This window comes from Chitinimonas arctica (genome assembly GCF_007431345.1).
In the GTDB taxonomy this organism is placed as follows: domain Bacteria; phylum Pseudomonadota; class Gammaproteobacteria; order Burkholderiales; family Chitinimonadaceae; genus Chitinimonas; species Chitinimonas arctica.
Window position 1 is genome coordinate 3,202,029 of sequence record NZ_CP041730.1, and the last position, 901,997, is coordinate 4,104,025.

The following is a 901,997-nucleotide window of genomic DNA, read 5'->3' on the forward strand; positions in this document are numbered from 1 at the left end:
GGGTTTCAGCCGCTCGGACTCGGCCATCGGCCTGGACAGCACCTATGCCGGCTGGCAAGACACCTTCGTCCACGAGATGGGGCATAACTTCACCCGTCCGCATGCGCCATGCGGCAACCCCGACGGCGTGGATGGCAGCTACCCCTACGCGAACGGCGCCCTCAGCGGCACGCCGCTGTATGACATCAATACCGGTGCCCTGAGCGACCCGGCCGGCCAGACCGATGTGATGGGCTACTGTGACGGCAGCTGGTTCTCCGACTATAACTACCGGGCCGTACAGACCTGGCTGGAAGGCAATGGTTATCCGCGCGTTGCCGGCGGTACGGTGGAAAGCGAGCTATTGCTGGTCAGCGGCTATATTGATGCGAAGGGCGTGCACTTCTCGCCCTTGCAGGCCCGGCGCGGTCAGCCGCAGCTGTACGCAGGCGGTAGCCATGTGCTGCGTTTGACCTTGGCGGACGGTTCGGTGCGCGAGCATAGCCTGCGTACCGTGCCGGTGCCCGATGGCCATTCGATCGCCTTCCGCCTGGCGATGCCTTATCCAGGCCCGCTGAGCCGGCTCGATATCGTGAAGGACGGCAAGCTGTTGCAACAGCCGGCCGCCAAGGTAGCGCAGCTGCAAGGTGCGGCCGGACCGGCCAAGGTGGATTGGCGCGAGGTGGGCGGCGAACTGCTGCTGAGCTGGAATGCCACGGCCTATCCCCGCCTGTCGGTGACCCATGTCGGCAGCGAGCGCCAGGTGCTGGCGGCCGGACTGACCGGCGGTAGCGCCCGGCTGCCCATGGCCGGACTGCCGGCTGGCGGGAAGCTGGAATTCTCCCTGGGCCGCGCGCTGGATGCGCGGGTGCTGCAGGTAAAACGCTGAGGTCGGAATCCTCCCGGCACTGTCCCTAGGCAGTGCCGGGATCTCGGGCCTCTCTCCCCGTACTGTTCAGAGAGGCACCGATAGATGTCGAATGCCACGCCCTCCGCCTTGATCGCCGATCCATCCAACACGGTGCGCCTCTCCTTGCGCGCCATTCTGCAGGGCTGCGATATCGGCCGTATCGATACCGCCTCCACCATCGCCGAAGCGCGCCGCAAGCTGATCGATTGCAAATACGACGTGGTGCTGTGCGAATACCATTTCGAAGGCGATGAATCCGGCCAGGATCTGCTGGAAGAGTTGCGGGAGAAAAAAACCCTGCCGCTTTCCACGCTCTTTATCATGGTGACCGGCGAGGCCGCCTATGCCCGTGTCGCTGGGGTAGCGGAAGAAACGCCGGACGACTATATGCTCAAGCCGGTCCAGGCTGGCGAGTTGTCGGAGCGGCTCGAGAAGGCCTTCGCCCGCCGGCAGGCCTTGATGGAAATCTACGAGGCGCTGAACGGCAAGCACTACACCAAGGCGCTGAAGGCCGCGCAACAGATGATGGCCTTGAAAACGCCCTATCTCGCCGACATCATCAAGCTGGCCGCCAATATCTTCTACCGCTTGGGCCGCCTGGACGAATCGGCCGCCATGTACAAGCGCATCCTGGAAACCCGCAATCCCGCCTGGGCCAAGCTGGGCCTGGCGAGGGTGGCGCTGCGGCAGGGCGACAAGGCGACCGCCGAAACGGCCATGCTGGACATCATCAACCAGTACTACCGCTATTTGCCGGTATACAACCAACTGGTGGAGCTCTATCTGTCGGAGGAACGTTTCGCCGATGCGCTCGATATCACCGAGCAGGCGATCAAGATCACGCCGAACAATCTCAAGCGCCTGCAAAAGGCCGGCCAGCTAGCCTATAGCCTGGGTGACGCGACCAAGGCCGCCGAGTATCTGGGGCGGGCGGTCAAGGTGAACGGCAAGGCGGTCGATCTGGACTATCGCAGCATCTTTCACCTGGCTTTGATGCAGTTCGACGGCGGCCAGGCGCCCGATGCCGCCAGCCTGGTCAAACAGATCGCCGCCAAGCAGAAGAACGATATGCTGAGCGAGGACGGCCGCCGCGGCGAGTGGTATGGCGACCTGGCACTGGCGACCGAATCCATTGCCCGGCGCGAGCCCCTGGCCGCCATCGATCTGTTGCGCAGCCTGGCCGGGCATTGGGATGCGCCGGATTTCAATTTCGAGTTCGCGCTCGACTATTTCACCGTGATCGACCGGCTCTATGCCGACGATATCGCCGGGACCCTGGTCGAATGGCTGCAGTCGTTGGCCCTCCGCTTCAACACCGGCAGGCAGGCGGAGGAGCTCCTGATCCAGCCGCTGTCCAGGCGGGCCAGATTGGTGGAGGTGGTTGGCCAAGCCGGCGTGTTCGTCTCGGAGATCACCAATCAAGCCGCCAAACTGCTGGTGGATAACGATTTCCGCGCGGCCGCCGAGATCCTGATCCCGGAAGCCCAACGCACCCGCAACAACCGCCTGCTGGCCGCCGCCGCCAATGCCGCCGCCAAATGTTTTCAGTCCTTTCACGAACCGGCATTCAAACAGCAGGCGGAAACCTGTCTGGCCTTTATGGTGCCGGTGGATGAGCTGCTGACCCAGCGTCTACGTGCGCTATTGGCCGGTCCTGCCCCAGAGGCCGAAGCTCCCGAGGCCGAGGGGGACGAAGCGGACTGACTGCAGGGCTAGGCCACGCTCCCTGCCACCCAGCCCGACGCCCAAGCCCACTGGAAGTTGTATCCCCCCAGCCAGCCCGTGACATCGACCACCTCGCCGACGAAGAAGAGTCCAGGCACCTTGCGCGCCATCATGGTCTTGGACGACAAGGCATCGGTGTCCACGCCGCCCCGCGTCACTTCCGCCTTCTTGTAGCCTTCGCTGCCGCTGGGTTTGACCCGCCAGTCGTGCAAATGCCCGCTGATCTGCGCCAGCTCCGCCGCGCTGTACTGCTTCATGGGCTTGATGGCGATATGCGCCGCACAAAAAGCCTGGGCGAAGCGTTTGGGCAGCCAATCGGCCAACACATTCGGCAACAGCATATCGGAGCGCTTGGCCTCTTCGAATAGCTGAGCGGCATCGCGACCGGGCAGCAGATCCAGTGCGATCTCCTGGCCGGGCGTCCAATATGAGGAGATCTGCAGGATGGCGGGTCCCGATACGCCGCGATGGGTAAACAGCACATTCTCGCGGAAATGCGGACCGGCGCCCGCATGGGCATCGCAGTCGAGCGATACGCCGGCCAGCTCGCCATACAGGTCCTTCGGCTCGAAGGTGAGGGGCACCAGGCCGGCTGCCAGCGGTGTCAGCGGCAGGCCGAATTGCTTGGCCACCTCGTAGCCGAAGCCGGTGGCGCCGATAGGCGGGATGGACAGCCCGCCGCTGGCGATGATCAGGCTCTGGCAACGCCAATGCTCGCGGCTGGTACGGACGATAAAACCACTGTCCAGCCGCTCGATGCCTTCCACCGAGGTCGCCATGCGCCAGACCGTGCCGCCCTGGTCGCATTCCGCTTTCAGCATATCGATGATGTCCTGGGCGGATTCGTCGCAGAACAGCTGGCCCAGCTTCTTTTCATGCCAGGCAATGCCGTGGCGGTTCACCAGTTCGATAAAGTCGTGCTGGCTGTACTGCGCCAAGGCCGACTTGCAGTAGTGCGGATTACGCGACACGTAACGCTCGGCGGTGCAGTGCAGATTGGTGAAATTGCAGCGCCCGCCACCGGAAATCCGGATTTTCTCGGCCAATCGTTCGCTATGGTCGATCAGGGCCACCCCGCGCCCGCGTTGGCTTGCACTGGCGGCGGCCATCATGCCGGCCGCGCCCGCACCGATCACGATAACGTCTATGTCCTGCACTTTGTCTTGAACGGGCATCTAGTGTAATAACTCGAATTTGTCATATAGTGGCAACATTGCCTGGCAGCACGGACGTACAGAATATTGCGCGTACTCAACCTGCGGCTCACCACCCGGCGGAGCCGGGTGTTCACGGACCGTGATAACTCAACGTTTCCTCGCTGATTTATCCCACTCCCCCCGCCCTCGCCGCCGCGAGGGAGCCTCGCTGGCGCTCGTTAGCGCATTAATTCAGTGTTTCCCTAAGCGCTTGTTCCGCATGCCGCCACGGCACTCCCCGAATTCTAAGCCCTGAACCCCCTCCCAAGAGAGACATCAATGAAACGCTTTGGTCTTGCCCGCACCGTCGTCACCACCGCCTTGGTCGCCGCCGCCTTCTCGCCGCTGGCTCAAGCCGCCGGTAGTTACGCCAATGTGGTTGTATTCGGCGACAGCCTGAGCGACGTAGGCGCCTTTGGCGGCCTCCCCGGCTACCCGGTGGGAAATCGCTGGACTTACGATACCAATGGCAAGAAATCGGATATCTATGCCGATATCCTGGCGCGCAAGTACGGCATCAGCCTGAGCCCGGCCAATCCGGCCAACCCGCTCCTGCCGGCAGGCGGCAATGGCTGGGCGCAGGGCGCCGCCAAATCGTCCGACCTGGTGACGCAGTTGGGCAGCTACCTGGCCAGCCGAGGCGGCAAGGCCGATCCGAACGCGCTGTATTCGATCTGGATCGGCGGCAACGATGTCACGCCCGCCCTGACCGCCGGCCAGGCCGGTGGTACCGCCGCCGCCCAGGCTGTCATGGCCACCGCCGTGCAGACCACGCTCAGCCAGATCGCCACCCTCAAGGCGGCCGGCGCCAAGCATATCCTGGTATTGAATGCACCCGACGTGGGTCGGACGCCGCTATTGTTCAGCACGGTCGCCAGCCAGGCCGCCGGCAACGTCAGCGCCACCGTGGGCACCAGCGCCAATGCCACGCTTATCCTGACCGGCATCAATCCTGCGCTGACCAATCCGGCCAATCCGGCCGCCGCCACCCTGATCGCCGCCACCGCCAATGCCCTGAAAAACGCCAGCTCGGCGACCCTGGCCGGCAGCATCCACAGCGCCCTGAATGCCGGCGGCGCCGATAGCGCCGCCCAGCAGACCGCCATCGCCAATGCGGTGACTGCCGCGACCAATGCCATCGTCACCGGCTACCCCGCCGCTGCCGCCAAAGCGGTCGCCGATACCCTGGTCGGTGCAGGCGTACTTGCCAACCCAAGCAGCGGCGCCGTGGCCCTGGCTACCTACAATGCCGTGATCGCCGGCGTCAGCGGCAATCTCAGCGCCCAGGTCGCCGCCCAGGCCCCCGCCATCAGCGCTGGTATCAGCAGCGGCTATGCGCAACTTTCCAGCAGCGCGACCAGCTTGGTCGACAGCATCTACAACCCGGCCCTGAATGCGGGCATCGCCCAGATCTCCGGCGGTACCGTGATTCAGGTCGATATCAATCGGCTGATGAAGGAAGCCCTGGCCAGCCCGGCCAAGTTCGGATTCGGCAATGTCACCGGCAGCGCTTGCGGTAGCGCCGCCAATGTCTGTAGCGACAAGGACGCCAGCTTCGACGCCAGCAAGTCATTCTTCTTCGCCGACCCTTTCCATCCCACGCCCGAAGCGCATAAGGCGGTCGCGGCGTTTATCGCCTCCATCATGGATGCGCCGTACTACGCCGCGCAATTGCCGAACAACCAGGCCATCGCCGTCAACGCCACGCAAACGGCCTTGGACGAGCGGTCCGGCCAAGCCCGCTCGGTGGGCGCGCTGGACGGTTTCGCCCGTATCAGCCGTTTGAACAACGACCAGTCGGCCAACCATGGCGCGCTGAAGAGCGATGGCAGCAACACCGCCGTCACCGTCGGCGCCGACTACCAGGTAGCGGCGAATATCTCGGCCGGCGTAGCGTTTACCCAATCCAGGAACAAGACCGACTTCGCCAACAATGTCGGTAGCTTCAAGGCAAACAATACGCTGATGTCGGTGTTCGGCCGCTATGAATCCGGTTCGATCAGTGTCTCCGGCGACGTCTATTTCGGTTCCACCCGCTTCAGCGATATCAACCGCCGCATCCAGCTGGGCGCGCTGAACCGGATCGAAAGCGGCGATACCCATGGTACCCAGGTGGGTCTGCGGGCAGCCGGCAGCTATCTACTGTCCATGGGCAAGATCAGCGTGGCGCCGACCGTGAGCCTGGCCTTCGGCGAGAACGTGGTGGGCGGCTACGCGGAAAATTGCGCGGACATCACCGGTTCCAGCAGCTGCAGTACCTCGATGCGCTATGAGAAGCAAAGGGTCGATTCCCTGCTGCTGGGCCTGGGCGCCAAGCTGAACGCCGACCTGGGCAAGGTGCAGCCGTTTGCTTCGGTGATGTTCTACAAGGACAGCAAGGATAAGGATAGGCATGTCGGCGCCGGCCAGGTCGGCCAGGCAAGCACCTTCGAAACGGCGGTCTTTACCCCGGACAGCAGCTACGCCGTGTTGAGCCTGGGTGCGCGCGCCAAGTTGGGCAATGCCATGAGCGCCTACGCCAGCTACACCCGTACCCAGGGTGCCCGCGACGAGAAGCGCGATGCTATTTCGGTGGGGGTGCAGGGGACGTTCTAAGTACGGCGCTGATTGTTTGGACTGACGCCCGCATGGTTTTTTGCGGGCGTTTTTGTGTATGCGGACTAAACATATGGGGGGAAGGAGGGGGGGCGGTGAATGTCGCTGAGAAGAATCAGCGAATTATCATGCGGTTTCGTAGGAGGTTCTCCACCGATGATTTCCATGATCGCATTTACGGCGTCTTTGTTTTGCTTAAAAAGCACCGTGGATTCTGATCCTTTCTTCACTACTAAGTCATAGTCCTCTCCTTCGTGCATGGCTATTTCCTGATAATCGTAGTCCTTGCAAGAAGTTGCAGTGGGGTCATTCTTTGTAAATTGCGATAATATTTCATCGCTGCAAGCGCAATTCAAACGCAACACCGTCAGATATTTTGTCGTTGTTCCATTGTTCTTGGAGTAAGACACCAAAATGTCCCGTACACCAGGTTTACGCCAAGGATTTGGATGATCCTTTTCCGTTATCTTTTGAAAATTCGTGCTCATCTTGTTCAGATAGGCATGCAATACCTGTGGTGGTAGGCTAGGGGAAATCTCAATGGAGCTACCAGGCATGGCATGTATTGGGAGCAGCGAAGGCGGGATATTGCTCTGCTCGCCCTCCTTTGCGGCCGTACGTTTCAGCTCTATGTTAATGTAATTTTCCGAATGACCAGTGTGCGAAATGTAAATGACATATTTAGACGTGCCTCCTTCATCTTGGGTGCTCAGTAGCTTAAGGTAGAATTCATGTTTTATTATGTCGTGCAGCTCTTTTTTGGTATTCGCCAAGCAATCCCTGATCTCGACTATTTTTGATGCCGGATCGCCGGTGCCTTGATCTAGGGTGTTGATTATACTCTCTAGCCTTGCTTTGCTGGTGTCAATAACATTCTTTGATTTATTAATGGACTCATTGATGCTGCCCTTTACGCTCTCGCTTATTTCACGATGCTTTTTATCTAGTTTATCTCGGAATTCAGAATCTATTCCGAAGTGCTTGGTGAGGCGGTAGCGTAAAGTGGTAAACCAACCCTCTATGGTCAAATTTGCGGAGGTGTTTGTTATTAAACTATGTGCTTCTTTTCCCCACACATTCTGGGCGGATAAATCGGCAGTGGCTGCTTTTATGCCTAGATCGATTTTAATCTGCCTACTTGGGCTGATATGCATATTGGTCGTAAAATTCCTGAGTGCAGAGTTCATGCGTGCATCCAATTCCTGTTAAAAAACCGTAGCGACAAACAATGCACCTTATCGCATCTTAGATTTTAAAAATGGTATCACGCCCAGTGCGGCCATTCTTTAGGAAATCGGAAGCATTTACTTTTTTGCAGCATGTCGCGCCGACGCGAGGATGGGACGTGTGCACGGGAGATGCCTATCTCCCTGTGGCTAAGGGTATTTCCTGGTGGTGAGCAGTGATTTGAGTATGTGCAATATTCCGGTGCATCTTTAGATAACCCGTAGTATTCTTTCCAGTAGTAGGGACTTCAGGTCCTTCCGAGTGTCGCAGATCAGATGAATGAATATGGTTTCCTTGTCGATTTCATAGATAATTCTGTTCATTCCCGCGATAAGTTGACGGTATTGCATAAGGTTCAGTCGCTCAAGTTCGTCTGGAATGGCGCCCTTGAGTGGAAAGGCTTTGAGTGAGTTTGTCGCGTCTTTTATTTTTCCATAGCTTGCTTCCCAAGCATGTCTCCCGAAATTTTTAACGAGATAGTTTTTAAGCTTTCTTAAATCCTGTTCCGCCGCAGCCAGTAAGACGACTCGAAAAGCCATCAAACGCCCTCCTTGTCCAGCTCGGCAAAGACTTCGTCGGCTGAGCGGAAATTACCTAGCTCGATCTCGCGCTTACCGAGCGCCAGCAACTTGAGCAAGGCGAGCGTTTCTTCATTTTCTTCGTATGAACGCACATCCATAACGACCAGTTTGGCTTCACCATTCTGGGTGATCAGCATGGGTTCACGTGTTTCCGTAAGCGACTTGGCGATCTCTGCTGCGTTGCTCTTGAGGTAGCTGATAGGCTTGACTTGAGTGGAGAATTTCATGATCTGGCCCCCTGATAGACAGGACCATTTATAGACCGAATTGAGTCTTGTGCATAGAGGCTTAGTGGATTTGTTCGCGTTTACGATAGCCGGTATAGGGGCGCGAACGGTAGTACGTCGCGCCCCATCCCGCCTTAACTGCTCATGCCACTATGCCGCAACAAGGCATCGATCTGCGGCGCCCGGCCGCGGAAAGCCTTGAAGCTGTCCAGGGCCGGCCGGCTGCCGCCCACCGCCAGGACTTCCCGGCGGAAGCGCTGGCCGGTCGCGGCGATCTGCGCCGGGGCCTCTTCGAATGCGGCATAGGCGTCCGCGCTCAATACTTCGGCCCACTTATAGCTGTAGTAGCCCGCGCCATAACCGCCGGCGAAGATATGGCTGAACAGGTTGGGAAAACGGCTCCACGCCGGCGGCCGGTTGACCGCTACTTCGTCGCGTATCCGTTCCAGCAGCTGCAACACGCTTTCGCGCTCGGCGGCGTAGCGGCTATGCAATTCCATGTCGAACAGGCCGAACTCCAACTGGCGCGCGGTGGCCATGCCACTCTGGAAGTTCTTGGCCGCCAGCATCTTGTCGAACAGCGCGCGCGGTAGCGGCTCGCCGCTATCGGCATGGCTGGTCATGGCGACCACCCGTTCCCATTCCCAGCAGAAGTTTTCCATGAACTGGCTGGGCAGCTCGACCGCATCCCATTCCACCCCGTTCAGGCCGGCCACACCCAGCTCGCCCACCTCGGTCAGCAGCAGATGCAGGCCATGGCCCATTTCGTGGAACAGGGTAATCACTTCATCGTGGCTAAAGGTGGCGGGCTTGCCGTCCACCCCGCCACCGAAGTTGCAGGTCAGGTAGGTGACGGGCGTCTGGATGCCTTCCGCCTTGTCGCGGCGATTGCGGCAGTCGTCCATCCAGGCGCCGCCGCGCTTGCCTTCGCGGGCGTACAGGTCGAAATAGAACTGCCCGACCAGTTTGCCCGCGCCATCCAGCAGGCGGTAAAAGCGCACATCCTTGTGCCAGACCGGCGCCTGGTCCGGCTCGGCGCGCAGGCCGAACAGGGTTTCGATCACGCCGAACAGGCCGGCGATCACTTTCGGTTCGGTGAAGTACTGTTTGACCGCCTGCTCCGAGAAGCTATAGCGGGCTTCCTTGAGCTTCTCGCTGGCATAGGCCAGGTCCCACATTTCCAGCGCGTCCAGGCCCAAATGTTCGCGCGCGAAATCCTCCAGCTCCTGGCGATCGCGGCGGGCATAAGGCATGGCGCGGGTGGCCAGGTCACGCAGGAAGTGCAGTACCTCGTCGGGTGTCTCGGCCATCTTGGTCGCGACCGAGTATTCGCCATAGTTGGCGAAGCCCAGCATACCGGCCAGCTCCGCCCGCAGGGCAAGGATGCGGTTGATGGCGCCGGTATTGTCCAACTCGGCGGGGCCGGATTCGGCCGCACGGGTGGAATAGGCACGGTAGAGCTGTTCGCGTAGCGCACGGTTGTCGCAATAGCTCTGCACCGGCAAGTAGACCGGCATATGCAGGCTGAGCTTGAAGCCGGCCAGTCCGTCTTGTTCGGCTGCCGCACGGCACATGGCCTTGATATCGTCCGGCAGGCCGGCCAGTTCGGCTTCGTCGGCGATGTGCAGGCTGAATGCGTCGGTGGCATCCAGCAGGTTTTGTTCGAACTTGGCCGATAGCTGCGCCAATTCTTCCTTGATCGCGCTGAAGCGCGGCTTTTGCGTCTCGTCCAGCTCGGCGCCGCCCAGGCGGAAATCGCGCAGGGCGTTTTCGACGATGCGCTGCTGTGCGGCGCTGTAGCCGGCGTATGCCGGTGCGGCCGCCAGGCGCCGGTATTGCGAGAACAGCGCCAGGTTCTGGCCCAGTTCGGCGCCGAACTGGCTCAGCTTGGGCAGGTTGCTGTTGTAGGCATCGCGCAGGGCGGGGGTATTGACCACCGCGTTCAGGTGGCTGACCTGGCCCCAGGCGCGGCCGAGCTGCTCGGTGGCATCATCCACCGGCCGCACGAAATTATCCCAGCTGACCGGTGCGACGGTTTCCGCCGCCGAAATGGCTGCCCGGGCGTTCGCCAGCAATTGGTCGATGGCGGGATCGATATGCTCGGGACGAATTTCGTCAAAGCGGGGCAGGGTGGAGAAATCGAGAAGGGGGTTGCTCATTGAAGAGGTCTCGCGGTGAGGGTTGGCGGTGTATCGATTGCTGATTGATTGGGGCAATACCTGGCAAAGCAAGCTGCCCGTTGTTGTGCGCTGCGGGTTTACCCGCGCCTGGGCTATACTCGACCGCCTGTTTTTTCGGAGTTTGCCCCTATGTCTGTCCGTGCCTTCAAAGGGATCGTGCCTGTCGTACCGGCGTCTGCCTATGTGGACGAAGCCGCCGTGGTGGTCGGTGAAGTGGTGCTGGGCGAAAACGCCTCGGTCTGGCCGGGCGCCATCGTGCGCGGCGATGTGAATCATATCCATATCGGTGCGGATTCCAATGTGCAGGACCTGGCCTGTCTGCATGTCAGTCACAAACGGCCGGAAGATCCGCTGGGCGCGCCGCTGATTATCGGCGAACGGGTCACCATTGCCCACCAGGTCACGCTGCACGGCTGCACAATCGGCGACGAGTGTCTGATCGGCATCGGTACCATCGTGCTGGACCGGGCGGTGATCGAGTCGCGCGTGATGGTGGGGGCCGGTTCGCTGGTGCCGCCGGGTAAGGTGCTGCGCTCCGGTTATCTTTATCTGGGGCGGCCGGTCAAGGAAATCCGCCCCCTGAGCGAGGCGGAGATCGCCCATTTCGACTACTCCGCCCAACACTACGTCCGGCTGATGCGGGCCCACCGGATGGATTGATACATAAAACAATATGCTGAATTTCCTGCCTTCGCCGCTGCGCGGCCTGCTTTCACTACTCTTGCTGGTACTCAATACGCTGTTGTTCGCCAGCGTGATCCTACTGCTGGCCACCTTCAAGCTGCTGCTGCCCTTCAGTGCCGTACGGCGTCCGCTCGATTCCGTACTGAACGCTATCGCCCAGACCTGGGTGCGCGTCAACGGCGTCTGGATCGCCCTGGCGCAGCGGATCGGCTGGCAGGTGGAGGGGCTGGAGCAGTTGAATCCGCGTGGTTGGTATCTGGTCTGTTCCAATCACCAGAGCTGGGTGGACATCTTTGTGCTGCAGCGAGTCCTGGAGGGCAAGGTGCCCTTTCTCAAGTTCTTTCTGAAGCGGCAATTGATCCTGGTGCCGGTGATCGGCCTGGTCTGGTGGGCGCTGGATTTTCCCTTTATGAAACGCTACACCGAGGCCTATCTGCGCAAGCACCCGCACAAGCGCGGCCAGGACCAGGCAACCACCCGGCGCGCCTGCGAGAAATTCTCGCTGGTGCCCACCTCGGTGATCAATTTTCTCGAAGGTACCCGATTTACCCCGGCCAAGCACGACCGCCAGCAATCCCCCTATCGCTATCTGCTGCGGCCTAAGGCCGGTGGTATCGCCTTGGCCATGAACGCCATGGGCGAGAAATTCCAATCGCTGATCGATGTGACCATTTTCTATCCCGACGGCGCACCCACTTTCTGGGATCTACTGGCGGGGCGGGTTGGACGGGTGGTGGTGCAGGTCAAGCAGCAGGCGATCCCGCCGGAACTGACGCGTGGCGATTACGGCGCCGATGCCGAATTCCGCGCCAAGGTGCAGGCTTGGGTCCATGCCTTGTGGCAGGAGAAGGACGAACGCCTGGCCGGCTTGCACCAAGCCCACGGCACGCAGCCCGCCCAAGTCGGCAGGGTAAGCTCGGCGCCTACATCTGCTTGAACAGATAGGCATAGGCGCGGCTGACCGCGATCTTTTCCGGCCGTGATTTGAGGCTGAGCGTGACCTTGCCGGTAAAGTCGCGGCTGGCTTCGGCGATATCGCGCACATTGACCAGCGTGGCGCGGTGGACCTGCCAGAACTGCTCGCTATCGAGCTGCTCCAGCAATTCCTTGAGCGAGGTGCGGATCAGATACTCGCCGTCGCGGGTCAGTACCGTGGTGTATTTATCGGCGGCGTGGAAGTAGCACACGTCATCCACCGCGATCAGCTTGACCTCGTTGCCCTGGCCTGCCCGTATCCATGACAGCCGGTGGTTGCCCGACAGTGCCGGCATCCCGCCGCCCAGGGCGGCCCGCAGACTGTCCAGCAGGGCGCCGTTGCCGGCCGGCTGGCGGGTGGCGAGCTTGTCCCGCAGTTTGCTCACCGCGCGTTGCAGCCGTTCGTCGCTGAATGGCTTCAGCAGATAGTCGATGGCGTCTCGATCGAATGCTTCCACCGCATACTGGTCGTAGGCGGTGACGAAGACGCAATGGCAATCCTCGGCATGGCGCGCCACTTCCAATCCGGTCAGGCCGGGCATTTTGATATCCAGGAAGGCGACATCCGGCTCGAATTCACGCAAGGCGGCCACCGCTTCCAGGCCATTGCGGGCCAGGGCGACGATTTCCAGCTCGGGCCACAACTGGGCCAGCTTGGTTTTCAGGTAGTCGGCCAACAAGGGTTCATCGTCGGCGATCAGGGCGGTCGCTTGCATTATTTCTCGTCATTCATGGGTAGGCTGAGCGTGGCAATGACACCGCCCGAACGGTTGGCCCGCAATTCCAGGCCGCCGTGCGTACTACCGTATAGCGTTGCCAACCTGGCGCGGACGTTCGCCAGTCCCACCCCCTGGCCATGCACCTCGGCGGGCAGGCCCAGGCCATCATCCTCGACGGTGGCGACCAGGCGCCGGTCGGCCGCCACCAGGGAAATACTGATCGTGCCGCCGTCGACCTTGGGTTCCAGGCCATGCCGCACCGCGTTCTCCACCAGCGGCTGCAACAGCATGGGCGGCAGCGGCAGGTCCAGCAAAGGCTCCGGGCAGTCGATCCGGAAATGCAGGCGGTCGGCCATGCGAATCTGCAGAATGCCGAGGTAAGCCCGCAATAGCTCCAGTTCCTGCCGCACGGTACTGGGCTCGTTGCGGGTGCGGGCCAGGGAAGCGCGCAGGTAATCATTGAACATGCCCAGCATCTGCTTGGCCTGATCCGGTGAAACGTCGATCAGGCTTTGCACGCTGGCCAGTGTGTTGAACAGGAAATGCGGTTCGATCTGTGCCTGCAATAGCCGCAACTGGGATTGCATCAGCTGCTTGTCCTGCTCGCCATGCCGGGCGCGTTCGGCATGGTAGGCGGCTTCCAGCCGTTCGGCTTTTTCGCGGCTCCACAGGATACTGGCGATGACCGCGGCGGCCAGCATCATCAATAGCAGGCTACCCAACAGGTAATGGGGAAACTTGCCGACGATCTTTTCCAGTTCGTCCAGGCGTTGCAGCCAATTGATGGCCAAGCCCAGCAAGGCGCCGACCGTGATGGCGCCCATGAAGTACAGCGGTTCCCGCCGGGGGGCCGGCTTGATCACGGTAAAGGTGAGGGTGTTGGCGACAAAGACCGATAAACCGATGGTCTGCGTCGTCACCATGACCCGCCAGAGCGGCGAGTCGCCGCTCAGTGCCACGAACAAGGCCGCCAGGGTGCTGACCACCAGCGTGACCAGCAGATTGCGCCACAGCGTGCGGCGAACCTGGCCGGCGGGGGCGGGCGGTAGCGTAGCGGTATTCATGGAATGGAGCTTACGCCATTTAGGCCGCCTGCTCACGCGCCGGCAAAGGTGGCTGCGGAATCCGCAAAGGAATGACCTTGCCTTGCGTATTGACGGGTTGGGCAGGTGCACGCCGGCCCAGCGTAAACGGACTAAACATTTTTTCTTCTCCCCAAGTGACCGGGCTTATCGGTCTACGGCTCGCAATCTAACCGGTCAAGCCGGAGAGTTGCAGCGGCGTGCGACGAAATGCAGGGCGAAGGGCTGGAATGCGGTCAGCGTGGATGAACGACGGCGGCACGAGGGCGAAAATGCTGGCGGTCGGCATAGAAGTCCGGGCCCTGCGCCGGCCACCAGCCAGGGATGCCCAGTACCGGTAGGGGCGGCAAAGCGCGTGGATCGCGCAGCTCGCCTTGCGCGATCCGCTCGGCAAGACGTCCGTCCAGCTGTGCCAGCTTGTCAGCCAGCGGTTGGACGAACCAATCGCGCTCGACCGGTAGCAGCATGACCTTGGCGACGATGCCCTTGAACGGCGCCAGGCTCTTTTCCATCAAGGCATGGCCGAAGCAAAACGGTTCCAGGAGTCCGCCCCAGTCGGCACGGCGGGCCTGGAATAGTGTGTGCCAGTCGTGATCGAGCAGGGCTTGTGCCAGGGACGCATCCGCCACGGCCAGCACCAGGCCGGACTCATCGAACAAGGTGGCTGCGTCGCGGCAGCGATTGCGGCGGGAATCCGTTTGCGCAGCCAACTCGCGCATATGCAGGGCATTCAAGGCTGCCTTGCTACGAGGCCAGGCCAGCCAGCACAGGGCGTTGAATGCATCGTGCCAATTGTCGGGACGGGTAGCGACCTGGCCGCTGCCGGCGATACGGGCTTCGTAGCCCTCGTCGGCCAGCTGGTCGGGCGCGACGAAATGGATGGCGTTGCCGTTATTGTTAAAGGGCCGTAGAGGCGACGGCAGGTCCAGCCAATCGGACTCGGCAGGAAAATGAGTCCAGGCCAGTTGTTGCAGTATCGGTTGCAGGGAACGTAGCCAGGGAGAATCGGCAAGGTGCGCGGAGGGCCAGGGTTGCATGGGTTCAAGGCAGAAAGGAGGCATATGAGCTTAACTGGCATTGCCCGAGAAAGCTTCTCTGCCCTCCGAGGCCTCGCATCCATGCTGTCCCTAAGCCTCAAAACCCAACCAGCACCAGCTTCCCGATAACCCGGCCTTCCTCCAGCAAGGCATGCGCACGCTTGAGGTTGTCGGCGTTGATATTGCCCAGGGTTTCTCCCAGGGTGGTTTTCAGCCGGCCGGCATCGATCAAGGCGGCGACTTCGGTCAGCAGCCGCTGTTGCTCGATCATATCGGCGGTGCGGTACTTGGAGCGGGTAAACATGGATTCCCAGGCAAAGAAGGCGCTTTTGGCCTTGAGGGCAGCCAGATCATGGGGGCGCGTGGTCTCGACGATGGTGACGATGCCGCCTTGCGGCGCGATCAGCTCGGCCATGGCGTCGAAGTAGTTGTCGGTATCGTGGGTGCAGAAAATGTAGTCGTAGGTCTCGAAACCAGCCGCCCGGCTGGCGGCGTGCAATGGCTCGCCATGCGCGATCACATGGTCGGCCCCTAGCTCCCGGCACCACTGCCGCGAATTGTCCCGGCTGGCGGTGGCGACCACGGTCAGGCCGGCCAGCTTGGCCAGTTGGATGGCGATCGAACCGACCCCGCCGGCACCGCCGATTACCAATAGCGTCTTGCCGCTGTGGCGGCCATGCCGGTCCAGGCCAAGGCGCTCGAAGAGCGCTTCCCAGGCGGTGATGGACGTCAGCGGCAGGGCGGCGGCGGCGGCAAAGTCCAGGCTCTTGGGCATGGTCGCGACCAGGCGTTCGTCCACCAGCTGATACTGCGCATTGCTGCCGGGGCGAGTGATATCACCCGCGTAATAGACCCGGTCGCCGGCCTTGAAACCGCTGACGGCCTCACCCACTGCCTCCACCACGCCGGCGGCGTCCCAGCCCAGGATGCGCGGGGTGGTTTCCACGGTGTCCTTTGGCGCGCGGACCTTGTAATCCACCGGATTCACGGCGATGGCTTCGACGCGCACCAACAGGTCATGCGCGGCCGGTGCTGCCGGCTTGGGCAGTTCGAGATCGAGCAATGCTTCCGGATGGCTGATAGGGAGATAGCGGGTGAGGGCGACGGCTTTCATTTTGCGGATTCCTTGATTGGCGTGAGAGAAATGGCCTTACGCGAGGCTATTCAGTAGCTTCACATCCCAGCTTTCCACCAGGCCGCTGACGCTACGGCCGTATTCGGCCAGGTGTGCCGATTGCATATGCTGTGCGTGCAGCTCGCGGCTCTGCCAGGTTTCGATAAAGACAAAGACGCCAGGCTGGTCGAGGTCCCGATGCAGGACGTACTGGATGCAGCCGGCTTCCATCCGGGTCGGCGCGATCAGCTTTTGCAAGGCGTGCTCCACCTGCTGTTCGGCACCTGCTTTGGCGACAATGGTGGCGACGACGATAAGGGCTTGCATGGGTTGCTTCCTTGATTCGATTGGAGTGACGCCAGTGTAGGCAAGGTGGATTGCCTTGATTAGCCCATATAATCTGGAATCAGTATCCGTATGTGCGAACAATCATGCTTAAGCTGGACTTGATGGCCATCTTTGCCCAAGTGGCGGATAGCGGCAGCTTTACCGCCGCAGCCCGCTTGCTGGAACTGCCCAAATCCACCGTCAGCCAGCGAGTGGCCGAGCTGGAGGCGATGCTGGGCCTACGCCTGTTGCAGCGAACGACGCGCAAATTGAACCTGACCGAGGCGGGGCAGACCTATCTGTCGCATTGCCAGGCCATGTTGCTGGCGGCGCAGGCAGCGGATGCAGCCGTGTCGCGCCTGCGCGATGCGCCGGCCGGCGTATTGAGGCTGACCGCGCCCGAAGCTTCCGGCATCAAGCTGCTGCCGGCCATGCTGGCAGCGTTCCGGCAGGCGCATCCCCTGGTGGAAGTGCATTGCCAGGTGACCGATGCCCATCTCGACCTGGTGGGCGAGCGCATCGATCTGGCATTCAGGACCGGGCGCCTGGAAGATTCCAGCTTTGTATCGCGGCGGATCGGTTCGGTAGGAAGGGTATTGGTGGCGTCGCCACCATATCTGGCGGCGCGGGGCGAGCCGCATGCGCCCCAGGATTTACTGCGCCATGCTTGTCTGCGCCATCACTCGGCACCGCAATGGCGGCTGGGGGAAGAGACGATTACCTTGCCCTCGGGCGGACAGGGGAGCAATAGCTTGCTCTACCTCTTGCAGGCGGCTTTGCTGGGAGGCGGAATCGCCATGCTGCCAGCCTTTCTCTGCCGCGAGGAAATGGCCGCTGGGCAACTGCTGCGGGTGCTGACCGGCTATCCGCCACCACCCAATGACTATTATGCGGTCTACCCCAGCCGCAGCCATCCCACGGCGGCCCTGTCGGCGCTGTTGGACTTTGTCCTGGGCTACGATCTGGCGGGCCGCCTGGCGTAAGCGAGGCGGCCGGGCAAGTCCTTGGCGTGCTTTACTTCAGCAGTGCCAGGACGGCTTCGTAGTCGGGTTCGTCGGCGATTTCGCCCACCAGCTGGGCGTGGATCACCTTGTCGCTTTCGTCCAATACCACGACGGCACGGGCGGTCACGCCAGCCAGCGGGCCGGCACCGATTTCCACGCCGTAATCGAGAATGAATTCACGGCCACGCATGGTGGAAAGCGTCACCACGTTCTGCAGGCCTTCGGCGCCGCAGAAGCGCTTCTGGGCAAAGGGCAGGTCGGCGGAAATGCACAGCACCACGGTGTTTGCCAGTTGGTCGGCGGCCGCATTGAACTTGCGGGTCGAGGTGGCGCAGGTGGGGGTGTCGATGCTTGGAAAAATGTTCAATACCTTGCGCTTGCCGGCATAGCCTTCCAGCGAGACGTCAGCCAGGTCGGCGCCGACCAGCTTGAAGGCGGGCGCCTTGTCGCCGACCGCGGGGAAGTTGCCGTTGACGGGAATGGGGTTGCCGCGCAGTGTTACCGTGGACATGGTTGCTTTCCTAATATGTGGATGGAAATGTCAGGGGCGTTAAAACACCATTCCCGCCGGGGCGGGAATGGTGTGGATGGGATGCGTGCGCTGCGGCGGATTGTCAGGCCGGGCCGGCCAGCATGTCTTCGGCCAGTTTTTCGTAGTTCGGTTCGGCGTTCACGTCCTGCACCAGCTCGGCGAACACGATGGTATCGTTTTCATCCAGCCCGAACAGGGCCGTGCACATCATGCCAGACAAGGGCACGTCGGTGATCATGACGCCATAATCCTTGTGGAAATCCCGGCCGCGCAACGTGGACAGCAGTTGTACCTTGCGAATGCCCTCGGTGGCGATCACCCGCGCCATGGCATAAGGGGTATCGACCGACACGACGAAGCTGCGGGTATTGGGAAAACCGTCGGCGATCGCTTCCAGCCGGCGGGTGATCTTGAGGCCGATTTCCGCATCGATACTGGGAATCACCGCGATGATCTTGCGCTTGCCCATGAACTTGGACAGCGGCACATCGCCCAGATTGACATCGACCAGCATAAAGCTGTGCGCGGTATCGCCAACGCGCGGGAAACGGCCGCCCACGCCAATCGGCTCGCCGTTGAGAAGCACTGTGGCCATGTGATGTTTCCTCCGGCTTGACATGAAAGTTTAAGAAGCGGCTCCCGCGCCATCAGTATCGACAGCGCCCCAACCGAATGCAAGTTCATGCGCCCCGGCAAGCAGTGTTCGACTAGTTCTCCACCGGGTAGAACCACTCCAGCGAATAACCGCTGGAACGCATTTCACCCAGATCGAGTTGCAGGAAGACGCGCAGATCGCCACTGGCGGGCAGGCTGGTCGGCAAGGGCGAGGTGCTGCCGTCGGCCAGTGGTGCCAGGTATTCTCGGGCCGTGAAGACCTTGCGCGCCACCACCCGCTCGCTGTCGTCGGTCAGGGTCAGTTGCAGCAAGGGCAGGGCCTGGTCATACGGCGCCATATTGCGCAGCGTCGCATTGAGTTGGATCAGGCTGGGTCGTTCCGGCAGCGATACCAGCTCATTCCATTCGTTGCGCAGCATATTCTTGCGGGCCGGCAGCGCAAGCGTGCAACCGGTCATGGCGCAAAAGCGCTGCAGCTTGGGGGCGATGCCGGGTAACTGGACGGCCAGTTCGGTGCGGTGGTGAAAGGCCAGTTGCGCCGCCAGGGCAAACAAGGCCAGCAGGGCGGGAATACTCCACAGCCAGCGCCAGGGCGAAGGACCGCCGGGGACGCGCAGCAGGGCGTCATCCTCGGCGGTGCGGATGGGGCGGTAGCCGCTATGTTCGGAGTGGATCGCAGCGGTAGCCGGGTTGAAGGCGGGCAGGGTGGCGGTACTATTGGCCCAGGCCTGGAAATGCTCGGCCGAGAATTCCTCGCCGGCCTCGGCGGGGGCGATCTCGATGACCTCGATGCCATTGCTGACCGGGGCATGCGGAAAATCATCCTCGTGTTCCGCCTGATGGTGTCCGACCGCGACCAGGACGGGCTCCATGCGAGGTTCCGGATCGGGTTCCCGTACGGGTTCGGGGTTCCGTCTTGGCTCGGGCGCGGGGCGCGGGGCCGGTACCTCGGCGACGGGTTCGCTGGCCGCCAGCTCGCTGGCAAGCTGCTGCAGGCTTTGGCTGGCCAGGCTGCTCGCGCTATCCCCTTTTTCCGCTGCCGCTGCCGCGCCCAGTTGGCTGGCCACGCTGTCCAGGCCATAGGCGTCGTCCTCGCGTTGCGCCAATGTCCTGGCAGGCGTGGGGGGCGGTGCCGGTACCGGTGCGATTATCGGTGCGGGGGCCGGGACCGGTGCGGGCGGCTCGACCGGCGTCGGGGCCGGCGTTGGAGCGGGTGCCGGCGTCGGCGCCGCTTGCCGCCCTTCGCCTTGCAGGTGGTTGACCGCGTCGAACACGAACGCGCAGCGACCGCAGCGCACCTTGCCGTCGAAGGCGCTCAGGTGGGCGTCGGTCACGCGGAAGCTGGTGCGGCAGTTGGGGCAGCGCGTTATGTGATACATGGCTCGGATTCTAACGGGCGGCGCTTAACACGCAAGCGGTACGGTTATAGACGGGTGCCGGCGATACGCACCCATCCCTCTTTTTCGGCCGAAACCGCCAAGGCGAAGCAGGGCGCGTAGAGGCTGATGATCTCGTCCGCCTGCTCGGCCAGGATGCCGGACAGCACCAGCCGGCCGCCGGGGCGGCAGCGGCTGGCCAGCAAAGGCATCAGCATTTTCAAGGGGTTGGTGAGGATATTGGCCACCACCAGGTCGTAAGTGCGCGCGGGGCATCGTCCGGCAGGAAGAAATCGGCGGCGACATGGTTCTGTTCCGCGTTCTGGCGGCTGGCGGTCATGGCTTGTGCGTCGATATCCACACCATGTGTCTCGCCGGCGCCCAATAGTTTGGCGGCAATGGCCAGGATGCCGGAGCCGCAGCCGTAATCGAGTACGCTTTCGCCCGCCCGCGTTTCGCTATCCAGCCATTGCAGGCACAACCAGGTGGTGGGATGGCTGCCTGTGCCGAACGCGAGGCCCGGGTCCAGGGCGATATTGATCGCGTCCGGCGTCGCGGCATGCCAGGTCGGGGTGATCCATAGCCGCCCAGATACCTGGATAGGGTCGAACTGCGATTGGGTCAGGCGCACCCAATCCTGTTCCTCTACCCTCGTTACGCTGTGGCGCGGCAGGGCGATACCGACCGCTTGGGCGGCCGCGCTCACCATCAGCGTGGCATCGCTATCTTCCTCCAGCAATACCACCACGACGCTTTCATCCCACAATTGTTCCAGCGGCATGCCGGGCTCGCCGAAAATGGGTTTCTCCGCAGCCGTGCCGGCGGCGGCATCCTCGATGCTGACGCTCAGTGCGCCCAGCTCGAACAAGGCGTCGGACAGGGCTTCGGCGTGGGTGGAATTGGCTTCAATGCGTAATTCTTGCCAGGGCATGGCGGACTCCGGAACGTGGAAATGACTGCGGCCGGGGGTTAAGCCCGGCCGCGGTCGATTTTAACACCTATTGGTCTTTAGACTCCGCCAGCAGGTGTTCCAGGTAGTGAATGGACGTGGCGCCCTTGATAAAACCCTTGTCGTTGAACAGGACCTGGTGCAGTGGAATATTGGTCTTGATGCCTTCCACGGCCATTTCCGAGAGGGCGATACGCATCCGCGCCATGGCCTGCTCGCGGCTATCGCCGAAAGCAATCACCTTGCCGACCATGGAATCGTAATTGGGCGGTACGGTGTAGCCTTGGTAGATATGCGAATCGACCCGGATGCCGGGGCCGCCGGGTGGATGGTAGGTGGTGATCTTGCCGGGGCTGGGGATGAACTTGAAGGGGTCCTCGGCGTTGATCCGGCACTCCATGGCATGGCCCTTGAGCACGATATCCTTCTGGGCGAAGCGCAATTGCTCGCCGGCGGCGATGCGGATCTGCTCCTGCACGATATCGATGCCGGTGATCTGCTCGGTGACGGGATGCTCCACCTGGACCCGGGTGTTCATTTCGATAAAGTAGAACTCGCCATTCTCGAACAGGAATTCGAAGGTGCCGGCGCCGCGGTAATTGATGCGGCGGCAGGCTTCGGCGCAGGCTTCGCCTACGCGTTTGCGCTGTTTATCGGTTATACCCGGGGCGGGCGCTTCCTCGATCACCTTCTGGTGGCGGCGTTGCATGGAGCAATCGCGTTCGCCCAGGTAGATCGCATGGCCATACTCGTCGGCCAGGATCTGGATTTCGATATGGCGCGGGTTCTCCAGGAACTTCTCCATATACACGGTCGGGTTGCCGAAAGCCGCCCCCGCTTCGTTGCGGGTCATGTCTACGGACTTGATCAGCTCATCTTCGCTGCGCACCACCCGCATGCCGCGACCACCGCCACCGCCGGCGGCCTTGATGATGACCGGATAGCCGACCTTGCGGCCGATCTTCAGCATCTCTTCCGGATCATCCGGCAGCGCGCCGTCCGAGCCCGGCACGCAGGGGACGCCGGACGCCTTCATGGCATCCTTGGCGCTGACCTTGTCGCCCATCAGCCGGATCGATTCGGGCCGGGGGCCGATAAAGACAAAGCCGCTCTGCTCGACCCGTTCGGCGAAATCGGCGTTCTCGCTGAGGAAGCCATAACCGGGGTGGATGGCCTGGGCGTCGGTGACCTCGGCGGCGGCGATGATCGCCGGAATATTCAGGTAGGACAGCGGGCTGGGCGCCGGTCCGATGCAGACCGACTCATCGGCCAGTTTCACATACTTGGCCTCGCGGTCGACTTCAGAGTGGACCACGACAGTCTTGATGCCCATTTCGCGGCAGGCGCGTTGAATGCGCAACGCGATTTCGCCGCGATTGGCGATCAGAATTTTTTCAAACATGGATCAACTCCGTGAGGGGTGAGGGAGACGGCGGGCAGGCGCGCATGGCGCGCCGGAATGGGCCCGCTGGACACCTCACAGAATTCAGCCGATCACGAACAAGGGTTCGCCATATTCCACCGGCGAGCCATTTTCGACCAGGATGGCTTTCACTACGCCAGACGTCTCGGCTTCGATCTCGTTCAGCAGCTTCATGGCCTCGATAATGCAAAGGGTATCGCCCACGTTGACCTGCTGGCCCACTTCCACGAAGTTCTTTGCGCCAGGGCTGGCGGCGCGATAGAAGGTGCCGACCATGGGCGACTTCAGAACGGTGCCTTCGGGCAGGCCGTTGCCGGCCGGCGCGGCTTCGGCGGCGCCCGCAACCGAAGCGGGGGCCGCGGCAGGCGCCGCGCCCATGCTGTAATGCTGCATGGGAGGCTGCGCATACATGATCGGTGCATTTTGCGACACGCGGGTAATGCGTACCCGTTCTTCCCCTTCCGTCACCTCGATCTCGGCAATGCCGGATTCCTCTACGAGGTCGATCAGCTTTTTGAGCTTACGTAGATCCATGCCCGTTCCCTTTTTAGGTTTTAGTCTTTGTTGATTGCCGGCCGCCGTGCTTCAGGCCGGGGTCTGGCGATTCAGAAAGTCAATGGCGTGGTCGAGCGCATAGCCGTAACCGGCGGCGCCTAGACCACAGATAACACCCTGCGCGAGGTCCGAAAAAAAGGAGTGGTGCCGAAATGGCTCGCGCGCATGGACGTTGGAGAGATGGACTTCGATAAATGGCAGTTTGACCGCCGCCAACGCATCGCGCAGCGCAACGCTGGTGTGGGTGAAGGCGGCGGGATTGATGATCACGAAGCCGGTGCCATCGTCGAAAGCCGCGTGAACGCGTTCGATCAAGGCAGCTTCGCTATTGCTCTGAAAGCTATGGCAGCGCAGCCCAGCCGCACCCGCTCGCTGGGCGAGGCGGGTGTCGATGCTGGCAAGGGTGTCCGCGCCGTAGTATTGTGGCTCGCGGCGACCCAGCATATTCAGATTGGGGCCGTGCAGTACCAGAATATCTTGGTGCTGTCCAGCCAAATTGTGCGGTGTCGGCTGTGTCATGGCGGCGAGTTTGCCGCAGATAGCAGCACGTTGTCTACCGATCGGCGAAAGTTCGGTCAAGCGTCCGCTTGAATATTTCTATGGCATGTTGCGAAAATGCAAGCGAAACCGAGATTTTATCAGGGTTTCCCCTTAGCTTGCCGCCTGAATGGAATTCGCACAGTGAGCCAAAGGATGTGGCGAGCCGGCTGTTATAATGCCGCGCTTCCCCCGTCCAAGCCGTTTCTCTCGCATGCAATTATCCGATTTCGATTACGCCCTGCCCGAGCACCTGATCGCCCAGTTTCCGCCGGCCGTGCGCGGCGGGAGCCGATTGCTGCATCTGCCGGCCCAGGGCGGGACGTTCGACCGTCACTTCGCCGATCTGCCGGATCTGCTGCGGGCCGGTGATCTGCTGGTCTTGAACGATACGCGCGTGATCAAGGCGCGCTTGCTGGGGCAAAAGGCGAGCGGCGGGCAGGTCGAAGCGCTGATCGAGCGGGTGAGCGATGAATTCGAAGCCCTGGCCCAGGTCCGGGCCAGCAAGTCGCCCAAGCCCGGTAGCGTGCTGATATTCGGCGGGCGTTGGCGGGCGCATATGCTGGCGCGCGAAGGGGAGTTCTTCCGCCTGCGTTTCGAAGCGCCGGTGTTGGATGTGCTGGAGGCGGCAGGCGCCTTACCCTTGCCACCTTATATCGAGCATCGTCCCGACGCTTCCGATGACGAGCGCTATCAGACGGTTTTTTCCCGCGAGCCGGGCGCGGTTGCCGCGCCCACCGCGGGCCTGCATTTTACCGAGGCGATGTTCGCGGCCTTGGCGGAACGCGGCATTGCCCATGCCAGGCTGACCTTGCACGTGGGTGCCGGTACTTTCCAGCCGGTGCGGGTCGATAACTTGGCTGAGCATCGCATGCACCACGAGCGCTACCAGATTCCGGCCGAGACCCTGGCCGCCATCCGGGCGACGCGCGAGCGCGGCGGCAGGGTGATTGCCGTGGGTACCACCAGCCTGCGCGCCATGGAGGCGGCCTGCCAGGACGGCGATTTCGCTGCGCCGGAGGGCGATACCGATATCTTTATCACGCCGGGCTATGCGTTTCGCGCGGTGGATGCCCTGCTGACCAATTTCCACCTGCCCAAGTCCACCCTGCTGATGCTGGTGTCGGCTTTTGCCGGCTACGAGCGGATTCAGGCGGCGTATCGCCATGCGGTCGAGCACGAGTATCGTTTCTTTAGTTATGGCGATGCGATGCTGCTGGAGCGGCGCTGATCAAGATCGCCATGTCGGCCGAGAAAGCCGGAAATACGGCATTTTTGGCGCGCATTTGTCGGAATGGCGCCAGGCGGCCTACTTATTCGCTATGCCTGGCCGTAAAAAAACGTGAATCACCTGCCATAATCCTTCCATGTCCGCTGTAGCCAACCCGCCGCGCGTGGCTTTTCTGCCGCGCAATGAAAAGGGCCGCGATTTTGTCGTGGGGGATCTGCACGGCTGCCGGCGGGACCTGGAAGTCCTGCTGGTCGCGGCCGGCTTCAATCCGCCGGGCGGGGATCGCTTGTTCGCGACCGGCGACCTGGTGGATCGCGGGCCGGACGCCATGGGCTGCCTCAAGCTGCTGACGCAGCCCTGGTTCTACAGCGTATTGGGCAATCACGAACAGATGCTGCTCAATGCCATGGGCGGCGACGACGCCGCCATCGCGCTGTCGGTGGCCAATGGCGGCGGCTGGGCGCTGGGCGGCATACTCAGCCACGACCCCGCGCTGCAGGCGGCCACCAAGGTGGTGGAGCGGCTGCCGCACGTGCTGGTGGTGGGGCCGGGCACGCCGGAGCGATTCAACCTGGTGCATGCGGCGCTGCTGCAATCGCCGGCGGATATGGCGCTCTACCGCGATGCCGATCTGGATGCCCGTCTGCTGCATGCCGACGAAAAAGCCTGCGAGCGCCTGATCTGGAGCCGGTCGCTGGCGGAGGCGGCCGCCATTGCCGCCGTGGCGCAGCGCGGCTCGACTTGGCGGGAAGGGCTGTCGCTGACCTATTGCGGCCATAATCCCGTCCCGTTTCCCATCATCTTCGAATCGCATTGCCATATCGATACCGGTGCGGGTTACGAGGGCAATGTGGACGTCAACCGGGTCGATAGCGGTGTGCCCATGCGGCTGACCCTGGCCGAGCACCATGGCGGCGACCCGATCTTCTATACCCGATAGAATACGGCGGGCCGAGTCGATTCGTCCGGCCGTGCTCGCCGATCTACTTATATACCCGGCAGTTTCAATTATCGCGGACCTGGGTCCGTGAATATCCCGTAACCGCGCCTCGGACTGTGTTTCCGTTCGCGCAAGGAGTTCCAGCTATGCCGGATAACGGCTTGAAATTCACCCTCAAGACCACCAGCCATGGTGCGCGGCGCGGTAGCGTCGAGCTGAACCACGGCACGGTGGAAACGCCGGTCTTTATGCCGGTGGGTACCTACGGCACCGTCAAGGCGATGGCGCCGAACGAATTGAATGAAATGGGTGCGCAGATCGTGCTGGGCAATACCTTCCATCTCTGGCTGCGGCCGGGTTTGGAGGTGGTGGCTAAGCATGAGGGGCTGCACCGCTTCATGGGCTGGGACAAGCCCATCCTGACCGACTCGGGCGGTTTCCAGGTATTTAGCCTGGGTGCATTGCGCAAGATCACCGAGGAGGGCGTGAAGTTCCAGTCGCCCGTCAATGGCGACAGGCTGTTCCTGACGCCGGAGGAGTCTATGCGCATCCAGACGGTGCTCAACTCCGACATCGTGATGATCTTCGACGAATGCACCCCGTATCCGGCCGACGAGCAGACTGCCGCCATCTCCATGCGGCTGTCGGCGCGCTGGGCGCGGCGTTCGCGCGACGAGTTCGACCGGCAGCAAAATCCCAACGCGCTGTTCGGCATCGTCCAGGGCGGCATGCATGAGCGCTTGCGCGAAGAGAGCCTGGCCGGATTGGAAGAGATCGGTTTTCATGGCTATGCCATCGGCGGATTGAGCGTGGGCGAACCCAAGGAGGAATTCACCCGCATCCTGGCCCATACCGCCCCGCGCCTGCCGGTGGACAAGCCGCGCTATCTGATGGGCGTGGGTACGCCCGAAGACCTGGTGTACGGCGTGTCGCAGGGGATCGATATGTTCGATTGCGTCATGCCCACCCGCAATGCCCGCAACGGCTGGCTGTTCACCCGCTGGGGCGATGCCAAGGTCAAGAATGCCCGCTACAAGGACGATGTACGGCCGCTGGACGAAAGTTGCGGCTGCTATGCCTGCAGTAATTTCAGCCGCGCCTATCTACATCATTTGTTCCGCACTGGTGAAATTCTGGGTGCTCGCCTCAATACTATCCACAACCTCTTTTACTACCAGTGGTTGATGGCCGAGATGCGGACCGCTATTGAAGCGGACCAGTTCGACCAGTTCGTAGTGCGTTTCCATGCCGAGCGAGCTCGCGGTATTGCCTGAGTAAGCAGCTGGGTCCCATAAGAATTCGCGCCGGCACGAAATAGCCGGCGGTAGATTTTGCGGCCGGGCAGGGCTAGAATGCGCGGCTCGTTTTTCCAATGCTTACCGGGATTTACCCCATGCTGATTACCCCCGCTTACGCCGCAGGCCCCGCCCAGCCGGCAGGCTTCGATCTAATGTCTTTCGCGCCGATGGTCGTGATCTTCGTGCTGTTCTATTTCCTGCTGATCCGTCCGCAGCAAAAGAAGCTGAAGGAACAACGCGCCATGATCGATGCCATCGCCAAGGGCGATGAGGTGGTGACCACCGGCGGCATGCTGGCCCGCGTGGCCAAGGCCGGCGATGAGTACCTGACCCTGGAAGTGGCCAATGGCGTTGAATTGGTCGTTCAGCGCGGCGCGATTGCCGCCAAGCTGGAAAAAGGTACGCTGAAAGCGCAGCGATAAGATTTGTCACGGGCGGCCAGTCGGTCGCCCGTTCTCTATCCGGCATCGTGCCGTACGGGTTCCCCTGCCATGAATCGTTATCCTATCTGGAAGTATGCGCTTGTCCTGATCGCCCTGGCGGCAGGCTTGTTCTATACGCTGCCCAACTATTACGCGGACAGTCCGGCGGTGCAGGTTGCCGGTGCCCGTTCGTCCGTCAAGGTCGATCTGGACACCTTGCAGCAGGTCGAAAAGACCCTGGCTGCAGCGGGCATGCCCACCACCGGGGGCTTCCTCGAAGGCAACAGCCTGAAGGTGAAGTTCAAGGATGCGGAGACGCAGCTGCACGCGCGCGCCCTGATCCAGGAAAAACTGGGCGACAACTATGTGGTAGCGCTCAATATGGTGTCGACCACGCCGGCCTTCATGGCCAGCTTGGGCGCCAAGCCGATGAATCTGGGTCTGGACTTGCGCGGCGGTGTGCATTTCACCCTGCAGGTGGATATGAAGGCGGCTACCGACAAGGCGTTCGAGCGTCTGGCCGGCGATGTGCGGCGTGAGCTGAAGGACAAGAAGATCCGCGCCGGCACGGTCCGCCGGCTGGGCGAAAGCGTGGAAGTGCAGCTGCGCGATGAAGCGACCGCCAAGGAAGCCCGCAGCGCCATCGAGCGCAGCATGCCGCAGGTGCTGATCCGCCAGGACAGCGGCAACAAGCTCAGGCTGGACCTGAGCGACACCGAGCGGCAGCGCATCCAGACCGATGCAGTCAAACAGAATATCGCGACCCTGAACAAGCGGGTCAACGAGCTGGGTACGGCCGAGCCCATCATCCAGCAGCAAGGCGCCGACCGTATCGTGGTGCAGTTGCCGGGCGTGCAGGACACCGCTCGCGCCAAGGATATCCTGGGCCGCCAGGCCACCCTGGAAGTCCGCATGGTGGAAGAAGACCCCGCCAAGCTGGCCGAAGCGGAAGCCGGCAACGTGCCTACCGGTTATGAGTTGATGGAAGAAGTGGATAGCCGCGGCAACCGGCCCATCCTGGTCCGTAACGAAGTGGAACTGACCGGCGATAACATCAACGGCGCACAGGTGGACTTCGACGAGCAGAACCAGCCGGCCGTGCTGATCTTCCTGGATTCGATGGGCGCGAATATCTTCCGCCAATTGACCCACGACAATATCGGTAAGCGCATGGCCATGATCCTGGTGGAAAAGGGCAAGGGCATGGTGGTGACCGCGCCGGTCATCCGTGGCGAAATCGGTGGCGGCCGCGTGCAGATCACCGGCGCCATGACTTCGGCGGATGCCAACGATACGGCCCTGCTGCTGGGCGCCGGTTCGCTGGCGGCGCCGATGACCTTTGTCGAGGAACGCACCATCGGTCCTAGCCTGGGCAAGGAGAATATCGAAAAGGGCTTCAAATCCACCCTGTACGGTTTTACCGCCATCGTCGTGTTCATGCTGGTCTACTACCGCATGTTCGGCTTTACCGCCGCCTTCGCGCTGGGCGCCAACCTGCTGTTCCTGATGGCCTTGCTCGGTTCGCTGCACGCTACGCTGACCCTGCCCGGCATTGCCGCCATTGCCCTGGCGCTGGGTATGGCAATCGACTCGAACGTGCTGATCAACGAGCGTATCCGCGAGGAAATCCGCAACGGCGCGCCGCCGCAGACCGCCATCAAGGCTGGCTATGAGCACGCCTGGGATACGATTCTCGACTCCAATATCACCACCTTTATCGCCGGTATCTCGCTGCTGATCTTCGGTTCGGGCGCGGTACGCGGCTTTGCCGTGGTGCATTGTCTCGGTATCGTGACCTCGATGTTCTCTTCCGTGGTGGTGTCGCGCGCCCTGGTCAACCTGATCTACGGCTATCGCCGCAAGGTCGGAAAACTCGCCGTTTAAGCAGGAAGTACAACATGCTGGAAATGTTCCACTTCAAAAAAGACGTCCCGTTCATGAGTTACGGGAAGTTGACCACGATCTTCTCGCTCGTGACCTTTTTGCTGGCGGTGTTCTGCCTGTTCTGGCGGCCCCTCAACCTGAGCGTGGAATTCACCGGCGGTACCGTGCTGGAAGTCCGCTACAGCCAGGCGGCCCAGCTCGAAAAGGTTCGCGAGGAAGTCGAAGCGCTGAATATCGGCGGCCTGCACAAGGAAGTCCAGGTCCAGGCGCTCGATACCCCGCGCGATGTGATGATCCGTCTGCCCAGCGTCAAGGGCACCACCAGCGCGCAGGTGTCCGAGCAGGTGATGACGGCCTTGAAAAAGCGCGATCCCCAGGTCGAGCGGCGCAAGGTCGAGTTCATCGGTCCGCAGGTGGGCGAGGAGCTGGTCAGCAATGGCCTGCTCGCCCTGGTCATGGTCTGCGTCGGCATCATCATCTACCTGGCCATCCGCTTCGAATGGCGTTTCGCGGTATCGGCCATCCTGGCCAACCTGCATGACGTGGTGATCATCCTGGGCGTGTTCGCCTTCTTCCAGTGGGAGTTTTCGCTGACCGTGCTGGCCGCGTGCCTGGCGGTACTCGGTTACTCGGTCAATGAGTCGGTGGTGGTGTTCGACCGGATCCGCGAAAACTTCCGCAAGGCCAGCCTGCGCGGTAAGTCCGTGCCCGAAGTTATCGACAACGCCATCACCACCACCATGAGCCGTACCGTGATCACCCACGGCTGTACCGAAATGATGGTGCTGTCCATGCTGTTCATCGGCGGTCCAGCACTGCATGGTTTTGCCATGGCGTTGACCATCGGCATCGTATTCGGCATCTACTCTTCCGTGCTGGTCGCATCTCCGCTGCTATTGCTATTCGGCGTGACGCGCGAGAACATGATCAAGACGGTCAAGTCCAAGGAAGAAGCCGTCGTCTGATTCACCGGCCGGCCATAGTGCCGGCCGTTTTACACTGGACTGTCGTGGACTACTCTTTCATCAATATCCTGCTGCATCTCGATCAGTTCCTGGCCATCCTGGTCAGCCAGTATGGCGTCTGGATCTACCTGATCCTCTTCCTGGTGGTGTTCTGCGAAACCGGCGTGCTGGTCTTGCCTTTCCTGCCGGGTGATTCGCTGCTGTTCGTGGCGGGCGCGGTAGCGGCCCAGGGCGATATGAATCCCTATCTGCTGGCGGTGTGCCTGATGTCGGCCGCCATTCTGGGCGATAGCACCAACTACCTGGTCGGCCGGCGCGCGGGTAGCGCCTTGTTCCGCAAGGAATCGCGCTTTATCCGCCGCGACTACCTGGAACGTACCCAGGCTTTCTATGCCCGCCACGGCGGCAAGACGGTGGCCCTGGCGCGCTTTGTACCGATCGTCCGTACCTTCGCGCCCTTCGTGGCGGGGATGGCCGAAATGCCTTACCGCAAGTTCCTTACCTTCAGCGTGGTCGGCTCGATCGTCTGGGTGGGTTCGCTGGTCACGGTGGGCTATCAGTTCGGCCAGGTGGAATTCATTCGCAAGAATTTGTCGCTGATCGCCATCATCGGCTTGTCGGCGGCGGTGATCCCGGCCGTGCTGGGCATGCTCAGCCAATACCTGCGCTCGATGCGGCGGGCTAATTGAGTCATGGCGGAAGAAGTCTTCTACACCGACAAGTCGCAGGTCAAACGCGCGTTCGAGCGCTCGGCCGTCTCTTACGATGGCGCCGCCGTGCTGCAACGGGAAGTCGCCGATCGCATGCTGGAGCGGCTGGACCTGGTCAAGCTTGCGCCCCGGCGCATGCTGGATGCCGGTAGCGGCACCGGTTATGCCGGCCCCACCTGCGTAGCCGCTTCAAGGATGCGCGCTTGCTGGAGCTGGATCTTGCCCTCTCCATGCTGCGCGTCGCCGCCGGCAAGGTCGGTTTGCTGGGCCGGGTGTTCGGCAAGGCCAATTGGCAGGTATGCGCCGACCTGGAGACGCTGCCGCTGGCCGATGCTTCGGTCGAGCTGGTCTGGTCCAGCCTGGCCATCCAGTGGCTGAACGAGCCTGACCGCGCCTTCCGTGAGTTCCACCGGGTGCTGCAGCCGGAAGGGCTGTTGATGTTCAGTACCTTCGGGCCCGATACGCTGCTGGAACTCAAGCAGTCGTTCGGCCAGGCCGATCAACGGCCGCACGTGAACCGCTTTATCGATATGCACGACCTGGGCGATGCCCTGTCGCACGCGGGTTTTTCGGCGCCGGTCATGGATATGGAAAAGATCGTGCTGACCTACGCCGACGTGAAGGCGGTGATGCGCGATCTGAAAGCGATCGGCGCCCACAATGTGGCGGTGGGGCGCGGCCGTGGCCTGTTCGGCAAGGCGGCCTTCGCACGTGCCTGCGACGCCTATGAGCACTTGCGCCGCGACGGCAAGTTGCCGGCCACCTACGAGGTGGTCTATGGTCATGCTTGGAAACCGCAACCCCAGCCGCAGCAACTGGCGGATGGCCGCCAAATCATAGAATTTCGTCCTCGCCCTAAACTGTGAACGGCTATTTCATCACTGGCACCGATACCGAAGTTGGCAAGACCGTTGCCACCTGCGCGATGTTGCGCGCGGCGGTATCGGCAGGCTACCGCGCGGTCGGCATGAAGCCGCTGGCGGCCGGTTGCGCGCTCAATCCCATGGGTTGGCTGGATAACGAGGATGTACTGGCGCATGCCGCGGCCGGCAATGTGGCGGTGGGGCGCGAGCTGGTCAATCCCTATGCCTTCTACCCGCCTATCTCGCCGCACTTGGCTGCCCGCGCGGCCGGGGTGGATATCGATTTTCCGCTGATCCGGCGCTGCTATGATGAACTGGCCGGACAAGCCGATCTGGTGCTGGTGGAAGGGGCGGGCGGCTGGCTGGCGCCGCTGGACGATAGCCGCAGCATGGCCGATCTGGCCATCGATCTCGGCCTGCCGGTCATCCTGGTGGTAGGTCTGCGGCTCGGTTGCCTCAACCATGCCATGCTGACCGCTCAGGCCATCCGCGCCGCCGGCGTGGAACTGGCCGGCTGGGTGGCGAATTGCGTCGATCCGGATATGTTGTCGCCAGCCGACAATCTTGCGTATTTGAAGCAACAGTTGCCTGCGCCCCTGCTTGGACTGGTTCCTCACCTCGGCGGCGAACAAAAAGCCGAGTCGAATCAAGAGCAAATGCTCGATTTCATACCCAAAACGCTTATCAAATAAGGACTTCGGCCAGATTGGGTCGTTGAGCCTACCCAGTTCCTCTGATAGCATTCATGCGACTTTTTGCCGCAGGTCTTGATTCGCGTCAAGTACCGCGTCGAAACGACGACGCCGGGGCTCACCGGTGCGGAGGGAAACGACGCTCGCGTCCGCGGGCGTGCCGTCATGGGGACATTAATGAAGAACCGCGTATCCAGATCGCTTGCCGGCTTATCCGCCGCGGTCAGCCTCTCGGCTTTCGCCGACTATCAGCTTAATCTGCAAACTCCGGTTACCAAGGTAGCGCAGGATGTGTACGACCTGCACACTTTGCTGCTCTATATCTGCGGCGGCATCTTCGTCGTGGTCTTCGGGGTGATGTTCTACTCCATCTTCAAGCATCGCAAGGCAGCTGGCCATAAAGCGGTCAACTTCCACGAAAGCACCACGGTCGAACTGATCTGGACCATCATCCCCGCACTGATCCTGGTCGCCATGGCCTGGCCCGCGACCCGCGTGGTCCTGGAGCAAAAGGATACCAGCGGCGCGGACATGACCATCAAGGTCACCGGCTATCAATGGAAATGGGGCTACGATTACCTCGATGAAGGCGTAAGCTTCCATAGCCGCCTGGTGACGCCGCAAGTGCAGTACGAAAATTTCGGCGGCGAGAAACCCGTCCGCAACGAGAACTATTTGCTGGAAGTGGACAACCCCGTGGTGGTGCCGGTAGGCAAGCGGGTACGCCTGTTGCTGACCGCGAACGATGTGATCCACGCCTGGTGGGTACCGGCCTTCAGCGTCAAGCAGGATGCGATTCCCGGCTTTATCCGCGACACCTGGTTCAAGGCCGACAAGGAAGGCGTCTATCGTGGCCAGTGCGTGGAGCTGTGCGGCAAGGACCACGGCTTCATGCCTATCGTCGTGCATGTGGTGTCGGACGAGAAATACAAGGTCTGGGTGGACGAGCAGAAAAAGAAGATGGCCGCCAACCAGGACGATCCCAACAAGGTTTGGACCATGCCGGACATGATGGCGCGCGGTCAGAAGGTGTATGAAGCCAATTGCGCGGTCTGCCACAAGTCGGACGGCAAGGGGCAGGGCGCCTTCCCTGCGCTGGATGGTTCCAAGATGGCGAGCGACAAGGCGCAAAAGGCCGACCATATCGCCATGGTATTGGTTGGCAAGAACGCCATGCCTAGCTGGTCCAAGACGCTCTCGGACACCGAACTGGCTGCGGTGATCACCTATGAGCGCAATGCCTGGGGCAACAAGACCGGCGACCTTCTGCAACCGGCCGAAATCAAGGCCGCCCGCAAGTGATTGCCGGATAGCGAGGAAGAATAATGACCACTACCATCCACTCCCCCGATCACGCCCATGACCACGATCATGCGCACGATCACCCCACCGGCCTGGCGCGTTGGCTGACGGCGACCAACCACAAGGACATCGGTACGCTGTACCTGTGGTTCTCCTTCATCATGTTCCTGACCGGCGGCGTCATGGCGCTGTGCATCCGGCTGGAGCTGTTCCATCCGGGCCTGCAGTTCTTCAAGCCGGAATTGTTCAATCAGTTCACCACCCTGCACGGCATCATCATGGTGTTCGGCGCCATCATGCCGGCCTTCACCGGCCTGATGAACTGGCAGATCCCGCTGATGATAGGCGCGCCCGACATGGCGTTCGCCCGGATGAACAACTGGTCGTTCTGGCTGTTGCCGCCGGCCGCCCTGTTGCTGATGATCAGCTTTGTCGTGCCCGGCGGTGCGGCTGCCGCGGGCTGGACCCTGTATGCCCCGCTGGCGACGCAGATGGGCATGGGCATGGACCTGACCATCTTCGCCATCCATATCATGGGCATCTCGTCCATCATGGGCGCCATCAATATCGTCACCACCATCCTCAATATGCGCGCGCCCGGCATGACGCTGATGAAGATGCCGATGTTCTGCTGGACCTCGCTGATCACCGCCTATCTGCTGATTGCCGTGATGCCGGTGCTGGCGGGCGCGGTGACCATGGTGCTGACCGACCGCCATTTCGGTACCAACTTCTTCAATGCCGCCGGTGGCGGTGACCCAGTGCTCTACCAGCACGTATTCTGGTTCTTCGGCCACCCCGAGGTCTACATCATGGCGCTGCCGGCTTTCGGCGTGGTCAGCCAGGTGATCCCGGCCTTCGCGCGCAAGCCGCTGTTCGGCTACCACTCGATGGTCTACGCCACGTCCTCGATCGCCATCCTGTCCTTCATGGTGTGGGCGCACCATATGTATACGACCGGCATGCCGGCGACCGCCCAGATCTTCTTTATGTTCGCCACCATGCTGATCGCGGTGCCGACCGGCGTGAAGGTGTTCAACTGGATCGCCACGATGTGGCAGGGCTCGATGACGTTCGAGACGCCCATGCTGTTTGCCATCGGCTTCGTCTGCCTGTTCACCTTCGGCGGCATGTCCGGCGTGGTGCTGTCGGTGGCCGCGGTGGATATCCAGCTGCAGGATACCTATTACGTGGTGGCTCACTTCCACTATGTGCTGGTGGCCGGCGCCCTGTTCTCGCTGTTCTCGGCGGTCTACTACTGGCTGCCGAAGTGGTGCGGGTTCATGTACAACGAAACCCGCGGCAAGGTGCATTTCTGGTGGTCCATGATCGCCTTCAACGTGACCTTCTTCCCCATGCACTTCCTGGGCCTGGCCGGTATGCCGCGCCGTATTCCGGACTATGGCGTGCAATTCACCGAGTTCAACTCGATGGCCTCGGTCGGTGCCTTCGCCTTCGGCCTGGCGCAGATCTACTTCCTGTTCTTCGTGCTGCTGCCCACCCTGCGTGGCGGTGCCGGTGCGGCGCCTCAGCGGCCATGGGAAGGTGCGCATACCCTGGAGTGGGAAGTGCCGTCGCCGGCGCCGTTCCACACCTGGGAAGCGCCTCCCAGCAAGGAGCTGGTCGATGAACTTGCCGCCAAGCAGATGCTGCATTGAACCGGCTTAGGCAGACCGCTCCCATGCAACGCACGCGTACCGTCCTGATCTTGTCCAGCGTGGCCCTGGTGTTCGCGCTGGGCTATATCGCCCGTCATCTGTTGCTGGGGCGCTGAGGCCGGTATGCATGCAAGCGTTCGCGCCGAAAACCGGCGCCTGTTAAGCAAGCTGGCCGTGATCGCGGTGGGCATGTTCGCCTTCGGTTATGCCCTGGTGCCGTTCTACGAGCAGATCTGCAAGGTGACCGGCATCAATAACCTGCTCAAGCCGGACGTGGCGGTCAATACCCAGGTGGATAGCGCGCGCTGGATCACCGTCGAGTTCGACGCCAATCTGCGTGGCGACCTGCCTTGGCGGTTCAAGCCGGAGCAGACCCGCATCAAGCTGCATCCCGGCCAGATGGCCAACGTGGTGTACGACGTGGAAAACACCAGCGGACGTACCATCGTCGGGCAGGCCGTACCGAGTTACGGCCCCTCCGTCGCGGCACAGTATTTCAAGAAACTGGAATGTTTCTGTTTTACCCAGCAGACCTTCAAGCCCGGCGAAAAGCGCCGGATGCCGGTGAGCTTCGTCGTGGACGCGGGCCTGCCGAACGAGGTGGAAGTCATCACGCTGTCCTACAGCTTCTTTGAAGTTGCCGGCACAGCCAAACCGGGGGCATAGCGATCATGGGCGAGCAGGAAAAGGGCAGTCTCAACCCCCTGCGCGCAGTGGGCACCGTGCTGTCGGCTTTTATCGGGATACGCCGTGGCAAGGATTCGAAGGAAGCCCTGACCAGGTTGCGGCCGGTGCAGATCATCCTGGCCGCCCTGCTGTGCGCGGGATTGTTGATATTCGGTCTGTTGACCCTGGTACGCAGCATCACGAGCCACTAATCCGTCGTAAAGCATTTTTCATCCACGGGGAGCCCCCGCGCGATGTCGGCTAATAATAGGGAGTAGACAATATGGCAACGCATCAACCGGATTACTTCGTGCCTCACCCGTCGAAGTGGCCGCTCGTCGGGTCTTTCGCGCTGTTCTTTATCGGCTTGGGTGCGGCGCTGGCCGTCAACTCGGTGGGCCTGGGCGGCTACTCGCTGGCGTTGGGGTTCGGCATCCTGCTGTATATGCTGTTCGGCTGGTTCGGCGATGTGATCCGCGAATCCGAGGGCGGCGTGTACTCCAAGCGGGTGGATCTGTCGTTCCGCTGGGGCATGGGCTGGTTTATCTTCTCCGAGGTCATGTTCTTCGCCGCCTTCTTCGGCACCCTGTTCTATCTACGGACCATTTCGGTGCCCGAGCTGGGCAATATGGAGCACAAGCTGCTCTGGCCCGATTTCACGGCGGTCTGGCCCACCTCGGTGGCGCCGAATGGCACGGCGCCGTATGAAGTCATGGCGCCATGGGGGCTGCCGGCCTGGAATACGCTGATCCTGCTGACCTCGGGCGTGACCTTGACTTATGCACACTGGGGCATGATGAAGAACAACCGCACCCAGCTGAAGCTGGGCCTGCTGGTTACCGTGCTCCTGGGTGCGCTGTTCCTGGGCCTGCAAGTCTACGAATACGCCCATGCCTGGGGCCATATGGGCCTGACGATGGCGTCCGGCGTCTATGGCGCGTCGTTCTATATGATGACCGGCTTCCACGGCATGCATGTATTCATCGGCGCCCTGATGCTGGCCGTGATGCTGTTGCGTTCCAACAAGGGTCACTTCAGCGCCGAGCACCACTTCGCCTTTGAAGCCGCCGCCTGGTACTGGCACTTCGTGGACGTGGTCTGGCTGATCCTGTTCGTCTTCGTGTACTGGCTGTAAAACGGTTCGCGGACAGCAAATGGTGCGGCTGCTGGCCGCACCATTTGCTTTCAGGCTTTAATACACGCCGTGCGGTTGTATCAGGCCGAACTTTTGCGCCAGCATCAACATGGCGAACAGGGCGACCGATAGGCCCACCCGGACGGTCAGTGCCTTGACGATGCGGTCCGATGGGCCTTTGTGACGAATCAGCGCCAGCATGGCACTACCCAGTGCCACCAGGATGCCGAGGATCAGTACGACAACGATGATTTTCATATAGGTCCACTAGCCGTAGCGAAAGCCACGAGTGTAGTAGTCTCTCCCATTTTTCCGCCAGCTGTTCTCGATGCCCCTGCGCCGTCCCCGTCTACTGATCCTGCTCGTGACCGTTCTGTTCGTGGCACTTACGCTACGGCTGGGCCTATGGCAGCTGGGCAAGGCCCAGCACAAACGCGCGCAGGCGGAACGAATGGCTTCGTTGGACAAGCAAGCGCCGCTGCCTTGGCAGGGCGAACTCGGCCCCACGGTCTGGTTGCAAAGTTTCAAGGTCAGCGGCCAATGGCGGCCGCAAGGCCAGATCTACCTGGACAACCGCATCGAGCAGGGACGCGCCGGCTTTCATGTGCTGGCGCCGCTGGAACTGGCCGACGGCCGCTGGCTCCTGGTCAATCGCGGCTGGCTGCCCAAGACCGTCGGCCAGCAGCCTGAAGTGCCGCTGCCGCTCGGCCGGGTCGAATTGACCGTACGCATGAACAATCCCACCCAGCGCTATCTGGAGCTGGCCAAGACCACCGATGCCGGGCCGGTCTGGCAGAACCTGGACTGGCCGCGCTACCGCAAGCTGGCCGGTGCGCCGGTGGTGGACGTGCTGGCCTTCCAGTTGGACGGCAGCGATAAGCTATCGCGCAACTGGCCCGTGCCCGACCTGGGGGCGGACAAGAATTTCGGCTATGCCGGCCAATGGTTTCTTTTCGCGGCCCTGGCGGTCGTACTGTTTGTCATCTTGCATTGGAAGCGCCGCGACACATGACCGTTACCGTTACTTCTCCCGCTCCCAGCCAAGGCCGGCGAATCCTGCTGATCATGATCGCCATCACCATTGCCCCGGTGCTGGCCTCGTATCTGACGTATTACTTCTGGCGCCCGGCCGGTGGCAAGACCTATGGGCAGCTGCTGGAAATCCATCCGGTGGCGGAGTTCAGCCAGCGCAAATTGTCGGGCGAGCCGGCCAGCCTGGCCGAGCTGAAGGGCAAATGGGTGCTGGTGACGGTTGCCGGCGGCGACTGCGCCGCTGCTTGCCAGGCCACTTTGCATGCCTTGCGGCAATACCGGGTGGCGCAGGGCAAGTATATGGGCAAGGTCGAGCGGCTTTGGCTGGTCAACGATGCCGCCGTACCCTCCGCCCAAGCCATTGCTGCCGCCGAAGGGGCGCGTGTGCATCGCGCGCTGGCACCCGTGCCGCTGCCCGGCGACCAGGCCGGCGCCGTCTACCTGATCGACCCCTTGGGCAACCAGGTGATCCGCTACGGGCGTGAAGCCGAGCCGGTCAAGGTCATCAAGGAACTGGGCAAGTTCCTGAAGAACAACGAAAACCTGGGTTGAGACCATGTTCCGCAAACTAGCCCTGCTGGCTGCAGTCTGGACCTTTTGTGTGGTCGTACTGGGTGCCTACGTCCGCCTGTCCGATGCCGGCCTCGGTTGTCCGGACTGGCCAGGTTGTTATGGCAAGGTGACGCCGCACCATGCCATGGAAGAGATCCGCACCGCCCAGGCCGACCAGCCGCACGGACCGGTAAGCCTGGACAAGGCCTGGAAGGAGATGGTGCACCGCTATCTCGCCAGCGCCCTGGGCTTGTTGGTGCTGATCCTGGCGGTATTGGCCGTGCGTCAGCGCGACCGTTTGCAGCAGTCGCCGCTGCTGATCATCCTGACTTTTTTCGTGGTCTGTTTCCAGGGCGCGCTGGGCGCCTGGACGGTAACCATGCTGCTTAAGCCGGCCATCGTGACCAGTCATCTGATTGGCGGCATGACCACGCTGGCCTTGCTGGTCTGGCTGGTCCTGCGCCAGCGCGAGTGGGCCAATGTGGACCGCACCGCCGGCGCTTTCCGGCCGCTGGCGATGCTGGGGCTTTTGGTCGTGGCATGCCAGATCATCCTGGGTGGCTGGGTCAGCACCAACTATGCCGCCGTCGTCTGTACCGACTTCCCGACCTGCCAAGGGGCGCTGGTGCCCGCCATGGATTTCCGCGATGCCTTCCATGTATTGCGCGAACTGGGACAGACGCCAAGCGGCGGACTGTTGTCTATGGCCAACTTGACCGCGATCCACTGGCTGCACCGTTTGGGGGCCCTGGTGACCTTCTGCTACATCGGCTGGCTGGCTTATCGCTTGTTTGCACAAGGGGTTTTGCGTAGCCTTGCGATCGCCATCGGCACGATGCTGGTGTTGCAGGTCGGGCTTGGCATAGGCAATGTGGTATTGCAGCTGCCCCTGCCCGTCGCTGTGCTGCACAATGCGGGAGCCGCCATGTTGTTGGTACTGCTGGTGGTATTGAATTTCCGGCTGGCGCATCGTCGCTAGCCGCGTGGCGAAACCGAGGAGACAATAATGACCGCCACCACAATGGGTAAACCCGGCCTGGGCGTGCAAGCCCGCCTGCGCGAGTTCCTGGCGCTGACCAAACCGCGCGTGGTGACGCTGATCGTGTTCTGCGCGGTGATCGGCATGTTCCTGGCCACGCCCGGCGTACCCGACCTGGTGCCGGTGCTGGCCGCTACCGTGGGTATCGCCCTGGTGGCGGGGGCCGCGGCTGCCATCAATTGCCTGGTCGAACAGAAGATCGACGCCGTGATGGCGCGCACCCGCGCCCGGCCGCTCCCGCGCGGCCAGATCACCAGTGCCCAGACCCTGGTCTTCGCGCTGGCGGTGGGCGGCGTGGGGCTGTGGCTGCTGCATGTCTGGGTGAATGCCTTGACCATGTGGCTGACGCTGGCCACCTTCGTCGGCTACGCCATCATCTATACCATCGTGCTCAAGCCCAGCACGCCGCAGAATATCGTGATCGGCGGCGCTTCGGGCGCCATGCCGCCCATCCTGGGCTGGGCGGCCGTTACCGGTTCGGTCAGCCACGATGCGATGATCCTGTTCCTGATCATTTTTGCCTGGACCCCGCCGCACTTCTGGGCCTTGGCCTTGTATCGGCGCGAGGAATACGCGCGGGCCGGGCTGCCCATGCTGCCGGTGACCCATGGCGAAGCCTTTACCCGCCTGCATGTGCTGCTCTATACCCTGATCCTCACCGCGGTGACCTTGCTGCCGGTGGCGACCGGGATGGCTGGCTGGATCTACCTGATTGCCGCCGTGCTGCTCGATGCCGTTTTCCTCGCCTATGCTTGGCGTATTTGGCGCGCCTATTCGGATGCCCTGGCTCGTAGCGCATTTCGTTACTCCATCCTGTACCTGTCGCTATTGTTCGCGGCGCTGCTGGTGGACCACTATCTGCCGTTCAAGTTGGGATAAGCATGCGACGTTTTCTTTCATTGGCGCTGACGCTGATCGTGCTGGGCCTGGCGGCTTGCGGACAAAAGAGCGGTCCGGCATTCAAGTCCACCGATATCACCGGGGCGCCGTTCGGAGGCGAGTTCAGGCTGACCGGGCACGACGGCAAGCCGCATGCGCTGGCCGATTTTCGCGGCAAGGCGGTCGTGCTGTTTTTTGGGTACACCCATTGTCCGGATGTCTGCCCCACCACCATGAGTGAATTGGCGGGTGCCATGAAGCAATTGGGGGAGCGGGCCAAGGATGTGCAGGTGCTATTCGTGACGGTGGATCCGGAGCGCGATACCCAGGCGCTGCTGAACCAATACGTGCCGTCCTTCCATCCCGCGTTTATCGGATTACGGGGTAGTCCTGCCGAAACCCGCGCCGTGGCGGATCAGTTCAAGGTGGTTTATCAGAAGAATGTGACGGATAAAACAAATTACACCGTCGATCACAGTGCCGGCAGCTATATTTTCGACAAGGCCGGTAAATTGCGCTTGTTCGTCAGCTACGGTGCGGGTGCCGAGGTGTTTAGCCACGATCTGGGCCTACTGCTGGCGGACTGATTTCCGGGTGAGCATGCACTGAAATAGAATATATAAATTTGGGCATACGTATTGCCCTTGTGTGGCAGAATCTATCAATCTTCTAATAAGCGGATCCCCAACGGCCGTGGCGGAACAGGAAAACAACCCCTCTCAGGATGCCAAGTCGCCTGTCGCCCTGATCCCGGAGGGCGTCGATGTCAGCAGCTACCTGCTGCGTACGCCCATGGAGATCGGCTTTGTGCTGCGTTCCCTGGCGCAAAAGAGCGATCTGGTTTCGATCTATTTCGATCATGGCCAGTTCGCCTTCCTGTCCACCATCCTGGAATGCGATCCAAAAACCCAGCGCTTCTGGTTCGATATCAGCGGCGTGGATGCCATCAACCGCGCCTTCCTGCGTAGTACCCATGCCGTGTTCGCGGTCGCGCCGGAAGGGGTGCGCATCCAATTCGTGCTGCATGGTGGGGTGACCGAGGTCGCTTACGATGAGCGGCCCGCCTTCGAAGCGCATTTCCCGGACGATTTGATCAAGCTGCAGCGGCGCGAATACTTCCGTCTCGATACCCCCATCGGGCGGCCGCTGATCTGTAAATTGCGCCATCCCAACGGCAAGGTGCTGGATCTGCCGCTGCATGATATTTCCATCGGCGGCATGGGTTTATGGATGCAAGGCCAGGTCGAGGTGGAGCAGCTGGACGTGTTCCCCGGCTGCCGTATCGATCTGGGCACCTTCGGCATGGTCGAATTGACGCTGGAAATCCGCAGCAAGCGGCAGGTGACCAAGCGCGACGGGACGGTCCAGACCATGCTGGGCACCCGCTTCGTCGATCTCCCGCGCCAGACCGAGAATTTGTTGCAGCGCTATATCGCCCAGTTGGAGCGGGAGCGGCACCAGTTGCTCCGCAACTGAAGCGCCGAAGTCACCCCATCGGGCGCAGGCCATCCAGCAGCGTCTGGGGTGTGGGGTAGCGTAGCCGCAGTTTCAGCTCTTCCTTCAAGCGCCGATTGCTCAGCCGGCGAGACTCCCGCATAAACGACCACAGGGCTGGCGAAACCCGCGCCTGCAAATCCGTGCGTTCCAGTCGCTGCGGCCGTGGCAGGCCGCTTGCGTCGGCCACGCGGTCAAACCAATCCCCCATCTTCCACTGGCTATCGTCGCAGACATGGTAGACCCGGCCGGAGCGGCCGCGAAACAAGGCCAGGCAGCAGGCATGGGCCAGGTCGTCGGCATGGATATGATTGCTGTAGCCATCCTGCTCCGGCAGCAAGGCCGGCGTGCCGCTACGCAGGCGCTCGGTGGGCAGGCGCTCGGCGGCATAGATGCCGGGCGCCCGCAGCAAGCTGACCCGGCAACCGGTACGGCGACCGAACCGGCGCAGCAGCTGTTCCGCCACGACGCGGCGAAGCGCCCGAGCCGATTGCGGCTTGGCGGGCTGGCTCTCTTCCAGCAGCGCCCCGGCACAGTCGCCGTACACCCCGCTGGTACTGATGTAGCAAAACCCGCGTGCTAGAATCGCGTTTTGGGCGAGCACTGCCGCCAGCCGTTTGCTGCGTGCATCGTCGTCGCCCTGGTTGGGAGGGGGCGCGCTATGCAGAACGTACTCGGCCAGGCCGGCCAGCCGCTGCAGCGTTGCCGGCTCGTCCAGATCGCCGGGCACCGGTATAACTCCCAGGGCCCGTAGCTCAGCCGCCTGTTCGCGATTGCGGCACAATGCATAGATATGGAAACGCCGCGCCAGCCAAGGTAGCGCACGCCGCGCCACATCGCCGCAGCCGATGATCAACAGTCTTCTTTTTCGCATGGGCCGATTGTAACCGCGCCTCATGCATTTGCAGGAATCACCGATGTCCAGCCAGCTCATTATCGAACCGAGCAAACAACAGCTTCTCGTCGAAGAAGGCGAAACCATACTGGACGCCGCCATGCGCGCCGGTTTCAATATGCCCTACGGCTGCCGCAACGGTGCTTGCGGTGCCTGCAAGGGCCGGGTATTGGCGGGGGAGGTCAGCCATCGCGAGCATTCCGGCTCGGTCCTCAACAAGACGGAAGAAGCCCAGGGCCTGGCCCTGTTCTGCTGCGCCGAGCCGCAAGGCGACGTGGTGATCGAGTGCCGCGAAATCCAGGCCACCAAGGATATCCAGATCCGCACCCTGCCGTGCCGGGTCGAAAAGATCGACCGGGTCTCCAACGACGTGGCGGTCCTGGCGCTCAAGTTGCCCACCAAGGAACGGCTGCAATTCCTGGCCGGCCAGTACATCGATATCCACACCAAGGACGGCAAGAAGCGCAGCTTTTCCCTGGCCAATCCACCGCATAGTGAAGAGTATCTGCAGCTGCACGTGCGGCTGGTGCCGGGCGGCGAATTCTCGGAGTATGTGCACAACTCCATGCGCGAGCGCGAGATCCTGCGCTTCACCGGCCCGCTGGGATCGTTCTTCCTGCGCGAAGAATCGGACAAGCCCATCATCTTCCTGGCCAGCGGTACCGGTTTCGCGCCGATCAAGAGCATCGTCGAGCATGCGATACGCAAGGGCGTACAGCGTGAAATGATTCTCTACTGGGGCGCCCGTACCCTGGACGATCTCTATATGCCCGAACTGCCCAGCCAATGGCAGGCCGAGTATCCCAACTTCACCTTTATCCCGGTGCTGTCCGAAGCACGGCCGGAGGATGCCTGGCATGGTCGTAGCGGCTTTGTCCACGAAGCGGTGCTGCATGATTTCGCCGATCTCTCGGGCTACCAGGTCTACGCCTGTGGCGCGCCGATGATGGTGGAAGCCGCCCACGGCAGCTTTACCGGCCGCGGCCTGCCTTCCGACGAGTTCTTCTCGGATGCGTTTTTTCTTGCCAAGGACCTAGGCAAAAACTGACATCTGGGTATAATGCGGACCCTGTGCCGACATAGCTCAGTTGGTAGAGCAACTGCCTTGTAATCAGTAGGTCACCAGTTCGATTCCGGTTGTCGGCACCACGTATTCGTCCATGCTTGTAGGTGGACAGCAAAAACCCGCAAGGCTGAAAAGCTCTGCGGGTTTTTTCGTTCTGGGCGGGCCTGGCCGTTGCCCTTACTAGCCAGCAATAGGTTGGCCTGCCGAGAAGCGTTTCATACAGTTGGGTATGTCCACGACGGTGCTTACACCTGAAATCCGCCTGGGTTAGCGTTAACTCGGCTCACGGGTTCCGCAAAAAACCTCTCCCCGTCGCCGCTCTCAATGCAAGGTGGGGCGGTGCATTACACCAAAGCGCTCTGCCAACGCCTTTAGCCGCTTATCCAGCGTCCACAACTTTACCCCAGGCGTCATTAAAGTGGATGCAAGCAACATCATGTCTACCAGGCCACATCCCAACCCGAAAAGGCGTTCGCGTTCGATAAAGTCCACAACTTCTCGGATACTGGCCAGGTGGGTCTGCTGTAGCCCAGCGAGGTCCGACACAACTTGAGTCCGATTGGGGGGTGTTCCACAGGCGACCTCGCCAACAATCAACGGATGCGCCATCACCAAGTCAAGCTCAAGCAAGTTGGCCAATATATCGTTGCGTAACCGAAAATGATCAACCCACACCGAGGTATCAACGAGGACGCCTCTCATCGTCAGGCATCCTCACGACGGCGAGGAATCTCCTGCATGTCTGGCATGGTTGCGCCAAGGGCGGCAAGACGCTTGGCTGCTTGAACTCGCACAAATGTCTTGATGGCCTCGCGGAACAGATCTGCCTTATCCATCGTCGGATCGGCAACTTCCAGGGCCCTTTCATATAGCGCATCGTCAATAGTGACAGTCGTTCTCATTGCCATCTTTCTGCATCATTTATGATGACATTCTGAATCATTTTTGGTGATTTTGCAAGAGAAGGGCGCAACGCCATCGGGGGCTTTCTGCGGGACGCAAGTGCACGTTTCAGCTTCTATATTGAAGGCGATTCAATATCGCGCCCGGAGCCGCCATGAAACGCAAGACGTCCGCCCCGTCGGTCAGCAAGGCCAACACCTCCAAGAAGCCAAGACTCGCCACACCCGCCACGACGCTAAGCGACATGATAGGCGCGCGTGGCAGAAAGTCGGTTGAGCTGAGCGCTTTCAAGCCTGAGGTGAAAGTGGTCAAGAACGACTCATGGCAATCGCTCGCGCAAAACGTCATCGATAGTCGCGGGGCGGTTTATCGTCATCAATACCGGCTAGCCAATGACATGTCCCAGAAAGAGGACGTGACCCTGGCTTATAAGCATGGAGATTTTCCTATCAAAGTGAAGGAACCGGCGCCCGGCGAGTTTGAAATTCCGAAAAATAATATTTCCACAGGCCTGATCGATACGAAGGCGAGGTCGTATCCGGATATGATGGGTACCTTCACAAAGGGGCGCAAGGGTGCCACCGATGCGATGCGCGTATTGCGTGGGACCCATTTGACCAAGGGTCTGATCGGTTCGTCAGCCGAGAAACGGAAGGCGGCGGTCGAATTGGCCGGCGAGATTGGGGTGTCCGAATATGCGCGCGGCAGTACGGTGGCCCTGACCGGTGCGTCGACCGCTTTGTATATGCTCAAACATGACGCAATCGACACGGACCAGTTCTCCGATCCGGACGTCGGCTATTTTGGTGCCGGGAAGGGCGGTGCGAAAAGAATACGTGGCTTTAACAATGCCGTTGAGGTGTTCGATCACTACGATAAATCGCTCAAGAAAATCTATAACTCGCATGCTTCCAAGAAAAACGTCCGACCATGGGAGTCTGGACTGGATTTGTCCGGCCAGAATGCGGCGCAGCGGAAACTCACCACATACAACGCCTGGAAGGCCCATAAGTTCGCTAAATGGACGGGGCGCGAAGAATAGAAGCGACCGGGTATGGAATGCATTGTTCAATCAGGACCGGAACGCAGACACTATTTGACCCGGTCCCCATACTTGATCGACCGCAGTTCCCCGCGCTCGAAACGCAATATGGTCAGGAACTGGCCCGGGCCGGGGTTGTAGGTCCACTCATCGACTTGTTCGCATGGCAGCACATTCACGGTGGTGGAACCTGGTGCGTTGCCCGTGTTGCTCACGACCTGGCTGGCTTTGCAGTACGTATCCTTGTAGACGGGTTCGCCGCATTTTTGCAGCACCGAAGCCTTGCCGTCGCCGATCTCGGCGAGATCGCCTTTGCAGCGCAGGTATTCCGCGTGGGCCGGTAAGGCAAACGCGGCGAATACGAGCGCGATCATGCCTGCCAGCTTATTCCTTGAGCGCATCGAAACCTCCTGAAGCCAGTACATCTGTGCATTGCCGATATTTTGCGCCAAGACCGACTTACCGTATATCGGATAAGCAAAATTAGACTTTACTTATTTTGCGTGGGCGAGATAATACAGCCTTCCTCCTCCTCTGGCCGCCCTTCGGGGTGGCCGTTTTTTTCTTTCTTCTATACGCGCCATTCATGGGATATTCGCCCCTCAATCAAGGAAGGGAGCGATGCATGGATCGTCCAAGGGCGGAAGCCGTCAACGTGGCTTTCGCAAGCAAGCGTCTCATCCTGGAACCGATCGGTGCGCACCACGCGCCCCTGATGTTCAGCGCGATGCAGGACCCCGCTATCTATCAATGGATATCCTCCGAGCCACCCGAGACGGAGGCGGAGCAGGCGGCGGGCTGGGGCAGGCTCGTTGAGCGCCTGCGCAACGCGAAAGATGAGCGCTGCTTCGTCTGGGCTGCCCAGCGTGTGAGCGATGGCGCTTGGCTGGGGACCTTGGATGTGGTCGCTAAGGGCGAGATCGCCAGCAATGTCGGCTATGTCTTCTTTCCGCCGTTCTGGGGGCAGGGCTATGCCAGCGAGGCGGTAGCGGCCTTGTCCGACCACCTGGCGCGCCAAGGCATCGTCGAACAACGGGCGGCGGTGACGGTGGGCAATATCGCTTCCACCCGTGTGCTGGAACGGGCCGGTTTCCTGGCGGGCCGGGTGATGGTCGGCAACGACACGATCCGAGGCTGTGCCGTGGACGATATCGAGTATATCCGGCGCGACTGAAGGGTCGGAAAGGGGGCGGCGTGCCCCCTTCCGTCTATACCCTTATCAGCTGAACTGGTAGGCCAGCTCGCCATGCTCGACCGATAGTACGGCCTGGCTAAGCGGGGTCTCCTCGCCCATGCGTTGCAGGATTTCCTGGCTGCAGCGCGGCAGCACGGTGCGGCCGAGGATGGCATCTATCATGCGTCCGCCGGATTCCACTTCGCTGCAGCGATCGGCTACCAGTTGCACCACGGTATCGTCGTAGCTCAGCTGTACCGCGTGGTTGGCCGACAGGCGATCGGCGATGCGCTTGAGGCGCATGCGGATCAGGTTGGACATGACCTTGTCCGACAAGGGGTAGTAGGGCACCACCGTCATGCGGCCCAACAGGGCAGCCGGGAAGGCGGCCAGCAATTCGGCGCGCAGCGACTGGGCCAGGCCTTCCGGTTCGGGCATCAGGTCCGGGTCCTGGCATAGCTTCATGCTCAGTTCGCTGCCGACATTGGAGGTCAGCAGGATGACGGTGTTGCGGAAGTCGATATAGCGGCCTTCACCGTCTTCCATCCAGCCCTTGTCGAACACCTGGAAGAACATCTCATGCACGTCCGGGTGGGCTTTTTCGATCTCGTCCAGCAAGACCACGCTATAGGGACGGCGGCGAACCGCCTCGGTCAGTACGCCGCCTTCGCCGTAGCCGACGTAGCCGGGCGGGGCGCCCTTCAGGGTGGAGACGGTATGCGATTCCTGGAACTCGCTCATATTGATGGAGATCAGGTTCTGTTCGCCGCCATAGAGGGTCTCGGCCAGGGCCAGCGCGGTTTCGGTCTTGCCCACGCCGGAGGGGCCGACCAGCATAAAGACGCCGATAGGCTTGGCCGGATCGTCCAGCCGTGCCCGTGAAACCTGGATGCGGCGGGCAATGGCCTGCAGGGCGTGATTCTGGCCGACTACCCGCTGTTCCAGCGTGGTGGCCAATTGCAGTACCGCCTTGATCTCGTTGCGGACCATGCGCCCGACCGGAATGCCGGTCCAGTCGGCGACCACGGCGGCAACCGCCTGCTCGTCCACCGAGGGCAGCACCAGCGGCGATTCGCCCTGCAACTGCGCCAGTTCGGCCTGGGCGGCCTTTAGTTCGGCCAGTTGTTCTTGGCGCGACTCGTCGGTCGGCGCCTCGCCCTCGCCTTCGGCATCCGGGTTCAGTGCCTGCTCGCGCAGGCTGCTGCGCAAGGCCAGCACCCGCTCGGCCATTTCACGCTCGGTCTGCCAGCGCTGGTTCAATTCTTCCTGTTGCGCATGCAGGGCCAGCAGCCGCTCGGCGATCTCGCCGAGGCGGACCTGCCGGTCGAGGCCGATGGCGGCTTCGCCGTCCAGGATGCCTTTTTCGATATCGAGCGCGGCAATTTCGCGCGTGCAGTTTTCCAGTGCGGCCGGCGTGGCGTGCTGGCTGACCGCCACGCGGGCGCAGGCGGTATCGAGCAGGCTGACCGATTTATCCGGCAACTGGCGGGCCGGGATATAGCGATGCGACAGGCGTACCGAGGCTTCGACCGCTTCGTCCAGTACCTGGACATGGTGGTGGCGCTCCAGCTGGCTGACGATGCCGCGCATCATGATCAGCGCGGCATCTTCGTCCGGCTCGTGGATCTGTACCACCTGGAAGCGGCGGGTGAGGGCCGGGTCCTTTTCGATATGGCGCTTGTATTCGCTCCAGGTGGTGGCGGCGATGGTGCGCAGCTCGCCGCGGGCCAGGGCGGGCTTGAGCAGATTGGCGGCATCGCCGGTACCGGCCGCGCCGCCGGCGCCGATCAGGGTGTGTGCTTCATCGATGAACAGCACGATAGGGCGCTCGGAACCGCGTACTTCTTCGATGACCTGCTTGAGCCGATTCTCGAACTCGCCCTTCATGCTGGCGCCGGCCTGCATCATGCCGATATCCAGGGTCAGGATGCTGACGTTCTGCAGCAGCGGCGGCACATCGCCCTGGGCGATACGCAAGGCCAGGCCTTCGACCACGGCCGTCTTGCCGACGCCGGCTTCACCGGTCAGCAGGGGATTGTTCTGGCGGCGACGCATCAGGATATCGATCATCTGCCGGATCTCGGTGTCGCGGCCGCTGACCGGGTCCAGGGCGCCGCTGCGGGCCCGTTCGGTCAGATCCACGGCATAGCGCTTCAAGGCATCCTGCTTGCCCAGCGCGGCGGGCGCCAGGGCGCCGCTGGCTTCGCCGGGTGCCGCGCCGGTCATGCCGTCGGCGGTGCGCTGCGCCTGTTCGGGCGAACTGGCGACAATCCGCGGCAACTCATCGGCCAGGCGGTCGTCTGCGATCTTGCGGAATTCGCCGCTCATGGCAAACAGCTTGCTCTTGAGGGTAGGGGTGCGCAACAAGGCCAGCAACAGGCAGCCGCCACGCACACGTCCTTCGCCGTATTTGAGCGTGGCGTAGATCCAGGCGCGTTCCGTCGACAGTTCCAGGTCGGGGGAAAGGTCCACCGCGTCGGCGTGGGTGGGCAGGCGTTCCAGGTTGGCGGTCAGATCCGCCGCCAGACGCGCCGCATCCAGGTTGAAATGGCGGGCGATATGGTGCAGATCGGTATCTTGCGCCAGCAGTATCTGGGTGAACCAGTGGGCCAGGCCTACTTCTGGGTGGCCGCGCAGCTTTGCCAGCACCGTGGCGCCTTCCAGCGCCTTGTAGAGAATGGGATCGAGTTTGCCGAACAAAGCGGCGCGGCTGATTTCGGACATGATGTCGGTCTGCTATGGATAGGATTGAGTAAAGGCGTGCAGCCGATTCATCCGGCGGGGACCAAGCCTCGGCGGACGATCGATGCGGCACGCGGCCTGGCGCAGCCTGGTCGATAGCGGGTAGCGCAAAGTGGGGAAGCGTCGTTCCGCCCCTGTGGCGGCGCCGTCGGCTGGTCCATGGCTTCCCGGACGGCGAATTTGAAACGTAATGACAGACAGATAGCGATAAAATTGGGGTAATGCGTTTTTACAAGAAATCCTTCCGACAATCGAACCATCCGGATCGCAATGATGAAACTGACTCTGCTTACCCCTGAAGGCCAACCGGGCGCGGCCGCCTACTTCGACGAGGAAGGCGGCACCCTGGGGCGTGCGCCGGCCAACACCCTGGTCTTGGCCGGCGATGCCAATATCTCGCAGGTCCATTTGGCAATCGAGTCGGTCAACGGCAATTGGGTGCTGAAGGATCTGGGCGATCTGCTGCCGGTTTTCCATAATGGCCGTCCCCTCGGCTACGGCGTGCGGGCCGACCTGGCCGACGGGGATCAACTGCGTATCGGCAACTTCGAGTTGAAGACCGAATTGCATGCGCTCAGGCCTGCGCGGAGCGAACCTATCCCGGCTCCGCCGCAAGCGGTCAGCCAGCCGCCGCTGTTTCCCCCGGCCGTCCCACTCGGCGACAGGCCGCAAGCATCGCAGCCCATTCGGCTCGATGACGATCCCTTCTCTTTCGGCGACCTTCCTGGCCCTGCCAGCAAGCCGGTCGTCGCGCCCGTGGCGCAAGCCGTGGAAATTCCGCCTCCGCCACCGGCCGCTTCCGTGGTGGACCCCTTCGATTTCGCCGATTTGGCGCCGGTTGCCGCGCGACCCGCGCAGGCCGTGCCGGTGTCCACCGACCCTTTCGCCGACTTCGCCAAGCCGGTGCCGAACGTGCCGGCCCAGCCGCCCGCCGCGCAGAGCCAACACGCCACCGACCCTTTCAATTTCGCCGATCTGGCGCCCGTCCGGCAGGATACCGCCGCGCCTTTGCGCGAAGCGCTGCAGCGCACCCATCACGATCCCTTCCAGCCGAGTGCTGCCGATCCGTTCGAAAGCTTGCAGGCCGGTAATCGCAACAGCGCCACGCCGGCAGCGCATAACGATGGCGGCGGCAGCCTGGGCAGCCTGCTCGGCGGCGGCACCAGTACCGCTTCGCTTCACCCGGTCGGCCAGGCCGATAGCCTCGATAGCCTGTTCGGCTTGCAGGCCGGCAGCGGTGCCGATCCATTGGCGCCGGGCGGTATCTTCGATCGTCCGGTCGTGCCGCAAGCCGATATGATGGGTTTGGCACCCCCGCCGGTCTCGGCGCCTTCCACCTGGGGCGATCACGCGCCGCGCTCAACAGCAGTATGTCGATGTCCATGTCCGGCGGGCTGAGCAGCCAGCCGGCCGCGGTTTCTCCGCCGGTCGAAATCGCTGCGCCCGTGGCCCAGCCGGTAATCCAGTCCGAGGAGGAGCCCGCCGTGCCGATCAAGCCCGTCCCCAAGGAAGACTCGCTGGACGATCTGTTCGGCCTCGGCAAACCGTAGGGGCGCATCGAAGTATTACGCGTACTCACACCGCAGCTCACCACCCGGCAGAGCCGTGTGTTCACGGTCCGTGGCAATTGAACCGTCCCTCGCTTGATTTAGCCCGACTCCCCCGCCCTCGCCGCCGCGAGGGAGCCTCGCTGACGCTCGTGGGTGCAGGAAATCAGAATGTCTTATAGAGGCCAGCCGTGCCAGGCCGATTGCCGGGGGCGAGTGGCGTTTCATGCCTTCTGCCACCCGGTCACGGCTTCGACCGGCTCGCGCCGGCTCAACCAGGCATCGCGGCCAAGTTGCAGGCTACCGTTTAGCTGCGGCTTGGGCAGGGTGTGCGGCTTGACCAGCAGATGCAGATGCCATTCATAGGCCAATCCGAGGTAATTCCTGATCCAGTCGCGCAATTTGGGTAGCGAACCGCCATCCGGCAAAAAGCGCTGGTACTGTTCGAAATCCATGGGGCCGAGGGTCAGGCCAAAGCAGTACTGGCGGTCCGGCACCCGTGCGCCCAGCACGCTGCCGACACCCAGTTGGGCGGCGGCGTCGCTGCCACCCAGGCTGGTCTGCTCCGAGGGCGGCAGGGTCAGCCAATGCAGGGCAAACGGCTCAATCTGTACCGGTACCTGGAAATAATCCTGCAGGATATGGCGCAGGCTATCCATATCGCGGCAGTTGCGCGCCAAGAGGCCGGTAAAGTGCAGTTTGGCTTCGTCTTCCACCAGGTCGCGGTCGCGCAGTCCGGCTTGGCCGTAGCCGCTCATCGCGCCCAGATAGCCGGCAAAGCGATCTTCCTGCGGCCGGTCGTAGCCGACGGCAGGCTGTACTTCCGCCCAGGCGCGGTAGAACAGCGCCAGCATGCGGTGATGGAAGATGTCGGCGAAGTTGGCCCAGGTGGGGTCGCGGTAGTTGTGCAGCCGGTCCCAGACATATTCGGTCATGGGCAGGGGCAGGGCGCCATTCGGACCGAACAGGCCCAGCGAGCGCACCTGGACCTTGGGGACCGCGCCACCCAGCTCGACATTGTCCAGTTCGCTTGGGGCAAAGCTCAGCGATGGGGCCTGGCCCAGCCTGACCGCTTCTTCCTGTGGGCGTGCTGCCCGGCCCAGGCGTGGCCGTTGCGGCTGGCTGGCTTCGATTCGCCGCAGCAAGTCGAATAAGCCTACGCCTTGCGGCCGTTCCGCGATCCGGTACCAGAAGTTCATAGCAGCGGCTTGCTGCCGGCGCGGGCCGGCCAACGCTTCAACTCGCCACGGCTGCTCGACAGCAGCACCGTTTCGGTAAAGGCATTGAGGGTGGCATGGCGGGCCAGGAAACGTTCCAGCACCAGGCCCAGCAGGAAGGGGCTGGCGCCGGCGAAGGCCGCTTCATTCACGGTCAAGGAGATTTCCACGCCGCGACCGAAGATAAGCGGGCCGGGACCAGGCAGCCGGCGGGTGATGGGGCTGGCCGACACCTGTTCCAGGCTTTCCACCTGGCGCATATTGGCGATATCGCCCCGTTCCGCGTACAGCGTCAGCATATCGCGCAAGGCGCGGGCAGCGGCCTTGCCGTCCAGATCGGTCAGCGACAAATAGTTGAGCGATAGATGGCTGATCAAGCGCCAGGCGACATCGCCTTCCACCACGGCCGGCACCGGCCGGCTGGGGCCGCGCAGGCAGCGGATGGCTTCCACCGGGGCGGATTCCAGCAAGGCAAAGTCGCTGTCGCCGCCGACGGGCATCAGCAGGGGCAGATCACGGTTGCTGACCAGGACCTCGCCCCCCAACTGCACGATGCGTTCCGAGAAGGGCGCCTGGTCGGCATCGACCAGGCTGACGAACAGTTCGCTGCCCAGATAGGTCGAGCGCCCGCCGACCCGGCGTTGCCGGTTCGAGGCGAGGCGGGGTTCCCGCCGGGTGGTAAAGAAGGCGCGGCTGTGGGCGCGATCCTGGTCATAGCTGGCATAAAACGGCAGGAAGCGGGTTTCCTCCTGCTGGTCGGGCCCGTAGCCTTCCAGGCTGTGCACCCGCAGGACTTCGAAATCGGTAGGGCGGCGCTTATCCACCACGGCGTGGTATTCGCTCTGCATCGTATCGACCTGGATACGGTCCAGCCGCTTGGTAAAGGCATTGATCACGGGCGTGCAAAACAGCGCGAAGCATTGTTCGTCCACCAGCTTGGACAAGCCGTCGTCGGCGCGGCCGAACAGCAGGGCGATTTCCAGGGTGTCGCCCGCGATGCGGTTGATGGCTTGGCGCAAGCCGGTCAGCCGGAAGAACAGGTAGCGCTGCGGGAAGGCGAAATATTCGTGCAGCAGCCGGTAACCGTCGAAGGTCCGGTTCTGATACGGCAGCAAGGCTTCTTCTTCGTCGAAGCCCATCGGCAGGATGCTGTTGCCGTTCAGGATGCTGCAATCGGCCGGGCGGGCCGGGTCGTAGATGGCCACGGCGGTGGCGGTGCCCAGGATCAATTCGGCCAGCCGGCTGGCGATATCTTCCGCACCGGCCAGGAAGACCGGCAGGTCATCCATGGCCAACTTGCTGAAACTCTGGCCGCTGCGGGCCTTGAGCTTGATGCGCAATACGCCTTTGGGCTGGGTGCCGCCAGGCAGCCGGCCGACCAGCGGCAAATCGGCGGCGTGGGTCTGGTACTGGGCCGACACCAGGTCGATCGGCCAGAGCTGCAGGGTGTGCGCGGTACTGAATTCGCAGGCGGTCTGCTCGCCTGCCGGCAAGCGCCCGCGCAAGCGCGCGCCGCGCGGGATGGTGTAGCCATTGGTCAGGCTGTTGGCCGCCGGCGAAGGCATGAAGCGGGCGATGGCGATGGACGGGACCGGCATGCCGTAGTGCGGATAGACCATTTCCAGCAGATGGCTGGTAAAGCTGGGGAAGGCGGCTTCCTGCTTGAGCTGCACCCGTGCCGCCAGAAAGGCGAAGCCTTCCAGCAAGCGTTCTACATAGGGGTCTTCCACATCCACGCTGCCCAGCCCCAGCCGCCCGGCGATCTTGGGAAAGGCCTGGGCGAACTCGCCGCCCATTTCACGGACGTGGCGCAGTTCCTGGTTGTACAGCTCAAGAAAACGGGGATCGATGATGGTCATGGTTTAGCTATCCGCGTCCAAGCGGAATTCGCCGCATTCGACATCCAATTGGGTTTTCAGTAAGAGGTCCACCGGGTGCGGGTGGGACCAGAGGCGGCCGCGTATTTCGAAACCGACCTGGTGGTGATGGGTGACGTCGATGGCCTGCAGCAATTGCACGCTGAGCGAGCTCGGGTCGATGCGCGGCTCGAAGCGGATGATGGCGGCGTGGATGGCGCGTTCCATATCGCGCCCGTCCAGCGAGGCGATGGACTGCCCCGACAAGGCCGGCAAACCAAAGTTGAGTACCGAGTCGCGCGCCTGGTCCAGGCCCTCGAACAGGGCCTGGTCGGGCCTGACGGTGTTGAGCAGCCACACCAGATCGCGCAGGACGCCCTGCTTGAGCTGGTTACGCCGGGCACTGCGCGAATCGCTCGCCTCGGACGTCCGGTCGGGCTCGTCATCGGTCAGTCGATCGAGCAGGGAGGGATGAAGGCGATCGGCGGTCGAGCTCATGCGAATGGGTATAGCCCGCGGCGGCGGATTCCGTGCTGATAGGGGTGGAAAAACAAAGCTGGGCGCGTCATGCGCGTGCGGTGCTGACCTCGCCATTGCCGGCCGCGAGGAACTGGGCATAAGCGTAAGGCGGCGGCATGCCGTCGAAGCGTACCAGGCTGATCGGTTCGAAGTCGCGGCTGCCGGTCCACCAGATCGATTTGCCGTCGCTCAGGCGGGCAAACGTGTGGCGGCCCAGGCTATTGAACAGGTCCGCCAGGGCCCGGCCGCCGGTCAGGGTGACATGGCTGGGTTGGCCGCCTTGCATGCGCCAGGCCTCGGCCAATTGCAGCGCAGCGGCATCGAGCTGGGCATCCTCCGGCCGGGCGCGCGGCATGGGGACGCGCGCCAATGCTTCATCCAGCTGCTCCGGGCTGAGGTTGCGCGACAGGGCGGCCAGGGCGATCGTCTCGATCTGGTCGAACCAGCATTGCGACTCGGCCCGGGCGAAACGGGCGGCCCAGGGGGCGGAGATGGCGGCGCACAGGGTGAGCGGGTAATAGCGGCCGACGGCATCGACGCTGGGCATCATCACGCCGGCGTAGGCGGGTTGGCCGCACACGCCCGGCGCCAGCAGAAAGCGCCACACGCGTGCCGTCAGATAGCGGTCCAGCCAGGCCTGGCCGAGCTTTTCCCGGCTGGCCATCAGCGAGGTCCGCAGCCAGCCGTCCCAGGCATCGATAAAGCCGCTATCCAGCCGGCGCGAGGCGAAGTCGGAGAGGGAAGGCAGCTTGCCGTACCAGCCGGCGATGGGAAGATCCTGACTCATGCTTGGCTCACAATTTGGCTGGGCAGGAGAACTGCGTCAGCTCGGCCATGCGGAAGGGATTCTGTACGCTGGAGGCGGTTACCTCGTACTGGATCGACTTGCCGCCAATATCAAAACTGACCCGGAAACGTTCGGGTTGATTGGATGGGGTGATCTGCGCCTTATCCAGCGCACGGAACAGCGCCCAGCCGCCTTCAAAGCTCATGCCGCCGATTTCGGCGCCGCCGGGGCCGGTGAACTGCAGGCGGACCTGATGGCCACCGCGCGGGCCGGGCCAGTTGATGGTGACCGGGACCTGTGGACCATGGTTGTAGCGGATCAGTTGTCCGTCCACGTCCAGGATGGCCTGGATCACGTTGGCGTCCATCTCCACCGGCTTGAAGTCCAGCCGCAGGGCCGGTACGCGGCTGCCGTTCTGGAAGAACACATCGCGGATGGTGGCGGCGCGCTGGAACTGGATCAGCGCGCCCGAGGCGTCGCCCATATTGCCTTCGCCCACCTGGCGGAAGGTCCACGGACGGCGGCTGGTATCGACATACTGGGCCAGATTCTTCTGGAAGAAGTCATCCAGTACCCCGCCGGTGGTGAACAGCCGGCCGAAATCCTCCGGCCGTACTTCCGCCGCGGCATTGCGGTTGAAGGGATAGCGGCCGACCACGGCACGGCTGCAGAACTCGCCGACCGAGGCGCCCAGGTTGGCGGATAGATTCTGCCGGGTCACGCCCAGCGCCTGCGACACGCCCGTGCTGGACAAGGAATCCAGCACGCCATGCAGCGGCTCCGGCATGCGCGCCGCCTCGGCCTTCAAGCGCGTCGGCAGATCGCTCTGCGGCGCCGCCACGCCGCCCTGCACGGCGGTCTCGGTGGCCGTCAGGAAGGTGTAGAACTCGTTCAGCAAGGCGATGGAGGCATCGATCGGCGCCGGGCCGTTCGGCGTGGTCGGCTGCACCATGCGGCGCAGGCCTTCGAAGCGGTCGTCCACCACCCGCTCCATCTTGTAGTCCACGCCCGGACCTTGCTGGGTATTGCTCTGGCCGATCAGCTTGAGCAGGCCGTCCTTCTTCTCGCGCAAGCTATCGGATGCCTTGTCCACGGTGTTCTTCGCGGTTTCGGCGTACTGGGCCAGCGAGGTCTCGCGCACCACCCCGCGTAGCAGGGCCAGCAGCGGCGAATCGGTGGCGGACAGCACGCGGGCCGCCTGTACGCTCTGCGACAGATTGCCGAAATGCACCAGCCGGACGTCCTTGACGAACTGGTCCCAGGTATTGGCGTACTCTTCCAGGTAGATGCGCCGTACTGCGTCACTGACCTTGCTCAGTTCGGCGGCGGGGAGCGGTTTGCCCTGGGCGTCGCTCTGCTGGTTGCCCAGCACCCAGCGTTCTTCCGACACCATGGCCGTGGCCACCGGGGCGATTTCCTTCAGGAAGCCGTGATAGTAGCCGCGCACCGTAAAGAAGCCGGGTACGCCCTTGCTCAGTGATTGGCCGCTGGCACGGGTAAACACCAGCATGGCGGACGGGCCGGCTACCTCGGAAATCTTGAAGTCGGTGGCCACACCGTTGACACCGATGCGCTTGAGCCGGCCATAGACCCGCTCGGGCAGGCTCTTGCGCAGCAGGATATCGCGGGCATCGGCGATCAGCTTTTCGTCCATCGCCACCGGACTGTTGAGGGTCCCGCGCGACAACAAGGCGTCCAGATGCGCTTCCAGCTCGTTGCGCTGGGCGGCGGTGACTTCCCGCGCCAGGTTGGATTCCCAATCGACCATGACCCAGGCCTTGAAGGCTTCGGCATCGAAATGCTTGCTGTCCTTCAGCATGATGTAGGCCTTGAGGGCCTCGTACAGCAGGTCGGTATCGTGCTGGCTTTCGCGCAGCACCCCTTCCAGGCGATAGACGATGCGCGGCAGCAGGGCATCCTGCAGCAGGCGTTCGTAGGCATTCTTGGCGGCGGCGTCCAGCTTGTCGCCCTGGTACAGGCCGAAGCGCAGCGACAGCGGTACGGCGTCGCGCCGTACCCCGCTGGTCTCGGTCACATCGCGTACCGCGTGCAATACCGGAATCAATTCCGCCAGCTTGCCGTCCTGACCCACCACCAGGCCTTCGACCTTGGTGCGGGCGGCCGGCAGTTGCCCACCTACCTGTTCGACATAATGGCTATTGCGGACATAGCTGGTGCCCCAGGCCGCCACGGCCACGCAGGCGGCCACCGCCAGCCCGGCATAACCGCCGCCGGTCAACAGGGCGCGGCGGCGGCGCCAGCTGCGGTTGGTGCCGGCCAGGTGGGCCTCGGCGAAGATCACATCGTTCAGCAGGCGCGAGATAAAGAATCCCCGGCCGGCGCTGCCCTGGCTGCCGCCCGCCGGCCTATCCAGCTGGCCACGGCTGTATTGGCCGAACAGCGGGTCGAGCGGCTGGCCTTCTTGCGTGCCGCTGGTGAAATACACCCCGCGCAGCATGGAAGTGGCCTGGTAGGGCGTAGGCGCGAAGACCAGGTTGAGGAATTCCAGCAAGGGCTCGCGCAAGACGCCGAAACGCTGCGGGAAATGGCAGAGCTGGGTGCGCCGCTGCACATCGCGCTCGCGTTCCAGGCGTTCCACCAGACGGCCGTGCAGGCGCTCGATCAGGCTGTCGAACTCCACCGCCGCCTGTTCGCGCGGAGCAGTGGTCTGGCCGCGCGGCAGGGTCATGCCCCATACCTGGGTGCGTTCTTCGGCGCTCAGTTCATCGAAATACTCGCCGAAGCCGGCGATCAGATCGACCTTGGTGACCAGCACGTAGATCGGGAAGTCGATCTGCAGATCGTCGCGCAATTCATTGATACGGCTGCGCAGGGCCGAGGCCTGCAATTCGATCTCGAAGCTGCTGCTCTGCAGCAGATCGGCGGCGCTGATGGTCAGCATCACGCCGTTGATGGGCTGGCGGGGCCGGTGCTTGGTCAGCAGGCGCAGGAAGCTGCCCCATTCCTTGCTGTCGGCCACCTTGTCGCTGGCCTGGGTGCTATAGCGGCCGGCGGTATCGAGCAGGACGGCACGGTCGGTGAACAGCCAGCTGCAATTACGCGTGCCGCCCACGCCCCGCACGCTTTCGCTGGGGAAGTGCTCGGCCAGCGGGAAACGCAGGCCGGAATTGACCAGGGCGGTGGTCTTGCCGGTGCCCGGGGCGCCGACGATGACATACCAGGGCAGTTGGTACAGATGGGCTTCGCTGTCGAAGCGGCCCAGCAGCTTGCGCCAGCCGCTGGTGTTGCCCTGCTCCTGGGCGCGGGCCTGCCGCAAGATGCCCAGGGCTTCGCTGAACCGTTGTTGCAGTAGCTGGTTTTCTTCGCTGTCCTGGCCGGCGGGAACCTGCTTGCCTTGGGCGACCAGGCCGCTTTCCAGGGCACGGCCGGCACGCCAGCGGCGCCACCAGCCTATGCCCAGGTAGAGCAGATAGGCCAGGATCAATCCACCCAGCAGCGCCAGGCGTGCCCATACCGGCGCGAGCGGGCGCCATTCGGCGATGGCGACCAGGGGGCCGACGAACCAGATGACGCCGGCCAGGCAGAGAAAGCCCAGCGCGACCAGGACCCAACGGTTGAACAGTAAGCGGAACAGTCTTTTCATGATGAGTGCAGTCGGGCCTATTTGCTGACGAACAGCGTGATCTCAACGCGGCGATTGCGCGCACGATTGGCGGGCGTGTCATTGACTACCACCGGCTCGCTATCGGAGCGGCCGTCCACCAGCAGGCGGTTGGCCGGCAGCGACTCGGCCAGCAGGTCGCGGACCGCTTCGGCGCGGGCGCGCGACAGATGCCAGTTGGAGGGGAAGCGCATGGAGCGCAGCGGCTGGTTGTCGGTATGGCCGCTGATCAGGATCTGGCCGTTGACCTTGCCCAGTTCCGCGCTGATGCGCGCCAATACCGGCATATAAGCGCTGGTGACATCGGCGCTGCCCGATTCGAACAGGCCGTCGCCACGAATGGTGATGACGGAGCGGTTCTCGTGGTCGGCCACCGATACCAGTCCCTCGCTGATCTCGCGTTGCAGCAGGCCGGCCAGGCGCGGTACGGCCGCCGGTTTGTCCAGTGCATGGGTGGGTACGCGGGCGCGCAGGCTTTGGATATCGCCGAATACCGGGTCGGAATCGCGGTTCAGGGTCAGCGACAGGCCCATATACACCAGCGTCAGCAGCAAGGCGGTGGCGGACGCGGTCACCCACAGCGGGATACGTAGGCCGCTGCGCTTGAGCACGGCGACTTCTCCCTGCCAATGGGGCGACAGTTCGCGCTCGCCGACCGGGCGCTGTTGCCGCAGCATTTCCACCAGCCGGCGGCGCAATAGCTCCAGTTGGGCGGCCCCGTCGTTCAACACCCGGTAGCGGCCTTCGAAGCCCAGGCACAGGCACAGGTACATCAGTTCCAGCAGGTCGCGGTTGCCGACCGGGTTCTCGCCCAGCTTGGACAGCAATTGGTAGAACTTCTCGCCGCCCCAGGTTTCGTTATGGAACATCACCAGCAGGCTGTGCTTGGCCCAGATGCCGGAGCCGCCCCAGGGCGTTGAAGCGGCCACCTCGTCCAGTAGCGTGCACAGGACATAGCGGCCGGCGATCACATGCTCATGCCGCACGCCGGCGGTGCGCGCCGCGTCTTCGAAGGCGCGGATCCGCTCCGCCAGGTATTCGCGCAGGGCGGCCGGGTTGGCATGCTGCGGCGTCGCGCGCAACTGGCCGGCGAGATACAGCAAGGGGTTGGCGCAGGCCACCAGCGGGTTGACGCCGGTGTTGACCGGTTCCTTGCGCTCATCGTCGAAGCTGTCGGCGATGCTGGCCTGGGAATTGGCCGTGGGTGCCTGGGGCGTATAGCCGCCTGGCGTGGGCTTGAGCAGATTGAAGTCGGCTTCCATGATGCATGTGTCCAGTAAGTACGATAGGGCGGAAGGGGGCTTCAGCGCCGAATGGCCCAGAGCGCCAGTTCCAGACCCGGGAATTCACCGCCCAGGTGCAGGGCGATGCCACCGGAGCGCTCCAGCTGCGCCCAAAGCTCGTGACCGCGATCCAGCTCGAAGTAATGGTAGCCGGCGTGATAAGGCACCTGGCGAGGCGCCACCGGCAGGGACTGCAGGCCGATGCCGGGCAGCTGCAGATTGACCAGGTCGCGGATCTTGTCGATCGGACCGATCTTGATCTGGCTGGGCAGGCGCTGGCGCAATGCTTCGGCCGGCATCTGGCCGCGCGCGGCCAGGACGAAGCTGGCTTCGCGGAACAAGGCCAGGTCGGGGGTAATGGCCACCCGCACGCCGTACTTGCGGTCCTGCAACTCTATCGCCACCGCGCTCTGGTCGATGACCACCGCCAAGGCGCGCCGGAGTTCCGTCATCAAGGGCGCGAAGCTGGCATCGAGCCGGTCGGCGTCGTAGGCGGGGAATTCGGGCGGCAGCCGGTCTTCGCGGGCGAATACCGCCAGGTCGCCGGCCAGCTGCAATCCCAGCTGGTAGAAACCGGCCGGATGCGAGGCCGGCATGGCGACCACTTGCGCCAGAACGGGCGAGTAGCGGTTCAGCGTCTGCAGCAACAGGTATTCGGCCACTTCGGCTACGCTGCCGCGCCCCGGCTGGGCGATGCGGGCGGCCAGGGCGTTGGCGCGCTGCCGCACCAGGCCGAGGATCTCGCGCGGGAAACTTTCCAGGCTCACATGTGCCTGATAGCTTAGTGCCGGCGGCAGGAAATTTTCGTCCAGGGTTAGCTCGCCGTTAGGCAGCCGTTCCCGCACCCGCGCCACCGCGATGCCGCTGAAACCGCCGTGCATATCGCGCGCCAGCATAAGGCGGCAGTTAAGGCGGCCCAGCAGCATGTCGGCCGATTTGCCCGGCGCGGTCACGTCATCCACCTTGCTGGCCAGTGCGACATAGCGGGACATCACCGCCATGGCCGGATCGAGCTGGTGGCTGGCGTGGGTGTCGCTGGGCAGGGGCAGGGCCAGGAAGACCAGTTCGTCGCGCACGTCGGCCGGCACATCCAGCGGCGCGGGCAGCGGATCGTCGCCGCCGCAATCGAAGGGCGTGCCATCGCGGAAGCGGCCGCTGGCCCGTTCCAGGCCAAGCTTGCCCATCACCAGGCGCGCGCCGTCCAGGCGCAACTGTTGGCAGCCCCAGAACCAGTCGTTCATGGTGGCAGCCGCTACCAGCCGCTCCACGTGTCTTTCCTGTTGCTGGAAGTGTTGCGGCTGAAGGAACAGCCCCTCGCTCCAGATGACGCGATTGTGTTTCACGATAGTGGGATTCCGTTGCAAGTTTTACCGGCCAGGGGCCCCGGATGGTTAAGGCAGCGGCAGGCGCTTGAGGCGTTTGGTGACGGCCTGCTGGGCACGCTCCTTGGCGGCCTGCTTCGCCTCTTCCTCGGCGCTGCGTAGCATTTCGTCGCGCTTCTCCGCCAATTTCTCCTGCAGCTTTTCCAGCTCGCGGGTACCGTCGGCAGTGCGGATACTGACCTTGTTGTCTGACAATTCGATGATCAGGGGCAGATCCTTGTCACCCTGGCTGACATCCAGCGTGCCGCGCCATTGCGCGTTTTCCAGATCGCGGAAGGCGGCGATCAGCGCCAGGTAGCGGACCTCGGGCGCCAGCGGACGGGTGATGCGCTGCTTCATGCCAGGCGTCAGGACGATCTCTTCGACCGTGACATAGTCGCTGCCCAATGCCTGGGCCGGCCGCTCATATAAGGAGAAGAAGTCGCTGGTCTGGAAGTTGGCCAGCGATTTCAGATGGAACAGCTTGACGACCACCGGCGAAGCACGGCCGCTGGCGTCGGGATTGACCTTGGGCGAGGCAAAGATCAGTCCGTCCATGGTGACCGGCTTGCTGGCGCAGCCGACGAGCAGCAGTGCGCCCAGAGCGGCGGCGGCCCAGCGTGCCAGCCTTGGAAGAGGGAGTTTCATGACGGTTTTCCTCACTTGGACCCACCTCAAGACGGGCGGTATTTTTGGGGATCGGGGGCGGCGCAATAACGCACCTTCGCGCGCGATATATATAATATCAAACAGCGCGGCCGCCCGGACCGCGAAGGGTGCTCAAGCAGCTGATTAATAATACGATTATATTCGGATGCGGACCGGGAAACAGCCAGCAGGAGGGGGAAAATGACACAAACGGTGCGAGCTGGTCAACTGCGATGAAAATTAGCGAACGGTTAATGGTTAATGGTGAAAAATGACATTTGTCTAGTGCAGTGATTTGCCATAGCATCACCAGTTAACAAAAAACTACACGACACTTTTTAGTGTAGGGGAGGGAAATGATGCACATGGATATTGCGCCGCTGCTTGAGCCCGTCGATGCGTCGGCGCCTTGCGGCCAGAACCTCGAATACAGCCAGGAATTCCTTGCCTTGGAATCCCTGGTGGTCGGCACGCCTGAACAACAGTTCGGCGACACCGTCATCGCCGCCGTCGCGCCCGATTGGGCCGCCGTGGCCAAGCAAAGCGACGGCCTGCTGCGTCAAAGCAAGGACTTGCGCCTTGCCACCCTGCGTACCCGCGCCGCCATCAATCAAGATGGCGTGGCCGGCTTAGCGTCCGGTTTGGAACTGCTTGCCGGCCTGCTCTCCTCCTACTGGTCCGATCTGCACCCCGAGCTGGAAGACGGCGATGCCACCATGCGCATCAATGCCCTGTCGGCGCTGTCCAGCGTCGATGCGGTGTTGAATGATCTGCGCCAATCTACTTATATGGAAGTGCGCGGGCTGGCGGGTTGCCTGGTCAAGGACGTCGAGGCGGCCCTGGCGGGACGCTCCGGCGCGGAGTCGGGCGAATTGAGCGAAGCGGATATCAACCGCCTGGTCGTCGCCGATTCCGTCCAGGCCGAGCGGCTGGCCGAGCAATTGGGACGCGCCCGTACGGCGGCCGGTACGATTACCGAATTGCTGGACGAGCATACGCCCTACCATGGCCTGGACTTCACGGCGCTGTTGCGCCTGATCGAGCTGCTGCGCCATCCGCTGGGCAAGACCGCGACAGCGGCGGTGCCCGCCGCTACGCCGGGTGAAGCTTTGCCGGGCGCGGCCATGCCGGCTGGGGGCGCCGTGGCGGCGCAGTCCGGTGCCGCTCAGGTAGCGGTTCAGTGGCCGAGCGCAGTGAACAGCCGACAAGAAGCGGCTCGCCTGGTCGAGCTTGCCTGTGTCTACTTCGAAACCCATGAACCCGGCCACCCGGCGCCGCTGTTGCTGCGCCGTGGACAGAGGCTGATGACCATGGATTTCCTGGAAATCATCCGCGAGCTGGCACCCGAAGGCATGGGCCAGGTGGAAGCCGCCGCGGGACTTAATCGTTAAGGGGCCAAAAGGCCTCGTTGTCATTATTCACATCACCCAGTTATGTAAGGATCCACCATGGCTAAAAGCGATAGCGGACAAAAGTTCATTGCGCGCAATCGCGCGCCCCGCGTGCAGATCGAGTACGACGTCGAAGTCTATGGCGCCGAGAAAAAGGTTCAACTCCCATTTGTAATGGGCGTGCTCTCGGACCTGTCCGGCAAGTCGGAAGTCGACCAGGGTTCGGTGGCCGATCGTAAGTTCATGGAGATCGACGTCGACAACTTCGATTCGCGCATGAAGTCGATTCGTCCGCGCGCCGTCTTCAACGTGCCCAACGCCCTGACCGGCGAAGGCAACCTGAGTATCGATGTCAGCTTCGAAAGCATGGACGACTTCTCGCCTGCCGCCGTTGCCCGCCAGATCGAGCCCCTGCGCAAGCTGCTGGAAGCACGTCAGCAATTGGCCAACCTGCTGACCTATATGGATGGCAAGAACGGTGCCGAGTCGTTGATCGGTAAGCTGCTGCAGGACCCGGCGCTGTTGGCCGCGCTCTCCGCCGCCCCCAAGACCGTGGCGGATGACACCGCTCCGGTGGCCGAATAAGTTAGTGCGAGAGGACGCAAGATGACCACCGAGTTGCAAGGTTTCGGATCACCAGCCGGCGCGACCGCGCAAGGCGAACAAAGTGATTTCTACAATCTGCTGCAGAAGGAGTTCCGTCCCAAGTCGGACGAGGCCCGCAATGCCGTGGAGCAGGCCGTACATACCTTGGCCCAGCAGGTGCTGGCCGGTACCACGCTGATCGGCGACGATGCGTTCAAGTCCATCGAAGCCATTATCGGCGAGCTGGACCGCAAGCTGTCGGAACAGGTCAATCTGGTGATCCACCACGCCGATTTCCAGGCACTGGAATCGTCCTGGCGCGGTCTGCAATACCTGATCAACAACACCGAAACCGACGAGATGCTGAAGATCAAGGTCTTCAACGTCACCAAGGCCGATCTGCATCGCACCTTGCGCCGCTTCAAAGGCACCAATTGGGACCAGAGCCCGTTCTTCAAGCGTGTCTACGAAGAGGAATACGGCCAGTTCGGCGGCGAGCCTTTCGGCTGCATGGTGGGCGACTATTTCTTCGACCACAGCCCGGTCGATGTCGAGTTGCTGCGTGAAATCGGCCGCACGGCGGCGGCTTCGCACTGTCCTTTCATCTCGGGCGCCGCACCGTCGGTGATGCAGATGGAATCGTGGCAGGAACTGGCCAACCCGCGCGATCTGACCAAGATCTTCCAGACGCCGGAATACGCGGCCTGGCGTTCGCTGCGCGAATCGGAAGATGCCCGCTATATCGGCCTGGCCATGCCGCGCTTTCTGGCGCGCCTGCCCTACGGCGTCAACACCAACCCGGTCGATGAGTTCGATTTCGAGGAAGACACCGCCGGTGCCGCCCACGAACGTTTCGGCTGGGCGAACTCGGCCTATGCCATGGCGGTGAATATCAACCGCTCGTTCAAGCAGTATGGCTGGTGTACCCGCATTCGCGGCGTGGAGTCGGGCGGCACGGTGGACAATCTGCCTTGCCACACCTTCCCGACCGACGATGGTGGCGTGGACCTCAAGTGCCCGACCGAAATCGCCATTTCCGACCGGCGCGAAGCGGAGCTGGCCAAGAACGGCTTTATGCCGCTACTGCACCGCAAGAACTCCGACCTGGCCGCCTTTATCGGTGCCCAGTCGCTGCAAAAGCCGACCGAGTACATGGATGCCGACGCCAGCGCCAATGCGCAGCTGGCCGCACGCCTGCCGTACCTGTTCGCGGTTTGCCGTTTCGCGCATTACCTGAAGTGCATCGTGCGCGACAAGATCGGTTCCTTCACCAGCCGCGACGAAATGCAGCGCTGGTTGAATGAATGGATTCTCAATTATGTCGATGGGGATCCCGGTAATTCGTCCGAAGCGGTCAAGGCGGAAAAACCGCTTGCCGCGGCAGAAGTGATACTTGAGGAGATTGAAGGCAATCCAGGTTATTACGCAGCCAAGTTCTTCTTGCGTCCGCATTACCAATTGGAGGGTTTGACCGTTTCCTTGCGCCTGGTATCGAAATTACCATCCGCCAAGGAAGGCGGCGCCTAAGCAGTATGTATCCGGCCGTTCCGGCGACGTCGGGACGGCCAACCAGGCTTGTAGTACCTCCCATTGCGGCTTATACCCCTCGCCACGCTTTTCGAGCCGGCCCTGGGTGCTGCGCGTCCGTAGCGGGGAGTACAAATGGCGGGTTTTGGTTTTATTCACATTTATATTTGGCTGCGGCGAGCGCCGCTTCAATTTAAAACAAGGGAATATTTTAAATGCCTTATTTGCTTGGAATTGCCGAGAAGGATGTCTTCGGTAAGGCAAAGTTTGTGAATGCCAAGGGTAATACCGAATGTGTCGAGTTCGTCGTGCAGACCACCAGCGCGCCTTCGACCATCGGTTGGAATCGAGGCGACAAGATCAGCGATCTGCCGCCGGGGAAATTGGCCCGCGGCACCGCCATCGCCACCTTCGATGCAAATGGCCGTTATCCGACCGATACCTTGGGTAAGCACGCCGCTATTTATCTCAGCCACGACGCCCATGGCATCCGGGTGCTGGATCAATGGCGCGCGCAGGGTGAAGTGCGTGAACGGGTCATCCATTTCAACAAGCCCAAGGGCACGTCGCGCAGCAATGACGCCAGCACCTTTTACGTTATCAAGTAGGACGGAGCCCGCCATGGCATACCGAACCCATTTCCTTATCGGCGCGCTGTTGCTCGGCCTGTCCGGCGGGGCATCGGCGGCGGAATCGCAGGCGATGAGCTGCCCCGAGTCGCTACCGGTGACCGAACAGGCAGGGACGCTGGACAAACCATGGGAAGTCGTGGCCGATCAGGGGCGCGGCGGCTACGGCCTGGATGGTGTGCGGTTTTATTCCGGTCCGCCACAGGAAATGGCGACCTTGGTGCCGGACCAGACACGGCAGACCAGCCGCGAGCGCAAATCGGTCTGGCGGCTGCCAAGCAACGGCGGGCAGCAGTACTGGCTGGCTTGCGCCTACCGGAACACGGCCTTGCTGGCGACGCGGGCGCTGCCGCCCGAGCTGAAGAGCTGCGAGTTGACCGAGCAATTGTTGCCGTCCGGCAAGGTTTTGAAGGTGGTGGCGGTGGTGTGTAAGTAAGGGAAGCGCTGGGCGGATTTTTTCCGCTTGAATGCGGCGCTCGCAGGAGTCGTACCGAAAGACGGGATGCAGCAAGGCGCGGGTAAATGGGTACAGGGTCGAATCCCGCGCGATTCCGTCGCAGTGGCATGGTTGTACAAGGGGCATCACCCGGCCCCGGCAAATCAACTCCCATCGGCATCGGTCGGATAGATGACGAGGAGATTTTCTGCGCCTAGTGCGCGCTTTTGAAGAGTAAGGAGAGCAATAAATGGCAAAGGATATGTTCCTCAAGATCGATGGCATCGAAGGCGAGTCCGGCGATGACAAGCACAAGAACGAGATCGAACTCCTGTCGTTCAACTGGGGCATGGCACAAGCTTCCAGCATGCACTCGGGTTCGGGCGGCGGTCAGGGTCGCGTCACCGTTGACGATCTGAGCTTCATCCATTTCGTGGACAAGGCTACCCCGATCCTGATCCAGGCCTGTATGTCCGGCAAGCACATCCCCAAGGCTGTGTTGGTCGTTCGCAAGGCCGGTGAAAAGCCTCTCGACTACCTGAAGATCACCATGACCGACGTGCTGGTCACCTCGGTGAACCCAGCCGGCACCAATGGCGATGGCGAAGGCCTGAAGGCTTCCGTGGGCCTGGCTTTCTCCAAGGTCAAGGTCGAGTACCAGCCTCAAGGCGCGGATGGCAGCCCCAAGGGCGGCGCCGTGGTGTCCGAGTGGGACATCAAGGCCAACAAGAAGGTGTAATACGCTGGTGATCCATCCCGGTAGAAGGCTTCGGCCTTGATCCGGTGATGGTTTCCGGAGGGATGGCGCGTATGTGCCATCCCATCCGGGCACCTGTATGCAGTTGTTTAGATGGCAAGAGAGCTAGGAATCATGACCGTACCGTCCAATGCAGAAGCCCTGATCAAGCAGGGTTGTCCCACCGAAGCGCTGGAGGCATTGCAGGCCGAAGTGCGGCGCACCCCCGCGGCGCCGGAGCCGCGCGTATTCCTGTTCCAGTTGCTGGCCATCCTGGGCGATTGGCAGCGGGCCGGCCAACAGCTGGATACGCTATCCAAGCTCTATGGCGACTTCGCCACGTTTACCCATTTCTATCAGCATGTGCTAACCGCCGAGCGGGCACGTGCCGATGTTTTCGCCGGGCAAGCAAGCCCGGTGGTGATAGGCGATCCCTCGCCCTGGCTGGCCCAGATGATCGAGGCCCTGCGCCTGGACGCCGGTGCCAACCACGCCGCCGCCGCCAGCTTGCGCGCCGAGGCGCTGGAGCAGGCGCCCGCCCATTCCGGCCATATCGATGACCAGCCTTTTGCCTGGCTGGCCGACGGCGATAGCCGGCTGGGTCCGGTCCTGGAAGTCATCGTCAAAGGCCAGTACCGCTGGCTGCCGATGGAAAGATTGATTGCCGTCGAACTGGAAAAGCCCGAGTCCTTGGCCGATCTGGTCTGGCTCAAGGCCGAACTGTATCTGGCCGGGGGCCAGCAGACGCCCGCCCTGGTGCCGGTGCGCTATCCCGGCTCGACCTCGGCTGGCGCGCCGCTGGCGATGGCCCGCGCCACGCGCTGGCTGCAGCCGCATAGCGACACCTGGTTTGGCCTGGGCCAACGCGAATTCGCTTCCGATGTGGGCGAGCATGCCTTGCTCGACACGCGGGTGATTCGTTTCGATACGGTGGAAAACTGAAATGGCAGGACAGCGCATCCCCGGTCCGCAGGGCATGGATATTGCCCCGCTTTCGCATGATCAAGGCATACGCCAGCGTATCGCGCCGGCGCGCGCCGCCGGTATCGGCGTGGCTGCGTCCGCGCCGGCCCACCGGCCGATCGGGGCTGGCTGTGTCGCCACCGGCAAGACGCTTTGCCATGCCCTGTTCGAACTGGCGGCCTACGAGAACCAGAAGGGCACGATGGTGTTCGTGAAGGAGATCATCGACCGCAAGAAACTGGTGCGTGGTGAGCTGGTGATCAGCCATAACCCGGTAACCGGCGGTGGCGATCCACAAGATCCAGGTATCGAGAACTCCGAGTTCAAGGATCCGCGCCTGCCTTACTACGTCGATACCGAATATATCGAGGTGGGCTACGCGCTGACCAAGCAGGGCATGGACGCCAAGATGGGCTTTATCGCCTGGGTCACGGCCAAGAAGGCTATTTCCCTGTTCACCGGCGACTCGACCACCGGCCTGTCGCATCGGCCCAATGCACTCGGCCTGCAAATCGGTGAAATGATCGCCAAGCGCTATCGCAATATCGCCCACTTTGCCGAGGAGTTCTGTGGAGGCAAGTGTGAATAAGCTGGTCCGGTCCATCTGCAAAGCCGGCATCGTCTGCAATCTGCTGATGGCAGCGGGACTGGCCATCGCCATGCCGATGGTGATGAAGATGCAGGGCGGCAGCGACGCGATGAAGCTGATCCCGCTTTGGTGGCTTGCCGATGCGGTGGCCTATCTGCTCTTGCTGCTGAATTTCCGGGCCGGATTCTTTTGGATCGTCTTTTCCCTGCTGGTCACCGTCGGCCTGTCGATCTTCAGAGATAATTATCTTTTTACCACTGCTTTTTCGGCGCTGGCCGTATCGACCATCGCCTACGCCTTTTATAAAGATCGCCCTTATTGGCGGGTACTTCGCTAAGGGGCATGGCACCCGGTGCCGTATGAATTGAGCCCGACCGTGCCGCGAATTGGCGGACGGGTAATGCCCCGACAGGGAATAAGTTAAACGCCGCGCCAGCTTGAGCGCGCCATCTACAACGGACAAGCAGGGACATCCCATGTTCGATGATCGCAATATCCAACTGACCACGCCGCTCGGTCCCGAAGCCCTGATCTTCCGTAGCCTGGACGGCTTCGAAGCGCTGGGCCAGCTGGGCCAATACCGGCTGGTGGCGCTGTCGCGCCGCGCCGACCTGGCCCTGGACAAGGTGGTCGGGCAGGCCATTACCGTCAGCACCGATGTCGCCCTGGGCGCGGTCCGCCACCTCAATCTCTTTGTCAGCCAGATCAGCCTGACCGGCCGCGAGGGCGAGTACTACCGCTACGAAGCCACCTTGCGGCCCTGGCTGTGGTTCCTGTCGCGCACCGTCGATTGCCGGGTGTTCCAGCACCAGAACCCCATCGATATCATCCGCACGGTCTTCGCCGACCACGCCATCGCCAAGTTCGACGTGCGTACCACCCATAGTTACGCCCCGGTCGATTACTGCGTGCAGTACCGCGAGTCGGACTACAACTTCGTGGCGCGGCTGTGCGAGCAGGAAGGCATCTACTTCTGGTTCGAACACGCCGAAGGCGCGCACACGCTGATCCTGGCCGATGCGCTATCTGCCCACAAGCCGGCGCCCGGCTATGCCAAGGTGCCGTTCGAGCAGGGCGGCGGCGATGGCGGCATGACCACCGACCGCGAGCATCTGGAACATTGGCATTACAGCAAGTCGGTCCAGCCGGTGAACTTCGTACTGACCGATTACGACTTCGAAAAGCCCCGCGCCGATCTGACCGTACGGTCCAAGATCGACCGCAACCACGGCGAAGCGCACCACGAAGTGTTCGACTACCCGGGCGAATACGTCGACCCGGGCCTGGGCGAGCACTACGCCCGCATTCGCCTGGACGAAGCGCAGGCCCGCCAGGAAACCGCCACCGGCCAAGGTACCGTGCGCGGCCTGCCGGTCGGTTCGTTGTTCACCCTGTTCGACCACCCGCGCGCCGACCAGAACCGTGAATACCTGGTGACCAGCGCGCATCTGAGCTGGGCGGAAGCTTCCTACCAGTCCGGTGCAGGCGAATGGGTCGCCAGCTGCCAGATCGATGCGCTGCCCAGCGCGCTGCCGTTCCGGCCGGCCCGCAGCACGCCGCGCCCCTTTGTGCAGGGTCCGCAGACGGCGGTGGTGGTGGGTCCGGCGGGCGAAGAAATCTTCTGCGACGAATACGGCCGCGTCAAAGTGCAGTTCCACTGGGACCGCCGTGGCGGCCGCAACCAGCACAGCTCCTGCTGGGTCCGTTCCTCGCAACCGTGGGCCGGGCAGAATTTCGGGGCGATGTCGCTGCCGCGTATCGGCCAGGAGGTGGTGGTGTCCTTTCTGGAAGGGGATCCCGACCAGCCGCTGATCACCGGCCGGGTCTACAACGCCGGCCAGATGCCGCCGTGGGACTTGCCGGCCAACAAGACCCAGTCCGGCATCCTGACCCGCTCGACCCAGGGCGGCGCGTACGACCACGCCAATGCGATCCGCTTCGAAGACAAGAAGGGCGCGGAAGAGCTGTGGCTGCATGCGGAGAAGGACCAGCGCATCGAAGTCGAGAACGACGAAAGCCACTGGGTTGGGCACGACCGCAAGAAGACGGTGGACCACGACGAAACGGTACTGGTGAAGCACGACCGGACCGAGACGGTGGACAACGATGAAACCATCACGGTGCACAACAACCGCAAGGAGCGGGTGGACCATAACGAGACCATCTCGATCGGCGACAACCGTACCGAGGACGTGGGCAAGAACGAGACCATCACGGTCGGCGACAACCGTAGCCTGACGGTGGGCAAGAACGAGACGATCAATATCGGCGACAACGAGTCGATTACGATCGGCAGCAACAAGACACTCGATATCGGCAGCAATTGGACCATCACGGTCGGCAAGGCCAAGATGGAAACCGTCGCCCTGGCCTCGGTGGAGAATGTCGGGCTGGCCAAGATGACCAATGTCGGCGCCGCCTACAGCTTGAACGTGGGTGCCTTTATGAATACCGTCGTGGCGGCCTGGCAGAAGGAGCAGGTGGGACTCAGCAAGACCGTGACGGTAGGGGAGACTTTCCTCCTCACCGCGGGTGGGGCCAGCTCGATCAAGATGGACGAGGATTCGATCACATTGAAGGTCGGCAAAAGTGTGATCACGATGAAGGCGGATGGGACAATCACCTTGAACGGCAAGGACATCAATGTCATCGCCAAGGGTGAAGTCCAGGTCCAGGCCAAATCCGATATCGCCATGCAGGGCAAGAACATCAAGCAAAACGGATAGCTTAACCATGTCACTTCATCCGGCCAGCAAGACAATCGATCAAGCCGAAACCGAGCAGGACCGAGTGCCAAGCGACCCCTTGCAACTGCTTTTGCAAAAGGCCACCGGGCATGCCGCGCAACCGGCGCCGGCCGGTGCGCTTATCCTGGGCGAGATCGTTTCGCTCAATGCTGCCGGCTTGCCCCGTCTGCACGTGGACGGAGTCGGCCTGGTCGATATGGCGGCCAGCCTCGTCCCGATCACCGTGGCGGATGTCGGCAAGACCGTCGCATTCAGCATGCCGGTCGGTCCAGCCAGCCCGGGCGTGGTGCTGGGCTTAGTCTGGCAGCCGCAGGTCGCGGCTATGGAGGCCGTGGCCCCGCAGCCGCTCGAAGCCAGCGTGGACGGCAATATGGTGCATATCGAAGCGCGCCAGTCCATCAAACTGTCATGCGGCCGGGCAAGTATTACGCTGACGGCCGACGGACAGATACTGTTGCGCGGCGACTATATCTCCAATCATTCCACCGGTACGCAACGCATCAAAGGTGCGGCGGTACAAATCAATTGAGCCAGGGATAGCTATGGAAGTCATCAATGGCAGTCGCTATCTGCTGGATGCAAGCCAGGCCCTCGATGGGGAAGGGCGGCCCTGGTTGGTCGTCATGGCCAAAGCCAGCTGGCAAATCGAAACGCGGGACGATGGGCCGCCGCGCCTGGCTGAAGTACAGCGCGGCTTCCTGGCCAGCGATCTGTTCGAAGGGGAACCGGGCTTGTCGGCGGCCCATATCGAATCCGACTTCGTGTTCAGGAAACAGGCGTGCGACGTCATTTTCAAGGGTTCGGCGCATGCACCCAAGGGCCGGCCGGTGCGGGAACTGGAAGCCGGTATCAAGCTGGGACCGATACAAAAGATCGTACGCGTCCTCGGCGACCGGCAGTGGCAACGTAGGTTGGGCGGCTTCTGGTCGCTTGGCAGCGCCGAGCCGTTCCTCAGCCTGCCGGTCAGCTACGGCAATGCCTTTGGCGGCCTATACACTGCCGAACACATACAATCGGACGATCCGAAGGACTTCCTGGCGCATCCTGCCAATCTGGTTGGGCGCGGCTATGCCAAGGGAAAATTCCTGTCCTTGCTCGAAGGCAAGCTTGGCCCGAATATCGAGGCGCATAACGAGCGTGTCGACTCTCCCGAAACACTCTATACGCCGGTATCGCTGGGTCCGATCGCCAGGAATTGGGCGCCGCGCCTGGCATTGGCCGGCACCTACGACGAGCAGTGGCGCAACGAGGTATTCCCCTTGCTGCCGGCCGACTTCGACGAGCGCTTCTACCAATGCGCGCCGCTGGACCAGCAAATCCCCTTTCCCCGCGGCGGTGAGCAGCTTGTGCTGCTCAATCTGACGCCCGGTGGCGGGGTGACCCCGTTCACCTTGCCCAGCCTGGATTTGCCGATGGTTGCCCTTCCCGCCAATCGCCATCCCGTGGTATTGCACCCGGTGGTCGATACCCTGGTGATCGACACCGATACGATGACAATCGACGTGGTTTGGCGCGCCAGCCTGCCTTTGTCGCGGGGACTGCACGAGATCCATACCGTAGCGGCAGGCAGTATCTGTAAGCGTTGGTGGAAAAGCCGCGTATATGGCGCGGAAGATTGTGGTTGCCACGGCGTCGAGACGGATGACAAGGATCTGGCGCCGGTGGATACGGCCTTGGTCGATGATGAACTCGACAGCGAAAGCGAAGCGGCATGAGTATCAGCACGGAACTGTCCGTTATTGCATCCGGTGCCGTCAGCTCGATCGGATTGAGCGCTGCCAGCACTTGTGCGGCGATACGGGCCAGCTTGAATAATTTTCGTGAAACCCACTTCGTGGATAGCAAAGGCGAACCCGTACTGGGTGCCATGGTCCCAACGGCGGTACTCACGGGTACCGAGGACGACGAGGTGATACAGGGCGGCCCGGACAAGCTGGCAGCCATGTTCGTGCGCGCCGTACGCGAGTGCAGCGAGGCGGCCGGCGGCATTGACCCAGCACAGACGGCACTGCTGCTGGTAGGCCCCGAGGGCAGCCGTCCTGGCGTGGACGAGGCGCTGCTCCGCCATGTCTTCGACACCTGCCAGGCCACCGCCGGCATGGCCTTCCATGCCGCCAGCCGGATCACGCAAGTAGGTACGCCCGGCTTGGCCGTGATGCTCAAATACAGCCGCGAGCTACTTGCGGCACCGCAGGAAAGCGGTGTGCAAGCTGTTTTGATTGCCGGCCTCGATAGCCTGCTTAACGGGAACGATATTCGCCAGGCCTTGCAGGAAGGGCGAATCCTGACTTCAGCCAATGCCGATGGTTTCATTCCCGGCGAAGCCTGCGCCTGCATCCTGGTGGTTCGGTCCGATGCCGCCTTGGCGCGCCGCCGTGCCGATGGACGGGAGGATGAGCCTGCCGCGGCGATATTGCGGCTGAGAGGGATCGGCCTGGCGCAAGAGAGCGCCACCTTATCGTCTCGGCAACCCAGCCGCGGACGCGGTCTTGCCACGGCCATCGCCCAAGCCCTTGGCGAGGCGGAGCTGCAGGCGCACGATGTCCATAACCGGATGTCCGATGCGACCGCCGAGAGCTATTTCTTCGAAGAGGCCAGCTATGCCTGGACACGCCTATTGCGGCAACGTTCGCCCGAAGGCTATTTGTTTACGACGCCCATGAATCGCGTCGGCCATATCGGCGCCGCGATGGGGCCGCTCACCTTGGTGCTGGCGCTTGACCAGGTACGCAAGCAATGGGCGGCGGGCGAAAATATCCTGATTCATCTGAGCAGCAATAGCAGTCCACGGGCAGCCCTGGTGCTTACCGCCGCATAAACCTGCCCTGGATAGAAAGACTGGCCATGTCGCACAATGTATTTGCCAATAACAATGAGATTTGCGCGAAGAGCGCCAGCGGCACGTCCAACCTGGCGATAGACACCTGCTTTTCGCCGGGCGCCCCCATGCCGGGCGTGCCGGTGCCTTATATGAATACCTGCAAAGCCGGCGATATTACCAAGGGCTCGCGTACGGTATTTATCAAGGGCATGGAAGTCTGCCTGGAAGACAAGAGCTATTTCTCCACCAGCTATGGCGATGAAGCGGCCACCAAGGGACTTAAGCGCGGGACCGTTTCCACCAGCGTGCAAGGCAAGTGCCGCTTTATCGGCTGGAGCCCGAATGTGTTTATCGAGGGGCTTGCGGTCACGCGCCACCTCGATATGGTGACGCACAACCACAATAGCCCCGCCAATACGCCGCCGACTTATTATATGTCGAGCCAGGATACCAAAACGAAATGCAAGGAAGATCAAGACCGCATTGCCAAGCGCTGCGCGGCCGATTCCAAGAAGAATATGAAGGGCAAGGGCGTTCCCACGGGTAAACAGGATAAGGCCGACAAAGCCCATGAATGGGTCACCGATCATTGCGGGCCACTATTGGCCAAGCCGGGCGAGGACTTCGAGAATTGGTACAAGGAATTTGGCGATACCGGTAAGTTGATGCAACAAGCGGCCAGCCAGCTAAAGAACGAAGTCATCGCCAAGATGGAAAAGGAAGTAACCGAGTACGCCACCAAGACGGTAGTCAAGATGGCGGCTCGCCGAGGCTTGACCGGTTGGATTCCGGTGGTCGGCTGGGTGCTGACGGCCGTGGACGTTGCGGTAACCGGCTATGAAGTGGCGACGACCGTGAGCACGATGAAGGACGAGTTGGCCGACCTGAAGAAAACGGTCGAGCAGCTGAAGAAGGAGTCGCAGAACGTCACCAAAGTGCTGGACAAGTACAAGGACGAACTCAAAAACTACGGCAATCTGGATAAGAAGCGCCAAGGTGAAGTCGCACGCGAAGTCATGGCCGGCGTACAGGGTGCCTACGGTGCCGCCAACCCTTGTCTACGCGCGCGTAAATGCTCGTTGATCCCTTACAACAAAACCACGGCAGCCAATAACTGGGCAGGAAAAGGTTGCTGTCCTGGACAGACCGGACACCATCTTATGCCGGATGCCATGTTCCGTAACGGCGACAAGGCCGTCCAGAACAGCGCTTTCGATAAGTGGAAGACCTCCTATAAGGGTGAGAAGCCGCTGGAGGATCTGAAAATTGCCGATATGCCGCGCGATAAAAAGCCGACGGCAAAATGTTGGGATAAGTACAAGGAAGGTCCGGCACCGACTATCTGCCTGGAGGGTAGTGACAATACCAGTGGTTCGCACGGAGTCATGCATGCCGCGACGGCAAAGGCGGTGAAGCCTTTCCAGGCGAAGCCGGAAATGGACTACACCAAAGCCCGGAGCCTGCTTGCCCACGAAATCAGCGTGGCTTACGGTTGTGATGTAAAGTGCCTCGAAGCGCAGCTCGATGAATCTTATTGCAAGATGTACACCTGCGGTAACCCAGGAGATGATTGCGAGAAGAAACTCAAGGATGCCAAAGTGGTGCCGCATTCGGGTATGCCAAATGGCGGGCCGACGTCGACCGACGGTGATTTGTAATCGCTATTTAAATTATGTGTAAGAGAGGAGGTTGGCAGTGCCTATTTTTGACCGTGAAAAGTGGAGTAGATTCGGTAGTGGCTTCTCAGGTTATGATTGTGCAATTGGTTTTGACCGCCGATACGCATTCTTGATGTATGAGATAACCGACAGCCCACATCGTGACCCCATGCCGGAGATGCGGGTGGTCGTGGCGCGTATGGAGCGTCCGATGGAAAACAGATTCTATCGGATTCAGTTGCCTCATTTTGATTTTGCACGAATTGCCTATGGGGAAAGTCCGAGTACCGAATTTACGGCGGTCGATCTGGGGGGAATACCTATGGCTATAACCCGCCTCATAGCGAAGAAGAGAAGAAGCACCCCGTGGCGCTTGAGGGTAGTGAACTGAACGCAGTCATTTCCCAGGTGGTTCGTATTGGCGGTAGCATCTACACCGTTGGTGGGCCGCGTCGCATGCATAAGCGGCTGGGAATAGATAAATGGCACGATATTACTGCCAGCTTGCCGATTCCGCCGGATTACGCAAATGGTAATGCGAATATGGGAGACTTTATTTGGAACGATGCGGCGGGATATAGCGAGAACGATATCTACGCCATCGGGGGCGCGGGAGATGTGTGGCATTTCGACGGAAAGAAATGGTCGCAATGCAGCTTCCCTTCCAATGAGCGCTTGTATAACGTTTGCTGCGGCGACGATGGCAAAGTTTATATTGGCGGCAATATGGGATCGCTCTATGTGGGGCGCGAGAATAGCTGGAAAAAGCTGTCCGACGGTAATTACAGCGTGCCTTGGAAGGATATCGCCTGGTTCGCCGGCAAACTCTGGTGCGGTTCGGATTACGGCCTGTGGGAATGGCACGGCACGGAATTGGTGCGGGCGCCAGTGCCGGCGGATGTTCAACTGGTATCCGGCGCAATCGATATCTCGCCGGACAAGACCTTGATGCTGACAGCCGGCCCCGATGGCGCTGCCCTATTCGACGGCACAAAGTGGGAAGTCCTGTTCAGCCGGCACGATCTGGAAGACTAGCTAGGTGTTGATGTCCTGGTTTCGACCGTGCCGTTTCGAGCCGGCTCGAAGCCGGGGCGCCGGTGCTGCAAACGGACTTCGCTGTTCTCACTGCGATCGTCCGATAGACGAAAGTACACCAATTGACTGTTTTGCTTCCCCTTGTGGCACGCCATGCCGAAGATGCGGCCTTCTACTGGGCGCATGGTCGCGAGGCGACCTTCAGTAGCCAACATACCCCGCAATCCCGTAGGCGTTTCCGTCACTTATTGGATGCCAACCTCGAAGGCTTACGGGTAGCCCAGCGCGAAAGCGCATCGCAGGATGGCATCTCCGGCGCGGGCTGGCAGGCTGTGTGGGCGCGCGTGCAGCAGTGGCAGACCGCCGACGAGGCATTCGTGGCGGGCGTATTGGCGCTTGAGGCGGCCACTGCTAAATCACCAAGGCTGACCATGCTGGAGGCGCTGGAGCAACTGGCCTGCGAACAGTTCGGCCAGGATGCGGAACGCGACATCGCCCAGGGACTGGGTCATGCCGCGACCGAGTTGGATGCAGCCGGTTTGAAGTGGCTGGTACCTCGCTGGTTGGCTTCCGAGCAGCCCATTTTTCGGCGTGCTGCGCTGGCTGCCGGCGTGAGCGGTGGTTTGTTGAGCGATGAAGATTTGCAATCCTATCTGGTGGATGCCCATCCGCTGGTACGCGCCAGGGCGCTACGCGCCGTGGGCGAGCTGGGGCGCAATACGCTGGTCGATATGCTGCCAGGCGCAATCGACCTTGCCCGCGAGACAGATGCGGTCTGCAGATATTGGGCCGCCATTTCGCTCTGCCTGCTGGGTCGCAACGAAGGTATCGCGACACTGGGACGCTGGACGTCCGAGAACCCGACCGGTGCGCTGACCCAGCATGCCCTGGCGGTACTTGCCCAGCGCTTGCCGCGTGAAATACTCAGGAAAAGTCTGTCCGCCGCTCTACATTTACCCTCGCACCAGCGAAGTGCGCTGAACGCAATCCGCTACAGCGGCGATTTGGGTTGGCTGCCTGTTTTACTTGATCTGGTGGAGCAGCACAGCCAGGACGATGCCCTGCGCGCGGCCTTGCTGGAGCCGTCCACGAATCTGGCGCGCCTGGCAGGGGATGTGTTGGCCCACCTGACCGGACGCCCCCTTGCCGGTTCGGACCAATCCGAAGCCCTGTGGCAGCACGCCCCTGCGGTTGAAGACCTGTTCGAAGCGGACGAACACGGCGACTTCCCCGACCCTGCCTCCGACCCCGATGTTCCGATCCAACGCAAGCACGATCCCGATATTGATTTGCTCTGGCCCGATCCGGCCAAATTGCGTCGGGCGCTGGCTTCGCTTGGCGTGGCTGATCCCACGACGGATGGGCAGTCGCTTTACCTATATGGCCAGGCGCTGACACCCGCGTATGCACGCCAGTTGATCCACGATCCCGAGTCGCCGCAATCGCTGCGCTACCATGCCGCCCTGTACTTGCGGTGCAATGGGCATAGCGAGACCTTGATCGATATCGGTCGATGAAGATCGGTGGCGAGAATTCAACTTTTCCGCGCAGCTGCCGATAAGACTTATACGGCTAACAGCAGCGACAGGAAAAGCCCGGGTGGCGGCTATGTCCGCAACCGCAAACGGGTAGCTTTGGCAAAAGGACCGGGATTTTTTCCCGGTCTTTTTGTTTTTGTGCACGCAAGCCCGCATGACTGAACGACAGGAAAAGCGGAAAAGCGCAAAATCACAGCCGCAAGCATAAGGAGAAAAAGCCATGAGCCGTATCGGTTATGAGCAGGACGTCGTTGCGTGGGCCAACGAACAGGCCGCGTTGATACGCGCCGGTAAATTCGAGCAGCTCGACCTTGAACATATCGCCGAGGAGATCGAGGACGTGGGCAAGAGTGAACAGCGGGAACTGGCCAACCGGATGGCTATTTTGCTGGCGCATTTACTAAAGTGGCAGTTCCAATCGGAGCGGCGCGGCGCAAGCTGGAAAAACACCATCAACGTGCAACGTGAGGCTATTGCTTGGCGCCTTCGCAAAACGCCCAGCCTCAAACACGACGTGGCTGACCCGGAATGGTGGCAGTACGTTTGGGGTGATGCCACCGACCTGGCCGGCAGGGAAACCGGATTGGACGGTTTCCCGAAAGCGTGCCCCTGGCCCTTTGAAACGATCATGTCCGACTGGCTACCCGAGCCATTTTCGAACTGACCTGAAACCCGCCTGCAACAATCACCGGGCACACTGCCGGCACTTTCCGCTGCTGGACAGCGGTTGTGGCTCCTGCCCGGACGAGCCCGATGTGCCGGGCACCAAATCGCCTGCCCCCGAGTCTGTTGCTCGGGGGCATTTGTTTTGCCTGTTCCTTCTCCGGTGTGCCCAGGTAGGCATTTCGTCCTAGCATTAGGAAGCTGCTGAAAAACCGCACATAGGCACTGTCTCAGTGCATCGAGGAGAGGGCATGGCGAGCTGTACGCTCGATCATTGGGTGATTGAAGCGATATGCCGGGGTGAACATGGCGATGCCTTTGCCGTGTTGGGCCCGCATGAATTGGCGGATGGACGCTGGTGTCTGCGCGCCTGGTTGCCGGAAGCCATCGCGGTGGAGGTTCGGGGGCGGCCGGCGAGTGTTTGGCGGGTTTGACCTGCGTCGATGAGCGGGGTTTGTTTGAAGCACTGTTGCCCGCCGGTCCACCGTTCACCTATTACCTGCATGCCGATTGGCTGAACGCCAGCCTCGATCTGGACGACCCTTACCGCTTTCCACCGCTTTTGAACGCCGATGAGCTTTGGCATATCGGCGAAGGCAGCCATCGCCGGCTATGGCATTGCCTGGGTGCTCATCCAGGCCAATTGGATGGCGTGGCGGGAACCCGCTTCGCGGTATGGGCACCGAATGCGAAGCGCGTCGCCGTATTGGGCGATTTCAATCTATGGGACAACCGCCGTCATCCCATGCGCCTGCGGCGCGAGGGCGGCGTGTGGGAAATCTTTCTGCCGGGTGTGACGGTAGGCATGGCCTACAAGTTCGATATCCTCGATTGGGATGGCCAGCTGGTGCAAAAGGCCGATCCCTTCGCCTTTGCCGCCGAGCTGCGGCCGGCCACGGCCTCGCTGGTCTCGGTTTTGCCGAGCGCTGCCGGTCCCGCCGTGCCGGTTGGCGGCCTGCACCAGGCGATCAGCATCTACGAGGTTCACCTCGGCTCCTGGCGGCACGGACCCACTGGTTGGCTGACTTACCGGGAATTGGCGCACAGCCTGGTTCCCTACGTGGTGGAGATGGGATTCACCCATATCGAGCTGCTGCCGATATCGGAATTTCCCTTTGACGGTTCCTGGGGTTATCAACCCATCGGTTTATACGCGCCCACCGCCCGTTTTGGCTCGCCGGCGGATTTCCGTTACTTCGTCGAGCAGGCGCAGGCAGCCGGCCTGGGGGTGATACTCGATTGGGTGCCTGGCCACTTTCCCGAAGATCCGCATGGCTTGGCTCGCTTCGATGGCACGCACCTCTATGAGCATGCCGATCCGCGCGAGGGTTTCCACCGCGACTGGCATACGCTGATCTACAACTACGGCCGGCGCGAAGTCGCCAATTTCCTCAGTGCCAATGCTCTGTTCTGGCTGGAGCAGTATGGCTTGGACGGCCTGCGGGTGGATGCGGTGGCATCGATGCTATACCGCGATTACAGCCGCGAAGAGGGCGAGTGGCTGCCGAATGTCCATGGTGGGCGCGAAAATCTGGAAGCCATCGGCTTTTTGCGCCAGACCAATCATTGGCTAGGGGTGGAGCGGCCGGGCGCGATCAGCGTGGCGGAGGAATCGACGGCTTTTCCGCAGGTGACTCGTCCGCCCGAGCATGGCGGGCTGGGCTTCCATTACAAGTGGAATATGGGCTGGATGCACGACACGCTGTCCTATATGCGCCGCGATCCCATCCATCGCCGTCACCACCACGATCAGCTGACTTTTGGCATCGGCTATCTCTACGGTGAAAACTATGTATTGCCGCTGTCGCATGACGAGGTGGTGCATGGCAAAGGCTCCTTGCTGGGCAAGATGCCGGGCGACGACTGGCAGCGCTTCGCCAATCTGCGCGCGTACTACGGTTTTATGTGGCTGCACCCCGGCAAGAAGCTGTTGTTCATGGGAGGCGAATTTGCCCAGCAGGCCGAATGGGACCATGCCGCCAGCCTGGATTGGCATCTTTTGGCGGATAGCCGCCATGCCGGCGTGCAGGCCTTGGTGCGCGATCTCAACCACCTGTATCGCGATACACCGGCATTGCATCGGCTCGATTGCGACCCGGCCGGCTTCGAGTGGACCTGCCACGACGATGCGGACAATTCGGTGCTGGGTTTCGTACGGTGCGACGGCTTGGGGGCGCTGGTGCTGGTGGTCTGCAATTTCACCCCCATGGTGCGTTGCAATTATCGCGTGGGGGTGCCGGCGGCGGGTGATTGGCGCGAAGTGCTGAATACCGACTCAAGCCACTATGGCGGCAGCAATGTCGGCCATGGCGATGCGTGCAGCGAGCCGGTCGGCTGGCATGGCCGCGCCCATTCGCTCAGCTTGACCCTGGCGCCCTTGGCCACCCAGGTTTTTGCATGGCAGGCGCCGTGATTTCCTGGTGTTTCACGGACTTTCATTTTGCGGAGCACGCATCATGCCCTTGGCCCTTGGCCTCCGTCCCGGCGATCCCTTCCGGCTTGGCAGCCATTGGGATGGTGGCGGCGTCAATTTCGCCGTGTATGCCCTCAATGCCGATATGGTCGAACTATGCCTGTTCGATCCAAGCGGCCAGCGCGAGCTGGCCAGGCTGCCCTTGCCCGGCGTTCATGCCGGTGTCTGGCACGGCTATCTGGCGGAGGCCGAGCCCGGCCTGATCTATGGATTTCGCGCCCATGGCCTGTGGGCGCCAAGCCGTGGCTACCGCTACAACCCGGCCAAGCTGTTGCTGGACCCGTATGCCCGCCGCCTGCACGGCCGCTACGATGGGCAGAGCGATTTCCGCGACCATCTGCAGGGCAATCCCAGCCTTTCAGACCCGCACGACAATGCCGGCCATGCCGTCAAGGCGGTGGTGGATAGCGATGAATACGGCACTTTTTGCTTCGATTGGGGCGACGATCGAGCGCCGGGCGTGGCTTGGGAAGATACGGTGATCTACGAGCTGCATGTAAAAGGCTTCAGTGCGCGCAATCCCGCCGTGCCGGCCGAACTGCGCGGCAGCTATGCCGGCCTGGCCCATTCCGCCAGCATCGAATGGCTTAGGCAGCTGGGCGTGACCACCGTGGAATTGTTGCCGGTGGCCGCTTGCGCCGACGAAGGCCGGCTGCTGGAACGCGGGCTGGTCAATTACTGGGGCTACAACCCGCTTGCATTGATGGCGGTAGAGGACCGTTATGCGGCCGGCGACGATGCGCTCAACGAGTTCCGGTCGGCCGTGCGCGCCCTTCACGCCGCCGGCATCGAGGTCGTGCTCGACGTGGTGTACAACCATACGGCGGAAGGCGGGGCAGGCGGTCCCAGCTTCAGCCTGCGCGGCTTGGACAATCGCAGCTACTACCGCATGGCGCCGGATGGACGCTACGAAAACTGGACTGGCTGCGGCAATAGCTTGAACGTGGCGGATCCACGCTGCCTGCAATTGGTGCTGGATAGCTTGCGCTTTTGGGTACAGCAGTGCCATGTCGATGGCTTCCGCTTCGATCTGGCGCCCATTCTGGCGCGCGGTTTCGGTGGCGGATTCGAGGCGTGGTCGGCTTTTTTTGCTGCGGTGCAGGCCGATCCCTGCCTGGGCCGGCTCAAGTTGATCGCCGAACCATGGGATCTGGGGCCGGACGGTTATCGCCTGGGCGGCTTTCCGCCCGGCTGGGCCGAGTGGAACGATCTCTACCGCGATTGCATACGCTCGTTCTGGCTCCATCACGGCCCGACCCGCGGCGAATTCGCCCGCCGCCTGACCGGCTCCAGCGACCTGTTCGAGCGACGCGGCCGGCAGCCTTGGTCCAGCATCAATTTCATTACCGCGCACGATGGTTTCAATCTGTTCGACCTGGTCAGCTATAGCCACAAGCACAACGAAGCCAACGGCGAAGACAATCATGACGGGCACGGCAACAACCACAGCTGGAATTGCGGTGTGGAAGGCCCGACCGAGGACGCGGATATACAGTTGATCCGTGGCCGGATGAAGCGCGCGCTGCTGGCGACCCTGCTATTCAGCCAAGGCGTGCCCATGCTGCTGGCGGGCGACGATATCGGCCATACCCAACAGGGCAACAACAACGCCTATTGCCAGGATGCCCCCATCAGCTGGCTGGACTGGTCGGCCGCCGACCAGGTCCAAACCGCCTACATCGCCCAGCTGCTGGCGCTGCGCCGCCGTTATCCCGCCCTGCGCCACGCCCGCTGGTTCAGTGCCGAAGCGCATGGCGGCTATGAGCGGCGCGATGTGGATTGGCGCAATGCCGAGGGGCGGGCGATGACGCCGGCCGACTGGGATGGCCGCGAGCATTTCAGCCTGGCGGTGGAACTGGGCCCCGAAGGTACGCGCGAGCGCTGCCTGTTGCTGTTCAATGCCGAGGCCGGCACCACGGTTTTCCATGTTCGGCCTGGCCGTTGGCTGCGCCTGCTGGACAGTGCGGAGCCGCAAACCGGCGAGGCCTTGTTCCAGCATACGGTGGAAGTGAGCGCCAATTCGGTGTGCTTGCTGGTGCTCGATAGCGGTGGGCGGGTGACCTGGTAGCGTCTGCCGCATTCAAAATGCAAACACCCGGCCAGGCCGGGTGTCGGGTACCGAAAATCGGTTTGAATCAAAGACCAGCTTGCACCAGGGCGAAGATCGGGGAGCCAATGGGCAGGCCGTTGCGCATTGGGGTGGCCAGGTTGCCCACCAGGGTGCCTGCTGCTACGCCGGCCGGGACCGAGATGCCGGTTTGCAGAAGAACCGGGGTACCGCTGGAAACTTCGTAGACATCGTAGGTGGCGGCCTTGGTACGGTTGTTGGTACGAATGTGCAGCTGGCCGTTTTCCTGAACGATATCGGCGACGTAGTAGGGGCGTGCCAGCGGTTCGCCGATAAACAGCCCTTCCGTGGTCCAGCCAACGCTCTTCCAGTAAGCCTCCAGCAAGGAGTCGCCAGCCAGGTAGCGGTTAAGCATGATCGATGGCTTCGGGAACTTCTCGGCGTAGGCGCAAGGTTCGTGCACGGTGCCGAAGCTGCCGGTGGCGCCGGCCTTGATCAGTTCGGTGGCCTTGGTCTGGCCGTTTTCGTTCAGCATGCCGCTGAAGGAAGTCAGCGTATCGGCGAACGCACCTTCGCGGAATTGCACCTGGCCCAGGTTGGCGACGGTGGCGATGCCCAGCTGGTAGCCCAGCACATTATTGACGCCGGCCAGCGAGTTGGCCGAAGTCACGCTGACATTCACCAAGCCGCCGTTTTGCGTTTGCGACAACGTATAGTCGTTGGCGCGTGGCTGGGTACGGGTCTGGTCGGTGGTCTTCAGATACGACACGGTACCGGTCCAGGCCTGGCCATCGCCGTTGCCGGCCCGTGCGACCAGATTCTTGCTGTCGGCGTAGCTGCTGCCGCTCACCAGCAACATGGACAGGCGGCGGCTCAGGGTCGCGCCTTGCTTGGTGTTGTAAGCGGGGTTCGGCAGGGTACGGACGCAGAGGGATTGTGCCCAGTTGATGCTGTTTTCCATGCCATCGGTAAACGCCGAGGTGATGGATTGGTTCTCGACGCGGTAAGGCTTGTTCCAGGCCAGGGCCAAGGCGCGGACATTGGCGGGGATGACCAGGCCGCTGGTGGCGGCGGCGAAGTTGGCACGCGAGACGCTGTTGCTGATCGGCAGGGCCACCCGGACGATATTGGCGAGGGGGATGCCGCGGCGGCTGGCGTACTGGTTGCCCAGGGCGACGGATTCCGGATCGTTGGTGTTGACCACGATGCCGACGGTGGCGGGCACGATGGGCTTGCCGACGGAACGGTCCAGCGGAATGGCGGGGTAGGTCACGCTCTTGTTGTTGCAGCTCCCGTCCGAGTTGGTTTCGGTGCAGCGCACGATGGGTTCGTAAGCGTAAACGCTCAGGCAGGCACCGGAGACGGCAATCAGGGAGAGGGATTTGCAGAAGGCGTTCATTTCGGTGTTCCTCCATAAGCATTAGCTGATGTAGTGCATCCTACCGAAGAATTAGAACATTAGCAAATAATTATTTTTGCATTGGCAACTGTTGCTCGGAGGAAGCCCGCTGCACAGGTACCATTTGGCCCTATCTATCCAGGATCACGCTTCCCATGACTACGATCGCCAGTCCCGCATTTTCCGATCAAAAGCCCGGTACATCAGGCTTGCGCAAGAAAGTGGCGGTGTTCAGGACGCCCCGCTATCTGGAAAATTTCGTCCAGGCCACCTTCAATGCCGTGCCGCAATTGCGCGGCGCCACCCTGGTGTTGGGCGGTGACGGCCGCTTCCACAATGAGGCCGCCACCCAGACCATCCTGAAAATGGCCGCCGCCAACGGCGTGGCTCGCGTGCTGGTTGGGCGAAACGGCCTGCTGTCCACGCCGGCGGCGTCCAACCTGATCCGCCGGCACCGGGCGGCGGGCGGCATCATCCTGTCCGCCTCGCACAATCCCGGCGGGCCGGACGGCGATTTCGGCATCAAGTTCAACGCCGCCAACGGCGGACCGGCGCCCGAGGCGCTGACGGCGGCGATCTACGCCGCGACCTTGGCAATCGGCGAATACCACATCGCCGAAGTGGACGATATCGATCTGGCGCGGCTGGGCGAGTGCGAACTGGCCGGGATGCGGGTGGAGGTGATCGACTCGGTGGCCGACTACGCCAGCCTGATGCAGACCCTGGTGGATTTCGATGCGATCCGCGACTGGCTGAAGGCGGGCCATGGCCTGCGGCTGGATGCCATGCATGCGGTGGGCGGACCCTACGCCATCCGCCTGTTCGAGGATCTATTGGGCGCGCGCCTGGGGAGTGTGCGCAATGCCGCGCCGCAACTCGATTTCGGCGGCGGCCATCCCGATCCCAATCCGGTCTATGCGGCGGAACTGGTGGCCGCCATGCAAGGCGCCGGCGCCCCCGATTTCGCTGCCGCCTTCGATGGCGATGCCGATCGCAATATGATTCTGGGCCGCGACTTCGTGGTGACGCCGTCCGACAGCCTGGCGGTGCTGGCCGCCAATGCCCGCCTGCTGCCGCAGTTCAAGGACGGCTTGGGCGGCGTGGCGCGATCCATGCCCACCTCGCGGGCGGTCGATGCCGTCGCGGCAGCCATGAAATTCGATTGCTATGAAACGCCGACCGGCTGGAAATTCTTCGGCAACCTGCTCGACGCCGGCCGCATCCAGCTATGCGGCGAAGAGAGCTACGGCACCGGTGCCGACCATGTACGCGAGAAGGACGGCGTCTGGGCTGCCCTGGCCTGGCTCAACCTGCTGGCGGTGCGCCGCGAATCGGTGGGTGAAATCGTGCGCGCGCACTGGGCACGTTTTGGCCGGCACTTCTACTCCCGCCACGATTACGAAGGCATCAGCCTGGCCGGCGGCGAAGCCGTCATGGCCGGCCTGCGCGAACAGCTGGGCGGCGTGCGCGGGACCGCCGTGGCGGGCATGGCGGTGACATTGGCGGACGATTTCGCCTATACCGATCCAGTGGATGGCGCGGTGAGCGAGCGGCAGGGCGTACGGGTGGAGTTCGAAGGCGGCGCACGGGCGGTCTTCCGCTTGTCCGGCACCGGCACCGAAGGCGCGACGCTCAGGGTTTACCTGGAACGTTTCAGCGCCGATACCGCCGAACATGGGCAGGCGACCCAGGCCGCGCTGGCGCGGGTCAAGACCGCCGCCGACCAACTGGCGGCCATTACCACGCATACAGGACGGACCGAGGCCGACGTGGTGACCTGAACCTCACCGGCCGACCGGGCGGTTCGCGATCAGCCGCCGGCGAACGAAGGGGGGAAACGAGATGGATGACCTGATCATTGCCCGCCAGTTGCCGCGCCGCAGTATCGCCCTGGTCCTGGCTGGGGGGCGTGGCAGTCGCCTGAAGCAACTGACGGCCACGCGCGCCAAACCGGCGGTGTATTTCGGCGGCAAGTTCCGCATCATCGATTTCGCCCTGTCGAACTGCCTCAATTCCGGCATTCGGCGCATAGGCGTGGTGACCCAGTATAAATCGCACTCCTTGCTGCGCCATTTGCAGCGAGGGTGGGGCATGTTCCGTTCCGAGATGGGCGAGTTCATCGACCTGCTGCCGGCACAACAACGCCTGGACGAGGATACCTGGTACCGCGGCACGGCCGACGCGGTGTACCAGAATCTCGATATCGTGCGCGGCTACCGGCCGGAATACGTGGTGATCCTGGCAGGCGACCATATCTACAAGATGGATTACGCGCGCTTGTTGCTGGACCATGTGCTGCGCATGGACGCCTTGGGCGTGCAGGGCGGTGTGACGGTCGCTTGTATCGAAGTGCCGCGTGAACAGGCCAGCGAGTTCGGGGTGATGGCGGTGGACCCGGCGCGCAAGATCATCGATTTCCTCGAAAAACCGGCCGATCCGCCCGCCATGCCCGGTCGGGAAGATATGTCCCTGGCCAGCATGGGGGTCTATGTATTCGATGCCGAGTACCTGTATCAATTGCTCGAAGCGGACATCCTGCTGGCGCATAGCGAGCACGATTTCGGCAAGAACCTGATCCCGGCCGCGGTGAAGGCCGGCCGCGCCGCCGCGCATCCCTTCAGCTTGTCCTGCGTGTCCAGCTATCCCCATGCCAAGCCCTATTGGCGCGATGTGGGCACCATAGACGCCTATTGGGCGGCCAATCTCGATCTGGCCTCCATTACGCCCGAATTGGATCTGTATGACCATAACTGGCCGATCTGGACCTACCAGGAGCAGTTGCCGCCGGCCAAGTTCGTGCAGGATGCCAGCGGCGAACACCGGGTCTTCAATACGATGATTGCCGGCGGCTGCATCGTATCGGTTTCGCAGGTCAGCAATTCCGTACTCTTCAATCGGGTGCGCATCTTTCCCCATGGCGTGATCGACCAGGCTGTGCTGCTGCCGGATGTGGAAGTGGGCGAAAGCGTCCGCCTGAAAAAGGTCGTGGTGGACCGCGGCTGCAAGCTGCCGGCCGGCCTGGTGGTCGGCGACGACGCCGACTGGGACGCCACCCGCTTTTATCGCAGCGAAAACGGGGTGGTGCTGATCACGCGCGATATGTTGGCCGGGCTGCCACCTTGAGTACGGCGATGATTTCCCTGCCCAAGGTGCTGCATATCGCAGCGGAGTGCTATCCCTTGCTGAAAACCGGTGGACTGGCCGATGTGGTCGGTGCCTTGCCGGCGGCGCAGCGCGCACTGGGCGCCGATGCGAGGATATTGCTGCCAGGGTTTCCGGCTATCCGTGCCGGTATGCGGGACGCCAAGCCCGTGGCCGGCTTCGGTGCCCAATTCGGGGCCGCAGCGGTCAACCTTTGGTATGCCCGGCTTGCCGATGGCGTGCCGGTCTACATGGTGGAAGCGCCCGGCCTGTACGACCGTGGCGGCAATCCCTACGCCGACGGCAACCAGCATCCCTATGGGGATAACCACCGCCGTTTCGCGCTGCTGGGCTGGGTGGCCGCGCAACTGGCCGATGGCTATCTGGCGGACTGGCGGCCGGAGGTGCTACATAGCCACGATTGGCATGCCGGCCTGGCCTCGGCCTACCTGTGCCAGTTGGCGGCTCAGCGAGGCCGCAAGCTGGCGACAAGCATATTCACGGTACACAATCTGGCGTATCAGGGCTTATTCCCGGCCGAAGTTTTTGGGGAGTTGGGACTGCCGGCCGATTTCTTCCAGATCGATGGCCTGGAATTCCACGGCCAGCTGTCTTTTATCAAGGCCGGTCTCCACTACAGCGACCGGATCGCTACCGTCAGCCCCAGCTACGCCGGCGAAATTCAGACCACGGAACATGGTTGCGGCCTGGACGGCTTATTGCGGCAGCGTAGTGCGCGGTTGGCCGGCATCCTCAATGGGGTGGACGAGGCCCTATGGAACCCGGCCGATGACCCGGCCTTGGCGGCGCCCTTCGATGCGGACAGGCCGTCCGGCAAGCAGCAGTGCAAGTGCGCTTTGCAGGTCGAATTGGGATTGAACGTCGCGGTGGCCACGCCGATGTTTGGCGTGATCAGCCGGCTGACCGAGCAGAAGGGCCTGCACCTGGCGCTTGCCGGCGCGCAGGCCCTGCTGGCCCAGGGTGGCCAACTGGTGGTGCTGGGCAATGGCGAAGCGGCGCTGGAAGCCGGTTTCCAGCAACTGGCAAGCCGCTACCCGGGCCAAGTCGCCGTGAGCCTGGCCTTCGACGAGACCCTGTCGCACCGTATCTTTGCCGGCTGCGACGTGGTGCTGGTCCCTTCGCGCTTCGAACCCTGCGGCCTGACCCAGATGTATGGCATGCGCTATGGCGCGCTACCGCTGGCGCGCCGCACCGGCGGCCTGGCCGATACGGTGCGCGATTGCTCGCTGGAAAACCTGGCCGACGGCAGTGCGAACGGCTTCGTCTTCGAGCGCTTCGAGCAGCCCGACTTCGACGCGGCCGTACGCCGTGCCTATACCCTCTACGCCGAGCCGCCGCGCTGGCAGGCCGTGCAACAACAGGCCATGCGGCGGCATTTTGGCTGGAGCGGGCCGGCGGGGGCTTATCTGGATCTTTATCGGGTAGCGGGCTAGGCGGTATTTGTTCCCAGCCATTTTGCAAGAAATGTACCGGTTTGTATCAATGTGCATCGCGTTCGGTCTCAAGATCAATGCCCCCTACCTCTCGGCCAATCTCGGCAAACGGATGTTCCCCGCGGGCACGAATGCGGGGTATTGCTGGGTGGTGAGCCACCGCTTGAGTACGTGCAATATTTCAGTGCGTCCCCAGCAGGAATCAAGCACTCGATATATGCTTAGCTACCCGCATTTCCTTATGCGCATCGTCTTTGCCGATTGCGTTGAAAGATTCTTGAAGTAGCGCCGCTTCTGCTTGCTGTGCTGCGCTGATTTTACCGCCGGCTTCCTTTGGTTTTGGCGTAACGATAAATGTACCTCGATCGTACGGACTATTTCCGTAAGCTAATCTTTTGCTTCCATCGTTTATCAGGTAGAGCAGATCGTCGAGGGGCGTTGGGAAGTTGGCCGGCGTAGGAGAACTCTGGAGCATTCTCGGCGCAGTAGCATCCCGGCGCTTTTGACTGGTAATTTTAGCTAGACGAATTGGGGCGTCGAGTAGCGCATTTTCTTTTTGAATGATTTCGTCAATGCCTGACAGTTCCCCTTCGCCAGGCTTGTAAGCAATGGTGTATTTGTTGCCATTTTCGAATGTTACGTCACGGCTCATCGGCGTCCTCGTCAGCGAGTGGAGGGTCCGTTCGTTAGTTTTGGTATGTGACGGGCTGATTTGGTGGAGGACGCTCTCGATTGTGTCCGCGTCACGATTCGAGAAGCCCTCCTTGGGTATTATTTTGATATTGGATATGATTTTCTTTTTTTCCGCTCTTTCCAATGTGGCCTGAAGCTGTTTGTTGATGGCTTTCAGGTGGGTGATGGTCATTTCGTCGGCTTCGCGTTCATTTTCTAGCCTCCTGATCTCCGCTTTTTCGTTAGGCATTACTTTTAATAATTCACACTCTCGATCTATCGCGGCAATGTTGTTTTTACGCGCCTCGATCGATTTCAGATTGTTCTCTATTTTTTCGGTGAGAGCTGCATGTTCCTCGCTCCTTAAGAAGTTACGGTAAGACCATCCAAATGGCGAATTTGGGACCGTGTAGATTTGTTTCTCGCCAGCTGCCTTGATCGGGGTATCGGTGCCCGCACCCTGGATGGCTTCCGGGGCGTTGGCTGGCGTCGAGTCGGCCTTGGTGATGGCGTAAGGCTGTGCAGACTTGGCCGACTGTGGATTGTCGGAGAAGTTGAATGGCGTAATTGTTACGCTGTTGGAAGTTATTAACTCAACGCTGAAGACAACACTGCTGTTGCTGGGTGTGGTCCAGAGACCTTGAGCGGGCGAGTTGGTTGAATTATCAATCGGAGCAGATTGATTTTGCACTGGAGCATTTGGGCGAAGGGTGGTGGGGGAGTTCATTCGTGATAAATCTTCCATATATAATTACAAACACGCAACGGACTTAACCAAATTATTCATACTTAACTATCGAATTAAGTAGGACGACTCTATTTTAAGCGGGCGCTGCAGCTAAGCGCTTTCGATAAATGGGCGATTATTTCGAAAAACCACCGCGAAACTGCTCCGCCCGCTGCCCTTCTTGATATAAAAGCGTTTCGCCGAAAAGCGGCAGAGTGCGCAGCTGGCCGGAGTGACCCGGCCTTGATAGGAAGATGGTGATCGGTCGGGCTGCTACTTATTTTCTAAATTGGCAGCGGGAGGGGACTTGATTGATATAATCGCCTCTGAACCGTCTTTGTCGTGCCGGTAGCCGAATAGGGCATTCATTGCTTCCAGTTTGAAGGCCGTGAAAACGCTTCGCGATTTATCGAACTCATTCTCTAATCCTATCCTGTAAGAGTCGAGCGCTTTTCGTGCGTATCCGTCGGGGTACAGCATAAAATCGCCGGCCTTTAACATGCCTTGCTGCATCGACTGGGTGGCAGTGAATATGCGTTTGAATATCGCCCCGTGCTTTGGATGGTCTTCCAGTGAAATTATGGCGTCGTCAATTTTTTTTAATCCATTGTCGATTTGATCTACGATATTTGAAATGGCAAGTTTGGCGCTGGAAAAAAACGAAACTGGGTTGGTCATATCGGCATCGCTCCAGTAGTGTTGACGCTATTTAGGCAGGCGTAGTCTGAAAAGATTCGCATCGACAAGACGTCGTTTGCGCGAAAGTGGAATGGTATGCAAACTGGTTCCAAATTGCCGCTCTCGTCCTGAAATTGAGATGGCAACAGCACTTAGTGGACAATAATAGGCATCGGTCCACTTTCGGAAATTAGATTTCTTTTGCGTATTTATTGATTTTTTTCCAGAAGATCAGAAAGTTCACAGGCAAAAAAATCAAGCACCGGGCGCCCCGGCGGTTCGGGGCGGTATCCCGGCTTTATGGCGTAGCCGCCTCCCGCATATTGGCAGCCGAGGCGACCTGGTTGCGGCCATGGTTCTTGGCAAAGTAAAGCGCGGCATCGGCGGCGTGCAGCACGTCGGCCAGCTGGTTGCCGTCTTCGGGGTAGGCGGCGATGCCGATCGAAACGGTGAATTTCAAAATCCGGTCGCGATACTTCACGCCCATCTGTTCCACCGACTGGCGAAACTGCTCGGCCCGCTGTCGGGTGGTGGCAAGACTGGCGCCGTTCAGGATGACGGTGAATTCCTCACCGCCATAGCGACAGGCCACATCGCCGGAGCGCAGGCTTGATTTCAGCTGGGCGGAGAACTCGCGCAACACGTCGTCGCCCACTTCATGGCCATAGTTGTCGTTGATGGCCTTGAAGTGATCCAGATCCAGCATCATCAGGCCGACCGATCGATTGCTGCGCTTGGCGCGCCGTTCGGCATCGTCCTGGGCGCCGTCAAGGTAGCGGCGGTTGTACAGGCCGGTCAGCGGGTCGTGGGTGGCTTCGTTGAACAGTGCTTCGCGCGTCTTCAGGCCGACCAGGGCCAGGGCGGCGCGCTTGGCGACGCCATCGAGAAAAGCCGACTCGTGCAGGCCACGCGGCTGGCGCAAATGGAGCAGGCCCAGGGTCTCGCCGTTGCCGATCAACGGTACGCAGACGTGATCGCTGTCATCGCTGACATGCTGGCAATGCAGGTTCTGTTGCAAGGCATCGGCCGGATGGATCTGCCCACGCCGCAAGGCCCAGCAATTGGCGGGCGGAAAGGTGCGCTCGGCTTCCGGCAGCACGCCCCAGCTACTTTCCGCATTGACCAGGCCGGACTCGTCTTCGATCAGGTAGACCGCCCCGGCCGGCGCTTCCAGATAGCCGGCGGAAAAATTGCACAGCACGTGCGACAGCTCCTGCACAGAAACGCAGCTCTGCATCAAGTCGCCCATCTTGTTCAGTTGCTCCATTTCATTGGAGCGCGCCGCTTGCTGGCGCAGCGTTTCTTCCAGCTTGCGGTTGAGGATCTGCAATTCGTTCTGCATGCGCTGTCGGTCGGCAACTTCGCCCTGCAGGCGGGCATTGGTTTCCGCCAATTCGGCGGTGCGTTCCACCACATTGGCTTCCAGGGTTTCGGACAGCAGCCGCAGTTCTTCCTCGCTGGCCTTCAGTTCCATCTCCTTGTCCTTGCGGGCGGCGATTTCGTCCTGCAGCTTGATATTGGCCTCCGACAATTGGCGCGGACTGGGAAAGGCGCGGATCTGCGGAATCAGCCGCCATAGCACGATGGCGGTCATCAGCGAGATCACGCCGGTTGCCAGGCGCGTCCAGGCATCCAGCCAGTAGATGGGCTGCCAGATGGTGATGATGTCGAATATATGGGTGGCGCCGCAGGCCAGGATAAAGGCGGCGAACATCAGCATCACGCGGTTGAAATGCAGGTCGGCGCGGCTGCGGGTCACGATGACCAGGGCCACCGGGATACTGAAATAAGCAATAGCGATCAAGGCGTTGGCGATGACATAGGTCCACAGCAGGGTGCTGGACCAGGCAAAGCAATAGCCATGGGGTATGAAGCCGCTGCTGGCAAATAGCTGCATCAAGCCATCGAACATGTTCACCTCTTGTTGAGCATATTATTCTGCGCCAAGCAGCATGATTATCGGCGAGCTATTTCATTAATCCATGTTTTTTTAAATTAATCTTCAGCGTGGAATGCCGACGCATGGGCTAGCTCCGCTTAGCAAGCCACGTTCCCAAAACTGGCGGGATCGTATGAAAAAATCACGGCGGCGCGCCTGAGCCGGCAAGTTCCGCCAGCTCAGCTCAGCTTATGTGCTGTGGGGGGATAGTCCATCCTTCAAATGGAGGAGGCGCGGCCACTTTCTCCGACGACCAGGGATTGGGTATGGCCGCGTACCCGCCAATTTGCATTGGTCAGTGCGGTCAGGACGTGATCGCGCCATACCCCGGCGATCAGTAGGTAGGCTGGTGCATAACCCTCCCGGCGGAATCCCAGCTTGGCCAACAGGCGGCCGCTGCGTTCATTGTCCGGTAGATGGTTGGCGGATAGGCGATGCAGGTTGAATTCCGCGAAAATCCACTCGATAGCAAGCGACAAGGCGCGGTACATCCGTCCCTTGCCCCATTCGGTCACCGCCAGTGAATATCCCAGTACCGCGGCGTGGTGGGGATAGTCGGACAGGGCCGAGAAGTTGATCGTGCCGATCACCGTGCGGTCGTCGGGTTCGAGCACCAGCAAGCACGCGCTGCGGCCGTCCTGGAATTGCGCGCGATTCAGCACGATACGGGTCAGGCAGGCTTCGGCGCTGTAGTAGCTTTCCGGGCGGCGTGGCTCGACCGGTGCAAAAGCGTTTCGATTGACTTGCAGGTACGTCAGGAAGGCCGTGACATCCTGGCTGCCGGCCAGGCGAACGATAAGGCTACCGTCGGAGAGGTGAGGGGGAGTCGGCGTCATGGTGGTTCTAGCGTTCGATTGCCGGCAAGCCATTCCGCAGGGCGTCTGCCGCACTCGCGCGGTGCAGGCGCTGCCGGTGGGAAGCCGGCAACGCTGCGCGCCGCCGTGCCGGCTAACGTGCCATATTCAGCTTGCTTGGCTGCGATGCGAACCAGGCGGATAGATTGTCGATTTCGGCTTTCGACAGCGCTTTGGCCTGGTCGGCCATGATGGCATTGCTGCGTGCGCCGCTTTGGTAATCCCTTAGTGCCTTGCGCAGATAATCCGGGTGTTGGCCGGCCAGGATGGGATATTGCGGATTGGTGCTATTGCCGTCGGCCAGATGGCAGCTGGCGCAGACCTGTTCGGATTTTGCCTTGCCGGCGGCCAGATCGGCGGCTTGGGCGGTGAGCGCCAGACAGCTCAGGGCCGCGAGGGTGAAGCGGAAAGCGCGATTCATTTGGCTTCCTTCTTGGCGGCGTAAAAGGCGGCCAGATCGGCGATATCCTGATCGGACAGCTGCGCGGCGACCGCGACCATGGACGGATGCTTGCGTGCGCCGGTCCTATAGGCCTGCAGGGCCGAAGCCAGGTAATCGGCGTGCTGTCCGCCAATCTTGGGCACCCGGTACACCTCCGGATAGGCGGTGTGGTAGCCGGGAATGCCGTGGCAGCCCACGCACATCGAATTCTTCTTCGCGCCGGCCGTCGGGTCGCCCGCCGCCGCGCTTGCGGCCAGGGGCAGAGCCATCATCAGGCCCAGCGCCAGCCATGTTGGCTTGTGCTGCATTGTCACCTCCCATATAGGTATATTGCTTCAGCGGGGGAGTCGCCGAAATCCGAAGCATTGTAACGACGCGGCGGTCGGCACGCCAATGGCGGGGTATCGGCGTTATCATGCGCGCATCGTCCCTCTTCTTAGCGCTAGCGTAGACATGTCTGCTGATCCCTTGCTCGGACTCAACATAAGTGCCGTTGAGCGCGAAACCGGCCTTTCCAAGGAACTGTTGCGAATCTGGGAACGGCGCTACGGTTTTCCCCTGCCGGCGCGCGATGCCCAGGGTGACCGGGTCTATCCCTCGGAGCAGGTCGAGAAGTTGCGCCTGGTGCGGCGGCTGCTGGACCGTGGCCTGCGCCCCAGCAAGATCGTGCGGAGCGAAGTGGCCGAACTGGCACGCCTGCTGGAGAGCATGGGCAACGGCGACAAGCATGGCCAATCGGCCGCCGACATCGATCCCCTGATCCGCAGCCTGACCAGCCGTGACCTGGGCGAGTTGCAGCGCCATCTGCAAGGCGAACTGGTCGTGCGCGGCTTGCGCGACTTCGTCGCCGAATATATGCCGCGCGCCAATACCCGTATCGGCGAGGCCTGGTTCTCCGGCGAGATCGGCGCGTGGCAGGAACACTGCTATGTCGAACAGATCGGCCAGACCGTGCGCATGGCGACCAATGCCCTGAACCAGCCCCTGGCGCCGCCGCGCGTGCTGCTGACCACGCCTGCCGGCGAACAGCACGGCCTGGGCCTGCTGATGGTGGAAGCCATGCTGCGCATGCAGTCTTGCCAGACATGGTCGCTGGGGGTGTCGCTGCCGCTGGACGATATCGTCATGGCGGCCACCGAATTCGGCTGCGATATCATTGCCTTGTCCCTTTCCGCCAGTTTCCCGCAGCGCGAGGCGGCCGAACTGGCTGCCGTGCTGCGGCAACGCCTGCCGCGCGCGATCTCGCTCTGGCTGGGCGGTGCGGGCGTGGCGGGGCTGAAACGTTTGCCGGAAGGGGTGGTGCGGATAGACCGGCTGGTAGAGATCGCGCCGGCGGTGAACGCGTGGCGGGCGGGCCGGCCGTAGTCGCGGGGGAGCTATTCTTCGTGTGGGCTATGGCGGTCGGGCACCGCCACCGCCACTTGCCGGACGCGCGCGCCGGCACGCTTCCAGCTGGGGGCGATCAGGCGCATGCCGCGCACCCGCTTGACCATCTCCAGGCAGTAGACGCCGCCGCCCACGGGCCACCAGCGATCGCCGGCCGCTTCCATGAAGGCGAAACGCTCCTGCCAGCGGGGACTGCTCAGTGGCGGGGCGTAGCAGCAAATACGGCCCCCTTCCGCTTCGAAATCCAACAGGGCCAGCCAATCCTTCAGGCGGGGCAGGGAGAGGAACTGGCCTTGCCAGGGCACGCCGCGACGGCGCTTGCCCAGCCGCGCCGCACCCCACAAACTACGTGGATTGAAACCGGTCAGGACCAACCGGCCTTCCGGTACCAGGACCCGTTCGACTTCGCGCAAGACGGCACGGGGATCGGGATGGAAATCCAGGGTGTGCGGCAGCAGCAGCAAATCCACGCTGGCCGCCGGAAAAGGCAATTGGCGTGGGTCGCAGCTCAGCTGGCAGCCGTCGGACAAGCCTGCCACCAGGCGGGTAGGCATGCGATTGGCCTGCAGCAGCGGCAAGCCGGGCAATTCCAATTGCACGGCGTAGTAACCGAACACATCGGCCACTGCCCGGTCAAAGAAACGACGCTCCCGCTCCAGCACATACTGGCCCAGCGGGCTGGCCAGCCACACGGCGAACTGCTCGTGGGACGGCAAGGAATTGATATTGGAGACACGCATGCTGGCAATCCTGCCTGTTCCTATCCTCAAGGACAACTATGTTTGGTTGCTGCACCAGCACGGCCTGGCGGTAGTGGTCGATCCCGGCGAGGCCGCACCGGTCGCGGCGCGGCTGGCGCAGTTGAATTTGCGGCTGGCCGCCATCCTGATCACCCACCATCACGGTGATCATACCGGCGGTCTGGCCGGTCTGCGCGCAGCGTTTGGCTGCCCGGTCTTCGGCCCGCCGACCGTTACCGGCGTGGACCGCCCGGTGGCGGAGGGCGACCGGGTGGCGCTGGACGATATCCAGCTCCGCTTCGACGTCATGGCCGTCCCTGGCCACACCCTCGACCACCTGGCCTATTTCGGGCATGGCGCGCTATTTTGCGGCGACACCTTGTTCGCTTGCGGCTGCGGCCGCCTGTTCGAAGGCTCGCCGGCCCAGATGCAGGCCTCGCTGGCCCGGCTGGCCGCGCTGCCGGGCGACACGCTGCTGTGCTGTACCCATGAATATACGCTTGCCAACGAACGCTTTGCGCGCGCGGTGGAGCCGCACAATGCCGCCTTGCTGGCGCGCATGGAACACGATGAGGCGTGCCGCTCCCGGGGCGAGCCGACGCTGCCCGGAAATTTGGCTTGCGAGGCTGCAACCAATCCCTTTCTGCGCTGGTCAGAACCGGCGGTTATCGCGGCGGCTCGACTTCATGGCGCGCTCGATGATAGCCCGCGGCAGGTTTTTACCGCGCTGCGCCGCTGGAAGGACGATTTCCGGGCCTGAGCCCGATATGCGAGCTGGGTCGTTCAAGCCCGGTAAATGCTGGGTCTGTGGCACTTGTCTTGCTCTTTCCGTTTGATTATTAAGGCATTTCTGGTTGACGCTCGGCCTTTGTCGCCCTACCATCGCGGCAGTTATCACAACGGCATGTCCCATCGTTTTCATTCGCTGAGACATGCCTTTTTTATTGTTGCCCATGATCAAAATCAAATTCCATCTCGCTCCCCTGTTCGCCCTGGTCGCCGCGCTGTTCGCGCCGCAGGCCTTTGCCGACGAAGGCGCGATCGTGCCGACGCCCACCGAGTCCGTCGTCAAGCTGCCCGAGGCCGACAACGGCCCGGCCGTTTCCAACAGCCCCCTGCTGAATCCATCCGCCAATCCCATGCTGAACAAGCCGGCGCTGGCCCTGCCATCCGAGCAGACCGATCTCTGGGTGCGGGTGCGGCAAGGTTTCAAGATGGGCGAAGTCGATACCGCCGCGGTACGCGCCCAGGAACGCATCTACGCCAGCAAGCCTGAATATATGCAGCGGGTGATCGAGCGTAGCCGTCGCTATATGTACTTTATCGTGGGCGAAGTAGAGAAGCGCGGCATGCCTACCGAGATCGCCTTGCTGCCCATCGTCGAAAGCGCCTTCATACCGCGGGCGCAATCGCATGCGGCAGCGTCCGGCCTGTGGCAATTCATTCCGTCCACCGGCCAGCGTTACGGCCTGGAGCGTACCTGGTGGTACGACGGACGCCAGGACGTCATGGCCGCTACCTACGCGGCGCTGGATTATCTGCAAGACCTGTACAACCTGTTCGGCGATTGGCAGCTGGCGCTGGCCGCCTATAACTGGGGCGAAGGCGGTGTCGGCCGCGCCCTGGCCAAATCGCGGGCCAAGGGTCTGGAAGATGGCTTCGACAATATCAAGAAGCCGCAGGAAACCGAGAACTACGTGCCCAAGTTGCTGGCGGTGCGCAATATCATCGCCAATCCGGCCGCTTTCGGCCTCAGTATCCCGGCCATGCCCAACCAGCCCTATTTCCAGCCGGTTTCCACCGGCAAGCATATGGACTTGCAACTGGCGGCCAAGTTGGCGGGCACGACGGTGGAAGAGCTGCTGCAACTGAATCCAGGCTTGATCCGCCCGGTATTCGCCCACAAGGAAGACCGCAAGCTCCTGCTGCCGGTGGACAAGGTGGTCGCCTTCGAAGAGAACTTGCAGCGCTACGATAAACCGCTGCTTTCCTGGCAGCCCTATGTCACCAAGCGAGGCGAGTCCTTTGAAGGGATTGCCGGCAAATTCGGCATCCAGATGGCCGAACTGCGCGACGTGAACAAGCTAGGCAGCGCCCGGGCCGCCAATGGCCAGACCATCCTGGTGCCGATACGCGATAGCGTGGATGTCAGCGAACGACAGAACCTGGCTGCCTTGATCGCCGGTGCCGGCAAGCAGGAAGCCGACCAGCCGCCAGTCGCCGCCCGCCAGGCCAGTGCCCGCACAGAAAGTCGCACCGAAAGCCGTGCCGAAAGCAGCTACCAGGTGCAGCGCGGCGATACGCTGTTCTCCATTGCCAAGCGCAATGGCATGACCGCCGCCGAACTGAAGCGCTTGAATGGAATGAGATCCAATCATGTGGCCCAGGGCAGCATCCTCAAGCTGGAAGATGGCGGCAGGTCGCAAGCGGCCGACAAGCTGGCCAGGTCCGACAAAAACGACAAGGCCGACAGTGCCAAGGCCAGCGCCCAGCGCCAGCATGTGGTGCGCCGGGGCGATACCCTGGATGAGATTGCCCGGCGCTATGATGTGTCGGTCAGCGACTTGAAGAAGTGGAATCGTCCTGCGGCGAGGGGTGCGCTGCGAGTGGGCTACAAGCTGCAGATTCGCCACGAAGGCTGATTGCGATTGATAAAGGGCATACCGGCGCGAACCGGTGTGCCCGCCTGCTTCAGTAATCGATCGCCGCCACAAACCGAGCCAGTAGCAATTCCAACCCCATCCGATCAGCATCGCTGAATCGATCGGTCTGCGGACTGTCGATATCGAATACGCCGATCAGCCGGCCGTTATGGATAACCGGCAGCACAATCTCCGAATTCGAAGCCGAGTCGCAGGCGATATGGCCCGGGAAGGCGTGTACATCGGCCACCACGATGGTTTCGCACTGTACGGCGCATGTCCCGCATACTCCGCGGCCGAAAGGGATGCGTACGCAGGCTACCTTGCCCTGGAAGGGGCCGAGTACCAGCTCTTCGCCCCGCGCCAGATAGAAGCCAGCCCAGTTCAAGTCCGCCAGGGTTTGGTAGATAAAAGCGGAAAACTGCGCCGCCGAGGCAATGAAATCGCGTTCTCCCGCCAGCAGGCTGTCAAGTTGACGGGCAAGCGCGGCGTAATCCGGCGTGCGGCTTTGATCTGCTGTCTGGAACATGGCGACTCCTGAATTCGACGAACTGGTAATGATAGCACCGCATGGAACGTGGCTTGTCGGCGCGTGTCTACCTTGCGGCCGGTGTGAAACCGGCCGAAGCGCGATAAGACGACATACAAGGGAGCGATGCGATGTGGGCGGTGCAGAACAGGCTTTTCTGGGGTGTGACAATCTCGATTTTATTGCACGGCATATTGTTGACCTTATCGCGCCAACCCGCTTCTGGTTTTCGTCTTTCCTCCTTGCCCTTTCAAATCGCTGTACGCCCGCCCACCCCGCCCCAGCCCGTGATAAGGCAGGAAAAAACGCCCGCGAGCAGGCCGCACTCCGCTGTCGAAGTCGGCGGAAACACCACTGTCCGCACCCGACCGGCCGTACCACCCAAGGCAGCGGCGGTGGATAGTGCCGCGGAGCCTGTGCCGGAGATGTTGCCTGGCCTGGAGGCGGTCCTCGAACCGGCCAGTCCGGCGTCGCCAACCTCGGTCCCGTTAACCGAGAGAGCGTTGGCCTCGGTCAAGCAAGCGGAAGGCAGTTTGCGGCGCGAAGCTGAAACGAAGCAGCAGCTCCTGCCTGCTAAACCGCTGCCGCACAATCTCGTCAAACAGCCGCCGCCACTACAGACCGCGCTGGCAAAGCACTTCGAACGCGAGTTGGGGGATTGGGTGGTGCTGGAAACCAAGGAAATCCAGTCGGGGGGCGACCGCGTTACCCTTATCCGCACCAACAAGGGCGTGTTTTGCGCCCGCACCGCCTTACTTCGCTCCGCCGCATTCCGCGGTACACCCGTGGTACAGACTTTTGGGAACTGTGGGCCGTGAACGGCGGGTAGCCGGCAGCTTCGCCGACTTCCCCCTTCATGCTGGTTGCTAACTGGTATTGACACGTATGGAATAAAAACCCTCAGCACCCCACGGGGCCGGCTTTTTTCGGCCGCAACATATGACATTTGACTATTTTTGCAACAGTTCTTGCAAATGTGGGTTGACATGGCGCACCACTACGTCATATTTCTCCCAATACCAGATTAGAACAACAAACTACCAGTTTGAGATGTTTTGATAATACCGGTCTTATCCGGTGGGCTGGAAAACGGCTTCTTGCCAGAGGGTGAGGGGTAGCGGAGCCGATAAATTGACCGGGCAGGTAGCCGGCGTACCTCGCCATTTCCACAAAATCGGATGGAGACCAAGCATGAACAGCAAGTACAACGCCTTACGGCGATTCGCCTTGAGTACTGTCACCGCCAGCATGGCCACGGCCGGCGTGCTTTATGCACCGGCTGCCATGGCGGCCAACTGCGTGACACCCTGGGCGGAAGGCAATGTCTACGCCAGCAGTACGCTGGCTTCTTACCAAAGCAAGAACTACAAAGCCCTGCAAACGCATACCGCCTACGTGGGTGCCAACTGGAACCCGGCCGCGACGCCAACGCTGTGGGCTTTTGTAGAAACCTGTACCGCGACGCCGACGCCGACGCCGACGCCAACGCCAACGCCAACGCCAACGCCAACGCCAACGCCGACTCCGACTCCGACTCCGACTCCGACCCCAATGCCGACACCGACTGTTTGCTATCTGACCTGGAACAGTACGAACGCGTATACGGCGGGTCAGCGCGTTACGTACAACGGCCGCAATTACGAAGCCAAGTGGTGGACGCAAGGTGAAGCACCTGCCGCCAACACCGGTAGCGGAAAGCCTTGGACCGATTTGGGTGTCTGCAAACCCACGCCAACGCCAACGCCAACACCAACGCCAACACCAACACCAACACCAACACCAACACCAACACCAACACCAACACCAACACCAACACCAACACCAACACCAACACCAACACCAACACCAACACCAACACCAACACCAACACCAACACCAACACCAACACCAACACCAACACCAACACCAACACCAACACCAACACCAACACCAACACCAACACCAACACCAACACCAACACCAACACCAACACCAACACCAACACCTGGCGCGCGCCAAGTCGGTTCTTATTTCGCCCAATGGGGCATCTACGGCCGCAACTATCAGGTCAAGAACATCGAAACATCCGGTTCCGCCGCGAAGATGACCTTTCTCAACTACGCCTTCGGCAACGTCTACCAGAAGAACGGCGGCTACGAATGCGATATCCAGTACCGTACCGAATCGGGTAATGGCGATGGCGGCGACCCATTTGCCGATTACAGCAAGTCGTTCGACGCGACTACCTCGGTCGATGGCGTGGCGGACCGCTGGGATAGTCCGCTGCGCGGCAACTTCGGCCAGCTCAAGCGGCTGAAGGCCAAGCATCCTGGTCTGAGCACCATGATTTCGCTGGGCGGCTGGTCCTGGTCCAGATGGTTCTCGGCCGCATCGATGACCGATACCTTGCGTAAGCAACTGGTCCGTAGCTGTGTCGATCTCTATATCAAGGGCAATCTGCCGTCCTATGACGGTGCCGGAGGCACGGCCGCCGCGGCCGGCTTGTTCGACGGCATCGATATCGATTGGGAATTCCCCGGCGTGCAGGGCTTTGGCTACAACACGGTCAGCCCGGCCGATAAGCAGAACTTCACCTTGCTACTGCAGGAGTTCCGCCAGCAGCTCGACGCCCTCGGTGCGACCACCGGCAAGCGCTACAAGCTGACCGTGGCGATAGGCGCCGGCAAGGACAAGATCGATATGACCGAACCGGCCAAGTACAGCCAGTACCTGGACTGGATCAACCTGATGTCCTATGACTTCCATGGCGGATGGGATGCCACCGGACCGACCGATTTCCATTCCCATCTCTATAACGATCCGGCCAGTCCCAATGCCAGCACGCCGCTGGGCGCAAGCTACAACATCGACAGCGCGGTCGGCGCCTTGATCGCGGCCGGCGCGCCAGCCAAAAAGATCGTGCTGGGCGTGCCTTTCTACGGTCGTGGCTGGACCGGCGTGCGCAATATCGGCAACGGCTTGTACCAAAGCGCGAGCGGTCCGGCCCGGGGTTCCTACGAGGCGGGGATCGAGGACTACAAGGTGCTGAAGAACGCCGCCGGCACGCTGTTTACCCATCCGGTCACCAAGCAGAGCTGGAAGTTCGATGGATCGACCTTCTGGTCCTACGATACCCCGGCAGTCATCCAGACCAAGATCGACTATGTCAAAGCCAAGGGTCTGGGCGGCATGATGAGCTGGTCGCTGGACGGCGATACCCCGAACGGTGAGTTGATGGGCGCAATGGGCGCGGTTCGCTAAGGTCGGTCCCCTGCCGGTCCCGCGCCGGCAGGGCGATACAAGTGAGCGATTGGCGGTGGACGGGTGGATGGCATAACTTTGTCTATATGTCCGCCGCCGATCTTCAGGAGGGAAAAGTATGTCCGAATGGAATGCCGAGTGGCAGGCCTGGCTGTCCGACAATCGGACGCGCGGCTGTTCGGTGGAATCGATGATTGCGGCCATGGTGGGGGCGGGCTTCCCGCTGGAGGTGGCCAGGCGTCAAGTCGAGGGTGCGGCCGCCTCGCCGGCTGTCGAAGCAGCCTATCGCTACGACCGCATGCCGGTTGCCGCGGGCAATCGCATCGATGTCGGCGATCGCATGGTGACGGTGGCCCTGCGCTGCGAGCGGCCGCAGGTCCTGGTGCTGGATGGCGTGCTGTCCAGTGCGGAGTGTGAGGAGATCATGGCCCGTTCGCGCGACAAGCTGCGGCGTTCGACCACCGTGGATCCACTTACCGGCAAGGAGGACGTCATCGACCGCCGTACCAGCGAGGGGACTTTCTTTGCCCGTTGCGAGGACGACTTTATTCGCAGCATCGATGAGCGGGTGGCGCGGTTGATGAACTGGCCGCTGGAAAATGGCGAGGGCTTGCAGATCCTTCGCTACGGTGTCGGCGGTGAGTACACGCCGCATTTCGATTATTTTCCGCCGGCAGATCCGGGCAGTGCCGCGCATGTCGCTCAGGGTGGGCAGCGGGTCGCCACCTTGATCATTTACCTCAACGATGTGGCCGAAGGCGGCGCCACCATCTTTCCCGACGCCGGCCTGACGGTTACGCCACGGCAGGGTAGCGCAGTCTATTTCCGATACGGCAATCAAGCTGGGCAGCTCGATGCGATGACCCTGCATGGCGGTGCGCCGGTGGAAGGCGGCGAGAAATGGATCATGACCAAATGGATGCGGGAGCGCCGTTATGGATGAAGGCAAAAACGGCCGGTCCGGCCCAGTCGGGGCCAGCACGATGCAAGTGGATGACGAATGGCGGCGCTGGATCGCCGAAAACCTATTGCTGGACAGCGATCCCGCCAGCATCTTGCAAGCCATGCTGAGCCAGGGCATTGCCGAAGCGGATGCGTGCCGGGAGCTGGATGCTGCCCGCCGCAGTCCATACCTGGCCGGCGGCGACCGCCTGCGGGCACGCTTGAAAAAGCGCAACTGGCCATTGGATATCCAGCGCAAGCTCAACCGCTTGGACGCGCGCATGCGCCAGGTGCCAAAGCGCCATCGGCTGGATGGCCAGGCGTTCTTCGACGATTTCTATGTTTTGAATCGACCGGTGGTCATTACCGGCATGTTGGACGATTGGCCGGCATTGTCGACATGGGGTGTGGATTATTTCCGCCGCCGTTTTGCCGACCGCCAGGTCGAGGTGCAATTCGGCCGCAGCCAGGACGCCAACTACGAGATCAACCAGCCCCACTTGCGTCGTAGCATGCCGTTCGGTGAGTACCTGGACCTGATTGCCGCCGGTGGCCAAAGCAACGATTTCTATATGACCGCCAACAATAGCTCCAGCAACCGGCAGGCATTGGCGGAGCTGTGGCAAGACATCGGCGGCTTGCCGGCCTATCTGGACGGCCAGCGCGACAGTGGCTTTCTCTGGTTCGGTCCCAAGGGTACCCGAACGCCGTTTCATCACGACCTGACCAATAATTTCATGGCGCAATTGGCCGGCCGCAAGCGGATCAAACTGGTACCGGCGGTAGAGTTGGGCCAGATGTATAACGATCTGCACTGCTATACGCCTGTGGATGGCGGCGCGATCGATTACGAGCGCTTTCCCCGCATGCGCGACGCGCAGATATTGGAAGTGATCCTGGAGCCCGGCGAAATCCTGTTCCTGCCGGTGGGGTGCTGGCATTACGTGGAGGGGCTGGATGTCAGCATCACCATGTCGTTCACCAATTTCCGTTGGGACAACGATTTCGCCAGTGCGTATGACAGCTACCACGGGGTGTAGCGCCTGAACGAACGGAAGGCCGGATTGCCGGCTTGAGTACGACCGTTCGTCAGCTGCGTGGGCCAATACCGCTGCTTGCCGCCTCCTCGCCGTACGGCAAGGATTAAGACCACTTTGGGAAGGCTTGCACGCAGCGGGGCGTCTTTCGATTAAAAAACCTATCCATACAGCAGCTTACAGGTGATTTTTATGGCCTGGCTGAGCGGGTTGTTTTCATTTTTCTTGAATTTTAGATACCACTTAATTTAAGTGGTTTCTTATGGCCGACGCTCGAATGAATAGACCGAGCCTGCGTACTTTCCTTTTCTCCGCATCTTTACCATGCTGGTCCCTATGCGTTTGTGTTGAATAAACCGCTGATTTAATTGGGTAGGTTGACGCAATTCTTGCCATTGTCATATGATGCCGCGGGTCTGGAAGTGCCATTGCCTGTACGGCGGCGCATCGTCCCGCTGATTTTCTTTACCTGGCTGGTATGGATTGTCTGGGTCGAAATGGCATGAATATAAGTCCACTTTATTTCCACAATCGGCAGGAGCATACCAATGCGGGCATTTGGCCTCAATCTCGTTACCCTGGGCCTGGCAAGCGCTGGCCTGCTGTCTCTCCCCTCTGCCATGGCTGCCGGTTGCGCTACGCCTTGGAGCGAGGGCAAGGTTTACCCCAGCAGTACGGCTGCGTCCTATATGGGCAAGAACTACAAGGCATTGCAAACGCATACGGCCTATGTAGGCGCCAACTGGAATCCGGCCGCTACGCCAACGCTGTGGGCCTTGGTGGAAGCCTGTAGCGGGACACCGACTCCCACGCCGACGCCGACGCCGACGCCGACGCCGACGCCGACGCCGACGCCGACACCGACACCGACACCGACACCGACACCGACACCGACACCGACTCCGACTCCGACTCCGACTCCGACTCCGACTCCGACTCCGACTCCGACTCCGACTCCGACTCCGACTCCGGTCAGTTGTTATGTCGCCTGGAATAGCGCGGCAACCTATACCGCCGGGCAGCGTGTCACCTTGGGCGGTCGCAATTTCGAAGCGAAATGGTGGACCCAAGGCGAGATCCCTTCCGCCAATACGGGGAATGGAAAGCCATGGGCCGATGTAGGCGCATGTAGCAAACCGACCCCCACGCCAACACCGACTCCAACACCGACTCCGACTCCGACTCCGACTCCGACTCCGACTCCGACTCCGACTCCGACTCCGACTCCGACTCCGACTCCAACGCCGACTCCAACGCCGACGCCAACGCCCACACCAACGCCGTCCCCAGCTCCGTACAAGCCGCAAATCAGCTATGTGCCCGCACCCGCCGGCTACCCCAGCGAGGCACAGTTCCAGGCGGCGGAACAGGCGCTCGCCGGGCAGATCGGTGCGGATCCGCAATTGCTGGTTCGGCTGCGTGCCGCCCTGCGGATATTGGACGACGGCCAGGTCAATGCAGTACAGCCTGGCCGAAGCGCCAATCCGGACAACGTCAAACGGGTCGAGCGGGTCTTGAGTCAGGCGCGTTTCGATCAGCTTTTCCCGGTCCGCCATATCAATTACAGCTACACCAATCTGCTGCGCGGCGTAGCCAAGTTCCCCGCCTATTGCGACAACTACCAGGATGGACGCAATGCCGACGCCATCTGCCGCAAGCTGCTGGCGACGTCCTTTGCCCATTTCACGCAGGAAACCGGGGCGAATTGGCCCGCCTTGACCGCCGCCACGGCGCGCGGCTATGCCGACCATAACAATCCGGTATTGGCCAGCCTGCCGCAGAACGAAGCCATTCCGGCCTATCGCCAGGCGCTCTGGTTCCTGCGCGAATCGGGTTACAACGAGGGTTCCACCGTCGGCAGTTATCAAGACTGCTTCAACGGCGCCGGTAGCTCGATATTCTCGATTTTCTATCCATGCGCGCAGAACGCGCACGGCCGCCATCTGGACTACTTCGGACGTGGTTCCAAGCAACTGTCCTGGAACTACAACTACGGTCCTTTCAGCAAGTCGCTGTACGGCGACGTGAATGTGCTGCTGGATGCGCCGGGCCGGGTGGCGGATAGCTGGCTCAACTTCGCTTCGGCGATCTGGTTCGCGGTCTACCCACAGTCACCTAAACCACCGATGACCTGGGTCGTGGACGGTAGCTGGGTGCCCAATGCCATCGACCGGGCCAACAGTATGAAACCGGGTTTTGGCGCGACGGTCTTCATCATCAATGGCGGCATCGAATGCGGCGCGGGTGGGAGCGACAAGCCCCAGGTACAGAACCGGATCGCGGCATACCGCGAATTCGCCCGCGAACTGGGTGTGACCATCGCCGCCGATGAGGCGCTGGGTTGCGCCGATATGAAGGGCTTCAAATCCGGTTCCGCCGCTGCCACCAAGACCTATCTGGACAAGAACTGGAGCTACAACCCGAACCATCCGGGCGGCGTCAGCTGGGCTTGCCAACTGGTGGACTACCAAATGCCGTTTACCCTGGCCAACCCTGGCGATTACAAGCAATGCGTCGACTATATGTTCCGCGGCAAGGTGAGCTGGAACGGCAGCGTGGTGATTGATAACAGCAAGTAGCCGTGAGCGGTGGGGCCATTCGCCCCACCGTATCCCTATAAAAGGAGAGAGCCAGATGAAAATGCACCGCCCCGCGCCTCGGCGCTTCACCTTGCACGCGATCACCATCGGGTTGGTCAGTGCCGGCCTGTTGCAAACATCCGCCATGGCCGCCAGCTGCGGCACGGCCTGGACTGAAGGCCGGGTCTACACCCGTGACGCGCTGGCGTCCTACCAAAGCAAGAATTACCGTGCGCTGCAAACCCATACGGCCCATGTCGGCGCCAACTGGAACCCCGCTGCCACGCCGACGCTATGGACCTACCTCGAATCGTGCAGCGCTACGCCGACACCCACCCCCACCCCGACTCCGACTCCGACTCCGACTCCGACTCCGACTCCGACTCCGACACCGACACCGACACCGACACCGACACCGACACCCACGGTCTGCTATGTCGCCTGGAATAGCGCTAGTGCCTATTCCGCCGGGCAGCGTGTGACTCACGGCGGCCGTAACTACGAAGCCAAATGGTGGACGCAGAATGAGATTCCGACTGTAAACAACGGTAGCGGTAAGCCTTGGGCGGACCTGGGCGTGTGCGGTACTCCGACACCGACACCAACACCAACACCAACACCAACACCAACACCAACACCAACACCAACACCAACACCAACACCAACACCAACACCAACACCAACCCAGAACGAAGCATGCCGCCCCGACGGACTGGTGAAAGGTGCAGCGCTCGATGTTCCCTACTGCCTGGTCTACGACAAACAAGGCCGGGAAAAACTCGCCAATGGCAACCAGCGGCGCCTGATCGGCTACTTCACCAGCTGGCGTACCGGCAAGAACGGTCTACCGGCCTTTCTGGCCAAGGACATTCCTTGGGACAAGCTGACCCATATCAATTACGCCTTTGCCCATATCGATGGGGCGAACCGGGTATCGGTCAACGAAACCGTGCCGGGCAATGAGGCCACGGGCATGGAATGGCCGGGCGTGGCCGGTGCGGAAATGGACGGCAGCCTGTCTTACAAGGGTCATTTCAACCTGCTCAATAAATACAAGAAGCAGCATCCTGGCGTCAGGACGCTGATTTCCATCGGCGGTTGGGCGGAGACCGGCGGTTATTTCGGCGCGGACGGCAAGCGTGTGGCTTCCGGTGGTTTCTACAGCATGAGTACCCATGCCGACGGCAGTATCAATAGTGCGGGCATCAACACCTTTGCCGATTCCGTGGTCGCCTTCCTGCGCAAGTACAACTTCGATGGCGCGGATCTCGACTACGAATATCCCACCACCATGTCCAAGTCCGGCAATCCGCTCGACTGGAGCCTGTCCGAGCCGAGAATCAAGGGCTTGCAGGCTTCCTACCGCGAATTGGTCAAGGTTTTGCGGCAGCGCCTGGATCAGGCTGCGGTGGCGGATGGGCGCTATTACCTGCTGACCATCGCCGCGCCATCCTCGGGCTATCTGCTGCGCGGGATGGAGAATTATTCGGCCTTGCAGCATCTCGATTACGTCAATGTGATGAGCTACGACTTGCATGGCGCCTGGAACGAGTTCGTCGGGCCGAATGCCGCGCTGTTCGATGACGGCAAGGATGCGGAGTTGGCCAAGTGGGGCGTTTACACCACCAGCCAATACGGTGGTATCGGTTATCTGAATACCGATTGGTCCTATCACTACTTCCGCGGCTCGCTACCGGCCGGCCGGATCAATGTCGGCGTGCCGTATTACACCCGTGGCTGGAAAGAAGTCAGCGGCGGCAACAATGGGCTGTGGGGCACCTCGCCCAAGTCCAGCCGCTGCGGCGTCGGCATCACCGAATGTGGTACCGGCGCGACCGGTATCGACAATATCTGGCACGACCTCGACGAACAGGGACGGGAAATGGGTGCGGGTTCCAATCCACTCTGGCATGCCAAGAATCTGGAGAACGGCATCGCCGCCAGCTACCTGGGCCTGTATGGATTGTCGGCTGCCGACCTGGTGGGCCGCTACAGCCGCAACTACGACGCTACCCTGGTGGCGCCATGGCTGTGGAATAGCCAGACCAGGGTGTTTCTCTCCACCGAAGACGAGCAATCCATCGGCCGCAAGGCGCAATGGATCGTGGACAAGGGTATAGGCGGCGCGATGTTCTGGGAGTTGGCTGGTGACTTCGGCTACGACGGCGGCAAGCGCGAATACGGCATGGGCCAGACGATGACGACGACCTTGCACAATGTTTTCCGCAAGGCTTCCGCCTATGGCAATAAGCGGGCCAATCAGGCCATGCCGGCGACGGCGATCGACCTGCAGTTCAGCCTGGTGGATTTTAAACTGGGCGATCAGAACTACCCGCTCAATCCCAAGCTGCGCATCACCAACCGTACCGCTGCGACGCTGCCGGGTGGTAGCCAGATCCAGTTCCAATACGCGGTGGCCGCACCGGCCAATATGACCGACCAGTCGGGCGCGGGCTTGCGGGTGGTTGCTTCGGATCACGGCGGCCCGAATGTCGGCGGTTTGCGCGGCGACTTCCATACCGTGCAGTTCAAACTGCCCGCCTGGCAATCGCTACCGCCGGGGCAATCGCTGGATGTGGTGCTGAACTACTACCTGCCGATCAGCGGACCGTCCAACTATATCGTTACGGTGGGTGATAAGACCTACGCGAGCAAGCAGGAATACCCAACCTTGCCTCAGGGAGTGCTGCGCTAAAAGGCCTTAGCCAAGCCACATAGGGGTGCTCGGACGCTGGGCATATCGATTGCTGCCTTGTGATCGATGCGTGGGTCCCGCCGTCGCGGGATCCGCGTTTGTCATTCGGACAAACGAAGGAGAATCGATATGAAGCCTACCCCCATATTTAAAAATCTACTGGCCATGATGCTGGCCGGACTTGCGCTGACCGCCTGTGACCGGCCCAGCGAACCGCTGGACAATACGCCGCCGCCTCCCGCCCCACCGCTGGAGCCGGCACCGATCATCCCGCCCGCCGATCCGAAGCTGTCCGCGCCGGCGGGCGACATGCCCGCGCCAGTCGGCGAAGCAATCGACAAGGCCGGTGCGGCGGTCGACGATGCCGCGCTGACCACCAAGGTCAAGGCGGCGCTGGCCGCCGATGCAGGCCTGAAATCCCTGAAGCTGGATGTGGATAGCATGGGCGGCACCGTCAATATCTCCGGTACCACCGCCAGCCAGGAGAGTCGCGACAATATCGGCAAGGTGGTGCAGGGTGTCGAAGGGGTCAAGACCGTGAATAACAAAGTGACGGTCAAGCCCGGTTGAAGCGGGCTGATACCGCTGGAATCCAAGCAGCGGACTTACGCAGCATTTACAGGGTATGCGTAAAACTTACCCGCCAAGGCATAGCCGATTTGATCGATTCATGCATGTAATATATTGAAATTAAAAGAATAATTTTTACGGCACGGCTATTGCTGAATCAAGGCATAGGGGTCTGCCTGCATCGGCGCAGTCCATGCGTGGTCGAATGGCAGTCCCCCTTGTCCCCTTTGCAAGGAGAACGCAATGAGTACCGGAACCGAAAAGCTGAAGACCGATTTGCACGAAGTCATGGGCGAAGCGCGTTCCTCGGCCAGCCATGCGGTGCAGGCAACCATGGAAAAGATCGGCTGCACCAAGTCGAATTTGCAGCAACGCTGCCACTCCGCCGAAGACGCCATCCACCATATGGCGATTTCCCATCCCGGCCGAAGTTTGGCCGCTGCCGCGCTGGCAGGTATCGCCATCGGCTATCTCATGGGTTCCCGGCGCCCGGCATAAGCATGGCGGAGCACGACGGAGCGCAGGCCTTAAACCCAGCAGGAGCAGCTTATGTTCAATACACCCCATATGACCGATGTAGCGACCCTCAGGTCGCGCGCGCGCGAACATATCGAACGCGGTGCCGTGACCTCGGGATATCAAGGAAACAGTGAGGTGGTGGTCCGGTTGCTGAATGATGCATTGGCTACCGAACTGATTTGCGTACTGCGCTACAAGCACCACCATTTCATGGCTTCCGGGCTCAATTCGGAAAGCGTGGCCCTTGAGTTCGCCGAGCATGCCAAGGAAGAGATGTTGCATGCCGACGCGCTGGCCAAGCGCATCGTGCAGTTGGGCGGTGTGCCCGATATGACGCCGGATACGCTCAGCCAGCGTAGCCATGCCGAATACGTGGTGGGCGGTTCTCTGCTCGAGATGATCCAGGAAAACCTGGTGGCGGAGCGCATCGCCATCGATAGCTACCGCGAGACCATTGCCTATCTGGGCAGCAACGATCCCACCACGCGCCGCATGCTGGAAGAAATCCTGGCGACGGAGGAAGAGCATGCCGATGAACTGGCCGGCATGCTGGGTAACTTGGCGCCAGTCGCCAGAATCCGGGCGGTTGGACGGCCCGTGTGACGATCTTGCCGGGTTGACCGGCTAGGCTTTAGAGGAGCGAACAGGATGACGAACAATGGATTGGCACTGATGCTGGGCATCGGCCTGGTAACCTTTATCGGCAGCGTCTGGTCGGCCGAACGCCGCAAACAATGTGAGGCCAGGGTCAAGGCCGCGCGGGTTCCGCATCGCGAAGTGTCGCGCTGGGAAGGCGAGGGCGGCAATGTACTGGATATTCCAACAGCCAGGCCCGTGCCTGCTTAGGCGGTGAACGAGCTGGCATAAGCAGGAGGGGAGCGATGGCTCCCCTCTTTCACATACGGCTTCGCAACATCGAACTATTTCCCCGCCCGCCGCAATACCTCGGCACAGTTGCCATTCTTGGCATCACCCAATTCCAGCAGCGGTAGCAGGCCCAGCGGCCCGGCCACGCTACCCAGCACTGCGGCGAGCGCGGCACGTCCGGTTGCCTGTTTGAGGGAAGGCCGGATCTGCGGACGTTTAAATGGGCCCGTGATCAAGATAGGGCCGCGCAATGCGGCCAGGCTCATATCCTTTTGGTCGGCCACCAGCTTCAGGTCGAACTGTTCCGTGCGCATATTGATATTGCCATGCCCCACGATCAGTTGCTTGCTGGTATCGAGCAGCATGGTGCGGACAGTCAATTCGCCTTCCTTGGCCGCCATATCGGCGACCATGCAGTTGATCGGTACAGGCTTATCGCCGGTCAACAGCACCGCCAGGGTATTGGCCAGATCCAGATTGGCCAGGCGCAGCAGGAGCTTGCTGATGGCGCCGCCATTCATGGCCAGCACCATGTCGCCGTTGGCGCTGCCCAGCATGGCGGCGATGGAATTACCCTTGCCGCTTAATTTGGCGCGGCCCCCGATCACGCCGAAACTGGCTTTCTGCATGGCCAGTTGGGGGAACAACCGTTTCAGTTCCAACTTCTGCACACGGATCTGGGCATGGCTGACGATAGGTGTCTGGCGAGCATCCATATGCAGGATGGTATTGAGCTTGCCGCCCGCAATCCCCAGGACCAGCGGTTTGAAATCGATACGGCTATCGCGCACCAGCATATGGGCCTGCAGATCGTCGAAGGGCCATTTTTCAGTGACGATGCGTTGGCCGTGGAAGCGCAGGTCCACATTGGCCGCCCGCAATTTATCCAGGTTGAACGGCGTTTGCGGCAGCACCTTGTCGCCGGCGGGCAAGGCTTTTTCGCCCTGCTCCGTGCGGGCGCCGATAAAACCGGACAAGTCGCGCAGGTCCAGATGGCGTGAACGCAGGTCGGCAAGGATGAACTGCGGCCGGTAGGCCCGGTTGACCTTGAAGTCGCCGCCGAGATCGCTGGCGCCTACCTTGCCCTGGAAGTCCAGCAGATTCCAATACTGTTCGGCATGTTCCAGGCGGCCTTTCAGCTGGTAGTCGGGGGTGGCCGGCAGGGGCAGGTGCAGGATGGGAAACAGTTCCGCCAGGCTGCGGCCGGCCAGGCTGAAGTTGACCGCCAGGCCGCTGAGCAGCAAGGGGTCGGTGACGGTGCCGTCGGCACTGAAACGGGTAGCGCCGATCTGGCCGCTGCCGCGTAAGGGATAAGGCTGCTTGCGATCCCGCAAACTGAGCAGGGCGCCGCCCGATAGTTGGACGCGGGTCGGCAAACCTTGGTAACGGCCGCCGATATCGGCGCTGACCGGCATGGGGGCATTGGCTTGCAGTGAGGTGTCCAGCTCGGCAAGCAGGTCGGTTTTGGTGGCTGGGTCGAGCCAGCGCAACCGGCCTTGGCGCACGACCAGGCGGCCTATGCCCAAGTTGTCGCCATCATCCTTGGCCGCATCGAACAGCCAGTTGCCCTGGCCCGACCGGTTACGTTCCAGCAGCAGTACCGGTTCATCGGCTTCGATATGCGCCAGCCTGACTCGGCCCTGCCACAAGCTGGATAGATCCACGCTGACCTGCAAGCGCTTCACCGTGGCCATCTCGGGGTGCTCGCTCCAGCCGGCGTTGGCCAGCACCAAGTCGTGGGCGATGATTTGCGGTGTGCGGGACAGACGCACATCCAGGTCGCCACGCATCTGGAAGCGCCGGCCGGTGGCGTTGCCGACCTGGCGTTCGATCAAGGGCCTGAACCAATTCCATTCGAACAGGTAAATAGCGGCGCCGGTCAGTGAAATCAGCGCAACGCCCGCCACCAGCCATCTCTTGCGCCGGGAGGACTTGCGCTCAAGTTGGCCCTTAGCGTGTTCAGGCATGCTGGCGTCGCATTTCCACGGCTGGAATCCGCATCATCTGGCGATATTTGGTGACGGTCCGACGCGCCACCTGCAAACCCTGGCGGCCCAGCAAACGGGCGATCTCGGCATCCGAGACCGGCGCATTGCCGGTTTCGGCCGCGATCATGTCCTTGATGGTGCTGCGGATGGCGGTGGCCGAGCAGGCGCCGCCACGGGTGGTGGCCAGCGCGCGCGAGAAGAAATACTTCAGTTCGAACACGCCCGCCGGCGTGGCCATGTATTTATTGTTGGTCACCCGCGATACCGTCGATTCATGCAGGCCAACCACTTCGGCGATTTCCTTCAGCCCCAGCGGTTTCATCGCCAAGGGGCCATATTCGAAGAAGTTCTTCTGCCGCTCGACGATCGCCTCGCTGACGCGCAGGATGGTGGCAAACCGTTGTTCGACATTGCGTACCGTCCAACGCGCTTCCTGCAGGTGCGAGGCCATATCGCCGTGATGCGATTCGCGGTGGCTTTGGAACAGTTCGGCATAGACCTGGTTGAGCCGCACCCGTGGCACCACGGCCGGGTTCAGCGTCGCGGTCCAGAGGCCGCGTTGCTTGCGGACGATCACGTCGGGGGTGATATAGGCCACCGTGCGACTGTCATGCTGCCAGCCGGGCCGTGCCTCCAGATGCCGGATATGCTCGCAGGCCTGTTCGATTTCGGCGGGTGTGCGGCCCAGCGCCTTGGCTATTCCCTTGATATCGCGCTGGGCCAGCTGATTCAAATGCTCGCCGACGATAGCCGAGATCAGTACGGCGTCGGCCTGGGGCGGGAGATTTTCCAATTGCAGCAACAGGCATTCGCGCACATCGCGGGCGCCCACGCCAGCCGGTTCGAAGGACTGCACCAGCTTGAGTGCCATGCCCAGCTCGCATTCATCGGGCGGGGGAGTCAATTCGGCCATCTCGCCGATTTCATCCATCGCCATGCGTAGATAGCCGTCGTCATCCAGCGCTTCCACCACCAGGCTGGCGAGCAGGTGGTCGCGTTCGGACAACTGGCGTGTATTGAGCTGCCGATGCAGATACTCATGCAGGCGGACATCCGCTTCGGCCAGATCCAATAGATCGAGCTCGCCGTCGTAGCCGCTACGCTTGCCCTGGCCCCAATTGTCCCAGCCGGGCCTTCCGAGGCATCCCATTGCGCCTCGCCGTCGTTGTGGCTGTCCAGGCTGGCCGCATCTTCGGCTGCCAAGGCTAGTGGTGCCTCCTCGCCATGGCCGGGTTCTTCATCGCCGTCGGCGTAGGGCTCCGCTTCGTCTTCGCCTTCTTCGTTCTCCAGAAAGGGATTTTCGCTGACTGCCTGCTGCAGCTCCTGGGCAAAGTCCATAGACGACATCTGCAACAGCTTGACCGCCTGCTGTAAACGAGGGGTCAGGGTCTGTTGCTGTCGATGTTCCAGTTGGAAGGCCGGTGCGTTCATATTGCTTCTCCAGGATCAGCTGAGGCTAGAGTGGCGACACCCAGGTATCCGCCGCCGCTGCCGATTGTTTCCGGCGGGGCGGCCGTGGTGTGGCTCACGTGTTCAGGGAGTACTGGAGCAATTGACGTGCCTGCATGGAATCGGTCTGCAAGCCAGGCTGTAGGCGGATTCGCGCGGCCAGCTCGGTGGGCGGCGGGTTGGCGGGATTAAGGCCGGGTCTTTCGCTGCGGCAGGCCATCGGCCATGCCGTAAGCACTGCGGCGATCGGTATCCAGCACGCCTCGCTCGTTGTCCTGCTGGGCGAGCCGGATCACCTTGCGGGGCTTGCCGGATTGGCTCTCGGCGGACTGATCGTGCTCGTGCGGCAGCTCAGGGGCCGACTGCTGGCTGCCATCCTGCGCGGTCTGGCTGGTACGGGTGGTGTCGGTACGGCGGTGCTTGCGGCGAAGTTGACTGGCTAGCATGGCGATGCTCCTGCAGGGTGGCTGCAGGTAGAGAGGGGCAATTTACGTGCCTTGCCGCATGAATTACCGACGGCTCGCAAAATTTCCCGGTAGGCCGGCCCACCGGCGATATGCGTCCTGGGCATGGTGATTGCCAGGTTCTAGCTCGTCGCTGCCTTGGGTGGCGTACTTTTCAATCCGAAAAATAAGGGGTCCTGCCATGAGCAAGTTGCTATTTGCCTTTTTTCTAGCGTTCGCCACGGCCTTGGGCGTGGGCGGCTGCGCCGTATCCAGCCATCAAAGCTCGGTCGGCCAGTATGTCGATGACGCTGCCATCACCGCCCGGGTAAAAGCCCGCTTTGCCGAAGACAAGACGGTCAGCGCCATGCGTATCAGCGTGGAAACGCTCAAGGGAGTGGTACAGCTATCCGGTTTTGCCACCTCCGACACCGAACGTAACCAAGCCGTGGAAATTGCCCGTAAAGTGCCGGATGTCAGGGACGTCCGTAACAACATCAATCTGGGCCGGCCCGGTTAAGGCTTACTACCCCGCCAGGGTAGCGCCACGCTGTGCCAATAGTTCTTCAATGGCATTTTCCACTTGGTCTCCTCGGGCCGGCTTTGTCAGATGGTGGGCAAAGCCGGCCGCATGGCTGGCAGCCACATCGTCCTCATGGCCATAGCCGGACAGGGCGATGGCCGGCAGGCCGTGGCCGGCCGCCCGCAGTCTTTTCAACAAATCCAGCCCGCTGCCGTCCGGCAATCCGACATCGCTGACCATGACATCGAAGCGCTGGTTTTCAGCCAGGGAGAGCGCTTGCGCGATATTCTGTGCCACCACCACCGACCAACCGCGCAGGCTGAGGATAAAAGCCAGCATCTCGGCACTGTCGGGATGATCTTCCACCAGCAGGATGCGGGCAGGGTCCGTGTTGGGCGGCAGTGCGGGTGGATCATCCTGTGGCATGGCTGGCCGCGTGTCCTCGGTCATGCCGGCCACCGGCAATGCCAGGGTAAAGGTGGCCCCCTGGCCGTGACCGGGGCTGCTGGCACTCAATTGACCGCAATGCAGTTCGGCAATGGCCAGGCTGATGGCCAGGCCCAGGCCCAGCCCGCCGAACTGCCGGTTCATACCGACGCCACCTTGTTCAAAGGCGTCAAAAACGCGCGGCAGCAATTCGGCATGGATGCCGACGCCTTCGTCGCTGACCCTGACCAGCAGGCGGCCGTCCAGGCTATTGCTGGTATGGATGGTGATGCGGCCGCCCTCCTGGCTGAACTTCACGCTGTTGCTGATCAGGTTCCATAGCACCTGTTGCAGGCGGGGACCATCGCCCACCACCACCGACTCGCTCGCTTCGAACACCAGGTCGAGCATCTGCAGCTTGTCTCGTAGCTGTGGCAGGCAGATATGGGCGGCATGGCGGATCAGGTCGTGTAGATCGACCCGTCCCATTTCCACGTTCAAGCGTCCCCGCGTGATGCGCGTCAGATCGAGCAAATCGTCGATCAATTTGACTTCCAACTCGACATTACGCCGCATCATCACCATGCGCGGCAGCAGATGGGCCGGCAGGGCGGGGTCGCCTTCCAGCGTGCGGGCCGCCAGCAGTACCGGCGTCAGGGGCGTCCGCAGTTCATGGCTGAGTACGGCGAGGAAATGATCCTTGGCGGTACTGGCTTCCTCCGCCTTCAATTTGGCGGCGAGCATTTCCTGGGCGGCGCGGGTATGGGGGGTGATGTCGTACAGCATGACGCCGATACCGATAGGGGCCTCGTCTCCCACCCTGACCGGGTAATAGTCGGCCTGGTAGGTAATCACGCCGCCTTGCGGATCGGGCGCGCTGATCTCCACGCGGGTGACGGCTTGGCCTGTTTCCAGCACGGTACGGTAATAGGGTTCCACCTCGGACCAGTTGGCGGGTGAGATCTCGGCGACGGTGCGGCCTATCATTTCCTCCACCTGGAGGCCATGCAGGGCGGCCGATTTGGCGTTGCAGTGCTGGTTGACCAGCTGTTTATCCACATAGCAAATGCCGACCGGCGCATTCTCCAACAGGGTGCTCAGTAGCGCGACGTTCTCCGCCAGCGAATCGCGCAACAGGCGCGATTCGTTGATGTCCTGCACGATGCCGAAGTAGGTATCGCCTTCGGGCAAAGGATGGCCGATGACCGAAAGCCAGCGCTCGCTGCCGTCGGCCTGCATGGCCCGGTATTCAAAGCGCAATTCGCTGCCGGCCGCGAAAATGGCCGGTGCACGGGCACGGATGCGCGCCCAGTCCGCTGCGCGTATCTGTGCGCTGAACTGTTGCACCATGGTGCAATCGTGCTCGGCCGGCAATCCATGCAGATGGGCTGCCTGGGCATCGGCAAAGAAGCAGCCGCTGGCCGGCCGGTAGCTCCAGGTACCTTGCCGGATGCCGTCCAGCGTCATGCGCAGGCGGTATTCGTTGTCGCGCTGGGATTGCAGCAAGCGATGCCGCTCGCTGATGTCCTGGACAGTGCCGATGACACGGAGGGCTTCGCCAGCCGAGTTGCGCTGGATGATGGCTTCGCCGGCCAGCCAGCGCACTTGGCCGTCCGGGCGGACGATGCGGAATTCGCAGCTGTAGCGGTCCAGGCCCCGGTTTGCCACCGCGGAGGAATAGGTGGCCTGGACCATGGGCAGATCGACCGGCAGCACCATGCGCTCGAAATCGGCGAGATACATCTGCTTATTGCTGTCCGGCGGCAGGCCGAAGATGGCGTAGCAGTGGCTTTCCCATACCAGCCTGCCGCTGCGCACTTCCCAATCCCACACCCCCAGCCCGCCGGCCTGCAAGGCCAATTGCAGGCGGCGCTCGGTATCGTTCAGTGCTGCATCCCTTTCCGCCAGATGGATCTCGTCGGCCAATTGGCTGGAAAGATCCTGCACCAGCCCCAGCAGCTGCAGGCACTGGCCATCCGGCGCGCGTTTGAACACGCGGTCGCGGGTATAAACCCAGCGGTACACACCCTTGGCGTCGAGCAGGCGAAAGACCGTCTCGATGACTTCACCATCCGCTATCTCATGCAGCTGGCTCAGTTGGTACAGTCGCAGGGGCAGATCGTCCGGATGGATCAGCCGAGGCAGCAGATCATCGCCCAGCGCTTGCAGATCGGCCTCGGTATAACCGAACAGACGGGTGATCTGGGCATTGACGTACACATTGCGGCGGGTCGACAGATCGTAGATGTACAAGAGATTGGGCGAGATTTCCGCCAGGCGGTAGAAACCGCTCCAGCTTTCGTCCACTGGGCTCGGGGGCGGCGGGGGGCTGATACGGCGCCAGCCGAATCGCTCGGTGTATCGCATTGCTTGCTCCACGCAGCATCGCGCATGGCGAGCGCGGTCATAAAAGGGCCCGCCGGGAAATACTACCCGTCCGGGACGGTGGCTTTCGGTAGGCGTTCCGACGCCTCGCCGCCATCCACGTCGCGTAGCGCCATGCCAAAGGCGGCGCCTAGCAACAGGATCTGGGTGGTGTAATACACCCAGGACATGATGACCACGAACGAACCGGCGGCGCCGAAGCTGGATGCGACCCCGGTGCGGCCGAGGTACAGGCCGATCAAGTGCTTGCCCAGCGCGAACAATAGCGCACTGGACAGCGCTGCCGCCCAGACCACTCGGCCGGGTGGACGCTCATCCGGTAGCCAGCGTACCAGCGCGGCGAAGCTCAGTGTGATCAGCAAGGTGGAAATCAGCAAGTCGGAAAAAGATAGGATATCGGCCAGCCGTGGCCAGTGGCGGCTCAGGTAGGTGGTCAGCGCGGCCAATACCGAGCTGAGCAGGAGCGACATGATGACCAGCAGGCCGGTGGACAGCACCAGCGAAAAAGCGATCAGGCGGGCACGCAGATAGGCGTTGATGGCTGTCGGCATATCGCTGGCCGCTGGTAGCGGCCGGCCCACCTGAAAGATGGCATTGAAGGCGCGCCGCAGTTCCACGAATACACCGCTGGCGCCCAGCAGCAAGGTCAAAAGGCCGATACCGCCCGCCAGCATATTGCTGTCGGTATGCCAGGCCGACGCGATCATCGCTTCGACACCCTGGGCCGCTTTATGGCCGACCACCCCGGTAATCTGCTGGACGATCTGGCCGCGGGCCGCTTCCTCTCCGAAAAATATGCTGGCGATGGTGATGGCCAGCACCAGCAAGGGCGCCATCGCGAACATGGCGTAGAAGGCGATGGTCGCGCCCCACTGCGGCCCCCCGGCTTCCAGCCAGCGGCTGGCGGCCTGCCAGCACAGTTGCAGGGGCGAACGGATCGAGCGCGGGATTTTTTCCCAGTAGGCGAGGGCGAGGTCGATGGGTGTCATGGCACTCCCCGTTGCAGGCAGCGTGCCCATCGGACGCAGGGTACGAAAGTTGCTCGAAGGGGAGGTCGAAACGAAAACCGAGGAGAACGCCATGCACTACCCACTACGCCATGGCGCCGGTCTGGTCGGCGTTTGTCTACCGCTCATGCTGGCCGCCTGTGCCTCGCAGCCTCTCCCGAATGAACAGCTGGCGGTAGGCAAGTCGGCGGTGGATGCCGCGCAGACCGCCGGCGCTGCCGAATACGCCCCGCTGGAACTGGATGCCGCCCGCGAAAAAATCGCCCGGGCCAGTACCGCGCAACGCGCCAAGCACTATGAGGAAGCGCGCCGGTTGGCTGCGGAGGCGGAGGTCGATGCCGAACTGGCACGCGCCAAGGCCGGTTCGCAGAAGACCCAGCAAGCGGTCGATGAACTGAACGCCAGCATTCGGGTGCTACGCGACGAGATCAACCGGAACAGCCAAGCAACGCCCCAATAGGGAACGTGCCAACGAATAACAATGGAGAAAGCCAGCATGTATCCTCGCCTACTACTACATCCTCTCTCTCTCTGCGCCGTACTCGCGCTTGCCGCCTGCCAAAGCACGCCTCCCCGCCATGTCGGGCTGGAAGATGCGCGTACCGCCTATCTATTGGCCAGTAAGGATCCAACCATTGCGCAAAAGGCCCAGCTGGAACTGGAAAAGGCTCGTGCCGCCCTGGCGCAAGCCGATGAGCGATGGGCCAAGGACCACGATGTGAAGGAGGTGGACCATCTCGCCTATCTTGCCCGCCAGCGGGTAGCCATCGCCAACGAAGCGTTTTTGCGGCGCGAGGGCGAAGCCCGGGTGAAGGAGGCTGGCGTGGAGCGCGAAAGCACGCGCGCCGATGCCCGTGCCGAGGAAGCCCGCCAAGCCAAGGAGCAGGCCGCCATCGCGACCCGCCAAGCCAGCCTGGCTGAACAGCGCGCCGATCAGGCCACCGCCCAGGCGCTTAACCTGCAAGCAGTGCTACAGGAGCTGCAAGCCCAGCAGACCGCTCGCGGCATGGTGCTGACCTTGGGCGATGTGCTGTTCGACGTCGGTCGCAATAAGCTGCTGCCCGGCGCGGAACGTACCCTGGATCGGCTAGCGGAAGTCATGCTCAAATTCCCCGAGCGCCGATTGCTGGTCGAAGGGTTTACCGATTCGAGCGGCTCGGACAGCAGCAACCAGGCTTTGTCGGAACGCCGTACCCAGGCGGTTCGGGCTGCCCTGATCGATAGGGGCATGCTGGCTGAGCGGATCGATGTACGTGGCTACGGCAAGGCCTACCCGGTGGCGGACAATGCCACCGCCGCCGGCCGGCAACAGAACCGCCGGGTCGAGATATTGATCTCGGACGAACAAGGCCAATTCAAGGTGCGCTGACGTGAATCTGCCCGCCTCCCCCCTTCCCAGCGACCAGGGCCGCGGCTGGGTCGGCATCGGTCTGCTGCTGATCGCCACGGTCTTTCTCCTGCAGGCGGCCAAGGTCGTCCTGCTCCCTATCGCCTTGGCGGTCATGTTGGCCTTTGTCCTGGCGGGGCCGGTACGCTGGCTGCGGCGGTGGGGGGTGCCGGAGGTGGTAGGCGGCGCCCTGGTGGTGCTGGCGCTATTGAGTATGCTGGGCCTGTTGAGCAGTTTGCTGGCCAAGCCGGCGGTCAGTTGGTGGGAACGGGCACCGGCCAATATGCAGCAATTGGTTGAGTCCATCGACAGACTGCGCTCGGCGGTTCCGGTATTGGCGCCCCCCCGGCCACTGCCAAGCAACCGCGCCAGTCGCGCGGCGCCGGTTGCCAGTCCGTCCGATCCGGTGAAGGAAAAGCTGGCCAGCGAAGGACTCGCCCTGACCCAGGTGGTGCTGGCCCAGTTCGGCTCTTTTGCCGTGGCGGCCGCCGCCACCATCATCCTGCTGTATTTTTTACTGATCTCGGAAAAGTGGATGGTGCTGCGCCTGGTCGAGGCCATGCCACGCCGGCGGCAACGCGCCATGCTGCTGGCCGGCCTGCGCGATGCCCAGCGCGAGATCGGCCGCTTTCTGGCGACCATGAGCATGATCAATCTGGGCTTGGGCGTCGCCACCACATTCTGTATGTGGCTGATCGATATGCCGAATCCGGCGCTTTGGGGCGCCATGGCCGGCCTGTTCAATTTCATTCCCTATCTGGGGCCGCTGACAGTCAGCATGGCCTTGCTGTTGGCCGGCGTGCTGACCTACGACACCTTGGGCCAGATGCTGGCGCCGGTCGGAATCTTCCTGGGGGTGACCGCGCTGGAAAGCAATCTGATCAGTCCCTGGATCGTGGGGCGCCGGCTACAGCTGAGCCAGGTGGCGGTATTTCTCTCGGTGATGATCTGGGGCTGGATTTGGGGGGTGATGGGTGGCTTGTTGGCCGTGCCCATCCTGCTGGCCATACGCTGTGCCTCGCGCCGGCGGCGGCGCAACAAGCTGTTTTGCGCCTTTCTCGATCGGGACGGACGTGCCCCGCCAAGCCTGCAGTCGCTGTTGCGCATCAAGCGGCGGCCGCCCGGCGCGGGTAAACCCAAGGTGGTTGCCAAGCCCAAGGTCGTGGTCGTCGATGTGCCGCGTAAGCGGGCTTAGGACGCCGCTGGTCCAGCTGCCGGCCAACCGCCATGAAAAATCCCCGCCCCTGGTCCAACGGGGCGGGGTAGGGGGAAGGATTCCGGGTGGCGCCGAAGCGCCGCCGCGGCAGGGTGGTGAAATCAATGCTCGCCTGGCTTGACCAGGGACGGCGTCGGGAAGAAATCATCCCAGCAGTGGTTCAGCCATTCGTTCTCGTCATTATCGCTATCGGTGCCGGCGGGGAGGGCTTCATTCTCCGGCGCCAGGCGATGGCCGGGTCGATTCGGGATGATGTGGTAGGTAAAGTTTGCGGTGGCCATGACAGTCTCCTTGTTTGGCTAGAGCCGGGGAAGTCGGGAAGCTCCCGGCAGTCGCTTGCAAGCCGTGTGGCACACGGACGAGAAAAAGATCAGCAAGCGCCATACCCGTGCCAGAAAGTGCGCGAATACAGCGGAAGACGTCGAGCGGTAGGCATATCGCTTGCCCTTACAGGGATGGGTGCCGTCCAGCAGACGCCAAACGGCCCGGCAAGTAATCCCAACCTACTGCAAAGGAAACCCTCATGTTGAACGAAGATATCGTCGATACACTGAATGACCTGATCGAAACCAGTACGGACGGCGAGTTGGGTTTTGAAAATTGTGCCAAGTACGTCGAATCGCCCGAGTTGCGCAATTTGTTTATTGCCCGCGCCCAGGAGTGCCGCCGTGCCGCCGATGAACTGAAGGCACTGGTGCTTCAATATGGCGGCCAGCCGGATACCGGCGGAACCGCTACCGGTGCGCTGCACCGCGGGTGGGTCAATATTCGCGGTACCCTTGCCGGACAAAGCGACCCCGCCATGCTGGACGAGTGCGAACGCGGCGAGGATGCCGCCAAGGCACGTTACCGCGCCGCCATGGAAAAAGGACTGCCGGAACCGCTGCGCGCTATCGTGCTGCGCCAGATGGAAGGGGTGCTGCGCCACCACGATCAAATCCGCGCATTGCGCACCCGCTACGCCGACGCCGATGCTTAACGTTTGATGCGCATCGCCCCCTGCAATCCTGGACGGGTTGCAGGGGGCGATATTTTTTGGGGTGGACTTTATTCGCCGGACGGACGCGGGCCGGGATGCTGCTCCGGCGGCAAGCCGGCCCAGGCGCGCAATTCAGGGGGGAGCCCCAATTCCGCCGGCAGCAGGCGTTCGAGCAAGGGCGGTAAAAAGCGCGATGCGAGCCAGGGAACGCAAATGGCCAGGCCGCGCCGAATCAAGCCGGGCGGTCGCGTTGCGGGTTCGGCCGGCCGGCGTGGGGCGAACAGTTTGCCGGCGAGAAACACCAGCAGGCCGGTCCCTGCGCCGATGGCCAGGAAGCGCGCGCCGTCCAGCATCTTATCCAGCAAGCGCGTACGCAATTGGCGCAGATCGGCGCTTACCCGGAAATTGCGGGCGATGATATCCAGCTCACAGGCGGCGATGCGGGCATTGAGCTGATCGAGGTCTCGTAACAGCATGTAGGCATGTTCCTGAAGATTACGAAGGCGCGAAGGGCGCCTGCCTGGCGGCTTCCCTTACTTCTCGTCGTCGCCTATGCCCAGTTGCCGGGCCAATGCCGGAAACCCCAGGTAATCGGCGAGCGTCTTGACCCGCCGCAACATCCACCATGCGCCCAGCAGATTGCATAGCAGAATCGCCAGCAGGGCGAGACCCCATGGGGCCCCGGCCTGAACCAGCAGGATGCCGGCACCGCCCGCCAGGGCTAGCCAGGCGGTCATCACCAGCATGGCGGCCAATACCGCCAGCAGTATGATCTGAGCCAGCGCAAGACCCGCTCGGCGAGCTTCCAGCGAGAACAGGCGAACCCGGTCCCGCAGCATCTCGCGCATTTCCCCCAATAAGGCCAGGCCCGCTTCCGGCAGTGGAGGGGAACCGCCTTCGGCAGGCCTCACGGGGGCATCCTGATCGGGTCTTGCGCTCATGCTTAGTGGCTCCAGCGGCGGCTGATCAAGATCCCGGCCAGCATCGCTACCCCCACCGAAGCCAGCGGATAGGCGCGTACATAGTCACGGGCGCCGGACAGCAGCTTGCCTTCCAGTTCGCTCAGCTGAGCGGCCTTGGCGTTGAGGGTGTCGACCGCGTCGCTGGCGGTTTCGCTCAGCTTGTCTACCGCTGGACCTGCCTTGGCGGCGATCTTGTCCACCACCTCATGGGCGCTCTGCGCCATATTGTCCACCATCTTGTTGGTGGCGGCCGCCGCAGGCTGGACCAGGTTCGCGCTGCCGTTGGCAGAGGTAGAGGCGCCAATGTTAGGGCTGCTAGAGGTGCTTGGATTCTGAGACGGGTTCATGGTTTTTCTCCTGAGTAAACGGCACCGCCTAGTGGGGCGCCGACTGGAACCGGCAGGGCCTGTCCCGGATGGATACAGCAGCTTGCGACTGATTTACGCGTTGGCGGCAGTGAGCGGCGGCGCAGCCTGTCCACGATAAGCAACAGCGTCACCGTGCCTAGCAAAGCAAGCAACAGCGCGCTCAGGTTGAACATTCCCTGGCTGATCGCGGAGGTGCCGACAAACGGCGCCGCCAGACCAGCAAACAAGGGTGTACAAACCATGCCCACGATGAAGTTCACTTCGTCACCATGCCGACTGGGCCTGGCCAGGCTGACAATCCAGCCCAGCAGACCGCCCAGGAACAGACCAACGATCAGATTGCCCATGGTGTTCCTCCCGACTGGCCGCACATTTGCGCCAACACATGGGGATAGTGAGCAAACGGCGTGCCGTACATGCTGCTTGCGTCCCGCCGGGGAAATGCGGCAAATTGAAAAACGGCGCCGAGGGCTTAAATGGTGCTTGGGCCTATCACGGGAGCGACTTCTTCGCTTGAGCAAGTTATTCCTGTCGGTAATTCCTACAATGGCTTGGTAACTAACGTATTCTTGGTTGGGACTCGCTGACTTTGTTTAATGCGCTAACGAGCGTGGGGCGCGTGGTTGTTGCCCCTTTAGGGGCTTACAACCACGGCCTACCCTTTACGGGTGCGAGGGCGGGGCCGCCCGGGCAAGGGGGAGTTGGGCTAAATCAAGCAAAGGTGCGGTTCAGGTGCCACGGACCGTGAACACCCGGCTGTACGTGGTTGTTGGCGCGTCAGCGCCGTACAACCACGGCCTACCCCTTGCGGGTATTGCCGGGTGGTGAACCGCAGCTTGAGTACTCGCAATATTTCAGTGCGTCCCCAGTAAACACGGAGAACGATGTGGCTCATGCCCTGATAGTTGAAGATGATCGTGATTCCGCCGAAATGATGGCGGCCTTGATCGCCAGCGAAGGATTCACCTGCACGGCCGCCCACACGCTGCATGACGCTCGCCGGCAATTGGCGACCGATGATCCCGATATTGTGTTGCTCGACCTGATGTTGCCCGATGGCAGCGGCATGGAGCTGTTCGAAGATACCAATCTGCTGGCCAATACCGAGGTGGTACTGATCACCGGTCACGCCAGCCTGGAAAGCTCCATCCAGGCGCTGCGCCTGGGCGCGGCCGACTATCTGATCAAACCCATCAATATCAAGCAGATCCAGGGCATCCTGTCGCGCGTCACCCGCCCCGCCACGCTGCGGGCCGAGATCGACGATCTCAAGGCAGAACTCGACAGCCAGGGCCGCTTCGGCCTGCTATGGGACGTTCGCCGTCCATGCTGCGTATCTACGAACAGATTGCCCGGGTGGCCGGTACGGTGGTCACGGCGTTTATCATGGGCGAAAGCGGTACTGGCAAGGAGGTGGTGGCCCAGACCATCCACGAGCTGAGCCGGCGCCGCAACAAACCTTTCCTGGCGGTGAACTGTGGCGCGATTTCGCCGCAATTGATCGAGAGCGAGATATTCGGCCACGAAAAAGGCAGCTTTACCGGCGCCAACCGGCAGCATAAGGGCTTCTTCGAACGGGCCAATGGCGGCACCCTGTTCCTGGACGAAGTCACCGAAATGCCCTTGGAACTGCAGGTCAAGCTGCTCCGCGTATTGGAGACGGGCACCTATATGCGGGTGGGTTCGAGCGATGTGCTGGAAACCGATGTACGGGTGATCGCCGCCACCAACCGCACGCCCGAACAAGCGGTCTCCACCGGTAAATTGCGGGAAGATCTGCTTTATCGGCTGAATGTTTTTCCGATCCAGCTACCGCCGCTGCGCGAGCGGCTGGAGGACGTGCCCCTGCTGGCCGAGCACTTCCTGACCGATATCTGCAAACGCGAAGGGCAGGTCAAGCGTCTTTCGCCCGAGGCCCTGGAGCAGATGTCCACCTATCACTGGCCCGGCAATGTGCGCGAGCTGCGCAATGCCCTGCAGCGCGCCTATGTGATGGCGGTCGGCGAGCAGATCAGCGATGAGTGGCTGGCGTTCGACAGCCGCCCGCCTCGGCAGGAGAGCAAACCCTTCATGGCCATACAGCCCGGCGTGCCGCTGGCCGAGGTCGAGCGGGCGCTGATCCTCGCCACGCTGGAACACTTTGGGGGGCATAAGGAAAAGACCGCCGCCGCACTGGGTGTCAGCTTGAAGACCTTGTACAACCGGTTGAAGGAGTATGCCGACGAATCCCAACCATTCCCCGGCGACCAGCAGCGGGTGGAGTAAAGGAGAAGCCCGACGGCGGATGACGTTGGCGGGGTCTTTTCCGGGCATGCGCATTGCCTGTACCGCATCAAGAGCCGCGAAGACCTTGCAGACTCTGCAGCGTATGTCGCGGCTCCTGGATTGGTGCGAATGGTCGCACCGGCGGACTCGGGAGATCTCCATATGCTTTCAACTCTATCCAACTCCAATCTATCCGGCAGGACCGATCCGGGCTATCCGGCCAAACAGGCTGGTTTTCGGCCAGGCAGGGATTACCTGCTGGGGCAGCATGCCGAATGGAAGCCGCAACAGCGCTTCGGCGGGCTGCTTTGGTCGGCCTTCCTCGTGGTATTGCTCCTGTTCGCGACCATGCTGATGACTGCCTGCAGTCCTGCGGACAGGGCGGCCGTCCGGAACGAAACCGGCGAAGCGGTACAGGCGGTCGGAACGGCCACCGAGCACGCGGCCGATGAAGCTGGGCGCCGCTCCGAAAGGGCATTGGAAGAAGCCGGCGCTGCGACTCAGCGCGCAGGTGAAAAAACCGGCGATGTTGCCATCACAGCCGAGGTGAAGGCTGCGCTATTGCTCGATAAGCGCGTAGCCGGCATGGCCATCGAAGTGGAAACCGACGACGGCGTGGTGGCACTGCGCGGCACGGTCTCGGGCAAGGACGAGAAGCGGGTAGCCGAGCAGATCGCTCGCAATGTCGAAGGTGTAAGAAAGGTGCAGAATGATTTGCGCACATAGGGATGCACTGAAATATTGCGCGTACTCAAGCTGTGGCTCACCACCCGGCAATACCCGTAAAGGGTAGGCCGTAGTTGTACGGCGCTAACGCGCCAACAACTACGCACAGCCGGGTGCAGGCGGACCGTGATAAACCAACGTTCCCTCGCTGTTTTATCCCACTCCCCCTCACCCGGGCGGCCCCGCCCTCGCCGCCGCGAGGGAGCCTTGCTTTCGCTCGTTAGCGCGTTAAATCAGTGTTTCCCTAGGCGGCAAGTTGGAGCGTCGGCGGGCAGGTCCCGCTGACGCGCGTTTCATGATGTTTTCGAGTTAGCGAGCCGTCGTGGAAAACCTACCGGAAGTCGACCCTCCCCCGTTTGAAACCTTGCAGCGCTTTTTCGAGCACGCGCCGCTGGGGCTGGGCGTTTGCGGCCCGGATTTCGACGTGCTCCATGCCAATGAGTCGCTTTGCGGCATCGCCGGCATCTGGGAAGCCCCCAGCGATCGACGGGTCTTCAATGCCAAGGTGTTGGCCGCCTTCCGCAGTATGCCCAGCATGGGAAGTTTGTCGCTCAACGAGCAATTGGACGTTGTCGGCGACGGTACGGAGCCGGGCCGCAGATGGGCGATCCAGCTCTTTCCGATCGATATGGGCGACAAGCGGCAGAGCTGCGGCATGCTCTGGCGCGAATTAAGCGCGCCCTACGCTGTGTCGGCCAGGCTGTCTATCGGTCTGGCGCAGGATGAAATGGATGGCCAGGCGGATTACCGCGCGACCACCGCACGGGTCTGCAAATTGGCTCACGATCTACGCACCCCGCTGCATGCCATGATGGGTTGGCTGCATTTGCTGGAATCGGGGAAGTTGCCGCCGGAAGAGTATCTGCGCACGATCCAACGCATCAAGAACAATGCCCGTACCCAGGAACAGCTGATCGGCAATCTGCGCGATATCGTGGAAGGCACCGCCGCTGCCCGCTAGGATGGGTATCCCTCTTCGTGCCACCGGCCCATCGCCCCGCCTCGTGCATGCCTTGCTGAAATGGCGAGCACTTTCCCGAAATGACAAACCATGCCGGCTTCCCTGTAAATCCTACCGTTGGATGAGCAGGGTGTCGTGGCGAAGCGTTTGTGTAAGCAGTTGAATAATAAAAACAAATTATCAAGGCACGAGTATTGCTAAGGATCTTTCGTACTGAGCGGGAAAGTTTTTCGAATACCTATCCTCCCTAAGAAAGGAATCACCATGACACACGCCAAAATCTCCCTACTCGCCGCCAGCCTGCTGGGATTCGGACTGATGATGCCGGTAGTGGCCGACGAAATCGCCAAGCATGACAAGAGCACGGCCAGCGCCGCCTATTCGCAGTCCAAGGAAAATGCCGACGCCACCTACGACGCCGCCAAGAAGGCGTGCGATGCGATGAGCGGCAATGAGAAGGATGTCTGTGTCAAACAGGCCAAGTCCGACCTCAAGGTCGCCAAGGCACAGGCCAAGGCCAACAAGAAAGCTTCGAAAGCACAGGCCAGTGCCGACGAAGACAAACGCTCGGCGGAATACAAGGTGGCCAAGGAAAGATGCGATGCCCTCTCCGGTGACGCCAAGGACGCCTGTGTTTCCAAGGCCAAGGTGGAATACAACCAATAAACCCCCGGATGTGAGCCGAACCGGCCTCCGCCCATGACAAAGCGGCACGGAATATTCCGTGCCGCTTTGTCATTCGTGGCCGATATGCGATAGCCGAGGGGCATTCTCCAAAGCAAGGCTTTGCGCGTGCTGGCGGGTGTGGGCAAGTGGAGGGACACACTCGCTAACTAGTGTGGTGTCTCAAAAGTAGAATTAATTAAATATTTGGTATAATTGTCGTAGTTCAATAGCTCATGGAGACTATGACGATGACCAGAACGGGCCGCCCGATCAAGAAGCTGGAACTATCCGAAGAGCAGCGCAGAGAGCTGAATGCACGTTTGGCGCTGCGCAAGGCGCCGGCCGATGAGAAGCTACGAATTCAGATTGTGCTCAGTTGTGCTGACGGCGAAGGAGGCAAAGAGATCGCGAAGCGGCTGGATACCACTGCGCAGACCGTCTCAAGGTGGCGTCGTCGGTACGAGTCGTATGGTCTGGCAGGGCTGACCGATGCACCGAGGTCGGGGCGGCCTCGCACGGTGCTAGACGAACACGTTCAGGCGGTGATTGATCGTGTCCGGAACAGTAAGCCTACTGACGCGACGCACTGGAGCGTGCGCACGATGAGCAAGGCAACAGGCGTGTCGGCGTCCACAGTGCAGCGCATTTGGCACGCGTTCGGGCTCAAGCCCCATCGGCTGGAGACGTTCAAGTTTTCCACCGATCCGAATTTTGTCGATAAGGTCCGCGATGTGGTGGGCTTGTACCTCGCCCCGCCGGATCGTGCCTTGGTGCTCTGCGTGGATGAGAAGAGCCAGATTCAGGCACTGGATAGAACGCAGCCTTCACTTCCGCTTACGTTCGGCAAAGCAGAAACCCGGACACACGATTACAAGCGGCACGGGACGACTTCGCTGTTCGCAGCTCTGGATGTGGCCACTGGCAAGGTCATTGGCCAACTCAAACGTCGCCACCGGAGCGTCGAATTTCTGCAGTTCCTCAATACCATCGACGCAAGCGTACCGGCAGACCTGGATATCCACCTGATCATGGACAATTACGGGACGCACAAGACGGAGAAGGTGCGTGCCTGGTTCGCCAGCAGGCCACGCTACCATCTGCACTTCACGCCAACTTCGGCCTCCTGGCTCAACCTTGTGGAGCGTTTTTTCTCACAAATCAGTGAGAAGTGGATCAAGCGTAGTGCCCACAGCAGCGTCGCCGATCTAGAGCAGTCAATCCGCCACTACTTGGACATCCACAACACCAACCCGAAGCCCTTTGTATGGCGCAAAAGCGCAGATTCAATCCTTGAGGCCATTGCTCGTGCAGGCAAAGTTATTAATTAATGCTATTTCAGGTACACCACACTAGAAATCCAGAACGGCGCCCCGGTTGTTTGGCGCCCCCACGGCACACATGCTACGGAGGAACGCGAAATGGACTTGAATTTGCGCAACCTTACCCGAGCTTCCCTACCCTCCACCCTCCCCGAAAAGACCAGTACCGGCAAGGAAGGCGCCCTTCGCCTGTGCCTAAGCCGGGTGACGCAGAACGATCCTGGCTTTTCCGTGCTGGATCTCAGCAGCGTACCGCTGGACATGCCCGAGAATGCGACCACCCTGTTCTACGCGCTCGCCTGGAACACCCATGTCAAGGAACTGCGTCTGGATGGGACAGGCATGGGTGAAGCAGGGCTGAGATTGCTGGCCGATATCCTGTGCAAGAACGAACTCACGCAGGAACCGGCCGCACATCTGGAGGCCTTATACCTAAGCGGCATCGACATCGGTGCCGATGCCATTTCCGAGTTTGCATGGGCGCTTCACCTGGTCAGCGGCCTGCGCACCTTGGTCCTGAGCCGGAACCCCATCAAGTGTCCGGGTGCGGAGTACCTGGGCAACTGGTTGTCATTGGATAGCTGCCTGACCGAACTGGACCTGGCCCGCTGCAAGATTGCGGATAGGGGGGCTTGTGCATTGGTATGCAGTTTGGGCCGCAATGCCACCTTGACCAGGCTGGATCTGAGCGGCAATTGCCTGGGCGAGAGGGCGGCCCAGGCTTTCGCGCGTGCCTTGACGACTGGCCGCTGTGGGGCCTTGAGAGAGCTGAATCTTGAATTCAACTACCTGGGGGATGCCGGTGGGATCGCGCTGGCCGAAGCACTGCGTTGCAATTGCCAGCTCCGGCAGCTGAGGCTGGGCGGCTGCAATTTAAGCGATAGTGCCGCCCAAGCCCTGGCTGAGGCGGTCTGCTTGAATCAATCCTTGTGCCTGCTGGATCTGAGCTTGAACCGGATCGGTTCGGCTGGCATACAAGCCCTGGGCAAGGCCAGGGAAGTGCGGTCAGGCGACTGCACCATCCACGGTTTGGATCAACAGTACGTCTAAGGCAGGGCAGGCGGAGATTTCTCCGCCAATCCGGCGCAAGACGCGCAGATGCAGGATTTGCCGCTCGGCAAGGTCGCCAGCTTGGCCAGGACAGTGGGGTCGAAAGTTTGCGACCGGCACCAGCAAGGGGTGCCGAAGCAGCCGTCCCGTGCCGGTACACAGCCGTTAGGGCCACCGCATAGGGGACAGACCGGTTGGGGTTCGGGCTGCATGGAATCCGGATGTTCTGGAGAGGGAGATGCCTCACCATACCGCGCAGTGGCGGCGTCCCGCAATAGTGTATTGCATGCGCTGGAGCACAAGGTCTCGGCATGATCGGATAAGACCGGTATTACCAATCCGCCGTTTTTTCGATAAGACCGGTATTAATAAAATGGTAATGCCAGGCTGGTCGATATTACCTACCAAGCGCTTGAATTAATCGAAATCCCCTGTTTTATCTTCCCGCTTGGCCGGCGCGGCAATGGGGCCCAGGTCAAAATAAAGTCGAAAAATCAAGGTGAAATTAAATCCGCGCTGGCGGCTTCGCCCAGGATTACCGGGCGGTATGGAACGGTGCGTGTCTTGTTTATATAATATCCAATACGCAAGTTTGAAATAAAATTACACTTCCCGATGTTAAATCAGTGTTTTCTAAAACCTCTTTATATCAACATGCCTGTTCACGGTGCCTTGTCGCATTGACGAGGCGATCCGTTGACAAACTAACACCAACCTTACAATGACACTTGATTCTACAATCTCTATCGGGTAAATTGCGTGTCATAAGCTATAAGATTAAATCCACTTAGATTCCACTTATATTGAGTGGAGTGGTGCCCCCTATGCTCGCTTCTTAATATATTTTGCACGCAAGTGCTGGATTAACTTCCAGCCGCCGTGTTCGGGGCGGGCTTGGAGCTAGGGGTGTGTTGCAACCGGGTTTGACGGCGGGAATCGTCATCTGCCCCGGCCGAATCGAATAATCGGGATAGGTAATACCGGCCGGCGCCGAGTATTAGGCGCAGCTATGCCTGGAATAAATAAGACTTCCCTGTTGAATTGGGTTGCCAGCCTTTGCTGGCTGCCATCGATTCCAAGGCGGTCGCTGGCGGCTTGCGATTGTGTTTCAAATATAAGCCGATACTAGAATATCCCGTTTTATTTAATAAATAAGCGCCCGCGTTTGCATTGTGCCGTTAAAAAAGTCAAACGATTTATATCGATAAGGAAGTCGAGTGCATCATTGCAGATCCAAGGCCCATGGCTTCGCTGAAGGCCGGCTGCCGTCATGAGTGGCTCCGCGAAGGATGTCCTGCGCGGCCGGCTGGAAGAGAAGCTGGCGCGCGAATGTGGCGAGACCGTGCTGGCGGCTCTGCGCAATCCGGCGGTGGTGGAGATCATGCTCAACCCGGATGGCCGTGTCTGGCTGGATGTGGCCGGCGAGGGCATGCAATACAGCGGTAGCGAGATGAGCCCGGCAGCAGCCGAGAGCATGTTGACCACCTGCGCCAGCATGCTCAATACCTCGATTACCTACGACAACCCGATCCTGGAAGGCGAGTTCCCGCTGGACGGCTCGCGGCTGGAAGGCATTATCGCGCCCATCGTCCGCACCCCGGTTTTCACCATCCGCAAGAAGGCCACCAAGGTGTTCACGCTGGATGACTACTGCGCCCGCGGCATCATCGGCGCGGTGATGCCGGCCGCGCGGCGGCTGGACGAGGAGGGAGCCGAGACGGAGCCCGACTTTGTCAATCCGGTCGAGGCCATCCGCCATGCGGTGGTGAGCCGCAAGAACATCCTGATCGTCGGCGGTACCGGCAGCGGCAAGACCACGCTGGCCAATGCCGTGCTGGCGGAGATTGCCAGCCTGGCCAGCGAGGATCGGCTGGTGGCCATCGAAGACACCGTCGAGCTGCAGATCAAGATGCCCAATAGCGTGCTGTTGCGCTCGAACGAACGTATTCCAATGCAAAGGCTGCTGCGGGCCACCATGCGCTTGCGGCCCGACCGCATCGTGGTGGGTGAGGTGCGGGGCGGCGAAGCGCTGACCTTGCTCAAGAGCTGGAATACCGGCCACCCGGGCGGCGTTGCCACCATCCATGCCAACTCGGCCCAGGGCGGCTTGCTGCGCCTGATGCAGCTGGTCTACGAAGCGCCCGAAGCCGCCAATCTTTCCGAATCCGCGATCGGCACGATGATCGCCGAGGCGGTGAACATGGTGCTGTTTATCGAACGCAGCCATGACGCCGGTGGCCGCCGGGTCAGCGAGATCGTCAATGTAAACGGTTTCGAGAACGGCCTTTTCCGTTGCAGTCCCATCGTAGTCCGTAGCGCCGTCGCTGTATGAATTCCAACCCCCATCCAAAGGCCCCAGCCATGAGCATTCCTGCCCGCCGTTTTGCCCAGTACTCGATCATTGCCGCCATCGCCGCCCTGCCGCTGTTCGCCTCCGCCGGCCTGCCATGGGAAGGCCCTCTCAACGACCTGAAGACTTCACTGACCGGTCCGGTCGCCAAGGCCATCGGCGTGATCGCGCTGGCCGTGGCCGGCGGCATGCTGGCCTTCGGCGGCGAATTGGGTGACTTCACCAAGCGCATCATGATGGTGGTGATGGCCCTGTCGGTGATGCTGCTGGCCAACAACTTCATGTCCATGTTTGGCGCTTAAGCCGGGGACACCATGGAAGAACCACGCCGCATCGCCATCCACCGTTCCCTGAACCGGCCGCATCTCTTGTTGGGTGCTGAGCGCAGCCTGGTGCTGATGGCCGGCGTGATCACGGCCCTGCTGATCTTCTCCGGCAATATCTCGCCGTGGTCGCTGGGCCTGGCCGTATTGTTCTGGACCTGTTCGTTCTGGGCCCTGGTCCGCATGGGCAAGGCCGATCCACAGATGAGCCAGGTCTACCAGCGGCACGTCCGCTACCGCTCTTATTACGCTGCGCGTGCCTGCTTGCAAGCGGTGCCACCGGCCACCACGCCGAAGAAAAATGGATAAGCCATGCTGAAGTTGAAGCAGTTTCGCGACCGCAGCCAGAGTCTGGCCGACCTGCTGAATTTTGCCCTGATGCCGGAAGACGGCATCCTGCAAAACAAGGACGGCAGCCTGATGGTGGCCTGGTACTTCCGTGGCGAAGACATGGATAGTGCCACCCACGCGGAACTCGCTTCGATTTCCTCGCGGCTCAATAACGTGCTGGTAGCGTTGGGCAGCGGCTGGATGCTCAATTGCGATGCGATCCGCCGGCCCGCGACCGTTTATCCCGGCACCGGCAGTTTTACCGACCGGACCAGTTGGTTGATCGACGAGGAGCGCCGATCGCAGTATGAGGCGGAGGGCTCGCATTTCGAGACCACCTACGCCATGACGCTATCGTTTCTACCATCCCTGCGTACCGCCAACAAACTGATCGACCTGATCTACGACGACGATCAGCGCGATACCTCCGATACCGGCTTTGCCCGCCGCATCATCGAGCAGTTCAAGCGCCAGGTGGACGATTTCGAATCGGTGCTGAACGCCACCTTCCCGATGCGGCGTATGCGCGGCGTGACGCGGCAGGACGTCACCGGCGCGAGCTTTATCGACGACGAATTCCTGCAATACCTCGAATACTGTGTCAGCGGCGAGCGGCGCCCGGTACGCCTGCCGTCCATCCCCATGTACCTGGATGCGCTGATCGGTTGCCATACCTTCTACGGCGGCATCGAACCCAAGGTCGGCGAGCGCCATATCAAGGTGGTGGCCATCGACGGCTTTCCGCACGATAGCTACCCGGGCATCCTCCATGTCCTCGATACCCTCGGTTACGAATACCGCTGGTCCACCCGCTTTATCTTTCTCGATCCGCACCAGGCGCGCGGCGTGATGAACGGCGTGCGGCGCCGCTGGCAGCAAAAGCAGCGGGGCCTCAAGGACCAGATGTTCAATACCGCCAGCGGCGCGGTCGATCTCGATGCGGTGGAGATGTCGGAAGACGTGCAGGCCGCCATCGGCGAGGCCGAGAGCAATATGGTCAAGTTCGGCTACTACACCTCCTGCGTGGTGCTGATGCACGAAAACCGCGAGCTGCTGACCGAACAGGCCCGCGAGGTACGCAAGGCCATTCTCAACCATGGTTTCGGCGCCCGCATCGAAGATATCAATGCGGTCGAAGCCTATCTGGGCTCCGTTCCCGGCCATGGCTATGCCAACGTCCGCCGGCCCATCCTGCATACCCTGAACCTGGCTGACCTGCTGCCTATTACCGCGGTATGGGCCGGCCTGGAACACAATCCCTGCCCGTTCTACCCGGAAGACTCGCCGCCGCTCAGCTACGCGGCCACCACCGGTTTCACCCCGTTCCGGTTCAGCCTGCACGTCGGCGACGTGGGCCATACGCTGATGGTGGGCAAGACCGGCGGCGGTAAATCCACCGCCCTGAATTTTTTGCTGGCGCAGCATATGCGCTATCCGAATGCGCAGGTGTTCGCCTTCGACAAGGGCTACTCGTCCTTTATCCTGACCAAGGCCTGTGGCGGTACCTATTACGACATCGCCGGCGAGGACAGCGACCTGGCCTTCTGCCCGTTGCAGCAGCTGGATACCGCGGCGGACCAGGGTTGGGCCGCCGAGTGGATCGAAGTGATGTTGACGCTGCAGGGCGTTAACGTCACGCCAGCGTTAAGGCAGTCGGTCTATCAGGCCATCATGCGATTGGTGCGCTCGCCGCGCCGAACCCTGACCGAGTTCGTGGCTGAGCTGCAGGACGAAGAGCTGCGCCAGGCCTTGTCGCATTACACCCTGGCCGGCCCGATGGGCAGCCTGCTGGATGCGGAGGAAGACTGCCTGGGGAATGGCAGTTTCCAGGTGTTCGAAATGGAGCACCTGATGAATCTGGGCGAGAAGAACGTCGTGCCGGTACTGCTCTACCTGTTTCGCCAGATCGAAAAGCGCATGGACGGTCGCCCCACCCTGGTGGCGCTGGACGAGTGCTGGCTGATGCTGTCGCACAATCTGTTCCGCGACAAGGTGCGCGAATGGTTGAAGACCTGGCGGAAAAAGAACGCCGTGGTCTTCATGGCCACCCAGGAATTGGCCGACGTGATGAACAGCCCCATCCGCGACGTGGTGCTGGCCAGTTGTCCGACCAAGATCCTGCTGCCCAACCCCGAAGCCCGTGAACCGTCCTCGCGCGGGATGTACGAGGTGATCGGCCTGAACGAGCGCGAGATCGAGCTGTTGGCCCATGCCACGGTGAAGCGCCACTACTACTACAAATCGCCGCTGGGACGCCGCATGTTCTCATTCGGCTTCGGCCCGGTGGCGCTGTCCTTTGTCGGGGCCAGTGGCCAGGAGGATATCCGTACCGCCAAGCAGCTGATGCAGCAATACCGCGAGGATTGGCCGGCCGCCTGGCTGCGCTCGCGTGGCCTCGATTATTGGGCAGATGTCTGGCAGCACACCTCCGAAACCGAAACCGAAACCCTCTAAGGCTGGGCTATGTCGATCACATCCGTTTGGGGAGCCACGCTCCCACTGCCGTCGCTGCTCGTGCCGTGGCTGGATTCCAGGTTTCTGAAAAGCTGCGCGGTACTGCTGATCAAGGTCGCGTTGTTCTACTTCGCGATCAGCCTGGTCGCACTGGCGGCAGAGGGAAAAGTTGGCGGGCAGACGGCCAATTTCGAGCTGTTCGATAACTTGCTCACCAGGGCCGAGACCACGGCGGGAAAGTGGCAGGTCGACATCGGCAAATTGGTCACGGAGACGTTCAAGATCCTCGCTGTGCTCGAATTATGCTGGGCGGCAGCCATTTGGACGATGGAAAAGGACAGCCTGAACAGCCTCGCGGTCGAAGTGATCAAGAAGCTGATGTTCATTGGCTTCTTCTATGCGCTGTTGCTGAACGCCCCGGATTGGATCCCGAAGATCATCAATACCTTCAAGGAAGTCGGCGAGGACACTGCCGGTCAGGAGGCGCTCAGCACGGACAAGATCATCGCCATGGGCCTGGCGGTGATCAAGGTGATCTGGACCGGTGCGCCCACGGGTTTCTTCAGCGTGATCGCCGGATTGGGAAAAATCCTGATGGCCGCCTTTGTCTCGCTGATCATCGTGATCGCCTTCGTGGTAACGGCAGCCCAGTATTTCACCTTGATGCTGGAATCGTACATCTTGCTGGCTGCCGGGGCGATCTTCCTGGGCTTGGGCAGCTCCAGCTTTACCAAGGACTATGTCCATAAATATCTCAGCTACGCCATCAACGTCGGTGTCCGGCTGTTGGTGCTGATTCTGACGCTCAGCTTGCTGCTGTCCGCGATCGAAGATGGGGTCAAGGATTACCGCTTCGATTATGGTCCCATGCTGTCGGTGCTGGGCATGGCCCTGATGACCACCTTGATGGCGATCAAGGCACCGGAAATGGCCGGCGCCTTGTTGAACGGCAGCGTGGGCCTGTCGGCCGGCGGTGCCAGTGGCGCGGCCAGTTCGGCGTCCAGCGGCGTCATGTCGGCTGCTGGCGGCATCAAGGGTGTGCTGGGTAAAGGCATCTCGGCCGCGACGGGTGTGGGCAATGCGGTCAACGCCGGCATGGCGGGCCTGAAGATGGGGGCTGCCATGGGCGGCAAGGCGGGTGGCGGCGGCGGGGTCGGCGGCATGCTGGGCAAGGTCGGCGGCGGTGCGCTGGGCGGTCTGGGCGGCTTGGCCGCCACGGCAGCCAATGCCGGCGTGAAAATGGCTACCGGCAAGGATATCGCCGGCAAGATCGCGGCCAAGCAGAATCCCGACCTGAAGAAGGACGCCGATTTCAACAAGGCGGGTCCCGCCAAGAAGAGCCTGGCCATGATGGAAGGATTCCGGGACAAGATGGATGGCAAGGGTGGCGGAAGCAGCGGTACGTCAGGATCGGGTAGTAGCGGCGCCGGCACGGGCAGCGGATCGGGAAGCGGTGGCGGCTCGGGGGGCAGTATAGGTTCGGCAGGCGCAAGCGGCGGTACCGGCAACGCTGGCAAGGACGGGAATGGCAAGGACGGTAACAACGGTAAGGATGGCAGTAGCGGTAAGGATGGCCAGGTCGGTGCAGTCGGAGCGGCTGGCCAAGCCGGCCAGGCGGGTCAGGCAGGTGCCCGGGGCGATGGCGGCAGCAGCGGCAGCGGCGGAAGCGGAGGCGGTAGCAACGCCGGCAGCGGAAGCGAGCATAGGGCGAGCAGCCTCGGTGGCTTGAAAAAGGCGACCGATTTGAGCTGAATCGCTAGCGCCGCACACCTTGCAGTACAGGTCCATTTGTCTACCCGTAGCAGGAATTCACCATGTCTTTGAAGCAGCTCGCAAGCAATCTGTTGTCCGGCAAAGGACAGCCCGAGTCCGTCATGGCCGCGCCGACCCATCAGTCCGGCAATGGCAAGCGGCCGGCCTCCGAATCGAATCCCTATGCCGAGGCGCGGCGGGAATGGAATGAACGGTATGGCGACTACATCAAGCAGGCCCACAACTGGCGCCTGTGCGCGCTGATCTCGGGGCTGGTCGCCCTGGTCGCGGTGATCGGGCTGGCTTACGTGGGCGCCCAGAACAAGATCGTGCCCTACGTGGTGCAGGTCGATAAGTTCGGCGCCGCCGTGGCCGTCGGCCCTGCCGATAAAGCCGCCGCGACCGACGAAAAAGTGGTCAAGGCCTACCTGGCCCGCTTTATCTCCGATTGGCGTAGCGTGACGGTGGACCAGGTGGCCGAAAAGAGCGCCATCGAACGGGTTTATTCCATGCTGGCCAGCGGTTCGCCGGCACTGACCAAGTTGAACGAACACTTCAAGGCCAACAACCCCTTCCTCGTTTCCGAAAAAATGATGATTTCGGTCGAAGTGACCAGCGTGCTGCCGATCTCGGAGCGTACCTGGCAACTCGAATGGACCGAAGTGACGCGGGACCTGAAGGGCGAACTGAAGTCCAACCAACGCATGCGGGCTTCGATCATCGTCGAGATCACCCCGCCGCAGGACGAGCGCCTGTTCCTTATCAATCCGATTGGGGTCTATGCCACCGACCTCAACTGGGTCCAATCGCTGTAGACACTGCGCGTTTCGCGCCCACCACCCAAAGGACATACCCGCCGTAGAGCGGGTGGGGGGCTTGCGCGCGTTGATTTTAAAAACTGGGAGTTTTCAATCCATGCAACACAAGCTATCCACCCTGCTGCTGTGCGTACTCGCTGGTACTCACGCCTACGCCGGCAACGACAAGCAGCCGGCGCCGGCGAAGCCTGAACAGCCCGTCGCCGTCGAAGTGCCGAATATCCCGGCCGAATTGATGCTGCCGCTACGCGCCCCCGCTGCCAAGCCCATCCCCCCGGCCGATGTTGCCGCCGCATCCGGCGATGCCTTGGCCGAAGGGGCATGCCCGGTCGACCAGGATTGCCCGAGCAGCGCCGAGACAGCGGCGGCGGAGGCAGCCGCCAAGGGCAAGGGTAAGTCCAAGGCCAAGAAGAAGGATGTGGTGATCGCCAGCGCCGAACCGCAAGCCATCGTCGGCCTGCCGGCCCGGCGTGCCCTGGAGCAGTCGCGCAGCTGGGCGGAAAACCCGCGCGCCATGTCGGCCCTGAACGATTCCGGCTCGGTCGAGTTCACCTTCGGCGCTTCCGCGCCCACCATCATCTGTTCGCCGCTGCGTGTGTGCGACCTGGCGCTGGAACCCGGCGAGACCATCCAGGGTGCTCCCCATATCGGCGACTCGGTCCGCTGGAAGATTGCTCCCGCCACTTCGGGTGGCGGCCGCGACGGTCGTGACCGCACTACCCATATCATCATCAAGCCGACCGAAGCCGGCCTCGATACCAATATGATCCTGCCGACCGACCGGCGTACCTACCATTTGCGCCTGGTCTCCAGCCGCGAGCGGTATATGTCGCAGGTGTCCTTCCTCTATCCGGAGAACGCCGACAAGGCCTGGCAGGCGATTGGCGTCGGCAAGGCTGCCGATGCCGCCGGCACGGGTGGCGATATGCCGGCTGTCGCGGCCGACCGCCTGTATTTCGATTACAAGATCGATGCGGTACGCGGCAAGCCAGCCTTCAAGCCCAAGCGCGTCATGGACGATGGTTACCACACCTACCTGGTGATGAACGACGACCTGCAGTTGGCCCAGGCGCCGGTGCTGGTGGCGGTGGATCCGGCCGGCAAGGAACAGATGGTGAACTACCGCCTGAAGGGCAATATGTTCATCGTGGACGGCATGGTCGGCAAGGTCGCCCTATTGTCGGGCACCGGCAGCGACCAGCAGCGCGTGGAAATCACCCGTACCCCGCCATGCAAGCGCCAAGGCTGGCTGGGCGTGTGCTGGGACAGCAAGGACGAGAACAATGGCTGATAAGACGCCCAGCTCGCCCGATTCGCTGCAACTGCGCGCCAATCCCATTTCCAGCGTCCGCCTCAGCAAGAAGGCTGCCTTTTTCGCCATCGGCGTGATCAGCGTGATCCTGCTGGTGATCGTCTCGAACGTGTCGGCGGAAAAGCCCAAGACCGCCAAGGCAGAGGAAAAGAAAGAGGTGGCGCCGGCGCTGAATGCCGCGCGCGAGATCACCAACGCGGCCCCCGGTATTTCGACGGCGCCGACCTTGCCGCCGCCACCGCTGCAGTCCAGGAGCACGCCCCCGCCGCAGATGACCTCTACCGTGGTGGAAGCCAGCCCCGCGGTGGCGCGCGCCAATCCGCAGGAAGACGAGCGTCTGAGCGCCATGCGGGCCGACACGATGGCGCCCAAGTTCGGCGCGGGCAGCAACGGTGGCGAAGCCTTGCCCGGCTTGCCTGCTGCCGCGGTCAATGCAGCCAGGATGTTGGCCGGCCAGCAGCCTGGCGCGGCCGATGAGCCGGCATTGGAACCCGACCTCAACCGGCAGGCACAGAAGCAGGCATTCCGTGCCCGGCAGGCCAGCGCCGAGGATGCGGCCTATCTGGACAGCCAGGTCAACCCGGCCCGCAGCCCTTACGAGCTGAAGACCGGCACGGTGATCCCGGCCGTCATGATCGGCACCATCAACTCCGATCTGCCGGGCGAGATCGTGGCCCAGGTGTCGCAGAACGTGTACGACACCGCCACCGGCAACCATCTGCTGATTCCGCAGGGCACCCGCCTGTTCGGCCGCTACGACTCCAATGTCACCTTCGGCCAGGACCGGCTGCTGATCGGCTGGCAAAGGCTGATCTTCCCCAACGCCGCCACCCTGGAGCTGAAGGGCATGAGCGGCCACGACGCCGAAGGTAGCGCCGGCTTCTCCGACCAGGTCAATAACCACTATGGCCGGATCTTCGGCTGGGGCTTGGTCACCTCGCTGATCTCGGCCGGCTATCAGTTGTCGCAGCCGGAGCAGAACACCAACGCTTTCGGCATCAGCACGCCTTCCTCGCAACAGACGGTGGCAGGCGCGGTTGGCCAGCAGATGGCGCAGATTGGTATGGAGATGGCCAAACGGAATATGCGTATCCAGCCCACCATCACGATCCGCAAGGGTTACCAGTTCAATGTGATGGTGAACAAGGACATGTTGTTCCCGGCCAATTACCGCCGCTAAGGCGAAATACCGACCCGGTTACGGCCGGGTCGGTTGCGACCGGTTCGGTTGCAATGCGGGGCACCGTCCATGAGCTCAAGGCCCGATCACAAGTTCAGTCCCCCGGCCGTCGCCGTTGAGCATCGTCATGTCCGTCGCTTGGAGAATAGCGCTTGAGTAAAACAGATTCCCTGCAGAACCCGCTCTATACCGTCCCCGGCGCGCAGCAAAAGCCCGGCGTGATCATGTGGCGGGCGGTAATGGGCGGCATCGTGCTGGGCGTTGCCCTGGTGTTTTTATGCACCCAATACCTGGCATATCAATTTGGCTACCAGGCGGCATTGGGCGAACCTTTGTTCGCACTGGGTGGCTTTCGGCTATACGCACCGCTGGATGGTCTGGCCTGGTATGTCCATTGGCGCAATTTCAATGACCCGCAGGTGCAGCATGCCTTCAAGATGGTGTTGTTCCTGGGGCTCCCTGCCATGGTCGCCATTGCCGTCTTTCTGTTACGCCGCGCCAAGCTGGCGATGGACAAGGAAGCGAAGGCCGGCGAGCATCTGCACGGCTCGGCCCACTGGGCCACGGCGGCCGAAGTCAAACGGACCGGCCTGATCGGCGGTGGTGCCGGCGTCTACGTCGGCGCCTGGAAGGACCCGAATTCGGGCCAGACCAATTATCTGCGCCACGACGGTCCAGAGCACGTGATGGCCTTCGCGCCCACCCGTTCCGGTAAAGGCGTGGGCCTGGTGCTGCCCACCTTGCTGTCCTGGCCGCATAGCGTGCTGGTGTACGACATCAAGGGCGAGAACTGGGCGCTGACCGCGGGCTGGCGCAAGACCGAAGCCAATAACAAGGTACTCAAGTTCGAACCGACCGCCATGGACGGTTCCAGCATCTGCTTCAATCCGCTGGCCGAAGTCCGGATAGGCACCGACCGCGAAGTGGCCGACGTACAGAACATCATGACCATGGTGGCCGACCCGGAAGGCAAGGGTTTGCAGGACCACTGGCAGAAGACCAGCTGGGCGCTGCTGGTCGGCATCGTGCTGCATGTGCTGTACGCGGAAGAAGACAAGACGCTGACCGGCGTGGTGGGTTTCCTCTCCAACCCCTCGCGCGACACCAAGGAAATGCTGAATTACATGTTGTGCAGCTATCACGACATGGACGATGTACGTAATTGGGTCGATGAGCAGGGCAACAAGACCTATACCCATCCGGTGGTCGCCTCGGTGGCCCGCGATATGCTCAATAAGGCCGAGGAGGAAATGTCCAGCGTGCTGTCGACCGCGGTTTCCTTCCTGACCCTGTATCGCGATCCCATCGTGGCCCGCAATACCTCGCGCAGCGAATTCCGCATCAGCGATCTGATGAACGACGAACAGCCGGTTTCGCTTTATCTGGTGGTGCCGCCATCCGATAAAGACCGCTTGAAGCCGCTGATCCGCCTGATGATTACCCAGATCGTGCGCGGCCTGACCGAGAGCATGGAATTCAAGGACGGCCGCAGCGTGGCCGGCTACAAGCATAGGCTGCTGCTATTGCTGGATGAATTCCCCAGCCTGGGCAAGCTGGATATTTTCGAGGAATCGTTGGCCTTTATTGCAGGCTATGGGCTCAAGGCCTATCTGATCATCCAGGATATCTCGCAACTGTGGACCGCCTACGGCAAGGACGAGAGCATTTTCTCCAATTGCCATGTGCGGATCGCCTACGCGCCCAACAAGATCGAGACCGCCGAGTTGCTATCGAAGATGTGCGGTACCGCCACCATCGTCAAGCAATCCAATTCCTACTCGGGCAAGAAATACGGCTCCCTCTCGGATGTATCCAGTTCAGTGTCCGAAACCGAACGCCCCTTATTGACCGCCGATGAAGTGATGCGGCTGCCGGCGGCCCGCAAGGACAGCAAAGGGAATGTCAGCGAAGCCGGCGATATGCTGATCTTCATGGCTGGCCAGACCCCCATTTACGGCAAGCAGATTCTGTATTTCCTCGACCCGACCTTCAGTGCCCGAGCCAAGGTGCCTAACCCGACCAAGAGCGATGTGGTTCGCCCTGGGCTGCCGGTTTAACGCTTTAAACCTGTTTCACCCTTACGACCTCTAACGACCAACAAGGTAAAGCATGGAATACGCGGAAAATTTGATGAAATCGACCTTTGGTGGGTTTCTCAAGCAGCTTCAGCATCGTCAAAGAGATTCGCAACCGCTACCCAGCACGCTGGGAGAGGTGCCTTTTGGTACCCGCCCCATTGGCGAATATGCGGCCTTGGCCAAACTGCCCTATGAGCATGGCGAAGCGGCCCAGGTACCCGCAGGTTGGTCGTATGTCGATACCGGCGAAGTGGCCAAGAAAATGCAGGCTTTCGAGGGTGTGCAGTCCAAGGGCGAAGGCTATGTCGGACTGCCGACCAAGGGCGTCAACGTCCAGCTGCTGAGACGCGACGACGAGCACGGCAACCCGATGGTGGCCGTGGTATTCGGCGGGACCAATTCCACCTCGACCGATGGAGAGCATGCCAGGGTGACGCAATGGGCACATAACGCCCAAAATGCCGTGAGCGGGCCGGGCGAAAATCTGCAATTTTCCGCCGAAGTCACGAAAGCCGTCCAAGAGATGTTCCCGGATGCTCGGGTGGTGACGGTCGGACACTCCAAGGGCGGCTTGGAGGCGAACTGGGCTGCCATCCATAACAAGGTGGAAGGCATTACCTTCAATGCCCAGCCCGCCAGCAGCGCGTTGATGAAGCAAATTCAGGCGCTGCAGGAGAAGGGTGTCCAACAGGGCCAGCTACTGGCCTTGCATAACGATTTCGACCCGGTCTTCCATCTGCCCGGCACACACCCCGCCGGTACCATCCTCACGGTGAATACCGGTGCCGGCGAGCGTTCCGCAAAGGCGCTTGATAACGCCATGAGCGACTACGGCGATCCGACCAGCATGGATATCGCCGACGATATGGGCCGGCTTGGCTTGGTCGCCAAGGCAGCCGGCAAGGAAGCGCTCGCGGTACACAGCAAGCTGGACATGTTTACCAAAGCCCCCCTCAACCAGGCCCAAGCGGTGCTGGGCAACTACAAGATCCTGGACGAAGTGCGCAAGCTGCATAGCCAGCGTGCGGCGCAGGCAGAGAAACCGCCGATGCCGGAACAGAAGCACGGCCGAGGCCACAGCTGAGGCGGAATGGCGGCTAAAGCGCGTAATTGAATGCAGACATGATCGATTTCACTCCCCTTATCCAGCAATGCGCGCCGCAGGTGGCACTTGCCACCATGCAGGCCGTCATCCGTACCGAGAGCGGTTTCAACCCCTTGGCCATCAACGTCAACGGCGGCAATCGCTTGGCCCGCCAGCCCAATTCCCCCGCCGAAGCGATCAGCTGGGCGCAGTGGCTGATAGAGCGTGGCTACTCGGTCGATGTGGGATTGATGCAGATCAATTCGGCCAATTTGCGCAGGCTGGGCTTGAACGCGGCCGATGCGTTCGAGCCCTGCAATAACCTGAAGCTGGGTGCCGCCATCCTCACCGACAACTATCGCCGTACCGTCAAGCAGGGCAGCCGCGGCGATATGGCCTTGTTGCGGGCCTTGTCGGCCTACAACACCGGCGATTTCGAGCGCGGCATGCGCAATGGCTATGTGCATGCCGTCATGCGCGCGTCCAGGCAAACCACCAGTCCGGCCAACGCCATTGCGCCGCCCCTATTGGGCAAGCGGTCGGCCAGCCGTACCAAGCCGGCGCATGCGGTCGCTACGCCTACACCCACCACGACCACCGCCGCCGTTTCCCCTCATACCGCAGGCAGTGAAATTGCCGGCTTCAATTCAATCAGTGCCTTCTAAGGCAAAGGACATCCGAATATGAGTTTTCCGCTGCGTGCATTGCTCGGCGTCACCTTAGGCCTCACCCTCGCCGCTTGTGTCGGCGGCAGCGGCGATGACGAGGCCGATCGCGAAATGGAAGATGAGGTCGCCAAGCATCCCGAGATGCGCCACTACTCGCCGCTGGGCAATACCGACGCCATGATCAAGGACTACAAGAAGCTGAAGGAAGATAAGTCCGAAGCCGCCAAGATACGTCCCAAGCTATTGGCCACGGTGGTCGGCATCAGCCCCCTGGATGCCGAGCAGGGCCCAGCCTTGGCCAAGGAATTCGGCCTCACCTATAGCCCCGAACTGATGGTGGCCGGGCTTTATACCCCCAAGGGCTGGACCATGCTGGTCGTGAAGCCCGGCATGGTGTTGCAGGAGGGAAATGTGGTCGAGATCGATATGCCGGCGGCCAACGATTTCTCCGATCTCGACAAGAAGGATACCGTCACCCAGGAGCTCGATGCCTTGAAGGCCAATGGCAGTGTGGGTATCCGTGCGGTGCGGCCGGAGTGCGAAGGCAAGAACCCGGTAACGGCCGATTACAGCCTGAGCTGCAACGGCGCCGCCGCATCGTATTTCTTCAATGAAAGCGAGTTCCCCAAGGATGGCATGGGCTGGATCACGACGGATGGCAAGGCGCCGGAAGTGTCCAAGGGATAGCAGCAGTCCCAACTATCCAAAAGCGGTGATTCGGGTGCTCAAATTTTGGGCTGCCCGGGTCCCGTTCGGATCGACTGCGGCATCCATAGGCGCACGTCGGCCGAAACCTCCCATCCCTTCTCGATATTGGCGCGCTTCGCGCCTGCCTGCCTCGGGCTGATCAAAGACTCAAAATATGCAATGCCGGCTCGTTCTGCGCATGGGGCGAAGCCGTGTCTGGAATAAGGGGCGGCTAACGGCGGTTTGCAGTTAAACCGCTTTATCGCTGATTTCATTGGGAATTAGTGATTCGTTACTGCTGCTTAGTGGAGCGTGGCAGGTAGTTTGATTTCTAATGCAAAACGAAATGAATAATAAAAAACTATTTCTATTTACGACAATCGCTTGTTTAAGCGTTGTGTGAATAAAAAAGTTAAATGTTTTGTATTAGAGAGGAAATCAAAGTGCGCGGTCGCAAATGCAAACGCTATTGTATCGCTGAAGCCGGGCGGCCCTTATGAGTGGCTCCGCGAAAGATGTCCTGCGCGGCCGGCTTGAGGAGAAGCTGGCGCGCGAATGTGGCGAGACCGTGCTGGCGGCCCTGCGCAATCCGGCGGTGGTGGAAATCATGCTCAACCCGGATGGCCGTGTCTGGCTGGATGTGGCCGGCGAGGGCATGCAATACAGCGGCAGCGAGATGAGCCCGGCAGCGGCGGAAAGCATGCTGACCACCTGCGCCAGCATGCTCAATACCTCGATTACCTACGACAACCCGATCCTGGAAGGCGAGTTCCCGCTGGACGGCTCGCGACTGGAAGGCTTGATCGCGCCTATCGCCCGCACCCCGGTTTTTACCATCCGTAAGAAGGCCACCAAGGTCTTCACCCTGGATGACTACTGTGCCCGCGGCATCATTGGCTCAGTGATGCCGACAGCACCGCAGCTGGACGAACACGCGGCCGAGACGGAGCCCGACTTCGTCAATCCGGTCGAGGCCATCCGCCATGCGGTGGTGAGCCGCAAGAACATCCTGATCGTCGGCGGTACCGGCAGCGGCAAGACCACGCTGGCCAATGCCGTGCTGGCGGAGATCGCCAGCCTGGCCAGCGAGGACCGGCTGGTGGCCATCGAAGACACCGTCGAATTGCAGATCAAGATGCCCAATAGCGTGCTGTTGCGCTCGAACGAACGTATTCCAATGCAAAGACTGCTGCGCGCCACCATGCGCTTGCGGCCCGACCGCATCGTGGTAGGCGAGGTGCGGGGCGGCGAAGCGCTGACCTTGCTCAAGAGCTGGAATACCGGCCACCCGGGCGGCGTTGCCACCATCCATGCCAACTCGGCCCAGGGCGGCTTGCTGCGCCTGATGCAGCTGGTCTACGAAGCGCCCGAAGCCGCCAATCTTTCCGAATCCGCGATCGGCACGATGATCGCCGAGGCGGTGAACATGGTGCTGTTTATCGAACGCAGCCATGACGCCGGTGGCCGCCGGGTCAGCGAGATCGTCAATGTAAATGGTTTCGAGAATGGCATTTTCCGTTGCTGTCCCATCGTAGTCCGTAACGCCGTCGCTGTTTGAATTTCACCTTTCTCTTCAAAGGCCCTCTGCCATGCGTATCCCCGCCCACCGTATTGCCCGGATCTCGATCATTGTCACGATTGTTGCCCTGCCCCTATTCGCCGCTGCCGCTGGACTGCCGTGGGAAGGTCCGCTCAACAAATTGAAGGATTCGCTGACCGGCCCGGTCGCCAAGGCCATCGGCGTGATCGCGCTGGCCGTGGCCGGCGGCATGCTGGCCTTCGGCGGCGAACTGGGCGATTTCACCAAGCGCATCATGATGGTGATCATGGCGCTGTCCGTGATGCTGCTGGCCAACAACTTCATGTCCATGTTCGGCGCCTAAGACCATGGAAGAACCACGCCGTATCGCCATCCACCGTTCCTTGAACCGGCCGCATCTCCTGATGGGCGCTGAGCGCAGCCTGGTGCTGATGGTCGGCGTGATCACGGCCCTGTTGATCTTCTCCGGCAATATTTCGCCGTGGTCGCTGGGCCTGGCCGTGTTGTTCTGGAGCTGTTCGTTCTGGGCCCTGGTCCGCATGGGCAAGGCCGATCCCGAGATGAGCAGGATCTATCAGCGGCATGTCCGCTATCGCTCCTACTACGCCGCGCGGGCCTGTTTGCAGGCGGTGCCACCGGCCACCGCGCCGAAAAATGGATAAGCCATGCTGAACCTCAAGCAATTCCGCGACCGTAGCCAGAGTCTGGCCGACCTGCTGAATTTTGCCCTGATGCCTGAGGACGGCATCCTGCAGAACAAGGACGGCAGCCTGATGGTGGCCTGGTACTTCCGTGGCGAAGACATGGATAGCGCTACCCATGCCGAGCTGGCCTCCATCTCCTCGCGCCTCAATAGCGTGCTGGTGGCGCTCGGTAGCGGCTGGATGCTGAACTGCGATTCCATCCGCCGGCCCGCGACCGTTTATCCCGGCTTCGGCAGCTTTACCGACCGCACCAACTGGCTGATCGACGAAGAGCGGCGGCGCCAGTACGAGTCGGAGGGCTCGCATTTCGAGACCACGTATGCGATGACCTTGTCGTTCCTTCCGTCCCTGCGTACCGCCAACAAATTGATCGACCTGATGTACGACGACGATCAGCGCGATACCTCCGATACCGGCTTTGCCCGTCGCATCATCGAACAGTTCAAGCGCCAGGTGGACGATTTCGAATCGGCGCTGCAAGCGACCTTCCCCATGCGCCGGATGCGCGGCGTGACGCGGCAGGATGTGACCGGCGCCGACTTTATCGACGACGAATTGCTGCAATACCTCGAATATTGCATCAGCGGCGAGCGGCGCCCGGTGCGGCTGCCGTCCATCCCCATGTATCTGGATGCGCTGATCGGTTGCCATACTTTCTACGGCGGCATCGAACCCAAGGTCGGCGAGCGCCATATCAAAGTGGTGGCCATCGACGGCTTTCCGCACGATAGCTACCCGGGCATCCTCCATGTCCTCGATACCCTGGGATACGAATACCGCTGGTCCACCCGCTTTATCTTTCTCGACCCGCAGCAGGCGCGTGGCGTGATGAACAGCGTGCGGCGCCGCTGGCAGCAGAAGCAGCGGGGCCTCAAGGACCAGATGTTCAATACCAGCACCGGTGCGGTCGATCTGGATGCGGTGGAGATGTCGGATGACGTGCAGGCCGCCATCGGCGAGGCCGAGAGCAATATGGTCAAGTTCGGCTACTACACCTCCTGCGTGGTGCTATTGAACGAGAGCCGCGAACTGCTGGCCGAGCAGGCCCGTGAAGTGCGCAAGGCCATCCTGAACCATGGCTTCAGCGCACGCATCGAGGATATCAATGCGGTCGAAGCGTACCTGGGCTCCGTTCCCGGCCATGGCTATGCCAACGTCCGCCGGCCCATCCTGCATACCCTGAACCTGGCTGACCTGCTGCCTATTACCGCGGTATGGGCCGGCCTGGAACACAATCCCTGCCCGTTCTACCCGGAAGACTCGCCGCCGCTCAGCTACGCGGCCACCACCGGTTTCACACCGTTCCGGTTCAGCCTGCACGTCGGCGACGTGGGCCATACGCTGATGGTGGGCAAGACCGGCGGGGGTAAGTCCACCGCCCTGAATTTCTTGCTGGCGCAGCATATGCGCTATCCGAAGGCGCAGGTGTTCGCCTTCGACAAGGGCTACTCGTCCTTTATCCTGACCAAGGCTTGCGGCGGTACCCATTACGACATCGCCGGCGAAGACAGCGACCTGGCCTTTTGTCCTTTGAAGGACATCGATACGGCGGCCGACCAGGGCTGGGCGGCCGAATGGATCGAAGTGATGCTGACCCTGCAGGGCGTCAATGTAACGCCGTCGCTGCGCCAGTCGGTCTACCAGGCCGTCCTGCGGTTGGTCCGCTCGCCCAAACGTACCCTGACCGAGTTTGTAGCCGAACTGCAGGACGAGGAACTGCGCCAGGCGCTATCGCATTACACGCTGGCCGGCCCCATGGGTAGCCTGCTGGATGCCGAGCAGGACAGCCTGGGCGACGGCAGCTTCCAGGTGTTCGAAATGGAGCACCTGATGAACCTCGGCGAGAAGAACGTGGTGCCGGTACTGCTCTACCTGTTCCGCCAGATCGAAAAGCGCATGGACGGTCGCCCCACCCTGGTGGCGCTGGACGAGTGCTGGCTGATGCTGTCGCACAACCTGTTCCGCGACAAGGTGCGCGAGTGGCTGAAGACCTGGCGAAAGAAGAATGCGGTGGTCTTTATGGCCACCCAGGAGTTGGCCGACGTGATGAACAGCCCGATTCGCGACGTGGTGCTGGCCAGTTGTCCGACCAAGATCCTGCTGCCCAACCCGGAGGCACGTGAACCCTCCTCGCGCGGCATGTACGAGGTGATCGGCCTGAACGAGCGCGAGATCGAGCTGCTGGCGCATGCCACGGTAAAGCGTCACTACTACTACAAGTCGCCGCTGGGGCGGCGCATGTTCTCGTTCGGCTTCGGCCCCGTGGCACTGTCCTTTATCGGTGCCAGCGGCCAGGAAGATATCCGTACCGCCAAACAGCTGATGCAGCAGCACGGTGACGAATGGCCAGCCGCCTGGCTGCGCCTGCGTGACCTTGATCATTGGGCCGATGTTTGGCAGTCCCCCTCCGTATCCGAACCCACAACCGCATAAGGTATCAGCGTATGTCGATTCCATTTATTCGCGGGCTGCGCTCCCGTTGCCGAGGCTGGGGCCGCGCAGCCTTGATTGGCAATTTCTCCGGCCCTTCTTGAGCATGCTGCTCAAGTTTATCCTGTGCTATTTCGCGCTGGATGCCATGGCCATGGCGGAATCTGCAATGATCAAGGTACCCGGCGTTGGAGACTTTTCGGCCAGTTTTACCTTGTTCGATCCGGTGGTTACAGATGCGCAAAATAGGGCTGCCGGCTGGCAATCAAAGATCGGCGCCTTGGTCAACAACACCTTCCTGATCCTTGCCGCGATCGAAGTGTGTTGGGCGGCAGCGATCTGGGCCTTGGAAAAGGACAGCCTGAACAGCCTGACCGTCGAAATGATCAAGAAGATCATGTTTCTCGGTTTTTTCTATGCCTTGCTAAACCGGGCGCCAGAATGGATACCGACCATCATCAAGACCTTCGGCGTGGTCGGCCGCGAGGCAACGGGCACCCCGGAGCTAAGCACCGACGGGATCATCGCCACGGGCTTGGCGATGATAAACCTGGTCTGGCACGGTTCGCCATCGGGCTTCTTCTCGGTGATTGCCGGGCTGGGGAAAATCCTGATGGCCGCCTTCGTGTCCTTGATCATCGTGGTTGCCTTCGTGGTGACAGCGGCCCAGTTCCTGACCCTGAAGCTGGAATCGTTCGTCCTGCTGGCCGCCGGCGCTGTCTTCCTGGGAATGGGTAGCTCCAGTTTCACCAAGGACTATGTCCATAAGTATTTCAGCTACGCCATCAATGTGGGTGTCCGGCTATTGGTACTGATCCTGGTGCTGAGCCTGATGCTCGATGCTGTCAAGACAGGCGCAATTAGTTACACGTTCGACTATGGACCCATGCTGAAATTGACCGGCATTGCCCTGATCACCACCTTGATGGCGATCAAGGCGCCCGAGATGGCAGGTGCCCTATTGAATGGTAGCGTGGGACTCTCCGCTGGCGCTGCCAGCAGCGCCGCCGGTTCGGCGAGTCGAGGCGTGATGTCTACCGCAGGCGCCATGAGGGGCGTCATGGGCAAGGGCGTATCCGCCTTGCAGGGTGCCACCAATATGGCCAAGGCCACCACGGCCGGCGCGAAGCTGGGAGCAGCCATGAGCAGCGGTCAGGGTCCAATGGGCAAGCTGGCCGGTGGCGCGTTGGGCGGCTTGGGCGGTTTTGCGGCAACAGCGCTGAACGCGACCGCCAAGGCAGCGACCGGCAAGGACTTCGCGGCCAATATCGCAAGCAAGGACAATCCCAAGCTGAAGGACGATGCCGGCTTCAACAAGGGCGGCGCGGCCAAGACCGGGCGGGCCATGATGGAAGCCAAACTGGCCAAATACCAGGCCAACTCCGTCCAAGCAAAGTCGGCTGGAGAAAGCGGCGGCCCGGGCGGTCCGAGCGGCACGGCGGCGGCCGGTTCGGGTGGCGGGTCTAGCCAGACTGCCGCTGGCGCAGCCGGCTCGATGGGTACGGCAAACTCGGCAGACGCGGCAAGCACGGCAAGCACGGCAAGCACGGCAAATTCGGCACGCTCAGCAGACGCGACAAGTACAGCGAGTACAGCGAGTACAGCGAGTACAGCGAGTACAGCGAGTACAGCGAGTACAGCGAGTACAGCGAGTACAGCGAGTACAGCGAGTACAGCAGGCTCGACAAGTTCGTCCAGCCTGGCCGGCGCAACGGGTCGAGTTGCTGCGCAAGCTCAGTCCGTATCCACCGGGAATCGCCCGGGCAATCAATCCGGAGGCGAAACGAAGTCGTCCGGGATCGCTGCCCTGAAAAAGGCGACCTCCTGGAACGGCTGAGGTAGTCGGCACGACCAGCCTCTTTGTTGACCCCGCAGCGGAAATCCAATCATGTCTTTTAAACAACTCGTAGGCAATTTCATGCCCGGCCGTGACCAGCCACGGTCTTTAGTGGCCGAGCCGACATCCACGGTCACCGTCGGCAAGCGCCCGGCCGCCGAAACCAACCCCTATGTCGAAGCACGGCGGGAATGGAACGAACGCTATGGCGACTATATCAAGCAGGCACACAATTGGCGCCTATGCGCGCTGGTTTCCAGCCTGGTCGCCCTGACCGCCGTGGTGGGGCTGGCCTATGTGGGTGGCCAGAGCAAGATCGTGCCCTATGTGGTGCAGGTCGATAAATTCGGCAGCGCCGTGGCGGTGGGGTCGGCGGACAAGGTTGCGCCCACCGACGAAAAGGTGGTCAAGGCCTATCTGGCCCGCTTTATCACCGATTGGCGCACGGTGACGACGGACCATGTGACCGCAAAGAGCGCCATCGAGCGGGTTTACGCCATGATGGCCAGCGGTTCGCCGGCACTGACCAAGATGAATGAGTACTTCAAGGCCAACAACCCCTTCCTCGTCGCGGAAAAGATCATGGTGTCGGTCGAGGTGACCAGCGTGCTGCCCATCTCTGACCATACCTGGCAGCTCGAATGGATCGAGGTGACGCGCGACCTGAGAGGCGAGCTGAAAAGCAATGTGCGGATGCGTGCATCGATCCTGGTGGATAAGACGCCGCCGGAAGACGAACGCCTGTTCCTGATCAACCCGCTTGGGGTCTACGCCACCGACCTCAACTGGGTCCAATCGCTGTAAAAACAGCACGCTATAGCCGCCCCATCCCAAGAAAAATTCCCGCCTGAACAAGGCGGGCGGGGAGCGTGCGCGCCAATTTTTCAACTAGGGAGTTTCTGATCCATGCAACACAAGTTTTCCACCCTGCTGCTGTGCCTGATCGCCGGCACCCATGCCTATGCCGGCAACGACAAGGCCGCATCGGCCAAGCCCGAACAGCCCGCCGTGGAAGTGCCCAATATTCCGGCCGAGTTGATGTTGCCGCTGCGTGCATCCACTAAACCCGCAGCACCGGTCGATGGGGTTGCGGCTGAGGCATCCGCCGAAGCGGCTTGTCCGGTAGACCAGGATTGCAAAGTTGATGCCGAAACGGCCAATGCACCACCAATTGCCGGCAAGGGCAAAACTAAGAAAAAGGACGCCAAGAAGGACGACAAAAAAGACGTGGTGGTCGTTCCTTCCGAGCCGCAAGCCGTGGTCGGCCTGCCGGCCCGCCGCGCATTGGAACAGTCGCGCGGCTGGGCGGAGAACCCGCGCGCCTGGTCCTCGCTGAACGAAACCGGTTCGGTGGAGTTCACTTTCGGCGCCTCGGCCCCGACCATTATCTGTTCGCCGCTGCGTGTGTGCGACCTGGCGCTGGAAGCGGGCGAGACCATCCAGGGTGCTCCCCATATCGGCGACTCGGTCCGCTGGAAGATTGCTCCCGCCACTTCGGGCGGCGGCCGCGACGGTCGTGACCGCACCACCCATATCATCATCAAGCCGACCGAAGCCGGCCTCGATACCAATATGATCCTGCCGACCGACCGGCGTACCTACCACTTGCGCCTGGTCTCCAGCCGCGAGCGGTATATGTCGCAGGTGTCCTTCCTCTATCCGGAGAACGCCGACAAGGCCTGGCAGGCGATTGGCGTCGGCAAGGCTGCCGATGCCGCCGGCACGGGTGGCGATATGCCGGCTGTCGCGGCCGACCGCCTGTATTTCGATTACAAGATCGATGCGGTACGCGGCAAGCCAGCCTTCAAGCCCAAGCGCGTCATGGACGATGGTTACCACACCTACCTGGTGATGAACGACGACCTGCAGTTGGCCCAGGCGCCGGTGCTGGTGGCGGTGGATCCGGCCGGCAAGGAACAGATGGTGAACTACCGCCTGAAGGGCAATATGTTCATCGTGGACGGCATGGTCGGCAAGGTCGCCCTATTGTCGGGCACCGGCAGCGACCAGCAGCGCGTGGAAATCACCCGTACCCCGCCATGCAAGCGCCAAGGCTGGCTGGGCGTGTGCTGGGACAGCAAGGACGAGAACAATGGCTGATAAGACGCCCAGCTCGCCCGATTCGCTGCAACTGCGCGCCAATCCCATTTCCAGCGTCCGCCTCAGCAAGAAGGCTGCCTTTTTCGCCATCGGCGTGATCAGCGTGATCCTGCTGGTGATCGTCTCGAACGTGTCGGCGGAAAAGCCCAAGACCGCCAAGGCAGAGGAAAAGAAAGAGGTGGCGCCGGCCTTGAGCGCGGCCCGCGAATTCACCCATGCCGAGCCGGGGATTTCCAAGGCGCCGCAATTGCCGGTTCCTCCGCTGCCAAGCTTTGAGAGCAAGCCGCTCAACCAGCAGATTCCGTCCACGGTAGTGGAGACGAGCCCGCCGGAAGTGCGTCCCGATCCGCAGGTGGATGAACGTCTGAGCGCCATGCGGGCCGACTCGGTGGCGCCCAAGTTCGGTGCCAACGGCAACGACAACCCGCTGGCTTTGCCGATGGTGGCCGCCAATGCCGGCAAGCTGCTGCCTGGGCAGAATCCGGCAGGCGGTATGGATGATCCGGCGCTGGAACCCGATCTGAATCGGCAGGCACAGAAGCAGGCATTCCGTGCCAGGCAGGCCAGCGCCGAGGATGCGGCCTATCTGGACAGCCAGGTCAACACGGCCCGCAGCCCTTACGAGCTGAAGACCGGCACGGTGATCCCGGCCGTCATGATCGGCACCATCAACTCCGATCTGCCGGGCGAGATCGTGGCCCAGGTGTCGCAGAACGTGTACGACACCGCCACCGGCAACCATCTGCTGATTCCGCAGGGCACCCGCCTGTTCGGCCGCTACGACTCCAATGTCACCTTCGGCCAGGACCGGCTGCTGATCGGCTGGCAAAGGCTGATCTTCCCCAACGCCGCCACCCTGGAGCTGAAGGGCATGAGCGGCCACGACGCCGAAGGTAGCGCCGGCTTCTCCGACCAGGTCAATAACCACTATGGCCGGATCTTCGGCTGGGGCTTGGTCACCTCGCTGATCTCGGCCGGCTATCAGTTGTCGCAGCCGGAGCAGAACACCAACGCTTTCGGCATCAGCACGCCTTCCTCGCAACAGACGGTGGCAGGCGCGGTTGGCCAGCAGTTGGCGCAGCTCGGCATGGAGATGGCCAAACGGAATATGCGTATCCAGCCCACCATCACGATCCGCAAGGGTTACCAGTTCAATGTGATGGTGAACAAGGACATGCAATTCCCCGCCAGCTACCGACGCTGACGACCGCGACGGCTAGGGCTGTAAGCCCCTTCAGTGGGTTTACAGCCAGGCACCCGAAACCACCCACCGCCCGGAACCCCGCCCTTGAGCAAATCCGAATCCTTGCAAAACCCGCTCTACACCGTCCCCGGTGCGCAAACACAACCCGGTGCGATCCTCTGGCGCAGCGTGGTCGGCAGCTTGGTGTTGGGCATGGTGCTGGCGCAACTATGCACCCAATTCCTGGCCCACCAGTTCGACTACCAGGCGGCATTGGGCGAACCCATGCTGGCGCTGGGCGGCTTCCGGCTATACGCCCCGCTGGACGGCCTGGCCTGGTATTTCCATTGGCGAAATTTCGACAATGCCCAAGTGCAACAGGCCTTTCGGATGGCGCTGTGGCTGGCGCTGCCGGCTTGCATCGCCATCGCCGTCCTGGTGCTCCACCGCGCCAAGCGAGCCATGGACAAGGAAGCTTCGGCCGGCGAGCATCTGCACGGCTCGGCCCACTGGGCCACGGCGGTCGAGGTCAAACGGACCGGCCTGATCGGCGGCGGTGCCGGCGTCTACGTCGGCGCCTGGAAGGACCCGAACTCGGGCCAGACCAATTATCTGCGCCACGACGGTCCAGAACACGTGATGGCCTTCGCGCCCACCCGTTCCGGTAAAGGCGTGGGCCTGGTGCTGCCCACCTTGCTGTCCTGGCCGCATAGCGTGCTGGTGTACGACATCAAGGGCGAGAACTGGGCGCTGACCGCGGGCTGGCGCAAGACCGAAGCCAATAACAAGGTACTCAAGTTCGAACCGACCGCCATGGACGGTTCCAGCATCTGCTTCAATCCGCTGGCCGAAGTCCGGATAGGCACCGACCGCGAAGTGGCCGACGTACAGAACATCATGACCATGGTGGCCGACCCGGAAGGCAAGGGTTTGCAGGACCACTGGCAAAAGACCAGCTGGGCGCTGCTGGTCGGCATCGTGCTGCACGTGTTGTATCTGGAAGAGGATAAGACCCTGACCGGTGTGGTGAATTTCCTCACCAGTCCGTCCCGCAGCACCACGGACATGCTGGACTATATGTTGTGCTGCCATCACGACTACAAGAAGGTGCATGGCTGGGTCGATGACCAGGGCAAGCAGACCTTTGTCCATCCCGTAGTAGCCTCGGTGGCCCGCGATATGCTCAATAAGGCCGAGGAGGAAATGTCCAGCGTACTGTCGACCGCGGTTTCTTTCCTGACCCTATATCGCGACCCCATCGTGGCCCGCAATACCTCGCGCAGCGAATTCCGCATCAGCGATCTGATGAACGACGAACAGCCGGTTTCGCTTTATCTGGTGGTACCGCCATCCGATAAAGACCGCTTGAAGCCGCTGATCCGCCTGATGATTACCCAGATCGTGCGTGGCCTGACCGAGAGCATGGAGTTCAAGGACGGCCGCAGCGTGGCCGGCTACAAGCATAGGCTGCTGCTATTGCTCGATGAATTCCCCAGCCTGGGCAAGCTGGATATTTTCGAAGAATCGTTGGCCTTTATCGCCGGCTATGGGCTCAAAGCCTATCTGATCATCCAGGATATCTCGCAGCTGTGGACCGCCTACGGCAAGGACGAGAGCATTTTCTCCAATTGCCATGTTCGTATCGCTTACGCCCCGAACAAGGTGGAGACGGCCGAACTGCTATCCAAGATGTGCGGTACCGCCACCATCGTCAAGCATTCCAATTCCTATTCCGGCAGCAAGTTCGGCTCCCTCTCCAATGTTTCATCCACGGTGCAGGAAGTACAGCGGCCTTTATTGACCGCCGACGAGGTGATGCGTCTGCCGGCGGCACAAAAAGATGCCAAGGGAAATGTACGAGAGGCCGGCGACATGCTGATTTTTATGGCCGGTCAAACACCGATCTACGGCAAGCAGATTCTCTATTTTCTGGACCCGACCTTTAGCGCCCGGGCCAAGGTGCCAAATCCAGCCAAAAGCGACGTGATCAGAAAGTTGAGTTAGTGATTCGCTACCGCACCGTCAGTGCGGTAGCGCTTATCTTGTTGCCAGTACTTTAATTTGAGATCTTGTTTGAAAATGGCTATTTCAACCACTGCGAAGGTGAATCAAAAATGACAAAAGCTAGAAGTGCGATTATATCTATCCTGGATAGGATACAGGGGCAATTTGGTGGTGCCGGTGGTGCCGGTGGTGCCGGTGGTGCCGGTGGGGATATTGGTGATGACGTGGCGATCACACCATTCAAAACCATGCCGGAAGTGAAGGGGCCTATGCAGCTCGATCCAGCATTGCAAGGTCAAATGGGTCATGATGCCCGCGGGCGAGATGAGATTTCTTCTGCGAGGTTCCAGGAGATAATAAGAGAAGCTACTCGGGAGGTGCAAAAGGATCTTAAGATACCGGCAACGTTAGGGGAAATGGAGTTTTCTGGCCGGCCAGTGAATGAATACATGGAAATGGCCAGGTTGAATTATCGTGAGTATGCTGAAAACAAGCCGGCTAATTGGGAGTATGTGGGTGACCAGGCGCTGGCGCGGGTGGAGGCAGCTATAAAGGAGATCAAGAATGACCAGGGCGCCGTAATATTTGCTGGAACGGAGAGAAGGGGTGACGGCTATATTGGATTGCCAGGCAAGGGCGTGAATGTAAAAATTCTTGAGGATGCCGAAGGAAGATTAGTGGTGACCTTTGGTGGGACGTTTTCGCAAGCACAAGGTGGCTATGAAAGTCCTCTCGATGGTGTCGTAGCGAAATTAAATCAGATTGGTCATGATGGGTATAGTGGCTTAATTGGCGGAGTGTCGGAAAATCTGGAGTTTTCTGTTGCTTTGATGGGCGCGGTTCAGGAACAATTTCCAAATAAGGAAATTATTGCGGTAGGGCACTCCAAGGGAGGCCTGGAGGCGATGTATGGCGCATCTCATTACGGCCTGCAGGCAGTTGTCTTCAATCCCCAGCTCGCAACAGGCGTTGTTTTGGAAAACATGAAGAAAAATATAGGTGGGGAGGGCAAAATGCTTGCGCTGTGCAATCATAACGACATGATCCCGGTAGTTTCCGGGGCGTTGGCCTCAGGGGATATGCTTTCCATCAATGCGAGAAAAGAAGAGAGTGAGAGATTTGAAAAAGAACTTAAGAATACTATAGATAATCCAGAGATGGATGGTTTGGTGGAGTTACTGCAAAAGAAGGGGTTTTACCTCTCTAAGGAATTACATAAAGACCATACTGATTTGAAAGAAATTTGCAATACACCGCTAAGTGGCGTCGATGTGAAGAAAGGACATTTCCCGGTTATCGAATCTGCAAAACAGAAAGCGGCAAGGGGGGCGGGCAAGGAGCAAGCCCAAGTCAATGCCCGTGAAAAAAATCCTGCCGAAAAGAAACAAGGCAGAGGCCGGACAAATTAAACGTAATAACCATGGAACCCCGCATGATTGTATGCTCGACTTTACCCTTCTTATCCAGCAATGCGCGCCACAGGTTGCCCTGCCGACCATGCAGGCCATTATCCGTACCGAGAGCGGTTTCAACCCCTTGGCCATCAATGTCAATGGCGGCTCGCGCCTGGTGCGGCAGCCCCGCTCCCGCGACGAGGCGGTGACTTGGGCGCAATGGCTGATGGCGCGCGGCTATTCGGTCGATATCGGGTTGATGCAGATCAATTCGGCCAACCTGCGCCGGCAGGGCTTGAACGCGGAGCAAGCGTTCGAGCCCTGCACCAACCTGCGCCTGGGCGCCACGATCCTTGCCGACAACTACCGGCGCACCGTCAAGCAAGGCAGCCGGGGCGAGTTGGCATTGTTGCGGGCCTTGTCCGCCTACAACACCGGCGACTTCGAACGGGGGATGCGCAATGGCTATGTGCATGCCGTGATGCGCGCTTCCAGGCACACCGCCAGCCCTATCAACTCCGCCGTTCCGCCGCTGCTGGGCAAGCGCTCGGCCAGCCACACCAGGACGGTGCAGGCAACGGGTGTCGCCATGCCGGCGCCAAGCCCTTCCACCGCGGTTTCACCTCATACAGCAGGTAGTGAAATCACGGGCTTTCATTTAATCAATACCATATAGGCTACTCATATGAACTATCCATTGCGCGCATTGCTCGGCGCAAGCTTATGTATAACCCTGGCCGCTTGTGGAGGCGGCAGCGGCGACGACGCGGCCGATCGGGAAATGGAGAAAGAAATCGCCAAGCATCCCGAGTGGCGTCAATACACGCCAATGGCCAATATCGACGCCATGATCAAGGACTACAAGAAGCTGAAGGAAGATAAGTCCGAAGCCGTCAAGATACGTCCCAAGCTATTGGCGACTGTGATCGGCGTCAACCCGCTGGATAAGGATCAAGGCCCTGCCTTGGCCAAGGAGTTTGGTCTGATCTACCGCCCCGAACTGTTGGTGGCGGCGGTCTATACCCCTAAGGGCTGGACGATGCTGGCCGTGAAGTCCGGCATGAATTTGAAGGAGGGCGATGTGCTCGAGATCGATCTCCCGGCGGCCAACGACTTCTCCGATCTCGAAAAAATAGATACCGTCACCAAGGAGCTCGACGCCTTGAAGGCCGATGGCAGCGTTGGTATTCGCGCGGTGCATCCCGAGTGCAAAGGCGAGAATGTGTCTTCCGCTGAATACACGCTCACCTGCAATGGCATCGCCGCGCCGTATTTCCATAATGAAAGCGAGTTTCCCAAGGATGGCATGGGTTGGGTCACCGCTGACGGCAAGGCGCCGGAAGTACCCAAAGCGCCGGAGCGACCCGAAAAGCCACGTCCGATTACCCAGGAATAAGCAGGAAATGACTTACGGCCCTGTCGGCCTGCCGCATGGGCGCTTTTGATGGGGTCGTTCAAGCACTACGGCATAAGGCATCGGTGCCGTTGGTAAAGCCGGTGCGGCGGCGATGACAAGGTGCGAATGGAGAATATCAGCTGGATTCCGGCGAGTTGTAATTGATTCTTGACACGCCGGGTGGGATTTTATATTTCGGCGTAGGCTTTGCCCATGCTGGTAAAAAGTATTTTTCGTCACTATCCTGCCTGGCCCTACATGACCAGCGGAAATAGCAAATGCCTGTTGATAATACGACCCCCGAACACCTTAAAGATATTGATAATTATATAAATAAGGTCATTGGCCCGTGGGCTACGCAGGCGCGCCTATCCTCTTTGATTGCGAAGGATTTCGACGAAATGAAGCTCGATGAGAGCATCGATGCGTCCATAAGGAGTTTCTCTTTCGGCAAGGGCGGTACCGATAACGGCGACCGGGAGGTCGGCAGGCCCGAATTTGTTCAGATCGCACCGTCCCGGGCAGGTAATAATCCCGTACCACAGGAAGAGGCAAACAACGTCATTCATAGAGGCATGGTCGAGTACGAAATGCACGACGGTAAACCCGTGGTCACCCTTTACATGTCCATCATGAACGAAAGCACGGACGGTAAGCACAAAGATATCCAGCAGGATCCGGTTACGAAAAAAATCAATATCCAGACTGGTTATGAAAAACCGCAAGCCAATGGCGAGCCTCAAAACGATCAGCAGCCGATTTGGATAAACGCGGGCCAACCCTTGCGCGCCATGAAGTGGATGGAAAAATATAAGGCAGAGAACGCCAAGGACGTAAGAATTACGCCTGGCTCGCCGGTGTTTCAGCCTTTGATACGCACTTTCAAGTTGCCGGCCGAAGACTATAAAACGATATCCGAGAACGCGATCCTCGAATACGACGCTGGTTCCGATAAGACGAAGACGTTCAACGTCGATCGGCATTATGCTTCAGATCAATTCGGCATTCGCGGCCAGGATCTCGAGACCTTGAAGGAAAAAGCGATTCCTGGCTCTCTGGTTACTTATACCGACGACCCAAGGCAATTGGACGAAGCAACCAGAACGCTGCAGAATGCTGGCACGATTGAGCCCGCAGATAAGTTGCGTAGAGCGCTCGGCGTTATCGACAACCCCGAGATGGTTCGCGAAGTATGGGTCAAGGCCGATACCGGTGACTTCAGAAAGCAGAAGGAATTTGAAAGCACGGCTGAAAAGCTGATGAATATTCATGCCGTCTGGTCTGGCAACGATGATCTTCTCGGACCAAGATGGCAGGCAATGCCTGAAAGCGCGAGATTGCCCCGCCTACGCAATGAGTTGGCTGGTCTTGGTAATAAAGCGAACCCGGCGCCCGGCGAAAACAAGCTGGAAATCTGTGACGAGCATTGGCAGCAGATTGTTGCCATACATAAAGTCGGCAAAGAGGCCATCGAACTGCAAAACACACAAAAACTGCAGGAGCCGCCGAATGTGAATGCGGGGGACACACCACAGCAGGCGGCGGTACGCCGCAAGCAAGCGGACGATCAGTTCAATAGATCCGTCAAAGTTCTGAAGGAAGGGCACTCCCCTTCCGCCGCAACGCGGAAAATAACAGGGGAAGGCCAGGCGCAGCAATTGGCGCGCTCGAACAGTCGGGGATGAACGTAGGCATGTGCCGTGTACTGGCGCATCGCTCGCTGGTATAAGCGCGCAGCTAGCCAACTGCGTTATAAGCGGGGTCGGGGATACCCGGCCCCCGACCGTAACTGGAGGTGCCGTGCTGTGCGAATCTTGATTCCCGACGACTATGCCCTGGCGTGCCAGGGGCTGGATTGTTTGCGCAAACTGCAGGATCACCAGCTGACTATCCTGGACGATCTTTCTCGCGACCCATCGGCGGATGCCATGCTGGCGGAGGCCGAATGCTTGCTGTTGATCAGGGAACGCACCCAGGTCGATGCCGAGTTCCTGCGTCGTACCCCACATCTCAAAGTGATCAGCCAGACCGGCAAACTGGCACGCAATATCGATCTTGATGCCTGCGCTGCCGCCGGAGTGGCGGTGGTGGACAGTATCGGCTCCCCCCATGCTCCGGCGGAGCTCGCCTGGTTGCTGATGATGGCGGCACGCCGTCAGTTCGTAAGCAATGTGAACGCACTCTACCAGGGGCAGTGGCAGGGTCCCATGGGTCGCATCATGCGTGGTCAGACCTTGGGCATCCTGGGTTTTGGCAAGATCGGCAAGCTGGTGGCTGGCTACGCTCACGCCTTTGGTATGCGGGTGATGGTTTGGGGTAGCGAGCGTGCCCGCACCGAAGCGCAGGCCTGTGGCTACGAGGCCGCGCCGAGCCGGCAAGCCTTCTTTGCAAGCGCCGATATTCTCAGCCTTCATCTTCGGCTGGTGGAGGGCACCGAGCGTTCAGTTACCGCAACAGACTTGGCCCGGATGAAACCCGATGCCTTGCTGGTCAATATCAGCCGCGCCGAGTTGATCGAACAAGGCGCGCTGGAGGCTGCCCTGCGCGCAGGGCATCCGGGCTTTGCGGCGCTCGATGTTTTTGAAGCCGAACCGATCTATGCGGTGGATCATCCATTACTGCAAATGCCAAATGTGCTTTGCACGCCGCACATGGGGTATGTGGAGCGGGACAGCTACGAGCTTTATTTAAGTAGCGCGATAGACAAGTTGCTGCAGGTGCTGGCGGGGGATGGCAGCCAGGTACTTAACGGTGTTTGTCCGGAAGCGCCTCGGCAATAAAAAATCCCGGCAAACACAAGGCATGCCGGGATTTTTTTCGCGAAATAGCGATAGCTTTGCTTAGAACGGAATATCGTCCTCAAAATCATCAAAGCTTTGCGGTTTCTGCGGCGCAGGGCGGGACTGGCCGCCGGCTGCCGGTGCGTCGCCCTGGTAGCCGCCGCTTGCCGGCGCGCGCGATGGCGCGGATTCGTTGTAGCTCGGCGGGGTCTGGTCGTACTCGGTGCCGCCGCCCGTACCGCCGCCGCTGCGGCCGCCCAGCATCTTCATTTCATCGGCCAGGATTTCGGTGGTGTAGCGGTCCTGGCCGGTGGTCTTGTCTTGCCACTTGCGGGTCTGCAGGCGGCCTTCGATATAGACCTGGCTACCTTTCTTCAGGTACTGGCCGGCGATCTCGGCCAGGCGGCGGTACATGACGATATTGTGCCATTCGGTCTTCTCGTTCTTCTGGCCGCTATTCTTGTCCTTCCACGACTCGGTGGTAGCGATGCTGAAATTGCAGATGGCCGTGCCGTCCGGCATATAGCGCATTTCGGGGTCTCGGCCTAGATTGCCGATCAGCAGGACCTTGTTGAGCGATGCCATATGAAAATCTCCGGTGTTGGTAGGGTGGAAGCGTTTGAGCGCCATCCACCTTGATTGCATGTTCTATGTACGAATCGGTTTGCAGGTAAGGACTACAGGTCGAGCAAGCCTACAGGTCGAGCAAGCGTTTTGCGCCGGCCTCATCCCAGCCTTCGCGCAGCACCTTGAGGTAGGCCACGCCTTCCTCGGCGATCACGACGGCTTCTTTTACACCGTCAAGGCGTGCCAGTTGCCGGGCTAGTTCGGCGGCGTTGCCCAACTGCGCGTCGGCGATATGGTACATCATCGTCCGCACCGGCATGGGCGGCTTGAGGCCCAGGGTCACCAGTAACCAGATGCCGATCAACACGGCGCAGAACACATGGACCGGCAGGGCGCCGCCATGGTGGTAAAGCCAGCCGCCGGCCGCCGATCCCACGGCGAAGCCCAATGCCTGGGTGGTGTTGTATACACCCATCGCAGTGCCCTTGGCGTCGGCCGGGGCAATCTTGGAAATCAGGCTGGGCTGGGTCGCTTCCAGAATATTGAAGGCGATAAAGTAAACGCCCAACCACGCGACGATACGGGGAACGGTGTCGAAGCCGCCGGCCATGCCCAGTTGCGCCAGCAGCATCAGGGCCACTGCCGCCAGGAAGACCTGTTTGAGCTTGTTCCTGGTCTCGGCGACGATCACCGCCGGCACCATCAATACAAAACCGACGGCCATGACCGGCAGATAGATTTTCCAATGCTCGCTCGATGCCAGCCCGGCGGTTTCCACCAGTGCCAGCGGCAGGGTAACGAACAGCGCCATCTGCGCCGCATGCAGGGCGAAGACGCCATAGTTCAGGCGCAGCAATTGCGGATCGCGCAGTACGTCGCCCAGACGCTTGGGATTGGCTTCGGCATCGGAGTGGAAGCGGCTCTGCGAGGGATCGGGAATGATCTTCCATACCCCGGCTATGGCGGCCAGCGCCAAGCCGGCTGTCAGCCAGAATATGCCAGACAAGCCTATCTGCCCGGCCAGCGCGGGGGCGGCCACCAGGGAGACGGCAAAGGTGACGCCTATGCTGCCGCCTACCATGGCCATGGCCTTGGTGCGGTTCTCCTCGCGGGTCAGGTCGGCCAGCAGGGCGGTGATGGCGGCGGAAATCGCGCCGGCGCCGGCAATGGCGCGACCGATCGCGATCCAGACCAGGTCATGGGCCAGGGCTGCCACCACGCTGCCCAGGATCAGCATCAGCAATCCGCCATAGATGACCGGCTTGCGGCCGATACGGTCGGACAGCATGCCCAGCGGTAGCTGCAGCATGGCCTGGGTAAGGCCGTAGATGCCAAGGGCGAAACCGACCAAGGTGTGGTTGTCGCCGCCGGGCAACTGGCGCGCATAGAGGGCGAACACCGGCAAGACCAGGAACATGCCCAGCATGCGCAAGGCATACAGGCCAGCGAGACCGGCGGAAGCGCGAAGTTCGAGCGGGGACATGGACACCGATAGGGATGCGAAAGGCGGGATTCTACCAAATTCGCAGGTGAAACCTGTGGCGGGGTGACCGGCCGCAAGTTTGCTCGCGAAAAAATCGTTGCTTGCTCAGTAGGGCGTAGGGCTCGGCGGGGTTGTCAACTTCAGCTAGTAGGGTGTTTTGCAATGCTATTGTAATACGCCTTTAAATGGGCCAATTCAATTCGCGAGCCGATAGTGATCAGCTTATCGGCGGCAATGCCCCCGGTTTTTCTGAATTGTTCGATTTCTTCAGCTGAAAGGAGGGAGTCTCCGGTGGCCGATGGTTTTTTCAATTCTTCAATTGCGGCAAGCGCATGTTCTGGGTTTGGAGTGCCATCGGAAGTCTTCTCTAAGTACCAGCAGTTGATGGAAGAGCTGGAGTCGAGCATCAGCATATATTCACTGCGCGTGTTATCGCTGGTTTGTGCTCCAGCCCACTTATATAAACGGGTTATGACGCTAGCTTTATTTTCACCGGAAAGTACGGTTAAAGTGCTGCTGGGGTCCGAAAGCCATTTCGGTGGATTGCTTTGCAGATTTTTGGAAACGTGTGGACTAAGTCCTTGGTGGTCTTTAAGTTGCATCAGCTCTATGGGTGGGTATTTTTTGCCCTGCTCGCCATAGAGGCCTAGGGAAATGATTCCATCTTCGCAGGTCAGTTTAAGTTGGCTTTTGTCAGGCAGTAGATTTAATCCCTTGACCGAGTCAAGCATAATACTCGTGTTGGACATGAAACGGTGCAACGCCTCGGGGGTCGATATGCCTTTGAAATCCTTCGTCGCCTGGTGGAGTTTGTGCACGAGGATTTTTATGTTATTTTCTTTAATCTTGAGCTCGCGATGGAATTTCCCGCCTAAGAGATATTTACTAAAGAAGTCTTGTATGCGTACAAGTATGCCCTCGCTGGTTGCCCTGTCTTGGGCTGTGCTTAAATCTTCGGTCTTTAAACTTTCGCCTATAATTTTGAAACGATCCTGGCTCAGTTTGTTGCGATTGATTGTAGTCATTTGATTCCCTTTTTTATGAGTGTTTCGCAAAAATTCATACTCTTGTTATAAATAATGCCAATCAATGATCAACGCTTCTACAAACAGCAGGCAATTTTAGCTTTTGTGCAGATTCGCCAAGTCCGCCGCCAGTAAAGGGTTCACCCCAGACTGGCAATGTTGTCGTCATGAAATGCTCCGGAAGTGGCACTTCCTGGCCCACTGTCCGCCACCCGCCCCCTCACCGTCACGCTCTAGCCGGCCAACTCCGGTAAACTCTCCGGTCGCCCTTTCGCCATCCGAGCCAGGCCATGAGCTACCGTCCCATCGATTCGAACAATCTGATCCGTATTCGTGGTGCGCGCACCCACAATTTGAAGAATGTGAACCTGGATCTGCCGCGGCACCAGCTGGTGGTGATCACCGGCCTGAGCGGTTCGGGCAAGTCTTCGCTGGCCTTCGATACGCTCTATGCCGAGGGGCAGCGGCGCTATGTGGAAAGCCTGTCGGCCTATGCGCGCCAATTTCTGCAGTTGATGGAAAAGCCCGATGTGGACCTGATCGAAGGCCTTAGCCCGGCGATCTCCATCGAGCAGAAGGCCACCAGCCACAATCCGCGCTCGACGGTCGGCACGGTCACCGAGATCCACGACTATCTGCGGCTGCTGTATGCCCGGGTGGGCACGCCGTATTGCCCCGACCACAAACAACCGCTGGAGTCGCAGACGGTCAGCCAGATGGTGGATCACGTACTGGGTCTGCCGGAAGACACGAAATTGATGGTGTTGGCCCCCGTCATCATGGGCAAGAAGGGTGAAAACCTCGATCTGTTCGACGAGCTTCGCGCGCAAGGTTTTGTGCGGGTGCGGGTGGACGGCGAGGTGTACGAGATCGACGCCGTGCCGAAGCTGGACAAGAACAAGAAGCACACCATCGAAGTGGTGGTGGACAGGCTGAAGGTGCGCGAGGACCTGAAGCAGCGCTTGGCCGAATCGTTCGAGACCGCCTTGCGGCACGCGGACGGCCGCGCGATCGCGGTGGAGATGGAAAGCGGTAAGGAATACTGGTTCTCGGCCAAGTTCGCCTGTCCCATCTGCAGCTATTCCTTGCCTGAGCTGGAGCCGCGGCTGTTCTCCTTCAATAACCCGATGGGTGCTTGCCCGAAGTGCGATGGCCTGGGCGCCATCCAGTTCTTCGATCCCAAGCGGGTGGCGGCGTTTCCGCACCTATCGCTGGCGGCAGGCACCATCAAGGGCTGGGACAAGCGCAATCAGTTCTACTTCCAGATGCTGCAAGGCCTGGCGGAACACTATGGTTTCGACGTGGATGCCCCCTGGGATACCCTCAGCGAGGAAGTACAGCATGTTGTGCTGAGCGGTTCGGGCAAGGAAGAAATCCGGTTTATCTACCTGAACGAAAAGGGCAACAAGTTCGAACGGGCCCATCCTTTCGAAGGCATCATCCCCAATCTGGAACGGCGCTATCGCGAAACCGATTCCTTGGCCGTACGCGAAGAGCTGGCCAAATATCTGAACAATCAGCCTTGTCCCGTCTGCTACGGCGCGCGCCTGCGGCTGGAGGCCCGCCACGTGCTGATCGGCGGCAAGAATATCTTCGAGGTCAGCCAACTCTCCCTGCGCAATTCCAGCACCTTCTTCGCCGAGCTGAGCCTGCAAGGCAACAAGGCGCAGATCGCCGAGAAGATCGTCAAGGAAGTGGGCGACAGGCTGGGCTTCCTGGTCAATGTCGGCCTGGACTATCTGTCGCTGGACCGTTCGGCCGATACGCTGAGCGGCGGCGAGGCGCAGCGTATCCGGCTGGCCTCGCAGATCGGCTCGGGGCTGACCGGGGTGATGTATGTGCTGGACGAGCCGTCCATCGGTCTGCACCAGCGCGACAACGACCGGCTATTGCTGACGCTCAAGCGCCTGCGCGATCTGGGTAATAGCGTGATCGTGGTCGAGCACGACGAAGATGCCATCCGCGCGGCCGACTGCCTGGTCGATATGGGTCCGGGCGCCGGCGTGCATGGCGGCTATGTGCTGGGAGTGGGGCGGCCGGAAGAGATCATGGCCAACCCCGATTCCATTACCGGACAATATCTGTCCGGTGTTCGCAAGATCGCCGTGCCGACCCAGCGCCGCCAACCCCAGGCCGATCGCTGGCTGACGCTGAAGGGCGCGCGCGGCAACAATCTCAAGGGTGTGGATCTGGCGCTGCCGCTGGGCATGATGGTCTGCATCACCGGCGTATCGGGTTCGGGCAAATCCACCCTGATCAACGATACCCTCTATACCGCTGCGGCACGGCACATCTACGGCAGCAACGGCGAACCGGCCGCCCACGACGAGATCCATGGCCTGGACCAGTTCGACAAGGTGATCAATGTCGACCAGTCGCCCATCGGCCGCACGCCCCGTTCCAACCCGGCCACCTATACCGGCCTGTTCACGCCTATCCGCGATCTGTACGCCGGCGTGCCCATGTCGCGCGAGCGCGGCTACGGGCCGGGCCGTTTTTCCTTCAACGTCAAGGGCGGACGCTGCGAGGCCTGCCAGGGGGATGGCGTGATCAAGGTGGAGATGCACTTCCTGCCGGATGTCTATGTGCCTTGCGATGTCTGTCACGGCAAGCGCTACAACCGCGAAACGCTGGAAGTGCAATACAAGGGCAAGAACATCACCGAAGTGCTGGAAATGACCGTGGAGCTTGCCCGCGAGTTCTTCGACGCGGTGCCCACTATTGCCCGCAAGCTGCAGACCCTGATGGACGTCGGCCTCAGCTATATTCGGCTGGGCCAGTCGGCGACCACCTTGTCCGGGGGCGAAGCGCAGCGGGTCAAGCTGGCGCTGGAATTGTCCAAGCGCGATACCGGCCGCACGCTCTATATCCTGGATGAACCCACTACCGGGCTGCATTTCCAGGATATCGACCTGCTGCTGACGGTGTTGCAGCGGCTGACCGAGCACGGCAATTCGGTGGTGGTGATCGAGCACAATCTGGACGTGATCAAGACCGCCGACTGGCTGATCGACCTGGGCCCGGAAGGCGGGGCGGGCGGCGGGCAAATTATCGCGACCGGTACGCCGGAAGACGTAGCAGCCAATCCCATCAGTTATACCGGTCACTATCTGAAGAAATTATTGGCGAACTGATCACGTTCGCTTAAGCCGGGTTTATCCCCGTTCTGCCCATCCCTCGGGCGGTGTGCCAGGCCGGCCGCCGCCCCGCAAGCGAAGGAAGCGCCATGAATGCCAATCAGCACAACCCAGTCGTCGCCCGTATCCCCGCCTTGCGGCAAGCCATGCAGGCACATGGCCTGGCGGCCTACATCGTGCCGTCGGCCGATCCGCATTTGTCCGAGTACCTGCCGGCGCGCTGGCAAGGCCGGCGCTGGCTGACCGGTTTCCATGGTTCGGTCGGTACGCTGGTGGTGACCGCCGACTTTGCCGGCCTGTGGGTGGATAGCCGCTATTGGACCCAGGCGGAGGCCGAACTGAGCGGTTCCGGCATCGCCATGATGAAGATTCCGGTAGCCAGCAGCGCCCAGCATCTGGACTGGCTGGCCGCCAATGTGGCGACCGGCGCCAGCGTTGGCGTTGACGGTGCCGTATTGGGCTTGCTGGCAGCGCGTGCCCTGCAGGCTGCCTTGGACGGCAAGGGCATCGCCCTGCGTACCGAACTGGATCTGTTGGAAACAGCGTGGCCCGAGCGGGCCGGCCTGCCGAGCGCCGCCATTTACCAGCACGAAGCGCCGTACGCGACCATGACACGCGCCGCCAAGCTGGCCCTGGTTCGCGCCGAAATGGCCAAGCTGGGTGCCGACCAGCACTTTATCTCTACCCTGGACGACCTGGCCTGGCTGTTCAATCTGCGCGGCGCCGATGTGAACTACAACCCGGTGTTCGTCGGCCATGCCTTGCTGGGCTTGTCGGAAGCGACCCTGTTTGTCGCCGCCGGCAAGATCGATGCGGCGCTGGCGGCCCTGCTTGCCGCCGACGGCGTCAGGATCGCCGCTTACCAGGACGCGGGCGCCGCGCTGGCTGCCCTGCCGGCCACGGCCCGGCTATTGATCGATCCGCGCCGTATCACCTTGGGCCTGCGCCAGGCCGTGCCCGCCGAGGTCGAGGTGATCGAGGCCATCAATCCGTCTACCTTCGCCAAATCGCGCAAGCATGAGGCGGAGGCGGGTTTTGTCCGGCAGGCCATGGAGCAGGACGGCGCCGCGCTGTGCGAATTCTTCAGCTGGCTGGAAGGCGCGCTGGGGCGCGAGCGGGTGACCGAACTGGATATCGATAAACAGATCACCGCCGCCCGCGCTCGGCGCTCCGGCTTTGTCTGCCCCAGCTTCGCCACCATCGCCGGATTCAATGGCAACGGCGCGATGCCGCATTACCGGGCTACCGAGGCCAACCATGCCGTGATCGAAGGCGACGGCTTGCTGCTGATCGACTCCGGCGGACAGTACTTGGGCGGCACCACCGATATCACCCGGGTAGTCGGCGTGGGACAGGTCAGTGCCGCGCAGAAGCGCGACTGCAGCCTGGTCCTGAAAGGCATGATAGGACTGGCGACCGCCCGTTTTCCTCGCGGTACCAAGAGCCCGACGCTGGACGCGCTGGCCCGTGCGCCGATCTGGGCCGAACTGATCGACTATGGTCATGGCACCGGCCATGGCGTGGGGTATTTCCTGAATGTGCACGAAGGCCCGCAGGTGATTTCGCCGCACGCCGCGCCGGAAGCCCACACGGCCATGGAACCCGGCATGATCACTTCCGATGAGCCCGGCATCTATCGGCCAGGCCAATGGGGTGTGCGGATCGAGAACCTGCTGCTGAACGTGTCGGCCGGCAGCGGCGAGTTCGGCGAGTTCCTGGCCTTCGAAACCCTCACCCTCTGTCCCATCGACACCCGCTGCCTGGACCATGCGCTGCTGCGGGCCGATGAAATCGCCTGGCTGAACAGCTACCACGCGATGGTGCGCGAACGTCTGCAGCCGCATGTGAGCGGCGCGGCGCGCGATTGGCTGCTGCAGCGCACCGAAGCCATCTGATCAATCCGTCCGAACCTCAACCAAGTAGGAAATCGCATCCATGCCCACGTCGTTTGCTTCCTTCCGCTGGGGCCGTTGGCTATCAGCCGTGCTGCTGCTTATCGCCTTGCTTGGCGCGGCCTATGTCTGGGCGGTGCTGAACTGGAACTATGCGGAGGGCGAGCGGGCCGGCTTCGTACAGAAGCTGTCGCGCAAGGGCTGGATCTGCAAGACCTGGGAAGGCGAGCTGGCCATTATCAATATGCCCGGGACGCTGACCGAGAAATTCACCTTCACCGTCCACGACGAGAAGCTGGTGACGGCCATCAACAACAGCCTGGGACGTAAGGTGACGCTCTACTACGAGCAGCATGTGGGGGTGCCGACCAGCTGTTTTGGCGACACCATGTATTACATTACGCGGGTACGGACGGTGGATTAGGAACGCGCTGAACGAACATGGAGGCCTCCGCCTCCATGTTTGGACGTCCCTGGCGTTACGCAGCCGAGACTATTTCTTCAGCACCAGCTCCAGCATCCGGTCGGCGAGATCCGACGGGCTATTGCTGCCATCGCTCTTGTACCATTGGATGGTCCAATGCAGGCCGCCCAGCAGGAGCTTGCGCAGCAGGCGGGTATCCTGGTGCACCAGGCCGGCCTTGGCGGCTTCGTCCAGCACCAGTTGCCAATCGCGCTCGTAGGCATCGCGCAGCTTGATCAACTCGGCGCGGGCTTTTTCCGACAGGCTGGGCCATTCGTACAGCAGCACCGACAAGGCGCCCTTGTCGTCGCCCAGCAGGGTGTCCAGATGGACACGGCACAAGGTGCGCAGGCGATCCAGCGGCGTCTTGGCATTAGCCAATGCTTCTTCGGCGCGGTCGGTCAGATCGCCGATGCCGGCGGCCATCACGGCGACCAGCATCTCTTCCTTGGTGCGGAAGTGATAGAACAGGCTGCCCGATTGCATACCCACGGCCTGGGCCAGGTCGCGCACCGTCGTCCGCTCATAGCCTTGTTCCTTGAACAGGCGGCTGGCGGCGGCGATCAGTTCGGCCCGGCGTGTCTTCTCTTCTGGTGTGGTCATGATGCTTTTCTGGTTGGGGCCATCTATACGAAGCTTTGTTGCATCAGGTGGCGAACAAAATCCAAAGACTGGATGGCGCATTTTATACGCAATCGCTAGTGTGGTGTACCTGAAATAGCATTAATTAATAACTTTGCCTGCACGAGCAATGGCCTCAAGGATTGAATCTGCGCTTTTGCGCCATACAAAGGGCTTCGGGTTGGTGTTGTGGATGTCCAAGTAGTGGCGGATTGACTGCTCTAGATCGGCGACGCTGCTGTGGGCACTACGCTTGATCCACTTCTCACTGATTTGTGAGAAAAAACGCTCCACAAGGTTGAGCCAGGAGGCCGAAGTTGGCGTGAAGTGCAGATGGTAGCGTGGCCTGCTGGCGAACCAGGCACGCACCTTCTCCGTCTTGTGCGTCCCGTAATTGTCCATGATCAGGTGGATATCCAGGTCTGCCGGTACGCTTGCGTCGATGGTATTGAGGAACTGCAGAAATTCGACGCTCCGGTGGCGACGTTTGAGTTGGCCAATGACCTTGCCAGTGGCCACATCCAGAGCTGCGAACAGCGAAGTCGTCCCGTGCCGCTTGTAATCGTGTGTCCGGGTTTCTGCTTTGCCGAACGTAAGCGGAAGTGAAGGCTGCGTTCTATCCAGTGCCTGAATCTGGCTCTTCTCATCCACGCAGAGCACCAAGGCACGATCCGGCGGGGCGAGGTACAAGCCCACCACATCGCGGACCTTATCGACAAAATTCGGATCGGTGGAAAACTTGAACGTCTCCAGCCGATGGGGCTTGAGCCCGAACGCGTGCCAAATGCGCTGCACTGTGGACGCCGACACGCCTGTTGCCTTGCTCATCGTGCGCACGCTCCAGTGCGTCGCGTCAGTAGGCTTACTGTTCCGGACACGATCAATCACCGCCTGAACGTGTTCGTCTAGCACCGTGCGAGGCCGCCCCGACCTCGGTGCATCGGTCAGCCCTGCCAGACCATACGACTCGTACCGACGACGCCACCTTGAGACGGTCTGCGCAGTGGTATCCAGCCGCTTCGCGATCTCTTTGCCTCCTTCGCCGTCAGCACAACTGAGCACAATCTGAATTCGTAGCTTCTCATCGGCCGGCGCCTTGCGCAGCGCCAAACGTGCATTCAGCTCTCTGCGCTGCTCTTCGGATAGTTCCAGCTTCTTGATCGGGCGGCCCGTTCTGGTCATCGTCATAGTCTCCATGAGCTATTGAACTACGACAATTATACCAAATATTTAATTAATTCTACTTTTGAGACACCACACTAGGTCAAGCGCACGCTTGTCAGCCCACCATGGACCGTAAGTGGCGGAGAGAGGGACCCTGGCCGGTCCGAATTACCCGCCAAATGCCCGCCGCCGCGGATTTCCAGCCAGGCGCCAAATAAGTGATAGCGCCGGGCCGATACGGCAAGTCATTGATATGGAAGGATGGTAGTAGCTATCCCGGTGCAATTGGTGAAAGAGCATAAAGTGATGTGATTGCATTTTTTCTGCGCCTCCCCAAGCATGTTAATAAAGCCACATAGGCGATCAGGAGTATTCCATGCGTATTGCCTTTCTTTTGACCCTGTTTTGTACGAGCGCATTCGCCGCCGGGGTGGATTCCTTTACCCCCCAAGGCGCGGTACGCGATGTACGGCAAGCCAAGGCGCTGTTCTCCGAGGCGATGGTTCGCTTTGGCGATCCGCGCCTGGCAGATCCTTTCGAAATCCGCTGCGGCGAAGAAAAAGGGACCGGTCGCTGGATCGATGACAAGACCTGGGTCTATGACTTCGTCCGCGACGTACCGTCCGCTGCTTCCTGCCAATTCGATCTCAAGGCAGGATTGAAAACGCTCAAGGGCACACCTTTGCCCGCCGCCGCCTTCGCTTTCAATACCGGCGGCCCCGAGCCGGGTGGCCCCAATCAGATGCTCTGGCCTTCCAGCGGCGAAACGATCGATGCGAGCCAGGTATTCATCGTGCCGTTCGGTGCGCCGCCCACCCTGCAGAGCCTGCTGGCCAAGACCCGCTGTGAAGTGGAAGGTATCCGTGAACGCATGCCGGTGACCGTGCTGACGCCGGCCGAGCGCACCAAACTATTCCTTGGTTTCTTCGGTAAGGACACCAGGAGTTGGCCGGTCAATGCCGAGGCGCTGCGTTGCCAGCGGCCCTTGCCGGCCGATACCAAGGTCGAACTGGTTTTCGATGCGGGCCTGGCCGCCGCCAATGGCTTGAGCCTGCGCGAACCGATGCGCTTCGAATACCGTGTCCGTCCCAAGTTCACCGCCTGGGTCGGCTGTGAACGCACGCGCGACAAAGCGGCCTGCATTCCGATTTCACCTATTACCCTGAATTTCAGTACCGCGGTGAGTCTGGCGCAAGCCAAGGCGGCGGTTTTGAGCAGCGCGGACGGCAAACAGCGTTGGTCGCCCGAACCCTTCTCCGAACAGGATATCGAGACGATCGAGGACGAGGCCGGCAAGCGCATCCAGCAGGTCAGCTCGATGCGCTTCAAACCCTTGTTTCCCGAGAGCACCACCCTGCGTATGGCCCTGCCGGCCAATCTACGCGACGAATATGGCCGGGTACTGAGCAATGCCGCGCAGTTTCCGCAAACGGTCAAGATCGATAGTTTTCCCGCGCTGGCCAAGTTCGCCGCCGATTTCGGCGTTGTCGAGCGCAGCGTTGGCGTATTGCCGGTGACGGTGCGCAATGTGGGCGAGGCCGCCAAGGCTGCCGCGACGCCCCCTCCTCCAAGCGGGGTAATGGACAAGCTGGCCGATATGGCCAAGCGTGCCACCGGCAGCGAGGAAAAACCGGCGCCCGCCGGCCTGGGCTTGCCCTACCGCCAGCTGAATGTGAATAAGGAAGCCGATATCCTGCGCTGGTATCTGCGCCTCAGGCAGGGTGCCCAGGCACAGGAGAACAAGGATTATCGCTCCGCTTCCCTGTTGGCCAAGGAAGCGGGCGCCCAGCAATTCCGCCTGCCTGCACCCAACGATAACCAGGCCGCCGAAGTGATCGGCCTGCCCTTGCCGCAAAGCGGCTTGACCATCGTGGAAGTGGAAAGCGCCAGGCTTGGTCAGCGCCTGCTGCAGCCGGTGGCGCCCATGCAGATCGCTGCCGGCGCCCTGGTCACCAATCTCTCGGTGCATTTGCGGCGGGGCCACGACGATGCCCTGGTCTGGGTTACCTCGCTGGACAAAGGCTGGCTGGTGAACGCCGCCAGCATCAGCCTGCTCGACTGCAAGGGACGCCTGTTGGCCAGCGGCAAGACCGACAAGCAGGGCATCTGGCAGTATGGCAAGGCCTTGCCCGCCCAGCGCTATGACTGTCCGTTGTTTGCCTTTGCCCGCCAGGGACAGGATGTGGGCTTTGTGGCATCGGACTGGGATCAGGGTATCGAGTCTTGGCGTTTCGGCGTCGATACCGAGCGGGAACGGAGCCAGCGCAGCAGCCTGCATGCGGTCTTCGACCGTGGCTTGTATCGTGCCAACGAAACGGTTTCGATCAAATTGCTGGCGCGGGAAAGGACCGCGGGCGGTTTCGGCTGGCTGGCCGACGCGCAATTGCCCAACCAGGTGAAGCTGGTCCATATGGGCTCGGACGAAAGCGTGGTACTGCCGGTCAAGTGGCGTAGCGGTGCGGCGGAGTTGAGTTGGAAGGTGCCGGCCGAGGCCAAGCTGGGCAGCTACTCGGTGCAGGCGGAACGCAAGCAGGGCAAGACCATCAGCAATCTGGGCGAAGCCGGCAGTTTCAATGTGGCGGAGTTCCGGGTACCGCTGATGCGCGGCGTGCTCAAGCTGCCGGTCAATCCGGTGGCGGTGGACAAGCTCGATGCGCACGCGCAGGTGCAGTATCTGGCTGGCGGTCCGGCCGCCGGCGAGAAGATCAAGCTGCGCGGCGTGGTACGCCCCATGGGTGGACGGAACCTGGACGATTTCGAAGGGTTCGATTTTTCCAATGGCGACGTGTCGCCGGCGGTTACGCGTGGCGCGGAGGATGGCGAATACCAAGGTGGGGCGGGAGACACATCGCTGGAAAACGTCGAGGCCACCTTGGACAAAGCGGGTGGCGCGACCCTGTCGCTGGCGGGTTTGCCGACGCTGAGGGGCCGGCTTGGCTAAGCGCCGAACTGGAGTATCGCGATCCGAACGGCGAAGTGCAGACCAGCTCCAACGCCACCATAGTCTGGCCGGCCGCCGTGCAGGCCGGTATCAAGCTGGCCGATCCACAAGCGAGCGGCATTCCCATGGAATTGGCGGTGGCCAGTCTGGCCGGTAAACCGCTGGCCGGTCGCAGCGTCAAAGCGGAGGCTTGGACCCGCGTGGTCGATAGCCACCGAAAGCGTCTGGTCGGGGGCTTTTACGCTTATGAGGATAGCGAGCGCTACCAGGCGCTGGGCGAGATCTGCAATGGCAAGACCGATGCCAAGGGACGGCTTGCTTGCTTGATGCCGGCGCGCCACCGGGGTTCGGTCGTGCTGCGGGTTTCCAGCCGCGACGATGCCGGCCGGACGTCCTACAGCAATGCCGAAGTCTTTATGCCGGGCGACGGGACCGATTGGGAACGGGTCAGCGACAGTGACCGCATCGATCTGATCGCGGACAAGAAGAGCTACGAACCTGGCCAGACCGCCACGCTGCGGGTGAAGATGCCGTTCCGTGAAGGCAGCGCCTTGATCGCGGTCGAGCGGGAGCGGGTGCTGGAATGGCGAACCCAGGTGCTCACCGCCGCCAATCCCGTTATCAAGATTCCCTTGAAGGCCAATTACGGTCCCAATGTCTTTGTGTCGGTGATGGTGGTGCGTGGCCGCTTGGCCGATCCCGCGGCCACCGCGCTGGTCGATCTGGCCAAGCCGGCCTACAAGCTGGGCATCGTGAACCTGCGGGTGGGCGGGAAGGGCTACGCGCTGGATGTGAAGGTGAACACCGACAAGTCCCTCTACCAGACCCGTGACAAGGCCACGGTCAAGATCGCCGTCAAGTCGGCCGATGGCAAGCCCCTGGCCAAGGGCGCCGAAGTTGCGGTGGCGGCGGTGGACGAAGGATTGCTGGCCCTGCGCGCCAATGACTCCTGGAAATTGTTGGAGGGCATGCTGGGTGAGCGGCCCTATGGTTTCTTTACCGCCACTGCGCAAGGCCAGGTGGTAGGCAAGCGCCATTTCGGCCGCAAAGCCGTGCCGGTAGGCGGTGGCGGTGGCCGCGGCGGCACCCGCGAGCTGTTCGATACCTTGCTGCTGTGGAAGGGCCGGGTAGCCTTGGATGAGAAGGGTGAAGCCACGGTCGAAGTGCCGCTGAACGACTCCCTGACCAGCTTCAAGATCGTGGCGGTCGCCACCGCCGGTCCGGATCGCTTTGGCACCGGCGAAGCCAGTATTCGCGCCAGCAAGGACGTGATGCTGTTCTCGGGACTGTCGCGCGCCGTGCGGCAGGGCGATCGTTTCGAAGCCGGCTTTACCGTGCGCAATACCACCCAGCAGACAGTGAAGCTGAATGTCAGCGCCCGAGTGGAAGGACAGGCTGCGCTAAATCCGCAGGTGGTGGAACTGGCCGGCGGCGCCGCCAAGGAAGTGGTCTGGCCGGTGACGGTACCGGCCGACGCCACCCAGCTGAGCTGGACCGCCGAAGTTGCCGGCGACGGCAGGGTGTACGACAAGCTGGCGCAAAAGCAGGCGGTTTTGGAAGCCGTACCGGTGCGGGTGTTGCAAGCCACGCTGACGCAGGTGCCACCCGATTACAGCCTGCCGCTGGCCCGTCCGGCGGATGCGCTGAGCGGTCGTGGCGGCATCAGCATCAATTTGTCGCCTAGCCTGGTCGCGGCCCTCGATGGGGTGGAGGATTACTTCCGGGCCTATCCCTATACCTGCCTGGAGCAACAGACTTCGCGCGCCATCGGCCTGGATGATCAACGCGCCTGGACAGCGGTGCTGGCCAAGCTGGACAGCTACCTGGATCAGGATGGTCTGGCCAAGTACTTCCCTTATCCGGGCCAGGGCAGTCCGGTCTTGACCGCGCATTTGCTCAGCCTGGCGGCCGATAGCGGCTGGCCTTTGCCGGACAAGGGGCGCGAGCGGATGAAAGCGGGATTGACCGCCTATGTCGAAGGTAGGGTGCAGAGAGGCGTTGCGGGTAGCAATAGCAGCGCACGCGCGATTGTTCAGCTCGATGCGATCGCCGCCTTGGCACGCCACGATGCTGCCCGACCCGCCATGCTGGATGCGCTGGTGCTGGAGCCGAATCGTTGGCCCACCAGTACCGTACTCGACTGGCTGGTAGTGCTGAATAAGCTGACCGATCTGCCCAAGCGCGCCGAGCGCCTGAAGGAAGCACGCCAGATTCTTGTCGCCCGCCTGGATCTGTCCGGGACCACCCTGAATTTCTCGGGTAAACCGAGCGACGAATATTGGCGGACCATGGATTCGGCCGACGCCGATGCCGCCCGCATCCTGCTCGATACGCTGGCGGACAACACGCGCAAGGCCGACCTGGGCCGACTGGCTCGCGGCGTCGTGTCCCGGCAGTCGCGCGGGCACTGGGATACCACGGTGGCCAATGCCTGGGGCGCGCTGGCCTTGCGCAAGTTTGCCGCGCAGGCCGAAGCAGGACAGCCGACCGGCAGCACCTTTGCCAAGGCGGCTGGCGAACAGAGCCTCGATTGGGCCAAATCACCGAAGGGCGGCAGCCTGATGCTGGCCTGGCCGGATCAAGCTGCTACGCTGAATTTGCGTCACCAGGGGAATGGCAAGCCTTGGGCGATCATCGAGGCGAAAGCGGCGCTGCCCTTGAAAGCGCCGCTCGCGTCCGGTTATCGCCTGGAAAAGCAATGGATGCCGATCGAGGCAAAGGGCAAAGCCTTCGGGCGGGGGGATGTCTGGCGGGTAAGGCTGACAATCGATGCGCAGGCCGATATGAGCTGGGTAGCGGTCAATGACCCGATTCCAGCCGGCGCCCAGTTGTTGGGACGAGGCTTGGCAAGCGATTCGAACTTGCTTGCGCGCGGGGAAGGCAAGGAGGGTTATTGGCCGTCTTTCGAGGAGCGTGGCGATACGGCCTATCGTGCCTATTACGAGTGGCTGCCTAAAGGCAGGCATGTGCTTGAGTACACCGTGCGGCTCAATACCCGTGGCGATTTCGCCTTGCCGCCAAGCCGTGTGGAGGCCTTGTATGCGCCGGAACGTTTTGGCGAAATACCCAATGTAAACGTCAAGGTGCAGTAGGCGTTTCAACGGCATCCATACCGCCATGGGGGCATTTGATCGTCGGAAGCTAGCCTTATATGCAAGGCGCCATCGGTTTCCGATGGCGCCAAGTGTATCCAGCTTGCATAGGGACCTGTGAGTATTGCCAAATTCTGGCTTACAATTCGTGAACAACTTGAACAAAGTGCCGGAACACGATGACAACAAGGATATTTTTGTCTGCCATGCTGCTGCTAGGCCTTTCCGGTTGTGATCGACTGTCCGAATTGGCCAACCAGGCCAAGCTCAACGGTCGCGCGATCGGCGCGGCTTGCCGGCATTCCGGCCGGGCACTCGAAGATTGTTTTCAACGTAATGCAAGGGTTTCAAAAGCCGATGTCTACGCCGGCTGGAAGGAAATGAATGAGTACATGACCAAGAACAAGCTTGATGTGGTCTCTCCACCCGCCGATATGCCTAACAAAAAAGGTCCTGCGGCAAGTGTGGAGATTGGGGGGGGAGAAACACCGGCCGAAGCGCAGCCCGCTACGCCGGTTCAGACCGATAAGCCGGCGGGCACGCCGGCGGATGGCTGAAAAAGCGCATACCTAAGGAGGCGCGGAACAATTAACGATGCTCGGCCAAGCGGCAAGGAAGGCAACATGATGGAAATATCGATTCGGGTCGATAGCACTGCCCTTACCCTCGTATCGAGGCAACCTTGCCGTCGCGCGCTTGACGTTTTGTTCGCAAGCTTCCCCAACCCAATTGGTGCTGCATGATCGCTACGCTAAAGCAAATCCCGCTGTTCTACGGTCTTTCCGATGACGAATTGGCCCATATCGAGGCATCGGCGGTCGCGAAGACCTATCCGAAGGGCACCATCATCATCAACGAAGGGGACGCCGGCAGTTCGATGTTCCTATTGATGCAGGGACGCCTGAAGGTTTTCGTCAGCGACTCGAACGGCAAGGAATACGTGTTGGCGGTTCTTGGACCGGGCGAATACGTGGGGGAATTGTCCCTATTGGACGACGAACCGCGTACCGCTTCGGTTGAAACCGAAGAACAAAGTACCTTTCTGGTGATCCAGAAGGAAGATTTCCTCGCCCTGCTGCACAACCATCCGGGCATCCAGTTCAAGGTGCTGGTCAGTCTGGTAAGGCGTACCCGCCAATTGACCGAGGCGGTCAAGAACCTGGCGCTGAAGGATGTCTATAGCCGCGTACGCCTGTTGTTCGAAGACTTGGCGATCGAAAAGGAAGGCCAGTACTTCATCGAAGAGCCCATGACCCAGCAGGCCATCGCCGACCGGGTAGGGTCCTCGCGCGAGATGGTCGCGCGGATCATGAAGGAACTGGTATTCGGCGGCTACGTGCGGATCGAGAATCGCCGCTTGATCATCCTGCAGAAGATGCCGGAGGCATTCTGAAGCCAGGCGGCGAGACAGCGAAAAGCCGGCCATCCAGGCCGGTTTTTCATGTGCCGCACCCGCGCGCCGTTATTCAGCTTTTGTTCACTGCTAGCTGGGCAAACTGCTTCCCATACCTCATCAACAGGGAGCCCTTCATGAAACGCCTCGCCATTCTCAGCCTGATCGCCACCAGTTTTGTCGCAGCCCAGGCTGAAAGTTTCAACGATACCGCGCGCGTTCGCAGCGTCGAGCCGCAATACGAACGTATCAGCTCGCCGCGTAAGGAATGCAGCAGCGAGATCGTGACCGAAACGCGCCGCTCCGGCGGCGAGCGCGAATACGGCGGCGCGGTGGTGGGTGGTATTGCCGGCGCCATCGTCGGTAATCAGGTCGGCAAGGGCCATGGCCGCGAAGCGGCGACCGCCTTGGGCGCCGTGGTAGGTGCGCTGGCCGGCGATCATATCGACAACCGCGACAATCGCGTGCAATACGAAGAAGTGCCCCGTGAAATTCAGCGTTGCCGCACGGTCGAGGATTGGCAGACCCGAGTCACCGGTTATCGCGTCAATTACGACTATCGCGGTCAGCAATACACCACATTCATGCGCAATAATCCCGGCAAGACCATGTCGGTGCGCGTTTCGGTGGAACCGTTGGAGCAGTAAGCCGAATCGCTTGCGCCACGACCACCGCTATCATCTGGATCAGTCATGAAAAAATTACTCATCCTGCTGGGGAGCGTGCTGCTCAGCATTTCCGCCCCGGCCTGGGCTGATGTTGGCCGCGACGATGCGGCGGCCATCGCGCAGCGTGTCAGCGGCGGCCGGGTACTATCGGTGGAGCGTGCCGAGCGCGATGGCCATGCGGTCTGGCGCGTCAAGGTAGTGACCGGCCAAGGCGAAGTAAAAGTCATCTTTATCGATGCGGCCAGCGGCCGCACCCTGTGAGCCCCCATGCGATTGTTGTTGATTGAAGATGAAGCCGCACTGCGGCAAAGCCTTAAAAAGCAGCTGGAGGCGGACGGCTACCGGGTGGATGAAGCCGCCGACGGCGAGGATGGGTTGTTCCAGGCCACGGAGTATCCGGTCGATCTGGCGATCGTCGATCTGGGCTTGCCCAAATTGAGCGGATTGGCCGTGGTGGAAAAACTCCGTGCCGCTGGCCGTACCTTGCCCATCCTGATCCTGACCGCTCGCGGCAGCTGGCAGGACAAGGTGCAGGGCTTGGAAGCCGGGGCAGATGATTATCTGGTCAAACCGTTCGAGTACGCCGAATTGGCTGCCCGCATCAAGGCTTTGTTGCGGCGAGCGCTGAAGGCCACGTCCGATGTCCTGACGATTGGGCCCTTGGCGCTGGATTTCTCCGCGCAGCAAGCTCGGCTGAACGATGCGCCGGTCGAACTCACCACCTTCGAATACCGCATGCTGGAGTACCTGGTGCGTGAGCGCGCCAGGGTGGTCAGCAAGCAGGAATTGTCCGACTACCTCTATCCCCACGATGAAGACCGCGACAGCAATGTGTTGGAAGTCCTGATCGGCCGCTTGCGCCGCAAGCTCGACCCGGCCGGTACGCTTAATCCGATCGAAACACTGCGGGGCCGCGGTTACCGCTTCGTGCTCGAATGAAACTTACCGGCTCCATCCGTGCCCGTTTGATACTCGGCGCCGCGGTGGTGTTGCTGGCCTTCCTGGCCGGCGCCGGTTTGGCGGTGCAGCAAGCCCATGCCGATAGTGTGCGCACCGCCCGTTTCGATCGACTGCAATCCACCGTCTACCTATTGTTGGCGGCAGCCGAACTGGACGCCAGCGGCGGCCTCACCATGCCGCTGTCGCTGGCCGAGCCGCGCCTGTCGCTGCCGGCTTCCGGCCTCTATGCCAATATCACCAATCCCAGCCAGCGCGAGGAATGGCAATCGCCCTCCACGCTCAGCATGCAAGTGCCGTTTCCGCGCAAGCTGGCTGCCGGCGAGTGGCGTTTCGACGAACTGGAGCGCGATGGCCGTGGCTATCTGGCGGCGGCGTTCGGGGTGAAGTGGGGCGAAGGGCGTACCCAACCGCTGACCTTTTCGGTCGTGGAAGATAAAGCAGCCTACTCGCTCGAACTGTCGCACTTCCACCGTACCTTGTGGAGCTGGCTGGGTGGAGCCGGGGTCGTGCTGCTGCTGACCCAGACCGTGCTGCTGGGCTGGGGCCTGGCGCCATTGCGGCGGGTGGCGCGCGAGATCCGCCGGATCGAAACCGGCCGGCAAGCCAGGGTGGAAGAGCAATACCCGGCGGAAATCGCCGGCCTGACCGATAACCTCAACGCTTTGATCGAGCAGGAACGGGCCCGCCAGACGCGCTACAAGGATGCGCTGGGGGATCTGGCGCATAGCCTGAAAACACCGTTGGCGGTATTGCGCGGCGCACTGGCCGATCCGGCCAGCCTGGCCGAGACGGTGGAGCAGCAGGTCGCCCGCATGGACGGTATCGTGCAGCATCAATTAGGCCGCGCCGCCGCCAGTGGCGCGGCCCGCTTTGCACCGCCGCTGCAATTGCAGCCGGTGCTGCGCCGTATCCTGGAATCGCTTGGCAAGGTCTACGCCGACAAGGGCATGGACTTCCAATTGGATTGCCCGGACAAATTGCTGTGGCGTATGGACGAGGGCGACGCATTCGAGGTATTCGGCAATCTGCTGGACAATGCCGCCAAATGGGCCAAGGGACGCGTGCGGGTGCAGGCGCAAACGCAGGGCAAGTCCCTGCTGGTGACGATCGAGGATGACGGGCCAGGATTCAGCGATCCCGACGCCGCGCTGCAGCGCGGTGTGCGGCTCGACGAACGGGTTCCCGGCCATGGCATCGGCTTGACCGTGGTGGCCGATATCGTCGGCGCCCATGGCGGCCAGCTCGAACTGTCGCGCGGCGAGTGGGGCGGTGGCTTGGTCCGGGTGGTGTTGAAGCTGGCTTGACGGCAAAATACCGTCATTGCGCCGGCATTTTGCGAAATGCTTACCCGCCAGAGCCGGCCGGCCCTCACCAGTTTCACTCTCCCGCTCCGGAAACCCGCCATGAAGCAGCGCATCAGCCTCTATCGACAACCCGCCGGCGGCTGGGGCGCCTTGAAAAGCTCCCTGCAACATCTGCGCGAGCAAAAGGTCGCCGGCCTGGGCTTCAATACGCTGCTGCACACCAATCAGCCCGACGGCTTCGATTGTCCGGGCTGCGCCTGGCCGGACAAGAATCACCATTCCAGTTTTGAGTTTTGCGAGAACGGCGTCAAGGCGGTCGCCGCCGAGGCCACCAGCCGGCGGGTCGGCGCCGATTTCTTTGCCGTCCATACCGTCGAATGGCTGATGGCGCAGGATGATTTCAGCCTGGAAGCGCTGGGCAGGCTGACCGAACCCCTCCGCTACGACACGGCGAGCGACCGCTATCTGCCCATCGCCTGGGATGAGGCTTTCCAGCTGGTTGCCCGCCATTTGCAGGCACTGGCAAGCCCCGATCAGGCCGCTTTCTATACTTCGGGACGTACCTCCAACGAAGCCGCTTTTCTGTACCAATTGCTGGTACGCGAATTCGGGACCAATAACCTGCCCGATTGTTCCAATATGTGCCACGAGTCGTCCGGCGTGGCGATGACGGAGCAGATCGGCATCGGCAAGGGTACGGTCACGCTGGATGACTTCGACCAGGCGCAGGCCATCTTTATCTTTGGGCAGAATCCAGGCACCAATCACCCTCGCATGCTGGAAGCCTTACGCGCGGCGGCCAGGCGCGGTTGCCGTATCGTCGTGTTCAACCCCTTACGCGAGCGGGGCCTGGAGCGTTTTACCCATCCGCAAGACGCATGGCAGATGCTGAGCGGCGGCAGCAGCGCCATCGCGTCGAACTACTACCAGCTCCGCATCGGCGGCGATCTGGCCACGGTAAAGGGCATGATCAAGGCCTTGCTGGAGGGCGACCGGCTCGACCGGACATTTATCGACACCCATACCCGCGGTTTTACCGAACTCGCCGCCGATATCGCGGCTCAGCCCTGGCCTGAGTTGATTGCAGAGTCCGGCCTGAGCGAGGCGCAAATACGCGAGGCCGCTGCGATCTATGCCGCCAGCGATGCCACCATCTGTACCTGGGGGATGGGCATCACCCAGCACAAGCATTCGGTGGCGACCATCCAGATGCTGGTCAATCTTTTGCTGCTGGGCGGCAATATCGGCAAGGCGGGAGCCGGCGCCTGCCCGGTGCGCGGCCATTCCAATGTGCAGGGCGACCGCACCATGGGCATCAATGAAAAGCCCGGTCCTGCCTTCCTGGATCGCTTGGGTAAGGCCTTCGATTTTGCACCGCCGCGCGTGCATGGCTATGACGTGGTCGGCAGTATCGAGGCGATGTTGGCCGGACAACTGAAGGTCTTTATCGCCCTGGGCGGCAACTTTGCCGCCGCCACCCCGGATACCGTGCGCAGCTGGCAAGCCCTGCAACAGTGCGAACTGACCGTCCATATCACCACCAAGCTCAATCGCTCCCATCTGGTGCATGGCAAGCAGGCCTTGATCCTGCCCTGTCTTGGGCGCACCGAAATCGATCTGCAGGCCGGCGGCATACAAGGCATCACGGTGGAAGACTCGATGAGCATGGTGCATCTCTCCGCCGGCATCAATCCGCCGGCGGCCGCCGCCCTGTTGTCCGAGCCCGTCATCGTCGCGCGCCTGGCGGCCGCAACCTTGCCGGCCAGCAAGACGCCCTGGCTGTGGATGGTGGAGGACTATGACCGCATACGCGCCAAGATCGCCGAAGTGGTGGAGGGCTTTACCGATTTCAATGCCCGCGTGCGGGTGCCGGGTGGTTTCTACCTGGGTAATAGCGCCCGCGAGCGGCGTTGGCGCACCGAGGGCGACAAAGCGCGCTTTATGGTCCATCCGCTGGCGGGAACCGGCCGCGACGAGGATGCCGGCACGGGGCCGGGGCGGCTGTTCAAATTGATGACGGTGCGCAGCCACGACCAATACAACACCACGGTATACGGCTTCGACGATCGCTATCGCGGCGTCAGCGGGCATCGCCGGGTGTGTTTCATCAATCCCGCCGATCTGCGCGCGCTGGGATTGCAGGCGGGGCAGTGGGTGGATATCCGTTCGCAATGGCGCGATGGCGAGCGGCTGGCAAAACGCTTTCTGCTGGTGGCGTACGATATTCCGGCAGGCTGCCTGGCCAGCTATTTTCCCGAGACCAACTGCCTGGTGCCCTTGAGTAGTTTCGCCGACCGTTCCCGTACGCCTACCTCCAAGTCGATTTCGGTGCGGCTCAGTCCGAGCGCGGAGAACTGATGGACCAAGCGGACGAGTGGATGATGGCGCCGGCAAAGAACGAAACCCTCCCGCCCGGTGTGCACGCACATGAGGCGCAACGTATCGATGCCGGCCACCGAGTGTCGCGGCGGGAGCTGCTGGCCGAAGAAACACCCCTGGCCCTGGTCTACAACGAGCTCTCCCATGCGGTGATGATGGCCAGCCCGCTGGACCTGGAGGATTTCGCGCTGGGTTTCAGCCTGTGCGAAGGGATAGCCTTGGCGGCGACCGATCTGCGCGAGATTGAAATCGTGCGCTTGCCCCAAGGCATCGAATTGCGGATCGGTTTGGCCCAGGCCCGCTTCTGGCAGCTGAAGCAGCGCCGGCGGCATATGACAGGCCGTACCGGCTGCGGCCTGTGCGGGGTCGAAGCGCTGGACGCTGCCATCCGGCCCATTGCCGTGGTCGATAGCGCGCCGCTGGTGACCGCCGCCGCCATTTCGCAAGGCCTGTTGCAGCTGGAAGCGCAACAATCCCTGAATCGGCTGACTGGCGCCGTCCACGCGGCGGCATGCCTGGGGGAGTCGAATGCGCTGCTGGTCCGCGAAGACGTCGGTCGGCATAACGCGCTGGACAAGTTGATTGGCGCGATGGCAAAGCAAGCCGTTTTACCGCATGTCTTGTTGTTGAGCTCGCGCGCTTCCTACGAGATGGTGCATAAAGCCGCCAGCGCCAATTTCGCCATCGTCGCCGCGATTTCCGCCCCGACCGCCCTGGCGGTGGAATTGGCGGAGCAGGCGGGCATCACCTTGATCGGCTTCGCCCGTGGCGAGCGCTTGACCATCTATACCCACCCCGCGCGGGTCCTGGAATAGGCTAGATTGAGTAAGACCCACGCTTGCGCAAAGGAATGCCATGCCTACGCTGGAACGTGCCATCGAAATCGCCGCACGGGCGCATGCCGGCCAGACCGACAAGGCCGGCCAGCCCTATATCCTGCATCCCCTGCGCATCATGCTGGCGGTCAGGACGCCGTCCGAGCGTATGGCCGCCGTGCTGCATGATGTGGTCGAAGATACCTCGATTACCTTGGACGACTTGAGGGCGGAAGGATTTTCCGAAGCAGTGCTGGAGGCGGTAGCAGCGCTGACCAAAAGTCCGGGAGAAGCCAGGCTGGATGCCGCGAAACGCGCTGCGGCGAATGCCATCGCGCGGAATGTGAAGCTGGCGGACGTGGCCGACAATATGGATCTGGGCCGCATTCCCGCACCTACCGAAAAAGACTACGCACGACTCAAGGAATATGAGCAGGTGAGGGCGCTGCTATTGGCGCATGGCGCCGGCTGAGCGGAATGGGCGAATGCGACCGACAAAAGAAAACCGGGCACCTGTTGGTGCCCGGTTTTACGCCGTATTGGCGTCCCCACGGGGATTCGAACCCCGGTAGTCACCGTGAAAGGGTGGTGTCCTAGGCCTCTAGACGATGGGGACTATGGCCGTTCGATCAGCCGGCTTGGGACCGGTAGACCTTGTTCTTGGTGGAGGTAAACGGGATCGAACCGATGACCTCTTGCATGCCATGCAAGCGCTCTCCCAGCTGAGCTATACCCCCAAATACCGCATGCGATGCCACTCGCGTTTCGATTGACGCTGTCGTTATTGTAATACATAACGACATCGACAATCTGTGTTGGCGTCCCCACGGGGATTCGAACCCCGGTAGTCACCGTGAAAGGGTGGTGTCCTAGGCCTCTAGACGATGGGGACTTTGGCCGTTCAATCTACCGGCGTGGGACCGATAGACCGTGTTCTTGGTGGAGGTAAACGGGATCGAACCGATGACCTCTTGCATGCCATGCAAGCGCTCTCCCAGCTGAGCTATACCCCCACTCGGGCTTCGTCGCGGTGTTGGCTGCGGCGAAGAGACGCGCATATTAAGGAGCTTCTTCCTGCTTGTAAACCCCTTTTTTCAAAATCACCAAAGTTTCCACCATGGCGACTCGGCCAGGATGCTTTCTTCGGTGATTTTGCTCTGCGGATAATTCTTGGCAAACACGCGGCGGGCATCATCGCGCAGTTCGTTCTGGCCCAGCTTGTCGTAAGCGGCCGCCATCATCGCCAGGGCGGTTTCCACCCGGTCGGTATTGGCATAGTTCAGGACCACTTCCTTGCTGCGATTGGCCGCTGCCAGATAGGCGCCGCGCTTGTAGTAATAGCTGGCCACCGAAAGATCGTGGTCGGCCAGGGCGGTGACCAGGAAGGCCATGCGGTCGCGCGAGTCCGGCGCATAGCGGCTTTGCGGGAAGCGGGTCACCAGGTCGCGGAAGGCTTCGAAAGATTCCTTGGCGGCCTTGGGGTCGCGTTCGGCCATATTCTGCTTGGCGATGCTGGCGAACAAGGTGCGGTCGTCGATAAAGTTGACCAGGCCTCTCAGGTAGAGGGCGTAATCGACATTGGGGTTGGCAGGGTGCTGCTTCAGAAAGCGGTCGATGGCGGCGAGGGCCAGGGTCGGCTCCTGGTCCTTGAAATTGGCATAGGCGATTTCGAGGTCGGCTTGCTGGGCGTAGCGGCCATAGGGGTAGCGCGCCTGCAAGGATTCGAACAATTTCACCGAGCGGGTGTAATTGCCGCTGTCCAGTTCGGACTTGGCTTCGCTATACATCTGTTCGGCAGTGGCGCCGGAATTTTCTTCGCTGGGCTTCTGATTCAGCGAGCCGCAAGCCGTCAACAGTAAGGCGAGGGCAAGGAAAGGTAGAATGCGCTTCATGGAACACTCCGATATCGAAGCTGACGATTATAACGATTCGGCCGAAACGCTACGCGTTACTGTGCCGAAAGATGTGGGTGGCGGTCGGCTGGATGCCGTCTTGGCCAAACTATTGCCCGACTATTCCCGCAGCCGCTTGGCTCGCTGGATAGACGAGGGCAGTGTGTTGCTCAACGACAAGCCGGCCAGCCCCAAAACCAAGTTATGGGGGGGCGAGACCATCCTGGTCGAGGTAAAGCCCGATCCGCAACAGACCGCCTTCCAGCCGGAAGCGCTGGACTTCCCGGTGATCTACCAGGATGCCACCCTTGTCGTCATCGACAAGCCGGCAGGCCTGGTGGTTCACCCGGCGGCGGGAAACTGGTCCGGCACCCTCTTGAATGGACTGTTGTATCGCTACCCGGAACTGGCCGGCGTGCCGAGAGCCGGCATTGTGCACCGCCTGGACAAGGACACCAGCGGTTTGATGGTGGTGGCGCGCACGCTCAAGGCGCAAACCGAGCTGGTACGCCAGTTGCAGGCCCGCACGGTAAAACGGCACTACCTGGCCATCGCGCAGGGAAACCTGGCGCGCGACGGCAAGGTGGATGCGCCGATTGGCCGCGATCCGAAGAATCGCTTGAAAATGGCGGTGGTGGACAATGGCAAACCCGCCGTGACCCACTACACCATCCTGGAAAATTTTACCCGCCACTGCCTGGTGGAATGCCGCCTGGAAACCGGCCGTACCCATCAGATACGGGTACATATGGCCCATCTCGGCCACTCCCTGGCCGCCGACCCGGTCTATGGCGGCCGGCCTTCCAGCCATTCCCCGGCCATGCTGGCCATGTTGGCCGGCTTCGGGCGGCAGGCCTTGCATGCGGCCAGGCTGGGACTGATCCATCCAGAGACGGGCGAAGCGCAGCAGTGGGAGTGTCCGCTACCCGCCGATATGCAGGCCCTGCTGGCGCTACTGCGCGAGGAAAACACATGAGCGACTGGCTCGCACAGGCCTTGCAAGCGGACTGGCCGGCCCCCGCCGGCGTGCGCACCTTATCGACGACCCGGCTGGGCGGCAGCGGACGGGCGCCTTACGACAGTTTCAATCTGGGTACCCATGTCGGCGACGAAGCCGCGATGGTATCCGCCAACCGGGCCACGCTGCGGCTGGCCTTGCCGGCCGAGCCGGTCTGGCTGGAGCAGGTACATGGCACCGCCGTGATCGATGCCGGGGCGGCCCATGCCGGGGCGGCCCATGCCGACTTGCCCCGCGCCGATGCGAGCGTGAGCCTGCGGCCCGGTCCGGTGTGCGTGGTGATGACGGCGGATTGCCTGCCGGTATTGTTCGCCCGCGCGGACGGCCAGGCGGTGGGCGCGGCGCACGCCGGCTGGCGCGGCCTGTGCGATGGCGTGCTGGAGACCACCCTGGCTAGCTTGCGCGGGCAAGATAAGCGGGCGGAAGTACTGGCCTGGCTGGGACCGGCGATCGGACCTGGCGCTTTCGAGGTGGGCGATGAGGTCAAGGCGGCTTTTGTCGCCCGCGATGCCGCTGCGGCGTCGGCATTCAAGCCAGGCGCGGCGCCGGGCAAATGGTGGGCGGATATCTACCAATTGGCGCGGCAGCGATTGACGGCTGCCGGTGTGACCCGGATCTACGGAGGGGGATTATGTACGGTGAGCGATCCGCGCCGCTTCTTTTCCTACCGGCGCGATGGCCGCTGCGGGCGGATGGCGAGTTTGATCTGGCTGGAATAAGCAAAAGGGGCGCCTTGCAGCGCCCCCTGGACCGTCATCCCGATGTCGGGATCAAGCGGCAAGCTTAATCGAACAGCTCTTCCAGAAAGCTCTTCTTGCGATAAGGCTTCTGACCATAGTGTTTATCGCCATGGTGGCTCTGCTCATGCCGGCCATGCTGCGGCGGATAGGACAAGGGCGCGGCGGTGTGGGCAGGGGCGGAAGCCTGGCGGCTTTGCTCGACGATCTTGTCCAGCTCGCCACGGTCCAGCCAAACGCCGCGACATTGCGGGCAATAGTCGATTTCGACGCCGGCGCGTTCACTCATGACCAAGGCGGTCTGCTTGCATACAGGACAGTACATCAATCGCTCCGAGAAAGAATCACGATCAGATTAGACACTTATGTCCGACAAAGTTCCATTATTCGATCTGGCGGACATTATCCAAGCGGTAATAGAGGCCGTTGGCATCGTTTTTCAGTACGGATAGCTTACCGGACAGGGCGATCGCGCCATATACCAATCTGACCGGCGTCACGGCCATTATCTCGACAACCTCCTCGGACCCGCCAGGCAGGCAGAAGTCGCAACTGGGCGCCGTGGCGGCGAGAATAAAATGGTCCTGCATCTCGCTTAGCCCCAGCGGCACCATATAGCCTTGCAGCTTCACGTCTTGCTGGTCGAGTGCCAGGACCCCGGCGTCGAATTGGGGCGCCCATCGTTGGCCTTGCGGCGCGAGGCGTACTCCCGCCAGGGTGCGCCAGGTGACGAAGCCCTCGCGGTCGGCCAGCGCTTCGCCTGGCGCATGTCTGATGCCGGCGGCGGCATTGGCGCCTGGTGCCGGGGCCGTGGGACGGCTACCTGCATCGGTGGCCGGAACCGCCAATCCCATCATCAGCAGCAGGGCCGAGCTTATCCGTCCCAGTGCGGCGGACTGCGGCATGGCCAGCGGTCAGTTCTGCTTCATACCGGCCACCAGGGTGCCGATATTGTGCCGCATCATCGCCAGGTAGCTCGCGGCGGGCCCGTCGGGGCCGGACAGGGCATCGGAAAACAGCTTGCCTTGATTGATCCGTCCGCCGGTCTCGCGGCTGATCTGCTCCAGGAGCTTGGGATTGCTGATGTTTTCGACAAAGACGGCCTTGATGCCCTGTTGCTTGGCTTGGCGAATCAGCTTGCCAACTTCGCGCGCGGAAGCTTCCGCTTCGGTATTCATGCCCTGCGGCGCCAGGAACTGGATGCCGAAACGCCGGCCCAGATAGCCGAAGGCATCGTGCGAGGTGATCACGCGGCGCTTGGCCGGGGCGATGCCCGCTACCTGTTCCGCCGCCCACTTTTCCAGGGCGAACAGCTCATTGTTGTAATTGTCCGCGCGCTGGCGGTAGTAATCGGCATTGGCCGGATCGGCGCTCACCAGGCTGGCGGCGATATTGCTGACATATTGGCGCACCCGGGCCGGGTCCTGCCAGGCATGCGGGTCGAGTTTGCCGCGGGCAGCGGGGTCGCCGCCCATTTTCTGGGCGGTGATCTTATCGCTGGCCACCAGCCTGGCCGCCTTGTATTGGCTGGCACGGATCAAGCGATCCATCCAGCCCTCATAGCCTATGCCATTGACCACCAACAGGCGGGCGCCGACCAGGATCTTGCCGTCCTGCGGGCTGGGCTGGTAGACATGGGCATCGCCATCGGGTCCGACCAGGCTGCGTACGGCCACCTTGTCGCCGCCGACCTGTTGGACCAGGTCGCCCAGGATGCTGAAGGAGGCGACTACCGGCAGCTTGTCCGCCGCCTGGGCGGCAAGGCCCAGGGAGGCGAGCAGGGCGGGGAGGATAATGCTGAATTTCATGTCTGGTACTCCAAGGGACTCACGCTTCAAGATGCCGGCGGCCGAGCCAGCGCCAAAGCAGGCCGCCACGGGCGCCAACGGTCAGGGAAGCAAAATAGGCCAAGCCGGCGGTCAGGATGATGCTGGGGCCGGACGGCAGATCGCCGTGATAGGAAATCAGCAGCCCGGCATAGCCGGAAAACAAGGCGATCAGCAAGGCAATCGACAACAAGGCGGGTAGCTCCTTGGCCCACAGCCGGGCGCTGGCGGCCGGCAACATCATCAAGCCCACCGCCATCAGGGTGCCCAAAGCCTGGAAACCGGACACCAGGTTGAGCACCACCAGGATCAGAAAGGCAAAGTGGGCCCAGGCGCCGCGGCCGCCCATGCTGCGCAGGAACTCCGGGTCGAAGCTTTCCACCACCAGCGGCCGGTACAGCACGGCCAGCGCGACCAGGGTCACGCTGGCGACCGAGGCAAGGAACAGCAGCGCCACCTGGTCCACGGCCAGCACGGTGCCGAACAGGATGTGCATCAGGTCCACATTGCTGCCCCACTTGGAAACCAACAGCACCCCGGCCGCGAGCGAGACCAGGTAGAAGGCGGCGAAGCTGGCATCTTCCTTGAGCTGGGTGACCCGGGTAATCAAGCCGGCGCCGAGCACCACCACCAGGCCGGCCACCAGGCCGCCTATGCTCATGGCGGTCAAGGAGAGGCCGTAGACGATAAATGCAACGGCGGCGCCCGGCAGGATGGCGTGGCTCATGGCATCCCCGACCAGGCTCATGCGCCGTAATACCAGGAAAAGCCCGATAGGCGCGCACCCCAAGGCCAATGCCAGGCAGCCGATCAGGGCATGGCGCATAAAGGCGAATTCGGCAAAGGGCTGCCAAAGGATTTCATAGAGGCTCATCGCGGCAATCTGGCTCAGTGGTGCAGGGCGGAATGGTCATGGACATGCTCGACCGGGGCGATGGATTCGTCGCGATGGCAGATGGGCGCATTGTCGTCCCATGACTGGGGCATGCCATTGGAGCGGGCGATATTGGCCGCATTGAGCACCTGCGCGGTCGCGCCCCAGGCAACGCACTCCTTGGCCAGCAGCAAGGTCTGCGGAAAGTGGGCGCGGACCTGCTCGAAATCGTGCAGGACCGCGATGACGGTGCGGCCTTCCCGGCGCCAACCGGCCACCAGCGCCAACAGGTCGGCCGTGGTTCGGGCGTCCAGGGCGGTAAAGGGTTCGTCCAGCAGGATGACGCGGGCGTCTTGCAGCAGTAGGCGGGCGAACAGCACACGCTGGAACTGTCCGGCGGACAGCTCGTCCACCGAGCGTTTACCGAACCCGGCCAAGCCGACCCGCTCCAGTGCCGCATCCGCCCGTTGGCGCGCCGTTCGGCTGACCCGGCCGAACCAGCCGGAATGGCGCCAGTCGCCCAGCAACACCACATCCTGCACCGCCAGCGGGAAATCCCGCTCGATGGCGGCTTGTTGCGGCAGATAGGCCAGTTCGCGGCGGTCGATGCCGAGCAGGTCGATCTGGCCGTGGTTGGGTTGCATCAAGCCGACGATGGCCTTCAACAAGGTGCTTTTGCCGGCCCCGTTCGGGCCGACAATGGCGGTCAATTCACCGGCCTGAAAGCTGCCGCTGACGTGGTGGACCACCGGATGGCGGTGATAGGTCAAGGTCAGGTTGTGCAGGCGGATGGCGCAGTCGGCCGTTTCATTCGCCTGGCCGGCATGGGAATGTTGGTGGCTCATGCCTGGCCACCCAGTGCCCACCATACCGCCAGCCAGAGCACGGCCAGTAGCGGCATGACCAGCAAGATGCGTTGCAGAGCGGAAAGCGCGATCAGGCGGGTAGGGGATTTCATGCCGCCTCCGCGTGCTCGGCCAGGCTGCAGCGCTGGCAGAGTCCCCGTACTTCAATATCCTGAGTCGCAACCTGGAAGCCATGAACCGCGGCATCTTCCAGCAGGCGCGCTTCAATCCGCTCGTCGGTCAATTCCTTGACCGAATGGCAGCGGTTGCAGATCAGCATCAAGCCATGGTGAGGGTGCTCGAAGTCGCGGCAGGCAACAAAGGAATTGGTGGAATCGAGTTTATGGGCAAGCCCCGCGCTGACCAGGAAATCCAGCGCGCGATAGACCGTGGGAGGTGCCGCGGTGGGCTTTTGCTTCTGGATCTCGGCCAAAAGATCGTAGGCCTTCATCGAACCGGACGCGGCCAGTAACAGGGCCAGCACCTCGCGGCGTTGATCGGTCAGTTTTTCGCCGCGCGAGAGACACCATTGGGCAGCGGCGTCGAGCTCGTGGTCGAGAGAGGAGTGATGGCAAGGCTGCATGGTCAAATGTTATAACATAACATTTGTTGATCGCAAGGCCTATCTAAGGCCTAGCCGCACCTCACACCTGTATCTTTACGGCTTCTGGCCGCCGCCGGATTTGTCGAATTCGCTGTTTGATGAGGGCATCTCGACGGCGATGCTAAAGCCGGCGTCATCACTTTCTGCCTCGGCGGCCCTGGCCCGGTCATTGAGCCGCTTGCGGCGGTTGAGCTTTAGCCATAGAAAAGTGGGCAACAGACCGGCGAACAGCAGCGTGAATACACCCGATGCGACATGTCCGCCAACGATAGCGACGATGCCGATAACACAAACGACGTAGAGGTAACCGATAACAATAATGAGCATTATTTCTTTCCGGAGCGGCATGCCTGACTGAATCGGCACTGCATTGCGAGGACGGTTTTGCCGTCATCATATAAGCGAGCTGCGTGCTATGTTAATTTTCAAGCAAGCGCTCGTTTAAATCGCTAAGATCAATCCGCTATTTTCACCATTTTTGAGTAATGCCGCCATGCATACCCGCATAACCGAACTTTTCGGCATCGATCGCCCGCTGATTTGCCCGGGCATGAGCTATATCGCCCTGCCCGAGCTGGTTGCCGCGGTGGGTAATGCGGGCGGCCTGGGCATACTGGCAAGCGGCCCGTGGACCCCCGAACAGACGCGTGCCGCCATCCGCCGTGTCCGCGAGTTGAGCGACAAACCGTTCGGCGTGGGCGTGACCCTGCTGATGCCGGGTGCGGCCGAAAATGCCAGGGTGGCATTGGAGGAAGAAGTGCCCGTCATCAATTTCTCGCTGGGCAAGGGCGATTGGATCGTCGCAGCCGCACGCAACTACGGTGGCAAGGTGATCGCCACCGTCACCACCGAGAAACATGCGCGCGCGGCCGAGAAAATCGGCGTCGATGCCTTGCTGGTCACCGGGCATGAGGCAGCCGCCCATGGCGGCGCGGTGACGTCGCTGACGCTGATTCCGGCCGTGCGCAATGCCGTCCAGCTACCCATCATCGCCGCCGGCGGATTCGCCGATGGCCGTGGCCTGATCGCCGCGCTGGCGTTGGGCGCCGATGCGATCGCCATGGGCACGCGCTTGGCCGCCACCCGCGAAAGTCCCGTGCATGCCGCCACCAAGGGCATGATCGTGGCCAAGAATGTGAACGATACCCTTTACAGCGCCAAGTTCGACGGCATCCCCTGCCGCATCATGGATACCCCCACCGCCCGCCGCAAGGTGGCGCGCGCCTTGACCCTGCTGGAAGCGGTCCCGCGCGCCATGCTGTCGGCACGGCGCGCCGGCTTGTCGGCCGGCAAGGTGCTGGCCGGCGCTTTCGCCAATCCCGTCGCCATCAAGCAGCTGGCCCAATTCGGTGCCGCTACCGAAGCCATCAGGCTGTCCATCGAGGAGGGGGACCATGAGCGCGGCGTGCAACTGATCGGTCAGGCGCAGGGATTGGTACACGATCTGCCTGCCGTGGCGGATCTGTTTGCCCGCATCCTGGCGGAAGCCGAGTTGGTCAGGACAAACTTACAACGCTAAATCGGGATGTTGCGGCAGGCTACGCTGGTCCGCTCAAGCGAAAGCAGCCGAACTGCCGTTGCAATGCCGCTGCCCGCAGGCTGAGTTCCTGCGCGATGGCGACCAATTCCTCGGCGGTTGCCGCGCTTTGGGCGGCCATCTGTGCCAATTGCGTCAGCCCCAGGCGGCCTTGTTCGAAGCTGAGGGCCTGGCTGCTCGAACCCGCCGCCATGCCGCCCACCAGGGCGGCGGTATGACGGATGCTCGGGACGATATTGTTCAGCACCGTGCCCGCTTGTTCCGCCAGGATTACGCTCTCATTCGCCAGCTTGCCGATCGCGCTGGCGGCTTGCTGGCTGTGTTCGGCCAGGCGGCGTACTTCGGTTGCCACGACGGCGAATCCGCGCCCATGCTGTCCCGCCCGGGCGGCTTCGATACCGGCATTGAGCGCCAGCAGATTGGTCTGGTAGGCGATCTCGTTGATGATGCCCGTCTTGTCGGCAATATGCCTGATCGTGGCCAGGGCCTTGCGCACGGCGTCACCTCCTACCTGTGCCGCGTCAGCCGTCTGTAAAGCCACGCCCGCGGCCAATTGCGCCTGTACGTCGTTTTCGCGCACATTGCCACCCAGCTCGTCGAGTACCGAGGCGCTTTCTTCTATGGCAGCGGCCTGATCGCCGGCACTGCGTCCTACAATCTCGGACGTGGCGCTGACCTGGATAGCGGTATTCGCCAGCTGTTCGGCCGCTTGGCCGATTTCAGTCAATAGCTGGGTAAGCCGCCCATGCATTTCGGCCATGGCTTGCAATAGGCTTTCCGGTGGCGCCGTGGTGGCTTCGATCGGGCCGCGTAGGTCGCCCGCCGCGATGCGCCGGGCGACCAGCACTGCCTCCAGCGGCTCGCCGCCCAACAGTCGCCATAGCCGGCGCCAGATGCCCGCCAGCAATAGGCTTACCAGCCCAAGGGTCGCCAGTACGATACCGATATACAGATGGCGGGCCTGGTTCGCCTGGCTTGCCAGTCCTTGCCGCACTTGTGCCTGCAGCGTGGCCAGGCGCTGTTCTTCGTCCGCCACCATTTCGATCAATGCCTGGGTGATGGGCCGGTCTATTCCGACGATGCCGGCATCGATACGTTGGCCGCTGGCGTGGTCAGCCTGGTCGAATCCGACCAGTTCGCTGCGATAGCGGTCTCCCAGCCGGCGGTGTTCGGACAGCAAGCGTTCGACGGGGCCGGCGTCGCGCCCCAACTGATGCAAGCGGGCCGCCAGTTCGCTCAGCCCGCTACGCGTACTGGCTTCTTCGCGGTTGAATTGGGCCAGGTAGCGATCGTACTTGATCGGATCATTGCCGCGCAGCAGGATGTCCTTCCATTCCTGCACCTGGATCTTGAAATGCACATGGGTGTTTTCCAGCAACAGCAAGCGGGAAGTGGCGGCGCCGACGTTATGCAGATCAGCGTCGATCTGGCCGCTCAGCTGGCGCATTTGCCAGATCGCCCCGCCCGCCAGGCCCAGCGCGAGCGTAGCCATAACCAACAGAACCAGCAGGAACTGGCTCTTGAAGGAGATCGATCGTCGCTGCATGGGCTACCCCGCCGCCATTCATCCTTTATATATATAGGATGAATGGCGGCTTTCTTATGTCCGTCCGGTCAGCTCCTGATCACGCGTAGGCTCAGTCTTGCGGCAGCCTCGCCGTAACCGTTATCCAGGAACAAGGCCAGGAAATAGTCACCCTCGCCCAAGTCGCCGAGCACTTGACTGCCGGCTGCCGCGCTCAGATAGTTCCATTTCACGGCACTGTCCTTGCCGGGCAGCTGGCCCTGGCGGTAGATCCCCAGCCAATGCTTATTGCCGTTCGGCAGTCCGCGCCAGTTGACGGTCAGGCTTTCCCCCACCTTGATCTGCACGGCACTGGCACTGAAGGAGACTGCGGGCGCCGGAGCGGGTACCGGCAGGGGCGAAGGGAGGGATTGGGCCAGGCCGTTCAATACCGGATCGGTGTAATTCAGTCCTGCGCCTTCCAGATGGCCGGCCAGCCGGCGCCAATAACCCTCGTCCTCCTCCAGCGTGACGCCGAGGTCGTACCAGCCGTAGCTGGTCGTCACCGGCTTTAGTACGATGCGGCTCTGGCCGGCCGGTACTTCGATTTGCCGCACCGAGGTGTCGCCATAGGCGAGTTCCGTCAGCTTGAAACGGCAGGGTTGGCTACCCTCGTTGCTGAAGACCAGGCGCAGACAGCGGGCAGCGATATCCTCCTCCACCCGTACTTCAGCCTTGCGCGCCAGGCCGGCCACGCTGCCGCCGAATTCACGGCCAAAGCCATTCGGCCCCAATACGTTCAAATGGTAATGGCTGCCACTCCAATTCCAGGTCTCCAAATCGATGCGCTTGCCCGCCTCCACGCTGTAGTGCCAAGGTCCGTCGCTGCGCAACGCGGAGTAGACGATATAGCTGGCCGCCACCGTGCCGGTATTGGCAAAGCTAAGGCCATACTTGCGGGCCTCGCCAGGCGCCGCGCCGTCGACCTTCAGGCGGTACGGCATTGGGCAGGCGGAACGCGGTTGCGAACCGCCAACGGCTTCTTGTCGCGGCATGCTTTGCACCGCCGGCGGCAGGGCGTCGCGGCTGCCCCAGTTCTTGAAATAGCCGGCGCTGCGCGGCACGTTGGCGGGCCAGCCGCCATTAGGGTCGGCGAAGTTGAAAGCGCTGGTCAGATCGCCGCATACCGCCCGGCGCCAAGGCGAGATATGGCCGCAATGCACTTTCTCCCGCGATAGGCCCTTACCCTTTACCAACCACTCTTCCATGAAGCGTATCAGCGAGGTGTGGTCGAACAACTGAGAATTGACCCGGCCACCCTTGCTCCATGGCGAAATAACCAAGGTCGGCACACGCGGTCCCAAGCCGATGGGCTCGGCATTGTTATAGATTTCACCGACAGTGCCGTTGGGTAGGGTGCTGCGGCCACGGTCCGCGCTCAAGGGAGCCATGACGGGCGGCATGTGATCGAAAAAGCCGTCGTTTTCGTCATAGGTGATGATCAGCGCGGTCTTGGACCACACCGCCGGATTGTCCACCAGTGCGGACAGTAGGCGAGCGGCGAAATGCTCGCCGGCATTGGGGGTGTGGGAGGGGTGTTCGCAGTACTCGGTCGGCGCACAGATCCACGACACGCGCGGCAAGCGGTCGGCCCGGACATCCGCGGCGAATTCGTCGATCAGCCATTGGCCGCTGGTGCCGGCGGCATTCGCGCCGGTCGAACCCGGCGCCATCGCACGGCCGCGCCGATAGAGCGGGGCGCTGGGGGGAAGCCGCTGCCCGTTGGCATCCACCCGGAAATTCTTGAAATACTGCAGGTAGTTATCGCCGTAGTTATCCCATTCCTGATACACCTTCCAGCTGATGTCGTTGGCTTCCAGGATCTCGGCATAACTTCGCCATTCCAGCCCCTTGGCGGCCGGGTTGTCGTTGCCGATATCGGCGTTGTAGGTGCCGGCGTTGACATTGTAGAGGCGCTGGTCCTGCAAGCCGGTCAACACGCCATTGGCGTGGCCGCTGAGCGCATACAGGCGATTGGGATCGGTGGGGCCGAATATCGAGCAGTGGTAGGCATCGCAGACCGTAAAGGCATCGGCCAGGGCGTAATAGAACGGCAGGTCGGCGCGATTGAAGAAACCCATGCTGCGGACACTTTTGCGCGGCACCCAGCTATTCCAATCCTTCCACTGCGCCTCGCTGCCTTTCCAGGAATGATCCAGGCCGATCGTGAGGGCATTGGTGTTGCGCACGTCGAAGTGGTAGGGCAAGACATGGGCATTGCCATTCGGCTGATACCAGACCGGCTTGCCCGATGGCAGGCGGATGGCGCGCGGATCGTTGAATCCCCGCACTCCGGCCAGGCTGCCGAAGTAGTGGTCGAAGGAACGGTTTTCCTGCATCAGGAAAATAATGTGCTCCACGTCCCCCAGTCCGCCGCTGCCCTGGCTGGCGGGCGTGGCCAGGGCGCGAGCGATGACCTGGGAAAAACCGGGCGCACTGGCCAGGCCCATGGCGCCGGCAGCGATAAAACCTCTACGGGAAGGATTCTCTACCGACATTCCATTTGCTCCGCACTGAAAGAATGTTGGCATTCTTTGCGCGAAACAAGTCAGCGGTATGACAGACGGCTGCTGACAGCAGCATGTTTTGGCTGATCTGGACTGCACCGGTTGCGGATGTCCAACGTCCCGGGGGCAATCCAGGGTCCTTGATGTTCGGTAGCACCAGGGGCTACTATTTGACATGCCTAGTCCATCGCCACGTCAACGCACTTTCAAGACCGCTTGGTTTGCAAAGGCCACGAAAAAGGCCCGCGTCAGCGATGCTGACCTATGTGAAGCAATCAAGCAGGTGATGATGGGACAGGCGGATGATCTTGGTGGGGGCGTTTACAAGAAGCGTTTGAACAACAATATGCACCGCTCGATCATACTTGCTAAAGCTGGCCGGTACTGGGTGTACGAGTATCTGTTTGCCAAGAAAGACCGCGACAACATCGAAGACAGCGAACTTGATGCGTTCCGGTCGTTGGCGAAAGGCTATGCAGGACTTAGCGAGGCGCAGCTTGAGCAATTGGTGGAGAGCACTGACTTGTCGGAGATTTGTCATGACTAAGCAAAAATTCAAGAGCGATGCCTTTGAGGCGATTCACAGCTCTGCGAGCGCCTTACTCAAGGTTGGCGCAATTGACAAGGCGACGATGAGAACCTTTGATGAGGCATGCTTGGGTACGCCCCATGAACTGGCACCGTCCGATATCAAGGCCATAAGGGAGCACAACCATGTCAGCCAGCCGGTGTTTGCTCGCTATCTGAACACGAGTGAGTCGACCGTGCAGAAGTGGGAATCAGGCGCCAAACGTCCCAGCGGAATGGCGCTCAAATTGCTTGAGGTTGTCCAGAAACATGGACTGCAAGTACTCGCTTAAGCTTCGGCTTATCGCACGCTCCAGGACTGGTATGACCCGATCAGAGACCTTCAGGGCGCGCCCAAAAAAATGGCGAGTCTGCAGGAGCAGGAAAGCACAACGGCCCAGGTAGATGCCTGGGCCGTTGTGTTCGCTACGCCAATATTTCGATTCTGACGTAAAGGCTATTGCTCGTCGATCGCTCAATTGCCCCCATTTGGTGAGCGCTTTGATGGCGAAAAACTTGCGGGTTTAAGCCAGGCGAGCCGCAACCACGTCCCAATCGACCAGCTTCCAGAACGCTTCCAGATAGTTGGGGCGGCTGTTGCGGTAGTCGATGTAGTAGGCGTGTTCCCACACATCGGCGGTCAGCAGGGCGGTGTCGGCGGTTGTCAGCGGGGTGGCGGCTGCCGAGGTGTTGACGATGTCCAGGCTGCCGTCGGCCTTTTTCACCAGCCAGGTCCAGCCCGAGCCGAAGTTGCCGGCGGCGGCGGTATTGAAGGCCTTCTTGAATTCGTCCAGCGAACCCCATTTGGCGTTGATGGCGTCGGCCAGCTTGCCGGCGGGTGCGCGGGCATCGCCGGCGGCGTTGGGCTTGAAACCCAGCCAGAAGAAGGTGTGGTTCCAGACCTGGGCGGCGTTGTTGAACAGGCCACCGGCCGGCGCCTTCTTCACGATTTCCTCAAGCGAGGCGTTCTCGTGTTCGGTGCCCTTGATCAGGTTGTTCAGGTTGGTGATATAGGTCTGGTGGTGTTTACCGTAGTGGTATTCCAGCGTTTCCTTCGACATATGCGGGGCCAGGGCATCGAGGGCGTAAGGCAGTTCGGGAAGTTTGTGTTCCATGACAGGTTCTCCATGACGTTGTAACAGGCCGTACCGTTAGAGGGTCGGCTCTTGGAATGCTGGGCGGATCATAGCGCGTGCCTTGGTCCGAGCCAATGCCGCTTGCCGCCCGGCTCGGGCAGGGAGGCACGGTTTTGCGCTATCATGCCGCGATCCTCTCTGCGAATTCATTGCCACCATGACCTGGCTCGCCCTCGTCCTTGCCCTCTTGCTCGAACAATTCCGCCCCATTGGCCGGGGCAATCTGTTTTATGGCGGATATCGCGGCTTTGCCGACGCGGTGGAACGCAATTTCAATGCCGGCGAGTACCAGCACGGCGTGGTCGGCTGGACATTGGCGGTGGCGACGCCGACCGCCATCGTCCTGCTGATCTGGGGCGGCTTGTTCCTGGTGCATTGGGCCGCCGCGTGGCTGTTCGGCTTGGCGGTGCTTTACGTCACCATGGGCTTTCGCCAGTTCAGCCCGGCATTTACCGGCGTGGCCGATGCATTGAAGGAAGACAAGCTCGACACCGCGCGCAGCCTGCTGGGTGGCTGGACGCGCGAGCCGGCCAGCGAGCTGCTGGAAACCGAGGTGGCCCGCGTGGCCATCGAACAGGGGCTGATCGACGCCTACCGGCATGTTTTCGGGCCGATGTTCTGGTTTATCGTCCTGGGTCCGGCCGGTGCCGTGGCATACCGTGCCACCACGATCCTGCAACTCAAATGGGGTGCCCGCGACCGCCGTCGCGGCGAACGCTTCGGCAACTTCGCCGACAAGGCGGCCAATCTGATCGACTGGCTGCCGATCCGGGCCACGGCGATCAGTTTTGCCATCGTCGGCGATTTCGAGGATGCCGCTTACTGCTGGCGCCAGCAGGCCGAGCGCTGGACCAGCGAAGCCTACGGCATCCTGCTGGCGGCCGGTGCCGGTGCCATCGGCGTGCGCCTGGGCATGCCGCTGCACCAGGAGCATACCGTACGCTTCAGGCCCGAACTCGGAATGGGCGAGGAAGCGGACGCCAATATGCTGGCCAGTGCGGTCGGTCTGGTTTGGCGTACCTTGCTGTTCTGGTTGATGGTGATCTTGCTGGTCACCCTGGCTGGCCACTTCGGACGTTTCACCGGCTGATCCGGCTTAAGCTTCACTTAAGCTGCCGCGAATAAGGTGTGAACCGTTGCCGGTGCGGGCGCAGGGCCCAAACCGTTGGTAACGTACACTTACCTTTGATTTGACCGGAGTTCACCATGAACAAGCTGCTTGCCGCACTGATCGCTTCCGCTTTTGCCTTTGTTTCCTTCGGTGCCGTTGCTGCCGACGCCGCTGCCCCGGCTGCAGCTCCTGCCGCCGCCGCTGCTCCAGCTGCTGAAGCCGCTGCCAAGCCCGCTGCTGAAAAGAAGGTGAAGAAGCACAAGAAGGCTGCCAAGCCTGCTGCCGAAAAGAAGGAAGAAGAAAAGAAGGAAGAAAAGAAGTCGTAATTCGACGCTTTTCGCCTGTCAAAAAGGACGACTTCGGTCGTCCTTTTTCTTATCATGGCTCCCTTACCAGGAGACATGAATGCCCAGCATCTTTTTCAACGACGGTCGCGAAATCGCTGTCGGCAATATCTTCTGCATCGGTCGCAACTACGCCGCCCACGCCGCCGAGCTGGGCAATCGCGTGGAACCCGAGCCGGTGGTCTTCCTGAAGCCGACCTCTGCCTTGCTACAAGTCGGTCAGGCCATTCAGCTACCGGATTTCTCCAGCGATGTGCACCACGAAGCCGAACTGGTGCTGGCCATTGGCCGAGGTGGCAAGCGCATTGATCGGGCAAGCGCGCTCGACCATGTTGCCGGCTACGGCATGGGTCTCGATTTGACCGCGCGCGATCTGCAGACCGCCGCCAAGCAGGGGGGCTTGCCATGGACCTTGTCGAAAGGGTTCGATGGCTCGGCCTGTGTCTCGCATTTTGTGCCGGCATCGGCCTTGCCCAAGCCGGACGAATCCAGCTTCAGCCTGGAAGTAAATGGTGAGCTTCGGCAGCGGGGCGATTGCCGTTTGATGGTCTACGACATTCCTTTTCTGATCGAATACCTGTCCACTCGCTTCAGCCTGCAAGCTGGCGATCTGATCTATACCGGCACGCCGGCCGGTGTGGCGGCCTTGCGGTCGGGTGATTCGCTGCTGCTCAAGCTGGACGGGCTGATCGAAGCGCATTTCGACGTGGCTTGACGCATGCGCCGAAAACTACGCATACAAGCCGCCTCGCGGCTGCGGGAAGATGACGAGGAACGCCGTATCCTGGCGCCAGCCGAGCCCTTGCCGCTGGGCTACAAGTACTGCGCGGTGGTCGGCATCCTGCTGTTCTGGGGATTTTTTGCGGGCTGGATGGGGCCAGGGGGGCGGGACGGCATGGAAACCGGGTTTACCTTGTTCGGGCTGTGCCAACTGCCGCTGTTGTGGCGTTGGCTGAGGGGGCAGATGCGGCGTTGGGGGTAGCGTAGTGACGGGGTGCCATCGAGTGGCTACAATCCCTATTCACTCCTCTATTCATTGGCTTATTCATTGCCATGGCTCGCCATTCCGACTCTATCCGCCAATTGCTCGGTAAAGGACCGGTGACCTCGCGCCAACTCGTTGAAAATACGGGAATTAGCCAGCCGACGGTTTCGCGTGCGCTGGCTGCGCTTGGCGATGAGGTGGTCCGAATCGGATCCGGTTCCTCTATTCGTTACGCCCTGCGGGACACGTTTCGTGGCTTCGTGTCGGCCCCGATTTTCAGCGTTAGCGATGAGGGCGGATTCGGGAGCTTGGCGCGCTCGTTCCCGTTCGTCCGGACGGGTTTGTCATGGTACAGGCCGACGGCGTGACGCTTCATGGCGACGGACTGCCGTGGTGGCTATTCGATATGCGGCCGCAGGGCTATCTGGGCCGGGCCTACGCATCGACCTATGCTGCCGGTTTCGGCTTGCCGGCAAACCCGGAGCATTGGAGCGACACAGAGGTCATCAGGGCGCTGCTTGTGCACGGCCATGATGCAATCGGCAACTTGCTGATTGGCGAGCTGGCGCGCGACCGATTTATTGGCATGCCGGCGCCGTCCCCGGTTGATAGGGCTGCGGACTATCCAGCGCTTGCGCGTGTCGCCGGCTTCGGAGAGGTTCCTGGCTCGTCTGCGGGTGGCGAGCAGCCGAAGTTCTGCGTATTTACGGAGCGCGGTCATGTGCTGGTGAAGTTTTCGGCACCGGACGATAACCCTGTCAGCGAGCGATGGCGCGACCTCCTGTTAGCCGAGCATCTGGCGCTTTCGGTGCTTGGCGTCAAAACCGAGGTTTTCGATTTCGGCGGTCAGCGATTCCTGGAAGTGCCGCGATTCGATCGCGTCGGTCAGCTAGGCCGCGTTGGCGTGTGCTCCCTACGCGCGCTCGATGCGGAATTCGTCGGGAGTGCTTCGGCACCTTGGCCGTCGCTGGTAAGCCGCCTTGCCGCTGATGGCCATGTCCATGCCGACGCCGTTACCGGCGCTGCGCTGCTTTGGGCATTCGGAACGCTTATCGGCAATACCGACATGCACGCAGGAAACCTGTCGTTTATCAGTTGTCACGGCCGACCGTATCAGCTCGCGCCGGCTTACGATGTCCTGCCCATGGGGTTTGCCCCCAGAAGTGGCGGTGCCGTCGTCGATACGCTTCCGCCGGCTTCGCTGCCTGCTTCGGTCGATGGTGAAACTTGGCGCAAGGCGCTGCATTTGGCTGAAATGTTCTTCACCATGGTCCGCGATTGCGATAGCTTCTCCGGCAGTTTCTCCCCCTGCATTGAAGCGATACGCCGGCACATTGATGAGGCGGCATTCCGCATTGCCCGGTTGGGATAAAAACTCGGCCGACAGTAGCCCCCTATATTTGCGACGTACTCGGCAAACTCGCCAGATCCCAGCGCGGCCGAATGGCAAAGGGTCCAGCCGTGCGGGCGAACTGCAGTCTTTGCGCGCCGGCAAAGGCAATCATCGCGCCATTGTCGGTGCACAGTTCCAGCGGTGGATAAAACACCTTCAGGCGCCGCTTGAGCGCCATGGCATCCAGTCCGGCGCGCAATTGCCGATTGGCGCCGACGCCGCCGGCGACCACCAGTTGTTTCAGGCCGGTCTGCTTCAGCGCGTTCCAGCATTTAGCCGTCATCAGGTCCACCACGGCGGCCTGGAATGCCGCGCAAATATCGGCGCGGGTGGCATCGCCCAGCTCGCCTTGCTTCTTGACCAGGGTCAATACCGCCGTTTTCAGGCCGGCGAAACTGAAATCCAGATCGCCCGAATGCAGCATGGGTCGCGGCAGGGTGAAGCGGCTGGCGTCGCCCAGGTCGGCCAGTCTGGATAAGGCCGGTCCACCGGGGTAGCCCAGTCCCAGCAGCTTGGCGGTCTTGTCGAAAGCTTCGCCGGCGGCATCGTCCAGTGTTTCGCCCAGCAGTTGGTAGTCACCGACCCCATGCACCGCCATCAGCTGGGTATGGCCACCCGAGACCAGCAGTGCCACGAAGGGGAAACTGGGGGCGGGCTGCGCCAGCAGCGGCGACAGCAGGTGGCCTTCCAGGTGATGGACGCCAATGACAGGCTTGTCCAGCGCGACGCCCAGGCCATTGGCAACGGCGGCGGCGGTCAGCAGTGCGCCGGCCAGGCCCGGGCCTTCGGTGTAGGCGATGGCGTCGAGATCGGCCAGTGTCTTGCCGGCATCCTGCAGGCAGGCGCGCGTCAGCGGCAACACCCGGCGGATATGGTCGCGCGAGGCCAGCTCGGGTACCACGCCACCATACTCGGCATGCATCGCCATCTGGGTATGGATATGGTGGGACAGCAGACCCTGCTCGGTGTCGTAAAGCGCGACACCGGTTTCGTCGCAGGAGGATTCAAGGCCGAGGACAAGCATGGCGGGCGATCTATCGGGAAGTTGCAGTGAGGATGGAATCAGTCCAGCGTGACGGTCAGGTCGTCGCGCTCGGTGGAGACGATATTAAGCACATCCATCACGCGCAGGAACCAGTCGCCCAGCGCCACGCGGGAGAAGCCGGCATCGTGCCAGACCAGCTCTATGGTGCCTTCGGTGTCGGTCAGCACGTCATAGACCGCGTCAAGGCTGTGGCCCATTTCATAATCCAATTCCAGTTGGCCTTCCAACTGTTCGTAGAAATCCTCGACCTGCGAAACATTGACGAACTCGATGCGGATCAGCGGCATGGTGGTATCTCGGTAAATTGCTGGTAATGATTGACGGTGATATAGCGGTGGCCATCGCGGACCGGCTCGAATACCAGCCGCTTGGGGCCACGCTTGCCGCCCCGGTAGTCGAGGTCGGCCTCTCGCCAGTTGCCGTTCGGCAGCAGGCGTTCATAGTTGCCGAAGCGGTCCCCGCCGATCGCTTTGCCCTTCAGCGCCGGAATGCTGTCCAGTGGTTTACCCGGTTGCCAGCCGGCGGCGCGGGCGGCTTGCTTGGTGACGAAGCGCTGGGGCAATTGGCCGTCGCGGTTCAGTGCGCTCAAGGTGTCGGACAGCTGCTCGATGTCGAGCTGGGCATCGAGACGCCGGCTGATTTCGGTGCTGACGCTACGGCAATCCGGTACGGCGGCCATGGCCGGCAGGGTAAGCAAGAGGGCGAACAGGAGGCGCATTGTAGGGCAGTGCGAGGGTGAGCGAGCACGAATTATCGGGTGCATGGCGAGGCCGGTCAAAGTACTTATCCCCGTACAGGCCGGTAGATAAGCGCGGAACGTACCGCTTGGCGATGGAACCTGTTCGCAAGCGTGCTTATCATAGAAGGCATGAAACTGCGCCCCCGTCCCCTAGTAGCCGCCATGCTCGCCGTACTGGCGATGAGTGTTCCCGCCAATGAACTGCCCGATCTGGGCGACTCCGCCGTCGGCGATCTGCCGCTGCATGAGGAACGGCGGATCGCCGATGAAGCCAGCCGCGAAATACGCCGTTCGGGTGATGTGCTGGATGACCCCGAGGTGGACGATTACCTGCAGCGGCTCGGCTATAAGCTGGTGGCCGCCAGCAACGACAATCGTATCAACTTCCGTTTTTTCCCCATCCGTGATGGCGATATCAATGCCTGGGCCATCCCGGGCGGCGTGATCGGCATCAATGCGGGCCTGATCGTGCTGTCGCAACACGAATCCGAATTGGCGGCCGTGATGGCGCACGAAATTGCCCATATCACCCAACATCACTACGCCCGCATGCTGGAGTCGCAGAAGGGTTCCGGCTGGTTGTCCCTGGGCACCTTGGCGCTGGCCATCCTGGCGGCCTCGCGCAGCACGGATAGCGAGGCGCCCATGGCGGCGATGGCGGCCAGCGAGGGGTTTCAGGCGCAACGCTACCTGGCATTCTCGCGCGACTTCGAGCGCGAGGCGGATCGCGCCGGCATGCAGACGCTGCAGGCGGCCGGCTTCGATATGCGCGCCATGCCCTCATTTTTTGATCGCATGCAGAAGTACTATCGCAACGTGGACAACGGCGCTTTCGCTTTTTTGCGCACACACCCGGTAACCGGCGAGCGGATCAGCGATAGCGAAGCCCGCGCCGCGAAGCAGGCTTACAAGCAATGGCCGGACAGCGCCGATTTTTTGTTGGTACGGGAGAAGCTCCGTACGCTGCAACTGGGCGCCCAGGCGGCGGTGGACTATTACCGGGGTACGACCGAACAGCGTAAATACGCCAGCGAAGCCGCCCAGCAATACGGCTATGCCAGCGCCCTGTTGTCGGCGGGCCGGACGGACGAAGCCTGGCGACACCTGGAAGCCGCCCGCAAGGCCCTGGCCGGCGGGCACCCGATGTTGGAATCGTTGGCCGGCGCCATTCGGCTGCGTCAGGAGCGCTATGACGAGGCGACGGCGATCTTCGCCCAGGCGCGCGCGCGCTTCCCCAGTGCCTGGGCGCTGGGCTACGGCGAGATCGACGTGATGTTGCGGCGCGGCCGGCCGCGCGAGGCGGTGACTTTGTTGGAGGCAGCCTTGGCCGAGCGCGGTAGCGATGCCGCGCTGCATAAAAGGTTGGCCGAGGCCTACGAGCAATTGGGCCAGCCGGGACTGGCCCACCGCGCCCAGGCCGAGTACTACGCCTTGCGGGACGAGTTGACCGCCGCCATCGAGCAGCTGAACGTGGCGCGCCGCAGTGGCGGGGATTTCTACCAGATGTCGGCTATCGAGGCGCGCATCAAGGAATTGCGCGCCCGTATGCCGGATGACCGCAAGGGCAAGCGGTCCGAGCCGGCGAAGTAATTACGCTTTCTCCGGCAACCCTGCCTTGCGACGAATGCAAGCCAGGTAGAACTCGCCATCCGGACCGCGGCCGCTGCGTTGCGCCTGCCAGATCATTTCCGCCAGGCAGTCCATCATTTCGTGCTGGGCCTGGTGCTCGTCGCCGGTCTGCAGGCAGAGGCTGCGATAGAGCTCGCCGATGCCGTGCGGTTGGTTGATCGAGAGCTGTTCCTCGATGGCCAGGTGCATATTCATATGCAGGAAGGGGTTGGTCTCGCCGAACTCCGGCAGGTAGTCGCGTTCGAGATAGCGCTCCGGCGCATCGACGATGGGGTGGTACTCGGGGTGGCGAACCAGGACGGCAAGCGCCACCTTCTCCAGGTCGGTGAGCGGGGCGGCCTGTTTCTGCTTGGCCCAGGTCTCGAACAGGAATTGGCGGGCTTGGTCGCGGGAGGGATTGAACATTGAAGCGGTCCGGCGGCTGGCGAAAGACCGACATTTTCCGCCGCCTGCCGTATTAAGCAATCAAAACAATGCCGGTTAGCGCTCGAATCAAGCCAGTTGTGCCAGCACAACGCTTTGGTGCAGCAGGCGATTGCTACCACCCAGGTGACTGATCTGGCCGTTGCCGTAGAAACCCGCGAGCGGGGTGCCGGGCCAGGCACGGGTCAAGGTCTGCCACTCCTTGTCCTGGCCGTCGTGGAGGGAAGGGCCGCGTGCCGCGCAGGCGAACATCAGGGCAGCGGCCGGGGCGGGGGCGTCGGCGATGGCACGCATTTCGGCTAGCGCGGCCGTCGCGGAGCGGCGCATCCAGGCTACCCGCTGACCGGGCAGCAAGCGCGCCGCGACCGTCACGCCGCTATCGGGATTGAGCGATACCAGCGGCCAACAGTCGAGCGGCCGGTCGTTTTCGTCCAATGTGGCCAGCGCCAGCTCGTGCAGGGCGGGCAGATGGTCGAGACTGCGGCGCAGCGTGGCGGCGGCCAGGCGGCCGTTCAGCGTCTTCAGGTCGAAACCTTCGATTTCGGTCACGACAAAGGCCGGGCTGATGGGCGCCATGCCCCGCGACAGGGCGATGTCCGAAGTGGGCAGGATCATCTCGCAGCGGCCGTCCGGGCAGATCTGGCTCTGCCGCCATACCTTGTAGGGGCCGACGCCGGTCGGATCGCCCGCCACGCCGCCGTAGCGGATCGGCTGGTCATCCAGCCAGGCCAGGTCGATGGTGTTGGGCGCGGCCAACGTCAAGCGCGGTTGCGCGGCTTGATCCCCGCTGCCGGGTAATTCGCGCAGCAGCATCACCGCGGCGGCCGGCGTATCGAGCAGCCAGTCGTCCTCGTTCATCACGCCCAGGGCGGTACAGCCGGCCACGGCGATGGTCTGCGCGGCGCGGGCCGCGGCCACCAGGGCCGGGCGCGGGTCATGGGCGAAGTCGGCGGAAAGGAAGAGCAGCACGGCAGCGGCGCGCGTGTCGCCGAGGCGGGCCAGTGCCTGCTCTACCGCGTCGCTGGCCAGGTGTGGCGCGGCGCGGCTGGCGTGGGCAAGGCCGGAGGCATAGGATATGGACATAAGCGCATTATCCGTCATCCCCGCCGGCTTCGTGTGGGGCAGGCTATGATGCAGGTTCAAATTCAGCCACGAGGTATGACATGTCCGCACCGATCTACGATTTCTCCGCCAAGCGCCTGGATGGATCGCCGGAATCCCTGGAGGCCTACCGTGGCAAGGTGCTATTGATCGTCAACACGGCCAGCGAGTGTGGCTTTACGCCGCAATTCGCCGGTCTGGAGAAGCTCTACCAGGACTATGCCGACAAGGGCTTTGCGGTGCTGGGCTTCCCCTGCAACCAGTTCGGCGGGCAAGAGCCCGGCGACGGCGAGCAGATCGGCGCCTTCTGCCAGAAGAACTACGGGGTGGATTTCCCCATGTTCGACAAGATCGAAGTGAATGGCGATGGAACCCATCCGCTCTACCAGTATCTCAAGTCGTCGGCCAAGGGCCTGCTGGGGACCGAAGCGATCAAATGGAACTTCACCAAGTTCCTGGTCGACCGCGAGGGCTGCGTGGTGGACCGGTTCGCCCCCACCACCAAGCCCGAAGAGTTGGCCGGCAAGATATCGGCCCTGCTTTGAAGCGGGGCCGGGCAGCGGGATAAACGTCTCCCGGATGGGCTTGAAAGCTTATATAGGCGGAGCGTGGGTTCTGTCATTGTCCGGGAGGGCGATTTCAGCTAGAATTCGCCCCGAAAATCACGGAATTATTGAGGGAACGGGATAGGCGCGCCTATCCCGTTTCTCACGTCTAGGAGTCGCTGGTGTCTCAACAACGTCCCAAAGCCTTGCTCGCCCTTGCCGATGGCACGCTGTTCCATGGCAGCAGCATCGGCGCGCATGGTCATACCGTCGGCGAGGTGGTGTTCAACACCGCCCTGACCGGTTATCAGGAAATCCTGACCGATCCGTCCTACTGCAAACAGATCGTTACGCTGACCTATCCCCACATCGGCAATGTCGGTGTGAATCGGGAGGACGCGGAATCGAACGGTGTGTTCGCGGCCGGCCTGATCATTCGCGATCTGCCGCTGCGTGCATCCAACTTCCGCATGGAAGAAACGCTGGACGCCTACCTGGTGCGTACCGGCACGGTCGCCATCGCGGATATCGATACCCGCCGGCTCACCCGCATCCTGCGTGAAAAGGGCGCCCAGTCCGGTTGCATCGTGGCCGGCCCGGATGCGCTCGACGTCGATCGGGCGATCGCCCTGGCGCGCGGTTTTGGTTCCATGGCCGGGCAGGACCTGGCCAAGGTGGTCAGTACCAAGACCGCCTATCCCTGGACCACCGGCGAGTGGAAGCTGGGCGAAGGCCATGTAAGCCAGGGCGAAGCCCGCTTCCATGTGGTCGCCTATGACTTCGGCGTCAAGCACAACATCCTGCGCATGCTGGCCGAGCGCGGCTGCAAGCTGACCGTGGTGCCGGCCGAAACCTCGGCCGAGGACGTGCTCAAGCTGAATCCCGATGGCGTCTTCCTCAGCAATGGCCCTGGCGATCCCGAGCCTTGCGAATACGCGATTACCGCCATCCGCCGCTTCCTGGAACAGAAGTTGCCGGTGTTCGGCATCTGCCTGGGCCACCAGTTGCTCGGCCTTGCGGTCGGCGGCAAGACCAGCAAGATGAAATTCGGCCACCATGGCGCCAACCACCCGGTACAGGATCTGGACGACAAGCGCGTCCTGATCACCAGCCAGAACCATGGCTTCCAGGTTGACGAAAGCAGTTTGCCGGCCAACGTGCGCATCACCCACCGCTCGCTGTTCGACGGTACCGTCCAGGGCATCGCCCTGACCGACCGTCCGGCCTTCAGCTTCCAGGGTCACCCGGAAGCCAGCCCGGGCCCGCACGATGTCGCCTATTTGTTCGATCGCTTTACCGCCGCCATGGCGCAACACCAGCAATAAGGACACGCCATGCCACGTCGCACAGACCTAAACAGCATTCTCATCATCGGCGCCGGCCCCATCATCATCGGCCAGGCCTGCGAATTCGACTATTCCGGCGCACAGGCCTGCAAGGCCCTGCGCGAGGAAGGCTACAAGGTCATCCTGGTCAACAGCAATCCGGCCACCATCATGACCGACCCGGAAATGGCCGATGTGACCTATATCGAGCCCATCACCTGGGAAGTGGTCGCCAAGATCATCGAGAAGGAGCGTCCTTGCGCCATCCTGCCGACCATGGGTGGACAGACCGCGCTCAATTGCGCGCTGGACCTGTGGCACAACGGCGTGCTGGAGAAGTTCGACGTGGAGCTGATCGGCGCCACGCCGGAAGCCATCGACAAGGCGGAAGACCGGCAGAAGTTCAAGCTGGCCATGGACAAGATCGGCCTGGGGTCGGCCCGCTCCGGTATTGCCCACAGCCTGGAAGATGCCTTGGCGGTCCAGAGCTCGCTGGGCTTCCCCGCCATTATCCGCCCCAGCTTTACCATGGGCGGCACCGGCGGCGGCATTGCCTACAATATCGAGGAATTCGTCGAGATCTGTACCCGCGGACTCGATCTCTCGCCTACCCATGAGCTGTTGATCGAAGAGTCGCTGCTGGGTTGGAAAGAGTACGAGATGGAAGTCGTGCGCGACCGCAACGACAACTGCATCATCGTCTGCTCGATCGAGAATTTCGATCCCATGGGCGTGCATACCGGCGACTCGATCACGGTCGCGCCGGCCCAGACGCTGACCGACAAGGAATACCAGATCATGCGCAATGCCTCGCTGGCAGTGCTGCGTGAAATCGGTGTCGATACCGGTGGTTCGAATGTGCAGTTCTCGGTCAATCCGGTGGATGGCCGGCTGATCGTCATCGAGATGAACCCACGGGTCTCGCGTTCCTCCGCGCTGGCCTCCAAGGCGACCGGCTTCCCGATTGCCAAGGTCGCGGCCAAGTTGGCGGTGGGCTATACCCTGGACGAGCTGAAGAACGATATCACCGGTGGCTTGACCCCCGCATCGTTCGAGCCCTCCATCGATTACGTGGTTACAAAGATTCCGCGTTTCGCCTTCGAGAAGTTCCCCCAGGCAAACAGCCGCCTGACCACCCAGATGAAGTCGGTCGGCGAAGTGATGGCCATCGGCCGTACCTTGCAGGAATCCATGCAGAAGGCCCTGCGCGGCCTGGAAACCGGCCTGGCGGGCTTCGACGAGCGTACTACCGATATGGACGTGCTGGCCGCCGAGTTGGGCGCGCCGGGACCGGAGCGCATCCTCTACGTCGCCGATGCCTTCCGCGTCGGCATGAGCCTGGATGAAGTTTTCAGCCACACCAAGATCGACCCATGGTTCCTGGCGCAGATCGAAGACATCGTACTCGACGAAAAGGCCTTGGCCGGCCGCGCGCTCGATAGCCTGGATGCGGATGAGATGCGCCGCCTCAAGCGCAAGGGTTTCTCCGACCGTCGCCTGGGTACCCTGGTCGGCGCAGAAGCGGCCGCCGTCAGGGCGCGTCGCCATGGCTTCGGCATCCGCCCTGTGTACAAGCGGGTGGATACCTGTGCGGCCGAATTCGCTACCAATACCGCCTATATGTACTCGACCTATGAGGAAGAGTGCGAAGCGGCGCCTAGCCAGCGCAAGAAGATCATGATCCTGGGCGGCGGTCCGAACCGGATCGGCCAAGGCATCGAGTTCGACTATTGCTGTGTACACGCGGCGCTGGCCCTGCGCGAGGATGGCTACGAGACCATCATGGTCAACTGCAATCCGGAAACCGTTTCCACCGATTACGATATTTCCGACCGCCTGTACTTCGAACCGCTGACCCTGGAAGACGTGCTCGAAATCGTGCATGTCGAGAAGCCGGACGGCGTCATCGTGCAATACGGCGGCCAGACTCCGCTGAAGTTGGCGCGCGCCCTGGAAGCCAATGGCGTGCCCATCATCGGCACCAGCCCCGATATGATCGATGCTGCGGAAGATCGCGAGCGCTTCCAGAAGCTGCTGCAGGAGTTGGGTCTGCGCCAGCCGCCGAATGCCACGGCACGCAATGAAAAGGATGCCCTGGTGCTGGCCGCCGAGATCGGCTACCCGCTGGTGGTGCGCCCTTCCTACGTGCTGGGCGGCCGTGCCATGCAGATCGTCCATTCGGAAGAAGACCTGAGCCGTTATATGCGCGAGGCGGTCAAGGTTTCGAACGACAGCCCGGTGTTGCTCGACCGTTTCCTCAACGACGCCATCGAAGTCGATGTGGATGCCTTGTGCGACGGTACGAATGTGGTGCTTGGCGGCATCATGGAGCACATCGAACAGGCCGGCGTGCATTCGGGCGACTCCGCCTGTTCGCTGCCGCCGTATTCGCTCAGCGATGCCATGCAGGACGAATTGCGCCGCCAGACCGTGGCGATGGCGCGGGCCCTGAAGGTGATCGGCTTGATGAACGTGCAGTTCGCCATCCAGGGCGAGACGGTGTTTGTCCTGGAAGTCAATCCGCGCGCCTCGCGTACGGTACCTTACGTCTCCAAGGCCACCAGCCGTCCCCTGGCCAAGGTCGCCGCCCGTTGCATGGCCGGTCAATCCTTGCCGTCGCAAGGCGTGACCAGCGAGATCATTCCGAGTTACTACTCGGTCAAGGAAGCCGTCTTCCCCTTTATCAAGTTCCCGGGCGTGGACAGCATTCTCGGTCCGGAGATGAAATCGACTGGTGAAGTGATGGGCGTCGGTGATACCTTCGCGGAGGCCTATGTAAAAAGCCAGCTGGGTGCCGGTGAGAAGCTGCCGACCACGGGCAAGGTATTTCTGTCCGTGCGCGATGGCGACAAGTCGGTGCTGCCCGAGCTGGGCCGCATGCTGGTCGATGCGGGCCTGGAGCTGGTCGCTACCCGCGGCACGGCAGCCAGGCTGCAGGAAGCCGGCGTGCCGGTGGTCGCGGTGAACAAGGTCAAGGAAGGCCGCCCGCATATCGTGGACATGATCAAGAACGGCGAAATCGCGCTGATCATCAATACGGTTGACGAGCGCCGCGCCTCGATTCAGGATTCCTACTCGATCCGCTTCGAAGCGTTGAAGGGCCGGGTCCCCATCTACACCACGGTGGCCGGTGGCCGCGCCGCCGCATATGGCATCAAGCATATGAAGGAGTGGACGGTCTACTCGGTGCAGGATCTGCACAAGCGCTTGAAAATCGCCTGAGCCCCCTTTTTTCATCGGCCGCGCGCGCTGCGCCGGCATGTGCCCCGACGGCTGGTCCGTCGGGTTTGTTTTTGACGCCGGCGCGGCTCAGGAGCGAGCGACCGGATTGGAGAATTGAAATGAATAAAGTCCCCCTTACCGTGCTTGGCGCCGAATTGTTGCGTTCGGAGCTGCAGCGTCTGAAAAGCGTCGAGCGGCCCAGCGTTATCGCTGCCATCGCCGAAGCGCGCTCGCATGGCGATCTGTCGGAAAACGCCGAATACGATGCCGCCAAGGAGCGCCAGGGCTTTGTCGAAGGACGGATCGCCGATCTGGAAGGCAAGCTGTCGCATGCCATCGTGATCGATCCGGCCGAGATCAGCGCCGAAGGCCGCATCGTTTTCGGCACCACGGTGGACCTGGAAGACTGCGAGTCCGGCGACAACGTCACCTACCAGATCGTGGGTGACGACGAGGCCGATATCAAGCAGGGCAAGATCTCCATCTCCAGCCCCATCGCCCGTGCCCTGATCGGCAAGTCGGAAGGCGATGTAGCCGAAGTGCAGGCGCCCGGTGGTATCCGCGAATACGAAGTCCTGGGTGTGAAGTACATCTGAAAACGCCACGAAAGCGTCCGTGATGCAAACCTTTCCAAATGCGCTGCGCTCCATACTGACGATCTTCTGGATCGGTGGCCTCTGGATTGTCGGCCTTTTGGTCGGGCCTTTGCTGTTCCAGCAGTTGGATAACGGCCTGGCCGTCAAGATGGTGACGGTGATGTTCCGCGCCATGGCCTGGGTGGGCATCGTGGCCGGCATCTACATCACCGTGCATATGCTCTGGACCGAAGGCTTGCGCGGCTTCCAGACCATGGAGTTCTGGCTGGTGCTGGGCATGCTGGCGCTGACCCTGGTCAATCACTTCGCGGTCTTCCCCATCCTCTCCGAGGTCAAGCCGCAGATGCATACGGTGGCGGAGGGGGTGTTCGGCGGCGGCTTTCAGAGCTGGCAGACGATTTCCAGCCTGATCTATCTGGTGCAAAGCCTGTTCGGTTTGATCTATGTCATTCGCGGGCCGGTCAAGTAGCAGGAAATCGGTATCCCGGCAACTTTCCCGGGCGGCGGGTGGGTTGCAGCGCGAGCCTACTTTGCTGCTGAAGCAGCAAGCAGTATTGTCGCCGCGCCGCATGTCATTGACATTAAAGCATATATTTCTTCCTCTGCCGTCACGCAGGCAACATTGTCCTTTTGCTACATCGTTGTGGCATTGAGACGACGCATGTGTAGTGAATATTTATTTATTTGTGACTTGTACTTCAGGCAACGCTAATCTACGACCCTGTGTCCGTGAACCCGGAGCGGCGCAATCAGGGAGTAGTAAATCGATGTCCAGTCCAAATCTGCTGGCGGTGTATGTCCGCACCTCGGCCGGTGAAGGCGAGCTTGCCTCGCCAACCAATGGCCTTAGTATCAATCAACGCAAATTGCTGCAGTGGTGTGATGGTCAATTGACCGTGATGGAGATGGCCGAACGTCTGGCTACGGGCCATTCGGTCGATGCCGAGCATGTCGCGCGCGATATGGAAAAGCTGGAAAAACTCAGCTTGCTCAAGCCCTTGGGTGCAGGCATCAATGTCGCCACGCCACTCAATGCCACCTTCCAGCCGAAGAAACGCCTCCCCTGGTGGCTGGTCGGAACCGGCGCGGTCGTAGTGGTGGGCGGCTTGGTGGCGTTTTCCCAGCAAGCCGAACCCGTTCAAGCAACGAGCCAGGTGGGCGCGCCCGGCGCGCAAGCCAGATTGGCGCCGGAAGAAACCGAGCAACAGATATTCGGGGTCATGCCCAATCCCGCCCGTTGGTTCTCGCCTGGCCAAAAGCCCGAGCCCAAGCCTGTCGAGGAGAAAGTGGCCGAGACCAAGCCCGTGCCGGTGGCGCCCAAGGCGGCCGATCCCAAGCTGGCCCAGGCAGCTGCCGCGGTGGCCAAGCCCGTGCCCGCGCCGGTCCCTGTGCCGGCGCCCGCCGCCATCACGCCGACGACCGCTCCCGCCCCCTTGGCGGTTGAGCCGGTACCCAAGCCCGAGCCGGTCGTTCCGGTTCAGGTCGCCAGCGCCCAGCCCATCCTGGCCCGGCCCGAGCCGCCACCCCCCAATCGCAAGCCTATCCATCGCGAGCAACCGGAGTTTCCGCGCGAGGCAACCCGCGATGGGATCGAAACCGGCAGGGTCAGAGCGCGCATGACGGTGAACGAGGCGGGGCAGGTCGTGAAGGTGGATATCCTGGAGTCCAAGCCACGCAAGGTGTTCGATCGCGCCGTGCTGGCCGCGCTGACAAAATGGCGCTTCCAGCAGGCCGCCGCCGGATTTACGGTGGATACCGAAGTGGATTTCAGGGACAATTGAGCCCGATGACGAGTTAAAAAGACCGGCGCGAGCCGGTCTTTTACTTGCCGGACTTGTACTTGCTTGCTGGTTTGCCCTTGCTGTTGGCGGGTTTGCCCGCGCGGCCGGTGGCGACGGTGGGCTTGGCGGCTGCTTTCCTGGCCGTGGCTTCCAATGCCTTGGGCGTAGGCTTCTTCTGGCCGGGCCGAGGCAGCTGGATCTTGGGCTTGCCGTCCTGGGTCGGGCGATATAGGACCAGCAGCTTGCCAATCTGCTGTACCGGCGAGCAGTTCAGGGCGGTGCAGATATCGGCCAACCAGCCGCTGCGCTGCTCGCGGTCGTCGCCCAACACACGGACCTTGATCAATTCATGGGCGTCGAGGTTGAGGGCGATTTCGCGCATGACCGCATCGGTCAGGCCGTTATTGCCTATCATCACGACAGGGCTCAGCTGGTGGGCTTGGGTGCGCAGGTAAAGGCGCTCGTCTCTAGTCAGTTCCATCTTGTAACTCCGCGAAAAAGCGACGAATTCTAGCTGAATCACCAACAAGGCGTAGCAACTCTTTCAATATGAAAATACACCCAGTTAGGCCCGCTGACGAGGATAGGAAATACCCGCTCGCGGCGACACGGGCGGGGACGTCCGCCCAAGGGGGCGTATGAAAAGAAGCAAATCCAGTAACGCGTGGCTACGGGAGCACGTGAACGACCATTATGTGCAGCAGGCGCAGAAGGACAACTACCGCGCGAGAGCGGCCTACAAGCTGCTGGAGATCGATGAAAAGGACAAGCTGTTCAAACAGGGTGCCTGGGTAGCCGACCTCGGCGCGGCGCCCGGCAGCTGGTCGCAGGTAGCCAAGCAGAAGGTAGGCGAAGCCGGACGGGTATTCGCCCTCGATATGCTGCCGATGGATCCGATTCGCGGTGTCGAGTTCATCCAGGGCGATTTCCGTGAGGACGCGGTCCTGGCACAATTTACCAAGTTGCTGGATGGCCGCCTGGTGGATCTTGCGATTTGCGATATCGCCCCCAATATCACTGGCATGGCGGTGACGGACCAGGCGCGCAGTTTCTATCTATGTGAGCTGGCACTGGATTTTTGCCGCGATTATTTGAAACCCGGCGGCAATTTTCTGGTCAAGACCTTCCAGGGTTCCGGCTATACCGAGTATATGCAGCAGATGCGCGATACCTTCCAGACGGTGTTGTCGCGCAAACCGGCCGCCTCGCGCGACCGTTCGACGGAGATCTATCTGCTGGGCAAGGGAAAAAAGCCCTAACGGGCCGTCCCGACAGCCGATAGAATCCTGGGTTCCTATTTTATGGCCGCCGCCGGCGCGGCCGTTCTTCACTTCGCCGGCTAAGAGGAGCGTCCCGTGAACAATCTGGGCAAAAATATCGCCATCTGGGTCATCATCACTTTGGTGCTGATGATCGTGTACAACCAGTTCACCAAGCGTCAGGAACAACAGGTACAGGTGCCGTACTCGCAGTTCATGGTCGAAGTGCAGGAGAACCGGATCGCCACTGTCGAGATCGACGGCAATCCGCTGCGCGGCCAGTGGATACGAGGCAAGCGTACCGACGGGACCAATTTCTCCAGCTTCGCGCCTTTCGATTTCCGCCTGGTCGATACCCTGATCAAGCACAACGTCAAATTCAGCGGCAAGCCGGAGGATGAGCCCAGCCTGCTGATGAGCATCTTCGTCAACTGGTTCCCCATGTTGCTGTTGATCGGCGTGTGGATCTTCTTCATGCGGCAGATGCAGGGCGGCGGCAAGGGCGGCGCCTTCAGTTTCGGCAAGAGCCGCGCCCGCATGCTGGACGAGAACAACAATACCGTGACCTTCGCCGACGTGGCCGGTTGCGACGAATCCAAGGAAGAAGTCAGCGAAATCGTCGACTTCCTGCGCGATCCTTCCAAGTTCCAGAAACTGGGCGGCCGCATTCCCCGTGGCGTACTGATGGTGGGTTCGCCCGGTACCGGTAAGACCCTGCTGGCCCGTGCCATCGCAGGCGAAGCCAAGGTACCGTTCTTCTCGATCTCCGGTTCGGACTTCGTCGAGATGTTTGTCGGTGTCGGTGCCGCCCGTGTGCGCGATATGTTCGAGAACGCCAAGAAGAACGCGCCCTGCATCATCTTCATCGACGAAATCGATGCGGTGGGTCGTCAGCGCGGTGCCGGACTTGGCGGCGGTAACGACGAACGCGAACAGACCCTCAACCAGATGCTGGTCGAGATGGATGGCTTTGAAGGCAGCTCGGGTGTGATCGTGATTGCCGCGACCAACCGTCCCGATGTGCTCGATCCCGCCCTGTTGCGTCCGGGCCGGTTCGACCGCCAGGTGGTCGTGCCCCTGCCGGATATCCGTGGCCGCGAGCAGATCCTGCACGTACATATGCGCAAGGTGCCGATTTCCACCGACGTCGATGCCGGCGTATTGGCCCGTGGCACGCCCGGCATGTCCGGCGCCGACCTGGCCAACCTGGTCAACGAAGCCGCGCTGTTCGCCGCGCGTTCCAATAAGCGCCTGGTCGATATGCACGATTTCGAACAAGCCAAGGACAAGATCTTCATGGGTCCGGAACGCCGTTCCATGGTCCTGACCGAGGACGAGCGCCGCGCCACCGCCTACCATGAATCCGGCCACGCCGTGGTTGCCCGCCTGCTGCCGGGTACCGACCCGGTGCACAAGGTCACCATCATGCCGCGCGGCCGTGCCCTGGGCCTCACCTGGCAGCTGCCGGAGCGTGATGCCGTCTCGCTGTACAAGGACCAGATGCTGAGCCGCCTGGCCATCCTGTTCGGTGGGCGCATTGCCGAGGACCTGTTTGTCGGCCGCATCTCCACCGGGGCGTCCAACGACTTCGAACGGGCCACCAAGATCGCTCGCGATATGGTCACCCGCTACGGCATGTCCGCGACCCTGGGACCGATGGTGTATGGCGAGAACGAGGGCGAGGTTTTCCTCGGCCGTTCCGTTACCACCCATACCAATTTGTCGGAAGCGACCATGCAGCAGGTCGACCAGGAAATCCGCCGCATCATCGACGAGCAGTACGCGCTGGCCCAGCGTCTGCTGGAAGAGAATCGCGACAAGGTCGAGGCAATGACCGCTGCCCTGGTCGAATGGGAAACCATCGATTCGGACCAGGTCGAGGACATCATGCAAGGCCGGCCGCCGCGCCCGCCCAAGCCGATGGCAAGCACCAAGGTTCCGGCAGGCGATCTTCCGCCCAGCGGTCCTGCACCCGAGCCGACCGTGACACCGGCCCAGGAACTGTAATCCTCTCTTAAAAACTTCTGCAACGACAGCGCCTCCCCGCTGTCGTTTTCATGGGCGCACTGAAATATTGTGCACACTCAAACTGCGGTTCACCACCCGGCAAAGCCGGGCGTTAACGGTCCGTGGCAAATGAACCCTCCCTTGCTTGGTTTAATCCAACTCCCCCCGCCCTCGCACCCGCAAGGAGTAGGCCGTGGTTGTAAGGCGCCTTCGGCACCTACAACCACGCACCCGCCGCGAGGGAGCCTCGCTTACGCTCGTTAGCGCGCTAAATCAGTTCTCATGTCTACTCCCCTACAACTGGGCCGCTTTCGGCTCTCCCTTGACCGGCCATTGGTCATGGGCATCCTCAATATCACCCCCGACTCCTTTTCCGATGGTGGCCGCCACCATTCGCTGGCTGCCGCATTGGAAAGTGCTCGGCAGATGGTGGACGACGGCGTCGATATCCTCGATATCGGCGGGGAGTCGACCCGGCCCGGCGCCGCCCAGGTGAGCGTCGAAGAAGAACTGGCGAGGGTCTTGCCGGTGCTGACCGAACTGGCCGCCTGGCAAATCCCCCTGTCGATCGATACTCGCAAGCCGGCGGTGATGCGGGCGGCCTTGGCGGCCGGCGTGGACATGGTCAACGATATCGCCGCACTGGAGGCGCCAGGTGCCCTGCAAGCCCTGGCCGACAGCGCGGCAGGGGTTTGCCTGATGCATATGCGGGGAGAGCCGCAAACCATGCAGTCCGCGCCTGCCTATCGCGATGTCGTGGCGGAAGTCGGCGCGTATCTGGTCGCGCGACGGTCCGCCGCCATGGCGGCGGGCATTGCAGGCGAGCGCATCGTACTGGACCCCGGCTTCGGTTTTGGCAAGGACCAGGACCACAATGTGGCATTGTTTCGAGCCTTGCCGCGACTGGCGGCATTGGACAGCCCGCTCCTGGTGGGCGTGTCGCGCAAATCGATGCTGGGCCGGATACTATCGGACCGCCCGGCGCCGCAGCGCGATGCAGGCAGTGTCGCCGCCGCGATGTTGGCGGTACAGGCCGGTAGCGCTATCGTAAGAGTGCATGCGGTGCGCGATACGGTCGATGCGCTCAAGGTATGGCAGGCCTTGCGCGGCTGAGGTCGGGCAAAGTAGGTAAACACATAAAATCGAGGAGCGAGCATGACTAGAAAATACTTTGGCACCGATGGCGTGCGTGGACGGGTAGGCGATTATCCGATCACGCCCGAATTCACCATGCGACTGGGCTATGCGGCCGGCAAGGTGCTGTCGTCGCGCCGCGGCGATGGCACCCACGCCGCCGTGCTGATCGGCAAGGACACGCGTATATCGGGGTATATGTTGGAATCCGCCTTGCAGGCCGGTTTGTCGGCGGCCGGGGTGGATGTACACCTGACCGGTCCCTTGACCACGCCGGGCGTGGCCTATCTGACGCGGGCCTTGCGTCTTTCCGCCGGCGTGGTGATTTCCGCTTCGCATAATCCGTTTGAAGACAATGGGATCAAATTCTTTGGCGAAGGTGGCGTGAAGCTCGATGACGCAGTCGAGCTGGAAATCGAAGCCGAGCTTGATAAGCCGCTTAGCTGCGTGGAAGCGGATCGATTGGGCAAGGCATGGCGGGTAAACGACGCTGCCGGCCGTTATATCGAATTCTGTAAAAGCACATTCCCCAACGAGCACAATCTGCGCGGCATCAAGATCGTGGTGGATTGCGCGCATGGGGCCGGCTACCAGATCGCTCCGCATGTCTTTCATGAATTGGGCGCCGACGTCATTGCCATGGGTAATACGCCGAACGGCCTCAATATCAACGACGGCGTGGGCGCCACCGCGCCGGAGGCCATGCGTGAACGGGTCGTGGCGGAAGGGGCCGATTTCGGCATCGCCCTGGACGGCGACGGCGACCGGCTGGTGATGGCGGATAGCAAGGGCCGCTTGTACGACGGCGACCAGTTGCTCTACGTCATCGCCTGCTTCCGCAAGCAGCAAGGCACCCTGCAGGGCGGGGCGGTGGGGACCCTGATGTCCAACCTGGGCCTGGAACACGCCTTGGCCAGGCTGGAAATACCGTTCGCCCGCGCCAAGGTGGGAGATCGCTATGTGCTGGAGATGATGAAGGAAAAAGGCTGGCAGCTGGGTGGCGAAAACTCGGGCCACCTGCTTTGCCTGGACAAGCACAGTACCGGTGACAGTCTGGTATCGGCCTTGCAGGTACTGGCGGCTATCCGGCTTTCGGGTAGAAGCCTGCAAGATTTCTGCGCGGACCTGCTGATCTATCCGCAAATTCTGCGTAGCGTGAAGATCCAGAAGGGCTTCGATTTCCGCGAAAGCCTGACCATCCAGGCCGCTTTGGTGGAAGCCGAATGCGAGCTTGCCGGACGTGGCCGCGTGCTACTGCGCCCCTCCGGTACCGAGCCGGTCTTGCGGGTGATGGTGGAAGCCAACGATACGGCTTTGACCGAACGCTGGGCGGAACGGTTGTCGGAGGTGGTGACGGAGGCTGCTGTCAGCGTTTAGGGAAGGCGCCTCGGCGGGTCGTGCGACCCGCCTGGGCTACCCGCCACCGCCCGGAGATCAACCCGTCATTGCAACAAGCAGGATAGCTCGAGAGGGTCGGGTGCCGTGACGGATAGAAATTCTTCCGCATCCGTCATCGAGCCGGCGATCAAACCGTGCCGTACCGCCTCCCGGTATTTCGCCGCCGGCAATTCGGACAGCAGGCTCAATAGCCGTTTGCGACGGCTTGGGAATACATCGTCCGGTGCGGGCTGGGGAGCGGCATCGGCGGGCAGATGCGGCTTTACCGCGCAAACAAAGGCGTTGACCACGGTTCCGTCGTCGAGGGCAGCGGGACTGTAGCCTGGCCGGCCCGCGCGATTGGCGTCGACCAAATTACTTACCCAGCGGCGTATCAGTTGTTCGTTTGAAACGGGAGTGGGGCAGGGTTGCGATTGATCCATTTCTTTCAAATAGTCGAACAATTGACGGTATGCGGTGTTCAACTGCGGGTAGGTAATGCCAACCATTAAAATGGGACGCAATTGAGTGGGTAATTCGCTTGCCGAGATATTTTGACCAGGCAGGTCGCAATCCTTTGCCGCATCGAGCGCATTGCGGAAACCTGCCAACAGCGCGTTCGTAGGGAAGGGGCCGGCTGATATCGTAATATCCGATGCGCAGCTGTGACAGGATTCGGAAACCTTCAACCGCCCTATCAATTCATCGAGTGCCATGGCCGAATATTGAGGCGCGGCGAGGGGGATGCAAAATTGAGGTCCGTATTCGGAAAGTGCTGCCTGACAAACCTCTTCAGCCAATACGCTGATGCGCCTGCTCAAGCGCTCCAGACGCTGGGAAGTCGATAAATTGTTAATCGCGATCCGCATCCTGTTTATTTGCCCGGAACCCTGATTGACCAGCGCGCTTTCTTGCTCGTTAATCGAAAGGATACGGACCCTGAAATTGACCAGTGCTATCTTTAAAATATTTAACAGGCCTTCCATGCTGCGACTGTTGAAGTCAGCCAGCTCCTCTCGCAACTCGTAGGGGGGAGGTACGTTTGTCGCGATATCTTCGTAGCTGGGAGGACGGTCTGCTCCCCATAACGCACGATTCCGACACAAGCTTTCGTACCAGCTCAAGGCAGGGGCGGTTTGTATGCTTGCACCTGCTTGTAGATAGACTGTTGCGTTCGTCGGTGGTGCGGCGATTACGACTTCGTAGGCAGGCGGAGTAATAGTTGGACCATCTCCGGGCTGGTAATTCTGGTCCAATACCGGGATGGGAATACCATATTGATGGTGTATCGGTAAGCTGATATTGACTGGGCGCATGAATTTACCTAAAAAATTCACGGCTGGTCAGTAAGGAGGCAGCCTGCCTCCTGCGAGTGAAAGTGTCATGCATGGCAGATCCCCACAATTGAGCGCGCCGACTTTGGCACATTACCAATCATTTAAGGACGGCAGCAGGGGAGTGCTGTTGCATTCGGCACGTTGAGTATCGGAATTTGGATATTGCCCTACGGAGCGCGGCAATAGGGGGATGTTCAGACCCACGCGGGAACCGTTAAAGGTTGCGCCGCGTAGGTTGCATCGATCTGCCAAAACCGCCGTTCGGCGTGATTTTCAACCAAACTTGCCGGTAATGTAATCCTCGGTCTCCTTGCGGGCCGGCTTGGTGAAAATCTGGTCGGTAGGGCCGACTTCGACCAATTCCCCCAGGTACATATAGGCGGTCACATCGGATACCCGGGCGGCCTGCTGCATATTGTGGGTCACCATCGCGATGGTGTATTCCCGCTTGAGTTCGTGCACCAATTCCTCGATATGCGCGGTCGAGATCGGGTCCAGCGCCGAAGTAGGTTCGTCCAGCAGGACCACGTCCGGCTTGACCGCGACGGCACGGGCAATACATAGCCGTTGCTGCTGTCCGCCCGACAGGCCCAGGCCCGACTGGCGCAGCTTGTCCTTGACCTCGTTCCACAGGGCGGCCTTTTGCAGCGCCCATTCCACCCGGTCATCCATTTCCGAGCGGGAGAGATTCTCATACAGCTTCACGCCGAAGGCGACATTGTCGTAGATCGCCATCGGGAAGGGCGTGGGCTTTTGGAAAACCATGCCGATCTTGGCGCGCAGTACGTTCAGGTCCACGCCCCGTTCCAGGATATTGCGGCCATTGAAATTGATCTCGCCTTCGGCCCGCAGTTTGGGATACAGGTCATACATACGGTTGAAAGTGCGCAGCAGGGTCGATTTACCGCAGCCCGACGGGCCGATAAAGGCGGTCACCTTATGCTCGGGAATATCCAGGTCGATATTCTTCAGCGCATGGAAGTTGCCGTAAAAGAAGTTCAGGCCGCGAACGGTCAGTTTGGATTGGGTGGTCATGGGGTCACTTTCTTGCGCGATCTGGTGCGTAAACACTTTGGTGTCCTGGGAGTCTCTGAACATGTCATCTAACGAGCGTAAGCGAGGCTCCCTCGCGGCGGCGAGGGCGGGGGGAGTGGGATAAAACAGCGAGGGAATCGTTGATATCTCACGGCCCGTAAACACCCGGGTTTCCCGGGTGCTGATCCAAGCACTCAGTTTTCACACATTTTCAGAGCCTCCCCTACGAGAGTTCTTTTTTGATCAGGCTGCGGGCGATGATATTCAAGGTCAGCACGGCCAGGGTCACGATCAGGGCGCCGGCCCAGGCCAGCGAAATCCAGTTTTCGTAGGGGCTCATGGCGAACTTGAAGATCGTCACCGGCAGATTGGCCATGGGTTGGTTCATATTGGCGCTGAAGAATTGATTATTGAGCGCGGTGAACAGCAAGGGCGCCGTCTCGCCGGAGATGCGCGAAATCGCCAGCAGGATGCCGGTCATCACGCCCGCCTTGGAGGCGCGCAGGGTGACCGAGGTGATCACCTTCCATTGCGGTGCGCCCAAGGCGTAGGCAGCCTCGCGCATGGCGTGCGGAACCAGCCGCAGCATGTTTTCGGTGGTGCGCAGGACCACCGGTATCACGATCAGTGCCAGGGTGAAGCTGCCGGCCCAGCCGGAGAAATGCCCCACGTGCTGCACATACAGGATCCAGACGAACAGGCCGATCACGATGGACGGTGCCGACAGCAGGATGTCGTTAACGAAGCGCACGGTGGGCGCCAGCCAGCCGCGATGGCCGTACTCGGCCAGGTAGATGCCGGCCAGGATGCCGATGGGGGTGCCGATCAGGGTGCCGACCAGTCCCATCAGCAGGCTGCCGAAAATTGCATTGCTCAGGCCGCCGCCCACGCTGTCCGGGCCCGGTGTCGGCGTGGTGAATACCTGCAGGCTCAGGGCATGCAGGCCATTGCTGAACAGGGTGTAGAAGATCCAGCCCAGCCAGAACAAGCCGAATGCCATGGCCAGGGTGGACATGGTCAGGTTGAAGCCGTTGATCAGGCGCCGGCGCAGATAGAGAGAGTTATTCACTTGGCGATTCCGTATCAGGACTGGCTGCCCTCGCCCTTTTGCAGGCGAAGCAGCATAAGCTTGGACAGGGCCAGCACGACAAAGGTGATCAGGAACAGGATCAGGCCCAGTTCGATCAACGTGCTGTAGTGCAGGACTTCGCTGGCTTCGGCGAATTCATTGGCCAGGATGGAGGCGATGGAGTTGCCGGCGTGGAACAGCGATTGGATGCTGTCGTAGGAGTTGCCGATCACGAAGGTCACCGCCATCGTTTCGCCCAGCGCCCGTCCCAGCCCCAGCATGATGCCGCCCACCACGCCGGTACGGGTGTAAGGCAGTACCACGTTCCAGATCACTTCCCAGGTGGTCGCGCCCAGGCCGTAGGCCGACTCCTTCAGCATGGTCGGCACGACTTCGAAGACGTCCCGCATTACCGAGGCGATATAGGGAATGATCATGATGGCCAGGATCAGGCCGGCGGTGAACATACCGATGCCGAAGGCGGGACCGTCGAACAGGCTGCCAAGCAAAGGGATATTGGCGGTTGTTTCGGTCAGCCAGGGCTGGATGGGCGGAATGGTGATGCCCAGTAGCGGCAAGGTGGTGCCTTCCATCAGGATGGGCGCCACCACGAACAGGCCCCAGATGCCATAGATAATGGAAGGGATGCCGGCCAGCAGCTCGATCGCCACGCCCAGGGGTCGGCGCAGCACGATGGGCGAAAGCTCGGTCAGGAACAGGGCGATACCGAAGCTGACCGGCACGGCGATCAGCAAGGCGATGGCGGAGGTGATCAAGGTACCCTGGATAGGACGCCAGGCGCCGAATTGCTGCCTGACAGGGTCCCAGTCGGAGGAGACGACGAAGCCGGCGCCAAATGCGCGAATCGAGTCCCAGCTACCGTGGACCAGGGATACGGCGATGGCTGCCAATATCAGCAGCACCAATACTGCCGCTGCGCGCGTCAGATTGAAGAACAGGATGTCGCGCGACATGGGGAAATGCGGTTGGCTTGGCTGGTCAGACATAAGCTGTCTCATTGCAGGTAAAAAAACAAAGCAGCAGGAACCGATATCTATCAATTCCTGCCGCTGATGGCCTCGCGCCGTGGCGCAGGCTCGCTTACTTCATAACGATGGTGCCGGCACTATCGGTCATTTGTTTCCACGAGGCCTTGATCTGGGCCACGACTTCATCCGGCATCGGGATGTAGTCCAGCTCCAGCGCCATCTTGTCACCCTCGGCGCCATAAGCCCAGTCGAAGAACTTCAGCACTTCCTGCGCGCTGCCGGGCTTGTCCTGCTTCTTGTGCATCAGGATAAAGGTCGCGCCGGCGATAGGCCAGGATGCCTTGCCTGGCTCATTGGTCAGGATCTCATAGAAACCCGGGGCACTCTTCCAGTCGGCGTAGGCGGCAGCGGCCTTGAACGATTCTTCGCTCGGCACCACGAAAACGCCTTCCTTGTTCTGCAGGGCGACATAGGACAGCTTGTTCTTCTTGGCGTAGGCATATTCGACGTAGCCGATTGCGCCCTTCAAACGTTGCACATAAGCGGCGACGCCTTCATTGCCCTTGCCGCCCATACCGGCCGGCCATGCCACGGCCGTGCCTTCGCCTACCTTGCTCTTCCATTCCGGGCTGACCTTGGAGAGATAATTGGTGAAGATGAACGACGTGCCGGAACCGTCCGCACGGCGGACGATATTGATGCCGGAGGCCGGCAGGTTCAAGTCCTTGTTCAGGGCTTTGATGGCGGGGTCGTTCCAGAACTTGATCTTGCCCAGATAGACATCGGCCAGCAATTGCGGGGTCATCTTCAGTTGACCGGCTGCGATGCCGGGCAGGTTGTAGACCGGGACCACGCCACCGATCACGGTGGGGAATTGCTGTAGACCGCTCTTGGCCAGTTCTTCCGCCTTCATCGGCATATCCGATGCGCCGAAATCCACGGTCTTGGCCTGGATCTGCTTGATGCCGCCGCCCGACCCGATCGATTGGTAGTTGAGGCCGCTACCGGTCTTCTGCTTGTATTGCTCAGCCCACTTCGCATAAAGCGGATAAGGAAAGCTCGCGCCCGCGCCGGTGATCTCGGCTGCCTGCACGGCACCCATGCCCATGCCCATCACGGCGATTGCGGCCAATTTGCGACCAATAGACAGCTGCATGTTCTTTACCCCGTTTATGTATTGTTTCGAAGTCGAATGACCTGTGCGGCACGGATCGATAGGGCGGTTCGGGCCGGTAAGGATCCTGCAAACGGAAGAGATAGTAATCATCGTATATTTCGAAAACATTACAAACAGATGTCATGTCGCTCCGGAAGGGGGGTGAGCGCGCGCAGGGCGCTACAGTAGAGGCCGCCATGCCGCTTAAACCCCTTCTCAATTTGACGTACCGCCGTGCAAGCCTTAGAATGCTGGGCCTTTACTAGGAGAGCCGCTGCGGAGCCAAGGCTCGCGTGATCTTCTAGGGCAAAGTTAGATTTGCCGCCGGTTGTAAAAGCGTTGAGGTGGATGTATACGCGGATGGCGCTGCGGACGAGTCTGGTAGCTTCGCTTGCGGGGCGCCTGACATCCTATTGATGTGAAATTCGGTGCAACTTTCCGAGCTGCTGGTTGAGAGAAAATGGAAGCTATCAAAAGTCTGATTCAGGTCTTCAATGTGTTGTCGGCATTGGCCATTATCGTGCTGGTATTGCTGCAGCATGGTAAGGGTGCGGACATGGGCGCTGCCTTTGGTAGTGGTTCATCCGGCAGCTTGTTCGGTGCTACCGGTTCTGCAAATTTCATGAGTAGAGCCACGGCGGTTTGTGCTATCATCTTCTTCCTCTCACTGATCTTTTTGGTGAAGTTGGGCGCAGGAAGTGCCGGAACGCAGGATGTAGGCGTGATGTCCGGCGTGGTGCAGTCCGCGCCTGCCAAGCAGGCAGCGCCGGTTAAGCCGGTGCAAGACGACAAGCAGAGCAGTATCCCTAACTGATTGTCGTTCAAAAAATTTGGTGCGATGCCGACATGGTGAAATTGGTAGACACGCTATCTTGAGGGGGTAGTGGCGCAAGCTGTGTGAGTTCGAGTCTCACTGTCGGCACCAAAAAAAATTCAAAAAACCACGCAAGCTTTATTTGTCGAATAAGGTTGCGATGGTGTCAATGGAAGCTAGGCTTCCATCATGATTAAAACTTTGTAATCCGTACCCGGGGAGCTTTCATGCTCGAGAACTACTTCCCAGTCCTGCTATTCATGCTGGTGGGATTGCTGGTTGGTGTCCTTCCTATGGCGCTTGGCAAGGTGGTCGGCGTCTTTATGGGGACCAATCGACCCTATTCGGAAAAGCTCTCGCCTTACGAGTGCGGTTTCGAGGCGTTCGAGGATGCCCGCATGCAGTTCGATGTGCGGTATTACCTGGTTGCCATCCTGTTTATCCTATTCGATCTCGAAGTGGCCTTCCTGCTGCCGTGGGCGGCTGTCATCAAGGAAATCGGCTTGCCCGGCTTCTTTGCCATGATGGTGTTCCTGGCGATCCTGGTGGTTGGGTTTATCTATGAGTGGATGAAAGGGGCGTTGGAATGGGAGTAGCAGAAAATCCGCTCGCCCAGGGTGTGATGGAGAAAGGCTTCGTCACGACAACCGTGGATACGGTCGTCAACTGGACGCGTACCGGCTCGCTGTGGCCCATGACCTTTGGTCTGGCCTGCTGTGCCGTCGAAATGATGCACGCCGGCGCCGCGCGTTACGATCTTGACCGCTTCGGTATCGTATTCCGCCCCAGCCCGCGCCAGTCCGACCTGATGATCGTTGCCGGCACCCTCTGCAACAAGATGGCGCCTGCGCTGCGCAAGGTTTACGACCAGATGCCGGAACCACGCTGGGTGCTGTCCATGGGCTCGTGCGCCAATGGCGGCGGCTATTACCATTATTCCTATTCGGTGGTGCGCGGTTGCGATCGCATCGTGCCGGTCGACGTTTACGTCCCGGGCTGCCCGCCGACCGCCGAGGCCTTGTTGTACGGCCTGATTCAGTTGCAAAACAAGATCAAGCGCACTAATACAATCGCGCGCTAACCAAGATACGCATCATGGCGAACAAACTCGACGCGCTGCATCAAACGCTGCAAACGGCCTTGGGTGACAAGGCCGTTTCCTTAACAGAGGCACTTGGCGAACTGACCCTGGTGGTCAAGTCCGCCGACTGGCCGGCCATCGCACGCCTGTTGTGCGACCACGCCGCGCTGCAGTTCAAAACCTGCGTGGACCTTTGCGGCATGGACTACAGCGCCTACCGCGACGGTGGCTGGGACGGCGCTCGTTTTGCCGTCGTCTATCATTTGCTGTCGGTCGAAACCAATAGCCGCTTGCGCGTGCGGGTGTTCTGCGAAGACGACGAGCTGCCGGTGATCGAATCGATGCTGGACGTCTGGCCGGGCTTGAACTGGTTTGAACGGGAAGCCTTCGATCTATACGGCATCGTGTTCACCGGCCACCCCGACCTGCGCCGCATCCTGACCGACTACGGTTTTGTCGGCCATCCGTTCCGCAAGGATTTCCCCTTGTCCGGTCACGTCGAAATGCGTTACGACGCAGCCCAGGGGCGTGTGATCTATCAACCGGTCTCCATCGAGCCGCGCGAAATCACACCACGCATTATCCGCGAGGAGAACTACGGTGGCTGAGATCAAGAATTACACGCTGAACTTCGGTCCTCAGCATCCCGCCGCGCACGGTGTATTGCGCCTGGTGCTGGAGCTGGACGGCGAAGTCGTACAGCGCGCCGATCCGCACATCGGCCTGCTGCATCGCGCCACCGAGAAGCTGGCCGAGCACAAGACCTTTATCCAGTCGGTTCCCTATATGGACCGCCTCGATTACGTGTCGATGATGTGCAACGAACACGCCTACGTGATGGCCATCGAAAAGATGATGGGCATCGAAGTGCCGGTGCGCGCCCAGTACATCCGGGTCATGTTCGATGAGATCACCCGCGTTCTGAATCACCTGATGTGGATCGGTGCACACGGCCTGGACTGTGGCGCGATGACCATCTTCCTGTATGCCTTCCGCGAGCGGGAAGACCTGATGGACTGCTATGAAGCGGTCTCGGGCGCCCGTATGCACGCGGCCTACTATCGGCCGGGCGGCGTGTATCGCGACCTGCCGGAGTCGATGCCGCAATACCAGGCATCCAAGGTTCGCAATGCTGCCGCCATCAAGCGGCTGAATGAAAATCGGCAGGGTTCCCTGCTCGATTTCATCGAAGATTTCACCAGGCGCTTCCCGACCTATGTCGACGAATACGAGACCCTGCTGACCGATAACCGTATCTGGAAGCAGCGTACCGTCGGTATCGGCGTGGTTACGCCTGAACGCGCCATTGCCCTCGGTCTGACCGGCGCCATGCTGCGCGGTTCCGGCGTGGAATGGGATTTGCGCAAGAAGCAGCCGTACGAAGTGTATGCCGACCTGGATTTCGATATCCCCGTGGGTGTGAACGGCGATTGCTACGACCGCTACCTGATCCGTGTCGAGGAAATGCGCCAGTCCAACCGCATCATCAAGCAATGCGTGGATTGGCTGCGCAAGAATCCCGGCCCGGTCATCGTCGCCAACCACAAGGTGGCGCCGCCCAGCCGGCTCGAGATGAAGTCGAACATGGAAGAGCTGATCCACCACTTCAAGCTGTTCACCGAAGGCATGCACGTGCCCGAAGGCGAGGCCTATGCGGCGGTTGAGCATCCCAAGGGCGAGTTCGGTATTTACCTGGTGTCCGATGGCGCCAACAAGCCTTACCGCATGAAGATCCGCGCGCCGGGCTTCGTGCATCTGTCGGCGCTGGACGAGATGGCGCGTGGCCATATGATTTCCGACGTGGTTGCCATTATCGGCACGCAAGATATTGTGTTTGGGGAGATTGACCGCTAATGCTGAGCCCTGAATCCCTCGCTCAAATCGACCGGGAAGTCGCTAAATACCCGGCCGATCAAAAGCGCTCCGCCGTTATGGCGGCCTTGCGCATCGCCCAGGTGGAAAAGTCCTGGCTGTCCACCGACACGATCAAATTCGTAGCCGACTACCTGGGCATCGCCCCGATGGCCGCCCACGAAGTGGCGACTTTCTACAATATGTACGACCGCAAGCCGGTTGGCAGACACAAGCTGACCGTCTGCACCAATCTGCCTTGCGCGCTGTCCGGCGGTGCCGATGCCGGCGCCTATCTGCAAAAGAAACTGGGCATCCATTACGGTGAAACCACCGCCGATGGCAAATACACCCTGGTGGAAGGCGAATGCATGGGCGCATGTGGTTATGCGCCGGTCTTGCTCGTCAACAATCACACCATGTGCAACCACATGACGCCAGATGCGCTTGATCGCAAGCTGGCTGAACTCAACTAGGCCGGGACGAAACACATGACTGTTTACGTCAAGGGCGTCGTTTTTGAAGGTGTCGATTTCGATGATCCGAATTGCTGGAGCATCGACGCCTATATCCAGCGCGGCGGTTACGCGGCGCTGAAGAAGATTATCGCGGAAGGCATCACCCAGGACGCCATCATCGCCGAGCTGAAGACTTCTTCATTGCGCGGCCGTGGCGGTGCGGGCTTCCCCACCGGCCTGAAATGGTCGTTCATGCCGCGCAGTTTTCCGGGCCAGAAGTATCTGGTCTGCAATTCGGACGAGGGCGAACCGGGCACCTTCAAGGATAAGGACATCCTGAAGCTGAACCCGCACGCCCTGATCGAAGGCATGATCATCGGCGGTTACGCCATGGGCATCACCGTCGGCTACAACTATATCCACGGCGAGATCTTCGAGGTCTACACCCGCTTCGAAGCCGCCCTGGAAGAAGCACGCCGCGCCGGTTTCCTGGGCGACAATATCCTCGGCAGCGATTTCTGCTTCCAGTTGCATGCCCATCATGGTTATGGCGCCTACATCTGCGGCGAAGAAACCGCGCTGCTGGAATCGCTGGAAGGCAAGAAGGGCCAGCCGCGCTTCAAGCCGCCTTTCCCCGCCAGCTTCGGCCTGTACGGCAAGCCGACCACGATCAACAATACCGAGACGTTTGCCTCGGTGCCCTACATCGTGCGCGAAGGCGGCCAGAAGTTCCTGGAGCTGGGCAAGCCCAATAATGGTGGTACCAAGCTGTTTTCGGTGTCCGGCCATGTAAACCGTCCCGGCAATTTCGAAGTGCCGATGGGCATGCCCTTCGCCGAGCTGCTTGAACTGGCCGGCGGCATGCGCGGCGGCAAGAAGCTCAAGGCCGTTATTCCAGGTGGTTCGTCGGCGCCGGTTCTGCCCGGCCATATCATGATGGAAACCACCATGGACTACGACAGCATCGCCAAGGCCGGCTCCATGCTGGGTTCCGGCGCCGTGATCGTGATGGACGAAACCGTCTGCATGGTGAAGGCGCTGCGCCGCTTGTCCTATTTCTATTTTGAAGAATCCTGCGGTCAGTGCACGCCGTGCCGAGAAGGCACCGGCTGGCTCTACCGGGTGGTTGACCGCATCGAGAAAGGCGAGGGTCGGATGGAAGACCTCGACCTGCTCGAATCGGTGGGTAAGAACATCGCCGGCCGCACGATCTGTGCGCTGGGCGACGCCGCCGTGATGCCGGTGCAGGGCATGCTCAAGCACTTCCGCGATGAGTTCCAGCACCATATCGACCACAAGAAATGCCTCGTGCCGGGTTTTTGACGGAATGACCGACCCGGCTCGCCGCCAGGTTGGACAGACCCTCTTTACCCGCCACCCGTAACGCACAGACGAAAGCTCGGGCAGCCCGATCATGCTTGAAATCGAAATCGACGGTACCAAACTAACGGTTCCCAATGGCACCACGGTCATTGAGGCCGCTCGTTCCATCGGCACCCACATCCCGCACTTCTGCTATCACAAGAAATTGTCGATCGCAGCGAACTGCCGCATGTGTCTCGTGCAGGTCGAGAAGGCCCCCAAGCCACTGCCCGCCTGCGCCACGCCGGTCAATGACGGCATGAAGGTGTTCACCCATTCGGATATGGCGGTGAAGGCCCAGCAAGGCGTGATGGAATTCCTGCTGATCAATCACCCGCTGGATTGCCCGATCTGCGACCAGGGCGGCGAATGCCAGCTGCAGGATCTGGCCGTCGGTTACGGCGCCTCGTCCTCGCGTTATGAGGAAGAAAAGCGCGTGGTCAGCAATAAGGACCTTGGACCGCTGATCTCCACCGACATGACCCGCTGCATCCATTGCACCCGTTGCGTACGCTTCACCGAAGAAGTCGCCGGCCTGCAGGAAATGGGTATGGCCGGCCGTGGCGAACATTCCGAAATCATGTCCTTTATCGGCATGACGGTGGATTCCGAAATTTCCGGCAATGTGATCGACCTGTGTCCGGTCGGCGCGTTGACCTCCAAGCCTTTCCGCTATACCGCCCGTACCTGGGAGCTGTCGCGCCGCAAGAGCGTCAGCCCGCATGACGGCCTGGGCAGCAACCTGATCGTGCAGGTCAAGAGCGACCGCGTGATGCGCGTCTTGCCGCTGGAAAACGAAAATATCAACGAATGCTGGATCGCCGACCGCGACCGTTTTGCCTACGAGGCGCTCAATAGCGACTCGCGCCTGACCAAGCCCATGCTCAAGCAAGGCGGCAAGTGGATCGAAACCGACTGGCAGTCGGCGCTGGAATATGTCGGCAATGGCCTCAAGTCGATTATCGGCGAGTACGGTACCGATGCCGTCGCTGCGCTGGCGACACCGCATTCGACGGTCGAAGAGCTATTCCTGCTCAATAAATTGAGTACCGCGCTGGGCTTGGGTCAGGCCGGCGTAGGCCCTCGCCAGGGCGATATCCGCCTGGCCGCCGCTCAACAGGGCGCGGCCTGGCTGGGCCAGTCCATCGCCGACCTGCTGCAGGCCAAGGCCGTGCTCGTCGTCGGCGCCACCCTGCGCAAGGAACAGCCGCTCCTGGCGCAACGCCTGCGTCAGGCAGCGAAACGCGGCATGAAGCTGTCGCTGATCAATTCGATGGACGACGCGCTGCTGTGTGCCGTCAGCGCCAAGCAGATCGTTCGACCCGACCAACTGGCGGAAAGCCTGGCCACCGTGCTGAAGGCCGCGCTGGAAGCCAAGGGCGAGGCCGTGCCGGTCGAGCTGGCTGCCTTGGAAGTGGGCGAGAGCGCCCGCGCCATGGCACAGCAACTCAGCGATGCCGCTGCAGCCGAAGGCGGGCGTGCCGCCATCCTGTTCGGCAACCTGGCAGCGCATCATCCCCGTGCCGCCGAATTGGCCGGTTTGGCCGCGCAATTGGCCGCCGCTACCGGCGCCACCTTTGGCTGGATGGCCGAAGCCGCCAATAGCGTCGGTGCCCAGGCGCTCGGCCTGACCGCCTTGGCCGATGCCTACGCCAAGCCGCGCAAGGCCTTCCTGCTGTTCAATACCGAAGTCGAGCTGGACAGCCACGATTCGCAGGCTGCGCTGGCCGCCGTGCAGCAAGCCGAGATGGTCGTCGCCCTGTCGGCCTTCAAGCATGGCGCGCTGGACTACGCCGATGTGCTGCTGCCGATCACGCCGTTCTCGGAAACCGCCGGTAGCTTCGTGAACATGGAAGGCAAGCTGCAAACCTTTAACGGCGTGGTCAAGCCGCAAGGCGATAGCCGCCCGGGTTGGAAGGTGCTACGCGTGCTGGGTAATCTGCTGGGGCTGGAAGGCTTTGGCTTCGACAGCGCCGAAGCCGTGCGCAAGGCCGCCTTGCCGCAAGGCGACGAGACCATCGCCGCCAAACTGAACAACGCAGTGAACGCCGTGGCGTTTGTCGCACAGCCGGCCGGGCAGGGCCTGGTACGGCTGGGTGAAGTGCCGATCTACCAGGCGGATGCCCTGGTACGCCGCGCCCCTTCGCTGCAAAAGACCCGCGATGCCGCCGCGCCGGTGGTTGGCCTGTCGGCCGCGACCGCCGCGCAGCTGGGCATTGCCGCCGGCGACTCGGTCCGTGTCAAGCAAGGCGAAGGTGAAGCGGTTTTCCTTGCCGCCTTGGACCAGGGCTTGGCTGACGGTGTGGTACGGATTGCCGCGGCCCACCCGGCCACCGTCGCGCTCGGCGCGATGTTCGCCCCCATCCAACTGACGCGCGCCTGAGGAGAAGACGATGATAGACGCGCTGCATAACGGCTTCCTCTCCCTGCTGGGACCGACCCTGGGCTTGCTGGCCTGGTCGCTGCTGAAGATCGTATTGATCGTGGCACCGGTGTTTATCGCCGTGGCCTACCTGACGCTTGCCGAGCGCAAGGTCATCGGCTACATGCAGATCCGGATCGGTCCGAACCGGGTGGGTCCGTATGGCCTGCTGCAACCGATCGCCGACGGTATCAAGCTGCTGCTGAAGGAAATCATTTCCCCCAGCGCCGCTTCCACCGGCCTGTTCTTCCTGGCGCCGATCATGGTGTTGGCGCCTTCGCTGGCCGCCTGGGCGGTGATTCCCTTCGCGCCGGGCCTGGTGCTGGCCGATGTCAATGCCGGCCTGCTGTATGTGATGGCGATCACCTCGATCGGTGTGTACGGCATTATCGTGGCCGGTTGGGCGTCCAATTCCAAATACGCCTTCCTGGGTGCCCTGCGTGCCTCGGCCCAGGTGATTTCCTACGAACTGGCCATGGGTTTCGCCCTGGTCGGCGTACTGATGGTGTCGGGCAGCCTGAACCTGACCGAAATCGTCAACCAGCAAGGACGCGGCATGGCCGGCGGTTCCGTGCTGTCGTGGAACCTGATTCCCTTGTTCCCGCTGTTCCTGGTGTACCTGATCTCCGGCGTGGCCGAAACCAACCGCGCACCGTTCGACGTGGCGGAAGGCGAATCGGAAATCGTGGCCGGCCACATGATCGAATACTCCGGTATGTCGTTCGCCCTGTTCTTCCTCGGTGAATACGCCAATATGTGGTTGATCGGGGCGATGACCTCCATCATGTTCCTCGGCGGTTGGCTGTCGCCATTCCCGGCTTCGTGGGGCATTTTGGGCGCGTCCAGCTTCCTCTGGCTGTTCGCCAAGATGTCGTTCGTGATGTTCCTGTTCCTTTGGTTCCGCGCCACCTTCCCGCGTTATCGCTATGACCAGCTGATGCGGCTGGGCTGGAAGGTATTCATCCCCGTGACGCTCGTATGGATCGTCGTGGTGGCTGCCTGGATGCAAACCCCGTATTCGTTGTGGTAAGCCGAAAACCATGGAAAAGATTCAGAATTTCTTCAAAACCTTCCTGTTGCTCGAACTGGTGAAGGGTCTCGCGCTGACGGGACGGCATTTCTTCCAGCGCAAGATCACCGTGCAGTTTCCGGAAGAAAAGACGCCCTACAGCCCGCGCTTTCGTGGCCTGCATGCGCAACGCCGCTACGCCAACGGCGAGGAGCGCTGCATTGCCTGTAAGCTGTGCGAAGCCGTTTGCCCGGCGGTGGCCATCACCATCGAATCGGAAGTCCGCGATGACGGCACCCGCCGCACCTCGCGCTACGATATCGACCTGACCAAGTGCATCTTCTGCGGTTTTTGCGAAGAAGCCTGCCCGGTCGATGCCATCGTGGAGACGCATGTATTGGAATACCACGGCGAAAAGCGTGGCGATCTGTACTTTACCAAGCCCATGCTGCTGGCCGTGGGCGATAAATACGAAGCCGAGATCGCAAAGAATCGCGAAGCCGATGCGAAATATCGCTAGGGCATAAGTACAACGACCGAACTGGCTGCCATGACCATCTCTACCATTATCTTCTACGTGTTTGCCGCGATCCTGATCGCTTCGGCATTGCGCGTGATTACCGCCAAGAACCCGGTGCATGCCGCACTGAGCCTGGTGCTGTCCTTCTTCACGGGGGCGGTGCTGTGGATGTTGATCGAGGCCGAGTTCCTCGCCATCTCGCTGGTGCTGGTGTATGTCGGCGCGGTGATGGTGTTGTTCCTGTTCGTCGTGATGATGCTGGACATCAATTTCGAGGAACTGCGCAAGGGTTTCTGGAACTTCTTCCCGGTCGCCGCCGTCGTCGCCTGCCTGATGGCGGCCGAGATGGTGCTGGTGCTGGTGGCCAAGAGCAGTGGCCTGGCCAATTTCGATACCGTCGCGCCGCTGCCGGAGGGCGTATCCAATATCAAGCAGCTGGGCGTACCGATCTATACCGATTACCTGCTGCCGTTCGAGCTGGCCGCGGTCCTGCTGCTGGTGGCCATCATCGCCGCCATCTCGCTGACCTTGCGTCGCCGCAAGAACACCAAGTACATCAATCCCGCCGACCAGATCAAGGTCAAGAAGGCGGACCGTATTCGCATCGTCAAGATGTCGGCGGAAGTGGAAGCGCCGGAGCCGGCCGCCGCTGCCGATGCTGAACAAAAACCTGCTGCCTGAACGGGATAAGAGTCCATGAGCCTGACCCATTACCTTGTGCTGGCCGCGATCCTGTTTGCGATCTCGGTGTTCGGCATCTTCATGAACCGCAAGAACGTGATCGTGTTGTTGATGGCCATCGAATTGATGCTGCTGGCCGTCAATATGAACTTCGTGGCGTTTTCCAAGTTCTCCGGCGATGTCGCCGGCCAGATCTTCGTCTTCTTCATCCTGACCGTGGCGGCCGCCGAATCGGCTATCGGCCTGGCCATCCTGGTCGTGCTGTTCCGTAACAAGCGCTCGATCAACGTGGAAGACCTCGACAGCCTGAAGGGCTAGCGAGCCGCTTTCCGAACCGTATTCAGTTTCAAGTCGATCAGAGTCCGACGACCTAACAAGAACCAGCCTGTGCGAAAACATGGATAAACCAACGCTCTACCTGCTGATTGCCCTGTTCCCGCTCTTCGGTGCCATCGTGGCCGGCCTGTTCGGCCGCGCCATCGGCCGAACCGGAGCGCATTGGGTCACCATTCTTGGCGTGGCGGCCTCGTGCGTCGGCTCCATCCACGTCCTGCTCGACCTGGTCAATGGCGGCGCCGCCTATAACGGCAACGTCTACACCTGGTTGACGGTGGATGGCCTGGATGTCTCCGTGGGCTTCCTGGTCGATAAGCTGACCGCCATGATGATGGTGGTGGTGACCTTCGTTTCGCTGATGGTGCATATCTACACCATCGGCTATATGAGCGAAGATCCCGGCTACCAGCGCTTCTTCAGCTATATCTCGCTGTTCACCTTCTCCATGCTGATGCTGGTGATGGCGAACAACTTCGTGCAGCTGTTCTTCGGCTGGGAAGCGGTGGGCCTGGTTTCCTACCTGCTGATCGGTTTCTGGTTCAAGAAGCCGACCGCCATCTTCGCCAACCTGAAGGCCTTCCTGGTCAATCGGGTGGGTGACTTCGGCTTCCTGCTGGGCATCGGCATGGTGCTGGCCCACTTCGGTTCCTTCTATTACGCCGATGTGTTCGCCAACGCGCCGGCCTTGAAGAACGCCACTGTCAGCCTGTTGCCCGGCACCAGCTGGTCGCTGCTGACCGTTACCTGCATCCTGCTGTTTATCGGCGCGATGGGTAAGTCGGCACAGTTCCCGCTCCATGTCTGGCTGCCCGATTCGATGGAAGGCCCGACCCCGATTTCCGCGCTGATCCACGCCGCCACCATGGTGACGGCCGGTATCTTCATGGTGGCGCGCATGTCGCCGCTGTTCGAACTGTCCGATACCGCGCTGAACTTCATCATGGTGATCGGTTCCATCACCGCGCTGTTCATGGGCTTCCTGGGCATTATCCAGAACGACATCAAGCGGGTGGTGGCCTATTCGACCCTGTCGCAGCTCGGCTATATGACGGTCGCCCTGGGCGCCTCGGCCTACTCGGTGGCGGTGTTCCACCTGATGACCCACGCTTTCTTCAAGGCCTTGCTGTTCCTTGGCGCCGGCTCGGTGATCATCGGCATGCACCACGACCAGGACATCCGCAATATGGGTGGTCTGCGCAAATACATGCCCATCACCTGGATCACGTCGCTGCTGGGTTCGCTGGCACTGATCGGAACGCCTTTCCTGTCCGGCTTCTATTCCAAGGACTCCATCATCGAAGCCGTGCATGCCTCGCATCTGCCGGCAGCCGGCTTCGCATATGCAGCCGTGGTCATCGGCGTGTTCGTCACGGCCTTCTATTCCTTCCGGATGTACTTCCTGGTCTTCCATGGCCCGGAACGCTGGATGAAGAAGGATGGCCACGCGGATGCGCACCATCACGACGATGCCCATCACGACGACGAGCATCATCATGGCCTAGGCCCGAACGACAAGCCGCACGAAACCCCGTGGGTGGTCACCTTGCCGCTGGTGTTGCTGGCCATCCCTTCGGTGCTGATCGGTTTCTTCGCCATCGAACCGATGCTCTACGGCGAATTCTTCAAGGGTGTGATCTACAGCGATCTGCACCCGGTCATGCAGGAGCTCGGCAAGGAGTTCCACGGCGCGGTCGGCATGGGGCTGCACGCCCTCACGACACTGCCTTTCTGGCTGGCGCTGGCTGGCGTGGCGGTATCCTGGTTCTTCTATATGAAGCGCCCCGATATTCCCGCCGCGATCAAGGCCAAGTGCGGCCCGATCTACACCCTGCTGGAAAACAAGTACTACATGGATCACCTGTATATCCAAGGTTTCGCGGCGCTGGGCCGGGGCCTGGGCAAGGTGTTCTGGAAGGCCGGCGATACGGTGTTGATCGATGGTCTGCTGGTCAATGGTTCGGCAAAATTGGTAGGCGCGATCGCCGGCCTGGTTCGCCGCTTGCAGACCGGCTACATCTATCACTACGCCTTCGCCATGATCTTCGGCGCATTGCTGCTGCTGACGTTATGGCTGGGCCTGCCGTTATGGCTGGGCAAATTCGCGGTTCCTCATTGATCTTGTGCTGACGCGCTTAAAGAAAACACATTCGGGTAGGTAAGGGTGGATATGTCTGAACATCTGTTGAGTCTGGCGATCTGGGTGCCGATCGTATCCGGCCTCTTCGTGCTGGCAACCGGCGGCGACCGCAATGCGGTGCTGGCACGTGGAATGGCCTTGGTTGGCGCTTTGCTGGGTTTCCTGGTCACCATTCCGCTCTATACCGAGTTCGCGCCGCTGCATGGCGGCGCACAGTTCGAGGAAATGCTGCCCTGGATTCCGTCCTTCAACGTCAATTACCATCTTGGCGTGGACGGCCTGTCCATGTTCTTCGTCATGCTGAACGCCTTTACCACCTTGCTGGTGGTGGTGGCGGGCTGGGAAGTGATCAAGGAGCGGGTGTCGCAGTACATGGCCGCCTTCCTGATCATGTCGGGCCTGATCAACGGCGCTTTCGCCGCCATGGACGCGATGCTGTTCTACGTGTTCTTTGAAGCGATGCTGATTCCGCTGTACCTGATCGTCGGCGTATGGGGCGGACAGAACCGCGTGTACGCCGCCATCAAGCTGTTCCTCTACACCCTGATGGGCTCCCTGCTGCTGCTGGTCGCCTTTATCTACCTGTATTTCCAGACCGGCAAAAGCTTCGAGATCAGCGACTTCCAGCGTGTGGCACTGCCCATGGCGGCGCAGGGCTACCTGATGATTGCGTTCTTCTTTGCCTTCGCCGTCAAGGTACCGATGTTTCCGGTGCACACCTGGTTGCCCGATGCCCACGTGGAAGCGCCGACCGGCGGTTCCATGGTGCTGGCGGCCATTACCCTCAAGCTGGGTGCTTATGGTTTCCTGCGGTTCGCCCTTCCTATCGCCCCGGATGCCGCGCGCGAGTACGGCTGGATCATCATCGCGCTGTCGCTGGTCGCGGTGGTCTATATCGGTCTGGTTGCGCTGGTTCAAACCGATATGAAGAAGCTGGTGGCTTATTCGTCGATCTCGCACATGGGTTTTGTCACCCTGGGCTTCTTTATGCTGATCGACGGTGCACCGACCAGCTTCGGTATCGAAGGCGCGCTGGTCCAGATGATCTCGCACGGCTTTGTTTCCGCCGCCATGTTCTTCTGCATCGGCGTGATGTATGACCGGGTGCATAGCCGCAAGATCGCCGACTACGGCGGCGTGGCCAATACCATGCCCAAATTCGCCGCGTTCTCGCTGCTGTTCGCCATGGCCAACTCCGGTTTGCCGGCGACCTCCGGCTTCGTCGGTGAATTCATGGTCATCATCGCGGCCGTCAAGGTGAACTTCTGGTATGCCTTTGCCGCCGCCACCACGCTGGTGTTCGGCGCCAGCTACACGCTGTGGATGTACAAGCGGGTGATCTTTGGCGAAGTGGCCAATGAACAGGTTGCCAAGTTGCAGGATATCAACCCGCGTGAAATCGCCGTCTTGACGGTATTGGCTGTTGCCGTACTCGGCATGGGTCTCTATCCGCAGGCATTCACCGAAAAGATGCATACCAGCGTCGATTCGCTGATCTCGCACGTCAAACAGACCAAGCTGCCTTGATAAGCGCCGACACAGAATACGGGATTGAACAAGAATGACGCTCGCTAGTTTGAATCTGGTCGCCGCACTGCCGGAAATCTGGTTGCTCTGTGCGACCTCGGCCATCCTGTTGATCGATCTGTTCATCAAGGACGATCAACGCGATATCACCTACGCCTTGTCGCTGCTGGCCTTGCTCGGCAGCGCGGTGTTGACCATACATGGCTTTAGCTGGACGCCGCGCGCGGCCTTCAGCGGCATGTTCGTGGCCGATGCCATGTCCGATGTGCTCAAGGTCGGCATGTATGTCGCCATCGCGCTGATGCTGGCCTACAGCCGCAGCTACGCGGCAGCGCGGCAGATCTACCGTGGCGAGTTGTTCACGCTGACGCTGTTCGCCCTGCTCGGCATGATGGTGATGGCTTCGTCCACCAATCTGTTGACCCTGTATGTCGGTCTGGAACTGCTGTCCTTGTCGCTCTACGCCCTGGTGGCCCTGCCGCGCGATTCGCAAGTCGCGACCGAAGCCGCCATGAAGTACTTCGTGCTTGGCGCGCTGGCATCCGGCATGTTGCTGTACGGCATGTCCATGATCTACGGCGCCACCGGCAGCCTGGACATCCACGCCATCGCCCATAAGATCGCCCTGGGTACCGCCAACCATACCCTGTTGGTGTTCGGCCTGATCTTTATCGTCACCGGTATCGGCTTCAAGCTGGGTAATGTGCCTTTCCATATGTGGGTGCCGGACGTCTACCAAGGCTCGCCGACCGCGGTGACCCTGCTGATCGGTTCCGCTCCCAAGCTGGCTGCCTTCGCCTTCGTGATGCGCCTGCTGGTGCAGGGCCTGCCGGGCCTGATGAGCGATTGGTCGAACATGCTGGTGATCCTGGCCGTGTTGTCCATCGCGGTCGGTAACATTGCCGCGATCGCGCAGACCAATCTGAAGCGCATGCTGGCCTATTCCACCATCTCGCACATGGGCTTCCTGCTGCTGGGCATTCTGGCCGGCACGGTGCAGGGTTATTCGGCTGCCATGTTCTACGCCATCGTTTACGCCATCATGGCGGTCGCCGGCTTCGGCATTATCTTGCTGCTGTCGCGCCAGGGCTTCGAAGCCGAGCGCCTGGCCGATCTCAAGGGCTTGGCCCAGCGCAGCCCCTGGTTCGCCGGCATGATGCTGATGGTGATGTTCTCCATGGCGGGTATTCCCGTGTTTGCCGGCTTCTTCGCCAAGCTGGCCGTGGTGCAGGCCATCGTCGAGCGCGATATGGTCCCGCTGGCGGTGGTGGCGGTGCTGTTCTCCCTGGTCGGTGCTTTCTACTACCTGCGGGTGGTCAAACTGATGTTCATGGACGAGCCGCTCGATGCCACCCCCATTGCCGTCAAACCCGATATGCGCGTGCTGCTGTCGCTGAACTGTCTGGCCATCCTGGGCCTCGGCTTTATGCCAGATAGACTGCTGCAGCTGTGCTACGAATCGGTACGGCAAAGCCTGGGTCTGCTGTGAACACGGCATTGATCATGTATCTCGGATTGGCGGCCCTGGCCGCCAATTTGCCGTTCATGGTGGAGCGCAGGCTGTTTATCTGGCCCGCGCCCGCCACCGGCAAGGCCTTGGGCTGGCGGCTGCTGGAATTGCTGCTGCTGTATGGTGTGGTAGGCTTGCTGGGGATATGGCTGGAAGGCCGCCTCGGCCCGGTACACCAGCAGCGCTGGCCCTTCTATGCGTCCACCTTTGCCCTGTTCGTGGTGGCCGCTTACCCGGGTTTTGTACTGCGTTTTCTCTGGCGTAAGCCGGGCATGTAACAAGGTTTTAAAAAAGTTTTGCACGAGTGCTTGCCAAACAAGGAATGTTTCCCTAGAATGCGCAGCTCTTCAGGCGCGTAGCTCAGCTGGTTAGAGCACCACCTTGACATGGTGGGGGTCGTTGGTTCGAGTCCAATCGCGCCTACCAACACAATGGAGCAGACAAAAATGTCCTTCCGAACTACTACTACCGGCTCTCTTAATCTGGCCTGAGTCGGCATTTCGGAAGTTGTCTGTTCGAAAAAAGAGTGCGACCTAGGTCGCACTCTTTTTTTTCGTCCGTACCGTTCGCACTATCAATCGCAAAGGTGGAATGCAATGCCAATTGTCACGCTCCCCGATGGCTCCCAGCGCAGTTTCGACCAACCCGTGCGTGTCGCTGAAGTTGCCGCCAGTATCGGTACCGGCCTGGCCCGCGCCGCGCTGGCTGGCAAGGTCGACGGCAAGCTGGTTGATACCTCCTTCCTGATTGAAACCGATGTTCAGCTGGCTATCGTCACCGACAAGGACGCCGATGGCCTGGAAGTGATCCGCCATTCCACGGCGCATTTGCTGGCCTATGCGGTTAAAGAACTGTTCCCGGATGCCCAGGTCACCATCGGCCCGGTGATCGAGCATGGCTTCTTCTACGATTTCGCCTATAAGCGTCCGTTTACGCCCGAAGACCTGGTGGCGATCGAAAAGAAGATGGCCGAGCTGGCCAAGCGCGATATTCCGGTCGAGCGCTACGAATTGTCGCGCGACGAGGCGGTTGCCTACTTCAAGGGCATAGGCGAGAAGTACAAGGCCGAGATCATCGAGAGCATTCCCGCCGACCAGGCGCTGTCGCTGTACCGCGAGGGCGAGTTCACCGACCTTTGCCGCGGTCCGCACGTGCCGTCCACGGGCAAGCTCAAGGTCTTCAAGCTGATGAAGCTGGCGGGCGCCTACTGGCGCGGCGATAGCCGCAACGAGATGCTGCAGCGTATCTACGGCACCGCCTGGGCCAAGAAGGAAGATCTGGACCAGTACCTGCATATGCTGGAAGAGGCCGAAAAGCGCGATCACCGCAAGCTGGGCAAGCAGCTGGACCTGTTCCATCTGCAGGACGAGGCGCCTGGCATGGTGTTCTGGCATCCCAAGGGCTGGAGCCTGTGGCAATCGGTCGAGCAATACATGCGCCGCCGCCTGACCATTGCAGGCTACCAGGAGATCCGTACGCCCATGGTGATGGATCGTGCCTTGTGGGAGCGGTCCGGCCACTGGGAGAACTACCGCGAGAACATGTTTGTCACGGAATCGGAAAAGCGCGATTACGCCGTCAAGCCGATGAACTGCCCGGGCCATGTGCAGGTGTTCAACAACGGCCTGCGTTCCTACCGCGATCTGCCCATGCGCCTGGCGGAATTCGGCGCCTGCCATCGCAATGAGCCGTCCGGTGCCTTGCACGGCATCATGCGGGTGCGCGGCTTCGTGCAGGACGATGCCCACATCTTCTGTACCGAGGGGCAGGTCGTAAGCGAGTCGAAGGCCTTCAACGAGCTGGCCATGTCGGTCTACCGCGATTTCGGTTTCGACAATGTGGCGGTCAAGCTCAGCCTGCGGCCCGAGAAGCGCGCCGGCACGGACGAGACCTGGGACAAGGCCGAGAATGGCCTGCGCGAGGCGCTGCGGGCCTGTGGCGTGGAATGGGAAGAGTTGCCGGGCGAGGGGGCCTTCTACGGCCCCAAGGTCGAATACCACATCAAGGACGCGCTGGGCCGCTCCTGGCAGTGCGGTACGCTGCAGCTGGACTTCGTGCTGCCGGAGCGTCTGAATGCCGAGTACGTAGGCGAGGATAACGCCCGCCACCGTCCGGTGATGTTGCATCGTGCCATTGTCGGATCGATGGAACGTTTTCTCGGGATTCTGATCGAAAACCATGCTGGCGCCTTCCCGGTTTGGCTGGCGCCCGTGCAGGCCGCAGTGATGAGTATCAGCGAACATCAGGCCGATTACGCGCAGGAGGTGACCGAATCGCTCAAGCTGCAAGGCTTCCGCGTTGAGTCGGACTTGAGGAATGACAAAATTAGCTATAAAATACGGGAACATAGCTTACAAAAGTTGCCTTATCAGCTTGTAGTGGGCGATAAGGAAAAAGCTGCAGGATTAGTTGCCGTGCGTTCCCGCGGTGGCGAGGATCTAGGTCAGATGACGGTCGAAGCACTAGTAGCACGCTGGAAATCCGAAATGATCTAGTTCCGCGTCCGACGGCCTCGTTGCAATACGAGGCCGTTTTAACCGGGCCGCACGGTTTTCATTTTTTACTTGGGAGTAAGCGCTATCGCTCAGGACAAAGAGCCCCGGATCAATGGCGAAATCACCGCCCGCGAGATCCGTCTGAACGACGAAGAAGGTGAACAGCTGGGTATTGTTAGCCTGGCTGAGGCATTGCGTATGGCGGAAGAGCGTGAGGTCGACCTGGTCGAGATCGCGCCGAATGCTGTGCCACCCGTCTGTCGCATGATGGATTACGGTAAGTTCAAGTACCGTGAAAGCAAGAAGCGGCACGAGCAAAAGCTGAAGGTGAAGCAAGTCCAGATCAAGGAAGTCAAATTCCGTCCGGGCACCGACGAGAACGATTACCAGGTCAAGCTGCGCAACGTCGTCCGATTCATGGAAGAAGGCGACAAGGTCAAGTTGACGTTGCGTTTCCGTGGTCGTGAAATGGCCCACCAAGAGATTGGTATGGCGCAATTGAAGCGGGTGGAGGCGGATCTCGGCGAATTGGCCGTGGTCGAGCAGTTCCCGAAGCTCGAAGGCCGCCAGATGGTCATGATGTTGGCGCCCAAGAAGAAGATCTGACGCATACAGGGTGGCGGCAAGCCCTGGTACCGCGCAAGCGGTGTCACTTGTTGCAGTAAGCGAAATTTTTCGCAAAAAAGTGGTGTTGGGTATTAAGCGCGGTTTCCGCCGCCCAGCGCCAAATCCAACTAGGCAATACGGAGTACGTCATGCCGAAGATGAAAACCAAATCGAGCGCAAAAAAGCGCCTCAAGGTATTGGGTAATGGCGGCGTCAAGCGCTCCAAAGCGTTCAAGCGCCACATCCTGACCAAGAAGACGACCAAGAACAAGCGCCAGCTGCGTGGCACGACCATGGTTCACCCGACCAATATGGCTTCCGTGCGCGCCATGCTGCCGTACGCTGCCTAATCTTCTCGGAAAGGAATAAACCATGCCTCGCGTCAAACGTGGTGTAACAGCCCGCGCTCGCCATAAAAAAGTTTTAGCCCTTGCCAAGGGTTACCGCGGTCGTCGTAAAAACGTCTATCGCATCGCCAAACAGGCGGTGATGAAAGCCGGTCAATACGCTTACCGTGACCGTCGTCAACGTAAGCGTCAATTCCGTCAGCTGTGGATCGCCCGTATCAACGCGGCTTCGCGTGAATTGGGTCTGAGCTACAGCAAGTTCATGAACGGCGTGAAGCGCGCTTCGATCTCGATCGATCGTAAAGTGCTGGCCGATCTGGCTGTGTTTGACAAAGCCGCGTTTGCGCAGATTTTTGCGCAAGCCAAGGCCAGTCTTCCAGCCTGAGCTACCGGTAGCTGAAAAAGGGAGGCGCGAGCCTCCCTTTTTTTGTCCCGCCGAGCATGCCTGCCTGTACGCAACGGGCCGCTAGCCATGGATTTTCAGATCGAGAACCCATCGCCAGCGTTGATGAGGAGTGATGCAATATGGGCAATGTCCAAGCCATTCTAGATGAGGGCCTGGCCGCACTTGCGGCGACACAGGATCCGAACGAGCTGGAAAACGTCAAGGCGCGCTACCTGGGTAAGTCGGGCGCCTTGACCGATCTGCTCAAGCAGCTCGCCGCCCTGCCGCCGGAAGAAAAGCGTAGCCAGGGTGCCGTGATCAACCAGGCCAAGACGGCATTCGAGCAGGCGCTCACCGGTTGCCGTGAAGCGATGGCGGCCGCCCAGCTGGCCAGGCAACTTGCCGCCGAAGCGCTCGATGTTTCCCTGCCCGGCCGTGGGCAGCAGGCCGGTGGCCTGCACCCTGTCACCCTGGTGAAGGAGCGCATTGTCGCCCTGTTCCAGTCCATGGGTTTCGAAGTGGCCGACGGCCCCGAAATCGAAGGTGACTGGCACAACTTCGAGGCGCTCAACACGCCCAAGGATCACCCCGCCCGCTCGATGCAGGATACCTTCTACGTGGATGGTGGCGCCGCCGCCGAGCCATTGGTACTGCGTACGCACACCAGCCCCATCCAGGTCCGCTATATGCAGGACCACCAGCCGCCCATCAAGATCGTGGCGCCTGGCCGAGTCTATCGGGTCGATTCCGATGCTACCCATTCGCCCATGTTCCACCAGATGGAAGGCCTGTGGGTTGCCGAGGGCGTCAGCTTCGCCGATCTCAAGGCGACCATGAGCGAGTTCCTGCGCCGCTTCTTCGAGCGCGACGACCTGCAAGTGCGGTTCCGCCCATCCTTTTTCCCCTTTACCGAAACGTCGGCCGAAGTCGATGTGCTGGGCGAACGCGGTTGGCTGGAAGTGGGCGGTTGCGGCATGGTGCATCCGAATGTGCTGCGCAATGTCGGCATCGATCCCGAGAAGTACACCGGCTTTGCCTTTGGCATCGGTCTGGATCGTTTCGCCATGCTGTATTACGGCGTGAACGATCTGCGTCTCTTCTTCGACAACGACCTGGGCTTTCTCGGCCAGTTCCGCTGAACAAAGCTAGGGTCTCCGAGATCAGTATTTCTGATTGATATAGCTGCCGGTGTCGCGCTGGATCTGGGCGGCACCGCTCCCATACAGGGATAAAAGCATGAAATTCTCCGAAAATTGGCTGCGCGAGTTGGTCAACCCGGCGCTGGATAACGCGCAGCTGGCCGAGCTGCTCACCATGGCCGGCCTGGAAGTAGAAGACAACGAAGCCGCCGCTGCCGCATTCGACGGCGTGGTGGTGGCGCAAGTACTGGAAGTGCGCAAGCACGAAAACGCCGAAAAGCTCAACGTCTGCAAGGTCGATGCCGGCCTGGGCGGCGAGCCCCTGCAGATCGTCTGCGGTGCGCCCAATGTCGCGGTTGGCGTGAAAATCCCTTGCGCCTTGGTAGGCGCCACCCTGCCGGGCGATTTCAAGATCAAGGCAGCCAAGCTGCGCGGTGTAGAAAGCTTCGGCATGCTGTGTTCGGCTCGCGAGCTGGGCGTCAGCGAAGAGAGCGACGGCCTGCTGCTGTTGCCGGCCGATGCGCCGGTCGGTAAGGACTTCCGCGACTACTACCAGCTCGATGACCGCGTCCTGACCCTCAAGCTGACACCCAATCGCGCCGATTGCCTGAGCCTCGGCGGCATCGCCCGCGAAGTCTCCGCCCTCACCGGCGCAGCGGCTACCCCAGTGGCCATTACGGCGGCGACGCCCTCGCATGATGAAAAGCGCGGCGTACGCCTGGCGGCGGGCGATGCCTGTCCGCGCTATGCCGGCCGGGTGGTACGCCAAGTCAACGCCGGCGCCGCGACGCCGGACTGGATGAAACGCCGGCTGGAACGCAGCGGTATCCGCTCCATCTCCGCCCTGGTCGATATCACCAACTATGTTTTGTTGGAACAGGGCCAGCCCATGCACGCCTTTGACCAGGCCAGGTTGCAGGGTGAGATCGTGGTGCGTTTCGCCACCGCCGGAGAGCAGCTGGAGCTGCTGAACGGCAAGACGATTGCGCTGGAAGCCGACATGCTGGTGATCGCGGACGACGGCGGCCCGCTGGCGCTGGCCGGCATCATGGGCGGCCAGGCCAGTTCCGTGCAGGTGGGCGAGACCCGGGATGTCTTCCTGGAATCCGCCTACTTCGCGCCCGCCATCATCGCCGGCAAATCCCGTCGGCTTGGCTTCGGTTCGGATTCCAGCCATCGTTTCGAGCGCGGCGTCGATTTCGGCAACTGCCGTGCCGCGCTGGAGCGTGCTACCGCCCTGGTGCTCGAAATCTGCGGCGGCCAGGCCGGCCCCATCAGCGAGGCCTTGGCCGAGCTGCCGGCCCGCCCGCCGGTCAATCTGCGCGTTAGCCGGGTCGCCCGCGTGCTGGGTATCGCCCTGAGCGGTGACGAAATCGTTGCCATGCTGCGCAAGTTGGGCCTGGGCGTGGTGCAGCAAGGCGAGCTGTTGACGGTCACCCCGCCCAGCTATCGCTTCGATATCTGTATCGAGGAAGACCTGATCGAAGAAGTGGCCCGCTTGTACGGCTACGACAATGTGCCTACCCGTCCGCCCTTGGCTGCCCAGTCCATGCTCAAGCAGGACGGCAAGGTCCGCCCGGCCCTGGTCGTCAAGCTCGCCCTGGCCGCTCGCGATTATCAGGAAATCGTCAGCTACGCTTTCGTCGAAGAAAAGTGGGAAGCGGATTTCGCCGGCAATACCGCGCCCGTGCGCTTGTTGAACCCCATTGCCAGCCAGATGAGCGTGATGCGCTCCAGCTTGATCGGCGGCTTGGTCAGCACCTTGGTGACCAATCTGAATCGCAAGCAGGAGCGAGTGCGCCTGTTCGAAGCCGCACGCGTTTTCCACGGCGTGGAACCCACGCAACAGCCGGAGAAGATCGCGGCGCTGGCCTATGGTCCGCGCCTGCCGGAGCAGTGGGGCGCCAAGTCGGTGCGGGTGGATTTCTATGATATGAAGGCGGATGTCGAGGCCTTGCTGGCGCCGCTGACGGCCCGGTTCGAGAAAGCCGAACATCCAGCCTGTCATCCTGGCCGCTGCGCCAACGTCATCGTGGATGGCAAAGTCATCGGCGTGCTGGGTGAACTACATCCAAAATGGGTGCAAAGCTACGATCTGCCAGCTGCGCCCGTCCTGTTCGAACTCGATCTGGCGGTCTTGACCGCGCGCCAATTGACCAGTGCCCAGTCCGTTTCCAAATTCCAGCCGGTACGGCGCGACCTGGCTTTCGTGGTCGATGACGCGGTGCAGTACCAGACCGTGCTGGACGCCATGGCAACGGCAAAGTCAAGCATTGTCACAGCGATCGAGGGCTTCGATGTCTACCGTGGCGCAGGTGTGCCGGAAGGGAAAAAGAGCCTTGCATTCAAGGTGATATTACAAGATACTCAGAAAACGCTTTCGGATTCAGACATCGATTCTGCCGTTTCCCAGCTCGTCGCCGCGCTGCAACAACACGTCCAGGCACAGCTCCGCAGCTAGGCCCCATGCGACGTATTCCGTACCAAAAATCATGACATTGACTCTGACTAAAGCTGAATTGGCCGATCTACTTTTCGATAAGGTCGGCCTGAACAAACGTGAAGCCAAGGACATGGTGGAGGCCTTCTTCGAAGAGATCCGCCAGTCGCTCGAAACCGGCGAGAGCGTCAAGCTCTCCGGTTTCGGTAACTTCCAGCTGCGCGACAAGCCGCAGCGTCCAGGCCGTAACCCCAAGACCGGAGAGGAGATCCCGATCTCCGCCCGGCGTGTGGTTACTTTCCATGCCAGCCAAAAATTGAAGGGCATGGTGGAAGACAACTATGCAGATGGAAAGCTCCTTACCGCGGCATGAACTGCCGCCCATTCCCGCCAAGCGCTACTTCACCATTGGTGAGGTCAGCGAACTTTGCGGGGTAAAACCGCACGTGCTGCGTTACTGGGAGCAGGAATTCACCCAGTTGCGGCCCGTCAAGCGGCGCGGCAACCGACGCTACTACCAGCATCATGAGGTGCTGTTGGTGCGCCGTATCCGCACGCTGCTGTACGAAGAAGGCTTTACCATCAGTGGCGCCCGCAACCGGCTCGAACACCAAGCCATGGATGCGGCCGAGCACGGCGAAACCAATCTCGCCGAAACGCTCGAACTCGAAGCCGAGGCCGTGATCGCGGCTAGCGATCGTATGTCACTGATCCGCAAGGAACTGCTTTCGCTGCGTGATTTTCTTGCGGCGTAGGTGCTTGTCAGAAGGAAAAAGTCGGGTATAATCCGCCTCCTTCGAGTCGGAGTGTGGCGCAGCCCGGTAGCGCACTTGCATGGGGTGCAAGGGGTCGAAGGTTCGAATCCTTTCACTCCGACCAGAAATAGCAGTACCAGACCGGCCAGGGATCCAATCCCTGGCCGGTTTTGTATTTGGGCGAGGTCAACGTCCTGCTGCCCGAATCCACACCATGCCAATTACTCGGGCACGTGGATCTTTTCCTTGATGTGCTTGAGATTGGCGATCATGGTGAAACTCATGATCACCAGCAAGGACCAGGAACTCCATTTGCCGATATGCACAAGCGACCAGGCACCCATCTGGTTGGGATACTTCCAGATGCCGAAGAGGGTGCTGATGTTTTCCGCTAGCCAGATAAACAAGCCTATCAGCACAAAGGCCAGCAATAAGGGCATCTGCCGATCACGGTCCAGCGGGCGGAATACCACCGTGGTACGCGCATACAAGCCCAGGGCGCAAGCCGCGACATACCAGCGATAGTCGCCGATATAGTGATGGGTAAAAAAATTGATATAGATCGCCAGTGCCGCCAGGGCTGCCATCCAGTACGGCGGATGGTGGCGAATGCGTAGATCAAACAGGCGCCAGGCCTGAATGATGTAACTGCCGACCGAGGCATACATAAAACCGGAAAATAGCGGGACGCCGAACAGCTTGGTGTAGCCGTAGTCGGTATAAGCCCAGGATTTGATGCCGGCGGAAGTCTTGAATACCTCCAGCACAAAACCGACGATATGGAACAGACAAACAGCCTTCAACTCGTCGAGGGTTTCCAGCTTGGTCGCCACCATCGCTAGCTGTATCCCCACGGCGACGATCAATAACACGTCATAGCGGGGTACGCCCAGCACGCCGCTGCGTGGCAGCAGAAATACCGCGGCGAAGAACAAGCCGACGAACAGGCAGGCTCGCGCTTCCTTGATGCCGAAGTACCAAAACTCGGCCAGAAAGCGCGCCATGCCGGTCAGGCCGTGGCGTGTGTGGGACGCCATCAGGCTCCGGTCGATCAACGTCAACGGCATGTATTCTTTACTCTGGTAGCGGTGTTCGGCGTGCTTCGCCCGATCTTCAGTGCGGACGCGGTGTTGGCATCCACCGCCTGGCGGTGGCTATCGTTCCACACTGTGCTACCAGCATTTTACTGTGCTTCAACGCCGACGGCCTTGGTCAAATTGCGACTTTGCCTGCAAGGGGCTTGTCGCGGGAAATTCGATGGGCGGTAAAAGGGCGGGCAAGAGAAAGGCAGCCCACTACCAGGGAGGGCTGCGCCAGGAGGCAGGCATTTCCGGCTTGAATTACGTCTGTCCACTAGGTGTGTGTATTTCTATCCCTTTGGTCGCAAATACCGCAGCTAACTAGCTTCGCGAATTCTCATCATGGCGAACAATCGAGCGATGCGCTTGCGCGGAGGGGGAACGCAAGCGTTTTGCTCTTGGCGAGCGTGCGCGTTTTACTCAATAAATTCAAGCGATTGCGACCTACTACTATTGATAGTCTTCTGTTGTCCCGACCTGTTATTCGCCGGAAACCGGTTCGGCACTCTGCTTGCTAACTACGCTGACGACGGGAGGCTTTCCTCTTATCGAAGGCCCTCCTTCCTCCACGTCGTCCGTGCAATCAGGCTTTGGATCCGCGAAATCCAAAACATATCGGCCCGGCAATCCAGGAATAGCGGGAGGAGTCGTGATCCTGTTCCTGTGCCTTCATATCCCGCCACCATAAAAAGGTGAACCCCGCCAAGATTAAAAATAACACCGTCGATGAATAGGATGTGAGCTCGGTTATGGCATACGCCCGTTTCAGCGTAGTGGAGCATGCATCCGTGCATAACACCCGGTGAAGTATGCTTGAGCCGGCTGCCACGCATGTGGAAATGCCGGCGCCTAGTGCCATGCCGACAAAGGTTTTTTTTGATAAATCGACATTTCTTTTTTTTGCCTCGGCCTCATTGAGTTCAACATTTTCAAGTGCGCTAGCTGCATTTTTCAATGGAATGGTTGAACCCGAGCAGAAATCGAGCAAGGGTGTATAGGAATTCGGTGAAGTGCTGGCTTCGGTATAGCCCTGGTTAATGCTGATGATGTCGTAATCCGGGACATATCTGTCGCTGGGCGGTGGTGTACGCATGATTGTAGGTGCTTCCCCGTAAATAGATTTAATAGCTTGGATTGACTGGGTTTATACGTGCCCCGTGTCTGCATTACGTGACTTTCGGAAACTAAATATGGCTACGGGATTTTGCTATATATGCGTCGGCGCAAGCCGCACAATGAAATTTAGCCCGCATGGAAGCGGGCTAAAGTCAGGACGAACACGGAATTCGTTAGGCCTTCGATGTCCCAGGCTTGTCGGCCTGATGGCATCGTTCCCTCCGGCCACGATGGCGGCCGTTCAGGGTGCCTCGCGGTTTCTCGTTATTGCTGCCATAAGTCCGAGAGGCGCCCTCGAAAAGGGGATAACGCGGGCTTTCCTCTCCTGCTTAGGTTGCCGGCTCAGCCGTCAAAATTCAAGCCCTTACGCTAAATATTGAATCCGTCCGCATAGCCCTGGCCGCGCGTCGGCGGGCACGTACGTTGCTGTAAATAAGCGGTATTCCGGGTCCCTGCCTTGCGCCGCCTAGGTCTCGCGCCGTGGTCCTGTCCGACGGACGAACGATGGCTTTCCAGCCACATATGAAGGAGATAGCGATGAGCTTGGGTACCCTGTTATTGATCGTATTGATCTTGGTGCTGATCGGCGCCTTTCCCACCTGGCCGCATAGCCGCAACTGGGGTTATGGCCCCAGCGGCGGCCTGGGCCTGGTGGTCGTCGTCCTGGTTGTATTGGTGCTGATGGGTCGAATTTGAGGAGGCCGGCATGCCGCTGTCGCTTCGGGAGAGCGAACAGCTATTCGATGTCCTGAATCCGATAGTGGCAGCCGGGAAACGATACAACCCTCAGTAGTAATTTCGACATGGTTGTTGAAGTCAGCACAGCAAGTGGGGCTGGAAGAGGGTAAGCGTGTACAGCTCTACCATCTTCCAATTAATTCATATCGTTCTCGTGGCATCCCGGGCAGCGTGATGTAGTCGTGTAAGGCAGCAGGGAGCGTGTAGGTAGATTTTGTCTTGGCACGGTATTCGCTTTTTCTCGTTCAGACAGACTCTTCACAACGATAAAAAATGAAGGTGACCATCATGAGCAAGCACACCAACTCGTCGCAGCAGGACTTCTCAAGAACGGCGCAGGCATTCGGACCCTCCAGTGGCGCCGTGCTCTATACGGAGACAGGTGCGGGAACCGCCCCGGTACGTTCGCTCACGGCATTGTCTACCGATCGGCCCGAGCAAGGCGCCCTGTTGCTGAAGCTGGATCTGGAAAAAGGCGCCTGGGCTCTAGGTTTGAGTCATGGCCAGATTGGTTTTTTGCGGCCGGTGCTGCGCAAATATGCCGATCATGCGCGTCGCGAATATGTCGGCGAGATCCTCGAAATGGACTATCCCTTACCTGCGCCGGAGGACGACATGTTGCTGAGCACGCCCTATGCGGTGGAAGATATCTTTAGCGAGATCGGCAGTGACGATCGCCTTCATTTGACGCTAAGTGGCGGGACATTACCGAAGGAGCTGGCCATTTGCATGACCCTGAGCCAGGGTGACCAGCTGTTGCGTTATATCGAAGCCCGCACGGCGTGATCAGCCTTGGCCGGCGCCGTCGGTCTCGACATGCCACCAGCCGGGTAACAGCCGGCGCACCTTAGGGTCGGCATAACGGTCGTCTATCAGATAGAGCACGCCGCGGTCCGTTGGACTGCGGATCACCCGGCCGGCCGCTTGCACGACCTTTTGCAGGCCGGGGTATAGATAGGCGTAGTCCTGGCCTCGTCCGAACAACGCATGCAGGCATTCGCGCCGCTGTTCATTGACCGGATTGAATTGCGGTAAGCCCAGGGTGGCGACAAAGGCGCCGATCAATTGCTCGCCCGGTAGATCGACGCCTTCGGCAAAGGCCCCGCCCAGTACGGCGAATCCTATGCCCTGGGAGGACAGTCGAAATCTTTCCAGAAAAGCGGCCCGGGCCAATTCATCCATTTGGCGCGACTGCCGCCATTGCGGAATTTCCACGGCCTGTTTGGCAAGCTCGTCCGCGATCTCTTTCAGGTAATCGAAGCTGCTGAAAAAGGCCAGATAATTGCCCGGCAGTTGCCGATATTGCCGGGCGATCAGGGTGGCAATGGGTTGTCGAGAAGCGTCGCGGTCCCGGTAGCGGGTGGAGACCTGTGAAATCAAGTGCACCGTCAGTTGTTCCGCCCTGAAAGGAGATTCCACCGTCAGGCGGGGTGTGTCGGTCGGCATGCCCAGCATGCCGCAGTAATAGTCGGCTGGGCTAAGGGTGGCGGAGAACAGTACGTAGCTGTGTGCGCTTGCCAGCCGTGGGCCGAGAAAGGGCGCCGGGACGAAATTCCGTAGGCAAATCGTACTGTGCTTGCGGCCTTTTCCGCCGGGTCGATTGCTCTGGTCGAAGACGGAGTGCGGACCGAAGCTTTCAGCCAGGCGCAGGAAGTGCGTCAAGTCGAAATAGAAGCGTAACAGCGGTGCATCCAGCACCATGGGCTGGGCGTTCAGATAGTCGATGATGGCCTTGCCCGCCTGCTGCAGCACGGCAAGCAGCGAACCGGGTGGTTCGGCATAGGCTTGGTAAGGTGTTTGCTGGGCTGCTTCGAATTGGCGCCAGGCTCGCGCCAGTTTCTGCAATGGCCCCTTCAGCTCCGGCAGTTTGCGCTGGCGCAGCGCGACCAGATGGCTGCTGTCCAATTCGGCGCTATACATGGCACGGCCACGGTCCACCAGATTGTGTGCTTCGTCTACCAGCACACCTACCCGCCATTCGTTGGCGACACGTAAACCGTGCAATAAGGCGGTAAAGTCGAAGTAATAGTTGTAGTCGCCGACCACCACATCCACCCATCGCACCAAGTCCTGGCTCAGGTAATAAGGGCAGACCGCGTGGGTTTGCGCCACCGCCTGCAGCGTGCTCCGATCCAGTAAGCCGTGTTCCACCGCCGCCGCGCGCGCCACCGGCAGGCGGTCATAGAAACCTCTTGCCAAGGGGCAGGCTTCGCCATGACAGGCACGATCGGGATGCACGCAGGCCTTATCGCGGGCAGTCAACTCCAGCACACGGAGCGGGGTGCCTTCCTGGCGCAGCTTGCTTAGCGCATCGAGCGCCAATTGACGGCCAGGCGTCTTGGCGGAGAGAAAGTAGATCTTGTCGTGGCCGCTCGCGGGCATGGCCTTGAGCAAGGGAAACAGGGTGCCCAGGGTTTTGCCTACGCCTGTCGGCGCCTCCGCCAGCAAGGGGCGTCCCAGACGAGCTCCCCGGTAGACCGATTCGGCCAGTTGCCGTTGTCCCGCATGAAGCGCGCCGAAGGGAAAGGCGAGGTCCGTCAGATAGGTGTCACGTTCCGCCCGGTGCCGCAATTGCGCCTCGGCCCAGGCCAGGAATCGATCGCAGAGCGAGCCGAAAAACTGTTCCAGCCCGTCCGCCTGCCAATCTTCCAGCAATAAGGTTTCATGCTGGCGATCGACATGGTAATAGACCAGCCCCACCTGGATGGCCGGCAAGCCCAGTTGCCGGCATAGCAGGCAGGCATAGACCCTCGCTTGCGCCCAGTGCAACTGACGATGGTTGTCCGGCATGGCAGCCAGTTCGCCTCGGTAGGTCTTGATCTCCTCCACGCGCTGCCGATCCGCATCGTAGCCGTCGCAGCGACCCCGGACGGTCAATGCGCCGTGCGTGCCGGATAGCGCGACTTCGCTGCGGTAATCGCCCGTGCGCTGCTTGCTGACGCTGAGATGGCCCGCCATGCCTTCCTCCGCCGTGGGGGCAGGCGTGAAGCGCAGATCCAGGTCGCCATGCTTGGCGGAGAACTCGCATAGCTCCCTGACGGCGATGCGATAGCTCATTCCAGCCAGCTCACGTAATAGACCTGTACTTCCACACCATGGGCGAGGAAGTAGCGGAGCCAACGTGTCTGGTTGTCCTGCAAGCGATCACCGGGACCCTTTACCTCGATCAAGGCGTAGCGCTGTTCGGCTGGCCAGAATTGCACCAGATCGGGCAAGCCGGCCCGATTGCCGGGCAGGTCCTGCAGCATGCGCCGGAAGATCAGGCCGAGATGGGCGGCGGGGATGCAATGCAGGGCGAGCGCCAGTAGATCTTCATTAAGTGCTGGCCAGTGCACGAAGGGATTCTGGATGCCCTGTTTGGCGCGAAAGCGCGCCGGAATGGTGGCGCGGTAGCGTTCGTTATCCAGTTCGGCCAGGCAATCGTCGAAAAGGCCCTGCCGGCGGGAATGAAAGTGTGGGCTGCCAAGGTCGGCAGGGCCTGTTTGAAAGGGATGAAAGAAGGCGCCGGGGAGAGGTGCGAAGATGGCAGGCCAGCACAATAGGCCAAACAGACCGTTCAGGAGCAGGTTTTCGACGTAGTGGACCGGTGCTGTTGCTTGATGAAGATGGTCGCGCACCGCTAGCTCCACCTGCTGCGTGGGGCGGGGTAGGCATAAGGACTGCTTGGGGAGCGTGGGCGCAGTGGGGCGCTCGTGGGGCAAGCCCAGACGCCGCGCCAATCTGGGCCGCAGGCGATCCAATTGCTGGCGATCCTGCTCGCTACAGCCCGCATCCAGGTGCGCGGAGATAAAGTTTTGGGCTTCCGCATGCCGGTTGGATTGCTCCAGCACCCGCGCCAGCCGGAAGGCCGCGCCGGGATAGTTGCAATCGCGATAGGCGGCCATGGCGGAGTAGAATTGACCGGTCCGCTCCAAGGCCTGTGCCAATGTGAACAGCAGCTTCCCTCGGCGGGAGCGCAACCAATCGGATTCGCACTGCAGGGTTTGTACATCCGCCAAGACGATGGCGGGACATTCGCCCTCGTCAAGACGTTGGCGGCAGGCGAGCAGGGCGGCATAAAAGTCGAGCTGCGCGCGAGAGGAGAATCCGCGCGCGTCAGCCGGAAAGGCGACCGGCTCGTAGACAAGGATGGCCAGGTCGGCCAGCACGAATTCCGACCAATCCTGTCTGGCATTGCCGAAGAACATCCATTGCAAGCGGGCGAGCAGCGGGCGAATCGTGAGCCGATAGACCAAGTCATCCAATTGCGGAGACCAGCTGCGCAAGCTCCTGGGCTCAGGGTGCAGTGGCGCCAGGCTGGCGAGTTGCTCGAGCTTGCGTTGCGCGGAGCGTGCGGCCGCAAAGGTGAGCGCCAATTCCGGCTTGGTAAGCAGGCCAAACAATTGTGCCAGGCTTAGCTGCGGTTCCGCGTCCAGCCATCCCAGCGCGATCAGCGGCGCCACGGCGGCAGTCGTGTCGCCGATCTCCTCGTAACGGAGTTTGCCGTGCCGGAACAACTCTCCCTTGCGCATCATCATGCGGACCAGCATGGCCTGGGCAGGATTAGGCAGCTGGGCGAAGTCGTCCAGAAAGCGCTGTTCTTCGTCCAGCAACAGATCCCCGTACCGCTGGGCGATCCAGTCCAGGGCCAAGCGGAAGTTGTCCAGGTAGTAGAACGGACGGGGATGGTCGGGGCGCATGAACGGAAACGTAGACGGCGATGAATCATTCTGAGGGAACGAACGTTCACCTGGCAAGCCCGTTGGTAAAACGAAAAACCGGCGTGTCGGACTGGAGTTGTCGCTTATATCAAATGATCGAGCAAGTCCGGACCGAATACTTCGCGGTGTATGCGGGTGGGGCTGACGCCTCGCGCGATCAGGCTTTGCCACTGGTGCTGCATAAATCCGATGGGGCCGCACAGGAAGAATTCGGCGTCATGATCCGGCTCCTTCAATACTTGCGCCAGGTTCATGCGGCCGACCTGGTGGTAGTCGATGCCTAGGCGGTCCTGTTCCAGCGGCGATTCATAGAACACCACTTCCCGAAGCGAGGGGTGAACCTGCCTTGCGGCCGCCAGGTCCGCCCTAAGGGCATGGTGGCGCCCATTCCGGGCCGCGTGGGCGAAGACCACGGGACGGCGCGGATTGGTTTCGAGCAAGCTGTTGAGCACCGACACCATGGGGGTGATGCCCACGCCGGCCGATAGCAGCACGATAGGGTGCCGGCCCTGCAAATCGGGTACGAAGTCGCCGAAAGCCGCCGCCCCGGCCTGCAGAAGGTCGCCCTGCTGGAGGTGTGCGTTCAGCCAGTTCGATACTTGTCCTGCCGGTACGTCCCCGCATGCCGCTTCACGCTTGACGGTGATACGCCACCAAGGCCGGTTTGGCGAGTCGGACAGGCTGTACTGTCTTAACTGGCGCGTGCCGCTGCCGGCCGGCTCGATCGCGACGGTAAGGTATTGGCCCGGCTTGAAAGGGCCGGGCGATTGGCCTGCCAAGGTTTGCAGATAATAGGAGGTGGTGGTCTCGCTTTCATGGCGGACTTCCATGACGCGCAAGCTACGCAAAGCGCCGCTGCTCACACCCGTGCGTTCGCTCAGGCGCGCTTCGGCGGCGATCAGTGCGCCGGCCAGCAGCCAATAGGCTTCGTCCCAGGCGGCCAGCAAGGGTGGGGTAGCCGCTTCGCCCAATACCTGCTGAATCGCCGCCAGCAGGTGGCGGCCGACCATGGGGTAGTGCGCCGGCGTAAGCCCTGGCGTGTGCACTCTAACACTGGCATCCTTCGCCTACATCGAAGGCAATTTTCTGAGAAGTCCCTATGCAACAGTACGCAAAAGTATATAGCTATCTTCGTTTTTCCGACCCAAAGCAAGCAGATGGCGGTAGCGTTGACCGGCAACTTAGTTACGCTCGACGGTGGGCCGCTGACAATAACGTCCCGCTCGACGAATCCCTTTCAATGCGAGACGAGGGGCTGTCCGCGTACCATCAACGGCACGTCAGCCAAGGTGCCTTCGGCGTGTTTTTGAAAGCTGTTGAAGATGGCATGATTCCTACCGGCTCGGTTTTGATTGTGGAAGGTTTGGACCGTCTAAGCCGAGCCGAACCGATGGTGGCGCAGGCGCAATTGATCGGAATCGTTATGGCGGGGATTACCGTCATTACGGCAATGGACAGGCAGGAATACAACCGCGATTTGCTGAAGCGTGAACCTCATCGGCTGTTCGTAGCACTTGCAATGATGATCCGGGCCTATGAGGAAAGTGACACCAAGAGCAAGCGCGTAAGCGATAGTATCCGACGACGATGCGAGGCTTGGATAGCAGGTACGAACCGGCGGATTATTCGCAGCGGGGCAGACCCGAGCTGGTTGAAGTGGGATGCTGCCACCGAAACATGGCAAGAAATTCCGGATAACGCGGCGGCTATCCGTAAGCTTATCGATTTGTACCTAAAAGGGTACGGGACCAATGGAATAGTCGATCAAATGGGCGAGAACCATTTCATGTACAACGGGCGTCCAATGCCGGGCGGCCGGATGTATGAAATGATGCGCTTACCTGCCCTGGGTGGAACAAAGCGGCTGAAGATTGGAGACGACGAATACGAACTTAAGGACTATTACCCCGCGCTCTTGAGTGAGGCGCAATTTGCCGAACTTCAAACGGCCCTTGCTCGCCGGGTTCGCTCAAGGGTAGGAGTTTCGTCTGCAAGCGTACTCACCGGCTACAAGCGAACATTTTGTGGTTACTGCGGCATGGCAATTGTGAGCCAGACTATCGCAACGCGCCGAAGGAAGTCGGATGGGAAATTAACTGACGGAAGCAGGCGTATTCAATGCAGTTCAAGGTTGACTCGGCTTCCCTGCGATGTGGTTGGTGGCTTGTCGGCAGTCCCAATAGAACGTGCGGTGATGAGCTATTGCGCTGATCAAATGAATCTCAACGCGCTTTATAAAGGGGCGGATAGATCAACGCCAATTCGTGATGCGCTGTCTTTGGCACGACACGAAGTTGCCGAAATCGAGCTGCAACTGGGACGCATCGTCCAGGCGCTTGCTGAAGGTACGGGAGCCGCGCCGGCAATCATTGTGAAGAAGGCGGCGGAGCTTGAAGCGCGCCTATCCGATGCGCGGGCGAAGGTCACCGCCGCCGAATACGAACTTGCGGCCATGTCGCCAAGTCTCTCTTCCGACGCGGCGGCCGAATGGCAGGCGCTCTATACCGGTGTACTGGATTATGAGTATGAGCCACGCCTTAAGGCTCGTGAGCTGATGATGACGACCTTCGAGCGAATCGTAATCTACTTCCAAGGGGTAGACAGGAGTACGTCTGAGTTCATCGACCTGCTTTTGGTTGCCCGTGGCGGCGGTTCGCGTTTTCTTCGCATAGACCGCCGCACCGGGGAATGGGTTGCGGGTGAAGCCTTGCCGCCTCAAGACGTGCTGGCCACGCTGCCCGAAGGCATGCTTCTGCCTGTCGGTGACGAGTAAATGCGGATATGGCCAAGCCCGATCATGAAGTTCTTGTAGGCTGAAACGGTTACGTTCCATGCTTCGCGCGCTACGGCCGGTCCTGCTTCAACAATCTGGCCATCCTCATCGACGATGGCCAGTCGGCCCTTTCGCCCGTCGCGCAATGTCACGCTCAGACCCTCATGCACAACACCGCTAATGACTGATGTTTGTAGGGTGTTGGTTTTTGGCGTTCCAATCATTTCTTACTCCGTAGCTTCTTGTTGTACTGCGCAATCAATGTGACGGACCCGATGAATGGAAGGGCGTAGTCACAGGTGCAACGGCTGGTTTTACGCTGATGCCGTTCAAGGCAGGGCGCGGATTTTTAGCTACTCAATCCTTGGCGCTTGCGAAGCTCGCGTAGGGTTTGGCAATCTATGCAGCACCTTGCCGCAGGAAAGACCACGCGCCGGGCGGCGGGTATGTCCTCGCCACAATCCACGCATTCGGGCGTACCTTTCGCGTGCAGCGCGGCCCGCTGGGTCGCAATGAGTTCGTCCAAGTGGTTTTGCGCAATCTCGTTTGCGCGGTCGATTTCATCAGACACGGCTATGCACCCTTGTTATCGTCGTCGGTTTGCGGAGTCAGAATGGAGATGGCCGATCCCGGCCAGCACCCGGCACCATGATCCACGCTAGGCAAATATCGCTTTCCAGGGCCTCCACGGCGGCGATTACCCACGCGCTCGGAGGAAGGTCGCAGCGAGCAATTCTTTCCTTCCGGCTCCACTCGCCTATCGCGTCCAGCAGGGTGGCCGCGCTGCTATCTACGCAGCGGCGGTTGAATACATCCTCGGGTAAATCCATCTCCAAGTATGTGAAATGCTTGATTCCGAGATGCTCCCTTTGGCGCTCTATGGTCACGCGGATATGCCTGCGGATAAATTCGTATTGCATGGTCTATCTCTTAACAGTCTAAAGATTGGTTCAAAGTTGAATGGCGAGGGCGTGCCGTAGCGCGGCCCCAATGGAAAAGGGTTTGCCGTCATACGTGAGACGCCTTGTAGGCGCGACTGGGTGGCGGAACCGCTAAAACTCGGGCGCGAATGCGCCGCTTCTTACTGCGCTCGATGACACTGATTGGCGGCGGCATGCTGGGCGGGCGCGAATCTGTGACGCACGGCCATTCCTTGGTAAAAATCGTCGGCCTGCCGTCCGCTTGAATTTCGTCGCGCACAGTTATTGATATGAATCCAAGGTCGGGCCTTTGGCCCTCTACAGGGCGCAGCCCGACCATTGCCCACTCCTCTTCCACGCCGCGCACGAACTCTTGGCGCGATGGGCGGTTGTGACCGTGAAGCCAATCTTGTGCTGCGGCGCTGCGCTGCGCTTCTGCCGCTTTGCGCTGGCCCGCGCGCCAATCAATGGTCCATGTCTTGGTGCGGGTGGTGGCATCGGCGAATTCGTGGCCGAAGCCCTTGACCACTTCGCCGCGCCACTCTCCAAAGCGGTTGCATCCCTGCGCAGCCTCTCGCACAAGATGGAAATAGACCTGCTTGGATAGCTCCCGGTAGGCGTGCCAATCGTTTACGGTTGCGGCCCAGCAAACCGCCATGAGTACTTGATCCTTGGGTGGGGTGTCGCGCAGGCGGCGGGCCTCGCGCCACACGCTGACACTCGCATCGCCGAACGCTTGAAACTGCCGGATGCCCCAAAGGCTGGCCCAGATACGAACCAACTCGGCGCCTTCGACGGCGCCCTTGCCTATCTCGAAATCCTGGCCGATTTCGCCGCCGTCGTTCTTTCGACCGGTCAGGTTCTTTGCCAGGTACTTGAGGATGTAAGCCAAAGGGCCGCCGTAGCGATTGCCTTCTCCATCGGCAGCCACGTTATCGAGCCAGACGGCCTTAAACCGGGCCTGGCGGACGGGTACGCGCTTCCAGTGGCCGTTTTCATCTTGTACGCTGGTCATGCCCTCCAGCTCGGCGGCATCCTCTTTGCAGGCCCGTGTTTCGTACTCGGTGACGAACGCTTCCAAGAGTGGCCGGGGGCCGAACACCAACATATGCCAGTGCGGCGAGCCGTCGGCGTGGGGCTCTACCACGCGCAATCCATAGATCGGCCAATTACGGTTCTTGATAACGCAACGCAGCTTGCCGAACACCTTCAGCAGGGCGGCATTGCCCTCCCGTGGCGTCGGCTTGCCGCCCGCCAGCCAATTTGGGTTCGGCTCCGAGTAGTACTTGCGCCCCTGGTCCGTCTTGAGGAAGCGGCTGCGGCTGGGGTGATAGCGGGATGGATTGGTAATGGTGAGAAAGACAGCGGCGTCGCCGGCCTCTTGGGCGGCGGCTTCCATGCCGCGCCCACGTATCACCAGTTCCGCCAGGCGGTTACGCGGATTGGATACGCTGGCGTCCACGGCGGTGGCTAGGTCCAGTGTTTCGCCGCAGGCGCTGACGATTTGCGCGGCCTCGATGGCCTCGCGGCTACGCCGCCAGCGCTCGCGCCCTTTTGCGCGAGACAGGCCGGACACGACCGGTTCACGGCCCCGCATCACGCGGCCGGCATCGGTCAAACGATGCTCCACGGCTTGCGCATGCGCCTTGCGGAAATGGCGGCGCCAGGTCTTTTCATCCCGAAGGCGATGCCCCAGGCTTTCCGTGGTCACGCCACGCATGCCCACGTGCAGGAAAGGAATGCGCAGAGCCTCGTATACGGCCTCCACGATTTCCCAGGGGCTATAGGTCAGCAACACCACGGCCATTGCGCCGGCGCAGCGCTTGGCGAGCGACTTGATGTCGCCGTCGCTCGCATGGTCATCGGCTAGCAAGGTGCGCCACGCATTGCCACAGGCCGCGAGTTCCTGCTCTCCGCTCTCGTCGCACCCTTCCCGCCGGGCGATATAAACCTTGATAGCGTCCAACAGGTCCGCTTCCGAACGGCCCTCCAGCTTGGGCCAGTCCTTTTCGGGCGCCACCTTTTGAACGAACTCCCACAAGCTCAGCGGCGCTTCCTTGGGCCGGGCTTGCATGGCTGCTTGCTTGGCTTCCTGGCTGCAGCTGGTATCGACTTTGTGGCGGTACTGGCCGTCCGTACGAATCAAGGGGCTGCCGATCATGGCGCCCGCCTTGCGGCCTTGGCCGCTTGGGTCAGCGTGTAGCGCTCCAGGATTTGCAGAATGATGCAATAAATGGCTCGCTCGGCCGCAGCCCCAGCGTTGCTGATCTCGAAGAAGCTCGGCCCCACCGAGATTTCGGCATGGGCGAGCTGCTCGATGACTTCCCCCAGGTCGTCCCGCAGGTCAAGCAGGCGAGCCACACACATATCGCCGAACTCGCACTGCTGCGGGGTGAGCGGGATGCGGGTAAAGCAATAGAGTGGCGCGCTAGCCCGCGCCACAGCCTGATGCTCCACGAGGGAAAGGCGGGCCATGGCTATAAGCCTTCCAGTACGGCCGACACGGTACGAATCTGGCCCGATACCGCGCTCAGCGCGAGGGAGGCGTTATAGACACGTTCCACATCAATGGGCGCGACCTCGCCGCGCGCAATGGCGTTCTCCAGCGACTGGGCCAAGCAGCCCATAAGCTTGGCATTCTCGGCTGTAATTATGGCGATGGAGCGGGTGGTCTTCATGCCGACGCCTCCAGATTGATGGCGGGGCAGGTTTTCGCCTCGCTGTGGTTCGTCATGCCCCATGCCATGAAGACCAAGGCGCAGATCGGGACCAGACAAAACAGGTAGAAAATGCGGCAGGGCATACACAAATCCTTTAAAGGTGGAGAGGAACAACGTTTCGATAGGCAAGCCGGTCCCCTTGCGGCCATAAGGGCCGTTTTTTGTCAGGGCTGGCGGGTTAGGGTTTAAGCAACGGCGGCAACGTCGCCGCTTGGGTCGTCATCAAATGTGAAGGACAGTTGGCTACGCTTGCGGGCGGCGATAGCAGCATTGCGTTCACGCATGCGTATTACGTGCGGCGCAAAGGGCAGATCGACGGTAGGGTCAGGCGAGGCACCTTCCGAAAGCTGAAAAACCATTTCCTCTATGGCAACGCCCTGGAAGCCACACCCAGGTATCAGGCACATGTAAATGCGCCGCGTAGTGAACCGCGAGGAGCGAATGCTGGTGCGCGCGCCGATAAGCGTGTTGCAGTGCGGACAAATCGCGGTGGTACGGCACGTTCTCGCTCGCATCATGCTTTGCTCTCGCTTGTGTTACACACTTGGGGGAAAATGCCGTCTGGGCGGGAACTGTGAATTTGACCGGGACGGCGCTTTGCGCCTTCGCCAAGATACGGGCCAAGACAGCGCGCCCAAAGATGCCTAGTCGTTTGCTGCCAGTACTGTGAAGGCCAGTAACACACAGTCGCGAGCAAAGTTGCTCAACGACTTATTGCTGGCGCTGGCCATGATCTCGAACCGCTCGCGCTCGGCAACGTCTAGGCGCAGCGCAATGGTTTTAGCCGTGCATCCAGTTGGGGAGCGGCGATTCCGTGTGCGTGTCGGCTTGCTGAGCATGGCAATTTTCCAGTTGACGTAACAGAAAACGATAATACGAACGTTTGTGCGTTGTGTAAAGAAAAAAGACGAATGAATATGACGATAGCTGAGCGCCTTGAAGAGGAACACCTCCGGTTGATGCCCAGGCAGAGCGATTTCGCTGCGGCCACGGGCATCTCTGTGCGAACCCTTCAAAACTACTTGGCGGGGCGGGAGTGCGGCAGCAACTTTTTGGCGGCGGTAGAAGCGCTTGGGGGGGATGTCCGTTACATCTTGTCGGGGAAGCGGTCAGATAACGTATTCGCACCGAAGGAGATTGAACTCGTTAATGCCTTCCGGGTTGCATCGGAACAAGGACAGGTGGGCGCGCTGGCGGTGTTGGTCGCCACCGCCATCCCAGGGAAAACGCCGGCACCTCCGGCCCCACCGGCAGAGCCTGAAACTAAGCGCATACGAATTCAAGGCAACGTCCGCAGCTTTGTACTCGGGGACGTCATACACCGGAACAAGCCCTAGCCGTGCCAGGGTAGGCAACTTGCCAGATTTGCCAATTATGACAATAGCGTTAAGCTAAAGATTTTAGCTTTTCGATAGTATCGCTTGCCCTACTTATCAATCGCTTGCTCGAACTGAAAGAATCAGCTCTCCCGCATACTAAAAACCAGGGCTGAAGAATCATGGAAGTGATTGAAATCGAAGGGAACATGGACCAATTCGTGGCCGGGAACGTGATCCACGAAAACGGCACGGTCCGCAATGCAGTCCACTTGAACACGGAACGTTCAGCAGGTCCGCAAGTGGTCTTGGATGAGCAGAATTTTAACAAGCTCACCAAGATGAAAACCTCGGCGCCGGCTCGTTTTGCGCTGCTGCGTTTGATGGAACACGACGTCACCTGTCAGGATTTGGCCCAAGTATGGGGTCAGGAACTAGTCTTTCAGCAATCGCAGTTCCGCCTTACTTTGTCTCGCTGGGCACCTTGGTGGGTGGGTGGCCTGGCGACGATATGGGGCACATTGGTTGGGGCCTGCATATTTGGGGCTTTTCTGTCGGAACCGGCCTATCGGGTTTTCTGGGTAGCCAGCATCTTCGCCATAAGCGTGGTCATGTTTTGGCGCATGGCTGCGACGGCTGTCCCCTATTTCATCAGCAGAAGGCTACGGACCATCATTCCCCGCGTGAATCGGGACCTGCCGGAAGCGCTGGCGGAATGGCGCAATGCCCTGCGCAAAGGTCCGAACTCCACGATGTAATTGCGGCGCTATTCAGGAGGTAACGCCGTCATTGCAAACAAGCCCAGCTTAACCGGCTGGGCTTTGTCTTTGGTGCGAGCTAACCCTGTGCGGGGCTGCCCTCCCCCAAGGGGAGACGGTACGGGATAGAGGCATGGCGACCGTGTCGGCGTGGCATGCAACGTATTGTTTTGACAACATCATATGCGAATGGGAACGTTTCCATTCCATTTCGCAAAAAAGTATGCTTGCCCCCTAGGCAATCAGGACTTTCCCTGGAAGAATAAGACACTCCTAATAAACAAAAAACAGGGTGTAGTACCGTGGTAGAAATAATGGGTGACGTTGAGCAAGCCGTAGCAGGTAACGTTGTATATGAGAACCATACCCAAAACTTTATTCAGCCGGCAGTCAGCCGCGCGCAAGTCCTGCTGGACGAACATCAGTTTGAAAAATTGACGTCGATGGAAACATCCGCGCAGGCGCGTGTCGCGCTGCTAATGCTGCTGGAACAACACAACATCAGCAGCAAGCAGCTTGCCCAGGTCTGGGACGACGAGCTAACTTTTGCCGATGACCAATTGCACTTGGCTTGCACAAAGTGGGTACCTAGGCATATCAGTGGACTGGGCATGACTTGGGGCTTGCTGACAATGGTCTGTGTTGCCTTTATGGCGTTCTTGCCTTCGGTTCGGATTTTGGCTGGTGTGGTAGCGGTGGGCGCGACCATCGCGATGGTGTGGCAGATTCATAATCTGGTGGTGCCCTACATGCTCGGTCGAAAATTGCGCCCCATGTTGACCCAGGTCAATGAGGAGCTGCCTGCCGTCTTGGCAGAATGGCGTCGCGAGCAAAGGCGTGGTCCTGACTCGAAGTTCAACTAGCTTCGCCGCAATGAACATGTGTTGAAAAGCCGCTTCGGCGGTGGCAGTACCCAGCCTAGCGATAAAAGCTAGGCTTTTTTTCGCCCTGAATCACCCTGTGGGCGGGCGTCGCAATCCACCTCGGAAAGCGGCAAGCAGCGAGGAAGGCTCAGGGTTCCCTACGGCATGTGGCTTAAACGCGGTGTAGCTCGCAATCCAGCGCAGTAATCAACCCTTTCTCATCGAGCGTATGCACCGCCTTGGTGATGATCCAGCCCGCCCCGTCGATATCAGCCTTGAATCCTTGCACGGTCGCGGGAAGCTCCGGGAACAGCTCGGGCCGGCCACGTGCCAGGGTCAGGCTAAAGCTCGCATAGCCGCGCTGAAGCTTGGCCCATTCAGCGGCGGCGGCCCGCTCGGCATTGGCCCGGCTGGCATAGGTATGGCGCAGTGACTTGAGGTTGTCGGCGCTGGGCTTGGTGCCCTTTGCCTTGCCCTTGGCCTCGCTGCCCTTGCCGTGAATCACTTCCTTTTTCGCTGCTCCTTTTGCGTCGTGATAGTAGGCACGCACACCCGTATAGCTGTCACGGTCGGCCAGGTTGTAGCGATGGCTGTCGCCAGCCTGGCGGCGAATGGTTACGGCCGGCAACGCTCGCCCGCTGGCGCTCAAGCCTTGGCCGGCTCGCACGAAAAGCAGCTTGCCGCTCTTTACGGTGGCGATAGCGTCGTGCAATTCAGCCAGGCGGCTTAACAGGTTGATATCCGATTCACTGGTCTGGTCCATATGCTCCACGGGCAGCGATTCAAGCGAACCACTCACGACCGCACCCAAGCTATTGCGGCCGGCCACGATGCGCACCAGCTTGCCCACCGCCGTCTGGTGATAGCTGGCCTCGCGCTTGGTGGACAGGCCGGCCCGTAGATCGGCGCTGCGGGCGCGGATGGTCAGCTTATCGGGTGCGCCGCTGTGTTCCACCTCGTCCACGATATAGCTGCCCTTATCCACCAGTTCGCCATCGGCCCAGCCCAAGCTAAGGGTTGCCAGCGCGCCGCGCGTGGGAATGCCCAGCTTGCCGTCGGCATCGCACAGGACGATATCGAGCTGGTCCGCCTCAAATCCGCGGTTGTCTGTCAGGGTCAGCGATTCCAAGCGGCCATCAAGGGAAACCTTGGCCCCGTCCACGGTCAGCCGATATTGCGGCTGGGGCGGGATGCGATCAGAAGGCGGCATAGACTTGCCCCAACTGGTCCACTTGCTCGTCATCCTCGCGCTTCAGCGACAAGGTAAATTCCAGCCGGCGCGCGCTACCGTCCACGTAGAACAGCTGGCGCGTGACCTTCAGCGCCTCAATCACGAAGACGCCATAGATATCGCCGGTACCGGCGATGAGCGGATATGCCTTTCCCTCGTCGGCCATGGCCCGCACCAGGGCGAGTTCGCGCTCCCCGCCCGTCAGCTCTTCCGGGAACAGCACGCCGGATAGGGTAATGGTTTCATCGTCCGGCCCCAGGAACTGGCGCGCCGGCCGTTTGCCGATCCGGCTAGCCGTCGGAAATCGCCAGCCGATGTCTTGTTGCATCTCTTGGAATGGCAGGGTTATCAGTTCAAACACGAACATGCCTAAGCTCATCATGGGCGGCGCTCCTTAATCGAAATCGGCCAGCCGGCTGCGCGTGGTGGCGGCCTGCTTGCGTTGGACACGCTCCAGCTCGGCGGCGACCAGCTTCGCCAGCTGCTGCTCGTTCATGCCGGGCGCGGCTTGGACGTTGATCGTGATATTGACCGGGCCGGCCGCTTGGGCAACGCCAGCCGGACGGGCCGGCAAAGGTGCGCGGTGGTCGATAGGCGTTCCGGCGCTCGCCAGCACGCTGGCACTCACCGCCAGGCCGGCCGCCAGCGGCTGGGTAAGCTGTTTTAGCAGGGCCTGCATACTGGCAAGGGGCGCGGCGGCGCCCTCGCTCAAGCCTTGCGCAAGGCCTGCCATCGTAAAGCCGCCCAGCTCGGCAAATACCCGGCTCGGGCTGTGAATGCCTAGCTTTTCTTTGAACCAGCCGGCCATGCCGTCGCCCAGCTCGCCGACCTTGGCCTTGAGTTCGCCCCACTTGGCCGTAATCCCGGATATCAGGCCGTCGATGACCTGCCCACCCAGGGCAGCGAAGCGTGCGGGCAAGCCGGTCATAAACGCCATAATGGCGTCCCAATGCTGGATGAGCAGGCCGGGCAGGCTCCAATTCATGAACAGCCCGACGACCGCCTGCGACACGGCGGACGCCTTGCCGCATATCCAGTCCCACGCCGCGCCGGCATAGGCTTGGATACTGGCCCACAGCGCGGCGAACTTTGGCCCCAAGCTGTCCCAATTGGCCCAGATGTAGACCGCAGCGGCGGCGATCAACGCGACGACTGCAACAATGGGGTTTGCAAGCAGAAAGGCGAACACCACGCGCAGCACATTGCCGACCAGCAAGACCGCGCGACCGAGCCAGCCGACCACGATCAAGAACTTGTTCAATGCGCCGGCCAGCATGCCGACCAAGCCGGCCCCGCCGCCGAACTGGATACCCAACAAAGCCATGCCATAGCGCAGCATCACCAGGGGACCGAGCGCAGCGGCCAGCGCCAGGGTAAGCGTGCCCATGACGGTCAACACAACCGCCAGCACCGCCGCCACCTTGACCAGGGTCGCGGCCAATTGCGGATTCGCTTTGGCCCAAGCCGTGACCGCCTCGACGATCCTCCCGGCCGTTGCCATCAGATCTAAAAGGGCCGGCCGCAAGCTGGCACCTAGCCCGCTACTGGCATTGAAAGTGCGGTTCTTGAGCGTCTGCCAATGGGCGGACAGATTCTGCGACTTGGCTTCGCTTTCGCGCTGCATGGAGCCGGTCGCCTTGGGCGCTTTGACCAGGGCAAGCTGGCGCCGGTACTCGGCCAGATTGTTGGCGAGCTTCGCCGCGTCGTCGCCGTATTCCTTGCCGAATAGCTGGGTGGTGACCGTCATTTGCTGGGCCTGCGGCAGTAACTTGATGGCGTCCAGGACTTGCAGAATCGTCGCGGTCGCGTCCTTCGCCATGCCGGCCTGGACCTGCTTCGCATCGAGCTTTAGGGCTTGCAGGCCCTCGCGAAAGCGCTTCGGTTGCATGCTGGCAATCGCCAGTTCGCGCACCATGGCATTGCTGGCACTGGCCGCCACTTCGGCACTGGCGCCCAGGCTCAGGAAGGTACTGCCCAGGGCGGCCGCCTGTTTGTAGTCCAGCTTGTCGGCCACGCCGCCCAGGCGTTGCAGCACGTCGATAATGTCCGCGCCCTTGGCTTGGGCGTTGTCGTCCAGATAGTTGATCGCATCGCCCAGGGCAGCGATATCCTTGATCGGTACCTTGTAGATATTGGCGATCTTGCCCATGTTGTCGCCGATTTCCTCGGCCGCCATATCGAAGGCAACCGCGCCCATGCCAGCCGTCTTGGCGAAGGCCAACAGGTTGTCCTTACCCTGGATGCCCATGCGCGCAGCGGCTTCGACTTGGGCGGCAATGTCATTGGCTGCCAGCGCGCCGGGCCGCTCGGATAGCGCCTTGATGGCGTCGGCCATTTCGTAGTAAGTGCGGGTCAGCCGGCCATTCGCATCGCGGGCGCCCTCGACTTGCCGTGCTACGCCGAGCATAGCGTCCTCGAACGAGGCGTAGTCCTTCACCATTTTCAATACGGGCAGGCCCATCACCGCACCGGCCCCCACCATCGCGCCACCTGCGCCGGCTGCTTGGTCCCGCGCTTGCATGCCGGCTTGGCGTTGGGTTTGCGCGGCGCGTTGTTCGCGTAGTCGGGCGTTGAGCTGGCGGAGCCTGGCCTCTTCGCCGGCCAGGGCTTGGGTGGCGGCCAGGGTATCGGTCCGCAACTGGCGCTGATGTTGGGCTAACTGTCTGGTTTCGATACCGCTGGCGGCCAGGGCGGTGCGTAGCTTGTGCTGCTTTTCGATCAGGGCGGCATGCTGCCCGGTCAGTGCGCCGGCCTGGCGTTTGGCTTCTGCGAAAGCCTGCTGCATTTCCTTGGTGGGTATCGTCGTAGCCTGCAATTCGCGGGCCAGCTCGTTGACGCGCGTTTGCGCCTGGCCCAGCGCCTGGCCGGTCTTGGCGCATTGCTCGGCGGTCTTGCGGTAGCCGTCGATTTTGCCGGCTGTTTGGTTAAGTTGACCGACGCGCTCGCGCAGGGCTTTGACTTGGGCGGACGTGGTGTTGCTTTCCGTGCGGACACGGCGCAGCGGTGCCGTGACCCGCTCGACGGCGGAGAGGATGACTTGCAGTTGTAGATTGGCTTGGCTCATAGCACTGGATTGGATGGCGGGAGTCCATATTGCCCACCGTAGGAGCAATTGTCCGGGCACCAAAGTTGTGCAGAAGTACAAAACCTTTAGAAGCTTCCCACATGCCCTTGCATACCCTTTACGGAAAAGCCCCGCGCTTGCTGATGACCTTTCCGCATGCCACTCTTACGTAAGCTTTCCTCACTAGGTAGAACGTAAATGTCACTGCGCGAAAAAATGGCAAGAGCTATAAGTGCGAGTTGGAAATTTGTCAATAAAGAAATATCTAGCTTCACATTGTTTATATTTTTTTTGTTTATGTTTTCTCTAGCGTGGTCTTTGGCCCCTCTGATCGCGGAGTGGTTATTTTCACAGCGCTTGAGTGGAAGCCGTAATTTAGAGGAGTTGGGGCAAATTGGAGATTCATACGGTATTTTTAATTCTCTACTTTCTGGCCTTACATTGTTTGCGGCCGCAGCTGCTTACTTTAGTCAGCGAGAGCAAATAAATACCGCAGTAAAAGAAAGACATTCCGACGAGGTGCAGCAGCAGAAAGATAATGCAGCAGCAACATTTTTTCATTTGCTTAGTTTACATAGAGAAATTAAAGTTTCACTCGACGTTAACGAGAATATGACGGGAGGGAAATTTTTTAGGTACGTTAGCATAGCGAAAAAAGATGTTCATGCGAGAAATCAAGACTTCGAAGAGAGCTTGATTGACTCGTTTAAATTTATGCTTGCCACTCAGGAAGGATTGAAGCTTCATTTTGTAACATATTTCAGTAGCTTGAAATTAATTCTTGAACATATCAACTCTTCAGAGGCTTGGAATTCAACTGAGAAATCTTTTTTTGCAAAAATTGTTAAGGCGCAATTCCTTCCAGAAGAACTCCCTGCTCTGATACTACACACTGCAGCAAATGATCGCTTCGGACTGAAGGTATTGATCGAAAAATACGCTCTGCTTGAAAACTATGAGCGCACCCCAACTGATTTATGGTTGGATGTATTTTTATCTGAATTTGATAGAAGTGCGGCCGGAGCTAACGACGAAATACTTTTTTGATGCTAATTAGAAACTGACGGCGCCCAACAGAAACCAGCGCTTACGCAAAGTGCGCTCGGCGGCAATCGAGGGTGGGGACTTTTCTCGACTGCACGTCAGTCATGTAACGAGCGCCATCGGATGGAGTTCACTCCGCTAGGCCGTCGCTAAAAACGGCATCGGGATAGTGGTCGTCCCGCTGGGCGCTTCGTTTTAAACGCGCTTGTGCCATTTGGTAGCTGCTGCTTTCCTGCTCGATTCCGATAAACCGACAACCCGCCTCCAGGGCGGCGACCCCTGTCGAACCCGAGCCCATGAACGCATCCAACACGACTTGGCCGGGCCGGGTGGAGCTGGCGACGATATGGCGCATGAGGTCCAGGGGCTTTTCGCATGGGTGCTTGCCCTTGCGTGGCGGAACGGTGGGGAACTGCCACACGTCGGTATACGGCATACCGTGCTGAAGGTGGAAGGGCCGGCGTAGTTGCTGGTGGGCCTGCTTCAATTCCTCGTAGTCCTGGCGGAGTAGTTGATACTCCGCCTGCAAATGGGCGTGTTCGCGCGAGAGGGGACGGCGACCGTTGTCTCGTCCGCCCGGCTGGCTGTGATTGAACAAATGCCGCAACCATAGGTAAGCCGTCTCGGTCGGCAAAGCCCATTGCGAGTGCCCGAACCAATGCGAACTCATCCCGCCCTTTGCCGTATTGCCGCGCCAGTCTCGCCAAGCCGCGTCAATGGCAGCGCACGACCAACCGGCCCGCTTGCGCTCTTCATCCAGATAAGCGCGTAAGGGCTCGAACACACTGCTGCGCGACTGGCTGCATTGCGCCGCGTAGCCGGTCGCGCCGCTGTCGATCCGCTTCGCGCCGTACTGCTCGGCAAAGATGATGCGTTCGGTTTGTGGATGAAACTGGCGCTGCTTCGCTCTGCAGGCGCGTAGGTGCGTACCTTGAGGCTTTAGCCATACGATATGGTTTAGTACCCTCATCCGTTCGGCAACCAGTAGCTCCACCCTGGCCGCCATCTGCGGCGAAGCAAACAGGTAGAGCGAACCATTCGGCTTGAGCAGGCGGGCGAACTGGCCCAGCACCTGGGCCAGCCAGACGGCGAAAGCATCGGCGCTTTGCCATTGCCGGTCCCATTGCTCGGCTTTGACCTTGAAGTAAGGCGGGTCGGTAATGATGGCGTCCACGCTCTGCGCCGGCATGGCGGCCATGGTGGGCAAGCAGTTGGCTTGATAGAGGGTGAAGCGAGAGGAAGACACGGGCGCCATGAGAAGGTTTCTCTACATGGCGCTCGCGGCGCGCTTGGATTTAGGGGCGCATGGCCCTCAAGGTATTGAGCGTCCCGCAACGCGGGCACTTGATTGTTAAAACGGTGTAGCGGCCTTCGCCTAGTTTGCGGTTGCAATGTCCACAGCGGATGGTTTCCATAATTGTCGCGAGCTTCGGTTGTGCTAGTCTCGCAGCCCCTCAGCGCTGGGGGAGCGGTCTAGCCGGGCTCACTGCCTGTTCAGTGGGGACGGGGCCGGGCCAGATGTTCGCGCACTTGGCCCGGTCGCCGCTTCTGTCTTTCAAGCGGGGCTAATCGTCGGCCCCGCTTCGCTGTCTGGCGCGCTCGCGCCAGGCCAGCAACTCCGCCACCGTCAGGCCGACCAGGTCAGTAAGCGGCCAATGAAACACGGTGGCGATATCGGCCATGCAATCCTCTACACGGGTAGGGAGTCCGCCACCTTCGCGGATTTCGGCAGCAAAAAACCTGCGACCGCCGTTCCCATTTGCGTAAGGTCGGCCGGATCAAGGCGATTCATATCCGGTTCGGTCAGCATCGGCGTACTGATGCGTGGAATCAGCTTGATCAGCGCTCCCGCCTCCATTTGCAGTAGGTCAGTCAGTGTCAGGCCGCGTAGTTCGCCCGAGCGGGGTTTACGCAGGACGATATCGGTAATGGTTTGTGCGCCTCGCTGGATAGGGGTATCCAGGGCAATGGCGGCTTGCTCCGGCTGGGCGTGCGGGGGCGTCATTTCTGAGGCGGTCGTATTGGCTTGCATGGGCTACTCGTTTCGATAGGGTGCAGGGGTGGGGTTTAGATGCCGATGGCTTTGCGATGCTTGGCGAGGCGGTCTTCGCCATCCACGACGAGCACCATGCTTGCCAGGTCGATTTCGATAGCGGTCGCGCCGTTGACCATCAGCTTGTAATAGCTGAGCGCGCTCTTCACTTTGAAATCGCTGTCGTCGCCGGCCTTGGCGGTACCCATGTCGATTTCCTGATGGCGGCCACGCACCACGATTTCCACCGAATCGACGTCCCCGCTATCTTCGCGCTGGTAGGCGCCGGCAAAGCGAATCAACACCGCGTCATGCTTGAGCGCGCCGTAGCCTTTGAGAATGTCGCGCATCAAGCCGCCGTAAGTGGCTTCCAGTTCGAGCTTTTCTTGGCCCATATCGATGCTGATAGGGCCATCCATGCCGCCGCCCCGGTATTCCTCCATTTTGCGGCTGAGCTTGGGCAGGGTGACCTCCTTGGTTTCGCCGGCATAGCCGTTGCCGTCCACGAAGGTATTAAAGTGTTTCAGCTTGCGCGGTAGTGCCATGGAAATGCCTTTCGGATTGGGCGCGTTTAGGCGGCGATTTGGGCGGCGAAGTCGGCCAGGTAGCGGTCGGTGATGCGCTGGCGGAGCATGAGGTTTTCCAGCGGGGGAACCGGGGTGTAGTCGTAGTCGATGGACAGCTTGCCGGCCTTGAGCGTCTCGACCGTATTGATTTCCTCGTCGTACCAGGCTTCCCCGCCCAGGATGTAGCCCCAGGCTTTCAGCTCGCGGAATTTGGCATTGATGCCTTCAATAATGTCTTTGACGAGCATCGGCCCCATGGGCTTGTCGATGGCCCATAGGTGCGCCTCGGCGATGGTGTCGGCCAGCACTTGGGCGGTACGGGTGTAGTTTTCAAAGGCGAATAGCGGATCATCGGAGCAGGTACGCGAACCCCAAAAGCGGAAGCCTCGGTGATGGACCAGGCCGGTCACTTCGTGGCTGTTGAGGTAGCCGGCGTCGGTGGCTGGGTCTTGCAAATCCCAATACACGTCGACCGACACACCCGACACGCCGTTCACCGTGACGTTCGACAGGGTCTTATGCCAGCCCTGCTCCTCGTCCAGTTTGGCGCGTAGGCCAATGGCGCGGGCCGTCGCCTGGCAGACAGCCGGGGCGCTCTTGGCGGTGTCCCAGGATACGAAATCGGGCCATATCACCATGACCTCGCGCTGGCCGAAGTTGTCGCGATAGGTTACGGCGGCTTCCTTGGTGGTGGCACCGTGGGCGGACACATAAGCGAAGGCGCGCAGCTTCTGCGCGATAGCGGCCAACTCGGTGGCGACGGGCAGGCTATCCAGCCCAGGGCAGGCAAGAATGCGCGGTTTGACGCCTAGGCTGGCTTGGGCGGTCAACAGCGCTTTCATGCCGGTATAGCGGCCGGCCGCGTTGACCGTGCCAATGACGTTGGAAGTCGTCTCGGCTTCGCTGGCGCCATCGGCCACCCGCACGACAACGATAATGGGCTTGGCCTGGTCGGCGATGGCATCGAGCGTGGCGGCCAGCGTGCCCTTTGTCCCGGCTTTGCCGATGGCTTCAAAAACGTTCGTAACGAGCTTCGGCGTGTTGAGGGGAAAATAGGCGGCGTCGGCATCGGCGCCCGTGCAGACAATGCCGATAATCGCCGTAGCGATAGTTCGGATAACGCGCGTGCCTTCGTTGATTTCAACGACTCGCGCGCCATGGTGGTAATCGGTCGCCATTGGCGGTTCTCCAGGCTGGTTTTGAGGTACCAAACCACTATGCCGGACGCCAATTCGCCTGCCACGCGAGGGCCGTTGTGCCGGAGCGCCGGACATTGCAAGCCAGAGAAACGGAAAACGACACACCTATGAATTTTTGTAGGTTTATGCGGAACGAAGTAGACACGCCCTTGTGGCCGCGAATAGTATCCGTGCCACAAATAAGCATGCCGCGACATAGACGGCAAAACGCGGTCGAAAAGACGCGGGGGTTTTAGGAGTAGGAAATGATTTCCATGGGCACTTTTACGTCCCGTCATAACCGCATGGTTTCGCCAGCGGCTACATTAGATTTCTCTATTGATTTGCGTGTATCGCGCACTCAAGGCTTAGCCCATTCGGCTTCCATCTTGGCGTTTGCCCCGCCCGGTAAATAGCTAAATTCTATTGATAATAAAAAGCCAATAGTGTCGCTTGCGTGACGATAGCGCAGTATTTTTGCGCTCCACACGAAGGCGTGCCATTGGGTGAATTCGCCCCACCCCTGCAAGCACCATTGCAAGGGCGAATTTTCGTATCTGTACATAAGGGATAGCGCTAGCAAAAAGCGCATGAGGCACGGAAGTAAAACTAAAAAACTTAAGGAGTAGGAACGCAATGCCAGGATTAACAGGTAAGACACGGCTGGTTACCGCACTACTGGTGGCATTAGGCGGCTTGGGCATGCCCACGGCGTCGGCCGACGGAGACGTCATCATTATCAGCGGCACTCGACCCCCACCAACCGGCTGTAGCGGCGCGCCGAATTGCGGCGGAGGCATGGGCGGTGGTCCGGGAACTCGTGATCCGCTACCCGCTCAGCCGGCGCCGAGAGATGGCGCTCCCGGTATTGTGCTGCCAACAAAAATGGGTATTGCTTGTAATCCAAGTCTGAATGCTACACCGAGCACAGCAAGCCAAATTGAACGTAGCCTTGCAGCCGGGCAGTCATTTACTCACCTTTTTAATTTATTGATCGCCTCCGGTACTTCTCGGTCTTCCACAATGGCACGTCTCGAAAGAAAGAAGCTCACAATTATCTTTTCCGACGGCGGTCGCCAGCTCTATGAATATGCTGGACAAACGGGACCTAACGGCAACGATTCCGCAGCAAATCCCGTAAACTCAACAGTCACTCCTGGCCCTGCGCCAGATAGCAGCTATTGCGGTTAAAAAAGGAACACAAAGATGCAAAAGCAATTGGCCTTGTCCGTCGGCGTCATCTCACTTGCTGTTCTAGGGTGGGTTGCTTGGTACGCTACAAAAGGTGACCTTCGACCGACAGCGCAAGCTGGCGCGGAGGCAAGCACGCCAAGCACGACAATGAAGAACCACGCTTTCCCATATTTTGAAAGCGAAGCAGATTACCAACCTGCTTTTTCAGCGGACAATTTGGCAGCAAGTTACAAAAATGCTAAAAACTTGTATGAGTTTGAGCAAGAAGCATTGAAACACCCAAAGGAAGGCGGGTATTTTTATGCGTCACTTGCCGCGCTAGCCTGTCAGGCTGAGGATATGGCCAAATTGCCGACACAGTTTAATGCCGAGAGCAATGAAGCATCGCATTTGCCGGATAAATACATTCAAAATCATGTCGCGCGTGGCAGCGCAGAATGGAATGCAATTTATTCCATGCGCAATGCATCTATGCAACGATATAAAGAGAAATGTAAAAATTTCCCTCCAGCCAAGCGCGGCGCGATGCGTGAATATTTAGAAAGACTGGATCAAGGAATGAGGCTGGGTGATCCCCTGGCACTTATAGATGGCGGACGTCAACTTGGGAAGATAGGTGCTGAAGAAGCACTTAAACTGAAGATTGCTAGCCAAGATCCCGAAGCCTTGCGAAACCTAAGTCTTGCCATGATATCGAAGGAAAACAGCGACGGGCAATCGAGCGTGGCATATTTCGATGGCCGCTGGTGGTCGGACGACGCCAAACTTTTTGATGCCGCAAGCTTGGCTTACTGCGAATTTGGCGCAAGCTGCAAAATTGAGAGTGATTTGCGCTTGATGGGGGATTGCATTTTAGGTGGATCATGTTATGCCTCGAAAATTGAGACTGTGCGTTTAGCCGGAGCATCAGGAGAGCCGCTTACTCCAGAAGAAATGAAGGAAGTACTTGAATTACGTGACCGGATTGTAAAGGCAATTCGCAACAAGGATATGGCGGCTTTTATCCCGCCAAAGCAGTAACCATGCAGCGCAAGGAATGGCTAGCCCGTCTAGCCATTCCTTGCCGAGACATGACAGTTTTCTAAAAATACAAGAATCTTGAGGTTGGAAAAATGTATCAAAAATCCCTACTGGCAGGGCTGCTAGGCCTCGCCATGCTCGCAGCTCACGCCACCGACGTAGCCGGCGCAAAACTGGCAACACTTCAGCAAACCGATATCAAGGGCTATGCGGTCAAGACCAGCTCGGACTTGGCGCTTGCCTATCGCAATGCCGCCAATCTGGGCGAATTTAAAGAGGTCGCTTTGCAGCGCCCCGAGCAAGGCGGCTATTTCTATGCCGCAATGACCCAGGTCATATGCAATAACGAGTGGCTGGCACAAGCCCCCGCGCAGTTTGAAGCGAGCAGTAAAAACGCAGAGATAAGCAAGCGGCGTAATGCATCCCTGGTGCGAATCCGGGCGCTTTGTCAGGGCTTCCCTGCCGGCGCTGCCACCGACCCACTTGCTACGATCAGCAAGGGCATTACGCTGGGTGATCCTTTGGCGCTTGGCTTCAAGGGTGTCGAAAAAGACAAGTCAGTGGATATCGCCGCCACATTAAAACTACAAATCGCCGCCCAAGACCCTGAATTGTTGCGATCGCTTGAGTACTTCCTTATTCGAAATACATTTGATTCGGTTTATTTTGACCGCCAATGGCTTTCTGGCGAGGAAGCCAAGAATGTATTGATTGCGGCATCGCTGGTGCCGTGCGAGTTTGGTGCGAGCTGTAAATTGGATGCCGACCCGATCTTAATGTTGAACTGTGCGCAATTTAAACGCTGCCCCGAGAATTTAGAAGTTAGCGCAGCATGGGCTATCGGCGCGGATAGATTGAAATTGGCCTTAATAATACGCGACAGAATGGTACAAGCCATCCGCAGTAAAGATAGCTCCTTATTTATTCCAAACACATAGCGATTTGGTGGTGACAGGCTGATGGCTTAAAAGGCTTTCAGCCTGTTGTCGCTTTAACCGTGGCTGCACGTATGGCTACGGCAGGGTAAGCCAAAGCAGCGATACGTATGCGTCGTTGCCGGCTTGGTGTTTCAACGTAATTAAAAAATGAATCAAGACAAAATAATTGAGGACGGAAACATGATTGCAGCAAGTAACAAACTATTCATTCGCTCGTTGATGGCCGCTTGTGTCTTTATGGCGTCGGCGCAGGCGCTTGCCGACGGTGACGACGTAATCAGAATCGAAGCGCCAAGACCCTCGAACCCGTGCGGCGATAGGCCAAACTGCGGCGGCGGCATGCCCAGGGAGCGCCACCCTTCGCCGGCTCAACCGGCACCACGGGATGGGGCGTCAGGTCCATCCGTCGCCCAGCTCGCAGAAACAATGCGGCAGGTCGATGTGCGTTGCCAGGCCGGCATGCCGGATACCACTTCGCAGGCCGAGCCCAATATTCGCCTCGCTGCCGCGCAGGGTGCGTTTGACGCAAAGGGCATGCGCATCGGCTTCCTGTGGGATTCGGTCAAGCGGCGGCTTGGCGGTGCGGGCGGAAGGGTGACCGTGACCTTTGCAGACAACGGCAGCGAAACCTACAACGTGATCAACATCACCGGGAGCATTGCGCTTGCCGCGCAGCCTGGTAGCTTGGTGCAAGGATCGGGCGTAGCTGAGGCCGCGAACTGCAACCGAGGGTAAGCTAGCCGGTATGGACGTTCGGCTTGCCTACGGCAGTTCGCGGGGCAAGTCGAACGTTTTAATGAATTTACAAGTGATGATGCGATGTTAAAGAAACCCACCGTTTACTATTACGCAGCAGGCGTCGGCGCCCTCATTGTGGCGGCCTTTGCCTTTACGCAAGGGCAAGCAAGGCCTGCAGAAGTTGACAGCGCGCCCACCAGCCATGCGGCAGCCCGCAACGCGGATACCGAGCCGGCGACTGTGTATAGCGCTGCCCAGTTTCAGGCCCCGGCGCAAGCGACCGAGCCGGCCGCCCGTCAGTCTTTGGCGAGCGCGTATGCGAGTGCCAAGAACCTTTATGCCTTCGCCAACCAGGCCAAACTCTTCCCGGAACAGGGCGGCCTGTTCTACGCCTACAGCCTGGCCCGAAGCTGTAGCAACAACCTCGGTTCCTTGGCAAACCGCCCGCCAGCGGAAAGCCAGGACGACCCGACGACTCGCGCTAAGCGGCAAGCCGCCGAAGGCAAAATCTATCAGCGGTGTGATGGATTCATGGCGGATATCAGCAAAGACCCTTTGCTAGCCGATTTCTATTCCAATATCAAAAAGACCAGCGCCGACCCTTATTTTTCTGCAAGGGCCGATGCCCCATCGGCGATAAAGCTGCTGGGTTCTGCGAGCGATCCGTATTTGATCGAGTCGCTGTTGCTGGCTGCCGCGCCGCTGGGCAACGACAAGAACGGTGAGCCCAGCCGGTATTTCGATGGGGCCTGGTTGACCAACACTGACCGCGAATTACTGGAAATGGCGACGACCCTGGCCGCCTGTCGCATGGGCCTCGCCTGCACCGCAGAAGACGACCCAACGCTACTCCAGAATTGCGCATTCGGCGGTATCTGCGCGGACACGCGCGAAGGCCTATTGAAGGCGATGATTGCCGAAAACAATATCGCAGGCGGCCAAGAAAAGCTTATCCAGTACACGGATAAGATTGTGAAAGCCCTGCGCGAAAAGAATTTCAGCGCCTTTGTTCCGAAGAAATAAACCAGCCCGCCATTCAGCGGGCTGCAATTGCCGTTTGCCCGTAGACATGCCACGCGGTGGCGGATGTGCCGGTTTTACAAACAATTATCCCCGCCTAAGCGGGGACAATTGTTTGGCTTAATGAAGGGTCGAGTTTGCGTGCCCGCACGACACTGCGAATTTACTGCAATGTATTACTGACAGTATTGGTCTTACAGATTGTCACCCCACCTTGCCGAATTTCCATATATCGATGGTAGGTGCCAGCCCAGCCTGGTTGATTGGTATAAGCGTAATCAGCCGGCAACGCCACCAATGTGGCAAAAAACGCGCCAGAAACGTCGGGTATGCCGTTCTTCGTACCAAACACATACGCTTCTGAATTTGGCGGTAGGTTCGCGCCATTAATTGCATAGGAATATGGCCTGCCTGCTGGCACAACTGCAGGAGAGGAACTCAAGGTGCAAGTAGGAGCAGCCAACATTTCTGTTGAGACAGCATTTGTGGTGCAAACAGGCTCGCCAATCGAATTGCGAATTTGCAGGTAACGGACGTATTTTCCATTTTGACCTGACTGATTAGAAAATCGATAAGCAGTCGGGAAGGCCTGTATATTTCCTTGCGCATCGCCGTTTGCGTCTGCAATGCCATTCTTTGTGCCGTACCAAAATGCTTGTGCATTATTAGGCAGGTTAGTGCCGGCGACCGTGTAACTGTATTCAGCACCTTTTGCAATGACGGACGGTGCGACAGTTAGACTGCAGGTTGTCGGTGAAGTCTCGGCAAAGGAATATAAGAGGCCATGTCTTCTATTAGCCAAGAAGTCATATTCGTTTAATCCGTAGCCCGCATAGATTTTTAAGCCCGGAATTTGAAAGGGTAGTTGACCGCCGGTAAGTGCCGGAATGTCAGTCGTGCCTAACGTTGTGATGCGATAGGGCAACGGAGAGCTGATCTCGCTCGCCACCCATCCGTTCGGCATTAAAAAATAACTGCTGCCATTTTTTGTTACCGCTTGTACGTATAAATTTCCCGTCTTGCCAATGTCGGATTGTTCAACATTAATTGTAACGTTAAGTGACGGCCGGGAGGTGTCTAGATTGGAGCCTGTAGAGGTCGCGGTAAACGGACGAATGAACATGCCCTTCGCCGCCAAAACAGCCGAATACGCATCTAGCATTCCGGCACCACAACCCGCGCAGCTGCCAACGAAACGATGTGAGGTTGCCTTTAGTATAGCTTCGACTTGATCAGGACTTAAGCTTGGATTGGCGGATAACATAAGCGCTGCTACCGCTGCAACGTGTGGTGCGGCTAAAGATGTCCCTTGGGCATAATTATAGTTGTCATTTCCGGGCGTTGTTGATCCATCATTAAAGGGTGTAACGATTGCATCGCGCACATTATTGTTTGTTATAGTTCCGCCGGGGGCCGCGATATCAACAATTGAGCCGTAATTTGAGTATGAAGCGCGGGCGCCCAATGAGTCAAGCGCAGCGACTGTGATAACGCCGGAGCAATTGGCTGGAGAGAAGCCGCTAGCATCCTGGTTATCGTTTCCCGCAGAAACGACCACGACTGCACCCGCGTTTCTTGCTTCTGTAATAGCCTTTTGGACCCCGACAGAGCAGGTGCCTGACCTGCGCAGGGAAATATTGATTACTCTGGCAGGAGTTCTGTTCTTTTCCAAAATGTAGTTAGTCGCATAGCCAGCAATCCATTTGCCGCTGCTTACGTTCCCTCCGACGGCCCAAGTAATGGCGTCTTCCAAGTGTTTATCACTAGCGTTGTCGAGTCCAGATATTCGCAAAGGTAATATCTTTGCGTCATACGCTCCGCCGGCGATTCCATTTCCATTATTGGCTTGTGAGCCAATAATTCCTGCTATACGCGTGCCATGCCACGAAGAATTCCTTTGCAAAAAATAATCACCCATATCGGTCGCATCGCGATCACGGTCTTGCCAGACAACGTATCCAGTGCTGAGCTTTATATTAGGCCAGCCTATTTGGCCATCACGCCCTTCGGTGTCGTAATGTAAAAAATCCATCCCGGTGATTATGTTTGCGACGAAGTCTGAATGAGGGCGATAGCCCGTATCCGGTATTGCGACAACTATGCCCGCGCCAGTGGATAGCTCCCATGCAGCAGGCGCGTTAATTCCAACGAGTGAATTTTGCATATTCCATTGGGAGGGCCAATATTGATCGTTTGGTGTTATGGCCTGAGGTGCAAGCATCCGATAATTAGGCTCAGCCGATAAAATGCGCCTATCATTTTTTGCGATTTCTGCCGCAAGAATCTCCGCATCTGCATTGAAAACAAATCGATCTAATTTCCAAATTATTCTGCCGGAATTATTTGTTTCCAGTAATTCGACTTTTCGGCCATGTCGAATCGCGGCAGATTGAATGGACGTAATGTTTTTTTTGTTTATATTGCCCAATAATGCATTCATGTCACTTGCAGTGCGGTACCTTACAATAATCTCATCAGTTGTGCCTGCATAGGTGGAATCGGCCGGTGTGGACGGATTGCCGACTGCGGTTTGCATGGCAATTGCCAGCAATACGGTAGCGCTGCTTTTTTTATAAAAAAGAATACGTGGCATTCGGTGATTCATTCCTGCTCCTGTGAGTGTTGTGCGCTAATGAATAATTGGCACCTAATTTTTCACGGAAAAATGTACTGCCCATCTTTCTGCGTGGATTGGAGTGCGGGGGTATGAAAAACCTAATTTGGTATGTTTACGGACTTGAGCGGATCTAAACGAAGCAAATGATAGTTAGGCTCCGCATGCTCGATTAGCCTGCTGCTTGCCTTTATTTCTTTAGAAAGCTTTTCGGCTTCGGGGTGGGGGATTTTTCTATCTAGCTTCCACATTTGCTGTCCGTGGGTAGCAATATGCGAGAATGTGATAATTAACCCATGACGCGCAGCGATGGATTGCAGCATGGGGCCTTTAGTTAAGGCTGGATCTTTTTTGTCTGAAGTGCCTGATTTTTTGAAGTAGATGGCTATTTCATCGGTTCCGGGGTCTTTTTCTTCATTGTTCTGCGTCTCTGGGTTGCTTGTCTGGACGGCTTCAGTCGCTTGCACTGCACAAGCACTCAGGCTTAACGCTAATATGATGGCAAGCCAATTGCTATTCGCTTTCATAATTCCAACTCCTGTTGATACGTTGTTGTGCCTTCCCTTGAGCGGGAAGGAGTTTTGGCCGGGCATACTAATGCGAACCCACTATTTTGCATAGTTGGTCAAATGGCGTTCGCAAGTGGGGTTTTCCTTGGCTCGATTCAGCTGTTGCGTCCTGCGTTGCCTGCAACGTGGACGAAAAAAGCCCGCTAGGAGCTTGCGGGCGAGGGTTGGATGGCGATCCTTTCGGCTGAGAAGCAGAGGAAGCAACAGCCGGCGGATTCTCGTTCTGGTCGAACAAGGAGAGCGGAGAGGCGCCCGCGTGAAGCGCACGGAGGGAAGTGGGCGCGCGGGTTTACCTCTCTCCGCTTGGACAGACACGGGCGGTGGAGTTCGCACCCGGCGCCTAAAATCAGCCGCGATAGACATTCACGGTCAGGCCCGCGAACCTTAGTTGGGCATCGTCCGGCAAGCCGGCATTGATCCCCGCCGCATCGCACTGCCACGCCCCGTCATCGCCTGGCGCGGTGAATGGGGCGACCACGGTCACCTTGCCGTTCACCGCCCGCCCGATCAATAGACCATCCCGGCCTCCGCGCTGGCGGATCGGCAAGCGGAAGCTATCGGCGTAGGGCAACACCTGGCCGTCGTCGCCGCGTAGCTCTGCGGTCAAGGTCAGGGTCGTCCCTTGCGGGCAGGTGATTTCGTGCCGGTCCAAGTTCACCAGCGTTTTATCGGGCTGGTCGCTGGTGACCTTGGTTATCACCAGTAGCGGCAGACTGGCCGGCGTAGGCGCGATGTAGGCAGGCAAATCCAGCGCGCCGGCATAGTCTACGATCAGGTGGCCCGGCAGGGTGGCAAGGTCCGCATTCGCGAACTGCTGTATTTCGTCGGGGTATGCAATTAATCCGGACGACGGGTCGGTTTCGATAGGGAAATGTACTCTTTTATTCATTTTCACAGTCCCGCCAAGGTAGCGACTTGAGATAGCCAGGCATCGAGCGCGGCGCGGGTGTAGACACCGCCCGTCAAACGCTGGCCGCCGATAGGATGAAAGGTGGTGAAGCGACCGCCGCCGATATGGCGCAGCAGGGCCGTCGTCGCATTGGTCATCATGCTCAGCGGGAAACCGTCCTGGCTGGTTTGGATGGTCGCCTGGCGGCCGTTCTTGGACAGCTGGAGCATCACCTTGTCGGTCGCGGTGGAGCCCATCAGCACGCCGGCCCCGGCTGCCACAATCAAGGACTCATCCGCGCTGACGTAGGCCATGCCACTACCGGTGAAGGCCAGCGCGACGCCATTGCTTGCCACGATGGCGGTCGGGCCGGAAACCATGGCCCCGGTCGTGTAGTTCAGGACGGACTTGCACACCCCGCCGTTGACCGTGGACGTGCTGAACAATTGCAGATTGCCGACACCCTCTACCGTGCGGGTCAGCAGGTGCTGACTACTCGCCAAAGCGTTGTTCGCTTGCGCCGAAAAGCTACCCACCACGGTCAGCGCGCCGGTCGCGATAAGCAGCTTGTTTAGATACATCGTGGCCGGCGTGGTATTGCCGTTGTAAGACAGGAACCACGCCGCTTGATCCACGGCATCCAGATAGATGGACTCGCGTACCAGTACGGTCGCATTGGGGAAGTCGGCCAGCAGCTTGGTCCAGATCGGCACGCCCGCCGCATTGATTAGCGCAAAGCCGGTGAGCGATGGGCATTGTAGGGCCGAGCCATCGGCCAGCCAGGATATGGGCAGGTAGCCGGCTGAGGCATTGCCGTTATCGCCAAAGGCAGCAGGCCGGGCCACCGCAGCCGGCCACGGAAAGATCGAGCGCGCCGCCAGGTTGCCGGAGGTACTGGAAAGGATGCGTCTACCCATGGCTCAGTCCTCGTAGCCGTAAGCGCGCGCGTCCACCACATTGGCCGCGCTGGCCCGCACATAGATGGATTCCCCGGCCGACATTTGGATGCCGGTGCGTTCCAGCACATTGGAGATTTGCCCAGCCGGATCGAGCGGGGTATTGAATTCCAGGCGGTCGCCATTGGTGACGCCCGCCGTACCGATAGCAAAGCCGACGGTCACCACGCCGGCGCTGCAATTGACCATGTTCAAGTTAAAAGTCGGGGCCTTGCCTGCACCAGCGGTGTAAAGCGGTACCCAGGTATCGGCCTGCGCAATGCAGGTCTTGCCGAATGTCGGCATAGGATTCTCCAGTAGGAAAAGGAAGTTGAAAGCGAACGGGCGAAGCGCCCCGGACTAGATTTGCGAATGGAATAGCCGCTCGGCCCGGCTAAACAGGGTGCGGGCGTCGCGCCACTCGGCATCCCCGGTCGCCAGGCTTTTCTTGACCAGCACTTGGCCGGGCAAGCCACCCGGTGGCAGCTGGGCTTGCAGGCTTATCAGCTGCAACACCCATTGCCGGCTGGCGAGCGTCTTGGTCGGGTCGATAGTCAGATTGACCACGGCGGCATTGCCGAAGGCGACAACCATTTCCATCACGGTATCGACGCCCATGCCCTGCGGTAGGGTGGGCTTGTAGCGCTCGGCGCAATTGCCGACCGCAATCAAGTTGCCGGCGCTGTCGTATAGGCCCAGCTCACGGATGGTGAAACCGCCGTCCGTGATGGGTATCACCACGTTGGCGGTGATCCAGCCGGGGTTTTGCGGATCGACCGTCACCAGATTCAGCGGCCCGCGCCACACCTCGCGCACAAGGCTGGTTTGCTTTTCCTTGGGCGTGGTGGCTGCGCCGTTGCCGTCGCCGACCGCCATATGGCTAAGGTCGATGGTTTGGCCCAGGGCGATGGCATTGGCGATGCGGGCAAGGCCGATTTCGGTCGGCAGGGTGTACCAGGTCTGTAGCTCGGCCATGGTGGTTCCTAGAAATTGGCGAAGAAGAGCACCCGTGCCGGCGACAGGCCGGCATGGCTATGCGAGAGGGGGGCGGCATCGGTGATACCGGCAGCGGCCAAGGTAGTCGGCGTGCCGGTCAGGCTGGCCCAGGGCAAGGAGCCGGTGAAACGGGTGGAGTTGCCGGCGTGCCAAAGCTCGTAAGCCACCGCGCCGGCCGACCAGCCGCCGACCTTCCACTTGTTATCCACGTCGAGCCCGAAGTAAGCCCCATAGCTGCCCGGTCGCAGAAAGGTCAGCACCGCCGCGCTGGCGGTCCCGCCATTGCCGGATGCGCGCAGCATCAGGCCTTGCCCGGTGCTGCCAATGGTCGCCAGGGCGGTCCCGGCCGGCAGCGAGCCGGCGATGGTTTGCGGGGCGGTGAAGGTATTGCCGGCCAGACTGGCGGCATCGGTGATGCCGTAGCCGGCTAGGGTTGTCGGCTTGCTGGTGATGGCGTCCCAGCCTGGCGCGATGGGTTGCAGGCTGGCGGCGGTGACGCGGCCCTTGGTGTCGAAAGTCAGGACCGGGATATGCGTCGCGCTGCCGTAGCTCCCCGCGACCACGCCCGTATTCGCCAGGGTGGCGGCCAGATAGGTATCGGCGCTGCCATCCAGGGCAATCGAGCCCGTGATATCGCCGGTCAGGGACAAGGCGCGCGCGAACTGCCAGCGGCCGGCGCTTTCGACGTTGCCGCTGATTTGTCCGGACGTGCTGATGGTGACGGTCTTGGTCGCATCATTGAAGGCCAGCGCCACATTGCTACCGGCCGCGAAGTTCAGTTGCTGGCCGCTATTCAGGCTCAACCGTTGAATGCCGCCGTCGCCAATGGGCAAGGCATGGCTATGCGCGACCGCTGCCGCGCCGACACTGGCGGCCGACAGCACGACCGCGCCTGTCTGGCCGTTGATGCTGGCGACTTGATTGTCAGGCGTCAGCAGCTCCTGCCAATTCGCCAGGGTACCGGCCGGGGCCGCGCGCAGGATGAAGCTGCGCCGCAAGTCGGTCCGAATCGCCACGTCGCCCGGCTCGGCCATCAGCGCCAGCAAAGCGGCCTCGCTGGCGACGACAAAGGTATCGGTAATCGCCAGGGCAGGTAGTTGTCCGGCCGGAATCTTGCCGTCTGCACCGAGCCCGGCGTAGCCATTGGCCGCGCCCTTGTTGGCGGTGCTTTCCGGGGTAAAGCCTAGACTGGCCTGCTTGCCATTGAGGGCGGCCACCAGGCCGGAGACTTGGGCCAGGGCCAACTGGATAGCCTGATGCGAGGCAGCGGTGAGCCGGCCTTGTGCATTGACCGACAGCGACAGGGTTTTATCGGCCGCGCCGTAGTTGCCGGCTGCGACCGTGGTGGCGGCTAGCTGCAACACCAAGGTCGGGTCGCTGCCGCCATCGAGCAGGGCGCTGCCCATGGCATCGCCAGACAGGGACAGCTTGCGCAGGGTTTGCCAGCGGTCGGCTGTGGCGGCATTGCCGGTGATATCGGCCGGCAGCCTGCCCAGGTTGTCCAGCCGCAGCAGCTTGCCGGCCAGGGCGGAGGCGACCACGTTGTCGGCTATCCAGTTGTACAGCCAGCGCGTGCGGCGCGTCAGTTGGCCGGCTTGCAGGTTGACTACGCCGGCCGGGCCGCCCAGGACTAAATCGGACGGCTCGATTTGATAGACCGTCGCGGGGAATTGGTTGTCTTCGCTGAGGTTTGCCATGAATTACCCGAATGCGTGCGTGCCGTTGTAGTGGGCGGTACCGTCGTAACTGCGCGTGCGCGGCCGGATATGCACCACTTCCACCAGGGTAATGGCTGCGCCGACGGTGAACGGCAGGCGAGGCAGTTGCAGGTCGCGCGGCTGGTAGGGCATCACCCGTATCGTCTCGCCCAGGCAGCTGGCGGCGGCGACATAGAGCGGGCCGCGTACCCGTTGGATTGCCTGGAAGCGGCGCAGGTGGGAGCGCTCGGCTTTGAACAGGGCCACCATGCGCAGGGCATCGGCCACGGCGGCGTCATCAAGCGGGCGGTCCTCAACCACGACGGCCAAGTCGAACTCGGCCCAATGCGCGGCGGCCGGGTGTTCGTCTAGCCGTGCGTTATCGAAGCCAATGATGTCCAGGGCGCGCTTAACCGCCCAGGGCGTGCCCTTGCGGCGATGCAGCGCCAGGGATTCGCGGACCAATTGCCGGCGCTGAGCATCGGTTTGGGCGAATTCCCAGCCGTCCACCGACATGGCCCAGGCCAGGTAGGGCAGCAGCGGGGCCGGGCAATGGTCGGCCGACCACAAGGTGCGCAGTACGGACGGATCAAGCGGCGTAGCGGTGCTGTCCGCCACGGCCCGTTCCAGCGCGGTCGCATTGGGTGGCAGCAATCTAGCGTTCGTCACTGTTGACGACCTCCAGCGTGATAGCCACACACGACGCCACTTCCGCTGTCGCCATCAGCAGATCGCCGGCCGGTTCGACCAGATCGACCCGCGTCACGCCCGGCGCATGCAAGGCAGCGAACAGGCCCGAGCGCGGGATGTCGCGGCCGATCTTGCGGCAGTCGCTCAGATAGGTTTGCAGTGCCGCGCGGGCGGCGGCTTCGGCGGGGTCGCCATCGGGACCGGGGCGGCGATGTAAGACAGCGCGCACATTGAAGGGCTTCAGGGTGGCGGGCCGGACTTGCACGGTATCGCTGAGCGGTCGGCGTTCGTCGGCGGACAGGTAGGCCGAGACGGTCGCCAGTAGCGCGGCGCTGGGTGTGCCATCGCCTTCGACCGATAGCACCGTGACGCGGACGATTCCGGGTGCGGGACTATCCACCGCCACGTCGGCCACATGGGCGTCGGCCGTCAGGGCATGAAACATATAGCTGTCGCGCGAGCCGGCCACCGTCTCGCCTTCCAGCGCCATTTGCGCGCGTAGGCGTAGGCGCTCGTCGTCTTCGTAGCTTGGCAGGAGTGGCGGCTCGGCCTGCGGGTTGCCGGCATCGAGCAAGAGCCGCGACACGCCCAGGAGCGCGGCCAGCTGCTCCAAATCACTCTCCAGGGCATAGGGCAACAGCACGGCGCGGGCGGCATCGTTGATCCGGGCGCGCAGGGTCATTTCGTCGTAAGCGGCCAGCTCTAGCAGCTTCACCACGGGCTCCGATTCCAGCGCGGCGGAAAAGGCGGGATAGAGCTGCTGGAAGCGCGCCAGCTTGGCGGCATAGATCGCTTCAAAGTCCAGGGTTTCGACAACCTTGGGCGGTGGCAGGCGGGCAAAGTCGATCATGCGCCACCCCGCAACGAAACCGACAGGGCCACGGCCTGGCCGCGAAATACGCCGTCTTGCCGGGTGGCTTGCAGCTCAATGCTGGTTCGGCCATCCAGGCCGCCCGTATGCACGATGACGCGCGACGGACGAATGCGCGGTTCCCAGCGCAAGATCGCCATGGCGGTCGCGGCAATCAATTTCTGCTGATAGGACGGTGTGGCCGGGTAGTCGATCAACTCGGGCAACAGCGAACCATAGTCGCGCCGCATCACCCGGCTGCCGATGGGCGTCAGCAGGATATCGGCTACCGATTGCTCGATATGGGCCAGGTCGCCCAAGGGCGCGCCGGTCCGCGCGTTCATCCCGTGCATGCCGGCCTCAGTCATGGTGCGAGTGGTGATTGGAGTTGCCGCCGCCATCCATCACGGTACCGGTGGCGGACAGATTGCCTTCGATAGCGATATCGCCATGAATGCGCGCGACCGCGCCGCCGGCATCCGTCGCGGTACCGTAGCCAGCCATGCCGCCCAGGTAGGTCAGCGATTGCTCTACCAGCAGGTTGCCTTTAATGATGGTGTTCGGCGCATCCAGGGTAATGGTGCCGCTGGCTTCGATCAGGGCGGATTGAATACCCGTCGCGGCCAGCACGCCCAGGGTGTGGTCGTAGCTGATGCGCGCGCCGTCCGGGTAGGCGGTGACGTGTAGCGAGGGTTGTTTGCTGGGGGCTTTGTGCGTATCGGAAAACAAGCCAGGCAGCACGGCCCCGGTAGCCGGATCGCCACTCGGCGAAAGCAACATCACTTGCTCGCCCTTGGTGGGCGGATGCCATTGGCGGGTTTGGCCGGCACGTGGAGTAAGCCACGGTAGCCAGTCGGTCAGCAGCTTGCCGGTTTGCACACGGCAGAGGGCGCGGTCGTGATCGATTTCTGCGATGGTGCCGAAACGGATCAGGCTTTCTAAACGGCGGTTGAGGTCGGGGGCGGTATCCATGCATGCAGGATCGCGCAGCCGGATTTTTAAATCATCTTCCGCGCGATGTGCCAGTCGTCTATACATTCGAGCACTACTCACATATTGAAAAGGGCTGAAGATGGGGAACGTCATCTCCGAAATTGCACACGGGCTCAGTTCAAATCCGTTGGAGTCCGTAGGCTTTGTTGTTCTCTGTGGATTGCTCGCATTTTCTGGGTGGTATTTGAAAAAAATCGCAGAGAATGCGGCAACACATGAAGATTTTAAGAAGCTGCTGGACGAGCAAAAGGAGTTAATGAGAGCGACTGAGGAAATTAAAGCGGATGTAAGTCGGAATAGCTGGGTTGAACAACAGCGCTGGCAATTGAAAGAGCGTTATTACTCCATTGTTTTGAACAATCTTGGTCGTTTTGTAGGAGGGGCAAGAAATATTGAAAGAAGAATTAGTGCCTACGGAATGAATGATGAACAGGCCAAACACCTTGGCGAGCCATTGAAAAAGATGGCTGATGCAGCGACTGCAATAGGAGAAATTACTGGCGTGGCTGGTGTGTTTTTAACTAAAGAGTCCATGCAGGCTCTTGCCAAGCTAACGGATAAATTTTCTAAAATTACGGACACTTCGGCTTTTACGGCGGAGGCATGGAAAGAATGCGAAACGGATGCGCTAGAAATTTTTAAGGCGGTGAGATTGGAAGCAGCACGAGAACTTGGGATTAGCAATTCTCAGGGCCAAGCCCAAGACGATATGATGCAATGAATCCTCTCAAAGTCGCTATTTGAAATTCCAATAATTGGCCGTGTCGGATATAGGTGTTCTATCCCGCTCGGTTGTACCTGATCCCGTAAACCTAATTGATGAACGCGAGCGATCCGCCCCACTCGCCCAGCGAACCCAACAGTAGCCGCATCCGCCGTTGCCTGCGCCTTCAGAAAGCGCGCCGTCCGCAACTTGGCGAACATCGGCCGCCGTAACTTACCGCGCTGGTCGCGGCTATTGCTGGCCTTGCGCGGGGTAAACGACTCGCCGTCCGGCGTGACTTGCTGCGCGATACGCTGGGCATTGGCACGGCGCAGTTCCAGGGCGAGCTGGCGCGCCAGTTGTCGGTGCTGGGCGGGCTCTAGCTTCGCCAGCAAGGCGTCGCACCACTCGGTTAGGGCATGTAGATCGTTCACGGTTGCGCATCCCATTCGCCCACCTTGGCGCCCTGGATAAACAGTTCCCAATGCATCACGTCGCCATGCGGATTCAAGAGCGGCTCGCCGACTGGCTGCACCGCCAGCCCGCCAGGCTGCTCGCTCACCAGCACCCGCTCGGTCAGCGCCAGGGTAATGGCCAGGTCGCTGCTATCGTGGTTCAGTAGCTCGGCCTCGAACTGGAAGCCATCGGCCTGCTTGTCGTAGTTCAACAAGTGGTCCGGTTGGTTGTCCTTGAGCCAGGCCAATATCGGCACGATGACCATATCGGCATTGCCGGCGAAATCCAGCAACACCAATCGCAGGCGATATTGATACTCGAAGGACAGCGAGCGGGCGCCGGTCGCCCGTATCTTGCCGCCTTCCACGAACACCAACAGCTTGTCGGGGTCGGCGGCTAGGCTGGGGACGAAGCGGGCGAGATGGTCACGGAGTAGCTGTGGTTTGCGCATGGGCATCGGCTTGGCAAGCAAGGGTTAAATCGACTTGGGCGGCGCACTCGGCCCAGGCTTGTTCGAGTGCTTCAACTTCCCGCAACAGATCCCGATTCGTTTGCGGCTGGCTGGCCGGTAGCCGGCAAGCGCTCAGGGTCGGACAGCCAGTCACGGTAAGCGCCAGCTTGGGCGAAGGCGGGGCGCTGGCGCAGCCGGGCAAGCTCAGCAGGCAAACGAGCATCGCCCCAAGCGCGTAAGGATTGGTTTTCATCTTCGAGTCTTTGATAGGCGCGCTGCCGTTGTTGGAGACGCGCATGTAGGGTGGCGACGGTGTCGCGGGTTTCTGCCTGCAGGGCTTCGTGGCGGCGCTTCAGTTCGGCCAGGTTTTGCAATTGGGCGGTGCGCTGCGCCAGGGCGGCATCGGTCGCGGCTTGCTCCAGGGCCGTCGCTTCGATTTGCGCCTGGCCGGCCTGCACTTGGGTGTGCCATAGCTGGCCCAGGTTGCCCAGGACGCTGGCGGCCAAGGCGAACGACAGTAGCCGGATCATGCCGGCACCGCTGCCGTGTCGAAGCGCTCGAAGGCCCGCGCCAACTTCACGTCGTAATCGTTATCCCGGTAGCTGGGGCCGTTGTAGAGTCGGGCGAACTCGGCCCATTTCTTGGCTTTTAGCGCCTTGTGCAAAGCCGGCTCCGCTTCGATAAAACCGACGAAGGCGGCCAACTGCTGGGCTTCGCTGGTCATCATGGCATCGGCGAAAGCTTGCGCGGAGGCATAGCCCAGCCCCTGCCAATGAAAGCCCATAATCTGGAATAGCCCCCAGCTACACGCCTCAATGGCGCAGGCCGCATCGATATGGCGGGCATTCTGGTAACGGTGCCACTCGGTGGTGCCGCCGGCATAGCCGCCACGCTGGGTGCCGACCAATTGCGGATAGCGCAGCGCCAGGGCATCGGCATCGTGGCCGGCCGCTTTTAACTGACGGTAGAGGACGTGCCGTTCCAGCAGCAAGACCGGCCGGCCATCGGGTAGAAAGCCGGTCCCGTTGCTTTCGACTTGGTTGACCGCCTTGATGCTGGCTAGCGACACACCGAGCCGTTCGGCGGCGGCGATCAAATCGGCCTCACGCAGGTGGCGTGGGTCGTCGATGCCGGTACGCAGGGCGGTCAAGGTTTTGCGGCCGGCCAGGCCATCGACGACCAGGCCGAAGCGGCGTTGCGCCTGGCGCACCGCTTCGGCGGTTCGTTCGCCGAACCAGCCATCGGTGGCAACCGGGATGCCGGCGCGGTTCAGTAGTTCTTGCAGCTCCACCACATCCAGGCCGGTGTCGCCGTGGGTTAGGGTTGTGGTTTTCATGGTGTCTTCCTCAGCAAACGGGATAGGGGATGTTCGGGGCGTGCCGCATCGGTGCGGAACAGCTGGGCGAGATTGCCACGCGTGGCGAATAGGGCGGCGGCCAGCACCGTGTGTAGCGCCAAGCTCGCGCCATCGACCGGTACCGGTTGTCCACAAAGCAAGCGAATGGGTACCGAAGCGGCCGCGACGGCGAGGACGTAGGCCAGCCAGGCGGCGCGGGGGTGGTGGGTGGCGGACCCGCGTTGGAAGACGAGCAAACGGCAGGCCATCAGCGCGCAGACCAGCGCATTCAGCAGGACCAGGCGATTCATTTTTCTGCCCCGCGCTTTTGGATGGCGGACAGCAGGGCCAGCGGCTTATCGGCCTGGCCGATCAGCCACAGCAGCAGCTTGACCGCCACGGCGGACAGCAGCAGCGCACCGACACCAGGGCTGGCGGTGATGCTGGCCGGCAGGGCGAAGGCAATCAGACTGGTCGCCATCCGCGCACCGATGCAGCCGGCGCAGAAGGCGACGAGGAAGAAGCCCAGCTTGCGGGCAAGCTTCAGCTCGGTCGAACTGAGTACAAACACGATCGCGCCGGCAAAGGCGCCCAGGACGATTTCCGCCTGTAGCCCTGGAAACAGACTTATCAGGCTGACGGCAAACAGACTGGTGCCGGCGTAACTACTGGTGGCGGCGGTGACGGGTTCGGCCATGGTTAATCCCAAAGTTGAATTAAGGGTGTGGAAGGGGGCGGCGCGGTCAGTTCGGGCAGTTCGACGGCGGTACCGTGCGGCAGGGTCGGCCCGAAATCGGCCACTCCGCGGTTGTGATTGAGGACGGCCTCCACCACGCCAGCGGTGCGACCGTAGTAGCGATGACAGAGCGCATCCACCGTGTCGCCCTGCTGGGCATGCACCCGCATCAGATCAATTCCACCGTGCTACGACTGAGCCCCAACAGATCCCGGATGGCCCAGCGGGCGTCGCGGCGCAGGGCGTCGGCGGTGGGCTCCAGTTCGTCCGCATCGCGGTCGCCTTTGCCGCTGCTGTCGTAGTTGCGGTAGCGCTCGACCAGATTGGCATGGGCCAGGCAGGCGACGGCGCGCTGGTAGCGCTGCAAGTGGATGCTTTGCACGTCGATCAGCTCGGCCGGTACCTCGGCCAGATTCAAGCGGCCGAGCCCCTTGTGGGCGTCGGCCCACACCGCCAGTTCGGCATTTACGCTCGCCATGGCTTCCACCGTGGCAGCGCGCAAGCGTTCGGTCGTGACGGTCCCATCCAGGCGCTGGCTGGCGCGGATGGCGGCCAGGCTGACAGCTGGAAAGAAAGCGGCATTGCGCACGCTATCCGCGCCCGACTCGGTGGCCGGCGCGATGGCGATGAAACTGGAAGACATAGGCACTCCGAACAGGGGAAGAGGGTAGGCGGTGGACGGGGTGTCGGCTGATGGGCAAGCCCTGGCCTTGCCCCGTGCCGCCTAGGTTGCGGGGTACGCCCGGTTTAGCTGCCGTCCGGGGGCGTTGCCCCGGTCGGCGCTGAGTTCCTTAGCTCGCGTTCGAGCTTGTCGATGTCCTTTTTGACACCGCACTTGTCGTGCAGCTTGAGCGCCCTTTGCAGCTGCTCCAGGGCGGTCGCCCGCAACATGGGCACCAGCTCGCTGGCCGACTTCGGCACTTCGACCAGCAGCGCGTAGGCAATGGCTTTCGCCAGCTTGGCGCGGACCTCGTCCGGCATATCGTGGTCGATGAGTAGCTGGTCGGCTTCGATCAGGATTTCATGCGGGACCGGCTCGCCGCGCAGCGCTTGGTCGGCGAATTCCTCCGCCAGCAGGCAAGGCAGATTGCGGCCGAACTGGTCGGGTAGCAGCAGCTGATAGCGCAAGGCGTACTCAGCGATTTGCAGCGCGCCGCGCCAGTCGCCGGCATCGATACGCCAGACCATGACCGTCATCAAAACAACGTCCTGTGCGCCGTTACCCTGCAAAGCGCCTTCCACCCAGGGGATGTATTCGGGCAGCAGGTTGCGCTTGACCTCGATTTTTCGGGCCAGGCTTTCTATCTGCTTCAGGCGGCGGCGATCTTCGTGCAACTTCGCCAGCATGAGTTCGTAGCCTGTGGCGTTCGCCATGGTCGCGTCGGGCGCGGCCAAGGCTTGCGCCGCCATCCTCAGGGCATGGGCGCGGGCGGGGCTAGTCGTCATGCGGCCACCAGCTGGATGTTTTCGGCGAAGGCGCCCGCGCCGAAATCTTCCACCACGTAGGCGTCATTGCTGGATTCGTAGTTTTCCACTTGGTCGCGCTTGGCGTTGTCCACCACGGTGCGGCGGCGGCTGCCTTCCTGCCAGTAGATGGACAGGTTTTCGTAAGTGGTCACCAGCAAGGCATTTGGCGGAAAGTAAGGCACTCGCACGGCCGGCAGATTGCCGATGCGTTTCTGGCTAATGATTAAATCGGCGGCGGCCTGTTCGGTCGGCGGCTGCTTGCTGTTCACCAGTGGGAAATACTTGTCATGCAGCAAGTTGCGGCCGCAAATCACCAGTAGGTCGGGGTTCTCTTGGTGCCATGGGTCGATCAGGTTCGACACCAGATCGAACACCAGGGCGTCGAGATTCTTGTAGCCATCGGCCTGCACGACCGCGTCGCCGATCTTGATGGCCTTGGTACCGGCTTTGACTTCGGTCAGGGCGTGCGAGCCGTTGGCGAACTCGCGGAACTGTTGCAGCCAGCCCTTGTTCACGTCCTGAAGCAAGGGATTGGCGACCCGGTCGGTATCGACCGCCACCCGCACGCCGTTAAAGCCGATGGTGATCCGGTCCAGCGCCTGGCGGCGCACGATGGCGTCGCGCAGCCTGGTTTGGAAGTCGGGAAACTTGGCCCACTGGTCCAGCTTGCCGTAGCGCAGGTGGGTGTCGCTATTGGTCTTTTCGCAGCGGTAGCGCTGTGCATCCAGGGTGCTGGCGTCGGTGGTTTGGCGATCCTTATTGCTGGTATCGGTACGGCTGGCAATCGGGCCGCTGATGCCCAGGCCGAGCTTTTCCTCTTCCAACTCGCGCACGCCGACGATATTGATACGGCCCAGGAACTCGCTGGATTCCTGCATTTTGCTTTCCAGTTTTTGCTGGACCGACGGTGCGACCGCGAATTTACGGGTGGCGCTGCTGACGCCGTTCAGTTGCGCGACGGCATCGAGATAGGCGTCGAACAGGACGCGGGTTTCATTACGCATGGTGTCTCCGGGTGGAATGTAGGGAGGTGCTAGGGCTTAGCAGTCGGTGACGGTGAATTGGCCGGTATTGCCCCCGACGGCGACCGGGCGGGGTTTGCCGACCGGCTGGCGGTCTAGTTCGGCTTTATGTTTGCGGAACTCTTCACGGGCTTCGCCCAGCTCAGTTTCCAAGCGGCTTACGCTGTCCTTGAGGGACGCCACGTCGCCCAGCTGTTCATTCAGATCGCCCATGCCTTCGGCCACCGATTCCAGTACCTGCGCCACATCCCCGAATTGCTTGTCGGTCTTGCCTTGCTTGCTGCTCAGCAGCTTGTTGAGCTTGTCCAGGGCGGCGCTAAACAGGCTGGGGCTGTCCTCGTCGGCCAGCGCGAAATCGGCTGCGATGGCGGGGCTAAACAGGGTGGTTTCGGACAACTGGCGGCTGAGATGGGTAGCCGAGAAAGCCAGCCGTTCGGTGCCTAGGCTGGCCGGGCTGTCAGTCACGCCCAGGCCGACGAGATAGGCTTGGCCGGTACCGGCGAAATCCGGCTCAACTTCGATGGACGTATAAACCTTCTGGCTGGCCTTGTTCATCGCCACTAGCTCGGGGGTGGCATCCAGTTGGGCATATAGGCCTTGCTTGCCGCCGCCGATATCGCGTGCCTCCAGTGCCAGCACGTCGCCGTAGGCTTTGTAGGGGCTCTCGGGCAAGGTGCCCCGGATATGTTCCAGCCAGATGCGTGCGCCGTAGGTCTTGGGATCGAAAGTGGCGGCCATTTGGGTAATCCATTCGCGGGGAATGACCCGGCCGTCGATAGACTTGCCCTCGGTGGCGATGCGGAAAAGTTTGGTTTTTTGGTTCATGGCTGGCTCCGTTTGAGGAATGCAGCCATCTTCGCGGCCACTCCTTGAGCCGGCAACGCGGGCCGGTTGTGCCGAGCGCCGCGACAATCCGCCCCGCGTGGCTTCGCGTGCGGAGGGCGGCAGCATGACGGCATGCCATCCACACCAACCCGCCCCCAGCCACATGCTGCCACCATCGAAAGCGATCTCGATCCGCGCCGGCAAGCGCGCGCCCTGTACTGGAAGGGCATGCGCATCAGCCGCATTGCCGAACAGCTCGGTATCAAAGTTACGACCCTGCACAGCTGGAAACGGCGCGACCAATGGGACGCGACCGACCCGATAGACCGGGTGGAAATGTCGCTCGAAGCGCGCATTCAGTTCCTGCTGGCGAAAGAAGACAAGGACGGCCGCGATTTCAAGGAAATCGATTTGCTCGGCCGTCAGGTCGAACGGCTGGCACGGGTTCAGCGCTACCGCAGTGGCGGCAATGAAACCGACCTCAATCCTAAGATCGCCAACCGCAATAGCGGCCCGCGCAAGCCCCCGGAAAAGAACGCTATCAGCGACGAGCAGCAAGCCCAGCTGACCGAGTCGTTTATGGCTTCGCTGTTCGAGTATCAACGGCACTGGTACCGGGCCGGCCTGGTCCAGCGCGTGCGCAATTTGCTGAAGTCTCGCCAGATCGGCGCGACCTTCTATTTCGCGCGCGAGGCACTGATTGATGCGCTGACGACCGGTCGCAATCAGATCTTCCTCTCGGCCAGCAAGGCCCAGGCGCACCAGTTCAAATCGTACATTCTCGACTTCGCCAAGACGGCCGGGGTGGAGTTGCGTGGCGACCCGATCAAGTTGCCGAGTGGTGCGGAATTGATCTTTCTCGGTACCAACTTCCGCACGGCGCAGAGCTACCACGGCAATTTGTACCTGGATGAGTACTTTTGGATTCCCAAGTTCCAACAGCTGCGCAAAGTGGCGGCCGGGATGGCCTCGCACGCCAAGTGGCGGCTGACCTACTTTTCAACGCCGTCCAGCCTGAGCCATGAGGCCTATCCGTTTTGGTCCGGCAAGCTGTTCAACAAGGGCAGGCCTCGCGCCGAGCATATCGACCTTGATACCAGCCATGCGGCCCTGGCGGCTGGGCGCCGCTGTGAGGATGGGCAATGGCGGCAAATCGTCACGGTCAAGGATGCGGCGGCCGGTGGCTGCAACCTGTTCGACCTTGACCAGCTTCAATTGGAAAACTCGGGCGAAGAGTTTGCCCAGCTGTTCATGTGCCAGTTTATCGACGACGGACAGAGCATCTTTCCGCTGGCGATGCTGCAACGTTGCATGGTCGATAGCTGGGTCGAATGGGCCGATTTCAAACCGTTCGCCATTCGGCCGTTCGGTTACCGCGAGGTGTGGGTGGGTTATGACCCGGCCCACACGGGCGACAGCGCCGGCCTGGTGGTGTTGGCGCCGCCCTTGGTTGCGGGTGGCAAGTTCCGGGTACTGGAAAAGCACCAGTTCAAGGGCCTGGACTTCGCCGAACAGGCCGACAAGATCAAGCGCATTACCGAGTGCTATCACGTGACCCATATCGGTATCGATACGACCGGGGTCGGCCAGGGCGTCTATCAGCTGGTCAAGCAGTTCTACCCGGCCGCCGTCGCCTTCAATTACTCGGTGGACGTCAAAACCCGCCTTGTCCTGAAAGCCCTGGATGTCATCAGCCACGGCCGGCTTGAATTCGATGCCGGCTGGACCGACCTGGCCGCCGCCTTTATGGCGATCCGCAAGACCGTTACCCCCAGCGGCCGACAGGCCACGTTTGAAGCCAGCCGCTCGGAGGAAGTCAGCCATGCCGACCTCGCTTGGGCATGCATGCACGCCCTGGCCGCTGAACCCCTCGAAGGCGGAACCGCCACCAATCGCAGTTTTATGGAGATCGCCTGATGCAGGCTATGCAATACGCCGCCGATACGACCGCCGACGCCGCAATCCCGGCCGGCTTTGAAGTCTTCACCTTTGGGGATGCCGTCCCCATGCTGGATAAGCGCGAGTTATTCGACTACTTGGAATGTCCCGCTTACATGGACAAATGGTACGAACCGCCCATCAGTTGGGACGGCCTGGCCCGAACCTACCGGGCGGCCGTGCATCACAGCAGCGCCATGCAGATTAAGCGCAATCTGCTGATCAGCTGTTACCGGCCGCACCCGCTATTGAGCCGAGCCGACTTCACTCGCTTTGTGCTCGATTATTTGATCTTCGGCAATGCCTACCTCGAAGCCAAACGGAATAGTCGCGGCAAGCTGGTCAAGCTACAGCCGGCCCTAGCAAAGTTCACCCGGCGCGGGGTCGATATGGATACCTATTGGTTCGTGCCGGCCCACGGCCAGGAACATGCCTTTGAAACCGGCCAGGTATTCCACCTGTTGGAGCCCGATATCAATCAGGAAATCTACGGCTTGCCGGACTACCTGAGCGCGAATCATTCGGTATGGTTGAACGAGTCGGCCACGCTATTTCGACGCAAGTACTACCTGAATGGCAGCCATGCCGGTTTTATCTTGTATATGACCGATCCGGCGCAGAAGGAAGACGATATTAACAACCTGCGCACGGCCCTGAAGAACAGCAAAGGGCCGGGCAATTTCCGCAACTTGATGGTGTATGCGCCGAACGGCAAGAAGGACGGGCTACAGGTGATCCCGGTGTCGGAAGTGGCGGCCAAGGATGAGTTTTTAGGCATCAAGAACGTGACCCGCGACGACCAGTTGGCCGCCCACCGCGTACCGCCGCAAATGATGGGCATCATCCCGCACAACACGGGTGGGTTCGGCGATGCCGCCCAGGCGGCGGAGGTGTTCGCCCGCAATGAATTGCAGCCCTTGCAGGATCGCATGCAGGAGGTGAATGCGTGGGCGGGGGAGACGGTTATTGCGTTCACGCCCTACGCCTTATCGGATGAGGAGCCCCGCAAGCCAAAATGACCGTTCATCGGCAAAAGATTATTTATCCCCCATGTGGGGGATACTGCAATCTTCCTCCTCCTCTGGCCGCCCTTCGGGACGGCCGTTTTTTTGTCGATTCCGGTCGATTGCCCCGTTCCGCGCGCGCTCGTATCCCCGCCACGCCCGCCCGCTTCATGGGCCGCAATTTATGCACCCGCAAGCGTCCCTCCCAGCCTGTTGCTACCTGTAGAAGAGGCAGAGGAGGAGGAGGCCGTAGTCATGCGATTTCATGCGCTTTGTGCATGCAATGGATGGTGTCCCATGATCGGCGGGACGTCGAAGTACGGGGCGCAGGGTTGACCGTGATTTTGGAATTCTGGGTAGACGATGAAGTCGAACCGAATGCGGTCGCGGCTAGGGCTCGGGCCTGCACTCTTACAACTCGAACACATGGGGAAAAGTTAGTGTTAGATTACACATGCCGGGGCAATCCCGACCGCCATATGCTTCTGCACGATGCGTTCGAGTACCGGCGCGAGGGCGGCGGCATTGTCGATATTGGCGGCATAGGCAAAGACCGCCGAAGCCAATGACTGTTGCTGCGCGCCATTGGCCTGGTTACCCATATTGAACAGCTCGGTCAGTTCCGGATGGGCTTCGAAGAGCTGCTGGTAGAACAAGCGGCTGATGGTGAGGCCATGTTCGCGCAGGACCGGCACGCTGGCAGCGATATAGGGGCGGGAGGCGGGGGATAGCATAAACACTCCATTGTGGTAAATAAAATGCAACATTTAGGGTGCAATTGAACGACCGCGGTCGTCCCTGCTTCGGCTATTGGGGTGAGGGCGACACGAAACGCCGCTGCAATTCAATGATGGCGGTGCCGGTGCGGTTGGCGCAGACATCGGCCAGGGTATATTCATCCATGGTTCGGTAGAACGCGAGCAAGCCGGCATTCAAGGCCCCCTTCAGCAGACAGCTGCCGCGCAGGGCGCAGGGTGGGGTATCGCAGTTGATCAGCTCGGTGGTGTTCTCCAGGCCTTGCAAGACGACGCCCAGTCGTAGCGTGTCGGCCGGCACCGCCAGGCGCAGACCGCCGTTGCGGCCGCGCAAGGCGCTTATCCAGCCCAGCTTGCCCAGCCGATTGACGACCTTAACCAGGTGGTTGTGGGGAATGTCGAATTGGCCCGCGATTTCGGCAATGGTGATCGGCGCGGCGCGCTCGTGCTGGCTCAGGTACATCAGTACGCGCAATCCAAAGTCAGAGAAGTGCGTTAGCTGCATAGGGGGATCAGATCGGGACAGGGGATAGGCACATAGTATTAAACATGCATTTAAAATGCAAGTTAACAAGCGGCGCAAACAGTGCAGGCCCGCTAGCTACCGCAAAGCCAGCCCAAAGAAAAAGGACCCTGCAGGTCCTTTTTGTGACGGAAGCGTTATATCTCGCCAATCAAAAGCCGCGCGAATACTTGAAATTGGGTGTGGTGCCGGCTGCGCCGTGATAGACATCCGTTACAACGGTTCCGGTGGGATCGAAATAGACACCGATGGAGGCACCAGCGCGTGGTTGTGCACTGGTCCAGGATTGCAGCACCATCGAGGGCGTCCGCTGGATCAAAGAGGTACGTGGCTTGCAGCCTATGGTCTGATTGACCTGATCGACGGTCATGCCCTGGGCGATGGCGTTGTATTTGGCCAGTGTGAAATCATCAAAAGTACATTCTTCCTTCACTTGTCCGGCCGGCGGCACGCCGTTGCCGCCAAAACTGAAGCGCGTCAGTGCGATGCTGCGGCCGGTAGGCAGGACCAGGGTGCCGGTGGTGGTGCTGGTGAAGTTGACGACGATATTGCCGACATTGGCATTCCAGAGGGTGGGCGACTGGTAGTTGCCGTTCAAGGTCTGGCCGCCGCCGTATTGCTGCCACACACCCTTATAGGTCGAATCGTTGGTCATGGCGGTAGGGCCCGATGCATACCAGACCGGCTTGCCGGTTTCGTCATACATATAGCCGGCCATGAACATCATGCCGTTCTGGACTTCAATGGTGAATCCCCGGCCACCTTCCGCGGCGTTCCACCACCAGCCGGTTTCGGGCGTGGCATGGGCTGGGCTGGCCAGCATCAACAAGGCGATGGTCGAAGAAACACTGAATAAAGGGCGAAGTAGCGACATAAGGGTGGCTCCTAGGTTAATTATTGGACGCTTATATTAGAAGTGATTGGTTTAATGCTTTCTAATTTAACGGGCGTGCAATTTGGGAATTCCGCGTCTTTTTAACACAGGCAATATGCGCTTTGCTTGGTATTACTAACTACGGATTAATCGGACTGGATCACCGCCAATATTCCCGGCAATTTAATGAAACCCATCATGCTGCCGCGGCATAAACGTGGAAGCCGTCGAAGTCGCCCTTGCCAATGGCGGCGCCAGCCCGGCGCAGCAGCGTATAGGCGGCGGTGGCATGGAAAAAGAAGTTGGGTAGGGCGTATTGAAACAAAAACATCTCGCCCGGCAGATTCAGTTTCGCCTGGCCCGCCTGGTCTTCAATCTGCCGCTGCTCCGCGCCGAAAAAGTCGCTGGGCGGCAATTCCGCCAGCAAGTTCGCTACATGGTTAAAACGGGCCCGCAGGCCGTCGAATCCCGGCTCGAAATCGCCATAGGGCGGCACCGCCCGATTGGCCAGCGGATAGCAGGCCCGCAAGGCGAAATTGGCGGCAATCTCCATCTGCACGGTGAAGGGCAGCATGTCCGGTGCGATACGCGCGTGCAATATTCCGAGGTCGGCGGGGAGGGCTTCGGCGATATCGATCAGGGCGTGCAATTGGCGTAGATAGCGCTGGAAGACCGGTATCGAAGCGGTATAGAGATGGGGTGTCATGGCGAGGATATGGCAGGGATGGAGCGGCATATTGTCACAAAAGCGCGTCGATTTTGGTCGGATCGGCTGCCGTCGTGCTAGGGTTGGCCGTTTCCCGTACGCTGTCGGACCCTCGGCATCACGACGGCGCGACCGCATCAAGCAGGCCATTTATGCCCCAACTGAAAAAATACCTGAGTGCCTATTCGCCGACCTTGCAGGACAAGGTCCGGCAATTGATCGCCGAGGGCAAGCTGGGTCAGCATCTGGCCAGCAAGTATCCCGACCGGCATGCGATACAGACCGACAAAGCCTTGTATGCCTATACCGCGGAACTGAAACAAAGTTATCTGCGCAATGCGCCGCCCATCGACAAGGTGTTGTACGACGGCAAGCTGGATGTGGTGCATCACGCCCTGGGCCTGCATACCGCGATATCGCGCATTCAGGGCGGCAAGCTGAAGGCCAAGAAGGAGATCCGCATCGCTTCCTTGTTCAAGGCCACGCCGCCGGAGTTCCTGCAGATGATCGTGGTGCACGAGTTGGCGCATCTGAAGGAGCGCGAGCACAACAAGGCCTTTTACCAGCTGTGCGAGCATATGCAGCCTGGTTATGGCCAGTACGAGTTCGATTTGCGCCTGTACCTCACGCATCGGGAAATGCAGTAGTCCGGATGCATCATTGCCTGGGGATCACTTGGCCAGCGCCTACGCGCCGCTGTCCTCGATCGGGTTTCAGCCCCAGTCGCTCCGGTCGCCGCTGATATCGGTCACGTTGTCGCTGTTGTCTCTCAGGTCAAGATGGGTCAGGCGGCCATTCTGAGTTTTCGCCTCGGTCAGCGCCTGCTTGCCAGCGGCACCGATTTCGTTTTTGTACAGATTGAGCGAGACCAGGCAACGATTGTTCGCCAGCGCTTTGGCCAGCGCCTGCGCGCCGTTGTTGTTGATATCGTTGGTGCTCAGGTCGAGTTTGGTCAGGCAGTTATTCTGTTGTAGTGCTTCGGCCAGCGCCGTCGCGCCGACAGAACCGATCTGGTTCCAGTGCAGCGAGAGCTTGGTCAGGCCGTGATTCTTCTGCAGTGCCTGGGCCAGCGACTGCGCGCCCTTGTTGCCGATTTTGTTGCCGTCCAGTCGTAGTGTGCTTAGGCAGTTATTCCCTACCAGCATATCGGCCAACATGCTCGCGTCGTTTGCGTCTATCCTTTGGTTCCATACCAGTATGGCCTTCTCGTCGCAGACGCCGAGCGGATAGCGTTTCAGGGCGAGCGTTTTCAGGTAGCTATTCAGCGTCAGCGCACCTGCCAGCGCCTGCCTGCCAGTGACGCCGATCGGGTTGTCGCTCAGATCGAGCGAGCTAAGGCAGCCGTTCCATACAAGCGCACCAGCCAGTGCCTGCGCGCCGCTGTCGCTGATTTCGTTTCCGGATAGCTTGAGCGAGATCGGGCAGTTGCGCCGCTCCAGCACTTGGGCCAGCACCCCTGCACCCATGTCGCCGATTTTGTTCCAACCCAGATGGAGCGAGGTCAGGTAGCGATTCTGCGCCAGCATGTCAGCCAGCAGTTGCGCACCGATGTCGCCGATCTGGTTGTAGCGCAGGTCGAGCTTGGCCAGGTGGTAATTGCTCTTCAACGCATTGGCCAGCGCCTGCGTGCCACAGAGGTTGATCCGGTTGTCGGACAGGTTGAGTGAGGTCAGGCAGTGATTGTTCCCCAGCACCTCGGCCAGCGCCTGCGCGCCATGGTCGCTGATTCTGTTGCTACGCAGGTTTAGCGTGGTCAGATAGTGATTCTTCGCCAGCGAACGGGCTACCTTTTTTATTTTAAAGTCACCGAGGGAGTGCTCGCTGAAATCAAGCGCTGTCGTGTTCGGTTTGTTGTCCCGCAACTGCCGCCTCAGCAACCACGTTGGTGGCCCTCCCGGCTCCCACCCTTGCACGACAATCGGGTCGGAGTGGGTCATTGGAGTGGAGGGTAAGAAAGTAGTCCCAAGCGGCAACATGTCTTGTCTCCTGGATTTCCCCGCCAGGCGGGGAGGGGGATACACGTGTTTAGGGCCGCATTCGGCAATACTTTCGGTTATTTGGTTCTCGGCGGTTTTGTGAGCGCTATAAGTCCTTGCGTGTTTTCCACAACGAATAGGCCACACCGGCGGCCAGCAGGCCGAATGTCACGCCCAGCGAAACCGGCGACGGGATCTTGATGGCGAAATTGACCAGGAAGATCTTGATACCGATAAAGATCAGCACCACCGCGAGGGCGAACTTCAGGTAGTGGAAGCGGTGCACCATGGCCGCCAGGGCGAAGTAGAGCGCGCGCAGACCCAGGATGGCAAAGATGTTGGAGGTAAAGACGATATAGGGATCGGTGGTGATGGCGAAGATTGCCGGCACGCTATCCACTGCGAACACCACGTCGGTCAATTCAACCGTCACCAGTGCCAGCAACAGCGGCGTTGCCCACCAGACCATCTTGCCCGCCTGTTTGGGATCGGGACGCTTGACCAGGAAGTGGTGGCCATCCAGCTCTTCGGTAAAGCGGAAGCGGGACTTCAGCCATTTCAGCAGCGGCATCCTGGAAATATCGGTCTCCTCCTCCTTCATGCACAGCATGCGGATGCCGGTAAAGGCCAGGAAAGCGCCGAAGACATACATGATCCAGCTGAACTGGTGCAGCAGGCTGGCGCCCAGGCCTATCATCAGCCCGCGCATCAGGATGGCGCCGACGATGCCCCAGAACAACACCCGGTGCTGATAGGCGCGAGGGATGGCGAAGTAGGTGAAGATCAGGCTGATGACGAACACATTGTCCATCGACAGGCTTTTTTCCACCAGGAAGCCGGTCAGGTAGTCCATGCCGGCCTGCGGGCCCAACTGAAACCATACCCAACCGCCAAACAACAGGCCGGCGCTGATATAGAAGGCCGACAGCTTGAGGCTCTGGCGTATGCTGATTTCCTGGTCTTTGCGGTTCAGAACGCCTAGATCGAGCGCGAGCAGAAAGACGACGACCAGGGCAAAGCTGCCCCACATCGCAAGTGAGTTATCCATTTATTCGATTCCGGAAACGCGGGCGGCTGACGCTGCCTTGCCGCCCGCGGTGTTGTAGGTCAGGCCTGCAGTTGTTGCAGTGCCGAGATGCGGGATTCCATCGACGGGTGGCTGCTGAACAGGCTGCTCAGGCCACGGCCGCTGATGCCTGAGGCAGCCATGTTCTTGGGGAGTTCCCCGGGTTCGCGGCCACCCAATACCTGCAGCGCATCGATCATCGGCGCCTTGTTGCCCAGCAAGCGGGCGGCGCCTGCGTCGGCGCGGTATTCACGCTGACGGGAGAAGTACATGACGATGATGCTGGCCAGGATGCCGAAGATGATTTCGAACACGATGGACGAGATGTAGTAACCGATGCCGGGGCCGCTGCTTTCCTCATCGCTCTTGCGCAGGAAGCTATCGACCAGGTAACCGGCAGCGCGCGACAGGAACACCACGAAGGTATTCACCACGCCCTGGATCAAGGTCAGCGTCACCATGTCGCCGTTGGCGATGTGGGCTACCTCGTGGGCCAGCACCGCTTCCAGTTCGCGCCGGCGCATGCTCGAAAGCAGGCCGGTGGAGACCGCGACCAGCGAGTTGGATTTGCTGGGGCCGGTGGCGAAGGCATTCGGCGCGCCTTCGTAGATGGCCACTTCCGGCATATTCAATCCGGCGCGGGTGCTCAGTTGGCGGACGGTTTCCACCAGCCAGGCCTCGTCGGCGTTGCGCGGTTGCTCGATGACCTGTGCGCCCGTGCTCCACTTGGCCATGGTTTTGGACATCAGCAGCGAAATAAAGGAGCCGCCGAAACCGATCAGGGCGGAAAAGGCCAGCAGCATGCCGAAGTTCATGCCATTGGCGGTCAGGAAACGATCCACGCCCAGCAGGCGGGCGCTGATCGACAGCACCAGCATGACGGCGATATTGGTGGCAAGAAAAAGCAGAATGCGCTTCATGGTAAGACTCCCTTGGCGAGCCAGGTGGTCGCATACATTGATAGACAGGAACGAAGCTTACTGGATCAGTTGCTACCAAAGAATCGAGTATAGTCGTAGCTATTGCTCGATTTTTTCGATGGATCAGTCATGCACAAGCCGGAACTCAACTATAAGCATTTGCACTACTTCTGGGCGGTGGCCAAGGAAGGCGGGGTGGCCAGGGCGGCGGAGCGCCTGGGCATCAGCCCGCAGACCATCAGCGGGCAATTGGCCAAGCTGGAGCGGGAAATGGGACGAGCCTTGTTCCAACAGGAAGGGCGTCGCCTGGTGCTGACCGAGGCAGGCAGGCAGGCCTTGCATTTCGCCGACGAGATTTTTCTGCTGGGCGAGCGTTTACGGGAGGCCTTGGCGGCGCCGCAACTGGGTTTGGCCAGCCGTCTCACGGTGGGTATCGCCGATTCCGTGCCCAAGCTGGTTGCCTATCAATTGCTCGCACCTGTGCTGGCGGCAGAGCCGCAACTGCGGCTGGTATGCCAGGAGGGCGATTTTGAAGAGCTGGTGTCGGCGCTGGCGCGGCACAAGCTGGATGTGGTGCTGTCCGACCGCGATCTGGGCCAGGGGCAGCAACGGCGCTTGGCGGCCAAGCGGCTGGCATCTTGTCCCATCGGGATTTTCGCGGCGGGTAGCTTACTGGCGAACAGCGAGGCGGCAAGCGGCAAGGAAATATTGCAGCAGGCGCCGCTGCTGTTGCCCAGCCGGCGTAGCTCCATGCGCGCGCGTATCGATGCCTGGCTGGAAGCCGAGGGCTTGCGGCCACGCGTGGTGGGCGAGTTCGACGACAATGCCTTGTTGACCACGTTCGGCGGGAGTGGGGCCGGCTTCTTTCCTGCTGCCACCGTGATGGCGGATATGTTGGCGCGCCAATATGGCGCCGAGCTGGTGACCGTGTTGCCGGAGTTGAGCGAGGATTACTATGCCATCAGCCGGCCGGCGCGACTGCCGAACCCCCATGTCGAGAGGCTGTTGCAGGCTGATCTGCAGTGGCGGCAGCCATTGGGCAATTGATGTCGCCTTCCGGCGGCTATCGCCGGCTGGCAATCCGGAAAACAAAAAAGCCCAGCATGGCTGGGCTTTTTTGCTGCATCTGGCTCCTCGACCTGGGCTCGAACCAGGGACCTACGGATTAACAGTCCGGCGCTCTACCGACTGAGCTATCGAGGAAAGGAGGCGCAATATACGGGGTGAAACGGGATCTCGTCAAAGCTTTTTTGAAATTATTTTTATCCATGCCCGCTGGCCTGGCACGTAATTTGTTTTTCATCAATGGTTTGCCGCCGAAATGCATGCTGCACGGCAGCATGGTCGTCTGGCGATTGCATGACGGGCTGAACTACACTGTAAGGACAAAAGCCGCGCCAGAATCAGGGAGTACGCCAATCATGCAGGCCAAATCCAGCCATACCCTTATCGCCGACCCCTATCGCGCCGGGGTGGCCTTGGGTGAGTCGCTATCCGCCCTGGCGCCCGAGGTGGTGTTTCTGTTCAGCACGGTGCACTACGCCGGCAACCCGGAATTGCTGGAAGGGCTGCGCGATGTGCTGGATTACCCCGGCCTATTGCTGATCGGCAATAGTGGCGACGGGGTGTATGAAACCAGCCGGGTGACCGATATGGGGGCCAGCGTGCTGGGCTTGAACAGCGGCGGCGAAGTGAGCTGGCATACCGTGGCGGTGCAGGGGGTGGCGGCCGATCCCGTCGCTACCACCCGGCGCGCGTTCGCCGATCTGCGCCTGGCCATGGGGGGAGAGCCCGACCTGGTCTATCTCGCTTCGGATTTTCGTACCGATGCCAGCATGATCGAGGTGGTGTTGCGGGACGAGGTCGATTGCCCGGTGATGGGCGGCCTGGCCGCCGATGATGACCGGATGCAATTGTCTTACCTCTATCGCGACGGCGAGGTGCTGCAAGATGCGATCGTATTGCTGGGCGCGCGCGGCAATCTGCGCTTCGATATCGCCATCGGCAATGCCATCAGCCCCATTGGGCGTCCCGGCACCATCGAATCGGCCGCCGGGACCCAGCTCTACCGGATCGATGGCATCGGTGCGATGGATTTTATCGAGCGCGAGACCGGCAAGCCGGTATTGCAGACCGATCGTGGCGTGGTGGCCTTGAGTATCATCGATCCGGATCGCGTCGCGCAGAAGCGCTTACGCGCCATCGTGCCGGATTTCAGCCGCGCGGAAGGCGCGATAGGACTATACGGCGGCATCGAAGCCGGCAAATCGGTACAGGTTTGTCTGGCCAGCCCGGACGAGTTGCTGGTCGAGATCAGCACCTTGGCGCAGCGCGCCAGTCTGTTGGCATTCCAGCCGGTGGCCGGCCTGATCGTCAGTTGTACCGGGCGCAAGCAGATGCTGGGAAGCGATATCCGCCGCGAAACCGAGTTGTTGAGCGAAGCTTTCCCCGACGGCCTGGCCCTGGCCGGCTATCCCTCCTTCGGTGAGATCGGACCGTTGCGTGAGGGGCAGGGCTATACCCGCAATCTATTCCACAATATGACCTATGTACTGCTGCTGATCGGGGCCTGATATCGCCATGAAGTTGCGCTTGATCAGCATGCTGGCCCCGCCACCGCCGGGTTTCCAATGCGTGCAGCCAAAGAAGCGCGATCTGCTGGCGGGTCCGGTGGCGGTCTACTGCCGCTCCCTGGATGAGCTATTGCCCATCGTGGACGATTTCAAACGGCGGGTGGCTGGGGTGATCGTGGTGCCGGGCGACGGCTTTCGGCAGGAACAGCTGGGCGCGCTGCTGTGGCGGATGACGCTGCCGGTGCGCTTGCAATCGGTACTGCGCGTGCTGGTGGAGCCACTGTTGCTGGCCATCGCTGCCGCCATGGTGCAAAGCGAGCAGACGCAAACGCTGGCCTGCACGCTGGACCGGCTGCGCGACGATCTCGATACCACCCGCAGCGACTACGTCAGGGTGACCGGCAAGCTGCAAAGACAGTTGCGCCATATGGCCGATACCCAGACCGAACAGCAGAGGGGCGAGGCGGAGCTTAGAGCCATTCTCGACCTGTTGCCCCAACCCATCTATGCCACCGATCCCGATGGCCTGCTGCTGTTGGCCAATGCCGCCTTTGTGCGGGCCCAGCGCGTCGAGTCGGCGGCCGCATTATTGGGCCGGCCCGAGGCCAGCCTGCATCTGCCGGCGCAATGGCTGGCGCAATCGGCGCAAATCGACAAAGCCGTGCGCGCGGCGGGTACCAGTATGAAATTGCCGGAAATGCCCTTGCTTGGGCTGGACGGCGAGATGCGCCACTACGATGCCGTGAAGTTGCCGTGCAGCTTGAGCGCCGAATTGGCCGTACTGACGGTGATGCATGACATCTCCGACCAGTATGCGGTCGAGCGGCATATGCAGAGCTTGAACGAGGAGTTGGAACGAAGGGTGGCAGAGCGTACTTGCGAGCTGGAAGAAGCCAATCGCGAACTGGAATCCTTTTCCTATTCCGTCTCGCACGACCTGCGCGCGCCCTTGCGCGCCATCATGGGCTTCAGCCAGATCCTGGCGGAGGAGGCCACCGGCCGATTGAAGGAAGACGAGGTCGGCATACTGGAGCGGGTACAGGCCGGCACGCTGCGCATGAACCAGCTGATAGACGACCTCTTGATGCTGGCGCAGACCTCGCGCCTCGAGTTGCAGCGGGAACCCTTGGATCTGGCGGTATTGGCGCAATCGGTCTGGCACGACTTTGCCGGTTTGCGTACCGGCTTGACGCTGGAATTCCGGTGCCAACCCTCCCTGCCGGTCGTGGCCGATGTGCGCTTGCTGCGCCTGGTGCTGGAACAGCTGCTGGGCAATGCCATCAAGTTCAGCGCCAAAACCCAGGCGGCGGTGGTGGAGGTAGGCGGCGTGCTGGAGGAGGGCGAGCAGCGGTTTTTCGTGCGCGACAACGGCGCGGGTTTCGATATGGTCCATGCCGGCATGTTGTTCACGCCCTTCCATCGCTTGCATGGGCAGGCCGAATTCGACGGGACCGGCATCGGGCTGGCGACGGCCAGGCGGGCCATCAGCCGGCACGGCGGCAATATCTGGGCGGAGGCCGAACCGGGCCGCGGGGCCTGTTTCTGGTTTACCGTCGCGGCTGACCGCTAGGCCTGTGTCCTGGCTTTCGCCGAGCGTAAAAAAAGCCGCCATGCCTCGCGGCTGGCGACTTTTCCAGGCCTTATGGTTTGGAGCGAGGCCGCTTAAACGGTCTTGCGGGCCTTGCGGCGGGCGACGAAGCCCATCAGTCCCAGGCCAGCCAGCAGCATGGCATAGGATTCCGGTTCCGGAACCGGTGCGCCCAGGGTGTAGTTGTAGCCGCTGTTCGACACCAGTTGGCCACCGATGGCGGTTACGCCCAGGTAGAAGGAGTTGGTGGCATCGATGCTGGAGTTGCACAGGTAAGCCTGGGCACAGAACGAATTCAGGGCGAACTTCACGCTCAGGTCCAGATCCTTGTTGGTCGGCACGTCCAGGGTGAAACTGACCATGCCGCTCCAGTCGGTGGCGGAAGCGGCGTTGCCCAGGTCCGCGTTACGGCCGTCGCCGGAATAGGATTCGTGATGGGTATACGCGATATTGGAGCCACCCTGGTGTGCTGGCTGGGTGAATTCGGCAAAGTGCCAGGAGCGGCCGCTTTGACCACCAATCATCTCGGCCCAGCTGCCGCTGCCTTCGCCTTCGCCCGGATGATCGACCATCTGGCTCAAGCTGACGTCGAAGTCGGCCAGGTTCGAGCGGATGGGCTGGGATGAGCTAAAGATGTTGCGGGGGGCGGAAACGAAGGGGTTGCCGAACTTGGCATCGTACTTCACGGTGAATTTCAGCTGGGCATTGTCGGCAGTGGAGTTCACGCGCAACTTGTCGGCGACGTTGACACCGGACTCGGCGAAGATGAAGCGACGGTCCCCGGTGGCGCCGCTGAGCGACGACTGGGTGCTGCCCTTGAAGGTGCCGGTGGTCGGATCGAAATAACCGGTGGCCGTAGCGCTGCGCTGGATATCGGTACCCTGCGCGCTGACCGTTGATTGCACATTGGCCGGGGCGGTGACGTCCCATTTATTGTCCACGGTGTCGTTCTGGACACCGTTCTGGTTGTAGCCAACGCGTGTGCTGAGGATATTATCGGCAAATGCCGATTGCGAGGCGAAGGCTAGGGCCAGCGCGAGTACAACTGTCTTCTTCATTTTTAGTTCCCTGATTTAAGTGTTTTTATTAATGCGAATGCATTCTACTGTTCCCATGACAAAAAGGTTTTTTGATCAGACTCTTTCCAAAGTTAATATTTACCAGGAATGAGTGCGTATTTGGCCTGTTGATCGGATATCAATAGTATTATTAATTTCTAATTAATGAAGTGCGAGGCCTGTCCGCCGGGTAACGAGCAAATGGAATTCCAATTGCTGGATCGACCGAGCGTCCAGCGCATCGTCGGCTTGCACGCCAGCAACCAGCTGCCCGGCCATGCCGCGATGCGGACATTCACAGAACGGCTGGGGGAGGTGCCTATCTTCCGTTACGATGCCGACCTTGCCGCAAACCCATCCTAATTTGTATCTGTGAGTCAGCATGTTTCCTATCGCCCTAATCCAGCACGTCGCCGATGACGGTCCTGGCTATCTTCTACCTTATCTGAACCGTATCGGCCGTCCCTGCCAGGTCTTCAAGATGTTCGAGGGCGCCCGCTTGCCGCACGCCATCGATGGCTATGCCGGCCTGGTGGTGCTGGGCGGGCCCATGAGCGCGAACGACGATATCGGCTATTTCCCGCCCCTGTTGGCCCTGATCCGTGCCGCCATCGCCGCCGATATCCCGGTGCTGGGACATTGCCTGGGGGCGCAGCTGATGTCCTTGGCGCTGGGCGGTACGGTGCAGGCAGCCGAGCACGTGGAAATCGGCTGGTGCGACCTGCGCCTGGAAGACTCGGCCGCACGCTGGTTCGGCGCGGTGGAAACGGTGCGTCAGTTCCAATGGCATGGCGAAAGCTTTTCGATTCCCGCCGGCGCTATCCGTATCGCCAGCGGCGACTACTGCGCCAACCAGGCTTTCGTGGTGAACGGCCTGCATCTCGGTCTGCAATTCCATAGCGAAGTGGACGAGTTCAAGGTCAAGCGCTGGCTGGAATTGGGTCAGGAGGAGTTATCGCAATGCGCCTCGCCGGCCGTGCAGCAGGAGGCTGCGCTGCTGCCGGGCCTGGCTGAAGCGATCGTCGCCAGCCAACGCGTCGCAGATACCATTTATGGCGAGTGGGTGAAGGGGCTGCGGTAAGGCTAAGGCCTGCCTTGCGATGCCAGCCAGTCGTACAGCCGGCTATTATCCGCCCAGGCGGCATTGAAGCGGAAATAGCGGCTGCCCTCCCCGGCGGGAAGATAGAAGCGGCCCGGCGCCAGCGCGATGCCGGCATGGGCGGCCGCGTCGGTCAGTTGCCCCGCATCCAGGCCGGCGGGCGCTTCTGCCCATAGGAACAAGCCGCCGCCGGGACGGTGGGGAATGGACCAGCCCAGCGCGCCCAGCTTGTCGCATACCCTGGTCTGGGCATCGGCCAAGCGCTCGCGCAGACGCTCCAGATGGCTGCGATGGTGGCCGTCGCTGAGCATGGTCAAGGCTGCCGCTTCCATCAGTTCGGAGCTGGTCAGGCCGCCGGTCATCTTCAGTTGGGCCGCGCGGGCCGCGGTGGCGGTGTCGGCGGCCAGATAGCCCACGCGCAAGGCCGGCGACATGGTTTTCGAAAAGCTGCCCAGGTAGATGACGCGCTGCAACCCGTCCAGGCTGGCCAGGGTGGGGCTGGCGCCGGGTAGCAGGTCGGCGAAAGGGTCGTCTTCGATGACCCGGAAATCGAATTGCTCGGCCAGCTTGAGTACCTGGTGGGCGACCATCGCACTGGTGGTGGTGCCGGTGGGATTGTGCAAGGCGCTATTGGTAAAGAAGGCGACCGGCTTGTGTGTGGCGGCCAGCTTGGCCAGCGTTGCCACATCCGGCCCCTTGGCGCCGCGCGGTACGGCGGCCAGCCGGGCGCCATGAGCGGTCAGGGCCGCCAGCAGGGTGGAATAGCCGGGGGCTTCTACCAGCACGGTATCGCCCGGCTTGACCAGCAGGCGCATGGCCAGGTCCAGTCCCTGGCTGGCGCCGTGGGTCAAGACGATACGCTCGGCCGGTGCTTCGATGCCGCGCAGGGCCAGCCGCCACTGCAGATGCTCGCGCAAGGTGGGTAGTCCCTGCGGATGACCATAGCGGGTCAGCATGGCGGCTGGGGCGCGGGCCAGCGCGCGCAGCGCCGCCCGTACGCCGTCCTCATAGAGCCAGTCGTGCGGTAGCCAGCCGCAACCGGCCGGCAGGTCCAAGCCGCCATCCTCGTATACCCGCTGCAGCAACCAGGCATCGTCTACCGGCGCCCGCTCGGGCGTGGCCGCGGGCTTGCTCCGATGGGCCGCCACGAAATAGCCGCGGGCCCGTTGCGAGGCGATCCAGCCGGCGGCCACCAGCCGGTTGTACGCCTCCGCCACGGTGAAGGGGCTGACCCCGGCGGACTGGGCCAGGCCGCGCACCGAGGGAAGCCGCGCACCCTCGCCCAGGACACCCCGCTCGATCTTGGCGATGACGCCATCGACCAATTGTTCGGTCAGCGATTGGCGTGAGTCGGGGTCGAGTTGGAGCATGGTTGAGCTGAATACCGTAAAGGTGAAAAGTGTGCTCTTTAAACTGTACTGTATTAATTTACAGTACAGCAGCTTGTCGGCAGGGGTGTGATGTATATGGATAAGTCACTGAATAGTGGCCGATACTGGCCCTGTTACGCAAGGGTGGCCGATCGCGCCACGGTATTGACCAATACAGACCAACACATTCTACCGGCAGGAGCCGACCATGGCCGTGAGCGAACTCGATCCCAACCAGTCGCTGGACGCATATTGGATGCCGTTCAGCCACAACCGCTACTTCAAGCAGGATGCCGCCCATCGCAGCAACCGCATGCTGGCCAAGGCGGAGGGCAGCTACTACTGGACCACCGAAGGCAACCGCCTGTATGACGCGCTGTCGGGATTGTGGTGCTGCGGACTTGGCCATCGCCACCCGCGGCTGGTGGAGGCGGTCAAACGGCAATTGGATGTGTTGGACTATGCGACCGCCTTCCAGATGGGTACGCCGGCGGTGTTCCACTTGGCCGAGCGCATTGCCGAGCAGGCGCCGGCGGGTTTTGAGCATGTGTTCTTCTGCAATTCCGGCTCCGAAGCGGTCGATACGGCGCTGAAAATGGCGCTGGCCTATCACCGGGCGCGCGGCGAAGCCCACCGCACCCGTTTTATCGGTCGCGAGAAGGGCTATCACGGGGTGGGATTCGGCGGGATTTCGGTGGGTGGCATGGTGGCCAACCGCAAGATGTTCGCCGCCGGCATGCTGCAGGGCGTCGATCATTTGCCGCATACCCATAACCTGAAGGAAATGGCATTTTCCCGCGGCGAGCCGCAATGGGGCCTGCACTTGGTGGAAGAGTTGGAGCGCTTGGTGGCCTTGCACGATGCGTCCACCATCGCCGCCGTGATCGTCGAGCCCATGCAAGGCTCGGCCGGGGTGATCGTGCCGCCGGCCGGCTACCTCAAGCGCTTGCGCGAGATCTGCAGCAAGCACGGCATCCTGCTGATCTTCGACGAGGTCATCACCGCGTTTGGCCGCATGGGCAAACCCTTCGCCGCCCAGCACTATGGCGTGAGCCCGGACCTGATCACCTTCGCCAAGGGCGTCAACAATGGCCTGGTGCCGATGGGCGGGGTACTGGCCACCAGGAATATGTACGACACCTTTATGGCGGGCCCGGCGCACCTGGTGGAGTTCTTCCACGGCTACACCTACTCCGGCCACGCCCTGGCGGTGGCGGCCGCCCATGCCACCCTGGATGTGCTGGCCGACGAACAGATCTACCCACGGGTCGAGAGCCTGGCCGGGGTGCTGGAGGAATGTGTGCATAGCCTGAAAGGCGAGGCCAATATTGTCGATATCCGCAACTGCCAGCTGGCCGCCGCGGTCGAACTGGCGCCGCTGGATGGCAAGCCCGGCCTGCGCGCCCTGCGGGTATTCGAGGAAGCACTCAAGCGGGGAGTCTTGTTCCGCTTCACCGGCGACATCATCGCCATGGGGCCGACCTTTATCTCGTCGCCGGACGAACTGGCCCAGATGACCGATGTGCTGCGTCAGTCCATCCATGCAGCGGGCTAGGCCCCACGCCTCTTATCAGACAGGATCATCGTTTATGACTCGCATCATCCCTCACTGGATCGCCGGCCGCGAAGTGCCGGGCGGCGCCAACCGTTTCAGCCCGGTCTATAACCCTGCCTTGGGCGAGGTAATCGGCAAGGTCGCCTTGGCCGATGCCGACGAACTCAACCAGGCCGTGCAGGCGGCCGAAGCCGCATTTCCGGCCTGGGCCGCCACCCCGCCCTTGCGCCGCGCCCGCGTGATGTTCAAGTTCAAGGAATTGCTGGAGCGGCATGCCGACGAAATCGTGGCTACCATCGCCAGCGAGCACGGCAAGGTCCGCGCCGATGCCCATGGCGAGCTGGTACGGGGGCTGGAAGTGGTCGAGTTTGCCTGTGGCGCACCGCATCTGCTCAAGGGTGAATTCTGCGAAAACGTCGGTACGGCGGTCGATAGCTACAGCTTGCGGCAACCGCTGGGCGTGGTGGCCGGCATCACGCCGTTCAATTTCCCCGCCATGGTGCCGATGTGGATGTTCCCGCTGGCCTTGGTGGCCGGCAACTGCTTTATCCTCAAGCCCAGCGAGCGCGACCCCAGCACCGCGCTGCTCTTGGCCAGGCTGTTACAGGAAGCCGGCCTGCCGGACGGGGTCTTCAATGTCGTGCAGGGCGACAAGGTGGCGGTCGATGCCATCCTGGCCCATCCCGCCATACAGGCGGTCAGCTTTGTCGGCTCCACGCCCATTGCCCAGTACATCTATTCCATCGGCACGGCCAAGGGCAAGCGGGTGCAGGCTTTGGGCGGCGCGAAGAACCATATGGTGGTCATGCCGGACGCTGACCTGGATCAGGCCGTGGATGCGCTGATGGGGGCCGCCTATGGTTCGGCCGGCGAGCGCTGCATGGCCATTTCGGTGGCGGTGGCCGTGGGGGATGAAGTGGCCGATGCCCTGGTCGCCAAGCTGGCGCCCAAGGTCCTGCAACTGAAGATAGGCAGCTGGGATTCGTCGGCCGATGTCGAGATGGGTCCGCTGGTCACCCGCGAGCACCGGGAAAAAGTGCGCGGCTACGTCGATATCGGCGTCGCCGAAGGCGCCGAATTGGTGGTGGATGGCCGCGATCACGTGGTCGCCGGCTGCGAGGGTGGTTTTTTCCTGGGTGGCTGCTTGTTCGACAAGGTCGGCACCGCGATGCGGATCTACCAGGAAGAAATCTTCGGCCCGGTATTGTGCGTGGTACGGGTCGCCAGCTACGACGAAGCCGTGCGCATCACCAACGAGCATGCCTATGGCAATGGAACGGCCATTTTTACCCGCGACGGCGATGCGGCCCGCGACTTCGTCGCCCGCATCCAGGTTGGCATGGTGGGGGTGAACGTGCCTATCCCGGTGCCCATGGCCTTTATGAGTTTCGGGGGCTGGAAGCAATCGCTCTACGGTGATCACCATGCTTACGGCGCCGAAGGTTTGCGTTTCTACACCCGGCTCAAGACGGTTACCGCCCGTTGGCCGCAATCGATTCGGGCCGGTGCGGAGTTCGTGATGCCGACGATGAAATAAAGCGTGTGGCCGGGAGGCCGGATGACGTTTTGTCAACGCCATGCCTCCCAGGCGCCCATCAGCGCGGCTACGGCGAATCCCGCCAGCAGGATGGCCGAAGCGCGGTTCAGCCAGACCAGCCGTGCCGGCGAGAGATACCGGGCGCATCGACTGGCGATGCCCGCCAGCAGCGCCCACCAGGCTGCCGAGCCAAGCAGTACCCCCAGCACCAATTGCAGACCGCCCAGGCCGCTGTCGGCCGGTATGCCCATGCCCGCGAATACGGCCAGGAAGGACAAGATGGTCATGGGATTGGATAAAGTCAGCAAGCAAGTAGCCAACAAGCCGCGCAACCAGCCGCTGGCCGCCACGGTTGCCGCCTGTCGGGCCGGCGCTTGCCACCAGCTCCGCCATGCCAGGTAAAGCAGGAACAGGGCGCCGCCGACCCGTAAGCCGGCCGCTTGGGTGGTGAGGAAATGCATCAAGGTGGTCAGGCCCAGCACGCCGACCAGGCCATAGCAGGCGTCGGCGAGGGCCGCCCCCAAGCCGGCCGTGAAGGCGGAGAGGAAGCCCCGTTCCAATGCGCGATGTATGCACAGCAAGCCGATCGGTCCAACCGGCGCGGCGATGGAAAAACCCAACAGAATTCCTTTGAGCAGCATGATGGCGTCCTTGACCTTGGGTAGTGGCAATGACGATCATTGTCCTGGTCGCGCCGATGCTGGCCCATGCCGGTTCTACGGTTTTGGGCCGGGTTTGGCTCACAATCGAAGGTTCTTTGCCCTGGCTCGCCCACCATGCCCACCGCTCCCAAGCTGGACCGCCTCAATCGACATCTGCTGGGCTTGCTCCAGCAGGACGCCCGCCTGCCGCTGGCCGAGCTGGGACGCCGCATCGGCCTCTCGACCCCGGCGGTAGCGGAACGGCTCAAGCGGCTGGAAGAGGAGGGTGTCCTGCGCGGCTACCATGCGGAGCTGGATGCCCATGCGATCGGCTATCCGGTTACCGCCTTTGTACAGCTGTTTATCGCACCGGAAACCTATAGCCAGGTAGAGACGCTGATTGCGGGCCTGCCGGCGGTGCGCGAGGCGCATCACCTGACCGGGGACGCGGCCTTTATCCTGAAAGTGGTGGCGAGTTCCCTGGCCGAGCTGGAAAGCCTGATCGCGCGTTTTACACCCTTCGGTCGTACCGAGACCGCGGTGGTGCTGTCCACCCGCCTCGCGCCACGGCCCCTGCCTATCGGGCCGGACTGAGTGCGGCACCGCCGGGATATGAGTAGCTGCGCGCGAGTTGCAATGCCATTCCTCACCTTGACAATGCTTTTCAGGACAGGCACTTTCGCGCCGCCGGAGTGGAAACGCCCGGACTTCTATTCGAATCGAAACGGGCTGCCATCGCCCTGGCGTGCTCGAAGACCTTCAGGGACCATTGTGAAAAAAATATTCAAGGCAGCAACGCTTGCCACCATGCTGTCGCTCAGTTTTGCCGCCCATGCGGAAACGCAGCCGCAGCCGCCCGCCGAAGCAAAGGTGGCCGATGCCGCCGCGACGCCCCGGGAACAAGCCCTCAAGGAACTGAAGCAATCCGAATTGTTTCAGACCTATTTGGCGGTGGTTGGCGAGCTGGTGCCGGCGGTAAGCAGCGAAACCGATATGGCGCGCTTGGTGGAACGGCTGAACCAGTTCGAATTCAGCCCGGCCACGCAACAGAAGCTGGTCAAGCTGTTCGGCAACCCCAAGCCCTTGCATCTGGAAAAGAAGTTGCTGGCCGACGGCAGCATGGATGTCCGCATCAAGCTCGATCCGCTGAAATACCGCGACTCCGCTGACGAAAGCCTCCTGGAGTGGTCGGGTATCAACGGCAACTCGGTTTTCAACAAGACCCTGGATCATGCCGTCACTGCCTTGAAATCCGACTCGATGGTGTTCGATAGCAAAGCCATGCATGTCGCGGTGACCGATATGCGCATGGATATCACGCAGGACAAGGCCAGCGAACTGATCTGGTGGATGACGGCAAACGCCAAGGTGGCGAGTATCGCCATCGAGGAAAAGAGCAAGGAGTTCAAGCTCACGCTCGACGATTTCTCCTACGATATGTCCATGCAGCCGGATGGCAAGAATGTGGATGTGAAGTACGGATTCCTGGTAAAGCGCATCAACTGGGGCAAGGAAAGCGTAGACGATGCCCGTTTCGCTATCCGTCTCAGCGGCATCGACCGCGCCACGCTGGAAACCATCGTGGCCGAATCGCGCAAACTGCAGGCCCGCAAGCTGACGCCGGAAGCGCAGATGAACGAAGGCATGGGCGTGATCCTCACGCACGGCAAGGCGCTGCTCAAGCACGGCATGATGCTGGAAGTACAGGATATTTCCGCCAAGTACCATGGTCACAAGGCTGAACTGAAGGGCTTCGTCAAGGTTGCCGGCCTGAAAGACGCCGACTTCAATTCGTTTGAGCGCGCAGCCAAGAAGGTGCAGGCGCGTTTCGATGCGCAGGTGCCCATGGCCCTGGCGACCGAGGTGGGTGAGACGCTTATGCGTGCCGAGTTGGAAAAGCGTCAGTCCGACAAGAAGGTGACCGATGCCGAGGTCAAGGAAGGCACCAAGATGATGATCGAGCAGCTGATGGAGAAGCCATTGAAAGAAAAATGGTTCCGCCTCGAAGACGGCCAGATCCGCTCCACGTTCGAATTCAAGCAGGGCAAGTTTATCCTCAACGGTAAGGTAATTCCGATTCCATTGGGCGGTAGTACCAAGTCCAAGCCCAAGAGCAAGAGCAAGGCCAAGTAAGCAGGCCAAGTTCCGGCAAAGCGCCATCCCGGTTCACGCCGGGGTGGCGCTTTGCTTTTGGGCTGTGGCTGGTGGCCTACACGCATGCCGGCCATGAGCGCATAGGTGCTTGGCCATCGCGGCTGTATGGCATGCTGTGCGGCGCGCCGCCGCATTGCCCCCGCCGACCCAGATCGGCGCCAGCGGTGTGAACCCAACTATCGGAGGAAACACCGTGCCTGTTCGTCATCCGCGATTCGTACTGCCCTTTGCCGCCCTGCTGTCCACCTTCACGCTGCCCGCCCATGCGGCCGATACGCCGGCGCCCAGCGCAGCGGATATCGTCAAGCAATCGGCGGCGACCGATTGGCGACCGCTGGACCCGCAAAACACCTTGTTGATGGAGCTGAACGGCAGCCAGGTCATCATGGAGCTGGCGCCGCGCTTCGCACCGCGCCATGCGGCCAATATCCGCACCTTGACGCGCGAGCGCTATTACGATGGCTTGGTGGTACTGCGGGTCCAGGATAACTTCGTGACGCAATGGGGCGATCCATCCGAAGAAGAAAAAGAAAAGGCCAAACTCAAACCCCTGGGCGGTGCCGATGCCCATCTGCCGGCCGAATTTTCGGTGCCCCTTGCCGGCATGCCCTTGACTCGCCTGCGCGATAGCGATGGATTTGCCGCCGTTACCGGCTTTGTCGATGGGGTGCCGGTCGCCGCCGACCCCAAGCTCAACAAGGCGTGGATACCCCATTGCTATGGCGTGGTCGGCGCGGCGCGCGGCAACGAGGTGGACAGCAGCAATGGCAGCGGCCTCTACGTCATCATCGGCCAGGCGCCGCGCGCGCTGGATCTGAATATCACCGTGGTGGGCCGGGTGCTGAAGGGCATGGAAGCGCTGTCCGGCTTGCCGCGCGGCATGGGGCCCATGGGTTTCTACGAGAAGCCGGAACAGTACGTGCCTATCCGCCGCGTCCGCCTGCTGGCCGATATTCCCGCCGGCGAACGGCCCGCGCTGGAAGTGATGCGTACCGATACGCCTACCTGGGCCGCCTGGGTGGAAGCACGCCGGCATACCAGCGGCGACTGGTATGTGCACAGCCCGGAACATGTCGATGTCTGCAACCTTGCGGTGCCGACGCGCGTACCCACGCAGTAAATTCGCCATAGGGGCGGGTTAACCCGGCTTTTGCCGGTATGACGGCAACTTCGCATGGCATAATTTGGCTGCTGCGTCCGTAGGCAGCCTTACTATTCAGATTGATCGCCATGCCGTCAAACCGCGTCATGCCTTCCAAGCCGCTGCAGCGTTTGCTGCTCGAAGGCTCGTCCCTGCTCGATACTCAGCCCGCCGGCTTGCTGGCGCTGGCCGACGAAGTGCTGGAAATCTCGCGCACCACCGCTAACCAGCCCGGTGAAATCCAGGCTTATTACTGGCGGGCGCTGGCCATGCGCCATTTGGGCGATTGCGCCGGTGCAATCGAGACCCTGCACCGGGCCCATGCACTGGCCAAGGCCACGCGCGACCAGGAGTGCCTGGTGCTGATCCTGCTCGGCTATGCCCGGATCTCCACCGTCACCGGCTTGTACGATGCCGGCCTGCAGTTTCTGTACCGGGCCGCCGGGCTGGGGGAGTCGGCGTTGCCGCCCGAGCATCCGACCTTGCTCGACATCCAGCGCGGCTATTGCATCATCAAATCGCAACTGGGCCATTTCGTCGCAGCCATCCAGGAATTCAAGCTGCTGGCCGAGCGCTACATGGCGCTGGGCCTGGTCCGCGACGCCGTCTACTGCATCAACAATGCCGGCAATAACTGTTCGCGCATGTTGGACTATCAACAAGCGCTCGATTACTACGCCCAGGCCGAGGCCTTGTTGCGCACGCATGGCGATTGGCCCTTGTTGCTGGCCGTGCTGCAAACCAACCGCGCCACCCCGCTGTGGGCGCTGGGACGGGAGCCCGAAGCCCTGCTTGCCTTGCAGGAGGCCCTGCCGGTATTGATGGCGGCCGGCCATCGCAGCAGCGAGGTGGATGCCCGCACCAAATTGGGCAAGCTCTATATCGCGCGCGGCGACTACGAAGCCGGCGAGCCCCTGTTGTTGCGGGCGCTGGAGCTGGCGGCCGAAAGCGGTTTCACCCCCATCCGGGTCGAAATCCACGAAGCCTTGGCGGCTTACTACAAGGCGGGCAAGGATTTTGCGGCGGCATTGGCGCATTTCGAGGCCGCGGTTGCGCTCAAGGGCGAGATGTCCAGCCGGGAGGCCAGCGAGCGGCTGGACCGGGGGCAAACGCTGATCCAGCTGGAAACCGCGCTGGACGAAGTCGATGAGGAGCGCAGCAAGCGCCGCGCTACCGAAGCGACCAATGACCAGTTGCGCATCATGGCGGATGCGCTGGCGGAAGCATCCCGTTCACAGAATCGCCTGGTGGAAAATCTCCGCCGCGAAGCGCAAAGCGACCCCCTGACCGGTCTGGCCAACCGGCGCCGCCTGGACGAACGCCTGTTCGAGGAACACCAGCGCGCCAGCCGCTACGTGCGGCCGCTGTCGCTGCTGTTTCTCGACCTGGACCATTTCAAGCATATCAACGACGGTTTTTCCCATCTGACCGGCGACGCGGTATTGCGTACCACCGCCCTGGTGCTGAACGAGCAATTGCGGCAATGCGATGTGATCGGTCGTTTCGGCGGCGAGGAATTCGTGATCGTCCTGCCCGAAACAGCCATGTCGGATGCCTTGCTGGTGGCGGGCAAGCTGCGGGCGATGGTAGCCGCTTACAACTGGTCGTCCATCGCGGTCGACCTGGCCGTCACCATCAGTATCGGCGTGACCGAGCTGAGCCCGGGCGAGACCGTGTCGGCCTGGCTGGCGCGGACCGATGCGGCTTTGTATCGCGCCAAGCATGCGGGTCGCGACCGGGTTGAACCCGGTTAGGGCGCATGAGCGTGGGTAGCTTGTTAATCAACGTGACTACCCTTGCTTAAAAAATAAGCCATACCGCACAAATCGCTTTCCACCAAGACTTTAGCCCACTTGTTCCTGGCTTATACCCGTGCTTGTCCACAGGGGATGTGGACAGCTTGGTTCCGCTGATTTGGGCCTCCAGTCCTGGCGGGTTGAGCGTTTTCGTCTCTTTTCAGGATGGATGGCAACGCCGGCCCAGTATCCGGCCCGCTTCGACGGCGACATCGTCGGCCAGGGTCAGCAAACGGCCGTCGCGGGCCCGCAGTGCATCGCTGGCCGCGCCATGCACCCATACCGCCAGATTGGCAGCCGGCCAGCCTTCCAGGCCCTGCGCCAGCAGTGCCGCCAGCAAGCCACCCAGTACATCGCCCTGGCCGGCATTGGCCAAAGCCGCGCTGCCGCTGCGGTTGACGGCGCAGCGGCCTTCCTCGCATACCAGGCTGCCAGCGCCCTTAAGGACAATGACCGCTTTGAAGCGTGTGGCCAATGTCTTGGCGGCATCGAATCGCTGCGCTTGGACCACCGCCGTTTCGCACCCCAGCAAGCGCGCCGCTTCGCTCGGGTGCGGCGTCAATACGGTGCAAGCCGTGCGCTGGTCGAGCAAGGATTGCAGGTCCGGGTGCTCTGCCAGCAGATTCAGCGCATCGGCGTCCAGGACCAGCGGCCGGGTCCGGCGCAGTGCCGCCTGCAGCAGTTGCCTGGCTTGCGGGCTTTGTCCCAGGCCTGGGCCGACCAGCAGCACGCTGGCTTTGTCCAGCAGGGACAGGCTGGCATCTTGCAGCATCAGTTCCGGCCGGCCGAAGTCCACCTTGGGACCATCCGCATCCAGCATCCCCACCAACACTTTGCCGCTACCCGCCTGCAAGGCCGCCCGGCCGGCCAGCAGGCAGGCGCCCGCCATGCCCGCCGCGCCGCCGACCACGGCCACGCTGCCAAAGCTGCCCTTGTGCGTATCGGCCAGGCGATGCAAGTGTAGCGGCTCCGCCACCGTCTCGGTGGTGGTAAGCGGGCCGGTGCCCAGCAGCTCGCATGGCAGGGCCAGTTGGTGGCAATGCGATTCGCCCACATAGTTCAAGGCGGCGCCGGTGGCCAGGCCACGTGCCCGCCCGATAAAACTGAGCGTCCAACGGGCGCGGATGGCCGCCCCCGCCAGCCCGCCGCTGTCGGCCAGGACACCGCTGGGCACATCCACGGCCAGTACCGGCCTGGCCATGGCATTGACGTTAGCGACCAGATGCCTGCCGAATTCGTTCAGCTCGCGATTCAGGCCGATACCGAACAGGCCGTCCAGAATAAGCTGGTAGGGTAGGTCCGGCAGATGATCCATTTCCACGCCACCGGCCGCGCGCCAGGCGCGGTAGGCCTTAGCCGCGGCTGGCGGCAGGCGGTCGGTGCCGAACGGCATTGCCACCTGGACCGGATAGCCGCGTTGCCGCAGCAAGGTGGCGGCCACCAGCGCATCGCCGCCATTGTTGCCCGGGCCGACCAGGGCCAGAATAGCGGCCGCGCCGCCGAAACGGGCCGAGACGAAGTCGGCTGTCGCCGCGCCGGCGACCGGCATCAAAGGAAAGCCGCGAGCCAGGGCGGCTTGTTCGATTTGTCGGAGTCGGGATACCGGGTAATACATCGTCGTCACCATTGGAAGCCATGCGCTGACTGTAGGACCAAGCCAATCATGAAATGTCTGCTTATTCTACATGCCGGTGAAAGCGGGGCCGGCCATGCCTTCGCCCTGGCACAGGCTGCCGCTGAAGGCGCGCAGGCCGAAGCCGGCGGCGTGCAGGTGTGCTTGTGGCCCGCACTGCAGGCGGGTGTGGACGAACTGCTGGCGGCCGATGCACTGCTGTTCGTGACGCCCGAGAAATTCGGCTATATGGCCGGCGCGCTGAAAGACTTCTTCGACCGGACCTTCTATCCCGCCCAGGGCAAGGTGGCGGGCCTGCCCTATGCCTTGATCGTGGTGGCCGGCAACGACGGCTTGGGGGCGATCGGCGCGGTGGAGCGCATCGCCCGCGGCTATCCGTTCAAGCCGGTCGCCGAGCCTTTGCTGGTGCGCGGCGCACCCACCCCGGTCGAGTTGGCCCAGGCCAGGGAGTTGGGCGAGGCCTTGGCTTCGGGCCTGCTGCTGGGGATATTTTGAGATGGTGCTGCAAGGATGGTGTGTCTACCTGCTGCGGTGCGGCGACGATAGCCTGTATTGCGGGTCCACCAACGACCTTGCCAAGCGCTTGAAATCGCATCAGGCAGGCAAGGGCGGACGCTATACCCGTGCCCATCTGCCGGTTTCCCTGGCGTATGCGGAAGCCTGCCTGGACCGCTCCGGTGCCCTTAAGCGGGAGGCGGCCATCAAGCGGCTGGACCGGGCCGCGAAATTTGCACTTTTCCAGGCTGCCTAAGCTGCTCCACCGCCCCAGTCCGAACGTTCGCACCAACTGATCGCATCGCGCAGGTAGTAGCCGAACCGCCGGCTTGCCGTGGCCGGGTCGAGCCGGTCGTACACATACAGCGCCCGGCCGACGCCACGGCGGCGATAGCCGTAGTTCTGCTTGGGCATGATCTGGCTGCGCCAGGCGCCGGTGTTGATATAGCTGTAGTTGGGCTGGTCGGCCGGTTGTTCGAATTGCAGGTCGGCTTCCAGCGGGACGTGGGTATGCCCTTCGGTATGGATGCGAAAACCCTCTTCGCGATAGGCTTTCTGGAAGCCCGGCAAAGCCAGCAACTGCAATGTGCCGATGCCGGTCTGGGGTTCCTGCACCTTGGCCATCAGTTTCATGATGCCGAGGGTGATCCGATCGGCCTTGATCCGACCCAGCAGGGCCAGCACCGGCAGGAACAGCTTCAGCTTGGCCGGCGCGCTTCGCCAACTGACCGGCTGCGCCAGCCAACGGCGCAGGCTGGCGCGGAAATTGCCCGAGATAAGTTGCAACAGGGCTTCGTCCACGCCCTTGCCGCGTTGCAGGCGGGCTTCCTGGAGGATGCGGACGATGCCGGCCACGGCGGGTCGGTACAGATCCATTTCGTCCAGGATGTGGTTCAGCCGGGTGATGGCGCGGGCGTTGACGGGGTGGCGGGTGACGTCCAATTGCCGTAGTTGCCGCTTGGTATCGTGGATAAAGCCGGATAGCAGGCCGGCGGCGACGGTATCGCCGAAGCAGGCGGCGGTGAAGGGTGAGAAACCCAAACCTTGCCAGGTGCCGGGATGCCAGCCTTGGCCGGCCCGCCAGCCGGGCTGCGCGCGGCTGTTGCTGTTGTCGCGCCATTGGCCATGGGTGGCGAACAGCTTGAAGCCGCGGTCGCCGAAATAAAAGGGTAGCCAGGGCGGCTCGTCGGCCTTGCCCGCGCCGTACATGGCGGCGATCCAGTCGCGGTAACCGGTTTCCTGCTCGCTGTCCGTCCAACCCAGGCAGTCGCGGTAGAAACGCTGCCGGGCGCTGGCCACCAGCAGCAGTTCCTTGTCGTGGTTGCCGACGATGGGAATGATGCGTACGGCGGTGCCATCGGCTTGCAGCAGTGGCCGCAGGCGTTTGAGCTGTTCGAAGAAGCCGTGCTGGCCAAACAGGCCGAACGGGGTGGCATGCAGGCGGATGATGCCGTCCAGGATGGCGTTGACCAGCTCGGCGAAGCGGGCGTGGTCGCGATCCCAGGGATAGACGCCCGCCTCGGTCCAGGCCGCGCTGCGAACCAGGTCGATAATGTCGCCATTGAGTACCAGCACCAGTTCGTCGTGGTCGCGGCAGGCCAGCCGCAAATCCTGGAAGAAGCGCTGCCAATCATCGCCTTCGCCGCTTTGGTTGCCCACCGTGCCATCGGTGCAGTGGATATCGCTGATCACCACGCAAATCCGGTTTACGGCGTCGGAAGGGGGCGGAAAAGCCATATGCGGCAGGCTGCCGGCGCCGCTGTACTCGGGCGTGAACAGTTTCTGCAGCAGCGGTTGATTGGCGCTAGTCATGGCTATGCGACTGCAGGAATTGCAGCAGGCGCGGAAAGATATCGGCCGCGACTTGCTTGCCCATGAAAATATCCTGGTGGCCATAGCTGGGGAATACATGCAGCTGGTGGCGGCCGGGCACGATGCGCTCCAGTCTTTGGTGGCAAATGATATTGGAGTCGGCGAAGACGCCATTTTCCTGGCCGGTGGTCAGCAGCAGGGGCGTCGTCATGTTCGCCGCCTGGGCGAAATAATTGTCCGGCAGCGCGGCGTAGCGTGGATGCCCGGCGGTGAACTTCACCGCGTCGTGATTGGCCTTTACCATCTTCAGCACATGTCGGTAGTAATTGACGTTGATGCCGCCGAACAGGTCGCCCAGCCGTGCATGTGTCTCGGGCGCCATATTCTCGTGCTTGAACAGGGCAGGTTTGCCGGCGCCCCACATAAAGCTGAGCATATGGCAGGCGGAGGAATCGCACTCGTGGTGGAACAGGTCCACCCCCATGGCCAGCAGCTTGCCGGCCGACCACGCCGGCTGGTGGCGCCAGCGCGGATTGAGGTATTCCACCCCCAGCACCCAATCGCAAAGAAAGGGGCCGACACCCAGCTTGAACCTGGAATAGGCCGGCACCCGCGCGGTCAGGGCGATGCTGTTGAGGATGGCGCTGCGGATACCGCCGACCTGGCCGGCGAACAAGCTCATGCCAAAGGTAAGCGCGCCGACGCAATGGGCAATGACATGGATGCGCTTGCCGGGTCCGATCAGCTTGCGCAGGGTGGCGATGGCGGCCGGGTGGTCGTACAAGGCCAGGTCGTCCAGGTTGGCGGCATCGCGCAGCAGGTTGTAGGGGAAGCGATTGCTGCCGCGATGATCCAGTGTGAAAACGTCGGGGTAGCCGGCGTCCAGCAGGTACTGAACCAGATTGGTGTGCTCCGGCATGATGAACATATCGGACGAGGTGGTCAGGCCGTGGATGATCAGCACCACGTCATCGCTGCCGCCGCGCTGGAAACGGGTAAGGGCAAGGCCCAGGCCGTCGCCCGTGCTGAAGGGGTGATGGCTGACGCTGGCGCCCGTGACGCCTTGCAGCGTGCCGCGTGGATATGGTCGCGGCGCTTCTCGCGGCCGAGGCGGCAAAGCCGGGCCATAGACCTGCCACAGGGAGCCGGCAAAGAATTCGCCGAAGGCCGCCAGGCCGGCCAGGCTGCCGGTACCCTCCGCGTCGGTGGCGCGAATGGTGCGCAATACGCCAATGAAATCGCCTACGCCCAGGCTCAGCAGGCCACTGGCCAGGAGTTCGGCTTGAGGGGCCGCTTCCGGCGTGATATGGCCGTGGAACAGGTTGGTGTGCAGGGTGGTGGTGTCGTGCCACAGATCAAAGCCGGCATGGTGCTGGACTTCCTTCTGCCCGGCCAGGGTGAACAGCTCGCCGCCGATATTGCGGCAGTAGACCCGGTAGATCATCAGCTTGTGTTCGCGGTCGGCGGTGTCGGGCAGCAGCATGAAGACACCCGATTCCACCTGGGCCCGTCCGCCGACCAGCGGCCCTTCGATGTAACCGCTGAGGCGGCCCTCGTGTTGCCGGTTGGCCAGGAAGGCTTGCAGATCGTCGATGTCCACATCTACGTGCAAGGCCAGGCTCAGGCCGGCGGCACGGCCGGCCTCGAAGCCCTCGCTGAAGCTGTTGCCGCCCAGGCTGGCAAAACCGCTCATGGTTTCGGCGAAATGGATCTTGATACCGCTCAGGTCGGTCGGCATTGGCTGATTCATCATGATTCGGTTTTCCCTTACTGCAAGGTGTCGTCGGGCATCCGGCCGGTGATGCCGTGGGCGATCCATTCCGCCAGGGCCGCGATCGTGGCAGCCGGGTTGGCGCCGAGGGCGGCCGGCACGATCGAGCCGTCGGCCACATAGAGCCCCTGGTAGCCGAATACCTGGCCACGGTCCGCGGCAGCGGCGCTGACCACGCCCTGCCGTGGGCTGTCGGCCAGGGTGCAGCCACCCAAGGGATGCACGCTGACATTGCGATTGGAGGGCCACAGCCAGGTCGGCATGGGCAGGAAGACATTGGCCTGCATATAGCGGCAGAAACGCCGGCAAAGTGTCAGGATGGCCTGGTACAGCGGCTGGCTGCCGGCTTGCGGCCAGTCGAGGTCGAGGAAGCCGGCCCGGTTGAGGCGGCAGCGCCCGTCGGACTGGTCCAGGCCCATGCACAGCAGGACCGCGCTGCGTTGGGTGATATCGTGGCTCAGCAGCTGGTTGAGGATATGCCCCATGCGCTGGCTGGCCTTGCCGGTGTAGGGCTTGCCGCGCAGCAGATCGAGCCCCAGCCGGCATATCCGGCGGATGCTGTCCCAGGGGCTGATGATGGGCCGCACCGTGGCCATCGCCCAGGCGGCATGGCTGGGGATGCTGGCATCCTGCAGCAGAAAGGCGCGCTTGGGATCGTGGTTGTCGAACAGGTGGTGATCGGTGAATTGGGTGATCACCGGTCCATAGGTGGCATCCAGCCGACGCTTGCCGTCCAGCGCAAAACAGAGGAAGTCGCCATTGCCGGAGAAGCGTTGCCCTAGCGCCGGGCTGATATCGGGCAGGCTGCGGTGGATATCGCGGCAACGCAGCAACAACTCGTTGCTGCCCATGGTGCCGGCCGCTACCACCACCCGCCGGCTGGTCACCGAAGTGGCCTGATCCCACGCGAAATCGTCGAAATAGACCCGGTAGCCATATTCGCCATGGGCTTGCGCATCGTCTTCGCCCTCTGCGTTCAAGGGCACGATGCGATTGACCCGGCAGCCGGTACGCAGTTCGGCGCCATGCAGCTCCCTGGCGGCATGCAGATAGTTCAGGTCGGTGCTGTTCTTGGCGTGCAGATTGCAGCCGAGATCGCATTCCCCGCAGTAGGTGCAGGAGGTTTGCCGGGCGCCGTAGCGGTTGTGCTCCTGCACGCCGATCGCGGTCGGGACGGCCTCGCCCCGGTAGTTGTAGCCATTACCGAAGAACACCGCGATATCCGCCAGCTTGCTGGGCAGTTTCTGTTCCTTGGCAAAGCGCTGGAAGGCCTGGGTTCGGCGGACAAAGCGGCGGTCATTTTCGTCGGCATGGGGCGGGATGGTACGGGCACCCAGCACCGACTGGGCCACGTCATAGTAGGGCGCCAAGACCGACAGATCGAGCTGGGCCGGCCAGTTCTGTTGGAAAACCCGCGCCGGCGGCCGCAGGAATACATTTGCGTAGATCAGCGAACCGCCGCCCAGGCCGGCGCAGGTGACGGTATCCATGCGGGCGAAGCGACGGATGTCGAACATGCCGAGCAGGCCGCCGTGGCTGCGCTTACGGCGGCGTACCAGCTCGGGCCGGGCACGTGTATCGTCGGCCGGGCTCCAGAAATTATTGGCCAGGTCGGCCGGGCTGCGGGGAAAGCTGCCGAGCGGGTAAGCCTTGCCCCGTTCCAGCAATAAGACCTTGCCCGGCCACTGTTTGCCCAGGCGCGCGCACATGACGGCGCCGCCGAAGCCACTGCCGATGACAAGTGCCTCGTAATCGGTTGTACAAGCCATTTTCCGCCCGTTTTGTATTGGAATTTATACTGGGCTGGAGTGTAGTGCAGCGGCTAAAACAAACCATAATAGAAATCTGATTCTCTTCTGCTAGCATGAAGGGCTTTTTCACCCGATTGGCGCGATGACGACCGAGTTGCCGCCCTCCATTTCCATGCCCCTGCGCGTTTCGCTACAAGCCGTGTATGCCCGTTTGCTCCGCTTGTTGGCGGTGCTGTGCCTATGCGCGGGTGCCAATGCGGACGTGCTGGATATCGCGTCCGGTCCACCCGATAAACCGCTGCAGCTGACCGAATACCTGCAGGTGCTGGAAGATGCCGACCATGGTTTGCGGCTGGACGAGGTGCGCACGGCGGATATGGCCGCGCGTTTCCGCCCGTCGGTGGCGCATGGCGATGCCTTGAATTTCGGTATTACCCACTCGGCCTATTGGCTACGGCTGGATTTGCGCAATCGCGGCGAGCAGGCCGCCGAACGCCTGATTGAAATCGCCTACGCCCACCATGACCGGATCGAGTTCTATCGGCCGGCGGCCAATGGCGCTTATGAAAAGATCGTCAGTGGCATGGCCCTGCCTTTTTCGGCGCGGCCCTATCAAAATCGCTATTTTGTATTTCCGCTGGTGTTGCAGCCGCATAGCGAGCAGCAGGTTTTTCTGCGGGTGATTTCGGAAAGTTCGATGGATATCCCGGCCAAGCTGTGGACGCCGGCGGCCTTCGAGATGCACCAGCGTGCCGATTATATGGGCCAGGCCTGGTATTTCGGCATGGTGATGGCCATGGCCTTGTTCAATCTGCTGCTGTTCCTGGCACTGCGTGATGCGTCCTATCTCCTGTATGTGGGATTTATCGCGACGACGGCCCTGTCGCTGGCCTCCTACAACGGTATCGCCTATGAGTTCCTCTGGCCCGGTTCGCCGGGCTGGGCCAAGATTTCCACCATGACGGGTTTTGCCCTCAGCTGCCTGATGCTGCTGCTGTTTATGCGCCGGCTGCTGGAAACGCCTCGGCACCTGCCGTGGATGGACAAGGTACTGCTGCTGTTCGCGGCACTGGAGGTGCTGCAGATCGTCAGCTTCCTGTTCTCCTTCCGCGCCACCATCAAGCCGGCCATCGTGCTCGATTCCCTCACCATGCTGGTGGTGTTGGCGGCCGGGGTCCGCTGTCTGTGGCTGAGGCAACGCAGTGCGGCTTATTTCGTGCTGGCCTTCAGTTGCCTGCTGTTGGCGGCGACCATGACCGGCCTGCGCAGCTTTGGCCTGCTGCCGACCAACTTTATTACCGTCAATGGCATGCAATTCGGCTCGGCGCTGGAAATGCTGCTATTGGCTTTTGCCCTGGCCGACCGTTTCAACGCTATCCGGCTGGACAAGGAGAAGGCCCAGGCCGAGGCACTGGCGGTGAACCGCGAGCTGGTGGAGACGCTGCAGTCGTCCGAGAAGCTTCTGGAAGAGCGGGTGACGCAACGCACCTATCAGTTGAGCGAGGCCAACGAGCGGCTGCTGGAACAGGAAGGCGCGCTACGGCGGGCCATGCACCTGGCCGAGAACGCCTCCAAGCTGAAGTCGGAATTCCTGGCCAATATGAGCCACGAAATCCGCACGCCCATGAACGCGGTGATCGGCATGGCCTATCTGGCGCTCAAGACGGAGTTGAGCGCCAAACAGCACGACTATGTCAGCAAGATCCACAAGGCCGGCGTGTCCTTGCTGACGGTGCTCAACGATGTGCTGGACTTTAGCAAGATCGAAGCAGGCAAGCTGGAGATCGAGCAGATCGAGTTTTCCCTGGACGAGGTGCTGAGCAATGTCGCCAGCGTTACCGGCCAGAAAGCCCAGGATAAGCAGTTGGAATACCTGTTCCAGGTGCCGCCCAATATTCCCCGCCGCCTGATCGGCGATCCATTGCGGCTGGGACAGGTGCTGATCAATCTGGCGAACAATGCCATCAAGTTCACCGAGTCCGGCGAAATCCATCTGGCTTGCCGTCTGGTGGAACACGGTACCGACAAGGTCCGCCTGGAGTTTTCCGTGCGCGACACGGGTATCGGCATGACGCCCGCACAGGCCAATTTGCTGTTCCAGCCCTTTACCCAGGCCGATGGTTCGACCACGCGCAAATATGGCGGGACGGGTCTGGGGCTGACCATCTGCCGGCGGCTGGTGGCGATGATGGGCGGCGAGATCTGGCTGGAAAGCGAAGTGGGTCTCGGTTCCACTTTCCGCTTTACCAGCAGCTTCGGGCTGAGCGGTGAAACCCGCCAGTTGTTGGCCAGCCGCCCGCCCGCCTTGCAGGGCCTGCGTGCGCTGGTGGCCGACGACAATCCGGTGGCGTGCGAAATATTGGCCGATGCCCTGCTGAATCTTTCCATTGGCGCCGATACCGCCCGTGATGGCGCCGAGGCTCTCCTGGCCATCCAGGAGGCGGATGGCGACCAGCCTTACGACGTGGTGTTCTGCGACTGGAAGATGCCGCGCCTGGACGGCATCGAGGTGGCGCAGGCCCTGCGCGAGGCCAATTTGCGCAAGCCGCCCCGTTTCGTACTGGTCACCGCCTTCGGCCATGAGGAAGTTCGCCGCCAAGTCGCCGAGGCCGATGTGGATGGCTTCCTGCTCAAGCCCATCAATCTCTCCAGCCTGGTCGACACCCTGCTGCCGATGTTTGTCGATACCGAGGAGAAGCCCTACCGCCTGGCGCCGCAGAGCGGTCCCGCGCGTTGGGCTGGCTGCCGGGTATTGCTGGCCGAGGACAACGATATCAACCAGCAGATCGCCATCGAACTGTTGGAAAGCGAGGGTTTCGAAGTGGATGTGGCGACCACCGGCCGCGAAGCGCTGGCCATGCTGCATGCCCATCCGGCCGATTATTACCGGCTGGTCCTGATGGACGTACAGATGCCCGATATGGATGGCCATGAAGCCACCATCCGCATCCGCCAACTGAGCCAGTTCCAGGGCTTGCCTATCCTGGCCATGACGGCGCACGCCCTGGTTGAGGAGCGCGAGCGTTGCTTGCGCGAGGGCATGCAGGACAGCATCACCAAGCCGGTTGATCCTGATCAGATGTTCCGTACCCTGGCGCATTGGCTACCGCCGCAAGCCGCCGCCACGGTTACCGAATTGGCGCCCGTCGCTACCTTGCCGGCTGGCGCATTCGCGGCTTTGCCGCAAGTGGACGAGGAGGCGGTCGCCGTACTCGACGGTTTCGATACCGCTGCCGCCTTGGGCCGCATGGGCGGCCGAGTGGAGTTCTATCACCGCATGCTGGCGAAAATGCCCAATGCCCTGGGCGATACCACGCCCCAGCTACACACCGCGCTGGCGGCCAAGGACCGTGCCACCGCCGAGCGGCTGGCCCATACCACCCTGGGGGTGGCGGCCAACGTGGGCGCCGTGGTGCTGGCCGAGCTGGCGGGCCGGCTGGAATTGGCAATCCGCCGCGGTACCGAGGAACCGGATCTGCTAGCCGACTTCGACCGCTGCCTGGGCGAGACCTTGGCGCAGATCAGCTTGCGCTTTCCGCCGGCTTGACGGGTTTTCGCGACGTGGATAAATGTTATATTTGACCGTCGCGCCCCAGCCTGACTAGACTGTGTACTTCCCTTCCACCACCACAGGAGCGTAGCCATGAAGAAATTTGACCTTGCCCTCCTGTCGGTCGCTGCCTGAGCCGTTTCACTTTACCGTTTGCCGTAGCACGGTAGTTTCCTTGTAAGCCAGGTGTCACGCCCGCCCTCGCGCGGCCGACTTCCAACTGTGTTTTCCTCCACACGCGCCCACTGGCTGCGTCGTGGTCCTGCTTGCGCTTGGCGCAAGCGAACAGACCTGGATTACAACGACATCATGATCGATTTCGATTTCGCGGCACTGCGCGGCATTGGGCTGACGCAGCAGATTGTTCAGCAATTTTTTAACCACGACCACACGCTTGCCCACGATGCCCGCCTGATGCGGGTGACCGAGGTACAACGCGATTGCCTGCAGGTTCATGACGGCGAACGTGACCATCAGGCGCGCAGCCTGCCCGGCTTGACCGCCTCATTGCAACAGGAGGGGACAGGCCTGGCCGTGGGCGACTGGGTGATGGTGCAGCAGCGCGCCCATGAGGAACTATGGCTTAGCGAACGGCTGCCGCCCCTCACCCATCTGGCGCGCCGCGCCAATGACGGGCGCCGCCAACCCCTGGCCAGCAATATCGACACGGCCTTGCTGGTGATGGGTTTGGACCATGATTACAACCCGCGCCGGATGGAGCGCTATCTGGCTCTGGTGCAGGCGAGCGGGGTCCTGGCGGTGGTGGTGTTGACCAAGGCCGACATCGGCCAGGACGTGGAAGAGCGCATGGCGGAATTGCATGCGCGCTTGCCGCGCAATGTGCCGGTACATGCCGTCAATGCGCTATCGGCCGATACGCGGGACGAACTGGCGCCGTGGCTGGGCGAAGGCCAGACCTTGGTGATGCTGGGCTCGTCCGGCGCCGGCAAATCCACCTTGACCAATACCCTTACCGGCAGCGATGCCCAGCTGACCGGTGGTGTACGCTCGGGCGATGGCCGTGGCCGCCATACCACCACGGCGCGTTCCCTGCACCGTTGCGAGGGCGGAGCCTGCATCATCGATACACCGGGCCTGCGCACCTGGCGGCCGGATGCCGACGAGCAAAGCCTGGCGGCGACCTTCGAGGATATCGAGTCGCTGGCCGGACAATGCCAGTTCCGCGACTGCCGGCACGAGGAGGAGCCGGGCTGTGCGGTACGTAGCATCATCTCCGCCGACCGGCTGCTCAACTACCGCAAATTGCTGCGCGAGGTCCGTCGCAGCCAGCAGACGCCGTTGGACCGTCAGGCCAACCTGGCCAAATGGAAGAAGATCAGCAAGGCCGGGAAGGAGCGGCAGCGTGATAAGCGGGGCTTGCTTTAAGACCAGGTATCCGCTTGCTTGCTTTCCTCCAGGAAGGCGAGAAAAGCGGCCGTCTTGGGGGCCAGCCAGTCGCGCGCCGGGTAGACCGCATAGATCGGGTAGCCGGTAGGCGGCGGGTAGTCCGGCAGCAGGCTGCGCAGCCTGCCGTCGGCCAGCTCCCGTTTGGCCAGTAGCCGGTCTATCAGCAGGATGCCGGCCCCGGCGCAGGCGGCATCGACCAAGGCGCTGCCGTCATTGAGCTGAATGCGGCCTTGGACCTGGATCTGTATCGGGCCGGCCGGGCTGTCGAAATGCCATTCCCGATAGGCCCGGTTGCCGTCGCTGTAGACCAGGCAGGCATGTCCGGCTAGATCGGCCGGGCTGGTCGGTTCGCCGCAGCGCGCCAGGTAGCTCGGTGCCGCAACCAGTACGCGGGGGCTGTCGGCCAGTTTGCGGGCGATCAGGCTGGAGTCGGCCAGATGGGACACGCGGATCGCCACATCGATCTGTTCCTCGATCAGGTCCACCAGGCGGTTTTCCAGTTGGAGCGCCACGTCCACCTGCGGATAGCGGGTGGTGAAGGCGGCTACCAGCTCCACCATCAGCCGTCTGGCGGCAAAGGGGCAGGTCACGCGCAGCTTTCCCCTGACTTCCTGTCGGTAGGTTTCGGTCAGCAGGGCGATATTGCCCAGCGAGGTGGCAATCCGGCGTGCTTCACCCAGTACCTGTTCACCGATTTCGGTCAGGGCCAGGCGCCGGGTGGAGCGCTGTACCAGGCGCGCGCCGAGCTCGGCTTCCAGCCGCCCCAATTGGCGGGACACCACCGATTTGTCGATATTCAGCCGTGCGGCGGCACCGCTGATGCTACCGGCGTCGATGATGGCGGCAAAGATGGCAAGGCCTTGTGGGTCCAGCATGGCTAGTCAATTGTTGTTTAATTAGCAACAAGCTAATGGGTAATTGAGGGCTAATCAAGCAATAGTTCACGGTGCATACTGGCCTTCATCGCGGTAGTGCCGCTTGGCTGAACCGCTGATTCCCATCCTCCCTGGAGCACATCATGCAACTGATCAACAAGCAGTTCCGCCTTGCGGCCCGTCCGATCGGCGCACCGAAGCAAAGCGATTGGACCTTTGGCGAAACCCCGCTGGGGGAGCCGGCCGATGGCGAAGTACTGGTCAAGATCATGTATATCTCACTCGACCCCGCCATGCGCGGTTGGATGAGCGAAGTGAAGTCTTATATGCCGCCGGTCGGCATCGGCGAAGTGATGCGCGCCTTGGCGGTGGGTCAGGTGCTGGCTTCGCGCCACGCCGGTTTTGCCGTTGGCGACCATGTGAGCGGCATGCTGGGTGTGCAATCCCATGCCTTGGTTCAGGGGCAGATGCTCAACAAGGTCGACCCTGCCCTGGTGCCCTTGCCGGTCTATCTGGGCGTGCTGGGTATGCCAGGTGTGACGGCTTACTTCGGCTTGCTCGATGTCGGCAAGCTGCAAGCCGGCGATACCGCGGTGGTATCCGGTGCGGCGGGCGCCGTGGGCAGTGTCGTTGGGCAGATCGCCAAGTTGAAGGGCGCCCGCGTCGTCGGTATCGCCGGCGGTGCCGATAAGTGCCGATACCTGTTGGACGAACTGGGTTTCGAAGCAGCCATCGATTACAAGGCCGAGAATGTCACGGCAGCCCTGGCGCGGCATTGTCCGCAGGGCATCAATGTGTACTTCGACAATGTCGGCGGCGATATCCTGGATGCGGCCCTGGCCAATCTGGCCCATGGCGCGCGAGTCGTTATCTGCGGCGCCATCTCGCAGTACAACAACACCACGCCGGTACAAGGCCCCGCCAATTATCTGTCCTTGCTGGTCAATCGGGCCAGTATGAGCGGGATGCTGGTGGGCGATTACCTCCCTCGCTGGGGCGAGGCGGTGCAAGCGCTGGCTGGCTGGGTCATGGCGGGCCGGATCAAGCACCGCGAAGACGTGGTCACCGGGCTGGAATCCTTCCCCGATGCATTCGGGATGCTCTTCAGCGGCGAGAATCACGGCAAGCTGGTGCTGCAGCTCAGCGAATAATCCGATAGCGGTGCGCGGCCAGGGACGGGAAGCTACTCCGCCAGGAGAAGCTTGGCAGCCAGCTCCCTGGCGCGCTGCAAGCCGGCTTCGGTTAACCTGACCGACTCTTGCCGGCCTTTGGGATTGGTAATGAGTCCCTGGCTGAAAAGGCTGTCCATTGCATCGAAGTCGATACGCTTCCAGATTCGGCCGTTATCGAACTGCCATATGCCGAGCAATGCCAGCAGCAGTTCTTCGCACTTGGCCTGGTCGAATTTCATTTCAATCTCCTTGGAATATTTTGCGGTGATTCCCGGTGGCGCTTTTGCGTTAGATATGCCGCCGCATCAACACCAAGCCGGCAATCGCGCCCAGTAGACTTATCGTGCCGACGTACCAGGCGGGTGCCATGGGGCTCCAATCGAGCATGACGGTGAAAAACAGCGGCGTGAGTCCGCCGAATACGGCGCAGGCCAGGTTGTAGGAAAGCGAGAGCCCGCTGAAGCGAATGTCGGGCGGGAAGGCTTTGACCATCAGGTAAGGCACCACGCCTACCACGCCGGCAAAAAAAGCGGTGACGGCGTAATTGAGTTGGAAGTCGCGCACGCCGGCGGCCAATTGCGAGTAGAACCAGTACTGGCTGAGCAGCAGGCCCAGGCAGAAGATCAGTAGCGTCCTGCCGCCACCCAGGCGGTCAGCCCCGGCGCCGGCCAATATGCAGCCTGCGGTCAGGCAAACGATGGCTAGATTATTGGCCTGCAAGGCTACGGCGGGCGGCACGGCGTATAGCTTCTGCAACATGCCGGGCGTCATCAGGATAAGTACCAGGATGGCGGCCGAAAACAGCCCGGTGAGCAGGAAGCAGCGCACCACGCTGCCGCGATGGGCGCGCAGGACCTTGCGCAAGGGGATTTCTTGCGCCAGGGTTTTGTGCTGCTGCATCTGCAGGAAAACCGGTGTTTCGTGCAACCAGCGGCGCAGGTACACCGCCAACATGCCGAACACGCCACCCAGCAGGAAAGGAATGCGCCAGGCCAGGTCGAGGATGACTGCCGTGCTGTAGACGCTGTGGATCCAGGTGGCCACCAGGGAGCCCAGCAGGATGCCCAGCGTAAGGCTGCAGGTAAGGAAGCCGCAGGCCAGGCCCATATACTGCCGGGGGACATGCTCGGCTACGAATACCCATGCGCCAGGGACCTCGCCGCCAATGGCGGCGCCTTGCAGGAGCCGCAGGGCCAGCAGCAGCAGCGGCGCCATGGCCCCAATGCTGGCGTAGGTCGGCAGCAAGCCGATCAGCAGGGTAGGTGCCGCCATCAGAAAGATACTGAGCGAAAACATCCGTTTGCGGCCGAGCAGGTCACCGAAGTGCGCCATCACAATGCCGCCCAGCGGCCGGGTCAGGTGGCCGGCGGCGAAGATGCCGAATGTCTGCAGCTGGCGCATCCATGCCGGCATCTCGGGCGGGAAAAACAGTTGCGCGATGATGGCGGCGAAGAACACAAAGACGATGAAGTCATAGAATTCCAGCGCCCCACCCAAGGCGGACAAGGCCAGCGTCTTGCTGTCGCGACGGGTCAGGTGCCGGGTCGGCATCAGCAATGCCGCGCTATTCATGGTGTTTAGCATGTCTATCCTGTTCTCCGGGGCCGGGACGGCGAAATACCTGAATGGTCGGAGATGTTCGCAACTTGCCGGAGGGTGGTCCACCCGGTGATCACCTGAAGCGGTGTATAAATAATTCGGTGCATATGCATATTTCCAGTAATGAATAATATTACCAATAACTTCATTGTGAAATAACACCAGTCAATCGATATGGGCGAATGAATACACCTTGGTGTAGCCTGCTGCTGGCAGTGCCCAATAATTCAATATCAGGAGAAGGAAATGAAAAAAATCGCGATAGGCCTGTGCCTGTCTTTTAGCCTTGCCCACGCTTCCCCGATTACGCTGGCCACCGGGAATGTGCAGATTACATTTGACGATGCCTCCAGCTATGAAAGCGAAGTAATGAACGGCTTCGGCAATATCATTCAGACCGATCTGCCGGTATTCGCGGGCGTAGGCAATGGCTTGAGGTTGACGCCGGCATTGTATAACTCGATCGGTGGTTCGGGTTTTTGGGAGGAGGGCTTGTTACGGATTTCCTTTCGCGATATCAGTTTTTCCGCACAAGCTGGATATGCAATAACCGGATACCGGCTTTCATTTTCCGGGCAGGCGGATAAATACAGTGCCGGCAGTTTCAATCACCAGGGGGGCGGTATCGGGTCTGTCAGCTTTTCGGGCAGCAACTATACTTATTCCAGCCTGATCGGCGTGGACGCATTGGAAAACAGCAGCTATGCCATTTTGTCGCTGTCGGCGCCCTATGTCGCCAATGATGACGGCACCGCCTCGGTGTTCGGACTGGCCAGCGGCAGCATAGAAAACTTCACGATCGAGGCGGTCACCCAGCCGGTGCCGGAGCCTGAAAGCTACGCCATGCTATTGACAGGCCTGGCGGGTATCGGCCTGTTGGCCCGCCGCCGGGGCAGGGCCGAAGCGGCCGGTTGAGCACTTCATGGCCAGCCTGGGGGGGGCTGGCCAGGGCGGCAACATGGTGTAAAAAAATATGCGACGGAATACTTGAAACCTTTTGGGAGCGTTCCCATCTTGTTTTACAGCAGGTGCTCAACCGAGGCCTGCATAAACCGTATCGCTTGAACTTCAAAGGATATCACCATGACTGCCTACGATTTTACCCCCGTGTACCGTACCGCCATTGGCTATGACCGCCTGGTGCAAATGATCGACGATGCCATGCGTCGCGATACGCAATCCAGTTACCCTCCCTACAATATCGAAGTACTGGCCGATGATAAGTACAAGATCACCATGGCCGTGGCCGGGTTCGATCGCGCCGAATTGGATATTGAAGTTGAACAGAATACATTGAAGGTGGTGGGTCGGAAAGCGCATCGGGATACCGAGCCCAATTATCTGCATCGAGGGATTGCCGCGCGCAATTTCGAACAGATTTTCCACTTGGACGATCATGTGAAGGTAGAAGTCGCCGGGCTGAATAATGGCCTGCTGACCATCGAACTGAAGCGTGAAATTCCCGAGGCGCTGAAGCCGCGCAAGATACTGATAGATGCTGCGGATAATGTGCATACGCTGGAACGCCGCGCCGCCTGATCGAACCAGTTGTCACCAGAAAGCCGGGCAAGGGATTGCCCGGCTTTTTTGCGGCTCTCGAAACCGGCATATCGGCGGAGTCGAACGACGGAAGTAGGCGCCTGCTTGGGGCGAGTGCCGCGCTCAATCCAGCGCTAATGCGAGAACACTTCCTCGACACTGCTGGCCGAAAATACCTGCTTGGCCCAGCCGTCCAATTGCTCGGAGGTGGCACAAGCGAGTCGATTCTCAACCCAGTCCGGCAGCTGGCCATACCTGTGCTGGAGCAAGCTGCGCAGCATTTTGGCTTCGCCCCTTGCTTCGCCCCTTGCTTCGCCCTTTTTTACAAACTCCTCAGCCCAGAGGTCCATCTTGTTCGTCATCATCGCTTCGACTCCTTGCAAATCGCTTATCTCGTCCAACTGAGCCGCCGGCCAGTCCAATTGCGGGAACTTGGAGGGTATCAATACCCGGGTAATCCAGTCTTTCAAGACTTGCCTCAGCCCTTCATGCTCCGGCGCCGCCAAATATCGCTTCAAACCGCGTATAACCCTGCGCCCGGCTTCCGGGTTGTCGGCATTTTCCAGCCGGAAGATATCCGCCACCACATTCTCCAAGCCATGCAAATCTTGCTCCTGAAAGGCACCTTGGTCCAATAGCATATAACGCATGTGCGGGCGGAAATCAGGTAGCTTGCCAGGGCCGGCTTCGATCAGTTCATCCAGTTCCAGCGGCGCACTCCAACGCGGCGCGCCGTTGTACAGCACGATAGGAAGGACAGGGGGCAGCTTGCCGCTCTCCGTCAAAAGCTGGCGCTTCGGGTCCTTGCAGAGGTCGAGATACAATTGCGTCACATAGCTGGCCACCCGCAGCGCCATGGTGGAATCGATCGTGGATTGAAATTCCACCAGCAGGCAGATGTAGAGCTCCTGGTCCGCTAGCCGCACCTTCCATACCGTATCGGTCATCTTCCGACGCCAGCGGTCGGTGACAAAGCTGCCATTGATTTGCTCCAGGGTGGAGAAATCCAGCTTTTCTACCCATTCCTCGTCGATAAACTCGCGAAGCAGATCCTCTACCGCGCGCGGAATGGAGAACATGGACTTGTAGGCAGCGTCATGATCGAACATTGCACGAGATTGCCTAGGTCGTGCGGGGCGGGGAATACGGCTTTTGCCTGAATATCACACAAGATCCGGCAACTGAACTTAGGAAAACCTGCCGCGCAGCTAGGGAGCAGTATCTGTTGCGCAGTCAGTAGTTGATCGTCAACGCGGCAGTGATGGTTCGCTCGGCTTCGATCGCCTGCTGGGTAATCGAGGTGCGAAATTCCGCATGGCCGCGATCGAACAGATTCTGTGCTTTCAACGACAACTCGACATGGCGATTGGGTTGGTAGGCCAGCCTTAGGTCCACTGCGGTATAAGCGGGTATCGATACCGCATGGAGCGCACCGATATGGCGTACGAACAGGTCGAGTTCATGCGCGCTGCCGAGGTTGAGGCTGGAGCGTAGCTTCCACTGCCAGCGAGGATCGATGCCGACGGCATTTGGCGCAAGCACCAGTCCACGGCGGTGGCGGAAATGCTGCCGCTGCGTGCTGGCGCCCGCGCTGAGCCGCCAGCTGGGCGTGGCCTGGTAACTGCCCCAGGCTTCCAGTCCACGGCTACTGCCGTCGATTCCGTTGCCAAGCTGCACGCTACGGTCGGTTTGCATCTCCTGGCTGCGTAAGCCGCGATAGCGGCTGTAGTGGGCGGTCAGCGAATAGGAAAGCGCGGTACTCGGCTGTTCGCGGTACCCCAATTCGACGGTGTTCGCGATTTCGGACTGGAATTCTGGACCACCCGCATATTGAAAAGGGGGGGTGGACGGCGCAAAAAAATCGCGGTCTATGCGCGACGGCGCCCTTGCCGTGCGTGAAATCCCGCCCCATACCAAGGCATCGTTTTCCCGCTTCCAGGCCAGGCGCACGCTGGGCATGAAATCGAAATGGGTGTAGCTGTTGCTGGCCAGCCTGGCGCCGGCTGTCAGGCGCAGGCGTTCGGCCAACTTGGTTTCTCCCTGGACGAACAGATCGAACCAGCGCAACCGCCGATGGGCGGGCAGAAAGGCCAGAACCTTGCTATTTTCCACCTTGTCCCAGGCCTGCCGATAAGAGCCGCCCCAACTGACTTGTCTTTCATCGTCCAATGGCACGGTGTGCTGCCATTCCAGATCGATGATATCCAGCTTTTCCTTAAAAAGGCCGGGGTAGTCGCGATAACTATGGTCATAGTAGCCTTGCAGGCGCAGTGCCGAGCCATTGTTCAGCTGTCGGTTCCATTGCCCCTGCAGATTGCTGCCCTCGGTATGCCGACGCCCGGGTAGGGCTTGCGCCAAACTGGCACGATAAGAATCGCCTTGCAGGGTGAAGCCGTCTTCCGCGTTGCCCCAGTCGGTGCGAAAACCGAAGCGGCCGTCCTCCCAGTCATCGGTGTGGTCACGGCCGCTGGGGCTGCGGCTAGCCGTGCGCTGCCGATATTTGGCATAGATACGGTAAGGGGCGCCACTGTCCAGGCGACCGCCATGCCTGGCCGCGATATGGCGGTCTTTGCCGCCGAGGGCGAAATAGCCCAATTCGCCCACGCTATCCTCGGCGCGGCGGGTAATGATATTGATCACGCCATTGACGGCATTGGCGCCCCACATGATGGCGCCCGGCCCGCTGATGACTTCGATGCGGTCGATATCCCGCATCATCACATCCTGCGCATCCCAGAACACGCCGGAGTACAGAGGTGTGTAGACGATGCGGCCATCGATCAGTACCTGCAGCTTGTTGGAGGTGCTGGTGTTGAAGCCGCGGGCGCTAATCGCGTATTGATAAGCGTCGATCGCGGCGACCTGGAGATTGGGCGCCAGCCGCAAGGCTTCCGGCAAGCTATTGGCGCCGGATCGGCGGATATCGTCTTGGGAGATCGCGAAGACGGAGGCGGCTGCATCCGCCAAGCGTTCGCGCCGTTTGGATACCGAGGTGATCTCGAAGTTGGCCAGCTGCTCCAGGGAAAGATCGGCCAAGACCAGGGGGCGGGCCTGCACGCCGACACATAGGCCGATACTCACCGTGAGCGGAAGCAACGCTCGGTGGATCGAGCGGACGCCATACCGGAAGATAGCGAGGGTCGAAACAGATCGGCGCGAAAGGCCGTTGCTCGACCCGGTCGGCGTGTATGCGGTATTGGCCACGGTTTCCTCCGCAGGCTTGGTATCCGGTCTGCACAGGCGGCACGCCCTGTTGGCTTGCTAGGAGGCTGGAAATCCGTCCCCTTGCACATGCCGACTGCGCAGCGAATCACTATTCGTGTTTCTTCACGATAGTGCCAAGACTGTAAATCTCCAACCGCCGCCCTATTCTTGCTACCAACGGAAGGTAAGTTGCCGGGACCCTTCACCTACCCGCAGTCCCTGCGCATGTTGTACGCCTTGGTAGTCGGCCACGACTTGGTACCTGCCGGTCGGCAATTGCAGTAGGCAACTGGGACCGTCGGCATGGATACGCAGTGGTTGCGGCAGTGCATCGCCGCTGACGGTGAGATCCACGTCGGCGACATAGGCACCACGGGCGCCCTCGATAAACTTCAGGTCCACGTTGGCGTTTTGCCGTTCCGCCTTGATCACTTGCATATTGTCGTCGCCCACGCCGCCACAGAGGTATTGGACGCCATTGTCGGACTGCCAGGTTGGGGCTTCGGCCATCGCGAACACTGCCGTTGCCGCAAAAATTGCATGGATTGATCGCATCGTCGTTCCTTTCCATATCTTCACACCCGCTGGCCAGGCATCGCCAAGCCGGGTGGCGTTTGTCAGAGGATGCCGAAGAGCCGCAATAGAATCAGGATGCCGATGGGTACCCCTAGAAGCCATAGCAAGATCATTCTCAACATGGTCTATCTCCTTGTTTGCAAGCGTTTCATTGCCTTGGCGTGCAGCCACGACGGCTAGGAACATATGAGCAGATGGCGTGCCTGCCCTATGGCGCGTTTGTCCAATTTTCGCTGCGCGGGCGGGGTCGCCATCGTCTAATCTTGTTTGCATGGGTTGCGGATGACCAACCGGTGGGTGAGCGCACAATGCACCGCTGTTTTGCCGTATTGCTTTATCTGGCTTTGGGTCTGCCGGCCCAGGCGGCGATCAAGGGCTGCATCTCCGATGTCCTGTTGCCGCCTTTCGGCTTTTTCGAGCAAGGTAGCGTCAAGCAGGAAGTCGTCGGCCTGGGCGTGGATGTGCTGCAGGCGATATTGCGGCGCGAGGGCCAGCCGCCGGCCGAGATTTCGGTACTGCCATGGCGGCGCTGTCTGCGCCTGGTGGAAGCCGGCGCCCTGGATATCGTCCTCAATGTGCCGACCGCCCAGATCAATCCCAAGCCCTATTTCATTACCGAGCCGTATTACGCGGTGCACAGCATCTACTTCTATTCAAGCAAGCTGCACCCGACCGGTATTCGCCTTGGCAATCTGGAAGACCTGAAGCGCTACCAGGTATGCGGGCTGTTCGGCTATAGCTTCGAGGGCTACGGCATAGACAGCAATACGGTCGATACCGGTTCGAAAGACTATGCATCCTTGATCCGCAAACTGCATGCGGGACGTTGCGACCTATTCATCGACAAGCGAGAAATCGTGGCGGGCATGTATCTGCTCGATCCCAAGTTGCAGGCGCAAATCATCGATACCGTACTGGTCAGCCAGCCCCTGCCGGAGGATTCGCCCATGCAGTTCCATTTCGCCGTGGGCCGGCGCAGTCCGGGCGGTGAAGCACTGCGCAAGCAGCTTGACGTGGGCATTATCGAAATGACACAGCGTGGTGAAATTGCCAAGATGATGGCGCGCTACTTGCGCTAAGGAGAGGTTGGCTGCGGCTGCCTGGGGAACGGTGATGGCGAAGTGCTTGTGGCTGCTTGTTTTGGCATTGCATGGCCTGGCCCATGCCGATGAACCGACTACTGCCTGGAAGTTCAGCGGCTTTGGCACGCTGGGGCTCACCCAGCACAATTCCGATCATGCCAGCTATCGCAGCAATGCCCAGCAGGCCAACGGGATAGCGAACGAGTGGTCGCTTAAGAACGATACGGTGCTGGGCGTACAGACGCGCTATCAAGCTTCCGACACCGTGGATTTCACCCTGCAGCTACTGTCCCGCCATGGACCCCGCAATAATTTCGATCCGCAGGTGGACTGGGCTTATATGGCCTGGCACGTCACCCCGTCGCTGAACCTGCGGGCAGGCCGTTTTATCGCGCCGGTGCTGATGGCGTCGGACTACCGCAACGTCAACTACAGCAACCCGTGGATACGTCCGCCATTGGAGGTCTATGGCCTGTTGACCCTGAACAATGTGGATGGGATCGATGCCATCTATCGCGGCAGCCTGGGCAAGCTGACCTATGCGCTGCAACCCTTTCTGGGACAGTTCAAATTGCCGCTGGGCGCCGGCCGCTCCATCCACTACCACCGCATGCGCGGGATCAACTCCAGCCTGCAGGCGGAGGATTGGATGTTCCGGTTGGCCTATATGAAGAGCGATCATTCCCTGGTCGATGAGTTCGGCATACCTTACCGGGTGCTCCGTTCCCAGATCGCGGCCCCCGCCTGCGGGCTGGCGGGAAGGCCCGGCCCCGGCTGCGAAACCGTCTATCCCGGCTACGCGGCCGTGGCCCAGGCGCTCGACGTGGAGCACAAGCGTTCCAATGTGCTGGCCGTGGGTGGCAGCTATGACGACGGTGACTGGGTGGTGCAGGGCGAGTTCGTTCGCCGCATGGCCGGGTCGGTGGTTGCTTCCGGGCAGTCCTGGTATGTGGGCGCGGGGCGGCGGATAGGAGAGTGGATGCCTTATGCGGTGCTGGCACGGCATTGGGCGGATACGCAGCAATATGTGCTCAAGCCGGCGGCCGCGTATGCAGGGAGGCCGGATCGGGTGGTGCGTAACTCATCCACGGATCAGTCCAGCATCTCCATCGGCCTGCGGCGTGAGCTGGGCCGCAATCTCGCCATAAAGGGACAGATCGATTGGCTCAAGCCGGAGCCGGGCCGCTACGGGGGGACGTTCGGCAACGGCAACTTGTTTCCCAATGTGCCGCCGCCTACCGGGAAGTTCCTGTCGGAATATGGCGCCATACGGGTCATGACCGTATCGCTGGATTTCATGTTCTGAGCGGAGATGGCCATGCAAAACGCACGCTCGACCTCGCCGCTTTCCCGCCACCGCTGGTGGGCCTTGCCCTTGTCCCTGGCCTTTTGGGGTTTGCCGGTATTGGCCGAAGACTGGCTGTTGGTGGCCGATGGTAAAAGCAAGTTGGGTAAACTCAGTCCCGAACAGGCCGCCAGTCTTTACCTGGGCGCCCTGGCCGAAATTCCCGGGGCGGGTAGAGTCATTCCCCTCGACCAGGCCGAGACCTCCATGCTTTACCTGCAATTCCATGCCACGGTAACCAGGAAGACGCCGGCTCAACGCTTGGCCTACTGGTCGAAGATGTTGTTCAACGGCAAGGGCGAACCACCGCGCCAATTGTCGAATAGCCAAGAGGTGATCAAGCTGCTGCGCGGCAACCCCAGCATGATCGGTTACATCGAAAAATCGGCGCTGGATGGGTCGCTGAAGGTATTGCTGGCCGGAAGGCCTTGAACGGGCATGGGCTTGATCAGCATTACCCGATCAGTACATGGTTTTCATGCTTTTCACCGTCCAGTTCGAAGTAGCTTGTCCCATTCCGCACAAATCCATGCTTCCGGTAGAAGTCCATTGCACGCCTATTGCGCGCATTTACCGTGAGCCAGATCTCGGCATCGCCACTACGCGACTGCGCAATCTGGCGACATTGCCCCAACAGCATGGAACCCAGGCCCGCTCCCGTGAAATGTTCTTGCACATAGAGCGTGGCCAGCTCGGTGCCCTGTCTCCCGTCTGGCCTGGCGGCTTGAAATGCCAGCGTCGCGTAGGCCAGCAAGGCATTGCCGGATTCGGCCACCAGCACCTGGGCATCGGTGCGCGCGAGTAGGGACAGGAAGTTGGCCGGCGTAAATTCCTGCAGGACATACCGGGCCAGCGAGGGCGTCACCCCATCGGTTGCGTAGGTGTGCAACCAGACTTGGGTTGCCAGCGCGGCCAGGCTGTCCGCATCGACGGCGACCGCCGGGCGCGCGCTTACTTCCAATGCAACCGCTCCACCTTGTAACTGTCGTTCGGGGTAGGCTCCACGCCCAGGAGCGTCTTGTCGTACACCACCATGGGCATCGCGTAGGCTAGGGTGGTGAACGGGACTTCATCCGCCAGCAGCTTTTGTATTTCGATATACAGCTTGGCACGGGCGGCCTGGGTGGTGGCGTTGCGGGCGCCGTCCAGTGCGGCATCGGCCTTGGCATTGCACCACTGGGCGAAGTTGTAGCCGTTCCTGGTTGCATCGCAACCGGCCAGGTTGCTGTAAAAGCCGTCCGGATCCAGGGCGCCGCTCCAACCGCTGAGCATGGTCGGCGCATCGCCGGCGCGGGCGCGTTTGACCAGTTCCACCCACTCCATGCTCTGCAGGGTCAGTTTGACGCCCAGCTTGGCCCAGTCGGCCTGGATCAGTTCGGCGGTCAGCCGAAAATTGGGATTGGTGCCGGAGCCGCCTGGGCGTACCCACATTTGTGCTTCGAAGCCTTGCGGGTAACCGGCATCGGCCAGCAATTTGCGCGCGGTGGCCAGGTCCGGCGTGGCCGGTTTTTGCGTTTCCACGCCCCACAAGCTGCGGGGCGAATACGGGGTGGCAGCAATCTCGGCACGTTCGTCGAAGACACTCTTCACGATGGCGGCACGGTCGATCGACATGGCCAGCGCTTGGCGCACCCGCTTATCGTCGAAGGGTTTTTTGCCGACATTGAAGAACAGCTGGCTGCTGGTCTGGATACGCAGCGGCTTGCCGGTCAGTTTGCTGCTGGCCAGCAGTTTCGGCAGGTCCTGCGGCTTGATGTTGTCGGCCAACTGGCACTCGCCGGCCAAGAGCTTCTGCGCCCGTACGACCGGATCGGGGACGGTGCTGATCAATAGCTTGGCGATGGCCGGTTTGCCGCGCCAGTAATCGGTATTGGCGTCATAGCGAATCTGCGCGCCCTTGTCGAATTTGCGGAAGACGTAGGGGCCCGTACCTACCGGCAGGCTGGCCAGCTGGGTCGGCGTGCCGGCCTTGTCCAGTTGCAGGGCATACTCGGCCGAAACGATGGACAGGGCCGGGTGGGCGAATCGTTCCAGCAGCGGCGCATAGGGCTTGGTGAGGGTCAGCCGGACGGTATGTTCGTCGAGTTTTTCCACCGCCTTGAACAGATTGTTCCAGTCGCCCGACAGTGCGTAGGGAAAGCCGCCGGGCGCCGCCTTGGCGCCGGGGTGCTTAGCGTCGATCTGCCGTTGGATACTCCACAGCACATCATCGGCGTTGAAGTCGCGGCTGGCTTTGAACCAGTCGGTGCGCTGCCACTTCACGCCGCGCCGCAACTGGAATGTGTAGACCAGGCCATCCGCCGAGATATCCCATTTCTCCGCCAGACCGGGGCTGAACTTGAATGGACCCGGTTCATACTCGATCAGATTGTTGTAGATCTTGTAAGCCGAGGCTGCCTGGGTGGTGTTGTTGGCGCTTTGCGCCGGATCGAAGCCATCCGGGTCGGCATCGGCGCAGATCACCAAAGGCTTGGCCGCCATGGCGGTTGAACCGACGAGCAGGAGCAGGACAAGGGGCAGGGTGCGCATGGGCAGGCTCGGGGGGAGGATTAGGGAATCCCGCTATCGTAACGGGTGTTCGCCTAGGTCTCTATATAACAAAAGGTAATTTCAATCGGATTCGTGGTCACAGCCACGATGGCCGGCTAATAGTGCGCAATCGCCTTGACGCTGCCGTCCACGGCGGCCTTGTCGATATAACCGATGCTATTGGGATTGCTCGCCACGAATTTTTTGACGTCGGCACTGCTACCGATTTCCTTCGGCGCGACGGCCTTGCCGGTGAACTGCAGCTTGGCGCGGAATGCCCGCACGGCGGTCGCGCTCTTGTTCAATGCCCGGGTGCTGAATTCGTCCCGAAGGGGACCCGCGCTTTGCTCCACGGGGATGACCACCTGGCCATTGGCAAAACTATTGCTTTTGCCCAGGAACAGCTGGGCGATTTCATCGGCGGACAAGGTCTCCACACCGGCCTGGGGGTGGACGATCACCGCGATCTCGGTCGCCTGGGCAGCGCCGGCCAGCAATGCAAGCAGGGCACAATGACGGAGTTTCATATTGCCCCTCATTAGAAGACGAAGTCAGCGGCGAGGCTGTAGACATTGACGGATTTCCCGTCGGCCGGCTTCAGCATCCAACTGTCGCGACCCCTTTCCGTTCGGATGCGGTCGAACTGGGCTTTCAGGGCGATATTTCGATACACATCCCAGCGCACGCCCACACCGGTGGTTTTTTGGGTGCCCGCGCCGGATACGCCCCTGACGATGGACTTCAGCCCCGCCAGCTCCGGCGAAGGGGCAAGCAGAGAGTCGGCCGCGGTGTTGCGATGGCCTTGCACCGCGGCGTGGGTGAGATAAGGCATGACGGTGCCCAGGCGATAGCCGAGCGTGGCATACCAGCCGTCGGTATCGCCGATAAAGCTCTCCACCCGGCGCTGGGTGTATTCGGCCTGCACCAGCCAGGTATCGTCGTCGAAGGCCAGTCCTACGCCGGCAAAGGAGGTTTTCTTGGCGCGTGTTTCCAAGGCGGCGGCGGCGTCGCGCCACTGTGCCAGTCCGGGAATCCGGCCGACATCGCGCATCGCTTCGAATAGGCTGTCCAGCGACGGACTCTCGCCATCCAGGCGGGAGTACATATAGCCGGCGCGGAACAGCCAGGCGCCGTATTCGTAAGTAGAGTTGAGCCCAGCCATTTTGCGCAGTTTGACGTCGAAGTCTGGCCGCAGCCTGGATGGCGCCAGTCCGAAATAGGGTTGCAAGCGCGCGGTACCGCCGCCCAGCTTCCCGCTCCAATTGGCATCGATACCGTCGAAATAAGAGGACGCAGCCTGCGAATAGACATCGACCGGGGGGCGCACCCAGGGCGAGGCATAGCCGACATTGCGGGAATCGGAAATCAGGAACAGGGGCGTGCCCATCCGCCCGGCGCGGAAGGACCAGGCTTGATCGAGCCGGTACTTGATATTGGCCCACTCCAGTTCGGGTTTGAAATTACCGTCGCGATTCTTTTGCGCCAGGGCCTGGATGGTCAGGCTGAAGGCATCGTCGAATCGGTAGTCCAGCTGTAGCGCCAGGCGAGAATCCACACTGAAATCCAGCGTTTTCCCCGCACCGCTGTTTTGCCGCAGGTCGCGTACGAACTGGGCGGAATCGGTGTTGATCCTGACTGCGCCCAGGGTGCCGAAGCCGGACATGGTCAGGTCGCCTACGTCCGCCCGGGCGGCGCCCGGGAAAACCGCCGCCGCAACGATGGCCATGGTCTTCCATCTTGTCATTGCCGCCTCCTGGCGTTCGAGCATTCCTAGGCACTGTAGACAAGCATGGCCCATACACAAACCGGCGAGGACGCGTCGCGACTACTCTTTCTTGGCTTCGGGCTCGAACCAGCTGGCATTCGGCAGCCGCGCGAAAACCCGCTTCAACCCTTCGCCCCAGCCTTTTTGCAGGAGGTGGAAATAGGGATCATCCTGGTCGATCCGCTGCGGCTTGGCCTGGCAGAAGGAATTGGCCTGGTAGAGCAGCATATCGATCGGCAGGCCCACCGACAGATTGCTGCGCAGGGTGGAATCGAAGGAGATCAAGGTGCACTTGGCGGCTTCGATCAAGGAGGTGTGATGGCGCACCACCCGGTCGATGATGGGTTTGCCGTATTTGGACTCGCCGATCTGGAAGTAGGGCGTGTCGAAGGTGGCTTCGATGAAATTGCCCGGCGAATAGATCTGGAACAGGCGCGGCGCCTCGCCCCGGATCTGGCCGCCCAGCAGAAAGTCGCCGCCGAAATCCACACTTTGGCCGGCACCCTGGTAGCAGCCATCGCGGGCGTAGACTTCCTTGCTGGTGGTGCCGACCAGCACGGCCGCATCGTACATGCTGGTGACGTTGCGCAGATTGGGGCGGTCCTGGTCCACGCGCTGCCGCAGCAAGCTGACCACGCTTTGCGTGGTGGCCAGATTGCCGGCGCTGAGCAACACGATCAGGCGTTCGTCCGGCTGTTCGAACAGGTGCATCTTGCGGAAGCTGGCAATGTGATCGATGCCGGCGTTGGTGCGCGAATCGGAGGCAAATAACAAACCGGCCTCCAGTCGCATAGCGACGCAGTAGGTCATGGCGGTAGTCATTTTTGCAGTGGGATAGTGCCAGTGTAGCCTAATCCTGCGGACCCACGTCCAGGTGCAGCTGCCAATATCCCACATCGATCCAGCGCTCGAACTTGTAGCCGACCTGTTCAAACCGCGCGACTCGGCGGTATCCCAATTTTTCGTGCAGGGCCACGCTGGCGGTATTGGGCAGGGCGATGCCGCCGATCACGGTATGGCAGCCGATCTCGCGCAAGCGGGCCAGCAGGCAGCGATATAGTTCGCTGCCCAGCCCCAGCCGCTTGGCGGTAGGGGCCAGGTAGACCGAACTTTCCAGCGCATAGCGATAGGCTGAGCGGGCCCGCCACTTGGCGGCATAGGCATAGCCCTGCAACTGGCCATCGCGTTCCGCCACCAGCCAGGGCAAACCGGCGGCCAAGGTGTCGCTTATGCGATCCGCCATCGCGGCGACGCTGACGGGCGTTTCCTCGAAGGTGATGACGCTGTCGAGCACATAGGGGTTGTAGATCGCGGCGATGGCGGCAGCATCCGCCGCGCAAGCCGACCGTATCGTGAATGGGGCGGTCTCGGCCGAGTCGGCAGGCCGCGGCGTGCCGGCGTCTCCCAAGCGTTTGAAGTAGATGGCGGTAGGGCGCAACTGGCCGTCCGGATTGCGGGCAAAGTCGGGGATTTCACCCACCCGGCTATAGCCAAGCGCGCTGTAGAAGCCTTCCGCGCCGGACCCTGCTTCGGTATCGAGATACAGCAAGCCACGGCCAAGTCGGCGCGCCTGATTTTCCACCGCGGCCATCAGGCGGGCGGCGATGCCCTGGCCGCGCCAGTCGCTGTGCACCATCAATTTTTGGACTTCGGCGCGATTGTCGCCGTTGGCCCGGCCGCAAAGGGACAATTGCACGGTGCCGACGATGCGGCCTTCCGCGCGTGCGATCCACAAGCGCAGCTCGGCGGGCGGTGTCGCCAGTATCGACTGCCAATAGCCGTAGGCCGTGTCGGTGGATAGGGGAGGCATAAAGCCCAGACTGGCGCCGCCTTGCACCGCGTCGCACAGCAGGGCGGCCAAGCCCTTTGCCGTGGCGGCCATGTCTTTTGCCGTCGCCGTATCGTCCGCGCCGGTGAATGGTTCGATATGGAGTGTCGCGCGATCGTACATAAGCCGGGCCCTGTCGAAAGAAGGGCAATACGCAAATGTCGTGCCGAACAAGCCGGGTGCGTAGCGACGGTCGAAAAACACGACCGTCGCCATGGCGATGCACTGGTTTGGTGCTGATTGGCAGGTGACGGGCGCAGCGTGGTGCGCGGTGCCGTCAGCCAAAGGGGAGGGCAGGCTACAACTGCATGGACTTGATTTCGTAGAATTCGTGGATACCGAAATCACCCCATTCGCGGCCATTGCCCGATTGCTTGTAACCACCCAGCGGGGCGTCATAGTTGAAATCGCCGCCGTTGACGTAGCAACCGCCCGCGCGGATCAGCCGGGCGATACGGATGCCTTCTTCCTTGGTGGCGGCCCATACGCCGGACGATAGGCCATAGACGCTGTCGTTGGCGATATCGATGGCTTCGTCCAGGGTGCTGTAGGGGATCATGCAGATGACCGGCCCGAAGATTTCTTCCTGGGCAATGGTCATCTTGTTGTGTACATCGCGGAAGATCGTCGGTTTGACATAGGCGCCGCGCGACAGCCCTTCCGGCCGTTCGACCCCGCCGGTCACCAGCTTGGCGCCTTCATCCAGGCCCTTCTGAATGTACTTGAGCACGGTCTCGCGCTGGCCCATCGAGCTCATCGGACCGACATAGGTATCCTTGTCCATCGGGTCGCCGACCTTCAGGCCCTCGGCCACACGCTTGGCGATCTGCACCGCTTCTTCGTAGCGGGACGCCGGGACCAGCATGCGGGTCAGGGCGATGCAGGTCTGGCCGGTATTGATCATCACATCGCGCACGCCGGAGCCGACGGCCTGTTCCAGCGGGGCGTCCTCGGTGATGATAAAGGGCGATTTGCCGCCCAATTCCAGGCACACGCGCTTGATGGTCTCGGCGGCGAGCCGCTGGATGCGGCGGCCGGTGCTGGTCGAGCCGGTGAACGACACCATGTCCACTTCGGGGTGGGTCACCATGGCATCGCCCAGCTCGCCGCCCTTGCCGGTGATCAGATTGAATACGCCGGCCGGCAGGCCGATCTCGGCCACCGCCTCGGCGAAGATCAGGTCTTGCAGCGGCGTGACCGAGGAGGGTTTTAGCACCATGGTGCAGCCGGTGGCGAGGGCGGGGGCAACCTTGCCGATCAATTGGTATAGCGGGTAGTTCCAGGGTGTGATGAAGGCGCAGACGCCGACCGGCTCGCGCACGATCAGCGAGTTGTTGACCTGCTTCTCCACTTCCATTTCAAAGGCCCGTTCGGCGAAGTTCTTCAGCGCCGATACGCAATTGACCTGGATCACCTTGGCGATTTCCAGCGGGCAGCCCATGGATTGGGTGATGGCCAGGGCCAGCTCGTCCTTGCGCTTTTCCAGCGCGGCATGCAGCTTGCGGATGTAATCGGCCCGCTCGGCGGCGCTGGTGCGCGACCAGGCCGGGAAGGCGGCGCGGGCGGCGGCAAAGGCGCTGTTCAGATCGTCCAGGTCGGCATTGCAGGTCTGGGCGAAGGCTTCTTCGGTGGCAGGGTTATGGATGGCGGTGAAGCCACTGCCATGCGGTGCGCGCCATTCGCCGTTGATGAACAGTTTGTCGTAGCATTTCATTGCAAGATTCCTCGTCGTGGATACGGAAGAAAATGGGCGGCACGGTGAGCCGCCATGAAGGTAACGGCGCCGGTCCTAAAAACTCGGCGTTGAATTGGGGCTGACCAGGCTGGCGCTGACGATCTCGGCTGTTTCGCTGCCCAGGTTGCGGAAGCGGTGCGGCAGGGTGGAATCGAAGTAATAGCCTTCGCCCGGTTTCAGTACGCGGCATTGCTCGGCCACGGTCAGCTCGATCTCGCCCTTCACCACCATGCCGACCTCCTGGCCGGTATGGCTGAGCATTTCGGCGCCGGTGTCGGCACCTGCTGCGTAACGTTCATGCAGCATGGTGATATGGCGGTTCTGTACGCCATGGCCCACCAGGAACAGGTCCACCCCTTCACCGCCGATATTCGGCATCTGTTCGCGATCGAAGAAGGGGGAGGGGCGGGCGGGTTCGGCGATATCGAAGGTGAAGAATTCCGCGAGGCTCATCGGTACGCCATCCAGCACCTTCTTGAGCGAGGAGATGGAGGGGCTCACGCGGTTCTGCTCGATCAGCGAGATGGTACTGTTGGTCACGCCGGCACGCTTGGCCAGCTCGCGCTGTGACAAAGCGTGCTTTTCGCGTATCAGCTTGAGGCGGGTGCTGACTTCCAGTGACATACGGTGTTCCTTGCTGGTCGGTAGTGGCGGAGGGTCGTGGTGTCCAATATAGTGAACACGCTTCCAGGCGGAATTATACGGGCTTGCCGGCCTTTGTAACGGGCGTTTTGCGGCAAAGTCGTTGATATTACGTTTTATTGCGATGCACAACCGATCGTGCTTGTCTCCGCTTTAGCGGCTGGTGTTTAATATGTTTGACATCGCGTTCGTAGCTGGCGTTGAGAATGTTTGACGCGAAGCAGTAAGGCAGGTGGGGCCACGAGCCGCTCGCCGTATCGACTAAAACCATGGAGACAAGCATGCTGATCGGTGTACCGAAAGAAATCAAAAACCATGAATACCGCGTAGGTCTGACGCCGGCCGGCGTCAAGGAATTGAAGCGCAACGGCCACGAGGTCTTGGTGCAGACCCAGGCGGGTACGGCCATTGGTTTCCCGGATGATCAGTATATTGCCGCCGGCGCCCAGATCGTGCAGGCCGCCGAGGAGATCTTCAAGCGTGCCGAGATGATCATCAAGGTCAAGGAGCCGCAACCGGTTGAATGCGCCATGCTGCGCCCGGGCCAGATTCTCTATACCTATCTGCATCTCGCACCCGATCCTGAACAGACCGCCGCCCTGGTGAAATCGGGTTGCGTGGCGATTGCCTACGAGACGGTGACCGATGCCCGTGGCGGCCTGCCTTTGCTGGCCCCCATGTCGGAAGTGGCCGGGCGGATGGCGATCCAGGCCGCGGCGCGCGCCCTGGAAAAATCGGCCGGTGGTTCCGGCGTGCTGCTGGGCGGTGTGCCTGGCGTGGCGCCGGGCCGCGTGCTGGTGATCGGTGGCGGCGTGGTGGGCACCCATGCGGCCCGCATGGCGGCCGGCCTGGGTGCCGACGTGACCATCCTGGACCGTTCCCTGCCGCGCCTCAAGGAGATCGACGAGGCTTTCGGCGGACGTATCAAGACCTTGTATTCCACCCAGGATGCCATCGAGAACGAACTGCGCCAGGCCGATGCCGTGATCGGCGCGGTACTGATCCCCGGCGCGGCGGCGCCCAAGCTGGTCAGCCGCGAGATGCTGGGCTTGATGAAACCGGGTTCGGTGCTGGTGGACGTCGCCATCGACCAAGGTGGTTGCTTCGAAACCTCGCATGCAACCACCCACCAGGAGCCGACCTACGTGGTGGACGGCGTCATCCACTATTGCGTGGCCAATATGCCGGGCGGCGTGGCGCGCACTTCGACCATCGCCCTGACGAATGCCACCCTGGTCCACGCGGTAGCGATCGCCAACAAGGGTTGGAAAAAGGCGCTGCGCGACGACGTCCACCTGAAGAACGGACTCAACGTCTGTCAGGGCAAGGTCAGCTATGCCGCCGTGGCGCAGGTGCTGGGCTATGAATATACAGCGGCGGATTCGCTGCTGAACTGAATCGGTTTTTGACTGACCTCGCCCGCGCCGGACCGGCGCGGGTAATTGAATGGGTAGCAACAAGCTATGCAACGCAAACCGCTGGTGGCCTTGGTGGCCGACCGCAAGCAACTCGGCCCGCATCCCTTCCATTGCGTGGGCGAAAAGTATATCGATGCCGTGGTCGGCGGCGCCGACTGCCTGGCCATCGTTATCCCGGCCCTTGGTGATCGCCAGGATTTCGACAGCCTGCTCGATATGGTGGACGGGCTGCTGTTCACCGGTAGCGCCTCCATGGTCGATCCAGCCCTCTACCAGGGACCCGGCCTGCCGGAGGGGCAGTATCTCGATACCGCCCGCGACCAGACCGCCATGCCGCTGATGCAGCGTGCCATCGCCCGCGGCATGCCGGTATTCGCCATCTGCCGTGGCTTCCAGGAAATGAACGTCGTCCATGGCGGCAGCCTGTTGCAGAAAGTCCATGAAGTGCCGGGCATGCTCGACCATCGCGAGGACGATAGCGCCGCGCTGGACCTGCAGTACGGCCCCGCCCATCCGGTGCGCTTCACCGAAGGTGGCTTGATCCAGCGGACCAGTGGCCTGAGCGAGTACAGCGTCAATTCGATTCATAACCAGGGCGTGGAACGCCTCGGCGCCGGCCTGCTGGCCGAAGCCGTGGCGCCGGACGGCCTGGTGGAAGCCTTCTCCGTGAAGGATGCCAGCGCATTTGCGCTCGCGGTGCAATGGCACCCCGAGTGGAAATACGCCGGCAATCCGCTGTCGGTCAGCCTGTTCAAGGCTTTCGGCGCGGATTGCCGGCGCTATCAAGCGGGCCGTTGAGGGTTTGAACCACCCTGGGGAAACGTCGGAAAGCGACGAGGAATCCGCCTCGCCGCGCTTTCCCACGTTTGCCAGCCTGCCAACAACCGGAGGTTCGCCGCCTGGCGGCGAAAAAACAGCAATGAACCAGTTCCATGACTTTTTCCGTGAGCACGGCATTACCGAAGTCGAGTGCGTCATTCCCGACATGACCGGGGTCGCCCGCGGCAAGATTCTGCCCAAGAGCCAGTTCAATTCGGCCAATATGCGACTGCCCAAGGCCGTCATCATCCAGACCGTGACCGGCGATTGGCCGGACGACGACAGCATTACCGGGCCGACCGATCCGGACGTGGTGTGCGTCCCCGATTTCAATACCGCCCGCCTGGTGCCCTGGGCCCCGGATCCGACCGCGCTGGTGATCCACGATTGCGTCAACTTCGACGGCAGCCCGGTCGATATCTCGCCGCGCTATGTGCTGCGCAAAGTGCTGAAACTGTATGAGGACCGCGGCTGGAAGCCGGTGGTGGCGCCGGAGCTGGAATTCTACCTGGTGGAGCGCAACGTCGATCCCGACCTGCCGCTCAAGCCGCCGATCGGCCGTACCGGCCGACCGGAGATCGGCCGCAATAGCTACAGCATCGACGCGGTGAACGAATTCGACCCCTATTTCGAGGACGTCTACGCCTACAGCGAGGCGATGCGCCTGGATGTGGACACCTTGATCCATGAAGTGGGCGCGGCCCAGATGGAAATCAACTTTGTCCACGGCGATGCGCTGGACCTGGCCGACCGGGTGTTCCTATTCAAGCGCGTAGTGCGCGAAACCGCCCTGCGCCATGGCATCTATGCCACCTTTATGGCCAAGCCCATGCAGGACGAACCGGGCAGCGCCATGCATATCCACCAGAGCGTGGTGGACAAGCAGGGAAATAACGTCTTTTCCCAGGCGGATGGCGGTCCTTCCGACCTGTTCCTGGGCTATATCGCCGGGCTGCAGCGCTATATGCCGGCGGTGATGCCCATCATGGCGCCGTTCGTGAACAGCTATCGCCGCTTGAGCCGTTTTTCCGCCGCGCCGATCAACCTGGCCTGGGGCTTCGACAACCGCACCGTCGGTATCCGCATCCCCAATTCCGGACCGGAAGGCCGCCGGGTCGAGAACCGGGTGCCGGGCGTGGACGTGAACCCCTACCTGGCCATGGCGGCCACCCTGGCCTGCGGCTACCTGGGCATGGTCAAGGGCCTCAAGCCGACCGACCCGATGAGTACCAGCGGCTACGACCTCGACTACGACCTGCCGCGCCACCTGGAAGACGCCATCGAAGCGATGCGCGACTCGGCCGATATCGCCGAAACCCTGGGCGCCGATTTCGTCAAGGCGTTCTGCGCTGTGAAGGAAAAGGAATACGACACTTTCTTCCGGGTAATCAGCTCCTGGGAGCGCAGTCACCTGCTGCTTAATGTATAAGGACGCGCTGATTTAATGCGCAAACGAGCGCTAGCGAGGCTCCCTCGCGGCGGCGAGGGCGGGGGGAGTGGGATGTATACAGCGGGGAATCGTTGATAACTCTCGGTCCGTGAACACCCGGCTCCGCCGGGTGATGAGCCGCAGTTTGAGTACGCGCAATATTTCGGTGTGTCCATAAAGCGCGCCGGCAAGCATTACCCACACCTTGATCAGTACCGGCAGCGGGTCGTCCCCGCTGCCGCAGAAATGGAGAAGCACATGAGCAATATTTTCGACAACCGTCCGGCCGTCCACGCCGAAGCGCATAAGCCCGGCGGCATGTTCGCGGCCCGTTCCACCAGCGAGTGGCAGCAGCTGGACGCCGCCCACCACTTGCATCCGTTCAGCGATATGGGCTCGCTCAACAAGCAGGGTAGCCGGGTGATTACCCGGGCGGACGGGGTATTTCTGTGGGACTCCGAAGGCAACAAGATCATCGACGGCATGGCCGGCCTGTGGTGCGTCAATGTCGGCTATGGCCGCAAGGACCTGGCCGATGCCGCCTACAAGCAGATCTGCGAGCTGCCGTTCTACAACACCTTCTTCAAGACCACCCATCCGCCGGTGATCGAATTGTCCAAGCTGCTGGCCGAAGTGACGCCGGCCGGTTTCGAACACTTCTTCTATTGCAATTCGGGCTCCGAAGGCAATGATACGGTGCTGCGCGTGGTGCACCAATATTGGGCCGTGATGGGCAAGCCGGCCAAGAAGCACATCGTATCGCGCAAGAACGGCTACCACGGTTCCACCATCGCCGGCGGCTCGCTGGGCGGCATGGGTTATATGCACGAGCAGATGCCCTTGCAAGTGCCTGGCATCGTCCATATCGACCAGCCGTACTGGTATGGCGACGCCGGTGAGATGAGCCCGGCCGAGTTCGGTCTCAAGTGCGCCCGCCAACTGGAAGAAAAGATCCTCGAGCTGGGCGCCGACAATGTCGCCGCCTTTATCGGCGAACCGTTCCAGGGCGCCGGCGGCGTGATCTTCCCGCCGGAAAGCTACTGGCCGGAAATCCAGCGCATCTGCCGCAAGTACGATGTGCTGCTATGCGCCGACGAGGTGATTGGTGGTTTCGGCCGCACCGGTGAATGGTTTGCCCACCAGCATTTCGGTTTCGAGCCGGATACCATGACCCTGGCCAAGGGCCTGACCTCGGGCTATGTGCCCATGGGCGCGGTCGCCATCCACAAGCGCATCGCCGAACCGCTGATCGCCGGCGGCGATTTCAACCATGGCCTGACCTATTCCGGTCATCCGGTTGCGGCAGCTGTCGCGGTGGCCAATATCCGTGCGCTGCGCGACGAGGGCATTATCGACCGCGTGCGCACCGAAACGGGGCCGTACTTCCAGAAAGCCCTGCGCGAAGGCTTGGCCGCCTCGCCGCTGGTGGGTGCCATCGACGGCACCGGCCTGGTGGCGGGTATCCAGTTGACCGAAGACAAGGCCAGCCGCAAGCGCTTCGCCAACGGCTACGAAATCGGCCTGAAGTGCCGTGACCACTGCTTCGGCAATAACCTGATCATGCGCGCCACCGGCGATCGCATGCTGTTGTCGCCGCCGCTGGTGATCAGCCGTCCCGAAATCGACCTGCTGGTTGAGAAGGCCGTGAAGTGTATCGGCCTGACCGCAATCGATCTGGGTATGGCGTAAACGGAACTATTTCGGGTGGACCGCATACATGCAGTTCACCCGAATCGCCGGACAATGGAATAATTACTGCTTGTTTCGAGTCGGAATACGCTTTCTTGCCCTGTTTTTGTCGGGCAAGGGGAGCGTGTGCCGTCTGTTTGGTTCTGCCTGGTTACCAAAAACTCCGTGGAGATTAGAAGCGATGGCGAAAAAGCAGTTTGTTCTTACCGTGCTGGCGGCCCTGGTCGCAAGCTTGGCTCCGGCGCACGCGGCCGGAAAGCTGAATGTCTACAACTGGAACGACTATATCGGCGACAAGACCGTGCCGGATTTCGAGAAAGCCCAGGACATCAAGGTCAAGTACGATGTGTATGACAGCAACGAGACCCTGCAAGCCAAGCTGATGACCGGCAAATCGGGTTACGACCTGGTTGTGCCCTCGCTGGAATTCGCGGCCAAGCAGATACAGTCCGGTGTCTACCTGCCCCTGGACAAGTCCAAACTCCCCAATTACGCCAATCTGAATCCGGAAATCCTCAAGAAGGCCGAAGCGGCCGATCCGGGCAATAAATTCCTGGTCCCCTATATGTGGGGTACCACCGCGTTCGGCATCAATGTCGACAAGGTGAAAAAGGCTTTGGGCAGCGAACCCATGCCGGCCGACGAGTGGGAACTGATCTTCAATCCCAAGTACACCAGCAAGCTGAAATCCTGCGGCATTTCCTTTATGGATACCGGCAGCGATGTCTACTCCATGGTCAATATCTACCTGGGCAAGGATGCCAACGACCATAGCGAAGCCGCCCTGAAGGCCGCGACCGACACGCTCAAAGCGGTGCGCAAGGATGTCCGCCTGTTCAACTCATCGCCCATCGATCTGTTGGCCAATGGCGATGTCTGCGTGGCCATGTCCTTCAATGGCGATACCTATATCGCCAAGGACCGTGCCGAGCAGGCCAAGAAAGGCCTGAAGCTCGAATACATCGTACCCAGCAAGGGCACGATTCTGTGGGTGGACAATATGGCCATCCCCAAAGACGCCAAAAACGTCGACAACGCTTACAAGTGGATCAACAATATCCTTGATCCCAAGGTGGCGGCGGATATTTCCAACAAGGTCAATTACGCCAATCCCAATCTGAAGGCCACGCCTTTCGTGAACAAGACGATCGCGGCCGACCCGAAAATTTACCTGACCGCCGATGCGATGGCCAAGTTGCAGGCCAAGAAGCCGATCGATCCGGCTGCGCAGAAAGCGATCACCAAGTATTTCAATCTATTCAAGACGGCCAAGTAGGCCCCTCTCGCGGGCCGTGCCCTTTGAAAGGGCCGGCCCATCAGGAGATTCTGAGTAAAGCTGCGCCGCCGCAGCTTTACTCAGGGCTTCCCGACGAAAACTCATTTAGTACGGAGCTCCCTATCGTGGTGGTTGCAGCAAATCAAGCCGATGCAGCGAATGGCGACAGCAAGCAGAATTATCTCCAAATCAAGGGTGTGACCAAGAAGTTCGGCGATTTCTATGCCGTCGACGACGTCAATCTAACGATTCCCAAAAACGAAATCTTTGCCCTGCTGGGTAGCTCGGGTTCCGGTAAATCGACCCTGCTGCGCATGCTGGCCGGTATGGAAACGCCGACCGAAGGCCGCATTATCCTGGATGGCCAAGATATCACCGATATCGAGACCTACCGCCGCCCCACCAATATGATGTTCCAGTCCTATGCGCTTTTTCCGCATATGACGGTTGAGCAGAATATTGCTTTCGGTCTCAAGCAGGACAAGGTCCCCAAGGATGAAATCGTCGAGCGGGTCGGCAAGCTGCTCGACCTGGTGCAGATGCGTAAATACGCCAGGCGCAAGCCGCACCAGCTGTCCGGCGGCCAGCAACAGCGGGTGGCGCTGGCGCGCAGCCTGGCCAAACGTCCCAAGCTATTGCTGCTGGACGAACCGCTGGGCGCCCTGGACAAGAAGCTGCGGATGGAAACCCAATTCGAGCTGGTCAATGTCATCGAGGCGGTGGGCGTGACTTGCATCATGGTGACGCACGACCAGGAAGAAGCCATGACCATGGCCAGCCGCATCGCCATCATGAGTGAGGGCAAGCTCAAGCAGGTGGGCGGGCCGCGCGAGATCTACGAGTTCCCGAACTGCCGCTTCACCGCCGAATTCATCGGTTCGACCAATACCTTCGAGGGCAAGCTGTCGGTGGACGAGCCGGACCATATCGTGATCGACTGCCCCGAGCTGGCTCGCGGCGTGTACGTGGACCATGGCATTACCGGACCCAAGAACATGACGGTCTGGTATTCGATCCGGCCGGAAGAAGTCACCTTGTGCCGCCAGACGCCCGACAAGCAATACAACTGGGTGGAAGGCAAGGTGCACGATATCGCCTACCTCGGATCGCACTCGGTCTATCACGTCAAACTGGCGTCCGGCCGCATCGTGATGGCCAATGTACCGACCAGCCATTGGGGCGGCGACAAGCCCGCCACCTGGGGTGACGATGTGATCGTCAAGTGGAACGACAATGCCGGCGTGGTGCTGACATCATGAAAGCCCTGCTCCGTCGTTGGCTACCCGGCGGCCGCTCCGGGGTGATCGCCATCCCCTATGTCTGGCTGCTGTTCTTCTTTGTGCTGCCGTTCTTCTTCGTGCTCAAGATCAGCTTCGCCGAGCCCGATATCGCCCAGCCGCCTTATTCGCCCCTGCTCAAGCAGGAGGAGAACAAGACCGTCGTCACGCTCGATACCACCAAGTACAAGACCATATCGGGCGAGGTGGAGGCGTTTTTCGAACTGCCGTGGAACGAAGCCAAGGAAGCCAGCCAGTATGTGGTGGCCTATTGGAACGCCCTCAAGCTGGCCTTCTTCACCATGCTGTTCACGCTGCTGATCGGCTATCCGCTGGCCTATAACATTGCCCGTTCCAGCGAGGCCACCCGCAATACCTTGCTGATGCTGGTGATGATCCCGTTCTGGACCTCCTTTTTGCTTCGGGTCTATGCCTGGATAGGTATCCTGAAGGACAACGGGGTGATCAATAACCTGTTGCTGGGCATGGGCCTGATCAGCGAGCCCATTCCCATGCTGTATTCGCCGTTCTCGGTCTTGCTGGGCATGGTCTACAACTACCTGCCATTCATGATCCTGCCGCTGTACGCGCATCTGGTGAAGCTGGATGGCCGCCTGTTCGAAGCGGCCGCCGACCTGGGCGCCAAGCCCTGGACAACCTTCTTCCAGATCACCTTGCCGCTGTCGAAGGCCGGCATCATCGCCGGCTGCATGATGGTTTTCATCCCGGCCGTGGGTGAGTACGTCATACCCGCCTTGCTGGGTGGCGGCGACGTGGTATTTATCGGCAACAAGCTGATGGACGATTTTGGCGCCAACCTCGATTGGCCGCAGGCTTCCGCCGTGGCGGTGATCATGCTGATCCTGTTGAGCGGACCCATTATCTGGTTCCACCGCTTCGAGCAAAAAATGCAGGAGCCCGAATAATGAATAAGATGCCGATCGGTAACCGGCTGTTCATGGGCGTGGGGTTTTTCTTCCTCTATGCCCCTATCCTCAGCCTGATCATCTATTCCTTCAACGAGTCGCGCCTGGTGACGGTCTGGGGCGGGTTTTCGCTCAAGTGGTACCAGGTGCTGATGAACGATGCCGACTTGCTGCAAGCGGCCGGCCTCAGCTTCAAGATCGCCTTCCTGTCCGCCTCCCTGGCCGTGGTGCTGGGGACCATCGCCGGTTTCGTGCTGGCGCGGTTCGGGCGTTTCAAGGGGCACTCGCTGTTTGCCGGCCTGACCACCGCACCGATGGTGATGCCCGAGGTGATCGTCGGTCTCTCCATGCTGCTGCTCTTCGTCGCCCTGCAGACCGGGCTGGGCTGCAGCGCGGACGAGTCCAGCGGCCTGCTCAGCCGACTCGGCTGCTGGGCCTTCGGCGAGCGCGGCATGGTCACCATCTGGATAGGCCACACGACCTTGTGCATGGCCTATGTGGCGGTGCTGGTGCAATCGCGCTTGCGGGAGCTGGACCGCTCGCTCGAAGACGCCGCCATGGATCTGGGCTGCCATCCGTTCAAGGTCTTCTTCGTGATCACCATCCCGGTCATCTCGCAGGCCTTGGTATCGGGCTGGCTGTTGAGCTTCACGCTGTCGCTGGATGACTACGTGCTGACGGCCTTCCTGTCCGGGCCAGGCTCCACCACCATGCCGCAGTGGATCTTTTCTTCGATCCGCCTGGGTCTGACACCCGAGATCAATGCGCTTGCTACCATCGTCATCGTGGTGGTGACGGTTTTCGTGGTGGTGTCCAATCGCCTGATGCTATCGGCCCAGGCCAAGCGCGACCGGGCCATGCAGGCGGCGTTTTCGTCTGGCGGGAAGACTGCCTGAGTAGGGTCGGGGGGAGCGTGAGCTGTCGGGCGCTCTCCTGATCGCAAGTGCTGCATTTGGGTATGGATGAGTACGCGCCACAGAACTCTTGGGACATCTGCCGGTCTACCTGACCGCGAGGCAATCCACGCGGCGAGGATGCCGCCAGATACCCTGGAGGATGAAAACCCATGCGCTTCCTTGATCCCAAGACCGAGTTCGCCTTCATGAAGATCTTCGGCTCGGAACAGAGCCATGAATTCCTGTTGTCTTTTCTCAATGCAGTATTGAATCTGCACTCGCCTTACCGCATCGTCGAGGTCACTCTGCTCGACCCTTGCCAGGCGCCGCGTATCGTCGGTATGTTGAGCTACTGCCCTCATGTCAGGGCATGCGACGAAGCCGGCAAGTCCTACCTTATTAAGATGCAAGTGCTCAATGCCGAAGGCTTCGAGCAAGGGGTGCTTTATGATGCCTGCATGGCCCATTCCACCCCAGTCGAGCGGGAGGGCGGGCACCGTGTGCTGACCGACGTCATTGCCCTGACCTTCACCACTTTTTTCATGTTTCCGGACAGAAGCGAGGTCGTCAGCAGGTTCCAACTGCGTGCCAATGACTGCCGGCTGTATGGTGAGGACCTGGAGCTGGTTTTCGTCGAGCTGCCGAAGTTCGACAAGGACGAGACGCAATTGGTCGATGTGCAAGACAAGTGGTTCTACTTCCTCAAAAATGCTGGCATGTTGGGGTGTATTCCAACACCGCTGGCGTCGGAAGCCCCGATCCGGCAAGCGCTCGATATCGCCAACTATGCCGGGCTGACGAGGGCGGAAGACGATATACAGGACCGGTGTCTATTTTTTATTCAAGACCAGCGCTACACCGTGCTCAGGGCCGGCTTGGCGGGCTTGAAGAAAGGCCATGAACTGGCAATTCAGCAGTTCACCGAGGATTGCGCCCAGGCAGAGCGCCTGCATGAGGCGCGTGGACTGCTGTCCACGTTGGACGATGCGACCATCGCCGGTATCACAAAGCTGACCATCGGCGACATCGCCGCATTGCGCGAAGAATGGCGGTTGGCGAAGCGGCTCGAGTGGGGTAAGCGGACTAGGAGCCCAAAAGGCATTGAAAAATTAACAGGGTAACCGGGGAGTCGCTGGAGCTTCCCGGCGCTTTCGGTATTGCGCGGGCGAACTCCCTGGTCGTGGGCTGGTCTATCTCGTCACGAGATTATCCACTCGACGGTAATGCCAACCGATCCCCTGGAGAGCGAAACTTCATGCGCTTCCTTGACCCCAAGACCGACTTTGCCTTCAAGAAAATCTTTGGCTCGCAACAGAGCCACGATATCTTGCTGTCTTTCCTCAACGCGGCATTGAGTCTGCAATCCCCTTACCGCATCGCCGAGGTCACCATCCTCGACCCTTATCAGGCGCCCCGCATCACCGGTATGAAAACCACTTTCGTTGACGTGAAGGCCCGGGATGAGACCGGTAAGCATTACATAATCGAGATGCAGGTCCTCAATGTCGAAGGCTTTGAGCAACGGGTGCTCTACAACGCCTGCAAAGCCTATTCAGGCCAGCTTGCCCCGGCTGCCAACTACAGCACGTTGACCGATGTGGTTGCATTGACCATCACCGACTTCATCATGTTTCCAGAGCGAAGTGAGGTTGTCAGTCAGTTCAAACTGCGTGCCGATGATGGCAAGCTTTATAGCGACGACCTCGAATTGGTCTTTGTCGAACTACCGAAATTCGGCAAGGACGAGACGCAATTGGTCGATGTGCAAGATAAATGGTTCTACTTCCTCAAATGTGCCGGCAGTCTGGAGTGTGTTCCCACACCGCTGGCGGAGGAAGTCCCGATTCGGCATGCCCTCGATATCGCCAACTATGCCGGCCTGACAGTGGCGGAAGAAGAGGAGCAGCAAAGGCACCAATTCTATATTTTTGATCAGCGCAACGTTGTGGTTAAAGTCGCGAAATCAAATATGGCGATAGGCTGGGCGAAAGGGCGGGTGGAAGGTAAGGCAGAAGGTAAGGCAGAAGGTAAGGCAGAAGGGATTTGGGAAGAGCGGCTGCGTTGGGCGCGTTCGCTGCTGCCGTCGACGGACGATGCTACCATCGCCCGGCAGACTGGACTGGATATTGGTGACATCGCTGCATTGCGCGATGGCTGATGCAGGTGGGCATTCGGCGTAGAGGATTCAAATTAACCGCTGTAATGGCGACAAAGTCCCGGCTTCCACCGGGACGATGGTTAAGTGCCGGCCATATCTACCCCAACGCCGCCGCCACCCACGCCTTAACCGCTTCCGCATCATTGGCCAGCCTCACACTGCGCTGCGGCAACTGCTCCAATTCGGCCAGATGCGCGGGACGCGGCGGGGTTTCGCCCAGTGCTTCCAGCAGGGTTGCTTCGAACTTGGCGGGCAAGGCGGTTTCCAAGGTCACCATGGGGATGCCGGGTCGGCGGTTTTCCAGTGCCACCTTCACGCCGTCGGCGGTGTGCGGGTCCAGTACCACGTTCCAACGGGCCTTGGCCGCCCGGATGGTGGCGATACGGTCGGCATGGGTGCTCTTGCCCGAGCTGAAGCCGAATTCGCCTACCATGCGGGCGAAATAAGGCGTCTTGCCCAGGTCGAAGCCGCCGGTGCGATCGACTTCTTGCCACAGCCTGGCCAACTCGCTGCCATCGCGGTCGATCAAGTCGAACACGAAGCGTTCCAGGTTCGAGGCCTTGGAGATATCCATGGACGGACTGGAGGTCGCATGGGTATCGACCGACGCGCGCACGGTGTATTTGCCGGTCTTGAAAAACTCGTCCAGCACATCGTTTTCATTGGTGGCCACCACCAGGCGACCTACCGGCAGCCCCATGCGGCGGGCGATATGGCCGGCGCAGATATTGCCGAAATTGCCGGAGGGCACCACGAAATCGACCGGGTCGCCGATCTGCGGGGCAACCTGCAGATAGGCGCGGAAATAGTAGACCACCTGGGCGACGATGCGGCCCCAGTTGATCGAATTGACGGCGCTGACCTTGTACCTGGCCTTGTAGGCGGCATCGTTATTGATGGCTTTGACGATGTCCTGGCAGTCGTCGAAGGTGCCGTCTATGGCCAGGTTGTGGATATTGGGGTCTTGCAGGCTGAACATCTGCGCCCGCTGGAACGGGCTCATGCGGCCGTGCGGCGAGAGCATGAAGACATTGACGCCCTGCTTGCCGCGCATCGCGTATTCGGCCGCCGAGCCGGTATCGCCCGAGGTCGCGCCGACGATATTGACCGCCTCGCCACGCCGGGTCAGCACATATTCGAACAATTGCCCCAGCAACTGCATGGCTATGTCCTTGAAGGCCAGGGTAGGGCCATTGGAAAGGTGCAGCAGATGGAGGCCTTCGTCCAGTTCGGTCAGCGGGGTGATGGCTTCGCTGCCGAATGCTGCGGGGGTATAGGCGGCTTCGACCAGCCGGCGCACATCTTCGGCGGGAATATCGGTGGCGAAGCGCGACACGATTTCGAAAGCCAGCTGCGGGTAGCTGAGTGCCCGCCATTGCTGCAGGGTGGCGTGATCGACGTGGGGATAATTGTCCGGCACGACCAGGCCGCCATCGGGAGCCAGGCCGCCGAGCAGGATATCGCTGAACGATTGCGGGGCCATGCCGCCGCGGGTGCTGATGTATTGCATGCTTGCGTTTCCTCGGACGGCGGACAGCCCAGCGGGCCGGCCGCCGGTTGACGCTATTTATCCAGGTTTTCCAGGCGTAGCTTGGTCAGGCGGCCGGCAATGGTGGGCAGGCTTTCGATGCGGGCGATCGCGCTATCCACGCGGTGCTCCTTGGCCACATGGGTGAGGATAATGATATCGACGATCTTTTCCCCCTCGGCCGGTTCCTTTTGCATCATCGCATCGATGGAAATGCTCAGGTCGGCCAGGATACGGGTCACATCGGCCATCACGCCGGTCTGGTCGTGCGCCTTCAGGCGCAGGTAGTAGGAAGTTTCCACTTCGCTGATCGGCAGGATGGGCAGATCGACCAGCCTATCGGGCTGGAAGGCCAGATGAGGCACCCGATGCTCAGGGTCGGCGGTCAGCAGGCGGGTGACATCGACCAGGTCGGCCACCACCGCCGAGGCGGTTGGTTCGGCGCCGGCGCCGCGGCCGGAGTAGAGCGTCTGGCCGACGGCGTCGCCTTGTACCACCACCGCGTTCATCACGCCTTCCACATTGGCGATGATACGCTTGGCCGGGACCAGGGTCGGATGCACGCGCAACTCGATGCCGTTGGGTTTGCGTTTGGTGATGCCCAGCAGTTTGATGCGGTAGCCCAGTTCCTCGGCGTAGCGGATATCGTCGCGGCTGAGGGTGGAGATGCCTTCCAGGTAGGCCTTCTCGAATTGCATGGGAATGCCGAAGGCGATGGCGGCCAGGATGGTCAGCTTGTGGGCGGCATCATGGCCTTCGATATCGAAGGTCGGGTCGGCTTCGGCATAACCCAGCTTCTGCGCCTGGGCCAGCGCATCGGCAAAGGAGGCGCCGGTATCGCGCATATCGCTGAGGATAAAATTGGAGGTGCCGTTGATGATGCCGGCAATCCACTCGATGCGGTTGGCGGTCAGTCCTTCGCGCAAGGCCTTGATGATGGGAATGCCGCCGGCCACGGCCGCTTCGAAGTTCACCATCACGCCGGCTTTTTGCGCCGCCGCGAAGATTTCGTTGCCGTGGATGGCCAGAAGGGCCTTGTTGGCGGTCACTACGTGCTTGCGGTTGGCGATGGCGCGCAGCACCAGTTCCTTGGCCAGCTCGGTACCGCCTATCAGTTCGCAGACGATGTCGACTTCGGGGTCGTCCACCACGGCGCGCATATCGTCGCCAAAGCTCAGCTCGGTACCGCTCGGCGCCGCTGTGCGGGCCTTGTCGATATTGCGCACGCCGACACGTTTGACTTCGATGGCGCGTCCCGCGCGGCGGCCGATTTCCTCGGCGTTGCGGACCAGTACCTTGGCGACACCGGCACCGACCGTGCCGAAGCCGAGCAGACCAACTTGAATAGGTTTCATACGGAATGCCTAACGTGGATCAAGAGATTTTTCGAAGTTGAAACAACCGATGACCATGCCCTCGCGGAAATAGAAGCGATGGGCTTCCGTCCGCTGGGTGCCGGAGTCCAGCATAAACCTGGTCGCGCCCCGTTGGCGGGCTTCCTCTTGAAGCCAGTTGAGCATCAGGCGACCGACACCTTGTGAGCGTCGGGTCGCATCGGTAACGAGGTCGTCCACATAAAACGTACGACCGGCGAAGGTATTGCGGTGGGTGCGGAAAACAGCCAGGCCCAATACAGCCTCACCCTCGACGGCCACCATCATCTCGCCGCCGTCGGCGACGATGCCGGCCATGGTCGAGGCATAGTCGCCCATTTGCGGGCGCAACTGCCGGTGGATGGTTTCGGCCCGCGCCAACCAGACCGGTTCGACGATTTCGCGATGGGCGTTGAGGTGGAGGATATGCATATCGGCTCAGCTTGCGTGGCGTTTGCGGTAGCCGGCAAAAAAGCGCTCGATACGATCCAGGGCTTCTTCCAGCTCATCCAGATGGGGCAGAAAGACAACCCGCAGATGGTCGGGCGTATGCCAGTTGAAGCCGGTGCCCTGTACCAAGAGCACCCGCTCTTCTTCCAGCAGCTCGGTGATAAAGACCTGGTCGTCGGCGATCGGATACAACTTCGGGTCCAGGCGTGGAAACAGATAAAGCGTGCCCTGCGGCTTGACGCAGCTGACCCCGGGGATGGCAGTCAGCCTTTCCCAGGCCAGGTCGCGCTGGCGGGTGAGCCGTCCGTTCGGTGCGATCAGCTCGTCTATGCTCTGGTAGCCGCCCAGTGCCGTCTGGATGGCATGCTGGCTGGGGACATTGGCGCACAGCCGCATCGAAGCGACGATATTGAGTCCGTCGATATAGTCCTGCGCGTGGCGACGGTCGCCGCTCAATATCATCCAGCCGGAGCGGTAGCCGCAAGCGCGGTAGTTCTTGGACAAGCCATTGAAGGTGATGCAGAACACATCGTCCGCCAGCGAGGCCAGGCTGGTGTGGCGATGGCCATCGTACAGCATCTTGTCGTAGATCTCGTCGGCGTACACGATCAGCTGGTGTTCACGGGCAATCTGCAGAATGCCCAGCAGGGTCTCGTCTGGATAGAGCGCGCCGGTGGGATTGTTCGGGTTGATCACGACGATGGCGCGGGTGGTGTCGGTGATCTTGGCGCGGATATCGTCCAGATCCGGCAGCCAGCCATTGGCCTCGTCGCACAGGTAGTGGCGGGCGGTACCGCCCGACAGCGACACGGCCGCCGTCCATAGCGGGTAGTCCGGTGCCGGCACCAGGACCTCGTCGCCGTTGTCCAGCAGCGCGTTCATGCTCAGCAGGATCAGTTCGGAGACACCGTTGCCGATATAGATATCCTCGACGCCCACTCCCTTGATGCCCTTTTGCTGCGAGTAGTGCATCACCGCTTTACGGGCCGAGAACAAGCCCTTGGAGTCGATATAGCCGGCCGCCTGGGGCAGGTTGTGGATGACGTCGTGGACCAGCTCTTCGGGCGGGTCGAAGCCGAACACCGCCAGATTGCCGATATTCAGTTTGATGATGCGCTGGCCGTCATCCTCCATCTGCCTGGCGCGCGCGAGGGCAGGGCCGCGGATTTCGTAACAGACCTTGTCGAGCTTTCGGGATTTTTTGACGGCACGCATCGTGTAGTAATGGCAGGGGCAAAAGGAGCGTTCGATAGTAGCAAAGTTTCTTGCACTGCAATATTCGCTTTAGGCCTACCGCTTATTCTTGCTGGACCGGGTAAAATGTACATCTGTCCCGCATTGTCTTGACCATGAAACTTCACGCCGACAAGCCCACCCATCTCAATATCTTCACCGGTTACGGTGCGGATTTCGTCAGTGTCAACCAGCAGCGCCACGGCGGCAGCGTCCTGGTCGGTCCCACCACGGTAGCGCCATGGCGACCGATCAGCTTCGCCGATCTGCAGGAAGAAGATTTCACCACCTTGCTGGCCTTGCAGCCGGAAGTGGTGCTGTTGGGTACGGGCAGCCGTCTCCAGTTTCCCCATCCCCGGTTGAGCAGGGCGCTGCTGCAGGCCCAGGTCGGGGTGGAGGCCATGGACGTCTCGGCACTATGCCGCACCTTCAATATCCTGGTGGCGGAAGACCGGCGGGTTTTGGCCGCCGTTTTGTTCTCTTAGCTTTCGCTTAAATCCGATGGACGGTAGCACCGTTCGTCGTTCGATTTTTCTACAGTAAATCAACACCATATCTCGACATGCCGAGACGGCTCCACCGTCTCGCCGCAGGGTCGTCCGTCGGATGCTGCCGCGCAATATGCCACGGTCTGCCGCCCGGCCTGCCATCTGGAGCCATACCCATGAAACCACGCTTATGCCTTTCGCTGTTCGCCATCCTGCTGCATACCGTCGGCGCTGCCGCCAGCCTTAACGGGGCCGGTTCCACCTTCGCCGAGCCGCTTTACAAGAAGTGGGCCGAGCTGTACCAGAAACAGGCGCAGGGCGAGGCAATCTCCTACGAAGGGGTGGGATCCAGTGAAGGCTTGGCCCGTGTGCTGGATAAGCGCATCGACTTCGCCGGTTCGGATGAGCCGCTCAAACGTAGCGACCTCGATACCAAAGGTCTGCGCCAATACCCGATAGCGTTGGGCGCTATCGTGCCGGTGGTCAATCTGCCCGGCGTGCCGAATGGCGAGCTGAAATTGACCGCCGTGCTGCTGGCCAAGATCTATTCCGGCAAGATCAAGCGCTGGCGCGATAGCGAGATTCTTGATGTGAACGATATCGCCGCCGCCAAGATCCCCGACTTGCCGATCAAACCGATGTTCCGCAACGATGGCTCGGGCTCCACCTTTGTCTTCAACTATTACCTGTCGGCGTTTTCGCCGGAATGGGCGAGGGGCCGGGTGCGAGCAAGGAATTGAAGGGCGTTGCCGGCAGTGGCGTAAAGGGCAGTGGCGGCATGGCGGAGGCGGTCAAGCAGACGGCCGGCGCCATCGGCTACCTGGACTTCGGCCGCGCCAGCCATGACAAGCTTGCCATCAGCCAGCTGCCGAACCGCCTGGGCGTATTTCTCAAGGTCAGTACCGAGGCCATCCAGGCCGCGGCGAAGTTCGACGCGGAGCGGGTGTTGTACACCGGCGATCCGGACTTCTACCTGGTCCTGGCCAATAACGACACCTATGCCGGCTGGCCGCTCGCTACCGCCACATTCGTGCTGGTGCCCAAGAACGCCAGGGATCCCCAAAAGCTGCTGGACTTCCTTTACTGGGGCTACAAGAACGGCGATGGCGTCAGCCGCGAGCTTGGCTATGTGCCTTTGACCGACACCATGAAGATAGGCGTACGCAAGGCCTGGAGCCGCCAGTACAACTACAAGGCCGGTATGTGACTCGTCGGTCCGGGGCGTTACCCATGCCATCGCGACGTCGATTCGTCGCAAATGGCGCGACACTCCCCCAGCGCCTGCCTAGGATGTGCAGGCAACTTTGAAATCCCTTCAGTTCCGCGTCTGCCCCACTTTGCGCCGGCCTTGTGCCGGCGCTTTTCCATTCAATTCGGCGGCCTTGTGCCGGCGCTTTTCACTCGCCGGCGGGTTACAATCGCGGCCATTTCGTATCGCCGCCAGAGCCGCCATGTCCATCACGCCGCCCCCCGCCCATCTGATCGCCCAGCAAGTCGCCAACGCCTTGGCCGAGGACATCGGCCGTGCCGACTGGACCGCCATGCTGATCCCCGCCGAACGCCCTGGACGCGCCACGGTGATTGCCCGCGAGGCGGCGGTCATCTGTGGCCAGGCTTGGTTCACCGAATGTTTCCGCCAGGTGGACGCCGCGGTACGCATTGTTTGGCGGGTTGCGGAAGGCGAGGAAGTGGCTGCCGGTACCCTGCTGTGCGAAATCGACGGCCCGGCGCAGGCGCTGCTGACCGCGGAGCGCAGCGGACTCAACTTTCTGCAGACACTCTCTGCGGTAGCCAGCGAGACCCGGCACTATGTTGCTGCGGTGGCCGGTACCCGCGCCCGCATCCACGACACCCGCAAAACCTTGCCCGGTTTACGCTTGGCACAGAAATACGCGGTCAGGATAGGAGGGGGCGAAAATCAGCGGATCGGCCTGTACGACGGCATCCTGATCAAGGAGAACCATATCGCCGCCGCCGGCGGGATTGCGCCGGTGCTCGCGGCCGCCTTCAAGTTGGCATCGGCCGAGGTCGGTATCCAGATCGAGGTGGAAGACCTGGGCCAACTGGACGAAGCCTTGGCGGCCGGCGCGAAATCGGTACTGCTCGACAATATGAGCCTGGCGGATATGGGCGAAGCGGTGCGGCGCAGTGCAGGCCGTGCCGTGCTGGAGGCCAGTGGCGGGGTGGAACTGCAAACCGTGCGCGCCATTGCCGAAACCGGGGTGGACCGCATTTCCGTCGGCAAGTTGACCAAGGATGTCCGCGCCATCGATCTTTCGATGCGTTTCGCCTTTGCCGATTGAACCAGCCGGCTGAAGTGCCCAAACGGCTAAGGCACTTTGTATTTCTTCCAGAGCGCTTGCAGCGCACCGGCTTCGCGCATACGGTCCAGCAGGGCATTGATTTCGGTCACGCTTGGGCGTATTCCTCGACGCACGATAATCGTGTGGGCGTAGATCTGGTCGCGCCGCTGCGATACCAGCAGCGTTGTACGCAACTGCGGCTTATCGGCAAGATAGACGGCCAGAAACGCCTCCGTGACCACGGCCACATCGCCCCGGCCCAGTTGCAGCAAGGTCAGGGTGGCCTCGTTGTCTTCACTGAAGACCATCTGGAATTTGCTGCGCAGAAATTCGGCATCGTTATTGAAACCGGCAAAGCCGTAGTGGTAGCCACGCATCCCTATCATGCGTTTTTCGCTTAGTTCGCTGAAAAAGCTTTCATCCCGGCCTGGGCCGGCCAGCGCCACATACACTTCGCTGCCACCCAAATAGACCTGGGAGGCATCCACCGAGCGGTTCTGCCAGCCCCAGGCCAGATTATCGTAGAGGGATAGATCGTATTTGCCCTGGTCAAAATCGTGAAAGCGTCGTACCGGACCGGTGATGACGCTTTCGAAGCGATAGGTGGACTGGAAGGCATTCATCAGATCAAGCAGGTCCACCCGCAATTTTTCGGTATGCGCCTGCTTGGCGATATAGGGAGGGAACAGCGAGACCCCGACCTTGACCGTTTGCGCGGCCAGACAGTGGGAGCCGGTCGCCAGCAGCAAGGCCGCCAGGCTGGCGCGAATCGCATACGGCATGATGCTTTCCCCGGTGCGCGGGACGCCCCTCGCAGCGGGTGCCTGCTGTTCTGCTCGCCGGCACGACTACTGTGTCTGTCGCTGCCGGTGCCTTACTGGCAAAGTAGCATGCTATTTCCCTTAGGCAAGGTTCCTGATGGCCACGGTTGCAATGCTTTTACGCCAGCCCGTGTTGGCGAGACTCTTCACCTTGCCCTCCATGGCCTGGATATTGGCGTGTACCGCCTTTATCAACCGCATGGGCGCCATGGCCAAGTTGTTCATGGCCATCTACCTGCGCGAAACCCTGCATCTGCCCCTTCATACGATTGGTTTGTTGCTGGCCACCTATGGTGCCGGCACCTTGCTGGGCGCCTACGGCATGGGCGTATTGAGCGACCATGTTTCTCCGCGCCGCCTGGCGGTGGGCTGTCTGCTCACTTCCGGTTGCGGGCTGGTACTGCTGAGCGGGGCCGAGGCGACCCCGCTGCTGGCCTTGCTGCTGTTTGTCGGTGGCGCCGCCGATTCCGGCTACCGGCCGGTGGTGCAGCGCCTGATCATGGAAGCCTGCGAGCCTGAGGATAGGGCGCGCGCGCAATCCTTGCACCGTGTCGCCATCAATCTGGGCTTTTCGGTCGGTGGCTTTTTCGGCGGTATGTTGGCTGGGTTCGATTACCGCTATGTGCTGTGGAGCGACGCCGCGACTTCCTTTGTCGCGGCCGCTTGGCTGGCTTACGCCTTGCGGCGGATTGCGCCGCCGCGCGATATGGTGGTTGTCGCGGCCCGCCATAGCGCATCCGGGCAGCCCGGCGCTTCGCCTTACCGCGACCGGCCATTCCTGTTTCTGCTGTTGGCCGCTTTGCCGCTGGGGATGATGTATGACCAGGTCAATGGCCTGTTCGGCACCTATCTGCGCGAATATCACCATCTCAGCCCGGCCTGGGTGGGGTGGCAGCATGGCCTCAATGGCCTGCTGGTGGGCTTGTGCCAGCTGCCGCTGACGGCCTGGATCCAGCGCTTCGGCGTACGCCGCCAAGTGGTTTGGGGTAGTGCGCTGATGGTGGTCGGGCTGGGTATGCTGCCCTGGGTGCATGGATTGCCGGGCGTGCTCTTTTCCACGCTGGTATGGACAGTGGGGGAGATGCTGTGGATGCCCACGCTGGGGGTGATCGTGATGCAAAGGGCGGAAGGCCGCCGCAGCGGCCATTATTTCGGCATGTATTCCACCCTGTGGAGTACCAGCACCCTGTTGGCGCCGCTGGTAGGTAGCCAGATCTATTCGCGGCTGGGCGGCAATTCGCTGTGGTACGCGGTGCTGCTGGCCGGCGTGCCGGCCGTGCTGCTGCTGGGTTGGGCGGTGGGCGAGATCGATAGGCAGGTGGAGGCAAGGCAGCCGGTTTAGCCGCGCCGGCTGCTTGCCCGGCTGATTGCTTCGTCACCTAACCCCGCTCGAAGTCTGGGCAGGGATCGCTTGTTGGAATTCCATTAGGGCGTGCCGGGAAACGACAATCTGGTCGCGATTCGTCTGTATATTTCGATGTGCGTGATTCAAGGCATTGGTAAATGTGCCGGCGAGTATCAACTGCCTGATCGCGGATTCTGGATCGGCCACTTCGTCTGCGGCGGGCGTTACAATGAATTTGCCCGTGCCATTGTGTAGCCGCTCCTGGATATCCAGCAGCTGCAGGAGCTTTTCGGCCCCGCTGCTACACAGGCTTGCCTTTGTTTTCCTGATGTTGGCCAGCTCCTGGAAGGGTACGAGCATGGAGTGGATAAAACCCGTTTTTACGGCTTCCTTGATAGGAGGGCTATCCATCACGGTGGGATAGGCATCGGCAATGCGGCTTAGATCGAATTCGCATACGGAGAAGAGTACGTGCAATCGGCCGTTCATGATGGCAGCGATATATTGCTCCGAGAATTGCAGCTCCCGCAGCCTGCCCGGCAGACTCGCAAGCTGCTCGTTGATTTGGCCTTGGCGCGCATCGAGCGCGGCGATGCCGCCTACCGCCAGCTCCAGCTCGTACTTAAGCGTCGCTTCCATCTCGAGTAGGGTGCTGTGCGGTAAATGGGTGATATTGAAGTGCCACTTATCGTTACTTCCGAGCGTATTGATTCCGGAGAGGTCGCATTTGATTCTGCCCCTGCCCAGTTTGGCCCAGTTTGCGTATTGGGCCGAAAGCATCTCGCTGACCTGTTTTTCGATGCTGACAGCATCTCCCGCCGGTTTGCCCGGCTCCTGGGGCTGCCGTATGGCCTGCTCGAGCATGGACCCGGTGTCGAGAGGGGATGGCGGTATCGATTTGACCAGCTTGTGGTGAATCTGCGCACCGTTCTTCCGGGCATCGGCGACACGCTCGGCGAGGGCATCGGCCCACTGCGCCAGTGCCCCGGAGGCATCCAGCCGCGAAGCATATTGGCGATTTTTCAAATGCGCGAGTGCTTGGTGTCCGGCCAACTCCGGAAAATGATCCAGGATGCTATCCAGATTACCGCCACATCGCTCAAAGGCAGTGCTTACGCTAACACGGCTATTGGGCGGAATGCTGTTCAGATCGGTAAAGCGCGCCTGCAAATGCAATAGCACCTCGCGCTTGCCACAGGTATAAATTTCCTGAGTAAAGCTGGCGTGCCGGATATATTTTTCGATGGCGCCCAATTCACTGAGGAGCTCTACGCTGCTGAAGCCCATATAGTCATCGCGGCTTGCTATCTCTTTCAATGGGTTAGGTAGCGGCAGGCTGATTTTTGTGTTGACGGTTTTATCGGCGGGCTTCTGTCTTGCGCGGTCCAACATGGGTGTGATTTCCCGAAGGGCGCACAGGTATGGCTGAAGGGCTTCGTCACTGCTGTCGACGCTCAATATGCCGCACAGCGGGAAAGCCAGGGCGGTAACGGCGCGATGCAGGTTCAAGGCCTGCTCGCTATTCGCCCCGCCCAGCCAGTCAGCGCTGTCTGCCCTCTCGATGATGTGACCGGCAAGTGTTTGCGTACCCGATGCCGGCGCGGCTGATGTATTCCAATTGGTATTTAGGCGTGCGCCGGACGAGGACGGCGGGGGTGTCATAAGCATCGAAAGTTCCTTAAAAGATATTGTTCTATCCATAACAGGAATCGGAACCTAGTTTTTTCAAAAACTCAGAGCTTTTGAAAAAATGCACTAGTTTCTGTTTTTCGACAGTAAAGACCCCCTTCATCGCCCATTTTTACGCTTTGTTACAAATGAGAGGGTGCGCGCGCACCATCCACATTCATGTGGAATATTGCACGATTGTGCTGAATGAATATATCGAATGGATTGGATCGCCATTCAGCCGCGATCCACGTCGCGGCCGGAAGCCACCAGTGCGCACTAGCGGAGACGAGCTTACTTGGTAGGCCGGATTCTTTGCGTCAGGCCCTTGAGGAAGTTACGCAGGAACTGATCGCCGCAGTGACGGTAATGCTTATGACCTTCCTTGCGGAACAGGGCGCTTACTTCCGGATTGGATACCTTGAATCCGGCGAGGTTGAGGATTTCATGGATGTCGTCCTCCTTCAGCTCGAATGCCACCCGCAGTTTTTTCAGCACGATATTGTTGGTGATCGGCCAGGTGACCTGCTGCGGTGGCCGCGTCTTGTCGCGGCCGCGCTTGTGGATCACCAAACCATCCAGGAAATGCGCCATCACCTCGTCGCTGCATTGCAGGTAGCCCTCTTCGCCCTCGATCTTCATGTAGGCGATCACATCGGTCTTGCTCAATTCGAAGCCTTCCGGCAGCTTGGCGATCTCGGCGATCTTGCCGTCGGTGATATTGAGCATGTAGCGCACGCTGCGCAGTACGTCGTTGTGGATCATTGCGACTCCCGTTGTCATTTGCTGCAAATCTGTAGCTTGGGTGAAACCACGTCTAAGCGGTTGCTGGGTAAATAGTGCACAGGGAAACCATTTGCTTCCCTGCCATCGTACCGTTCCCGCCGGCGATTTCCAGGTACTCAAGGGCGAGCGAGGCTGCTGCCCGCTGGTGCGGCCTGGACCTGGCGCTTGGCAGTGCCGCCAGCCGGGCTGGCGGGGCGCGAAAGCGACATGATAACGGTTTCGGGGGACTAGTCCGAATGGACCATAGACTTGGCCGGGACGATCGTCCAATATCGCTGCATTATCAAAGAATAATTCTTTAAATTTTCAGGGTGTCAACAATGAAATTTGTACAGAGCGGCCTTTGCGCCGCACTTTGGGCTTGTGCCGCCGTTGGCGCAAACGCTTCCCTGGTTACCAATGGTAGCTTCGAAGCCAACCAGGTTTCACACTGGACCATCTTCTCCGCAGGTATCGATGGCTGGTCCACCGGCTCGGCCGGCATCGAGATCCAGCCTACCGGTACCCTTGGCGGCGTCAGCGCCTACGACGGTAACCAGTACGTCGAATTGGACACCACCCGCAACAGCTTTATGTACCAGGATATCGCTACGACCCTGAATGGTATCTATAGCCTGAGCTTTGCCTATATGGCCCGGCCGGACAATATCGGCGGTAGCGCCAGCAACCCGATTGAAGTGTATTGGGGCGGCACCAAGCTGGCGACCTTCAGCGGCAAGTCCAAGCCTGGTCCCTGGCTGGAAGTGAACCTGGATGATTTGAAGGGCAAGGCTGGTTTTACCCGCCTGGAATTCCGTGCGGTCGGTACTTCCGATGGTTACGGTGGACTGATTGACGGCGTGGCGGTTGCCGCCGTGCCGGAACCGGAAAGCTATGCCATGTTGCTGGCCGGCCTAGGGCTGATGGCGACTATCGCTCGTCGTCGCAATCGCCGTTAAGCGGCAAGCCCTCATGCCGATGAAAGCCGGCATGAGGGCATCCAGACAGTACCTCCCATACCGTCCTAGCGTCTCACTACCGTAATTACCCCATTCACCTGACGGACATGCTCCATCACCCGCCGAAGCCCCAGCGCATCGCGGATCTCCAGGGTGAAACGCATGCGCGCGATCTGGTTCTTGGCCAGCGTCTGCGCCGCCGTGACATTGATCTTGTCGCGCGAGAACAGCTCGGAAATATCACGCAGCAGATTGGGCCGATCATGCGCCTCGATTTCGACATCGGCGGCGAAGACATGGCCATGGCCGCTGCCTGCCAGCTGCTCGCCCCAGTCGGCGGCGATCATGCGCTCCGGCGCCTTGGCCGACAGCCGTTTGAGCGTGGCGCAATCGCCGCGGTGGATGCTGATGCCGCGGCCCTTGGTTACAAAGCCGATGACGGCGTCGGGCGGGACCGGTTTGCAGCAGCGTGCCAGCATGGTCATCAGCTTGTCCACGCCCTCGATCAGGATGCCTTCGCCTTGCGTATCGGCCCGGGCCCGTTTGACGATATCGCCGGCTTCCACCGGCGCGACGGCGGCGGCAGGCGCCATCGCCATGGCCAGGTCGCGCGAGGTGACTTCGTTCTGCCCCAGTGCGGCCAGCAGATCGTTCAACTGCTTGAAACCCAGCTTGTCGGCCAGCTCCTCCAGATTGGGATGGCTGCCGGCGCGCGCCAGCTCCCTATCCAGAATGCCCCGGCCGGTTTCGATGGCGATGTCGAGGTTCTGCTGACGTAGCCAATGGCGTACCTTGGTCAGGGCACGGTGGCTCTTCAGATAGCCTTGGTGCAACCAGTCTATGCTGGGGCCGCCTTCCTTGGCGGCCAGGATCTCGACCCGCTGGCCGGTTTGCAGCGGCGTATCCAGCGGCACGATATGGCCGTCCACCTTGGCGCCGCGGCAGCGGTGGCCCAGATCGGTATGCAGGTGATAGGCGAAATCCACCGGAGTGCTGCCTTTGGGCATCGCGATGACGCGGCCGGCCGGGGTCAGCGCATAGACACTGTCGTCGAACAGCTCGGCCTGGAAGGCTTCCGCCACCGAGGTCTGCTGGCTCATGTCCTCGCGCCAATCGAGCAGCTGACGTAGCCAGGCGATCTTTTCCTCGTAGCGGGCGTCGCCCGAGCCGCCTTCCTTGTAGCGCCAATGGGCGGCAACGCCATATTCGGCGTGTTCATGCATTTCGAAGGTGCGAATCTGCACCTCCAGCGCCTTGTCCTGCGGGCCTACCACCACCGTGTGCAGCGAGCGGTAGAAATTGCCCTTGGGGTGGCTGATATAGTCGTCGAACTCGCCCGGAATCGGTTGCCAGATATGGTGCACCACACCCAGGGCGGTGTAGCAGTCGGCAATGTTCTCCACCAGGATGCGGACCGCGCGGATGTCGTGCATCTCGCTGAAGTCCAGCCGCTTTTGCTTCATCTTCTTGTAGATGCTGTAGATATGCTTGGGCCGGCCCATCAGGTCGCCCTTGATGCCTTGCTTCTGCAAGGCCTCGCGCAGATTGTCGATGGCTGCGCTGATAAAGGACTCTCGATCGGCCCGCTTCTCGTCCAGCAGTCCGGCGATCTTTTTGTAGATAGTGGGCTGCAAAAAACGAAAGCCGAGGTCTTCCAGTTCCCATTTGATCTGCCATACGCCCAGGCGGTTGGCCAATGGCGCGAAAATATCCAGGGTCTCCCGGGCGATGGGTACCCGGACGGATTCATCGCAACGGGCCAGGTAATGCATGGTCTGGGTGCGCCAGGCCAGTTTGACCAGCACGACCCGGATATCTTCCACCATGGCCAGCAGCATCTTGCGCAGGGTTTCGATCTGCTGTGCGGCATCCTCCTTGCGCCCGGGCTCCACCTTGGCCAGGGCCGACATCTTGCGTACCTTGCTGATGCCATCGACCAGGTGCGCCACCGTCTCGCCGAAGCGGGCGGCGATCTGGGCATGGGCGTCTGGCAGATAATCCGGTGCGCAAAACAGCAGGGCGGCGATGACGGTATCGGCCGAAAGACGCAAATCCGCCACGATGCTGGCCGCGGCGACCGCGTGTGGGAAGACCGGTGCATCTATCGGCGTGTAGCGCTGGCCGGCGTAGAGCGCTTGCACCCAATCCATGGCGGTGTCCAGCCGCGCCATCTCCTCGCTGCTATAGCGATCGGCGAGACGGGACAGCCAGGCCTGCGGGTCGGCGGCTTCGGCCACGGAAAGGGCCAGGGGACGTGTGGGAGCAACCATGCGGTGAATTATGCCACGCGCTGTGCGGCCGGGCCGCAGCGGCGGCACGTTGAGTAAAGGGGCGATGAAATGGAGTTCAAATGAAAATGTTTCTCAATTGTGTTTGCAAATAGGAATGTTTCTCGTTAATATGCACTCATTCGTTGCACACGGCTCGGCGGTTGCGATCGGGAAATCACTCGCAGGGTTAGCAATGAATAGCTGCGAATGACCACTGGCTCCCCGGCTGTGGTCGTTTGCAAGCGGGGCCGGCTCGCTCTCCACACCGGCGGCCTCGCGTCATCTCCAGTACGGACTCACCGGCCCCTTTGCGGGGGCCGGCTTTTTTTCTGCGCGGATGCACGGCATCGCGCGAACTTCGCGCGCACGCGCGCGGGTTCTTTACAGCTTTATTTGTCGGGAGTTTGCAAGTCATGAGGGAAATCGAAAAAAAATCCAGCGCGGTGCGTCATTTTGCCAAGCTGCCTGCCGCCGTATTGGTCGCCAGTGCGATCGGTTCCGTGGCTGTCCATGCCGAAGAGGTGAAGCCTGCACCCAAGACCGAAAAAGTGCTGGCACCCATCAAGGTGGAAGCGGACCGTCAGACCGATCCGAACGGGACCGGTTCCACCTACAAGGCTGAATTCACCACCGTCGGCCGGACGCCCGCAGCGGTGCGGGATATCCCGCAGGCCACCACCAGCGTGACCCAGATGCTGATGCGCGACCGTGACGCCAATACCCTCAAGGAAGCGCTCTACAATGCGCCCGGTATTACGTTCAATGCCTCCGAAGGGGGTAATTCCGGCGACGGTATCGTGATGCGCGGTTTCGCCGCCACCAACGACATCTTCCTCGACAACTTCCGCGATGCAGCGCAGTACAACCGCGACACCTTCTTTATCGACCGGGTCGAAATCCTGCGCGGCCCGGCTTCCATGCTGTACGGCAAGGGTTCCACCGGCGGCGTGATCAACCAGGTCAGCAAGACGCCGTTCCAGAGCGATCTGTATAGCGTGTCGGGCACCATCGGCAGCCATAACTTCCTGCGTTTCGAAGGCGACTTCAACAAGGGTTTGAGCGAGACTTCCGGTCTGCGCGTCAATATGATGAAGCAGAAGGCCGACAGCTTCCGCGAAGGCGCCGAGCAGAACCGTTGGGGCGTGGCGCCTTCGGTGAAGTTCGGTATCGGCACGCCGACCGAAATCACCGTCGGCTTCCTGCATTACGAAGAAGACAATATCCCCGACTACGGCGTGCCTTATTTCCGTGGCGAGCCCTTGCCCATCGCCGACAAGTTCTTCGGCTTGACCGCCATCGACCGCGAGCGCAACAAGGTCAATGCCGGTACCCTCGATATCCAGCACCGCTTTGCGCCGGGCGTGACCCTGCACAACGCGACCCGCCTGGGCAAGTACGAAACCGATATGCGCGCTTCGGCCCCCCGCCTCAATACCACCGTGACGGGCGGCGAGTTGACCGACGCCAGCAAGATCACCCGTGGCCGGCCGCTGCGCCTGCGCGAGCAGGATATCGCTTCCAACCTGACCGATCTGACTTTCAAGCTCGATACCGGCGCCTTGCGCCACGAGCTGGTGACCGGCCTGGAATTGACCCGCGAGAAGCTGGACCTGACCAGCCGCGCCCATGGCGTGAACGCGCAGGGCGGCAATCTCACCTGTACCCTGCCGGAAGGCACCGTAGGCAACCCCGGCGCGAATACGCCGGTAGCGTGCGCTCCGCTGGTGACTACCGCGATCGGCAAGGTGTCCGCGCAGACCACCGGCCTGTTCATACAAGACCTGATTGCGCTCAACCCGCAATTCAAGGTCCTGTTGGGCGCCCGTTACGACCGCTTCAAGACCGAGGTGGACACCCGTCCGCAAGTCGGCCCCAACGCCGGTAAGGTGATCGATGCACGCCAGCGCAAGGAAAGCGTCTGGAGCACCCGCGCCGGCCTGATCTGGCAGCCCGACAGCACGCAGAGCTACTACGCCGCCTACGGTACTTCGTTCAATCCTTCCGCTGAAGCTTATGCGCTGGATAGACTGGGGATGAACACGCCACCGGAAAAGAACAAGAACTACGAGATCGGCGCCAAGTGGGATCTGCTGAACAAGCAATTGTCCTTGCGTACCGCCATCTTCAATACCATCAAGACCAATGAGCGCCAGACCGACGTGACCAACACCACGCCGAGCGAGGACTATCTGCTGTCCGGTCAACGTTCCACCAAGGGTATCGAGTTGGAAGCGGCCGGCCAGATCAATGAGCACTGGTCCGTGTTCGCCGGCTACGCCTATATGAATCCGCGTATCGACAAGTCCGATGTCGCGGCCAATGTCGGCAAGCGCCCGCCGAACGCGCCTAGCCATACCGCCAATGTCTGGACGAGCTATCGCTTCAACGACAGCTGGAAGGTGGGTTTCGGCGCCAACAGCATGGGCAAGCGCTTCGCCGACCGCTATAGCAACGGCAGCCTGCTGGCCAACAATATGTCGCTGCCGGCCTTTACCCGCTGGGACGGCATGGTGGAATACACCCACCGCGACCTGAGCGCCCAGCTCAATGTCTACAATCTGAGCAACAAGCGCTACTACGAAGGTTTCTACCCCGGCTTCGTGACACCCGGTACCGACCGTAGCGCCCGCCTGACGGTGAGCTACAAGTTCTGGTAAAGCGCCTGTGCGATAATCAGTCCGTGTCGTAACAGAACCGCCCGGCTTTTGGCCGCGGCGGTTCTGCTTTGTCAGGTGGTCGGTTTTATCTGGATGGAGCTTTTCTTATGCTGATGCATATTCCCGCCGTGCTGGATGCCCCGACGGTGCGCCACTGCCGGCGCCTGTTGGATGCTGCCGGCTGGGGCGATGGACGGGTGACGGCCGGGTCGCAGTCCTCCCTGGTCAAGCGCAATCAGCAGCTGCCGCATGACGATCCGGCCACCGAGGAGATCGGTCAGATCATTCGGCGCGCCTTGCAGGGCAACGGGCTGTTTTTTTCCGCTGCCTTGCCGAAGGAGATCATCCGGCCGCTGTTCAACCGCTATGAAGGCGGGCAGGATTTCGGCAACCATGTCGATAATGCGGTCCGTGGCGTGCCGGGCACCGAGATACGCGTCCGTACCGACCTCTCGGCCACCCTGTTCCTGAGCGAGCCGGAGGAGTACGACGGCGGCGATCTGGTGATCGAGGACAGCTATGGCCTGCATGCCGTCAAATTGGCCGCTGGCGATATGATTCTCTATCCCGCCACCAGTCTGCACCGGGTCGAGCCGGTGAGCCGAGGTACCCGCTTGGCCTCGTTCTTCTGGATACAAAGCATGGTGCGCTCGGCCGAGCGCCGCGCCATGCTGTTCGATCTCGACCAATCCATCCAGACCCTGCGCGCAAAGTATGGCGACACCGCCGAAATCGTGCGGGTGACGGGTGTTTACCATAACCTGCTGCGGCAGTGGGTCGAGCTGTAGTTTCCGAGGACGGCATCCCCTGCCGCTTGGGGATGCCGGTTCCAGCAGGATGAAGCATTAATTCGCGGCGGTAAAACGGCGGCGGATATGGCGAGGGGTCTGTACTTCATCCAGTACGGCGACTGCCAGGTCGGCGGTGGAAATGCCGGCCGGTTGTCCGCCGTCGAACAATACTTCGTCCTGTCCCAGCCGATATTGACCGGTGCGTTCGCCCGGCGCCAGGAAGACCGGCGGCGAGACAAAGCTCCACGACAGTTCGGCTTCCCCCTGGATACGGTTCAATGCCTCACGGGCCGCCAGCGCGCCCTGGCGATATTGCGGTGGGAAGTCGGGCGTATCGACCAGCTGCACGCCCGGCGCCACGAACAGGCTGCCGGCCCCGCCGATGCTGATAAAACGTTTGACGCCTGCGGCCTTGACACCCGCGACGATGGCGTCCTGACCCTGCAGGAACAGATCATGGATATCGGCCTTGTCCCAGCCGGGATTGAACGCGCTCAACACGATATCCACCCCTTGTACCGCTTTGGCTACCTGGGCACTGTCGTACACATCGGCCACCACGACGCGTAAGTTGGGCTGGCTGGCCAGCTTGGCCGGCGAGCGGCTCAGGGCAATCACTTCATGGCCACGGGAGAGGGTTTCGGTCAGCAAGGCACTGCCGACAAAGCCGGTGGCGCCGATCAGGGCGATTTTCATAGTCGATTTCCTTGGAGTAGCGGTCGCTTGGAACCGCATCACGTTGAAGTAGTGCGCCGTACCGCCGTGTTTGGCTGGTGGCGATAAGGGCATGATGCGTGAAACTATTGATCGGATAAACGCGATAAACCAGAATTGATTGTTCTTGTTCCAAGAACCATCATGCCTGATTACGTATGCGAGGCATTGCCGGGGCTTCCTGATGAAACAAACCGATCTCAATCGCCTGGGTATCTTTGCCGCAGTCGTGGAAGCCGGCGGATTTACCGCCGCCGCCGAACGCTTGGGCCTGGCCAAATCGCAAGTCAGCCAGCAGGTGGCCAAGTTGGAAGCCGAGCTGGGCGTGGCCTTGTTCAGCCGTACCACCCGGCGGGTGATGACGACCGAGGCGGGGGATGCCTTGCATAAGGCAAGCACGCCTTTATTGGCGGAGCTGCAGCGGGTGCTGGAGCAGGTGGGCGACGGCACCCGTATCGAAGGTCGCCTGCGCTTGACCGCGCCGGCGGACTACACCGCCGGCGTGCTGGGCCCCTTGCTGGCGCGCTTTGCCTTGGCCCATCCCGCGCTGGAAATCGAACTGATCGGTGCCGACCGAGTATTGGACCTGGTCGGCGAGGGCATAGACCTGGCCATACGCCATGGTTTCCTGACCGATTCGCGCCTGCGTGCGCTCAAGCTGGGCACCTTTCGCCAGCTTCCGGTCGCCGCCCCGGCCCTATTGGCCAGGATCGGCCAGCCCCAGCAGCCCGCCGACCTCAACGGCCAACCCTGGGTCGCCTTGACCGCCTTGCCGGCGCCCTTGACCTGGCAGTTTCAAGCGGCGGATGGCCAGCGTGAAACCATTACGGCACGTGCCGCCATGCGGGTAAACAGCGCCACCGTGGCGCGCGAATGCGCCGGCGCGGGGGTGGGCTGCACCGTGCTGCCCGACTATATGATCCATGCGGAACTGGCATCCGGTCGCCTGCAATTGCTGTTGCCGGACTGGATGCTGCCGGAAGGCGGGATCTATGCCGTCTACCCTGCCGGCCGCTATCTGCCGGCCAAGGTAAGGGCGTTGATCGCTTTTTTGCGGCCATTGATTGGGGAGGGAGTGGGCAGTAGCGCTCAATAACATGCGCTTGCTCTGCGAACAAAAAAGCGACAGCTCGCACGTATTGCCGAAAGATATGCTGCTGTGGCTATATATAATTTACTTATTGGCGATATTTATTGATTTTATAAGGTGAATACATGCCTATTTCCAATGGTATAACACTATGGCGTATGCGCGCGATTGTTGCTGGCGCGAGGGATTGCCCGCTTGATGATGAGATAAAAACAAAGGGGACTGGTGGCAAAGCCATTGCTTCAGTTTCATTGCTGAAAAAATCCTCGCGCGAGAACCGGGGTTTACTTAGGGAGGTGGCGAAAACACGGCCGCATCCCGCCGTTTGACGGCGGATATGATCTGCTGGCGAAGCATGCTCACCCTATCGTACCGATCGGCGCCAAGGCCAATCCGGACGGCGTCCTGCAGATTGTCGGCGCACCAGCCGTGCTGGACGCATTGCACCAAGGTCGCCGTGGTATCCGGTCCGCAGTCCATGCCCAGTTCGCAATTGGCGAGCGCCCATGCCTGCTCCATATCCAGCGCGCTCTCCTTGCCTTCGTACCAGCGGCCGGCGAGGTAATAGCGCGGTCCTTGCGCATTGGGCGCCGGGAATTCCATATTGCTGGCTTGAAGGGATCTGAGTATGGCGGGATCGGCCAGGGCCAGGGTCTCGTGTGCGATAGCGCTTTTTGCAGCGGGCCCGGTCGCGCGTAACGATCTCTCGACCAGCGTGAGCAGGGGGTCGCGCGTGAAGTCTATATCGTGTGCCAGCTGTCCCCGGGCGGCATTGAGTTCGTCTTCCGATAGGTCGCAACGCACCATTAGTGTCGATTTCGCGGCTTGCTGCTCCGCATCGAGGAGTGGCGGTGGTCCCGGTGCTGGTTTGATGGCCCGCAAGCAATGGTCCAGCTGCTCCAGCGCGGCGAAACCATAGGCATAACCGCCTTGTTCGGGATGCTTTATGGCATCGAAAAAGAAGGCACGGAAACTCTGCATTTGATTGAATTGCCGCAATATACGCGAGAAATCGGCACGAGCCGGTGAGGATGTTTCGGACCGGTCGTGACGATTGCTTATTATCGCGGTATCCGACCCATGCTTAGCGTCTGGCGATTCGAACCAGCCACCCCTATGCGCGACCGCTTGAGAAAATCCAGTGGCGGCGATGGACTCCCCATTTTGGCCGCTCTCCAAAAACCACCATGCCAGCACGATTGAAAGCAGTGCAATGCATAAAGACAATTTGGATGTGATTTGCATATGCGGGTGGCGGCGCAAGCCGTCATACCTAAGTTAGATAGCACCGAAAGAATTTATGGCTTCGGAGGGTCGGGCGGTGTGGGAGGCGTTGGCGGGTTGGGTGGGGTAGGGGGCACAGGGTCGCTGCAGACATTGCATACGCAAATATAGCCGCCATTCGTCTTTTTACAGATGCATTCCTGGCAAGTGGCGGCATAAGCGGTACAGCACAATCCTACAAAAGTTGCGACGGCAAAAATGGCACGTTTAGCCTTCATTTCCGCACTCCTTGTGAAGTATTGTTTATTTAAGCTACTTCTGGAACGGGGGTGTTATCCCTATGGGTCTCCCCGCAGGCTTTCCTTTCTCCTGATTGTGTGGCCAAGCCCTATTTGATGAAGTCAACGTAAAGGAGCGGGTAGGCGTTTCGCTTACGTAAATCTGCGCATGTTTTCACAAATTTGTTGGTAATACCCGCTCGGCAGGAAAAAAGCCCCGACCTAAGTCGAGGCGAAACCATGCGGATATATCAGCGGCAAGCGCTAGTTGGACCGGGTTACCGGCTTCCTGGGTGGGTGCTGGTAAGCGTAAGCCTGGGGGTCGAAATTATCGTACTCGCTTTCCCAACTCTTGCCGGCGTCATTCGAGCGACGAATCGAGAATAATCCGAACCTCCCCCAATTGATGTCGAGCAGCGTGCCGGACCTTAGCGGCACGAGCGTCCGGCCCAGTTCGTATTCTCCTAGCGAGGACCAGCTCTGGCCTTTGTCCCGACTGACCTGCAGCTCACCGTCGCGAAGCCCCCGGCCATATACATGGTTCCATCGTAGCTCTGCTGGATCGGCGAAAGCTTGACCGTGATGGGTACGTTCATCGGCTGCCAGCTTTGCGCTTGGTCGGCCGAGACATGCACGCCGGCAAACACACCCTTCATGCCGCCGCCCGGCGAAGTAAGCGTGCTTATGCTGCCGGCCGGATCGATATTGATGTCAATCAGCCTGTCTTTGTTTGGCGTGTCGCGGTCGGTCCACTGGCCGCTGGCAAAATCGAGGAAGTGGATGGGACCGGTTGCCGTGGTGTAAGCCAGGCCGTTTGCGGTTTCCCATATCCAGAAACCGTTGGCACCGCTCCATATACTGTAGGCGATATCATCCTTGCGTAGGGCCTTCCATTTACCCGATTCGAGTACCGCGGAGTGGTAAAGCGTAATTTCGGTATTGTTTTGCACCGCCACGTACCACCCCGCATCGACGTTGCCGATGATACGCACCAGGTTGCCGGGAGGCAGGTCGCCGGTGGCAACCGGCAGCAGTTTTTGCTCACCGGGCGGCTTACGCAGCAAGGTCCCGAGTTCGCCCACCACCAACAATTCCGCATCCGGCAAGTTGACTGGGGTGACACATCTCAGCGACTCGATGCCGGCCGAGCGTAGCAATTGCCAGCGGCCGCTGGTATTGCGTACCAACACCGTACCCAGGCGGCTTGCCGCCACGACTCTGCCGTCAGCCATTTCGGTGGGGCAAAGGGCGCCAATCGGACGATGCATCGCGTATTCCTCGACACGGTCCCGGGGCGAACGGGGCGCTTCCCAGCCTGGATCCGCCACCTTGTCGAACAACTGGGCATGCTCAGGCGAGGCATTTCGCAGCAGCGCGATGTTCGTCACGACCCGCTCGCTGCGGGCGACGACGACATTGCTGTTGATGGGCGTCAGTATCAGGCGACCTAGATCGACGGGTTTGCCGGCCTTTACGCTGAATTTACCGATTAACTCACTCATGCCCTGCAGAGAAAGCATCTTTCGCGAGGCGTAATCTTCCAAATTCAGGAATTCGTATCTTCCGGGCGGCAACGCAGCGACGAACAGGGAGGTATCGCGCGATATCGCACGCGCGGTCCGGCGTAATTCAAATTGCTCCTCATGCGAGTCGGTAGCGCCTGCCCCTGGCAGGCGACGCACGACGACCGTACTGACACCGTAGATCTCTCCGGAGTTACTGCTGATGCTGAGCACTACCGGACTCAATTCCGACTTCGGCGGTAGTTTCAATGGATCCAGGGCGATGGAGATACTTGCGCAACCGGAGAGCAAGGCCAACAGGATGAAACAAGACAATATGCGAGCAAGGGACAATGGCGCAGTGAGTAACATGACACTCTTTGATGAATAGGAAAGGCCGCGTTTAAACGGTTTTAGCCGGAATGCCGGCGTCGCGCCCGCGTGCGGGACGAGCTGATCGACCACGGCAATCCGAAGGGTAAGGGAACGGATAGCCGCCAATGGATGGGAAGTGAGTCTCTTTGATCTTTGAAACGGCGAACCGACAAGCGTAGCAAGGCCTGCAGGGCGAGGCAAGGTTCGCTTTGGCGACAAGCATTCTGCTGGGTATTTCCACACATCCCGCGCGCGTAAGGGGACTTTGTGGGGTTTTCTTACCGACTGAAAATCAAAGAGGTATTGATCCCGCCAAAAGCAAAATTATTGCTCATGACATATTCGGTATCGATATGCCGCCCACCCCCGGTCAAATAGTCCAGGCTGGCGCAGGCAGGGTCCGGTGCGAGCAGGTTGAGGGTGGGGGCGAACCAGCCATCGTGCATCATCATGATGCTTATCCAGGCTTCCAGCGCGCCGCAGGCGCCCAGGGTGTGGCCCATCTGGCTCTTCAGCGAGGCGATGGCGATGGCTTCGCCGAACACTAGGCGGGTGGCGTGGCTTTCGGCCGTGTCGCCGTGATCGGTGGCGGTGCCGTGGGCATTGACATAGCCGATAGCGGTAGGGGGTAGCGCCGCATCGGCCAAGGCCAGGCGCATGGCCAACGCCATGGTGTCGGCGTGAGGTTGGGTGACATGGCGCCCATCGCTATTGGTGCCGAATCCGCATACCTCGGCATGGATGGTGGCGCCGCGTGCCAAGGCGTGTTCGCGCTCTTCCAGAATCAGGGTGCAGGCGCCTTCACCGAGGACCAGCCCGTCGCGGTCGCGGTCGAATGGCCGGGGTGTCAGATCCGGTTCCTGGCGGGTACTGGCGGCGAACAAGGTATCGAAGACGGCCGCCTGGGTGGCGTCCAGCTCTTCGGCGCCGCCTGCCAGCATGGCGATCTGTTTGCCGGACTGGATCATCTCGTAGGCATAGCCTATGCCTTGGCTGCCGGAGGTACAGGCACTGCTGGTGCCGACAATGCGGCCGGTGATGCCGAAGAACACCCCGATATTCACCGCCGCGGTGTGCGACATCATCTTGATATAGGTGGTGGCATTGATGCCGTCGGTATTGTTCTCGAGCACCATGCGGCCGAAATCGCCCGCCGACTGCGGCGTACCGGACGACGATCCGTAGGCGATGCCCAGTTGGCCGCTTTGCAGCAACGGGTGGCCGAGCAGGCCTGCATCGGCCAAGGCCAGCTCGCTGGCACGGGTGGCCATGATGGCGACCCGTCCCATGCTGCGCAGACTCTTGCGGTGGTAGCGCTGAGGGTCCAGTTCGAACGGGGCGGCCGGCGCCGCGACGCGGACCGCCAGGCCCTCGTAGCGGGACCATTCCGGCATGGTACGGACGGCGTTGCGACCGGATCTCAGGCTGTTCGAGACGGTTGCCCAATCATGGCCCAGGGGCTGATGGCGCCGCAGCCGCTGATGACGACCCGCTTCATCCCGGCATACCGCCATTGACCGAAATCACCTGGCGGGTGATATAGGCGGCATCCTCGCTCATCAGGAAGCTGACTACCGCCGCCACTTCTTCAGGCTTGCCCATGCGGCGGGCCGGGATCAGCTTGAGCGCTTCGTCCAGCACCGCCGGTTCGACCATGTCGGTATCGATGAGGCCGGGCGCGACGCAGTTCACGGTTATGGCGCGGCTGGCCAGTTCCATGGCCAATGCCTTGCTGGCGCCGATGATGCCGGCCTTGGCGGCGCTGTAATTGACTTGGCCGCGATTGCCGATCAGGCCGGATACCGATGCGAGGGTCACGATGCGGCCGGGTTTGCGCCGGCGCACCAGCGGCATGGTCAGGGGATGCAGGACGTTGTAGAAACTATCCAGATTGGTATGGATGACCGCGTCCCAGTCGGCCGGCGGCATGGCCGGGAAGGCGTTGTCGCGGGCGATGCCGGCATTGCAGACCACGCCATAGTAGCAACCGTGCGCTTCCACGTCGGCCAGCAGGGCCTCGCCGGCGGCGTGCCGATCGGCAACGTCGAATTGCAGGATACGTGCTTGCCGGCCCAGGCTTTCGATCTCGCTCGCCACCGCGGCGGCGGCATCCCGGCCGCTACGGCAATGCAGCACGATATCGTAGCCATCGCGCGCCAGCCGCAAGGCGATGGCCTTGCCGATGCCGCGGCTGGAGCCGGTTACCAGGATAGTGTTGTCAGACATGGTTGGCGTCACTCAATAGTGCATTCGCATCGTCAGGCACCAGTACCGTCAGTATCGCTTCGGCGACTTGTTGGCCGGCGATATCAATATGGCATTCGAACTGTGCCAGGCCGTTGTCCGCGGCAAACTCGCGCCGCACCGTGATACGCAGCACCTCTCCGTTGCAGAATAGCGGGCGCCGGCAGGCGTAGTGGCGGCTACCCAGCAGAAAGCCGATCTTGCGGCCATCCGCCAATCCCTTTTCCGCTTGGCGGTGGGCCAGCCAGCCGGCGTGGGCGGCGGCGGCTTGCGCCATATACTCGATGCCGACCCAGGCGCCGACGCCATTGCCGTCATGGAAAAGGCTGTCCGGGCGGATCTCCAGTTCGGCAACCAGGCTGTCCTGGTCGGCTTCAAGCGCGCGATCGAGCAGGCACATGGGGCCGCGATGCGGTATGAGGGCGTGGATGGGGACGGTTACGGCAAGGCGCATGGGCTATTCGGCGGAATGTAAGGGGTTGGGCGTGGCGACGCGCTCCAATACCAGCGTGGCATTGCTGCCGCCAAAGGCAAAGGAGTTGCTCAGGACGCGATCCAGCGGGCGATGCAAGCGCTCGCCGACGGCGGCCAGCCGCAAGGCCGGCAAGGCAGGGTCGCGCTGGCCATCCCACCAATGCGGCGGAAGCTGGCCTGCCGGATTGTCGGTCAAGGCCAGGTAGCACAAGGCGGCCTCCAGGGCGCCGGCACCGCCAAGGGTGTGGCCGGTCAAAGGCTTGGTTGAGCTGACCGGGACGGCATGGCCAAACAACTGGCTGACGGCCAGGCTTTCCATCGCATCGTTCTGCAGCGTGGCGGTTCCATGCAGATTGATATAGTCGATGTCGGCGGGCGACAACCCTGCACGCGCCAAGGCCTCGCGCATGGCGGCCAGGGCGCCGCGGCCGTCCGGTGCCGGGGCCGAGATATGGTGAGCGTCGGAAGACTCTCCCCAGCCGGCCAACCGTACCGGCCCGGCCTGGCGCGACATCAGGAACAGCGCGCCGCCTTCACCGATATTGATACCTTTGCGGGTAACGCTGAGCGGGTTGCAGCGTTCGGCGCTGACCGATTCCAGCGCGGCAAAGCCGCCCACCGTCAAATTGCACAGGGCATCCATGCCGCCGGCGATCACGGCGTCGCACATATCCGCCCGCAGCAGCCGGGCGGCGCTGGCCAGGGCCTTGGCGCTGGACGAGCAAGCGGTCGAGATCACCATGGCCGGGCCGGCCAGTCCCAGCAAGCCGCTCAGGGCCATGCTCATCGAGCCCATTTCCTGCTGCGCCAGGTCGAAGCCGGTCGGCAGGCAGCCTGCTTCCTGGAAATGGCGCATGGCTTGTTGGCCCTCGTCTATGCCGGAGGTGCTGGTACCCAGGATCAGCCCGACCCGGGCCGGTCCGAAGCGGGCGATGGCGGCATCGACGGCGGGCCGGATCTGCGCCAGGGCGGTCAGCAGCATGGCATTGTTGCGGCTGCGTAGGCGGGCGGGCAGCACCGCCACGTCGGCCAGCGCTGCGGTGACATGTCCCAGCTGCACTTCGCGCCCCGGTAGCAGGTCGCGATCGGCGGCCAGGCCGCCGGGCGGTCGGCGAACAAGGCCTGGCGGACCGCCTGCTGGCCGGCGCCCAGGGCGCAGACGATGCCGAGTTGATTGAGATAGACCGGCTGGGTCATGGCTACTGTTCCGTCGATTCAATGCCGAGGCGATAGCCTTGCAGCAGATTGTGCAGCTCCAACTTTCCTTGCCAGCGCGGCGTGCCGCTGTAGCCGATCCGCAGTTGGACCTGGCCGGCATGGCGCAGTACGCGCTGCCCGGCCGAGTCCTCCAGCGTCCAGCCGGCTGGCAGTCCGGCACGGATGGCCTCGGCCGGCCACAGTGCCCACTGCAGATCGCGCAGCACCCGTTCGGCATCCACTTCGGCGGGGAGGCGCGGATGGCGTTCGCTATGGAGCCGCGTGCCATCCCAGTCCAGCGTGAGAATGCGCTGGTTCAAGGCGAAGGCGGCCAACTTGACCTTGGCGGGGTCGATTTCCAGCAACACATCCAGGCTTTGCTGGGCGTCGTTGTCCTTGCCGGGGCGTGTCAGCGTCAAGCGCTGTGCCAGGCCCACGCTATGGCCGAAGGCGGCCGGCGGCAGCCGCAGGTCGGGCAGCCGCAGGTCGGGCAGCCGCAAGGCTGTTTCCGCCGGCCGATGGGCGCAGGCGGCCAGCCATAGGCAGAGGCCGGCGAGGATCAAGCGCCGCACAGCTGCTCCAGGGTCTTGAGCCGACGCGGCTCGGCCACGTAGGGATTGTCCCGGTCCCAAGCATAACCGGCCAGGATGGCGGAGATCATGCGGCGGATTTCGGGAGCGCCCCCCTCGTGGAAGATTACATCCTGGAAGCCGCCGGCATACCAACTCTCCACAAAGGCGCGGAACGTATCCACGCCCGCCTTGAGCGGCTCGGCATAGTCGGCCTGCCAATCCACCTGCTCGCCGGCGAATTCACGGGCAATGGCGGCGGCGGCCAGGCTGGCGGACTTCACCGCGATGGTGACACCGCTGGAGAATACCGGGTCGAGAAACTCGCCGGCATTGCCCAGCAAGGCGTAATGCTTGCCCCACAGCGATTTGACGTTGGCGGCATAGCCCTGCAGCTGCCGGGCGGGGGTATCCCAGACGGCGTGTTGCAGCAGCTTGGCCAGGGAGGGCGTTTCCGCCACGATGGCCTGCAGGCGCTCCGTTTCGCTGCCGCCGTACTGGGCGAGAAACTCGCTCTTCGCCACCACGCCCAGCGAACAACGGCCGTTGGAGAACGGAATGGTCCAGAACCAGACATGCACATGCTCGGGATGGACACTGACCAGTATCTTGTTGCGGTCGAAACTACCCGCCGGAATATTGTCCTGCACATGGGTAAAGAAGGCGCCGCGCAGCGGGAAGCCGGACGGGCTTTCCAGGTCGAGCAGGCGCGGCAGCACCCGGCCAAAGCCGCTGGCGTCGAGCAGGAAGCGGGCTTCGATCCGATAGCTTTCCCCATCGGCATCGGCCACCGTCACCCAGGGCCGTTCGCCGCTCACGTCCACCGCCTTGACCTGGTGCCGGTAGCGCACGATGGCGCCGGCCCGTTCCGCCGCCTTGGCCAAGACGTGGTCGAAATCGGCCCGCTGCACCTGGTAAGTGGTGCCCCAGCCGGCGGAGAACTTATCGCGAAAATCGAATTCGGTGCGCCGCTCGCCCCGTTGGAAGGCCGCACCGTTCTTGTATTGGAAACCGGCTTCCACCACGTCCTGCAAAAAGCCGGCCGCTTCGATATAGGCCATGCTTTGCGGCAGCAGGCTTTCGCCGATGGAAAATCGTGGGAACTGCTCCTTTTCGATCACCAGCACCTGCCGGCCTTGCTTGCGCAACAGGCCCGCCGCCACCGAACCGGCCGGACCGGCGCCGATGATCAGGATTTCAGTTTGCTCGAGCCGCATGCCGTTGTTCCTTAAAGGTTAAAGATGCGAAGTCCATCAATGTAGTAGGTTCCCGGCTCGCAGCATCCCTACCACGCCGACCAGTATCCAGAAAGTGTTGAGCAAGGTGTAGGCCGGGTCGCGCTTGAGCGCCGAGCACCAGGACAGCATCAGCGCGTCCAGGGTGTTGAACGCCCAGACGAACATAAAGGGGCTCTGCGGTCCCAGCCAGCTCACCAGGCTGAAGCTGAAGATGCGCATCAATACGCCGACCATCTCGATGGCGCGGATATTTTGCAGGACAAATCGGTTCAGGCTAGGGAGCATGGCTTCTCGATAGGGTGGCAGCCGGATGGGCCGGGCGGAAGAAAGGCGTCAGCAGCCAGATCAGCACTTCGCCCAGCAACATGGTCAGGCCGAAGGCCCGCAGTGCCGGCGTGGCGGATAGCGCCAGCAGACCGAAGGACAGCAGGGTGCTCACGCCGGCCAGCGCCACCGCCAGCCAGGCGGAGCCGTCGCCGGGATGTTCCAGCAGGAAGATGCCGTAATCGACGCCCATGCCCAGCAACAGCAGCAGGGCCAGGGCGTTGAAAAGTTGCAGCGGTTCGCCCAGATAGCCGAACAGCGCCAGGGTCAACAGGCTGCCCAGCGCGGTGGGCAGCAAGGCGCGCCAGGCGGCGCGGCGGAAGCGCCACAGCAGTACCAGCAATACGGCAGCGTAACCAGCCACCAGCAGCCCACCCATCATCAGGCGATAGCGCTGCATCAGGCTGGATATCTGCGCGGTGCGGTCAATCCAGCTGACGCCGCCCAGCCCCTGCGCGGCGGCCGCCAGTTTGGGTAGCACGCGGTTGTCGTCCAGCCCCCGCAGCAGCAGGACGCTGTAGTAGCGGTCGCCTTGCCGGCCCAGCCACTGCGCCCGCAGCGTCGCGGCAGCGGGGCTGGCCAGCCATTGTTCCGGCAGCAGCGGCGGTTCGGCGAAGTCGGCACGGCTGGCGGTTTCGCCGCTGGCGCGGGTGACGGCTTGCAAGGCAATGGCTTCGGCGGCGGCGGTCAAGGCCGCATCGGTCCGTTGTTGCGACTGTGCCGGCAGCCAATCGGAAACGGCGCGGTAGCCTTCCAGCACACCGGCCGCCTGCAGCCGGTCCAGCCTTTGCTTCAAGGTGGTTTCGCGCTGCAGCACCTGTTCGGCGTCGGCGCCTTCGATCAGGTAGAACTGCACCGGACTGGGCAAGCCGAGCAGGCGGCCCAGTTCGCGCTGGGCGGCAATCAGCTGGGGCGGCGCGCTTTGCAGCTGGCGGATATCGTCCTGGCTGCGCAATTGGCTCAGGCCCAGGCCGATAAAGCAGGCCAGCCCGAGCAAGCCCAGCCAGCCACGGCGGTTTGGCCGCCAGCGCGGCCAGCGCATCAGGCTGCGGCCCAGCCGGTCGGCCAGCACCGTGCGGGGCAATTGCCCGCCATCCAGCGCGGGGAACCAGCACACCACGGTCAGGAAGGCGGCCAGCAGTCCCACCGCCGAGAAGACCGCCATCTGCCGCAGGCCGGGGAAGGGCGCCAGGCCCAAGGCCAGGTAGGCCAGCACGCTGGTCAGCAGGGCCAGCGCCAGGCCGGGCAGCAATGCGCGCATCAAGCGCCAGCGCTGCTCGGGCGGCTGGCCCTGGCGGGCGGCGAAATAGTGGAAGCCGTAATCTTCCGCCACGCCGACCAGGCTGGCGCCGAAGACCAAGGTAATCAGATGCACCCGCTCGAACAGCAGGGCGGTCACGCTCAAGGCTGCCGCGCAGCCGATCAGCAAGGAGAGGGCGACCAGGGCAATCGGACGCAGCGAGCGGAAGGTCAGCCAGACCAGCAGCAGCACCGCCGCCAAGGAGCCATAACCTATGGTGCTCATTTCGCGGCTGGCTTGCGCGGCGGCCGCTTCGGCGTACAGGGGCACGCCGATGGCGACCAGCCTGGCGCCGGGTACCACGGCTGCGGCGGCGGCACGGGCTTGCGCCAATGCCTCGGTCACCGGCGTCTCGCCGCTGGCGGCGAAGCCGGCGCTGCGGCTGCGATAGTTCAGCAGTATCCAGTCGCGCCCTTCGGCTCGCAGCCATAGCTGGCCATCGCGCGGCCGCGCGCGGGTTTCCTGGCCGCGCGCTTCCCACCATTGCGGCCACAGGCCCAGGGGATCATCGCGCCATTCGCCCAGTTTGGGACCGGCCGGCTGGTACAGCTGCATCAATGCCCTGCCGCCCACCTCCTCCGGTCCTGCCTGCCTTAGCCAGTCGCGCTGGGCCGGCGTCAGCAGCCGATCGCGCCAGGGACGGTAGAAGGCCAGCGTGCTATCGAAAGCCTGGGCATCGCCGGCCTGTATTTGCAGCAGGTCGGTATGGCCAGCCAGGGCGGTGCGGGCGGCGGCGGCGGCTTGCTTGGCAGCCGGCCAGTCGTCGGCGCCGACCAGCATCGCCAATTGGCGGCCGGCCTGGTCGGCCAATTGCCGGCCGGCGGCGCTTACCGCCGGGTTTTGCTCATCTTCCGGCAGCAGCGCCAGCACGTCGGTATCGAGCCGGCTGGCGCGCCAGAACTGGAACTGGTGCGCCAGGATGCCGAGCACCACCACGGCCCAGGCCAGGGCAAGCCAGCGCCGGGACCGCACGGACCTGGCCGCGCCTTCCTCAGGGTTGAGCAAGCTGGGCTACCTCGGTGTCGGTGGGCGGGGGGCTTGGCGTAATTGCTCGAAACGGATCTGGCTGCTGTCGCCATTGGCTTCCTCCAGATCAACCTGGCGGACATAGCGGTCGCCGCGCAGCCGCACCCGCTGGAATACCCGCGCCAAACCGTCGTCCAGCGGCGTCAGTTGCAGTTGCCAGCCTTCCTTGCCCTGCAGCTCCCCTTCGATGCGGAAGCGCTTGGCCAAGGTGGCGATATCGCCTCCCAGCAGGGCGAACAGCAGTTCGTTGACGGCGGCCAGGGCGGGCTGGGCACGACTGTCCAGCCGGTAGGCGGCGCTGCCGTCGGCCTGGCGGGCCAGCAGGGTCTTGCGGGTCAGGACCAGGCTGGCGGCAAATGGCTTGCGGGTCTGCCATAGCACGCCATGGTCGCGCCAGAGCAGGAAGTCGCCGCGTGACAGCAAGGGCTGCTTAAAGCCGCCGACGGTTTTTCGCTGTTCGAAATCGCCCCGTAGCACGGGTGCCGGGTCCAGTCGCTTCGTTACCTCGGTCGCCAGGTCGGCGGCCGTGACAAGCAGGCTGGATAAACCGATCAGCAAGACAGGCAGCCAGCGGTACCAGGGCATGTTCAACATGGTGTTACTCCCAGCTTTTGTCCCAGTACGGCGGGGCAGAGGTACTGCATTTCGCCGTCGGCCAGCGCGACCGCCACCTGGATGGTGTGGGCCTTGGTCAGGCAATGTCCGTCCAGCGCGTCGCTGATGCGGTAGTCGACGCGGAGGCGGTTCTCCCATTCGGTGATGCGGGCGAGGACTTTCAGGCGCTGGCCGTAGCGGGCCGGCCGCACATATTTGAGGTGCATATCAACGATGGGCCAGGCAAAGCCGGAGTCGCGCATCTGTGGATAGTCGTAGTCGAACCGCGCCATCAGGGCACTGCGGGCCAATTCCAGGTATTTGACGTAATGGCCGTGCCAGACGATGCCCAGCGGGTCGAGATCGTGGAAGGCCGGCACCACTTCGATTTCATGGCTCAGATCAGCTGTCATACAGGCTCCAGGCCTGGTTGCGGATGTCGTCGAGCAAGCCGAGCAGTTCACGGTCCAGTGCGCGGTCCTCTTGCAGGAGCGGAATCCGGGCTGCCAGGTCGGCCTGCATGGCCGCGACGGCCGGCGACAAGGCCAATTCGCCATCGCGGCGCTGCCGCAGGGCCAGACCCTGCCTTGCGGCGATCAGCATGGCTGCCAGCACCTGTTCGCTCAGCTCCAATACCCGTAGGCAGTCGCGCGCGGCGATGGTGCCCATGCTGACCTTGTCCTGGTTGTGGCATTCGGTGGAGCGGGAGAAGACCGAGGCCGGCATGGTTTGTTTGAGCGCTTCGGCGGTCCAGGCCGACACGCTGATCTGCACCGCTTTCAGGCCGTGGTTGATGGCTGCGCGCGGTCCTTCCGCGGCCGACAGGTTGGCCGGCAGGCCGTGGTTGTAGCGGCTGTCCACCAGCAGGGCCAGTTGCCGGTCCAATAGATCGGCGACATTGGCGACGGCTTGCTTGAGACCGTCCATGGCGAAAGCGATATGGCCGCCATAGAAATGGCCACCGTGGAGGATGCGTTCATTGTCGGCATCGACGATGGGATTGTCGTTGGCGCTATTCAGCTCGTTTTCGATCAGGCCGCGGAAGAATGGCAGGCTGTCTGCCAGCACGCCGATCACATGGGGCGCGCAGCGTAGCGAATAACGGTCCTGCAGGCGTTGCTCGTTGCGGCTGGGGCCGTCGGCGGCCAGGTCGGCATGAATCCGCGCGGCCACGGCCTGTTGGCCGGGATGTGGCTTGACGGCGAACAGCGCCGTATCGAAATGATGGGCATTGCCGGCGCTGGCCAGCACATTGAGCGCGGTCAGCCGGGTGGCCAGCCGGCAGAGATACTCGGCGCGCCGCCAGGCCAGGCAAGCCAGCCCGGTCATCACCGCCGTGCCGTTCATGATGGCCAGGCCCTCCTTTGGACGCAGCCGCAGGGGGGCGATATCCAATTCCGCCAATACTTCCGCCGCCGGCCGCTGCCGGCCCTGGTACAAGACCTCGCGCTCGCCGCACAGCACCGCCGCCAGGTAGGACAGCGGCGTAAGGTCGCCGCTGGCGCCGACCGAGCCCTCCGCCGGGATAAGCGGCAGGACATCGTGCCGCAGCAGGGCTTCCAATTGCGCCAGCAAGGCAACGCTGACGCCGGACATGCCTTGCGCCAGGGAGGCCAGCCGGGTGGCCAGGACCGCGCGGGTCTCCTCCGCCGTCAGCATGCGGCCGCTGCCGCAGCCATGGTAGGTGTAGAGATGGTGCGGCAATTCGGCCACCAGCGCCGGGGGGATGGTGACGGTGCAGGAGTCGCCATAGCCGGTGGTGACGCCGTAGATCACGCCGTCCTCGGCCAGCAGCCGGTCGAGGAAATCGGCGCCGCGGGCGATACGGGCACGGAAAGCCGGCTCGGCCGATAACTCGGCAGGGCGGCGCCGGGCGGCCAGTTCGCAGACATCTTCGATAGTCAGGCGGCTACCGTCGAAGCGGACGGATTCAGCGGGGATAGGCATGGTCTTGATCCCAGAAGGGGAAGAAATTGAACCAGTCATAGGGTGAGCGCTGCAACAGCTCGCACAGGGCCTGGGCATAAAGGGTGGCGTACTCGGCCATGGCGGCGTCGCGCCGGCCGCGCGGCAACTCCACCCGTTGCGCCAGGCGGCGGAAATGGATGGTATAGCCTTGGTCCTGGTGGATGCAGCCAAGCAGATAGAGCGGGCATTTCAGCAGGCTGGCCAGGACGTAGGGGCCGACCGGAAAAGGGGCCGGGTGGCCCAGGAAATCGACCCGTACGGTCTTGCTGGCGAAGACCGGCACACGATCGCCGGCGATCACCACGAACTCGCCGGCGGCCACCTTTTCGGCCAGCAGGACCGCGGTGGCAGGACCGACTTCGCTGACCTCGATCAAGCGCAGGTCATTGGCGGGGTTGAGGCGCTTGAGCAGGCGATTGAATTCGGCCGCATGGCGGGTGTGCACCAGGATATTGAGCACCAGCCGGCGATTCCGCTCGGCCATGGCGCGGCAGAGTTCCAGGCAGCCGATATGGGCGGTGACGATCAAGCCGCCCAAACCTGCTTCGGCGGCGGCCTGCAATTGCTCGCGGCCCTCCAGCCGGACCCGTTCGAAGGGGTAGCGGCCGGCTACCGCCAGCAGCTTGTCCAGGATGGTTTCGGCAAACAAGGCGATATGGCGCAGGCTGTCGCGCAGGCCGGGCGGGTGGCCCGGCACGCCGGTGGCCGCATGCAGGCGTTGCAGGTATTGGCGGGAAGACGCCCGCAGGGTGGGCTTGCCCAGCCAGTAGAACATGACCACGGCGTGGATAAGGAACCGGAAGGGCCAGCGTCCAAATAGCCGGTGCAGCCAGTACAGCAGCAAGATACCGCCGACAAAGCCGCTTTCGCGCATCTCCGCCCAGTGGCGGACCGTTGCCATCAGCGGCCCGCCGGGCGCAAGGCCTGGCGCCGTATGCTACGCCAGATCAAGCGGGGCGCCCGTGGCAGCATGCCGGCCAGCAGCCGGATATGCAGCCGTATCATCAGTAGATTGTCGCGCCACATACGGAAGTGCGAGACGCCGTCGCTGGGGTAGGTGACGCGGGTCAGCAGATTGATCACCGGGACGTCGCGCCAGAACAGCCGCACGATGATATCGGTATCGAAGTCCATGCGCCGACCGATGCGGACCGAGTCGAGCAAGGCGACGGTGGCCGCCAGCGGATAGAGCCGAAAGCCGCACATGGAGTCGCGGATGGCGAAGGACAGGGTCTGCAGCCAGACACAGGCGTGGGTCAGATAGCGGCCGTAGAAGCGGCTGCGCGGCACGCTGTCGTCGAATAGCGGACAACCGCAGACGATGGCGGCGGGAAAATGGTCGGAACATTGCAGGAACAGCGGTATATCTGCGCAATTATGCTGGCCGTCCGCATCGATCTGCAGGGCATGGCTGTAACCGGCCGCGTGGGCCGCGCGCAGCCCGGCCAGCATGGCGCCGCCCTTCCCCTGGTTTTGCGCCAGCCGCAAGAGACTGACGCCGGCCGGGTCGGCCGCCGCCAGGGCATCGAGCACGGCGGCGCAATCGGCATGGCTGCCATCGTCCACCAGGAGGCAGGGCAGGGCATGCGCCCGCACGGCCGCCACGACGGCGCCGATTGCCGCGCCATGGTTATAGACCGGGATAACGACACAGCAACTCACGACAATGCTCCGAATACCATGCGGCCGCTGGCATGGATACCCGCGGCCGAACTGAGTTTGAAGGCCAATACGCCCTCCTCGCCCGCCTGGGCTTGCCGCAGGCTTAATTCCAGCGTGACCGTGCTGCCGGGTGGCAGCAGGCGAGGAAACTTGACGGCTTCCATGCGTTGGAAGCCGAGGGGGACGTCCAGCAGTTCGCCGGCGAACAACTGTACCCATTGCAATTGGGCCACCCCGGGTAGCACCGGCGCGCCGGGGAAATGCCCGGCGAAGTAGGGCGAATTGGCCGCGACTTCGAAGCGCAGGCGGGCCGCATCCGGCCGGCGGGCCAACAGGCGCGCGGCGGGGCGGCGCGGATCGAACAGGGCGGCCAAGGCCGCCAGCTTGCTCTTGCCCTGGCTATTGGTGGGCAGGTCCCAGTGATAGCGCCAGCGGCGCGGCAGGATCGCATGTTCCAATACTCCGGCAAGGGCGCCGCGCAAAGCTTCGTTCAGGGCGCGTTTGCCGCTGTCGTCATGCAAGGCCCAGCCGGCTTCATTCGGCACCGCCACCACGGCCAGCGCGGCGCGCGTGCCGGGTAGCAGCAGGGCCTTGGCCTCCAGCAGCAAGCCGCCGGCCAGCAGGGCATGTTCGAGGGCATCGAGCGAGACGCGCTTTTCCTCGACCTTGACGATACGGTCGGCGCGTCCCAGCAAGCGCAAGCCCGCCGCGTCCATTTCCGCCTGGTCGGCGGTTGCCTGCCAGTTGTCGTCCGATAGATGCGGCGAGCGCACCCAGAGACATTGATTCTCGATCCGCAACCGTACGCCGGGCAGCGCCTGCCAGTGCGTATCCTCGTCGCGGTCGCGCCGGCGCCAGGCAATACCGCCGGTCTCCGAGCTGCCGAAAACTTCGATGGGCGCTTGGCCCAGCAAGGCGCGACAGTCGGGCAGCGCTTCGACCGGTAGTGGCCCCCCGGAACAGAACAGGGCACGCAGGCCCAGCCGCCCGGCAGCCCAATCCTGGGCGGGCGGCAGGCGTTTCAGATGGGCGGGGCTGGCCACCAGTACGCTCGGTCCGGAACGCGCCAGGGCGGTGGCGATATCTTCCGAAAAGGCGAGGCGCTTGGCAGCGAATGGCTGGCCGGCGGCCAAGGGCAGCAACACCCGGAACAGCAAGCCGTAGATATGCTGGTGCGAAACGGTGGCGAGCACGTTGGCGCCTTCCAGCCGCGCGCCGAAGCAGGCCGAAAGCGTGGCCACTTCCTCGAAGAGTTGGCACAGCCGTTTGGGGATGGCGCTGGGCAGGCCAGTCGAGCCGGAGGTGAAGACCACCAGCGCCTCGGACTGGACATCCAGCACCTGCCAGTCCATCGCGCTGTCGTCCCGGGCCGGTGCGGCGGGTCGCAACGGTTGGCAATGCGCCGGTAGATCGCCGGCGAAGCCATCGACCCGCTCCGCCAGCTGCCGCAAGGTTGCCGCCACGGTATCGCCGGGCAGGTAGACGACCTTGCCGGCATGCCAGGCGCCGAACAAGGCGGCGGCGAAATCGGCGCTATCTTCGCAATAGAGGGCGAAGCGCCGGCCCGCCTGGGCGGCGAAGCAGCGCCGCCAGGCCAGTGCCGAGCTGGTGAAGGCCGCGAAATCGTGGATCGCGCCGTCGCGCAGGGCGACCGGATGGTCCGCCGGCCGGCCCTCCGCAAGCAAATGGGCCAGTTCCCGCCATTCAGCCATGCGCCGCCTTTACCCTTTGCCGCCATAGCCATTCGGCGCCGAACAGGACGGCCATCAGCACATAGGCAATCAGGCCGTTGTACAGCGCCCAGGCGGCGTCGCTGGCCCATACCGCCGTCGCCAGGGCGATGCCGCCATTGAGCACAAAGAAGCCGCACCATACCTGGGTGACGCGGCGGGTATAGCGCACGCCGGCCGGTGGAAGCTCGGGCGTCTGGCGCCGCGCCAGCCGTTCGATCACGCTGGGCGGGTAGTACAGGCTAAGACCGAACAGCACCAGGAGCGCTGCATTGACCAGCACCGGATAGAGCTTCAAGGGCAGCAGCGCATTACCCAGCGCGCTCGCGGCGGCCAGCAGCAAGGTGCCGGCGGCGGCGGCCAGCCACAGCCGTTCCCGCGTGGCCAGCGCGCGGGCCAGCGCCAGGCCGGCCAGCAAGAGGGCCAGCCAGCGCGGTTCGACCTGGTCCAGGCAGAAATAAACCAGCGGCGGGTAGGCCAGGGTCAGCAAGGTCAGCAAGGCGGTGCGCACTTCAGGGTCCGGCGGTCTCGTTCATGAGGGCGTGCAGCGCATCGACCACGTCGGCCAGGGTATGGGCCGACTTGAAGGCGTCGGCCTGCAGGCGGCGGCCCAGCATGGGCTTGAGCTTGCCGATCAGATCGACGGCATCGATGCTGTCGATATCGAGATCTTCATACAGGCGTGCGGCGGGCTGGATCAGGGCGGGATCGACCGCGAAACTTTCGCTGAGCAAGGCGCTTAGGTGATCGAATATTTCCTGCTTGGTCATGCGCGGGCATCCTGGTACGGATTGGGGGCTTATAGGGTTCTGCCTTGGGCGACGAATTCGGCCAGGGCGCGGACACTGGCGAAGTGGCGACGGGTCTCGGCCGAATCGGCGGTCAAGGCGAGGCCGTAACGCTTCTGTAGTACCAGACCCAGTTCAAGGGCATCGATGGAGTCCAGGCCCAAGCCTTCCACGAATAGGGGGGCGGTTGGGTCGATATCGGCTGGCTGGATATCTTCCAGATTGAGCGCTTCGATAATGAGCGTCTTGATTTCGTCTTCAAGTTGCTGCATGGATGGCATTCTCCGGCGAAAAATAGTCGTGTAGATGCTGGGTCAGCCGGCGGGCGCCCAGTGCCGCTTCGCCGTTGCTCAGGGCCAGGAAGGGCGCAACGGCGATGTCGTCGCCGACTTCGATGTGGAAATACATGCGCCGGGGCGGGACGCGCCACCAGGGCTGGCCCTTGGTCAGGCTGAGCGGGACGCAGCGAATGATAACCGGGGTGAGGTCGCACGGGCCGCGAACAGCGATATTAGCGGCGCCCCGCTGCAACTTCAGCCCACCCTCGGGCGATGTGCGGGTGCCTTCGGGGAAAATGATCAGGCTGCTGCCCTTACGGATGGAGGCGATGCAATCATAGATCAACCCCGGGCCGGAGTCGTTGCATAGGTAGGCGGCTGCCCGGATCGGCCCACGGGTGAAGGGATTGCCGGCCAAGGCGGCCTTGACCACGCAGTCGGCGTCGCGGACCAGCGAGAGCAGAAAGATCACGTCGATCAGGGTTGGGTGGTTGGCGATGATCAGCAGGCCGGGCCGCCGCAATTTCTCCGCGCCGCGGATCTGGTAGCGCAGAATGCCCAGCAGCCGCATCCAGCCGATAAATGCGCGGCAGGTATGGTGAACCAGCAGGCGCGCCAGCCTGGCCTCTTCGCGGGGCGGGCGAAACGCCAAATGCAGCAAGGGGAGGGCGACCAGGCGCAAGACCAGCCCCGCCAGGCCGAAGGTCCCGAAGGCGATGGCGGTGGCCAATACGCGCCAGGCACGCTCCAGGCGCTCAAGCATCTTGCCGCCAGTGCCAGGTCTTGCCGGCCAGCCGGCGAGTGAGTGTGGGCGCCGTGCCGGACAGCAGGAAGCGCAATACCGCCAGATCGGCCGGCAGATCGGCGACCGCGGGCTCGGCCCCGCCGGCTTCGGCTTGCCGGGAACACAAGCTGTAACCGCCCTGTTCGGTGGGAATCAGGCGGCAGGCCCAGGCGCGCGGGAAATCCGGCAAGCCGCCGGGTTCGGCAAAGCCCTGGTAGGGAGCGGGCAGGGGCTCTTCGTAATAAACCAATAACACGGCGGGCGCACCATCGGCCAACAGGGCGCTGGCTTCGGTAAAGGCCGCCTCGATCGTTTCCTCGCCGGCCGCGATGGCGCTGTAATTGCCAGGGTCGGCGCGGGCGATGGAGAACAGCGCGCCGATGGCATTGTGCACCGACATACTGAAGGCGGTGGGCGAAGTAGGTTCACCACGGGCCAATTGGCGCAGTAGCTCGGCGATACGATCCAGATCGCCATAGCGCGAGGCAAACAGGACCGGGCAGTTGCCGGCCTCTGCTTGCGCTCCGTAAGCTGCTTGCAATGCGATGCGCCCCAAGCGCTCGACCCGGCGCCGCATCATGGCCGGCATTTCAGTCAGCGCGGGTGTCGCCGGCCCACTGCCCAGGACTGGCATGGCAGGCGCCCGCAACCAGGCTGACCAGGCGGCTTGATCGGGTAAGCCAGGGGCCCAGGCGGCCCATTGTGCAATTGAAAAACGAATTGTCATTTTTAGTGCGCTAGGTGATCGATTGCATGCTTGCTGCGAGGCATGGCCCCGGCGCCAGGCGGCGATTCTAGTCGGGTGGCATGAATCATGGAACTGCCGCTATTTTAAAAAATTGTGAGTGGGTAAAAATCACAGTGCCTTGCAATGGACGGCAAAAGGGGCGTGGGCAACCGTATAAAATAGCGGGCATGCCCAGTCTAAGTATGCCCCTTCTACGTGCCTTGTTCTGTTTATCGGTCCATCTGGCCGTGCTGTCCGCGCCGGCGCCTATCCGTTTCCTGCTCAGTTTCGACGACGGTCCCAGCCTGTGGGATAGCACGCCGACGACGCGTATCCTGGAACAGTTGGCGGAAAATCCCGTGACTCCCTCCATCAAGGCCCTGTTCTTTGTCCAGAGCGCCCATATCGAGCACGGTGGCAGCGAAGCCGGCCGGGCGATCATGCGGCGGGCCTGCGGGGCCGGGCATTTGCTGGGCGTGCACTCCGCCAGTGCGCGCGGCCATATTCCGCATCCGCGCCTGGACGACGGCGAGTTGGCCGCCTCCATGCGGGACGGTAGGGAAGCGATCGCGGCGCAATGCGGCGAGGATGCCGGTCTGGTCAGGCCGCCGGATTGGGAATACGACGGCCGCACCCTGGCGGCCTACCAGGCCGCCGGCCTGGGCATGCTGTTAAGCGACTTGAGCGCCAATGACGGCAAGATCTACGGTTGGAATCTTAGCCTGCGGCGCCGCGCGCATCTGCGGCGGGAGCTGGCGGATGCCGCGCAGGCCTACCAAGCCGGCTTGCTGCCGGTGTGGGAAGGAGTGACCCCGGTGGTGATGACCTTCCACGATACCAACCCCTATACCGCCGACCATATGCGCGAGTACTTGCACATTCTGGTGGAAGAAGCCACCGCCTTGTCCTTGCCGCTGGCCGATCCCCCTTTCTATACCGATACGGCAGCACTGCTGCGGGCTGCCCAGGGGCGCGCGCAAGCGGGGCGTTTTGTGTGCGGCGCGGTGTCGCGCAGCGCCGGCTGGCGCGCCCGTTGGACGGGCGACCAGGCCGAGCTGCGCAAAGGCTGCTTTCAGGCTTCGCCCAGGTAGCGGGTGGGCAAGGGCGTTTCCAGCACGCTGCCGTCGGCCTGGCGCTGCACCCGCCAAGCTTGCGCGCCGGGGCGCGAACAAACCGCCTCGTTCAGCTGGCCATCGACAAAATGCAGCGCGGCGCCGTCGTCGGCGGCCCAGCTATCCAGCATGGCGCCATCGCCCACCACCTGCCGTAGACGCGGCCGCCGTTGTGCTTCGCCATCGTAATGGGGGCAGGCGCCGCCGGCTAGCCAGCCCAGGCAGGGTAGGGCCGAGAGCGGACCGGGGATGGAATCGGTCAGCCCCTGTTCGAACCAGCAAATCATTCCGGCACTGACGCCGCCCATCACGATGCCGGCGGCGTAGGCATCCGCCAGGATGCGGTCGACGCCCCAGTCACGCCATAGCGCCAGCATGGACTTGGTATTGCCGCCGCCTACGTAGATGGCGTCCTGTTCAAGCAGGAAGCCGGCCAGGTCGGCGGTATGGGGGCGGAACAAGGACAGATGGCTGGCGTGGCAGTCGTAGCGCGCGTGCGCGCTGTAGAACTTGAACAGATAGCCGTCGGGGTCGCCGCTGGCCGTGGGCAGGAAGCAGATACGCGGCTTGGCCTTGCGGGTGGCGGCAAGGAAGTGCTGGTCCAGCAGGGGCGTGGTTTCCATCGAGAAGCCACCGCCGCCTTGCACGATCAATTGCTTGCTCATCAGTCCACTCCGCCTGCGCCGGCTTCCGCTAGTTGCGAAGTGCAGCAAGGGCAGCGGCTGGCTTGCGCAGGGATGCTGCGGAAACAATAGCGGCAATCCTTGCTGGGTACTTCGGCTTCGGCCGGCGCTTCCGAGCGCTTGAGCCGGTTCAGCGTGCGTACCAGCAGAAAGACCGCGAAGGCGACGATCAGGAAGCTGATCATGACGTTGGCGAACACACCGAAATTGACGGTGACCGCACCGGCGTCCTGCGCCGCTTTCAAGGTTTCATAGGGAGCGGCAGCCTTGCCGCCTTCCTTGATCACGAGGAACAGATTGGAGAAATCGACATTGCCCAGCAGGTAGCCGATGGGCGGCATGATGATGTCTTTGACCAGCGAATCCACGATCTTGCCGAAGGCGCCGCCGATGATGACCCCGACCGCCAGGTCGACCACATTGCCACGCATGGCAAATTCCTTGAACTCCTTAAACATGGCTACCTCTCGAATGATGGATTTGCATTTGCGCCGGCAATAAAAAAAACAGGCAGCCGAGGCTGCCTGTTTTTGTGCTGACGCTCGTCGAGCCAAACAGGCTTAGAACGAGTGGTTCAGACCCAGGGTAAAGGTGTTGTGACCCTTTACGCCGGCGTAGCTGTTGGTGTACTCGCCGGTCACCACGGTACGCTTGGACAGGTTGTAGAACAGACCAGCGGTGCCTTGGGTCTTGGTGTTGGCCATGGTGTCCTTGTCCCAGAAGATCGCGCCGGCTTGCAGGCTCAGATCACCCATGGAGTAGCCAACCAGCAACAGTGGGTCGGTGAACTTGTCGTTGCCGTCATTGCGGTGTTGGCCGGCCAGGCTCAGCGACAGGTCGCCCATCGTGAAGGTACCGCCCAGCAGCAGGCGCTTGACAGCCTTGCCGGCCTTGGGCTTGAACACGCCGTAAGCACCGACCAGGGAGAAGTTTTCGGCGGCGTACTTCGCTTGCATGCTGAAGTCGTTGGTCGAGCGGGTGCCGGCCGGCGCGCCCTTGTTCTCGCCGAAGGAATTGGCGTAGCTATAAGTCACGGGGCCGTAGGCGCCGTCGAAGCGGATGGCGTTGTTGATGCGGTAGTTGTCGTTGCTGCCGTGGTTGGTCAGGCCCAGCGAATCGTCCAGGTAGAACGGATCGAATTCTTCGGTAGCCTGGGTGTAGGGGCTCTTGCCGCGACCCGCCGCCACCGAACCCCAATCACCCTTCAGGCCGACCCAGGCTTCGCGCGTACCGAAACCGGAACGGGAGGCATCATCCGGCGCCACGGCGCTTTCAATCTTGAAGAAGGCGGACAAGCCATCGCCCAGATCTTCCTGACCCTTGAAGCCGATGCGCGAGGACAGGTTGGAGATCTTGGTTTGATCAGGCTCGGCACCAGGGCGAGCGGAGATTTCCACACCAACGTTTACCTGGCCATACAGCACCACTTCATTGCCGGCGGCAAAGGCGGTGGGTGCAATGGCAGCGGCAGCAACGGCCAATGCGATTAGCTTCTTGTTCATTAGAGTGTTCCTTCATCAAGTTGAAAACGGTATAGCAGAGAGCTGCCCCGATAGATGGGCGATACATTACGGGCGAATGATAGGCGGTGGCGTGGCTTACAAGCAATGTAAGCGGCTATTCGGCGGTATTGGGTATTTACGGGAAAAACCGCATGGATATTATGTAAGTTATTGTTTTTATTTGAATTATTAAAGAAATTCGAGGTAGTTGAGGGTTGCTGTAATGCAACAAGCGGGCCGTGGGTAAAATGCTTCTGACCGATTGAATCGGCTGGTTCAGCCTGCCCACCATGGTGCGCCGATCAGAATATAGCGAAATGTTTTTCCCGCCAGTATGGCCAGGCCGGCCGACCAGGCGGGCAGGCGCAGCCAGCCGGCAGCGAAGCACAGGCCGTCGCCGACGATGGGCAGCCAGGCCAGCAGGAGTGCCAAGCTGCCATGCCGCCGCAGCCATGCCAGCGCGCGCGGCGACAAACGGCCGCCCGCATCGGCCGAGGCATTGCGGCTGAGGCGCCAGGCCAGTGCAAAGGTGCTGAGGCTGCCCAGGGTATTGCCCAGGGACGCGACCAGTACCGCCAGCCACAAGGTATCGGGGCGTGCGCGTAGCCACAACAGCATCGCGACTTCCGAGTTGCCCGGCAAGAGCGTGGCGGAGAGGAAGGCGGATATAAATAGTCCAGCCAGACCCGCGGGCGCCGCGGTCAGCCCATCCAGCACGCTTTAAAAGCTCGGCCGCTGGCCGGCATGCCGGGCGATCAACTCGGCCAGTTGCGTGAAGAATTCGCTCTCGTCGCGCGTGCTGCGCCAGGCATTGTCCTGCAGGCGGTAGTGGTAGCCGCCGGAGCGTGCCGCCAGCCACAGTTCCTGGCTGGCCACGTGCCGGTTCGCCACGATCTTGGCGCCGTCGTCGAACTCGATTTCCAGCACATTGCCGTTGCGGTTCAGGTCGAGGTCGAACGCCGCGGCGTCGAGTACGGCTTCGATATGGTCAAAGGCCGCATCGCTTGCATTTAGAAATTCGCTTTCGGTCATTGGCTGGCTCGGGTATGCGTTGTTAGTATGGCTATTTTACCGCTCCGAAGCCGCCATGCGCCTCCTTGTCTTTTGCCTAATTTCGGCCTGTCTTCTTTCTGCTTGCGGCTACAAAGGGCCCCTGTTCCTGCCCGGCCAGGGTAAAGCGCCTGCATCGGCCAGCCAGGGTGGGAGCACGCCATGAAGCTGACGCCTACACCGCAAGGCCTCGCCGTGGAAGGCGTGCCGCTGGCCGATATCGCGGCACGGTTCGGCACGCCCTGCTATGTCTACTCCGAGGCGGAGCTGGTTTCGACCTATGAAGGCTATCGCGACGCCTTCGCCGGGCACGATCCACTGATCTGCTATGCCGTGAAAGCCAACTCCAACCTGAGCGTGCTGCAGACCTTCGCCAAGCTGGGCGCGGGCTGCGATATCGTCTCGGCGGGTGAGCTGGCCAGGGCGCTGGCCGCCGGCGTGCCGGCGGAACGCATCGTTTTCTCCGGTGTGGCCAAGACGGCCGATGAGATGCGTATGGCCCTCCAGGCAGGCATCCATTGCTTTAATGTCGAGTCCGAGGCGGAATTGCACCGCCTGAACGCGGTAGCGGCGGAATTGGATCTGCGCGCCCCGATCAGCCTGCGCGTCAATCCGGATGTGGATGCGAACACCCATCCCTATATTTCCACGGGGCTCAAAGACAATAAGTTCGGCATCGACCACCAGGACGCGCCGCGCATCTTTGGCGTGGCGGCCGGACTGCCGCATCTGCGTGTGATCGGCATCGATTGCCATATCGGTTCGCAACTGACCGGCCTGAGCCCCTTTGTCGATGCGCTCGACCGCCTGCTGGAACTGGTGGACCAACTGGGCGCCGGCGGCATCGTGCTGGAGCATATCGATATGGGTGGGGGCTTGGGCATCCGCTACACCGATGAAGTACCGCCGGCGGTGGCCGATTATGCCGCGGCGATCCTGGCCCGCCTGGCTGGCCGTTCGCTACGCCTGGTGCTGGAACCGGGCCGCTCGCTGGTGGGGAATGCCGGGCTGCTGCTGACGCGGATCGAATATCTGAAGCCGGGCGAAAGCAAGCATTTCGCCATTGTCGATGCCGGCATGAACGATTTGATGCGCCCCGCGCTGTACCAGGCCTACCACGACATTGTCGCGGTGCGGCAAGGGACGGCGGCGGCACAAGAGTACGACGTGGTCGGACCGGTCTGCGAGAGCAGCGACTTTCTCGGCAAGTCGCGCCGGCTCGCGGTGGAGGCGGGAGATCTGCTGGCGGTATTGTCGGCCGGCGCCTATGGCATGACGATGAGTTCCAACTACAACACCCGGCCGCGCGCGGCGGAAGTCATGGTCGGCGGGGACGGTGTTCGGCTGATACGCAAACGTGAAACGCTGGATGAATTGCTGGCGAACGAGCGTGCTTTGTTGAAGTAAACCGTGTTCCTTGGCCGGGCTCCCGGCCAAGGAACACTACGACGGTGCCGGCGGCTATTCGGCCATCACGCAATCGACATAGTACTCGCCGCTGACCTCATCCTTGACCAGCCCGTGGATATCGGTTTCGAAACCGGGGAAGCGTTCGTTGAAGGCGCGGGCGAAGCGCAGGTAGTCCACGATGGTCTTGTTGAAACGCTCACCCGGAATCAGCAAGGGAATGCCCGGCGGGTAGGGGGTCAGCAGGATGGCCGTGATGCGGCCTTCCAGCGCATCCAGCGGCACCCGTTCGATCTCGCGGTGGGCCATCTTGCTGAAAGCCTTGGACGGCTTGAGGGCCGGCACCATATCGCTCAGGTACATCTCGGTGGTCAGGCGGGCCACATCATTGTCGCGGTAGACCTCGTGGATTTGCTGGCAGAGGTCGCGCAGGCCGACACGTTCGTAGCAAGGATGCTTGGCGGCGAATTCCGGCAGCGCACGCCAGGCCGGCTGGTTCTTGTCATAGTCATCCTTGAACTGCTGCAAGGCGGTGACCAGGGTATTCCAGCGGCCCTTGGTGATGCCGATGGTAAACATGATGAAGAAGCTGTAGAGACCGGTCTTTTCGACGATGACGCCGTGTTCGGCCAGGTACTTGGTGACAATGCCGGCGGGGATGCCGCTCAGGTCGAACTCCCCTTCCATGTTCAGGCCCGGCGTGATCAGGGTGGCCTTGATCGGATCCAGCATATTGAAGCCATCGGCCAAGGCGCCGAAGCCGTGCCAGTGATCGTCGGCGCGCAATACCCAGTCCTCGCGCTCGCCTACGCCTTCGTCCGCCAGGTACTCGGGGCCCCACACCTTGAACCACCAGCCGCCCGCGCCGTCGCCGTATTCGGCATCGACCTTGCGCATGGCGCGGCGGAAATCGAGCGCTTCGGCGATGGATTCTTCCACCAGGGCGGTGCCGCCGGGCGCTTCCATCATGGCCGCCGCCACATCGCAGCTGGCGATGATGGAGTATTGCGGCGAGGTGGAAGTGTGCATCAGATAGGCTTCGTTGAAACGATGCCGGTCCAGCTGGCGGGTTTGCGATTCCTGTACCAGGATCTGCGAGGCCTGGCTCAGGCCCGCCAGCAGCTTATGCGTCGATTGGGTGGCAAACACCATGGCATCCTTGCTGCGCGGGCGGTCGCGGCCGATGGCGTGCATATTCTGGTAAAAATCGTGGAAGGAGGCATGCGGCAGCCAGGCTTCGTCAAAGTGCAGCGTATCGATTGTCTCGCCCAGCACATCCTTGATCATTTCGACGTTGTAGAGCACGCCGTCATAGGTCGATTGGGTGATGGTGAGAATGCGCGGCTTATTGCCGGGGCGCTTGGCCAGGGCTTCGCGCGCGAAGGGATTGGCCTGTATCTTTCTCTCGATGGCGGCCGGCGTGAACTCGGACAGCGGAATGGGGCCGATGATGCCGAAGTGGTTGCGGGTCGGCATCAGGAACACCGGAATCGCCCCGCACATCATGATGGAATGCAGGATGGACTTGTGGCAGTTGCGATCGACCACCACGATATCGCCCGGGGCGACCGTGGCGTGCCAGACCATCTTGTTGCTGGTCGAAGTGCCGTTGGTGACGAAGAACAGATGGTCGGCGCCGAAGATACGGGCGGCATTGCGTTCGCTGGCGGCCACCGGGCCGGTGTGGTCAAGCAGCTGTCCCAACTCGTCGACCGAGTTGCAGACGTCCGCGCGCAGCATGTTCTCGCCGAAGAACTGGTGGAACATCTGGCCGACCGGGCTCTTCAGGAAAGCCACGCCGCCCGAGTGGCCGGGGCAATGCCAACTGTAGGAACCATCCTGGGCGTAGTGCAGCAGGGCGCGGAAAAACGGCGGGGCCAGCGAGTCCAGGTAATGGCGGGCTTCGCGCACGATGGAACGGGCGACGAATTCCGGCGTGTCCTCGAACATATGGATAAAGCCATGCAGTTCGCGCAGCACATCGTTGGGGATATGCCGGCTGGTGCGGGTTTCACCGTACAGGAAGATGGGGATATTGGCGTTCTTGTAACGGATTTCCTGGACGAAGGCGCGCAGATTGGCGATGGCGGCGGTCTCCACGCCCGGTTCGCCAATGAATTCCTCGTCGTCGATGGACAGGATAAAGACCGAGGCCCGGCTTTGCTGCTGGGCAAAGCCAGTCAGGTCGCCGTAACTGGTGACACCCAAAACTTCGAAGCCTTCGTCTTCGATCGCCTTGGCAAGCGCGCGAATACCGAGGCCGCTGGAGTTTTCGGCGCGAAAGTCTTCGTCGATAACGACGACGGGAAAGCGGAATTTCATGGGATAGTCTCCGGCGACCGGGCTCGGTCGCATTTTCTAGGGCAAGCACGGCGCGATTCACGCCGTCGGTAAAATAGCGCGGGGCCGCGCCCTTAGGCGCGGCCCCGCTGTAAAGGGTAAGGGTCGGCTGTTACGGCTGCGGCATGGTCTCGGCGAAGGCCGGGCGTTGCGCCAGCTTGTCCGCCAATTTGGCGAGATTGGGGTATTGCACGCGCCAGTCGATCTCGGCAAAGCGCAGGTCCAGGTAGCCCAGGCAACTGCCGACGGCAATATCGGCCAAGGTGTAGCTTTCGACGCACCAGGCGCGTTCGCCCAGGTCGTCCGACAGGGTCTGCAGGCCCCGCTCGATCTTGGCCATCTGGCGGTCGATCCACTCCGGGCTCTGCTGCGCGCTCGGGCGCTTGCGCTCGACGAATATCGTGGCGGCGGCGTCGCTGATGCCGTCCGCCAGTGCTTCCCAGCGCTTCACCTGGACGGCTTGGCGATGGTCGTTCGGGATCAGTTTGGCGACCGGCGAGATATGGTCGAGGTATTCGACGATCACGCGCGAATCGAACAAGGTGCTGCCGTCGTCCAGGATCAACACCGGTACTTTGCCCAGGGGATTGACCGTCGGTACCTGGGTGTCGACATTCCACGGAATATCCACCGTCAGGGGGCATTCGATACGCTTTTCCTGCAGGACGATGCGTACCTTGCGGGCATAGGGGCTGGTGAGTGAGGCGATCAGCTTCATGAGCGGGGAACCGGTGGGCGGAACAGGGGCTGGATTTACGCATCCCATCTTGCCGGATGCATGTCGGATGGTATCTCAACTCGGCAAGTGGAAGGCGGATCACGTTGCATGCTCCCATCTGCGCGTTATTCGCAGCCGGGGGCGCTACGATTCTTACCGCATATGCTGCGTTGCGCAATCTCCAAGGCAAGATGCTTCCCATACTGTGGTATCCGGCTCAGCCAGTGACGCTGCTACGCCAGGGGACCGCGCGCCAGTCCGAAAACCAGCTGATCCTCCACCCGCCGCACAGGCAGCTGGAACACCGCGGCTAGCCGCTCGGGGGTAAGTACATCCACCGATTTTCCCGCTGCGACCAGGCGCCCTTCATATAACAGCCAGCTCTGTTCGGCATAGGTCAGCGCAAGATTGACGTCATGCAAGCTCGCCAGCACGGTGATGGGTAACTTGCGCGCCAGCTCGCGCAGGCCGGCCAGCAACATATGCTGATGGCGGGGATCCAGGCTGGCGGTGGGTTCGTCCAGCAAGAGCAGTGCCGGCCCCTGTGCGGCCGCGGCGCAAGCCTGTACCAGCACGCGGGCCAATTGCACCCGCTGCCGCTCGCCACCCGATAGATTGAGATAGCGGCGCTCGGTCAGCGATTCGGCATCGGTCAGCTGCAGCACGCTGTCGATCAAACCCTCCAGCTCGTGGCCGGGAATATCGGGGAAAGGTGTCCCGCCCAGGCGCACCACCTCGCGCACGCTGAAATCGAACTCCAGGCTGCTTTGTTGCGGCAACAGCGCGCGACGCCGCGCCAGGGTGTTCGCATGGGTACGGGCCAATGGCAATTGGTCGAATTCGCATTCGCCGCCGGCCGGCGCCAACTCACCGGCCGCCACGGCCAAAAGGCTGGATTTGCCCGCGCCATTGGGACCGAGCAGGGCGATCAGGCCATGCGGCAAAGCCGTCGCGTCGATGCCGCTCAGTACGGTGCGGCCATCGCGGATCAGGCTGACATGGGAAAAGATAAGCATGGCGGCAAATCGAAAGGGATTCGCTTTATTCTAGGACGTGCCAAGGACACTGGCGCAACATCTATCGGATTCCGGCGCCCGGGGCGCGGGAGCGCATCAGGCCTGTTCGGCCATCTTGTCCTTGGCTTGCTGGAACGCGCTGACCGCGGCGGCGGCGAAGCGATTGCTGGCGAAATTGGCTACCTGGCGGGTGGCCTTGGACATCGAGTCGAAGGCGCAGCTGCTGATGCAGACTGCTTTCTTCATCGGTTCGCCCAAGCCGTCGGGTTGCTTGTCCAGGGTGCTCAACAGGCCGCGCTGTTGCTCGGCCAGGGTCCGTTCCAGCAGTTGCATGGCGTCGGTCATGGCCGAGATCTGCGCCACGAACAGCGCGCAACCCAGATGCAGGCCTTGGTCGAGATGGTGTTCCAGCCGGTCGACCGGCTCGGTCTGTTCGTTGACCGCCTTCATCCAGTCGCGGCAACCGTCGAACTGGGTGGCGATCAATCGCTCGAAGTTGCGATTGGCGAGGTCGGCGCCTTCGCTGAGGAAATCGATTTGTTGCTCCAGGCGGGGTAGTGGCCAGGCAGCATGGGGAGCATTCATGATTGGGTAACTTCCTGATAATACGGTCTTGTGGACGCTATCTATTTGCCTATGTTGCGCTGCAATAGGGGGCGGAGTCTAGGCCGGTTTATACGGAAGTCAATTAGTGCATCATGATAATGACGATGTCGTAGACGGCCACATCAGTGCCAAACAGCGTCCTGGTTAATGCCCACGAAGGTCAGGCCGGTCGCGTCGGCCCGTAAATAGCCTCCTTTGCCACCGTACCAATCTGGCAACACCCAGCGTTGCGCGCGTTGTTTTTCGTCGCGATGGCAGGCGGGACGGTGGGTATGGCCGTGCACCAGTTGGGCGTCCGGGTAGCGGGCCAGCAAAGTGGCAACGGCGCCCGGATTGACATCCATGATCTCGCTCGCCTTGCTTTGCTTGGCCATTTCGCTGGCGGCGCGGATACGGGCGATATCGTCCTTGCGGGCCTGCAAGGGCCGCGCCAGGAAGGCTGCCTGCCATTGCGGTTCGCGGACCATCCGGCGGAACTGCTGATAGGCCGAATCGTCGATGCAAAGGGCATCGCCATGGCTCAGCAGCAAGGTTTGTCCCATGGCGCTGATCATGGTGGGGTCGGCCAGCAGGGTAAGGCCGGCGGAGGCGGCGAAATCCGCGCCCAGCAGAAAATCGCGATTGCCGTGCATCAGGTAGAGCTGCACACCTTGGGCCGCCAGTGCGTTCAACTCAGCCGCGATGTAGGCGTTGAGCGGGTCGTCATCATCGTCGCCGGCCCAGTATTCGAAGATATCGCCCAGCAGGTAGAGCGCTTGCGCCTCGCGGGCCGGCCCCTTCAGGAAATCCACGAAGGCTTGCACGGTAGCCGGGTCGCTTTCGGACAAATGGAGGTCGGAGGCGAATAGGAGCGGTTTTGACATAAGGGGGTAAAAAAAGGCGCGGTCGCCCGCGCCAATTTCGTTAAGCCAGCTCGGCCTTTTCGATGATCACGCTTTCCACCGGTACATCCTGGTGCATGGCCTTGTTGCCGGTCTTGACGGCCTTGATGGCGTCGACCACGTCCTGGCCTTCCACCACCTTGCCGAACACGCAGTAGCCGAAGCCCTGGGTGGTTGCAGCGGTGTAATTGAGGAAGTTGTTGTTGCCGACATTGATGAAGAACTGCGCGCTGGCCGAATGCGGATCCGGGGTGCGGGCCATGGCAACGGTGTACAGCTCGTTCTTCAGGCCGTTGGCGGCTTCGTTCTCGATCTGGTCGCGGGTTGCCTTCTGCTTCATATCGGCGCTGAAACCGCCGCCCTGGATCATGAAATCGTTGATGACGCGATGGAAGATGGTGCCGTCGTAATGGCCGGACTTTACGTACTCGGCAAAATTGGCGACGGTCTTGGGGGCCTTGGCTTCGTCCAGTTCGAGAACGATCAGGCCGAAGTTGGTGTGCAGTTTGGCGCGCATGGGAGCTTGCTTTCTAAAGGGTTATTGTTTGGCTGGTTCGACGGCAGGGGTGGTGGCCGCCGCCGGGGCTGCGATCTTCATTTCCGGGATCTGCTTGGCGGACTTGATCACCACCGGCTGGCTGGGGACATCGCGCATGCCATTGAGGGTGCTGGTGGGGACGGTGCCGATCTTCTGCACCACGTCCATGCCCTTCACGACCTTGCCGAACACGGCGTAGCCCCATTCGCGGCCATTGCTTTCGCTACGGAAATCCAGCGCGGCGTTGTCGTTCAGATTGAAATAGAACTGTGCGCTGGCGCTGTGCGGTGCTCCCATCCGGGCCATGGCCAAGGTGCCGGTCAGATTGGAAAGGCCGTTCTTGGCTTCATTCTGGATGGTCTTGTCGGTGGGTTTTTCCTGCATATCCGCGGTGAAGCCGCCGGCCTGGGCGACGAAGCCGGGGATGACGCGATGAAAGATGGTGCCGTTGTAATGGCCCTTCTTGACGTACTTGAGGAAATTCTCGACCGATAACGGTGCTTTTTCGGGGTAAAGCTCCACATCGATCTCGCCCTGGTTGGTGCTGAAGCGAACCATGGGATTGGCGGCCAGGGCCAAGGGGGCCAGCAGGGTGAGTGCGAGACTGAACAGGAATTTTTTCATGTTGGCCGGGCATATGTGGTTTATGAAGGCTTGGATATTATCACAGCGCTAGCCGGCGCTTTACACCGGCCCCGCTTGCCTAAATGGCTACCCGGAATGAATACGGCCACCGCTGGGCGGCTTCCACGCTATGATTGCGGCTCTTCAATCCGCCGGGAGCGACGTATGGACAAGCTGATCACCGAATTCGACCGCGCCCTGCGTACCGTGTTCGCCCCAGCCGCCAGCCAGCGCCCCCATCCGGATGCGGACGTGCCCGAAGCGGCCCTGGATAGCGCCCAGAAGCGCCATGCCGCCGGCCTGATGCGGGTGAATCATTGCGGCGAGGTCTGTGCCCAGGCGCTTTATCAAGGCCAGGCTCTGACCGCCCATGATCCGGCCACCAGGCAAGCCTTGCAGCAAGCGGCCGACGAGGAGGTCGAACATCTGGCCTGGACCGAACGGCGCATTGCCGAACTGGGTGGCCGGCAAAGTCTGCTGAACCCGCTGTGGTATGCCGGCTCGCTGGCCATGGGTGTGGCCGCCGGCTTGGTGGGCGACCGCTACAACCTGGGTTTCCTGGCGGAAACCGAACGGCAGGTGGCCGAACATCTGCAGCATCATTTGGGTAGCTTGCCGGTCGAGGATGCGCGCAGCCGCGCCATCGTCAGCCAGATGCATGCCGATGAGACCGAACATGCCAGGATGGCGACCGAGCTGGGCGCTGCCGATATGCCGCTGCCGGCTCGGGCGGCGATGCGGGCCGTCTCCCGCGTGATGACTACACTGTCTTATCGCGTCTGACTTTTTTGTTGCGTCATCCGTCCGTCGTCTGGCCTTGATGGCCGGGGTGGATGTCTTCTTTTGCCAAGAAAAACATGTTCCGTAATCGCCTGACCGGTTTATGGCGGAATCCCGATTTCGTGCGTCTATGGCTTGCCCAGGGCATTTCCGATTTCGGTTCCTATATTTCGCACCTTGCCTTGCCGCTGACCGCGGCCGTGCTGCTGCATGCCACGCCCATGCAGATGGGCGTGTTGTCCGCCATCGAAGTGTTGCCCTTTGCCCTGTTCAGCTTGCACGCGGGGGTATTGATAGACCGCGTGCGGCGCATGCCGCTTATGCTGCTGCGCGATCTGGTATGCGGGCTGGCCTTGCTGGTCGTCCCCCTGGCCGCCTGGGGCGGCTGGCTCACCATGCCGGTACTGTGGGTGGTCGGTTTTATCTGCATGAGCGGCGAGGTGGTAGGCGGTTCGGCCCATCAGAGCTATGTGGCGGGCCTGATCGGCAAGGATAGGCTGGTCGAGGCGCACAGCAAGTTCATGGCGACCTCGTCGACGGCGCAGGTTACCGCGCCCGGCCTGGCAGGCTTACTGATCCAGTGGTTCAGCGCGCCCTTGGCGATTCTCTTCAATGCCACTTCGTTTATCGTTTCGGCCTTGATCCTGCGCACCATCCGTGCGACGGAGCCGGCGCCGGAGCCGCGTGCGGCCGATGTGTCGGCCTGGAGCGAGATCAAGGCGGGCCTGCGGCTGGTATGGGACATGCCGCTCCTGCGGGCCTTCGCCATACAGACCTCGCTGTGGCAGTTGCTCAACTATATGTTGGCGGCCGTGCTGGTCCTGTTCGCCAACCGCGAGCTGGGCCTGGATGCCGGGCAGCTCGGTGTCGGCTATATGCTGGGTGGCTTGGGTAGCCTGGCGGCCGCGCTCAGTGCGGAAACCATCGGCCGGCGCCTGGGTATCGGGCCCGCCATCGGCTGGGGCTTCGTCGCCACGGCTCTGGCATGGATAGGCTTCAGCCTGATCCCGACCGCAGGCGGCTTGGCCATGCTGTGGTTCAGTCTTTGCCAAGGCCTGTTCGCATTCGGCGCCACGCAGTTCTCCATCAACTACCTGGCCGCCCGCGCGGCGGTCACGCCGGATGCGCTGCTGGGCCGCATGATCGCCACCATGCGCTTCCTGACCGTCGCCCCGGCGCCGCTGGGGGCGTTGGCCGGCGGCGCCCTGGCCAGCGGACTTGGCCTGCGCGCGGCGCTCTACGTGATCGGCGGCCTGGGCGCGCTGCTGGCCTGGCATGCGCTGAAGCGCTCGCCGGCCAGATTGCTGATGACTTTGCCCAAGCGCACCGTGGTGGAAAGTTAATCGGCGGCTTGCGTGGCCTCGCCAACCTCGACCACCTCGAAGTCGTGGGTGATGGCCGCGCTCTTGCCCAGCATGATCGAGGCTGAACAGTACTTGTCCGCCGACAGGTCGATGGCGCGCTTGACCTGGTCGTGTTTCAGATTGCGTCCGGTCACCACGAAATGCATATGGATACGGGTGAACACCTTGGGGTCGGTGTCGGCCCGCTCGGCGTCCAGTTGCACTTCGCAGTCGATCACGTCGGCACGGCTTTTCTTGAGGATGGCGATCACATCGAAGGCGGTGCAGCCGCCGGTACCCATCAGCAGCATTTCCATCGGCCGGGGGCCGAGATTTTGTCCGCCCGCGGCGGGGCGCCATCCATCAGTACGGCATGTCCCGATTCACTTTGTGCCAGAAAACTGACGTTCTCTATCCATTTGATGCGAGCGCGCATCGCGTCTCCTTACTGGGGTGGGAAGGGATGGTAATTGCGGCGGTGCGCAAGATTACCAAGATAAAACCGGCACATCATGGTACGTAACTGTAGCAAATGTTGATGTATCAACGGAAAACAGCGTAATTGACGTGTAATTTTATTTCTATAGGACCATTTTATGGCGCACTGCACAAAAAACGGCTTGCGCGGTCCGTAAGCTTCACGTACTATTCGAACTGCATTGAGGCGGTACACGCAATGTGTGTGCTTTGATGTTGTCTCCTCCATCCTCCTTTTTTGGTGGAATTACGCGCAAGCCCAGATGGCTTGCGCTTTTTTTTGTCCAGCTGCTTGAGGATCTTTCGGGTAAACTCCGGCGAACATCGCTAGGGACCCGATGGCAGACAACACCAGCGCCGCGGTATTTTGTACCCTTTGCAAGGCCTCTATATGTAATAACCCCCGTGCGCGCCCCTGGGTGGCGCGACTTTGCTATCATCTCTCGTTCGGTTTGACAGCGCCTTGTTTTCTCAAATAGAATGCGCGACTTTCCGTAAATCGAACGAATCTGGAAGAGCCGTATGAAAACCTTCTCCGCCAAGCCGCACGAGGTAGAGCACGAATGGTTCGTGGTTGACGCCGCCGACAAAGTGCTCGGTCGCCTCGCCGCTGAAATCGCTCGTCGCCTTCGTGGCAAGCATAAAGCTATCTACACCCCGCACGTTGACACCGGTGACTTTATCGTCGTCGTCAACGCCGGCAAACTGCGCGTGACCGGCGACAAGGCACAGCAGAAGACGTACTATCGCCACTCGGGCTACCCCGGCGGTATCTACGAGCGTTCCTTCACCGAAATGCAGGAACGTTTCCCCGAGCGCGTGCTCGAAAAGGCTGTCAAGGGCATGCTGCCCAAGGGCCCGCTCGGTTACGCCATGATCAAGAAACTCAAGGTCTACGCTAGCGCAGAGCATCCGCACGCCGCGCAACAGCCCAAAGTCCTTGAAGTCTAATTACGACCAGATACAAGGACTGAAAAAATGGTTGGCAAGTATTACTACGGTACCGGTCGTCGCAAGAGCGCTGTCGCTCGCGTGTTTATGGCCAAGGGTTCGGGCAAGATCGTCGTCAACGGCAAGCCGCTGGACGAATATTTCTCGCGTGAAACCGGTCGCATGGTTGTTCGTCAGCCCCTGGCGTTGACCCAAAGCCTCGAATCCTTCGACATTATGGTTAATGTCGAAGGCGGCGGTGAAACCGGTCAAGCCGGCGCGCTGCGCCACGGCATCACCCGCGCCCTGATCGAATTCGACGCCACGCTGAAGTCGGCGCTGTCGAAGGCCGGTCTGGTGACCCGCGATGCGCGTGAAGTCGAACGTAAGAAGGTCGGTCTGCGCAAGGCCCGCCGCGCAAAGCAATTCTCGAAGCGTTAAGCGCGCAAGCGTTTCGCAACGGAATTCGCACGAAGATTCGTTCGAGTACGTCGGCGCAAGCCGGAAAAAAGCCGTCAGCTTATCCCTGGCGGCTTTTTCCATTGGGTCTATCTATCCGGCATATTGGCGAATCGATGTATCATCGCCCCGAGCGCGCCGGGTGTCGCGCAACAAACAATTGCCCCGAGCCCAGGCTCGGGTAGGAGGGGTACGATCATGGTCAAGGTAGGCATAGTCGGCGGTACCGGTTACACCGGCGTGGAGTTGATGCGCTTGCTGGCGCGTCACGATGGCGTCAGCTTGCACGCGATCACTTCGCGCAAGGAAGCCGGCATGCCGGTAGCCGAGATGTATCCCAGCCTGCGCGGCCATGTCGACCTGGCTTTTTCCACGCCGCAGGACGCACAGCTGCAGCAGTGCGACGTGGTGTTCTTCGCCACCCCGAACGGCATTGCCATGAGCGAGGCGACCGCCCTCCTGGATGCCGGCGTGCGGGTCATCGACCTGGCAGCCGATTTCCGTATCCGGGACGTTGCCGAATGGGAGAAATGGTATGGCATGAGCCACGCCAGCCCGGCCCTGGTGGCCGAGGCGGTCTATGGCCTGCCGGAAGTCAACCGCGAGGCGATCCGGCAGGCGCGCTTGATCGCCAATCCCGGTTGCTACCCCACGGCGGTGCAGTTGGGCTTCCTGCCTTTGATCGAGGCGGGCGTGGTGAATGCCGAGAGCTTGATCGCCGATTGCAAATCGGGCGTGTCGGGCGCGGGGCGCAAGGCGGAGGTGCATGCCTTACTTTGCGAGGCCGGCGATAATTTCAAGGCTTACGGGGTAGCGGGACACCGCCATCTGCCGGAAATCAGGCAGGGTTTGGCGAGTGCCGGCGGCGCTCCGATAGGGCTGACCTTCGTGCCGCATCTGACCCCCATGATCCGCGGCATTCATGCGACCTTGTACGCTCGCCTGAACCGGGATGTCGATGTGCAAGCCCTGTTCGAGCAGCGTTACGCGCAAGAGCGATTCGTCGATGTCATGCCGGCCGGCAGCTTGCCCGAGACCCGTTCCGTACGGGGTGGCAACACCTGTCGGATCGCGGTGCACCGGCCGCAAGGCGGCGATACCGTGGTGGTGCTGTCGGTGATCGACAACCTGGTCAAGGGCGCCGCCGGCCAAGCCATCCAGAATATGAACCTGATGTTCGGCCTGCCCGAGGGGCAAGGCCTGGATATCGTCCCCTTGCTGCCGTAAGCGCGCCGCGATGATAGGGCGCTGGAAGCGACGCGGTAACCATCTAGCCACCGCCAAGCTGGCGGTCAAGCGGCATCTTTCCTGGTATGCCCAGCTTGGGCTGGCGGTGCTCCTGCTGGCGGTGTTGCTGGGTGGTGGGCTGGCGGTCTACCGCTATGGCGAAAACGAAGGAAGGCAGAGCCGGGAGACCCTGCTGGCAGTGCGGGGTGCCTCATTGCAGGCAGGGCGCGCCGTGGCTGAATTGGCGGAGTCCCGCCAGCGCGCCATGAACCTGGAACAGCAATTGCGTCTGGAAATGGCCACCCGCGATACGCTATCCAAACAAATATCCCAATTGCAGACCGACAATGGTGCACTGCGCGAGCAGATCGCTTTCTATGAGTCGCTGCTGACCAAGACCGACCGTGCCCCGGCGCTGGCCATCGATCAGCTGCGGGTCGAGGCGCTGACGCCGGGCCACTACCGCCTGCGCGCCACCCTGGTGCAGGGCCAGTCCAGCCAGGAGCCGTTCCGCGGCGAAGCCGATTTCCGCCTGGTTTTCGAAAGAGCAGGCCGTAGAGAGACGGTAAACTGGCCATCCCCGAGGTTGCAGTTGGCAGTTTCGCGCTTTACGCAGTTGGAGAAGGAAACCGAGCTACCCGTAGACGCGAAGCTCAAACAGGTGGAATTGCGCGTGTATGCGGCCGGCGACAGCCGTGTCCGGCTGTCACGCATCTATGATGTGAAAGGATAATCCGTGTTCGGGAACAATAAACAAAAAGCAACCAACCGCATAGACAGCCTGATCGGACTGGAAACCCGCATCACCGGCAACCTGACCTTTACCGGCGGCTTGCGGGTGGATGGCGAGGTGGTGGGCAATGTCACCGCCGATGCGGACGATAAGCAAAGCACCCTGGTGGTCAGCGAGAAGGCTCGTATCAATGGCACGGTCAGGGTAGGACACCTGGTATTGAACGGCACCGTGGAAGGGCCGATCTACGCCGCCCATTACCTGGAGCTGCAGGCCAAATGCCACGTGCTGGGCGATGTGCACTACCAGACCCTGGAAATGCATCCCGGTGCAGTGGTGTCGGGCCAGCTTATCCATCTGGCCGGCAAGGAGCAGCAAGTGCCCAAGATTGCCAAGCCAAACCAGCCGGCGGTTGAAAGTATTGCCGAGTGACCCCATCTAGATGATTGACCGCCTGATTCCGGCTTTTTCCGAAGCGCCTTAACAAAGCAAGAAATAGCGCGGATAATTGCTGGTTAATTCATTGAATCTGTTGGAGTACCCGCCATGAACGCAGCCGTAGAAGTCGAAACCCCCTTTGTTTTTACCGATAACGCCGCCGCCAAGGTGGCCGATCTGATCGCGGAAGAGGGGAACCCGGATCTCAAGCTGCGCGTTTTCGTCACGGGCGGTGGCTGTTCCGGCTTCCAGTACGGTTTTACCTTCGACGAAATCACCAACGAGGACGACACCCCGTTCACCAAGAACGGCGTCACCTTGCTGGTCGATCCGATGAGCTACCAGTACCTGGTCGGCGCTGAGATCGATTACGTGGAAAGCATCGAAGGATCGCAATTCACCATCAAGAACCCCAACGCCAGCTCCACCTGCGGCTGCGGGTCGTCCTTCTCGGTGTAATCGGATGCACCACCGTCTCGCGACGGTGGTGGGCGTACAGAAATCCCGTCCCTCCCGGCCCTTGCCGAAACGGACGGGATTTTTTATTTCGGCTGCATACGTAGCGCGCCGTCCAGGCGGATCACCTCGCCATTGAGCATGGCATTGCCGACAATGGCGGCGACCAGCTGGGCATATTCATCCGGCTCGCCCATGCGGGAGGGGAAGGGCACGTTGGCACCGAGGCTATGTTGTACTTCCTCAGGCAGGCTGGCCATCATGGGCGTCTTGAAGATGCCGGGCGCGATGGTCATGACGCGGATGCCGAAGCGAGCCAATTCACGCGCCGCGGGCAAGGTCATGCCGGCGATGGCGGCCTTGGAGGCGGCATAGGCGCATTGGCCGATCTGGCCGTCAAAGGCGGCGACTGAGGCGGTGTTGATGATGACGCCACGTTCTCCGCCGGCATTGGGCGTTTGCGTGCTCATCAACTCGGCGGCCAGGCGCAGCAGATTGAAGCTACCGACCAGGTTGACGTCGATCACCCGGCGGAACGCATCCAGGGCGTGGGCGCCTTCGCGGCCGACCACTTTTTCGCCATGTACGATACCGGCGCAGTTCACCAGCACGTCGAGGCGGCCAAAGCGCGACTTGGCCAAGGCGATGGCGGCGCGGCAGGCTGCTTCGTCACCGACATCGGCGGCGGCGAACGCGGCCCGCTCGCCTAGTTCCGCAGCCAGGGCGTTCCCGGCTTCGGCATTGCGATCGACCATGACCACCTTGGCGCCGCTGGCCACCGCCATGCGTGCTACGGCCGCGCCCAGTCCAGAGGCGCCGCCGCTGACGAGAAATACACTTTCCTTGATTTGCATCTTGCTTGTCTCCTTGTTGGAATGGTTTGAATTTGCAATGGGCAAGGCCTTGGCCCTGCTTTTCGGCCGGTTTCTCGAATTTCGGCAATATAGAGCATCCGGCTTCATTTACGTTGACGTAAATGGAAGTGGTGCGGCCTGGCGCTGCTATCTTACTAATTAATAAGGGATACCCACAGATTACACGAAGCTGACATTGCCGCAGAATCGCGCCCTTTGCTTAGGAATATCCCAATGGAATGGAGCAAGCAGGCGCGCAATCTGGTCGCCGTCCTACTCGGTGGCGTGGTCATGGCCGCGCCGGTTCAAGCTGCCGAAAAGGCACCACTGTGCATGGCCGTGGCTGAAGGTAGCTCGGGCCAGGCAGACCTGGCCCAGGTACGCGACCGCTATCGCGCACTGGGCGATGAAATCGGCAAGGCGCTGGAGCGGCCGGTCAAGATCCGCGTACTGAGCTTTAACGCCCTGCTCCAAACGGTCAAGCAAGGCGATTGCGAACTGGTCTACACCCGCACCAGCTATATCGCCGGCTGGGCGATCCGTGACGAACAATACAAATTGCTGGCCGCCAACGAAGGCAGCAAGCAGGTGGTATTTATCGCACCGGCCGGCAGCCAATACGCCTCCCTGCGCGATCTGCGCGGCAAGCGCGTGGCCATGCCCGATGCCCAGAGCGATCTGACCAGGGTGGCTTATGCCATGCTGCGCGATGCCGGCATGAAACCGGAAGATGTGGTGGCGCAGCCCACCAGCCAGCAGGAAGCCATTCTGTTCGGCGTGGAAAGCCAGCTCAGCGATGTCGGCGTGCTGACTTCCAACTCCAAGGCGGCCAAGGACTGGGCCAAGAAGGGCGGCGTGGTCATGGCGGTGAAGAGCCGGGTACTGCCCAACTGGTCCTTCCTGGCCGGTCCGCGCCTGAGCGCAGGCGAAGCCAAGACCTTGCAGGAAACCTTGCTGACGCTGTCGCAGAGCCCTACCGGCAAGAAAGCCTTGCAAGACGCCAGCCTGGTGGAGCTGGTCACCGCCAAGCCGGCGGACTATCTGTCGGTGGTGAATTGGCTGGGCGGCCCGATCTGATCGCGTTAGGGATGCACTGAAATATTGCGCGTACTCGAGCCGCAGCTCACCGCCCGGCACAGCCGTGCGTTAACGATTCGTGACATATTAACGGTCCCCTCGCTTGATTTAGCCCGACTCCCCCCGCCCTCGCACCCGCAAGGAGTAGGCCGTGGTTGTAAGGCGCCTTCGGCACCTACAACCACGCACCCGCCGCGAGGGAGCCTCGCTTCGCTCGTTGGCGCTTTTAATAAGTGTTTCCCTAGAGCAGGATGGCGGGGCCTTGCCGCAACGGTAGGGATAGCGTTACCCGCAGTCCGCCAGCGTCCCGGTTGGCCAAGTGCAGCTTGCCGCCGTGCTGCTGGGCCACCCGTTCGACGATGGCCAGGCCCAGCCCGCTGCCGCCGTCGGCGCGGCGGGCGCTATCCAGGCGCTGGAAGGGTTGCAGCACGGTATCCAGCTGCTCGGCGGGGATGCCAGGGCCATGGTCGATGACGACGAAACAGAGTTGCCGGGCCTCGAGCTGGACTTCGAGACGTATCGGCTCGGCGCCATAGCGGCGGGCGTTGTCGATCAGATTGCCCAAGGCCCTGCTGAGCGCCAGCGGCCGTAGCCATGCCAAGGGCAGCTCATCGGCCAGGTCCAGTTCCACTTCACAACCGCTGCGGGCATAGCGGGCGACCAGGCTACGCGCCAGTTCGGCCGGATCGCATGCCTGCAATTCCTCGCTACCGGCCCCACGGGTGAAGTCGATGAATTGACCGAGGATACGTTCGATATCCCCGACATCTTCTATCATGCCGGCGCGCAAGGATTCGTCGTGCATCATCTCCACGCCCAGGCGCAAGCGCGCCAAGGGGGTGCGCACATCGTGCGAGATACCGGCCAGCATGACGCTGCGCTCGCGTTCATTGGCCGCCAGGTCGGCCAGCATGCGGTTGAAACTGGCGGACAGCGCCTTCAGCTCCGAAGGACCCACCTCGGGCAGGGCCTGTGGCAACTCGCCCCGCCCCAGCTGGCCGGCAGCGGCCTGCAGTTCGCGCAAGGGCCGGTTGATGCGCCAGGCGAAAAGCGCGGCGACGGCCAGCGCGGCCAGCGTGAAGACGGCGGCACTGGCCGCCAGCGGCCAGTGCGAATCGGATTTGAATCGTCCCAGCGGAATCACCAGCCACTTCGGCTGACCCAGCATCTCGACCTTGACCCAGAGCTGCCGCTTCGGCCGTCGCGACTCGCGCACGTCGCCCCGGCCGATCTGCCGCTGCGCCAGCGCCACGGCAATGGCGCTGGCCAATCGGCCCCGGGGAGCGGCGGCGGGGGGAGCTTGCGGACTATCCAGCGGGAGCAGATGCGGCGCATAGGGGCGGCGATTGAGCGCCAGCCACTCGGCTTGCTCGGCCGGGCTCAGGCCATCCAGCCGGTCTTCCAGATCGGCCAATACTTCGCCGACCTGCTCGGTCACCTGCGAAGCGATCATCTGCTGCCGGTTGTAGCCATACAGGGTGACGGCGAAGGCGACGCTGAAACCGAGCGCCAGCGCGGTCAGCCAGGTGAGCCGCCAAAAAATGGTTTGTGGAAACAGTCGCTGCAGCCGCATGGGATTTCGCTAGCGCTCACTGCCGTCCGGTACGAAGACATAGCCGAATCCCCATACCGTCTGCAGGTAGCGCGGCTCGGCCGAATTATCTTCGATCAGCTTTCGCAGCCGCGACACCTGCACATCGATGCTGCGGTCGAAGGCCTCATGCTCGCGCCCACGCGCCAGCTCCATCAGGCGTTCACGCGATAGCGGCGAGCGCGGGTGGGCGGCGAATACCCGTAGCAGGGCGAATTCGGCATTGGTCAGGGGAATGCTTTCGCCATTGCGCATCAGCTTGCGGTTGGCGATTTCCAGCGTGAAAGGCCCGAACTCGAAGACCTCGCCTTCGGTCAAGGGCGCGGCCAGCGCCGAAGGCTCCTTGTGCCGGCGTAGCACGGCGTTGATGCGGGCCAGCAGTTCACGTGGATTGAAGGGTTTGGGCAGATAGTCGTCCGCACCCATTTCGAGGCCGATGATGCGATCGATATCGTCGCCACGGGCGGTCAGCATGATGATGGGAATATTGTCGCCGGTGGCGCGCAGCTTGCGGCATACCGCCAGGCCGTCCTCGCCGGGCAGCATCAGATCCAGCAGTACCAATTGCGGCCGGTTGCGTTGCAGCCTGGCTTCCAGGCGGCTGGCATCCTCGAAGGCATCGACCAGGAAACCCTGTTCGTGCAGATAGCGCTGGACCAGGTCGCGCAGGCGTGGATCATCGTCGATCAGCAGGATTTTTTTCGGTGCGGCGGTATGCATGAGCGCCAGTGTAGCGATTGTCAGACAGCCCGCCAGCGACAGATGTAAATAAGCTTTGCGGCGAGGCGCGTTTGTCGCGCCCGTTTACAATTGCGGCCATCAACGCCTTCGCGCGGGCGTAAGCTTCCATCCATACCGTCATGTTCTCCAAGCCAGCCATGTTCCGCGCCGTCCCCACGCTCCTGCTGACATTCGCGCTGTCCGCCGCACTGGCCGGGCCGCCGCCGCCGATGCCTAACGTGCCGCCGGCCGAGATGCACGAGCGGGCAGCCGAGCGTATGCAGCAGCGATTCCTGCATCGCGAGGCCCGTATCCGGGAGGCGGTGGAGCGCGGCGACCTGACACCGGCCGAGGCGGCCTTGCTGCGGCAACGGCTGGAAATGCACCGGCAGCGTGTGGAGTATTGGCGCCAGCGCCTGGAGCGGTCGCGGGAAGAAGAAGGGGCCACTGTCCCGCCGCCGGTAGTTGCTCCGCCGGCGCTACCGCCACGCATGGTCCAGACCCCGGCCAGTTGAGCGTTTTTTTCGGCCTTGGCAGGCGGCGGCATCACTGCACTACAATGGATTGATCGCTTAACCTGGCCTGCTCTCCATGACTGCCACCGATTCCAGGAAAACCGTGCTTATCGTCGACGACTCGCCGAGCCTGCGCCAGGTGGTGCATATCGCACTGGTCAGCGCGGGCTATGACGTCATCGAAGCGGCCGATGGCCGAGAAGGGCTGGCCAGGCTCGATGGCCGCCGCATCCATCTGATCATTTCCGATGTCAATATGCCGAACATGGATGGCATCGCCTTTGTCCGCGCGGTCAAGCAATTGGCGGACTACCGCTTCACGCCCATCATCATGCTGACCAGCGAGGCGCAGGAGGACAAGAAGATCGAAGGCCAGATGGCGGGTGCCAAGGCCTGGGTGGTCAAGCCATTTCAGCCCGAACAGATGCTGAAGGCGGTGGCCAAGTTGATACTGCCCTAATGCCATGGCCATCTCCGCAAGCTACCAGCAGGATTGTTGCACGCTGTGCATCGTCGGGCCGTTTACGATCTACGCTGCCGTCGAGGCCAAGGCGCGCCTGCTTCAGGAGCTGACACAGGCGCAAGAGCTGGAAGTGGACTTGTCAGGGGTGGTGGAATTCGACACCGCCGGTATTCAGCTCTTGCTCTTGCTCAAGCGCGAAGCCACCCGCCAGGGCAAGCCATTGCGCTTCAATGGCCATAGCAAGGCGGTGCTGGCCGTTATCGATCTCTACAATATGGCCGGCGTATTCGGCGATCCGGTACTGATTTCCAGCGGCGGGACATAAATGGATCTCGATGCCGCCAGACAGGTTTTCTTCGAGGAGTGCAACGAACTCCTGGCGGCCATGGAAACGGCCCTGCTGGCGGTGGAGAATTCGGCCGATGCGGAGCGTGCCGAGCATATCAATGCGATGTTCCGTGCCGCACATACCATCAAAGGATCGGCCGGGCTGTTCGGTTTGAGCGAGATCGTCGCCTTTACCCACCTGTGCGAAAGCGTATTGGACCGTTTGCGCGATGGCGAACTGGCGATCAATTCCGGCCTGATCGAGTTGCTGTTCGCCTGCCGCGACCATGTGGAAGCCTTGGTGGATGCCGTGCGGGACCGAGTGCCGGCGCCCGCCGCAGCCGTCCTGGAAGATGGACTGCGCGGCTATATGGCCAAACCGGTCGCGATTGCGCTGGGCGTGCCGCCCACGCCGCAGTGGGAGGTGGCGGGTGATGGTGACCACGTCGTGTCGTCCGACCATTGGCATATCTCCTTGCGGTTCAGTCCGGATGTCCTGCGCAACGGCATGGAGCCCATTTCCTTTATCCGCTACCTCGCTTCGCTGGGGCGTATCGTCTATCTGACCACCTTGTACGATGCCTTGCCCGAGCCGGAGCAGATGGACCCGGAAAGCTGCTATCTGGGTTTCGAAATCGAGTTCCACGCCGGCCCGAATGTCGACAAGCTGACGATAGAGAACGTATTCGAGTTCATCCGCGACGACAGCACGGTCCGCATCCTCCCGCCGCACGCGCATATCGCCGAGTTTATCCGCCTGATCAAGGAGAGCCCCGAGGGCATGTCCAGGCTGGGCGAAATCCTGGTTCGCGGCGGCGCCTTGACGCCGTTCGAACTGGACGAAGTATTGGGCATGCAGCGCGACAGCCTGGAAGCGGGCGAGCACCGGCCGCTGGGCAGCCTATTGGTGGAGGAAGGGCTGGTGCCCGCCCAGGCGGTGGCGGCGGCCTTGGACAAGCAGCGCGAACACGCTGCACAAAAGACCCGCGAGCATCGGGTGGTCAGGGTCGATGCCGGCAGGCTGGATACACTGATCGACCTGGTTGGCGAACTGGTGATCTCGGGTGCGGCCGCCCAGTTGTCGGCCGGCCAAAGCGGCAACAGCGTCTTGATCGAGACCATCAGCACCCTGGGCGAATTGGTCGAGCGCATCCGCGATGAAGCACTATCGCTGCGCATGGTGCCGGTAGGCGAGATTTTCAGCCGTTTTCCCCGCGTGGTGCGCGATGCCTCGCGCGAGCTGGGCAAGGATATCCAGCTGGAGTTGGCCGGCGAGGAAACCGAGCTGGACAAGTCCATGGTGGACAGATTGAGCGATCCCTTGTTGCATCTGGTCCGCAATGCCATCGATCATGGCATCGAAGCCCGCGACGCCAGGCGCATCCGCGGCAAAGCCGATTACGGCACGGTCTGGCTCAATGCCTACCACGAGTCCGGCAGCGTGGTGATCGAGGTGGGGGACGACGGCGGCGGCATGAACCGCGAGCGCATCCGCGCCCGCGCGGTGGAGCGTCATCTGATCGATGCGGATGAGGTGCTGACCGACCAGCAGGTCCTGCAGCTGGTGTTCGAACCGGGTTTTTCCACGGCCGAGACCGTCACCAACCTATCCGGCCGGGGCGTGGGCATGGATGTGGTCAAGCGCAATATCGAAGCCCTCAAGGGCAATATCGAGATCGACTCGACCGATGGCGAAGGTACCGTGGTGCGGCTGCGCATGCCCTTGACCCTGGCCATCATCGACGGTTTCCGCGTCAGCGTCGGCCCGGTGAGTTTCGTCATTCCGCTTGATATGGTGCTGGAATGCCTGGATCTGCCGACAGAATCGATCAGCCGCCAGCATTACCTGAATCTACGCGGTGAAGTCTTGCCTTACCTGCCCTTGCGCGAGCTGTTCGAAGTCGATGCGCCACCGGCGGCACGCCGGTCCGTAGTGGTGGTGCAGTACGGCAGCAAGCGGGCCGGTTTGGTGGTCGATAGCCTGGAAGGCGAATTGCAGGCGGTGATCAAGCCGCTGGGCCAGCTGTTTCGTGGCGTGAAAGGACTGGCCGGCTCGACCATTCTAGGCAGCGGTGCGGTGGCATTGATACTCGATGTCCCGGACCTGATCGGCCGTGCGGCTTCGGACGAGCGCCGCAAGGTCGCCCGGATCGCCGCGCGCGAAGCGCGCCGGCCCAGCATGCAGGAGGACGGCGGATCGTGAGATGGCTTAGGCAATTGTCGGTATTTCGCAAACTGCTGCTGGCCTTTGGCCTGATGGCATTGATCCTGGCTGTGATCGGCCAGCTCGCGGTACGCGGCCTGGGCGAGGCGGATAGCCGGCTGCGCTTGATGTACCGCGACCATATGCTGGCAGCGCTGGACCTGTCCAACGCTCACGTGGCTGCCCTGCAGCACCGCCGCCTGCTGCGGGATGTCGTGGCGGCAGGCGTCCCTGCGGCAGGCGTCCCCGTGGCGGGCATCCCCGTGGCGGGAAATCCCGCAGCGGGTGATCCCGGTATGCGCGCCGCCTTGCAAGATCGGTTGGTGGTCGCCAAGCGCCAATTCCAGGAAAGCATGGAGCGCTATCGGGCTACTACCGACGACGCCGACGAACACACCATGATGGCCGAGCTGGACCAACGCTGGCCGGCTTATATCGGCTTGGCCGAACATGCCGTGCAAGCCAGCCGCGACGGTGCGCCGGATGGCGGCGTGGCGCTTCTGCCCGGCGGTGAGGCGGATCGCGCTTTCGCGGCGCTGGAGGATAGCCTCGGCCGCGCCGGCGAGCTGGATGCCCGGCATATCGCCCACGGCGTCCAGGTCAATACCGAGTACCTGAGCACGCTGCGCCGGACCACGCTGATCTTGGTACTGCTGGGTTTCAGTGCCGCCGTATTGCTGGGCTTGATGCTGGCGCGCTACCTGACCCGCCTGCTGGGCGGCGAGCCGGAACAGGCGGCCCAGCTGGCGCGCTGTGTCACCGCCGGCAATCTTACCCATGAAGTGGTTTTACGGCCGGGTGACGAGGACAGTCTGATGGCCGCGTTGGTGGGCATGAACCGCCAGCTGGCCATGGTGGTCGGGGAACTGAGCGAGGTGGCGACCGCCAACCTGCGGATTTCCGCCCAGGTGGAATCCTCGGTCGCATCGCTGTCGCAGACGGCCACCCAGCAGTCGGCGGCGATCGAACAGACCGGGGCTTCGCTGGAGCAGATCAGCGCCACGCTGGCGCAAAGCGCCGACCATGCCGCCGAGACGGACATCCTGGCTGGCCGCGCCGCCAAGGTGGCCAGCGAAGGCGGCCAGGCAGTGACGGCCTCGGTGCAATCGATGCGGCAGATCGCCCGCAAGATCAGCGTGATCGACGATATCGCCTACCAGACCAATCTGTTGGCACTGAACGCTGCCATCGAGGCGGCGCGCGCCGGCCAGCACGGCAAGGGTTTCGCCGTGGTGGCGCAGGAGGTGCGCAAGCTGGCCGAACGCAGCCAGGCGGCGGCCCGCGAGATCGGTGGCCTGGCACAAGAGTCCGACACGCTCGCCGCCCATGCCGGCGCGCTGCTCGACAGCGTCTTGCCCGAGATTCGGCGTACGGCGGAGCTGGTGGGAGAAATCAATAGCGCCGGTAGTGAACAGGCGGTGGGCATACGCCAGATCAGCGGGGCCATCGACCATTTCAGCCAGGCTACCCAGTCCAACTCGGCTGCTGCGCAGGAGCTGTCCGCCACCGCCGAGGAATTGCATGCCCATGCCAGGCGTTTGAAGGAGCTGACCGACGGATTCACGCTGCGCGGGCAAGCCGCCGCTGTCCGTCCGGTGGCCGTGCCCGGTCCAGGCAAGGCTTTGCCGCCAACCCTGCCGGCGGCCGTACCCGTATTGAAGCCCCCGGCCCGGGACTTGCCGCAGCAAGCGGCCAAGCCGGTGGACGAAACCCAGTTTGTTCGCTTCTGAATGTCGGAGCCAGCCCATGAGTCACGCGATTTCCGCCCATCGCCGCGCCAAGGCCGCCATCGTCGAACCGGTCGAGCAGCCGCAGTACCTGACCTTTCGGTTGGCCGGCGAGACCTATGCGCTGGATATCCTGCATATCAAGGAAATCATCGAATACGGCGGGCTGACCGAGGTGCCGATGATGCCGCGCTTTCTGCGCGGCGTGATCAATCTGCGCGGAGCGGTGGTGCCGGTGATCGATCTGGCGGTCCGGTTCGGCCGGCCGGCCACCGATATCGGCAAGCGCAGTTGCATCATCATTGTCGAGGTGCAGGCCGACGATGACTGGCTCGATCTGGGCGTGATCGTCGATGCGGTCGATGAGGTACTGGATCTGCCGGCCGATGCGATCGAACCCGCACCGGCATTCGGCGCCCAGCTGCGGGCCGAATTTATTCGCGGCATGGGTAAGTTGGACGGCCGCTTTGTGATCGTGCTGGCTTTGGAGCATGTGCTGTCCATCGATGAGATGGCCCTGTTGGTGGGCGATGACGCGACCCGACCGGAGAAATGAACGCGAGATGGAGGCCGCACCGGCACTGATCCCAGCGTATGATTTTGGCCTGGTGCAGATGGCGGAGGACGAATTTCCGCTCTATCAGGCACTGGTGGAACGCCTGACCGGCATCCATCTCGCGCCCATCAAGATGGCCATGCTGTCCGGCCGGCTGGCCAAGCGCCTGAGGGCGCGCGGCATAGTCAGTTACGCCGATTACTACCGCTTGATCGCCGATGGCGGCGAGCAGGAGGAGCGGCAGCTCGCCATCGACCTGATCACCACCAACGAAACCTATTTCTTTCGCGAGCCTAAACATTTCGATGCCTTGCGCGAGCAGTTGCTGCCTGCCTGCCGAGGACAGCCCATGCGCGTCTGGAGCGCCGCCTGCGCCAGCGGCGAGGAAGCCTATAGCCTGGCCATGACCCTGGCCGACGGCCTGGGAGGCAATGCACCATGGGAGGTGATCGGCTCGGATATCTCCAGCCGGATGCTGGCCGTCGGACGGCGCGGGCTGTATCCGATGGAACGTGCCCACCACATTCCCCCCGATTGCCTCAAACGCCATTGCCTGCGCGGCACCGGCGACTATATGGGCCAACTGCTGGTGGACAAGGCCTTGCGCCAGCGGGTCCGGCTGCTGCCGATCAACCTGATCGAACCCTTGCCCGAGATGGGTCGCTTCGATGCGGTGTTCCTGCGCAACGTCATTATCTATTTCGATTCGCCCACCAAGCGCCGGGTCGTGAATGCCGTGGCCGCCACGCTCAAGCCGGGCGGCTGGCTGGTGGTGGGGCATTCGGAGTCGCTGATCGGCACGCCTTGCGAGCTTGAAATGATCGCCCCGACCATCTACCGGAAGATACGATGAACTTTCAGATCGACATCTTTCTACAACCCGGCGAGGTTTATTTCGGTGACCGGGAAACGCGCATCCGCACCTTGCTGGGGTCGTGCGTCGCCATCACCTGGTGGCACCCCACCCGTCGCCTCGGCGGCATGTGCCACTACCTGCTGCCCCAACGGCCGCAGGGCCACCCGCGCGACGATGGGCCGCTGGACGGCCGCTATGCGGAGGAGGCTTTCCAGCAAGCCATGCGCTATATTCACTCGGCGGGTACCTTGCCGGCCGACTACGTGGTGAAGATGTTCGGTGGCGGACAGATGCTGATGGCCGAAAGTGCCCGGCTTCCCGCCGTAGGCGAGCGCAATATCGAATTCGGCAAGCATTGGCTGGCCGACAATGGTTTCAGATTGAGTCGCGAGCACCTGGCCGGCAAGGGACACCGTCATATCGTGTTCGATGTCGCTACCGGGGATGTCTGGGTGCGGTTTCGGCCACCTCCGGAAGAAGCGGCGAAACAGCGGTCCTAAGTGAGGGGGAGCCATGCCCATCAGCGTGCTGATCGTCGACGACTCGGCCGTGGTGCGCCAGGTCGTCAGCGAAGAGCTGGGCCGGGAAGCCGACATCAAGGTCATCGGCGCCGTGGCCGACCCCATCTTTGCCCAGGAACGCATGAAGCTGGCCTGGCCCGATGTCATCGTGCTGGATATCGAAATGCCACGCATGGATGGCATCACCTTCCTGAAGAAGTTGATGAGCGAGCGTCCCACGCCGGTGGTGATCTGTTCCAGCCTGACCGAAAAAGGGGCGGCGGTAACGCTGGAAGCCTTGTCCAACGGTGCCTTGGGCATCATTACCAAACCCTCCATCGGGGTGCGCGACTTTCTGCAGGACAGCTCCGCCGACCTGGTTTCCGCCGTGCGGGCCGCCTATGCCGCCACCGGCCGGCTTCGGCTCTTGCGCCCGGTCGTGCCGCTGGCCAAGCCTGCACCGCAAAGCTTCGTGGCCGAAAAGATCAATTCACCCAAACTCAGCGCCGATGCCATCCTGGAGGCGCCTAACGGCACGCCCTTCAGCGGGGTTACCGAACGCATCGTGGTGCTGGGCATCTCGACCGGCGGCGTACAAGCACTGGAACAGGTGTTGCCGGCGCTGGGCAGCGATTGCCCGGCCTTGGCCATCGTGCAGCATATGCCTGAAAAATTCACCGCTACTTTCGCCCATCGCCTCAATAGCCTCTGTTGCATCGAGGTCAAGGAAGCGCAGAACAACGACCGCATGCAGCGGGGCCGAGCCTTGATCGCCCCCGGCGGCAAGCATCTGCTGGTCAAACGGGCCACCGGCCACTATTACGTGGAAGTGGTGGACGGGCCCTTGGTCAGCCGCCACCGGCCCTCGGTGGATGTGTTGTTCCGTTCCGCCGCCAAGAGCGCCGGCCGCAATGCGCTCGGCATCATCATGACCGGCATGGGCGATGATGGCGCCAAGGGGCTGAAGGAAATGCGCGACAGCGGTTCCGCTACCCTGGCCCAGGACGAGGCCAGCTGCATCGTCTTCGGCATGCCGAAGGAAGCGATCCGCCTGGGTGGCGTCGATCAGGTCGCGGGGCTGAACGAGATACCCGCCCTGATCGAACGTGGCCGGACACGGATGGATAAGTGAACGGCCCGCGGCAAAAATAAGCTATATTAATGTTCGTTGATATTGTCTGCTGCGGTACAAAGGCCAAGCGCATGTCGGTAAACACGGAACTCGCGGTGATGGTGGTGGAAGATAGCGCGGTGCAGCGTCTGCACGCGCTCGACCTGCTCGACAATATGGGGATCAAAAACACGCTGGAAGCGGAGAATGGCCGTCATGCCCTGGAGGTGCTGGCCGTCAATGCCAAGCCAGATATCCTGATCACCGATCTGGAAATGCCGGACATGGACGGTGTCGAGCTGATCCGCCATATCGCCGAGCGGCGCCTGGCCAGCGCATTGATCGTGGTATCCAGCCGCGAGACCACCATTCTCTCGACCGTCGAAACCATGGCGCAGGAACATGGCCTGATCGTGCTGGGCATTGCGCAAAAACCCCTTTCCTACGACGGCCTGGCCGATCTGGTCGCCCGTTTCAGCCCGAGCGCGGTGGCCGATCAAATGCGCGAAGCACAGTACAGCTTCAGCCTCGGCGATCTGCGCCGCGCGGTAGCCAAACGCGAGTTGGTCATGCATTACCAGCCCAAGGTAACCGCCCACTCCGGCGTAATGCGTGGCGTGGAAGCGCTGGTGCGTTGGCAGCATCCGGAATTGGGCCTGGTTGCGCCGGCCTCCTTTATTCCCATGGCGGAGGAGGGCGGGCTGATCGACGAATTGACCGATTTCGTGCTGGAAACCTCGCTCAAGCAACTGCGCGAATGGCATGCACGCGGGCTGACCATCAGCGTCGCGGTCAACCTGTCGGCCCGCTCGCTCTCCACGCCAGACCTGGCCGACCGCGTCGCCGCGGTGACCAGCCGCATCGGCATAGAACCGAAGTACCTGCTACTGGAAATCACCGAAACGGCGGTGATGTCGGATCTGGCCCTGTCGCTAGGCACCCTGGCGCGACTGCGGCTCAAGGGTTTTGGCCTGGGCATAGACGATTTCGGCACCGGCTTTTCCTCGATGCAGCAGCTATCGCGCATCCCGTTCACCGAACTGAAGATCGATCGCTCGCTGGTACACGGCGCCTCGGAGAAGCCGCACCTGCATGTGATGCTGCAAAGCACGATCGAAATGGGCAAGAAATTGCATCTGACCACCGTGGCCGAAGGGGTGGAGAATCCATCCGATTGGCAGCTGATCCGCTTGCTGGGATGCGATGTGGTGCAGGGCTTCTACGTGTCCAAACCCCTTCCCGGCGATGCCTTGGCCACCTGGCTCAAACAGGGCACGCAACATCTGCGTCCGCCCAGGCCAAGCATGGGATAGCCAGGGCAATCAGCCGCCCGGTTCCATCAGCCACAGCTTGCGAAAATCCATCCAGCCACAGCGCGCCAACTGCACGCCCCCGAGATGCGGGGAATGCTGAACCCCTTGTTGGGTATGGCGCATCGGTAATATCCAGCCTTGCGCCACGACATGGGCGAAGCCGCATTCCGTCAAGTGGGCGCGGCGGGCCGGATCAGGGTCGGCGGCGATGGCCCGGTCGATTTCCGCCAGCCATTGTTGTTCGGCCTGGTTGCGCCAGGCGTGGAACAGGCTGCCGCCGGCCAGCGAACCATAGAGCCCAAAGGCCAGATCGTCGTCCACCACCTCACCCGCCACCACCAGGTCGGCCCAGTCGAGCCAGCTACGCGTGGCGAATTCGGGGTAGGGCAATACCCGCACGTCTACCCGAGTGCCGGCTTCGCGAAAGCGGTTAGCCACGCAGTTGGACAGGGCGATATGGCTATCCAGCTCATAGGTGACCAAGGTTAAAGTTTCCCCTCCCGTTGGCACCCGCGCGGCCGCGTCGGGAATATGTCGCCAGTGCGGCAGGTAGCCCGTCGCCAAGGGCCGACTCTCGGACTCCGCCAGCTTTGCCACCGCATCCCGCAGCCAGGCGCCTAGCGCCAACCGGGTGGCGGGGTCGGCGAACCGGGCGGGGTTGGGCAAGATAAAGTCGCAGCCGTGTTCCAACTGTTGAAGGCGAGTCCAGTGGTCGGGCGGTAGATGCCGGTAGCTGAGGCTGATATCGACCTCCGGCAGCGGGCTGTCGGGATGGACCACCCAGATATCGATTTCATCCAGCAACGGCCGTTCGCGGTAGTAAGCGTCGAAGGCGGCAAAACTGGCGCGGTAATCATTATTGCGCACCAGGCGGAATGGTCCGGCCCCAATGGGCAGGCTGGCGAAATCGGGCCGTAGCCAGTCATCGGCAGGCAATACGGCGGCCGCGTAGTGCGCCAGGCGATGCAGCAGCAATTGATCGGGCCGGTCCAGGCGCAGCAGCACCTGGCGCGAATCGGCCTGGATATCGGCCAGGTGGGTGAATAGCGCCTGGTGCGGACCGGCTGTATCGCGCAGGCGCAGCAAGGAGCGAGCGGCATCGTGGCCGCTTACCGGCCTGCCATCGTGGAAGCGCAGTCCCGGCCGCAGCCAAAAGCGCCATTCACGGCCATCCGCCTGGCATTCCCAATGATGGGCCAATGCCGGTACCACCGCTTCCCGCTCGCGGTCATACTCGGTCAGGCCGGCGCAGAGTTGCCCGATGATATGGGCCTCGGTGCGGCGGTTGACCTGGATAGGGTCGAGCGCATGCAAGGGGCGGTAGAAGGGAATGCGCAGACCACCGCCCCGGCTGGCGCCCAGATAGGCCGGCAGCGCCTGGCGTAGCCGCTCGCGCCCCTGGCTGGGCAAGCCATCGAAGGCCGCTTCCAGGCGACCTTCGTCCAGCAGGCGCCGTAGACGATGCAATCGCAGCGAATCGGGCTGTTGCAACAGGCTCAGTTGCGAGCGGTGTCCGCGACCACGGCCAGGCGTCCAGCTCAGCCAGCCTTCCTCCTGCATGCGCCGCAACAGCAGGCGCGCATTGCGTTCGCCGCAACACAGCGCAGCGGCAATCTCGGGCAGGCTGGGCTGGGGTTGCCGAGGTAGCCAGTCGTACAGACGCTGAAACTGTTCGAGCAAGCGCATGGTGATAAAAGCGGAAATAAAAAGGCTAGTCTAGCCGTTTTTCTCTTTCCGCTATTTGCAGACACTGTTGCTTCCTTGTTCGAGTCGCCTGCCATGACCCAACCCTCGCTCTGGCGCCACGTCGGCTTCCGCCGCCTGTATCTCTCCACGGTCGGTTTTTCGCTGGGCACCCAAGTCTACCAATTGGCCATGCCCCTGATCCTGTACGAATTGACCCGTTCGGCCGCTGCCATGACCGCCATGCGCGCTATCGAACTTTTGCCCAATCTATTGTTGGCGATGTTTATCGGCGTCTGGGCCGACCGCATCGACCGAGGCCGCTGGGCACGGCTGGCCATCGCCGGCATGGTCGTGCTGATGGGTGTGCAAGTGCTGCTGCTGGAACAGGGAGCCGCTGCATTACCGTTTTTCTTTATCACGGCCTTCGTGTTGATGACCTTGAACTATCTGTATGCCATCTGCCGCATGGGCATGATCAAGGAAATGCTGCCTGAACCGCTGCTCCTGCCGGCCACCGGCCAACTGACGGTCGTGAACCAGCTGTTCGCCGTCCTGGGGCCGGCCTTGGCGGGCGGTTTACTGGCTTGGCGCCTGGAGCTGGGCTTGTGGTTGCCCATGGCTGCCATGTTATTGGCCGCCTGGCTATTGCGCTCGCTACCGTTGCCGGCACGCCGCATCGAAGCAAGCGGCTTTTGGCAGGATTGGCGCGAGGGCTGGCGGGTCTTGGTACGCAACCGGCCATTGTGGCATTTGGCTTGGCTGGTGGTGTTGATCAACGGCAGCGTCGGCGTGGTGGAAGTTTTATTTCTTTTCCGGGCGCGCGACCAATTGCAGTTGGGGCCAGGCGAACTCGGCCTGCTGTATGGCTTGGCCGGCGTAGGCGGTGTGGCGGGCGGGATGCTGTGCAGCCGCTTACGGCAGCGCTTTGGTCTGGGCCGTCTGCTGATGATGGAATTGCTGCTGGAATCGGCTTGCGTGCTGGTGCTGGCCTGGAGCGACTCCCTGCCGCTCCTGCTGCTGGCGCTGGCCGCCAACAGTTTTGGCGGCGTGATCGGCAACGTCTGCATCTGGGGTTACCGCCAGGAGAGTACCGACAGCCGTTACATCGGCCGCATCTCCGGGCTGACCGGTTCCATGTTCAAGCTGTTGATGCCCGCCACCCTGGTGCTGTCCGGCGGCCTGGCCGCCAGCCTGCCGCTGGCATACCTGCTGAGTGCCTGCGCCGGTGCGCACCTGCTGGCCGTTCTGGGGACCCGCGTGTCGGCGATCTACCGGGTGGCGTAAGGGCGTGTCATGCCCCGCGCCGACCGTGCAGCAGCCGTGCGGCGGCGGCCAGGTAGGCTGGATTGGCGGCGTGCGCGTCTTCCTGCCAGCAACTGTAAACCAGCTTGATCGTGTGATCGTCATCGGCATCGACGGCCAGCGCCAGCAGCGTGGCCCAATCGGTCGGCGCGGCAGGCGGATCGTCGTCCGCCAGTGCGGGTGCGCCGACCGAGACATAGGCGGCGCAGTAGGCGGCCCAAAGCGCTTCGCTCTGTATCCGGACCGTTGCCGCCGGCAGTCGGGCCATGACCAGCCTCGCCGCATGTACGCCCGTTACCATATGCAACACCGTGAAATTGCTGGTTTGCCAATACAGGGCAATGGCCGCATGCGCCAGTTGCGCCAACAGATCCCCGCTTTGCGGAGGCCGGGGGAGGCTGGCGAGAAAGAGTGGATCGGCGGCCACCCCGCGCAAGCGCGCGGTAATGGCCTGCCCTGGCCAGGTCTTGCCGGCAAACTGCCGGGAAAGGGTGTGCAGGCCGGCCGCGACCGATTCGGCCGGCCTGCTTGCTGCGTCGCCAAGCGGAATCAGCAACTGATTGGCGACATAAGCGGCCAGGCCGGCGGCAACTTCACCGCCGTGATCCGCCTCCAGGCCATAGGCCAGCCGGATCAGTGCATGGAAAGCGCCGGTGGCAGGGGCTGGCGCGGCCTGGGCAAGTACCGTGGCGACTACGGCGGCGACGCCCTCTGCTGCTATCCAATCGGTAAATAGCAGGCGCAGCGAGCCGAAAGCTTCGCTGTCGCCTGCCCGCGCCTGCCATTCTTGCCGTTTAAGCGAGCCGGGGTGCGGGTCGCGGGCGATCGCATAGCGCGTGGTCCAATACGCAAAAAAAGCCTGCAGGCGTGCCGGTCCCGCGCCCATTTTGGCCAGTGCGACCAAGGCCATGGGACAGTGGTTGGTGGTGCCGCGCGCCTGCAAGGCAAAGTGGGCGTTTTGATCCAGCAAGCCCTGCAGGCTGCTTGCTACCGTAGTCGTTGTCATGCCGATGCCTCGTTTTCCAGGGGGTGCGGCACAGTATGAAAGTTCAAGTACACTTGAAGTCCAGTACGAATAGCGGAGGTACGATGGAATCCTTGCTATCTATCGGCTTGTTGGCCAAACGGTCCGGCGTCGCGGCCAGCGCCTTGCGCTTCTACGAGGAGCAGGGCCTGATCAAAAGTATCCGCGGGACAGGAGGGCGGCGGCATTTCGCCAGGGAGATCCTGCGGCGGGTGGCCTTTATCCGCATGGCCCAAAGCGTGGGACTCAGCCTCGACCAGATCCGTGCAGCCCTGGCCGGCCTTCCGGACCAGCGTACCCCTACCCAGGCCGACTGGACACGGCTGTCCTCGTCCTGGCGGCCGCTGTTGCAGGCGCGTATCGATTCATTGATCGCCCTGCGGGAGCAGCTCGATAGCTGCATCGGCTGCGGCTGCCTATCCCTGAAGACGTGCAAGTTGTACAACCCGGACGACTGCGCCGGACGATTGGGCAACGGTCCCCGCTATCTGCTGGGCGACCGGCCGGCGTGAAGCTTGGCCCTGTTCGTGGGGACTGCAATAAAATCAAAAATTTCGTCTATTTTTCGGAAGGCGAGTGGATGGGTGCGGAAAAGATTTGAAATAAAGAGGGCTCCTGTTTGTCGCTAATAAATAATCCAGGTCTAGTCTTTGTTTCGGCGGGCTGAGACGGTGGGCAGGCTTTTAAAAAAATGCCTGCATTTTGGCAATGGGGTGGTTGATTTGATATGCATTTCCATTTTTTAATGAAAGTAAAATTATTATGATAGAGCGGCAGGAACGAAACAGGCGCAGCGTACACTTTGAACCGAACCAATCAGAGCAGGTTCAGGATACACAGCAGACAACGAATCCACGGCAAGGGTCGAATCCTTTATTTCCAGTACCGCTGGTTTTTTCCTTGCCGGAGCCTCAGCCCGTGCCTATTCCGGCGAAAGACCCCGATACGGGCGCATCGCTGCCGCATAGGCCACCCATACGTCGAAAATCATGGGCGCGTCTTAAAACCCCCCCGCCACCCGCTGAGGAACGCACCTCGAAAATCGAGAATGAGAGTGTGCCATTTTCATTTGCGGTGCCGATGGATAACGCGTTCGAGGGCGGTGAATTGGACGGCGATCCATTGAGCGGACGCTCTCGCAGTGAGGACGACGAAGCGCCCTTTGTCCGCAAGGATGCGGAAGAGCGAGTATCTACCACCCCAATTCCTTACCCTGGCTCCAACCCACCACGAGCGGATGACCGAGCGACTGCGCCATTCCATGAGTCATATCAATTGGAATCTCGCGTCTTCGACTATGGCACACGTGCGAAAGCGGCAGCAAGCGACGGCCGAGTCGCCTTGCATAGGCAGGGTTTTATCAAGTCCGCATTAGCCCTTTCAGCGGTTGCGGCGGGAACCGCGGCCGAGGCGGTTATTACCGGGCTTGAATTGGAATTCAATAATTTATCGATCCCCATGAAAGCCGTGACGACGGGCGCACTGGCCGCGCTCGCACTCGCGACGGTACTTTGCGCACACCGAACTTATGCTGATTTTAAAAAATGGAAAAGATGCAAACCTGTCTTTTGGAATGAAAGTAATTTCGTTACTCAACCGGCGAGTACATACGCTTCGCTCGAAAGTTCGTACTTATGGAGCGGTGGAATCAACAGCGGAGCGTCGACCGGGAACAGCTAGTCGGTGCAAGCCGCAAGCCGCGTCAAGACGGGCTGCACGGCTGTTGCAAGCACGCCGCCTGCCGACCGGATTTGCGGCGATGCAACAATCGATCAAACGATTGTTTGAAATCGAAAAGGCTGTGATACATTGTTCTCCGTAGTCGCACCGCAGCTCGCTACGAGTTCCGGTGCGAGGCCGCCGGGCTTGCCCGGCCGGTTTGCCTACGCTTGGGTATTCAGAGCGCGTCGGTCAACCCCGGCGCGCTTTTTTTTCTTTGTGCAAGACAGATACCCGCGCGGCCAACAGGGTAAAATCGCGCGGTTCAACTAGCCCAACCGAATACCGCCGATGGCAAAAACCACCAAGCCCGCCAGCTTTGAAACGGCCATGACCGAGTTGGAAGCCCTGATCGCCGAGATGGAAGGCGGCGATGCGGCGCTGGAGGCGACCTTGCTCGCCTACAAGCGCGGGTCGGAACTGATCCGCTTTTGCCAGGAACAGCTGGCCTCGGCCGAGCAGCAGATCAAGATACTCGACGGCGACAGCCTCAAGCCGTTCGAGGCGGAGGAAGCGGAATGAAGCGACACGATTTTCAAACCTGGTCTTTCGCCATCCAGCAACAAATGGAGTTGGCGCTGAGCGGCATCCTGCCGCCGGCGTCGCAACTGCCGCAACGCCTGCACGAAGCGATGCGCTATGCCGTGCTGGGCGGTGGAAAGCGGGTAAGGCCGCTGCTGGTTTTTGCCGGCGGCGAGTTGGTAAATGCCTCGGCCGAGCGCTTGCAATATGCCGCCGCCGCCGTGGAAATGATCCATGCCTATTCCCTGGTGCATGACGACATGCCTTGCATGGATGATGACGTGCTGCGGCGCGGCAAGCCTACCGTGCATGTGGAGTTCGACCAGGCGACGGCGCTGCTGGCCGGCGACGCGCTGCAGACGGCCGCTTTCGAGGTCCTGGCCGCCCATCCCTTGTGCGCGGAACCGAGCGATCAGCTGAAAATGCTGAAGCTGCTGGCCACCGCTTCCGGCGCCGGCGGCATGGCGGGTGGGCAGGCGATCGACCTGGCTTCGGTAGGGCAGCCCTTGAGCCTGCCGGAGCTGGAGCATATGCATATCCTGAAGACGGGTGCGCTGATCCGCGCCGCCGTGCTGCTGGGCAGCTACTGCGGCGATGCCATGGCGGCCGAGGAACGCGAGCGCCTGGACCGTTTCGCCAAGCTGATGGGTCTTGCTTTCCAGGTAGTGGACGATATCCTCGATGTGGAAGCGGATACGGCTACCCTGGGCAAGACCGCCGGCAAGGACGCCGCGCACGACAAGCCCACTTATGTTTCCTTGCTGGGCCTGCGCCAGGCCAAGGAGCGCGCTGCCGAGCTGGAAGCCGATGCCATGGCCTGCCTGGCCGGCTTTGGCGAGCGCGCCGAACGCTTGCGCGAGTTGGCGCACTTTATCGTCCATCGTGCCTTTTGATCGAATTTCGACCGATGCAAGCCGGCCGCACGCGTTCCGTGCGATCCGGCCTCAAACGTAGATTGCCCCATGCCTTTTCCGCTTCTCGATACCGTTCATCTGCCGGCTGATCTACGCCGCCTCAATGAAAACCAGCTCAAGCCCCTGGCTCAGGAGCTGCGGGCTTTTCTGCTCGAATCCGTCAGCCAGAGCGGCGGCCATTTCGCCTCCAATCTGGGTGCGGTCGAGCTGACCATTGCCCTGCACTATGTGTTCGATACGCCCAATGACCGGCTGGTCTGGGATGTGGGCCACCAGAGCTATCCGCACAAGATCCTGACCGGACGGCGTGCGCAAATGCATACCATGCGTAAATATGGTGGTTTGGCTGGCTTCCCAAAGCGCGAGGAGAGCGAATACGATACCTTCGCCGTCGGTCATAGTTCGACCAGCATAGGCGCAGCGGCAGGCATGGCCGAGGCCAGCAAGCTGCTGGGCCAGCAACGCAAATGCGTGGCCATCATCGGCGACGGTGCCATGACGGCGGGTATGGCATTCGAGGCGCTCAACAATGCGGGCAACAAGGAAACCGACCTATTGGTTGTCCTGAACGACAACGAGATGTCGATTTCGCCCAATGTCGGCGCCTTCAATTCTTATCTGGCCAGGTTGTTGTCCGGCAAGTTCTACCAGGGCTTCCGCAACACCGGCTCCAGGGTGCTGGAAAACGTGCCGCCGCTGCACGAGCTGATCCGTCGCGGCGAAGAGCATATGAAGGGCCTGATTTCGCCGTCCACCTTATTCGAGGAGTTCGGCTTTCACTACGTCGGTCCTATCGACGGCCATGACCTGGATACCCTGATCCCCACCTTGCAGAACCTGCGCAGCCTCAGCGGCCCGCAGTTTCTCCACGTGGTGACCAAGAAGGGGCAGGGCTACAAGCTGGCCGAGGGCGATCCGGTCAAGTACCACGCCGTCACCCCGTTCACGCCGGCTGACGGCATGGCGTCCAAGGCAGCCAGCAAGCCCAGTTATACCCAGATCTTCGGCGATTGGTTGTGCGATATGGCGGCGCAGGATAGCCGCTTGATTGGCATTACCCCGGCCATGCGCGAGGGATCCGGCCTGGTGCGCTTCGAACAGTCTTTCCCCGACCGCTATTACGATGTGGGCATCGCGGAGCAGCATGCCGTCACCTTCGCGGCGGGTATGGCATGCGAGGGCCTCAAGCCGGTCGTGGCGATCTATTCGACCTTCCTGCAACGCGCCTACGATCAGTTGATCCACGACGTGGCCTTGCAGAACCTGCCCGTGCTGTTCGCCATCGACCGTGCCGGCCTGGTAGGCGCGGACGGACCGACCCACGCCGGTAGTTTCGATATCAGTTATCTGCGCTGCATTCCGAATATGGCGGTGCTTTGTCCCGCCGACGAGAACGAATGCCGGCAAATGCTTTACACCGCTTACCAGATGGACCAGCCCACCGCCGTGCGCTATCCGCGCGGCACCGGGCCGGGCGTGCCCTTGGCCGAGGCCTTCACCGCGCTGCCGGTGGGGCGTGGCGAAGTGCGGCGGCAGGGCAGGCGTATCGCCATCCTTGCCTTCGGTAGCATGGTGGCGCCGTCCTTGGCCGCGGCCGAGGCGCTGGACGCGACGGTCGCCAATATGCGCTGGGTCAAGCCGCTGGACGTGGAGCTGGTCCTGCAATTGGCCGCCGATCATGATGTGCTGGTGACCGTGGAAGAAAACGCCGTCATGGGCGGAGCCGGCTCTGCCGTGATCGAGGCGCTGCACGCCGCCGGCGTGCTCAAGCCGGTGCTGCAGCTGGGTTTGCCGGACCGCTACGTCGATCATGGCGACCCCGCCTTGCTGTTGGCCGAGTGCGGCCTGGATGCGGCCGGCATCGAGGCCGCCGCCCGGGCGTTCGACCAAAAAAACACGCGCCACTGAGCTGCGTAGGCAAAACCAGCGCTGAAATGCGCGGCATCGGCCGGTGCCGCGCGTTCGCTATGAAGCCAATTGCCAGATTCAATCGCGGCCCGCTCTTGAATTGGCCCGATTCGGCCTGAAATTCCTGATTGGTTTACTCGGGTATTTGCTGCCCGGTACAATTTGCCCTTACACCGCATCAGGAACGCATCATGAACGCTGCTCTCCCCCCGGCCACCATCGAAGACGTGCAAGGCTCGCACGATGCGCGCAATATCGCCATCAACAAAGTCGGCATCAAGTCGATCCGCCATCCGGTCAAGGTGGGCGACAAGGCCGACGGTGTGCAGCACACCATCGCTACCTTCGATATGTATGTGTTTTTGCCCCAGCACTTCAAGGGCACGCATATGTCGCGCTTTGTCCAGATACTCAATAGCCACGAGAAGGAAATCTCGGTCGAATCGTTCGAGACCATGCTGCGCGAGACCGTCGCCAAGCTGGAAGCCGATTCGGGCTATATCGAGATGCGTTTCCCCTTCTTTATCAACAAGACCGCCCCCGTCTCGGGGGTGCAAAGCCTGCTGGACTACGATGTCAGCCTGATCGGCGAGATCAAGCACGGCGTCTTTACCCAGACGCTGAAGGTATTGGTGGCGGCGACCAGCCTATGTCCTTGCTCGAAGAAGATCTCGGCCTATGGCGCGCACAACCAGCGTTCGCACATCACCATCACCGCCAGGGTCAACCAGCATGTCTGGATCGAAGACCTGATTCGGGTGGCGGAAGAAGAAGCGTCCTGCGAGGTCTTCGGGCTGCTCAAGCGTCCCGATGAGAAGTACGTGACCGAGCGTGCCTACGACAATCCCAAATTCGTCGAGGACCTGGTACGTGACGTGGCGGCCCGCTTGCTGGCCGACCCGCGTATCGATGCCTACGTGGTGGAAGCCGAGAACTTCGAGTCCATCCACAATCACTCGGCCTATGCGCTGATCGAACACGACAAGTCGAGCGCGGCCGCATAACAAGGACGCCGCCGGCCCGGGATGGCTGTACAAGGCCATCCAGGCCGGCTTCCCTTGTTTACTCGTGTACCGGGTAGGGGAGGGGCAGGAATTCCAGCCGTGTACCGTTGGGGCTTTCCAGATGGACGCCCTGCGCCACGCTGGCCAGCTGTACCACCGCCAGCGCTTCCCACCGGCCGTCGCCGCTCGGGGCCGCCAGGGCGATCTGGCCGGATGCCTGGCCATTCATCTCCGGACTGTAGACGGCGTCGCCCGCGTGCATGGCGGTATCGGCACGGACCCGGAAAGTGCGGCGCTTGAGCTTGCCCAGATACTGGGTGCGCGCCACGATTTCCTGGCCTGGATAGCAACCCTTCTTGAAGCTGACGGCGCCGATCAATTCCATATTGGCCATCTGCGCGACGAATTCCTCCTGGGTGGCGGGCAAGACCCAGGGGATGCCGGCGTGGATGTCCGACAAGGTCCAGGCATCGGCACCCGCCGCTTGCGCGCCGGCCGCCAGCAATTTATCCCAACAGGCCCCGGCCGCTTCGGCAGCCAGGTTCAACAGCAGGCGGTCGGCCGGCAGGCGGACCAGGTGGCCGCCCTCGCAAGGCATGCCTTGATGCGCTTCCTTCGGCAGCTCGCCGAATACCTCGCGGGCCAGCTCCAGCGCGCGCGGGCCTGCCAGCCCCAGCAGGACGCGCTCATCGCTGATATCGGCAGGACGGGTCTTGCTGCGCATGACATACATGGCCAGGCGCTTCTGGATGGCGGGTAGCAGGGGGCGCGGCAGCATCAACAGCAGGTCTTCGCCTTCGCGCAGTATCAGGAAGCTGGCCAGCATGCGCCCCTTGGGGGTGGAGTAGCTGGAATACTGGCAGCCTGCGGCCGGCAGCTTCTTGATATCGCTGGACAGCTGGCCTTGCAGAAAGGCGCTGGTTTCCTCGCCGCTGAAACGGATCAAGCCGAAGTGCCGCAGCGGTACCAGGGCGGCGCCCTGCGCCAGGGCGACCATTCCCGCCTGCTCCCCGCTTGCATCGAAGCGGGTTGCGCCATCTTCATCGAATTGCGCGCCTAGGGCGCCTAGCAAGTCATACCAAGCCATGGGTGTCTCTCGTAAACGAATTCGCCGGCTTGGCGCCGGCGAATTGGATTATGACGCGTAAGGCTGCGATCAGAAAATCTGCGTGGTGCCCGAACCGCCGCCCGGCTTGTAAGCGCCGCCGGAACGGATCTCCGGCGCCCTCAGGGTGCCGGCGATAGCCAGTGGTGCATTGACGGCGATGGCGCCGCTGGACAGTTTGGCATTGATACGGCCGCTGAGTTTCTGGTCCGCTGCAATATTGAGGCCGCCCGCGGCAGTGAATTTGCCGGCGTTCAGCGCCAGGTTGCGCAGGGTGAGCGTATCGTTTTCCAGCAGGAAGTCGCCGCTCAGGGTGTCGAAGCGGGTAATGCCGCCGCGCTGCAGGCTGGACGGACTCTGCGACTTGAGCGGGGTGACCAGGTCGAAGTTGTGCAGATTGCCGTCGTTGACGATGAACTTCATTTCGATGCGGCGCTGCTTGAACAGGTTTTCGTAACCATCGCCGACGAAATCGAAGATGGCATTGGCGGCCATCCGGCCCGTTGCGCGGGTAACCTGGCTGCTGAGCATGATCAGCGGTTCGACCTGGATGCTCTTGGTCTGCAGGCTGCCGGTGAGCTTCCAGCCCTCGGTCCAGCTCAGCTGTGCATTGCCCTTCACGGCGGAGCCGAAGATCAGGGCGTTGATGTCGTCGATGGCGATGCCGTCGTTGCTGGCGATACCGCTTAGTCTCAGCTGGTCGAAACGGGCATCCGGATACGCGCCCGGCATGACCCAGTTGCTGGCATCGAACTCCAGTTCGAACTTATCGCCTATCGGTTTGATGGTGAGGGTGGCGCGTTCGTCCTTGTCGGACAAGGTAAGCACCTTGATGGTGCCTTCAGGATTGAATTGCAGCGAGCCCGACAGCGGTCCGATGCTGTCGTTCGGTAGCTTGATCGTCATCTCGCTCAGCTTGAGCATGGCGAAATTGATGTCCTGGCCGGCATTCGGCTTGAGCCGGCCCGGTAGTGACAAAGCGAAGGCTTGGCTGAAGTTGCCGCCTTCCAGGCTGACATTGGCCAGTTCGTGGCGGATATTGATCAAATTCTTCAGAGTAAGGGGGACGATGACCTTGTCGATCTCGCCTTCGCCCTGCTTGCCCAGGCTGAGACCGCTAAGTACCACTTGTGGCTTAGGGCTGTAGCTGAACTGGATGGCGCCTATGGCGACAGGGGTATCCAGCCGCGCCGAGATGGCGTGCTCGATATCGGATTTGTAGCTGTCATAAGGCAATACGAGGGGTATCGCGGCAAGGATCGCGGCCACTACGGCCAGTGCAATCAGCATTTTCTTGAGGGCGGACATGGTGCCTCTTGTGAAGAGAAGTCGAAACGGGTGTTGACACGCTTTGGACAGCCTTTTAGTATAGCGGCTTCTTTAGTTCCTCGATAGCTCAGTCGGTAGAGCGCCGGACTGTTAATCCGTAGGTCCCTGGTTCGAGCCCAGGTCGAGGAGCCAAGTTATTCAGAAAAACCGTACAGTCGAAAGGCTGTGCGGTTTTTTGTTTTTCCGCGGCCGGTTTGACGTGCCGCGCATCTCTCGCTAAAACAGCTAGGCTGGCTTAATACATGCCAAGTTCATAGCCGAGAGGATCGCATGACAACGTCAAATGAACAAGCTGCCAAACTGCCAATGTTGAAACGTATTGTCATTGCGATTCGCGGCGGCGTAGGCGGCGGCATGTCGGCGGTAATGGTACTCCTGCTGGTAGTCCTGATCGCGGCGGTGTGCCTGGCCGGCTTTCTGGGCGGTTTGGCGGTGGCGGCTAAGCGCGGCCAGTTGCAGGAGCAGAGTCTGATCAAGCAAACGGCGCTGGCCAAACAGGGGCAGGCGAAATTGCGGGCGGAAAAGGAGGCGCTGGCCCATGAGACCGAGGCGCTCAAGTCCAGGACCGACATGCAGGAGAAGGATATCGCCACCCTGAAACAGCTGGTCGAGCACGCGCGCATCGAGCGCGAGGCCACCGAAAGGGTGTTGGCCGAAGTGCGCGACAGCTTGCGGGCCGGTGCGCAAGCCAACCCAAAGGCGGAACAAGCCGTCAAAGGGGCGCTACTCAAGTTCGGCAACCGGGAATGCGAACTGCAGGGTAGTGCGGTCAAGAGCAAGGACGATGTGAAATGCCTCAATCTGCGCGGCGCGATCGATGCCATGAACAGCGGGCCGGGCGGCTACAGTAAACCCGCTGCCGCGCCCACTCCCGCCCCGGCGGCCAAACCGGTGCCGGTCAAGCCTGCCGGACATTGAAGCCGTATCCCGTGCCAGCCCTCTCGTCCGAGAGGGCTGGCACGGGCATCACCGAATCTATTTGACCCGGTTGGCGTACATAAAGTCTTCCATCGCCTGTTCGCAGTAATTGAACCAGGCATGCTCCTGCGCGCGGAATTTCTTCCACGGTTCGTATAGTTTCTTGAAAGCCGGATTCTTGGCGGCTTCCTCCTCATACAAGGCAAAGGCCTCGCGCTGTGCCGCCTGCATCATATCGGTCGGGTAGCGCATCAGCTTGACGCCGTTTTGCAGCAAGCGCCCCAGCGCGGCGGGATTCTTGGCGTCGTACTCCGCCAGCATGGTGAGGTTGGCTTCGGCGGCCGCCGCTTCGAAAGCGGCTTGGTAGCCCTTCGGCAGCTTGGCCCATTCGGCGGCATTGACCATAAACGACACCATCGGACCCGGTTCCCAGAAGCCGGGATACGCATAGTGCTTGGCCACCTTGTAGAAGCCGAGCTTTTCATCGTCGTAGGGGCCGACGAACTCGGCGGCGTCGATGGCGCCCTTTTCCAGCGCGGCATAGATATCGCCGGCGGCCAGGTTCTGCGGTACCGCGCCCAGCCGCGCCATGATTTCGCCGCCTATGCCGGGAATGCGCATTTTCTTGCCCTTGAGGTCGGCCAGGGTCTTGATCTCTTCCCGCCACCAGCCGCCCATCTGGGCGCCGGTATTGCCGCCGGGGAAGTTGATGACGCCATAGTCCTTGAAGAAATCGCGCAGCAATTGCAGGCCACCGCCGAAATGCACCCAGGCGTTTTGCTGGCGGGCGGTCAAGCCGAAAGGCAGGCAGGTGTCGAAGGCAAAGGCCTTGTTCTTGCCGACATAGTAGTAGCTGGTGGTATGGCAGGCCTGCACCGTGCCGCTCTGCACCGCATCGAGCGCCTGCAGGCCGGGGACGATCTCGCCGGCGGCATAGATCTTGATCTGGAACTTGCCCTCGGTGATTTCCGCGACCCGCTTGGCCAGGGTGGTCGCCCCGCCATAGATGGTGTCCAGGCTCTTGGGGAAGCTTGATGTCAGCCGCCACTGCACGGTGGGTTCGGCGGCCAGCGCACTGCCGGAAACCGCTGCGGCGGCCACGCCGACGGTGCCGGCCTTTTTCAGGAAACTACGTCTTTGCACGGTCTGCTCCTAGTTCAGAATGGAACGGCTAAATCGATGTTTATTTACCCAGCAGCACGGCGGCGGGATCTTCGGCCGGCGCGGGCGGCGGGGCGCTATCGCCTTGCAGCAGCGCGGCGTCGTCCTGCGGGATCGGGGCTTCTCCGGCCGGCTGGCCGGTTTGGTTGAGCAATATGTCATCCGCGCTCTGGCTGTTGGTGACCGGCTTATCCAGGAAGTGGGTCACCATTTGCGGAAAACCGATCACCAGGCCGACCATCAATAGCTGGATGCCGACGAAGGGGACGGCGCCCCAATAGATATCGCTGGTCTTCACCTCCTTCGGCGCCACGCTCTTCAGATAGAACAGCGCGAACCCGAACGGCGGGTGCATGAAGGAAGTCTGCATATTCACGCCCAGCAGCACGCCGAACCAGATCAGGTCGATGCCCAGCTTGGCGGCGATGGGCGCCAACAGCGGCACCAGGATAAAGGCGATCTCGAAGAAATCGAGGAAGAAGGCCAGCACGAAGATCAGGATATTGACCACGATCAGGAAGCCGATTTCGCCGCCGGGAAGGTGGCTGAACAAACCTTCCACCCATTCGTCGCCGCTCAAGCCGAGGAAGGCGATCCGGAACACCCGGGCGCCGATCAGGATAAAGACCACGAAGGTGCTGAGCTTGAGGGTCGAATTGAGCGCCTGGCGGAGCAGATCCATGCTCAACCTACGCTTGAGCATGGCCAGGATCAATGCGCCGGTGGCGCCCATGGCGCCGCCTTCGGTCGGCGTGGCGATGCCCAGGAAGATGGTGCCCAATACCAGGAAGATCAGCAGCAGGGGCGGCACCATCACCGCCAGGGCGCGGCCATACAGCTGCATGCCGCGCAGGGAGCGGGCCTCCGGCGGCAGGGCGGGCGCCCAGCCTGGCCGGACCAGGCTGACCACCAGGACATAGAGGACATACAAGCTGGTCAATACCAGGCCGGGTACCAGGGCGCCGGCATACATATCGCCTACCGAGGTGCCGAGCTGGTCGGCCAGCACGATCAGGACCAGCGAGGGCGGGATGATCTGCGCCAGGGTGCCGGAGGCGGCGATCACGCCGGCGGCCAGCCGCTTGTCGTAGCCATAGCGCAGCATGATGGGTAGCGAGATCAGGCCCATGGAAATCACCGAAGCGGCAACCACGCCGGTGGTGGCGGCCAGCAGGGCGCCGACGAAAATCACGGCGTAGGCCAGGCCGCCGCGTATCCGGCCGAACAACTGGCCTATGGTATCGAGCATGTCTTCCGCCATGCCGGAGCGTTCCAGTATCAATCCCATGAAGGTAAAGAAGGGGATGGCCAGCAGGGTATCGTTGCGCATGATGTCGAACACCTGCTGCGGCAAGGCTTGCAGCAGCGAGGCAGGCATCACGCCCAGTTGTACGCCGATAAAGGAGAACAGCAGGCCGACGGCGGCCAGCGAAAACGCAACCGGGTAGCCGATCAGCAGAAAGACGATCAGCGCACCGAACATGATGGGTGGCAACAGGGCCGGATTCATGCGCGCTCTCCTTGCTGGAGCGGGGCGGCATGGTCTGCCAAGGCGCCTTCGACCGTCGTGACGGGCTTTTCCGCGGGATTGGGAATCAAGCCTTGCAGAAAGGCGATGCGCTTGATGATCTCGGCAAGGGCTTGCAGTATCAGCAGGCCGAAGCCCAGCGGGACCAGGGCCCAGACCGGCCAGCGGATCAAGCCGCCGGGATCGGAAGACATCTCGCCGCTGACATACATCTGCACCGCGACGGGCCAGGCGAAGTAGGCGATCAGGCCGGCCATGGGCAGGAGGAAGAACAAGCCGCCCAGGATATCGACCAGGGCTTGCCGGCGTGGCGACATCCTGCCCAGCAGGATATCGATGCGGATATGCTCATTGTGCTTGAGGGTATAGCCGGCACCGAGCAGGAAGATGGCGGAAAACAGGTACCACTGGATTTCCAGGAAGCCGTTCGAACTCATGTCGAACGCCTTGCGTACCAGGGCATTGCCGGCACTGATCAAGACGCAGACCAGTACCAGCCATTTACTCCACTGGCCTGCGCGCTCGTTGAGCGCGTCTATCCAGCCTACCACCCGCAACAGCGATCGCATTCTCGGCACGTTCCTCGGTTTTTTAGCGCAAAGCCTTATATAGCTTGGCTTGCAGCGCAGTTTAGAGTGAACGCACCATATCACAGCCGTATGCGCGGCGATAAGTCATGCCGGGTCGAGAACCAGGCATTTGTGCCCAGAAACCACAATCGAGCTTCAATTACCAGAAGCACGCAGTTCTGGCGTAGCTAAAATATTGCCGCGATTAAGCGAGCGCTTTTTCTATCCGATCCATGGCCTTTTCCAGATTGGCCATGCTGGTGGCGAAGCTGATACGGAAGTAGCCTTCGGCGCCAAAGGCCGAGCCAGGCACCACCGCGACATCCTGGGCCTCCAGCAGATAGCTGCCCAAGGCCATATCGTTGGGCGCGGCCAGCTTGCCTTCCTGATGCAGATTCTGGATGGCCTGGCGTGCATCGACAAAGGCATAAAAGGCACCGCCGGCGGGCAAGCATTGCAGGCCGCGCATGGCGTTGAAGCGATCGACGACAAAGACATGCCGCTCATTGAAGGCCTGCAGCATGGGCGCCAGGCAGTCGGCCTGCGGGCCGGTCAGGGCGGCTTCGGCCGCCACCTGCGAAATGGAGCAGGGGTTGGAGGTGGATTGCGACTGGATATTGTCCATGGCCTTGATCAGCCATTCCGGACCTGCCGCGTAGCCTATCCGCCAGCCGGTCATGGAATAGGCCTTGGATACGCCGTTCAGCAGGATGGTCTGCGGGTACAGCTCGGGACAGGCATCGAGGATATTGCTGAAACGGGTGGCGCCCAGCATGACATGCTCGTACATATCGTCGGAGGCGATCAAAATCTTCGGGTACTTCTTCAGCACCTCGCCCAGGGCTTTCAGTTCTTCCCGCGTATAGACCGCGCCGGTCGGGTTGGACGGCGAATTGATCACCACCAGCTTGGTGCGCGCGCTGATGGCGGCTTCCAGCCGGCGGGGATCGAGTTTGTAGGACTGCTCGATGCCGCATGCCACGAAGACAGGCTTGCCGCCGGCCAGGATCACCATATCGGGATACGAAACCCAGTAAGGCGCCGGGATGACGGCTTCGTCGCCGTCATTGAGAAAAGCCTGGCAGAGATTGTAAAAGCTCTGCTTGCCGCCGCAACTGACCAGGATCTGGCGGGCGTTGTAGTCCATGCCCTGGTCGCGTTTGAATTTGGCGATGATGGCCTGCTTCAGGCTGGGCGTGCCCGATACCGGGGTGTACTTGGTAAAACCTTGTCGGATCGCCTCGATGGCGGCGGCCTTGATATGGTCGGGTGTGTCGAAATCCGGTTCGCCCGCCGCCAGCGCGATGACATCCCGGCCATCGGCCTTGAGCTTTTGTGCCTTGGCGGTGATGGCAAGGGTGGGCGATTCCTTGATGGCTTGGACGCGATGCGAGAGTTCCATGGAAGACGGTCCTTGGTGGCTGCGCGATCCAGCAGCGTGGCGCGCCGGGTTGGGGTGTCGGAATTATAGCCGCGGGGATGGCAGGGGCGCCGCTAGTGTGGTGTCTCAAAAGTAGAATTAATTAAATATTTGGTATAATTGTCGTAGTTCAATAGCTCATGGAGACTATGACGATGACCAGAACGGGCCGCCGATCAAGAAGCTGGAACTATCCGAAGAGCAGCGCAGAGAGCTGAATGCACGTTTGGCGCTGCGCAAGGCGCCGGCCGATGAGAAGCTACGAATTCAGATTGTGCTCAGTTGTGCTGACGGCGAAGGAGGCAAAGAGATCGCGAAGCGGCTGGATACCACTGCGCAGACCGTCTCAAGGTGGCGTCGTCGGTACGAGTCGTATGGTCTGGCAGGGCTGACCGATGCACCGAGGTCGGGGCGGCCTCGCACGGTGCTAGACGAACACGTTCAGGCGGTGATTGATCGTGTCCGGAACAGTAAGCCTACTGACGCGACGCACTGGAGCGTGCGCACGATGAGCAAGGCAACAGGCGTGTCGGCGTCCACAGTGCAGCGCATTTGGCACGCGTTCGGGCTCAAGCCCCATCGGCTGGAGACGTTCAAGTTTTCCACCGATCCGAATTTTGTCGATAAGGTCCGCGATGTGGTGGGCTTGTACCTCGCCCCGCCGGATCGTGCCTTGGTGCTCTGCGTGGATGAGAAGAGCCAGATTCAGGCACTGGATAGAACGCAGCCTTCACTTCCGCTTACGTTCGGCAAAGCAGAAACCCGGACACACGATTACAAGCGGCACGGGACGACTTCGCTGTTCGCAGCTCTGGATGTGGCCACTGGCAAGGTCATTGGCCAACTCAAACGTCGCCACCGGAGCGTCGAATTTCTGCAGTTCCTCAATACCATCGACGCAAGCGTACCGGCAGACCTGGATATCCACCTGATCATGGACAATTACGGGACGCACAAGACGGAGAAGGTGCGTGCCTGGTTCGCCAGCAGGCCACGCTACCATCTGCACTTCACGCCAACTTCGGCCTCCTGGCTCAACCTTGTGGAGCGTTTTTTCTCACAAATCAGTGAGAAGTGGATCAAGCGTAGTGCCCACAGCAGCGTCGCCGATCTAGAGCAGTCAATCCGCCACTACTTGGACATCCACAACACCAACCCGAAGCCCTTTGTATGGCGCAAAAGCGCAGATTCAATCCTTGAGGCCATTGCTCGTGCAGGCAAAGTTATTAATTAATGCTATTTCAGGTACACCACACTAGGGAAACACTGATTTAATGCGCTAACGAGCGTAAGCGTCCCTACCTCAGAGCGTTTTCGCCATTACATAGTCATCCATGACGAAGCCGCCGCCGATATCGATCATCACGCTATCGCGAATCACGAAGCCGCTGTGCTGATAAGCCGAAATGGCTTTCTTGTTGTGCTTGTTGACCGACAGAATCAGGGTTTTGCCGCCCAATTGGCGCGCCTGCTTCTTGACGTGGTAGATCAGCCTGCTGCCGTATCCCTTGCCGTGCAGCTCCGGCAGAAGGTAGAGCTTGTCGAGCTTGATCTCGTCCGGCGCGGACCGGTAGTACTGGGCAAAACCGGCCGGCTTGCCGTCGATCAAGGCCAGGTCGAACCACTGGTCGGCCGCTTCGATCTGTGCCAGCAGGGCGGCGTGGCTATAGCGCTGCGCCAGCATATAGTCGATCTGCTCGGCGGGGATGATGCCGGGGTAGTGAGTGCGCCAGATGCGATCGGCCAGGTCGGCGATGGTGGCTATATCGTCGCGCGTGGCGGGGCGGATTTCGCAATGCAGGCTCATACTGTCCTCGTATCCGGGTTTGAGCCTCACAGGCCGGGGGGCGGCGGAAGGCGTCGGGGAGATAGGTCAGATTTAATTCTAGTGAGCCGGAGCAGGTCTGCAATATGAAGGTAAGGCTACATTCGCCACGCTCAATCGCGCCCTCCAACGAGAGAGATGCAAACATTCAAGCCTTACTTGCCATTACGATGTTGTTTCGACCCTGCAATGGACTGGCGGGATTTTCAGGCTTCACGCTAAATCAGTGCCTTATACAGGTAAGCTGAATAAGTCTTCAAATCTATAACGGCGGGCCAGGTGCGGCTCGAATGTAAACAGGCGTACTTTTTTATTTTCCTTGTCGTACCCGATTTGGCATTGTTTGCTTTCTGCAATAATAAAATTCTTTTCATATTCCTTGGCGGCGGTGCGCTCTATTTTTGCCTTGAAGCCTCTAATGTCCAAGCCATTTACATCTATGCCAAAATTGTATCCTGGCTTGCTGTTGAGTTCTTCATTTAGAAATAGCGCATTCGGATGGTTCTTGATTATGTTTAATTGCCATAATATCAAGCCAACATCCCTTTGTGCTTGTTCTATCCGTCGTAGGTCTCGATCAAGAAAAAAGTTCTGCAAATGCCCTACGAATCTTTGTATGCAATTCCCCCTGCATTTTGCAGCTCGGGATACTTTTACGTTCGCTATGATACTGTTGCCATGGTACGCAAATTGTGCGTCCTTGAAAACAGCCTTTAAAGCGCCTGGACTTAAACCTAAATGCCCCACTGCGACGACTTGATGTACTGGCATGATTTTATTCTCGAATTTAATTTTCGCATATAATTAAAATACATGGAATTGCCCGGAGCTTCCTGAGCAAAAGCTACCGTGTCGGGATCGATGTCCTTATGAAAAATTGCAAAAACTTCCTATTTTTTGCATACCCAACGGGCCAGCCCTTACACCGCCCGCCGGGAAAAATCGCGTGGCCTGAAGCCCAGTGCGGCCAGGACACCGAAATACACCGCCATGCCAGCCGAAACCAGCAGCGTCAGCTTGCCGATCTGCAGCAGGGTAGGCACGCCATGCCAGGCGCCGAGCACTTGCTGCAGGCCCCACAGGGTGGCTGCCATCAGGCCGGTGGCAAGGGTCAGTTTCAGCAGGAAGGCGGGCCAGCCGGTCCGTGGGCGATAGATGCCGCTGCGCAGCAGGCCGGCGAGCAAGAGTCCGGCGTTGACGCAGGCGCCCAGGCTGATGGCCAGCGCCAGCCCGGCATGGGCCAGCCCGGCCCACAGCAGGCCGATATTGAACAGCTGGGTCGCGACGATGGTCACGATGCCGATCTTTACCGGCGTCTTGATGTTCTGCCGCGCGTAAAAGGCCGGCGCCAGGACCTTGATGGCGATCAAGGCAAGCAGGCCCACCGCATAGGCACCGAGGGCGCGCTGGGTTTGCAGGGTATCGTTCAGACCATACTGGCCGCGCTCGAACAGTACCGTGATCAGCGGCTCGGCCATGACCGCCAGGGCGGCGGCCGCAGGCAGGGCCAACAGGCAGCAGAGCCGCAGTCCCCAGTCGAGCATGGCGGAGTAATCGTCCTGCCGGTCGGCGGCGCTGAGCTTGGCCAGGCTGGGGAGCAGGATGGTGCCCAGGGCGACGCCCAGGACGCCGGTGGGCAATTCCATCAGACGGTCGGCGAAATACAGCCAGCTCATACTGCCGTCCGGCAGCCAGGAGGCGAAGTTGCGGTTCAGCAGCAAGCTGATCTGGGCGACCGAGACGCCGAACATGGCCGGCCCCATCTGCTTCAGTACCCGCCAGACGCCCGGGTCGCGCAGATTGAGCCGGGGCCGGGGCAGCATGCCGATGCGAGCCAGGAAGGGCAGTTGAAAGGCCAGTTGCGCCACGCCGCCCACCGCCACGGCAATGGCCAGGGCGAAGATCGGCTGCGCCATATAGGGCGATAGCAGGATGCCGAAGGCGATCATCGACAGGTTCAGCAGGGCCGGCGTGAAGGCCGGTATCGCGAAGCGGTTCCAGGTGTTCAGGATGCTGCCGGCCAGGGAGGACAGCGAGATCAGCAGGATATAGGGGAAGGTAATGCGGGTCAGGTCGACAGCCAGCTGGTATTTTTCCGGCTGGCGGGCAAAGCCGGAGGCCGACAGGTAGACGATGGCCGGGGCCGCCACCACGCCGATCACGGTCAAGACCAGCAGCGCCAGGGTCAACAGGCCACAGACATCGGCGACGAAGGCGCGGGTGGCGGTCTCGCCGCGTTGCTGCTTGTACTCCGCCAGCACCGGCACGAAGGCCTGTGAAAAAGCCCCTTCGGCGAAGATGCGCCGGAACATATTCGGCAGCAGAAACGCTACCACGAAGGCGTCCATCGCCTTATTGGCACCGAACTGGTGCGCGTTCATGGTGTCGCGGACCAAGCCGAGAATGCGGGACAGCATGGTCATGCTGCTGGTGCGGGCGAGGGCTTTTAGCAGGTTCATGCGGGACGGGTGGTTGACAAAACGGCATCAGTGTACGCGATGATTGCCATCCAAGCTCGGCATGGGCATAATGCGCGGTTTCGCGATAGTCCTTCTACCGGTTTAAGGAGTTGTATTTAAATGGCAAATAGCGCACAAGCACGTAAGCGTGCTGGTCAGGCCGCCAAGGCCCGCCTGCATAACATGGGTCAACGTTCGGAATTCCGCACCGCAGTCAAGAAGGTGCTGAAGGCCATCGAAGCCGGCGACAAGGCCGCTGCCGTCGAAACCTTCAAGGCTTCGACCAGCACCCTGGATCGTATCGCCGACAAGGGCGTGTTCCACAAGAACAAGGCAGCTCGCCATAAGAGCCGCCTGGCCGCCGCTATCAAGGCAATGGCTTAAGTCGCAAGACATAGACAAACGAATCGCTGGCCAGCATCGAATGTCGCCGAAGCCCGCTCGCAAGAGCGGGCTTTTTGCTAGTGCGCCCAGCATGGGCGCACTCCTGCGGGTGCAAGTCCCGCCGTAAGTTGATCACAGCGAACGAAGTGAAGCGCAACTGCGTGAGGGTGACCGAGCGTGGGAAGGAAGCGTGGAGCATAAACCGCGAGCCGATGTACAAGAACCGGATAGAAGGCGCTGCCGAGCAGGGCGAGTGGGCTAGCAACCACGAAGCTCTCGTGATCAAGGCGAGGTGGCGTAGATCCGGCGGTTGTGCGGTGAAGGAGTGCGTTCTTACCTGGGGATACCTCGCCTAGTGCCTGAAAGGGCGACGGTGATAAGCCGGAGCGAGGAGTCAGCAGAGGCCATAGTAGCCGCCGGTATGGGGCGAAGGGCCGAACGAGAAGGAGAGTCCGTTCCCATGTTGCTTGGCAATGCAGGGCATCAGAAACCGGCGCGTGTCGGTCGTTCCGTCAGCGGGCAAGGTGAAGCCGATCCCAAAACGGTGCGTGATGAAGCATGGCCGGCGCAACCTGGACAAGACGGCTCAGGGCAAAGCCTGCTGCAGCGGGCAGGGGAACGCGTCCTAGCGGGTCTTCGTCGCCTGTATGCAAAACTGCATCTGCAGGTGAACGAAGGCAAGACAGCGGTAGCCTCGGCCTTTGGGCGCAAATTCCTGGGATTCTCCCTGTGGGGTGCGCGTGGAGGTGAGGTGAAGCGCAAAGTCGCCTCGAAGGCGCTGGAGAAGTACAAGCAGCGTATTCGAGCACTGACGCGGCGCAGTGGTGGACGCAGCCTGGAACAAGTGATCGACAGACTGAAGGCGTATATCCCCGGTTGGAAGGGTTACTTCCAGTTGGCGCAAACGCCAAGGGTGTTTCGAGAATTGGACGAATGGCTGCGCCATCGACTACGCACCCTGCATCTGAAGCACTGGAAGCGGGGCACGACGATGTATCGGGAACTGAAGAGGCTGGGTGCGAGCGAAGCAGACGCGAAGCGGATCGCCGGCAATTCTAGATGCTGGTGGCGTAACGGCTGCGGCGCTCTGAACCGGGTGCTGCCTATTGCGTACTTCGATCGCCTAGGCGTTCCAAAGCTCGCCTAACCTCAACTTCTCGAACCGCCCGGTGCGGACCCGCATGCCTGGTGGTGTGGCAGGGGTCGGTCAGGAAATCTGGCCGCCCCTATGCCGATTGTGCGGCGTAAATGCCGATCGCTGTCAACCGGGGCGGCCTTCGTCAATCCAGGCCTGGGTTTCATTCATGCCGAGCCGGTAGCGCGCGCAGTTGAAGATGGCTAGCACCTTCAGTTCCTGTGCTAGCAACAGTTGGAACTTGGGCATGTCCTCATCCGGCAGTCCCAGCACGACGAGCGCTTCCTCCACGGCTTGACGGCTTCGAACCACCCTCCCCACCGCTTCGTTGAGTGCCTCGCGGTATTTGATGCGGAACGGGTCCGGCGATCCCAGCGACGCCGAAACGACCTTGTATTTGGTTTGGGAGCGGCGATAGGTCCACTCGAAAAGGTCTACTGCCATCGAGACATCGCAGGCCTCGTAGATTCCCATCATGGCCAGCGCATAGTCTTCACGGTCGATATCGAGAAAGGACAGCGGCGCCTGGTTGTAGAGCATCAACGGGATATTGGCTGCGAGCCGGCTCACTCGCTTGTTCCCGTCTTCGAAAGGCTGTAGATACGCCAGGTTTACCCAGAGGAAAAAGGCTGCCTCCAAGGGGTTTTTGATGAGCTGCGCCTTCAGGATGACGTGCTCCAGCATCTCTTGCAGCACTGCCGGGATCTGGGTAGGTACGTATGTGGTGCCGCTGATATTGACGACTTTCTCGCGAATCGTCCCAAGCGACGCCGCATCCTCCAGCAGGTCTTGCATCAATACTGCATGCAGGTTGCGAATTAGACTGGAGCCAAGTCCCTGCACTGGAACAGCATCCACAAGAAACTCTATGGCAGCTTTGTGATTGAGCAGCATGACGGCATCACTGTCGGCAGCGGCGGCGCCGCTTTTGAAAAGCTCCTCGGTATCCAGGAGGGTGTAACGATTGCCTTCGAGATGAGAGGACGACCAAGAGAGATCGATGAGTAGTTGTTCCAGTACTTTGCGGACATAGGTACCCGCTGGAAGTTGGCCAGGGAGCTGCCCGAGCGCAAGCAATTCTTCGGCGAGTTCGACAGGGAGCAGAAAGGTTTCGTTGGGCTTATATGCGTCAACGAATTCACGGCAGTACGAAACCGGCGCGCGGGCTGCCAGTGGCAGTACCAACTGTTGCCTGAGTTTCGAACTTGCGGCGCTCCAGTTCGGGCCAAACCTGGCTAGCGTGATTGCCATGGGCAACTTTGCCGGCGCCCGCTCAGCGGCGGCAGGCGTGCTCGTTGTCAGCAGTCGGTACCGAGTCGCACGGGCCTTTCCTGTGACTTCAATTCGGCCTTCTTGTACCAGCTTTGACAACGTTCGCTTGACTGTAGGCAAGCTCGAGCGGGTTGCGTCAACCAACTGCGATGACGAGACGAACTCGCTTCCTGCCGCGAACAGCTTGGTCAAGGCTTGCAGTAATGTTTCGTGGTTCAGGCGGTTGTCGTAACGCATGGTATAAATCGGCTCAATGGAGTGAGCTGATTTCACCTGATTTGAGCTGATTTTGCAAGTATCGGCTCAATCCTAGCCGTTGCTGAGCCGATTTCGACTTTGGGTCGTATGCCAACAGGCAGCTACTCAGTGCATATCCGGCGGAAAAACACGAACATCCGGCTGCCGCCGCAAAGCCTCGAATGCCGCCGGCTCCCACGGCCGCATTGCCAGCAGGAGGCTGGTGCCATAGCGTGCTTCGGCCGGCAGGCTCAGGCAATCCTCATGCAGCTCGGTGAATTCCTGCACCAGGCGCTGCAACTTTTGCCGGAAGCGGGCATTGGCGGCCGGGCTCAGCATGCCATGCTGGAAGCGCAGCAGTTCGCCCGCCTGATTGAAGCCGGCCGCCATGAAGTCGGTCTGGGCACCGGCACGGAAAAAACGTTGAATAGGACCGTCCGGCAACCAGGTGAAGTCGCGCGCCACGCTTAGCCGGACCCGGTTTTCCGGCAGCAGCCGAATCAGCCCCAGCTTGTCCAGCTGCAATAGCTGGCTGGTGCATTGCGCTTCGCTCAGCTGATAGGTGGCGACGATCTGCGCCATGGTCCAGTGATTGAGCACGCAGACGGCCACCAGTACCCGGCGGGGATCGGTGACCAGCTCGGCTTCCTGCGCGGCGCTCAGTTGCCTGACATTCAATCGGCTGGTTTCGGCCGCCTGCGCCAACTCCAGCAGCTCCAGGTCCATCAGTTGGCAAATGGCTTCCAGCGTCTGCAAGGTGAAGCTTTGCCGGGAAAACTGGCGCTTGACGCTGGCTTCGCTCAATCGCAGGTGCTGGCCGACCATGGCGTAGGTGATGCCGCGGGCTTTGAGCAGACGTTTGAGCGTGGCAATGAGATGGGCGGTCTGCGACATGGCAAGGTAGCGTTTTTCGATACTGCGCAGCTTAGCTGCGGCCTTCTCGGACGGCAAGGTGGGCGTGGGCCATGTCCCTTGTCAAAATGCGTTTCCAACACACCATATTTATGGGAAATGGCATGTTCGCCGACTTGACTACCGCATTGCGCGATTCTCCCCGCGCGCATTTTTTGCTACCCGCGCTTTTCGTGCTGGTCCCGGTCTTGGCCATGCTGGGGCATGGTCCGATAACGCAATTGGACAACTATCATCAGTTTGCCGATCAGCGTGCCTGGCTGGGCATTCCCCATGCGGGCGACGTACTCTCCAACCTGGTTTTCGCCGTGATCGGCCTATTTGGGTTGGGACAATTGGGGCGCCAGCCCGGCCGCGCGGGGAAATCGGCCTACGCGCTGTTCTTCGTGGCCTTGCTGCTGACTTCCCTTGGATCGACCTGGTACCACTTGGCGCCGGACAATAGTCGGCTGGTATGGGACCGCTTGCCTATCGTCCTGGCCTGTACCGGCTTGCTGGCGGCGGTGTGGCTGGAGACCGCCGTGGCGGCGAAACGGGCCGCGGCAGGTGGGTGGCACTGGTTGATGCCCGCCCTGGCGCTTGCAGCAGTGGCCAGCGTGGCCTGGTGGCGGTTTACCGACCTGCGCGGTTTGGGAGACTTGCGTCCCTATCTGTTGCTGCAACTACTGCCGCTGGCAATGATTCCTCTGCTGCAATGGCAGCACCACACGCCTGGTACGACCCGTATGGCCTTTGCCGCGGCCATAGGCTGCTACGCCCTGGCCAAGGTATGTGAACTGGCGGATCACGCCATACTTGCCCAACTGGCATGGCTCAGCGGGCACACTTTCAAGCACCTGTTGGCGGGCTTGGCTGCCGCCATTCTGGTCTGGCAGTTCGCGCGATTCGGACAAGTCCGATAAGGGCTCGCCCGCAACAAGCGCTCAAGCGTTCGAAGCGGGCGGCGCTTCCCCTACCCGCATCAGCATCAGATAGTCGCTGCGGCCCAGTTCGTGGTGGCAGGATTCCTCCGACTCTTCCGCGCCGGCATCCACCACCACCCGCACATAGCGGCCCAGCTTGCGCCAGATGGCCATGGACAAGCGTTTGGTGAAGGCGGCCTCGACCGAATCGTCATGCTCGTCATCCACCGCCAGGGGAGCCTCCATGGCCGCTTCCAGCAGCCAGGCGCCGTTTATCTCGCGGCTGGCTACCCAAGCGGGGTTGACCCAGGTCGCCCGGATGGCCGCCAAGGCACGCTGCGGCTCACTGGAGCCGAGCGGAAAAACCGACAATTGAACGCGATGGCTAAGAGGCATGGCCGGCTCACGGAAATCGGGTGGAAATTCGTTTTAACAAATCGCTTGCTGCACCGCAACGTGAGCGTTGCAACCCGGCTGTGCTATAGAGGGAGTTAATTCCACTCGGGCTGTATACAACACATGAGTCAAACTGAGCTTGCCACCCCTCTGCCCCGCATCCTTGTGGTCGATGACTCCCGCATCGTCCGTGCCACGGTAAAGAAACACCTCTCCACCCAATTCGACGTGATAGAAGCGGCCGATGGCGAAGCCGGCTGGGAGCGCCTGGAGGCGGACCCGGACGTGCTGGTGCTGATGAGCGATCTCAGCATGCCCAAGCTGGATGGCTTCGGCCTGTTGGCGCGGGTACGAAAATCGGCCGATGCCCGTATCAAGCATACGCCGGTCATCATCATTTCCGGTGAAGAGGATGCCGAAACCAAACAATTGGCGGTGGAACGCGGCGCCAACGATTTCGTCACCAAGTCCACCGACCGGGCGGAAATGCTGGCGCGGGTGTCGGCGGCGGTCAAGCTGGCGAAGACCGCGCGCGAGTTGCGCACGACCGAGGAGGTACAGGCCCGTACGACCACCACCGACACCCAGACCGGCGTGGCCACCGAGCATATGCTGCATGTCGAGGCCGACAAGGCCATGGCGCATGCAACCCGCTACCATGGCGAAACGACGCTGGTGCTATTCGAAATCGACCGCTTCGACAGCCTGCGCGCCGAGCTGGGCGAGGCCGTGGCCGATCAGTTGATCAACCTGGTGGCAAAATTGGTATCCGGGCGGCTACGCAAGGAAGAGACCCTGGCGCGCCTGACCGGCCCGCGTTTCGGCGTGATGCTGTATGCCGATCTGGCCGGCAGCCGGATCTATGCCGAGCGGCTGCAGGAGACCATCGCCGCGGCGCGGGTGAATTTCAAGGGCCGGCAGATCCAGATCACCGCCAATATCGGCATGGCCAATGCCCAGGCCGACGGCACGGCCAACTTCGACGAATTGCTGGCCAAGGCCGTCCACCGGCTGGAGCAGGCTTACAGCGTGGACAGGGCGCTGGAGCTGATCAGCCAGGGCGAGTTGGAAGACGTCATGGCCCGTTTGCCGGCCTTGATGGCCAAGCTGGCGCCGCTGTTGGCGCTGACTCGCTGAGATTACCCGCCAGCCCGGCGAAGGCATCGCGCCGGGCTGGCGAGTTTGTGCATAAGATGCCACGTTCCACTGTCGCGCCCCGCCAACAAAGTTCCCCTTACTTCAGGCTATTTGGGTAGAGCAATTGCTTTGACTCCTCAACTTGTAAGAGCATCTGGCTGCCTTCCGAAGCGCGAAAAGTTCCCACCCTAAGAAAATTTTTCTCAGGGATGGCGCTGTCGGAATTGCGCCTTACCGGCGTATCTACTGGTGTACGGCTAGCCCCATCTGGGCTGTGGTCGACATCTGCCACCAATGCACGACTGGGGAGATTCTCGAATGAGAATGAAGCAACTGGCTTACGCCATTAGTTTGATTGGCCTGACAAGCGCCGCACAGGTTTACGCCGAAGAGGCGACGCAAAAAGTAGAGAAGATCGAAGTTACCGGCTCCCGCATTGTTCGTACCAATCTCTCCAGTTCCACCCCGGTTCTGACCATCGGCACTGACACCATGGGCAATCTGGGCATGGAGAACTTTGCCGATATCGCCACCGCGCTGCCTCAGTTCGCCCCGTCGTTCGGCTCGTCGCGTTCGCAATCGACCTTCTCCGGCGCGGAAAACTCCGGCTTGAACCAGGCCAATCTCCGTAACCTGGGTACCAATCGCACCCTGGTGTTGATCAACGGCCGCCGCGTACCGGGCGGCTTGTCCACCGATACCGCGGTCGACTTCAATGCCATTCCGACCGCCAATATCGAGCGGATCGAAGTGATCACCGGTGGCGCATCGGCCGTCTACGGCTCCGATGCGGTGGCGGGTGTCATCAACATCATCACCAAGAAGAATTTCGAAGGCATCCAGCTGACCCTGGACTACGGCCGCTCGGCCGAAGGCGACAATACCAATCCGTCCGGCTCCATCTTGCTTGGCGGCAAGTTCGGCGAGCAGGGTCGCGGCTTGTTGACCGTGCAGTGGGACAAGCAGGGCCAGGTGAGCTGTAAGGATCGCTATCTGTGCGCGGAAGACTTCCTGTGGAACGACTCCGCGGCGCCGGCCCGGCGCGGCCCGTCGGTCTATTCCGGCATTGGCCTGGGTGGTCGCTTCTTCATCGGCAATACGTCCTATACCCGCCGTAATGGCAGCTTCGTCGATGGCAATGGCCAACTGATTCCCTTTGTCACGGCACAGGATGGCTACAACCGCAATGCGCAGCGCGACCTCGCCATTCCCACCACCCGCTTGATGGTGGCCGGCGATGCCGACTACAAGCTGAACGACAAGGTGAAGGTCTACACTGAGATGAACTACGCTCAGACCACCACCGATTCGGCATTCGAAGGCCACCCGTTCCAATCCAGCTCGGACCTGGTGGGTGGCGCGGTGGCGCCGACCATTCCCCGCAACAACCCATTTATCCCGACAGCGCTGCGCAATGCGATGCCGGCCGATCAAACCGAGATGACCTGGTTCCAGCGCTTTGCCGGCCTGGGCGACCGCGGCGCCAACAACGACCGTACCATGGTCCGCGTGGTAGGCGGCATCCGTGGCGATATGGAAAGCCTGTTCGGTCTGGGCAGCGACTGGCGCTGGGATGTTTCCCACGTCTATGGTCGCACCAGCGTCAATCTGAGCACCGAGGGCTTGGTCGGTCTGCCTGAGCTGTACAACGGTTTGCGCGTCGAGGCGGATCCGGCCAATGCCGGCGGCTACCGCTGCGTGGACGCTGTCGCGCGCGGCGCCGGTTGCGTGCCGATCAATCCGTTCGCACCGTATACCCCCGCCATGGCCAATTACCTGACCAAGGGCTCGTCCGCCATCGGCAGAAGCATCATCAAGGACACCATTGCCTCCCTGAGCGGTACGGCCTTCGAGCTGCCGGCCGGCGCGGTGAAGACCTCGGTGGGCGCGGAATATCGCACCTTCTCCGGCTACCTGGATTTCGATCCGCTCAGCAATCAAGGGCTGGTGACGGGTAATCAGGTTGGCGATACCGATTTCGTCGAAACCAAGACCCGTGAATACTTCGGTGAAATCCTGGTTCCGATCCTGGCCGACAAGCCGCTGGTCCATGCGTTGAATTTCGAAGGTGCCTTCCGTCATTCCAGCACCGCGCGCGACGATTACAACACCTGGAAGTTCGGTGGCGATTGGGCGCCGATCGAAAGCCTGCGTTTCCGTGCCCAGAAAGCCCGCGCGGTACGCTCGCCGGTGCCTAGCGAATTGTCCGGCATCAGCACCACGGCTGGCGTGATCAACGATCCTTGCGCCGCCGTGCGCCGCAATATCAACGGCACACGGGCGGCAAATTGCGCTGCCGCTGGCGTGCCGGCCGATTACGCGCCGCCGCAGCTGATCGACCAGGGCGTGCAAGGCTTTTCGGGCGGTAACCCCAACCTGAAGCCGGAAATCGCCACCACGCTGACCTACGGCATGGTGTGGCAGCCAAGCTTCGTGAAGAACCTGTCGATCACCATCGACCGCTTCGATGTCGAGATCAAGGACATCATCACTACCGTGTCGCGCCAGACCGCTGTCGATCTGTGCTACGACCGGGGCTTGCTGTGCGGTTCGGTGACGCGCGGCCAGCATCCGCTGCTGCCTGGCGCCAACTATGTGCTGCGCGCCGTGAACGAAGAGCAGCAGAACGTGGCTGAGCAGCGGGTTGCCGGTATCGACCTCAGCGTGAACTACAACTTCAAGTTGCAGAACTACGGTGCCTTCGATCTGTCGCTGCTGTCCACGATCTACGACAAGGCGACCTTCGTGCCGCTGGTAGGCGAGCCAGAGCTGGATCTGCTGGGTCAGGCCGGTGGTTCGACTACCGACCAAGGCTTCATCAAGATGACGGCATCGGCCAATGTCGGCTACCGCCTCGGCAAGTTCAAGGCCAACTGGAATATGCGCCATATCGGCAAGGCGGAAATGGGCCTGGGTTCGCACGAGGCCGGCTTCCCGGCGATCGGCGCGCACACTTACCACAACATCCGCGTCGGTTACGACTTCGCCAAGTCCAGCGAAGTCTATGCCGGTATCACCAACCTGTTCGACAAGAAGCCGCCGTTCTTTGCCTCCGGTACCTCCGGTACGCAAGCCCTGGATACCATCCCAGGCTACTACGACGTGTTCGGCCGTTCGTACTTCGTGGGCCTGCGCACCAAGTTCTAAGCCAGGTCCAGCCGGCCGGGAACCTGTTCCCGGCCGTGGTCAGCCGTAAACGGAATGCCGTCCACCTTCGGGAGGGCGGCATTTTTGTTTTTTGCCACTAGCAGTTATGCCAGGGCGCGCGGATCGTTACGACAGCGACATGTGGCGTCAACCACACAGAGTTGTGCTCCATGTTGCATATTTAAGTCGCAAGATTGCATGCATCGCAGCGATGTAAGAGCATCGACGCACCTTCTGGTCAGAGAATCGCTGCCATGTCTAGTTGGCGATATCGCTGAATCGGAGTTTCGCCTAACCGGCGCTGCCAGGGTGGGATGAGCACGCAACCGCGCGCCTGTCTACATCTGCCATTGACGTACTAACGGGGAGTTTCTCTGATGAGAATGAAGCAACTGGCCTACGCAATCAGCCTGATGGGTATTGCAGGCATGACGCATGTTTATGCCGATGATCAGCCACAAAAAGCAGAAAAGATCGAGATCACCGGTTCAAGCATCAAGCGTATCGCCAAGGAAGGCGCCTTGCCGGTCACCACGGTCACCAAGGAAGAGATCGCCCGTAGCGGTGCGACCACCGCGGCTGAAGTGATCTCGAACATCTCGGCCAACGGTATCGGTGGCCTGAGCGATGCGCAAGCGGTCGGTACCGGCGCCAGCTATGCTTCCGCCTCCCTGCGCGGCCTGGGCGAGAACAGCACCCTGGTGCTGGTCAATGGTCGCCGGATGACCAGCTACGCCATCCGTGGCGGCGGCGTCGACCTCAACTCCATTCCCCTGGCAGCCATCGAACGAATCGAAGTGCTGAAGGACGGCGCCTCCGCCATTTACGGTAGCGATGCCGTGGCAGGCGTGATCAACTTCGTGCTGAAGAAGAATTTCCAGGGCGGAGAAGCCACCGCGACCTACGGCAAGGCCACCCAGGGCGGTGGCGGTCTGGGCCGCTTCAATGCGGTTGCCGGTTTCGGCGAACCCAGCCGCGATGGCTACAACGTCTTCGTCACCTATGACTACGCCAAGATCGACCGCATGAAGGCGACCGATCGCGACTTCTCCAAGACGGCCGACCTGCGCCACATCGGCTTTATCGACAAGCGTTCCTTCGCTTCCTTCCCGGGTAACTATTCCTCGGATGAAGACGGCAACTTCGCCACCGACCGCAGCAACGGCGGCGCGGCCAACTATGCCCCATCGCCCAACTGCCCGGAAGGCCAGCTGCGCGGCGGCCTGTGCCGTTACGATTACGTGCAGGACATCGATACCATTCCGAAGAGCGAGAAGCACAATCTGTTTGCGCGCTTCACCATGAATCTGAACGAGCAGACCCAGTTGTTTGCCGAAGCGATGTACTCGCAGGACGAGTCCGACAACTTCACGGCCGCTACGCCGGTCCGTACCGACCAGATTCCGCGCCCGTTCGCCGAACAGACCGCCTACATGGTGCCGGCGACGAATCCTTACAACCCGACCTTCGGCACCGCCAACCCGATCGACCTGATGATCGCCGGCCGTACCGTCGAGCTGGGCGGCCGCCACAACGGCTACAAGAACACCGCCAACCGCTTCCTGGTGGGCGTGAAGGGCAATCTGGGCCAGTGGGATTACGATACCTCCATCGGCCGGTCCGAAGGCAAGGGCATCGAAAAGCTGATCAGCGGCTGGGTGTCCGAACCCAAGATTCGCGAAGGCATGGCCAATGGCTGGTTCAGCCCGGCCGAGCGTACCCGCAACGCCGCCGATCACGACCGCCTGGTCGCCGCGCAGCTGGTCGGCGATTCCCGCGTGTCCAAGCGTTCGGTTACCTGGGCCGACTTCAAGGTCTCCACGGCCTTCGAAGGCCTCCTGGCCGAGCCGATCGGCTTTGCCATCGGCGGCGAGTTCCGTAAGGAAAAAATGGATGACGTGCCGAACGACTGGTACCAGACCGGCATCATCATCGGCGGTTCCGGCACCATCCTGCCGGTCCACGCAAGCCGTGACGTGAAGTCGCTGTTCACCGAGTTGAACGTGCCTTTCACCAAGACCATCGAAATGCAGTTGGCCGCCCGTTACGACAACTACGGCGACTTCAACAACACAGCGCCGAAGATCGGCCTGCGTTGGCAGCCGGTGAACAGCCTGTTGCTGCGTGGTTCCTATGGCAAGGGCTTCCGCGCCCCCAACCTGGATGACCTGAACCAGCAACGTGAAATCGGCACCCAAGGCAATTTCGACGATCCGCTGCGTTGTATCGTCACACCGACCGGCTACGACAATACCGCCAACGGCTTCGATTGCGCCAATCAGTTCTCGGCTTGGGCGACGGGCAACAAGAACCTGAAGCCGGAAGAGTCGACCCAGTCCTCGCTGGGCTTCGTGTTCGAGCCAAGCCGCAACCTGTCCATCGGTGCGACCTGGTGGCAAGTCGAAGTCAAGCACGCCATCAACCAGTACGGTTTTGACGCGCTGATCGCCGATCCGGATCTGACCGCCAAGTACATCGTCCGCAACCCGCTGTCCGCCGCCGATGCAGCCAACGGCTTGACCGTGGGCGCCATCGACCACTACGACTTCTCGTCGCAGAACCTGGGCGGCACCAAGACGGCCGGCGTGGATCTGGATCTGGCCTACCGCTTCCGCATGGCCGCTGTCGGTAACGTCAAGCTGGGCTTCAACGGTACCTACTACACCAAGCAGGACGTCAAGCTGAACCCGGCCGGCAAGTACGAAGATGCCAACGGCAGCTACTTCAACACCCTGCCGTATGGCCGTTGGAAGGCATCCACTTCCGCGTCGTTCGACCACGGCGCCTGGAGCGAAACCTTTATCGTCAACTCCGCCGCCGGCTACACCGATGCCGATCCGGCGCACACGGTGTCCAGCTACACCACGCTGGATATGCAGCTGACCTACGCCGGCCTGAAAAATGCCAAGTTCACCTTCGGCCTGAAGAACGCGTTCAACCGCAAGCCGCCTCTGACCAACCAGGGCGACCTGTTCGCGGTGGGCTGGGATACCCGTACCGTCGGCGATGCACGTGGCCGCTTTGCCTACGGTTCGCTGAACTACAAGTTCTGGTAAACCGGCAAGGACAGGATCGGCCCGATTGCCGGGTCGATCCGCTTGTTCAAAACCGCTTCACTTCGTGTGGAGCGGTTTTTTTATTGGGCCGGTATCTGCTTCACGTAGGGCGGCTGTCGTGCTGTCGTGCGAGCTGCGCAAGCCGCGTGGCATGACCCGCGACCGCGTTGTTATGGCCAAGAGGGCCGAATCAACATTGGTCGTTGACCTGCGGCACCCAGATGGTTGGTTAGTGACCACCTGAGTTTCCGCAAGCAATTACAGCTTTTTTTATTAAGTTACTTGCATCTTCAAAATCACCATAAATTTCTATATCAGCTCCAAATTCTTCTTGATGAGCTACTAAAAAATTCAGTGCCGTTTCGATATACTCAAAAATAGGAAGCAACACAGAAGGATTTTTTTCCGCCCTCTCCTTTATTACACTGATAAAACAATCCGCAACATCCCACGTATTTTCACCCTCGTAGTTTTTGGATAGTACAAAATCACAAAATCCAAAAATATAGTATGAAAACGGTATTCCAGGCATAAATCTTATGTCTTGTGCGCGCGACATTACGTTTTGCGAGAAGCATTTGCGCATTTCTTGATTGGATTTACCAAAGAAATTTTCGTATGCATCGGAAACATCAAAATCCCCAGAGAAATCACCCCAATCTTCGCGGGTCGGGATGTTTTTTACATTTGAAATTATTTGCACTCTCTTTTGCATTTTGCGTACTCGTTCATTAATTTTACAGGCGCCTGGGCACGCACAACACGCGTTGACTTCCCTTATTTTATGTCGCCGTGGGCCGCACTATGCGCATACTCTTGAAGGCAATTAGGAATATTTAAAGAATTCCCCGCAATTGAGAGTGCCACCTCTTCCGAATACTCCGAATGCCAAAGCCCCAACCCACGCAAGGCTGATTTTTTACACATTATATTATCAAGAGATAATATCCTGCTTATTGTTTCCAGAATTATCCTGTCAATCGGCTCAGATTGCGCACTGCGGGGTATGCCATGCCTGGGAAATACATCCCACCAAACAAGGCATAAATAATTAAACGATGAGGTATTCAAATCAGAAGGGTCCACAACATTCGCGCATCTTTTATCAAAAAGCCCTTTAAAGACCTCATTCATAAGCGAGATTGCGGTCACTCTATTTTCAATAGGCACATCATCAGAAACAAAAGCGTAGCACAGCCCGCCACATCCCCCGTCCATCAAATATTGTAGCCCAACAACTATCTCCCACTCCGAAAAGCGCTGCGCAAGCTCGGTAATGTCATTGAAGATATTGCAAATATATTCTATCGCCAGGGTGTTGCTCAAGTCAGGCTCACTGAAGTCCTCTCGGAAAAAGAATTTTTTCCCATTTTCGTTTTTCGGCCTGTCAAAGACAAAAGCTACAAAGTCGTCATAGGACAATGTGGAATTCATTGGTCACACCCTTGATTGGATATTATTTTTGACACTTGCACATTCTTTCGACTGCTCGCGCCGCCGCCTGAATAACGTTGTCTAGGTCTTGCATCAACTGTGCGCTGTGAACGTCATCCGCACCACCCCACCATTTGTTGGTGTTCTCTTGCCTGGCAGCTTTACAAGCTTGTCCTTTGCGCAACTTCCACTTTGCGAGCTCGCATGGATCTGAGCCAGAAGGAGGAGGTTCGTCACAAATTCGCTTGTATTCGCGCCTATTTGACTCCTTCTCTATTGCTTGCTGTAAGTCTCGGTCGGAAGCGTGATTTTGATTTGCCATCCACAGCGCACTTCCGAAAAGCCCCCCCCCTCCCAACACTGCTTCACACCCACCACCAGCACATACCCCAGCGATTATGAGTGGGACAAATTGACCGGTTGGATCGGCATAGTTAAGGGGATTGCCATGCACGTAGGCGTATATAGTTGGCCCTGACGCAAACCGTCGTACACGCTGCCCGCAAACCTAGGCCCCATGCGGCTTTACGCCATTTTTTCCTGCCGCAGATGTTCTAAAGAGCTAAATTTTTCCCAGGGGTGCATTTTTGCCCGCCTGCGCGCAATTCGCAAGGTATTAGAAACGAGCGGCTAAGGCGAAGATCGAGCCGCCGGCGTCGCAACGCCCGCACGTTGCAGTCAGCTTGCGTGGCGTCATTCGTGGGGATGAAGCGGAAGCGGCCCGCTTAGCGCAGCGCGGGGCCAGGCAGAGCGAGCCGCAAGGCGGCGTGCTTGAATCAGCACGGCGGGGGATTGGGGTCGGGCTTAGCCCTTCCAGTACGGATGCGGGAAATGCAGCCTATCCCGCTTATACTTTAGTCTTTAAATAAAAAGCACTCAGCACAGCTCCCTCAAAAGCCAGCTCGGCAACCCATTTCGTCTTATCCACACACGGCACACTAGAGATAAGCGAGAAGTGCAAAATATCAACCTCCTCATCATATCGAAACGATATGCCACCCGCTTCAAGTCTCCGCATTAACCCATCAACATCAAGTTCGCCAAGCTGATCTTTTAGCCAGAGTATTTCAATACCAAACAATTGCCCATGCTGATCAATATCAGCAATTGCGTCAACGACCTTTATCGCCGTTACATTCACTCCTGGTGCGCCAAATATGCTAATCATATTAGCAGGGGAGACGCCGTCGCATGTGGGTTCTATGTCCATGATCATTCCTTATGAGCGCTCATAATTCCGCCCCTGCCGACAACGACGGTAACGTTGTTAACTGGATCAAAATGTACGGTAGAGTTGTTTCTGCCTGGCGTCGAGGTACCATTCGAGATTGCCTGATCAAGCACGCTTACAGGCAAATTGCGGACCGGACCTGTTTCCGTCCCGTAATGGCGAGTAAATGGAACCCCGTTGGGCGTAGAGCCGTAGTTGATTGGTGGTCGCGGTTGCCCGTTAGCAGTGCATACCTGAGATGCCTGATACTGCTTTAACAGATCGGCGACATACTCTGCATCCTGGCGATTATACCGATAGCCTTGCGGCGCTACTATCGCGTACCGGAAATTGGGATCATAGGTACGGATTTGCTCGATCGTTCTATTAACCGTCGCATTGTAAATAATGTCCCGTACTGGATTTGTACCAGCTCTTACTCTGATAGGCCCATTGCGGACACCAGCCAAGCCTTGCGGATCAATATCCCAAAGCGGGTTGTTCTCAACATAGGCATAGGTATTGATCCCGCCTGCCAACCCAATCGGATCAGACTGAATGTACCGTCCAATCGCAGCATCATAATCACGGTGCCCGTTGTAAACCTCCTGTTCCGACGCAAGGTCGCAGCTAAAAGCGCGTTTTCCCTAGAGCCAGCACGGTTTACAACCCAACAAACCCCGACGCCTGCCCCTACGACACGCATTTTCCCCTAGATGCGTGTTTTCAGCAAACAGGACGGCGGCCTAGATGCACTTTTACCCATCGCGACGCACCCAGGCGCAGAGGCCCAGGTACGCGCAACGAGCGGCTAAAGAAGCAGGGAGATAAAGCAGCGGCGGGGCTTGGCGCCGGCCAGTGGGCGGCGGGATGGGTGGCGGCGTGAGCGGCTTTCAGCTGGCCGATACTGACGTGCGTGTAGATTTCGGTGGTGGTGATTTGGGCGTGTCCCAGGATCACCTGCAAGGCCCGCAGGTCGGCCCCGTTGTCGAGCATGATGTGCGTGGCGCAGGCATGCCGGAACTTCGATGAGGAATTATGGAGAATCAACTGTTTCTGCTACGCAGGGCTATTCACTCAGTACATGTTCTGCGGATGAAGCCACAGTTTAGTTATTTGCTGATCCTTCCCAATCCCTACAATTACGCCGCCAATCACTTCTACGGAAGTTATTTCATCAAGTCCGCTATCAAGGCAGATCCATCCAGAGTTTGAATTCACAAATACAGGCCAGCGATTATTTTCGTTCAAACGAAAAGATTTACCAGAAAGCTCCTCGTGGAGATTTTTGAGAATCAATTTTCCTGTTGGAGCTGGTTGACGCAACATGCTTGATTCCCGCCATTGATTCCTTGGGCACAGCCCCCAAATTGCCACAAGCCCATTTTCGTCGAAATCGATACTCAAATCATTGATCAGCAACGAAATGTCAACTTGGTTGCTTTCGGCATCGATCGTGTCAAACGCAAAATCCTCCGGCTTATAAACAGGCTGTCCAGGTTTAAGTGCGCCAGAGACTATTTCAAATTGGAATCGCATCATTCTGCCTATTTGCTAACAAAATTAAAGTGATAGATCGTCCCTGTCGTAGGGTTGACCACCAATTCATACGTACCAGAACTCCCGCGCAGATTACCAGGAGCATCATATCTTATAGCGCCAGGTACGCCGCCCGGATCAGCACGCCCAGCGCCGGACCCCATAATTTCTCGTATAGTTAACGGCGAACTCATATAAGGACGAGAGAGCTCTCCTCTATTTTCACCTCTTTTAACATAATCGTTGAAGTGTCCGCCCGCAGTCCTGGTATATGTATACCGCCCACACTGATATGGCGTGACCGGAGGAGTTTGACTGACAGCCCCAGGCGCAGACATATATGAAACCCCTGGCACATCATTTGGCTGTGACCATGTTATGGGGCGACTATTAGGGCGCGGTGGAACGGGAATTGGTTGATAAAAATCACGGCGAGGGACGACTGGCCGATAGATACGTAGACCCTCGGGATCGATGTGGCTAAGCGGATTGCCTTCAACATAAGTGTAGGTATTGAGTCCGCCAGCCAGTCCTATAGGGTCAGACTGAGGATACCCACCAATCGCCGGATCGTAATCCCGATGGTAGTTGTAGAACAACCCGGTCTCGCGGTCGAAGTATTGGCCGGGGTGTCGCATGTTGTAGGCGTAGGCGCCGCCAGTGGCCTCTGGGTCTTCATTGGGGGCGCTATTGCCGAACGGCTCGCCTTGCCAGGCCCAGATCGGCCGCTTGGTGGCGTCGGTGATGAGCCGGGTGGTGCCCAGATGGTCGGTATGGATATAGCGGACTGCACCGAAATCGATCACGGCGATCGGCGTGTCGTGAAGATAGACATACTCCCGCTTGGTATTGCCCAACTGGTCGCTTTCGGCGATCAGATGGCCTTGCATGTCGTAGTGGTAGACCGTGGTCTGGCCTTGGTAGGTCTTGACGATGCGCTGTCCCAGGGCATTGACCACGTATTGCGCGCCGGCAGCGGCGATCAGCCGGCCGCGGGCGTTGTAGGTGTAGTTTTGCTTGGTGTCGCTGGTTCGGCTGCCATTGGCGTCATATCGGTAGACGCTGCTTTGCGGGCCATCGCTGGCGGTCAGGCGGTTGCTGGTCGTCTCGACGCGCTGGGCAAAGGCCTTACCGTTGACGGTCAGTTCGGTGCGATTGTCGCTGGCATCGTATTTGTAGGCCTGGCTCTTGGTGCCGTCCTGCCAGCTGCTCAGGCGGTCGTAGCCATCGTAACCGTACTGGCTTTGCTGGCCAGCGGGCAGGCCGAGCTTTTGCAGCAGCCGTTCCCACCAGCCGCCGCTGATCTTCTGGGTCTTGATACGGCTGCCGGTGTCGTAGCCCAGGGTCAGGGTGCTGTCGCCCAGGCTGATCTGGGTCAGGCGGCCGTCGAGGTCGTAGCGGCTGGTGTGCAGTTCACCATTGCCGTAGGTCCAGTTCTGCGCGGCGCCGAAGGGGCGGTATGTAATGTCCTTGGCCAAGACCGTTGTGGCGGCGGTGGCATTGGCTTGGGTCAGGATCTGGTTGATCTGGCCGACGGCATTGAAGTTGTAGGTGATAGTGCGGCCGCTGGGGTAGACGCGCTGTTTCAGGCGTCCCGCGCTGTCGTAGTTCTCGCGGGTGATGTACTGCTTGCCGGCGATGGTGCGCCATTCGCCCATCGGACGGCCGAGGTCGTCGTAGGGGGTGCTGATCTGATCGCCTTGCGAGTCGGTGATCAGTTGTAACTTGCCCGCCCGTGTGCCGGTGGTGCCGTAGCCGAAGGTGATGTTGCTCTGGTCGGCGTAGGTGAGCTTGTCCAGGCGGCCGGCGGTGTCGTAGCGGTACTTGGTGGTTTGCCGCTTGGCATCGGTGACGGTGTCGGTGCCGCCCTTGCCATTGGGGACCGTGGTGGTGGTGCCGCTGTCGGGACTGGTCTGGACCAGGATCTCGTCGAAGCCGTTATACGTATAGGTAGTGACCAGGCCGCGCGGATCGGTGTACTTGGTCAGGCGGTTGCGGCCATCGTAGTCGAAGCGCTGGATGCGGGTGACACCCAAGGCCGTATCGGTGCGGGTGATCATGCGCTTGAGTGCATCGTACTCGAACACGCTGAGCCGGCCCAGATCGTCGGTACGCGTCTTGACCAGGCCGCCGGGGGTATGGGTGTATTCGGTCCAGCCGCCGTCGTTGCGGATTTCCTTGGCGAGATTGCCGTGCAGGTCGAAGTCGCGCTTGATCGTTTGGACGGTGGCAGCGGACAGCGGCAGGCTGAGGGCCAGCGCTGCCGCGAGTATCAGATTGGGGAATTTCATTCGGTTTAGCTTGCAGTGCGTGCGGTAGGACGGGCCAGCGGGGCGCGGTCGGCGTCGATCTGGGCGACCAGTTGGGCCAGGCTATTGCTGCTGTCCTGTAGCTCCGTCAACTTGCGATTGCCCATGGCATCGAGGGTGTAGACGATGCGGTTGCCGACGTTGTCGCGGATCACGCTCAGGCGGCGGGCCGTGTCGTAGTCGTAGTTCAGCTTGCGGCCGTCGGGGGTATCGACCTGGCTTAGCTGGCCGGTGGGGTGATAGCTATAGGTGCTCACCAACGTGCCGACCGTGCGGGTCTTGAGGCGGTTGCGCAGGTCATAGCCCAGGGTAACAACGACTCCGTCAGTTTGTTTGATGCGGCCCACCTGGCCGGCCGGGGTGTAGTCCTGATAGAGCGTGACCAGGCCGGCGCCGTCGGTGGCTTGGCTGAGGTTGCCCTGGGTGTCGTAGACGAAGGTGCTCACCGACCGGTCCGGCTCGGTGATGGTCCACAGCAGGCCGTTCGGGTGGTAGGTGTACTGCCAGACGCGGGCGCTGCCGGTCAGGGTGGCGTTGAAGCCTTGGCTGCCGTTGGGGTCCAGGGTGGCTTGCTCGGTGCGGCTGAGGATATTGCCCTTGGTATCGGGGACAAAGGTGGTGCGCAGCGAGGGGGCGGAGATCGCCAGCGGGATACGCAGGCTGGGCGACCATTGGGTGCGGGTGGTCGTGGCTTTGTCCGTGCCGGCGGCGTCAACGCGTTCGATTTGCAGGTTACGAGCCAGGTCGTATTTGAAGGTGGTGGTCGTGCCGCCGAAGTCGGTGTAGCTGGCCAGGTTGTTTTGCGTGTCGTAGATCTGGCTGCGGGTCTGCACGGGATCGCCGGCGCGGGCACCGCTGCGTGTTTCCTGGCGGGGGCGGGTCACGTCGAGCTGGCTGGCTTGGCCATAGCTATGGCTGACGCCGAGCGGATCGGTGAAACGCACCGATTGCAGCTGGTTTTGGGCATCGAATTGGTACTGGTCCACCTGATAGTGGTTGAGCTTGCCGGCTTCCCAGGTGGCGGTGGTCAGGCCGGTGGTGGCGTCGTATTCCCAGTGGGCGAAGGGTTGCTGTTTCTCGTCGATCAGGTCGCTCAGCATGGCCGGGGCGCCTGCAATCGGCGACACCCGGGCCAGGTACTGGTATTGGCGGCGAGTGCCATCGGCATGGCTGACCGAAGCGAGCTTGCCGGCGTCATAGCCGTAGGTAATGACCTTGCCGCTGGGCGGGGTGACTTGCTTGATCAGCAGGCCGTCATAGTCGATGCGCAGTTCGCGCTGGAAGCTGTCGCGCACCCGGGTGATGTCTTGGTTGGCATTGATGTCGAACGTCAGGGTGTAGCCATTGCGTTGCACCAGGCTGACCGGGTTACGGTAGATATCGAAGGTCCACACGGCCTCATCGCCATCGCGGTACACCCAACGGATATTGTCTTCCTTGGTCAGGCTGACAGCCTGGTCGGCATCGGCCGCCCATTGTGTACTGCTGCCGGGTACGGCTTGGAAGGCGACGACCTGGGCGCCCAGTCGCAACACCATCTGGGATTGGCCGGCGTCGGTAGTCCGGGAAAACAAGCGGATATCGTAATTATGGGTCCAACCGGCGGCATCCCAGCCCCGCTGGGAAGTCACGGCCGGTACCACGCGTTGGCTGTCGTAATGGCGGACAAAGGCTAGCGCCGAGGAGCCGGTGGCAGAGTAGTCGATTTCGTCGATGACGGTGCGGCCACGATCGAGACCGATTGGGTCGCCGATGGTCAGCTGAATGCGGCAGTCACAGCTATCCACCTGGCTGGCGGGCGTTTTGTCTTGCTTGGCCAGGACGCCGATCTTGACGCACTGGTTGTTGTTGAGCGTACTGCCCTCGGGGCAGCCGCATTTACCATCTGCTTGTGCGGAGAGCGGTGCCGTGCAGACCGGCTTGCCGATACGGCAAAACTGTCTTTGGCTGGGCTTGGCATTGTTGTTCCCACGCTCCCAGCCGGCGGCGCACGTGCCTTGCAGGCTATTGGCCGTCATGACTCTTTCGCAGGTGTGCCCTTGATAGCAAACGTGGTCTGTCTGGCTCCAGCCTTCATTGAAGACATCGTGAAGGGTGATGTACAGGTCTGATTCAGGTCTATCGGTTTCCCGGCACCCGGCCGGTGCCAGCGCCGCATCGGGCGTCTTCCCTTGGCAAACTGCCGCACTTTGCCATCGATTTCCGCCTACCCACCAATTGGGGGAATAACGGTAGATATAACCCTCGGCTTCGCCCGGATTGGCGGCATAGCTGAAAAGCGGGAAGAGCAGGCAGGCGAGAACTAAGAAGAGACGTTTCATGTGAAGACTTGCAAAGGGAGCCGCGCAGTGCGTTCCGGGTGAGGCGAAGACGGCGCGGGGCCGAGCGAAGTGTACAAAATATAATTGATCGCAGTTGAGCTGGGCAAGGTAATTATTGCATCGCAGCATGATCACTCGACCCGAACGCTACACGCACATCACAGCGCCGATATGGCTTGGGACGCATATCTACGGCCGGTGGGTAAGCGACGTGAAGCGGTTTTTTATGCGGGCAATACCTTGTTCGCTTAGCAGGCTTAGGCTAGGTTTGACAGGCGCCGTTCGGCGCTCATCCGATCAATGTGTATGGCTTGGAGGAAGACGCGATGAAGAATCTATTGCTAGCCCTCGTCAGTGCCCTTGCAAGTGTTTACGTGATGGCCGTCGTCAACCTCAATACCGCCACCCAGGCCGAACTGGAGACCCTCAAGGGGGTGGGGCCGTCCAAGGCCAAGGCCATCGTGGACTACAGGCAGAAGAACGGCGCCTTCAAGTCGGTGGACGAGCTGGATAACGTGCCGGGCTTCGGCAAGGCCACCTTGGATAAGCTGCGGCCGGAGCTCACGGTGTCGGGTGCGTCGTCGAGTGTCGCCAAGCCGCAGGAAAAGCCAGCCGAGAAACCGGCGAAGCCCGTGAAAGCGGGGGAGAAGGCGGCCAAGCCGGCGGAAAAGAAGCCTTGATGAGCCAGGCTTTGTCTCCACCGCTGTCAGCGCTGCGGCGGTCGCCTATCTGAAAAAGCCGTTGGTAATCGGATAGCGCCAGTCCTTGCCGAAGCTGCGCGGGGTGATGCGGGCGCCGACGGCGGCTTGGCGGCGTTTGTATTCGTTGACCTTCAGCAGCTTGACCACCCGCAGCACGTCCTTTTCGGTATGGCCGGCAGCGATGATGTCGGCCATCGATTCGTTGCGCTCCACGTAGCGCGCCATGATGTCATCGAGGATCTCATAGGGCGGCAGGCTGTCCTGGTCGACCTGGTTGTCGCGCAACTCGGCCGAAGGCGGCCGGGTGATGATGCGGTCGGGAATGATGTCCGAGACGGTATTGCGATAGGCCGACAGGCGATAGACCAGGGTCTTGGCGATATCCTTCAATACCGCGTAACCGCCGGCCATATCGCCGTATAGCGTGGCATAGCCGGTGGTCATCTCGGATTTGTTGCCGGTGGTCAGCACCAGGCGGCCGGTCTTGTTCGAGAGGGCCATCAACAGTACGCCACGGGTGCGGCTCTGCAGGTTTTCCTCGGTGGCGTCCGGCGGCAGGCCGGCGAATTGGCCGGCCAGCGCCGTGCCGAAGGCTTCGAACATCGGTTCGATATCGATCTCGTCGTATTGCACCCCCAGCCGGGCAACCATATCGCGCGAGTCCTCCAGGCTGATGTCTGCAGTGTAGCGCGAGGGCATCATGACGGCGCGGACCTGGTCGGCGCCCAGGGCGTCCACCGCGATGGCCAGGGTCAGGGCCGAGTCGATACCGCCCGACAGGCCGATGATGACACCGGGAAAGCCGTTTTTGACGATGTAGTCGCGGGTGGCCAGCTTGAGGGCTTCATAGATGGCCGCCTCGGCGGGTAGCTCCGGGGCGATCTCGCCCGGCTGGATATCGCCGTCCTGGAAGGTCAGCATGGCCGTGGCGGGGACGAAGCCCGGCAGCCGTGCCACCAGTTCGCCAGCGCGGTTCATGGCGAAGCTGCTGCCGTCGAATACCAATTCATCCTGGCCGCCTACCCAGTTGCAATAGACGATGGGCAGGCCGGTCTCTTCGATCCGCTGGCGGACGATGGACTGGCGCACGCCTTCCTTGCCGACATGGAAAGGCGAGGCATTGGGCACCAGCAGGATCTGGGCACCCATTTCGGCTGCCTCGGAGGCCGGTTCCACATGCCAGATGTCTTCGCAGATCGGTACGCCCACGGTGACCACGCTGCCGTCGTGGCAGCGCTGTTCATAGATGCAGGGGAGGGCGCCCGGGGTGAAGTAACGGCACTCGTCGAATACCTCGTTATTGGGCAATACCATCTTCTGGCCGCGGGCAAGGAAATTGCCGTCGCGCATGACGGTGACTGCATTGAAGCGTTCCTCGCCCAGCTGCATGGGGTGGCCGACGATCAGGGTGACATCGTCGGCGGCATCCAGCAGGCGGTCCAGCTGTTCATTGCATGCCTGGTAGAAGCTGGGGCGCAGCAGCAGGTCCTCGGGCGGATAGCCGGCGATGGCGAGTTCCGGCACCAGCAGGATATCGGCCCGGGCGGCGCGCGCTTCCGTGATCAGCCGCAGGATCTGGTCGGTATTGCCGGCGAGGTCGCCGACTTTGGCATTGAATTGGGCTACGGCGATTTTCATGATGGCGGGCGGTTCGCAAATGCGTTGGGTGGGCGGCTATCGGCCGGAAGAAATGGACTGTTCGAGCAATGCCGCGGGGCGCGCACCGGTGGCGAAACGCCAGGCCTGGGCGGGCGAAAATGCGAATAGGTGGGCGACCAGGACGTCGGGGAATTGCTCGATGCGCAGATTATGCAGGGCAACCAGCTGGTTGTAGCCTTCGGCCTGTTCGGCCAGGGTTGCGTCCAGGCGGTCGATTTCGGGGCTGTCCAGGCCGATATCGCGGCGCAGTTCGGCCAGGCAGGCACGCAGGCGGGTTTCCGCTTCGCCCAGCCGGACCATATCGTGCGATTCGCGGGCCATGGCCGCCGCCGCGCAAACTTCCAGCAAGCCATCCAGGCTGGCCGGCTCGGTGCGGGCGCGCCGGCAACCTTCCACCAATTCGCGCAGCAGCGCCTGCCGCTGGGCCAGTAGCGTTTCGATATCGGCCCAGCTGTGCTGCATTTCGTGCCGCAATGCGACCAGCCGGTTGTAGCGCATCGACATATGGATCAGCACTACCACCAACAAGGCGATCAGTATCAGCAAGGGCATGGCGGGTTTCCTGTGGTCTATTTGCCGGCGTAAAGGACAAACATGGCCGGCCGTTTCTTCAGTTCGGGGCGGGCTTCGCTTTTCCAGCGCGCCACGCTGCGCGAGACGATCAGTTCCTCCGCGCAGCTGAGGTCGCGCGCCACGGTAAGTTGGCTGGTTGGACGGCAGGCTTGCAGGATGGCATCCACCATGGCGTCGTTGCGATAAGGTGTTTCGATAAACAGCTGCGCTTCGTCCAGCTTGGCCGAATCGCGTTCCAGCTCGCGCAATTTATCCTGGCGCGGACCCGGCTCGATCGGCAGGTAGCCGTGGAAGCGAAAGCGTTGGCCGCTGGCGCCTGCCGCCATCAGGGCCAGCAGGATGGAGGACGGTCCGACCAGCGGAACCACCCGGATGCCATGGCTATGGGCCAGGCGTACCAGCTTGGCGCCGGGGTCGGCCACGCCGGGGCAACCGGCTTCGGAGATCACGCCCACGTCATGGCCGGCCAGCAAGGGCGCCAGCAGGCCCGCCAGCTCGGCATCGCGGGTATGTTCGTTCAGCTCGTGCATGCTCAGGTCGGCCATCATCCGTTCCGGGCCGTAGAGTTTGAGGAAGCGCCGGGCGGTCTTGGCGTTCTCGGCCACCCAATGCGCAATGCGATTGGCGGTAGCGCGTACATCGGCCGGGAGGATCGCTTCCAGCGGGCCGTCGCCCAGCGGGGCGGGGACGAGATAGAGTGTGCCGGTGCTCATAGCAGGGGAAAGCCTTCCTCGCGCAGCATGCGGCACAGTTCGATCAGGGGCAGGCCGATGATGGCCGCCGGATCGCTGCCTTCCATGCTTGCGATCATGGCGATGCCCAGGCCTTCGGTCTTGGCGCTGCCGGCGCAATCGTAGGGCTGTTCCCGCCGCAGGTAAGTGGCGATCTCCTCATCGCTATAATCGCGCATGGTGATCCGCCATGGCACCACCGTCTCCTGGGTACGGCCGCTGGCGGCATGGTGCAGCGCCAGGGCGGTATGGAAGACGATGGTTTGGCCGCGCATGGCACTGAGTTGCGCGAAGGCGCGCTCGTAATTGCCGGGTTTGCCCAGTTGTTCGCCGTGCAAAAGCGCCACCTGGTCGGAACCGATGATCAGGGCCTGAGGAAAGCGGCCGGCCAGCGACAGCGCCTTCAGACGCGCCAGGCGCGAGGCGGTGGCGGCGGCCGATTCGCCGGGGAGCGGCGTTTCGTCGCAATCGGGGGCGGCCACTTCGAACGCGACGCCCAGGCGGGCCAGCAATTCGCGTCGATAGGGAGAGGTGGAGCCAAGAACAAGTGTGGGTGCGGTCATGGAGATGGGCCTTGCCGGTCGGGATGGCGGATGGGGGTGGTTGGCCAGCCCGCCCGGACCAGATTTTTTTGACGTTTCAAGGGAGGCGAGTATATCATTGCCGGCTTTATGTCAGACCATACCTTCGATAGCGGCGAATTTGCCCGCCGGGAACAGACACTTCAGGGCGAATATCCCCTGGCCGAGTTGCCGCGAGTGTACGCCGAGATCCAGGTGGGCGGGCCGGTGCAGTATGTACTGGTGGGCGGCACCGACAAGTATCGGCGCTACTCGCTTGATCTGGGTCTGAAGGCCTGTCTGGAATTGAAGTGCCAGCGCTGCCTCAAGCCGCTGGAATTCGATCTGGATGTGTCGACGCGCTTTACCCTTTTCGGCCGGCAAGAAACGCTGGATGCAGCGGAAGCCGACGATGAGGATCTGGAAGGCATGCTGATGGAACGCGAGTTCAGTCTGCGTAACCTGATAGAAGATGAGATTTTCCTGTCGCTGCCGTTTGCGCCCTTGCATGATGAATGCGAGGAAAATGCGGCGACAGACACGGCCATCGCGCCGAAGAAGCCGAACCCGTTTGCCGTGCTGGCGGATTTAAAAGGCAAGTTGCAGCGCGGCGAAGACTAAGTTTGTTATTTTCGAGTTTGATTCAGGAGCACAACCATGGCCGTTCAACAGAACAAAAAATCCCCGTCCAAGCGCGGCATGCATCGCGCTCACGACTTCCTGACCGCACCTGCGCTGGCCATCGAGCCAAGCACCGGTGAAGCCCATCTGCGTCACCACATCAGCCCTAACGGCTTCTACCGTGGTCGTCGCGTGATCAAGGCCAAGGGCGAATAATTGTCCTTTGCTAGGTCAGGCAATACCAAGGCGCGCTCCCATCGGGACGCGCCTTTTTAGTTTCATGCCGATCATTACCATGAAAGACTGTGCAATTGCCGATGGGGTCCTCCCGCGCGGCGGTATGGTATGACGATGAGTAGCCAGATGGAAATAACAGTCTCGATCGATGCAATGGGCGGCGATCATGGTGCGCATGTCACCGTGCCGGCCGCGCTCAAATTCCTCAAGGCCCATCCCGATGTCAACGTGGTGTTGGTCGGGCTGGGCGATGCCATCGAGGCGGAGCTGAAGGCCCGCCATGCGAGCGCGGGCCCGCGCCTGCGCGTACACCATGCCAGCGAGGTGGTGGCGATGGATGAAGCGCCGCAGCTGGCCTTGAAGAACAAGAAGGATTCCTCCATGCGCGTCGCCATCAACCTGGTAAAGACGGGCGAGGCGCATGCGTGCGTTTCGGCCGGCAATACCGGCGCCCTGATGGCAACCGCCCGTTTTGTGCTGAAGATGCTGCCGGGTATCGAACGTCCGGCCATCGCCAAGATGTTGCCGACCATGCGCGGTTCCAGCTGTGTGCTGGACCTGGGCGCCAATGTCGATTGCACGCCTGCCCAGCTCTACCAGTTCGGCGTGATGGGGGCCATGCTGTTCGGCGCGCTCAACCACCGCGATAACCCGTCGGTGGGCCTGCTCAATATCGGCTCGGAAGAGATCAAGGGCAACGATGCGGTGAAGGAGGCGGCTGAATTGCTGCGCGCCTCCAAGTTGAATTTCTACGGCAATGTCGAAGGCGACGATATCTACAAGGGCACCGTCGATGTGGTCGTATGCGACGGCTTTACCGGCAATGTCGCGTTGAAGACATCAGAGGGCCTGGCCAAGATGATCGGTCAGTTCCTCCGCGAGGAATTCTCCAAGAGCTGGTGGCGTAAATTGATCGCCGTGGTGGCCGCGCCGGTGTTGCTGAGCTTCCGCCACCGCATGGACCCCCGCCGCCTGAACGGCGCCAGCCTGCTCGGTTTGCGCGGCATCGTGGTGAAGAGCCATGGCGGTGCCGACAGCTTTGCCTTTTATTGCGCTTTGGAGCAGGCGCTGGAAGAAGCGCGCTCCGGCGTGCTGCACAAGATTACCGAAACCCTGGCCAGCCACACGGCCTTGACCGCCACTCCGGCGGAACCCGAATGAGCGCGCGGGCCTCGACGCCCCGCGTGTTATCAACGACCTGCGCGGCAATGTTCCGCGCGGGCGAATTCCAAGCGAACCCATGCCGACCCGGCATTGGATGGAGAGACCGACGTGCCGTATTCCCGTATCGTGGGGACGGGCAGCTACCTGCCCGCCCGTATCCTCAGCAATGCCGAACTCGCCCAGCAAGTCGATACCAGCGACGAGTGGATCGTCAGCCGTACCGGCATCCGCCAGCGCCATATCGCGGCCGACGACGAACTGACCAGCGACCTGGCCCTCAAGGCCAGCCTGGCGGCCCTGGCGTCCGCCGGCGTGGCGCCCGCCGAACTGGACCTGATCATTGTCGCCACCACCACGCCCGATGTGGTGTTTCCAGGCACCGCCTGCATCCTGCAGGACAAGCTGGGCGTGCATGGCTGCCCGGCATTCGACGTGCAGGCGGTGTGCGCCGGTTTCGTCTATGCATTGACCACGGCCGATCAATACATCCGCACCGGTATGGCCAAGACGGTGCTGGTGGTGGGGGCGGAAGTATTCTCGCGCATTCTCAACTGGGAAGATCGCGCCACCTGCGTGCTGTTCGGCGATGGTGCCGGCGCGGTCGTGCTGAAGGCGTCGGAGGAGCCCGGCGTACTGGTCTGCAAGCTCAAGGCGGATGGGCGCTACCGCCATATCCTCACCACCCCGGCCAGCATCATGCATGGCGATGTCAGCGGCAAACCCTTCCTGCATATGGATGGACCGGCGGTGTTCAAGTTCGCCGTCAAGGCCTTGGCCGAATTGGCCACCGAAACGCTGGCCGCCGCCGGCCTGCCGCAGTCCGAGCTCGATTGGCTGGTGCCGCACCAGGCCAATCTGCGAATAATCGAGTCGACCGCCAAGCATTTGGGCCTCAGTATGGACAAGGTCGTGGTGACGCTGGACCGGCACGGCAATACCTCGGCGGCGTCGATTCCGCTGGCTTTCGACGAAGCGGCCAAAGCTGGCCGATTCAAGCCTGGCGAGCTCCTGCTGCTGGAAGGCATAGGCGGAGGATTCGCCTGGGGATCGGTACTGCTGCGTTGGTAGGAGAGGGGCGCACAATCTCGAACAAGCGCCTGCTTGCTAGCGGTCGCCACGGCGTAGCGGTACTATCCGCGCGCTTTTGACGTCAACGCCGCCGAAAAAGGGAGACGCGTGTTCAAGATCTACGGTTCGCCGTTTTCGAATTACCACAATAAGGTCAAGCTCGCCCTGCTGGAAAAGGGCGTGGCCTTCGAGGAGGTCACCACCGCGCCATCGCGCCGGGACGACTTCCTGGCCCGTTGCCCCACCGGCAAGATCCCGTTCTTCGAGGTGGCCGGCGGCGGCTTCTGTGAAAGCCAGGCCGCCCTGGAGTACCTGGAAGAATGCTATCCGGCCGTCCCGCTGCTGCCGGCCGACGCGCTGGCCCGGGCCAAGGTGCGCGAGCTGATCCAGGTGCTGGAGCAGGACGTGGAGCTGGTGGCGCGCCGCCTGCTGCGCCATGCCCAGTTCGGCGCCCCCCTGGCCGAGGCGGTGAAGGAGGAGGTCGCCGTCCAGCTGGATGCCGGCCTCGCTTCGTTCGGCCGTCTGGCAAGCTTTTCTCCCTGGGTGATGGGCGACACCTTCACCCTGGCCGATTGCGCCGCTGCGGTGCATATACCGCTTACCACCCGGATTACCACGGCAGTCTATGGTCGCGACTGGTTCGCCGATCTGCCGGTGGCCGCCTATCTGGCCCAAATGAAACTACGTCCGGCCTACCAGGCCGTGCGTGCCGACCTGGCCGCCGCCAAAGCTGCGCGGCAGGATGCGGACAAGACAAGGAAATGACCGTGAAACTCGCATTCGTCTTCCCCGGCCAGGGCTCGCAGGCCCTGGGCATGCTCAACGCCTACGCCGATCTGCCGGTCGTGCGCGATACCCTCGCCGAAGCGAGCGCCGCGCTCGGTTTTGATCTGGCCGCCATGATCGCCGACGGTCCGCGTGAAGCACTGGATGCCACGGTGAACACCCAGCCGGCCATGCTGGCCGCGGGTGTAGCCACCTATCGTGCCTGGCTGGCCAGCGGCGGCCGCGTACCGGATGTACTGGCCGGACACAGCCTCGGTGAATATGCCGCCCTGGTGGCGGCCGGCGCCCTGGATTTCGCCGATGCCATCCGCCTGGTCAGGCTACGGGCCGAAGCCATGCAGGATGCCGTGCCGGTCGGGCAGGGCGGCATGGCCGCCATCCTGGGGCTGGACGATGACGCCATCCGGGCGGCCTGCGCCGAAGCGGCCCAGGGCGACGTGGTGGAGGCGGTCAACTACAACTCGCCTGGCCAAGTGGTCATTGCCGGCAGCCGTGCCGCCGTCGATCGCGCCTGCGAGGCCTGTAAGGCCCTTGGCGCCAAGCGTGCGCTACCCTTGCCTGTGTCGGTGCCGGCGCATTGCGCGCTGATGCTGCCGGCCGCTACCCGGCTGGCGACGGCGCTGGCCGGGATCGAAGTCCGTGCGCCGGGCATCCCGGTGATCCACAACGCCGATGTCGCCGCCTACGACGACCCGGCCCAAATCAAGGATGCGCTGGCGCGCCAGCTGCACAGTCCGGTACGCTGGGTGGAAACGATCACCCTGCTGGCGAACCAAGGCGTGACGCTGGTGGTCGAATGTGGGCCCGGCAAGGTATTGGCCGGTTTGAACAAACGTATCGTCGCAGGCCTGAACAGCGTCGCGCTGACCGAGCCCGCCGCCTTCGACACCCTCAAGGCCGCACTTTGAATCGCATCATCGCTACCTACCAAAGCATGCGCCTGGCGGACAAGCTGTTCGTGCCGGTGGCCTTGCTATTGGCCGTGTTGCGGCTATCCGATGGTGTACGGCATGGGCAGGTGTGGGCCTTTGCCGCCGGTATCGGTTTCGCCGCCTACGCCGTGGGGAAATTCCTGCAATACCATGACGCCGAGACCCGCGCGGCGGGTGGCCGGGCCATGACGCTGCAAGCGGCGGGCATAGGCTTATGGCTGGCATCCATGATCTGGCGGTTTGCCGTCGATTGATTTTTACTCGCAACAAGGAATACGACGCATGTCTCTGCAAGGCAAAGTCGCGCTGGTTACCGGCGCATCGCGCGGCATCGGTCGTGCCATCGCCGAAACGCTGGCGCGCGATGGGGCGACCGTGATCGGCACCGCCACCAGCGCAGCCGGCGCACAAGCCATTACGGACTATCTGCAGGCCGCCGGCCTGGGTGGCATCGGCCTGGCGCTGGACGTCAACGACAGCGCCGCCGTCGAAGCGGCCCTGGCCGAGATCGAAAAGCAACACGGTCCTATCGCTTTACTGGTCAACAACGCCGGCATCACGCGCGATCAATTGCTGATGCGCATGAAGGAAGACGACTGGGATGCAGTGCTGGATACCAATCTCCGTTCGGTATATCGGCTGTCCAAAGCGGTATTGCGTGGCATGATGAAGGCCCGCTGGGGCCGCATCATCAGTATTGCCTCGGTGGTCGGCAGCGCCGGCTCGGCGGGGCAAACCAACTACGCCGCCGCCAAGGCTGGCATGATGGGTTTCACCAAGTCGCTGGCACGCGAGGTGGGAAGCCGCAATATCACGGTGAACTGCGTGGCGCCCGGCTTTATCGATACCGATATGACGGCGGGCCTCGCGGACGACTACAAGCAGAAGCTGTTGACCCAGATTCCGCTGGAGCGGCTGGGCCAACCACAGGAGATCGCCGATGCGGTCGGTTTCCTCGCCAGCGACAAAGCTGCTTACGTGACCGGCACCACGCTGCACGTGAACGGCGGCATGTTTATGAATTAACGGGGGAATTTCCCCTTTTACTTGCGTGACGCGTTTTTTGCTAGAATGCGGGCGCTTTTGACCATCCAACACGAAAGGCTTGGGTTCAAGAATGGAAAATATCGAACAACGCGTGAAGAAGATCGTCGCCGAGCAATTGGGCGTCAACGAAGCCGACATCAAAATCGACTCCTCTTTCGTTGAAGACCTGGGTGCCGACTCCCTCGACACCGTTGAACTCGTGATGGCGCTCGAAGAAGAATTCGAGTGCGAAATTCCGGATGAAGAAGCCGAAAAGATCACCAATGTTCAGCAGGCCATCGACTACGTCAAGGGTCACCCGGCTAAGTAAGCGTGATGGGTGATACGCCATGCCCCCTGTGGACATGGGCCAGTTGAACCGGACAAGACCCCTGTGCGATAGCATCGTGCAGGGGTCTTGTTGTATAAATCGCTTGATTTGAGCAGTTGCTAGTTCGGCAACGGTAGCGCGCCCGGCCGTCGATCGTCGGTGCGGCCGCCAAGCCATATGATTAGGAAGACAGCTATGTCCAAACGCAGAGTCGTCGTTACCGGCCTGGGTCTTATTTCGCCAATCGGCAACGACGTCGCCACCGGCTGGGGCAATCTGCTCGCCGGGATGTCCGGTGTCAGCCGCATCACCCGCTTCGACGCCAGCGACCTGGCCTGCCAGATCGCCGCCGAAGTAAAGGGTTTCGATGTAAGCCAGTACATGTCGGCCAAGGATGCACGCCGCATGGACCTGTTCATGCATTACGGCATTGCCGCCGCTTTCCAGGCCGTGGCCGACGCCGGCCTGGACGATGCCGGCATCGATCCGAACCGTATCGGCGTCAATATCGGCTCGGGCATCGGCGGCTTGGGCATGATAGAAGACACCGACGGTGTCCTCCGCGAGCAGGGCCCGCGCAAGGTCACACCGTTTTTCATTCCCGGCACCATCATCAATATGGTGGCGGGCCAGGTATCGATCATGAAGGGCTTTCGCGGCCCTACCTATGGCATCGTCTCGGCCTGTACCACCGGTGCGCATTGCATCGGCGACGCAGCCCGCATGATCCAGTACGGCGATGCGGACGTGATGGTGGCGGGTGGGGCGGAAAGCGCCATTACCCGGTTGGGCATCGCCGGCTTTGCCTCGGCACGGGCGATGTCCACCCGCAACGATGACCCGGCCACGGCCTCGCGTCCCTGGGATACCGGCCGCGACGGCTTTGTGATGGGCGAGGGTGCCGGTGTGCTGGTGCTGGAAGAGTACGAACACGCCAAGAAGCGTGGCGCCACCATCTATGCCGAACTGGCCGGTTTTGGCATGAGCAGCGATGCCTACCATATGACCGCTCCCAGCGAAGACGGCGAAGGCGCCGCGCGCGGCATGAGCAATGCACTCAAGGACGCCGGCCTCAACGCCGACCAGGTGCAGTACGTGAATGCGCACGGGACCTCCACGCCGCTGGGCGACCTGGCCGAAACCGTCGCCATCAAGCGCTGCTTCGGCGACCACGCCGGCAAGCTGGCGGTGAACTCGACCAAGTCCATGGTTGGCCATCTCCTGGGCGGGGCAGGGGGCGTTGAAGCGGTGTACTCCGCCTTGGCCATCCACCATCAGGTCAGCCCGCCCACCATCAATCTGCATGACCAGGACCCGGCCTGCGATCTCGACTACGTGGCCAACACGGCGCGCGAGATGCGGATCGATGTTGCCATGTCCAACTCCTTCGGCTTTGGCGGTACCAACGGTACGCTGGTGTTCAAGCGGGTTTAAATGGATTGGCGAGGTAGGGGAGGCATCGCGAAATACGGACATTGCGCAAGCTGACGCTTGCCAAACCCGGGCTCACACGGGAGACTGCGCAGCGTTTCCCTCAGCCTGTCGTGCGATGCCTACCCTAGCGCTTACTGCCGCGCCCGATCTTCTGGCGCTGGCGGCGGCCCATCCGGCCGTATTTCCGTATCTACTGCAGTCGGCCGGCGATAACGGCTGGGATATCCTGTTTGCCCTACCCGAGGCGGTGCGCGTGTATGCCGCCCACGAGGGGCGGGACTTGCAGGCCGATCTGGCGGCCATCCAGGTGGCGCCGCGAGCGGAAGGCAACCGTTCAGCCCGTATACCCTTTACCGGCGGCTGGTTCACCTATCTCGGTTACGAATGGCTGGAGACGCTGGAACCCCGTGTCGCAGCCCGAGCCGACGATGGGTTTCCCTTGGGACTGCTGGCGCGCGTGCCGGCTGCCATCGCGCTGGACCGGCATAGCGGCCAGGCCCATCTGGTGGCGGAAACCGACGAACAGATGGCCCGCCTGCAAGCCTTGCTGGCCGAACCGGTGGATTTCAGCGCCAAGCACATCGTGCTGGCCGGCTTGAGCGAAGACGACCCGCAAGCCTTTCTCGACGGCGCGCTGCGCTGCAAGCAATACATCCGCGATGGCGATGTATTCCAGGTCAATCTCTCGCGTGGATGGGATGCGCAGCTGGGCGGCGGCGCCGGACCGCTGGATCTGTTCGCCCGTTTGCGCCAAGCCAATCCGGCGCCGTTCTCGGCCTATGTCGATTTCGGCGGCGGGCAGGCCGTGGTCAGTTCCTCGCCGGAGCGGCTGGTTCGTATCGACCACCACGCCAGGGTGGAAACCAGGCCCATCGCCGGCACCCATCCCCGCTCGGCCGATCCGCTTGAAGACGAAGCACAGAAGGCGCGCATGCTGGCATCCGCCAAGGAGCGGGCCGAACATATCATGCTGATCGACCTGGAGCGCAACGACCTGGGGCGCCTTGCCGTGCCGGGCACCGTCAAGGTCGATGCGCTGATGGAGGTGAGCAGCTACACCTATGTCCATCATCTGGAATCGACCGTCAGCTGCACCATCCAGTCCGGCCGCAATGTGGCCGACGTGGTGCGCGCCCTGTTCCCCGGCGGCACCATCACCGGTTGTCCCAAGGTGCGCTGCATGCAGATCATCCGGGAGTTGGAAGACCGGCCGCGCCGCGCCTATACCGGCAGTCTCGGCTATATCAACCTGGATGGGTCGCTGGATCTGAATATTCTGATCCGCACCTTTATGCAGGACGGCGATATGCTGTATTTCCGCGCCGGCGCCGGCATCGTGGCCGATAGCGATCCGGACCGTGAACTGCAGGAGACCCGTGCCAAGGCGCGGGGATTGTTGCGCGCCCTGGGTATCCACCATTCGTAGGAACAGCAGTCGCTTGGATAGGAGAGCGAGCATGTCGGGCAAACTGGCACGCCTTGTCGGCGTATTGGGGTTGACTGTGGTGACATTGAATAGCGCTTTTGCCGAGGAAAAGCCGGCAGGCGCCGCCGGTACCATCAGCCTCGATACACCGCGCGGCGCCAAGCTGGAACTGATCGCCGACCTACCGGAGGGCAAAGGGCCATTCCCGGCGCTGATCCTGGCGCCGGGCACCCTTTACCATATGCGCCAACCGCTGCTGGCACGCCTCGCGGAGGACCTGCGCGGCCGGGGCGTGGCCGTGCTGCGCTTCGATTGGGCTTATTTCAGCCGGGACAAGAAGTCAGGCCTGCCCGGCGAAGGCAATGCCGACGAGCTGGAGGATATGCGCACGGTGCTGAATTTCGCCCGTCAGGACAAGCGCCTGGACGGCAAGCGAATGATGCTGGGCGGCAAATCGCTGGGCTCCCTGGTGGGCTGGCGGGTCTTTCGGTCCGCGCCGGAGCTGCAAGCCGCGCTGCTGCTCACGCCGGTATGCAGCCGTGAGAATCAACAGGGTGTGCCGGTAGCCGAAATGGATGCCAATTACCCTGGATTGGCGGAGGAAAAGCGTCCGCTGGCGCTGGTTTCCGGCGAGCGCGACCCGCTCTGCCACAATCCCATCTTGTACAGCGCCTTGAGCCGGGCCGTTCGGCCGGTGCGGGTAAGCATTATCGGCGGCGACCACGGTTTCCGCCTCGGCGATGGCAAGGATGCCGCCACCCTGGCGCAGAACGAGCGCAACCTGGCCCTGGCGGTCCATGCCGCCAGCGATTTTGTGCTCACCGTCCTCAAGCCTTGAACATGCACGATATCTTGGTCGATGGCATCGCGCCCGCCACGGTCTCGCCGCGCGACCGTGGCCTGGCGTATGGCGACGGGGTTTTTCGGACCCTGCGCTGCCAGGAGGGCCGCCTGCTGGCTTGGCCGCGCCACTACCGCAAATTGCAGGCCGATTGCGCCGTATTGGGGCTGGACTGCCCATCCGAAGCGCGCTGGTTGGCAGATATTGCCCAGCTTGCGCCTACCACCGCTGCAATCAAGCTGACCGTGACACGCGGCGTGGGCGCGCGCGGCTATGCCTGCGACCCGGCCGCGCCGGTCACGCGGCTGGTGCAAGCCGGCCCCTTGCCCGATTACTCCGCCGTACAGCGCCAAGGGGCAAGGGTGCGCCTTTGCGATTGGTTGCTGGGCAGCCAGCCCGGCCTGGCCGGCGTCAAGCACCTGAACCGGCTCGATCAGGTGATGGCGCGGCGCGAATGGCAGGACCCCACGATATTCGACGGTTTGATGCGCAATGGCCGCGATGAGCTGGTGGAAGGGGTCATCAGCAATGTGTTCCTGCTGCGCGGCGATTGCTTGCTGACCCACCCCCTGACCGATTGCGGCGTGGCCGGCGTGCTGCGCGAACTGGTGCTGGAAGTGGCTGCGGCGCAGGGGCTGCAAGTGCTGCTGCAAGCCTTTGACCTCACCGCCCTGACCCACGCCGATGCGTTGCTGCTGAGCAATAGCCTGGCGGGCGTGCTACCCGTCGCCCAGTGTGGTTCAATGAGCTGGCATGATTTTCGCATTGCGGAGCGGCTGAATCTTGCCATCTCCCGTATCGCCTTCGAGGAAAGCCTTCCATGTTCACCCGCCTAGTCCTGCTCGCCCTATTGAGTCCCGTCGCCTTTGCCGCACCATCCAAATCCAAGGCCGAACCCATCGTGCTGGCGGACAAGTATTCACCCATCTTCTACGAGCATCTACAGGGCAAGGAAAGAACCCGCTGCGAGCAATATGTGCGGGAATTGACGCTGATGGCCAAACGCCAGCAAATGGGCATCCGGCCCGGCGATGCCACCAAGATGACGGCCAAGCGGCAGTTGATAGAAGCGAACTACGATAAGTATTGTCTACGCTTGCAGAAGTAAAGGGGCATTCACAAAGTCCAGAAGCTCTTGCTCGCACGCGGATACCAAAACGGAAACGTGGCCGCTCCGCAATTCGTCCACGATGTCCGAGTAGGCCTTAAAGCGCTCGCCAGACCGTTCTGGTGGCGGCTCCACGGCGAAAAGTACCTGATCCGGCAAAAGCTTGCGCGCCCGAAGACGGCGTAACTTTTGCAACCAGGCGTCACCATGCTCGTAGATCAGTTGAGGTTCGGCTTGTGACAAGTTGAACGGCTTAATGATCTTGATAGCGTGCACATCATCAAATTGAACGAAGGGGAACTTCGCCGAGTACGCGTCATCACCGATACGGTGCGGCTTAAACGGCCGCTCCAGTGCCAAACCCTTCAGTAGCGTATGGATGCGACGCTCAATACGCTGCTCGACGTACTCGGGCGTAACGAAGTCACGCTCTACATAACGAGCGAATAATTTTTGCAAAGCTGCTTCAGGCTCTTCCACCAACAATGCACGTGGCTGGCCGAAGCGCAAAATTGCCTCGCGAGGATGAACCAGATGGCTGAACATCTCACGTATCAGCTTTGCATCTGGTAGTTGATGCGTCACGAGGATTGCACCAATGCGTTTCAATTCTCCGGCTAAAAGCTTTATCGAATCGGTATAAACGCGACCGTCTAGCTCATCAAAGAAACGCGTGATGCGCGAATATCGACGATCTTGCAATTTGAAGCCGAAGTAGCCACTTTGCGGGCACGCCAAAACAATGCCTACATTGGCGAACTCGCCTGTTTCTGCATACGGTAAGAACTGAACAATGGCATAGCGGCAAGCAAGTTTCGTCATACCATCCTCCAGAAGTCAGGGGTGGAACACCGCGCCAAACGGGCGCGGGCTGCATTTGTATCAAAGTTGGCCGGAACATCACGCTCCGCGTTCGCCCAGTGCCACTCTTCAGGTACATTATCGCAAGCCGAATCGAACACGGCTAACAGATTTGCCAGGCGGGTAGCAGATTCCGCACGCCCGACAAGGTTGTCGAAGATTGTCGGCGCAATATCGGCAAAAACGTGATGCTTTAGGAACAGCGAGGGGTCGAAGTCCGCGTCGAAGGCGCGATTATGGTCAATTACCACTAGGCTAGCAGTAGCACTATCCCACAACAGGTTGGGGTTTGTAGTAAGGCGGTCGCCATTCCTGACCCACCAGTCGAATAGCAGCAGATCACACTTCAGCTTGTCTGGTACCCGACAAGCAAAGCTTGGTTCGAACCAGGATGTTCCAGGATACTGGCGTGAGCCAAACGCTAACCCAACGCCGAGCTCGCGCCAAGCAGCTGGTGTCTCCACTATGAGTTCGGCAGGGATATCCACGACGCAAAAAGCCGGCAACGGTAGGCCAAGCGCCATACCGAGGTGCCCGCATGTCCATTCACTCCATAGACTATGGCGGTCGGTGTTTTTTCCCTTCACATAGTAAAACGCGTCATCTTCTCCTCTGCAGAGGTATGGTCGCGACAAGCCCTGCTCTGATGGGCCAAGGATTTCAATAATTTGAACGGGCATCTCTAGCAAATTTGGCGCTCCTATTATTTAGGCCGCCACGCAACTTTACGTGAGACAGGGTGTAATGGGAACTTGGAGTGACTTGCCGGCTGGCGCTCCTCCCTGCAATGGTCCGACAGGTAGTGAGCTACACTTGAAAACCACCCCAGTCCAACGGAGTCGACCCATGGTGCGCGCCCTCCTGCTGCTGGTTCTTGCCTTGAGCGCCGGCCCATTGCATGCGGCAGAGCCCAAGGTGCTGCGGATCGCCGCCAATCCCAATCTGTCGCACCTGGAGCTGCTGCAAAACTTCGGTCCCATGGCCAGCGCCCTGGAGAAGGAGCTGGGCGTCAAGGTCGAGTTGGTGAGCGGCAAGAACTACGACGACACCATACGGCTCTTGAAGGCCGGCGAAGTCGATATCGCCGGCACCGGGGCCTATGGTTATGTCTCCGCCCAGGCCGAATTCGGCGCCCGCCTGGTGGTGCGCTATGTGGAAGAGGGCGGCGATGCCTATCGCGCGGTATTGGTCGTGCGCATAGACAGCGGGATAGTCGCGGTGCGCGAGCTGAAGGGCAAGCGGATCGCCTTTACCGATACCAAGTCTACTTCGGGCTATGCACTCCCGGTGCTGGAGCTGCAGCGCAATGGCATCGGCCTGAAGGATATCCAGCCCGAGTTCGTCAAATCCCAACCCAACTCCGCGATTGCTGTTTTTAACCGGCAGGTCGATGCCGGCGCCATCGCCGACAACCAGCTCAATGAGAAATACGGCGTCAAGCTGGATGAGCTGAAGGTGATCTGGCGCTCCGAGCCTATCCCGCATGGCATATGGATGGCGGGACCGGCCATGCCGGCCGACGAGCTCAAGCGGATCGCGGCCGCCATGCTGAAAATTTCAGCCAGTCCGGAGGCCCGGCAGATGTTCGCCCGCGCCTCGGTCAAGGGCTTTATCGCCGGCCGCGACAGTGACTTCGATTCGGTACGCGGTGCGCGCCAAATGCTGGAGGCGTCCAAGGAGGCGGCGGTCAAGGCGACGGGTGCCCGTTAACTACGCGACCAAGGGAGCAACCGCCAAGGTGAAATAGAACGTCGCACCCTGGCCGATGCTGCCCTCGGCCCAGATCCGGCCGCCATGGCGGTGCACGATGCGGGCAGCGGTGGCGAGCCCGATGCCGCAGCCTTCGAACTCATCCGCCGAATGCAGCCGCTGAAAGGCGCCGAACAACTTGACGGCATGGTCCTGGTCGAAGCCGGCGCCGTTGTCGCGGACGAAGTAGACCCACTCCTCGCCGACCCGCTCGCGGCCGAATTCGATGCGGGCCTGTGCCCGCTTGGCGGTATATTTCCAGGCATTGCCCAATAGATTCTGGATCAGGGCCTGCAACATGGCCCAGTCGCCCAGGTCCGGTAAGGCGTTTTCGATCCGGACCTCTACCTGGCGTTCCGGCTGGCTGCCGCGCAAATCCTCGATCACGGCCATGGCCAGCAGGGCCAGGTCCACCTGCCGCGGCACCAGGCTGCCTCGACTGACTTGGGAGAGCGCCAGTAGTCCATCGATCAGCGCGCCCATGCGCTGGGTGGCGCGGGTAATGCGCGCGAGATAGCCGCGCGCCTCCTCGGGCAACCTGTCGCCATGATCCTCCTGCAGCATCTGGGCGAAACCGGCAATCCCGCGCAAGGGAGAGCGCAGGTCGTGCGATACCGAGTAGCTGAATTTTTCCAGTTCCTGGTTGGCCGCCGAGAGGGCCAGCGTGCGCTGCGCCACCCGCAGCTCCAGCTCGTCACGATAGCGCTTCAGTTCCTCTTCGACCGCCTTCAACTGGCCGAGATCCTGCAGGACCACCAGCAGATAGGCCAGTTCGCCGCCGGCAGCCCGATAGGCCGAGACCGTGCACAGACACCAGACATAGTCGCCCGCGCGGCTGCGATAGCGTTGTTCGGCTTGCCAGCCGGCGACATCGCCGGCGCTCACCTTGGCAATGGCGGTATGCATGGCCGGCAGGTCGGTGGGATGGCAGAGCTGTTCCAGGTCGGGCAGCGGCAAGGCGCTATAGCCCAATAGTTCGTTCAGCCTATGGTTGCTGCGTAGCCAATGGCCATTCGCCAGCAGATGGCCGATGCCCACCCCGGCCAGTTCGAACTGGATACGAAACTCCTGTTCGCTGGCCCGTATTGCGTCCAACTGGGTCCGCACCTCGGCGCTCATATGGTTGATGGTGGCCGCCAACTCGGCCACCTCCAAGGCGCCGCTTTCCGGCAGGCGCTGGCTGAAATCGCCGGCCGCCACCGCCCGGCTGGCCTTGGCGGCCTGTTGCAGGCTGCGGGTCAGCCAAATACCGATGCCCCCTAGCAGCAACATGCTCAAGCCCAGCGCCGCCGTGGCGATCAGGATGCCTTGCTGTACCAGGTCGGCCCGGGTGGTGGCGATGATGCGGGTCGAGATGCCCAGGCGGATCTGGCCCAGCCGCTGGCCGGCCAGGGTGACCGGTCGTTCGATATGGTAGGCGCCCTGGCGGATCGCCAAGTCCAGGTCGTCGCTGAGGGCGGGCAGGGGGGCGTCGAACGGCAGGCCGGCCTGGGCCACGCGCCGCCCTTTCGTGTCGCTGACGCTGAGATAGACCAGCTCGCGGTCATGCTCGCTGACGGCCACCGCCAGGAAGTCCTGCAGACCGGCATAGTCGCGCTGCAGCAGATACGGCAACAGGGCGGCATTGAGCATGGGGGTGGTTTGCGCAACGATGGCTTCGATACTGCTGTGGGCGGCGTTATCGATCAAGCGTACGGAGTTGGCGATCAGCACGCCCAGCACCGCGGCCTCGACCAGCATGCTGGTGACGATCAGGCGAAAACGCAGAGAGCGGGGCCACGGAAAGGGCATGGGTAGGCGAGGTCGGCAGTGATGGCATGGAAGCTACGCATAGGCGTCTAGCTTCAGCGTAGCAGCGGGATGTGCCCTTGACAGCGCAATCGACGTAAGTGAAAAGAACGTAAAGCGCGCAGCCGGCTTCTATATTAATAATCGCGCATATATCATATTTATTTGGTAGTTTCTGGCTTGGAAATAATTAATGCTAAAGACTGGATTGCTGAAAAAAATGCCATAAGAATAACCATGAAAATATGTGGCGTGATTAAAACAATATTTCTTGTAGTTGACGAATCGTTCGATTTTGGGTGCGTCTTGGAGTACTTTTACTGCGGCTTCCAAGCGATGGCAAAAGCATCGTGGCGGTAGCCCGGGGAGCGCCGGTCGAAGAACCGGGCTCGGTTCTCGGCTAGTCTCTCCGGCACACTCAACCAACTGTGAAGAGGAAGACTCATGGACAACATCGAAGCAGCAAACCTCGTTGAAATGTGGCGCAATGAAGCCGGCGACAGCAATCCTGCCGGTGCTCTGTACGTGAGCGGCGAATATGCCGAAGCCGATATCGCCATGTCGATCCGTCCCCTGACCTGGGGTGGTTGCGGCACTGCTTGTTCCGGTTCGTCGCGCTATATGTGCTGTTGATTTTCTAGGGTAGCGCCGACAGGCCGGCAGCGCCGGCGACGCTCCTTCGTATTATGCGAAGGCGGATATGCCTAAATATTAATTTAACTTTCCGCTTGATAAGCTAGCGGTTAGCGAATGCGCTTGTCGGTGCTCCTTATGCTTATATTAAGTTTTAGCATAAGAAAGGTTTATTGAATGACGGTGTCTGATAAAGACACCAGTAACTTCGATAAATGCCTGGGTTGCCTGATTTCGCCATATATGGACGATCTGGCAACCCGGCTTTTTTCAGTTACTGGGCTGCTGAAGGGGGAGTCGCAGGTCATTTTGGGTGCGACGCAAGATGCCTTGCTGGAAGTGTTGCACGCCAAACTCGGCCGCTTGTTGCTGCTTGAACTGAACGCGGCCCGTGTCACCGGCAAGTTGCATGCCGAGGACCCCGCCCAACGCTGGGCGGAATTCATCGAACTTGCCTCGGCGCGCCCGTTCTGGGACGGGCTGGCGGCGCCGTACCCGACCATGCATCGCCGCGTGGAGGCCGTGATCCGGCACCGCTGCGAGGCATCCTTGACATTCGCCGGCCGCTGGGCCGCCGACCGGCAGGCGCTCGCCAGCCTATGCGGCGAAGCGCCCGGCGCGCTGCTGGAACTGAGTTTTGGCGCGGGCGACAGCCATCAGGGCGGCCAAACCGTCGCGATTGTCCGCTGCGAAGGCGGCCGAGTCGTCTACAAGCCCCGCTCGATGGCCGTCGATATCGCCTTGGCGCGCTTTATCGACGAACTTGCGCCGGCGCATGGCGAGCGCATGACGATCAGCGTGCCGCAGGTATTGTCGCGCGGCGAACATGGCTGGTCGAAATTCGTCCCGCATCGCTATGCGGCGGACGATGCCGAGCTGCGCGACTTCTATCGCGGCATCGGCCATTGGCTGGCCGTGATGCGTTTGCTGGGCGGTAACGACCTGCATGCCGAGAACCTGATCGCCCACGGCGGCAGCCCGGTCGTGGTGGACTGCGAAACCCTGTTCGCACCGCGTCTCCAAGCCCGTCCGTCCGGATTGGGGGAGGCCGGCGACGAGGCCAACCTGCTGGTGAACGAATCGGTACTCAATGTCGGCATGCTGCCTGGCCGTGGCCGCAGCCTCGGCTGGCGCGGCGTCGATGTCTCCAGCGTGGGCATGTTGCCGGGGCAGCAGCCGGTGCTGAACGTACCGGGCATCGTCAATGCCGGCACGGATGATGCCCGCCTGGGCACCACCACCATGGAAATGCCCCGCTCGCAGAACCATCCCAGCCCGGAACCGGCCTTGGGCACCTACTGGCCGGAGGTGCTGGCGGCGTTCGATCAATTGACCGCTACCTTGCAAGATTTGGACGCGACCGGATCGCTGCGTGAACGGTTGAAGGACTTCGAGGACTGCCGCATCCGCTTTGTCCCGCGCCCGACCGAAACCTATGCGGAAATCAGCCGTATGCTCTGGCACCCGGTGTCGCTGCATAAGCCCGGACCGGCGCAGGATCGTGCCTGCCATCTGCTGGCCACCATGGCGATCAATTTCCTCGGGGCGCCATCCGATCCGGCGGTGATCAGCGCCGAGGTCGAAGATCTTCTGGAAGGCGATATCCCCTTCTACACCGCGATTGCCGGCCATGGCGTGCTGGATGGTCCGCGCGGCACCCACTGGCTGCCACCTTGCAACCTGGTGGAAGCGGTGCTGGACGGATGGCGCTCGGCCGACTTCGAACTGGAACGCAAGGTCATCCGCGCCAGCCTGGTGAGCGCCTTTATCGCCGACGGCTGGTATCCGGAGGATGTCTCCATCCTGCCGGAACATCCCCGCCTCGAGCAGCTGGACACCCGTCGCCGGGCGCAAGCCGCCCGCATCGTGGCCGAGCTGATGGCGGCGGCGATTCGCGGCAAGGACGGTACCGCCGCCTGGATCGCGCCCATCATGGGGGTGGATGGCTGGTCGGTACAGACCCTGGAAAACGACCTTTACGGCGGTTCCAGCGGCGTAGCCATCCTGCTGGCCGCCTATTTGAAGGAAGTGGCGGCGGGTCGCGCCGACCCGGTAGAAGGGCTGGACCGTTTGCTGGCCGACGTCCTGCGCTCGCTCGACCTGCTGGAAGACTGGGTCTACAAGGAATGGCAGCGCGCCGGTACGCAGAAGATGCGGCCGCTCCAGCCCGGCGGCTATATCGGCCTCGGTTCGCAGATCTGGACCCGCCTGACGCTGGCGGAGTGGGGCATGGATGGCGGAGAAGGTCTGCGGCGCGCTTGCGAGCTGGCCGAGATGTTGCCGGCCGCCGCCGCCGCGGATGAAGTAAACGACCTGCTGACCGGTCGCAGCGGCGCCATCGTGCCCTTGCTGATGCTGGCCCGCAAAACCGGCGATGCCCGCTACCTGGAGATGGCCTGCGCCATCGGCGAGCAATTGTGCGCGCGGGTCGTGCACAAGGGCGCTGCCGTCTATTGGACGCATGAGCGCTGGCCCAATGGCATCGGCGGCTTTGCCCATGGCGTGACGGGCATAGGCTGGGCCTTGAGCTGGCTGGGACGGGAGTCGGGCCGGCAGGATTTCAGCGATATGGCCAACGCGGCTTTCGCATTCGAGGACAGCCTGTACGACGAGTCGGAACAGAACTGGCTCGATCTGCGCGATCTGCCGGTCAAGAGCGTGGCCGCCTGGTGCCATGGCGCGGTAGGTATCGGCCTGGCGCATCTGCATCTCGACCCGCAACTGCAGGATCCGGCCAACCGGCAGCGCATACGCGTCGCCGCGGCCGCCGCCTGGCGGGTCGGCTTCGGCCAGAACCATTGCCCTTGCCACGGCGACCTGGGTGCCTGGGAATTGCTCGACAGGGCCATGGCGCTGGACGAGGCGCCCGCCGGCTTGAGTCGCGAGCAGGTGATGGGGTTGATACTCTCCAGTATCGAGGAGCACGGCGCCATCAGCGGTATCGCCCGCAATACCTTTGCGCCGGGGTTGCTGTCCGGCCTGGGGGGCGTGGTGTACCAGCTGTTGCGGGCGCACCCGGATTGTCGCCTGCCCTCTGTCCTGACCTTGGGTGGAGGCGGCCTCTGAGCCTGGCTGCCGAAGATAGCACGCTGGAAACACCGTTCTGGCGCATAGACCGGGGCGAGTCCGCGACACCGGGGCTGGCCTCGTTCCTGCGGCGCCTGTCCGGCGCGATCCGGCCTACCGTCGCGCTATTGCGGCGCGCCGCACCTTTGGCCGTATGGGTCGTGGTACTGGCGCAATTGCTGGGCGGCGTGGCGGTGACGGCTGCCTTGATGCTGACGCCCACGGTGCTGACCCAGCTGTTCGGTGCCGGCGCGGATGTCGGCCGAATGAGCCAGGCCGTGCCCGCCATCGCCTTGCTGGCCTGTGTCTACCTGTTTCGCCTGGCCATCGACGCCGCCACGGCCATGGCGCGTGCGCACATGGGGCCGAAAGTGCACAGGCAGGCGGAAGAAGCCTTGTGCCGGGCAGCGGCGGGCGTGGATCTGGCTTCCTTCGACGATGCCGGCTTCTACGACCAGATGCACCGCGCCAAGATGCGCGGTGTGATGCATCTCGAAGGCGCCACCAATAGTCTGGTGGAGGCACTGGGCGCCGGATTCGCAGTGGTCAGCGCCAGCGTGGCATTGTGCTGGCTGCATCCCTTGCTGCTACCCATCCTCCTGCTGGCCTTGCTGCCCGAGGGCTGGGCTGCACTGAGCGGCGCACGCACCCAATATGCCGGCATGGAGAAGACCATCGCCTTGTCGCGGCAGCTGGAGATGATGGCCGAATTGGCCACCGAACGCGACGCCGCGGCAGAGATCCGAGCCAACCAGGCGCAGCCTTACGTGCTGGCGGAGCACAGCCGCTGCGCGCTGGCACTGCAAGACCATCTGATCGACCTGGGCATTCGGGAGGCGCGTGCCATGGCGCTGGGCCGCACCCTGTCCGCCCTGGGGCTGGCCGCCACCTTTGCCGCCTTGGCGGCGATGCTGCTTGGACAGTGGCTGGACCTGGCGGTCGCCGGCACCGCCGTGATCGCCATCCGCACTGCGGGCGCGGCCTTGGCCCGTTTGATGCAGGTCAGCCACGATCTGTTCGAGAAAACCCTCTATATCAGCGACTATTGCGACTTTATCGCGCTGGCGGCCCGGCGCGGCCAGCCGGGCGGCAAGCTGCCGGCGCCGCAGGATCCGCAACGTATCGTGCTCGACCGCGTGACATTCCGCTATCCCGGCAGCAGCGGCGCCGCCTTGCGCGAACTTTCGCTGGCGATAGAAGCCGGTCAGACCATTGCCCTGGTGGGCGAAAACGGCTCGGGCAAGACCACGCTGGCCAAGGTGATCGCCGGTCTGCTCCAGCCGGATGAGGGCGTGGTCAGCTGGGATGGCATCGATATCCGGCAGATCGACCCGAAAAGCCTGGCCGACCGCGTCGCCATGGTGTTGCAGCACCCCATTCGCTGGCCGCGCAGCGCCAAGGACAATATCCGGCTGGGCCGCTACGACCGCGCCGACCCCGCCGGGGTAGCGCTGCTGGCCGCCGCGCAGCAGTCGCGGGCGACGGAAGTGATCAATAACCTGCCCAAAACGTGGGATACGCTGCTGTCGCGCGAATTTGCCGGCGGCCACGACCTGTCGGGCGGCCAATGGCAGCGCCTGGCGGTCGCGCGTGGCCTCTACCGCGATGCGCCGCTGGTCATCTGGGACGAACCGACTGCACCGCTGGATGCCAAGGCCGAACACGCCGTCTATGAGTCGCTACGGCAGCTGGCCAGCCGGCGCACGGTGATCCTGATTACCCACCGGCTCGCCAGCGTGCGCAATGCAGACCGCATTTACTTCCTGGAACGGGGCGCCCTGGTGGAAAGCGGCCGGCACGAGGAGCTCGTTGCGCTCGGTGGGCGGTATGCGGAGCTTTATGAGCTACAGAGTCGCTTGAACGGTTTGGAACAAGCTTCGCCTCAGCCGGCCGTCCAGGCCTAGTTGCTTGCCATCTTTTGTTCGCATGGCTGCCTTTCCGAGCTTGCTGAGGTCGGCACCGACATCAATGCGCCGCGTAGCGTCCGCAAAATGCTGCGGCCACAGTTTTCCATCAGCAGTTCGCCGCGCTCAATCCGTTCCGAACTACCTTCCCGATAACGAACGGACTTTTGCGTGCCGCTGCCCTTGGCCATCATGCCGGCGATATCCGCCAAGGCTAAATCCAGCGACTGGGCCAGCAGTGCTGCGCTTTCGGTTTTCAACCGTTCGCCACCCTGGCCATTCCATTGTTCGTCCAAGCCATCGCCGCTCAGCGCCGAGGAAACCACCCTGACCGTCACCTGGTAGGCATCCTTATCGTCCATGCCTGGCGGAACGACCGCGACCAGGTTGTCCAGCACCAGGCTGCGCTTGTCCTGGGTCATAAAGAAGGCGGGTACGCTGGCAACGCGCCAGTCCTTGCCGGCCGACTCGTCGATACTCGCCAGACGGCGCTGGCTGCCACTGGTGGTCTTGGCCAAGGCAAGCCGCATCAGCTCGCTATGCTGGAAACCTCCCAGCACATCGGCAAAAGGCTTCAGCACCACGTCGGCCTCTTGCTGCAGCTTGGTCTTTTGCGCCCGCTTGGTGGCATCGGTCACCAAGGCGTGCGTGAGGATAGCCGCGAAGAAGCCGGCGGCACCGGCACCGCCGGTTGGGTAGAGTATGTGGCTCTGGCCCACACCTGCCGCGTCCATATTGACCCTGCCGCCGAATTGAACCGGCTCGTCCTTGGGCAGCACCAGTGCCCAGGACATCTCTTGTAAAACCGGCTTCGGTAGATTGACCGGCACCGCATCGGCCGCAAAGCCGGTTTGCGCGCATAGCAAGGCCAATAGTGCGGTGAAGCGCCTTACGTTTCGTATTGTTCGCAACATAGGGGAAACGTTCCTGAGTTCGATTGGGCACTGGGGCCAGGCGTGGCGCATAGCCCCATTTCGCTTAGTTGGCGAGCGGCTTCAGAAAGGCGTCCTTGCCTGCTTCCACGACCTGGTAATAGGCATTGGTCAGGCCAGGAAAGGCGGGGGCTTCATCCCAGGCGCCTTCACTGCTTTTAACGATATTGACGGGGGCGAACCATTCGTAGGAATTGTTGCTGAGGTTGACCAGGTAGCCGAACCCCAACATCACCGCCTTGGGATCGCTGCTGGGGATGTAGGACGAGTAAGGCCGCTGCATGCCCAGGAACTGGATGTCGAATACGAAGAGCTTGTCCACGCCGTACTTGGCCTTGAGTGCCGCAAAATCCTTGGGCGACTGGTTGGGGCCCTTCTGCGATGCGGAGGGCAGGTCGTCCACCACCAGCGGCTCCTCGATGATCACCGCTTCGGCACCCTTCTTACGGATCAACTCCGCCGCTTGCTGCTTCAGCTTGGGTAGATCCTCCGGGCCAAGCGTCTTGGTGTGCGTTGTCAGCTTGGAATTGGCCACGCTGGCCGCCGCGAGACAAAGCAAGCAGCCCGCCCCCGGGAAGTCGGTATTCGCGGCCGGCAACGCGCTCATCGCCACACCGATCCGGCCACCTTGGGCGGACAGGGTATTGGGAGCCATGGGTACCGGCAATTGGGGTGCTACGGCACAGCCCGTCAACAGCGCAGCGAGGGTGGCGAGGGTGGCTACAAGGCGAAACTTCATAAAACTTCCTATTCAAATGGAGAAATTGCACAGATGGGCAAAATTGCGCGGGGCGCATGGTATCCACGTACAGAAGGTCTGGGGATTTAAGGGAACACGTGCAGAAAAATCTGTTGTGCTTTCATCCTCGGCCCTGCAGGGCGCTTGACGCGGGGCTGAACATCAGTTAATTCGAACATGATTATGCTAAGTAAATATTACTTCGCCTGCGGCAACGCCACGCCTGCTTTTTCGGCATGCTGGCGCCGACAGTAATTTAGCTATCCCGCATATTCTTCTTGCGCAAATATCCAGTAATGTTTAAATTTCCAGAAAATACTGGAAATTGAAAAATGGAACTGACTCCGCTGGCCGAACGCTTTGTCCGCCACTTTGGCGAAATGGGCTCCCGTTGGGGGGTGAACCGTACCGTGGGGCAGATCTATGCCTTGCTGTATATCAGCGGTAGACCGCTCAATGCCGATGAGATCGGTGAAACGCTGGTCTTTTCCCGCTCCAACGTCGGTATCGGCATCAAGGAGCTGCAGGCTTGGCGTCTGGTCAAGCTGGTCCATCTGCCCGGTGACCGGCGCGACTACTTCGAACCGCCCAAGGATGTGTGGGAAATCTTCCGGGTGCTGATGGAAGAGCGGCGCCGGCGCGAAATCGAACCGACCCTTTCCATGTTGCGCGAAGCCTTGCTCGAAAACCCCGACAACGAGGCCGACAAGGTGGCGCAGGCGCGCATGCGCGAGATGCATGAGTTGATCGAACTGACGACCAGCTGGCTGGACGATGTGCAGCGCCTGTCGCCGGAAACCGTGGTGCGGCTGATGCAACTGGGTGCCAAGGTACAGAAAGTGCTGGAGTTCGCCGACAAGCTCAAATTTGGTGGTCGTGATAATGGAGAAGGTGGGCCCCGATGAAATTGGCGCGATTTCGCATACCGCTGCGTCTGTTCGGCTGGAAGATCACCGAGCGTAACCGCTTCAGGCTGGAAATCACGGTCATCGTGCTGCTCAAGCTGATCCTGCTCTATACAGCCAAGCGCCTGTGGTTCAGCGAGCCGGTCGCCCACCATATGCGGGTCGAACCGCAGCGGATAGAACAGCAATTCTTCGGCCCCTCTGCCGACAAACCCCATTCTGTTACTGGAGCACCCTCATGATCTCACCCGATGACGTCGTCACGCTCTCGCGCCTGCAGTTCGCGATGACGGCGATGTTCCACTTCCTGTTCGTGCCGCTCACGCTGGGCCTGAGCTGGATTCTGGTGATCTGCGAAGCGGTCTATGTCATGACCGGCCAGCAGGTCTACAAGGACATGACCCGCTTCTGGGGCAAACTGTTCGGCATCAACTTCGCCATGGGCGTGGCCACCGGGCTGACGCTGGAATTCCAGTTCGGTACCAATTGGGCCTATTACTCGCATTACGTGGGCGATATCTTCGGGGTACCGCTGGCGATCGAAGGCATGATGGCCTTCTTCCTGGAATCGACCTTTATCGGCTTGTTCTTTTTCGGTTGGGACCGGCTGTCGAAGGTCAAGCATCTGCTGGTGACCAGCCTGTTGGCCTTGGGTACCAACCTCTCGGCGCTGTGGATCCTGGTCGCCAACGGCTGGATGCAGAACCCGGTGGGCGCCGCCTTCAATCCGGTCACCATGCGGATGGAGCTGGTGAATCTGGGCGAGGTGTTTTTCAATCCGGTGGCCCAGGTGAAGTTCGTCCACACCGTGGCGGCCGGCTATGTGTGCGGGGCCATGTTCGTGCTGGGCATCTCTGCTTTTTATCTGCTGAAAGCCCGCGATACCGGTTTCGCCATCCGTTCTTTTGCCGTGGCGGCGGGCTTCGGCCTGGCCTCCTCGCTCTCGGTGATCGTGCTGGGCGACGAGTCGGGCTATACCACCGGCGAAGTGCAAAAGGTCAAGCTGGCCGCCATCGAAGCCGAATGGGAAACCCATCCGGCTCCAGCCGGCATCACCGTGTTCGGTTGGCCGAATCAAGCCGAGCAACGTACCGACTACGAGGTGAAGATACCTTATCTGCTGGGCTTGATCGCCACCCGCTCGATCGACGAGCCGGTGATCGGCATCAAGGACCTGAAGAAGGACCATGAGCAGCGCATTCGCCGTGGCATCCATGCTTATGCGGCGCTGGTCAAGCTGAAGGCCGGCGATAAGTCGGCAGAAACGCGCGAGCAGTTCGATATCTACGGCCGCGACCTCGGGTTTGGCCTGCTGCTGAAGAAGTACACGCCGCGGGTGGTGGATGCCACCGAAGCGCAGATCGCCAAAGCGGTGGACGACACCATTCCGCGCGTTGCACCCTTGTTTTGGTCGTTCCGCATCATGGTGGCGCTGGGCATCCTGTTCCTGTTTATTTTCTCCTGCAGCTTCTGGTTCCTTATCCGTCGGCGTCTGGCGCCGCAGCGCTGGCTGCTCAAACTGTGTGTGCTGGCGATTCCCTTGCCCTGGGTCGCCATCGAAATGGGCTGGTTCGTGGCCGAGTATGGCCGGCAGCCCTGGAGCATCAGCGGCATCCTGCCTACCCATCTATCGGTCTCCAGCGTGGATGCCGGGCAGGTCTGGTTCAGTTTGATAGGCATCGGCCTGATCTACTTCCTGCTGTTCCTGGTCGAGATGTTCCTGATGCTGAAATACATCCGGCTGGGACCGGCCAGCCTGGCCACGGGCCGCTACCACGGCGAAACGCCGGCAGTCGAAGGAGTGGGTCATGCTTGATTACGAGACGCTCAAGCTGGTGTGGTGGGGGCTGATCGCCACCCTGCTGCTGGGCTTTGCCCTGACCGATGGTTTCGATATGGGGGTGGGCATGCTGCTGCCCTTCGTGGGACGCAATGACGAAGAACGGCGGGTTGCCATCAATACCGTCGGCCCTACCTGGGAGGGCAACCAGGTCTGGCTGGTGCTGTCCGGCGGCGCCATCTTCGCGGCCTGGCCGCTGGTTTACGCGGCCGGATTCTCGGTCTTGTACGTGGCGCTGATCCTGACCTTGTTCGCGCTGTTCCTGCGACCGGTCGGATTCGACTATCGCGGCAAGCTGGCCGACCCGCGCTGGCGCAGCGTATGGGATTGGGCCTTGTTCACCGGCGGCTTTGTGCCCAGCCTGGTCTTCGGCATTGCCATCGGCAATCTGTTCGTCGGCCTGCCGTTCCGCTTCGACGACAGCATGCGGGTGACTTACGGCGGCGGCTTCCTGGACCTGTTCAACCCCTTCGGCGTGTACTGTGGCCTGGTCTCCGTCGCCATGCTGGCATTGCACGGCGCCAGCTACCTGATGCTGCGTACCGAAGGGGAGGTTTGGCGGCGGGCCCGTCGATTCGCCATGGTGCTGGGCGTACTCAATGCCTTGCTGTTCGGCTTGGGCGGCTGGTGGCTGGGGCGAATGGACGGTTTGCAGATACTGGCGCAAGGCGACATCGGTACCGCGCTGTCTCCCCTGGGCAAGACCGTCGGCCATGCCCCGGGCGCCTGGCTGGCCAATTACGGCCGCTGGGCAGGCTTGGCCGCCGTGCCCGCCGCCGGCATCGCGGCAGCCCTGCTATCCGTCGCAGCGGCTTGGCGTGGATGGCGTTGGCCGGTATTCCTGGCCAGCTGCGTCAATTGCTGCGCCATCATCCTGACCGCCGGACTGTCGCTGTTCCCCTTCGTGCTGCCGTCCAGCATCGATCCGGCCAGCAGCCTGACTGCCTGGGACGCCGTTTCCAGCCATAAGACCCTGCAGGTGATGCTGCTGCTGACCGTGGTACTGCTGCCCATCGTCATCGGCTACACCAGCTGGGTCTATCGCGTGCTGCGCGGCCCGGTCACGGTCGAAAAGATCCGCCGCGAAACCCATACCGCTTATTGAAACAAGGACACTGCAATGTGGTATTTCACCTGGATATTGGGCCTGGGCCTGGCGCTCGCCTTCGGCATCATCAACGTGATGTGGCTGGAGTCGAACTACGCCTTCGGCAGCCGCGACGCGGACAAGACCCGCAGGCGATTCGAAAAATATCGCGAAACGCCCGAGGCGTAGCCCCGGCCGTATGCCGTGATCAAGCGCGGCGACGTCAAGGAGCGTCGCCGTCGCGTGGAATCGCCGAACTAGATGCCTTGCGGCAGTTCGCGCCCCAAGGCCTTCCATTCCTTATAGGCGCACCAGCGCGACTCGCCCACCAGCTTGATGCTGTAGTGTTTGAAGACTTCTTCGGCCTTATGCACGACCTTGACGATGGTAATGATGGTGCCGTTCGGCGCAGCCTGGTACCTGGCCGTTGCCGCTCGCTTGGCGCCGATCAGGGTACTGGCGTTGCACGCCTCGAAGGCGGAGCCGTTCACGCTGATGCCGTAGCTGATACTTGCTTCCATGCTGCTTGCTTCCATGCGGCCCGCTGATCCGGCCGGACGATTGAGGGTTGAGTAGGGCCGTATTATGCCGTCCAGCGCGCTGCAATTGCGTGAAATTACTGTTAGTCGAATGCGGAAAGGCAGGAAGTAGCCTTTCTGCATTCAATAAAGCGGCCGTTCAGCCGCAGGCCGGCATGCCACGCGCACCGCCAGCCACCCCAGCAGGTCATCCACATACGTAAACACAACCGGGATGACCAGCAGGCTCAACAGGGTCGAAGTGAGCAGCCCGCCCAGCACCGTGATCGCCATCGGCGCCCGGAAGCTGGGATCGGCGCCCAATCCGCAGGCGATCGGCAGCATGCCGGCCGCCATGGCCAGGGTGGTCATCAGGATAGGCCGCGCGCGTTTGTGACAGGCATCGCGCAAGGCATCCCGGCGGGCCATGCCATGTTCGCGCCGCGCCATCACCGCGTATTCCACCAGCAGTATGGCGTTCTTGGTCACCACCCCCATCAGCATCAGCAGACCGATAATGGCCGGCATGGAGAAGCTATTGCCGGTGAGCAGCAGGGCCAGAAAGGCGCCACCAAGGCTCAATGGCAAGGCCGCCAGGATCGTGACCGGTTGCAGGAAGTCATGGAACAGCAAGACCAGCACGATATAGATGCACAGGATGCCGACCAGCATGGCCACGCCAAAGCTGCCGAACAGTTCGGCCATGCGTTCGGCATCGCCGGCCGCTTGCTGCGACACCCCGGCCGGCAGTGTTTGCAGGGACGGTAGGCTATTCGCTTCGCGCATCACCTCGCCCATATTGCGGCTGCCCAGCTCCAGTTCGATGGTGGCCTGGCGCTGCCTATCGCGCCGCTTGATCTGGCTGGGGCTGCTTGCCATGCTGATCTCGGCCACGCTGGCCAAGCTCACCTCGCCCTTGGCGCCGGCAATGCGCAACTGGCCCAGGGCATCGAGATCCTGGCGGGCGGCATCGGCCAGCCTGACCCGTATGTCGATCTGCCGCTGTGGCAGCTTGAGCTTGGCCAGGTTGGCGGAATAGTCGCCATGGGTCGCCATGCGCACCGCCGTGGCCAGAGCTTGGCTGGTCACGCCCAGCTCGGCGGCGCGGGCATAGTCCGGTTTGATCTGGATTTCCGGCCGCTGCACGGCGCTGGCGGGCGTGACCGTGCCTATGCCCTTTAGGCCGCGCAGGTCTCGCGCCACCGTGCCGGCGGCTTTTTCCAGGGTCTCGGCATCGTCGCCGACCAAGGTCAACTGCAGGGTTTCTCCGCTATTGGCACCGCCCACACTGACGCGGGCGCCGGCCAGGGGCTTGAGCGCTGCGCGTATCTTCGCTTCCACGCTGGCCTGCGAGTAGGAACGCTCGCTGCGCGGGGTCAGGTTCAGGGTCAGGCTGGCGCGGCGCACATCGCTGCTGCCGCCACTGTCCTCCGGCCCGCCGCTACCGGCATCGCTGCTGCCTACGGTGGCGAACACCTGTTTGACATCGCCCAGGGGCGCCAGCAGGGTGTGCGCCTGGTCCACCAGCTTGCGGGTATCGGCCAGGCGGCTGCCCGGCGCCAGTTCGAGGGTGACCTGGGTCTGGCTCTGGTCATTGGCCGGCACAAAGCCGGTAGGCAAGAGCGGCACCAGGGCCAAGGAAGCGATAAAGAAGCCGCATGCCAGGGCCATGGTGGACTTGCGGTGGGCCATGCACCAGTCCACCCAACCCAGGTAGCGGCGCATCAAGGGACCGTCGTGCTCGCCGTGGCTGGCGGGTTTGAGCAGATAGGCGGCCAGCATGGGTGTCAGCAGCCGTGCCACCAGCAGCGAAGCCAGTACCGCTGCCGCCGCGGTCAGGCCGAACTGGCGAAAAAACTTGCCGGAGATGCCACTCATAAAGGCGGTGGGCAGGAACACGGCCACCAGGGCCAGGGTGGTGGCGACCACCGCCAAGCCGATTTCGTCGGCGGCTTCCCGCGCGGCTTGCAGCGGCGTCTTGCCCATGCGCAGATGGCGGACGATATTCTCCACTTCGACGATGGCGTCATCCACCAGGATGCCGATCACCAAGGCCAGCGACAGCAGGGTCAGCACATTCAGGCTGAAACCCAGGTAATGCATGACCGCGAAGGTCGGCAGGATGGACAGCGGCAGGGCGGTGGCGGCCACCACGGTGGCGCGCCAGTCGCGCAGGAACCAGAACACCACCAGTACGGCGAGTACGGCGCCCTCCAGCAGCAATTGCAGCGAGCCGTGGTAATTGTCCTCGATGGGTTGGACGGTGTTGTAGGCCTCGCTGATCTCGACCTGCGGAAAGCGCTGCCGCAGCTCGCTCACGGTCTGCCGCACCGCCGCGGCAACGGCTACCTCGCCGGCATCCTTGACGCGGGTGAGCTGGAAGGCGACCACGGGCTTGCCGTTCCAAAAAGCGTAGCTGCTTCGTTCGGCATGGCCATCGCGCAGCGTACCCAGTTGATCCAGCCGTACCTGCCGGCCATCGCCCAGCGGAATGGGCAAGGCAGCCAGCTCGGCCAAGCTCCCCACCGCGCCCAGGGTGCGCAGCGATTGGCTCTGGCCGGCTACCCGGCCTTCACCGCCCGAGGCATCGCGCTGCACGGCCTTGAGCTGGGTGGCCACGGTTGCCGTGCTGATGCCCAGGCCGCCGAGGCGGGCCGGGTCCAGTTCCACCAGTACTTCGCGGCTGAGACCGCCGACGCGGCTCAGCTTGCCCACCCCGCGCGTGGCCAGCATGGCTTTACTGATCTCGTTATCGACCAGCCAGGACAACGCTTCCTCGTCCATCTGCCTGGACTGTACCGTATAGGTCAGGATGGCGGAGCCGCTGGTGGACAGCTTGGAGACGGTGGGTGTCGCCATCTCGGCGGGCAGTGCGCTGCGCGCCGAATCGACCGCATTGCGTACCTGGTTCAGGGCTTCTTCGCCGTTTTTCTCCAGGGCGAACTGCACGCTGATGCTGACCGACCCGTCGGTAATGGTGCTGTTGATATGTTCGACCCCGCCCAGGGCGGCCAACTGGTCTTCCAGCTTGCGCGCCACCTCGGTTTCCAATTGGGCTGGCGCCGCGCCTTCCAGCGTGGCGTTGACCATGACCGTCGGAAAATCCATATCGGGGAAGTTCTGGATGTCCAGCTTATGGAAACCCACCAGGCCCAACAGGGTCAGCACCACGAACAGCAGGATGGCCGGCACCGGCTTGCGGATGGCCCAGGCGGAAATATTCATGGCGTCTCCTGCGTGCTCAGCCGCACCGTGTCGCCATCGCTCAGAAATGCGCCGCCGCTGCGTACCACCAGGGCATCGGCGGCCAGGCCGGAGACGATCTCGACCTCGCCGGCCTGGCTGCGTCCGACGCCGACCTGGCGCTGGATAACCTTGCGCTGGCTGGTCTGCCCGGGGCTGTCCCGCCTGGGGCTATCCCGCCCGGGGCTGTCCAGCTCGAACACATAGCCATGGCCATCGCGCAAGGTGACCGCGCTGGCGGGCAGGATTTGCGCACTGCGCCGGCCCAGCGTGATCGTGCCGCGCACATACATGCCGGCCTTGGCGTCGGCGTGGTCGGCCAGGTCGACATAGGCGATGGCGGTGCGGTTTTCATTGCTGAGGGTGGGGGCGAGTTGGCGTACCGTACCGCTGACCTGTCCATCGCCCGGCAGGCCGATCGTGGCCATCTGCCCGGGTTTGAGCCGGGACAGCTGCTGGGCGCCGATTTCGGCGCGCCACTCCAGCCGTCCCTGCCGCAGCAAGCGGAACAACTCGCTGCCGCTGCCGACCACCGCGCCCAGCACCACGCTGCGGCTGGTCACGATGCCGTCGTCCACGGCCACGATGCGGGTCCGCGCCAATTGAATGCGGGCGCTGCTCAATGCCGCTTCGGCGCCCGCCATGGCGGCGACGGCGCTCTGTTCGGCAATCTGGTATTGCTCGATCTGCTGCTTCGTCAGTACGCCGCTATCCTTGACTGCCTCGCCGCGGCGGGCATTGGCGCGAGCCAGGCGTAGCGCCGCGGCGGCTTGCTCGACATTGGCAACGGCTTGCCGCACGGCGGCGGCGCCCGACTCGCCGGCCAACTCGGCCAGCAACTGCCCGCGTTTTACCCGGCTACCCACGTCGGCGTGCAGGGCGGTGATCTGCAAGCCGCCCAGTTCGGCGCTGATGCTGGCTTCCTGCCAGGCGGCCAGGGGACCGCTGGCCTGCAGGACGAGCGGCCAATCGGCCGTATATGGCCGTGTCGCCGAAACGGTCAAGGCGGCACGATCGACTTTCGGGGCGGTATCGGAGGCCGCCTTGGGTTTGACCAGTACGGCGCCGCCGGCCAGCAGGATGACGGTGATCGCAGCCAGGCCGAGACGATGGCGGTTTTTCATCGTGGCGCTCCGCCGGGAAAATCATCGGGGGCGCGCTGGAGGGAGGCAAGGCAGGGCATGGGCGGGTATCCGGGGTGGCTGGGTCCGTATACTCGTCGTCCATTCGGTAAGGCGCTGTTAAGGCAGGGTAAAGAAGGGTAAAGATGCGTTGACGTTTCCCGCTAGGTTTCCTTTAGATGGGAAAGATGTTCTGCGGACATGGAAGGGATGAATTCGATGATCTCGTAATCCGCGATCTGCTCGCGGCAGAAGGGATCTTGCCGAATGATCTCCGCCAACTCGGTTTCGCTCTCTACGTTCGCGAATATCACCCCGCCTGTCCGCGGTTCCTTACGGCCCGACAACAGGAATTGACCGCTCTCATAGTAGCGCTCGAGGAACGCGCGGTGCTCCGCGACAAAGCGATCAACTTCCGCCAGCGGTTTCTTGTAGCTGAGGATTAGAAGGAACATCTGGGCAAGACCTTGTGATGGGTGGTTGGCAACAGGGATTGTAAAGACGGGTAAAGATGGGCGGCTCCCGCCGCCGGCACGACTATGATGCAGCGAAGTTCAATCCTAGCCGCTTGCCATGACCCGTGTTCTGTTGGTTGATGATGATATCGAATTAAGCGCCATGTTGGCCGAGTACCTTGAACAGGAGGGCTTTGCCGTGCGCGCGGTGCATGACGGCGAGGCCGGCGTGGATGAGGCCTTGAGCGGACGATATGAGATCGTGGTGCTGGACGTGATGATGCCTCGTCTCAATGGTGTGGAGGCGCTGCGCCGCATTCGCGCCCACAGCCGTATGCCGGTCTTGATGTTGACTGCCCGCGGGGATGATATCGACCGCATTCTCGGCCTGGAGCTGGGAGCCGATGATTACGTACCCAAACCCTGCTCGCCCCGCGAACTGGTGGCCAGGCTACGCGCCATCCTGCGTAGGGGAGCGCCGGCCGATGCGCTGGCGGAAGCGGGCAGTATCCGCTTGGGGCAGTTGCTGTTGTGGCCGGGCCGCTTGCAAGCCGAGTGGCAAGGCCAGCCCCTGCCGCTGACGGGGTCCGAATTCCGCTTGCTGGAGGTGCTGGCGCGCCAAGCGGGCCAGGTGGTGGGTAAGCCGACTCTATCGGAGCGGGCGCTGGGCCGGCCATTGGCGCGCTTTGACCGCAGCATCGATGTGCATATCAGCAGCATCCGGCAAAAGCTGGGTGTAAACGCCGATGGCCGCGCCTGGATTCAGTCCGTGCGTGGCCAGGGTTATATGCTGATCAGGGAGTAGCGCATGGGGCGGCTGTTCTGGAAGTTCTTTATCGCTTTCTGGCTGGCGCTGATGCTGACCATGGTGACGGTCATTGCCGCCGCCTGGTTGCTGCGTTGGTTCGAGCCGGCCGAACAGCGCAGTTTCGAAGCGGAGCGGCTGGGACTGCTGCTACGCAGTACCGCCAGTGTCTTGCAGGACGGCGAGACCGGCGCCGCCATCGCCTTGTTGCGCGACTGGCGCGACCGCGACTTGCAGCCCGGCATCTATGTGGTGGATGAGCGGGATAGGGAGCTGCTGGGTCGTTCCTTGCCCTTGGTGGAACTACAGGCCTTACCGGATCGTGTCGCACAGCCGGCCGGTACGCTGGTCGAGGCACAAGCGCCGGACGGTATGCGCTACCGCATCTTCGCCCGCGAGGCGGAGGCGCTGCGCCTGTTGGCCGATGCCAAGCCCAAGCCGCCGTCCATCCTCGTTCCCATTGCGGTGTCGGCCGGGGGCAGCCTGGCGATCAGCGCCTTGCTGGCCTGGTATTTCTCCAAGCCCATCCGCAGCTTGCGTTGGGCCTTGCATAACGCCGCCGAAGGCCGGCTGGATACCCGGGTGCAAGTGCGTATGGGCCGTCGCCGCGACGAAATCGCCGATCTGGGCCGCGATTTCGACCGCATGGCCCAGCAATTGCAACAATTGGTCGGTGCGCAGCAGCGCTTGTTGCACGACGTCTCGCACGAGTTGCGCTCGCCCCTGGCGCGCATGCAGGCCGCCATCGGCCTGGCCAGGCAGCGGCCCGAGCGTATGGCGTCCAGCCTGGAGCGGGTGGAGCGGGAAGTGTTGCGGCTGGACGGCCTGGTAGGCGAGTTGCTGACCCTGGCCCGCCTGGAGGCCGGTGCCGCCGACGTGGCGCGGGAAACGGTGGACCTGGTCGAGCTGGTGGCCGCCATCGCCGACGATGCCCAATTCGAAGCGCGCGCCGCCGGCCGGGAGTTGGTGCTGCAGAGCAGCGGTGAATTCATCGCCGAAGTGGAAGGCGAATTACTGTACCGCGCCTTCGAGAATGTGATCCGCAATGCCGTCAAATACACCGCGCCGGCGACCAGCGTGGACGTGGAGGTATGGGCGGATGCCGAACGCCTGCGTGTCAGCGTTGCCGACCGCGGGCCTGGCGTGGCCGCCGGCGATATGGCGCGCATGTTCGAGCCCTTCCGCCGGCTGGACGAAAACCCGGCGGTGGCCGGCTTCGGGCTGGGCCTGGCCATCGCCCGGCGCGCGGTCGAGTCGCATGGCGGCTGGATCGAGGCAAGTGCCCGCGAGGGGGCGGGCTATTGATGGTGGTGAACCTGCCGCGCCGGGCGGGCTAGCAGGGAAAAATCGACCGTATATCGGAAAATCATGATTTATCCCCCAAATGGGGGATAATGCAACCTTCCTCCTCCTCTGGCCGCCCTTCGGGGTGGCCGTTTTTTTCTGGCTTGCCACGCTCGGCCGGCTTCGCGCCTCAACCGCCACAAAGTTGCCTTCGCGCCTGCCAGCGGGAGGCAGTTGTTTCTCGAACATCCAGATCCTGGCGCAGCCGGGAAGCGTGGGGTTTACGATGAGGCAATATTGCAAAGTAATTTTTACTTTACGAAAGATTGTCTTGCTGAATCAATTGAAAATTGAAATGTGGTTTTTTAGATATATATGAATCAGTAGATTAAGTAGATATTTATTTTCTCAATATTTTTATTTTTTCTGCTATGTAAAAAATTACAAATTACTGGAAATTTGCCATGTGGCATGCGAACAGTGGTTCGCAAGGGTGTCGCACGTTTAGTTCGCGTGGGTTTTTGTAAATTCATGAAAGAAATGCAATGCTATTTAATAATAATCCTGTACTCAACTCCCATGCCATTTCGGCTAACCATACCATTTCGGCTGGCCATGCCTCTGAGCGCGCTACTCTTTCCTCTGGAGGCTCTGTGGAGCGCAATTCGAATCCTGCCGAATTGACAGGAATTTTTAATCACGATTCCGAGCGCGAAAAGCGTGTGGAGACTTCGCAAGGTAGGAGTTATGAGTCGGAGCCAATCGGCGAATATGCTCCACCGACCAGGTCTAGTAGATGGAATGAATTTAACCGAACGGTCGCCGAGAAATTAGACGCCTTCGTGGGTGAGGAATCGGCTGGGGCATTACGTAGCACGGGGCGTGATTTTCTATTCGAGGAGAACCCTGTTACGCTATTGAAATTTGTATCGACCGAATGCGCGGCTGATCGGGAGGATCCTTCGCTCTGCCGAATTGTATAATTCATCTACTTTTCTCCGTGACCTTGTTGTATAAGGCGTGCCTCGAATAGTTAAGCTTTCTGGGCTTGCAAGACGTAGGGCATCCATGGGCGTAATTCGCCGGCCAAGCTTGTCTGGCTTGGCCGGCGAATTTCTTGATCAAGAGTGGGTGGCTTAAGATTGAGCCACCTCAATCTCCCACAGCAAACTACCAAGAATTGCACCACTCCCTCGGTACCGGAAAGTACATATCATATTGCTTGCGGGCAGCCGGGCTAAGCGTCTTGCAAAACTGTTGGGCATTTGTAAGCTGTTCCTCTCCTTCGCTCATGCGCCAATATATATCCGATGGCTCAATATCCGGGCTGGCAATCCAAGGTGGGGCGTAATATTTTGTGCTTTCTGGGTTCAGTTGTGCTCTTACCTGTTCAAGCAGTCGCCCGAGCATATTCCGCCCGGTACCATTGCCACCATCGCCCCAGTATCTATCGTTTTTCGTATGCTCGACTAAGGTAGCCCCATGAGTCGACTATAATATCTCACGCAGGTCCCCATGTTGCGAGAATTTTGCTTGTAATGCGTGTAGCATGACTTGATCGCGCAAATGGTCCCAATCCGGTCGAAAGGATCGATGGCGTTCACGACCAATTTGAAAGAAGTGCTCTGAAGTGGGCCAACGAAAGCCGCCGATATCGAGTGGGTGACGAGAAAAATTCGAGAAGCACCCGTACGCCTTGTCGGTTTCATAAAATAGGATTTGTGTCATTTAAAACCTAATACACGAGAATTAAAGGAAGGGTGCGGGAACAGGATGAAAGAAGAGCAGCGGCCGTCCCGAAGCGAAGTAGGTTTGGCTAAGACCTGTGGTTAGTCGCTGCCGAACTGCTTGGCAAAGGCCGCATAGGTACCATTATCTCGGCGATCGAGTACCGCAAAGCAAACTTGTCGGAATGCGTTTCGGTATACCGGATTATCTCGCAAGTGAAGCGCGAACCAACTGGCCATCTCACCTGGATCGTTGCCGAATACACCGCACCCCCATGCACCGAGAACCAAAGTTTGATGACCATGGTGTTTGGCGAGTGCCAGCAGTAACTCGATGCGCTGACGCATGATGTTGGCCAACTCCGATACCCGCTCCGGCTCATTACGCGCGACCGCGCCGCTGTTCACCGCGGGCGCCGTGACGATCGACACCTGATACGCTGCGTCCAGATACTGGTAAGCATCGTCCCGGAATACCGGAACCTGCGGTGAATAGATCATGTCGTCCAAGTACACGCAAGACGTCATTTTCCGGTTCGCTTCGTACATGTCCGTCATCTGCGCGATGCAGGGATAAAGCGCCGACGACTTCGCTAGATTTTCTTCCTGGGCTTCCGACCCACCCAGAAATCCGCCGCCCGGGTTCCGGGCCGACGCAAAGTTCAGACATAGCACGTCATGGCCTTGGGCAACCAGACGGCTCGCGGCCGCCAGCGTGCTCTCATTGTTTACCTGAATCTCACAGGCATCTGCAGCATCAGGCGTCTGCTGCGCCGCCAGTACTCGCAGCGCATCGCCACGATAATGGATTGACTGGCTAATGGCGGATTGAATCGCCTCGCCAATGTCGACGTGATCGCCGTGCAGGTTGCGATAGTGGCCACGCTTCAGTATCGCCAGGGTGTCCTGGGCAATGGCTGCGCGTTGTTCTCGATTATTCACGGATTCGTTCTTCTTTTTTTCAATGTTGAAATGTCGTTGCCTAGCCAAACAGGCCATGGCGATCGAGATGCTAGACCATCTTAGTGTTTCATGGCAACTATCTTAGTGTATTTTTAACAATAACTAAGGCGAATTGCGTTAGAATGACCGCCATTGATGGGGAAACACCGATGAGCGCAAAACAACAGTCCGAGCGTGAATTTCTGCGCCACTACAACATCCATGACTACGACGTACCGCTCACCAGCGTGGACCTGGTGATCCTTGCCGTCCGTGACGAAGGTTTGCACGTACTATTGGTTAAACGGGGCGAACATCCCTTCAAGGAGCACTGGGCCTTGCCCGGTGGCTTCATCGACGTTCACCACGATCAGGACCTCCAGGCCACAGCCCTTCGCAAGCTGCGCGAAAAGACCGGCGTCGACACGCCTTACCTCGAACAGCTACAGGGCTTTGGAAACAAGACACGGGACCCGAGAGGCTGGTCCACCACGTTCGCGTATTTTGCGTTGATTCCCTCGGAACATATCGAGCTGACACACGGAGCCAACGTGGAAGCGGCTCAGTGGTATCGCATTGACGGCAGCAGCGTGGCACCCCACCTCGCCTTCGATCATGCGCACATACTCGAGGTGGCCATACAGCGGGTGCGCAATAAGGTGGAATACAGCTCGCTACCTGTCCATTTATTGCCCGAAACCTTTACCTTGTCCGAACTGCAGCGTGTCCATGAAATCGTACTGGGCCGCGCGGTCGACAAGAGCGCCTTCCGCAAGCGCATCAAGGAAGGCGACTTCCTTGAAGAAGTCCCCAACGCATGGCGGTATGGCAGCAACCGTCCAGCCCAACTCTATCGCCGCCGTCCTGATCGCCCCATGGTGTTTTTTCCGCGGGTTATGAGCGGGCGCACTGAAGAAGCAAGCTGACACGCCTCCCATCGAAGGGAGCCGTACCAATTAGGACGACATGCCAAAGTGAAGAATGTTATGCCAACGCTAGAAGACCGATTTCGCGGATGTTTGCTAGGCTTGGCCTGTGGCGACGCGGTCGGGACGACCGTCGAATTCAGCCCGCGCGGGACCTTTGCACCCATAACCGACATGATTGGCGGTGGACCATTCCAATTGCCTGCCGGTGCATGGACCGATGACTGCGCCATGGCACTTTGCCTCGCGCATAGCCTGCTATACCGAAATGGTTTTGACGCCGAAGACCAAATGAACCGCTACTGCAATTGGGCAAGTTTTGGCTATATGAGCAGCACGGGGGAATGCTTTGACATCGGAATGACGGTTGCCAGAGCGCTGGAGCGGTACCGCGCTTGCGGCGATCCATTCAGTGGTGATATCGATCCTCGCACTGCAGGCAACGGTTCGCTAATGCGCCTCGCGCCAATTCCGATGTTTTTCTTTGAAAATCCAGGACATGTCGTGCATTACGCCGGTGAAAGTGCCCGAACGACACATGGTGCCGAAGAAGCCATCGAGTGCACTCGGCTGTTCGCGGCACAGCTGCGCGCCGCACTCGCGGGCGGCGACAAGGAGTCAGTCTTGTTCGGCACCGGTTATCACGCAGTAGCAAAACAGGTTGTGCCTCTGGCCGCCGGAGCGTGGCGCGATAAATCGGAAAGAGAAATTCGCGGCAGCGGCTATGTCGTCGAATCGCTGGAAGCGGCACTCTGGTGTTTTTGGCATACCGACAGCTTTGATACCGCGGTGCTAAAGGCTGCCAACCTCGGTGATGACGCGGATACCACGGCTGCCATTTGCGGCCAATTGGCGGGTGCCTTTTACGGCGCGGAAAGCATCCCGCGACATTGGCGTGCGCGTCTGATCATGGGCGACGATATTGAGGACTTGGCCGATCGGCTACGCCAACAACGAGAAACGCAGCTTTGAACGCTGACGAAACCAAGAGTTGTAATGGGGCGCATCCCGTCACTAACTGTATATTGAGAAAGCGTCAGGGTTACATCGGTCAATAGCCGCCATAACCTTGGTCAGCAACAACCGGCATGGCGATCAATATAAATACTGGCGCCCGCAGTCAATCGCCTTGGCCAGGTTGTCCCTGGCAACCGCTTCGAACCGTTCGCGCAAGGGCTGCGTGCTGTATATGTGCGGCCGTTCCAGGAATTTTTCGAGTACCGAACGCCGTTTACTCCGAAATAGAAGCTCCGGCACGTGGCGGTATTCGGCACGGATTTGCTCTTCGTACTCGTCGAAGCGCGCCGGCTTGGCGGCAAGTATGGCCAAGTCGATATCGATCAGTAGCTGTGCGTCTTGTCCCCGTGGCTCGGCGGTATGCCGGGTTGCCATGATCAAACCATATACCCGCTCGGCCACCTGCCGCTCGGCACCGGCTGCCAGTAAGGTCTCGCGCGCCCAGTCCGCGCTGCGTTGCTCATTGTCCTGGCGTAAAGGCTCATAAATTGCGTCGTGAAACCAAAGCGCAATTTCCACCTCGGCGGCATGTTCGGCGAGAGCCTCTACTTCCCAAAACAACACCAGACACTCTTCCAGGTGCTGCAAGGTGTGGTAGTGGCGGTGAGGCTCGGAATAACGCGCCAGCAGTGTGTCCAGGCAGGCCGGACTCTCGATCAGCCCAAGGCGAGGCCACATCTTTGTCCAAGCGGTCCTGAAGTCCATCATGCTCGATATCCTTGCTCTGCGGCCAAACCGGGCCAGCAGTGATGATGCAGGCAGCCGTCATAGGAACTACTCAGTACGCTATTTCCAAGTTGCACGACATCGGTCGCGAAGTTCTGGTGGCGGGCTTCAAATACGCACTCGCCACTGTCGCAATGCCAGATGCGGAGCAGATAGTCTTCACTGCAACTTGCCACATGGTTTGAATCGAGCAACTTTAGACGTCGGATGCCTGCGCCATGTGCTTGCCACTTTCGCGCGGCGCGCCAGCTATGGCCTTGTTCCTCCCAGCAAGTGATATCGCCCTCGATATCCCCAGTCCAAATGGCCTGCCCCACGATAAGTAGTGCTCTCAGCGGAACTTCTCCCGGTAACACGGCGAGGCACCGATGCGTAACGCTATCCCAAAGCCGCACGCTTCCATCTTCGGACGCGCTCACCCAGCATTCCAACCCCAATTGCGCTGTTTCCCATACCCAGCCTTGATGGCCTTCGAGCTTGCCGCTGGGTGTGCCTTGATCGTCCCAGAGCTTGACCAGCCCGTCGGCACCGCAGGTGATAAGCCTTCTATCCAGCAGATGCGTAACGCTCAGGACGGCGGCTTCGTGCGCAATGACCACCCTTTCGCAATGGCCCGTTGTCCAATCCCAAAAGCGGAGTGAACGGTCGCGCGATACCGAGGCCAGGCGGCGGCCTGGCAGCGCCGCCAGGCCGAGTACGGATTGACCATGGCCATGCAGCTGTCGGATGGTATTCCCTTGCGCGTCCCACAGCCGAATTTGCGCATCACGCCCGCCGCTGGCGATAAGCCCATCATCCAGAGGGGCTAACGTCCAGATATAGCCATCGTGACCGCGCTCGTGTGGCGACAATAGTGGCTCATCCGGCCTGGCATCGCGACAATAGATAAGGTCGCTGCGCATGACATGCTTGATGCCATGGCTGACTTGCTCACCCGCATGCCAGATGCTGTGCGCAAACAGGATAAGACTGCCGGCGCGAGGACGTACCCGCCCGATTTCCTTCGCTGCCTCGCCTCCAGGCGTGCCACCGGGGCCTGCCGAGTAAAACACGGTGTCGCCGCCTTGGAAGGTTGCACCGTCGGTCAGGTAGATCATGAATGTCAGGCAGGAACGGCGCAAAGGGCCTCGGTGATGTACGCCATCCTGGTGCAGCGTGAAATGCTGACCGGGTTGATAGCGACAAAAACGAAAGCGCTCGTTGACTCGATCAAAGTGCCAACTCTCCCCGTCGAGCTGCAGGTTGGCAGGCGCATGCCGACGCAGCCGTTCGGTCATCCGGTCCGCAAGCGCCAGGTCATCGACTACCTGCCGGTCGTTATTGCGGTATGAGGGCGGATAGTCCGTCGAAGCCTGGGCATAGCCCCTTGCCTCGCTCCTGGCGATCAGTTCGGCACACTCTGCACTGGAGAGGAAGTCAGCGATGACGACGCAATGTCCGGCAGAACTTGGCAGCGGGTAAGCAATGGTCTGGTTTGTCATTTGGTGACTTTAATTTGGTTGTTTAACCAATATTAATGCACCTTAACGCCACGCAGGAGGTGAATGCAAGTATTATTTGGTCATATAACCAATAATCCTGACTGCACATGCCAAGAAAACCCAATACCGAAGCCCGGCGCGCCGAGATCGTCCAGGCCCTGCAATCAGTAATGGCGACGCAGGGATACGAGAAGGCAACCATCCAGGCAATCGCCAAGGCGGCAGGGCTCGCGCCAGGGTTGCTGCACTACCATTTCAAGAGCAAGCAGGAGATCCTGGTTTCGTTGGTCACGACACTTGCCGATTTTGGCCAGCGCCGTTTCGAGCAAATCGTCGGCAGTGCCGACGACCCCATGCAGCGGTTGTCCGCATATCTGGAGGCACGCTTGGAGCTGGGAGAAGGTGCTGCGCCTGAGGTCGTCGCGGCCTGGGTGATGATAGGTGCGGAGGCCGTACGCCAAGCGGAGGTTCGAGAGGTCTACCAGCGGGCCATCGCGAATGAGCTGGATTTGCTGGCAGACTTGCTTGCCGCTTGTATGCAGCGGCAGCAGCGCGCTACGGGTAGTGCGCGCGAGTTGGCGGCCGGCTTGCTGGCCTTGATGGAGGGCGCCTTTCTGCTAGCGAGCGCAGCTGGCGCGGTAATGCCCGTGGGGTATGCCTCCCAGGCTGCGCTTCGATATGCCGTGTTGAGCATGGAAACTGCACCGCCGGGTTGAGGCCGGTTAGGACTAGATCGCCGCGAGTTTCTCAATCGTGTCAGGAAATCGTTCGACCAAGCGAATCAGCGCTGTGGCTTGTGCATTCGGTTTTGCCCGTCCCTGTTCCCAACTTTCCAGTGTACGGGGGTTAGTACGGAGGTAATGTGCAAACACTGGGCGTGAAAGGTGCAACTTGGCACTAACGCCACCATCTCTGCAGCTGTCACAGACTTTACCGACTTTGCCTCGACGGTGTGGCGGCGCAAGGAGGCCTTGCCTTGCCGTTCAGCCGCCAGCGTATCAAATCCTTCCGTCAATTCAGCAAACAGATTCCGGCTCATGTTTCGTACGATTGACGGCGGGTGGAAAACAGTCTGGCTTACAGTCAGCCAGGCAACCTCCACATACTCCAATAACTGGGTGCAGCTGTCTTTCGAAAAGTGACAAGTGAACGCATATCAGCATAAACACCATGTTTGCATTGAACGCAAACACGGTGTTTAATGCTTCTTTCGTCCCAGTCAGCAAGCACCCCCGCAATGCCCCAAGATTTCCAGCGCCTCATGCATGCAGCAACCACGCTGCACCCCAGCCGGGTGACCGGTGTGGCATCGCTCGCACGCTTGCTGAACGAGTCGCCCCAGGCGCTATCCAACTGGAAGCGGCGTGGCCTGCCCGGTGACAAGATCACCGCCATCGCCAGAACGGTCGGATGCGAGATCGATTACCTCGAGCTGGGCATAGGCAGCATGACAGCCCCGCTCAAAGCGCCGGCCGAATCCGCAAGCGTCGCGGATCCGCAACACGCCGACCCGTTCGCCGGCCTCGACCCGGCCAGCAAGGCCGCGCTGCAGGATCTGTTCGAGCAGATACGCCAAGCCAAGGCGGCGGGAAAGTCAGTCAAGGGCTTTATCGCCGGTGTCCGCGTGCTGATCGCCAGCATGGCGCAGGAGTAGTTGTGCAACATCTTGAATACATTGAGTTCTCTCCGCGCTCGGCAGCGAGCACAGGAAGGGCACGAAGTATTCCACCAATACGCCGATATCCTGATCGGCGAATAAATCTACCGCCATAGCATGTTCCCCCTATCGATATTTTTTGTATCACCCCGATCATGGCGAGGTATGCAGTAGAGGCTATCGCTTTGAGGCCTTAAATCAAGAGTGGACTGTGACAAAACGTGCAACAGCATAAAAATGGTTCGATGCTCACGCCGCCGAAAATCGCCGCCAATATCAAGCGGATACTGACTCTGTTCGAACCGGATCCGGCGCGGCAGGTCAGTGCGCTGGCCGCCATGCTGGGGGTGGACCGGACGGTGGCTTACCGCCACCTTACACGGGGACCGGCGAAGATCGAGATGCTGGGCCGCATAGCCGGCGCGCTGGGCGTTTCGGTTGCCGCGCTGTGGGATGAGGAGACCGAAGCGACCACGGTGGTGGTGGCCAAGATCGCTGTCAGCGGCGTTTCCATCGATTGCATCGCCTGGCTGGACCCGACCCTGCACACCCCGCTCAATGCGCACGAACTGCTGGCATGGGAGCACGACGGCGTCTGGCAGGTGGATCGCTTTCGCAACAGGCGCGAGCCGGGCTTCCCGCTACGCCGGGTAGAGATGCAGTGCCGGCAGATTTCGCGCGATAGTTGCCGCGTAACCATTTATTCCGATTGTGATCCGGTCTTTGCCCGTAATCTGGCCGCCGGCCTGGCCAGTCATGGCTACGATACCAAGCGGCCGCTGGAATTGACCGATTTGCTGGCGGCCAGCCAGAAGCAGGCGCCCGACATCCTGATCCTGCTGTCGCGCCACGCCGAACAATTCGCCAGACAGATCGACGAATACTTGGGGCAGGTCGTGCAAACCGTCATAATTTGCGATGACAACCCGCCACCCCATGATCCTGTGAACGGACGTTTTTTTTCAAGTAAGGATGTCGTCCGTATACTTATTTTGCTGCGGCAGATGGCATCGGGCCCTCCGCTCAAGCAGACCTCACAGGAGTACTGAAATGCAAGTGAAGACGTTCATTATCGCCGCCGTTCTGATGGTTTCGACCGCCCATGCCGTGGCGGCGGAGGACAGGTCTGCTACGAACTGCGCGCCGGCACGTGAAATGACGCTGTTTGAGAAAATACTCGAGATTGTCGATAGCATCGTAAAAGGCGTCTAAATAGTGATCGATTCCCGTTCGATAGCCGATACGCTGGCAGATATCCGGCTGGAAAAGGATGTGCAGGCCGAGGTGCATCGGTTCGCGCGAAGCCTTGGCTTCGACACCTATACACTGGGGTATATCAACCCATCGGTGAGCGAACGGGCTTTTTTTATCGACAACCATCCCGATGCAAGTTTCGACATACCCGATATCGCGACCCGCGATCCGGTACTGGCGCGGTTGAAGGGCGAACCCATTCCATTCAGCTGGGATCGATCCTTTTATGTCGATGCGAAATGTGAAGATATCTGGGAAGCCGGCAGCCATGTCGGCATCAGCGCCGGCCTGATCGCGCCCGTGCGTCCGGGCGGCGACCGCAGAATGGTGATATCGCTGGACCGCGACCAGCCGCTCGATGGCACGCGCGAGCAGATCGCCGATCAATTAGGGCGGTTGGACAAGTTCACGCGGCTGCTGTCCGGCACCGTGGTTTCCCTGTTCGATTCGCTGTCCCAACTCGAAAACTCGCTATCCAGCGCCGAGAAGGAAGTGTTGCGCTGGACCTATGCCGGCCTCTCTTCGCTCGAATTGGCACGCCGGCTGCGCCCGCACAAAGGCTATGACTTCGTGCAGCAGACCTTGAAAAGCGCTGCCATGAAGATGGGCACCACCGACCCGATGACCGCCTCCATCCTCGCCGCCCGAGCCGGCGTGTTGGGCCAGATCTAGCCGCATCGGCGTAATCGGATGTGCCCGGCCCACCGTCAGGTCGGCAAGTCCTCTCCAGGCTCCAGCACCGCCAGCAGTTTTGCCAGGTTCTCATCCAGGGCGCGTAGCGCTTCCGCTCCCAGCGGCGCCAGGATACGCCACTCGTTTTCCACATGCGCGGCAACCGCGCGATCGATCAATTCCAGGCCCTTATCCGTCAGTTGCACCAGCATGCTGCGCGCATCGTCGCTGTTCTGCACCCGCAGCACCCAGTCGCATGCCTCCAGCCGCTTCAGCCTATGGGTCATGGTGCCCGAGGTAATCATCAGCGTGGAGAACAGGGCGGTGGGGCTTAGCCGGTAGGGCGCGCCGGATCGTCTTAGCGTTGCCAGGACATCGAACTCCCAACTGGTCAATCCGAAGGCCGCGAAGGTTTCATCCAGCCTGATCTGCAGCAAGGCCGAGCAGCGCCTGGCGCGGCCGATCGGCCCCATCGGGGTGACATCCAGGTCGGGCCGCTCGCGATGCCATTGGTTCAGGATGGCATCCACCGCATCCATTGGCCGTTCTGTATTCATTCCTGCTACTCCCACTTGTCTTGAGTTCAAGATTGTATGCTAAGATGAATTACCTTGAATTGAAGATAAATCCATGACCGCCATGCAAAGCCGCAATCCTTGGCTAGATACCCTGTTTACCGCCCTGGCGCCCGTCATCTGGGGCACCACCTATATCGTCACCACCAACTTGCTGCCGCCTGATCGTCCGTTTACGGCGGCCTTGCTGCGCACCCTGCCGGCCGGCCTGTTACTGGCGCTATATTGCCGCACGCTCCCCGCGCGGCACGAATGGGGTCGTCTGATCGCACTCTCGGCGCTGAATATCGGCTTCTTCCAGGCCTTGTTGTTCGTGGCGGCCTACCGTCTGCCTGGTGGGCTGGCCGCCGTGGTGGGCGCCATCCAGCCGCTCCTGGTCATGGGCATGGCGTGGGCCATGGACAGCCGCCGCCCACCCCGGCTGGCTGCCTGGGCCGGTGTGATGGGCATCGTCGGGATGGCCGCCTTACTGCTTTCGCCCGGCTCGGCATGGGATCCCGTGGGCATCGCCGCTGCGCTGGCCGGCGCCGCCTGCATGGCCGCCGGGACCTTCCTGGCCCGGCGCTGGCAGCCGAAGGTGCCCTTGCTGGCCTTTACCGGCTGGCAGTTGCTGGCCGGTGGGCTGATGCTGGTCCCGGTCGCCTTGATCGTTGACCCGCCTTTGCCGGCCTTGAGCCTGGTCCACGTGCTTGGCTATGCCTATCTCTCCCTGTTTGGCGCGCTGCTGGCCTATGCCTTGTGGTTTCGCGGCATCGCCAGGCTATCGCCGGTGGCGGTCTCCTCCCTGGGCCTGCTCAGCCCGTTGACGGCGGTAACCCTTGGCTGGGCGCTACTGGGACAGTCCATGACCGGCGTCTCGCTGCTGGGCCTGCTTATCGTCATCGGCAGCATCCTGGCCGTGCAAAAAGCCAGCCGCCCCGCTAGTTAATCCGCTTTCAACTCCCTTCCCACCGGAAAGCCTACACCATGCACAATCCTATCAAGTCCCTGATCGAATCGCGTGTCTCGACAAACTACTACGACAGCGACCGGCAACTATCCGACGAACAGATCGAAGAATTGGTCCAACTGGCCACCCGCGCCCCGACGGCCTACAACTTCCAGAACTGGAAATTCATCGCGGTCCGCTCGCCCGAGGCCAAGCAACGTCTCGCGGCAGCCTCTTTCGGCCAGCGCAAGGTAGTGGATGCGGCGGTCACCTTTATCATCTGCGGTACCCTGGCGGCACACGAGCAATTGCCATCGGTGCTGCTGCCCTCGGTGAGCGCCGGCATCATCACGCCATCGACCTTCGATACCTGGATCGGCATGGCCCAGCGCTCGCATATCGATAATCCGGTCTTGCAGCGCGACGAAGCCATCCGCTCCGCTTCCCTGGCGGCAATGACGCTGATCCTGGCCGCCCAGGGCATGGGCCTGGCCACCTGCGCGATGAGCGGCTTCGACGCGGAGGCATTGAAGCGGGATTTCACCCTGGCAGCCAACGACCTGCCGGTCATCATGGTGACGGTGGGCTATACGGCGGAGACCGGGAACTGGCCGCAGAAGCCGCGGCGGGCGGTGCGGGAAGTGATGGAACTGGCTTGAGCCGCAGGGTAGGGGCCGTCTATCGATAGTGCGCCAGGACGGCCTGGGCCTCATGCACCAAGGCGCGGCGCAGCGACGCCGGCGCGAGTACCTCGACCTCGGCACCCAGGCGCAGTAACTGGCGCGCCGAGTATTCGGGCGTTTCGATCGGCATCTCGGCCTCGATCCAGCCTTCACGCGCGCATGGCCGGCTACTGGCCTGGACTTGCTCGGCCGCCAACGGACTGACCGCGCGCAGGATGCGGCAGCCTTCTTCCGACAGCCTGACGGTAGCCATTTCCTTCAGCAGCCGGCGTTCGAATGCCGCGACGGCGGCGGGCCAATGCGTGGCCAACTCGAAATCGTTTGGGCGCTGGAAGTGGGTGTCCAATACCTCAAGCGAGCGGATGCTCGAAACACGATAGCTGTACGGGCGCTTACCGCCACTACTCGCAACCAGATACCAAAGGCCGCCCTTTAGTACCAGGCCCAGCGGCGCCAACTCGCGCGGGGCGTGGTTCTGCCAGCTCTCGTAATCGATGCGGATGCGGTGCTCGCGCCAGACTGCTTTCGCCAATTCGGGCAGGCAATCGGGTGCCTCGGCACGGTGGTACCAGGGCAGCGGGTCGATATGGAAGCGCCGTGCGATACGCAGGACGCCTTCGCCTGCCTCCGCCGGCAGGCTGGCCATCAGCTTGAATTGCGCCGCCGCTGCCTCGACCCCCACGCCCAGGTCATGGGCCACGGTGGCAATGCCGGCCAGCGGCAAGCTTTCGGCTTCGCCAGGCGTCAAACCGGTCAAACGGGTGCGATAGCCCTTGTGCAGGGTAATGCCGCCTTGCCGTCCACGCTCGGCATAGACCGGCACACCGCTGGCGCTGAGCGCATCCACGTCGCGGTAGATGGTCCGGACCGATACCTCGAATTCGCGCGCCAGTACCGTGGCCGACAGGCGGCCACGCCATTGCAGCAACATCAGGATGGAAAGCAGGCGGCTGGATCGCATGGCGGTGGTGTGTGAATACGGCGAATCATACCTGCCACTCCTTGTCAGGTATTGAAGCGTAGCATCTCTTCCAGTCCGATACGCCATTGCGGCGTCGGCATGCCAAGCGATGCGCGGCTATTGCGCGCGCCCCTCACTGACCGAACAAAGGGATATCCAGATGGACGAAACTCGCCGAAACCTGATCCTGGCCGCTGGCGCCGCGGCCATATTGCCTACCGCCGCGTTGGCGGCCGACGGCCCCGCGTTGGATACGGTACCGCCCTTGCCCAGGCAGCCCACCCCGGGCAAGCCCGGCGACTTCGACTTCCTGGCCGGCGAATGGAAAATCCGCCATTGGCGGCTGCCGGCCGGCGCGACCGAGTGGGACCGCTTCGAGGGAGAGGCCACCTGTTGGACGATTCTGGGTGGCGTGGGCAGTGTCGAAGAATTGCGCATCCCGGCCCGCAACTTCAGTGGCATGGGCTTGCGCCTGCTCGATGTCGAAAAGAAGCAGTGGTCCGATTTCTGGGTCAATGGCCGCAGCGGGGTGCTGGCGCCACCGGGCCTGACCGGCAGCTTCGAAAATGGCGTGGGCCTGTTCTGGGCCGAGGAAGAGGAGGCGGGCCGCAAGACCATCTCGCTGGGCATCTGGGATCGCATCACCCCCCGAGGATGCCGCTGGCGCCAGGCGGTATCGGAGGATGGCGGACGTACCTGGGCACACAACTGGGTGATGGAATGGCGGCGGGCTTGATGGGCGTCCTGTAAATTCGAAAGGGCGAAGGAGTCTTTTTGCCCTTTCAAGTTCCCATGCCGTCTTCGCTTAGCTGGCAGAGAGAGTGGCCGAAGCAGGCAACTTCGCGATCACCTTGATCTCGAACTGGTAGCCGTAGAGCCACGTCACGCCAACACCTGTCAGTGTCGGGTGCGGCGCATCGCCCCAATAGTCCGGGAATATCTTCCAGATCGGCTCGAAATTCCGGGCAGGATCAACGATGAACACCGTCACGTCGACCACATCCTCGAACGTGCAGCCGGCGGCCGACAGGATCGCATTCAGATTGTTGAACGCCAGCCTGACCTGGGCCTCCAGCTCGGGCTCGGGCGAACCATCCGGCCGGCTGCCGACCTGTCCCGAGACAAAGAGGAAGCCATTGGCGCGGACAGCGGGCGAGTAGCGATTTCGCTCATATAGCGCTTGGCGCTCGGTGGGAAAGACAACGTCACGTGCGGACATGGATCGACTCCTTGGATTTCATTGCGGCGCTGGTGAACTGCGTTGGCCGTGGATAACGCCACCGGTGTGGCGCGATAGGGAAATTCTAAGAAATCGGTCTATGCGGATAAACACGAATAACGCACAATGATTGTTTGCAAAAAGCAAACAATCATCGACATCAGGGATAGCGGATGGATCGTTTCGATGCCTTGCAGGCATTTGCCCGCGTGGTGGAGGCGGGGAGCTTTACCAAGGCAGCGCAGACGCTCCATATAAGCAAGACCACCGTGTCTCTGCTGATCCAGCAGTTGGAAGCGCGCCTGCGCGTCAAATTGCTGAATCGCACCACCCGCAAGGTCCAGGTGACAGCCGACGGTGCTATCTATTACGCGCGTGTCGTGCGCCTGCTTGCCGATCTTGAGGAGGCCGATACCAGTCTATTGCGCGCATCGGCCTCGCCCAAGGGGCGCTTGCGAGTAGATATTCCCAGCCCGTTCGCCTCGATGATTTTGGTGCCCGCATTGCCGGCCTTCCACGCGCGCTACCCCGATATCCAGCTCGACCTGGGCGTCAGCGACCGGATGGTGGATCTCATTGCCGACAATGTGGATTGTGTACTGCGTGGCGGGGAACTCACCGACTCGACGCTGGTAGCCCGTCGCGTGGGTGAACTGCGGTTTGGCGCCTATGCGGCGCCGAGCTATCTGGCGCGAGCCGGGATGCCTGTGCATCCGCGAGAGCTGGAAGACACGCACCATCGCATTGTCGGCTTCCTCCGCGCCAGCACCGGCAAGGTCGCGCCGCTCGCCATGTGGCGCGATGCCGAGCGCATCGAGGTGCGGGGCCGCTACGTCGTCGCGCTCGACGATGGCAATGCTTATCTCGCGGCCGGCTTGGCCGGGATGGGTATGCTTTGCTTGCCGCAATATATGGCCGCGGAGCGCGTGGCGAAGGGCGAATTGGTGCCGCTGTTCGACGGCTGGTGCTTCGAATCGATGCCGATGCACCTGGTATTCCCGCCTAATCGGCATGTCAGCGCGAGATTGCGGGTGTTCATCGACTGGGTGGATCAACTGATGGCGCAATATGCGCCGATTACGGACGCACGAGATACTTGAAGGTGCTATCCCCGAAACTTCGTCAGCGGCCAGTGTCAGCTTTGCCGGCCGTTTTCGCTCTGCGCCACTTGCGTGGCCGTATGCTTGGCGAGCGAAGGCTGTTCGGCATGGCCCGGCGTTTTCAGTGCGCCGAGCAAGGCGCCGGCGAACAAGACGGCAACGCCGAGCAGCAGGGTGGTTTCGAACAGGGTGTTGATTTGATCGCGTTGCATGGTGTGGCTCCCGTGAGGTTGTCTGGCTGGGCGGTGTCGACCGCTTGGTATGGATGCATCTTCGGCAATTGCTTGTCTGCTCGCGATGGCAATGGGACCAAACGTCGACTAGGTGCCGCAAAATGCGGCGGGGAGCGATGAATCACGGGGCGAGGGGATAAGTGGCTGAAAGAATGAAGCTTGTACTGCTGCCGGGTATGGATGGCACGGGCACCTTGTACGAGGGCTTCCGGGAGGCAATCGCTCCTTTCTTTGCATTGGACGTCATCCGCTATCCCTTGGACGAGATGCTCGGCTATGCAGAGCTTGCGCAATGGGTGCAGAACCAGCTGCCAAGCAATGAGCCTTTCATTCTGTTGGGCGAATCGTTTTCCGGGCCGATTGCGATTGGACTGGCGGCGCAGCGCTTGCCGGGCCTGTGTGGGGTGGTGTTGTGCTGCACCTTCGCCAAATTGCCGACTGCAATTCCATCCCCGCTTCGATGGGTGTCGAGGGCGATATCGCCAGCCTTGGCGCCGCGCTGGGCGGTCAATGTGCTGATGCTCGGACGCTACGCTTCACCTCGGCAGGCCACGCAGCTTCATCGGGCACTTTCCCTGGTGAAACCAGCCGTACTGCGGCATCGCGTACAAGCAGTGATGAGCGTGGATGCTTGCGAGACGGCAAATCACATCGCGGTGCCCGTGCTATACCTGCAAGCGACAGGCGACCGTGTGATTGCACGGGCAGCCGAGCGGCTATTGCGCGCGACCTTGCCTTCGATGTCCACCGCCAGGATCGCGGCGCCGCACCTGCTGCTGCAGTCCAATCCAGGTGATGCCGCGACCGCCATCGGTGCGTGGGCCGCCACCCACTCGATCCAATCAAACGGCTAAGCGTAAGCCAAGCGCGGGCGAGGAGCGGGTTTTGCCTGCCGGACTCTTTTCCTGTAGGCCTCCAGCGGTTTGTCGACGGCAAAATAGATAACGATGGCCAAGGCCAAGGTCATTGCCAGCGACAAAACCGTTTTGTCCAAGGAGCCCTTGTAGTAGCGTAAGACTACGGAAAAAACGAGTTGATGCCCGAGATAGACCGGGAACGCGAGCTGTCCGATAAAGGTGTCGAGCTTGCTGTTCTTTGTCAGCTTGAACAGGAAGGGCGTGCATACGCACACAAGGATATAGAAGACCCAGCACTCCCATTGGTCCAGGTCGAGGTATCGCCAGAATGGCTCGTAGGCGATGAACCCGAACAAGGCGACCGCTGCGAGCGGTTCACCCAGCTTCATCCTCGCGGCATCCTTCACCTGCTCGTGCAAGCGATAGACAAGCACCCCCATCAAGAAGAACACGAGATCGGAGGGGAAAAAGAAGTAGCGCCACGGGACAACGGCTACGCCGAAGTGGTAGAGCGTGAGACGGAGCATGCCGCTTGCCAATGCGAGCAGGGCAATAAAGCGGATCGACCGTGTAACGATAAAGGGTGCGAGGATATAGAAATAGACCTCCACGCTCAGCGACCATATCGGTCCGAGGACCAGATTCCAATTGCTGAGGTCCTTGAACGGGATAAGCTCGGCACCCAAAAAGAACACATTGCTGAATATGGCGAGCGGCGTCAGCCATGCCTTCCCCGGCGCCGAGTCGAGCAGCATAAAGGAAGGCGTGTTGCTCACGATGAAAAAGAGTAGGTATAAGGCCAAAATTACCCAGTTTGTCGGGTAAAGCCTGAGTGCTCGATTAAAATAGAACCGTTTTGTTCCGTCTTCCAGTTTTGAATATTTCTGGCAAATAACCATCGCCATGTAATAGCCGGAGAGAATGAAGAAGGCAAATACTGCATGGCCCGACCATACGAATATATTTAAGCTCTCGCGTGTCAATGTCGTTGTTGCGCCGTTCATCCCGGACGCTGTTCCAAATACACTCGTTGCATGCGCCAGAAAGACCGATAGCGCCAGAATCATTCGAAATAAACCCACGTTCCGTCCTGTATATGAGTTTCTGCCAAACGGCAGCGAACCGCCTACGGGGCATTGGGGGGGTAATGGATTCCTGGCGTCCGCGGAGATCGCCAGGGCAGCGATTTGCCGCGAGATTAAAATACCGGTCAAGCAGATGGCAGAAGCCCCCGGGCCTTCTGGAAGCCAATAGGGGTACACGTGTTCCTGTAGATGGCGAGGGCGCCCTGCTGTTCCTAGATGCGGTCCGAATATTATGTCGATGTAATGGCTATATTTCTATCGTAAAAATACTAATACTATAGGAAAAGCACTTAAATCCCTGTCGTCTGTATTTGGATGCTGGAATACATTCAGCCCGCTGCAATTCCGGAAATCCTTGGTGGTGTGCGGGACGCTTTTATCAGCAGCGATAAGCTCGCTAGCGCACAGACCGGCTGTGGGTTCCGGGCCATGGTGGATCCATCGATCCCGGCATCCCGCAATCTTGCGGGCCACGGGCTTTTAGTCAGAGGCCATCATGAACAAGTCAGGCAAGCAGAGCACATTTCTCCGCACCCATAAGCCAGCCGCCAAGCACCACGACACGACTGCCGTCCATGCGGCAAAAAACACCGCCCCCAAACCCGCAGCCCCGGTCTTTGCCGGACATGCCATGCCTAAGGACGCCATCAAGGCGCCGTTTACAGTTGTGCCACCCAAGACCGCCGAGCACGGCACGCAGACCGCTACCGGTAGCAATGACACCCCGGTCAAACAAACGCCGCCCCCGCTTCCCCCGTCAACGGAGTAGGCCGGTAAGCAGAATAATCGACGCTACCTGGTCTAGGCATGGCGATGGCGCCACGCCGGTAACCGCTGGCGGTCAAGGAGAAATAGCATGCAACTGCAATCCCGTAACTTCATCATCGCCTCCGGTGTCGCACTGACCATGGTCGCGGTTAGCGGCGCCTTTGCCGCCGATAGTGTTGTCCAGAGCCTTGCCGATGTGCGCCAGGAAAGCCAGATATGGACGACCTACGCCCTCAGCCCTCATCTGCGCGCCAATGACATTCATGTATCGGTACGAGATGGCAAGGCCACCTTGAGCGGCAAGGTCGAAGAAGGCGTCGGCAAGGACCTGGCCAAACAGATTGCCTTGGGCGTCAACGGTATCAGGGAAGTCGACAACCAGATCGAAGTGCAGGCCGATTACGTTGCCCCGGCGCCTGCCGGCACCCGTAGCTATGGCCAGGTGATCGACGACACCACCATCTCGGCTGCCGTCAAATCCAAGCTGACCTGGAGCAAGTATCTGAGCGGCCCCAGTCCCGAAGTGGATACCCAATGGGGCAAGGTTACCCTCAAAGGCACGGCGGATAACGCTACCGCGAAGGATCTGGCCGGCCGCCTGGCCCTGAATACCCGTGGCGTGCTGTCGGTGGACAATCAATTGACCATCGGCAACGGCAAAGCCTCCCTGGGCGATAGCGCCAAGCAATCGGCAACGGAAGCCGGCCGGGGGATTTCGGACAGCTGGATCACCACCAAGGTGAAATCCACTTTCCTGTATTCCAGCAATGTGGCGGGGTCGGATATTTCGGTTACCACCCGCAGCGGCATCGTCACGCTAAGTGGAAAGCTCAATAGCGGCGTGGAACGGGCCTTGGCCATCGAGCTCGCAAAAAATGTCCGCGGCGTGCGGAGTGTGCAGGCCAAGGGCCTATCGATTTGAAGCTTCGGGCAGATGGTCAAGGTATTCGCTTCGACCTGCGTCACTTTTGTAGGAGGCATCAATGAACACAATGTCGAAAGTCGCCTGGTCGGTCGCGGCCACGCTGATGACTACCCAGGCCGCTGCGCAGGCCATCTTTTTTGAGCGCGAAGGCTTTGAAGGAAGATCTTTCACCACCGCCAAGCAAGTGGACAATTTCGATCGCTATGGTTTCAACGCCAGTGCCTCGTCGGTGGCAGTCCTGAGCGATCGCTGGGAAGTATGCGAAAACGCCCGTTTCGGAGGTCAGTGCACGGTGTTACGGCCGGGACGCTATACCTCGCTGGGGGCCATGGGTTTGAGTGATCGCGTTTCATCGGTACGGCCGGTGAATAAAGATTCCCGCCTTGACGACAAGCGTTATGCCCAAGCGCCTGTACCGTTTTACGCCAACCATCGGCGCTACAAGGAGCGGCTGTATGAGGCGAATGTCACCTCGGTGCGTGCCGTGCTGGGGACGCCCGCACAACGCTGCTGGGTTGAGCGTGAGCAAGTGAGCGAGGATAACAGCCACGCCAACGTACCCGGCGCCATCGCAGGCGCCTTGATTGGCGGCGTACTGGGCCATCAGGTAGGTGGCGGGCGTGGCAAGGACCTCGCCACGGCCGGCGGCGTGGTGGCCGGGGCCGTGGTGGGCGCCAATATGGGGCGCGACAAAAATGGCCCGCCAAATTACGGCCGGGAAGTACAGCGTTGCACCACCGCTGCCAATCACGATCGGCCCGAGTACTGGGATGTCACCTACGATTTTCGGGGCCGGCAGCATCGTACCCAGATGATGTCGCCTCCGGGGGCTTCGGTGATGGTGAACAGACAGGGGGAACCGCGCGTCTGATCGTGTCTTGCCTGTCGACCATGCGGCCCGAAGGGGCCGTTTTGCATGGGTGCCGGTAGATTCATGCCGCCAGTGTCGACGCGGCTGCCGCGGCCGTGTGCGATAGCGCACGGACAGTGAGGGACAAGCTCCCCCATCCTGCGGTCAGGCGTATCGCCATGACCCTCGGCCTGTGACGATTCCGGTTTTCATGTTTGCGTATTGCCTCGCACCACAACGACAAACTTACTGAGGAATCAAATCATGACCACCATCCAATGCTGCAAGTCAGTCATTGCCATTGCCACCCTATTTGCAGCTTCCGGCACCTTTGCCGCCACCATGAGCAAGGCGGATTACGCGACCGGCAAGGATCGTATCGGCGCTGATTACAAGGTAGACAAGGCAGCCTGCGACAGCAGCAGCGGCAATGCCAAGGATATCTGCAAGGAACAGGCCAAGGGGAAGGAAAAGATTGCGCTAGCCGAATTGGAATACCAGTACTCGGGCCTGGGCGGTGATGGCAACAAATTGGCTGTTGCCAAAGCCGATGCCGCTTTTGCGATTGCCAAAGAAGTATGCGACGACAAGGCAGGCAACCCAAAGGATGTATGCCGGGCCGAAGCCAAGGCCGCGCATGTCAAGGCACTGGCCGATGCCAAGCTGGTCAACAAAGTTGGCGCAGCCACAAAGAATGCCGCGGAGGACAAGCGCGATGCGGACTACAAGGTGGTGGCGGAAAAGTGCGATAGCTTGGCAGGCGAAGCCAAATCGTCGTGTATCAGTGCCGCCAAGGTACGTTTCAACAAGAGTTGATCCGTCTTCGGGCAGCGAGGCGAGGATGGCAGCGCATCTCGATGACCTGCAAGGAAGCCAGCCGCGATGCTGGCTTTTTCGTGGCTGATACGGGCTTGCGCCTCATGCTGGATCGAGCGCAATAAGCCAGGCGGGAATCAGGCGGAGGGACGCCCTTCCGCCCTGGGTAGATGGCCGGCAAGGCCGATACGCCATTCCTCGAGACGCTCTTCGATCTGCGCCCAATTCGGCGTGGGCAGTCCGGTAAAACAAGCCTCCATGGCTTGGTAATACCGCAAGGTGTTGCGCTTGGTCGTTGCCGGATCGGTTCGCCCGATCACGCCGTTTGCCAGCCTATGACTGGACGGATAGGGGAGGCGAAGACCCGTGCCCGCCGCTTTCACATCAACGGCGGGTGGGGCATTCATCGGCGTGTGGAAGGGGTGTGTGCTCTTCATGGATCTCTCCGCGTGCGTTAGCTGGACGGCATCCGCCCAGGCCCACTGATGCTCACTGTACAACGCCAGCCTAAGCCAATGTCCGCTGCCTATCCGTACGCTCGCGAACATAGCGATGAATAAAAACGCGGGCGTGAGCCGCTTTTTTTCCATGTCTGCTTATGTACGCCATCACACCGACTCGCTCTGGGTCCGGGTGTATTTCTGTACTCACCGAGCACCCCATACGCTCCAATAAATCGGTGACGGTATTTCGCTTTGAGCAACCTTGTACAGGGGTTGAATTCATTCGGACCAGGAGGAAATGTATGGAAACCGCTCGGCAAACCAATCTGCGCCTTCGTAAAAAGTTGATCAAACTGGCGGATCTGCTGCGCATTGCGCGGCATAGTGCCGACCACGACGTCCTGACCGGCTTACCCAACCGCAGGCTGTTTTACGACCGGTTGCAGCAAGCCATGGCGATATCCGTCCGGCAGGAAAGGCAGTTGGCGGTATTGATGATCGACCTCGATGGGTTCAAGCAGATCAACGACAATCTGGGGCACGCAACCGGGGATGAGCTGCTGCAAGTCATCGCGGAGCGGCTGGATAGCTGCCTGCGGGCAAGCGACACCGCTGCCCGCTTAGGGGGTGATGAGTTCGCGGTGATGTTGCCGGAGATCAGGGATCCTCAATCCGTCGTGACCGTGATCAACAAGATCAGACAAATCCTGGACGCCCCCTATCTGCTTACCAGCAAGACGGTCGATATCGGCGCCAGCGTGGGCGTCTCGGTATATCGAGGCGAGCCCATCGTGGCCTGCGCGCTATTGGAGCTGGCAGACCATGACATGTATCGGGTCAAGCAAGCGCGGCAAAACCTGTCGGCCGAAGGTAACGGTAAGCCGTCCGCCACATCAATCAAATACCGATCCCGCGAACTCCTGCCGCGACGCCATCCTGGCCGGTATTACGCCAAATGCGTCAGCGCTACCTCGCTGCCAGCGCAACTCTCTGGACGATGCTCATAAGGAATCAGTCATGAAAACCGCGTTGAATTCGCAATATGTTTCACCGCCCCTGGGCAATAAAGACCGCATGACGGCGGAGACCATTCCGCTGGATGGGAAAACGCTCGAACACGCGTACAACATCCACCATCGCTCGAATGGTCCTTTGGGCGGTTTGTGGGCAGCCATAAGCAAATGGCTGCACCTCGGCTAGCCCTCTTTGCAACAACTATCAGGAGCAGAAAATGAGCACACTTCCCATGTTTTCCAATTCGCCCGTCAAAGCCTCGGGCGTGATCGGTACCTCGGTCGTCAATCCCAAGAACGATCGCCTGGGCGATATCAAGGAAATTGTCATCGATCCCCGTACGGCCAAAGTGGCTTATGCGGTCGTCTCATTCGGCGGCTTCCTGGGGATGGGGCAGAAATTGTTCGCCGTACCTTTCCGCGCCTTTGATTACAACGTCGCCCAAAACGAGTACGTACTCAATATGTCCAAGGAACGCCTGGAAAGCGCACCGGGATTTGATCCGGATCGTTGGCCGGCGATGTCGGACGAAAAGTGGAACCGGGACGTACACAAGTTCTATGAAAGTTCGCCGTATTGGGAATAAGGCCGGTGCGTGGCTCGCTGTTTGAGCCCCACTAAGCCGGTGAATACAAAACAGCCCTCGGTAAAAAACCGAGGGCTGTTTGCCATCACCAGCAAGCCGCCTGGCGCATCACTTCGCATACACAGTCAATTCCACCTGATGGTCCATGCGATCGTCTTGCAAGCACACCACACCCTCTGTTTGCGCTATCCCGTCCACTACCACGCATACGGTAGGGGCGTCTCTATCCTGGTTAGGCCGTAGCTGGCTGACCACGATGTGATAGCAAGTCTCGCGGTACCGGTAGCGCAACTTGAAGCCGTGCCAGCTCGCCGGTAGGCAAGGCGTGAGGTGCAGCTTGTCGCCGGCCAGCCGCAAACCCAGCAGCGATTCCATCATCAACCGGTACATCCAGCCGGCCGAGCCGGTATACCAGCTCCAGCCGCCTCGGCCGGTATGGGGCGCAACCGCATAGACATCGGCGGCCATCACGTACGGCTCTACCTTGTAGACGGCCATTTCGGCCGCTGTGCGGGCATGGCTCAGCGGGTTGATCATGGCGAGCAAGGTCCATGCGCGCTCGCGGTCATCCAGCGCCGCAAAGGCCATCGCCGCCCAGATCGCACCGTGGGTATATTGCCCGCCGTTTTCCCGCACGCCCGGTACATAACCGCGGATATAGCCGGGGTTGAGATCCGAAGTGTCGAAGGGTGGGTCCAGCAACTGGATCAATGCCTCGTCAGGGCGCACAAGGTGCTCGTAAACCGCCTGCATGGCCTGCCGGGAGCGGGTGGCATCGCCCGCACCGGACAAGACCGACCAACTTTGCGAGATCGAATCGATCCGGCATTCGGTATTGCCCGCCGAGCCTAACGCCCGGCCATCATCGAAATAGGCACGGCGATACCATTCTCCATCCCAGCCATGCTGCTCTAGCCGCTGGCGCAACCGCGCCGCTTGATGAAGACATAGCTCGGCAAAAATAGCATCGCCGCGCGCGCTGGCCAGCGGCTGGAAGTGCCTGAGCACTTCGCACAGGAAGAAACCCAGCCAGACGCTTTCGCCCCGACCCTCCAAGCCCACCAAATTCATGCCGTCGTTCCAGTCGCCCGACCCGATCAGCGGCAGGCCATGCTCGCCAAAGCGCAAGCCATGGCGGATGGCCCGCACGCAATGCTCGTACAGGCTGGCATGCTCATCGGACTGGCCGGGCAGATCGTAATAGCCGTCGTCGCCCTGGTTAACCGGACGACCTTCGAGGAAGGGTACCCATTCGTCCAGCACACCGGTATCGGCGCTGCTATCCACATAGCGGCATACCGCCAGCGGCAGCCATAGGTAATCATCCGAACAATGCGTGCGTACACCCCGGCCGGCCGGCGGATGCCACCAATGCTGCACGTCGCCCTCCCGGAACTGGCGGCTGGCGCATAGCAGCAAGTGCTGGCGTACCAATCCCGGCTCGGTGTGGGTCAGCGCCATTACATCCTGCAGTTGATCGCGAAATCCAAATGCCCCGCCCGACTGGTAATTGCCGCTGCGCGCCCAAAGCCGGCAAGCCAAGGTCTGGTAAACCAGCCAGCCGTTGGCCAATACATTGAATGCGGCATCCGGCGTGGTAACCTGGACTGCCCCAAGGGCGTGATCCCAATAGTTCCGTACGGCTTCCAGCGCCTTGCGGGCGGCCAGTGCGCCACGAAAGCGCTGCACGATCTCGCCGGCTTCCGCGCTGCCTTGCGCTACGCCCAGCCGAAAAATGATTTCGCGTTCGCTCCCCGGTGATAGATCAATTCCCACCCGGATGGCGCCGCACGGGTCCAGCCCCGCGCCTACCTTCCCGGACAAGCGGGTACGCCCCATTGCAGCAGGCTTGCGCAGCGTGCCGTTGCGGCCCAGGAACTCGGTCCGGTCACCGCTTACGCTACGGGTCGAGTCGTCCACGTCGAAGAAGGCCACCCGCTGACCGAATTCGGTGCTGTAAGGGTTACGGGCGTATAGCGCCCCGTTTTGCAGCGCGATTTCGGTGCTGATATGCATGGCTGATTTAGCGGCCAGATCGCCCAGCACCCATTCCACGTAAGCGGTGGCCGACAACCGGCGCGGCCGATCTCCGACGTTACGCACCTTCAATACCGAAAACTTGATGGCGGCATCCATGGCCACGTAGACCCACAGCTCGGTGCGGATGCCGTCCTGGGTGGTCTCGAACACGCTGTAACCAAAACCGTGCCGTACCACATAGGGCTGGCCGGCCGGCGCGGGTAAGGGAGTAGGCGACCAGACCAGTCCGGTTTCCTCGTCACGCAGGTAGAGGGCTTCGCCGCAACCATCGCTCACCGGGTCGTTTTGCCATGGGGTAAGACGGAATTCATGGGCGTTTTCGCTCCAGCTATATGCACTCCCGCTTTCGGAAATGACCGTGCCGAATAATGGATTGGCCAGTACATTGACCCATGGCGCCGGCGTGGTCTGGCCGGGCGCCAGCGTCAGCACATATTCGCGGCCATCCGGGGTAAAGCCGCCTAAGCCATTGAACAGCATCAGGTCGCGGCGCGGCGCGGACACATTCGCCGGGCTTTCGGCGCGGTAGCCGCGGCTAGGCATGAGCAGCGGCATGCGTGGCTCGGCCAGGCTGCGGTGATCCAGCTGTTCGGCCAGCGTGCCGCGGCCATCGGTAATGACGGCGCGTGCTACCGATTGCAGCAGGATGCGGTCTTCATTGGATATCTGCTCGGCCAGGCGCACAAAGATACCGCCAGGCCTGTCGATCACGCTGGCCTCGATGCCCGACGCGATCATGCCGATGATCTGATCCTGCAAACGCTGGCGGTATAAGGCGTGGTCCTCGTTCCAGATGACCAGGTCGACCGCCAGACCCTTCAGGCGCCAATAGGCATGGGCCTGCACCAGCTGGCGGACCAGGTCGATATTGGCGGCATCGCTGATCTGGAGCAGCACGATGGGTAAATCGCCCGATATGGCGTAACTCCACAGGCCGGATTGCCCGCGGTGATTGCGGAACAGTACCGTTGCATCGGCCCGCAGGCGGGCATTGGCGTACAGCACATTGCTGGCGAGCCGCGCATACAATTGCGAATCCGCCTCGCTGGCATTGAGCTGCCGTAACACCACCTGGCTATAGGTCCAGGCCAGGTCGAAGACACGGTCGGCCAGGTGCCGATCCTGGTATTTTTCGATCATGCTCACCGCCAGTTCGCGGGTATCGGCCATCCCGTTGACGATATCGATCGTGGCCGATTGATCCGGTTCCAACACCAAAACGCAGCGGATGGCCGCCACCGGATCCAGTACCGAGCCGGCGGTGCCCGACAGAGCCGTATCCAGCATGGCTTGTGGTGCGGCCGTTGTCCGCGTACGGCCAAGAAAACGCGCGCGGTCGGTCTCATACGACACCGTACCCGGCTCAACGCCATACACCACCATCAAGTGCAGCAGCCACGGCGTCGGTTCATCCACCGAGCGGGGGCGCCGGGTACAAAGGATGGCGCGCCGTTTAGGCAGCACCTCGGTCTGGACGAACAGCTTGCTGAAAGCGGGGTGCTGGGCATCGGCATCGGGCGGGGCGATGACTACCTCGGCATAGCTGGTGACATCGATCTCGCGGCGCTGGCGCGAGCGGTTGGTGATACGGACCCGGCGTAGCTCGATATCGTCCTCGGGCGAAACCACGATCTCGGTGTAGGTCTCGAAAATATCCTCGTCACCCACCAGGTCGCGGCGGCGGAACTCGGCACGGCCTTCCGAAAAAATGGCCTCGAAATGGGCTGGCCGCTTGAGCGTCGGCTGATAGCCACTGGACCAATAATCACCGCTGGCCAGCTCGCGGATATAGCAGAAACTGCCCCAGTGATCGCAAGTTGCGTCCTCGCGCCAGCGCGTAACGGCCAGGTCCCGCCAGCGGCTATAGCCGCCGCCGGCATGGCTGACCATCACGTGGTAGCGGCCATTGGAGAGCAGTTGCACTTCCGGCGAAGGGGTGTCCGGGCTGGTGAATACCCGGATCGGCATATCGGCCGTGGTGGCGGTCGGCCCCAGATCAAAGCGCCGGGCAGTGTGGGAGAACAGGCCGGTCGCTTTGGGAATGCGTTCTTGTAGCAGCAGCATGACGGCCTGGAAGGCGGGGTCCGATTCGAAACGCCGCTGCATGGGGCGCGCCAGCAGCAGGTAGGACAAGGCCAATAGGCTCATGCCCTGGTGGTGGGCCATGAAGGCCCGCACCACGGCATAGGATTGTCCGCGCCGCTGCCTCACCGGGGTGTAGTCGATGGCTTCGAATAAACCGTATTGGCCGATAAAACCCTCGGCCGCCAGGATTTGCAGATTCTGGCAGGCGGCTTCCGGCGCGACCAGCAGCGCCAGGGCCGATGCATACGGCGCAATGACCAGATCCTCGGCCAGGCCCCGCTTGAGCCCCAGGCCCGGCACCCCGAAGGCGCGGTACTGATAATCGAAATTCAGATCGACCTTGTTGTAGGCCGATTCGGATATGCCCCAGGGCACGCTGCGCTGGCGGCCGTATTCGATCTGGCGGGCTACCGCTGCTTTGCAAGTCTGATCCAGCAAGGTGTGCTCGTAAGTCGGCATCACCAATAGCGGCATCAGATACTCGAACATCGAGCCGCTCCACGATAGCAGCACGGGCTCGCCTGCCGTACTGGCCAGTAGGCGCCCAAGGGCGAACCAGCTTTCCTGTGGCAGCTGGCCTTGGGCGATCGCTACAAAACTGCATAAGCGGGCCTCGGATGCCAGCAGGTCGTAGTAGGCGGTATCGGCTCGCCGCTCGGTCACGTTGTAGCCGATGCACAATAAATGACGGGCCGGGTCGTATAAAAAGCGGTAATCCATCTGGGCAAAGCCAGCGGCTTGCAATGTCAGGGCCTGGATGGCGTCGATACGCAGTTGGGCGTGATGGCTGGCGCTGACAAGAAAAGCGCGCTGCGCGATCAGGTTTTCTTGCTGAGCGGCGGTAGTAGCGGCCTCAAGCTGTTCGGTAAAGAAAGGCTGAAGTTCGTCGGCCAGCTGTGCCAATCCGCTCAGCGTTGGAATGGCGGCCAGCCTGGGGTGGCTTGCCAGTCCTGCCATCACGGGTAGTTGCAGCCAGGGGGCCAGCAGATCCAGCTCCGCCAGCATCTCGCTGCATTGCTCGATCAGCAGCCGCGCCGCCTCATGGGCAACGCGCCCCTGTGCCTGGCTTTCGGGCGTGGCGCCGGCCTGGATCGGAAAATGGCTGGCGACGTCGGTGGCCAGCGCCTGGGCACACCCCAGCAGTTGCCGCAGATGCGCTTGTGCGACCAGCAAGGTGAGGTCCGGCGTGCTGATCGCCGTTGCCAACAATTGCCGGCACGCTGCGCTCTGTTGCAAGGCCAGGCCCGGTGCCGCATTGCTTAGCATTGCCAGGGTGTCGCCCAGGCCATCGAACCACCTTGCTGCAAGGATGGGCTCATCAACCAGGGCCAGCAGCCCTGGCCGCAAGGTCAGCAAATGGCCGGCCAGGTTGCCGCTATCCACGGTCGAGATATAAGCCGGCGGCAGCACCTGCAGCGTCTGGGTGTCGTACCAATTGTAGAAATGGCCGCGATGCCGTTCCAAACCCGCCATGGTGCGCAGGGTAAGGGCCGTGCGCTCCAGCAGTCGTCCGGCCGTGATATAGCCAAAGTCGTATGCCGTCAGGTTAGCCAGCAGGGCCAAGCCGATATTGGTGGGCGAGGTACGGTGCGCCACGGCGGCGACACGATATTCCTGGTAGTTGTCCGGCGGCAGCCAATGATCGTCAGGACCGACAAAGGTATCGAAAAATGCCCAGGTCTTACGCGCCAGCAAACGCAGGAAATCGGTCTGCTCCGGGCTTAGCACAGCTTGGCGGCGGCCCAGAGGCAGGCTGATCCACCAGGCCAGCGCGGGAGAGACCAGCCACAGCAGCAAGATGGGCGCTGCCACGGCCAAGGCCGTGGGCACATGGACAGCGAGATAAACGGTACTGGCGACGGCCAGCACAGGGCCAATCCACATGCTGCGGCAGCAGGCGAGCAGATCGTTCTTTGCCGTTTCGCGGTCTATTTCGCTGGATGGCCGCCATTCCAGCAGGCGTCTGTGTGCGATCTGCATCCGCCAGATGGTGCGGGCGATGGCACCCAGGCTGTATAAGGCTTCATAGGGCAGGCAAGCGAGTTCGAAAGTGATTTGCGCTCCCTGCCGCAGCGCACTGTCGAAGGTGGCAGCCAAGTGCTGGCGCCATAGCACCTCGTCCGACTTGCGGCCTAGCGCCAACAGGTTGGCGCAGAGGGCGGGGATCAGCAATATGCCGATGACGGTTGCGGTACCCAACCAGGCAGGCGATAAATTGGCCCAGCCCACCAGCAACAGCACGGTGAGGGCTGCCGGCGTGACGCTGCGCCTCAGGTTATCCAGCAATTTCCATTGCGACAGGCAGGACAGCGGGTTCACCAGGCGACGGCGATGCTTGCCTGTATCGGGGCCGGGTATCTGCCGCAGCAGCCAGCCGGCCAGTTGCCAATCGCCTCGCACCCAGCGATAGCGGCGGCTGACATCGGTGCGGTAATGGGCGGGGTAATCCTCGTACAGCTCGACATCGTTCAGCAGACCGGCTCGGGCGTAGCAGCCTTCCAGCAGATCATGGCTAAGGATGCTGTTTTCCGGAAAGCGCCCGCTCAAGGCTTGTTCAAAGGCATCTACGTCGTAGATGCCCTTGCCGATGAAGGAGCCCTCGCCAAACGCATCCTGGTATACATCGGAGACGGTACGGGTATAGGGATCGATTCCCGACTCGCCGCCATGCAGACGGGCATAGCGTGAGCGATTGCTGCCCGGCAGTCCGATCGCCATGCGCGGTTGCAGGATGCCATAACCCTCGGTCACCCGCCGCGCCTCGGCATCGTACAAGGGGTGGTTGAGCGGATGCGCCATGGTGCCGACCAGCTGCCGAGCCGCATCGCGCGGTAGTTGGGTGTCGGTATCGAGCGTGATGACATACTTCACCCGCGATAAGGCGCCGATCTGGCCGACCAAAAGCGAAAAGGCCGTCTTGTCGCCACTGCGCAGCAGGGTATTGAGGGCCGCCAGCTTGCCCCGCTTGCGCTCGTAACCCATCCAGACGCGTTCTTGCGGATTCCAGCGCCGCGGCCGGTGGAACAGGAAGAACAAATCGCCCTGGCGCAATCCTTCGCTTTCGGTGTATTTGACGTTCAGCGCCGTAATACGGGCTTCGGCCAGGGTAAGCAGCGCTTCATCCTCCGGGCGGGTGGCATCGTCGGCATCGGCGAAGTCGGTCAGCAGGCCAAAATGCAGGTTATCGTCGCGATTCGCCAGAAAGCGGATTTCCAGCGCCTCGACCAAGGTATCCACGTCAGCCAGGCGGCTTAACATGGTTGGCACCACGACCAGGGTGCGCGAGGGCGGTGGGATGCCGGTCGAGAAGTCCATTCGGGGCAAAGGTTGCGGCGCCAACAAGAGGGTGGTCAGCCAGTTGACCAGTGCGACGCCAAGCCGGCTGGCCGCGAGCCAGGTGCAAATACCCAGCAGCACCATCGCCCACAAGGGGAAGTGCCGCGTCGGCGTGGCTGCCCACAGGGCCGCCGTGAGCAAGGTGCTGAACAAGGCAATGCTGCCCAGGTAAAGCACCAGCGGCCAGCGGCCTATTGTCCGGCGTAGCGCCGCGCTGCGGGGCAAGCGCACGGCGGCGGCCCGCTCCAGTTCGGGCAAACCCTTGCCGATCAGGTAATAACCCACATGTGCAGCGCGATCGCTGGCCGGGGTAAGGGCATTCTGGCTGCGGCCGGCGCTGGCCAGATCGACGGCAAGGCGCGCTACCGCCCATTCGGATAATCGGCCGCGACGGGCGAGGGTTTCGGTGGCATGGCGGTAACGGTCGCGGCTGGCGAAATCCATCCCGACATACACACCGCTCGGATCCTCGCGCAGTATGCCTTCCACCACGCTCATGGTTTCGACGAACTCGCGCCAATCCATCCCGCCCAGCATCCGCAGGCTGCCTATGCTGTTGCTGGTGGAGACCTGATCGGCAGCCTGCTGCTGATTCTCCAACTGGACCAGTTGTTCGATGGTCTGGCCCGATTCGGACAGGCGCTGCTCGATCCAGGTCAAGGGCAGCGCCAAGGCAGGGCCGCGGCCCTGTAGCCGGCGCGCCAGCTCAGCCACGAAAGCGCTGACCATGGCAGGGTTGGAGCGCGCCATGTCGGCGATCACCAGGATCAAACTCTTTGGATCCTGTTCGGCGGTCGCCATCATCTGGTCTGCCCAGCTATCGGCCAGGTTGCGTTCGGCACGCCCGCTGGCAATCCGTACCCCAACCCGGCGCAGATTTTCGATTACCGCCAGCCGCAACATGATGGGGATGGCCCACAGCTCGCCAAGCTGCAGCGTGGTAACGGTCTGGTAAGCCGCCACAAAGCTGCCAAGGCTTTCTGCATCCATCCGGCCGTCGCCATGCGAGATGATCGCCAGGGCGATGTCGTAAACCCTGGGCAGGCCGGCCGATGGCCCACCGGCCAAGCGTGGCAGCTCCCTGCTATAGCCTTTGGGCAGATGGCGTTTGGCAGTGCGGATCTGCTCTTCGATCAGATAGAAATTGTCGAGCAACCAACCACCGGCCGGGGAGATGCGGCGCTTGGAAGCGACCGCGGCTGTCAGCAGGGTACATACATCGATCAGGGTGGTTTCGTTGGCTGCCAACCGCGCCAATAACCTGTCCGGCGCGCCCCCGGGTGCCAGCAGATGCGATGCGGCGAGCGCCTTGCCATGCTGTGCCATCTGGTCGGCGCTGAATAGCTCGGAACGCAGTGGCGGTTCTTCGTCGGGCGATTGTGGTAACGCGCGGGCGCCGAGCAATGTTCGCCATGGGAGCAGAAATCTGGCGAGCTTGGAGTCTGCGATCAATTGGGCTGCCCCTTTCCGGGAGGTGGATTCACACGTGCAAAGCGGCACCCCTGGGGATGCCGATAGCGCGCACATGCTTTGGCGGGGGCTAAGCAGCGTGTCTTACGCTGCTCACGCAGTCTGTTCGCTGTCGCACATAGCGTGCGAAGGCCGGGGCGCTAGATGGCCAGCCGGTTCGGCAGCAGGCGGTCGTACTCTTTTTTAACCACCGCGTAGCACTCGCAGCTGCGCGCTTCCAGACCTTCCCGATCCAGTACCGAGATATGGCCACGTGCGTAGCGGATCAGCCCCGCATTCTGCAGCTTGAGTGCCGCTTCGGTGACGCCCTCCCGCCGTACCCCCAGCATGTTGGCGATCAGTTCCTGGGTCATCACCAATTCGTCTCCATGCAGGCGATCCAGGCTAAGCAGCAACCAGCGGCATAGTTGCTGGTCGAGCGTGTGATGCCGGTTACAGACCGCGGTTTGCGACATCTGGGTAATCAGCGCCTGGGTATAGCGCAGCAAAAGATGCAATACGGGGCCGGCCCGGTCGAACTCTTCCTTCATTTTTCGGGCCCGTAGCCGAAACCCCCAGCCTGCGCTTTGCACCACCGCCCGGCTGGGGGTGGATTCCCCGCCCATGAAGAGCGAGACCCCCACCAGTCCCTCGTTGCCGACCACGGCGATTTCCGCCGGCGCGCCGTTTTCCATCACGTACAGCAAAGAGACGATAGCGGTGGTGGGAAAGTACACATGGCTCATCTTGCTACCAGACTCATACAGAACATGGCCTAGCGGTAATTCGACTGCTTCCAGCTGTGGCAGCCAGCGCAGCCACTCGGCTTCGGGTAAAGCCGCCAGCAGGTGGTTATCCCTGGGGTTGGTCGGGTCGATCATGGTGAACCTCCTGGGCCGATATGCGCTGGGCGACCATCTGACGGCGGTCTTGCCCTTGCGGCTGACTATACGCAGTCCCGGAGGTTTTTTATGTACGGTACCGCACCTATTCATTGCTGTCGGTAAGGTCAGGTCATGCGCAATATTCGCCCTGGCCGGGCGATGCGCACGGGATGCCGCCCTTGCCGGCACTTGGTGCGGTAACGCCCAGACGGGCGGTCGCCTTCGGGTCACGCTTCAATGGCTTGTTTGGGGAATTTCCCCTTGAAACGAGTTCGCCATTGGGGTGGCACGCAAGCTTGCCAAGCGCGGCTTGTCGGGTCTTCCCCACACTGGAAGAACCGCTATGCAATCCAACATCGAACGCAATCAACCCAGTCCGGCTGGCAACCGTCTGCTTATTGCCCTGCCAATCAAGGATCGCGAGCATTGCCTGGCCGCTTGCGTGCCGGTCGAACTCCGCTTTGCCGATATCCTGGCCGAACCGGGCGAGCGTATCCGTTATGCCTATTTTCCTACTGGGAGCTTTATTTCCTTACTGGCGACGGTCGATAGCCGTGCCAATCTGGAAGTGGGCTTGATCGGCAACGAAGGCATGCTGGGTATTTCTCTATTGCTGGGCGTGGAGATCGAACCCTTGCATGCAATGGTCCAGGGAGAAGGCATCGCTCTCCGTATGGATACCGCATCGTTCCATCGCGAACTCAAGCGCAGCCCGGCGCTGCACGGTGCGCTGAAACGCTATCTCTATGTGGTAATGGGCCAATTGGCCCAAACGGCGGCGTGTACCCGCTTCCACCTCGTGGAGGCACGGCTCGCCCGCTGGCTGTTGATGACCCAGGACCGGGCACACTCAAATGAATTTCATGTCACCCAGGCATTCCTGGCCTACATGCTGGGCGTGCGCCGCGTTGGCGTTACAAACGCCGCTACCGCGCTGCAGAACCACCAGCTCATCAGCTATCGGCGAGGAAATATCACCATTCTGGATAGGGGCGGACTGGAAGCCGCTGCCTGCGCTTGCTACCAGGCGGACAGGGCAGCTTACGAAAGCGTGATGGAGTGAGGCGATGCTGCGATCTTCATCGGTGAGTGGGCCGCCACCCACTCGATGAAAGCGAATGTCTAAGCGTAAGCCAAACGCGGGCGAGGAGCGGGTTTCGCCTGCCAGGCTCTCTTCCTGTAGGCCTCCAGCGGCTTGTCGATGGCAAAATAGATAACGATGGACAAGGCCAAGGTCATTGCCAGCGAAAAAACCGCTTTGTCCAAAGGGCCTTCGTAGTAGCGTAGGACCACAGAAAAAACGAGTTGATGTCCGAGATAGAGCGGGAACGCAAGCTGTCCGATAAAGGTGTCGAGCTTGCTGTTCTTTGTCAGATTGAACAGGAAAGGCGTGCATACGCACACAAGGATAAAGAAGACCCAGCACTGCCATTGGTCGAGATCGGGGTATATCCAGAATGGCTCGTAGGCGATGAACCCGAACAAGGCGGCCGCTGCGAGTGGTTCACCCAGCTTCATCCACGCGGCATCCTTCACCTGCTCGTGCAAGCGATAAGCGATCACCCCCATCAAGAAGAAGACGAGATCGGAGGGGAAAAAGAAGTAGCGCCACGGGACAACGGCTACGCCGAAATGGTAGAGCGTGAGGCGGAGAATACCGCTTGCCAATGCGAGCAGGGCAATAAAGCGGATCGATCGTGTAACGATAAAGGGTGCGAGGATATAGAAATAAACCTCCACGCTCAGCGACCATATCGGTCCGAGGACCAGATCCCAATTACTGGGGTCCTTGAACGGGATAAGCTCGGCACCCAGAAAAAACACATTGCTGAATATGGCGAAGGGCGTTAGCCATTCCTTTCCTGGCGCAGAGTCGAGCAGCATGAAAGAGGGTGTGCCGCTGGCAATGAAATAGAACACATATAAGGCCAGGATCACCCAGCTTGTCGGGTATAGTCTGAGAGCTCGATTAAAATAGAACCGTTTTGTTCCGTCTTCCAGCTTTGAATATTTCTGGCAAATAACCATCGCCATGTAATAGCCGGAGAGAATGAAGAAGGCAAATACTGCATGGCCCGACCATACGAATATATTTAAGCTTTCGCGTGTCATGGTCGTTGCTGCACCGTTCATCCCGGTCGCCGTTCCAAACACACTCGTTGCATGCGCCAGCAGTACCGATAGCGCCAGAATCATTCGAAATAAACCCACGTTCCATCCTGTATATTATTTTCTGCCAGATTCAAATGCCGGTCAAGTTGGGGGGCAGAAACCTTTGGCCGTCTAAAAACCGGGAGGAATACGTGTGTTCCTGAGCGTGGCAAGCGCACCGATGTCCATTCCGGCCCGGCGCGACTATACAGCATTATGCTAATGTAATATTTATATTCCAGTCATGAGGCACCCCGCTCGTATCGGAAGGCGCTGGCATTGGCGGAATGCGAACCTGGCATGGAATGCGACGCCGGTGCGACGAGGCGAGTACCGCTTCACGTCGGGCGGCTTCCTGCATGGGCCGGCAGCTACAGGCAACTATTCTCCCGCACGAACTTGTGCTATCGGCTTGGCAAACCTAGCTTTAATCGCAGTAGGGATAAGGAAAAAAGCCATGCTGGCAGGTGACTCGGAGTGATGGAAGCTGATCCATTAAATCCAGGGGATGCATCATGCGTTTGACCGTTGCTACGCTTGCGTAGTATTTGAAGGTGGCCGTGGGTCGGGGGTATTCCGACCCACGGCCACATTGTTTTGTTAGGGCCTGAACTTACCGGTGCGCGTCGGTCAGTAGCCTGGATAGATCCTGGAGCGGGACGGTCTTGTCCAAATACCCTCAACAAGCCCGGGTACATCGGCTGTCCGGTACATTTTCGAAAGCGCTTAAGGGGAGCATCCTGATACTGGGAGTAGGGTAGCTTACTTGTGTGTTCACCTTGTGCGGCTGGAGATGCATCGGTTCGGACGAACCAAACGGCCCGCAGCAGCTAGGGTCCGAGTGGGTTACCCATCATGGAATGGCCAAATGGCGGGGCAGGAAAAGGGGAGGCTCAAGCCCCCATTTTCTTTCGCGGCGGGGCGTATGCACCTTCTGTTAAAAACCTAACAGTTGGGTTAATATGAAAGTCTGTAGCCACAAGGGCCTCGTAATAGCGGTTCTTACCCGGAACGAGCACTGTCCACCGCATGTGCATGTCGGAACGGACAAGTGGGATGCTCGCTTCCTGTTCAGCTTCTGGCACAACGGGGTGAAGTTATGGGATGTAACCCCAGCACAAAATGAACCGACTGCTACTTCGCTCGAAGACTTGCGCCTGGTGCTCAAGCAGGCGGGAAATCTGCGCAGGGCACGCGAACTATGGTGGAGCAGCCGCCAGACGCTTTGCTTGGAAAACTTGCAATGGGACATGGCCGCCGGCGAGGTGGTTAGTCCCAAGGATTGCCGGCAGGGTGCGCTCGTGATCCAGTCGAGCCGCTTCGATACGCATGGCTATAAGACGGTGTTGTACCTGACCGGGCAGCCCAGCCCTCTGGAGATCGAGTTATGAAATCGGTGAAAGCACAGGAACGCTTTGACGAGCCGGTGACTGACAAAGGATTGGCCCAGGCTATCGAGAGAGGCCGCAAACGGCGCGTTCCGGGCTTACATGCGACGGCAGTGCAATACCTTCCGGCTCAGCAGTCTCTGCTAATCGGCTTTGTCGATCAGAGCGCAGTGGCGCTGCCGGTGAAGAACTATCCCGAATTAGCCGGGCTGAGTGCAGGCGAGCTTGAACAACTGGTCATTGGTTTCGGCGGGAGCGCGGTATGCCTAGAGGAGCGTGATCTGCATATGTCGATTGCGGGTCTGGTGTCGGCTAGCAAGCCGATGATGGAACTTGCTGCCTCGGTAATCGCAGCACGCAATGGCAGCCGCAGCAGTGAAGCGAAGGCGCAGGCGGCTCGTGAGAACGGTCTGAAGGGCGGGAGGCCTCGCAAGCTGGTAGTGGGATAGTCGCCAATGGATGCAGAGAGTTGCCCACCGATATGAAAATATCCCTTCAAAAGATTGCCAGTTTGTTTGGCGCAATTAAATCCAACGAGGTTCCGCCGGAGGCCGATCCACCGGCCACGGCCATGGAAAGCTGCGATGCCACGCTTGCTGCCGGTGACATCATCATTCAGCAGAAAGACCATAAAGGTTGGTGCGCCATAAAGATCCTGGCCATCGACGAGTTCGAAGGCCATTCTCCGACGGCGCATTGTCTGACTTACGAATACACGGCCCACGAGCCGACTCTTGCTACGCTCCCAAGCGTCGCCATCAAGGGCTGGCACGCCCCTGTCGCCGCAAATTCATTCGCCCATGGATGGAAGCGAATCGGTAAGCAATTGCCCAGCCAGGATGAGTACGTTGGCTTTGTTGAATATCTCAAACTCACTGATTTTCCACGCTATCTCGAATTCACGAAGCAGGAGGCGACGGAGTTGGTAAGCCGGGCCAACACGCATTACCGGGCCGGTTGCGCGTTACATGACCAGGGTAAGCGCATTGAAGCAATACAGGAATATGAGCAGGCTATCGAGATCTTCCCGCTCTTTTTTGAGGCCATCGACAATCGTGCTTTCGCATTCATGGAGTTGAGCCTCTACGATCGCGCACTGCCTTGTTTCCAGCAGTCGTTGCGCGTGAACCCGAATGGCGTGGCTGCATTTTTCTCGCAGGGAGAGTGTCTAATGCGTTTGGGGCGGTTGGATGAGGCAGAGCGGATCTTTGCCGCTGGCGTCGATCGTTTTCCAGACCATCTCGAAAACTTCCAGCGCTTTTTGGGTGCTGTCCAGGCGCTAAGCAAGAAGCAGTAGGCGGGTGCGATGCAGCAAGCGCTGAAGTGAGCAGCACCCAATTTCCTGCGGCCAGGATGACTTGCAGGCGGTATGCTTGCCGCCAGTATTTAACCGCAGCATTTTTGCCATGGACCTTCTCTTTCTCGGAACCTCTTCAGGGGTTCCCACCAAGCAGCGCAACGTCACCGGCCTCGCCGTGCTCGAAGAGTCAGGCAGTGCGTGGTATCTCGTCGATTGCGGCGAGGCCACCCAGCATCAGCTCTTGCATACGTCGCTATCGGTAAACGATCTGGTTGCCATCTTTATCACCCACGTGCATGGCGACCATAGCTATGGCTTGCCGGGCCTGCTGGCCAGCGCTGCCATGCTGGGCCGGAAGCGCCCGCTCACCCTTGTCGCTCCTGCCGCCCTGGAAGGCTGGATCGCAGCCACGAGGGCTTTCAGCGAGCTCTATCTGCCTTACGAGTTGAATTTCGTCGCCGTCGAGACATGCGCCGCCTGGTCGGGCAACAAGCTCCAGGTGGAGGCGGTGCCGCTCTCGCATCGTGTGCCTTCCTATGCCTACGTGTTCACGGAAACCAATCAGGCGCCAAGCCTGGACACCGATCGCCTGGCTGCCTTGGGCGTACCGGCCGGCCCACTGTGGGGGCAGCTCAGGAAGGGCCTGGATGTTGTGTTTGGCGGGCAGACACTCAAAAGCGCAGATTTCCTCCACCATCCGCATGCGCCCAGGCGCATCGTCGTAGGCGGCGACAACGATACGCCGAGCCTGCTGGCGACCGCCTGCAATAGGGCGCAAGTACTGGTGCACGAAGCCACCTATACCGAAGAGGTGGGCAGCAAGGCCGGCGATGTAGGCCATAGCACGGCTGCCGCCGTCGCCGCCTTCGCGCAGTCGGCCGAATTGCCCAATTTGGTACTCACGCACTTCAGCGCGCGCTATCAGTCCGACACCACGCGCTCTCCCTCCATTGGCGACATCCGCGCCGAAGCTGCCGCCCATTACCGCGGCAAGCTGCTGCTGGCCGAGGATTTCGCACGGTACCGGCTGGATAGGGCAGGGGAGTTGAAGCGGGTGGAGTCCTAGCGCCGCAAACACCCCACCAAAGGTCAAAGGCAGGATGGCCAGGCCATCCGCTGGATTGACGTGTTAGACGCGTACTCTGCTGCGCCCTTTTGCGGTGTATGGAAGCGCAAACAGGTACAGGCCGGAAAACAACAGAAGAAAGAGCGGCGGCAACGGTGAGTAGGTCAGCCACGACGGAGGCTCGCCGGATACCGCCCTGTACGCGAAATTAGCGATGACGGTGAGCGTGAAAGCCATGGAAAGCCAGCGGTGGCTTTGCCGAATCCAAAGGCTCCAGTTCATTTCGCGCTCTGCGACGATGAGTTGGGCTTGGCTTCAACCATCTTCCATCCGTTACCGGACGGATCACGAAAGCCCGCGTCCACCGCACCGTACCGTTCTACAGGCTCCTGTGTGAACTCCACGCCATTCCGCTTCAGCCGTTCGTAGGCGGCACGGCAGTCATCCACCACGAGCACCAACGGTGGCATGGCACCCTTGGCCACGACTTCACACAGGGTCTGCGCCGTCGCTGCGTCATGTACCGGCGGGCCCGGCTTGAACAAGCCAAGCTGGAACGATGGCTGTTCCAGGCACTGTACCGTGAGCCAGCGGTAATCACCGTTGCGAATATCCGTGTGGACACCGAAACCGAGTTTTCCGACGTAGAACGCAAGCGCCTCGTCCTGGTCCCGCACGTACAGACCGACCACATTCACACCTTGAGTCATATAGCCTCCGTTGATTGAGGCTCGATTCTCTCAACTGTCTCCATTCGTCGCTTCTCCGAAACTGCGATCTTGAGGTCTGGCCGGTTGGTGGCGCGCACGATGCACTCCGGTACGTGCGCTCTTTCGTGCGACACGGACTGTTCACGTGTACGAAGATTTCCCGGGGCTTCGCCAGTGATGTCGCGAAAAATGCGCCCAAAGGTGCCAAGGCTCTTCCAGCCGGTCTGGAACGCGATCTCCGTAATGGGTAGATCGGTGTCGCGAAGTAGCGCAACGGCGCGCTCGATACGGCGTGTGAGCAGGTAGCGGTGCGGAGGGATGCCGAAAGCGTCCTTGAACGAGCGCGCAAAGTGCGCCTCCGAAACAGCGCTCACTTGCGCCAGTCGGGGAATCGGCCATTCCTCATGGGGTGCGCCATCCATCCGATCTTTCGCACGCAACAACCGTCGCAATAGTTCTGGGCTCTGGCTCATACTTCCTCGCGCCTAAGGAAAAAAAGGGACTTCCTCGTCCCGGATGAGCGGAGAAGCCGCAAGGGCACCGAGGCGCCACGATGGCGTTTCCACGCTGCATCGAGATCATCGAAAGGGGAGGTCCATGGCTATTATCACTAGCGGAATCGACCTCGCCAAGAATGTCTTTGCTGTTCATGGGGTCGTTGAAACAGCTCAGTTTGATTACATCCGGCTTTACGATCATCATCGCCGCCATTCTGCCTTAGGGCATCTGACCCCAACGGCATTCGAGCAGCGCCAACCAGCGCTTGAGCCGGTGTTGCAGTAGGCCGGGTCAGACCATCATTTTGAGCGCAATTCTGGAGTTCTCCCATGGAAATCAAGGTCAATTTTCTCGACAAGCTTCGTCTTGAAGCCAAGTTCGATGACTTTACGGTCGTGGCCGATCAGCCTATCCGCTACAAGGGCGATGGCTCGGCGCCGGGCCCATTCGATTACTTTCTGGCCTCATCGGCTTTGTGTGCGGCCTATTTCGTGAAGCTGTACTGCGACACCCGCAGTATTCCTACCGAAAATATCCGCCTGTCGCAGAACAATATTGTTGATCCTGAGAACCGTTACCAGCAGATTTTCAAGATCCAGGTCGAGTTGCCGGCGGATATCTCCGCCAAGGACCGCGAAGGTATCTTGCGTTCCATCGACCGTTGCACGGTGAAGAAAGTGGTGCAAGCCGGGCCCGAGTTCGTGATCGAAGAGGTGGACAACCTGGATGCCGATGCCCAGGCCTTGCTGACACTGAACCCGGACGCCGATGCGCGCACCTATATCGCGGGCAAGGATCTGCCACTGGAGCAGACCATCGCCAATATGTCGGGGATCTTGGCGGGCCTGGGCATCAAGATTGAAATCGCTTCGTGGCGAAATATCGTTCCCAATGTGTGGTCGCTGCATATTCGCGATGCGCACTCGCCCATGTGTTTTACCAATGGCAAGGGGTCGACCAAGGAAAGTGCCTTGGCGTCGGCGTTGGGCGAGTATATCGAGCGGATCAGCAACAACCACTTCTATGCCGGTGCGTACTGGGGCGAAGATATCGCCAACGCGGCGTTTGTCCATTACCCCACCGAGCGTTGGTTCAAGCCTGGCCCCAAGGATGCACTGCCGGCCGAAATTCTCGACGAATACTGCCGGGAGATTTACAACCCCGATGGCGAGCTGCTGGGCTCGCATCTGTACGACACCAACTCCGGCAACGTGGAGCGCGGTATCTGTTCGCTGCCGTATGTGCGCCAGTCGGACGGCGAGGTGGTGTACTTCCCGTCAAACCTGATCGAGAACCTGTTCGTCAGCAATGGCATGAGCGCCGGCAACACACTGGCCGAAGCGCAGGTGCAATGCCTGTCGGAAATCTTCGAGCGGGCAGTCAAGCGCGAAATTCTGGAAGGTGAAATCGCCCTGCCTGATGTGCCGCAGGAAGTCCTGGCGAAATACCCCGGCATCCTGGCCGGCATCCAGGGCCTGGAGGAGCAGGGCTTTCCCGTGCTGGTGAAGGATGCATCGCTGGGCGGGGTATACCCCTTGATGTGCGTCACCTTGATGAACCCACGCACGGGCGGTGTGTTTGCCTCGTTCGGTGCGCACCCAAGCTTTGAGGTGGCGCTGGAACGCAGTCTCACGGAACTGCTGCAGGGCCGCAGTTTTGAAGGCCTGAACGATCTACCTCGGCCCACCTTCGAAAGCAACGCGGTGACTGAGCCGAATAACTTCGTCGAACACTTCATCGATTCCAGCGGCATCGTTTCGTGGCGCTTTTTCAGTGCCAAAGCGGATTTCGATTTCGTGGAGTGGGATTTTTCCGGCCAGGGTGAAAACTCCAATGCCGAAGAAGCGGCGACCTTGTTCGGCATTCTCCAAGACTTGGGCAAAGAGTCCTACATGGCGGTGTATGAACAGTTGGGCGCCATCGCTTGCCGCATTCTGGTGCCGGGCTATTCGGAGGTCTATCCGGTAGAGGACCTGGTTTGGGATAACACCAACAAGGCGCTGTTGTTTCGCGCCGATATCCTGAACCTGCATCGTCTGGACGATGCCAGCCTGGCAGCATTGCTGGATCGCCTGGAGAACAATGAGCTCGACGAATATGCCGATATCGCCACCTTGATCGGCATCGAATTCGACGAGAACACCGACTGGGGGCAGCTCACGGTTCTGGAGTTGAAGCTGCTGATCAATCTCGCCCTGCAGCAGTTCGAGGTGGCGCAAGAGCTGGTGGGTGCGTTCCTGCAGTACAACGACAACACGGTCGAGCGCGGATTGTTTTACCAAGCCCTGAACGTGGTGTTGGAGGTGCTGCTGGACGACGAGCTGGAACTGGACGATTACGTGGTCAATTTCCGCCGGATGTTTGGCAACCCACGGATGGACGCGGCACTCGGATCGGTGGATGGTAGCGTGCGCTTCTTCGGCTTGACGCCGACGAGCATGAAGCTGGAGGGGCTGGAGCGGCACGAGCGCCTGATCGACAGCTACAAGAAACTGCACGTTGCGCGGGGCAGGGGGGCGGCTTTATCCGGCTAGCTGTCAGGATCGACGCGATTGGGCTTGCATCAGGGAGGCTGCCTTGGCATATGCCTTGCATATGTCTGTGGGCGGCGTATCATTGCGGATGTCACGCATGTGCTTTAGCGAGGTTCAAATGCAAACGGTCTCCATCTTCATAAACGGTAAGAACCAGGCGGTACGCCTGCCAAAGAACATGGAATTCGAAGGCGTTAAAGAGCTGGAGATTGTCAAAACAGGCGACACCATCACCCTTCGACCGGTCCGACCCAGCTGGGAATCCTTTGCCACCTTGCCGAAGGCTGATGAGGATTTCTTACAGGAACGTACCCCGGTGGTCAGTGACGAAGGCAGGTTCGGGCTGTGATGACGTTCATGCTCGATACCTGTATTTGTTCCTACATCATGCGTGAGCGACCTGAATCGGTCTTGCAGCGTTTGGCTAACGAAGTGAGTCGCCAAAACCGGATCGTGATTTCGGCCATCACCTATGCCGAAATGCGTTTTGGGCAAATCGGCAAGAAGGTCTCCCCAAAGCATGCCGAGCTGGTCGATGAATTTGTACGACGTATCGACGGCATCCTTCCCTGGGATCAACAGGCCGTGGATGCCACGGTAGTCGTCAAACAGCAGCTTGCGGCGGTAGGCACGCCGATAGGGGAGAACGATACCGCTATTGCTGGGCATGCTATTGCCAGCGATTGCGTCCTGGTAACGAACAATTTTCGTGAATTCAACCGTGTGCAAGGGTTGACAGTCGAAAACTGGGTTCACTAGGCGGAAACCGAGAGGTCCTCCGCCTGGCTTGCCGTGGTAGAGATCACGTCACTCTTCGCCGGTGCCGGCAGCTTGGCTCGTGCGATGAAGGTGGGGTCCAGAAAGTAGAGAATCTGCTTGCCGTAGATAGGCGTCTGCCCTGCCATGAAGATCAGCATGTCCCCCGCCTCGACGACGTTGCCCTTGGCGTCTTTCTTGGCGGCGGGCAAGCGCATGACTTCGTCGGGCGTCAGCAGCGGGCGCTGGGTTTCCTGCGTAGAGGACGACACGTTCGATAGCGAGCCGTACTTGCTGCCGGAATAGGAATGCGATTGCTTGACGATCGTGGCGGTGCCCGCCATTTTCGACAGTAATTCAGCGGTTTCGATCTTGTTGGGCGCATACGCGATGCGTACGTGGCAGTTGGAAAAAATGCTTTCATCCTTGCCGTAAGCGGTCCATAGCTGGGAAATATCCTGGATGATCAGGTAAGCCTTTATGCCATAGCCTGCGATGAACGCCAGCGACTCCTCGAATACGTCCAGTTTGCCCAGGCTGGGAAACTCGTCGAGCAGCAGCAGCAGGCGGTGTTTGTAGCTGGCTACGCTACGGCCGTCCTTGAACTCCATTTTTTCCGTCAACGAGCGCACGATCTGGTTGATGATCAGGCGGATCAACGGCCGCAGGCGATCCTTGTCGGACGGCGGCACCACCAGGTAGAGCGAAACGGGCTTGTCGTCGTTCATCAGGTCCGAGATGCGGAAATCGCTGCGGGAAGTATTGCGTACGACGATGGGATCGCGGTAAAGCGTCAGCAGGGAGACCGCCGTGGAAAGCACGCCGGACATTTCCTCTTCCGCCTTGTTCATCATGTCGCGCACGGTGGATGCCACCACCGGGTGGACGTAGCTTGGCTCGCCGTGCTCGTCTTTCCAGCCACGGACGCCCTCCATATCATGGTCGGTATTGAGCATGTACGTCAGCGTATCGGACACGCTGCGGTCGGGATTGCACAGCAACTCAACGATACCGCTCAGCGTTTTGTTCTGTCCCGAGTACAGCACGTGCAGCGCTACGCCGACCAGCAATGCCCAGCTGGTTTTTTGCCAATGGTCCTGCAAGCCTTTGCCGTCCGGGTCGGCCACCATGGTCATGATGTTCTGTACGTCGGCGACCTCCCGATCGGTGCCCAGGCGTACCTCGGCAAGCGGGTTGAAATGGGCGCTCGACCCATCCATGGCGGTCGGTTCGAATTTCAGCACACGGTTGCCCGCCTCCTGCTGGCGCCAACCGGCAGTGAGCGCCCAGTTCTCGCCTTTGATGTCGTAGATCAACGCGCTGTGCTCCCACGACAGCAACGTCGGCAGCACCAGTCCCACCCCTTTGCCGGATCGCGTCGGCGCAAACGCCATGATGTGTTCGGGGCCATCGTGCCGCAAGTAATGGATGGTCCCTTGCTTGGGCTCCTTCCAGGCGCCGATGTAGACGCCTGCGCCAACACCGACCAAGCCTGTGCGCTTGACTTCATCCTGCGTTGCCCAATGTGCCGATCCATGCAGGTGCTCGCCGGACCTTTCCTGTAGCGCATTGGCCTTTTGCGTGCGGTAGGCGATGAAAACGGCGATGGCGGCGCAACCAAGGACGAACGCGAACGCCGCCACCATAAAGCCGTGCTGTACGGTGTCGTTGTCGAAGTGCCGCCACATCAGCCACCACTGCAGGCCATCGGTCGGCGTAAACAGCTTGAAGCTGCCCAAGGCGATGATTGGTTCACCCAAGGCAGCCTGATAGCCGAACGTGTAGGCGAGATATTGGGTACACGCCATCATCAGCAGTAGGGCCAGGAATACACCGCCGCCCACGTTGCGCCACAAAATGGCGCTGGGGCTATGCTGATTGGTGGGTACGGTGTAAAGCGGGGTCGAGACGGGTTGCTGCGAGTCCATATGGGTATTCCGGTGCGGACGAAGGAAGAAGTGCCTCAGCGGCGGCGAAAGGATTGCATGCTGGCGTGGGTTGTAGCACCTGTGACTTGGTCGCCCTGGCTGGCGCCGGGCGTCAGGCTACACGATAGCGTTCGATTGATGAAAGCCCTGCCGGCGCACTCGATCGTACGCCGGCGCGCTTCTGCCTACCCGCGCTTGACGGCCTTGGATTGTTTGAGCGTCGGGACTTGGTCCTTTTCTTCTTTGGTACGCATGCGCCCATCCCTTAAGTCTTGGCTATATGGATAGACTACATGTCCGTGGCCGTTCTTTTCGGTCACTTTGGGAGACGAGCCGAAATCGCGAATGGGTGCGTAAGCTTTATCCACCCTGGATTGAGCGGGGTCGTAAGAGCAGATGACTACGCCTTCGTCATACCGAACCTCGTCCACCTTGAATAGCTTTCCTCCAGTGTGTTTCGGAATGGTCACGTCGCCTTGCTTGACCACGGCAGGTTCGATGGCCTGCCCCAGCTTCTTGTCCAACTGTTCCATGGCGCCGCGCCAGATATCGTTGCTGCCAGTCATGGTTTGCAAGGCGCGCTGGTAGAGTGCGGTATTGGAGTCGCGGGCGTGCCCCTTGTCGAATTCCGCCAGCAATTCATTGCCTACGCCGCCGATGTCGCGGCGTGCGGCCGGGTAGAGCGCCTCGAACATGGAGTGGTACTGGTTTTCGACCATGAAAGCCGCGTTGATCAGGATAAGGCTCTTTCTCGCCTTGTCGCTTAGCGCTTGGCCGCCTGCGGTTTCCAGGGCGGGAAGGGCCTGGATGATGTCTCGCGTCGTACCCGATATGCCGCCCGTGAATGGCAGGTCGCGCTCGCCCATATAGTTCGAAGCAATCTTGTTGCCCTCCGTGAAGGCCGGCGTGAAGGCCGCGCTGCTGCGCATCTTGTCGAAAGGGAGCCCGTTGGCTTGCGCTGTCTGGTTGAGCAAGGCGCTGTAGTCGATTCTCTCCTCGCGATTATTGACGATGAGTTCGGGCGTCTTCTGGCCCTGGGGCGTCATTTCAGGATGCGGCTCGAATTTCAGGTCGATCTTTTTTCCCTCATTGATGTCCTGCGCCACGATGCGCAGACAATGGCAGAATAGATTGCCGCCGACGCGCATCGATTTATCGTCTTTCGCATTGGCGAAGTTCTCGAGCTCCTCAAACAGCACCTTCGCATTGATTTCATTGCCCACGCCCTTCAGTGCAAGCAGGTCGTTCTGGATCATCTTGTTCTGTAGCAGCTTTTCGGCCATGAGCGACGTATGGACGTTGTCCCGCAAGGTCGAGCCCAAGCGCTCGATGTTCGCGGTGGTTTCTTCAACTTTCTTTTGTCTTCTGTCAACTTCTTCAAGTATCTGGCCCACGTCGGTGCCAGCCGCTTTACCTTTGTTCAATGCTTTTTCGATCTCATCCAACTTCTCTAGCGATGTAAGCCACTCATCTACCGTCTTCCCTGCCTTCTCGTAACCACACTCGTTGCGGAGATAGTTCGTCAAGGCCGTGGCTATCTGCGCCGGTTCAAGCAGAGGGTAGCGCAGCTTGCCATCCTTATCGAGCCACCCATCCACCTCTTTATCCTCGAGTTCAGCTGCCGGCTTGCTTTGTTTCTTGACCAGCTCGGCTTGGCCGTTGACCCATTTGTCAAACCTTTTCTTAAATTCTTCCGTATCCTCCTGGAGGATGCGTTTCTTCAGGCTCGCGGTGATTTCCTTCCTGTCGAGCGAAGCATCACCCATGATCTGATAGGCGATGGCGCTCTCCACCAAAGCGCGAACCTGGTTGTTGCCGTGCTTGTCGCGTTGTTCGTGGGATGTCAGGCTGGGCGCCGGTGTCACCAGGGCGCCAGGCGTGAGATGGTTGACTTCCAGCAGCTCCGCAAGCTGCTGCTTCAGTATGCTTCTCTCGAACTGCCCCAGTACCTTACCCACGGGTATTTTCGTCCAATCTTCCGTGCTGCTGGCATGCGAGCGCACCGACTCGCTGTCGCTGTCTCGCGAGCTGGTGGACCCGTCTAAGCTGCTGCGGCCGCTGTCGCTGTCGTAACCCAGACTGGACGCGCTGTCGGATGTTTGGCGTGTGTGGGAGAGTACCTGGGAACGCCCAGCCGTTTGCTGGAGTGCATCGAAGAATGAATTCATTCGATGGACCTTCACCATCTGCTCGCTATGCGTGCTGAAACCCCAGCTCTTGTCACTCTTGGTATGGAAAATCGTGGCATCTTTGCCCAGCAAGCGAACGGCGGGGCCGTCCTGGTTGGCGCGATAGCCCAAATTCTCCATGAACTTATTGAGGTCGACATGCGTTCCATCGACAGCGGTATTGCGCAAATGCAGGTTATGCTTGAAGGAAATGGTTTCGAGCGATTTAGGATCGGCGTGGTCGAGCAGCGACTTGAGCAGTTTGCTTTGCTGACCTTCCACATTCTTTAGCACCATCGGGCCTCCCCTGTTCGAGGTGAAGGTTGCGACGCTGGTTTTCAGGCCGAACTGGTTCGGCGTTTTGACATCTACGTACATCAACTGCGGCTGCTGCGAACCATTGTCCTCTTCATGGCTCTTGCCGCCTTCGGGCACGGCTTTTTCCAGCCATTCCTCGACGAATTGCCGGTTCACCTCGATCGACCGTATCACGGGAACACGGTCCTCTTTGCGGGCTTCCGCATTGCCCCGGTTGTTGTCGAGCTGATACTTTTGCAGCCAAGCCAATGCCTTGTAGGGTGTACCCACACCGATCCAAAGTTGGTCGGATAGCGCCGCGACTTGACCGTTTTGCAGCTTTAAATCCTTGAACCTGCTTCCCTCATCGGTTGGGGCGACCACGGCCATATAGACCCGCACCTTATCGGTGTCGCCCATCGAGAGACCGCTGAACTTCATATTCGGCTGATTCAGTTCGGTGTCTTTTCGCTCGGCTTTGCTGTGCTGCTCCGACTCGGTAAAACGTTCTTGCAGTTCCTTCAGGTGGCCCAGCTCGCTGTGCCGTTCGGCCAGATAAACTTGCTCAGCCGCCGACAGCGGTTCAGAGGAGCTTTCCAGTTTACCGACCAAGGATTGGATGTACTCACGCCGCTTGGTGATATTCAGGCCTTCGGCTTCCTCGCTTTCGGCGGCGACAGACTTGGCGATAGTCAGGTCGATATCCTGAATGACGCCAAGCTGTTCGGAGACCCGGTTGGTATATTCCTTTAACTGGTCGTCGTCCAGGCCGAACCATGGGGTGCGATTCTTGGCGTTGGGGCGGTCCTGGCTCTGAGTCTGGTCTTGGACCTGATTCTTCTGCACCTCCGGCGGCCGGCGCTCGTCGATGATTTCCTTGAGAAGCGATTCCAATTGTACGGCGTCGTATTGGTTCGGCATTGCGTCGTTCCTATTCCATTCCTATTTACGCTCCCGCACCGGCGGGGCGTTCTTCTATGTGGTGCTGCGCGTGTCGTTTCGATTCGGTAGGCGTGTTGGTCTGGACGATGAATGTCCTCGTGCATGGTGACGATGAGCGGGTTGCGTTTGCTTGGGAGAATGCCGGGCTGGGCCGGATTTCGCGTTGCGCCGCCGGCCAGCTTGTCGATACAGCGACGAGAGGCTGCAATGCCCAAGCCCTGGGCGGTAACAGGTGGAATGCGGGCCGACAGAAGGCGATGCGCAGGGATGGGTCGTTCACTTGATCGCCGAAGCCGGCGCGGCCTTTCGCGTCGTGACCTGCCATATCCTGGGTTTTCGTGGTGCAGCCATGGGGGGCAATCAGCTATCGGGTACTCGGCCATAAGGCGATGTCGGCCGACCATGGCGGTGGACTTCAATCAGCCTGAAAGGCGCATGCCTAAAGGGATTGGCGGCTATTTGCCTGGCGCGGCATCCTATACCTTTTAAGGAGCATGAACAACGCTCCCGCCTCGCCGGTTCCGGCGAGGAAGGTGCCGAGCAGTTGAAATTATCGAGAGGTATGACTATCAGGCCAGCACGCCACTACCGTCCACGATGATGGTTTGCCCCGTGGCATAGCGATTGGTCATCAAATGGACGTAAGTTTGCGCGAGGTCCTCCGCCTCGCCGACACGATCCACCGGCAGGGCCGCACCCGCTCAGCCGAGGAATGCGAGTTCTACGAAGCCGAAGCCCTGCGCGACGGCTGGAGCGTGCGCCAGCTGGATCGGCAGCCAGTCCCACACCCGCGCCCTGCTGTCAAAAAACAAACGTGTCATGCTGGAAAAAGGCAGCCAACCCGAAGCTGGTGATCTCGTTTCTCCAGACGAAGCGATCAAGGATCCCTATGTTCTGGAGTTCCTCAACCTCAAGGACGAATATTCCGAATCGCAACTGGAAGACGCGCTGATCCACCGGCTGGAAGACTTCCTGCTCGAATTGGGCGGTGATTTCGCTTTTGTTGGCCGCCAACGCCGCCAACGCCGCCTACGCATCGGCGAAAGCTGGTTCCGCGTCGATCTGCTGTTTTTCCACCGCCGCTTGCGCTGTCTGGTCATCATCGATTTGAAGCTAACCCTTCCGCAGCGGAAAATTTATGGTTCCCGTCACACAAAATATGACGGGAACCATAAAATTTCCAAGGGCTGGAACCATAAAGTTACCAAGCCCTTGTCTGCTGAACTCGCATTTCTTGTCTTGGACTCCTCGCTCAGCTTCACCATTGCTGTATCGGCGTAAAGCCGAACATGCCATCGCCTAATCGCTCGAGTTCACATCAAAGCCCGAATGCGGAAGCTCTCATAAAGCGATCGGTTTCTACCTCATTTTTTTCCGTGTCGCCGTCTCGCTCAATACGTTCACCCCCTGCGCCATTGCAGGTGCGGAAGGTGAAGCTTCCCAATGTAGCTCGCCATGCAACGCCGGCGCTACATAGTCACAGTGCTGCTCAAACCGAGCATGCAGGGTCGTCAAAGTGTCACCCACATAGACCACCTTATCAACCACAAACCAGCCGATCGATTTATTGCAGCCTGCACCATTGGCGGACCACGTCAAGCCCCCGAACGCCCGATTCTGGAAAGGGATGCGAGCCACCTGGTCATAGAAGCCTGTCTGGAACTTGTTCTGCCCTATCATGGACTGGAATTCGCCACGCCAATCGCCCACATCCGTCTTACTGGAATCTGCAGATAAACGGAAATAAGCATCATTGTTCATAGGCGTAGACGTGCTGGCAAAGAACTGGGTGTCTTTGTCGGTCATCAGCGCAGTCTTGCCTTGGCCAATCGGGTCACCCAAGTCGGACGCTACATACAAATAACTGCCGCTGGTTGGCAGAGCGCCTGTCGGCGCGCGCCATAAACCAGCAGGAATTGCGGCTGGTCCCGCCGGCTGCTGCGTATCGTTCGCCAACCATCGAATTTCGCCCCGCATCGCACCAGGCTCGTTTCCGCAGTGCTGCTCAAAACGCATACGCAATTCGACAAGCTGACCACCAACATAAGTCGCCTTGTCGACAACTATTCCCGACGTGGCCTCGTTGCAACCACGCCCATTGCCACCCCAGCTGAAACTTCCGCGCGCAGGGCTTGAAGACGTAGTGATACCTGCGTAGTAACCGGCCTGAATCTGGCTCGAATTGGCCATCGTCTCAAAGCGTCCATTCCAAAGCTCGTCACCGCTCACGCTCACGGTGACTGCGTTACCGGCGGCAGTGACGGTGATCAAGCTATTCAACACTGTGTAAAGATAGGAAGGCTGATCACCGAGAAAGTCGCTGCGGTCACGCACCAGGTAAATATAATTACCGGCGCTGGGCGTAGCGTTCGACGCTGGACGCCAGAACAGCGACGGAGCAAGCGGTGCCGGTCCAGCAAAGTTGTCCGGTTGATCTGCCCTCCAATGCAACTGGCCATGCAGCAGCCCGCTATCGTTGCCGCCACCGAATTCTTCAAAACGCAAATCGAGTGCTACCACTTTACCGTCGACATAGCTGATGCTGTCGATAACAACCCATGCTTGCGGCGAGAATTGCCCGTAGCTGCCAAGTGAAACGGTAAATGCGCCACCGTTGAGATTGGCGTGGTCCCCTGCAAGAAATCGGGTTTGACCTGGCTTGAGGTTCAGGCTGCCATTCCAGTAGCGGCTTCCGTGCACACTGAATGTCAGGCGACCGCTTTGCACATCAACGCCAAATTTGGCGGTCGCACTGGTTTGCAGGTCGATCAGACCTTTTCCCAGAGTCTCGCCGATATCACTCTGCATGTAGAGATAATTTCCGCTGGCCGGCAATGCTGCCGCTGGCGCCCGCCAAGAGCCCACTGCGGTATTGCCCGCGACAGGTGGAAGTGGTGTCAGGGCAGGATTCTTCCAATGAACTACACCGCGTAGCGCGGCAGTGCGTCCCTCACAGTGCTGTTCGAAACGCAGATCGATCGCCGACACCAGGTTAGTACTCGTCGGGTCGAACGCCACTGAATCGACGACAAACCATCCTGTGGACCTGCTACAGCCCCGTCCAACGCCAGTCCAGCTTAAGCCGCCCTTGACCGGGTTGTGGAAACGCGAGCCGTGTACGCCTGGATAGTAACCGGGTTGCAAAGTATATGAGCCGGTCATTCCCCGCAATTCGGCCGACCAGACTTCGCTCCCCTGAATGGCAATGACCATGTTAGTGACATCGCCAGAGACTGTAATACCGGCATTGCGCTGATCATAGCGATAGGTCTTGCCCAGGCCAACATAGTCGCCGTCGTCGCTCTCAAAATAGGCATAGTTGCCGGTACTGTTGGCCACCTCAGCGGGGGGGCGCCAGAGCGAGGCTGGTGCCGGTGTCACTGGTTGCGGCGGCTTGCTCAGATCGTCAGCGTAGAAGGTGATTTCACCATGCAGGGCTGCGGCAGCACCATCGCAGTGCCGCTCAAAGCGAATCTTGATTTCGCTAAGTCGCGCACCGGCATATTTCACGCTATCAATACTGAACCAACCGTATGAACTGAAGCACGCTCTCCCCTCGCCGAACCAGGTGAGACCGCTTTTGCCCCAGTCCATACCATCTTCATATCGAGGGACGTCGGCAACCATGCCGGGTTTGAGTTGAGTTTGCTCGGTGCCGCCGGTCTGGAATACACCAGTCCAGGCTTCATCACCTTCTACTTGGACAACCAGCCGATTGCGTTCACTGGTCACCGAGATTTTTGCATTGGTCAGGCTGTAGGCATAGTTTTGCCCCAGGCCAATCGCATCGCCAGCATCGCTTCGCAGGTTAATTGTTGTCAGCCTGGCCTCTACCGGGGGGGTGTTACAGGCGGTGGTACGCTGCTCCCGCCATCGGAGGCACTTCCGCCACCACAGGCAACGAGGAAAAAAACGAGACACAGGGAGAATGCGCTAGCGATAGATCTGTAATGCTGGCGAAAACTAAACAGCAGAAAGCGGGCGACAGTCGTGCGCATGGCAGTGGCGCAGGCGAATGGCCTGCGTTCCTCATCAAATCGGGAGTTGTGCAGAACCAGGACCGGCCGCGAGCGGCGGCGGGTTGGTGGGAGGGGGCGGGCGACGGATTAGACCGGTCGCCGGCAAAAGGGCGCGACTTTACCTGAGGCGGGCAAATGAATGCAAGTGCTTGCTATTATTTAGATATCGAGCAAATGCACTGAAAAATGCTGCTGTGCAAGACGGGGCGTGGGTTTGCGGGAGAGGCGCCGTTGATTGGAACTGTCAACTTACCCGACGGTACCTAAAAATCAGCCGCCTCACCAAATTTCACGGGCCAGTCGGCAGAGCCTCATGCGGGTGCGGGGTACGCTGGCTTGAGCGGTCGCTATCGCCGTATCAGGCGAAGGAAGCCTTGGAGTAAATTTCCAGGGCTATGCGCATATCAGAGGCAAACCGCTCGTAGTCGAAGGCCTTGGGAATGCGTATGCTCGGGTTATCCAAGCGCTCTAATAACGCGGCACACCACAGCTGCCGAACGGTCTCGTCGTCAGCAAACTCGATGACTGCGGGATCAAACGCTAGCGCAAATCCAAGGTACTTCACCTTTTCACCCGTCAGCATGTTTGTATAACTACCGCACTTGTCGTTGACCTTCCTGAATTTTTCATTCTCCAGGGGATCTGAATCCACCGCGACAGCTACCACGACGAATTGCGCTATGTTCGCTCTGTACTCCTTGTCGAAAAAAGTGGGTGTAGTGGTCCAGGTACAGGTACTTGCAGTCGGCGAAAATCTCGGTCAAGTGTGGCATTGGCGCATTCATACGACTTTCCTTGGCCAGGCATCGTCAAAACGCTCAAGGACAGTGCCTGTAGCGAAAAATCCGCCGTCCCAAAGCTCAAAGGTCACGCCGGGCCAAACTGTTGACACATACAGTTCCGGCGCAATGACAACGCAATCGACAACCGTCGATTCCCCTGCGTGAAATGTTGATGGCGCCTTGGCCCACATGAAGATTGTATTCAGGCTATCGACTCCGTCCATCGCCATGGGGACGCGGCGATGAACGTCTTCTCCAAACATAAACCACCGCCTCCATTCCGGGGCTGTGTGTTCCTTGAAATGAAACTCCAGTCTTGCTGTGAACTGTGGGGCAGGTCGCATAGGGTATATGTGTCGCGAGAGTAGGGCTGGCTGCGGACAGCGTATGTGGCCGATTGTACCCAAGCCCACGATGGCAACTTTATGCTTCCCATATGGTTCCACTTCACGCCTGAAGCGGCAACTTTATGGTTCCAGGTGCGAATTCGCGGAATCATAAAGCTGCCGTTTTGTAAAAAGCGAAGCATAAAGTTGCCATCCGGTTGGCTGATACGAATGCGGAGGCGTGACCTTGCGTCGGGTCGCTGAAACCATTGTGCAGCCTGGCTTTTCGGCTTATGCGGGACTGACAGGAAGAGGGCTGGAAGTGCAGATTCTTACGGGACTTGTAAGAAATCGAGGGTAGTTAAACCCAAAAAGGAAGCATAACCCTTCCGCAGCGGAAAATTTATGGTTTCCCGTCACAAAAAATTTCGCTAAGCCCTTGATTATTGGCGGAAGCGGTGAGATTCGAACTCACGGTAGGCTCACACCTACGGCGGTTTTCAAGACCGCTGCCTTAAACCACTCGGCCACGCTTCCAGCTACTACTTCCCCCGATTTCACGCCTTGCGCGCGGGTAGGGGCTTCGAAAGAGGCAGGGATGCTACCGCAACCGCTGCAATTTGACCATGCCTTCGCTCACAACGCTTGCAACTTTGCGGGATTGCCTTAATCTCACCCTCTGAGACAAACAGTTTTTTAAAGGAGTTCCTTATGCAAACCCAATGGCAATCCGCGACCTATGACAAAGGGATGGACCTTGCCGTCGGTCGTCACAAGGTGCTGCGCAATACTTATATGTTGCTGGCACTGTCCATGGTCCCCACGGCACTGGGTGCCTGGATCGGCATGTCCATGCAGTTCATGGTGCGCGGCTGGATAGGCTTGCTGCTGTTCCTGGGCGTCAGCATCGGCGCGTTCTTCGCTATCGAGCGGACCAAGAACAGCCCTGTGGGCGTGGCGATCCTGCTGGCCTTCACCGGCTTCATGGGCCTATGGCTGTCGCAGTTCCTGCAAGTTGCCCTGCACTTCAGCAATGGCGGCCAGATGATCGCCATGGCGGCGGGCGGCACGGCGGCGATCTTCGCCACGCTGGCGACCGTGGCTACTGTCAGCAAGCGGGATTTTTCCTTCCTGGGCAATTTCCTCTTCGTCGGACTGATCGTCATGCTGCTGGCGGCGGTGGCCAATATCTTCCTGGCCATACCGGCGTTGACCATGGCCATTTCGGTGGTCGGTACGCTGATCTTCTCGGCCTACATCCTCTATGACGTGAGCCAGATCGTGCAGGGCGGCCAGACCAACTACATCACGGCCACGCTGCAGCTTTACCTGGACATCTACAACCTGTTCGTCAGCTTGTTGAATCTGCTGATGATCTTTACGGGTGAAAAAGAATAACTATCGGGCAAGCTCGATAGGGCAAACGAAACGCCACGGTTAACCCCCGTGGCGTTTTTGTTTCGTACCGACGTCAAATCGCGGTGGCGCCCGCCCCCAGGCCGCTGGCAATCGCCTGGACGGGCGGCTATGCTTGGCCCGGTCTATAATTCCCGCAGGGATGCCGCATATGAAATCGCCACTTGCCACCGCTGCGCTCGACCAGTTGTTCGTCGAGGCGCGTACCTACAATTCTTTTTCTGACCGCGCCGTGGACGATGCCACTTTGCAGGCGCTGTACGACCTGCTCAAGTGGGGGCCGACCAGCGCGAATTCTTCGCCGGCCCGCTTTGTATTCGTGAAGTCGGCGGCGGCCAAGGAAAAACTCCGGCCGGCGCTGTCCGAAGGCAACCTGGCCAAGACCATTGCGGCGCCGGTCAATGTGATCGTGGCGTATGACCTGGAATTCGCCGAACAGCTGCCCAAGCTGTTCCCCCACGCCGATGCCCGCAGCTGGTTTGCCGGCAACGATGCGCTGATCCAGACCACGGCTTTCCGCAACGGCAGCCTGCAGGGCGCTTACCTGATGATGGCGGCCCGCTCCCTGGGGTTGGATTGCGGTCCCATGTCCGGTTTCGATAACGCCAAGGTGGACGCCGCCTTCTTCGCCGGTAGCAGCATCAAGTCGAACTTTTTGATCAATCTCGGCTACGGTACGGCTGAGGGTCTGTATCCACGCAGCCCGCGGCTGGCCTTCGAGGAAGCTTGCCGCATAGAGTGAACCGCCTTATGAGATAGGTGCCGCACCGTCATGGCAGATAACAAGAAACCGCAGTGGGATGTGTGGAAAGAGCTGGACGAGTGGCGCCAGCGCTACAAGGAACTGTCGCCCCTGTTCGCCAAGGTGGGCGTGGCGCCCGATTTCACCCAGACGATCAACCTGCTGCGGCTGGATCTGCAACGGCGCCCGCCTGCGTCGCCCCTGAACACCGGTGAACGCGACAAGGATGCGCAGGCGCAGGAGGAGTACAAGCGGGCTTTTACCTCCCACTATGAAGATATCTTCTTCAAGGTGGAAAGCGCGCTGCGCATGCCTTGGCCGCCGGAGGCCCAGTACCTGGTGCCGCCTATCCTGGAGGAGCTGGAAAACCTGCGGCGGGCCCTGGTCAAGAATCCCTTGGTATCGCCCCCCATGGAAAAGCTCGATGTACTGATCGAGGAATACGCCGATCTGGACAAGATGGATGAGCGGCTGGATAGGTCCACCATTGCGGCGCGGCGAGCCGAGTTGATCGATGTGCTGGGTTTCCCTTTGATTGTCCGACGGCAGCTGGCTCATCCGGAGTGGGAATTGCTGCCGCCGCTGGCGAGCGACAGCTACCGGCAATTGCTCAGCACCAAGATGGAGCAGTATCGCGGCACCCCCTGGCTGCAGACCAAGCTGTTCGACAAGTGGTTTATCGCACTGGAGTTCGACGCCATCTGGGCCAGCCTCAAGCGAGATGCCAATGACCGCGAGCGCATCATCAGCCAGCTCAAGCTCAATTGGCCCAAGCTGGGCAATTGGGCGCCGGATTTTCCCCATGCCGATCTGGTCTGGTATCTGCTCTTGGTCCTGATCAGCGTGATCGCCCTGTTTGCCGAGTGGTGGTGGACGGCGGCCGGGCTGATCATTTGGCTACAGCTGTCGGTCATCATCGAAAAACACCATGCCCAGCTGGTGATCAAGCGTCGGCAGGCGCTGCTGCTGGAGTGCGGGCGTTTCAAGCGGATACGCGATCAGATTTCGTCCGGCAAGTTCGATCCGAGCACCGTGTTGCGCCAGCTCAAACAGTTCAATTTCCGGCACTATGTTTCGGAGCAAGGCATGTTGCTGTTGCAATCGATGTCCATGGTAGGGGGCTTCTGAGCGCGCGCTTTGTTACCATTGCTTAGCCGAAGTTCCCCCTGCGGCAATAATTACTCGCTTGCGGCGGCATGTCGGCGCATTGTGGACGTCCGTGTCCGGGCGTTGCCGCGCTGGCGATAGGCACTGCCGCCGTCTAAAGTAGATGTGCATAAAACTCGCCCGAGGTCCGGATGAAACCGCTATGTATCGCGCTTCTGCTTGCGCTCGCTTTTCCCGTATACGCGGCGGAAACGCTTAAATTCTCGATTCGGCAATACCGGGTCGAAGGAAATACCGTGTTGCCGGATGCACGCCTTCAAGCCACGCTTCAGCCCTTTACCGGGGAGGAGCGCGATTTCGCCGATGTGCAGCGGGCGCTTGAGGCGCTGGAAGGACTCTATCGCAAGGCTGGCTTTGGGGCTTTGCAGGTTTATCTGCCGGAGCAGGAGCTGAACCAGGGCACCGTGCTGTTCAAGGTGGTGGAGCCTCGCCTCGGCCAGGTGCGGATCGAGGGCAATCAGTATTTTGGCGAAGGCAATGTCCGCCGCTCGCTACCGGCACTCCGCCCCGGCGAAATCCCCAATACCGCCGAGATGGCCGCCAATCTGCGCCTGGCCAATGAGAGCCCGTCGCGGCGGGCCACCGTCACTTTGCAATCCGGTACGACCCCGCAATCGGTCGATGCCGAGGTCAAGGTCAGCGACGAGAAGCCCTGGCGGGTGTTTTCCAGCCTGGACAACAGCGGCACCCATGAAACCGGCGATACGCGCCTGTCGCTGGGTTTCCAGCATGCCAATCTATTCGATCGCGACCATGTGTTGACCGGCCAGCTCACCACGTCGCCGGAGCGTCCCAGCAAGGTCAAGATATTCGGCGCGGGTTACCGCCTGCCATTTTACGAGCGGGGCGATAGCCTCAGCCTGTTCGCCGGTTACTCCAGCGTGGATTCCGGCGCCCTGCAGGGACTGTTCAATATCAGCGGCAAGGGCTCGGTAGCGGGGGCGCGCTATAACCAGGCCCTGGATAGCCGTGGCGCCTACCAGCACAAGCTGGTGTGGGGACTGGACTGGCGTCGCTTCGATACGCAGACGACCTTTGGCACGGGCGGACGGCTGCCGGGTAGCCGCTATATCGTGCGGCCGGTCAGCCTGGCTTATCAGGGCCAATGGCAGAACAGCACCTGGTCGCTGGATTTCAACGCGGCCGTGGCCCGTAACCTGCCGCAAGGCGCCGATCTGGGACGCGCCGACAGCACTGGCGTGGCGCCCTCCGGCCGGGTCGGCGCCAAGAGCCGCTACAGCGTTGGTCGCTTTGGCGGCAATGCCTATTTGACCCTGCCGGCCGATTGGACCGGGCATCTGGCCCTGAATAGCCAGTTCAGCGGCGATGCCCTGCCATCGGGCGAGCAGTTCGGCCTGGGGGGCGCCAACAGCATCCGTGGCTACGAGGAACGGGTGCTGGCCAACGATAAGGGTGTTTCGTTCAACCTGGAGGCCTATACGCCCGATATGGGCAAGCGGCTGGGTTGGCAAAATCTCAGCCTGCGTATGCTGGCATTTTATGATTGGGGCCGGTTGACGCGTAACGACGCGCTGGCAGGCGAAACGGATAGCGTAGAACTATCCGGTGCGGGGGTGGGGATAAGGCTGGGCTGGGGCAAGCATGCCTCGGTTCGTTTAGATATTGCCAAGGGTTTGAAGGACATTGCCGGACAGGACAAGAGCGATACCAAGGCTCATGTCTCCGCCATTGTTTCCTACTAGATACATAGCGTACCCGCCGCTGAACCGAAATCCGACCATTCCGGCGACCCGTTCGCCTCCGCCGTGTGGCGGAAGGAGTCAATATGAGTAATATGCGCCAGCCCCGTTTCGTGCTGAATTCGCTCGTCCTGGCGACCCTTGCCTGCTACTGCCCCACCGCGCTGGCCAACCCCGCCGGCGCCACCGTGGTGTCCGGCAGCGCCAGCGTTCAGCAGCAGGGCAACCAGTTGCTGATCGCCAATACGCCTGGCGCCATCATCAACTGGTCGTCCTTCTCCATCGGCCAGGGCGAGTTGACCCGCTTTGTGCAGCAGGGTGGCGACAGTGCGGTGCTGAACCGGGTGATCGGGCAGGATGCGTCCCAGATCCTCGGCCAACTGCAATCCAATGGTCGGGTATTCCTGATCAACCCCAATGGCATCGTGTTCGGCCAGGGCGCGCAAGTCGATACCGCCGGCTTGGTGGCTTCCACGCTCAATATCAGCGATCAGGATTTCCAGTCCGGCCGATTGCGCTTCCAGGGCGGCGAGGGCGGTTCCATCCGCAATGCAGCCCATCTCAATACCAGCCAGGGTGGTTTCGTCTATCTGATCGCGCCGGCGATTGAGAATAGCGGCGTGATCGTGTCGCCTCAGGGTGAGATCGTATTGGCGGCCGGCCATAGCGTGGAATTGGTCGATGGCGTGGATACCAGCCTGCGCGTCAAGCTGAGCGCGGATAGGGGCGAGGCCGTCAATGTCGGCCAGTTGATCGCCGAGCAAGGGCGTATCGGCATCTTCGCGGCGGCCATTCGGCAGCAGGGGGTGGCCATCGCCAACCGGGCCGAACGGGGCGCGGGCGGGCAGATCGTCTTCAAGGCCGGATCGGATATCACCCTGGCCGCGGGTAGCCAGACCCGCGCCCAGGGCGGCGAAGTGAAGGTGGACGCGGGCCGGCGGCTGCAGGTCGATGGCGACGTGGATGTGTCGAACCAGTCCGGGAAGGGCGGTTTGGCCAGTCTGTTGGGTAACGATGTCAGCGTCGATGCCCTGATCGACGCCAGTGGCCGGGACGGCGGCGGTAGCATCCTGGTCGGCGGCGATTTCCATGGCGCCAATCCGGCGGTACGCAATGCCCAGTTCACGGCACTGGGCGAGAAGGCCAGGCTTAACGCCGATGCCGGCGGACGGGGCGATGGCGGCACGGCGGTGGTCTGGGCCGACCAGCGCACCCATGCGCTCGGCAAGGTCAGCGCCAGGGGGGGCGCGCTCGGCGGCAACGGCGGCAATGTGGAAATATCGGGCAAGCAACAGCTGAGTTTCCAGGCCGATGTCGATACGCGCGCCGCCAAGGGCAAAGTGGGGCATTTACTGCTCGATCCCGCCAATTGGACCGTCTGCGCCAACGTGGGCCCGGGTTGCGATCAGGATGTGGGCTTTATCACCGGGGCGACAACGAATGTCACGCTGTCGGTTGCCAATCACCTGATCTTCGATTCCAGCGTGGGCACGCAATCGCTCGCCTATGATATGACGCTCGAATCCACGGTCGGCGACGTCAAGCTCAATCCCTCCGTCAGCCTGACGTCCGGCGGCGTGATGAAGCTGATCGCCTTCAACCAGATACTGCTGGACAACGCCAGCTTGAGCGGCTCGCAGGTCGAATTGCACGCCGGTTCGGGCGGGATCAGCCAGACCGGCACCATCAACAGCTCGGTGGTGAAGCTGACCACCGCGGGTGGCGATGCGAGCCTGAGCGGCCTCACCAGCGGCAGTGGCTCGGTGAGCCTGGATGCCACCCTGACGGGCAGCGGCAATACCTTGTCGGTGGATAGCGGTGTGACGCTGATGCTGGCTGGCCTGAGCTGGAACGGTACGGCCAACCTCACGGTGGCCAACGGCGGTATCAGCCAGAGTGTGCCGATTACCGTCCAGCGTCTAAACGCCATGACGTCGGGCACATCGGGCGCGGCCACCGATATCTCGCTGGGCATCGGCAGCAACCAGATCGATGAATTGCAGGCACAGATCGACTGCAGCGGCGGCGGCTGCTCGCGGTATATCAATGTGGGGTCCAGTTCGGCACTGCAGATCGCCGGCACGGGGGTGACCAACAATACCTCGGGCTCGGCAATACTTACCGGCAGTGGCGGCATCTTCCTCAACGATGCCCAGGTGGCGGCGCCCAGCGTGACCTTGTTGGCACCGGGCAATGCGCTGACCTCGACCGGTACCTCGGGCGTGGTACGCGGCAACAATATCTATCTGCAGAATAACGGCGAAGGCGGTTACACCGGCAGCGTCGGCACCGAGGCCTCGCCATTCAAGATTGCTTCATGGACCGGGACCGCCAGCCAACTCTATCTTTCCTTCGGCGGGGGCGGGCTGAGTTCGGTCGATCTGGTCAGCAGTCACGATATCCAGCTGTATACGCTGGAGCTGAGCGCCAATGCCCGTCTGTTCCTGCAGTCGGCCATGGCGGTCGATACCTACAATATCGCCTCCATCAATACCGGCACGTCCGATCTGACCCTGAAAAGCCTGGGCGGACTCTTGACCCTCAGCCCGAGCGCCAATCTGTCCGGTCACAACGTTACGCTCGGCAGCGGGGCAACGACGCCTTTCACCACGGGTAGCCTGGTGCTGACGGCCACCGATATCGCCAAGCTGGTCACCGGCGGTACGCTGGACATCAGCGCGGCCAGCGCCATTTCCGGCGTTAACGGCGTGCTGTTCGGCGCGGGGGGCGACGCTACGCTGCAAAGCGCGGTCAGCAGCTCGGCCGGGAATGTCATCCTGGCCACCTCCGGCAACTTCCATCGCATGGGTGCGGGCGCACTGGTGCCGGGCGGCGGCGGACATTACGAGATCTGGTCGACCAACCCTACCCTGGATACCCTGAACGGGCTGATCCCGGATTTCAAGCAATACAATGCCATCGCGGGCACCAGCACGGTGCTGGGCAGCGGCAATGGCTTGCTGTATAGCGTGGCGCCTACCGTGACTGTGGGTTTGGGCGGTTCGACCAGCAAGGGCTACGACGGCACCACCGCGATCTCGACCACCGGCATCACCTATACCGCCACGCCCGATATCGCGCTGGGCGATATCTTCACGCCGACCGGGACCTCGGCGAGCCTGGCGGACAAGAATGCGGGTTCCGGCAAGTCCGTGACGGTGTCGGGCATCGCCGTGACGGCCAAGGATGGCAATAATGTGCCTATCCTCGGCTATCAATTGGCCTCTACCAGTGCCATGGGCAATGTCGGCATGGTCAATCCGGCGAGTTTGTCGGTCAGTACCGGCAATGTCAGCAAGGTTTACGATGCGGGCATCAGCGCGGCTGGTACAGCCGTCGTCACCGCCGGTACCGTGTACGCCGGCGATAGCGTCAGCGGCGGTACCTTTGCCTTTGCGGACAAAAACGTCGGCAGCGGCAACAAGACGGTCCATGTCAGCGGCGTGACCGTGGGCGATGGCGTGAACAACGCCAATTACACGGTGAGCTATGTGGACAATCTCACCAGTACCATCTCGCCACTCTCGGTTTCCTTGTCCGGCGTGCTCGCCAACGATAAGACCTATGACGGCAATACCACGGCAACGATCAGCAGTTTCGGTAGCTTGAGCGGTGTGCTCGGCGGCGATACCGTCGGCATCAGCGGCGGCACGGGCAACTTTATCGACAAGAACGTGGGCACCAACAAGGCGGCCACCATCATTGGCCTGACACTGACCGGGGCGGATGCGGGCAATTACCTGTTCAATCCCGCCGTCAGTACCACCGCGCAGATCACGCAGAAGCACCTGGCCCTGAGCGGCACCGTGATCGACAACAAGGTCTACGACGGTAGCGACATGGCCAACGTAAGCAGCTTGGGCAGCCTGACCGGTATCGTCGGCGCCGACGTGGTCAGCGGCAGCGGCGGCTCGGCCAGCTTCGCGGACAAGCATGCCGGTTTGGCCAAACCGGTGACCCTGAGCGGGGTGACCCTGAGCGGTACCGATAGCGGCAATTACAAGATTCTGGCCGCCGTCGTCGGCAACGCCGACATCACGCCCAAGAGCCTCACACTGAGCGGTGTGGCGGTCAGCGACAAGGTCTACGACGGCACCAATGTCGCCGCCATCAGCAGCCTGGGCAGCCTGAGCGGAATTATCGTCGAAGATGACGTGTCATCCAGCGGCGGCACTGCCACCTTTATCGATAAGCATGTCGGTACGGGTAAGAGCATCAGTGTCAGCGGCTTGACGCTGAGCGGCATGGATGCCGGCAATTACACCTTCGCCGGTTCGGTTTCCACCAGCGCGGCCATTACCCCGCTGACGGTACAACTCAACGGGCTTTCGGTGGCCAACAAGGTGTATGACGGGACCACGGTCGCCTTGCTGGGCAATCCGGGTAGCCTGAGCGGCACGATAGCCGGCGACGATGTCAGCGCCGGTGGGCTCGATGCCAAGTTTGGCGACAAGAACGTGGGTGCCGGCAAGGCGGTGACCGTGAGCGGTGTGATTCTGAGCGGCGCCGATGCGGGCAACTACCTGGTCACGCTACCCAGCGGATTCAGCGCCAACATCACCCCGGCCACCCTGACCCTGGGCGGCAGTGCCGGCGGCAATACCAAGACCTATGACGGCAATACGCTGGCGACCCTGAGCAATTTCGGCACTCTCGAAGGCCTGGTCGCGGGCGATGCGGTCAATGTCACCGGGAAAGGCGAATATGCCGACCGACACGTCGGCATCGGCAAGGCCATCACGGTCACACAGCTGGCGCTGGCCGGACAGGATGCCGGTAACTACACCTTGGGTACCAGCAGCCTGCAGGCCAGCGGCGAAATCCTGCGCCTGGCTTCGGTGAACTGGGTGGGCGGCAATAGCGGCAGCTGGGGCGAGGCGGCCAATTGGACCGGCGGGGCGATTCCGGATCGGCAAAACGTGGCGGCGGTAGTGCTGCCCGTCGGCGTGACGGTCAGCTACGACGCGACCCTGCAGGGCGATACCAAGTTGGAGCAATTGAGCGGCGGCGGTAATGTGGCGATGTCGGGCGGACAGTTGGCGGTGGCATCTTCCGCCAATGTGGGCGGCTGGCAGCAGAGCGGCGGCAGTTTCAGCGCGGCCGCACTGACCGTGGCCAATAGCTTCCAGCAAACCGGCGGCAGCATCGCGCTGTCCGGCGGTAAATTGGACGCCAATCAGAGCAGTGGCGGCATGCTGGTCGGCGAGATCACCGCCGGCCAGATCAGTCTGACTTCGCAGGGGGATATCCTCAGCGGCATCGGTACCGGCAACACCTTGCGGGCGGATACCGCCAGCCTGACCGCCGGCGGCCGGGTCGGCCTGCCCAGTACCAGCCTGAATAAATTGCAGGTCGCGGCGGTGGGGAATGTGGACCTGGTCAATTCTCTCGCGCTGAGCGTGCTGTCGGCCTCCTCCAGCAGCGGCAACATCAAGATCGAAGCGAATGGCGGTCTCACTACCGTGGACACCGTGGTCGCGGCCGGTACGATAGAGCTGATCACCCATAGCCCGATGCAGATCGGCAGCGGCGGTATCCAGGCCGGCCAGGGCATTGCCTTGCGTTCCGGCGAGAATACCGGCGACGACGATATCACCCTCAACGGCAATCTCCAGTCCACCACCGGTGGTTGCGATATCACTGCCGGCGGCAGCATCGCCCAGAATGGCAATATCGGCCTGGGTGGCAATGGCAACGTGAATCTGAAGGCGCTCACCGGCGGTCTGACCATGGCGAACGGCGCGGCCACTTCGACCAATGGCGGCGGCATCGCCTACCAGGCCGTGGGTGATGTGGTGCTGGGCTACCTGGATGCGGGTACCGGCTCGGTAGCCGTCAGCGCCAGCCAGGGCGGTGTGCTGTCGGCAGCGGCGGGGCTGACCAACGTTCGCGGCGGCCAGCTGAATGTGAATGCGGGCGGCAAGATCGAACTGGGTGCGGATGTGCCGGCAGGCCAGCTGAAATTGACCAGCGCCATCGGCAACAGCGTGGTGCGCGACCGCAACGGCGTTATCCTGTCGAACGATGGCGGCGTGCCGGTCAGTACCGACCAGGCCCAGACCCAGACCATTACCGGTCTATCCAATGTGGGCACCCAGATCAACGACGCGGCCGAGGTCAAGGACGACCAGCAGCAGAAGATCGATCAGCAGTCGGATACCAAGCAAAAGACGGATAGTCAGTCGGACGATAAGGCCAACGGGAGCAGCGATGAAAAGCGCAGAAAAGCCAAGAAGTGCTGAGCCGGGCCGTTACGGTCCTTTGATCGCCCTGCTCAGCGTGCTGCTGTTGGTGCCCGCCTATGCAGCGCAGGCTGGTACGGTCACGCAGCTGGCGGGCGTGCTGACGGCGCGCAAGCTGGATGGCGGCGTGAAGATATTGGGTATGCAATCCTTGGTGGATAGCGGCGACACCCTGGCAACCGGGGTGAACACCTATGCCAGGCTCAAGTTCTCGGATGGCGGCGAGCTGACGCTGCGTCCCAATACCCAGCTGCGTATCGACGATTACAAGTTCGACCAGGCCAAGCCGCAGGAAGACAATGCATTTTTTCGGTTGGTGAAAGGCGGTTTGCGGGCCGTGACCGGGCTGGTCGGAAAACGCAGTGGCGTCGATAGCTACCGCATGGCCACGCCGACGGCTACCATCGGTATTCGCGGCACCAATTTCGGCCTGTTATTCTGCCAAAAAGAGGAAAGCGACTGCGACGACTACCGCAACAACGCCGGGGTCGCGCCGGGCGACGGGCTCTACCTGGATGTGGCGGAAGGGCGAATCACCGCCAGCAACGAAGGCGGCCAGCAGGAATACGCGGCTGGCCAGTTTGGTTTCGTCGCCACCACCACCAGTCCGCCTATCGCGCTACCGCCCAGCAGCGGCGTGCCGATTGCAACCGATAAGGGCACTAATAAGCCGATCGAATCGGTGCTGGGGAATTCGGTCAATCAGAAGGATTTCGAATGTACGGTTGATTGATATCGCGCCGCGCCGCTTATAGGCGTCGCGGTACGCCGTCCGCGAATATCACCAGTTCGCCTGCTTCCATGCGCGTCCACTGTTCGTTGTCTGTCAGCGGCTGGGTGGCAATCAAGGCTACCCGGTCTTTGGGTGTGGTCAGGGCGTTGAAATCCACACTGACGTCCTTGTCGATCAGATGGGCCTGCCCAAATGGCGCCTGCCGCACGATGTAGTGAAGGTTGGTGGCGCAATGGGCCGCCAGCCAGGTGCCGTTGGAGAGCAGGAAGTTGAGCGAGCCATGGCTGGCCAGTTCCGGAACCAGTTCAGCCAGGGCAGCATGCAGTTCGGCCTGGGCGGGCTCGGTGGGGAAGCGTTGGGCCAGCCGTTCCAGCAGCCAGCAAAAGGCGTATTCGCTGTCGGTATCGCCCACCGGCTTGAAGCGGCTGCCGTCCAGTTCCGGCAGGGTCTTCAGGTCGCCGTTATGGGCAAACAACCAGTAATGGCCCCAAAGTTCGCGCAGGAAAGGATGGGTATTGGATAGCGATACCCGGCCCACCGTGGCCTTGCGGATATGGGCGATCACATTGGTGGACTGGATGGGGTAGCTGCGAACCAGCTCGGCAATGGGCGAGCAGCTGGAGGCTTGCCAGTCGATAAACAGGCGGCAGCCGCGTCCCTCGAAGAAGCCTATGCCCCAGCCATCGGCGTGGTGGTCGGTTTCGCCGCCTCTACGGCGGAAACCGTCGAACGAAAAGCAGATATCGGTGGGCACATTGCAATTCATGCCCATTAACTGGCACATCGATTTATTCCTTGATATGGACCCTGACCAGACGTGGCCCTTATCAGCCGAATGGTGTCCGCTTGGTCCGAAATACAGCGTATGCTAACAATATTATGACAGCCGCCGGTATGCTTTTCAGGAGCTTGCCATGAATCTTTCCAATCTCAGCGACATCTTGAGTCGCAGCTATGGATTGGCATCCAACGATCCTTATCGCCTTCCCAACATCGGTTTCAATGCTGCCGAACGCGGCGCGAATGCGCTAGGTATCGATGGGAATTTGCGCCAGCCTAGTTCTTCTTTGGTACGGTTGTCCGACTACGGTAAATTGCAGTCGGCTTTGTCCAGGCTAAAGGGTTCGCTGGGCGGGATCGATACCGCCGATGAAGCTGCCACCGTCAGTGGGGTGTCGGACAACAAGCTGATCACCGCCAGCGTGGACAAATCGTCCGCCCTGCCCAAGTCGGCCGCTATCGAGGTTGGCCAGAAGGCAGAGTCGCAGCGCTTGCAAAGCCAAACCTTTATCGATCGCGATTCGACCATTATCGGCACCGGCAGCATCACCATCGAGCAAGGCCGCTTCAATAGCGGGACCAATAGTTTCACCGCCTCGGCCAAGCCGGCCACGACCATTTCCATTTCGGCCGGCAACGGCACCCTGAGCGGTATCGCCAACGAGATCAATCGCGCCAATGCGGGGGTCAGCGCCAAGGTGGTGCAGGACGGCAGCAATTTCCGCCTGGAAGTGACGGGCAAGGATACCGGCACCGAGCAGGCCTTCCGTATCCGTGTCAGCGATAGCGACAACAACAACACCGACAATGCGCAGGGGCTTTCCCGGCTGGCCTTCGATCCGACCGAAGTGCCCGGCACGGGGCGTAATCAGACCCAATTGCGGGCCGCTCAAGATGCCGAGCTGACCGTGGACGGCCGTGCCTTCGTCAGCGGCAGCAACCAGGTAAAGGGTGCTGTCAACGGCGCTACCTTGAATATCGAGGCGACCGGCAGCGCCCGTATCGATTTCAAGCGCGATGTGGTGCAGGCGAGCGGCAGCGCCAAGCGCCTGGCCGAAACCTTGAATGATTTTCGGGCGCAGGCCGGCAGCCTGCAATCGGATGGACTCAGCCGCCGTATCTCCAGCGACATCGACCGTGCTTTCAGCGGGGCGGAAACAGGGCAGGGCAGGGATAGGCTGACCCTGGCGCAGGTGGGCATCGAGACCGCCAGCGATGGCCGGGTGACCGTGGATGACGCGCGATTCAAGCGCGCCTTCGAAGCCAATCCCGATGGGGTGGCCAGTCTGCTGGGCAATGCCGCCGACCGGATCGAAACGGCGGGCAACGCCGCGCTCAACGGCCAGCTACGAACAACCACGGCCAGCTTGCGCGCCTCGACCCAGGCCGACGGTAATTCGGCCCAGGCCCGCCAGTCGCAACTGCAGAGCCTGTTCGGCAACCAGACGTCCTTGCTGAGCTATTCGCCTACCACCCGCAATCTATACGGCTTGGCACAATACCTGGCAGTGGCAGGCTTCTAGGTTTATTCCCCCATGCCTGCGGCGACGGTGCTGTAGCCGGCATCGACGTGCATGATTTCGCCGGTGACCGCCGAAGCCAGGTCGGACAACAGGAAGGCCGCTACATTGCCGACTTCGTCGATGGTGACATTGCGCTTGAGCGGAGCCGATTCCTCGACGTGGTGCAGGATCTTGGAAAACCCCGCGATGCCGGCTGCCGCCAGGGTCTTGATCGGACCGGCGGAAATACCGTTGACCCGCACGCCCTGGCCGCCCATGGCTGCCGCCATATAGCGTACATTGGCTTCCAGGCTGGCCTTGGCCAGGCCCATCACGTTGTAGTTGACCACCGCGCGCTCGGCGCCCAGGTAGCTGAGGGTCAGCAGGGCGGCATCCTGGCTCAGCTGCGGGCGCAGTGCCTTGGCCAGGGCGGCAAAGCTGTAGCTGCTGATATCGTGGGCGATCTGGAAGGCTTCGCGGCTGACCGCGTCCAGGTAGTCGCCCGATAGCGCTTCGCGCGGGGCGAAGCCGATCGAGTGCACCATGCCGTCCACCTTGTCCCAGACCTTGGCCAGATCGGCGGCCATGGCGGTGATTTCCTCATCGGAACCGACATCGCAGCGCAGTACGATATCGCTGCCCAGCTCCTGGGCCATTTCCACTACCCGGTCCTTGAGCTTGTCGTTGACATAGGTAAAGGCCAACGTGGCCCCTTCGCGCTTGCAGGCCTTGGCGATGCCATAGGCGATCGAGCGGTTCGACAGCAGGCCGGTGATCAGAATCTTCTTGTTGGCGAGAAAGCCCATCGTGGTCTCTTCCAGTGCTTGGGGAAGCGACGATTGTAGCCGCAGGCCGGGCCTGGGCCAACGCCCGTTCACCTGTCAATCGCTTGATCTGCCGGGAGCCCGTTCAAGCGTGGTGGACTCTGCTACAACGAAAGCAGGCATCGCTCGCATATGCCTCGCCCAGCCGGAAGCTTGCCATGCACCTAAATCAGCCCGCCCCTGTCGGCAACTCTTCACCTTGCGCCAGCCAGCGGGGGCGGGAATGAAGCGCTGCACCTATGCGACAGCGCTGATCTTGCTGCTGACGGGATCGTTCGCCCGGGCGGAATTGTTGCTGATCTACTATGAAAATCGCGTCCCTTATACCCAGTTCCGCAATGGCGCGCTGGGCGGCTTGCTGGGCGAGCCGGCCATGGCCGCGCTGACCCGCGCCGGCATCATGCTGGAATTACGCGAGGCGCCCTTTAACCGGCATATGGCCCTGATCGAAAAGAACCTGGAATATGCCTGTGCCGTCGGCCGTTTCAAAACACCTGAGCGCTTGATGCTCGGCAAGTTCAGCCAGCCCTTTTATCGGGATCGGCCGCCGGTGGCCTTGGTGCGGGCGGATAACACCAAGCTGAAAGGAATCAATAGCCTCCAGGCCCTGCTGGCTACGCCCGGGCTGCGGCTGGTGCAACCCGAGGGCTATTCCTATGGCGAGGTGCTGGATAGTTGGATGAATAATGCCAAGGCGCAATTGGTGCGGGTATCGGAGAGTAATCTCAGCCTGGCCCGTATGGTGGTGCGGCGACTGGCCGATGCGTCGGTATTCGCGGCGGAAGAGGCTGAAGGTTTGCAAGCCTTGCTGCGAGACGAAGGGGTGGAATTGGCCTTGCGCCATTATCCCGATGCGCCGCCCGGTTCACTCCGCTATTTCTTCTGCAGCAAGCAGGTGGACGAGGTGGTCATGCGCAGGCTGGATGCGGCCATCATTGCACCGAAGTAGCACGATTGCCCGCGCCGGATAGACGCGCTTAGCGTTCGCTTAGGCAGGCTTAGGGTCGCTTATTGGCGGACAGGCCTGCTTTTGCCCACACTGCCGAGCTTGGCATTCGGATGAGCGAAAGTAATTGAGGAGCGAATAAGATGCTTCGCTGGTTTGATCTCTGTGCCTGAAGAGTGGGGGTAATTTGTGGTGATCAAGGCGTGTGAATTCAGGTTTACAACTTGGTCAATTGAGTGGAGATATAGCAATGATGGTTTTTTTCCCGGCATTCACCTTGTTGGTTGCGTCCTTGATTGGCGTCAATGTAGCGACCGATATGCGCAAGGATAAGCTACAAGCCGATGAGCCGGTTGTTCGTTCCGCCGCGCTGGCATTTCCCGAAGAAGCATCCTCGATGGATGGCATGGCTATTGTCTCGATAAAGAAAAAGATCGCAACAATCGAGATGCAGGCAAAGCGGGTGGAACACAGTGGGACGGATACCCTTCCGGAATGAAATCGAGCAGGTGCGATAAATAGAAAAATGGGCGGCCGAGGCCGCCCATTTTGCCGTTTGGACGCTATGGCCGATTAAAAAGCTTCATCCGGCAAGGCCAGTACGCTGTCCGCGCCGTGCAGGATGACTTCGGCCAGGCTGGCTGTCTGTGGCAGCAGCGACAGCGCGAAAAAACGCGTAGTGATCAGCTTGGCTTGCAGGAAGGCGGCATCGCCTTCGCCGTCGGCCAACTGGCGCTTGGCGATCAGGGCGGACTTGGCCAACTGCCAGCCACCCAGGGTCAGGCCCAGCAATTCCAGGAAAGGCACCGAGCCGGCCGCGACTTCCTTCGGTCTTGCATCGAAATGCTCGACCACATAGGCGGTACAGGTGCGGGCATGGGCCAGCGCCTTGCGCAGGCTGGCGGCGATATCGCCCAGGCCGGCGCTTTCCAGCTGGGCCACCACGGCTTCCACCTCGCCCAGCAGGGCTTGTGCGCTCAGGCCTTTTTCCGCGGCGGTCTTGCGGCCGACCAGGTCCATTGCCTGGATGCCGGTGGTGCCTTCATAGATGGTGCTGATACGGGCATCGCGCAGGTATTGCGCCGCACCGGTTTCCTCGATAAAGCCCATGCCGCCGTGGACCTGCACGCCCAGGCTGGCGATGCGGCTGGCGTTCTCGGTGTTCCAGCCCTTGACGATGGGGGTCAGGAAGCCGACCACGGCATTCCACTTCTGCTTTTCGCGCGCGTCGGGGTGGCGTACGGCCTTGTCCAGGGCCGCGCAAGCGTAGTAGGTCAGCGCCCGTTCGGCTTCGGTGAGGGCGCGCATGGTCATCAGCATGCGGCGGATATCGGCATGGCGGATAATGGCGGCCGGGGCCGGGTTGTCCGAGCCCAACTCGCGCGACTGTACCCGGTCGCGGGCATAGCTCACGGCCTTCTGGTAGGCGGCCTCGCCCAGCGCCATGCCCTCGACGCCCACGCCCAGGCGGGCGGCGTTCATCATGGTGAACATATAGTTGAGGCCACGGTTGGCTTCGCCCACCAGCCAGCCGGTGGCGCCGCCGTTGTCGCCATAGCTCATGACACAGGTCGGGCTGCCATGGATGCCCATCTTGTGCTCGATCAGCACGCACTTCACATCGTTGCGCGCACCAAGCGAACCATCGGCATTGACCAGGAACTTCGGTACCACGAACAGCGAGATCCCCTTCACGCCGGCCGGGGCGTCCGGCAGGCGCGCCAGCACCAGGTGGACGATATTCTCGGCCATATCGTGCTCGCCATAGGTGATAAAGATCTTCTGGCCGCTGATCTTGTAAGTGCCGTCTTCGGCCGGCACAGCCTTGCTGCGCACCTGGGCCAGGTCCGAACCGGCTTGCGGTTCGGTCAGGTTCATGGTGCCGGTCCAGCTGCCTTCGGCCATTTTCGGCAGATAGGTGGCCTTCAATTCATCCGAGGCGTGGTGTTCGATGGCGGCGATGGCGCCCAAGGTCAGCAGGGGGCAGAGCGAGAAGGCCATATTGGCGCTTTTCCACATCTCCTCCACGGCGGTGGCGACCAGGTTGGGCATGCCTTGGCCGCCGAACTCGGCGGGGGCGTGCAGGCCGACCCAGCCATTTTCGACGAATTGGCCATAAGCCTCCCGAAAGCCGGGGGCGGTGGTGACCACGCCGTCGGCCAGCTTGTTGCCGTGCTGGTCGCCTACCCGGTTCAGTGGCGCCAGGACGTTCTCCGCCAGCTTGGCGGCCTCGTCGAGGATGGCATCGACCAGCTCCGGATTGACTTCCTCATAGCCGGGCAGGGCAGCGACTTCGCTCAGGCCGGCCAGCTCGTTCAGCACGAAACGCATATCGGCAAGGGGGGCTTTATAGCTCATGGCATTCTCCAATTCGAGCGCTTGCTCGGTAAGTGCGACTTAAAAAACGGCCACCGCAGTGACCGTTCCGGGCTTTACTTGTTCAGCTCGGCAATCAGTTCCGGCACCGCCGTGAACAGATCGGCCACCAAGGCATAGTCGGCTACCTGGAAGATCGGGGCCTCTTCGTCCTTGTTGATGGCGACGATAACCTTCGAATCCTTCATGCCGGCCAAGTGCTGGATCGCGCCGGAAATGCCGACGGCGATATACAGCTGCGGGGCGACGATCTTGCCGGTCTGGCCGACTTGATAGTCATTCGGTGCGTAGCCCGCATCGACGGCGGCGCGGCTGGCGCCGATGGCGGCGCCCAGCTTGTCGGCCAATGGCTCCAGGACGGCATGGAACTGCTCGCTGGAGGCCAGGGCGCGACCGCCCGAGACGACGATCTTGGCAGCGCCCAGTTCGGGCCGGCTGGACTTGGTCAGCTCGGCCGAAACAAAGCGCGACACACCGGTATCGCTGCCGCCGGCAATGTTGTCTATCGTCGCGGCAGCGCCGTCGCCCGCCGCGTCGAAGGCGGTGGTACGCACGGTCAGGACCTTGATCGCATCGCTGGATTGCACGGTGGCGATCACATTGCCGGCGTAGATGGGCCGGACAAAGGTGTCGGCCGATTCGATGGCGATCACGTCGGAGATCTGTGCCACGTCCAGCAGGGCGGCCACGCGCGGCAGCAGGTTCTTGCCCTGGGTGGTGGCGGGCGCCAGCACATGGCTGTAACCGCGGGCCAGTTCCACCACGATGGGGGCCAGGTTTTCCGCCAGGGGATGGGCCAGGTGGGCGGCCTCGGCCAGCAGCACCTTGCTCACGCCTGCCACTTTGGCGGCCGCTTGCGCGGCGGCGCCGGCATTGTGGCCGGCGACCAGCACATGGATATCGCCGCCCAGCTTGGCTGCGGCGGTGACGGTGTTGAGGGTGGCGGCTTTCAGCGAAGCATTGTCGTGTTCGGCAATCACTAGAATCGACATTTAGATCACCTTCGCTTCGTTCTTGAGTTTGGCGACCAGCTCGGCGACCGAGCCGACCTTGATACCGGCCTTGCGCACCGGCGGTTCGGATACCTTGAGTTGCTTCAGGCGCGGTGCGGGGTCCACACCCAGATCGGCCGGGCTCACTTTGTCCAGCGGCTTTTTCTTGGCGGCCATGATATTGGGCAGCTTGACGTAGCGCGGCTCGTTCAGGCGCAGGTCGGTGGTGACGATGGCCGGCAGGCTCAGCGACACGGTTTCGAGGCCGCCGTCGATTTCGCGGGTGACGTTGAGGCGGCCGTCGGCCAGCTCGACCTTGGAAGCGAAGGTGCCTTGCGGCAGGTTCATCAGCGCGGCCAGCATCTGGCCGGTCTGGTTGGCATCGTCGTCGATGGCCTGCTTGCCCAGGATGATCAATTGCGGCTGTTCCTTGTCGGCCACGGCGCGCAACAGCTTGGCCACGGCCAGGGGCTGCAGGACGGCGTCGGTCTCGACATGGATGGCGCGGTCGGCGCCCATGGCCAGGGCGGTACGGAGGGTCTCTTCGCACTGCTTGATGCCGAGCGAGACCACGACGATCTCGGTGGCCTTGCCGGCTTCCTTCAAACGCACGGCTTCTTCCACCGCGATCTCGTCGAAGGGGTTCATCGACATCTTCACATTGGCGATATCGACATCGCTGCCATCTGCCTTGACTCGGACTTTGACGTTGTAATCAACAACGCGCTTAACTGCGACCAGGATTTTCACACTGCCTCCGCTGGGGATCATCGGATGGTAAATTGGGGTCTCGTGCCGGGCACGAAAGGGCATGAAGCATAGCACCGGCAGGTGGGGCGCGTCATGGCGCCCTAGCCTCTGGGCTGGCTATTTCACCGCAACTTAGCACCGAACAATCAATTGAAACAAGCGTTTGATTTGTTCTTGTCGGCCTAATGCGACAACAGCCGCCGCGTTGTGGCACGCATGCCGCCCGGGGGCTTTCCCATAGCGATCCAACTGCCGGCGGCATGTTACCGTTGCGGCCTTGCACATTTATGCGCGGCCGGGCCCCACAGTTGCTCCGGCGCGCCCTCCGCTGGACTCCGCCGATGAAAAATACCGCAACCCTGTTGATCTCCTGCCCCGACCGTAAAGGCCTGGTGGCGGCCATTGCCAATTTTCTCTACACCTATAACGCCAATATCCTGCACGCCGACCAGCATCAGGACGACGATGCCGGCTTGTTCCTGATGCGCATCGAATGGGACCTGGACGGCTTTGCCCTGGATATGGCGGCCTTCGATGCCGCCTTTGCCCCGATTGCCGAACGTTTCGGCATGCAGTGGCAGCTGCGGCGTTCGACGCAGAAGCCGCGCATGGCGATTTTCGTGTCGCGTTACGACCATTGCCTGGTGGATCTGCTGCATCGCTGGCAGATCGGCGAGCTGGCCTGCGAAATTCCGCTGGTGATCTCCAATCATGAAGATTGCCGCCGCATCGCCGAATTCTACGGCGTGGCCTATGAGGTGATCGCGGTGAACAAGGACAACAAGGCCGAGGCCGAGGCCGCCCAGCAGGCATTGCTGCGCGAGCATGGCGTGGACCTGATCGTGCTGGCGCGCTATATGCAGGTCCTGTCGCACGACTTCACCTCGGCCTACCGGCAGCGCGTCATCAATATCCACCACAGCTTCCTGCCGGCCTTCGACGGCGCCAAGCCCTATCACCGCGCCCATGCACGCGGCGTGAAGCTGATCGGGGCGACCAGCCACTATGTGACCGAGGTGCTGGACGACGGCCCCATCATCGAGCAGGACGTGACCCGTATTTCCCACCGGGAAACCGTGGACGACCTGATCCAGAAGGGCCGCGACCTGGAGCGCATCGTGCTGAGCCGGGCGGTCCGCTGGCATCTGGATCACCGCGTACTGGTCTACGGCAATAAAACGGTGGTGTTCGACTGAACAACGCGACTGTTGCGTGGTCTCTCACAGGCATGCGCACTTATCCGGCCGATGCCACCCTTCCGGGGGCGGCGGTGTAGGATGGATGCTGCCAGCGGATTGGCGCGCGGCACAACACTGTGGCGGGAGGCATCATGAACAGGTTTTCCGTTTTTCTGATTGCCGGTACGGTAGCGGGGCTGTCGGCCTGCGCCGGTATGACGGTGAACAATACCAGCCTGCTGGACGGCAGCCGCCAGTTCGGCAAGACCGAACTGCATACCTATCCGGTGCGCATCCTGGCTATCGACCGTGAATACACCATCGATGTCAATCCGGTGCGGGTGGAACCTGGCGAGCACTCCCTGCGGGTGGCGGCGGCGCCGGTAGCCGGCTTCTCCCAGCCGGTGACCAAGGATGTGCCGTTTACGGTACAGGCTTGCAAGCGCTACTATCTGGCCGCCAAGCGGACAAGCCCGCTGCGGCAGGATTTCGAATTGATCGTGCAGCAGGTGGAAGATCGCACCGACTGTCACAAAGGCTGATTCCCGACTCATCTTGGGGCCGCCGTATCGGCGGCTTTGTTTTTGTACCCTATGCCACCATTTTTCCAGGACGCTCTCGACCTTGCCCGCTTTCGCGTCAAAGCGCTCGAACATTACGCCTATGACTGGTGGTTGCCGGTACTGTGGCTGAGCTTCCTGGCGGTCGTGCCCCCGCTGTTGGCGTTGGCCGGCAGCGATGCACCGATTGCAATGCTACTGACCCTGAGCCTGGCTTTAACCTGGGTAACGGTGCTGATGCTGACCTTCTTCTTTGGCTGGTGGCTGAAGCGAGACCCCGCCAGCAAGGTCCGGGGCAGTTTGTTTCCGCTGGTCGTGCTCGCGTCCAGCGGCCAACTGCTCGGTCCCTTGCTCGCGCTGTTGCCGGGGGGCTTGCGCACCTTGGCCCATATCGCGCTGCTGGTCTACCAGTTCTGGGTCCTGGCCACTGCATTGTCCCGTGCGACCGGTATGTCGAGTCGATATGTGCTGAAGGGTTTTCTGCACTATTTCGCGGCTTGGCTGATCGTCGGTGTGGTGCTGTCCGTGATCGCCGGCATGCTTGGCTTGCTGCCGGCCCCGCCTGGACAAGCCGATCCGGCCAAGGCTGGCCGTCCCCTTACGCAAGTGCAGGAGCAACCCTAGATATGGCCGGTTACCGTTACCAGGCGCTCGATGCCAGTGGCCGCGCCAGCGAAGGCGTGGTCGAGGCCGACAATGCCAAGCTGGCCCGCACCAGTCTGCGCGACCAAGGCTTGTGGGTCACCGAGATGAACGAGCTGGCGCAGACCGACACCGGCAACCGGCAACGCCGCAGCGGCGGCGTGTCGACCGGCGAGCTGGCCTTGATCACGCGGCAGTTCGCCACCTTGCTCGATGCCGGCCTGACCATCGAGCGGGCCCTGACCGTGCTGATCGAGCAGGCCGAAAACCTGCGCGCGCGCGATGTGCTGGCCGGGGTGCGCAGCGAAGTGCTGGCCGGGGCGCCGATGAGCGTGGCACTTACCCGTCACCCAAAGGTCTTCCCCGAGCTGTACCGCACCATCGTGCGGGCCGGCGAGGAGTCGGGCAAGGCAGCCGGCGTGATGTCGCGGCTCGCCGACTATATCGAGGCCCGCCAGGCCTTGATGTCCAAGGTGACCTTGGCCTTCGTCTATCCGATCGTGGTGCTGTCGGTGTCCATGCTGGTCATTGTCGGCATGCTCTGGTGGGTGGTGCCGCAAATGGTCGGCGTCTTCCAGGGCGCCAAGCAGACGCTGCCATTGCTGACCCGGGTACTGCTGGCCATGTCGGCCGGTGTGCGCGAATACGGCATCTATGGCTTTATCGTACTGGGCGGGGCCGGCTTTGGATTTACCCGCCTGCTCAAACGTCCGGCCTTCCGCTTTCGTTTCGACCGCTTTCTGCTCAAGCTGCCCCTGTTCGGCCGGCTCAACCGCGCCAGCAATACCGCGCGGCTGGCCAGCACCCTGTCCATCCTGGTCGGCAGCGGCGTGCCCCTGCTGAAGGCCATGGAGGCTGCCGGCGGGGTGGTGGAGAACCTGGTGCTGCGCGAAGCGGTGAACAGTGCGTCGCGCGATGTGCGCGAAGGCGCCCAGCTTTCCAAGGCGCTGGACCGGCAGAAGCTGTTCCCGCCGGTCCTGGTGCACCTGATCGCCAGCGGCGAAGCCAGCGGCCGGCTGGAGGACATGCTGGACAAGGCCGCCCGGCAGCAGGCCGGTGAACTGGAACAGAAGGTCGCGACCTTCACCAGCCTGCTGGGACCCTTGATGGTGCTGCTGATGGGCGGCGCCGTGCTGCTGATCGTGCTGGCCATTCTGTTGCCGGTATTTGAAATGAACCAACTGGTGAAGTAGATGGCCAAGGATGATCTGACCACGCTGGCCGAACTGAAGACCCGTGTCGCAGCCTTCGCCGCGGCGCGCGATTGGCAGCAATTTCACAATGGCAAGAACTTAGCCATGAGTATCGCGATCGAAGCGGCTGAACTGATGGAGCATTTCCAATGGTCGCCGCCGGCCACCGAGCGAGTGGATAAGGCCGAAGTGGCGGAAGAGCTGGCCGATGTGCTGATCTACGCACTGGCCTTCGCCAATCGCCTGGAAATCGACGTGGCGAGCGCCATTCTCGCCAAGCTCGACAAGAACGAAAGCCGTTTCCCGGCCGGGGTAACGGGCCTGAGTTGAGGCATTGTGGTTTGCAGTGCGCAGGTTTTACCGCTCCAGTTGTAAACTCCCCCCGTTCCCGGCTGGCTGGCCGGGGTAGACCAACCAGTAGGCAAGGAAACATCCATGCAGCAACGCACCCGCTCACGCGGTTTTACCTTGATCGAAATCCTCGTCGTGATCGCCATCCTGGCCATCCTGGGCGCGCTGGTCGTCCCCAAGATCCTCGACCGTCCGAACGATGCCCGCGTCGCCGCGGCGCAGCAGGACGTGCGATCCATCGTGCAGGCGCTCAAGCTCTACAAGATCGACAACGGCAATTACCCGGCCACCGAACAAGGACTGAAGGCCTTGGTCGAGAAGCCGACCGCCGGCCAGGTTCCCTCCAACTGGAAGGCCTATCTGGACAAGCTGCCGCACGACCCGTGGAACCGTGAATACCTGTACCTGAATCCCGGCATCAAGGGTGAAATCGATGTAATGAGCTACGGCGCAGACGGCAAGGCCGGCGGCGAGAGCTACGACGCCGATATCGGCTCCTGGATGCTGTGATACACCCCATGCGCACACGCCCGCCATCACCGAGGCCGCTCGGTTTTACGCTGATCGAAATCCTGGTGGTGCTGGTCATCATCGGCATTATCGTCACGCTGGCGGCGGTGCGCTTTGGCGGTAACGACGTCGATACCCTGCAACGCGAGGCGGAGCGGCTCTCGCTTTTGCTGGAATCGGCGCGGGACGAGGCTATCGTGAGTGGCGCGCCGCTGGCCTTCCAGCCTGGGCAGCGCAGCTACGCTTTCTGGATACAGAAAGCTCCGCCGCTATGGGAGCCCATAAACAACGACGAGGTGTTGCGCCCCCGGCAGTTGCCCGACGCGGTGACGATGGACGGTGTGCAGGTCAATCTGCAGCCCTTGGCCCCGAACGGACGGCTGGTGTTCCAGCCATCGGGCGTCAATGCACCGTTCGCCCTGACGCTGAGGACCGGCGACGTAACCCGTCGATTGGTCGCCGATGGCTTGGGCCGCTTATCGATTGTCTTGCCGGTTACCCCGGGAGCAAGCACGCCATGAAGCGGCAGCTTGGTTTTACCCTGATCGAAGTATTGATCGCCTTGGCCGTGATCGGCATTGCCCTGGCCGCTTCGGTGCGGGCCACCATCGTCGTCAGCGACGGCTCGATGTCGCTGCGCCGTCACCTGGTCGGTGGCTGGGTCGCACAGAACCGCATCAATGCCTATCTGGCCAGTAAGGACTTCCCCGAGCTGGGCCAGCATGAGGGCAAGACCACCCAGGCCGGCATGGAATTCTTCTGGCGCGAGAAGGTCGGCGCCTTACCCAATAAGTCGTTTCGACGAGTGGAAGTCAAGGTCTACCCAAACGAGAAAAGCGATCATGCCGATGCTGTCCTGGTGGGCTTCATCGCTAGAATACCACCATGAGAAATCGCAAAGGGTTCACCCTGATCGAAATCCTGATCGCGCTGGCGGTGTTCAGCGTACTGGCGGTGATCGCCTATCAGGGCGTGGCGCGGATGGCCATCGCCAAGCAGGTAATGGACGCCGACAACCGGAAATGGCGGGAACTGACCGTCGCCATGGCGCGTTTCGAGGACGATTTCTCCCAGGCCGCGAACCGGTCCTACATCAACCAGTTCGGGTCCACCGTGGATCCCTTGCAGGGAGCGGCTGGCCCGCTCAATAGCAGCGGTGCACTGCTGGAATTGGTGCGCTACGACGGTGATCGTTTGATCCATCTGGGTTATCGACTGCGGCAGGGGCATCTGGAGTTGCTGCTGTGGAATACGCTTCATCAGGCGCCCCGCACCGAGCCCACCGCGCTGGCCTTGCTCGATCATGTCAAGGATTTCAAGCTGAGGTTTCTCGATCAGAGTAAGCAGTGGCAACTTAGCTGGCCGGCAGGTCAGGCCACCAAGATCACGGCCTTACCTCGCGGAGTGGAAATCACCCTGACGCTGGAGAGCGGCGAAGTCATCACCAGGTTGTTTGCCCTGCCATGAGAACCCGTCCCTCAAAACAAGCCGGTATCGCCATTATCACCGCCGTCGCCATCGCGGCGCTGGTGGCGGCCATTGCTGGCGCCATGGCCTTTCGCCATAGTCTTTGGCTGCGACAGGTGGCCAATCAGCTCGATATGACCCAGGCGCGGGTGGTCGCACGTTCGGCGGTGGATTTCAGTCTGCTGACACTCCTGGACGACGCCAAGCAGAATCTCTATGACGGCGAGACGGATAGCTGGCGTATTCCCATCAGCAATCTGCCTATTGAGCAGGGGATGGCCGACGGCAAGATCTACGATGTTCAGGGACGTTTCAATCTAAATAATTTGTTGGAAACCGACCCGGCCAAGCTCGCCATCTACGAGAACGCCTTCAAGACACTACTGGCGAATGCGGGAGGCTCCCCGGATTTGCTCAATGCCCTGGCCGACTGGCTGGATGAGGGCAGCAATGTACGCAACCCAGGTGGGGCGGAGGATAACGAATACATGGCCATGAATCCGCCGCGCCGAGCCGCCAATGGACCGCTATTCGACGTCGAGGAATTACGCCAGGTGCGCGGGTTCAGCGATGAGCTGGTGGAGAAATTGATGCCGAACGTGTCGGCGCTGCCATACCCTCCTAGCGGGCCCGCTTCGTTCGTCAATGTCAATTTTGTCTCTGCTGAAGTACTGAATGCCTTGGTGCCGCAAATATCCCTGAGCCAGGCCGAGGCATTGGTGGCGCAGGCGAAGAAAAAGCCTTTTCAAAATATTGCGGACTTCTATGCGGCCCTGGGCTCCCAGCAATTGACCCAGCAATTATCCACAAGCAATATTTTCAGTATCAAAAGCGACTACTTCCTGACAGACGTCGAGGCTCGCTTTGGTCGTGTGAAGGTTGCCTACCGCGCCATGTTGACGCGCGACAACTCAAGCTCCGCGCGCTTGATCTGGTTGCGGCGCCGTTGAGCGGCTTTCCATGCCTCCCGCCGGTGCTTAAAACGGTAATTCGCCGTCGATCTCTTTAGCCAGCAATTTGCGGAAAGTCGCCTGGATGCGCTTGAGCGCCTTGGCGTCGTCGCCTTCGAAGCGCAGTACCAGCGCCGGCGTGGTATTGGACGCGCGCAACAGCCCAAAACCATCCTCATATTCCACCCGCAAGCCATCCAGGGTGATCACTTCCGCATCGGGAAAACGCGCGCTGGTCTTGAGTCTATCGAGCAAGGCATGGGCGGCGCCCTCGGCCATATCGACCTGGATCTCCGGTGTGCTGATGCCCTGCGGCAGGCGATTGAGCAGAGCACTGGGATCGTCCACCTGGGACAGGATTTCCAGCAGCCGCGCGCCGGCATAGATGCCGTCGTCAAAGCCATACCAGCGTTCGGAGAAGTAGAGATGGCCGCTCAGCTCGCCGCCCACCAGGGCGCCGGTTTCCTTCATCTTGGCCTTCATATAGCTGTGGCCGGTCCGCGCCATGACCGCCTTGCCCTTGTGCTGCTTGACCCAGGGCGCCACCAGCCGGCTTGATTTGACGTCATACACCACCTTGCCGCCGGGCTGGCGGCTCAGCGCGTCGGCGGCAAAGGCCATCAGCAGCCGGTCGGGGTAGATGATGGTGCCATCCTTGGTGACCACGCCCAGGCGGTCGGCGTCGCCATCGAAGGCCAGGCCCAGCTCGGCGTCGGTCACTTCCAGGGCGAACATCAGGTCGGCCAGGTTTTCCGGCTTGGCCGGATCGGGATGATGATGGGGGAAGCGTCCATCCACTTCGCAGAACAGCTCGCGTACGCGGCAACCCAGCCGCCGGTACAGCACCGGGGCGATGCCGCCCGCTACGCCGTTACCGGCATCGACGATGATATTCATGCGCCGCTGTAGCTTGAGATCGCCGCAGATCCGCTCGAAATATGCCTCGCGCACATCTTCGGTACCGTAGCGGCCGGCCCCCTCGCTGAAATCGTTCGCTTCAATGCGGTCGCGCAGGCGCGTGATCGCCTCGCCGGCCAGCGTCTCGCCGGCCAGCATGATCTTGACGCCGTTGTATTGGGCGGGATTGTGGCTGCCGGTGATCATCACGCCCGACAGCGTTGCCAGATGATGGGCGGCGAACCATACCAAGGGGGTGCTGACCTCGCCCAGATCGATCACATCGACGCCGGCCGCCAGCAGGCCGGCGGTCAAGGCTTCCGCGAGGGCGGGGCTGGACAGGCGGCCGTCGCGTCCCACCACCAGCCTGGCCTGCTTGCGTGCCAATGCTTCGCTGCCTATGGCCTGGCCGATCAGTCGGCAGGCATCGGCATCCAGCGTCTTGCCGACGATGCCGCGGATATCATAGGCCTTGAAGATTTGTGCGGGGAGGTTGGCCATTGTCGATAAGCGTTCCGTGATGGGGGGAGGGATTCTAACAGCCACTGCTTACCGGCGCGGTACGCTTTTACACTTATGCCCTTATTTCAAGCTGCTTCGAAGAATGCCAGCAAGCAGCGCGGCAGCCAATCGATCCGTCCAGGGAAGGGGCCTTCGGTGAAGCCGACATGGCCACCGCGCTCGGTTTGCAGCAGGTGCACGGCGGCGCTGACCTCATGGCTGCCGGGGAGGGCGCCGGCGGGCAGGAAGGGATCATTGCGGGCATTGATCAACAAGGTGGGGACGGCGATATGCGGCAACCATGGCTTGCTGCTGGCCCGTGACCAATAGTCGTGCACATCGGCGAAGCCATGCAATGGCGCGGTGACGCGATTGTCGAATTCCTTGAAGGTACGGGCTGCGGCGATGTCGGCCGGGGAAACCTGGAGAAAGGCCAGATCGGTTTCGAAGGCGGCCAGATGGGCCAAGGTCTTGGGCCGGAGCGTCTGCAGGAAGTTGCGGGTATAGATGGCACGGTTGAGTCCGCGATCCAGCACCTTGCCGGCGGCGGTCAGGTCCAGCGGTGCCGAAACCACGGCGGCCCGGTCCAGCAGACCGCAGGCGGCCTGGCCTTGCTCGCCCAGCCATTTGGCCAAGGCATTGCCACCCAGCGACACGCCGGCGGCATACATGGGGCCTCGATGCTGGTCGCGGAAATGCTGCAGTATCCAGGCGATCTCGGCCGAATCGCCGGCATGGTAGGCGCGCGGCTTGCGATTGGGGTGGCCGCCGCAGCCGCGGAAGTGTGCCACCGCGGCGCGCCAGCCACGGTCGGCGGCGGCCTTCATCAAGGCCACCGCGTAGTGGCTGTTGGCGCTGCCTTCCAGTCCATGGAAATGCACCAGTAGCGGTGCGTCGCCGGCCGACCCGGCGGCCAGCCAGTCCACCGCGATCTCGTCGCCATCCGGGGTGGGCCAGACTTCGCGGCGATAGAGGGGTGGCGGGCGCCTGAGCGCCAAGGCCGGATAGATGGTCTCGCTATGGGGGCCGATCAGCCAGCGGGACGGGTGGTAGTGGGGTAGGGCAGGGACCATGGTGCCAATTCTACCGGGTCGCTGCCACGCAAATCCCATTGCTTCAGAAAACGTTTCTGAATAGAATGAGAATTCTTCTCAAAAGCATTCCCTTTCCTGCTCAGGCGATGTCCAGACTTCCCATTGATTTCCGTCGCCTACCCACGCTACTCCTTGTTACCGGTCTGCATTTCGTAGCCTTGTATGGGTTGGCGCTGGGCATTGTGCTACCCACGCCGCCGGTTTTACCAAAGCCGACCATCGTTGCCAGCCTGCTGCCGCCTCAGCCCTTACCGCTGGTCGTGCCCGAAGCGACACCGCAACCGGCGCAGCGTCCGCTTCCTGTCAGCCGGCCCAAGCCGACGATGCTGCCACCCATCAAGAACGCGCCGCCGTCGCCGACCGCCATCAGCCTGCCGCCGGCCGAGCTTGCGCCGCAGCAGCCGATCGCGCCCGAAAGCCCCAAGCTGGCGCAGGCCCCCGCTCAGCCGCTCCCGCCTGCGCCTATCGTGCCGCCGCGTAGCGATGCGTCCCATCTGAATAATCCAGCACCGACCTATCCGCCCTTGTCCCGCCGCCTGGGTGAGGAGGGACGGGTAGTGTTGTCGGTCTATATCCTGCCGGACGGCAAGGTGGGCGAAGCCGTCCTGAAGAAATCGAGCGGCTTCGAGCGGCTGGACCAGGCCGCACTGGACGTGGTGAAGCGCTGGCGCTATGTCCCGGCCAAGCAGGGCGATACGCCCATCGCCTTCTGGTATGCCCAGCCCTTCGACTTTACCCTGAACAGTTGATCACCCGCCGCCCGGCAACAGGCGGCAGATTTGAAATGATGGAGAATTTGTAAATGGAACAGCACCCTTTCAGCTTGCTCGGCTTCTGGTCGCAAGGTGACCTGGTCACCAAGGGCGTGGCGATCGCCTTGCTGCTGATGTCGATCGCTTCCTGGTACGTGATCGCCACGCGCTTTGCCCGGCAGCTGCGGCAGCGCCGCATGGCGCAGGTAGCCACCGCCCAGTTCTGGCATGCCCAGTCCTTTACCGAAGGCCTGCAATTGCTGGACGGCGCGATCGAGGACAATCCCTACCGGCACCTGGCCGAGGAAGGGCGCGACGCCGCCGCCCACCACCGCGACAACCAGGGCGACCTGCATGGCCAGCTGACCCTGAGCGATTGGGTAACCAGTTGCCTGCGGCGCGCCATCGACGATTCGGTCGAGCGTATGCAGTCCGGCTTGTCCATCCTGGCTTCGGTCGGTGCGACCGCGCCATTCGTGGGTTTGCTGGGCACGGTGTGGGGGATTTTCCATGCCTTGCTGAGCATAGGCGGCAGCGGGCAGGTCAGCATCGGCAAAGTGGCCGGTCCGGTAGGCGAAGCATTGATCATGACGGCTTTCGGGCTGATGGTCGCCATCCCGGCGGTATTGGGCTACAACGCCCTGACCCGCGGCAACAATGCCGCCATCGGCAAGATCAATCGTTTCGCGCATGATCTGCATGCCTATTTCGTGACCGGTTCGCCGGTGGCCAAGCCCGATAGCGGCAAGGCACGCCTGGGTGCGGCGGGCGGGGAGCGCTGAGATGGCTTTCGGCGGCGGCTTCGACGAACAGGGCAAGGTGATGAGCGAAATCAATATGACGCCGCTGGTGGACGTCATGCTGGTCTTGCTGATCATCTTTATCATCACGGTGCCGGTTCTCACCCACAGCGTCAAAGTGGACCTGCCCCGTGCGGAAAACCAGGCCAACGAGGAGAAACCGGAGACGATCGATCTATCCATCACGCTGGACGGATCGATCTACTGGAATGGCCAAGCGCTCGCCAAGCCCGATTTCGAGACTCGCCTGGCCGAAGTCGCCAGCCGGCAGCCGCAGCCCGAGTTGCATATCCGGGCGGACCGCAAGGTGGCATACGAGCAGGTCGCGCAAGCCATGGCCGCCGCACAGCGCGCCGGCGTACAGAAGCTGGGCTTTGTGACCGAGCCAGGTAGCTGATATGTGGATCGCCATTTGGCTGCTTGTGGGTATACCGGCCGGGGTAGTCTGGCTGACGGTGGTTACGCCGGCCTGCATGCGTTGCCAATGGCGGAGCCAATGCAAGAGCCGGGCAAATTGCCTGGCCGCTCAAATGCCCGGCGATGCGGTACGTCCAGTGCTTTGGCACCCTGCCGGGGCGCCGGCTACGCAGGCCGGTGCGCGCGGCGGTGTGCCGATTTCCACTTCGACGCCTTGATCACTGCATCGCTGGGATAGCTTCTGCGTTTTTCTAGGGGGAAACGTCCAATAAGCGTGAGCGAATCAGATGGCTTCTAGGCCATGCTAGGCGCTTTAAAAGCCACTACCGTTGCATCATCACCCATCGGTTTTGCTCGGTCACCCAGACCGTAGAATACTTCGATGTACATATCGCTCTGCCCTATCATGTCTTTGAGCGTATGGTCGGCTGTAGGCTGAAAACCGCTTTCGTTGATTTCCTGTACGTCTCTATCCTTTAAAGAGTCGGATTTCACAGGTTTGCAGGCGCCCTTGGTGAAGAATAGAAACTGATCATTTTCTTGAACTGTGATGTCAAAAAATGTCAGCAGTCTGGAGGCAATCTCCAAATCGGGAAATATTCCTTCATCACGGAAATCAGTCTTGCCATGCCAGCTAGGGAATGCCATGGGGTAGAGGTCGGTGTTTTCGTCCCGGCGAATAAATATGTTTTTTCCTTGGAGTAGCGTTTCATTTGTATTTTCTCGCTCCAGTTGCGCCAGGACATTGCCAGTGCCAAAACCGATTGCGTGGAGTTCGTTGTTTTTTCCTTTGTAGAATGTCATCGCGCCGAATGATGCACCTGTGCCGAAACGGTGACTGGCTTGAAACTCTTCATTTACTTCTCGAAATGCTGAGTACATTAGTTTGGTTTTAATTTGAGCTTCCGGCCAATTTTCCCCTTCAAGGGTATGGGTTATATTGTTTAATATGGACATCACCATTTTGCCGATTGTAAGAATATTCTGTCGGCTTTCTCCTCTGCCATACCCATCAAGGACCGCCATTATGGGTTGATTGTTTTTGCCGATTGCGGACATGACGCAATCGGACCCTTCTTTGTTCCCCACATAGGCCGCTTCTTTGTCATTGTTTGGATCCGCTTGTCGATAAGTGCTGCCCATCGCATAAGAAATCATGTCGTTCTGCATGGTTCCGGTTTGGATTTTCGTATTGCGGTTAAGCTCGATTACTGGAGATGCGTCTATCGATTTTAATCCGACAGTCTCGGTATCGCTATTACGCGCCGATAATTTTTTTGCATCCTCCACGCAGATGTCAAGCGTTTCGTTGGCGTGCTCATTGCTAAGTTTGTTAAGTTTTTCTGCTATTTTTTGTGCTCTGGTTTCAAAGCTGCATCCGCGAGATATGAAATCACGTATCCCGGAAAAAAATCGGTTTGCTAGTGACTTGCCAGATAAATCCCGCTTGCTGCTGAATGAATACTGCCCGTTTTCTATTCTTTCTATAAAGTAGGTTCTATTTTCTTCTTTTAAAAATAGTGCTGCCTTGTTTTTTGGGCCGAATGCCTTTTCCAGCTCGGTATAAATCTTGGAGTCGATGTCGTTGAAGCTACGGCATGTTGTAACAGTTAATTGCATGGGTGTTGGATTCATTCTAATAATTCCAGATTTAACATAATATTTTGGATTTATTTTTAGTAAACCACTGCGAAATACTGCTGTTGGTTGGCAATGCGTGATAATTATGGTGGTGGATGATTCATCGTGCTGTTGGGAAATATGAAATTTTTTAGAAATTGATCAATTGCAATACCCTGGCGGTTTGGGAGCGATGCATAGGTGAAAAACTGCCTGCGCATGGCAAAGTGGATGCGCTGCCAGGCGTAAGTGATCAACTGTTTCTTACTGTTATTTGTCGCTGGGAAGTTACACGCAACTGCCTATTCTCATCAAGGCTGAGCAGCAATAATTCCTTGTTGAATATGGCCTCTGCGGAAATTTTTGTCTTTGTATGATCCGATAGTACGTGGATATACTTCAGTATTGGATTGCTGTCGTTCTGGTCGTGAACGGCAGATTCGAAGGTATATGCCGAGGCAAGCGCTTGGGATCTTGAATCAGCGGAGCGGTTACGGCTCCAGTTGCGCTTGAATGTGATGCCGCCCAGTTGGATTATTTCCTTGGTGTCCAGGGTGGCCTCGTCGTATTGTTCAATTTCGACGCCTTGCAATAGGATATTTCTTAAATATTCGGCCGCTTCGATGGGGAGGGCGCGGGGAATTGTCTCTGCGTCTTGAAGAGCCGCCGGCAAGCGGGTGGCGACGTGGATTGGTCGCCGTGCACGTTCCGGAATGGGTTGCGACATAGGCCTGTTCGAGCGCGGCATACCATACGAAGACACAGGTTTTCTGATAGGACTTGCCTGAACCACCGGGGCGGTCTCCCCTCGCTTCTTGACAAGCAGTGTGTTGTCTTGTTTGAGCTGGAATTGAAATATGCCTTTGTCGGTGTTTATCTCCACGGTATTTTTTCTTGTCGTGGCGCTACACTTTATACGGAGATGATTCAGGGTGAATTGCTCCGTGAGGCGGGGCTGAGAGTTGGGGACGAAAGTATAGTAATGGCTGACTTCGCCGATAGGCGAGTGTTTGGTACGGTCATTATCCCTATTGCGAGCGAAATCCGTGCCTTCCAGATGGATTATTTCGTAATTGCGGAGTATGGGGCTCGGATCGTGGTTCCTGCATAGTATCAGTATGTTTTTTATATAACTGCCTGCGGACCACGGGATGCAGCGAGTGATCTTTCGTGTGATCTTCTGGGTAACATCCATCAGTACGACATCGGTTCTGGCGTGCGGGCTGCGAGTAGTGAGCTGGACGGCTTCTATCGTATGCTGTCCCAGCCTTCCCGGTGGGTGGGTAGGACTGAAGCGCGTACGGGGATGGATGGCGTGATGGCTGCCAGTACGAGAGAAGCTATCCATGGTATCTGATCCTATTGCAGGCAAGGCTGGTTGACGGAACGGCTCCTGTTCATCCAGTACGGCGTATGCCGGCCATGCTTTCGGTATTTTTGCAGGTACTTTGGAATTTTGGTGCTTACGGCCAAAAGAGGCGGATTTTGACGGCATGCGCGGCGCGCAAGGAAAGCGAGCCGAACTGAATGTTCGGCCTGCTTTCTTTGCCGCGCCTGCTTAAGCGACCCCTGGCGGACGCTGCAAGGCCATGCCCACCGATGGCTGCGCGCAAAGGTGGTGGACGATGGCTCCGCCCCGCAGAGCGCCTTCGCGCGCGTAGTGCCGTCGATTCAAGCAGTTTGGCGTTGCTTGGGCATGCTCATGGTTTCCCGCGCCTTGGGCGCGGCGGGCGGGCAGAGTTCCAGCATAAAGCTATTCAGGCTGCTGAGCAGAATATCGGATTTCAAGCGGTAAAAGACGAATTGCCCACGCCGTTCGCTGGCGATCAGATGGGCATTTTCCAGCAAGGACAAATGTCGCGAGATGGACGGCGCGCTGATGGGGAAGCGTTCTGCCAAGTCGCTTGTGGTCAATTCCGCATCCGCGAGATAAAGCAGAATCTGTCGGCGGGGGCGTGAAGCCAGGGCTTCAAAGACATTGTCGAGGAAGGCGTCCATTTTTATTCTTCATCTTGGCAAAATCAGTAAATCATCATACGCTTAACTAATGTTCTAGGTCAATGTCTTATCCGGTTGAGACCGCTAAGCCTGCCAGGAATCGATAGAATGGCGCGGGATAAACAACGGCAGGCATAGGGCGCAAGATGCGAGCAGCGCTGAGAAAAAAGATCATTCAGGTGTGCGATAGCAAGATAGCCGGCAAAGGCCCGGAGGTGGGGCTGTCGTTCTATGCATTCTTTGCCAACAGGAACGACGATCCGGCGCTGCTGATGGAGGCGGCGCATTGGTGGATCATGGTCCACCAGCTCGATCATTTCGAAAAGGCGGTCAAGATCAAGCGCCTCGTGGAGGCCATTTAGGCCGGCATCTCGCGGTCGATATCCGCGAGCTGCCGGCCCCCGCCGTGATTTGTCTACCCCTTGCCGCACACATCCACTTGCTTGTTGTCGTCCATGGGACGGGCCGGGTTGAATATCGCCGGGCAGTTGTCGAGCAGGTCCGGAACGCCATCGCCATCCTTATCCCGCGAGCTGGCAACCCCGTTGTACTGCCGGTAGCGTGCCGGCGTGCAGGAGGGCTGCAGGGCATCTTGCCGGCAGAGGGCGAGGGCGTAGTGATTCGCGTTGTGGGTTTTCAGCTCCGCGAAGGTACGGCCGGTTTCCGCCAGGCAAACCGATTTCCGGCTACCGCAGATATCGCCCATGGTTTCGCAGCCCTGGTCCAGCGCGGCGATGGTCGCCGAGTCGCCGTAGAGCGGTGCGCCGGCCCGCAATACCAGCACGATATCCTTTTCCTCGGCCTTGATGATGCTCAGGTAGGGCGATGGTTCACCGCCCGGCGCGACCACGGTCAGGTCCGCCAGCAGACCCACCTTGATCGCCCCGATCTGGTCGGAGAAACCCAAGGCCTTGGCGGCGTTCGCGGTCACCATGCGCCAGAGCTTTTCGCCGGAAAAATAATTATCCAGATAAGTCGAATTGAATTGCGCGGCGCACTGCATTTCGTGCAGCAGATTGATCGAGCCGGAGGGCGTCCAGTCCGTCGCCAGGGCGATATTCACGCCTTCGCGGCCGTACAGGGTGACCGGCAAGGTATTGCCGTAAAGCGACAGGTTGGAACGGGGCGACCAGACCACGGACATGTCCTTGGCCTTCATGAAGCCCACATCCGCCTTGTCGACCGCCACGCCATGGATAAAGGTGCTGTTCGAGGCGATCAGGTCCACGCCGGGCGAGGCCGGATTGCTGCCCCGCCCCGACAGGCAGGCGACCTCATTATGCGCATAGGCATCGATCCCCTCGCCGACATGCGGCAGAAACACCCGGTTTTGCAGCACGCCGGGCGTGGCGACCTTGGGGTAGGCGCAGGTATCGGTACGGCCGTCCACGTCGCTGGTGTCGCCCAAGGGAAAGGTATGGTAGGCAACGACCTTGTTGTCGACGACCTTGAGCCCTTCCAGCAGGGCGAGCACATCGGGGTTGCGTACCAGTCCCTTGGCGCCGCCGGAGCCCGCCACCGTGGTGGTGCCCGCGACGATATGGCGCAACTCGTTCCACAGTACGGTGGTTTCCTTGTCGTCCATGGGCGCCACGACCATTTTTTTGCCGTTCAAACCCTTGCGCCATTCATTGCGCCGGTTGTAGCGATGGTTCGCGCATTCGGCATCCTGGTAGACATTGGCCGGATCGTTGCAGTAGGCGTACCTGGGATTGTCCTGGCCGCCGGGTGGCGTTTGATTGTATTTGAGATGGTCGTGCGCGTTGATCAAGCCGGGCGTAACGATTTGATTCGGGCAATCGATGCGTTTTGTCGCGCTTGGCGGTGCAATACAGCCGACCGCTTCAATTACCCCTGCGGCGTTGACCGATACCCCGCCATTTTTCCAGACACCCTCGTCAACGAGAATGTCACCGAACAGGGTAAAGCCACCACCGGCGGGGGCGGTATTCACCTCGCAGCGATTGGCGGTTTTCGGTAGCGGCGCGCAGGTGGCGATCAATTTGAACGCGGCGGAGGAATCCGACGGAGATTGCGCACTTCCCGGTGCGCCGATATTGGCGCAAGCGCCCAAGAGGGTGGACACGCCCAGGGTGCCGATCAGCCCCGCGAATTTCATACGCCTACTCCTGTTTGAATTGAATTTGTTGGATATGCGCGCGCGGCAACCCGGCCGGGACAAAGCCGGAAAATATAGCAGAAGGAGCCAGATTGGCGCCAGCCGGCACAGTCGCCTTAAAGACCGGCGATATCGTCTTTGAGCGTATCCGACATGCGGCCCCAGATTGGCGTGCGCTTCAGCGCCTCGATCAGCTTGGCCGAACTCTTGATGGGGGTGAACGCATCGTGCAGCTCGTTCTCCACCGCGAAACCCAGCGAGGTGGGTTTGGTGGGCTTGGTGATATCGTTCGCCGCGATGCGGCTGGGTAGCCAACTGAACATCTTGAAGGTATCCGTCCCTTTTTTTGTTTTCTTGATGGTCAGGTTGAATATTTTCGCTACGTCGTTGTAGGACAAATTGTAACCGTCATGGGTGATGTCGATGGCGACCGAGAAGGTATTGGCCCCGGTTAGTTTTCCCGCCGCATCCACCAGCTTCGCTTCGATATTGGCCCAACTTTTTGCCGCGTCGCTATGGCCGACATTCATATTCCGCGACATCGGCACCAGGTTGACATAGTCGTCGGCCTCATCGACTTCCGGGTCCTGATCGCTCCATAGTTCGTGGGGAATCAGATGGCCGCCTTCGTAAACTTCATGGGTGCCGCCGCTGCGCAGCCCGAATTCGTTCACGCCGAACTTGCCGACCATGCCGCTCTTGTGGGTCTTGCGCTTCGGGGTCGAATCGAGGAGGCCGTCCTTGCCGATCTCGGCTTCGATACGTGAAGGACGCGGGGTGTCCGATGCCTTGGTCGGCACCATCTTGTCGAGAATGGCCTGCTTGACCTGTTTCTGGGTTTGCGTGAAATAGCTGTAATTGAGTGTGTCCAGCAAATCGGTGGTGGGCGGGGGAATGTCCTTGTTGGTCGATTGAAAATCCGGTACCCGCCGCTGGATGGGGCCCTCACCCGTCGTGCCGGCGTCCGCCGAACGCGATTCGGCAACCGGCGCATCCTGGCCTGCCGCCGATAAGCCGGTAATGCGTGCCCCCATCTGGTCGGCTTCGCGCTCCAGTGCCGGCTGGGTATTCAGCCCTTGTCCCGCCACCGTGCTATCGGCCCGCACCTTGCCCATCGCTTGTTGCGCCAGGTGCCACATTTCATGGCCTCGGTCGGCTTCGTTGCTGATCAAGGCCTGCCGCCCCTGGGCCAGTGAGCGCGCACCGACCGCTTTCAGGCGTGGATCGCTGGCCGGCACCCGCTGCACGCTGGCGCCCAGGGCATGCAGATCGACCCGGCCGCCGCTCAGGCGCGCGACCGCGGCGTTCTCGCCGAGGCCAATGCCGTTGTGGCTGGCGGTCCGGCGTTGCAAGGGGCTGTTGTGGTAACGCAGCTCGCCCATGGTTTGCAGGGGCGGCGAGGTCGTCGAAGCGGCTTTGCCGTGGGATTGGCGCGGCTCGGCCCGGGCATGGCCGGGATGCAGCAGGGTATCGGTCTGTACTGAACCTGGCGGCGTGAGTTTGGACATCTTTCCTCCGTGCACGGCTGGTGGGCTATCACGCCGGATTCGAATAGCAGGGTGTGCCGCGTCTCGGCTGGGCGCGTGTCGCCAGCAAAGCTTAGTTCACGGCGGGTAAAGCGCCAGTGAGCGATAGCCTGGTGCGCCGACGATAAATCCGAAAGAGGCCACCGGTTTCGAGAAGCGTTGAGCACTACAAAAAGATTTATTCAGGCCATAGGCGCTGGATTATTAATTCCATGGTAACGATCACTGTCAACGTACTGAAAAAAGGAATACTTTATGTTTAAAGCAGTTTCAAATGCAAATGCAGTGCAACAGAGCGCCCCCGCAAAGCCGGATGACAAAAAATCCATTCCCCCGTCAAACCAAGGCGCCTCGTTTACCGAGGCGGGAATCATAGGAGGCGAGCATGACGACCGCCTGGGTGTCGCCTTGAAATCCTTGTTCTGCCTGAACCGTGAATTAGCCGCCGTGAAGGAACTGATCGCCTGTTCGAGCCAGGGTAATATATGGCAAAAATCCGAGCAACTCGACACCGAGCGGCATGTAGCAGTCTTGGAGCGAATGGGAAAGGAACTTCGCAGCAAATGCGATCTCTGGCTTGCGATGAAAAATTCGCCCAATCAAGATTTGAGCGATGCGCTGGAACGCTTGAAACGCAATGACGCCAATCTGAGGGAACTCGAATTCAATCGGCCTATCGGCGATGACGGCGTGATACTGCTGGCCGAGGCGCTGAAAGGCAATACCTGGCTGAGTTGGCTGCAGCTGCCGCCTCAGCAAACCGGTGTGGCCGCCATACATGCGTTGGCCAATATGTTGAAACAGAATGCGAGTTTGAACTGCTTGATCCTGAACGGCATGCCAATTGATGACGAAGCTGCGCAGAGCTTGGCGGACGGCTTGCGCAAGAACCGAGGATTGAGCTTGCTGGAATTGCGCCATGCCGAGCTGACATCCGAAGGCGTACAGGTGCTGGCGGAAGGACTTGCGGATAATCGCACTTTACGGCAATTGGATTTACGCGATAATGGTTTTGGTGCCGAGGGGGCGATGAATTTTTTACAGTGTCCCACGGATTTATGTAATCTGTTTTTAGATGATGTTGGTATTGATAAGCAAACCAAAACCATGGTCAATGAAAAACTTTTCCGCAATCGCCGCAGAGAGAGCAGGTTCGCCCTGGTGCTTTACCAGCAGGCTAGGCAAAAGCTACGGAACGGGGATGCCGCGGAGGCGAATTTTTTCTGCGATTTGTCTTTGTGCCTGAATGCCGACCAGAGCCTTGGCCCCGCGATTCTGGATATGAAAATCCGGGCGAATGAAATTATGGCGTCGAGATCGCGGGCGGATCTGAATGTGCTGGCGTAATAGGTGGTGAGAACGCAGCCGGGTGCGCACTGAATGGCGGAAATGCCATGAAAAAAATGGCTTCCAATAAAAATGATCAGATGTGGGTATGATATTCAAGGTGGATTATGCAAATTTCACGTAGCGTTTCTATGGATTCCTTTTTTCAAGCGCCCCCTTTGGAGGTAAAAAAACTGGGTCAAGAGTTGGCGGAAAATCCGGCTGCGGTTTTCGATCGGGTGCTGCCCGCATGTCCGAAGTCGGTAGCACAGGCAAGATATGAGTCCATTTTGGTAAAATTGATCAACGATAGAATAGATTTGAACATGGCCGGTGTGACTATTTCGGACTCATCCACGCTGGAGGCGACCAGGAAATGCATCAACCTGAACGTTTATTCGCGTTTGGCCGGCGGTGCGACAGTCTTTCCCCTGGTGGAAAAGACAAGCAAGGATGGAGAGATGCCCGATATTGAGGTCGTCCTTATCAAGAACAAGAGAAAGGCCGGCAAGCTTCTGCCGCCCGAGGGGTATGGGAAATGGGGGGCGCTGAAGAATACTCCTTTGGATTTTTCGCGTCTACCGCCGGAAAAGGTGGACATGGCCGAAGAATCGATCTTGAAAAAGGTTCCCGTTGCTTCGGCTTATCGCGCAGCGGCAGCAGGGCTGGCGCCAGGAATGTATTCCTATGGCGACCACGACGGGAATTTCGTGGCTACGGCGCAGCGGGAAAGCCACGAAGAATTGGGTATATGGGTCGAGCAAGAAGATTTGATTAAAATTGATAGTACCACTCGCTACAATCCGGATTATGCATTGCATACGCATACCGAAACTTTCATGTGCATCCTGCGCGATGACGTGAGGTTTACGCCGGATCAGGATGAAGTGGAAAGCGTGCATTTGATTAATCCATCCGACATAGCGATCCAACGCGACGGTAGTGGCAAGGTGGACGGGTTCGATGCCCGCATTCCTCCGGATTACATGACGCGTCTCGAAAAGGCCTTGCTTCGGTATGAGGAGATGGCACTAAGGCAGAATACGCATGGCTTGATCGTGGAATGGGCGCAATTGAAGAAAATCGCGAACGACTGGGGTATACCTTATCAAAATTTCACTGCCTGTGGCGCCGCCAGGCACGATGCCAGGCGCTTTGCCAAAGCGATGGCCGCCTCCGTGGATGCGTGGTACCGGCAGGCGGAGAAAACACACCCTCTGCGAGACGCCTCGCTTTCGTCCAAGCGGCATCACAGCGGTGCAAGTTGATCAGCGCGAAGAATATATCCAGCATGGGTTTTTAAATAGGAAGAGTCTTGGTATGTATTTCTTATAATTTTGGAAAAAAAGGACGCGTCGATATTTGGAATCATGGCGGTCACTTCGAGTCCAGCCGAGGCGCGAGCACGCTCGCGCCGCCTTCAATCCTCATCATCCCAACTGAATTCATCGGCGAGAAAGACCTTCCCCAGCTTGGCATATTCACGTTCGGTGGCATGCAACACATGGCGCATGGCGATGGCGCTGCCTTCGCCGGCGGCCTGGAAGGCGGCGGTCAGGGCGATATTGCTGATTCCGCCGCCGGTGAGCCGGGCTTTCTCGGCCAGCAGCGCGAGGTCGATATCGTCCGCCCTTGGCGCGGCGGCCGGGAAAGCGGCTTGCCACAGTCGGCGGCGCTCCGCCGGACCGGGGAAAGGGAATTCGACAATAAACTTGAAGCGGCGGGTAAAGGCCTTGTCGATGTTCTTCAGCAGATTGGTGGATAGGATCACGATGCCGGGATAGCGCTCGATGCGCTGCAGCAGATAGCCGGTCTGCAGATTGGCGTAGCGGTCGTGCGCATCGCGGGTGTCGGTGCGCGGGGCGAACAGGCTCTCGGCTTCGTCGAAGAACAGCACGATATTCATGGCCTCGGCATGATCGAACAGCTGGGCCAGATGCTTCTCCGTTTCGCCCAGGTATTTGCTCATCACGCTGGCCAGATCGATCTTATAGATACCCAGCTGCAGGTCGTTGGCCAGTACCGAGGCAGCCATGGTCTTGCCGGTACCCGAGGGGCCATGGAACAGCACGCACAAGCTGGCGGCCTGATCGCCGTTGCGGTCGAACTGCCACTCTTCGATCACGCGGCGGCGATGGCGGGCATGGACCAATACCTGGCGGACGGCCGCTTCGGTGGCGGGTGGTAGCACCAGGTCGTCGAATTGGTAGCTGGACTGGATTTCGCTGGCAACGGCCAGGGTCTTGCGCCGGCTCTGCTCGCGACAGGCCTCGAACAGGAGCGGCGTCAGGACGGCCGGTGGCGGCGCCAACAGTTGGCGGGCCAGCGCGTCGCGCAGGCTCAGGCGGATTTCGTCTTCGGTAAACGGGTATTGCTCGGCCAGCCGGACGATATCCTCCCGCGCCGGGCTTAACCCGGCTTCGTCACACAGCTGTTGCCAGATGGATTGGCGCAAGCGGGTGTCCGGTGCCTCGACCCGGATGGTCAAAGGGGTAACGGGATGCGCGGCATGACGCAAGGCCAGATCGCTCAGCTGCATGGTCGGCCCGTTCAATACCACCACATAGCGCTGGCTTTCGAACAGTACCGCCAGCACATCGGCCAGTAGCGCCGCGCCGTCCGGCGTGCTGGCGTCGCTGCTCAGCCATTGGCAATCGAACAGCACCGGGACGAAGTTGCCCAGCAGGGCATCGCGGCATACGCCACGCAGCATACCGAGCAGGATCGGGCGTGTGCGCTGCCTTGCCAGTTCGGCGAGATGGCGTCCATCCAGCCGCAGGCAGTGCAGATTCAATTGTTCGAACCAGGCCGCCGCCAGCGCCGCCAGCAAGGCCAGGTCCGGCCCCTGCCATTGCAGCAGGAAGGCGGCGGTCGGCTCGGTCTCGGCGTCGTACTGTTTCAAACGGTCGAGCTGGGCGCGTACCGGCTCGGTCAAGGGGAGGGCGGCCAAAGTGCGCTCGGCCGGTATGAAGGGCAATGGCTCAGCCAATTGAGGCCTTGGCACGGTGATTCCCAACAGGTAGCCGGCAATCTCGGGCCTGAGCCGGTAGCCGCCGCCCGCTGCGGCATCGTCCCCCAGCCGCTCGATCAGACGCCAGCGTAGTGGTATGGCTTCGTCGCTGAGCGCTTGCAGCAATTCGAAGCGCCGGGCCGGACCGCCCAGCGCAGCCAGGGCCATGGCATGGGAAACCGAGGCGCCTGCCGTCACGGCTGCGTCATCCGCCGACCAGCGCAATAGCTCGTGGTAGCGCGGGTCGTATTCGGGCAGCAACGCCAGCAGCAGCAGGGTCTGTTCCTGCTGGTTGGGCTGGAACAGCGTGATGAGATGGACCCATGGGATAAATCGCCCGGTTCGCAGGCTGGCGGTGCAGCGGGCGTCCAGCGCCTGCCGGAGCGACGCGATGTGCGCCTGGCGGCCAGCCGCCTGCGCTTCGCTCTCGGCCTGGTCGGTGCCGTGCAAGGCCGTCAGGGCATCCTGCAATAGCGCATTACCCAAATCCACCAAGGTGGCCAATAAGTCCGAATTGTCGGCAAACGGGGGCGCTACCGGGCTAGCCGGCTCGGCGAGTGCCGGCGGGACGGCGGCGGGTGCCGGCGCGGCCTGGCTACGGGGTGCCGGGCGGGCGATCATCCCACCCGCTCCGGCGGACGGCTGAAATCGGCCAGTAAAACCAGGCGGTCGCCCGGTCCATGGTTCCACGCCTCGTGCTCGACGGTATCGTCGAATACCAGGCAATGGCCCTCGTGCCAGCCCCGCTGTTCGCTACCCACCCGCAAGCCGCAGTCACCGCCTATGCGCAGGCCCAGGTGAAGCCGTAACACCGCGCGGCTGTAGCCGGTATGCGGCTGGATACGGGTGCCGGCCGCCAGGCGGGAGAAGCCGGCATTGACCAGTCCGGGCAAGCTGGCCAGCAGGGTAGCGGTGGCCGGACAGAACACGCAGTTCTCGCGGACCGCGACGCCGCCGGCAAACAGGCCGTAGACATCCCAGCCCTGGTTGTACAGCGGCCGTTCCGGCCAGGCGGCGAATTCGTCGTGCGGCAACGCCAGGCATTCGGCCAGGATGGTATGCCAGTGGGCTTCCAGGGTGACGGCGGCGGGCAGGGTTTGCTTGGGCAGGAACATGGGCTTCACCAGAATAGTTGCCAGGCGCCATCACGCAGCACGCCATGGCCTTGCAAGGTCATCCGCTGCTCGCCGGCCCGGCAGGGCAGGCCGCGTGCCTGATGGTAGGTCTCGCCGCTGTGTACCAGCATTTGGCCGACTTGATAGCGGATCTCGCGCGGCGGGCTATCCGCCAGCCGCGCCAGCAGGGCGGCATCGCCCAGGCGGGCCGTATCGGCCGCAGCCACGGGCCAGCAGCGTAGGCCGGCGCCGGCTTCGGGCAGCACGATGGGCAGGGTGAAGGATAGCGTCGCGCCGCTCAGGCCCAGCGCCAGATGGGCGGTATCGGTATGCACCGGATTGCCCGGGAAAGCCGCCCCATCGCGCTGCCTGAACCACTGTGCATGGGTGACCTCGCCGCCGCCGGCAAAGGCAGCATGACCCTGGAAGAGATGAAAACCCGGCAGCGCCGCAATCTGGTTATCGGCCAGCCAGCCGACCGGTTGGCCCAGCCGCGCTTGCAGTTGCGCGCGCAGCCGCTCGTACAAGCCGCCGAAGCAACTGCGCAGCAGGGGATTGTATTGGCGCGCCAGCCGTTCATAGGGTTTGGCCGGATTGGCGCTGAGGTCGTAATAATTGGTGGCGCCCAGGGTGAAGAAGGGTAAACGGCTATGCCGGCTGATCCAGAAGGCCTCCAGGTCGAGCAACTGCTCATGCCAGTCGCGGCAGCTCGCCGCGTCGCCGATGGGCAGGAAAAATTCGTCGATAGGGGCGCTAAGGGTCATGGGGCGGCCTTTTACCAGTAGAGCAACCAATGCGGGCCGCGACGGATGCCATGGCCTTGCAGGGTGATGCGTTCGAGCGGGCCGGTACAGGCAAGCACCGCCTGGTGCCGTCGCAAGCCGTCGTGCAGCAGCAGCTCGCCGTCGCGATAGGGCAGGAAGCGGCTGGCGCCAACCGCAGCCGCATCGCCGCTTGGCCAAATCGCCAGGCCGCTGCCGGGCGGGGTGCTGAGCGATAGGGTGAACGATAGGAGTTGCGGCGGCTCTTGGCCGTCCCTTTCCGTCTCGGCAGGTATATCGGTGAACACGTCGCGATGCTGCAGGTCGCGGTGAACCGTCGCCACCGGCAAACCGAAAGCCGGATGCGGCAGATAGATATGGAAGCCCGGCAGCGCCGCTTCCTGGTCGGCCAGCCTGACTGTCTGGCGCAAGTCATCGGCCAGGGCATCGACCACGCGCTGCAGCAAGTCGCCGAAATAGCGGCGCAGCAATTGATTGCTGGGCTGGCGCTGGGCGGCCTGGTGGTAGGGCCGCCCAGGCCCGCGTCCAGATAGGCCGCCATGCCCAGGGTGAAGAAGGGGGCGAGGGCGTGCCGCCGGCGCCAGCTGGCGCGCAGCAGCATGACCCGCAGCACCCAATCCTCACACTGTTCGGCTTCCAATAGATGGATGGTCCGGTGCATGGCGTGCGGTCGTCCTACCCGGGTCTTGCCGCCAGCAGCAGGCGATCGATGGCGGGTTGCAAGAGTCGCTGGCTACCCTCGCGCAGTGCCTGGCCCAGCGTCTGGCTGAGCGCCGTACCCAGCCATTGCTGTGCTTCCGCCTGTTCCGGCCGGCGCGCCAGGATTTGTTCCGCCGCGCTCTTCAACCCCGCCTTGGCATAGCTATCCAGGGGTGCGGCCAGTGCCTGTTCGATATCGGCGACGAAACAGTCGGCTTCCTTTCCATCCGCCGGTGGCGGCGCAACGCTCGACACTACGTGTTCCTGCCGGCCGTTACCGACCAGCCGCACCAGTGCGCGGGTCAGCAGGCGGCGTTGCGATTGGCCCAAGGGCTGTTGCAGCGCTTGTTGCAGGTGGTCCAGGAACAAATCGATATTGCCCCGGATCAGTTCAAGGTCGGCACGATTGCGCTCATTGTCGTTGATGGCGATCAAGGCATGGATGCCCAACGTCAGCCCGGCCGCCTGCTCGGGGCTGAGGGTGCGGCCGGTGACGCGGCCGAAGGTGGCGACCAGGTCGGCGACATGGGCTGCTTCCACCCGATTGTCGGCCCGCAGGCCCGGCGGGGCGGCGCGACAGACAATGCGCTGCAAGTCTTGCACAAAGGCGGCGCGGGCCTGCGGATCGCTGTGCATGCCGGACGCCTCGCCCAGGATGGCGGTCAGGTCGCCGACCCGCTCGTCTATCACTCTTTGCGTATCGGCCAGCGAACCTTGCCGCAATGCGCCGCTACTTAGGTTTTCGGCCAGTTGGCGGGTGGTGGCCGCCAATTGGTTCAGGCGAGCCTCGGCGGCGGCCCCGGTCTGCGCGAATGCCACCGGTGCCGGCACATCGACAGCGGTGGTCGCCTTGGCGGCCGGGGTATTCGCGGCGCCGCCCAGGGGGATCCAGTAATACACCACATCGGGCGCCGGACTGAATTGGGTCTCGAAGGATAGCTGCAGCGTCCACTGCTCACCTTGGCGGACGGGTACGTTGAGCGTGCCGTATTGCGGCAGGTAGAAAGTCTGGTTGCCCTTCTTGCCCGATTCCACGGTCGTCATCTGGGTCGTGGCGGAGGCGTAGTTGACGCTGGTGACCTGGCTGTCGAACGTGGTGGTGCAGGTCACGATGCCGGCGAACGGCGTCTGCAAGCGCGCTTCGACCGTGCCGATATTGACCACCAGGTTGCCGTCGGTGGCGGCGATACCGCTCGCATTGGGCTGGGTGGGCGACAGACTGCCGGTGGTGCGAGGGCCATACAGGCCGGTTTTGTCGGGTGAGGTAGTGGGCGCTTGCATACTCATGGGTCTTCCCTTGGTGTGGTGGCGGACGGTGGTGTTACAACAAAGCGCCGATCAGGCGGCTGACGGCCGCCCGCAGCAACATTTCGCCGCCCTGCTTGAGCGAGTCGCCGACGGCGGTTTTCAGGCTGTCGCCAAGCAGCGCTTCGGCGGCGGCCGGCGCGGGTTTTTCCTGGCGAATCTGGTCGATAACGGTGCCGAGGGTTTGCTTGGCCGTGTCCTCCAAAGGTTTGACCAGGGCTTGCTCGACCTCATGCAGAAAGGTTTCGTGGGGCGTCGGTGGCGATGCCGGGCTTGCTGCCGGTGCCGGTGCAGGTGCAGGTGCAGGTGCAGGTGCGGCACCGTCCGGTTGCGCCGGGTCGCCGCCGTCCGGTTGTGCCGGGTCGCCACCCAAACGGGCGGGGTCCTGCCGGCCGTTGCCCACCAGGCGGACCAGGGCGCGGGTCAGCAAACGGCGCTGGCTGTTGTCGAAACTGCTGCCCAGTACCGTCTGCAGATTGTCGAGGAAGAGCTGGATATTGTTGCGGATCAGGTTGAGGTCGTCGCGGCTGCTGGCGTTGTCGTTGATGGCGACCAAGGCACGTACGCCTTGATCCAATAAGGCTTCCTGGGCCGGCGTGAAGGTGTGGCCGGTGATACGGCCAAAGGTGTCGATCAGGTCGGCGATATGCTGGGGATCGACCCGGTTGTCCGGGGCGGTGCCGGGCGGGGTCGCAGTACAGACGATCTGTTGCAGCTGCTTGACGAAATCGGCGCGATCCTCCGGTTTATCCGCCATGCCGGTGGCGTCGCCGAGTATCTTGGTCAGGGCGCCCACCCGCTCGTCGATGACGCGCTGGGCATCGGCCAGGGAGGCATTGGCGAGGGCGCCGCTGCTGACATTGCTGCGCATGGCTTCGAACACGCGCGCCAGGTTGTCGAGATGGGGTACGGGTGCGGCGGGCGCCGGCTGCTCGTCGGCGGCTGCCACGCTGTGCTGCGACGGACCGGGTCCCAGCGGTACCCAGCAGGCGACCACATTGGGCGCCGGCTGGAACTGGCTTTCGTAGGTCAGGCTCAGGGTCCATAGCTCGCCCAGGCGGACGGGTACGCAGAGCGAACCGAACTGGGGAAGATAGTAGGTCTTGTGACCTTTTTTACCCTCGTCCACCGTGATGGACTGGGTACTGGCGGCCGTATAGCTGGCGCTGGTATTGCCGCCGTTCATACTGGTCGTGCAGCTTACGATGCCACCGAATTGCGCCTGGAAGGTGGCGTCGATGGTGCCTACGCTGACCACGATCAAGCCATCCGTGGCGGCCACCTGGGAAACGATGGGGGCACCGGGGTTGAGCGTGATACTGCTGCGGCCGGCGAACAGCGAGACATTGCCGCTGGGATTGACGGTCACCCCCGCGACATTCATGGCGTTGGCGTTCAGATTGGCCCCGGCGAGGGTGCCGGTGGCGGTCACATTGCCGCCCTGGACCAGGGTGTCGGCCAGCAGCTTGCCGGTGGCGTGCGCGTCGCCGCCGATCTCCAGCAGGCTGCTGCCGCTGGCCTGGCCCAGCAAGACGTTCTGCTGGGTAACCGTCAGCAGCGCGTTGCCGCTGCTTGGCCCCGCCGTCAGCACCTTGCCCTGGTTACCGCTACCGCTGATGGCGGCCCATTCGGTGACGGTCAATTGCTTGGCGCTGAGCTTGTCGAAACTGCTGCTGCCGCTGAAGTTCACATCGCCGTTGACCTGCAGGGCGTACTTGGGATCGATCTGGTCCAGCATCAGGTTGATGGCGACGGTATTGGACGCCTGGCCGTTCTGCACCGCTTCGGGGCCATTGGTCACCAGTAGCATGGCCGGCGGCGGCACGGTACCGCCGCCTATCAGGGCGCTGTCGCGATTGCTCTGGAACAGGCCGATCAAGGCCGGCATGACCAGATAGGCCGAGATATTGGCGGCGATGGCCGTGCCGGCCGGATTGATCACCTGCACGGTGTTGTCGTCGACCACCTTTTTCACCAGCCATTGGCTGGCGGTGGCGGGCTTGAAGGCGGGAATCTGCAGCCAATCGCCTTCCTTGAACTGCTGGGTGAACTGGGTACCGACCCCGACGATATCGCTGCCGTCGCTGCTGACCGTACCGGTGCCGGGCTTGCCGTCGCCATCGGCGGCCTTGCCGTCCGCGCCGTTGCCGCCGCTGACCAGGTTGACCGCGCCGGGTGCGGCGGGGGACGACGAAGCCAGGTATTGGAAAGTGGATTGCTGCAACACCATGGGGAACTGCTCGGTCAGCGTCAGTTCGGTGTCGCTTTTGATGGACTTGACCTGGCGCGACTGCACGATCAGGTTGCCCAGCACGATGCTGTCGCCCAGGCTGACCTGGCTCAGCAGCCGGGTCTGGGTGCCGAGCAGCTGGTCGGCTTGGGAGGGGTCCGCCGAGAGCATGCCGGCGCCGACGAAAGCCAGGCCGGTACCCACGCTGAGCGAGGCGGGCGGATTGCTCATCTGTACGCCCACATTGCCCTGGGTGTAATAGATGGCGCTTTCCGGCGAGGCGACGTTCTGCTTGGTCCAATAGCTGAGGATGGGCAGGTTTTGCAGCATGCTGCCATTGCCCTGGAAAGACTGGGCCTTGACCACGCCATTGCAGGTCAGGCTGTCGGCCAGCACGCTACCGTTCACATCCAGGGTGGCTTGCGGACCGTCGCTGCGGTTCAGCGCGATGCCGACCCGCCGCTGTGGGGTGATGGATAAGGCTGGAGGCCCGGCGGTCGAGCCCGACTGCACGGCCGCCTGCACACCCAAGGCGATGGTGCCGTCGGTATCGATGCGCAACAGCTCGCCCGCCGCGCCGGCGGAAAAACGGGCCATGGTCGAGCGGATATAAGTGTATTGGTAGGGCAGCAGCAGGTCGCTGCCGAAGGCCTGCACGATGCGGTATTGGGCCGGGTCGGAAGTGGCTGCGGCAATCACTGCCTGGCTTGGCTTCAATGCCACGCCGCCCACCGGCTGGTCGGGAATGACGATATCCCCCACTTGCAGGGCCGGCGTGATGGGACGGTTGAAGGTCAGCAACTGGCCTTTGGTGGTCAGCGTGCCGTCGCCCTTGAAGGTGATGGCGGCCAGTTGCAGATTGGCCTGCGGCTGGTCGATGCCGATGCCCAGGTTGCCGCGCGTGGTCAGCATGCCGCTAAACTGGCTGCGGCCGGCGGCCACATCGAGATAATCGGCCTGGTCGCCCGATTCGCGCCGCGCGGTCAGCTCGATGCCGACCGTTTCCGCTTGGGTCAATATGCCCAAGCCGCCGATATCCTGGTGGATACCGCTGCCTTCGGTGATCAGTTTCACCACGCCCAGGCGCGAACCGACATAGCGGCGCTCGTACTTGCCGGATTGGTAGGTCAGCTGATTGACGTCGCCCAGGGTCGAGAGGCCGATAACGGCCAGCAGGATATGGATGCCGGGTTCCTGCAGGGTGCCGTGGTATTCGATCTGGGGCTGCTGAATGATGCGCTTGTAGCCGGGCACGCCGCTGTCGTTGTTGTAGTCCGCGTAGGCTTCGAAATAGCGGATGGTAAGAAAGATGGTCTGGCTGGCCGGCAGGTCGAGCAGCTGGATCACCTGGGTGCCATCCAGCACGATCTGGCGGCCCAGCTTGTCGATGGCGATGCCGGCGCTCACGGTCACCTGGCGGCTGCCCGACTGCCAGTACACCTCCAGCCCGCTGCTGATACCCCAGGTGTGCAGGCTGCTGTTCAATAGCGCCAGCATTTCCATGTTGTATTGCTGTTCGCAGACGAAATCGTCGGTCAGCAGGGCCTCGCCGGCGAAATAATTGGTGCGGGCGATGGGTGGAATTTCCTTCATGGCCGCTTTTCCTTATTTCCCGGCATAAGCCAGCCAGTTGAGCAGGACCGCGTCGGTATTGTCGGCGGATGGCGCGGTGACCACGGTCAGGGTCAGGGTGAACTGGGCCGGACCGACCTCGCTGACCGAGGTGGCATAGGGCAATGGACCCTGCACGGTGACCACCACCTGCGGCTTCTGGCTGAAGGCCGCGGTCTTCTGGTCCAGGAAGTAGATGGTTTGCACCACGCTGTCGCCCGGTTTGCGCAGCTGCTCGGACGGGATGCTGACGACGCCTTGCTTGATGCGGTCGAGCTGGATCTGGGCGGTTTCGCTGGTGTCGAGCATCGCCATGGATTGCGCGCTCAGGTCGGCCGGCAGCCGGCTGGTGACCGGCGTGCGCTTATCGGTGACCGCGCTGATCCCGCCGGTGGTGTTCATGCTGATTTCGGCCAGCACGAGGTTGTTGGCCGGCAGGTTGTCGAGCGATCCCACCAGCTGCAAAAGGGCCGCCATATTCAGCGTGTAGGGCTGCATGCCGGTCAGTGCCTGCGTGGTGGTGGGATAGACCAGGATGACATAGCTGGGGTTGGCGGCATTGGCCGGCACAGAAAGGACATGCCCGCCGCTATCCGGCAGGATCAGCAGATGGCCGGCGCTGTCGATACCGGCGCCGCTGGCGATATCCAGGGTATTGCCGCTGGGATTGGTGACCGCCAGGCCGCTCAGTACGCCCGGCGTGTACAGCAATTGGTTCTGCAACTGGATCCAGTTGACGAAGTAGTTTTGCGCCAGGGTCATTTCACCGGAGGTGAGGAACATGCCGTCCTGGTATTGCAGGGTATAAGCGGTAGTAGGCGGAATGACGGGTGTCTTCATGATAATTGGCTACCGAGTACGGCGTTGACGTTGAGCTGGGAGGCGGCGGGGTAGTTCAACAACTGCATACCGCCCAGCACCTGGATGCGGTACTGGCTGGCGGCGGGTTTGACGGTGTCGAGGAGGGTGACCAGCTGGGCCATCAGCGTCTGGACCTGCTGCGCGCCCTGCAGGTCGAGGACCAGGCTATGGTTGCCGTAGTTGGGCAGGACCAGCTGCACCAGGAACAGCCAGGGCGCGTAGCCCGACACCAGCGGCATGCCGGGACCATAGCTGTAGCGCAGCACAAAGGTATTGGGCTGGCTGGCCTGCGTGTTGACGATGATGGCGGGCGGGGTCGGGTTCAGCACATTGACTGTCAGCGTGCCCTTGGTCAGGACCTGCTTGCCGTCCACCACCGTGAAGCAACCCACCTGCATGGGCAGGTCCAGCAAGAGATTGAGCAGCATGCTCAGGCCCTGCGGCGTACCGCGCTGGCGGTACAAGGCCATGATCTCGGCGATCACGGTGCGCTTCTTGTCCAGGCTCCAGCTGTTGTCCAGCAGAAGGTCCAACCAGCTTGCCAGCCAGTTGAGGAAGTCGTTCAGCCAGGCGGTGAAATCGGCTTGCCAGCCCTGCGAGGCGACGCCGCCCAGGTAGTCCGCCATGGCATTGGCCTGGTCGGGGACGCCGATATAGCTATCGAATTCGGCCAGCAGCGCGGTTTCCTGCTGGCCCGGCAGGCCGGACAAGGGGGGGACGAAGTCGCGGTGGTTGTCCGGGAACAAAAAGCTGAAGCGGCTATAGAACAGATTGCCGACCACGCCGGCGGCCAGCAGCTCCTGGATGCCCTTGCGCTGGTTCAACTGGCTGTCGTCCAGGCCGGTCAGCAGCTTCTGGAAGATCTGCAGATAGTTGGCCAGGAAGCCATCGTCGGCCTTGGCGAACACGGCCGGCAGATAGCGTAGATAGCTGCTGGGCGGAATCTCGCTCATGCCGCATGCCTCGCGTAGAGGGAAAGGCAGCGCAGTCGCGGCAGGCCGCGATAGACCAGGGCCGCCGGCCCGGGCGGCAGGTCGGCCAGTACGGCATTGACGCCCAGTTGGGCAAAATCGGCCAGCCGAACGGTGGGCACGAAGGCCAGCGTCAAGCGCTCGACGCTGGCTACGCCCGGCACCCGTTCCAGCAGCAATTGCACATTGGCGGCCAGGGGCGCCTGGTTATAGGCCCAGCGGTCGGTCGGCAGGAAATAGGTGAATACGCTGGACATCATGGCGTCCAGCACGGTGCCGAGATCGACATGGGCGGGGCAGGTCACCGCCGCGCCGATATTGATGGCGGTCAATTGGGCGGCGGCCACATCGACCCGGCTGCCCAGCAGCACGCGCGGGCGCAGGTAATAGTTTACCTGGGCCAGGAGATTGGCTTCGTTCTGCTTGGCGGTTTGCGCCGCACTGCCGTTCGGCGCCTGGTAGACCAGCACGCGGCGCAGCCCGCCGGCCGCGTCGGGCGGCAGGGTGTTGGGATAGGACGGTAGCCGATAAGCCCATTTGGCGCTGCTGAGGATATACAGCCGGGTAGCCGAATCGCGTACCAGCGAGTCGGCCCGCTGCACCAGCAAGGCAGGTGGCTTGCCGCTCTGCGCCTGCTGGGCCAGCAGCATCAGATTGGTTTCCATCGCCAATTTATCGACATCCTGCAGCGACAGGGCCAGGTAGGGCGCATTGAGGAAATTCAGCACCGCCTGTTGCAACTGGGCCTTGCTCAAGGCCTGGCCGTTTTCCATCTGCGCCAGCACCGAACGCAGTGCTTCGAAGGCGAAATCGTATTGCTGCTGGGCGTTCTGGCTATAGGGGGTGACGTTGCTGCTGAAAGCCAGGCCCAGCACCTGGCGCAGGAAATTCTGCTGCGTCTGGATAGGGATGGCATTGGTCTGGTACAGCAGCGACTCGCTGATCCAGCACAGCAGTTGCAGCAGCGTGATGCCGGGATCGGAATCGTTGAAATCGGTCCATTCCGTGGTGAACTGCGGGATGCGCCGTATCAGCGCCGCTTGCAGGCCCGCGCTGTCCTTGGTGTCGAGATCGGGAAGTTCGAAGGCCATGATCCCTTAGCCTCCCATCGGGTAGACCAGCACGGTCATCTCGCCCGCCACAGGTAGCTGCGTGGGCGCCAGCGGGATGTCCTGGCCCACTTCCCCGTTCAGCGCCAGCGAGACGATGGCCACGACACCGGCCTGGCCATGCAGAAAGCGGCTGACCTGGGCGGCCTGCACCGGTTCGCCGAAGGGCCAGCCCAGTCCGCCGGGCCCGCCGTTCACCGGCTGGAAGAAGGCCTGCAATTGCGCCGCCAGCTGCTGTTGCAGGGCATTGCGCTGGTCGGGCGGGATATCGACGGTCAGCTGCGCGACCACGGCAATCGGCAGGTAATCGGGCTCGATGCAGGCGATGCGGCTGGCCAAGGGGGCCAGGCAACGGGCCCGCAGATAATCGGCTACCTGGTTTAGCAGCGCCGGCCCGCCATAGGGGCGTGCTACGGTCGAGAGCGCCAGTACCGCGACCACGATCCGCCCATCGGCCTGCAAGACCGCATTGGCCAGGCAGACGGCGGGGCTGGCGGCGCGCGCCAAGGTATCGAAGTCTTCCAGCTGTACCGCCCGCTGGTTGGCTTTTATCTGGGCGGGCGCCGCCCGGTCCAGGTCGGCCACGCTGTCGCCATCCACCCCGCCACGCGCGGGCGTCGGATTGACGACCGAGGCGATGCGGTCGAAACCGGGCCGCAATACGGTCAAGCGGCCGGCCACGACATTGCCTTGCTGGCCCTGGGTGTACTGATACGAGGCGGCAACGATATTGTTGAAGCCGCCGGGCGGGATCATCCCGTTCTGGCCGTCGCCGAAGGTGATCAGGCCATTCTTGTAATCCAGGGTATAGACCCGGTCGGTCGGTCCGCTGAAGGCGAAGGTTTCGACCTGCAGCCACAGTACCGGTGCGGCGGCACGCGAGGGTAAGGGGGTGGCGGCCGACAGCGAGAGCAGTCCCTGCTCGCCGTCGGCGCTGCCGAGCGCTTCCACGCCCGGTGGTTCGACCACCACCAGTGCCAGGCCGGCCAGCACCGGGGTATAGCCCAGTTGGAAGTGCTGGCTCGGCTGCTCATTGCTGGAACCGAGGATCTCGTCGACCACGCTGCTGCGATTGCCCGCCGTGACGGTATTGGGATAGATGCCGTAGGCCGCGACATCCTGGCGCGGATAGGGGTTTTGCAGCCGGAACCAGAATGCGGTCTGCGAGTACAGCGTGACCGCTGGCTGATTGGCCGGCACGATCAGGCGGACGATGCCCGAACGGCTCAGGCCGGCGGTGCCGTCGTCGACCGATAGCGGCTGCCAGGCACTGCCGTCGTGGTATTGCCAGGGCAGGGGCGGGGCGGCGGCGGTGGATTCGTCGACCAGGTCGAAGTACAGCGTCAGCGCCTGCCCCAGCGTGTACTTGGCGAAATCGGCCGGGGCGAATCCCAGGCAGCAATTGCTGTAGCGGTCCGCCAGCGGCTTGAATGGGCTGAACAGGAAGCGGCTCAAGCCGAAGGCGTTGTAGCACCATAGGTTTTTCGGCTGGGCTGCATAGCTGTAGCTCAGCTGCAGCGATTTGATATAGGGCGGTGCATAGCTGCTGGCGGTGTAGGTATACGAGAAGTTCACCCCCTCGACCTTGTTGAGATAGTCCGACACCGCCTTCTTCTGCGCGGCGGTGAGGATATCGTCGGGAACCGCATCGATGGCCTGATCGACGCCCTGGGTGGTGATCCCGCCGATCTCGCCGTAGCCGCCGGAGGCGATGACCACCCGTATCCACAAGCCTTCGCCGCCGGCCACGGTGGTCGGGCTGATGGCCGGGCAGAGAAAGCGCACCCAGGTCGGGCCGGCCGGATTGTTGTAGCGCAACTGGTCGGTGGTATCGACGAAGCGGTGGGCACTGACATCGGCCGGCGTGGCGTTGAAGGACTGCCAAGCGCCACCATCCCAATATTGCCAGTCCAGCGTGACCGGGTAGGCCGTGCTGACATCGCGCAGCGTGAAATCCAGGGTGATCTGGGCGCCCTCGCGGCCGAACAGACTGTCGGAGCGGATATAGAAGGCATCGTCGGTGGCCGGTGTTTCGCCGAAGGGGTAGGCACCATTGCGGATATCCAGCTGCACCTGGGCCGATGCGCTTTGCTGCGGCTGGATACCGCTACCTTGCAGGGTGCAGCGCAAGCCGGTAATCACCGGCAACTGGCTGGCCAGGGCACTGATCACGCGCACCAGCGGCGCCGGCTGCACCAGCAGCCAGTATTGCGGCGTCTGGTCGCCCGCTGCGGCCTGGTCGGCATCGAAACCCTGTACCCGGCCATCGGCCTGGTACAGCTCGGCTTGCAGTTCGGCGGTGGTAAGCGGGCCGGCGGTGGGTGCCTGCTCCAGCTCGACGGTCAGCGACAGCGCGTTGTTGGCCGCTGTCACGCTGGCCGCCAATGGTGCCAGCGCACCATCGGCCCAACGGTCGAAATAGGCAGGATTGAGGTGCTGGCCGGTGAATTCCAGCACGATACGCTGCAGCGAGGGATCGGGTTTGAACAGGTCCGGGTCGCCCAACATAAACCAGTGCGATAGCGGGACTTGTCCCTGCTCGCTGTCCTGGCTGGGGAACAGCGGCGCCGGTAGCCCCGCGGCCAGGCGCGGCAGGGCATTGATATAGCTGTCCTGCGCCGGCAGCATGGTAAGTACCGCGCTCAGTTGGGCCGGGACCACCAGCAGCGGCTGGTCGGTCTGGAAACGGATGCTTTGATCGTCGCTGGCCAGTATCGCGCTGTCGGTGGGAATCTCGCGCGGCGGCTGGTCGGCCTGCAAGGTGAAATGGATAGGCACCCGGGCCGCCAGCGGCGGCCGCAGATTCAGATTGAGGAACTGGAAGAAGGCCAGCCGCCGTTGCCGGGGCAGCTGGTTTTCCATTTCGGCCAGATAAGCGGCCAGCAGCGAAAACAGCTTGAGCTGGACCAGGCCGGGGTCGTCGTTGACGGCCTGGGCATCCAGCACCGATGGCCAATAATTGCTCCAGCCGGGCGTGTAGGCGCGCGCCAGCGTCAAGGCTTGCTGGTAGAACTGCTCGGCGTTGCGGAAGTCGAGCGTGGGGTCGGTCATGCGTGGCCGGCCTCGGTGGCAGGGTAGCGGCTAGGCCCCTTCATAAACCTGTTCCTCGCCCAGCAATTCGTCCAGCACCTGGATGGCGCCGCCAATGCGCAGCATGGTCTGCTGCAGCTCGCGGCTACGCTGTTCCAGCGCGCGCAATTGCGCCTCGCCGGCCTGGTACTCCTGGCGCAGGTTTTCCAGCCGTTCCTTGAGCCGTTCGCGCGTACCGTCGCGTTGCTGAGGCAAGTCGCTTGCATTCATCACTGCATTCCTCGTTATTTCAGATAGAAGGGGTAGACCAGGTTGTCCGGCCGGTTGCGGTCGCGTATCAGGTAATCGACCGCGATCTGCAGGCACTGCGGCAAGGCCGGCGCGATGGTGGTGTTGACGGCCAGCAATTGGATGCGTGGCTCCCAACGGTCCAGCGCCTGCTTGACGTACAGCTCGGCCAGGCTGCGGGTGGCGGCATTGCCGGCGGCAAATACCAGTTCGTTGATGCGGCAACCGAAGCCCGGCAGCATCACCCGCTCGCCCGGGGCGGTTTGCAGGATCAGCAAGATGGCCTGGCGGATATCGTCGGCATCGGCGGCGAACAGCACGCGGCCCCGCCGGTCCGTACCGGAAAGGCCCAGCCGCGTCCCAGGAAGTCGGCGCCGGTCGCATTGATATCCTGTGCCATGGTCAGCCGATCAATACATTGGCGGTACCGGCCACCACTACCATCGGCAGCGGCGCTTGCGGGCCCGCCGGCGGCACGTCGTGGCAGGTTTCGCAGGGATCGCCGGCCCGGGCGGCACCCTTGCCATTGATGCGTACGGTGGTGCTGGCCAGGAGGATCCGGCCCATATTGGTGGGCGGCGTCTGGAAGGTGCCGCTGGCGGGGATATGGGGCGGGATATTGATCGCCTGCGAGCCGCGCAAGGCGGCTGGCCGGCGGTTGACCAGCACATTCGAACTGGTATTGAGACTGATCTTGCCGTTGAACGGAAAGGGCTGCGGCGTCGGTACCGGCCCGCCCGGCGAGGGGACCAGCACGATATGGATATCGGCGGCATTGACGATGCTATCGCCAAGGCGGGCGGCGGGTTGTCCCATGCGGTTTCCTTTACGAAAAGACGATCAATTGAGTTCGATCATGGTTGCGCTCATCTTGATGTTCTGCCCGCCGTTGACCTGCAGGGTGGCGGCGGCCAGGTCCAGCTTGACCGTGCCGGCGGTATTGCGGATCACCACTTCGGCCGCCTGCAAGGTCAGGGTGCCGGTGGCGGTGACGCTGATATCGCCCTTGCTCTCCACCCGGATATGGTTGTTGGCGGTGTCGATCTGCACCTTGTTCTGCTTCTCGTCTATCAAGGTCAGCTGGCCGCTCTGGCTGTCGTCGAAAATCAGCTGCTTGCCCTGTCGGGTCTTGATCAGCCTGACGTCCTGCTGTTTTTCCGCGCCGACGACCGGCGGCTTGATCCCGCCGTTCCATAGCAGGCCCAATACATACGGTTGATCGATATCGCCGTCGGCGAAGGCGACCAGCACCGATTCGTCCTGATGGGGCAGGAAGAAGGCGCCGTAGTCCGGGCCGCCGTAAAAACTCATCACCTGCAACCAATCCGATTCGATCTGGTTGCCATCCACCTGGAAGATCACCGTGATGCGTCCCAGGCCCTTGGGGTCGTTGGTCTGCTTGACCTTGGCCAGGGTGACGCCGGCAAAGGCCGGGGCCGCTCCGGCGCGGTACAGCGCGGGGTCGATAAGGCTCATGCGCCTGTTCTCCTGAGGGTGAGCGAGGTGTGGTAACCGCTGCTGTCGTCGTAGCTATGCTTGCTGGCCAGTACGTAATAGATGCCGTCGAAGCGTTTGCTCAGGCCGGTCAGCTTGATATTGACGCCCGCCACCAGGGCCGGGTCGCCCAATAGATCGGCATCGCCTTCGATAAAGCCGTTGAGGTTCTGCAGATAGGCGGCATCGGCCCTGGCCTGCAAGGCTTCCACCTTGTCGAGGGTCAGATCGGTGATATGGATGGCCGAACTGGGGAAGTCGTCGCCGAATTGGTAGCCGGCCTCGCTGCCGCCCATGCGTACCCGTACCCGGTTGGGGTCGCTGTCGGCGGTGATGACCTTGTTGGTGGCGGGGTCGAAACCCATGACCGTGACGACGCTGCCCTCGGTGGGCACCCGCAGCCTGAGCTTCACGCTTTTCAGGTCGCGCGGAAAACCCAGGGTCTTGACCGGGCTCAGGCCGGCCGCCGAGGGCCGGTACACCAAGGTGCTGTTGTCCACCACCAACTCGTAATCGATCAGCTCGGCACGGCTCAGCAGGAATTGGTAGTTCGACTGTTGGCGCTGCCAGACGCAGTCATTCAGCGCGATGGGCAGGCCGGGGGTGCGGATATCCACCTTGACATTGCTGGCTACGTCGGCGGCGATCTCGTTCTCGTTGCGGTTCTTATAGATGCGGGTGGCGTTACCGAAGCGCAGTCTAGCCATCACATCGAAGCCGCTAATGGTGGCAACCGAGTAGCTGCTATCGAAATTGGGATCGATGGCCGAGATCTCGCCGTGGATCAGGGTGCTGAGCTTTTCCAGCCCCATCTGTATCGTCACCTGGTCACCCGGCTGGAAGGTGTCCAGATTGGCGCCCTGCCAATTGCCTTGCGGCGAAACCATATTGAGCTGGAAACTGAACATGCCCGGCACATTGATCTCGTTGGACACCTCGACGCCATGGATGGCGGCCAGCAGCGGAATCGGCAAGCGATTGCGATTCAGCAGCATATTGAAGGCCCCGGTCTGGACGCTGGGTATGGTCATCAGACCTCCACCGGCGGGTTATACGATTCGCTGTGGATATCGATGATCACCAGGGTCTTGCCGATATCGGTGGCAGTGGGGAAGTCCAGCGGGTTGTAGATCTGGTTGGCGTCGGCGATCAACCGCCACAAGGCCGGGTCGCCCAGGGTCTGGGCAGCGATCAGGTACAGGCGGTCGTTTTCGGCCACGGTCCACAGGCGCCGGCAGTTGAAGTAGCCGCGCGACTCCAGATCCTCCTGTTCGGTCAGCACCGACTTGAAGGTGACTGTCAGTTCCGCCCGTACCGGGATGCCGGACGACAGGAATAGCGTGAACTTCTGTTCCAGGTGCAGCACCACGCCGCTGAACAGCGCACCGGACCAGGCGAACACCACCGTGGGCGGCTCCTTGCGCACGCCGGTGCCCACCGTGGGCTTGGTCAGCGCGGCGATACGGTCGGTAAAGCGCCGGACATCGGTCTTGGTTTCGAAGCTGTCGAAGAACAGGCTGACCACCAGGTCGTCGTTGTTGACGCGCTGGAACTGGATATTCGAACCCTCGCCCTGCAATACCACCGATTTATTCAGCGACAGCTCGGTCGGGTTGTACATGACCGGAATGATTTCGCCGGTCTGCTGCACGATGATCTTGGCTTTTTCCAGCATCACAGACCTCGCCGATAGCGTTCCAGGCCGCTACGCTGGGCCAATACGCCCGACACCCGTTCGGCCAGGCTGTGCACCAGTTGCGGCGACAGCAGGGCTTGTTCCAACTGTCCACGCCAGGGGGTGGCCTGGACGATTTCATGCATGATCTTGCGTTGCAGCTGCCGTTCGATCAGCTGTGCCTGCTTGCGTATGTCCACCGTGGCGGCGCGCGGTGGATGACGGTAGCTGAATCCGCCGGCCGGCTTGGCGGGATAGCGTTGCAAAGCCATCGTTGCGGCGGGTTTGGCGAGGGGGGCGGCTGCTTGCTCGCCGACGTGCTTGAACGATGGCGACAGCAGTAGTCGGGTGCGCAAATTTTGGCTGGCGGATGCATTGATACCGTGATGCAGCCCGCTCCGCCGTTCGGGGGCCGCCGTGTTTGGTGCCCACGGCACCTTTCCGTCCTTGCCCGGGCGGCCAGGCTGTATTGCATGCGAGTACGAAAACCGGGACAAGGCGGTGGCGGTGCGGATAGTCACGGCGGCGCCACGGCGAAACAAGGGGATTCCAGCCCTCTCCAGCATGCCGCCTACCGTCGTTGTCGCAAGGAAAGTTCGCGTGTCGTGGCGCAGGCCTGCATCGCCAGGGGTTTTAAGGGGCATCCCTTTATAGGCCGGCGGTGTGCTTCGACGCCCTGCGAGCATTTTTCCGGCACGGTTTGGTTCATGCCGGGAAGCAGGGCCGAGCGACGCTTCACTGCGCCGCCCCAAGCTGGGTTGGGATCCCGATTCGGCCTGGTCGGAACCCGCCGTGGCAGTAGGTCGCAGGAGCTGAATGCTTGCCCTTGCCGGCGTCCTGGCCGCCGGAGCGCCGGCCACAGGAGCGCCTGCCGCCACGCCGGATTGCAAGTAGTTGGCGTGGAAGGCAAGCGCTGCCAGCCTACCCTGGAGGCCTACTCGCGCGTGCCGCTTGAAGGCTGGCATCGTGGTCGACCTAGCCCCCTGGCGCTGGGTGAAAACACCGGCTTGCAGGTAGGCGGGCGGCAAGGCCGGCTGATTGACGATCCCGCTCGGAAAGATGCCCGGCGTGGTTGCCAAAACCGATGTCCAGGCCAGGCGGTTCCGCAGGGCGGTACTCGCGCGCGCGAGGGATGCCAGTTGGTTTGGCTTGCTTGCGCTGGCGTGGATGAACGGTGAGACCAGGTGCTGGCGCAGCAGGGTGGTTGGCCACAGCACGCGCAGGGTGTGGCTTAAACGGAGGTGCGCGGTCCATTGGCTCGGGGCCGCCGAGGGGCAACCCAAGGGGCGGAGATATTGCAATGTGGCCCAGGACCACTGCCTGGTTGCCGTGCCTATCGCCAGCGACCGCCGTGCCAGTCCGCCAACCGGGCGGCCAGGCCGGGCGGCATGGGCGGCGGCGGTGCGCAGCAGGGGGCGTCGCATGTCAGTACGCCCCGCCTGCGTTGAGTGCGCCCGCCGTCACGGCATAGGCGGCCGCCGCAGCGCTTTTCTTGATGCCTTCATGGGCCAGCACAAAACGCTGGGTCGCCACCAGGGCCTGGCCGGCATCCAGCTGGGGGCCTTGCCATTCGATCGGCCAGGCATTGTAGAAGTCCCACCAGACATAGGGCACGCCCTGGTCGTTCAGCAGGTAGATCGAGCCGTTCTTGCGCTTGATATTGCCTTGCAGCGTAGCCTGGTACCACAGCCAGACGGGATCCAGCGCGGTGATGCCCGATTCCAGGGTGATATCGCTATAAGTGACCTGGCCGCCCAGCTTGTATTCGGTGTCGTTGACGCCGCCCTCACGCACGGTGCGGACTTCCATGCGCGATTCCAGCCCGGACACCGAGGTAAAGCCGCCGACCAGGATGCCCTCCACTTCGACAAAGAAGTTGTAGGCCTTGAACGGGTCCAGGTACACACCCTTGCGCTGTGCGGCCGCGGCGGCGGCGTTGATGCCCAATACCATCTCATTCCCCCAGGTTGATGCCGCGCCTTGTGTCTTCGGCGCTCATTGCCTTGTTGATGCGGCTGATGTGTTCGCAAAACCGGCGGCGCTCGGCGTGTTCCAGGGCCAATACGTCGTCCAGCGACCAGTGGAAGTGGTAGGCGATGAACGCTATCTCTGTGTAAAGTTGTTCTGGTACCTGGCCTGGTCGAACTTTCCCGGCAAATCGCCCGCCTCCATGGCCGAATTGGCGCTGCTTTCCTCAATCTGGTTGATCTCGTTGTAGAGCTGTTGCAGGAAGTTGAAGTCGGCCGAGAACAGGTCTTCGATCAGCTTGGTGCTGATCATCTCCAGCGTGCCCAGGCGCACGATCACCCGCGACAGCACGATAATCGCCAGATAGCTGGGATTGGCCTGCACCCGGTGATCCTTCAAGGGCAGGATTTCATCGCCGGCGGTAGCCAGCCGCATCACGCCCTGGCGGTGCAGCGTGCCGTCGCCGTCGCGGTAGCCGATGGGTAGGGTGAATTCGAATTCGGTGCTGATCACGCTCATGGGCAAACTCTCTCAAAGGGTACAGGGTGGTGCGCGGCTATTTCACGCGGGTCAGGTAGTCCATCGCCAGTTCCAGGGTCTCCACCATCACTTCGCTGCTGGAGGCGTTCAGCCCGGTCGTTTCGTACTTCATCGGCCAGGCGTTGATGATGTTCCAGCGCACCTTGTCGGTGCCGTCGCTATCCATCAGCACCAGGGAGATATTCTTTTTCGCCCCCTTGGAACCGGAGCCCAGCTGCGATACCTGCTGCGACCAGTTGTACAGGTCCATGCCGTCGGTCAGCCCCTTCTTCAGGCTGAGATGGCCGTAGGTGGTGAGGCCGGACAAGGGCCGCTTGTAGATCGGGTCGGTACCTTCGCGGTAATCGACCGTATCGACGGTGATATCGGGCACGGTCGCCTCGGAAAACGCCGCGATCTGGATGCCGGCGATCTCGACGCGAAAACGGAATCCACGGTAGGGATCGGTAAGTTGGGTAGCCATATCTCGTTAGCTCCGGTTCAGACGCCCGAGTCCGGGCCGGCGGTCTTCTGGGTGATGCGGATGATGACGAACTCGGCCGGATAGACCGGCGCCAGCCCGATATCGATAAACAATTGCCCCAGCGCCCGGGTTTCCGGTGGATTGTTGGAGGCATCGCAGGTGACGAAAAAGGCTTCCGCGGCAGTGGCGCCGAACAGGGCGCCGGATTGCCAGAGGTTGGTGAGGAAGGCGGCGATATCGCGCGAAACGGCGGACCACAGCTGCTGTCCGTTCGGCTCGAACACCACCCATTGCAGGCTGTTCTTCAGGCTCTGTTCCACATAGATGAACAGGCGCCGTACGCTGACATAGGTCCACTGGGTGTCCTGCGACACGGTACGGGCGCCATAGATCACATTGCCGTAGTTGATCAGGTTCCGCAGGGCGTTGATGCCATAGGGGTTCAGATTGTCCTGGTCGGCGTCGGTCAGCGGAACGAACAGGGCGACTACGCTGCGCATGGCGCCATCGTTGACGCCGGCCGGCGATTTCCAGACGCCGATATTCAGGTCGGTATAGGCGTAGCGGCCCAGCGTGGGGCCGGATGGCGGCAGCGGCACGCTGCTGCTGTTCAAGGGGTTGAAGATCCAGGTCCAGGGGTAATAGAGTGCACCATAGCTGGAATTGAGCGCCTGGCTGGTGGCGGAGCCCGACTTGAAGCTGACGATGCCCTGTACGTTCTGGCCGAACGGCGGGTCGATCACATAGAACAGGCTGGCAAGCGATTCGCATGTCATCAGCCCCTGGTTGATCTGCTTGGCCTGCGCCACCGGGTCGGACTGGCCGGTGCTATTGGTGATGCTGACCGTATCGGGTACGGCCAGCAGGCTGAGCGCCTGCACGGTCCGCAGCGAATTGACGGCATTGGTGAAATCCCAGTTGGGCAGGGTGCCGCCGCTGAACGCGCTGGGTGTCTTGGTGTTGGGGGGGCGGCCATCGTCCGCCGCCGTGACGCGGATAAACATCGACTGGGTGTTGATGCGGGTGACGAAGGCCGCATTGGCGGCGACAAAGCCATTGAAGGCTTCCAGCACGTAGTAGGGTTTGCTGTTGATCGTGGTGGTGGCCAAGCCGTTTTGAACCACATAGCTGACCAGCAGCTGGGTGGGCAGGGGCAGGGTATCGAAAGCCGGCGGCTTGCCGCCGCTGCCGTTGATCACGGCGGCATCCACCACCACCAGCAGGTTGAACACCGGGGCCGTGGTGGTAGCGTCGCCGCCGTTGTTGCAGACATATAGCTGCAAGCTATTGCCCCAGGTACCGACGCTGGCGGCGGCCAGCTTGGTGCCGCCGGCACTGGCGATGGCCGCCTTGGCAGCGTTGTTGTCCGGGGTGCGGACGATGTAGCAGCTGGTGCCGCCTTCGATAAAGAACTCGTAGACGGCCCAGGGGGTAAAGCCGTACCAGGTCAGGCTGCCGAACTGGCGGGTAAAGGCATTCCAGCTGGTGATCAGCGTGGGGGTATTGTAGGGACCGCTTTCGGTAACGCCGACGAAGGCCGCCACCGAGGTGGATGCGCCCTGGACGCTACGGGTGCTGGGTATCTCTTCGATGTAGATACCGGGATGGGAGTAGGTAGGCACGGTCCTCTTTCCTGGTCGGTTGAATTATGCCGAAACGAATTCGACGAAGCGGCTGCTGCCCGGCACCACGCGCAGCGAGCCTTGGCAGGGGGGCAGGCCGTCCACGTCGGCGTGCAAGGTGACCTGGGTCGGGTTGGCCAGGCGGCCGGCGAGAGCCAACTGGAACCTGCCGTCGCTATCGGCACGGGTCTGGGCGCGGTGCGGGCGCCCCAGCGCCGAGACATAGTCGGCCACCACCACGGCCTGGCCCCGGCCGGCCTCGAGCCGGCCACTGATCAGGGTAGTGCCGGCCGGATAGCTGTACAGCGGGCCAGGTGCCAAGCGGAGCGGCAGAATGCGTTCCGCCAGCGTTCGATCGGCCGCCTGTTCCGGCACCTCGAAATCCAGCCGGCCGACCCGGAAGGCCGCGACCCGGACGGTCAGGCGATAGCCGCCCGGCGGCAAGGGCGGCAATAGATAGAAACCCTGCGGTTTGGCCAGCGGTGCACAGGCGACCCCGTCCAGTTCGAAGCGGGCCGCCATATCCACCGGCAGACCGGTATGGTCGTCCAGCAATTGAATGGGTATCCCGAGCGGATTCATGGCCGGGCAGCTCCCGCCGGATCCGGCTGCGGACGCATATTGATCAGGGTCAGTTCGGTTTCCGTGACCATATCGGCGCTGTATGGCTGGCCGGCGGGAATGCGTACCGGCGACAGGGTGTACAGCTTGGTCAGTTTGTACGACTTGTTGGGAAAACCAGCCCAGAGGGCACGCAGCGACTCGATCGAATTCTGGTCAGGCACGATGGCGATGCGTTCGTTGCCGGCCTGGCGCAGCAAGGGATGCAGCCACGGACCGATCAGCGCCGGCATATCGTGGAACAGGCGCACCAGCTTATCGACCAGCACCAATTCCATCTCGGCCGAACGGGCATACGGCACCAGCATATAAACCAGGTCGACCACCAGCGGCGCAGGCGTCACCTCCAAGGCATTCGGCCGGCCGGGCTCGCCGCCCCGGCCGCTGAGCGTGGGCGGTAGATTGCGCAGCCACGGGTTGTGCTCGATCTGGTACAGGTATAGCGACAGCTTGTTCTCGTCATGGCTGTCGATATCGGCCGGCGAATCGAACACCACGGCCGATTCGGCGGCCAGCTCCGGGATATGCGCCCGGATCAGCCGGCGCAGCGATTCGCTGACCAGCCTGACGATCTGGCCGCTGTCTGGGCTTGCTGGTTCGGCCATGGCATCCCTTACAAGGTGAACAAGGTATAGGTGGGACTGACCAATTGCGGTTGGCGGGTGCCGACCTGGGCATAGACCGAGATGCTGGGATCGCAACTGACCTTCAGATAAACGAAGGGCAGCTTTTCCGGTTCCCACGACAGATAGGCGGCCATCACCACATCGCTGGTTTCGGAACTGCTGGCCGAATCGGTCTGCAACACGATGTAATGGGTGGTGTAGGACATCAGCACCAGGGGCAGTTGTCCGCTGGTGCTGGTCAGGGTGATGCCCAGCGATTCCGAGTAGGGCGGTCCCAGCGACCAGCCGACCCTGCCCTGGGCGGGATCGGTGCTGACCTCGATGCCTACCCGGTTACCCGGCTTCATGCCGGTGATGGCGAACAGCACGCTGCGGTAATCGTCGGCCGAAGGGCGCAGGACCGCGCTGATCCGGCCGTTGCGCCACTGGACCGGCCGCTCGTTGCCCAGGAAGGCATAGACCTCCGCCTCGTTGTTGAGCGTGCAGTAACCTTGCAGGAAGGTGGCGTGCGGATCGACCTGGAGGAACAGCGTCAGGGTGAAATTGCTGAAGTCGGGCGCCGTGGCCGAAGTACGGATGGACAGCACGTCGCCGTTGAAGGACACGCTTTGCAGGCACGATTCGGCGTCGTAGATATCGTCCGGCACGACGTTGTAGGAAAATCCCAGACTGTCGCCCATGCGCCAACCCAGCGACCATTTGGCGCCGCAGGTGGTAAAGGTGAAGTTGAGATTGGAGTTGGCCGCCACCTTGGAAAACTGCAGCACAACGGGTATCACGGCATGGTGCATTTGATCGCTCCCTGCGGATCAAAATTCGATGGCGAACGCGCTCAAGCCCACCACGCTGGTGCGGTCGGTCTTGGACTGGAACGTGGCGATCGCCCCGGGCGGCAGGTCCACGCGGCCACGCAGATCGCGCTGCGCGCTGCGTACATACAGCTGGACCTGGATCTCCTGGCAGTCCTGGTAGGTCTGCACGAAGAACTCGCGCGCATTGATCAGGAAATTGCGCAGATAGAGCGTCGGGTCCTTGGTGGTGGCGAAGCTGAGGCCGACCAGGCCGTGCCCGTGGCCTTCGCTCCAGATCGCCATCTGGTCGTCGCGGATGGTGATCAGTACCTTGCTGTTGGCCCGCACGTTCTGCAGGGTGATGGTCAGCGGCTGGTAAGGCGCCTGGTCCGCGGTATTGAAAAGCGTTCCCGCCACCACGGTTTCACTCATATGCGAATGCAGATGGCGCTGGTGCGCCGGGCTGAGTGCCTGGGATTCCCGTTCCAGGCTGGCCACCACTTCGTCGGCCGGCATGGCCAGGCGCTGGTTGGCCGGCGCCGGGGCGGCGGCTATTCCGCCCGGGGCCGCGCCACCTGCAGTCATCCCGCCCGGGATGCCGATCGCCATGGCCGGTTGCGCGATGGCAGCCGCAGCGGAGGTCGGCGGTGAATTGCTGGGCGTGGCGTGCAGCACCGCCTGGTCGGCCGCTTCGCGCGCCCGTGGCGAGGCCGGACCGGCCGCGGTCATGGGTGACTCCGCCGACGCCGCAGCCGCCTCGGCGGCGGCCGATTCGGCGCTAGGGGGAGAGTTGACCGCGGTCGGTTGCAGCGGCGCCTGGTCGGCCGTGCCGCTGGCCCGGGTGGGTGCCTTACGGCTCGGCCTGCCGTCCTGCTCAGCCGGTTTTTGATCATCATCCATGCTGGTCACCGTTATCCCTGGAGCGGAATCGTGTTGTTGCCGGCTTGTAGTTGCCCGGCAACGGGCAGCCCCATCACGGCATACGACACGCTGACCTCGCTGGTGTTGGCGGACAGGTTGAGCTGGAGGGAATCGCCGCTGATTGCGGTCGGCAGGGTGACCTGGATGCCTTGCTGCGTGCTGGCGGCGCCGACATTGAGGAACAGGCGCTGGCTGGACATGCTGAAGTTAGACAGCAGCGGTGCGGAGGCTGCCATATAAGGCTGGATCTGCAAGGTATTCTGGCCATCGGTGGTAAAGCTGTTCTGATCGGTGATGTTCAGCTGGATCTGCTGGGCCGGGATATTGCCTTGCCACTGGAATTTGAAAACGATCTGATAGGTCTGCACGGTAAATCCTCCTCCGGCGCCCAGGCACAAACCATCGCGCCATGCCGCCAAGCAAGCGAAAAAGAAAACTGCGCAAGTGGATAGCCGAGCGTGGCCCAGCCGGGTGCCGCCGCGAAGTCGCCGCAACGCGTGGCAAAGCACGCGAATCGGCGACCTCAGGCAGCAGGCCGGTCTGGTCGCATGGCAAGCGGCGCGGACAGCATCCACCGCGATCCGGCGCCGCTTGAGCGGACACCGGCATACGGTGGAGCGCGGCGCGCTCCGCTACCTTTTGCGCAAGCGGCTAAGGGATGGTTACTGCTGACTCCAGTTGAACGGGCTGGGCGAGGAATTGACCGTTTGTGGCATACCGTTATTGACCGACACGGTGACCTGCACATTCGGATCGGTGATAGCCATCAGGGTGAATTGCTGCAGGGTTTCGTTGGCGACCAGGAAGCTCTGCATATTGAACTGCATGGCGCTGCCGCCGCCGCTGGACGAAGTAAGGAAGGTCACGCTGCTGGCGGTCACATTGAACTGGGCCAGCGGCAGGGTGCCGGAAGTGGCCTGGATCTGGATGCCGGCGGAGGTGCTGTAAGGCTGGCCGGTGCTCCAGGCAACGGTGTCGCCCTGGGTTTGCGGCGCCAGTTGCACCATGATGCGGCTGCCGGGTTGGGCGTTGCTGACTTGCAGGGTGATGTTCTGGTACTTATTGGACATGACTCATTCCTCCTGAAGGCGTATTACCTCTGAGGGTAGTAAACGCCAAATATCGACATGCGAATGCAACGCACGAAGTCCACACGTTGCGGCGGAGAGGCTGCTTACGGCAAGGTGCCTAAGGTGTCGTGGGTGTCTGGCCGTGCGCTCGGCGAGTGCCGGGAGCGGCTTAGGTATAGGAGTTGCCAATGTGGATAGCAAGCTCGGCCATGATGCATTTGGCGGTATTTTCGGCGGCAATTGAGAATATTTTATCTGGCATAAATGGACCGTCCGCAAGTCGAGGATTTACGGGCCTTCCCGCCGCAATGGGCTTGACCATCGGCACGCGCCTCGACTATTCTGCTGGTCCGCCGTATCACTTCTCATCAACCGTACTTGCAAAGGAGGGAATCAATCATGCGCTATCCGGTTTCTCGAATTTGCAGGCCACGCCTAGGTTGATCCAAGCACTACCGCCACTTCCGGCGTCCATGTACTGAATCCCTGCCCTGCCCTGGCCTGCCACATCAGCGTTTTTTTTCAAAGACTGATATGGATTTCCCATGGGCAACCACATTCATAAGATGGCCGAAGGCGTCACCCTGATCGCCTCGGACGACACCTGGATCGAAGGCGACGCGGTCCAACAACTTCAAAACAGTAAACAAATGGCCGGCATGCGCCATGTGGCCGGCATGCCGGACCTGCATCCCGGCCGTGGCTACCCGGTCGGCGCGGCCTTCTTTTCCACCGGGCGGCTCTATCCCGCCCTGATAGGCGGCGATATCGGCTGCGGCATGGCCTTGTGGCAGACCGGCCTGGACGTCGCCAAGAGCAGCGTGGACAAACTGGAAAAGCGCCTCGGCAATATCGACGGGCCGCTTGAGCCGGAATGGCAATCGCTGGTCTCCCGCCTGGCACCGGCGGGCAGCGGCTTTCACGGCGCCCTGGGCACCATCGGCGGCGGCAATCATTTCGCCGAACTGCAGCGCATCGACGAGGTATACGACGCCGCGACGCTGGATTCCCTGCAAGTACAGAAGAAGCGGCTGCTCCTGCTGGTACACAGCGGTTCGCGCGGACTGGGGCAAGCCATCCTGCGCGAGCACGTGGACCAGCACAGCCACGCCGGCCTTGAGCATGGCAGCCCCGCGGCCGAGGACTATCTTGCCAGGCATGGCCAAGCCTTGCGCTTTGCCGAAGCGAACCGCGAATTGATCGCCCGCCGCATCCTCGACCGCCTGCGCACCGACGGCCAATGGTTGCTGGATATTCACCACAATATGGTTCTTCCCCATGTCCGGCACGGAGAAACCGGCTGGCTGCACCGCAAGGGCGCCACCCCGGCCGATGCCGGCCTGGTGGTGATACCCGGCTCGCGCGGCGATTTCAGCTATCTGGTCAGCCCGGTGCCCAGCGACGAAAGCCTGCATTCGCTGGCCCATGGCGCAGGACGCAAATGGATGCGCAGCGAGTGCAAGGACAGGCTGAGCAAGCGCTACACCCTGGCGCAGCTCAGCCGCACCCAGCTGGGCAGCCATGTGATCTGCCAGGACCGCCGCTTGATCTATGAAGAAGCGCCGGAAGCCTACAAGCCGATCGACAGCATCGTCGCCACCCTGCAACAGGCCGGCCTCATCCGCCTGGTCGCCCGGCTGCGGCCGGTCCTCACCTACAAGACGCGTGGGGAGTGCTGCGAATGAGGCTATTGCAGATCAGCTCCGCCCAAGGGCCGGAGGAGTGCTGCCTGGCGGTGGCCGGCGCCTTGCGGCAACTCCAGCGGGAAGCCGCCGGCATGGCGGTCGAAGTCACCCTGGTCGAGCAGGAAGCCGGCGCGCGGGCGGGCACTTTTCGCTCGGTGCTGCTGGGATTGTCCGGCGAACAGGCGGGTCGTCTGGCGCAAGCCTGGGAAGGGACCATCCAATGGACCTGCGCCAGCCCCTACCGGCCGCGCCATCCGCGCAAGAACTGGTTTATCGGCGTGGCCAGCTGCGCCGCGCCGGCAGCCGATCTAGCCGGCGCCATCCGCTTCGAAACCACCCGTTCCTCCGGGCCGGGTGGGCAGCACGTCAATAAAACGGAATCGGCCGTACGTGCCACCCATCTCGCCACCGGCATCAGCGTGAAGGTCCAGACCGAGCGTAGCCAGCACGCCAACAAACGCCTGGCCGAGCTGTTGATCGCCCACCGGCTGGCCGGCAGGGCACAAGAATTGCACGACGCCCAACGCGCCGGGCGGCGTTTGCTGCATTACCAGGTGGAGCGCGGCAGTCCGACGCGGGTGTTCAAGGGAGAGCGATTCGAGCCGGTTGGCGGCTAGGTTGCAGGGCTGGCGCTTCTCGTGCTCGCGTCCCACAATGCACCTTGGCCGAAGTTCAAGCCGTGACCGTATAAACAAGGAGGAAACATGCAAATCCAATCTTATTTATTCTTTAACGGACGTTGCGAGGAAGCGATCAATTTCTACCGCAAGGCACTGGGCGCCGAGGTGGAGATGATGATGCGCAACAGCGATAGCCCGGAACCGATGCCGCAGCTGCCGCCGGGGATGGAGAACAAGATCATGCACGCCTCGCTGCGTATCGGCGAAAGCACGGTGATGATGACCGATGGCGAGTGCAAGGACGACGTCAAGCAGTCTGCTTTCCAAGGCTTCTCCCTATCGCTGGACTTGCCGGATGCCGCCGCCGCGCACCGCCAGTTCGATGCACTGGCGGAAGGCGGGCAGGTGGTGATGCCACTGGAAAAAACCTTCTGGTCGCCGTGCTTCGGGATGCTGAAGGATCGTTTTGGCGTGAGCTGGATGGTTGGCGTCCATGACATGGAAGCCAAGGGCTAGCGCTTAGGCTTGAAATACCGCGCCGGCTTTGGGCCGGCGTGGTGTTTCCGCTCTCAGCGGGTGCATCCATTGCCATCTTACGGAGAGCCGAGCAGGGTAAGGCCGGCGCGATATCAGGGTGCCGGTTTCAGGTTTCGTTCGAGGAAGGACTCGACCTTACGCCAGAAGTCGAACCGGGTCTTCTCCAAATACCAGCCGTGCCCTTCACCGCTATAAACCACATAATCCACCTGGGCGTTATGCGCTTTCACGGCATCATGGAATTTGGCGCCATGGGACAAGGGCACTCGGCGGTCGTCCTCGCCGTATGCCATCAGCAGCGGTTGCTTGAGGCGATGGGCCTGTTCGAGCGGAGAGTATTCCTTGATGAGGGCAGCGTCGCGTTTCTGGTCCGCAACCATTTCAGGCATGGCGTATTTGAGCCAGTTGTTGGTGGCGTCGCTCCAGCTGTCGTCGTACATCAGATTGATGTCCGACACGCCTACCCACTCGAATCCGCAGCGGTAGATGTCCGGGTGTTTGATCATCCCCATCAGGGTGGCATAGCCACCATAGCTGGCGCCGGCAATGGCGATGCGCTTGTTATCCGCCAGGCCTTGCGCCACCGCCCATTTCGCGGCGTCGGCCAGATCGTCCTGCATGGCTTGGCCCCATTGTTTCCAACCTGCTTTGAACAGGGCGCTGCCATATCCGGTACTGCCGCGGAATTCCGGTTGAAGCACTAAATAACCGCGCGATGCCAGAAATTGTGCTTCGGCTTCCCATTCCCACGAGCTACCGCGTACATAAGGTCCGCCATGCACGAGCACGACGGTGGGCAAGGGGCCTTTTTCCTGCCCTGCCGGCTTGGTGATGTACATCGGAATAGACAAACCGTCTCGCGCGGCGAAGCGTACGAAGTCGCGGCTACCCATCAGCCGCGCATCGATATCGGGATATTGCCTGCCTAGCTGAAAGTATTCGTCCGTGGCAGGACGGTACAGGAAAAACACGGCGGGCTGCTTGTCCGAGCGTGCGGTTACCAGGACGACAGGGCTGCTCAGACAGTCGCCGCAGGAGAGCGTATTGCTGGTGCTGGTCAGTTTGGCATCGATGCGTTCCTGCATGGCCTTCATCGTGGGATGGCGCCAATAGGTGGAGTAGGCATCGGCCTGATATTCGATTCCCAGCAATTGTCTTGCTTTGTGATCGAGCATCGGCGAACCGGCGGCATCGAATCCGGCGACCTTCATCCAGGGTGCTTCTTCGAGTGCCGCGCTCTTGTCAAGGAAGCGGTACAGGGCGGCAAAACCGTCTTTGCCGGACTGGGATGTATACAGCTTGCCATCGAAATCGACAAACTCAGGCCTGTAGCCGCTGAAAGAGTAAGTCTTGAATTCCGCCAGCTTGCTCCATGTCTTGCCGGCCTTGTCGTAGCGATGGTAGGTCGTCACCCCTTTATCCCTTGCGACACCAAGCGCGGGAATTCCGTCGGTATCGAGCACCCAACTTACTATGTTCGCAGGAAAGCCAGCCTCGACGACATCCGTCAATGCACGGGTTTTCGTATTCAGACGATAGAGGCGCGATGCGGTGACCGAATAATCTCTCCCGCTATAGGTATTTTTTTCGACGATGATATCGTCCGAGCCATCATGCAATGACTGGTAATAGTCGTAGTCCCAAGGCAAGACACTGTCTCTGATTCGGCTGCCGGTAGCATCCTGTTTGTATTTGTAGTCCTTGCTCATCAATTGCGTGCGCTGGCTACCATCGCGATTAACGGCGAAAACGCTGCCGGGGATGATATTGGTGTCGTCCTTGGAATCTTCGAAATCATAGCTAAGGCGATCGTCATTGACCCAATGGACATTGCTTACGTCGAGATTGGCATACGTCGCAATAACGACAGGCCGCAGCACGGCACCGGATTTTTTATTGAAATTGTCGGTATCGAATACCCCCAGCGCCATGCGCCCGTTTTGGTTACGCACGCGTACCGCGAGGTGTCTACCGCTTGGCGATAGAACGGGTTGGTCCAGCCGAGGATTGCTAAAGAAAGCCTCGATTTTTGGCAATTCGCCTTCCGCAACCGCAGGGAGTGTCAAGGTTGCCAATAGCGAACCCATTAAAAACAATTTAGTGTTCATAATCAATTGGAGCGGGATTTGTTAATCGGGGAAAATGGACTGAGGGGAGACGTTATCTCATCAGGCAAGTTCCTATGGGCCAATGCTTACCCGCCTGGATGATGCAGCAGGGCGCCGAGGTGGGCTGAACCCGTTCAACGGGAGGGCGGGGCGCCACAGCTATGGCAACGTGGCGAAGCCCGCTAGGATAACCGATAGGCCAGGACGATGGTGCGTGCCATGCTCAAGACTTAGGGAGACATCAATCTAGCCCCGCTGCGACAAGCCCCGGGAGGGCATTCTCTTCATCTGCCTATCATGCCAACCGGCCAATAGGACGCAGCTCACCAAGCTCCCTAGCCAAGCACAAAACATATCTGACTGGGTATCCCATATATCTCCCTGGGTTCCCAGGAACTCTTCCGCACCTTGCCCCATCATCAGCGCGGCAGCCCACTCCACAAGCTCATACCAGGCGCTGACTGCCATGGCGACACAAATAGCCAGAAAGCCCGCCATCTTCCGCCCTGAAACGTGTCCGCCACGTAGCAACACCTCCCGCGCCAGCAAAGCAGGAACCAAGCCCTGCGCGAAATGCCCGAGCTTGTCGTAAGGGTTACGGGACAACGACAACCAGTCCTGTACCCAGAAACCCACTGGCACGCGGGCATAGGTATAGATGCCGCCCACAATCAGGATGAGGGCATGGACAAAGACCAGCGTGTACAAAAGCGGCGTCAAAGGGAAGCGCCTATAGGTGCCAGCCAGTATTGGCAGTGCGATGATCACCGGTGCCACCTCCATAAACCAGGTGGACCGCTCGAATGGCTGGATTCCAGACGTTACAAGAAACACCAGTAGCAGCAAGCCAGCGCCAAGCAAGGTGCGGTCAGAGGTCATGGTCAGGAAGCAGTGTGAGGAAGCGTCCAGCTTAAGTCATGTCGCTCGCTTTGGCTTGGCCGGTGTGACCCGCCGTAGCCTGACATGGCGCTGCATCGCCCTTTCCAGTACGTGTTCAATGGTGTCTCTGCCGGCAACGTAGTCTCGTAAACCTTGCTCGACAAGCGGGCTAGGCTTGTGCCCTAGGCGGCTTCTGGAGTGCTTCTCTTCATTGGAGCCTCATGACGAGGTTTGTGATTGGTTTCAATCCAACAGCAATTCAGTGCGACGGTTTTCTTATAGAACGCTGCAAGACCGTGCTGTGCAAATAGCCAACTTTGGCCGAGCATTGCCTGGCCACTAATTCATCGAAATAAATAGACGTATTTTTGTAATTCCACTACAATCGAGAAGGCTCGATATATTGTCAATCAGCAGATTGGCCGGCTTGTTAAAAGTCAAAGAAGTCAACAGGTGCATACGCGTTGATACTCTCACACTATTAACTCACCAGAGTTGATTCTGTCTTGCCGGTCGTCATTTCAAGTAATCTACCAGTTATTCGGATAACTCAATGAAATTTAGCAAGTCAGTTGGCAGCATATTGCTCGCCCCGGTTTTTCTGGTCGCATGCGGTGGCGGCGGGGCGAATGAAAATGGCCAAGGTGCCGCACCCAGCACCCCGCTTGGATGGAATACAAATGATGCGGGTAATTATTTCCCAATCATTCAGGATTCTGCTTGGATATATTGGGAGACGAATAATAGCAATTCGCCGACTAAAAAAACACATCATGTCGAAACGAAAGTTGCTGGTCTCCAGGTGTCGGGTGCTTTGAGCGAAGTCAAAATCCGGGAGCGTGTCAGCGTAGATTCCGTGGCAACTGAATACACGCTGCAAAAATCCGGCAATGGTATAATCGCGCCGGTACAAGTGGCATCGTGGGCAAACCAGCATGATATGGTGTTGGATATCAATTTCTCCGCAAAACAGGGGGATGCTTGGCAAACCTTCAAAAAGACCGGTTTGGTATTTCACTATGACATTGACGGGGATGGAAAGAGGGAGCTTGCGGATATTGAGCAGTCTGCAAGCTTTGATGGATACGAAAATATTGTCACGGAAGCAGGAAGCTTCGAGCATGCCGTTAAAATCACAACGCATACAAAATACACTACGCACCTAAGTAAAAGCGGTACAGCCTTTTCATCCATATCGACCAGAGTTCGCTGGTTCGCCGGCGGCATCGGCCTTGTTAAGCAGGTCAATACGGACGATGTCGGGTTGCCGTCGGAAGACGTAAGCACGCGCGAGCTGAAGGCATACGATATCAATGGGAAAAATGCGGGGTTCAAATTCCCCCAAATCTTGCTGGACGATATAGGAACCAATAATTCCGATTATGAGCAGGTACTTGCTCAGCCAGCCATTGCATCCAACGGGCATGAATATATGCTGGCTGCAACACGTGAAGCCGATGCCTATCCGTATAAGCAGTCGATTTCCGTGGCTCGGCTGGGAGGTGATTTTTCATCTCTTGGCCAGACAACCATTGAGTGTTCATGGGGTTGCGGCCAAGCTGCGCTGATTTTTGGCGCCGGGAAATATGTGGTCGCTTATAATTCGTCTTATAACGTTCTATTTCAGAGATTCCAGTCCGACGGGCAAGTAATAGAAAGCGCTGGCGTGCCTCTGGCGGATCGAGGCAGTGCGTATACTATTCGCCGCCGAAACCCGGTAATGGCATTCGATGGCAATAATTATCTTATTGTCTACAAATTGGAAAGCGATGTTCCCGGTGCGGATGAGAGATCGACCGGAATTTATGGGACGATTATTTCGCCCGATGGAAAGATCGTAAAGAGCGACATTCTTATCCGTCCTACCAATTCTATGGTGCAAAGCTATTCCGTTGCTTACGGTGCAGGAGCCTATCTCGTTACATTCGCCAGCGGAGAGCGCTCGCCTGGCCGTTGCGACATGGGGTGCGAAGACGTGCTAGGCGTTCGTATAAGCATGGACGGCAATGTCTTGGATAGCAATCCCATCGCCATATCCACCGCGCCAGACATGCAGATCAATCCGAAAGTCGTGTTTGATGGTTCGAATTTCGTTGTTGCATGGCAAGATAGAAGAAACTATCAGTCGCTGCCGACGAATTTTTTGCCATTGATCATGGATATTTACGCTACGCGGGTTTCCCCGCAAGGGACATTGATGGATGGAGATGCAACGACGGGTGCGATTGCCATTGAATCGAATCAAGCGCCGAAGCAGCCGCCTGCACTGATTAGTGTCAAGCAGGGCGTGGTACTCGCGTGGCCCGCTGGGCCGTACTCGAATGAAATAAATGGCGCTGGCATTTATGTTAAACCTGTCGGTATCGATGGTCAGCTCAAGGCTGGTCAAAGGTATTTCGTAAGCAGCGAACCGCGAGATAACGATTCCAGACTGGGAATGTTTTATAGCGGAGCCGCCTTGGCGGTAATCAAGGATGACCTGGTGGCCGCATGGGTTGACAACTCGGTATCCCGTTTGGATCAACGACATAAGCGCATCATCGGCGCCAGGGCTAACATGGCATCGTTGTCATTTTCCAAGTAGACAGATAGATGTCGTTGGCTGAGACAGCCCTGAATTGCCGATTCGGCACACTGCTTTAACCTATGGGTTCCAGGCAGTGTGCCGAAATGGCATTGGCGGAGTACGGCACGATGCCGGCCGCGACGGCAGCAGCAGCGCCACCGCTATGCACTTGGTCGATATGTTCGGCATTACCGATCTGACTACATTTATGGAGACGGGCTCGATTCCGAGGAGCTTTCCGGCCAGCGACGGATAGAATGGCGACAGTGGTTCGCATGGTCTTTAAGTGATATCTAACGTTGGAATTATTTGGCAATTGAAGTTGCCGGGGTGGATGGTAACTAAAGTGCTCTCCGAGGTGAAGACCGTCGGGATAACCGGTAGTTACTCAGGACGTGCCAGGAATTTTGTGAGCCGTGCCGGGGGGCGATTCTTGTATCAGCGATACAAGAATTTTGTTCATCGATTCTTTGCAAACTCTGCGCTATCCACTATCCGCGTTCTACTCGTCCGGTTGGATGAGAGCGGTAATGCGTTCCAATACCCGGGCTAACGGTGCTTCGTCGCCATTAAAGCTTTCGATCATCACCCGAACCATTTCTACTGGCGCAAGCTCATTGAAATTCACGAAATACCCGGCTTCCTCAGCTAGTTGTGCACAGAAAGCTCGTTGGGCGCGACCGTTGCCCTCGCGGAAGGGGTGTGTTGCATTAATCTCGGCCATGTAATGGGCAAGGCGAGCAAAAAACGGCTGTGGCGCCAGTGCCTTCAGGCGATCTTCCTTAGCTATGCCAGCAAGCTTTCCGTCTAGATAGCGCTCGATCAGCACCCAGCTTGCAAAAGAACTATTTCCTTTTTTAATATCCACGGTGCGTAATTCGCCTGCCCATTCATAGACGTCCTGGAAAATATGGCGATGTATGGCCTTCAGGTGGGCGAGATCAAATTGACCCAAGATAGGCCGGTCGATTAACTCCAACAACCGTACCGCCGTCGCGTCCGCCTCAAATGCGTCGAGCGATTCCTGATCCTGGAAGCCCGCTTTGTTGATCAGGATGCTCGTGCCGGGATAACTGTAGTGGTCAGACCCGTCGTAGCGTGACATGGCGCTGGATCACCCCCTTAAGAACGTGTTCGGTGGTGTCTTTTCCGGCAACGCAATCCCGCAAGCCTTGCTCGACAACGGGGCTGGGCCTGAGGTGTTCAATACGAAGGGTGGCGAGCACGTTGTCAACGGCTTTCCCGTAAGCGGCTTGTGGAGTAATTTTCTTCATTGGAGCCTCATGACGGTGTTTGCGTCTCGATCAGGGAGAGGGAGTATAGGCTCGGAGTGCGTAGGGCACCTGAGCAGTCATTATCGCCCACTCCGTTGGCTCAGTGTGGATTTGGACGGACGACGGGGGTAAGTTGCCCGGGGATTGGTAGCAAAGGCTCGGAACCGACTTCAGCTTATGGCTCATGAAAAATTCACCTTGTCGCTACAGAAATTCAACTTCTACGTTAGCTAACAGTTCTACCGCGCATAGCCCATCCCTTACACAGCAGTCAAAAAAATCCCCGCTAAAATTTGACAACTCGCCCCCCGCAGCCAAGAATCCGCACCATTCCCAACCCGTCCGCGTATAAGCCATGACCCAAGCCCTCGCTTCCCAACCTGTGGCCTTCCATAAAAAGATGGTGCCGCATGCCGAAACGGACAACTGGACGGTCGAGGCCGTGGCGGAGCTGTTCGCCTTGCCATTCAACGACTTGATGTTCCAGGCGCAAACCGTGCACCGGGCGCATTTCGATGCCAGCAAGGTGCAGTTGTCCACGCTGCTGTCGATCAAGACCGGCGGTTGTCCGGAGGATTGCGGCTATTGTCCGCAGTCGGTGCGCTACGACACCGGTGTCACCAGCCAGGACTTGCTGCCGCTGACGGAAGTGCTGGCGGCGGCCGAGGCGGCCAAGGCGGCGGGGGCTTCGCGTTTTTGCATGGGGGCTGCCTGGCGCGGGCCCAAGCAGCGCGATCTGGCCGAGGTAAAGCAGATGATCGCCGGGGTCAAGGCGCTGGGGCTGGAAACCTGCGCTACCTTGGGCATGCTCAAGCAGGGCATGGCCGACGAGCTGAAGGATGCGGGGCTGGACTACTACAACCACAACCTCGATACCGCGCCGGAAAAGTACCAGGACATCGTCGGCACCCGCGGTTATGACGAGCGGCTCGATACGCTGCGCCAAGTGCGTGAAGCCGGCGTCAATGTCTGCTGCGGCGGCATCGTCGGCATGGGCGAGACTCGCCTGGAGCGGGCCGGTTTGCTGGCGCAGCTGGCCAACCTGGATCCGCAACCGGAATCGGTCCCCATCAATAATCTGGTCCAGGTAGAAGGTACGCCCTTGGCGGGCAGCGAAGCGCTGGACTGGAGCGAATTCGTCCGCACCATCGCGGTCGCGCGTATCACCATGCCGGGCAGCTTCGTGCGCTTGTCGGCGGGACGCCAGCAAATGCCCGAAGCGGTCCAGGCCATGTGCTTTCTCGCGGGTGCCAATTCCATCTTCTACGGCGATAAATTGCTGACCACCGGCAATCCGGAAGCGGACCGGGATCGCCAGCTATTCGAAAAGCTGGATATCCGCCCACTTTAAAAGTAAGTACAGCCTGATAGGCTAATTACGTAAAACGCCATTGCCATTCGCAATGGCGTTTTGCATTGCTTGTCCTCCGCAGCATTTATCCCTTCCCGCCAACGGCCGATGCAGCAAGGACGGCGACGCTTGTACCGAATGGGCTATTGACGGAGCGCGCCGCTTCATCCAGTAATCATTGACCGAGCCGGCGAGCCAGGTAGTTCGGGCTGCCCAGACTACAAGTTCGCCGCGCCGGTACACAAAAAAACTCGCCCGAATGGGCGTCATAATCGGAGTGAACAGCAATGAAACAACCTAGCGACCTCGGCCGCTGGGCCCGCCTGCGCCTTTTCGGCGCAGCGCTGGCGGCCAGCTGCCTGCTTTGTGCCTGCGACGGCACAAGCGAAACGAACCCACCGACACCCTCTCCCAACGCCGCCGCCGAGCTGGCCGCCTGCGACAGCAGCGAGGTCCGGCAAGTGCTGTCCGCCGTGCCGGCCGCGCCTAGCGTGCCGATAGGCAAAAGCACGGTACGTATCCATTACCATCGCAACGACGGTCGTTACGAGGGCTGGCGCGTCTATGCCTACAACGCACCGGGGGATGGCCTGGGCGCCTGGCCAGGCGGGGTGTCCAGCGGCAGCGACGGCTATGGACCCTATTGGGATGTGCCGGTAGCGGCAGCCGCGTTCAACTTTATCCTGCACGGCAGCGACGGTAGTCGCGAGCCCTCGGCCTGGCCGGGCAAGTCCGGTACCGACGAGCAGCAGCACTGGTCCTTGAGCGCGGGCACGGAGATATGGAAGCTGGCCGGCGATGCCACCCAGTACCGTAGCAATCCCCTTCATCGCGCTCCCCTGGATATCCATACCTTGCGGGTCCACTACCAGCGCTACGACGGCCACTATGCCAATTGGGGCCTGCACCTGTGGAACGGTCTGGATGCCGCCCGCCTGCCGGGCGTAGCGACCGGAGATTGGGACAAGCCGGCGCGCTTCGACGCCATGCCTGCCTATCGCCAGGGTGCGGGCGAGGTGGTGTTCGATATCCCGGTGCTCAATCCCAAACTGGATGCCGCCCGCAAATCCATCGAATTCATCATCCACGGCACGGCGGCCAATCCGAACGGCGGGACGGCCAACAAGGACGGCCGCAGCGACAATATCAAGGTGGATTACGCCAGCCTGAGCATCAAGGAGGGCGTAGGGGACATCTGGCTGGTGCAGGAGGATGCGGCCGTCCATCTCGCCGCGCCGGACAACCGCAGCGTCAGCAGCAGCGATGCGCGCGCCTATTGGCTCAGCCGCTCGCTGTTGCAGTGGCCCCGGGTCGATGGCGGCGGTGTTTTCAAGCTCTACTATTCCCGGCGCGGCCAGTTGCAGGTCGCCAAGGAAAGCGCGGTGAGCGGCGCCGATGGTGCACTGACGCTGCTCGCGGGCGGATCGGTCCCGGCCGAGGTAGCCAAGCGCTTCAAATTCGTCGCACCCGGTGTGGTTCTGACCGTGCAGGCGGATGACCAGGCCAAGCTGGCTGCTTTGCACGCCGACCAGCTGGTACTGGTGCAAGAGGACGCGGCCGGCAAGGTCAGGAATGCCACCACCGCACAGTTGGCTGGCGCGCTGGACGATCAGTTTGCCGCCGCTGCCGCCGAGGCGTCCTTGGGCGTGGCCGTGGCCGAGGGCCGTACCCAGTTCAAATTGTGGGCGCCGACGGCGCAAAAAGTCAGCGTCTGCCGTTACGACAGCGGTTCGGGCAAGGCCAGCGCGGTCGAGCCCATGCAACGCGATGCGGTCTCCGGTATCTGGACCCTGGCCAAGGCCGGCGACTTGTCCGGTAGCTATTACAACTACCTGGCGGAAGTGTTTGTCCGTGGAGTGGGTGTCGTGCGGAACCGGGTCACCGATCCCTATTCCATCAGCCTGACTACCGACTCCAAACGTAGCTACGTCGCCGCGCTGGAGTCGGCCGCCTTGAAGCCAGCCGGCTGGGATGGCGACCGTACTCCTGCCACCGCGCCCGATCAGGTCGATATGTCGATCTATGAGCTGCATGTCAGGGATTTCTCCGCCAATGACGGCAGCGTGTCGCCGGCCAATCGCGGCAAGTACCTGGCATTTACGGAGAACAGCGATGGGATGCGCCATTTGTCGGCCCTGGCCAAAGCCGGTTTGACCGATATACACCTGATGCCGGTATTTGATCTGGCCACGGTGCCGGAGGCCGGCTGCCGGTCGCCGGCCATTGCCGATGCCGCGGCCGACAGCGAAACGCAGCAGGCCGCCGTGGCGGCGTTGCGGGAGGCCGATTGCTACAACTGGGGTTACGATCCTTATCACTACAGCGCGCCGGAGGGCAGTTACGCCTCGGACGCAGCCGACGGCGCCAAGCGCATCGTCGAATTCCGCCGCATGGTACAAGCGCTGCACCAAGCCGGGCTACGGGTGGGGATGGATGTGGTGTACAACCACACCAGCGCCGCCGGCCAGCACGCCCAGTCGGTGCTGGATCGTTTGGTGCCGGGTTATTACCAGCGTCTCAATGCCGCCGGCGAGGTCGAAACCTCCACCTGCTGCGCCAACACCGCGACCGAAAACACGATGATGGCCAAGCTGATGATCGATTCGGTGAAGAGCTGGACGCGCCATTACCACATCGACTCCTTCCGCTTCGACTTGATGGCCCATCAGCCTCGTGCCGTCATGGAGCGGCTGCGGACCGCCGTCGATGCCGTGGCCGGCCGGCGTATCCACCTGGTGGGGGAGGGCTGGAATTTCGGCGAAGTCGCCGATGGTGCCCGCTTTGAACAGGCCTCGCAGCTGTCCTTGAACGGCAGCGGCATCGCCACCTTCAGCGACCGTGCCCGCGACTATGCGCGGGGCGGCGGCCCTTTCGACGGCGGTACCGATCTGGTGCGGAACCAGGGCTATCTCAATGGCCTGTTCTATGACGACAACGGTGCGGGCGGCGATAGCAGCCGCGCCAAGCTGTTATGGGCCGGCGATGTGATCAAGGCCGGCCTGGCCGGCTCTATCCGCGGTTTCGTACTGACCACCGGCCAGGATGAAAGCAAGCCGCTGGCGGCGCTCGACTACGGTGGCCAGCCGGTCGGCTATGTGGCGCAACCGCAGGAGGTGGTCAATTACGTGGAAAACCACGACAACCAGACCCTGTTCGATATCAACGCCTACAAGCTGCCGCTCGGTACCAGCCGGTTGGACCGGGCCCGGGTGCAGATGCTGGGCGCCGCCCTGACCAGCTTCAGCCAGGGGGTGGGGTATTTCCACGCCGGTATCGATACGCTGCGCTCCAAGTCCATGGACCGGAACAGCTTCAATGCCGGCGATTGGTTCAATCGGCTCGACTGGCGCTACCAGGACAATTATTTCGGTAGCGGTGCGCCGGGCAAGGACGATAACGGCGCCAACTATGCCGTGCTCAAGCCCTTGCTGAGCAATCCGGCCATCAAGCCGACCGCGTCCGAAATCGGCTATGCCCGCGATGCCTTCCGCGACCTGCTGGCGATACGCACCAGCTCGGCCTTGTTCCGCCTGCGCAGCGCCGAAGAGATCAAACGCTGCCTGCGGTTCCTGAATACCGGCTCCAGCCAGGTGGCCACCGTCGTGGCTGGACATCTCGATGGCGGACTATGCGCGGAAGGGGCGAATTTCCGCGAACTGCTGTACTTCATCAATGTGGACAAGGTCGAGCGGACCCTCAGCCTGCCCGGCGAAGCCGGCAAGGCTTACCGCCTGCACCCCGTGCAAGCGGCGGCAACGGCAGCGGACCAGCGCCTGCGCGATGCGGCTGCAAGTGCCTGCAATAACGGCGGCAGCTTCAGGCTGCCCCCCAGAACGGCGGTGGTCTGCGTCGTGCCCAACTAGCCGCTAGCCAAGCTGATAAAAACAACGATTCGGAGTGATGACACCATGCTGCAACGATTCTTACGCACCGGCCTGCTGGCCACGGCGCTCGCCGCCGCCTTACCCGGCCATGCCGCTACCGAACAGGCCAAGGCCAGTAGCGCCGTGCTGTTCCAGGGCTTCCACTGGCATTCCGCCAACGGCGCCTGGTATGCCGACCTGCACGCCAAGGCGGCCGACCTGAAGGCCCTGGGGGTGACCCACGTCTGGTTTCCGCCCGTATCCGATGCAGGATCGCCGGAAGGCTATCTACCCCGCCAATTGGACAAGCTCGACTCCGCCTACGGCAACGAAGCGCAATTGCGCAGTGCCGTGGCGGCCTTGTCCGCACAAGGCATACAAAGCGTGGCCGACGTGGTGATCAATCATCGCATCGGCAGCAAGGGCTGGGGCGACTTCAGCAATCCCGGCTGGGATTGCCGCGCGGTGGTCAATGGCGACGAGTGGGCCGGCAGATGCGGCAATGCCGATTCCGGCGATGGTTACGCTGCAGCGCGCGATATCGACCATAGCCAGGCTTTCGTCCAGCGCGACCTGAAAGCCTGGTTGGCCAACCGGCTCGGAGGCGTCGGCTTCAGCGGCATCCGCTACGACTACTCGAAAGGGTATGCGCCCAGCTACGCCGCTACTTACCACGACGCCATGAATCCCGCCTTCTGCGTGGGGGAGGTCTGGACCGACCTGGACTTCAATCGGGTGGATGCCCACCGCCAGCAACTGGTGAACTATGTGGACGGCACGGGCGGCCGCTGCGCCGCATTCGATTTCACCAGCAAGGGCCTGCTCAACCAGGCGCTGGCCTACAACGAGTATGGCCGGCTGCGCGACGGCAGCGGCAAGCCGGCCGGCGGCATTGGCTGGTGGGCCCAGAAGATGGTGACCTTTGTCGATAACCATGACACCGGACCATCGGAAAGCTGCGGAGCAGGCCAAAACCACTGGCCCGTTCCCTGCGACAAGGTCATGCAGGGCTACGCCTATGTACTGACCCATCCGGGCATCCCCAGCCTCTACTATCCCCATGTCTACAACTGGGGGCTGAAGGACCCCATCCGCACGCTGCTGGCCCTGCGCCGCGAGCAGGGCATCGTCTCGACCTCGGCGGTGGCCATCCAGCGGGCCGAGCAAGGGCTATATGCGGCGGTGATAGACGGCAAGCTGGCCATGAAGATCGGGCCGAACGGCTGGAGCCCCGGCGCGGGTTGGACCTTGCGCGCTTCGGGCGATCAGTATGCGGTCTGGTCCCGTGCCGGTGGCGGCTGCGGCAGCGTGCCGGTGACCTTCCGCATTGCCGCCAACGTCGCGGCTGGCCAGGTCGTCCAACTGGTAGGCGATCAGGCGGGCTTGGGTAATTGGTCGCCGGTCCAGGGCTTCAAACTGACTGCACAAGGCAGCGGCGGCAATACCGTCTGGAGCGGCACGGCGCAATTGCCGCCGGCTAGCGCCATCCAGTACAAATACGTCATCTGGAACGGTAGTAGTGCCATTTGGGAAAGCAATCAGCCCGGCAGCAACGGCAACCGCGAAGCCGTCACACCAGCCTGCGGCGGCAGCGGCAGCCAGAACGACGGCGGATTCCGTTACTGATTCCGCCTGGCCGGCGCCGCGCCGACAATCGGCCAGGCGCCGGCCGCCTGTTACTATGCAAGCGCGTGGCCGGCGTGGTGCCGGCCGCAAATACATCGAGGTTTTAGGCATGCAAGCAGATCAAACGCCACCCGGTAAGGATCCCTTTGCCAAGGCGGACGGCTGGCTGGACAAGACGCACGAGATGGAAGGCCGTTTGCTGGACGGCGGCAGGGCCGTGGCGGCGGGACAGGGTCTGGCCTGGTTTGGCAGCGGTTTTCAGCTGTTCAAGCAATCGCCCTGGATCTGGATCGCCAACGTGGTCCTCATGATGTTGATGTTGATGGTGATGAGCATCATTCCATTCGCCGGCAGCCTGGGCGTGAATTTGCTGATGCCCGTGTTTATCGGCGGCATGATGCTGGGCTGCCTGGCCCTGGAGCGCGGCGACGACCTGGAGATCGAGCATCTGTTCGCCGGTTTCAAGCAGAATGTCGGGCAGTTGGTGCTGGTGGGCTTGTTCACGCTGCTTTACATGGCTGTCGTGATGATCGTCTGCGGGATCCTGGCTTTTATCGTGATAGGTAGCGCCGGCCTGACGTCCGCCTTCACTTCGGGAGCCGGTAGCGAAGCGCTATGGACCGGCGCTGGCCTGGGCATGCTGCTAGTGGTGCTGGTCGCGATGTTGCTGATCATCCCGATTTCGATGGCCGCCTGGTTCGCGCCCGCCCTGGTGATATTTCATGGTCTTGACGCGTTTAACGCCATGAAACAAAGCCTGCGCGGCGGCCTGAAAAACATCATGCCCTTCCTGGTCTTCTCGCTGGTCTATATCGTTTTGGCCATCATCGCCACGATTCCGCTGTTGCTGGGGTGGCTGGTGCTGATGCCGATGTTTTACACGACCATCTATGTGGCCTATAAGGATATATTCCTGGAGCCTTAAGCTGCACGCCACGCTTCGGCATTAATGACGATCGTCATGGCTGGGTGCGTGGCCGCCGCATGGCTTATATTGCGGCGTTCGCGCCTGGTCGCAACTATCACATAATCGAGGAGTGGCAATAAGATGAACGACGCACAAGCAGCAGGAATGTTCGCAGGGATGGGTTTGCTCTTTATCGGGGTCCTGGTGGTTGCCCTGATCCCGGCGATATTCTATTGCCTGACCCTGCACAGGACCATGAACAAGCTGAGCCCAGCCAACCGTCCCTTCGAGGGCGCCTTGATCTGGCTGAGTTTCATCCCCGTGCTGGGCAGTGTCTGGCACATGGTCTATGTCTGCCTGATGTCGAGCGCGATCAAGAAGGAATATGCCGACGCGGGCCAGCAGGACGACGGCGCGATGAACCTGGCCATCGGCATGGTGGCCTCCAGCGTGGCCTGCATGATTCCGTTCCTGAATCTGATCGCCTGGATACCGGCACTGGTGTTCTGGATCATGTACTGGCTGCGTATGGCCGATTACAACAAGAAATTGCCTGTTGCCAGGTAATGCCAGGACGCTGAAGCAATACTGTCTGTCCGGATGCGGCGGTGGAAATTCTCCACCGCCGTATTTCGTTCAACCCGTCTATTCCTGCTTTATCCCCAGCTGGCTCAATACAAAGGCGTAGTCGAAGGCCGTTTCGCGGATGCGATCGAAGCGGCCGCTGGCACCGCCGTGCCCCGCGCCCATATTGGTGACCAGCAGCAGCGGATTACTGTCGGTCTTGAGCGCCCGCAGCTTGGCCACATACTTGGCCGGCTCCCAATACATCACCTGGGAATCGTTCAGCGAGGTCTTGACCAGCATGGTCGGGTAGGCCTTGGCGCCCAGGTTGTCGTAGGGCGAATAGGCACGCATCCACTTGTATTCACTGGGCTTGTTGGGATTGCCCCATTCCTCGTACTCGCCGACGGTCAGCGGCAGGCTGGCATCCAGCATGGAACTGAGCACGTCCACGAAGGGCACGTCCGAGACCACCACCTTGAACAGGTCGGGCCGCATATTGCTGATTGCGCCCATCAGCAAGCCACCGGCGCTGCCGCCTTCGACCACCAGACGCGCGGAACTGGTATAGCCCTGCGCGATCAGGAATTCGGCGCTGTCGATGAAATCGTTGAAGGTGTTCTGTTTGACCTTCATCTTGCCGGCATCGTGCCATTTCTCGCCCAGGTCGCCGCCGCCGCGAATATGCGCTACCGCGAAGATCACGCCCCGGTCCAGCAAGGACAGCCGCTGCGAGGAAAAATAGACATCGTTGGGCAGGCCATACGAGCCATAGCCGTCCAGCCACAAGGGCGCCTTGCCGTCACGCTGCAGGCCTTTGCGATAGACCAGCGAGATGGGCACTTGTACGCCGTCGCGGGCCTGGGCCCAGACGCGCTCGGTGACATAGTTGGCCGGGTCGAAAGTGCCCAGCACCGGCCGGCGTTTTTTCAGCACCTGCTGGCGGCTGACCATATCGTAGTCGTAGGTGGTATCCGGCGTGGTCATCGACTCGTAGCCGTAGCGATAGACCGTGCTGTCCCACTCGGCATTGGCCTCGGTACCCAGGCTGTAGGCCGGCTCGTCGAAGGCGACCTGGTGGCTCTGTTGGGTGCGTAGATCGGTGATCACCAACTGGTGCAGGCCATTCACCCGTTCGTGGCGCACCATGAAATGCTTGAACAGATCGGTGCTCTCCAGCATGACGTCGGCCCGTTCGGGCAGCAGCTCGGTCCAGTTCTGCCGCGCAGGATCGGCCACCGGTACCTTTACCAGCCGGTAATTCCGGCCGGTATCGTTGATGCGCAGGTAGAAGGCATCGTCCCTATGCTCGGCGCTGTACTGGATATCGGTACGGCGGCGGGCCAGGACCCGCCATTTGTCGTTCGGCGCATCGGCCTTCAGATAGCGGATCTCGGTACTGGTATGGCTACCGACCTGCTCGAACAGATAGCCTTCGCTGCGGCTCAGATGCACGTCCAGGCCGAAGCGCTCGTCCTTCTCCTCGTGCACCAGGCGGTCGGCCGCGTCGCCCAGCTTGTGGCGCCACAACTGGTTCGAACGCTTGGTCTGCTGGTCCTCCGTACTGAAGAACACGGTCGCATTGTCCATGGCCCAGGCGACCGAGGTGACCCGCTCGCGCTTGAACGGCAGCAGCTTGCCGCTGGCCAGGTCCTTGATGCGTAGCTGGTACTGGCGAAATCCGCTGGAGTCGGTCGAGTAGGCCAGCAGCTTGCCGTCCGGGCTGATCTCGAACTCGCCGATCTCCATAAAGCGCTTGCCGCGGGCGAGGGCATTCACATCCAGCAATACCTGCTCGGCCGAGGCTTCCCAGCTGCCATCGGCGGCGATGGGCTTGCGGCACAGGATGGGGTATTGCTGGCCGATCTCGAAGCGCGAGTAATAATAAAACCCGGCCAGCTTGTAAGGCACCGAACTGTCGTCTTCCTTGATGCGGGCCTTCATCTCCTCGAACAGCTTGTTTTCGAAGGGCTTGAGGGGGGCGGTGAGGCTTTCCGCGTAGGCGTTTTCGGCCTGCAGGTAGGCGATGGTGGCGGGGCTGCGCTTGTTGCGCAGCCAAAAGTAGTCGTCCACCCGGGTCTCGCCGTGCATGGTCAGCTTCTTGGGCTGGCGGGCGGCGACGGGTGGTTCGACGGCAAGGACGGAGAGCGATAGCAGCGTGGCGGTAGCCATGGCGAACAGTTTCATCTCGTTCAAAGACCGGAAGGATAGCGAAGCGCGGCAGGATACGCCTATCGGTATTGCATCCAGACCCTGGCGCGATGACCTGTTGCCGGGCGGGATGAACGGCGGGCCTACCGTCGGACTGTCCGGCCGGGCGGACAGGTCGGCACTGCTGCGTCACGCTCGCGGCGGGGTGCGGTTGAAGTCTCGCAGCCAAGTACTTGTTTACACATGGCGGCATCCGGCCCGCCGGTAGCTGGCATGGAAGCTGCTGTGCAAATGGTTTGGGCGAGAGAGGCTTGCGATGAAGACACTCACTGGAAAGACCGCCTTGGTAACCGGCTCCACCAGTGGCATCGGTCTGGGCGTTGCCCTGGAACTGGCGCGGCAGGGTGCGAATATCGTCCTCAACGGCTTTGGGGAAGTCGCGCAGGCTTCGGAGCGGGTCTCGGCGGAGGCGGTCGCATTGCGCTACCACGACGCGGATCTGGGGAAGCCGGAACAGATCGCCGCCATGATGGCCTATGTCCAGGCCGAGTTCGGCGGCCTGGACATCCTGGTCAACAATGCCGGCATCCAGCATATCGCCAAGATCGAGGATTTCGCCCCAGAAAAGTGGGACGCGATACTGGCCATCAATCTATCGGCCGCCTTCCATACCAGCCGACTGGCGATCCCCGCCATGCGCGCCCGCGGCTGGGGGCGCATCATCAATATCGCCTCGGCGCATGGCCTGGTCGGCTCGACCGGCAAATCGGCCTATGTCGCCGCCAAGCACGGCCTGATCGGCCTGACCAAGGTCGCGGCGCTGGAGCTGGCCGAAACCGACATCACCTGCAATGCCATCTGCCCCGGCTGGGTGCGTACTCCCCTGGTGGAAAAGCAGATCGAGGCGAGGGCGCAAGCGGAAGGCATCGCCACGGCCCAGGCCCAGCGCGCGCTGTTGGCGGAAAAACAGCCTTCGCACGAATTCGTCACGCCCGAGCAGATCGGCCAACTGGTGCTGTTTCTTTGCAGCCCGGCCGCCAGCCAGGTACGCGGCGTGGCCTGGAGCATCGATGGCGGCTGGACCGCGCAGTAGGCCGGTGCGCTACTTGGCGGGAACCGGCGATTCGGCCGGCTTGAGTTCGCTGACGATCACCGCCACCACCACCATCGCGCCCCCCAGGGCGGCCCGCAGTCCCAAGGTCTCGTTCAGCAATACCCAGGCGAACAGGGCGGCGAAAACCGGCTCCATGGCATAGATCACCGCAGCCTTGTCGGCCGGAACATGGCGCTGCGCCACCGCTTGCAGCAGCAACATGCCGGCCGTGGCCACCAGTCCCAGGTAAAGCAAGGGCCCGAGGTGCGGCATTAGCCGCGCCGGCAAGGTCGTCAGGCTATCACCACCGATCCCCATGCCGCCGACCCACACCGACGCAAAACCCGCCATCAGCAATATCTGGGTAGCCGCCAGCTGGCGCGAGTCGTGCCGGGCGCTGCGCTGCGACAGCACGATCACATACAAGGCGTAGGCCAAGGCACACAGCAAGGTGGCGCCATCGCCCAGCAGATTGCCGCCGCCTTCCCACGACATCAGCCCGATACCCGCACACGCCACCACCGAGGCCAGCACCATGGGCAGCGCCAGCCGACCGCCCAGCAGCACGCCGATAAACGGCACCATCAATACATTCAAGCTGGTGAGAAAGGCACTGCGGTTGGACGAGATATGTTCCAGGCCAAAAGCCTGCGCCACATAGGAAACCAGCGCAAACGCTCCCAGCAGGGCACCGTCGCGCCAGGTCTGGCGCGGCGCCCGCCAGGCGAACGGCAGCATGCACACCGCAGCGATCAGAAAACGGATGGCCGAAATCTCCACCCCGCTCAGGGTGGCGGCGGCGGATTTGAGCAGGGGGAAGGTGGTACCCCATACCAGGGTAACCAGCAGCAACAGCAGGATGTTCATGGGTAGGGCTCTGAAGCGTTTCGTCGCGGTGGAAGTGGTGCCGGTAAGGCGGCGGGAAGGAGGGGGATTTTAGCCTGGTGGGTAGCTGGGTGGGCAAGTCATGCCTGCCCGTGGAGGCGGGGCCACTGCAAACGGGTGCGCTTGTCTGGGTGGATATACAAAAGCGCGACGAATTTTCGAAAATATTATAAGAAGGCAAATTTCGAAAGAATGCGTATATCGATTTCGACATACTACTTCCCAGGGTTGTTGCGGATTACGTCTGTCGATGAAACCGCCGCACATCGTGATGAACTTGCTTAAAATGAGAGGGAAGTATGGAGCCTACTTCAAATATCGGAATGACGAGTCAGACGGGCACTAGTTGCTTTTCCCGCACTGTCAGTGAACAAGTTGGCAAGATAGGGGATAGTTTGATTTCCGTGGCTAAAACTATTGCTGCCCCGTTAAAAAGTGCGTATGAAAGTATTTTCAATAATGACAAGAGCCGAAGTGCTGATAAAGATGGAGTGCCTAAGCAGCAGTTTGCCACCGGTGCGACAGATATACAGCTGAGCAAATCGGCGAATCTAGAGACCGAAACCAATATCGATGTGGGCAAGAGCAATAAGGGTGTATTTCAGTATGCGCTGAACCAGATATTTAAATGCGGTGAACAGGCATCACGCGTGCTTAATGTTATAGGGTCAGCGCTGGGCATGAACTCTGAGGACTACTATCGGATTTCGTACGATGATGATAATGATGATGTCAGCGATTTCGAGCCAGGCGTAAATACAAACATGAAGTCAGCTGCTGTACCCACAGCCGGATCAAACCCCGATGACGATTTTGATCGTTCTGAAGTGCCGCGACCGCAGGAAAATGAAGTTCTGTCGAATTTCCTCCAATTTAAACATTCTGGTGAAACTTGGACATGAATCTGACACTTGCCGCCTCAACGATCCCGCTTCGGCCGCCCATTAGGCCAGCACTCGAACTGCGGGCAGGGCGCAGCGGGTGGTCGGACCTGTTCCGTCGGGGCGGGCGTGGCGGCCCGCACGGGGTGCCGTTCGGTCTTGCTGGACGATGTACTGCTTGAGGGGACGCGTGCCACCACCTGGCTGGGCCGTGGCGTGGCCGCTTCGGTCGGTGTCGCAATAGGCGTAGGCGTCGTCTGACGTGCCGATGCCGTGTGCCTCACCGGGGCGGGATCAGGCTTGCTGGCCGTTATTTCGCTGGGTAGGGGCGCCGGCACGGGTGCGGGCAGGGCGCTGATCCCACCTGCGGGGCCGGTCTCCACGTTGGAACTGGCGATGATGGGCGCAGCGGTACTCATCGGCGCTGGGCTGGGCGGGGTGGCCTGCTTGAGCGGCGGAAAGGTCAGGATCGGTTCCTCCACCGGCAGCAGCCACCAGCCGCCCACCAGCAAGAGGGCGCCGGCCAGGCCGGCCACGCGTAGCTGGCGCCGGTTCAGCGCATGCCGATTATGCGAGGGGCTGCCGGGACTGGCGCGGCGGGGCATATCGGGCTGGGTGACGCGGCGGGCCAGTTCGCCGAAACCCACCTGGTAGACCTCGTGTTCCCGCACATGCTTGTCGGTGTGCGAGCCGTGGTATTGCAATAGCTGGGCGTACTCTTCCGACAGGCGCGATACCACTTCGTAGTAGGAACGCGAGACCAGGATATAGCCCGGCGCGGCAAAGCTCATGATGCGCTCGGCGGCATTGATGCCATCGCCCAGCAGATTGGGGCGGCCGTTGATGTCCTTGACCAGCTTGGCGGGGCCGAGATTGATGCCGATGCGCACTTCGAATGGGGTCTGCTCGGTCTGGCTGGGCTGGTGTACCGCGTCGCGCAGGCTGATGGCAACGAACAAGGCATCTTCCGGGTCGCCCAGGAAGCAGATGGCGGCGCCGTCGCCGGTATCGATGATGATGCGGTCGTTCACCGCGATATCGTGCAGGGCGGTGGACAATAGGCCGTTGAATGCTTCCTTCAGAAGCATCTGGGTGGTGACGGGCTGCCGCGAATATTCGACGATATCGAGGAAAACCACGCTGCAGATCAGCGTTTTATTGATGCGCTCGAACATAAGGCCAGCCTGGGTATGCGATGGATTTTTCCCCAATGTAGGCGGGTCGCGCGCGCGCCGCACGCGCACGCGACCAACGGGGCGTTACAACCGCCATATGGGCAGCTTACCAGGGAACATCCACCGGATCGTTCGGAGCGGCCGGTTTGGATTCGAGCGCTACCGCCGGCCCAGGTGCCGGCGCCGGCGCGGCGGGGGATTGCATCTCGCCCAGTTCGTCGCCCAAGGCTTCGATCACCGCATTGACCAGGCCGCGGCCTTCCTGCGCCAGCAGCGTGAAGCTGGTATCGAACATGGCGGCAGCGTCTTCGGCGTTGGCATCCTTGATCTGGTCTTCCAGCAGTTCCAGGAAGGCCAGCCGCTTGATATGCAGCTTGTCGGTCAGCACGAAGGCCAGCCGGTCGTCCCAGCTGAGCGCCAATTGGGTGACCAGCTTGCCGGTCTTCAAATGCTGCTTGACCTCGTCGCTGCCCAGGTCGTGGCGCCGGCAGGTGACTTGCGCGCCGCCATCGCCCGGTGCTTTCAATACGCAGTCGGCATCCAGGGTGAAGTTGCGCGGCGCGCCATGTTCCAGCCAGGTGCTCATGGCGGTAACCGGGTCGAGCTGGGTCTGCGGCAGCTTGCAGGGCAGGCTGCCCAAGGTTTCGCGCAGCAGCTGGATCAGCAGCTCGGCCTTGGCAGGGGTGGGGCTATCCACCCAGATCCAGCCGGCCTCGAAATCGATCAGGGCGCGCAGTACGCGGCTGCGGCTGAAGGCACGCGGCAACAGTTCCTCGGCCACCCGCTCGCGGATTTCCTTGGTTTCCTTCTTGCCGACCTTACGCAGTTCCCGCGCTTCGATATCGGCAATGCGTTCGTCGGCCATTTCCTTGACCACGCTGGAGGGCAGCAGCTTTTCCTCGGTCTTGAGGGCGATCAGCATGGCGCCGGAGCCGGGGTAGGCGAACAGGTCGGGCGCATGGCTGGCGGGTGGAATCCAGCCGGCGGCCAGTTTGTCCGACTTGCCCAGCGGCACGAAGGCGCGCTTCTGCAGTTCGGCGTCCAGCTGTTCCGCATTGAGCTTGGCAAGGTCGGTAAGACGATACAGTTGCAGGTTTTTGAACCACATGATGCGTATTCCAGCGAGAAACGAGGCAAGCGATTGTAGTCGATTCCGCCCGAGGCGCCGATGCGGAGATGCCCGGGGGGCGAACGGCAATGATTCGCCGTCTTTTGATAAGCATTCTCATTTATGAGACAATTCGCATTCCGATTTAGTCACCCATCCTGGAGAACGAAGCATGAAGTTTCGTCCACTATTGATCGTTGCGGCCCTGGCGGCCTGCGTACCCGCGCTGGCCGAAGAGGTCACGGTTTATTCCGCGCGTATCGAACAGCTGATCAAGCCCCTGTTCGACGCCTATACCAAGGAAACCGGCGTGCAGGTGAAGTTCGTGACGGGCCAGGAAGGGCCGTTGATGGAACGGCTGAAGGCGGAGGGCCAGAATACCCCGGCCGACCTGCTGCTGACGGTGGATGCCGGCAATCTGTGGCAAGCCGAGCAGCAAGGCCTGCTCAAGCCGGTCAAGTCGGCCGTGCTCAACACCAATGTGCCGGCCCATCTGCGGGATGCGGCGGGCAGCTGGTATGGTTTGTCCATCCGCGCCCGTACCATTTTCTACAATACCGGCAAGGTCAAGCCGGCCGACCTGTCCAGCTACGAGGATCTGGCCAGCGCCAAGTGGAAAGGCCGGCTGTGCCTGCGTACCGCCAAGAAGGTCTATAACCAGTCCCTGGTCGGCACCATGATCGCCCGCATGGGCGAGCCCAAGACCGAAAGCATCGTGCGCGGCTGGGTGGCCAATCTGGCGGCCGACCCCTTTTCGGACGACGAAGCCCTGTTGAAAGCCATTGGCGCGGGCCAGTGCGATGTCGGCATCGCCAATACTTATTACTACGGCCGGGTGATGCAGCGCGATCCCAAGCAGCCGATCGGCATCTTCTGGCCTAACCAGAAGAGCAGCGGCGTGCACGTCAATATCTCCGGCGCCGGGGTGACCCGCTACGCCAAGCATGAAGCCGCTGCCATCCGTCTGCTGGAATGGTTGTCCAGCGACAAGGCGCAGAACCTGTATGCCGACGTGAACATGGAATATCCGGTCAACCCCAAGGTAAAGCCCGATGAAAGGGTTGCGGCCTGGGGCGATTTCAAACACGACTTCATCAATGTCGCCAAAGCAGGCGAGCTGCAATCGACCGCGGTCAAGCTGATGGATCGCGCCGGCTACCGCTGATATCCAGCGCGTTTTCCTACCCCTGATCCGGCGGCCGTGAGCAACGGCCGCCGGTGTTGTCGTTTATGGACACCGCCATCCCTCCCTCCGCGCCCCTTCCCCCACTGTCCGACCGATGGCGTCCCAAGCTGGATGAAAGCCTGCTGGCCTGGCTGATCGCTGCGATCACGCTACTGCCGCTGGCCGTGGTGGCAGCCAGCCTGTTGCAGCCGCAGCGGGAGATCTGGGCCCATCTGGGCGAGTTCGTGCTGCCCCGCCTGCTGAGTAATACCGCCTGGCTGGTGGCCGGGGTGGGTGGCGGCACGCTGCTGTTGGGCGTGTCGCTGGCCTGGTTGACCGCTGTATACGACTTTCCCGGCCGCCGCCATTTCGCTTGGGCGCTGGCGCTGCCCCTGGCCATGCCTGCCTATGTGCTGGCCTTTGTGCAAATCGGCTTGTACGACTACACCGGCCCGCTGCAAGGCTGGCTGCGCGCCAGCTTCGGCGACAGCCATGGCTTTCCGCCCATCCGCTCGCGCGGCGGCGTGATCCTGACCTTGACGCTAGCGCTCTACCCCTATGTCTATCTGCTGGCCCGCAACGCCTTCCAGACGCAGGGCAAGCGGGCCCTGGAGGCGGCTGCCGCCCTGGGCTTGAGCCGGCGGCAGGGTTTCTGGCGGGTGGCGCTGCCCATGGCGCGTCCCTGGCTGGTTGGCGGCGTGACCTTGGCCCTGATGGAATGCCTGGCCGATTTCGGTACTGTCGCCACCTTCAATTACGACACCTTCACCACGGCCATCTACAAAGCCTGGTTCGCCCTGTTCAATCTGCCGGCCGCGTCGCAGCTGGCCTCGCTGTTGGTGCTCCTGGTCCTCGTGCTGGTCCTGCTGGAACAGAAAGTGCGCGGCGACCGGCGCTATACCGGCGGCCGTTCCGGTGCCGCGCGGCCGGATCGCTTGTCGCCCTGGCGCGGTTGGTTGGCCGCCGGCTATTGCCTGGCGGTGCTGGCGCTGGCCTTCCTGATTCCGCTGGCGCAATTGCTGATCTGGGCCAAGTCGGTGGCGGCCGAGCAGCTCGATCTACGCTATTTCGGCTTCGTCGGGCGTTCCCTGCTGCTGTCCGGCGGCGCCGCGCTGCTGGTGGTGGGCTTGGCGCTGATACTTGCCTATGTTGTCCGCCGTCGCCGCGACTGGCCCAGCCGGCTGGCCGCTCGCCTGGCCACGCTGGGCTATGCGGTACCGGGCACGGTGCTGGCGGTGGGGGTGTTCGTACCGATCTCCTGGCTGGAAAACGCCTTGATCGATTCCATCAAGATATTGGGCCTGGGGCAGCCTACCCAGATATTGCAAGGCACCTTGCTGGTAATGCTGCTGGCCTACGCCGCGCGCTTCCTGGCGGTGGCATTCGAGCCCACCCAGGCCGCCATGCAGCGGATCACCGCCAGCCAGGAAGAAGCGGCCGCCTCGATGGGGCTGGGGCGGCGTGCGTTGATGCGGCGCATCCATCTGCCGATGCTGCGGGGCGGTTTGCTGACGGCGGCGCTGATGGTGTTCGTGGATGTGATGAAGGAAATGCCGATCACGCTGATGACCCGCCCCTTCGGCTGGGACACGCTGTCGGTGCGGGTATTCGAGATGACCAGCGAAGGACAGTGGGAAATGGCCGCGTTACCGTCGGTGGCCATCGTGCTGGCGGGCTTGCTGCCGGTCATCCTGCTGGCCCGCGATACGGAGAAAGATGCGTGAGCAATAGTTTGTTGACGATGGACCAGGTGAGCGTGGGCTATGGAGCAAAATCGGTCCTGGCGCAGCTGTCCTTCGGTCTGGCCAAGGGCGAGATCGGTTGCCTGCTGGGGCCGTCCGGTTGCGGCAAGACCACTGCCCTGCGGGCCATCGCCGGCTTCGAGCCGATCCGTGCCGGCCGCATCCACCTCAATGGCGACATCATCGCCACCGCCACCGCGCAATGGCCGCCGCAGCAACGCGGCATCGGCATGGTATTCCAGGATTACGCCCTGTTCCCCCATCTGACCGTGGCAGGCAATGTCGGCTTCGGCCTGGGCGCGCTGCCGCGCCAGGAGCGCCGCCGCCGGGTCGCCGAGCTATTGGAGGTGGTGGGTTTGGCGGGCCATGCCGACGACTACACGCATGCCTTGTCCGGTGGCCAGCAGCAGCGCGTGGCGCTGGCCCGTGCCTTGGCGCCGTCACCGCGCCTGCTGCTGCTGGATGAGCCGTTTTCCAATCTGGATGTGGAATTGCGCGAGCGCTTGTCGCAAGAGGTGCGCGATATCCTGAAGTCGCGCGGCATAACGGCCTTGCTGGTGACCCATGACCAGCACGAAGCTTTTGCCCTGGCCGATAAAATCGGAGTGATGGCGGAGGGGCGGCTGCTGCAATGGGATAGCGCCTATGCCCTCTACCATGAGCCGGCCGATCGTTTTGTCGCGGACTTTGTCGGAGAGGGTGCGTTTCTGCCGGCCACGGTGGTGGCGCCGGGCGAGCTGGAATTCGAGCTGGGGCGCCGCACCTGTCAAAGCACCTTGGTATGCGAGCCGGGCCAAAAGGTACAAGTACTGTTACGTCCGGATGATGTCTTGCATGACGACAGCAGCCAGCGGCACGCGCGGGTGGTAAAAAAGGCCTTCCGCGGCGCCCAGTTTCTTTATACCCTGGCCCTGCCTTCAGGCGCGACGGTGCTCAGCCTGGTCCCTAGCCATCATGATCATGCCATTGGGGAAGCGATCGGAATCCGCTTGGAAATCGACCATGTGATTGCCTTTGCTTGAAAGGGTACTGGGAGAGCGATGCCAGCCGTACGGACCGCGCCGCCCCCTTGTGCCGATATGAGCCTGGATCAAGCGCCCATCTGTGATTGCAGGTAGTTCTGGTAGCCAATGCTGTCGATCAGGCCCAGATTGGTTTCCAGCCAGTCGATATGCTCTTCCTCGCTGGCCAGGATGCGCCGGAACAAGTCACGGCTGACGTAATCCTGTACCTGCTCGCAATGGGCGATGGCGGTCTTGAGTACCGGCAAGGCCTCATGCTCCAGCTTCAGATCGCACTCCAGCGCTTCCTTGACGTCTTCGCCGATATAGATCTTGCCCAGCTCTTGCAGATTGGGCAGGCCTTCGAGAAACAGGATGCGCTCGATCAAGGCATCGGCGTGCTTCATTTCGTCGATGGATTCGTGGTATTCGTGCTCGTTGAGTTCCTTGAAGCCCCAATTCTTGAACATGCGGGCATGCAGGAAGTACTGATTGATGGCGCTCAGCTCATTCTTGAGCGCGGCATTCAGGTGAGCGATGACTTTCGGGTCGCCTTTCATTTTGGCCTCCTAGTATCAACGGGGACAAAAGACGGCCATGCCGTCCAATCTCTTCAGATTAGACGGCTTGACTTGCCGAGGCAAGCGAAAGGAGGGGCTCAGGCTGCGATCAGATCGATGGCGGTTCCACGGCTGGCGCTTAATTGCTGTTGGCTGTCGAGCAGCAGGGCGCGGGCATCCGGCGCACATTTACCGCAGCAACTGGCCACGCCCAACTCCATGCGTAATTCGCGCATGCTGCCACAGCCGGCATGAACAACCGCATGGCGGATCTGTTTGTCGGTGACGGCTTTGCAGATGCAGATATACATGGTCTTGGCGCGGCAATGAGAATGTTTGTCGAATGATATGGATTCTCATTCTTTCGCGCAAGTACTTCTTGTATAAAAAACAAAAGTTACAAATGACAACGCCCGCGGATGCGGGCGTCGGTCATTGCTACGGGGATATCAGCCCGCCCGCAACATCGCGGCGGGGCTGGATTCCAGCCATTTCTTTATACGTTGCGCATCGCCGATACGCGTCAGCCTGCCGGCCGAATCAAGCAGTACGATCACCACCGGCGTGTCGTTGATCGTCGCCTGCATGACCAGGCATTTGCCTGCTTCCGAGATATAGCCGGTCTTCGACACCCCGATCTGCCAGCCCTCGTTCTTCACCAGCGGATTGGTGTTGTGGAAGCTGTATTCACGGCCATTGACGCTGGAGATGAAGTTGTAGCTCTCGCTGGTCGAGTAGGCGCGAATCTCGGGGTAGTGGTGCGCGGCCTGCACCAGCCGGATCAGGTCGTTGGCGGTCGAAACATTGGCGCTGGTCAGCCCGGTCGGATCCTCGAAACGGGTTCTTTGCATGCCCAGCGACTGCGCGGTGCGGTTCATTCGCGCCACGAAGGCGGCCAAGCCACCCGGGGCGGTGCGGGCCAAGGCATGGGCGGCGCGGTTTTCCGAGGACATCAAGGCCAGGTGCATCACCTCGCCCCGTGTCAAGGTACTGCCGACCAGCAGGCGCGAGCTGGAATTCTTCAACGTATCGACATCATCGTCGGTAATGGTGATCGGTTCGCTCAGCGGCAACTGCATATCCAGCGTCACGATAGCCGTCATCAGCTTGGTGATGGACGCGATGGGCGCCAATGCCTGGCTGTTTTTCTCGAAGATACGCTCGCCCGAGGTGGCATTGACCACCAGGGCCGCGCTGGAAAACAGCGCGGGCTGGTCGAAAGCCTGGTCCAGCGTCGACGGTAGCGCGGACACGCGGGTGATATGGCTGCCGCGCTTATGCGGTTTAACCGCTACCAGGCGGGTGACCTTGCCTTTGCGTACCAGTTTGAAGGATTTGACCTTGCCGACGGCTTTAGCGCGGGCAAGCTGTTTGCTGCTGTGTTTATGACGCGTTTGCGCCGCTTCGGCCAGAAGTGGCAAGGCGAGCAAACTCGAAGTAAGAATGCAGGCGATCAGCGAGGAGAGGCGGGACATGATGCGGCATCTCTGCGTGGCGGGCTAACGATTATCTGATGGTACATAAGCGACTCATGAAAATCCATAAAAAACATGGAGTAAAGTGGCAAAGGTAAAGCTGGCTCTCAAATCTGCTTAAGAATTAAGCGCTTGCAATTCGCGTAAACAGGAGGCCAAGCCGGCGTCAGCACGTTTTCCCGCACGGACAGGGGCGGGAAGGCCGGGAAAAATCGGCGGCCACGAAGGGGCCGTACTTCAAAACTGCGGGATATTACCAAATTACTACCGATGGTGGCCTGAACAGCTTAGGGAAAGTGCGCATCTGCAGTGCTTGTGCAGCGCGCTGCAGCGTGCTTAAAATGCGGGCGCGACCCAATTTGCTGCTGTGCAGCATTCGCCCCAAGCCGATATGCGATAAAAATCGGGCAACCCGAACCGGGAGACAGCCTTGAATCAGTCCAGTACCGCGCGCCCCAGTGGCGACGAGTCCCAGCCGTACCAAGCTTTTCTGCAATCGCTGACCGAAGCGAACCGGCAGTTGCTGGAGAACTTCACCAGCGGTTTGCGGCCAGCAGGGGGCGCCTCAGCCGCCACGCCTTCCGGCCTGTTCGAGCAGTTTATGCAAGGCATGTTGGGCAATACCCAGCAGCTGGTGGACATGCAGAGCAGCTACTACCAGCAGCAGATGGATTTGTGGGCAGGCCTGTTCGGCACCCGCGACAAGCAGCAGCCGGCCGCGCGGGGCGATCGCCGCTTCGCAGCGCCGGAGTGGGCCCAATACCCCTTCTTCGACTATATGAAGCAGAACTACCTGCTTAGCGCCAAATGGTTGAACGAGCTGGTGGACGGCGTGCCCATGGACGAGTCCAGCCGGGAAAAACTGGGCTTCTATACCCAGCAATTCATCGACGCGATGTCACCGTCGAACTTTGCGCTGACCAATCCCGAAGTCATCAAGCTGGCCATCGACACCAAGGGCGAAAGCCTGGCCGAAGGGATGCGCAAGCTGTCAGAGGACATGGCCAAGGGCTATATCTCGATGACGGACGAGTCGAAATTCACTGTCGGCGAGAATCTGGCCATCACCCCCGGCGCCGTGGTGTTCCAGAGCGAACTGTTCCAACTGATCCAGTACACCCCCACGACCGAAACGGTATACGAACGCCCCTTGCTGTTCGTACCACCCGCCGTGAACAAGTACTACCTGATGGATTTGCAGCCGGAAAACTCCATGGTCCGCCACTTCGTGGCGCAGGGGTATACGGTCTTCATGGTGTCCTGGCGCAGCATCCCGCCGGAAATGGGCAAGCTGAGCTGGGACGATTACGTCGAAAGCGGCGTGATCAAGGCGGCCGAGGTGGTGCGTGCCATCGGCAAGCAAGACAAGATCAATGTACTGGGCTTTTGCATAGGCGGCGTCATCCTGGCGACGAGCTTGGCGGTCATGAAGGCGCGCGGGCTGGATTGGTTCGAGAGCGTGACCTTTATGACTTCGCTGATCGACCATACCGAACCGGGTGACCTGAAGCAATTCGTCGATATAAAGCAAATCGAGCAGCGTGAAGCCAAGATGGCCGAAGGCGGCGTGGTCAGCGGCAAGGAGCTGGCGCGGGCATTCGCCATGTTGCGGGCCAACGACCTGATCTGGAACTACGTGGTGAACAATTACCTGAAGGGTAAGACGCCGCCTCCGTTCGACCTGCTGTACTGGAACAATGACTCGGCCAATCTGCCGCTGCCCATGCACACCTTCTTCCTGCGCAATATGTATGTGGAGAACAACCTGGCCAAGCCGGGCGCCATGAAGGTTTGCGGCGTGCCGGTCGATGTGACCCAATACACCTGGCCCACCTATATCTTTGCCGCCCGCGAAGACCATATCGTGCCGTGGCAATCGGCCTACCGAGGGACCCAATTGCTGGGCGGCGGCCATATCCGCTATGTACTGGGCGCATCCGGCCATATTGCCGGCTCCATTAATCCGGTGGGTCCAGGCAAGCGCAATTATTGGGTGAACGACCGTTACCCGGCCGATGCCGATGGCTGGCTGGCCGAGGCGGAAAGCAAGCCTGGCAGCTGGTGGCAGGATTGGGACGAATGGCTGGCACCGCGCTCGGGCAAGCAGATTGCCGCGCCCACGCGCGCCGGCAATCGCAGCTTCGATATTATCGAAGCCGCGCCCGGCAGCTATGTCAAAGCCAAGGTGGGCAGCGCCTGAACGGGGCGTTTTCGACCATCCAGGATTATAATTCGCGCGTAAAGCGCATCGCTGAAGCGTGCACGCTTGCCGCCAGCCAACAGGAGTTACCCCATGTCCGAAGTCGTTATCGTCGCCGCCCGCCGCACCGCCATTGGTTCGTTCGGCGGCAGTTTGGCCAAAATCCCCGCGCCGGAACTGGGCGCCATCGTGATCAAGGCCTTGCTCGAACAAACCGGCGTCAAGCCTGAGCAAGTCAGCGAAGTCATCCTGGGTAATGTGCTGACCGCCGGCCTGGGCCAGAACCCGGCCCGCCAGGCACTGATCAAGGCCGGCCTGCCGGTCGGCGTACCGGGCATGACCATCAACCAGGTGTGCGGTTCGGGCCTGAAGGCAACCCACCTGGCGGTGCAGGCCATCCTGGCCGGCGACGCCGATATCGTGATTGCCGGCGGGCAGGAGAATATGTCGGCTGCCCCGCACCTGTTGCCGAACAGCCGCGACGGTTTCCGCATGGGCAACGCCACCCTGGTGGACAGCATGGTCTACGACGGCCTGACCGACGTCTACAACCAGTACCACATGGGCGTGACCGCCGAAAATATCGCCGCCAAATATGGCATCAGCCGGCAGGAGCAGGACGAGCTGGCGGTCGCCTCGCAGAACAAGGCCGAAGCCGCCCAGAAGGCTGGCCGTTTCGCCGACGAAATCGTGCCGGTGATGATCCCGCAGCGCAAGGGTGATCCCGTCGCCTTCGACAGCGATGAATACATCAAGCCGGGCGCCAACATCGAAGCCCTGCAGAAGCTGCGCCCCGCCTTCAACAAGGAAGGCAGCGTCACCGCCGGCAATGCTTCCGGCCTGAACGACGGCGCCGCCGCGCTGCTGCTGATGAGCGCCGCCAAGGCAGCCGAGCTGGGCCTCAAGCCGCTGGCCCGCATCGCCGGTTACGCCTCCAGCGGTGTAGAACCCAGCATCATGGGCATGGGCCCGGTACCTGCCACCCGCCGCGCGCTGGAACGGGCCGGCTGGACGCTGGACCAGGTCGATCTGATCGAAGCGAACGAAGCCTTTGCCGCCCAGGCCCTGGGCGTGGCGCGCGAGCTGCAGTGGGATTGGAACAAGGTCAATGTCAACGGTGGCGCCATCGCCTTGGGTCACCCGATCGGTGCCTCGGGTGCCCGCGTGCTGGTTACCCTGCTGCACGAAATGGCGCGCCGCGATGTGAAGAAGGGCCTGGCCACGCTCTGTATCGGCGGCGGTATGGGCGTGGCGCTGTGCGTGGAACGGGTTTGACGGCCTGAACGCCGGTTTCTTCGCGGTGATTCACCGCGAAGGCCGGCAGGGCCTTATAATACAAGACTAGGTTTTAACGGAAACACCACCATGGCACTGTTCAAAGACACCACCTACGTATCCGAAACCACCCAGTTCCTGCGTGATTTCCTGGAAAAGAACCCCGACGTGGCCAAAGGCCAGATCGAAGGCCGCGCCTTGCTGTGGGACAAGCAGGTGGACCGTAGCTTCGAGACGGCCGCCGAGGCGGCCAGCGTCAAGCAGAAGGCCTATGTGTATCAGCCGGAGTAATTCGGTTAGGCAAAATGAGCGATCCAATTTTTTTGGGTCGCTTTTTTTTCGTCGAAAAAAATAGCAGGGCGGACAGCTTTGTGGGTTACAGGACGCGAAGTTTCCGGACTCGCGGCTCACGGGGAGTGCCACCGCTCGGTTTCAATTTCTGAACAGTTCCGTTCGAGCAGGCCTGAGCAAGTGCTTGGGATAGGTGATCCAGGTTCGATGCCACCGTACTGGCGACGTAGACGCGCTTCTTCGATGGGATAGATGTTTGCTTAACGGACATTTTCATGATCAAAGTACCCCACCGTTTCCAATCCTACGTCTTTGACGATTGATCCAAGCCCGCTACGCAAATGGGGCACAGAAAAACACCCCAAAGGTTGGCATTTTTTCCAACTTCTGGGGTGCAGTTCATTTAGGACGCTCTTTTATGGCCTACCGCAGACCGCTTCAACCCAGCTGGGTCAACCCACCCAGATAAGACTGCAAAGCCGCCGGTACCGTCACCGAGCCATCGGCGTTCTGGTAGTTTTCCAGCACGGCCACCAGGGTACGTCCCACCGCCAAGCCCGAACCGTTCAAGGTATGCACCAGTTCGTTCTTGCCGGCGGCATTCTTGACCCGGGTCTGCATGCGGCGCGCCTGGAAGGCTTCGCAATTGGAGACCGAGCTGATCTCGCGGTAGGTGTTCTGCGCAGGCAGCCACACTTCCAGGTCGTAGGTCTTGGCGGCCGAAAAGCCCATATCGCCGGTACATAGCGCCATGACGCGGTAGGGCAGTCCCAGCTTTTGCAGTACGGCTTCGGCATGGCCGGCCATTTCTTCCAGGGCGGCGTAGCTGTTTTCAGCGCTGACGATCTGGACCATTTCCACCTTGTCGAACTGATGCTGGCGGATCAGGCCACGGGTATCGCGGCCGTAGCTGCCTGCTTCCGAGCGGAAGCAGGGGCTGTGGGCGGTCAGCTTGATGGGCAGATCCTCGGCCTTGAGGAGCTGTTCACGGACGGTATTGGTCAGCGAGATCTCCGAGGTGGAGATCAGGTATTGGGTGTGGCCATCTTCGCCGCCACGTTCGACCCGGAACATATCTTCGGCGAACTTCGGCAATTGACCGGTACCGTGCAGGACTTCCGGGTTGACGATATAGGGCGTGTAGCATTCCTCATAGCCGTGCTCGCCGGTCTGCACGTCCAGCATGAACTGGGCGAGGGCACGGTGCAGTTTGGCGATATGGCCGCGCAGCAGGGTGAAACGGGCGCCCGACAGCTTGGCGCCGGTTTCGAAATCCAGCCCCAGCGGACCACCGACATCGACGTGGTCGCGCACGTCGAAGTCGAAGCTGCGTGGCGTGCCCCAGCGGCGTACTTCCACATTGCCGGTTTCGTCGGCGCCCTGCGGCACGCTCTCGTGCGGCAGATTGGGGATGACGCTCAGCATGCCTTCCATTTTTTCCTGCAGGACGGCCAGGCTTTGTTCGGCTGCCTTCAGCTCGTCGCCGAGGGTGGCGACATCGGCCATGATGGGGCCGACATCCTCGCCGCGTGCCTTGGCCTGGCCGATCAGCTTGGAGCTGGCATTGCGGCGGGCTTGCAGTTCCTGCGTGCTGGTCTGCAGCGACTTACGTTCGTGTTCGAGCGCGGCGATGGCGGCGGTGTCGAGGGTATAGCCGCGCGCGGCGAGGCGGGCGGCCACCCCTTCGAGGTCATTACGGAGTAGTTGGATATCGATCATGACAAAACCTGTTTTTATCTAGCGAATTCGGGAGATCAATCGGGCCGATTCTAACCGGCCAAGGCGGTGGGCGGACAGCGTGGCATGCGACGGCGTCGCTAAACGCTGTCCTTGCTAGATCGTGCCGCTTGGTCGAGCTGGCGCAAATGCGCCATTTTCTCGGCAATCTTGCTTTCCAGGCCGCGCGCCACCGGCTGGTACCAGCCCGGCTCGTCCATGCCGTCGGGCAGGTAGCGCTCGCCCGCCGCGTAGCCTTCGTCTTCATTGTGGGCATAGCGGTATTCGGCGCCGAAGCCCAATTGCTTCATCAGCTTGGTGGGGGCATTGCGCAGATGCTCGGGCACCGCTTGCGACTTGTCCTTGGCGACAAAGGCGCGGGCGGCCTTGTAAGCCGTATAGCCGGCATTGCTCTTGGCCGCCACGGCCAGGTAGATCACCGCCTGCGCCAGGGCCAGTTCGCCTTCCGGCGAGCCTAGCCGTTCGTAGGTGTCGGCCGCCTGCAAGGTGATTTGCGCCGCGCGTGGGTCGGCCAGGCCGATATCCTCCCAGGCCATGCGCACAATGCGGCGGGCCAGGTAGCGCGGATCGGCACCGCCATCCAGCATGCGGCAGAACCAGTACAGCGCGCCATCCGGATTGGAGCCGCGCACCGATTTATGCAGCGCCGAGATCTGGTCGTAAAAGGCATCGCCGCCCTTATCGAAGCGGCGGGCGTTCAGGCTCAGGGCATTTTGCAGAAACTCGCCGTCCAGATGCTGCACGCCGGCCGAACCGGCGGCGGTGTCCGCTTGTTCCAGCAGGTTAAGCAGGCGACGCGCATCGCCATCGGCATAGCCGACCAGGGTGGCCACGGCCGCTTCGTCGAAGGACAGGTGCGGCAGCGATTGCTCGCGGGCGCGGTGCAGCAGGCTGCGCAGTTCCTCCTCGCTGAGGGCTGTGAGCACATGGACCTGGGCGCGCGACAGCAACGCCGAATTGACCTCGAAGGAAGGATTCTCGGTGGTGGCGCCGATAAAGGTGATCAGGCCGGATTCGACAAAGGGCAGGAAGGCATCCTGCTGGCTCTTGTTGAAGCGGTGGACCTCATCGACGAACAGGATGGTGGGACGGCCGCGCTGCAGATAGCGTTCCGCCTCGTCCATGGCGGCACGGATATCCTTTACCCCGGAAAACACCGCCGACAAGGGGATGAACTCGGTATCGAAACCCTTGGCCATCAGGCGCGCCAGGGTGGTCTTGCCGACCCCGGGCGGCCCCCACAGTATCATCGAGTGCGGCTTGCCGGCATCGAAGGCCAACCGCAGCGGTTTGCCCGGGCCGAGCAGGTGCGTCTGGCCGATGACCTCGGCCAGTGAGGCGGGCCGCAGTGCTTCGGCCAGCGGTGGGCGCGGTGCTTGGGTAAATAGATCGGGCATGGGCGCGAGTCAGGGTGGAAAGAGTGGCGTGCCGGGCTAGTCGGCCGAGACGACGTCGGCTCCCTTGGGCGGCACGAACTGGAACTGGCCGGCGCTCAACTTGGGATTGCGGGTGACGCCGCTGAAGCGGATCGAGGTGGTCTGGCCGAAGCTGTCGGCCAATTCCATCGCCATCGGCTGGGCGTCCTTGAAGCCGATGCGTACTTTTTCGAAGCCGCTGTCGCGGTTGAGCGGCGTCGCTTCTATCCATTCGAGATCGTCGCGCTTGCCGAGTTCGCCCAGCCGGTAGGATTTTTCCAGATCGTTGCTACCGGCCAGCAGGGCGGCCGGGCTATCGCCCAGGGCGCGGTCCAGCTGCTTGCGGGTGACCTGGTTGAGATCGGGATCGTAGATCCACAATTGCTTGCCGTCGCCCACCACCCTTTGTTCGTAGGGTTTGACGTAGCGCCAGTCGAACTTGCCGGGGCGCTGGATGGCCACCGTGCCGCCGGCGTGCTGCTGTTTGCCGCCCTTTTGCGTGACGGTCTGCTGGAAACTGGCGGTAAACGCCTGGGTCTGCGCGAGGAAACCCTTCAGTTGTTCGAGTCCGCCGGCAAAGCTCGGCAGCGACAAGAGGATAAACAAGAGACGGCGCATGGCAGGAACCGGTTGGTTAAGCTGGGACCGATGAGTCTAGCACGAGGGCCGCCGTGGCCCGTCACCTCGCCGGTTCGGCCGGGAATGACAAAGCCCCGCGCGGGGCGGGGCTTTGTCTGGGGTCGAGACGGCTTACTTCTCGACAGTTGCGTAGATTTCAACTTCCACGCGACGATCCGGTGCGTAGCAAGCAACCAGCTTCTTGCGGTTCTTCAGCACCTTCTTGCAATCTTCAGGCTTGGTGATGGGTTCGGAGAAACCCTTGCCGGCCGAAGTGATCATGCCTTCCGGTACGCCCTTGGTCACCAGTTGGGCGCGTGCGGCAGCAGCGCGCTCTTCCGACAGCTTCAGGTTGTACGACTCCTTGCCGATGCGGTCGGTGTGGCCAACCACGGCGATCTTGGTCTTGGCTGGATCGTACTTGCGTTCCAGCAGGACGCTGGCAACCGAATCCAGGGCTTGCTTGCCTTCTTCCTTCAGCACGGCCTTGTTGAATTCGAACAGGGCAGCGGCGTTCAGGGTCAGGGTTTCCATCTTCACCTGGACAGGAACCGGAGTGGGCTTAGGCGCTTCGACGACGCGAGGTGCTTCCACCGGGGCGGCGACTTCCTTCTTTGCCACGGCATCGCACTCTTCGATGGCCTTGTCCTTGCTCCACGAGTTGGTGCGCCAGCATTCGCCGTAGTTGTTGCGGACAACGGCTTCGCGGCCGTCAATGGCGTAACCATCCTTGGCGGCGAAGGCGGACATGGCCACCGTGCCCAGTGCGAGAGCGACGAGAGTGCGCTTCATTTTCTGCATAGAGAGTTCTCCTTGATGATTCGAGTTGGAATTTAGCAACGGTATGGTTTGCCGAGCCTACGTCGGGGCTGAGTTTACTTGACGCGCGGAGCGCGCCGCAATTAAGAGAATATGACAATTGACGGCAAATTGGAGGGTGGTAGCTGCGCGTGGTAAAATTTTTACTTATTTCGCCCGCCCAGACGCCAAAAAAATGACCGATTTGCAACAATTTGCCAAAGAAACCATCCCGGTAAGCCTTGAAGAGGAAATGCGTCGTTCTTATCTCGACTACGCGATGAGCGTGATCGTCGGGCGGGCGCTCCCTGATGTGCGTGACGGACTGAAGCCTGTGCACCGTCGCGTGCTCTACGCCATGCAGGAATCCAGTAACTTCTGGAATCGGCCGTATGTCAAGTGCGCCCGTATCGTCGGTGAGGTGATGGGTAAATTCCACCCCCACGGCGATGCCTCGATCTACGACACCCTGGTCCGCATGGCGCAGGATTTCTCCATGCGCTACACCCTGGTAGACGGCCAGGGCAATTTTGGTTCCATCGACGGCGATAGCGCCGCCGCCATGCGTTACACCGAGTGCCGGCTCGAAAAAATCTCCGTTGAATTGATGGCGGATATCGACAAGGAAACCGTCGATTTTGTTCCTAACTATGATGGAAAGGAACTGGAACCCTCCGTTTTGCCCACTCGTCTGCCCAATCTGCTGGTCAATGGATCGACCGGTATCGCCGTGGGCATGGCCACCAATATTCCGCCGCACAACCTGGGCGAGGTCATCAACGCCGCCCTGGCCCTGTTGGCCAACGGTGAGATGAGCATAGACGAACTTATCGAGCATATCCCGGCGCCGGACTTCCCCACCGCCGGCATCATCTACGGCATCGCCGGCGTGCGCGAAGGCTATCGCACCGGACGTGGCCGGGTGGTCATGCGCGCCCGCACCCATATCGAGGAAGTGAGCCGCGACAAGCAGGCCATCATCGTCGACGAACTGCCCTACCAGGTGAACAAGAAGACCTTGATCGAAAAGATCGCCGACCTGGTGCGCAACAAGCAGATCGACGGGATTTCCGACCTGCGCGACGAGTCCGACAAGTCGGGCATGCGTATATATATAGAGTTGAAGCGGGGCGAAATGCCCGAGGTGGTGCTCAACCACCTGTACAAGCAGACCGAGCTGCAATCCAGCTTCGGTATGAATATGGTGGCCCTGGTCGATGGCCAGCCGCGGCTGCTGAACCTCAAGCAGATCCTGGAAGCCTTCCTGCGCCATCGCCGCGAAGTGGTGACCCGCCGTACCGTATTCGAATTGAAGAAGGCGCGCGAACGGGCCCATACCTTGGAAGGCCTGGCGGTGGCGCTCTCCAATGTGGACGAGGTCATTGCCCTGATCAAGTCGGCCGCCACGCCGCCCGAAGCCAAGCTGGCGCTGATGTCGCGCGAATGGCGTTCACAGCTGGTGGAAGAATTGCTGACCCGGGTGGCAAGCGACCAGGCCAGGCCCGAGTGGCTGTCGGCCGAATTCGGCCTGAAGGCCAATGGCTACCGCCTGTCCGAAGCACAGGCGCAAGCCATCCTGGATATGCGCCTGCAACGCCTGACCGGCCTGGAGCAGGACAAGCTGGAAGCGGAATACCGCGAAGTCATGGAAAAGATCGTCGATCTGCTCGACATCCTGGCCAAGCCCGTCCGTATCACCGAAATCATCGCCACCGAGCTGGCCGAGATCAAGGCCCAGTTCGGCGATGGCCGCAAGTCGGAGATCGTGCCGTTCGGTGAAGACATCAGCCTGGAAGACCTGATCACCCCGCAGGAAATGGTGGTGACCCTATCGCATACCGGCTATATGAAAGCCCAGCCGCTGGACGAATACCGCGCCCAGAAGCGGGGCGGTCGTGGCAAGCAGGCGACCGCGACCAAGGAAGACGACTTCATCGACAATCTGTTCGTGGCCAATACCCACGACTACGTGCTGTGCTTCTCCTCGCTGGGCCGCGTCTATTGGCTCAAGGTCTATGAAGTGCCGCAGGGCGGCCGTGCCTCGCGTGGCCGTCCCATCGTCAACCTGCTGCCGCTGCAGGAAGGCGAAAAGATCAACGCCATCCTGCCGGTCAAGGCCTTTACCGACGATCACTTCGTCTTTATGGCGACCCAGCGCGGTACGGTGAAGAAGACGCCGCTGTCGGCCTTCTCCAATCCGCGCAAGCTGGGCATCATCGCGGTCGCGCTGGATGAGGGCGACCAGTTGGTCGGCGTGGCCATCACCTCCGGCAGCCATCAGATCATGCTGTTCTCGTCCGGCGGCAAGGCCGTCCGCTTCGATGAAGACGATGTGCGCGCCATGGGCCGCGATACGCGGGGTGTCCGTGGCATGTCGCTGGCCGAGGGCCAGGACGTGATCTCGCTGCTGGTGGCCGATTCGGAAGACTGGCAGGTCCTGACCGCCAGCGACGGCGGTTACGGCAAGCGAACCCAGATCGGCGAATTCCGCCATACCAGCCGTGGTACTCAGGGCGTGATCGCCATGGATCTGACCGAGAAGACCGGCTTCCGCCTGGTCGCCGCCAGCCTGGTGACGGGCAGCGACGGGCTGATGTTGATCACCACGGGCGGCGTGCTGATCCGCACCTCCGTGGCGGAAGTGCGCGAAACCGGTCGTAGCGCACAAGGCGTGCGGCTGATCAACCTGGATGCAGGCGAGAAGTTGTCCGGTATCCAGAAGGTCGCGGACGCTGAAGAAGAAGGCAGTGAAGAGATTGAAAGTGGCGAAGGCATCGATGATGCCGTTGCCGACAGTGCGGGCGACGACGTTCAAGCCTAAGCTGAATACCGGGGCGCGTACCGCGCCCCGGGGAGAGATGGTCTGATGCAAAACCTACCCTTGCCGGTAATCAATCCGGCTTTGTTCGAGGAAGTGGCAGAGTGGTTCTGCCAGATTCCTCATTCGGCCACCATTGGCCTCGAGTTCGTCAATGGCGAACGCGGCCGTGCCATTTTGCGGCTGCCTTACAATACCGCGCTGGTCGGCAATCCCCGCACCGGGGTGCTGCACGGCGGCGTGATGACGTCCCTGATCGATACCACCAGCGCGCTGGCGGTGTTCTCGCTGCTGGAAGAAAGGGAAGCCATCGCTACCCTGGATTTGCGCATCGACTACGTGCGCGGCGCTACGCCGGGTCAGCCGGTGTATTGCACGGCCGAATGCTATCGGCTGGGGCGGCAGATCGGATTTACCCGCGCCACCGCTTATCAGGAAGGCAACGATCAGCCTATCGCCCATGGGGTAGCGACCTTTATGCGCGAATCCAGCCAGGCGCAGCTGGGACCCAAGCATGAGCAGGGAGCTTGACCATGGTGCAACTTGAGTTTCTGCAGGCCGCCAAGGAAAGCGGTAATTACGATCACATCATCGAACAGATCCCCTACGCGCAGCTGCTGGGGGTGGTGATGCGCGAAGATCGTGGCCAGCCCTTGTTCGAATTGCCGTTCCACGACCGCAATATCGGCAATGTGCATCTGCCCGCCCTGCATGGCGGCGCCATCGGCGGCTTCCTGGAAAACGCCGCGCTGCTGCACCTGGTATGGGCGCGCGAATCCGCCGAAGTCCCTCGCACCATCGATTTCGCGCTGGATTTCCTGCGCTCCGGCAGGGCGCAATCCCTTTTTGCCCGCTGCGATATCACCAAGCAGGGCAAGCGGGTAGCCAATGTACGCATGACCGCCTGGCAGGAAGACGAAAACAAGCCGGTGGCGGTGGCACGGGCACATTTTCTGCTGTCATAGTAGATACGAGCGCGTGTCCAACGGCTGAAACCAGCTTTGAAATTGCCGGCTGACCCCTGGTCAGCATCTCGTCCATCACACTCTGGAGCCTCCATGAGCCCCGTTTTCAATTTCAGCGCCGGCCCGGCCGTCCTGCCCCGCGAAGTTCTGCTCGAAGTGCAGAAGGAAATGCTCGACTGGCATGGCAGCGGTATGTCGGTGATGGAAATGAGCCACCGCGGCCGCGAATTCATGCATATCGCCGCCGAAGCCGAAGAAGACCTGCGCGCCATCATGGGGATTCCGAAGAACTATAAGGTGTTGTTCCTGCAGGGCGGCGCCACCACCCAGTTCGCCATGGTGCCGATGAACCTGCTGCGTGGCCGTGGCGGCATCGATTTTGTCGATACCGGCCATTGGTCCAAGCTGGCCATGAAGGAAGCCCGCAAGTTCGCCGACACGGTCAGGGTGGCCGCCAGCAGCGAAGATCGCGGCTATACCTATGTCCCGGCCGAAGCGAACTGGCAGATCGACCCGAAAGCGGCCTATCTGCACTACACCTCGAACGAAACGCTGGGCGGGGTCGAGTTTCCCTTTGTCCCCAATACCGGTGAGGTACCGCTGGTCTGCGATATGTCGTCCAACTTCCTGTCGCGCCCTGTCGATGTCAGCCGTTTCGGTTTGATCTACGGCGGCGCCCAGAAGAATATCGGCCCCGCCGGCCTGACCATCGTCATCGTGCGCGAGGACTTGCTGGGCCAGGTCGCACCGGGCACCCCCACCATGTTCGACTACAAGATCCAGGCCGAGGGCGATTCGATGTACAACACGCCGCCCACGTTCGCCATCTATGTCGCCGGCCTGGTTTTCAAATGGGTACAGCGCCAGGGCGGCTTGAAGGCCATCGAGCAGCGCAACATCGAAAAAGCCGCCATGCTGTACGAGTCGGTCGATACTTCCAATGGCTTCTACACCTGCCCGGTGGAAAAGCCCTTCCGCTCACGCATGAACGTACCGTTCAAGCTGGCCGACGAAAACCTCGATGAATCCTTTATCAAGGAAGCCAGCGCGCGCAACCTGCTGCAGATCAAGGGTCATCGCGTCACCGGCGGCATGCGGGCCAGCATCTACAACGCCATGCCTTTGGAAGGGGTAAAGGCTTTGACAGGGTTTATGCAGGATTTTGCCAAGCATCACGGGTAGTTTGGGTGGCGGGGCGAAATCCAGCAGTTCACATCTTTTTACCAAAGCCACTGAGAACGGTGTTCCTTTGGAGTGGGTATAATGAACCATATGCCCACCCTAAATCTCAAGGCCCTTGATCCGGCTGAACTGATGCCGCTCCCCGAAGTCCCTGAAAGCTACGGCCCACGGGACGAGGAAGAGCAGCGCATCCATGAGCTGGTGATGGAAGGCATCCATAGCGGTCCCGGTGTTGTCTACGACACCGTGGACGACTTCATGCTTGCACTTGAAGCTCGCGTCTTGCGCTAACTTTCGCATGCTCAAGCTTCTCGCCTCGCCGCAGGCTTGCGGACACCGAATACTGGCCAGTTCCGCTGCAGATCAAGGGCCATCGTGTTACCGGCGGCATGCGGGCTCTCCGCACCCGACAACGCCTTGGGCAATTGGTGGATGAGCTTGTTTGGTCCTGCTGTTCAATCTGCAGGCTTGTTAAAGGGGTATTATAGAGAAATGGATACGAATAATACCGAAAGAAAATCATGGTCCGGAGTATCAAACCCATCGCATCCGAAGGTGAATTATTCAGAAAAATCCTGGGCAAGGAATGGCTGAAGCTTCACCCGGATATCCAGGCCAGGTTTGCCAAGAATCCTGAGCCTGACAAACCATTGCATTACACCGGTGTGCTCAGTGAATTAAGCTGTTCAAGGATAGGGAAACTGCTGGGTCATCTGACCAAACCCATGATAGCCGGGGCCTTGATTCCCTACACCGACCATGACTTCCCTGTCGATATCATGGTGTATTCCAAGCCGGATTGTCCTGCGATTTTCAAGCAGAGGATATACCGACTGCATGGCAGGCCGCCCATACAATTCACGTCCTATATGCAAGAGAGTGAAAAAGGCGAAGTGCTGGAATATGTGGGCATGGGTCTGGGCATGAAATTATGCCTGCATGTGCATGAGGGCGATCTTTATTTCACTAGTGATGGCTATTTCTGGGAAGTACTGGGCTGCCGTATTCCCATACCCGGCATTTTCACGCCGGGCAAGACCTATCTTTGCCATCGCAATGACAATCCTGAGCAATTCAATATCCGCATAGAAATCAAACACGCCTTGTTTGGCCGTACCTTCACCCAGATCGGCGTTTTCAAGGAAATTCATCCAGAGGCTGCATCTTGAAATGGCCGCTTGGCAGGTTTGTAAGAAACGCTTGGCGCCGCTTGAGTTGCGGGGAAATCTGACTGAATTGGAGGGTATTGCTCAAGAGTTAGGCAATTTACGCCTATTTTTTTAGGGCTCCCGTATCACTTCTGCTGATTGATGGGGGCTCGTTCGCCTGCTAAAGACAAAAAAATGAAGCCGTATTGATTTTACAAAAGCCAATGATCTCGTAATTTTGGAAAATTCAGATTGGAAGGTTTTACGGTGTACGGGCATGAGTAGGGATGACATGTCGCGACCGAGCGCAAAGGCTCAAGTGTGTCAACTCAATAATATTAAGAAGGGAGTTGTGTTGTGAATTGTTTTAGATATATTTTCTCATGTTTTTCATCCGGAAGTGCATCATCGCCAACTTCAGAAAAGCAGTCGGCCAGTAATTTTCCACATTCCGTCAGTAAGGGAGATGCCAAAAATAATTCGAAAGAGCTCGATAACGATCGCACCTCCGCTAGTAGTAGATGGAGATCGTTTATTCAGAAACTTACATGTTCTGGCCCAAGAAATTCAACTCCTACTGACGGGGCATGTAAAGATAAATTAAAATTTAACATCGAGTCCGATCAAGACCCGAAGGGCAGAGTACCTGTCCGGTCGGAGGTTAAAAATAAAGCACCTACACTAAATCCTGCTACCGCGGCGGGGGAGAAAAATAAACCAGTTCCAAGGCGTAATGTTTCTGAAACCACGGCAGTTCCGCAAAATGGAGGCGATGGGATTGTTCATTCCGTTCCGAAAGATGTGGCTGACATTTCGTTAGAAATATTGCAGCAGTGTAAGGTGTGGAGTACGCACAATTTTCTTCCCAAGAGGGAGGTGGAGTTCTATGGCGTCAAATTTATGCGGCTTGTTGACACATTTGTAAATTCCGGCCTTGTTCATGCCTTTGGGATTCCGGAGGGGCAGAGAAATAACTATGGTCATCTTGTTTTTCATACAATTCGATTTATCCCAGGCGGTAGTCCGGAATTTTCTATGACGGTAGCTTATGGAACTAATACGAAGCCCGTGCAATTTGAGTTGGACGGTAATGGCAAGCTGGCCATTTCATCTGATCATGCGCCAGCGCTGCCGCTCCCTGGCTAGGGTGGCAGCGGGGTAATTCAGTTGAGACGCTGTTTCCGCAGGGCAGCGCCACATCCCAAGCTCGCCATGGTGCTTTACTCACGACGCTGTTGGCTGCAGCCAGTTCCCCAACTTTCAACCCGACTGTCTCTTGGCTCCCCTCCGCAAACCATGCACATTGCATGCAGATCACCAGGAGCCAGCCATGAACACCCCCGCCAGCCGCCGTATCCTGCTCTGCGCCGGCTTGATCGTTTCGATATCCATGGGTATCCGGCATGGTTTCGGCTTTTTCCTGCCGCCGATGACCAGCGAATTCGGCTGGACGCGTGAGGTGTTCGCCTTTGCCTTGGGCATACAGAACCTGATGTGGGGATTGGCCCAGCCCTTTACCGGCGCACTGGCCGATCGCTATGGCGCGGTAAAGGTACTGGTGGCCGGCGCGGTGTGTTACGCCCTCGGCTTGGTGCTGATGACGGTATCCAGCAGCGGGGCGCTATTTACCGGCTCGGCTGGGCTGTTGCTGGGGCTGGCATTGTCCGGGTGTACCTATAGCGTGGTGTTTGGGGTGATCGGGCGCAATGTGCCGGAGGACAAGCGCTCGCAGGCAATGGGGCTGGCGTCCGCCGCCGGCAGCTTTGGCCAGTTTCTGATGGTGCCGGTGGAGCAGCACCTGATTGCTTCGATGGGCTGGGTCAATGCCTTGCTGATTCTCGGCGCCATGTCGCTATTGATCATCCCGGCGGCGCAGGGTCTGCGCGAACCGGCCCGTGCGGTCGGGCAGGCCGGGCAGAATGTGTTGGCGGCGGCGCGCGAGGCGTTCTCCTATCCCAGCTTCCAGATGCTGATGGCCGGTTACTTCGTTTGCGGCTTCCAATTGGTCTTTATCGGTGTGCACCTGCCTTCCTACCTCAAGGATCACGGCTTGCCGGGCGATACCGCAGCCTGGGCACTGGCATTGATCGGCTTGTTCAACGTGTTTGGCACCTTTACCGCCGGGCAATTGGGTGCCCGCTGGCGCAAGACCTATTTGCTGTCGTTTATTTATCTGGCGCGTGCGGTCGCCATTGCGCTGTTTATCTATCTGCCGCTGACACAGCTCAGCGTCTGCCTGTTCGCCGCCGTGATGGGATTTTTGTGGTTGTCCACCGTGCCGCTGACCAATGGGGTCATTGCCACCATTTTCGGCGTGCGCCATCTGGGCATGCTGTCCGGCTTCGTTTTCTTCTCGCATCAGGTGGGGAGTTTCCTGGGCGTGTGGTTGGGCGGCTGGCTGTATGACCACACCGGTTCATACGATGTCGTCTGGTACATCTCCATCGCTTTCGGTATCGCCGCTGCCCTGGTTAGCTGGCCCATACGCGAGCGCGCCATCGTACGGTCCGAGCCGCTGGGGCAGCCTGCATGAAATCGCGCTGGCTCAGGTGGCTGCTGATTGGCCTGGCGCTGGCCTCGGTCTTCGCTGCTTACTTCACACCCATGTCCAAGGTGGTGCTAGCCAATTTCTGGGCGATGTGCGGCTTCTAGGGCAAGGCTGAACAAGCGGCGAATAAGCCATGCTATGCTCGTCGATCACCGCGAGGCCCTTATGTCAGACGAACAACTCAAATCCCACCGCGACGCTATCGATGCACTCGATGTCGAGATTCTGCAACTGCTGAACAAGCGTGCCGGCCACGCCCGTTCGATCGGCGAGCTGAAGGGGGGAGGGCTGGTCTATCGACCGGAGCGCGAAGCCCAGGTGCTGGCCAGGGTCAAGCAGCTCAATAACGGGCCGCTGACCGACGAGTCGATCGCCAAGCTGTTTCGCGAAATCATGTCGGCCTGCCTGAGCATCGAGCGGCCATTGACCATCGCCTACCTGGGACCGGAAGGCACTTTCAGCCAGTCGGCCGCCATCAAGCATTTCGGCCATGCGGCCGTCACCCTGGCTTGTGCCAGCATCGACGAGGCATTCCGCGTGGTCGAAGCGCGCAGCGCGGATTATGTGGTGGCGCCGGTGGAGAACTCCACCGAGGGTGCGGTGGGCCGTACCCTGGATCTGATGGTCTCCACCCCGCTCAAGGTTTGCGGTGAGGTAGTACTGCGCATCCATCATCATCTGCTGCGACGGGAAGCGAATTTCGAGGGCATTCGCCGCGTTTATTCGCACGCGCAGTCGCTGTCGCAATGCCATGAGTGGCTGAACAAGAATCTGCCGGTGGAAGTCGAGCGGATATCGGTTTCCAGCAATGCGGAAGCTGCCCGGCTTGCCAGCCTGGATACCAGCTGCGCGGCAATTGCCGGCGATGCCGCGGCCGAGCGCTTCGGCATGCTCAAGCTGGCCGAGAATATCGAAGACGAGCCGAATAACACGACCCGTTTCCTGGCGCTCGGATATCACGAAACGACGGCCAGCGGGCGCGACAAGACCAGCCTGGTCATGTCGGCCCAGAACAAGCCGGGCGCGGTGCATCAGCTGCTGTCGCCCTTGGCCGAGCACGGCGTATCCATGACCAAGTTCGAGTCGCGTCCCTCCCGCACCGGCTTGTGGGAGTACGTGTTCTTTGTCGATATCGAGGGCCATGCCGCCGAGCTACCCGTGCTGAAGACCCTGGAAGCCTTGCGCGAGCGGGCGGCCTTCGTCAAAGTATTGGGCGCCTATCCAGTGGCGGTCATCTAGCGCGGCGCCATCCGCCGTTGCGATCCATCCAAGAAAAAGAAATTTAAGCTATGCAACTGAAAAATATTTGTGTGTTCTGTGGTTCCGCCTTCGGCAACCGGCCCCTGTACCGCGATATCGCGATCGAATTGGGCCGCACCCTGGTCGAGCAGGATCTGGGCTTGGTATGGGGAGGCGGCAAGGTCGGCCTGATGGGTACCGTGGCCGATACGGTGCTGGCGGGCGGTGGCCATACCGTGGGGGTGATCCCCGGCTTCATGGTGGAAAAGGAACTGGCGCATACCGGTTCGTCCGAGCTGATCGAAGTCGATAGCATGCATACCCGCAAGGCCGTGATGGCGGAGCGTGCCGACGGCTTTATCGCCTTGCCTGGCGGTTTCGGTACGCTGGACGAGTTGTTCGAGATCCTGACCTGGGGGCAATTGCATATCCACGGCAAGCCGGTGGGGCTATTGAATGTGGATGGGTATTTCGATTCCCTGCTTTCCTGGATCGATCATGCGGCCAAGGAAGGTTTCGTTCGGCCTAGCAATATGAATCTGTTCAAGGTTGCCGATACGCCTGCCGCGCTATTGGACGCCATGCGCGAGCACCGCGCACCGCAAGGTGACTGGACCACCAAGGTTACGATGGCCCAGAGCTGATCGCCGGGAGTCGCTGCCAAGGCCCTTGGCAGCGGGTTCTTGCAGTGTTTCCCTAAACGGCAGCCGCCAGCGTCTTTTTAGCCAACACCAAGTCCTGCCAGGCCTTGGACTTGTCCGGCATATTGCGTAACAGATACGCAGGGTGGTAGCTCACGATGACCGGTATGCCCCGGTAGTCGTGGGTCTTGCCGCGCAGGCTGGCGATGGTGGCTTCTCGGTTCAATAGCGATTGCACGGCGAAGCGGCCAACCGCGAAAATCACCTTGGGTTTGATCAATTCCACCTGCCGGTGCAGGAAGGGCGCACAAAGCGCGATTTCTTCCGGGGTGGGATTGCGGTTCTGTGGTGGGCGGCATTTCAGCGTATTGAGGATAAATACATTTTCTTTGCGATTGCGATCCACCGCCTCCAGCATGCTATCGAGCAGTCGGCCGGCCTGGCCGACGAAGGGCTCGCCCTGTCTATCCTCTTCGGCACCCGGCGCTTCGCCTACGACCAGCCAGTCGGCGCCGGGATTACCCACGCCAAACACGGTGCGGTTGCGGCTTTGACATAGGCCACAGGCGGTGCAGCTGGCGACGCCAGCTTGCAGCGCCTGCCAGTCCATCGCCGCAATGGCAGCGGCACGGGCGTTATTTTCCGGCGCGACCAACGCAGGCTGGACCGGTTCCGCCGCGACAGGGGGGGGGGGCGCCGGATGCGCTTTGACAAGCGGAGCCGGGCGCGCGGCAGGTGTAGGGGCAATCGCCAGGATGGGTTCGGCCAGCGTCTCCGAGGCTGTTTCCGCCTGCCTCTCGGCCAGCAGTTCGCGCCGGGTCCAGAGCGGCAGCAGGCCGAGTTCGTCCAGGATCAGTTCGCGTCGCGCATCGCTCATCGTCCACCCTCATCCAGTATCAAAGCCATCAGCACCGCGTCCTCGCGGCCATCGGCCGCGCGATAGTAACCCTTGCGCAGGCCGTTTTCGATAAAGCCCAGCCGCTTGTATAGCGAGCGGGCGGCCTGATTGCCTTTGCGCACTTCCAATATCATCACTGCCGCGCCTTCTTCGCAGGCTTGTTCCACGATCACGCCCAGCATCAGCCGGGCCAGGCCTCGGCGCTGGTGGTCCGGCCGGACTCCCAGGGTCAGCAAGGAGATCTCGTCCAGCACCTGGCTGGTGACCGCGAAGCCGATCACTTCGCCATCCAGCTCGGCCACCCAGCCACGATGCCCCTCGGCATAGGACTGGATAAATTGCAGCGAGGTCCAGGGAAAGGACTGCAAGGTCGCCTCGATCTGGGCCATGGCGGGCAGATCGGCTTCGCGGACGGGGCGGATTTCGGGCTTGAAAGGGGCGCTCACGGGGTCTTCGTCAAAAATAACAGGGTAGGGGGCAAAAAATAAGCGCTCGGCATATCAGTTGGAACGCATAATCCGGGCAAATTATAATCTTCGCCTTACTTGGTACAGCCATGTTCAATAGTTCGTCGCGCCTTGCCGTGGTCATCAATCTCGATTATCTCAGCCTGCCCTACGATGTTTGCCGCCTGTTGTGGGTGGTGGTGGAAAAAGCCATGGTCGAAGCCGGTTTCGTCCTGGATGGCCGGGTCTTCGTGGCGCATAACGATCCGGCAGCGGCGGAACGTGCCCGCCTCGTCCTGAAAACACTTGAGCCGACCTTCGAATCGCTGGGACTTAGCCAATTCGAAGCGGTGCGCGATTTCTACTGCTTTGATCTGGGCACCCGGGTCGATCTGCATATGCTCGATGCCGCCGAAGTCGTGGAACTGATAGAGATCGCAGCTTAGCCTCAGCTTTTTACGCGTTCGCTGGTCTTCAAGGCCACCTTATTGCGGATGTAGAGCAGCTCCAGCTGTTCGGCGGCGATGGCGCGCCCTGCGGCGAACTCCACTGCCGCCAGTTTCATCACCCCGCGCGCATGGGGGAAACATTCAGCCCGCACCGCCTGCAATTGCGAACCGTAGCGTTCCGTCAGCGCGGCGGGCTGTGCCGTGAAGCCGCTACCCAATCCCAGCCATTCTCCAGCCGGGAGGTCGGGTAAGGCCTGCGGTCCGCATACCACGGTGGACAGCACTTCCCGCCAGCCATCTTCCTGCTTCTCGAACCCGGCCAGATAGAGTTCGCCCATCCGCGCGTCCAAAACCGCCAATACCCGTTCCGCCCCGCTGTCGGCCGCCATGGCCGCCAAGGTGTTGACGCCGACGGTGGGGATATCCAGGCCGAAAGCCAAACCCTGCACAATGCCGCAGCCTATGCGCAGGCCGGTGAACGAACCGGGTCCCACGCTCAGGGCAAGGCCGTCCAGGTCCTTGAAGCTGGCGCCGGCTTCGGCCAGCAGCGCCTGCATCATCGGCAGGCCCATCTCGGCATGCTTTTGCTGTGCGTGCCAATCGCGCGACAGCGTTTCGCCCTGGTATTGCAGGCAGAGCGACAGGTATTCGGTGGAGGTGTCGAGGGCGAGAAGATTCATGGTGGCGAAATTTGAACGATCAGCGATTCTAGCATGCCCATGCGGCGCGCCTCGGGGCTTGCCGGCAGGCAAGGCGATGGGGTGTTCCAACGATGTGCAATAAATTTGAATGATATTGCTAAATTTTTCCGCTATCTCTGCGAGGTGCCTTGCTGAAGAATGGCAAATGTAAACACAGTCAATGTTCAGGATTACTGAAAGGAACCCATCATGACTACCTCGCTTACCACCCCTCGTGAGGTCGAACGCCTGGTCAAGGGCATGCCCACTTCGGATGGCGCCGGCGTCAAGCTGCTGCGTGTGCTGACCCAGGATCTACAAGTCCGTCTCGATCCTTTCCTGATGCTGGATTACTTCCATACCGATAATCCGCAGGACTACCTGGCCGGATTTCCGGAGCATCCGCATCGGGGTTTCGAAACGGTCACCTATATGTTGGACGGCCGTATGCGCCATCGCGACAATACCGGCAATGAAGGGGTGTTGTCCGCCGGCGGCGTGCAGTGGATGACGGCCGGGCGGGGCATTGTGCACGCCGAGATGCCGGAGCAGGTGGATGGCCTGATGCAGGGCTTTCAACTGTGGCTGAATCTGCCCGCCGATCGCAAGATGGTCGCACCTGCCTATCGCGATATCGCCGCGGCCGAGATTCCCGTGCTACGGACCGGGCAAGGCGTGACCGTCAAGGTGATCGCCGGCGAGGCCTTGGGCCAGGCCGGTGCGATGCAGGTCGCCGATACCGAGCCGCTCTACCTGGATCTGCAGCTGCCGGCGGGTACGACGTTCGAACATCCGCTGGACGAGGGCTTCAACAGTTTTGCCTATGTTTATGAGGGCAGCGCCCTGTTGGGCGAGCGTGGCCAGCGTGTCGCGGCCGGGCAGATGGCGATATTGGAAACCCGGCCGGGGCGTGACGGCGTGCGCATCGCCGCCGGCGATGTGGCCGCCCGCGTGCTGTTGATTGGTGGCCGGCCATTGCGCGAACCCATCGCACAATGGGGTCCATTCGTGATGAATAGCCGCGAAGAAGTCATGCAAGCGGTGCAGGATTTTCAAACGGGTAACTTTTAGACAAGGAAACACTGATTTAATGCGCTAACGAGCGAAGGGTGCGTGGTTGTTAGCGCTTTAGCGCTTACAACCACGGCCTCCTCCTTGCGAGGACGAGGCTCCCTCGCGGCGGCGAGGGCAGGGGGAGTGGGATAAAACAGCGAGGAAACGTTGATTTATCACGATCCGTGAACACCCGGCTCTGCCGGGTGGTGAGCTGCAGTTTGAGAGCGCGCAATATTTCAGCATGTCCACAAGGAAGCACCATGTCCACCATCCAGCATCTGCTCAAGCCGCACGAACGCGACCTGGGCGGGTTCACGGTCAAGCGTCTGCTGCCCTCGCTGCCCAAGCAGGCGGTCGGCCCCTTTATCTTCTTCGACCATATGGGGCCGGCCGTACAGGCGCCGGGGGAGGGAATGGATGTGCGGCCGCATCCGCATATCGGCTTGGCGACGGTAACCTATCTGTACGAGGGAGAAATCCTCCATCGCGATAGCCTGGGCAGTATCCAGGCGATACGGCCCGGCGACGTGAACTGGATGACCGCCGGCCATGGCATCGTCCACTCCGAGCGTACGCCGCCGGCCGCGCGCGACAGCGGCCAGACCTTGCACGGTTTGCAGACCTGGTTCGCCTTGCCGCGCGAATACGAACTGACCGAGCCGGCCTTCTTCCACCATTCGGCCGACAGCCTTCCGCTCCTCGAGTGGCCTGGCTTGCGTCTGCGGGTGGTACTGGGGAGTGCCTATGGCCAGCGTTCGCCGGTGCAGACCTTTGGCGATACCTTGTATGTGGCGGGCGAGCTGGATGCCGGCGCCGTCTTCGAGATTCCCGCCGACCACGCCGAGCGAGGCGTCTACCTGGCGCGCGGCGCCATCGAGATCGACGGCGAGGCTGTCATGCCAGGTCAGTTGGCGGTGTTGCAGCCGGGCGTCAATGCCACGGTGACGGCGCAAGCCGAAAGCCGGCTGATGGTGCTGGGTGGCGAGCCGCTCGATGGTCCGCGCTATATCTGGTGGAATTTTGTCGCTTCCAGCAAGGAGCGCATCGAAGAAGCCAAGCTGCGCTGGAAATCGGGCGGCTTCCCGCAGGTGCCGGGCGAGACCGAGTTCATTCCCCTGCCGGAAAAATAACGCTCCCCGTACGCGCGCCATGCCAACCCCACCCGCCGAGTTCGCTGTCGGCCGGTGGGGTTTTTTACGCCTGATCAAAAATAGGACAGCTGTGCCATAGACCAGTTATCGCGGCTTCGCTAGTAAGGATTTATGCAATACACATATTTTCCCGCTTGCGTAGGGTGACGGCTCCGTAGTGATTATGACAGTGGTATCTATCAGGCTTCGTTGATAAATGCCGAGTGACTACGCCTAATCGCCTGAAAACAAAGAGGAAACAATGTCTACTCAATCGTATACCGTGACCGCAGCACTGTTGGCCAGCCTCTATCTCAGCCTGCCCGCCGCAGCCGCGCCCGCTGCCGTGGCCGACGAAGCCTTGAAACGCGCGGCCACCAGCGCCCTGCTTGGTAATATTGCCACGCTGGCCCCCGGTGCTGCCCCGACCGACACCTTTGTCGAAATCAGCAAGAGCAATGCGGCCCGCAACTGGGTGATGGGCTCGGTGACCCAGATCCTGGGCGCCAATCGTGAGGACGTTCCCGTTACCCGCTTGTTTATCGCCCGCCAGAACGGCAAGAGCTGGACATTGGCCCTGCAAGGCAGCGAAGCCTTTTTCAGCATGCTGGACAGCGCGCCGGACGCGGTACTGAGCAGCGCGGAAAAGAGTGCCTTCCGTAGCCAGCGCAAGACCGCCGGCACGGCCAGCAAGTCACTGTCCGATCCCGGGATGGCCCAGGCCAATGCGGTTACCGGCGATACCGGCCTGAGCCTGCCGTGGGCCGAGGGCGTCGCCTGGTATATGGGCGGCGGCGCACACGGCGACAGCGGTACCAGCCGTCCATTCGATTCGCTGGATTTCTCGGGCGGCGACGGCCAGGTGCTGGCGCCGCGCGATGGCCGCATCTACAAGAGCTGTGTGCGTAATAGCAGCGCCATCGTGCAACTGGTGCACGACAACGGCTACACCACGCGCTACTACCACATGGTCAATCTGCCCAACCTGACGGACGGCACGCTGGTGCGCAAGGGTGCCTATCTGGGCCAAATGGGTATGGGCCTGCCTTGCGGCGGTTCCACCACCGGCCCGCATGTGCATTTCTCGCTTAGCTACAACGGCCAGGCCATGCCGGTAAACGGCAAGACCCTGGGTGGCTGGCAATTCTTCGAAACCGGGACCGCCTATCAAGGCTATGCCATGCGCAATGGCCGCCGCGTCAACCAGGGCGGCTCGCTGATCAATTACGGTTCCGGCACCACCACCCCGCCGCAAACCGGCAAGACCGTGACGGTGAAGACGCCAGAAGCCAATCGCTTGGCTAACCTGCGCAGCGCGCCCAAGCTGAGTGCCAGCATCCTGGGCACCGCCCGCAACGGTGACCGTATCCAGATCGTTTGCCATGCCTACGGCGACTGGGTGGATGGCACCTGGGGTCGCACGCAGCTGTGGAATCGCCTGGCCGCCGGCAGCTGGATCAGCGACGGCTTGGTCGATACCGGCAGCAACCAGCCCATCGTACCGCTCTGCTCGAACTAAGACCCACGGGCTCCGCTCGCTCAGGCGCGTGGAGCCCGCTGTTCAATGCGCCAGATGCGCGGCCTGCCGGGGTGGCAGCGGTGACGCGGGGCGGCTCGTCCCCTTGGGCGCTGCCGATTTGCCGGCAGCGTCACCGGCTACGGTCAGGCCGCGCGTCTCCAGCCAATCGGCAAGCAGGCGGGCGAGACGATCCAGTGCAATGCGGTGGGTAGCGTCGGTCCGGGCATAGAGCCAGTCCGACAGGGCCATGAATTGGTCGAAAGGTGCATCGCCCAGCAAGGTGGGCAGGAGGGGCGCGAATCGACCGGAATTGGCCACGAGGTCCCAATAGCGGGCAAAGCGGACCAGCCTTTGCATGGTGGCAAAGTCGATCCGGTCGGTGGCCAGGATGCTATAGGGCGGATAGGGATCGAAAAGCAGGCCGTAAGGTTCGGTGTGGCGAATGATGGGCGTGCCGCGCAAGCGCTTGAGGATGCCGAATTGGATCTCGTGCGGGCCCAGGGCGACCAACTGGTCGAAGCCGCGGGCGAAGCTGGCCATATCTTCGCCCGGCAGTCCTGCGATCAGGTCCACATGCAGATGGGCGTGCGAATGATGACGTAGCCAATGGATATTGGCCGCAGCCTTGGCGTTGTCCTGTTTGCGGCTGACGAGGGCCTGCACATCGGGGTTGAAGGTCTGTATGCCGATTTCGAATTGCAGCGCACCAGGCGGGAAGCGGGCGATGGTGTCCTTCAGGGCCTCGGGCAGATGATCGGGCACCAGCTCGAAATGCGCGAATACCGGGTCGTCCGGGCGGAGCGCAATCTTGTCGAGGAAGAACTGCATGATCTTCAAGCTGGTCTTGATATTCAGATTGAAGGTGCGGTCGACGAATTTGAACACGCGGGCGCCGCGGGCATACAGCCCGTCCATCTCGGCCAGGAAGGCATCCAGCTCGAAGGGCCAGGCGGTCTTGTCCAGGGCGGACAGGCAGAACTCGCACTTGAACGGGCAGCCGCGCGAAGCTTCCACATAGAGCGTGCGCTGGGCGATATCCATGTCGCTGTAAAGCGAATAAGGCAAGACCAGGTCCCGCAGCGGCGGCTGGATGCCGGCGTGTATCTTCATCAGGGGGCGCGGCCCATGCAGGATCTGCCGGCACAGCTGCGGCAGGCTGACCTCGCCCCAGCCTGTGATCAGATAGTCGGCCATCTGCACGATGGCTTGCTCGGCCGATTCGTACGACACTTCCGGCCCGCCGAGAATGATCTTGATATCCGGCGCCAGCCGTTTGAGCAGCGCGACCACCCGGGTGGTTTCTTCCACATTCCATATATATACGCCGAAGCCGATGATGCGCGGCTGCAGCGCAAGCAGCTGCTCGACGATGGTGCTGGTCCGGGCGCCGATCACGAATTCCGCAATCCGGGTCTGCGCCCGTAGTTCGGCCATATTGGCCAGCAGGTAGCGTAAACCCAGCGAAGCGTGGCTGTAGCGGGCATTCAAGGTGGAGAGGACGATGGACATGGCGGGGTGCGATACGGGGAAGTGCTATTTTACGGCGCTTGCGCCGAGGTATGCTACTTGCTCTGCCAATTGATCGCATTGGCGCCGACCGTCAGGGTCCCAAAGACCCGGCGTGCGGTGGCGGCCTCGAATCCATCCTTAACGGAATCCTCCATGAACACCCCGGCTTTGCAACGAGCAACTTTCCTGGCGCTGCTGGTCACCATCTCGCTGGCCTTCGGCTGGATACTCTGGCCTTTTCACGGCGCGGTCTTCTGGGGCGTGGTGCTGGCCATCCTGTTCGCGCCCCTCCACCGCCGCCTGCTGGCGGCTACCGGCCAGCGGCGCAACCTGGCAGCCCTCGGTACGCTGCTGCTCTGCCTGCTGGTGGTGATCCTGCCCTTGATGCTGATCACCGCCACCCTGATCAAGGAGGGCACCATGATCTACACCAAGCTGGATGCCGGTGAAATCGATATCGGCCACTATCTGCAGCAGGTGTTGGACGTGCTCCCCACCTGGCTGGTCAATGTGCTGGAACGTCTTGGCCTGGACAACCTGGCAAGCCTGCGGGCGAAGCTGTCGGCGGCGATGGTGCAGGGAAGCCGCAGTATCGCCGCCCAGGTGCTCAGTGTCGGCCAGAACGCGTTTCAGTTCCTGATCGGCTTCGGCATCATGCTTTACCTGCTGTTTTTCCTGCTGCGCGATGGCGCCAGCCTGGCCACCCGCATCAAGCAGGCGCTGCCCTTGAGCACCGAGCACAAGCGCCATCTCTTCCTCAAGTTCGCCACGGTCATCCGCGCCACGGTCAAGGGCAATATCGTGGTGGCCGCCACCCAGGGGCTGCTGGGCGGTGTGATCTTCGCCATCCTGGGCATACAGGGGGCCTTGCTGTGGGGCGTGGTCATGGCCTTTCTGTCGCTATTGCCGGCGGTGGGGGCCGGTTTGATCTGGGTGCCGGTAGCCGCCTACTTCCTGCTGACCGGCGCCGTTTGGCAGGGCGCGGTACTGATCGCCTTTGGCGTGCTGGTGATCGGCCTGGTGGACAATCTGCTGCGCCCCATCCTGGTCGGCAAGGATACCCAGATGCCGGACTATGTCGTCCTTATCTCTACCCTGGGGGGGATGGCGCTGTTTGGTTTGAATGGTTTCGTTATCGGTCCGGTTATCGCGGCGATGTTTATCGCGGCTTGGGATCTGTTTGCGGCAATGCCGGAGCGTACCGCGCCTATGCGAAATGATGTTGAATAGGGCGTAGGGAGCGAAGTCCGGTTTACTCCACCGCGATCGGCTGTGGTGCGTCGACCGTAATGCGTATGGCGATGGTGGTTTCAGTGCATCGCGCGCCTTTCTCCGCTAGTTGATCAGCACTTGTCGATTGGCCTTGTCTTGGATTGCATGGCACTGCGCCATGATCTCTGCAAAATTCGGCTGATTCAGCGCCAGTAGACCATCCTCCAGCATTGCGGCGTAATCGCGCTCAAGTGCTGCCCGCGATTCTCCCGTAGGAATTAATTGCAGTTGGCCACTGGTGGCGGCGAAATAGTCGATTTTGTTACCTGTCTTATCTTTCTCGGCAAAGAACATCGACTTGTGTTCTGCCACTGCCCTGGCCAGTGCAGGGGAGGCGCAAGCATCAGCGAAATGAGTTGTGTTTGCTATGGCGGCCAGATCGTACCAATGGCGCGAGTAGCGTTCACCGCGTAAGCGCCCCTGCAAACAATAGACGTGGGCTGCGGTGGCTTTTTCCCAAAAGGTACGTTCAGCCGCCATTACCAGCGGTTTGGCGGTTGGAAAGGCTACGCCATCGATTTCCGAGGCGATGTCGCAGGTCACGGTCTGAGCGCGGTGAGGTTCGCCGGTTGCTCGTGCACCAAACTCCAATTGAATAGTCGGCACTGAATAGCCCGAGCCGGTTTTATTGGCGGGATACGCCAGTATCAGCTTGTCGTTTTCCTGACCGGATAGGGTCAAGTTGGCTTCAATACCGGCTTGTGCCATGGCCGTTTCAATGACAGGTTTAACTTTGGCCTCAATCCAGCACGGCAACCGATTGCGTACCGCACTACTGATTTTCTTTTCTTGGCTTGAAGTAGCGGGAATGGGATTGCCTTGGGGAAGTAGGTCGGCCACCAATTCTCGAATGTCGTAGGTTAGATCCACATCCTCTGAAAACCGATCGATGATGCGGTAAACCTTGGATAGCGATGTACCACCCTTGAAAGTGAGCGTATTGGCCAGGTCTGATGCGTAGAGGGCAGAAAGCACCCATACCACCCAAATGTCTTTTTCAAGCAAATGCGCGGGACGGCCCGAACGTGAAGATGCATAGGTCAAGGCCTCGAACTGATCGCGCTGGTTGAGCAAAAACCATGATTCAGCCATGAACCGGTTCCTCGCTCACGACCCGCGCCAACCAGCTCGGAAGCATTGCCCGCGCGCTACGCATGGCCTCCCATTCTGCTTTGGGCAACGTGGCGCGTAGTTGCCTTAGTGCAGTAGGTGCCGCTTGGGGTCCCAACCACGACAAGGCACGAATTGCCATGCCGGCCGGACGCTTGCCCAGGAGCAACTGCCAGCGGCCGACATGCTTGAGTTCAACGCTTCGTTTACCAAGCTGAAGCTTACGGGAGCGGCCGGACGTAAAAAACACCTCACGTGTAGGCACTTGTGTGGTTAAACCCAGTGCATTGGCGTCCGCCGCACCATTAGCGACGACGGTTTCACCGTAATTGACTTCAAGCGAACGCACCACCGACTCGGTGGATGGTGCACGAAGACCGAATCGTCCTTGATGCGGTGTGACATAGGCACCACGGCTTACACGTATCAATTTTCCTGCTTGCACCAGCCGGGACATGGTTTTGTCGATGGCAGCCCGTGAGCCAAGGTGCAGGAATCCCTTGGGCGATAGCAAGCCACCCTCCGGCAGATTCCGAGCGGCAGACAAAATATTCTCAGCAAGTTGGCTCATGGATACGATTCCTTTGTCAGAAGTATAGCTAAATATCTGACATACCGTAAATGGCTGTGAAAAGAGGCCGCGACCCCATCTTGCCTAAGCGTTTATCGATATCTACTGGTTCTCGCCATGAGATTGTCTATTACCTGCACTTGCGGCTAAGTTTAAAGCCCGCATGCGAGCAGGCTCCGCCTCGCGGGGGCCAGCCGGCACCTCTGCCGGCCAGGACGACAATCCCTGCATAAGGAGCCAGCCATGCCTACCTCTGCCACCTTGCCCGGCAGTCCTCCCCCTTTGCGCGCACCCAAGCCGGCCGGGCAGCTATTGCTGGGCCACCTCAAACCCTATCGGGCCGATATGCTGGGTTTCCTGTCCCGCAGCCGCGCCGAACTGGGCGATATCTTCCGTATTCGGCTGGGGCTGCGCCATCTGCATGTGTTGGGTCATCCCGATATGGCGGAGCAGGTGCTGATCAAGGACAAGGCCCGTTTCGGCAAATTGGCCGAACTGGCGGAACTGGGCAGCAAACGGGAAATCGGCCTGGGTCTGGTGCTGGGCAAGGGCCTGGTGACCAATTATGGCGAATCGTGGCGACGGCAGCGCCAGATGATCCAGCCGATGTTCCACAAGGCCCAGATCGCCGCCATGGCCGATGCCATGACGGCGGCCGGCGATCGCCTGCTGGCGCATTGGCGGACGTCCTACCAGCCGGGGCAGACGGTGGACGTGGCGCAGGAAATGATGCGCGTGACCGTCGATGTGGTGAGCCAGACCATGTTCGGTGCCGACTTGGTGGATAAAGCCTGTTTTGTCGGGGATCGATTCCCCTTGTTGCTGCGCTATGCCTTCAGCAGCATCAGCAACCCCTTCAGTCCGCCGCCTTCCTGGCCCACCGCGCGGAATCGGGCCTTTCACAAGGCCATGCAGGAATTGGATGAGCTGCTTTACGGCCTGATCGACCAACGTCTACAGCGAGGCGAGCCGCGTGGCGATCTGCTCGATATGTTGCTGGTGGCGCGGGACCATGAAAGCGAAACGGGCATGTCGGTACGGCAGTTGCGCGACGAGGTGGCGACCATCTTCGGCGCGGGACACGAAACCACCGCCAATGCGCTGACCTGGACCTGGTACCTGCTGTCGCGCCATCCGGAAGCGAAACGCAAGCTGAAAGAGGAGCTGGCCAGCGTCTTGGGCGGCCGCACGCCAACATTCGCCGACCTGCCTCGGCTGGTATATACCCGAGCGGTATTCGAGGAATCCATGCGCCTATTCTCACCCGCGCCGGCCCTGCCGCGCGCCGTGTTGCAGGATACTACCGTGGCCGGCTACGGATTGCGCCGGGGCGAGTTGGTGATGGTGGTGAGCGATCTATTGCATCATCATCCGGCCTTCTGGCGCGAGCCGGCACGGTTCGACCCGGAGCGCTTTCTTCCCGGCGCGGTTCCGCTGCAAGCCCATCGTTGCGCCTACCTGCCTTTCGGTGCAGGACCCCGCGTCTGCATAGGCAACCACTTTGCCTTGATGGAGGGCCAGCTTTTGCTGGCGCAGATCGCCCAGCGCTACGATCTGCAGCTGGTGAGCGGCCATCCTGTCGAGCGGGAGGTGGCGGTGACGATGCGGCCTCGCTACGGTATGCCCATGAAGCTGGTGGAGATAACGTAAGCGGCAGCGTCGCCTATGGCCGACACCAGCTAACTCAGCCATATCAGTGACTTGGCTATCCTCAAGCCGCCGCTGTCGCCCAGCGGCGACGAATCACCGGAAGCCGCACCACGTCTCCCCAGTCGAAAGACTGGAATAATCCTTTTAAATCAGCGTCTCGTCATCGTTGGCACGAAGTTTGTTAGATAGGCATTGCCGGGCGTGAAGCAACGCCCGGCCCGCCTGGGCGATGCCCTTTGTCTACCGCCAAGATTTGCGAGGAAGCATGTTTAACAAGGCCACTACGCTTAACAAGTCCACCCCGGCCGGCGCAGAGTCCCGCTCCAGCGTGTTGGGCGATAACCGGCAATCTACCCTGGCGCGAGCCAGCGAGACCCAGAAGGCGCTGGACAGCATGTTGTCCAGCCCACCGGTGCCGAGCGCGGCGCAGGACGCCAGCGAGCCGCTCAACGGCAGCCGCTTGATCGTGGGCGCCAACGTCAAGCTGAAGGGCGCCGAAATATTGGATTGCGACACCCTGGTGGTGGAGGGACGGGTCGAGGCGACGATGGACAGCAGGGTGCTGCGCATCGCCCGGCACGGCGCCTTTGCCGGCAAGGTAAGTATCGACGTGGCGGAAATCCATGGCGAGTTCGAAGGTGAACTGCTGGTACGGGAACAGTTGATTGTCTACGCCACCGGCCGGCTCAAGGGCCAGATCCGCTACGGCCGCATCCAGGTCGAGGAAGGGGGCGAGTTGGCTGGCGATATCGGACCCTTGACCGGTTCGGAGAATCGGCCGGTGCCTATCCGGTCGACCACGCCCGAGTTGGCGCCGGTACCGGTCGAACGGATACCCTTGGCTACCGGCACTTCGGGTTGATCGGATTCTGGGGGCGTAGTAACGCTACGCCACCAATTCTTTTGCGCTGACACACTCGGCGTATTTTTCTGGGCAAACCCAGTCTGCAGGCCGCTGCCACCCTGATGGCGCTTCCAATAGCGGCCTGCTGCGCCGCAATAATCCACTTGCCCACCCCAATCCCGCTCGTATATATTCCGCGCCCCGGCGCTTGGCCGGGCGTGCAGCCATACGTGCCGCACGCGCTATTAATCCTTGATTTATCGAAAAGAAATCAATGCGCAAAGCAGGCGTGGCACATCGTTTGGCGGTACTGGGCAACACACGTGGTACGGATTGGCTGGCACGTTTAGGTGCCTTGCTGGTGGGTGTCACGGTCCTGGCCGCCCCGCCGACCATCAATGTGCAGCGCACCCCCGCGACGATGATCGTCGGGCAGGCGTACACCTCCAGCTGGTCCACCACCCATGCCACCGCGGTGTCCTTGACCTGTACCGCCAGCGGTACCGGCTTCGCCATCAGCAACCTGGCCTTGGCCACCAGCGGCAGCGCACCGGGTACGGCCAGCGCCGCCTGGGTGGGCTACCCCTCGCGTTGCACCTGGACTGCCACCGGTCCTGAGGGCAGCACCTCCACGGTGGAGAACCTCACCACCATCAATCCGCCCCCGGCCCCCACGATCACCCCGCAACGCCAGCCCGCGACCATGGTGGCGGGGCAGCCGTATACCGCCAGCTGGTCCACCACCAATGCGACCGCCGTATCACTGAGCTGTACCGCCAGCGGCAGCGGCTACACCGTCAGCAATCTGGCCTTGGCCACCAGTGGCAATGCCCCCGGCACCGCCAGCGCCGCCTGGGTCGGCTATCCGTCAAGCTGCACCTGGACCGCTACCGGTCCGGGCGGTTCCAGCAGCAGAGTGGAAACGCTGACCACGGTCAATCCACCGGCACCCACTATCACGGTACAGCGCAATCCGATCACCATGACGGCGGGGCAGGCGTATACCTCCACTTGGTCTACCACTTACGCGACCGCCGTATCTCTGAGCTGTACCGCCAGCGGTACCGGCTATTCCGTCAGTAATATGGCGATGGCCACCAGCGGTTCTACGCCCGGCACCGCCAGCGCCGCCTGGGTCAATTACCCCTCGCGCTGCACCTGGACCGCTACGGGCCTCGGCGGTGCGACCAGCAGTGTCGAAATCCTCAACACGGTGGCCGGCGTCAATCCGGCCCTGCCCACCTCCACGCTTAGCGCCAGTCCCAGCAATGTACGCATCACCGCCGGCCAAACCGCCGCCATCACCTTGACCGGCAGCGGCAGCGACGTCGGTGGCCAAGTGGCCAAGCTGGAACTGCTGCTCGATAGCGGCAGCGGCTATAGCGCCACCCCCCTCAAGACCGTGCCGGGTACGACGCCCACCGCCAGCTTGAGCCATGTCCACAATCTGCCGGCCGGTTTCTACCGCTTCAAGCTGCGCGCCACCGACAACCAGGGCGCCAGCACCGACTCCACGCCGTTCCCGGTCAATATCACCACCAGCCCGCTATTGGGCAGCCTGAGCGGCATTCGCAGCAGTGCCGACGGCAAGGCGCAACTGGTGGGCTGGACCTGCCAGGCCGGTACGGCGCAAGCCATGAGCTACCAGGTCTTCCTGAACGCCCCCACCCAAGCCCTGGGCGGTGTGCCGATCGGCACCGCCAATCTGGCCAACCTCAGCGACGAGCTGGACAACGCCGCCGTGCAAGCCGCCTGCGGCACCCCCGGCGTCGGCCACAGCCTGCGCTTTGATCTCAGCCCCTATACCAGCAGCTACGCCGGCAGCCCGATCTTCGTGCAGGCCACCGCCCCCAGCGGCAGCCTGGTACTGCCTTGCGAGGACCGCAACTGCACCATGCCGGGCAGCCTGCGCATTGCCCTGACCACGCCAGTTGATCTGGCGGTGTACAAGGGCGTGTCCGATATCTTTATGCGGATCAAGCTGAGCAATGGCACGGGTAGTTGCGACGACGTGTCCTTCCTGTTCGATGGGGCATGGCTGGGTAAGGCGCAAGGCGTCACGGCCGATAGTGAAGCGGGTACCTGCTATGTGACCAAGCGCGGGGTCGCCCCACGTGCGGCACCGTATCTGATCGCTGCGCGTATCCAGCAGGGCAATACCACGCTGTATGCGGCCCATCGCAACGTGCAGGTCATCTCCGGCACGACCATCAGCCTCAGTAGTCCCGAAGCCGGCAAGACCCTGACGGCCCCGGCCAGTATCACCTTGAATGCCACGGCCACCATTGGCAGCGGCAGCATTACCCGTGTCGAGTTCTACAATGGCGCGACCAAATTAGGGGAGGACAGCAGCGCCCCTTACAGCTACAGCTGGATGGCGGTGCCGGTGGGCAACTATGCCAATCTGACGGCCAGGCTGGTGGATAGCCTGGGTGGCGTGACCACCAGTGCGCCGGTTGCGGTGAACGTCACGGCCAGCCAAGGTGGCGGTGGCGATACCCCGGTCAAGATCAGCTTCGCTTCCAGTTATGTAGATGGTCTGATCAGTGGCGGGGTGGATGCCGGCAGCCTGCCGGGCGAACTCGGTGTCGGCGGTGGCGCGGCCAACTATAGCCTGCCGATCGTCGTCCCTCCGGGCACGGCCGGTATCGCTCCCAGTTTGAGCCTTAACTACAACAGCAACGGCAGCACGGGTATTGCCGGGCTGGGTTGGAGCCTGAGCGGCCGGTCCAGCGTGCAACGCTGCAGTCGCAGCATTGCCCAGGATGGCGAGCACGATACCGTCCGCTTCGACACGCGCGACCGCCTGTGCCTGGATGGCCAACGGCTGGTCCTGGTCAACCTGGCGATGAGCGATGCCAACTACTGGGCGGAGAACGCCCAATACCGCACCGAAATCGATAGCTTCAGCCGCTTCAGCCGCTTCAGCGCCAATGGCAAGCTGGGCTTCAAGGTCGAGACCAAGGCTGGCCAGATCCAGTACTTCGGCGTCAATGGTCTCGACGGCCTGGCCAATAGTTTTGTGCAAGCCCAAGGCAAGACCGAGGCCATCAGCTGGGCCTTGGACCGGGTGGAAGACCGCGCGGGCAACCGCATGACCCTGGGCTATCTGCACGACCTCAGCACGGGAGAAAACCTGCCCGCCTGGTATCGCTACGGCGGCCATGCCACCACCAACGCCGACGTGATCGTCCGGCTCGGCTACGAAACCCGCCCGGACAACACTGACAACACCACCGGCTGGGGCGCCGGCGGCAAGGCGTATCTGCTGAAGCGGCTCAAGACCATCACCACGGCGGTCAATACGGCGGCCAATGGCGATGGCGGCGACATCGCCAGTGTCTATACCCTCGATTACGTACAAAGCCCGCGCAGTGCGCGCAGTCTGTTGCGCAGCGTGCAGCGCTGCGACGGCGACCGTAACCGCAACAGCGCCGTCCGCTGTCTGCCAGCCACCACCTTCCAATGGGGCGAACCGGCAGCCGGTACGGCCAAGCGTTTCGTCAGCCTGGGCAACTGGGACGGTCCGATTCTGGAAGACTGGCATTCCGGCATGAGTTGGCGGCAAGAGGGTAACTTCCGAGTGGCCGAGGAAGGCAATGATCCACGCGATATGGTGGTGATGGGCGACTTCAACGGCGACGGCTACACCGATATGCTGGACAAGCGCCGCGTCGGTGACCGGATGCACAGGCTGTTCCTGGGCAATGGCCGTGGTTTCGACAGCCAGAACGTGTTCACCAGCCAGCCTGCCGCCTTTACCGTACTGGAAACGGGCGACTTCGACGGCGACGGCCAGCTGGACTTGCTAGCCGCCGAGGGCATGGTCGATGGCATTGGTGTGGTGCGTAGCCGATTCGTCAGCAAACGCCAGATTTGCTATGCGCGCTTTCGCGAAGGCCAGGGCTTTACCTGTAACGCGTGGGCCGAGGCAGATGCCATCGCGGGTGGCAACACGGGCGGCCTCCATACCACCTACGACTTCAATGGCGATGGCCGCATCGATGTGTTGGTGCCCGGTAGTAATTTCTCTGCGGAGGAGGGTACCTCCTATAACGACCAACTCTGTCTGTCCACGGGTACGGGTTTCCAATGCCGGTTACAGGGCAACGGCGTGTTCAATGTGGGCCGCGTGGGTGTACTGGTCGAGCGCAAATACAGCGGTGACAGCGCCGATATCAATGGCGACGGTCGCGCCGACAGCTTGCGGCTCACCCGTGCCAGCTACGATAGAGAAAGCCGCAATTGGGTCAATACCCATACAGGCGTCTGGGCGAATCTTCGCACCGAACGCGGCGCAGCCGATTACCAGTTGATCGACTATTTGACGCTCAGCGTGGAGAAGAACCCACCGGCCAATACCATCCACTATCGCCTGGCTGAAGAAGCCCATTGGCAAAGCAGCTTGGTGGCGGACTTCAACCACGACGGCTACACCGATCTGCTGTTCGGTTTGTCCGGCGGCGACAAGGACTGGAAGACCGGCGGGCGGCTGTGCTATGCGACCGGCGCGCCATCCCCTACAGGCGGGGTCGCCGGCATGGACTGCCGCAGCCTGCTCGATACGGGCTACCGCACCGGCAGCGGTGGAGACCAGATCGACTTCCGGATCCGCGCCGTCGGCGATATCGACGGCGATGGCGAAGCCGACATCCTGGCCGGCGAACCCTATCTGGGCGTGCAGCGCGTTTGCCGGATCACCGGCAGCGGTGGCTACCAATGCGAAAACTGGACGCTACCGCAACTGGGTTACCCCACCCAGCCGCAAGGGCGGCCTAACTATCCTGGCAGTACTTGGCTGGAAACCTCGCGCATTCTTACCGGCGACTTCAACGGCGATGGCCGCATGGACCTGGTCAATTACACGCTGGGCGGCAAATGGGAAGTATTGAGCGCCGAGTCAACGGCCCAGCCTGGCGAAGCACTGGATAAGTTGCTTGCCGTCACCGATGGCACGCTTCGCCGTAGCCAAGTCGAATACGGCTCGCTGCGCGACAGCAATCTCTACCTGACCAGCGCCGCCGCGCTCGACCCCGCCGCTGCCGATACGGTGCGTTATCCGCTGCGCCGCATCGCCCCTGGTCCCAGCAAGGTCGTCAGCAAGCTGCGCATCGACAATGGTGTGGCCGATCCAATCGTTACCAGCTATCGCTACGCCGCCGGCGCGGTCGAGCTAACCGGCCGTGCCAATCCCGGCTTCCGCGTGGTCGAGACCACTGCCCAGGCCAGCGGCATCCGCAGCCTGATCACCACCCGCCAGGACCCGGCGCAGTGGCAAAGCCGGGGCATGCTGGAACGTAAGCGTACCCTTGCCGCCAGCGGCGCAGTCCTCAGCGAGACCACCGCCGATGCGCAAGTCCGCACCCTCGCGCAGCCCAACGGTAGCCCGACCTGGTTCGTCTATAGCGGCAGCGAGATCGGCGACAAGTACGACCTGGACCGCAGCCCACTGGGCCATACCGTCACCGCCAACAGCTACGACGACTGGGGCAACCTCAAGCAAAGCGACAGCCTGATCAGCGGCAACGGCAAGACCTTCCGCAACCTGACGGTCAACACCTACCAGGCCGCCAATGCCGGCGACGCACCTTGGCTGCAAGGCCTGCTTAGCCGCACCGTCAATGCCAAGACCGACGGCTATGGCCAGACCATCAGCCGTACCGTCGCCTATGGCTACGATGCCAAGGGCCTGCCGGCCAGCGAGACCCTTGAGCCCAACGACGCCAGCCTCAAGCTCAAGCTGCTGACCACTTTCGACCGTAGCGGTAATCCCTTTGGCCTAGTCAACAAAAAGACCCAGACCTGGCGCGACCCGGTCAGCAACAACGACCGCAGCCGTACCGTCGAAGATGTTCAATACGACGCCAAAGGCCGCTTCGTCAAAACCCGCCAGAACGCCGCCGGCCATAGCGAAAGCCTGGTCTACGACTTCCGCACCGGCGCGCAAACCAGTTTGACTGGCCCGAACGGTTTCAAAACCACCTGGACCGTCGATGGCTTCGGCCGCAAGTTGGCCGAACAGCGCGCGGATGGCACCGAGACGCGTAGCTATCTGAAGCAATGCAACGGCAGTTGCCCCGTTGCCGGCGCAATGCAAGTGGCCATCACCGACAGCTACAAGGGCGCCGACCGCATCGCCGTACCATCCCTGGTCTACAGCGACAACGCCGGCCATGCCTTGCGCAGCCAGAGCTGGGGTTTCGCTGGGCAGGTCATCAACACCGACCACAGCTACGACCGCCGTGGCCGGCTGGAGATCAGCTACCAGCCAGCGTTTGCCGGCAGCACGCCACTACAGGCCAGCCGCTACGGCTACGACGATTTGGATCGGGTGATCCTGGTCGCTACCTTGAACGAGGGCGGCGGAGTGGGCAAGGAAGCGGAGCAGGTCACCACGACCATCTATCAAGGCCTGCAAACCGTCCTGACCAACCCGAAGCCGCAAAGCAAGACCGATATCCGCAATGTGCTGGGCCAGCTGGAAGTCAGCAAGGATGCCAAGGGCGGCATCACCGAGTACGGCCATGACGCCTTCGGTAACCTGACCCAGATCATCGATCCGGGCAAGAATATCGTCCGTATCACTTACGACCTGCTGGGCCGCAAGACCGACCTGAACGATCTGGACCTGGGCGCCATCCACTACGACGTGGATCCACTGGGCCGCGTCTGGAAACAGACCGACGCCAAACAGCAGGTCACTCGCTCGACTTACGACGATCTCGACCGGCTGACCAGCCGTAGCGAACCGAACCTGGAAAGCCGCTGGGTCTACGACACGGCGGCCCGTGGTATCGGCCAGCTGACGGAGGCCTACACGCTGCGCAGCGGCACCAAGGACTACCAACGTACCCACAGCTACGACAGCCTGGGCCGTCCGGACACCACCACGCTGACCCTGGACACGGTCTACAGCAGCAAAGCCGAGTATGACGCCTGGGGCCGATCCCTGCGCCAGACCCACCAGCGCGGCACCGACGCCAGCAAGGCCAAGCGCTTCGAGCAGCGCTACAACCAGTACGGCTACCTCAGCCGGATCGAACGGCAAGGGGTAGCACTATGGCAAGCCACCGAACAGGATGCCGCCAACCGGGTACGCAAAGCCACGCTCGGTAATGGCTTGCAGATCCAACAGACCTACAACATCTATACCGGCCGACTGAGCGATGGGGAACTGACGAGTCCGCAGACCGGCTTGCAATGGCGTGAGAACTATCTCTACGACAAGTTGGGCAACATCGAGCAGCGCAGTCAGTTTTGGGCGGACAGCAGCTTGACGGAGACGTTTGCCTACGACGATCTGAATCGCCTCAGCAAGGCGACCGCCACCAACCAGCCTACCCAGGAATTCACGTACGACGCCATCGGCAATATGCTGAGCAAGACCGGTGCGGGTACCTATACCTACCCGCCGCAAGGCCAGGCCGTGCGCGCCGCCAATAGCGGTGGCCCGCACGCGGTCAGCAGCATCAGCAGCCTGGGGGCCTTCCGCTACGACGCCAATGGCAACCTGATCGAAGGCGCCGGCCGCAAGCTCAGTTGGACCAGCTTCGATATGCCGCACTGCATTACCACGGGCAGCCTGAACGCCGATGGTCGCTGCGGTAGCGGCACGTCCAGCGAATTTGCCTACGGCACCGAGCATCAGCGCGCCAAGCAGATCAAGAGCGACGGCACCACGATCTATTACGCCGGCGCGATTGAAGCGGAAACCACCGGCAGCACGGTCAAGTCCATCAAGACCTACTGGCCGAACGGCTTGGGCGTGGAAATCGACAAGGGTAGCAGCACCGACCAGCACTGGACCCATGAGGACCGGCTCGGCAGCGTGGTGGCCATCAGCGACCAGACCGGCGCGCTGAAGGAAAGGCTGAGCTACGACGTTTGGGGCAAACGCCGCAACTTGAACGGCAGCGCCAACAACGTGGACGGGGCGATCGACAACAAGGGCTTTACCGGTCACGAGATGTTGGATGGGCTGGACCTGGTGCATATGAACGGCCGCGTCTACGATCCGCTGGTGGCGCGCTTTATGAGCGCCGACCCCATCATCCAGGATCCGGAGCATAGCCAGAGCTATAACCGCTACAGCTACGTGTGGAATAATCCGACCAATCTGACGGATCCGACCGGGTTCACGGCTGGGCAAGGCGGGCAGGCCAATATCAACGAGAATGTCATAGGGAAGCTGGATCAGGCTTTCCAAACGGGTAGTCGCGTCCGAATGGAGGGTGAGTCGCCGGGCAGTACGATGCTATCGATGACCTCGTACGGCGGCAACGACGAACGCGGCAATGCCGGTGGCGAGAGGAAAGCTTCGGCAATTGGCGGTACGACCGTAAGCGGTGGCACGGGGGGGAGTGCAGGCGCTAGCAATGGTCCTACGCAGATTGGACCGAATGGCGGTGTTTGTGATGCGGGGTGCTCTGAAGTCCCCCAGATTGGTGAACAGCATGCAGGCTTTGATCGTGGAAGCGGTAAAGGTGGGCGGGTTGTTGAGAATATGGTTGGCTCTACAACGGGGAAGAAGCCAACAGGGGAAGAGCTAGGGAAGGCTGCTCGGGTAAGGTTGTCGCCAGATGAACCCTACATTCCTATGCGTGGTGAGGCGTTTAGAGAGGCGAAAAGAGATTCTCGGATTCCAGTGTCGCAAGCACCTGATGAAGTAAGGTCAGTTAGGATGACTGATAGAAGTGGGCGTCCTATTCTGGATGAGAATGGACAGCCAACGTGGTCGCGGGAATATACATTTACCAACTCTCGCGGCCAAAAAATTGTGATTCAAGACCATGGTACTGGTCATAAGTTTGGACAGGGAGGGGTTGGGGATCAAGGGCCGCATTTCAATGTGAGGCCAATTGATAATACACGCACAGGTAAAGTTTCTGGTACGCAGGAGCATTATTTGTACGAGTAAGCTCCCAATTCCGTGGGGCGCTCAGAAGCGATAAGTTGCTTTTATGCCTATTGTGGGCAGTAAATAGGAGTTTTCAATGTCACTAGATTTTATTGATCGAGCAGATTTTCTGAAGGGGGTGTACGGTGCAATCCCCTCTTTCTCCGAAATTGTCCTGCATGATATTGTTCTGTCGGACAATGGGCCTTCTGTCGCACTTAGGTTTGATTTGGCAAATTTTCCATCTAACCCACCAAAAAAATGGGAAGAGTTCAATACGGTGCAAGTTACATTGGATCTGACTGGGCTGAGGTCGATCAGTATTAGTAAGTTTGGGTTGAATAATCGATGTTCTTTGAAGTTGGTCAAGGATGAGGATGGGGTATCTTTGCAGTCTTTCGGGGAGGTGGAGTTATCTGCCATTGGGGATTTCATTGCAGTGGCGAAAATTAGCGCATATTTGAATGATGTTTAGGCTATTTCTGCTTCTATCGAAATGGAGTTTCGCACCAGCCCAATCATGGCTGAGCGACTAAGTCATAGGTGGCGATGCTTAGCATATAGCGCCGAACGCGGCATTGGTAGTGCTGAGAAGAAGGTTTCGGCAAACAGCGGTACATCGTTAGTTGCAAATGGTGTAATGAGTGGGAATGTTGGCGTTAGCCGCGGCTCGGTGCTGATTGGGAAGATTGGCGAGCTTTGGGTGCGACTTGCTAGTTGCGGGCAATACTGAGTTGGTACAGTAGCCGGGCTTTATATAGCAGCAACGGAATGAAAGAATGAAAACATCGCTGGGAAAATTGATCAGCATTAGCAGTGCCGCGCTTTCTTTATCTAAGCCTGATGAGGATGTCTTTCCGACGGAGAGTGCTGCGGCTCAGGATTTGTGCGGATTGTTAGAAAGAAAAAATGGCTTCTATGCATTTGAGTCAGCGCTTCACATATTTCCGGATCGATCTGTTGGTGCGGAGATGGGATTGTTGGAGTGGAATGCACCCGACCTTTGGGTAAATTCTTATCACGGCATGGCTGATGCATGCTACTTCTTCGCAGAGGACATTTTTGGCGGGCAATTCTGTTTGAAGCATGACGGAATTTATTCATTTGATCCAGAAACAGCTGCTTGTGTATTTCTTTCACCAGACCTCGAAGGTTGGGCTGAGATCATATTGAATGACTATGAGGTCTTGACTGGCTACCCCATAGCGCAGGCGTGGCAACGCCGCGAAGGCCGCTTGGCGACAGGAACTCGCCTTGTCCCGAAAATTCCTTTCGTCACGGGCGGGGAGTTTGAAATTGAGAATATGTACCCGCTTGAAGCGGTGAAATCTATGCATTTCCGAGCTAATTTGGCTACGCAAATAAAAGATTTGCCCGATGGTGCGCAGATCAAATGGAATATAATTGATTGATTTCAATCATTGCAGCAATCTCCAGTAAGAGGAACAAGGAGAGGGTAATGGATTGGAATGCATTCGCTGATTTTGACAATCAGCTGGGATCGACGAAAAGTGCGATAAATGATGCGGAGGCCAAGCTGGCTTGGCTGCTCCCTGCTGACTACAAACAGTTCCTGGAATGGAAAAATGGGGGGGAAGGGTTCATTGGCGACAACTACTTGATACTTTGGTCGGCTGAGGAATTGGGTCAGTTTAATTTGGAATACCAAGTAGAAAAGTACGCCCCTGGGCTCGTCTTGATCGGATCGAATGGTGGAGGGGAAGGGTTTGCTTTCGATACACGCCAATCACCCGCGCCAATCATTCAAGTCCCTTTTATAGGTATGGACTTGGAAGATACCCGAGTGTTGGCTTCATGCTTTGATGAATTCATTGATTTTCTGGCGGTGCAATAAAATGTCTTCGCACAAATCTTGGCGACTTGCTGACTCATCTATGAAAGGGATGGAGATATTTGAGATCACCCCAATAATTCTTGGTGGGGATCCGGCTGATTCAAGCAATAAGGTGTTGCTTACAAGGAGGCAGCATATTGAAGCGGTTCGCTATTGGAACGAAATAATTGAGGGGATAAAGAAAGTGGACGAATGAATTTTTTAATCTTTGAATTAATTATTCCAGTATTAAAAAATCAAAAATCTGCTTTTCCCGAGATCCTGGTCAGTGGAGCTGCTGCTGTAGGAAATGGTAAGTCGGGATTCCCTGGTGGGACTCAAATTCCCCCAGCTGCCTTCAATATAGTATGGCCTTGGGAGGAATAATGTCTGTTGAACAAGATAATGTAATTGATGCTATTAGCCTCAGTAATAGTAGTAATGTTGTGCTTACTATTTCAGATCACTTGGAATGGTCACAGGAGAACGAAGAGATTCACTTGGAGCTGCTGCAAAATAAATTGAACACGTACCTTGTTTTCTTTGAAAGTGGAGAATTGTACGAATCCTACCCGGCGGCCGAGGGAAAGAAAGTCACAATTTCTATTGTTGCTAAATTTGATTTAAATGAAAAAGCAAAAGGTTTTTACGCTCAGGTGGAAGCCATTCTTGCTGGGGCAGGGCTCGGATTGGAATTCCAAGTACTTAAAGCGCCCCCGAACCGGTGAGCAAGTTTCTGTATGTGCGCATTGCAAAGCACGTACGGACGAGAGCCATTTCCGCCAGGTATGCGATTCAAAACCGATGAGGGGAAAAATGACTATAAGTACATATCCTGACGGGCTTGATTGTGTTTGGCTTGCATCTGATCGCAATGGACATCTCGGGGCTTTTGTAACAGGAGGCATCGGTCCAATCCCAGTGTCGGTATTAGGTACCACCTTGCTGGCTATTGAGGAAATTGAAGGTGTTGTATGTGAACTACCTCCAATATCGGAAGTTCGTCTTCTTGTGCAAATGAAGCGGCCGTTCGATTTCATTGCAATGGCTCAGCGGGGATTCTTTGTGTATGACTGGCGTGACGTACATCGCACGGTCCATGAACTTACGCATTCCTATGAGGCGATAGCATTTCCATCGAATCCAATTACGATGGAAATGCTGCCTGAACCTCTGAGAGCGGTTGCGGGAGAGACGCTTTTGCCGATGCTAGCTTTCGTTGATGAGACAGCTTTGGACATTATGGATAAGTTGGACTGCCTTAGCGGTGGACAGATGCAGTAAGCGGTTCCACGGGTGGGCAACAGACGTCTGTAACCTCGGCAAGTAAACCAAGAACGCCTGGGGTCGCCTTCACGCCTACATATGCTTGAACAAATGCGTAAAGCTCCGGCTCACTTCCAGCTTTTCCTCGTTGCCCTTCATCTGCACAATCTGTTGCCCCCGGAAGTCCCTGCTGACCTGGTCAATCGCATCCACCCGGACCAAAATGGCCCGATGTATCTGCCAAAACTCGTCCGGGTCGAGTTCATCGACCAATTCCTTGATCGGTTTGCGTATCAGCGCTTCGAATTGTTCGGTCTGCACCCGGGTGTATTTGTCTTCGGCCCGGAAGAACAGGATCTCGCGGCTGCTGATCATGCGCAGGCTGTTGCCCACGCTGGCCTGCACCCAGCGCAGATATTCGCGCGGCTTGCTCTCGCCGCTGCCCAGCCGGCGTGCCAGCTGTTCCAGCAAGGCTTCCATGCCGTCCGGCTCCCCACCCTTGCCCAATCGCTCGCGTAGCCGCTCGCAGGTGGTGGCCAGCCGCTCCGGGTCGGCCGGTTTGAGAAGGTAGTCCACCGCGCCCTGTTCGAATGCGGTGACGGCATATTGGTCGTAGGCGGTCACGAACACGATATGGCATTGGCCGGCCAGGGCGCGGGCGGCCTGGATGCCGTCCATTTCAGGCATGCGGATATCGAGGAAGGCGATATCGGGCTGTTGCGCGCGGGCCATGGCCACGGCTTCCAGGCCGTTGGCGGCTTCGCCGATGATCTGCAATTCCGGCCAGGCATCCTTGAGGCGGCCAATGATCTGTTCGCGCATCAGGCGCTCGTCATCGGCGATCAGGGCGGTGGGCGCAGCTTGTCTCATATTATTTCCGGCGAAGAAGGGCTTGTAGTCGGCATTTAACGGGCTTTTTTGCACGGTCCGCAAGCACTGCCGCCCGCCCTGTGGCAATTACGTCCTATTCGCCTCCGCCGCGACCGGCGCCACCTCGTACGGTACCCGGATGGTGGCGCGGGTGCCGCCTTCCAGCGGGACCAGGATGACCAGTTCGGCCTTGCCGCCGTACAACACCTTCAGGCGTTCGCGGATATTGGCCAAGCCCACCCCGCCGGCCGATTTGGGGGCGAAGCCCATCCCGCTGTCGCTGACGCTGACTTCCAGCAAGCCATCGCGGATTTCCGCGGCGATAATCAATTTACCGCCCTCGGCCTTGGGTTCCAGGCCGTGCTTGATGGCGTTCTCCACCAGGGTCTGCAACATCATCGAAGGGAAGATGGCGGATTTCAGTCCTTCCGGCACATTGACCGCCGGTTGCAGGCGTTCTTCCATGCGGACTTCCATGATCTCCAGAAAGGCGCTGGACAAGGCAACCTGCTGGCCCAGGCTGGGGCGGCTGCCGTCGCGCATCTGCGGCATGGCCGAACGCAGGTAGCGGATCAGCGATTGCTGCATCTTGGAAGCCCTGGGCGGATCGGTCTGGATCAACTGATCGATGGACGACAGGGTGTTGAACAGGAAGTGCGGTTCGATCTGGGCCTGCAACGCTTCCATGCGGGCTTCCAACAGGCTGCGTTCCAGTTGTTCGGTATCGGCCCGGGCGGTGGCCCAGGAGGCGGTCAACTCGGCGCGGCGTTTGCCGCCGGCGAGGATCTTGATGATGATCACCGTGATGATCAGCGGGATCAAAGGCGCCGGATCCCGGAAAATGAAACTTGCAGCGACAAACACCAAAAACAGCACCAGCGCCAATTGCTTGCGCGAGACGACGGCCAGCCAATCGAAGAACTGCCACCACAGCCGAACCAATACCCGGCCTATTTCACGCAGCGAGGCCTGCAGGTCGGGTTTGGTTTCGTCGAGTTTGTCCATGCGGTAAATCTCCGTGGCGATCTATTGGGGCGGTTCTTACCCGCCATGTCCGCACGATAAGCAATCGGGCGCGACCGGTCGAGACGGAAGGGATACAAGGCAGTAGCGGGAGGATGCGGTGCGGATTTGGCGGATGGACGGCTACTCTTCGCGCGCGGGAACCAGCACGGTGCGGTTGCCGTTGGTTTCCATCGGACTGACCAGGCCAGCCTGTTCCATCTGTTCGATCAGGCGGGCCGCCCGGTTATAGCCGATACGCAACTGCCGTTGAACCGACGAGATGGAGGCCTTGCGGCTCTTGATGACGAAGCTGACTGCTTGATCGTACAAATCGTCGCCCTCGCCATCGCCGCCGCTGGATAGGCCGAACTCGCCGCCGCCGGCCGCGCCGCCTTCCATGCCCTCGACCGCACCGGTGAGTATCCCCTCGATATAGTCCGGTTCGCCTTGCGATTTGAGAAACTCGACCACCGCGTGCACTTCCTCATCGGCCACGAAAGCGCCGTGGATGCGCTGCGGGTAGCCGGACCCCGGCGGCAGGAACAGGCCGTCACCCTGGCCCAGCAGGGCTTCCGCGCCCATCTGGTCGAGGATGGTGCGCGAGTCGATCTTGCTGGATACCTGGAAAGCGCAGCGGGTAGGGATATTGGCCTTGATCAAGCCGGTGATCACATCCACCGACGGGCGCTGGGTGGCCAGGATCAGGTGGATGCCGGCGGCACGGGCTTTTTGCGCCAAGCGCGCGATCAGTTGCTCGATCTGCTTGCCGGCCACCATCATCAGGTCGGCCAGTTCGTCGATCAGCACCACGATCAGCGGCAGGGTGGCCAGGGGTTCGGGATTGTCTGGCATCAGGCTGAAGGGGTTGTTCAGTTTTTCGCCGCGCTTCTCGGCATCCCGCAGTTTCTGATTGAAACCGGCCAGATTACGCACGCCCATGGCACTCATCAGGCGATAGCGCTTTTCCATTTCGGCCACGCACCAATTGAGCGCGTTGGCGGCGTGCTTCATATCGGTCACCACCGGCGCCAGCAGGTGGGGAATGCCCTCGTAGACGCTCAGTTCCAGCATCTTCGGGTCCACCATGATCAGCCGGACCTCTTCCGGGGTCGCCTTGTACAGGAAGGACAGGATGATGGCGTTCATCGCCACCGACTTACCCGAGCCGGTGGTGCCGGCCACCAGCATATGCGGGGCCTTGGCCAGGTCGATCACCACCGGCTTGCCGGAAATATCCTTGCCCATCGCCATGGTCAGCATCGAGCCGGCGTCGTGATAGGACTGCGAGCCGATGATCTCGGACAGGCGCACGATCTGGCGCTTCGGATTGGGCAGCTCCAGACCCATATAGGTCTTGCCGGGAATGGTCTCGACCACCCGGATGCTGACCAGCGACAAGGCGCGGGCCAGGTCTTTCATCAGATTGACGATCTGCGAACCCTTCACCCCCACCGCCGGTTCCACTTCGTAGCGGGTGATGACGGGGCCGGGATACGCCGCCACGACCTTCACTTCCACGCCGAATTCGGCCAGCTTGCGTTCGATCAGGCGCGAGGTGTATTCGATGGTTTCGTGGCTGACCATCTCCTGCGTGGGCGCGGGTGGCGACAGCAGCGAGATGCTGGGCAATTCGGCGCTATTGCTGCTGAGCAGGGCGGGCGTCTTCTTGCTGACGGTCTTCTGCTTGGGCGCTGCCTCGGCGCTGTCTTCCCAGGGCGGTAGGTCTTCCTTGGCGAACAGCGAGGGCTGGGCGGCTTCCTGGCGCGCCTTTTCCTGGATCTTCTGTTCCTGTTCGATTTCCTTGAGCATGGCCTTGGAGGGCTTGATTTCGATCACCGGCTCTTCGATACGCAAGGCCGGCGCCACTTCGAAGCGCTGTTTTTCGACCGTGACGCGCGCCTCGCGGGCTACCGCCGCTTCTTCGCCGATACGCCTGTCCTGCCTGGCCTGCCAGAGGTTGAAGAGCCGCAGGCAGCGGGTTTCCAGCCAGGCGCCCACCCGCTCGGTCAGGTCCAGCCAGGAAAGCCCGGCGAACAAGGATAAGCCGATACCAAAGGCGCTCAGCAGGATCAAGGTGGCTCCGCTGAAGCCCAGCGCATGGTAGAGCCAGCCACCCAGCGCCAGTCCCAGCATGCCGCCGGGCTTGTAGGGCAGGGTGAACTGCCAGCTGTTCAGGCGTAGCGCCTCCAGGCTGCAGCTGGCCAGGATCAGCAGCAGGTAGCCGCTGATGGCGACGGTGGCCAGGCGGTGGTTGTGCTGTACTTTTTCCAGGCGGCGATAGCCCCACAGGATGGCGGCCAGGCAGAACACCACCCACCACCAGGCGGAAATGCCGAACAGGTAAAGCAGCACGTCGGCCAGCCAGGCGCCGAAGGCGCCGCCCTTATTGCGTATCAGCACTTCGGTGGCGGCATGCGACCAGCCCGGATCGTCCGGGTTATAGCTGGCCAGGATGATCACCAGGTAGACGCCGGCCACCACGGCCGCCAGCCACCAGCTCTCGCGCAGCACGGCGGCGAACTGCGGGGGCAGCGGTGTACTGTTGCGCTTGTTGGGGGCGTTTTTGGGACGACGGGAAAACAACATGTACACGGCCTGCATGGGGTCGGTTGGCATTCATTCCACGCCTGCCGGCAAATGATTGATCCGGCTGGGCACGAAGCGAAACCCGCGTGCGGCGGGCCACGTGGAGCCAGAGGCGTGGCTTGTCAACCGGCAACCCGGCTCCATCGTGGAGCCGATTATAGCGTGACGAACAGTGACCAATAGTGGTAATGGTGACGTGGGGTTTACCCGTTAGCGGTAAATAGCCACCGTTCGGATACCACTGGCGTCCACGGCGGCGCGGTACATGCCTTCGCAATTGAAGGGCATGGCGATATGGCCTTCCCAGTCCACCGCGATCAGTCCGCCGGTGCCGCCCAGTTCCACCAGGTTGCCGAACACCACTTCGTCGCAGGCGTCCGCCAATGGCTGGCCCATATAGCGGACCCGGCTGGCCACCTCATGGGCGGCAACGCAGCGGACGAAGGTTTCGCCGTGGCCGGTGCCCGAGACCGCCAGCAGTTCGTCCGCCCAGGTGCCGGCGCCGATGATGGGGGTATCGCCTATCCGGCCGGCCATCTTGGCGGTGCGTCCGCCGGTCGAGGTGGCGGCCGCCAGTTTACCGCTGCGGTCCAGCGCGACTGCGCCCACCGTGCCGTGCCTGGTCTGCTCCGAGGCGTCCTCGGCTGCGCCGCCCGTGGCCAGGCGGGCCAATTCGGTTTGCAGGGCGTCCCAGCGCGATTGCGTAAAAAAATAGCTGGCATCGGCTAAAGGCAGCCCGATCTGCTCGGCATAGGCATCGGCGGCGGCAAAACCCAGGGTGATATGCGGTGTGCGTTCCATCACGGCGCGGGCCAGCCGAACCGGATTGCGCACCCGTTGCACGCCGCTGACCGAACCGGCATTGCGCTGCCTGCCATCCATGATGGCCGCTTCCAGTTCGATAAAGCCCTGATCATTGAAAACCGCGCCGTGGCCGGCGTTGAACAAGGGGTCATCCTCCAAGACCATCACCGCTACCTCGACCGCATCGAGGGCGCTGCCGCCGCTGCTCAGCACGGTCAGTCCGGCGTCCAGCGCGGCGTTAAGGCCGGCAAGCAGGGCAGCCTCCTGTGCGGGGGCGAGGGATTGCCGGCGGATGGTGCCGGCGCCGCCATGTATGGCGATGGCAAACGGATTAGTCATTCCAGAAAACGCTTTTGCCAGCCTAGATAGAGGCGATGGACATATTCCTTCATCGCTTCGGGTGAATCGAAATTGGCGGGAACGATGGGTTCGAATACATGGTAGTCGGCGCGGGGATTGCGTGCCATGGCGATTTGCCACAGCTTCTGCAATAGGTGCTGGTCGGCCCACTCGAAGCTTTCCTGGGCCTGGTAATGGAGAAACACCGGCAGGATGGGCAGGCCGCTTTCGAAGCTGGCGATAAAGGCGCCGTTGAAAAACCGGCCACCCAGCCGCCTGCCCTTGCAGCCGCCCTCGGGATAGAGGGCCAGACAACTGCCGCCGCGCGCCGCGGCGATCAATGCCTGGGTGGCGGCCTTGCGTGAATCGGCTGAGTCGCGGCGGACGAACAAGGTATCGGCCGCCACGGCTACCCGGCCCACCAGCCACCAATCCGCCACCTCGGCCTTGGCCAGCGAGCGGACCGGAAAAAGGGCGGGGATGCCGATATCCTCGAAGGCGGAAGGATGGTTGGCCACCAGGATATAGCGCGACGGCAAGCTGCCTAGATAATGCTGGTGCAGGCGCAGTTCCACCCCCAGCGCCCGCACGAAGGCTCGGCACCAGGCATGGAACAGCGGCGGGTAAAGCCTGGCTACCATGCGGCGCGGCGGCAATGCCAATAGCAGCAGTACGGGTGTGAACAGCAGGAAATCCAGGATGGCCAGCAGGCGCCAGGCGAAGCGGAGCAGGGCGATCATGGCCGGGTCCGGATCAGGCGAAGAAGCCGCGTAGTTTGCTTTCGATGATGCGCGGATTTTCGCCATGCGCGATCGCGACCAGGCCTTCGGTCAGCAGCTCGCGCCGCTTGACCTCGCTGGCGATCACTTGCTTGAGCTTGTTGCCGATCGGCAGGAAGAATAGATTGGCCGAGCCCACCCCGTAGATGGTGGCGACGAAGGCCACGGCGATGCCGGAGCCCAGCTTGGATGGATCGGTCAGGTTTTCCATCACATGGATCAGGCCCATGACCGCGCCGAGGATCCCTATGGTCGGCGCGTAGCCGCCGGCGGCATCCCAGATCTTGGCGGCTGCCCGGTGCTTCTCTTCGTAGGCGCTGATCTCCAGCTCCATGGTGTGGCGTATCGCCTCGGGTTCGGCGCCGTCCACCAACATCTGCAAGGCGCGCTTCACGAACGGATCCTTCTCGTTCATCAGCGGCGTTTCCAGCGCCAGCAAACCGCCCCGGCGCGCGGTATTGCTCCAGGCCACCAGGAATTTCACGCAGGGTTCCAGCTCGATGGACGGCGGCAACACGACCCAGCGCAACATCTTGATGCCACCGATAAAGCTGGCGGCGTTGCTTTGCAACATCACCGCACCGATGGTGCCGCCGAGGACGATCAGAAAAGCGGTCAATTGCAACAGCGAGGCGATGCGGCCGCCTTCGAGTACCTGGCCGCCGACTATCGCGATAAGGCCGAGTGAAATTCCGATCAGGCTCAATCTGTCCATGACTATGGGCGATCTCTCTTATTGGCGGGTTCGTTGCGTTTATAGCAGATTTGCCGTGGCGCGGCTCCGCAGGGGCTTACTTCCTGGTCCAATCGCTCAGCTTGGCGCGCAGTCGCGCAACGGCCTGGCTATGCAATTGCGAAACCCGCGACTCGGTGACATTCAGCACGGCGCCGATTTCCTTCAGGTTCAGTTCCTGTTCGTAATATAGCGACATCACCAGCTTCTCCCGTTCCGGTAGCAGCGCGATGCCCTCCACCAGCACGCGGCGAAAGTCGGCATCGTCGATCTTGTCCAGCGGGTTGCTGCCGTGGTCGGCCGCCATGCTGTCCAGCGCATTGCGGCCCTCGTCCTCGCCATCGAAATCGTCGTAGTAGATCAGCTGGTGGCCCCGGCAATCGCCCAGCATCTCCTGGTATTCGGGCAGCGACAGGTTCATGGCTTCGGCCACTTCGGTTTCGCTTGGGGCGCGGCCCAGCTTGTGCTGCAGCTTGACCAGGGCGGCCTCGATATCGCGCATGGAGCGGCGTAGCTGGCGGGGCAGCCAGTCGGCCTCGCGCAGTTCGTCCAGCATCGCGCCGCGTATCCGCTGGGTGGCGAAGGTCTCGAATTGCGCGCCGGCCAGCGGGTCGAAATTGCGGGCAGCCTCCATCAGGCCGATCAGGCCGGCCTGGATCAGATCGTCCACTTCCACGCTGGCGGGCAGCCTGGCCACCATATGGTAGGCAAGCTTCTTGACCAGGGGGGCGAACTGCTTGACACGCTCGTCCACCGGGTCGGAAGCGTGTTTGGCGTAGGCACCGATGGCACGGGAGGAAGTCATGCGCGATAGAAGGGCAAAGGCATGACTACTTTATGCGCCAAGGCGGCGGGGTTTGCCAACGATGGTGAGCAAATAGGCGCGGTTCAGGAGCGCGCGCCCAGCCGGCGGCAGACGTCCAGGGCCCGATACAGCAGGTTTTCCCTATCGGTGCTATGAGGCTGGCGGGGCCAGCGCCGCATGGCGCTGGCGAGTTGCGCGAAGGCGACGCTGGCCTCGCTATGGGGGAAGGCATGGGCCACCGGCTGGCCCAGCTTGTCGGCGCGCGCCAATTGCTCGTCTTCCGGCACAAAACCCACCAGCTTCATCTTGACGTCCAGATAGCGGCCGGCCACTTCCTTGACCCGCTTGAACAGGGCCATGGCGGTATCCAGGGTGCGTACCCGGTTGGCCAGCAGCCGAAAGTCGCGGCGGCCATATTCGGTATGCAGGCGCTTGATGGTGGCGTAGGCGGCGGTAATGGATTCGCCGGACGGGGTGATGACCACGATGACCTCATCGGCCGACAAGGCCAGCCCCGGTGCACTGTCGTCGGACACCGGCCGTGCATCGACCAGTACCCAGTCGATACGCGCGATCAGCGAGTCGTATTCGTCGGCTAATTGGCCGGCTCGGCCGGGCGGCAGATGGCTGGCCAGGGCGCTGGGCAGCTTGATCGGCATCAGGTCGAAGCCGGGCGCGGCCAGCAAGAGTTCGTCCAGCCGGATTTCGCGTCCGGCGACGTGCTCGAAGGCGAAGCGCTGGCGTAGTTGCAGGCGGTTCACCGCGCTATGGCGGCTGTCGTCCTCGTCCAGCAGCAGCACCCGTTGGTCGGCGGCGGCGATGGCCGCGGCCAGGTTGAGCGTCAGCGTGGTCACGCCGGTGCCGCTGCCGCCGCTCAGGGCGATGGCCCGCCCGCCCGGGCCGCCTACCAGGCGCCTTAGGCTGGCCGCCTGGTCGTTGTGGACCGTGGGGACAAGATTGTTCAATCTATCCATGGCCATCGCGTCAAGGGGCGGTCTCGCGCCAGGTGAAGTCCAGCGAGGGCTGCTGGGCGCCAAGGAAGAGCGGGTATTCCTCGTTTTTCAGCCGGTAGGCCGGCGCTTCCGGCGGAGTCTTGAACACCCGGTCCACCAGGTACAGCCCGCTGGCTACATGCAGGTCCTCGGGGACGCGCTGGCCATTGGTGATGTAGTACAAAGGCAGCTTGTAGCGCACGATCACATCCAGGCCGCTGCCCAATGAAAAGGCCTCGTCGGTCTTGGTGAAGATGCAGCCGGCCAGGCCGTCGCCATGGTAGCGCCGTACCACGTCGTCCAGGGTGGTGCCTTGTGCATTGGCGCTGAGCAGCAGCAGGCGCTTGACCGGCGTGCTTTGGCCGGCGAGCAGGGCGATCTGTTCGACCACCCGCTGGTCGCGCTGCCCCATGCCGACGGTGTCGATCAAGACCAGATGGCGATTACGCAGGTCGGCCAGGGTCTGGGCCAGGTCGGTTTCGTCGGTGACGGCATAGACGGGGATGCCCAGGATCTTGCCGTAGATGCGCAACTGGTCCTGCGCGCCGATACGGTAGCCATCGGTGCTGATCAGCGCCACCTTGGCCGCGCCGTGCTTGAGCGTGGCGCGGGCGGCCAGCTTGGCGACCGTGGTGGTCTTGCCCACTCCGGTGGGGCCGACCAGGGCATAGACGCCGCCCGCCTCGACGATATCGGCGCCGGCGCCCACCGTGGGCAGGTTGTGCTGAAGGGCGGTACGGGCCCATTTCATGCCGCGCTCGGTGCTGTAGCCGTTGGGCATGCGTTCGACGATCTGGCGGCTCAAGGCGGGGCTGAAACCCACGCTCAGCAGCCGCCGCAATACTTCCAGGCGCTCCGGCGCATGGCGCTTCAGTTCATGCCAGGCCAGGCCGGCCAGCTGGCCTTCCAGCAGGCCGCGCAGCAGCTTGATCTCGCTGGAGATATCCTCGACATCGTGGCTGATGCTGGCGATCTGCTTGCCTTGCTCGCCGAGTTCGGGAGCGGGCGCGATGACGGGTGGAGGCGGCTCGCTGGGTGTCATGGCTACCGGCTCGGGGGCGGGCGGCGGCAGTTCGCTGGTATCCAGGGTCGGTTCGACGCGCGGACCGGCCGGGCTTGCCTGGGTCAGGTCCAGTTCCGGCGGCTCGTAGCGGTAGCGTGGGGTGAAATGGTTGACCGGCAGGGCCTGGTCGTCGGCCAGCACTTCCGGACCGAGCTGCGGCACGGCCAGCATGGTGGGCAGCGGGACGGCGGCCGCTCGCGGCCGTGGCGCCTGGCGGATGTCGGACAGGGTGGGTTCGTCGTCCTCGTCCAGCTCGGGCGGTAGGGCATAGGTGCGTTGGACCAGCCGGTTGGCCACCGCCGGCGTGCGTGGGATGCTCACCGGCGGACGTGGTTTGCCCTTGCTCGCCAGGCTATCGCTGGTCAGGTTGGCAACCTCCGTATCGGCCACCGCCATGATCTCGATATGACCGTCAGGCAGCTGGCGATTGGACAGGATAAGCGCATCCGGCCCCAGCTCGTCCCTTACCTGCTTCAGCACGTCCCGCGTGCTGGCCCCATGAAATTTTCTGACAACCATGATCCTGTCCCCGCGGCGCTAAGCGTACCGTCTATATAGGTCCTGCCACCCCTGTCCGCGTAGCGCGGGCCGGGGCCATTTCATCCTGCCGTTCTTTTGCCACCCCTCATGCGGGGGCGGTTGCCCGTCCTCCCAGCACGCCGACTATTCGTATGGTTTTGTTGTCCGGGATCTCGCTATGCGCCAGCACCCGGAACTGCGGCACCGACCGGCGCAGGAAGCGGCTGAGCAGCGGACGCAATTGCGCCGGTGTGATCAGCACGCTGTTCAAGCCCTGGTTCTCCATCTGCTCCGTCAATTGGCCGGCCTGCTGCAAGAGGGTTTCCGCCAGGCCGGGTTCCAATCCGCCGCCCTTGCCCTGGCTGGCCTGCAACAGGACCTGCTCCAGGCCCGGGTCGAGGGCGATAACCTGCAACTCGTTCTCGCCGGGGAACAGCTGGTGGACGATGGCACGCCCCAGCGCGACCCGCACCGCCGAAGTCAGCTCGTCCACGTCCATGGTCTTGGTGATATGTTCGGACAGCGTTTCCAGGATGGTGCGCATATCGCGGATATGCATGCTCTCGTCCAGCAGGTTCTGCAAGACCTTTTGCAGAATGTTGATCGGTACCAGCTTGGGTACGATGTCCTCGACGAGCTTGGGCGATTCCTTGGCCAGGTGGTCGAGCAACTGCTGTACTTCCTCGCGACCCAGCAGCTCGGAGGCATGGCTCTGCAGGAGGTTGGAGATATGGGTGGCCACCACCGTGCTGGCGTCCACCACGGTGTAACCCAGCGACTGGGCCTGCTCCTTCAGCGGCGCATCGATCCAGATCGCCGGCAGGCCGAAGGTGGGGTCGGTGGTGGGGGTGCCGGGCAGGGCGCCCATCACGCGGCCCGGATTGATGGCCAGGAACTGGCCGAGAAAGGCTTCGCCGTCGCCCACGTCCACGCCCTTGAGCTGGATGCGATAGGCGTTGGGCTTCAATTCCAGATTGTCGCGGATATGAATGGGTGGAACCAGGAAGCCCAGATCCTGCGCGATCTTTTTGCGGATGCCGCGAATACGGCGCAGTAGTTCGCCGTCCTGGTTGCGGTCCACCAGCGGGATGATGCGATAACCCACCTCCAGGCCCACCGGATCGACCGCCGCCACATCGTGCCAACCCACTTCCTGGGCCTGCGCTTCCTGCGCTTGCTGAGCCTGTTGGGCGGCCGCTTCCTGCTGTCTGGGCACCACCTGTTCCTCGTCGGCGGCGCGCAGCTCCAGCCAGCGCGCCAGTCCGGCCAGCGCGGCGCCCATCAGCAGGAAAGCGATATGGGGCATGTTCGGGATCAGGCCGAAGATGCCGATCACGGCGGCGGTCACATACAGGGTGGTGGGTTTGGAGAACAGCTGGCCCAGCAATTGATCCGACAGATTGGTGTCGTCGCCGACGCGCGACACCACCAGGCCGGCGGCAGTGGAAATGATCAGGGCCGGGATCTGCGCCACCAGGCCATCGCCGATGGACAGCAGGGTATAAGTCTTGCCGGCCAGTGCGAACGGCATATCGTGCGAGATCATGCCGACGATCATGCCGGCCACCAGATTGATCACGATGATCAACAAACCGGCCACCGCGTCGCCGCGCACGAATTTGGAAGCACCATCCATGGAGCCGAAGAAGTCGGCTTCCTGCGCGATCATGCGGCGCCGCTTGCGGGCATCGTCTTCGCCGATCAGGCCGGCGTTGAGGTCGGCGTCGATGGCCATCTGCTTGCCCGGCATGGCATCGAGGGTGAAGCGGGCGCTCACTTCGGCGATCCGCCCGGCGCCCTTGGTGATCACGACGAAGTTGATGATGGTCAGGATCACGAACACCACGATACCGATGGCGACGTTGCCGCCGATCAGGAAGTGGCCGAACGCTTCGATCACCTTGCCGGCCGCCGCTTCGCCCTGGTGGCCATTGGTCAGGATCACGCGGGTGGAGGCGACGTTCAGCGCCAGGCGCAGCAGGGTGGTCATCAGCAGCACCACCGGAAAGGCCGAGAAATCCAGCGGTTCCTTGGTGTTGATGGCGACCATCAGCACGATGATGGAGACCGCGATATTGAAGGTGAAGAACAGATCGAGCGCGAACGCCGGCAGGGGCAGGATAAACAGGCTCAACACCATCAGGACGAGGATGGGGCCGGCCAGCGACGAAAGATTGAGACGAGCAAACATAGGATGCCGCTGCTGCTGTTTGAATCCTGATAAATCGGTTGTAAAAACCGCGCTTCACCTTTGAATTACTTTATTTTTTTGCTTTTGTCACCTTGCGCGTGTTCTAGCGCCTCGCTTGTGGAGAAAAGCACAGCATTACAAGCCGAAATCGCGGCAATCGGCTATCCACCAGGGTCCAGCTCGGCCGGGACCGGCAAGTCGGCCGCCAGGCTGGGGGCGTGGCCGCCGTGGCGCTGGAAATGGTTCAGCTGCATGATGTAAGCCAGCACTTCGGCGACGGCATTGTAGAGCGGCGTAGGGATATCCTCGCCCAGGTCGGCATGGTGGTAGAGCGCGCGGGCCAGCGGCGGAGTACGCAGGATGGGAACCTTGTGCTCGCGTCCCAGCTCGATGATGCGCTCGGCCAGCAGGAAGGAGCCTTTGGCGATGACGCGCGGGGCTTTCATCTGCTTTTCGTCGTAAAGCAGGGCGACCGCATAGTGGGTCGGGTTGGTGATCACGACGTTCGCCTTGGGAATATCGGCCATCATGCGCTGTCTGGCCGCCTGCATCTGCAACTGGCGGATCTTGGCCTTGACCTGGGGATCGCCGTCCGATTCCTTCGACTCCTGCTTGACCTCTTCCTTGCTCATGCGCAGATTGCGCTTGTAGTCCCATAGTTGAAACGGCACATCGATCAGTACGATCACGATCATTGAGCCGACCACCATCAGCAAGGTGAACTTGACCAGCTGGAACAGGTAGCCAAGGCTTTCGAACGGCGACATGGCAATCAACTGCAGGACTTCGTTCTTCTCCGACCAGATGGTGCTGACCGCCACGCCGCCGATCAGCGAGGCCTTGAGGATGGCCTTGAACATATCGACCAGGCTACGGACCGAGAAGATGCGGCCGATGCCGGCGATGGGATCGAGCTTGCCGAATTTCGGTGCGACGGCATCCAGGGTGAACAGCCAACCCGACAGCACGATGGAGGCCAGGATAGCGGCCAGCGCGGTGGAGGCGAGAAAGGGCAGGATGGCAAGCAGGGCGTCGAAGCAGGCCTGCGAGAAGTGCCGCAGCAAGGCTTCGCCGTCGCCGAGCACGGCCCGGTCGAAATGCAGGTTAAGCACCATGATGCGCTTGAGCGCATCCAGCATGCCGCCGCCCATGCTGATCAAGGCCACCACGCCCGTCATCAGCACCGAAAAAGTCACCAATTCGGTTGAGCGGGCAACCTGCCCCTTGGCGCGGGCTTCCTCCAGTCGTCTGGGACTGGGGTCTTCCGTACGTTCCAGGTCACTGTCTTCGGCCATATCCGCATCGCCAGCAGTGGCTATTCAATTGCCTGGATTGTAGGAATTGTCGCGAGCAAGCGTATGGGATTTGATGGGAAGCGCCGCGAGCGTGTGGTTTTCGTTGCGCGTAGAGAACTCAGCCCCCACCCAGGACGGGCGGGGGAGGGGGGAGGGGATTACTTGGCGCGGATGATGCTGGCCATTGCCACGCGGCTGGCCTTGACCAGGACGTCCGGACGCTGGCGTATCATGTCGGCCAGGCGGGACTTGTCCTTCAGGAAGCTTTCCACCAGCATCCAGCCGGCGTAGCGGGCCTGGGCCAATTTCTCGCCCGAGTAGGCGGCCATGGTGGCGGGGCTACCGTCTTCCAGTTTGTCCACCATCATCTTCAGATCGGCTTTCTTGTTGTCGCGGGCCTTGGCGAACTGTTCCGGGGTCAAATCCAGATAGGCTTCGGGCGACAGGCCGGGCACCGCGCTTTGTGCGGCATGGGCCAGCACGCCTTCGCCGACGGCGAATTCGACCAGGTTGCGTGGCTGCGTGCCCCATGCCGCGCTCCGCTCCAGCATGGCGCGGGCCAGGATGCGGCTCAGCGGCAGGTTGCGGACTTCGGCCGATACTTCCAGCGGCAGGTTGATATTCAGGCGCTCGCCGTCCACGGTGCTCCAGACCCGGCCGTCGAAGGTGCCGACGTAGGTGATAAAGCGCAGCGACATGGCCTGTTCGAGCTGCAGCTGGTCACCGATCTTGGTATTGATGGCAGAGGTCGAGGCCGAGATGCCGTCAAAGCCTTCCTGGATTTGCGGCAATACAGCTGCGTAGCGTGGCCAGGCGGCTTCCAGCGCCTTGCGGGTGGCGGCTTCGTCCGGCTGGCTGGTGAAATTGTAGCTCTGCTTGAACATGCGCCAGCGGCGATCGCTCTCGCTTTCGACCGGTAGGGCCGGGGTAGCGGGCGCAGCGGCCTGACTACCCTCGGCGGGTGTGGCCGGCGTGGCTGGCGGCACGGGCAGCGGCTTGTTGGCGGCTTCGTAGAATTCGACGAAGCGCGGCGACACATCGCGCACCTTGATATCGATCACCGGGGCGGCCCGCTTGGCCGGGGCAGCCGGTTTTCCCTGTTTGGCGGGTTTGGCGGACTCGGCGGCAATAGCCGTCGTGCTACCGGCGGCGGCGAACATGGCCGCCAGGATCAGATGACGCATTGGAAATCTCCACGACGAAAGAATACGGCTTGCCCGGCTGGGCTAAGTGGCCGGCATTCTACCCGCCTCGCCGGATGGATGCACCGGGCGTGGTCGATTTCTATGCTGCGGGCATTTAATTGGATACAGGACGGGCCAGGCCGGCGAGCGCGCCGCCGGGTCTTCGACGGCGCCCCCACCCACATTGGACAAGGGAAGCGTCGCGGGCGTGGCGGCACTTATCCACAGATCCGGTTGCGTCCTCCTTGCTTGGCTTCATACAACTGCGCATCCGCATGCAGGAACAATTCGTTTTCGGTCTTGAAGTCCGGATAAGCCGCCAGGCCGCCGCTGAACGAGAAGTGCCGGGTTTCTTGCTGGCTGACTTCGAAGGCGATTTCACCGAATGCCAGCCGCATCTTGTTGACGCGTTCCTGCGCGGCGGCGGGCAGGCAGTTCCACAGCAGCATCACGAACTCCTCGCCGCCGAAGCGGCTGAGCAGGTCGTGTTCCAGCATATGCGAGCCCACCACCAGCGAAAGCCGCTTGATCACGATATCGCCGAAATAGTGGCCCCAGGTATCGTTGATGGTCTTGAACTTGTCGATATCGATCACGGCCAGGGCCAGCGGTACCTCTTCGCGGCCGGCCCGGCGGATCACGTCCTGGGCGCGCTTCTTGAAGCCAATCTTGTTCAGGAGCCCGGTGGCCCGGTCCTTGCTGATCAGGTTCTTGTTCACGCGGATCTTGCCGATGCGGTTGAGCAGCTGCCAGGTCAGCACGTCGGTGTCCTTCACCAGCATCAGCTCGTCGAAGCCGCTTTCAATGGCGCGCCGTGCGAGGGTGGGGTCGGGGCGCGCCTGCAGCATGATGATTTCCATGCTGGGGTCCACCTCGATATTCTTTTTCAGCACCCGGGCAATGACTTCCGTGCGCAGGTAATGGCTATCCTCGATCACCACCACATCGGGCTGGGTTTGCTTGACCAGCAGGTGCAAGGTCTGCACATCGGGATGGTGGATGATTTCCACCTGTTGCTGCGCCAGCAAGCGGGTGTCGAAGCGGACCTGGTCCCCCAGGTAGAGCACCTGGCTGGTTTCGTCGCGCTTGCGCTGGGCAAATAGATTGAACAGCTTGTCCACCAGCACATCGTTGGCGATGGGCTTTTCCGCATAGGCCAGGCAGTTGTTGTCCACCAGCATCTTTTGCAGCAGGAAGCGGCCGCTCTGCTTCTCGGTCTGCAGGTAGACGTAATGGTGCTGTTCCGGCAGGCGCTTGAGCAGGTCGCCCAGGAACATGGTGCGGTTGTTGTCCAGCTGCATATTGTAGAGGACGTCGAGATCGACCACGAACAGGTCTTCCGGATCGGCCTGCACCGCCGTATGGACGAATTCGGCCATCTGGTCGAAGAATTGAATGTCGAAGTCGTATTTGTGCGCGCACAGCAACAGCTCGTCGCGGTTGTCCTTGATAAAGAAGGTCTGGGCCAGCAGGTAGACCTTCCGTTTATAAAGTGATTCTGTATCCGCCATACCGTGTCACCTCACTCAACCGGCCGCTGGGGCGGCTCTGAAAAACCAACGTGCGGTACCTCAAGCGCAATTGCGCGGCTTGAAGAAAGTGTAGTTCGCGTAAGGCTCATAGGCTTGGTAAATCGCTGCCGAGCCAGGCGCAATATCCAGCTGCAAGCTGCCGGCCTGCATACGGGTCTCCGGCGATATGCCCAAGGCGTCGCGCAGGGGCACGCCATCGTACCAATGTGAATAGGGCAAAAGTAGCCTGGTGCGCAAGGGCTCGTCGGCAAGGTTCACCACTACCAGGGCTGCTTCTCCAGGCTGGTCGGTATGGCGCAGGAACACCAGCGCATTGCCGGCCAGCCGATCACCCAGCACCGTCACCTCGCCATATTGCAGCGCCGGATTGGCTTGCCTGATGGCAATCAGCATCTTGAGCCAGGCGCGTTGCGTTTGGTTCCATTGGCTTTCGTCCCAGCGCATGGTGTGTCGGCAGTCCGGGTCGGCACTCCCTTCCATGCCGATTTCCTCGCCGTAGTAGATCAGCGGTACGCCAGGCATGGTGAGCTGCATCAGCATGGCCAGGCGGGCTTTTTCCGCGCTACCCAGCGTGGTGATCAGGCGTGGCGTGTCATGGCTGGACAACATATTCCATGAGCATAGCAGACCTGGCAGACCATAGGCTTGCCGTGCATCGCGCAGGGCGGCATTCATTTGGGTGGCATCGATCTCGCCCGCCAGCCAGGCCTGCGTGGCGGTGCGATACCAGTAATTCATCATGCCATGGAAGCCGCCGCCGACCTGTTCGCGCTCGGTCAGCCAACTTCCGCAGAAGCCGTTCAACTCGCCCAGCAAGCCGGCCTGCGGAAAGCGTTCGGCCACGATGCCGGCCATTTCGCGCGCCACCGCGATGCCGACATCCTGCGCCACGTCGAAGCGCCAATTGTCCACCCCTTGCGCCAGCCAATGCTGGACCAGGCTGTTCGGCTGCGCGTACAGGGCATCGCGCACGGCTGGGTTGTCCAGGTTCAGTTCCGGCATCAAGCCGTAATCCTGCCAGCACAGATAGCTGCCATCCGGACGGAAGCTGAACCAGTCGCGCTTGTCGGGGTCGCCCGCTTGCGCGGCCAGGAACCACGGATGCTGGTCCGATACATGGTTGAGCACCGCGTCCAGCGTCAGGTTCATGCCACGCGCATGCAGGGCGGCGATCAGGCGCTGCAAGGCGGCTTCACCGCCGAACATCGGGTCGATGCGGAGAAAGTCGGTCGCGTCGTACTTGTGGTTGCTCGGCGCCTGGAAGATAGGCGTGAGATAGACGCCGGTCACGCCCAGCTCGGCGAGATAGGCCAGTCGTTCGGCGATGCCGTCCAGATCGCCGCCGTAGAATTGTTGGCCCCAAGGTTGCTGCAGCGGGCTGTCGTCCCATTCGCGCTTTGCCGCGCCGGGCAGGTCGTAGGCCGGGTCGGCCAGTTTGGCCACGCTGGAGAGGCCGCCACCGATGGCGAAACGTTCCGGAAAGATCTGGTAGATGACTTGGCTGGCGGTCTTGCGGGTAAAGCTATCGAGTGCTGCGGTTTTCATGGCGGGCTCGGGTTAAAATGGCGATTGTCTTTATTGGGAGTAGTGGAATTATGCCGTCTTTCGACATCGTGTCCGAAGTGGACGAAGTGGAAGTAAAGAATGCGGTCGAACAAGCCAATCGCGAAGTCGGCAATCGTTTTGACTTCAAGGGTTCCGATGCTCGCATCGAGCAGGCCGAAAAGGTCCTGACGCTGTTCGCGGACAATGAATTCCAATTGGAACAAGCCAAGGAAATCCTGCTGGGCAAGCTGGCCAAGCGGAACGTCGATGTGCGTTGCCTGGATGAAGGCAAGCTGGAAAAAGTCAGCGGCAACAAGGTCAAGCAGACCGTCACCGTCAAGGTGGGTATCGAGACCGAGCTGGCCAAGAAGATCGTACGGGTGATCAAGGATTCCAAGATCAAGGTCCAGGCCAGCATCCAGGGCGAGGCGGTGCGGGTGAGCGGCGCCAAGCGCGACCTGCTGCAGGATACGATTGCCCTGGTGCGCAAATCCATCGAGGAATTTCCGCTGCAGTACCAGAATTTCCGCGATTGATCGGTACACCGTCATCCCGATCCACGGCGGGATGACGGCTTTACACCGGTACCACGGGAATATACGGGCTGGCTGGCGTCCCGGGCGGTTTGGTGAGGGTGCGGGCGATGGCCGCTTCCACCAGATCGCTATCCAATTTTTCCATGCAGTCGAAATGCTTGAGCGGGCAGTTGCGCTCGAAGCAGGGGCTGCATTCGAGGTCGAGCGACACAATCTCGGCCCGCTCGCTCAGCGGCGGCGTGAATTCCGGGCTGGATGAGCCATACAGCGCCACCACCGGCCTTTGCAGCGCGGCCGCCACATGCATCAGGCCGGAATCGTTGGTCACCACCAGGTGGGCCAGCGAGAGGAGGTCGATGGCCTGTGCCAGCGAGGTGCGGCCGGCCAGATCGACCAGCTCCACGCCCGCCATGCGGGCAATCGCATCGGTTTCGGGCTTGTCCTTGGCGGAACCGAACAACCATACCGCGTAACCCTGCGACACCAGCCTGCGTGCCAATTCGGCGAAGTGCCTGGCCGGCCAGCGCTTGGCCGGACCATATTCCGCGCCGGGACAGAAGGCGACGATGGGGCGGTCCGCACTCAAGCCCAGCTCGCGCAAGGCGGTCTGCTGCGCGCCGACCTGGATGGTGAGGCGCGGCGCCGGCAGGGGGCGAGGCAGTGGCTTGCCGGGGCCTTCGGCCAGCGCGGCAAAGCGTTCCACCATCTGCGGCAGGGCTTTGGGATAAAGCGTGCGGGCATCGTTCAGCAGGCCGAAGCGCGATTCCCCGACAAAACCGGTACGTAGCGGAATGCGGGCAAACCAGGGCACCAGGGCCGACTTGAACGAGTTGGGCAGCACGATGGCTTGCTCGAACTGGCCGCGCAGGCTGCGGCCCAGCCGCCAGCGCTGGCCCATTTTCAAGGCGCCGTGGCCGAAGGGGTTGCGCAGGGTGGCATCCACTTCCGGCATGCGCTCGAGCAGGGGCAGGGTCCAGTCAGGCGCCATGACGCTTAGATGGACATGCGGCCGATAGGCTTTCAGGCGCTGGTAGAGCGGCTGCGCCATCACGCTGTCGCCCACCCAGGCGGGCGCCACGATCAGGATGCGGTAGGGCGTCGTCAATTCAGTGGCCGTGGCCGGCAGGGCCGCCCTTCAAGACATACTTGGTGCCGCAGTAGGGGCAAAGCGCCTCGCCGGTATTGCCGACCGGGATCACCACGCGCGGATGGGCGTTCCATTTGAGCATGTCGGGCATGGGGCAATACAGCGGCAAATCGCTGGCCTCGACTTCGATCTGGTTGCGGGTATTGTCTTTGAGCTGTGTCATGGTCCGGATCCTGTGCGCGACTGCAGATGCAGTAAAAACGACATTTTAGCGGTTTCGGGCGTCGGGCTCCACGCAGATGCGGCGTCGCTGGGCTAACATCGTTCGCAATGACCGGGCGTCCCCTCCCGGGCGTATCTATGTACTTCCCGTTCCTATCCCTGGAGTTGCCCGTGACCATTGCCTACAGCTGCCTTTTGATCGTCGTACTGTTGCCTTATCTTTGGGTTGCCTTTGCCAAGGCGGGCCGGCGCGCGGACGGTACCCGCATACGCTACAACAATCATGCGCCGCGCAAGCAACAGGCCAGCCTGGAAGGCATGTACGCCCGGGCGGTCTGGGCGCAGGACAATGCCTTCGAAGCCACGCCCAGCTTTGCCGCTGCCGTGCTGGTGGCGATCCACGCCGGGGTGGCGGCCGATATGGTCAATGGCCTGGCCGTGGCGTTCGTGGTATTGCGGGTCTTGCACGGCGTGCTTTATCTCGGCGACAAGCCGGCGCTGCGGTCCCTGAGCTGGGTGCTGGGCATGGCGGTGGTGGTAGGGCTGTTCGTGATGGCCATCACCAAATAGCGTCTTGCCCACATCAATCTTCGACCTGATAGCTGGCGTGCCGGTGCTTGCCGGCGGCCTTGGCCTGGTACATGGCGCTGTCGGCATGGCGGCGCAGATCGGCCAAGGTCTCGCCATGCTCGGGACAGAGGGCGATGCCGATACTGGCGTGGATAACGACCTGCTCGCCTTCCAGGGTCACCGGCTCGGCCAGCGCCAGCAACATCTTGTCCGCCACCTGGATGGCGTCCTGGCTCCGGTTCAGATTGGCCAGCAAGACCATGAATTCGTCGCCGCCCTGGCGCGAAACTGTGTCGGTGGCCCGCACGCAGTCCAGTAGCCGCTTGGCGATCAGGCGCAGCAGCTCGTCGCCGGCGTCGTGGCCCAGGCTGTCGTTGATGCGTTTGAAATCGTCCAGATCGACAAACAGCAGCGCGAGCTGTTGCCCGGTCCGAGCCCGTTGCTTGAGTGCCTGCTCGACATGTTCGACGAACAGAAACCGGTTCGGTAGCGCGGTCAGGGTGTCGTAGAAAGCCAGGTAAAGCACCCGTTCTTCATTCAGCTTGCGTGCGGTGATATCGCTGACCAGGGCAAAGATGGAGGTCAGCCGGCCGTCCTGGTCGGAGATGGCCGACACGCTGAGCTCCACGGTGATGCGCTCGCCATTGGCCCGGCGCATGCCCAGTTCCAGCTTGCGATTGGGTGCGCCGCTCCAGTGATCGCGCTGGGCCTGCAGCTGGGCCATGCTGTCCTCGGTCACCACTTCCTCGGGCCGCATGCGCAGCAGGGCGTCGCGTGGATAAAGCAGCAACTCGCACAGGGCCGGATTGACATCCAGCAACTCGCCGCTGCGGGCATCGAACAGGGCATAGCCTTCGTTGGCGGTTTCCAGGACGCGGCGGTGGCGTAGCTCGCTCTCGCGCAGGGCATCTTCGTTCACCCGCCGCTCGTGGATATCGGTCAGGTTGACGATCAGCAGGGCGCGTCCGTCCCGTTCCAGCAATCTTGCCGCCAGCAGTACCCAGATTCGATGCCCGCCGGCCAGCCGCAGGCGCGCTTCGAACTGGCGGATAAAGCCGTTGTTGCGGGCGATCAGCAGAAATTGCCTGGCCAGGCTGGGATTGTCGAACAGATCGCGCAGCGCCGGGGTTTGCTCGGGCAAACCCAGCGTATCGCGTGCCAGCTGATTGAGCGCGACGATGGCGCCGCTGCTGGCCTCCACGGTCAGCATGGGCTGGGGAGACAAGCGGCACATCTCCGCGAGCAGGGCGAGTTCGGCGGTGTCTATATCGGGGCTCCGCGACGGATGCGGCCGGCCTGGCGGACCGGCCTGGGCGGCCCCGCGCTATGCCGGCTGGTTTCTTTCGTAGACGACGAAACTATAGGCGAAATCGTCGCCCTGGTGCGAATCGCGCTGCAATTCCTTGAACTGGGCGTAGGGAACGTCGGGGAAAAAAGCATCCCCGCTGAAGTCGGCGTCGATTTCCGTCAAATACAGGCGGTCGGCCATCGGCAAGGCTTCGCGATACAGGGTGGCGCCGCCGATCAGGAATACTTCTTCCTCGGTGCCGGCTGCCGCCAGGGCGGCCGCGATCGAATGGACCACCGTGACACCCTCGGCCCGCCAGTCAGGATTGCGGCTGACGACGATATTGTGGCGATTGGGCAATGGCCGGCCGATGGATTCATAGGTCTTGCGGCCCATGATGATGGCGTGGCCGCTGGTGGTTTTGCGGAAGTACTTCAGATCTTCGGGCAAGTGCCAGGGCAGGCTGTTATCGATGCCGATGGTGTGGTTGCGCGCGAGTGCGGCGATAAGGGAAAGCATGGAATATCCCGAAACCCGGTGCGGGTGCTGAAAAGCATTGATCTTGATACTCGACGCGAACAGGCCGGCGCGAGGCGCCGACCTGTTCGCGACTTGATTACTCTGCCGCGGCTAACAGCAGGGCCAGGGCAATCCCCTTGGCCGCCGACGTAATGTCCTGCTGCGACGGGAAGCTTGGAGCGATGCGGATATGGCGGTCCAGCGGGTCCTTGCCATAGGGGAAGGAGGCGCCGGCCGGCGTCAGCGTGATACCGGCTTCCTTGGCCAGGGCCACGGTCCGCTTGGCCTTGCCGGGCGGGGTCAGCAGATCGATAAAGTAGCCGCCCTGCGGCCGGGTCCAGCTGACGCCTTCGACATTGCCCAGCAGATGGCCGAACTGTTCGTGCACCGCATCGAACTTGGGCTTGAGCAGCAGGCGATGGCGTTCCATCAGCGCTTCCACGCCAGCCTTGTCGCGCAGGAAGCGTACATGGCGCAGCTGGTTGACCTTGTCGGGACCGATGCTGCGTACCGAGGCATGGCGCTGCCACCAGGCGATATTGGCCGGCGAGGCGGCCAGCGCGGCCATGCCGGCGCCGGCATGGGTAACCTTGGAAGTGGAGGCGAAGATGATGGCGCGGTCCGGATTGCCGGCTTCGGCACAGGCGTCCAATACATTGGCGATTTCGACCGCACGGGCTTCCAGGTGGTGGAAGTGATAGGCGTCGTCCCACATCAGGCGGAAATCCGGCGCGGCGGTCTGCATGGCGGCCAGGCGGCGCACCACCTCGTCCGAGTACACCACGCCGCCCGGATTGCTGTACTTGGGCACGCACCACATGCCCTTGATGCCGGCATCGCCGGCCACCAGCGATTCCACCAGGTCCATATCCGGACCGGCGTCGGTCATCGGCACATTGATCATCTTGATGCCCAGCGCTTCGCAGATGGCGAAGTGGCGGTCGTAACCGGGTACCGGGCAGAGGAAGCTGATCGCGCCCTGCTCGCGCCAGGACGGCTGGCCGGCCGTGCCATGCAGCAAGGCGAAGGCGATCACGTCATGCATCAGCGACAGGCTGGCGTTGCTGTCCACCACCACTTGCGCGGCGGGCACGTCCAACAGGGCGCCGAACAGCGCGCGTGCTTCCGGCAGGCCCACGGCGCCGCCGTAATTGCGGGTATCGGTACCGTCCTGCGCCTTGAAGTCGCCCAGCTCGGCCAGCAGGCCGGCGGACAGATCGAGTTGTTCGGGCGCAGGCTTGCCGCGCGACATGTCGAGCTTGAGGCCCAACTCCTTGAATGCCTGGTATTGGGCTGCGACTTCTGCCTGATTCATTGCCATGGTCCTAGTTGCGGGGGTGGGTTCGCGCGAACGCGTGGGAGGGAGCGATTTTACCGGGAATGGCGGATCGGGTGGAGTTGAACGCCCGTGCTATACCGCCACATCGCCCTTGATCGCCGGATGCGATTCATAGCCTTCCAGGCTGAAATCCTCGAAGCGGAAGCCGAAGATATCCTTGACCGCCGGGTTCAGCTTCATGGTGGGTAGCGCCAGCGGCTGGCGCGACAACTGCAGCTGCACCTGTTCCATATGATTGGTGTAGATATGGCAGTCGCCGCCGGTCCAGACGAAATCGCCCGGCTCCAGGCCGCAGACCTGCGCCACCATCATGACCAGCAGGGCATAGGAGGCGATATTGAACGGTACGCCCAGGAACAGGTCGGCAGAGCGCTGGTAGAGCTGGCAGCTGAGCCGGCCGTCGGCGACATAGAACTGGAAGAAGGCATGGCAAGGGGGGAGGGCCATCTGCTCGATCTCGCCCACATTCCAGGCCGAGACGATCAGCCGACGCGAATCGGGGGTGGTGCGGATCTGCTGGACCACTTGGGCGATCTGGTCGATATGGCGGCCGTCCGCCGTCGGCCAGCTGCGCCATTGCACGCCGTAGACCGGGCCGAGGTTGCCTTCGGCATCGGCCCATTCGTCCCATATCCGCACGCCGTTTTCCTTCAGGTAGGCGATATTGCTATCGCCCTTCAGGAACCACAGCAGCTCATGGATGATGGACTTGAGATGCACCTTCTTGGTGGTGACCAGCGGAAACCCCTGGCGCAGGTCGAAGCGCATCTGGTGACCGAAAACGGAGCGGGTACCGGTACCGGTGCGGTCGGTCTTGGTGCTGCCATGGTCCAGGACATGCTGGAGCAGATCGAGATAAGTACGCATGGAAAAGTGCCTGGAAAAGTTGTCGCATCTTACCATCGCACTGGTGCCGGCCAGGGCTGACTTGATCGCTTTTCCCGCCATTTCGTCGCAGGTTTCCCGCCACGGACTCGCCTCGATTATGCTGCCCACGTCTATCCAACCCAAGCAGGAGGCCATTGTGGCCATGTCGGACCGGCTCGCCGCCGCGCAGGACCAATTATTGCCGACCGAGGTGTCGGCCGAGACCGGTTTCTGGTTTGGGCGTGCCCGCAACTATCCCATCTTCAGCCCCACCTGGTTCCGCTATCGCGGCCTGGCCCTGCTTTACCTGGTTGCCATCGCCTCGGCACTGGCCCTGCTGGCGGGGTGGGTCAGCGATTCCCTGTCGGCCAAAGTGGTGGCCAGCTCCATTGCCGGCGCGCTGCAGTTGATCTGCCTGTATTGCCTGGGGCCCTGGCTGGCGGTCAAGGTGCGCACGCTGCGCTGGCCGCCCCGGCAGGAATTATTCGGCTTGTGCCTGGTTCTCTTGCTGGGGCTGGTGGCCAGCTTTGGTTTGGATGCGGGTGCGACCAGGCTGATCGAGCTGGAGTATCCAGAAAAGCCGGACACGGTCTTCAGCGCAACCTTCAATGCCGGTCCGCGTAACGGGGCGGATCATGCCGCCCGCAGGCGGGTAAAGCCGGAACCGTCGGACGAGGACCTCAGCGCGAGTTTCAATAGCCATGCCGCCGACGTGCAGGCGGAGCAATCCGACGAGGACGCGGCCGAGGTCGAGCAGACCGATGCCGAGAAGCGCCTGGCTTTCTGGCTGGAACAAACAATCACCCTGCTGGTGGTGACCTGGTTGGCCGGCGGCTTCGATCTGCTCGCCTTTCTGCGCCAACGCCGAAAATTGGAGCAATCGGTACGCGAACGAGAGTTGGCCGAAGCCAGGGCGGCCCGCAACGAGGCCGAATTGCGGTTGTCGGTTTTGGCGGCACAGGTCGAACCGCATTTCCTGTTCAATACCCTGGCGGGGGTGCGCTCTGCCATCGGCTCCGACCCCGTGCGCGCTACCGCGATCGTCGATCACCTGGTGGACTACCTACGCGCCACCATTCCGCAGATCCGCCGCGACGGCGGGAGTTCGCAAGCCCGCCTGGCGGCCCAGCTGGACGCCGCCCGCGCCTATCTGGCCTTGATGCGGGCCCGGATTCCCCGTTTGGACTATACCGTGGAGGTCCAGCCGGACCTGGGCGAGGTATCGGTGCCGCCATTGATGCTGATATCGCTGGTGGAAAACGCGGTCAAGCACGGCGTCGAACCCAAGATCGGTCCTGTCCGCATCGAGCTGCGCGCTTATCGGGAGGACGGCGACGACGGCGCGGCCATCGTTTTGAGCGTCGCGGACAACGGCGTGGGATTCGGTGGGGCGACCTCGGGCAGCGGCATCGGCTTGCGCAATATCCGTGAGCGGCTGGCCGCGCAATATGGCGATCGGGCAGCGCTGACCTTGCAGGCAGGCCCGGCCGGTGGTGTGATAGCTACCATCCGATTACCGCTCGCCGAGTCGAACCCAACCGAATTGCCTGGATAAGCCCCCTTTATGCCTACCGCCATCATTGCCGACGACGAAGACCTGCCGCGTAGCGAACTGCGCCGTATGCTGGCCGAGCTTTGGCCGGCGCTCGATATCCTGGCCGAATGCGAGCACGGTGCCGACGCGCTGGAAGCCATCCAGCAACGCCGGCCGGATATCGCCTTCCTGGATATCCGCATGCCCGGCATCAGCGGGCTCGATGTGGCGCATGCGGTCAATGGGCGATGCCATGCGGTCTTTACCACCGCTTATGAAAACCACGCGCTGGAAGCGTTCGAGGCGGGTGCGATCGACTATCTGCTCAAGCCTATCGCCCGCGAGCGCCTGCAGCAGGCCGTGGCGCGCTTGCAGGAACGGCTTGACGCAGCCAAGCCGGCCCCTGACCTGACTGGACTGATGGCTGAACTGGACCGGCGCCTGCGTCCGCTGGAAGCGGCCAAACGTATCACCTGGATCAGCGCCAGCGTGGGCGACGTGATCAAGCTCTTCCCGGTCGACGATATCCTGTTCTTCGAATCGGACGAGAAATACACCCGCGTGGTGAGCCGCGATGATGAAGCCCATGTGCGCAAACCCTTGCGCGAATTGCTGGAAGGATTGGATCCCGAGCGGTTCTGGCAGATCCATCGCGGCGTGGTGGTCAGGGCCGATGCGATTGCGCGGGCCCGGCGCGACGAGATGGGCCGGATTACCGTGGAAATCCGCGGCCGCGACGACAAGCTGAAGGTCAGCCAAGCCTATGCCTGGCGGTTCCGTACCATGTAAGGCGCGACAGGGCGCTGCCCGCGCGCCACAGCCGCGTGCGCCGCTATCGGCAAAGGTTCCCTATCGCGGCGGCACATGATGTAATACGGCCGACTGAAATCCGCCCCGGCCGAGCTGGGGCGCCGTGTTGGCGGCCCACTACGCCGCTGCCCCGCAGACCTTTGATATTGGAGTATTTCCTATGGCTCAAATCCACTTTATGCCCGGGCTGATCGGCGTGTTACTGGCCACCTCCGCAGTGGCGCAAGCCGCCGGCACGGTGAATATCTATAACTGGAACGACTACATCGCCAAGGACACCGCCGCCAATTTCGAGAAATCGGCCGGCGTGAAGGTCAAATACGATGTGTATGACAGCAACGAAACGCTGCAGGCCAAGTTGCTGACCGGCAAATCCGGTTACGACGTGGTGCATCCTTCCGCCGACTTCGCCGCCAAGCAGATTCAGGCCGGCGTGTACCTGCCGTTGGACAAGAGCAAGCTGGCCAACCTGGCCAACCTGAATCCGGAATTCCTGAAGAAGGTGGAAGCCATCGATCCGGGCAATAAATTCGTCGTGCCGTATATGTGGGGCACCATTGCCTTCGGCATCAACACCGAGAAGGTGAAAAAGGCGCTGGGCACCGAGCCGCTGCCGGCCGATATGTGGCAATTGGTATTCGATCCGAAATACACCAGCAAGCTCAAGGGCTGCGGTATTTCCTTTATTGCGCAGCCGAAGTACCTGTTCAATATGGTCAATATCTATCACGGCAAGCCGGCGAACGACTTCTCCAAGGCCAATGTCGATGCCGGTCTGGCGACCCTGAAGGCGGTCCGCAAGGATGTGCGCGTATTCAACGATTCGCCGATCGACCTGCTGGCCAATGGTGACGTCTGCGTGGCCATGGGCTACAACGGCGACGTCTATATCGCCAAGGACCGCGCCGCCGAAGCCAAGAAGCCGCAACCCATCGAGTACATCGTGCCGGCCAAGGGCACCATGTTGTGGGTGGACGTGATGGCAATCCCGAAAGACAGCAAGAACGCCGACAACGCCTATAAGTGGATCAACAATATCCTCGATCCCAAGGTAGTGGCGGCGATCTCCAATACGGTCAACTATGCCAATCCAAACAGCAAGGCGACCGCGTTGGTGAACAAGAAGCTGACCGGCGACGCCAAGATCTACCCGGCCGACGCGGTGCTGCAGACCCTGCAAACTGCAGCGGCTTTGGATCAGCCCACGACCATGGCGCTGACCAAGGCGTTCAATCAGTTCAAGACCGCACGCTAATAGCAAGCTCCCACGAAGTGCCTTTTTAGGCGCTTCGTGCTTTCAAGCTTTTGGCATGGGTGGGGTTCAGGCTTTTGCCTGATTGGCGGGCGAAGGGGCTAAACGTTTAATGCCTTGATTAGCGCTTCGCCGCTTCCCACACACTGCCGCCATGAGTACCTCGACCCCGCATGATGCGCTGTTCAAGAATTTTTTAACCAATCCGGATACGGCGCGAGATTTCCTGAAGGTGCATTTGCCGCCCGCGCAGCGCGACCGGTGTGATTTGAGCACGCTGCGATTGGAATCCAGCTCGTTTATCGAGCCGGATTTGTGTGCTTACTACTCGGATATTCTCTATTCGGTCGAAACCTCTGGCCAGGATGGGTATGTCTACGTGCTGATCGAGCACCAATCGACCGCGGATAGACACATGGCGTTCCGGCTGATGCGTTATTGCATTGCCGCCATGCACAACCATCTGAAACAAGGCAACGATTGCCTTGAAAGCCTTGGCGCATGGTGCGCCCCAGCATGGAGAGTTTGTGATGATGACTATTGCTGAAATGCTTGAACAGCGCGGTGAGAAGCGAGCCTGGGAGCTTGCTGAGCAGCGTATTCTGGAACGCGAACAGCGCGGTCTGGAACGCGGTCTGGAATGTGGTAGGCAAAAGCTGATGCAAGTCGCTCGCGACATGTTGGAGACAGGCATGGAAAAAGCCACTGTTATGAAGATAACTGGGCTTGACGAGTCTGATCTCAAGGAATAAGGCCGTGGCCGCCCGGCGAGAGCTGTAAGGCGCGTAATTGCCCGCAAGCGCAGGGGAGGGCGAGTTACATCCCGTACTGTGCGAGTATTTTCTGATAGCGCCCATCCGCCCGCATCCGCCTGAGCGCGGCGGCGAAGCGTTCCGCCATGGCGGGGCCTTGGCCTTGGCGGGAGAAGGCCAGGTAGGAGGCGGTTTCGCCAAAGGTCGGCGGCAGCAATTGCGTGCTATCCGCGTAGCCCATTTCCTTGGCGCTGCTATTGATCTCCACCACGCCGCCGACGATCACGTCGACCCGATGATTGTGCAGCGCGCGCAGCAAGGCTTCATAGCCGCCGTCCTGGGCGAACTTGTTCAAGGCGGGCGCCTGGGTGAATTCGGCCGGATAGGCGTAGGCCCGGGCGATACCGATACGATAGGGCTGCAAGGACGCGAATTTGCCGTTCCAGCTCGGTCCGCTCTCGCCGCGCAGGCGGAAAACACCGAAGCGCATGCTGGACAAGATATTGGCGTCATCGAACAACAGAAAGGCTTCGCGTTCCGGGGTCTTGGCGGCAAAGCTGACCGCCTGCGCCAAGCCGCGCTTGGTCATTTCCAGCGCGCGTGCCCAGGCCACGCTGCGTATATTGACGGACAGCCTGGCTTCGCGGGCAACGGCTTGGACCAGTTCGATATGGGCGCCGGTCAGTTGGCCGTCCACGGTCATCTCGTAGGGCGGGTAATTCCCTTCGCCGCGCACTATCAGCAACTCGTCCGCCGCCCAGGCAGTCGGCAACAGCAGAAGCAAGAAGAGCCAGGCGCCGGAGAGGGCTTGCATGGGAGGCCTTATCGAGAAAAAGCCGGCGCATGCCGGCTTTTTACCAGGTACTACATGGTTTCTAGCACCTTGATGCCCAGCAAGTCCAGGCCGGTCGCCATGACCTTGCCGGTCAGGCGGCACAGCTTCAGGCGAGACACATTCACCTGGCCATCCTGCAGCACCGGACAAGCCTCGTAGAAGCGCGAGAAAGCAGTGGCCACGCTGTAGAGATAAGCGCACAGGAAATGCGGCTGGCTATCGCGCGCGACCTGATGCACCACATCGCCGAAGCGGGCCAGTTCCAGCGCCAGGCTATGTTCGTTGGCTTCGTTCAATTGGATCGGGGTGGTTTCGTTCCAATCCGTCACCTTGCGGAAGATGCCTTGCGTCCGTGTGTAGGCATATTGCATATAGGGCGCGGTATTGCCTTCGAAGGACAACATCGCGTCCCAGTCGAAGATGTAGTCGGTACCCCGGTTCTTGGACAGGTCGGCATATTTGAGGGCGCCGATGCCAACCGTGGCGGCAATGGCGCGCCGGCTGGCTTCATCCAGTTCCGGATTCTTGTCGCTGACCAGCTTGAATGCGCGCTCTTCCGCCTCGTCCAGCAGGTCGCCCAGCTTGACCGTGTCGCCCGAACGGGTTTTCAGCGGCTTGCCGTCCGCGCCCATGATGGTGCCGTGGGCGATATGTTCCAACTGCATGCCGGCCGGGGCGAAGCCGGCGCGGCGTGCCACGGTGAACAGTTGCTGGAAATGCAGGGCCTGGCGGGCGTCCACCACATACAGGCAACGATCCAGCTTGAGTTCGCCGGCACGGAAGCGGATGGCGCCCAGGTCCGTGGTGGCGTACAGATAGCCGCCACCCTGTTTCTGTACGATAAAGGCGGCCGGGTCGCCCTCCTTGTTGCGGAATTCTTCCAGGAACACCACCTGCGCACCGTCGCTTTCGCTCAGCAGGCCCTGCGCGCGCAATGCTTCCACCAGCACCGGCAGATCGTCGTTGTAGAAGCTTTCACCGCGAACGTCGGCGTCGGTCAGCAACAGGCCGAGCTTTTGGTAGATGGCATTGCAATGGGTCATGGAGACGCTGACGAATTGCTTCCACAGCGCCAGCACTTCGGGGTCGCCGCCTTGCAGCTTGACCACATATTCGCGGGCGGTATCGGCAAAAGCCGGGTCCTCGTCGAAGCGGACCTTGGACTTCTTGTAGAAGCTATCGAGGTCGCCCAATTCCAGTGCGGCATTGCCGGTCTTGCTGGATTCCACCATATAGGCCACCAGCATGCCGAACTGGGTACCCCAGTCGCCCACGTGGTTCTGCCGGATCACATCCTGGCCGACAAAAGCCTGGATGCGGGCCAGGGCGTCGCCGATAATGCCGCCGCGCAGATGGCCGATATGCATTTCCTTGGCCAGGTTGACCGAGGAGTATTCGACCATCACGGTCTGGCGGGGCAATTGCGGCACACCCAGGTGCGCGTCTTGCAGTGCCGTTTCGACCCGCTCGGCGAGAAAGGCGTCGGCCAGCTTGATATTGATAAAACCGGGGCCGGCGATCTCCAGCGAGGCGGCGATACCTTGCAAGGCCACCGCGTCAATGACCTGCTGCGCCAATTCGCGCGGATTGCGCTTGAGCGCCTTGGCCGCACCCATGACCCCGTTCATCTGGTAATCACCGAATTCCGGGCGGCCGGCCGCCTGTACCAGGGGCTGGGCATCGGCGGCGCCGACCTGGGCCAGGGCGGCGGCAAAGCGTTCATTGAGCAGGGGGAGTAGCGACATATTCTTGGATTCCTGAAATGACAAGCCCCTCACGCGAGGGGTGGTCGAGCTGCATAGGGCCCGATTTTACGGTGCCGGCCGTTGTGGCGGCAAATCGCCACGTACGCTGGATGACTTTCCTCGGCGAGCGTGGCGTGCGAGATCGGTCAACGGGATACGGTGGCCAGTTCGGCAAAGTAGTCGGGGAAAGTCTTGGCCACGCATTGCGGGTCCATGATGCGGATCGGGGTGCCGCCTACCGCTACCAGCGAGAAGCACATGGCCATGCGGTGGTCGTCATAGGTATCGATAACCGCATTGGGGGTCAGCGTGGCCGGTGGGGTAATGCGCAGGTAGTCGGCGCCTTCCTCCACGGTGGCGCCGACCTTGCGCAGCTCGGTGGCCATGGCGGCCAGGCGGTCGGTTTCCTTGACGCGCCAGCTGGCCACGTTGCGGATGGTGGTGGTGCCGTCGGCGAACAGCGCCAATACGGCGATGGTCATGGCGGCGTCCGGAATATGGTTCAAATCGGCATCGATGGCCTTCAGCTTGCCGCCGCGCGCGGCAACCGGACCGCTGGATTCGATCCAGTCCTCGCCCAGCGCGATCAGGGCGCCCATCTGCGCCAAGGTATCGGCGAACTTCACATCACCCTGGATGGAGTCGCTGCCGACGCCCTCGACCCGCACCGGTCCGCCACCTAAGGCGCCGGCGGCCAGGAAATACGAGGCCGAACTGGCGTCGCCTTCGACATGGATCACGCCCGGGCTATGGTAGCCCTGGCCGGCCGGCAGATGGAATTCGTTCCAGCCGCGCTTCTCCACGTGCAAGCCGAAACGGCGCATCAGGTTGAGGGTGATTTCGATATAGGGCTTGGAGATCAGTTCGCCCTCGACCGAGATCAGGCCGTCCTCGCCGCTGAGCGGCAGGGCCATCAGCAGGGCGGTAAGGAACTGGCTGGAGACATCGCCGCGTACGCGGGTACGCAGGCCGGGGTGTTCGTTGCGCTGGTTCTGCCAGGGGTGGATCGCCAGTGGCGGAAAACCGGGCTGGCCCAGGTAGTCGATCTGCGCGCCCAGGCTCCGCAAGGCATCGACCAGGTCGCCGATAGGCCGTTCGTGCATGCGCGGCACGCCGCTCAAGCGGAATTCGCCGTCCATCAGGGCCAGTGCCGCGGTAAGGGGGCGAAAGGCGGTGCCGGCATTGCCCAGGAACAGCTCGGCTTGCTTGACCGGCAAACGGCCAGCGCATCCCTCGACCAGATAGTCGCGCTCGTTCAGCTGGCGCCATTGCACGCCCAGCGCGCCGAGGGCTTCCAGCATGCGGCGGGTGTCGTCGGAATCGAGCAGTCCGCGCACCTCGGTGTCGCCCTCGCTGAGCGCCGCCAGCAGCAGCGTGCGGTTGGAGATGCTCTTGGAACCGGGAAGGCGCACGGTACCGGCGGTGGCGCCGCAGGGTGCGAGATCGAGGTGGGCTAGTGTGGTCATAGAGGGGCGGCCGGTCCGGTGTTGCGGTGCAATAAGGGACTTGCGAGTGTAGCCGGGCCGGCCGAGACAGGGAAGCTGACGTGTACGGTAGTCGCCGCCAGCCTCACTTCTTATGGCTAATCAGCTGCTGAATACTGGAGAAATCCAGCTTCCCCGCGCCTTGGCTACTGTGCAATGCATAAAGGTTGCGCGCGAGGCTGCCCAGCGGGGTGCTGGCCTTGCTGGCCAGGGCGGCTTCCATGGCCAGGCCCAGATCCTTCAGCATCAGGTCCACGCCGAAGCCGCCTTCGTACTGCCGGCTGGCCGGGACATTTTCCATGACCCCGGGCCAGGGGTTGTACTTCTCCAGGCTCCAGTTGCCACCGGAACTGACCCGCATGATGTCGGACAGCACCGCCGGGTCGAGGCCATTTGCCACCCCCAGGCCCAAGGCTTCGGCGGTGCCGGCCATATGGACCGCCAGCAGCATATTGTTGCAGATCTTGGCGACCTGCCCGGCGCCGGCCGCGCCCGCATGGAACAGGTTCTTGCCCATTTTTTCCAGCACCGGCCGAGCGCGCTCCAGGTGGCCGGATTCGCCGCCGACGATAAAGGTCAGGGTGCCGGCCGCCGCGCCGGCCGTGCCGCCGGAGACCGGCGCATCCAGCATGGCGATGCCTCGCGCGCAGGCGGCGGCATGCACGCGGCGGGCTGCTTCGGGCGAAATGGTCGAGCATTCCAGGATCAAGGCGTTGGGATCGATGCTGTAGATCAGGCGGCCTTCGTCCAGGTACAGCGATTCCACATGCTGGCTGGCGGGCAGCATGCTGATGACGATATCGGCGCCGGTGACCGCGTGTACCGCGCTGGGCGCCGCCGTGGCGCCCAGCGCAACGGCGGCTTCCAGGGCCGCCGGCGTCAGGTCGAATACGCTGAGACGATGGCCGGCCTTGAGCAGGTTGGCGGCCATGGGGCCACCCATATGGCCCAGGCCGATAAAGGCGATATGCGACATGGCGGCTCCTTAACGTAGGGCGATGGTGGTGTTGACGGCGCCGGCGACGGCTTCATCGTCGAACCAGCGCGCCGTGACCGTCTTGGTCTGGGTGTAGAAACGGACCACTTCCTTGCCGTAGGGCCCCAGGTCGCCCAATTTGGAAGCGCGCGAGCCGGTAAAGCTGAAAAAGGGTACCGGGACGGGAATGGGCACATTGATGCCGACCTGGCCTACATCGATATCGTGCTGGAAGGTGCGCGCGGCGGCGCCGCTTTGGGTGAACAGGGCGGTGCCGTTGCCATAGGGGTTGGCATTGACGAAGGCGATGGCCTCGGCCAGCGTGTCCACTTCCACCAGGCATAGCACCGGGCCGAATACCTCCTCGCGGTAGATGTGCATGGCGGGTTTGACGCCGGAGAATATGGTCGGGCCGACGAAATTGCCCTGCGGGTAGCCGGCCACCTGTGGCTTGCGGCCATCCAGCTCCAGCTTCGCGCCTTCTTCCACGCCTTGGCCGATCAGCTGTTCCACCCGGGCCAGCGCCTGGCCATTGATCAGGGGTCCGATGTCGGTGCCCGGTTCGTGGCCGGCATTGAGTTTGAGCGTCTTGGCCTTGGCGACGATATCGGCCGTCCATTCCCGCGCCTGGCCCACCAGCACCGCCACCGAAATCGCCATGCAACGCTGGCCGGCCGCGCCGAAGGCGGCGCCCACCAGGGCATTGAGCGACTGTTCCTTGTTGGCATCGGGCAGGAAGACGCCATGGTTCTTGGCGCCCAGCATGGCTTGCACGCGCTTGCCATTCTCGCTGCCGCGCCGGTACACATGGGTGCCGACCCCGACCGAGCCGACAAAGGAAATCGCCTTGATATCGGGGTGGTCGCAAATGGCATTGACCGCTTCCGCGCCGCCATGCACCACGTTCAGCACGCCCGGCGGCAGGCCGGCGCGCTGTGCCAGCTCGGCCAGGATCATCGGCGTCATGGGGTCCTGCTCGCTGGGCTTGAGCACAAAGGTATTACCGGTGACGCAGGCCATGGGAAACATCCACAAGGGAATCATGGCCGGGAAATTGAACGGGGTGATGCCGGCACAGACCCCAAGCGGCTGGCGGATGGCATAGGTATCGACGCCGCCGGCAACGTTTTCGGCAAATTCACCCATCTGCAGGCTACCGACCGAGCAGGCGTGCTCGACCACTTCCAGGCCACGGAACACATCGCCCCTGGCATCGGCCAGGGTCTTGCCCTGTTCATGGGTCAGGGTGCTGGCCAGCATTTCCATATGCTCGCGTATCAGCGCCTGCAAGCGCATGAACACCCGGCTGCGCTCGGCGATGGAAGTGGCGCGCCAGGCCGGGAAGGCCGCCTTGGCGGCGGCAACCGCCTGGTCGATCTCGGCGGCCGGGCACATGGGCACCCGGGCCAACACTTCCTGGGTGGCCGGATTGCGTACTTCACGCCATTCGGACGCGGCCGATTCGACAAACTTGCCGGCTATCAACAGTTTTACGGTTGCGGTCATGTCTCGCTCCAATTTTTTATGTGTGCATGACGATGGAAGGACTACGGCGCCGACTTTGTAGCGTGTCATTGACGTTAACGTCAATCGATATTGCTGGGGGTTTTTCTGGTCAGTCAAATAGCAGGCAAAAACTATCAAAATCTGTACGAATAGCTGCTGTGGTAATTGGTAGTGTTTTGTCGTGTTTTGCCAACGATATCCGCCCCGTGATCTGCATTAAGTTGAATTGGGGTTTTCCCTAGCTGTAAAACGGTCATCTTGTCGTGCGTAGCAGGCTCGGCAAAGCAAGCGGCTGTCATAAGCGGCCAATCTAACAAAAAGGGATTTAGGAGCAACTATGCAATATCGCTGGATTGTTTCACTGGCTGCTGCTTCGGCAGTAGCAGCACCCGTTTTGGTTCAAGCGTCCGACCTGCGCGTCGACGTGGCTGCCGTCCGCAGCTCGGCCCTGGCCAATCAGGATGTCGAAGTCAACCTGCGCTATACCAACGCAGGGAAGCAGACTTTGCATGTGCTGAAGTGGTTCGTGCCTGGCAAGGAACTGCAGGAAGCCATGTTCGACGTCCGCCGCGATGGCAAGCCGGTCGAGTATCTGGGTCCGCAGGTCAAGCGCCGCGCCCCGATCGCCGAAGATATGATTGCCGTGCTGCCGGGCCAGACCGTTTCCGCCAAGGTCAAGCTGTCGTCGGTTTATGACATGTCGCAAAGCGGCAACTACAGCATCCGCTACAAGGCCGACAGCGCCCGCGTGCTGAAGCGCTCGCCCCTGCTGGGTCGCGCCGAGCTGGCCAAGGCCGGTGCCGAAAGCGTGGAGTCGGTCGAGTCGGAAGAGCTGGCCTCCAACGATATCGCCCTGTGGGTGGAAGGCCGTAGCAGCCCGCTGCTGCGCCAAGCCGAGGAAGGCCGCAAGCTGTCGGCCCTGATGGACCGGGTGACCGCTTCCAGCGTGACCTATGCCAGCAACTGTTCGGTGACCCGTCGTACCCAGATCAGCAGCGGTGTCAGCGCCGCCAGCAGCTATGCCAACAACTCGACCAGCTACCTGAACGGCACGCCTTCCGGCACCACGCGCTACACCACCTGGTTCGGCCGCTTTTCCAGTGCTAACTGGAACACCGCCAAGGCGCAGTTCACCAAGATCAAGGATGCGCTGGACAACAAGCCGCTGGTGTTCGACTGCTCCTGTACCGACTCCGGTGTCTACGCTTATGTGTACCCGAATCAGCCTTACAAGATCTATCTGTGCGGCGCTTACTGGGCCGCGGCGAACACCGGTACCGATTCGCGCGGCGGCACGATCGTGCATGAGCTGTCGCACTTCAACGTGGTGGCCGGAACGGATGACCATGTCTACGGCCAAAGCGGTGCCAAGGCGCTGGCTCGCAGCAATCCGACCCGGGCATTGAACAATGCCGATAACCACGAATACTTTGCGGAAAACACCCCATATCAACCTTGATGGGTCGATAAAGCAATGAATCTGTCCTCATTCGCCCGGCCGCTTTTCGCGGCCGGTTTTTTCTGTGTCACGCTGACGGTGTTTTCCGCCAATCAGCCCGCCAAGCCCAACGCCATGCTTGCCTGCCAATTGCTCGCCCCCCCGCCGCTGCCGTCCGGCCATGCGGTCATGCTGGGTTTTCGGCTGCGAAACACCGGTAAGGACACGGTCTGGGTATTGGACTGGAATACGCCGCTGGAAGGGCTGCGCAATCGCTTTCTACGTATCCGTGGTCCGGCGGGCGAACTGGATTACGAGGGGCCGATGTTTAAACGCGGCCAGCCGCAGTTGCAACAATATCGCCGCATCGATGCCGGCCAGGCCATCGAGGCCGAAATAGAATTGACCCTGGCCTACGATTTCAGTCGCCCCGGCAAATACCGGGTCGAATTCACCGGCCATCTGCACGATATGCTCAAGGCGCCGGCCCAGCCGCCGCGCGGGCAGGCGGCGCTGGTGCCGCAGGGTTTGTCCTGCCCTGCGGTTGAGATTACCGTGTTACCTGCGGTGACAGGCTGATTCGAGCCACGGATCGAATGAGGTCATGCCTCAGTTGCCGTTCTTCCAGGCGGCGACCAGCATGGCGCGGATCTGCGCCGTGATGGCACGCAGCTTGTTCGGGTCATAGCTGGAGATGGCGGGGGTGTGGATATGGCCGACCGGTAGGCTGCCCAAACCCAGCTCGTCGCGCAGGCGAACGGCGCGATAGGAGATTTCGTTGCTTAGATAGCCGCCGCCGCTACCTTCCACCGCGGTTTTGCCATTGAGTGCGGCCAGGCTATCGGCGGAGAAGCGGGTGTTGGGTGCAAAGCGGACCCAGCGATTGTCATGCACCGCGAAGGGTGACTGCACTTGCAGCATGGCGGCCGCCGGCAGGGAGAACTCGACAAACTCCGCGCCGTTGATCGGCTGGCCGTTCAATTGTCCCGGCACCGGATTTTCGTAGTTGCCGCCGCTGCTCGCATTCAGATTGTCCGACCAGTTGTCCGAGCGGCGCCGGCCGGGGAAGCGTTCCAGGTCGAAATCGCTGCGGCCCATGCTGACCGTCACCACCATATCGACATTCCGCCCGTTCATCCACGGGCGTAGCCAGTTTTCCAGCATCCCGGCATCGAAGTCGGCGAAGCGTACCGGGAATATGGCGGTCTCGATGCGCACGCGCTGACCGCCCACCTCGAACTGCTCGCCATCGAGCATCAGGGCCGCGACGCCGGAGGGGTTGCTCTGGTCCAGCCGCCGCTCCAAGCCAAAGGGATCGAAACCGGTCAGCAGTATCCGCTTCGTTTCCCGGCTCGTCGAAAAGTTGACATCGTCCATGCCGCGGCTGGCTTTTTCCAATGCCGCCAACGCGGCTGCCCGCTCCGCCGGTGAAACGGCAAAACCCGCCGCTTCGTCGCGCACCGTACGGGCTATGGCCAGGCGCCCCCAATACAAGGCACGGTCATCCGGATCCTGCTGCTTACGTAGATTGGCCTTGGCGCCAAACCACAAGCTCGACCCATAATCGGCCGCCAGCTTCTGGGTTTCGGCTGCATTCGCGCACTTCGACCAATCCTGGGCAAAGTTGCTGGCCATGCCGGCGAACTCCTGCACCGTCGCCGGCATGGCCTTGGCGGCGCGGCCAAGTCTGTCCTCCTCGGGCGTGGCCGCGTGGGCGAGGGTGTGCACGGCGAGTAGCGACAGCAGGGGAAAGGCAAGGCGCATGACTGGCTCCAGGGTTGAGTACGACAGAATACCCAAATTCTGACTCTTCTCGCCAAGCCCTGCGCTCGTCGCCGAACAGAAATTATCGATTTTCAACAACTGGGTTAGTTTGCCGCTCCGCTTGTTTTGGCACGATGGCAAAAGCAGCGGGGCGTAACAATTGGCGTGCAATTGCACCGCCCGGCAGCAGCACCTAAGATAGTCGCCTTTCCCGGAAAGCCCGCCATGTCCCAAGCCGCCGACTTCCTAGCGATTGCCCACCGCCTTGCCGATGCCGCACGGGCGGTGATCCTGCCGCATTACCGATCCGGCCTCGCGATCGACGACAAGGCCGATGCCAGCCCGGTCACCCTGGCGGATCGCGCGGCGGAGCAGGCCATGCGGGCCATACTGGCGGCCGAGCTACCCGAACACGGCATCGTCGGCGAAGAATTCGGCAATCATGGCGAAGACGCCGAGTGGGTTTGGGTGCTCGACCCCATCGACGGCACCAAGAGTTTTATCGTCGGCCGACCCAGCTTCTGTACCTTGATCGGCCTGCTGCACCATGGCATACCGGTGCTGGGCCTGATCGACCAGGCGGTCCTGGCCGAGCGCTGGATCGGTGTGCTTGGCCAGGCCAGTACGTTCAATGGCCAGCCCCTGCGGACATCGACCGCCACCTCCCTGGCCGCCGCCCGGCTTGGGTCCACCGGCCCCCAGTATTTGCCGGGCCAGGCGGGCGAACGCTTCCAGGCGCTGGCCGCTGCCTGCCGGTTCACGGTCTGGGGCGGCGATGCCTACCAATACGCCTTGTTGGCCAGCGGCGGATATGAGTTGGTGGTGGAGAGCGGCTTGAAGCTGCATGACTTCGCCGCCCTGGTGCCGGTGGTGCTGGGCGCGGGCGGGATGATGACCGACTGGCAGGGCAGGGCGTTGGATCGTGATTCCGCCGGCCAGGTACTGGTGGCGGCGACGCCGGAACTCCATGCGGCGGCCATGGCTTATCTGTAAACGAGATACGCCAGACAAAAAAAAGACAAACAGAGGGAACGAGGAAAACCATATGAAGAAAGCCTTACCCGGATATTTACTGCCCAACACCCTGGTGGTGCTTGGCAGCGTATTGTTGGCGGCATGCGGCGGTGGTGGCGATAGCGACGGCGGCGACGGTTCGGGATTGCCGCCTACGTCTGCCCAGATCAGCCTGGTAGGGCCCGCGCAGGAAGTACAGTCATATCGATGCGGCTCCGAGGTAGGCGCCGCCGAACAAGCAAGGTATCCCCGCGATGGTTTGACCTTGCGGCAAGACTATGCCGGCGGCTTGATGGCACAAGAGATCGGCGGTGTGTATCGCATCGACGCCCAGGGGCGCAAAACGCTCATTGCCCAGGATGTCGGATACGCCTTGCGCTTTTTCGATGTGGCGCCCGACGGAAGCGCCTGGTTGGTCTACAACGGCTACCTTGCCGTCCGCGATAGCGCCGGGGTCGAGAACAAGTTGACCGATCTCGCCAATCATAACGATAGCAGTCCGCAGCCGGATGGGCCGCTGGGATCCCAGACCCTGGGGCATGGCCTTTGGGGAATGGCGGTGGGTAGCGAGCGGGTCTATTTCGGGTCGGCCGGTGGATTCCGGGCGATGAGCAAGGACGGCAGTGGTGCCTGGCAACTATCCACCTTGCCCCCCATTCCGCTCGGACAGGTGCCGCCGGACGAAGCAGGCAAGATCACCGCTGTCGATATGGAAACCGATGCGCAGGGTCGCCTATGGGTACTGCGCGATCACCGCACGCAGCGTGAAGTCCGCCGTGATGCGAACAACCGGGTGTACTACAAGGGTGAAGCCACCCTATGGAACTGGTCGGCCGCCGACGGTTGGCGCAGACATTCAAGTCTGAGTTATGACTATGAAGAGGATCTGTTTGCCCGCCAGTGGACAGCCGAGGTCTCGTCCCTCGCTGTCCGCGCGGACGGAAAGATCCTGGTTGCAAGCGCACGCACCGGCGTATTGCATGAGGTCGGCAACGATGGCCAATGGCGCGTCATCCACAGCCCTGAAGGTCGTCGCCCATTCGAGCAGGGCATGGACGGCGACTTGGCCAACGCGGCTGCCATCACGGCATATTCGCCCGTGGCCATGCCGGATGGCGCCACGGTGTTTTACGATACCGAGCACTGCCAGGTACGTCGTCTTGCACAAGGCAAGCTGACTACCCTGTCCGGCCCCAAGGGGAAGGATCCGGCGAACTTTACCGGCGCCGCTTTGTTGGGTGTGGATGCCGATGGACAGATCCTGTATACCCGACATGGCTGGGCAGCTGGGTACGCCAGTGGTAACAGCTATTCGCAGCTGGCGCGATATTCGCTGACTTCCCGGCAAAGCAGCCCGGTGGCCCTCAGTTCCACGATGAGCGCGCCATATTGCGATTCCTATGCCGCCATGCACCAACGCTTCAACGCGTGCGCAGCGCGTTGGGAAGAAGGGGCGACCGGTGAATTCATCGGGTTCGATCCACAGCAGGGGCGGATATATCTGAAAGACGGCGATCACCAGCTGGCGGCATGGCCCTTGTCCGCCAATAGTCCCGTGGTCGATCGGATTGCCGATCGGCCCTTGCAGCCATTGCTTACGCTCCCCGCCAATGCGGAGTCATACTGGCGCGTTGGCGAGTTGACCGCCAACTATTTCAATATGTTCAAGTATCAACGCGTGCCAAGCGGGGATGGGCTGGTTCACTACGAACCCCAACTGTACCGGATCGATCGGAAAAGCGGTGCGCTGCAGGCGGTTGCCGGCAAGTCGGTGGATTCGGCGCAATTCGGCGGCAAGCGGATTTCTCTGGTCGACGAAGCAAACGGCACAGGGCAGTTGCAGGTGGCCGCGCGCCACGATGGCGGCTATTGGTTTGCCAACAACAATGGCGTTTCACTACTTGATGCAGCGGGTGAACTGAAGGTGGTGGTCAGAGGACGCTTGGGTTCCGACTACACGGCGGACAGCCGCAATTTCGGCATGATCGCCGAGATCCACGCGCTGCCGGATGGGCGTTTGCTGGTTGTGGACCTGGGTGCGCATGCAATTCGGACCGTGTCGGAAACCGGGACCATAGAGACGCTGGTCGGGACGCTGAACCAGGCCGGCTTCGGCGCGGGCGCTTTGCCGGGCAAGCTGGATGCCCCCATGTCCGTTGCGGTGCACGGGCGGGATTTGTTTATTTCCTCGGTTACCCATTCGCAATTGGTGCATGTAAAGAATCTCTTCAAATAAGATAAGCAATGATCCTGATCCGCTTGCTGTGCCTTTTGGCCGGTTCTGCCGCCCTGGCAGCGTCGCCGCCCCTGGTGGTGTGCGTCGATAGCGATCCGGATGGGTTCGACTCGGCCTTGTCGGATACCGCCGCGACCCACCGGGCCGCGGCCTATCCGCTATACAACCGGCTGGTGGCTTACGCGCCCGGCACGGCAGCCTTGCAACCGGAGCTGGCGCAAAGCTGGGCCAGCTCGGCGGATGGTTTGCAGTGGACCTTCAAATTGCGGCGCGGCGTGGTTTTCCATCGCAGCGCCGCTTTCCAGGCCAGCCGTCCGTTCAATGCCGATGACGTGCTGTGGAGTGTGCAGCGCCAGCTGGATCCCAAGCATCCCGGTGCGGCGGCTGCGCCCGCCGGTTTTCCCGGTGCGGTCGCCGGTAATTGGAGCGAATTGATACGCGCCGTCGTCAAGCTGGACGATTACACGGTCCGCTTCGACCTGACGCGGCCTTATGCCCCGCTGCCGGCCTTGTTGGCCAGTTGGCCCTTTTCGATTGTCTCGGCGGAATATGGTGAGCGCCTGGCCCAGCGCGGACAGTTGGCCAAGTTGGCCAGCGAGCCGATCGGAACCGGGCCTTACCAATTACTGAAGTACGACAAGGGCGCCATCATCCGCTATGCCGCCCACCCGGGCTATTTCAAAGGACCAGTGGCCATCGGCAAGCTGATATTCAGTATCCAGGCCGATGCCAGCGTGCGTGTGCAGAAGCTGCGTCGTGGCGAATGCCAATTGGCCGATAGCTTGCGGCCTCAGGATAAAGCAGCCTTGGCGGGCGACAGCCGGCTCGCGGTGCGAGCCTATCTGCCGCAGATCACCTCCTTCCTGGCCTTCAATAGCCAGCGCAAGCCTTTTGACGACGCACGGATACGGCGGGCCTTGAGCCTGGCGATAGACCGGGCCGCCATTGTCCGGGCGGTGTACGAGGGGCAGGCCGATACCGGCTTATGGCCGTATTCGGGTAAAGCCTTATGGGGCGTGCCGAGCGGGGCTGCGCCCGCGCCTGATCTTGCCCAGGCGAGGCGACTGCTGAAAGAGGCTGGCTACCCGAATGGATTCGATACCCAGATCTGGGCACGCGTGGGCGGTGGCGCGTCCAACGTCAATCCGAGGCTGACGGCGGAACTGGTACAAGCCGACTGGGCCAAGCTGGGCGTACGCGCCAAGGTGGTGGCCATGGAATCGGCCGAGCTGGGGCGGCGGGGCAGGCTGGGCGAGCACGATACGATCATCTCCGGCTGGATGAACAGCCTCGATCCGGATGAGCTGTACACCAATTTACTGACCTGCCAGGCCGCCACGACCAGCACGGCTCGCTGGTGCGACCCTGCTTTCGACGCCGAGATCGCGTTCGCGCAGGCCGGCAGCGACCGCGCCGCGCGCGACAAGGCCTACCGGTCGGCCGCCGCGCGCTTCGTGACGGCAGCCCCCTGGGCTGTACTGGCCTATCCCTACGCCGGTCTGGCGCACGATAAACGCTTGCTGGGGGTGCAGCCGTCGGCTGCCGCGCCCTACCAGCTGGAACGACTGCGCTGGCCGTGATGCTACTGGCGGGCCGAACGCTGATTGGCCGGCGCCGCCTGGGTAAAACTGGTGCGGAACGGGTTGATATCCAGCCCGCCGCGCCGGGTGTAGCGCGCATAGACCGATAGTGCCTCCGGCCGGCACTGGCGGCTGATATCCATGAAGATCCGTTCCACGCACTGCTCGTGGAACTCGTTATGCCGGCGGAACGAGATCAGGTACTGCAGCAGCCCGGCGTGGTCGATGGCCGGGCCCCGGTAGTGGATCTGCACGCTGGCCCAATCGGGTTGGCCGGTGACCAGGCAGTTGGATTTCAGCAGGTGGGAAACCAGGGTCTCCTCGATCGGTGCTTCCGCCATCGCGCTGCGCAGCAACTGGGGTTGCGGGCTGTAATCGGTGATTTCCACATCCAGCTGGTCGATGCAGTAACCCTCCAGCTCGCCCAGCCGCTCGGCCCCGAATGCCTCGGGCAGGACCAGACGAACCGCGACAAGACTGCCGGCGGCTTGGCTGAGGTCGGCTTGCAGGCGGGTTTTCAGCTCGGCGATGCTGTCCAGGCGAGTCTGATTGAAGCTGTTGAGATAAAGCTTGAAGCTCTTTGACTCGATGATATTGGGAGAATCGGCCGGAATGGTGAAGACCGCCAAGGCAACCTGCGGCTTGCCGCGCGGATTGAGCCAGGACAACTCATAGGCATTCCAGTAGTCGCTGCCGAAGAACGGCAGGCGGGCCGGCACAGCGATTTCCTCGCGCTTGGCCAGGCGGGGGATGGGAAATAGCAGGCTGGGATCGTAATGCTCGATATAGGTGCTGGTTTTACCCAGCGGGGAGAGTTCGGGTTGCATGGTCGTTCCTGTTTGGCTTTTCGCAATTGTAAGGCGTGTTGGGCGCGGGCCGGAATGGCAGAGCTTCCCAGGACGATGTTTAGTTTTTCAACAGCATTGTTGCTTTTGCCTCATTAGAATGTCGTGTCGCCATCCTTTAAGACCTGCGTTTAGACATGTCGCTCTCTCCTGCCATCCATATCGTCCACGGTTCTCCCCTGGTCTGGCGTGCCGGTGCGCGCGTCATGACCCATGTGCGGGCGCAGGGATTGGCGCCGGCCGATATCGGCCTGATTCCCGGCGCCGCCGGTGGGCCCAAGGCCCTGGCGCTGACGGGTTTGGACCAGGCGATTTTTGGCGAGTGGTTGCCGCGTGCGCCGCGTTTGCGCCATTTGCTCGGCAGTTCCATTGGTGCCTGGCGCTTCGTCTGCGCCATGCAGTCCGACCCGGCCCGGGCCCTGGCCAATCTGGCCGAACGCTATACCGCCGAGCACTTCGACGCCGGGGCCGGACCCATCGATGTCGCACTATCGTTGCGACGAATGCTGGACGATCTGTTTCAGGATGCGCCGGCTGCCTTGCTCGACCATCCCGACTATGCCCTGACGCTCACCACGGTGCGGGCACGCGGTCTGCTGGCATCCGAAGGGCCGAAGACGCAGCTCGGCGGGGTGCTGGCCGCCGCCGCCGCCAATATGCTTTCGCGCCGGCTCTATGCGGCGCATTGGATGCGGGTATGGTTTGCCGATCCGCGCCACCCGGCTCCCCCTTTGAGCGCTGATTTCCCCACCCATATCGCACCGCTGCGCGCCGACAATCTATTCGATGCCTTGCATGCCACCGCCGCCATTCCGCTGGTGGTGGCCGGCGTGCGCGACCCCAAGCATGCGCCGCCGGGCCAATACCGTGACGGTGGCCTGCTCGACTACCACCTCGACCTACCCTATACGCAGCTGCCGTTCCTGGTGCTCTATCCGCATTTCTATCCCCATATCGTGCCGGGCTGGTTCGACAAGCGCCTGCCATGGCGGCGCGCCAAACCACACCGCCTGGACAATGTCCTGCTGGTCGCGCCTTCGCCTGCGTGGGTGGCGCAACTGCCCTACGGCAAGATTCCCGATCGCGATGATTTCCGCCGTCTGGATCGCGCCGAGCGGCAGAAGTATTGGCGCCAGGTCACGTCCGAAACTGCGCGGCTGGGCGACGCCTTTTTGGCGGCGGTCGACGGCGAGCGCTTGGCGACCATGCTGCAACCGTTCTGAATCCACGCCGCGGCGCGGGCGGCCTGATATGCCGCGCACACTGTTCACCATACCCAGGGAAACATAAAGCCATGTCAACCGTTACCTTATTCAGTCAACAACAACCAGCGCTCGAACAAGATCACCCACGTCCGGAGCGTTTGCTGACGGGCAATCCGCTACGCAGTACCTGGAACCATTTCATCAATGGCAGCAAGGAGATGTATTCCGGTATCTGGGCTTCCGAGGTAGGGAGCTGGCGCATCGAATTCGGCACGCGGGAGGATGAATTCTTCTTCGTCACCGAAGGGCGATGCCGTATCGTGGATGAGTTCGGCAAAGTGGTAGAAGCCGGTCCCGGCGATGCGCTGGTCATTCCGGCGGGATTCCGTGGCGTATTCGAGGTATTGGAAGCAATGAAGAAGTACTACGTGATTATCGAGCGCACTAGCTGATGGCCCGCCCGGGCTCCTTATCCCATCGATTGAAACGAGCCGCCACCGCACCGCTGGTGTTGTTGGCGGCTTTGTTTATTTTTCTCGAAACCTTTCTGTGGGATGAGCTGGCCCGCCTGTTCGGCATCCTGTCTCGCCTTCCCCTTTGGGCCCGTTTGGAACGCTGGATCGCCGGTGTGCCGGCTTGGGCGGCATTGCCACTGTTCCTGGTGCCGATGCTGTTGTTATTTCCCATCAAGTTGGCAGCGATCTGGTTGCTGGCGCGGGGACATATGCTGTTGGGCGTACAGCTTTTGCTGGCGGCCAAGCTGGGCGGTACGGCGCTGGCGGCGCGCTTGTTCATGCTGCTCAAGCCCACTTTGCTGACCATACCGTGGTTTGCGCGCGGCTACGCTGGCCTTGTGCGGTGGCGGACGCGTATATTTGCACGCTTGCATGAAATGGCCTGGTGGCAGGCGGCGCAGGGCTTGATCGGCGCAGTACGTCTGCATTTGGCTCGCTGGCGTGCTAAGCCTGGTATATGGAGCCGGCTGGTGCAACGCATGCGCCGGCGGCGGCAGAATAAAACAAGGAGATAGGCATGGCGAAAGTGGCAGTGGTGCTATCGGGTAGCGGTTACCTGGATGGCAGCGAGATTACCGAAGCGATCGCGACGCTGGTGATCCTCAGCCAACATGCGATTGCTTACGATTGCTTCGCGCCCGACCGGGCACAGCGGCATGTGGTGGATCACCTGAGCGGCGAACCCGGCGAGGAAGGCCGCAATATGCTGGTCGAGTCCGCCCGCATCGCCCGTGGCGAGATCGCCGCACTCGATACCCTGGTACCGGAAGACTACCAAGCCATCATCTTTCCCGGCGGATTCGGCGCCGCCAAGAATCTCTGCACCTTTGCCGACGACGGCCTGGACGCGCGCCTGCACGACGATGTAAAAAAAGCCTTGATGCCCTTTGTGCTGGCCAAAAAGCCGGTGGTGGCCATCTGCGCGGCGCCCTTGCTGCTGGCCCTGGCCGCGCGCGAGGCGGGCTATGTCAAAGCGCGCATCACCGTGGGTACCGGCGGCAATCCCCTGTCGGAAGCGATCGAGGCATGGGGCCAATACCATTTTCCACTGGCGGTGGACCAAGCCTGCCTGGATTCGGAAAACCGCTTTATTTCCACCCCGGCCTATATGTTCGACGACGCTACCCCGGCGCAGATATTCGCCTCGGTGCAGGTGGCGATTGCTGCACTCCGCGAACTTTTAGGTTAAGCTGGCCTTCTAACTTTCCTCAGACGCTTCAGCCATAACGACCATGCGCAAGCAAACCAGCTTTTTTTCGTTTTATTACTTCCCGACCACTAGTTGACGCGGGCAGCCCGGTTTCACCCTGAGGAAACCAAGAATCAAGCAAGGCGGGCCCACAAGGCCCGCCTTTTTTGTTGTTTTTTTTCGGCAGCCCGCCTGTCGCCGAGCCCGCAGCCTTGATCAAGCTGCGCAACGGTACAGCGGCCTCCGTCCCCACTCAATCGTGTAGCAAAGGATAATCATGATCATCGTAATGTCCCCGCAAGCCAGCCAGGCCGATCTGGATGCCGTCGTCGCCAAAATCCGCGCGGCCGGTCTTACCGAGCATATTTCCCGCGGCAGCGAGCGCACCATCGTCGGCGCCATCGGCGACGAGCGTCCGCTGAGCGAGCAAGCCTACGAGCAGATGGCCGGGGTCGAGCGCGCCATCCATATCGTCAAGCCGTACAAGCTGGTCGCCCGCGAAGGCCATCCGGCCGGCAGCATCATCGATATCCGCGGCATCAAGCTGGGTGGCAAGCAAATCCAGGTGATCGCCGGCCCCTGCTCGGTGGAAACCGAAGCGCAGATGCAACTGGCCGCCGCCGGGGTGCATGCAGCCGGTTGCCGCATGATGCGTGGCGGGGCCTTCAAGCCGCGTACCAGCCCCTATGCCTTCCAGGGCCTGGGCGTGCAGGGTCTGGAGTACTTCCAGGCTGCCGCGCGGGAATACGATATGCCCATCGTGACCGAGCTGATGGACGTACGCATGCTCGACACCTTTATGGCGCACGATGTGGACGTCATCCAGATCGGCGCCCGCAATATGCAGAACTTCGACTTGCTCAAGGAAGTAGGGCGGGTCAATAAGCCGGTCATTCTCAAGCGCGGCTTGTCGGCGACCATCGCCGAGTGGCTGATGGCGGCCGAATACATCGCCGCCGGCGGCAACAACAATATCATTCTGTGCGAACGCGGCATCCGCACCTTCGAAACCGCTTACCGCAACGTGCTGGACGTCACCGCCATCGCCATGCTCAAGCGTGAAACCCACCTGCCGGTACTGGTCGATCCCAGCCATGCCGGCGGCAAGGCCTGGATGGTGCCGGCACTGTCCCGCGCCGCCGTGGCGGCCGGTGCCGATGGTTTGCTGGTGGAAATGCACCCGAACCCTTGCGAGGCCTGGTGCGATGCCGACCAGGCATTGACGCCGCAGGAACTGGAAGAACTGATGGCGTCGCTGCGACTGATCGCCCAGGCCGTCGGCCGGGAGCTTTAAGCAAGAGGGCGGTAGCGTCAGGCCGGTGCGAGGGGCCTGGCCCCTCTCGCTGGTTCAACGGCGCTGGTAGCCGTTCGCCAGTTCCTGCGCGATTTCATAGATGCGCTCGCTGGTAGTGATGACATTGCGGCGCAGCTGGGGATCGTCGTTCTTCTTGGCCAGTTCATCGATGGCTTGCTGGAAGAAGAACCACTGGCTGTCCATCAGGCTTAGCCGGCCCTTTTGGGACTGGCTATTGCCCGGCAGGGCCTTCAGGCCCTTGCTCAGCGTTTCGAACTCGGCGCGGGCGGCGGCCAGGTCCTTGGGGAGAAAACCCAGCTTCACGCCATAACTCTGCAAGAGATAGATCTTGGCCAAACGCTGCGAGACAGTGGCAATATCCTCGGCCATGCGTAAGGGCTTGAATTCCGCATTGCCGCGCGCCTCGATCAGTTGGCTCCCCTTTTGGGCGATCCAGGCCAGCTCTTCGGATTGTTCCGACAGTGATTTTGCGCCCTCGCGGGTGGCGGGCGCCGCGGTCAGGGTCTTGTAGTCGGCCCAAAGCTGTTCCAGCAAGGCGTAGTTCTCGCTCAGCTCCGCATCCGGCTTGCTGGCGGTCTTCAGCTCCTGCAACTGTTTTTCGAACAGCTTGGCGGCCTCGTCATACTGCTTGCGCGCCTCCGCATTGCTGGGTTCCAGCCCGCGCCAGGCATAGGTCTTGGCGATGCGCTCGGCCAGCAGTCTTTGGCTGGCCGCTTGCTCCAGCGAGGGTTTGACGGTCTCGGCGGCAAGACAGCTGAGGGAAAACAGGGCAAGGATCAGAACGGGCAGGCGCACATCGGGCTCCAGAAGGTGAGGGTCTAATAGCTGCAAGTATGCCGCGCGCTGCGGCAGCGACAAAATAGGAAAGCGAGCGTACCCATGCGGGAAGTAGCTGTGGCGAAGTTGGTGGTGATAGGCGTGGGCTTGATCGGCGGTTCCTTCGCCTTGGATCTGCGGCGCGCGGGCGCCGTGCGCGAAGTGGTCGGGGTGGGCCGCTCGGCCGACAACCTGGCCCGCGCCCTGCAACTGCGGGTGGTCGATGCCGCCAGCCAGGATGCCGCCGCGGCCGTCGCGGATGCCGACCTGGTTTTGCTGGCGACGCCGGTCGGCCAGATGGATGCACTATTGGGCGGTATTGCCGCTTCCCTGCCGCGCCACGCCATCGTGATGGATGCCGGCAGTACCAAGCGCGATGTGGCTGCGCTGTTTCGCCGTCATCTGGCCGATAGCCTGGACCGCTGCATCCCCGCCCATCCCATCGCCGGCTCCGATCTGTCCGGCGCGGCGGCGGCTCGATATAGCCTGTACGAAGGACGCAAGGTCGTGCTCTGCCCGCTGCCGGAAACCGCACCAGCCGTGGTCGAACGGGTCAGTGCCCTGTGGCGCATCTGCGGCGCCGACCTGGTATGCCTGGATGCCGAGCAGCACGACGCGGTTTTTGCCGCCGTCAGCCATCTACCGCATCTGCTGGCCTTCGGCTATATGAATACGATCCTGGCCCGCCCCGACGCGGATACCTGCCTGGCGCTGGCCGCCAGCGGCTTCCGCGACTTTACCCGCATTGCCGGCGGCCACCCGGAAATGTGGCGTGACATCGCCTTGGCCAACCGCGATAGCCTGTTGCGGGATCTGGGCGCCTTCCGGCAGCAGCTGGACCTGTTGATCGGCCAGCTGGAAGCGAAGGACAGCGACGCGCTGGCGGCGGCTTTCGCGACAGCAAGCCAGGCTCGACAAGCCTGGCCTCCGGCACGCTAGCCGCCGCGCGCGACCCTTCCTCAATGCGACGGCGGGGAATGGTGCGTTGCCGTACTGTCGTCGCTATTGCTGGTGGCCGCTACGCCGGCCGCCACTGCCGCACCCGCTGCTATCGCACCGCCGCTGACACCGGCGGTGCCTGCCGTGGAGCCCACGCTGCCGGCCGAGGCGCTGCCGGCCGCCGCACTCAAGGACAGATTCGGCAGCGAGCCGAATACGTTCGCGGGCAGTTGCGAGAAGGAGACCAGTTGCGAGGTATTGGCGCCGAGGGTGGCCGAGTATTGCCCGGCATCCACCAGCAAGGTATTGGCGCCCTGGTTGATCACGATGCCGCCGTTATTGACGCCGGTGAATAAGCCGTTGTTCTGCAAGGCCGCCATCCAGTCGCTACCGCGAATGCCGATGGTGGCGGTCGGTGTTTCCAGCCGGAATGCCGCCTTGTTGCCACGGCCGATCAAGCCGGTCACCGCGCGCAGGCTGCCGCGCAACATCGAAAAGAAGGCATTGCCCTGTTCCGGTGCGGCTGCGGTGAAGCGGAACTGCTTGATGCGGAAATCAGTGTTTTTCTCCAGCGCCACCACCTGGCCATCGTCGAACCGCATGACGACCAGCCCATTATTGCCGGTCACGATCTGGCTGCCGTTTTCCACTCGGTTGCCGGTAACCAAGGCGCTGCGCGTACCCTCGGCGGTCGTGACGAAAACAGTGCCGGATGAGCTGGTGATATTGGCTGCCGCCAAGGCCGAGGTGGCCACCAGCAGTGAGAGGAGCGAAAATATTGGTTTGCTGAACAAGATGATTCCCCCTATGACCGGTAAAGAAATTCCCCCGTGTAAGTAATAGCAGGTCAACTTGTGTTGTGAGCGGCAATTGTGTCCGGGACGAAGCCGGGCAGCGATCGTCTATAAAAAATCCTTCATGCGATACCAGGCCATCCCCAATACAAGGCTGGGTGTGCGCAGCAGCTTGCCGCCGGGGAAGGGCAGGTGGCTGATTTTTTCGAACAGGTCCAGGCGTTCGTTCTGGCCGGCGATCGCTTCGGCGACCAAGCGGCCGGCCAGGCCGGTAATGGCCACGCCGTGGCCGGAAAACCCTTGGCAGAAGTAGCAATTCGGCGTCAGCCGTCCCCAATGGGGCGCGCGGTTCATGGTGATATCGACAAAGCCCCCCCAAGCGTGCTCGATGCGGACATCGGCCAGTTGCGGAAATACGCGCAGCATATCGCTGCGCATGGCTTCGGCCAGGCGGGGCGGCGGCAGGCCGGAATAGCTCACCTTGCCGCCGAACAACAAGCGGTGGTCGGCCGTCAGGCGGTAATAGTCGAGCACGAACTGCGTATCCGCCACCGCGAAGTTGGGGTTGATCAAGGCTTTGGCACGCGCCTCGCCCAGTGGCTCGGTGGTGATGCAATAGGTCCCCACCGGCATGATCTTGCGGCCCAAGCCGGCCACCAGGTCGCCCATCGAGACATTGGCGGCGAGCACCAGCTGGCCACAATCGACCACTCCGGCCGCGGTATGGACGCGAGGCCGTTCGCCTTGTTCGATGCGCTCCACCGGGGTGTTCTCATATAGGCGCGCACCGGCTGCTTGCGCGGCGCGCGCCAGGCCCAAGGCATATTTGAGCGGATGGATATGGCCGCCGCGCGCATCGTACAGGCCGCCGCTATAGCGGGGACTGTCGAGGTGGCTGCGCAATTCGGCTTTGTCCCACAGCGTGTAGTGGTGGTAATCGAAACGCTTGGCGGCTTCGTCCTGCCAGGCAGCCAGTTCGGCGAACTTGGCTGGCTTCACGGCCGCCAGGGCATGGCCGCGCTGCCAGTCGCAGGCGATCTGGTGCCGGGCGATCCGGTCTTCCATGATATCGATGGCCTCCAGCGACATATCCCACATGGCGCGCGCGGCGTCTTCACCGACGGCGCCGGCAAGGGTGTCCATATCGCAGGCGTAGCCATTGATGACCTGCCCGCCATTGCGGCCGGAGGCGGCATGCGCCAGGCGCGAACCTTCCAGCAGGATGACCGAGTAGCCGCGTTCGGCCAGATTGAGCGCGACCGATAAACCGGCCAGCCCGCCGCCCACCACGCAGACATCGCAGCTGGCGCTGCCGTCCAGGGCCGGCAGCGTGGGAATGTCCGGGGTACTGGCGACATAGTAGGAATCGATATGGGCTTGGCGTTGATATTTCAGCATGTCGGAATTCACAAAGGTGGCGATCAAGCGGCAGCGGTTCGAGCCAATGGCACGCTAGCACTGTTGAATATAATTTACAAGGCGTTGATTTGATCGCACGGCATGGCGCGACAGGATTTCACTGTCTACACTTTGGCTTTCATGCGCACAGGAGGAGCTTGAAATGTCCAATAAAGTCAAACCCATCCCCGAGGGATATCACAGCGTGACGCCTTATCTCACGGTCAGCGACGGCAAGGCCGCCCTGGACTTCTACCAGCGCGCCTTCGACGCCAAGGTGGTGATGCAGATGCCGGGTGAGAACGGCAAGGTGATGCATGCCGATATCCTGCTGGGTAATTCGCATGTGATGCTGTCGGACGAATTTCCCGACTATGGCGCGCTCAGTCCGAAGACACTGGGCGGACGCAGCGGTACCGTGATGTTGTATGTCGAGGATGTGGATGCCGTGGTCGCCAGCGCGGTCGCAGCCGGCGGCGTGCTGGAGCGGCCGGTCGCCGACCAGTTCTATGGCGACCGGGTCGGGATGGTCCGCGACCCATTCGGCCATGGCTGGCATATCTCCACCCATATCGAGGATGTGCCCGATTCGGAAATGGAGAAGCGCATGCGGGAATGGGAATCTAAAAACAGTTGATAGGGGGAAGCATGGTCGAAATGCGCGGAATACTCTTGGCTCTGCTGGGCTCGTTCCAGGTTGCCACGGCGGACGTCGCCATACCCAAGATGCCGGTATCGAGTATGCCGGCTGGGGAGGTGGCCAAGGAGCAGGTACGCAATGCCGAACGCGCATTCGCCAAGACCATGGCCGACCGTGACCTGACCGCGTTTGCCGGCTTCCTGGCCGATGATGCGGTTTTCTTCGCTGGTATCGAGGCCCTTCGCGGTAAGCAGGCCGTGGTCGCGGGCTGGAAGCGATTCTTTACCGGCCCCAGCGCGCCATTCTCGTGGGCGCCCGAACAAGTCGAGGTGCTGGCATCAGGCACGCTGGCGCTCAGCAGCGGGCCGGTACTCGACGCCCAAGGCAAGCGGGTGGCGGTATTCAATTCGATTTGGCGTTTGGAAGCGCCGGGGATCTGGCGAGTCGTGTTCGACAAGGGGGGCGAGGTCTGCGACTGCGGCAAGCCGTGATGGTTAGTCCACCCATTCCGCCTTTTCCTGAAGCTCGCGCGGCACTGCGATACCCCAGCGGGCAATCGCGCTACGGCTGATCAACAGTCTATAGGTAGACGGTGTGACGGGCGGCATGACGCGCATCGGATCGGCCAGCTTGGCCAATATCAGCGGCACCGCCTGCGCTCCCTGCTCGGCGGCGGCATTCACATAACCGGCCATGGCCAGTCCCCGCCCGATGGCGTAGTCATTGTTGCAGTAAGTGGGTATGCCGGCTTTACCGGTGGTCCATTCCAGCACCTCCTGACCGCTGACCGGCCGTTCGCCTTCCTTCAAGGAGAAATAAGTCAGCATCAGCAGGGCGTGGTCGGGCCCGCTGAAAGACTGCACCGCCTTTTGCCAGGCCGCCAAGGTATCGACCAGTTGCACCGACACATCGATGCCGGCCACCATTTGGCGGGGACGCGACTGGAAGGTGTAGTCATACATCTGCTTGCTGGTCAGGTCGGTATCCAGCAGAACCAGGATACGTTTCAGCTCCGGCTGCATCTGCTTGGCCAGCAACAAGGTCTGGCGGATGGAGGGGCGTTCCAGCACCCCGGTAATATTGGGCGCGGGCTTATCCAGGTAGGTGGTCGGCGAGCCGTTGATGCCCAGGTAAACGACCGGCAGGCGGCTACCCGCCAAGCGCGGACCGAGGAATTTGAGTGCGGCATCATCGCCCAGCACAACCGCGTCGGGCTTGCTGGCCTGTATCAGCGCCCAGGCCTTGTCGCCCATGGCCGCATGGCTTTCCTTCGGCAGGCGCTTGGTATCCATCTCGAAGAAGCTCAGCTTGGCGCGGCCGGCCAGGCCATGCTGCAAGGCGCCGGTATAGCCGGCATCCCACAAATAGGCAGCGTGATAACTTTCCACCACCAGTACCTTGGGCAGCTCTCCGGCGAATGCGGCGCATATCCACAGGCACGGTAGCAGCCTGGCTGGCAAGGTGAGGCGCATGACGATTCTCCGGCCGATTGGGGAACGAGTCATTTCATACTAGCAGCGTGCAGCGTAAGAGGATAAACACGTATTGCCGCCACGCAGAATGACAGTATTTGCTTATGTTCTACGGGGAGTCGCTGTATCATGGCGCCGTTTTACCGCGCGGGGAGAGTGCTCGCGGCAGCCTCCACGCGTCGGCTGTTGAAAGATGGACGGGAGACGTCCAGCGTATGCGCGCGGGCGCAATCGGAGTCCTGTCGAAATGACAAAACCGATCTTGCAAGAACCCATCCTCGGCGATGGCGCCATTCGCCGCGAAGGCCTGTACGGCAGCAGCGTGGAAAATACCTATGCCGGCGTGCTGAGCTTTATGCGCCGCAAGTACACGCGCGAGTTGGCGGGCGCGGATGTGGTCATCAGCGGTGTGCCGCTGGACCTGGCCGTCACCTTCCGCTCCGGCGCACGGCTCGGACCGGCGGCGATACGCGCCGCCAGCGTGCAGTTGGCCGAGCTCAAGCCTTACCCCTGGGGTTTCGATCCCTTCGAGGACCTGGCGGTCATCGACTACGGCGATTGCTGGTTCGATGCCCACAATCCGATGACCATCACGCCCAGCATCGTCGAACATGCCCGCACCATCCTGGCCAGCGGCGCCAAGATGCTGACCCTGGGCGGCGATCACTACATTACCTATCCGCTGCTCAAAGCGCATGCGGAGAAATACGGCAAGCTTTCGCTGATCCATTTCGACGCCCATTGCGACACCTGGGCGGACGATAGTCCGGATAGCCTGAACCACGGCACGATGTTCTACAAGGCCATCAAGGACGGCATTATCGATCCGCACACCTCGGTGCAGATCGGCATCCGTACCTGGAACGACGATTTCATGGGGATGAATATCCTCGATGCCGCCTGGGTACATGCCAATGGGCCCCAGCAAACCCTGGAGCGCATCCTGCAGATCGTCGGTCAGCGGCCTACCTACCTGACCTTCGATATCGATTGCCTCGACCCGGCCTTCGCTCCGGGTACCGGCACGCCGGTACCGGCGGGCCTGAGCAGCGCGCAAGCCTTGCACATCATTCGCGGCATGGGTCCGGCCAACCTGGTCGGCATGGATGTCGTGGAAGTTTCGCCGGCTTACGATCAGAGCGAAATCACCGCCCTGGCCGCAGCGCATATTGCTGCCGACCTACTGTGTGTTTTACGCAACCAAAAGCTTGCGGCCGCCTAGTCGGCCAATAAGCTAACTAGCGCTTGCTCTGAGAAAAGCAAGTGCTCGAAAAGTCAGTAAATACGGGGCGGCCAAGGCTGTCCCGTATTTTTTCCTTACGATTTTGTCGCAAAACCTTCACAAAATTGTAACGAAAAGTTTGTCCAATTTTCCTGATTTCCCCTTAGTCTTCGCGCCTTTGCCGGATAGCCCGCTTTGCCGAGCCGCTGTCTAGCCGCGAGAAACCAAAACGGAGTGATTTACCAATGCGATTCAAACAAAGCCCGCTGGCCCTGCTTGTGGCTGGCCTGTCTGCCAGCTTGTGGGCAGCCGATGCCGTCGACGCGAACGCTGAACAGAGCATCAAGATCGAAGGCAAGGGTGTGTTTGCCGGTGGCAAGATGGTTTACGAAGAAGCCGCCAAGGCGCGTGCTACCGTAACCAAGAAAGCCATCGAAGAAAAGACCTCGACCGCCAATGCCTACCAGCTGATCGACAAGCTGCCCGGCATCAATGCCCACTCGCAAGACGGCAGCGGCTTGTTCGGCGGTACCCTGACCGTGCGCGGCTTCTCCGCCAGTCAAATGGGTTTCACCGTGAACGGCGCCCCCGTCAACGACTCGGGCGGCTACGAGGTTTACCCGATGGAATACGTCGATTCGGAAAACCTTGAGGAAATCTTCGTTACCCAAGGCACCACCGACAACGACGCACCCCATATCGGCGCCACCGGCGGCAACGTGGGCCTGGTGCTGCAAAAGCCGCAGGACGCCTTCCGTCTGCGCCTGACCCAGACCATGGGCATGAACAGCCTTTACAAGACCTTTGCCCGTATCGATACCGGCAAGACCGGTCCGGTCAAATCGTTTATCTCGATCTCCGACTCGCACGGCAACAAATGGCGCGGCGAAGGCCGGGCACGGCGCTTCCATATCGATGCCAACACCATGTGGAACCTGGGTGGCGGCAGCGAGATTTCGGGCGCGGTAATGTACAACAAGATGGACAACCATTTCTTGCGCCGCGCGCGCATGACCGACTGGCAAGCCAACCGCGAATATGACTACGATGCCAAATTCGCCGGCCGCCAGATCCGTCCCGGCGTGGCCGACAACGAAAGCGGCTTGACCAACTATTTCGAGCTGAACCGCAACCCCTTCGAGAACTACCAGGTGACCCTGAAGAGCAAGTTCATGCTCTCCAACAACCTCAGCCTCGATATCGATCCCTACTTCTGGCACGGCAAGGGCGGCGGCAGCAGCGGCACCACCCTGAACGAAACCAGCTACACCAGCGGCATGACCGGCTGCCCGAACGGCCGGCCCGGCCGCGACCTGAACGGCGATGGCGATTGCCTGGACACCAATGTGCTGGGCTACACCATCTCCAAGACCGTGACGGATCGTCCCGGTGTGACCGCGCGCCTGAACTGGGCAGTGAGCGGCCACAAATTGATGGCGGCCGTATGGTATGAAGCGGCCCGTCACCGTCAGACCCGCCCGGTCGTGGCGGTCGGCGCCAACGGCATCCCGCTCGACATCTGGGCGGATGAATCGATCACTCGCGCCGATGGCAGCGCATACAACGGTTTCTCCGGCGGCCTGGCCCGCAACTGGAAGACCAACACCACGGTGACCCAGCTGACCCTGCAGGATGGCTTCGACGTGGGCGACAACTTGAGCTTCCTGCTGGGCGTGCGTACGCCTCGGACCGAACGGGAAGCCATCAGCTACGGTGCCGGTTCCGAAGCCGAACAGGCCGCCTTCGTCCGCGAACGCGGCGGCCAGGGCGGCGCGGTGAGCGATACCCGTCGCTGGAACCAGGTGTTGCCGAACATCTCGGCCAAGTACGCCATCAACGAGCGCAGCCACGCCTTCGTCGCCATCTCGAAGAATGCCAAGACCCCGGCCAACTTCAGCCTGTTCGAATCGATCCAGGACAACAAGCTGGTCGGCGCCGACAGCCGCTTCACCAGCCGCGAACTGGCACCGGAAAAGTCGCTGAACGTTGACCTTGGCTATCGCTATCAGGGCGATTCCTTCAATTTCAACGGCTCGGTCTTCCTGGTCAACTTCAAGGATCGTCAATCGCAACGTACCGACGATGACGGCACCAAGCGTAACTACAACGTGGGCGACACCAAGAAGCGCGGCTTCGAACTGGAATTCGGCACCAGCCAGCGCAAGGGCGTGTCCTTCTACGGTTCGGCCAGCTTTATCCGCGAACGCCTGTCGGACGACTTCGTGCAGTACGTAGGCGTCAACAGGGCCGCCACCGGCACCACGCCGGAAACCCGCGCCGCACAGGTTGCCCTGCCGACCGCCGGCAAGACCATGACCGATGCACCGAAGTGGCTGCTGGGCATGGGCGCCAACTACCAGAAGGGTGGCTTTGCCGCCGGCCTGGGCGCCAAGTACACCGGCAAGCGCTACGGCGACCTGATGAACCAGGAAGTCGTGCCCAGCTCCACGGTCTGGGACCTGAACATGGCCTATAAGTTCGCCAGCATCGCGGCCATGAAGCGGCCTACCGTGCGCGTCGCGGTCAGCAACCTGTTCGACAAGAACTACCTGGGCGGTATCCCCACCACTCAGATCAACGCCCAGAAGCTCGACGTCAACAACGGTCTGCGGGTGATCGATCCGGGCAAGAATGTAGCCTTGTCGGTGGCCGGTTCGGCGCCAAGCTACGATATCGGTTCGCCGCGCTTCGTCAGCGTATCGTTCACCGCCGATTTCTAAGCGGATAACGAAAGCCTGATCGCAAAACGGCGACTACCCAGGTAGTCGCCGTTTTTGCGTACCTGCCCCCGGCAAGGTGGTTTTCCCATGAGGAGGAATAAAGATGAAGATGCAGTACCTGTTACTTTGTGCCGCACTCGGCCTGGGCGCGCAAGCCGCCGAACTGGCGGCAGGACCCATGGCGGGACCGCCCAGCATGCGCGGCGTGACCCTATGGCTGCAGGCCGATGGAGCGGCACGCGCCGCCATCGAATACTGGCCGGAAGATAGCCAGGCCAGCAAAAGGCGCAGCGCGCCCGTGACGCTGGACGCCAGCGAGCAGTTCGCCGGCAAGATCAGTTTGTTCGGCCTGGAGCCCGGCCGGCGTTACGGCTACCGGGTGGTGCTGAACGACAAGCCGGCCGGCAAGCAGACCTATCGCTTCGCCACCCAGGAACTGTGGCAGTGGCGCAAGGACGCACCCGATTTCACCGTACTGGCGGGTTCCTGCAACTACGGCAACGAGCCCGGCTACGACCGCCCGGGCAAGCCCTATGGCGACCACCATCTGACCGTGTTCAAGACCATGGCGGCGCAGAATCCCGACCTGACCCTGTGGCTGGGCGACAATCTGTACTACCGCGAAGTGGATTTCAGCCCGGAAGGCATGGCTTATCGCTGGCAGCGCGACCGCAGCCAGGGATATCTGCAGCCGTTGCTGCAACTGGGCGCCCATGCGGCGATCTGGGACGACCACGATTACGGCCCCAACGATGCCAACAGCAGCTTTGTGCTCAAGGGCGAGTCGCTCAAGCTACAGAAGCGCTATTGGGCCAACCCCAGCTATGGCCTGCCCGAAACGCCAGGTGTGTTCACCACTTTCAGCTTCAACGACGTCGATTTCTTTATGTTGGACGATCGCTATTGGCGCGACGACAACCGCTTCCCGGACGCTGCCGACAAGGCCATGTTCGGTCGCGAACAGATGCGTTGGCTGAAAAACGCCTTGCTGGCGTCCACCGCACCGTTCAAGGTGATCGCGGGCGGCACCCAGTTGATGAACAAATCCGGCCAGAGCGATTCCTGGCACGATTTCCCGGTCGAGCGGGACGATTTCATCGAATTCCTCAACAAGACCAAGCTGGAAGGGGTGCTGTTCCTCTCCGGTGACGTACATCGCAGCGAGTTGACCAAGGTCGAACGGTCAGGCGCCTATCCGCTCTACGACCTCACTTGTTCGCCGATGACCTCGGGCATCTATGTGGACAAGCGACAAAGCGAGCGCGCCAACCTGGTGCCGGGCACCTCGGTCATGGGCGAGCGCAATTTCTGCCAGCTGCGCTTCGAAGGCAGCAAGGCGGAACGGCGTTTGTTGCTGCGGGTGTACAACGACAAAGGCGAGCTGAAATGGGAAAAGCCGCTGAGCCGGAAGGAATTGACTTACCAATAGGGTTCGAAGCGAAACGGCAATCTCGCAATGGGATTGCCGTTTTTATGGCTTTGTCCCGCAAGGATGCGCTGTGACAGGCGTGCTCCGAGTTGGAACCGGAAGCCATACATAAGCGTACTCGCAAAGGTATCAGCGGTGGCGCCGCAGCAACTGGGCACGAAACTCGGCGGCGAATTCTGCCGCGTTGGAATATTGCTGACCTGTGCCGCTGTTGAGACCTTCCATCACCAGATCATGAATATGCTGCTCTTCTTCGTCCCGTGGGTCATTGCTGGCAGGAACTTCGGGAAGTGGTATCAATTCGGCCGGATCAAGGGCTTTGCGCTTCAAATTTGGCATGGGGTGCTTTTAAAAGCTTCTCGTCTGGATTCTAATTGGCGTTTTAGCGGCCCGACGCCTGTTCTTATTGCCTATATGGCATGCATCAGCTCGCAATTAAACTAGACAACCAATTTAGGCTACCAGATTGATACAAGAAGGCGCTTTCGAAAAATGACCCTGTCAGGCAGTCCTGCACTGTAGCTACCAAGCCCAGCAACTACCGCCAAAGTTTGTACGGCGATGGCGGCGGCGCGTTGCTGGCCAACGATCTGTGGCTCAATGTGACCAATCGCAAGCCCGCCGGGCCACGACAAAACGCTTGCCCGCCAGCACTTTCGAACACGTATTTAGCAAAACCTGAGCGTTCAGCGCCCCATCTTGAGGCAGCGTAACAGTTCAGCTTGTTGTTCCTATCCCGGACCCCCTATTTAACCCGGGATATGAATACTGGTGGCATGCTTGACCTCCTCCATCACCGCATAGGTATGCGTCTCCCGCACCCCGGGCAAGCTCAGTAGCGTATTGCCCAGAAAGTCGCGATAAGCCTTCATATCGCGCACCCGGGCCTTGACCAGATAGTCGAAGCCACCGGCCACCAGATGGCATTCCTGCACCTCCGGCCGGTCGGTCACCGCCAGTTTGAAGCGCTCGAACACCTCGGGCGTGGTGCGGTCCAGCAGGACCTCCACGAATACCAGTAGGCCGGCATCCAGTTTTTCGGGGTTGAGGCGCGCGCCATAGCCGAGGATATAGGCATCGCGGGTCAGCCTCTTCACCCGCTCCAGGCAGGCGGTGGGCGACAGGCCGATGCGTTTGGCCAGGTCGATATTGGCGATACGGCCATCTTCCTGCAATTCGCGCAGTATCTTGCGGTCGATGCGGTCCAATCCATTATTCATTGGTTTTTAATCCGGCATTCTTTAAATTGACTGGATTTTATGCTGTTTTCAACCATGAAAACAGCAGCACATTCGGTGGCGACCACAGTAGCATTCGTCCCGTTCTTACTTGACGTTCGCACCTGTCGGCAGGCGGCGGACGCAGGCGGTCGCCGAACCGGCCTTTGCCCCGCGAGGGCCGGTTCGGAGGCGACGGGAACGGGCAACGTATCCAAAAGAACGTGGGGTTATCCACCCCGGCCCGGACCCAAGCCGACCCGCGCAGCGTGATCTCGCTGCGCGGGTCTTGTTACATATGGGTGCGGCAAGCCTTGTGCGTTGCCGCCTTCCAAAGGCAAACCAGGCGATTCCGATGACTCCGCTTTACCCTGACCTACCCAGTAGCCTGGCCAGCTTTGCCGGCATCCGCGACAACCTGTTCCGCGACGAGGCGGAGGCGATAGGCAGCCTGTTGCCGCTGGCGCGGCTGGATGAGCAGGCCGAAAAGGCCGTGCATGTGCGCACGCTATCGCTGGCGCAAGGTGTGCGCCAGGCGGCCAGCAAGAACCACTTCGAAGCCTTCCTGCAAAGCTATGGCCTGGGCAGCGAAGAAGGGGTGGCCTTGATGGCGCTGGCCGAAGCCCTGCTGCGTATCCCCGATACCAATACCCAGGACCAGCTGATCCGCGATCTGCTGGAAAGCCGCGACTGGCGCCGTTCGCAAACCGCCACCTGGCTGGTCAGCGCGGCCAGCCGCGCCTTGCTGTTCACCGACAGCTGGATCGACGCCAGCGAGGGCCGCCACTGGTTCGACCGGCTGTTGCGCAAGATGGGCGAGCCTGTCCTCCGCAGTGCCATGAAGGCCGGCATGAAGGTGATGGCCAATAACTTCGTGGTGGGCGAAACCATCGAGGAAGCGCTCAATAACGCCGACAAACGCTGGCGCTATTCCTACGACATGCTGGGCGAGGCGGCGCTGACCAATGCCGATGCCGAAGCCTATTTCCGTGCCTACCACGAGGCCATCGCCGCCCTGGGCCGCCGCGAGGACAAGCAGCAGGGCTTTGCCCGCCAGTCCATCTCGGTAAAGCTGTCGGCCATCCATCCGCGCTATGAATTTGCCCAGCTGGAACGGGTGCAGACCGAACTGTATGGCCGTCTGCTCGATTTGGCCCAGGCCGCCGCCAAGGCCGACCTGGTCTTCAGCATCGATGCCGAGGAAAGCGAGCGGCTGGAAATTTCCCTGTGGCTGTACGAGCGGCTGCTGCGCGAACCGAGCCTGAAGAACTGGCGCGGCCTGGGTCTGGTGGTGCAGGCCTACCAGAAGCGGGCGCCGTTCGTGATCGATTGGCTGGCCGAGCTGGCCGCCGACACCGGCCGCGTGTTGCCCATCCGGCTGGTGAAGGGCGCTTATTGGGATAGCGAGATCAAGCGGGCCCAGCAAAACGGCCTGGCCGGCTATCCGGTCTACACCCGCAAGCATCACACCGACGTGGCCTACCTGGCCTGCGCGCGCAAGCTGCTCGACCATGGTCCCGAGCGGTTCTATCCGCAGTTCGCCAGCCACAACGCCCAAACCCTCAGCTGGATCGTGGAAGCCACCCGCAATCGCGGCAACTCCTTCGAGATCCAGCGCCTGCACGGCATGGGCGAAGCCCTCCATTCCCAGATCCACGAGCGGGAAGGGGTGGCCAGCCGCGTCTATGCGCCGGTAGGCCGCTTCCACGCCTTGCTGCCCTACCTGGTGCGGCGCCTGCTGGAAAACGGCGCCAACTCCTCCTTTGTCCACCAGTTGGCCGACACCCGCGTGCCGCTGGAAAGCATCGCCGATAACCCGGCGCAGACCGTTGCCCGCCAAGCCGTTACGCCAGGCGTAAAGGCCCCCTGCGATGTCTTCGCGCCACGCCGCAACAGCCAAGGATTTGCCATGACCGATATCGTTACGCTCGAACCGCTGCGCCAGCGCCTTGCCGCGCTGGAGTCCGGTACCTTCCACGCCACCCCCATCGTCGGTGGCCAACGCCCGGCCGGCACCGGCCAGCCGCGTGTCAGCCCAATCGACCTGGAACGCAAGATCGGTACCCTGGTGGCGACCGATGCCGCCGCCGTGGCAAAGGCCCTGGACCTGGCCGATGCGGCGCAGGACGGCTGGGCCGACCAAGCGCCTACCGCGCGGGCTGCCCTGCTGGAGAAAGCCGCCGATCTATTGGAAGCGCGCCAGGACGAATTCCTGTGGCTGTTGAGCCGCGAAGCCGGCAAGACCCTGCCCGATGCGCTGGGCGAACTGCGCGAAGCAGTGGACTATTGCCGCTTCTACGCCCATGAAGCCCGCCGCCTGATGGGTGCCGCCATTGCCTTGCCGGGCGTGACCGGCGAGAGCAACGAGCTGCGCCTGAGCGGCCGTGGTCCCTTTATCGCCATCGCGCCGTGGAATTTCCCGCTGGCGATCTTCCTGGGCCAGATCACCGCCGCGCTGGCCGCCGGTAACACCGTGATCGCCAAGCCCTCGCGCCGCACGCCGCTGATCGGTATGCGCGCCATCGAGGCGCTGCTGGACGCCGGTATTCCGGCCGATGTGCTGCACTACCTGCCGGGCGAGTCCGGCGGCTTGTCCGACAAGCTGCTGGGCGACCCGCGCGTGGCCGGCGTCGCCTTTACCGGCTCGACCGGTGCTGCCTGGAAGATCAACCGCACCCTGGCCGCCCGCGACAGCAGCATCGCCAGCCTGATCGCCGAAACCGGCGGTTTGAATGCCATGATCGCCGATAGCTCCGCCCACGTGGAACAACTGATCATCGATGTATTGATGAGCGCCTTCAATTCGGCCGGCCAGCGCTGTTCCGCCCTGCGCATCCTGTTGGTACAGGACGATATCGCCGACCAGGTGATCGAGCGCTTGGGGCTGGCCATGCAGGAACTGCGCATGGGTGACCCGCTGCAATTGGCTACCGATGTCGGCCCCACCATCGACACCTTGTCGCAGCGCGATCTGCAGGCCTATTGCGACAAACTGGCCGGCACCGCCCGCCTGGTGGGACGCACGCCACAGCCGGCCGAGCTGTCCGGCGGCTGCTTCTTCGCCCCGCACGCATTCGAAGTGGCGCTGGATCAGCTGCCCACCTTCGAAACCTTCGGCCCGGTGCTGCATATTGCCCGCTTCAAGGGCGACCAGCTGGCCGACGCGGTACATCGCGTCAACAAGCTGGGCTTCGGCCTGACCATGGGTGTTCACACCCGCCTTGACAGCACGGTCGAGACCGTCCGCAAGCTGGCCAAGGTGGGCAATCTATACATCAATCGCAACCAGATCGGTGCCGTGGTGGGTTCGCAGCCCTTCGGCGGCGAAGGGCTCAGCGGCACGGGCTTCAAGGCCGGCGGTCCGCACTATCTGCTGCGCTTCGCGTGCGAGCGCACCGTCACCATCAACACCGCGGCGGTGGGTGGCAATGTCAAGCTGATGGCGGGTGGCGAGGGAGAACACGCTTAAGGCGTAATGGTGGTAGTAATACTCGCCGCGTGAGCGGGTGCGCATCCCCATTGGTGCGCATCCCGTTGCCGGCAGGTACCCATGACCGGTGGCGATGGCGCTGCCGGTCATTTTTTTAAAAGTTCACCGCCCTTGGTCTAGGATAAAGCGTCCTCATCTCCCCTGATAAGGCCGCTCCGTGTTCGATTTCAAAAGTATCAGTCTCAAACTGAACCTGCTGTTCGTGGCTATCGTCACCCTGGTCCTGGCCGCTTCAGGAGCTTACAACTATCACCGTACCGAGAGCGATCTGCTGGGACAGCGGCAAGCGGCTATCGCCAATATTCTCGACAGGCTGTCGCTTTCGCTGCCGGTGGCGGTCTGGAATTTCGATGCCACCCAGGCCGAGAGCATCGTCCGCTCCGAGATCAACCGCAGCTTCGTGCGCGGCATCTCGGTCAGTGCCGAGGACAAGGTCTTCCTCAGCCTGCGCCACGATATGGCCGGCAAGATCGAATCCGGCCCGATCAAGACCCTGGACAACGATGTCCGGCGTGCCGCCGATCTCCGCTACACCGCCAATGGTGCTACCCGCTCGGTGGGACGGGTGGATCTGTTCGTCAGCAATGCCGATATCGTCCAACAATTGCAGAGCCGGTTGCTGTTTATCGTCGGCCAGATCGTGGTCGTCGATATCATACTTATCCTCTCCCTCTTGCTGGCCTTGCGCAGCCTGGTGATCCGGCCCTTGCAGCGCGTGAACGGGGCCTTGGCCGCCATTGCCACCGGGCAGCTCAAAGCCCCTCCCGTGGTAGAGGGCCGCGACGAGATCGGTCAATTGGCGGCCGCCGTCACCAATATGAGCAATACCTTGGCCAGCGTGATCGGCAAGGTGCGCAATTCCACCGAACTGGTCAGCGATGCCGCCGCGCAGATCAGCGGCGCCGCCATGTCCTTGTCAGCCTCCAGCAGCAGCCAGGCCGCCAGCGTGGAGGAAACCAGCGCATCGATGGAACAGGTCACGGCTTCCGTGACGCAGAACACCGAAAATGCCCGCGCCACCGATGGCATCGCCATGCAGAACGTCGTACAGGCCGAATCGGGCGGGGATGCGGTGCGTCGTACCGTGCTGGCCATGAACCAGATCGCGCAAAAGATCGGCATCGTCGACGAGATCGCCTACCAGACCAATATGCTGGCCCTCAATGCCGCCATCGAAGCGGCCCGGGCGGGTGTGCACGGCAAGGGCTTCGCGGTGGTGGCACAGGAAGTGCGCAAGTTGGCCGAGCGCAGCCAGAGCGCCGCGCGCGAAATCGGCGAGTTGGCGAACGAAAGCGTGGTCATGGCCAACCAGGCAGGCGAACTGTTCGTGGTGATGGTGCCCAGTATCCGCAAGACCGCCGCCCTGGTGCAGGAGATTTCGGCTGCGTCCAGTGACCAGACCAACGGCATCGAACAGATCCATGCCGGTATCACCCAGATCAGTTTTTCCATGCAATCCAATGCCGCCGCGGCCGAGGAATTGTCCGCCACCGCCACGGCCATGACGGACCAGGCCGCCGAACTGCGCGAGATGGTCGCCTACTTCAAGACTTGACGGTAAACGCAGCGGAGCAGCCACCGGCAGGGAAAAGCAAGCGGACTGTGCCGGTTGCCGAAGGCCGTGCTCGGTTAAACTGCCCGGCCACCCCCTCCGTGCCTTGCCATGTCCACCACCCATACCGAACCGTCGCGCAGCGGTTTTATCCTATTGCTCGCCGGCCTGGCGATGTTCGGACCGTTCTCCATCGACACCGTCTTCCCCATGTTCCCGCAGATGGAACAGGCGCTGGGCATCGGCCCGGTGCAGATGCAACAGACCATCAGTGTCTACCTGTTTGCCTATGCCCTGATGTCGCTGCTGCACGGCCCTCTGTCGGATGCCTTGGGACGCCGGGTGGTGATCATGGCCGGGGTGGCGCTGTTCGTGGTGTCCTCGGTGGGATGTGCGCTATCCACTTCGCTGTGGCAGCTCCTGGCGTTCCGCGCCCTCCAGGGCATGTCGGCCGGATCAGGCCTGATCGTCGGCCGAGCCATCATCCGTGACCGATTTCACGGGGCGGAAGCGCAGCGGGTCATGTCGCGCATCACCATGGTATTCGGCGTGGCCCCGGCCATCGCACCCATTATCGGGGGGATGATAGGCACGCGCTTCGGTTGGGCTGCCATCTTCTGGTTCCTGACCTTGTTCGGCGTGCTTCTGCTGGCGACCTGCTGGCGCTGGCTGCCGGAAACGCATCCACGCAGCGCCCGCCTGCCGCTGACACCGGGGCCGCTGTTCGGCCGCTACCTGCAGATGCTGGCCAATCCGCGCTTCGTTTGGTTGAGCCTGTCGGGCGCCTTCAACTTCTCGACCCTGTTTATCTATATCTCGTCCGCACCGATGTTCGTGCTGACCCATCTCAAGCTGGGGCCAACCCAGTTCGGCTATTTCTTTGTGCCGGCCATCGCCGGCATGATGCTGGGCGCCTACTTCTCCGGGCGCCGGGCCGGCCGCCATACGCCGGCTTCGAACGTGCAACTGGCCTATCGCGTCATGCTGACCGCCGGCTTGATCAATGTGGCTTACTGCTTGTTCGCACCCTCGTTCGTCTGGCCGTGGGCGGTGATACCCGTCATGGTCAGCGGTGCGGGTATTTCCTTGGCCTTTCCGACCCTGACCTTGCTGCTGCTCGATCTCTATCCGCAGGAGCGCGGTACCGCATCGTCGCTGCAAGCCTTTATCCAATTGATGTTGAGCGCCGTGGTGGCAGGGCTGTTGTCGCCCTGGCTGGCGCAGCAACCGGTCTGGCTGGCGGCCGGTGCGGTCGGCTTCAGCGCGCTGGGCTTGCTGGCCTGGTATCTGGCGCGGCGCGCGGGCGTCAGCGCGCAGGTGGCGCTGTAAAGTCGGTTGTGAAATGCGCAAGCGGGGGAGAGCGCGCGGCCGGGCGAAAGCCTAAGCTGCGTCCGACCTGAAACGAAGCGGACCTGCCCAAAGCGCATGCGTAAAATCACCGAACTGTCCTACCGGGGCCGGATCAACCGGGTGACTGCCCATATCGAAGCCCACCTGGCCGAGCCATTGACCGGCGACAGCCTGGCCGAACTGGCGGCCTTGTCGCGCTTCCATTTCCATCGCATGTTTTGCGCCATGCTGGGTGAAACGCCGGCCCAGTATGTGCAACGCCGCCGCCTGCACCGGGCGGTGGATAGACTGCGAGGCAGCCAGGCCAGCGTCACGGCTATCGCGCTGGAATGCGGCTTCGATAGCGCACATGCCTTGGGCAAGGCCTTGCGGCGTAGCACCGGCATGAGCGCGACGGCTTTGCGCCTGGCCGCACGGGAAGGCGCCGCCCATCCGTTTCGGGTCTTTCGTCCTCAACCCGCCCGGAAAGACAGACATATGCTCCAGCCACAGTTCAAGGATTTTCCCAGCCGCACCATTCTGGTTGCGACCGAATTCGGTATCTTCGATAACGATGCCGGCGCTGCCGCGCGCCGCGCGATCCAGCGTTTGGAACAATTTGTCGATGCGCATCCGGTTTGGCGCGATCATATGCGAGGTTGCCTCGCCTACAGCAGCCGGCCGCCGGAAGGCCCGAACGACCCCGACTTCCCGTTCAACGCCGCCTTTATCATGGACGCGCCGCCGCTATTGCCGGACGGCAGCGACCTACGCCTGGAAACGCTGCCGGGCACCCGCTGCGCGGTCTTCCGCCATATCGGCCCGTACCGGACGCTGTGGCAGACCTGGCAAGCCATCTACCGCGACTGGCTGCCTTCAGCCGACGTGAAGCTTCGCCACCAGCAACCATGGGAGGAGTACATGAACTCGCCGCATGACGTGCCGCCGGCCGAGCTGGTCACCGAAATCTGCGTGCCGGTGGAAGGGCCGCAAATCCAATCCTGAGTTCAACTATCCACAGCGGGCTTGTCGCGCGGCTTGAGTGCCGCCAGGCTGGCCTGCTGGAGTTCCAGCGTGCGTATGGTCATCTGCAGCATGCCCACTTGCATGGACAGCCATTGCTCCACCGTGCGCAGCTCGGCGATCTTGCGGGCGCATTCTTCCTCGCTCAGCGGCGGCATGAAAGCCTGCATCCCTTCCATGGGCTTGAAGAATTGCTTGAAAAAGGCGAAGGGGTCGTTTTGATCGCTCATACGTAGGGGCTCCTCGGTTGGCAGCATTATGGCCGAGCGGAAGGGCGCGGCAAATAATGCTTTACCGGATGAGCGACGGCTTGGAATCCGTGGATGGTCCGCAAAAGCTAAAGCCGTTTAGTGTTTGCTGGGCAAATATGCGCCAGGGAATCGTTGAAATATCGATTGTACGTAGACTGTGGCTCTCCACTCGGAAGCCGCATCATGCACCCACAAGAAACAGGCAGTGGACGCTAAGCGCTTGCTCCGACAAGCGCCGCACGCTGTGTTTGCCGAAGCATGACAAGGGTTTCAAGTACAGCATGTTTATCTTGCAACTCACTGGGCGTAGCTTGCGCCAGGAGTGGGTTTCGGAGATGAATTTCTGTGCCCATGCGTTCGATTCGCATTTGCTCTAACGCGGCATCTATCTGCTTGGCTATAATTGAATTTAATCTTTCGCGGCTGCCGTTGTTGAAGCAATAAAGTATCGCAAGCACATTTATATCATCTTCCGTGTCGGTTATATTTTGCAATAATCGATTAATTGTTTCTAATACATTTTCCTGCTCGGCAAGCTGGGTGTGTTCCAGGGGGGTAGGCGTCTTGCTCTCCAATGCCTTCTGTTGGAGCAGGGCGTCCCGGAGTTGCCGATCCTGTTGTGAATAACTTTCCAGCTTGATTTCTATTTTCTCTGTAATACGTTTTAGTTCCGGTTCATCTTGTTTAACTTTTTCGGCTAAATTATTCATTATTGTTTCTAATTGTGATTCCAGGCTCAGGTTTGGTTGAGCTTGCGTAGGTAACTCTGGTGGGTTATCTTTCGTGCCGTTCGGAGTAAGAGGGTCTATTTTGTTACATTCAAGCTGAATGGGGATTGGAGTGGCCGAATAGCTTATGTTGGGTGGGTAGTATACGTCATATGCCAAGTCTGGCTTCTCAACGGTCACGACAACCAAAGGTGTGGGTGGCTGAGCCGCGACCGAGTGGTTTTGGGGTGTTTGAAGAAACTCTTGATAAATTGCTTGATATTCTTCTTCTCCCCACGTTTGTTGGTTGATTGGGGTGATGGTCGTTTGATGAGGGAAATTTCCCCGGCTGCTTTTTTGCTCAGTCGGTGTGTGGCTGAATAGGTCTACAACTGCTTGGACGAATTTTTTAAATGTCTCGAAGAAAAATTCGATCGCTGAATAGAGTGCTACTGCGTAATTGCCGATTGCAGTGTGGCGTATTGGTTTTTTGGGTTCCGGCGCTTGCTGGTAATTTGCTGGTCCCAGTGCGCGACAAGATAGTGCAACGTTGGATGCGGTCATTGTATTTCTCTTGTTCTGATTTGTTTAAAAATAGCGCGAGAGATAAGATTGAATTTCTATACTTAATTAGATAATTAATCTAAATTTTTTCTGATCGAGTTGCTTTCCTATAAAGCTAGATTCTTTCGAAAAATGTCTGCTGGTCGAGGTCTGGGAAAGCCCTGGTTAGCTGTAGTCATGCCAACGGCAGCACCCTTGCACTTACCGCTCGAAGCGAGCTGCAAGTGCAAGGGTGCTGCCGTGATTGCTTGCCAGCGTAGGTTTGCCTGGACTCAGCCCGTTAACTGCCCTGCTTCCACCACCGCCAGTGCCGTCATATTGACGATGCGGCGCACCGAGGCGGTCGGGGTGAGAATATGCACCGGCTTGGCCACGCCCAGCAGCATCGGACCGATGGTGACGCCATCGGCCGCGCTGACCTTCAACAGGTTGAAGGCGATATTGGCGGCATCCAGGGTCGGCATGACCAGCAGATTGGCATCGCCCTTCAGGGTCGAATCGGGCATCACCATATCGCGGATCTGGCCGGACAGTGCGGCGTCGCCGTGCATTTCGCCGTCCACTTCCAGTTCCGGCGCCCGTTCGCGCAGCAGGGCCAGGACGGTGCGCATCTTCTCCGAGGTGGGCGAATCCACCGAGCCGAAGCTGGAATGGCTCAACAAGGCCACCTTGGGCGCGATGCCGAAGTTGCGCACGGTCTGGGCCGCCATCAGGGTAATTTCCGCCAGCTGTTCGGCAGTCGGATTCTGATTGACGTAGGTGTCGGTGATAAAGACATTGCCGCGCGGCAGCATCAGCGCGTTCATGGCGCCGTAGGTATGGCTGTCGGCCTTGCGTCCGATCACCTGGCAGGTGAATTCCAGGTGCGAATGATAGTGGCCGTAGGTGCCGCAGATCATCGCATCGGCTTCGCCGCGCCGCATCATCAGCGCGCCGATCAAGGTGGTCTTGCGGCGGACTTCGCGCTTGGCGAACTCCTGGCTCACGCCATTGCGTTTCATCAGCTGGAAATACTCGTTCCAGTATTCGCGATAGCGCGGGTCGTTCTCATTGTTGACCAGCTCGAAGTCGGTACCGGGGCGAATGCGCAGGCCGAGCTTCTCGATACGCATATCGATCACGTTCGGGCGGCCGATCAGGATGGGGCGTGCCAGACCCTGGTCGACGATCTCCTGGACCGCGTGCAGTACCCGCTCATCCTCGCCTTCGGCATAGACCACCCGTTTGGGTGCCTGCTTGGCGGCGGTGAAGACCGGCTTCATGAACAGATTGGACTTGTACACGAATTGCATCAGCGATTCGTGGTAGGCCGCCATATCGGCGATAGGCCGGGTGGCCACGCCGGATTCCATGGCGGCGCGCGCCACCGCGGGAGCGATCTTGACGATCAGGCGCGGGTCGAACGGCTTGGGAATGATGTAGTCCGGGCCGAACTTGAGCGATTCGCCGCTGTAGGCATCCGCCACTACGTCGCTTTGCTCCGCCATGGCCAGATCGGCGATGGCGCGCACGCAGGCCAGCTTCATCTCGTCATTGATGGTGGAGGCGCCGACATCCAGCGCGCCACGGAAGATAAAGGGGAAGCACAGGACGTTGTTGACCTGGTTGGGGAAGTCGGAGCGGCCGGTGCAGATGATGGCGTCCGGGCGGGCTTCCTTGGCCAAGGGCGGCAGGATTTCCGGTTCGGGGTTGGCCAGCGCCAGGATCAGCGGATGGGCGGCCATGCTGCGCACCATATCCTGGCTGACCAGCTTGGGACCGGACAGGCCCAGGAAGATATCGGACCCGACCATCGCATCCTTCAACGTGCGGTGGGGGGTGTCCTGCGCATAGCGCTTTTTCGATTCGTCCAGTTTCTCCCAGTCTTCGCGGGCGGTATGCACCACGCCCTTGGAGTCGCAGGCGATGATATTGGCCGGGTTCATGCCCAGCTGTACCAGCAGGTTCAAGCAGGCGATGGCCGCGGCGCCGGCGCCGGATACCACCAGCCGCACCCGGCCGATGTCCTTGTCGACGATGCGCAGGCCGTTCAGCACGGCGGCGGCGGTGATGATGGCGGTGCCGTGCTGGTCGTCATGGAATACCGGGATCTTCATCCGTTCGCGGCATTTCTGCTCGACGTAGAAGCACTCCGGTGCCTTGATATCTTCCAGGTTGATGCCGCCGAAGGTGGGCTCCAGCGCGCAGATGATTTCCACCAGCTTGTCCGGGTCGTTCTGGTCCACCTCGATATCGAATACATCGATACCGGCGAACTTCTTGAACAGCACGCCCTTGCCTTCCATCACCGGCTTGCCGGCCAAGGGGCCGATATTGCCCAGGCCCAGCACGGCGGTACCGTTCGAGATCACCGCGACCAGGTTGCCGCGGGCGGTGTACTTATAAGCGTTCAGGGGGTCTTCGACGATGGCGTCGCAGGCGGCCGCCACGCCGGGAGAGTAGGCGAGCGCCAGATCGCGTTGGCTGGACAGCGGCTTGGTCGGGGCGACCTGGATCTTGCCGGGCTTGGGGAACTGGTGGTATTCGAGTGCGCTCTTGCGCAATTCTTCATCCATTGCTGGCTCCAACATCTGTTTTTTTGGCAGGTAGCTCCCGATTATAGGCCTGCCGAGCCGGCGGGCCGAGCGGGAAATCCCGATACGCGGTTTGAATGATATCGCCCGATATGACGGCTTTCGGAAAGCTATTGATTCCGCGTTGCAAATGGCGCCGCTGCCGGTTTTGGCGCGCCGGGGCGCGCTGCCGCGGATATGCGCTGCTGCCGTCCACAGCCGGGAACCCACGCCGCCACCCTTGTTGTAAAGGCATTGCGTGTCCCGTACGGGCGGCTCGCCGGGCGCGGCGGAGTGGACTACACTTGCGCGGCCCTTGCCAGCATGGCGATCCCATCCACCCGGTCGATTTCACTGGCCCTTTGTGTGACGGCTTCGCCACATTGCCAGGGCGTGGCGACCTTATCGCCCTAGTCCGGCCATCCCAGATTCGGTATTTGATCCACGTAAAGGAACTGCGCAGTGTTGCACACCCTATTTAAAACATTGATACGCCTGCTGCTGGTTTTGCCGCTGCTGGCATTGGTCGCGTGCAATGGCAAGGAATCCGCCCCCGGCGAGGCGCCGCAGGAATTCATGGTGAAGGCCGGCGATGGCCAGGTCACCATCACCTGGAAGGAAGATCCCAATCTGACCTATTGGGTCTTTACCGCGGCAGCCACCGGCATTACCCCGGACGATTACGGCAAATATCCGTCCGCCCAGATCTTTCCGTCGTCCCGCTCGCCCATGGTGCTGACCGGCCTGGCAAATGGCGTGACCTATGCCTTTACCATCAACGCCACCCGCAACGGCGGCCCGGCCGGTCCGGCAGCCCAGTCCATCGCCGTGTCGCCCCGTCCGGCCGGCAATGCCTGGACCGTCGGCAGCAGCGCCGGTACGGTCGACCTGAATAATGTGGTCTTCAACAACAATCTCGGCCATTTCCTGGCCGTGGGCCAGGGCGGCGCCATCCAGCGCAGCATCGACGGCAAGACCTGGACCGCGCAAACCTCCGGTACCGCCGCCGACCTGACCACCGTGTTCTACGACAACGTCGACTATCTGGCCCTGACCAGCGACGGCAAGTTGTTGCGCAGCACCGACGGTATCACCTGGGCCGCGGCTCCCGTGGGCACCGGCACCACCAAGCGGCTCAATCGTTTGGTCGGCGGTGCGAACGTCTACCTGGCGGTGGGCGAGGCCGGCACCATCGTCACCAGCCCGCCGGACCGCAGCGCCTGGACTGCCCAGGTATCCGGCACCCAGCGCGACCTGAACAAGGTGGTTTACACCAGCAGTGGATTCGTGGCGGTCGGCGCCGGCGGCACCATCCTCTCCAGCGTCGACGGCAAAACCTGGAAGACCCAGAACAGCGGCGTGACCGCCGACCTGCACGGGGTCTACTTCAGCGGCGCCAATGTCATTGCGGTAGGCAAGGGCGGCACCATCGTGAGCGGTAAGAACATCTTTACCGACACGCCGGTCTGGACCGTCAACGAGTCCGGCACCACCCAGGACCTCTACGCCGTCAACGCCGCTTCGCAAGTCGTGGTGGTCGGCGCGGCCGGCACCGCCTTGACCGGCAAGCTGGCTACCGGCGCGGACCGCTATACCTGGACGCTGGCCACTACCGGCACGGGTAGCAGGGCCAATGACCTGGTGTTGGGCGGGGCGACTTATGTTGCGGTGGGGGTGGGTGGGAGTAACGCTAGCGCTTATTGATCAGCGCGTATGCCGTTCAAAAGCCCTGTCTGCGGATGGGGCTTTTGTCATAAATATGCGCCCTCATTAAGGCAAGGGGTAGCAGTATCTAGCGCGCACCTTGTGTACTTCTTCGACGATCTCTTGTTCGATCTCGGGAGTGAGTTCCTCATTTGGTGCTCGCTGCCACATCGCTTTCAATGCATTGCCCGCGCGGCGGCGTAGCTGCTCCCGCAACATTGCTTCCATCGCTTCGGCTGAGAGCAAGCCGGCATCGGCCGCTGTTTGCGCTAGCTCATCGGGAAGTGAGATTTGCACGTTGGTCATCGCCAAAACCTCGTTTCAAGCGACTCCCATACGGTACCGCAAAATTGACGGTTATTGGGCATTAGGGCGTTTTGAGCGCAATGGGTCCATATTGTTCCCATAGCTCCAAGGAACTCGCACGAAATCTTCCCCTCTATTGACAAGAGCACGCCAGCCAAAGATTTTACAAACTCGCAATCATTCTTGGCCGAATTGGAAGGGATGTTCATGACCGAAGAGTTGACTAGCTACGATCCGGCGGAAGATTTGAGATCCGACCAAGCCATTACCGCCTTCATGACCGGTGCAATCGAGACAAGCGATCCCGTTTTTATCGCTTATGCGCTCGATATCGTTGCTCGCGCCACGATCGCAAATTCACGATTGCCAACTCCCACTTGCAACTGATGCAACGGCTCGCTGGTTTTTCCGCCTCGGCCAGCCCGCCACAATGTGGTTCCTGCCGTGCCATCAGCCGGCACACCCATCCATGCAAAGGAAACCCCACATGAAAATCGTCGTCGTAGGCGCAAATGGCACCATCGGTTCTGCCGTGGTCAAGGAATTAGGTCAGCGGCACAGCCTGGTCGGCGTCGGCAGGAGCGGTGGCGAACACCAGGTCGATATCACCCGTACCGACAGCATCGAAGCGCTGTTCGAACGTGTCGGCAAGGTCGATGCCATCATCTGCGCGGCCGGCGGCCTGCATTTCGGCCCACTGGGGGAGATGACCCCTGCGCAATTCAATATCGGCCTGCAGGACAAGCTGTTGGGCCAGGTCAGTCTGGCCTTGATCGGCCAGCATTACCTGAACGCGGGCGGTTCGATTACCTTGACCAGCGGTATCGTCGGCTCCGAACCGATCCGAAATGGCGCCAATGCCACGGCAGTGAATTTGGCGGTGGAAGGTTTTGTCCGGGCGGCGGCAATCGAGTTGCGCGATGGCATCCGCATCAATGCCGTCAACCCGACGGTGTTGCTGGAATCCTGGGACAAGTACGGCCCATTCTTTCCCGGCTTCGAGCCGGTGCCGGCCAGCCGGGTGGCCCTGGCTTATGTGCGCAGCGTGGAAGGCGGGCAAACCGGGCAGGTGTACAAGGTCTGGTGAGCTGTTCGCCGACATGAGGGAATAAAAAAAGCGGCAAGGGAAAACCTCGCCGCTTTGTTCATGCATCCGATTACATATTCGGATAGTTCGGTCCGCCACCGCCCTCCGGCACCACCCAGTTGATATTCTGGGACGGATCCTTGATATCGCAGGTTTTGCAGTGCACGCAGTTCTGCGCATTGATCTGCAAACGCGGTGCATTTTCCTCTACCCCGACGAACTCATACACTCCCGCCGGGCAGAAGCGCTGTTCCGGACCGGCGTAGACCTTCCAGTTCAGCTGGACCGGGATCTCGGCGGACTTCAGCTTGAGATGGCTAGGCTGGTCTTCCTCATGATTGGTGTTGGAGATAAACACCGAGCTGAGTTTGTCGAAGCTGATCTTGCCGTCGGGCTTGGGATAGTCGATCGGCGTGCATTCGTCGGCCGGCAGCAGCATCTGGTGGTCGGCCTTGCCGTGGCGGAAGGTCCACGGCAGGCGGATACCGAGCGAATGGCACCACATGTCGAAACCGCCGTAGACCGTGCCGCCCCACATGCCAAACTTGCTCAGCGCCGGCTTGATATTGCGCACGCTGTCCAGATCGTCCCAGACCCAGGAATTGCGCAGCTTTTGTGGATAGGCGACCAGTTCATCGTGGCCCTGGCTGCCTGCCGCCAGCGCATCGAAGGCCGATTCCGCCGCCAGCATGCCGCTCTTCATGGCGTTGTGGCTGCCCTTGATGCGCGGCACATTGACGAAGCCGGCCGAACAACCGATCAGCGCGCCACCTGGGAAGGTCAGCTTGGGAATGGACTGCAAGCCGCCTTCGTTGATGGCACGCGCGCCGTAGGCGATGCGCTTGCCGCCTTCGAAGAAGCCACGGATGGCCGGGTGGGTCTTGAAGCGCTGGAACTCGTCGTACGGGCTGAGGTAGGGATTGGCGTAGTTCAGGTGCACGACAAAACCGACCACCACCTGGTTATCGTCCAGGTGGTAGAGGAAGGAGCCGCCACCGGCATTGCTGTTCAACGGCCAGCCTTGCGAGTGCATCACCAGGCCGGCTTGGTGCTTGGCCGGATCGATGCGCCACAATTCCTTCAGGCCGATGCCGAATTTCTGCGGGTCGATGCCGTCGCGCAGGTCGAAGCGCGTCTGCAGCTCCTTTGCCAGCGAACCGCGCACACCTTCCGCGATCAAGGTGTACTTGGCGTGCAATTCCATGCCGCGGGCGTATTCCGGCTTATGTTCGCCATCCTTGCCCACGCCCATATCGCCGGTCGCCACGCCCTTGACCGAGCCGTCGCCGTGGTAAAGCACCTCGGCCGCGGCAAAGCCCGGATAGATTTCCACGCCCAGCGCTTCGGCCTGTTGCGCCAGCCAGCGGCAGACATTGCCCAGGCTGACCACATAGTTGCCATGGTTGTTCATCAGCGGCGGCAACAGGAAGTTGGGGATGCGATAGGACTCGTCCTCTTCCAGGATCAGGAAGCGATCCTCGCTGACCGGCACGTTCAGCGGCGCGCCCCGTTCTTTCCAGTCCGGGAACAATTCGTTCATGGCGATCGGGTCGATCACGGCGCCGGACAGGATGTGCGCGCCGACTTCGGAGCCCTTTTCCAGTACGCAGACGCTGACCTCCGAACCCTTCTCGGCGGCTAGTTGCTTGAGGCGAATCGCCGCGCTCAGGCCCGAAGGGCCGGCGCCGACGATCACCACGTCGTATTCCATGAATTCGCGTTCCACGGGGTGGTCCTCGCTGTTGTTGTTGGCGCATCGGGAGCGCCACGGGAAGAAAAGTAGCTAATGATGCGGGAGCATGCTGCCCTGCGTCAAAACGCCGGATGCGGAATGGACAGGTGGTCGTGGCTTTTTGCGCTCCCTTCACCGACTTGTGGGGGTGGATGAGGCCAATTTGCGACAGCTCCTCGAACCGAAGCTGTCCGGGAGACCGGCACAGGCGCGTTGGGGGCAGACCGATGCAAGGCGAGTCTATCCGCTTGAAAAACGATAGGGCGGTGGCGAAAGGGAAAAGCCTGCGTCCGTTTCTCGTTTTAAGTGTTAAACCATGCATACCAATTTATCTATCAATTCGCCAATTTTTTTGAATTCCGAATCCTGGCAAGACGTCGGCGTTGATCATGAGAAAAACCTTGCTTTATACCGATGCGCAATGCGTCTATGCCCCTCGTTCGAATTGGCGCAATTGCTCGGACCGCTAGCCGTTTTATTAGGGTGCCAAGAAGCGACAGGTGTGGAAATAAACCGGATGGCGCAAGAAAAGTGTCTCAATCTATGGCGGCCCGTGCCGGGAAGGTATTTATCCGTCAACTCGGCGATCACGCAGATTCCACCGGATGCACCTATCCGACAGCAAATGCTGGACGCGGGTTTGGCGGAAATTTTCAAACCCATTGAGCCGGATTTGAGTAGATTCAAAGGGGCGCCGCCGTGTGCCATCGTGGTGCCGCTTGGGCTTCACTCCAGTAATGCCACACGGATTGCTTGCGTAAAAGAAGTTGTCGAGGAATTGTTAAAGGTAAATTCCCCAGAGGCATTGGATAGCACGCACTCTATTTTCTGGGTGGCAGGACGCTCACTCCAATAGAGATTGCGACGTCGATTGTCGATCAGTTGGATGTAGCCTTGGCATACTATTTTTGCACGGCCGACTGGCCATGCCTCACACAGCAACACCGAACGGAGTTTCTAAAGGATTTCAAGCTGCAACTGGAATCCAGGCTGGGTCTCGCAGAGGAGTTGACTTTGCCTGGGAGCGCGCGCAATGAAGCCGACTCCGCTACGTATATTTGGCAAAAATCATCGGAGTTGGAGCAGGTTCGTCAATTATTTGCCAATCGGGCGCATTTTATCGAAACGCCGCCCGAAGCATATGGCCCCAAGGGGCGGGATTCGACTCATGGCAATGCCACGCAGTTTCTTGCACATTTTTTAGTTGACCGGAAAATCGAAAAGGGAGATCGCTTGCTGCTTTGCTGCGATACATTTTCCGCACCGCGTGCGGGCATGATTTTCAATGGCTATTGTGAACGATTCGACCTCGCGGTGGTGACGTGTTCGAAGCCGCTGACCACTTGTGACCAAAAATGGCATGCAAGCTTGCTAGCCATTCTGCTGCGCGAGGCCAGCTGCCTGCTTTATGACTTGGTACAAGCAAGCGAAAGTGCTTCCTATTTCGACTTCAGCCCGGCTAAAAAAGCAAAGTAAGGGGGGCTCGTCGATGACCGCTACGGTCGAGTGCGCCCTTGGGCATCGTCTATAAATTCGCCGTATCCGCCAAGCCAAGCTCAGCCAAAGAAGCGCGCCACTGCATGCCGATCGTGCGGGCCGCCGCCAGCACGGTATCGCGACTGGCATCGGGCCGCTTGCCGGCGCGATAGGCCATCATTACTTCCCACTGCCATTGCGGTAGGTCACTGACCTGCAGAGGCAGCAGCCGTCCGGCCTGTAGATCCCGCAAGGCGGCGATGGCGGGCATGAAAACGATAAAGCCATGCTCCAGCGCCAATTCGCAAGCGGTGGTGGCAGGTTGGTTGATATGCAGCGGCAGCGGCGCGCGTCGGTGGCTACGCAGCAGCCGTACCAGTTCCTCCGCTTCGCTGCCCCACCACTGCGGCGAAATGCGGGCATCGGCGATGGCGGCCAGGGGTAAGGGGCCGGCGTCGGCCAGTGGGTGGTCGGCCGCTACCATGGCGACGATGGGTGAAACAGCCAACATTTCCAGCTGAATGCCCGTAATGGTAGGGCGATTGAGCACGAATGCACCCTTGAGGCGGCCGGTGAGCACCCGTTCCATCAGTTCGGTGGAGTGGTCGGTATGGCAGAACAATTCGATGGGTGTCTCTGCCAGCGCGGCGACCAAGGGGCTGAATACCAGGGAGGCCAAGGAGGGCGGGCAACCGATGCGCGCTTCCGGCAGGGCCGGCGCGCCCTGGATGGCGCGGCGACCGCTGTCCAGTTCGCTGAGGGCGCGGCGAACGGATTCCAGATAGGTTAGACAGGCCGGCGTGGCCACCGCGCCACGGCGATGGCGCTGGAATAGTTGGGTACCTAGCCGGCTCTCCAACAGGGCGATACGCTGGCTGACCTGTGGTTGCGACCAGCCGCGCGCCGCGGCAGCCTGGCTGAAGCTACCGCGTTCCGCGACATCGCTGAGCAGCTCCAGGTCGCTAAGTAGAATAGACATAATGGATACTTATAAGAACTATAAGCATATAGCGTATTCCGATATGTCTGCAGGCACTAGACAATTCGTCACACCACGATTCCACAAACGACCGCCATGACCAGGCCTCAAACCATCGCCACCATCCAAACCGAGCACCTGATCTTGCGTGCGCCCACCGGTGCCGATTTGGCGGCAGCGTTCGAGATTTTTTCCGATCCGGCTACCTGCCGGCACAATCCAGCCGGACCGTTGCGCAGCATGGACGCAGCCGCCGACCTGCTGTGGCGCTGGCAGATGCACTGGGTACGGCATGGGTTCGGTTTCTGGGTCGTGTGCCGCCGCGAAGCACCTGAAGAGGTCTTGGGTTTCGGCGGATTATCGTGGCGGAACTATGGCGACAAAAATCGTCTGAATCTGGGTTTTCGCTTCAAGGCCGAGGCTTGGGGCCGGGGATTTGCGACGGAACTGGGCCAGGCTGCCATACAGCTGGCTTTCAGCGAGTTGGGCGAGGACGAGGTGTGGGCGATGGCCGATACCGACAATCTCGCGGCGCAACGGCTTATCGCCAAATTAGGCCTGGCCCCGGCTGGCCTGGTGCAAGCCTTCCCGTGGCTGCCGGCCACGCCCGCCTATCGCCTGGCCGCCGATGAAGCGGCCTGCCGCCACCTGTTGGCGCGCTTGGCGGCGAATGCCAAGCCGGAAGTGCAGGGGCGCGCGCGGCAATCGACCTTGGTGATATAGAGTCGTCGCTTATGGCGACGGTAAACCATCCCCACACACTGTGGATAAAGCCAGGAACAAGTAAGGGGTAAGTCCGGCAAGTCCCTGTCCACGCTGGTTTTTCGAGGGGCTGCCTGTTTTTTGGGCGGCATTAGTGTTTTCCCAGGTGATTGAGCGGCAACGCGGTGGTCTGCTTGATCGCCTGCAGGACAAAGCTCGACTTCACGTCGATCACACCCGGGTGTTGCAGCAGGGTATCCATCACGAAGCGCGAGAAATGCGCCAGATCCTCGAATATCACCCGCAGTAGATAATCCATCTCGCCCGCCATGGCGTGGCAGGCCACCACCTCCGGCCATTCCTGCACCGCCCCTGCAAAAGCGGCGAACTGGCGCTCGCGCTTATCCAGCATCACCCGCACGAAGGCTTCCAGCCCCAGGCCCAATCTGGCAGGCTCCAGCAAGGCGACATAGCGGGCGATCACCCCTTCGCTTTCCAATCGCTTGAGTCGCCGCAGGGTGGGCGAGGGGGAGAGGTTGATCGCCTCGGCCAGTTCCAGATTGCTTAAACGGCCGTCAATCTGCAGGGCTGCGAGGATTTTCAAGTCGATTTTGTCGAGCTCGGTCATTTTGTGCGCCTAGTATTTGGTTTATTGGCATTTTATGCCAATGCTGCACTGCTTCGGCATGCATTTAGCAAGCACATTGCGCGTCGGCTTTCGTATCCTTGCCGCATCGTCAGACCCGAGCCATTCGGGCAGGAGCAGACAACATGGAAGAAGCAGTCATTCCCCGCGGCATGCACGATTGCATACCCGACTACCGCGATATTCACGCGGTCGAAGTACCCGCCTATACCGATATCGAGCACCATACCTGGGCGCAGTTGTACGCCAATCAGCACAAGGTGCTGCCGGGCCGGGCGTGCGACGAATTCATGGCAGGGCTGGACACGGTAGGTTTTCCGGCGGAGCGTATCCCGGCGCTGGCCGATATCAGCGACCATATCGCGGCGCATAGCGGCTGGACCATCATGCGGGTCGACGGCCTGGTGCCCAACTACGAATTCTTCAAGCTGCTGTCCGAACGCATCTTCCCCTCGACCGACTTTATCCGTCGCCCGGATGAACTCGAATACACGCCCAGCCCGGATATGTTCCATGACCTGCTGGGCCATGCACCCCTGCTGGTCAATCCCCGCTTCTGCGCCTTCTTCGAAAAATTCGGCCAGGCCGGCGTGAATGCCTTCACCAACCCGGCGATCGATCCGGCCGCCCGCGACTGGCTGCCCCGCATCTACTGGTACACGGTGGAATATGGCCTGATCCGCAATCCGGGCGGACTGCGCATCTATGGCGCCGGCATCCTTTCCTCGCCCAAGGAAGTGCTCTACAGCTTGTCGGACGGGCCGAAGAAACTGCCCTTCGATCTGGAAGTGATCGCCAACAAGTCCTACGACATCTGGCATATGCAGGAAGAGCTGTTCGTGATCGATAGCTTCGATCAGCTGGAAGACAGCTTCTACGCCTGGGCGCACCGCCACGGCCTGCTGTAAACAATAAGACGACTATTTGCATACCAACAGGAGAGCAGCATGACCGATCCCATCAACCCCATGGGCACCGACGGCTTCGAATTTGTCGAATTCACCGGCCCCGACACCAAGGCCCTGGGCGAGTTGTTCGAACTGATGGGCTTTACCGCCATCGCCCGGCACCGTTCCAAGGAATGCACCTTGTATCGCCAGGGCGACATCAACCTGATCGTCAATGCCGAACCGCACAGCTTCGCCTCCCGTTTCGCCACCCAGCACGGCGCCTCGGCCTGTGCCATGGCATTCCGGGTGAAGGATGCCGCCAAGGCCTATGAGCGCGCCCTGAAGCTGGGCGCCTGGGGTGTGGAAAGCCGGCCGAACGCCATGGAAGTGAATATCCCTGCCATCAAGGGCATCGGCGACTCCTTGCTGTATCTCGTGGACCGCTACGAAGGCAACAGCAAGGCATCCATCTACGATATGGACTTCGTGCCCATCGAAGGCGCCGATCCGGCCGGCAACGATTGCGGCCTGAAGGTCATCGACCATCTCACCCACAATGTGCACCGTGGCGCCATGGACAAGTGGGCTGCGTTCTACGAGGACCTGTTCAATTTCCGCGAAATCCGCTACTTCGATATCGAAGGCAAGCTCACCGGCCTGAAGAGTCGGGCCTTGACCAGCCCCTGCGCCAAGATCCGTATTCCCATCAACGAATCGAGCGATGACAAGAGCCAGATCGAAGAATACCTGCGCGCCTATAAGGGCGAGGGCATCCAGCATATCGCGCTGACCACCGAAGATATCTACGGCACCATCGAGAAGCTGCGCGCACGCGGCGTCACCTTCCTGAAGACGCCGGATACCTATTACGAATTGCTGGACAAGCGCCTGCCCGGCCATGGTGAAGACGTTGCCCGCCTCAAGCAGAACAATATCCTGCTCGATGGCGCCCCCGGCGAAGGCGGCGGCCTGCTGCTGCAGATCTTTACCGAGACCTGCATCGGCCCGATCTTCTTCGAAATCATCCAGCGCAAGGGCGATGAAGGCTTCGGTGAAGGTAATTTCCGCGCCTTGTTCGAATCGATCGAACTCGACCAGGTACGCCGCGGCGTGATCTCGGCCGACGGCAAAGTAGCCGCCTGACCATCCCCGGAGACATGACTATGGAATGGATACGCCTGCCCCTCGCCGAGGGCATCTATACCAAGCAAGCGCATTGCGACTTGCCGGACGGCACCTTCGAACGGGAAGTCGGCAAGGAAGGCTTCGGCGGCCCCGCCGCCCATTTCGTCCACCGCCACGCCCCAACCGGTTGGCTGAGCTTTGACGGCCCGGTCAAGCCGCGTGCCCTCGACTTCGCCGAGAGCAAGGACGGCCATGCCTCGCCCTGGCAAGCGCCGGTGATGATGCACAACAGCCACTGCGAAGTGCGCTGGTGGCGACTGGCGGAAAACATGCCGGCATTGGCACGCAATTCGGATGGCGACCAGCTGCTGTTTATCCATGACGGCGCCGGCGTGCTGTTTTGCGACTGGGGCCGCCTGGAACTGGGCGAAGGCGATTACGTGGTGATGCCGCGCGGCAGCATGTGGCGTATCGAAGTCAGCCAGCCCTTGGCCGTATTCATGGTGGAGGCCACCGAGGACAGCTACCGCTTGCCGGACAAGGGCATGTTGGGACCACACGCCATCTTCGATCCGGCGGTCCTGGTACGGCCGGTGATGGACGATGCCTTCCGCGCCCAGCAGACCGAAACGGAAACCCGGGTAGTGGTGAAGCGGCGCAAGTCGCTGACCACCATCACCTATCCGTTCAATCCGCTCGACGCCCTGGGCTGGCATGGCGATCTGACCCCGGTCAAGCTGAACTGGCGCGATATCCGTCCGGTGATGAGCCATCGCTATCACCTGCCGCCCTCGGTACACACCACCTTCCAGTGCAACCGCTTTATCATCACCACCTTCTGCCCGCGGCCGATCGAATCCGATCCGGGCGCGCTCAAGGTGCCGTTCTTCCATAACAACGACGACTACGACGAAGTGATCTTCTATCACAAGGGCAACTTCTTCAGTCGCGACAATATCCACCCCGGCATGGTCAGCTTCCATCCCAGCGGCTTTACCCATGGCCCGCATCCCAAGGCCTTCGCCGCCGGCGCCGCCGCAGTGAAGAAAGAGACCGACGAGGTCGCCCTGATGATCGATGCCCGCGACCCCCTGGATCTGACCGATGCCGCCCTCAAGCTGGAGTGGACCGGTTATGCCGACAGCTGGAAAGTGAAAAAGGATCAAGCGTAATGAAACTCGCCAGCCTGAAACACGGCCGTGATGGCCGTCTGATCGTGGTCAGCCGCGACTTGAGCCACTATGTCGAAGTCGCCGGGATTGCCGCCACCATGCAGGCGGCGCTGGACGACTGGCAAGCCACCGCGCCGCAACTGCGCGCGGTATCGGATGAACTGAACGCTGGCCAGCGGAGCGATGCGCAAGCTTTCGATCCCGCCGCTTGCGCCGCGCCGCTGCCGCGCGCCTACCAGTGGGTGGATGGCTCGGCCTATCTGAACCACGTGGAATTGGTGCGCAAGGCCCGCAATGCCGAGATGCCGCCGTCCTTCTATACCGACCCCTTGATGTACCAGGGCGGTTCGGACGATATGCTGGGCGCCCGCGACCCCATCACCATCCGCGACGAAGCCTGGGGCACCGATCTGGAGGCCGAGGTGGCCGTCATCACCGACGATGTCGCCATCGGGACCAGCGCCGCCGATGCGGCCGGGCATATCCGCCTGGTGATGCTGGTCAATGACGTCAGCCTGCGCAATCTGATCCCCAATGAACTGGGCAAGGGCTTCGGCTTCGTCCTGTCCAAGCCGGCCAGCGCGTTCTCCCCGGTGGCGGTTACGCCGGATGAACTGGAAGGCGCTTGGCGCGACAACCGTCTGCACCTGCCGCTGCGCGTCTGGGTCAATGGCGAGCGGTTCGGCGAGCCGAATGCCGGCGAGGAAATGACGTTCAGCCATGCCGACCTGATCGCCCACCTGGCGCGTACCCGTAAGCTGGGCGCGGGCTCCATCGTGGGTTCCGGCACGATTTCCAACAAGGATCGCAGCCGTGGATTCTGTTGCCTGGCCGAGTTGCGGATGATCGAGACCATCGAACACGGTCAACCGTCCACGCCTTTCCTCCGGCATGGCGATACGGTCAAGATCGAGATGTTGGATATCGCCGGCAAATCGATCTTCGGCAGCATCCAGCAGTCGGTCCAGTTGATCAAGTAAGGCCGCTACCCGCCATGCAAAGAACGCTATATACCTATTTCCGTTCCTCCGCCGCCTGGCGGGTACGCGCCGTGCTGGCCTGGAAGGGGCTGGACTATCAAGCCATCCCCGTCCATCTATTGCGCGACGGTGGCCAGCAGCGGGCCGCCGACTACCTGGCGCTGAACCCACAAGGTCTGGTGCCGGCATTGGTCGATGACGGGGCGGTCATCGCCCAGTCGCTGGCCATTTGCGAATACCTGGAAGAACGCTATCCGCAGCCGCCGCTGCTGCCTGCCGACGCCCTGGCCCGTGCCCGCGTGCGCTCGCTGGCCATGGCGGTGGCTTGCGATATCCACCCGATCTGCAATCTGCGCGTGCTGCAATATCTGAAGGGTCCGCTGGGCCATACGGGGGAGGAGGCGGACGACTGGTACCGGCATTGGCTGGCGGTGGGATTCGAAGGTATCGAAGCGGAACTGGCCCGTAGCGGCAGTACCCGGTATTGCGTGGGCGACGCCCTTACGCTGGCCGATATCTGTTTGGTGCCGCAGGTGTTCAATGCCCGTCGTTTCAAACTGGATTTGACGCCTTATCCGCATATCGTCGCGGTGGATGCCCATTTGGTGAATCTACCGGCTTTTGCCGTCAGCCATCCATCTGCGCAAGCTGATGCCGAATAACTCGTTGAAATTACGAGCTATCAGCGCTTGCGGCGGGCTTAAATCGACAATGCTGGCCGTAAGCGACACTGAAATTGCACAGTCTCTTTCTCGTTCCTCTCAGTTACTCCCGATATTCGCGCGCCCCGTAACCGGTCAGGCCCAGCAAGCCGCGCACCATCTGATAGGCCAGCCAGGGCAGGCTACGCCGCCACCAGGGCGCCTTGCTCAAGTGGTGTGCAAAAACCTGCTGTGCATCTTCTTCGATATGGCGCTGGATATCGGCGCGCAATTGCTCGGCCAGCGGCGCATCCAAGGCCACGATATTGGCTTCGCGCGCGGCCAGCAGGCTGAGCGGGTCGATATTGGACGAACCGACGGTCAGCCACCGCCTGTCCACCACCGCTACCTTGGCATGCATAAATCCGGCCGTGTATTCGTGGATCTCGGCCCCCGCTTCCAGCAGGGGCCGATATAGCACGCGTGTGGCGTAATGCAGCAGCGCCTGATCGATACGTCCCTGTACCAGGATGATGACCCGTACGCCGCGTGCCGCAGCGGCCAGCAGGCTGCGCCGCAGCGTGAGGCCGGGCAGGAAATAGGCATTGGCCAGTACGATTTCATGTTTGGCATTGCGTATGCCGGCCAGGTAAGCCGCCTGGATGGTGCGCCGATGCCGCATATTGTCCCGCCGCAACAGCGCGGCCCGGACCTGGCCGGCCGGGGCAGGGGGGGCACGGCCGGCGGCAGGCGCCGCCAGTCGTGCTTGAGCTGCATCAGGCAGGTAAAGCGCCATTGACTGGCCGCCACGCTGCGCACCTCGGCCGCCAGCGGCCCATGGATTTCCAGGGCATAGTCATAACGCGGCGCCAATCCCGGCCCTTCCTCATCCTCGAGGATATTGATGCCGCCGACAAAGCCGATCGCGCCGTCCACCGACGCCAGCTTGCGATGCATGCGGCGCAGCCGGTGGGTGTTCAGGTTCAATAGAAAGCGGGGTTCGGGGCGATAGAACAGGAGCTTGACGCCGGCTTTCAACAGGCTGTGGCGCAGAATACGCGGCAGCCGGCCCGCGCCGAAACCGTCCAATAGCAAATGTACCGCTACCCCGCGCCGCGCCGCCCGCATCAATCTGGCCGCAACCAGCCGGCCCACCGAATCGACTTCGTAGAGATAGCTTTCCAGAAAGATTTCCCGCTGAGCACCATCGATGGCGGCCAGCAGGCGCGGAAAGTAATCGGCGCCGTTACGCAGCAAGGTCAGCCGATTAGCGTCGCGCCATGCCATCGGCGGCCTTTTCGTTGCCGAACTTGAATTGGCCCGTTTCGCGTGCCAGCAGGAGCTGCAGGGCCGCGCCTTCCAAGCGCTGCACCTTGCTCAGAAAGCGGCTCGCCTCGCGGCCCGCCAGGGTCTTGACCGTGCGTTGGTGCTGGCGCAGTAGCACCTTGCCATCCTTGCAGGCCAGATAGTCGAAGGGGTTTTCGCCCAAACGTCCGTGCTTGTCTTGCATCTAGAGTCTCTTGATGGTGGCGCTAAGCGGGGCGTGGTCGGATAGACCCTGCCACGCCGCCTGGGTATGGACTTCCGCCTGCAGTACGGCAAAACCGCGCAGATAGATGCGGTCCAGGGTCAGCAAGGGTAGGCGTGCCGGAAAACTGGCCGCCAGGCGGCCATGTACGCTGTGGAATGCTTCACGCAAGCCCAGCGAATCCTGCAATAGTCCGCAGGCATGCTGTTGCCAGTCGTTGAAGTCGCCGGCGACGATCAAGGGTGCGTCGGACGGCACCTCGGCGTGCACATATTCCGCCAGCGCCGCCAACTGCCGGCGCCGGTCGGCGGAGCGCAGGTTGAGATGGACGCATAAGGCATGCAATGGCTGGCTCCAGCCGGCGATATCCAGCTCGGCATGCAGCAGTCCGCGCCGCTCCAGGGTATTGAGGCTGATGTCCTGGTTATGCCAGCCCAGGATGGGGAAGCGCGACAGCACGGCATTGCCGTGGTGGCCTTCGCGATAGTCGGCATTGCGGCCATAGGCATGGTGTAGAGCGTCGTCCGCCAGAAAGGCGTGCTGCGGTGCGGTCGGCCAATCGGCATGCAGGCTGGCCCTTTGCCGATGTTCACCCTGTACTTCCTGCAAAAACACCAGGTCGGCCGCCAGTCCACCCAAGGCTTGCTTCAGCGCGGGCAGGACGTGCCGGCGGTTGAAGGCGGACATGCCTTTGTGGATGTTGTAAGTGGCGATGCGTAGGGGTTTTGATGTTAAATCAGTCACTTACCTTGCTTTCGTGCGGATGCCGCAGGCGAGAAGTATGGCCATTCAGCCTATATGGATCAAATACTTACAAGCCGATTTCGGATGGTACGACATTCAGTTTAGCTTGTTGAAGGCGCTGTTTCCTGGCTTCTTGATCAGCACGCTACAGGCAAGCAGCGTGCCGGCAAGAACAGCGAGAGTCGTAACAGTTCCCTTTCCATCTCTTCCCGGGTTCGCGGGTAGGTCGCGGGGGGCAGCAGTCCGTCAGTGCGCCGCGAGCTGCCCCGCAATGCTTCAGCGCATGTCCTATCGGTGGCTATTTAAATCTTCGAGTTTTTCATTTGCCTTTGAAAAGATAAGTTGATACTTTGCCCGCAGTTTTTCCATTTCCTGGCAAGTAGAATGAATTGGTCCTAAGAAAGCAATTGTGGTATTTTTTGATAAAAATACTTTACTAGGCATAAATTTTTGCTTTACAATTCTATTCAATTTGTCAATTATAGCTTTAACATCCTTATCCCCGGAAAGAAATTCATTTTGCAAATCTCCTATTTCCGTCAAAGCTGCATTTATAATAGTCTTGCAACTGTCCCACGAACCCATATTCGCTGTCCTATCCAAAGGCATGTCTTTGTAAGCATTCGCGAGCGCTTTGGAAGCAATTTCGGCGATCTCTGCCTTCTTACAGTTTCGCAAAACACTATCCCATAATAAGGGACGAGCCCATTCCAGCAATGGTGAAAATACCGTTTTTTTCCTCACCACCTTCCCACATCCTTCAACAAGCTGTGTATGCTTTAATCGCAGCTTGTGGCGCAATTCAAAGAACCGCCGCTCTACCGTATCCACTTTGCGCGCCAAATCGCCACCAGGCGCTTTAATTTCACTAAGTGCGCTTATAATTGCTTCTTTTGAATCGCTGAAACCTTGTCTATCTATATCATCCCTATTTAAGGACAAATCCAGCGAAATCATGTTGCGGTTTACGTCATTAATTATTTTTTCAATTGCCGGGGAAATATACGCACTGTTTAAATTTTTGAAACCCCTGATTCCCATCACGTTCAAGGTAAGGTTCTGTATTGTTTTGGAGCACTGCGCAATTTTCTCGATCTGTATTATTTCATTCGGCCCGGTGTTTTTTTAAATAATAATGGCATCGGAGAATTTTCTTTTATCCGGCTCGGTGCTTTCTTCGATAACAATGGCATCAGAAAATGTATTTCTTCGAACCGCGTCACTCTGTGTACCATCTGCACCCTTTTCCGCGGGGACGCCATCACTTGGCTGAGGAAGTTGTGTGCATTGCGCTTGTCGCTCCTCTTTATTGTCAGTCAGGAGTATATTTTGTAATACACTGTTAGTCTCTATGGTAAATCGCTGTGCATTAGTCAATCCGTCGTTTTGAAACCTATGCGTAAAAATTTCTTGAATGGATTTGAAAAATTTTCTCTTTTTGTCGGTTTTTTCAGGCAAGCGCTCTATTTTTAACTTCGGCGCCTCGTTATGCGAGTCATTATATTGCACCTCCACCGAATAGATCTCGCCGCTTGTCAAGCGAAATGCTCCGGTAAGTTCTTTTCCCTGACGTATTGTTTCAAGGGAATCCATCAGCCATGTTGATAGGCATGCCTTAACATTGTTGGCACCATTTATATCGTAAGTTAACATTAATCGGTCCTTATAAAAAATCCCATTCAGGATGATTGCGTATGTATATACAGTTCAGTCGCGCTCCGCTTTCGACATTGCGCTCTCGTTTTGCTATTTAACACTGTACCCTGCGCAGTCACATATTGGCATGGCTGAGCAGGTGCAGAGGAATGGACGAATCCGCGAGGATTGGGGCGACAGCGACGCCAAGTGTTTCACACCAGGCTTTTGGAGCGAACGGCGTACCCCGCTGTACATACTTCCTTTGATGACCACTATCGTATAGGTTCAAATGCTACGTTTGCTTTCAAAAAATCAGCTTGAACGGTTTTCAACTTCTCTCCTATTTTATTTTTGTCTTCGTTGGTGATAAGCAGGGCAAATCTTTTTAGATCGGCAGGGTGGGTGTTACCTGCAGCAAGCCGCTTTTCAAGGTTAGATAAAGTCCTGTTAATGCCTGCAAGATTTTGATAAATCCCATAAATTTCACGAGCAGCCATTTTCTCATATTCATTTGCATCTTTTCTTATGTTTTTAAAATGATATTTTTCTCGCAATCTGTCTATTTTATCCAGAGCCTCTCCAATTTTACACTTGCAGACTCTGCACCAGCTACTCTCACTACTCGGTTGAGAAAGATGGTTACTTACATTTTCTAATGCATTGGTAGCAATTGTTGCGACCTCTGCCACCAGCTTCGCATGCCTAAACCGCAGCTCATTGCGCAAAGCAAAGGGCTCCCGTTCAGCCGTATCCAATTTTCTCGTGAAATCACCGCCAGAGCCAGATGCGTTGATGGCCTCAAGTGTTCCTTGAAGCGCAGTTATTGACTCGTTGACGTGGTTCCCATTTTCATCATGTCTTAAGGGTGCTTCAGTTGGGAGTTTCTCAGTATTTCTTGTGGGTGTATCGGTATTCGATTCGGTATTTTGTTTAGTCGCGACGATATGGGGAAGCGCACTCCTTGGAAGTGAAAAATCATGTTCTTTTTTTGGGGTGGCAAAAAACGATGTTTCCTCGGCGGTTGAAGTCGACTCATGATTTTTACTACCGGGTAAGAAAATTTTATTTAAATTGCTGCGAGCGACTTTCGTGAATAAATTTGAATTAGTCTCCAGGCCATTTTTACACATGTGCGTAAAAAATTCTCGAATAAATCTTAAAAAGCGACTCTCTTGCCTTTCTCTTTTTCCAAGCTTCCGTTTGACCTTCAATGTGGGCATCCCATCAAGTAGCATCTGGGTATTCACACGCACATGGTATTTCTCGCCCGATGTCAAACGGAACGTCGCTTGGAGTAATGCTCCTTGCTGATTTTCCGGCTTTCCCAACCAACTGTTTAGGCTAGTCTGTACATCTTCTTTTTTAATAGAGCCGATTTTGACCATTTCATAAATCCTTTAAAAAAATCCCATCCAGAGTGGCATATTTATAATCAGTTCAGTACTGCACTATTTTTGATTTTACGCTCTGGTTTTCTTTTCTATTTCTAGCCCTGCTCAAAGGTGCCGGGGCACATGGTTGAATCCAAGGGGTGCAGCTATAGCGACGCCAATCGCAACTCGCCAGTCCGCCTTGGAGACAACGCCTCGCCCTTGTGCAAACAGGATTGTTGCGGGAGGTCTAAGCACATGCGTGATTTCAGTCTCCCCTTTCTCGAGAATAACGTATAGCTTCAATCTTTTCCGTTGCGGCCGAAAATTTAGCTTGATAACCTTTCAGCAGCCATTCTATAGAGCTACGGTTGTTATACCGGGCACGGCATCATTGCGACGCCGAAGCAGGGAGAGGGCTAGCGCAGGGATCACTAAACCTAATAGCATCGTCAGCGGTCAGCAATTGATTGATGACTTGCTACCGCGGCCCGATGTGCAGGAAGAGCGAGTGAAGTACTACTCGTGCAAGCCTTCCAAACCGCTGTTCGACGAGTCATTCGTGTTGATTATAGTATTTTAATAAATGGCTTATGATTCGAATTAAAATGAACACGACATTTAGGCTAGCTTCTCGAAGGCGCTGTTTCGTGGCATCTTGACCGGCGCGCTACAGGCAAGCAGCGTGCCGACAAGATCAGCGCTAAATGCAGAATTATCCCTCTACCACTTGCACGATTGGCGGGTAAGTCACGCTGCTCGCCGGACGGCTGCCTGAATACGTGCAAGAGATCAGTGCATTCCTTATCGAGCGCCAATTATGGTTTAAATTTCTCGTTTGCTTCTGAAACGATAGATTCAGATTGTGCCAGCTGCCCATTTATTTTTCGCCTACATTCCCTGAACTGTTCTAAGACGGTATTTATTTGAGAAGGTGGCATAAGCTTTTCTTCATTGATGCTTTTAAATGTGGTGTTTTTTATAAAATCAAATTCTGTTTCAAAATAGTCAATCTCCATATTTTTACAGCCGTGAGTTATTTTCAGCTCTTCGATTTCCTTAATGACATTGCTTATCTCCTCTTTTTTACCAGCCCACCAGTCTAGAGTTACTTCGCAGTTATCGGATACTGGATCGAGAATAGATGATAATGCTTCGGAGGCGATTGCTGCGACCTCTGCTCTTTTGCGATTGAGAGCAGCTTTCTCCCACAATTCGTTATGCACCTTTTCTTGTGCTAGTGAAGCTTTACTCTTTTTCGCCACTTGGTGCCTGGAGTCTTCTGATAGCGCCCTATGGCTGGTACGCAGCTGTTCGAACAGGTCAAAGAATCGCTGTTCAGCCATATCTACTTTAAGTGCTAAATCCGCTTTAGCCCATATGATGCCAGAAAGTGCATATTTAAGCTGCGTGATAGACTTCATAATAGCGGTGAAACCAGTGCTATCGGGTTTTATGGATTTAGCTATCTGAGCCAGGCTGAGCAATGCATTTTCCATTGCGGTACGGATTTCATCGCTGTTTTCAATTGTTTCAAAACCCTTGATTCCCTTCACGGCCAAGTGGAGGACCTGTAGTTCTTTTGAACATCGCTCAATATTTGTTTTTTCCCGATTTTTACGTAATGAAGAGAGGAAATCCGCGAGCGGTTTATTTACTTCAGCGACCTGCTCGCCATTTTCTTGGGGGGCGACATCTGAATCGCTCACGTTGTCTTCTTTTTCTATAACCGATTCGATGTTTGAAAGCGTATATTTTGCCCCCTCGGTAAATAGCTGTGTATTCGTCACCCATCCGGGGTTTTTCCATCTATGGGTAAATATCTCTTTAATAAAGTTGAAAAAATTGCCTATTTCGCTTTCTTTTTGTCGATTGATTCCCAATTTCGACTCCTCACGGGTAGAGCAGGAGCCCAATTCCACCTTATACTTCTCGCCGGTTGTCAGCACGAAATACCTTGCCGGTATGTCCGTCTCATCCTTTATATCTTTACGCGACATCAACATCCATAATGCCAGGCGAGCATTTACGTTCGCTGCAATAATTTTACCGGTTTCCAGCATTTATCTAAGCCCTCGTAAAAAAACCATGTTTATGACCATAAACAGTTCAGAACCGCGCCGCTTTCGACATTGCACACTCGCTTCCCTATTTTTATCCGTGCGCTATGCTCGGGGACCGAATGTGCGCAATACACCCGCGCTTTACTTGCTAATAATAAATCAAATTTTTAAGTTCCAAGGGTGCTTGTGAAAGTTAGCTAAATTATTTGCCCGCTGCACGTCTATTTCCCTAATTTTCGCCCTGATCTCCGCTAAAATTCCACGTTTAAGGGTGGTATGTAATTTGGGGAGCGCTATGTGCGTACTTATTCTTTTTTTGAAATATTCAAGCGTATTGGTGATGTTATTAATTTCTACGGTTTTTTCTTTAAAGTAAAACTTTGCCTTCAATCTTTTTATTGCTGCCATGGCTCCGTTTATTTCTTTGTTACGAGCGTCCCATTCCCAATTATTCTCACCGCCACATGGATGCACGATTTTATGCGCTTTTGTTAGCGCCTTGGAGGCAATTGCCGCGACCTCTGCCTTTATCCAGTCCCGAAATGCAGCCTTCAATGATTCACTACGCGTCCCCTCCCACGGTTGTGCAGATGTTCTTTTCAATCCATGCGCTTCAGTAATCTGCTCCCCATATGTAAGCAGCTGGTAACTAATGGCAACGAATAGCCCTTTGGCCTTATCAAACTCTGCCGCCCGATTTCCATTGGCTGCTTTGATGGTCTCAATTGCCTCTTGAAGCGCTGCTATTGCTTCTTCGAAGCGAGTCGAGCACTCCTTTGTTATTAGGAGTTTACCTATCGATTGTAATTCAATTGTTGGGGCGACAATTACTCTATGGAAAGGCTTGTTATTCGAATTTTCACCGAGCTTGATACCCATTACCTTCGGGTAGATATCAAGTAAATCGCCTAAGAATTTTTCCAAATTACCAAGCTGTGTTTTTTTCTCGCCCCCGGTAGTTGAAGCCGCCGCGCTTGCTTTACTGGCGGAGGAGCGATTTGACCAAATGCCTTGGGCACCTTTGGTAAACAACTGTGCATTACTCATGCCAAGGTTTTTGCATCTGTGTGTGAAGAACTCGCGAATAGCATTTAAAAATTGCCTCGCCTTGCTAATATTTTTTTCCTGCTCCCGGACGATTTTTAGTTCCGCCTCGCAATGCGGACTCACGGCTTCCACCGTGACCGTGTATGATTCACCGGATGTCAAGGAGAACTGCGTAAGCTCGCCCGGTCTTATTTCATCATTATCCACACATTTTTTTAGATGGCCCTGTACTTCCTCTTTCGAAATATGAGGTATGCCGCGCATTTCATAATGTCCATAAAAAATCATCCAAGGTGCTCCATTTATAAACAGTTCAGTCCTGCTTTACTTTCGACATTACGTTCCCGTTTTACGATTTTCACCTTGCGCTACGCCCAGCCGCGTCGAAGCGTGGCTGGGCCAGGCACAAAAGAGCTGGGTAAAGCAGGGTGGATTGCAGCTATCGTGACGCCAAACGGTCCTTTCCCGCTGACCAACTATCCCCATCTCCTGTGGATAAACACAGGCATAAGCCAGGAACAAGTCCGCTAAGTCATTGGTGGGAAGCGTTTTGGCGGCGGCTGCCTGTTTTTTCAGCACGCCGTATATGAGGCCTTACTGGGCACAGCATCATTGCGACGCTGAAGCGGGGAGAGGGCTAGCGCAGCGTAGTAGGCACACGGCCTATGTTTACGGCGTATCGTCGCCAGGCCCCCGCCCAGGGAGCCGGCGACAGTTCAGTGCGATAGCGTGGTGTTTAAACTCGCCACGCCCACGCTATTCGTCGACCAACTCCGACTTGGCGAACTCGACATCGAGTTTCTCCATCGCATCCAGCGGCGTACCTTCGCTGGCTTCCTCGTACAGCTTGGTCGCTTCCTTCACCTTCTTGTTGCCGAACAGCGCCAACAGGCCATTGGCGAATTCGATGCGGGCAATGGCCGAGTGGGGGATCAATTCCAGCGCCCGGCGGTAGTGGGCCTCGGAGGCATCCTTCGATACGCCATAGGTCAGCGACCCCACCATGCTCCCCACCTTGCCGATGATTTCGGCGTGGTAGGCGCCCAGGGCGATATGGGCTTCGGCGTGTTCGGGGGCGAGGGCCAGGGTCTTGTCCAGGCTGGTCTTGCATTTACCGGCGATGCCCTGGGCCAGCGCCTTGGCAATGGAGATGGCCTGGCTATAGCGGCCCAGGGCATAGGCGTGCTGGTAGTGGGCGTTGATATTGTCGGGGTATTCCTTGGCGGCGATCTCGGCGCGGTCGGCGACTTCCTCGAACAGTTCCTTTTTCTCGTCTTCGTCCTCGACCAGGTAGGTGGCGTAGATGGCCTGTGCCTTGTTGGCGGCATTGATGCCGGCGGCGGTCTCGGCTTTCAAGCCCAGGGCGACGGCGTTCTGGAAGTCGCCGCGATGATAGGCGCGCCAGGCTTCCTGGCTGGCCACGTCGTCCGGCCAGGGTTCCTGGTCGCCGGCATGCAGCCGTTCCCAGTGTTGCCAGAGTTTATCGCCGTCGTAGTCGAAGCCGGCGGCGTCGTGGGGAAAGGCATTCCAGTGGCTCATTGCAGTCTCCGCGTGGCTTATTGGTTTGCCACATTATAGGCCGGCGTCCGATTCGGAAAGCCTCCTGCAAACGGCGCAGCCGGCCTGGGTGGCCGGCTGCGCGCGGAGGCGTTAAAAGTGAATGAAATCAGGCGCGAAACAGGTTCAGGGCATTGCCGGGTTCCTGTGGCATGCCGGCCACACCGGGGAATACCACGCTGCCGGCACCGGGGGCGACCCACTCGGAAATACTCGCATAGACGCGTTCGATGGCGGTGAGCCCATCGATATCGGGGCTCTGCTTGCCCAGCTTGGCCAGTTCGCTGGTGGGGAAGGGATTGCCGTAGAAGCCGCCACGCACGTTTTCGCCGATCACGATCATATGCGATCCACGCCCGTGATCGGTACCGCCCGCGCCGTTGGCGCGCAATTGCCGGCCGAATTCTCCCCCCAGCACCAGGACCATATTCTGGCGGCTGGCGGCTTCGACCGACTGCCACAGCGTATCCAGCGCCTTGCCCGTGCCGAACAGGTCTTCGTATCGCGGTTCTATCATGGCGATCTCGCCGGCATGGCTGTCCCAGCCGTCGTAGCACAGCGAGGCGACCCGCATATCGAACAGATCGCGGTTGCGGATCGCGTCATACAGATTGCGGATCTGTTCGCCCATATTGGCATTGTTCAGCCGGCTGGGCGGCAGGCCGGTGTACAGCTTGCTGATGGGAGCGGGAATGGGTTGCGCGTCCAGTGCGCGGTTCATGCTGCTGCCGAATTGGCGCAAGGAGCGTTCGCTTTGGATAAAGCGGCCATAGACATCGCTCTGCGCCAGCTTGGCCGCCTTGCTTTCATAATAGTTACGCAGCGAGTTGGCCATGGAGCGGTCATAGGCATTGCCGGGCAGATCGACGGCATCGCTCAAGGCCAGGCCACGTGAATTCTTCATATTCAGCAGGCGGTCGTTGCGGTGGTCCAGCGGGTCGGTGGGGTGCGGGCCGAAGCAGAAGCTGCTGGGCGCCGCGCTCATCGAGACGATACGCGAGCTGCCGCCCAGGCCGGCGACCAGGCGGCCCCCCAGCCGGGCTTGCCGAACTGGGTGGGCAGCGTGTTGCGGTCGCCGTGGTTCATTACCAGTTGGGCGTGGGCATGATCGCGGCTGCTGGCGCCCAGGACATTGTGGATGATCGCGACCTTGCCGGCATCCCACATGGTCTTGAGCCAGCCGCATTTCTTCAGTATGCCGAACTGGGTGCCGTTGGCATTGGCGGTGACATAGGCGGCGGCGAAACGCGCGGCGACGGCCTGGTTGGACCCGGCGGGAATGCCATGGCTGGCGGCACGGGCTTGCCAGTATTGATAGGCCCAGCTTTGCGGATTGGTGTCCGGTGCCGGCGGCAGCAGGTGGCGGAAGTCCGGGCCGCCGGTCAGGGCGATATTGACCAGAACGCGGCGGCTGAGCGGGGCGGCGATGGCGGGAAGACCGTAGCTGGCCAAGCCGCTGGCGGCGGCGAGCTGGAGGAAGTTGCGACGATTCATGATTTTTTCCTCAATTGCTGGCCGGGCGTACATGCGCCCGGCCATTCGGGTTGGAACCGGCCGATTCAGCGGCCCTGTTGCACCATGGCGTAGGGGGTGGCGAGGATGAATCCTATGGCCATGTTCATGCGCAGATTGGCGGCATCGTGCTGGCGGCTATCGCTGGTGGCGAGGCTTACGGTCTGCGCGCCGAGCTGGTCGAGATTGGCGCCGGCCACCGCATTCGTTCCTCCTCCCAGCAAGGCATAGACCTGCTGGCGCTCTTCGGTACCGAAATTCTTCAAGCCATCGGCGATAAAGCGCTGCCACAGCCATTCCGCCGTGCTCTTTACATCATAGGCACCGGCTTTGTTGCGTGGGGCCACGCTGGCCCAATCCTTGCGGCCGCTTACGCCGGCCTGATCGCTGTAGCTGCCGTAGCGGGCGTTGCCGTTGTATTCGTTGACGGCGCGGTTGTAGAAGGCCCGGAACACATCGGCGTTCTGCGAGGCATCCACTCCGGTGGTATGGCCGAACACATTGTTGGTCGGGTTGAACACCACGTACTCGTCACGATTGCGCACACCGTTGACCCAGGTGGGCTCGTACAGCGCGATCAAGGCTTCCTTCTGGCTCAGGGTCTGGCCGTTGCCCGCCATCATGTGGTGGTCCAGCGGGGTCCAGTACTTGACCCGTGCTGCACTGTGGAACTGCTGCGAGATCGCGTAGGTGCGCAGGAACAGCAGCAGCCCGTTCGGCTTGTCGGCCAGTTTGGCCCAGATCTGGCGCAGTTCCGCCTTCTTGGCTTCGGTGGCGGTGTCGTTCTTCGCCAGGGTGTCGTCGGCCAGTCCTTGCGCAATCATGATAGGCAGGTTCGCCAGGCTGTCCGGGTGGACGATTTCCATCTTGGCCAGGGCAAAGATCTTGTCGCGGGCGCTGGCGCCGGCCACGTTCTGGTGCAGGATTTCCAATGCACCGGTGTTGTGGTTCTGGGTACCGAAGCGAACCGTGGTGTCATCCCAAACCGGCAGGGTGATATCGGTCAGCATCCGCGCGGTGTTCTTGACCGTTACCGATTCGTGATAATCGCCTTGTGTGTCGACGGCTTGGCTGGTGCCCAGCACGCCGAAGAACAGTTGGTGAAATTCGCGGGCAAAGTCTTCGTTGCCCTGGAAGCTGCCATTCTTGATGCGGTTGTCGTAGGTCTGGTATTGACGGGTGATCGCGGCGCTGGTCGCGGCTTCGGCCATTACTTCGGCATAGGGACGGCCGGCGGTCAGGGCGGTCTGGATCGCGTCATACATGGTGCCGGCCTGCTTCCACGCGATGGTCGCGTTGGTGTTGGCGACCATGTGGTAGCTCACTTCCCATGCGCCGATGCGATAGCGCACCGGGTTCAAGCCACGCGTCTGGGCAGCTTGCAGCATGATGGCGTGCGGGGCGCGCCAGTAATCGAATACGAACTCGTAACGGCGCCGGACCGGGAAGGGGCTGCTGCTGCCACTCCAGTATGCACCCAGCGATTTCAGGCTGCCATCGCCATTGCCCAGCACATTCGCTTCGCCGGCTGGCGACAGCTTGGGATTGGTCGGCGCAAAGGTGAGGATCTCGTCGATGGCGGCACGCGGGCTCATATTGGCCCAGAGCGTGATCTGCTGATCGGTAGGTTGGCCCCCCCAGGCAAATACCTGCAACACCTTGCGCACGGCGGTTTCATCCCAGGTCGCATCATCCACCACGCGCGCATCGGGAACGCTGACGGCGGACAGCGCGACAGGGCGTTCCAGTACCGGGAAGCCGCCACTGGCAACGGCGGGTTGCGCCTGGCTCGCAAGATGGTCGATCGCATCGGCGACCGGCGGTGTGGTTTCCTTGGATGTTTCGCTGCCGCTGCCGCAGCCGGCGAGTACCAGAAGGGAAAGCAGGCCAAGGCCGGAGAGTTGCTTGTTCATCAGTGCGTTCATTTTTCCACCAGTAAATTATGTTTTACTAATATGGCTAAAACTCTAACAGTAAAATTTCTCCTTGAAAAGCGGTATTTTTCTATAAGTACTTGATTTGTATTGCTGATGAGTCTGCTATCGAGCGGCGGGGGCGAGCGCGTAAGCGCCTTTCAGCTGCTTCGGCAGACTGCTCCAAGGCAGAAAGACGGGGCGGAATGCGGTAGTGAAGCGTGGAAAATCGCTTCCTGCTGGAGGGATGCGGGGGGAGGGTAAGCGAGGGTGACAAGTCGAAGCAGCCATCCTCCGGTGAGGATTGGCTTGATCGTACGTCGATCAGTTGCTTGCTTGTTTGTGAGCTTCAGCATGTTCGCGTGTCATTTTTCTGGATGGCGCATCCTATTGATCACGTGAATCTGTTGCTTTCGTAAACGGCAATAACCTATCTGTTTTTGAATCACTCTTGGCCCGTAACCATGGCCACGATTAGCGAGAAGGCTTGAATGATGGGGAGAAGCAATCCCCGTTCAGGCCTGCTGGTCCGCAGGGGCGCTTCTGCGGTGGAAGCGCTTCCGCGGACCAGCGGCGCTAAGCCGCTACAAGACCCTGCTACTTCCGGGCCGTTGGCGTCGAATAGGCGATCGACAAGGTGTAGGCCTTTCCGCCGCCTGCGTAGGCGCTGACCTTGATATAGACGACCTGGCTGACCGCGCCACTGCGGTAGCTGAGCGACTCGGTTGCGGTGCTGCCTTCGGATGCCAGCAATTGCTGGCCGCTTTCGTTAAGCAGATACAGCTCATAGTCGCTACCGGTCGGCCCGGTCATATCTACCCGCAGGGTTTCATTCGGCTTGAGCGTCAGGCGGAAAAAATCCTTGTCCCTGCTGTTGCCCATGCTGGCGCTGACCTTGGTCTGGTTGGCGCTCAATACATTGGCGCCGGCCAGCGTACCGTTCGGTTCGGTTTCGGCGCCACTGCCGCCACCATTGGCGATATTGAATACCAGGCTGGGGGAGCGGCCTTCATTGCCGGCGGCGTCAAAAGCCCGTGCCAATACCGTGTGGCTACCATCGCTCAGACCGGTCGAATCCAGGGAGATGGAAAAAGGCAGGGTGGCATCGCTACCGCGCAATTCGCCATCCACCAGGAAATCAACGCCGGTAACGCCCACATCGTCGCTGGCATTGGCCGCCAGCTGGATGGCGCCGCTGCTGCCCGTGACGGTTGCAGTGACTTGTGGTGCGGTGGTGTCGCTACCGCCAGCCTGGTTGATCCAGATGGGGGCCGACCAGAGCAGCTTGCCGTCGTCCTGGGTCAGCTTGGCGTAGTAGAAGTGCTCGCCTGCGGTAGGGGTAAAGCTGATGCTCGCCTGGTTGGTCAGCAGGCTGACGGTGCCGTCGCGGCCGGGTACCCCTTCGAAGATCTCGACCTGGCTGACGCCGCGGCCCGCGCTATTGGCGAAATTGGCGGTCAGCTGCAAGGGGCCGCTGTTGTTGAAGCGTTCCCCCATCAAGTGGCCATTGCCGCTGAGGATAAGCTGCGATTGTTTGTCCATGGTGGCGAACACCCGGCGCGCACGGATTGCGTCCAGGAAACTGGCCTGGTTGAACGCCACGCCGGTAGGGATCAGGACGGCGGTGCGATTGGTGGACGACATGCCCCAATTGGCGCAGTGATTGTCCTGGTTGCTGGTGGGGGCGACATGGAAGCCACGTTCGAGAATCAGGTTGAAAGCCGATTCATAATTGCTGAGATGGGTTTCGGACTCGGTGGTGTCGTTGGAAAACGCCGAGGTGTTGGCGATTTCCGCCAGGGCCATGACGGCATCGCCATCGGCACTGAAACCCAATGACTTACCGCCTACGACAAACTGTCCGCTTCTTTCCGGATGATTGAACTGGCCCAGCAGGCCCTGCTGGCGCATCACGGCGTAGAGCGCCTGGTAATCGCTCTTGGCGGTAAAGCGATCGGCCAGCAGTTCCTTGGCGGCATTGTATTCCCAGCCCAGCAGTTCGTTGCTGTTGAGGATATTCAAATGGCCGCCATTGCTGATGACGCCCCATTCCATGCCGTAGATCGCCAGGAAGTCGCTGTGATTGATGTTGTAGCTGGCGGCGGAATTTACGCCTGCACGGTAGCGGTCGCGTGCGGTGGCTGCGCTGGTGCTGGCCTTGGTGCCGGACGAACCATCGAAGTAATGGTTGTGCTCCGAGGTCATCAGGAAGTCCAGGCCGTGTTCATCGGCATAGGCGTAGGCATCGGCCGGTCCGAATTGGCCGGTTTGCGCGCCTTGCGAGGAGGAGCAGGTCTCAACCACGCCACCGCCGTCCGAATCGTTGGTCTGGCTGTGCAGATTGCCGTAGTAAACGGTGTAGGGGAGCGCATTGCCGGCCGGTGTGGCGGCAATCCGCATGGCGCGGCGCGCCTTGCCCGCGGTCGCGGCGGTGGGCAGTGCCGTAAAGCGGGCCATCGCTGGCTTGGCCGGCCTGCCCAGCTGGATATCCCAGCTTTGCTGTATCAGATCATGGCCACGGGCCTGCGCCAGGATGCGTGCCACGCGTGCCGATTTGTCGCCGGCGATGGCGCCGGCTTGCAGCGGGTCGATGATAGTGCTGCTCATTCTTACCCGGTAGATTCCGTCGGCCAGGGCCTTGCCGGCGGCACGGCCTGCCCAGGGTACTTCCACGGTAAGCGGTTTGCCTCGGTAGCTCGATTCATCCAGCCAGCGCTCGATCACGGCGCCGTTCGGCGCCAGCAGTTCCAGTTGCCAGGCCACGGTCTGCAGATAGCGCGCACCCGGGTAGCTGAACTGCATGGTGAAGCGGCGTGCGCCACCGGCTTCGGCCGAGTTGAAAGGCGCGGTCAGTGTTGCTTCGAATTCAAAATGGTCCGGGTCTTTGCTGCCCGGTGTGGCGGCGTGAGCACTGGCGAGGGCGATGGATGCGGCCAATGCCAGCCAGCGCAGCTTATGCTGCGGCTTTTTGCGAATACTCATGACTTCCCCTAATTGACTCCCGGCCAAATCGTTTGTCGGCGGGCGCCGCATTCTAGGGGTGACGGTTGATACCGATATTACAATTTGAAAATTTATTTTTAACTATGCCGGCGACGTTGCGGCAAACAAACATGGCAAAACGCCGACGCGGGGAAGCGTCGGCGTTTTTTTTCAACAATCGATTTTAACTATGCCGGCAGTTCAGGCGGGGATGGCGGTATTGGCCGAACGTTCGCCGGTCTGCAAGCGCCACAGCGCCGCATAAGCACCATTCTGTGCAAGCAATGCCTCGTGCCGGCCACTTTCCGTGATGCGGCCATTTTCCATTACATAGATGCAATCGGCTTGGCGAATGGTGGAAAGGCGATGGGCGATCACGATGGTGGTGCGGTTGCGGCTGACCACATCCAGGCTGCGTTGGATGGCCGCCTCGGTTTCGTTGTCCACCGCGCTGGTGGCTTCGTCCAGGATCAGGATGGGTGGGTTCTTGAGGATCGCCCGGGCCAGGGCCAGGCGCTGGCGTTGGCCGCCGGACAACTTCTGGCCGCGTTCGCCGATGCGGGTGGCAAAACCCAATGGCAGCTTTTCAATGAACTCGGTGGCCTCGGCGGCACGGGCGGCGGCGGCGATATCGGCATCGCTGACGTCGTCCATGCCATAGCCGATATTGTCGGCCACGGTGCCGTCGGTCAGGAAGCTGTCCTGCGCGACATAGCCGATGGCGCGGCGCAGATCCTGCAGATTCAGCTCATCGATGCGCTGTCCGTCGAGCAGGATCTGGCCGGCATTGGCGGTATAGAAGCGCAGCAGCAACTTCACCAGGGTGGACTTGCCCGATCCGGTGGAACCGACAAAGGCCACGGTCTTGCCGGCGGGAATCTGCAGGTCGATCTCGGTCAAAGTCGGCGTTTCGCCGTAGGAAAAGCCGACCTGTTCGAAGCGCAGCTCGCCCTTGGCCGCCTCGACCGGGAAGTGGCGACCCTCGTAAGGGATATTGATGGGGGTGTTGAGCAGGTCCATGGCGCGATCGATGGCTGCCATGGAGCGTTGATACATATCCGCCACTTCGGCCAGGCCGGTCAATGGCCACAGCAGACGCTGGGTCAGGAACACCAGCACCGAGTAGGCGCCCACCGCCAGCTCACCATGCAGGGTGAGCCAGCCGCCATACACCAGGGTAGCAGTGAAGCCGGCCAGGATGGCCATGCGAATGACCGGGGTAATGGCGGAGCTGACGCGGATGGCACGGGCATTGGCCTTGCGGTAGCCATCGCTGGCTTCTTCGATATGCCTTGCTTCGAAACCTTCGGTGGCGAAGGCCTTGATGGTTGCCAGGCCCAGCAGATTGTTATTGAGACGGGCGCTGACATCGCCGGCGGCGACCCGTACTTCGGCATAGCGCGGGGCCAGCCGTTTCTGGAACCAGAACGCACCGATCAGGATGGCCGGTACCGGCAGCAGGGAGATCAGCGCCAGCGATGGTTGCAGGGCGAAAAATACCGCGCTGACCATGATGGAGGAGCAGACCACCTGGATGATCTGGTTGGCGCCCCCGTTGAGGAAGCGCTCCATCTGGTTGATATCCTCATTGAGGATGGACATCAGATTGCCGGTGCGCTGATTCTCGAAGTAGGCCATCTCCAGCTTCTGCACATGGCGATAGGTGTCCAGCCGCAGATCGTGCTGCAGGTTTTGCGCCAGATTGCGCCATTTCACGCTGAGCAGGTATTCGAAAAAGGATTCGCCACCCCAGATCATGACGTTCAGCACGCCAAGCAGGATCAGCTGGTGCCAGGTATCGGTAATGCCGAAGCCGCCCAGCACTTGCTTGGCCAGGAAACTCTTGTCGCCGTTGACGACGATATCGACCGCTACGCCGATCAATACCTCGGGGAGGATATCGAAGAATTTATTGACGATGGAGTAGAGCGTGGCGAACCGGAAGTCGCGTCGGTAAGCGCCGGCATAGCTGAATAGTTTCTTGAGCGGGTGCATGGGGGAGAATGGCGAGCGGGTGGGCCACGAACGATAGCGCGTTCTCGCCGTTTCATAAACCTTCATGACCGCGCCGGGCCTGGTTTTGCGGCGCACTGGACGAAAAAAAGCCGCCGGGTTTCCCTCGGCGGCATTTTTTGAGTTGCCGGCGACTAGCGAAGCTCGACCAGCAGCGGATCGAGCAGGCTATTGGCGCTGGCATCAGGCAGTGCGGTGCCATCCTTGCCGCTGACCCTCACCGTGGTCTTGGCGTCCTTGCCGGAGACCACCACCACGTATTCCGGGCCCTTGTAGCTGGCTTCGGTGGACTTTTCTTCGCTCTTCCAGAACGCCAGCTTGCTGAGGAAGCTGCTGTCGTCCTTGCTTTGCTGCAGGACGCCAGGGCGTACGTAATAGACGCCCAGCGAACGGTCGCGGTCATGAATGCTGAAGCCGGCACGTTCCAGCGCCAGGCCGACACGGCGCCAGGCGCGGTCGAAGTTCTCTTCCAGGGCGATCGCACGCTTGCCGTCCGCCATGGTGACGGTGCTGGCGCGGCTGGCGCCGGTACTGCTTGCCGGCGCGGCGTGGTCGATGGCTTGCTTGGTGACGGTGCTGACCACCTGGCCGGCCGTATCCGCGCTGACGCCAAGGCGAACCAGCAACTTCTTCAGCTGGGTGGCTTCGCGCTCGGGATCGGCGGGGCTCACCGTCCAGCGCGTATCTTCGCGGTTCTGGCCCACATAGTTTTCTTCCATGCGGCGGTGGCTGATATAGATTTCGGTGGTGCCGGCATCGCTGCCGCGCTCGATACGCATGCGGTACTGGTCCACCATGCCGGTCGAATACAGCGTCTTCAGGCCGCGTTGCAGGGCGGCGCGAATGCCGCCTACCGGCAGATCGGGACGCTCTTCGTGCCAATCGGTCACCAGGATGCCGGTAGCGGGGCTGTCCGTGGTCAGCTTGAAGCCTTGATCCAGCCAGAATTGGCGGGCTTGCGGCCAGATGGTCTCGGCCGGGGCGCTGACCACCAGCCAGCGCTGGCCGCCGGTGCTCTCCATGCGGACCTTGTCGAACTTGGGCATCAGCACGCCGTCTTCCAGTGCTTTCTTGCCGGATTCGGTCAGCGTGACGCCGGTGAGGCCGGGAATGCTGTAAGCGGTGCTGATGGCCGGGGCCGAGAGATCCGGCGGCAATTCCAGCGGTCGGTTCTTGATGGCGTCGCGGGCCTGGGCATATTCCGGCGTCTCGGGCTTGTCGTCACCCATGAATGGCACGTGGAATTTGGTATTGGAGCAGCCGGTTGCCAGCAGGGCGAGCGTGATGGCCGCCGCGGTACGGGTGGAACGAATCATGTCTGGAAGGCCTTTAGATTTCGATACCAGCTTGCCGCAGGGCGGCGCGCACGGGGGCTTCGCTGGCGCTGGCCAGCGGGGTGAGAGGCAGGCGGATACCGGCGGGTATCATGCCCATCTTGTTCAAGGCCCACTTGCTTGGAATGGGGTTGGCTTCGATGAACAGATGCTTGTGCAGGGCTTGCAGTTTATCGTTGGCGGCCCGGCCGGCGGCGATATCGCCGCGCAGTGCGGCAGCGCACATCTCGTTGATCAGCTTGGGGGCGATATTGGCGGTAACCGAGATCACGCCGTGGCCGCCCAGCAGCATGAAGGCCAGCGAGGTGGCATCGTCGCCGGAATAGAGCGCGAATCCTTCGGGGGCGCGCATGCACAGGTCGGCGGCGCGGCCGATATCGCCGGTGGCGTCCTTCAGGCCGACGATGCGCGGCAGCGAAGCCAGCCGCAGCGCGGTGTCATTGCTCATGTCGGCGCTGGTGCGGCCGGGCACGTTGTAGAGGATCATGTCGATATCGACCGCTTCGGCAATGGCCTTGAAGTGCTGGTAGAGGCCTTCCTGGGTCGGTTTGTTGTAGTACGGCACGACCGACAGTGTCATATCGGCGCCGGCGGCTTTCGCCTGGCGCGACAGCTCGATGGCTTCGCGGGTCGAGTTGGCACCAGTGCCGGCAATCACCTTGAGGCGGCCCGCAGCGGCGGCAACCGTGGCTTTGACCACGGCGATATGTTCTTCGACGTCCACGGTGGCGGATTCGCCGGTGGTGCCGACCGCGACGATACCGGCGGTGCCGGCGGCGATATGGAATTCAACCAGCTTGTTCAAGCTGGCGAAATCGAGGCTGCCGTCCTCGAACATCGGAGTTACAAGTGCAACCAGACTGCCGTTCAACATGATGTGGATCCGTGAGGGGCGCAATGAGTGAAAGCAGCGATTCTAACCGAACGCCGTGAACGTGGTAACGACAGTGGATCGGTCGGTGGGTTCAATTTTTACCGCAAAAAACCGGGTATATCCCGCAAGCCAGGCTGCTACTTGCTCAGGCCGACATGCTGGGGATAGTCGGTGATGATGGCATGCACGCCGAATTCGCGCATCAGTTGGTGCTCATATGCAGTTTTGGCACCATAGACGGCGTTGCGAAAGCCCAATGCATTGGCTTGGCGGATGATATCGGGATCGACGATCTCGCAATCCCACACCAGGGTACGCAGATTACGGTGGGGCAGGGCAGCGTGCAGCATGCTGTTGATGGCGGCGGGGCGATGGGCGCTGAGAAAACCGCATTCCACGCTCAACAGTTCGGCGGCGGCGAGCACCACTTCATGGCGGAAAGAGGTGATCAGCAATTGGTGGCTGGTCTCGAAGCCGGCCAGGATAGGCAAGGCCAGGCTGGCGGCGGCCGGCGTCTTGATCTCGATATTCCACAAGGTATGGGGGAAAGCATTCAAGGCCTCTGCCAGGGTCGGCACGCTATAGCCGCAGACATCGGACAGTTGCCGCCGGGTCAGCGCCGCGACCGGCTGGCCGTTCCTGGCGACGCGGTCATGGAACAGTACAGCTTCCTGGTCGGCGCTGACCCGCACATCGGTCTCGATGCCCTCGAAGCCCAGCAGCAAGGCGGCGGCGAAGGCATCCAGGGTGTTTTCGGGGCAGTGGGCGTGGTAACCACGGTGAGCGAGCAGATGCATGAATGTCCTGGATCCGTGCTTGGATTGCCTTCAGTTTAGCAAATCGTATCGCTTACTTGCCTCTCTGAAAACCGTGTTCAGACCAGGGGTGCCTGCAGTCCCTCGCGTGCAATGGCGCGTTGGACCGCCGGTCGGGCCAGCACGCGCTGCAAATACTCGCCCAGGCGCGGCAGCGAACGGGCGGGCCTGGAAAAATTCCGTGTCCAGCGGCACAGCATGAAGGCGTAGATATCGACGGCGCTGAAGCGGTCTCCCAGCAGCCAGGCTTGTCCGTGGCCGGCCAGCTGGTCCTCCAGTTGTTGCAGCAGATTGGTCGCCTTTTGCTCGGCATGCGCCTTGACCTGCGCGATCGCGGCGGGTTCGTCCGCCCAGCGGCTGGCGTAGAAGTAGGCGATCATGGTGGGCTGCAAGGTGGTGGACAGCCAGCTCAGCCATTTATAGAAATGCGCCCGCTCAACGCTGCCGGGGAGCGGTGCCAAGCCGGCGGCGGGATGGTTGTCCAGCAGGTGCAGGCAGATGGCGGCCGTCTCGTACAGCACCAGATCACCCTCCGCCAGCACCGGGATCAAGCCATTTGGATTGAGGCGGCGATAGGCGGGCGAATCGAGCTCGCCGCCCGCCTGGTCCACCTCGATCAGCGTGAAGGGCAGTCCTAGCTCTTCAAGCAGGATATGCGGGGTCATGCTGGCGGTGCCGGGCGAATAATGCAGTTGGATCACGTCGGTCCTTTCGGTGCGGGGGAATAAAAACAGGGGCCGGAATGCTCCTGGCCCCTGTGCGGCTGAATGGGTGGATTAGCGATTGTCGCGGCTCGACGGCCGGCGTGTCGATCACCGCCATCAGAAGAAGTACGCGAATATGCCCAAACCAAGCAGGATAGCCGCGATCGCCATCATCAGGGTCGGTTCGAAGATATCGTCTATATGTGGTGCTTCCTCTAAATGCTGATCTTCAAACGGATGCTCCATGATGAGGCTCCTTTCGATTCTTCAAGATGACCCTGGTCCTTATGAAACGCAATTACATCCTGCGCCCCTGACGGGTGCCTTGCCATGCATATGCGACGGGTGCTTCGCTAATGCGACCAGCGGTTCCAGGGTGCGATGGATTGCCGAGACCACCGTCCCCAGCGCCGCGGCGACGCCCGCTATCATGTTGGCACCTGCGTCGCGCTTTGGCAGAATTTGCAGCTGAGCGGCTTGCAATGCTTCGATCACCAGGCGGCCGCGGCCGCGCGTCAGATAGCATTCGCCCTTCTGCAGCAAGGTATCCGGGCCTTGTTCCTCGGTCAGCCAGATGCCGCCTTGCCGGCAGATGATCTCGACGCCGTCGGTGCTGTCGAGGCTCAGTACTTGCCGAGCTGCCAAACGATGCTCATATTCTATAAACTCGTACAACATTTCCCGCTCCTTCCATCTTGTTCCTGAAGGCCGATAGGGCCAGCGCTTGAAACGAATTCTGCGACCGGGACGGATGTTGGACAATCGATGCTTTTTCAGTGGAATATTGAATTGGATTCACTATTCGAGATGCCGGGCAAGCTGCCCTCGCTGCCAGCGTTGCGTGCATTCGAGGCGGCGGCGCGGACGGGTAGCGTGGCGCGCGCCGCCGAAGAATTGTTCGTCACGCCGGGGGCGGTCAGCCATCAGATCAAGTCGCTGGAGGCGCAGCTCGGCTACAGCCTGTTTGTGCGGCAGGGGCGCGGCCTGGCGTTGACGCCGGAGGGTTGCCGCCTGGCCCACACCGTCAATCGCCTCCTGGTTGCCGTGGGCAATGAGCTGGACGCGATCAAGCGCGAGCGCGAACGTCCCAAGCTGACGGTGACGGCGCTGCCTTCGCTTGCCGCCCGCTGGCTGACGCCCCGGCTGGGCAGGTTTATCGAGCAAAATAGCGAAGTGGAACTATGGGTACAGTCGTCCAAGCAGTTGCAGTCATTGGCGACCGACGGTATAGACCTCGCCATACGCATGGGTTTGGGGGGATGGCCTGGCGTGTACAGCGAGCATTTCTTCGATGATTACTTCATGGTGGTGGCCAGCCCGCACTTGCCGGGCGGTCTGCCGCGCACGCCCGCGGAGCTGCGCGGCCGCTCGCTTTTGCGCGGGGAAGAAGAGCCGTGGCAGCCCTATTTCGAACTGGCCGGGCTGGATTTGCCGGAACCTTCGCAAGGTTTGGTGTTCAGCGATTCCGGCATGCTGGTGCAGGCGGCGATAGAAGGACAAGGCATTGCACTGGCAAGGCGATCGCTGGTGCAGGATGATCTGTGCGCCGGGCGCTTGCTGCGTTTGTTTGAACTGTCCTTGCCCTACGAACGGTCCTACTGGCTGGTCACCCCCACGCCGCCGCCGCACCGGCCGGTGTTGCAGACCTTTATCGATTGGCTGAAGGCGGAGATGCGCGCCTCGCTGGAATCCGCTTAGGAAATCGCAATAATGCCCAAAAGGTTTTCCCTGGTTTTGAGCTTGGTTTTGATCGGCGCAACGTTCGCCGGCGCGGCGGAGCGTCCCCGTGTCGCCCTGGTGCTGGGCGGCGGAGGTGCGCGCGGACTGGCGCATATCGGTGTGTTGAAGGTGCTGGAGGAAGCGCGGATACCGGTCGATTGCGTGGTGGGTACCAGCATGGGCGCCCTGGTAGGCGGTATCTATTCGACCGGCCGTTCCGCCGCCGAAGTGGATCGCGCGGTACGCGAAATACGCTGGGACGAGGTGCTGGATGACCGGCCGGCCAGGCAGCGCCGCAGCTATTACGACAAGCAGGATGACGGGCTGAATCTGATGAATATGGGCCTGGGCTTGTCGGACAAGGGCGAGGTACTGTTTTCGAAAGGTGCGATCGGTACCCAGAAGGTTGATCTGATGATCCATCAACTGGTGAACAATGCCAGCCTGTCGAGCTTCGATGGCTTGCCGTTGCCCTATCGCGCCGTGGCGGCCGATCTGGAGACCGGCGAGATGGTGGTGCTGTCGCGCGGCGATCTGTCCGCCGCCATGCGTGCCAGCATGGCGGTGCCCGGCGTGTTTCCGCCGGTCGAGCGGGATACGCGCGTGCTGGTGGACGGCGGCATCGCCCGCAACCTGCCGGTGGATGTGGCCCGTGGGCTGTGCGGCGAAGTGGTGATCGCGGTCGATGTCGGTTCGCCCCTGCTGACCCGCCAGCAGACCACCGATGCCTTATCCATCTCCGACCAGACCGTGCGCGCCTTGATGCAGCGCAATGTTGATCAACAGCTGCAGCAGTTGGGCAAACGCGACGTGCTGATTCGGCCTGAGCTGGGTAGCTTGGCGCCCACCGCCTTCGATCAGGCCATTGCGGCGGTCGATCATGGCCGGGTCGCGGCCCAGGCCGCACTGCCGCAGCTGCTGGCCTTGCAGGTGGACGAAGCGAGCTACGCCGCCTGGCGCAAGGGGTTGGCCACCAAGGAATTCAAGCCCGGTATCGTGCGCGCCGTGGTGGTGGAGCCGACCCGCTATGTCAATCCCGAAGTGCTGAAGGAAGTGCTGGACGTCAAGCTGGACCAGCCGCTCGATGTGCGCGCTTTGCACGATAAGCTGGCCAACGTCTACGCACGGGGTGATTTCGAGCAGATCGACTACCGCCTGCGCCCCGACCCGCAGGGCGATATCCTGGAACTACTGCCGCGCGAAAAAACGTGGGGGCCAGGCTACCTGGACCTGGGCCTGGGCATGCGTACCGATTTCGACGATGACGCCGCCTTCCGGTTGACGGCCCAGTATCGCCGCAGCTGGCTCAATGCCTTGGGGGGCGAGTGGAAGACGCGTGCCTTTATCGGCAAATCGCGCGGTATGAATACCAGTATCTACCAGCCGCTGACGCGTGACGGCGAACTGTTCGTATCGCTGGAGGGGAGTTTCGGCAACGATAGCTTCCCTATCCATTTGAACAGTCAGCGGGTCGCCGAATATCGCTTGGATAGACGCAGCTTGCGCCTGGATATCGGCTCGCTTTGGGGCCGTTGGGGCGAGTTCCGGTTGGGGGTGGCGCACGGCCGTGCACGCCTGTCGCGATCCACCGGCGATCCGGCGATGCCGGAAGGGGCATTCGAGGAGGGTGGCGTGAATCTGAGCCTGGCCTACGATCAGCTCGACAGCGCGCAGTATCCGCGCACCGGCCGCTATGCGCGGCTGGGCCTGTACCGTGGTATGACCGGCCTGGGCAGTGGCAGCGACTACTATCGGGGCAGTATCGAGTTGAAGCAGGCCGCCCAGTTCGGCAATTGGTCCGTCTTGTTGGGCGGGCAATACGATGCCAGCCAGGATGCGCCCATTCATGTCCTGCCCACCGCCGGTGGCTTGTTCCGCCTGTCCAGCTACGGCCTGGACGGGATACGGGCGGCGCGGATAGGCCGCGTGCAGCTACGGGTCTCCAAGGACGTGGCGCGGTTGGCGCCGCTATTCGGCACCGCCGGCTTCTGGGGCGTTTCGCTGGAGGCGGCCAAGATTTGGGAGCCTATCGATGCCAGCCTCCTGCGGCCGGGATTGCGCTATTCCTCCGCCGTGTTCGTCGGCAGCGATACCCGTTTGGGGCCGGCTTATTTTGGCGTGGCATATGGCGACAATAAACGCGGGCGGGTCTACTTGAGTATCAATGGGGACTTTTGAGTCCGCCGCGAAGGTCAAAGCCACCGGGCCGCCGGACCGCCGGATTCGACAATCCGGCGGTGACGCGAGACAATCGCGCCCGCCCGATATGGGCAAGTAAGACCCATCTATATATATGCTTACCCTTGGAGCGGCGCCATGCTTGAGATCCCCATTCCCGTCATTGCCATCGATGGTCCATCCGCATCGGGCAAGGGGACGGTGGCGGCGCGCGTGGCGGCGGCTTTGGGTTGGCACTATCTCGACTCCGGCGCGCTGTACCGCTTGACCGCCCTGGCGGCAAGGGGGCGCGGCATCGCCCTGGATGACGAGTTCGCGGTCAGCCGCGTGGCGGCCCAGCTCGACGCCACCTTTCTGGAGGGCATGATCCTGCTGGAAGGCGAGGATGCCACCGAGCTGATCCGTGATGAACGGGTCGGCGAAGGGGCCTCGCAGGTGGCGGTCCTGCCGGCTGTGCGCACCGCCCTGCTGCAGCGCCAGCGCGACTTCGCCAAGCTGCCGGGCCTGGTGGCGGATGGCCGCGACATGGGTTCGGTGGTGTTTCCCGACGCATCGTTGAAGGTGTTTCTGACCGCCGGCGCGGCGGAGCGGGCGAGTCGCCGCTATAAGCAGTTGATTGCAAAAGGGGAATCGGTTAACATTGCACGGATCTTAGAGGATATCGAGCAGCGCGATGCCCGCGACAAGGCCCGTACCGTGGCGCCTTTGCAGCAATTGCCCGATGCCCGATTGCTCGATACCACCGAGTTGTCGATCGATATAGCCGTGCAGACGGTGCTGGACTGGTGGAAGTCCGCCTCGCGAAATGCTTTCGCCTGAATTAATCAGGCAAACCGTCGTGCCGATGCCAGATCGGCGCGACGGCCTAGGTGCCATATCCCGCGCAACGCGGGCGTGGCTTTTACAACTTGACCCCACAGGCCGTATACGTGGGCTATCTGGATAAAATCTGAAATGACTACCGAAGTTTCTTCCATGGAAAGTTTTGCCGCCCTCTTCGAGGAAAGCCTCGCGCGCCAGGAAATGCGCGCTGGTGAAGTAATCACCGCTGAGGTTGTTGCGGTCGAAGACAAGGTTGTGATCGTCAATGCAGGCCTGAAGTCCGAAAGCCTGATCGACATCAATGAATTCCGTAACGACCAAGGCGTGATCGACGTCAAGGTTGGCGACTTCGTGCAAGTTGCCATCGAACACGTCGAAAACGGCTTTGGCGAGACCAAGCTGTCGCGCGACAAGGCCAAGCGCCTGGCCGCCTGGATCGACCTGGAAGAAGCCCTGGAACAGGGCATCATCAAGACCGGTCTGATCTCCGGCAAGGTCAAGGGCGGTCTGACCGTCATGATCAACGGCATCCGCGCCTTCCTGCCGGGTTCGCTGGTCGACATCCGTCCGATCAAGGACACCACGCCGTTCGAAGGCAAGGAAATCGAGTTCAAGGTCATCAAGCTCGACCGCAAGCGCAACAACGTGGTGGTATCGCGTCGCGCCGTGCTCGAAGTGACCATGGGCGCCGAGCGTGACAAGCTGCTGTCCACCCTGTCCGAAGGCGCTACCGTCAAGGGTATCGTCAAGAACATCACCGACTACGGCGCATTCGTGGACCTGGGCGGTATCGATGGCCTGCTGCACATCACCGACCTGGCATGGCGTCGCGTGAAGCACCCGTCCGAAGTACTGACCGTCGGCGACGAAGTCACCGCCAAGGTACTGAAGTTCGATCAAGAAAAGAACCGCGTTTCCCTGGGCCTCAAGCAGCTCGGCGAAGATCCGTGGGTGGGCCTGGGTCGTCGTTACCCTGCCAGCACCCGCCTGTTCGGCAAGGTCACCAACATCACCGACTACGGCGCCTTCGTTGAAATCGAACAAGGCATCGAAGGTCTGGTCCACGTGTCCGAAATGGACTGGACCAACAAGAACATCCACCCGACCAAGGTCGTCCAGCTGGGCGATGAAGTCGAAGTGATGATCCTTGAGATCGACGAAGACCGTCGCCGTATCAGCCTGGGCATGAAGCAGTGCATGTCCAACCCGTGGGACGATTTCCAAGCCACCTACAAGAAGGGCGACAAGATCAGCGGCGCCATCAAGTCGATCACCGACTTCGGCGTGTTCATCGGTCTGCCTGGCGGTATCGATGGCCTGGTGCATCTGTCCGACCTGTCCTGGAACCTCACCGGCGAAGAAGCTGTACGCAACTTCAAGAAGGGCGACGAAGTTGAAGCCCTGGTGCTGTCCATCGACGTGGAGCGCGAGCGCATCTCCATGGGCATCAAGCAAATGGAAGGCGATCCTTTCAACAACTACGTGTCGACCTTCGACAAGGGCGCTGTCGTCAAGGGCACCGTCAAGTCGATGGATGCCAAGGGTGCCATCATCGCGCTGAGCGAAGAAGTCGAAGGCTACCTGCGCGCTACCGAAGTTTCGCGCGACCGCGTCGAAAACATCGCGACCGTGCTGAAGGAAGGCGAAGAGATCGAAGCCATGATCATCAACGTTGATCGCAAGAACCGCTCGATCAACCTGTCGATCAAGGCCAAGGACTCGACCGAAGACTCCACCGCCATGACCAAGCTCGCGTCCGAATCTGCAGGTAACGCAGGTACGACCAGTCTGGGTGCGCTGCTGAAGGCAAAGCTGTCGGGCAACCAGTCCGAGTAAGCCGCGATGCCCTCCGGTAGCCCCATGACCAAGTCCGAGCTGATCGCCAAGCTCGCGGAGCGGTATCCGCAGCTCGTGGCGAAGGATGCGGAGTTGGCCGTGAAGACGATACTCGATGCGATGGCGACCAGCCTGGCTAGTGGTCAGCGCATTGAGATTCGGGGTTTCGGCAGCTTCGACCTGAACTACCGTCCGCCGCGAGTGGGCCGTAATCCGAAATCCGGGACGAAAGTCGCGGTGCCCGAGAAATACGTGCCTCACTTCAAGGCCGGTAAAGAGCTGCGTGAGCGAGTAGACGGTCAGGAAGCCTGATTCCTGCCGACTCAGTACCAAAAGCATCAAAAGAAAACGCGACTTCGAAAGAGGTCGCGTTTTTCTTTTTGGAGCACGCTGCTTAAATAAAGCGCTAACGAGCGTCAGCGAGGCTCCCTCGCGGCGGCGAGGGCGGGGCCGCCCGGGTAAGGGGGAGTAGGACTAGATCAAGCGAGGGGACGGTTCACTCGCCACGGGCCGTGAATACCCGGCTGTGCGTGGTTGTTGGCGCGTCAGCGACTTACAACCACGGCCTACTCCTTGCGAGTATTGCCGGGTGGTGTGCTGCGATTTGAGTGTGCGCAATACTTCGTTGCTTCCCTAGGTTAAAATGGCGGCCTTGTTCTGGGAGGCTCGAATGCGCTATCTCGCCTGGTTTGTCCGGATTGTCCTGTTTTTGCTTCTGTTTGCCTTTGCAATCAAGAATACCCATGCCGTCAATCTGCATGGCTTGCTAGATCTGACCTGGCAGGCGCCCCTGGTCGTGATCCTGTTGGTTTTCTTCATGGCGGGTACGGTGGCCGGTGTGCTTGCCATGCTATTGCCGCTCAAGCGGCTTGGGCGCGAGCTGCACCAGAGCCGTGCGCAAGTGCGGCGCTATGAGATCCAGACTGCTGCCCGCCATACCGCCAGCCATATCGAACCGTCCGAGCCGCTCGACGCCGTTGTCTGAGCAGGCACGGCCCGTTACCTAACTTTCAAGGATAGTCCTAGTGGAATTCGAAGCCTGGTGGCTGATACTGTTCCCGCTCTGTTTCGGCCTGGGCTGGTTGGCCGCGCGGGTCGATATCCGCCATATCCTGTCGGACTCTAAACTGCTGCCGCGCCAGTATTTCGAGGGATTGAACCATCTGCTCAACGAGCGCACCGACAAGGCGGTCGAGGTCTTCGTCGATCTTGCCCGCAATCATAGCGAGACCATAGAACTTCAGTTCGCCCTGGGCCATCTGTTCCGCAAGAAGGGCGAAATCGAGCGCGCCATCCGCATGCACCAGAAGTTGCTGGCCCGTCCCGAGCTGAAATTGCACGACAAGCAATCCGCCCAGTTCGAATTGGCGCTGGACTTCATGAAGGCGGGCCTGTTCGATCGGGCCGAGGAATTATTCGGCAAACTCGACGATACCGAATTTGCCCGCGCCGCCCGCCGTCATCTGCTCGATATCTATCAACAGGAAAAAGAGTGGAAGAAGGCGATCGAGACCGCGCAGCAATTGCGCGATACCAGCCATACCTACCAGCATGAAATCGCCGAGTTCTACTGCGAACTGGCTACGTCTTCCATTACCCGCTCGCAGCCGGACGAAGCACGCCAGCTCTTGCAGCGCGCGCTGGCCGAGCACCGCAAATGCGTGCGGGCCAACCTGCTGCTGGGCGAATTGGCCGCCAACGAAGGCAATTACGACGCCGCCATCGAAGCCTGGCTGAAAATCGAGTCGCAGGACCATCGCTTCCTCCCTTTCGCCGCCCGCAAGCTGCTCGATGCCTATGACCGCCTGGGCAAGGCGGAGGCCGGCACGGTATTGTTGAAAGGCTTCCTCTCGACCTACCCCGAGCTGGATATGCTCGACGTGGTGGTCGAGCGGATCGCCGCCAGCGAATCGGAAGCCGCCGCCCACGATTGGCTGCGCGAGGAATTGCGCCGCAATCCCAATATGACCGGTCTGCTCAAATTGCTGGAAGCGCAGGCCAAGGCCGCGCCGCCGGAACGCCAGGCCGAACTCGATACCATGTTGCGCTTGACCCAGGAGTCCACGCGCGGCCTCAGCATGTATCACTGTGCCTCCTGTGGTTTCAAGGCCCGCCAGTATTTCTGGCGCTGCCCGGCGTGCAATGACTGGGAGAGCTTTCTCCCCGTCCGCGGGCGCACCCGCGCTTGATTGCGATCAGCCGTGGCGCCGACTACCCCTTCGTCAAAAAATAACGAGATCCACATATGAACGCTGCCGACCCGAAAATCATTGTTGCGCTCGACTACCAGCAGGCCGAGCCGGCGCTGGCGTTCGCCGACCGGGTGAATCCTGCACTGTGCCGTCTCAAGGTGGGCAAGGAACTGTTCACGGCAGCGGGTCCGCAACTGGTTGAAAAGCTGGTGGCCAAGGGCTTCGACGTCTTCCTCGACCTGAAATTCCACGATATCCCCAACACGGTTGCCCAGGCCGTCAGGTCGGCGGCCAGGCTGGGGGTCTGGATGGTCAACGTACATGCTTCGGGCGGCAGCAAGATGATGCGGGCGGCGCGTGACGCGATCGACGGTGAAGCGAACCGGCCGCTGCTGATCGCGGTCACGGTGCTGACCAGCATGAGCGGCGAGGACCTGGCGGAGCTGGGTATGCCCGAACCCGCCGTGCAAGTGCCGCTGCTGGCACGCCTGGCGCTGGATTGCGATATGGATGGCGTGGTCTGTTCGGCCCAGGAAGCCTCGGTCTTGAAGAAGCTTTGCGGCGCGGATTTCAAGCTGGTGACGCCAGGCATCCGTCCCGCCGGGAGTGCGGCGGGTGACCAGAGCCGTATCATGACACCCGAAGCGGCCGTCGCGGCGGGGGCGGATTATCTGGTGATAGGCCGTCCCATTACCCAAAGCGACGACCCTCTCGCCACCCTTCAAGCCATACAGGCCGGTCTGGCCGCCTTGTAAATCCTTTCACCGTCCGAGGGCCGCGGCAAGGTGCGGCGGCCCGACACGACCCTGCGCCTGAGAAGAACATGATGAAACACCAAGCGATACGCCAGGCATTGTCCACGGCCCGCGTCCTGGTTGTGGGCGATGTGATGCTGGACCGTTACTGGTTTGGCGACGTCGAGCGCATTTCGCCCGAGGCACCGGTACCGGTGGCCAAGATCAACCGGGTGGAGGAACGCGCCGGCGGCGCGGCCAATGTCGCGCGCAATATCGCCGCGATCGGCGGGCAGGCCTCGCTTTTGTCGGTGGTCGGCGACGATGAGGCGGGTGCGGCCTTGCAGCGGCTGTTGGGCGAGCATGGCGTCAACACCAGCCTGCACCGCGACGCCAGCATCACCACGACCGTCAAGCTGCGGGTGGTCGCCCGCCAGCAGCAATTGATCCGGCTGGACTTCGAATACAGCCCCAGCCATGAAGTTTTGGCGGCCAAGCTGGATGAATTCCGGCGGGCGCTACCGCAGCACGATGTAATCGTCCTGTCCGACTACGGCAAGGGCGGCCTGACCCATGTGCGCGCCATGATAGAGGCGGCAAGGGTCGCCGGTAAGCCGGTCTTGGTGGACCCCAAGGGCGACGACTATGCGCGTTACGCCGGTGCGACCTTGCTGACGCCAAATCGGGCCGAATTGCGCGAAGTGACCGGCCGCTGGCGCGACGAAGATGACCTGCTCGAACGCGCCCAGCGCCTGCGTACCGAGCTGGACCTGGCGGCATTGCTGGTGACGCGCTCGGAGGAAGGCATGAGCCTGTTCGAATCCACCGGGGTGACCCACGAACCCACGGTGGCGCAGGAAGTATTCGATGTGTCCGGCGCAGGGGATACCGTGATCGCCACCTTGGCCGCCATGCTCGCCGCTGGTGAAAGCCTGCCGCAAGCGATGCGCTGGTCCAATCGGGCCGCCGGCATCGTGGTCGGCAAGCTGGGTACCGCCGTCGCCACCGCCGAAGAGTTGTTCGCGCTTTAAGCCGGACTGCGGGCGCTGGGTATCCGCACGAGCGACCCGTGCCTTATTCGCGGAATTGCCGGTCTATCGCGGCCAGGGTGCCGTCGGCTTGCAACTGGGCAAAGCTTTGCTGCAGGCGCTGGATTTGGGCCGGTTCCATCGCGGCGTTACAGGCAAGGTAGAGTTCGAGGTTGAGCACCGGGATGACCGGCACTACCTTGCCGTTCACGCCTTGCTTATCGATCAGCAACTGGCCGGTGGTACGGCTGGCCAGCCAGAAGTCGAGCCGGCCGGCCAAGAGGTTCTTCAGCGAGATATCGTGGTTGGCCGACATGATCACGTTGTAGCCCTTCTTGACCATGTAAAGGGCGCTGGCCGAGCTGTGATAGCCGCCTATCCGTGTTCCCATGGCCGCTTCCATGGTGGCGGGACTGTTGCGCGGCCGGTCGGCCAGCGCAAACAGCACCCCATCGATACGTGCCAATTCTCCTATCCATTTGAACTGCGCCTCCCGCTCCGGGGTGCGGGCGGTCGAGTAGACGCAGCTATTCGCCTGGATGCGGGCCAAGCCAAACGCCCTTGCCCAGGAAGTCAGCTCCAGGGTGTGGCTGAGCTTGGCATCCTTGAGGATGGCTTCCACCTTCTGGGTGGCGCTGCCACCGATCCGGCCATCGGGCAGTAGCGTGTTGTAGGGCGGTAACTCCTCGGTATAGAGCTTGATGATGGAAGGCTCGGCCAATGCATGGGCCGGCAGTAGCAACAAAAACGATAGAGAGAGTGACAGGCGCATGGCTGGACGGTGGCAGGGCATATTGCTTCACTATATGCGGGCGCTCCCGGCTTGACCGAGTTCGCTGGCGGACCATTGCGACGGTCCGATGAACGGTTCCTAGCTCGCCATCGACAAGCGCGCAGCCGCAACGCCGCTGCGTACCGCACCTTCCAGCGTGGCCGGGTAGGGGCCGGCGGTATAGTCGCCGGCCAGGAACAGCGTGGGATCGGCGGTGGCATTGCCCGGCCGTTGCAAGCCGACCCGGCAGGCAAAGGTAGCCCGCTTTTCGGCAATGACACGCTGCCAGATCGGTGCCGGCAAGTGGGGGCAGGTGCGCGCCAGTTCCGCCGCTACCCGTTCGGCGAGTTCGGATTGGGACAGCGACTCGTGTGGGCCCTCGGCGCTGAGCACCGCCGCCAGCAAACCGTCCTGGCCGCATAGCCGGCCACGGTCGAAAACCCATTGCGCGCTGCTTCCCACCAGGCCCAGCATGGGCTTGGCCAGCCGGGTGCCGGCCGGGTAGCGTAAATAGACCGTATAGATGGGCTGCCATTGCCAGTCGTCCAGCATTTCGGCGGCTTCCGCCAAGGCGGCCGAGGCATCGCGCAGCATGGCAAGGCGGTGCGGGGGCAGGGCGACCACGACTTTGTCGAAATGCTGTTCACTGCGATCCAATCGCCAACCCTCGGCGCTTTTCCACATCTGCTTGACCAGGGCATTACAGTGCAAGTTGCCGCCATGGGCTTGCAGATAACGGCCGGCGGCATCCGGAAACACAGCGGAAAGATCACTTCGCGGCAGCAGAAAGTCGCTGGCGGCGCGGCCGGCGGCCAGGCTGTCGCGCAGTACGTTCAGCAGCACCTGGGCCGAGGCGGTGGCGATCGGGGTATTGAGTGCGGCCAGGGTCAGCGGCTCCCATAAACAACGGACCAGCTTGGTCGATTGCCGTTGCGAGGCGAGCCAGTCGGCTACGCTGCAATCCCGTGCCAGTTGCCAGCCGCCCAGACGCGCGGTCGCCATGGCGCGGATCGCCGCCCATCGCTCCGCCCAACTCAGCCCTTCCGCTCCCAGTAAGCCGGCCAAGGTATGCCAGGGTGCCGGCAGGCGCGGACAAGCCAGGCGCATGGCGCGCGTGGGGCCGTCGAACATATCCAGTTCCAAGGGCACGCGGGCGAAGGCTTGCTCCTCGGCCACGCCGGCCAGGGTCATCAGGCGCAGTAATTCAGCGTAAGCGCCGATGGCCAGATGCTGGCCGTTGTCCAGGACCAGTCCGTCCACTTCCACCCTGCGGGCCCGCCCACCCGGCACCGGTCCGGCCTCGAACACCTGCACGGCGTGTCCCTGCGCGGTCAATTCCATGGCAGCCGCCATTCCGGCATAACCACCGCCGATCACGGCAAACGATTGAGTTTTTTCCAAGTGAGGGTCTTGTTCTGTCGGTTGAGCGCCAGCCGCGCGGGCGGGGCATGTTAAACCATGGCGGTGTGGGTAGCCACTGCCGCGCCCATGCGGTGGGCCGGCGGGTGATGCATTGATCGCGTTGCAGAAGGTGACGCTCTTTTTCGATAAATAGACATGCCGACTCCAAGCAAAATATATGGCCGAATTAATTAGACATATTTAGTTGCATTGCTTTGGCACATTGCAGATGCATGGAGAAATGGGATGTCAGACGGCAGGATAAGCAAGTATTCGCAAGGTGAACTTACTGCCTTGGCGGCGCTGGTTGGACAACTGGGCTTGACCGAATACTTCGGTGGCGAAGCAAGTCTATGGGGAGCGGATCCGATCTTGCGATCGCCGCATCGCTTGGGCGAGGCGATCAGCAATCTATTATTGCTGGACGGTATCGCCGCATCGGCGATCTGGCAGTACCGCACCGGACAAACCAATGACCTGGATTTGAATATCCTCGATGCCATCCACCATCTTCACCCCACCCATTTTCTGTGGCAAGCGGATCATCACCTGAATCTCGGTGCCGAAGATGTCCCCACCAACGGAATGTATCAGTGCCGCGACGGCCGTTTTATCATGATCGAAGCGGGACCGCCTTATCCGCAATTGCAGAACGGCTATCTGAACTTCTTCAATTGCGGCAATAGTCGGCAGGCACTGGCGGCCGCCATTGCCAATTGGCCCTCCGTCCTATTGGAAGAGTCGCTCGCGGTGGCGGGGTTGCCGGGCTGCATTGCCCTTACCCGGGAAGAATGGCGCAATCACCCGCAAGGCAAGCTGCTTGCCCAGGCGCCGCTGATCGAAATCGAAAAAATCGGCGAATCCGCGCCACAACCGTTTTCGCCGAATCCGGCGTCGGCATTGGCTGGCATCAAGGTGCTGGACTTCACCCATGTGCTGGCCGGTCCGCGCAGCACCCGTACCCTGGCGGAGTTCGGCGCGAAGGTGCTGCATCTCAGTTCGCCTTATCACGCCGACACCGCAATCCAGAATCTGCTGGTCAACCACGGCAAGCGCTCGGCCTATCTGGATATGCACTCGGCCGGCGCCAAGCCGCGCCTGGATGCGCTGTTGGCCGATGCCGATGTGTTCGCTTTCTCCTATCGGCCGTCGATAGCGGAGAAATTCCAGATTACTCCGGCGGAAGTTGCCGGCTTGAGCAAGAAGGGCATTGTCCATTTGTCCGTCAATGCCTATGGCCACGCGGGCCCGTGGCGGCAGCGGCCGGGATTCGATCAGAATGGCCAGGTGGCCACCGGCTTTGCCGTCGAGGAAGGTTCGCTGGATCAACCGAGATTCACGCCGGTGTTCTATCTGAACGATCTGATCGCCGGCTATGCCGCCGCGGCCGGCATGATGGCTGCCCTGTTGCGACGGGCATGCGAGGGCGGTTCCTATCACGTCAAGGTGTCGCTCGCGCGTAGCGCCATGTGGGTGCAGGACCTGGGTGGTGTCGAACAGGCGCAATGGTCGGCGGCGCCGGGCAGCGATACCTATCCCGCGAATTTGACCAGCGCGCAGACCGCTTTCGGCAAACTCACCTACCTGGCGCCGGCGGTACGGTTCAGTACCCTGCCTAAGGTCGATCTGCTGCCCGTTGCACCGTATGGCGCCCATGCCGCCAGTTGGGAACAAGACTGGTAGGCACTACACGCCGGGGCGTTCGCAGCCGGGCAGGATAGACACGGCATGCTGGACGGCAGGTACGAAAAATTGTCGAATAGCTACGTCCCTACCCGGGGACTAAATATCTTCGCGAAATATTTCGCGGAACATCTCGGGATACCGCGCCAGCACCTGCCGTGCCCGATCCGGTTTTATCGGATGTATCGTCTGGATGAAATGCAGATTTCCCTGCGGCTCCATGGCCACCAGCTCCAGGATAAAGAACAGCCGCCGTTCCGGCATGAAATACAGCCAGCTGGCCGAACCCTGGCCATATTTGGTGATCTGGTTCTGCAGTTCCAGCAGGCGCTTGGAATTGTCCGCGCTATAGAGGAATAGATCGGGCTCGCCATCTTCGCGCGGATAGCTGCGGGCGATCCGGAATGTCGCCAGCGCTTCGCGGATCTTGCGGCGGCGGATGGCTACCCTGTCGGCCTGGCGCATCTCCAGCCAGCCGGCCGCCAGGATGGCGGCGATGACCACGGCGGCGATCAGCAGATACCAGGGCGAAAAGGGGAGGGCATCCATGGCGGCGCGCACGGATCAGGCGAACCACCAGGTTTTCCAGGCAAGCCAAAGCTTGCGGATGGGGGTCAGGCTAAGGCGTTGGTTCAGCACTTTTTGCGCGCCGTCCTGCTTGATTTCCTCCAGCGTGGCACGATAGATGGCGGCCATGACCAGGCCGGCGCGCTGGCGCTTGCGATCCGCCGTGGGAAGCGCGGCCAGCGCTTCGCGGTAGTAGCCTTCGGCGCGTTCGATCTGAAAACTCATCAAGGCCTTGAAGTTGTCCGTCTCGCGGTAGCCGAGAATATCGGCGGCGGGTACGTCGAAGCGCTGCAATTCCTCCACCGGAAGATAGATACGGCCGCGCCGGGCATCTTCGCCCACGTCTCGGATGATATTGGTCAGCTGGAAGGCCATGCCCAGCTGTTCCGCATATTGGAGGGTCTTTTCGTCGGAGAAGCCGAAGATGCGGGCCGACAGCAGGCCGACCACCGAGGCCACCAGGTAACAGTATTGCCGCAGATCGGCAAAGCTGTTGTAGCGGGCTTGGGTCAGATCCATCTCCATGCCGTCGATGATCTGCAGCAATTGCTGCTGGGGCAGCTGCAGGCGGGTCACATGGGGTTGCAGCGCACGGGTAACCGGGTGTTGCGGCTTGTCCGCATAGAGGTTGCCGATTTCGCTACGCCACCAATTGAGCGTGGTGCGGGCGACGTTTTCGTCATGGGTCTCGTCCACGACATCGTCCACCTCGCGGCAGAAGGCATACAGCGCGGTGATGGCGAGCCTGGTTTGTAGCGGTAGAAAGCGGAAGCTGTAATAAAAACTGGAACCGCTCTGGGCGGCCTTGTCTTCGCAATATTGGTCTGGCGTCACGCGTGGGTCTCGGCTGGCTGGGCGGCTATGGATAGCCGCAAACCGTTTGATTGTAGCGGCTAGCAGGAATTAATTGGAGCGCGCTTGCAGCCTACTTGAGCTTACCCAGCGCCACGACGCCGGCCACCACCAGGACCAGTCCCGCCAGTTGCAACAGCGAAAAGGCTTCATGCAGGATGATCCAGCCGAATACGATGGTCAGCGCCGGGGCGATGGTCCCGATCGCGGCGGCCTGGCTGGGGCCCAGCCGCTCGACCGCGCGGGCCGCCAGCCAGATCGGCAGGACCGTGGAAAACAGCGCGGTAGCGCCTGCCAAAACCCATACCGAGGAGGGTAGATCGAGCAGGATTGCCGGCGACCGGGTCAGCATGAACTGCCCCAGTACGAATCCGCAGGCCATGGCGCCGGATAGTCCGGTCAGGCGGCTGGACCCTACCCTGCCGACGTAGCGGCCGGTGCCCATGTAATAGCAGGCGAAGCAGAGGCTGGAGAGCATCACCAGGCCGCTGCCCAGCCATACCGTGCTATCGCCGACCTGGCGAAGGTCGTGCCAGAACGCGGCCAACAAACCGAGGTAGCAAAGCGCCATGGCAGCCCATACCCGTGGATTCGGCAGCTTGCGCCGCACAAGCGCTTCCATCAGCAGTACCAGGGTGGGATAGGTAAACAGGATCAGCCGCTCAAGCCCGGCAGAGATATATTGCAGGCCGAGAAAATCGAACAGGCTGGAAAGGTAATAGCCCATCAATCCCAAGCCGGCCATGCCCAGCCAATCGCCTCGCGGCAAGGGTGGGCCACCGGCCCACCAGGCCAGCCAGATAAAGGCCGGCAGGGAAATGCCCATGCGTAGGGCAAGCAGGCTGATCGGGTCCACCGGCGCCGCTGCGTAGGCCAATTTGACGAAAATGGCCTTCATCGAAAAACAGGCGGCCGCCAGCAGGGCCAGAATACGGCCGTTGTTCCACCAATGAGCAGACCGGCTGACCATCCGTTCAGCTCAACCAGCCGGTGGCGGCCCGTTTGACCCGGTCGTTGACGGCCAGCCACTCGGCCGCCTGGGGCGGTGTCTCCAGCAACAGTGCATCGAATCCGCCGGTATCGAGCTCGCGCAGGCTGGCGTAGAGGGCGCGCGCATAGTCGTCGGCGGCCATGGGCATGGCGTGCGCGGTGGCGCCGGCAACCGCCAGCAACATCTGCGAGCGATGCAGCAAGGCGACCCGCTCGCCGGCGGCGGCGCGCTGTGCCGCCTCGCGCGCCAAGGCGTCCAGCGGGCCGACCAGCAGAGGAGTGCGCGGTGCGTAATGGGAGTCGAGCAGGCCCGAGACGCGCATCTGGGCAGTGGCCGGCTTCTCGTGATGGACCAGTTTGACACCCAGCACCGCCTCGATCGCTTCGACCGGTACGCCACCCGGACGCAGCAGGGTGGGATGGTCGCCGGTGAGGCCGACAATGGTCGATTCCACACCGACCGGGCAGGGACCGCCGTCCAGGATCAAGGGCAGACGCTCGCCGAATTCATTGAAGACGTGGCGGGCCGTGGTCGGACTGACATGCCCGAATTGATTGGCCGACGGTGCGGCCAGGCCGCCGCCGAAGCGGGTCAGCAGGGCATGGGCAAGCGGATGCGCCGGTGCCCGCAAGCCAACCGTGTCCTGCCCGCCGGTGACGGCGTCCGGCACATGCGGCTTGCGCTTCAGGATCAGTGTGAGCGAGCCGGGCCAAAAGGCATCGGCCAATTGCCGGGCGGCGGCGGGGATATCTTGCGCCCAGTCGTCCAGCTGTGCCTTGCCGGCGATATGCACGATCACCGGATGGTCGGCGGGCCGGCCCTTCAGGGCAAAAATCTTGGCGACCGCGTGCGGCTGGCTGGCGTCCGCTGCCAGGCCATAGACGGTCTCGGTGGGGATGGCGACCAGTTCGCCGGCTTGCAGCAAGGCCAGGGCGCGGTCCAGGTCGATGGAGAGATTGGGCATGGCCGCCATTTTACAGGCTCGTCGGCGCTCCGCGCCGGAAAAGCGCGGTTCATTCCCCGGGCATGCGTCGAGGGTGAGGCGATAAACAGGAATTTCGCGCTGATTTTACTAAGCCCGCGGGGGCGAATAGCGCACCGACTGGGTCAAATTCCAACGAGGAGTACCGTGCCATGGAGCGTTTTTCCGGATTGCCGGCCACCGGATTACCGGCCAGCGGATTGCCGCCCACCGGGTTGCCGGCCACCGGATCGCCGGCCGGGCCTGGCGCAAATTTCCCGGCTACGGGGATGACGGGCAATCCCATTCATCCTGGTGTCGCCCGGGTGTCCCGCAATGATCCCGCGCTGACCAGAATCGAAATCCAGCGACTCGGCGACGGGGATGCCGAGGGACTTGCCCAGGCATTGGCGAGCAACCAGCACCTGACCAAGCTATCGCTGGTCAATTGTACTTTGACGCCACCGGGCGCACGGATGCTGGTCGCGGCTTTGGCGAAGCACGCGAGCGTGACCAAGTTCGACCTGAGCAATATCCCGGTCAGTGCCGCCGTGATGCGAGAGCTGGCCGATGGGCTGAAGTCCCCTAACCCGCTAAGGAAATTGGTTTTACACCGCTGCCGGCTCGATATCCATGGCGCGCGGGAAGTGGCCGAGTTGCTGAAATGCAACCAGGATCTGCACACCTTGAAGCTTTCCCACAATGAAATCGGCGTGGAGGGCGCGCGCGATCTGGCTGATGCCATTGCCGGCAACAATGCCCTGGCAACGGTCAGCTTGATTGCCTGTCAGCTGGGGCCGGAGGGCAAGCAGATCATGCTGGAGGCCGAGAGCCGGCATCGAAACCTGATCGCCATTGAAGTAGACGATACGGCTGCAACGCAAGAAGGCGAACGGCGTGATGAGATGCAAGTCTTTCGTACCCTGTACGGGGTTGGACGTGCCAAGGCGAACGGGGAGGCAGCCGGGCAATCCGCAGGCAAGGCCATCAAACGGCGGGGTAAGGCAATGCCGAAGCAGCCAGGGACTGACGTGGTCAATCTTCCCGCCAGTCGAGGCAGCCCGGTTAAAACCCCGTCACCAGCAAGTCGACCGCAACGGCAACTTGATGCCAATGCGCAAGCTTGGGCGGGGGGAAGATTCCATAACTTGCTCAATGCCCTGCTTGAGGTAGGGAGATGGATAGGGGGAGTCAATCCAGGCGTGGTGGCCGAACCCCGACAAGCGCTTGCGGAGATCGAGGGCCCAGGTGAAAAAGCCCGGCAAGCCGATGAGACGGTGGCTAGGCTCAACGATAGTCTGAATAAAAAGCAGGCTGAATTGGATGCCCTTCGCGATGAACTGGCGGTATGGCGGTATCCAGCCTTGTCGCACGCCAACCTGGAGCCAGTGGAGCCCGCCGCTACCGCCCCGCCCGTACCGATAGACATGACGAAGTCGAAGGCGTCGCTAGCGACGCAGCGGCAATGCTTGATATATCGCCTGGAACGGAATCAGCGGAATCTGAAGCGGAGCGAGGAAGAGCTGAGCAAGCTGCAGTGCGGCATGCAGGAGGTGCGCGGCTCAAACTTGCTGAGCCTGCTTACCAATAGGAGCGACGAGCGCGAGAAACGTCTTATCGCGATGGCGCGAGTGGAGCAGGCCCGCCTGCAAACCACCTGCAAGGCGGACCAGGCAAGGTTGGACGCTTTGGAACTACGTGCTATTGCGATGGACCAAAATGAAAGGGAGTTCACGGAGGCCGATATCCTTCGCCTGCAAAAGAGTCTGGCCGCGAGCCGGGCAACGCAGGCGAGCCTGACCCGGGAGTGGCGCGCCAAGGCGAATGCCGCCTATCAAGCCAGGCAGCAACTGCAACACACGCTATCGACCCTGAACGCGCTGCAGCAAGACATAGAGAGTAAGCAGCGCACGGGCCTGTCCGCGGATACCTATCATTTCGCGATCTTCCTGGATCGGATCAAACAGATCAACGATGCCCGAATCGACTATCGCCCTCCCGTCTGCCTGATCTGCCATGTCGGCGCGACGCCGGTCCAGGACGAGCACAACCGGCGGCTGCAATCGTTTCTGGTGCAATTGCAGCGTGATCTGACCCGACTGGGGGCGACGGTCTGGCTAGACCTGGATACGCTCGACGACAGCCGGGAGCGTTATCTAAACAGCTTGGCCGAGTGCGATCACATGATATGGGTCGGCACCCCGGATTTGCGCGACCGTAGCCTTGAACCCGCTGCGGAGGGGGGCGAAAACCCGGTACAGACCGAGCTGGGGCATTTTCTTGGGCAGATCCACCTACGACCGGCTTGCGTGCTACCGCTGCTGTTCGAGGGTGAAGCCGCCACCTCCATCCCGGCCCCGTTTCTGGAGCGGCACGACTGGCTGGACTTTCGTAGTGACTATATGCGGAGCATGGCGCAGCCGCTCGGTTTGATCAGCTGTTTGTTCGGCATCGATGCCACGAAGGCGGATTATCGCCAAGCAGCCGAACGGCTTGAACGCCAGCTGGGTGTGGGTAGCCTTGCCAAGGCACGATCGGCGCCGCCGCCGGACGGTGCGGCGGGCATGATCGCCTTTCGCTGGTTCCTGCTTGGCTGCAGGGAGTTGATGGCGCGGCGGGAGATGGCGCAACCGACCTGCTACCTGAGTAGCGCCGTACAGAAGCCCGCGCTGCAGGATCAGCTTGACCGGCTGCGCGACGATCTGCAATCCCTAGGGCTCAAGGTATGGGGCGGGGATCGGGGTAGGCAGGAGCCCTCCAAGGTAGAGGAAGCCGACTTTGTCATTCTGTTCGGGTCCAGCGATACCAAGCGGCAGGCCGGCTTGTACGGCAGTACGGTGGCACGCGAACTCGCGGCGGCACGCGCCCATTGCATACCCTTGCTGCCGCTGATGTTCGAGGGCACGCCGGAGACCGTATTTCCCGAAGATCTTGGGCGGGTCGTCGTCCACGATTTCCGCCGGAGCGATCAATACAATCAGCGGATGAGCAGTCTGCACAAGCCGCGCGGCTTGATTCCGGCCATGTACGGTCTGACTTCCGACGATAAATCCTACCAAGCGCTGGTCGAAGGATTGGAGAAAGCACCGAAGCCGTGAGTGTGGCTGCGCGAACGAGCCGCCAGCTCAGTGCGCCACATCGGTACCTTGCGCCATCCTCGACGGAGTACGCATCCAGAACAATAAAGGCAGCAGCATGCAGATGGATAAGCCGAACAACAGGAACAGGTCGCTGAAAGCCAGCATCATGGCTTGCTTGCCGACCTGCAGATCGATCAGGGCATAGGCCTTGCGGGTGGCCATCGCCAAGGCTTCGCCCTTTTGCTGGAACAGGCGGGTGAAAATATCCAGGCGCTGCGCCATGGCGCTATTGTCGTGGACCAGGTGCTCGACCAGGCCGGCGCGCTTGATATCCTCCAGCCTGACCAGCAGGGTGGCCGAGATGGCGATGCCCACGCTGCCGCCCAATTGCCGAACCAGGTTGTAAAGCCCGGTCGCATTGGGAATTTCCTGTGCCTGGATGCGTGCCAGCGTCAGATTGTTGAGCGGCATGAATACCAGGCCCAGGCCGATGCCACGCAGCAGCAGGGGCCAGAAGAAGTCCGCGATGCTCGATTGGGTGGTGAACAGATGATGTCCCCACATCGCATACATGAATACCGCGGCACCGGTCACGATAATAAAGTGGGCCGGCACGCCGCGCGCCAGCAGCTTGGCGGCAATCGGCATGGCGAAGGCCGCGGCCAGGGCCGACGGCAGGATGATCATGCCGGTCTGGAAGGCATCGAAGCCAATCAGGGTCTGGGCATATACCGGGAATAGGAAAACGGTGGAAAACAGTGCGGCGCCCAGGAAGAAGGTGAAGATCAACCCGGCGGAGAATTGCAGGTCCTTCATGATGCGCAGGTTGACGATGGGGTGGGCGTATTCAAGCTGCCGAATCACGAACAGATACATACCGACAAAGCTGGCGATGGCATAGCCGAGAATCTCGGACGAATCGAACCAGTCGAGCTTTTCACCGCGCTCCAGCATCAATTGCAGCGTGCCTACGCCGATGGCCAACAGCGCCAGGCCGAGATAATCCACCGCCACGATGGGTTTGCGATGGGCGGAGTCCGGCACATAGACCAGGACCAACACCAGTGCGGCGGCGCCCAGGGGCAGGTTGATATAGAAAATCCACGGCCACGACCAGGTATCGGTAATCCAGCCACCCACGGTAGGGCCGAGCGAGGGGCCAAACATGATGCCCATGCCGAAGATGGCCATGGCCGTCGCCATCTCCTTGCTGGGGAATACCTCGTAGAGCGTGGCCTGCGCGGTAGCGATCAGCCCGCCACCCCCCAGTCCCTGGACGATGCGCCAGAACACCAGTTCACCCAGTGAACCGGCATTGCCGCAAGCCCAGGAAGCCACCGTGAACACCAGGATGGACATGGCCAGGTAATTGCGGCGGCCGAACTGATTGGACAGAAAGCCCGAGATGGGCAGGACAATGACGTTGGCGACCACGTAGGCAATGGACACCCAGGTGATTTCATCCAGGGTGGCGCCCAAGGTTCCCATCATATGCGGCACCGCCACGTTGACGATGCTGGTATCGAGCAGCTCCAGCACGCAGGCCAGGGTGACGATCATGGCGATGATAAACCGGTGGCGGTAAATGCTGTCCGCATCGGTGCTGCGCAGCAGGCCGGGGAGAATGGGTTTCATGGTCAGCGCCAGGGATAGGGATGAAGCGGCCGCCGAAACGCGTTCGGCGGCAAGAGATATCCGGTTTTTTAAAGACGCTATGCAAAGTCCACATACGAGCGTCAGCGAGGCTCCCTCGCGGCGGCGAGGGCGGGGCCGCCCGGGTAAGGGGAGTAGGACTAAATCAAGCAAAGGGCGGTTCATATGCTACGGACCGTTAACACCCGGCTGTGCCGGGTGCTGCACTACAGATTCAGATTTCCACTCCCGCAGAGCCTCATCAGCGGATACGGATACTGGCTACCACGCTCATGCCGGGACGTAAAGGCGTGGCCTTGGCATCGTAGGCATCGAGCTTGACCTTGACCGGTACACGCTGCACCACCTTGGTAAAGTTGCCGCTGGCATTATCGGGGGGCAGCAGGGCGAATTTCGCACCGGTAGCGGGGCTGAACGACTCCACCTTGCCGGTGAAGGTCGTGCCGGGATAGGCATCCACTTCCACCTCGACCGCTTGGCCGGCACGCACCTGGCCTACTTCGGTTTCCTTCAGATTGGCGGTCACCCAGACATCGTCCATGGGTACCAGATACATCAGGGTCTGGCCGGCCTGCACCAATTGGCCGGCTTCCACCGACTTCTTGCTGGCCATGCCACCGATGGGGGCGGAAACCTGGGTGTCCTTGAACTGGATGGCGGCCAGGTCGCGTTGGGCGCGTACCGAATCCACCTTGGCCTGGGCCGACTTCAGCCCGGCGCCCGCCACCCCCACCTGTTGCGAGGCGGCGCTGGCGGTATCGCGCGCGCTCCTGAGTTGCGAAGCGGTGGCACGTTCGGCAGCCAAGGCGGCATCGAGTTGTGCCGAGGTTGCCATGCCCTTGCTGGCCAGCGAGCGGGTCCGCGCCAGATCATTCCGGGCACGTTCGGCGTTGGCATCGGCCAAGGCGATGGTGGATTGCGCAGCGGCGGCGCTGGCCTGGGCGAATCCGATCTGCGCTTCCGCCTGGCCGGTACTGCCCTTGCTGCCCGATGCCGCCATGGCGATCTTCAGATCGGCTTCGGCTTGAGCCAGCTTGGCTGCGTAGTCGCGGTCATCGATCTTGACCAGCAGGCTGCCTGCCGTCACCGCCTGGTTGTCGCTGACATTCACGGTCTGCACATAACCCGATACACGGGCGGCAATAGGCACGATGTGGCCCTCCAGCTGCGCATTGTCGGTTTCCACGAAAGTACGGCCATGCCACCAGTGATAAGCAAGCCAGCCGCCTATCCCCAGTAGGGCAAGGGCAAATACGAGGCGGGCTTTGGTTTGCTTGCGCGGAGTTTCACTCATGTCGGGTTCTCTGGATTTGATTCGGGTGGTACCTGGGGCGAGGCGGGCAAACGGATACGTCAATCGGCCCGCAGGCCGCGTATCAGCATCTCGTAGTGGAAGCGGGCGAACTCAGGTAGATCGACTTCGCTGCTGTCACAGCACTCAAAGCTCTGTTTCCAGACCTTGATCATCATCAAGGGAGCGGTGACGGAACGGGTCGCCATGGCGACATCCACGGCGCGGAACTCGCCGGCGTCGATGCCGCGTTGGATGACTTCGGCGAACAGCCGGCGGCTGCGCAGTACGACTTCTTCCAGATAGAAGCGGCCCAGTTCGGGGAAATTGCTTGCTTCGGCAATCATCAGCTTGGAAATGCTGGTCGAGGGCGACTGTTGCAGGCGCTGCGCCCAGCCTTCGAGCAAAGCCCACAGCAGGTCGGCGCAACTGCCACGGTGATCGGCGACCAATAGTTCGGCGAACTCAAGGTTGGGCAGCACGGTCTCACGCACCACCGCCTTGAACAACTCTTCCTTGTTTTCGAAGTAAAGATAGAGCGTGCCCTTGGTGACGCCGGCGCGTTTGGCCACGTCATCCAGCCGGGCGGCGGCGAAGCCCTTTTCCACGAAGAGGGCGAGGGCGGCTTCGATGATTTCGGCGGGGCGCGCATCCTTGCGGCGCTGCCAGCGGGGTGGGGTAAGGTCCATGGCTCTGTGGTCGCTAATAACTGAGCGGTAATTTATTACTTAATGAACCAAAGGTCAACAACATCCCGGCGCATTGTCTTGCCGGTATGAATGGCGTATGGTTGCCTGAAATGTTCACGTCCTTTGCTAAGAACAACGCCCAAGTGTCTGAAATAAAACTGGAAATAATAGAATCACCAACCAAGCGGGCAGCCGTCGGGCGGCCGCTACTTTTTGTCCATGGTGCTTATGCCGGGGCGTGGTGCTGGCAAGCCAATTTCCTGCCTTACTTCGCCGGACTGGGCTATCACGGATTTGCGCTGAGCTTGCGCGGACATGGTTTAAGCGATGGGAGGGCACAACTGGCCGCCACTTCCATCAGCGACTACGCCTGCGATGTCGACGTGGCGGTGCGGCGCATCGAGGCAAGCACGGGGCTATCCCCCATCCTGATCGGGCACTCCATGGGCGGATTCGTGCTGCAGCAATATGCCCGCGATCATCGCGTGGCCGGCCTGGCCTTGCTGGCGACCGTACCACCGGAAGGCTTGATCGGTTCCATGCTGCACCTGGTCTGGCGGCATCCGCAGTTGATGTGGGAGTTGAATCTGTTGCAGCAAGGCGGCATGCCGCCGCATATGGATAAGCTGCGTGAATTACTGTTTTCGCCGGCCTTGCCCGATAGCCTGCTACTGCAGTATGCGGCACGTTTCCAGCATGAATCGGATCGGGCGCTGATCGATATGAGCCTACTGCAATTCGACCAGCGTCCACCTTTGGGCCAACCACCGGCCCTGGTCTTGGGGTGCGAGGACGACAAGCTGATGCCTTCCCATTTGTCCCATAGCGCGGCACGCGCCTTGGGAGTGCGCGCGCAAATGCTGGGTGGGGTCGGCCACCTGCTGATGCTGGACGCCGGTTGGCAAATCGCCGCCGACGCGCTGGCGCTTTGGCTGGCATCCTTGCCATGAACAAGCGCTACTGGATAGGGGCGCTGGCATTGCTGCTGACCGCATGTGCCGCTACGCCGCCGAAAGGACGCCAAGCTGGCGGAACGGGCAAACCGGCTGCGAATCGGCCCGTGGCCGTCCCGGCGCGGCCCAGCCTAGCGCGCATCGAAGTGGCGGTCGGCGGGCGTGAAATCGTGATGTATGCCTTGGGATTGATCGATGTCGGTTATCGCTTCGGCGGGAAAAACCCGGATGCGGGCCTGGACTGCTCCGGCATGGTGAGTTTTATTTACCGGAATGCCTTGGGTATCGAACTGCAGGGCAGCGCCGCCGATATCGCCCAGCGCGGGCGTGTGGTTCAACGGAGTGATCTGCAGGCGGGCGACCTGGTATTTTTCAATACCCTGAATCGACCGCTTTCCCATGTCGGCATCTATATCGGCGACGACAAATTTATCCATGCGCCGAGCAGCAATGGCCGGGTTCGCATCGAAAGCATGAAAAATAAATACTTCGCCACGCGTTATGAGACGGCGCGTTCCTTGCTGGCGGGGTGAATAACTATGCTGCACTCGCCACCATTGGAAAATGCGTTAAGGCCATCCTGGGCTGAACACGAAGCAAGGATTTAGGTATCTCAGCTTGGACTTCGGTTAGGTGATTTTGGAGCTCGATTTTTATGCGGGACAGTTCCGTTGCCGTGACCGCTGTGTTTGTTAACTTCAACGCATCCCAGTCTTTGAGAAGATCAGATAGTCCATTTTTATAAGCCTCTAAATCGGCAGGCGTCATGGTCTTGAAGTCGCTGCTGGTCAAATCATAGCTATAGTGAACTGCTCTATCCTTACTCCAGAGCAGGTTGGACCGTAGCTGTTCGAGAAAGCGAATTTCCGCTTGGGCCAATGCATGCGCTTTTTGTGTCTCGCTTGGATTGAATTTTATGGAACTCAATTCGCCAGGATGCATTAGTATGCCATTGGAGGCCATTTTTCGGGTCAGTTGCATACCCGTGCCAGCAGCGGTGCCGAAGCCTTTATGCACCAGCAAGCCGCAAAGTTTCCGACGCAATTTAATCTTGCGAATGCCGTTGCCAAATTGTTGGGCCAAGGTCGGGATACCCTTGGAGAAGGATATTGCCAGCGTACTGGAAAGGTCTGCCATCTCTTTGCTACCTATGGTCTCTTCGAGGCGTTTACCTTGGGCGTCATATTTAACCTCGCTCGGCGGAGAGATAAATGCCCTGGCGGCATTTGAGCCACCGTTGCCAACACAGCCATCCACATAGGTGATGCCGTCTAATTTAACGGACTTGAAAACGCCGGGGATTGCCATTGATGCACGCACCGCCTGGGCGATGGGTACATTCAGGCTCTTTGGGTCGGTAGAGGACCAAATTTTGTCGCATTTTTCGGTATCGTTATAAGCGATCACCGACAAATGCTTGAAATATTTCGGTGCTATTTCGTGCAGTTTGGCCAGGTCGCCGAATGTAACAAGATAGTCCTCCGTTTTTATATTGCCTGCGATTTCTTTTAGCGTGTTCACCTGCTCGTGGCTTAAATTGCCGGGTGATTTTAATAATGCTTGAATATTGTTCGCGGCGGTTTGCTTATGTACTTCCGCGATCAACCAATAGAGTTGCTCCGCAGCGTGCCAGCCGTGGCCATGGAGGCTGAATTCGGGTGGGGATTCCCCAGCGGGTGGCAGAGCAACGCAAGCAGGCTTTATATCTTGAGCCGGCGTACCTTCGCATGCCGGGGAAGCGGGGGATCCATTTGCCGAGTCAGTGGTGAAGAGAGCGGCAATCTTGCCCACCGTAGTGTTGTCGAGTTTCCCGCGCCCCATGAACTTGGACATATTCATTGCCATCAAGCGCTCCATTGCCTCGATGGGCATACCCAGCGCCAATGCAGAGCCGTATAACGAACCTACCGACAAGCCGGAAATATGCTCGATGCCAACTAAAGTTTTGAAGGCATTGATGATTTTGCTGAATACCAGCATGACAAGACCTTTTTGACCACCGCCATCGAAAGCAAATTTGTCTATTTCCGGGGCCGGCTTGATTACACCTATCTTTTTTAAATCTGGGCTGATGACCAGCTGGCTGCGCAAATCCGTGCATTCCAGCAACGCTTCGCGGGCGCAATGGAGTATTTTCAACGCCTTGATATGAGCTTTTGCAATATCTTTGCCGGTGGGATTCCTGGCAATAGCAGGCTCGCGGTTATTGCTCTGGAGTGGAGAGGTAAATTTTTTGACGCACTTGGCAATATTTTCTGCTTGTGCGCATTTTAAATCTATAGCTTTTGCAGCCATTTCTGTGGATTGGTCGATTTCTTCCTTGAATTCATGAAGTAGGGAATTCATTTCCTTTTCAAGAAACGCGGCCAGCATTTTTTCCAGCTGTTGACTGGTTTGTATGGGGTCGTGTTCAGTGGGTAGGATGTGGAGGAAAGTCAATAGGTTTCTCAGCCATCCGCCCCGATGGATATCGCCGGCTGTGTCGATGGTGACTGCACTGCTCCAGTTGTCTGTGTCGCCGATGGAATGATCAACGACCTTTTGCCAGGGGCTTATCAAGGGCGGCAGTTGGCTGGAAGAATGCATGGAGTCAGCTTCATTGATTAAATGTTCAGTGAATGGATTCAGGGCAAGGGTGCAGCCAAGCTAAGCATGCCGCCGGACTTCTCGCTACCGCATGAAAACAAAAGCATTCAGCAAATTTTACTTAAACGGAAGATCCCTACTTTGCTATATTTTCAATATTTCCGGTTATTACTACTCCATGCGGAGCAGATTATTCACCGATCAGCCGGCGTAGTGCATGGGTACGTGCCAGTTGGTCGGCAAGCAGGGTTTTGTAGATTTCCAGGTCCAAGGGCACGAGGGCGAGTCGCTGCGTCAGGATCAGATTGTGATCGACATCGAGGCTTAAGGTAGGCAGGCCCGCCGCCTCATCCAGCGCGTTGATTTGTATTGCCAGCTGAAACACTGCCGCGTGGGACGGGTCGCTCATCATCCGGGTGTCCAGCACCAGGCTGTCGATGATCAGGCAGAAGGGGTCATCGGCAGCCATGGTCGAGATGGCGACATCGTCAAGCTGGATTTCAAATCGTCCCGCATCGCTTAGTGTGATCGTTTGACCCATTTCCCGCGACAGTTCGTCGATAAAACGTGAAAATAAATCATGGCTTGCATGCATCAAATGAGTCTCCGCAAATGCATGGAAGTATTTAGCGTGCCGATAGTCTGGCCAGGCGCGACAAGCCTTCATTCGAAATGGTTTCGGTTTGTTGCAACACGGGTAAGGCTGCCCGGATGGCGTCGATATGGCCAAGTAGACGATTGATCATTGCCAATAATTCAATCTCATTGGCCGAGATTGCAATCCGGCAGGAAAGCACCAGTTGCGCCGAATCGGCCTGCCAGCCATAACGTATCCCGGCGCCAAGGCGAGAGGAATAGGTGCGCTGCAGTAGAAAGCATTGCAAGCTTGCAGGGTCGGTCACGGCCGTCGCGGGCAGGGGTGAGAAAACATGGATGCCGATATCCGAACCATGGTTGCAGCTTGCCAGCGATATGGCGTCGCCGGATTCGTGTTGTAGCTGCAGGGTATGGTTTGTACCGTCATTGGGTAGGCTTACACCCCATTTTTTCGCCAATTGCCGAATTGCAGGAGGGAAAGAATCTACCATTTGTCTTTACCTGGATTATCGAAGCGAATGGGGTTTGATCAACTTTCCGAGTTATTTATGCAATCAACCATACATAAAAACAGACAACCATTTTATATAACCAAGCTTTGCTGCTGCTTCTGTTTTTAAGATTACATTTCTGCATATGGTGGTAAACAAACAGGGAGCCCATGGGCTCCCTGTTTGTTTAACGCGCAACTGCGGATCCGAGCGGCCTTACTCCGGCTTGGTCTCGCTGCGAGCGGGCGCGGTTTCCACCATCACCAGTTCTTCTTGCACCGGCGCGTTCTGTTGCGCGGGTTTGACTTCACTGCGGCGGCGACGGGTAGGCACGACGGCGGTAGGCAGGTCCATCGGCTCGAACGCCTTCAGCTGCGTACCCACCTGAACGAGGCCGACATCTTCCGGGCGGCCGATTTCTGCCGTTTGCGGAGCGGGCTTCCTTTCGACGGGCGCTGCTTCGGGAGCCTTTTGCTCGCTCACAGGAGCGGCTTCCACTACGGGAGCAGCTTCCACCACCGGAGCAGCTTCCACTACCGGAGCAGCTTCCACCACCGGAGCAGCTTCCACCACCGGAGCAACTTCCACCACCGGAGCAGCTTCCACCACCGGAGCAGCTTCCACTACCGGAGCGGCTTCCATTACCGGTGCGACTTCCACTACCGGAGCGGCTTCGACTACCGGTGCGACTTCCACTACCGGAGCGGCTTCGACTACCAGTGCAGCTTCCACCACCGGTGCAGCTTCCACCACCGGTGCAGCTTCCACTACCGGCGCAGCTTCGGCGACGGGTGCCGCAGCAGCTTGCTCCAGCTGCGCCGTGGCGGGTGCGCCCTCGGTCTCGGCTGGCTGGCCGTCGGCGGATTGATCCGCCTCGTTACCTGCCTGGGTGCCGTCATTGCTACGTTCACCGCGTTCGCCACGACCACCGCGACGGCCACGACGACGACCGCGGCCGCGGCCTTCGTTGCCTTCGAAGTTTTCACCCTGGCTGCCATCCGCTGCCACGGTATCCTGCGCCAAGGCTTCCGGCTCGACTTCCGTCGTCACTACCGGCTTGGCTTCGGCTTGCGGCCGTGGTTGGCGTTCCTGGCGCGGCTCGCGCTCGGCGCGCGGTTCACGCGGCGGGCGGGGTTCGCGTTGCTCGCGCGGTTCACGCGGCTCACGTTGCTCGCGCGGTTCGCGTGCTTCCCGTGGTTCGCGTTCGGCGCGGGCTTCGTTGCCTTCGCGCGGCGGACGCGGCTCGCGTGGCTCGCGAACTTCGTTGGTGCGTTCGTTGCGGGTTTCGGCTTGGCGCTCGTTGCGACCCTCCGCATTGCGGTTTTCACCGCGCTCGCGCTTGGGTTCGCGCGGCGGACGCGGCTGCTCGTCTTCCTCGATGCGCGGCTTGCCGCCTGGGCGGCGTTCTTCGTTGCGACGGCTGTCGTTGCGCGGTTCATTGCGCTCGCTGCCGCTGCGTTGCCGGCCTTCGTTGCGGCGAGTGTTATTGCCGCCACGGTCGCGGCCGCCCTTGTTGGCGGGGACCGGCTGCTTCACTTCTTCTACTTCCTCACCCTTGAAGAAGCGAATGATGCGTTCGAACAAGGATGGCTTGGCCACTTCCGCCACCGGCTTTTCGGCGGCGATGGGGGCGGGCTGGGCCGGGGTAATGCCCTTGACGACGGCTTCCTGGCGCGGCTTGACCGCTTCGGCTTCCTTGCCGTTGCGGCTTTCTTCCTCGGCCGGCGCTTCCATCATCTTGTAGGAAGGCAATACTTCCTCGATATGGTTGAGGTCGTCGTGGCGCAGGCGCGTCAGGGTGTAGTTCGGGGTCTCGAGGTGGATATTGGGGATCAATACCACGCCAACCTTCAGGCGCGATTCCACCGAGAAGATTTCGGCACGCTTTTCGTTCAACAGGAAGGTGGCGACATCGACGGGCACCTGCGCATGGATGGCGCCGGTGTTTTCCTTCATGGCCTCTTCCTGGATGATGCGCAGGATATGCAGGGCGGACGATTCGGTACCACGGATAAAGCCGGTACCGTGGCAGCGCGGGCATGGCTGGTGAGCGGTTTCGCCGAGCGAAGGCTGCAGGCGCTGGCGGCTCAGTTCCATCAGGCCGAAGCGCGAGATCTTGCCGGTCTGTACGCGGGCGCGGTCATGGCGCAGGGCATCGCGCAGGCGGTTTTCCACCTCGCGCTGGTTGCCGGCCTTTTCCATATCGATAAAGTCGACCACGATCAGTCCGCCCAGATCGCGCAAGCGCAATTGGCGGGCGATTTCGTCGGCGGCTTCCAGATTGGTGCGGGTGGCGGTTTCTTCGATATCGCCGCCCTTGGTGGCGCGGGCCGAGTTGACGTCGACCGATACCAGGGCTTCGGTGTGGTCGATCACGATGGCGCCGCCGGAAGGCAGGGCGACATCGCGCGAGAAGGCGGTTTCGATCTGGTGTTCGATCTGGAAACGCGAGAACAGCGGAACGTCGTCCTTGTACATCTTCACCCGGTTGACGAAGCCAGGCATCACATGGCTCATGAACTGGCGGGCCTGTTCATAGACGAATTCGGTGTCGATCAGGATTTCGCCGATATCCGGCTGGTAGTAGTCGCGGATGGCGCGGATGACCAGGCTGCCTTCCTGGTAGATCAGGAAAGGGCCGCTTTGCGAGCCGGCGGCATTTTCGACCGCACGCCACAGTTGCAGCAGGTAGTTCAAATCCCACTGCAGTTCTTCGCTGTTGCGGCCGATACCGGCGGTACGGGCGATGATGGACATGCCGGCCGGCACATCCAGCTGGTCCATGGTGGCGCGCAGTTCCTGCCGCTCTTCACCCTCGATACGACGGGATACACCACCGCCGCGCGGGTTGTTCGGCATCAGCACCAGGTAGCGGCCGGCCAGCGAGATAAACGTGGTCAGCGCCGCGCCCTTGTTGCCGCGTTCGTCCTTTTCAACCTGGACGATCAGCTCCATGCCTTCCTTCAGCGCATCCTGGATGCGTGAACGGCCGTCGGCGCCTTCCTTGAAATAAACCCGGGAAACTTCCTTGAATGGCAGGAAACCGTGACGGTCGGTGCCGTAATCGACAAAGCAGGCCTCGAGCGAGGGCTCGATGCGGGTGATGATGGCTTTGTAGATATTGCTTTTGCGTTGCTCCTTGCCGACGGTCTCGATATCGAGATCGATGAGCTTCTGCCCGTCGACGATGGCGACGCGCAGCTCTTCGGCCTGCGTCGCATTGAAAAGCATGCGTTTCATGTTTTGTTCTCCCGCCGCCGGACAGGCAGGGGCGAACACACCGACGGCGGTAGGCCGTCGAGAGAAAACTCAGGCGATAGGGCGTTGCATTTTGATCAGCAAGGCAGGCAATCCTGGGGTTTCGAGCTATCGTCGCGGCCGAAATGTCGTTGCCGCGCGCGGGTGTGTCCTGGGGTGCGGGCCGGTGTTTGTAGCGCCAGCCTGCGAATGTCCGGTCGTGCGTCTTGATAACTTGCTACCGTCGTTGCTTTGCGGTGAACGACGTTAACCGAACCGGCTTCTGGCCTGAACCGAGTTTCCCCTGGCGCTGTTGCGCTTGCGTCCGCCTTGCGCACGTGGTGCCAGAATCAATGATCGGCACGGCAAGAGAGAAAAAGACGCAGGGGAAAGAGCGGGAAAGGCCGCGCGAGCCGGTCGCGCGTGAGATAATCCGTCGCTTTGAAGACCGCGTCGGCGACTGAGTGGCCGGAGCGGATAACGGATGGTCTTGTTTCCGGTGGTACCGGTAAGACCGGCCTAAGCGGTTGGCAAGACCGCACGAGTATATGTCAGATGCACACCCCGAGCAAAGTTTCCTACCTGACCGTTGGCGCCGAAGAGGCTGGCCAGCGGCTGGACAATTATCTGTTGAAATGCCTGAAGGGCGCACCCAAGTCCCTGGTCTACCGTATCGTCCGTTCCGGCGAGGTACGGGTGAATTCCGGGCGGACGGATGTGACCTATCGCATCGTCGAGGGCGACCATATCCGCATACCGCCCATCCGCCTGGCCGAGCCGGGTGCGCCACCCAGTCCGGCCGCCTTGGCGCGGGGGGCGGTGCTACCCATCCTGTTCGAGGACGATGCCCTGCTGGTGATCGATAAGCCGGCCGGCATGGCGGTCCATGGCGGCAGCGGCATCAGCTTCGGCGTGATCGAGCAATTGCGCGCGCAGCGGCCGCAAGCCAAGTTCCTGGAGCTGGTGCACCGCCTGGACCGTGAAACCTCGGGCATCCTGCTGGTGGCCAAGAAGCGCAGTGCCCTGGTTGCCATGCACGAGATGCTGCGCGACGACCGCAGCATGGATAAGCGTTACCTGACCCTGGTGAAGGGCGTGTTTCCCGATGCACGCCGGCATGTGCGCTTCAAGCTGCAGAAATATGTGACGGCCGACGGCGAGCGGCGGGTCAGCGTGACGCCGGAAGGGCAGGAGTCCCATACCATCCTGAACCGGCGGTCGACCTTCAGCGAGGCGACCTTGCTGGAATGCGAGCTGAAGACCGGCCGCACCCACCAGATTCGCGTGCATTGCGCCCAATCCGGCTTTCCCATCCTGGGGGACGACAAGTACGGTGATTTCACGCTCAACAAGGCTTTGCCACGGCAGGGCCTCAAGCGCATGTTCCTCCATGCCTGGCGGCTGACGCTGCAACACCCGCTCGACCGCACGCCGCTCAAGCTGGAGTCGCCCTTGCCGACCGAACTGCAATCCTATCTGGACTCTTTGGAAAAACTCGATGGCTGAGCGCTTTGACCTGCTGATTTTCGATTGGGACGGCACCCTGGCTGATTCCACCGCCTTGATCACCCATTCCATCCAGCTGGCATTTGCCGATCTGGACCTGCCCGTTCCTACCCGTGAACAGGCCAGCTTCGTGATCGGCTATGGCCTGGGCGAGGCCTTTGCGCACCTGGCGCCGCATGCAGGCCGGGTGCAATTGGACGGTTTGGTGGATGGCTATAAACGGCATTACCTGGCGCGGGATGGCGAAATTGCCTTGTTCGAGGGCGTGGCCGACGCGGTGCGGCACTATAAGGAGGCCGGTTATGCGCTGGCGGTGGCAACCGGCAAGTCGCGCCGGGGGCTGGATAGGGTGCTGGAGCAGACCGGCCTGGGCCGCTATTTCGATACCACCCGCTGCGCCGACGAATGCCATTCCAAGCCGCATCCCCAGATGATCGCGGAAATCACCGAGTTGCTCGGTGTGCCGGCCAGCCGCAGCGTGATGATAGGCGATACCACCCACGACCTGCAGATGGCGATCAATGCCGGTACGGCGGCCTTGGGGGTGTCCTATGGCGCCCATCCCAAGGATGAGCTGGCTTCTCTGCAGCCGCTGGGCCTGTTCGACAGCTTCGGCGAGCTGGACGGCTGGTTGCGCAACCATGCCTGATACCGGCGGCGCCATCCGGAAATGGCGGATCTGCGGCGGCGCGGAATTGCCGGACGGTGGTTTGGGCAAGCGCTTCAAGGCGGAGTGGCATGGTGTGCCGGCGGCCGGATTCGTGGTTCGCTGGGGTGGGCGGGTGCATGGCTATCTGAACCAATGTGCCCATATCCCCATCGAACTGGACTTCAATGAGGGCGACTTTTTCGATCTGAGCCGCTCGTATTTGATCTGCGCAACCCACGGCGCCTACTATAGGCCGGATACCGGCCTATGCCTGGGCGGGCCATGTAAAGGTGCGCGATTGACCAAGCTGGCCGTGGTGGAAGAGGACGGCGAGGTTTTTTTCCTGCCCGATGCGCCCGTCCGATAACTGAATTTCAATTTGAGACAAACGATGAACGAACAACAAGATCCGACCTGGGAACGCCAGGTCCTGGAAAAACTGGTGGTCACCGCCTTGAAGGAACAGCGCAAGGGGCGTAACTGGGGGATTTTCTTCAAGCTCGCCGGATTTACCTGGCTGTTCCTGGTCCTGCTGCTGATCGTGACCTGGCGCTTCGGCGACCGCGCCGAAGCGGGCACCACCGGACCGCACACCGCGCTGATCGATCTGACCGGCGTGATCGCGGCCGGCGAAAATGCCAATGCCGACAATGTCAATGAAGGCTTGCGCAATGCCTTCAAGGACAAGAACACCAAGGGTGTGATCCTGCGCATCAACAGCCCGGGCGGCAGTCCGGTGCAGGCTGGCCAGATCAACGACGAAATCCAGCGTCAGCGCAAGCTGCATCCGGACATACCGCTCTATGTGGTGGTGGACGATATCTGCGCTTCGGGCGGCTATTACGTGGCGGTGGCGGCCGACAAGATCTTTGTGGACAAGGCCAGCCTGGTGGGTTCCATCGGCGTGCTGATGGATGGATTCGGCTTTACCGGCGCCATGGACAAGCTGGGCGTCGAGCGGCGACTACTGACGGCCGGCGCCAACAAGGGCTTCCTGGACCCGTTCTCGCCGCAATCGGATACCCAGGTGCAGTTTGCCAAGCAGATGCTGACCGAAGTGCATGAGCAATTCATCGGCGTGGTGCGCAAGGGACGCGGCAAGCGCCTGAAGGAAACGCCCGATATGTTCTCCGGCCTGGTATGGAGCGGCGAAAAAAGCGTGGCAATGGGCCTGGCCGACGATTTCGGCAATGCCGACAGCGTGGCGCGCGATGTGATCAAGGCGGCCGAAATCGTCGATTTCACGCCGCGTGAGGATTGGGCGCAACGTTTCGCCCGTTCCATCGGCGCATCGGCCGGTGCCAAGCTGGGCAGCTATTTCGATATGAAGCTAAAGTAAATCCTGAATAGTGCGGCCGGCGACCGGCCGCACCTATCTGGGAGAGGGCTGCAATGGCGCGTAAGCAGAGGCACGAGGAACACGAAAACCACGAGCGCTGGCTGGTGTCCTACGCCGACTTCATTACCCTGCTGTTCGCCTTTTTCGTGGTGATGTATGCCATCTCGCAGGTCAATGAAGGCAAGTACAAGGTACTTTCCAATTCCTTGACGGTGGCCTTCAACAAGCCCGATACCGCCAGCGAAGCCCTGCTCAAGAGCGAGCTGAACGGTTCCAACCAGAGCCTGATCGCCTTGCCGTACAAACAGCGGCGCGAGGTACAGCAAGCCCAGCAGCTAATCCAGGAGCGCAACGAGCAGGCCGCCGCGATGAAAGCCATGGCAGGCGACCTGAAGCAGGATATGGCCAAGCTGATCGAAGAGAAACAGGTGCATATCTCGGAAAACAGTCGCGGCATCACCATCGAGGTGAATGCCAGCCTGTTGTTCCCGGTCGGTTCGGCCACGCTGGACGGCAAGCCGGCCGAATCGCTCGCCCTGATCGCCCGCAAGCTGGCGGCGGGCAGCAATCTGATCCAGATAGAGGGCCATACCGACAATGTGCCGATCGCGACACCGCAATTCCCGTCCAACTGGGAACTGTCCGCGGCGCGCGCCGGTACGGTGGTGCGTTTGTTCGAAGCCAGCGGCGTGGCGCCCGGGCGCTTGGTCGCGCTTGGCTACTCCGCCAACCGGCCGCTTGGCGCCAACGAAGATGCCGCCAGTCGCGCCCGCAATCGCCGGGTGACTATCCAGATCCTTGCCGACAACAAGAACGAGGTAGCGACCTTGCCGGCGCCTTAGAAAGGCGCTGAGTCGCTTAACCCGGACCCAGTAGCTTCAGCCCCAGGATGCCAATCACGATCAGGCTGACGCAGAGCAGGCGGGCCGGGCTGATCGGTTCGCCGAACAGCAGCATGCCCAGGATGACGGTGCCGACGGCCCCGATGCCCGTCCATACCGTATAGGCGGTCCCCAGCGGCAGCGTGCGCAGGGCCAGGCCCAATAGCGCGACACTGGCGGCCATGGCCGCCACGGTGGCCAGGCTGGGCCAGAGACGGGTAAAGCCGGCGCTGTACTTTAAGCCGACGGCCCAAGCCACTTCCAGCAGCCCCGCGAGTAGAAGGATGATCCAGGCGATGATACGACCCCTTGTAAACGATGGGGCCGTCCCCTGTGGATTCGCGGCGGGGAGGTCGTCCTCCGAGCCGTTTCCATTATACCTTGCTGATCAAGCCGCCTGGCCGCGACAGGCGTGGCTGGCCGTAGGCGTCGTAGGACAGCGTGGAATTCTGGCTGCTCTGCAGCAATGCCATCAATTGCTGGTTCTGCTGTTGGCGGGTATCGATCAGGTGCCCGTTGGTCTCGTTAAAGGCGCTGGCCTGGCGGGCCGCCTGCATCAGCTGCTGCCAGCAAAGGGCGACGGCCGGTACGGCGTCGTCCGGCAGGAAGCGAGCCTTGAGCAAAGGGTGGGGAGGGTCTGGCGAGAGTTCCACGCCGTTCACTTCGAACAGGCGGCGACGCTCCTTGGCCAGGCTTTCCAGCGTCTGCGCGTACCCGGCCTTTTGCTTGGCGAAATCTTCCAGCTCGGCCAGGGTGTTGGCGATCAAGGCGTTCTGTTCGCGTTCGAGCAGGTCGATAAAGCGCATCAACTGCTCGAGTTCGTGCTGTAGCGCACTAAGCAAGGGCGGGGTGGTCATGGGTTTGTCCTGACACGCGGCTCGTTGAAAGCGAAACGCCGGCCAACCGCTGCGAACGGTAGCCGGCGTTGCCCAGTATGCCGCTTAATCGCCAGGACGTCAGGGCTTGCTTTGCAGCAGTTCCTTGACGTTCGCCATCAGGCTGTCGGCGATCGCGTCGGCATTCACGGTGAAACGACCTTCCGCCATGGCTCGGCGGATTTCATTGACCTTGCCTTCGTCTATCAGCGGCTGCTTGCTCAGGCTGGCTTCCAGCGTAGACAGGCGCGCGCTGAATGCCTTGATCTCGACGCTGTCGGCGCGGGCCTCCGTACCGCCGGCTTCACCGTTGGCAGCCTTCGCCCCGGCGCGCGTGGCGCTGCGCGGTATAGGCGCGTTGAGCGGTTTGCTGTCGATCTTCATGGTAATCCTCTCGCCGGCTGCTTGGGCCAGATCCTGTCCGTGGTTTACGACCCTATCGGCAGAATACAGAAATACTTTAGGCCGGCGCCGCAAAAATATTCACGTTGCTCCTCGCAGCCGATACACGTCTTGGCGTACGCCTCCTATATCGTCTAGATTTCAGGGAACTTGACCGATTGGGAGTGGAATTTTATGCAAGTGGTGACCCCGCGCTTCGGCGCCCTCGACATCGACGAAAATTCACTGATCAACTTCCCTCAGGGGCTGCCCGGCTTCGAGCGTTGCCAACGCTTCAAACTGTTGCATGAAGAAGTGCCGGAACCCAAGGTCATGTGGATGCAATCGCTGGAGGAGCCCGAGGTGGTGTTCAGCGTGATCGACGCGAACTTGCTGGGGCTGCACTACCAATTGAGCCTGACTGATGCGGAAAGCGCCACGATCGACTTTTCCGGCAGCGAAGACCTGGTTTTGTTGTTGACGCTCAGCCGCGACGGCGACGAGGTAAAGGCGAATACGCAATCGCCCATCGTGCTGAATGTGGCGAGCCGGCAAGCGCTTCAAAAGAGCGGGGTAAGGGCGGAGATCGTGTTTACCAACGAGTGATTTCGCCCGAAAATTGCCGGACGGCTGCTCGAACTGCCGTCATGTCAATCTTGCGGGGCGGCTGCGTTCCGCCATAATGGCGCGATTTCGCCGATCGTCGGCGCCACCGGAGCGCGTTCGCCCTGAGCGACGTGGCCTGCAGCAAGTTATGAAAACCACTTTCCTTGACTTCGAGCAGCCTATAGCTGAACTCGAAAGCAAAATCGAATCACTGCGCTTTATGCAGGATGAGTCCGCGGTCGATATCTCGGTAGAGATCGACCACCTGCAAAAGAAGAGCCAGGAACTGACCAAGGGGATCTACGCCAAGCTTACGCCATGGCAGATCTCGCAGGTGGCGCGGCATCCGCAACGCCCCTATACGCTGGACTATATCCGCGAAATCTTTACCGATTTCGAAGAGTTGCATGGCGACCGGGCTTACGCCGACGATGCCGCCATCGTGGGTGGGCTGGCGCGGTTGAACGGCCATGCCGTCATGGTGATCGGCCATCAGAAGGGCCGCGATACCAAGGAAAAGATCTACCGCAACTTCGGCATGCCGCGTCCGGAAGGCTATCGCAAGGCTTTGCGGCTGATGCATCTGGCCGAGAAATTCGATCTGCCGGTGTTCACTTTCGTCGATACCCCGGGCGCCTACCCTGGCATCGGCGCGGAAGAGCGCGGTCAATCCGAAGCCATCGGGCGCAATCTGTTTGAGCTGACCAAGCTGCGTGTGCCGGTCATCGTCACCATCATTGGCGAGGGGGGCTCCGGCGGCGCCTTGGCGATTGCCGTCGGCGATGTCGTACAAATGCTGCAATACGCGACCTATTCGGTGATTTCGCCGGAAGGTTGTGCCTCCATTTTGTGGAAGAGTGCCGAAAAAGCCTCGGAAGCAGCCGAAACCCTGGGCATTACCGCCAGCCGCCTCAAAACCCTGGGCCTGATCGACAAAGTCGTGGCGGAACCCCTGGGGGGCGCCCACCGCGATCCGCAGGCCATTATGCTGGCGCTGCGCAAGAGCTTGCTGGACGCATTGAAGAACCTGCAGGACAAGCCGGTCGACAGGCTGCTGGAAACCCGCTTCGAGCGGCTGATGAGCTATGGCAAGTTCAAGGAAGTCAGCGCCGGCTGATCCGGAAGCGCTGTACCGGCGCTTCTGTGCGGTCGCGATGCCTTACGTAGCGGCAGGCGGAAGCGTTGCCGTCGGCTATTCCGGCGGCCTCGATTCCACGGTACTGCTGCAGCTGTTCCATCGCTTGCGTGCGCAGCAGCCGTTCGCGCTGCAAGCCTTCCACCTCCATCACGGCCTAAGCGCCAATGCCGATGCCTGGCTGGCACATTGCACGGCCGGCTGTGCGGGCTTGTCCCTTCCCTTTACCCATGCGCGCGCCGACCTCGCTGCCACGGCCGGCGACAGCCTGGAGGCGCGGGCGCGGGCGGCGCGCTATGCCGCCTACGCCGGATTGGATGCCGAGCGCGTGGCCCTGGGCCACCATCGCGACGATCAGGTCGAGACAGTGCTCTACCGTCTTGCGCGCGGCGCCGGGGTGCATGGCGCCGCCGGCATGCCGGCCTTGCGCCCCTTGGGAGCCGACAAGCTGGTGTGGCGCCCGCTGCTGGGAGAGTCGCGCGCCGAGCTGCTGGCCTATGCCGTTGCGCACGGGATGCGCTGGATCGAAGACGAAAGCAATGACTGTACCGACCATGACCGCAACTATCTGCGCCATGCCTTGATTCCTGGCCTGGTGGCGCGTTTTCCGTCGGCGCCGTCGGCGCTGGCGCGCGCGGCACGCCATTTTGGCGAGGCGGCTGGCTTGCTCGATGCCCTGGCCGAGCAGGATGCCGGTGGTCCTGTCGAGCGTCTGGCGCTGGCCGCGCTGACGCCGCTGGAGGAGGCGCGCCGCCGCAATCTGCTGCGCTGGTTCCTGGCTCGCCATGATTTGCGGCCCGATGAAAAGCAGTTGCGCTTGCTGCTCGATCAGCTGCTGCATGCACGGGAGGACACCAATCCCTGCTTGCGGCTGGCCGATCGGGAAGTGCATCGCTATCGCGGCGAGATTTGGGTAAGCCAGCGTGCCGTGGACGTGCGGCCGTGCGCGGTGGCGCCGGCCGATGCGGGGGGCTTGCCGGGCTGGCGCGGCCGTATCGATTGGACCAGCCGCCAAGGTGGGCTGGATGAACGCTTTCTAAGTGGCTTGCAGGCCAGGCCGCGCGCCGGCGGTGAGATGTTGCGGCCGCGCTCCGGTGGTCCGAATCGCCCCGTCAAATTACTGCTGCAAGAGGCGGGCATTCCGCCTTGGTTTCGCTCGCGTTGGCCCTTGTTGTGGCAGAACGAGCGCCTGGTGGCGCTGGCCGGTATCGCGGTGGCGGCCGAGTGCCAGGCGGACGGCTTGGCGCCGTGGCCGGACTGGCGCTGCGAGGATTGGACCGATTTCGGGCGGTGCCGCCAGGCACTATAGGGGTGCCTGCAATATCGGCGTCACGCCCAGTTCACGCAGGCGGCGCATCATCAGGTCGGCCTCGTCGCGATTCTTGAATGGACCGATCTGCACGCGGGTTTCCAGACGGGCAGGGATGCCGGCGCTACCTAATTTCTCGATCAGCTTCCTGGCATTGTCGCCGCTCTGGAATACCCCTGCCTGTACCGTATACCCCTTGCTGCCGTTAGGCAGGACGCCGGCCGCGAGGGCGGCGATGGTCTGCTCCGGCGTGGGTGGGCTGGGTTTGGCTGGTATCGGCGCCGCGATTATCGGGCTTGGCGCGGGCGTGCCGGACGGCGGCGCAACCGGGGCTGGCACGGTGACGGGCGGGCTGGTGGCCGATTGGGCGCCTCGTGCCGTGGTGACCGGCCTGGTCGGCGGCGGGACGATGATCGGTTTGGGTGCGGCGGTGTGCGCGACGGCAGGGGCGGGCGCCGGGGAGGGGTGGTCGAGGTGGCTGCGGGTGTGGTCTTGCCGGTGCCGGTCTCGGCGGGCGGCTTGGCCGCGGCGACGGGTGCAGGCAGGGTTGGCGTTGGCGTTGGTGTCGGTGTCGGTGTCGGTGTCGGTGTCGGTGTCGATTCGACGGGCGTGGCGGGTGGGGTGGGGCCGCTTTCGGTTCCGCTGGTAGCCGGCGGCGCTGCTTCGGCAACCAACGGTGGGGTGATCGGCGGTACCGCCGCTGGAATCGGCGTTGTTGTTGCCTGGGGCGGCGGCACGGTTTCGGCCTGCAGCGGATTGATGCTGGGTCCTTCCTGTTCCGACCTGGGCTCGCCTTCCAGTTTATTGAGCAGGGTGATGCTGATCGCGACGCCGACGATCAGGCAGATGGCAATGGCCAGCCTCTGCATCAGGCGCTGGCGGATTTCGCTCTGTTCGTCCGCTTCCTCTGCGGTGGCGGGGGCGGTGGGGCGGTTCGGGCTGGGGCGTATAGCACTCAAGTGGCTTGTTCGCCGCGTCGCGGCGCTCCCTGTTCAAGATGTTTTGGTTGATTGCTGGTATGGCTTTTGCGCGGTAAGGCGGCAAAGCTGTTAGAATATTCGGTCATTTTTATGCCGACAAGCTGTGTGAACGCTTTGCGAACTGGCTTGCAGCTTAAAACTTTTTTCCTTCCCACTATGTCTACTTTACGAATTTTGGAGTGAACCATGGCTGTAGAACGCACCCTGTCCATTATCAAGCCCGATGCCGTTGCCAAGAACGTGATTGGCCAGATCTACTCCCGTTTCGAAAATGCCGGCCTGAAGATCGTCGCCGCCAAGATGAAGCAACTGTCGCGCGAAGATGCCGAAGGCTTCTACGCCGTGCACAAGGAACGTCCTTTCTTCAAGGATCTGGTTGATTTCATGGTTTCCGGCCCGGTGATCATCCAGGCGCTGGAAGGCGAAAACGCCGTGATCGCCCACCGCGATCTGATGGGCGCGACCGATCCCAAGAAGGCTGAAAAGGGTACCATTCGTGCCGATTTCGCCGATTCCATCGATGCCAACGCCGTACACGGTTCCGATAGCGTCGAAAACGCCGCCATCGAAATCGCTTACTTCTTCGGCACCGAAGTCTATAGCCGTTAATATCGGATAGCCTTGCCATGTCCATCAATCTGCTTGATTTCGACGCTGCCCGTTTCGCCACCTTCCTAGCCGAGCGTGGTGAGAAGCCGTTTCGCGCCAAGCAGTTGTTGCGCTGGATTCACCATTTCGGCGAATCGGATTTCAACGCGATGACGGACATCGCCAAGGTGACGCGAGAAAAGCTGGCGGCGGAGGCGGTTATCACTCCCCCCAGCTTGCTGCTGGAACAGGCTTCCGAGGACGGCACCCGCAAGTGGTTGCTGGACGTGGGCACCGGTAACGGTGTGGAGGCGGTGTTCATTCCCGAAGACGACAGGGGAACGCTGTGCGTGTCCAGCCAGGTCGGCTGTGCGCTCGAATGCACCTTCTGCTCCACCGGGCGGCAGGGTTTCAACCGTAATCTCAGTACCGCCGAGATCATTGGCCAGCTCTGGTGGGCCAATAAAGCCCTGGGCCGTGATCCCAAGGGCGACCGCATCGTTTCCAATGTGGTCATGATGGGCATGGGCGAGCCCCTAGCCAATTTCGACAATGTCGTCGCCGCCATGCGGCTGATGCTGGACGACAATGCCTATGGCTTGAGCCGCCGCCGGGTGACGCTGTCCACTTCCGGCCTGGTGCCGCAGATGGACCGCTTGCGCGAAGCCTGCCCGGTTGCGCTGGCCGTTTCGCTGCACGCGCCGAACGATGCCCTGCGCGACGAGATCGTGCCGATCAATAAGAAATACCCCCTAAAAGAACTCATGGCGGCCTGCTTGCGTTATCTTGAAAAAGCGCCGCGTGATTTCATTACCTTCGAATACGTTATGCTTGATGGTGTCAACGACACCATGGAGCACGCCAGGCAGCTGGTAGCGTTGGTTAAAGATGTACCGTGTAAATTCAACCTGATCCCGTTCAATCCCTTTCCGAATTCCGGATACGGTCGGTCCAAGCCCGATGCCATTCGCCGCTTCCGCGATCATCTGATCCAGGCCGGCTACATCGTCACGGTGCGCAAGACGCGCGGTGACGATATCGATGCGGCCTGCGGCCAGTTGGCCGGCCAGGTCAAGGACAAGACCAAGCGCACGCTTCGGCTAGCCGCCGAAGGCAAGACCACGATAAACCTTGTGAGGGAGTAAGGCATGAGACAGAGCGTCATCGCCGCTTTGCTGTTTGTGTTGTCGCTGTCTGCCGTCCGGGCGGAAGAGGTGGACCGCCGCCATGAGCTGGCCAAGCTGCGTACCGAGCTGGCGGCTGCCTACTACGCCCGCGGCCAGTACGGCGTGGCTTTGGAAGAATTGAAGAACGCCCTGAACGCCCGCTCCGACTACGCCATGGCCTATAGCATCCAGGGCTTGGTGTACATGGACCTGCGCGAATACGACACGGCGGACAAGAGTTTTCAGCGCGCGCTCAGCCTGGCGCCCAATGATGCCGATGTGAACCACAATTACGGTTGGTTCCTCTGCAACAAGCGCGACAAATTCACCGAGTCGCTACGCTATTTCACCACTGCCATGAAGAATCCGCTCTATACGACGCCGGAAAAATCCATGCAGCAAGCAGGTCTGTGCGCCACCAAGGCGGGCGACCTGAAAGCAGCCGAGGACTACCTGCGCAAGTCCGACCGCATCCAGCCCGACGATACCCAGACCCTGTTGGGACTGGCCCAGCTGGCTTACCGCCGGGGCGAATTTGAAGCGACCCGGCAATTGCTGGCCCGCCATGCACGCTTGGGAACGCCGATCGCCGAGGCCTTGTGGTTGAACGTGCGCGTTGACCGCAAACTGGGCAGCGGCGAGGCGGACTCGGGCTTTGCCAAGGAGCTCAAGACCCGTTTCCCCGATAGTGACGAGGCTCGCCGGCTCGCCGCTGGCCAATTCGACTAGTTCCACCCTTCCGAGAGAGCCGCACCGGCATGATGTCCGAGATGAGCCAAGATCAAGCACAGAATCTGCAGGAACCCCTTTCAAGCAGCGTGCTACCCACCGCTGGCGCCGTACTTGCCGCGCAGCGGCAGCAGTTGGGCCTGTCCTTGCTGGATGTGTCGGCCAAGTTGAAGCTGTCCAAGCGCCAGATCGAAGCGCTTGAGTCCGACCGGTATGGCGAATTGCCCGGCAATACCTTCGTTCGAGGCTTTGTCCGCAATTACGCCCGCTTGCTGGAGCTGGACCCGCAACCCCTGATCGCCTATCTCGACGCGCATCTGCCGCGCGAGGCGGCACAGTCGGCCCTGCCGCGCCTGCGCGACGAGCCGCTGCCGGTGTTGCGTCCCAGCGGCAGCGCCGGCCGTTCGCCCTTCGTCATCGCCATCCTGGGCGCCATGGCGCTGGTCCTGGTCGGTGCCGGGGGATACTGGCTGTACGAGAAAAGCCGCCGCTTCGAGCCCGAACTGACCTTGGCGCCCGCCAATAGCGCCGTCGTCCTGCCCGCTGGCGGGGCGGCCGGCGATGCACCGGCGCAGGTGGCGCCCCAGGCCGCGGCGCTCCCGCCCGGCGACCAGCCCGTTCCGGCCGCGGTAACCGCTGCCGTGCCGGTACAGACGCCGCCGCCCAATCTGCCGGGCAATCCGCCGCCCGCCGTGGCGAGCCCGGTTGCGGTGCCCGCGCCGGTGGCGCCGAGTACCGCGACCGCACCGGTTGTCGTGGCGCCGGCCGCCGTGCCTCCCACGCCTGCTTCCGCCGATATCCGCGTAGTGGCCCAGCGCGATAGCTGGGTGCAGATCGTCGATGCCAACGGCCGCAGGCTGGTCAACGAATTATTGCCCGCCGGACAAAGCCGTAGCGTGGCAGGTACCCCGCCTTACCGGATTCGGATAGGCAATGGCCGCCATACCGAGCTGTTCTACAAGGGCAAGCCCACCGACCTCGCGCCTTATACCAAGGTCGACGTCGCCAACCTTGAGCTTAACTAGATCATGAGTCTGCTTCCCCGTCGCCCAACCCGCCGTGTCATGGTTGGCCATATCGCGGTCGGCAATGATGCGCCCGTCGTCGTGCAGTCGATGACCAATACCGATACGGTGGATGCCGAAGGCACCGCCCGCCAGGTGTTCGAGCTGTGGCAAGCCGGTTCGGAAATGGTCCGCATTACCGTCAACTCACCGGAAGCAGCCTCCCAGGTGGGCGAAATACGCCGCCGCCTGGATGCCATGGGCTGCGATGTGCCGCTGGTGGGCGATTTCCATTACAACGGCCATAAGCTGCTGGCGCAGTATCCGGATTGCGCCGCCGCCCTGGCCAAGTACCGCATCAATCCCGGCAATGTCGGCAAAGGGTCGAAGCGCGACGAACAATTCGCCGCCATGATAGAAACGGCGGTGAAATACGGTAAGCCCGTGCGCATCGGAGTGAACTGGGGCAGTCTCGACCAGGCCAAGATGGCGCGCATGATGGACGAGAATGCGCAGCGCGCCGAGCCTTGGTCGGCGGAGGCGCTGATGCGCGAAGCGCTGATCCAGTCGGCGCTGGAAAGCGCGGCCCAGGCCGAGGCCTTGGGTTTGCCGGGCGACCGTATCATTATTTCCTGCAAGGTCAGCAATGTGCAGGACCTGATCAAGGTCTACCGCGACCTGGGCGGGCGCTGCGAATATCCCTTGCACCTTGGCCTGACCGAAGCCGGCATGGGTTCCAAGGGTATCGTTGCTTCGACGGCGGCCTTGTCCGTGCTATTGCAGGAAGGCATAGGCGATACCATACGGGTTTCGCTGACGCCCGAGCCGGGCGAGCCGCGTACCAAGGAAGTGGTGGTCGCGCAGGAAATCCTGCAAACCATGGGTATCCGTTCCTTCACGCCTTTGGTTACGGCCTGCCCGGGCTGTGGCCGCACCACCTCCACCTTCTTCCAGGAACTGGCGCAGAAGATCCAGCGCTACCTGCGCGAGCAGATGCCGGTCTGGCGCGCCGAATATCCCGGTGTCGAAACGCTCAATGTGGCGGTGATGGGTTGCGTGGTCAATGGGCCGGGCGAATCCAAGCTGGCCAATATCGGCATCAGCTTGCCGGGAACCGGCGAAGTGCCGGTGGCGCCGGTATTCGTCGATGGCGAGAAGACCGTTACCCTGAAGGGTGATGCGATCGCCGAAGATTTCCAGGCCATAGTCGAAGACTATGTCCAACGGCACTACGCCGAAGGCGGTAGGTTGCGCCGCAGCCTGCCCGATGTCCCCAAGATCATTCCCTTGAAAGTCTTGTAATCCGATGGCCGATAAGTTTCAGAGCATCAAGGGCTTCTACGATATCCTGCCCGACCAGACCGCCCTGTGGCAAAAGCTGGAAGATACCGCCCGGCGCGTGCTGGGGCAGTATGGTTATCGCAATATCCGCTTGCCCATCGTCGAGTTCACCGGCCTGTTCGTGCGCAGTGTCGGAGAGCATACCGATATCGTCGAAAAGGAAATGTACGCCTGGACCGACGCGCTCAACGGCGATCGGCTGGCCTTGCGCCCCGAAGGCACGGCCGGCTGTGCGCGCGCGGTGGTGGAACATAGCCTCACCTACAATGGCCCGCAGCGCCTCTGGTACATGGGACCGATGTTCCGCCATGAAAACGTGCAGAAAGGCCGGCAGCGCCAGTTCCACCAGGTTGGCGCGGAAGCGTTCGGCTACACCGGCCCGGATGTGGATGCGGAGCAGATCGTCATGCTGGCTCGCCTCTGGCGCGAGCTGGGCATCAGCGACGTGGAACTGCAGATCAATACGATAGGTGACGCCGCCGAACGCGCCGCCTACCGGCAGACCCTGATCGCCTATTTCGAACAGCATGCCGAGTTGCTGGACGAGGACGCCCGCCGCCGTTTGCATGCCAATCCCTTGCGCGTCCTGGACAGCAAGAATCCGCGCATGCAGGAAATGATCGAAGCCGCACCCAAGCTGTTCGACGTGCTGGGCGAGGAAAGCCGCCTGCACTATGAAGGCCTCTGCCGCGCGCTCGACGATGCAGGCGTTGCCTATCGGCTCAACACCCGATTGGTGCGCGGGCTGGATTACTACAACCGTACCGTGTTCGAGTGGGTGACCACCAAGCTGGGCGCCCAGGGCACCATTGCCGCCGGCGGCCGCTACGACAGCCTGGTGGAGACGCTGGGTGGCAAGCCCACGCCTGCTTGTGGTTTTGGTATCGGTTTGGAACGTGTCTTCCTGCTGATGCAGGAATACGGCGTGGTGGCCCAGGATGCACCGGATATCTATCTGGTCAATGCCGGCGAAGGCGCGCAGCGCCTGGCGCCGCGCCTGGCCGAGCAGTTGCGCGATGCCGGCTTCCGCGTGGCCGTGCATGGCGGCGGCGGCAGTTTCAAGTCGCAGATGAAGAAAGCCGATGGTTCCGGCGCCCGCTATGCGCTGATCGTCGGCGACGAGGAAGTGGCGAGCGGTAGCGCGGTGATCAAGCCATTGCGCGAGGGCGGCGAGCAACGTAGCGTCGCCCAGTCCGAACTGTCGGCAGCGCTGGCAGCCTGACGCCATGGAACCGACCCGCAAGCTCAAAGTCTCCATCAGGTTGTTTGGCCTGAATGTGCTGGGCGCCGTCATGGCCGCCGTGGGGCTGGTCGGCGTGCAGGGGCAGGGGGCGGTTTTGCACCCTGTGCTGGCCATGCCGGCCTTGGGGTGGGGTTTATTGCTTGCCGGCTTTGGGCTGATGGCCTGGTTTATGGTCGATGTATTCAAACGTATCCGTGCCCAGCAGTCGGCGCGGCATCAACAAGAAACTTGTCAACTGGAATAACGAAGATGGCCGCTTTTGATTTGCAGGAACAAGAACAGATCGCCGAACTGAAAGCCTGGTGGGCACAGTGGGGCAAGCTTGTCATGGCGGTGATTGCCGCCATCGTGATCGGCTATCTCGGCAGCATGGGCTGGAAGCTCTGGCAGAAATCGCAGGCGGGCGGCGCCGCCGATGCCTATGCAGCGGTGGAGAAGGCCTTCGACGCCAAGGACCCGCTCAAGACCCGCGCCGCCGCCGATGCCATGGCCGCCGATTACGCCAGCCATGCCCTGAGCGCCCGCGCCATGCTGCTGGCCGCCAAGGCCGCCCACGACGGCAAGGATCTGGCCAAGGCCAGGACAGCTCTGGAGTGGGTGGCGGGCAATGCCAAGGAGGAGGCGATCATCGATATCGCCCGCCTGCGCCTGTCCGCCGTACTGCTGGATCAGAAACAATACGATGCCGCCCTCAAGGCGGTTGACGCACCCCAGGCCGAAGGCTTCGCGGCCTTGTTCGCCGAAGCGCGCGGCGACGCCCTGACCCTGAAGGGCGACGCACCCGCCGCGAAGCTGGCCTACCAGGCGGCATTGGCCAAGCTGGGCAAGGAAGCGCCTAGCCGTACGCTGATCGAGACCAAGCTGTCGGCGCTGGGGGTTTGATGAAAAAACTAATCGTCATTAGCCTTGCAAGCTTGCTGGCGGCCTGTGCCGGTACCGACAACAGCCCGCAGCCGACGCCGCTGGCCGATTTGAAGAACAGCCTCAATGTCGATACGGTCTGGCATACGTCCTATTCCAACGGCAAGCTTTACCGTTTCGCGCCGGATTCGACCGGCGACGCCGTCTATATGGCCGGCACCGATGGCTTTGCAGGTTTTTCCCTGACCGACGGCCGCAAGCTGGGCGAAGTACGCAGCGAGAAAGTGCTTACCGGCGGTATAGGCGCGGCGAACGGATTGGTCGTCGCTGGTACCCTGAAAGGGGAAGTGTTCGGCTGGGAACCCGGCGGCAAACTGAAATGGCAGGCGCGTGTCTCCAGCGAGATGGTGTCGCCGCCGGTGGTGGCCGAGGGGACCGTGGTCGTCCGCACCGTGGACGGACGCGTTTGGGGCCTGGATGCCAAGGACGGCAAGGAGCGCTGGCAGTTTCAGCGCAGCCAGCCCTCCCTGATCCTGCGCAATTATGCGCCGGTCACCATTGCCGACGGCGCGGTATACGTGGGTCTGCCGGCCGGTCGCCTGGCTTCGCTGTCGCTGGCCGATGGACGGGTGTTGTGGGAGTCGCTGGTGGCGCAGCCCAAGGGGACGACCGAGCTGGAGCGCATCAGCGATGTGACCTCCGCGCCGATCGTGGACCGGGGTTCGGTTTGCGCGGTGGCATTCCAGGGCAAAGTCGCCTGCTTCGCCGTGAGCAACGGTTCCTTGCTATGGGCGCGCGATATCTCCAGCTATGTCGGCTTGGCAATGGATAGCGACAAGGTCTACGTCAGCGATGAGATCGGCAATATCCAGGCGTTCGAGCGTTCCGGCGGACGCAGCCTGTGGAAGCAAGCCGCCCTGTACGGCCGCCGTATCAGCGCACCCACCGTGTTTGCCGGCCAAATAGCGGTCGGCGACTACGAAGGTTATCTCCATTTCCTGAACACAACCGAGGGCACCATCGTTGCCCGCCAGCCTACCGACAAAAGTCGTGTTCTGGTCGCGCCCCGCCTTGTTGGCGGCAAGCTGATCGTGCAGACCGAGAGCGGTGGCCTTTATGCTTTTGCAGTGAAGTAATCAAGGAACACAATGAAACCCACCATCGCCTTGGTTGGCCGCCCCAATGTCGGCAAATCCACGCTGTTCAACCGGCTCACCAAAAGCCGCGACGCGCTGGTTGCCGATATGCCGGGCCTGACACGTGACCGTCACTACGGCCATGGCAAGATAGGCAACAAGCCTTACCTCTGTGTCGATACCGGCGGCTTCGAGCCGGTCGCGGACGATGGCATCATGCATGAAATGGCTCGCCAGACCTTGCAGGCCATCGACGAGGCCGATGCCGTCATTTTCCTGGTGGACGCCCGGGTCGGCATGACGCCGCAGGACAAGCTGATCGCCAACCGGCTACGGCAATTGGACCGGCCGGTCCGCCTGGCCGTGAACAAGGCAGAGGGCATGGCGCCCAATGTCGTCACCGCCGAATTCTACGAGTTGGCGCTGGGCGAGCCATGGCCGATCTCTTCCGCCCACGGCGAAGGGGTGCGGGGACTGATCGACAGTATCCTGGCCGGCTTCGACGTCGAAGTGGACGAGGCCGAGGTCAAGCACCCCAAGTTCGCCATCATCGGCCGGCCGAATGTAGGAAAATCCACCCTGGTCAACGCCATCCTGGGCGAGGAGCGGGTGATTGCCTTCGACCAGCCGGGCACCACCCGCGATTCGATCTATATCGATTTCGAACGCGGCGACCAGAAATACACCATTATCGATACCGCCGGCGTGCGTAAGAGCGGCAAGGTCAACGAAGCCATCGAGAAATTCTCGGTGGTGAAAACCATGAAGGCGATCGAAGACGCCAACGTGGTCGTGCTGGTACTCGATGCCCGCCAGGATGTGGCGGAGCAGGATGCCCATATCGCCGGATTCGCATTGGAAGCCGGGCGGGCCATGGTGGTGGCGGTGAACAAGTGGGAAGGCCTGGATCTATATACGCGCGACCAGGTGAAGCGCGATATCGGCCGCAAGCTCAGCTTCCTCGATTTTGCCCGTTTCCACCATATTTCCGCGTTGGAAGGGCAGGGTGTCGGTGATCTGTTCGCCAGCATCAATGCCGCCTACGCCGCCGCCATGGCAAAACTGCCGACGCCGCGCCTGACGCGCGCGCTGCAGCTGGCCACCGAAAAGCAGCAGCCGCCGCGTGTCGGCCTGATGCGGCCAAAGATGAAATATGCCCACCAGGGCGGCATGAATCCGCCGGTGGTGGTGGTGCACGGTACTTCGCTGGACGGCGTGCCGGCCAGTTATTGGCGTTACCTGGAACATTCCTTCCTGAAGATGTTCAAACTGCAGGGAACGCCGCTGCGGGTCCAGTTCAAGAAGGCGGACAACCCATTCGATATGAAGCCGGGCGAATTCAAGCCTGACCGGATTGGCGCCATGCGGGGCGAGAAAAAGCCCGTGAAGGTGGCACGCCATGGTTCCCAAGGGCCCAACCCGCCAAAAGCAGGTAAACCCAAACGACCGACGATCAAGAAGGGCTGAGGGCTACGGCCCGGTCCGTGCCAAGGTTTGTGCTTGTCGGAAAAGCTGCTACAAGTGACTACTGGCACACCAGATCGCAGCTGCAGGATTTAGACGGATTCCGTCACTTTTTCAATTACAGAGTGGAGAACTACAAATGAGCGCAAAAGGGCAAATGCTACAAGACCCGTTTTTGAATATCCTGCGCAAGGAACATGTTCCAGTTTCGATTTATCTGGTCAACGGCATCAAGCTGCAAGGTCAGATCGAATCCTTCGATCAGTACGTCGTGCTGCTGCGTAACACGGTGACGCAAATGGTTTACAAGCATGCCATCTCCACCGTGGTGCCCGCGCGCCCAGTGACGATTCCATACGACAAGGACCAGCCAGCCACACCGGCTGCCGACGCCTGATTTTCCGTAGCGGTATCGAGGGCGGGGCGCTTTGGTGCCCCGTTCGTGTTGGCATACGATTGAAGACTTTCCGGCGCCTGGCGCCAACCTCTCATCTAGAAGAAAGCCTGCGTGTTTGAACGCCACCAAGGCGGCGATAAGGCCGTCCTCGTTTGTCTGGATTTCGGCGGTCCCGATTATCTGGAGAACATAGAAGAATTCAAGCTGTTGGCTGAAAGCAACGGCTATCAGGTCATGGCCATCATCCAGGGCAAGCGCCAGCGGCCCGATCCCAAGCTGTTCGCCGGTTCCGGCAAGGTGGAAGAAGTCGCGGCCAGCGTCGCCGCATTCGAGGCGGACACCGTGTTGTTCAACCATGCCTTGTCCGGCGCGCAGGAGCGCAACCTGGAAAAGGCCTTGGAATGCCGCGTGTCCGACCGGGTCCGGGTGATCCTGGATATTTTCGGGCAGCGCGCCCGTTCCAACGAGGGCAAACTGCAGGTCGAACTGGCTCAGCTGCAATATATGTCCACCCGGCTGGTACGCGGTTGGACCCACCTGGAGCGGCAGCGCGGCGCCACGGGTACGCGCGGCGGTCCCGGCGAAACCCAGCTGGAGATGGACCGGCGCATGCTCAACGAACGGGTGAGCAAGCTCAAGGTCAAGCTGAAAGAGCTACAGCGGCACCGGGATACCCAGCGGCGCGCGCGTGAGCGCAGCAAACAGTTTTCCGTTTCGCTGGTAGGCTATACCAATGCCGGTAAATCGACCTTGTTCAACGCGCTGACGCACGAACGCACCTACGCGGCGGACCAGCTGTTCGCCACGCTGGATACCACCAGTCGCAAGCTATTTCTTGACCCGCAGCACTCTATCGTCTTGTCTGATACGGTCGGTTTTATCCGCGACCTGCCGCATGGCCTGGTCGAGGCGTTTCGCGCCACCCTGGAAGAAACCATCCGCGCCGATCTGCTGCTGCATGTGGTCGATGGCGCCAGCGAGACGCGCGAAGCACAGATCGAAGCAGTCAATATCGTGCTGAAGGAAATCGCCGCCGACGCGATCCCGCAGATCGTGATTTGGAACAAGATCGATCTCAAGGGTGGCGAACCCGCTGTCGAGCGGGACGAGTATGGTAGGATTCGCGCCGTCCGTATTAGCGCGAAAAACGGCCTGGGCCTGGATTTATTACGACAGGTGCTGGTCGAATCAATGCCCGACTATTCAACGACGGAATAAAGCCAATATGTCGCAAGACCCGCAGTGGGGCCGCCGAGGCAAGGACGGTCCGCCCGATCTGGACGAAATCATTCGCCAGTTCACCAATAAGCTCAAACAGTTCTTCGGTGGCAAGCCCGGCCGCCCGGCCGATGCTGGCCCGAACCCCCCGCATGACGGCCGCGCCATGGCTGGCGGCATTGGCGCCGTGCTGGGTGTGGTGGCGGTACTGTGGGCAGCCAGCGGCTTCTATGTTGTCGATGCGCGCGAAGAAGCCGTGGTGCTGCGCTTTGGCCGCTATGTGCAGACGACCGATCCGGGTCTGCATTGGCATATGCCGTGGCCGATCGAGCAGCGCGAGATCGTCAAGATGTCCGAGGTGCGTTCCGTGGAAGTAGGCTTCCAGGGCAGCACCAAGAACCGCCTGCCCGATGAATCGCTGATGCTGACGCAGGACCAGAACATCATCGATATGCAGCTGGAAGTCCAATACGACATCAAGGACGCCAAGGCCTTTGTCTTTAACAATGTTGCCGATGGCGACGCCCGCGACATCGTCAAGCAGGCTGCCGAAACCTCCATCCGCGAAATCGTCGGCCGCAACAAGGTCGATTTTGTGCTGAACGAAGGACGTGGCCAGGTTGCCGCCGATGCGACGCGCTTGATTCAAAACTTGCTCGATAGCTATGGCGCCGGTATTCGCATCAGCCGTATCAATATCAATGACGTACAGCCGCCGGAAGAAGTGCAGGCCGCGTTCGCCGATGCCGTGAAGGCCGGCCAGGACAAGGTCAAGCAGACCAACGACGGTACCGCCTATTCCAACGATGTGGTGCCCAAGGCGCGCGGTAACGCGGCCCGGCTGTTGCAGGAGGCGGAAGGCTACAAGCGTCGGGTGATTGCCGAAGCCGAGGGTAATGCCTCGCGTTTCAGCCAGGTGGTCGCCGAGTACAGCAAGGCGCCGCAAGTGACACGGGATCGCATGTACCTCGACACCATGCAGGAAATCATGAGCAACAGTTCCAAGGTATTGGTCGATCAGAAGGCCGGTAGCGGCAACCTGCTTTACCTGCCCCTGGATAAGCTGATGCAATTGTCCGGCCCTGGCCCCGCCACGGCCGAAATACCCGCCGGCGGCGAAACCCCCGCTGTCCGCCTGAAGTCCGAAGCCGCCAATCGCGGCGATAGGGAGGGGCGTTGATATGAACCGTCTTGTTTCCGCCGTTGTGATCGTCTTGCTGGGCTTGCTGGTGCTCAGCATGAGCGTGTTTACCGTTGACCAGCGTCAATCGGCCATGGTGTTCCAGCTGGGTGAAGTGGTGCGCGTGGTGAAGGAGCCGGGGATCAAGTTCAAGGTGCCTTTGCTGCAATCGGTGCGTTACTTCGATCGCCGCATCCTCACCATGGATGCCGAAAGCCCGGAGCGCTTCAACACCATCGAAAAGAAAAACGTCCTGGTCGATAGCTATGTGAAGTGGCAAGTCATCGACGTCGAGCAGTATTACAAGAGCGTGGGCGGCAACGAACGTACCGCTTCCGCCCGTCTGCGCAAGACCGTCAACGATGTACTGCGGGCCGAATTCGGCAAGCAGACGGTGCAGGATGTGATCTCCGGCAAGCGCGACGAAGTGATGGAGATCGTGGGTCAGGTCGCCGACGCCGATGCGCGCAAGATTGGTGTGCATATTGTCGATGTGCGGCTGAAGCGGGTCGATTTTCCCGACGATATCAGCAACGCCGTGTATGAGCGGATGATCTCGGAACGCAAGACCGTGGCCAGCCAATTGCGCTCGGAAGGTTCGGCCGAAGCGGAAAAGATCCGTGCGGATGCCGATCGCCAGCGTGAAATCATCATCGCCGATGCTTTCAACAAGGCTCAGCAGCTCAAGGGTGAAGGCGACGGTAAAGCGGCCAGTATCTATGGTGCGGCCTATGGCCAGAATCCCGAGTTCTATGCTTTCTATCGCAGCCTGGAAGCTTACAAGAAGACCTTCAAGTCGAAGTCGGACGTGATGGTGCTGGAACCCAGCTCGGCATTTTTCAAGTACATGAAGGACCCACGAGCGAAGTGATCGGCTTGTGAGATAATGCGTTGCCTGCATAGGCCCTCGCGCTCCTTGCCGAGGGCCTCTTGCTGTGACCGACACCTCTTAGTGGCGTAAAGCCTCGCCGAAATCGGCCGACCTGGCATAGCGGATAACCGTTATGCCAGGTCGGCTGCTGAACGGAACATGATTGCTGGCACGCTTCGCGTCCCGGCCTGCACCTATGCGTAACTGGATACTGCCCGAAAATATCGCCGACCTGCTGCCGCCAGAAGCGCGCCGCGTGGAGACCTTGCGTCGTGCGTCGCTCGACCTGATCGCCAGCTTCGGCTACGAACTGGTTCAGCCGCCGTTGATCGAGTATGTCGATTCGCTGCTGACCCGGCAGGATAACGCGCTGGACCTCAAGACCTTCAAGCTGACCGACCAGCTCAGTGGCCGGCAGTTGGGACTGCGCGCCGATATCACGCCGCAAGTAGCGCGCATCGACGCGCACCTGCTCAACCGCCAAGGCGTGGCACGGCTGTGTTACGCCGGCGCGGTGGTACACACCCAGCCCGACGGCGTGATGGCTGCGCGTGAACCCTTGCAGCTGGGCGCGGAAATCTACGGCTATGCCGGCGTGGCCGCCGACGTGGAAATCGTCGAGCTGATGCGCGAATGCCTGAAACTGGCCGATATCGGCCATGTGCACCTGGACATCGGCCATATCGGCTTGTTCCTGGCGCTGGCCGATGCGGCGGGATTGAGCGGCGACACGCGCGAAGCGGTATTCAGCGCTATCCAGCAAAAGGATGTGCCCACGCTCAGCGGCCTGGTTGCCGACCTGCCCACCGAACTACGCACCGGTTTGATCGCGCTGCCTAGCCTGTATGGCGATCAAAGCGTGCTGGAACGCGCGGCCGCCGCCTTGCCCAAGCTGGGTGGTATCGTCACCGCCTTGGCGCAACTGGAACAATTGACCGAAGCATTGGCCGCCCGTGGCATCCAGCCGAATTTCGATCTGGCCGAACTGCGTTCCGGTTATTACCATACCGGCCTGGTATTCGCCGCCTATGCCGAGGGCTGGGCCAATGCCGTGGCCAGGGGCGGGCGCTATGACCACGTGGGCGAGCAATTTGGACGTTCGCGCCACGCCACCGGCTTCAGCCTGGACCTGAAAGAACTGGCCTGGCGCTTGCCGGCCGCGCCGGCGCGGCCCGCCATTCTGGCGCCCAATGTTTTCGATGCGCGCCTGGCCGACACTATCCGTGCGCTGCGCCTGGCCGGCGAGACCGTGGTGGTCCGCCTGGGCGAGATTGTCGATGTCGAAGAGCTTCATGCCGACCGCGAGCTGCTGCTATCGGAAGGCGCGTGGCGCGTTCAAGCGCTATCGTAGGCACGGAAGGTCTATCCTGTTTCTATCCCGTCGCGGCAACGCGGCGATCAAGCAATCTGAGTAATAAAGGGAATATCCATGAGCCGTAACGTCGTGGTGATCGGCACCCAGTGGGGTGACGAAGGCAAGGGCAAGATCGTTGATTGGTTGACCGATCATGCCGATGCCGTGGTGCGTTTTCAGGGCGGCCACAATGCCGGCCATACGCTGGTGATCGGCGGCAAGAAGACGGTTCTACGTCTGATTCCGTCCGGCATCCTGCACGCCGGCAAGGCCTGCTTTATCGGTAACGGCGTGGTGATCTCGCCGGAAGCGCTGCTGAAGGAAATCGACGAGCTGGAAACCGCCGGCATCGATGTCGCCAGCCGTTTGAAGATCTCGGAAGCCTGTCCCCTGATCCTGCCTTACCACGTCGCCATCGACCAGGCGCGCGAAGCGGCCAAGGGCGATAAGAAGATCGGCACCACCGGCCGTGGCGTGGGCCCCGCCTACGAAGACAAGGTCGCGCGCCGCGCCATCCGCATCCAGGACCTGTTCTTCCCGGACCGCCTGGCCGCCAAGCTGGGCGAAAACCTGGCCTACTACAACTTCCTGCTCAAGGAATACTTCAAGGTCGAGCCGGTCGATTTCCAGTCCACCCTGGAAAACACCCTGCGTCTGGCCGAGCGCATCAAGCCCATGGTGGCCGATGTGTCGCGTACCTTGCATGACCTGGACAAGGCCGGCAAGCCGTTGCTGTTCGAAGGCGCCCAGGGCACCCTGCTCGATATCGACCACGGGACTTATCCCTACGTCACCTCCAGCAACTGCGTGGCCGGTGCTGCCGCCCCTGGCGCCGGTGTGGCACCACAGATGCTGCATTATGTACTGGGTATCGTGAAGGCTTATACCACCCGAGTCGGTTCCGGTCCGTTCCCCACCGAGCTGTTCGACGATGTCGGTAGCGGCCTGGCCCAGCGCGGCAACGAATTCGGTTCGGTCACCGGCCGCCCGCGCCGTTGCGGCTGGTTCGACGCGGCTGCACTGAAGCGCTCGATCCAGATCAATGGCGTGTCCGGTCTGTGCGTCACCAAAATGGACGTGATGGACGGCATCGACACCATCAAGCTGTGTACCGGTTACCGTATCAACGGCGAAGTGGCCGATATCCTGCCGGTAGGCGCGGAAGAACTGTCGGGCTGCTCGCCGATTTATGAAGAGCTGCCTGGCTGGAGCGAATCGACCTTCGGTGTGAAGCGTTACGAGGACCTGCCGCTCAACGCCCGCAAATACTTGCAGCGCATCAGCGAAGTGACCGGCGCACCGATCGATATCATCTCGACCGGACCGGATCGCGAAGAAACCATCGTGCTGCGGCATCCGTTCCAGCACTAAGCCTGTCAACGCCCGGTCCTGCCGGGCGTTTTCGTATGAGAAAGCCGTATGACCGTACTGTCCGTCAATATCAACAAGATTGCCGTGCTGCGTAATTCCCGCGGCGACACATTGCCCAGCGTGGCGCAAGCCGCCACGACCTGCCTGGGAGCCGGTTGCGGCGGCATTACCGTACATCCGCGCCCCGATCTGCGCCATATCCGGCCGGACGATGTGCGCACGCTGGCCAAGCTGCTGCGCGGCGGCGCCGCCGAGTTCAATATCGAAGGCAATCCTTTCGCGCCGGCACGCGATAGCTACCCGGGCCTGCTGGAACTGTGCGCCGAAGCCGGCGCCCAGCAAGCCACCCTGGTGCCGGATGCCGACGGCCAGATCACCTCGGACCATGGCTTCGATCTGCTGAAGGACGCCCAGCGGCTCAAGCCCTTGATACGCGAACTCAAAGCCGCCGGTTGTCGGGTCAGCCTGTTCATGGATGCCGATTCCGCGCATATCGAGCATGCCGCCGAGATCGGCGCCGACCGCATCGAAATCTACACCGGGCCATTCGCCCATGCTTTCGAAGCGGGAGATTGCGGGCGCGAACTGGATCTATGTGCCAAGGCGGCCGAACGCGCCCAGGCCGTGGGCTTGGCGGTCAATGCCGGGCATGACCTGAACCAGGCCAATCTGGGCGTGTTCCTCCGCACCGTGCCCAATGTGGCGGAAGTATCGATTGGCCATGCCTTGATCGGCGAGGCGATTTATGACGGTTTGGCGCCGACGGTGCGCAAATACCTGGCAGTGATAGCGGCCGCGCGGGGCTAAGCAAGGGCCATTAACCGTAGTTAAATTCAGGTACGGCGGAAACAGGCGGCTGCGCGGCCTGGAAAGGGTATGTTAAACTATGGTTGTTTGTTAATAACAATCATGGTTTATTTAACCTTTTGAGGTGGAAAGTAAGATATGCAGTCTACAAACCACGTGATGGCCGTTTTGATCAGCACTATCGCAGGCATGGCCCAGGCGGCGACACTGGGTCAAGTCATCGATAGCTTCCCGCAGCCGCAATGCGCCAATGTCTTGCCGATGGTGCTAACCATGGGGGATACGCCTACATCGCCAAGCTTCGTGTGGGGGCAGCAATGGACGGGTACAGGTGCGCCGGCATTTCGGACGCTGAACGCCGGTTCAAATACGGCCTATACCCCTGGCCTGGATGCCACGAGCAATCAGCCCGTTGAAATTCGTCCTCAGCTGCAAAATGGCGGTGACGTGATCAACGGCGGTATCGGCCTGAACGGCTACATCGATGGCCAGTTCGTGAACAACATTACGATGCTCGCGCCTACCCAGCGCCATTACCTGAGCGCAAGACTGTGGGAAATGAATCCCGCCGCGCCCTGGAGCGTAAAAACCTATATGCAATTCAACGGCACGCTGGGATTCGAGACCGTATCCGATGCGGAACCGCCACTGCGGGATCGCAAGGTTAAAGAGCTGCAATATTTCCCGCAATTCAATGGCTATCCAGGTGCATACCAGGAAACGGTATTTTCCGGCTTCCTTGCCAAGGGGACTTATTTCCTGACGACCGATTTTTATACCATCGGACATTGGTTCAGCACGGTTAAGGGAAAAAGCTACTGTGGTAAGGGATTCCGCAACCGAATCTACTCGGGCCACGCAGTCAACCCGGTAAACATCCGTTAATCGTGCTGCCATTGCGGCCATCTCTGTTAAAAGACCCTGGATCGTCGCACGGGTCTTTGCCAGAATGAAGGCAATCGCATAGGGTTAGCACCATGATCAGCTTCCGCATCCAGTCCCTCGACGCATCCACCCTGGCTGGACTTTGCCGGCCTGGTTGAACGCCATAATGGCGTCTGGGGCGGTTGCTGGTGCATGGGTTTTCATCCGGAAGGCGTGGGCCGCGGTAAGACCGCGGCACAGAACCGGTCCGAAAAGACCTGCCGAGTCCGTGAAGGACGCGCCCATGCCGCCCTGGTATACGACGGCACAACCTTGGCAGGCTGGTGCCAATTCGGTCCCCCGGAGGAGCTTCCCCGCATCAAGCATCAGCGCGCTTATCGCGCGGGCTGTACCCAGCTGCCTGATTGGCGGATCACCTGTTTTTTCGTGGACAAAGCCTATCGCGGTAAGGGTGTTGCAAGTGCGGCGCTCCAAGGTGCCTTGCAGGAAATCGCTCGTCTCGGCGGCGGGGTGGTGGAAAGCTACCCGGAAGATGTGGCAGGCAGGGCGGTTTCCTCATCTTTCCTTCATAACGGCACCGTGTCGATGTTCGAGCAACAAGGCTTCACGAAAACTCTCCGCCTGGGAAAAAATCATTGGGTGGTTTCTCGGCGCCTGCGCTTGGACGGCGAACTGGAAATGGGTATTTAAAATCTTATTATTAGATTCCACCATCGCTCGGTGGAATGTCTTGCCGCATGGCCCGGAATCCGGCTCCAACAGCGTCAGCTGTCCACATCCCTTGTGGACAAGCAGAGGTATAAGTCAGGAATAAGTCAGCTAAAGCCTTGGCAGAACGCTGATTGTCCGTTGCTGCCTGTTTTTTAAGCATGGTGCGCCAAGGGTAGGCTGTACAGCGAAGACTTGCGATATAATTCGCGCCATTTTGTCTCGTCCTCGGTAAGGCAACGACCGAGGCAGCGAGTGCAATCTGTTAAATTCGACGGGATCCCGCTGACGTAAATAAGCGGGCAATCCTTGCTGGATCTGATCATTATTCAGTAGTGACGCCTTGGTGGAATGCCTTGCAGAAGGCATTGGAATCGTATATTCCAAGGTGGAGATAAAAAGGGAAATCAGGAATGGATGAAAAGATGGTTAAGGACTTTGACACCGAGCCTGGCGCGTCGGGCAAGGCGATTGAAAATGCAGAGGCCGACTTGAATTGGCAGCTTCCTACTGCCTACAAGCAGTTGCTGGAAAAAACCAATGGCGGGAAGGGGACTGTTGGTGAAAACTACGTGGTTCTCTGGTCGGCCGAAGAATTGGCTGAAATCAATCGTGAATATCAAGTCCAAGCGCATGCGCCAGGCTTGGTGTTGTTTGGCTCCGATGGAGAAGGGCAAGGATTTGCCTTCGATACCAGGCAAGCCCCTTATCCGGTCGTCCAAGTTCCATTAATCGGAATGGATTTGCAAAACGCGCGCGTGGTGGCGCCGGAATTTGCTGGTTTTATAGGTTCCTTGCGTTAAGGGCATGTCCTGGCGCTTGGCGCCAAGCCGAGCAGCAGTACAAGGATCTGTGCGGCGGATATTCCCAAGCGCGCTCCACGCCGCTATAATCGCCGACTTCTGCCTGATTGCATCAGCAATCAGACGCAGTGTGCCGATGTAGCTCAGTTGGTAGAGCAGCGCATTCGTAATGCGAAGGTCGGGGGTTCAATTCCTCTCATCGGCACCAATAGAATCAAGTACTTAGGCCACCCTGCACGGTGGCCTTTTCTCATCCTCTGGCAGAATCTCGTCGTAAACGGGTGTCCAACCCCGCTGCGTACTGTGCAAGATGCTGTGGTGCCAGGTGCGCATAGCGTCGCACCATCTTTCCATCTTTCCATCCAAAAAACTCCTGCACTGCAAAAAGTGGGGTGCCGTCCTGCACCAGCCAGGTAGCTACCGCATGCCGTAGGTCGTGCCAGCGAAACGCCACAATCCCTGCCCGCTCTAATGCGTTCCGCCATGCCTTCGTGTTCGCTTGCTTGATCGGCTTGCCTCGGTAGGTGAACACATGGGTCGGGTGATTTCCAATGCACTGTCGGACAATATCAACTGCGGAATCGTTCAGCGGGACACCGTGATCGTCACCGTTCTTGAAGTCATCGCCGTCGATATAAGCCACCCGCCTGTCCAAGTCGATACGCCCCCAGGTCAGACCCAGCACGTTCCCTTGTCGCAGACCTGTTGCCAGTGCAAAAATCACCATCCGCTGCTGATGCTCTGGCAACTCATCCACTAGTGCCAACGCCTGCTCCTTTGTTAGCGAACGTATTCGACGCTTTGGTTCCGGCAACATGGTGAAATTTGGTGCCTTATCTATCCACTCCCACGCGCGCTCGGCTCTGCGTAACAGCGCCCGCAGTACGGCGAGGTACTTATTCTTTCGAGCGTTGCTCACGTCCAGTTGATGCACAATTTCCAAAGCCATTCCGCCCCGGATTTCATGTAACGGCATGCTCAAATGCTCTCGCCAGAACCGCAATATCGTCTTGTCATCGACGATGTCCCTCTTGTTCTTCTTCTCATTCAACCAGCGCAACGCCCCCTCTTCAAACGAGCGCTCTGGCTTTTCGTCCAAATACTGGACCCGCCAGAGTTCGGCCTTCAGGCTGTCGTGATACTCCTTCGCTGCTTGTTTATCTTCGGTCCCAGTAGAGCGTCTAATTCGCTTGCCACTTGGCGAGACGATATCAACGTGCCAGCAGGCGCTATCTTGGTGCTTAAAAATCGGCATTTTTCTTCCTTCATTGCCGACGCTTGCCGCGCGCCGGTAGTGTAATCGCCACGGATGTACGCAGCCAAGTCGTCGCCGAGAAAGACATAACGCCGGCCAACACGCCTGCCTGGAGCGGTGCCTTGTTTGGTACGGCGCCGAAGCGTTTCCGGGTGAAGATGCAGCAATGCTGCCGCCTGTTTCAGATCGAAGGTTTCCATCCTCGAAACCCCGGCTACTGCCGCCGAAACCAGCCGCAGGGTCTCCGAATAGCATTGCGCCAGCGCTGCGGCCTGCTCAAGCGTATTGGTCTGCATCTGCACCCTTCCCTACCTTACGAAGGCTGTACCGGTCGGGTAGACCGCGACAGGATTCAACGACGACCGCTCCCTCTGCTGCCATAGCCAGCAGTTCTACGGAAACGGCCTTTATGTCGAGGCTCAGGCAATGCGCCAAGTCGTTGGCAGTCACGCTGCTGCCAATCTGCAATGCGGCAACTAAAAGTGCCCTGGTATTCGTTCTGTTCAATGCTTTCTCCGTATTCATTGGCTACGTCGTTAAACCGTCACCATTTGGCGGAGCGCATCGGCAGCCACGACTGCTACCGGCGCCATGTCCGCGTTGGCAATGCGGCGTAGTGCGGCGATAGCGATTGCGGTATCGCGCTGAAGGGCTTTCAGGTGCATTTCGGCGATATCCGCCCGTACTGCCAGATTGGCGTTGTGGTACTGCAATTCGATCAGGGCGTCGTCGTCGGCGTGACCGCCGGACAGCGTGCTGGCGTCTAAATACATGGGGTAGCTTCCTGTATGAGTATCCCGACACCGGCGCTCTGTCTCGTCCGGGCAGGAAAAAGCCCCCAGCTTTTCGGGCTGTGGGGGCTTGGTGAAGGGAGATGACCAATCCGCCTACGCCGTAGTCCTTTTCAGGCTAATCGGCGAATTACGGACGGATTTCGGTCTTTGAGAGGGCGTCAGAATGGGATGTCATCTTCAAAATCATCAAAGCCACCGCCGCTAGCCGGACCGGCCTGGGGAGCATTGCTCTTGCCCACCGACAGCTTTTTGAGCGCCTTGTCCTTGAGCGAGGCCTTCATTCGATCAAGCATCTCGGCCTTGGGTGCCCGGCGCAGAATCTCGGAGGCCAGCATGCGGGTATCCGGGTTGAAGACGCTGTACAGATCTATCCGGTTGGCGACCTTAATTTCTTGCGCTTGATCAAGGTATTCCTCGGGCGCTAGTTGCAGCAGCAGGCCGATGCGCTTGCCGGCCAGGTCGGGATAGGTTTCCACATCCTTCGGCACCTTGGCGCCGGCCTTGTGATCGTATAGCTCGATTGTCTGCCGCGTGGCCTGGATGCCACGTAGGGATAGGCACGTCATGATGGCGTGCAGCACATTATTGCCTGTGAGCATTTCGCCACTGGCCTTGGCCGTCCACAGCGTAATGCGCGCCTCTTGCTTATCGGTATCCTCGAAATGCAGTTCGATACCTTCGGTACCGGTGCGGCTGGATTTGACCGCAATGGCGTATTTAAAGGCGCCGATATACTCGCCCGTGGTTTGGATGCGGCTGGATTTCGCATCGGCCTTTTCGGCGGCCTTGGTGTCGAGATTATAAGAACGGGTCATGCAGATTCCTTATTGGAGTATTAGGCAGCGGGTGCATGCGTGGTCGAAATGCCGTAGTAGTCGCATAGGCAGGTATCCACAGCAGCCAGGTCGTTGTCGATCAGTTGGTCGGGGAACATGTCGGGCGGCGCCTT

854 protein-coding genes, 12 tRNA genes and 7 pseudogenes (2 of these 873 cut by a window edge) are annotated in these 901,997 nt (G+C 61.0%); 469 read left to right on the forward strand and 404 right to left on the reverse strand.

All coding sequences use genetic code 11. From position 1 onward, the window contains the following. Together FNU76_RS14410 and FNU76_RS14415 are read left to right on the forward strand one after the other, a co-directional pair. Positions 1-868 carry the 3' end of an IPT/TIG domain-containing protein gene (locus FNU76_RS14410; protein ID WP_144278847.1) on the forward strand. Its footprint begins 1,781 nt before the window's first position, so 868 of the gene's 2,649 nt are visible here — the last part of the coding sequence; its start codon lies beyond the left edge, outside the window; its stop codon occupies positions 866-868. A gap of 84 nt (positions 869-952) precedes the next feature. Further along, a complete protein-coding gene (locus FNU76_RS14415) occupies positions 953-2,593 on the forward strand; it encodes a response regulator (protein WP_144278848.1) in 1,641 nt (546 codons plus the stop codon). 8 nt (positions 2,594-2,601) lie between these two features. Here the strand turns inward: FNU76_RS14415 and FNU76_RS14420 are convergent, their stop codons facing one another. After that, positions 2,602-3,789 (reverse strand): BaiN/RdsA family NAD(P)/FAD-dependent oxidoreductase, encoded by a 1,188-nt coding sequence (locus FNU76_RS14420; RefSeq protein ID WP_223879025.1) that lies wholly within the window; start codon positions 3,787-3,789, stop codon positions 2,602-2,604. Between the two features lie 300 nt (positions 3,790-4,089). Between FNU76_RS14420 and FNU76_RS14425 the strand changes: the two genes are divergently transcribed. Continuing rightward, entirely contained in the window at positions 4,090-6,405 is a 2,316-nt protein-coding gene (locus tag FNU76_RS14425) for an autotransporter domain-containing protein (RefSeq protein ID WP_144278849.1), read from the forward strand. A 65-nt stretch (positions 6,406-6,470) separates the two neighbouring features. On the opposite strand, the gene FNU76_RS14430 is transcribed toward FNU76_RS14425, so the two are convergent. The 4 genes from FNU76_RS14430 to FNU76_RS14445 all read right to left on the reverse strand — a co-directional run bounded on the left by FNU76_RS14430 (position 6,471) and on the right by FNU76_RS14445 (position 10,599). Next, entirely contained in the window at positions 6,471-7,592 is a 1,122-nt protein-coding gene (locus FNU76_RS14430; protein ID WP_144278850.1) for a hypothetical protein, read from the reverse strand. A gap of 249 nt (positions 7,593-7,841) precedes the next feature. Further along, the gene (locus FNU76_RS14435) at positions 7,842-8,171 is read right to left on the reverse strand and encodes a type II toxin-antitoxin system RelE/ParE family toxin (RefSeq protein WP_144278851.1); all 330 of its coding nucleotides are present in this window, start codon (positions 8,169-8,171) and stop codon (positions 7,842-7,844) included. Next, positions 8,171-8,440 (reverse strand): type II toxin-antitoxin system Phd/YefM family antitoxin, encoded by a 270-nt coding sequence (locus tag FNU76_RS14440; RefSeq protein WP_144278852.1) that lies wholly within the window; start codon positions 8,438-8,440, stop codon positions 8,171-8,173. Before FNU76_RS14440 ends, FNU76_RS14435 begins: the two co-directional genes overlap by 1 nt. Before the next feature lie 134 nt (positions 8,441-8,574). After that, positions 8,575-10,599: a M3 family metallopeptidase gene (locus FNU76_RS14445; protein ID WP_144278853.1), complete on the reverse strand. Its 2,025-nt coding sequence runs from the start codon at positions 10,597-10,599 to the stop codon at positions 8,575-8,577. A gap of 150 nt (positions 10,600-10,749) precedes the next feature. Between FNU76_RS14445 and FNU76_RS14450 the strand changes: the two genes are divergently transcribed. Further along, positions 10,750-11,280 carry a gamma carbonic anhydrase family protein gene (locus FNU76_RS14450; protein WP_144278854.1) on the forward strand — a complete coding sequence of 177 codons (531 nt, stop codon included), beginning with the start codon at positions 10,750-10,752 and terminating at the stop codon, positions 11,278-11,280. A gap of 13 nt (positions 11,281-11,293) precedes the next feature. Then, positions 11,294-12,241: a 1-acylglycerol-3-phosphate O-acyltransferase, YihG family gene (gene yihG / locus FNU76_RS14455; RefSeq protein ID WP_144278855.1), complete on the forward strand. Its 948-nt coding sequence runs from the start codon at positions 11,294-11,296 to the stop codon at positions 12,239-12,241. On the opposite strand, the gene FNU76_RS14460 is transcribed toward yihG, so the two are convergent. From FNU76_RS14460 to FNU76_RS14480, 5 genes are all read right to left on the reverse strand, one after another. Next, complete coding sequence (locus tag FNU76_RS14460) at positions 12,228-12,995, reverse strand: LytR/AlgR family response regulator transcription factor (protein WP_144278856.1); 768 nt, start codon at positions 12,993-12,995, stop codon at positions 12,228-12,230. The two genes, yihG and FNU76_RS14460, sit on opposite strands and share 14 nt — an antisense overlap. Continuing rightward, the gene (locus FNU76_RS14465) at positions 12,995-14,062 is read right to left on the reverse strand and encodes a sensor histidine kinase (RefSeq protein ID WP_144278857.1); all 1,068 of its coding nucleotides are present in this window, start codon (positions 14,060-14,062) and stop codon (positions 12,995-12,997) included. Before FNU76_RS14465 ends, FNU76_RS14460 begins: the two co-directional genes overlap by 1 nt. A gap of 254 nt (positions 14,063-14,316) precedes the next feature. Beyond that, entirely contained in the window at positions 14,317-15,117 is an 801-nt protein-coding gene (locus FNU76_RS14470) for a DUF3025 domain-containing protein (protein WP_144278858.1), read from the reverse strand. Between the two features lie 97 nt (positions 15,118-15,214). Then, entirely contained in the window at positions 15,215-16,231 is a 1,017-nt protein-coding gene (locus tag FNU76_RS14475) for a zinc-binding alcohol dehydrogenase family protein (RefSeq protein ID WP_144278859.1), read from the reverse strand. Positions 16,232-16,267: 36 nt separating this feature from the next. Continuing rightward, entirely contained in the window at positions 16,268-16,558 is a 291-nt protein-coding gene (locus FNU76_RS14480) for a putative quinol monooxygenase (protein ID WP_144278860.1), read from the reverse strand. A gap of 104 nt (positions 16,559-16,662) precedes the next feature. On the opposite strand from FNU76_RS14480, the gene FNU76_RS14485 reads away from it, so the two are divergent. After that, positions 16,663-17,541 carry a LysR family transcriptional regulator gene (locus FNU76_RS14485; RefSeq protein ID WP_223879026.1) on the forward strand — a complete coding sequence of 293 codons (879 nt, stop codon included), beginning with the start codon at positions 16,663-16,665 and terminating at the stop codon, positions 17,539-17,541. 31 nt (positions 17,542-17,572) lie between these two features. Here the strand turns inward: FNU76_RS14485 and tpx (FNU76_RS14490) are convergent, their stop codons facing one another. From tpx (FNU76_RS14490) to aroQ, 7 genes and pseudogenes are all read right to left on the reverse strand, one after another. Next, positions 17,573-18,073 (reverse strand): thiol peroxidase, encoded by a 501-nt coding sequence (gene tpx, locus FNU76_RS14490; RefSeq protein ID WP_144278861.1) that lies wholly within the window; start codon positions 18,071-18,073, stop codon positions 17,573-17,575. Between the two features lie 103 nt (positions 18,074-18,176). After that, positions 18,177-18,689, reverse strand: a complete 513-nt coding sequence (gene tpx / locus FNU76_RS14495) for a thiol peroxidase (RefSeq protein WP_144278862.1) — start codon at positions 18,687-18,689, stop codon at positions 18,177-18,179. 112 nt (positions 18,690-18,801) lie between these two features. Continuing rightward, a complete protein-coding gene (locus tag FNU76_RS14500; protein ID WP_144278863.1) occupies positions 18,802-20,088 on the reverse strand; it encodes a DUF3426 domain-containing protein in 1,287 nt (428 codons plus the stop codon). Between the two features lie 44 nt (positions 20,089-20,132). Beyond that, positions 20,133-21,016, reverse strand: a pseudogene (gene prmA, locus FNU76_RS14505) (50S ribosomal protein L11 methyltransferase). Between the two features lie 67 nt (positions 21,017-21,083). After that, entirely contained in the window at positions 21,084-22,436 is a 1,353-nt protein-coding gene (gene accC / locus FNU76_RS14510; protein ID WP_144278864.1) for an acetyl-CoA carboxylase biotin carboxylase subunit, read from the reverse strand. Between the two features lie 84 nt (positions 22,437-22,520). Next, a complete protein-coding gene (gene accB / locus FNU76_RS14515; RefSeq protein ID WP_144278865.1) occupies positions 22,521-22,991 on the reverse strand; it encodes an acetyl-CoA carboxylase biotin carboxyl carrier protein in 471 nt (156 codons plus the stop codon). Positions 22,992-23,042: 51 nt separating this feature from the next. Next, positions 23,043-23,531, reverse strand: a complete 489-nt coding sequence (gene aroQ / locus FNU76_RS14520; RefSeq protein WP_144280691.1) for a type II 3-dehydroquinate dehydratase — start codon at positions 23,529-23,531, stop codon at positions 23,043-23,045. 232 nt (positions 23,532-23,763) lie between these two features. On the opposite strand from aroQ, the gene queA reads away from it, so the two are divergent. The 14 genes from queA to FNU76_RS14590 all read left to right on the forward strand — a co-directional run bounded on the left by queA (position 23,764) and on the right by FNU76_RS14590 (position 37,315). After that, positions 23,764-24,780, forward strand: coding sequence for a tRNA preQ1(34) S-adenosylmethionine ribosyltransferase-isomerase QueA (queA, locus tag FNU76_RS14525; RefSeq protein ID WP_144278866.1), 1,017 nt, complete (start codon positions 23,764-23,766; stop codon positions 24,778-24,780). 136 nt (positions 24,781-24,916) lie between these two features. Then, positions 24,917-25,720, forward strand: coding sequence for a metallophosphoesterase (locus tag FNU76_RS14530; RefSeq protein ID WP_144278867.1), 804 nt, complete (start codon positions 24,917-24,919; stop codon positions 25,718-25,720). A gap of 146 nt (positions 25,721-25,866) precedes the next feature. Then, positions 25,867-26,994 carry a tRNA guanosine(34) transglycosylase Tgt gene (tgt, locus tag FNU76_RS14535; RefSeq protein WP_144278868.1) on the forward strand — a complete coding sequence of 376 codons (1,128 nt, stop codon included), beginning with the start codon at positions 25,867-25,869 and terminating at the stop codon, positions 26,992-26,994. A gap of 119 nt (positions 26,995-27,113) precedes the next feature. Further along, on the forward strand, positions 27,114-27,440 hold the full coding sequence (gene yajC / locus FNU76_RS14540) for a preprotein translocase subunit YajC (RefSeq protein WP_144278869.1): 327 nt from the start codon (positions 27,114-27,116) through the stop codon (positions 27,438-27,440). A gap of 69 nt (positions 27,441-27,509) precedes the next feature. Further along, entirely contained in the window at positions 27,510-29,324 is a 1,815-nt protein-coding gene (gene secD, locus FNU76_RS14545; RefSeq protein WP_144278870.1) for a protein translocase subunit SecD, read from the forward strand. 17 nt (positions 29,325-29,341) lie between these two features. Beyond that, entirely contained in the window at positions 29,342-30,289 is a 948-nt protein-coding gene (gene secF / locus FNU76_RS14550) for a protein translocase subunit SecF (RefSeq protein WP_144280692.1), read from the forward strand. 44 nt (positions 30,290-30,333) lie between these two features. Next, the gene (locus FNU76_RS14555; protein ID WP_144278871.1) at positions 30,334-30,978 is read left to right on the forward strand and encodes a DedA family protein; all 645 of its coding nucleotides are present in this window, start codon (positions 30,334-30,336) and stop codon (positions 30,976-30,978) included. Positions 30,979-31,202: 224 nt separating this feature from the next. After that, on the forward strand, positions 31,203-31,865 hold the full coding sequence (locus tag FNU76_RS14560) for a methyltransferase domain-containing protein (RefSeq protein ID WP_308418553.1): 663 nt from the start codon (positions 31,203-31,205) through the stop codon (positions 31,863-31,865). Further along, on the forward strand, positions 31,862-32,554 hold the full coding sequence (gene bioD / locus FNU76_RS14565; RefSeq protein ID WP_144278872.1) for a dethiobiotin synthase: 693 nt from the start codon (positions 31,862-31,864) through the stop codon (positions 32,552-32,554). Before FNU76_RS14560 ends, bioD begins: the two co-directional genes overlap by 4 nt. Positions 32,555-32,731: 177 nt before the next feature. After that, a complete protein-coding gene (gene coxB, locus FNU76_RS14570; protein ID WP_308418554.1) occupies positions 32,732-33,856 on the forward strand; it encodes a cytochrome c oxidase subunit II in 1,125 nt (374 codons plus the stop codon). Between the two features lie 23 nt (positions 33,857-33,879). Next, positions 33,880-35,514 carry a cytochrome c oxidase subunit I gene (ctaD, locus tag FNU76_RS14575; RefSeq protein WP_144278874.1) on the forward strand — a complete coding sequence of 545 codons (1,635 nt, stop codon included), beginning with the start codon at positions 33,880-33,882 and terminating at the stop codon, positions 35,512-35,514. Positions 35,515-35,637: 123 nt separating this feature from the next. Further along, the gene (locus FNU76_RS14580; protein WP_144278875.1) at positions 35,638-36,180 is read left to right on the forward strand and encodes a cytochrome c oxidase assembly protein; all 543 of its coding nucleotides are present in this window, start codon (positions 35,638-35,640) and stop codon (positions 36,178-36,180) included. Positions 36,181-36,185: 5 nt separating this feature from the next. Next, positions 36,186-36,392, forward strand: a complete 207-nt coding sequence (locus tag FNU76_RS14585) for a DUF2970 domain-containing protein (RefSeq protein ID WP_144278876.1) — start codon at positions 36,186-36,188, stop codon at positions 36,390-36,392. A 71-nt stretch (positions 36,393-36,463) separates the two neighbouring features. After that, the gene (locus tag FNU76_RS14590; protein WP_144278877.1) at positions 36,464-37,315 is read left to right on the forward strand and encodes a cytochrome c oxidase subunit 3; all 852 of its coding nucleotides are present in this window, start codon (positions 36,464-36,466) and stop codon (positions 37,313-37,315) included. 57 nt (positions 37,316-37,372) lie between these two features. Here the strand turns inward: FNU76_RS14590 and FNU76_RS14595 are convergent, their stop codons facing one another. After that, positions 37,373-37,573 (reverse strand): twin transmembrane helix small protein, encoded by a 201-nt coding sequence (locus tag FNU76_RS14595; RefSeq protein WP_144278878.1) that lies wholly within the window; start codon positions 37,571-37,573, stop codon positions 37,373-37,375. A 70-nt stretch (positions 37,574-37,643) separates the two neighbouring features. Between FNU76_RS14595 and FNU76_RS14600 the strand changes: the two genes are divergently transcribed. The 6 genes from FNU76_RS14600 to FNU76_RS14625 all read left to right on the forward strand — a co-directional run bounded on the left by FNU76_RS14600 (position 37,644) and on the right by FNU76_RS14625 (position 42,293). Further along, positions 37,644-38,327, forward strand: coding sequence for an SURF1 family protein (locus FNU76_RS14600; protein ID WP_144278879.1), 684 nt, complete (start codon positions 37,644-37,646; stop codon positions 38,325-38,327). Next, a complete protein-coding gene (locus FNU76_RS14605; RefSeq protein WP_144278880.1) occupies positions 38,324-38,899 on the forward strand; it encodes a redox-active disulfide-containing membrane protein in 576 nt (191 codons plus the stop codon). Before FNU76_RS14600 ends, FNU76_RS14605 begins: the two co-directional genes overlap by 4 nt. A gap of 4 nt (positions 38,900-38,903) precedes the next feature. After that, positions 38,904-39,878: a COX15/CtaA family protein gene (locus FNU76_RS14610; protein ID WP_144278881.1), complete on the forward strand. Its 975-nt coding sequence runs from the start codon at positions 38,904-38,906 to the stop codon at positions 39,876-39,878. A gap of 27 nt (positions 39,879-39,905) precedes the next feature. Continuing rightward, positions 39,906-40,817 (forward strand): heme o synthase, encoded by a 912-nt coding sequence (gene cyoE, locus FNU76_RS14615; protein ID WP_144278882.1) that lies wholly within the window; start codon positions 39,906-39,908, stop codon positions 40,815-40,817. A 2-nt stretch (positions 40,818-40,819) separates the two neighbouring features. Continuing rightward, on the forward strand, positions 40,820-41,404 hold the full coding sequence (locus tag FNU76_RS14620) for an SCO family protein (protein ID WP_144278883.1): 585 nt from the start codon (positions 40,820-40,822) through the stop codon (positions 41,402-41,404). A gap of 106 nt (positions 41,405-41,510) precedes the next feature. Further along, entirely contained in the window at positions 41,511-42,293 is a 783-nt protein-coding gene (locus FNU76_RS14625) for a flagellar brake protein (protein WP_144278884.1), read from the forward strand. 10 nt (positions 42,294-42,303) lie between these two features. Here FNU76_RS14625 and FNU76_RS14630 read toward each other — a convergent pair whose 3' ends face one another. Continuing rightward, positions 42,304-43,185: an SDR family oxidoreductase gene (locus FNU76_RS14630; RefSeq protein ID WP_144278885.1), complete on the reverse strand. Its 882-nt coding sequence runs from the start codon at positions 43,183-43,185 to the stop codon at positions 42,304-42,306. Positions 43,186-43,228: 43 nt separating this feature from the next. Between FNU76_RS14630 and FNU76_RS14635 the strand changes: the two genes are divergently transcribed. Both FNU76_RS14635 and FNU76_RS14640 read left to right on the forward strand, forming a co-directional pair. Continuing rightward, positions 43,229-44,254: a CDP-6-deoxy-delta-3,4-glucoseen reductase gene (locus FNU76_RS14635; RefSeq protein WP_144278886.1), complete on the forward strand. Its 1,026-nt coding sequence runs from the start codon at positions 43,229-43,231 to the stop codon at positions 44,252-44,254. A 25-nt stretch (positions 44,255-44,279) separates the two neighbouring features. Continuing rightward, positions 44,280-44,355, forward strand: a tRNA-Thr gene (locus FNU76_RS14640). Positions 44,356-44,593: 238 nt separating this feature from the next. Here FNU76_RS14640 and FNU76_RS14645 read toward each other — a convergent pair. Both FNU76_RS14645 and FNU76_RS14650 read right to left on the reverse strand, forming a co-directional pair. Next, positions 44,594-44,974 (reverse strand): type II toxin-antitoxin system VapC family toxin, encoded by a 381-nt coding sequence (locus FNU76_RS14645; RefSeq protein ID WP_144278887.1) that lies wholly within the window; start codon positions 44,972-44,974, stop codon positions 44,594-44,596. A 2-nt stretch (positions 44,975-44,976) separates the two neighbouring features. After that, positions 44,977-45,174: a type II toxin-antitoxin system VapB family antitoxin gene (locus tag FNU76_RS14650; protein ID WP_144278888.1), complete on the reverse strand. Its 198-nt coding sequence runs from the start codon at positions 45,172-45,174 to the stop codon at positions 44,977-44,979. 155 nt (positions 45,175-45,329) lie between these two features. Here FNU76_RS14650 and FNU76_RS14655 point away from each other — a divergent pair, with 155 nt between their 5' ends. Then, entirely contained in the window at positions 45,330-46,217 is an 888-nt protein-coding gene (locus FNU76_RS14655) for a hypothetical protein (protein WP_144278889.1), read from the forward strand. Positions 46,218-46,267: 50 nt separating this feature from the next. On the opposite strand, the gene FNU76_RS14660 is transcribed toward FNU76_RS14655, so the two are convergent. Next, entirely contained in the window at positions 46,268-46,669 is a 402-nt protein-coding gene (locus FNU76_RS14660) for a DUF2845 domain-containing protein (protein WP_144278890.1), read from the reverse strand. Between the two features lie 173 nt (positions 46,670-46,842). Between FNU76_RS14660 and FNU76_RS14665 the strand changes: the two genes are divergently transcribed. Next, complete coding sequence (locus FNU76_RS14665; protein WP_179958123.1) at positions 46,843-47,391, forward strand: GNAT family N-acetyltransferase; 549 nt, start codon at positions 46,843-46,845, stop codon at positions 47,389-47,391. Between the two features lie 45 nt (positions 47,392-47,436). On the opposite strand, the gene tssH is transcribed toward FNU76_RS14665, so the two are convergent. Then, positions 47,437-50,115, reverse strand: coding sequence for a type VI secretion system ATPase TssH (gene tssH / locus FNU76_RS14670; protein WP_144278892.1), 2,679 nt, complete (start codon positions 50,113-50,115; stop codon positions 47,437-47,439). 288 nt (positions 50,116-50,403) lie between these two features. Here tssH and FNU76_RS14675 point away from each other — a divergent pair, with 288 nt between their 5' ends. Next, complete coding sequence (locus tag FNU76_RS14675; protein ID WP_144278893.1) at positions 50,404-51,531, forward strand: FHA domain-containing protein; 1,128 nt, start codon at positions 50,404-50,406, stop codon at positions 51,529-51,531. Beyond that, positions 51,510-51,683, forward strand: coding sequence for a hypothetical protein (locus tag FNU76_RS24130; RefSeq protein WP_179958124.1), 174 nt, complete (start codon positions 51,510-51,512; stop codon positions 51,681-51,683). The genes FNU76_RS14675 and FNU76_RS24130 overlap by 22 nt, the downstream gene beginning before the upstream one ends. Before the next feature lie 221 nt (positions 51,684-51,904). On the opposite strand, the gene tssG is transcribed toward FNU76_RS24130, so the two are convergent. The 8 genes from tssG to tssJ form a co-directional block, all read right to left on the reverse strand. Beyond that, positions 51,905-52,879, reverse strand: coding sequence for a type VI secretion system baseplate subunit TssG (gene tssG, locus FNU76_RS14680; RefSeq protein ID WP_144278894.1), 975 nt, complete (start codon positions 52,877-52,879; stop codon positions 51,905-51,907). After that, positions 52,876-54,756 carry a type VI secretion system baseplate subunit TssF gene (tssF, locus tag FNU76_RS14685; protein ID WP_223879027.1) on the reverse strand — a complete coding sequence of 627 codons (1,881 nt, stop codon included), beginning with the start codon at positions 54,754-54,756 and terminating at the stop codon, positions 52,876-52,878. The genes tssG and tssF overlap by 4 nt, the downstream gene beginning before the upstream one ends. A gap of 3 nt (positions 54,757-54,759) precedes the next feature. Then, entirely contained in the window at positions 54,760-55,251 is a 492-nt protein-coding gene (gene tssE / locus FNU76_RS14690; RefSeq protein ID WP_144278895.1) for a type VI secretion system baseplate subunit TssE, read from the reverse strand. 67 nt (positions 55,252-55,318) lie between these two features. Further along, positions 55,319-56,059 carry a type VI secretion system-associated protein TagF gene (gene tagF, locus FNU76_RS14695; RefSeq protein WP_144278896.1) on the reverse strand — a complete coding sequence of 247 codons (741 nt, stop codon included), beginning with the start codon at positions 56,057-56,059 and terminating at the stop codon, positions 55,319-55,321. A gap of 7 nt (positions 56,060-56,066) precedes the next feature. Next, the gene (gene tssM / locus FNU76_RS14700) at positions 56,067-59,663 is read right to left on the reverse strand and encodes a type VI secretion system membrane subunit TssM (RefSeq protein WP_144278897.1); all 3,597 of its coding nucleotides are present in this window, start codon (positions 59,661-59,663) and stop codon (positions 56,067-56,069) included. Positions 59,664-59,680: 17 nt separating this feature from the next. Continuing rightward, positions 59,681-60,943 carry a DotU family type VI secretion system protein gene (locus tag FNU76_RS14705; RefSeq protein WP_144278898.1) on the reverse strand — a complete coding sequence of 421 codons (1,263 nt, stop codon included), beginning with the start codon at positions 60,941-60,943 and terminating at the stop codon, positions 59,681-59,683. A gap of 41 nt (positions 60,944-60,984) precedes the next feature. Next, positions 60,985-62,307, reverse strand: a complete 1,323-nt coding sequence (gene tssK / locus FNU76_RS14710) for a type VI secretion system baseplate subunit TssK (RefSeq protein WP_223879028.1) — start codon at positions 62,305-62,307, stop codon at positions 60,985-60,987. Between the two features lie 48 nt (positions 62,308-62,355). Further along, the gene (tssJ, locus tag FNU76_RS14715; protein ID WP_144278899.1) at positions 62,356-62,973 is read right to left on the reverse strand and encodes a type VI secretion system lipoprotein TssJ; all 618 of its coding nucleotides are present in this window, start codon (positions 62,971-62,973) and stop codon (positions 62,356-62,358) included. A 365-nt stretch (positions 62,974-63,338) separates the two neighbouring features. On the opposite strand from tssJ, the gene tssA reads away from it, so the two are divergent. The 21 genes from tssA to glgX all read left to right on the forward strand — a co-directional run bounded on the left by tssA (position 63,339) and on the right by glgX (position 84,832). Then, positions 63,339-64,364 (forward strand): type VI secretion system protein TssA, encoded by a 1,026-nt coding sequence (gene tssA, locus FNU76_RS14720; RefSeq protein ID WP_223879029.1) that lies wholly within the window; start codon positions 63,339-63,341, stop codon positions 64,362-64,364. A gap of 57 nt (positions 64,365-64,421) precedes the next feature. Then, positions 64,422-64,949 carry a type VI secretion system contractile sheath small subunit gene (gene tssB, locus FNU76_RS14725; protein WP_144278901.1) on the forward strand — a complete coding sequence of 176 codons (528 nt, stop codon included), beginning with the start codon at positions 64,422-64,424 and terminating at the stop codon, positions 64,947-64,949. A 21-nt stretch (positions 64,950-64,970) separates the two neighbouring features. Next, a complete protein-coding gene (gene tssC, locus FNU76_RS14730) occupies positions 64,971-66,476 on the forward strand; it encodes a type VI secretion system contractile sheath large subunit (protein WP_144278902.1) in 1,506 nt (501 codons plus the stop codon). 215 nt (positions 66,477-66,691) lie between these two features. Continuing rightward, positions 66,692-67,084, forward strand: coding sequence for a BPSL0067 family protein (locus FNU76_RS14735; protein WP_144278903.1), 393 nt, complete (start codon positions 66,692-66,694; stop codon positions 67,082-67,084). A gap of 13 nt (positions 67,085-67,097) precedes the next feature. Further along, entirely contained in the window at positions 67,098-67,541 is a 444-nt protein-coding gene (locus FNU76_RS14740; RefSeq protein ID WP_144278904.1) for an STY0301 family protein, read from the forward strand. 250 nt (positions 67,542-67,791) lie between these two features. Then, the gene (locus FNU76_RS14745) at positions 67,792-68,280 is read left to right on the forward strand and encodes an Hcp family type VI secretion system effector (RefSeq protein ID WP_144278905.1); all 489 of its coding nucleotides are present in this window, start codon (positions 67,792-67,794) and stop codon (positions 68,278-68,280) included. A gap of 132 nt (positions 68,281-68,412) precedes the next feature. Continuing rightward, on the forward strand, positions 68,413-69,219 hold the full coding sequence (locus FNU76_RS14750) for a type VI secretion system accessory protein TagJ (protein WP_144278906.1): 807 nt from the start codon (positions 68,413-68,415) through the stop codon (positions 69,217-69,219). 1 nt (position 69,220) lies between these two features. Further along, positions 69,221-69,829, forward strand: coding sequence for a hypothetical protein (locus FNU76_RS14755; RefSeq protein WP_144278907.1), 609 nt, complete (start codon positions 69,221-69,223; stop codon positions 69,827-69,829). A gap of 46 nt (positions 69,830-69,875) precedes the next feature. Continuing rightward, the gene (locus FNU76_RS14760; RefSeq protein WP_144278908.1) at positions 69,876-70,166 is read left to right on the forward strand and encodes a hypothetical protein; all 291 of its coding nucleotides are present in this window, start codon (positions 69,876-69,878) and stop codon (positions 70,164-70,166) included. 139 nt (positions 70,167-70,305) lie between these two features. After that, positions 70,306-72,555 (forward strand): type VI secretion system Vgr family protein, encoded by a 2,250-nt coding sequence (locus FNU76_RS14765; protein WP_144278909.1) that lies wholly within the window; start codon positions 70,306-70,308, stop codon positions 72,553-72,555. 7 nt (positions 72,556-72,562) lie between these two features. Further along, positions 72,563-73,105 carry a hypothetical protein gene (locus FNU76_RS14770; RefSeq protein WP_144278910.1) on the forward strand — a complete coding sequence of 181 codons (543 nt, stop codon included), beginning with the start codon at positions 72,563-72,565 and terminating at the stop codon, positions 73,103-73,105. Between the two features lie 13 nt (positions 73,106-73,118). Next, entirely contained in the window at positions 73,119-74,291 is a 1,173-nt protein-coding gene (locus FNU76_RS14775) for a DUF2169 family type VI secretion system accessory protein (protein ID WP_144278911.1), read from the forward strand. Continuing rightward, complete coding sequence (locus FNU76_RS14780) at positions 74,288-75,394, forward strand: hypothetical protein (protein ID WP_144278912.1); 1,107 nt, start codon at positions 74,288-74,290, stop codon at positions 75,392-75,394. Before FNU76_RS14775 ends, FNU76_RS14780 begins: the two co-directional genes overlap by 4 nt. Before the next feature lie 26 nt (positions 75,395-75,420). Further along, positions 75,421-77,055, forward strand: coding sequence for a PAAR-like domain-containing protein (locus FNU76_RS14785; RefSeq protein ID WP_144278913.1), 1,635 nt, complete (start codon positions 75,421-75,423; stop codon positions 77,053-77,055). Between the two features lie 37 nt (positions 77,056-77,092). Next, positions 77,093-77,446 carry a hypothetical protein gene (locus FNU76_RS14790; protein ID WP_144278914.1) on the forward strand — a complete coding sequence of 118 codons (354 nt, stop codon included), beginning with the start codon at positions 77,093-77,095 and terminating at the stop codon, positions 77,444-77,446. Positions 77,447-77,598: 152 nt separating this feature from the next. After that, positions 77,599-78,090, forward strand: a complete 492-nt coding sequence (locus FNU76_RS14795; protein WP_144278915.1) for a hypothetical protein — start codon at positions 77,599-77,601, stop codon at positions 78,088-78,090. 122 nt (positions 78,091-78,212) lie between these two features. Further along, entirely contained in the window at positions 78,213-79,607 is a 1,395-nt protein-coding gene (locus FNU76_RS14800; RefSeq protein WP_144278916.1) for a HEAT repeat domain-containing protein, read from the forward strand. Between the two features lie 241 nt (positions 79,608-79,848). Beyond that, a complete protein-coding gene (locus FNU76_RS14805) occupies positions 79,849-80,292 on the forward strand; it encodes a DUF29 domain-containing protein (RefSeq protein ID WP_144278917.1) in 444 nt (147 codons plus the stop codon). Between the two features lie 250 nt (positions 80,293-80,542). Beyond that, positions 80,543-80,725: a GlgB N-terminal domain-containing protein gene (locus FNU76_RS25050; protein ID WP_308418555.1), complete on the forward strand. Its 183-nt coding sequence runs from the start codon at positions 80,543-80,545 to the stop codon at positions 80,723-80,725. A gap of 20 nt (positions 80,726-80,745) precedes the next feature. Continuing rightward, positions 80,746-82,704: a 1,4-alpha-glucan branching protein GlgB gene (gene glgB, locus FNU76_RS14810; protein WP_308418556.1), complete on the forward strand. Its 1,959-nt coding sequence runs from the start codon at positions 80,746-80,748 to the stop codon at positions 82,702-82,704. Positions 82,705-82,747: 43 nt separating this feature from the next. Beyond that, positions 82,748-84,832: a glycogen debranching protein GlgX gene (gene glgX / locus FNU76_RS14815; RefSeq protein ID WP_144278919.1), complete on the forward strand. Its 2,085-nt coding sequence runs from the start codon at positions 82,748-82,750 to the stop codon at positions 84,830-84,832. Between the two features lie 67 nt (positions 84,833-84,899). On the opposite strand, the gene FNU76_RS14820 is transcribed toward glgX, so the two are convergent. Further along, a complete protein-coding gene (locus tag FNU76_RS14820) occupies positions 84,900-86,231 on the reverse strand; it encodes a TIGR03790 family protein (protein ID WP_144278920.1) in 1,332 nt (443 codons plus the stop codon). 155 nt (positions 86,232-86,386) lie between these two features. Between FNU76_RS14820 and FNU76_RS14825 the strand changes: the two genes are divergently transcribed. The 3 genes from FNU76_RS14825 (at position 86,387) to glgA (ending at position 90,826) form a co-directional block, all read left to right on the forward strand. After that, positions 86,387-88,012, forward strand: a complete 1,626-nt coding sequence (locus tag FNU76_RS14825; protein ID WP_144278921.1) for an alpha-D-glucose phosphate-specific phosphoglucomutase — start codon at positions 86,387-86,389, stop codon at positions 88,010-88,012. Between the two features lie 61 nt (positions 88,013-88,073). Next, positions 88,074-89,354 (forward strand): glucose-1-phosphate adenylyltransferase, encoded by a 1,281-nt coding sequence (gene glgC, locus FNU76_RS14830; RefSeq protein WP_144278922.1) that lies wholly within the window; start codon positions 88,074-88,076, stop codon positions 89,352-89,354. Between the two features lie 8 nt (positions 89,355-89,362). After that, complete coding sequence (gene glgA / locus FNU76_RS14835) at positions 89,363-90,826, forward strand: glycogen synthase GlgA (protein ID WP_144278923.1); 1,464 nt, start codon at positions 89,363-89,365, stop codon at positions 90,824-90,826. Between the two features lie 202 nt (positions 90,827-91,028). On the opposite strand, the gene FNU76_RS14840 is transcribed toward glgA, so the two are convergent. The 6 genes from FNU76_RS14840 to FNU76_RS14865 form a co-directional block, all read right to left on the reverse strand. Beyond that, on the reverse strand, positions 91,029-92,225 hold the full coding sequence (locus FNU76_RS14840; protein WP_144278924.1) for a hypothetical protein: 1,197 nt from the start codon (positions 92,223-92,225) through the stop codon (positions 91,029-91,031). Positions 92,226-92,498: 273 nt separating this feature from the next. Continuing rightward, complete coding sequence (locus FNU76_RS14845) at positions 92,499-92,903, reverse strand: hypothetical protein (protein WP_144278925.1); 405 nt, start codon at positions 92,901-92,903, stop codon at positions 92,499-92,501. 298 nt (positions 92,904-93,201) lie between these two features. Next, entirely contained in the window at positions 93,202-94,815 is a 1,614-nt protein-coding gene (locus FNU76_RS14850; RefSeq protein WP_144278926.1) for a sensor domain-containing diguanylate cyclase, read from the reverse strand. 245 nt (positions 94,816-95,060) lie between these two features. Continuing rightward, a complete protein-coding gene (locus FNU76_RS14855; RefSeq protein WP_179958125.1) occupies positions 95,061-95,678 on the reverse strand; it encodes a GNAT family N-acetyltransferase in 618 nt (205 codons plus the stop codon). A gap of 112 nt (positions 95,679-95,790) precedes the next feature. After that, a complete protein-coding gene (locus FNU76_RS14860; protein ID WP_144278928.1) occupies positions 95,791-96,117 on the reverse strand; it encodes a c-type cytochrome in 327 nt (108 codons plus the stop codon). Beyond that, positions 96,114-96,446: a c-type cytochrome gene (locus tag FNU76_RS14865; RefSeq protein WP_144278929.1), complete on the reverse strand. Its 333-nt coding sequence runs from the start codon at positions 96,444-96,446 to the stop codon at positions 96,114-96,116. Before FNU76_RS14865 ends, FNU76_RS14860 begins: the two co-directional genes overlap by 4 nt. Positions 96,447-96,591: 145 nt before the next feature. On the opposite strand from FNU76_RS14865, the gene FNU76_RS14870 reads away from it, so the two are divergent. Continuing rightward, positions 96,592-97,503: a MerR family transcriptional regulator gene (locus FNU76_RS14870; RefSeq protein ID WP_179958126.1), complete on the forward strand. Its 912-nt coding sequence runs from the start codon at positions 96,592-96,594 to the stop codon at positions 97,501-97,503. An 11-nt stretch (positions 97,504-97,514) separates the two neighbouring features. Here FNU76_RS14870 and FNU76_RS14875 read toward each other — a convergent pair whose 3' ends face one another. After that, the gene (locus FNU76_RS14875; RefSeq protein WP_144278931.1) at positions 97,515-98,264 is read right to left on the reverse strand and encodes a class I SAM-dependent methyltransferase; all 750 of its coding nucleotides are present in this window, start codon (positions 98,262-98,264) and stop codon (positions 97,515-97,517) included. On the opposite strand from FNU76_RS14875, the gene gloB reads away from it, so the two are divergent. Together gloB and FNU76_RS14885 are read left to right on the forward strand one after the other, a co-directional pair. Next, positions 98,263-99,024 carry a hydroxyacylglutathione hydrolase gene (gene gloB, locus FNU76_RS14880; RefSeq protein ID WP_223879030.1) on the forward strand — a complete coding sequence of 254 codons (762 nt, stop codon included), beginning with the start codon at positions 98,263-98,265 and terminating at the stop codon, positions 99,022-99,024. The two genes, FNU76_RS14875 and gloB, sit on opposite strands and share 2 nt — an antisense overlap. A 193-nt stretch (positions 99,025-99,217) precedes the next feature. Beyond that, positions 99,218-100,906 carry a lytic transglycosylase gene (locus FNU76_RS14885; RefSeq protein WP_179958127.1) on the forward strand — a complete coding sequence of 563 codons (1,689 nt, stop codon included), beginning with the start codon at positions 99,218-99,220 and terminating at the stop codon, positions 100,904-100,906. Positions 100,907-100,955: 49 nt separating this feature from the next. Here FNU76_RS14885 and msrC read toward each other — a convergent pair whose 3' ends face one another. Beyond that, positions 100,956-101,435 carry a free L-methionine (R)-S-oxide reductase MsrC gene (gene msrC / locus FNU76_RS14890; protein WP_144278933.1) on the reverse strand — a complete coding sequence of 160 codons (480 nt, stop codon included), beginning with the start codon at positions 101,433-101,435 and terminating at the stop codon, positions 100,956-100,958. Positions 101,436-101,938: 503 nt separating this feature from the next. Between msrC and FNU76_RS14895 the strand changes: the two genes are divergently transcribed. From FNU76_RS14895 to FNU76_RS14945, 10 genes are all read left to right on the forward strand, one after another. Further along, a complete protein-coding gene (locus FNU76_RS14895) occupies positions 101,939-102,253 on the forward strand; it encodes a hypothetical protein (protein WP_144278934.1) in 315 nt (104 codons plus the stop codon). A 373-nt stretch (positions 102,254-102,626) separates the two neighbouring features. Further along, complete coding sequence (locus FNU76_RS14900) at positions 102,627-104,675, forward strand: glycosyl hydrolase family 18 protein (RefSeq protein ID WP_223879031.1); 2,049 nt, start codon at positions 102,627-102,629, stop codon at positions 104,673-104,675. A gap of 118 nt (positions 104,676-104,793) precedes the next feature. Continuing rightward, entirely contained in the window at positions 104,794-105,618 is an 825-nt protein-coding gene (locus FNU76_RS14905) for a 2OG-Fe(II) oxygenase (protein WP_144278935.1), read from the forward strand. Next, entirely contained in the window at positions 105,611-106,657 is a 1,047-nt protein-coding gene (locus FNU76_RS14910) for a cupin-like domain-containing protein (RefSeq protein ID WP_223879032.1), read from the forward strand. The genes FNU76_RS14905 and FNU76_RS14910 overlap by 8 nt, the downstream gene beginning before the upstream one ends. A gap of 545 nt (positions 106,658-107,202) precedes the next feature. Then, entirely contained in the window at positions 107,203-109,233 is a 2,031-nt protein-coding gene (locus tag FNU76_RS24625) for a glycoside hydrolase family 19 protein (RefSeq protein ID WP_223879033.1), read from the forward strand. 55 nt (positions 109,234-109,288) lie between these two features. Further along, the gene (locus FNU76_RS14925; protein WP_223879034.1) at positions 109,289-111,928 is read left to right on the forward strand and encodes a chitinase C-terminal domain-containing protein; all 2,640 of its coding nucleotides are present in this window, start codon (positions 109,289-109,291) and stop codon (positions 111,926-111,928) included. A 129-nt stretch (positions 111,929-112,057) separates the two neighbouring features. Continuing rightward, complete coding sequence (locus FNU76_RS14930) at positions 112,058-112,498, forward strand: BON domain-containing protein (RefSeq protein ID WP_179958128.1); 441 nt, start codon at positions 112,058-112,060, stop codon at positions 112,496-112,498. A gap of 243 nt (positions 112,499-112,741) precedes the next feature. After that, positions 112,742-112,996, forward strand: coding sequence for a hypothetical protein (locus FNU76_RS14935; RefSeq protein WP_144278937.1), 255 nt, complete (start codon positions 112,742-112,744; stop codon positions 112,994-112,996). 51 nt (positions 112,997-113,047) lie between these two features. Beyond that, the gene (locus FNU76_RS14940) at positions 113,048-113,620 is read left to right on the forward strand and encodes a ferritin-like domain-containing protein (RefSeq protein ID WP_144278938.1); all 573 of its coding nucleotides are present in this window, start codon (positions 113,048-113,050) and stop codon (positions 113,618-113,620) included. 45 nt (positions 113,621-113,665) lie between these two features. Beyond that, complete coding sequence (locus tag FNU76_RS14945) at positions 113,666-113,863, forward strand: hypothetical protein (RefSeq protein ID WP_144278939.1); 198 nt, start codon at positions 113,666-113,668, stop codon at positions 113,861-113,863. A gap of 74 nt (positions 113,864-113,937) precedes the next feature. Here the strand turns inward: FNU76_RS14945 and FNU76_RS14950 are convergent, their stop codons facing one another. Both FNU76_RS14950 and rpoN read right to left on the reverse strand, forming a co-directional pair. Next, positions 113,938-115,851, reverse strand: coding sequence for an AsmA family protein (locus tag FNU76_RS14950; RefSeq protein WP_144278940.1), 1,914 nt, complete (start codon positions 115,849-115,851; stop codon positions 113,938-113,940). Then, positions 115,844-117,022 (reverse strand): RNA polymerase factor sigma-54, encoded by a 1,179-nt coding sequence (gene rpoN, locus FNU76_RS14955; protein WP_223879035.1) that lies wholly within the window; start codon positions 117,020-117,022, stop codon positions 115,844-115,846. Before rpoN ends, FNU76_RS14950 begins: the two co-directional genes overlap by 8 nt. A 74-nt stretch (positions 117,023-117,096) precedes the next feature. On the opposite strand from rpoN, the gene FNU76_RS24905 reads away from it, so the two are divergent. Next, positions 117,097-117,246 (forward strand): hypothetical protein, encoded by a 150-nt coding sequence (locus FNU76_RS24905; protein ID WP_263405664.1) that lies wholly within the window; start codon positions 117,097-117,099, stop codon positions 117,244-117,246. Here the strand turns inward: FNU76_RS24905 and FNU76_RS25240 are convergent. Beyond that, positions 117,217-117,303: pseudogene (locus tag FNU76_RS25240) on the reverse strand (hypothetical protein); the annotation flags it as partial. The gene FNU76_RS24905 and the pseudogene FNU76_RS25240 overlap by 30 nt on opposite strands. A 206-nt stretch (positions 117,304-117,509) precedes the next feature. After that, a complete protein-coding gene (locus tag FNU76_RS14960; protein ID WP_144278941.1) occupies positions 117,510-117,767 on the reverse strand; it encodes a hypothetical protein in 258 nt (85 codons plus the stop codon). Positions 117,768-117,966: 199 nt separating this feature from the next. Between FNU76_RS14960 and FNU76_RS14965 the strand changes: the two genes are divergently transcribed. Next, on the forward strand, positions 117,967-118,284 hold the full coding sequence (locus FNU76_RS14965; RefSeq protein WP_144278942.1) for a BON domain-containing protein: 318 nt from the start codon (positions 117,967-117,969) through the stop codon (positions 118,282-118,284). A 6-nt stretch (positions 118,285-118,290) separates the two neighbouring features. Here the strand turns inward: FNU76_RS14965 and FNU76_RS14970 are convergent, their stop codons facing one another. Both FNU76_RS14970 and FNU76_RS14975 read right to left on the reverse strand, forming a co-directional pair. After that, the gene (locus FNU76_RS14970) at positions 118,291-121,080 is read right to left on the reverse strand and encodes a PAS domain-containing protein (protein ID WP_144278943.1); all 2,790 of its coding nucleotides are present in this window, start codon (positions 121,078-121,080) and stop codon (positions 118,291-118,293) included. Positions 121,081-121,142: 62 nt separating this feature from the next. Next, positions 121,143-122,087 carry a YihY/virulence factor BrkB family protein gene (locus tag FNU76_RS14975; RefSeq protein ID WP_179958129.1) on the reverse strand — a complete coding sequence of 315 codons (945 nt, stop codon included), beginning with the start codon at positions 122,085-122,087 and terminating at the stop codon, positions 121,143-121,145. Here FNU76_RS14975 and FNU76_RS14980 point away from each other — a divergent pair. Genes FNU76_RS14980 through FNU76_RS14990 form a run of 3 tightly spaced genes read left to right on the forward strand, consistent with a single transcriptional unit; the run spans position 122,086 to position 124,687 of the window. Then, positions 122,086-122,565 (forward strand): DUF4398 domain-containing protein, encoded by a 480-nt coding sequence (locus FNU76_RS14980; RefSeq protein ID WP_223879036.1) that lies wholly within the window; start codon positions 122,086-122,088, stop codon positions 122,563-122,565. The genes FNU76_RS14975 and FNU76_RS14980 overlap by 2 nt on opposite strands. Positions 122,566-122,601: 36 nt before the next feature. Then, entirely contained in the window at positions 122,602-123,474 is an 873-nt protein-coding gene (locus FNU76_RS14985) for an OmpA family protein (RefSeq protein ID WP_144278946.1), read from the forward strand. 1 nt (position 123,475) lies between these two features. After that, positions 123,476-124,687: an AI-2E family transporter gene (locus tag FNU76_RS14990; RefSeq protein ID WP_144278947.1), complete on the forward strand. Its 1,212-nt coding sequence runs from the start codon at positions 123,476-123,478 to the stop codon at positions 124,685-124,687. A gap of 122 nt (positions 124,688-124,809) precedes the next feature. On the opposite strand, the gene FNU76_RS14995 is transcribed toward FNU76_RS14990, so the two are convergent. Beyond that, positions 124,810-124,989, reverse strand: coding sequence for a hypothetical protein (locus tag FNU76_RS14995; protein WP_144278948.1), 180 nt, complete (start codon positions 124,987-124,989; stop codon positions 124,810-124,812). 242 nt (positions 124,990-125,231) lie between these two features. Here FNU76_RS14995 and FNU76_RS15000 point away from each other — a divergent pair, with 242 nt between their 5' ends. After that, a complete protein-coding gene (locus tag FNU76_RS15000; RefSeq protein WP_144278949.1) occupies positions 125,232-125,687 on the forward strand; it encodes a PA2169 family four-helix-bundle protein in 456 nt (151 codons plus the stop codon). Between the two features lie 68 nt (positions 125,688-125,755). Here FNU76_RS15000 and FNU76_RS15005 read toward each other — a convergent pair whose 3' ends face one another. From FNU76_RS15005 to FNU76_RS15020, 4 genes are read right to left on the reverse strand one after another with little or no spacing between them, the layout of a single operon-like run. Continuing rightward, complete coding sequence (locus FNU76_RS15005) at positions 125,756-126,163, reverse strand: hypothetical protein (RefSeq protein ID WP_144278950.1); 408 nt, start codon at positions 126,161-126,163, stop codon at positions 125,756-125,758. 57 nt (positions 126,164-126,220) lie between these two features. Beyond that, positions 126,221-126,628 (reverse strand): hypothetical protein, encoded by a 408-nt coding sequence (locus FNU76_RS15010; protein WP_144278951.1) that lies wholly within the window; start codon positions 126,626-126,628, stop codon positions 126,221-126,223. Between the two features lie 2 nt (positions 126,629-126,630). After that, positions 126,631-126,996: a hypothetical protein gene (locus tag FNU76_RS15015; RefSeq protein WP_144278952.1), complete on the reverse strand. Its 366-nt coding sequence runs from the start codon at positions 126,994-126,996 to the stop codon at positions 126,631-126,633. Beyond that, the gene (locus FNU76_RS15020) at positions 126,993-127,364 is read right to left on the reverse strand and encodes a hypothetical protein (protein ID WP_144278953.1); all 372 of its coding nucleotides are present in this window, start codon (positions 127,362-127,364) and stop codon (positions 126,993-126,995) included. Before FNU76_RS15020 ends, FNU76_RS15015 begins: the two co-directional genes overlap by 4 nt. Before the next feature lie 539 nt (positions 127,365-127,903). Here FNU76_RS15020 and FNU76_RS25055 point away from each other — a divergent pair. The 7 genes from FNU76_RS25055 (at position 127,904) to FNU76_RS15050 (ending at position 134,004) form a co-directional block, all read left to right on the forward strand. Further along, positions 127,904-128,458, forward strand: coding sequence for a response regulator (locus tag FNU76_RS25055; RefSeq protein WP_308418557.1), 555 nt, complete (start codon positions 127,904-127,906; stop codon positions 128,456-128,458). Then, positions 128,344-129,282: a sigma-54 interaction domain-containing protein gene (locus tag FNU76_RS15025; protein WP_308418558.1), complete on the forward strand. Its 939-nt coding sequence runs from the start codon at positions 128,344-128,346 to the stop codon at positions 129,280-129,282. Before FNU76_RS25055 ends, FNU76_RS15025 begins: the two co-directional genes overlap by 115 nt. A gap of 162 nt (positions 129,283-129,444) precedes the next feature. Next, positions 129,445-130,008 carry a BON domain-containing protein gene (locus FNU76_RS15030; protein WP_179958130.1) on the forward strand — a complete coding sequence of 188 codons (564 nt, stop codon included), beginning with the start codon at positions 129,445-129,447 and terminating at the stop codon, positions 130,006-130,008. A gap of 322 nt (positions 130,009-130,330) precedes the next feature. Beyond that, complete coding sequence (locus FNU76_RS15035; RefSeq protein WP_144278955.1) at positions 130,331-130,969, forward strand: histidine kinase dimerization/phospho-acceptor domain-containing protein; 639 nt, start codon at positions 130,331-130,333, stop codon at positions 130,967-130,969. A 264-nt stretch (positions 130,970-131,233) separates the two neighbouring features. After that, positions 131,234-131,635, forward strand: coding sequence for a hypothetical protein (locus FNU76_RS15040; RefSeq protein ID WP_144278956.1), 402 nt, complete (start codon positions 131,234-131,236; stop codon positions 131,633-131,635). A gap of 248 nt (positions 131,636-131,883) precedes the next feature. After that, positions 131,884-132,963, forward strand: a complete 1,080-nt coding sequence (locus tag FNU76_RS15045; protein WP_144280546.1) for an IS630 family transposase — start codon at positions 131,884-131,886, stop codon at positions 132,961-132,963. Between the two features lie 90 nt (positions 132,964-133,053). Next, positions 133,054-134,004, forward strand: coding sequence for a leucine-rich repeat domain-containing protein (locus FNU76_RS15050; protein WP_144278957.1), 951 nt, complete (start codon positions 133,054-133,056; stop codon positions 134,002-134,004). On the opposite strand, the gene FNU76_RS25245 is transcribed toward FNU76_RS15050, so the two are convergent. Next, positions 134,001-134,216 carry a cysteine-rich CWC family protein gene (locus FNU76_RS25245; protein ID WP_144278958.1) on the reverse strand — a complete coding sequence of 72 codons (216 nt, stop codon included), beginning with the start codon at positions 134,214-134,216 and terminating at the stop codon, positions 134,001-134,003. The genes FNU76_RS15050 and FNU76_RS25245 overlap by 4 nt on opposite strands. A 1,058-nt stretch (positions 134,217-135,274) precedes the next feature. Here FNU76_RS25245 and FNU76_RS15060 point away from each other — a divergent pair. The 26 genes from FNU76_RS15060 (at position 135,275) to FNU76_RS15185 (ending at position 166,408) form a co-directional block, all read left to right on the forward strand. Then, positions 135,275-136,336, forward strand: coding sequence for an ATPase, T2SS/T4P/T4SS family (locus FNU76_RS15060; protein ID WP_144278959.1), 1,062 nt, complete (start codon positions 135,275-135,277; stop codon positions 136,334-136,336). Between the two features lie 29 nt (positions 136,337-136,365). Further along, on the forward strand, positions 136,366-136,656 hold the full coding sequence (locus tag FNU76_RS15065; RefSeq protein ID WP_179958131.1) for a TrbC/VirB2 family protein: 291 nt from the start codon (positions 136,366-136,368) through the stop codon (positions 136,654-136,656). A 12-nt stretch (positions 136,657-136,668) separates the two neighbouring features. After that, complete coding sequence (gene trbD, locus FNU76_RS15070) at positions 136,669-136,986, forward strand: conjugal transfer protein TrbD (protein WP_144278961.1); 318 nt, start codon at positions 136,669-136,671, stop codon at positions 136,984-136,986. A gap of 3 nt (positions 136,987-136,989) precedes the next feature. Then, positions 136,990-139,461: a VirB4 family type IV secretion/conjugal transfer ATPase gene (locus FNU76_RS15075; protein WP_144278962.1), complete on the forward strand. Its 2,472-nt coding sequence runs from the start codon at positions 136,990-136,992 to the stop codon at positions 139,459-139,461. 9 nt (positions 139,462-139,470) lie between these two features. After that, positions 139,471-141,213: a P-type conjugative transfer protein TrbL gene (gene trbL, locus FNU76_RS15080; RefSeq protein ID WP_144278963.1), complete on the forward strand. Its 1,743-nt coding sequence runs from the start codon at positions 139,471-139,473 to the stop codon at positions 141,211-141,213. Between the two features lie 62 nt (positions 141,214-141,275). Next, on the forward strand, positions 141,276-142,028 hold the full coding sequence (locus FNU76_RS15085; RefSeq protein WP_144278964.1) for a VirB8/TrbF family protein: 753 nt from the start codon (positions 141,276-141,278) through the stop codon (positions 142,026-142,028). A 100-nt stretch (positions 142,029-142,128) separates the two neighbouring features. Further along, positions 142,129-143,322, forward strand: coding sequence for a P-type conjugative transfer protein TrbG (trbG, locus tag FNU76_RS15090; protein WP_179958132.1), 1,194 nt, complete (start codon positions 142,129-142,131; stop codon positions 143,320-143,322). Beyond that, on the forward strand, positions 143,315-144,523 hold the full coding sequence (locus tag FNU76_RS15095) for a TrbI/VirB10 family protein (protein WP_144278966.1): 1,209 nt from the start codon (positions 143,315-143,317) through the stop codon (positions 144,521-144,523). Before trbG (FNU76_RS15090) ends, FNU76_RS15095 begins: the two co-directional genes overlap by 8 nt. A 152-nt stretch (positions 144,524-144,675) precedes the next feature. Beyond that, the gene (locus tag FNU76_RS15100) at positions 144,676-146,580 is read left to right on the forward strand and encodes a type IV secretory system conjugative DNA transfer family protein (RefSeq protein WP_223879037.1); all 1,905 of its coding nucleotides are present in this window, start codon (positions 144,676-144,678) and stop codon (positions 146,578-146,580) included. Between the two features lie 73 nt (positions 146,581-146,653). Next, positions 146,654-147,685 carry a Tle-like phospholipase domain-containing protein gene (locus FNU76_RS15105; protein ID WP_144278967.1) on the forward strand — a complete coding sequence of 344 codons (1,032 nt, stop codon included), beginning with the start codon at positions 146,654-146,656 and terminating at the stop codon, positions 147,683-147,685. A gap of 38 nt (positions 147,686-147,723) precedes the next feature. Next, positions 147,724-148,350 (forward strand): lytic transglycosylase domain-containing protein, encoded by a 627-nt coding sequence (locus FNU76_RS15110; protein WP_144278968.1) that lies wholly within the window; start codon positions 147,724-147,726, stop codon positions 148,348-148,350. Positions 148,351-148,368: 18 nt separating this feature from the next. Beyond that, entirely contained in the window at positions 148,369-149,040 is a 672-nt protein-coding gene (locus FNU76_RS15115) for a hypothetical protein (RefSeq protein ID WP_144278969.1), read from the forward strand. Positions 149,041-149,536: 496 nt separating this feature from the next. Then, complete coding sequence (gene trbB / locus FNU76_RS15120) at positions 149,537-150,598, forward strand: P-type conjugative transfer ATPase TrbB (RefSeq protein ID WP_144278970.1); 1,062 nt, start codon at positions 149,537-149,539, stop codon at positions 150,596-150,598. Between the two features lie 31 nt (positions 150,599-150,629). Continuing rightward, complete coding sequence (locus FNU76_RS15125; RefSeq protein WP_144278971.1) at positions 150,630-150,923, forward strand: TrbC/VirB2 family type IV secretion system protein; 294 nt, start codon at positions 150,630-150,632, stop codon at positions 150,921-150,923. Positions 150,924-150,927: 4 nt separating this feature from the next. Next, positions 150,928-151,242: a conjugal transfer protein TrbD gene (trbD, locus tag FNU76_RS15130; protein ID WP_144278972.1), complete on the forward strand. Its 315-nt coding sequence runs from the start codon at positions 150,928-150,930 to the stop codon at positions 151,240-151,242. A gap of 3 nt (positions 151,243-151,245) precedes the next feature. Beyond that, positions 151,246-153,717 (forward strand): VirB4 family type IV secretion/conjugal transfer ATPase, encoded by a 2,472-nt coding sequence (locus FNU76_RS15135; protein ID WP_144278973.1) that lies wholly within the window; start codon positions 151,246-151,248, stop codon positions 153,715-153,717. A 103-nt stretch (positions 153,718-153,820) separates the two neighbouring features. Then, a complete protein-coding gene (gene trbL / locus FNU76_RS15140) occupies positions 153,821-155,551 on the forward strand; it encodes a P-type conjugative transfer protein TrbL (RefSeq protein ID WP_179958133.1) in 1,731 nt (576 codons plus the stop codon). A gap of 51 nt (positions 155,552-155,602) precedes the next feature. Next, positions 155,603-156,355 carry a VirB8/TrbF family protein gene (locus tag FNU76_RS15145; RefSeq protein ID WP_144278975.1) on the forward strand — a complete coding sequence of 251 codons (753 nt, stop codon included), beginning with the start codon at positions 155,603-155,605 and terminating at the stop codon, positions 156,353-156,355. 102 nt (positions 156,356-156,457) lie between these two features. Further along, on the forward strand, positions 156,458-157,651 hold the full coding sequence (gene trbG / locus FNU76_RS15150) for a P-type conjugative transfer protein TrbG (RefSeq protein WP_144278976.1): 1,194 nt from the start codon (positions 156,458-156,460) through the stop codon (positions 157,649-157,651). Next, positions 157,644-158,855, forward strand: a complete 1,212-nt coding sequence (locus FNU76_RS15155; protein ID WP_144278977.1) for a TrbI/VirB10 family protein — start codon at positions 157,644-157,646, stop codon at positions 158,853-158,855. The genes trbG (FNU76_RS15150) and FNU76_RS15155 overlap by 8 nt, the downstream gene beginning before the upstream one ends. 84 nt (positions 158,856-158,939) lie before the next feature. Next, positions 158,940-160,838 (forward strand): type IV secretory system conjugative DNA transfer family protein, encoded by a 1,899-nt coding sequence (locus FNU76_RS15160; RefSeq protein WP_223879038.1) that lies wholly within the window; start codon positions 158,940-158,942, stop codon positions 160,836-160,838. 65 nt (positions 160,839-160,903) lie between these two features. Then, complete coding sequence (locus tag FNU76_RS15165; protein ID WP_144278978.1) at positions 160,904-162,247, forward strand: alpha/beta fold hydrolase domain-containing protein; 1,344 nt, start codon at positions 160,904-160,906, stop codon at positions 162,245-162,247. A gap of 31 nt (positions 162,248-162,278) precedes the next feature. Then, positions 162,279-162,908, forward strand: coding sequence for a lytic transglycosylase domain-containing protein (locus tag FNU76_RS15170; protein WP_179958134.1), 630 nt, complete (start codon positions 162,279-162,281; stop codon positions 162,906-162,908). Positions 162,909-162,917: 9 nt separating this feature from the next. Next, positions 162,918-163,628 carry a hypothetical protein gene (locus FNU76_RS15175; RefSeq protein WP_144278980.1) on the forward strand — a complete coding sequence of 237 codons (711 nt, stop codon included), beginning with the start codon at positions 162,918-162,920 and terminating at the stop codon, positions 163,626-163,628. A gap of 278 nt (positions 163,629-163,906) precedes the next feature. Then, complete coding sequence (locus FNU76_RS15180; protein WP_144278981.1) at positions 163,907-165,313, forward strand: hypothetical protein; 1,407 nt, start codon at positions 163,907-163,909, stop codon at positions 165,311-165,313. Between the two features lie 120 nt (positions 165,314-165,433). After that, the gene (locus tag FNU76_RS15185) at positions 165,434-166,408 is read left to right on the forward strand and encodes a D-2-hydroxyacid dehydrogenase family protein (protein ID WP_144278982.1); all 975 of its coding nucleotides are present in this window, start codon (positions 165,434-165,436) and stop codon (positions 166,406-166,408) included. Positions 166,409-166,468: 60 nt separating this feature from the next. Here FNU76_RS15185 and FNU76_RS15190 read toward each other — a convergent pair whose 3' ends face one another. The 3 genes from FNU76_RS15190 to FNU76_RS15200 form a co-directional block, all read right to left on the reverse strand. Further along, entirely contained in the window at positions 166,469-166,993 is a 525-nt protein-coding gene (locus FNU76_RS15190; RefSeq protein ID WP_144278983.1) for a single-stranded DNA-binding protein, read from the reverse strand. Between the two features lie 109 nt (positions 166,994-167,102). Further along, positions 167,103-168,458 (reverse strand): MFS transporter, encoded by a 1,356-nt coding sequence (locus tag FNU76_RS15195; protein ID WP_144278984.1) that lies wholly within the window; start codon positions 168,456-168,458, stop codon positions 167,103-167,105. Between the two features lie 140 nt (positions 168,459-168,598). After that, positions 168,599-169,483, reverse strand: coding sequence for a hypothetical protein (locus FNU76_RS15200; RefSeq protein WP_144278985.1), 885 nt, complete (start codon positions 169,481-169,483; stop codon positions 168,599-168,601). 290 nt (positions 169,484-169,773) lie between these two features. Between FNU76_RS15200 and uvrA the strand changes: the two genes are divergently transcribed. The 3 genes from uvrA (at position 169,774) to FNU76_RS15215 (ending at position 174,936) form a co-directional block, all read left to right on the forward strand. Next, the gene (gene uvrA, locus FNU76_RS15205) at positions 169,774-172,617 is read left to right on the forward strand and encodes an excinuclease ABC subunit UvrA (protein ID WP_144278986.1); all 2,844 of its coding nucleotides are present in this window, start codon (positions 169,774-169,776) and stop codon (positions 172,615-172,617) included. Between the two features lie 92 nt (positions 172,618-172,709). Beyond that, on the forward strand, positions 172,710-174,515 hold the full coding sequence (locus FNU76_RS15210; protein ID WP_144278987.1) for an aminopeptidase P family protein: 1,806 nt from the start codon (positions 172,710-172,712) through the stop codon (positions 174,513-174,515). A 40-nt stretch (positions 174,516-174,555) separates the two neighbouring features. Continuing rightward, a complete protein-coding gene (locus FNU76_RS15215; RefSeq protein WP_144278988.1) occupies positions 174,556-174,936 on the forward strand; it encodes a hypothetical protein in 381 nt (126 codons plus the stop codon). A 69-nt stretch (positions 174,937-175,005) separates the two neighbouring features. Here the strand turns inward: FNU76_RS15215 and FNU76_RS15220 are convergent, their stop codons facing one another. Together FNU76_RS15220 and FNU76_RS15225 are read right to left on the reverse strand one after the other, a co-directional pair. After that, the gene (locus FNU76_RS15220; RefSeq protein WP_144278989.1) at positions 175,006-175,578 is read right to left on the reverse strand and encodes a TetR/AcrR family transcriptional regulator; all 573 of its coding nucleotides are present in this window, start codon (positions 175,576-175,578) and stop codon (positions 175,006-175,008) included. Between the two features lie 120 nt (positions 175,579-175,698). After that, positions 175,699-176,778, reverse strand: coding sequence for an IS630 family transposase (locus FNU76_RS15225; RefSeq protein ID WP_144280546.1), 1,080 nt, complete (start codon positions 176,776-176,778; stop codon positions 175,699-175,701). Positions 176,779-177,136: 358 nt separating this feature from the next. Here FNU76_RS15225 and FNU76_RS15230 point away from each other — a divergent pair, with 358 nt between their 5' ends. From FNU76_RS15230 to FNU76_RS15280, 11 genes are all read left to right on the forward strand, one after another. Beyond that, on the forward strand, positions 177,137-179,701 hold the full coding sequence (locus tag FNU76_RS15230; protein WP_144278990.1) for an MG2 domain-containing protein: 2,565 nt from the start codon (positions 177,137-177,139) through the stop codon (positions 179,699-179,701). Between the two features lie 35 nt (positions 179,702-179,736). Continuing rightward, a complete protein-coding gene (locus FNU76_RS15235) occupies positions 179,737-182,793 on the forward strand; it encodes an alpha-2-macroglobulin family protein (protein ID WP_144278991.1) in 3,057 nt (1,018 codons plus the stop codon). A 248-nt stretch (positions 182,794-183,041) separates the two neighbouring features. Next, entirely contained in the window at positions 183,042-183,350 is a 309-nt protein-coding gene (locus FNU76_RS15240) for a hypothetical protein (protein WP_144278992.1), read from the forward strand. Between the two features lie 182 nt (positions 183,351-183,532). After that, positions 183,533-184,186: a Crp/Fnr family transcriptional regulator gene (locus FNU76_RS15245; RefSeq protein ID WP_223879039.1), complete on the forward strand. Its 654-nt coding sequence runs from the start codon at positions 183,533-183,535 to the stop codon at positions 184,184-184,186. Between the two features lie 137 nt (positions 184,187-184,323). Continuing rightward, the gene (locus tag FNU76_RS15250) at positions 184,324-184,833 is read left to right on the forward strand and encodes a glycine zipper 2TM domain-containing protein (protein ID WP_144278993.1); all 510 of its coding nucleotides are present in this window, start codon (positions 184,324-184,326) and stop codon (positions 184,831-184,833) included. A gap of 45 nt (positions 184,834-184,878) precedes the next feature. Beyond that, complete coding sequence (locus tag FNU76_RS15255; RefSeq protein ID WP_144278994.1) at positions 184,879-185,115, forward strand: PepSY domain-containing protein; 237 nt, start codon at positions 184,879-184,881, stop codon at positions 185,113-185,115. Positions 185,116-185,121: 6 nt separating this feature from the next. After that, positions 185,122-185,793, forward strand: a complete 672-nt coding sequence (locus FNU76_RS15260) for a response regulator transcription factor (protein ID WP_144278995.1) — start codon at positions 185,122-185,124, stop codon at positions 185,791-185,793. Further along, positions 185,790-187,118 (forward strand): ATP-binding protein, encoded by a 1,329-nt coding sequence (locus FNU76_RS15265; RefSeq protein ID WP_144278996.1) that lies wholly within the window; start codon positions 185,790-185,792, stop codon positions 187,116-187,118. The genes FNU76_RS15260 and FNU76_RS15265 overlap by 4 nt, the downstream gene beginning before the upstream one ends. A 99-nt stretch (positions 187,119-187,217) precedes the next feature. After that, entirely contained in the window at positions 187,218-189,476 is a 2,259-nt protein-coding gene (locus FNU76_RS15270) for an FdhF/YdeP family oxidoreductase (RefSeq protein ID WP_144278997.1), read from the forward strand. Then, positions 189,476-190,312: a formate dehydrogenase accessory sulfurtransferase FdhD gene (gene fdhD / locus FNU76_RS15275; RefSeq protein ID WP_223879040.1), complete on the forward strand. Its 837-nt coding sequence runs from the start codon at positions 189,476-189,478 to the stop codon at positions 190,310-190,312. The genes FNU76_RS15270 and fdhD overlap by 1 nt, the downstream gene beginning before the upstream one ends. A 40-nt stretch (positions 190,313-190,352) precedes the next feature. Continuing rightward, positions 190,353-190,784 carry an HD domain-containing protein gene (locus FNU76_RS15280; protein ID WP_144278998.1) on the forward strand — a complete coding sequence of 144 codons (432 nt, stop codon included), beginning with the start codon at positions 190,353-190,355 and terminating at the stop codon, positions 190,782-190,784. Positions 190,785-190,852: 68 nt separating this feature from the next. Here FNU76_RS15280 and FNU76_RS15285 read toward each other — a convergent pair. From FNU76_RS15285 to FNU76_RS15305, 5 genes are all read right to left on the reverse strand, one after another. Then, positions 190,853-190,928, reverse strand: a tRNA-Glu gene (locus FNU76_RS15285). Positions 190,929-190,973: 45 nt separating this feature from the next. Next, positions 190,974-191,049, reverse strand: a tRNA-Ala gene (locus FNU76_RS15290). A gap of 79 nt (positions 191,050-191,128) precedes the next feature. Next, positions 191,129-191,204 (reverse strand) — tRNA-Glu (locus FNU76_RS15295). A gap of 45 nt (positions 191,205-191,249) precedes the next feature. Beyond that, positions 191,250-191,325: transfer RNA gene (locus FNU76_RS15300), tRNA-Ala, on the reverse strand. 87 nt (positions 191,326-191,412) lie between these two features. After that, positions 191,413-192,204 carry an outer membrane protein assembly factor BamD gene (locus FNU76_RS15305; RefSeq protein ID WP_144278999.1) on the reverse strand — a complete coding sequence of 264 codons (792 nt, stop codon included), beginning with the start codon at positions 192,202-192,204 and terminating at the stop codon, positions 191,413-191,415. On the opposite strand from FNU76_RS15305, the gene rluD reads away from it, so the two are divergent. Together rluD and pgeF are read left to right on the forward strand one after the other, a co-directional pair. Next, the gene (gene rluD, locus FNU76_RS15310; protein WP_144280704.1) at positions 192,203-193,180 is read left to right on the forward strand and encodes a 23S rRNA pseudouridine(1911/1915/1917) synthase RluD; all 978 of its coding nucleotides are present in this window, start codon (positions 192,203-192,205) and stop codon (positions 193,178-193,180) included. The genes FNU76_RS15305 and rluD overlap by 2 nt on opposite strands. After that, positions 193,177-193,941, forward strand: a complete 765-nt coding sequence (gene pgeF, locus FNU76_RS15315) for a peptidoglycan editing factor PgeF (protein ID WP_144279000.1) — start codon at positions 193,177-193,179, stop codon at positions 193,939-193,941. The genes rluD and pgeF overlap by 4 nt, the downstream gene beginning before the upstream one ends. Before the next feature lie 64 nt (positions 193,942-194,005). On the opposite strand, the gene FNU76_RS15320 is transcribed toward pgeF, so the two are convergent. From FNU76_RS15320 to FNU76_RS15350, 7 genes are all read right to left on the reverse strand, one after another. Further along, positions 194,006-194,284 carry a TFIIB-type zinc ribbon-containing protein gene (locus FNU76_RS15320; RefSeq protein ID WP_144279001.1) on the reverse strand — a complete coding sequence of 93 codons (279 nt, stop codon included), beginning with the start codon at positions 194,282-194,284 and terminating at the stop codon, positions 194,006-194,008. 58 nt (positions 194,285-194,342) lie between these two features. Next, positions 194,343-194,864, reverse strand: a complete 522-nt coding sequence (locus tag FNU76_RS15325) for a DUF3299 domain-containing protein (RefSeq protein WP_144279002.1) — start codon at positions 194,862-194,864, stop codon at positions 194,343-194,345. Between the two features lie 9 nt (positions 194,865-194,873). Next, complete coding sequence (locus FNU76_RS15330; protein ID WP_144279003.1) at positions 194,874-195,767, reverse strand: metal ABC transporter substrate-binding protein; 894 nt, start codon at positions 195,765-195,767, stop codon at positions 194,874-194,876. Positions 195,768-195,786: 19 nt separating this feature from the next. After that, a complete protein-coding gene (locus tag FNU76_RS15335; RefSeq protein WP_144279004.1) occupies positions 195,787-196,659 on the reverse strand; it encodes a metal ABC transporter permease in 873 nt (290 codons plus the stop codon). A 14-nt stretch (positions 196,660-196,673) separates the two neighbouring features. Beyond that, the gene (aztA, locus tag FNU76_RS15340) at positions 196,674-197,504 is read right to left on the reverse strand and encodes a zinc ABC transporter ATP-binding protein AztA (RefSeq protein ID WP_144279005.1); all 831 of its coding nucleotides are present in this window, start codon (positions 197,502-197,504) and stop codon (positions 196,674-196,676) included. A gap of 109 nt (positions 197,505-197,613) precedes the next feature. Further along, positions 197,614-198,087 (reverse strand): Fur family transcriptional regulator, encoded by a 474-nt coding sequence (locus FNU76_RS15345; protein ID WP_144279006.1) that lies wholly within the window; start codon positions 198,085-198,087, stop codon positions 197,614-197,616. Between the two features lie 75 nt (positions 198,088-198,162). Next, positions 198,163-198,435 (reverse strand): hypothetical protein, encoded by a 273-nt coding sequence (locus FNU76_RS15350; RefSeq protein WP_144279007.1) that lies wholly within the window; start codon positions 198,433-198,435, stop codon positions 198,163-198,165. Between the two features lie 166 nt (positions 198,436-198,601). Between FNU76_RS15350 and FNU76_RS15355 the strand changes: the two genes are divergently transcribed. Next, the gene (locus tag FNU76_RS15355) at positions 198,602-199,627 is read left to right on the forward strand and encodes an NAD(P)H-dependent flavin oxidoreductase (RefSeq protein WP_144279008.1); all 1,026 of its coding nucleotides are present in this window, start codon (positions 198,602-198,604) and stop codon (positions 199,625-199,627) included. A 19-nt stretch (positions 199,628-199,646) separates the two neighbouring features. Here the strand turns inward: FNU76_RS15355 and FNU76_RS15360 are convergent, their stop codons facing one another. Both FNU76_RS15360 and FNU76_RS15365 read right to left on the reverse strand, forming a co-directional pair. Further along, positions 199,647-201,191, reverse strand: a complete 1,545-nt coding sequence (locus tag FNU76_RS15360; RefSeq protein ID WP_144279009.1) for a methyl-accepting chemotaxis protein — start codon at positions 201,189-201,191, stop codon at positions 199,647-199,649. Positions 201,192-201,259: 68 nt separating this feature from the next. Then, entirely contained in the window at positions 201,260-203,707 is a 2,448-nt protein-coding gene (locus tag FNU76_RS15365; protein WP_179958135.1) for a phosphocholine-specific phospholipase C, read from the reverse strand. A 184-nt stretch (positions 203,708-203,891) separates the two neighbouring features. On the opposite strand from FNU76_RS15365, the gene FNU76_RS15370 reads away from it, so the two are divergent. Both FNU76_RS15370 and FNU76_RS15375 read left to right on the forward strand, forming a co-directional pair. Next, positions 203,892-204,263 carry a type II toxin-antitoxin system RelE/ParE family toxin gene (locus FNU76_RS15370; protein ID WP_144279011.1) on the forward strand — a complete coding sequence of 124 codons (372 nt, stop codon included), beginning with the start codon at positions 203,892-203,894 and terminating at the stop codon, positions 204,261-204,263. Then, entirely contained in the window at positions 204,256-204,576 is a 321-nt protein-coding gene (locus FNU76_RS15375) for a helix-turn-helix domain-containing protein (RefSeq protein ID WP_144279012.1), read from the forward strand. Before FNU76_RS15370 ends, FNU76_RS15375 begins: the two co-directional genes overlap by 8 nt. A 231-nt stretch (positions 204,577-204,807) precedes the next feature. On the opposite strand, the gene FNU76_RS15380 is transcribed toward FNU76_RS15375, so the two are convergent. Next, a complete protein-coding gene (locus FNU76_RS15380; RefSeq protein WP_144279013.1) occupies positions 204,808-205,398 on the reverse strand; it encodes a superoxide dismutase in 591 nt (196 codons plus the stop codon). A gap of 178 nt (positions 205,399-205,576) precedes the next feature. Between FNU76_RS15380 and FNU76_RS15385 the strand changes: the two genes are divergently transcribed. The 6 genes from FNU76_RS15385 to yjjJ all read left to right on the forward strand — a co-directional run bounded on the left by FNU76_RS15385 (position 205,577) and on the right by yjjJ (position 209,231). Then, entirely contained in the window at positions 205,577-206,509 is a 933-nt protein-coding gene (locus tag FNU76_RS15385) for a CobD/CbiB family protein (protein WP_144279014.1), read from the forward strand. A 116-nt stretch (positions 206,510-206,625) separates the two neighbouring features. Further along, entirely contained in the window at positions 206,626-206,856 is a 231-nt protein-coding gene (locus tag FNU76_RS15390; protein ID WP_144279015.1) for a hypothetical protein, read from the forward strand. 79 nt (positions 206,857-206,935) lie between these two features. Then, positions 206,936-207,589 (forward strand): fumarylacetoacetate hydrolase family protein, encoded by a 654-nt coding sequence (locus tag FNU76_RS15395; RefSeq protein WP_144279016.1) that lies wholly within the window; start codon positions 206,936-206,938, stop codon positions 207,587-207,589. 3 nt (positions 207,590-207,592) lie between these two features. Beyond that, the gene (locus tag FNU76_RS15400) at positions 207,593-207,856 is read left to right on the forward strand and encodes a hypothetical protein (RefSeq protein ID WP_144279017.1); all 264 of its coding nucleotides are present in this window, start codon (positions 207,593-207,595) and stop codon (positions 207,854-207,856) included. A gap of 71 nt (positions 207,857-207,927) precedes the next feature. Next, positions 207,928-208,227 carry an ArsR family transcriptional regulator gene (locus FNU76_RS25250; RefSeq protein ID WP_223879041.1) on the forward strand — a complete coding sequence of 100 codons (300 nt, stop codon included), beginning with the start codon at positions 207,928-207,930 and terminating at the stop codon, positions 208,225-208,227. After that, positions 208,206-209,231, forward strand: a complete 1,026-nt coding sequence (yjjJ, locus tag FNU76_RS15405) for a type II toxin-antitoxin system HipA family toxin YjjJ (RefSeq protein ID WP_263405625.1) — start codon at positions 208,206-208,208, stop codon at positions 209,229-209,231. The genes FNU76_RS25250 and yjjJ overlap by 22 nt, the downstream gene beginning before the upstream one ends. Before the next feature lie 22 nt (positions 209,232-209,253). On the opposite strand, the gene tsaD is transcribed toward yjjJ, so the two are convergent. The 3 genes from tsaD to FNU76_RS15420 are packed head-to-tail and all read right to left on the reverse strand — an operon-like array spanning position 209,254 to position 211,015. Continuing rightward, entirely contained in the window at positions 209,254-210,276 is a 1,023-nt protein-coding gene (gene tsaD / locus FNU76_RS15410) for a tRNA (adenosine(37)-N6)-threonylcarbamoyltransferase complex transferase subunit TsaD (protein ID WP_144279018.1), read from the reverse strand. A gap of 38 nt (positions 210,277-210,314) precedes the next feature. After that, positions 210,315-210,584: a barstar family protein gene (locus tag FNU76_RS15415; protein ID WP_144279019.1), complete on the reverse strand. Its 270-nt coding sequence runs from the start codon at positions 210,582-210,584 to the stop codon at positions 210,315-210,317. Next, on the reverse strand, positions 210,575-211,015 hold the full coding sequence (locus FNU76_RS15420; protein WP_144279020.1) for a ribonuclease domain-containing protein: 441 nt from the start codon (positions 211,013-211,015) through the stop codon (positions 210,575-210,577). Before FNU76_RS15420 ends, FNU76_RS15415 begins: the two co-directional genes overlap by 10 nt. 150 nt (positions 211,016-211,165) lie before the next feature. Here FNU76_RS15420 and FNU76_RS15425 point away from each other — a divergent pair, with 150 nt between their 5' ends. Further along, a complete protein-coding gene (locus FNU76_RS15425; protein WP_144279021.1) occupies positions 211,166-212,626 on the forward strand; it encodes a M48 family metalloprotease in 1,461 nt (486 codons plus the stop codon). On the opposite strand, the gene FNU76_RS15430 is transcribed toward FNU76_RS15425, so the two are convergent. Both FNU76_RS15430 and FNU76_RS15435 read right to left on the reverse strand, forming a co-directional pair. Further along, entirely contained in the window at positions 212,627-213,070 is a 444-nt protein-coding gene (locus FNU76_RS15430) for a DUF1841 family protein (protein WP_144279022.1), read from the reverse strand. An 87-nt stretch (positions 213,071-213,157) separates the two neighbouring features. Beyond that, positions 213,158-214,171: an FIST C-terminal domain-containing protein gene (locus FNU76_RS15435; RefSeq protein WP_179958136.1), complete on the reverse strand. Its 1,014-nt coding sequence runs from the start codon at positions 214,169-214,171 to the stop codon at positions 213,158-213,160. An 80-nt stretch (positions 214,172-214,251) separates the two neighbouring features. On the opposite strand from FNU76_RS15435, the gene FNU76_RS15440 reads away from it, so the two are divergent. From FNU76_RS15440 to FNU76_RS15465, 6 genes are all read left to right on the forward strand, one after another. After that, positions 214,252-214,734, forward strand: a complete 483-nt coding sequence (locus FNU76_RS15440; RefSeq protein ID WP_144279024.1) for a glutathione peroxidase — start codon at positions 214,252-214,254, stop codon at positions 214,732-214,734. Positions 214,735-214,916: 182 nt separating this feature from the next. Then, positions 214,917-216,059 carry a glutamine-hydrolyzing carbamoyl-phosphate synthase small subunit gene (gene carA, locus FNU76_RS15445; protein ID WP_144279025.1) on the forward strand — a complete coding sequence of 381 codons (1,143 nt, stop codon included), beginning with the start codon at positions 214,917-214,919 and terminating at the stop codon, positions 216,057-216,059. Between the two features lie 9 nt (positions 216,060-216,068). Next, on the forward strand, positions 216,069-219,281 hold the full coding sequence (gene carB / locus FNU76_RS15450; RefSeq protein ID WP_144279026.1) for a carbamoyl-phosphate synthase large subunit: 3,213 nt from the start codon (positions 216,069-216,071) through the stop codon (positions 219,279-219,281). A gap of 119 nt (positions 219,282-219,400) precedes the next feature. Then, on the forward strand, positions 219,401-219,877 hold the full coding sequence (greA, locus tag FNU76_RS15455) for a transcription elongation factor GreA (RefSeq protein WP_144279027.1): 477 nt from the start codon (positions 219,401-219,403) through the stop codon (positions 219,875-219,877). Positions 219,878-219,899: 22 nt separating this feature from the next. Continuing rightward, positions 219,900-220,346, forward strand: a complete 447-nt coding sequence (locus FNU76_RS15460) for a DUF4149 domain-containing protein (protein WP_144279028.1) — start codon at positions 219,900-219,902, stop codon at positions 220,344-220,346. A 298-nt stretch (positions 220,347-220,644) separates the two neighbouring features. Beyond that, on the forward strand, positions 220,645-221,658 hold the full coding sequence (locus tag FNU76_RS15465) for a TonB family protein (protein ID WP_144279029.1): 1,014 nt from the start codon (positions 220,645-220,647) through the stop codon (positions 221,656-221,658). 40 nt (positions 221,659-221,698) lie between these two features. On the opposite strand, the gene yhbY is transcribed toward FNU76_RS15465, so the two are convergent. Continuing rightward, entirely contained in the window at positions 221,699-222,139 is a 441-nt protein-coding gene (gene yhbY / locus FNU76_RS15470; protein ID WP_144279030.1) for a ribosome assembly RNA-binding protein YhbY, read from the reverse strand. 157 nt (positions 222,140-222,296) lie between these two features. Between yhbY and rlmE the strand changes: the two genes are divergently transcribed. From rlmE to glmM, 4 genes are all read left to right on the forward strand, one after another. After that, the gene (gene rlmE / locus FNU76_RS15475; protein WP_144279031.1) at positions 222,297-222,917 is read left to right on the forward strand and encodes a 23S rRNA (uridine(2552)-2'-O)-methyltransferase RlmE; all 621 of its coding nucleotides are present in this window, start codon (positions 222,297-222,299) and stop codon (positions 222,915-222,917) included. Between the two features lie 96 nt (positions 222,918-223,013). After that, positions 223,014-224,924, forward strand: a complete 1,911-nt coding sequence (gene ftsH / locus FNU76_RS15480; protein ID WP_144279032.1) for an ATP-dependent zinc metalloprotease FtsH — start codon at positions 223,014-223,016, stop codon at positions 224,922-224,924. Positions 224,925-225,206: 282 nt separating this feature from the next. Beyond that, positions 225,207-226,037 carry a dihydropteroate synthase gene (gene folP / locus FNU76_RS15485; protein WP_144279033.1) on the forward strand — a complete coding sequence of 277 codons (831 nt, stop codon included), beginning with the start codon at positions 225,207-225,209 and terminating at the stop codon, positions 226,035-226,037. Between the two features lie 42 nt (positions 226,038-226,079). Beyond that, a complete protein-coding gene (gene glmM, locus FNU76_RS15490; protein WP_144279034.1) occupies positions 226,080-227,435 on the forward strand; it encodes a phosphoglucosamine mutase in 1,356 nt (451 codons plus the stop codon). A 65-nt stretch (positions 227,436-227,500) separates the two neighbouring features. On the opposite strand, the gene FNU76_RS15495 is transcribed toward glmM, so the two are convergent. From FNU76_RS15495 to pstS, 5 genes are all read right to left on the reverse strand, one after another. Continuing rightward, positions 227,501-228,751 (reverse strand): hypothetical protein, encoded by a 1,251-nt coding sequence (locus tag FNU76_RS15495; protein WP_144279035.1) that lies wholly within the window; start codon positions 228,749-228,751, stop codon positions 227,501-227,503. 294 nt (positions 228,752-229,045) lie between these two features. Then, a complete protein-coding gene (gene pstB / locus FNU76_RS15500) occupies positions 229,046-229,807 on the reverse strand; it encodes a phosphate ABC transporter ATP-binding protein PstB (RefSeq protein ID WP_223879042.1) in 762 nt (253 codons plus the stop codon). 223 nt (positions 229,808-230,030) lie between these two features. Further along, entirely contained in the window at positions 230,031-230,876 is an 846-nt protein-coding gene (gene pstA, locus FNU76_RS15505) for a phosphate ABC transporter permease PstA (protein ID WP_144279037.1), read from the reverse strand. 14 nt (positions 230,877-230,890) lie between these two features. Next, the gene (gene pstC, locus FNU76_RS15510) at positions 230,891-231,883 is read right to left on the reverse strand and encodes a phosphate ABC transporter permease subunit PstC (RefSeq protein ID WP_223879043.1); all 993 of its coding nucleotides are present in this window, start codon (positions 231,881-231,883) and stop codon (positions 230,891-230,893) included. Between the two features lie 94 nt (positions 231,884-231,977). Further along, on the reverse strand, positions 231,978-233,021 hold the full coding sequence (gene pstS, locus FNU76_RS15515; protein WP_144279039.1) for a phosphate ABC transporter substrate-binding protein PstS: 1,044 nt from the start codon (positions 233,019-233,021) through the stop codon (positions 231,978-231,980). Between the two features lie 460 nt (positions 233,022-233,481). On the opposite strand from pstS, the gene secG reads away from it, so the two are divergent. The 27 genes from secG (at position 233,482) to FNU76_RS15650 (ending at position 257,020) form a co-directional block, all read left to right on the forward strand. Continuing rightward, complete coding sequence (gene secG, locus FNU76_RS15520; RefSeq protein WP_144279040.1) at positions 233,482-233,835, forward strand: preprotein translocase subunit SecG; 354 nt, start codon at positions 233,482-233,484, stop codon at positions 233,833-233,835. Between the two features lie 26 nt (positions 233,836-233,861). Then, a tRNA-Leu gene (locus tag FNU76_RS15525) sits at positions 233,862-233,946 on the forward strand. Positions 233,947-234,062: 116 nt separating this feature from the next. After that, the gene (locus FNU76_RS15530; protein ID WP_144279041.1) at positions 234,063-234,431 is read left to right on the forward strand and encodes an NADH-quinone oxidoreductase subunit A; all 369 of its coding nucleotides are present in this window, start codon (positions 234,063-234,065) and stop codon (positions 234,429-234,431) included. Beyond that, positions 234,422-234,916, forward strand: coding sequence for a NuoB/complex I 20 kDa subunit family protein (locus FNU76_RS15535; RefSeq protein ID WP_144279042.1), 495 nt, complete (start codon positions 234,422-234,424; stop codon positions 234,914-234,916). Before FNU76_RS15530 ends, FNU76_RS15535 begins: the two co-directional genes overlap by 10 nt. Before the next feature lie 14 nt (positions 234,917-234,930). Then, on the forward strand, positions 234,931-235,524 hold the full coding sequence (locus FNU76_RS15540) for an NADH-quinone oxidoreductase subunit C (RefSeq protein ID WP_144279043.1): 594 nt from the start codon (positions 234,931-234,933) through the stop codon (positions 235,522-235,524). Beyond that, positions 235,517-236,770, forward strand: a complete 1,254-nt coding sequence (locus FNU76_RS15545) for an NADH-quinone oxidoreductase subunit D (RefSeq protein WP_144279044.1) — start codon at positions 235,517-235,519, stop codon at positions 236,768-236,770. The genes FNU76_RS15540 and FNU76_RS15545 overlap by 8 nt, the downstream gene beginning before the upstream one ends. Beyond that, the gene (gene nuoE / locus FNU76_RS15550; protein WP_144279045.1) at positions 236,770-237,243 is read left to right on the forward strand and encodes an NADH-quinone oxidoreductase subunit NuoE; all 474 of its coding nucleotides are present in this window, start codon (positions 236,770-236,772) and stop codon (positions 237,241-237,243) included. The genes FNU76_RS15545 and nuoE overlap by 1 nt, the downstream gene beginning before the upstream one ends. A gap of 15 nt (positions 237,244-237,258) precedes the next feature. Further along, positions 237,259-238,548, forward strand: a complete 1,290-nt coding sequence (gene nuoF / locus FNU76_RS15555; protein WP_144279046.1) for an NADH-quinone oxidoreductase subunit NuoF — start codon at positions 237,259-237,261, stop codon at positions 238,546-238,548. Positions 238,549-238,639: 91 nt separating this feature from the next. Beyond that, positions 238,640-240,970: an NADH-quinone oxidoreductase subunit NuoG gene (nuoG, locus tag FNU76_RS15560; RefSeq protein WP_144279047.1), complete on the forward strand. Its 2,331-nt coding sequence runs from the start codon at positions 238,640-238,642 to the stop codon at positions 240,968-240,970. Positions 240,971-240,980: 10 nt separating this feature from the next. Continuing rightward, the gene (gene nuoH, locus FNU76_RS15565) at positions 240,981-242,039 is read left to right on the forward strand and encodes an NADH-quinone oxidoreductase subunit NuoH (protein ID WP_144279048.1); all 1,059 of its coding nucleotides are present in this window, start codon (positions 240,981-240,983) and stop codon (positions 242,037-242,039) included. Positions 242,040-242,058: 19 nt separating this feature from the next. Then, entirely contained in the window at positions 242,059-242,538 is a 480-nt protein-coding gene (gene nuoI, locus FNU76_RS15570; protein ID WP_444542086.1) for an NADH-quinone oxidoreductase subunit NuoI, read from the forward strand. A 30-nt stretch (positions 242,539-242,568) separates the two neighbouring features. Then, a complete protein-coding gene (locus FNU76_RS15575; RefSeq protein ID WP_144279050.1) occupies positions 242,569-243,219 on the forward strand; it encodes an NADH-quinone oxidoreductase subunit J in 651 nt (216 codons plus the stop codon). Positions 243,220-243,234: 15 nt separating this feature from the next. Beyond that, positions 243,235-243,537 carry an NADH-quinone oxidoreductase subunit NuoK gene (gene nuoK, locus FNU76_RS15580; protein ID WP_144279051.1) on the forward strand — a complete coding sequence of 101 codons (303 nt, stop codon included), beginning with the start codon at positions 243,235-243,237 and terminating at the stop codon, positions 243,535-243,537. 79 nt (positions 243,538-243,616) lie between these two features. After that, entirely contained in the window at positions 243,617-245,671 is a 2,055-nt protein-coding gene (gene nuoL / locus FNU76_RS15585; RefSeq protein ID WP_144279052.1) for an NADH-quinone oxidoreductase subunit L, read from the forward strand. 51 nt (positions 245,672-245,722) lie between these two features. Then, the gene (locus FNU76_RS15590) at positions 245,723-247,219 is read left to right on the forward strand and encodes an NADH-quinone oxidoreductase subunit M (RefSeq protein WP_144279053.1); all 1,497 of its coding nucleotides are present in this window, start codon (positions 245,723-245,725) and stop codon (positions 247,217-247,219) included. 34 nt (positions 247,220-247,253) lie between these two features. Next, positions 247,254-248,708, forward strand: a complete 1,455-nt coding sequence (gene nuoN, locus FNU76_RS15595) for an NADH-quinone oxidoreductase subunit NuoN (protein WP_144279054.1) — start codon at positions 247,254-247,256, stop codon at positions 248,706-248,708. A 14-nt stretch (positions 248,709-248,722) separates the two neighbouring features. After that, positions 248,723-249,007, forward strand: a complete 285-nt coding sequence (locus FNU76_RS15600; RefSeq protein ID WP_223879044.1) for a DUF2818 family protein — start codon at positions 248,723-248,725, stop codon at positions 249,005-249,007. Positions 249,008-249,078: 71 nt separating this feature from the next. Continuing rightward, positions 249,079-249,155, forward strand: a tRNA-Val gene (locus tag FNU76_RS15605). Positions 249,156-249,325: 170 nt separating this feature from the next. Continuing rightward, positions 249,326-251,224, forward strand: coding sequence for a threonine--tRNA ligase (gene thrS, locus FNU76_RS15610; RefSeq protein WP_144279056.1), 1,899 nt, complete (start codon positions 249,326-249,328; stop codon positions 251,222-251,224). Between the two features lie 69 nt (positions 251,225-251,293). Continuing rightward, positions 251,294-251,830 carry a translation initiation factor IF-3 gene (infC, locus tag FNU76_RS15615; protein WP_308418559.1) on the forward strand — a complete coding sequence of 179 codons (537 nt, stop codon included), beginning with the start codon at positions 251,294-251,296 and terminating at the stop codon, positions 251,828-251,830. Between the two features lie 149 nt (positions 251,831-251,979). Then, positions 251,980-252,180 carry a 50S ribosomal protein L35 gene (gene rpmI, locus FNU76_RS15620; RefSeq protein WP_028445459.1) on the forward strand — a complete coding sequence of 67 codons (201 nt, stop codon included), beginning with the start codon at positions 251,980-251,982 and terminating at the stop codon, positions 252,178-252,180. Positions 252,181-252,202: 22 nt separating this feature from the next. Further along, positions 252,203-252,562 carry a 50S ribosomal protein L20 gene (rplT, locus tag FNU76_RS15625; RefSeq protein WP_144279057.1) on the forward strand — a complete coding sequence of 120 codons (360 nt, stop codon included), beginning with the start codon at positions 252,203-252,205 and terminating at the stop codon, positions 252,560-252,562. Positions 252,563-252,702: 140 nt separating this feature from the next. Further along, positions 252,703-253,701, forward strand: a complete 999-nt coding sequence (pheS, locus tag FNU76_RS15630) for a phenylalanine--tRNA ligase subunit alpha (RefSeq protein ID WP_144279058.1) — start codon at positions 252,703-252,705, stop codon at positions 253,699-253,701. 97 nt (positions 253,702-253,798) lie between these two features. After that, complete coding sequence (pheT, locus tag FNU76_RS15635) at positions 253,799-256,162, forward strand: phenylalanine--tRNA ligase subunit beta (protein WP_144279059.1); 2,364 nt, start codon at positions 253,799-253,801, stop codon at positions 256,160-256,162. A 37-nt stretch (positions 256,163-256,199) separates the two neighbouring features. After that, positions 256,200-256,514 (forward strand): integration host factor subunit alpha, encoded by a 315-nt coding sequence (locus FNU76_RS15640; RefSeq protein ID WP_144280706.1) that lies wholly within the window; start codon positions 256,200-256,202, stop codon positions 256,512-256,514. Beyond that, the gene (locus FNU76_RS15645; RefSeq protein WP_308418560.1) at positions 256,483-256,896 is read left to right on the forward strand and encodes a MerR family transcriptional regulator; all 414 of its coding nucleotides are present in this window, start codon (positions 256,483-256,485) and stop codon (positions 256,894-256,896) included. Before FNU76_RS15640 ends, FNU76_RS15645 begins: the two co-directional genes overlap by 32 nt. Positions 256,897-256,943: 47 nt before the next feature. Further along, a tRNA-Pro gene (locus FNU76_RS15650) sits at positions 256,944-257,020 on the forward strand. 97 nt (positions 257,021-257,117) lie between these two features. Here FNU76_RS15650 and FNU76_RS15655 read toward each other — a convergent pair. After that, positions 257,118-257,933: a DUF817 domain-containing protein gene (locus tag FNU76_RS15655; protein WP_223879046.1), complete on the reverse strand. Its 816-nt coding sequence runs from the start codon at positions 257,931-257,933 to the stop codon at positions 257,118-257,120. 625 nt (positions 257,934-258,558) lie between these two features. After that, on the reverse strand, positions 258,559-259,068 hold the full coding sequence (locus FNU76_RS15660; protein ID WP_144279061.1) for a hypothetical protein: 510 nt from the start codon (positions 259,066-259,068) through the stop codon (positions 258,559-258,561). Positions 259,069-259,628: 560 nt separating this feature from the next. Here FNU76_RS15660 and FNU76_RS15665 point away from each other — a divergent pair. After that, positions 259,629-259,787 carry a DUF3309 family protein gene (locus FNU76_RS15665; RefSeq protein WP_144279062.1) on the forward strand — a complete coding sequence of 53 codons (159 nt, stop codon included), beginning with the start codon at positions 259,629-259,631 and terminating at the stop codon, positions 259,785-259,787. A gap of 315 nt (positions 259,788-260,102) precedes the next feature. Continuing rightward, entirely contained in the window at positions 260,103-260,615 is a 513-nt protein-coding gene (locus tag FNU76_RS15670; RefSeq protein WP_144279063.1) for a hypothetical protein, read from the forward strand. On the opposite strand, the gene FNU76_RS15675 is transcribed toward FNU76_RS15670, so the two are convergent. The 3 genes from FNU76_RS15675 to FNU76_RS15685 all read right to left on the reverse strand — a co-directional run bounded on the left by FNU76_RS15675 (position 260,616) and on the right by FNU76_RS15685 (position 265,539). Further along, the gene (locus tag FNU76_RS15675; protein WP_144279064.1) at positions 260,616-262,886 is read right to left on the reverse strand and encodes an ATP-dependent DNA helicase; all 2,271 of its coding nucleotides are present in this window, start codon (positions 262,884-262,886) and stop codon (positions 260,616-260,618) included. Further along, positions 262,883-264,508, reverse strand: coding sequence for a VRR-NUC domain-containing protein (locus tag FNU76_RS15680; RefSeq protein WP_144279065.1), 1,626 nt, complete (start codon positions 264,506-264,508; stop codon positions 262,883-262,885). The genes FNU76_RS15675 and FNU76_RS15680 overlap by 4 nt, the downstream gene beginning before the upstream one ends. 104 nt (positions 264,509-264,612) lie before the next feature. Continuing rightward, the gene (locus FNU76_RS15685; RefSeq protein ID WP_144279066.1) at positions 264,613-265,539 is read right to left on the reverse strand and encodes an NO-inducible flavohemoprotein; all 927 of its coding nucleotides are present in this window, start codon (positions 265,537-265,539) and stop codon (positions 264,613-264,615) included. Between the two features lie 89 nt (positions 265,540-265,628). Here FNU76_RS15685 and FNU76_RS15690 point away from each other — a divergent pair, with 89 nt between their 5' ends. Beyond that, positions 265,629-267,302 carry a recombinase family protein gene (locus FNU76_RS15690; protein WP_144279067.1) on the forward strand — a complete coding sequence of 558 codons (1,674 nt, stop codon included), beginning with the start codon at positions 265,629-265,631 and terminating at the stop codon, positions 267,300-267,302. Between the two features lie 349 nt (positions 267,303-267,651). On the opposite strand, the gene FNU76_RS25255 is transcribed toward FNU76_RS15690, so the two are convergent. The 8 genes and pseudogenes from FNU76_RS25255 to FNU76_RS15730 form a co-directional block, all read right to left on the reverse strand. Next, positions 267,652-267,873 (reverse strand): TraR/DksA family transcriptional regulator, encoded by a 222-nt coding sequence (locus tag FNU76_RS25255; RefSeq protein WP_223879047.1) that lies wholly within the window; start codon positions 267,871-267,873, stop codon positions 267,652-267,654. Between the two features lie 37 nt (positions 267,874-267,910). After that, positions 267,911-268,222: a hypothetical protein gene (locus tag FNU76_RS15705; RefSeq protein ID WP_144279069.1), complete on the reverse strand. Its 312-nt coding sequence runs from the start codon at positions 268,220-268,222 to the stop codon at positions 267,911-267,913. An 88-nt stretch (positions 268,223-268,310) separates the two neighbouring features. Further along, the gene (locus FNU76_RS15710) at positions 268,311-270,383 is read right to left on the reverse strand and encodes a replication endonuclease (protein WP_144279070.1); all 2,073 of its coding nucleotides are present in this window, start codon (positions 270,381-270,383) and stop codon (positions 268,311-268,313) included. Then, complete coding sequence (locus tag FNU76_RS15715) at positions 270,380-270,697, reverse strand: hypothetical protein (protein WP_143855781.1); 318 nt, start codon at positions 270,695-270,697, stop codon at positions 270,380-270,382. The genes FNU76_RS15710 and FNU76_RS15715 overlap by 4 nt, the downstream gene beginning before the upstream one ends. Positions 270,698-270,699: 2 nt before the next feature. Then, positions 270,700-271,071: a hypothetical protein gene (locus tag FNU76_RS15720; RefSeq protein WP_143855780.1), complete on the reverse strand. Its 372-nt coding sequence runs from the start codon at positions 271,069-271,071 to the stop codon at positions 270,700-270,702. Between the two features lie 56 nt (positions 271,072-271,127). Then, on the reverse strand, positions 271,128-271,301 hold the full coding sequence (locus FNU76_RS24915) for a hypothetical protein (RefSeq protein ID WP_263405626.1): 174 nt from the start codon (positions 271,299-271,301) through the stop codon (positions 271,128-271,130). A gap of 6 nt (positions 271,302-271,307) precedes the next feature. Further along, positions 271,308-271,460, reverse strand: a pseudogene (locus FNU76_RS25260) (ogr/Delta-like zinc finger family protein); the annotation flags it as partial. Between the two features lie 126 nt (positions 271,461-271,586). Then, positions 271,587-271,958, reverse strand: a complete 372-nt coding sequence (locus FNU76_RS15730; protein WP_143855778.1) for a hypothetical protein — start codon at positions 271,956-271,958, stop codon at positions 271,587-271,589. Positions 271,959-272,440: 482 nt separating this feature from the next. On the opposite strand from FNU76_RS15730, the gene FNU76_RS15735 reads away from it, so the two are divergent. Both FNU76_RS15735 and FNU76_RS15740 read left to right on the forward strand, forming a co-directional pair. Then, positions 272,441-273,016: a hypothetical protein gene (locus FNU76_RS15735; RefSeq protein WP_144279071.1), complete on the forward strand. Its 576-nt coding sequence runs from the start codon at positions 272,441-272,443 to the stop codon at positions 273,014-273,016. Between the two features lie 314 nt (positions 273,017-273,330). Further along, on the forward strand, positions 273,331-273,879 hold the full coding sequence (locus FNU76_RS15740) for a hypothetical protein (protein ID WP_144279072.1): 549 nt from the start codon (positions 273,331-273,333) through the stop codon (positions 273,877-273,879). 172 nt (positions 273,880-274,051) lie between these two features. On the opposite strand, the gene FNU76_RS15745 is transcribed toward FNU76_RS15740, so the two are convergent. From FNU76_RS15745 to FNU76_RS15755, 3 genes are read right to left on the reverse strand one after another with little or no spacing between them, the layout of a single operon-like run. After that, on the reverse strand, positions 274,052-275,089 hold the full coding sequence (locus tag FNU76_RS15745; RefSeq protein WP_144279073.1) for a phage late control D family protein: 1,038 nt from the start codon (positions 275,087-275,089) through the stop codon (positions 274,052-274,054). Continuing rightward, complete coding sequence (locus tag FNU76_RS15750) at positions 275,076-275,492, reverse strand: phage tail protein (protein ID WP_144279074.1); 417 nt, start codon at positions 275,490-275,492, stop codon at positions 275,076-275,078. The genes FNU76_RS15745 and FNU76_RS15750 overlap by 14 nt, the downstream gene beginning before the upstream one ends. A 12-nt stretch (positions 275,493-275,504) precedes the next feature. Beyond that, positions 275,505-278,174 (reverse strand): phage tail tape measure protein, encoded by a 2,670-nt coding sequence (locus FNU76_RS15755; RefSeq protein ID WP_144279075.1) that lies wholly within the window; start codon positions 278,172-278,174, stop codon positions 275,505-275,507. A gap of 198 nt (positions 278,175-278,372) precedes the next feature. Between FNU76_RS15755 and FNU76_RS15760 the strand changes: the two genes are divergently transcribed. After that, positions 278,373-279,221, forward strand: coding sequence for a putative phage abortive infection protein (locus FNU76_RS15760; RefSeq protein WP_144279076.1), 849 nt, complete (start codon positions 278,373-278,375; stop codon positions 279,219-279,221). A 127-nt stretch (positions 279,222-279,348) separates the two neighbouring features. On the opposite strand, the gene FNU76_RS15765 is transcribed toward FNU76_RS15760, so the two are convergent. The 6 genes from FNU76_RS15765 to FNU76_RS15790 form a co-directional block, all read right to left on the reverse strand. Further along, on the reverse strand, positions 279,349-280,473 hold the full coding sequence (locus FNU76_RS15765) for a DNA-methyltransferase (protein ID WP_144279077.1): 1,125 nt from the start codon (positions 280,471-280,473) through the stop codon (positions 279,349-279,351). 40 nt (positions 280,474-280,513) lie between these two features. Beyond that, the gene (locus tag FNU76_RS15770; RefSeq protein ID WP_144279078.1) at positions 280,514-280,633 is read right to left on the reverse strand and encodes a Com family DNA-binding transcriptional regulator; all 120 of its coding nucleotides are present in this window, start codon (positions 280,631-280,633) and stop codon (positions 280,514-280,516) included. A gap of 150 nt (positions 280,634-280,783) precedes the next feature. Next, entirely contained in the window at positions 280,784-280,900 is a 117-nt protein-coding gene (locus tag FNU76_RS15775) for a GpE family phage tail protein (protein ID WP_144279079.1), read from the reverse strand. 8 nt (positions 280,901-280,908) lie between these two features. Next, complete coding sequence (locus FNU76_RS15780) at positions 280,909-281,250, reverse strand: phage tail assembly protein (protein WP_223879048.1); 342 nt, start codon at positions 281,248-281,250, stop codon at positions 280,909-280,911. A 35-nt stretch (positions 281,251-281,285) separates the two neighbouring features. Further along, positions 281,286-281,795, reverse strand: coding sequence for a phage major tail tube protein (locus FNU76_RS15785; protein ID WP_144279080.1), 510 nt, complete (start codon positions 281,793-281,795; stop codon positions 281,286-281,288). 26 nt (positions 281,796-281,821) lie between these two features. Next, the gene (locus FNU76_RS15790; protein WP_144279081.1) at positions 281,822-282,994 is read right to left on the reverse strand and encodes a phage tail sheath protein; all 1,173 of its coding nucleotides are present in this window, start codon (positions 282,992-282,994) and stop codon (positions 281,822-281,824) included. Positions 282,995-284,200: 1,206 nt separating this feature from the next. Between FNU76_RS15790 and FNU76_RS15795 the strand changes: the two genes are divergently transcribed. From FNU76_RS15795 to FNU76_RS15810, 4 genes are all read left to right on the forward strand, one after another. Next, positions 284,201-285,208: a hypothetical protein gene (locus FNU76_RS15795; RefSeq protein WP_144279082.1), complete on the forward strand. Its 1,008-nt coding sequence runs from the start codon at positions 284,201-284,203 to the stop codon at positions 285,206-285,208. A gap of 92 nt (positions 285,209-285,300) precedes the next feature. Continuing rightward, entirely contained in the window at positions 285,301-286,146 is an 846-nt protein-coding gene (locus FNU76_RS15800) for a hypothetical protein (RefSeq protein WP_144279083.1), read from the forward strand. 147 nt (positions 286,147-286,293) lie between these two features. Further along, positions 286,294-286,881, forward strand: a complete 588-nt coding sequence (locus FNU76_RS15805; RefSeq protein WP_144279084.1) for a hypothetical protein — start codon at positions 286,294-286,296, stop codon at positions 286,879-286,881. Between the two features lie 84 nt (positions 286,882-286,965). After that, the gene (locus FNU76_RS15810; RefSeq protein ID WP_144279085.1) at positions 286,966-287,907 is read left to right on the forward strand and encodes a hypothetical protein; all 942 of its coding nucleotides are present in this window, start codon (positions 286,966-286,968) and stop codon (positions 287,905-287,907) included. Between the two features lie 160 nt (positions 287,908-288,067). Here the strand turns inward: FNU76_RS15810 and FNU76_RS15815 are convergent, their stop codons facing one another. From FNU76_RS15815 to FNU76_RS15865, 11 genes are all read right to left on the reverse strand, one after another. Further along, positions 288,068-290,497, reverse strand: coding sequence for a S8 family serine peptidase (locus FNU76_RS15815; RefSeq protein WP_179958138.1), 2,430 nt, complete (start codon positions 290,495-290,497; stop codon positions 288,068-288,070). A gap of 122 nt (positions 290,498-290,619) precedes the next feature. Then, on the reverse strand, positions 290,620-291,045 hold the full coding sequence (locus FNU76_RS15820; protein WP_144279087.1) for a hypothetical protein: 426 nt from the start codon (positions 291,043-291,045) through the stop codon (positions 290,620-290,622). A gap of 388 nt (positions 291,046-291,433) precedes the next feature. Continuing rightward, a complete protein-coding gene (locus tag FNU76_RS15825) occupies positions 291,434-291,976 on the reverse strand; it encodes an immunoglobulin domain-containing protein (protein ID WP_144279088.1) in 543 nt (180 codons plus the stop codon). Positions 291,977-291,978: 2 nt separating this feature from the next. Further along, the gene (locus tag FNU76_RS15830; RefSeq protein ID WP_144279089.1) at positions 291,979-292,893 is read right to left on the reverse strand and encodes a hypothetical protein; all 915 of its coding nucleotides are present in this window, start codon (positions 292,891-292,893) and stop codon (positions 291,979-291,981) included. Between the two features lie 3 nt (positions 292,894-292,896). Next, the gene (locus FNU76_RS15835; protein WP_144279090.1) at positions 292,897-293,217 is read right to left on the reverse strand and encodes a hypothetical protein; all 321 of its coding nucleotides are present in this window, start codon (positions 293,215-293,217) and stop codon (positions 292,897-292,899) included. Between the two features lie 54 nt (positions 293,218-293,271). Then, a complete protein-coding gene (locus FNU76_RS15840; RefSeq protein WP_144279091.1) occupies positions 293,272-293,886 on the reverse strand; it encodes a phage tail protein in 615 nt (204 codons plus the stop codon). Between the two features lie 8 nt (positions 293,887-293,894). Further along, positions 293,895-295,604 carry a hypothetical protein gene (locus FNU76_RS15845; protein ID WP_144279092.1) on the reverse strand — a complete coding sequence of 570 codons (1,710 nt, stop codon included), beginning with the start codon at positions 295,602-295,604 and terminating at the stop codon, positions 293,895-293,897. 3 nt (positions 295,605-295,607) lie between these two features. Then, positions 295,608-296,273, reverse strand: coding sequence for a phage tail protein I (locus FNU76_RS15850; RefSeq protein WP_223879049.1), 666 nt, complete (start codon positions 296,271-296,273; stop codon positions 295,608-295,610). Further along, entirely contained in the window at positions 296,260-297,144 is an 885-nt protein-coding gene (locus FNU76_RS15855) for a baseplate assembly protein (protein ID WP_144279094.1), read from the reverse strand. Before FNU76_RS15855 ends, FNU76_RS15850 begins: the two co-directional genes overlap by 14 nt. Then, positions 297,141-297,497, reverse strand: a complete 357-nt coding sequence (locus FNU76_RS15860; RefSeq protein WP_144280710.1) for a GPW/gp25 family protein — start codon at positions 297,495-297,497, stop codon at positions 297,141-297,143. The genes FNU76_RS15855 and FNU76_RS15860 overlap by 4 nt, the downstream gene beginning before the upstream one ends. A gap of 7 nt (positions 297,498-297,504) precedes the next feature. After that, on the reverse strand, positions 297,505-298,116 hold the full coding sequence (locus tag FNU76_RS15865) for a phage baseplate assembly protein V (RefSeq protein ID WP_179958140.1): 612 nt from the start codon (positions 298,114-298,116) through the stop codon (positions 297,505-297,507). 205 nt (positions 298,117-298,321) lie between these two features. Between FNU76_RS15865 and FNU76_RS15870 the strand changes: the two genes are divergently transcribed. After that, positions 298,322-298,858, forward strand: coding sequence for a hypothetical protein (locus tag FNU76_RS15870; RefSeq protein ID WP_144279096.1), 537 nt, complete (start codon positions 298,322-298,324; stop codon positions 298,856-298,858). Here the strand turns inward: FNU76_RS15870 and FNU76_RS15875 are convergent. Genes FNU76_RS15875 through lysC form a run of 3 tightly spaced genes read right to left on the reverse strand, consistent with a single transcriptional unit; the run spans position 298,825 to position 300,045 of the window. Then, positions 298,825-299,274: a phage virion morphogenesis protein gene (locus FNU76_RS15875; protein WP_144279097.1), complete on the reverse strand. Its 450-nt coding sequence runs from the start codon at positions 299,272-299,274 to the stop codon at positions 298,825-298,827. The two genes, FNU76_RS15870 and FNU76_RS15875, sit on opposite strands and share 34 nt — an antisense overlap. Continuing rightward, on the reverse strand, positions 299,271-299,747 hold the full coding sequence (locus FNU76_RS15880; protein WP_144279098.1) for a phage tail protein: 477 nt from the start codon (positions 299,745-299,747) through the stop codon (positions 299,271-299,273). The genes FNU76_RS15875 and FNU76_RS15880 overlap by 4 nt, the downstream gene beginning before the upstream one ends. Beyond that, positions 299,722-300,045, reverse strand: a complete 324-nt coding sequence (lysC, locus tag FNU76_RS25265) for an Rz1-like lysis system protein LysC (protein ID WP_373279700.1) — start codon at positions 300,043-300,045, stop codon at positions 299,722-299,724. Before lysC ends, FNU76_RS15880 begins: the two co-directional genes overlap by 26 nt. 43 nt (positions 300,046-300,088) lie before the next feature. Here lysC and FNU76_RS25270 point away from each other — a divergent pair, with 43 nt between their 5' ends. Next, a complete protein-coding gene (locus FNU76_RS25270; RefSeq protein WP_373279701.1) occupies positions 300,089-300,220 on the forward strand; it encodes a hypothetical protein in 132 nt (43 codons plus the stop codon). 53 nt (positions 300,221-300,273) lie between these two features. Here FNU76_RS25270 and FNU76_RS15890 read toward each other — a convergent pair whose 3' ends face one another. The 8 genes from FNU76_RS15890 to FNU76_RS15925 all read right to left on the reverse strand — a co-directional run bounded on the left by FNU76_RS15890 (position 300,274) and on the right by FNU76_RS15925 (position 305,133). Next, positions 300,274-301,083, reverse strand: a complete 810-nt coding sequence (locus FNU76_RS15890; RefSeq protein WP_144279100.1) for an N-acetylmuramidase domain-containing protein — start codon at positions 301,081-301,083, stop codon at positions 300,274-300,276. After that, entirely contained in the window at positions 301,080-301,394 is a 315-nt protein-coding gene (locus FNU76_RS15895) for a phage holin family protein (protein WP_144279101.1), read from the reverse strand. The genes FNU76_RS15890 and FNU76_RS15895 overlap by 4 nt, the downstream gene beginning before the upstream one ends. Then, positions 301,391-301,780 carry a putative holin gene (locus tag FNU76_RS15900; RefSeq protein ID WP_144279102.1) on the reverse strand — a complete coding sequence of 130 codons (390 nt, stop codon included), beginning with the start codon at positions 301,778-301,780 and terminating at the stop codon, positions 301,391-301,393. Before FNU76_RS15900 ends, FNU76_RS15895 begins: the two co-directional genes overlap by 4 nt. 2 nt (positions 301,781-301,782) lie before the next feature. After that, positions 301,783-301,989 carry a tail protein X gene (locus tag FNU76_RS15905; protein WP_144279103.1) on the reverse strand — a complete coding sequence of 69 codons (207 nt, stop codon included), beginning with the start codon at positions 301,987-301,989 and terminating at the stop codon, positions 301,783-301,785. Next, positions 301,989-302,462: a head completion/stabilization protein gene (locus FNU76_RS15910; RefSeq protein WP_144279104.1), complete on the reverse strand. Its 474-nt coding sequence runs from the start codon at positions 302,460-302,462 to the stop codon at positions 301,989-301,991. Before FNU76_RS15910 ends, FNU76_RS15905 begins: the two co-directional genes overlap by 1 nt. Before the next feature lie 104 nt (positions 302,463-302,566). Further along, positions 302,567-303,265 (reverse strand): phage terminase small subunit, encoded by a 699-nt coding sequence (gene gpM / locus FNU76_RS15915; protein WP_144279105.1) that lies wholly within the window; start codon positions 303,263-303,265, stop codon positions 302,567-302,569. Further along, on the reverse strand, positions 303,262-304,290 hold the full coding sequence (locus FNU76_RS15920; protein ID WP_144279106.1) for a phage major capsid protein, P2 family: 1,029 nt from the start codon (positions 304,288-304,290) through the stop codon (positions 303,262-303,264). The genes gpM and FNU76_RS15920 overlap by 4 nt, the downstream gene beginning before the upstream one ends. Positions 304,291-304,326: 36 nt before the next feature. Further along, positions 304,327-305,133 carry a GPO family capsid scaffolding protein gene (locus FNU76_RS15925; protein ID WP_144279107.1) on the reverse strand — a complete coding sequence of 269 codons (807 nt, stop codon included), beginning with the start codon at positions 305,131-305,133 and terminating at the stop codon, positions 304,327-304,329. Positions 305,134-305,265: 132 nt separating this feature from the next. Here FNU76_RS15925 and FNU76_RS15930 point away from each other — a divergent pair, with 132 nt between their 5' ends. Together FNU76_RS15930 and FNU76_RS15935 are read left to right on the forward strand one after the other, a co-directional pair. Beyond that, complete coding sequence (locus FNU76_RS15930; protein ID WP_144279108.1) at positions 305,266-307,050, forward strand: terminase ATPase subunit family protein; 1,785 nt, start codon at positions 305,266-305,268, stop codon at positions 307,048-307,050. Continuing rightward, positions 307,050-308,090 (forward strand): phage portal protein, encoded by a 1,041-nt coding sequence (locus tag FNU76_RS15935; RefSeq protein WP_144279109.1) that lies wholly within the window; start codon positions 307,050-307,052, stop codon positions 308,088-308,090. The genes FNU76_RS15930 and FNU76_RS15935 overlap by 1 nt, the downstream gene beginning before the upstream one ends. A gap of 428 nt (positions 308,091-308,518) precedes the next feature. Here the strand turns inward: FNU76_RS15935 and FNU76_RS15940 are convergent, their stop codons facing one another. The 4 genes from FNU76_RS15940 to FNU76_RS15955 all read right to left on the reverse strand — a co-directional run bounded on the left by FNU76_RS15940 (position 308,519) and on the right by FNU76_RS15955 (position 310,963). Continuing rightward, a complete protein-coding gene (locus FNU76_RS15940) occupies positions 308,519-308,809 on the reverse strand; it encodes a globin domain-containing protein (protein WP_308418561.1) in 291 nt (96 codons plus the stop codon). Positions 308,810-308,882: 73 nt separating this feature from the next. Next, positions 308,883-309,335, reverse strand: a complete 453-nt coding sequence (locus FNU76_RS15945; RefSeq protein ID WP_144279110.1) for an Rrf2 family transcriptional regulator — start codon at positions 309,333-309,335, stop codon at positions 308,883-308,885. Positions 309,336-309,504: 169 nt separating this feature from the next. Then, the gene (locus tag FNU76_RS15950; protein WP_144279111.1) at positions 309,505-310,227 is read right to left on the reverse strand and encodes a hypothetical protein; all 723 of its coding nucleotides are present in this window, start codon (positions 310,225-310,227) and stop codon (positions 309,505-309,507) included. A 196-nt stretch (positions 310,228-310,423) separates the two neighbouring features. After that, on the reverse strand, positions 310,424-310,963 hold the full coding sequence (locus tag FNU76_RS15955) for a DUF1993 family protein (protein WP_179958143.1): 540 nt from the start codon (positions 310,961-310,963) through the stop codon (positions 310,424-310,426). A 122-nt stretch (positions 310,964-311,085) separates the two neighbouring features. Between FNU76_RS15955 and FNU76_RS15960 the strand changes: the two genes are divergently transcribed. Next, entirely contained in the window at positions 311,086-311,580 is a 495-nt protein-coding gene (locus tag FNU76_RS15960) for a M48 family metallopeptidase (RefSeq protein ID WP_144279113.1), read from the forward strand. Between the two features lie 66 nt (positions 311,581-311,646). On the opposite strand, the gene FNU76_RS15965 is transcribed toward FNU76_RS15960, so the two are convergent. The 3 genes from FNU76_RS15965 to htpX all read right to left on the reverse strand — a co-directional run bounded on the left by FNU76_RS15965 (position 311,647) and on the right by htpX (position 314,895). Continuing rightward, positions 311,647-312,909 carry a leucine-rich repeat domain-containing protein gene (locus FNU76_RS15965; protein WP_144279114.1) on the reverse strand — a complete coding sequence of 421 codons (1,263 nt, stop codon included), beginning with the start codon at positions 312,907-312,909 and terminating at the stop codon, positions 311,647-311,649. Between the two features lie 106 nt (positions 312,910-313,015). Continuing rightward, positions 313,016-313,957, reverse strand: coding sequence for a TerC family protein (locus FNU76_RS15970; protein ID WP_144279115.1), 942 nt, complete (start codon positions 313,955-313,957; stop codon positions 313,016-313,018). 59 nt (positions 313,958-314,016) lie between these two features. Next, the gene (gene htpX, locus FNU76_RS15975; protein ID WP_144279116.1) at positions 314,017-314,895 is read right to left on the reverse strand and encodes a protease HtpX; all 879 of its coding nucleotides are present in this window, start codon (positions 314,893-314,895) and stop codon (positions 314,017-314,019) included. A 129-nt stretch (positions 314,896-315,024) separates the two neighbouring features. Between htpX and FNU76_RS15980 the strand changes: the two genes are divergently transcribed. After that, the gene (locus FNU76_RS15980; protein ID WP_144279117.1) at positions 315,025-315,942 is read left to right on the forward strand and encodes a LysR family transcriptional regulator; all 918 of its coding nucleotides are present in this window, start codon (positions 315,025-315,027) and stop codon (positions 315,940-315,942) included. A gap of 80 nt (positions 315,943-316,022) precedes the next feature. On the opposite strand, the gene FNU76_RS15985 is transcribed toward FNU76_RS15980, so the two are convergent. Continuing rightward, positions 316,023-316,098 (reverse strand) — tRNA-Asn (locus FNU76_RS15985). A gap of 218 nt (positions 316,099-316,316) precedes the next feature. Between FNU76_RS15985 and FNU76_RS15990 the strand changes: the two genes are divergently transcribed. After that, complete coding sequence (locus FNU76_RS15990; protein WP_144279118.1) at positions 316,317-317,468, forward strand: FIST signal transduction protein; 1,152 nt, start codon at positions 316,317-316,319, stop codon at positions 317,466-317,468. 7 nt (positions 317,469-317,475) lie between these two features. After that, positions 317,476-319,038 carry a sensor histidine kinase gene (locus FNU76_RS15995; RefSeq protein WP_144279119.1) on the forward strand — a complete coding sequence of 521 codons (1,563 nt, stop codon included), beginning with the start codon at positions 317,476-317,478 and terminating at the stop codon, positions 319,036-319,038. A gap of 92 nt (positions 319,039-319,130) precedes the next feature. On the opposite strand, the gene FNU76_RS24645 is transcribed toward FNU76_RS15995, so the two are convergent. Next, entirely contained in the window at positions 319,131-320,114 is a 984-nt protein-coding gene (locus tag FNU76_RS24645) for a PEP-CTERM sorting domain-containing protein (protein WP_223879050.1), read from the reverse strand. A 201-nt stretch (positions 320,115-320,315) separates the two neighbouring features. Here FNU76_RS24645 and FNU76_RS24140 point away from each other — a divergent pair, with 201 nt between their 5' ends. Further along, on the forward strand, positions 320,316-320,477 hold the full coding sequence (locus tag FNU76_RS24140; RefSeq protein ID WP_179958144.1) for a hypothetical protein: 162 nt from the start codon (positions 320,316-320,318) through the stop codon (positions 320,475-320,477). A gap of 19 nt (positions 320,478-320,496) precedes the next feature. Continuing rightward, positions 320,497-321,195 (forward strand): type 1 glutamine amidotransferase, encoded by a 699-nt coding sequence (locus FNU76_RS16005; RefSeq protein WP_144279120.1) that lies wholly within the window; start codon positions 320,497-320,499, stop codon positions 321,193-321,195. Positions 321,196-321,197: 2 nt separating this feature from the next. Here the strand turns inward: FNU76_RS16005 and FNU76_RS16010 are convergent, their stop codons facing one another. Further along, a complete protein-coding gene (locus FNU76_RS16010) occupies positions 321,198-322,583 on the reverse strand; it encodes an aminotransferase-like domain-containing protein (protein WP_144279121.1) in 1,386 nt (461 codons plus the stop codon). Positions 322,584-322,791: 208 nt separating this feature from the next. On the opposite strand from FNU76_RS16010, the gene aptA reads away from it, so the two are divergent. Together aptA and FNU76_RS16020 are read left to right on the forward strand one after the other, a co-directional pair. Beyond that, on the forward strand, positions 322,792-324,138 hold the full coding sequence (gene aptA / locus FNU76_RS16015) for an omega-aminotransferase AptA (RefSeq protein ID WP_144279122.1): 1,347 nt from the start codon (positions 322,792-322,794) through the stop codon (positions 324,136-324,138). A 34-nt stretch (positions 324,139-324,172) separates the two neighbouring features. Continuing rightward, the gene (locus tag FNU76_RS16020; RefSeq protein ID WP_144279123.1) at positions 324,173-325,675 is read left to right on the forward strand and encodes a CoA-acylating methylmalonate-semialdehyde dehydrogenase; all 1,503 of its coding nucleotides are present in this window, start codon (positions 324,173-324,175) and stop codon (positions 325,673-325,675) included. Between the two features lie 32 nt (positions 325,676-325,707). Here the strand turns inward: FNU76_RS16020 and FNU76_RS16025 are convergent, their stop codons facing one another. Next, on the reverse strand, positions 325,708-326,346 hold the full coding sequence (locus FNU76_RS16025) for a LysE family translocator (RefSeq protein WP_223879051.1): 639 nt from the start codon (positions 326,344-326,346) through the stop codon (positions 325,708-325,710). Between the two features lie 105 nt (positions 326,347-326,451). On the opposite strand from FNU76_RS16025, the gene FNU76_RS16030 reads away from it, so the two are divergent. The 4 genes from FNU76_RS16030 to FNU76_RS16045 all read left to right on the forward strand — a co-directional run bounded on the left by FNU76_RS16030 (position 326,452) and on the right by FNU76_RS16045 (position 331,365). Then, a complete protein-coding gene (locus FNU76_RS16030) occupies positions 326,452-326,910 on the forward strand; it encodes an Lrp/AsnC family transcriptional regulator (protein WP_179958145.1) in 459 nt (152 codons plus the stop codon). 177 nt (positions 326,911-327,087) lie between these two features. After that, the gene (locus FNU76_RS16035) at positions 327,088-328,449 is read left to right on the forward strand and encodes a DUF945 family protein (protein ID WP_179958146.1); all 1,362 of its coding nucleotides are present in this window, start codon (positions 327,088-327,090) and stop codon (positions 328,447-328,449) included. Between the two features lie 214 nt (positions 328,450-328,663). After that, positions 328,664-329,590 (forward strand): peptidylprolyl isomerase, encoded by a 927-nt coding sequence (locus FNU76_RS16040; protein ID WP_223879052.1) that lies wholly within the window; start codon positions 328,664-328,666, stop codon positions 329,588-329,590. Positions 329,591-329,700: 110 nt separating this feature from the next. Continuing rightward, on the forward strand, positions 329,701-331,365 hold the full coding sequence (locus FNU76_RS16045; protein ID WP_144279126.1) for a tetratricopeptide repeat-containing diguanylate cyclase: 1,665 nt from the start codon (positions 329,701-329,703) through the stop codon (positions 331,363-331,365). A 202-nt stretch (positions 331,366-331,567) separates the two neighbouring features. Here the strand turns inward: FNU76_RS16045 and FNU76_RS16050 are convergent, their stop codons facing one another. Further along, positions 331,568-333,022, reverse strand: coding sequence for an NAD(P)H-hydrate dehydratase (locus FNU76_RS16050; protein ID WP_144279127.1), 1,455 nt, complete (start codon positions 333,020-333,022; stop codon positions 331,568-331,570). 48 nt (positions 333,023-333,070) lie between these two features. On the opposite strand from FNU76_RS16050, the gene FNU76_RS16055 reads away from it, so the two are divergent. Then, positions 333,071-333,535, forward strand: a complete 465-nt coding sequence (locus FNU76_RS16055; protein ID WP_144279128.1) for a flavodoxin family protein — start codon at positions 333,071-333,073, stop codon at positions 333,533-333,535. Between the two features lies 1 nt (position 333,536). Then, positions 333,537-333,791, forward strand: a complete 255-nt coding sequence (locus tag FNU76_RS16060; RefSeq protein WP_144279129.1) for a GIY-YIG nuclease family protein — start codon at positions 333,537-333,539, stop codon at positions 333,789-333,791. Here FNU76_RS16060 and FNU76_RS16065 read toward each other — a convergent pair. The 3 genes from FNU76_RS16065 to FNU76_RS16075 are packed head-to-tail and all read right to left on the reverse strand — an operon-like array spanning position 333,788 to position 338,887. Beyond that, a complete protein-coding gene (locus FNU76_RS16065; protein ID WP_179958147.1) occupies positions 333,788-335,347 on the reverse strand; it encodes a metallophosphoesterase in 1,560 nt (519 codons plus the stop codon). The genes FNU76_RS16060 and FNU76_RS16065 overlap by 4 nt on opposite strands. After that, on the reverse strand, positions 335,340-337,100 hold the full coding sequence (locus FNU76_RS24650; protein WP_223879053.1) for an alpha/beta hydrolase: 1,761 nt from the start codon (positions 337,098-337,100) through the stop codon (positions 335,340-335,342). Before FNU76_RS24650 ends, FNU76_RS16065 begins: the two co-directional genes overlap by 8 nt. A gap of 14 nt (positions 337,101-337,114) precedes the next feature. Beyond that, entirely contained in the window at positions 337,115-338,887 is a 1,773-nt protein-coding gene (locus FNU76_RS16075; protein WP_144279131.1) for a GMC family oxidoreductase N-terminal domain-containing protein, read from the reverse strand. A 124-nt stretch (positions 338,888-339,011) separates the two neighbouring features. Here FNU76_RS16075 and FNU76_RS16080 point away from each other — a divergent pair, with 124 nt between their 5' ends. Both FNU76_RS16080 and rsgA read left to right on the forward strand, forming a co-directional pair. Beyond that, entirely contained in the window at positions 339,012-342,416 is a 3,405-nt protein-coding gene (locus FNU76_RS16080) for a hybrid sensor histidine kinase/response regulator (RefSeq protein ID WP_144279132.1), read from the forward strand. A 312-nt stretch (positions 342,417-342,728) separates the two neighbouring features. After that, positions 342,729-343,805 (forward strand): ribosome small subunit-dependent GTPase A, encoded by a 1,077-nt coding sequence (gene rsgA, locus FNU76_RS16085; RefSeq protein ID WP_144279133.1) that lies wholly within the window; start codon positions 342,729-342,731, stop codon positions 343,803-343,805. Here rsgA and FNU76_RS16090 read toward each other — a convergent pair. Then, positions 343,802-344,701: a LysR family transcriptional regulator gene (locus tag FNU76_RS16090; RefSeq protein WP_144279134.1), complete on the reverse strand. Its 900-nt coding sequence runs from the start codon at positions 344,699-344,701 to the stop codon at positions 343,802-343,804. The two genes, rsgA and FNU76_RS16090, sit on opposite strands and share 4 nt — an antisense overlap. 143 nt (positions 344,702-344,844) lie before the next feature. On the opposite strand from FNU76_RS16090, the gene FNU76_RS16095 reads away from it, so the two are divergent. Beyond that, a complete protein-coding gene (locus tag FNU76_RS16095) occupies positions 344,845-345,852 on the forward strand; it encodes an NADP-dependent oxidoreductase (protein WP_144279135.1) in 1,008 nt (335 codons plus the stop codon). A 32-nt stretch (positions 345,853-345,884) separates the two neighbouring features. Here the strand turns inward: FNU76_RS16095 and FNU76_RS16100 are convergent, their stop codons facing one another. Next, entirely contained in the window at positions 345,885-346,112 is a 228-nt protein-coding gene (locus FNU76_RS16100; RefSeq protein ID WP_144279136.1) for a DUF6429 family protein, read from the reverse strand. 49 nt (positions 346,113-346,161) lie between these two features. Further along, a complete protein-coding gene (locus tag FNU76_RS16105) occupies positions 346,162-347,457 on the reverse strand; it encodes an MFS transporter (RefSeq protein ID WP_223879054.1) in 1,296 nt (431 codons plus the stop codon). 261 nt (positions 347,458-347,718) lie between these two features. On the opposite strand from FNU76_RS16105, the gene FNU76_RS16110 reads away from it, so the two are divergent. Both FNU76_RS16110 and FNU76_RS16115 read left to right on the forward strand, forming a co-directional pair. Then, positions 347,719-348,387: a PEP-CTERM sorting domain-containing protein gene (locus tag FNU76_RS16110; RefSeq protein ID WP_144279137.1), complete on the forward strand. Its 669-nt coding sequence runs from the start codon at positions 347,719-347,721 to the stop codon at positions 348,385-348,387. A gap of 168 nt (positions 348,388-348,555) precedes the next feature. Continuing rightward, a complete protein-coding gene (locus FNU76_RS16115) occupies positions 348,556-349,011 on the forward strand; it encodes an Hsp20 family protein (RefSeq protein ID WP_144279138.1) in 456 nt (151 codons plus the stop codon). Positions 349,012-349,145: 134 nt separating this feature from the next. On the opposite strand, the gene FNU76_RS16120 is transcribed toward FNU76_RS16115, so the two are convergent. From FNU76_RS16120 to FNU76_RS16130, 3 genes are all read right to left on the reverse strand, one after another. Continuing rightward, positions 349,146-350,120 (reverse strand): Rpn family recombination-promoting nuclease/putative transposase, encoded by a 975-nt coding sequence (locus FNU76_RS16120; RefSeq protein ID WP_144279139.1) that lies wholly within the window; start codon positions 350,118-350,120, stop codon positions 349,146-349,148. 124 nt (positions 350,121-350,244) lie between these two features. Then, on the reverse strand, positions 350,245-352,215 hold the full coding sequence (locus FNU76_RS16125) for a TOL_0244 family TonB-dependent receptor (protein WP_144279140.1): 1,971 nt from the start codon (positions 352,213-352,215) through the stop codon (positions 350,245-350,247). 171 nt (positions 352,216-352,386) lie between these two features. Next, entirely contained in the window at positions 352,387-352,725 is a 339-nt protein-coding gene (locus FNU76_RS16130; protein WP_144279141.1) for a hypothetical protein, read from the reverse strand. A gap of 374 nt (positions 352,726-353,099) precedes the next feature. On the opposite strand from FNU76_RS16130, the gene FNU76_RS16135 reads away from it, so the two are divergent. From FNU76_RS16135 to FNU76_RS16145, 3 genes are read left to right on the forward strand one after another with little or no spacing between them, the layout of a single operon-like run. Further along, complete coding sequence (locus FNU76_RS16135) at positions 353,100-353,870, forward strand: substrate-binding periplasmic protein (protein ID WP_179958148.1); 771 nt, start codon at positions 353,100-353,102, stop codon at positions 353,868-353,870. 46 nt (positions 353,871-353,916) lie between these two features. Further along, positions 353,917-355,179, forward strand: a complete 1,263-nt coding sequence (locus tag FNU76_RS16140; RefSeq protein ID WP_144279143.1) for a hypothetical protein — start codon at positions 353,917-353,919, stop codon at positions 355,177-355,179. Between the two features lie 12 nt (positions 355,180-355,191). Beyond that, on the forward strand, positions 355,192-355,650 hold the full coding sequence (locus FNU76_RS16145; protein ID WP_144279144.1) for a phosphate ABC transporter substrate-binding protein: 459 nt from the start codon (positions 355,192-355,194) through the stop codon (positions 355,648-355,650). Positions 355,651-355,672: 22 nt separating this feature from the next. Here FNU76_RS16145 and FNU76_RS16150 read toward each other — a convergent pair whose 3' ends face one another. The 8 genes from FNU76_RS16150 to FNU76_RS16190 form a co-directional block, all read right to left on the reverse strand. Beyond that, positions 355,673-356,179, reverse strand: coding sequence for a GNAT family N-acetyltransferase (locus tag FNU76_RS16150; RefSeq protein WP_223879055.1), 507 nt, complete (start codon positions 356,177-356,179; stop codon positions 355,673-355,675). Next, a complete protein-coding gene (locus FNU76_RS16155) occupies positions 356,170-357,747 on the reverse strand; it encodes an ABC transporter substrate-binding protein (protein ID WP_144279145.1) in 1,578 nt (525 codons plus the stop codon). The genes FNU76_RS16150 and FNU76_RS16155 overlap by 10 nt, the downstream gene beginning before the upstream one ends. 116 nt (positions 357,748-357,863) lie before the next feature. Further along, positions 357,864-358,274, reverse strand: a complete 411-nt coding sequence (locus tag FNU76_RS16160; RefSeq protein ID WP_144279146.1) for a type 2 periplasmic-binding domain-containing protein — start codon at positions 358,272-358,274, stop codon at positions 357,864-357,866. Between the two features lie 11 nt (positions 358,275-358,285). Then, a complete protein-coding gene (locus tag FNU76_RS16165; protein WP_144279147.1) occupies positions 358,286-359,491 on the reverse strand; it encodes a porin in 1,206 nt (401 codons plus the stop codon). Positions 359,492-359,572: 81 nt separating this feature from the next. Next, the gene (locus FNU76_RS16170) at positions 359,573-360,322 is read right to left on the reverse strand and encodes a proteasome-type protease (protein ID WP_144279148.1); all 750 of its coding nucleotides are present in this window, start codon (positions 360,320-360,322) and stop codon (positions 359,573-359,575) included. A gap of 40 nt (positions 360,323-360,362) precedes the next feature. Then, a complete protein-coding gene (locus FNU76_RS25060; protein WP_308418562.1) occupies positions 360,363-361,463 on the reverse strand; it encodes an arsinothricin resistance N-acetyltransferase ArsN1 family B in 1,101 nt (366 codons plus the stop codon). A 175-nt stretch (positions 361,464-361,638) separates the two neighbouring features. After that, positions 361,639-363,054 (reverse strand): aldehyde dehydrogenase family protein, encoded by a 1,416-nt coding sequence (locus tag FNU76_RS16185; RefSeq protein WP_144279149.1) that lies wholly within the window; start codon positions 363,052-363,054, stop codon positions 361,639-361,641. A 75-nt stretch (positions 363,055-363,129) separates the two neighbouring features. Continuing rightward, positions 363,130-363,699, reverse strand: a complete 570-nt coding sequence (locus FNU76_RS16190) for a cupin domain-containing protein (protein WP_144279150.1) — start codon at positions 363,697-363,699, stop codon at positions 363,130-363,132. Between the two features lie 299 nt (positions 363,700-363,998). Here FNU76_RS16190 and ald point away from each other — a divergent pair, with 299 nt between their 5' ends. The 10 genes from ald to FNU76_RS16240 all read left to right on the forward strand — a co-directional run bounded on the left by ald (position 363,999) and on the right by FNU76_RS16240 (position 375,605). After that, positions 363,999-365,114, forward strand: a complete 1,116-nt coding sequence (gene ald / locus FNU76_RS16195) for an alanine dehydrogenase (RefSeq protein ID WP_144279151.1) — start codon at positions 363,999-364,001, stop codon at positions 365,112-365,114. 66 nt (positions 365,115-365,180) lie between these two features. Further along, complete coding sequence (locus tag FNU76_RS16200; protein WP_144279152.1) at positions 365,181-365,933, forward strand: gamma-glutamyl-gamma-aminobutyrate hydrolase family protein; 753 nt, start codon at positions 365,181-365,183, stop codon at positions 365,931-365,933. Between the two features lie 121 nt (positions 365,934-366,054). Continuing rightward, entirely contained in the window at positions 366,055-367,383 is a 1,329-nt protein-coding gene (locus FNU76_RS16205) for a glutamine synthetase family protein (protein ID WP_144279153.1), read from the forward strand. A 258-nt stretch (positions 367,384-367,641) separates the two neighbouring features. After that, entirely contained in the window at positions 367,642-369,072 is a 1,431-nt protein-coding gene (locus tag FNU76_RS16210; protein ID WP_144279154.1) for an aspartate aminotransferase family protein, read from the forward strand. A 181-nt stretch (positions 369,073-369,253) separates the two neighbouring features. Continuing rightward, positions 369,254-370,348, forward strand: a complete 1,095-nt coding sequence (locus tag FNU76_RS16215; RefSeq protein ID WP_144279155.1) for a polyamine ABC transporter substrate-binding protein — start codon at positions 369,254-369,256, stop codon at positions 370,346-370,348. A 128-nt stretch (positions 370,349-370,476) separates the two neighbouring features. Continuing rightward, positions 370,477-371,607 carry an ABC transporter ATP-binding protein gene (locus FNU76_RS16220; RefSeq protein WP_144280718.1) on the forward strand — a complete coding sequence of 377 codons (1,131 nt, stop codon included), beginning with the start codon at positions 370,477-370,479 and terminating at the stop codon, positions 371,605-371,607. Next, complete coding sequence (locus tag FNU76_RS16225; protein WP_144279156.1) at positions 371,604-372,551, forward strand: ABC transporter permease subunit; 948 nt, start codon at positions 371,604-371,606, stop codon at positions 372,549-372,551. Before FNU76_RS16220 ends, FNU76_RS16225 begins: the two co-directional genes overlap by 4 nt. Next, positions 372,551-373,447 carry an ABC transporter permease subunit gene (locus tag FNU76_RS16230; RefSeq protein WP_223879057.1) on the forward strand — a complete coding sequence of 299 codons (897 nt, stop codon included), beginning with the start codon at positions 372,551-372,553 and terminating at the stop codon, positions 373,445-373,447. Before FNU76_RS16225 ends, FNU76_RS16230 begins: the two co-directional genes overlap by 1 nt. A 170-nt stretch (positions 373,448-373,617) precedes the next feature. Then, positions 373,618-374,568 carry a PD-(D/E)XK nuclease family transposase gene (locus FNU76_RS16235; protein ID WP_223879058.1) on the forward strand — a complete coding sequence of 317 codons (951 nt, stop codon included), beginning with the start codon at positions 373,618-373,620 and terminating at the stop codon, positions 374,566-374,568. Positions 374,569-374,702: 134 nt separating this feature from the next. Further along, positions 374,703-375,605, forward strand: a complete 903-nt coding sequence (locus tag FNU76_RS16240; RefSeq protein ID WP_144279157.1) for an Rpn family recombination-promoting nuclease/putative transposase — start codon at positions 374,703-374,705, stop codon at positions 375,603-375,605. 97 nt (positions 375,606-375,702) lie between these two features. On the opposite strand, the gene thrC is transcribed toward FNU76_RS16240, so the two are convergent. Genes thrC through FNU76_RS16260 form a run of 4 tightly spaced genes read right to left on the reverse strand, consistent with a single transcriptional unit; the run spans position 375,703 to position 380,171 of the window. Further along, positions 375,703-377,115, reverse strand: a complete 1,413-nt coding sequence (thrC, locus tag FNU76_RS16245; RefSeq protein ID WP_144279158.1) for a threonine synthase — start codon at positions 377,113-377,115, stop codon at positions 375,703-375,705. 53 nt (positions 377,116-377,168) lie between these two features. After that, positions 377,169-378,488, reverse strand: coding sequence for a homoserine dehydrogenase (locus tag FNU76_RS16250; protein WP_144279159.1), 1,320 nt, complete (start codon positions 378,486-378,488; stop codon positions 377,169-377,171). Between the two features lie 9 nt (positions 378,489-378,497). Further along, on the reverse strand, positions 378,498-378,938 hold the full coding sequence (locus FNU76_RS16255; RefSeq protein WP_144279160.1) for a GNAT family N-acetyltransferase: 441 nt from the start codon (positions 378,936-378,938) through the stop codon (positions 378,498-378,500). Positions 378,939-378,944: 6 nt separating this feature from the next. Continuing rightward, positions 378,945-380,171 carry a pyridoxal phosphate-dependent aminotransferase gene (locus tag FNU76_RS16260; protein WP_144279161.1) on the reverse strand — a complete coding sequence of 409 codons (1,227 nt, stop codon included), beginning with the start codon at positions 380,169-380,171 and terminating at the stop codon, positions 378,945-378,947. A 134-nt stretch (positions 380,172-380,305) separates the two neighbouring features. Between FNU76_RS16260 and FNU76_RS16265 the strand changes: the two genes are divergently transcribed. The 4 genes from FNU76_RS16265 (at position 380,306) to nadC (ending at position 382,980) form a co-directional block, all read left to right on the forward strand. Further along, a complete protein-coding gene (locus FNU76_RS16265; protein WP_144279162.1) occupies positions 380,306-380,674 on the forward strand; it encodes an Mth938-like domain-containing protein in 369 nt (122 codons plus the stop codon). A gap of 179 nt (positions 380,675-380,853) precedes the next feature. After that, complete coding sequence (locus FNU76_RS24925; RefSeq protein ID WP_179958149.1) at positions 380,854-381,417, forward strand: phosphate ABC transporter substrate-binding protein PstS; 564 nt, start codon at positions 380,854-380,856, stop codon at positions 381,415-381,417. Next, on the forward strand, positions 381,414-381,884 hold the full coding sequence (locus FNU76_RS24930; protein ID WP_179958150.1) for a type 2 periplasmic-binding domain-containing protein: 471 nt from the start codon (positions 381,414-381,416) through the stop codon (positions 381,882-381,884). The genes FNU76_RS24925 and FNU76_RS24930 overlap by 4 nt, the downstream gene beginning before the upstream one ends. Before the next feature lie 244 nt (positions 381,885-382,128). Beyond that, entirely contained in the window at positions 382,129-382,980 is an 852-nt protein-coding gene (nadC, locus tag FNU76_RS16280; protein ID WP_144279165.1) for a carboxylating nicotinate-nucleotide diphosphorylase, read from the forward strand. A gap of 26 nt (positions 382,981-383,006) precedes the next feature. On the opposite strand, the gene FNU76_RS16285 is transcribed toward nadC, so the two are convergent. After that, on the reverse strand, positions 383,007-383,762 hold the full coding sequence (locus FNU76_RS16285; protein WP_144279166.1) for a substrate-binding periplasmic protein: 756 nt from the start codon (positions 383,760-383,762) through the stop codon (positions 383,007-383,009). A gap of 136 nt (positions 383,763-383,898) precedes the next feature. Here FNU76_RS16285 and FNU76_RS16290 point away from each other — a divergent pair, with 136 nt between their 5' ends. Further along, the gene (locus FNU76_RS16290) at positions 383,899-385,143 is read left to right on the forward strand and encodes an MFS transporter (protein ID WP_144279167.1); all 1,245 of its coding nucleotides are present in this window, start codon (positions 383,899-383,901) and stop codon (positions 385,141-385,143) included. A gap of 33 nt (positions 385,144-385,176) precedes the next feature. On the opposite strand, the gene FNU76_RS16295 is transcribed toward FNU76_RS16290, so the two are convergent. Further along, a complete protein-coding gene (locus FNU76_RS16295; RefSeq protein WP_144279168.1) occupies positions 385,177-386,814 on the reverse strand; it encodes a hypothetical protein in 1,638 nt (545 codons plus the stop codon). 294 nt (positions 386,815-387,108) lie between these two features. Beyond that, on the reverse strand, positions 387,109-387,579 hold the full coding sequence (locus FNU76_RS16300) for a YehS family protein (protein ID WP_144279169.1): 471 nt from the start codon (positions 387,577-387,579) through the stop codon (positions 387,109-387,111). 341 nt (positions 387,580-387,920) lie between these two features. Between FNU76_RS16300 and FNU76_RS16305 the strand changes: the two genes are divergently transcribed. Next, the gene (locus FNU76_RS16305; RefSeq protein ID WP_144279170.1) at positions 387,921-388,538 is read left to right on the forward strand and encodes a PEP-CTERM sorting domain-containing protein; all 618 of its coding nucleotides are present in this window, start codon (positions 387,921-387,923) and stop codon (positions 388,536-388,538) included. 65 nt (positions 388,539-388,603) lie between these two features. Here FNU76_RS16305 and FNU76_RS16310 read toward each other — a convergent pair whose 3' ends face one another. Continuing rightward, on the reverse strand, positions 388,604-390,808 hold the full coding sequence (locus FNU76_RS16310) for a RelA/SpoT family protein (protein ID WP_144279171.1): 2,205 nt from the start codon (positions 390,806-390,808) through the stop codon (positions 388,604-388,606). Between the two features lie 413 nt (positions 390,809-391,221). On the opposite strand from FNU76_RS16310, the gene FNU76_RS16315 reads away from it, so the two are divergent. Together FNU76_RS16315 and FNU76_RS16320 are read left to right on the forward strand one after the other, a co-directional pair. Further along, positions 391,222-393,465, forward strand: coding sequence for a TonB-dependent receptor (locus FNU76_RS16315; protein ID WP_144279172.1), 2,244 nt, complete (start codon positions 391,222-391,224; stop codon positions 393,463-393,465). A gap of 107 nt (positions 393,466-393,572) precedes the next feature. Next, positions 393,573-394,253, forward strand: a complete 681-nt coding sequence (locus FNU76_RS16320) for a Fe2+-dependent dioxygenase (protein ID WP_144279173.1) — start codon at positions 393,573-393,575, stop codon at positions 394,251-394,253. A gap of 57 nt (positions 394,254-394,310) precedes the next feature. Here FNU76_RS16320 and FNU76_RS16325 read toward each other — a convergent pair whose 3' ends face one another. Next, on the reverse strand, positions 394,311-394,952 hold the full coding sequence (locus FNU76_RS16325; RefSeq protein WP_144279174.1) for an NAD(P)-dependent oxidoreductase: 642 nt from the start codon (positions 394,950-394,952) through the stop codon (positions 394,311-394,313). A 202-nt stretch (positions 394,953-395,154) separates the two neighbouring features. Here FNU76_RS16325 and FNU76_RS16330 point away from each other — a divergent pair, with 202 nt between their 5' ends. After that, a complete protein-coding gene (locus FNU76_RS16330; RefSeq protein ID WP_144279175.1) occupies positions 395,155-396,066 on the forward strand; it encodes a LysR family transcriptional regulator in 912 nt (303 codons plus the stop codon). A gap of 282 nt (positions 396,067-396,348) precedes the next feature. Here the strand turns inward: FNU76_RS16330 and FNU76_RS16335 are convergent, their stop codons facing one another. The 21 genes from FNU76_RS16335 to FNU76_RS16435 form a co-directional block, all read right to left on the reverse strand. Continuing rightward, positions 396,349-397,041 carry a hypothetical protein gene (locus FNU76_RS16335; protein ID WP_144279176.1) on the reverse strand — a complete coding sequence of 231 codons (693 nt, stop codon included), beginning with the start codon at positions 397,039-397,041 and terminating at the stop codon, positions 396,349-396,351. Between the two features lie 985 nt (positions 397,042-398,026). Continuing rightward, positions 398,027-399,529 carry a hypothetical protein gene (locus tag FNU76_RS16340; protein ID WP_144279177.1) on the reverse strand — a complete coding sequence of 501 codons (1,503 nt, stop codon included), beginning with the start codon at positions 399,527-399,529 and terminating at the stop codon, positions 398,027-398,029. Between the two features lie 188 nt (positions 399,530-399,717). Next, complete coding sequence (locus FNU76_RS16345) at positions 399,718-400,953, reverse strand: beta-ketoacyl-ACP synthase (protein WP_373279702.1); 1,236 nt, start codon at positions 400,951-400,953, stop codon at positions 399,718-399,720. Continuing rightward, positions 400,934-401,665, reverse strand: coding sequence for a 3-oxoacyl-ACP reductase FabG (fabG, locus tag FNU76_RS16350; RefSeq protein WP_144279178.1), 732 nt, complete (start codon positions 401,663-401,665; stop codon positions 400,934-400,936). The genes FNU76_RS16345 and fabG (FNU76_RS16350) overlap by 20 nt, the downstream gene beginning before the upstream one ends. Then, positions 401,658-402,137, reverse strand: a complete 480-nt coding sequence (locus FNU76_RS16355) for a hotdog family protein (protein WP_144279179.1) — start codon at positions 402,135-402,137, stop codon at positions 401,658-401,660. Before FNU76_RS16355 ends, fabG (FNU76_RS16350) begins: the two co-directional genes overlap by 8 nt. A gap of 3 nt (positions 402,138-402,140) precedes the next feature. After that, entirely contained in the window at positions 402,141-403,217 is a 1,077-nt protein-coding gene (locus FNU76_RS16360) for a beta-ketoacyl-ACP synthase (protein WP_308418563.1), read from the reverse strand. A 139-nt stretch (positions 403,218-403,356) separates the two neighbouring features. Beyond that, positions 403,357-403,926 carry a DUF3261 domain-containing protein gene (locus tag FNU76_RS16365; RefSeq protein WP_179958151.1) on the reverse strand — a complete coding sequence of 190 codons (570 nt, stop codon included), beginning with the start codon at positions 403,924-403,926 and terminating at the stop codon, positions 403,357-403,359. Next, on the reverse strand, positions 403,914-405,140 hold the full coding sequence (locus tag FNU76_RS16370; protein ID WP_144279181.1) for an NAD(P)/FAD-dependent oxidoreductase: 1,227 nt from the start codon (positions 405,138-405,140) through the stop codon (positions 403,914-403,916). The genes FNU76_RS16365 and FNU76_RS16370 overlap by 13 nt, the downstream gene beginning before the upstream one ends. A 36-nt stretch (positions 405,141-405,176) precedes the next feature. Then, complete coding sequence (locus FNU76_RS16375) at positions 405,177-405,446, reverse strand: CBU_0592 family membrane protein (protein WP_223879059.1); 270 nt, start codon at positions 405,444-405,446, stop codon at positions 405,177-405,179. Then, positions 405,436-407,790, reverse strand: a complete 2,355-nt coding sequence (locus FNU76_RS16380) for an MMPL family transporter (protein WP_223879060.1) — start codon at positions 407,788-407,790, stop codon at positions 405,436-405,438. Before FNU76_RS16380 ends, FNU76_RS16375 begins: the two co-directional genes overlap by 11 nt. 6 nt (positions 407,791-407,796) lie before the next feature. Further along, positions 407,797-408,405: a LolA family protein gene (locus FNU76_RS16385; protein WP_223879061.1), complete on the reverse strand. Its 609-nt coding sequence runs from the start codon at positions 408,403-408,405 to the stop codon at positions 407,797-407,799. Further along, positions 408,399-408,818 (reverse strand): acyl-CoA thioesterase, encoded by a 420-nt coding sequence (locus FNU76_RS16390; protein ID WP_144279182.1) that lies wholly within the window; start codon positions 408,816-408,818, stop codon positions 408,399-408,401. Before FNU76_RS16390 ends, FNU76_RS16385 begins: the two co-directional genes overlap by 7 nt. Next, a complete protein-coding gene (locus FNU76_RS16395; protein ID WP_144279183.1) occupies positions 408,808-410,352 on the reverse strand; it encodes an HAL/PAL/TAL family ammonia-lyase in 1,545 nt (514 codons plus the stop codon). The genes FNU76_RS16390 and FNU76_RS16395 overlap by 11 nt, the downstream gene beginning before the upstream one ends. Next, on the reverse strand, positions 410,336-411,274 hold the full coding sequence (locus FNU76_RS16400) for a lysophospholipid acyltransferase family protein (RefSeq protein WP_144279184.1): 939 nt from the start codon (positions 411,272-411,274) through the stop codon (positions 410,336-410,338). The genes FNU76_RS16395 and FNU76_RS16400 overlap by 17 nt, the downstream gene beginning before the upstream one ends. After that, positions 411,274-412,035 (reverse strand): glycosyltransferase family 2 protein, encoded by a 762-nt coding sequence (locus tag FNU76_RS16405; protein ID WP_144279185.1) that lies wholly within the window; start codon positions 412,033-412,035, stop codon positions 411,274-411,276. The genes FNU76_RS16400 and FNU76_RS16405 overlap by 1 nt, the downstream gene beginning before the upstream one ends. Next, entirely contained in the window at positions 412,032-413,747 is a 1,716-nt protein-coding gene (locus FNU76_RS16410) for an ApeI family dehydratase (protein ID WP_144279186.1), read from the reverse strand. Before FNU76_RS16410 ends, FNU76_RS16405 begins: the two co-directional genes overlap by 4 nt. Then, positions 413,740-414,276 carry a COG4648 family protein gene (locus FNU76_RS16415; protein WP_144279187.1) on the reverse strand — a complete coding sequence of 179 codons (537 nt, stop codon included), beginning with the start codon at positions 414,274-414,276 and terminating at the stop codon, positions 413,740-413,742. The genes FNU76_RS16410 and FNU76_RS16415 overlap by 8 nt, the downstream gene beginning before the upstream one ends. 1 nt (position 414,277) lies before the next feature. Further along, positions 414,278-414,535: an acyl carrier protein gene (locus tag FNU76_RS16420; protein WP_144279188.1), complete on the reverse strand. Its 258-nt coding sequence runs from the start codon at positions 414,533-414,535 to the stop codon at positions 414,278-414,280. 29 nt (positions 414,536-414,564) lie between these two features. Further along, positions 414,565-414,825, reverse strand: coding sequence for a phosphopantetheine-binding protein (locus FNU76_RS16425; protein WP_144279189.1), 261 nt, complete (start codon positions 414,823-414,825; stop codon positions 414,565-414,567). Next, positions 414,812-415,594 (reverse strand): lysophospholipid acyltransferase family protein, encoded by a 783-nt coding sequence (locus FNU76_RS16430; protein ID WP_144279190.1) that lies wholly within the window; start codon positions 415,592-415,594, stop codon positions 414,812-414,814. The genes FNU76_RS16425 and FNU76_RS16430 overlap by 14 nt, the downstream gene beginning before the upstream one ends. Next, a complete protein-coding gene (locus FNU76_RS16435; RefSeq protein ID WP_144279191.1) occupies positions 415,587-416,342 on the reverse strand; it encodes a beta-ketoacyl synthase chain length factor in 756 nt (251 codons plus the stop codon). Before FNU76_RS16435 ends, FNU76_RS16430 begins: the two co-directional genes overlap by 8 nt. Positions 416,343-416,545: 203 nt before the next feature. On the opposite strand from FNU76_RS16435, the gene FNU76_RS16440 reads away from it, so the two are divergent. Continuing rightward, the gene (locus FNU76_RS16440; RefSeq protein ID WP_179958152.1) at positions 416,546-417,433 is read left to right on the forward strand and encodes a polysaccharide deacetylase family protein; all 888 of its coding nucleotides are present in this window, start codon (positions 416,546-416,548) and stop codon (positions 417,431-417,433) included. Here FNU76_RS16440 and FNU76_RS16445 read toward each other — a convergent pair. The 5 genes from FNU76_RS16445 to cyaY all read right to left on the reverse strand — a co-directional run bounded on the left by FNU76_RS16445 (position 417,415) and on the right by cyaY (position 420,671). Continuing rightward, positions 417,415-418,119, reverse strand: a complete 705-nt coding sequence (locus FNU76_RS16445; protein ID WP_144279193.1) for a Type 1 glutamine amidotransferase-like domain-containing protein — start codon at positions 418,117-418,119, stop codon at positions 417,415-417,417. The genes FNU76_RS16440 and FNU76_RS16445 overlap by 19 nt on opposite strands. Beyond that, the gene (gene mscL, locus FNU76_RS16450) at positions 418,119-418,595 is read right to left on the reverse strand and encodes a large conductance mechanosensitive channel protein MscL (RefSeq protein ID WP_144279194.1); all 477 of its coding nucleotides are present in this window, start codon (positions 418,593-418,595) and stop codon (positions 418,119-418,121) included. The genes FNU76_RS16445 and mscL overlap by 1 nt, the downstream gene beginning before the upstream one ends. A 102-nt stretch (positions 418,596-418,697) precedes the next feature. After that, the gene (locus FNU76_RS16455) at positions 418,698-419,639 is read right to left on the reverse strand and encodes a porin (protein ID WP_144279195.1); all 942 of its coding nucleotides are present in this window, start codon (positions 419,637-419,639) and stop codon (positions 418,698-418,700) included. A 276-nt stretch (positions 419,640-419,915) separates the two neighbouring features. Then, on the reverse strand, positions 419,916-420,356 hold the full coding sequence (locus tag FNU76_RS16460; protein ID WP_223879062.1) for a YqaA family protein: 441 nt from the start codon (positions 420,354-420,356) through the stop codon (positions 419,916-419,918). A 3-nt stretch (positions 420,357-420,359) separates the two neighbouring features. Then, entirely contained in the window at positions 420,360-420,671 is a 312-nt protein-coding gene (gene cyaY, locus FNU76_RS16465; RefSeq protein ID WP_144279196.1) for an iron donor protein CyaY, read from the reverse strand. Positions 420,672-420,726: 55 nt separating this feature from the next. Here cyaY and lptM point away from each other — a divergent pair, with 55 nt between their 5' ends. Further along, the gene (lptM, locus tag FNU76_RS25275) at positions 420,727-420,855 is read left to right on the forward strand and encodes an LPS translocon maturation chaperone LptM (RefSeq protein WP_144279197.1); all 129 of its coding nucleotides are present in this window, start codon (positions 420,727-420,729) and stop codon (positions 420,853-420,855) included. Then, positions 420,852-422,096, forward strand: a complete 1,245-nt coding sequence (gene lysA, locus FNU76_RS16475) for a diaminopimelate decarboxylase (protein ID WP_144279198.1) — start codon at positions 420,852-420,854, stop codon at positions 422,094-422,096. Before lptM ends, lysA begins: the two co-directional genes overlap by 4 nt. Positions 422,097-422,150: 54 nt before the next feature. On the opposite strand, the gene FNU76_RS16480 is transcribed toward lysA, so the two are convergent. The 7 genes from FNU76_RS16480 to FNU76_RS16510 all read right to left on the reverse strand — a co-directional run bounded on the left by FNU76_RS16480 (position 422,151) and on the right by FNU76_RS16510 (position 428,819). Then, entirely contained in the window at positions 422,151-424,418 is a 2,268-nt protein-coding gene (locus FNU76_RS16480) for an arginine/lysine/ornithine decarboxylase (protein ID WP_144279199.1), read from the reverse strand. 130 nt (positions 424,419-424,548) lie between these two features. Beyond that, a complete protein-coding gene (locus FNU76_RS16485; RefSeq protein ID WP_144279200.1) occupies positions 424,549-425,154 on the reverse strand; it encodes a glutathione S-transferase in 606 nt (201 codons plus the stop codon). A gap of 233 nt (positions 425,155-425,387) precedes the next feature. Next, entirely contained in the window at positions 425,388-426,170 is a 783-nt protein-coding gene (locus FNU76_RS16490; RefSeq protein WP_144279201.1) for an ATP-binding cassette domain-containing protein, read from the reverse strand. 96 nt (positions 426,171-426,266) lie between these two features. After that, complete coding sequence (locus FNU76_RS16495) at positions 426,267-426,755, reverse strand: hypothetical protein (protein ID WP_144279202.1); 489 nt, start codon at positions 426,753-426,755, stop codon at positions 426,267-426,269. A 143-nt stretch (positions 426,756-426,898) separates the two neighbouring features. After that, complete coding sequence (locus FNU76_RS16500) at positions 426,899-427,639, reverse strand: UDP-2,3-diacylglucosamine diphosphatase (protein WP_144279203.1); 741 nt, start codon at positions 427,637-427,639, stop codon at positions 426,899-426,901. Positions 427,640-427,679: 40 nt separating this feature from the next. After that, positions 427,680-428,174 (reverse strand): peptidylprolyl isomerase, encoded by a 495-nt coding sequence (locus FNU76_RS16505; RefSeq protein ID WP_144279204.1) that lies wholly within the window; start codon positions 428,172-428,174, stop codon positions 427,680-427,682. 21 nt (positions 428,175-428,195) lie between these two features. Beyond that, positions 428,196-428,819 carry a peptidylprolyl isomerase gene (locus tag FNU76_RS16510; RefSeq protein ID WP_144279205.1) on the reverse strand — a complete coding sequence of 208 codons (624 nt, stop codon included), beginning with the start codon at positions 428,817-428,819 and terminating at the stop codon, positions 428,196-428,198. 165 nt (positions 428,820-428,984) lie between these two features. Between FNU76_RS16510 and coq7 the strand changes: the two genes are divergently transcribed. After that, positions 428,985-429,602 carry a 2-polyprenyl-3-methyl-6-methoxy-1,4-benzoquinone monooxygenase gene (gene coq7, locus FNU76_RS16515; RefSeq protein ID WP_144279206.1) on the forward strand — a complete coding sequence of 206 codons (618 nt, stop codon included), beginning with the start codon at positions 428,985-428,987 and terminating at the stop codon, positions 429,600-429,602. 74 nt (positions 429,603-429,676) lie between these two features. Continuing rightward, positions 429,677-430,942, forward strand: a complete 1,266-nt coding sequence (locus FNU76_RS16520) for an MFS transporter (RefSeq protein WP_179958153.1) — start codon at positions 429,677-429,679, stop codon at positions 430,940-430,942. Here FNU76_RS16520 and FNU76_RS16525 read toward each other — a convergent pair. Further along, a complete protein-coding gene (locus tag FNU76_RS16525) occupies positions 430,939-431,259 on the reverse strand; it encodes an OsmC family protein (protein ID WP_444542058.1) in 321 nt (106 codons plus the stop codon). The two genes, FNU76_RS16520 and FNU76_RS16525, sit on opposite strands and share 4 nt — an antisense overlap. Positions 431,260-431,941: 682 nt before the next feature. On the opposite strand from FNU76_RS16525, the gene rplM reads away from it, so the two are divergent. The 6 genes from rplM to erpA all read left to right on the forward strand — a co-directional run bounded on the left by rplM (position 431,942) and on the right by erpA (position 435,665). After that, complete coding sequence (gene rplM / locus FNU76_RS16530; RefSeq protein ID WP_144279208.1) at positions 431,942-432,370, forward strand: 50S ribosomal protein L13; 429 nt, start codon at positions 431,942-431,944, stop codon at positions 432,368-432,370. Between the two features lie 27 nt (positions 432,371-432,397). Then, the gene (gene rpsI, locus FNU76_RS16535; protein ID WP_144279209.1) at positions 432,398-432,790 is read left to right on the forward strand and encodes a 30S ribosomal protein S9; all 393 of its coding nucleotides are present in this window, start codon (positions 432,398-432,400) and stop codon (positions 432,788-432,790) included. Between the two features lie 216 nt (positions 432,791-433,006). Next, positions 433,007-434,035 (forward strand): N-acetyl-gamma-glutamyl-phosphate reductase, encoded by a 1,029-nt coding sequence (gene argC, locus FNU76_RS16540; protein ID WP_144279210.1) that lies wholly within the window; start codon positions 433,007-433,009, stop codon positions 434,033-434,035. Between the two features lie 10 nt (positions 434,036-434,045). After that, positions 434,046-434,768 (forward strand): DUF6776 family protein, encoded by a 723-nt coding sequence (locus FNU76_RS16545; RefSeq protein ID WP_144279211.1) that lies wholly within the window; start codon positions 434,046-434,048, stop codon positions 434,766-434,768. A gap of 3 nt (positions 434,769-434,771) precedes the next feature. Beyond that, entirely contained in the window at positions 434,772-435,200 is a 429-nt protein-coding gene (locus FNU76_RS16550) for a bactofilin family protein (protein WP_144279212.1), read from the forward strand. A gap of 114 nt (positions 435,201-435,314) precedes the next feature. Further along, complete coding sequence (erpA, locus tag FNU76_RS16555) at positions 435,315-435,665, forward strand: iron-sulfur cluster insertion protein ErpA (protein ID WP_144279213.1); 351 nt, start codon at positions 435,315-435,317, stop codon at positions 435,663-435,665. A gap of 83 nt (positions 435,666-435,748) precedes the next feature. Here erpA and FNU76_RS16560 read toward each other — a convergent pair whose 3' ends face one another. Then, entirely contained in the window at positions 435,749-436,516 is a 768-nt protein-coding gene (locus FNU76_RS16560) for an SDR family NAD(P)-dependent oxidoreductase (protein ID WP_144279214.1), read from the reverse strand. Between the two features lie 234 nt (positions 436,517-436,750). On the opposite strand from FNU76_RS16560, the gene FNU76_RS16565 reads away from it, so the two are divergent. Beyond that, positions 436,751-437,593 (forward strand): phosphate/phosphite/phosphonate ABC transporter substrate-binding protein, encoded by an 843-nt coding sequence (locus FNU76_RS16565; RefSeq protein WP_144279215.1) that lies wholly within the window; start codon positions 436,751-436,753, stop codon positions 437,591-437,593. A 241-nt stretch (positions 437,594-437,834) separates the two neighbouring features. Here the strand turns inward: FNU76_RS16565 and FNU76_RS16570 are convergent, their stop codons facing one another. Both FNU76_RS16570 and ompR read right to left on the reverse strand, forming a co-directional pair. Beyond that, the gene (locus FNU76_RS16570) at positions 437,835-439,166 is read right to left on the reverse strand and encodes an ATP-binding protein (RefSeq protein WP_144279216.1); all 1,332 of its coding nucleotides are present in this window, start codon (positions 439,164-439,166) and stop codon (positions 437,835-437,837) included. 9 nt (positions 439,167-439,175) lie between these two features. Beyond that, on the reverse strand, positions 439,176-439,904 hold the full coding sequence (gene ompR, locus FNU76_RS16575; protein WP_144279217.1) for an osmolarity response regulator transcription factor OmpR: 729 nt from the start codon (positions 439,902-439,904) through the stop codon (positions 439,176-439,178). Positions 439,905-440,044: 140 nt separating this feature from the next. Between ompR and FNU76_RS16580 the strand changes: the two genes are divergently transcribed. The 10 genes from FNU76_RS16580 to FNU76_RS16625 all read left to right on the forward strand — a co-directional run bounded on the left by FNU76_RS16580 (position 440,045) and on the right by FNU76_RS16625 (position 449,475). After that, entirely contained in the window at positions 440,045-440,419 is a 375-nt protein-coding gene (locus tag FNU76_RS16580) for a hypothetical protein (protein WP_144279218.1), read from the forward strand. A gap of 76 nt (positions 440,420-440,495) precedes the next feature. After that, positions 440,496-440,879: a response regulator gene (locus tag FNU76_RS16585; protein WP_144279219.1), complete on the forward strand. Its 384-nt coding sequence runs from the start codon at positions 440,496-440,498 to the stop codon at positions 440,877-440,879. Between the two features lie 4 nt (positions 440,880-440,883). Beyond that, positions 440,884-441,207, forward strand: a complete 324-nt coding sequence (locus FNU76_RS16590) for an STAS domain-containing protein (protein WP_144279220.1) — start codon at positions 440,884-440,886, stop codon at positions 441,205-441,207. After that, positions 441,208-443,412, forward strand: a complete 2,205-nt coding sequence (locus tag FNU76_RS16595) for a chemotaxis protein CheA (protein WP_144279221.1) — start codon at positions 441,208-441,210, stop codon at positions 443,410-443,412. Then, positions 443,409-445,142: a methyl-accepting chemotaxis protein gene (locus FNU76_RS16600; RefSeq protein ID WP_144279222.1), complete on the forward strand. Its 1,734-nt coding sequence runs from the start codon at positions 443,409-443,411 to the stop codon at positions 445,140-445,142. Before FNU76_RS16595 ends, FNU76_RS16600 begins: the two co-directional genes overlap by 4 nt. A 16-nt stretch (positions 445,143-445,158) precedes the next feature. Further along, positions 445,159-445,695 (forward strand): chemotaxis protein CheW, encoded by a 537-nt coding sequence (locus FNU76_RS16605; protein ID WP_144279223.1) that lies wholly within the window; start codon positions 445,159-445,161, stop codon positions 445,693-445,695. After that, on the forward strand, positions 445,670-446,548 hold the full coding sequence (locus tag FNU76_RS16610) for a CheR family methyltransferase (protein WP_223879063.1): 879 nt from the start codon (positions 445,670-445,672) through the stop codon (positions 446,546-446,548). Before FNU76_RS16605 ends, FNU76_RS16610 begins: the two co-directional genes overlap by 26 nt. Continuing rightward, complete coding sequence (locus tag FNU76_RS16615; protein WP_144279224.1) at positions 446,545-447,051, forward strand: chemotaxis protein CheD; 507 nt, start codon at positions 446,545-446,547, stop codon at positions 447,049-447,051. The genes FNU76_RS16610 and FNU76_RS16615 overlap by 4 nt, the downstream gene beginning before the upstream one ends. A gap of 13 nt (positions 447,052-447,064) precedes the next feature. Further along, positions 447,065-448,183, forward strand: coding sequence for a protein-glutamate methylesterase/protein-glutamine glutaminase (locus FNU76_RS16620; RefSeq protein ID WP_144279225.1), 1,119 nt, complete (start codon positions 447,065-447,067; stop codon positions 448,181-448,183). Positions 448,184-448,254: 71 nt separating this feature from the next. After that, positions 448,255-449,475 (forward strand): EAL domain-containing response regulator, encoded by a 1,221-nt coding sequence (locus FNU76_RS16625; RefSeq protein ID WP_144279226.1) that lies wholly within the window; start codon positions 448,255-448,257, stop codon positions 449,473-449,475. Positions 449,476-449,484: 9 nt separating this feature from the next. Here the strand turns inward: FNU76_RS16625 and FNU76_RS16630 are convergent, their stop codons facing one another. Continuing rightward, positions 449,485-451,161 (reverse strand): SgrR family transcriptional regulator, encoded by a 1,677-nt coding sequence (locus FNU76_RS16630; protein WP_144279227.1) that lies wholly within the window; start codon positions 451,159-451,161, stop codon positions 449,485-449,487. Positions 451,162-451,254: 93 nt separating this feature from the next. Here FNU76_RS16630 and FNU76_RS16635 point away from each other — a divergent pair, with 93 nt between their 5' ends. Beyond that, on the forward strand, positions 451,255-452,445 hold the full coding sequence (locus tag FNU76_RS16635) for an MFS transporter (protein ID WP_144279228.1): 1,191 nt from the start codon (positions 451,255-451,257) through the stop codon (positions 452,443-452,445). Between the two features lie 7 nt (positions 452,446-452,452). Here FNU76_RS16635 and FNU76_RS16640 read toward each other — a convergent pair whose 3' ends face one another. Beyond that, entirely contained in the window at positions 452,453-453,469 is a 1,017-nt protein-coding gene (locus tag FNU76_RS16640; RefSeq protein WP_144279229.1) for a questin oxidase family protein, read from the reverse strand. Positions 453,470-453,552: 83 nt separating this feature from the next. Between FNU76_RS16640 and soxR the strand changes: the two genes are divergently transcribed. From soxR to folE2, 6 genes are all read left to right on the forward strand, one after another. After that, a complete protein-coding gene (soxR, locus tag FNU76_RS16645; RefSeq protein ID WP_144279230.1) occupies positions 453,553-453,999 on the forward strand; it encodes a redox-sensitive transcriptional activator SoxR in 447 nt (148 codons plus the stop codon). Between the two features lie 250 nt (positions 454,000-454,249). Next, positions 454,250-455,167: a hypothetical protein gene (locus tag FNU76_RS16650; protein ID WP_144279231.1), complete on the forward strand. Its 918-nt coding sequence runs from the start codon at positions 454,250-454,252 to the stop codon at positions 455,165-455,167. 330 nt (positions 455,168-455,497) lie between these two features. Next, a complete protein-coding gene (locus tag FNU76_RS16655) occupies positions 455,498-455,728 on the forward strand; it encodes an exodeoxyribonuclease VII small subunit (RefSeq protein ID WP_144279232.1) in 231 nt (76 codons plus the stop codon). Then, a complete protein-coding gene (locus FNU76_RS16660) occupies positions 455,725-456,621 on the forward strand; it encodes a polyprenyl synthetase family protein (protein ID WP_144279233.1) in 897 nt (298 codons plus the stop codon). Before FNU76_RS16655 ends, FNU76_RS16660 begins: the two co-directional genes overlap by 4 nt. A gap of 69 nt (positions 456,622-456,690) precedes the next feature. Continuing rightward, positions 456,691-458,550: a 1-deoxy-D-xylulose-5-phosphate synthase gene (gene dxs, locus FNU76_RS16665; RefSeq protein WP_144279234.1), complete on the forward strand. Its 1,860-nt coding sequence runs from the start codon at positions 456,691-456,693 to the stop codon at positions 458,548-458,550. Between the two features lie 191 nt (positions 458,551-458,741). Beyond that, complete coding sequence (folE2, locus tag FNU76_RS16670; RefSeq protein WP_144279235.1) at positions 458,742-459,554, forward strand: GTP cyclohydrolase FolE2; 813 nt, start codon at positions 458,742-458,744, stop codon at positions 459,552-459,554. A 58-nt stretch (positions 459,555-459,612) separates the two neighbouring features. Here the strand turns inward: folE2 and ygfZ are convergent, their stop codons facing one another. Both ygfZ and FNU76_RS16680 read right to left on the reverse strand, forming a co-directional pair. Continuing rightward, positions 459,613-460,641, reverse strand: a complete 1,029-nt coding sequence (gene ygfZ, locus FNU76_RS16675; protein ID WP_144279236.1) for a CAF17-like 4Fe-4S cluster assembly/insertion protein YgfZ — start codon at positions 460,639-460,641, stop codon at positions 459,613-459,615. A 69-nt stretch (positions 460,642-460,710) separates the two neighbouring features. After that, entirely contained in the window at positions 460,711-461,967 is a 1,257-nt protein-coding gene (locus tag FNU76_RS16680) for an AsmA-like C-terminal region-containing protein (protein WP_144279237.1), read from the reverse strand. Positions 461,968-462,044: 77 nt separating this feature from the next. Here FNU76_RS16680 and FNU76_RS16685 point away from each other — a divergent pair. Both FNU76_RS16685 and FNU76_RS16690 read left to right on the forward strand, forming a co-directional pair. After that, a tRNA-Asn gene (locus FNU76_RS16685) sits at positions 462,045-462,120 on the forward strand. Between the two features lie 174 nt (positions 462,121-462,294). After that, positions 462,295-462,906 (forward strand): hypothetical protein, encoded by a 612-nt coding sequence (locus tag FNU76_RS16690; protein WP_144279238.1) that lies wholly within the window; start codon positions 462,295-462,297, stop codon positions 462,904-462,906. A gap of 57 nt (positions 462,907-462,963) precedes the next feature. On the opposite strand, the gene FNU76_RS16695 is transcribed toward FNU76_RS16690, so the two are convergent. The 4 genes from FNU76_RS16695 to FNU76_RS16710 form a co-directional block, all read right to left on the reverse strand. Then, complete coding sequence (locus FNU76_RS16695) at positions 462,964-464,049, reverse strand: TRAP transporter substrate-binding protein (RefSeq protein ID WP_144279239.1); 1,086 nt, start codon at positions 464,047-464,049, stop codon at positions 462,964-462,966. 40 nt (positions 464,050-464,089) lie between these two features. Beyond that, the gene (locus FNU76_RS16700) at positions 464,090-465,577 is read right to left on the reverse strand and encodes a TRAP transporter large permease (protein ID WP_144279240.1); all 1,488 of its coding nucleotides are present in this window, start codon (positions 465,575-465,577) and stop codon (positions 464,090-464,092) included. Further along, a complete protein-coding gene (locus FNU76_RS16705) occupies positions 465,574-466,164 on the reverse strand; it encodes a TRAP transporter small permease subunit (protein ID WP_144279241.1) in 591 nt (196 codons plus the stop codon). The genes FNU76_RS16700 and FNU76_RS16705 overlap by 4 nt, the downstream gene beginning before the upstream one ends. Before the next feature lie 205 nt (positions 466,165-466,369). After that, complete coding sequence (locus tag FNU76_RS16710; protein WP_144279242.1) at positions 466,370-467,566, reverse strand: pyridoxal phosphate-dependent aminotransferase; 1,197 nt, start codon at positions 467,564-467,566, stop codon at positions 466,370-466,372. A gap of 151 nt (positions 467,567-467,717) precedes the next feature. Between FNU76_RS16710 and FNU76_RS16715 the strand changes: the two genes are divergently transcribed. After that, positions 467,718-468,818 (forward strand): IS630 family transposase, encoded by a 1,101-nt coding sequence (locus FNU76_RS16715; RefSeq protein ID WP_179958468.1) that lies wholly within the window; start codon positions 467,718-467,720, stop codon positions 468,816-468,818. Positions 468,819-468,887: 69 nt separating this feature from the next. On the opposite strand, the gene FNU76_RS16720 is transcribed toward FNU76_RS16715, so the two are convergent. From FNU76_RS16720 to murJ, 3 genes are all read right to left on the reverse strand, one after another. Beyond that, the gene (locus FNU76_RS16720; protein ID WP_144279244.1) at positions 468,888-469,391 is read right to left on the reverse strand and encodes a GNAT family N-acetyltransferase; all 504 of its coding nucleotides are present in this window, start codon (positions 469,389-469,391) and stop codon (positions 468,888-468,890) included. Positions 469,392-469,640: 249 nt separating this feature from the next. After that, positions 469,641-470,180 carry a hypothetical protein gene (locus FNU76_RS16725; protein ID WP_144279245.1) on the reverse strand — a complete coding sequence of 180 codons (540 nt, stop codon included), beginning with the start codon at positions 470,178-470,180 and terminating at the stop codon, positions 469,641-469,643. Positions 470,181-470,329: 149 nt separating this feature from the next. Beyond that, entirely contained in the window at positions 470,330-471,868 is a 1,539-nt protein-coding gene (gene murJ, locus FNU76_RS16730; protein ID WP_144279246.1) for a murein biosynthesis integral membrane protein MurJ, read from the reverse strand. 120 nt (positions 471,869-471,988) lie between these two features. Here murJ and rpsT point away from each other — a divergent pair, with 120 nt between their 5' ends. Together rpsT and FNU76_RS16745 are read left to right on the forward strand one after the other, a co-directional pair. Then, the gene (rpsT, locus tag FNU76_RS16735) at positions 471,989-472,252 is read left to right on the forward strand and encodes a 30S ribosomal protein S20 (protein ID WP_144279247.1); all 264 of its coding nucleotides are present in this window, start codon (positions 471,989-471,991) and stop codon (positions 472,250-472,252) included. A 460-nt stretch (positions 472,253-472,712) separates the two neighbouring features. Further along, positions 472,713-473,399, forward strand: coding sequence for a group II intron maturase-specific domain-containing protein (locus FNU76_RS16745; RefSeq protein ID WP_308418564.1), 687 nt, complete (start codon positions 472,713-472,715; stop codon positions 473,397-473,399). A 114-nt stretch (positions 473,400-473,513) separates the two neighbouring features. Here FNU76_RS16745 and FNU76_RS16750 read toward each other — a convergent pair whose 3' ends face one another. Both FNU76_RS16750 and FNU76_RS16755 read right to left on the reverse strand, forming a co-directional pair. Further along, positions 473,514-474,896: a Fic family protein gene (locus FNU76_RS16750; protein ID WP_144279249.1), complete on the reverse strand. Its 1,383-nt coding sequence runs from the start codon at positions 474,894-474,896 to the stop codon at positions 473,514-473,516. A gap of 126 nt (positions 474,897-475,022) precedes the next feature. Beyond that, positions 475,023-475,790, reverse strand: coding sequence for a helix-turn-helix domain-containing protein (locus FNU76_RS16755; RefSeq protein ID WP_144279250.1), 768 nt, complete (start codon positions 475,788-475,790; stop codon positions 475,023-475,025). 122 nt (positions 475,791-475,912) lie between these two features. On the opposite strand from FNU76_RS16755, the gene FNU76_RS16760 reads away from it, so the two are divergent. Then, positions 475,913-476,710, forward strand: coding sequence for a hypothetical protein (locus FNU76_RS16760; RefSeq protein WP_144279251.1), 798 nt, complete (start codon positions 475,913-475,915; stop codon positions 476,708-476,710). Between the two features lie 21 nt (positions 476,711-476,731). Here the strand turns inward: FNU76_RS16760 and FNU76_RS16765 are convergent, their stop codons facing one another. Next, a complete protein-coding gene (locus FNU76_RS16765; RefSeq protein ID WP_144279252.1) occupies positions 476,732-477,106 on the reverse strand; it encodes a hypothetical protein in 375 nt (124 codons plus the stop codon). A 123-nt stretch (positions 477,107-477,229) separates the two neighbouring features. Between FNU76_RS16765 and FNU76_RS16770 the strand changes: the two genes are divergently transcribed. The 3 genes from FNU76_RS16770 (at position 477,230) to FNU76_RS16780 (ending at position 484,446) form a co-directional block, all read left to right on the forward strand. Next, positions 477,230-478,243, forward strand: a complete 1,014-nt coding sequence (locus FNU76_RS16770; protein ID WP_144279253.1) for a GGDEF domain-containing response regulator — start codon at positions 477,230-477,232, stop codon at positions 478,241-478,243. A gap of 318 nt (positions 478,244-478,561) precedes the next feature. Next, the gene (locus FNU76_RS16775; RefSeq protein WP_179958154.1) at positions 478,562-481,390 is read left to right on the forward strand and encodes a TonB-dependent receptor domain-containing protein; all 2,829 of its coding nucleotides are present in this window, start codon (positions 478,562-478,564) and stop codon (positions 481,388-481,390) included. A gap of 377 nt (positions 481,391-481,767) precedes the next feature. Next, on the forward strand, positions 481,768-484,446 hold the full coding sequence (locus FNU76_RS16780; RefSeq protein ID WP_144279255.1) for a TonB-dependent receptor: 2,679 nt from the start codon (positions 481,768-481,770) through the stop codon (positions 484,444-484,446). A 229-nt stretch (positions 484,447-484,675) separates the two neighbouring features. On the opposite strand, the gene FNU76_RS16785 is transcribed toward FNU76_RS16780, so the two are convergent. From FNU76_RS16785 to FNU76_RS16820, 8 genes and pseudogenes are all read right to left on the reverse strand, one after another. Further along, positions 484,676-485,161 carry a hypothetical protein gene (locus tag FNU76_RS16785; protein WP_144279256.1) on the reverse strand — a complete coding sequence of 162 codons (486 nt, stop codon included), beginning with the start codon at positions 485,159-485,161 and terminating at the stop codon, positions 484,676-484,678. Between the two features lie 62 nt (positions 485,162-485,223). After that, entirely contained in the window at positions 485,224-485,880 is a 657-nt protein-coding gene (locus tag FNU76_RS16790; RefSeq protein WP_144279257.1) for a hypothetical protein, read from the reverse strand. 847 nt (positions 485,881-486,727) lie between these two features. Beyond that, positions 486,728-487,090, reverse strand: coding sequence for a hypothetical protein (locus tag FNU76_RS16795; protein WP_144279258.1), 363 nt, complete (start codon positions 487,088-487,090; stop codon positions 486,728-486,730). Positions 487,091-487,092: 2 nt separating this feature from the next. Then, positions 487,093-487,683, reverse strand: a pseudogene (locus tag FNU76_RS25280) (RHS repeat-associated core domain-containing protein); the annotation flags it as partial. Between the two features lie 133 nt (positions 487,684-487,816). Next, entirely contained in the window at positions 487,817-488,140 is a 324-nt protein-coding gene (locus tag FNU76_RS16805) for a tyrosine-type recombinase/integrase (RefSeq protein WP_263405627.1), read from the reverse strand. Between the two features lie 27 nt (positions 488,141-488,167). Then, complete coding sequence (locus FNU76_RS16810) at positions 488,168-488,632, reverse strand: hypothetical protein (protein ID WP_144279259.1); 465 nt, start codon at positions 488,630-488,632, stop codon at positions 488,168-488,170. Positions 488,633-488,637: 5 nt separating this feature from the next. Continuing rightward, positions 488,638-490,920, reverse strand: coding sequence for an RHS repeat-associated core domain-containing protein (locus FNU76_RS16815; RefSeq protein ID WP_144279260.1), 2,283 nt, complete (start codon positions 490,918-490,920; stop codon positions 488,638-488,640). A 5-nt stretch (positions 490,921-490,925) separates the two neighbouring features. Beyond that, the gene (locus FNU76_RS16820; protein WP_179958155.1) at positions 490,926-493,259 is read right to left on the reverse strand and encodes an RHS repeat domain-containing protein; all 2,334 of its coding nucleotides are present in this window, start codon (positions 493,257-493,259) and stop codon (positions 490,926-490,928) included. A gap of 326 nt (positions 493,260-493,585) precedes the next feature. On the opposite strand from FNU76_RS16820, the gene FNU76_RS16825 reads away from it, so the two are divergent. After that, positions 493,586-493,939 (forward strand): ComEA family DNA-binding protein, encoded by a 354-nt coding sequence (locus FNU76_RS16825; RefSeq protein ID WP_144279262.1) that lies wholly within the window; start codon positions 493,586-493,588, stop codon positions 493,937-493,939. Positions 493,940-493,984: 45 nt separating this feature from the next. Here FNU76_RS16825 and FNU76_RS16830 read toward each other — a convergent pair whose 3' ends face one another. From FNU76_RS16830 to FNU76_RS16845, 4 genes are read right to left on the reverse strand one after another with little or no spacing between them, the layout of a single operon-like run. Then, positions 493,985-495,598, reverse strand: coding sequence for an NAD+ synthase (locus FNU76_RS16830; protein WP_144279263.1), 1,614 nt, complete (start codon positions 495,596-495,598; stop codon positions 493,985-493,987). Between the two features lie 36 nt (positions 495,599-495,634). Next, on the reverse strand, positions 495,635-496,171 hold the full coding sequence (locus FNU76_RS16835; RefSeq protein WP_144279264.1) for a LemA family protein: 537 nt from the start codon (positions 496,169-496,171) through the stop codon (positions 495,635-495,637). A gap of 17 nt (positions 496,172-496,188) precedes the next feature. Beyond that, complete coding sequence (locus FNU76_RS16840) at positions 496,189-496,905, reverse strand: SAM-dependent methyltransferase (protein ID WP_144279265.1); 717 nt, start codon at positions 496,903-496,905, stop codon at positions 496,189-496,191. Beyond that, complete coding sequence (locus tag FNU76_RS16845) at positions 496,902-497,486, reverse strand: Maf family protein (protein WP_144279266.1); 585 nt, start codon at positions 497,484-497,486, stop codon at positions 496,902-496,904. Before FNU76_RS16845 ends, FNU76_RS16840 begins: the two co-directional genes overlap by 4 nt. 108 nt (positions 497,487-497,594) lie before the next feature. On the opposite strand from FNU76_RS16845, the gene FNU76_RS16850 reads away from it, so the two are divergent. The 14 genes from FNU76_RS16850 to FNU76_RS16915 all read left to right on the forward strand — a co-directional run bounded on the left by FNU76_RS16850 (position 497,595) and on the right by FNU76_RS16915 (position 508,457). Continuing rightward, entirely contained in the window at positions 497,595-498,104 is a 510-nt protein-coding gene (locus FNU76_RS16850) for a YceD family protein (protein WP_144279267.1), read from the forward strand. A 36-nt stretch (positions 498,105-498,140) separates the two neighbouring features. Next, on the forward strand, positions 498,141-498,320 hold the full coding sequence (gene rpmF, locus FNU76_RS16855; protein WP_028447854.1) for a 50S ribosomal protein L32: 180 nt from the start codon (positions 498,141-498,143) through the stop codon (positions 498,318-498,320). 147 nt (positions 498,321-498,467) lie between these two features. Then, positions 498,468-499,502, forward strand: a complete 1,035-nt coding sequence (gene plsX / locus FNU76_RS16860) for a phosphate acyltransferase PlsX (RefSeq protein ID WP_144279268.1) — start codon at positions 498,468-498,470, stop codon at positions 499,500-499,502. Between the two features lie 111 nt (positions 499,503-499,613). Further along, complete coding sequence (locus FNU76_RS16865; RefSeq protein WP_144279269.1) at positions 499,614-500,573, forward strand: beta-ketoacyl-ACP synthase III; 960 nt, start codon at positions 499,614-499,616, stop codon at positions 500,571-500,573. Positions 500,574-500,681: 108 nt separating this feature from the next. Further along, entirely contained in the window at positions 500,682-501,338 is a 657-nt protein-coding gene (locus FNU76_RS16870) for a glutathione S-transferase family protein (RefSeq protein ID WP_144279270.1), read from the forward strand. A gap of 2 nt (positions 501,339-501,340) precedes the next feature. Continuing rightward, on the forward strand, positions 501,341-502,267 hold the full coding sequence (fabD, locus tag FNU76_RS16875; protein ID WP_144279271.1) for an ACP S-malonyltransferase: 927 nt from the start codon (positions 501,341-501,343) through the stop codon (positions 502,265-502,267). Beyond that, on the forward strand, positions 502,264-502,545 hold the full coding sequence (locus FNU76_RS16880; RefSeq protein WP_144279272.1) for a hypothetical protein: 282 nt from the start codon (positions 502,264-502,266) through the stop codon (positions 502,543-502,545). The genes fabD and FNU76_RS16880 overlap by 4 nt, the downstream gene beginning before the upstream one ends. A gap of 19 nt (positions 502,546-502,564) precedes the next feature. After that, positions 502,565-503,317 (forward strand): 3-oxoacyl-ACP reductase FabG, encoded by a 753-nt coding sequence (gene fabG / locus FNU76_RS16885; RefSeq protein ID WP_444542087.1) that lies wholly within the window; start codon positions 502,565-502,567, stop codon positions 503,315-503,317. 91 nt (positions 503,318-503,408) lie between these two features. Next, on the forward strand, positions 503,409-503,648 hold the full coding sequence (gene acpP / locus FNU76_RS16890) for an acyl carrier protein (protein WP_144279274.1): 240 nt from the start codon (positions 503,409-503,411) through the stop codon (positions 503,646-503,648). A 195-nt stretch (positions 503,649-503,843) separates the two neighbouring features. Then, complete coding sequence (gene fabF / locus FNU76_RS16895; protein WP_144279275.1) at positions 503,844-505,082, forward strand: beta-ketoacyl-ACP synthase II; 1,239 nt, start codon at positions 503,844-503,846, stop codon at positions 505,080-505,082. A 115-nt stretch (positions 505,083-505,197) separates the two neighbouring features. Further along, complete coding sequence (locus tag FNU76_RS16900; protein ID WP_144279276.1) at positions 505,198-506,508, forward strand: aminodeoxychorismate synthase component I; 1,311 nt, start codon at positions 505,198-505,200, stop codon at positions 506,506-506,508. A 31-nt stretch (positions 506,509-506,539) separates the two neighbouring features. Then, on the forward strand, positions 506,540-507,346 hold the full coding sequence (locus FNU76_RS16905) for an alpha/beta family hydrolase (protein ID WP_144279277.1): 807 nt from the start codon (positions 506,540-506,542) through the stop codon (positions 507,344-507,346). Positions 507,347-507,348: 2 nt separating this feature from the next. Beyond that, entirely contained in the window at positions 507,349-508,185 is an 837-nt protein-coding gene (gene pabC, locus FNU76_RS16910) for an aminodeoxychorismate lyase (RefSeq protein ID WP_144279278.1), read from the forward strand. Beyond that, on the forward strand, positions 508,170-508,457 hold the full coding sequence (locus tag FNU76_RS16915; protein WP_144279279.1) for a hypothetical protein: 288 nt from the start codon (positions 508,170-508,172) through the stop codon (positions 508,455-508,457). The genes pabC and FNU76_RS16915 overlap by 16 nt, the downstream gene beginning before the upstream one ends. On the opposite strand, the gene FNU76_RS16920 is transcribed toward FNU76_RS16915, so the two are convergent. Both FNU76_RS16920 and FNU76_RS16925 read right to left on the reverse strand, forming a co-directional pair. Then, positions 508,440-509,279 (reverse strand): DUF3037 domain-containing protein, encoded by an 840-nt coding sequence (locus FNU76_RS16920; RefSeq protein ID WP_144279280.1) that lies wholly within the window; start codon positions 509,277-509,279, stop codon positions 508,440-508,442. The genes FNU76_RS16915 and FNU76_RS16920 overlap by 18 nt on opposite strands. Beyond that, entirely contained in the window at positions 509,276-509,998 is a 723-nt protein-coding gene (locus tag FNU76_RS16925; protein ID WP_144280727.1) for a HipA family kinase, read from the reverse strand. The genes FNU76_RS16920 and FNU76_RS16925 overlap by 4 nt, the downstream gene beginning before the upstream one ends. 166 nt (positions 509,999-510,164) lie before the next feature. On the opposite strand from FNU76_RS16925, the gene FNU76_RS16930 reads away from it, so the two are divergent. Beyond that, positions 510,165-511,028, forward strand: a complete 864-nt coding sequence (locus FNU76_RS16930; protein WP_179958157.1) for a phosphate/phosphite/phosphonate ABC transporter substrate-binding protein — start codon at positions 510,165-510,167, stop codon at positions 511,026-511,028. Here the strand turns inward: FNU76_RS16930 and FNU76_RS16935 are convergent, their stop codons facing one another. After that, complete coding sequence (locus tag FNU76_RS16935; protein ID WP_144279282.1) at positions 511,029-512,858, reverse strand: sensor histidine kinase; 1,830 nt, start codon at positions 512,856-512,858, stop codon at positions 511,029-511,031. It abuts the gene before it with no gap. 441 nt (positions 512,859-513,299) lie between these two features. Between FNU76_RS16935 and FNU76_RS16940 the strand changes: the two genes are divergently transcribed. The 3 genes from FNU76_RS16940 to FNU76_RS16950 all read left to right on the forward strand — a co-directional run bounded on the left by FNU76_RS16940 (position 513,300) and on the right by FNU76_RS16950 (position 518,458). Continuing rightward, a complete protein-coding gene (locus tag FNU76_RS16940; protein WP_144279283.1) occupies positions 513,300-513,488 on the forward strand; it encodes a DUF6229 family protein in 189 nt (62 codons plus the stop codon). Positions 513,489-513,665: 177 nt separating this feature from the next. Then, on the forward strand, positions 513,666-516,554 hold the full coding sequence (locus FNU76_RS16945) for a type 2 lanthipeptide synthetase LanM family protein (RefSeq protein WP_144279284.1): 2,889 nt from the start codon (positions 513,666-513,668) through the stop codon (positions 516,552-516,554). After that, positions 516,509-518,458, forward strand: a complete 1,950-nt coding sequence (locus FNU76_RS16950) for an ABC transporter ATP-binding protein (protein WP_223879064.1) — start codon at positions 516,509-516,511, stop codon at positions 518,456-518,458. Before FNU76_RS16945 ends, FNU76_RS16950 begins: the two co-directional genes overlap by 46 nt. Here the strand turns inward: FNU76_RS16950 and FNU76_RS16955 are convergent. Both FNU76_RS16955 and FNU76_RS16960 read right to left on the reverse strand, forming a co-directional pair. Further along, positions 518,455-519,372 carry a hypothetical protein gene (locus FNU76_RS16955; protein WP_144279285.1) on the reverse strand — a complete coding sequence of 306 codons (918 nt, stop codon included), beginning with the start codon at positions 519,370-519,372 and terminating at the stop codon, positions 518,455-518,457. The genes FNU76_RS16950 and FNU76_RS16955 overlap by 4 nt on opposite strands. A gap of 64 nt (positions 519,373-519,436) precedes the next feature. Then, a complete protein-coding gene (locus FNU76_RS16960) occupies positions 519,437-520,129 on the reverse strand; it encodes a hypothetical protein (RefSeq protein ID WP_223879065.1) in 693 nt (230 codons plus the stop codon). A gap of 332 nt (positions 520,130-520,461) precedes the next feature. Between FNU76_RS16960 and FNU76_RS16965 the strand changes: the two genes are divergently transcribed. The 5 genes from FNU76_RS16965 to cydX are packed head-to-tail and all read left to right on the forward strand — an operon-like array spanning position 520,462 to position 524,150. Further along, positions 520,462-521,034 (forward strand): GbsR/MarR family transcriptional regulator, encoded by a 573-nt coding sequence (locus FNU76_RS16965; RefSeq protein ID WP_144279286.1) that lies wholly within the window; start codon positions 520,462-520,464, stop codon positions 521,032-521,034. Further along, entirely contained in the window at positions 521,031-521,276 is a 246-nt protein-coding gene (cydP, locus tag FNU76_RS16970) for a cytochrome oxidase putative small subunit CydP (protein ID WP_144279287.1), read from the forward strand. Before FNU76_RS16965 ends, cydP begins: the two co-directional genes overlap by 4 nt. Then, positions 521,273-522,850 carry a cytochrome ubiquinol oxidase subunit I gene (locus FNU76_RS16975; RefSeq protein ID WP_144279288.1) on the forward strand — a complete coding sequence of 526 codons (1,578 nt, stop codon included), beginning with the start codon at positions 521,273-521,275 and terminating at the stop codon, positions 522,848-522,850. The genes cydP and FNU76_RS16975 overlap by 4 nt, the downstream gene beginning before the upstream one ends. Next, positions 522,843-523,979 carry a cytochrome d ubiquinol oxidase subunit II gene (gene cydB / locus FNU76_RS16980; protein ID WP_144279289.1) on the forward strand — a complete coding sequence of 379 codons (1,137 nt, stop codon included), beginning with the start codon at positions 522,843-522,845 and terminating at the stop codon, positions 523,977-523,979. Before FNU76_RS16975 ends, cydB begins: the two co-directional genes overlap by 8 nt. A 15-nt stretch (positions 523,980-523,994) precedes the next feature. Further along, positions 523,995-524,150, forward strand: coding sequence for a cytochrome bd-I oxidase subunit CydX (gene cydX, locus FNU76_RS25285; protein WP_144279290.1), 156 nt, complete (start codon positions 523,995-523,997; stop codon positions 524,148-524,150). A gap of 68 nt (positions 524,151-524,218) precedes the next feature. Here the strand turns inward: cydX and FNU76_RS16990 are convergent, their stop codons facing one another. The 4 genes from FNU76_RS16990 to FNU76_RS17005 all read right to left on the reverse strand — a co-directional run bounded on the left by FNU76_RS16990 (position 524,219) and on the right by FNU76_RS17005 (position 529,298). After that, positions 524,219-524,482, reverse strand: a complete 264-nt coding sequence (locus FNU76_RS16990) for a hypothetical protein (protein WP_144279291.1) — start codon at positions 524,480-524,482, stop codon at positions 524,219-524,221. 141 nt (positions 524,483-524,623) lie between these two features. Beyond that, positions 524,624-527,704, reverse strand: coding sequence for an efflux RND transporter permease subunit (locus FNU76_RS16995; protein WP_144279292.1), 3,081 nt, complete (start codon positions 527,702-527,704; stop codon positions 524,624-524,626). Continuing rightward, positions 527,701-528,846 (reverse strand): efflux RND transporter periplasmic adaptor subunit, encoded by a 1,146-nt coding sequence (locus FNU76_RS17000; protein ID WP_144279293.1) that lies wholly within the window; start codon positions 528,844-528,846, stop codon positions 527,701-527,703. The genes FNU76_RS16995 and FNU76_RS17000 overlap by 4 nt, the downstream gene beginning before the upstream one ends. 161 nt (positions 528,847-529,007) lie before the next feature. Beyond that, complete coding sequence (locus FNU76_RS17005) at positions 529,008-529,298, reverse strand: YciI family protein (protein ID WP_144279294.1); 291 nt, start codon at positions 529,296-529,298, stop codon at positions 529,008-529,010. Positions 529,299-529,416: 118 nt separating this feature from the next. Between FNU76_RS17005 and FNU76_RS17010 the strand changes: the two genes are divergently transcribed. After that, positions 529,417-530,103: a response regulator transcription factor gene (locus tag FNU76_RS17010; protein ID WP_144279295.1), complete on the forward strand. Its 687-nt coding sequence runs from the start codon at positions 529,417-529,419 to the stop codon at positions 530,101-530,103. 3 nt (positions 530,104-530,106) lie between these two features. Beyond that, positions 530,107-531,408 carry a HAMP domain-containing sensor histidine kinase gene (locus tag FNU76_RS17015; protein WP_223879066.1) on the forward strand — a complete coding sequence of 434 codons (1,302 nt, stop codon included), beginning with the start codon at positions 530,107-530,109 and terminating at the stop codon, positions 531,406-531,408. 1,149 nt (positions 531,409-532,557) lie between these two features. Here the strand turns inward: FNU76_RS17015 and FNU76_RS25290 are convergent. Together FNU76_RS25290 and FNU76_RS17025 are read right to left on the reverse strand one after the other, a co-directional pair. Then, positions 532,558-532,866: pseudogene (locus FNU76_RS25290) on the reverse strand (hypothetical protein); the annotation flags it as partial. Positions 532,867-533,216: 350 nt separating this feature from the next. After that, positions 533,217-534,113 carry a TIGR02452 family protein gene (locus FNU76_RS17025; RefSeq protein ID WP_144279296.1) on the reverse strand — a complete coding sequence of 299 codons (897 nt, stop codon included), beginning with the start codon at positions 534,111-534,113 and terminating at the stop codon, positions 533,217-533,219. Between the two features lie 86 nt (positions 534,114-534,199). On the opposite strand from FNU76_RS17025, the gene FNU76_RS17030 reads away from it, so the two are divergent. Both FNU76_RS17030 and FNU76_RS17035 read left to right on the forward strand, forming a co-directional pair. Beyond that, positions 534,200-534,982: an NUDIX hydrolase gene (locus FNU76_RS17030; protein WP_223879067.1), complete on the forward strand. Its 783-nt coding sequence runs from the start codon at positions 534,200-534,202 to the stop codon at positions 534,980-534,982. A 60-nt stretch (positions 534,983-535,042) separates the two neighbouring features. Further along, a complete protein-coding gene (locus tag FNU76_RS17035) occupies positions 535,043-535,954 on the forward strand; it encodes an ADP-ribosylglycohydrolase family protein (RefSeq protein ID WP_144279297.1) in 912 nt (303 codons plus the stop codon). A gap of 123 nt (positions 535,955-536,077) precedes the next feature. On the opposite strand, the gene FNU76_RS17040 is transcribed toward FNU76_RS17035, so the two are convergent. Both FNU76_RS17040 and FNU76_RS17045 read right to left on the reverse strand, forming a co-directional pair. Next, on the reverse strand, positions 536,078-536,707 hold the full coding sequence (locus tag FNU76_RS17040) for an HD domain-containing protein (protein ID WP_144279298.1): 630 nt from the start codon (positions 536,705-536,707) through the stop codon (positions 536,078-536,080). Next, positions 536,704-538,206, reverse strand: coding sequence for a 2OG-Fe(II) oxygenase (locus FNU76_RS17045; RefSeq protein ID WP_144279299.1), 1,503 nt, complete (start codon positions 538,204-538,206; stop codon positions 536,704-536,706). The genes FNU76_RS17040 and FNU76_RS17045 overlap by 4 nt, the downstream gene beginning before the upstream one ends. Before the next feature lie 107 nt (positions 538,207-538,313). Between FNU76_RS17045 and FNU76_RS17050 the strand changes: the two genes are divergently transcribed. The 5 genes from FNU76_RS17050 to FNU76_RS17070 all read left to right on the forward strand — a co-directional run bounded on the left by FNU76_RS17050 (position 538,314) and on the right by FNU76_RS17070 (position 541,789). Beyond that, positions 538,314-538,922, forward strand: a complete 609-nt coding sequence (locus FNU76_RS17050; RefSeq protein WP_144279300.1) for a TetR/AcrR family transcriptional regulator — start codon at positions 538,314-538,316, stop codon at positions 538,920-538,922. Positions 538,923-539,467: 545 nt separating this feature from the next. Further along, positions 539,468-539,860 (forward strand): helix-turn-helix domain-containing protein, encoded by a 393-nt coding sequence (locus FNU76_RS17060; RefSeq protein ID WP_179958158.1) that lies wholly within the window; start codon positions 539,468-539,470, stop codon positions 539,858-539,860. Between the two features lie 224 nt (positions 539,861-540,084). Further along, positions 540,085-540,912, forward strand: coding sequence for a helix-turn-helix domain-containing protein (locus tag FNU76_RS17065; RefSeq protein WP_144279302.1), 828 nt, complete (start codon positions 540,085-540,087; stop codon positions 540,910-540,912). A 1-nt stretch (position 540,913) separates the two neighbouring features. Next, positions 540,914-541,075 (forward strand): hypothetical protein, encoded by a 162-nt coding sequence (locus tag FNU76_RS24145; protein ID WP_179958159.1) that lies wholly within the window; start codon positions 540,914-540,916, stop codon positions 541,073-541,075. A gap of 3 nt (positions 541,076-541,078) precedes the next feature. Then, positions 541,079-541,789 (forward strand): autoinducer binding domain-containing protein, encoded by a 711-nt coding sequence (locus FNU76_RS17070; RefSeq protein WP_179958160.1) that lies wholly within the window; start codon positions 541,079-541,081, stop codon positions 541,787-541,789. 35 nt (positions 541,790-541,824) lie between these two features. On the opposite strand, the gene FNU76_RS17075 is transcribed toward FNU76_RS17070, so the two are convergent. Continuing rightward, positions 541,825-542,346 carry a MarR family winged helix-turn-helix transcriptional regulator gene (locus FNU76_RS17075; protein ID WP_144279304.1) on the reverse strand — a complete coding sequence of 174 codons (522 nt, stop codon included), beginning with the start codon at positions 542,344-542,346 and terminating at the stop codon, positions 541,825-541,827. Between the two features lie 73 nt (positions 542,347-542,419). Between FNU76_RS17075 and FNU76_RS17080 the strand changes: the two genes are divergently transcribed. Next, entirely contained in the window at positions 542,420-543,292 is an 873-nt protein-coding gene (locus tag FNU76_RS17080; protein ID WP_179958161.1) for an EamA family transporter, read from the forward strand. A gap of 38 nt (positions 543,293-543,330) precedes the next feature. After that, positions 543,331-543,951 carry a nitroreductase family protein gene (locus tag FNU76_RS17085; protein ID WP_144279305.1) on the forward strand — a complete coding sequence of 207 codons (621 nt, stop codon included), beginning with the start codon at positions 543,331-543,333 and terminating at the stop codon, positions 543,949-543,951. A 19-nt stretch (positions 543,952-543,970) separates the two neighbouring features. Here FNU76_RS17085 and FNU76_RS17090 read toward each other — a convergent pair whose 3' ends face one another. Further along, a complete protein-coding gene (locus FNU76_RS17090) occupies positions 543,971-544,936 on the reverse strand; it encodes a helix-turn-helix transcriptional regulator (protein ID WP_144279306.1) in 966 nt (321 codons plus the stop codon). Between the two features lie 160 nt (positions 544,937-545,096). Between FNU76_RS17090 and FNU76_RS17095 the strand changes: the two genes are divergently transcribed. After that, positions 545,097-545,672 carry a hypothetical protein gene (locus tag FNU76_RS17095; RefSeq protein ID WP_144279307.1) on the forward strand — a complete coding sequence of 192 codons (576 nt, stop codon included), beginning with the start codon at positions 545,097-545,099 and terminating at the stop codon, positions 545,670-545,672. A gap of 69 nt (positions 545,673-545,741) precedes the next feature. Here FNU76_RS17095 and FNU76_RS17100 read toward each other — a convergent pair whose 3' ends face one another. Beyond that, entirely contained in the window at positions 545,742-546,155 is a 414-nt protein-coding gene (locus FNU76_RS17100) for a RidA family protein (protein WP_144279308.1), read from the reverse strand. Between the two features lie 173 nt (positions 546,156-546,328). Between FNU76_RS17100 and FNU76_RS17105 the strand changes: the two genes are divergently transcribed. Then, positions 546,329-547,255, forward strand: coding sequence for a LysR family transcriptional regulator (locus FNU76_RS17105; RefSeq protein ID WP_144279309.1), 927 nt, complete (start codon positions 546,329-546,331; stop codon positions 547,253-547,255). A gap of 35 nt (positions 547,256-547,290) precedes the next feature. Here FNU76_RS17105 and FNU76_RS24150 read toward each other — a convergent pair whose 3' ends face one another. After that, complete coding sequence (locus tag FNU76_RS24150; protein WP_179958162.1) at positions 547,291-547,467, reverse strand: hypothetical protein; 177 nt, start codon at positions 547,465-547,467, stop codon at positions 547,291-547,293. Between the two features lie 173 nt (positions 547,468-547,640). On the opposite strand from FNU76_RS24150, the gene FNU76_RS17110 reads away from it, so the two are divergent. After that, positions 547,641-548,342: an alpha/beta fold hydrolase gene (locus tag FNU76_RS17110; RefSeq protein WP_144279310.1), complete on the forward strand. Its 702-nt coding sequence runs from the start codon at positions 547,641-547,643 to the stop codon at positions 548,340-548,342. Here the strand turns inward: FNU76_RS17110 and FNU76_RS17115 are convergent. Further along, the gene (locus tag FNU76_RS17115; protein ID WP_144279311.1) at positions 548,339-549,412 is read right to left on the reverse strand and encodes an acyltransferase family protein; all 1,074 of its coding nucleotides are present in this window, start codon (positions 549,410-549,412) and stop codon (positions 548,339-548,341) included. The genes FNU76_RS17110 and FNU76_RS17115 overlap by 4 nt on opposite strands. Before the next feature lie 514 nt (positions 549,413-549,926). Here FNU76_RS17115 and FNU76_RS17120 point away from each other — a divergent pair. The 4 genes from FNU76_RS17120 (at position 549,927) to FNU76_RS17135 (ending at position 552,789) form a co-directional block, all read left to right on the forward strand. Beyond that, entirely contained in the window at positions 549,927-550,199 is a 273-nt protein-coding gene (locus FNU76_RS17120; protein ID WP_144279312.1) for a hypothetical protein, read from the forward strand. An 87-nt stretch (positions 550,200-550,286) separates the two neighbouring features. Further along, positions 550,287-551,120: a BON domain-containing protein gene (locus tag FNU76_RS17125; RefSeq protein ID WP_144279313.1), complete on the forward strand. Its 834-nt coding sequence runs from the start codon at positions 550,287-550,289 to the stop codon at positions 551,118-551,120. A gap of 61 nt (positions 551,121-551,181) precedes the next feature. Then, a complete protein-coding gene (locus tag FNU76_RS25070; RefSeq protein WP_144279314.1) occupies positions 551,182-551,994 on the forward strand; it encodes a beta/gamma crystallin-related protein in 813 nt (270 codons plus the stop codon). A gap of 243 nt (positions 551,995-552,237) precedes the next feature. Next, positions 552,238-552,789: a hypothetical protein gene (locus FNU76_RS17135; protein WP_144279315.1), complete on the forward strand. Its 552-nt coding sequence runs from the start codon at positions 552,238-552,240 to the stop codon at positions 552,787-552,789. Positions 552,790-552,926: 137 nt separating this feature from the next. On the opposite strand, the gene FNU76_RS17140 is transcribed toward FNU76_RS17135, so the two are convergent. Continuing rightward, positions 552,927-553,226 carry a hypothetical protein gene (locus FNU76_RS17140; RefSeq protein WP_144279316.1) on the reverse strand — a complete coding sequence of 100 codons (300 nt, stop codon included), beginning with the start codon at positions 553,224-553,226 and terminating at the stop codon, positions 552,927-552,929. Positions 553,227-553,534: 308 nt separating this feature from the next. Here FNU76_RS17140 and FNU76_RS17145 point away from each other — a divergent pair, with 308 nt between their 5' ends. From FNU76_RS17145 to FNU76_RS17155, 3 genes are read left to right on the forward strand one after another with little or no spacing between them, the layout of a single operon-like run. After that, the gene (locus FNU76_RS17145; protein ID WP_223879068.1) at positions 553,535-554,239 is read left to right on the forward strand and encodes a GGDEF domain-containing protein; all 705 of its coding nucleotides are present in this window, start codon (positions 553,535-553,537) and stop codon (positions 554,237-554,239) included. A 10-nt stretch (positions 554,240-554,249) separates the two neighbouring features. Next, positions 554,250-554,432: a hypothetical protein gene (locus FNU76_RS17150; protein ID WP_144279318.1), complete on the forward strand. Its 183-nt coding sequence runs from the start codon at positions 554,250-554,252 to the stop codon at positions 554,430-554,432. A 31-nt stretch (positions 554,433-554,463) separates the two neighbouring features. Beyond that, positions 554,464-554,832: a PRC-barrel domain-containing protein gene (locus FNU76_RS17155; RefSeq protein ID WP_144279319.1), complete on the forward strand. Its 369-nt coding sequence runs from the start codon at positions 554,464-554,466 to the stop codon at positions 554,830-554,832. Between the two features lie 108 nt (positions 554,833-554,940). Here FNU76_RS17155 and FNU76_RS17160 read toward each other — a convergent pair whose 3' ends face one another. Both FNU76_RS17160 and FNU76_RS17165 read right to left on the reverse strand, forming a co-directional pair. Continuing rightward, on the reverse strand, positions 554,941-563,697 hold the full coding sequence (locus tag FNU76_RS17160; RefSeq protein ID WP_308418565.1) for a GH36-type glycosyl hydrolase domain-containing protein: 8,757 nt from the start codon (positions 563,695-563,697) through the stop codon (positions 554,941-554,943). A gap of 206 nt (positions 563,698-563,903) precedes the next feature. Continuing rightward, complete coding sequence (locus tag FNU76_RS17165; protein ID WP_144279321.1) at positions 563,904-564,623, reverse strand: Crp/Fnr family transcriptional regulator; 720 nt, start codon at positions 564,621-564,623, stop codon at positions 563,904-563,906. Between the two features lie 346 nt (positions 564,624-564,969). Here FNU76_RS17165 and FNU76_RS17170 point away from each other — a divergent pair, with 346 nt between their 5' ends. Beyond that, positions 564,970-565,689, forward strand: coding sequence for a Crp/Fnr family transcriptional regulator (locus FNU76_RS17170; protein WP_144279322.1), 720 nt, complete (start codon positions 564,970-564,972; stop codon positions 565,687-565,689). A 59-nt stretch (positions 565,690-565,748) separates the two neighbouring features. Here FNU76_RS17170 and FNU76_RS17175 read toward each other — a convergent pair whose 3' ends face one another. Beyond that, positions 565,749-566,822 carry an acyltransferase family protein gene (locus tag FNU76_RS17175; protein WP_144279323.1) on the reverse strand — a complete coding sequence of 358 codons (1,074 nt, stop codon included), beginning with the start codon at positions 566,820-566,822 and terminating at the stop codon, positions 565,749-565,751. A gap of 986 nt (positions 566,823-567,808) precedes the next feature. Between FNU76_RS17175 and FNU76_RS17180 the strand changes: the two genes are divergently transcribed. The 4 genes from FNU76_RS17180 (at position 567,809) to FNU76_RS17195 (ending at position 570,531) form a co-directional block, all read left to right on the forward strand. Beyond that, positions 567,809-568,168: a DUF4160 domain-containing protein gene (locus FNU76_RS17180; protein WP_223879069.1), complete on the forward strand. Its 360-nt coding sequence runs from the start codon at positions 567,809-567,811 to the stop codon at positions 568,166-568,168. Beyond that, complete coding sequence (locus tag FNU76_RS17185) at positions 568,165-568,614, forward strand: DUF2442 domain-containing protein (RefSeq protein WP_144279325.1); 450 nt, start codon at positions 568,165-568,167, stop codon at positions 568,612-568,614. The genes FNU76_RS17180 and FNU76_RS17185 overlap by 4 nt, the downstream gene beginning before the upstream one ends. 32 nt (positions 568,615-568,646) lie before the next feature. Beyond that, a complete protein-coding gene (locus FNU76_RS17190; RefSeq protein WP_144279326.1) occupies positions 568,647-569,462 on the forward strand; it encodes a tetratricopeptide repeat protein in 816 nt (271 codons plus the stop codon). A 109-nt stretch (positions 569,463-569,571) separates the two neighbouring features. After that, on the forward strand, positions 569,572-570,531 hold the full coding sequence (locus FNU76_RS17195) for a ribonuclease Z (RefSeq protein ID WP_144279327.1): 960 nt from the start codon (positions 569,572-569,574) through the stop codon (positions 570,529-570,531). A 63-nt stretch (positions 570,532-570,594) separates the two neighbouring features. Here the strand turns inward: FNU76_RS17195 and FNU76_RS17200 are convergent, their stop codons facing one another. From FNU76_RS17200 to FNU76_RS17210, 3 genes are read right to left on the reverse strand one after another with little or no spacing between them, the layout of a single operon-like run. After that, positions 570,595-570,813 (reverse strand): hypothetical protein, encoded by a 219-nt coding sequence (locus tag FNU76_RS17200; protein ID WP_144279328.1) that lies wholly within the window; start codon positions 570,811-570,813, stop codon positions 570,595-570,597. Further along, entirely contained in the window at positions 570,810-571,241 is a 432-nt protein-coding gene (locus FNU76_RS17205) for a VOC family protein (RefSeq protein WP_144279329.1), read from the reverse strand. Before FNU76_RS17205 ends, FNU76_RS17200 begins: the two co-directional genes overlap by 4 nt. After that, the gene (locus FNU76_RS17210; RefSeq protein WP_144279330.1) at positions 571,238-571,714 is read right to left on the reverse strand and encodes a helix-turn-helix domain-containing protein; all 477 of its coding nucleotides are present in this window, start codon (positions 571,712-571,714) and stop codon (positions 571,238-571,240) included. Before FNU76_RS17210 ends, FNU76_RS17205 begins: the two co-directional genes overlap by 4 nt. Positions 571,715-571,838: 124 nt before the next feature. Here FNU76_RS17210 and FNU76_RS17215 point away from each other — a divergent pair, with 124 nt between their 5' ends. The 4 genes from FNU76_RS17215 to FNU76_RS17230 are packed head-to-tail and all read left to right on the forward strand — an operon-like array spanning position 571,839 to position 575,032. Beyond that, on the forward strand, positions 571,839-572,024 hold the full coding sequence (locus FNU76_RS17215) for an IS3 family transposase (RefSeq protein ID WP_144279331.1): 186 nt from the start codon (positions 571,839-571,841) through the stop codon (positions 572,022-572,024). A 44-nt stretch (positions 572,025-572,068) separates the two neighbouring features. Beyond that, the gene (locus FNU76_RS17220) at positions 572,069-574,273 is read left to right on the forward strand and encodes an OsmC domain/YcaO domain-containing protein (protein ID WP_144279332.1); all 2,205 of its coding nucleotides are present in this window, start codon (positions 572,069-572,071) and stop codon (positions 574,271-574,273) included. A gap of 43 nt (positions 574,274-574,316) precedes the next feature. Beyond that, a complete protein-coding gene (vapB, locus tag FNU76_RS17225) occupies positions 574,317-574,622 on the forward strand; it encodes a type II toxin-antitoxin system VapB family antitoxin (RefSeq protein WP_308418566.1) in 306 nt (101 codons plus the stop codon). Beyond that, entirely contained in the window at positions 574,622-575,032 is a 411-nt protein-coding gene (locus tag FNU76_RS17230) for a type II toxin-antitoxin system VapC family toxin (protein ID WP_223879070.1), read from the forward strand. Before vapB ends, FNU76_RS17230 begins: the two co-directional genes overlap by 1 nt. Here the strand turns inward: FNU76_RS17230 and FNU76_RS17235 are convergent. Then, a complete protein-coding gene (locus tag FNU76_RS17235) occupies positions 575,029-576,957 on the reverse strand; it encodes a type IV secretory system conjugative DNA transfer family protein (RefSeq protein WP_144279334.1) in 1,929 nt (642 codons plus the stop codon). The two genes, FNU76_RS17230 and FNU76_RS17235, sit on opposite strands and share 4 nt — an antisense overlap. A 185-nt stretch (positions 576,958-577,142) precedes the next feature. Next, positions 577,143-580,343, reverse strand: a complete 3,201-nt coding sequence (locus tag FNU76_RS17240; RefSeq protein WP_144279335.1) for a hypothetical protein — start codon at positions 580,341-580,343, stop codon at positions 577,143-577,145. Between the two features lie 840 nt (positions 580,344-581,183). Between FNU76_RS17240 and FNU76_RS17250 the strand changes: the two genes are divergently transcribed. Next, positions 581,184-581,645 (forward strand): PDDEXK nuclease domain-containing protein, encoded by a 462-nt coding sequence (locus FNU76_RS17250; protein ID WP_308418567.1) that lies wholly within the window; start codon positions 581,184-581,186, stop codon positions 581,643-581,645. Positions 581,646-581,723: 78 nt separating this feature from the next. On the opposite strand, the gene FNU76_RS17255 is transcribed toward FNU76_RS17250, so the two are convergent. The 4 genes from FNU76_RS17255 to FNU76_RS17270 all read right to left on the reverse strand — a co-directional run bounded on the left by FNU76_RS17255 (position 581,724) and on the right by FNU76_RS17270 (position 586,028). Beyond that, positions 581,724-584,285, reverse strand: a complete 2,562-nt coding sequence (locus FNU76_RS17255) for a hypothetical protein (RefSeq protein WP_144279336.1) — start codon at positions 584,283-584,285, stop codon at positions 581,724-581,726. Positions 584,286-584,741: 456 nt separating this feature from the next. After that, entirely contained in the window at positions 584,742-585,050 is a 309-nt protein-coding gene (locus FNU76_RS17260; RefSeq protein ID WP_144279337.1) for a hypothetical protein, read from the reverse strand. Between the two features lie 114 nt (positions 585,051-585,164). Continuing rightward, on the reverse strand, positions 585,165-585,428 hold the full coding sequence (locus FNU76_RS17265; protein ID WP_144279338.1) for a hypothetical protein: 264 nt from the start codon (positions 585,426-585,428) through the stop codon (positions 585,165-585,167). Between the two features lie 510 nt (positions 585,429-585,938). Beyond that, positions 585,939-586,028 (reverse strand) — tRNA-Ser (locus FNU76_RS17270). Between the two features lie 174 nt (positions 586,029-586,202). On the opposite strand from FNU76_RS17270, the gene FNU76_RS17275 reads away from it, so the two are divergent. The 6 genes from FNU76_RS17275 (at position 586,203) to FNU76_RS17300 (ending at position 597,491) form a co-directional block, all read left to right on the forward strand. Further along, positions 586,203-586,889 carry a Bax inhibitor-1/YccA family protein gene (locus FNU76_RS17275; protein WP_144279339.1) on the forward strand — a complete coding sequence of 229 codons (687 nt, stop codon included), beginning with the start codon at positions 586,203-586,205 and terminating at the stop codon, positions 586,887-586,889. A 169-nt stretch (positions 586,890-587,058) separates the two neighbouring features. Next, complete coding sequence (locus FNU76_RS17280; protein WP_144279340.1) at positions 587,059-587,649, forward strand: malonic semialdehyde reductase; 591 nt, start codon at positions 587,059-587,061, stop codon at positions 587,647-587,649. A 30-nt stretch (positions 587,650-587,679) separates the two neighbouring features. Continuing rightward, positions 587,680-588,777: a hypothetical protein gene (locus FNU76_RS17285; RefSeq protein WP_144279341.1), complete on the forward strand. Its 1,098-nt coding sequence runs from the start codon at positions 587,680-587,682 to the stop codon at positions 588,775-588,777. Between the two features lie 170 nt (positions 588,778-588,947). Next, positions 588,948-590,519 (forward strand): ShlB/FhaC/HecB family hemolysin secretion/activation protein, encoded by a 1,572-nt coding sequence (locus FNU76_RS17290; protein WP_144279342.1) that lies wholly within the window; start codon positions 588,948-588,950, stop codon positions 590,517-590,519. Positions 590,520-590,602: 83 nt separating this feature from the next. Then, positions 590,603-596,758, forward strand: a complete 6,156-nt coding sequence (locus FNU76_RS17295) for a YDG domain-containing protein (RefSeq protein WP_144279343.1) — start codon at positions 590,603-590,605, stop codon at positions 596,756-596,758. Further along, positions 596,727-597,491: a FecR family protein gene (locus FNU76_RS17300; protein ID WP_179958163.1), complete on the forward strand. Its 765-nt coding sequence runs from the start codon at positions 596,727-596,729 to the stop codon at positions 597,489-597,491. The genes FNU76_RS17295 and FNU76_RS17300 overlap by 32 nt, the downstream gene beginning before the upstream one ends. Positions 597,492-597,507: 16 nt before the next feature. Here FNU76_RS17300 and FNU76_RS17305 read toward each other — a convergent pair whose 3' ends face one another. Further along, on the reverse strand, positions 597,508-598,275 hold the full coding sequence (locus tag FNU76_RS17305) for a class II glutamine amidotransferase (protein ID WP_144279345.1): 768 nt from the start codon (positions 598,273-598,275) through the stop codon (positions 597,508-597,510). Between the two features lie 130 nt (positions 598,276-598,405). Between FNU76_RS17305 and fliD the strand changes: the two genes are divergently transcribed. Beyond that, a complete protein-coding gene (fliD, locus tag FNU76_RS17310) occupies positions 598,406-599,794 on the forward strand; it encodes a flagellar filament capping protein FliD (RefSeq protein ID WP_144279346.1) in 1,389 nt (462 codons plus the stop codon). Between the two features lie 2 nt (positions 599,795-599,796). On the opposite strand, the gene fabI is transcribed toward fliD, so the two are convergent. Continuing rightward, positions 599,797-600,579, reverse strand: coding sequence for an enoyl-ACP reductase FabI (fabI, locus tag FNU76_RS17315; protein WP_144279347.1), 783 nt, complete (start codon positions 600,577-600,579; stop codon positions 599,797-599,799). Positions 600,580-600,820: 241 nt separating this feature from the next. Between fabI and FNU76_RS17320 the strand changes: the two genes are divergently transcribed. After that, positions 600,821-601,546 carry a substrate-binding periplasmic protein gene (locus FNU76_RS17320; RefSeq protein ID WP_144279348.1) on the forward strand — a complete coding sequence of 242 codons (726 nt, stop codon included), beginning with the start codon at positions 600,821-600,823 and terminating at the stop codon, positions 601,544-601,546. Between the two features lie 247 nt (positions 601,547-601,793). Next, on the forward strand, positions 601,794-602,042 hold the full coding sequence (locus FNU76_RS17325; RefSeq protein WP_144279349.1) for a hypothetical protein: 249 nt from the start codon (positions 601,794-601,796) through the stop codon (positions 602,040-602,042). 74 nt (positions 602,043-602,116) lie between these two features. Here FNU76_RS17325 and FNU76_RS17330 read toward each other — a convergent pair whose 3' ends face one another. From FNU76_RS17330 to FNU76_RS17340, 3 genes are all read right to left on the reverse strand, one after another. Continuing rightward, positions 602,117-603,901, reverse strand: coding sequence for an acyl-CoA dehydrogenase (locus FNU76_RS17330; protein WP_144279350.1), 1,785 nt, complete (start codon positions 603,899-603,901; stop codon positions 602,117-602,119). Between the two features lie 74 nt (positions 603,902-603,975). Further along, complete coding sequence (locus tag FNU76_RS17335; protein ID WP_144279351.1) at positions 603,976-604,911, reverse strand: electron transfer flavoprotein subunit alpha/FixB family protein; 936 nt, start codon at positions 604,909-604,911, stop codon at positions 603,976-603,978. Beyond that, positions 604,912-605,661, reverse strand: coding sequence for an electron transfer flavoprotein subunit beta/FixA family protein (locus FNU76_RS17340; RefSeq protein WP_144279352.1), 750 nt, complete (start codon positions 605,659-605,661; stop codon positions 604,912-604,914). A 341-nt stretch (positions 605,662-606,002) separates the two neighbouring features. Here FNU76_RS17340 and purU point away from each other — a divergent pair, with 341 nt between their 5' ends. From purU to gspK, 10 genes are all read left to right on the forward strand, one after another. Further along, positions 606,003-606,857, forward strand: coding sequence for a formyltetrahydrofolate deformylase (gene purU / locus FNU76_RS17345; RefSeq protein ID WP_144279353.1), 855 nt, complete (start codon positions 606,003-606,005; stop codon positions 606,855-606,857). 134 nt (positions 606,858-606,991) lie between these two features. Then, entirely contained in the window at positions 606,992-607,381 is a 390-nt protein-coding gene (locus FNU76_RS17350) for a hypothetical protein (protein ID WP_144279354.1), read from the forward strand. 51 nt (positions 607,382-607,432) lie between these two features. Next, complete coding sequence (locus FNU76_RS17355) at positions 607,433-608,023, forward strand: hypothetical protein (protein ID WP_144279355.1); 591 nt, start codon at positions 607,433-607,435, stop codon at positions 608,021-608,023. 2 nt (positions 608,024-608,025) lie between these two features. Beyond that, positions 608,026-609,234 (forward strand): type II secretion system inner membrane protein GspF, encoded by a 1,209-nt coding sequence (gene gspF / locus FNU76_RS17360; RefSeq protein WP_144279356.1) that lies wholly within the window; start codon positions 608,026-608,028, stop codon positions 609,232-609,234. Further along, on the forward strand, positions 609,235-609,564 hold the full coding sequence (locus FNU76_RS17365) for a nucleotide pyrophosphohydrolase (RefSeq protein ID WP_144279357.1): 330 nt from the start codon (positions 609,235-609,237) through the stop codon (positions 609,562-609,564). It abuts the gene before it with no gap. Positions 609,565-609,669: 105 nt separating this feature from the next. Beyond that, positions 609,670-610,095: a type II secretion system major pseudopilin GspG gene (gspG, locus tag FNU76_RS17370; protein ID WP_144279358.1), complete on the forward strand. Its 426-nt coding sequence runs from the start codon at positions 609,670-609,672 to the stop codon at positions 610,093-610,095. Positions 610,096-610,103: 8 nt separating this feature from the next. Then, complete coding sequence (locus FNU76_RS17375; protein ID WP_144279359.1) at positions 610,104-610,616, forward strand: GspH/FimT family pseudopilin; 513 nt, start codon at positions 610,104-610,106, stop codon at positions 610,614-610,616. Further along, positions 610,613-610,984: a type II secretion system minor pseudopilin GspI gene (gene gspI / locus FNU76_RS17380; RefSeq protein WP_144279360.1), complete on the forward strand. Its 372-nt coding sequence runs from the start codon at positions 610,613-610,615 to the stop codon at positions 610,982-610,984. The genes FNU76_RS17375 and gspI overlap by 4 nt, the downstream gene beginning before the upstream one ends. After that, positions 610,981-611,562 (forward strand): type II secretion system minor pseudopilin GspJ, encoded by a 582-nt coding sequence (gene gspJ / locus FNU76_RS17385; RefSeq protein WP_144279361.1) that lies wholly within the window; start codon positions 610,981-610,983, stop codon positions 611,560-611,562. The genes gspI and gspJ overlap by 4 nt, the downstream gene beginning before the upstream one ends. After that, entirely contained in the window at positions 611,559-612,512 is a 954-nt protein-coding gene (gene gspK, locus FNU76_RS17390) for a type II secretion system minor pseudopilin GspK (RefSeq protein ID WP_144279362.1), read from the forward strand. The genes gspJ and gspK overlap by 4 nt, the downstream gene beginning before the upstream one ends. Positions 612,513-612,539: 27 nt before the next feature. On the opposite strand, the gene FNU76_RS17395 is transcribed toward gspK, so the two are convergent. Further along, positions 612,540-613,910 carry a phosphomannomutase/phosphoglucomutase gene (locus FNU76_RS17395; RefSeq protein ID WP_144279363.1) on the reverse strand — a complete coding sequence of 457 codons (1,371 nt, stop codon included), beginning with the start codon at positions 613,908-613,910 and terminating at the stop codon, positions 612,540-612,542. Positions 613,911-613,996: 86 nt separating this feature from the next. Continuing rightward, the gene (locus FNU76_RS17400; protein ID WP_144279364.1) at positions 613,997-614,983 is read right to left on the reverse strand and encodes a YheT family hydrolase; all 987 of its coding nucleotides are present in this window, start codon (positions 614,981-614,983) and stop codon (positions 613,997-613,999) included. Positions 614,984-615,090: 107 nt separating this feature from the next. On the opposite strand from FNU76_RS17400, the gene FNU76_RS17405 reads away from it, so the two are divergent. The 3 genes from FNU76_RS17405 to FNU76_RS17415 are packed head-to-tail and all read left to right on the forward strand — an operon-like array spanning position 615,091 to position 616,953. Next, positions 615,091-615,753 carry an energy transducer TonB gene (locus tag FNU76_RS17405; protein WP_144279365.1) on the forward strand — a complete coding sequence of 221 codons (663 nt, stop codon included), beginning with the start codon at positions 615,091-615,093 and terminating at the stop codon, positions 615,751-615,753. A gap of 53 nt (positions 615,754-615,806) precedes the next feature. Further along, entirely contained in the window at positions 615,807-616,538 is a 732-nt protein-coding gene (locus FNU76_RS17410; RefSeq protein WP_144279366.1) for a MotA/TolQ/ExbB proton channel family protein, read from the forward strand. Position 616,539: 1 nt separating this feature from the next. Then, positions 616,540-616,953, forward strand: coding sequence for an ExbD/TolR family protein (locus tag FNU76_RS17415; protein ID WP_144279367.1), 414 nt, complete (start codon positions 616,540-616,542; stop codon positions 616,951-616,953). 314 nt (positions 616,954-617,267) lie between these two features. Here FNU76_RS17415 and FNU76_RS17420 read toward each other — a convergent pair whose 3' ends face one another. Together FNU76_RS17420 and FNU76_RS17425 are read right to left on the reverse strand one after the other, a co-directional pair. Then, positions 617,268-618,608 carry a hypothetical protein gene (locus tag FNU76_RS17420; protein ID WP_144279368.1) on the reverse strand — a complete coding sequence of 447 codons (1,341 nt, stop codon included), beginning with the start codon at positions 618,606-618,608 and terminating at the stop codon, positions 617,268-617,270. A gap of 238 nt (positions 618,609-618,846) precedes the next feature. Beyond that, positions 618,847-619,320, reverse strand: coding sequence for a hypothetical protein (locus FNU76_RS17425; RefSeq protein WP_144279369.1), 474 nt, complete (start codon positions 619,318-619,320; stop codon positions 618,847-618,849). A gap of 108 nt (positions 619,321-619,428) precedes the next feature. Here FNU76_RS17425 and FNU76_RS17430 point away from each other — a divergent pair, with 108 nt between their 5' ends. Next, on the forward strand, positions 619,429-619,704 hold the full coding sequence (locus FNU76_RS17430) for a hypothetical protein (protein ID WP_144279370.1): 276 nt from the start codon (positions 619,429-619,431) through the stop codon (positions 619,702-619,704). A 560-nt stretch (positions 619,705-620,264) separates the two neighbouring features. On the opposite strand, the gene FNU76_RS17435 is transcribed toward FNU76_RS17430, so the two are convergent. Beyond that, positions 620,265-620,591 carry a metalloregulator ArsR/SmtB family transcription factor gene (locus FNU76_RS17435; RefSeq protein WP_144279371.1) on the reverse strand — a complete coding sequence of 109 codons (327 nt, stop codon included), beginning with the start codon at positions 620,589-620,591 and terminating at the stop codon, positions 620,265-620,267. Between the two features lie 146 nt (positions 620,592-620,737). On the opposite strand from FNU76_RS17435, the gene FNU76_RS17440 reads away from it, so the two are divergent. Continuing rightward, positions 620,738-620,953: a DUF6500 family protein gene (locus FNU76_RS17440; protein WP_144279372.1), complete on the forward strand. Its 216-nt coding sequence runs from the start codon at positions 620,738-620,740 to the stop codon at positions 620,951-620,953. 53 nt (positions 620,954-621,006) lie between these two features. Here FNU76_RS17440 and FNU76_RS17445 read toward each other — a convergent pair whose 3' ends face one another. After that, positions 621,007-622,710, reverse strand: a complete 1,704-nt coding sequence (locus tag FNU76_RS17445; protein ID WP_144279373.1) for an amidohydrolase family protein — start codon at positions 622,708-622,710, stop codon at positions 621,007-621,009. Between the two features lie 116 nt (positions 622,711-622,826). Beyond that, the gene (locus FNU76_RS17450; protein WP_144279374.1) at positions 622,827-624,218 is read right to left on the reverse strand and encodes a DNA/RNA non-specific endonuclease; all 1,392 of its coding nucleotides are present in this window, start codon (positions 624,216-624,218) and stop codon (positions 622,827-622,829) included. A 273-nt stretch (positions 624,219-624,491) separates the two neighbouring features. On the opposite strand from FNU76_RS17450, the gene FNU76_RS17455 reads away from it, so the two are divergent. Together FNU76_RS17455 and FNU76_RS17460 are read left to right on the forward strand one after the other, a co-directional pair. Then, a complete protein-coding gene (locus FNU76_RS17455) occupies positions 624,492-625,583 on the forward strand; it encodes a leucine-rich repeat domain-containing protein (RefSeq protein ID WP_144279375.1) in 1,092 nt (363 codons plus the stop codon). A gap of 107 nt (positions 625,584-625,690) precedes the next feature. Continuing rightward, entirely contained in the window at positions 625,691-626,830 is a 1,140-nt protein-coding gene (locus FNU76_RS17460; protein WP_144279376.1) for an NUDIX hydrolase, read from the forward strand. 152 nt (positions 626,831-626,982) lie between these two features. Here the strand turns inward: FNU76_RS17460 and FNU76_RS17465 are convergent, their stop codons facing one another. The 28 genes from FNU76_RS17465 to FNU76_RS17595 all read right to left on the reverse strand — a co-directional run bounded on the left by FNU76_RS17465 (position 626,983) and on the right by FNU76_RS17595 (position 654,364). Continuing rightward, the gene (locus FNU76_RS17465) at positions 626,983-629,193 is read right to left on the reverse strand and encodes an ATP-binding protein (RefSeq protein WP_144279377.1); all 2,211 of its coding nucleotides are present in this window, start codon (positions 629,191-629,193) and stop codon (positions 626,983-626,985) included. After that, positions 629,190-629,687: an aspartyl/asparaginyl beta-hydroxylase domain-containing protein gene (locus FNU76_RS17470; RefSeq protein WP_144279378.1), complete on the reverse strand. Its 498-nt coding sequence runs from the start codon at positions 629,685-629,687 to the stop codon at positions 629,190-629,192. The genes FNU76_RS17465 and FNU76_RS17470 overlap by 4 nt, the downstream gene beginning before the upstream one ends. A 5-nt stretch (positions 629,688-629,692) precedes the next feature. Continuing rightward, complete coding sequence (locus FNU76_RS17475; protein WP_144279379.1) at positions 629,693-630,451, reverse strand: hypothetical protein; 759 nt, start codon at positions 630,449-630,451, stop codon at positions 629,693-629,695. 11 nt (positions 630,452-630,462) lie between these two features. After that, positions 630,463-630,939, reverse strand: a complete 477-nt coding sequence (locus tag FNU76_RS17480; protein ID WP_223879071.1) for a hypothetical protein — start codon at positions 630,937-630,939, stop codon at positions 630,463-630,465. 205 nt (positions 630,940-631,144) lie between these two features. Continuing rightward, a complete protein-coding gene (locus tag FNU76_RS17485) occupies positions 631,145-632,455 on the reverse strand; it encodes a hypothetical protein (protein WP_144279380.1) in 1,311 nt (436 codons plus the stop codon). A gap of 34 nt (positions 632,456-632,489) precedes the next feature. Next, the gene (locus FNU76_RS17490; protein WP_144279381.1) at positions 632,490-636,296 is read right to left on the reverse strand and encodes a hypothetical protein; all 3,807 of its coding nucleotides are present in this window, start codon (positions 636,294-636,296) and stop codon (positions 632,490-632,492) included. Between the two features lie 12 nt (positions 636,297-636,308). Further along, complete coding sequence (locus FNU76_RS17495) at positions 636,309-637,154, reverse strand: hypothetical protein (protein ID WP_144279382.1); 846 nt, start codon at positions 637,152-637,154, stop codon at positions 636,309-636,311. Then, the gene (locus tag FNU76_RS17500; RefSeq protein WP_144279383.1) at positions 637,151-638,128 is read right to left on the reverse strand and encodes a phage tail protein; all 978 of its coding nucleotides are present in this window, start codon (positions 638,126-638,128) and stop codon (positions 637,151-637,153) included. Before FNU76_RS17500 ends, FNU76_RS17495 begins: the two co-directional genes overlap by 4 nt. After that, a complete protein-coding gene (locus FNU76_RS17505; protein WP_144279384.1) occupies positions 638,125-639,237 on the reverse strand; it encodes a hypothetical protein in 1,113 nt (370 codons plus the stop codon). Before FNU76_RS17505 ends, FNU76_RS17500 begins: the two co-directional genes overlap by 4 nt. 6 nt (positions 639,238-639,243) lie before the next feature. Then, positions 639,244-642,306 (reverse strand): putative baseplate assembly protein, encoded by a 3,063-nt coding sequence (locus FNU76_RS17510; RefSeq protein ID WP_144279385.1) that lies wholly within the window; start codon positions 642,304-642,306, stop codon positions 639,244-639,246. 30 nt (positions 642,307-642,336) lie between these two features. Further along, positions 642,337-642,555, reverse strand: a complete 219-nt coding sequence (locus tag FNU76_RS17515; RefSeq protein WP_144279386.1) for a hypothetical protein — start codon at positions 642,553-642,555, stop codon at positions 642,337-642,339. A 14-nt stretch (positions 642,556-642,569) separates the two neighbouring features. Beyond that, positions 642,570-642,893, reverse strand: coding sequence for a GPW/gp25 family protein (locus tag FNU76_RS17520; RefSeq protein WP_223879072.1), 324 nt, complete (start codon positions 642,891-642,893; stop codon positions 642,570-642,572). 82 nt (positions 642,894-642,975) lie between these two features. Continuing rightward, entirely contained in the window at positions 642,976-643,389 is a 414-nt protein-coding gene (locus FNU76_RS17525; RefSeq protein ID WP_144279387.1) for a PAAR domain-containing protein, read from the reverse strand. A 24-nt stretch (positions 643,390-643,413) separates the two neighbouring features. Continuing rightward, positions 643,414-644,049 (reverse strand): phage baseplate assembly protein V, encoded by a 636-nt coding sequence (locus FNU76_RS17530; RefSeq protein ID WP_144279388.1) that lies wholly within the window; start codon positions 644,047-644,049, stop codon positions 643,414-643,416. After that, positions 644,046-645,098 (reverse strand): phage late control D family protein, encoded by a 1,053-nt coding sequence (locus tag FNU76_RS17535; protein ID WP_223879073.1) that lies wholly within the window; start codon positions 645,096-645,098, stop codon positions 644,046-644,048. The genes FNU76_RS17530 and FNU76_RS17535 overlap by 4 nt, the downstream gene beginning before the upstream one ends. Continuing rightward, the gene (locus FNU76_RS17540) at positions 645,098-645,742 is read right to left on the reverse strand and encodes a CIS tube protein (RefSeq protein ID WP_144279389.1); all 645 of its coding nucleotides are present in this window, start codon (positions 645,740-645,742) and stop codon (positions 645,098-645,100) included. Before FNU76_RS17540 ends, FNU76_RS17535 begins: the two co-directional genes overlap by 1 nt. After that, entirely contained in the window at positions 645,742-647,166 is a 1,425-nt protein-coding gene (locus FNU76_RS17545) for a hypothetical protein (RefSeq protein WP_144279390.1), read from the reverse strand. Before FNU76_RS17545 ends, FNU76_RS17540 begins: the two co-directional genes overlap by 1 nt. Before the next feature lies 1 nt (position 647,167). Beyond that, positions 647,168-647,689 carry a phage tail protein gene (locus FNU76_RS17550; protein ID WP_308418568.1) on the reverse strand — a complete coding sequence of 174 codons (522 nt, stop codon included), beginning with the start codon at positions 647,687-647,689 and terminating at the stop codon, positions 647,168-647,170. Between the two features lie 7 nt (positions 647,690-647,696). Next, positions 647,697-647,849: a DUF6760 family protein gene (locus FNU76_RS25295; protein ID WP_373279726.1), complete on the reverse strand. Its 153-nt coding sequence runs from the start codon at positions 647,847-647,849 to the stop codon at positions 647,697-647,699. After that, entirely contained in the window at positions 647,846-648,229 is a 384-nt protein-coding gene (locus FNU76_RS17555; RefSeq protein ID WP_223879074.1) for a hypothetical protein, read from the reverse strand. Before FNU76_RS17555 ends, FNU76_RS25295 begins: the two co-directional genes overlap by 4 nt. 37 nt (positions 648,230-648,266) lie before the next feature. Beyond that, entirely contained in the window at positions 648,267-648,713 is a 447-nt protein-coding gene (locus FNU76_RS17560; RefSeq protein ID WP_144279392.1) for a phage tail protein, read from the reverse strand. A 17-nt stretch (positions 648,714-648,730) separates the two neighbouring features. Next, the gene (locus FNU76_RS17565) at positions 648,731-650,335 is read right to left on the reverse strand and encodes a phage tail sheath family protein (protein ID WP_144279393.1); all 1,605 of its coding nucleotides are present in this window, start codon (positions 650,333-650,335) and stop codon (positions 648,731-648,733) included. A gap of 24 nt (positions 650,336-650,359) precedes the next feature. Continuing rightward, complete coding sequence (locus FNU76_RS17570; RefSeq protein ID WP_144279394.1) at positions 650,360-650,917, reverse strand: hypothetical protein; 558 nt, start codon at positions 650,915-650,917, stop codon at positions 650,360-650,362. Next, on the reverse strand, positions 650,914-651,561 hold the full coding sequence (locus FNU76_RS17575) for a Pvc16 family protein (protein ID WP_144279395.1): 648 nt from the start codon (positions 651,559-651,561) through the stop codon (positions 650,914-650,916). The genes FNU76_RS17570 and FNU76_RS17575 overlap by 4 nt, the downstream gene beginning before the upstream one ends. A gap of 8 nt (positions 651,562-651,569) precedes the next feature. After that, positions 651,570-652,373, reverse strand: coding sequence for a hypothetical protein (locus FNU76_RS17580; RefSeq protein WP_144279396.1), 804 nt, complete (start codon positions 652,371-652,373; stop codon positions 651,570-651,572). A gap of 18 nt (positions 652,374-652,391) precedes the next feature. Then, positions 652,392-653,273: a hypothetical protein gene (locus FNU76_RS17585; RefSeq protein ID WP_144279397.1), complete on the reverse strand. Its 882-nt coding sequence runs from the start codon at positions 653,271-653,273 to the stop codon at positions 652,392-652,394. 11 nt (positions 653,274-653,284) lie between these two features. Then, entirely contained in the window at positions 653,285-653,662 is a 378-nt protein-coding gene (locus FNU76_RS17590) for a hypothetical protein (RefSeq protein ID WP_144279398.1), read from the reverse strand. Positions 653,663-653,956: 294 nt separating this feature from the next. Continuing rightward, a complete protein-coding gene (locus FNU76_RS17595) occupies positions 653,957-654,364 on the reverse strand; it encodes a hypothetical protein (RefSeq protein WP_144279399.1) in 408 nt (135 codons plus the stop codon). A 188-nt stretch (positions 654,365-654,552) separates the two neighbouring features. Here FNU76_RS17595 and FNU76_RS17600 point away from each other — a divergent pair, with 188 nt between their 5' ends. From FNU76_RS17600 to FNU76_RS17615, 4 genes are all read left to right on the forward strand, one after another. After that, positions 654,553-654,846 carry a hypothetical protein gene (locus FNU76_RS17600; protein WP_144279400.1) on the forward strand — a complete coding sequence of 98 codons (294 nt, stop codon included), beginning with the start codon at positions 654,553-654,555 and terminating at the stop codon, positions 654,844-654,846. A 63-nt stretch (positions 654,847-654,909) separates the two neighbouring features. Then, positions 654,910-656,049 (forward strand): RNA ligase RtcB family protein, encoded by a 1,140-nt coding sequence (locus tag FNU76_RS17605; protein WP_144279401.1) that lies wholly within the window; start codon positions 654,910-654,912, stop codon positions 656,047-656,049. Next, the gene (prfH, locus tag FNU76_RS17610) at positions 656,046-656,666 is read left to right on the forward strand and encodes a peptide chain release factor H (RefSeq protein WP_144279402.1); all 621 of its coding nucleotides are present in this window, start codon (positions 656,046-656,048) and stop codon (positions 656,664-656,666) included. The genes FNU76_RS17605 and prfH overlap by 4 nt, the downstream gene beginning before the upstream one ends. 87 nt (positions 656,667-656,753) lie before the next feature. After that, entirely contained in the window at positions 656,754-657,185 is a 432-nt protein-coding gene (locus tag FNU76_RS17615; RefSeq protein ID WP_144279403.1) for a VOC family protein, read from the forward strand. A 113-nt stretch (positions 657,186-657,298) separates the two neighbouring features. On the opposite strand, the gene FNU76_RS17620 is transcribed toward FNU76_RS17615, so the two are convergent. Beyond that, complete coding sequence (locus tag FNU76_RS17620) at positions 657,299-659,158, reverse strand: alpha/beta hydrolase family protein (RefSeq protein ID WP_179958164.1); 1,860 nt, start codon at positions 659,156-659,158, stop codon at positions 657,299-657,301. Between the two features lie 402 nt (positions 659,159-659,560). Further along, a complete protein-coding gene (locus FNU76_RS17625; RefSeq protein ID WP_179958165.1) occupies positions 659,561-660,193 on the reverse strand; it encodes a DUF2238 domain-containing protein in 633 nt (210 codons plus the stop codon). 553 nt (positions 660,194-660,746) lie between these two features. On the opposite strand from FNU76_RS17625, the gene FNU76_RS17630 reads away from it, so the two are divergent. After that, positions 660,747-662,777 carry a hypothetical protein gene (locus tag FNU76_RS17630; protein WP_144279406.1) on the forward strand — a complete coding sequence of 677 codons (2,031 nt, stop codon included), beginning with the start codon at positions 660,747-660,749 and terminating at the stop codon, positions 662,775-662,777. A gap of 484 nt (positions 662,778-663,261) precedes the next feature. On the opposite strand, the gene FNU76_RS17635 is transcribed toward FNU76_RS17630, so the two are convergent. Together FNU76_RS17635 and FNU76_RS17640 are read right to left on the reverse strand one after the other, a co-directional pair. Further along, the gene (locus FNU76_RS17635; protein WP_144279407.1) at positions 663,262-663,864 is read right to left on the reverse strand and encodes a Fic/DOC family protein; all 603 of its coding nucleotides are present in this window, start codon (positions 663,862-663,864) and stop codon (positions 663,262-663,264) included. Then, positions 663,842-664,033, reverse strand: a complete 192-nt coding sequence (locus tag FNU76_RS17640) for an antitoxin VbhA family protein (RefSeq protein WP_144279408.1) — start codon at positions 664,031-664,033, stop codon at positions 663,842-663,844. The genes FNU76_RS17635 and FNU76_RS17640 overlap by 23 nt, the downstream gene beginning before the upstream one ends. A gap of 355 nt (positions 664,034-664,388) precedes the next feature. Here FNU76_RS17640 and bioB point away from each other — a divergent pair, with 355 nt between their 5' ends. From bioB to FNU76_RS17665, 5 genes are all read left to right on the forward strand, one after another. Next, complete coding sequence (gene bioB / locus FNU76_RS17645) at positions 664,389-665,384, forward strand: biotin synthase BioB (RefSeq protein ID WP_144279409.1); 996 nt, start codon at positions 664,389-664,391, stop codon at positions 665,382-665,384. 287 nt (positions 665,385-665,671) lie between these two features. Beyond that, the gene (gene pulA / locus FNU76_RS17650) at positions 665,672-669,247 is read left to right on the forward strand and encodes a pullulanase-type alpha-1,6-glucosidase (protein WP_144279410.1); all 3,576 of its coding nucleotides are present in this window, start codon (positions 665,672-665,674) and stop codon (positions 669,245-669,247) included. 45 nt (positions 669,248-669,292) lie between these two features. After that, entirely contained in the window at positions 669,293-670,873 is a 1,581-nt protein-coding gene (locus FNU76_RS17655; RefSeq protein ID WP_179958166.1) for an alpha-amylase C-terminal beta-sheet domain-containing protein, read from the forward strand. 109 nt (positions 670,874-670,982) lie between these two features. Beyond that, on the forward strand, positions 670,983-671,798 hold the full coding sequence (locus FNU76_RS17660) for a BPSS1780 family membrane protein (protein WP_144279411.1): 816 nt from the start codon (positions 670,983-670,985) through the stop codon (positions 671,796-671,798). A 123-nt stretch (positions 671,799-671,921) separates the two neighbouring features. Then, the gene (locus tag FNU76_RS17665; RefSeq protein ID WP_144279412.1) at positions 671,922-672,347 is read left to right on the forward strand and encodes a hypothetical protein; all 426 of its coding nucleotides are present in this window, start codon (positions 671,922-671,924) and stop codon (positions 672,345-672,347) included. A gap of 78 nt (positions 672,348-672,425) precedes the next feature. Here the strand turns inward: FNU76_RS17665 and FNU76_RS17670 are convergent, their stop codons facing one another. Then, complete coding sequence (locus FNU76_RS17670) at positions 672,426-674,531, reverse strand: S9 family peptidase (RefSeq protein ID WP_223879075.1); 2,106 nt, start codon at positions 674,529-674,531, stop codon at positions 672,426-672,428. Positions 674,532-674,811: 280 nt separating this feature from the next. On the opposite strand from FNU76_RS17670, the gene FNU76_RS17675 reads away from it, so the two are divergent. Continuing rightward, on the forward strand, positions 674,812-675,588 hold the full coding sequence (locus FNU76_RS17675) for a 3-hydroxybutyrate dehydrogenase (RefSeq protein WP_144279413.1): 777 nt from the start codon (positions 674,812-674,814) through the stop codon (positions 675,586-675,588). Between the two features lie 9 nt (positions 675,589-675,597). On the opposite strand, the gene FNU76_RS17680 is transcribed toward FNU76_RS17675, so the two are convergent. After that, a complete protein-coding gene (locus FNU76_RS17680; protein WP_144279414.1) occupies positions 675,598-676,455 on the reverse strand; it encodes a DMT family transporter in 858 nt (285 codons plus the stop codon). A gap of 317 nt (positions 676,456-676,772) precedes the next feature. Between FNU76_RS17680 and FNU76_RS17685 the strand changes: the two genes are divergently transcribed. Beyond that, entirely contained in the window at positions 676,773-677,375 is a 603-nt protein-coding gene (locus FNU76_RS17685) for a hypothetical protein (RefSeq protein ID WP_144279415.1), read from the forward strand. Between the two features lie 17 nt (positions 677,376-677,392). On the opposite strand, the gene FNU76_RS17690 is transcribed toward FNU76_RS17685, so the two are convergent. Together FNU76_RS17690 and FNU76_RS17695 are read right to left on the reverse strand one after the other, a co-directional pair. Then, entirely contained in the window at positions 677,393-678,529 is a 1,137-nt protein-coding gene (locus FNU76_RS17690; protein ID WP_144279416.1) for an adenylate/guanylate cyclase domain-containing protein, read from the reverse strand. Between the two features lie 106 nt (positions 678,530-678,635). Next, positions 678,636-679,637, reverse strand: a complete 1,002-nt coding sequence (locus FNU76_RS17695) for a recombination-associated protein RdgC (RefSeq protein WP_144279417.1) — start codon at positions 679,635-679,637, stop codon at positions 678,636-678,638. A 172-nt stretch (positions 679,638-679,809) separates the two neighbouring features. Between FNU76_RS17695 and FNU76_RS17700 the strand changes: the two genes are divergently transcribed. From FNU76_RS17700 to FNU76_RS17710, 3 genes are all read left to right on the forward strand, one after another. Further along, positions 679,810-680,802: a Fe(3+) ABC transporter substrate-binding protein gene (locus FNU76_RS17700; protein WP_144279418.1), complete on the forward strand. Its 993-nt coding sequence runs from the start codon at positions 679,810-679,812 to the stop codon at positions 680,800-680,802. Positions 680,803-680,867: 65 nt separating this feature from the next. Continuing rightward, a complete protein-coding gene (locus tag FNU76_RS17705; protein WP_144279419.1) occupies positions 680,868-682,526 on the forward strand; it encodes an ABC transporter permease in 1,659 nt (552 codons plus the stop codon). Continuing rightward, entirely contained in the window at positions 682,523-683,566 is a 1,044-nt protein-coding gene (locus FNU76_RS17710; RefSeq protein WP_308418569.1) for an ABC transporter ATP-binding protein, read from the forward strand. The genes FNU76_RS17705 and FNU76_RS17710 overlap by 4 nt, the downstream gene beginning before the upstream one ends. A gap of 68 nt (positions 683,567-683,634) precedes the next feature. Here the strand turns inward: FNU76_RS17710 and bfr are convergent, their stop codons facing one another. The 3 genes from bfr to FNU76_RS17725 form a co-directional block, all read right to left on the reverse strand. After that, positions 683,635-684,105: a bacterioferritin gene (gene bfr / locus FNU76_RS17715; RefSeq protein ID WP_144279420.1), complete on the reverse strand. Its 471-nt coding sequence runs from the start codon at positions 684,103-684,105 to the stop codon at positions 683,635-683,637. A 98-nt stretch (positions 684,106-684,203) separates the two neighbouring features. Continuing rightward, entirely contained in the window at positions 684,204-684,416 is a 213-nt protein-coding gene (locus tag FNU76_RS17720) for a (2Fe-2S)-binding protein (protein ID WP_144279421.1), read from the reverse strand. A 138-nt stretch (positions 684,417-684,554) separates the two neighbouring features. Then, on the reverse strand, positions 684,555-685,580 hold the full coding sequence (locus FNU76_RS17725) for a D-alanyl-D-alanine carboxypeptidase family protein (protein ID WP_144279422.1): 1,026 nt from the start codon (positions 685,578-685,580) through the stop codon (positions 684,555-684,557). A 430-nt stretch (positions 685,581-686,010) separates the two neighbouring features. Between FNU76_RS17725 and FNU76_RS17730 the strand changes: the two genes are divergently transcribed. The 3 genes from FNU76_RS17730 (at position 686,011) to FNU76_RS17740 (ending at position 689,346) form a co-directional block, all read left to right on the forward strand. Beyond that, a complete protein-coding gene (locus FNU76_RS17730; RefSeq protein ID WP_223879076.1) occupies positions 686,011-687,780 on the forward strand; it encodes a PHA/PHB synthase family protein in 1,770 nt (589 codons plus the stop codon). 93 nt (positions 687,781-687,873) lie between these two features. Beyond that, positions 687,874-689,055, forward strand: coding sequence for an acetyl-CoA C-acetyltransferase (locus FNU76_RS17735; RefSeq protein WP_144279423.1), 1,182 nt, complete (start codon positions 687,874-687,876; stop codon positions 689,053-689,055). Between the two features lie 90 nt (positions 689,056-689,145). Next, complete coding sequence (locus FNU76_RS17740; RefSeq protein ID WP_223879077.1) at positions 689,146-689,346, forward strand: DUF3460 family protein; 201 nt, start codon at positions 689,146-689,148, stop codon at positions 689,344-689,346. Between the two features lie 438 nt (positions 689,347-689,784). Here the strand turns inward: FNU76_RS17740 and serS are convergent, their stop codons facing one another. From serS to FNU76_RS17760, 4 genes are all read right to left on the reverse strand, one after another. Beyond that, positions 689,785-691,065, reverse strand: coding sequence for a serine--tRNA ligase (gene serS, locus FNU76_RS17745; protein WP_144279424.1), 1,281 nt, complete (start codon positions 691,063-691,065; stop codon positions 689,785-689,787). 98 nt (positions 691,066-691,163) lie between these two features. Beyond that, a complete protein-coding gene (locus FNU76_RS17750; RefSeq protein WP_144279425.1) occupies positions 691,164-692,480 on the reverse strand; it encodes a replication-associated recombination protein A in 1,317 nt (438 codons plus the stop codon). Between the two features lie 36 nt (positions 692,481-692,516). Then, positions 692,517-693,116: an outer membrane lipoprotein periplasmic chaperone LolA gene (lolA, locus tag FNU76_RS17755; protein ID WP_144279426.1), complete on the reverse strand. Its 600-nt coding sequence runs from the start codon at positions 693,114-693,116 to the stop codon at positions 692,517-692,519. A gap of 132 nt (positions 693,117-693,248) precedes the next feature. Continuing rightward, a complete protein-coding gene (locus tag FNU76_RS17760; protein ID WP_144279427.1) occupies positions 693,249-693,917 on the reverse strand; it encodes an OmpA family protein in 669 nt (222 codons plus the stop codon). 193 nt (positions 693,918-694,110) lie between these two features. Between FNU76_RS17760 and gyrA the strand changes: the two genes are divergently transcribed. From gyrA to FNU76_RS17810, 11 genes are all read left to right on the forward strand, one after another. Beyond that, positions 694,111-696,735, forward strand: a complete 2,625-nt coding sequence (gyrA, locus tag FNU76_RS17765) for a DNA gyrase subunit A (RefSeq protein WP_144279428.1) — start codon at positions 694,111-694,113, stop codon at positions 696,733-696,735. Positions 696,736-696,780: 45 nt separating this feature from the next. Further along, a complete protein-coding gene (locus tag FNU76_RS17770; RefSeq protein WP_144279429.1) occupies positions 696,781-697,263 on the forward strand; it encodes a PaaI family thioesterase in 483 nt (160 codons plus the stop codon). 2 nt (positions 697,264-697,265) lie between these two features. Then, on the forward strand, positions 697,266-697,697 hold the full coding sequence (locus FNU76_RS17775; RefSeq protein ID WP_144279430.1) for a PaaI family thioesterase: 432 nt from the start codon (positions 697,266-697,268) through the stop codon (positions 697,695-697,697). Positions 697,698-697,790: 93 nt separating this feature from the next. Next, positions 697,791-698,879, forward strand: coding sequence for a 3-phosphoserine/phosphohydroxythreonine transaminase (serC, locus tag FNU76_RS17780; protein ID WP_144279431.1), 1,089 nt, complete (start codon positions 697,791-697,793; stop codon positions 698,877-698,879). A 90-nt stretch (positions 698,880-698,969) separates the two neighbouring features. After that, complete coding sequence (locus tag FNU76_RS17785) at positions 698,970-699,170, forward strand: hypothetical protein (RefSeq protein WP_223879078.1); 201 nt, start codon at positions 698,970-698,972, stop codon at positions 699,168-699,170. A gap of 230 nt (positions 699,171-699,400) precedes the next feature. Next, positions 699,401-700,048 carry a DUF4166 domain-containing protein gene (locus FNU76_RS17790; protein ID WP_144279433.1) on the forward strand — a complete coding sequence of 216 codons (648 nt, stop codon included), beginning with the start codon at positions 699,401-699,403 and terminating at the stop codon, positions 700,046-700,048. A gap of 336 nt (positions 700,049-700,384) precedes the next feature. Continuing rightward, the gene (locus FNU76_RS17795; RefSeq protein WP_144279434.1) at positions 700,385-701,173 is read left to right on the forward strand and encodes a hypothetical protein; all 789 of its coding nucleotides are present in this window, start codon (positions 700,385-700,387) and stop codon (positions 701,171-701,173) included. 184 nt (positions 701,174-701,357) lie between these two features. Then, positions 701,358-702,560, forward strand: coding sequence for an MFS transporter (locus FNU76_RS17800; protein ID WP_144279435.1), 1,203 nt, complete (start codon positions 701,358-701,360; stop codon positions 702,558-702,560). After that, complete coding sequence (locus FNU76_RS24935) at positions 702,557-702,679, forward strand: hypothetical protein (protein ID WP_263405628.1); 123 nt, start codon at positions 702,557-702,559, stop codon at positions 702,677-702,679. Before FNU76_RS17800 ends, FNU76_RS24935 begins: the two co-directional genes overlap by 4 nt. Before the next feature lie 61 nt (positions 702,680-702,740). After that, positions 702,741-703,814 (forward strand): prephenate dehydratase, encoded by a 1,074-nt coding sequence (pheA, locus tag FNU76_RS17805; RefSeq protein ID WP_144279436.1) that lies wholly within the window; start codon positions 702,741-702,743, stop codon positions 703,812-703,814. A 50-nt stretch (positions 703,815-703,864) separates the two neighbouring features. Then, positions 703,865-704,458 (forward strand): LOG family protein, encoded by a 594-nt coding sequence (locus tag FNU76_RS17810; RefSeq protein WP_144279437.1) that lies wholly within the window; start codon positions 703,865-703,867, stop codon positions 704,456-704,458. A 52-nt stretch (positions 704,459-704,510) separates the two neighbouring features. On the opposite strand, the gene FNU76_RS17815 is transcribed toward FNU76_RS17810, so the two are convergent. After that, entirely contained in the window at positions 704,511-705,332 is an 822-nt protein-coding gene (locus FNU76_RS17815; protein ID WP_144279438.1) for a uracil-DNA glycosylase, read from the reverse strand. Further along, the gene (rimI, locus tag FNU76_RS17820) at positions 705,329-705,799 is read right to left on the reverse strand and encodes a ribosomal protein S18-alanine N-acetyltransferase (protein ID WP_144279439.1); all 471 of its coding nucleotides are present in this window, start codon (positions 705,797-705,799) and stop codon (positions 705,329-705,331) included. The genes FNU76_RS17815 and rimI overlap by 4 nt, the downstream gene beginning before the upstream one ends. Before the next feature lie 110 nt (positions 705,800-705,909). On the opposite strand from rimI, the gene FNU76_RS17825 reads away from it, so the two are divergent. Beyond that, complete coding sequence (locus tag FNU76_RS17825; protein ID WP_144279440.1) at positions 705,910-706,245, forward strand: hypothetical protein; 336 nt, start codon at positions 705,910-705,912, stop codon at positions 706,243-706,245. A gap of 2 nt (positions 706,246-706,247) precedes the next feature. Here the strand turns inward: FNU76_RS17825 and tsaB are convergent, their stop codons facing one another. Continuing rightward, complete coding sequence (gene tsaB / locus FNU76_RS17830; protein WP_144279441.1) at positions 706,248-706,928, reverse strand: tRNA (adenosine(37)-N6)-threonylcarbamoyltransferase complex dimerization subunit type 1 TsaB; 681 nt, start codon at positions 706,926-706,928, stop codon at positions 706,248-706,250. Between the two features lie 210 nt (positions 706,929-707,138). Between tsaB and FNU76_RS17835 the strand changes: the two genes are divergently transcribed. The 3 genes from FNU76_RS17835 to FNU76_RS17845 all read left to right on the forward strand — a co-directional run bounded on the left by FNU76_RS17835 (position 707,139) and on the right by FNU76_RS17845 (position 710,633). Continuing rightward, positions 707,139-707,999, forward strand: a complete 861-nt coding sequence (locus FNU76_RS17835; protein WP_144279442.1) for a pirin family protein — start codon at positions 707,139-707,141, stop codon at positions 707,997-707,999. Between the two features lie 245 nt (positions 708,000-708,244). Beyond that, a complete protein-coding gene (locus FNU76_RS17840; protein ID WP_144279443.1) occupies positions 708,245-709,114 on the forward strand; it encodes a pirin family protein in 870 nt (289 codons plus the stop codon). A gap of 262 nt (positions 709,115-709,376) precedes the next feature. Further along, a complete protein-coding gene (locus FNU76_RS17845; protein WP_144279444.1) occupies positions 709,377-710,633 on the forward strand; it encodes a M23 family metallopeptidase in 1,257 nt (418 codons plus the stop codon). 42 nt (positions 710,634-710,675) lie between these two features. Here FNU76_RS17845 and FNU76_RS17850 read toward each other — a convergent pair whose 3' ends face one another. Then, on the reverse strand, positions 710,676-712,142 hold the full coding sequence (locus FNU76_RS17850) for a B12-binding domain-containing radical SAM protein (RefSeq protein WP_144279445.1): 1,467 nt from the start codon (positions 712,140-712,142) through the stop codon (positions 710,676-710,678). A 153-nt stretch (positions 712,143-712,295) separates the two neighbouring features. On the opposite strand from FNU76_RS17850, the gene FNU76_RS17855 reads away from it, so the two are divergent. Then, the gene (locus FNU76_RS17855) at positions 712,296-713,372 is read left to right on the forward strand and encodes an AI-2E family transporter (RefSeq protein ID WP_144279446.1); all 1,077 of its coding nucleotides are present in this window, start codon (positions 712,296-712,298) and stop codon (positions 713,370-713,372) included. A 105-nt stretch (positions 713,373-713,477) separates the two neighbouring features. On the opposite strand, the gene FNU76_RS17860 is transcribed toward FNU76_RS17855, so the two are convergent. Both FNU76_RS17860 and FNU76_RS17865 read right to left on the reverse strand, forming a co-directional pair. Further along, positions 713,478-714,506, reverse strand: a complete 1,029-nt coding sequence (locus tag FNU76_RS17860) for a nucleotidyl transferase AbiEii/AbiGii toxin family protein (protein WP_144279447.1) — start codon at positions 714,504-714,506, stop codon at positions 713,478-713,480. After that, a complete protein-coding gene (locus FNU76_RS17865; protein ID WP_144279448.1) occupies positions 714,499-715,095 on the reverse strand; it encodes a DUF6088 family protein in 597 nt (198 codons plus the stop codon). The genes FNU76_RS17860 and FNU76_RS17865 overlap by 8 nt, the downstream gene beginning before the upstream one ends. A 243-nt stretch (positions 715,096-715,338) precedes the next feature. Here FNU76_RS17865 and FNU76_RS17870 point away from each other — a divergent pair, with 243 nt between their 5' ends. The 9 genes from FNU76_RS17870 to FNU76_RS17910 all read left to right on the forward strand — a co-directional run bounded on the left by FNU76_RS17870 (position 715,339) and on the right by FNU76_RS17910 (position 729,603). Continuing rightward, positions 715,339-716,745, forward strand: coding sequence for a cytochrome P450 (locus tag FNU76_RS17870; RefSeq protein ID WP_144279449.1), 1,407 nt, complete (start codon positions 715,339-715,341; stop codon positions 716,743-716,745). A 265-nt stretch (positions 716,746-717,010) separates the two neighbouring features. Continuing rightward, positions 717,011-717,607 carry a bactofilin family protein gene (locus tag FNU76_RS17875; RefSeq protein WP_144279450.1) on the forward strand — a complete coding sequence of 199 codons (597 nt, stop codon included), beginning with the start codon at positions 717,011-717,013 and terminating at the stop codon, positions 717,605-717,607. Between the two features lie 256 nt (positions 717,608-717,863). After that, positions 717,864-726,506, forward strand: coding sequence for an HNH/endonuclease VII fold putative polymorphic toxin (locus FNU76_RS17880; RefSeq protein ID WP_144279451.1), 8,643 nt, complete (start codon positions 717,864-717,866; stop codon positions 726,504-726,506). Positions 726,507-726,582: 76 nt separating this feature from the next. Continuing rightward, positions 726,583-726,960 (forward strand): Imm50 family immunity protein, encoded by a 378-nt coding sequence (locus FNU76_RS17885; RefSeq protein WP_144279452.1) that lies wholly within the window; start codon positions 726,583-726,585, stop codon positions 726,958-726,960. Positions 726,961-727,264: 304 nt separating this feature from the next. Then, positions 727,265-727,897, forward strand: coding sequence for an SMI1/KNR4 family protein (locus FNU76_RS17890; protein ID WP_223879079.1), 633 nt, complete (start codon positions 727,265-727,267; stop codon positions 727,895-727,897). Positions 727,898-727,944: 47 nt separating this feature from the next. Beyond that, a complete protein-coding gene (locus FNU76_RS17895) occupies positions 727,945-728,340 on the forward strand; it encodes an SMI1/KNR4 family protein (protein ID WP_144279453.1) in 396 nt (131 codons plus the stop codon). A 192-nt stretch (positions 728,341-728,532) separates the two neighbouring features. Then, a complete protein-coding gene (locus tag FNU76_RS24155) occupies positions 728,533-728,706 on the forward strand; it encodes a hypothetical protein (protein ID WP_179958167.1) in 174 nt (57 codons plus the stop codon). Continuing rightward, positions 728,706-729,047, forward strand: a complete 342-nt coding sequence (locus tag FNU76_RS17905) for a DUF6572 domain-containing protein (RefSeq protein WP_179958168.1) — start codon at positions 728,706-728,708, stop codon at positions 729,045-729,047. Before FNU76_RS24155 ends, FNU76_RS17905 begins: the two co-directional genes overlap by 1 nt. An 88-nt stretch (positions 729,048-729,135) precedes the next feature. Continuing rightward, positions 729,136-729,603: a hypothetical protein gene (locus FNU76_RS17910; RefSeq protein WP_144279455.1), complete on the forward strand. Its 468-nt coding sequence runs from the start codon at positions 729,136-729,138 to the stop codon at positions 729,601-729,603. A 75-nt stretch (positions 729,604-729,678) separates the two neighbouring features. Here FNU76_RS17910 and FNU76_RS17915 read toward each other — a convergent pair whose 3' ends face one another. The 14 genes from FNU76_RS17915 to FNU76_RS17980 form a co-directional block, all read right to left on the reverse strand. Beyond that, positions 729,679-730,455 carry a LytR/AlgR family response regulator transcription factor gene (locus FNU76_RS17915; protein WP_144279456.1) on the reverse strand — a complete coding sequence of 259 codons (777 nt, stop codon included), beginning with the start codon at positions 730,453-730,455 and terminating at the stop codon, positions 729,679-729,681. A gap of 87 nt (positions 730,456-730,542) precedes the next feature. After that, a complete protein-coding gene (locus tag FNU76_RS17920) occupies positions 730,543-731,460 on the reverse strand; it encodes a sensor histidine kinase (protein ID WP_144279457.1) in 918 nt (305 codons plus the stop codon). 141 nt (positions 731,461-731,601) lie between these two features. Further along, a complete protein-coding gene (locus FNU76_RS17925; RefSeq protein WP_144279458.1) occupies positions 731,602-734,076 on the reverse strand; it encodes a DNA translocase FtsK in 2,475 nt (824 codons plus the stop codon). Positions 734,077-734,256: 180 nt separating this feature from the next. Further along, the gene (locus FNU76_RS17930) at positions 734,257-735,189 is read right to left on the reverse strand and encodes an isoaspartyl peptidase/L-asparaginase family protein (protein WP_144279459.1); all 933 of its coding nucleotides are present in this window, start codon (positions 735,187-735,189) and stop codon (positions 734,257-734,259) included. Continuing rightward, on the reverse strand, positions 735,186-735,929 hold the full coding sequence (locus FNU76_RS17935; RefSeq protein ID WP_179958169.1) for a lysophospholipid acyltransferase family protein: 744 nt from the start codon (positions 735,927-735,929) through the stop codon (positions 735,186-735,188). The genes FNU76_RS17930 and FNU76_RS17935 overlap by 4 nt, the downstream gene beginning before the upstream one ends. A 13-nt stretch (positions 735,930-735,942) precedes the next feature. After that, positions 735,943-736,683 (reverse strand): flagellar motor protein, encoded by a 741-nt coding sequence (locus FNU76_RS17940; RefSeq protein ID WP_144279461.1) that lies wholly within the window; start codon positions 736,681-736,683, stop codon positions 735,943-735,945. 76 nt (positions 736,684-736,759) lie between these two features. Further along, positions 736,760-737,506, reverse strand: a complete 747-nt coding sequence (locus FNU76_RS17945) for an RNA polymerase sigma factor FliA (RefSeq protein WP_144279462.1) — start codon at positions 737,504-737,506, stop codon at positions 736,760-736,762. Between the two features lie 83 nt (positions 737,507-737,589). Further along, positions 737,590-738,480 (reverse strand): MinD/ParA family ATP-binding protein, encoded by an 891-nt coding sequence (locus FNU76_RS17950; protein ID WP_179958170.1) that lies wholly within the window; start codon positions 738,478-738,480, stop codon positions 737,590-737,592. A gap of 10 nt (positions 738,481-738,490) precedes the next feature. Further along, positions 738,491-740,080 (reverse strand): flagellar biosynthesis GTPase FlhF, encoded by a 1,590-nt coding sequence (gene flhF / locus FNU76_RS17955; RefSeq protein ID WP_144279464.1) that lies wholly within the window; start codon positions 740,078-740,080, stop codon positions 738,491-738,493. Positions 740,081-740,186: 106 nt separating this feature from the next. Next, positions 740,187-742,271, reverse strand: a complete 2,085-nt coding sequence (flhA, locus tag FNU76_RS17960) for a flagellar biosynthesis protein FlhA (RefSeq protein ID WP_144279465.1) — start codon at positions 742,269-742,271, stop codon at positions 740,187-740,189. Positions 742,272-742,432: 161 nt separating this feature from the next. Beyond that, positions 742,433-743,566 carry a flagellar biosynthesis protein FlhB gene (gene flhB, locus FNU76_RS17965; protein ID WP_144279466.1) on the reverse strand — a complete coding sequence of 378 codons (1,134 nt, stop codon included), beginning with the start codon at positions 743,564-743,566 and terminating at the stop codon, positions 742,433-742,435. A gap of 158 nt (positions 743,567-743,724) precedes the next feature. Continuing rightward, entirely contained in the window at positions 743,725-744,750 is a 1,026-nt protein-coding gene (locus FNU76_RS17970; RefSeq protein ID WP_144279467.1) for a hypothetical protein, read from the reverse strand. Positions 744,751-744,968: 218 nt separating this feature from the next. Then, entirely contained in the window at positions 744,969-746,261 is a 1,293-nt protein-coding gene (locus FNU76_RS17975) for a GGDEF domain-containing protein (RefSeq protein ID WP_144279468.1), read from the reverse strand. A 60-nt stretch (positions 746,262-746,321) separates the two neighbouring features. Beyond that, positions 746,322-747,827, reverse strand: a complete 1,506-nt coding sequence (locus tag FNU76_RS17980; RefSeq protein WP_144279469.1) for a glycoside hydrolase family 13 protein — start codon at positions 747,825-747,827, stop codon at positions 746,322-746,324. A 50-nt stretch (positions 747,828-747,877) separates the two neighbouring features. Here FNU76_RS17980 and FNU76_RS17985 point away from each other — a divergent pair, with 50 nt between their 5' ends. Next, the gene (locus FNU76_RS17985) at positions 747,878-748,363 is read left to right on the forward strand and encodes a YajQ family cyclic di-GMP-binding protein (protein ID WP_144279470.1); all 486 of its coding nucleotides are present in this window, start codon (positions 747,878-747,880) and stop codon (positions 748,361-748,363) included. Between the two features lie 40 nt (positions 748,364-748,403). Here the strand turns inward: FNU76_RS17985 and waaF are convergent, their stop codons facing one another. Next, positions 748,404-749,468, reverse strand: coding sequence for a lipopolysaccharide heptosyltransferase II (gene waaF / locus FNU76_RS17990; protein WP_223879080.1), 1,065 nt, complete (start codon positions 749,466-749,468; stop codon positions 748,404-748,406). A 1-nt stretch (position 749,469) separates the two neighbouring features. Next, positions 749,470-749,673, reverse strand: a complete 204-nt coding sequence (locus FNU76_RS17995; RefSeq protein WP_144279471.1) for a zinc-finger domain-containing protein — start codon at positions 749,671-749,673, stop codon at positions 749,470-749,472. 170 nt (positions 749,674-749,843) lie between these two features. On the opposite strand from FNU76_RS17995, the gene FNU76_RS18000 reads away from it, so the two are divergent. Continuing rightward, positions 749,844-750,242, forward strand: a complete 399-nt coding sequence (locus FNU76_RS18000) for an MAPEG family protein (protein ID WP_223879081.1) — start codon at positions 749,844-749,846, stop codon at positions 750,240-750,242. Positions 750,243-750,255: 13 nt separating this feature from the next. Here FNU76_RS18000 and FNU76_RS18005 read toward each other — a convergent pair whose 3' ends face one another. The 4 genes from FNU76_RS18005 to FNU76_RS18020 all read right to left on the reverse strand — a co-directional run bounded on the left by FNU76_RS18005 (position 750,256) and on the right by FNU76_RS18020 (position 754,255). Further along, positions 750,256-751,467, reverse strand: a complete 1,212-nt coding sequence (locus FNU76_RS18005; RefSeq protein ID WP_179958171.1) for a diguanylate cyclase domain-containing protein — start codon at positions 751,465-751,467, stop codon at positions 750,256-750,258. A gap of 99 nt (positions 751,468-751,566) precedes the next feature. Next, on the reverse strand, positions 751,567-752,049 hold the full coding sequence (locus FNU76_RS18010; RefSeq protein ID WP_144279474.1) for a dihydrofolate reductase: 483 nt from the start codon (positions 752,047-752,049) through the stop codon (positions 751,567-751,569). A 97-nt stretch (positions 752,050-752,146) separates the two neighbouring features. Continuing rightward, positions 752,147-753,364 (reverse strand): aspartate aminotransferase type Ic, encoded by a 1,218-nt coding sequence (locus FNU76_RS18015; protein WP_144279475.1) that lies wholly within the window; start codon positions 753,362-753,364, stop codon positions 752,147-752,149. Positions 753,365-753,460: 96 nt separating this feature from the next. Beyond that, positions 753,461-754,255: a thymidylate synthase gene (locus FNU76_RS18020; RefSeq protein WP_144279476.1), complete on the reverse strand. Its 795-nt coding sequence runs from the start codon at positions 754,253-754,255 to the stop codon at positions 753,461-753,463. On the opposite strand from FNU76_RS18020, the gene FNU76_RS18025 reads away from it, so the two are divergent. From FNU76_RS18025 to FNU76_RS25305, 5 genes and pseudogenes are all read left to right on the forward strand, one after another. Next, a complete protein-coding gene (locus FNU76_RS18025; RefSeq protein ID WP_144279477.1) occupies positions 754,254-755,810 on the forward strand; it encodes a sensor histidine kinase in 1,557 nt (518 codons plus the stop codon). The genes FNU76_RS18020 and FNU76_RS18025 overlap by 2 nt on opposite strands. Positions 755,811-755,819: 9 nt before the next feature. Further along, on the forward strand, positions 755,820-756,578 hold the full coding sequence (locus FNU76_RS18030) for a LytR/AlgR family response regulator transcription factor (RefSeq protein WP_144279478.1): 759 nt from the start codon (positions 755,820-755,822) through the stop codon (positions 756,576-756,578). 181 nt (positions 756,579-756,759) lie between these two features. Further along, the gene (locus tag FNU76_RS18035; protein ID WP_144279479.1) at positions 756,760-757,854 is read left to right on the forward strand and encodes an extracellular solute-binding protein; all 1,095 of its coding nucleotides are present in this window, start codon (positions 756,760-756,762) and stop codon (positions 757,852-757,854) included. Positions 757,855-758,005: 151 nt separating this feature from the next. After that, a pseudogene (locus FNU76_RS25300) lies at positions 758,006-758,329 on the forward strand (Rpn family recombination-promoting nuclease/putative transposase); the annotation flags it as partial. A 52-nt stretch (positions 758,330-758,381) separates the two neighbouring features. Beyond that, the gene (locus tag FNU76_RS25305) at positions 758,382-758,603 is read left to right on the forward strand and encodes an Rpn/YhgA-type helix-turn-helix domain-containing protein (protein WP_373279703.1); all 222 of its coding nucleotides are present in this window, start codon (positions 758,382-758,384) and stop codon (positions 758,601-758,603) included. 64 nt (positions 758,604-758,667) lie between these two features. Here FNU76_RS25305 and FNU76_RS18045 read toward each other — a convergent pair whose 3' ends face one another. The 5 genes from FNU76_RS18045 to FNU76_RS18065 form a co-directional block, all read right to left on the reverse strand. Beyond that, positions 758,668-759,417 carry a substrate-binding periplasmic protein gene (locus tag FNU76_RS18045; protein ID WP_144279480.1) on the reverse strand — a complete coding sequence of 250 codons (750 nt, stop codon included), beginning with the start codon at positions 759,415-759,417 and terminating at the stop codon, positions 758,668-758,670. A gap of 50 nt (positions 759,418-759,467) precedes the next feature. Further along, positions 759,468-761,183: an arginine--tRNA ligase gene (gene argS / locus FNU76_RS18050; protein WP_144279481.1), complete on the reverse strand. Its 1,716-nt coding sequence runs from the start codon at positions 761,181-761,183 to the stop codon at positions 759,468-759,470. A gap of 146 nt (positions 761,184-761,329) precedes the next feature. Beyond that, the gene (gene aroA / locus FNU76_RS18055) at positions 761,330-762,649 is read right to left on the reverse strand and encodes a 3-phosphoshikimate 1-carboxyvinyltransferase (protein WP_144279482.1); all 1,320 of its coding nucleotides are present in this window, start codon (positions 762,647-762,649) and stop codon (positions 761,330-761,332) included. A gap of 103 nt (positions 762,650-762,752) precedes the next feature. Next, complete coding sequence (gene mmsB, locus FNU76_RS18060) at positions 762,753-763,643, reverse strand: 3-hydroxyisobutyrate dehydrogenase (protein ID WP_144279483.1); 891 nt, start codon at positions 763,641-763,643, stop codon at positions 762,753-762,755. A 9-nt stretch (positions 763,644-763,652) separates the two neighbouring features. Beyond that, complete coding sequence (locus FNU76_RS18065) at positions 763,653-765,149, reverse strand: CoA-acylating methylmalonate-semialdehyde dehydrogenase (protein ID WP_144279484.1); 1,497 nt, start codon at positions 765,147-765,149, stop codon at positions 763,653-763,655. Positions 765,150-765,543: 394 nt separating this feature from the next. Between FNU76_RS18065 and FNU76_RS18070 the strand changes: the two genes are divergently transcribed. Further along, positions 765,544-766,608, forward strand: a complete 1,065-nt coding sequence (locus FNU76_RS18070) for a M35 family metalloendopeptidase (RefSeq protein ID WP_179958172.1) — start codon at positions 765,544-765,546, stop codon at positions 766,606-766,608. Between the two features lie 15 nt (positions 766,609-766,623). Beyond that, the gene (locus FNU76_RS18075; protein WP_144279486.1) at positions 766,624-767,166 is read left to right on the forward strand and encodes a protease; all 543 of its coding nucleotides are present in this window, start codon (positions 766,624-766,626) and stop codon (positions 767,164-767,166) included. 30 nt (positions 767,167-767,196) lie between these two features. Here FNU76_RS18075 and FNU76_RS18080 read toward each other — a convergent pair whose 3' ends face one another. Next, entirely contained in the window at positions 767,197-768,351 is a 1,155-nt protein-coding gene (locus tag FNU76_RS18080; protein ID WP_144279487.1) for a PA0049 C-terminal domain-containing protein, read from the reverse strand. Positions 768,352-768,576: 225 nt separating this feature from the next. Here FNU76_RS18080 and FNU76_RS18085 point away from each other — a divergent pair, with 225 nt between their 5' ends. The 3 genes from FNU76_RS18085 to FNU76_RS18095 are packed head-to-tail and all read left to right on the forward strand — an operon-like array spanning position 768,577 to position 773,181. Beyond that, complete coding sequence (locus FNU76_RS18085) at positions 768,577-769,344, forward strand: inositol monophosphatase family protein (RefSeq protein ID WP_144279488.1); 768 nt, start codon at positions 768,577-768,579, stop codon at positions 769,342-769,344. 52 nt (positions 769,345-769,396) lie between these two features. Further along, entirely contained in the window at positions 769,397-771,601 is a 2,205-nt protein-coding gene (locus FNU76_RS18090) for an NHL repeat-containing protein (RefSeq protein ID WP_144279489.1), read from the forward strand. 8 nt (positions 771,602-771,609) lie between these two features. Continuing rightward, on the forward strand, positions 771,610-773,181 hold the full coding sequence (locus FNU76_RS18095; protein WP_144279490.1) for an ABC transporter substrate-binding protein: 1,572 nt from the start codon (positions 771,610-771,612) through the stop codon (positions 773,179-773,181). Between the two features lie 2 nt (positions 773,182-773,183). Here the strand turns inward: FNU76_RS18095 and queF are convergent, their stop codons facing one another. Next, entirely contained in the window at positions 773,184-774,008 is an 825-nt protein-coding gene (gene queF / locus FNU76_RS18100; protein WP_144279491.1) for an NADPH-dependent 7-cyano-7-deazaguanine reductase QueF, read from the reverse strand. Between the two features lie 155 nt (positions 774,009-774,163). Here queF and FNU76_RS18105 point away from each other — a divergent pair, with 155 nt between their 5' ends. The 5 genes from FNU76_RS18105 (at position 774,164) to aroF (ending at position 778,229) form a co-directional block, all read left to right on the forward strand. Next, positions 774,164-775,249, forward strand: a complete 1,086-nt coding sequence (locus FNU76_RS18105; RefSeq protein ID WP_144279492.1) for a patatin-like phospholipase family protein — start codon at positions 774,164-774,166, stop codon at positions 775,247-775,249. Positions 775,250-775,320: 71 nt separating this feature from the next. Next, entirely contained in the window at positions 775,321-775,683 is a 363-nt protein-coding gene (locus FNU76_RS18110) for a cupin domain-containing protein (protein WP_144279493.1), read from the forward strand. Next, positions 775,683-776,261: a hypothetical protein gene (locus FNU76_RS18115; protein ID WP_144279494.1), complete on the forward strand. Its 579-nt coding sequence runs from the start codon at positions 775,683-775,685 to the stop codon at positions 776,259-776,261. Before FNU76_RS18110 ends, FNU76_RS18115 begins: the two co-directional genes overlap by 1 nt. 2 nt (positions 776,262-776,263) lie before the next feature. Continuing rightward, positions 776,264-776,935, forward strand: a complete 672-nt coding sequence (gene elbB / locus FNU76_RS18120; RefSeq protein ID WP_144279495.1) for an isoprenoid biosynthesis glyoxalase ElbB — start codon at positions 776,264-776,266, stop codon at positions 776,933-776,935. A gap of 277 nt (positions 776,936-777,212) precedes the next feature. Beyond that, complete coding sequence (aroF, locus tag FNU76_RS18125) at positions 777,213-778,229, forward strand: 3-deoxy-7-phosphoheptulonate synthase (RefSeq protein ID WP_144279496.1); 1,017 nt, start codon at positions 777,213-777,215, stop codon at positions 778,227-778,229. 54 nt (positions 778,230-778,283) lie between these two features. On the opposite strand, the gene FNU76_RS18130 is transcribed toward aroF, so the two are convergent. After that, complete coding sequence (locus FNU76_RS18130) at positions 778,284-779,045, reverse strand: gluzincin family metallopeptidase (RefSeq protein ID WP_179958173.1); 762 nt, start codon at positions 779,043-779,045, stop codon at positions 778,284-778,286. Between the two features lie 84 nt (positions 779,046-779,129). Between FNU76_RS18130 and FNU76_RS18135 the strand changes: the two genes are divergently transcribed. Continuing rightward, complete coding sequence (locus tag FNU76_RS18135) at positions 779,130-780,005, forward strand: prephenate dehydrogenase (protein WP_144279498.1); 876 nt, start codon at positions 779,130-779,132, stop codon at positions 780,003-780,005. 20 nt (positions 780,006-780,025) lie between these two features. Here the strand turns inward: FNU76_RS18135 and FNU76_RS18140 are convergent, their stop codons facing one another. Together FNU76_RS18140 and FNU76_RS18145 are read right to left on the reverse strand one after the other, a co-directional pair. Further along, positions 780,026-780,799 carry a FecR family protein gene (locus FNU76_RS18140; protein ID WP_144279499.1) on the reverse strand — a complete coding sequence of 258 codons (774 nt, stop codon included), beginning with the start codon at positions 780,797-780,799 and terminating at the stop codon, positions 780,026-780,028. 108 nt (positions 780,800-780,907) lie between these two features. Then, positions 780,908-782,197 carry an NAD(P)/FAD-dependent oxidoreductase gene (locus FNU76_RS18145; protein ID WP_144279500.1) on the reverse strand — a complete coding sequence of 430 codons (1,290 nt, stop codon included), beginning with the start codon at positions 782,195-782,197 and terminating at the stop codon, positions 780,908-780,910. Positions 782,198-782,360: 163 nt separating this feature from the next. Here FNU76_RS18145 and FNU76_RS18150 point away from each other — a divergent pair, with 163 nt between their 5' ends. Further along, positions 782,361-782,834, forward strand: coding sequence for a VOC family protein (locus tag FNU76_RS18150; RefSeq protein WP_144279501.1), 474 nt, complete (start codon positions 782,361-782,363; stop codon positions 782,832-782,834). A 20-nt stretch (positions 782,835-782,854) separates the two neighbouring features. Further along, positions 782,855-783,328: a YybH family protein gene (locus FNU76_RS18155; protein ID WP_223879082.1), complete on the forward strand. Its 474-nt coding sequence runs from the start codon at positions 782,855-782,857 to the stop codon at positions 783,326-783,328. 3 nt (positions 783,329-783,331) lie between these two features. Here the strand turns inward: FNU76_RS18155 and FNU76_RS18160 are convergent, their stop codons facing one another. Continuing rightward, entirely contained in the window at positions 783,332-784,309 is a 978-nt protein-coding gene (locus tag FNU76_RS18160) for an ABC transporter substrate-binding protein (protein WP_179958174.1), read from the reverse strand. A 247-nt stretch (positions 784,310-784,556) separates the two neighbouring features. Between FNU76_RS18160 and speB the strand changes: the two genes are divergently transcribed. The 3 genes from speB (at position 784,557) to FNU76_RS18175 (ending at position 789,680) form a co-directional block, all read left to right on the forward strand. After that, positions 784,557-785,531, forward strand: a complete 975-nt coding sequence (gene speB, locus FNU76_RS18165; RefSeq protein WP_308418570.1) for an agmatinase — start codon at positions 784,557-784,559, stop codon at positions 785,529-785,531. Positions 785,532-785,776: 245 nt separating this feature from the next. Next, a complete protein-coding gene (locus FNU76_RS18170; RefSeq protein WP_144279503.1) occupies positions 785,777-788,251 on the forward strand; it encodes a TonB-dependent receptor in 2,475 nt (824 codons plus the stop codon). A 103-nt stretch (positions 788,252-788,354) separates the two neighbouring features. Continuing rightward, positions 788,355-789,680 (forward strand): alkaline phosphatase D family protein, encoded by a 1,326-nt coding sequence (locus FNU76_RS18175; protein ID WP_144279504.1) that lies wholly within the window; start codon positions 788,355-788,357, stop codon positions 789,678-789,680. A 129-nt stretch (positions 789,681-789,809) separates the two neighbouring features. Here FNU76_RS18175 and FNU76_RS18180 read toward each other — a convergent pair whose 3' ends face one another. Continuing rightward, positions 789,810-790,019, reverse strand: a complete 210-nt coding sequence (locus FNU76_RS18180) for a hypothetical protein (protein ID WP_144279505.1) — start codon at positions 790,017-790,019, stop codon at positions 789,810-789,812. A 410-nt stretch (positions 790,020-790,429) separates the two neighbouring features. After that, positions 790,430-790,900 (reverse strand): leucine-responsive transcriptional regulator Lrp, encoded by a 471-nt coding sequence (gene lrp / locus FNU76_RS18185; protein ID WP_144279506.1) that lies wholly within the window; start codon positions 790,898-790,900, stop codon positions 790,430-790,432. Between the two features lie 352 nt (positions 790,901-791,252). Here lrp and putA point away from each other — a divergent pair, with 352 nt between their 5' ends. The 4 genes from putA (at position 791,253) to FNU76_RS18205 (ending at position 798,273) form a co-directional block, all read left to right on the forward strand. Beyond that, positions 791,253-794,366, forward strand: a complete 3,114-nt coding sequence (gene putA / locus FNU76_RS18190; RefSeq protein WP_144279507.1) for a bifunctional proline dehydrogenase/L-glutamate gamma-semialdehyde dehydrogenase PutA — start codon at positions 791,253-791,255, stop codon at positions 794,364-794,366. Between the two features lie 178 nt (positions 794,367-794,544). Next, positions 794,545-795,942, forward strand: coding sequence for a methyl-accepting chemotaxis protein (locus tag FNU76_RS18195; RefSeq protein ID WP_144279508.1), 1,398 nt, complete (start codon positions 794,545-794,547; stop codon positions 795,940-795,942). A 108-nt stretch (positions 795,943-796,050) separates the two neighbouring features. Next, entirely contained in the window at positions 796,051-797,268 is a 1,218-nt protein-coding gene (locus FNU76_RS18200; protein WP_144279509.1) for a multidrug effflux MFS transporter, read from the forward strand. Positions 797,269-797,364: 96 nt separating this feature from the next. Then, positions 797,365-798,273, forward strand: coding sequence for an AraC family transcriptional regulator (locus FNU76_RS18205; protein ID WP_144279510.1), 909 nt, complete (start codon positions 797,365-797,367; stop codon positions 798,271-798,273). Between the two features lie 2 nt (positions 798,274-798,275). On the opposite strand, the gene FNU76_RS18210 is transcribed toward FNU76_RS18205, so the two are convergent. The 3 genes from FNU76_RS18210 to FNU76_RS18220 form a co-directional block, all read right to left on the reverse strand. After that, positions 798,276-798,521 carry a PhaM family polyhydroxyalkanoate granule multifunctional regulatory protein gene (locus FNU76_RS18210; RefSeq protein WP_144279511.1) on the reverse strand — a complete coding sequence of 82 codons (246 nt, stop codon included), beginning with the start codon at positions 798,519-798,521 and terminating at the stop codon, positions 798,276-798,278. 233 nt (positions 798,522-798,754) lie between these two features. Next, a complete protein-coding gene (locus FNU76_RS18215) occupies positions 798,755-799,813 on the reverse strand; it encodes a hypothetical protein (RefSeq protein ID WP_144279512.1) in 1,059 nt (352 codons plus the stop codon). A 272-nt stretch (positions 799,814-800,085) separates the two neighbouring features. Continuing rightward, complete coding sequence (locus tag FNU76_RS18220; RefSeq protein WP_144279513.1) at positions 800,086-802,368, reverse strand: NADP-dependent malic enzyme; 2,283 nt, start codon at positions 802,366-802,368, stop codon at positions 800,086-800,088. A gap of 459 nt (positions 802,369-802,827) precedes the next feature. On the opposite strand from FNU76_RS18220, the gene FNU76_RS18225 reads away from it, so the two are divergent. Next, positions 802,828-804,069 (forward strand): WD40/YVTN/BNR-like repeat-containing protein, encoded by a 1,242-nt coding sequence (locus FNU76_RS18225; protein ID WP_144279514.1) that lies wholly within the window; start codon positions 802,828-802,830, stop codon positions 804,067-804,069. A 66-nt stretch (positions 804,070-804,135) separates the two neighbouring features. On the opposite strand, the gene FNU76_RS18230 is transcribed toward FNU76_RS18225, so the two are convergent. After that, on the reverse strand, positions 804,136-804,375 hold the full coding sequence (locus FNU76_RS18230) for a hypothetical protein (protein WP_144279515.1): 240 nt from the start codon (positions 804,373-804,375) through the stop codon (positions 804,136-804,138). Positions 804,376-804,582: 207 nt separating this feature from the next. Between FNU76_RS18230 and FNU76_RS18235 the strand changes: the two genes are divergently transcribed. Both FNU76_RS18235 and FNU76_RS18240 read left to right on the forward strand, forming a co-directional pair. After that, the gene (locus FNU76_RS18235) at positions 804,583-804,762 is read left to right on the forward strand and encodes a helix-turn-helix domain-containing protein (protein ID WP_179958175.1); all 180 of its coding nucleotides are present in this window, start codon (positions 804,583-804,585) and stop codon (positions 804,760-804,762) included. Positions 804,763-804,862: 100 nt separating this feature from the next. Further along, positions 804,863-805,462: a short chain dehydrogenase gene (locus FNU76_RS18240; protein WP_144279516.1), complete on the forward strand. Its 600-nt coding sequence runs from the start codon at positions 804,863-804,865 to the stop codon at positions 805,460-805,462. Positions 805,463-805,532: 70 nt separating this feature from the next. Here FNU76_RS18240 and FNU76_RS18245 read toward each other — a convergent pair whose 3' ends face one another. Next, the gene (locus tag FNU76_RS18245; RefSeq protein ID WP_179958469.1) at positions 805,533-807,173 is read right to left on the reverse strand and encodes an electron transfer flavoprotein-ubiquinone oxidoreductase; all 1,641 of its coding nucleotides are present in this window, start codon (positions 807,171-807,173) and stop codon (positions 805,533-805,535) included. Between the two features lie 337 nt (positions 807,174-807,510). On the opposite strand from FNU76_RS18245, the gene FNU76_RS18250 reads away from it, so the two are divergent. Both FNU76_RS18250 and FNU76_RS18255 read left to right on the forward strand, forming a co-directional pair. Further along, positions 807,511-808,050: a hypothetical protein gene (locus tag FNU76_RS18250; RefSeq protein ID WP_144279518.1), complete on the forward strand. Its 540-nt coding sequence runs from the start codon at positions 807,511-807,513 to the stop codon at positions 808,048-808,050. Positions 808,051-808,088: 38 nt separating this feature from the next. Beyond that, entirely contained in the window at positions 808,089-808,670 is a 582-nt protein-coding gene (locus tag FNU76_RS18255; RefSeq protein ID WP_144279519.1) for a YdcF family protein, read from the forward strand. A 49-nt stretch (positions 808,671-808,719) separates the two neighbouring features. Here FNU76_RS18255 and FNU76_RS18260 read toward each other — a convergent pair whose 3' ends face one another. Beyond that, entirely contained in the window at positions 808,720-809,649 is a 930-nt protein-coding gene (locus FNU76_RS18260) for a LysR family transcriptional regulator (RefSeq protein ID WP_144279520.1), read from the reverse strand. A gap of 96 nt (positions 809,650-809,745) precedes the next feature. Between FNU76_RS18260 and FNU76_RS18265 the strand changes: the two genes are divergently transcribed. After that, on the forward strand, positions 809,746-810,372 hold the full coding sequence (locus FNU76_RS18265) for a GNAT family N-acetyltransferase (protein WP_144279521.1): 627 nt from the start codon (positions 809,746-809,748) through the stop codon (positions 810,370-810,372). A 130-nt stretch (positions 810,373-810,502) separates the two neighbouring features. Here the strand turns inward: FNU76_RS18265 and FNU76_RS18270 are convergent, their stop codons facing one another. Continuing rightward, complete coding sequence (locus FNU76_RS18270) at positions 810,503-810,979, reverse strand: Lrp/AsnC family transcriptional regulator (protein ID WP_144279522.1); 477 nt, start codon at positions 810,977-810,979, stop codon at positions 810,503-810,505. A gap of 143 nt (positions 810,980-811,122) precedes the next feature. Here FNU76_RS18270 and FNU76_RS18275 point away from each other — a divergent pair, with 143 nt between their 5' ends. Genes FNU76_RS18275 through maiA form a run of 5 tightly spaced genes read left to right on the forward strand, consistent with a single transcriptional unit; the run spans position 811,123 to position 815,826 of the window. Next, positions 811,123-811,905 (forward strand): phenylalanine 4-monooxygenase, encoded by a 783-nt coding sequence (locus tag FNU76_RS18275; protein ID WP_144279523.1) that lies wholly within the window; start codon positions 811,123-811,125, stop codon positions 811,903-811,905. A 39-nt stretch (positions 811,906-811,944) separates the two neighbouring features. Next, positions 811,945-813,030, forward strand: a complete 1,086-nt coding sequence (hppD, locus tag FNU76_RS18280) for a 4-hydroxyphenylpyruvate dioxygenase (protein ID WP_144279524.1) — start codon at positions 811,945-811,947, stop codon at positions 813,028-813,030. Positions 813,031-813,050: 20 nt separating this feature from the next. Then, positions 813,051-814,184 (forward strand): homogentisate 1,2-dioxygenase, encoded by a 1,134-nt coding sequence (locus tag FNU76_RS18285; protein ID WP_144279525.1) that lies wholly within the window; start codon positions 813,051-813,053, stop codon positions 814,182-814,184. Continuing rightward, a complete protein-coding gene (locus tag FNU76_RS18290; protein WP_144279526.1) occupies positions 814,184-815,164 on the forward strand; it encodes a fumarylacetoacetate hydrolase family protein in 981 nt (326 codons plus the stop codon). Before FNU76_RS18285 ends, FNU76_RS18290 begins: the two co-directional genes overlap by 1 nt. 14 nt (positions 815,165-815,178) lie before the next feature. Next, positions 815,179-815,826: a maleylacetoacetate isomerase gene (maiA, locus tag FNU76_RS18295; RefSeq protein ID WP_144279527.1), complete on the forward strand. Its 648-nt coding sequence runs from the start codon at positions 815,179-815,181 to the stop codon at positions 815,824-815,826. 103 nt (positions 815,827-815,929) lie between these two features. On the opposite strand, the gene FNU76_RS24680 is transcribed toward maiA, so the two are convergent. Then, on the reverse strand, positions 815,930-816,601 hold the full coding sequence (locus FNU76_RS24680) for a phospholipase D-like domain-containing protein (protein ID WP_223879083.1): 672 nt from the start codon (positions 816,599-816,601) through the stop codon (positions 815,930-815,932). A 41-nt stretch (positions 816,602-816,642) separates the two neighbouring features. Here FNU76_RS24680 and FNU76_RS24940 point away from each other — a divergent pair, with 41 nt between their 5' ends. Continuing rightward, positions 816,643-816,795, forward strand: a complete 153-nt coding sequence (locus tag FNU76_RS24940; protein WP_263405629.1) for a hypothetical protein — start codon at positions 816,643-816,645, stop codon at positions 816,793-816,795. On the opposite strand, the pseudogene FNU76_RS25310 reads toward FNU76_RS24940, so the two are convergent. The 20 genes and pseudogenes from FNU76_RS25310 to FNU76_RS18385 form a co-directional block, all read right to left on the reverse strand. Then, a pseudogene (locus tag FNU76_RS25310) lies at positions 816,763-817,092 on the reverse strand (phospholipase D-like domain-containing protein); the annotation flags it as partial. The gene FNU76_RS24940 and the pseudogene FNU76_RS25310 overlap by 33 nt on opposite strands. After that, entirely contained in the window at positions 817,073-817,315 is a 243-nt protein-coding gene (locus FNU76_RS18305; protein WP_144279528.1) for a hypothetical protein, read from the reverse strand. The pseudogene FNU76_RS25310 and the gene FNU76_RS18305, both read right to left, overlap by 20 nt. Then, complete coding sequence (locus FNU76_RS18310; RefSeq protein ID WP_223879084.1) at positions 817,316-818,077, reverse strand: endonuclease/exonuclease/phosphatase family protein; 762 nt, start codon at positions 818,075-818,077, stop codon at positions 817,316-817,318. Between the two features lie 288 nt (positions 818,078-818,365). Further along, positions 818,366-819,127 (reverse strand): hypothetical protein, encoded by a 762-nt coding sequence (locus FNU76_RS18315; RefSeq protein WP_144279530.1) that lies wholly within the window; start codon positions 819,125-819,127, stop codon positions 818,366-818,368. Positions 819,128-819,202: 75 nt separating this feature from the next. Continuing rightward, a complete protein-coding gene (locus FNU76_RS18320; RefSeq protein ID WP_144279531.1) occupies positions 819,203-819,730 on the reverse strand; it encodes a hypothetical protein in 528 nt (175 codons plus the stop codon). A 257-nt stretch (positions 819,731-819,987) separates the two neighbouring features. Next, positions 819,988-821,100 carry a hypothetical protein gene (locus FNU76_RS18325; protein ID WP_144279532.1) on the reverse strand — a complete coding sequence of 371 codons (1,113 nt, stop codon included), beginning with the start codon at positions 821,098-821,100 and terminating at the stop codon, positions 819,988-819,990. Between the two features lie 803 nt (positions 821,101-821,903). Beyond that, entirely contained in the window at positions 821,904-823,148 is a 1,245-nt protein-coding gene (locus FNU76_RS18330) for a hypothetical protein (protein ID WP_144279533.1), read from the reverse strand. A 159-nt stretch (positions 823,149-823,307) separates the two neighbouring features. Continuing rightward, positions 823,308-824,483, reverse strand: coding sequence for a hypothetical protein (locus FNU76_RS18335; RefSeq protein ID WP_144279534.1), 1,176 nt, complete (start codon positions 824,481-824,483; stop codon positions 823,308-823,310). Between the two features lie 468 nt (positions 824,484-824,951). Continuing rightward, positions 824,952-825,734, reverse strand: coding sequence for a tetratricopeptide repeat protein (locus tag FNU76_RS18340; protein ID WP_144279535.1), 783 nt, complete (start codon positions 825,732-825,734; stop codon positions 824,952-824,954). A 127-nt stretch (positions 825,735-825,861) separates the two neighbouring features. After that, positions 825,862-826,737, reverse strand: coding sequence for a DUF1501 domain-containing protein (locus FNU76_RS18345; protein ID WP_179958176.1), 876 nt, complete (start codon positions 826,735-826,737; stop codon positions 825,862-825,864). Next, on the reverse strand, positions 826,734-827,246 hold the full coding sequence (locus FNU76_RS24160; protein WP_179958177.1) for a DUF1501 domain-containing protein: 513 nt from the start codon (positions 827,244-827,246) through the stop codon (positions 826,734-826,736). The genes FNU76_RS18345 and FNU76_RS24160 overlap by 4 nt, the downstream gene beginning before the upstream one ends. Positions 827,247-827,311: 65 nt before the next feature. After that, the gene (locus FNU76_RS18350; protein ID WP_179958178.1) at positions 827,312-829,177 is read right to left on the reverse strand and encodes a DUF1800 domain-containing protein; all 1,866 of its coding nucleotides are present in this window, start codon (positions 829,175-829,177) and stop codon (positions 827,312-827,314) included. A gap of 597 nt (positions 829,178-829,774) precedes the next feature. Beyond that, positions 829,775-832,159 carry a CehA/McbA family metallohydrolase gene (locus FNU76_RS24165; RefSeq protein ID WP_179958179.1) on the reverse strand — a complete coding sequence of 795 codons (2,385 nt, stop codon included), beginning with the start codon at positions 832,157-832,159 and terminating at the stop codon, positions 829,775-829,777. Positions 832,160-832,360: 201 nt separating this feature from the next. Continuing rightward, on the reverse strand, positions 832,361-834,220 hold the full coding sequence (locus FNU76_RS18360; RefSeq protein WP_223879085.1) for an ABC transporter ATP-binding protein: 1,860 nt from the start codon (positions 834,218-834,220) through the stop codon (positions 832,361-832,363). 86 nt (positions 834,221-834,306) lie between these two features. Further along, positions 834,307-835,488 carry an NlpB/DapX family lipoprotein gene (gene bamC, locus FNU76_RS18365; protein WP_144279538.1) on the reverse strand — a complete coding sequence of 394 codons (1,182 nt, stop codon included), beginning with the start codon at positions 835,486-835,488 and terminating at the stop codon, positions 834,307-834,309. Positions 835,489-835,501: 13 nt separating this feature from the next. After that, entirely contained in the window at positions 835,502-836,380 is an 879-nt protein-coding gene (gene dapA, locus FNU76_RS18370) for a 4-hydroxy-tetrahydrodipicolinate synthase (protein ID WP_144279539.1), read from the reverse strand. A 137-nt stretch (positions 836,381-836,517) separates the two neighbouring features. After that, complete coding sequence (locus FNU76_RS18375) at positions 836,518-837,177, reverse strand: glycerophosphodiester phosphodiesterase (protein WP_144279540.1); 660 nt, start codon at positions 837,175-837,177, stop codon at positions 836,518-836,520. Between the two features lie 77 nt (positions 837,178-837,254). Further along, the gene (locus FNU76_RS18380; protein ID WP_223879086.1) at positions 837,255-837,896 is read right to left on the reverse strand and encodes a glutathione S-transferase family protein; all 642 of its coding nucleotides are present in this window, start codon (positions 837,894-837,896) and stop codon (positions 837,255-837,257) included. Positions 837,897-838,016: 120 nt separating this feature from the next. Then, on the reverse strand, positions 838,017-838,145 hold the full coding sequence (locus FNU76_RS24945) for a hypothetical protein (RefSeq protein WP_263405630.1): 129 nt from the start codon (positions 838,143-838,145) through the stop codon (positions 838,017-838,019). 39 nt (positions 838,146-838,184) lie between these two features. Then, positions 838,185-838,661 (reverse strand): DUF2917 domain-containing protein, encoded by a 477-nt coding sequence (locus tag FNU76_RS18385; RefSeq protein WP_144279541.1) that lies wholly within the window; start codon positions 838,659-838,661, stop codon positions 838,185-838,187. Between the two features lie 27 nt (positions 838,662-838,688). On the opposite strand from FNU76_RS18385, the gene gcvA reads away from it, so the two are divergent. From gcvA to rfaE1, 9 genes are all read left to right on the forward strand, one after another. Continuing rightward, a complete protein-coding gene (gene gcvA / locus FNU76_RS18390; RefSeq protein ID WP_223879087.1) occupies positions 838,689-839,597 on the forward strand; it encodes a transcriptional regulator GcvA in 909 nt (302 codons plus the stop codon). A gap of 12 nt (positions 839,598-839,609) precedes the next feature. Continuing rightward, a complete protein-coding gene (locus FNU76_RS18395) occupies positions 839,610-841,796 on the forward strand; it encodes a patatin-like phospholipase family protein (RefSeq protein ID WP_144279543.1) in 2,187 nt (728 codons plus the stop codon). Positions 841,797-841,934: 138 nt separating this feature from the next. Then, the gene (gene cmk, locus FNU76_RS18400; protein ID WP_144279544.1) at positions 841,935-842,615 is read left to right on the forward strand and encodes a (d)CMP kinase; all 681 of its coding nucleotides are present in this window, start codon (positions 841,935-841,937) and stop codon (positions 842,613-842,615) included. 135 nt (positions 842,616-842,750) lie between these two features. Beyond that, positions 842,751-844,454 (forward strand): 30S ribosomal protein S1, encoded by a 1,704-nt coding sequence (gene rpsA / locus FNU76_RS18405; protein WP_144279545.1) that lies wholly within the window; start codon positions 842,751-842,753, stop codon positions 844,452-844,454. Between the two features lie 24 nt (positions 844,455-844,478). Beyond that, on the forward strand, positions 844,479-844,766 hold the full coding sequence (locus FNU76_RS18410; RefSeq protein ID WP_144279546.1) for an integration host factor subunit beta: 288 nt from the start codon (positions 844,479-844,481) through the stop codon (positions 844,764-844,766). A 358-nt stretch (positions 844,767-845,124) separates the two neighbouring features. Continuing rightward, a complete protein-coding gene (locus FNU76_RS18415; protein WP_179958180.1) occupies positions 845,125-845,439 on the forward strand; it encodes a LapA family protein in 315 nt (104 codons plus the stop codon). 40 nt (positions 845,440-845,479) lie between these two features. Next, positions 845,480-846,643: a lipopolysaccharide assembly protein LapB gene (gene lapB, locus FNU76_RS18420; protein WP_144279548.1), complete on the forward strand. Its 1,164-nt coding sequence runs from the start codon at positions 845,480-845,482 to the stop codon at positions 846,641-846,643. A 56-nt stretch (positions 846,644-846,699) separates the two neighbouring features. Continuing rightward, positions 846,700-847,401, forward strand: a complete 702-nt coding sequence (gene pyrF, locus FNU76_RS18425; protein ID WP_144279549.1) for an orotidine-5'-phosphate decarboxylase — start codon at positions 846,700-846,702, stop codon at positions 847,399-847,401. A gap of 71 nt (positions 847,402-847,472) precedes the next feature. Continuing rightward, entirely contained in the window at positions 847,473-848,411 is a 939-nt protein-coding gene (rfaE1, locus tag FNU76_RS18430) for a D-glycero-beta-D-manno-heptose-7-phosphate kinase (RefSeq protein WP_373279727.1), read from the forward strand. A 43-nt stretch (positions 848,412-848,454) separates the two neighbouring features. On the opposite strand, the gene FNU76_RS18435 is transcribed toward rfaE1, so the two are convergent. Both FNU76_RS18435 and hpnE read right to left on the reverse strand, forming a co-directional pair. After that, positions 848,455-849,201 carry a substrate-binding periplasmic protein gene (locus FNU76_RS18435; RefSeq protein WP_144279551.1) on the reverse strand — a complete coding sequence of 249 codons (747 nt, stop codon included), beginning with the start codon at positions 849,199-849,201 and terminating at the stop codon, positions 848,455-848,457. Between the two features lie 78 nt (positions 849,202-849,279). After that, positions 849,280-850,581, reverse strand: coding sequence for a hydroxysqualene dehydroxylase HpnE (gene hpnE / locus FNU76_RS18440; protein WP_223879088.1), 1,302 nt, complete (start codon positions 850,579-850,581; stop codon positions 849,280-849,282). A 246-nt stretch (positions 850,582-850,827) separates the two neighbouring features. On the opposite strand from hpnE, the gene FNU76_RS18445 reads away from it, so the two are divergent. Next, positions 850,828-852,264, forward strand: a complete 1,437-nt coding sequence (locus tag FNU76_RS18445) for a CoA transferase (protein ID WP_144279552.1) — start codon at positions 850,828-850,830, stop codon at positions 852,262-852,264. A 99-nt stretch (positions 852,265-852,363) separates the two neighbouring features. Here FNU76_RS18445 and FNU76_RS18450 read toward each other — a convergent pair whose 3' ends face one another. The 4 genes from FNU76_RS18450 to FNU76_RS18465 form a co-directional block, all read right to left on the reverse strand. Further along, positions 852,364-852,813 carry a hypothetical protein gene (locus FNU76_RS18450; protein WP_144279553.1) on the reverse strand — a complete coding sequence of 150 codons (450 nt, stop codon included), beginning with the start codon at positions 852,811-852,813 and terminating at the stop codon, positions 852,364-852,366. Between the two features lie 15 nt (positions 852,814-852,828). Next, on the reverse strand, positions 852,829-853,665 hold the full coding sequence (gene hpnD, locus FNU76_RS18455; protein ID WP_144279554.1) for a presqualene diphosphate synthase HpnD: 837 nt from the start codon (positions 853,663-853,665) through the stop codon (positions 852,829-852,831). 91 nt (positions 853,666-853,756) lie between these two features. After that, entirely contained in the window at positions 853,757-854,653 is an 897-nt protein-coding gene (locus tag FNU76_RS18460) for a DMT family transporter (protein ID WP_144279555.1), read from the reverse strand. A gap of 4 nt (positions 854,654-854,657) precedes the next feature. Further along, positions 854,658-855,647, reverse strand: coding sequence for an L-threonylcarbamoyladenylate synthase (locus FNU76_RS18465; RefSeq protein WP_223879089.1), 990 nt, complete (start codon positions 855,645-855,647; stop codon positions 854,658-854,660). 161 nt (positions 855,648-855,808) lie between these two features. Here FNU76_RS18465 and FNU76_RS18470 point away from each other — a divergent pair, with 161 nt between their 5' ends. Beyond that, complete coding sequence (locus FNU76_RS18470) at positions 855,809-858,733, forward strand: leucine-rich repeat domain-containing protein (RefSeq protein ID WP_144279556.1); 2,925 nt, start codon at positions 855,809-855,811, stop codon at positions 858,731-858,733. Between the two features lie 27 nt (positions 858,734-858,760). Here FNU76_RS18470 and FNU76_RS18475 read toward each other — a convergent pair whose 3' ends face one another. The 3 genes from FNU76_RS18475 to FNU76_RS18485 all read right to left on the reverse strand — a co-directional run bounded on the left by FNU76_RS18475 (position 858,761) and on the right by FNU76_RS18485 (position 862,348). Beyond that, positions 858,761-860,350 (reverse strand): DHA2 family efflux MFS transporter permease subunit, encoded by a 1,590-nt coding sequence (locus FNU76_RS18475; RefSeq protein WP_179958181.1) that lies wholly within the window; start codon positions 860,348-860,350, stop codon positions 858,761-858,763. A 259-nt stretch (positions 860,351-860,609) separates the two neighbouring features. Further along, positions 860,610-861,662, reverse strand: a complete 1,053-nt coding sequence (locus tag FNU76_RS18480) for an HlyD family secretion protein (RefSeq protein ID WP_144279558.1) — start codon at positions 861,660-861,662, stop codon at positions 860,610-860,612. 59 nt (positions 861,663-861,721) lie between these two features. Next, the gene (locus FNU76_RS18485) at positions 861,722-862,348 is read right to left on the reverse strand and encodes a TetR/AcrR family transcriptional regulator (protein ID WP_144279559.1); all 627 of its coding nucleotides are present in this window, start codon (positions 862,346-862,348) and stop codon (positions 861,722-861,724) included. Between the two features lie 143 nt (positions 862,349-862,491). Between FNU76_RS18485 and FNU76_RS18490 the strand changes: the two genes are divergently transcribed. Both FNU76_RS18490 and FNU76_RS18495 read left to right on the forward strand, forming a co-directional pair. Beyond that, positions 862,492-863,298, forward strand: coding sequence for an alpha/beta hydrolase (locus FNU76_RS18490; RefSeq protein ID WP_179958182.1), 807 nt, complete (start codon positions 862,492-862,494; stop codon positions 863,296-863,298). Then, complete coding sequence (locus tag FNU76_RS18495; protein WP_144279561.1) at positions 863,295-863,834, forward strand: C40 family peptidase; 540 nt, start codon at positions 863,295-863,297, stop codon at positions 863,832-863,834. The genes FNU76_RS18490 and FNU76_RS18495 overlap by 4 nt, the downstream gene beginning before the upstream one ends. Before the next feature lie 4 nt (positions 863,835-863,838). On the opposite strand, the gene FNU76_RS18500 is transcribed toward FNU76_RS18495, so the two are convergent. The 4 genes from FNU76_RS18500 to FNU76_RS18515 all read right to left on the reverse strand — a co-directional run bounded on the left by FNU76_RS18500 (position 863,839) and on the right by FNU76_RS18515 (position 870,215). Then, positions 863,839-865,887 carry a patatin-like phospholipase family protein gene (locus FNU76_RS18500; protein ID WP_144279562.1) on the reverse strand — a complete coding sequence of 683 codons (2,049 nt, stop codon included), beginning with the start codon at positions 865,885-865,887 and terminating at the stop codon, positions 863,839-863,841. A gap of 190 nt (positions 865,888-866,077) precedes the next feature. After that, the gene (locus tag FNU76_RS18505) at positions 866,078-866,482 is read right to left on the reverse strand and encodes a CesT family type III secretion system chaperone (RefSeq protein WP_144279563.1); all 405 of its coding nucleotides are present in this window, start codon (positions 866,480-866,482) and stop codon (positions 866,078-866,080) included. A gap of 31 nt (positions 866,483-866,513) precedes the next feature. Continuing rightward, entirely contained in the window at positions 866,514-866,975 is a 462-nt protein-coding gene (locus FNU76_RS18510; protein ID WP_144279564.1) for a type III secretion system chaperone, read from the reverse strand. A gap of 216 nt (positions 866,976-867,191) precedes the next feature. Further along, on the reverse strand, positions 867,192-870,215 hold the full coding sequence (locus FNU76_RS18515) for an Rne/Rng family ribonuclease (protein WP_144279565.1): 3,024 nt from the start codon (positions 870,213-870,215) through the stop codon (positions 867,192-867,194). Positions 870,216-870,767: 552 nt separating this feature from the next. Here FNU76_RS18515 and FNU76_RS18520 point away from each other — a divergent pair. The 5 genes from FNU76_RS18520 to motD are packed head-to-tail and all read left to right on the forward strand — an operon-like array spanning position 870,768 to position 874,548. Continuing rightward, positions 870,768-871,718, forward strand: a complete 951-nt coding sequence (locus FNU76_RS18520; RefSeq protein ID WP_144279566.1) for an RluA family pseudouridine synthase — start codon at positions 870,768-870,770, stop codon at positions 871,716-871,718. Next, entirely contained in the window at positions 871,711-872,367 is a 657-nt protein-coding gene (locus tag FNU76_RS18525) for an HAD-IA family hydrolase (protein ID WP_144279567.1), read from the forward strand. The genes FNU76_RS18520 and FNU76_RS18525 overlap by 8 nt, the downstream gene beginning before the upstream one ends. Further along, on the forward strand, positions 872,360-872,734 hold the full coding sequence (locus FNU76_RS18530) for a Rieske (2Fe-2S) protein (protein WP_144279568.1): 375 nt from the start codon (positions 872,360-872,362) through the stop codon (positions 872,732-872,734). The genes FNU76_RS18525 and FNU76_RS18530 overlap by 8 nt, the downstream gene beginning before the upstream one ends. A gap of 24 nt (positions 872,735-872,758) precedes the next feature. Next, positions 872,759-873,706, forward strand: a complete 948-nt coding sequence (locus FNU76_RS18535; RefSeq protein WP_144279569.1) for a S49 family peptidase — start codon at positions 872,759-872,761, stop codon at positions 873,704-873,706. Between the two features lie 53 nt (positions 873,707-873,759). Further along, a complete protein-coding gene (gene motD / locus FNU76_RS18540; RefSeq protein ID WP_144279570.1) occupies positions 873,760-874,548 on the forward strand; it encodes a flagellar motor protein MotD in 789 nt (262 codons plus the stop codon). Between the two features lie 16 nt (positions 874,549-874,564). Here the strand turns inward: motD and sugE are convergent, their stop codons facing one another. The 3 genes from sugE to flgM all read right to left on the reverse strand — a co-directional run bounded on the left by sugE (position 874,565) and on the right by flgM (position 875,846). Beyond that, positions 874,565-874,888, reverse strand: coding sequence for a quaternary ammonium compound efflux SMR transporter SugE (sugE, locus tag FNU76_RS18545; RefSeq protein WP_308418647.1), 324 nt, complete (start codon positions 874,886-874,888; stop codon positions 874,565-874,567). Between the two features lie 73 nt (positions 874,889-874,961). Continuing rightward, positions 874,962-875,444, reverse strand: a complete 483-nt coding sequence (locus tag FNU76_RS18550; RefSeq protein ID WP_144279572.1) for a flagella synthesis protein FlgN — start codon at positions 875,442-875,444, stop codon at positions 874,962-874,964. A gap of 99 nt (positions 875,445-875,543) precedes the next feature. Then, complete coding sequence (gene flgM, locus FNU76_RS18555) at positions 875,544-875,846, reverse strand: flagellar biosynthesis anti-sigma factor FlgM (protein ID WP_144279573.1); 303 nt, start codon at positions 875,844-875,846, stop codon at positions 875,544-875,546. 192 nt (positions 875,847-876,038) lie between these two features. On the opposite strand from flgM, the gene fliW reads away from it, so the two are divergent. The 3 genes from fliW (at position 876,039) to tilS (ending at position 878,893) form a co-directional block, all read left to right on the forward strand. Further along, positions 876,039-876,449: a flagellar assembly protein FliW gene (fliW, locus tag FNU76_RS18560; RefSeq protein WP_144279574.1), complete on the forward strand. Its 411-nt coding sequence runs from the start codon at positions 876,039-876,041 to the stop codon at positions 876,447-876,449. A 148-nt stretch (positions 876,450-876,597) separates the two neighbouring features. Continuing rightward, a complete protein-coding gene (locus tag FNU76_RS18565) occupies positions 876,598-877,566 on the forward strand; it encodes an acetyl-CoA carboxylase carboxyltransferase subunit alpha (RefSeq protein ID WP_144279575.1) in 969 nt (322 codons plus the stop codon). Next, positions 877,535-878,893: a tRNA lysidine(34) synthetase TilS gene (gene tilS / locus FNU76_RS18570; protein ID WP_144279576.1), complete on the forward strand. Its 1,359-nt coding sequence runs from the start codon at positions 877,535-877,537 to the stop codon at positions 878,891-878,893. The genes FNU76_RS18565 and tilS overlap by 32 nt, the downstream gene beginning before the upstream one ends. On the opposite strand, the gene FNU76_RS18575 is transcribed toward tilS, so the two are convergent. Together FNU76_RS18575 and FNU76_RS24170 are read right to left on the reverse strand one after the other, a co-directional pair. Further along, entirely contained in the window at positions 878,888-879,232 is a 345-nt protein-coding gene (locus FNU76_RS18575; protein ID WP_179958183.1) for an SPOR domain-containing protein, read from the reverse strand. The two genes, tilS and FNU76_RS18575, sit on opposite strands and share 6 nt — an antisense overlap. Then, complete coding sequence (locus FNU76_RS24170) at positions 879,181-879,852, reverse strand: hypothetical protein (RefSeq protein ID WP_179958090.1); 672 nt, start codon at positions 879,850-879,852, stop codon at positions 879,181-879,183. Before FNU76_RS24170 ends, FNU76_RS18575 begins: the two co-directional genes overlap by 52 nt. A gap of 207 nt (positions 879,853-880,059) precedes the next feature. Between FNU76_RS24170 and ndk the strand changes: the two genes are divergently transcribed. The 21 genes from ndk (at position 880,060) to FNU76_RS18685 (ending at position 899,207) form a co-directional block, all read left to right on the forward strand. Beyond that, positions 880,060-880,482, forward strand: a complete 423-nt coding sequence (gene ndk / locus FNU76_RS18585) for a nucleoside-diphosphate kinase (RefSeq protein ID WP_144279578.1) — start codon at positions 880,060-880,062, stop codon at positions 880,480-880,482. A 17-nt stretch (positions 880,483-880,499) separates the two neighbouring features. Further along, entirely contained in the window at positions 880,500-881,606 is a 1,107-nt protein-coding gene (gene rlmN, locus FNU76_RS18590; protein WP_144279579.1) for a dual-specificity RNA methyltransferase RlmN, read from the forward strand. 3 nt (positions 881,607-881,609) lie between these two features. Beyond that, positions 881,610-882,356, forward strand: a complete 747-nt coding sequence (gene pilW, locus FNU76_RS18595) for a type IV pilus biogenesis/stability protein PilW (RefSeq protein ID WP_144279580.1) — start codon at positions 881,610-881,612, stop codon at positions 882,354-882,356. Between the two features lie 41 nt (positions 882,357-882,397). Continuing rightward, positions 882,398-883,381 (forward strand): helix-turn-helix domain-containing protein, encoded by a 984-nt coding sequence (locus tag FNU76_RS18600; RefSeq protein ID WP_179958184.1) that lies wholly within the window; start codon positions 882,398-882,400, stop codon positions 883,379-883,381. A gap of 3 nt (positions 883,382-883,384) precedes the next feature. Further along, complete coding sequence (gene ispG / locus FNU76_RS18605; protein WP_144279582.1) at positions 883,385-884,662, forward strand: flavodoxin-dependent (E)-4-hydroxy-3-methylbut-2-enyl-diphosphate synthase; 1,278 nt, start codon at positions 883,385-883,387, stop codon at positions 884,660-884,662. Between the two features lie 4 nt (positions 884,663-884,666). Beyond that, positions 884,667-885,923 (forward strand): histidine--tRNA ligase, encoded by a 1,257-nt coding sequence (hisS, locus tag FNU76_RS18610; RefSeq protein ID WP_144279583.1) that lies wholly within the window; start codon positions 884,667-884,669, stop codon positions 885,921-885,923. Positions 885,924-885,927: 4 nt separating this feature from the next. Further along, positions 885,928-886,188: a hypothetical protein gene (locus FNU76_RS18615; RefSeq protein WP_144279584.1), complete on the forward strand. Its 261-nt coding sequence runs from the start codon at positions 885,928-885,930 to the stop codon at positions 886,186-886,188. 5 nt (positions 886,189-886,193) lie between these two features. Continuing rightward, positions 886,194-886,826 carry a YfgM family protein gene (locus tag FNU76_RS18620; protein WP_144279585.1) on the forward strand — a complete coding sequence of 211 codons (633 nt, stop codon included), beginning with the start codon at positions 886,194-886,196 and terminating at the stop codon, positions 886,824-886,826. Further along, entirely contained in the window at positions 886,826-887,941 is a 1,116-nt protein-coding gene (gene bamB / locus FNU76_RS18625; RefSeq protein WP_144279586.1) for an outer membrane protein assembly factor BamB, read from the forward strand. Before FNU76_RS18620 ends, bamB begins: the two co-directional genes overlap by 1 nt. 12 nt (positions 887,942-887,953) lie before the next feature. Next, the gene (gene der, locus FNU76_RS18630) at positions 887,954-889,408 is read left to right on the forward strand and encodes a ribosome biogenesis GTPase Der (RefSeq protein ID WP_144279587.1); all 1,455 of its coding nucleotides are present in this window, start codon (positions 887,954-887,956) and stop codon (positions 889,406-889,408) included. A 136-nt stretch (positions 889,409-889,544) separates the two neighbouring features. Continuing rightward, on the forward strand, positions 889,545-889,802 hold the full coding sequence (gene hfq / locus FNU76_RS18635; RefSeq protein WP_144279588.1) for an RNA chaperone Hfq: 258 nt from the start codon (positions 889,545-889,547) through the stop codon (positions 889,800-889,802). A 111-nt stretch (positions 889,803-889,913) separates the two neighbouring features. Next, complete coding sequence (gene hflX / locus FNU76_RS18640; protein WP_144279589.1) at positions 889,914-891,020, forward strand: GTPase HflX; 1,107 nt, start codon at positions 889,914-889,916, stop codon at positions 891,018-891,020. 7 nt (positions 891,021-891,027) lie between these two features. After that, on the forward strand, positions 891,028-892,200 hold the full coding sequence (gene hflK / locus FNU76_RS18645) for an FtsH protease activity modulator HflK (protein ID WP_144279590.1): 1,173 nt from the start codon (positions 891,028-891,030) through the stop codon (positions 892,198-892,200). Between the two features lies 1 nt (position 892,201). Continuing rightward, positions 892,202-893,071 carry a protease modulator HflC gene (hflC, locus tag FNU76_RS18650; RefSeq protein WP_144279591.1) on the forward strand — a complete coding sequence of 290 codons (870 nt, stop codon included), beginning with the start codon at positions 892,202-892,204 and terminating at the stop codon, positions 893,069-893,071. Between the two features lie 196 nt (positions 893,072-893,267). After that, positions 893,268-894,422: an ATP phosphoribosyltransferase regulatory subunit gene (locus tag FNU76_RS18655; RefSeq protein WP_144279592.1), complete on the forward strand. Its 1,155-nt coding sequence runs from the start codon at positions 893,268-893,270 to the stop codon at positions 894,420-894,422. A gap of 78 nt (positions 894,423-894,500) precedes the next feature. Continuing rightward, entirely contained in the window at positions 894,501-895,796 is a 1,296-nt protein-coding gene (locus FNU76_RS18660; RefSeq protein ID WP_144279593.1) for an adenylosuccinate synthase, read from the forward strand. Between the two features lie 48 nt (positions 895,797-895,844). Beyond that, positions 895,845-896,603, forward strand: a complete 759-nt coding sequence (locus FNU76_RS18665) for a pyridoxine 5'-phosphate synthase (RefSeq protein WP_144279594.1) — start codon at positions 895,845-895,847, stop codon at positions 896,601-896,603. A 138-nt stretch (positions 896,604-896,741) separates the two neighbouring features. Further along, a complete protein-coding gene (locus FNU76_RS18670) occupies positions 896,742-897,488 on the forward strand; it encodes a hypothetical protein (protein ID WP_144279595.1) in 747 nt (248 codons plus the stop codon). 192 nt (positions 897,489-897,680) lie between these two features. Beyond that, complete coding sequence (locus FNU76_RS18675; protein WP_179958185.1) at positions 897,681-898,178, forward strand: GNAT family N-acetyltransferase; 498 nt, start codon at positions 897,681-897,683, stop codon at positions 898,176-898,178. Positions 898,179-898,609: 431 nt separating this feature from the next. Then, positions 898,610-898,999: an SMI1/KNR4 family protein gene (locus tag FNU76_RS18680; RefSeq protein WP_144279596.1), complete on the forward strand. Its 390-nt coding sequence runs from the start codon at positions 898,610-898,612 to the stop codon at positions 898,997-898,999. 132 nt (positions 899,000-899,131) lie between these two features. Continuing rightward, positions 899,132-899,207: transfer RNA gene (locus FNU76_RS18685), tRNA-Thr, on the forward strand. Positions 899,208-899,249: 42 nt separating this feature from the next. Here FNU76_RS18685 and FNU76_RS18690 read toward each other — a convergent pair. From FNU76_RS18690 to FNU76_RS18710, 5 genes are all read right to left on the reverse strand, one after another. After that, positions 899,250-900,209 (reverse strand): tyrosine-type recombinase/integrase, encoded by a 960-nt coding sequence (locus FNU76_RS18690; protein WP_505638040.1) that lies wholly within the window; start codon positions 900,207-900,209, stop codon positions 899,250-899,252. After that, positions 900,125-900,550: a helix-turn-helix domain-containing protein gene (locus FNU76_RS18695; protein ID WP_144279598.1), complete on the reverse strand. Its 426-nt coding sequence runs from the start codon at positions 900,548-900,550 to the stop codon at positions 900,125-900,127. Before FNU76_RS18695 ends, FNU76_RS18690 begins: the two co-directional genes overlap by 85 nt. 240 nt (positions 900,551-900,790) lie before the next feature. After that, positions 900,791-901,027, reverse strand: a complete 237-nt coding sequence (locus FNU76_RS18700) for a hypothetical protein (protein WP_144279599.1) — start codon at positions 901,025-901,027, stop codon at positions 900,791-900,793. A 179-nt stretch (positions 901,028-901,206) separates the two neighbouring features. Next, the gene (locus tag FNU76_RS18705; RefSeq protein ID WP_144279600.1) at positions 901,207-901,863 is read right to left on the reverse strand and encodes a hypothetical protein; all 657 of its coding nucleotides are present in this window, start codon (positions 901,861-901,863) and stop codon (positions 901,207-901,209) included. 20 nt (positions 901,864-901,883) lie between these two features. After that, positions 901,884-901,997 carry the end of a DEAD/DEAH box helicase family protein gene (locus FNU76_RS18710; RefSeq protein ID WP_144279601.1) on the reverse strand. The gene runs 552 nt beyond the window's last position, so the window shows 114 of its 666 coding nt (coding positions 553-666); the start codon falls outside the window, past its right edge; it ends in the stop codon at positions 901,884-901,886.

What these genes read in the sequence shown, in the direction of transcription:
- FNU76_RS16975 (WP_144279288.1), top strand. Translation starts at nt 521,273, where the DNA reads ATGATCTCACCCGATGACGTCGTCACGCTCTCGCGCCTGCAGTTCGCG.
- FNU76_RS16105 (WP_223879054.1), bottom strand. Translation starts at nt 347,457, where the DNA reads ATGCTAAACACCATGAATAGCGCGGCATTGCTGATGCCGACCCGGCAC.
- FNU76_RS15980 (WP_144279117.1), top strand. Translation starts at nt 315,025, where the DNA reads ATGCACAAGCCGGAACTCAACTATAAGCATTTGCACTACTTCTGGGCG.
- FNU76_RS18655 (WP_144279592.1), top strand. Translation starts at nt 893,268, where the DNA reads ATGCGTAACTGGATACTGCCCGAAAATATCGCCGACCTGCTGCCGCCA.
- FNU76_RS17265 (WP_144279338.1), bottom strand. Translation starts at nt 585,428, where the DNA reads ATGTTTGGAGAAGACGTTCATCGCCGCGTCCCCATGGCGATGGACGGA.
- FNU76_RS17510 (WP_144279385.1), bottom strand. Translation starts at nt 642,306, where the DNA reads ATGACCGACCCCACGCTCGACTTCCGCAACGCCGAGCAGTTCTACCAG.
- yhbY (WP_144279030.1), bottom strand. Translation starts at nt 222,139, where the DNA reads ATGGAACTGACTAGAGACGAGCGCCTTTACCTGCGCACCCAAGCCCAC.
- FNU76_RS16830 (WP_144279263.1), bottom strand. Translation starts at nt 495,598, where the DNA reads ATGAAAATCGCCGTAGCCCAATTCAATGCCAAAGTCGGCGACCTCGCC.
- FNU76_RS24150 (WP_179958162.1), bottom strand. Translation starts at nt 547,467, where the DNA reads ATGCAACGCGATCAAATCAACACCCTGTTCGAAACCACCCTGCTGCTC.
- FNU76_RS17015 (WP_223879066.1), top strand. Translation starts at nt 530,107, where the DNA reads ATGGGGCGGCTGTTCTGGAAGTTCTTTATCGCTTTCTGGCTGGCGCTG.
- FNU76_RS16330 (WP_144279175.1), top strand. Translation starts at nt 395,155, where the DNA reads ATGAAACAAACCGATCTCAATCGCCTGGGTATCTTTGCCGCAGTCGTG.
- FNU76_RS14775 (WP_144278911.1), top strand. Translation starts at nt 73,119, where the DNA reads ATGGAAGTCATCAATGGCAGTCGCTATCTGCTGGATGCAAGCCAGGCC.
- FNU76_RS17770 (WP_144279429.1), top strand. Translation starts at nt 696,781, where the DNA reads ATGCAAAACCTACCCTTGCCGGTAATCAATCCGGCTTTGTTCGAGGAA.
- speB (WP_308418570.1), top strand. Translation starts at nt 784,557, where the DNA reads ATGACAAAACCGATCTTGCAAGAACCCATCCTCGGCGATGGCGCCATT.
- tagF (WP_144278896.1), bottom strand. Translation starts at nt 56,059, where the DNA reads ATGAGTCAGGATCTTCCCATCGCCGGCTGGTACGGCAAGCTGCCTTCC.
- FNU76_RS14900 (WP_223879031.1), top strand. Translation starts at nt 102,627, where the DNA reads ATGAACAGCAAGTACAACGCCTTACGGCGATTCGCCTTGAGTACTGTC.
- FNU76_RS17835 (WP_144279442.1), top strand. Translation starts at nt 707,139, where the DNA reads ATGACTACCTCGCTTACCACCCCTCGTGAGGTCGAACGCCTGGTCAAG.
- fliD (WP_144279346.1), top strand. Translation starts at nt 598,406, where the DNA reads ATGAATCTTTCCAATCTCAGCGACATCTTGAGTCGCAGCTATGGATTG.
- secG (WP_144279040.1), top strand. Translation starts at nt 233,482, where the DNA reads ATGGAAGCTATCAAAAGTCTGATTCAGGTCTTCAATGTGTTGTCGGCA.
- FNU76_RS16215 (WP_144279155.1), top strand. Translation starts at nt 369,254, where the DNA reads ATGGCGAAAAAGCAGTTTGTTCTTACCGTGCTGGCGGCCCTGGTCGCA.
- FNU76_RS18615 (WP_144279584.1), top strand. Translation starts at nt 885,928, where the DNA reads ATGGAACCGACCCGCAAGCTCAAAGTCTCCATCAGGTTGTTTGGCCTG.
- FNU76_RS15255 (WP_144278994.1), top strand. Translation starts at nt 184,879, where the DNA reads ATGAAAAAATTACTCATCCTGCTGGGGAGCGTGCTGCTCAGCATTTCC.
- FNU76_RS16455 (WP_144279195.1), bottom strand. Translation starts at nt 419,639, where the DNA reads ATGAACAAGAAGCTAATCGCATTGGCCGTTGCTGCCGCTGCCATTGCA.
- FNU76_RS18705 (WP_144279600.1), bottom strand. Translation starts at nt 901,863, where the DNA reads ATGACCCGTTCTTATAATCTCGACACCAAGGCCGCCGAAAAGGCCGAT.
- FNU76_RS14480 (WP_144278860.1), bottom strand. Translation starts at nt 16,558, where the DNA reads ATGCAAGCCCTTATCGTCGTCGCCACCATTGTCGCCAAAGCAGGTGCC.
- FNU76_RS17450 (WP_144279374.1), bottom strand. Translation starts at nt 624,218, where the DNA reads ATGTCCAAACTCACGCCGCCAGGTTCAGTACAGACCGATACCCTGCTG.
- FNU76_RS18035 (WP_144279479.1), top strand. Translation starts at nt 756,760, where the DNA reads ATGGCTCAAATCCACTTTATGCCCGGGCTGATCGGCGTGTTACTGGCC.
- FNU76_RS14935 (WP_144278937.1), top strand. Translation starts at nt 112,742, where the DNA reads ATGAGTACCGGAACCGAAAAGCTGAAGACCGATTTGCACGAAGTCATG.
- tssE (WP_144278895.1), bottom strand. Translation starts at nt 55,251, where the DNA reads ATGAGCTCGACCGCCGATCGCCTTCATCCCTCCCTGCTCGATCGACTG.
- FNU76_RS18170 (WP_144279503.1), top strand. Translation starts at nt 785,777, where the DNA reads ATGCGATTCAAACAAAGCCCGCTGGCCCTGCTTGTGGCTGGCCTGTCT.
- FNU76_RS15645 (WP_308418560.1), top strand. Translation starts at nt 256,483, where the DNA reads ATGCAGATGGAAAGCTCCTTACCGCGGCATGAACTGCCGCCCATTCCC.
- FNU76_RS17665 (WP_144279412.1), top strand. Translation starts at nt 671,922, where the DNA reads ATGAACGACGCACAAGCAGCAGGAATGTTCGCAGGGATGGGTTTGCTC.
- FNU76_RS17970 (WP_144279467.1), bottom strand. Translation starts at nt 744,750, where the DNA reads ATGCGTCATCTGATCCTGGCGGCCATGTTCGCCGCCGCCGGTAGCACG.
- FNU76_RS16235 (WP_223879058.1), top strand. Translation starts at nt 373,618, where the DNA reads ATGCGCTTCCTTGATCCCAAGACCGAGTTCGCCTTCATGAAGATCTTC.
- pheT (WP_144279059.1), top strand. Translation starts at nt 253,799, where the DNA reads ATGAAATTCTCCGAAAATTGGCTGCGCGAGTTGGTCAACCCGGCGCTG.
- FNU76_RS24165 (WP_179958179.1), bottom strand. Translation starts at nt 832,159, where the DNA reads ATGAGTATTCGCAAAAAGCCGCAGCATAAGCTGCGCTGGCTGGCATTG.
- FNU76_RS16320 (WP_144279173.1), top strand. Translation starts at nt 393,573, where the DNA reads ATGCTGATGCATATTCCCGCCGTGCTGGATGCCCCGACGGTGCGCCAC.
- FNU76_RS16110 (WP_144279137.1), top strand. Translation starts at nt 347,719, where the DNA reads ATGAAAAAAATCGCGATAGGCCTGTGCCTGTCTTTTAGCCTTGCCCAC.
- tssF (WP_223879027.1), bottom strand. Translation starts at nt 54,756, where the DNA reads ATGACCATCATCGATCCCCGTTTTCTTGAGCTGTACAACCAGGAACTG.
- FNU76_RS18320 (WP_144279531.1), bottom strand. Translation starts at nt 819,730, where the DNA reads ATGTTAACTTACGATATAAATGGTGCCAACAATGTTAAGGCATGCCTA.
- FNU76_RS16960 (WP_223879065.1), bottom strand. Translation starts at nt 520,129, where the DNA reads ATGAAGTTTCGCCTTGTAGCCACCCTCGCCACCCTCGCTGCGCTGTTG.
- FNU76_RS18235 (WP_179958175.1), top strand. Translation starts at nt 804,583, where the DNA reads ATGACCGAAGAGTTGACTAGCTACGATCCGGCGGAAGATTTGAGATCC.
- FNU76_RS16165 (WP_144279147.1), bottom strand. Translation starts at nt 359,491, where the DNA reads ATGACAAGATGGAAGACCATGGCCATCGTTGCGGCGGCGGTTTTCCCG.
- FNU76_RS17285 (WP_144279341.1), top strand. Translation starts at nt 587,680, where the DNA reads ATGGCAGATAACAAGAAACCGCAGTGGGATGTGTGGAAAGAGCTGGAC.
- FNU76_RS15005 (WP_144278950.1), bottom strand. Translation starts at nt 126,163, where the DNA reads ATGCTGTTACGAGACCTCGATCAGCTCAATGCCCGCATCGCCGCCTGT.
- FNU76_RS18275 (WP_144279523.1), top strand. Translation starts at nt 811,123, where the DNA reads ATGGAAGAAGCAGTCATTCCCCGCGGCATGCACGATTGCATACCCGAC.
- FNU76_RS14630 (WP_144278885.1), bottom strand. Translation starts at nt 43,185, where the DNA reads ATGCGAAAAAGAAGACTGTTGATCATCGGCTGCGGCGATGTGGCGCGG.
- FNU76_RS14580 (WP_144278875.1), top strand. Translation starts at nt 35,638, where the DNA reads ATGCATGCAAGCGTTCGCGCCGAAAACCGGCGCCTGTTAAGCAAGCTG.
- dapA (WP_144279539.1), bottom strand. Translation starts at nt 836,380, where the DNA reads ATGTTGAACGGCAGTCTGGTTGCACTTGTAACTCCGATGTTCGAGGAC.
- FNU76_RS16145 (WP_144279144.1), top strand. Translation starts at nt 355,192, where the DNA reads ATGCAAAACGCACGCTCGACCTCGCCGCTTTCCCGCCACCGCTGGTGG.
- FNU76_RS18020 (WP_144279476.1), bottom strand. Translation starts at nt 754,255, where the DNA reads ATGCGTACTTATCTCGATCTGCTCCAGCATGTCCTGGACCATGGCAGC.
- FNU76_RS17485 (WP_144279380.1), bottom strand. Translation starts at nt 632,455, where the DNA reads ATGAGTATGCAAGCGCCCACTACCTCACCCGACAAAACCGGCCTGTAT.
- FNU76_RS14705 (WP_144278898.1), bottom strand. Translation starts at nt 60,943, where the DNA reads ATGGAAGCCGACTTCAATCTGCTCAAGCCCACGCCAGGCGGCTATACG.
- FNU76_RS17985 (WP_144279470.1), top strand. Translation starts at nt 747,878, where the DNA reads ATGCCGTCTTTCGACATCGTGTCCGAAGTGGACGAAGTGGAAGTAAAG.
- FNU76_RS14780 (WP_144278912.1), top strand. Translation starts at nt 74,288, where the DNA reads ATGAGTATCAGCACGGAACTGTCCGTTATTGCATCCGGTGCCGTCAGC.
- FNU76_RS14850 (WP_144278926.1), bottom strand. Translation starts at nt 94,815, where the DNA reads ATGTTCGATGGCTTGATGCAGCTATTTGCCAGCAGCGGCTTCATACCC.
- FNU76_RS16200 (WP_144279152.1), top strand. Translation starts at nt 365,181, where the DNA reads ATGCAACGCAAACCGCTGGTGGCCTTGGTGGCCGACCGCAAGCAACTC.
- FNU76_RS16590 (WP_144279220.1), top strand. Translation starts at nt 440,884, where the DNA reads ATGGCCATCTCCGCAAGCTACCAGCAGGATTGTTGCACGCTGTGCATC.
- serC (WP_144279431.1), top strand. Translation starts at nt 697,791, where the DNA reads ATGAGCCCCGTTTTCAATTTCAGCGCCGGCCCGGCCGTCCTGCCCCGC.
- FNU76_RS14870 (WP_179958126.1), top strand. Translation starts at nt 96,592, where the DNA reads ATGTCTGCTGATCCCTTGCTCGGACTCAACATAAGTGCCGTTGAGCGC.
- FNU76_RS18415 (WP_179958180.1), top strand. Translation starts at nt 845,125, where the DNA reads ATGCGCTATCTCGCCTGGTTTGTCCGGATTGTCCTGTTTTTGCTTCTG.
- FNU76_RS15180 (WP_144278981.1), top strand. Translation starts at nt 163,907, where the DNA reads ATGCCTGTTGATAATACGACCCCCGAACACCTTAAAGATATTGATAAT.
- FNU76_RS15895 (WP_144279101.1), bottom strand. Translation starts at nt 301,394, where the DNA reads ATGAATCGCCTGGTCCTGCTGAATGCGCTGGTCTGCGCGCTGATGGCC.
- FNU76_RS16705 (WP_144279241.1), bottom strand. Translation starts at nt 466,164, where the DNA reads ATGCGATCGCTGTTGCGGGTGGTAGGCTGGATAGACGCGCTCAACGAG.
- FNU76_RS15075 (WP_144278962.1), top strand. Translation starts at nt 136,990, where the DNA reads ATGCTGAAGTTGAAGCAGTTTCGCGACCGCAGCCAGAGTCTGGCCGAC.
- FNU76_RS18375 (WP_144279540.1), bottom strand. Translation starts at nt 837,177, where the DNA reads ATGCATCTGCTCGCTCACCGTGGTTACCACGCCCACTGCCCCGAAAAC.
- FNU76_RS16835 (WP_144279264.1), bottom strand. Translation starts at nt 496,171, where the DNA reads ATGCCCTTGCTGATACTGATCGCCTTGTTGGTGGTAGTGCTGATCCAT.
- FNU76_RS14965 (WP_144278942.1), top strand. Translation starts at nt 117,967, where the DNA reads ATGAGCAAGTTGCTATTTGCCTTTTTTCTAGCGTTCGCCACGGCCTTG.
- FNU76_RS15945 (WP_144279110.1), bottom strand. Translation starts at nt 309,335, where the DNA reads ATGCAGCTAACGCACTTCTCTGACTTTGGATTGCGCGTACTGATGTAC.
- FNU76_RS15710 (WP_144279070.1), bottom strand. Translation starts at nt 270,383, where the DNA reads ATGATCGGCAGCCCCTTGATTCGTACGGACGGCCAGTACCGCCACAAA.
- FNU76_RS14825 (WP_144278921.1), top strand. Translation starts at nt 86,387, where the DNA reads ATGACTACGATCGCCAGTCCCGCATTTTCCGATCAAAAGCCCGGTACA.
- FNU76_RS16495 (WP_144279202.1), bottom strand. Translation starts at nt 426,755, where the DNA reads ATGAATGCTCCCCATGCTGCCTGGCCACTACCCCGCCTGGAGCAACAA.
- FNU76_RS14425 (WP_144278849.1), top strand. Translation starts at nt 4,090, where the DNA reads ATGAAACGCTTTGGTCTTGCCCGCACCGTCGTCACCACCGCCTTGGTC.
- FNU76_RS17675 (WP_144279413.1), top strand. Translation starts at nt 674,812, where the DNA reads ATGAAGACACTCACTGGAAAGACCGCCTTGGTAACCGGCTCCACCAGT.
- htpX (WP_144279116.1), bottom strand. Translation starts at nt 314,895, where the DNA reads ATGAAGCGCATTCTGCTTTTTCTTGCCACCAATATCGCCGTCATGCTG.
- pstC (WP_223879043.1), bottom strand. Translation starts at nt 231,883, where the DNA reads ATGTCTGACCAGCCAAGCCAACCGCATTTCCCCATGTCGCGCGACATC.
- FNU76_RS18305 (WP_144279528.1), bottom strand. Translation starts at nt 817,315, where the DNA reads ATGCAAGACAAGCACGGACGTTTGGGCGAAAACCCCTTCGACTATCTG.
- FNU76_RS17350 (WP_144279354.1), top strand. Translation starts at nt 606,992, where the DNA reads ATGAACAGGTTTTCCGTTTTTCTGATTGCCGGTACGGTAGCGGGGCTG.
- FNU76_RS15815 (WP_179958138.1), bottom strand. Translation starts at nt 290,497, where the DNA reads ATGCCACGTATTCTTTTTTATAAAAAAAGCAGCGCTACCGTATTGCTG.
- FNU76_RS16785 (WP_144279256.1), bottom strand. Translation starts at nt 485,161, where the DNA reads ATGCAAAAGAGAGTGCAAATAATTTCAAATGTAAAAAACATCCCGACC.
- fdhD (WP_223879040.1), top strand. Translation starts at nt 189,476, where the DNA reads ATGGACCAAGCGGACGAGTGGATGATGGCGCCGGCAAAGAACGAAACC.
- FNU76_RS15765 (WP_144279077.1), bottom strand. Translation starts at nt 280,473, where the DNA reads ATGGCGCCCGTGTCTTCCTCTCGCTTCACCCTCTATCAAGCCAACTGC.
- accB (WP_144278865.1), bottom strand. Translation starts at nt 22,991, where the DNA reads ATGGATCTACGTAAGCTCAAAAAGCTGATCGACCTCGTAGAGGAATCC.
- flhF (WP_144279464.1), bottom strand. Translation starts at nt 740,080, where the DNA reads ATGGTTGTCAGAAAATTTCATGGGGCCAGCACGCGGGACGTGCTGAAG.
- FNU76_RS15690 (WP_144279067.1), top strand. Translation starts at nt 265,629, where the DNA reads ATGCAACAGTACGCAAAAGTATATAGCTATCTTCGTTTTTCCGACCCA.
- FNU76_RS16840 (WP_144279265.1), bottom strand. Translation starts at nt 496,905, where the DNA reads ATGAGCACCGGCACACTCTATCTCGTCCCCGCCCCGCTGGGCGACGGC.
- FNU76_RS15905 (WP_144279103.1), bottom strand. Translation starts at nt 301,989, where the DNA reads ATGCGGGTGCATGCCCAGCAGGGCGACACGGTGGATGCGCTCTGTCAT.
- FNU76_RS17670 (WP_223879075.1), bottom strand. Translation starts at nt 674,531, where the DNA reads ATGAAACTGTTCGCCATGGCTACCGCCACGCTGCTATCGCTCTCCGTC.
- FNU76_RS16710 (WP_144279242.1), bottom strand. Translation starts at nt 467,566, where the DNA reads ATGGAACTCTCGCATCGCGTCCAAGCCATCAAGGAATCGCCCACCCTT.
- FNU76_RS17230 (WP_223879070.1), top strand. Translation starts at nt 574,622, where the DNA reads ATGACGTTCATGCTCGATACCTGTATTTGTTCCTACATCATGCGTGAG.
- FNU76_RS15995 (WP_144279119.1), top strand. Translation starts at nt 317,476, where the DNA reads ATGAAGTTGCGCTTGATCAGCATGCTGGCCCCGCCACCGCCGGGTTTC.
- FNU76_RS14475 (WP_144278859.1), bottom strand. Translation starts at nt 16,231, where the DNA reads ATGAAAGCCGTCGCCCTCACCCGCTATCTCCCTATCAGCCATCCGGAA.
- FNU76_RS16170 (WP_144279148.1), bottom strand. Translation starts at nt 360,322, where the DNA reads ATGACCTACTGCGTCGCTATGCGACTGGAGGCCGGTTTGTTATTTGCC.
- aroA (WP_144279482.1), bottom strand. Translation starts at nt 762,649, where the DNA reads ATGACCACACTAGCCCACCTCGATCTCGCACCCTGCGGCGCCACCGCC.
- FNU76_RS17405 (WP_144279365.1), top strand. Translation starts at nt 615,091, where the DNA reads ATGTCCAGACTTCCCATTGATTTCCGTCGCCTACCCACGCTACTCCTT.
- nuoF (WP_144279046.1), top strand. Translation starts at nt 237,259, where the DNA reads ATGACTGTTTACGTCAAGGGCGTCGTTTTTGAAGGTGTCGATTTCGAT.
- FNU76_RS17075 (WP_144279304.1), bottom strand. Translation starts at nt 542,346, where the DNA reads ATGAATACAGAACGGCCAATGGATGCGGTGGATGCCATCCTGAACCAA.
- FNU76_RS17495 (WP_144279382.1), bottom strand. Translation starts at nt 637,154, where the DNA reads ATGAAGACACCCGTCATTCCGCCTACTACCGCTTATACCCTGCAATAC.
- FNU76_RS15540 (WP_144279043.1), top strand. Translation starts at nt 234,931, where the DNA reads ATGGCGAACAAACTCGACGCGCTGCATCAAACGCTGCAAACGGCCTTG.
- erpA (WP_144279213.1), top strand. Translation starts at nt 435,315, where the DNA reads ATGAACGCAGCCGTAGAAGTCGAAACCCCCTTTGTTTTTACCGATAAC.
- FNU76_RS18660 (WP_144279593.1), top strand. Translation starts at nt 894,501, where the DNA reads ATGAGCCGTAACGTCGTGGTGATCGGCACCCAGTGGGGTGACGAAGGC.
- FNU76_RS16640 (WP_144279229.1), bottom strand. Translation starts at nt 453,469, where the DNA reads ATGACAACGACTACGGTAGCAAGCAGCCTGCAGGGCTTGCTGGATCAA.
- FNU76_RS17725 (WP_144279422.1), bottom strand. Translation starts at nt 685,580, where the DNA reads ATGTCCCGCCTCTCCTCGCTGATCGCCTGCATTCTTACTTCGAGTTTG.
- FNU76_RS17080 (WP_179958161.1), top strand. Translation starts at nt 542,420, where the DNA reads ATGACCGCCATGCAAAGCCGCAATCCTTGGCTAGATACCCTGTTTACC.
- FNU76_RS17980 (WP_144279469.1), bottom strand. Translation starts at nt 747,827, where the DNA reads ATGAAAACCGCAGCACTCGATAGCTTTACCCGCAAGACCGCCAGCCAA.
- FNU76_RS14655 (WP_144278889.1), top strand. Translation starts at nt 45,330, where the DNA reads ATGAAACGCAAGACGTCCGCCCCGTCGGTCAGCAAGGCCAACACCTCC.
- FNU76_RS18435 (WP_144279551.1), bottom strand. Translation starts at nt 849,201, where the DNA reads ATGCCCTGCCACCGTCCAGCCATGCGCCTGTCACTCTCTCTATCGTTT.
- soxR (WP_144279230.1), top strand. Translation starts at nt 453,553, where the DNA reads ATGGAATCCTTGCTATCTATCGGCTTGTTGGCCAAACGGTCCGGCGTC.
- FNU76_RS15170 (WP_179958134.1), top strand. Translation starts at nt 162,279, where the DNA reads ATGCTCGACTTTACCCTTCTTATCCAGCAATGCGCGCCACAGGTTGCC.
- hflK (WP_144279590.1), top strand. Translation starts at nt 891,028, where the DNA reads ATGTCGCAAGACCCGCAGTGGGGCCGCCGAGGCAAGGACGGTCCGCCC.
- carB (WP_144279026.1), top strand. Translation starts at nt 216,069, where the DNA reads ATGCCACGTCGCACAGACCTAAACAGCATTCTCATCATCGGCGCCGGC.
- FNU76_RS15425 (WP_144279021.1), top strand. Translation starts at nt 211,166, where the DNA reads ATGAAACTGCGCCCCCGTCCCCTAGTAGCCGCCATGCTCGCCGTACTG.
- FNU76_RS18270 (WP_144279522.1), bottom strand. Translation starts at nt 810,979, where the DNA reads ATGACCGAGCTCGACAAAATCGACTTGAAAATCCTCGCAGCCCTGCAG.
- glmM (WP_144279034.1), top strand. Translation starts at nt 226,080, where the DNA reads ATGACTAGAAAATACTTTGGCACCGATGGCGTGCGTGGACGGGTAGGC.
- FNU76_RS17855 (WP_144279446.1), top strand. Translation starts at nt 712,296, where the DNA reads ATGAACACCCCGGCTTTGCAACGAGCAACTTTCCTGGCGCTGCTGGTC.
- FNU76_RS16635 (WP_144279228.1), top strand. Translation starts at nt 451,255, where the DNA reads ATGACCCAACCCTCGCTCTGGCGCCACGTCGGCTTCCGCCGCCTGTAT.
- FNU76_RS18200 (WP_144279509.1), top strand. Translation starts at nt 796,051, where the DNA reads ATGTCCACCACCCATACCGAACCGTCGCGCAGCGGTTTTATCCTATTG.
- FNU76_RS16545 (WP_144279211.1), top strand. Translation starts at nt 434,046, where the DNA reads ATGATAGGGCGCTGGAAGCGACGCGGTAACCATCTAGCCACCGCCAAG.
- FNU76_RS24140 (WP_179958144.1), top strand. Translation starts at nt 320,316, where the DNA reads ATGGAATTCCAATTGCTGGATCGACCGAGCGTCCAGCGCATCGTCGGC.
- FNU76_RS16005 (WP_144279120.1), top strand. Translation starts at nt 320,497, where the DNA reads ATGTTTCCTATCGCCCTAATCCAGCACGTCGCCGATGACGGTCCTGGC.
- FNU76_RS18445 (WP_144279552.1), top strand. Translation starts at nt 850,828, where the DNA reads ATGTCAGACGGCAGGATAAGCAAGTATTCGCAAGGTGAACTTACTGCC.
- ispG (WP_144279582.1), top strand. Translation starts at nt 883,385, where the DNA reads ATGAGTCTGCTTCCCCGTCGCCCAACCCGCCGTGTCATGGTTGGCCAT.
- cydB (WP_144279289.1), top strand. Translation starts at nt 522,843, where the DNA reads ATGCTTGATTACGAGACGCTCAAGCTGGTGTGGTGGGGGCTGATCGCC.
- accC (WP_144278864.1), bottom strand. Translation starts at nt 22,436, where the DNA reads ATGTTTGAAAAAATTCTGATCGCCAATCGCGGCGAAATCGCGTTGCGC.
- FNU76_RS18080 (WP_144279487.1), bottom strand. Translation starts at nt 768,351, where the DNA reads ATGCGCCTTGCCTTTCCCCTGCTGTCGCTACTCGCCGTGCACACCCTC.
- FNU76_RS16020 (WP_144279123.1), top strand. Translation starts at nt 324,173, where the DNA reads ATGACTCGCATCATCCCTCACTGGATCGCCGGCCGCGAAGTGCCGGGC.
- FNU76_RS16055 (WP_144279128.1), top strand. Translation starts at nt 333,071, where the DNA reads ATGAAATGTCTGCTTATTCTACATGCCGGTGAAAGCGGGGCCGGCCAT.
- FNU76_RS16260 (WP_144279161.1), bottom strand. Translation starts at nt 380,171, where the DNA reads ATGCGTGCCGTCAAAAAATCCCGAAAGCTCGACAAGGTCTGTTACGAA.
- FNU76_RS15825 (WP_144279088.1), bottom strand. Translation starts at nt 291,976, where the DNA reads ATGAATAAAAGAGTACATTTCCCTATCGAAACCGACCCGTCGTCCGGA.
- FNU76_RS14995 (WP_144278948.1), bottom strand. Translation starts at nt 124,989, where the DNA reads ATGGCCACCGCAAACTTTACCTACCACATCATCCCGAATCGACCCGGC.
- FNU76_RS15750 (WP_144279074.1), bottom strand. Translation starts at nt 275,492, where the DNA reads ATGATGAGCTTAGGCATGTTCGTGTTTGAACTGATAACCCTGCCATTC.
- FNU76_RS15755 (WP_144279075.1), bottom strand. Translation starts at nt 278,174, where the DNA reads ATGAGCCAAGCCAATCTACAACTGCAAGTCATCCTCTCCGCCGTCGAG.
- lrp (WP_144279506.1), bottom strand. Translation starts at nt 790,900, where the DNA reads ATGAATAATGGATTGGACCGCATCGACCGCAAGATACTGCGCGAATTG.
- FNU76_RS17915 (WP_144279456.1), bottom strand. Translation starts at nt 730,455, where the DNA reads ATGAGACAAGCTGCGCCCACCGCCCTGATCGCCGATGACGAGCGCCTG.
- rpsI (WP_144279209.1), top strand. Translation starts at nt 432,398, where the DNA reads ATGGTTGGCAAGTATTACTACGGTACCGGTCGTCGCAAGAGCGCTGTC.
- FNU76_RS15345 (WP_144279006.1), bottom strand. Translation starts at nt 198,087, where the DNA reads ATGCAGCCTTGCCATCACTCCTCTCTCGACCACGAGCTCGACGCCGCT.
- fliW (WP_144279574.1), top strand. Translation starts at nt 876,039, where the DNA reads ATGCAAGTGGTGACCCCGCGCTTCGGCGCCCTCGACATCGACGAAAAT.
- FNU76_RS15000 (WP_144278949.1), top strand. Translation starts at nt 125,232, where the DNA reads ATGTTGAACGAAGATATCGTCGATACACTGAATGACCTGATCGAAACC.
- FNU76_RS17200 (WP_144279328.1), bottom strand. Translation starts at nt 570,813, where the DNA reads ATGAACTGGAGCCTTTGGATTCGGCAAAGCCACCGCTGGCTTTCCATG.
- FNU76_RS15460 (WP_144279028.1), top strand. Translation starts at nt 219,900, where the DNA reads ATGCAAACCTTTCCAAATGCGCTGCGCTCCATACTGACGATCTTCTGG.
- rsgA (WP_144279133.1), top strand. Translation starts at nt 342,729, where the DNA reads ATGATCGATTTCGATTTCGCGGCACTGCGCGGCATTGGGCTGACGCAG.
- FNU76_RS15110 (WP_144278968.1), top strand. Translation starts at nt 147,724, where the DNA reads ATGATCGATTTCACTCCCCTTATCCAGCAATGCGCGCCGCAGGTGGCA.
- pheS (WP_144279058.1), top strand. Translation starts at nt 252,703, where the DNA reads ATGGGCAATGTCCAAGCCATTCTAGATGAGGGCCTGGCCGCACTTGCG.
- FNU76_RS16255 (WP_144279160.1), bottom strand. Translation starts at nt 378,938, where the DNA reads ATGCATATCCTCCACCTCAACGCCCATCGCGAAATCGTCGAACCGGTC.
- FNU76_RS16920 (WP_144279280.1), bottom strand. Translation starts at nt 509,279, where the DNA reads ATGACGAAACTTGCTTGCCGCTATGCCATTGTTCAGTTCTTACCGTAT.
- FNU76_RS15210 (WP_144278987.1), top strand. Translation starts at nt 172,710, where the DNA reads ATGAATGCCAATCAGCACAACCCAGTCGTCGCCCGTATCCCCGCCTTG.
- FNU76_RS14910 (WP_223879032.1), top strand. Translation starts at nt 105,611, where the DNA reads ATGGATGAAGGCAAAAACGGCCGGTCCGGCCCAGTCGGGGCCAGCACG.
- FNU76_RS17435 (WP_144279371.1), bottom strand. Translation starts at nt 620,591, where the DNA reads ATGGACGCCTTCCTCGACAATGTCTTTGAAGCCCTGGCTTCACGCCCC.
- yjjJ (WP_263405625.1), top strand. Translation starts at nt 208,206, where the DNA reads ATGGTACAGGCCGACGGCGTGACGCTTCATGGCGACGGACTGCCGTGG.
- FNU76_RS18210 (WP_144279511.1), bottom strand. Translation starts at nt 798,521, where the DNA reads ATGAGCGATCAAAACGACCCCTTCGCCTTTTTCAAGCAATTCTTCAAG.
- FNU76_RS18475 (WP_179958181.1), bottom strand. Translation starts at nt 860,350, where the DNA reads ATGAAACCCATTCTCCCCGGCCTGCTGCGCAGCACCGATGCGGACAGC.
- trbB (WP_144278970.1), top strand. Translation starts at nt 149,537, where the DNA reads ATGAGTGGCTCCGCGAAAGATGTCCTGCGCGGCCGGCTTGAGGAGAAG.
- FNU76_RS17045 (WP_144279299.1), bottom strand. Translation starts at nt 538,206, where the DNA reads ATGACAAACCAGACCATTGCTTACCCGCTGCCAAGTTCTGCCGGACAT.
- FNU76_RS17440 (WP_144279372.1), top strand. Translation starts at nt 620,738, where the DNA reads ATGCGAGCAGCGCTGAGAAAAAAGATCATTCAGGTGTGCGATAGCAAG.
- FNU76_RS17720 (WP_144279421.1), bottom strand. Translation starts at nt 684,416, where the DNA reads ATGTATATCTGCATCTGCAAAGCCGTCACCGACAAACAGATCCGCCAT.
- FNU76_RS18065 (WP_144279484.1), bottom strand. Translation starts at nt 765,149, where the DNA reads ATGACCGCAACCGTAAAACTGTTGATAGCCGGCAAGTTTGTCGAATCG.
- FNU76_RS17135 (WP_144279315.1), top strand. Translation starts at nt 552,238, where the DNA reads ATGACCACCATCCAATGCTGCAAGTCAGTCATTGCCATTGCCACCCTA.
- FNU76_RS14470 (WP_144278858.1), bottom strand. Translation starts at nt 15,117, where the DNA reads ATGCAACCCTGGCCCTCCGCGCACCTTGCCGATTCTCCCTGGCTACGT.
- FNU76_RS17175 (WP_144279323.1), bottom strand. Translation starts at nt 566,822, where the DNA reads ATGATTCTGGCGCTATCGGTACTGCTGGCGCATGCAACGAGTGTGTTT.
- FNU76_RS15910 (WP_144279104.1), bottom strand. Translation starts at nt 302,462, where the DNA reads ATGTCTTCCAGTTTCATCGCCATCGCGCCGGCCACCGAGTCGGGCGCG.
- FNU76_RS17150 (WP_144279318.1), top strand. Translation starts at nt 554,250, where the DNA reads ATGAAAACCGCGTTGAATTCGCAATATGTTTCACCGCCCCTGGGCAAT.
- FNU76_RS17250 (WP_308418567.1), top strand. Translation starts at nt 581,184, where the DNA reads ATGCTGGAAAAAGGCAGCCAACCCGAAGCTGGTGATCTCGTTTCTCCA.
- FNU76_RS18670 (WP_144279595.1), top strand. Translation starts at nt 896,742, where the DNA reads ATGCAGTCTACAAACCACGTGATGGCCGTTTTGATCAGCACTATCGCA.
- FNU76_RS17740 (WP_223879077.1), top strand. Translation starts at nt 689,146, where the DNA reads ATGGCACTGTTCAAAGACACCACCTACGTATCCGAAACCACCCAGTTC.
- aroF (WP_144279496.1), top strand. Translation starts at nt 777,213, where the DNA reads ATGATCATCGTAATGTCCCCGCAAGCCAGCCAGGCCGATCTGGATGCC.
- FNU76_RS18145 (WP_144279500.1), bottom strand. Translation starts at nt 782,197, where the DNA reads ATGCTGAAATATCAACGCCAAGCCCATATCGATTCCTACTATGTCGCC.
- FNU76_RS15045 (WP_144280546.1), top strand. Translation starts at nt 131,884, where the DNA reads ATGACCAGAACGGGCCGCCCGATCAAGAAGCTGGAACTATCCGAAGAG.
- FNU76_RS14845 (WP_144278925.1), bottom strand. Translation starts at nt 92,903, where the DNA reads ATGACCAACCCAGTTTCGTTTTTTTCCAGCGCCAAACTTGCCATTTCA.
- maiA (WP_144279527.1), top strand. Translation starts at nt 815,179, where the DNA reads ATGCAAAGAACGCTATATACCTATTTCCGTTCCTCCGCCGCCTGGCGG.
- bamC (WP_144279538.1), bottom strand. Translation starts at nt 835,488, where the DNA reads ATGATTCGTTCCACCCGTACCGCGGCGGCCATCACGCTCGCCCTGCTG.
- FNU76_RS17975 (WP_144279468.1), bottom strand. Translation starts at nt 746,261, where the DNA reads ATGGCGGATACAGAATCACTTTATAAACGGAAGGTCTACCTGCTGGCC.
- FNU76_RS17220 (WP_144279332.1), top strand. Translation starts at nt 572,069, where the DNA reads ATGGAAATCAAGGTCAATTTTCTCGACAAGCTTCGTCTTGAAGCCAAG.
- FNU76_RS16795 (WP_144279258.1), bottom strand. Translation starts at nt 487,090, where the DNA reads ATGGACATAGAACCCACATGCGACGGCGTCTCCCCTGCTAATATGATT.
- FNU76_RS16990 (WP_144279291.1), bottom strand. Translation starts at nt 524,482, where the DNA reads ATGGAAGCAAGTATCAGCTACGGCATCAGCGTGAACGGCTCCGCCTTC.
- rlmE (WP_144279031.1), top strand. Translation starts at nt 222,297, where the DNA reads ATGAAAAGAAGCAAATCCAGTAACGCGTGGCTACGGGAGCACGTGAAC.
- rfaE1 (WP_373279727.1), top strand. Translation starts at nt 847,473, where the DNA reads ATGAAACACCAAGCGATACGCCAGGCATTGTCCACGGCCCGCGTCCTG.
- FNU76_RS17120 (WP_144279312.1), top strand. Translation starts at nt 549,927, where the DNA reads ATGAACAAGTCAGGCAAGCAGAGCACATTTCTCCGCACCCATAAGCCA.
- nuoK (WP_144279051.1), top strand. Translation starts at nt 243,235, where the DNA reads ATGAGCCTGACCCATTACCTTGTGCTGGCCGCGATCCTGTTTGCGATC.
- FNU76_RS15465 (WP_144279029.1), top strand. Translation starts at nt 220,645, where the DNA reads ATGTCCAGTCCAAATCTGCTGGCGGTGTATGTCCGCACCTCGGCCGGT.
- FNU76_RS25060 (WP_308418562.1), bottom strand. Translation starts at nt 361,463, where the DNA reads ATGTACGATCGCGCGACACTCCATATCGAACCATTCACCGGCGCGGAC.
- FNU76_RS17825 (WP_144279440.1), top strand. Translation starts at nt 705,910, where the DNA reads ATGTTCAATAGTTCGTCGCGCCTTGCCGTGGTCATCAATCTCGATTAT.
- FNU76_RS15420 (WP_144279020.1), bottom strand. Translation starts at nt 211,015, where the DNA reads ATGCGCCTCCTGTTCGCCCTCTTGCTTACCCTGCCGGCCATGGCCGCC.
- queF (WP_144279491.1), bottom strand. Translation starts at nt 774,008, where the DNA reads ATGCAACCCGAACTCTCCCCGCTGGGTAAAACCAGCACCTATATCGAG.
- FNU76_RS15370 (WP_144279011.1), top strand. Translation starts at nt 203,892, where the DNA reads ATGCCTAGTCCATCGCCACGTCAACGCACTTTCAAGACCGCTTGGTTT.
- FNU76_RS15920 (WP_144279106.1), bottom strand. Translation starts at nt 304,290, where the DNA reads ATGCGTAATGAAACCCGCGTCCTGTTCGACGCCTATCTCGATGCCGTC.
- cydX (WP_144279290.1), top strand. Translation starts at nt 523,995, where the DNA reads ATGTGGTATTTCACCTGGATATTGGGCCTGGGCCTGGCGCTCGCCTTC.
- FNU76_RS18075 (WP_144279486.1), top strand. Translation starts at nt 766,624, where the DNA reads ATGAATCTGTCCTCATTCGCCCGGCCGCTTTTCGCGGCCGGTTTTTTC.
- FNU76_RS17050 (WP_144279300.1), top strand. Translation starts at nt 538,314, where the DNA reads ATGCCAAGAAAACCCAATACCGAAGCCCGGCGCGCCGAGATCGTCCAG.
- FNU76_RS16955 (WP_144279285.1), bottom strand. Translation starts at nt 519,372, where the DNA reads ATGTTGCGAACAATACGAAACGTAAGGCGCTTCACCGCACTATTGGCC.
- FNU76_RS14755 (WP_144278907.1), top strand. Translation starts at nt 69,221, where the DNA reads ATGGCAGGACAGCGCATCCCCGGTCCGCAGGGCATGGATATTGCCCCG.
- pabC (WP_144279278.1), top strand. Translation starts at nt 507,349, where the DNA reads ATGCACGATATCTTGGTCGATGGCATCGCGCCCGCCACGGTCTCGCCG.
- FNU76_RS17575 (WP_144279395.1), bottom strand. Translation starts at nt 651,561, where the DNA reads ATGGCCGAACCAGCAAGCCCAGACAGCGGCCAGATCGTCAGGCTGGTC.
- FNU76_RS16230 (WP_223879057.1), top strand. Translation starts at nt 372,551, where the DNA reads ATGAATAAGATGCCGATCGGTAACCGGCTGTTCATGGGCGTGGGGTTT.
- FNU76_RS18030 (WP_144279478.1), top strand. Translation starts at nt 755,820, where the DNA reads ATGCCTACCGCCATCATTGCCGACGACGAAGACCTGCCGCGTAGCGAA.
- FNU76_RS15670 (WP_144279063.1), top strand. Translation starts at nt 260,103, where the DNA reads ATGAAGGTGACCATCATGAGCAAGCACACCAACTCGTCGCAGCAGGAC.
- FNU76_RS16445 (WP_144279193.1), bottom strand. Translation starts at nt 418,119, where the DNA reads ATGAGCAAGCAATTGATCGTGCAAGGCGGCGGTGGCTTCTCGATGGAA.
- FNU76_RS16250 (WP_144279159.1), bottom strand. Translation starts at nt 378,488, where the DNA reads ATGAAACCTATTCAAGTTGGTCTGCTCGGCTTCGGCACGGTCGGTGCC.
- cmk (WP_144279544.1), top strand. Translation starts at nt 841,935, where the DNA reads ATGCTTGAGATCCCCATTCCCGTCATTGCCATCGATGGTCCATCCGCA.
- FNU76_RS16240 (WP_144279157.1), top strand. Translation starts at nt 374,703, where the DNA reads ATGCGCTTCCTTGACCCCAAGACCGACTTTGCCTTCAAGAAAATCTTT.
- FNU76_RS16905 (WP_144279277.1), top strand. Translation starts at nt 506,540, where the DNA reads ATGTCGGGCAAACTGGCACGCCTTGTCGGCGTATTGGGGTTGACTGTG.
- FNU76_RS16010 (WP_144279121.1), bottom strand. Translation starts at nt 322,583, where the DNA reads ATGCTCCAACTCGACCCCGACTCACGCCAATCGCTGACCGAACAATTG.
- der (WP_144279587.1), top strand. Translation starts at nt 887,954, where the DNA reads ATGAAACCCACCATCGCCTTGGTTGGCCGCCCCAATGTCGGCAAATCC.
- folE2 (WP_144279235.1), top strand. Translation starts at nt 458,742, where the DNA reads ATGAACGCTGCTCTCCCCCCGGCCACCATCGAAGACGTGCAAGGCTCG.
- FNU76_RS17540 (WP_144279389.1), bottom strand. Translation starts at nt 645,742, where the DNA reads ATGCTGGAAAAAGCCAAGATCATCGTGCAGCAGACCGGCGAAATCATT.
- FNU76_RS15115 (WP_144278969.1), top strand. Translation starts at nt 148,369, where the DNA reads ATGAGTTTTCCGCTGCGTGCATTGCTCGGCGTCACCTTAGGCCTCACC.
- FNU76_RS15025 (WP_308418558.1), top strand. Translation starts at nt 128,344, where the DNA reads ATGCTGCGTATCTACGAACAGATTGCCCGGGTGGCCGGTACGGTGGTC.
- FNU76_RS14645 (WP_144278887.1), bottom strand. Translation starts at nt 44,974, where the DNA reads ATGAGAGGCGTCCTCGTTGATACCTCGGTGTGGGTTGATCATTTTCGG.
- FNU76_RS14905 (WP_144278935.1), top strand. Translation starts at nt 104,794, where the DNA reads ATGTCCGAATGGAATGCCGAGTGGCAGGCCTGGCTGTCCGACAATCGG.
- FNU76_RS16315 (WP_144279172.1), top strand. Translation starts at nt 391,222, where the DNA reads ATGAGGGAAATCGAAAAAAAATCCAGCGCGGTGCGTCATTTTGCCAAG.
- FNU76_RS15265 (WP_144278996.1), top strand. Translation starts at nt 185,790, where the DNA reads ATGAAACTTACCGGCTCCATCCGTGCCCGTTTGATACTCGGCGCCGCG.
- FNU76_RS17595 (WP_144279399.1), bottom strand. Translation starts at nt 654,364, where the DNA reads ATGTCCAATAAGTACCAGAACATCACCCTGCAAGTCAGCAACGCCCAA.
- FNU76_RS18520 (WP_144279566.1), top strand. Translation starts at nt 870,768, where the DNA reads ATGCACACCCCGAGCAAAGTTTCCTACCTGACCGTTGGCGCCGAAGAG.
- FNU76_RS16295 (WP_144279168.1), bottom strand. Translation starts at nt 386,814, where the DNA reads ATGCTTATGACACCCCCGCCGTCCTCGTCCGGCGCACGCCTAAATACC.
- tpx (WP_144278861.1), bottom strand. Translation starts at nt 18,073, where the DNA reads ATGTCCACGGTAACACTGCGCGGCAACCCCATTCCCGTCAACGGCAAC.
- FNU76_RS15900 (WP_144279102.1), bottom strand. Translation starts at nt 301,780, where the DNA reads ATGGCCGAACCCGTCACCGCCGCCACCAGTAGTTACGCCGGCACCAGT.
- FNU76_RS16595 (WP_144279221.1), top strand. Translation starts at nt 441,208, where the DNA reads ATGGATCTCGATGCCGCCAGACAGGTTTTCTTCGAGGAGTGCAACGAA.
- tilS (WP_144279576.1), top strand. Translation starts at nt 877,535, where the DNA reads ATGGCAAGTTCAAGGAAGTCAGCGCCGGCTGATCCGGAAGCGCTGTAC.
- FNU76_RS14975 (WP_179958129.1), bottom strand. Translation starts at nt 122,087, where the DNA reads ATGACACCCATCGACCTCGCCCTCGCCTACTGGGAAAAAATCCCGCGC.
- FNU76_RS18155 (WP_223879082.1), top strand. Translation starts at nt 782,855, where the DNA reads ATGCGCGGAATACTCTTGGCTCTGCTGGGCTCGTTCCAGGTTGCCACG.
- FNU76_RS17060 (WP_179958158.1), top strand. Translation starts at nt 539,468, where the DNA reads ATGCATGCAGCAACCACGCTGCACCCCAGCCGGGTGACCGGTGTGGCA.
- FNU76_RS16995 (WP_144279292.1), bottom strand. Translation starts at nt 527,704, where the DNA reads ATGAATATTTCCGCCTGGGCCATCCGCAAGCCGGTGCCGGCCATCCTG.
- FNU76_RS15675 (WP_144279064.1), bottom strand. Translation starts at nt 262,886, where the DNA reads ATGAGCTATCGCATCGCCGTCAGGGAGCTATGCGAGTTCTCCGCCAAG.
- FNU76_RS15780 (WP_223879048.1), bottom strand. Translation starts at nt 281,250, where the DNA reads ATGCAAGCCAATACGACCGCCTCAGAAATGACGCCCCCGCACGCCCAG.
- tpx (WP_144278862.1), bottom strand. Translation starts at nt 18,689, where the DNA reads ATGGCCACAGTGCTTCTCAACGGCGAGCCGATTGGCGTGGGCGGCCGT.
- FNU76_RS16820 (WP_179958155.1), bottom strand. Translation starts at nt 493,259, where the DNA reads ATGAAACGTCTCTTCTTAGTTCTCGCCTGCCTGCTCTTCCCGCTTTTC.
- FNU76_RS15400 (WP_144279017.1), top strand. Translation starts at nt 207,593, where the DNA reads ATGCGCCGAAAACTACGCATACAAGCCGCCTCGCGGCTGCGGGAAGAT.
- FNU76_RS18395 (WP_144279543.1), top strand. Translation starts at nt 839,610, where the DNA reads ATGCCCAAAAGGTTTTCCCTGGTTTTGAGCTTGGTTTTGATCGGCGCA.
- FNU76_RS14750 (WP_144278906.1), top strand. Translation starts at nt 68,413, where the DNA reads ATGACCGTACCGTCCAATGCAGAAGCCCTGATCAAGCAGGGTTGTCCC.
- FNU76_RS25070 (WP_144279314.1), top strand. Translation starts at nt 551,182, where the DNA reads ATGAACACAATGTCGAAAGTCGCCTGGTCGGTCGCGGCCACGCTGATG.
- FNU76_RS17460 (WP_144279376.1), top strand. Translation starts at nt 625,691, where the DNA reads ATGCAAATTTCACGTAGCGTTTCTATGGATTCCTTTTTTCAAGCGCCC.
- FNU76_RS15040 (WP_144278956.1), top strand. Translation starts at nt 131,234, where the DNA reads ATGACACACGCCAAAATCTCCCTACTCGCCGCCAGCCTGCTGGGATTC.
- FNU76_RS15135 (WP_144278973.1), top strand. Translation starts at nt 151,246, where the DNA reads ATGCTGAACCTCAAGCAATTCCGCGACCGTAGCCAGAGTCTGGCCGAC.
- trbG (WP_179958132.1), top strand. Translation starts at nt 142,129, where the DNA reads ATGCAACACAAGCTATCCACCCTGCTGCTGTGCGTACTCGCTGGTACT.
- FNU76_RS15530 (WP_144279041.1), top strand. Translation starts at nt 234,063, where the DNA reads ATGCTCGAGAACTACTTCCCAGTCCTGCTATTCATGCTGGTGGGATTG.
- FNU76_RS15365 (WP_179958135.1), bottom strand. Translation starts at nt 203,707, where the DNA reads ATGTCGGTAGAGAATCCTTCCCGTAGAGGTTTTATCGCTGCCGGCGCC.
- FNU76_RS14500 (WP_144278863.1), bottom strand. Translation starts at nt 20,088, where the DNA reads ATGTATCACATAACGCGCTGCCCCAACTGCCGCACCAGCTTCCGCGTG.
- FNU76_RS16225 (WP_144279156.1), top strand. Translation starts at nt 371,604, where the DNA reads ATGAAAGCCCTGCTCCGTCGTTGGCTACCCGGCGGCCGCTCCGGGGTG.
- FNU76_RS15940 (WP_308418561.1), bottom strand. Translation starts at nt 308,809, where the DNA reads ATGCTATCCCCCGCCTCCCGCCCCTATATCGCTGCCAGCGTGCCGGTC.
- FNU76_RS16760 (WP_144279251.1), top strand. Translation starts at nt 475,913, where the DNA reads ATGTTCGCCGACTTGACTACCGCATTGCGCGATTCTCCCCGCGCGCAT.
- tssH (WP_144278892.1), bottom strand. Translation starts at nt 50,115, where the DNA reads ATGTCCGAAATCAGCCGCGCCGCTTTGTTCGGCAAACTCGATCCCATT.
- FNU76_RS18135 (WP_144279498.1), top strand. Translation starts at nt 779,130, where the DNA reads ATGCGGGAAGTAGCTGTGGCGAAGTTGGTGGTGATAGGCGTGGGCTTG.
- FNU76_RS18205 (WP_144279510.1), top strand. Translation starts at nt 797,365, where the DNA reads ATGCGTAAAATCACCGAACTGTCCTACCGGGGCCGGATCAACCGGGTG.
- FNU76_RS18485 (WP_144279559.1), bottom strand. Translation starts at nt 862,348, where the DNA reads ATGGACCTTACCCCACCCCGCTGGCAGCGCCGCAAGGATGCGCGCCCC.
- FNU76_RS16205 (WP_144279153.1), top strand. Translation starts at nt 366,055, where the DNA reads ATGAACCAGTTCCATGACTTTTTCCGTGAGCACGGCATTACCGAAGTC.
- FNU76_RS17290 (WP_144279342.1), top strand. Translation starts at nt 588,948, where the DNA reads ATGAAACCGCTATGTATCGCGCTTCTGCTTGCGCTCGCTTTTCCCGTA.
- FNU76_RS18085 (WP_144279488.1), top strand. Translation starts at nt 768,577, where the DNA reads ATGTCCCAAGCCGCCGACTTCCTAGCGATTGCCCACCGCCTTGCCGAT.
- FNU76_RS16420 (WP_144279188.1), bottom strand. Translation starts at nt 414,535, where the DNA reads ATGACCAAGCAGGAAATATTCGATCACCTAAGCGCCTTGCTCAGCGAA.
- elbB (WP_144279495.1), top strand. Translation starts at nt 776,264, where the DNA reads ATGGCGAAAGTGGCAGTGGTGCTATCGGGTAGCGGTTACCTGGATGGC.
- FNU76_RS14620 (WP_144278883.1), top strand. Translation starts at nt 40,820, where the DNA reads ATGCGACGTTTTCTTTCATTGGCGCTGACGCTGATCGTGCTGGGCCTG.
- FNU76_RS16565 (WP_144279215.1), top strand. Translation starts at nt 436,751, where the DNA reads ATGGAATGGAGCAAGCAGGCGCGCAATCTGGTCGCCGTCCTACTCGGT.
- rpmF (WP_028447854.1), top strand. Translation starts at nt 498,141, where the DNA reads ATGGCCGTTCAACAGAACAAAAAATCCCCGTCCAAGCGCGGCATGCAT.
- FNU76_RS17910 (WP_144279455.1), top strand. Translation starts at nt 729,136, where the DNA reads ATGACTATAAGTACATATCCTGACGGGCTTGATTGTGTTTGGCTTGCA.
- gspJ (WP_144279361.1), top strand. Translation starts at nt 610,981, where the DNA reads ATGAGAAATCGCAAAGGGTTCACCCTGATCGAAATCCTGATCGCGCTG.
- FNU76_RS18335 (WP_144279534.1), bottom strand. Translation starts at nt 824,483, where the DNA reads ATGATTTTTTATGGACATTATGAAATGCGCGGCATACCTCATATTTCG.
- gspI (WP_144279360.1), top strand. Translation starts at nt 610,613, where the DNA reads ATGAAGCGGCAGCTTGGTTTTACCCTGATCGAAGTATTGATCGCCTTG.
- FNU76_RS14945 (WP_144278939.1), top strand. Translation starts at nt 113,666, where the DNA reads ATGACGAACAATGGATTGGCACTGATGCTGGGCATCGGCCTGGTAACC.
- FNU76_RS17685 (WP_144279415.1), top strand. Translation starts at nt 676,773, where the DNA reads ATGGAGCCTACTTCAAATATCGGAATGACGAGTCAGACGGGCACTAGT.
- FNU76_RS17365 (WP_144279357.1), top strand. Translation starts at nt 609,235, where the DNA reads ATGGCCAAGGATGATCTGACCACGCTGGCCGAACTGAAGACCCGTGTC.
- FNU76_RS18260 (WP_144279520.1), bottom strand. Translation starts at nt 809,649, where the DNA reads ATGTCTATTCTACTTAGCGACCTGGAGCTGCTCAGCGATGTCGCGGAA.
- FNU76_RS15330 (WP_144279003.1), bottom strand. Translation starts at nt 195,767, where the DNA reads ATGAAATTCAGCATTATCCTCCCCGCCCTGCTCGCCTCCCTGGGCCTT.
- FNU76_RS18015 (WP_144279475.1), bottom strand. Translation starts at nt 753,364, where the DNA reads ATGAATCAGGCAGAAGTCGCAGCCCAATACCAGGCATTCAAGGAGTTG.
- FNU76_RS17325 (WP_144279349.1), top strand. Translation starts at nt 601,794, where the DNA reads ATGATGGTTTTTTTCCCGGCATTCACCTTGTTGGTTGCGTCCTTGATT.
- secD (WP_144278870.1), top strand. Translation starts at nt 27,510, where the DNA reads ATGAATCGTTATCCTATCTGGAAGTATGCGCTTGTCCTGATCGCCCTG.
- FNU76_RS15890 (WP_144279100.1), bottom strand. Translation starts at nt 301,083, where the DNA reads ATGAAAACCACAACCCTAACCCACGGCGACACCGGCCTGGATGTGGTG.
- FNU76_RS15225 (WP_144280546.1), bottom strand. Translation starts at nt 176,778, where the DNA reads ATGACCAGAACGGGCCGCCCGATCAAGAAGCTGGAACTATCCGAAGAG.
- FNU76_RS16790 (WP_144279257.1), bottom strand. Translation starts at nt 485,880, where the DNA reads ATGAATTCCACATTGTCCTATGACGACTTTGTAGCTTTTGTCTTTGAC.
- FNU76_RS15195 (WP_144278984.1), bottom strand. Translation starts at nt 168,458, where the DNA reads ATGTCCCCGCTCGAACTTCGCGCTTCCGCCGGTCTCGCTGGCCTGTAT.
- flhB (WP_144279466.1), bottom strand. Translation starts at nt 743,566, where the DNA reads ATGGCCGAAGACAGTGACCTGGAACGTACGGAAGACCCCAGTCCCAGA.
- FNU76_RS16720 (WP_144279244.1), bottom strand. Translation starts at nt 469,391, where the DNA reads ATGAGCCTGCATTGCGAAATCCGCCCCGCCACGCGCGACGATATAGCC.
- queA (WP_144278866.1), top strand. Translation starts at nt 23,764, where the DNA reads ATGCAATTATCCGATTTCGATTACGCCCTGCCCGAGCACCTGATCGCC.
- FNU76_RS17030 (WP_223879067.1), top strand. Translation starts at nt 534,200, where the DNA reads ATGACCGCCATTGATGGGGAAACACCGATGAGCGCAAAACAACAGTCC.
- FNU76_RS16500 (WP_144279203.1), bottom strand. Translation starts at nt 427,639, where the DNA reads ATGTCAAAACCGCTCCTATTCGCCTCCGACCTCCATTTGTCCGAAAGC.
- nuoN (WP_144279054.1), top strand. Translation starts at nt 247,254, where the DNA reads ATGACGCTCGCTAGTTTGAATCTGGTCGCCGCACTGCCGGAAATCTGG.
- FNU76_RS17500 (WP_144279383.1), bottom strand. Translation starts at nt 638,128, where the DNA reads ATGAGCGAGATTCCGCCCAGCAGCTATCTACGCTATCTGCCGGCCGTG.
- FNU76_RS14875 (WP_144278931.1), bottom strand. Translation starts at nt 98,264, where the DNA reads ATGCGTGTCTCCAATATCAATTCCTTGCCGTCCCACGAGCAGTTCGCC.
- FNU76_RS18175 (WP_144279504.1), top strand. Translation starts at nt 788,355, where the DNA reads ATGAAGATGCAGTACCTGTTACTTTGTGCCGCACTCGGCCTGGGCGCG.
- nadC (WP_144279165.1), top strand. Translation starts at nt 382,129, where the DNA reads ATGTCCATCACGCCGCCCCCCGCCCATCTGATCGCCCAGCAAGTCGCC.
- FNU76_RS17185 (WP_144279325.1), top strand. Translation starts at nt 568,165, where the DNA reads ATGAAATCGGTGAAAGCACAGGAACGCTTTGACGAGCCGGTGACTGAC.
- FNU76_RS16510 (WP_144279205.1), bottom strand. Translation starts at nt 428,819, where the DNA reads ATGAAAAAATTCCTGTTCAGTCTCGCACTCACCCTGCTGGCCCCCTTG.
- FNU76_RS15260 (WP_144278995.1), top strand. Translation starts at nt 185,122, where the DNA reads ATGCGATTGTTGTTGATTGAAGATGAAGCCGCACTGCGGCAAAGCCTT.
- FNU76_RS18105 (WP_144279492.1), top strand. Translation starts at nt 774,164, where the DNA reads ATGTCGCTCTCTCCTGCCATCCATATCGTCCACGGTTCTCCCCTGGTC.
- fabI (WP_144279347.1), bottom strand. Translation starts at nt 600,579, where the DNA reads ATGGGCTTTCTCGCCAACAAGAAGATTCTGATCACCGGCCTGCTGTCG.
- FNU76_RS17110 (WP_144279310.1), top strand. Translation starts at nt 547,641, where the DNA reads ATGAAGCTTGTACTGCTGCCGGGTATGGATGGCACGGGCACCTTGTAC.
- FNU76_RS18025 (WP_144279477.1), top strand. Translation starts at nt 754,254, where the DNA reads ATGGAAAAGTGCCTGGAAAAGTTGTCGCATCTTACCATCGCACTGGTG.
- FNU76_RS16090 (WP_144279134.1), bottom strand. Translation starts at nt 344,701, where the DNA reads ATGCTGGACCCACAAGGCCTTGCCATCTTTGCCGCCATCATCGACGCC.
- FNU76_RS14940 (WP_144278938.1), top strand. Translation starts at nt 113,048, where the DNA reads ATGTTCAATACACCCCATATGACCGATGTAGCGACCCTCAGGTCGCGC.
- FNU76_RS17875 (WP_144279450.1), top strand. Translation starts at nt 717,011, where the DNA reads ATGTTTAACAAGGCCACTACGCTTAACAAGTCCACCCCGGCCGGCGCA.
- FNU76_RS24160 (WP_179958177.1), bottom strand. Translation starts at nt 827,246, where the DNA reads ATGAATCGTCGCAACTTCCTCCAGCTCGCCGCCGCCAGCGGCTTGGCC.
- FNU76_RS16850 (WP_144279267.1), top strand. Translation starts at nt 497,595, where the DNA reads ATGTCAGACCATACCTTCGATAGCGGCGAATTTGCCCGCCGGGAACAG.
- FNU76_RS14745 (WP_144278905.1), top strand. Translation starts at nt 67,792, where the DNA reads ATGGCAAAGGATATGTTCCTCAAGATCGATGGCATCGAAGGCGAGTCC.
- FNU76_RS17705 (WP_144279419.1), top strand. Translation starts at nt 680,868, where the DNA reads ATGGACACCGCCATCCCTCCCTCCGCGCCCCTTCCCCCACTGTCCGAC.
- FNU76_RS15810 (WP_144279085.1), top strand. Translation starts at nt 286,966, where the DNA reads ATGTTAAAGAAACCCACCGTTTACTATTACGCAGCAGGCGTCGGCGCC.
- FNU76_RS16480 (WP_144279199.1), bottom strand. Translation starts at nt 424,418, where the DNA reads ATGAAATTCCGCTTTCCCGTCGTCGTTATCGACGAAGACTTTCGCGCC.
- FNU76_RS14650 (WP_144278888.1), bottom strand. Translation starts at nt 45,174, where the DNA reads ATGAGAACGACTGTCACTATTGACGATGCGCTATATGAAAGGGCCCTG.
- FNU76_RS18410 (WP_144279546.1), top strand. Translation starts at nt 844,479, where the DNA reads ATGACCAAGTCCGAGCTGATCGCCAAGCTCGCGGAGCGGTATCCGCAG.
- FNU76_RS17305 (WP_144279345.1), bottom strand. Translation starts at nt 598,275, where the DNA reads ATGTGCCAGTTAATGGGCATGAATTGCAATGTGCCCACCGATATCTGC.
- FNU76_RS17280 (WP_144279340.1), top strand. Translation starts at nt 587,059, where the DNA reads ATGAAATCGCCACTTGCCACCGCTGCGCTCGACCAGTTGTTCGTCGAG.
- FNU76_RS18620 (WP_144279585.1), top strand. Translation starts at nt 886,194, where the DNA reads ATGGCCGCTTTTGATTTGCAGGAACAAGAACAGATCGCCGAACTGAAA.
- FNU76_RS15220 (WP_144278989.1), bottom strand. Translation starts at nt 175,578, where the DNA reads ATGACCACACCAGAAGAGAAGACACGCCGGGCCGAACTGATCGCCGCC.
- greA (WP_144279027.1), top strand. Translation starts at nt 219,401, where the DNA reads ATGAATAAAGTCCCCCTTACCGTGCTTGGCGCCGAATTGTTGCGTTCG.
- FNU76_RS15020 (WP_144278953.1), bottom strand. Translation starts at nt 127,364, where the DNA reads ATGGGCAATCTGATCGTTGGTCTGTTCCTGGGCGGTCTGCTGGGCTGG.
- FNU76_RS15600 (WP_223879044.1), top strand. Translation starts at nt 248,723, where the DNA reads ATGTATCTCGGATTGGCGGCCCTGGCCGCCAATTTGCCGTTCATGGTG.
- FNU76_RS16765 (WP_144279252.1), bottom strand. Translation starts at nt 477,106, where the DNA reads ATGCCTCTTAGCCATCGCGTTCAATTGTCGGTTTTTCCGCTCGGCTCC.
- FNU76_RS17505 (WP_144279384.1), bottom strand. Translation starts at nt 639,237, where the DNA reads ATGGCCTTCGAACTTCCCGATCTCGACACCAAGGACAGCGCGGGCCTG.
- FNU76_RS24935 (WP_263405628.1), top strand. Translation starts at nt 702,557, where the DNA reads ATGAAATCGCGCTGGCTCAGGTGGCTGCTGATTGGCCTGGCGCTGGCC.
- FNU76_RS17295 (WP_144279343.1), top strand. Translation starts at nt 590,603, where the DNA reads ATGAGTAATATGCGCCAGCCCCGTTTCGTGCTGAATTCGCTCGTCCTG.
- FNU76_RS16630 (WP_144279227.1), bottom strand. Translation starts at nt 451,161, where the DNA reads ATGCGCTTGCTCGAACAGTTTCAGCGTCTGTACGACTGGCTACCTCGG.
- rpoN (WP_223879035.1), bottom strand. Translation starts at nt 117,022, where the DNA reads ATGGGATGCCTCGGAAGGCCCGGCTGGGACAATTGGGGCCAGGGCAAG.
- FNU76_RS17145 (WP_223879068.1), top strand. Translation starts at nt 553,535, where the DNA reads ATGGAAACCGCTCGGCAAACCAATCTGCGCCTTCGTAAAAAGTTGATC.
- flhA (WP_144279465.1), bottom strand. Translation starts at nt 742,271, where the DNA reads ATGTTTGCTCGTCTCAATCTTTCGTCGCTGGCCGGCCCCATCCTCGTC.
- FNU76_RS14970 (WP_144278943.1), bottom strand. Translation starts at nt 121,080, where the DNA reads ATGCGATACACCGAGCGATTCGGCTGGCGCCGTATCAGCCCCCCGCCG.
- FNU76_RS18340 (WP_144279535.1), bottom strand. Translation starts at nt 825,734, where the DNA reads ATGAGCCACTGGAATGCCTTTCCCCACGACGCCGCCGGCTTCGACTAC.
- acpP (WP_144279274.1), top strand. Translation starts at nt 503,409, where the DNA reads ATGGAAAATATCGAACAACGCGTGAAGAAGATCGTCGCCGAGCAATTG.
- FNU76_RS17870 (WP_144279449.1), top strand. Translation starts at nt 715,339, where the DNA reads ATGCCTACCTCTGCCACCTTGCCCGGCAGTCCTCCCCCTTTGCGCGCA.
- FNU76_RS17235 (WP_144279334.1), bottom strand. Translation starts at nt 576,957, where the DNA reads ATGGACTCGCAGCAACCCGTCTCGACCCCGCTTTACACCGTACCCACC.
- FNU76_RS15015 (WP_144278952.1), bottom strand. Translation starts at nt 126,996, where the DNA reads ATGAACCCGTCTCAGAATCCAAGCACCTCTAGCAGCCCTAACATTGGC.
- FNU76_RS16925 (WP_144280727.1), bottom strand. Translation starts at nt 509,998, where the DNA reads ATGCCCGTTCAAATTATTGAAATCCTTGGCCCATCAGAGCAGGGCTTG.
- cyaY (WP_144279196.1), bottom strand. Translation starts at nt 420,671, where the DNA reads ATGACCGAAAGCGAATTTCTAAATGCAAGCGATGCGGCCTTTGACCAT.
- FNU76_RS17205 (WP_144279329.1), bottom strand. Translation starts at nt 571,241, where the DNA reads ATGACTCAAGGTGTGAATGTGGTCGGTCTGTACGTGCGGGACCAGGAC.
- purU (WP_144279353.1), top strand. Translation starts at nt 606,003, where the DNA reads ATGAAAAATACCGCAACCCTGTTGATCTCCTGCCCCGACCGTAAAGGC.
- coq7 (WP_144279206.1), top strand. Translation starts at nt 428,985, where the DNA reads ATGGACAAGCTGATCACCGAATTCGACCGCGCCCTGCGTACCGTGTTC.
- FNU76_RS18180 (WP_144279505.1), bottom strand. Translation starts at nt 790,019, where the DNA reads ATGCCAAATTTGAAGCGCAAAGCCCTTGATCCGGCCGAATTGATACCA.
- FNU76_RS15785 (WP_144279080.1), bottom strand. Translation starts at nt 281,795, where the DNA reads ATGGCACTACCGCGCAAGCTGAAACACTTTAATACCTTCGTGGACGGC.
- dxs (WP_144279234.1), top strand. Translation starts at nt 456,691, where the DNA reads ATGCCTTTTCCGCTTCTCGATACCGTTCATCTGCCGGCTGATCTACGC.
- FNU76_RS15050 (WP_144278957.1), top strand. Translation starts at nt 133,054, where the DNA reads ATGGACTTGAATTTGCGCAACCTTACCCGAGCTTCCCTACCCTCCACC.
- FNU76_RS15155 (WP_144278977.1), top strand. Translation starts at nt 157,644, where the DNA reads ATGGCTGATAAGACGCCCAGCTCGCCCGATTCGCTGCAACTGCGCGCC.
- FNU76_RS14765 (WP_144278909.1), top strand. Translation starts at nt 70,306, where the DNA reads ATGTTCGATGATCGCAATATCCAACTGACCACGCCGCTCGGTCCCGAA.
- FNU76_RS17600 (WP_144279400.1), top strand. Translation starts at nt 654,553, where the DNA reads ATGTGGATAGCAAGCTCGGCCATGATGCATTTGGCGGTATTTTCGGCG.
- ompR (WP_144279217.1), bottom strand. Translation starts at nt 439,904, where the DNA reads ATGCATACCGCCGCACCGAAAAAAATCCTGCTGATCGACGATGATCCA.
- pyrF (WP_144279549.1), top strand. Translation starts at nt 846,700, where the DNA reads ATGAACGCTGCCGACCCGAAAATCATTGTTGCGCTCGACTACCAGCAG.
- FNU76_RS15495 (WP_144279035.1), bottom strand. Translation starts at nt 228,751, where the DNA reads ATGCGCCCAGTCAATATCAGCTTACCGATACACCATCAATATGGTATT.
- FNU76_RS17930 (WP_144279459.1), bottom strand. Translation starts at nt 735,189, where the DNA reads ATGACTAATCCGTTTGCCATCGCCATACATGGCGGCGCCGGCACCATC.
- FNU76_RS17010 (WP_144279295.1), top strand. Translation starts at nt 529,417, where the DNA reads ATGACCCGTGTTCTGTTGGTTGATGATGATATCGAATTAAGCGCCATG.
- FNU76_RS17475 (WP_144279379.1), bottom strand. Translation starts at nt 630,451, where the DNA reads ATGACCCTTAGCGCCCCTATCGACGAATTTTTCCTGCCCATCGGCGAC.
- msrC (WP_144278933.1), bottom strand. Translation starts at nt 101,435, where the DNA reads ATGTTCCAGACAGCAGATCAAAGCCGCACGCCGGATTACGCCGCGCTT.
- FNU76_RS15705 (WP_144279069.1), bottom strand. Translation starts at nt 268,222, where the DNA reads ATGCAATACGAATTTATCCGCAGGCATATCCGCGTGACCATAGAGCGC.
- FNU76_RS14465 (WP_144278857.1), bottom strand. Translation starts at nt 14,062, where the DNA reads ATGAATACCGCTACGCTACCGCCCGCCCCCGCCGGCCAGGTTCGCCGC.
- FNU76_RS18500 (WP_144279562.1), bottom strand. Translation starts at nt 865,887, where the DNA reads ATGCATTCTTCCAGCCAACTGCCGCCCTTGATAAGCCCCTGGCAAAAG.
- FNU76_RS15665 (WP_144279062.1), top strand. Translation starts at nt 259,629, where the DNA reads ATGAGCTTGGGTACCCTGTTATTGATCGTATTGATCTTGGTGCTGATC.
- FNU76_RS18535 (WP_144279569.1), top strand. Translation starts at nt 872,759, where the DNA reads ATGAACGAACAACAAGATCCGACCTGGGAACGCCAGGTCCTGGAAAAA.
- folP (WP_144279033.1), top strand. Translation starts at nt 225,207, where the DNA reads ATGTCTACTCCCCTACAACTGGGCCGCTTTCGGCTCTCCCTTGACCGG.
- FNU76_RS16300 (WP_144279169.1), bottom strand. Translation starts at nt 387,579, where the DNA reads ATGATCCACAACGACGTACTGCGCAGCGTGCGCTACATGCTCAATATC.
- hflC (WP_144279591.1), top strand. Translation starts at nt 892,202, where the DNA reads ATGAACCGTCTTGTTTCCGCCGTTGTGATCGTCTTGCTGGGCTTGCTG.
- FNU76_RS16130 (WP_144279141.1), bottom strand. Translation starts at nt 352,725, where the DNA reads ATGGCCGAAGCCCCAACCTGGCAGTCCGACAATGGCGTCCAATACCTC.
- FNU76_RS16940 (WP_144279283.1), top strand. Translation starts at nt 513,300, where the DNA reads ATGGACAACATCGAAGCAGCAAACCTCGTTGAAATGTGGCGCAATGAA.
- FNU76_RS15440 (WP_144279024.1), top strand. Translation starts at nt 214,252, where the DNA reads ATGTCCGCACCGATCTACGATTTCTCCGCCAAGCGCCTGGATGGATCG.
- FNU76_RS15805 (WP_144279084.1), top strand. Translation starts at nt 286,294, where the DNA reads ATGAATCAAGACAAAATAATTGAGGACGGAAACATGATTGCAGCAAGT.
- FNU76_RS16400 (WP_144279184.1), bottom strand. Translation starts at nt 411,274, where the DNA reads ATGGCAACGGTCCGCCACTGGGCGGAGATGCGCGAAAGCGGCTTTGTC.
- rplT (WP_144279057.1), top strand. Translation starts at nt 252,203, where the DNA reads ATGCCTCGCGTCAAACGTGGTGTAACAGCCCGCGCTCGCCATAAAAAA.
- putA (WP_144279507.1), top strand. Translation starts at nt 791,253, where the DNA reads ATGACTCCGCTTTACCCTGACCTACCCAGTAGCCTGGCCAGCTTTGCC.
- FNU76_RS15865 (WP_179958140.1), bottom strand. Translation starts at nt 298,116, where the DNA reads ATGGATACCGCCCCCGACCTCAACCGCCGTTTAGAAAGCCTGATCCGT.
- FNU76_RS17215 (WP_144279331.1), top strand. Translation starts at nt 571,839, where the DNA reads ATGGCTATTATCACTAGCGGAATCGACCTCGCCAAGAATGTCTTTGCT.
- FNU76_RS18330 (WP_144279533.1), bottom strand. Translation starts at nt 823,148, where the DNA reads ATGCTGGAAACCGGTAAAATTATTGCAGCGAACGTAAATGCTCGCCTG.
- FNU76_RS15735 (WP_144279071.1), top strand. Translation starts at nt 272,441, where the DNA reads ATGGAAGTGATTGAAATCGAAGGGAACATGGACCAATTCGTGGCCGGG.
- FNU76_RS15950 (WP_144279111.1), bottom strand. Translation starts at nt 310,227, where the DNA reads ATGTCGCTACTTCGCCCTTTATTCAGTGTTTCTTCGACCATCGCCTTG.
- FNU76_RS16725 (WP_144279245.1), bottom strand. Translation starts at nt 470,180, where the DNA reads ATGCCAGTACATCAAGTCGTCGCAGTGGGGCATTTAGGTTTAAGTCCA.
- FNU76_RS18515 (WP_144279565.1), bottom strand. Translation starts at nt 870,215, where the DNA reads ATGAAACGCATGCTTTTCAATGCGACGCAGGCCGAAGAGCTGCGCGTC.
- FNU76_RS17445 (WP_144279373.1), bottom strand. Translation starts at nt 622,710, where the DNA reads ATGAAATTCGCGGGGCTGATCGGCACCCTGGGCGTGTCCACCCTCTTG.
- FNU76_RS15715 (WP_143855781.1), bottom strand. Translation starts at nt 270,697, where the DNA reads ATGGCCCGCCTTTCCCTCGTGGAGCATCAGGCTGTGGCGCGGGCTAGC.
- FNU76_RS18465 (WP_223879089.1), bottom strand. Translation starts at nt 855,647, where the DNA reads ATGGCGGCCATGCCCAATCTCTCCATCGACCTGGACCGCGCCCTGGCC.
- FNU76_RS18240 (WP_144279516.1), top strand. Translation starts at nt 804,863, where the DNA reads ATGAAAATCGTCGTCGTAGGCGCAAATGGCACCATCGGTTCTGCCGTG.
- FNU76_RS16750 (WP_144279249.1), bottom strand. Translation starts at nt 474,896, where the DNA reads ATGCGTTACGACAACCGCCTGAACCACGAAACATTACTGCAAGCCTTG.
- FNU76_RS15845 (WP_144279092.1), bottom strand. Translation starts at nt 295,604, where the DNA reads ATGGCAAACCTCAGCGAAGACAACCAATTCCCCGCGACGGTCTATCAA.
- FNU76_RS17025 (WP_144279296.1), bottom strand. Translation starts at nt 534,113, where the DNA reads ATGGCCTGTTTGGCTAGGCAACGACATTTCAACATTGAAAAAAAGAAG.
- lolA (WP_144279426.1), bottom strand. Translation starts at nt 693,116, where the DNA reads ATGCGCCGTCTCTTGTTTATCCTCTTGTCGCTGCCGAGCTTTGCCGGC.
- FNU76_RS18700 (WP_144279599.1), bottom strand. Translation starts at nt 901,027, where the DNA reads ATGTATTTAGACGCCAGCACGCTGTCCGGCGGTCACGCCGACGACGAC.
- pstB (WP_223879042.1), bottom strand. Translation starts at nt 229,807, where the DNA reads ATGACCACCCAATCCAAACTGACCGTTCGCGGCCTGAACTTCTTTTAC.
- FNU76_RS18220 (WP_144279513.1), bottom strand. Translation starts at nt 802,368, where the DNA reads ATGGATGAAGAATTGCGCAAGAGCGCACTCGAATACCACCAGTTCCCC.
- FNU76_RS18245 (WP_179958469.1), bottom strand. Translation starts at nt 807,173, where the DNA reads ATGGAATACGACGTGGTGATCGTCGGCGCCGGCCCTTCGGGCCTGAGC.
- trbD (WP_144278961.1), top strand. Translation starts at nt 136,669, where the DNA reads ATGGAAGAACCACGCCGCATCGCCATCCACCGTTCCCTGAACCGGCCG.
- FNU76_RS15125 (WP_144278971.1), top strand. Translation starts at nt 150,630, where the DNA reads ATGCGTATCCCCGCCCACCGTATTGCCCGGATCTCGATCATTGTCACG.
- FNU76_RS15790 (WP_144279081.1), bottom strand. Translation starts at nt 282,994, where the DNA reads ATGGCGACCGATTACCACCATGGCGCGCGAGTCGTTGAAATCAACGAA.
- rpmI (WP_028445459.1), top strand. Translation starts at nt 251,980, where the DNA reads ATGCCGAAGATGAAAACCAAATCGAGCGCAAAAAAGCGCCTCAAGGTA.
- FNU76_RS18695 (WP_144279598.1), bottom strand. Translation starts at nt 900,550, where the DNA reads ATGCAGACCAATACGCTTGAGCAGGCCGCAGCGCTGGCGCAATGCTAT.
- tsaD (WP_144279018.1), bottom strand. Translation starts at nt 210,276, where the DNA reads ATGCTTGTCCTCGGCCTTGAATCCTCCTGCGACGAAACCGGTGTCGCG.
- FNU76_RS17415 (WP_144279367.1), top strand. Translation starts at nt 616,540, where the DNA reads ATGGCTTTCGGCGGCGGCTTCGACGAACAGGGCAAGGTGATGAGCGAA.
- FNU76_RS14735 (WP_144278903.1), top strand. Translation starts at nt 66,692, where the DNA reads ATGCCTTATTTGCTTGGAATTGCCGAGAAGGATGTCTTCGGTAAGGCA.
- FNU76_RS14860 (WP_144278928.1), bottom strand. Translation starts at nt 96,117, where the DNA reads ATGAATCGCGCTTTCCGCTTCACCCTCGCGGCCCTGAGCTGTCTGGCG.
- FNU76_RS17105 (WP_144279309.1), top strand. Translation starts at nt 546,329, where the DNA reads ATGGATCGTTTCGATGCCTTGCAGGCATTTGCCCGCGTGGTGGAGGCG.
- pstS (WP_144279039.1), bottom strand. Translation starts at nt 233,021, where the DNA reads ATGCAGCTGTCTATTGGTCGCAAATTGGCCGCAATCGCCGTGATGGGC.
- FNU76_RS17885 (WP_144279452.1), top strand. Translation starts at nt 726,583, where the DNA reads ATGTCACTAGATTTTATTGATCGAGCAGATTTTCTGAAGGGGGTGTAC.
- FNU76_RS18675 (WP_179958185.1), top strand. Translation starts at nt 897,681, where the DNA reads ATGGGTTTTCATCCGGAAGGCGTGGGCCGCGGTAAGACCGCGGCACAG.
- FNU76_RS17095 (WP_144279307.1), top strand. Translation starts at nt 545,097, where the DNA reads ATGGACGAAACTCGCCGAAACCTGATCCTGGCCGCTGGCGCCGCGGCC.
- rplM (WP_144279208.1), top strand. Translation starts at nt 431,942, where the DNA reads ATGAAAACCTTCTCCGCCAAGCCGCACGAGGTAGAGCACGAATGGTTC.
- FNU76_RS15375 (WP_144279012.1), top strand. Translation starts at nt 204,256, where the DNA reads ATGACTAAGCAAAAATTCAAGAGCGATGCCTTTGAGGCGATTCACAGC.
- FNU76_RS16425 (WP_144279189.1), bottom strand. Translation starts at nt 414,825, where the DNA reads ATGCAGCAACTTGAAGACGAAATCAAGACGCTCATTATCGAAGCGCTC.
- FNU76_RS16305 (WP_144279170.1), top strand. Translation starts at nt 387,921, where the DNA reads ATGAAATTTGTACAGAGCGGCCTTTGCGCCGCACTTTGGGCTTGTGCC.
- FNU76_RS16615 (WP_144279224.1), top strand. Translation starts at nt 446,545, where the DNA reads ATGAACTTTCAGATCGACATCTTTCTACAACCCGGCGAGGTTTATTTC.
- FNU76_RS16690 (WP_144279238.1), top strand. Translation starts at nt 462,295, where the DNA reads ATGTTGAAACGTATTGTCATTGCGATTCGCGGCGGCGTAGGCGGCGGC.
- rlmN (WP_144279579.1), top strand. Translation starts at nt 880,500, where the DNA reads ATGTCCATCAATCTGCTTGATTTCGACGCTGCCCGTTTCGCCACCTTC.
- FNU76_RS16060 (WP_144279129.1), top strand. Translation starts at nt 333,537, where the DNA reads ATGGTGCTGCAAGGATGGTGTGTCTACCTGCTGCGGTGCGGCGACGAT.
- FNU76_RS17395 (WP_144279363.1), bottom strand. Translation starts at nt 613,910, where the DNA reads ATGGCCAACCTCCCCGCACAAATCTTCAAGGCCTATGATATCCGCGGC.
- FNU76_RS15760 (WP_144279076.1), top strand. Translation starts at nt 278,373, where the DNA reads ATGTCACTGCGCGAAAAAATGGCAAGAGCTATAAGTGCGAGTTGGAAA.
- FNU76_RS17700 (WP_144279418.1), top strand. Translation starts at nt 679,810, where the DNA reads ATGAAGTTTCGTCCACTATTGATCGTTGCGGCCCTGGCGGCCTGCGTA.
- FNU76_RS17860 (WP_144279447.1), bottom strand. Translation starts at nt 714,506, where the DNA reads ATGGCTGAATCATGGTTTTTGCTCAACCAGCGCGATCAGTTCGAGGCC.
- FNU76_RS14585 (WP_144278876.1), top strand. Translation starts at nt 36,186, where the DNA reads ATGGGCGAGCAGGAAAAGGGCAGTCTCAACCCCCTGCGCGCAGTGGGC.
- FNU76_RS17800 (WP_144279435.1), top strand. Translation starts at nt 701,358, where the DNA reads ATGAACACCCCCGCCAGCCGCCGTATCCTGCTCTGCGCCGGCTTGATC.
- FNU76_RS17815 (WP_144279438.1), bottom strand. Translation starts at nt 705,332, where the DNA reads ATGAGCGATGCGCGACGCGAACTGATCCTGGACGAACTCGGCCTGCTG.
- FNU76_RS15965 (WP_144279114.1), bottom strand. Translation starts at nt 312,909, where the DNA reads ATGTTGCCGCTTGGGACTACTTTCTTACCCTCCACTCCAATGACCCAC.
- FNU76_RS16965 (WP_144279286.1), top strand. Translation starts at nt 520,462, where the DNA reads ATGGAACTGACTCCGCTGGCCGAACGCTTTGTCCGCCACTTTGGCGAA.
- flgM (WP_144279573.1), bottom strand. Translation starts at nt 875,846, where the DNA reads ATGAAGATCGACAGCAAACCGCTCAACGCGCCTATACCGCGCAGCGCC.
- FNU76_RS17865 (WP_144279448.1), bottom strand. Translation starts at nt 715,095, where the DNA reads ATGAGCCAACTTGCTGAGAATATTTTGTCTGCCGCTCGGAATCTGCCG.
- FNU76_RS15270 (WP_144278997.1), top strand. Translation starts at nt 187,218, where the DNA reads ATGAAGCAGCGCATCAGCCTCTATCGACAACCCGCCGGCGGCTGGGGC.
- FNU76_RS18450 (WP_144279553.1), bottom strand. Translation starts at nt 852,813, where the DNA reads ATGGATGCCCTCCCCTTTTCGCCCTGGTATCTGCTGATCGCCGCCGTG.
- FNU76_RS15230 (WP_144278990.1), top strand. Translation starts at nt 177,137, where the DNA reads ATGCGTATTGCCTTTCTTTTGACCCTGTTTTGTACGAGCGCATTCGCC.
- FNU76_RS17420 (WP_144279368.1), bottom strand. Translation starts at nt 618,608, where the DNA reads ATGAATCCAACACCCATGCAATTAACTGTTACAACATGCCGTAGCTTC.
- FNU76_RS17785 (WP_223879078.1), top strand. Translation starts at nt 698,970, where the DNA reads ATGCCCACCCTAAATCTCAAGGCCCTTGATCCGGCTGAACTGATGCCG.
- FNU76_RS15820 (WP_144279087.1), bottom strand. Translation starts at nt 291,045, where the DNA reads ATGAAAGCGAATAGCAATTGGCTTGCCATCATATTAGCGTTAAGCCTG.
- FNU76_RS15095 (WP_144278966.1), top strand. Translation starts at nt 143,315, where the DNA reads ATGGCTGATAAGACGCCCAGCTCGCCCGATTCGCTGCAACTGCGCGCC.
- FNU76_RS18010 (WP_144279474.1), bottom strand. Translation starts at nt 752,049, where the DNA reads ATGCTTTCCCTTATCGCCGCACTCGCGCGCAACCACACCATCGGCATC.
- FNU76_RS17210 (WP_144279330.1), bottom strand. Translation starts at nt 571,714, where the DNA reads ATGAGCCAGAGCCCAGAACTATTGCGACGGTTGTTGCGTGCGAAAGAT.
- FNU76_RS24925 (WP_179958149.1), top strand. Translation starts at nt 380,854, where the DNA reads ATGAAACCACGCTTATGCCTTTCGCTGTTCGCCATCCTGCTGCATACC.
- FNU76_RS15990 (WP_144279118.1), top strand. Translation starts at nt 316,317, where the DNA reads ATGCAGGCCAAATCCAGCCATACCCTTATCGCCGACCCCTATCGCGCC.
- FNU76_RS16775 (WP_179958154.1), top strand. Translation starts at nt 478,562, where the DNA reads ATGAGAATGAAGCAACTGGCTTACGCCATTAGTTTGATTGGCCTGACA.
- FNU76_RS16185 (WP_144279149.1), bottom strand. Translation starts at nt 363,054, where the DNA reads ATGAAATGCTACGACAAACTGTTCATCAACGGCGAATGGCGCGCACCG.
- gspK (WP_144279362.1), top strand. Translation starts at nt 611,559, where the DNA reads ATGAGAACCCGTCCCTCAAAACAAGCCGGTATCGCCATTATCACCGCC.
- FNU76_RS17890 (WP_223879079.1), top strand. Translation starts at nt 727,265, where the DNA reads ATGAAAACATCGCTGGGAAAATTGATCAGCATTAGCAGTGCCGCGCTT.
- FNU76_RS16385 (WP_223879061.1), bottom strand. Translation starts at nt 408,405, where the DNA reads ATGTTGAACATGCCCTGGTACCGCTGGCTGCCTGTCTTGCTGATCGGT.
- FNU76_RS16115 (WP_144279138.1), top strand. Translation starts at nt 348,556, where the DNA reads ATGACTGCCTACGATTTTACCCCCGTGTACCGTACCGCCATTGGCTAT.
- FNU76_RS15680 (WP_144279065.1), bottom strand. Translation starts at nt 264,508, where the DNA reads ATGCGCCCCGACCATCCCCGTCCGTTCTACTACCTGGACAACTTCCGC.
- FNU76_RS14600 (WP_144278879.1), top strand. Translation starts at nt 37,644, where the DNA reads ATGCCCCTGCGCCGTCCCCGTCTACTGATCCTGCTCGTGACCGTTCTG.
- FNU76_RS17560 (WP_144279392.1), bottom strand. Translation starts at nt 648,713, where the DNA reads ATGGCTACCCAACTTACCGATCCCTACCGTGGATTCCGTTTTCGCGTC.
- FNU76_RS17125 (WP_144279313.1), top strand. Translation starts at nt 550,287, where the DNA reads ATGCAACTGCAATCCCGTAACTTCATCATCGCCTCCGGTGTCGCACTG.
- FNU76_RS15175 (WP_144278980.1), top strand. Translation starts at nt 162,918, where the DNA reads ATGAACTATCCATTGCGCGCATTGCTCGGCGCAAGCTTATGTATAACC.
- FNU76_RS14885 (WP_179958127.1), top strand. Translation starts at nt 99,218, where the DNA reads ATGATCAAAATCAAATTCCATCTCGCTCCCCTGTTCGCCCTGGTCGCC.
- FNU76_RS16770 (WP_144279253.1), top strand. Translation starts at nt 477,230, where the DNA reads ATGAGTCAAACTGAGCTTGCCACCCCTCTGCCCCGCATCCTTGTGGTC.
- FNU76_RS15880 (WP_144279098.1), bottom strand. Translation starts at nt 299,747, where the DNA reads ATGCGCAAACCACAGCTACTCCGTGACCATCTCGCCCGCTTCGTCCCC.
- FNU76_RS24915 (WP_263405626.1), bottom strand. Translation starts at nt 271,301, where the DNA reads ATGGTTTTTCAGCTTTCGGAAGGTGCCTCGCCTGACCCTACCGTCGAT.
- FNU76_RS16650 (WP_144279231.1), top strand. Translation starts at nt 454,250, where the DNA reads ATGATAGAGCGGCAGGAACGAAACAGGCGCAGCGTACACTTTGAACCG.
- hisS (WP_144279583.1), top strand. Translation starts at nt 884,667, where the DNA reads ATGGCCGATAAGTTTCAGAGCATCAAGGGCTTCTACGATATCCTGCCC.
- FNU76_RS16135 (WP_179958148.1), top strand. Translation starts at nt 353,100, where the DNA reads ATGCACCGCTGTTTTGCCGTATTGCTTTATCTGGCTTTGGGTCTGCCG.
- FNU76_RS16520 (WP_179958153.1), top strand. Translation starts at nt 429,677, where the DNA reads ATGTTCCGTAATCGCCTGACCGGTTTATGGCGGAATCCCGATTTCGTG.
- FNU76_RS15955 (WP_179958143.1), bottom strand. Translation starts at nt 310,963, where the DNA reads ATGCCGCTCCATCCCTGCCATATCCTCGCCATGACACCCCATCTCTAT.
- FNU76_RS15030 (WP_179958130.1), top strand. Translation starts at nt 129,445, where the DNA reads ATGCTTTCAACTCTATCCAACTCCAATCTATCCGGCAGGACCGATCCG.
- FNU76_RS16845 (WP_144279266.1), bottom strand. Translation starts at nt 497,486, where the DNA reads ATGACCGCACCCACACTTGTTCTTGGCTCCACCTCTCCCTATCGACGC.
- FNU76_RS16900 (WP_144279276.1), top strand. Translation starts at nt 505,198, where the DNA reads ATGCCTACCCTAGCGCTTACTGCCGCGCCCGATCTTCTGGCGCTGGCG.
- FNU76_RS15800 (WP_144279083.1), top strand. Translation starts at nt 285,301, where the DNA reads ATGTATCAAAAATCCCTACTGGCAGGGCTGCTAGGCCTCGCCATGCTC.
- FNU76_RS17515 (WP_144279386.1), bottom strand. Translation starts at nt 642,555, where the DNA reads ATGAATGCAAGCGACTTGCCTCAGCAACGCGACGGTACGCGCGAACGG.
- mmsB (WP_144279483.1), bottom strand. Translation starts at nt 763,643, where the DNA reads ATGTCGCATATCGCCTTTATCGGCCTGGGCCATATGGGTGGCCCCATG.
- FNU76_RS15145 (WP_144278975.1), top strand. Translation starts at nt 155,603, where the DNA reads ATGTCTTTTAAACAACTCGTAGGCAATTTCATGCCCGGCCGTGACCAG.
- FNU76_RS18230 (WP_144279515.1), bottom strand. Translation starts at nt 804,375, where the DNA reads ATGACCAACGTGCAAATCTCACTTCCCGATGAGCTAGCGCAAACAGCG.
- FNU76_RS14485 (WP_223879026.1), top strand. Translation starts at nt 16,663, where the DNA reads ATGCTTAAGCTGGACTTGATGGCCATCTTTGCCCAAGTGGCGGATAGC.
- nuoH (WP_144279048.1), top strand. Translation starts at nt 240,981, where the DNA reads ATGATAGACGCGCTGCATAACGGCTTCCTCTCCCTGCTGGGACCGACC.
- FNU76_RS16370 (WP_144279181.1), bottom strand. Translation starts at nt 405,140, where the DNA reads ATGCGGCTCGAGCAAACTGAAATCCTGATCATCGGCGCCGGTCCGGCC.
- FNU76_RS17400 (WP_144279364.1), bottom strand. Translation starts at nt 614,983, where the DNA reads ATGGTCCCTGCCCTACCCCACTACCACCCGTCCCGCTGGCTGATCGGC.
- fabG (WP_144279178.1), bottom strand. Translation starts at nt 401,665, where the DNA reads ATGTCTGACAACACTATCCTGGTAACCGGCTCCAGCCGCGGCATCGGC.
- FNU76_RS17530 (WP_144279388.1), bottom strand. Translation starts at nt 644,049, where the DNA reads ATGAGCCTTATCGACCCCGCGCTGTACCGCGCCGGAGCGGCCCCGGCC.
- FNU76_RS16700 (WP_144279240.1), bottom strand. Translation starts at nt 465,577, where the DNA reads ATGAATCCGGCCCTGTTGCCACCCATCATGTTCGGTGCGCTGATCGTC.
- FNU76_RS14785 (WP_144278913.1), top strand. Translation starts at nt 75,421, where the DNA reads ATGTCGCACAATGTATTTGCCAATAACAATGAGATTTGCGCGAAGAGC.
- FNU76_RS16355 (WP_144279179.1), bottom strand. Translation starts at nt 402,137, where the DNA reads ATGCGCCTTGCCGTAACCGTCCCCATCCACGCCCTCATACCGCATCGC.
- FNU76_RS14985 (WP_144278946.1), top strand. Translation starts at nt 122,602, where the DNA reads ATGTATCCTCGCCTACTACTACATCCTCTCTCTCTCTGCGCCGTACTC.
- FNU76_RS16065 (WP_179958147.1), bottom strand. Translation starts at nt 335,347, where the DNA reads ATGACTAGCGCCAATCAACCGCTGCTGCAGAAACTGTTCACGCCCGAG.
- FNU76_RS17640 (WP_144279408.1), bottom strand. Translation starts at nt 664,033, where the DNA reads ATGAAGAAAATTACTCCACAAGCCGCTTACGGGAAAGCCGTTGACAAC.
- FNU76_RS15745 (WP_144279073.1), bottom strand. Translation starts at nt 275,089, where the DNA reads ATGCCGCCTTCTGATCGCATCCCGCCCCAGCCGCAATATCGGCTGACC.
- FNU76_RS16100 (WP_144279136.1), bottom strand. Translation starts at nt 346,112, where the DNA reads ATGAAATTCGACCAGGCCAAGTGCGAAGAACTGCTGCTGGCATTGCTC.
- glgC (WP_144278922.1), top strand. Translation starts at nt 88,074, where the DNA reads ATGGATGACCTGATCATTGCCCGCCAGTTGCCGCGCCGCAGTATCGCC.
- murJ (WP_144279246.1), bottom strand. Translation starts at nt 471,868, where the DNA reads ATGAACCTGCTAAAAGCCCTCGCCCGCACCAGCAGCATGACCATGCTG.
- FNU76_RS15590 (WP_144279053.1), top strand. Translation starts at nt 245,723, where the DNA reads ATGTCTGAACATCTGTTGAGTCTGGCGATCTGGGTGCCGATCGTATCC.
- FNU76_RS24680 (WP_223879083.1), bottom strand. Translation starts at nt 816,601, where the DNA reads ATGGCGCTTTACCTGCCTGATGCAGCTCAAGCACGACTGGCGGCGCCT.
- FNU76_RS17085 (WP_144279305.1), top strand. Translation starts at nt 543,331, where the DNA reads ATGCACAATCCTATCAAGTCCCTGATCGAATCGCGTGTCTCGACAAAC.
- FNU76_RS16310 (WP_144279171.1), bottom strand. Translation starts at nt 390,808, where the DNA reads ATGGTTGCTCCCACACGTCCCCTGGCCCTTTCCGTGGCCGAAGCCGCC.
- FNU76_RS16570 (WP_144279216.1), bottom strand. Translation starts at nt 439,166, where the DNA reads ATGCGGCTGCAGCGACTGTTTCCACAAACCATTTTTTGGCGGCTCACC.
- FNU76_RS17925 (WP_144279458.1), bottom strand. Translation starts at nt 734,076, where the DNA reads ATGCCAACCGACCCCATGCAGGCCGTGTACATGTTGTTTTCCCGTCGT.
- FNU76_RS16395 (WP_144279183.1), bottom strand. Translation starts at nt 410,352, where the DNA reads ATGCCTATCCCCGCTGAATCCGTCCGCTTCGACGGTAGCCGCCTGACT.
- FNU76_RS16440 (WP_179958152.1), top strand. Translation starts at nt 416,546, where the DNA reads ATGCCCCTTCTACGTGCCTTGTTCTGTTTATCGGTCCATCTGGCCGTG.
- FNU76_RS17625 (WP_179958165.1), bottom strand. Translation starts at nt 660,193, where the DNA reads ATGACCTCTGACCGCACCTTGCTTGGCGCTGGCTTGCTGCTACTGGTG.
- FNU76_RS15380 (WP_144279013.1), bottom strand. Translation starts at nt 205,398, where the DNA reads ATGGAACACAAACTTCCCGAACTGCCTTACGCCCTCGATGCCCTGGCC.
- FNU76_RS16490 (WP_144279201.1), bottom strand. Translation starts at nt 426,170, where the DNA reads ATGCTTATCTTTTCCCATGTCAGCCTGATCCGCGATGGCCGCACCGTA.
- FNU76_RS17000 (WP_144279293.1), bottom strand. Translation starts at nt 528,846, where the DNA reads ATGAAAAACCGCCATCGTCTCGGCCTGGCTGCGATCACCGTCATCCTG.
- FNU76_RS15395 (WP_144279016.1), top strand. Translation starts at nt 206,936, where the DNA reads ATGCCCAGCATCTTTTTCAACGACGGTCGCGAAATCGCTGTCGGCAAT.
- FNU76_RS16915 (WP_144279279.1), top strand. Translation starts at nt 508,170, where the DNA reads ATGTTCACCCGCCTAGTCCTGCTCGCCCTATTGAGTCCCGTCGCCTTT.
- FNU76_RS15930 (WP_144279108.1), top strand. Translation starts at nt 305,266, where the DNA reads ATGCCATCCACACCAACCCGCCCCCAGCCACATGCTGCCACCATCGAA.
- FNU76_RS15855 (WP_144279094.1), bottom strand. Translation starts at nt 297,144, where the DNA reads ATGATCGACTTTGCCCGCCTGCCACCGCCCAAGGTTGTCGAAACCCTG.
- tsaB (WP_144279441.1), bottom strand. Translation starts at nt 706,928, where the DNA reads ATGAATCTTCTCGCCCTCGACACCTCCACCGAATACCTGTCGCTCTGC.
- FNU76_RS17195 (WP_144279327.1), top strand. Translation starts at nt 569,572, where the DNA reads ATGGACCTTCTCTTTCTCGGAACCTCTTCAGGGGTTCCCACCAAGCAG.
- aztA (WP_144279005.1), bottom strand. Translation starts at nt 197,504, where the DNA reads ATGAGCCACCAACATTCCCATGCCGGCCAGGCGAATGAAACGGCCGAC.
- FNU76_RS17355 (WP_144279355.1), top strand. Translation starts at nt 607,433, where the DNA reads ATGCCACCATTTTTCCAGGACGCTCTCGACCTTGCCCGCTTTCGCGTC.
- FNU76_RS14420 (WP_223879025.1), bottom strand. Translation starts at nt 3,789, where the DNA reads ATGCCCGTTCAAGACAAAGTGCAGGACATAGACGTTATCGTGATCGGT.
- FNU76_RS16580 (WP_144279218.1), top strand. Translation starts at nt 440,045, where the DNA reads ATGTTCTCCAAGCCAGCCATGTTCCGCGCCGTCCCCACGCTCCTGCTG.
- bioB (WP_144279409.1), top strand. Translation starts at nt 664,389, where the DNA reads ATGACCCAAGCCCTCGCTTCCCAACCTGTGGCCTTCCATAAAAAGATG.
- FNU76_RS25250 (WP_223879041.1), top strand. Translation starts at nt 207,928, where the DNA reads ATGGCTCGCCATTCCGACTCTATCCGCCAATTGCTCGGTAAAGGACCG.
- thrC (WP_144279158.1), bottom strand. Translation starts at nt 377,115, where the DNA reads ATGCAATACATCAGCACCCGCGGCGGCATGGCCCCGCAATCGTTCAGC.
- cyoE (WP_144278882.1), top strand. Translation starts at nt 39,906, where the DNA reads ATGACCGCCACCACAATGGGTAAACCCGGCCTGGGCGTGCAAGCCCGC.
- FNU76_RS15385 (WP_144279014.1), top strand. Translation starts at nt 205,577, where the DNA reads ATGACCTGGCTCGCCCTCGTCCTTGCCCTCTTGCTCGAACAATTCCGC.
- FNU76_RS18680 (WP_144279596.1), top strand. Translation starts at nt 898,610, where the DNA reads ATGGATGAAAAGATGGTTAAGGACTTTGACACCGAGCCTGGCGCGTCG.
- FNU76_RS15065 (WP_179958131.1), top strand. Translation starts at nt 136,366, where the DNA reads ATGAGCATTCCTGCCCGCCGTTTTGCCCAGTACTCGATCATTGCCGCC.
- FNU76_RS17615 (WP_144279403.1), top strand. Translation starts at nt 656,754, where the DNA reads ATGCAAATCCAATCTTATTTATTCTTTAACGGACGTTGCGAGGAAGCG.
- FNU76_RS17465 (WP_144279377.1), bottom strand. Translation starts at nt 629,193, where the DNA reads ATGATCGCCCGCCCGGCACCCCGTAGCCAGGCCGCGCCGGCACCCGCC.
- FNU76_RS14675 (WP_144278893.1), top strand. Translation starts at nt 50,404, where the DNA reads ATGATGAAACTGACTCTGCTTACCCCTGAAGGCCAACCGGGCGCGGCC.
- FNU76_RS15935 (WP_144279109.1), top strand. Translation starts at nt 307,050, where the DNA reads ATGCAGGCTATGCAATACGCCGCCGATACGACCGCCGACGCCGCAATC.
- FNU76_RS16080 (WP_144279132.1), top strand. Translation starts at nt 339,012, where the DNA reads ATGACGACCGAGTTGCCGCCCTCCATTTCCATGCCCCTGCGCGTTTCG.
- FNU76_RS17040 (WP_144279298.1), bottom strand. Translation starts at nt 536,707, where the DNA reads ATGATGGACTTCAGGACCGCTTGGACAAAGATGTGGCCTCGCCTTGGG.
- FNU76_RS25245 (WP_144278958.1), bottom strand. Translation starts at nt 134,216, where the DNA reads ATGCAGCCCGAACCCCAACCGGTCTGTCCCCTATGCGGTGGCCCTAAC.
- FNU76_RS24905 (WP_263405664.1), top strand. Translation starts at nt 117,097, where the DNA reads ATGGCCGGGTTCTTCATCGCCGTCGGCGTAGGGCTCCGCTTCGTCTTC.
- FNU76_RS15360 (WP_144279009.1), bottom strand. Translation starts at nt 201,191, where the DNA reads ATGCAGCGACGATCGATCTCCTTCAAGAGCCAGTTCCTGCTGGTTCTG.
- FNU76_RS15770 (WP_144279078.1), bottom strand. Translation starts at nt 280,633, where the DNA reads ATGGAAACCATCCGCTGTGGACATTGCAACCGCAAACTAGGCGAAGGC.
- FNU76_RS16620 (WP_144279225.1), top strand. Translation starts at nt 447,065, where the DNA reads ATGCCCATCAGCGTGCTGATCGTCGACGACTCGGCCGTGGTGCGCCAG.
- aptA (WP_144279122.1), top strand. Translation starts at nt 322,792, where the DNA reads ATGGCCGTGAGCGAACTCGATCCCAACCAGTCGCTGGACGCATATTGG.
- FNU76_RS17555 (WP_223879074.1), bottom strand. Translation starts at nt 648,229, where the DNA reads ATGAGCGTGATCAGCACCGAATTCGAATTCACCCTACCCATCGGCTAC.
- FNU76_RS17525 (WP_144279387.1), bottom strand. Translation starts at nt 643,389, where the DNA reads ATGGGACAACCCGCCGCCCGCCTTGGCGATAGCATCGTCAATGCCGCC.
- FNU76_RS15430 (WP_144279022.1), bottom strand. Translation starts at nt 213,070, where the DNA reads ATGTTCAATCCCTCCCGCGACCAAGCCCGCCAATTCCTGTTCGAGACC.
- FNU76_RS14950 (WP_144278940.1), bottom strand. Translation starts at nt 115,851, where the DNA reads ATGCCTGAACACGCTAAGGGCCAACTTGAGCGCAAGTCCTCCCGGCGC.
- pgeF (WP_144279000.1), top strand. Translation starts at nt 193,177, where the DNA reads ATGAGCGACTGGCTCGCACAGGCCTTGCAAGCGGACTGGCCGGCCCCC.
- FNU76_RS15085 (WP_144278964.1), top strand. Translation starts at nt 141,276, where the DNA reads ATGTCTTTGAAGCAGCTCGCAAGCAATCTGTTGTCCGGCAAAGGACAG.
- FNU76_RS14450 (WP_144278854.1), top strand. Translation starts at nt 10,750, where the DNA reads ATGTCTGTCCGTGCCTTCAAAGGGATCGTGCCTGTCGTACCGGCGTCT.
- FNU76_RS14430 (WP_144278850.1), bottom strand. Translation starts at nt 7,592, where the DNA reads ATGAACTCTGCACTCAGGAATTTTACGACCAATATGCATATCAGCCCA.
- FNU76_RS17880 (WP_144279451.1), top strand. Translation starts at nt 717,864, where the DNA reads ATGCGCAAAGCAGGCGTGGCACATCGTTTGGCGGTACTGGGCAACACA.
- FNU76_RS16525 (WP_444542058.1), bottom strand. Translation starts at nt 431,259, where the DNA reads ATGGAAATGCTGCTGATGGGTACCGGCGGCTGCACCGCCTTCGATGTG.
- FNU76_RS16120 (WP_144279139.1), bottom strand. Translation starts at nt 350,120, where the DNA reads ATGTTCGATCATGACGCTGCCTACAAGTCCATGTTCTCCATTCCGCGC.
- trbL (WP_179958133.1), top strand. Translation starts at nt 153,821, where the DNA reads ATGCTGCTCAAGTTTATCCTGTGCTATTTCGCGCTGGATGCCATGGCC.
- FNU76_RS14805 (WP_144278917.1), top strand. Translation starts at nt 79,849, where the DNA reads ATGAGCCGTATCGGTTATGAGCAGGACGTCGTTGCGTGGGCCAACGAA.
- FNU76_RS15840 (WP_144279091.1), bottom strand. Translation starts at nt 293,886, where the DNA reads ATGGCCGAGCTACAGACCTGGTACACCCTGCCGACCGAAATCGGCCTT.
- FNU76_RS17240 (WP_144279335.1), bottom strand. Translation starts at nt 580,343, where the DNA reads ATGCCGAACCAATACGACGCCGTACAATTGGAATCGCTTCTCAAGGAA.
- FNU76_RS17585 (WP_144279397.1), bottom strand. Translation starts at nt 653,273, where the DNA reads ATGGATGATGATCAAAAACCGGCTGAGCAGGACGGCAGGCCGAGCCGT.
- glgX (WP_144278919.1), top strand. Translation starts at nt 82,748, where the DNA reads ATGCCCTTGGCCCTTGGCCTCCGTCCCGGCGATCCCTTCCGGCTTGGC.
- FNU76_RS18505 (WP_144279563.1), bottom strand. Translation starts at nt 866,482, where the DNA reads ATGCATGCAAGCCATGATTTATTTTCACGTTTTATCGACGAACTGTCG.
- plsX (WP_144279268.1), top strand. Translation starts at nt 498,468, where the DNA reads ATGGAAATAACAGTCTCGATCGATGCAATGGGCGGCGATCATGGTGCG.
- FNU76_RS15250 (WP_144278993.1), top strand. Translation starts at nt 184,324, where the DNA reads ATGAAACGCCTCGCCATTCTCAGCCTGATCGCCACCAGTTTTGTCGCA.
- nuoG (WP_144279047.1), top strand. Translation starts at nt 238,640, where the DNA reads ATGCTTGAAATCGAAATCGACGGTACCAAACTAACGGTTCCCAATGGC.
- glgA (WP_144278923.1), top strand. Translation starts at nt 89,363, where the DNA reads ATGATTTCCCTGCCCAAGGTGCTGCATATCGCAGCGGAGTGCTATCCC.
- mscL (WP_144279194.1), bottom strand. Translation starts at nt 418,595, where the DNA reads ATGTTTAAGGAGTTCAAGGAATTTGCCATGCGTGGCAATGTGGTCGAC.
- FNU76_RS17335 (WP_144279351.1), bottom strand. Translation starts at nt 604,911, where the DNA reads ATGTCGATTCTAGTGATTGCCGAACACGACAATGCTTCGCTGAAAGCC.
- FNU76_RS18325 (WP_144279532.1), bottom strand. Translation starts at nt 821,100, where the DNA reads ATGGTCAAAATCGGCTCTATTAAAAAAGAAGATGTACAGACTAGCCTA.
- FNU76_RS18345 (WP_179958176.1), bottom strand. Translation starts at nt 826,737, where the DNA reads ATGAGCGCGGCGCCCAGCAGCTTCTGCTTCGGCCCGCACCCCACCGAC.
- FNU76_RS24130 (WP_179958124.1), top strand. Translation starts at nt 51,510, where the DNA reads ATGTCCATGTCCGGCGGGCTGAGCAGCCAGCCGGCCGCGGTTTCTCCG.
- FNU76_RS18665 (WP_144279594.1), top strand. Translation starts at nt 895,845, where the DNA reads ATGACCGTACTGTCCGTCAATATCAACAAGATTGCCGTGCTGCGTAAT.
- FNU76_RS14855 (WP_179958125.1), bottom strand. Translation starts at nt 95,678, where the DNA reads ATGACGCCGACTCCCCCTCACCTCTCCGACGGTAGCCTTATCGTTCGC.
- FNU76_RS17490 (WP_144279381.1), bottom strand. Translation starts at nt 636,296, where the DNA reads ATGAAGGAAATTCCACCCATCGCCCGCACCAATTATTTCGCCGGCGAG.
- ygfZ (WP_144279236.1), bottom strand. Translation starts at nt 460,641, where the DNA reads ATGGCTTGGTATGACTTGCTAGGCGCCCTAGGCGCGCAATTCGATGAA.
- FNU76_RS17775 (WP_144279430.1), top strand. Translation starts at nt 697,266, where the DNA reads ATGGTGCAACTTGAGTTTCTGCAGGCCGCCAAGGAAAGCGGTAATTAC.
- FNU76_RS17155 (WP_144279319.1), top strand. Translation starts at nt 554,464, where the DNA reads ATGAGCACACTTCCCATGTTTTCCAATTCGCCCGTCAAAGCCTCGGGC.
- FNU76_RS16505 (WP_144279204.1), bottom strand. Translation starts at nt 428,174, where the DNA reads ATGCGCGCCAAACTGCACACCAACTTCGGCCTGATCGTTCTCGAACTG.
- FNU76_RS14980 (WP_223879036.1), top strand. Translation starts at nt 122,086, where the DNA reads ATGGCACTCCCCGTTGCAGGCAGCGTGCCCATCGGACGCAGGGTACGA.
- FNU76_RS17545 (WP_144279390.1), bottom strand. Translation starts at nt 647,166, where the DNA reads ATGCGACGCCCCCTGCTGCGCACCGCCGCCGCCCATGCCGCCCGGCCT.
- FNU76_RS17850 (WP_144279445.1), bottom strand. Translation starts at nt 712,142, where the DNA reads ATGTCCATCGTCCTCTCCACCTTGAATGCCCGCTACAGCCACGCTTCG.
- FNU76_RS15060 (WP_144278959.1), top strand. Translation starts at nt 135,275, where the DNA reads ATGAGTGGCTCCGCGAAGGATGTCCTGCGCGGCCGGCTGGAAGAGAAG.
- FNU76_RS16285 (WP_144279166.1), bottom strand. Translation starts at nt 383,762, where the DNA reads ATGCCGTATGCGATTCGCGCCAGCCTGGCGGCCTTGCTGCTGGCGACC.
- FNU76_RS24650 (WP_223879053.1), bottom strand. Translation starts at nt 337,100, where the DNA reads ATGATGAATCAGCCAATGCCGACCGACCTGAGCGGTATCAAGATCCAT.
- FNU76_RS17840 (WP_144279443.1), top strand. Translation starts at nt 708,245, where the DNA reads ATGTCCACCATCCAGCATCTGCTCAAGCCGCACGAACGCGACCTGGGC.
- FNU76_RS18510 (WP_144279564.1), bottom strand. Translation starts at nt 866,975, where the DNA reads ATGGTAGATTCTTTCCCTCCTGCAATTCGGCAATTGGCGAAAAAATGG.
- FNU76_RS24645 (WP_223879050.1), bottom strand. Translation starts at nt 320,114, where the DNA reads ATGAAGAAGACAGTTGTACTCGCGCTGGCCCTAGCCTTCGCCTCGCAA.
- trbL (WP_144278963.1), top strand. Translation starts at nt 139,471, where the DNA reads ATGTCGATCACATCCGTTTGGGGAGCCACGCTCCCACTGCCGTCGCTG.
- FNU76_RS17190 (WP_144279326.1), top strand. Translation starts at nt 568,647, where the DNA reads ATGAAAATATCCCTTCAAAAGATTGCCAGTTTGTTTGGCGCAATTAAA.
- FNU76_RS16050 (WP_144279127.1), bottom strand. Translation starts at nt 333,022, where the DNA reads ATGTATTACCCGGTATCCCGACTCCGACAAATCGAACAAGCCGCCCTG.
- lptM (WP_144279197.1), top strand. Translation starts at nt 420,727, where the DNA reads ATGCGCCTCCTTGTCTTTTGCCTAATTTCGGCCTGTCTTCTTTCTGCT.
- FNU76_RS17090 (WP_144279306.1), bottom strand. Translation starts at nt 544,936, where the DNA reads ATGCGATCCAGCCGCCTGCTTTCCATCCTGATGTTGCTGCAATGGCGT.
- FNU76_RS14415 (WP_144278848.1), top strand. Translation starts at nt 953, where the DNA reads ATGTCGAATGCCACGCCCTCCGCCTTGATCGCCGATCCATCCAACACG.
- FNU76_RS15335 (WP_144279004.1), bottom strand. Translation starts at nt 196,659, where the DNA reads ATGAGCCTCTATGAAATCCTTTGGCAGCCCTTTGCCGAATTCGCCTTT.
- FNU76_RS15390 (WP_144279015.1), top strand. Translation starts at nt 206,626, where the DNA reads ATGAACAAGCTGCTTGCCGCACTGATCGCTTCCGCTTTTGCCTTTGTT.
- FNU76_RS14795 (WP_144278915.1), top strand. Translation starts at nt 77,599, where the DNA reads ATGGGAGACTTTATTTGGAACGATGCGGCGGGATATAGCGAGAACGAT.
- FNU76_RS16605 (WP_144279223.1), top strand. Translation starts at nt 445,159, where the DNA reads ATGAGTCACGCGATTTCCGCCCATCGCCGCGCCAAGGCCGCCATCGTC.
- FNU76_RS17320 (WP_144279348.1), top strand. Translation starts at nt 600,821, where the DNA reads ATGAAGCGCTGCACCTATGCGACAGCGCTGATCTTGCTGCTGACGGGA.
- FNU76_RS16935 (WP_144279282.1), bottom strand. Translation starts at nt 512,858, where the DNA reads ATGCCCTTTCCGTGGCCCCGCTCTCTGCGTTTTCGCCTGATCGTCACC.
- gspF (WP_144279356.1), top strand. Translation starts at nt 608,026, where the DNA reads ATGGCCGGTTACCGTTACCAGGCGCTCGATGCCAGTGGCCGCGCCAGC.
- tssJ (WP_144278899.1), bottom strand. Translation starts at nt 62,973, where the DNA reads ATGAAACTCCCTCTTCCAAGGCTGGCACGCTGGGCCGCCGCCGCTCTG.
- ald (WP_144279151.1), top strand. Translation starts at nt 363,999, where the DNA reads ATGCTGATCGGTGTACCGAAAGAAATCAAAAACCATGAATACCGCGTA.
- FNU76_RS16610 (WP_223879063.1), top strand. Translation starts at nt 445,670, where the DNA reads ATGACGCGACCCGACCGGAGAAATGAACGCGAGATGGAGGCCGCACCG.
- FNU76_RS17905 (WP_179958168.1), top strand. Translation starts at nt 728,706, where the DNA reads ATGTCTGTTGAACAAGATAATGTAATTGATGCTATTAGCCTCAGTAAT.
- FNU76_RS16655 (WP_144279232.1), top strand. Translation starts at nt 455,498, where the DNA reads ATGGCAAAAACCACCAAGCCCGCCAGCTTTGAAACGGCCATGACCGAG.
- FNU76_RS16390 (WP_144279182.1), bottom strand. Translation starts at nt 408,818, where the DNA reads ATGACAGCTGATCTGAGCCATGAAATCGAAGTGGTGCCGGCCTTCCAC.
- pulA (WP_144279410.1), top strand. Translation starts at nt 665,672, where the DNA reads ATGAAACAACCTAGCGACCTCGGCCGCTGGGCCCGCCTGCGCCTTTTC.
- FNU76_RS14760 (WP_144278908.1), top strand. Translation starts at nt 69,876, where the DNA reads ATGGCAGCGGGACTGGCCATCGCCATGCCGATGGTGATGAAGATGCAG.
- FNU76_RS17275 (WP_144279339.1), top strand. Translation starts at nt 586,203, where the DNA reads ATGCAAACCCAATGGCAATCCGCGACCTATGACAAAGGGATGGACCTT.
- FNU76_RS14445 (WP_144278853.1), bottom strand. Translation starts at nt 10,599, where the DNA reads ATGAGCAACCCCCTTCTCGATTTCTCCACCCTGCCCCGCTTTGACGAA.
- FNU76_RS16290 (WP_144279167.1), top strand. Translation starts at nt 383,899, where the DNA reads ATGGCCACGGTTGCAATGCTTTTACGCCAGCCCGTGTTGGCGAGACTC.
- FNU76_RS15575 (WP_144279050.1), top strand. Translation starts at nt 242,569, where the DNA reads ATGACCATCTCTACCATTATCTTCTACGTGTTTGCCGCGATCCTGATC.
- FNU76_RS17655 (WP_179958166.1), top strand. Translation starts at nt 669,293, where the DNA reads ATGCTGCAACGATTCTTACGCACCGGCCTGCTGGCCACGGCGCTCGCC.
- yihG (WP_144278855.1), top strand. Translation starts at nt 11,294, where the DNA reads ATGCTGAATTTCCTGCCTTCGCCGCTGCGCGGCCTGCTTTCACTACTC.
- FNU76_RS14960 (WP_144278941.1), bottom strand. Translation starts at nt 117,767, where the DNA reads ATGCTAGCCAGTCAACTTCGCCGCAAGCACCGCCGTACCGACACCACC.
- FNU76_RS18470 (WP_144279556.1), top strand. Translation starts at nt 855,809, where the DNA reads ATGGAGCGTTTTTCCGGATTGCCGGCCACCGGATTACCGGCCAGCGGA.
- FNU76_RS14590 (WP_144278877.1), top strand. Translation starts at nt 36,464, where the DNA reads ATGGCAACGCATCAACCGGATTACTTCGTGCCTCACCCGTCGAAGTGG.
- FNU76_RS15775 (WP_144279079.1), bottom strand. Translation starts at nt 280,900, where the DNA reads ATGGCCGATATCGCCACCGTGTTTCATTGGCCGCTTACTGACCTGGTC.
- FNU76_RS17165 (WP_144279321.1), bottom strand. Translation starts at nt 564,623, where the DNA reads ATGATCGACCCGACCAACCCCAGGGATAACCACCTGCTGGCGGCTTTA.
- FNU76_RS15835 (WP_144279090.1), bottom strand. Translation starts at nt 293,217, where the DNA reads ATGCCGACATTCGGCAAGACCTGCATTGCGCAGGCCGATACCTGGGTA.
- tssG (WP_144278894.1), bottom strand. Translation starts at nt 52,879, where the DNA reads ATGAACTTCTGGTACCGGATCGCGGAACGGCCGCAAGGCGTAGGCTTA.
- FNU76_RS18285 (WP_144279525.1), top strand. Translation starts at nt 813,051, where the DNA reads ATGGAATGGATACGCCTGCCCCTCGCCGAGGGCATCTATACCAAGCAA.
- ctaD (WP_144278874.1), top strand. Translation starts at nt 33,880, where the DNA reads ATGACCACTACCATCCACTCCCCCGATCACGCCCATGACCACGATCAT.
- tssM (WP_144278897.1), bottom strand. Translation starts at nt 59,663, where the DNA reads ATGAAAAGACTGTTCCGCTTACTGTTCAACCGTTGGGTCCTGGTCGCG.
- FNU76_RS17845 (WP_144279444.1), top strand. Translation starts at nt 709,377, where the DNA reads ATGTCTACTCAATCGTATACCGTGACCGCAGCACTGTTGGCCAGCCTC.
- FNU76_RS15435 (WP_179958136.1), bottom strand. Translation starts at nt 214,171, where the DNA reads ATGTCCATATCCTATGCCTCCGGCCTTGCCCACGCCAGCCGCGCCGCG.
- FNU76_RS17410 (WP_144279366.1), top strand. Translation starts at nt 615,807, where the DNA reads ATGGAACAGCACCCTTTCAGCTTGCTCGGCTTCTGGTCGCAAGGTGAC.
- hfq (WP_144279588.1), top strand. Translation starts at nt 889,545, where the DNA reads ATGAGCGCAAAAGGGCAAATGCTACAAGACCCGTTTTTGAATATCCTG.
- FNU76_RS18110 (WP_144279493.1), top strand. Translation starts at nt 775,321, where the DNA reads ATGTCAACCGTTACCTTATTCAGTCAACAACAACCAGCGCTCGAACAA.
- FNU76_RS15215 (WP_144278988.1), top strand. Translation starts at nt 174,556, where the DNA reads ATGCCCACGTCGTTTGCTTCCTTCCGCTGGGGCCGTTGGCTATCAGCC.
- FNU76_RS17920 (WP_144279457.1), bottom strand. Translation starts at nt 731,460, where the DNA reads ATGGACAAACTCGACGAAACCAAACCCGACCTGCAGGCCTCGCTGCGT.
- rluD (WP_144280704.1), top strand. Translation starts at nt 192,203, where the DNA reads ATGGAACACTCCGATATCGAAGCTGACGATTATAACGATTCGGCCGAA.
- rpsA (WP_144279545.1), top strand. Translation starts at nt 842,751, where the DNA reads ATGACTACCGAAGTTTCTTCCATGGAAAGTTTTGCCGCCCTCTTCGAG.
- FNU76_RS15660 (WP_144279061.1), bottom strand. Translation starts at nt 259,068, where the DNA reads ATGCGTACACCACCGCCCAGCGACAGATATGTCCCGGATTACGACATC.
- FNU76_RS15200 (WP_144278985.1), bottom strand. Translation starts at nt 169,483, where the DNA reads ATGACTACAATCAATCGCAACAAACTGAGCCAGGATCGTTTCAAAATT.
- FNU76_RS18350 (WP_179958178.1), bottom strand. Translation starts at nt 829,177, where the DNA reads ATGAACAAGCAACTCTCCGGCCTTGGCCTGCTTTCCCTTCTGGTACTC.
- FNU76_RS17100 (WP_144279308.1), bottom strand. Translation starts at nt 546,155, where the DNA reads ATGTCCGCACGTGACGTTGTCTTTCCCACCGAGCGCCAAGCGCTATAT.
- FNU76_RS15245 (WP_223879039.1), top strand. Translation starts at nt 183,533, where the DNA reads ATGATCGCTACGCTAAAGCAAATCCCGCTGTTCTACGGTCTTTCCGAT.
- FNU76_RS16485 (WP_144279200.1), bottom strand. Translation starts at nt 425,154, where the DNA reads ATGAAGCTGATCGCCTCACTCACCAGCCCCTATGCCCGCAAGGTACGC.
- FNU76_RS17140 (WP_144279316.1), bottom strand. Translation starts at nt 553,226, where the DNA reads ATGAAGAGCACACACCCCTTCCACACGCCGATGAATGCCCCACCCGCC.
- FNU76_RS18045 (WP_144279480.1), bottom strand. Translation starts at nt 759,417, where the DNA reads ATGCAAGCCCTCTCCGGCGCCTGGCTCTTCTTGCTTCTGCTGTTGCCG.
- FNU76_RS17170 (WP_144279322.1), top strand. Translation starts at nt 564,970, where the DNA reads ATGCAATCCAACATCGAACGCAATCAACCCAGTCCGGCTGGCAACCGT.
- FNU76_RS17635 (WP_144279407.1), bottom strand. Translation starts at nt 663,864, where the DNA reads ATGTCACGCTACGACGGGTCTGACCACTACAGTTATCCCGGCACGAGC.
- FNU76_RS24625 (WP_223879033.1), top strand. Translation starts at nt 107,203, where the DNA reads ATGCGGGCATTTGGCCTCAATCTCGTTACCCTGGGCCTGGCAAGCGCT.
- FNU76_RS15655 (WP_223879046.1), bottom strand. Translation starts at nt 257,933, where the DNA reads ATGGCGTCCCACACACGCCACGGCCTGACCGGCATGGCGCGCTTTCTG.
- FNU76_RS18160 (WP_179958174.1), bottom strand. Translation starts at nt 784,309, where the DNA reads ATGCGCCTCACCTTGCCAGCCAGGCTGCTACCGTGCCTGTGGATATGC.
- FNU76_RS17680 (WP_144279414.1), bottom strand. Translation starts at nt 676,455, where the DNA reads ATGAACATCCTGCTGTTGCTGCTGGTTACCCTGGTATGGGGTACCACC.
- FNU76_RS15320 (WP_144279001.1), bottom strand. Translation starts at nt 194,284, where the DNA reads ATGTACTGTCCTGTATGCAAGCAGACCGCCTTGGTCATGAGTGAACGC.
- FNU76_RS15795 (WP_144279082.1), top strand. Translation starts at nt 284,201, where the DNA reads ATGCAAAAGCAATTGGCCTTGTCCGTCGGCGTCATCTCACTTGCTGTT.
- FNU76_RS15970 (WP_144279115.1), bottom strand. Translation starts at nt 313,957, where the DNA reads ATGGATAACTCACTTGCGATGTGGGGCAGCTTTGCCCTGGTCGTCGTC.
- FNU76_RS16745 (WP_308418564.1), top strand. Translation starts at nt 472,713, where the DNA reads ATGTTGCTTGGCAATGCAGGGCATCAGAAACCGGCGCGTGTCGGTCGT.
- FNU76_RS18495 (WP_144279561.1), top strand. Translation starts at nt 863,295, where the DNA reads ATGAACAAGCGCTACTGGATAGGGGCGCTGGCATTGCTGCTGACCGCA.
- FNU76_RS16810 (WP_144279259.1), bottom strand. Translation starts at nt 488,632, where the DNA reads ATGATGCGATTCCAATTTGAAATAGTCTCTGGCGCACTTAAACCTGGA.
- lysA (WP_144279198.1), top strand. Translation starts at nt 420,852, where the DNA reads ATGAAGCTGACGCCTACACCGCAAGGCCTCGCCGTGGAAGGCGTGCCG.
- FNU76_RS18525 (WP_144279567.1), top strand. Translation starts at nt 871,711, where the DNA reads ATGGCTGAGCGCTTTGACCTGCTGATTTTCGATTGGGACGGCACCCTG.
- FNU76_RS16660 (WP_144279233.1), top strand. Translation starts at nt 455,725, where the DNA reads ATGAAGCGACACGATTTTCAAACCTGGTCTTTCGCCATCCAGCAACAA.
- FNU76_RS17690 (WP_144279416.1), bottom strand. Translation starts at nt 678,529, where the DNA reads ATGTTCGAGCGCATCAATAAAACGCTGATCTGCAGCGTGGTTTTCCTC.
- FNU76_RS16410 (WP_144279186.1), bottom strand. Translation starts at nt 413,747, where the DNA reads ATGGCTGAATGGCGGGAACTGGCCCATTTGCTTGCGGAGGGCCGGCCG.
- FNU76_RS14440 (WP_144278852.1), bottom strand. Translation starts at nt 8,440, where the DNA reads ATGAAATTCTCCACTCAAGTCAAGCCTATCAGCTACCTCAAGAGCAAC.
- tgt (WP_144278868.1), top strand. Translation starts at nt 25,867, where the DNA reads ATGCCGGATAACGGCTTGAAATTCACCCTCAAGACCACCAGCCATGGT.
- fabF (WP_144279275.1), top strand. Translation starts at nt 503,844, where the DNA reads ATGTCCAAACGCAGAGTCGTCGTTACCGGCCTGGGTCTTATTTCGCCA.
- FNU76_RS17035 (WP_144279297.1), top strand. Translation starts at nt 535,043, where the DNA reads ATGCCAACGCTAGAAGACCGATTTCGCGGATGTTTGCTAGGCTTGGCC.
- FNU76_RS17810 (WP_144279437.1), top strand. Translation starts at nt 703,865, where the DNA reads ATGCAACTGAAAAATATTTGTGTGTTCTGTGGTTCCGCCTTCGGCAAC.
- FNU76_RS15830 (WP_144279089.1), bottom strand. Translation starts at nt 292,893, where the DNA reads ATGGGTAGACGCATCCTTTCCAGTACCTCCGGCAACCTGGCGGCGCGC.
- cydP (WP_144279287.1), top strand. Translation starts at nt 521,031, where the DNA reads ATGAAATTGGCGCGATTTCGCATACCGCTGCGTCTGTTCGGCTGGAAG.
- prfH (WP_144279402.1), top strand. Translation starts at nt 656,046, where the DNA reads ATGAGGCTATTGCAGATCAGCTCCGCCCAAGGGCCGGAGGAGTGCTGC.
- hppD (WP_144279524.1), top strand. Translation starts at nt 811,945, where the DNA reads ATGACCGATCCCATCAACCCCATGGGCACCGACGGCTTCGAATTTGTC.
- FNU76_RS16335 (WP_144279176.1), bottom strand. Translation starts at nt 397,041, where the DNA reads ATGCAGAGTTTCCGTGCCTTCTTTTTCGATGCCATAAAGCATCCCGAA.
- FNU76_RS15415 (WP_144279019.1), bottom strand. Translation starts at nt 210,584, where the DNA reads ATGCCGCTGATCCGCATCGAGTTCGTCAATGTTTCGCAGGTCGAGGAT.
- FNU76_RS17660 (WP_144279411.1), top strand. Translation starts at nt 670,983, where the DNA reads ATGCAAGCAGATCAAACGCCACCCGGTAAGGATCCCTTTGCCAAGGCG.
- FNU76_RS18530 (WP_144279568.1), top strand. Translation starts at nt 872,360, where the DNA reads ATGCCTGATACCGGCGGCGCCATCCGGAAATGGCGGATCTGCGGCGGC.
- tssA (WP_223879029.1), top strand. Translation starts at nt 63,339, where the DNA reads ATGGATATTGCGCCGCTGCTTGAGCCCGTCGATGCGTCGGCGCCTTGC.
- FNU76_RS16430 (WP_144279190.1), bottom strand. Translation starts at nt 415,594, where the DNA reads ATGCTTGAGCGCCTGGAGCGTGCCTGGCGCGTATTGGCCACCGCCATC.
- nuoE (WP_144279045.1), top strand. Translation starts at nt 236,770, where the DNA reads ATGCTGAGCCCTGAATCCCTCGCTCAAATCGACCGGGAAGTCGCTAAA.
- tssC (WP_144278902.1), top strand. Translation starts at nt 64,971, where the DNA reads ATGACCACCGAGTTGCAAGGTTTCGGATCACCAGCCGGCGCGACCGCG.
- FNU76_RS16210 (WP_144279154.1), top strand. Translation starts at nt 367,642, where the DNA reads ATGAGCAATATTTTCGACAACCGTCCGGCCGTCCACGCCGAAGCGCAT.
- FNU76_RS15350 (WP_144279007.1), bottom strand. Translation starts at nt 198,435, where the DNA reads ATGCTCATTATTGTTATCGGTTACCTCTACGTCGTTTGTGTTATCGGC.
- FNU76_RS17330 (WP_144279350.1), bottom strand. Translation starts at nt 603,901, where the DNA reads ATGAGCTATAAAGCCCCCCTTGCCGATATGCGTTTCGTGCTGAACGAG.
- FNU76_RS17995 (WP_144279471.1), bottom strand. Translation starts at nt 749,673, where the DNA reads ATGACACAGCTCAAAGACAATACCCGCAACCAGATCGAAGTCGAGGCC.
- FNU76_RS17695 (WP_144279417.1), bottom strand. Translation starts at nt 679,637, where the DNA reads ATGTGGTTCAAAAACCTGCAACTGTATCGTCTTACCGACCTTGCCAAG.
- trbG (WP_144278976.1), top strand. Translation starts at nt 156,458, where the DNA reads ATGCAACACAAGTTTTCCACCCTGCTGCTGTGCCTGATCGCCGGCACC.
- FNU76_RS15010 (WP_144278951.1), bottom strand. Translation starts at nt 126,628, where the DNA reads ATGAGCGCAAGACCCGATCAGGATGCCCCCGTGAGGCCTGCCGAAGGC.
- FNU76_RS17630 (WP_144279406.1), top strand. Translation starts at nt 660,747, where the DNA reads ATGAAATTTAGCAAGTCAGTTGGCAGCATATTGCTCGCCCCGGTTTTT.
- FNU76_RS17945 (WP_144279462.1), bottom strand. Translation starts at nt 737,506, where the DNA reads ATGACTTCCTCCCGTGCCATCGGTGCCTACGCCAAACACGCTTCCGAC.
- FNU76_RS15280 (WP_144278998.1), top strand. Translation starts at nt 190,353, where the DNA reads ATGCCTACGCTGGAACGTGCCATCGAAATCGCCGCACGGGCGCATGCC.
- yajC (WP_144278869.1), top strand. Translation starts at nt 27,114, where the DNA reads ATGCTGATTACCCCCGCTTACGCCGCAGGCCCCGCCCAGCCGGCAGGC.
- FNU76_RS18115 (WP_144279494.1), top strand. Translation starts at nt 775,683, where the DNA reads ATGGCCCGCCCGGGCTCCTTATCCCATCGATTGAAACGAGCCGCCACC.
- FNU76_RS17895 (WP_144279453.1), top strand. Translation starts at nt 727,945, where the DNA reads ATGGATTGGAATGCATTCGCTGATTTTGACAATCAGCTGGGATCGACG.
- bamB (WP_144279586.1), top strand. Translation starts at nt 886,826, where the DNA reads ATGAAAAAACTAATCGTCATTAGCCTTGCAAGCTTGCTGGCGGCCTGT.
- FNU76_RS15685 (WP_144279066.1), bottom strand. Translation starts at nt 265,539, where the DNA reads ATGGTCGGCCGCCACCTGCTGGCGGCGATTCAGCAGGTATTGGGCGAA.
- FNU76_RS16265 (WP_144279162.1), top strand. Translation starts at nt 380,306, where the DNA reads ATGAAACTTCACGCCGACAAGCCCACCCATCTCAATATCTTCACCGGT.
- FNU76_RS14605 (WP_144278880.1), top strand. Translation starts at nt 38,324, where the DNA reads ATGACCGTTACCGTTACTTCTCCCGCTCCCAGCCAAGGCCGGCGAATC.
- serS (WP_144279424.1), bottom strand. Translation starts at nt 691,065, where the DNA reads ATGATCGATATCCAACTACTCCGTAATGACCTCGAAGGGGTGGCCGCC.
- ndk (WP_144279578.1), top strand. Translation starts at nt 880,060, where the DNA reads ATGGCTGTAGAACGCACCCTGTCCATTATCAAGCCCGATGCCGTTGCC.
- FNU76_RS16045 (WP_144279126.1), top strand. Translation starts at nt 329,701, where the DNA reads ATGCCGTCAAACCGCGTCATGCCTTCCAAGCCGCTGCAGCGTTTGCTG.
- FNU76_RS16945 (WP_144279284.1), top strand. Translation starts at nt 513,666, where the DNA reads ATGACGGTGTCTGATAAAGACACCAGTAACTTCGATAAATGCCTGGGT.
- FNU76_RS25305 (WP_373279703.1), top strand. Translation starts at nt 758,382, where the DNA reads ATGATGACTATTGCTGAAATGCTTGAACAGCGCGGTGAGAAGCGAGCC.
- FNU76_RS14635 (WP_144278886.1), top strand. Translation starts at nt 43,229, where the DNA reads ATGTCCAGCCAGCTCATTATCGAACCGAGCAAACAACAGCTTCTCGTC.
- FNU76_RS18550 (WP_144279572.1), bottom strand. Translation starts at nt 875,444, where the DNA reads ATGACCACCCCGCCCTTGCTTAGTGCGCTACAGCACGAACTCGAGCAG.
- trbD (WP_144278972.1), top strand. Translation starts at nt 150,928, where the DNA reads ATGGAAGAACCACGCCGTATCGCCATCCACCGTTCCTTGAACCGGCCG.
- FNU76_RS18265 (WP_144279521.1), top strand. Translation starts at nt 809,746, where the DNA reads ATGACCAGGCCTCAAACCATCGCCACCATCCAAACCGAGCACCTGATC.
- FNU76_RS16375 (WP_223879059.1), bottom strand. Translation starts at nt 405,446, where the DNA reads ATGCTCCCTAGCCTGAACCGATTTGTCCTGCAAAATATCCGCGCCATC.
- FNU76_RS16825 (WP_144279262.1), top strand. Translation starts at nt 493,586, where the DNA reads ATGAAGAATCTATTGCTAGCCCTCGTCAGTGCCCTTGCAAGTGTTTAC.
- FNU76_RS17790 (WP_144279433.1), top strand. Translation starts at nt 699,401, where the DNA reads ATGGTCCGGAGTATCAAACCCATCGCATCCGAAGGTGAATTATTCAGA.
- FNU76_RS14610 (WP_144278881.1), top strand. Translation starts at nt 38,904, where the DNA reads ATGTTCCGCAAACTAGCCCTGCTGGCTGCAGTCTGGACCTTTTGTGTG.
- FNU76_RS16780 (WP_144279255.1), top strand. Translation starts at nt 481,768, where the DNA reads ATGAGAATGAAGCAACTGGCCTACGCAATCAGCCTGATGGGTATTGCA.
- FNU76_RS14925 (WP_223879034.1), top strand. Translation starts at nt 109,289, where the DNA reads ATGAAAATGCACCGCCCCGCGCCTCGGCGCTTCACCTTGCACGCGATC.
- pheA (WP_144279436.1), top strand. Translation starts at nt 702,741, where the DNA reads ATGTCAGACGAACAACTCAAATCCCACCGCGACGCTATCGATGCACTC.
- FNU76_RS17760 (WP_144279427.1), bottom strand. Translation starts at nt 693,917, where the DNA reads ATGCAGAAAATGAAGCGCACTCTCGTCGCTCTCGCACTGGGCACGGTG.
- FNU76_RS17570 (WP_144279394.1), bottom strand. Translation starts at nt 650,917, where the DNA reads ATGAATCCGCTCGGGATACCCATTCAATTGCTGGACGACCATACCGGT.
- FNU76_RS17425 (WP_144279369.1), bottom strand. Translation starts at nt 619,320, where the DNA reads ATGTCGCAACCCATTCCGGAACGTGCACGGCGACCAATCCACGTCGCC.
- FNU76_RS15305 (WP_144278999.1), bottom strand. Translation starts at nt 192,204, where the DNA reads ATGAAGCGCATTCTACCTTTCCTTGCCCTCGCCTTACTGTTGACGGCT.
- uvrA (WP_144278986.1), top strand. Translation starts at nt 169,774, where the DNA reads ATGAGCTACCGTCCCATCGATTCGAACAATCTGATCCGTATTCGTGGT.
- FNU76_RS15190 (WP_144278983.1), bottom strand. Translation starts at nt 166,993, where the DNA reads ATGGCATCGCTCAACAAGGTCCTGCTGATCGGCAATCTAGGCCGAGAC.
- FNU76_RS14530 (WP_144278867.1), top strand. Translation starts at nt 24,917, where the DNA reads ATGTCCGCTGTAGCCAACCCGCCGCGCGTGGCTTTTCTGCCGCGCAAT.
- FNU76_RS17940 (WP_144279461.1), bottom strand. Translation starts at nt 736,683, where the DNA reads ATGGACAGATTGAGCCTGATCGGAATTTCACTCGGCCTTATCGCGATA.
- FNU76_RS14865 (WP_144278929.1), bottom strand. Translation starts at nt 96,446, where the DNA reads ATGCAGCACAAGCCAACATGGCTGGCGCTGGGCCTGATGATGGCTCTG.
- FNU76_RS18600 (WP_179958184.1), top strand. Translation starts at nt 882,398, where the DNA reads ATGAGCCAAGATCAAGCACAGAATCTGCAGGAACCCCTTTCAAGCAGC.
- FNU76_RS24145 (WP_179958159.1), top strand. Translation starts at nt 540,914, where the DNA reads ATGCAAGTGAAGACGTTCATTATCGCCGCCGTTCTGATGGTTTCGACC.
- gspG (WP_144279358.1), top strand. Translation starts at nt 609,670, where the DNA reads ATGCAGCAACGCACCCGCTCACGCGGTTTTACCTTGATCGAAATCCTC.
- FNU76_RS14840 (WP_144278924.1), bottom strand. Translation starts at nt 92,225, where the DNA reads ATGAACTCCCCCACCACCCTTCGCCCAAATGCTCCAGTGCAAAATCAA.
- aroQ (WP_144280691.1), bottom strand. Translation starts at nt 23,531, where the DNA reads ATGACACAGCCGACACCGCACAATTTGGCTGGACAGCACCAAGATATT.
- FNU76_RS17375 (WP_144279359.1), top strand. Translation starts at nt 610,104, where the DNA reads ATGCGCACACGCCCGCCATCACCGAGGCCGCTCGGTTTTACGCTGATC.
- FNU76_RS15105 (WP_144278967.1), top strand. Translation starts at nt 146,654, where the DNA reads ATGAAATCGACCTTTGGTGGGTTTCTCAAGCAGCTTCAGCATCGTCAA.
- FNU76_RS24945 (WP_263405630.1), bottom strand. Translation starts at nt 838,145, where the DNA reads ATGGAGCATCCGTTTGAAGATCAGCATTTAGAGGAAGCACCACATATA.
- gloB (WP_223879030.1), top strand. Translation starts at nt 98,263, where the DNA reads ATGCTGGCAATCCTGCCTGTTCCTATCCTCAAGGACAACTATGTTTGG.
- coxB (WP_308418554.1), top strand. Translation starts at nt 32,732, where the DNA reads ATGAAGAACCGCGTATCCAGATCGCTTGCCGGCTTATCCGCCGCGGTC.
- FNU76_RS18480 (WP_144279558.1), bottom strand. Translation starts at nt 861,662, where the DNA reads ATGAGTGAAACTCCGCGCAAGCAAACCAAAGCCCGCCTCGTATTTGCC.
- FNU76_RS16325 (WP_144279174.1), bottom strand. Translation starts at nt 394,952, where the DNA reads ATGAAAATCGCCCTGATCGGCGCCACCGGCTTTGTCGGCAGTGCCTTG.
- rpsT (WP_144279247.1), top strand. Translation starts at nt 471,989, where the DNA reads ATGGCAAATAGCGCACAAGCACGTAAGCGTGCTGGTCAGGCCGCCAAG.
- FNU76_RS17005 (WP_144279294.1), bottom strand. Translation starts at nt 529,298, where the DNA reads ATGTTCCTTCTAATCCTCAGCTACAAGAAACCGCTGGCGGAAGTTGAT.
- FNU76_RS16095 (WP_144279135.1), top strand. Translation starts at nt 344,845, where the DNA reads ATGCAACTGATCAACAAGCAGTTCCGCCTTGCGGCCCGTCCGATCGGC.
- FNU76_RS15960 (WP_144279113.1), top strand. Translation starts at nt 311,086, where the DNA reads ATGCCCCAACTGAAAAAATACCTGAGTGCCTATTCGCCGACCTTGCAG.
- argC (WP_144279210.1), top strand. Translation starts at nt 433,007, where the DNA reads ATGGTCAAGGTAGGCATAGTCGGCGGTACCGGTTACACCGGCGTGGAG.
- gyrA (WP_144279428.1), top strand. Translation starts at nt 694,111, where the DNA reads ATGACCGATTTGCAACAATTTGCCAAAGAAACCATCCCGGTAAGCCTT.
- FNU76_RS16930 (WP_179958157.1), top strand. Translation starts at nt 510,165, where the DNA reads ATGGTGCGCGCCCTCCTGCTGCTGGTTCTTGCCTTGAGCGCCGGCCCA.
- FNU76_RS18290 (WP_144279526.1), top strand. Translation starts at nt 814,184, where the DNA reads ATGAAACTCGCCAGCCTGAAACACGGCCGTGATGGCCGTCTGATCGTG.
- FNU76_RS18360 (WP_223879085.1), bottom strand. Translation starts at nt 834,220, where the DNA reads ATGAAGGTTTATGAAACGGCGAGAACGCGCTATCGTTCGTGGCCCACC.
- motD (WP_144279570.1), top strand. Translation starts at nt 873,760, where the DNA reads ATGGCGCGTAAGCAGAGGCACGAGGAACACGAAAACCACGAGCGCTGG.
- FNU76_RS17580 (WP_144279396.1), bottom strand. Translation starts at nt 652,373, where the DNA reads ATGCACCATGCCGTGATACCCGTTGTGCTGCAGTTTTCCAAGGTGGCG.
- bfr (WP_144279420.1), bottom strand. Translation starts at nt 684,105, where the DNA reads ATGAAAGGCGACCCGAAAGTCATCGCTCACCTGAATGCCGCGCTCAAG.
- FNU76_RS17115 (WP_144279311.1), bottom strand. Translation starts at nt 549,412, where the DNA reads ATGATTCTGGCGCTATCGGTCTTTCTGGCGCATGCAACGAGTGTATTT.
- FNU76_RS14770 (WP_144278910.1), top strand. Translation starts at nt 72,563, where the DNA reads ATGTCACTTCATCCGGCCAGCAAGACAATCGATCAAGCCGAAACCGAG.
- FNU76_RS16030 (WP_179958145.1), top strand. Translation starts at nt 326,452, where the DNA reads ATGCCCACCGCTCCCAAGCTGGACCGCCTCAATCGACATCTGCTGGGC.
- FNU76_RS14740 (WP_144278904.1), top strand. Translation starts at nt 67,098, where the DNA reads ATGGCATACCGAACCCATTTCCTTATCGGCGCGCTGTTGCTCGGCCTG.
- FNU76_RS16680 (WP_144279237.1), bottom strand. Translation starts at nt 461,967, where the DNA reads ATGTCCGCCCTCAAGAAAATGCTGATTGCACTGGCCGTAGTGGCCGCG.
- nuoL (WP_144279052.1), top strand. Translation starts at nt 243,617, where the DNA reads ATGGATAAACCAACGCTCTACCTGCTGATTGCCCTGTTCCCGCTCTTC.
- FNU76_RS16160 (WP_144279146.1), bottom strand. Translation starts at nt 358,274, where the DNA reads ATGAAACTCCGTCATTGTGCCCTGCTTGCATTGCTGGCCGGCGCTGCC.
- FNU76_RS18095 (WP_144279490.1), top strand. Translation starts at nt 771,610, where the DNA reads ATGATCCTGATCCGCTTGCTGTGCCTTTTGGCCGGTTCTGCCGCCCTG.
- FNU76_RS16345 (WP_373279702.1), bottom strand. Translation starts at nt 400,953, where the DNA reads ATGGCGGTATGCCGGGATGAAGCGGGTCGTCATCAGCGGCTGCGGCGC.
- lysC (WP_373279700.1), bottom strand. Translation starts at nt 300,045, where the DNA reads ATGCGCGTCTCCAACAACGGCAGCGCGCCTATCAAAGACTCGAAGATG.
- FNU76_RS14665 (WP_179958123.1), top strand. Translation starts at nt 46,843, where the DNA reads ATGGATCGTCCAAGGGCGGAAGCCGTCAACGTGGCTTTCGCAAGCAAG.
- FNU76_RS24155 (WP_179958167.1), top strand. Translation starts at nt 728,533, where the DNA reads ATGAATTTTTTAATCTTTGAATTAATTATTCCAGTATTAAAAAATCAA.
- FNU76_RS18460 (WP_144279555.1), bottom strand. Translation starts at nt 854,653, where the DNA reads ATGGTCAGCCGGTCTGCTCATTGGTGGAACAACGGCCGTATTCTGGCC.
- tssB (WP_144278901.1), top strand. Translation starts at nt 64,422, where the DNA reads ATGGCTAAAAGCGATAGCGGACAAAAGTTCATTGCGCGCAATCGCGCG.
- FNU76_RS16075 (WP_144279131.1), bottom strand. Translation starts at nt 338,887, where the DNA reads ATGGCTTGTACAACCGATTACGAGGCACTTGTCATCGGCAGTGGCTTC.
- FNU76_RS14820 (WP_144278920.1), bottom strand. Translation starts at nt 86,231, where the DNA reads ATGAACGCCTTCTGCAAATCCCTCTCCCTGATTGCCGTCTCCGGTGCC.
- gpM (WP_144279105.1), bottom strand. Translation starts at nt 303,265, where the DNA reads ATGACGACTAGCCCCGCCCGCGCCCATGCCCTGAGGATGGCGGCGCAA.
- FNU76_RS15325 (WP_144279002.1), bottom strand. Translation starts at nt 194,864, where the DNA reads ATGCCGCAGTCCGCCGCACTGGGACGGATAAGCTCGGCCCTGCTGCTG.
- FNU76_RS16755 (WP_144279250.1), bottom strand. Translation starts at nt 475,790, where the DNA reads ATGTCGCAGACCGCCCATCTCATTGCCACGCTCAAACGTCTGCTCAAA.
- FNU76_RS14460 (WP_144278856.1), bottom strand. Translation starts at nt 12,995, where the DNA reads ATGCAAGCGACCGCCCTGATCGCCGACGATGAACCCTTGTTGGCCGAC.
- FNU76_RS15355 (WP_144279008.1), top strand. Translation starts at nt 198,602, where the DNA reads ATGCATACCCGCATAACCGAACTTTTCGGCATCGATCGCCCGCTGATT.
- FNU76_RS14595 (WP_144278878.1), bottom strand. Translation starts at nt 37,573, where the DNA reads ATGAAAATCATCGTTGTCGTACTGATCCTCGGCATCCTGGTGGCACTG.
- FNU76_RS24940 (WP_263405629.1), top strand. Translation starts at nt 816,643, where the DNA reads ATGGATTTCCAGGGCATAGTCATAACGCGGCGCCAATCCCGGCCCTTC.
- FNU76_RS16155 (WP_144279145.1), bottom strand. Translation starts at nt 357,747, where the DNA reads ATGCGCACCCTGCCCCTTGTCCTGCTCCTGCTCGTCGGTTCAACCGCC.
- FNU76_RS16435 (WP_144279191.1), bottom strand. Translation starts at nt 416,342, where the DNA reads ATGACAATTCGTTTTTCAATTGCACAATGGGCCGCCTGGGCCCCTGGC.
- FNU76_RS17605 (WP_144279401.1), top strand. Translation starts at nt 654,910, where the DNA reads ATGGGCAACCACATTCATAAGATGGCCGAAGGCGTCACCCTGATCGCC.
- FNU76_RS16585 (WP_144279219.1), top strand. Translation starts at nt 440,496, where the DNA reads ATGACTGCCACCGATTCCAGGAAAACCGTGCTTATCGTCGACGACTCG.
- FNU76_RS18090 (WP_144279489.1), top strand. Translation starts at nt 769,397, where the DNA reads ATGAAGAAAGCCTTACCCGGATATTTACTGCCCAACACCCTGGTGGTG.
- FNU76_RS18250 (WP_144279518.1), top strand. Translation starts at nt 807,511, where the DNA reads ATGCATACCAATTTATCTATCAATTCGCCAATTTTTTTGAATTCCGAA.
- FNU76_RS17735 (WP_144279423.1), top strand. Translation starts at nt 687,874, where the DNA reads ATGTCCGAAGTCGTTATCGTCGCCGCCCGCCGCACCGCCATTGGTTCG.
- FNU76_RS15925 (WP_144279107.1), bottom strand. Translation starts at nt 305,133, where the DNA reads ATGAACCAAAAAACCAAACTTTTCCGCATCGCCACCGAGGGCAAGTCT.
- FNU76_RS17935 (WP_179958169.1), bottom strand. Translation starts at nt 735,929, where the DNA reads ATGATCGCCCTGCTCCGCTTCGCCTGGCGCCTGCTGGCCATCCTGGAT.
- FNU76_RS16815 (WP_144279260.1), bottom strand. Translation starts at nt 490,920, where the DNA reads ATGAAATTCCCCAATCTGATACTCGCGGCAGCGCTGGCCCTCAGCCTG.
- FNU76_RS17455 (WP_144279375.1), top strand. Translation starts at nt 624,492, where the DNA reads ATGTTTAAAGCAGTTTCAAATGCAAATGCAGTGCAACAGAGCGCCCCC.
- argS (WP_144279481.1), bottom strand. Translation starts at nt 761,183, where the DNA reads ATGTCGCTACTCCCCCTGCTCAATGAACGCTTTGCCGCCGCCCTGGCC.
- FNU76_RS17535 (WP_223879073.1), bottom strand. Translation starts at nt 645,098, where the DNA reads ATGACCATACCCAGCGTCCAGACCGGGGCCTTCAATATGCTGCTGAAT.
- FNU76_RS18565 (WP_144279575.1), top strand. Translation starts at nt 876,598, where the DNA reads ATGAAAACCACTTTCCTTGACTTCGAGCAGCCTATAGCTGAACTCGAA.
- FNU76_RS16625 (WP_144279226.1), top strand. Translation starts at nt 448,255, where the DNA reads ATGTCGGTAAACACGGAACTCGCGGTGATGGTGGTGGAAGATAGCGCG.
- thrS (WP_144279056.1), top strand. Translation starts at nt 249,326, where the DNA reads ATGCCAATTGTCACGCTCCCCGATGGCTCCCAGCGCAGTTTCGACCAA.
- FNU76_RS16560 (WP_144279214.1), bottom strand. Translation starts at nt 436,516, where the DNA reads ATGCAAATCAAGGAAAGTGTATTTCTCGTCAGCGGCGGCGCCTCTGGA.
- FNU76_RS15740 (WP_144279072.1), top strand. Translation starts at nt 273,331, where the DNA reads ATGGGTGACGTTGAGCAAGCCGTAGCAGGTAACGTTGTATATGAGAAC.
- FNU76_RS16190 (WP_144279150.1), bottom strand. Translation starts at nt 363,699, where the DNA reads ATGTCACTGGAAGTCAGCACCCGCCTCAAGCTGATACGCGAAAAGCAC.
- FNU76_RS15535 (WP_144279042.1), top strand. Translation starts at nt 234,422, where the DNA reads ATGGGAGTAGCAGAAAATCCGCTCGCCCAGGGTGTGATGGAGAAAGGC.
- FNU76_RS17300 (WP_179958163.1), top strand. Translation starts at nt 596,727, where the DNA reads ATGAAAAGCGCAGAAAAGCCAAGAAGTGCTGAGCCGGGCCGTTACGGT.
- FNU76_RS17950 (WP_179958170.1), bottom strand. Translation starts at nt 738,480, where the DNA reads ATGGATAGATTGAACAATCTTGTCCCCACGGTCCACAACGACCAGGCG.
- FNU76_RS17750 (WP_144279425.1), bottom strand. Translation starts at nt 692,480, where the DNA reads ATGCCCGATCTATTTACCCAAGCACCGCGCCCACCGCTGGCCGAAGCA.
- pilW (WP_144279580.1), top strand. Translation starts at nt 881,610, where the DNA reads ATGAGACAGAGCGTCATCGCCGCTTTGCTGTTTGTGTTGTCGCTGTCT.
- FNU76_RS15860 (WP_144280710.1), bottom strand. Translation starts at nt 297,497, where the DNA reads ATGCACGGGATGAACGCGCGGACCGGCGCGCCCTTGGGCGACCTGGCC.
- FNU76_RS18150 (WP_144279501.1), top strand. Translation starts at nt 782,361, where the DNA reads ATGTCCAATAAAGTCAAACCCATCCCCGAGGGATATCACAGCGTGACG.
- FNU76_RS18215 (WP_144279512.1), bottom strand. Translation starts at nt 799,813, where the DNA reads ATGACCGCATCCAACGTTGCACTATCTTGTCGCGCACTGGGACCAGCA.
- FNU76_RS25050 (WP_308418555.1), top strand. Translation starts at nt 80,543, where the DNA reads ATGGCGAGCTGTACGCTCGATCATTGGGTGATTGAAGCGATATGCCGG.
- FNU76_RS14435 (WP_144278851.1), bottom strand. Translation starts at nt 8,171, where the DNA reads ATGGCTTTTCGAGTCGTCTTACTGGCTGCGGCGGAACAGGATTTAAGA.
- FNU76_RS14930 (WP_179958128.1), top strand. Translation starts at nt 112,058, where the DNA reads ATGAAGCCTACCCCCATATTTAAAAATCTACTGGCCATGATGCTGGCC.
- FNU76_RS17470 (WP_144279378.1), bottom strand. Translation starts at nt 629,687, where the DNA reads ATGTTCCTGCCCAAGCAAACCCTGCCCGCCGCCGTCACCCTGGAAGCC.